This is a genomic window from Lysobacter sp. F6437, from assembly GCF_052547215.1.
In genome coordinates this window covers 1,078,537-1,848,669 of the sequence record NZ_JBQWRB010000001.1, presented here as the reverse complement: position 1 = coordinate 1,848,669, position 770,133 = coordinate 1,078,537, and the positions used below count along the sequence as shown (strand labels likewise).

687 protein-coding genes, 8 tRNA genes, 1 other RNA gene, 5 pseudogenes and 1 riboswitch (1 of these 702 only partly in view) are annotated in these 770,133 nt (G+C 67.7%); of the genes and pseudogenes, 450 read left to right on the top strand and 251 right to left on the bottom strand.

Annotated elements, in window-relative coordinates; all coding sequences use genetic code 11:
- The first annotated feature begins 206 nt into the window (after positions 1-206).
- From ACT9F5_RS08530 to ACT9F5_RS08500, 7 genes are all read left to right on the top strand, one after another.
- Positions 207-398 (top strand): hypothetical protein, encoded by a 192-nt coding sequence (locus ACT9F5_RS08530; protein ID WP_445119450.1) that lies wholly within the window; start codon positions 207-209, stop codon positions 396-398.
- Positions 399-416: 18 nt separating this feature from the next.
- Entirely contained in the window at positions 417-671 is a 255-nt protein-coding gene (locus tag ACT9F5_RS08525) for a DUF2164 family protein (RefSeq protein ID WP_445119449.1), read from the top strand.
- Positions 672-765: 94 nt separating this feature from the next.
- Positions 766-1,275: an HIT domain-containing protein gene (locus tag ACT9F5_RS08520; protein WP_445119448.1), complete on the top strand. Its 510-nt coding sequence runs from the start codon at positions 766-768 to the stop codon at positions 1,273-1,275.
- Between the two features lie 18 nt (positions 1,276-1,293).
- Positions 1,294-1,899: a hypothetical protein gene (locus ACT9F5_RS08515; RefSeq protein ID WP_445119447.1), complete on the top strand. Its 606-nt coding sequence runs from the start codon at positions 1,294-1,296 to the stop codon at positions 1,897-1,899.
- A 7-nt stretch (positions 1,900-1,906) separates the two neighbouring features.
- Positions 1,907-2,371: a VOC family protein gene (locus ACT9F5_RS08510; RefSeq protein WP_445119446.1), complete on the top strand. Its 465-nt coding sequence runs from the start codon at positions 1,907-1,909 to the stop codon at positions 2,369-2,371.
- Complete coding sequence (locus ACT9F5_RS08505) at positions 2,368-2,871, top strand: hypothetical protein (protein WP_445119445.1); 504 nt, start codon at positions 2,368-2,370, stop codon at positions 2,869-2,871. The genes ACT9F5_RS08510 and ACT9F5_RS08505 overlap by 4 nt, the downstream gene beginning before the upstream one ends.
- Positions 2,872-2,989: 118 nt before the next feature.
- Positions 2,990-3,463 (top strand): hypothetical protein, encoded by a 474-nt coding sequence (locus tag ACT9F5_RS08500; protein ID WP_445119444.1) that lies wholly within the window; start codon positions 2,990-2,992, stop codon positions 3,461-3,463.
- A 39-nt stretch (positions 3,464-3,502) separates the two neighbouring features.
- Here ACT9F5_RS08500 and ACT9F5_RS08495 read toward each other — a convergent pair whose 3' ends face one another.
- The gene (locus tag ACT9F5_RS08495; RefSeq protein WP_445119443.1) at positions 3,503-5,869 is read right to left on the bottom strand and encodes a GH92 family glycosyl hydrolase; all 2,367 of its coding nucleotides are present in this window, start codon (positions 5,867-5,869) and stop codon (positions 3,503-3,505) included.
- Between the two features lie 163 nt (positions 5,870-6,032).
- On the opposite strand from ACT9F5_RS08495, the gene ACT9F5_RS08490 reads away from it, so the two are divergent.
- From ACT9F5_RS08490 to ACT9F5_RS08470, 5 genes are read left to right on the top strand one after another with little or no spacing between them, the layout of a single operon-like run.
- Complete coding sequence (locus ACT9F5_RS08490) at positions 6,033-7,079, top strand: substrate-binding domain-containing protein (protein ID WP_445119442.1); 1,047 nt, start codon at positions 6,033-6,035, stop codon at positions 7,077-7,079.
- Positions 7,076-8,086 carry a PfkB family carbohydrate kinase gene (locus ACT9F5_RS08485; protein WP_445119441.1) on the top strand — a complete coding sequence of 337 codons (1,011 nt, stop codon included), beginning with the start codon at positions 7,076-7,078 and terminating at the stop codon, positions 8,084-8,086. The genes ACT9F5_RS08490 and ACT9F5_RS08485 overlap by 4 nt, the downstream gene beginning before the upstream one ends.
- A complete protein-coding gene (locus tag ACT9F5_RS08480; protein ID WP_445119440.1) occupies positions 8,083-9,327 on the top strand; it encodes an AGE family epimerase/isomerase in 1,245 nt (414 codons plus the stop codon). The genes ACT9F5_RS08485 and ACT9F5_RS08480 overlap by 4 nt, the downstream gene beginning before the upstream one ends.
- Positions 9,324-10,769, top strand: a complete 1,446-nt coding sequence (locus ACT9F5_RS08475) for a glycoside hydrolase family 47 protein (protein WP_445119439.1) — start codon at positions 9,324-9,326, stop codon at positions 10,767-10,769. Before ACT9F5_RS08480 ends, ACT9F5_RS08475 begins: the two co-directional genes overlap by 4 nt.
- 60 nt (positions 10,770-10,829) lie before the next feature.
- Positions 10,830-10,967: a hypothetical protein gene (locus ACT9F5_RS08470; protein WP_445119438.1), complete on the top strand. Its 138-nt coding sequence runs from the start codon at positions 10,830-10,832 to the stop codon at positions 10,965-10,967.
- Positions 10,968-10,991: 24 nt separating this feature from the next.
- On the opposite strand, the gene ACT9F5_RS08465 is transcribed toward ACT9F5_RS08470, so the two are convergent.
- A complete protein-coding gene (locus ACT9F5_RS08465) occupies positions 10,992-11,441 on the bottom strand; it encodes an Rrf2 family transcriptional regulator (RefSeq protein WP_445119437.1) in 450 nt (149 codons plus the stop codon).
- 110 nt (positions 11,442-11,551) lie between these two features.
- Here ACT9F5_RS08465 and ACT9F5_RS08460 point away from each other — a divergent pair, with 110 nt between their 5' ends.
- The 3 genes and pseudogenes from ACT9F5_RS08460 (at position 11,552) to ACT9F5_RS08450 (ending at position 13,454) form a co-directional block, all read left to right on the top strand.
- Entirely contained in the window at positions 11,552-12,487 is a 936-nt protein-coding gene (locus tag ACT9F5_RS08460) for an FAD-dependent oxidoreductase (protein ID WP_445119436.1), read from the top strand.
- Positions 12,488-12,630: 143 nt separating this feature from the next.
- Positions 12,631-12,894: pseudogene (locus tag ACT9F5_RS08455) on the top strand (endonuclease/exonuclease/phosphatase family protein); the annotation flags it as partial.
- Positions 12,834-13,454, top strand: a complete 621-nt coding sequence (locus tag ACT9F5_RS08450; RefSeq protein WP_445119525.1) for an exodeoxyribonuclease III — start codon at positions 12,834-12,836, stop codon at positions 13,452-13,454. The pseudogene ACT9F5_RS08455 and the gene ACT9F5_RS08450, both read left to right, overlap by 61 nt.
- A gap of 31 nt (positions 13,455-13,485) precedes the next feature.
- On the opposite strand, the gene ACT9F5_RS08445 is transcribed toward ACT9F5_RS08450, so the two are convergent.
- Both ACT9F5_RS08445 and ACT9F5_RS08440 read right to left on the bottom strand, forming a co-directional pair.
- Positions 13,486-14,763, bottom strand: coding sequence for an ATP-binding protein (locus ACT9F5_RS08445; RefSeq protein WP_445119435.1), 1,278 nt, complete (start codon positions 14,761-14,763; stop codon positions 13,486-13,488).
- Positions 14,760-15,452 (bottom strand): response regulator, encoded by a 693-nt coding sequence (locus ACT9F5_RS08440; RefSeq protein ID WP_445119434.1) that lies wholly within the window; start codon positions 15,450-15,452, stop codon positions 14,760-14,762. The genes ACT9F5_RS08445 and ACT9F5_RS08440 overlap by 4 nt, the downstream gene beginning before the upstream one ends.
- 173 nt (positions 15,453-15,625) lie before the next feature.
- Here ACT9F5_RS08440 and ACT9F5_RS08435 point away from each other — a divergent pair, with 173 nt between their 5' ends.
- The 3 genes from ACT9F5_RS08435 (at position 15,626) to ACT9F5_RS08425 (ending at position 20,036) form a co-directional block, all read left to right on the top strand.
- A complete protein-coding gene (locus ACT9F5_RS08435) occupies positions 15,626-16,339 on the top strand; it encodes a phosphatase PAP2 family protein (RefSeq protein ID WP_445119433.1) in 714 nt (237 codons plus the stop codon).
- Positions 16,336-17,994 (top strand): phosphoethanolamine--lipid A transferase, encoded by a 1,659-nt coding sequence (locus ACT9F5_RS08430; protein WP_445119432.1) that lies wholly within the window; start codon positions 16,336-16,338, stop codon positions 17,992-17,994. The genes ACT9F5_RS08435 and ACT9F5_RS08430 overlap by 4 nt, the downstream gene beginning before the upstream one ends.
- A gap of 113 nt (positions 17,995-18,107) precedes the next feature.
- Positions 18,108-20,036, top strand: coding sequence for a sulfatase-like hydrolase/transferase (locus tag ACT9F5_RS08425; protein ID WP_445119431.1), 1,929 nt, complete (start codon positions 18,108-18,110; stop codon positions 20,034-20,036).
- 4 nt (positions 20,037-20,040) lie between these two features.
- Here the strand turns inward: ACT9F5_RS08425 and ACT9F5_RS08420 are convergent, their stop codons facing one another.
- The gene (locus ACT9F5_RS08420) at positions 20,041-20,577 is read right to left on the bottom strand and encodes a cytochrome b/b6 domain-containing protein (RefSeq protein WP_445119430.1); all 537 of its coding nucleotides are present in this window, start codon (positions 20,575-20,577) and stop codon (positions 20,041-20,043) included.
- A complete protein-coding gene (locus ACT9F5_RS08415; RefSeq protein WP_445119429.1) occupies positions 20,574-21,704 on the bottom strand; it encodes a catalase in 1,131 nt (376 codons plus the stop codon). The genes ACT9F5_RS08420 and ACT9F5_RS08415 overlap by 4 nt, the downstream gene beginning before the upstream one ends.
- Before the next feature lie 188 nt (positions 21,705-21,892).
- On the opposite strand from ACT9F5_RS08415, the gene ACT9F5_RS08410 reads away from it, so the two are divergent.
- Both ACT9F5_RS08410 and ACT9F5_RS08405 read left to right on the top strand, forming a co-directional pair.
- A complete protein-coding gene (locus ACT9F5_RS08410) occupies positions 21,893-22,405 on the top strand; it encodes a sigma-70 family RNA polymerase sigma factor (protein WP_445119428.1) in 513 nt (170 codons plus the stop codon).
- Positions 22,402-23,148 (top strand): anti-sigma factor family protein, encoded by a 747-nt coding sequence (locus tag ACT9F5_RS08405; protein WP_445119427.1) that lies wholly within the window; start codon positions 22,402-22,404, stop codon positions 23,146-23,148. The genes ACT9F5_RS08410 and ACT9F5_RS08405 overlap by 4 nt, the downstream gene beginning before the upstream one ends.
- A gap of 9 nt (positions 23,149-23,157) precedes the next feature.
- On the opposite strand, the gene ACT9F5_RS08400 is transcribed toward ACT9F5_RS08405, so the two are convergent.
- From ACT9F5_RS08400 to ACT9F5_RS08385, 4 genes are all read right to left on the bottom strand, one after another.
- Positions 23,158-25,014: an alpha/beta hydrolase-fold protein gene (locus ACT9F5_RS08400; protein ID WP_445119426.1), complete on the bottom strand. Its 1,857-nt coding sequence runs from the start codon at positions 25,012-25,014 to the stop codon at positions 23,158-23,160.
- A gap of 50 nt (positions 25,015-25,064) precedes the next feature.
- A complete protein-coding gene (locus ACT9F5_RS08395) occupies positions 25,065-27,101 on the bottom strand; it encodes a glycoside hydrolase family 97 catalytic domain-containing protein (protein ID WP_445119425.1) in 2,037 nt (678 codons plus the stop codon).
- 130 nt (positions 27,102-27,231) lie between these two features.
- Positions 27,232-30,069 carry an alpha-1,6-glucosidase domain-containing protein gene (locus ACT9F5_RS08390; protein ID WP_445119424.1) on the bottom strand — a complete coding sequence of 946 codons (2,838 nt, stop codon included), beginning with the start codon at positions 30,067-30,069 and terminating at the stop codon, positions 27,232-27,234.
- A 15-nt stretch (positions 30,070-30,084) separates the two neighbouring features.
- Positions 30,085-31,725: an alpha-amylase family glycosyl hydrolase gene (locus tag ACT9F5_RS08385; protein WP_445119524.1), complete on the bottom strand. Its 1,641-nt coding sequence runs from the start codon at positions 31,723-31,725 to the stop codon at positions 30,085-30,087.
- Positions 31,726-31,936: 211 nt separating this feature from the next.
- Here ACT9F5_RS08385 and ACT9F5_RS08380 point away from each other — a divergent pair, with 211 nt between their 5' ends.
- Complete coding sequence (locus ACT9F5_RS08380; RefSeq protein WP_445119423.1) at positions 31,937-33,427, top strand: MFS transporter; 1,491 nt, start codon at positions 31,937-31,939, stop codon at positions 33,425-33,427.
- Positions 33,424-35,139 carry an alpha-amylase family glycosyl hydrolase gene (locus ACT9F5_RS08375; RefSeq protein ID WP_445119422.1) on the top strand — a complete coding sequence of 572 codons (1,716 nt, stop codon included), beginning with the start codon at positions 33,424-33,426 and terminating at the stop codon, positions 35,137-35,139. The genes ACT9F5_RS08380 and ACT9F5_RS08375 overlap by 4 nt, the downstream gene beginning before the upstream one ends.
- Positions 35,140-35,352: 213 nt before the next feature.
- Here ACT9F5_RS08375 and ACT9F5_RS08370 read toward each other — a convergent pair whose 3' ends face one another.
- Both ACT9F5_RS08370 and ACT9F5_RS08365 read right to left on the bottom strand, forming a co-directional pair.
- Positions 35,353-36,411: a substrate-binding domain-containing protein gene (locus tag ACT9F5_RS08370; RefSeq protein WP_445119421.1), complete on the bottom strand. Its 1,059-nt coding sequence runs from the start codon at positions 36,409-36,411 to the stop codon at positions 35,353-35,355.
- Between the two features lie 59 nt (positions 36,412-36,470).
- Positions 36,471-38,558: a TonB-dependent copper receptor gene (locus ACT9F5_RS08365; protein ID WP_445119420.1), complete on the bottom strand. Its 2,088-nt coding sequence runs from the start codon at positions 38,556-38,558 to the stop codon at positions 36,471-36,473.
- A gap of 248 nt (positions 38,559-38,806) precedes the next feature.
- Here ACT9F5_RS08365 and nirK point away from each other — a divergent pair, with 248 nt between their 5' ends.
- Together nirK and ACT9F5_RS08355 are read left to right on the top strand one after the other, a co-directional pair.
- The gene (gene nirK, locus ACT9F5_RS08360; protein WP_445119419.1) at positions 38,807-40,183 is read left to right on the top strand and encodes a copper-containing nitrite reductase; all 1,377 of its coding nucleotides are present in this window, start codon (positions 38,807-38,809) and stop codon (positions 40,181-40,183) included.
- Between the two features lie 82 nt (positions 40,184-40,265).
- A complete protein-coding gene (locus ACT9F5_RS08355) occupies positions 40,266-42,176 on the top strand; it encodes a DUF885 family protein (protein ID WP_445119418.1) in 1,911 nt (636 codons plus the stop codon).
- A gap of 19 nt (positions 42,177-42,195) precedes the next feature.
- Here the strand turns inward: ACT9F5_RS08355 and ACT9F5_RS08350 are convergent, their stop codons facing one another.
- On the bottom strand, positions 42,196-42,678 hold the full coding sequence (locus ACT9F5_RS08350) for a TrmH family RNA methyltransferase (protein ID WP_445119417.1): 483 nt from the start codon (positions 42,676-42,678) through the stop codon (positions 42,196-42,198).
- 226 nt (positions 42,679-42,904) lie between these two features.
- The gene (locus tag ACT9F5_RS08345; RefSeq protein WP_445119416.1) at positions 42,905-43,621 is read right to left on the bottom strand and encodes an SDR family NAD(P)-dependent oxidoreductase; all 717 of its coding nucleotides are present in this window, start codon (positions 43,619-43,621) and stop codon (positions 42,905-42,907) included.
- 159 nt (positions 43,622-43,780) lie between these two features.
- Between ACT9F5_RS08345 and ACT9F5_RS08340 the strand changes: the two genes are divergently transcribed.
- The 3 genes and pseudogenes from ACT9F5_RS08340 (at position 43,781) to ACT9F5_RS08330 (ending at position 48,468) form a co-directional block, all read left to right on the top strand.
- Positions 43,781-46,699: an insulinase family protein gene (locus tag ACT9F5_RS08340; protein WP_445119415.1), complete on the top strand. Its 2,919-nt coding sequence runs from the start codon at positions 43,781-43,783 to the stop codon at positions 46,697-46,699.
- A 266-nt stretch (positions 46,700-46,965) separates the two neighbouring features.
- Positions 46,966-47,277, top strand: a pseudogene (locus tag ACT9F5_RS08335) (DUF4156 domain-containing protein); the annotation flags it as partial.
- 174 nt (positions 47,278-47,451) lie between these two features.
- Positions 47,452-48,468, top strand: a complete 1,017-nt coding sequence (locus ACT9F5_RS08330) for a 3-oxoacyl-ACP synthase III (RefSeq protein WP_445119414.1) — start codon at positions 47,452-47,454, stop codon at positions 48,466-48,468.
- Between the two features lie 123 nt (positions 48,469-48,591).
- Here the strand turns inward: ACT9F5_RS08330 and ACT9F5_RS08325 are convergent, their stop codons facing one another.
- On the bottom strand, positions 48,592-49,461 hold the full coding sequence (locus ACT9F5_RS08325) for a hypothetical protein (protein WP_445119413.1): 870 nt from the start codon (positions 49,459-49,461) through the stop codon (positions 48,592-48,594).
- Positions 49,462-49,631: 170 nt separating this feature from the next.
- On the opposite strand from ACT9F5_RS08325, the gene ACT9F5_RS08320 reads away from it, so the two are divergent.
- The 7 genes from ACT9F5_RS08320 (at position 49,632) to ACT9F5_RS08290 (ending at position 59,500) form a co-directional block, all read left to right on the top strand.
- A complete protein-coding gene (locus ACT9F5_RS08320) occupies positions 49,632-50,513 on the top strand; it encodes a M15 family metallopeptidase (RefSeq protein WP_445119412.1) in 882 nt (293 codons plus the stop codon).
- Positions 50,514-50,615: 102 nt separating this feature from the next.
- The gene (locus ACT9F5_RS08315) at positions 50,616-51,818 is read left to right on the top strand and encodes a PAAR domain-containing protein (RefSeq protein WP_445119411.1); all 1,203 of its coding nucleotides are present in this window, start codon (positions 50,616-50,618) and stop codon (positions 51,816-51,818) included.
- A complete protein-coding gene (locus tag ACT9F5_RS08310) occupies positions 51,815-52,312 on the top strand; it encodes a hypothetical protein (RefSeq protein WP_445119410.1) in 498 nt (165 codons plus the stop codon). The genes ACT9F5_RS08315 and ACT9F5_RS08310 overlap by 4 nt, the downstream gene beginning before the upstream one ends.
- Before the next feature lie 77 nt (positions 52,313-52,389).
- Entirely contained in the window at positions 52,390-53,907 is a 1,518-nt protein-coding gene (locus ACT9F5_RS08305; RefSeq protein WP_445119409.1) for a hypothetical protein, read from the top strand.
- 19 nt (positions 53,908-53,926) lie between these two features.
- Positions 53,927-57,688 carry a type VI secretion system membrane subunit TssM gene (gene tssM / locus ACT9F5_RS08300; protein ID WP_445119408.1) on the top strand — a complete coding sequence of 1,254 codons (3,762 nt, stop codon included), beginning with the start codon at positions 53,927-53,929 and terminating at the stop codon, positions 57,686-57,688.
- Positions 57,685-58,683, top strand: coding sequence for a type VI secretion system-associated protein TagF (tagF, locus tag ACT9F5_RS08295; protein WP_445119407.1), 999 nt, complete (start codon positions 57,685-57,687; stop codon positions 58,681-58,683). The genes tssM and tagF overlap by 4 nt, the downstream gene beginning before the upstream one ends.
- Position 58,684: 1 nt before the next feature.
- Positions 58,685-59,500, top strand: a complete 816-nt coding sequence (locus ACT9F5_RS08290; protein ID WP_445119406.1) for an OmpA family protein — start codon at positions 58,685-58,687, stop codon at positions 59,498-59,500.
- 78 nt (positions 59,501-59,578) lie between these two features.
- Here ACT9F5_RS08290 and xth read toward each other — a convergent pair whose 3' ends face one another.
- Positions 59,579-60,349, bottom strand: a complete 771-nt coding sequence (gene xth, locus ACT9F5_RS08285; RefSeq protein WP_445119405.1) for an exodeoxyribonuclease III — start codon at positions 60,347-60,349, stop codon at positions 59,579-59,581.
- A 55-nt stretch (positions 60,350-60,404) separates the two neighbouring features.
- Here xth and ACT9F5_RS08280 point away from each other — a divergent pair, with 55 nt between their 5' ends.
- Positions 60,405-60,941: a gamma carbonic anhydrase family protein gene (locus ACT9F5_RS08280; RefSeq protein WP_445119404.1), complete on the top strand. Its 537-nt coding sequence runs from the start codon at positions 60,405-60,407 to the stop codon at positions 60,939-60,941.
- Between the two features lie 68 nt (positions 60,942-61,009).
- On the opposite strand, the gene ACT9F5_RS08275 is transcribed toward ACT9F5_RS08280, so the two are convergent.
- Both ACT9F5_RS08275 and aroE read right to left on the bottom strand, forming a co-directional pair.
- The gene (locus ACT9F5_RS08275) at positions 61,010-61,267 is read right to left on the bottom strand and encodes a YkgJ family cysteine cluster protein (protein ID WP_445119403.1); all 258 of its coding nucleotides are present in this window, start codon (positions 61,265-61,267) and stop codon (positions 61,010-61,012) included.
- Between the two features lie 24 nt (positions 61,268-61,291).
- On the bottom strand, positions 61,292-62,140 hold the full coding sequence (gene aroE / locus ACT9F5_RS08270; protein ID WP_445119402.1) for a shikimate dehydrogenase: 849 nt from the start codon (positions 62,138-62,140) through the stop codon (positions 61,292-61,294).
- A gap of 88 nt (positions 62,141-62,228) precedes the next feature.
- Between aroE and ACT9F5_RS08265 the strand changes: the two genes are divergently transcribed.
- Positions 62,229-63,128: a TolB family protein gene (locus tag ACT9F5_RS08265; protein ID WP_445119401.1), complete on the top strand. Its 900-nt coding sequence runs from the start codon at positions 62,229-62,231 to the stop codon at positions 63,126-63,128.
- Between the two features lie 150 nt (positions 63,129-63,278).
- Here ACT9F5_RS08265 and hemB read toward each other — a convergent pair whose 3' ends face one another.
- The 4 genes from hemB to ACT9F5_RS08245 all read right to left on the bottom strand — a co-directional run bounded on the left by hemB (position 63,279) and on the right by ACT9F5_RS08245 (position 67,201).
- Entirely contained in the window at positions 63,279-64,271 is a 993-nt protein-coding gene (gene hemB / locus ACT9F5_RS08260; RefSeq protein ID WP_445119400.1) for a porphobilinogen synthase, read from the bottom strand.
- A gap of 153 nt (positions 64,272-64,424) precedes the next feature.
- Positions 64,425-64,673, bottom strand: coding sequence for a hypothetical protein (locus tag ACT9F5_RS08255; protein ID WP_445119399.1), 249 nt, complete (start codon positions 64,671-64,673; stop codon positions 64,425-64,427).
- 60 nt (positions 64,674-64,733) lie between these two features.
- The gene (locus ACT9F5_RS08250) at positions 64,734-65,735 is read right to left on the bottom strand and encodes a chorismate transformation enzyme, FkbO/Hyg5 family (protein WP_445119398.1); all 1,002 of its coding nucleotides are present in this window, start codon (positions 65,733-65,735) and stop codon (positions 64,734-64,736) included.
- The gene (locus ACT9F5_RS08245) at positions 65,732-67,201 is read right to left on the bottom strand and encodes a tryptophan 7-halogenase (protein WP_445119397.1); all 1,470 of its coding nucleotides are present in this window, start codon (positions 67,199-67,201) and stop codon (positions 65,732-65,734) included. The genes ACT9F5_RS08250 and ACT9F5_RS08245 overlap by 4 nt, the downstream gene beginning before the upstream one ends.
- 96 nt (positions 67,202-67,297) lie before the next feature.
- Here ACT9F5_RS08245 and ACT9F5_RS08240 point away from each other — a divergent pair, with 96 nt between their 5' ends.
- A complete protein-coding gene (locus ACT9F5_RS08240) occupies positions 67,298-67,567 on the top strand; it encodes a phosphopantetheine-binding protein (protein WP_445119523.1) in 270 nt (89 codons plus the stop codon).
- A gap of 25 nt (positions 67,568-67,592) precedes the next feature.
- Positions 67,593-68,288 carry a ketosynthase gene (locus tag ACT9F5_RS08235; protein WP_445119396.1) on the top strand — a complete coding sequence of 232 codons (696 nt, stop codon included), beginning with the start codon at positions 67,593-67,595 and terminating at the stop codon, positions 68,286-68,288.
- A gap of 100 nt (positions 68,289-68,388) precedes the next feature.
- On the opposite strand, the gene ACT9F5_RS08230 is transcribed toward ACT9F5_RS08235, so the two are convergent.
- From ACT9F5_RS08230 to ACT9F5_RS08215, 4 genes are all read right to left on the bottom strand, one after another.
- On the bottom strand, positions 68,389-68,940 hold the full coding sequence (locus ACT9F5_RS08230) for a hypothetical protein (protein ID WP_445119395.1): 552 nt from the start codon (positions 68,938-68,940) through the stop codon (positions 68,389-68,391).
- 213 nt (positions 68,941-69,153) lie between these two features.
- Positions 69,154-69,699: a hypothetical protein gene (locus ACT9F5_RS08225; protein ID WP_445119394.1), complete on the bottom strand. Its 546-nt coding sequence runs from the start codon at positions 69,697-69,699 to the stop codon at positions 69,154-69,156.
- Positions 69,700-69,703: 4 nt separating this feature from the next.
- Entirely contained in the window at positions 69,704-70,522 is an 819-nt protein-coding gene (locus tag ACT9F5_RS08220) for a glycoside hydrolase family 19 protein (protein WP_445119393.1), read from the bottom strand.
- Positions 70,519-73,500, bottom strand: a complete 2,982-nt coding sequence (locus ACT9F5_RS08215; RefSeq protein WP_445119522.1) for a type VI secretion system tip protein VgrG — start codon at positions 73,498-73,500, stop codon at positions 70,519-70,521. Before ACT9F5_RS08215 ends, ACT9F5_RS08220 begins: the two co-directional genes overlap by 4 nt.
- Before the next feature lie 188 nt (positions 73,501-73,688).
- On the opposite strand from ACT9F5_RS08215, the gene ACT9F5_RS08210 reads away from it, so the two are divergent.
- The 7 genes from ACT9F5_RS08210 (at position 73,689) to ACT9F5_RS08180 (ending at position 79,979) form a co-directional block, all read left to right on the top strand.
- Positions 73,689-73,979 carry a hypothetical protein gene (locus tag ACT9F5_RS08210; protein ID WP_445119392.1) on the top strand — a complete coding sequence of 97 codons (291 nt, stop codon included), beginning with the start codon at positions 73,689-73,691 and terminating at the stop codon, positions 73,977-73,979.
- The gene (locus tag ACT9F5_RS08205; protein ID WP_445119391.1) at positions 73,976-74,962 is read left to right on the top strand and encodes an LpxL/LpxP family acyltransferase; all 987 of its coding nucleotides are present in this window, start codon (positions 73,976-73,978) and stop codon (positions 74,960-74,962) included. The genes ACT9F5_RS08210 and ACT9F5_RS08205 overlap by 4 nt, the downstream gene beginning before the upstream one ends.
- Positions 74,871-75,551: a LolA-related protein gene (locus tag ACT9F5_RS08200; RefSeq protein WP_445119390.1), complete on the top strand. Its 681-nt coding sequence runs from the start codon at positions 74,871-74,873 to the stop codon at positions 75,549-75,551. Before ACT9F5_RS08205 ends, ACT9F5_RS08200 begins: the two co-directional genes overlap by 92 nt.
- Positions 75,548-78,031: an MMPL family transporter gene (locus ACT9F5_RS08195; protein WP_445119389.1), complete on the top strand. Its 2,484-nt coding sequence runs from the start codon at positions 75,548-75,550 to the stop codon at positions 78,029-78,031. Before ACT9F5_RS08200 ends, ACT9F5_RS08195 begins: the two co-directional genes overlap by 4 nt.
- On the top strand, positions 78,028-78,465 hold the full coding sequence (locus tag ACT9F5_RS08190; RefSeq protein WP_445119388.1) for a phosphotransferase: 438 nt from the start codon (positions 78,028-78,030) through the stop codon (positions 78,463-78,465). The genes ACT9F5_RS08195 and ACT9F5_RS08190 overlap by 4 nt, the downstream gene beginning before the upstream one ends.
- 186 nt (positions 78,466-78,651) lie before the next feature.
- Positions 78,652-79,389, top strand: a complete 738-nt coding sequence (fabG, locus tag ACT9F5_RS08185) for a 3-oxoacyl-ACP reductase FabG (RefSeq protein WP_445119387.1) — start codon at positions 78,652-78,654, stop codon at positions 79,387-79,389.
- Between the two features lie 122 nt (positions 79,390-79,511).
- The gene (locus ACT9F5_RS08180; protein WP_445119386.1) at positions 79,512-79,979 is read left to right on the top strand and encodes a hypothetical protein; all 468 of its coding nucleotides are present in this window, start codon (positions 79,512-79,514) and stop codon (positions 79,977-79,979) included.
- Between the two features lie 4 nt (positions 79,980-79,983).
- Here the strand turns inward: ACT9F5_RS08180 and ACT9F5_RS08175 are convergent, their stop codons facing one another.
- The 4 genes from ACT9F5_RS08175 to ACT9F5_RS08160 are packed head-to-tail and all read right to left on the bottom strand — an operon-like array spanning position 79,984 to position 84,458.
- Positions 79,984-81,639 carry a tryptophan 7-halogenase gene (locus ACT9F5_RS08175; RefSeq protein ID WP_445119385.1) on the bottom strand — a complete coding sequence of 552 codons (1,656 nt, stop codon included), beginning with the start codon at positions 81,637-81,639 and terminating at the stop codon, positions 79,984-79,986.
- A complete protein-coding gene (locus ACT9F5_RS08170; protein WP_445119384.1) occupies positions 81,636-82,454 on the bottom strand; it encodes a glycosyltransferase in 819 nt (272 codons plus the stop codon). Before ACT9F5_RS08170 ends, ACT9F5_RS08175 begins: the two co-directional genes overlap by 4 nt.
- Positions 82,447-83,256 (bottom strand): beta-ketoacyl synthase chain length factor, encoded by an 810-nt coding sequence (locus tag ACT9F5_RS08165; RefSeq protein WP_445119521.1) that lies wholly within the window; start codon positions 83,254-83,256, stop codon positions 82,447-82,449. The genes ACT9F5_RS08170 and ACT9F5_RS08165 overlap by 8 nt, the downstream gene beginning before the upstream one ends.
- Positions 83,256-84,458: a beta-ketoacyl-ACP synthase gene (locus ACT9F5_RS08160; protein ID WP_445119520.1), complete on the bottom strand. Its 1,203-nt coding sequence runs from the start codon at positions 84,456-84,458 to the stop codon at positions 83,256-83,258. The genes ACT9F5_RS08165 and ACT9F5_RS08160 overlap by 1 nt, the downstream gene beginning before the upstream one ends.
- A gap of 173 nt (positions 84,459-84,631) precedes the next feature.
- Here ACT9F5_RS08160 and ACT9F5_RS08155 point away from each other — a divergent pair, with 173 nt between their 5' ends.
- The 5 genes from ACT9F5_RS08155 (at position 84,632) to uvrD (ending at position 92,506) form a co-directional block, all read left to right on the top strand.
- Positions 84,632-85,372 carry an ElyC/SanA/YdcF family protein gene (locus ACT9F5_RS08155; RefSeq protein WP_445119383.1) on the top strand — a complete coding sequence of 247 codons (741 nt, stop codon included), beginning with the start codon at positions 84,632-84,634 and terminating at the stop codon, positions 85,370-85,372.
- 115 nt (positions 85,373-85,487) lie between these two features.
- Positions 85,488-87,851 carry a DPP IV N-terminal domain-containing protein gene (locus tag ACT9F5_RS08150; RefSeq protein ID WP_445119382.1) on the top strand — a complete coding sequence of 788 codons (2,364 nt, stop codon included), beginning with the start codon at positions 85,488-85,490 and terminating at the stop codon, positions 87,849-87,851.
- 97 nt (positions 87,852-87,948) lie between these two features.
- Entirely contained in the window at positions 87,949-88,497 is a 549-nt protein-coding gene (locus ACT9F5_RS08145) for a biliverdin-producing heme oxygenase (protein WP_445119381.1), read from the top strand.
- Complete coding sequence (locus ACT9F5_RS08140; protein WP_445119380.1) at positions 88,494-90,260, top strand: GAF domain-containing protein; 1,767 nt, start codon at positions 88,494-88,496, stop codon at positions 90,258-90,260. The genes ACT9F5_RS08145 and ACT9F5_RS08140 overlap by 4 nt, the downstream gene beginning before the upstream one ends.
- Before the next feature lie 65 nt (positions 90,261-90,325).
- On the top strand, positions 90,326-92,506 hold the full coding sequence (uvrD, locus tag ACT9F5_RS08135; RefSeq protein ID WP_445119379.1) for a DNA helicase II: 2,181 nt from the start codon (positions 90,326-90,328) through the stop codon (positions 92,504-92,506).
- Between the two features lie 66 nt (positions 92,507-92,572).
- Here uvrD and ACT9F5_RS08130 read toward each other — a convergent pair whose 3' ends face one another.
- The 5 genes from ACT9F5_RS08130 to dgcN all read right to left on the bottom strand — a co-directional run bounded on the left by ACT9F5_RS08130 (position 92,573) and on the right by dgcN (position 96,738).
- Positions 92,573-92,959 (bottom strand): DUF805 domain-containing protein, encoded by a 387-nt coding sequence (locus ACT9F5_RS08130; protein WP_445119378.1) that lies wholly within the window; start codon positions 92,957-92,959, stop codon positions 92,573-92,575.
- Positions 92,960-93,113: 154 nt separating this feature from the next.
- A complete protein-coding gene (chaB, locus tag ACT9F5_RS08125) occupies positions 93,114-93,341 on the bottom strand; it encodes a putative cation transport regulator ChaB (RefSeq protein ID WP_445119377.1) in 228 nt (75 codons plus the stop codon).
- A 66-nt stretch (positions 93,342-93,407) separates the two neighbouring features.
- On the bottom strand, positions 93,408-94,601 hold the full coding sequence (gene gltS / locus ACT9F5_RS08120; protein WP_445119376.1) for a sodium/glutamate symporter: 1,194 nt from the start codon (positions 94,599-94,601) through the stop codon (positions 93,408-93,410).
- A 74-nt stretch (positions 94,602-94,675) separates the two neighbouring features.
- Positions 94,676-95,671 carry an N-acetyl-D-Glu racemase DgcA gene (gene dgcA, locus ACT9F5_RS08115; protein WP_445119375.1) on the bottom strand — a complete coding sequence of 332 codons (996 nt, stop codon included), beginning with the start codon at positions 95,669-95,671 and terminating at the stop codon, positions 94,676-94,678.
- Positions 95,656-96,738 carry an N-acetyltransferase DgcN gene (dgcN, locus tag ACT9F5_RS08110; RefSeq protein ID WP_445119374.1) on the bottom strand — a complete coding sequence of 361 codons (1,083 nt, stop codon included), beginning with the start codon at positions 96,736-96,738 and terminating at the stop codon, positions 95,656-95,658. The genes dgcA and dgcN overlap by 16 nt, the downstream gene beginning before the upstream one ends.
- Positions 96,739-96,902: 164 nt before the next feature.
- Between dgcN and ggt the strand changes: the two genes are divergently transcribed.
- Together ggt and ACT9F5_RS08100 are read left to right on the top strand one after the other, a co-directional pair.
- Complete coding sequence (gene ggt / locus ACT9F5_RS08105) at positions 96,903-98,645, top strand: gamma-glutamyltransferase (protein WP_445119373.1); 1,743 nt, start codon at positions 96,903-96,905, stop codon at positions 98,643-98,645.
- 50 nt (positions 98,646-98,695) lie between these two features.
- On the top strand, positions 98,696-99,592 hold the full coding sequence (locus ACT9F5_RS08100) for a LysR substrate-binding domain-containing protein (protein WP_445119372.1): 897 nt from the start codon (positions 98,696-98,698) through the stop codon (positions 99,590-99,592).
- A gap of 45 nt (positions 99,593-99,637) precedes the next feature.
- Here the strand turns inward: ACT9F5_RS08100 and ACT9F5_RS08095 are convergent, their stop codons facing one another.
- Entirely contained in the window at positions 99,638-100,087 is a 450-nt protein-coding gene (locus tag ACT9F5_RS08095) for a GNAT family N-acetyltransferase (RefSeq protein ID WP_445119371.1), read from the bottom strand.
- Entirely contained in the window at positions 100,078-100,377 is a 300-nt protein-coding gene (locus ACT9F5_RS08090; RefSeq protein WP_445119370.1) for a DUF2782 domain-containing protein, read from the bottom strand. Before ACT9F5_RS08090 ends, ACT9F5_RS08095 begins: the two co-directional genes overlap by 10 nt.
- A gap of 95 nt (positions 100,378-100,472) precedes the next feature.
- Between ACT9F5_RS08090 and polA the strand changes: the two genes are divergently transcribed.
- Positions 100,473-103,262: a DNA polymerase I gene (gene polA / locus ACT9F5_RS08085; protein ID WP_445119369.1), complete on the top strand. Its 2,790-nt coding sequence runs from the start codon at positions 100,473-100,475 to the stop codon at positions 103,260-103,262.
- 533 nt (positions 103,263-103,795) lie between these two features.
- Here the strand turns inward: polA and hemF are convergent.
- A complete protein-coding gene (gene hemF / locus ACT9F5_RS08080; RefSeq protein ID WP_445119368.1) occupies positions 103,796-104,749 on the bottom strand; it encodes an oxygen-dependent coproporphyrinogen oxidase in 954 nt (317 codons plus the stop codon).
- A 190-nt stretch (positions 104,750-104,939) separates the two neighbouring features.
- The gene (locus ACT9F5_RS08075; RefSeq protein WP_445119367.1) at positions 104,940-107,345 is read right to left on the bottom strand and encodes a prolyl oligopeptidase family serine peptidase; all 2,406 of its coding nucleotides are present in this window, start codon (positions 107,343-107,345) and stop codon (positions 104,940-104,942) included.
- A gap of 169 nt (positions 107,346-107,514) precedes the next feature.
- Here ACT9F5_RS08075 and ACT9F5_RS08070 point away from each other — a divergent pair, with 169 nt between their 5' ends.
- The 4 genes from ACT9F5_RS08070 (at position 107,515) to ACT9F5_RS08055 (ending at position 113,841) form a co-directional block, all read left to right on the top strand.
- Positions 107,515-108,924, top strand: a complete 1,410-nt coding sequence (locus ACT9F5_RS08070) for a cytochrome ubiquinol oxidase subunit I (RefSeq protein WP_445119519.1) — start codon at positions 107,515-107,517, stop codon at positions 108,922-108,924.
- Positions 108,924-109,937 (top strand): cytochrome d ubiquinol oxidase subunit II, encoded by a 1,014-nt coding sequence (cydB, locus tag ACT9F5_RS08065; protein ID WP_445119366.1) that lies wholly within the window; start codon positions 108,924-108,926, stop codon positions 109,935-109,937. The genes ACT9F5_RS08070 and cydB overlap by 1 nt, the downstream gene beginning before the upstream one ends.
- A gap of 201 nt (positions 109,938-110,138) precedes the next feature.
- Complete coding sequence (locus ACT9F5_RS08060) at positions 110,139-110,408, top strand: YcgL domain-containing protein (RefSeq protein WP_445119365.1); 270 nt, start codon at positions 110,139-110,141, stop codon at positions 110,406-110,408.
- A complete protein-coding gene (locus ACT9F5_RS08055) occupies positions 110,401-113,841 on the top strand; it encodes an ankyrin repeat domain-containing protein (protein WP_445119364.1) in 3,441 nt (1,146 codons plus the stop codon). Before ACT9F5_RS08060 ends, ACT9F5_RS08055 begins: the two co-directional genes overlap by 8 nt.
- Here the strand turns inward: ACT9F5_RS08055 and ACT9F5_RS08050 are convergent.
- A complete protein-coding gene (locus ACT9F5_RS08050) occupies positions 113,838-115,688 on the bottom strand; it encodes a monovalent cation:proton antiporter-2 (CPA2) family protein (protein WP_445119363.1) in 1,851 nt (616 codons plus the stop codon). The genes ACT9F5_RS08055 and ACT9F5_RS08050 overlap by 4 nt on opposite strands.
- A gap of 116 nt (positions 115,689-115,804) precedes the next feature.
- Between ACT9F5_RS08050 and ACT9F5_RS08045 the strand changes: the two genes are divergently transcribed.
- The 3 genes from ACT9F5_RS08045 to ACT9F5_RS08035 all read left to right on the top strand — a co-directional run bounded on the left by ACT9F5_RS08045 (position 115,805) and on the right by ACT9F5_RS08035 (position 118,744).
- A complete protein-coding gene (locus tag ACT9F5_RS08045) occupies positions 115,805-116,518 on the top strand; it encodes an energy transducer TonB (RefSeq protein ID WP_445119362.1) in 714 nt (237 codons plus the stop codon).
- A 1,119-nt stretch (positions 116,519-117,637) separates the two neighbouring features.
- Complete coding sequence (locus tag ACT9F5_RS08040; protein WP_445119361.1) at positions 117,638-118,411, top strand: hypothetical protein; 774 nt, start codon at positions 117,638-117,640, stop codon at positions 118,409-118,411.
- Positions 118,412-118,459: 48 nt separating this feature from the next.
- Positions 118,460-118,744 carry a hypothetical protein gene (locus ACT9F5_RS08035; RefSeq protein WP_445119360.1) on the top strand — a complete coding sequence of 95 codons (285 nt, stop codon included), beginning with the start codon at positions 118,460-118,462 and terminating at the stop codon, positions 118,742-118,744.
- Between the two features lie 122 nt (positions 118,745-118,866).
- Here the strand turns inward: ACT9F5_RS08035 and rho are convergent, their stop codons facing one another.
- Complete coding sequence (gene rho, locus ACT9F5_RS08030; protein ID WP_445119359.1) at positions 118,867-120,705, bottom strand: transcription termination factor Rho; 1,839 nt, start codon at positions 120,703-120,705, stop codon at positions 118,867-118,869.
- A gap of 324 nt (positions 120,706-121,029) precedes the next feature.
- Positions 121,030-121,356, bottom strand: a complete 327-nt coding sequence (gene trxA, locus ACT9F5_RS08025; protein ID WP_445119358.1) for a thioredoxin TrxA — start codon at positions 121,354-121,356, stop codon at positions 121,030-121,032.
- 225 nt (positions 121,357-121,581) lie between these two features.
- On the opposite strand from trxA, the gene rhlB reads away from it, so the two are divergent.
- From rhlB to rpoH, 6 genes are all read left to right on the top strand, one after another.
- Positions 121,582-123,357, top strand: a complete 1,776-nt coding sequence (gene rhlB / locus ACT9F5_RS08020) for an ATP-dependent RNA helicase RhlB (RefSeq protein WP_445119357.1) — start codon at positions 121,582-121,584, stop codon at positions 123,355-123,357.
- Positions 123,358-123,424: 67 nt separating this feature from the next.
- Positions 123,425-124,111: a cell division ATP-binding protein FtsE gene (gene ftsE, locus ACT9F5_RS08015; RefSeq protein ID WP_445119356.1), complete on the top strand. Its 687-nt coding sequence runs from the start codon at positions 123,425-123,427 to the stop codon at positions 124,109-124,111.
- The gene (gene ftsX, locus ACT9F5_RS08010) at positions 124,108-125,052 is read left to right on the top strand and encodes a permease-like cell division protein FtsX (RefSeq protein WP_445119355.1); all 945 of its coding nucleotides are present in this window, start codon (positions 124,108-124,110) and stop codon (positions 125,050-125,052) included. The genes ftsE and ftsX overlap by 4 nt, the downstream gene beginning before the upstream one ends.
- A gap of 10 nt (positions 125,053-125,062) precedes the next feature.
- Positions 125,063-125,890 carry a response regulator gene (locus ACT9F5_RS08005; protein WP_445119354.1) on the top strand — a complete coding sequence of 276 codons (828 nt, stop codon included), beginning with the start codon at positions 125,063-125,065 and terminating at the stop codon, positions 125,888-125,890.
- Between the two features lie 145 nt (positions 125,891-126,035).
- A complete protein-coding gene (gene ung / locus ACT9F5_RS08000) occupies positions 126,036-126,743 on the top strand; it encodes a uracil-DNA glycosylase (RefSeq protein ID WP_445119353.1) in 708 nt (235 codons plus the stop codon).
- Positions 126,744-126,923: 180 nt separating this feature from the next.
- Entirely contained in the window at positions 126,924-127,817 is an 894-nt protein-coding gene (gene rpoH, locus ACT9F5_RS07995) for an RNA polymerase sigma factor RpoH (protein ID WP_445119352.1), read from the top strand.
- A 153-nt stretch (positions 127,818-127,970) separates the two neighbouring features.
- Here the strand turns inward: rpoH and ACT9F5_RS07990 are convergent, their stop codons facing one another.
- A complete protein-coding gene (locus ACT9F5_RS07990; protein ID WP_445119351.1) occupies positions 127,971-129,398 on the bottom strand; it encodes an FAD-dependent oxidoreductase in 1,428 nt (475 codons plus the stop codon).
- 114 nt (positions 129,399-129,512) lie between these two features.
- On the opposite strand from ACT9F5_RS07990, the gene ACT9F5_RS07985 reads away from it, so the two are divergent.
- Positions 129,513-130,289 carry an NYN domain-containing protein gene (locus ACT9F5_RS07985; protein WP_445119350.1) on the top strand — a complete coding sequence of 259 codons (777 nt, stop codon included), beginning with the start codon at positions 129,513-129,515 and terminating at the stop codon, positions 130,287-130,289.
- Between the two features lie 117 nt (positions 130,290-130,406).
- On the opposite strand, the gene ACT9F5_RS07980 is transcribed toward ACT9F5_RS07985, so the two are convergent.
- Both ACT9F5_RS07980 and ACT9F5_RS07975 read right to left on the bottom strand, forming a co-directional pair.
- Positions 130,407-132,644, bottom strand: coding sequence for a primosomal protein N' (locus tag ACT9F5_RS07980; RefSeq protein ID WP_445119349.1), 2,238 nt, complete (start codon positions 132,642-132,644; stop codon positions 130,407-130,409).
- Between the two features lie 95 nt (positions 132,645-132,739).
- A complete protein-coding gene (locus ACT9F5_RS07975; protein ID WP_445119348.1) occupies positions 132,740-132,943 on the bottom strand; it encodes a hypothetical protein in 204 nt (67 codons plus the stop codon).
- Between the two features lie 174 nt (positions 132,944-133,117).
- Here ACT9F5_RS07975 and ACT9F5_RS07970 point away from each other — a divergent pair, with 174 nt between their 5' ends.
- Both ACT9F5_RS07970 and ACT9F5_RS07965 read left to right on the top strand, forming a co-directional pair.
- Positions 133,118-134,032, top strand: a complete 915-nt coding sequence (locus tag ACT9F5_RS07970; RefSeq protein WP_445119347.1) for a hypothetical protein — start codon at positions 133,118-133,120, stop codon at positions 134,030-134,032.
- On the top strand, positions 134,019-134,678 hold the full coding sequence (locus ACT9F5_RS07965; protein ID WP_445119346.1) for a DUF3106 domain-containing protein: 660 nt from the start codon (positions 134,019-134,021) through the stop codon (positions 134,676-134,678). Before ACT9F5_RS07970 ends, ACT9F5_RS07965 begins: the two co-directional genes overlap by 14 nt.
- 4 nt (positions 134,679-134,682) lie before the next feature.
- On the opposite strand, the gene ACT9F5_RS07960 is transcribed toward ACT9F5_RS07965, so the two are convergent.
- Positions 134,683-135,858, bottom strand: coding sequence for a DUF3667 domain-containing protein (locus ACT9F5_RS07960; protein WP_445119345.1), 1,176 nt, complete (start codon positions 135,856-135,858; stop codon positions 134,683-134,685).
- 122 nt (positions 135,859-135,980) lie between these two features.
- Between ACT9F5_RS07960 and ACT9F5_RS07955 the strand changes: the two genes are divergently transcribed.
- A complete protein-coding gene (locus tag ACT9F5_RS07955; protein WP_445119344.1) occupies positions 135,981-137,444 on the top strand; it encodes an MATE family efflux transporter in 1,464 nt (487 codons plus the stop codon).
- Positions 137,445-137,495: 51 nt separating this feature from the next.
- The gene (gene sppA, locus ACT9F5_RS07950) at positions 137,496-139,385 is read left to right on the top strand and encodes a signal peptide peptidase SppA (RefSeq protein WP_445119343.1); all 1,890 of its coding nucleotides are present in this window, start codon (positions 137,496-137,498) and stop codon (positions 139,383-139,385) included.
- Between the two features lie 135 nt (positions 139,386-139,520).
- Here the strand turns inward: sppA and ACT9F5_RS07945 are convergent, their stop codons facing one another.
- Positions 139,521-139,739 carry a hypothetical protein gene (locus tag ACT9F5_RS07945; RefSeq protein WP_445119342.1) on the bottom strand — a complete coding sequence of 73 codons (219 nt, stop codon included), beginning with the start codon at positions 139,737-139,739 and terminating at the stop codon, positions 139,521-139,523.
- Between the two features lie 58 nt (positions 139,740-139,797).
- On the opposite strand from ACT9F5_RS07945, the gene ACT9F5_RS07940 reads away from it, so the two are divergent.
- Positions 139,798-140,574: an SDR family oxidoreductase gene (locus ACT9F5_RS07940; protein ID WP_445119341.1), complete on the top strand. Its 777-nt coding sequence runs from the start codon at positions 139,798-139,800 to the stop codon at positions 140,572-140,574.
- 13 nt (positions 140,575-140,587) lie between these two features.
- On the opposite strand, the gene ACT9F5_RS07935 is transcribed toward ACT9F5_RS07940, so the two are convergent.
- From ACT9F5_RS07935 to ACT9F5_RS07905, 7 genes are all read right to left on the bottom strand, one after another.
- Positions 140,588-141,292 (bottom strand): DUF4124 domain-containing protein, encoded by a 705-nt coding sequence (locus ACT9F5_RS07935; protein ID WP_445119340.1) that lies wholly within the window; start codon positions 141,290-141,292, stop codon positions 140,588-140,590.
- Positions 141,293-141,297: 5 nt separating this feature from the next.
- Positions 141,298-142,047 (bottom strand): DUF4124 domain-containing protein, encoded by a 750-nt coding sequence (locus ACT9F5_RS07930; protein ID WP_445119339.1) that lies wholly within the window; start codon positions 142,045-142,047, stop codon positions 141,298-141,300.
- Positions 142,048-142,186: 139 nt separating this feature from the next.
- Positions 142,187-142,750: a Sua5/YciO/YrdC/YwlC family protein gene (locus ACT9F5_RS07925; protein ID WP_445119338.1), complete on the bottom strand. Its 564-nt coding sequence runs from the start codon at positions 142,748-142,750 to the stop codon at positions 142,187-142,189.
- Positions 142,751-142,874: 124 nt separating this feature from the next.
- Positions 142,875-145,337, bottom strand: a complete 2,463-nt coding sequence (locus ACT9F5_RS07920) for a DNA topoisomerase I (RefSeq protein ID WP_445119337.1) — start codon at positions 145,335-145,337, stop codon at positions 142,875-142,877.
- 231 nt (positions 145,338-145,568) lie between these two features.
- A complete protein-coding gene (locus ACT9F5_RS07915) occupies positions 145,569-146,057 on the bottom strand; it encodes a DUF494 family protein (protein WP_445119336.1) in 489 nt (162 codons plus the stop codon).
- A gap of 85 nt (positions 146,058-146,142) precedes the next feature.
- Positions 146,143-147,444, bottom strand: a complete 1,302-nt coding sequence (gene dprA, locus ACT9F5_RS07910; protein ID WP_445119335.1) for a DNA-processing protein DprA — start codon at positions 147,442-147,444, stop codon at positions 146,143-146,145.
- A 77-nt stretch (positions 147,445-147,521) separates the two neighbouring features.
- On the bottom strand, positions 147,522-148,673 hold the full coding sequence (locus ACT9F5_RS07905; protein ID WP_445119334.1) for a LysM peptidoglycan-binding domain-containing protein: 1,152 nt from the start codon (positions 148,671-148,673) through the stop codon (positions 147,522-147,524).
- Between the two features lie 174 nt (positions 148,674-148,847).
- On the opposite strand from ACT9F5_RS07905, the gene def reads away from it, so the two are divergent.
- From def to rsmB, 3 genes are read left to right on the top strand one after another with little or no spacing between them, the layout of a single operon-like run.
- Entirely contained in the window at positions 148,848-149,360 is a 513-nt protein-coding gene (gene def / locus ACT9F5_RS07900) for a peptide deformylase (protein WP_445119333.1), read from the top strand.
- Positions 149,361-149,390: 30 nt separating this feature from the next.
- Positions 149,391-150,314, top strand: coding sequence for a methionyl-tRNA formyltransferase (fmt, locus tag ACT9F5_RS07895; RefSeq protein ID WP_445119332.1), 924 nt, complete (start codon positions 149,391-149,393; stop codon positions 150,312-150,314).
- 6 nt (positions 150,315-150,320) lie between these two features.
- Positions 150,321-151,619 carry a 16S rRNA (cytosine(967)-C(5))-methyltransferase RsmB gene (gene rsmB / locus ACT9F5_RS07890; RefSeq protein ID WP_445119331.1) on the top strand — a complete coding sequence of 433 codons (1,299 nt, stop codon included), beginning with the start codon at positions 150,321-150,323 and terminating at the stop codon, positions 151,617-151,619.
- Here rsmB and ACT9F5_RS07885 read toward each other — a convergent pair.
- Positions 151,595-151,987, bottom strand: coding sequence for a lipid-A-disaccharide synthase N-terminal domain-containing protein (locus ACT9F5_RS07885; protein WP_445119330.1), 393 nt, complete (start codon positions 151,985-151,987; stop codon positions 151,595-151,597). The two genes, rsmB and ACT9F5_RS07885, sit on opposite strands and share 25 nt — an antisense overlap.
- Position 151,988: 1 nt before the next feature.
- Positions 151,989-152,714 carry a glycosyltransferase gene (locus tag ACT9F5_RS07880; RefSeq protein ID WP_445119329.1) on the bottom strand — a complete coding sequence of 242 codons (726 nt, stop codon included), beginning with the start codon at positions 152,712-152,714 and terminating at the stop codon, positions 151,989-151,991.
- Between the two features lie 197 nt (positions 152,715-152,911).
- Between ACT9F5_RS07880 and ACT9F5_RS07875 the strand changes: the two genes are divergently transcribed.
- From ACT9F5_RS07875 to ACT9F5_RS07860, 4 genes are read left to right on the top strand one after another with little or no spacing between them, the layout of a single operon-like run.
- Positions 152,912-154,588, top strand: a complete 1,677-nt coding sequence (locus ACT9F5_RS07875; protein ID WP_445119328.1) for a glycosyltransferase family 39 protein — start codon at positions 152,912-152,914, stop codon at positions 154,586-154,588.
- A gap of 52 nt (positions 154,589-154,640) precedes the next feature.
- Complete coding sequence (locus ACT9F5_RS07870) at positions 154,641-155,597, top strand: glycosyltransferase (protein WP_445119327.1); 957 nt, start codon at positions 154,641-154,643, stop codon at positions 155,595-155,597.
- On the top strand, positions 155,597-156,634 hold the full coding sequence (locus ACT9F5_RS07865) for a CDP-glycerol glycerophosphotransferase family protein (RefSeq protein WP_445119326.1): 1,038 nt from the start codon (positions 155,597-155,599) through the stop codon (positions 156,632-156,634). Before ACT9F5_RS07870 ends, ACT9F5_RS07865 begins: the two co-directional genes overlap by 1 nt.
- Positions 156,634-157,650, top strand: coding sequence for a glycosyltransferase (locus tag ACT9F5_RS07860; RefSeq protein WP_445119325.1), 1,017 nt, complete (start codon positions 156,634-156,636; stop codon positions 157,648-157,650). The genes ACT9F5_RS07865 and ACT9F5_RS07860 overlap by 1 nt, the downstream gene beginning before the upstream one ends.
- A gap of 18 nt (positions 157,651-157,668) precedes the next feature.
- On the opposite strand, the gene ACT9F5_RS07855 is transcribed toward ACT9F5_RS07860, so the two are convergent.
- From ACT9F5_RS07855 to ACT9F5_RS07845, 3 genes are read right to left on the bottom strand one after another with little or no spacing between them, the layout of a single operon-like run.
- Positions 157,669-159,177 (bottom strand): PH domain-containing protein, encoded by a 1,509-nt coding sequence (locus ACT9F5_RS07855; protein ID WP_445119324.1) that lies wholly within the window; start codon positions 159,175-159,177, stop codon positions 157,669-157,671.
- Positions 159,170-159,697 (bottom strand): PH domain-containing protein, encoded by a 528-nt coding sequence (locus ACT9F5_RS07850; protein ID WP_445119323.1) that lies wholly within the window; start codon positions 159,695-159,697, stop codon positions 159,170-159,172. The genes ACT9F5_RS07855 and ACT9F5_RS07850 overlap by 8 nt, the downstream gene beginning before the upstream one ends.
- Positions 159,698-159,736: 39 nt before the next feature.
- Positions 159,737-160,672 (bottom strand): lauroyl acyltransferase, encoded by a 936-nt coding sequence (locus ACT9F5_RS07845; protein WP_445119322.1) that lies wholly within the window; start codon positions 160,670-160,672, stop codon positions 159,737-159,739.
- A 184-nt stretch (positions 160,673-160,856) separates the two neighbouring features.
- On the opposite strand from ACT9F5_RS07845, the gene dtd reads away from it, so the two are divergent.
- Both dtd and rpoD read left to right on the top strand, forming a co-directional pair.
- Positions 160,857-161,297 (top strand): D-aminoacyl-tRNA deacylase, encoded by a 441-nt coding sequence (dtd, locus tag ACT9F5_RS07840; RefSeq protein ID WP_445119321.1) that lies wholly within the window; start codon positions 160,857-160,859, stop codon positions 161,295-161,297.
- A gap of 103 nt (positions 161,298-161,400) precedes the next feature.
- On the top strand, positions 161,401-163,305 hold the full coding sequence (gene rpoD / locus ACT9F5_RS07835; RefSeq protein WP_445119320.1) for an RNA polymerase sigma factor RpoD: 1,905 nt from the start codon (positions 161,401-161,403) through the stop codon (positions 163,303-163,305).
- 21 nt (positions 163,306-163,326) lie between these two features.
- On the opposite strand, the gene ACT9F5_RS07830 is transcribed toward rpoD, so the two are convergent.
- The gene (locus ACT9F5_RS07830; protein ID WP_445119319.1) at positions 163,327-163,746 is read right to left on the bottom strand and encodes a hypothetical protein; all 420 of its coding nucleotides are present in this window, start codon (positions 163,744-163,746) and stop codon (positions 163,327-163,329) included.
- Positions 163,747-164,187: 441 nt separating this feature from the next.
- Between ACT9F5_RS07830 and ACT9F5_RS07825 the strand changes: the two genes are divergently transcribed.
- Positions 164,188-164,892, top strand: a complete 705-nt coding sequence (locus ACT9F5_RS07825) for a dienelactone hydrolase family protein (protein ID WP_445119318.1) — start codon at positions 164,188-164,190, stop codon at positions 164,890-164,892.
- Between the two features lie 17 nt (positions 164,893-164,909).
- Here the strand turns inward: ACT9F5_RS07825 and ACT9F5_RS07820 are convergent, their stop codons facing one another.
- The 3 genes from ACT9F5_RS07820 to ACT9F5_RS07810 all read right to left on the bottom strand — a co-directional run bounded on the left by ACT9F5_RS07820 (position 164,910) and on the right by ACT9F5_RS07810 (position 169,809).
- Positions 164,910-165,923 (bottom strand): cupin-like domain-containing protein, encoded by a 1,014-nt coding sequence (locus tag ACT9F5_RS07820; protein WP_445119317.1) that lies wholly within the window; start codon positions 165,921-165,923, stop codon positions 164,910-164,912.
- Positions 165,910-166,638 carry a SapC family protein gene (locus ACT9F5_RS07815; protein ID WP_445119518.1) on the bottom strand — a complete coding sequence of 243 codons (729 nt, stop codon included), beginning with the start codon at positions 166,636-166,638 and terminating at the stop codon, positions 165,910-165,912. The genes ACT9F5_RS07820 and ACT9F5_RS07815 overlap by 14 nt, the downstream gene beginning before the upstream one ends.
- Before the next feature lie 96 nt (positions 166,639-166,734).
- The gene (locus ACT9F5_RS07810) at positions 166,735-169,809 is read right to left on the bottom strand and encodes a TonB-dependent receptor (protein WP_445119316.1); all 3,075 of its coding nucleotides are present in this window, start codon (positions 169,807-169,809) and stop codon (positions 166,735-166,737) included.
- Positions 169,810-169,940: 131 nt separating this feature from the next.
- Here ACT9F5_RS07810 and ACT9F5_RS07805 point away from each other — a divergent pair, with 131 nt between their 5' ends.
- Together ACT9F5_RS07805 and ACT9F5_RS07800 are read left to right on the top strand one after the other, a co-directional pair.
- A complete protein-coding gene (locus ACT9F5_RS07805; protein WP_445119315.1) occupies positions 169,941-170,774 on the top strand; it encodes a polysaccharide deacetylase family protein in 834 nt (277 codons plus the stop codon).
- 50 nt (positions 170,775-170,824) lie between these two features.
- Entirely contained in the window at positions 170,825-172,141 is a 1,317-nt protein-coding gene (locus ACT9F5_RS07800; RefSeq protein WP_445119314.1) for a glucose/galactose MFS transporter, read from the top strand.
- 13 nt (positions 172,142-172,154) lie between these two features.
- On the opposite strand, the gene ACT9F5_RS07795 is transcribed toward ACT9F5_RS07800, so the two are convergent.
- Positions 172,155-173,168, bottom strand: a complete 1,014-nt coding sequence (locus ACT9F5_RS07795) for a substrate-binding domain-containing protein (RefSeq protein ID WP_445119313.1) — start codon at positions 173,166-173,168, stop codon at positions 172,155-172,157.
- Between the two features lie 171 nt (positions 173,169-173,339).
- On the opposite strand from ACT9F5_RS07795, the gene ACT9F5_RS07790 reads away from it, so the two are divergent.
- From ACT9F5_RS07790 to hemC, 3 genes are all read left to right on the top strand, one after another.
- Positions 173,340-175,931, top strand: coding sequence for a glycoside hydrolase family 3 N-terminal domain-containing protein (locus ACT9F5_RS07790; RefSeq protein ID WP_445119312.1), 2,592 nt, complete (start codon positions 173,340-173,342; stop codon positions 175,929-175,931).
- Positions 175,932-176,058: 127 nt separating this feature from the next.
- Positions 176,059-176,784 (top strand): response regulator, encoded by a 726-nt coding sequence (locus ACT9F5_RS07785; RefSeq protein ID WP_445119311.1) that lies wholly within the window; start codon positions 176,059-176,061, stop codon positions 176,782-176,784.
- A gap of 152 nt (positions 176,785-176,936) precedes the next feature.
- Positions 176,937-177,842, top strand: a complete 906-nt coding sequence (gene hemC, locus ACT9F5_RS07780; RefSeq protein WP_445119310.1) for a hydroxymethylbilane synthase — start codon at positions 176,937-176,939, stop codon at positions 177,840-177,842.
- Between the two features lie 114 nt (positions 177,843-177,956).
- Here hemC and ACT9F5_RS07775 read toward each other — a convergent pair whose 3' ends face one another.
- The 3 genes from ACT9F5_RS07775 to ACT9F5_RS07765 form a co-directional block, all read right to left on the bottom strand.
- Positions 177,957-178,619: a DUF481 domain-containing protein gene (locus tag ACT9F5_RS07775; RefSeq protein ID WP_445119309.1), complete on the bottom strand. Its 663-nt coding sequence runs from the start codon at positions 178,617-178,619 to the stop codon at positions 177,957-177,959.
- Positions 178,620-178,694: 75 nt separating this feature from the next.
- Entirely contained in the window at positions 178,695-179,429 is a 735-nt protein-coding gene (locus ACT9F5_RS07770; protein WP_445119308.1) for a DUF481 domain-containing protein, read from the bottom strand.
- A gap of 108 nt (positions 179,430-179,537) precedes the next feature.
- A complete protein-coding gene (locus ACT9F5_RS07765) occupies positions 179,538-179,759 on the bottom strand; it encodes a mechanosensitive ion channel family protein (protein WP_445119307.1) in 222 nt (73 codons plus the stop codon).
- Positions 179,760-179,859: 100 nt separating this feature from the next.
- On the opposite strand from ACT9F5_RS07765, the gene ACT9F5_RS07760 reads away from it, so the two are divergent.
- The 12 genes from ACT9F5_RS07760 to hslU all read left to right on the top strand — a co-directional run bounded on the left by ACT9F5_RS07760 (position 179,860) and on the right by hslU (position 192,973).
- Positions 179,860-180,837: a WYL domain-containing protein gene (locus ACT9F5_RS07760; protein WP_445119306.1), complete on the top strand. Its 978-nt coding sequence runs from the start codon at positions 179,860-179,862 to the stop codon at positions 180,835-180,837.
- Positions 180,837-181,760, top strand: coding sequence for a patatin-like phospholipase family protein (locus ACT9F5_RS07755; protein ID WP_445119305.1), 924 nt, complete (start codon positions 180,837-180,839; stop codon positions 181,758-181,760). The genes ACT9F5_RS07760 and ACT9F5_RS07755 overlap by 1 nt, the downstream gene beginning before the upstream one ends.
- 199 nt (positions 181,761-181,959) lie before the next feature.
- On the top strand, positions 181,960-182,274 hold the full coding sequence (locus ACT9F5_RS07750) for a hypothetical protein (protein WP_445119304.1): 315 nt from the start codon (positions 181,960-181,962) through the stop codon (positions 182,272-182,274).
- A gap of 405 nt (positions 182,275-182,679) precedes the next feature.
- Positions 182,680-184,806 carry a prolyl oligopeptidase family serine peptidase gene (locus ACT9F5_RS07745; RefSeq protein WP_445119303.1) on the top strand — a complete coding sequence of 709 codons (2,127 nt, stop codon included), beginning with the start codon at positions 182,680-182,682 and terminating at the stop codon, positions 184,804-184,806.
- Positions 184,807-185,002: 196 nt separating this feature from the next.
- Complete coding sequence (locus ACT9F5_RS07740) at positions 185,003-187,138, top strand: prolyl oligopeptidase family serine peptidase (RefSeq protein ID WP_445119302.1); 2,136 nt, start codon at positions 185,003-185,005, stop codon at positions 187,136-187,138.
- 91 nt (positions 187,139-187,229) lie between these two features.
- Positions 187,230-187,628: a DUF454 family protein gene (locus ACT9F5_RS07735; RefSeq protein ID WP_445119301.1), complete on the top strand. Its 399-nt coding sequence runs from the start codon at positions 187,230-187,232 to the stop codon at positions 187,626-187,628.
- A 55-nt stretch (positions 187,629-187,683) separates the two neighbouring features.
- The gene (gene lptM / locus ACT9F5_RS07730; RefSeq protein WP_445119300.1) at positions 187,684-188,031 is read left to right on the top strand and encodes an LPS translocon maturation chaperone LptM; all 348 of its coding nucleotides are present in this window, start codon (positions 187,684-187,686) and stop codon (positions 188,029-188,031) included.
- Positions 188,024-188,896, top strand: a complete 873-nt coding sequence (dapF, locus tag ACT9F5_RS07725; RefSeq protein WP_445119299.1) for a diaminopimelate epimerase — start codon at positions 188,024-188,026, stop codon at positions 188,894-188,896. The genes lptM and dapF overlap by 8 nt, the downstream gene beginning before the upstream one ends.
- Positions 188,880-189,554, top strand: a complete 675-nt coding sequence (locus tag ACT9F5_RS07720; protein ID WP_445119298.1) for a DUF484 family protein — start codon at positions 188,880-188,882, stop codon at positions 189,552-189,554. Before dapF ends, ACT9F5_RS07720 begins: the two co-directional genes overlap by 17 nt.
- A 366-nt stretch (positions 189,555-189,920) precedes the next feature.
- Positions 189,921-190,745, top strand: a complete 825-nt coding sequence (xerC, locus tag ACT9F5_RS07715) for a tyrosine recombinase XerC (RefSeq protein ID WP_445119517.1) — start codon at positions 189,921-189,923, stop codon at positions 190,743-190,745.
- A 179-nt stretch (positions 190,746-190,924) separates the two neighbouring features.
- Complete coding sequence (gene hslV, locus ACT9F5_RS07710) at positions 190,925-191,476, top strand: ATP-dependent protease subunit HslV (RefSeq protein WP_445119297.1); 552 nt, start codon at positions 190,925-190,927, stop codon at positions 191,474-191,476.
- Positions 191,477-191,596: 120 nt separating this feature from the next.
- Positions 191,597-192,973 carry an ATP-dependent protease ATPase subunit HslU gene (hslU, locus tag ACT9F5_RS07705; RefSeq protein WP_445119516.1) on the top strand — a complete coding sequence of 459 codons (1,377 nt, stop codon included), beginning with the start codon at positions 191,597-191,599 and terminating at the stop codon, positions 192,971-192,973.
- Positions 192,974-193,018: 45 nt separating this feature from the next.
- Here hslU and ACT9F5_RS07700 read toward each other — a convergent pair whose 3' ends face one another.
- Both ACT9F5_RS07700 and ACT9F5_RS07695 read right to left on the bottom strand, forming a co-directional pair.
- Positions 193,019-195,691 carry a DEAD/DEAH box helicase family protein gene (locus ACT9F5_RS07700; RefSeq protein WP_445119296.1) on the bottom strand — a complete coding sequence of 891 codons (2,673 nt, stop codon included), beginning with the start codon at positions 195,689-195,691 and terminating at the stop codon, positions 193,019-193,021.
- A complete protein-coding gene (locus ACT9F5_RS07695; RefSeq protein WP_445119295.1) occupies positions 195,682-197,463 on the bottom strand; it encodes a DNA methyltransferase in 1,782 nt (593 codons plus the stop codon). The genes ACT9F5_RS07700 and ACT9F5_RS07695 overlap by 10 nt, the downstream gene beginning before the upstream one ends.
- Before the next feature lie 215 nt (positions 197,464-197,678).
- On the opposite strand from ACT9F5_RS07695, the gene ACT9F5_RS07690 reads away from it, so the two are divergent.
- The 6 genes from ACT9F5_RS07690 (at position 197,679) to ACT9F5_RS07665 (ending at position 203,759) form a co-directional block, all read left to right on the top strand.
- A complete protein-coding gene (locus tag ACT9F5_RS07690; RefSeq protein WP_445119294.1) occupies positions 197,679-198,065 on the top strand; it encodes a helix-turn-helix domain-containing protein in 387 nt (128 codons plus the stop codon).
- A 169-nt stretch (positions 198,066-198,234) separates the two neighbouring features.
- On the top strand, positions 198,235-199,305 hold the full coding sequence (locus tag ACT9F5_RS07685) for a prolyl oligopeptidase family serine peptidase (RefSeq protein ID WP_445119293.1): 1,071 nt from the start codon (positions 198,235-198,237) through the stop codon (positions 199,303-199,305).
- A gap of 66 nt (positions 199,306-199,371) precedes the next feature.
- Positions 199,372-200,142, top strand: coding sequence for a bifunctional demethylmenaquinone methyltransferase/2-methoxy-6-polyprenyl-1,4-benzoquinol methylase UbiE (gene ubiE, locus ACT9F5_RS07680; RefSeq protein WP_445119292.1), 771 nt, complete (start codon positions 199,372-199,374; stop codon positions 200,140-200,142).
- A gap of 139 nt (positions 200,143-200,281) precedes the next feature.
- The gene (locus ACT9F5_RS07675) at positions 200,282-202,225 is read left to right on the top strand and encodes a leukotriene A4 hydrolase C-terminal domain-containing protein (protein WP_445119291.1); all 1,944 of its coding nucleotides are present in this window, start codon (positions 200,282-200,284) and stop codon (positions 202,223-202,225) included.
- A 193-nt stretch (positions 202,226-202,418) separates the two neighbouring features.
- The gene (locus tag ACT9F5_RS07670; protein WP_445119290.1) at positions 202,419-203,135 is read left to right on the top strand and encodes a hypothetical protein; all 717 of its coding nucleotides are present in this window, start codon (positions 202,419-202,421) and stop codon (positions 203,133-203,135) included.
- A gap of 156 nt (positions 203,136-203,291) precedes the next feature.
- Positions 203,292-203,759 carry a YbaK/EbsC family protein gene (locus ACT9F5_RS07665; RefSeq protein WP_445119289.1) on the top strand — a complete coding sequence of 156 codons (468 nt, stop codon included), beginning with the start codon at positions 203,292-203,294 and terminating at the stop codon, positions 203,757-203,759.
- A 19-nt stretch (positions 203,760-203,778) separates the two neighbouring features.
- Here the strand turns inward: ACT9F5_RS07665 and ACT9F5_RS07660 are convergent, their stop codons facing one another.
- Positions 203,779-204,711: a PfkB family carbohydrate kinase gene (locus ACT9F5_RS07660; protein ID WP_445119288.1), complete on the bottom strand. Its 933-nt coding sequence runs from the start codon at positions 204,709-204,711 to the stop codon at positions 203,779-203,781.
- Between the two features lie 299 nt (positions 204,712-205,010).
- Between ACT9F5_RS07660 and ACT9F5_RS07655 the strand changes: the two genes are divergently transcribed.
- From ACT9F5_RS07655 to ACT9F5_RS07600, 12 genes are all read left to right on the top strand, one after another.
- Complete coding sequence (locus tag ACT9F5_RS07655) at positions 205,011-206,057, top strand: rod shape-determining protein MreB (RefSeq protein ID WP_445119287.1); 1,047 nt, start codon at positions 205,011-205,013, stop codon at positions 206,055-206,057.
- 169 nt (positions 206,058-206,226) lie between these two features.
- Positions 206,227-207,159, top strand: a complete 933-nt coding sequence (gene mreC / locus ACT9F5_RS07650; RefSeq protein ID WP_445119286.1) for a rod shape-determining protein MreC — start codon at positions 206,227-206,229, stop codon at positions 207,157-207,159.
- Entirely contained in the window at positions 207,156-207,641 is a 486-nt protein-coding gene (gene mreD / locus ACT9F5_RS07645) for a rod shape-determining protein MreD (protein WP_445119285.1), read from the top strand. The genes mreC and mreD overlap by 4 nt, the downstream gene beginning before the upstream one ends.
- Positions 207,642-209,612 carry a penicillin-binding protein 2 gene (gene mrdA, locus ACT9F5_RS07640; RefSeq protein WP_445119284.1) on the top strand — a complete coding sequence of 657 codons (1,971 nt, stop codon included), beginning with the start codon at positions 207,642-207,644 and terminating at the stop codon, positions 209,610-209,612.
- Complete coding sequence (gene rodA, locus ACT9F5_RS07635; RefSeq protein WP_445119283.1) at positions 209,609-210,727, top strand: rod shape-determining protein RodA; 1,119 nt, start codon at positions 209,609-209,611, stop codon at positions 210,725-210,727. The genes mrdA and rodA overlap by 4 nt, the downstream gene beginning before the upstream one ends.
- A 123-nt stretch (positions 210,728-210,850) precedes the next feature.
- Positions 210,851-211,984, top strand: coding sequence for a lytic murein transglycosylase B (mltB, locus tag ACT9F5_RS07630; protein ID WP_445119282.1), 1,134 nt, complete (start codon positions 210,851-210,853; stop codon positions 211,982-211,984).
- On the top strand, positions 211,981-213,096 hold the full coding sequence (locus tag ACT9F5_RS07625) for a septal ring lytic transglycosylase RlpA family protein (protein WP_445119281.1): 1,116 nt from the start codon (positions 211,981-211,983) through the stop codon (positions 213,094-213,096). Before mltB ends, ACT9F5_RS07625 begins: the two co-directional genes overlap by 4 nt.
- Before the next feature lie 71 nt (positions 213,097-213,167).
- Positions 213,168-214,388 carry a serine hydrolase gene (locus ACT9F5_RS07620; protein WP_445119280.1) on the top strand — a complete coding sequence of 407 codons (1,221 nt, stop codon included), beginning with the start codon at positions 213,168-213,170 and terminating at the stop codon, positions 214,386-214,388.
- 54 nt (positions 214,389-214,442) lie between these two features.
- The gene (locus ACT9F5_RS07615; RefSeq protein ID WP_445119279.1) at positions 214,443-214,721 is read left to right on the top strand and encodes a DUF493 family protein; all 279 of its coding nucleotides are present in this window, start codon (positions 214,443-214,445) and stop codon (positions 214,719-214,721) included.
- Positions 214,709-215,419, top strand: coding sequence for a lipoyl(octanoyl) transferase LipB (gene lipB, locus ACT9F5_RS07610; RefSeq protein ID WP_445119278.1), 711 nt, complete (start codon positions 214,709-214,711; stop codon positions 215,417-215,419). Before ACT9F5_RS07615 ends, lipB begins: the two co-directional genes overlap by 13 nt.
- A 34-nt stretch (positions 215,420-215,453) precedes the next feature.
- On the top strand, positions 215,454-216,464 hold the full coding sequence (lipA, locus tag ACT9F5_RS07605) for a lipoyl synthase (RefSeq protein WP_445119277.1): 1,011 nt from the start codon (positions 215,454-215,456) through the stop codon (positions 216,462-216,464).
- A 257-nt stretch (positions 216,465-216,721) separates the two neighbouring features.
- The gene (locus ACT9F5_RS07600; protein WP_445119276.1) at positions 216,722-219,022 is read left to right on the top strand and encodes a carboxy terminal-processing peptidase; all 2,301 of its coding nucleotides are present in this window, start codon (positions 216,722-216,724) and stop codon (positions 219,020-219,022) included.
- Positions 219,023-219,253: 231 nt separating this feature from the next.
- Here the strand turns inward: ACT9F5_RS07600 and ACT9F5_RS07595 are convergent, their stop codons facing one another.
- From ACT9F5_RS07595 to ACT9F5_RS07535, 13 genes are all read right to left on the bottom strand, one after another.
- On the bottom strand, positions 219,254-220,597 hold the full coding sequence (locus ACT9F5_RS07595) for an ABC transporter permease (RefSeq protein ID WP_445119275.1): 1,344 nt from the start codon (positions 220,595-220,597) through the stop codon (positions 219,254-219,256).
- A gap of 9 nt (positions 220,598-220,606) precedes the next feature.
- The gene (locus ACT9F5_RS07590; RefSeq protein ID WP_445119274.1) at positions 220,607-221,764 is read right to left on the bottom strand and encodes an FtsX-like permease family protein; all 1,158 of its coding nucleotides are present in this window, start codon (positions 221,762-221,764) and stop codon (positions 220,607-220,609) included.
- Positions 221,765-221,774: 10 nt separating this feature from the next.
- A complete protein-coding gene (locus ACT9F5_RS07585; protein ID WP_445119273.1) occupies positions 221,775-222,467 on the bottom strand; it encodes an ATP-binding cassette domain-containing protein in 693 nt (230 codons plus the stop codon).
- A gap of 73 nt (positions 222,468-222,540) precedes the next feature.
- Entirely contained in the window at positions 222,541-223,815 is a 1,275-nt protein-coding gene (locus ACT9F5_RS07580) for an efflux RND transporter periplasmic adaptor subunit (protein WP_445119272.1), read from the bottom strand.
- Positions 223,816-223,909: 94 nt separating this feature from the next.
- A complete protein-coding gene (locus tag ACT9F5_RS07575) occupies positions 223,910-224,209 on the bottom strand; it encodes a transcriptional regulator (RefSeq protein WP_445119271.1) in 300 nt (99 codons plus the stop codon).
- A complete protein-coding gene (locus ACT9F5_RS07570) occupies positions 224,206-224,778 on the bottom strand; it encodes a hypothetical protein (protein WP_445119270.1) in 573 nt (190 codons plus the stop codon). Before ACT9F5_RS07570 ends, ACT9F5_RS07575 begins: the two co-directional genes overlap by 4 nt.
- 222 nt (positions 224,779-225,000) lie before the next feature.
- On the bottom strand, positions 225,001-226,374 hold the full coding sequence (locus tag ACT9F5_RS07565; RefSeq protein ID WP_445119269.1) for a leucyl aminopeptidase family protein: 1,374 nt from the start codon (positions 226,372-226,374) through the stop codon (positions 225,001-225,003).
- Positions 226,371-227,102: an HAD-IA family hydrolase gene (locus ACT9F5_RS07560; protein ID WP_445119268.1), complete on the bottom strand. Its 732-nt coding sequence runs from the start codon at positions 227,100-227,102 to the stop codon at positions 226,371-226,373. The genes ACT9F5_RS07565 and ACT9F5_RS07560 overlap by 4 nt, the downstream gene beginning before the upstream one ends.
- Before the next feature lie 27 nt (positions 227,103-227,129).
- Positions 227,130-228,314: an AI-2E family transporter gene (locus tag ACT9F5_RS07555; protein ID WP_445119267.1), complete on the bottom strand. Its 1,185-nt coding sequence runs from the start codon at positions 228,312-228,314 to the stop codon at positions 227,130-227,132.
- Positions 228,314-228,760, bottom strand: a complete 447-nt coding sequence (locus ACT9F5_RS07550; RefSeq protein ID WP_445119266.1) for a hypothetical protein — start codon at positions 228,758-228,760, stop codon at positions 228,314-228,316. Before ACT9F5_RS07550 ends, ACT9F5_RS07555 begins: the two co-directional genes overlap by 1 nt.
- 76 nt (positions 228,761-228,836) lie before the next feature.
- Entirely contained in the window at positions 228,837-229,322 is a 486-nt protein-coding gene (locus ACT9F5_RS07545; protein ID WP_445119515.1) for a phage holin family protein, read from the bottom strand.
- A 99-nt stretch (positions 229,323-229,421) separates the two neighbouring features.
- The gene (locus ACT9F5_RS07540) at positions 229,422-229,784 is read right to left on the bottom strand and encodes a hypothetical protein (protein ID WP_445119265.1); all 363 of its coding nucleotides are present in this window, start codon (positions 229,782-229,784) and stop codon (positions 229,422-229,424) included.
- A 49-nt stretch (positions 229,785-229,833) separates the two neighbouring features.
- Positions 229,834-231,270 (bottom strand): Do family serine endopeptidase, encoded by a 1,437-nt coding sequence (locus ACT9F5_RS07535; protein WP_445119264.1) that lies wholly within the window; start codon positions 231,268-231,270, stop codon positions 229,834-229,836.
- Between the two features lie 498 nt (positions 231,271-231,768).
- Here ACT9F5_RS07535 and ACT9F5_RS07530 point away from each other — a divergent pair, with 498 nt between their 5' ends.
- The 3 genes from ACT9F5_RS07530 to ACT9F5_RS07520 all read left to right on the top strand — a co-directional run bounded on the left by ACT9F5_RS07530 (position 231,769) and on the right by ACT9F5_RS07520 (position 235,677).
- The gene (locus ACT9F5_RS07530) at positions 231,769-233,928 is read left to right on the top strand and encodes an adenosylcobalamin-dependent ribonucleoside-diphosphate reductase (RefSeq protein ID WP_445119263.1); all 2,160 of its coding nucleotides are present in this window, start codon (positions 231,769-231,771) and stop codon (positions 233,926-233,928) included.
- Positions 233,929-234,054: 126 nt separating this feature from the next.
- Positions 234,055-234,765 (top strand): histone H1-like repetitive region-containing protein, encoded by a 711-nt coding sequence (locus ACT9F5_RS07525; protein WP_445119262.1) that lies wholly within the window; start codon positions 234,055-234,057, stop codon positions 234,763-234,765.
- Between the two features lie 87 nt (positions 234,766-234,852).
- Positions 234,853-235,677 carry a TSCPD domain-containing protein gene (locus ACT9F5_RS07520; RefSeq protein WP_445119261.1) on the top strand — a complete coding sequence of 275 codons (825 nt, stop codon included), beginning with the start codon at positions 234,853-234,855 and terminating at the stop codon, positions 235,675-235,677.
- Positions 235,678-235,758: 81 nt separating this feature from the next.
- On the opposite strand, the gene ACT9F5_RS07515 is transcribed toward ACT9F5_RS07520, so the two are convergent.
- Entirely contained in the window at positions 235,759-236,481 is a 723-nt protein-coding gene (locus ACT9F5_RS07515; RefSeq protein ID WP_445119260.1) for a response regulator, read from the bottom strand.
- A gap of 488 nt (positions 236,482-236,969) precedes the next feature.
- Between ACT9F5_RS07515 and ACT9F5_RS07510 the strand changes: the two genes are divergently transcribed.
- The 4 genes from ACT9F5_RS07510 to ACT9F5_RS07495 all read left to right on the top strand — a co-directional run bounded on the left by ACT9F5_RS07510 (position 236,970) and on the right by ACT9F5_RS07495 (position 250,677).
- Complete coding sequence (locus tag ACT9F5_RS07510) at positions 236,970-242,288, top strand: OmpA family protein (protein ID WP_445119259.1); 5,319 nt, start codon at positions 236,970-236,972, stop codon at positions 242,286-242,288.
- A 14-nt stretch (positions 242,289-242,302) separates the two neighbouring features.
- The gene (locus ACT9F5_RS07505) at positions 242,303-246,016 is read left to right on the top strand and encodes a hypothetical protein (protein WP_445119258.1); all 3,714 of its coding nucleotides are present in this window, start codon (positions 242,303-242,305) and stop codon (positions 246,014-246,016) included.
- 1 nt (position 246,017) lies between these two features.
- Positions 246,018-247,994, top strand: a complete 1,977-nt coding sequence (locus ACT9F5_RS07500) for a hypothetical protein (protein ID WP_445119257.1) — start codon at positions 246,018-246,020, stop codon at positions 247,992-247,994.
- Between the two features lie 220 nt (positions 247,995-248,214).
- Entirely contained in the window at positions 248,215-250,677 is a 2,463-nt protein-coding gene (locus ACT9F5_RS07495) for a two-component regulator propeller domain-containing protein (protein ID WP_445119256.1), read from the top strand.
- On the opposite strand, the gene ACT9F5_RS07490 is transcribed toward ACT9F5_RS07495, so the two are convergent.
- Positions 250,604-252,304 (bottom strand): ATP-binding protein, encoded by a 1,701-nt coding sequence (locus tag ACT9F5_RS07490; RefSeq protein ID WP_445119255.1) that lies wholly within the window; start codon positions 252,302-252,304, stop codon positions 250,604-250,606. The two genes, ACT9F5_RS07495 and ACT9F5_RS07490, sit on opposite strands and share 74 nt — an antisense overlap.
- Positions 252,305-252,717: 413 nt before the next feature.
- A complete protein-coding gene (locus ACT9F5_RS07485) occupies positions 252,718-253,767 on the bottom strand; it encodes an alcohol dehydrogenase catalytic domain-containing protein (protein ID WP_445119254.1) in 1,050 nt (349 codons plus the stop codon).
- A 328-nt stretch (positions 253,768-254,095) separates the two neighbouring features.
- On the opposite strand from ACT9F5_RS07485, the gene ACT9F5_RS07480 reads away from it, so the two are divergent.
- The 3 genes from ACT9F5_RS07480 (at position 254,096) to ACT9F5_RS07470 (ending at position 256,491) form a co-directional block, all read left to right on the top strand.
- Positions 254,096-254,851, top strand: coding sequence for a TerC family protein (locus ACT9F5_RS07480; RefSeq protein WP_445119253.1), 756 nt, complete (start codon positions 254,096-254,098; stop codon positions 254,849-254,851).
- An 85-nt stretch (positions 254,852-254,936) separates the two neighbouring features.
- Positions 254,937-255,824 carry an FAD-dependent oxidoreductase gene (locus tag ACT9F5_RS07475; protein ID WP_445119252.1) on the top strand — a complete coding sequence of 296 codons (888 nt, stop codon included), beginning with the start codon at positions 254,937-254,939 and terminating at the stop codon, positions 255,822-255,824.
- Between the two features lie 130 nt (positions 255,825-255,954).
- A complete protein-coding gene (locus tag ACT9F5_RS07470) occupies positions 255,955-256,491 on the top strand; it encodes a DUF1993 family protein (protein WP_445119251.1) in 537 nt (178 codons plus the stop codon).
- Here ACT9F5_RS07470 and ACT9F5_RS07465 read toward each other — a convergent pair.
- Both ACT9F5_RS07465 and ACT9F5_RS07460 read right to left on the bottom strand, forming a co-directional pair.
- Entirely contained in the window at positions 256,488-257,774 is a 1,287-nt protein-coding gene (locus ACT9F5_RS07465; protein ID WP_445119514.1) for an amino acid permease, read from the bottom strand. The genes ACT9F5_RS07470 and ACT9F5_RS07465 overlap by 4 nt on opposite strands.
- A gap of 190 nt (positions 257,775-257,964) precedes the next feature.
- Complete coding sequence (locus ACT9F5_RS07460) at positions 257,965-258,498, bottom strand: outer membrane beta-barrel protein (RefSeq protein WP_445119250.1); 534 nt, start codon at positions 258,496-258,498, stop codon at positions 257,965-257,967.
- A 231-nt stretch (positions 258,499-258,729) separates the two neighbouring features.
- Here ACT9F5_RS07460 and ACT9F5_RS07455 point away from each other — a divergent pair, with 231 nt between their 5' ends.
- On the top strand, positions 258,730-259,494 hold the full coding sequence (locus ACT9F5_RS07455; protein ID WP_445119249.1) for an N-acetylmuramoyl-L-alanine amidase: 765 nt from the start codon (positions 258,730-258,732) through the stop codon (positions 259,492-259,494).
- A gap of 125 nt (positions 259,495-259,619) precedes the next feature.
- On the opposite strand, the gene ACT9F5_RS07450 is transcribed toward ACT9F5_RS07455, so the two are convergent.
- Positions 259,620-260,867 (bottom strand): MFS transporter, encoded by a 1,248-nt coding sequence (locus ACT9F5_RS07450; RefSeq protein WP_445119248.1) that lies wholly within the window; start codon positions 260,865-260,867, stop codon positions 259,620-259,622.
- 284 nt (positions 260,868-261,151) lie between these two features.
- Between ACT9F5_RS07450 and ACT9F5_RS07445 the strand changes: the two genes are divergently transcribed.
- The gene (locus tag ACT9F5_RS07445) at positions 261,152-261,730 is read left to right on the top strand and encodes a hypothetical protein (protein ID WP_445119247.1); all 579 of its coding nucleotides are present in this window, start codon (positions 261,152-261,154) and stop codon (positions 261,728-261,730) included.
- A 54-nt stretch (positions 261,731-261,784) separates the two neighbouring features.
- Here ACT9F5_RS07445 and ACT9F5_RS07440 read toward each other — a convergent pair whose 3' ends face one another.
- Entirely contained in the window at positions 261,785-262,915 is a 1,131-nt protein-coding gene (locus tag ACT9F5_RS07440; RefSeq protein ID WP_445119513.1) for a PQQ-dependent sugar dehydrogenase, read from the bottom strand.
- Positions 262,916-262,970: 55 nt separating this feature from the next.
- A complete protein-coding gene (locus ACT9F5_RS07435; protein WP_445119246.1) occupies positions 262,971-263,468 on the bottom strand; it encodes a hypothetical protein in 498 nt (165 codons plus the stop codon).
- 447 nt (positions 263,469-263,915) lie between these two features.
- On the opposite strand from ACT9F5_RS07435, the gene ACT9F5_RS07430 reads away from it, so the two are divergent.
- The 5 genes from ACT9F5_RS07430 to ACT9F5_RS07410 all read left to right on the top strand — a co-directional run bounded on the left by ACT9F5_RS07430 (position 263,916) and on the right by ACT9F5_RS07410 (position 267,083).
- The gene (locus tag ACT9F5_RS07430; protein WP_445119245.1) at positions 263,916-264,281 is read left to right on the top strand and encodes an EF-hand domain-containing protein; all 366 of its coding nucleotides are present in this window, start codon (positions 263,916-263,918) and stop codon (positions 264,279-264,281) included.
- Positions 264,282-264,350: 69 nt separating this feature from the next.
- Entirely contained in the window at positions 264,351-265,091 is a 741-nt protein-coding gene (locus ACT9F5_RS07425) for an HAD family hydrolase (RefSeq protein ID WP_445119244.1), read from the top strand.
- A 99-nt stretch (positions 265,092-265,190) separates the two neighbouring features.
- Positions 265,191-265,655 (top strand): hypothetical protein, encoded by a 465-nt coding sequence (locus ACT9F5_RS07420; protein ID WP_445119243.1) that lies wholly within the window; start codon positions 265,191-265,193, stop codon positions 265,653-265,655.
- A 144-nt stretch (positions 265,656-265,799) separates the two neighbouring features.
- Entirely contained in the window at positions 265,800-266,240 is a 441-nt protein-coding gene (locus ACT9F5_RS07415; RefSeq protein ID WP_445119242.1) for a hypothetical protein, read from the top strand.
- Positions 266,241-266,363: 123 nt separating this feature from the next.
- A complete protein-coding gene (locus tag ACT9F5_RS07410) occupies positions 266,364-267,083 on the top strand; it encodes a hypothetical protein (protein ID WP_445119241.1) in 720 nt (239 codons plus the stop codon).
- Between the two features lie 22 nt (positions 267,084-267,105).
- On the opposite strand, the gene ACT9F5_RS07405 is transcribed toward ACT9F5_RS07410, so the two are convergent.
- The 3 genes from ACT9F5_RS07405 to msrB all read right to left on the bottom strand — a co-directional run bounded on the left by ACT9F5_RS07405 (position 267,106) and on the right by msrB (position 269,163).
- Positions 267,106-267,816: a DUF1499 domain-containing protein gene (locus ACT9F5_RS07405; RefSeq protein WP_445119240.1), complete on the bottom strand. Its 711-nt coding sequence runs from the start codon at positions 267,814-267,816 to the stop codon at positions 267,106-267,108.
- 97 nt (positions 267,817-267,913) lie between these two features.
- Positions 267,914-268,636, bottom strand: coding sequence for a peptide-methionine (S)-S-oxide reductase MsrA (gene msrA / locus ACT9F5_RS07400; protein ID WP_445119239.1), 723 nt, complete (start codon positions 268,634-268,636; stop codon positions 267,914-267,916).
- 2 nt (positions 268,637-268,638) lie between these two features.
- A complete protein-coding gene (gene msrB / locus ACT9F5_RS07395; RefSeq protein WP_445119238.1) occupies positions 268,639-269,163 on the bottom strand; it encodes a peptide-methionine (R)-S-oxide reductase MsrB in 525 nt (174 codons plus the stop codon).
- A 160-nt stretch (positions 269,164-269,323) separates the two neighbouring features.
- Here msrB and ACT9F5_RS07390 point away from each other — a divergent pair, with 160 nt between their 5' ends.
- The 9 genes from ACT9F5_RS07390 (at position 269,324) to ACT9F5_RS07350 (ending at position 278,643) form a co-directional block, all read left to right on the top strand.
- Positions 269,324-271,477: an FAD-dependent oxidoreductase gene (locus ACT9F5_RS07390; protein WP_445119237.1), complete on the top strand. Its 2,154-nt coding sequence runs from the start codon at positions 269,324-269,326 to the stop codon at positions 271,475-271,477.
- 4 nt (positions 271,478-271,481) lie between these two features.
- The gene (locus ACT9F5_RS07385) at positions 271,482-272,192 is read left to right on the top strand and encodes a glycosyltransferase (protein WP_445119236.1); all 711 of its coding nucleotides are present in this window, start codon (positions 271,482-271,484) and stop codon (positions 272,190-272,192) included.
- Positions 272,189-272,890 carry a DUF2064 domain-containing protein gene (locus ACT9F5_RS07380; protein WP_445119235.1) on the top strand — a complete coding sequence of 234 codons (702 nt, stop codon included), beginning with the start codon at positions 272,189-272,191 and terminating at the stop codon, positions 272,888-272,890. The genes ACT9F5_RS07385 and ACT9F5_RS07380 overlap by 4 nt, the downstream gene beginning before the upstream one ends.
- Positions 272,883-273,857 (top strand): arsenosugar biosynthesis radical SAM (seleno)protein ArsS, encoded by a 975-nt coding sequence (gene arsS / locus ACT9F5_RS07375; RefSeq protein WP_445119234.1) that lies wholly within the window; start codon positions 272,883-272,885, stop codon positions 273,855-273,857. Before ACT9F5_RS07380 ends, arsS begins: the two co-directional genes overlap by 8 nt.
- Before the next feature lie 44 nt (positions 273,858-273,901).
- Positions 273,902-274,924, top strand: a complete 1,023-nt coding sequence (dusA, locus tag ACT9F5_RS07370; RefSeq protein WP_445119233.1) for a tRNA dihydrouridine(20/20a) synthase DusA — start codon at positions 273,902-273,904, stop codon at positions 274,922-274,924.
- A gap of 27 nt (positions 274,925-274,951) precedes the next feature.
- The gene (locus ACT9F5_RS07365; RefSeq protein WP_445119232.1) at positions 274,952-275,863 is read left to right on the top strand and encodes an arginine deiminase-related protein; all 912 of its coding nucleotides are present in this window, start codon (positions 274,952-274,954) and stop codon (positions 275,861-275,863) included.
- A 178-nt stretch (positions 275,864-276,041) separates the two neighbouring features.
- Complete coding sequence (locus ACT9F5_RS07360; RefSeq protein WP_445119231.1) at positions 276,042-276,440, top strand: PepSY domain-containing protein; 399 nt, start codon at positions 276,042-276,044, stop codon at positions 276,438-276,440.
- Between the two features lie 61 nt (positions 276,441-276,501).
- Positions 276,502-277,185 carry a response regulator gene (locus tag ACT9F5_RS07355; protein ID WP_445119230.1) on the top strand — a complete coding sequence of 228 codons (684 nt, stop codon included), beginning with the start codon at positions 276,502-276,504 and terminating at the stop codon, positions 277,183-277,185.
- Positions 277,186-277,245: 60 nt separating this feature from the next.
- Positions 277,246-278,643, top strand: coding sequence for an ATP-binding protein (locus tag ACT9F5_RS07350; RefSeq protein WP_445119229.1), 1,398 nt, complete (start codon positions 277,246-277,248; stop codon positions 278,641-278,643).
- Positions 278,644-278,727: 84 nt separating this feature from the next.
- Here the strand turns inward: ACT9F5_RS07350 and ACT9F5_RS07345 are convergent, their stop codons facing one another.
- Positions 278,728-279,489: a zinc-dependent peptidase gene (locus ACT9F5_RS07345; protein WP_445119228.1), complete on the bottom strand. Its 762-nt coding sequence runs from the start codon at positions 279,487-279,489 to the stop codon at positions 278,728-278,730.
- Positions 279,490-279,522: 33 nt separating this feature from the next.
- Positions 279,523-279,780 (bottom strand): hypothetical protein, encoded by a 258-nt coding sequence (locus ACT9F5_RS07340; protein WP_445119227.1) that lies wholly within the window; start codon positions 279,778-279,780, stop codon positions 279,523-279,525.
- Between the two features lie 241 nt (positions 279,781-280,021).
- Between ACT9F5_RS07340 and birA the strand changes: the two genes are divergently transcribed.
- The 9 genes from birA to ACT9F5_RS07295 all read left to right on the top strand — a co-directional run bounded on the left by birA (position 280,022) and on the right by ACT9F5_RS07295 (position 286,806).
- Entirely contained in the window at positions 280,022-281,020 is a 999-nt protein-coding gene (gene birA / locus ACT9F5_RS07335) for a bifunctional biotin--[acetyl-CoA-carboxylase] ligase/biotin operon repressor BirA (protein ID WP_445119226.1), read from the top strand.
- Positions 281,017-281,757, top strand: coding sequence for a type III pantothenate kinase (locus ACT9F5_RS07330; protein WP_445119225.1), 741 nt, complete (start codon positions 281,017-281,019; stop codon positions 281,755-281,757). The genes birA and ACT9F5_RS07330 overlap by 4 nt, the downstream gene beginning before the upstream one ends.
- Before the next feature lie 29 nt (positions 281,758-281,786).
- Positions 281,787-282,464: a hypothetical protein gene (locus ACT9F5_RS07325; RefSeq protein WP_445119224.1), complete on the top strand. Its 678-nt coding sequence runs from the start codon at positions 281,787-281,789 to the stop codon at positions 282,462-282,464.
- Positions 282,465-282,476: 12 nt separating this feature from the next.
- Positions 282,477-282,552, top strand: a tRNA-Thr gene (locus ACT9F5_RS07320).
- Between the two features lie 16 nt (positions 282,553-282,568).
- Entirely contained in the window at positions 282,569-283,492 is a 924-nt protein-coding gene (rocF, locus tag ACT9F5_RS07315; RefSeq protein WP_445119223.1) for an arginase, read from the top strand.
- A gap of 132 nt (positions 283,493-283,624) precedes the next feature.
- Positions 283,625-283,789: an entericidin A/B family lipoprotein gene (locus ACT9F5_RS07310; RefSeq protein ID WP_445119222.1), complete on the top strand. Its 165-nt coding sequence runs from the start codon at positions 283,625-283,627 to the stop codon at positions 283,787-283,789.
- Between the two features lie 183 nt (positions 283,790-283,972).
- Positions 283,973-284,173, top strand: coding sequence for a CsbD family protein (locus tag ACT9F5_RS07305; RefSeq protein WP_445119221.1), 201 nt, complete (start codon positions 283,973-283,975; stop codon positions 284,171-284,173).
- Between the two features lie 127 nt (positions 284,174-284,300).
- Complete coding sequence (locus tag ACT9F5_RS07300; RefSeq protein ID WP_445119220.1) at positions 284,301-285,617, top strand: tryptophan--tRNA ligase; 1,317 nt, start codon at positions 284,301-284,303, stop codon at positions 285,615-285,617.
- A 109-nt stretch (positions 285,618-285,726) separates the two neighbouring features.
- A complete protein-coding gene (locus tag ACT9F5_RS07295) occupies positions 285,727-286,806 on the top strand; it encodes a diguanylate cyclase (protein ID WP_445119219.1) in 1,080 nt (359 codons plus the stop codon).
- Between the two features lie 9 nt (positions 286,807-286,815).
- Here the strand turns inward: ACT9F5_RS07295 and ACT9F5_RS07290 are convergent, their stop codons facing one another.
- The 4 genes from ACT9F5_RS07290 to pdhA form a co-directional block, all read right to left on the bottom strand.
- Positions 286,816-287,199: a VOC family protein gene (locus ACT9F5_RS07290; protein WP_445119218.1), complete on the bottom strand. Its 384-nt coding sequence runs from the start codon at positions 287,197-287,199 to the stop codon at positions 286,816-286,818.
- Between the two features lie 105 nt (positions 287,200-287,304).
- A complete protein-coding gene (locus ACT9F5_RS07285) occupies positions 287,305-288,702 on the bottom strand; it encodes a 2-oxo acid dehydrogenase subunit E2 (RefSeq protein ID WP_445119217.1) in 1,398 nt (465 codons plus the stop codon).
- Between the two features lie 71 nt (positions 288,703-288,773).
- Positions 288,774-289,808, bottom strand: coding sequence for a transketolase C-terminal domain-containing protein (locus ACT9F5_RS07280; protein ID WP_445119216.1), 1,035 nt, complete (start codon positions 289,806-289,808; stop codon positions 288,774-288,776).
- Complete coding sequence (pdhA, locus tag ACT9F5_RS07275; protein WP_445119215.1) at positions 289,805-290,878, bottom strand: pyruvate dehydrogenase (acetyl-transferring) E1 component subunit alpha; 1,074 nt, start codon at positions 290,876-290,878, stop codon at positions 289,805-289,807. Before pdhA ends, ACT9F5_RS07280 begins: the two co-directional genes overlap by 4 nt.
- A gap of 158 nt (positions 290,879-291,036) precedes the next feature.
- Here pdhA and ACT9F5_RS07270 point away from each other — a divergent pair, with 158 nt between their 5' ends.
- Together ACT9F5_RS07270 and ACT9F5_RS07265 are read left to right on the top strand one after the other, a co-directional pair.
- A complete protein-coding gene (locus tag ACT9F5_RS07270; RefSeq protein ID WP_445119214.1) occupies positions 291,037-291,900 on the top strand; it encodes a tryptophan 2,3-dioxygenase family protein in 864 nt (287 codons plus the stop codon).
- Positions 291,901-292,095: 195 nt separating this feature from the next.
- Positions 292,096-293,691 (top strand): oligopeptide:H+ symporter, encoded by a 1,596-nt coding sequence (locus tag ACT9F5_RS07265; protein WP_445119213.1) that lies wholly within the window; start codon positions 292,096-292,098, stop codon positions 293,689-293,691.
- A gap of 186 nt (positions 293,692-293,877) precedes the next feature.
- Here the strand turns inward: ACT9F5_RS07265 and ACT9F5_RS07260 are convergent, their stop codons facing one another.
- Entirely contained in the window at positions 293,878-294,366 is a 489-nt protein-coding gene (locus ACT9F5_RS07260) for a MarR family transcriptional regulator (protein WP_445119212.1), read from the bottom strand.
- Between the two features lie 103 nt (positions 294,367-294,469).
- Between ACT9F5_RS07260 and hppD the strand changes: the two genes are divergently transcribed.
- From hppD to ACT9F5_RS07230, 6 genes are all read left to right on the top strand, one after another.
- Positions 294,470-295,564: a 4-hydroxyphenylpyruvate dioxygenase gene (gene hppD / locus ACT9F5_RS07255; RefSeq protein ID WP_445119211.1), complete on the top strand. Its 1,095-nt coding sequence runs from the start codon at positions 294,470-294,472 to the stop codon at positions 295,562-295,564.
- Positions 295,565-295,579: 15 nt separating this feature from the next.
- Entirely contained in the window at positions 295,580-296,878 is a 1,299-nt protein-coding gene (hmgA, locus tag ACT9F5_RS07250; RefSeq protein WP_445119210.1) for a homogentisate 1,2-dioxygenase, read from the top strand.
- A 96-nt stretch (positions 296,879-296,974) separates the two neighbouring features.
- Positions 296,975-297,625: a lectin gene (locus ACT9F5_RS07245; protein ID WP_445119209.1), complete on the top strand. Its 651-nt coding sequence runs from the start codon at positions 296,975-296,977 to the stop codon at positions 297,623-297,625.
- A 42-nt stretch (positions 297,626-297,667) separates the two neighbouring features.
- Complete coding sequence (locus ACT9F5_RS07240; RefSeq protein WP_445119208.1) at positions 297,668-298,645, top strand: calcium/sodium antiporter; 978 nt, start codon at positions 297,668-297,670, stop codon at positions 298,643-298,645.
- A 61-nt stretch (positions 298,646-298,706) separates the two neighbouring features.
- Positions 298,707-299,951, top strand: coding sequence for a Na+/H+ antiporter NhaA (gene nhaA, locus ACT9F5_RS07235; RefSeq protein WP_445119207.1), 1,245 nt, complete (start codon positions 298,707-298,709; stop codon positions 299,949-299,951).
- Between the two features lies 1 nt (position 299,952).
- On the top strand, positions 299,953-300,810 hold the full coding sequence (locus ACT9F5_RS07230) for an NAD-dependent epimerase/dehydratase family protein (RefSeq protein WP_445119206.1): 858 nt from the start codon (positions 299,953-299,955) through the stop codon (positions 300,808-300,810).
- Positions 300,811-300,820: 10 nt separating this feature from the next.
- On the opposite strand, the gene ACT9F5_RS07225 is transcribed toward ACT9F5_RS07230, so the two are convergent.
- From ACT9F5_RS07225 to ACT9F5_RS07215, 3 genes are all read right to left on the bottom strand, one after another.
- Positions 300,821-301,708, bottom strand: a complete 888-nt coding sequence (locus ACT9F5_RS07225; protein WP_445119205.1) for an EamA family transporter — start codon at positions 301,706-301,708, stop codon at positions 300,821-300,823.
- Between the two features lie 14 nt (positions 301,709-301,722).
- Complete coding sequence (locus ACT9F5_RS07220; RefSeq protein ID WP_445119204.1) at positions 301,723-302,199, bottom strand: Mpo1-like protein; 477 nt, start codon at positions 302,197-302,199, stop codon at positions 301,723-301,725.
- A gap of 139 nt (positions 302,200-302,338) precedes the next feature.
- On the bottom strand, positions 302,339-303,250 hold the full coding sequence (locus ACT9F5_RS07215) for a phosphoribosylaminoimidazolesuccinocarboxamide synthase (RefSeq protein ID WP_445119203.1): 912 nt from the start codon (positions 303,248-303,250) through the stop codon (positions 302,339-302,341).
- A 175-nt stretch (positions 303,251-303,425) separates the two neighbouring features.
- Between ACT9F5_RS07215 and ACT9F5_RS07210 the strand changes: the two genes are divergently transcribed.
- The 8 genes from ACT9F5_RS07210 (at position 303,426) to ACT9F5_RS07175 (ending at position 310,518) form a co-directional block, all read left to right on the top strand.
- On the top strand, positions 303,426-303,779 hold the full coding sequence (locus ACT9F5_RS07210) for a DnaJ domain-containing protein (protein WP_445119202.1): 354 nt from the start codon (positions 303,426-303,428) through the stop codon (positions 303,777-303,779).
- Positions 303,780-303,808: 29 nt separating this feature from the next.
- Entirely contained in the window at positions 303,809-304,483 is a 675-nt protein-coding gene (gene rpe, locus ACT9F5_RS07205; RefSeq protein ID WP_445119201.1) for a ribulose-phosphate 3-epimerase, read from the top strand.
- Between the two features lie 201 nt (positions 304,484-304,684).
- A complete protein-coding gene (gene yegS, locus ACT9F5_RS07200) occupies positions 304,685-305,713 on the top strand; it encodes a lipid kinase YegS (RefSeq protein WP_445119200.1) in 1,029 nt (342 codons plus the stop codon).
- A 208-nt stretch (positions 305,714-305,921) separates the two neighbouring features.
- Positions 305,922-307,343 carry an anthranilate synthase component I gene (trpE, locus tag ACT9F5_RS07195; protein WP_445119512.1) on the top strand — a complete coding sequence of 474 codons (1,422 nt, stop codon included), beginning with the start codon at positions 305,922-305,924 and terminating at the stop codon, positions 307,341-307,343.
- Position 307,344: 1 nt separating this feature from the next.
- The gene (locus tag ACT9F5_RS07190; protein WP_445119199.1) at positions 307,345-307,923 is read left to right on the top strand and encodes a glutamine amidotransferase-related protein; all 579 of its coding nucleotides are present in this window, start codon (positions 307,345-307,347) and stop codon (positions 307,921-307,923) included.
- A gap of 5 nt (positions 307,924-307,928) precedes the next feature.
- Positions 307,929-308,987: an anthranilate phosphoribosyltransferase gene (trpD, locus tag ACT9F5_RS07185; RefSeq protein ID WP_445119198.1), complete on the top strand. Its 1,059-nt coding sequence runs from the start codon at positions 307,929-307,931 to the stop codon at positions 308,985-308,987.
- Positions 308,984-309,775 (top strand): indole-3-glycerol phosphate synthase TrpC, encoded by a 792-nt coding sequence (gene trpC, locus ACT9F5_RS07180; RefSeq protein WP_445119197.1) that lies wholly within the window; start codon positions 308,984-308,986, stop codon positions 309,773-309,775. Before trpD ends, trpC begins: the two co-directional genes overlap by 4 nt.
- Positions 309,772-310,518: a haloacid dehalogenase-like hydrolase gene (locus ACT9F5_RS07175; RefSeq protein WP_445119196.1), complete on the top strand. Its 747-nt coding sequence runs from the start codon at positions 309,772-309,774 to the stop codon at positions 310,516-310,518. Before trpC ends, ACT9F5_RS07175 begins: the two co-directional genes overlap by 4 nt.
- A 140-nt stretch (positions 310,519-310,658) precedes the next feature.
- Here the strand turns inward: ACT9F5_RS07175 and crp are convergent, their stop codons facing one another.
- On the bottom strand, positions 310,659-311,348 hold the full coding sequence (crp, locus tag ACT9F5_RS07170) for a cAMP-activated global transcriptional regulator CRP (protein ID WP_445119195.1): 690 nt from the start codon (positions 311,346-311,348) through the stop codon (positions 310,659-310,661).
- A gap of 189 nt (positions 311,349-311,537) precedes the next feature.
- Between crp and speD the strand changes: the two genes are divergently transcribed.
- On the top strand, positions 311,538-312,329 hold the full coding sequence (speD, locus tag ACT9F5_RS07165; RefSeq protein WP_445098650.1) for an adenosylmethionine decarboxylase: 792 nt from the start codon (positions 311,538-311,540) through the stop codon (positions 312,327-312,329).
- A 178-nt stretch (positions 312,330-312,507) separates the two neighbouring features.
- Here the strand turns inward: speD and coq7 are convergent, their stop codons facing one another.
- Both coq7 and ACT9F5_RS07155 read right to left on the bottom strand, forming a co-directional pair.
- Positions 312,508-313,149 (bottom strand): 2-polyprenyl-3-methyl-6-methoxy-1,4-benzoquinone monooxygenase, encoded by a 642-nt coding sequence (gene coq7 / locus ACT9F5_RS07160; protein WP_445119194.1) that lies wholly within the window; start codon positions 313,147-313,149, stop codon positions 312,508-312,510.
- The gene (locus ACT9F5_RS07155) at positions 313,146-314,330 is read right to left on the bottom strand and encodes a heterodisulfide reductase-related iron-sulfur binding cluster (RefSeq protein ID WP_445119193.1); all 1,185 of its coding nucleotides are present in this window, start codon (positions 314,328-314,330) and stop codon (positions 313,146-313,148) included. The genes coq7 and ACT9F5_RS07155 overlap by 4 nt, the downstream gene beginning before the upstream one ends.
- A 170-nt stretch (positions 314,331-314,500) precedes the next feature.
- On the opposite strand from ACT9F5_RS07155, the gene rplM reads away from it, so the two are divergent.
- The 5 genes from rplM (at position 314,501) to maiA (ending at position 317,476) form a co-directional block, all read left to right on the top strand.
- Complete coding sequence (rplM, locus tag ACT9F5_RS07150; RefSeq protein ID WP_445119192.1) at positions 314,501-314,929, top strand: 50S ribosomal protein L13; 429 nt, start codon at positions 314,501-314,503, stop codon at positions 314,927-314,929.
- A gap of 13 nt (positions 314,930-314,942) precedes the next feature.
- A complete protein-coding gene (gene rpsI / locus ACT9F5_RS07145; protein WP_445098654.1) occupies positions 314,943-315,335 on the top strand; it encodes a 30S ribosomal protein S9 in 393 nt (130 codons plus the stop codon).
- A 21-nt stretch (positions 315,336-315,356) separates the two neighbouring features.
- Positions 315,357-315,431: transfer RNA gene (locus ACT9F5_RS07140), tRNA-Gln, on the top strand.
- Positions 315,432-315,729: 298 nt separating this feature from the next.
- A complete protein-coding gene (locus ACT9F5_RS07135; protein ID WP_445119191.1) occupies positions 315,730-316,716 on the top strand; it encodes a fumarylacetoacetate hydrolase family protein in 987 nt (328 codons plus the stop codon).
- Positions 316,717-316,792: 76 nt separating this feature from the next.
- Complete coding sequence (maiA, locus tag ACT9F5_RS07130; RefSeq protein ID WP_445119190.1) at positions 316,793-317,476, top strand: maleylacetoacetate isomerase; 684 nt, start codon at positions 316,793-316,795, stop codon at positions 317,474-317,476.
- A 3-nt stretch (positions 317,477-317,479) separates the two neighbouring features.
- Here the strand turns inward: maiA and ACT9F5_RS07125 are convergent, their stop codons facing one another.
- Positions 317,480-318,589 (bottom strand): PilT/PilU family type 4a pilus ATPase, encoded by a 1,110-nt coding sequence (locus ACT9F5_RS07125; RefSeq protein WP_445119189.1) that lies wholly within the window; start codon positions 318,587-318,589, stop codon positions 317,480-317,482.
- Between the two features lie 94 nt (positions 318,590-318,683).
- On the opposite strand from ACT9F5_RS07125, the gene ACT9F5_RS07120 reads away from it, so the two are divergent.
- The 12 genes from ACT9F5_RS07120 (at position 318,684) to ACT9F5_RS07065 (ending at position 336,010) form a co-directional block, all read left to right on the top strand.
- A complete protein-coding gene (locus ACT9F5_RS07120) occupies positions 318,684-319,064 on the top strand; it encodes a DUF4398 domain-containing protein (RefSeq protein ID WP_445098658.1) in 381 nt (126 codons plus the stop codon).
- Positions 319,061-319,669: a hypothetical protein gene (locus ACT9F5_RS07115; RefSeq protein ID WP_445119188.1), complete on the top strand. Its 609-nt coding sequence runs from the start codon at positions 319,061-319,063 to the stop codon at positions 319,667-319,669. The genes ACT9F5_RS07120 and ACT9F5_RS07115 overlap by 4 nt, the downstream gene beginning before the upstream one ends.
- A 324-nt stretch (positions 319,670-319,993) precedes the next feature.
- Complete coding sequence (locus ACT9F5_RS07110) at positions 319,994-320,212, top strand: DUF465 domain-containing protein (protein WP_445119187.1); 219 nt, start codon at positions 319,994-319,996, stop codon at positions 320,210-320,212.
- A gap of 185 nt (positions 320,213-320,397) precedes the next feature.
- Complete coding sequence (locus ACT9F5_RS07105) at positions 320,398-321,774, top strand: pyridoxal-phosphate dependent enzyme (protein WP_445119186.1); 1,377 nt, start codon at positions 320,398-320,400, stop codon at positions 321,772-321,774.
- Between the two features lie 156 nt (positions 321,775-321,930).
- Positions 321,931-323,112: a cystathionine gamma-synthase gene (locus ACT9F5_RS07100; RefSeq protein WP_445119185.1), complete on the top strand. Its 1,182-nt coding sequence runs from the start codon at positions 321,931-321,933 to the stop codon at positions 323,110-323,112.
- 28 nt (positions 323,113-323,140) lie between these two features.
- Positions 323,141-323,926, top strand: a complete 786-nt coding sequence (locus ACT9F5_RS07095; RefSeq protein WP_445119184.1) for an ABC transporter permease — start codon at positions 323,141-323,143, stop codon at positions 323,924-323,926.
- A 16-nt stretch (positions 323,927-323,942) separates the two neighbouring features.
- On the top strand, positions 323,943-324,686 hold the full coding sequence (locus ACT9F5_RS07090) for an ATP-binding cassette domain-containing protein (RefSeq protein WP_445119183.1): 744 nt from the start codon (positions 323,943-323,945) through the stop codon (positions 324,684-324,686).
- A gap of 114 nt (positions 324,687-324,800) precedes the next feature.
- A complete protein-coding gene (gene wecC / locus ACT9F5_RS07085) occupies positions 324,801-326,069 on the top strand; it encodes a UDP-N-acetyl-D-mannosamine dehydrogenase (RefSeq protein WP_445119182.1) in 1,269 nt (422 codons plus the stop codon).
- Positions 326,070-326,110: 41 nt separating this feature from the next.
- The gene (locus tag ACT9F5_RS07080; RefSeq protein WP_445119181.1) at positions 326,111-329,944 is read left to right on the top strand and encodes a glycosyltransferase; all 3,834 of its coding nucleotides are present in this window, start codon (positions 326,111-326,113) and stop codon (positions 329,942-329,944) included.
- Entirely contained in the window at positions 329,941-331,440 is a 1,500-nt protein-coding gene (locus ACT9F5_RS07075; protein ID WP_445119180.1) for an FkbM family methyltransferase, read from the top strand. The genes ACT9F5_RS07080 and ACT9F5_RS07075 overlap by 4 nt, the downstream gene beginning before the upstream one ends.
- Positions 331,437-335,000 (top strand): glycosyltransferase family protein, encoded by a 3,564-nt coding sequence (locus tag ACT9F5_RS07070; RefSeq protein ID WP_445119179.1) that lies wholly within the window; start codon positions 331,437-331,439, stop codon positions 334,998-335,000. The genes ACT9F5_RS07075 and ACT9F5_RS07070 overlap by 4 nt, the downstream gene beginning before the upstream one ends.
- Positions 334,997-336,010, top strand: coding sequence for a DUF6270 domain-containing protein (locus ACT9F5_RS07065; RefSeq protein WP_445119178.1), 1,014 nt, complete (start codon positions 334,997-334,999; stop codon positions 336,008-336,010). Before ACT9F5_RS07070 ends, ACT9F5_RS07065 begins: the two co-directional genes overlap by 4 nt.
- 19 nt (positions 336,011-336,029) lie before the next feature.
- On the opposite strand, the gene ACT9F5_RS07060 is transcribed toward ACT9F5_RS07065, so the two are convergent.
- The 10 genes from ACT9F5_RS07060 to ACT9F5_RS07015 form a co-directional block, all read right to left on the bottom strand.
- A complete protein-coding gene (locus tag ACT9F5_RS07060; protein WP_445119177.1) occupies positions 336,030-338,216 on the bottom strand; it encodes a hypothetical protein in 2,187 nt (728 codons plus the stop codon).
- Positions 338,213-339,352: a dTDP-4-amino-4,6-dideoxygalactose transaminase gene (gene rffA / locus ACT9F5_RS07055; RefSeq protein WP_445119176.1), complete on the bottom strand. Its 1,140-nt coding sequence runs from the start codon at positions 339,350-339,352 to the stop codon at positions 338,213-338,215. Before rffA ends, ACT9F5_RS07060 begins: the two co-directional genes overlap by 4 nt.
- On the bottom strand, positions 339,349-339,672 hold the full coding sequence (locus ACT9F5_RS07050) for a hypothetical protein (RefSeq protein ID WP_445119175.1): 324 nt from the start codon (positions 339,670-339,672) through the stop codon (positions 339,349-339,351). The genes rffA and ACT9F5_RS07050 overlap by 4 nt, the downstream gene beginning before the upstream one ends.
- 145 nt (positions 339,673-339,817) lie before the next feature.
- Positions 339,818-340,156 carry a hypothetical protein gene (locus tag ACT9F5_RS07045; protein ID WP_445119174.1) on the bottom strand — a complete coding sequence of 113 codons (339 nt, stop codon included), beginning with the start codon at positions 340,154-340,156 and terminating at the stop codon, positions 339,818-339,820.
- A 38-nt stretch (positions 340,157-340,194) separates the two neighbouring features.
- Positions 340,195-341,322: a sulfotransferase gene (locus ACT9F5_RS07040; protein WP_445119173.1), complete on the bottom strand. Its 1,128-nt coding sequence runs from the start codon at positions 341,320-341,322 to the stop codon at positions 340,195-340,197.
- Positions 341,319-342,251, bottom strand: a complete 933-nt coding sequence (locus tag ACT9F5_RS07035) for a glycosyltransferase (protein WP_445119172.1) — start codon at positions 342,249-342,251, stop codon at positions 341,319-341,321. The genes ACT9F5_RS07040 and ACT9F5_RS07035 overlap by 4 nt, the downstream gene beginning before the upstream one ends.
- Complete coding sequence (locus ACT9F5_RS07030; RefSeq protein ID WP_445119171.1) at positions 342,248-342,952, bottom strand: WbqC family protein; 705 nt, start codon at positions 342,950-342,952, stop codon at positions 342,248-342,250. Before ACT9F5_RS07030 ends, ACT9F5_RS07035 begins: the two co-directional genes overlap by 4 nt.
- Before the next feature lie 46 nt (positions 342,953-342,998).
- Positions 342,999-344,108 carry a non-hydrolyzing UDP-N-acetylglucosamine 2-epimerase gene (wecB, locus tag ACT9F5_RS07025; RefSeq protein WP_445119170.1) on the bottom strand — a complete coding sequence of 370 codons (1,110 nt, stop codon included), beginning with the start codon at positions 344,106-344,108 and terminating at the stop codon, positions 342,999-343,001.
- Between the two features lie 49 nt (positions 344,109-344,157).
- Positions 344,158-345,096, bottom strand: coding sequence for an FAD-binding protein (locus ACT9F5_RS07020; RefSeq protein ID WP_445119169.1), 939 nt, complete (start codon positions 345,094-345,096; stop codon positions 344,158-344,160).
- On the bottom strand, positions 345,096-345,848 hold the full coding sequence (locus ACT9F5_RS07015; protein ID WP_445119168.1) for an electron transfer flavoprotein subunit beta/FixA family protein: 753 nt from the start codon (positions 345,846-345,848) through the stop codon (positions 345,096-345,098). Before ACT9F5_RS07015 ends, ACT9F5_RS07020 begins: the two co-directional genes overlap by 1 nt.
- A 130-nt stretch (positions 345,849-345,978) precedes the next feature.
- Between ACT9F5_RS07015 and ACT9F5_RS07010 the strand changes: the two genes are divergently transcribed.
- The 5 genes from ACT9F5_RS07010 to ACT9F5_RS06990 are packed head-to-tail and all read left to right on the top strand — an operon-like array spanning position 345,979 to position 350,100.
- Positions 345,979-347,397 carry a mannose-1-phosphate guanylyltransferase/mannose-6-phosphate isomerase gene (locus ACT9F5_RS07010; RefSeq protein ID WP_445119167.1) on the top strand — a complete coding sequence of 473 codons (1,419 nt, stop codon included), beginning with the start codon at positions 345,979-345,981 and terminating at the stop codon, positions 347,395-347,397.
- A gap of 30 nt (positions 347,398-347,427) precedes the next feature.
- A complete protein-coding gene (locus ACT9F5_RS07005; RefSeq protein ID WP_445119166.1) occupies positions 347,428-348,357 on the top strand; it encodes a DapH/DapD/GlmU-related protein in 930 nt (309 codons plus the stop codon).
- Positions 348,347-348,901: a hypothetical protein gene (locus ACT9F5_RS07000; protein ID WP_445119165.1), complete on the top strand. Its 555-nt coding sequence runs from the start codon at positions 348,347-348,349 to the stop codon at positions 348,899-348,901. Before ACT9F5_RS07005 ends, ACT9F5_RS07000 begins: the two co-directional genes overlap by 11 nt.
- Entirely contained in the window at positions 348,898-349,851 is a 954-nt protein-coding gene (locus ACT9F5_RS06995) for a 3-oxoacyl-[acyl-carrier-protein] synthase III C-terminal domain-containing protein (protein WP_445119164.1), read from the top strand. The genes ACT9F5_RS07000 and ACT9F5_RS06995 overlap by 4 nt, the downstream gene beginning before the upstream one ends.
- A gap of 3 nt (positions 349,852-349,854) precedes the next feature.
- Positions 349,855-350,100: a phosphopantetheine-binding protein gene (locus tag ACT9F5_RS06990; protein WP_445119163.1), complete on the top strand. Its 246-nt coding sequence runs from the start codon at positions 349,855-349,857 to the stop codon at positions 350,098-350,100.
- Positions 350,101-350,173: 73 nt separating this feature from the next.
- Here ACT9F5_RS06990 and ACT9F5_RS06985 read toward each other — a convergent pair whose 3' ends face one another.
- Entirely contained in the window at positions 350,174-351,001 is an 828-nt protein-coding gene (locus tag ACT9F5_RS06985) for a methyltransferase domain-containing protein (protein ID WP_445119162.1), read from the bottom strand.
- Between the two features lie 132 nt (positions 351,002-351,133).
- Between ACT9F5_RS06985 and ACT9F5_RS06980 the strand changes: the two genes are divergently transcribed.
- From ACT9F5_RS06980 to ACT9F5_RS06955, 6 genes are all read left to right on the top strand, one after another.
- Complete coding sequence (locus ACT9F5_RS06980) at positions 351,134-351,880, top strand: 3-oxoacid CoA-transferase subunit A (protein WP_445119161.1); 747 nt, start codon at positions 351,134-351,136, stop codon at positions 351,878-351,880.
- Between the two features lies 1 nt (position 351,881).
- On the top strand, positions 351,882-352,514 hold the full coding sequence (locus ACT9F5_RS06975) for a 3-oxoacid CoA-transferase subunit B (RefSeq protein WP_445119160.1): 633 nt from the start codon (positions 351,882-351,884) through the stop codon (positions 352,512-352,514).
- A gap of 255 nt (positions 352,515-352,769) precedes the next feature.
- Entirely contained in the window at positions 352,770-354,551 is a 1,782-nt protein-coding gene (locus ACT9F5_RS06970; protein ID WP_445119159.1) for an SLC13 family permease, read from the top strand.
- 43 nt (positions 354,552-354,594) lie between these two features.
- Entirely contained in the window at positions 354,595-355,506 is a 912-nt protein-coding gene (gene cysD, locus ACT9F5_RS06965; RefSeq protein ID WP_445119158.1) for a sulfate adenylyltransferase subunit CysD, read from the top strand.
- Positions 355,506-357,410 (top strand): sulfate adenylyltransferase subunit CysN, encoded by a 1,905-nt coding sequence (gene cysN, locus ACT9F5_RS06960; RefSeq protein ID WP_445119157.1) that lies wholly within the window; start codon positions 355,506-355,508, stop codon positions 357,408-357,410. The genes cysD and cysN overlap by 1 nt, the downstream gene beginning before the upstream one ends.
- A 40-nt stretch (positions 357,411-357,450) precedes the next feature.
- Positions 357,451-358,410, top strand: coding sequence for a hypothetical protein (locus ACT9F5_RS06955; protein ID WP_445119156.1), 960 nt, complete (start codon positions 357,451-357,453; stop codon positions 358,408-358,410).
- Here ACT9F5_RS06955 and ACT9F5_RS06950 read toward each other — a convergent pair.
- The gene (locus ACT9F5_RS06950) at positions 358,361-359,026 is read right to left on the bottom strand and encodes a sulfotransferase family 2 domain-containing protein (protein WP_445119155.1); all 666 of its coding nucleotides are present in this window, start codon (positions 359,024-359,026) and stop codon (positions 358,361-358,363) included. The genes ACT9F5_RS06955 and ACT9F5_RS06950 overlap by 50 nt on opposite strands.
- Before the next feature lie 58 nt (positions 359,027-359,084).
- On the bottom strand, positions 359,085-360,713 hold the full coding sequence (locus ACT9F5_RS06945) for a 4Fe-4S dicluster domain-containing protein (protein WP_445119154.1): 1,629 nt from the start codon (positions 360,711-360,713) through the stop codon (positions 359,085-359,087).
- 195 nt (positions 360,714-360,908) lie between these two features.
- Here ACT9F5_RS06945 and ACT9F5_RS06940 point away from each other — a divergent pair, with 195 nt between their 5' ends.
- Positions 360,909-361,514 carry an alpha-ketoglutarate-dependent dioxygenase AlkB gene (locus ACT9F5_RS06940; RefSeq protein ID WP_445119153.1) on the top strand — a complete coding sequence of 202 codons (606 nt, stop codon included), beginning with the start codon at positions 360,909-360,911 and terminating at the stop codon, positions 361,512-361,514.
- Positions 361,515-361,624: 110 nt separating this feature from the next.
- Here the strand turns inward: ACT9F5_RS06940 and ACT9F5_RS06935 are convergent, their stop codons facing one another.
- From ACT9F5_RS06935 to ACT9F5_RS06920, 4 genes are read right to left on the bottom strand one after another with little or no spacing between them, the layout of a single operon-like run.
- Entirely contained in the window at positions 361,625-362,311 is a 687-nt protein-coding gene (locus ACT9F5_RS06935) for an ABC-type transport auxiliary lipoprotein family protein (protein WP_445119152.1), read from the bottom strand.
- Positions 362,308-363,234 carry an MlaD family protein gene (locus ACT9F5_RS06930; RefSeq protein ID WP_445119151.1) on the bottom strand — a complete coding sequence of 309 codons (927 nt, stop codon included), beginning with the start codon at positions 363,232-363,234 and terminating at the stop codon, positions 362,308-362,310. Before ACT9F5_RS06930 ends, ACT9F5_RS06935 begins: the two co-directional genes overlap by 4 nt.
- Positions 363,234-364,058, bottom strand: a complete 825-nt coding sequence (locus tag ACT9F5_RS06925) for an ATP-binding cassette domain-containing protein (protein ID WP_445119150.1) — start codon at positions 364,056-364,058, stop codon at positions 363,234-363,236. Before ACT9F5_RS06925 ends, ACT9F5_RS06930 begins: the two co-directional genes overlap by 1 nt.
- Positions 364,058-365,176: an MlaE family lipid ABC transporter permease subunit gene (locus ACT9F5_RS06920; protein WP_445119149.1), complete on the bottom strand. Its 1,119-nt coding sequence runs from the start codon at positions 365,174-365,176 to the stop codon at positions 364,058-364,060. Before ACT9F5_RS06920 ends, ACT9F5_RS06925 begins: the two co-directional genes overlap by 1 nt.
- Before the next feature lie 91 nt (positions 365,177-365,267).
- On the opposite strand from ACT9F5_RS06920, the gene ACT9F5_RS06915 reads away from it, so the two are divergent.
- Positions 365,268-366,524, top strand: coding sequence for a threonine/serine exporter family protein (locus ACT9F5_RS06915; protein ID WP_445119511.1), 1,257 nt, complete (start codon positions 365,268-365,270; stop codon positions 366,522-366,524).
- Between the two features lie 121 nt (positions 366,525-366,645).
- Here ACT9F5_RS06915 and ACT9F5_RS06910 read toward each other — a convergent pair whose 3' ends face one another.
- The 3 genes from ACT9F5_RS06910 to ACT9F5_RS06900 all read right to left on the bottom strand — a co-directional run bounded on the left by ACT9F5_RS06910 (position 366,646) and on the right by ACT9F5_RS06900 (position 369,406).
- Entirely contained in the window at positions 366,646-367,011 is a 366-nt protein-coding gene (locus tag ACT9F5_RS06910) for an H-NS family nucleoid-associated regulatory protein (protein ID WP_445119148.1), read from the bottom strand.
- Between the two features lie 147 nt (positions 367,012-367,158).
- Complete coding sequence (locus ACT9F5_RS06905) at positions 367,159-368,856, bottom strand: proline--tRNA ligase (protein ID WP_445119147.1); 1,698 nt, start codon at positions 368,854-368,856, stop codon at positions 367,159-367,161.
- Between the two features lie 91 nt (positions 368,857-368,947).
- On the bottom strand, positions 368,948-369,406 hold the full coding sequence (locus tag ACT9F5_RS06900; RefSeq protein ID WP_445119146.1) for a DUF4124 domain-containing protein: 459 nt from the start codon (positions 369,404-369,406) through the stop codon (positions 368,948-368,950).
- A 97-nt stretch (positions 369,407-369,503) separates the two neighbouring features.
- Here ACT9F5_RS06900 and pssA point away from each other — a divergent pair, with 97 nt between their 5' ends.
- The 3 genes from pssA to rimI are packed head-to-tail and all read left to right on the top strand — an operon-like array spanning position 369,504 to position 371,268.
- On the top strand, positions 369,504-370,289 hold the full coding sequence (pssA, locus tag ACT9F5_RS06895) for a CDP-diacylglycerol--serine O-phosphatidyltransferase (protein WP_445119145.1): 786 nt from the start codon (positions 369,504-369,506) through the stop codon (positions 370,287-370,289).
- Positions 370,286-370,789 carry a hypothetical protein gene (locus ACT9F5_RS06890; protein ID WP_445119144.1) on the top strand — a complete coding sequence of 168 codons (504 nt, stop codon included), beginning with the start codon at positions 370,286-370,288 and terminating at the stop codon, positions 370,787-370,789. Before pssA ends, ACT9F5_RS06890 begins: the two co-directional genes overlap by 4 nt.
- The gene (rimI, locus tag ACT9F5_RS06885; protein ID WP_445119143.1) at positions 370,786-371,268 is read left to right on the top strand and encodes a ribosomal protein S18-alanine N-acetyltransferase; all 483 of its coding nucleotides are present in this window, start codon (positions 370,786-370,788) and stop codon (positions 371,266-371,268) included. Before ACT9F5_RS06890 ends, rimI begins: the two co-directional genes overlap by 4 nt.
- Positions 371,269-371,401: 133 nt before the next feature.
- Here rimI and ACT9F5_RS06880 read toward each other — a convergent pair whose 3' ends face one another.
- Genes ACT9F5_RS06880 through ACT9F5_RS06870 form a run of 3 tightly spaced genes read right to left on the bottom strand, consistent with a single transcriptional unit; the run spans position 371,402 to position 376,165 of the window.
- Positions 371,402-374,191: a valine--tRNA ligase gene (locus ACT9F5_RS06880; protein WP_445119142.1), complete on the bottom strand. Its 2,790-nt coding sequence runs from the start codon at positions 374,189-374,191 to the stop codon at positions 371,402-371,404.
- A gap of 53 nt (positions 374,192-374,244) precedes the next feature.
- A complete protein-coding gene (locus tag ACT9F5_RS06875; protein WP_445119141.1) occupies positions 374,245-374,667 on the bottom strand; it encodes a DNA polymerase III subunit chi in 423 nt (140 codons plus the stop codon).
- Between the two features lie 10 nt (positions 374,668-374,677).
- Entirely contained in the window at positions 374,678-376,165 is a 1,488-nt protein-coding gene (locus ACT9F5_RS06870) for a leucyl aminopeptidase (RefSeq protein WP_445119140.1), read from the bottom strand.
- A 257-nt stretch (positions 376,166-376,422) separates the two neighbouring features.
- Between ACT9F5_RS06870 and lptF the strand changes: the two genes are divergently transcribed.
- The gene (gene lptF / locus ACT9F5_RS06865; protein WP_445119139.1) at positions 376,423-377,532 is read left to right on the top strand and encodes an LPS export ABC transporter permease LptF; all 1,110 of its coding nucleotides are present in this window, start codon (positions 376,423-376,425) and stop codon (positions 377,530-377,532) included.
- The gene (gene lptG, locus ACT9F5_RS06860; protein ID WP_445119138.1) at positions 377,529-378,629 is read left to right on the top strand and encodes an LPS export ABC transporter permease LptG; all 1,101 of its coding nucleotides are present in this window, start codon (positions 377,529-377,531) and stop codon (positions 378,627-378,629) included. Before lptF ends, lptG begins: the two co-directional genes overlap by 4 nt.
- 563 nt (positions 378,630-379,192) lie before the next feature.
- Here the strand turns inward: lptG and ACT9F5_RS06855 are convergent.
- Entirely contained in the window at positions 379,193-379,669 is a 477-nt protein-coding gene (locus ACT9F5_RS06855) for an RDD family protein (RefSeq protein ID WP_445119137.1), read from the bottom strand.
- A gap of 176 nt (positions 379,670-379,845) precedes the next feature.
- Between ACT9F5_RS06855 and xerD the strand changes: the two genes are divergently transcribed.
- The 16 genes and pseudogenes from xerD to ACT9F5_RS06775 all read left to right on the top strand — a co-directional run bounded on the left by xerD (position 379,846) and on the right by ACT9F5_RS06775 (position 398,764).
- A complete protein-coding gene (xerD, locus tag ACT9F5_RS06850) occupies positions 379,846-380,799 on the top strand; it encodes a site-specific tyrosine recombinase XerD (protein WP_445119136.1) in 954 nt (317 codons plus the stop codon).
- A gap of 172 nt (positions 380,800-380,971) precedes the next feature.
- Positions 380,972-381,787, top strand: a complete 816-nt coding sequence (locus ACT9F5_RS06845) for a thioredoxin fold domain-containing protein (protein WP_445119135.1) — start codon at positions 380,972-380,974, stop codon at positions 381,785-381,787.
- Positions 381,788-381,861: 74 nt separating this feature from the next.
- On the top strand, positions 381,862-385,815 hold the full coding sequence (gene purL / locus ACT9F5_RS06840; RefSeq protein WP_445119134.1) for a phosphoribosylformylglycinamidine synthase: 3,954 nt from the start codon (positions 381,862-381,864) through the stop codon (positions 385,813-385,815).
- 396 nt (positions 385,816-386,211) lie between these two features.
- A complete protein-coding gene (gspE, locus tag ACT9F5_RS06835) occupies positions 386,212-387,903 on the top strand; it encodes a type II secretion system ATPase GspE (RefSeq protein WP_445119510.1) in 1,692 nt (563 codons plus the stop codon).
- Between the two features lie 4 nt (positions 387,904-387,907).
- Complete coding sequence (gene xpsF / locus ACT9F5_RS06830; RefSeq protein ID WP_445119133.1) at positions 387,908-389,125, top strand: type II secretion system protein XpsF; 1,218 nt, start codon at positions 387,908-387,910, stop codon at positions 389,123-389,125.
- 39 nt (positions 389,126-389,164) lie between these two features.
- Complete coding sequence (gspG, locus tag ACT9F5_RS06825) at positions 389,165-389,599, top strand: type II secretion system major pseudopilin GspG (protein WP_445119132.1); 435 nt, start codon at positions 389,165-389,167, stop codon at positions 389,597-389,599.
- Positions 389,577-390,065: a type II secretion system protein XpsH gene (gene xpsH / locus ACT9F5_RS06820; RefSeq protein WP_445119131.1), complete on the top strand. Its 489-nt coding sequence runs from the start codon at positions 389,577-389,579 to the stop codon at positions 390,063-390,065. Before gspG ends, xpsH begins: the two co-directional genes overlap by 23 nt.
- Complete coding sequence (gene xpsI, locus ACT9F5_RS06815) at positions 390,062-390,502, top strand: type II secretion system protein XpsI (RefSeq protein WP_445119130.1); 441 nt, start codon at positions 390,062-390,064, stop codon at positions 390,500-390,502. Before xpsH ends, xpsI begins: the two co-directional genes overlap by 4 nt.
- Positions 390,499-391,152, top strand: a complete 654-nt coding sequence (locus tag ACT9F5_RS06810; RefSeq protein WP_445119129.1) for a prepilin-type N-terminal cleavage/methylation domain-containing protein — start codon at positions 390,499-390,501, stop codon at positions 391,150-391,152. Before xpsI ends, ACT9F5_RS06810 begins: the two co-directional genes overlap by 4 nt.
- Positions 391,152-392,015, top strand: coding sequence for a general secretion pathway protein GspK (locus ACT9F5_RS06805; RefSeq protein ID WP_445119128.1), 864 nt, complete (start codon positions 391,152-391,154; stop codon positions 392,013-392,015). Before ACT9F5_RS06810 ends, ACT9F5_RS06805 begins: the two co-directional genes overlap by 1 nt.
- Entirely contained in the window at positions 392,012-393,193 is a 1,182-nt protein-coding gene (locus ACT9F5_RS06800; protein WP_445119127.1) for a PilN domain-containing protein, read from the top strand. The genes ACT9F5_RS06805 and ACT9F5_RS06800 overlap by 4 nt, the downstream gene beginning before the upstream one ends.
- Positions 393,168-393,806, top strand: coding sequence for a type II secretion system protein GspM (gene gspM, locus ACT9F5_RS06795; protein WP_445119126.1), 639 nt, complete (start codon positions 393,168-393,170; stop codon positions 393,804-393,806). The genes ACT9F5_RS06800 and gspM overlap by 26 nt, the downstream gene beginning before the upstream one ends.
- Positions 393,796-394,530, top strand: coding sequence for a type II secretion system protein XpsN (locus ACT9F5_RS06790; protein ID WP_445119125.1), 735 nt, complete (start codon positions 393,796-393,798; stop codon positions 394,528-394,530). Before gspM ends, ACT9F5_RS06790 begins: the two co-directional genes overlap by 11 nt.
- 157 nt (positions 394,531-394,687) lie before the next feature.
- Positions 394,688-396,838, top strand: coding sequence for a type II secretion system secretin GspD (gene gspD / locus ACT9F5_RS06785; protein ID WP_445119124.1), 2,151 nt, complete (start codon positions 394,688-394,690; stop codon positions 396,836-396,838).
- 43 nt (positions 396,839-396,881) lie between these two features.
- Positions 396,882-397,715, top strand: a pseudogene (locus tag ACT9F5_RS06780) (glycosyltransferase); the annotation flags it as partial.
- Positions 397,716-397,822: 107 nt separating this feature from the next.
- On the top strand, positions 397,823-398,764 hold the full coding sequence (locus ACT9F5_RS06775; protein WP_445119123.1) for a glycosyltransferase: 942 nt from the start codon (positions 397,823-397,825) through the stop codon (positions 398,762-398,764).
- A 112-nt stretch (positions 398,765-398,876) separates the two neighbouring features.
- On the opposite strand, the gene pyrF is transcribed toward ACT9F5_RS06775, so the two are convergent.
- Together pyrF and ettA are read right to left on the bottom strand one after the other, a co-directional pair.
- Positions 398,877-399,704, bottom strand: coding sequence for an orotidine-5'-phosphate decarboxylase (gene pyrF / locus ACT9F5_RS06770; RefSeq protein WP_445119122.1), 828 nt, complete (start codon positions 399,702-399,704; stop codon positions 398,877-398,879).
- A 215-nt stretch (positions 399,705-399,919) separates the two neighbouring features.
- Positions 399,920-401,584, bottom strand: a complete 1,665-nt coding sequence (gene ettA, locus ACT9F5_RS06765) for an energy-dependent translational throttle protein EttA (protein WP_445119121.1) — start codon at positions 401,582-401,584, stop codon at positions 399,920-399,922.
- A 740-nt stretch (positions 401,585-402,324) separates the two neighbouring features.
- On the opposite strand from ettA, the gene glyA reads away from it, so the two are divergent.
- The 8 genes from glyA to thiL all read left to right on the top strand — a co-directional run bounded on the left by glyA (position 402,325) and on the right by thiL (position 409,999).
- A complete protein-coding gene (gene glyA, locus ACT9F5_RS06760) occupies positions 402,325-403,578 on the top strand; it encodes a serine hydroxymethyltransferase (protein ID WP_445119120.1) in 1,254 nt (417 codons plus the stop codon).
- 14 nt (positions 403,579-403,592) lie between these two features.
- Complete coding sequence (gene nrdR, locus ACT9F5_RS06755; protein WP_445119119.1) at positions 403,593-404,114, top strand: transcriptional regulator NrdR; 522 nt, start codon at positions 403,593-403,595, stop codon at positions 404,112-404,114.
- Positions 404,115-404,207: 93 nt separating this feature from the next.
- A complete protein-coding gene (gene ribD / locus ACT9F5_RS06750; RefSeq protein ID WP_445119118.1) occupies positions 404,208-405,308 on the top strand; it encodes a bifunctional diaminohydroxyphosphoribosylaminopyrimidine deaminase/5-amino-6-(5-phosphoribosylamino)uracil reductase RibD in 1,101 nt (366 codons plus the stop codon).
- Positions 405,309-405,570: 262 nt separating this feature from the next.
- A riboswitch (FMN riboswitch) is annotated at positions 405,571-405,733 on the top strand.
- A 141-nt stretch (positions 405,734-405,874) separates the two neighbouring features.
- Positions 405,875-406,492: a riboflavin synthase gene (locus ACT9F5_RS06745; RefSeq protein WP_445119117.1), complete on the top strand. Its 618-nt coding sequence runs from the start codon at positions 405,875-405,877 to the stop codon at positions 406,490-406,492.
- On the top strand, positions 406,489-407,586 hold the full coding sequence (gene ribB / locus ACT9F5_RS06740) for a 3,4-dihydroxy-2-butanone-4-phosphate synthase (RefSeq protein ID WP_445119116.1): 1,098 nt from the start codon (positions 406,489-406,491) through the stop codon (positions 407,584-407,586). The genes ACT9F5_RS06745 and ribB overlap by 4 nt, the downstream gene beginning before the upstream one ends.
- Before the next feature lie 216 nt (positions 407,587-407,802).
- The gene (gene ribH / locus ACT9F5_RS06735) at positions 407,803-408,270 is read left to right on the top strand and encodes a 6,7-dimethyl-8-ribityllumazine synthase (protein ID WP_445119115.1); all 468 of its coding nucleotides are present in this window, start codon (positions 407,803-407,805) and stop codon (positions 408,268-408,270) included.
- Positions 408,267-408,728 carry a transcription antitermination factor NusB gene (nusB, locus tag ACT9F5_RS06730; RefSeq protein WP_445119114.1) on the top strand — a complete coding sequence of 154 codons (462 nt, stop codon included), beginning with the start codon at positions 408,267-408,269 and terminating at the stop codon, positions 408,726-408,728. The genes ribH and nusB overlap by 4 nt, the downstream gene beginning before the upstream one ends.
- 248 nt (positions 408,729-408,976) lie before the next feature.
- Positions 408,977-409,999: a thiamine-phosphate kinase gene (gene thiL, locus ACT9F5_RS06725; protein ID WP_445119113.1), complete on the top strand. Its 1,023-nt coding sequence runs from the start codon at positions 408,977-408,979 to the stop codon at positions 409,997-409,999.
- A gap of 149 nt (positions 410,000-410,148) precedes the next feature.
- On the opposite strand, the gene ACT9F5_RS06720 is transcribed toward thiL, so the two are convergent.
- The 4 genes from ACT9F5_RS06720 to ACT9F5_RS06705 all read right to left on the bottom strand — a co-directional run bounded on the left by ACT9F5_RS06720 (position 410,149) and on the right by ACT9F5_RS06705 (position 413,944).
- On the bottom strand, positions 410,149-410,742 hold the full coding sequence (locus ACT9F5_RS06720; protein WP_445119112.1) for a uracil-DNA glycosylase family protein: 594 nt from the start codon (positions 410,740-410,742) through the stop codon (positions 410,149-410,151).
- 100 nt (positions 410,743-410,842) lie between these two features.
- Positions 410,843-412,222, bottom strand: a complete 1,380-nt coding sequence (locus ACT9F5_RS06715) for an FAD-linked oxidase C-terminal domain-containing protein (RefSeq protein WP_445119111.1) — start codon at positions 412,220-412,222, stop codon at positions 410,843-410,845.
- A 20-nt stretch (positions 412,223-412,242) separates the two neighbouring features.
- Positions 412,243-412,638: a YraN family protein gene (locus ACT9F5_RS06710; RefSeq protein WP_445119110.1), complete on the bottom strand. Its 396-nt coding sequence runs from the start codon at positions 412,636-412,638 to the stop codon at positions 412,243-412,245.
- On the bottom strand, positions 412,622-413,944 hold the full coding sequence (locus ACT9F5_RS06705) for a penicillin-binding protein activator (RefSeq protein ID WP_445119109.1): 1,323 nt from the start codon (positions 413,942-413,944) through the stop codon (positions 412,622-412,624). The genes ACT9F5_RS06710 and ACT9F5_RS06705 overlap by 17 nt, the downstream gene beginning before the upstream one ends.
- A gap of 137 nt (positions 413,945-414,081) precedes the next feature.
- Between ACT9F5_RS06705 and rsmI the strand changes: the two genes are divergently transcribed.
- The 17 genes from rsmI to lpxC all read left to right on the top strand — a co-directional run bounded on the left by rsmI (position 414,082) and on the right by lpxC (position 433,354).
- Positions 414,082-414,909, top strand: a complete 828-nt coding sequence (gene rsmI / locus ACT9F5_RS06700) for a 16S rRNA (cytidine(1402)-2'-O)-methyltransferase (protein ID WP_445119108.1) — start codon at positions 414,082-414,084, stop codon at positions 414,907-414,909.
- 576 nt (positions 414,910-415,485) lie between these two features.
- Positions 415,486-415,852: RNase P RNA component class A (gene rnpB, locus ACT9F5_RS06695), an RNA gene on the top strand.
- Between the two features lie 527 nt (positions 415,853-416,379).
- Positions 416,380-416,826 carry a division/cell wall cluster transcriptional repressor MraZ gene (gene mraZ, locus ACT9F5_RS06690; protein WP_445100609.1) on the top strand — a complete coding sequence of 149 codons (447 nt, stop codon included), beginning with the start codon at positions 416,380-416,382 and terminating at the stop codon, positions 416,824-416,826.
- Positions 416,827-416,837: 11 nt separating this feature from the next.
- Positions 416,838-417,782, top strand: coding sequence for a 16S rRNA (cytosine(1402)-N(4))-methyltransferase RsmH (gene rsmH / locus ACT9F5_RS06685; RefSeq protein WP_445119107.1), 945 nt, complete (start codon positions 416,838-416,840; stop codon positions 417,780-417,782).
- Entirely contained in the window at positions 417,779-418,045 is a 267-nt protein-coding gene (ftsL, locus tag ACT9F5_RS06680) for a cell division protein FtsL (protein WP_445119106.1), read from the top strand. The genes rsmH and ftsL overlap by 4 nt, the downstream gene beginning before the upstream one ends.
- A gap of 98 nt (positions 418,046-418,143) precedes the next feature.
- Positions 418,144-420,012, top strand: coding sequence for a penicillin-binding transpeptidase domain-containing protein (locus tag ACT9F5_RS06675; protein ID WP_445119509.1), 1,869 nt, complete (start codon positions 418,144-418,146; stop codon positions 420,010-420,012).
- A complete protein-coding gene (locus tag ACT9F5_RS06670; protein WP_445119105.1) occupies positions 420,009-421,481 on the top strand; it encodes a UDP-N-acetylmuramoyl-L-alanyl-D-glutamate--2,6-diaminopimelate ligase in 1,473 nt (490 codons plus the stop codon). The genes ACT9F5_RS06675 and ACT9F5_RS06670 overlap by 4 nt, the downstream gene beginning before the upstream one ends.
- Positions 421,478-422,971, top strand: a complete 1,494-nt coding sequence (locus ACT9F5_RS06665; protein ID WP_445119104.1) for a UDP-N-acetylmuramoyl-tripeptide--D-alanyl-D-alanine ligase — start codon at positions 421,478-421,480, stop codon at positions 422,969-422,971. The genes ACT9F5_RS06670 and ACT9F5_RS06665 overlap by 4 nt, the downstream gene beginning before the upstream one ends.
- On the top strand, positions 422,961-424,043 hold the full coding sequence (gene mraY, locus ACT9F5_RS06660; protein ID WP_445119103.1) for a phospho-N-acetylmuramoyl-pentapeptide-transferase: 1,083 nt from the start codon (positions 422,961-422,963) through the stop codon (positions 424,041-424,043). Before ACT9F5_RS06665 ends, mraY begins: the two co-directional genes overlap by 11 nt.
- A complete protein-coding gene (gene ftsW / locus ACT9F5_RS06655) occupies positions 424,043-425,374 on the top strand; it encodes a putative lipid II flippase FtsW (protein ID WP_445119102.1) in 1,332 nt (443 codons plus the stop codon). The genes mraY and ftsW overlap by 1 nt, the downstream gene beginning before the upstream one ends.
- Positions 425,371-426,504, top strand: a complete 1,134-nt coding sequence (gene murG / locus ACT9F5_RS06650) for an undecaprenyldiphospho-muramoylpentapeptide beta-N-acetylglucosaminyltransferase (protein ID WP_445119101.1) — start codon at positions 425,371-425,373, stop codon at positions 426,502-426,504. The genes ftsW and murG overlap by 4 nt, the downstream gene beginning before the upstream one ends.
- 8 nt (positions 426,505-426,512) lie before the next feature.
- A complete protein-coding gene (gene murC, locus ACT9F5_RS06645) occupies positions 426,513-427,955 on the top strand; it encodes a UDP-N-acetylmuramate--L-alanine ligase (RefSeq protein WP_445119508.1) in 1,443 nt (480 codons plus the stop codon).
- Positions 427,952-428,935: a D-alanine--D-alanine ligase gene (locus ACT9F5_RS06640; RefSeq protein ID WP_445119100.1), complete on the top strand. Its 984-nt coding sequence runs from the start codon at positions 427,952-427,954 to the stop codon at positions 428,933-428,935. The genes murC and ACT9F5_RS06640 overlap by 4 nt, the downstream gene beginning before the upstream one ends.
- Entirely contained in the window at positions 428,932-429,678 is a 747-nt protein-coding gene (locus ACT9F5_RS06635) for a cell division protein FtsQ/DivIB (RefSeq protein WP_445119099.1), read from the top strand. The genes ACT9F5_RS06640 and ACT9F5_RS06635 overlap by 4 nt, the downstream gene beginning before the upstream one ends.
- A complete protein-coding gene (ftsA, locus tag ACT9F5_RS06630; protein WP_445119098.1) occupies positions 429,675-430,910 on the top strand; it encodes a cell division protein FtsA in 1,236 nt (411 codons plus the stop codon). Before ACT9F5_RS06635 ends, ftsA begins: the two co-directional genes overlap by 4 nt.
- 84 nt (positions 430,911-430,994) lie before the next feature.
- The gene (ftsZ, locus tag ACT9F5_RS06625; RefSeq protein WP_445119097.1) at positions 430,995-432,212 is read left to right on the top strand and encodes a cell division protein FtsZ; all 1,218 of its coding nucleotides are present in this window, start codon (positions 430,995-430,997) and stop codon (positions 432,210-432,212) included.
- Between the two features lie 230 nt (positions 432,213-432,442).
- Positions 432,443-433,354: a UDP-3-O-acyl-N-acetylglucosamine deacetylase gene (gene lpxC / locus ACT9F5_RS06620; protein ID WP_445119096.1), complete on the top strand. Its 912-nt coding sequence runs from the start codon at positions 432,443-432,445 to the stop codon at positions 433,352-433,354.
- A gap of 216 nt (positions 433,355-433,570) precedes the next feature.
- Here the strand turns inward: lpxC and ACT9F5_RS06615 are convergent, their stop codons facing one another.
- Entirely contained in the window at positions 433,571-434,017 is a 447-nt protein-coding gene (locus ACT9F5_RS06615; protein ID WP_445119095.1) for a DciA family protein, read from the bottom strand.
- A gap of 7 nt (positions 434,018-434,024) precedes the next feature.
- Between ACT9F5_RS06615 and ACT9F5_RS06610 the strand changes: the two genes are divergently transcribed.
- From ACT9F5_RS06610 to ACT9F5_RS06600, 3 genes are all read left to right on the top strand, one after another.
- Entirely contained in the window at positions 434,025-434,945 is a 921-nt protein-coding gene (locus tag ACT9F5_RS06610; protein ID WP_445119094.1) for a peptidoglycan DD-metalloendopeptidase family protein, read from the top strand.
- A 149-nt stretch (positions 434,946-435,094) separates the two neighbouring features.
- Positions 435,095-437,833: a preprotein translocase subunit SecA gene (gene secA / locus ACT9F5_RS06605; RefSeq protein ID WP_445119093.1), complete on the top strand. Its 2,739-nt coding sequence runs from the start codon at positions 435,095-435,097 to the stop codon at positions 437,831-437,833.
- 96 nt (positions 437,834-437,929) lie between these two features.
- A complete protein-coding gene (locus ACT9F5_RS06600; protein WP_445119092.1) occupies positions 437,930-438,922 on the top strand; it encodes a Nudix family hydrolase in 993 nt (330 codons plus the stop codon).
- Positions 438,923-438,990: 68 nt separating this feature from the next.
- Here the strand turns inward: ACT9F5_RS06600 and coaE are convergent, their stop codons facing one another.
- The 4 genes from coaE to pilB all read right to left on the bottom strand — a co-directional run bounded on the left by coaE (position 438,991) and on the right by pilB (position 443,679).
- The gene (gene coaE, locus ACT9F5_RS06595) at positions 438,991-439,623 is read right to left on the bottom strand and encodes a dephospho-CoA kinase (protein ID WP_445119091.1); all 633 of its coding nucleotides are present in this window, start codon (positions 439,621-439,623) and stop codon (positions 438,991-438,993) included.
- 138 nt (positions 439,624-439,761) lie between these two features.
- Positions 439,762-440,625, bottom strand: a complete 864-nt coding sequence (locus ACT9F5_RS06590) for a prepilin peptidase (protein WP_445119090.1) — start codon at positions 440,623-440,625, stop codon at positions 439,762-439,764.
- Between the two features lie 14 nt (positions 440,626-440,639).
- Positions 440,640-441,896, bottom strand: coding sequence for a type II secretion system F family protein (locus ACT9F5_RS06585; RefSeq protein ID WP_445119089.1), 1,257 nt, complete (start codon positions 441,894-441,896; stop codon positions 440,640-440,642).
- Positions 441,897-441,951: 55 nt separating this feature from the next.
- Positions 441,952-443,679 (bottom strand): type IV-A pilus assembly ATPase PilB, encoded by a 1,728-nt coding sequence (pilB, locus tag ACT9F5_RS06580; protein ID WP_445119088.1) that lies wholly within the window; start codon positions 443,677-443,679, stop codon positions 441,952-441,954.
- A 130-nt stretch (positions 443,680-443,809) separates the two neighbouring features.
- On the opposite strand from pilB, the gene ACT9F5_RS06575 reads away from it, so the two are divergent.
- The 3 genes from ACT9F5_RS06575 to ACT9F5_RS06565 all read left to right on the top strand — a co-directional run bounded on the left by ACT9F5_RS06575 (position 443,810) and on the right by ACT9F5_RS06565 (position 446,891).
- Complete coding sequence (locus tag ACT9F5_RS06575; protein ID WP_445119087.1) at positions 443,810-444,670, top strand: glycosyltransferase; 861 nt, start codon at positions 443,810-443,812, stop codon at positions 444,668-444,670.
- Positions 444,671-444,843: 173 nt separating this feature from the next.
- Positions 444,844-445,983 (top strand): glycosyltransferase, encoded by a 1,140-nt coding sequence (locus ACT9F5_RS06570; RefSeq protein ID WP_445119086.1) that lies wholly within the window; start codon positions 444,844-444,846, stop codon positions 445,981-445,983.
- Positions 445,980-446,891, top strand: coding sequence for a hypothetical protein (locus ACT9F5_RS06565; protein ID WP_445119085.1), 912 nt, complete (start codon positions 445,980-445,982; stop codon positions 446,889-446,891). The genes ACT9F5_RS06570 and ACT9F5_RS06565 overlap by 4 nt, the downstream gene beginning before the upstream one ends.
- A 746-nt stretch (positions 446,892-447,637) precedes the next feature.
- On the opposite strand, the gene ACT9F5_RS06560 is transcribed toward ACT9F5_RS06565, so the two are convergent.
- From ACT9F5_RS06560 to ACT9F5_RS06530, 7 genes are all read right to left on the bottom strand, one after another.
- Positions 447,638-448,060 (bottom strand): pilin, encoded by a 423-nt coding sequence (locus ACT9F5_RS06560; RefSeq protein ID WP_445119084.1) that lies wholly within the window; start codon positions 448,058-448,060, stop codon positions 447,638-447,640.
- 87 nt (positions 448,061-448,147) lie between these two features.
- Positions 448,148-450,055, bottom strand: coding sequence for a tetratricopeptide repeat protein (locus tag ACT9F5_RS06555; protein ID WP_445119083.1), 1,908 nt, complete (start codon positions 450,053-450,055; stop codon positions 448,148-448,150).
- A gap of 71 nt (positions 450,056-450,126) precedes the next feature.
- Positions 450,127-452,052 (bottom strand): hypothetical protein, encoded by a 1,926-nt coding sequence (locus tag ACT9F5_RS06550; protein ID WP_445119082.1) that lies wholly within the window; start codon positions 452,050-452,052, stop codon positions 450,127-450,129.
- Positions 452,053-452,130: 78 nt separating this feature from the next.
- Positions 452,131-452,565: a pilin gene (locus ACT9F5_RS06545; protein ID WP_445119081.1), complete on the bottom strand. Its 435-nt coding sequence runs from the start codon at positions 452,563-452,565 to the stop codon at positions 452,131-452,133.
- A 249-nt stretch (positions 452,566-452,814) separates the two neighbouring features.
- Complete coding sequence (locus ACT9F5_RS06540) at positions 452,815-454,818, bottom strand: SGNH hydrolase domain-containing protein (RefSeq protein ID WP_445119080.1); 2,004 nt, start codon at positions 454,816-454,818, stop codon at positions 452,815-452,817.
- 104 nt (positions 454,819-454,922) lie between these two features.
- On the bottom strand, positions 454,923-456,326 hold the full coding sequence (locus ACT9F5_RS06535; RefSeq protein WP_445119079.1) for a sigma 54-interacting transcriptional regulator: 1,404 nt from the start codon (positions 456,324-456,326) through the stop codon (positions 454,923-454,925).
- A gap of 25 nt (positions 456,327-456,351) precedes the next feature.
- Positions 456,352-457,974, bottom strand: coding sequence for an ATP-binding protein (locus ACT9F5_RS06530; protein WP_445119078.1), 1,623 nt, complete (start codon positions 457,972-457,974; stop codon positions 456,352-456,354).
- Between the two features lie 160 nt (positions 457,975-458,134).
- Here ACT9F5_RS06530 and sucC point away from each other — a divergent pair, with 160 nt between their 5' ends.
- From sucC to ACT9F5_RS06515, 3 genes are all read left to right on the top strand, one after another.
- A complete protein-coding gene (gene sucC / locus ACT9F5_RS06525; RefSeq protein WP_445119077.1) occupies positions 458,135-459,301 on the top strand; it encodes an ADP-forming succinate--CoA ligase subunit beta in 1,167 nt (388 codons plus the stop codon).
- 12 nt (positions 459,302-459,313) lie between these two features.
- On the top strand, positions 459,314-460,189 hold the full coding sequence (gene sucD / locus ACT9F5_RS06520; protein ID WP_445119076.1) for a succinate--CoA ligase subunit alpha: 876 nt from the start codon (positions 459,314-459,316) through the stop codon (positions 460,187-460,189).
- Positions 460,190-460,327: 138 nt separating this feature from the next.
- Positions 460,328-461,962 (top strand): NAD+ synthase, encoded by a 1,635-nt coding sequence (locus ACT9F5_RS06515; protein ID WP_445119075.1) that lies wholly within the window; start codon positions 460,328-460,330, stop codon positions 461,960-461,962.
- Positions 461,963-462,118: 156 nt separating this feature from the next.
- Here the strand turns inward: ACT9F5_RS06515 and ACT9F5_RS06510 are convergent, their stop codons facing one another.
- Complete coding sequence (locus tag ACT9F5_RS06510; RefSeq protein ID WP_445119074.1) at positions 462,119-462,991, bottom strand: outer membrane protein assembly factor BamD; 873 nt, start codon at positions 462,989-462,991, stop codon at positions 462,119-462,121.
- 104 nt (positions 462,992-463,095) lie between these two features.
- Between ACT9F5_RS06510 and rluD the strand changes: the two genes are divergently transcribed.
- Positions 463,096-464,070 (top strand): 23S rRNA pseudouridine(1911/1915/1917) synthase RluD, encoded by a 975-nt coding sequence (gene rluD / locus ACT9F5_RS06505; protein ID WP_445119073.1) that lies wholly within the window; start codon positions 463,096-463,098, stop codon positions 464,068-464,070.
- 2 nt (positions 464,071-464,072) lie between these two features.
- A complete protein-coding gene (pgeF, locus tag ACT9F5_RS06500) occupies positions 464,073-464,924 on the top strand; it encodes a peptidoglycan editing factor PgeF (RefSeq protein WP_445119072.1) in 852 nt (283 codons plus the stop codon).
- 134 nt (positions 464,925-465,058) lie between these two features.
- Here pgeF and otsA read toward each other — a convergent pair whose 3' ends face one another.
- From otsA to otsB, 3 genes are read right to left on the bottom strand one after another with little or no spacing between them, the layout of a single operon-like run.
- Positions 465,059-466,426 carry an alpha,alpha-trehalose-phosphate synthase (UDP-forming) gene (gene otsA, locus ACT9F5_RS06495; RefSeq protein ID WP_445119071.1) on the bottom strand — a complete coding sequence of 456 codons (1,368 nt, stop codon included), beginning with the start codon at positions 466,424-466,426 and terminating at the stop codon, positions 465,059-465,061.
- Positions 466,423-468,219, bottom strand: coding sequence for a glycoside hydrolase family 15 protein (locus tag ACT9F5_RS06490; RefSeq protein ID WP_445119070.1), 1,797 nt, complete (start codon positions 468,217-468,219; stop codon positions 466,423-466,425). Before ACT9F5_RS06490 ends, otsA begins: the two co-directional genes overlap by 4 nt.
- Positions 468,216-468,959 carry a trehalose-phosphatase gene (otsB, locus tag ACT9F5_RS06485; protein ID WP_445119069.1) on the bottom strand — a complete coding sequence of 248 codons (744 nt, stop codon included), beginning with the start codon at positions 468,957-468,959 and terminating at the stop codon, positions 468,216-468,218. Before otsB ends, ACT9F5_RS06490 begins: the two co-directional genes overlap by 4 nt.
- A 130-nt stretch (positions 468,960-469,089) precedes the next feature.
- Between otsB and clpB the strand changes: the two genes are divergently transcribed.
- Positions 469,090-471,675: an ATP-dependent chaperone ClpB gene (clpB, locus tag ACT9F5_RS06480; protein ID WP_445119068.1), complete on the top strand. Its 2,586-nt coding sequence runs from the start codon at positions 469,090-469,092 to the stop codon at positions 471,673-471,675.
- A gap of 128 nt (positions 471,676-471,803) precedes the next feature.
- Here the strand turns inward: clpB and ybaL are convergent, their stop codons facing one another.
- Complete coding sequence (ybaL, locus tag ACT9F5_RS06475) at positions 471,804-473,486, bottom strand: YbaL family putative K(+) efflux transporter (RefSeq protein WP_445119067.1); 1,683 nt, start codon at positions 473,484-473,486, stop codon at positions 471,804-471,806.
- Positions 473,487-473,584: 98 nt separating this feature from the next.
- Between ybaL and abc-f the strand changes: the two genes are divergently transcribed.
- Entirely contained in the window at positions 473,585-475,549 is a 1,965-nt protein-coding gene (gene abc-f / locus ACT9F5_RS06470; protein WP_445119066.1) for a ribosomal protection-like ABC-F family protein, read from the top strand.
- 172 nt (positions 475,550-475,721) lie between these two features.
- On the opposite strand, the gene ACT9F5_RS06465 is transcribed toward abc-f, so the two are convergent.
- A complete protein-coding gene (locus ACT9F5_RS06465; protein WP_445119065.1) occupies positions 475,722-476,435 on the bottom strand; it encodes an SIMPL domain-containing protein in 714 nt (237 codons plus the stop codon).
- Positions 476,436-476,589: 154 nt separating this feature from the next.
- On the opposite strand from ACT9F5_RS06465, the gene ACT9F5_RS06460 reads away from it, so the two are divergent.
- The gene (locus tag ACT9F5_RS06460; RefSeq protein ID WP_445119064.1) at positions 476,590-477,822 is read left to right on the top strand and encodes a cation:proton antiporter; all 1,233 of its coding nucleotides are present in this window, start codon (positions 476,590-476,592) and stop codon (positions 477,820-477,822) included.
- Positions 477,823-477,825: 3 nt separating this feature from the next.
- Here ACT9F5_RS06460 and ACT9F5_RS06455 read toward each other — a convergent pair whose 3' ends face one another.
- On the bottom strand, positions 477,826-478,749 hold the full coding sequence (locus ACT9F5_RS06455) for a PhzF family phenazine biosynthesis isomerase (protein ID WP_445119063.1): 924 nt from the start codon (positions 478,747-478,749) through the stop codon (positions 477,826-477,828).
- 171 nt (positions 478,750-478,920) lie between these two features.
- On the opposite strand from ACT9F5_RS06455, the gene ACT9F5_RS06450 reads away from it, so the two are divergent.
- From ACT9F5_RS06450 to ACT9F5_RS06360, 19 genes are all read left to right on the top strand, one after another.
- Entirely contained in the window at positions 478,921-479,256 is a 336-nt protein-coding gene (locus tag ACT9F5_RS06450; protein WP_445119062.1) for an FmdB family zinc ribbon protein, read from the top strand.
- 589 nt (positions 479,257-479,845) lie between these two features.
- Positions 479,846-481,633, top strand: coding sequence for an aspartate--tRNA ligase (gene aspS, locus ACT9F5_RS06445; RefSeq protein WP_445119061.1), 1,788 nt, complete (start codon positions 479,846-479,848; stop codon positions 481,631-481,633).
- On the top strand, positions 481,634-482,158 hold the full coding sequence (locus tag ACT9F5_RS06440; protein WP_445119060.1) for a GNAT family N-acetyltransferase: 525 nt from the start codon (positions 481,634-481,636) through the stop codon (positions 482,156-482,158). It begins immediately after the preceding gene.
- Between the two features lie 59 nt (positions 482,159-482,217).
- On the top strand, positions 482,218-482,799 hold the full coding sequence (locus ACT9F5_RS06435; protein WP_445119507.1) for an esterase/lipase family protein: 582 nt from the start codon (positions 482,218-482,220) through the stop codon (positions 482,797-482,799).
- Between the two features lie 63 nt (positions 482,800-482,862).
- A complete protein-coding gene (locus tag ACT9F5_RS06430; protein ID WP_445119059.1) occupies positions 482,863-483,594 on the top strand; it encodes a YebC/PmpR family DNA-binding transcriptional regulator in 732 nt (243 codons plus the stop codon).
- Positions 483,595-483,612: 18 nt separating this feature from the next.
- Entirely contained in the window at positions 483,613-484,140 is a 528-nt protein-coding gene (gene ruvC, locus ACT9F5_RS06425; RefSeq protein ID WP_445119058.1) for a crossover junction endodeoxyribonuclease RuvC, read from the top strand.
- On the top strand, positions 484,137-484,727 hold the full coding sequence (ruvA, locus tag ACT9F5_RS06420) for a Holliday junction branch migration protein RuvA (RefSeq protein ID WP_445119057.1): 591 nt from the start codon (positions 484,137-484,139) through the stop codon (positions 484,725-484,727). The genes ruvC and ruvA overlap by 4 nt, the downstream gene beginning before the upstream one ends.
- Before the next feature lie 39 nt (positions 484,728-484,766).
- On the top strand, positions 484,767-486,692 hold the full coding sequence (locus ACT9F5_RS06415; RefSeq protein ID WP_445119056.1) for a KUP/HAK/KT family potassium transporter: 1,926 nt from the start codon (positions 484,767-484,769) through the stop codon (positions 486,690-486,692).
- 683 nt (positions 486,693-487,375) lie between these two features.
- Positions 487,376-488,416 (top strand): Holliday junction branch migration DNA helicase RuvB, encoded by a 1,041-nt coding sequence (gene ruvB, locus ACT9F5_RS06410; RefSeq protein WP_445119055.1) that lies wholly within the window; start codon positions 487,376-487,378, stop codon positions 488,414-488,416.
- Positions 488,397-488,876 (top strand): tol-pal system-associated acyl-CoA thioesterase, encoded by a 480-nt coding sequence (gene ybgC, locus ACT9F5_RS06405; protein WP_445119054.1) that lies wholly within the window; start codon positions 488,397-488,399, stop codon positions 488,874-488,876. Before ruvB ends, ybgC begins: the two co-directional genes overlap by 20 nt.
- Positions 488,873-489,658 carry a protein TolQ gene (gene tolQ / locus ACT9F5_RS06400; protein WP_445119053.1) on the top strand — a complete coding sequence of 262 codons (786 nt, stop codon included), beginning with the start codon at positions 488,873-488,875 and terminating at the stop codon, positions 489,656-489,658. The genes ybgC and tolQ overlap by 4 nt, the downstream gene beginning before the upstream one ends.
- A gap of 68 nt (positions 489,659-489,726) precedes the next feature.
- The gene (gene tolR, locus ACT9F5_RS06395) at positions 489,727-490,170 is read left to right on the top strand and encodes a protein TolR (protein ID WP_445119052.1); all 444 of its coding nucleotides are present in this window, start codon (positions 489,727-489,729) and stop codon (positions 490,168-490,170) included.
- Positions 490,167-491,135, top strand: coding sequence for a cell envelope integrity protein TolA (gene tolA / locus ACT9F5_RS06390; RefSeq protein ID WP_445119051.1), 969 nt, complete (start codon positions 490,167-490,169; stop codon positions 491,133-491,135). The genes tolR and tolA overlap by 4 nt, the downstream gene beginning before the upstream one ends.
- Positions 491,136-491,241: 106 nt before the next feature.
- The gene (gene tolB / locus ACT9F5_RS06385) at positions 491,242-492,558 is read left to right on the top strand and encodes a Tol-Pal system beta propeller repeat protein TolB (protein ID WP_445119050.1); all 1,317 of its coding nucleotides are present in this window, start codon (positions 491,242-491,244) and stop codon (positions 492,556-492,558) included.
- Between the two features lie 72 nt (positions 492,559-492,630).
- Positions 492,631-493,143, top strand: a complete 513-nt coding sequence (pal, locus tag ACT9F5_RS06380; protein WP_445119049.1) for a peptidoglycan-associated lipoprotein Pal — start codon at positions 492,631-492,633, stop codon at positions 493,141-493,143.
- 21 nt (positions 493,144-493,164) lie between these two features.
- Complete coding sequence (gene ybgF, locus ACT9F5_RS06375; RefSeq protein WP_445119506.1) at positions 493,165-494,013, top strand: tol-pal system protein YbgF; 849 nt, start codon at positions 493,165-493,167, stop codon at positions 494,011-494,013.
- A 9-nt stretch (positions 494,014-494,022) separates the two neighbouring features.
- A complete protein-coding gene (gene queE, locus ACT9F5_RS06370) occupies positions 494,023-494,700 on the top strand; it encodes a 7-carboxy-7-deazaguanine synthase QueE (protein WP_445119048.1) in 678 nt (225 codons plus the stop codon).
- Between the two features lie 50 nt (positions 494,701-494,750).
- Positions 494,751-495,440: a 7-cyano-7-deazaguanine synthase QueC gene (queC, locus tag ACT9F5_RS06365; RefSeq protein WP_445119047.1), complete on the top strand. Its 690-nt coding sequence runs from the start codon at positions 494,751-494,753 to the stop codon at positions 495,438-495,440.
- 34 nt (positions 495,441-495,474) lie between these two features.
- Positions 495,475-495,550 (top strand) — tRNA-Lys (locus ACT9F5_RS06360).
- Between the two features lie 22 nt (positions 495,551-495,572).
- Here ACT9F5_RS06360 and recQ read toward each other — a convergent pair.
- A complete protein-coding gene (recQ, locus tag ACT9F5_RS06355; RefSeq protein WP_445119046.1) occupies positions 495,573-497,384 on the bottom strand; it encodes a DNA helicase RecQ in 1,812 nt (603 codons plus the stop codon).
- Positions 497,385-497,963: 579 nt separating this feature from the next.
- The gene (locus ACT9F5_RS06350) at positions 497,964-498,536 is read right to left on the bottom strand and encodes a ferritin-like domain-containing protein (protein ID WP_445119045.1); all 573 of its coding nucleotides are present in this window, start codon (positions 498,534-498,536) and stop codon (positions 497,964-497,966) included.
- An 84-nt stretch (positions 498,537-498,620) separates the two neighbouring features.
- Between ACT9F5_RS06350 and hrpA the strand changes: the two genes are divergently transcribed.
- Complete coding sequence (gene hrpA / locus ACT9F5_RS06345) at positions 498,621-502,631, top strand: ATP-dependent RNA helicase HrpA (RefSeq protein ID WP_445119044.1); 4,011 nt, start codon at positions 498,621-498,623, stop codon at positions 502,629-502,631.
- On the opposite strand, the gene ACT9F5_RS06340 is transcribed toward hrpA, so the two are convergent.
- Positions 502,624-503,172 carry a hypothetical protein gene (locus ACT9F5_RS06340; RefSeq protein WP_445119043.1) on the bottom strand — a complete coding sequence of 183 codons (549 nt, stop codon included), beginning with the start codon at positions 503,170-503,172 and terminating at the stop codon, positions 502,624-502,626. The genes hrpA and ACT9F5_RS06340 overlap by 8 nt on opposite strands.
- An 83-nt stretch (positions 503,173-503,255) precedes the next feature.
- On the opposite strand from ACT9F5_RS06340, the gene ACT9F5_RS06335 reads away from it, so the two are divergent.
- Both ACT9F5_RS06335 and ACT9F5_RS06330 read left to right on the top strand, forming a co-directional pair.
- Positions 503,256-505,445 (top strand): RelA/SpoT family protein, encoded by a 2,190-nt coding sequence (locus tag ACT9F5_RS06335; RefSeq protein ID WP_445119042.1) that lies wholly within the window; start codon positions 503,256-503,258, stop codon positions 505,443-505,445.
- Positions 505,446-505,558: 113 nt separating this feature from the next.
- The gene (locus tag ACT9F5_RS06330; RefSeq protein ID WP_445119041.1) at positions 505,559-507,034 is read left to right on the top strand and encodes a hypothetical protein; all 1,476 of its coding nucleotides are present in this window, start codon (positions 505,559-505,561) and stop codon (positions 507,032-507,034) included.
- Here ACT9F5_RS06330 and ACT9F5_RS06325 read toward each other — a convergent pair.
- A complete protein-coding gene (locus ACT9F5_RS06325) occupies positions 507,015-508,331 on the bottom strand; it encodes a glycosyltransferase (protein WP_445119040.1) in 1,317 nt (438 codons plus the stop codon). The genes ACT9F5_RS06330 and ACT9F5_RS06325 overlap by 20 nt on opposite strands.
- A gap of 34 nt (positions 508,332-508,365) precedes the next feature.
- Complete coding sequence (locus tag ACT9F5_RS06320; protein WP_445119039.1) at positions 508,366-509,661, bottom strand: glycosyltransferase; 1,296 nt, start codon at positions 509,659-509,661, stop codon at positions 508,366-508,368.
- 126 nt (positions 509,662-509,787) lie between these two features.
- Between ACT9F5_RS06320 and mrcB the strand changes: the two genes are divergently transcribed.
- Genes mrcB through tsaB form a run of 4 tightly spaced genes read left to right on the top strand, consistent with a single transcriptional unit; the run spans position 509,788 to position 515,486 of the window.
- Entirely contained in the window at positions 509,788-512,190 is a 2,403-nt protein-coding gene (gene mrcB / locus ACT9F5_RS06315; RefSeq protein ID WP_445119038.1) for a penicillin-binding protein 1B, read from the top strand.
- Positions 512,187-512,720 carry a tetratricopeptide repeat protein gene (locus ACT9F5_RS06310; RefSeq protein ID WP_445119037.1) on the top strand — a complete coding sequence of 178 codons (534 nt, stop codon included), beginning with the start codon at positions 512,187-512,189 and terminating at the stop codon, positions 512,718-512,720. The genes mrcB and ACT9F5_RS06310 overlap by 4 nt, the downstream gene beginning before the upstream one ends.
- Before the next feature lies 1 nt (position 512,721).
- Positions 512,722-514,794 (top strand): helicase C-terminal domain-containing protein, encoded by a 2,073-nt coding sequence (locus tag ACT9F5_RS06305; protein ID WP_445119036.1) that lies wholly within the window; start codon positions 512,722-512,724, stop codon positions 514,792-514,794.
- Complete coding sequence (gene tsaB, locus ACT9F5_RS06300) at positions 514,791-515,486, top strand: tRNA (adenosine(37)-N6)-threonylcarbamoyltransferase complex dimerization subunit type 1 TsaB (RefSeq protein WP_445119035.1); 696 nt, start codon at positions 514,791-514,793, stop codon at positions 515,484-515,486. The genes ACT9F5_RS06305 and tsaB overlap by 4 nt, the downstream gene beginning before the upstream one ends.
- On the opposite strand, the gene ACT9F5_RS06295 is transcribed toward tsaB, so the two are convergent.
- The 3 genes from ACT9F5_RS06295 to gshB all read right to left on the bottom strand — a co-directional run bounded on the left by ACT9F5_RS06295 (position 515,483) and on the right by gshB (position 519,017).
- Complete coding sequence (locus tag ACT9F5_RS06295) at positions 515,483-517,123, bottom strand: hypothetical protein (RefSeq protein ID WP_445119034.1); 1,641 nt, start codon at positions 517,121-517,123, stop codon at positions 515,483-515,485. The two genes, tsaB and ACT9F5_RS06295, sit on opposite strands and share 4 nt — an antisense overlap.
- A 71-nt stretch (positions 517,124-517,194) precedes the next feature.
- Positions 517,195-518,067 (bottom strand): TonB family protein, encoded by an 873-nt coding sequence (locus tag ACT9F5_RS06290; protein ID WP_445119033.1) that lies wholly within the window; start codon positions 518,065-518,067, stop codon positions 517,195-517,197.
- Entirely contained in the window at positions 518,064-519,017 is a 954-nt protein-coding gene (gshB, locus tag ACT9F5_RS06285) for a glutathione synthase (protein ID WP_445119032.1), read from the bottom strand. Before gshB ends, ACT9F5_RS06290 begins: the two co-directional genes overlap by 4 nt.
- Positions 519,018-519,212: 195 nt before the next feature.
- On the opposite strand from gshB, the gene pilG reads away from it, so the two are divergent.
- From pilG to ACT9F5_RS06250, 7 genes and pseudogenes are all read left to right on the top strand, one after another.
- A complete protein-coding gene (pilG, locus tag ACT9F5_RS06280) occupies positions 519,213-519,611 on the top strand; it encodes a twitching motility response regulator PilG (RefSeq protein ID WP_445119031.1) in 399 nt (132 codons plus the stop codon).
- A 19-nt stretch (positions 519,612-519,630) separates the two neighbouring features.
- A complete protein-coding gene (locus ACT9F5_RS06275) occupies positions 519,631-519,996 on the top strand; it encodes a response regulator (protein WP_445119030.1) in 366 nt (121 codons plus the stop codon).
- A gap of 29 nt (positions 519,997-520,025) precedes the next feature.
- Positions 520,026-520,571, top strand: a pseudogene (locus ACT9F5_RS06270) (chemotaxis protein CheW); the annotation flags it as partial.
- Between the two features lie 64 nt (positions 520,572-520,635).
- Positions 520,636-522,657 carry a methyl-accepting chemotaxis protein gene (locus ACT9F5_RS06265; protein WP_445119029.1) on the top strand — a complete coding sequence of 674 codons (2,022 nt, stop codon included), beginning with the start codon at positions 520,636-520,638 and terminating at the stop codon, positions 522,655-522,657.
- 84 nt (positions 522,658-522,741) lie between these two features.
- On the top strand, positions 522,742-528,903 hold the full coding sequence (locus tag ACT9F5_RS06260; protein ID WP_445119028.1) for an Hpt domain-containing protein: 6,162 nt from the start codon (positions 522,742-522,744) through the stop codon (positions 528,901-528,903).
- Entirely contained in the window at positions 528,893-530,272 is a 1,380-nt protein-coding gene (locus tag ACT9F5_RS06255) for a chemotaxis protein CheB (RefSeq protein WP_445119027.1), read from the top strand. Before ACT9F5_RS06260 ends, ACT9F5_RS06255 begins: the two co-directional genes overlap by 11 nt.
- 26 nt (positions 530,273-530,298) lie before the next feature.
- The gene (locus ACT9F5_RS06250) at positions 530,299-530,808 is read left to right on the top strand and encodes a chemotaxis protein CheW (protein ID WP_445119026.1); all 510 of its coding nucleotides are present in this window, start codon (positions 530,299-530,301) and stop codon (positions 530,806-530,808) included.
- A gap of 55 nt (positions 530,809-530,863) precedes the next feature.
- Here ACT9F5_RS06250 and ACT9F5_RS06245 read toward each other — a convergent pair whose 3' ends face one another.
- On the bottom strand, positions 530,864-531,598 hold the full coding sequence (locus ACT9F5_RS06245; RefSeq protein WP_445119025.1) for a 16S rRNA (uracil(1498)-N(3))-methyltransferase: 735 nt from the start codon (positions 531,596-531,598) through the stop codon (positions 530,864-530,866).
- The gene (gene bioA, locus ACT9F5_RS06240) at positions 531,589-533,019 is read right to left on the bottom strand and encodes an adenosylmethionine--8-amino-7-oxononanoate transaminase (protein WP_445119024.1); all 1,431 of its coding nucleotides are present in this window, start codon (positions 533,017-533,019) and stop codon (positions 531,589-531,591) included. Before bioA ends, ACT9F5_RS06245 begins: the two co-directional genes overlap by 10 nt.
- Positions 533,020-533,099: 80 nt before the next feature.
- Here bioA and nudE point away from each other — a divergent pair, with 80 nt between their 5' ends.
- The 9 genes from nudE to ACT9F5_RS06195 all read left to right on the top strand — a co-directional run bounded on the left by nudE (position 533,100) and on the right by ACT9F5_RS06195 (position 542,071).
- A complete protein-coding gene (nudE, locus tag ACT9F5_RS06235; protein ID WP_445119023.1) occupies positions 533,100-533,645 on the top strand; it encodes an ADP compounds hydrolase NudE in 546 nt (181 codons plus the stop codon).
- On the top strand, positions 533,642-534,457 hold the full coding sequence (cysQ, locus tag ACT9F5_RS06230; RefSeq protein ID WP_445119022.1) for a 3'(2'),5'-bisphosphate nucleotidase CysQ: 816 nt from the start codon (positions 533,642-533,644) through the stop codon (positions 534,455-534,457). The genes nudE and cysQ overlap by 4 nt, the downstream gene beginning before the upstream one ends.
- Positions 534,454-535,272, top strand: a complete 819-nt coding sequence (gene mazG, locus ACT9F5_RS06225; protein WP_445119021.1) for a nucleoside triphosphate pyrophosphohydrolase — start codon at positions 534,454-534,456, stop codon at positions 535,270-535,272. Before cysQ ends, mazG begins: the two co-directional genes overlap by 4 nt.
- An 87-nt stretch (positions 535,273-535,359) precedes the next feature.
- Positions 535,360-536,070, top strand: coding sequence for a response regulator (locus ACT9F5_RS06220; RefSeq protein WP_445100706.1), 711 nt, complete (start codon positions 535,360-535,362; stop codon positions 536,068-536,070).
- A gap of 16 nt (positions 536,071-536,086) precedes the next feature.
- Complete coding sequence (locus ACT9F5_RS06215) at positions 536,087-537,376, top strand: ATP-binding protein (protein WP_445119020.1); 1,290 nt, start codon at positions 536,087-536,089, stop codon at positions 537,374-537,376.
- A 135-nt stretch (positions 537,377-537,511) separates the two neighbouring features.
- Positions 537,512-538,996 carry an efflux RND transporter periplasmic adaptor subunit gene (locus tag ACT9F5_RS06210; protein ID WP_445119019.1) on the top strand — a complete coding sequence of 495 codons (1,485 nt, stop codon included), beginning with the start codon at positions 537,512-537,514 and terminating at the stop codon, positions 538,994-538,996.
- Positions 538,993-539,721 (top strand): ATP-binding cassette domain-containing protein, encoded by a 729-nt coding sequence (locus tag ACT9F5_RS06205; protein WP_445119018.1) that lies wholly within the window; start codon positions 538,993-538,995, stop codon positions 539,719-539,721. The genes ACT9F5_RS06210 and ACT9F5_RS06205 overlap by 4 nt, the downstream gene beginning before the upstream one ends.
- Complete coding sequence (locus ACT9F5_RS06200; protein ID WP_445119017.1) at positions 539,718-540,953, top strand: ABC transporter permease; 1,236 nt, start codon at positions 539,718-539,720, stop codon at positions 540,951-540,953. Before ACT9F5_RS06205 ends, ACT9F5_RS06200 begins: the two co-directional genes overlap by 4 nt.
- Positions 540,954-541,066: 113 nt before the next feature.
- Positions 541,067-542,071, top strand: coding sequence for an isoaspartyl peptidase/L-asparaginase (locus ACT9F5_RS06195; RefSeq protein WP_445119505.1), 1,005 nt, complete (start codon positions 541,067-541,069; stop codon positions 542,069-542,071).
- 6 nt (positions 542,072-542,077) lie between these two features.
- Here ACT9F5_RS06195 and ACT9F5_RS06190 read toward each other — a convergent pair whose 3' ends face one another.
- Positions 542,078-542,560 (bottom strand): VOC family protein, encoded by a 483-nt coding sequence (locus ACT9F5_RS06190; protein ID WP_445119016.1) that lies wholly within the window; start codon positions 542,558-542,560, stop codon positions 542,078-542,080.
- 233 nt (positions 542,561-542,793) lie between these two features.
- On the opposite strand from ACT9F5_RS06190, the gene ACT9F5_RS06185 reads away from it, so the two are divergent.
- From ACT9F5_RS06185 to ACT9F5_RS06150, 8 genes are all read left to right on the top strand, one after another.
- A complete protein-coding gene (locus tag ACT9F5_RS06185; protein ID WP_445119015.1) occupies positions 542,794-543,174 on the top strand; it encodes a diacylglycerol kinase in 381 nt (126 codons plus the stop codon).
- A gap of 30 nt (positions 543,175-543,204) precedes the next feature.
- The gene (locus tag ACT9F5_RS06180; RefSeq protein WP_445119504.1) at positions 543,205-543,930 is read left to right on the top strand and encodes a TerC family protein; all 726 of its coding nucleotides are present in this window, start codon (positions 543,205-543,207) and stop codon (positions 543,928-543,930) included.
- A gap of 109 nt (positions 543,931-544,039) precedes the next feature.
- Complete coding sequence (locus ACT9F5_RS06175) at positions 544,040-544,678, top strand: LemA family protein (RefSeq protein ID WP_445119014.1); 639 nt, start codon at positions 544,040-544,042, stop codon at positions 544,676-544,678.
- A 20-nt stretch (positions 544,679-544,698) separates the two neighbouring features.
- Positions 544,699-545,634, top strand: a complete 936-nt coding sequence (locus ACT9F5_RS06170; protein ID WP_445119013.1) for a TPM domain-containing protein — start codon at positions 544,699-544,701, stop codon at positions 545,632-545,634.
- Between the two features lie 10 nt (positions 545,635-545,644).
- Positions 545,645-546,133, top strand: coding sequence for a TPM domain-containing protein (locus ACT9F5_RS06165; RefSeq protein WP_445119012.1), 489 nt, complete (start codon positions 545,645-545,647; stop codon positions 546,131-546,133).
- Between the two features lie 70 nt (positions 546,134-546,203).
- Positions 546,204-547,076, top strand: coding sequence for a prolipoprotein diacylglyceryl transferase (gene lgt, locus ACT9F5_RS06160; protein ID WP_445119011.1), 873 nt, complete (start codon positions 546,204-546,206; stop codon positions 547,074-547,076).
- Complete coding sequence (locus ACT9F5_RS06155; protein WP_445119010.1) at positions 547,073-547,867, top strand: thymidylate synthase; 795 nt, start codon at positions 547,073-547,075, stop codon at positions 547,865-547,867. Before lgt ends, ACT9F5_RS06155 begins: the two co-directional genes overlap by 4 nt.
- Positions 547,868-547,886: 19 nt before the next feature.
- On the top strand, positions 547,887-548,393 hold the full coding sequence (locus tag ACT9F5_RS06150) for a dihydrofolate reductase (RefSeq protein ID WP_445119009.1): 507 nt from the start codon (positions 547,887-547,889) through the stop codon (positions 548,391-548,393).
- Between the two features lie 100 nt (positions 548,394-548,493).
- Here ACT9F5_RS06150 and ACT9F5_RS06145 read toward each other — a convergent pair whose 3' ends face one another.
- The 9 genes from ACT9F5_RS06145 to ACT9F5_RS06105 form a co-directional block, all read right to left on the bottom strand.
- Complete coding sequence (locus ACT9F5_RS06145; RefSeq protein ID WP_445119008.1) at positions 548,494-549,354, bottom strand: symmetrical bis(5'-nucleosyl)-tetraphosphatase; 861 nt, start codon at positions 549,352-549,354, stop codon at positions 548,494-548,496.
- A gap of 13 nt (positions 549,355-549,367) precedes the next feature.
- Positions 549,368-549,751: a Co2+/Mg2+ efflux protein ApaG gene (apaG, locus tag ACT9F5_RS06140; protein ID WP_445119007.1), complete on the bottom strand. Its 384-nt coding sequence runs from the start codon at positions 549,749-549,751 to the stop codon at positions 549,368-549,370.
- A 66-nt stretch (positions 549,752-549,817) separates the two neighbouring features.
- Positions 549,818-550,681, bottom strand: a complete 864-nt coding sequence (gene rsmA, locus ACT9F5_RS06135) for a 16S rRNA (adenine(1518)-N(6)/adenine(1519)-N(6))-dimethyltransferase RsmA (protein WP_445119503.1) — start codon at positions 550,679-550,681, stop codon at positions 549,818-549,820.
- Positions 550,681-551,658 carry a 4-hydroxythreonine-4-phosphate dehydrogenase PdxA gene (pdxA, locus tag ACT9F5_RS06130; protein ID WP_445119006.1) on the bottom strand — a complete coding sequence of 326 codons (978 nt, stop codon included), beginning with the start codon at positions 551,656-551,658 and terminating at the stop codon, positions 550,681-550,683. The genes rsmA and pdxA overlap by 1 nt, the downstream gene beginning before the upstream one ends.
- Positions 551,659-553,002 (bottom strand): peptidylprolyl isomerase, encoded by a 1,344-nt coding sequence (locus tag ACT9F5_RS06125; protein ID WP_445119005.1) that lies wholly within the window; start codon positions 553,000-553,002, stop codon positions 551,659-551,661.
- On the bottom strand, positions 552,999-555,347 hold the full coding sequence (gene lptD / locus ACT9F5_RS06120; protein WP_445119004.1) for an LPS assembly protein LptD: 2,349 nt from the start codon (positions 555,345-555,347) through the stop codon (positions 552,999-553,001). Before lptD ends, ACT9F5_RS06125 begins: the two co-directional genes overlap by 4 nt.
- Before the next feature lie 150 nt (positions 555,348-555,497).
- On the bottom strand, positions 555,498-556,427 hold the full coding sequence (locus ACT9F5_RS06115; RefSeq protein WP_445119003.1) for a histone deacetylase family protein: 930 nt from the start codon (positions 556,425-556,427) through the stop codon (positions 555,498-555,500).
- 26 nt (positions 556,428-556,453) lie between these two features.
- Entirely contained in the window at positions 556,454-557,008 is a 555-nt protein-coding gene (locus ACT9F5_RS06110) for a cob(I)yrinic acid a,c-diamide adenosyltransferase (protein WP_445119002.1), read from the bottom strand.
- A gap of 15 nt (positions 557,009-557,023) precedes the next feature.
- Positions 557,024-557,599 carry a DUF6580 family putative transport protein gene (locus ACT9F5_RS06105; protein WP_445119001.1) on the bottom strand — a complete coding sequence of 192 codons (576 nt, stop codon included), beginning with the start codon at positions 557,597-557,599 and terminating at the stop codon, positions 557,024-557,026.
- Between the two features lie 43 nt (positions 557,600-557,642).
- Here ACT9F5_RS06105 and ubiH point away from each other — a divergent pair, with 43 nt between their 5' ends.
- A complete protein-coding gene (ubiH, locus tag ACT9F5_RS06100; protein WP_445119000.1) occupies positions 557,643-558,929 on the top strand; it encodes a 2-octaprenyl-6-methoxyphenyl hydroxylase in 1,287 nt (428 codons plus the stop codon).
- Complete coding sequence (locus ACT9F5_RS06095; protein ID WP_445118999.1) at positions 558,926-560,173, top strand: FAD-dependent oxidoreductase; 1,248 nt, start codon at positions 558,926-558,928, stop codon at positions 560,171-560,173. Before ubiH ends, ACT9F5_RS06095 begins: the two co-directional genes overlap by 4 nt.
- Before the next feature lie 16 nt (positions 560,174-560,189).
- Here ACT9F5_RS06095 and ACT9F5_RS06090 read toward each other — a convergent pair whose 3' ends face one another.
- From ACT9F5_RS06090 to ACT9F5_RS06070, 5 genes are all read right to left on the bottom strand, one after another.
- Positions 560,190-560,951: a hypothetical protein gene (locus ACT9F5_RS06090; RefSeq protein ID WP_445118998.1), complete on the bottom strand. Its 762-nt coding sequence runs from the start codon at positions 560,949-560,951 to the stop codon at positions 560,190-560,192.
- A 137-nt stretch (positions 560,952-561,088) separates the two neighbouring features.
- Complete coding sequence (gene rlmM, locus ACT9F5_RS06085) at positions 561,089-562,147, bottom strand: 23S rRNA (cytidine(2498)-2'-O)-methyltransferase RlmM (RefSeq protein WP_445118997.1); 1,059 nt, start codon at positions 562,145-562,147, stop codon at positions 561,089-561,091.
- A 118-nt stretch (positions 562,148-562,265) separates the two neighbouring features.
- Entirely contained in the window at positions 562,266-562,841 is a 576-nt protein-coding gene (locus ACT9F5_RS06080) for a deaminase (protein WP_445119502.1), read from the bottom strand.
- A gap of 10 nt (positions 562,842-562,851) precedes the next feature.
- Positions 562,852-563,244, bottom strand: a complete 393-nt coding sequence (locus tag ACT9F5_RS06075) for a hypothetical protein (RefSeq protein ID WP_445118996.1) — start codon at positions 563,242-563,244, stop codon at positions 562,852-562,854.
- Positions 563,245-563,269: 25 nt separating this feature from the next.
- Entirely contained in the window at positions 563,270-565,024 is a 1,755-nt protein-coding gene (locus ACT9F5_RS06070) for a glutamine--tRNA ligase/YqeY domain fusion protein (RefSeq protein ID WP_445118995.1), read from the bottom strand.
- 121 nt (positions 565,025-565,145) lie between these two features.
- Between ACT9F5_RS06070 and ACT9F5_RS06065 the strand changes: the two genes are divergently transcribed.
- The gene (locus ACT9F5_RS06065) at positions 565,146-565,415 is read left to right on the top strand and encodes a putative signal transducing protein (protein ID WP_445118994.1); all 270 of its coding nucleotides are present in this window, start codon (positions 565,146-565,148) and stop codon (positions 565,413-565,415) included.
- A 117-nt stretch (positions 565,416-565,532) separates the two neighbouring features.
- Here the strand turns inward: ACT9F5_RS06065 and ACT9F5_RS06060 are convergent, their stop codons facing one another.
- The 3 genes from ACT9F5_RS06060 to ahpC form a co-directional block, all read right to left on the bottom strand.
- Positions 565,533-566,447, bottom strand: coding sequence for a LysR substrate-binding domain-containing protein (locus tag ACT9F5_RS06060; RefSeq protein ID WP_445118993.1), 915 nt, complete (start codon positions 566,445-566,447; stop codon positions 565,533-565,535).
- A gap of 13 nt (positions 566,448-566,460) precedes the next feature.
- Positions 566,461-568,047 (bottom strand): alkyl hydroperoxide reductase subunit F, encoded by a 1,587-nt coding sequence (ahpF, locus tag ACT9F5_RS06055; protein ID WP_445118992.1) that lies wholly within the window; start codon positions 568,045-568,047, stop codon positions 566,461-566,463.
- Between the two features lie 263 nt (positions 568,048-568,310).
- Entirely contained in the window at positions 568,311-568,874 is a 564-nt protein-coding gene (gene ahpC, locus ACT9F5_RS06050) for an alkyl hydroperoxide reductase subunit C (RefSeq protein ID WP_445118991.1), read from the bottom strand.
- Between the two features lie 250 nt (positions 568,875-569,124).
- On the opposite strand from ahpC, the gene ACT9F5_RS06045 reads away from it, so the two are divergent.
- The 3 genes from ACT9F5_RS06045 to pip all read left to right on the top strand — a co-directional run bounded on the left by ACT9F5_RS06045 (position 569,125) and on the right by pip (position 573,883).
- On the top strand, positions 569,125-571,836 hold the full coding sequence (locus tag ACT9F5_RS06045; protein WP_445118990.1) for a M1 family aminopeptidase: 2,712 nt from the start codon (positions 569,125-569,127) through the stop codon (positions 571,834-571,836).
- Positions 571,837-572,047: 211 nt separating this feature from the next.
- Entirely contained in the window at positions 572,048-572,881 is an 834-nt protein-coding gene (gene prmC / locus ACT9F5_RS06040) for a peptide chain release factor N(5)-glutamine methyltransferase (RefSeq protein ID WP_445118989.1), read from the top strand.
- A 57-nt stretch (positions 572,882-572,938) separates the two neighbouring features.
- Positions 572,939-573,883: a prolyl aminopeptidase gene (gene pip, locus ACT9F5_RS06035; RefSeq protein ID WP_445118988.1), complete on the top strand. Its 945-nt coding sequence runs from the start codon at positions 572,939-572,941 to the stop codon at positions 573,881-573,883.
- Between the two features lie 84 nt (positions 573,884-573,967).
- On the opposite strand, the gene ACT9F5_RS06030 is transcribed toward pip, so the two are convergent.
- From ACT9F5_RS06030 to ACT9F5_RS06020, 3 genes are all read right to left on the bottom strand, one after another.
- Entirely contained in the window at positions 573,968-574,516 is a 549-nt protein-coding gene (locus ACT9F5_RS06030) for an NUDIX domain-containing protein (protein ID WP_445118987.1), read from the bottom strand.
- Between the two features lie 147 nt (positions 574,517-574,663).
- Positions 574,664-575,602: a 5'-3' exonuclease H3TH domain-containing protein gene (locus ACT9F5_RS06025; protein ID WP_445118986.1), complete on the bottom strand. Its 939-nt coding sequence runs from the start codon at positions 575,600-575,602 to the stop codon at positions 574,664-574,666.
- Positions 575,590-576,219 (bottom strand): nitroreductase family protein, encoded by a 630-nt coding sequence (locus tag ACT9F5_RS06020; RefSeq protein ID WP_445118985.1) that lies wholly within the window; start codon positions 576,217-576,219, stop codon positions 575,590-575,592. Before ACT9F5_RS06020 ends, ACT9F5_RS06025 begins: the two co-directional genes overlap by 13 nt.
- Positions 576,220-576,373: 154 nt before the next feature.
- Here ACT9F5_RS06020 and ACT9F5_RS06015 point away from each other — a divergent pair, with 154 nt between their 5' ends.
- Together ACT9F5_RS06015 and ACT9F5_RS06010 are read left to right on the top strand one after the other, a co-directional pair.
- Entirely contained in the window at positions 576,374-578,647 is a 2,274-nt protein-coding gene (locus ACT9F5_RS06015; protein ID WP_445118984.1) for a DUF1631 family protein, read from the top strand.
- Between the two features lie 88 nt (positions 578,648-578,735).
- Positions 578,736-579,872, top strand: coding sequence for an NAD(P) transhydrogenase subunit alpha (locus tag ACT9F5_RS06010; RefSeq protein WP_445118983.1), 1,137 nt, complete (start codon positions 578,736-578,738; stop codon positions 579,870-579,872).
- 3 nt (positions 579,873-579,875) lie between these two features.
- Here the strand turns inward: ACT9F5_RS06010 and ACT9F5_RS06005 are convergent, their stop codons facing one another.
- From ACT9F5_RS06005 to ACT9F5_RS05995, 3 genes are read right to left on the bottom strand one after another with little or no spacing between them, the layout of a single operon-like run.
- On the bottom strand, positions 579,876-580,349 hold the full coding sequence (locus ACT9F5_RS06005; RefSeq protein WP_445118982.1) for a DUF3106 domain-containing protein: 474 nt from the start codon (positions 580,347-580,349) through the stop codon (positions 579,876-579,878).
- Positions 580,350-580,351: 2 nt separating this feature from the next.
- Complete coding sequence (locus ACT9F5_RS06000; protein WP_445118981.1) at positions 580,352-580,774, bottom strand: hypothetical protein; 423 nt, start codon at positions 580,772-580,774, stop codon at positions 580,352-580,354.
- The gene (locus ACT9F5_RS05995) at positions 580,771-581,376 is read right to left on the bottom strand and encodes an RNA polymerase sigma factor (protein ID WP_445118980.1); all 606 of its coding nucleotides are present in this window, start codon (positions 581,374-581,376) and stop codon (positions 580,771-580,773) included. The genes ACT9F5_RS06000 and ACT9F5_RS05995 overlap by 4 nt, the downstream gene beginning before the upstream one ends.
- A gap of 138 nt (positions 581,377-581,514) precedes the next feature.
- Here ACT9F5_RS05995 and ACT9F5_RS05990 point away from each other — a divergent pair, with 138 nt between their 5' ends.
- Positions 581,515-581,844 (top strand): proton-translocating transhydrogenase family protein, encoded by a 330-nt coding sequence (locus ACT9F5_RS05990; RefSeq protein ID WP_445118979.1) that lies wholly within the window; start codon positions 581,515-581,517, stop codon positions 581,842-581,844.
- The gene (locus ACT9F5_RS05985; RefSeq protein ID WP_445118978.1) at positions 581,841-583,259 is read left to right on the top strand and encodes an NAD(P)(+) transhydrogenase (Re/Si-specific) subunit beta; all 1,419 of its coding nucleotides are present in this window, start codon (positions 581,841-581,843) and stop codon (positions 583,257-583,259) included. Before ACT9F5_RS05990 ends, ACT9F5_RS05985 begins: the two co-directional genes overlap by 4 nt.
- A 21-nt stretch (positions 583,260-583,280) precedes the next feature.
- On the opposite strand, the gene ACT9F5_RS05980 is transcribed toward ACT9F5_RS05985, so the two are convergent.
- Entirely contained in the window at positions 583,281-583,661 is a 381-nt protein-coding gene (locus ACT9F5_RS05980; protein ID WP_445118977.1) for a hypothetical protein, read from the bottom strand.
- 212 nt (positions 583,662-583,873) lie between these two features.
- Between ACT9F5_RS05980 and sufT the strand changes: the two genes are divergently transcribed.
- Both sufT and ACT9F5_RS05970 read left to right on the top strand, forming a co-directional pair.
- Entirely contained in the window at positions 583,874-584,431 is a 558-nt protein-coding gene (sufT, locus tag ACT9F5_RS05975) for a putative Fe-S cluster assembly protein SufT (RefSeq protein WP_445100753.1), read from the top strand.
- A 247-nt stretch (positions 584,432-584,678) separates the two neighbouring features.
- Positions 584,679-586,661 (top strand): M20/M25/M40 family metallo-hydrolase, encoded by a 1,983-nt coding sequence (locus tag ACT9F5_RS05970; RefSeq protein WP_445118976.1) that lies wholly within the window; start codon positions 584,679-584,681, stop codon positions 586,659-586,661.
- Between the two features lie 67 nt (positions 586,662-586,728).
- Here the strand turns inward: ACT9F5_RS05970 and ACT9F5_RS05965 are convergent, their stop codons facing one another.
- The 3 genes from ACT9F5_RS05965 to wrbA form a co-directional block, all read right to left on the bottom strand.
- Positions 586,729-587,214 carry an asparaginase domain-containing protein gene (locus ACT9F5_RS05965; RefSeq protein ID WP_445118975.1) on the bottom strand — a complete coding sequence of 162 codons (486 nt, stop codon included), beginning with the start codon at positions 587,212-587,214 and terminating at the stop codon, positions 586,729-586,731.
- A gap of 155 nt (positions 587,215-587,369) precedes the next feature.
- Positions 587,370-587,720, bottom strand: a complete 351-nt coding sequence (locus ACT9F5_RS05960) for a DUF2069 domain-containing protein (RefSeq protein ID WP_445118974.1) — start codon at positions 587,718-587,720, stop codon at positions 587,370-587,372.
- Entirely contained in the window at positions 587,717-588,307 is a 591-nt protein-coding gene (gene wrbA, locus ACT9F5_RS05955) for an NAD(P)H:quinone oxidoreductase (RefSeq protein WP_445118973.1), read from the bottom strand. The genes ACT9F5_RS05960 and wrbA overlap by 4 nt, the downstream gene beginning before the upstream one ends.
- Before the next feature lie 82 nt (positions 588,308-588,389).
- On the opposite strand from wrbA, the gene ACT9F5_RS05950 reads away from it, so the two are divergent.
- The 5 genes from ACT9F5_RS05950 (at position 588,390) to ACT9F5_RS05930 (ending at position 601,015) form a co-directional block, all read left to right on the top strand.
- Positions 588,390-589,655, top strand: a complete 1,266-nt coding sequence (locus ACT9F5_RS05950; protein ID WP_445118972.1) for a YihY family inner membrane protein — start codon at positions 588,390-588,392, stop codon at positions 589,653-589,655.
- A gap of 3 nt (positions 589,656-589,658) precedes the next feature.
- Positions 589,659-590,288 carry a redoxin domain-containing protein gene (locus tag ACT9F5_RS05945; RefSeq protein ID WP_445118971.1) on the top strand — a complete coding sequence of 210 codons (630 nt, stop codon included), beginning with the start codon at positions 589,659-589,661 and terminating at the stop codon, positions 590,286-590,288.
- A gap of 183 nt (positions 590,289-590,471) precedes the next feature.
- A complete protein-coding gene (locus tag ACT9F5_RS05940; protein WP_445118970.1) occupies positions 590,472-592,937 on the top strand; it encodes a winged helix-turn-helix domain-containing protein in 2,466 nt (821 codons plus the stop codon).
- Between the two features lie 142 nt (positions 592,938-593,079).
- Positions 593,080-599,040, top strand: coding sequence for a YadA-like family protein (locus ACT9F5_RS05935; RefSeq protein ID WP_445118969.1), 5,961 nt, complete (start codon positions 593,080-593,082; stop codon positions 599,038-599,040).
- A gap of 142 nt (positions 599,041-599,182) precedes the next feature.
- Positions 599,183-601,015, top strand: coding sequence for a S8 family serine peptidase (locus ACT9F5_RS05930; RefSeq protein ID WP_445119501.1), 1,833 nt, complete (start codon positions 599,183-599,185; stop codon positions 601,013-601,015).
- Positions 601,016-601,078: 63 nt separating this feature from the next.
- On the opposite strand, the gene ACT9F5_RS05925 is transcribed toward ACT9F5_RS05930, so the two are convergent.
- The 3 genes from ACT9F5_RS05925 to hemA all read right to left on the bottom strand — a co-directional run bounded on the left by ACT9F5_RS05925 (position 601,079) and on the right by hemA (position 605,233).
- Positions 601,079-602,758 (bottom strand): O-linked N-acetylglucosamine transferase family protein, encoded by a 1,680-nt coding sequence (locus ACT9F5_RS05925; protein WP_445118968.1) that lies wholly within the window; start codon positions 602,756-602,758, stop codon positions 601,079-601,081.
- Between the two features lie 3 nt (positions 602,759-602,761).
- Positions 602,762-603,847 (bottom strand): peptide chain release factor 1, encoded by a 1,086-nt coding sequence (gene prfA, locus ACT9F5_RS05920; RefSeq protein ID WP_445118967.1) that lies wholly within the window; start codon positions 603,845-603,847, stop codon positions 602,762-602,764.
- Positions 603,848-603,943: 96 nt separating this feature from the next.
- Complete coding sequence (gene hemA / locus ACT9F5_RS05915) at positions 603,944-605,233, bottom strand: glutamyl-tRNA reductase (RefSeq protein ID WP_445118966.1); 1,290 nt, start codon at positions 605,231-605,233, stop codon at positions 603,944-603,946.
- A gap of 98 nt (positions 605,234-605,331) precedes the next feature.
- Between hemA and ACT9F5_RS05910 the strand changes: the two genes are divergently transcribed.
- The 55 genes from ACT9F5_RS05910 (at position 605,332) to ACT9F5_RS05640 (ending at position 648,888) form a co-directional block, all read left to right on the top strand.
- Positions 605,332-607,047 (top strand): tetratricopeptide repeat protein, encoded by a 1,716-nt coding sequence (locus ACT9F5_RS05910; protein ID WP_445118965.1) that lies wholly within the window; start codon positions 605,332-605,334, stop codon positions 607,045-607,047.
- Positions 607,044-607,691, top strand: a complete 648-nt coding sequence (lolB, locus tag ACT9F5_RS05905) for a lipoprotein insertase outer membrane protein LolB (RefSeq protein ID WP_445118964.1) — start codon at positions 607,044-607,046, stop codon at positions 607,689-607,691. The genes ACT9F5_RS05910 and lolB overlap by 4 nt, the downstream gene beginning before the upstream one ends.
- Positions 607,692-607,694: 3 nt before the next feature.
- Positions 607,695-608,573, top strand: a complete 879-nt coding sequence (ispE, locus tag ACT9F5_RS05900) for a 4-(cytidine 5'-diphospho)-2-C-methyl-D-erythritol kinase (RefSeq protein ID WP_445118963.1) — start codon at positions 607,695-607,697, stop codon at positions 608,571-608,573.
- A gap of 12 nt (positions 608,574-608,585) precedes the next feature.
- Positions 608,586-608,662, top strand: a tRNA-Gln gene (locus ACT9F5_RS05895).
- Positions 608,663-608,722: 60 nt separating this feature from the next.
- Entirely contained in the window at positions 608,723-609,682 is a 960-nt protein-coding gene (locus ACT9F5_RS05890) for a ribose-phosphate diphosphokinase (protein WP_445118962.1), read from the top strand.
- 213 nt (positions 609,683-609,895) lie between these two features.
- The gene (locus ACT9F5_RS05885) at positions 609,896-610,579 is read left to right on the top strand and encodes a 50S ribosomal protein L25/general stress protein Ctc (RefSeq protein WP_445118961.1); all 684 of its coding nucleotides are present in this window, start codon (positions 609,896-609,898) and stop codon (positions 610,577-610,579) included.
- Positions 610,580-610,639: 60 nt separating this feature from the next.
- Positions 610,640-611,221 (top strand): aminoacyl-tRNA hydrolase, encoded by a 582-nt coding sequence (pth, locus tag ACT9F5_RS05880; RefSeq protein WP_445118960.1) that lies wholly within the window; start codon positions 610,640-610,642, stop codon positions 611,219-611,221.
- Positions 611,222-611,276: 55 nt separating this feature from the next.
- Entirely contained in the window at positions 611,277-612,368 is a 1,092-nt protein-coding gene (gene ychF, locus ACT9F5_RS05875) for a redox-regulated ATPase YchF (protein WP_445118959.1), read from the top strand.
- Positions 612,369-612,437: 69 nt separating this feature from the next.
- Positions 612,438-612,523: transfer RNA gene (locus ACT9F5_RS05870), tRNA-Tyr, on the top strand.
- A gap of 100 nt (positions 612,524-612,623) precedes the next feature.
- Positions 612,624-612,697: transfer RNA gene (locus ACT9F5_RS05865), tRNA-Gly, on the top strand.
- Between the two features lie 35 nt (positions 612,698-612,732).
- Positions 612,733-612,808 (top strand) — tRNA-Thr (locus ACT9F5_RS05860).
- Positions 612,809-612,841: 33 nt separating this feature from the next.
- On the top strand, positions 612,842-614,032 hold the full coding sequence (gene tuf, locus ACT9F5_RS05855; RefSeq protein WP_445118948.1) for an elongation factor Tu: 1,191 nt from the start codon (positions 612,842-612,844) through the stop codon (positions 614,030-614,032).
- A gap of 84 nt (positions 614,033-614,116) precedes the next feature.
- Positions 614,117-614,192, top strand: a tRNA-Trp gene (locus tag ACT9F5_RS05850).
- 15 nt (positions 614,193-614,207) lie between these two features.
- Positions 614,208-614,585 carry a preprotein translocase subunit SecE gene (gene secE / locus ACT9F5_RS05845; protein ID WP_445118958.1) on the top strand — a complete coding sequence of 126 codons (378 nt, stop codon included), beginning with the start codon at positions 614,208-614,210 and terminating at the stop codon, positions 614,583-614,585.
- A 4-nt stretch (positions 614,586-614,589) separates the two neighbouring features.
- Positions 614,590-615,198, top strand: a complete 609-nt coding sequence (gene nusG, locus ACT9F5_RS05840) for a transcription termination/antitermination protein NusG (protein WP_445118957.1) — start codon at positions 614,590-614,592, stop codon at positions 615,196-615,198.
- Positions 615,199-615,400: 202 nt separating this feature from the next.
- Positions 615,401-615,829 (top strand): 50S ribosomal protein L11, encoded by a 429-nt coding sequence (gene rplK / locus ACT9F5_RS05835; protein WP_445118956.1) that lies wholly within the window; start codon positions 615,401-615,403, stop codon positions 615,827-615,829.
- Positions 615,830-615,832: 3 nt separating this feature from the next.
- Complete coding sequence (gene rplA / locus ACT9F5_RS05830) at positions 615,833-616,531, top strand: 50S ribosomal protein L1 (RefSeq protein ID WP_445118955.1); 699 nt, start codon at positions 615,833-615,835, stop codon at positions 616,529-616,531.
- A 334-nt stretch (positions 616,532-616,865) separates the two neighbouring features.
- Positions 616,866-617,390 (top strand): 50S ribosomal protein L10, encoded by a 525-nt coding sequence (gene rplJ / locus ACT9F5_RS05825; protein ID WP_445118954.1) that lies wholly within the window; start codon positions 616,866-616,868, stop codon positions 617,388-617,390.
- A gap of 67 nt (positions 617,391-617,457) precedes the next feature.
- The gene (gene rplL / locus ACT9F5_RS05820; protein ID WP_445118953.1) at positions 617,458-617,832 is read left to right on the top strand and encodes a 50S ribosomal protein L7/L12; all 375 of its coding nucleotides are present in this window, start codon (positions 617,458-617,460) and stop codon (positions 617,830-617,832) included.
- Positions 617,833-618,064: 232 nt separating this feature from the next.
- A complete protein-coding gene (gene rpoB, locus ACT9F5_RS05815) occupies positions 618,065-622,252 on the top strand; it encodes a DNA-directed RNA polymerase subunit beta (RefSeq protein WP_445118952.1) in 4,188 nt (1,395 codons plus the stop codon).
- 111 nt (positions 622,253-622,363) lie between these two features.
- A complete protein-coding gene (gene rpoC / locus ACT9F5_RS05810; protein ID WP_445118951.1) occupies positions 622,364-626,584 on the top strand; it encodes a DNA-directed RNA polymerase subunit beta' in 4,221 nt (1,406 codons plus the stop codon).
- A 304-nt stretch (positions 626,585-626,888) separates the two neighbouring features.
- Positions 626,889-627,263, top strand: a complete 375-nt coding sequence (rpsL, locus tag ACT9F5_RS05805) for a 30S ribosomal protein S12 (RefSeq protein WP_078759418.1) — start codon at positions 626,889-626,891, stop codon at positions 627,261-627,263.
- Between the two features lie 12 nt (positions 627,264-627,275).
- The gene (gene rpsG / locus ACT9F5_RS05800; RefSeq protein WP_445118950.1) at positions 627,276-627,743 is read left to right on the top strand and encodes a 30S ribosomal protein S7; all 468 of its coding nucleotides are present in this window, start codon (positions 627,276-627,278) and stop codon (positions 627,741-627,743) included.
- A 175-nt stretch (positions 627,744-627,918) separates the two neighbouring features.
- Entirely contained in the window at positions 627,919-630,009 is a 2,091-nt protein-coding gene (gene fusA / locus ACT9F5_RS05795; RefSeq protein ID WP_445118949.1) for an elongation factor G, read from the top strand.
- A 73-nt stretch (positions 630,010-630,082) separates the two neighbouring features.
- On the top strand, positions 630,083-631,273 hold the full coding sequence (tuf, locus tag ACT9F5_RS05790) for an elongation factor Tu (RefSeq protein ID WP_445118948.1): 1,191 nt from the start codon (positions 630,083-630,085) through the stop codon (positions 631,271-631,273).
- 345 nt (positions 631,274-631,618) lie between these two features.
- A complete protein-coding gene (gene rpsJ / locus ACT9F5_RS05785; protein WP_027070119.1) occupies positions 631,619-631,930 on the top strand; it encodes a 30S ribosomal protein S10 in 312 nt (103 codons plus the stop codon).
- Between the two features lie 10 nt (positions 631,931-631,940).
- Positions 631,941-632,597 carry a 50S ribosomal protein L3 gene (gene rplC, locus ACT9F5_RS05780; RefSeq protein WP_445118947.1) on the top strand — a complete coding sequence of 219 codons (657 nt, stop codon included), beginning with the start codon at positions 631,941-631,943 and terminating at the stop codon, positions 632,595-632,597.
- On the top strand, positions 632,594-633,205 hold the full coding sequence (gene rplD / locus ACT9F5_RS05775; protein ID WP_445118946.1) for a 50S ribosomal protein L4: 612 nt from the start codon (positions 632,594-632,596) through the stop codon (positions 633,203-633,205). The genes rplC and rplD overlap by 4 nt, the downstream gene beginning before the upstream one ends.
- Positions 633,202-633,498: a 50S ribosomal protein L23 gene (gene rplW, locus ACT9F5_RS05770; protein ID WP_445099040.1), complete on the top strand. Its 297-nt coding sequence runs from the start codon at positions 633,202-633,204 to the stop codon at positions 633,496-633,498. Before rplD ends, rplW begins: the two co-directional genes overlap by 4 nt.
- 11 nt (positions 633,499-633,509) lie before the next feature.
- Entirely contained in the window at positions 633,510-634,337 is an 828-nt protein-coding gene (gene rplB, locus ACT9F5_RS05765; RefSeq protein WP_445118945.1) for a 50S ribosomal protein L2, read from the top strand.
- Positions 634,338-634,343: 6 nt separating this feature from the next.
- Positions 634,344-634,610: a 30S ribosomal protein S19 gene (rpsS, locus tag ACT9F5_RS05760; RefSeq protein WP_445118944.1), complete on the top strand. Its 267-nt coding sequence runs from the start codon at positions 634,344-634,346 to the stop codon at positions 634,608-634,610.
- A 13-nt stretch (positions 634,611-634,623) separates the two neighbouring features.
- The gene (gene rplV / locus ACT9F5_RS05755) at positions 634,624-634,974 is read left to right on the top strand and encodes a 50S ribosomal protein L22 (RefSeq protein ID WP_445118943.1); all 351 of its coding nucleotides are present in this window, start codon (positions 634,624-634,626) and stop codon (positions 634,972-634,974) included.
- A 3-nt stretch (positions 634,975-634,977) separates the two neighbouring features.
- A complete protein-coding gene (gene rpsC, locus ACT9F5_RS05750; RefSeq protein ID WP_445118942.1) occupies positions 634,978-635,703 on the top strand; it encodes a 30S ribosomal protein S3 in 726 nt (241 codons plus the stop codon).
- A 6-nt stretch (positions 635,704-635,709) separates the two neighbouring features.
- Positions 635,710-636,123, top strand: coding sequence for a 50S ribosomal protein L16 (rplP, locus tag ACT9F5_RS05745; RefSeq protein ID WP_332702905.1), 414 nt, complete (start codon positions 635,710-635,712; stop codon positions 636,121-636,123).
- Positions 636,123-636,308 carry a 50S ribosomal protein L29 gene (gene rpmC, locus ACT9F5_RS05740; RefSeq protein WP_445099045.1) on the top strand — a complete coding sequence of 62 codons (186 nt, stop codon included), beginning with the start codon at positions 636,123-636,125 and terminating at the stop codon, positions 636,306-636,308. Before rplP ends, rpmC begins: the two co-directional genes overlap by 1 nt.
- Positions 636,309-636,317: 9 nt before the next feature.
- Positions 636,318-636,587, top strand: a complete 270-nt coding sequence (rpsQ, locus tag ACT9F5_RS05735; protein WP_445099046.1) for a 30S ribosomal protein S17 — start codon at positions 636,318-636,320, stop codon at positions 636,585-636,587.
- Between the two features lie 15 nt (positions 636,588-636,602).
- Complete coding sequence (rplN, locus tag ACT9F5_RS05730) at positions 636,603-636,971, top strand: 50S ribosomal protein L14 (protein WP_332615636.1); 369 nt, start codon at positions 636,603-636,605, stop codon at positions 636,969-636,971.
- A 15-nt stretch (positions 636,972-636,986) separates the two neighbouring features.
- On the top strand, positions 636,987-637,301 hold the full coding sequence (gene rplX, locus ACT9F5_RS05725; RefSeq protein WP_445099047.1) for a 50S ribosomal protein L24: 315 nt from the start codon (positions 636,987-636,989) through the stop codon (positions 637,299-637,301).
- Positions 637,302-637,312: 11 nt separating this feature from the next.
- Entirely contained in the window at positions 637,313-637,855 is a 543-nt protein-coding gene (rplE, locus tag ACT9F5_RS05720; protein WP_445099048.1) for a 50S ribosomal protein L5, read from the top strand.
- Positions 637,856-637,871: 16 nt separating this feature from the next.
- Complete coding sequence (gene rpsN / locus ACT9F5_RS05715) at positions 637,872-638,177, top strand: 30S ribosomal protein S14 (protein WP_445118941.1); 306 nt, start codon at positions 637,872-637,874, stop codon at positions 638,175-638,177.
- A 145-nt stretch (positions 638,178-638,322) separates the two neighbouring features.
- The gene (gene rpsH, locus ACT9F5_RS05710; protein ID WP_445118940.1) at positions 638,323-638,721 is read left to right on the top strand and encodes a 30S ribosomal protein S8; all 399 of its coding nucleotides are present in this window, start codon (positions 638,323-638,325) and stop codon (positions 638,719-638,721) included.
- Between the two features lie 13 nt (positions 638,722-638,734).
- Complete coding sequence (gene rplF, locus ACT9F5_RS05705; protein ID WP_445118939.1) at positions 638,735-639,262, top strand: 50S ribosomal protein L6; 528 nt, start codon at positions 638,735-638,737, stop codon at positions 639,260-639,262.
- 29 nt (positions 639,263-639,291) lie between these two features.
- On the top strand, positions 639,292-639,645 hold the full coding sequence (rplR, locus tag ACT9F5_RS05700; RefSeq protein WP_445118938.1) for a 50S ribosomal protein L18: 354 nt from the start codon (positions 639,292-639,294) through the stop codon (positions 639,643-639,645).
- 135 nt (positions 639,646-639,780) lie between these two features.
- On the top strand, positions 639,781-640,311 hold the full coding sequence (rpsE, locus tag ACT9F5_RS05695; RefSeq protein WP_445118937.1) for a 30S ribosomal protein S5: 531 nt from the start codon (positions 639,781-639,783) through the stop codon (positions 640,309-640,311).
- Positions 640,304-640,504 (top strand): 50S ribosomal protein L30, encoded by a 201-nt coding sequence (gene rpmD / locus ACT9F5_RS05690; RefSeq protein ID WP_445118936.1) that lies wholly within the window; start codon positions 640,304-640,306, stop codon positions 640,502-640,504. The genes rpsE and rpmD overlap by 8 nt, the downstream gene beginning before the upstream one ends.
- A gap of 4 nt (positions 640,505-640,508) precedes the next feature.
- Entirely contained in the window at positions 640,509-640,946 is a 438-nt protein-coding gene (gene rplO, locus ACT9F5_RS05685; RefSeq protein WP_445118935.1) for a 50S ribosomal protein L15, read from the top strand.
- Between the two features lie 28 nt (positions 640,947-640,974).
- A complete protein-coding gene (secY, locus tag ACT9F5_RS05680) occupies positions 640,975-642,312 on the top strand; it encodes a preprotein translocase subunit SecY (RefSeq protein ID WP_445119500.1) in 1,338 nt (445 codons plus the stop codon).
- Between the two features lie 338 nt (positions 642,313-642,650).
- Positions 642,651-643,007, top strand: a complete 357-nt coding sequence (gene rpsM / locus ACT9F5_RS05675; RefSeq protein WP_332615617.1) for a 30S ribosomal protein S13 — start codon at positions 642,651-642,653, stop codon at positions 643,005-643,007.
- Positions 643,008-643,017: 10 nt separating this feature from the next.
- Entirely contained in the window at positions 643,018-643,410 is a 393-nt protein-coding gene (gene rpsK / locus ACT9F5_RS05670; protein ID WP_036212595.1) for a 30S ribosomal protein S11, read from the top strand.
- A 14-nt stretch (positions 643,411-643,424) separates the two neighbouring features.
- Complete coding sequence (rpsD, locus tag ACT9F5_RS05665) at positions 643,425-644,054, top strand: 30S ribosomal protein S4 (protein WP_445099057.1); 630 nt, start codon at positions 643,425-643,427, stop codon at positions 644,052-644,054.
- 58 nt (positions 644,055-644,112) lie between these two features.
- Positions 644,113-645,111 (top strand): DNA-directed RNA polymerase subunit alpha, encoded by a 999-nt coding sequence (locus ACT9F5_RS05660; RefSeq protein ID WP_445118934.1) that lies wholly within the window; start codon positions 644,113-644,115, stop codon positions 645,109-645,111.
- Positions 645,112-645,153: 42 nt separating this feature from the next.
- Complete coding sequence (rplQ, locus tag ACT9F5_RS05655; RefSeq protein WP_445118933.1) at positions 645,154-645,528, top strand: 50S ribosomal protein L17; 375 nt, start codon at positions 645,154-645,156, stop codon at positions 645,526-645,528.
- A gap of 194 nt (positions 645,529-645,722) precedes the next feature.
- The gene (locus tag ACT9F5_RS05650) at positions 645,723-646,229 is read left to right on the top strand and encodes a disulfide bond formation protein B (protein WP_445118932.1); all 507 of its coding nucleotides are present in this window, start codon (positions 645,723-645,725) and stop codon (positions 646,227-646,229) included.
- A gap of 107 nt (positions 646,230-646,336) precedes the next feature.
- Entirely contained in the window at positions 646,337-647,734 is a 1,398-nt protein-coding gene (locus ACT9F5_RS05645) for a class II 3-deoxy-7-phosphoheptulonate synthase (protein ID WP_445118931.1), read from the top strand.
- Between the two features lie 50 nt (positions 647,735-647,784).
- Positions 647,785-648,888: a hypothetical protein gene (locus tag ACT9F5_RS05640; protein ID WP_445118930.1), complete on the top strand. Its 1,104-nt coding sequence runs from the start codon at positions 647,785-647,787 to the stop codon at positions 648,886-648,888.
- On the opposite strand, the gene ACT9F5_RS05635 is transcribed toward ACT9F5_RS05640, so the two are convergent.
- Positions 648,889-650,496: an amidase gene (locus tag ACT9F5_RS05635; protein ID WP_445118929.1), complete on the bottom strand. Its 1,608-nt coding sequence runs from the start codon at positions 650,494-650,496 to the stop codon at positions 648,889-648,891.
- A gap of 125 nt (positions 650,497-650,621) precedes the next feature.
- Positions 650,622-652,451 carry a translational GTPase TypA gene (gene typA, locus ACT9F5_RS05630; RefSeq protein ID WP_445118928.1) on the bottom strand — a complete coding sequence of 610 codons (1,830 nt, stop codon included), beginning with the start codon at positions 652,449-652,451 and terminating at the stop codon, positions 650,622-650,624.
- A 149-nt stretch (positions 652,452-652,600) separates the two neighbouring features.
- Here typA and ACT9F5_RS05625 point away from each other — a divergent pair, with 149 nt between their 5' ends.
- From ACT9F5_RS05625 to prpC, 5 genes are all read left to right on the top strand, one after another.
- A complete protein-coding gene (locus ACT9F5_RS05625; RefSeq protein ID WP_445118927.1) occupies positions 652,601-653,101 on the top strand; it encodes a peptidylprolyl isomerase in 501 nt (166 codons plus the stop codon).
- Positions 653,102-653,316: 215 nt separating this feature from the next.
- Entirely contained in the window at positions 653,317-654,522 is a 1,206-nt protein-coding gene (locus ACT9F5_RS05620; protein WP_445118926.1) for an aminotransferase class I/II-fold pyridoxal phosphate-dependent enzyme, read from the top strand.
- Positions 654,523-654,635: 113 nt separating this feature from the next.
- Positions 654,636-655,619, top strand: coding sequence for a malate dehydrogenase (locus tag ACT9F5_RS05615; RefSeq protein ID WP_445118925.1), 984 nt, complete (start codon positions 654,636-654,638; stop codon positions 655,617-655,619).
- A gap of 64 nt (positions 655,620-655,683) precedes the next feature.
- The gene (prpB, locus tag ACT9F5_RS05610) at positions 655,684-656,568 is read left to right on the top strand and encodes a methylisocitrate lyase (RefSeq protein WP_445118924.1); all 885 of its coding nucleotides are present in this window, start codon (positions 655,684-655,686) and stop codon (positions 656,566-656,568) included.
- Between the two features lie 293 nt (positions 656,569-656,861).
- A complete protein-coding gene (gene prpC, locus ACT9F5_RS05605; RefSeq protein WP_445118923.1) occupies positions 656,862-658,016 on the top strand; it encodes a bifunctional 2-methylcitrate synthase/citrate synthase in 1,155 nt (384 codons plus the stop codon).
- Between the two features lie 74 nt (positions 658,017-658,090).
- Here prpC and ACT9F5_RS05600 read toward each other — a convergent pair whose 3' ends face one another.
- From ACT9F5_RS05600 to ACT9F5_RS05590, 3 genes are all read right to left on the bottom strand, one after another.
- On the bottom strand, positions 658,091-658,702 hold the full coding sequence (locus ACT9F5_RS05600; protein ID WP_445118922.1) for a glutathione S-transferase N-terminal domain-containing protein: 612 nt from the start codon (positions 658,700-658,702) through the stop codon (positions 658,091-658,093).
- A gap of 123 nt (positions 658,703-658,825) precedes the next feature.
- Positions 658,826-659,284 carry a cell wall hydrolase gene (locus tag ACT9F5_RS05595; protein ID WP_445118921.1) on the bottom strand — a complete coding sequence of 153 codons (459 nt, stop codon included), beginning with the start codon at positions 659,282-659,284 and terminating at the stop codon, positions 658,826-658,828.
- Positions 659,285-659,672: 388 nt separating this feature from the next.
- Positions 659,673-661,709 carry an oxidoreductase gene (locus ACT9F5_RS05590; RefSeq protein ID WP_445118920.1) on the bottom strand — a complete coding sequence of 679 codons (2,037 nt, stop codon included), beginning with the start codon at positions 661,707-661,709 and terminating at the stop codon, positions 659,673-659,675.
- Positions 661,710-661,930: 221 nt separating this feature from the next.
- Between ACT9F5_RS05590 and acnD the strand changes: the two genes are divergently transcribed.
- The 7 genes and pseudogenes from acnD to ACT9F5_RS05555 all read left to right on the top strand — a co-directional run bounded on the left by acnD (position 661,931) and on the right by ACT9F5_RS05555 (position 671,597).
- The gene (acnD, locus tag ACT9F5_RS05585) at positions 661,931-664,540 is read left to right on the top strand and encodes a Fe/S-dependent 2-methylisocitrate dehydratase AcnD (RefSeq protein ID WP_445118919.1); all 2,610 of its coding nucleotides are present in this window, start codon (positions 661,931-661,933) and stop codon (positions 664,538-664,540) included.
- Between the two features lie 54 nt (positions 664,541-664,594).
- The gene (gene prpF / locus ACT9F5_RS05580) at positions 664,595-665,800 is read left to right on the top strand and encodes a 2-methylaconitate cis-trans isomerase PrpF (protein ID WP_445118918.1); all 1,206 of its coding nucleotides are present in this window, start codon (positions 664,595-664,597) and stop codon (positions 665,798-665,800) included.
- Between the two features lie 93 nt (positions 665,801-665,893).
- Positions 665,894-667,342, top strand: coding sequence for a bifunctional 2-methylcitrate dehydratase/aconitate hydratase (locus tag ACT9F5_RS05575; RefSeq protein WP_445118917.1), 1,449 nt, complete (start codon positions 665,894-665,896; stop codon positions 667,340-667,342).
- Positions 667,343-667,523: 181 nt separating this feature from the next.
- Entirely contained in the window at positions 667,524-668,639 is a 1,116-nt protein-coding gene (locus ACT9F5_RS05570; RefSeq protein WP_445118916.1) for an OmpA family protein, read from the top strand.
- Positions 668,640-668,845: 206 nt separating this feature from the next.
- The gene (locus ACT9F5_RS05565; protein WP_445118915.1) at positions 668,846-669,937 is read left to right on the top strand and encodes an OmpA family protein; all 1,092 of its coding nucleotides are present in this window, start codon (positions 668,846-668,848) and stop codon (positions 669,935-669,937) included.
- 494 nt (positions 669,938-670,431) lie between these two features.
- Positions 670,432-671,004: pseudogene (locus tag ACT9F5_RS05560) on the top strand (OmpA family protein); the annotation flags it as partial.
- Positions 671,005-671,249: 245 nt separating this feature from the next.
- Complete coding sequence (locus tag ACT9F5_RS05555; protein ID WP_445118914.1) at positions 671,250-671,597, top strand: hypothetical protein; 348 nt, start codon at positions 671,250-671,252, stop codon at positions 671,595-671,597.
- A gap of 45 nt (positions 671,598-671,642) precedes the next feature.
- Here the strand turns inward: ACT9F5_RS05555 and kbl are convergent, their stop codons facing one another.
- Together kbl and tdh are read right to left on the bottom strand one after the other, a co-directional pair.
- Entirely contained in the window at positions 671,643-672,836 is a 1,194-nt protein-coding gene (gene kbl / locus ACT9F5_RS05550) for a glycine C-acetyltransferase (RefSeq protein ID WP_445118913.1), read from the bottom strand.
- Between the two features lie 98 nt (positions 672,837-672,934).
- Entirely contained in the window at positions 672,935-673,972 is a 1,038-nt protein-coding gene (gene tdh / locus ACT9F5_RS05545; RefSeq protein ID WP_445118912.1) for an L-threonine 3-dehydrogenase, read from the bottom strand.
- Between the two features lie 178 nt (positions 673,973-674,150).
- Here tdh and ACT9F5_RS05540 point away from each other — a divergent pair, with 178 nt between their 5' ends.
- From ACT9F5_RS05540 to ACT9F5_RS05510, 7 genes are all read left to right on the top strand, one after another.
- Positions 674,151-676,313, top strand: a complete 2,163-nt coding sequence (locus tag ACT9F5_RS05540) for a S46 family peptidase (protein ID WP_445118911.1) — start codon at positions 674,151-674,153, stop codon at positions 676,311-676,313.
- A gap of 3 nt (positions 676,314-676,316) precedes the next feature.
- Positions 676,317-676,958, top strand: coding sequence for a histidine phosphatase family protein (locus ACT9F5_RS05535; protein ID WP_445118910.1), 642 nt, complete (start codon positions 676,317-676,319; stop codon positions 676,956-676,958).
- Positions 676,959-676,997: 39 nt separating this feature from the next.
- The gene (folC, locus tag ACT9F5_RS05530; RefSeq protein WP_445118909.1) at positions 676,998-678,278 is read left to right on the top strand and encodes a bifunctional tetrahydrofolate synthase/dihydrofolate synthase; all 1,281 of its coding nucleotides are present in this window, start codon (positions 676,998-677,000) and stop codon (positions 678,276-678,278) included.
- A 101-nt stretch (positions 678,279-678,379) separates the two neighbouring features.
- The gene (locus ACT9F5_RS05525; protein WP_445118908.1) at positions 678,380-679,375 is read left to right on the top strand and encodes an SPOR domain-containing protein; all 996 of its coding nucleotides are present in this window, start codon (positions 678,380-678,382) and stop codon (positions 679,373-679,375) included.
- A 19-nt stretch (positions 679,376-679,394) separates the two neighbouring features.
- Positions 679,395-680,114, top strand: coding sequence for a CvpA family protein (locus ACT9F5_RS05520; RefSeq protein ID WP_445118907.1), 720 nt, complete (start codon positions 679,395-679,397; stop codon positions 680,112-680,114).
- Between the two features lie 2 nt (positions 680,115-680,116).
- Entirely contained in the window at positions 680,117-681,586 is a 1,470-nt protein-coding gene (purF, locus tag ACT9F5_RS05515) for an amidophosphoribosyltransferase (protein ID WP_445118906.1), read from the top strand.
- A gap of 142 nt (positions 681,587-681,728) precedes the next feature.
- Entirely contained in the window at positions 681,729-682,538 is an 810-nt protein-coding gene (locus ACT9F5_RS05510) for a DUF455 family protein (RefSeq protein WP_445118905.1), read from the top strand.
- 133 nt (positions 682,539-682,671) lie between these two features.
- On the opposite strand, the gene lpxH is transcribed toward ACT9F5_RS05510, so the two are convergent.
- Positions 682,672-683,403 carry a UDP-2,3-diacylglucosamine diphosphatase gene (lpxH, locus tag ACT9F5_RS05505; protein WP_445118904.1) on the bottom strand — a complete coding sequence of 244 codons (732 nt, stop codon included), beginning with the start codon at positions 683,401-683,403 and terminating at the stop codon, positions 682,672-682,674.
- A gap of 255 nt (positions 683,404-683,658) precedes the next feature.
- On the opposite strand from lpxH, the gene gltX reads away from it, so the two are divergent.
- Both gltX and ACT9F5_RS05495 read left to right on the top strand, forming a co-directional pair.
- On the top strand, positions 683,659-685,065 hold the full coding sequence (gene gltX, locus ACT9F5_RS05500) for a glutamate--tRNA ligase (protein ID WP_445118903.1): 1,407 nt from the start codon (positions 683,659-683,661) through the stop codon (positions 685,063-685,065).
- A 9-nt stretch (positions 685,066-685,074) separates the two neighbouring features.
- Entirely contained in the window at positions 685,075-685,569 is a 495-nt protein-coding gene (locus ACT9F5_RS05495; protein WP_445118902.1) for a transcriptional repressor, read from the top strand.
- A gap of 81 nt (positions 685,570-685,650) precedes the next feature.
- Here ACT9F5_RS05495 and ACT9F5_RS05490 read toward each other — a convergent pair whose 3' ends face one another.
- On the bottom strand, positions 685,651-687,873 hold the full coding sequence (locus tag ACT9F5_RS05490; protein WP_445118901.1) for a TonB-dependent receptor domain-containing protein: 2,223 nt from the start codon (positions 687,871-687,873) through the stop codon (positions 685,651-685,653).
- A gap of 80 nt (positions 687,874-687,953) precedes the next feature.
- Between ACT9F5_RS05490 and ACT9F5_RS05485 the strand changes: the two genes are divergently transcribed.
- A complete protein-coding gene (locus ACT9F5_RS05485) occupies positions 687,954-688,364 on the top strand; it encodes a MerC family mercury resistance protein (RefSeq protein WP_445099092.1) in 411 nt (136 codons plus the stop codon).
- 91 nt (positions 688,365-688,455) lie between these two features.
- On the top strand, positions 688,456-688,644 hold the full coding sequence (locus ACT9F5_RS05480; protein ID WP_445118900.1) for a 30S ribosomal protein THX: 189 nt from the start codon (positions 688,456-688,458) through the stop codon (positions 688,642-688,644).
- A 77-nt stretch (positions 688,645-688,721) separates the two neighbouring features.
- On the opposite strand, the gene hutI is transcribed toward ACT9F5_RS05480, so the two are convergent.
- Positions 688,722-689,951, bottom strand: a complete 1,230-nt coding sequence (gene hutI / locus ACT9F5_RS05475) for an imidazolonepropionase (protein WP_445118899.1) — start codon at positions 689,949-689,951, stop codon at positions 688,722-688,724.
- A gap of 64 nt (positions 689,952-690,015) precedes the next feature.
- On the opposite strand from hutI, the gene ACT9F5_RS05470 reads away from it, so the two are divergent.
- The gene (locus ACT9F5_RS05470; protein WP_445118898.1) at positions 690,016-691,362 is read left to right on the top strand and encodes a formimidoylglutamate deiminase; all 1,347 of its coding nucleotides are present in this window, start codon (positions 690,016-690,018) and stop codon (positions 691,360-691,362) included.
- Positions 691,363-691,574: 212 nt separating this feature from the next.
- On the opposite strand, the gene ACT9F5_RS05465 is transcribed toward ACT9F5_RS05470, so the two are convergent.
- The 3 genes from ACT9F5_RS05465 to ACT9F5_RS05455 form a co-directional block, all read right to left on the bottom strand.
- Positions 691,575-692,111, bottom strand: a complete 537-nt coding sequence (locus tag ACT9F5_RS05465) for a methylated-DNA--[protein]-cysteine S-methyltransferase (RefSeq protein WP_445118897.1) — start codon at positions 692,109-692,111, stop codon at positions 691,575-691,577.
- Positions 692,108-693,652 (bottom strand): AlkA N-terminal domain-containing protein, encoded by a 1,545-nt coding sequence (locus ACT9F5_RS05460; RefSeq protein WP_445118896.1) that lies wholly within the window; start codon positions 693,650-693,652, stop codon positions 692,108-692,110. The genes ACT9F5_RS05465 and ACT9F5_RS05460 overlap by 4 nt, the downstream gene beginning before the upstream one ends.
- Before the next feature lie 152 nt (positions 693,653-693,804).
- Entirely contained in the window at positions 693,805-695,073 is a 1,269-nt protein-coding gene (locus ACT9F5_RS05455) for an alkaline phosphatase family protein (protein WP_445118895.1), read from the bottom strand.
- 151 nt (positions 695,074-695,224) lie between these two features.
- Here ACT9F5_RS05455 and ACT9F5_RS05450 point away from each other — a divergent pair, with 151 nt between their 5' ends.
- Complete coding sequence (locus ACT9F5_RS05450; RefSeq protein WP_445118894.1) at positions 695,225-695,584, top strand: hypothetical protein; 360 nt, start codon at positions 695,225-695,227, stop codon at positions 695,582-695,584.
- 124 nt (positions 695,585-695,708) lie between these two features.
- On the top strand, positions 695,709-697,388 hold the full coding sequence (gene hutU / locus ACT9F5_RS05445; RefSeq protein ID WP_445118893.1) for a urocanate hydratase: 1,680 nt from the start codon (positions 695,709-695,711) through the stop codon (positions 697,386-697,388).
- Positions 697,389-697,434: 46 nt separating this feature from the next.
- Here hutU and ACT9F5_RS05440 read toward each other — a convergent pair whose 3' ends face one another.
- On the bottom strand, positions 697,435-698,088 hold the full coding sequence (locus tag ACT9F5_RS05440; protein ID WP_445118892.1) for a glutathione S-transferase N-terminal domain-containing protein: 654 nt from the start codon (positions 698,086-698,088) through the stop codon (positions 697,435-697,437).
- A 5-nt stretch (positions 698,089-698,093) separates the two neighbouring features.
- The gene (locus ACT9F5_RS05435) at positions 698,094-698,528 is read right to left on the bottom strand and encodes a VOC family protein (RefSeq protein WP_445118891.1); all 435 of its coding nucleotides are present in this window, start codon (positions 698,526-698,528) and stop codon (positions 698,094-698,096) included.
- A 170-nt stretch (positions 698,529-698,698) separates the two neighbouring features.
- Between ACT9F5_RS05435 and ACT9F5_RS05430 the strand changes: the two genes are divergently transcribed.
- Complete coding sequence (locus ACT9F5_RS05430; RefSeq protein ID WP_445118890.1) at positions 698,699-699,229, top strand: tetratricopeptide repeat protein; 531 nt, start codon at positions 698,699-698,701, stop codon at positions 699,227-699,229.
- Positions 699,230-699,281: 52 nt separating this feature from the next.
- Here the strand turns inward: ACT9F5_RS05430 and ACT9F5_RS05425 are convergent, their stop codons facing one another.
- Complete coding sequence (locus ACT9F5_RS05425; RefSeq protein WP_445118889.1) at positions 699,282-699,563, bottom strand: glycosyltransferase; 282 nt, start codon at positions 699,561-699,563, stop codon at positions 699,282-699,284.
- Entirely contained in the window at positions 699,539-700,168 is a 630-nt protein-coding gene (locus ACT9F5_RS05420) for a glycosyltransferase (protein ID WP_445118888.1), read from the bottom strand. The genes ACT9F5_RS05425 and ACT9F5_RS05420 overlap by 25 nt, the downstream gene beginning before the upstream one ends.
- On the opposite strand from ACT9F5_RS05420, the gene ACT9F5_RS05415 reads away from it, so the two are divergent.
- Both ACT9F5_RS05415 and ACT9F5_RS05410 read left to right on the top strand, forming a co-directional pair.
- Positions 700,167-700,604 carry a hypothetical protein gene (locus ACT9F5_RS05415; RefSeq protein WP_445118887.1) on the top strand — a complete coding sequence of 146 codons (438 nt, stop codon included), beginning with the start codon at positions 700,167-700,169 and terminating at the stop codon, positions 700,602-700,604. The genes ACT9F5_RS05420 and ACT9F5_RS05415 overlap by 2 nt on opposite strands.
- A 9-nt stretch (positions 700,605-700,613) precedes the next feature.
- Positions 700,614-701,480: a family 16 glycosylhydrolase gene (locus ACT9F5_RS05410; protein WP_445118886.1), complete on the top strand. Its 867-nt coding sequence runs from the start codon at positions 700,614-700,616 to the stop codon at positions 701,478-701,480.
- Here the strand turns inward: ACT9F5_RS05410 and ACT9F5_RS05405 are convergent.
- Entirely contained in the window at positions 701,456-701,611 is a 156-nt protein-coding gene (locus ACT9F5_RS05405; protein ID WP_445118885.1) for an SRPBCC domain-containing protein, read from the bottom strand. The genes ACT9F5_RS05410 and ACT9F5_RS05405 overlap by 25 nt on opposite strands.
- A 96-nt stretch (positions 701,612-701,707) precedes the next feature.
- Between ACT9F5_RS05405 and ACT9F5_RS05400 the strand changes: the two genes are divergently transcribed.
- A complete protein-coding gene (locus ACT9F5_RS05400) occupies positions 701,708-703,162 on the top strand; it encodes an MATE family efflux transporter (protein ID WP_445118884.1) in 1,455 nt (484 codons plus the stop codon).
- Positions 703,163-703,201: 39 nt separating this feature from the next.
- Here ACT9F5_RS05400 and ACT9F5_RS05395 read toward each other — a convergent pair whose 3' ends face one another.
- Together ACT9F5_RS05395 and ACT9F5_RS05390 are read right to left on the bottom strand one after the other, a co-directional pair.
- On the bottom strand, positions 703,202-704,644 hold the full coding sequence (locus tag ACT9F5_RS05395) for a hypothetical protein (RefSeq protein ID WP_445118883.1): 1,443 nt from the start codon (positions 704,642-704,644) through the stop codon (positions 703,202-703,204).
- Between the two features lie 88 nt (positions 704,645-704,732).
- A complete protein-coding gene (locus tag ACT9F5_RS05390) occupies positions 704,733-705,239 on the bottom strand; it encodes a hypothetical protein (protein WP_445118882.1) in 507 nt (168 codons plus the stop codon).
- 114 nt (positions 705,240-705,353) lie between these two features.
- On the opposite strand from ACT9F5_RS05390, the gene ACT9F5_RS05385 reads away from it, so the two are divergent.
- The gene (locus tag ACT9F5_RS05385; protein ID WP_445118881.1) at positions 705,354-706,211 is read left to right on the top strand and encodes a helix-turn-helix domain-containing protein; all 858 of its coding nucleotides are present in this window, start codon (positions 705,354-705,356) and stop codon (positions 706,209-706,211) included.
- 19 nt (positions 706,212-706,230) lie between these two features.
- Here the strand turns inward: ACT9F5_RS05385 and ACT9F5_RS05380 are convergent, their stop codons facing one another.
- Positions 706,231-706,593, bottom strand: a complete 363-nt coding sequence (locus tag ACT9F5_RS05380) for a DUF1428 family protein (RefSeq protein ID WP_445118880.1) — start codon at positions 706,591-706,593, stop codon at positions 706,231-706,233.
- A gap of 169 nt (positions 706,594-706,762) precedes the next feature.
- Between ACT9F5_RS05380 and ACT9F5_RS05375 the strand changes: the two genes are divergently transcribed.
- From ACT9F5_RS05375 to ACT9F5_RS05365, 3 genes are all read left to right on the top strand, one after another.
- On the top strand, positions 706,763-707,467 hold the full coding sequence (locus tag ACT9F5_RS05375; RefSeq protein WP_445118879.1) for a glutathione binding-like protein: 705 nt from the start codon (positions 706,763-706,765) through the stop codon (positions 707,465-707,467).
- Positions 707,468-707,565: 98 nt separating this feature from the next.
- Positions 707,566-708,138 (top strand): hypothetical protein, encoded by a 573-nt coding sequence (locus ACT9F5_RS05370; RefSeq protein WP_445118878.1) that lies wholly within the window; start codon positions 707,566-707,568, stop codon positions 708,136-708,138.
- A 4-nt stretch (positions 708,139-708,142) separates the two neighbouring features.
- The gene (locus tag ACT9F5_RS05365) at positions 708,143-708,697 is read left to right on the top strand and encodes a hypothetical protein (protein ID WP_445118877.1); all 555 of its coding nucleotides are present in this window, start codon (positions 708,143-708,145) and stop codon (positions 708,695-708,697) included.
- Positions 708,698-708,774: 77 nt separating this feature from the next.
- Here the strand turns inward: ACT9F5_RS05365 and htpG are convergent, their stop codons facing one another.
- Positions 708,775-710,688, bottom strand: coding sequence for a molecular chaperone HtpG (htpG, locus tag ACT9F5_RS05360; RefSeq protein ID WP_445118876.1), 1,914 nt, complete (start codon positions 710,686-710,688; stop codon positions 708,775-708,777).
- Positions 710,689-710,937: 249 nt separating this feature from the next.
- Here htpG and ACT9F5_RS05355 point away from each other — a divergent pair, with 249 nt between their 5' ends.
- Together ACT9F5_RS05355 and ACT9F5_RS05350 are read left to right on the top strand one after the other, a co-directional pair.
- Positions 710,938-711,840: a hypothetical protein gene (locus ACT9F5_RS05355; RefSeq protein WP_445118875.1), complete on the top strand. Its 903-nt coding sequence runs from the start codon at positions 710,938-710,940 to the stop codon at positions 711,838-711,840.
- 7 nt (positions 711,841-711,847) lie between these two features.
- Positions 711,848-712,531 carry a GNAT family N-acetyltransferase gene (locus tag ACT9F5_RS05350; RefSeq protein ID WP_445118874.1) on the top strand — a complete coding sequence of 228 codons (684 nt, stop codon included), beginning with the start codon at positions 711,848-711,850 and terminating at the stop codon, positions 712,529-712,531.
- A gap of 27 nt (positions 712,532-712,558) precedes the next feature.
- Here the strand turns inward: ACT9F5_RS05350 and ACT9F5_RS05345 are convergent, their stop codons facing one another.
- From ACT9F5_RS05345 to ACT9F5_RS05330, 4 genes are all read right to left on the bottom strand, one after another.
- Entirely contained in the window at positions 712,559-712,978 is a 420-nt protein-coding gene (locus ACT9F5_RS05345; protein ID WP_445118873.1) for a VOC family protein, read from the bottom strand.
- Positions 712,979-713,011: 33 nt separating this feature from the next.
- Positions 713,012-713,617 (bottom strand): YceI family protein, encoded by a 606-nt coding sequence (locus ACT9F5_RS05340; RefSeq protein WP_445118872.1) that lies wholly within the window; start codon positions 713,615-713,617, stop codon positions 713,012-713,014.
- Positions 713,618-713,735: 118 nt separating this feature from the next.
- Complete coding sequence (locus ACT9F5_RS05335; protein ID WP_445118871.1) at positions 713,736-715,745, bottom strand: protein-L-isoaspartate(D-aspartate) O-methyltransferase; 2,010 nt, start codon at positions 715,743-715,745, stop codon at positions 713,736-713,738.
- An 86-nt stretch (positions 715,746-715,831) separates the two neighbouring features.
- Positions 715,832-716,806 (bottom strand): WYL domain-containing protein, encoded by a 975-nt coding sequence (locus ACT9F5_RS05330; RefSeq protein ID WP_445118870.1) that lies wholly within the window; start codon positions 716,804-716,806, stop codon positions 715,832-715,834.
- Positions 716,807-716,895: 89 nt separating this feature from the next.
- Here ACT9F5_RS05330 and ACT9F5_RS05325 point away from each other — a divergent pair, with 89 nt between their 5' ends.
- Together ACT9F5_RS05325 and ACT9F5_RS05320 are read left to right on the top strand one after the other, a co-directional pair.
- Positions 716,896-717,651, top strand: a complete 756-nt coding sequence (locus ACT9F5_RS05325; protein ID WP_445118869.1) for an NIPSNAP family protein — start codon at positions 716,896-716,898, stop codon at positions 717,649-717,651.
- Between the two features lie 210 nt (positions 717,652-717,861).
- Entirely contained in the window at positions 717,862-718,878 is a 1,017-nt protein-coding gene (locus ACT9F5_RS05320) for a hypothetical protein (protein WP_445118868.1), read from the top strand.
- A gap of 23 nt (positions 718,879-718,901) precedes the next feature.
- Here the strand turns inward: ACT9F5_RS05320 and ACT9F5_RS05315 are convergent, their stop codons facing one another.
- The gene (locus ACT9F5_RS05315) at positions 718,902-719,510 is read right to left on the bottom strand and encodes an NAD(P)H-dependent oxidoreductase (RefSeq protein ID WP_445118867.1); all 609 of its coding nucleotides are present in this window, start codon (positions 719,508-719,510) and stop codon (positions 718,902-718,904) included.
- A gap of 91 nt (positions 719,511-719,601) precedes the next feature.
- Entirely contained in the window at positions 719,602-719,856 is a 255-nt protein-coding gene (locus ACT9F5_RS05310; RefSeq protein ID WP_445118866.1) for a GIY-YIG nuclease family protein, read from the bottom strand.
- 91 nt (positions 719,857-719,947) lie between these two features.
- On the opposite strand from ACT9F5_RS05310, the gene ACT9F5_RS05305 reads away from it, so the two are divergent.
- On the top strand, positions 719,948-720,328 hold the full coding sequence (locus ACT9F5_RS05305) for a hypothetical protein (RefSeq protein WP_445118865.1): 381 nt from the start codon (positions 719,948-719,950) through the stop codon (positions 720,326-720,328).
- 200 nt (positions 720,329-720,528) lie between these two features.
- Entirely contained in the window at positions 720,529-721,389 is an 861-nt protein-coding gene (locus ACT9F5_RS05300) for a BON domain-containing protein (protein WP_445118864.1), read from the top strand.
- Positions 721,390-721,431: 42 nt separating this feature from the next.
- Here ACT9F5_RS05300 and ACT9F5_RS05295 read toward each other — a convergent pair whose 3' ends face one another.
- Both ACT9F5_RS05295 and ACT9F5_RS05290 read right to left on the bottom strand, forming a co-directional pair.
- Entirely contained in the window at positions 721,432-722,445 is a 1,014-nt protein-coding gene (locus ACT9F5_RS05295; RefSeq protein ID WP_445118863.1) for a sigma 54-interacting transcriptional regulator, read from the bottom strand.
- A 116-nt stretch (positions 722,446-722,561) separates the two neighbouring features.
- A complete protein-coding gene (locus ACT9F5_RS05290) occupies positions 722,562-722,789 on the bottom strand; it encodes an RNA-binding S4 domain-containing protein (protein WP_445118862.1) in 228 nt (75 codons plus the stop codon).
- A 154-nt stretch (positions 722,790-722,943) separates the two neighbouring features.
- On the opposite strand from ACT9F5_RS05290, the gene ACT9F5_RS05285 reads away from it, so the two are divergent.
- Both ACT9F5_RS05285 and dbpA read left to right on the top strand, forming a co-directional pair.
- Positions 722,944-723,987, top strand: a complete 1,044-nt coding sequence (locus ACT9F5_RS05285) for a fatty acid desaturase (protein ID WP_445118861.1) — start codon at positions 722,944-722,946, stop codon at positions 723,985-723,987.
- 47 nt (positions 723,988-724,034) lie between these two features.
- Positions 724,035-725,429 (top strand): ATP-dependent RNA helicase DbpA, encoded by a 1,395-nt coding sequence (dbpA, locus tag ACT9F5_RS05280; protein ID WP_445118860.1) that lies wholly within the window; start codon positions 724,035-724,037, stop codon positions 725,427-725,429.
- Between the two features lie 147 nt (positions 725,430-725,576).
- Here dbpA and ACT9F5_RS05275 read toward each other — a convergent pair whose 3' ends face one another.
- From ACT9F5_RS05275 to ACT9F5_RS05265, 3 genes are all read right to left on the bottom strand, one after another.
- Positions 725,577-725,972, bottom strand: coding sequence for a DoxX family membrane protein (locus tag ACT9F5_RS05275; RefSeq protein ID WP_445118859.1), 396 nt, complete (start codon positions 725,970-725,972; stop codon positions 725,577-725,579).
- Between the two features lie 48 nt (positions 725,973-726,020).
- On the bottom strand, positions 726,021-726,968 hold the full coding sequence (locus tag ACT9F5_RS05270; protein WP_445118858.1) for an EamA family transporter: 948 nt from the start codon (positions 726,966-726,968) through the stop codon (positions 726,021-726,023).
- A 131-nt stretch (positions 726,969-727,099) separates the two neighbouring features.
- On the bottom strand, positions 727,100-728,008 hold the full coding sequence (locus tag ACT9F5_RS05265) for a LysR substrate-binding domain-containing protein (RefSeq protein WP_445118857.1): 909 nt from the start codon (positions 728,006-728,008) through the stop codon (positions 727,100-727,102).
- 135 nt (positions 728,009-728,143) lie between these two features.
- Between ACT9F5_RS05265 and ACT9F5_RS05260 the strand changes: the two genes are divergently transcribed.
- On the top strand, positions 728,144-729,019 hold the full coding sequence (locus ACT9F5_RS05260; RefSeq protein WP_445118856.1) for an EamA family transporter: 876 nt from the start codon (positions 728,144-728,146) through the stop codon (positions 729,017-729,019).
- 127 nt (positions 729,020-729,146) lie between these two features.
- On the opposite strand, the gene ACT9F5_RS05255 is transcribed toward ACT9F5_RS05260, so the two are convergent.
- The 5 genes from ACT9F5_RS05255 to ACT9F5_RS05235 form a co-directional block, all read right to left on the bottom strand.
- On the bottom strand, positions 729,147-729,995 hold the full coding sequence (locus tag ACT9F5_RS05255) for a DUF72 domain-containing protein (RefSeq protein WP_445118855.1): 849 nt from the start codon (positions 729,993-729,995) through the stop codon (positions 729,147-729,149).
- On the bottom strand, positions 729,992-730,447 hold the full coding sequence (locus tag ACT9F5_RS05250) for a VOC family protein (RefSeq protein WP_445118854.1): 456 nt from the start codon (positions 730,445-730,447) through the stop codon (positions 729,992-729,994). The genes ACT9F5_RS05255 and ACT9F5_RS05250 overlap by 4 nt, the downstream gene beginning before the upstream one ends.
- A 48-nt stretch (positions 730,448-730,495) precedes the next feature.
- Positions 730,496-731,572, bottom strand: a complete 1,077-nt coding sequence (locus ACT9F5_RS05245) for a hypothetical protein (protein WP_445118853.1) — start codon at positions 731,570-731,572, stop codon at positions 730,496-730,498.
- A gap of 14 nt (positions 731,573-731,586) precedes the next feature.
- Complete coding sequence (locus ACT9F5_RS05240; protein WP_445118852.1) at positions 731,587-733,806, bottom strand: M1 family aminopeptidase; 2,220 nt, start codon at positions 733,804-733,806, stop codon at positions 731,587-731,589.
- A 92-nt stretch (positions 733,807-733,898) separates the two neighbouring features.
- Positions 733,899-734,195, bottom strand: a complete 297-nt coding sequence (locus tag ACT9F5_RS05235) for a hypothetical protein (protein WP_445118851.1) — start codon at positions 734,193-734,195, stop codon at positions 733,899-733,901.
- 128 nt (positions 734,196-734,323) lie between these two features.
- On the opposite strand from ACT9F5_RS05235, the gene speG reads away from it, so the two are divergent.
- A complete protein-coding gene (gene speG / locus ACT9F5_RS05230) occupies positions 734,324-734,899 on the top strand; it encodes a spermidine N1-acetyltransferase (RefSeq protein ID WP_445118850.1) in 576 nt (191 codons plus the stop codon).
- Positions 734,900-734,911: 12 nt separating this feature from the next.
- Here the strand turns inward: speG and ACT9F5_RS05225 are convergent, their stop codons facing one another.
- Complete coding sequence (locus ACT9F5_RS05225; protein ID WP_445118849.1) at positions 734,912-735,940, bottom strand: peptidylprolyl isomerase; 1,029 nt, start codon at positions 735,938-735,940, stop codon at positions 734,912-734,914.
- Between the two features lie 196 nt (positions 735,941-736,136).
- Here ACT9F5_RS05225 and ACT9F5_RS05220 point away from each other — a divergent pair, with 196 nt between their 5' ends.
- The gene (locus tag ACT9F5_RS05220) at positions 736,137-736,523 is read left to right on the top strand and encodes a helix-turn-helix transcriptional regulator (protein ID WP_445118848.1); all 387 of its coding nucleotides are present in this window, start codon (positions 736,137-736,139) and stop codon (positions 736,521-736,523) included.
- Positions 736,523-737,446, top strand: coding sequence for a sensor domain-containing protein (locus tag ACT9F5_RS05215; RefSeq protein ID WP_445118847.1), 924 nt, complete (start codon positions 736,523-736,525; stop codon positions 737,444-737,446). The genes ACT9F5_RS05220 and ACT9F5_RS05215 overlap by 1 nt, the downstream gene beginning before the upstream one ends.
- 103 nt (positions 737,447-737,549) lie before the next feature.
- Here ACT9F5_RS05215 and ACT9F5_RS05210 read toward each other — a convergent pair whose 3' ends face one another.
- The 3 genes from ACT9F5_RS05210 to ACT9F5_RS05200 all read right to left on the bottom strand — a co-directional run bounded on the left by ACT9F5_RS05210 (position 737,550) and on the right by ACT9F5_RS05200 (position 739,987).
- Positions 737,550-737,855 (bottom strand): zf-TFIIB domain-containing protein, encoded by a 306-nt coding sequence (locus ACT9F5_RS05210; RefSeq protein ID WP_445118846.1) that lies wholly within the window; start codon positions 737,853-737,855, stop codon positions 737,550-737,552.
- A gap of 76 nt (positions 737,856-737,931) precedes the next feature.
- Positions 737,932-739,185, bottom strand: coding sequence for a polyhydroxyalkanoate depolymerase (locus tag ACT9F5_RS05205; RefSeq protein ID WP_445119499.1), 1,254 nt, complete (start codon positions 739,183-739,185; stop codon positions 737,932-737,934).
- Positions 739,186-739,378: 193 nt separating this feature from the next.
- Positions 739,379-739,987: a methyltransferase gene (locus tag ACT9F5_RS05200; protein WP_445118845.1), complete on the bottom strand. Its 609-nt coding sequence runs from the start codon at positions 739,985-739,987 to the stop codon at positions 739,379-739,381.
- Positions 739,988-740,033: 46 nt separating this feature from the next.
- On the opposite strand from ACT9F5_RS05200, the gene ACT9F5_RS05195 reads away from it, so the two are divergent.
- Entirely contained in the window at positions 740,034-740,453 is a 420-nt protein-coding gene (locus ACT9F5_RS05195) for a CopD family protein (RefSeq protein ID WP_445118844.1), read from the top strand.
- 125 nt (positions 740,454-740,578) lie between these two features.
- On the opposite strand, the gene ACT9F5_RS05190 is transcribed toward ACT9F5_RS05195, so the two are convergent.
- Entirely contained in the window at positions 740,579-742,261 is a 1,683-nt protein-coding gene (locus tag ACT9F5_RS05190; protein WP_445118843.1) for an alkaline phosphatase, read from the bottom strand.
- Between the two features lie 140 nt (positions 742,262-742,401).
- Here ACT9F5_RS05190 and ACT9F5_RS05185 point away from each other — a divergent pair, with 140 nt between their 5' ends.
- Positions 742,402-742,857 (top strand): GNAT family N-acetyltransferase, encoded by a 456-nt coding sequence (locus ACT9F5_RS05185; protein WP_445118842.1) that lies wholly within the window; start codon positions 742,402-742,404, stop codon positions 742,855-742,857.
- Between the two features lie 4 nt (positions 742,858-742,861).
- On the opposite strand, the gene ACT9F5_RS05180 is transcribed toward ACT9F5_RS05185, so the two are convergent.
- The 3 genes from ACT9F5_RS05180 to ACT9F5_RS05170 form a co-directional block, all read right to left on the bottom strand.
- Positions 742,862-743,350: an NUDIX domain-containing protein gene (locus ACT9F5_RS05180; RefSeq protein ID WP_445118841.1), complete on the bottom strand. Its 489-nt coding sequence runs from the start codon at positions 743,348-743,350 to the stop codon at positions 742,862-742,864.
- Positions 743,350-744,237 carry a subclass B3 metallo-beta-lactamase gene (gene bla / locus ACT9F5_RS05175; RefSeq protein WP_445118840.1) on the bottom strand — a complete coding sequence of 296 codons (888 nt, stop codon included), beginning with the start codon at positions 744,235-744,237 and terminating at the stop codon, positions 743,350-743,352. The genes ACT9F5_RS05180 and bla overlap by 1 nt, the downstream gene beginning before the upstream one ends.
- Positions 744,238-744,353: 116 nt before the next feature.
- A complete protein-coding gene (locus tag ACT9F5_RS05170; protein WP_445118839.1) occupies positions 744,354-744,773 on the bottom strand; it encodes a hypothetical protein in 420 nt (139 codons plus the stop codon).
- A 184-nt stretch (positions 744,774-744,957) separates the two neighbouring features.
- On the opposite strand from ACT9F5_RS05170, the gene ACT9F5_RS05165 reads away from it, so the two are divergent.
- Positions 744,958-745,449: a hotdog domain-containing protein gene (locus tag ACT9F5_RS05165; protein WP_445118838.1), complete on the top strand. Its 492-nt coding sequence runs from the start codon at positions 744,958-744,960 to the stop codon at positions 745,447-745,449.
- Between the two features lie 82 nt (positions 745,450-745,531).
- Here the strand turns inward: ACT9F5_RS05165 and ACT9F5_RS05160 are convergent, their stop codons facing one another.
- Entirely contained in the window at positions 745,532-746,185 is a 654-nt protein-coding gene (locus tag ACT9F5_RS05160; protein WP_445118837.1) for an NlpC/P60 family protein, read from the bottom strand.
- 127 nt (positions 746,186-746,312) lie between these two features.
- Complete coding sequence (locus ACT9F5_RS05155) at positions 746,313-746,888, bottom strand: NlpC/P60 family protein (RefSeq protein WP_445118836.1); 576 nt, start codon at positions 746,886-746,888, stop codon at positions 746,313-746,315.
- Positions 746,889-746,995: 107 nt separating this feature from the next.
- On the opposite strand from ACT9F5_RS05155, the gene ACT9F5_RS05150 reads away from it, so the two are divergent.
- The 5 genes from ACT9F5_RS05150 to hutG all read left to right on the top strand — a co-directional run bounded on the left by ACT9F5_RS05150 (position 746,996) and on the right by hutG (position 752,496).
- A complete protein-coding gene (locus tag ACT9F5_RS05150) occupies positions 746,996-747,475 on the top strand; it encodes an FKBP-type peptidyl-prolyl cis-trans isomerase (protein WP_445118835.1) in 480 nt (159 codons plus the stop codon).
- A gap of 114 nt (positions 747,476-747,589) precedes the next feature.
- A complete protein-coding gene (locus tag ACT9F5_RS05145; RefSeq protein ID WP_445118834.1) occupies positions 747,590-748,891 on the top strand; it encodes a DUF418 domain-containing protein in 1,302 nt (433 codons plus the stop codon).
- 9 nt (positions 748,892-748,900) lie between these two features.
- The gene (locus tag ACT9F5_RS05140) at positions 748,901-750,172 is read left to right on the top strand and encodes an FAD-dependent oxidoreductase (RefSeq protein WP_445118833.1); all 1,272 of its coding nucleotides are present in this window, start codon (positions 748,901-748,903) and stop codon (positions 750,170-750,172) included.
- Positions 750,173-750,238: 66 nt separating this feature from the next.
- Positions 750,239-751,582, top strand: coding sequence for a glutathione-disulfide reductase (gene gorA, locus ACT9F5_RS05135; protein ID WP_445118832.1), 1,344 nt, complete (start codon positions 750,239-750,241; stop codon positions 751,580-751,582).
- A 131-nt stretch (positions 751,583-751,713) separates the two neighbouring features.
- The gene (hutG, locus tag ACT9F5_RS05130) at positions 751,714-752,496 is read left to right on the top strand and encodes an N-formylglutamate deformylase (RefSeq protein ID WP_445118831.1); all 783 of its coding nucleotides are present in this window, start codon (positions 751,714-751,716) and stop codon (positions 752,494-752,496) included.
- 74 nt (positions 752,497-752,570) lie between these two features.
- On the opposite strand, the gene ACT9F5_RS05125 is transcribed toward hutG, so the two are convergent.
- Both ACT9F5_RS05125 and parE read right to left on the bottom strand, forming a co-directional pair.
- Positions 752,571-754,550, bottom strand: coding sequence for an LpqB family beta-propeller domain-containing protein (locus ACT9F5_RS05125; RefSeq protein ID WP_445118830.1), 1,980 nt, complete (start codon positions 754,548-754,550; stop codon positions 752,571-752,573).
- 64 nt (positions 754,551-754,614) lie between these two features.
- Entirely contained in the window at positions 754,615-756,522 is a 1,908-nt protein-coding gene (parE, locus tag ACT9F5_RS05120) for a DNA topoisomerase IV subunit B (RefSeq protein ID WP_445118829.1), read from the bottom strand.
- A 279-nt stretch (positions 756,523-756,801) separates the two neighbouring features.
- On the opposite strand from parE, the gene ACT9F5_RS05115 reads away from it, so the two are divergent.
- The 9 genes from ACT9F5_RS05115 (at position 756,802) to ACT9F5_RS05075 (ending at position 764,224) form a co-directional block, all read left to right on the top strand.
- Complete coding sequence (locus ACT9F5_RS05115; protein WP_445118828.1) at positions 756,802-757,086, top strand: hypothetical protein; 285 nt, start codon at positions 756,802-756,804, stop codon at positions 757,084-757,086.
- A 202-nt stretch (positions 757,087-757,288) separates the two neighbouring features.
- Positions 757,289-758,959 (top strand): CTP synthase, encoded by a 1,671-nt coding sequence (locus ACT9F5_RS05110; protein ID WP_445118827.1) that lies wholly within the window; start codon positions 757,289-757,291, stop codon positions 758,957-758,959.
- A gap of 151 nt (positions 758,960-759,110) precedes the next feature.
- Complete coding sequence (gene kdsA / locus ACT9F5_RS05105; protein WP_445118826.1) at positions 759,111-759,944, top strand: 3-deoxy-8-phosphooctulonate synthase; 834 nt, start codon at positions 759,111-759,113, stop codon at positions 759,942-759,944.
- 17 nt (positions 759,945-759,961) lie between these two features.
- Complete coding sequence (gene eno, locus ACT9F5_RS05100) at positions 759,962-761,248, top strand: phosphopyruvate hydratase (RefSeq protein ID WP_445118825.1); 1,287 nt, start codon at positions 759,962-759,964, stop codon at positions 761,246-761,248.
- A 7-nt stretch (positions 761,249-761,255) separates the two neighbouring features.
- Positions 761,256-761,600, top strand: coding sequence for a cell division protein FtsB (gene ftsB / locus ACT9F5_RS05095; RefSeq protein ID WP_445118824.1), 345 nt, complete (start codon positions 761,256-761,258; stop codon positions 761,598-761,600).
- Positions 761,597-762,304, top strand: a complete 708-nt coding sequence (gene ispD / locus ACT9F5_RS05090; protein WP_445118823.1) for a 2-C-methyl-D-erythritol 4-phosphate cytidylyltransferase — start codon at positions 761,597-761,599, stop codon at positions 762,302-762,304. The genes ftsB and ispD overlap by 4 nt, the downstream gene beginning before the upstream one ends.
- On the top strand, positions 762,301-762,780 hold the full coding sequence (gene ispF / locus ACT9F5_RS05085) for a 2-C-methyl-D-erythritol 2,4-cyclodiphosphate synthase (RefSeq protein ID WP_445118822.1): 480 nt from the start codon (positions 762,301-762,303) through the stop codon (positions 762,778-762,780). Before ispD ends, ispF begins: the two co-directional genes overlap by 4 nt.
- A gap of 11 nt (positions 762,781-762,791) precedes the next feature.
- Positions 762,792-763,832: a tRNA pseudouridine(13) synthase TruD gene (gene truD / locus ACT9F5_RS05080; RefSeq protein ID WP_445118821.1), complete on the top strand. Its 1,041-nt coding sequence runs from the start codon at positions 762,792-762,794 to the stop codon at positions 763,830-763,832.
- 167 nt (positions 763,833-763,999) lie between these two features.
- Complete coding sequence (locus tag ACT9F5_RS05075; protein WP_445118820.1) at positions 764,000-764,224, top strand: hypothetical protein; 225 nt, start codon at positions 764,000-764,002, stop codon at positions 764,222-764,224.
- 3 nt (positions 764,225-764,227) lie between these two features.
- On the opposite strand, the gene ACT9F5_RS05070 is transcribed toward ACT9F5_RS05075, so the two are convergent.
- Positions 764,228-764,788 carry a Smr/MutS family protein gene (locus ACT9F5_RS05070; protein WP_445118819.1) on the bottom strand — a complete coding sequence of 187 codons (561 nt, stop codon included), beginning with the start codon at positions 764,786-764,788 and terminating at the stop codon, positions 764,228-764,230.
- A 197-nt stretch (positions 764,789-764,985) separates the two neighbouring features.
- Between ACT9F5_RS05070 and surE the strand changes: the two genes are divergently transcribed.
- From surE to ACT9F5_RS05050, 4 genes are all read left to right on the top strand, one after another.
- On the top strand, positions 764,986-765,792 hold the full coding sequence (gene surE / locus ACT9F5_RS05065; protein WP_445118818.1) for a 5'/3'-nucleotidase SurE: 807 nt from the start codon (positions 764,986-764,988) through the stop codon (positions 765,790-765,792).
- Positions 765,789-766,481 (top strand): protein-L-isoaspartate(D-aspartate) O-methyltransferase, encoded by a 693-nt coding sequence (locus ACT9F5_RS05060; RefSeq protein ID WP_445118817.1) that lies wholly within the window; start codon positions 765,789-765,791, stop codon positions 766,479-766,481. Before surE ends, ACT9F5_RS05060 begins: the two co-directional genes overlap by 4 nt.
- Before the next feature lie 5 nt (positions 766,482-766,486).
- Positions 766,487-767,143, top strand: coding sequence for an exopolysaccharide biosynthesis protein (locus tag ACT9F5_RS05055; protein WP_445118816.1), 657 nt, complete (start codon positions 766,487-766,489; stop codon positions 767,141-767,143).
- Between the two features lie 82 nt (positions 767,144-767,225).
- A complete protein-coding gene (locus tag ACT9F5_RS05050; protein WP_445118815.1) occupies positions 767,226-767,999 on the top strand; it encodes a peptidoglycan DD-metalloendopeptidase family protein in 774 nt (257 codons plus the stop codon).
- Between the two features lie 102 nt (positions 768,000-768,101).
- Here ACT9F5_RS05050 and ACT9F5_RS05045 read toward each other — a convergent pair whose 3' ends face one another.
- Positions 768,102-768,476 (bottom strand): MTH938/NDUFAF3 family protein, encoded by a 375-nt coding sequence (locus ACT9F5_RS05045; RefSeq protein WP_445118814.1) that lies wholly within the window; start codon positions 768,474-768,476, stop codon positions 768,102-768,104.
- Between the two features lie 30 nt (positions 768,477-768,506).
- Positions 768,507-768,812, bottom strand: a complete 306-nt coding sequence (gene yhbY, locus ACT9F5_RS05040; RefSeq protein WP_445118813.1) for a ribosome assembly RNA-binding protein YhbY — start codon at positions 768,810-768,812, stop codon at positions 768,507-768,509.
- Between the two features lie 50 nt (positions 768,813-768,862).
- On the opposite strand from yhbY, the gene rlmE reads away from it, so the two are divergent.
- Together rlmE and ftsH are read left to right on the top strand one after the other, a co-directional pair.
- On the top strand, positions 768,863-769,510 hold the full coding sequence (gene rlmE, locus ACT9F5_RS05035) for a 23S rRNA (uridine(2552)-2'-O)-methyltransferase RlmE (protein ID WP_445118812.1): 648 nt from the start codon (positions 768,863-768,865) through the stop codon (positions 769,508-769,510).
- A gap of 11 nt (positions 769,511-769,521) precedes the next feature.
- Positions 769,522-770,133, top strand: the start of a protein-coding gene (gene ftsH / locus ACT9F5_RS05030) for an ATP-dependent zinc metalloprotease FtsH (RefSeq protein WP_445118811.1). It continues 1,296 nt past the right edge of the window; 612 of the gene's 1,908 nt are visible here — the first part of the coding sequence; the start codon lies at positions 769,522-769,524; the stop codon falls past the right edge of the window.

The following is a 770,133-nucleotide window of genomic DNA, read 5'->3' as shown; positions in this document are numbered from 1 at the left end:
GAGACCCATCCAGTCTGCCAGCTCACCTCTCTTGTTCTTTGGGCGCGGGTTGTCGCACTTAGTTTGGCAATTCCCGATGGCTAACAATTCGTTCAAGCCGAACTTGCTTCGCTACACCAACAACATGGCAGGTTAAGCTTGCCATGTTGTCGGCTACGCTACGCAAGTCGGCTTAACTCAGGCGCTAGGCCTCTGGACACTTCAACATGAGCAATGAGCCGCGTTGGGTAATTCGAGGGAAGTCCGTTCGCCAGTTGATCGAGGAGCTCCAGACCTTCGAGGACCAGGACGCGGAGGTCCGGATTTCGCTGGACTGCGGCGCCACAAGCAAATGCATCAGCCTCGTCGGAATGTTTGACGGCAAACCAGCACTGGTTAACTGCGAGGGTCAGGGCTAGTGATTGCACGGAGAAGCCATGTCGCAAATCACCTTCAGCAAAAACGAGAAAGAGCTCATCGTCCGCAAGATCCAGCTCTACTTCTCGGAAGAGCTTCAGCAGAAGATCGGTCAGTTCGACGCGGAGTTCCTGCTCGACTTCATCTCGCAGGAGCTTGGCGCCTATTACTACAACCGTGGCGTGTATGACGCACAGGAAGCCCTGGCCGCCAAGCTGGACGACATTCGGGATGTCATCTATCAACTGGAGCAACATACGGACTTTCAGCGTTGAACATGTGTGGCATGTACAACCTGGCAGTTCGTCCAAGTCGGCTTGATCCAGGCGTTGGGCCGCTTGGGGAAACCGGCTTGATCGGAGAGGACAAATGATCGAACTCCCCATAAGAGATCCCTGCGACCTTTGCGTGGCGGTTCGCGAGGAAAGATGGAAGATCATGGAAGAATGCGAACATACATTGACCGTGATCAATCCATGGCAATTTGAAGTTGGCCAGTGCTGCGTTATCACCCGTCGGCATGTCGCGACGCTGCTCGATCTTTCTGCCCAGGAATGCGGGGCAGTACTGGTTGCGGCCAAGAGGGCCGCGGAGGCGCTCGTCAGGACTTATCAGCCCCTCGGAATACTTACCTTCCAGAACAACGGGGTCTTCAGTGGGCAGGAAACACCGCACTTCCATTTCCATGTCGTACCTCGGCAGAAGGGCAGTGACTGGGGTATAGGCCCGCCCCAACTCGCGACATTCGATGGCGCCGGGCGCAAAAGGAGCACCCCGCACGACTCGAGCGGGGATGAACAGCGCCGAGAGAGAGTCAAGGTTTCCACGAGGCAGCTTGCTGAAACCGCGGACCTGATTCGTTCGAATCTGCCGGGCTAGTCAGGGGGACAGTCACTCATGAATCCCATCACGCTCCTGATCGTCTCTGCAGCCCTCGCCATGGGCGCGAAGCCCCAGGCGAATGACCCGGTTATCGGTCATGTACTGGGCGAGCCCGTCCATGCCAGCCAGATACAGGGAGCCAACCAGGCGGAACGTGCCGATAGTCTCCGGAATGCCGTGGTCTCCCCGGCGATCAAGGCCTATCTGGAACCACACAGGAGCGAGTGGTCACTCAGCGAGGATGAGATCGCAAGCATTACGCGGTCGTACAAGGCGCTGGTGAGTTGCAAGCCTGAGCTGAACCTTCAGCCCATGGAGCCGCCTTTCGACCGGATATTTGCCGCCATGGTCGGTGGCGGCACGAAGATCCAGCGGTTCATCTATCTCAATCACGGCGGTGGGCGCCTTCTTTTCCAGCAAGCCGGGATGGAAGCGTTCGACGCCACGCGCACTCTTGTCCTGCAACTGGAGCGGGAAGGAAAGTTCGGCCTTTCCGACCCGCGCGATCGCGAGCTGGCGCTGCGCTACTGGACCAGGGAGAACCAGACGCTGCTGGATGATCCCGGCCCCGACGAGGCATTCAAGCTCGACTCCGTAATCGACGAATGCCCCGGAGGCTGATGCCAGCATGGCCATGAATCCAGACCGGGAGGAAAAGCACATGAAACGCGTAACGGGGATCGGCGGAATCTTCTTCAAGTCCAGGGACCCGGCAGCGCTTGGCGCCTGGTACCGGGATCACCTTGGACTGGATGTGTCCGACTGGGGAGGTGCCATTTTCAACTGGGGTGGTCCCGGCAGCGAGGAAGGCATGACCATCTGGAGCGCGTTCAAGAGCGACACGACCTACCTGGAGCCGGGTACCGCGAGCTTCATGGTCAACTTCCGGGTCGCCGACTTGCACGCGTTGCTTGCCGCGCTTCGGGCGGAAGGCTGCAACGTGGAAGAGCGCACCGAAGAATCGGAGCAGGGCAAATTCGGCTGGGTGATCGACCCGAGGGCAACAAGGTCGAGCTCTGGGAACCGCCTGCTGGATAAGCGGGATCGCGGGGGGCGTCCTGTAGCAGGATTGCTTGGGGGGTGGGGACGATGAGTGTCAGTGCAAGGATCGGATATTGTTTTCTGGCTTTGATTTTTCTTGTTGCCGTGATTGCCGGAAGGGACGGGTTCACCAGTCTGGTTGCAGAAGCAAACAACGATAAAGTTGCCGTCGGCACTCTTCGCGAGGGGTTCGATTCGTTACCCGCGTTTCCGGGGGCGGTAGCGGAGGGCGACGTCCGCAAATTCGACAAGGCCGTGCTAACCAGTTACTCGAGGAACATGTACGCGGAAAGTTCCATGGATCATGTCATTCGTTTCTATGAATCCGTCATGCCTCCGCTGGGTTGGGGGCGCTCCACGGTAAAGAAAATGGACGGAGTCACCCGGTCAGCCAAGTTCTGCAAGTCGGGAATCGCCTTGATCGTAGGATTCGTGGGTGACGCGAGGAACGGCGTGGTCTATGGAGTTCAGATGGTGTGGGATGGCGATGCAAACAGCAGTCTCCACTGTCCTCTTGCCCGGGAAAGCCCGGTGGCCGTCCTTCACCGATAGTCGACCCGACCGTTTCTTCCGCATTTGTTGGGGCGGCTACAGTGAGCTGTACCGTTGGTAGCCGTCTCTTGGCACTTTGGCCAGCTTGCTACCCCTGTGGATATCGAGAGGGTGGGTAATGAAAAAACTCGTAATCATTATCGGGTCGTTGCTCTTGATGGCGCCCGCCGTTGGTGGTGCCCAGGACAGAACCCATGACGGCAGATATTCGAGCAGTTGCTACCCGTCACATAACAACAAGTCGAAGGCTGATGCGTACTGCGAGCCTTCGATCATCCGGTTGATTGCGCGTCCCGAGGAATATGACGACAAGCACATCCGCGTAACTGGATTTCTCATTCGGCAATCAGGGATCTACGTTCTGTTTCCGGGGCGCAGCTTCTGGGTGGCGACGCGCGGTACTGGCGGCGTGGAACTTCTAACTGGAGAACAGATACCCACCGACATCCGGGCCCTGGCTGACGGCGACGGCGTCGATGGGGTGCGTATCACTGGCAGGTTTAATGCTCGAAGTGCGGCCCGGGCCCGGGGTTCTGCTGGCCTTGTCACCGATGTCGAAACCATATTTTTGGAGCCGCTGTTTCCGCATTGATCGTTTATGGCGGAGGGCTGAGACAGGGGCCAGCTGACATCAATGCGCCGCCGACATCGAGTAGGGCCGTTGCTCCGCACCGGTCGCCCACGCCTTGTTCGCCTGCGCCTGCATCGTGAAGCGCAATTCGCCACCGTCCATGATCTCTTCGTGGGTGATGTAACTGCGCTGCAGCGGCTTGCCGTTGAGCATCACTTCGCCGACATACGTGTGCGCGTCGTCGAGGCCATCGGCGACGACGGTGAAGCGCTTGCCGTTGGGCAGGTTCATCGTCGCGCGCGGCAGGAACGGGCGGCCGATCACGTACTGGTTGCTGCCCGGCGCGACCGGGTAGAAGCCCAGTGAGGTGAACACGTACCAGGCCGACATCTGGCCGAGGTCGTCGTTGCCCGACAGGCCGTCGGGGCGCGGTGCGTACTGGCTTTCCACTATTTGCTTGAGCCGTTCCTGCGTGCGCCACGGCTGGCCGGCGTAGGCGTACAGGTAGGCGACGTGGTGGCTGGGTTCGTTGCCGTGAGCGTACCAGCCGATCAGGCCGGTGATGTCCTCCATGTGCTCGAACAGGCCGGGGTCGACCTCGGCGTCGAACACCTGGTCGAGCTTGGACACCAGCGAGTCGTCGCCGCCGAGCGAATCGATCAGCCCGGCGACGTCCTGCGGCACGTACCACGAGTACTGCCAGGCGTTGCCTTCGGTGTAGTCGGTGCCGTAGCCGCTGGCACTGGGGTCGAACGGGGTGCGGAACTCGCCGTCGCGCTTGCGCGCGCGCATGAAGCCGGTTTCCGGATCGAACGCGTGGCGCCAGTTGCCGGCGCGCTTGCCGAAGGTCGCGGCGATGTCGTCGCGTCCCATCGCTCCGGCCATGCGGGCGATGGTCCAGTCGTCGAACGCGTACTCGAGTGTCTTGGAGGCGGCTTCACCTTCCTCGTCGATCGGCACGTAGCCCAGTTCCATGTACTGGGCGAGGCCGTCGTAGGGGCCGTAGCTGGCGCTGTCGACCATCGCCTGCAGCGCCTCGTCGGCGTCGAAGCCGCGGATGCCCTTGAGGTAGGCGTCGGCGATCACCGGCACCGCGTGGTAGCCGACCATGGTCCAGGTCTCCAGCCCGTGGAACGACCACACCGGCAGGATCCCGTACGGGCTGTGGCGGCGGTGGGCGAGCATCGAGTTGATGAAGTCGCTGTTGCGCTGCTCCGGTTGCACCAGGGTCAGCAGCGGGTGCAGGGCGCGGTAGGTGTCCCACAGCGAGAAGGTCGAGTGGTGGCGGAAGCCGTCGGCGGTGTGCACGGCGTTGTCGGGCCCGCGGTAGCGGCCGTCGCTGTCCATGAACAGGCTCGGCGCCATCAGCGTGTGGTACAGCGCGGTGTAGAACGCGGTGCGGTCGTCGTCGGGCGCGTCGACCTCGATCGCCGACAGTGCTTCGGTCCAGCTGGCGCGGGCGTCGGCGCGGACGCGGTCGAAATTCCAGCCCGGGACCTCGGCGTCGAGGTTGTCGATCGCGTTGTCCTCGCTGACCGAGGAGATCGAGACCTTCACCAGCAACTGTTCGCCGGCGGCGTCGAAGTCGAAGGCGCTGACCAGTTCGCGCCCCTCGATCTGCGCGCGCTGGCGCGGGTCCTGGTGGCCCGGCGTCGCGAAGCCCTTGTAGGCGATGTCCTGTTCGGTGTCGTGGAATTCGTGGCCGGTGAGCGGCTGCGAGAAGCGCATCGCGAAATACAGCTGCCGGCCCGGGCCCCAGCCGCGGGTCTCGCGGAAGCCGGTGAGGGTGCCGTCCGCGCGCAGCCGCAGGCGCGACCACAGGGTCTTGCCGTCGTAGTCGTACATGCTGGTGCGCAGGTCGACCAGCACGTGCGCGGGCTGGCCGGCGGGGAAGCTGTAGCGGTGCACGCCGACGCGCTCGGTCGCGGTCAGTTCGGCGCGGATGTCGTAGTCGTCGAGGGTGACCGCGTAGTAGCCGGGCTCGGCGACCTCGTCGTCGTGCTTGAAGCGCGAGTGGTAGCCGCTGCCGGGCTTCTCGACATCGCCGCGTTCGAGCTGGACGTCGCCGGCGATCGGCATCAGCAGCACGTCGCCGAGGTCGGAGTGGCCGGTGCCTGAGAAGTGCGTGTGCGAGAAGCCGATGATGCTGTTGTCGTCGTATCGGTAGCCGGCGGCCCAGTCGTAGGCGTCCTTGCGCGGCTGGATGCGGGTGTCGGGGCTGAGCTGGATCATGCCGAACGGCACCACCGCGCCGGGGAAGGTGTGGCCCTCGCCGCCGGTGCCGATGAACGGGTCGACCGCGTCGAAGCCGCTGCGCGCGCCGGCCGGCGCGGCGATCGCGGAGCCGGCGATCATCGAGGCGCACAGCAGGGGCCAGGCCTTGTGCCAGGCCCGGGTCCGGCGGGGGCGGGAAGCGAGGGTTTTCATGCGGCGGCTCCGGGAAATCGGCTGGATTTGGATCGTGACAATGCGGGCGAAACTACCACCGAGCCGGCGTCGCTACATGTTGCGCTGCAAAATGCGCCGGAGGGGCTGAAGCGGCAGGATGTCGCGAATTGGATCGATCCAAATTCTGCATGAAGCCCCCACAATGACCGCACCACCACGCCGCCGCGTCACCCTGGCCGACATCGCCAAGGCCTGCGACCTGTCGCGGGCGACGGTGTCGCTGGTCCTGCGCGGCAGCCCGCTGGTCCACGCCGACACCCGCGCCCGGGTCGAGGCCGAGCTCAAGCGGCAGGGCTACGTCTACCACCGCGGCGCGGCCAACCTGCGGCGCAACGTGTCGTCGGCGGTGGCGCTGGTGATCAACGACCTGTCCAACCCGTTCTTCGCCGAGTTCGCCTCCGGCGTCGACGAGGCGCTGGCCGAGGCCGGCTACGTGACGTTGCTGGGCAGCACCGGCGAGTCGGTCGAGCGCCAGCAGGCGGTGCTCGCCTCGCTGCTGGAACACGACCCGGCCGGGATCATCCTGTCCCCGGCCGAGGGCAGCGACCCGGCACGGCTGCACGCGCTAGTCGGGCCGCGGACGCCGGTGCTGGTGTTCAACCGGGAACTAGACGCCGGCTGGGACTTCCTCGAACTCGACAACCGCAACGGCGCGCGACTGGCGACCGAGCACCTGCTCGGACTCGGCCACCGGCGCATCGCGTTCTACGGCGGCCATCGTGATTCCAGCTCGTGCCGGCAGCGCCGCGACGGCTACCGCGAGGCGCTCGCGCAGGCCGGCATCACCCCAGAGCCGCAATGGCTGGTCGAGTCCGCACCGACCCGGCTGGAGGCGGCGCGGCAGGTCGGCGCGCTGTTCGTGCGCGACCCGGCGCCGACCGCGGCGGTCTGCTACAACGACGCGGTCGCGCTCGGCCTGATTGCCGGGCTGACCGCGCGCGGCCGCCGCGCCGGCGAGGATTTCGCCGTGGTCGGCTTCGACGACATCCCCGAAGCTGCGGTCAGCGCGCCGCCGCTGAGCACCATCGCTGCCGACCCGCGTGCGCGTGGTCGCCAAGCCGCGGCGCTGGTGCTGCACCGCCTGCAACACCCCGACGACGCGCCCGCTCGCACCGTCGCCCCGGCGCGATTGGTGGTGCGTGACAGCAGCGGCAGCGTCGACGCACCGGTACCGGAGAAGCAAGCATGAGCACGACGCTCCGCAAGCCGCGCGACCGCGGCGCCATCGTCTGCTTCGGCGAGGCCTTGGTCGACCTGCTCGCGCAACCACCGTCCACGCCCGGTGCGCCGCGGCAGTTCGTCGAATACGCCGGTGGCGCGCCGGCCAACGTCGCGGTCGCCGCGGCCCGGCTCGGCGGGCATGCCTGCTTCGTCGGCATGCTCGGGCAGGACATGTTCGGCGACATGCTACTTACGCATCTGCATGGGGCCGGCGTCGATGTCGACTACGTGCGGCGCACCGACCAGGCCAAGACCGCGCTGGCGTTCGTCTCGCTGGATGCCGACGGCGAGCGCAGCTTCAGCTTCTATCGGCCACCGTCGGCCGACCTGCTGTTCCGCGAGGGCGATTTCGACGACCGCTGCTTCGACCGCGTCGCGGCGTTCCACGTGTGCTCCAACAGCCTGACAGAGCCGCGCATCGCCGATACCACGCTGGCCGGCATGCGCCGCGCGCGCAACGCCGGCGCGCTGGTCAGCATGGACCTCAACCTGCGGCCGTCGCTGTGGCCGGTCGATGTCGACCCGCAGGCGCAGTGCTGGCGCGCATTGTTCGAAGCCGATCTGGTCAAGCTGAGCCGGCAGGAGTTGGAGTTTCTCTCGCCGGGTTCGGGCGGCGAGGACGGCGTAATCGAGCGACTGCTGCGACAGCGCACGCGCTGCGTAGTGGTCACCGATGGCGCCGCGCCGATCCGCTGGTTCACACGCAAGCGCCAGGGCACTGCGGCGACGTTTCCGGTCACCGCCATCGACACCACCGCGGCCGGCGATGCGTTCGTCGGCGCGTTGCTGCGCCAACTTGTGTTGCGCAACGTCCGCGCCGCCGCGTTCGGCGAGTTCCTCGACCACCATGCGGCGTTCGACGACGCGCTGCGTTTCGCGGCCGCGGCCGGCGCGCTGGCCACCATCCGCAACGGTGCGTTCGCCGCGATGCCCGACGCCGACGACATCGACCGACTGATGCAGGCCGCCGCATGAACCAGCCGCCGATCCCGCCGACGCCCGACTTCCGCAGCCCGGAGTTCCTGCGCAGCCACATCGCGCGGACGATGGCGTTCTACCACCCGCATGCGCTTGATCCGGACGGCGGATTCTTCCACTACTTCCGCGACGACGGCAGCGTCTACGACGCCTCGCACCGCCATCTGGTCAGCAGCACCCGCTTCGTGTTCAACCATGCGATGGCCGCGCGCCTGTTCGGCATGCCGTGCGATGTGGAGGCCGCGCGCCACGGCCTGCACTACCTGCGCGACGTGCACCGCGACCCCGCCAGCGGCGGTTACGCCTGGACCATCCGCGATGGCGTGCCCGCGGACCGCACCAACCACACCTACGGCCTCGCGTTCGTGCTGCTGGCATACGCGACGGCGATGAAAGCCGGGATCGACGAGGCCGCGCCGTGGCTGGACGAGACCTGGGATCTGCTGGAAACCCGCGCATGGGACGCCGATGCCGGCCTCTACCGTGACGAAGCCGACGCGGACTGGAACTACAGCGACTACCGCGGCCAGAACGCCAACATGCACATGTGCGAGGCGATGCTTGCGGCGTATGAAGCCACCGATGACGCGCGTTACCTCGATCGCGCGTTGCTGCTCGCCGACCACATGATCCGGCGGCAGGCGGCCAAGTCCGACGGTCTGGTCTGGGAACACTACGACCGCGACTGGAACGTCGACTGGGACTACAACCGCGACGACCCGAAACACCTGTTCCGACCGTGGGGCTTCCAGCCCGGCCACCAGACCGAATGGACCAAGTTGCTGCTGACGCTGGACGGCCACCTGCGCGCGCGCGGCAACGCCCGCGACTGGCTGTTGCCGACCGCGCGCCACCTGTTCGACACCGCCGTCGCGCGCGCCTGGGACGACCGCAACGGCGGCCTGTTCTACGGCTTCGCGCCGGATGGCAGCGTCTGCGACGACGACAAATATTTCTGGGTGCAGGCCGAGTCGATCGCCGCCGCCGCGCGGCTCGCGGTCGCGACCGGCGACACCCGCTACTGGGACTGGTACGACCAGCTCTGGAACTACGCCTGGCAGCATTTCGTCGACCACCGGTACGGCGCCTGGTACCGCATCCTCGACCGCGACAACCGCAAGTACGGCGACGACAAGAGTCCCGCCGGCAAGACCGACTACCACACCATGGGCGCGTGCCACGACGTGCTGCAACTGCTGCGCGATGCCGCCGGCACCACGCAAGGAGACCCCGCATGACCACGACTTTGCGCGCGCTGCTGCTCGCGGTTCTGTTGCTGCCGACCACCGCCATCGCCGAACCGCAGGCCGCAGCGCCGCGAGCCGCCGATGTCGGTGCGGACGGCCCAGCGCAGGCAACAGACGCCGAGATCACCACCGTCACCGACGTCATCACCGACGCCGAATCCGCCCGCCTCGCCGAGCAGGTAAAGGCCGAGTTCCTGCACGCCTGGAACGGCTACAAGCAGTACGCCTGGGGCCACGACGCGCTCAAGCCGCTGAGCAAGGCGCCGCGCGACTGGTACGGCCAGTCGCTGCTGATGACCCCGGTCGACGCGCTCGACACCATGATCCTGATGGGCCTCGACAAGCAGGCCGACGAAGCACGCGAACTGATCGCAACCAAGCTGTCGTTCGACGTAGATGCCGACGTCAAGCATTTCGAGATCGTCATCCGCCTGCTCGGCGGCCTGCTGTCGGGCTACCAGCTCAGCGGCGACGAACGCCTGCTCGCGCTGGCCGAAGATCTCGGCACCCGCCTGCTGCCGGCGTTCGACTCGCCGACCGGGCTGCCGTACGTCTACGTCAACCTGCGTACCGGCGCCGCCCACGGCAACGAGAGCAACCCGGCCGAGTCCGGCACCCTGCTGGTCGAGTACGGCACCCTCAGCAAGCTCACCGGCAACCCGGTGTTCTTCGACAAGGCCAAGCGCGCGCTGGTCGCGACCTACAAAATGCGTTCCGACATCGGCTTGGTCGGCGAGCGCTTCGACGTCACCAGCGGCGAGTGGACCAATACCCGCAGCCACGTCGGCGCGCGCATCGATTCGTACTACGAGTACCTCTACAAGTGCTGGCGCCTGTTCGGCGACGCCGACTGCAAGTCGATGTGGGACGACGCCATCGCCGCCGCCAATCGCCACTATCCCGAAGAGGTCGACGGCGCGCTGTGGTACGGCCACGTCGACATGCACGATGGCAGCCGCCTCGCCAGCCAGTACGGCGCACTCGACGCGTTCTTTCCCGGCCTGCTCGCGCTGTCGGGCGATACCGAGCGCGCGCGCCGGCTGCAGGCCTCGTCGTTCGACATGTGGAATGTGCACGGCATCGAGCCCGAGGCGTTCGACTACCGCACCCGCACGGTCACCGCCGCGGCCTACCCGCTGCGCCCGGAAATCGTCGAGTCGGCCTGGTACCTGCACCGCCTGACCGGCGACAACGAATACCGGGTGATGGGGCGACAGTTGTTCGAAGACTTCGTCGAGCACGCCCGCACCGACGCCGGCTACGCCGCGCTGAAGAGCGTCGTCACAAAAGAGAAGGCCGACGACATGGAGAGCTTCGTGCTGGCCGAGACCTTCAAGTACTTCTACCTGCTGTTCGCCCCGCCGCAGACGCTGGACCCGGCCGACGTGGTGCTGAACACCGAGGCCCACCCGATCCGGCCCACCTGGGACTGATCGGGTCCATACAGATCAAAAGGGGTATCGTGGAGACGTTGACCACCGCGGAGTGACGCGATGATCCTAGACTCGATGCTCGGCTCCCAGCCTGCGCTGCTGTTTGCGGCTTCGGTGCTGGTGGCGGGCGTGTACCTGCTCTGGCGCCTGGCGCGGGGCTGCGTGCACGGGGTCCGCGGCTGGTGGACGCAGCACTAGCATCCCTGCACCCACGATCGACCGCTACAGGTCGTGTGTCCAGCCGCCAACCGCGTGCATGCGCTGGTCGAAATCCGCGGCTATGTCCGACAGCCGGATCGATGCGAAGCGCGCGAGGATCGCGGCCTCAGCCTCCTTGAGGGTCGACTCCAGCATTGTGTTCACCGACTGCTCGACCAGGCAGTCCGGGGTGCGGTCGGCGACCCCGATCGTGAACAGCGTGGTCGTGCCCGCGGCCTCGTAGACGTCCAGCAGGCTGATCTGCGAGAGCTCCCGCGCCAGCGTCCAACCGCCGCCGGGGCCGCGCTCGGCCGCCACGATGCCCTGCTCGCGCAGGCCGGCCAGGGTGCGCCGGACCACCGCGGCGTTGGTGCCCAGCATGCGTCCGATCGACTCGGACGTCGCGCGCTGTTCGTGCCGGTCCATGTGCACCAGCACGTGCAGCATCCGTGACAGGCGGCTGTCGGTTCTCAACGGGATCACCTTGCTGGGTGGGGTTTCGGAGCAAATCATAACATCAGATGTTGCGAATAGCCTTGAGCCGCCCTATATTGAAACTTCCGATGATACATATAGGCACGCAGATGGAAACGACCCCCGGATTGCATGACGTGATCGTGGTCGGCGGCAGCTTCGCCGGCCTGTCCGCCGCGCTGATGCTGGCGCGCGCCCGCAAGCGCGTCCTGCTGGTCGATGCCGGCCAGCCGCGCAACCGCTTCGCCGCCGAGGCGCACGGCGTGATCGGCCACGACGGAACGCCGCCGGAGGTTCTGCTCGGCAATGCGGTCGCGCAACTGATGGCGTACCCGACCGTCACGCTGAAGGTGGCGACTGCAACCGGCGTCAGCGGGCATGACGGCCACTTCACCCTCGCGCTCGATGGCGGGGAGCAGGTCGAAGCCAGAAAAGTCGTGCTTGCCACCGGCGTGACCGACCTGATGCCCGACATCCGGGGCATGCGCGAACGGTGGGGTACCGGCATCCTGCATTGCCCGTATTGTCACGGCTTCGAAGTCGCGGGCCGGGCGCTCGGCGTCCTCGCCACCTGCGCGATGAGCTCGCACCAGGCGCTGCTGATCCCGGAGTGGGGGCCGACCACCTACTTCACCCAGGGGCAGTTCGAGCCTGACGACGGGGAGCGCCGGCTGCTGCAGGCGCTGGGCGTCGCGATCGAGACGACGCCGGTGGTGGCGGTCGAAGGTGCGGGGCGCTCGGTGGAACGCGTGCTGCTGGCGGACGGGCGCAGTGTGCCGATTGCGGCGATGTTCCTCGCGCCCGCACAGGAGCTCGCCAGCGACCTCGCGATGCAGATCGGCTGCGAACTCGACAGCGGGCCGCTGGGTCCATTCGTGAAGGTCGACGGCATGAAGCAGACCAGCGTGGCCGGCGTGTTTGCCGCGGGTGACCTCGCCGCGCCGATGCAGAGCGCACCGATGGCACTCGCCGCGGGGCAGATGGCGGGGCTGGCCGCGCACCGCGCGTTGATGGAGGACGACCGGCGGCGCCTGCCCGGCGACTGACGAACCGCGGGGGCGATCGTGTTCCACTGCTGGACAAGCCGGCGTCGCTGGAATCTGCACAGCCGTCAACGAGACAGCCCACGATCCCGCCCGTATTCACCCGTTGCATATCCGTACGCGTTTACGGTCCGCAGCGCGGGTCCGTGACCACGAAGGAGGCAGGCGTGCCACGCAGCAAAGCCCTGAAGCTGGCAACGTTCAACGTAAATGGCATTGCTACGCGCCTGCCGCATCTGCTCGCATGGCTGGAGCAGGAACAGCCCGACATCGTCGCGCTGCAGGAGCTCAAGACCGTGGACGCGGCGTTCCCGGTCGCCGAGCTGGAAGCGGCGGGCTACGGTGCAACCTGGCACGGGCAGAAGTCCTGGAACGGCGTGGCTTTGCTCGCACGCGACGCGGTGCCGGTGGAAAGCCGGCGTGGCCTGCCGGGCGATGCCAACGACGAGCAGAGCCGTTACATCGAGGCGGCCATCACGGCATCGTCGTGGCCGGTCTGTACCTGCCCAACGGCAACCCCCGGCCCGGCCCCAAGTTCGACTACAAACTGGCCTGGATGGAGCGCCTGATCCGGCACGCGCAAACGCTGGTGGAGCTGCCGCACCCAGCGGTGCTGATGGGCGACTTCAACGTGATCCCGACCGACATCGACGTCTACGACCCCAAGGCCTGGCGCAAGGATGCGCTCATCCAGCCGGAGGTGCGGGAGTCATTCGAACGGCTGTTGGCGCAGGGCTGGACGGATGCGTTGCGGCAAATTGCCGGCGAGCGGGTGATCTACACGTTCTGGGATTACTTCCGCCAGCACGCCGAACGCGACCGCGGGCTGCGGATCGACCACCTGCTCCTCAATCCCGCGCTCGCGGAGAACGTGAAAGACGCCGGCGTCGACCGGTGGGTGCGACTGCAGCCGAAGGCCAGTGACCATGCGCCGACCTGGGTCACCGTGCGCGCCCCGGGCGCCGCCTGATTCTTCGGGCTTGGTGGACGGCAGACTGTGCTCAACCGAGCAGTTGCAAGGTCGCGGTGGTGCCGTGGCTCGGGTCGGACTGGATGTCGAGATTCCAACCGAAGTGTTCGCACAGCCGCGAGATCAGTGCCAGTCCAATACCCGAATCACCGCCGCCGCCCACACGCGCCATGCGGGTGTAGATCTCGCTGATCTGCTCCGGGCTCATGCCGTGGCCGGGGTCGTGGATGACCACGGTGGCGTCGTCGCGCAGGCGGATATCGATGCGGCCGCTGTCGCTGTTCTCGATGGCGTTGCGCAGCAGGTTGCCGATCGCGGCGCGGACAATGCCCGGCGGAGCATGGATATCGCAGCGTGGCAGTGGCGCCAGGTGCAGCTGCAGCGACTTGCCCGCGGTCAGGTGCTGGTGGTCGTCGACGATCTGCGGCAGCAAGGCATCCAGTGCCAGCGGCTTGCTGATCTTCGCCAGCCGCGCCGGATCCTTGGCCAGCGCCAACAGCAGGATGATCAGCTGTTCCATGTCCCGCGCACTGCGCTGGATGCGCTGCAACTGGTATTGCATGGTCGCCGGGTCGGCGCTGGCCTGCAGTGCCAGTTCGGCGGCGCCGTTGATCACCGCAACCGGCGTGCGCAGCTCGTGGCTGGCGGTGTTGATGAAGGTGCGCTCGCGTTCGACGAACTGTGCGTTGCGCGCCCGGTAATCGTTGAACGCATCGGCGATGATCACCAGTTCCGAGCCGGCTCCAGGTTCCAGTTCGATGCGCTCGGTGCCCTGTTCCGGCTGCATCGCGCCGATGCGTTCGGCCAGCCGGCTCAGTGGCCGCAGCAGGCGGCTGACCCCGATCGCCGCAGCCACGCCGATGGCCAGCAGCAACAGCATGGCGGCGATCACCGTCAGGAACTCGTACTCGGATTCGTCGATGCCGAACTGCTGGATGTCCATCGCCAGCGTGTACCGCGTACCGGCATCGTCGTGCACCAGCACCACATGATTGGTGTTGCCGACACGCAGGTCGTCATGCAGGCCTTCGTCGAGCCCGCGAAGCTCCGGCGGCAGGTCCGGGTCGTCCGCACCGACATACACGACGAAGCCATTGGTGTCGTCCCAGCGGTAGCCGGGCTCCTCGTGGTTGCGCTGGATGAAGTGGTCCAGCTCGACCGTCAGCAACGACTTCCACACCACGCGCTCGACGTACTCGATGACCACCGTGCCCTGGGCGATGATGGCGATGGTCAGCGCGGTGGCGAAGGCCAGCAGCCACAGCGTGATGCGCAGGCGCAGGCTGCGGGGCGGGCGGAGCCGGCTCACCGGTCGTCCTGCGCCGCGACGCGGGCGAGGCGGTAGCCCACCCGCGGCAGGGTCTGGATCAACTTCACCGCGAACGGTCCGTCCACTTCACGCCGCAGTTCGTAGATATGCGACCGCAGCATGTCGCCATCCGGCGGCTCGTCGCCCCACAACGCGAGTTCCAGCTGCTCACGGCTGACCACCGTCGGACTGGCGCGCATCAGCACTTCCAGCAACTTCCGCCCGGCCGGGAACAGGTGCACGGGCTTGCCGCCGCGACTGGCCTCCAGTGTGGACAGGTCGAGCCGCAGGTCTTCCACCTCCAGCACGCGGCTGCGCGCCCGGCCCTGGACCCGCGCCTGCAGGCTCTCAAGTCGGATCTCCAGCTCGGGCAGGTCGAACGGCTTGGTCAGGTAATCGTCGGCGCCGGCACGGAAGCCTTCGAGCTTGTCGGGCAACTCGTCGCGCGCGGTGAGCATGATCACCGGCATGTCGACCTGGCCTTCGTTGCGCAACTTTCGCAGCACTTCCGGGCCATCCATGCGCGGCAGCATCCAGTCCAGGATCAGCGCGTCATACGGCTGGGTAAGCGCCAGGTGCAGGCCGGTGATGCCGTCGGGCGCGGCGTCCAGCACGTGGCCACGGGCCTCGAAATAGGCAAACAGGTTGGCGACCAGGTTGCGGTTGTCTTCGATGACCAACAGGCGCATGGGGATTCCGGGACGTGGAGCTTCGGATGGGCGCGAAGTGTGCGACCAGATGTGTCGGAATTTCGTTGACGGCAGGTTAACCGAAACCTTACCGGCCTCCGACGCGGCTCCGACGGTATTGCGATCCGGCTCCGACGTTGCGGCTACCGGCTTCCGACGTGGCGATGGCGAGCATGCGGACCATCTTCCGTCGTGGTCGCATGTGCATGGTTTCCGAAAGCGTGGCGTTGTGGTGGATGCCGTTGGTGGCATTCGTGGTGGGCGCGGTGTGTTTGCTGGGCCTGCGCGGTGACCTGTGGCTGGCCGACCATGTGTATGCACTGGAGGGCGGGCGCTGGTCGTTGCGGTCACTGTGGCTGACCGAGTCGGTCCTGCATACCGGCGCGCGCAACGCGTCCGCCGCCGCGTGGGGCGGTGTGGTGCTGGCGTGGCTGGCGACGCTGCTGCGCGGTCAATGGCGCGCGTGGCGGATGCCGCTGGGCTATCTCGCGCTCGCGGTGCTGTTGGGCACCAGCGTGGTGTCGGTGCTCAAGTCGTTCAGCCCCATGGATTGCCCGTGGGACCTGGCGCGCTACGGCGGCACGCGTGCCTATCACGGTCTGTTGCAGGGTTCCGACCTGCCCGGGCGTTGCTTTCCCGCCGGGCATGCCAGCGCCGGTTACGCATGGCTTGCGCTGTTCTTCTTCTTCACCGCGGTCAAACCGGCATGGCGTCGTCACGGCCTGGTTGTCGGGATTGGACTGGGGCTGTTGTTCGGCATCGACCAGCAACTGCGCGGCGCCCACTTCCTGTCGCATGACCTGTTCACGGCGATGATCTGCTGGGCTGTCGCGCTGGGTCTGTACCGCTTGATGCTGCCTCTGCGGGCCACGCGGAGTGCGGCATGAACAGCGTCGCGCTTTCCGCGTCGGCGTCCTGGCCCGACGTATGGCGCACGGCCCGGCAGTGGCGGCCGCGGGTCACAGTCGAAGTGCTGGCGATGCTTGCCAGCCTGTACTTCGCACTGACCGCAAACGTGCCGTTCTGGCACGCGGCGATTGCCCACGGCTGGGTGCAATGGCGGTTGGCGGTGGCCTTGTTCGTGCTGATGTTCGGGCTGCACGGTTTGTTGCTGGGTATGTTGCTGGCTCGCCCCTGGGCCAGGCCCGGGCTGGCGGTGCTGCTGGTGCTCACCTCGTGTGCCACGTACTACATGCAGTCCTACGGCGTGTACCTGGACGCGGACATGCTGCGCAACGTGCTGCATACCGACTGGGTCGAGTCACGCGAGCTGCTGACGCCAGGGCTGGGGCTGCACCTGCTGGTGTTCGCGGGGTTGCCTTGCGCAGTGTTGTGGCGGGTGGAGCTGGTGCGTCGTCCGATGTCGAAAGCCCTGCTGGTACGCGCGGGCTTCCTGCTGTCGATGTGGATTCTGATGATGTCGGGCGCGGCGATCTCGTTCAAGGATCTGTCGTCGCTGGTCCGCAACCAGCACGAAGTGCGTTACCTGGTCACGCCGGCGAACTATCTGTACGCGCTTGGCAACCTGGGGTTCGCGCAGTCGGCATCGAACAACACGCCGCTGCTGCCGGTGGGTGCGGACGCCCGGCAGGTCCCGCTGGCGTCGTCGCGCAAGCCACGTCTGCTGGTGCTGGTGGTGGGTGAAACCGTCCGCGCGCAGAACTGGGGCCTGAATGGCTATGAGCGCCAGACCACGCCGGAGCTGGCACGCCTTCCGGTCGTCAACTTCAGCCACACGCAGGCCTGCGGCAGCAGCACCGAAGTCTCGTTGCCGTGCATGTTCTCGCCATATGGCCGCGCGCATTACGACGAAGAGAAGATCCGCAGCCACCAATCGCTGCTGCATGTCCTGCAGCGTGCTGGCGTGGACGTGTTGTGGCGTGACAACCAGAGCGGTTGCAAGGGTGTATGCAAGGACCTGGCGTTCGAATCAGTCGCCAGTGCCACAGATCCGGAACTATGCGACGGCCGGCGTTGCCTCGACGGCGTCCTGTTGAAAGACCTTCCGCCGCCGGCCGGTGCGAGTAGCGGCGACCGGATCATCGTCCTGCACATGCTGGGCAACCACGGACCGAGCTACTTCCAGCGCTACCCGGCGTCGTTCAAGCATTTCCTGCCGGCCTGTGAGACACCCGAGCTGGGCCACTGCTCGCGCGAGCAGATCGTCAACGCCTACGACAACGCTGTGCGCTACACCGACCACGTGCTGGCACAGGCGATTGCCCGGCTGCGCGAGGTGGACGACTACGACACCGCGCTGATGTACCTGTCCGACCACGGCGAGTCGCTGGGCGAGAACGGCCTGTACCTGCACGGCATGCCTTACCTGATCGCGCCACAGCAGCAGATGCAGGTGCCGATGCTGATGTGGTTCTCGCCACGGTTCACCGCGGATACCGGTCTTGACCTGTCCTGCCTGCGCGACCGGGCAGGGCAGCCGGCCAGCCACGACAACCTGTTCTCCACCGTGCTGGGCGTGTTCGACGTGCGGACCTCCGTGCATGTGCCGGAACGCGACCTGCTGGCGGCCTGCCGGGCTTGAGGCGACAGGCCTGGCGTGACGCGGTTCCGACGCTTCTCCGACACCACGCCCACCGGCTTCCGACCCCTCGCCGACCACCATGCCCCGCTGCACTGACGCAGCGTGGGTGGCCGATGTTTTCGAAAGTGTTCGCACCGGTCAGGCCGGTGCTGTGGTTCTTCACCGCCGGCCTGCTGCTGCTGAGTCTCGCGCGGCTGGGCCTGTCGGCGTGGAAGTTCGATGCGGTGAGCCAGGCGCACGGCTGGGTGCCGGTGCTGCTGCAGGGCGTGCGCGTGGACGTGGCCACGATGTGCCTGTTGTTCGGGCTGCCGGCGGTCGCGCTGCTGCTGTTGCCGGCGCACCGCCTTGTGCACATGCTTGCGTCGGCCTGGCTGGCGACGTGCATGGCGCTGCTGTTGCTGCTGGAACTCGCCACGCCCGGCTTCATGGGCGAGTACGGTCTGCGCCCGAACCGGCTGTTCATCGAATACCTGATCTACCCGCGCGAGGTCCTGTCGACCCTGTGGCACGGCCGTCCGCTGCAACTGGTTCTGGCGCCCGTCGTGGCAGGCGCGGTGTCGTGGCTGGGCTGGAAGCTGTCACGGCGCCTCTTTGCCTGCCGGCAGGCATCCGCGCCGTTCTGGTTGCGTGCAGTGGCCGCGGTGCTGGTGTTGTGCCTGGCGGTACTGGGCGCGCGCTCCACCCTGGGTCACCGGCCGTTGAATCCGGCGATGGTCGCCTTCAGCGGCAACCCTGTGGTCAATCAACTGCCACTCAATTCCTTCTACGCCCTGGCCAATGCGCTACGACGTTGGACCCAGCAGGAAGACAGCGCGATGGACCTGTATGGCGCGCTGCCGGACGAGGAAGTCATCGCCGCGGTCCGCGCAGCCAGCGGCCTGCCCGACAGCGCGTTTACCAATGCGGAGATCCCCACCCTCGCGACCCGCACTCCGGGCTACACCGGCAAGCCGAAGAACCTGGTCATCGTGCTGGAAGAAAGCCTGGGCGCACAGTTCATCGGCCATCTCGGTGGCTTGCCGCTGTCACCGAACCTGGACCGGTTGAGCGACAACGCCTGGACCTTCACCCGCATGTACGCCACCGGCACCCGCAGCGTGCGCGGCATCGAGGCGGTGGTGGCCGGCTTCTCGCCCACGCCGGCGCAGGCGGTCGTGAAGCAACCCGGGGCACAGCAGGACTTCTACACCCTCGCGCAAACGCTGGAGGTCCGCGGCTACGACACCACGTTCTACTACGGCGGCGAAAGCCACTTCGACAACATGCGCGGCTTCTTCTTCGGCAACGGCTTCAACCGTGTGATCGAACAGAAGGATTACGCCGCGCCGGCATTCATCGGCTCATGGGGCGTCAGCGACGAGGACCTGTTCGCCCGCGCCGACCAGGAGTTCACCCGGCTGCACGCGGCCGGCAAGCCGTTCTTCGGGCTGGTGTTCTCGTCCAGCAACCACGACCCGTTCGAGTTCCCGGACGGCCGCATTGCGTTGTACGAACAACCGAAGCAGACCCGCAACAACGCGGCCAAGTACGCCGACCACGCCATCGGGACGTTCTTCGAGCGGGCGATGGCCTCCGGCTACTGGGACGACACCGTGTTCCTGGTGGTGGCCGACCACGACTCGCGCGTGTTCGGCCAGGACCTGGTGCCGGTCGGCAACTTCCACATCCCCGCGTTGATCCTCGGCGCGGGCATCGAGCCGCGACGCGATGACCGGATCGCCAGCCAGATCGACCTCGGCCCGACCCTGCTGTCACTCATCGGTATCGGCGATGCCACGCCGATGAATGGTCGCGACCTGAGCGATCCATCGCTGTTGGGGCCGGGCCGCGCATTGATGCAGTACGACGGCAACTTCGCGTGGATGCAGGGCGATGACGTGGTGGTGCTGCAGCCGCAGAAGCCGCCGCGGCAATACCGCTATGACACGGCATCGAAACGGCTGCAGCCCGAACCGCTGCAGCCGGAGCTGGCAAGGACCGCGCACGCGCAGGCGTTGTGGGGGTCGCTGGCTTACGAGAAAGGCTGGTACCGCCTGCCTTAGTCGGTCAGCGGCCGCGCCCCCTCGCCATCGTCCCGAACACGCCATCGCGATACACCCACGCGTGCAGCAGTGCGGCAGACACATGCATCAGCACCGTGGCGAACAGCAGGTAGGCGAGCCAGCCGTGGGCCGCGCGCAACCCGGCGTACAGGGTCACGTCCTGCGGCAGGATCGGCGGCAGCACGATGGACGGCGACATCTGCACCGGGAAGCCGCCCGCCGACAGCGTCGCCCAGCCGAGCACCGGCATCGACAGCATCAAGCCGTAGAGCAGCCAGTGCGAGGCGCGCGCGGCGGTCTGCTGCCATTGCGGAAGTGTCGATGGCAACGCGGGCGCCGGGTTGCGCAGGCGATTGCGCAACCTGAGCACGGCCAGCACGAGGATCGCGATGCCGAGCGGGCGGTGCAGGTCGGCCAGCCACGGCCGCGCCGACACCGATGTGACCATGCCGACGCCGATGAACAGCATCGACACGATCATCGCCGCCATCAGCCAGTGCAATCCGCGCGCGGCGGCGTTGAAGTGGGTGGGTGTGGTCATTGCGCGTGCTCCGGTGCGGTGGCGTCGTCGCCGCGGCCGAGCGCGATCTCGCGCTGGCGGCGGTTGAAGGACTGCGAGTAGGCGGCCGAGCGTGCGGCGAGGATCGGGTCGTCCGATGCGGCGACACCCGGCGGCAGGATCAATGGGTCGAAGTTGACGTCGCGGCATTCGCCGGTCGCCTGTGGCTCGACGTGGACCAGCGTCAGGGTGCCGGCAACCACCTGCTCGCGCGTGTCGGGCCAGGGTTGCGACGGGTCGTCGACCGCATCGCCGGGCGCGGCGAGTGTCACCACCATGTCCCAGTGCACCGGGCCATGCGCCAGCCGTGTATGCAGATCGGCGGCGAGGAAGTCGGCATCGGCCTGTGCGCGTTCGTCGGCGTCCAGCGCGTGGAACGGCAGGCGCGGCTGCATCGACCAGCGGACGAACCGCTTGGTGCCGTCGGCATCGATGAAGCGGAATGCGTTGACGCTGTTGTATCGCGTGTTGGTCCAGCTGTCGGACCACGGCGCGGTCTTCGCCCATTTTCCGAACTCGCGGGCTTGCGGATGGGCGGCGAGGAACGCCTCCATCGCGGCGGGGTCGGGCTTTCCGGTCGCCGGATCCGGGCGCTTGGCGAGGATCTGCTGGTGGAACGCCTGCGGCGTCGCCACGGCGAAGAACGGGAAGCTGTTCAGCGCCATCCGCCATTGCGGTTCGTCGGGGCCGCCGAACTGCAGCGCCATGCTGCGTACGCGCGCGGTGTTGTCGGCGCCGTGCGGGTTGGGCCCGCCGATCGAGAACCGGCCCAGCACCGGCACGGGCGTGCCGGAGAATGCCCGCGCGCTCGACAGCGCCTGTCCCTGCGGCGTGCCGCGGAACGTGCCGCTGACGCAGACGCCCTTGGCATGGTTGCGACGAAAGCCCGGATGCGCCGGACCATTGGCTTCCATCGCGCCGACGATGCGTTGCGCGGTCAGCCGGTCGCTGCCGAGCCAGCCGGCGGTCCAGGCGAACGCACTGGCGGAGGCCAGCGTGATGGCGCCGATGCCGGCCAGCGCGGCCAGTTGCCGGCGCCGTTCGCGCTTCGGGGTGGAGGTGTCGGGCAGCGGGGCGACGGGAGTATGGGACGGCTCGGACTCGTTCATTGCACGCTCGTTTGGCGGAATCCACGGTGTGACGAGCCGCGCGGGGATATATTCCCCACAAGCGGTACGCGTGCCGCTTGGGAATAAACCGCGCGCCCGTGCGTCCCACGCCCATGAACACGCGTCCGCGCCACACGCCCGCCATCGACACGCCGGCTCACCCGCCCCGCACCGTGGATGCACACGCCATGGATGAACTGGACGAAGATCGCCTGCACGCGCTGATCCCGCGGATGCGCCAGTTCGCGCGCGCGCTCACGCGCGATGCCACGGCCGCCGACGACCTGGTCCAGGCCACGCTGGAACGCGCGCTGCGGGCGTGGTCATCGCGCAACAAGCACGACGCGCTGCAGTCGTGGCTGTTCTCGATCCTGTACCGGCAATTCATCGACGAGCAGCGGCGAGCCAAGCGCTGGCGGCGCGTGCTCGACGTGATCGGCGTGGCCGATGAACCGCATGCGCCATCGGCCGAACGGGTCAACGAGGGGCGCGACGCGCTGGCGGCGTTCGCCGAACTGCCGGACGAACAACGCGCGATCCTGCTGCTGGTCGGCGTCGAAGGTTTCAGCTATCGCGAAGTCGCGGACATGCTGGACGTCCCGATCGGCACCGTGATGTCGCGCCTGTCGCGCGCCCGCGACAAGCTGCGCCGACTGTCCGAGGGACGCGCGCCCGCCCCTGCATTGCGGATACTCAAATGAACACTCCGGCCCCGCATCCCGACGAACTGCACGCCTATGTCGACGGCCAGTTGCCCGCCGAGCGACGCGCTGCCGTGGAAGCCTGGCTGGCCGCCAACCCCGATGACGCCGCCCGGGTGCGCGGCTGGAAGTCCGACATCGAAGCCCTGCGCTCAGCCTGGGGCAATCCCGCCGCGTTGCCGGCCGAACCGAGGCTGGATCCGGCCCGGATCCAGCGCCGCCTGCATGCCGGCCGCTGGACTGGGCTGGCCCGCGCGGCGGTGTTGGTGCTCGCGCTAGGGCTGGGCGCCGGCGGCGGGTGGCTGGCACGCGACGCACGCGATGGCCATGGCACCCCGCCGATGGCGGATGCGGTGACGGCTTACCGGATGCTCGCCGACCAGCAGGTGTCGATGGATTTCGAGGGCGACCGGATGGGTGGTCTGCAGGGCTGGCTCGCGCGCAACTTCAGTGAGGCCGGCCGCGTGCCCGACCTCAGTTCGCAGGGCTATGCCTTGCAGGGCGCACGCATGCTGTCGACGCCTGAAGGCGCCGCCGCGATGCTGGTCTACGAGGACGGCCAGGGCGGCATGCTCGGGGTTTACCTGCGTCCGCGCACGCAGCGCATGCGCGATGGCGAGCGACGCGACGGCGGGCTCATGGCGCGCTACTGGGGCCAGGGCGACACCGCGATCGCGGTGGTCAGTTCGCGCTTCGACGAGCGCGCCGACGCGATTGCGCCGCTGGTGCGGCGCGGCGGGTAGGCGCCTGGCCTAGTCGCCGAGCAGGAACCGCAGCGGCACATCGATCCGCGCGCGCCATGCCGCCTCGTTGTGCGCGGCACCTTCGAACACGCGGCTGCTCCAGTTGTCGCCTTCGACGTAGCCGGCGTCGCGCAGGCGCTGGTCCATGCGTTGCTGGTACGGCGCGTAGCCCGCATCGAGGGTCGTGGTGCCGTGGTCGAAGTAGAGACGATGGGTCGCCGGGTCCGGCAGGTGCTCGCCGAGCCAGTCGACCACGATGCCTTCGCCGACCGGCCAGTGGGTCGACAGCGCACCGACGCCGCCGAACACATCGGGATACTCGGCGGCGGCATACAGCGAGATCAGCCCGCCCATGCTGGAGCCCATCACCAAGGTGTCGTCGCGCTCCGGCCGGGTGAGGTAGGTGGCGTCAATCCACGGCTTGAGTTCGTCGACCAGGAAGCGCAGGTAGGCGTCGGAAACGATGTCGGCGGTGGGCAGCGGCGGCACGCCGTCGACGCCGGACGGCAGGGTGTCGCCGCTGACCGGCTTGCGCGGCATGTACTCCTGGAACCGTCGCGGTGTGTTCCAGATGCCGACCACGATCGCCTCGCGCACCGCGCCGTCGGTGATCAGCCGGGTCATGGCTTCGTCGACACCCCAGTCGACGCCGGTGTACGACAGCGCCGGGTCGAACAGGTTCTGGCCGTCGTGCATGTAGAGCACGGGGTAGCGCCTGGCCGGGTCGTCGTCGTAGCCGGGCGGCAGCCAGACGTCGACGTTGCGCGGCGCCACATGGGCGGACGGCACGTCCTGCCAGCTGTCGACGCGGCCGGTCGCGTCCAGTGCCGGCGCGCGCGGTGCGTAGGCCCATTGCAGGAAGTGCGGCAGCATCCGCGCCCACGCGGCCTGGTTGTGTTCACCGTCGGGCAATGACAGGTAGGCGATGTCGGCACGGGTGGTGTCGGAACTCACGTCGCGGGTGCCCGCGATGGGGGCGCCGCGATAGCCGAGGTCGACCAGCCCGCGCAGGTGGCGACCATCGGGACCGGTGTAGCCGTCGATGAGGTCATGCGCATCGTCGACCGGGTCATTGATGCCGTCGCCATCGCGGTCGTCGCTGTCCTCGTCGGCGCCGACGGCGAAGAAGAACCTGAGGCCGTGTCGCGCCTCGCTGCTGTCGACCATCGCCTGGGCGAGACGGGTGTGCTGGATGGACTCGACATCGCCGCGGTCGGCGGAGATCCACAATGACGGCGAGAACATGCCGACCCGGCCGAATACCTCCGGGTACTGCCAGCCGAGGTTGAACGCGTTGAGCGCGCCGAGCGACCAGCCGAGGATCGCGCGTGCGGCGGGTGTTGGGTTGCTGCGGTAGTTCGCGTCGATGTAGGGCACCAGGGTGTGGGCGACCCACTCGGAATAGTCGTGCGCGCGCGCGCCGACCGGGCCGTATTTCGTCTGCGCGACGATTGCATGGCCGGCTCCGCGGTCGGACAGGCCGTAGGTGCCCATGCGGTCGGGCAGCATGTGGATCGCGACGACGATGACGGGCTGGATGGAGTGGCTGGCGTGCAATTGCGCGAGGGCGTCGGCAAGTTCGACTGCCTCGGCGTCCTGGCCGTCGTTGAGGTAGAGCACCGGGTAGGCGTTGGCGCCGCTGGCGTCGTAACCGGGCGGGAGGTGGATTGCGACTTCGACCTGTTCGGGGGCGAAGGCGGGGGCGTCGAGGTGGAGGGTTTCGATGGTGGCCGGTTGTGCGGCCAGAGGGAGCGCCAGGACGGCGAGCAGAGTGGGTAGCGCAAATTTGCATATCGCGCGCCTACTGCTTTTCGTAGGAGCGGCTTCAGCCGCGATCGGACGGTCGTTCGCCCACGCCGGTTCCATGATCGCGGCTGAAGCCGCTCCTACAAAAGCCCGGACGGACGCAGGAAACATCACGGCTTCGCCACGAACCGGACCGCCTGGCCACCGCCGGCGGCGAGACGGATCGTCAACACATCGGCGCTGGTCACTTCGCCGTCCTCGCGCTCGAACTCGAACGGCGCGTCCTCCCAGTGCGCACCATCACCGTCGCGGTAGATCTGCGCGGTATAGGTCCGCCCCGGTTGCAGGAACGCCAGGGGCACCTTCAACACGCGGCCGTTCTCGTCGGTGATGCTGCCCAGGTACCAGTCGTCGCTGTTACGGTCCTGCCGCGCGAAGGTCACATAGTCGCCGACCTCGCCATTGAGCACCTCGGTGCGCGCCCAGTCGGCCGGTACGTCCCTGATGAACTGGAACGCATCCATGTGCTTCTTGTAGTTCTCCGGCAAATCCGCGGCCATCTGCACTGGGCTGTACAACACCACGTACAGCGCAAGCTGCTTGGCGATCGTGGTCTGGATCGCCTGCCCGCGGCCCTGCAGGCTGAGGATGCCGGGGGTGTAGTCCATCGGCCCGGACAGCATCCGGGTGAACACGAGGTTGGCCTCGTGCTCGGGCGGGTTGGTCGGCTTGGCCCAGGCGCCGTACTCCATGCCGCGGGCGCCTTCGCGCGAGACCCAGTTCGGGTAGGTGCGGCGCAGGCCGGTGTCCTTGATCGGCTCGTGGGTGTTGATTGCGACGTGGTGCTTCGCCGCCGCCCGCAGCACGCGCAGGTGGTGGCCGGCATTCCACTGGCCGTCGTGCCATTCGCGCGCGATCGAACCGTCCGGCAGGCGCCGCTCGATGCCGCCGGCGTCGCAGACATAGCCGGTCTTGACCACGTCGATGCCGAGCCGCTCGTTCATCGCGAACGCGTCGGCCATCTGGTCCTCGTAATGGCTGACCGCGCAGCCGGTCTCGTGATGGCCGATCAGGTGCACGCCCTTCGACTCGGCGTAGGCCGACAGCGCCTCGATGTCGAAGTCGGGCGCTGCCCTGGTGAAGTCGAAGTCGTAGCCATTGCCGAACCACTGGCCGTCCCAGCCGGGGTTCCAGCCCTCGACCAGCACGCCGCGGAAGCCGTTCTCGGCGGCGAAGTCGATGTAGCGCTTCGTGTTCGCGGTGGTGGCGCCGTGCTTGCGGCCGGTCGCCCAGCTCTCGGTTTCCAGGTGCAGCGACCACCAGATGCCGACGTACTTGGCCGGCGTGAACCAGCTGACATCGCCGAGCTTGTTCGGCTCGTTGAGATTGAGGATCAGGTCGGACGACTCGTACAGCGCGGCGGCGCTGTCGGCGATCTGCAGGGTGCGCCACGGGGTGTTGAACGGCAGCGTGCGGCGGACCTTCCAGCCTTCCGATGCGGGTGCGAGCTGGGCGCGGAAGCGGCGTCCCTCGGTGCGGCGCAGCCACATGCCGGCGTAGTCGACCAGCGCCGCCTCGTGGAAGGCAATGTGCAGGCCGTCCTCGGTGCGCACGGTCATCGGCGTGTGCGCCATCGTGACCTCGTTGAGCGGGGTGCGCTGGTACAGGTACTCGTAGCGGTTCCACTCGCCGGCCGGGATCCACCACGCGGTAGCGGGGTCGGCGAGGGCGAACTCGGTCAGTTCGTCGTCGATGATGAGTTCGCTGGCGGCGGCCTGTTCCGGGAACTCGTAGCGAAAGCCGATGCCGTCGTCGTACACGCGAAACACCACGTCGAAGGTGCGCTTCGGGGCGACGGTTTCGGTGAGCGTAGCGCGCAGCTCGCTGTAGTGGTTGCGGACGAAGCGGTCCTCGCCCCAGGGTTGTTCCCAGGTCTCATCGAAACTGCGGGTCGCCTTGTCGGTGAGCGCGAGGTTGCGCTCGAGCTTGCCGCTGCCGCGCAGCATGAAGCCGAGCGCGGAGGTCTCGATCACCGGTTCGCCGAAGCGCTCGACGCGATAGCCGACGCGACCCTCATGCAGGTCGAGCTCGACCGTGAGCACGTCGTTGGGCGAGGCCACGGTGGCGACGGTTTCGGCGTGGGCGGTAGGCACCAGCAGCGCGGCGGCGAAAGCGGTGTTTGCGAGGAGCAGGCGAAGCTGGTGCATCGAAATCGTTCCCTTGGAAATGGTGGGCCGGCCGCGTGACCGTGCTCCCTCTCCCGCCTGCGGGAGAGGGTTGGGGTGAGGGTGCGCGGCAGCCGATGACGCCCGGTGCTGCGTGGCTCCTGCCCTCACCCTAGTCCTCTCCCACAGGCGGTAGAGGGGACTGGTTGGTGGCGATCACGTAGACCATCGCGGTTCGTGCGGGTACGACGAAGCGGCCGCGGGCGGCGTCGTACCGCGCCGCGTCGCGCGGACGCGGGTCGGCGGCGGTGTCCGTACGGTGCACCGGATGCAACGCATAGTCCTTGCCGGCCGCCTCCGGGATCACCAGCGTCTGCGCTTCGGGCGAGACGTTGACCAGGTACAGCACCTCGGCGAACCCGGCACGCGGATAGCCGTCGCCGTCGATGTGGCCGGCGATCACAAGCGGGTTCTGGTCGGGACCGGTGTTGTGGAAGTGCAGGCGCTGCGCGACATCATCGGCCGTGCGCATGCGGAGCAGGGTCGAGCTGTCGCGGATGCGCAGCAGGTCCTCGAACGCGCCGCGGGTGAAGGCGATCTCGCGCGCGGTCGGCTTGATGCCGGGGTCCGCCAGCAGCGGTGCCATCTGCGGCCAGCTGTCGCGGTTGTCGGGCGCGGGCGGCAGGCCGGTGCCGAAGTGGTTGTCGCGGCCGGTCCAGTCGATCCGGTTGAACCAGTCGCCGGAGTCGAAGCTGTTGCGGTCGAGCGACTTGGAGCGCAGCAGTTCGCCGCCGGCGTGGAAGTAGGCGATGCCCTGGCTGAAGGCATTCAACGCGAGTGCGAGTACCTGCACCCGCGCGCGGTCCTCGCGGCTGGTGTCGAGCGGCAGCTTGAACGCGTTGACGTCGAACAGGGTCTGGTTGTCGTGGTTCTCGACGTAGTTGACGACCTCGCCGGGCTGCGCAGCGTAGCCGGCCGGCTGGCCCTTGTAGTCGAGTCGCGACAGTGGGATGGCCGCGCCTGTGCGGTCGGTCATGACGTAGTCCGACAGGGTGCCGGCGAGGCCGGCGCGGACCAGGTCGGCGGCATGCAGCAGCGCGTCCCGACTGTTTGCTTCCGCGTCGCTATCCGGGCTGGCCGCAACCGTGTTCGGCGCGTAGTGCTGGCCGTTGACGTAGCCCTGGGTGAACATCGCCGCGCCCTTGTCGCCGGCGCCACCGCCGCGGATCGCATCGCGCGCGCGGTCGCTGAAGGTGCCGATGCCGGACCCCTGCAACGACAGCTGCGAGGCCTGCACGAAACGCGCACCGTCGGCGACCTCGCCGAAGTTCCAGCCCTCGCCGATCAGGTTGACGTGGCGGCCGGCGGCTTCGTCGACGCGCACCTGCAACTGTTCCATCACGTCGCGCGGCTGGTGCCCCATCAGGTCGAAGCGGAACGAGTCGATCCGGTACTCGCGCGCCCACAGCGCCGCCGAGTCGAGCATCAGCTTGCCCATCATCAGGTGTTCGGTCGCGGTGTTGTCGCAGCAGGTCGAGGTGGTGACCCTGCCGTGCGCGTCGAGCCGCTGGTAGTAGCCCGGCACGATGCGGTCGAGCACCGAGCGCTCGACCTGGCCCGACGCGGTGGTGTGGTTGTAGACCACGTCCATGCCGACCCGCAGGCCGGCGGCGTGCAGTGCCTGCACCATCGCGCGGAACTCGCGGATGCGCGTGGCGCCGTCGCTCGCGTCGCTGGCGAAGCTGCCTTCGGGTGCGTTGAAGTGGTACGGGTCGTAGCCCCAGTTGAAGCAGTCGCGCGCGGCGACCGCCATCACCGCGGCCTGCTGCGCCTCGCTGTCGGGCGCGGCATCCGGCACCGCTGGCTCGACGCAGCCCGACTCGGGCACGGTGGCGAGGTCGAACACCGGCAGCAGGTGGACGTCGGTCAAGCCGGCGTCGGCCAGTGCCTGCAGGTGGCGCATCCCGTCGCTGCCGGTCTCGGTGAAGGCGAGGTATTTGCCACGGTTGGCATCGCTGACGGTCGCGTCGTCGCGCGAGAAATCGCGCGCGTGCAACTCGTAGATGACCATGTCGGTCGGCGCGGCCAGCGGTGCCGGTCGCGGTGCGTCGTCCCAGCCGGCGGGCTTGAGCGCGGCATCGTCGAGATCGGCGATGTAGCTGCGCTTCGAATCGGTGGTCAGGCTGACCGAGTACGGGTCGGTGACGCGGTTGCGGACCACGCCGGTGCCGGGCACGAACACGTCGACCAGATAGGTGTAGTAGTCGCCGGACCGGTCGGTCGGTAGCTGCAGCGACCACGCGCCGGTCGTGGCGTCGAACCGCATCGGCTCGCGAGAATCCGCAGTGCCGCTGCCAGCGTCGTACAGACACAGCGATACGTCGCGCGCGGTCGGGGCCCAGAGCCTGAATCCGGTGGTGTCGGCCGCGACGGTCGCGCCGAGGTCGTCGATCGATCCGGCCGCCGCGTATACGTCGTCGAGCGCGCCGGGTGACTGCAGCGTGGTGCTGGCGACGACGTTGCCGGCGGCGTCCTCGCGCACCAGCAGCAGTTGCCCGCGCAGCAATCCCGGGACGCGCGCGGTGTCGGTCGAGGCCAACGCCAGCACCACGCCGTCACCGATGAACCTGAAGCGCTGCGCGAGCTCGGCCGGCACGGCGTCGCGGGAAACCTGCAGCGCGACCGCGCCATCAGCACCGGTCACCGCACGGCCAACACCAGCGATGATGCCGCCGTCGGCTGCGTGGTACAGCCGGAATTTCGAACCGTCGTCCGTTACCTGCCCCGGCCATTGCAGCAGTCGGCGGTCAAGCCAGTAGGCACTCGCATCGGTCGGCGAATCCGGCGCCGCATGCAGCACGGCCGCGAACGCATCGGCATTGCAGGCGGCGGTATCCAGCGTCGCCGCAACACCCGGCGTCGCAAACCCGCCAACCACCGCGAAAGCCAGCGCCGCGGTCAATCGGCGCAGGCGCGGGGTTCGGAACGGAAACGGGTCGGTCGGCGTCATCGCGCTGGTGCGTCCTCAGTCGAGCCGGGCGAAGAACACTCCACGCGCGGGCAGGTGCAGCTGGCGACCATCGACCCGGCCGGCGAGTCCGCCGTGGTCATCGATCGCGCGCGGCTCGAAACCATCCGGCAGCGTCCACTGCGCGGCGTCGGCCGACAGGTTGAACGCAACCAGCAACCGCTCGCCCCGTGCTTCACGGGTGAACGCGAGCACCGGCTCCGGCGCATCGATGAACGCGATGTCGCCCTGCAGCAGCGCCGGCAGCGACTGGCGCCAGCGCAGGAAGCGGCGGGTCGCGTTGAGCACGGAGCCGGGATCGGCATCCTGCGCGGCGACGCTGCGCGCGCGGTGCTCGGCCGGAATCGGCAGCCACGGCGGGCTGTCGGTGAAGCCGGCCTGGGCGCTGTCGTCCCACGGCATCGGCGTGCGGCAGCCGTCGCGGCCCTTGAAGTTCGGCCAGAACGAGATGCCGTACGGGTCCTGCAAGGCCTCGAACGGCACGTCGGCTTCCGTCAGTCCCAGTTCCTCGCCCTGGTACAGGCACACCGAGCCGCGCAGCGAGCACACCAGCGCGACCAGCTGGCGCGCGAAGTCGTCGTCACCGGCGCCGCCCCAGCGGGTGGTCGCGCGCATCACGTCGTGGTTGGACACCGCCCAGCACGGCCAGCCGTGCGGCATGCGGGTCTCGATGTCCTCGACGGTCGCGCGGATGTAGGCGGCGCTGAAGTCTTCGACCAGCAACTCGAAGCTGTAACCCATGTGCAGTCGCGTGTCGCCGACGTACTCGGCCATCGTCCCCAGCGAATCCTCCGAGGAGATCTCGCCGAGCATGGTGCTGCCGGGATAGCGGTCGAACAGCGTCCGCAGGTCCTCCATCAGCGCCAGGTTCTCGGGCCGGGTGTTGTTGTAGTAGTGGTACTGGTAGGCGTACGGGTTGTCGGCGCTGAAGCCGCGGCCGGTGCGCAGTTCCGCCGGCTTGGCCGGGTTGTCGCGCAGTTGCTCGTCATGGAAGCAGAAGTTGATCGAGTCCAGCCGCATGCCGTCGACGCCGCGGTCGAGCCAGAACTGCAGGTTGTCGAGCATCGCCGCGCGCACGGCCGGGTTGTGGAAGTTCAGCTGCGGCTGCGACGACAGGAAGTTGTGCAGGTAGTACTGCTCGCGCCGCGGCTCCCACTTCCATGCCGGCCCGCCGAAGATCGACAGCCAGTTGTTGGGCGCGCTTCCATCGGGTTTCGGATCGGCCCAGACGTACCAGTCTGACTTGTCGTTGACGCGGTCCTGGCGGCTCTGCCGGAACCACTCGTGCTGGTCGGAGCTGTGGCTCAGCACCTGGTCGATCATCACCTTGATGCCGAGCGAGTGCGCCTTTGCCAGCAGCCGGTCGAAGTCGGCCAGCGTGCCAAACAGCGGGTCGATGTCGCGGTAGTCGGAAATGTCGTAGCCGAAGTCGGCCATCGGCGACTTGAAGAACGGCGACACCCAGATCGCGTCGACGCCGAGACTGGCGACATAGTCGAGCCGGTCGACGATGCCGGGCAGGTCGCCGACGCCGTCGCCGTTGGTGTCGAGGAAGCTGCGCGGGTAGATCTGGTAGATCACCGCGCCGCGCCACCAGTCGAGCGCACGCCCGACCGCCACCGGCGCACCCGCCACCATCCCGTCCGTCGTCACCGCACTTGTCGCCATTCGCGTTCCCGTGAATCGATCCGTCGCCGACGCTCACCGTCGGCGTGCTGGCACTATTCCATGCCCCGCGGTGCAGCATGTTGCCGCTTCACGCACTGTCCGGATGAATACGTTTGCAGGTGGAATGTGCGGTGGTGGCGGTGACTACCATGGGCTCGAACCGACACGGGGCGACGACCAGATGAACCAAAAACCGCAGCTGACGTTCTGGCAGATCTGGAACATGTGCTTCGGCTTCCTCGGCATCCAGTTCGGATTCGCCCTGCAGAACGCCAACGTCAGCCGGATATTCCAGACCCTCGGCGCGTCGATGGATGACATCCCGGTGCTGTGGATCGCCGCGCCGCTGACCGGGCTGATCGTGCAGCCGATCGTCGGCTACCTGTCGGACCGCACCTGGACCGGCTTCGGCCGGCGCCGGCCGTACTTCCTGCTGGGCGTGGTGCTGGCGACGCTGGCCCTGCTGGCGATGCCGAACTCGCCGTCGCTGTGGATCGCCGCCGGCATGCTGTGGGTGCTCGACGCCTCGCTCAACATCTCGATGGAACCATTCCGCGCGCTGGTCGGCGACCAGTTGCCGGTGCGCCAGCGGCCGACCGGCTACGCGATGCAGAGCTTCTTCATCGGCGTCGGCTCGGTGGTCGCGAGCCTGCTGCCGTTCCTGCTCGCGCACTGGGGCGTGGCCAACACCGCCGGGCCGGGCGAGGTGCCCGACACCGTGCGCTACGCGTTCTATTTCGGCGGCGTGGTGCTGCTGGTCGCGGTGCTGTGGACCATCCTGCGCACCCGCGAGTACCCGCCGGAGCAATTGAAGGCGTGGGACCAGGCGCCGCCGCTGGTGCAGCGCCATTCCGATCCGCGCGCGGCATGGCGGCCGGCGCTGGCGTGGCTGGCAGTCGGCCTCGTTGCGATCGCGCTGGTCGCCGGCTTCGGCCTCGACAAGCAGCTGTACATCCTCGCCGGGCTGATCGCGTCCTACGGTGCCGCGCTGCTGGTGCGCACGCAGGTCACCGGCGGCGGCGCGTTCAGCAGCATCCTCGACGACCTGCGCGACATGCCGACGGCGATGCGCCGGCTCGCGGTGGTGCAGTTCTTCTCGTGGTTCGGACTGTTCGCGATGTGGCTGTTCGCGACCGCCGCGGTGACCGGCGTCCACTTCGGCAGCAGCGACACCACCTCGGCGGCGTACAACGAGGGCGCGAACTGGGTCGGCGTGCTGTTCGCCGCCTACAACGGCTTCGCCGCACTCGCCGCCGTGGTAATCCCGTGGATGGTGCGGCACTGGGGCCTGCGGGTCAGCCACCTGCTCAACTGCGCGCTCGGCGGCGCCGGGCTGCTGTCGATGCTGGTGATCCGCGACCCGATCTGGCTGCTGGCGTCGATGGTCGGCGTCGGCTTCGCCTGGGCGTCGATCCTGTCGCTGCCGTACGCGCTGCTGTCGGACAGCGTGCCGGCGGCGAAGATGGGCGTGTTCATGGGCATCTTCAATTTCTTCATCGTGATCCCGCAGCTGGTCGCGGCGAGCCTGCTCGGGTTCCTGCTCAAGACGTTCTTCGGCAACGAGCCGATCCAGGCGTTGATGATCGGCGGTGTGAGCCTGGTCGTGGCGGGCCTGTGCGTGCTGCGGGTGCGCGAGCCGGGCGCCGAACTGACCGAAGGGGAGGCCGCATGAGCATCCGTATTCTTTCCATCGCGCTGCTCGCCGGGCTCGCCGCCGGCTGCGCGCAGGACCCCTCATCCGCTGCACCGTCGCCGGCCGCGCCAGTGGCCGACTACTACGGCACCACCGAGCCGTTCGCCGCCAACGCGGTGTACTTCGTGGTTACCGACCGCTTCGTCAACGGCGATCCGTCCAACGACCAGCGCGGGCAGGGCGGGTCGGATCCGGCGCTTCGGACGTTCGACCGGCCGACCCCGGGCGCGGAGACCCACGGCGGCAACATCGGCTACCTCGGCGGCGATTTCCGCGGCCTGCTCGACAACGCCGGCTACATCGCCGACATGGGTTTCGGCGCGGTCTGGCTGACGCCGATCGTCGACAACCCGGACCAGGCCTTTACCGGCGGCGACCCGCTCGGCTCGGACGCGTTCTTCAAGGACCGCGGCAAGACCGGCTACCACGGCTACTGGGGGGTCAACTTCTTCGAGCTCGATGAGCACCTGCCGAGCGCCGACCTCGACTTCGCCGGGCTGGCCGCGGGGCTCGATCAACACGGCCTGCAGACCGTGCTCGACATCGTCGCCAACCACGGCTCGCCGTCGTTCACGATGCCGGTCGACCAGCCGAAGTACGGCGAGCTGTACGACGCCGACGGCACCCTGGTCGCCGACCACCAGAACCTCGCGCCGGAAGATCTCGACCCGGCCGGCAACCCGCTGCACGCGTTCTTCCACGACGAGCCCGACATCGCCCAGCTGTCCAACCTCGACGACACCAACCCGGCGGTGCTCGACTACTTCGTGCGCGCGTATTCGCAATGGATCGAGCAGGGCGCCGACGCGTTCCGGATCGACACCATCCGCCACGTGCCGCACCCGTTCTGGAAGGCCTTCAGCGACCGCATCCGGGCCGAGCATCCGGGCTTCTTCATGTTCGGCGAGGCGTTCGACCACGAGGCCGCCAACATCGCGCCGCACACCTGGCCGGAGAACGGCGGCGTCAGCGTGCTCGACTTCCCGCTGAAGGCCGCGTTGCAGGAAGTCTTCGGCGGCAACGGGGCGGGTTACGAGGCGCTGGCCGACGCGCTGTACCTGACGGACGGCCCGTACACCAACCCGTACGAACTGATGACGTTCTACGACAACCACGACATGCCACGGATGGACGCCAGCGACGCCGGCTTCATCGACGCCCACAACTGGCTGTTCACCGCGCGAGGCATCCCGGTCATCTACTACGGCTCGGAAACCGGCTTCATGCGCGGCGCCGGCGAGCACGAGGGCAACCGCAACTACTTCGGGCAGGAGCGTGTCGACGCCGCGGTCGGCCATCCGATCCGCGAGCAGCTCAAGCGCATCGCGCAGGTTCGTGCGGCGTCACCGGCGCTGCAGCGCGGGTTGCAGCTGAACCTCGTGCTCGACGGCGACCGCGCCGCGTTCTACCGCGTCCACCAGCACGACGGCGAACACCAGGTCGCGCTGGTGCTGCTCAACAAGGGCGACGCGCCGGCGGGTTTCGAGGTGAGCGACTACCTGCAGGCGGGCACGTGGCAGGGCGCGATCGGCGGCGCTGCGGTCGAGGTGGCGAAAGGCGGCCGCCTGTCGGCGACGGTGCCGGCGCACGGGGTCGAGGTCTACCTGCTCGATGCGCCAGTGACCCGGCCAGACCTGCAGGCGGAACTCGCCCGGCTGATGGCCGGCGCCCGCCGCGGCCCCGGTCCCTGATCCATCAGCGGATCCTGCGTTCCCCCGCACGCGCCGGATGTAGGAGCGACGTGAGTCGCGACCCGACGAACTCGGTAAGCGCCTCACCAGCCGCTTGTAGAGGAACTACCCGAAGCTGCTTCGGACACGGCGCCAGCGTTCGACGGTCCGAATCCTTCGGCAACGATCTGCAGGTCGCGACTCACGTCGCTCCTACACAATGCAGAGCGATGATCAGCCGCTGTCGCAGCTCGAACGCCGCACCACCAGTTTCGCCGGCAGCGTGAAGCTCTCCACCGGCTGCTCCTGCACCTGCTTCATCAGGGTCTCGACCAGCAGGGTGCCGGCGCGCGAGGTGTCCTGCGACACCGTGGTCAGCGCCGGGCTGGCCGAGCGCGCGGTCGGCAGGTCGTCGAAGCCGACCACCGCGATGTCGTGGGGCACCTGCAGGCCGGCCTCGGCGAACGCGCGCATTGCGCCGATCGCGATCAGGTCGCTGGCGGCGAACACCGCGTCGAATGCCACGCCGCGGCCCAGCAGTTCGCGCGCCGCGGCGTAACCGTCGTCCTCGGCGCTCTGCGCGTCGACCTGCAGCGCCGGGTCGAGCGCCAGCCCCGCCGCGTGCAGCGCCGCGTCGCAGCCCTGGTAACGGTCGTAGAACTCCGGGTAATGGCGCGAGGCGTCGCCGAGGAACGCGATGCGGCGATGCCCGAGCCCGCCCAGGTGCTCGCCGACCAGTTGCCCGCCGTGGAAGTTGTCGCAACCGATTGACAGCCCCGGCTGGTCCGGCAGCACCGCGCCCCAGCGCACGAAGTGGGTGCCCTGCTCGACCAGTTTCTCCAGCTTGCCGCGGTAGCTCAGGTAGTCGCCGTAGCCGAGCAGGATCAAGCCGTCGGCTTTCATGCTGTCGGCGTAGTCGGCGTGCCAGTCGTCCGACAGCTGCTGGAACGACACCAGCAGGTCCTGCCCGGCGCGCGCGCAGGCGCGGGTGATCGAGCCGAGCATCGACAGGAAGAACGGGTTGATGTGCGAGTCGTCCGGGGTCGGGTCCTCGAACAGCAGCAGCGCCAGCGTGCCGGAGCGCTGCAGGCGCAGGCTGGAGGCGTGGCGGTCGACCTTGTAGTTGAGTTCCAGCACCGCCGCCTCGACCCGTTTGCGGGTCTCGGCGTTGACCAGCGGGCTGCCGCGCAGCACCCGCGACACCGTCGCCTGTGAAACGCCGGCGGCGTGGGCGATGTCGATCGACGTGGTCTTGGCGCGCTTGCGCGATGCCGGCTGGCTCGGACTGTTCATGCGGGGCCGAGTGTATGCCGGCCGCCGGTGGACTGCACCGGCGGCCGGGTTCGCGCCCGTCAGTAGCTGACGTTGAGCTTGAGCCACGCGGTGCGGCCGGGCTCGTTGATCCGCACCGGGTCGGCCGGGTAGCCGAAGTCGGCGTTGCCGGCGAGGTTGAGGTGCTCGCTGTAGGCGCGGTCGAACACGTTGTCGACGCCGGCGGTGAGCTGCATGCCGTTGTCGAAACGGTAGCCGGCGTTGAGGGCGAGGGTGGCGAAGCCCGGGCTGGCGCCGAGGTCCTGGCCGATCACGTTGCCGTAGCCGGGGGCGACGCGGTGTTGTCCATCGACCACCCGCAGCAATGCGCCGGCGGTCCATTGGCCGTTGTCCCATGCGGCGGTCAGGCGCGATTCCAGCGGAGTCATCTGCGGTAATGGGCGGCCGCTGTCGGCGTCTTCGCCGCGGGCGTAGGCGAGGGTGCCGCCGAGTTTCCAGTGCGCGGCCGGGCGCAGTTCCACCCCGAGTTCGGCGCCGCGGATATCGGCGTCGATGTTCGACACGATGCTGCGGCCGGCCATCATGCCATCCGCGGGGTAGTGGAACTGGATGAAGTCGTCGACGCGGCCGGCGTAGGCCGACACCCAGGCGTCGACCTTCTTGCCGCGATAGTGCAGGCCGATGTCGAGCTGGGTGGTCTTCTCGGTATCGAGGCCTGCGAAGGCGTTGGTGCCGCCCATGCCCATGCCGCCGCCGAACGCGTTGGCCGAGAACAGCTCCCAGTAGTCCGGCATGCGTTCGGTGTGGCCGAGGCCGGCATACCAGGTCAGCGGCTGGCGGGCGGCGTCGCGCTCGAAGCGGACGAAGCCGGCGGACAACGTCTCCTCGCGGGTCCGGCCGGCGGTCGGGTTCGGCATCGCGGCGCCGCCGTGGCCGTGGCCGCCGGAAACGGTGGCACGCCCGTCGGTGGCTTCGGCGCGGTCGAGGCGCGCACCGGCGACCCAGCGGTTGCGCTCGCCCTGGAACCAGGTGCCCTCGGCAAACGCGCCGCGGTTGGCGAAGCGCGCATCGACGGTCCACGGCTGCGCCTTGTAGGTGTCGCGACCCATGCCGTTGCGGCGGCGGTGGCGGCTGTCCTGGCCGTCGAGCCCAGTGACCAGCTCGTAGGCGTCGGCGCGCCAGGTCGCGGCGATGCGACCACCGCTGGTGCGGCGCTCGACGTTGCTCGCCATCGGCATCGGCATCATGCCGTCGGGGTTCGGCTCGCGCAGGCTGTAGTTGTCCATCACGTGGTCGGCGCGGTTGTGGAACAGCGTCGCCTCGAGCTCGGCCAGGTGCTCGCCGATGTTGGACTTCTCGAAGCGCAGGCTGGTGTTGTCGCGCTTGAACTGGCTGCCGTCCATGCCGCGGGTCGCATAGCGCGACTTGCCGTCGCCGATGCCGACGCCGAGTTCGAGCAGGGTGTCGGGGTCGGGCGTCCAGCCGACCGCGGCGTCGGCGTTCCACTTGTTCCAGGCCGAGCCGACGGTGTCGCCGTTGCCGTCGCGGTAGTCGTCGGATTCGGAGCGGTTGGCGCTGACGCGGGCGTAGCCGGGGCGGTCGCCGTAGGTGGCGTCGATGACCTGGTCGTCGCGGCCGAAGCTGCCACCCAGCAGGCTGCCGGCGGCCTTGAGCGTGGGCGATTCGAAGTGCTCGCGGTCACGCTCGAAACGCACCGTGCCGGCCGACGCGCCCGGGCCCCAGAGTACGGTCTGCGGGCCCTTGACCACCACCAGCCGGTCGTAGGTCTCCGGCGCGACGTAGGACATCGCGTTGTCCATCCGGCTCGGGCAGGCGCCCGGCATCGCGCCGTCGTGGGTCAGCAGGTTGAGGCGCGAGCCGAACATGCCGCGCAGCACCGGGTCGCCATTGGTGCCGCCGTTGCGCACCGCGGAGAAGCCGGGAATGGTCTTGAGGTAGTCGGCGCCGTCGCTCGCCGGTACCGGCTGCCGCGGGAGCTTGGGGCTGGTGTCGAAGGTCAGTGCCGAGACCGGCGCGGCGGCAGTGACGATGACCGCATCGAGGTCGAACGGGGTGGCGTCGAAGGTTTCGGTAGCGGCGGCGGGTGCGGACAGGGCGACCGCGATCGCGGCCACGAGGACCGGCACCGGGGGAAGAGGGCGTGACATGGCGTGCTCCGGGATCTGCTTCGCAAGGGTTCGAAGCGAATCCTCCGCCTGTCCATACTGATACGTACTGACGCAGGTCAAGAACACGTCGTCCAACGCTGTGCCCCATGCGCCGCAACGGTTTCGGCGGAACTGGAAGCGGTCCATACGCAGCAGTGTGGTTGGCTTGACCCAAGTCAGGGCCGGGGCCTGGGCGTTCGCCTAACTTGCGCCCAACGAGAGATCCGCAACCCCAAGGAAACCCGAAGATGAAAGACCTGGTATTGCTGTTCGCACTCGCGACGGCCGCCGGTTTCACGCCGATGGCCCTCGCCAACCAGCACCACGCCGCGGTCACCCCGGTGGCCGATGTCACCTTCACCCTGAAGACGCAGATCCACGAGGGCCAGCTGGTCTTCGTCGGCGATGCCGGCGCGATCAAGGGCCAGGTCGCGCCTGACCTGAAGGTGCCCGAGGGCGCCGTGGTCGCGATCACCGTGGTCAACGGCGACGGCGCGATGCACGACGTCGCGGTGCCCGAGTTCGGTGCCCAGTCCGACCAGCTGGTCGGCGAAGGCAGCGCGACCACGATCGTGTTCCGCGCCACCAGGGCCGGCACCTTCGAGTACCTGTGCACGATCCCGGGCCACAAGGCCGCCGGCATGTTCGGCAAGCTGATCGTCGGCGACGTGGTGGAAACCGTCAGCACCGCGGTCGACATCGCCAAGAACCCGATGGAGGTCGGCGAGCCGGTCGGCGACCGCGCGCCCAAACACATCACCTACGACCTGGAAACCACCGAGGTCGAGGGCAAGTTGTCGGACGGCAGCACCTACCGCTACTGGACCTTCAACAACACCGTGCCCGGCCCGTTCCTGCGCATCCGCCAGGGCGACAGCGTCACCGTCAACCTCAAGAACGCCGAGGACAGCATCAACATCCACTCGGTCGACTTCCACTCCGTCACCGGTCCCGGCGGCGGCGCGGCGGTCACCCAGGTCGCCCCGGGCCAGACCAAGAGCTTCACCTTCAAGGCGCTGCACCCGGGCCTGTACGTCTACCACTGCGCCACGCCGATGATCGCCCACCACATCTCCAACGGCATGTACGGGATGATCCTGGTCGAGCCCGAAGGCGGGTTGGCAACGGTCGACCACGAGTTCTACGTGATGCAGGGCGAGCTCTACACCGCGCAGAAGCACGGGTCGAGCGGGTTGCAGGAGTTCTCGCTGGACAAGCTGCTCGACGAGCAGCCCGAGCACATGATGTTCAACGGCTCGATGGACGCGCTGACCAGGACCTACAACATGGAAGCGCAGGTCGGTGACACCGTGCGGATGTACTTCGGCGTCGGCGGTCCGAACCTGACATCGAGCTTCCACCTGATCGGCGAGGTGTTCGACAAGGTCTACCAGCTGGCCTCGTTCACCAGCCCGCCGCTGACCGACGTGCAGACCACGCTGGTGCCGCCGGGCGGCGCGACGATGGTCGAGTTCAAAGTTGACTACCCGGGCAAGTACATCCTGGTCGACCACGCGCTTTCGCGGGCCGAGAAGGGCCTGGCCGGCTTCCTCACCGTCAAGGGCGAGACCGACAAGGCGATCTTCGACAGCGCCGAGACGATCGACCACAGCTCGGGTCACTGACGCCGCGACGCGTCATCCCGCGAAGCCGGGCCGCCATGTGCGGTCCGGCTTTTTTGTTTGCCGGATCGGCCGGGACGACGTCGTGCCAACCATTGGCACCCTGCAGCGGATCGGCTTCCCGGTCATGATCGGCCGGTTCGTCGCCATCGTCGGCGACCCGTCACGGAGCCCGACCATGCGCCACGCCCCGCTTTCGCTGTCCCTGTCGCTGATCCTCGCCACCGGTGTTGGCGCCCTCGCCGGTTGCCAGCCCGCCAAGTTGCCGGTGGCCGACACGACGCACGCCGATACCGCCGCGGTCGCCAGCGATGCCCGCTTCGAGACGGTCGCCGAATCGCTGCTGATGCGCGCGCTGGAGCGCAGCCCGGAGTGGTCGATCTACTCCGGCCGCTACGACAACGCCGCGACCCTGACCATTCCCGACGCCGCGCGCCGCGCCGACGACCTCGCGTTCGCCAAGGCCGCGCTGGCCGAACTGGCCGCGTTCGACCCGCAGCAGCTGCCGGCGCCGCAGCGCATCGACCACATGCTGCTGAGCAACCAGTTCAAGTCGTCGATCTGGTACCAGCAGCACTTCCGCGACTGGAGCTGGGACCCGTCCAACTACAACGTCGCCGGCACCGTCGCGCTGCTGCTCAACACGCCGTATGCCGACGAGGACGCGCGGCTGCGTACGGTGATGGCCCGCATCGAGCAGGTGCCGCAGTACTATGCCGCGGCGAAGGCGAACATCGCCGACCCGACCGCCGAGCATGTCGAACTGGCGATCGTGCAGAGCCGCGGCGCGCTCAGCGTGTTCGACGACGCACTGCGCGACCGGATCACGGCATCCGGCCTCGGCGCCGCCGAGCAGGCGACGTTCAACGAGCGCATCGACGCCTCCCGTGCCGCGATCGAGGACTGGATCGGCTGGCTCGAGGGCGAGCAGAAGCGCCTGGCCGCGAGCGGCGACGCGCGCTCGTTCCGGATCGGCAAGGACCTCTACGAAAAGAAGTTCACCTACGACATCCAGTCGCATTACACCGCCGCCGAGCTGTACCAGCGCGCGGTCGAGGAGAAGGAATCGCTGCACCGGCGCATGGACGAGATCACCGTCCAGCTGTGGCCGAAGTACTTCGCCGACACCGCGATGCCGGCCGACCGGCTGGAGCGCATCGGCCGGATGATCGACAAGCTGGCCGAGCGCCACGTCGAACGCGACGAATTCTTCAGCGAGATCAACCGGCAGATCCCGCTGCTGGCCGACTTCGTCCGCGAGCACGACCTGCTCGACCAGGACGAAAGCCGTCCGCTGGTGGTCCGCGAGACCCCCGAGTACATGCGCGGCGGTGGCGCCGGCGCCTCGGTCAGCGCGCCCGGCCCGTTCAACCCGACCGCGGACACCTACTACAACGTCAGCCCGCTGGACGCCTACGACGACGCGCAGGCCGAGAGCTTCCTGCGCGAGTACAACCACTGGGTGCTGCAGGTGCTCAACATCCACGAGGGCATCCCGGGCCACTACACCCAGCTGCTGCACGCCAACAAGAGCCCGAGCCTGGTCAAGAGCCTGCTCGGCAACGGCGCGATGATCGAGGGCTGGGCGGTGTATGCCGAGCGGATGATGCTGGAGCAGGGCTACGGCAACCAGGAACCCGAGATGTGGCTGATGTACGGCAAGTGGAACCTGCGCGTGGTGACCAACGCGATCCTCGACTACGCCGTGCACGTCGACGGCATGACCGAGGCGCAGGCGATGGACCTGCTGCAGCGCGAGGCGTTCCAGGAGAAGACCGAGGCGGTCAACAAGTGGCGCCGCGTGCGGCTGTCGCAGGTGCAGCTGACCAGCTATTTCACCGGCTACGCCGAGATCTACGACCTGCGCGAGCAGCGCAAGACCGAGCTGGGCGAAGCGTTCGACCTGAAGACCTTCCACAACCGGTTCCTGTCGTACGGCAACGCACCGGTGTCGGCCATTGCCGAGCTGATGCGCGAGCAGTACCCCGCCGACTGAGTGCAGCGGCGCGCGGGCTTCAGTCGGCGGCGCCGGCGAAGCCCTGCTGCCGCCATGCCTCGAACACCGTCACCGCGACCGCGTTGGACAGGTTGAGGCTGCGGTTGTCGGGGCGCATCGGCAGGCGCAGGCGCTGCTCCGGTGGCAACGCGTCGAGAACCGCGTCGGGCAGGCCGCGGGTTTCGCAGCCGAACAGGAACGCATCGCCCTCGCGGTAGGCCGGGGTGTCGAAGCGGGTGCGGCCACGCGTGCTCAGTGCGAACACGCGCGGCGGCGCGCCGTTGGTTTCGGCAATCGCCGCCAGCGCCGCGTCGAGGTGGTCGTGGACTTGCAGCCGCGCGTACTCGTGGTAGTCGAGTCCGGCGCGGCGCATCTGTTTGTCGTCGAGATCGAAACCCAGCGGCCGCACCAGGTGCAGCCGTGCGCCGGTGTTGGCGCACAGCCGGATCGCGTTGCCGGTGTTGGGCGGGATTTCGGGCTGGAACAGGATGACGTCGAACATGGGTTATTCCGGCGACTGCGCGCCGGAATAACTGTCGCCGTTGATCCGGCCGAGGGCCGGATAACGCCGACGGGGCGCGCGGGAAATTGGGGCTCCATTGTCGCCTGCCGAGCGCGGCTCGGCCGCATTTTTGTAGGAGCGGCTTCAGCCGCGATCGGAAGCCGGCGCGGGCGAACGGTTCCCGGTCGCGGTTGAAGCCGCTCCTACAGAAGCAGGCGTAGTGGCGTCACCAGGGCAGCGGCGCCCCATGGCGGTCGAGGAAGCGGCCGCTGTCGCCGTCACCGGCGCGATCGATCACCCGCAGCAACGCAGCCGCCGAATCCTCCGGCGCCACTTCCGCGCCGCTGCCGCCCATGTCGGTCTGCACCCAGCCCGGATGCAATGCCACCACCACGATCCCACGCTCGGCCAATGCACGCGCCAGCAGCACCGTCGCCATGTTCAACGCGGCCTTGGAGATCGAGTAGCTCGGCGTGCGGAACGCGTCCTTGCCGGCGATCGAACCCAGCTCCGACGACAGGTTGGCGACCTTGCCGCCGTCGGCCAGCAGCGGCGCCAGCGACTGGGTCAGCAGGAACGGCCCGGTCGCGTTAGTGCGCAGGCTGTCGTCGAGCGTGGCGGCGGCGACCTTGCCGAAGCGCTCGCCCGAATGCAGCACGCCGGCGTTGTTGACCAGCAGGTCGAGGCGGGCGTCGTCGCCCAGCACCAGCGGCAGCTCGCGCACGAGTTCGGCCTGCGATTTCGGCTCGGCGACGTCCAGCGGCAACACGTGCAGGCGGCCGGGATATTCGCCGGTTAGCTGATTGAGGGCGTTGGCGCGGCCGGGCTGGCGGCAGGTCGCGACCACCCGGTCGCCACGGTCGAGCAGCTGTCGCACGAACTCCAGCCCGAGCCCGCGGTTGGCGCCAGTGACAAGGCAGTGGCGTGGCGATGGGGGCGTCATGGCGGTCTCCTGGGCGGGGTCCAGCCAGTCTAGGCCGGGATGCCGCGGCCGGCATCGGCCTAGGACTTGTGACCTAGTGCCCGGATCGGACTCGGCGGCTAGGATGGGACGTTGCGCCCATTCCGGGCCGTCGCACACGCAATCACAAGGGAGTGTCCAATGTCCGCACCACGAGCCGTACTGCAGAAGGGCGCGCTTGCGCTGGCCCTCGCCACCGCGATGGGCGCCACCGCCTTCGCACCCGCACAGGCGCAGGACGCACCGGCCAGCGCCGGCGTCGCGATCCCGTACCAGGAGTTCACCCTGCCCAACGGCCTGCGGGTGATCGTGCACGAGGACCACAAGGCACCGATCGTCGCGGTCAACATCTGGTACCACGTCGGCAGCAAGGACGAACCGCGCGGCCGCACCGGCTTCGCGCACCTGTTCGAGCACCTGATGTTCAACGGTTCGGAGAACCACCCGGGGGAATACTTCGACCCGTTCGAACTGGTCGGCGCGACCGACATGAACGGCACCACCAACACCGACCGCACCAACTATTTCCAGAACGTGCCGACCACCGCGCTCGACACCGCGCTGTGGATGGAGTCCGACCGCATGGGCCACCTGCTCGGCGCGATCGACCAGGCCACCCTCGACGAACAGCGCGGCGTGGTCCAGAACGAGAAGCGCCAGGGCGAGAACCAGCCCTACGGCCAGGTCTGGACCAAGCTCAACCAGGCCTTGTACCCGGCCGGCCACCCGTACCACCACAGCGTGATCGGCTCGATGGCCGACCTCAACGCCGCCTCGCTTGAGGACGTCAAGAACTGGTTCCGCGCCTGGTACGGCCCGAACAACGCGGTGCTGGTGCTCGCCGGCGACATCGACGTGGAAACCGCCAAGAAGAAGGTCGCAAAGTATTTCGGCGACATCCCGGCCGGCCCCGACATGGCGCAGCCGCCGGTCGACGTCGCCGTGCGTCCCGCCGACACCCGCGAGACCATGCACGACAACGTCCCGCAGGCGCGCATCTACCGCGCCTGGAACGTCGCCCAGACCGGCAGCACCGATGTCGACCAGCTGCACGTGCTGGCGCAGGTGCTCGGCGGCAGCGACACCTCGCGGCTGGAAAAGCGGCTGGTCCACGGCGACAAGCTGGTCGACGGCGTCAGCGCCGGGGTCAGCGAGTCGCAGTTGGGCTCCAACTTCCTGGTCACCGCCAGCGTCAAGGAAGGCGTCGATCCGAAGAAGGTCGAGGCGATCATCGACGAGGAGCTCGCGCGCCTGCTGAAGGAGGGCCCGACCGCCGAGGAGGTCGCCCAGGCCAAGACCGTGATCCGCGCCGGCTTCATCCGCGGGATCGAGCGCATCGGCGGGTTTGGCGGCAAGGCCGACGCACTGGCCGCATGCGAGGTCTACGTCGGCGATCCTGGCTGCTACCGCGACACCCTCGCGACGGTCGCGGCGGTCACCCCCGCGCAGTTGCAGGCGGTCGGCACGCAGTGGCTCGGCGATGGCGACCACACCCTGGTCGTCCTGCCCGGCGAGCGCACCGCGCTGGCCGAGGAGCCGGCGGTCGAGCCGGCATCGCTGGACCTGCCCGCGATCGACCCGAAGTACAGCGTGTCGCCGTCCACGGTCGACCGCAGCACCGGCGTACCGATGCCCGAGGAATTCCCGGAGCTGAAGTTCCCCGAGCTGCAGCGCGCCACCCTGTCCAACGGCACCAAGGTGATCCTCGCCGAACGCCATGAAGTGCCGGTGGTGCAGTTCCAGCTGCTGCTCGACGGCGGCTACAAGGCCGACGCGCTGGACGGTGCCAAGTTGGGCACGTCGAGCTTCGCGATGAGCATGCTCGACGAGGGCGCAGCCGACTACAGCGCGCTGGAATTCGCCGGGGCGGCCGAGTCGCTCGGCGCCAACCTCGGTGCCGACGCCTCGCTCGACGGCGCCAGCGCATCACTGTCGGCGCTGAAGGAAAAGCTCGACCCGTCGCTGGCGCTGTTCGCCGACATGCTGCGTGAGCCGAGCTTCGACCCGGCCGAGATCGACCGCATCAAGGCCAGCTGGATCGCGGGCATCAAGCAGGAGAAGGCCCGCCCGAACGCCGCCGCGCTGCGCGTGCTGCCGCCGCTGCTGTACGGCGAAGGCCATGCCTACGCGATGCCGTTCAGCGGCTCGGGCACCGAGAAGTCGATCGCCTCGCTGACCCGCGACGATCTGGTGGAGTACCACGACACCTGGGTGCGGCCGGAGAACGCGACCCTGGTCGTGGTCGGCGACACCACCCTGAAGCAGGTCATGCCGCTGCTCGAGAAGCACCTGGGCGACTGGAAGGGCGAAGGCGAGCCGGCGACCACCGGAGAGGTCGCCAAGGTCGCGCTTCCGGACGCGCCGCGGGTGTTCCTGATCGACCAGCCCGGCGCGGTGCAGGCCAACATCTTCGCCGGCCAGCTGGTGCCGTCGACGATGTCGGACGATGCCACCGAGTTCGAGTTCGCCAACACCGTGCTGGGCGGCCAGTTCAGTGCCCGCCTCAACATGAACCTGCGCGAGGACAAGCACTGGGCCTACGGCGCCTACAGCTTCTCGCCGAATGCACTCGGCCAGCGCCCGTGGCTGGCGTTCGCGCCGGTGCAGATCGACAAGACCGCCGAGGCGATGGTCGAGATGAAGCGCGAGGTGGGCGAGTACGCCAGCGGCAAGGCGCCGCCGACCGCCGAGGAAGTCGCCAAGGTGCGCTCCAACGAGATCCGCAGCCTGCCCGGCGCGTACGAGACCGGCCGTGCGGTGATGGGCACCATCGCCGGGATCGTGCGTTACGACCGCCCGGACGACTACGTGTTCCAGCACAAGGCCGAGATCGAGGGGCTGACCCCGGCGCAGGTGGCCAAGGCCGCCGGCACGATCGAGCCGGATGCACTGACCTGGGTGGTGGTCGGCGACCTCGACAAGATCGGCGCGCCGGTGCGCGCGCTGGAGCTGGGCACCGTGCAGGTGCTCGATGCCGACGGCAACCCGGTCGCCAGCAATGCCGCGAGCACGGCCGAGGCCGACGCCGGAACCGAGGCTGACAACAGCGCGGCCGAGTAAGTGGTATCCCGCCGGGTGGATATCCACCCGGCGGGATCTTTCGCGCCAACCCTGTAGGAGCGGCTTTAGCCGCGATCGGAAACCGGTTCGCCCGCGCCGCCTTCCAATCGCGGCTAAAGCCGCTCCTGCAAACAACCGGCCTCCATACCCCGGCGGCCACGCTCGCAAGTCACCCGCGATTCACCGTGCGCCGCGCAAAACCACCGTCGCCAAGCCACAATCGCCCGGATCTTTTCGATTCGCCGTTTTCGATCCAAGGAGTTCCCATGACCCGCCTGCTCATCCTCGGCTGCGCCACGCTCGTCCTCGCCAGTGGCTGCACCTGGGTGCACATGGCCCCCGGCGCCAGCGCGGTGCAGGTGATTTCCGCCGGCGGCCCGCCGGCCGGTTGCGCCAAGCGGGGTGAAGTCGCCGTTTCGGTCAAGGACAGCGTCGCGTTCTACGAGCGCAACAACCTGCGCGTCCGCGAGGAGCTGGAAACGCTCGCCCGCAACGAAGCGCCGGGCATGGACGCCGACACCATCCAGCCGCTGGCCCCGCCGCTGGACGGCGACCAGCGCTTCGCCGCCTACCGCTGCGGCGGAACGACCGCGGTACCCGGCACGCCGCAACCGACAACCGCCGCCGCCGCTGGCGGCGAGGCCCGGACCTATCCGATCGGGGGCTGAACCGTTCAGGCCATACGGGGGTTAATGCAGGCCCCCCGGGAAAACGTTAATCTGACGTGATCTTTTGCCTACGGTTTGCCGCCCATGCTGTTCCAACACGTCGCCATCGCCGGCCTGGCCCATATCGATGCGCCGCGTCGCCTGACTTCGGCGGAAATCAACGCCCGGCTCAAGCCGACCCTGGACCGCCTGGGCATCCGCACCGACGTGCTCGGCGACATTGCAGGCATCCACGCGCGGCGCTTGTGGGATGGCGACATGCTCGCCTCCGACGCCGCCACCCTGGCCGCGGTCAAGGCGCTGGCCGACGCGGCGATCGAACCGGGCCGGGTCGGCCTGCTGGTCAACACCTCGGTCAGCCGCGACTACCTGGAGCCGTCGACCGCCTCGATCGTGTCCGGCAACCTCGGCCTGCCCGACACCTGCCAGAACTTCGACGTCGCCAATGCCTGCCTGGCCTTCATCAACGGCATGGACATCGCCAGCCGCATGATCGAGCGCGGCGAGATCGACTACGCGCTGGTGGTCGATGGCGAAACCGCCGACCTGGCCTACGAGAAGACCCTCGAGCGCATGATGCGCGCCGACTCCACCGAGGCCGATTTCCGCAACGAGCTGGCCACCCTGACCCTGGGTTCCGGTGCGGCCGCGATGGTGCTGGCGCGCGCCGAGCTGGTGCCGGGCGCACCGCGCTACAAGGGCGGCGTGACCCGCGCCGCGACCGAGTGGAACAAGCTGTGCCGCGGCAACCTCGACGGCATGATCACCGACACGCGACTGCTGTTGATCGAGGGCGTCAAGCTCGCCCAGAAGACTTTCCTGGTCGCCCGGCAGAAGCTCGGCTGGGTCGCGGAGGAGCTCGACCAGTTCGTGATCCACCAGGTCAGCAAGGTCCACACCGCCGCCTTCACCAAGGCGATGGGGATCGACCCGCGCAAGGTCCTGACCATCTTCGACGAGCACGGCAACATCGGCCCGGCCTCGGTGCCGATCGTGCTCAGCAAGCTGCGCGAGATGGGCCGGCTGAAGAAAGGCGACCGCGTCGCGCTGCTCGGCATCGGCTCCGGCCTGAACTGCTCCATGGCCGAAGTCGTCTGGTAGACCCGCAGTTCGCCGTACCCCTGTAGGAGCGGCTTCAGCCGCGATCGGAGATCGTTTGTCCGAGCCGCTTCCGATCGCGGCTGAAGCCGCTCCTGCGAAAGCATTCAGCACCCCGCGTCGGCGTCAGCCATTCGCAGGACAAGCCGGATCGCGTCCCGCATACACCGCGCAGATATCCTGCCGGCACTTCAGTCCCTTGGCCGTATTCGCCGCCGGGCATTCGCGCAGGTTCTGCTGGATCTGCTGGGAGCGCGTGCGTTGCGGACGCCCGTTGCGGTTCCGCTCGGCACTGGCCACGCCGGGGCTGTCCGCATCCATCGTCTGCAGAAACGCGTCCAGCCCGCTGCCGTGGCTGTCGTCGGACGGTTGGCCGGGCTTGATGTTGCCCATCAGTATCGCGAGCAGGTCCGGTTCGTCGCGGTTGGAGGCGCGTCCCGGTTTGCGTGCCGGCGCGCGTGAAGCAACCGGCTTCATCGCGGCGGTCGAAGGTGCGGCGGCGACAATGAACGGATTGGACGTCCCGTCGCTGCTCGCCGCGCGTGCCGGTGCAATTTCCCGTTGCCCCATGGCCACCATCGGGTTGATCGCCGGATCCGACAGGCCGGTGTTGCCTGTTCCGTCGCCTGCAACGATGCCGGACGTGGACGCCATGGAGGCTGGAACCGCTTCCTCGATGATGGCGGCCGCTTGCTCCGTCACCATTTCGTCCGACACATGTGTGGCGACGGCGTCCGCCGTCAATCGTGGCGCGGCGTCCGTGGCGGCGCCGTTCGCCGGTTGCGATTGCCACCACCAGCCCGTCGCCACGACCGCGACCAGCAGCAATGCCATCGGCAACCAGCGTTTGCGTGTCGTTCCAGCAGCACCCTGTGAGCCGGATTCGCGGCCTTCCATGTCTGCTAGGATTCGCGCCGATGCAGGCTGCGCGGCGGGGCGGGTCTGCTCGCCGGCCAACAGGCTGGGGCGGCGGGGCTTGGCATCTTGCCGGTCCACGTGGACTCCTTTCCTGGCCGGCTTGGGCCGCCGGTGTGATTCCCTTCCCGCGCGGCGGAGGCCGTTGGCGGTTCGCCGGCATTCTGCGTCGGGGTAGTGGTGGCGTCAATTCCGCTGGCCCGCGACGCGGGCGTTGGACCATGGATGGTGTACACATGATGGCGTTATGGATGGCGATATTTTTCGCGGTTACGGCCGCGGCGGCCTGGCTGGTGTTGTTCCCGGCGGCGCGCGACGGTGTGCTTGCCGGCGCCGATCGCCTGTTCTCACGGCTGGCTGCAGTGCTGGGTCGCTGGCAATCGCGCGCCAGTGGCCGCGTCATCGAGTCCTCGCAGTCGGCGCGCGCCACCCGCCAGCGCGCGATGCACCTGTTCGGCCGGCATCGCAACCTGTTGCTGGTCACCGCGTTGTTGCTGACGGTGCCACCGCTGGTGATCCTGCAATTGCGCCAGCGTGTGGTCCTTGACGGATTCGAGGGCGGTACTGCGGTTGCACCCAACAACCATGTGCTTGGGTTGTTGCGCGGTGAACGCCTGGCGCCGCCGCCGGAATTGCCGCCGGCGGTATTCGTCGCCGCCGAGGCCGAACTGCTGCGCAGCGCCGGCACTACCGCCTCGGTCAGTGAAACGCCGCAGGCGATCTCCGGCGCCGACCGCAAATGGAACCGGATCGACCCGGTGTTCCAGCAGCGCGTGCTGGCGATCTACCAGGTCATGCGCGAGCAACATGGTTACGAGATGGTGCTGGTCGAGGGCTATCGCAGTCCCGCGCGACAGGCCGCACTGGCCCGCAAGGGTGGTGCGACCACCCGCGCGGGTGCCGGCCAGAGTTGCCACCAGTACGGGCTTGCGGTCGACAGCGCGCTGTACCGCGACGGCAAGCTGCAGTGGGACATGGGCGACGCCTGGACCCGGCGCGGCTACTTCCTGTACGGACGGCTGGCGGCCGAGGCGGGACTGGAGTGGGGCGGAAGCTGGCGGAGCATCAAGGACTACGTCCACCTGGAGTTGAAGGACGCCTGCCGCCAGGCACGACGCGACGCGGGGCACTGACCGGCAAGCCGTACGGATGATTACCCACGGCAGTCCTGCTATCGTTGGCGATGGCAACTGGATGCCACCTGCCCCACGGGGCCGCCAGCAAGGAGCACGGCAATGTCGAAACCCTTCATCGTCGTGGGCGGCAAGATCGACCACGGCGGCGCCGTGGCCAGCAGTACCGCGACCACCGACATCAACGGCCTGCCGGTCGCCCGCATCGGCGACAAGGTCGTGTGCAGCCAGCACGGCGACACCGTGATCGTGTCCGGTGACCCGACCACCATCATCGACGGCCAGCCGGTCGCCCGCCACGGCGACAAGACTGCCTGCGGGGCGACGTTGATTGCGGCATCGCAGGTTCAGGTGTTTCTCGATTCCGGTGGAGGACGCGGGGGCGCGTCTGGCGCCCCGGGCGGCCAGGCCGGGAAATCCGGTTCGTTGTCGGCGGTCACTTCAACGCCAGCCAGCAACGACGAAGGTGCTGCAAGTGGCGCCGAATACGACGAGCAGATCCAGTTCGTCAACGCCAACGGCGCGAAGCTGGCCGGCGTGGACTACCGGGTCAAGCTGGAGAACGGCGAGATCCGTCAAGGCACCACCGACGTCGACGGCAGGACCGGGCGCATGGCGACCGTGCAGCCAACCCGAATCGTGAGCGCGGAGTTGAGCGCATCCCAAACCTCTTGTTGCATCTTGCATGCTGCGCAGGGTGCAAGCGCGCCGTTGACGCTGCAGGTCAGCGCAGCTACCAATGCGACACAGCTGGGCAGCTCGATCCAGCAGGTAGCTACTCCAGCCGGCACCGCGCGCGGATTGACCTCGGGTGAGATCGCAATGGCGCGGCTCGTGTTCGCCGACTCCGTCGATTACAGCCGGGTAAAGGTCCACAACGGGGAGTACTTGTGGTTCGGCATGCAGCCGAACGACACCGCGATGACGCCGAATGGCGAGATGTACTTCAACGAAAGCTATTTTGAAGAAGATTTTTCGGTCAAGCGCATCGATCTCCAGCACTGGTTCATCCACGAAATGACTCACGTCTGGCAACACCAGCTGGGCTACCCGGTCAAGCTGCGTGGCGCCGTACGGATCGGGCTCTCCTATCGTTACGAGCTGGAGCCGGAAAAGCGGCTAGGCGACTACAACATGGAAGCGCAGGGAAACATCCTTGCGGATTACTTTCTGATCAAGTTCCGCAACGCGCCTGGCGCGATCAGTGAACGGCGCTATTCCCGTGACGCGAATGCGTTGCAGCTCATGGAGGCCGTCCTGGCTGATTTCCTGCGCGATCCGGGCAACAAGGAAAACTTGTCATGATCCTGCCAAGAGTCGTCGCCGCGGCCATTGTTGTACTCGCACTGCTGCCCACCGGGTGCCATGCAAGGCAGCGAATGCTCGATGCGGTCGTCAAACAGTCGGGCGACCTGCCCTGTTTCTCGGTACCGCGTACCGGTTGGCGCGCGACCGAGCTTGAAGTGACCGCATTGGTGGTCACGGAGGTGACTCGCGAAGGAGCTGTCATCTCCCAGCCGTGGGATCCGGGTTTGAGTACACCCCTTCGCGAAGTGACAGTGTCCTCGCGTTCCTGCCTTGTCTATGGCGCTGTTCCAGGTGAGCGCGCGGCCCCGCTTCGACGTGGGGCGCGGTACTCGCTGTTCCTCAATACGTTTTCCCCAGATGGCACCAACAGGCGTTACCGCGCGTATTTCTGTCTTGGCGCGGGCGAGGACGGCGACAAGATCGTGCGTCAGGTGGAATGGGATAAACACGCGCACAAGCGACGCTGGGATGTTTGTGGGCTCGACTCCTGACGGATAAAGAGCATTGAGTCGGCGCTGGCAGGACGAGCCATGCGCTTTGGAAGTTCGTGGGAAAGCAGGGAAGCATCATGGGGACCATCATTCGCAGATTATTGGCCGCACTGCTGGTGACAGCGGTCGTGTGGTTCGCGGTGGTCCTGTATTGGCAGGTCGCGGAGGTCAGTCCGGGTGCGGGCGATCTGGCGTTGTGGCTGCTGGGCCTGCCGCTGGCGCTGCTCGGCGCCTTCCTGTTGCTGCGCTGGGGCCTGCGCCGCCGCGCCGCGCGCGCGGCCACGCCTGCGGCTACGGGCGACCAGGATGAGTCCGCATCGCCAATCGACAGCGGCCCGCAGCCCGATCGCATCGTGCACCTTCTGGCGGGCGCGGCGTGGTTGCGCGCCGGCGCCGGTGGTGCGGCGATCGCCGAGGCGCTGGTCAAGCCGGAGCGGCCGTCGCTGCATCCGCGGCTGAAGGATTCGCTCGGCCTGCCGGCGTTCGCCGCGGCGGTCGAGGACCTCGATCCCGCCGCGATCGAGGCGCCATTGCGGGCGGTGATGGCCGAACCGGAAACCTTCGATCGCGTGTTCGACCAAGAAAGCCTGCGCGCGATCGCGCTGCTCGATCCGGTGGCCGAGGAACTGCTGCTGGCGGCGCTGCCACCGATCTCGCCCGAAGCTGCGGAGCACCTCGCGGCCGGGCACGCTGGATTGCACCCGCACGCGATGCACCACTCGCGTTCGGCGCGCGCGCCGACGCAAGTGGTGGCGGTGGTCGCGGTGCTCAGGGTGCGCCTGTTGCTGCCGGCGGCGTGGGCCCCGGCGGTGCGACAGGCAGCCGGCGAGTGGTTGCGGGCCAAGGCCGCGGCGCTGGGGTTCGTGTCGTCGCAACTGGAGGTCGAGGTGTTGCCGGTCGCCGGTGGCAGCGACAGCTGGCGGATTCTCGACCACCTGATCCAAGTGCAGGCGCGCGATCGCGACGACGACCCGCAACTGCTGCTGGCTGCACATTCGGCGATCGGCGACGCCAGCATCGAGCGCCTCGATGCCCGCCGCGAGCTGCTGGTCAGCGGCCACCCCGAAGGCCTGATTCCCGGCGAGGGCGCGGCCGGCTTGCTGCTGGTCGGCGCCCATGTCGCGACCGACCCGGCGGCACCGGCGCCGCTGCGCCTGCACCGGCTGCTGCGCGGCCAGGCCGGCAGCGGTCGCGGCGCCAGCCGCCAGGCTGCGGAACTGCTGCAGCACGCAATGACCACTGCGGCGCAGCCGGCCGAATCGATCGCCGTGGTGTTCAGCGACGCCGACCACCGCCCCAGCCGCGCGATCGAGATCGCCGGCGCGATCGCCGCTACCCTGCCCGAACTCGACCCGGTCGACGATGCCCGCCACCTCGGCCTGGCCTGTGGCGACCTCGGCGCGGTCGCGCCGCTGGCGCTGCTGGCGGCCGCCGCCGCGCAGGCCGCGCAGGACGAGGCGCCGGTGCTGGCGTTCGGCCTGGCCGATCCACGCGCGCGGGTCGCGCTGGTGCTGTCACCAACCCCGGCGCTCGACGCCGACTCCGCAACCCCCGATTCCGCCGAGGCCGCAGCCGCGGTCGCGGCCACCGCTTGACGACGATGGAAGTACTTGGATGAGCAGTTTCTGGATGAACCTTCGTTACTGGCTGATGGACTACCGCGTGCTCGCCGCACTCGGCATCGCCGCCGCCGCCGCAATCGCCTACTTCGGCGTCGACGGCCTGCTGGCCGCGGGCGGCTGGCTGCTGGTCGCGGTGATTGCCGCGCTGGCGCTGTGGCTGGTGGTGGTGATCGTGCGCAAGGTGCTGGCCAACCGCGCCGCCAAGCGCATCGACAACATGGTGTCCGAGCAGGCCAACCAGGCCGTCAGCGCGGCGACGCCGGCCGCGCGTGGCGACGCCGAGGCCCTGCGCGAGCGCATGGGCGAGGCGGTCAAGGCGATCAAGTCGTCCAAGCTCGGCCAGATGAAGGGCAGCGCGGCGCTGTACGAGTTGCCGTGGTACGTCATCATCGGCAACCCGGCCGCCGGCAAGAGCACCGCGATCCTCAACTCCGGGCTGCGCTTCCCGTTCGAGGACAACCGCAGCAACGTCATCCACGGCCTCGGCGGCACCCGCAACTGCGACTGGTACTTCACCACCGAAGGCATCGTGCTCGACACCGCCGGCCGCTACTCGGTCAGCGCCGAGGACCGGCTGGAGTGGCTGACCTTCCTCGACCTGCTGAAGAAGAACCGCCCGCGCGCGCCGATCAACGGCGTCATCATCGCCGCCTCGATCGCCGAGCTGTCGGGCAGCAAGCCCGAGTTCGCGATCGACCTGGCCAAGAACCTGCGCCAGCGCGTGCAGGAGCTGACCGAGCGGCTGGAGGTGCACGCGCCGGTCTACGTGGTGTTCACCAAGGCCGACCTGATCTCCGGCTTCAGCGACTTCTTCCGCGGCCTCGACCCGGCCGAGCGCGAGAACGCCTGGGGTGCGACGCTGCCGTTCGACGTTAACGGCGAGACCGATGCGCTGGCCGCGTTCGACAGCCATTTCGACGAACTGTCCGACGGTTTGCGCGAGATGAGCCTGGCGCAGATGGCGATGAGCCGCGGCCGCGAGGTCGGTCCCGGCCTGCTGACGATGCCGATGGAGTTCGCCGGCATCAAGCCGGCGCTGCGCACCTTCATCGCCACCCTGTTCGAGGAAAACCCCTACCAGTTCAAGCCGGTGTTCCGCGGCTTCTACTTCACCAGCGCGCTGCAGGAAGGCGTCGCGGTGCAGCCGGCGTCGGAGCGGGTCGGCCGCCAGTTCGGTCTGGCCGGTGGCGCCAACCTCGAGGCCTTGCCGCCCAACGACAGCAGCCACTTCCTGCTCGGCCTGTTCCGCAAGGTGATCTTCGCCGACAAGCAACTGGTGCGGCAGTATTCCAATCCGGGCCGGACCAAGCTGCGCTACGCCGCGTTCCTCGGCGCGGTGCTCGCGCTCGGCGTCGCGCTGACCGGCTGGACCTGGTCGTACACCAGCAACCAGCAACTGGTCGCCGACGTCCGCGCCGACCTCGACAAGGCGGTGGCGATGCAGCAAGGAGAGGTCGGGCTGCAGTCGCGGATCGAGGCCTTGCTGGTACTGCAGGACCGCTTGGAGCAGTTGCAGGCCTGGCGCGACGACCACCCGGTCAGCCTCGGTCTGGGCCTGTACCAGGGCGAGGCGATCGAGGCCAAGCTGCGCGACGAATACTTCCACGGCATGCGCCAGCTGATGCTGGTGCCGGTCGGGACCAAGCTTGAAAGCTTCCTCGGCGAGGTCATCGCCCGTCGCGGCGAGCTCAAGCCGCCGTCGGTGGCCGGCCGCAGCGCCGATGACGATGCCCAGCTGGCCGATGCCGCACAGGCCGGTGATCCCGGCTTGTACCAGGACGCCTCGCCGACCGATTCGCAGGACGCCTACAACGCGCTCAAGACCTACCTGATGCTGGGCGACCGCACCAAGGTCGAGCCCACCCACCTCAGCGACCAGCTGACCCGCTTCTGGCGCGGCTGGCTGGAGGCCAACCGCGGGGCGATGCCGCGCGAGGACTTGCTGCGTGCCGCCGGCCGGCTGATGACGTTCCACGTGCAGCAGGCGCAGCGCGCCGACTGGCCGCAACTGGAAACCAAGTACAGCCTGGTCGATGACAGCCGGCAGGCGCTCAAACAGGTGATGAAGGGCACCCCGGCACGTGACCGCGTGTACGCGCAGATCAAGGCGCGCGCGGCGACCCGCTTCAGCCCGATCACCGTCGCCGCCCTGCTCGGCGAGGACGCCGCCAGGCACGCCGCGATCACCGGCAGCCACCAGATCCCCGGCACCTTCACCCGCGAGGCGTGGGAGAACTACGTCGAGGATGCGATCAAGGAAGCCGCCAACACCGAACTGTCGAGCACCGACTGGGTGCTGGAAGCGACCGTGCAGAACGACCTGACCCTCGCCGGCAGCCCGCAGCACATCGCCAAGGAACTGACCGCGCTGTACAAGGCCGACTACGCCAGCGAATGGAGCCGGTTCCTGCGCGGCGTCAGCGTCGCCCGCTTCGACACCTTCGAGGACGCGGTGGCGCAGATGAACCGCCTCGGCGACCCGGCCAACTCGCCGTTGCGGGCACTGCTAGAAGCGGTCAACCAGCAGACCGTGTGGGACAACCCGGAGGCGCAGAGCGCGGTCGCGGGCGAGGCCAGGAGCGGCATCGTGGCCTGGTTCAACCGGGTCATCATGCGCCGCAACCCGACCTCGATCGCGGTCGAGGTCGACCCGGAAACCGGGCAGAAGGTCGCGGTCGCCGCCGGCCCGATCGGGCAGCAGTTCGACGGCCTGGCCAGGCTGCTGGTCGAGCGTGACGGCAACCCGGCGCTGCTGGACCAGTACTTCGAGGCGCTCGGCAAGGTCCGCAGCCGCTTCAACGCGATCAAGACCCAGGGCGACCCGGGCCCGGGCGCGCGCGAGTTGATGCAGCAGACCCTCGACGGCGAAGGCTCCGAGCTGGCCGTGGCGCTGGGCCTGGTCGATGAGCAGATGCTCAACGGCCTCGCCGAGGACCAGCGCAATACCCTGCGGCCGCTGCTGCTGCGCCCGCTGATCCAGAGCTTCGCGGCACTGGTGCGGCCAACCGAGGGCGAGATCAACCGGACCTGGGCGGCGCAGGTGTACCAGCCGTTCGAAACCGGCATCGGCCAGAAATACCCGTACGCACCGGATGCCACGGTCGAGGCGGCGTCCGCCGACATCGAGCGGATCTTCGGCAGCGCCGGCGCCATCGCCAAGTTCGGCGAGGCCGCGCTGGGCTCGCTGGTGATCCGCCGCGGCAACAGCCTGACCCCGCGCCAGTGGGCCGACATCGGCATCAACCTGCGGCCGGAACTGGTCGCCAACTACGGTCGGTGGGTCGGCGCCAGCGCCACCGCCGACGGCCCGACGATGGTGATCCAGCTGCTGCCGCTGGGCGCGCAGGGGCGCGAGTACACGGTCAATATCGACGGCCAGCAGATGCGCTACCGCAACACACCGCCGCAATGGACCACGTTCCAGCTGCCCGGCCAGGGTGTGCCGGGCGTGCGGATCACCGCGGTCACCGGCGATGGCCGCACGGTCGACGTGTTCACCCACGCCGGCGACAACGCGATGGTCGAGATGTACGCCGCCGCCGAGAAGAAGGCGCTCGGCAAGCAGCACTACCAGCTGACCTGGAGCGGTGGCGGCGCCAGTGTCTCGGTCGAGCTGAAGATCGTCTCGGTGGTACAGCCCAACAGCGGCGCCAACGACGCGCTCGGCCTGCAGTTGCCGGCGCTGGTGGCCGGTGCGGCCCCGGTGCAGCCGGCGGGTGCGGCGAGCACAGCCGCCGCCGCGGGAGCGCAATGATGGTCGTCGCCGAGACCGCGTTCGCGCTGAGCTACTTCGGCAAGCTGCCCAGCCGCGGCGACTTCGTCCGCACCCCGGAGAACCACCAGTTGATGGTGATGCTCGACCGCTGGGCCGGCGGCGGGCTGGAACTGCTGGCGACCGACCCCGGCTGGAAGCAGCTGTACGACCAGGCGCCGCCGCTGCATTTCGCCTTCCTCGGCTCGCGCAGCAAGCTGGCGATCGGTGGTCATTTCCTGCCCAGCCGCGATGCCTCGCAGCGGCGCTTCCCGTTCCTGACCGCGACCCGTTTCGAGGTGACCCAGCCGCTGCCATTCATCGCCCGCAGCCCGCTGGCGCTGTCGCGGCTGTGGACCAGCCTGGCCCGGCTCGGCCAGCAGGCGGTCGCGGCCGAGGACGCCACCGAGGTGCTGCGCACGCTCGGCGAAACCCGGGTCACCATCAGCCCCGACCCGCAGGTCTACGACGCCCCGTTCAACGACTTCATCGACCTGCAGGACATCGGCTCGCTGCAGGACCTGCTGCGCCAGTCCGGGCACCCGCAACTGCAGCTGCGCTGGGTGATCCCGGCGCTGGGCCTGCTGATGCAGCCGCTGGTCGCCGGTGGCGCCGGCCAGATCGACAAGGGCCTGGCGCTGCCGCTGCCGCGCGATGCGCTGTACCGGCCACTGGTCGCGGCGTTCTGGCTCGACCTGGTCGGCGGCTTCCTCGGCCGCTCCGACTTCGAGCTGATGCTGCTGGTGCGCGATGGCATCGGCGAGGTCGGCCCACAACTGCTGATCGGCTTCAACGGCGCCGACGGCCGCACCGTGCAGGCCGCGCTCGATCCGCAGATCGCGGCCGAGCGGATCATCCGCATCGACGATGCCGAATGGGTCGACGACCAGATCGGCGGCGACTACGCGCTCAACAAGCTGGTCAGCTACATCGAGCGCGACGACCTGTCGCTGCGCGTGGCCCGCAAGGCGTTCAACGAGACCTTCCTCGGAACCTGACATGCAAGCAAGCAATCGTTCGACCCCATCCCTCCGCCGTGCCCTGTTCGCGGGCCTGCTGCTCGCCACCACGGGCGTCGTGCCGCTCGCCCTGGCGCAGACCGCGCCGGCGCCGGTCGCGGCCGCGCAACCGGTGATCGCCGCCGGCACCGTGCCCGACGAGGCGACCAAGGCCGCGGTACTTGGCCGCCTGCGCGAGCTGTACGGTGCCCAGCGCGTGGTCGACCGGATCGAGGTCGACGCGGTGATCGCGCCGCCGAACTGGCGCGAGCGGGTGGTGGCGATGCTCGGCCCGGACCTGCAGCAGGTCTCCGGCGGCGAGCTGAAGATCGACGGCAACAGCGTGCGCATCAGCGGCCAGGTCGGCAACGAGGCCGAGCGCCAGCAGGTGACCAGCGCGCTGGCGACCGCCGCCGGCCCCAGCTACCTGGTCAAGAACGCCCTGCGCGGTGGCGGCAACGCCAAGCAGGACCTGCTCGACGCGGCCCTGGCCGACCGCATCATCGAGTTCCGGAGCGGCAGCGCGACCCTGACCCCGGCCGGCACCGCGATCCTCGACGAGATGGTGGTCGCGCTGCAGCAGGTCGGCGACCAGCAGGTGCAGGTGATCGGCCACACCGACGATGTCGGCCGGCGCGAGGCCAACGTCGCCCTGAGCCTGCAGCGCGCGATCGCGGTCAAGGCCTACCTCGAAGGCCACGGCGTCGCCGCCGATAACCTCAGCGTGCAGGGCTTCGGCCCCGACCGGCCGATCGCCGACAACGCCACCGACGAAGGGCGCGCGCGCAACCGCCGGATCGAATTCCGGGTGCTCTGAGGGACATCCGCAGCCGGGTGCCGTCCTGCGGATGCGGGACACGACGGCGGCAAGGTCCGTCGCCGGGTTGCAGTGCGCTCAGCCGGTCAGTTCGACCCACGCCGGCGCGTGGTCGCTCGGCCGCTCCCACGTCCGCGGCTCGCGATCGATGGCTGCGCTGGCGCAGCGTGCGCGCAACGCGTCCGAGACCAGGGTCAGGTCGATCCGCAGGCCGAGGTCGCGGCGGAATCCGGCCTGGCGGTAGTCCCACCAGCTGAACACCCCGGCATCGTCGTTATGGAGGCGGAATGCGTCATGCAGGCCGAGGTCAAGCAGCCGCTGCAGCGCCGCGCGCTCGGCGGTCGAGGTCAGGATGTGGTGTTCGTTCCAGACTTCCGGGTCGTGCACGTCGCGCGCGTCGGGAGCGATGTTGAAGTCGCCCAGCACCACCAGTTGCGGGTGGCGCTGCAGTTCGTCGGCGACCCAGTCGTGCACCGCGTCGAGCCAGCGCAGTTTGTAGGCGTACTTGTCGGTGCCGACGTCCTGGCCGTTGACCACGTACAGGTTGATCACCCGCACGCCGCCGACGGTGGCCGCGATCACCCGCTTCTGCTCGTCGTCGAAGCCGGGAATACCGACCTGCACCTCGGTCGCCGGCTCGCGCGAGAGGATCGCCACGCCGTTGTAGGTCTTTTGCCCGGAGAACACGCTGCGGTAGCCGAGTTCCGCCAGCGCGGTGTCGGGGAACTTGTCGTCGGTGAGCTTGGTTTCCTGCAGGCCGACTACGTCGGGCGCGGCGCTGGCGAGCCATTGCTGCAGGTGTGGCAGGCGGACGTTGAGCGAATTGACATTCCACGAGGCGATCTTCATCGGCGCAGTTTAGCCGGGTGCCGCCGCGCACGAGGGCATCGGCTAAAATCGCGGCATGAACATCCGCCCGTTCCTCGACCATACCCCTACCCTCGGCGCCCGCGTCTACGTTGACCCCGCCGCCACCGTGATCGGCCACGTCGTCCTCGGCGACGATGTCTCGATCTGGCCCGGCTGCGTGGTGCGCGGCGACGTCAACTCGATCGAGATCGGCGCGCGCACCAACGTCCAGGACGGCACCATCGTCCACGTCACCCACGAGGGGCCATTCACCCGGCCCGGCGGCTTCCCGACCGTGATCGAAAACGATGTCACCATCGGCCACGGCGCGATCATCCACGCCTGCCGGCTGGAGGAGTTCTGCCTGGTCGGGATGGGCGCGACCGTGCTCGACGGCGCGGTGGTGTCGCGCTACGGCTTCGTCGGCGCCGGCGCGGTGGTGTCGCCCGGCAAGACCGTCGGCGAGGCCGAGCTGTGGCTGGGCAATCCGGCACGGTTCGTGCGCAAGCTCAAGGACCGCGAGATCGAGCAGCTGCAGTACAGCGCGCAGCACTACATGCGGTTGAAGGACGAGTACCTGCGGATGGGGTGACGCTCTGCGTTCCCTGCGCCTGGGCGCGAATGTTCCCGCTTCTGCAAACGCCACCGATGGGCGAATCGCTAGCCCGGTCGGGTTAGTCGTTCCATTTCGCCCAATGCCGCCATCGCTTGGTCGCGGCTACTCGCACACATGTCCGGGCCGGGTCGCAGCGACGCGCAGAACGCCGGCCGCTCCGCCTTGCCGAACAGCTTGCAACGCAGCTGCGCATCGAGTTGCACGCAGGCGACACCCGCTGGCTTGCCATCCGGCATGCCGGGAATCGGCGAGGTGATCGAGGGCGCGATGCAGCACGCGCCGCAGTGGGCGCGGCAATCCATGGTCTTGTATGGGCCTGCCGGCCGTCAGCCCGGCACCGCCAGCGCCGATTCACGCGCGCGTAGTTCCGCGTATACCGCGTCGGCGTCGGGGCGCACGTCGTGCCAGCACTTGAAACTCTCGGCCGCCTGCTCGACCAGCATCCCCAGGCCATCGATGGTGTGATCGGCACCGGCGGCGCGTGCCCACGTCAGGAAACCGATCGCGGCTTCGCCGTAGCCGAGGTCGACCGCGTCGCAGCGCGGCGCGATCAACGAGGCGGGCAACGGGAAATGGCCGTCGGCCGAACGCGCGATCGAGGTCGCGTTGATGATCAGGTCGAACGAACCGATCGTGCCGAGGTCCTCGAAATAGCGTGGATGCACCCGCATCGGCTCGCCCAGTGCGTCGGCCAGTGCATCGGTGCGGTCGCCGCTGCGGTTGACGATGAACAGATCGGCGATGCCGGCGTCGAGCAACGCTGGGGCAACGCCGTGCGCGGCGCCGCCGGCACCGATCAGCAGCACCTTGCGCGAACGCAGGTCCTGGCCGTGGCGGTCGGTGAGGTCGCGGACCAGTCCGACGCCGTCGGTGTTGTCGCCGTCCCATCCGGTGGCGGTCCGGATCAATGTGTTGACGACGCCGGAACGGCGCGCGCGTTCGCCGAGGTTGCCGCAGAGCGCCGCCGCGCGCCGCTTGTGCGGCAGGGTGATGTTGGCACCGACGCCACCGTGGGCGGCGAACTCGGCGAGCGCGGCGTCGAAGTCGTCGGGTGCGGCATCGATCGCGACGTACTCGAGCGGGATGCGGGTCTGCCGCGAGAACGTGGCATGGATGAACGGCGACAGCGAATGGGCGACCGGGTGGCCGATCACGGCGTAGCGCGGAGTGGACATGGTGACCTCGCTTAGACTGGGGCGACATGGGTCACGACGGCTGCCGCCGGGGTGACATTCGACGAAGCGGTACCAAGGGAGACGTACGATGCGCGCACGCACGGCCTTGCTGGCCTCCAGTCTACTCGCCGGCGTGTTAATCGCGGGCAGCGCCGCGGCGTGGTTGTCGGAGTTCGGCATCGAGGGCATGCGGGTGGTCTCGACTCCGGCCAGCGAGGTCCGCGCCAGCGTCAGTCCGGATGGCCAGCGCATCGTCTGGGGCAGCACCGATCGCGAAGGCGGCGCCGGTGGCTGGGATCTGTGGCAGGCCCGATTGAAGGATGGCCGCTGGCAGGACGCCGCGCCGCTGTCGATCAACTCCGATACCAATGATTTCGACCCGATGTTCAGCGCGGATGGCCGCTGGCTGTATTTCTTCTCCAACCGCGATGGCGGCATGGGTGGCGACGACCTGTATCGCGTCGCCGTCCGCGCCGACGGCCATGGCGCGGTCGAGAACCTCGGTCCCGGCGTCAACAGTGCAGGTAACGAGTGGGCGCCGACACCGGGCGCCGATGGCCGGCACCTGCTGTTCGCCAGCGATGGCCACGGCGGCGTCGGTGGCCACGACCTGTTCGTCGTGCGCTGGGATGGCACCGCGTTCGTCGAGCCGCGCGCGCTGGCGGGGATCAATACCGATGCCGACGAATTCGACGGTGCCTGGCTCGGCGACGGCAAGGCGATCGTGTTCGCGCGCTCGACCGATGTCGAGAACGATCCGATCCAGCTGCAGCTCGCGCAATGCGATGGCCGCCGCTACACCGATGCGGCGCCGCTGGAGCTGTCGTTCAACACCGCCGATGGCACGACCCTCGGGCCGGCGCTGGACTGGAACAAGCCCGGCGAATTGCTGGTCAGCGGCCGTGCGAAGTCGCCGCGCGCGGGCAAGATGGACATCTATCGAATGAAGGCCCCGACGGTGACCGGGCACGCCGGCTGCGTCGAATAGCCGGTCACGGCGCCGGTCCCGATCCGCGTCCTGTAGGAGCGGCTTCAGCCGCGATCCGGAACCGGCGCGGACGGCCGACCTTCCGATCGCGGCTGAAGCCGCTCCTACGAAAGCGGCAGCCGGCGCGTAGCTTGGCGGGTGGCATGCCGCTCACCCCTCGCGCAGCCACCGCGCCGCGTCCAGCGCGAAGTAGCTCAACACGCCATCCGCGCCCGCGCGCTTGATGCTCGTCAGCGCCTCCAGCACGCAGCCGCGCTCGTCGATCCAGCCGTTCTGCGCTGCCGCCTTCAGCATCGCGTACTCGCCGCTGACCTGGTAGACGAAGGTCGGCACGCCGAACTCGTCCTTCACCCGGCGCACGATGTCGAGGTAGGGCATGCCCGGCTTGACCATCACCATGTCGGCGCCCTCGTCGAGGTCGAGCGCGACCTCGTGCAGGGCCTCGTCGCTGTTGCCCGGGTCCATCTGGTAGGTCTTCTTGTCGGCCTTGCCGAGCGCTCCGGCCGATCCGACCGCATCGCGGAACGGGCCGTAGAACGCGCTGGCATACTTGGCCGAGTAGGCCAGGATGCGGGTGTGGATATGGCCCTCGACCTCCAGCGCGCCGCGGATCTGGCCGATCCGCCCGTCCATCATGTCGCTGGGGGCGACCACGTCGGCACCGGCGGCGGCGTGCGACAGCGCCTGCTTGACCAGCACCTCGACGGTTTCGTCGTTGATGACGTAGCCGTCGGCATCGAGCAGGCCGTCCTGGCCGTGGCTGGTGTAGGGGTCGAGGGCGACGTCGGTAATCACACCGAGCTGGGGGAAACGCTGCTTCAGCGCACGCACCGCGCGCTGAAGCAGACCGTCGTCGTCCCATGCGGCGGCGGCATCGAGCGACTTGGCTTCCGGCGCGGTCACCGGGAACAGCGCCAGCGCCGGGATGCGCAGTTCGCAGGCCTGCTCGGCGACTTTCAACAGCTCGTCGATCGACAGCCGCTCGATGCCGGGCATCGACGCGACCGCCTCGCGACCCTGCAGCTCGTGCACGAACACCGGGTAGATCAGGTCGTTGGCGGTCAGGACCGTCTCGCGCATCAAGCGGCGCGAGAACTCGTCGCGGCGCATCCGCCGCGGGCGCGTGTAGGGGTGGCTGCTCATGGAGCGCGATTCTACGCCCCGGCGCGCGACGGTTGGACGTGCTGCATGTAGGAGCGGCTTCAGCCGCGATCTGGGATCGCTACGAGCGAACGGTTCCAGATCGCGGCTGAAGCCGCTCCTACGACCGCAGGAAGTCCAGTCGGACAAGGATGGCTAGATGATCCCGCCGCCCAGGCTCAGCCGGACGATGCCGACGATGATCACGATGCCGTTGAGCACCAGGCCGGCCTTGGCCCGGCCGCGGTTCTCGCTGCGGGTCACGGCAATGCCGATCGCGGCGATGATCGCGCCGATGGTCGCGAACGGGATCAGGAACCAGTTGCCCCAACCCAGCAGCGGGATCAGCGCGATCACCATCCAGACCATCGCCACCACGCCCCAGAGCAGGCTGATCAATCCCATTTCAAAGTCTCCATCTTGCGTTGTGTCCATGGTCGCCCGCGGGGCGGCACCGCGCACGGCTCAAAGGTCATGCACACCGTCGATCTCGATCCGCAGCTCGCGCCGGCAGACCGCCGCCTGCAGCACCAGGCGGGGCACGGACGGGGCGAGGCGGTCGTTCAGCAACACCTTCACGTGGTCGAGCTCGGCGGCGTCGCGCACGTAGACCTTCAGGCGTGAGCCCGGGCCGAAGTGCAGCGGCAGTTCCGGCCGTCGGGCGTGGGCCGTTGCGAGCAGGCTGTCGAGGTTGGCGAGGGTTTCGTCGAGCTGGGTTTCGACCGAGTCCGCGTGCAGTGACTGGTGGCCGACGATCGCCGCCGTGCCCGACAGCAGCAGCGGCATGCTGGACCCGGCCGGCGGCAGCATCGCGCGGGCGAAGCTGGGCGGTTGCGGGCCGTACTGGCGTGGGTAGCGGTAGGCGCTGAGTTGGCGCGGATTTTCCAGCGGCACGCCGGGCGCCTTGGCCGACAGCCAGTACACCTGGAGGCGGCGCCGGCCATCGAGCCGGCCGATCGCGGTGGCGGCCGGCAGCGAAGTCGGTTCGAATGCACCCAGGCCCACCGCGCGACCGACGCAGAATTGGCGGTAGCGCTCCTCGTCGCCGTCGCCGAGGGTGATGCCGTCCAGGTAGTTCCAGATCCTCAGCAGGTGCGGGTAGCCATGCCCGGCAACGAACCCGAGCAGCTGGCGGTAGGCCGCCCCGGCCGCCGTGCTGATGTCGTTGTCGTCCGGTTCGTCGAGCTCGATCGCGCCGAACTGCAGGTGGCCGTCCGTGGCCCAGGCGATGTCGCCTTCACGCCCGTGCCGGACCGGCGCTTGCCCGCGCCAGATCTCGAAGGGCGCGGGACCGTGCGGTTGCAGGCCAACCAGCAGATAGCGCGGGTCGTCGTGCGTGGGCGCGCCGTCGCCGAACCCGAACACGGCGAGGGTGTCGTCGGCCGCGAGCAACGCATCGAGATCGCCTTCCACGTAGTCGACCGCAAGTAGTGCGCCCCGCACGCTGGAGTGCGCCGCCGCCGTCACGATGCCGGCTCCGTCTGTGCGCGCGCATCCGCATTCGCGTCCGACCGTGCATCCATCTGCGTGTCCGCTTGCGCACCCGGTTGCAGGGTTTCATCGCCGAACCGGACCGAGGCCTGCCGGCGCCGATGCAGCCAGCCCCGCAACGCGGCCGGGGCCATCCGCAACGCGGTCAGGGCGTAGATCAGGCGGAACAGTCGCAGCCGACGCAACACGTCGCGGTTGTCGAACACGTCGCCGGCCAGCATCGAGATCACCGCCTGCTCGACTTTCCACAGGTTGCGCGGCGAGTTGAACAGCTGCTGCATCACCGGCGTATTGAAGCGGTAGATGAACCAGCTGAAGTGCTTCATGCCGCGTCGGTGGCGGCGCTCCATTGCCTGTTGCAGTTGCGTCTCGCGGGCCGGTTCGCGCAATGCGCCGTCGACCACGGCCGCGCCCTGCTCGGCGCTGTCCATCGCCAGGTAGACACCGGAGGAGAACACCGGGTCGAGGAACGCGAACGCGTCGCCGACCATCAACCAGCCGGGGCCGTGCATGCGCTCGCAGGTATACGAGTAGTTGCCGGTGACGTGGACTGGCGCGACCCGCTGGGCGTTGGCCATGCGCCGCCAGACCGAGGGTTCGGACTGCAGCGATTGCAGCAGGAAGGCCTCGGTGTCGCCGCGACGTTGCTTGAGGTATTCGGGGAAACACACCGCGCCGACACTCATCACGTCGTCCTGCAGCGGGATCAGCCACATCCAGCCGTGGTCGAAACGCTGGATGGTGATGTTGCCGGCATCGTCGCCGTCGCGTCGCTGCACGCCGGTGAAGTGGCTGAAGATCGCCGCCGACTGGTGCTCGGGATTCTTGCGCTTGAGCTTGAGCTGGCGGCCCAGCAGGGCATCGCGGCCGGTGGCATCCACCAGGTAGCGCGGCTGGAACTGCAGCGTGGCTCCATCGGCATCGTGGGCCAGCACCTGCGACGGCCGGCCATCGGCATCGAACTCGACGCGATCGACCGTGACCTGCTCGCGCGCATCGACCCCATTGTCGCGCGCATGGCCGAACAGCATCCGGTCGAACTGCTCGCGCTTGACCTGGTAGGCGTAGCCGAACTGCGCGTCGAGTGCGCGGTTGAACTGGAAGGTGTTGTAGTTGTCGTCATCGACCGGGAATTCGGCACCCGGCTTGAACGTGCCGATCTCGCGGACCTGGTCGAGCACGCCGAGGCGCTCGAGAATCGGCAGGTTCATCGGCAGCAGCGACTCGCCGATGTGGAAGCGCGGGTGCCGTGCCTTCTCCAGCAACGTGACCTGCCAGCCCTTGCGGGCAAGCAGGGTGGCGATGGTCGAGCCGCCTGGACCGCCGCCGATGACGAGCACGTCGGGCCGGGCGATGTCGGGGCTGGGATGGGCCTGCGGGTGGGTCGTGGAATGTGCCGGGGCGACGCGGTTGGCGCCGTCGGCGGAAGCGGGGTCGGTCATGCCGGCCATGATAGCCGTGGCCCGTGCACGCGTCGCAGTTGCGCCGTGACCCGCGATCACCGATTGTTTCCGCTTTCTCCGATCCGGAAACCACAGATGTCCGCACAAAGCCCCGCCGAACACGAACTGGCGCAGTTGCTGGTCGAAAGCCTGAACCTGGAAGGCGTCGACGCCGCGCAGATCGATCCGGAGGCGCCGTTGTTCGGTGACGGGCTGGGCCTGGACTCGATCGACGCGCTGGAACTGGCGCTGGCGATCAGCAAGAAATACGGCTTTCAGCTGCGCTCCGACAGTGAAGAAAACCGGCGGATATTCGCTTCCTTGCGCGCGCTGTCTGCGCATATCGAGCTGAACAAGGCGGCCTGACCGCGACCGAATCCGGTCCTGCCCGATGTCGAGTCCACTCGCCGCATTGCGACTGTTGCTGGCGGTCGCCTATCCGTTGCTGGCTCACTGGGCCAGCGTTGATGGCAGCGGATGGGTCGCCGCATTGGCACTCATCGACCTCGCGGTGATCGTGCTGCTGTGGCCACTGGCTCACGGCCGCGGCTGGGCCTGGCTGCTGCTGGCGCTGATCGGAGCCGGCCTGTGGGCCCTGCACGACAGCGGGATGCTGGCGTTGCTGCTGCTTGCACCGCCGGTTGTCTTTACCGGCTTGCTGTCATGGTGGTTCGGCCGAAGCCTGCGTGCCGGCCGGGTGCCGCTGATCAGCCGGATCGTCTCCGGCCTGGAAGGCTGCGAGCCGGCCGCGCTCAAGCCCGAACTCAAGCACTACACCCGTCGTCTCACCGTCATCTGGTCCGGACTGCTGGCCGCGCTGGCACTGACCAACACCACATTGGCGCTGGTCGCGGTGCCCGATGGCGTGCTGATGCGGCTGGGTTATCCGCCGCTGCTGTCGGTTTCGCAGGATGCGTGGTCGTGGTTTGCCAACCTGCTGGACTACGGCATCGTCGGCGGCTTCTTTGTTGGCGAGTACATCTATCGCAAGCACCGCTTCCCGGATCGGCCGTACCAGAGTTTCCCGGATTTTCTGCGGCGGATGGCAGCATTGGGGCCGGGGTTCTGGCGGACGTTGTTTGATTAGTGCGATTGTTGCGCGTATGCGGGCAAGCGGCGCTTCCATTGATCATGGAAGCTGTTTCTCGACCAGGCCCGCGGGCACTCTAGCAGTGCTGCCCTGCGACTTATCGGGTTGGAAGCAATACGATCAGTTCGCAGAAGCGCGGAGTTCGGATGGGAGCTTCCAGTTCTTCAACGATATCGCCCTCGGGTGAATACGCGAAGTACTCGAGTTCCTGATCGCAACGCTCTATTGACGTTGCGGTAAGGGTGCTGGTGGTCAGCCGTCCCCACCCCTCATCCCGAAGAAGCTCCGACGCTTTGTACACGCGCCAAGGTGTGCCGTCTGGTCGATACTCCACCAAGGCGGCGGCAAGCCCGGTCGCGACCTCTTCCGCTCCTTGGGATATGTAAACGAAAACTACGCCGGAAAGTCCCTCGAGACGCACGCGGCTGACGGGCTTGGCCATTTGACCAGCGTTTGGCATGGAGCTGAGCCGATCGAACTGGCCCGGCAGGATTGCCGGGGCTTTGCAAGCGGTATCGATCTGCGGAACGCCCTGCCAGTAAAACTCGCCACCGGATTCCACGGCGATGTATTGCGCGAGCCGCTCCACGTCGATGATGGTGGTCTCGACAATGGGAAACCAGTCCAACTCCACATGGCAATCGGCCATGGGGGGTTCGTTGTCACTGCGTCCAACAATTAAAGCGAGACACATCACAGTGGCGCATCTGGTCAACCTATTCATTCGGCGACAGGAGAGAAGAAGATTCCACGCCGGAAATCACATGCTCTACGCGTGTTGTGGCTAGCACGTGCGTCACTTCCCTCAACTTGCATCCGTGACCAGCAATGAAGTGCTGTCTGATTCCGTGTCAGAATGCCCTTACTGACCACTTCTCGCTTCAAGCACTTGATCTATGGCATCTGCCGACTTCACGGGGAAGTTCACGCTCTGTCCCTCGCTTACCCCATCAAAACCCTCGCCAATCGTCTTTTCCACTTCCGGCAAGCGTTTTAACTCGCGGGGCTCCTTAAGGCTGTGTTTCAAATTCTGATCGAAAACATAAGTGCGATAATAGTCTCCGGTTGTGCCCATCCCGGAGTGCCGGATCTCCCATCGAGAGAGTATAAGAATCTCCATGTCCGAATCGGCATCTACGTTTCTGAGCAGAACCGATTCAATATGAGGTGGGCCACCTTCGGGAAGTATCGAGCCAACAAACAGCATCTTGTTTTTCCCGTCGGGATTTAGTGCGTACGCCTCTATGTGTCTACCGTCGCCTTCCCCGACATAAAAAAAATAAATGACAGAGCACTCCCCCAGCAAGGACATTCTAACTGGGGCGTGAGCGCTCCCCAGCGCCGGGCCATGGCGGCCGAAGGCCCAGGCGTTGGTAGCTAGTAACAATAATGTAGTCAGCGCGAGCACGCGTCTAATCATCGCTAAATTCATCAAAGGTGCCCGCGCTCCAGATGAGCTCGAAGTGCTGCCAGCGTGCATTGTAACTGTCAGTGTACTTGTTAATGATCTTTGTGATCGCATCTACCTGTTCCCTTTCTGAGCCTTGGTCGGCTATCGCATACAGACCATGCTTGAGCCAAAAGAAAACTGCTGAACGTGTTGCGTGCTTCGGTTCCGCAAGAAGCTCGGGGCTACTGATAAAGTCAGGTGAGTCGTTCCAGTATGTCCCGTATGCATCTTGAAAGTCTTGGTAGTTGCCACGGCCAGTTAATTGTTTGAGTCCTCTGCCCTGGTATTTCCACCCGTCTCCACTCGCTAGGTCTCCGTTTCCATTTCGCCCGGCATACGCCCGGTTGGCGATCGCCTGTGGATCGGCCGGGTGATCTTGTGATCGGCCATACATTACCGCTTCTTCGGGGTTGCGACGAAAGTACGAAAAGATCGATCTCAACGCGGTGACGGAATAATTGAAGTTTTCAACTATGCGAGCGGAAGATCCAGTCTCCTCTCGAACTTGAGCAAAAAAGTGCGTTAGTCGTAGCTTCGTATCGAGCTTGTATTTCTTTAGATCGGAGTTCAGTTCGTCAGCTATTGCTTTCAGGTGCTGGTCATCGCTGTCTGGAAAAATGCTCTTCATCATGGGTAGCGTGATCAGGACCTGTTTGGCCAAAACAATTTCCACGACATCCGTCTGCGAAGACGGCGTCAAATACCACTCCGCTACCCATTCCTTTCGGTCCGGAAAATACCCAGCCCTCGTCGATCTTCCGTTCTCCGGCTGCCAGCTCATAGGGAGTTCTCCCTGGTCGGCCTAATTGCATGTATTTTCAGGCGCTCCATTGAAATGCCCTGCTGGAGGGCGATCATCCCATTTTCATCCGTTTTCCCACGGATGATTGCGCCATCGGCACGAACGATTTTGTAATCGTAGTGCTTGGCTATCGTTCCGTCGCTAAACTTCAGTCGCAACTGTTCATCGAATCTGGTTTGTGGCCAGCCATTCAGCTCGTGGCTCAGCGAAGCGCCACCCACAAATGACTTCTTCCCCGCATGCACGGTGATGCTGCCGGGGCAGGCGATGGCGATGTTGCCGCCTTCGATGGTGATGGATGCGCCGCCTTCGGTGGACAGGTGGACGGTCTTGCCGGCGGCCAGTTCGACTTCGGCGTTGGCGCTGATGAGCGTCAGCTGGTCCTTGGCCTGCAGCTTGGCGCTGTCGTGTTGCGCTTGCAGGACCAGTTCGGCTTCGGCGCTGACCAGGGCCAGGCTGTCGGCGGCGGTGGCCTGGCCTTCGACCGCACCGGCCAACCAGCCGATGGCTTGGCCGGCGTGGATGCGCAGGTCGCCGGCGATGGCGGCGTTGGCCGATTGGCCGGACGCGACGGTCAGCGTTTCGCCGACGCTCCAGTGCAGGCACTGGCCGGCCACGAAGCCGATCCCCGCCGGGGCGGTCAGGCCGAGCAGGGCGTCGCCGCTGTGGGGGACGCGATCTTGGCCGACGGCCGGGCTGCGGTTGGGGGCGTCGGCTTGGCCCTTCGCAAGCTCGGTGCCGTCGACCACGGTGGCGGCGCTGGTATGCAGGGCCTTGAGCGGGGCGGCATCGTCGATCAGCGCCGGCTGGTTGGCCTTGTCCGCGCCCTGGTGGGCGGCCAGTTTGACGGTCAGGTGGGTGCGGGCGATGTCGCTGAAGCTCTGGCCCAGTTGGGCGGCCTGCTTGAGCAGGGCACTGGCAGCGAGGTGCTCGCCGGCCGGGTCGGCCTCGCCTTGGCCGTAGGCGCTGAGCCACAGGCCGCGCTGGCCGCGGATCGCGCCCCAGCGGTCTGTACGCAACTCGAAACCTTCGCCACGGAAGCTGCCACGGTAGTTGTCGGCCTGGTGGATCAGGTGGCCCAGATTGAGTTCGGTGGCCGCAAGGGTGGTCGCCAGCTGCAGCCGAAGCTGGCCGTCGCTGTCGTCGAACACCAGTCGGTTGTGGCCGCTGCCGCCGAACTCCTTCGACTTGAACCCCGACAACGCGGCCGGGTTGCGATGGCCGGTCTCGTCGCCGCTCATGCCGTGCCAGGCCGGGGCGTTGCCGCCGGCACGGTTTGACTGCGCGCTGGGGCGGTGGTCGCGGGCGTCGGCGTAGGCGTCGGTGCTCGATTCGGCGCTCGCACCGCCCGGCGTGGGCGCGATGCCCGCGTCGCCCTGGCCGTTGTAGAGCGCGCCGACGACCACGGGCCGGTCGATGTCACCGTCAAGGAAGCCGACCAGCACTTCCTGCCCGATCCGCGGCAGGAACTGGCTGCCGACGCCGGGGCCGGCGTAGCGCTGGCTCATGCGCAGCCAGCAGCTGTGGCCGGATGCGGCCTCGCCGGTATCGTGCTGGAAGTGGAAGCGGACCTTGATCCGGCCCAGCGCGTCGCTGTGCAGCTCTCCGGCCGATGCGCCGTCGCCGCCGACCACGATCGCGCTCTGGTAGCCCGGTGCGGTGGGGCGTGGGTTGAGGCGGATGCCGGTGTCGTCGGCCAACGCCGGCCGCCACGGCAGGTCGCGCGGGACCGCGACGAAGGCGTTGGCGTAGCCGACCGCGGCGGCGCGGGCCTGCAACGCCGCCCACGCGGTACGGCCGATGCCATCGACCCCACCCGTCGGCACCGCAGCCGGCGCCTCGTCGCCGAGCAGCCGCGCCGCGCCCTCGCGCACGATGTCGGGCAGGTTGTTGATGCCCAGCTGGTGCACCGCGACCAGCAGCAGTTCCGCGGGCGTGCCCTCGGCATCGAGGGGCGCGTCGGTGACCGCAAACCACTGGCCGGCGCGGAAGCTGCGCACGCTGGACTGGCCCAGCCACTGGCTGCGCTGGGCGGCGCGGGCCTCGCCGATCAGTTCGGCGTATCGCCCGGCCTCGGCCTGGCTGGCGAAGGCGTAGGCGCCGGCGGGGTCGTAGATTTCGAGCGCCGCGGCGGTATCGGCCGACTCGCCCAGCAATGCGCTGGCGCTGAGCGACTGGCCCTTGTAGTCGTGGCTGAGCAGGGTCAGCGCGGTCGACGCGATGCCGTGCACGGTGCCGAGCGCCTGGATGGTGTCGCTGGCCTCGGTGGCATCGGAGCGGTGGAAGCGGATGCCGCCACCAAGCTCGGCGGAAACATCCTGCGGGCCCTGCCCACTGTCGGCGAACAGCACCATGACGTGGCCGCCGGGGGCGTCGGTGGACTCCTGCAACCGCCAGCCCAGCCCTTCCTCGGCGAGCAGGCGGCTGACGAAGTCGAAATCGCTCTCGCGGTACTGCACGCAGTAGCTGCGCGGGCGCGCCCCGGCGAGGAACGCGCCCACCTCGTCGCCAACCTGCCACGTCGCCAGCGGCGCGTAGTCGGCGAACACCGCCTCGATGATCCCGACCACGCTGTGGTCCTGGAACACCCGGCTGTGGCGGCCCTGGGTCAGCAGCCAGGTCCATGGGACCAGTTTCAGGCGATAACGCGCCAGGCCGCCGTCGGAGCCGATGCAGGCGGCCTCGCGGACCAGCCCGCTGCGCGGCAGGCGCGAGCCGTCGGCGGCACGGGTCAACAGGGTCGCGCGCTTGCCGATCAGGTCGTCCAGCGGCAAGTTGGCATCGGTCGACAGCAGGTCGACCTGCCACTCGAAGCCGGCCGACAGCGACTCGCGGCCCTGCCAGCGCTCGACCGTGAGGGTGCCGGCCGCCAGGCCGTCGAGTTCGAATGCATATAACCGGTGTGCATCGGTGTACCGGGCCAACGCCGCCAGTACCGATTGCACCGCGTCCATCATGTTCACGCCTGTCGCTCCTTGACGGGTTGCCTGCCACTTCCTGTGGGGACGGCCGCCGCTGTTCGGCGGAGGCGCGCTTATGTTAGCGGCAAATCCGGTCTGCCGCCCGCCGGCGGCTCCGGCGGCGCGGGCCGTGCTGGCTTATCCTTGCGACCCCGCCGCCCGTCCCCTCCGCTGCCGTGTCCTCCATGTCGTTCATTGTCCCCGCCGACCATCCGAGCCTGCCCGGGCATTTCCCCGGCCGCCCGCTGGTGCCCGGGGTAGTGCTGCTGGACCGGGTGCTCGATGCGGTCGAGGCGGTGCATGGCGTGGCAACGGGTGCGCTGGCGCTGCCACGGGTCAAGTTCATGCAGCCGCTGCTGCCGGGCGAATCGGCCCGGGTCGAACTCGACGGCGCGATGCCACGCTGGCGCTTCCGGGTTCTGCGGGATGGCGACGTACTGGCCAGCGGCGAAGTCGTCGCCACGGACGCGCCATGAGCGGCAACTGGAAGCAGCGGCCCGAGGGTGGTGGCTGGTTCGCGATCTGGCTGATCCGCACCATCGCACGGCGCGGCGGCCGCACGATTGCGCGCCTGCTGCTGGCGCCGATCACCCTGTACTTCCTGATCGTGCGCGGGCCGGAGCGACGCGCCTCGCGCGAGTACCTCGACCGGGTGCTGGGACGACCCGCGCGGGTATTCGATATCGCCCGGCATATCCACGCCTTCGCTTCGACCATCCTCGACCGGGTGTTCATGCTGGGCGGACAGCTGGAGCGTTTCGAGATCGGCACCGATGGCCTCGCGGAGTTGCACGCGCAGATCGATCGCGGGCAGGGGCTGCTGCTGTTCGGTTCGCATCTGGGCAGCTTCGAGGTGTTGCGCGTGCTGTCGCAGCAGCGGCCGGACGTGACCGTGCGGGTGGTGCTCGACACGGCGCACAACCCGGCGATGACCCAGTTGCTCGATGCACTCAACCCGGAGATCGCGCGCACCGTGATCGATGCCGGCCAGGACGGTCCGTCGATCGTGCTGGCGATCAAGCAGGCCACCGATGCCGGCGCGCTGGTAGCGTTGCTGGTCGACCGCACGCATGCGGGGCAACCGTCGCAGCCGGCCGCGTTCCTGGGCGACACCGCGCGGTTCCCGGTCGCGCCGTGGCTGATCGCCGCGGTGCTGAAAGTGCCGGTGGTGCTGGCGTTCGGGCTGTACCGTGGCGGCAACCGTTATGACCTCGCCTTCGAGTTGTTCAGCGAGGGCATCGACATCCCGCGGCCGCAACGAAGCACGATGCTGGCTGAACTGGTGCAGCGTTACGCCAACCGGTTGCAGCACCATGCACGCAACGCGCCGTACAACTGGTTCAACTTCTACGACTTCTGGCAGACCGATGAAGCGAATGATCCCCACCGCTGTCCTGTCGATGCTGGCGACCGTGATGCTGCTCGCGGCGCCGTCGCTGCGCGCCGCACCGCAGGCTGAGAGCAGCGCGGTCGAGGCCGACTGGATCCTCGACAAGCTGGCCCGCCCGGCGCCGATGCGCACCGGGTTCGTCGAGCTGCGCGAATCGAAACTGCTGAAGCAGCCGTTGCGGCTCAGCGGCGAGTACCGGCGCCCTTCCGACGGCGTGCTGGTGCGCGAGGTGCGCGTGCCGTACGCGGAGACCACGACCATACGCGCAGGCGAGGCGACCATCGAGCGCGCCGGCAAGTCATCGCGCACATTCTCGTTGTCGCGCGCGCCGGAACTGGCGGGTCTGCAGGCGAGCTTCGGCGCGCTGCTGTCGGGCGACCGCAGCGGCCTGGCCGAGCACTACACGATCGAAAGTGAAGGCACCCGCGAACACTGGACGCTGACCCTGGTGCCGAAGCGCGCCGAACTGGCCGCGCAGGTGCGTGACATCGTCCTGCGCGGCCGTGGCGCCGAACTGCGTTGCATCGAGACCCGCACCCCAGACGACGAGACGCCGCAACGCACCTTGCTGGCCGGTGCCGCGCGGGCAGCGGCCAAGGTCGATGACGCGGCCGGCTTCGCCGCGTTGTGCCACGGCGACGGCCCGGGCGCGCAATGACCGCAGGGGCCTCGTCGGACCGGCGTTCGGGCTCCGTCCGTCGTTTCGGTCTCGCGCTGGCATGGCTGGCGCTGTTGCTGCTGGCGGGCTGGTGGATCGGCGCGCACCTGCAGTTGACCGGTGACCTGCGCAAGTTCATGCCCGCCCCGGAAACGCCGGAACAGACACTGCTGATCGACGAACTCGGCGAGGGTCCGGGTTCGCGCCTGCTGCTGGTGGCACTGTCCGGCGCTGACCCGACGACCCTCGCGACGCAGTCGAAGGCGCTGCGGTCGGCGCTCGCCGGCGACGACCGGTTTGCGCTGGTCGCCAACGGCGATACCGGCCTCGATGCGATCCCCGAGCGCCTGCGTCCGTACCGCTACCTGCTCTCGCCCACGCTCGACACCCAGCCACTCGACGCCGCCTACCTCGCCGCGCAGCTCGACGAGCGCGTGCAGGACCTGGGTTCGCCGGCCGGCGTGCTGGTCGAGCCGCTGGTCGGCAGCGACCCGACTCTGGAAACGCTGAAGGTCGCCGAAGCACTGCAGCCGGCGAACGCACCCCAACGCGTGCAGGGCGTCTGGTTCGACCGCGCCGGCAAGCGCGCGCTGCTGGTGGTGCAGACACGGGCCCCCGGTTTCGATCCCACCGGCCAGCAGCGGGCGGTGGATGCGATCCAGGCCGCCTACGCCCAGGCCCGTGGCAACGGCGCGGGCGAGTTGCTGCTCAGCGGCCCGGGCGCGTTCTCGGTCGAGATCGGCAGCCGCACCGAGGCCGAGGCGCAATGGATCGGCACGCTCGATACCGTCGGCCTGGTCCTGTTGCTGCTGGTCGCCTACCGCAGCTGGAAGATCCCGGTGCTCGGCGTGCTGCCGCTGGCCAGCGCCGGGCTCGCGGGGCTGGGCGCGGTGGCGCTGCTGTTCGATGGCGTGCACGGCATCACCGTCGCGTTCGGCTTCACCCTGATCGGCGTGGTGCAGGACTATCCGATCCATCTTTTCAGCCACCAGCGCCCCGGCGTCACGCCGCGCCAGAACGCGCGCGCGCTGTGGCCGACGCTGGCCACCGGCGTGGTGTCCACCTGTATCGCCTATGTCACTTTCCTGTTCTCGGGGGTCGACGGCCTGCAGCAACTGGCGGTGTTCACGATCACCGGCCTCGCGGTGGCCGCGCTTTCGACGCGGTTGCTGCTGCCGCGGTTGATCGACCCGGCGCCGCGTGACTTCGCCCACTCGCGCCTGCTGGCCCGCATGTGGTCATGGACACAGCGACTGCCGCGGCCGCGCTGGTCGCTACTGGTGTTCGCACTGGCCGCGCTGGTGGCGACCGCACTGGCGCCGGGCGCGTTCTGGCAGAACGACCTGTCGAAACTCACGCCGGTGCCGGCCGATGCACTTGCGCGCGACGCCGACCTGCGGGCCGAACTCGGTGCCCCCGACGTGCGCTACGTGCTGACACTGCAGGGCCGCGACGACGAGGCGGTGCTGCAAGCCTCCGAACGCCTGCGCCCCGCACTCGACCAGCTGGTACGCGATGGTGCGTTGGCCGGTTACGACATGGCCGCACGCTACCTGCCCAGCGCCGCAGTGCAGGCTGCGCGACGGAACAGGCTGCCTGATGCACCGACATTGCGTGCCGCGCTCGACACGGCGCTGGCCGACAGCCCGTTCCGTGCCGATGTGTTCGGCGAATTCGTCGACGACGTGGCGAAGGCGAAGACGCTGCCCCCGCTGTCACGCGCCGACCTTGCCGGCACGCCACTGGAAACCGCCGTCGGTGGTCTGCTGCTCGGCGGCGACGGCCACGCCACCGCACTGGTATCGCTGACCGGCCTGCAAGACCCGGCCACGGTCGCGCGCGTGGCGCGGCTCAACGGCGCCGCGCTGCTGGACATGAAGGCGGCGTCGGAATCGCTGGTGGTCGCCTATCGTGGCCGCGTGCTGGCCGCGCTCGCGGTCGCCGCGGTGCTGCTCGCGTTGACGGTGTGGATCGCGATGCGGATGGCGGTGGTCGCGCATCGCCGCGCGGCGCAAGCCGACGTCAGCTCCACGTCACCGCGCGTCGGCATTGCGCGCGAAACCGCGCGCCGCACCGTGCGCGTGCTGCTGCCGATGGCGCTGACCACGCTGCTGATCCTCGCGGTGCTGCGCCTGTGCGGGGTCGAGCTGACGCTGTTCCACCTGGTCGCGCTGATCCTCGCCGCGGGCCTCGGCCTTGACTACGCGTTGTTCTTCGACCACGCCGGTGACGACTACGCCGACCAGCTGCGCACGTTGCATGCGCTGATCGTGTGCAGCCTGATGACGTTGCTGGTGTTCTCCCTGCTGGCGTTGTCGTCGATCCCGGTGCTGCGCGCGATCGGCAGCACGGTGGCGCTGGGCGTGCTCGGCAACTTCGTGCTGGCGTTGTTGATCTCGCGCCAGCCGGCGGCAGCTGGTTCCGATCAAAAGCTCGCGGCTGAAGCCGCTCCTGCAGGTGCGAGGGGTGGCGCGGCATGATCGGGCGTGCCGACATCCTCGCCCTTGTCCCGCACCAGGGCGCGATGTGTCTGTGGGATGAAGTGATCGAGTGGGACGCGGACCGCATCCACCTTCGCGCACACAACCATCGCGACCCCACCCATCCGTTGCGCAGCAACGACCGCCTGCGCGCGATCCATCTGTGCGAATACGGTGCGCAGGCGATGGCGGTGCATGGTGGTTTGCGTGCACGGACCTCGGGCGACGCGGTGAAGGCCGGCGTGCTGGTCGCGCTGCGCGACGTGCAGTTGCATGTCGCAAGGATCGACGACCTGGCGGGCGCGCTGGAGTGCGAGGCGCAGGTGCTGGCCGAGTCCGAAGCGAGCCAGCAGTACGCATTTCGTATCTACCACGCCGGCGAGTTGCTGGCCGAAGGTCGCGCCGCAGTGATGCTGCAACAACCCTTGATGTAGGAGCGACGTAAGTCGCGATTTCACTGATCTTTCGTAGACGCGTATTGCGCGCATGGGTGCATCGATGCGGGCTTCTGGCCTCGTGGCCAACCTCGATACACGACTTCGCCGTGCGATCGCGACTCACCGAGTCCGGCATGCCGGCCTCACTCCTACAATGGGGGTCATTATGCGAGGAGAGGCCGGATGAGCGTTCCCCCCACAACCCGCCGCGCGCTGGTCACCGGCGGCAGCGGCGACCTTGGCGGCGCGATCTGCACGCAGCTGGCCGCCGACGGCCTGCACGTGATCGTCCACGCCAACACCAATCTCGCGCGCGCCGGGGAAGTGGTCGCGGCGATCCACCACGAGGGCGGCAGCGCCGAGGCGGTCGCGTTCGACGTCGCCGATGGCGAGGCGACCCGTGCGGCGCTGGAAGGCTTGCTCGCCGATGGGCCGATCCAGGTGCTGGTCAACAACGCCGGCGTCCATGACGACGCACCGCTCGCGGGCATGAGCGACGCGCAATGGAAACGCGTGGTCGACGTGTCGCTGCACGGGTTCTTCCACGTCACCCAGCCGTTGCTGCTGCCGATGGCACGTACGCGCTGGGGCCGCATCGTCAGTGTGTCGAGCGTGGCGGCGGTGCTCGGCAATCGCGGCCAGAGCAATTACGCGGCGGCCAAGGCCGGCCTGCACGGCGCCAGCATGTCGCTGGCACGCGAGATGGCCAGCCGTGGGATCAGCGTCAACGTGGTCGCGCCCGGGGTCGTCGAAGGCCGGATGGCGGGGGACGCGTTCCCGCCGGAGGTGATCAAACAGATGGTCCCGGCCGGTCGCGCCGGCCGGCCCGCGGAGGTGGCCGCGCTGGTCGCTTTCCTGTGTTCGGATGCGGCCGGGTATATCAATGGCCAGGTGATCGGGATCAACGGCGGCATGGGCTGACGGGCGAGCGACCGGCAACGCTGCGTGAGCGGTTCATGCTCCGACGGCCGGATTTCATCCGCCCTCTCCGCCGCTGCGCGATACTCGCGGCCATCCAACCGGATATCCGCAGGAGAACCACCATGCGAATCCAAACCGCACTCGTACTGGGCCTGGCGCTTGCCGCCGTCGGCTGCGCCAGCACTTCCAAGGTCATGATCGGCGCCGCGCGCCCGGCGATCGCGCCGGAGCAGGTGATGGTGTATTTCTCGCCACCGCCGGGTCGCTACGACGAGATCGCGATGCTCGAGACGTCCAGCGGCGGCCTGACCTACGGCGAGCAGAACAAGATGGACGAGGTGATCGGCAAGTTGCGGACCGCGGCGGCCGGGCTCGGTGCCAATGGCGTGCTGTTCGAGGGTTCGGCCTCCGGCTATGGCGGCAGCAACGTGGGCGTGGGTATCGGCGGTGGCCGCTTCGGCGGAAGCAGCCATGTCGGCGGTGGCATCGGGGTCAGCATCACCCCGACACCGAAACACGCGCGCGGCATCGCGATCCACGTGTACGACCCGCCGGCGCCCGGCAGCCAGCCCCGCCAGCCGGTCGACTGAGGCATCAACCCGCGACGGCTTCGGTCGCGCCGTACCAGTGCGGTGGCAGCAACGGCTCGCCCGTGTCGCCCGGAACCGACAGCCACTTCGAAAGGCCGTGGTCATCCAGCGACGGATGAGCGGCCCGCGCGTTTGCGGACAGTTCCGCGGCCAGTCGCGCCATCAACGCCAGGTTGCCCTTGAGTTGTGCGACGAAGGCCTCGTCATCCAGTTCGGCGGTGATCGAGCGGTTGATCCTCCGGAACCACTCGAGCTTGAACTGGTCGAGGTCACGGCCGTCGAGCGGCCCGGCCACGTCGCCATCGAGCTCCCCGTTGCGCCGGCCCCATTCGCGCAGCATCGCCTGCATCGATACGTTGAGCCCGTCTGCACGGGTGAATACCTCACGCAAACGCCCCAGCACCGGCAGGTGGGCGGCCCGGCCGCTGATGTACAGCGGCGCCAGCATGCCCCAGTAGTAGGTGTAGTCCCAGATCACCTTCAGCGGCATCACCTGCGCGTCGCCGAACAGCGGGTACTGGTCCTGGTACAGGGTCAAGGTGCTGCGGTAGAACGAGAAATACAGTTGCTGGTAGAGGTCGGCGCGCTGTGCGATGGGCTCGCCGGCGCGTTCGCGCTCGATCAGGTCGCAGACGTAGCCGTTGCTGATTGCGATGAAGTCGCTGCCGGGTGAGTAGAACGGGTCCAGGAACACCCCGGCCTCGCCGGTGATCGCCCAGCGCCGGTCCGAGAACACCTGCTTGCAGCCATGCGAGAAGTGCCGCAGGAAGCGGAAGTCCTGCACCGCATGGCGCGGATCCTCCAGCGCGGTCGCCATCCGCGGCTGGTGTTCGCGCAGCCAGTCCATCGCCCTGGCATGCGTGTTGATCGTTTCCAGCGGATGCATCGCGGCATCGCAGACGATGCCCAGCGAGTGCGAGTCCGAGGCCAGCGGGATCAGCCAGAACCAGTAACCCGGTCCGCACATGTGGTTGGTCGACTGCCAGCGCAGCGGCGGGGTGCAGCGTTGCAGCCAGTCGGGATCGCCGGACCAGTCCTGCGGATCGACATGGCCGTCGACCCGCCACCAGGCCGCGTTGGCGTCGTGATCATTGGCCTCGGCCAGGTCGAGCTTGCGCTTGAGCAGGTTGGCGCGGCCGGCGGCGTCGACCAGCCAGTGCGCGGTCAGCGTCGCGGTATTCCCGGCGTGTTCGAAGCGGACCACGTGCGGCGCGTCGCCGTCGCCGAGTTCGAACCCGCGCACGATGGCCGCGTCGCGGAAGTCGACCCCGAGCGCGCGCGCACGTTCGCCAAGGAAATTCTCGAAGCGGCCGCGGTCGAGTTGCCACGACGGCGCCGGCAGCAGCTGGCTGACGCCGAGCTCGGTGCACTGGTCGACCTGTTGGCGGCCCTCGCTGAAGAAGAAGCGGAAGCCGAACTTGCGGATCTGCTGCTCGTCCAGGTGCGCGTGCAGGTCGAGCACCTGGGAGAAGTAATGCGCACCGATTTCCACCGTCGACTCGCCGACCTTGAACGCGGCCTCGCGCACCGGGTGCGCGTTGCGCTCCAGCACGGTCACGCGGGTCGACGGGTCGCGCTGCCTGAGCTGGATCGCAAGGCACAGCCCGGCGAGGCCGCCACCGAGGATGACGACATCGCAATCGGGCTTGGATCGGTTCATGAAGTTCCTGCCGGTTGGCGTGCGGGAAGGGCGCTGAACTCGCCAGTGGGGTCATCGACCACCGCCGGGTTGGCGCGGATGCTGCGGGAGACCGACGCGAGGTTCCCGCGGCGCAGGCATTGCGCGACGATGTGCGAGGTGATCCGGCTGAAGTCACGCAGCGGCCGGAAATGGCTCGCGCGGAACTGCTCGTCGGAGTCGTGGCACTGGTAGCGCGACTCGATCGGCACCGACACGCAGCGCGTGCCGAGCTGCTGCGCCGCCGAAATCAGGATCTGCGCCTCGAACACGAAATCCTCGCCCGGCACGTCGTCCAGCGCCGCCACCGCGGCCGGGTACAGGCGCTGGCCGCTCTGGGTGTCGGCGATCCGGTAACCGGTGCCCCAGGCGATGCCCCAGTCGCCGAACGCATTGGCCAGCCGGCGGTAGCGCGGCTGCTGGGCGCGCTTGCGCAGGCGCGCGCCGATCACGATGTGGCCGGGGTAGCGGCTGGCAGTGTCGAGCATGCGCGGGATGTCGCTGGCCAGGTGCTGGCCATCGCCGTCCATCGTCAGCACGCCCTTGAAGCCGCGTCGCAGCGCTTCGGCAAAACCGTCGCGTAGGCTGGCGCCCTTGCCGCGCCGCGCGGCGTGGCGCAGCACGGTGACCGGCAGGTCGGCGATGCGCTCGGCGGTGTCGTCGTCGGAACCGTCGTCGACCACGATCACGTTCGCGCATTCGGCCAGTGCGCCCTCGACCACGCCGCGGATGCGCAGCGCCTCGTTGAGCGCGGGAATAACCACGGCGATGTTGTTCCGGTCCAGCCGATCAAGCATATGCGTGCTCCGTGATGGCGGCTTCGATCGCGACCCGCAGCACGCGGCCGGCGCCGGCCGGCAGCACTACTGGCGCTGGGTTGCCGGCGACGGCCAAGGCATCGAACAACGGCAGCATCTGTGCCATCGCGTTGCCGTGGGCGTGCCGCGAGAGTGGGCCACCCGCGAGCCGGTCGACCGCGCCATCAACCAGTTCGACCTGCAGCTGCGGCACGTTGACGTTCGGCGTGCGCGACAACACCAGCGCGCCGCCGAGCAGGCCTTCGCTGTGCGACACCGCCGCAAGCGGGCCGGCCGAGGTGGCGTCGTAGCCGACCAGCAACACCGCCTCGCTGCCGGCGGCCAGTTGCACCATTGCCTCCAGCAGCCCCTGCGCGAAGCTGGCGTCGAACGCGCTGATCGCGGTCGCCGGCTGCATCGCGCCGCTGCCGATGGTCCAGTAGCCGGCGGCGGCGTTGTGCACGGAGTTGTGGAAACGCGTTGGCGAGACCGCTTCCGGCTGTGTGGCCAACGTCGCGCAGATGTAATCGGTGATCGCCAGTTCGCCGTGGGTCGAGGCGAACACCGAGGGCAGCGTCTTCGGGTCGCGTCCGGCGGCATTGCAGGCGGCGAGGGCGACCTCGAGCGCGACCGCGACCGTGTCCGGCGCACGGCGGCGCTCGTTCGGCGCCAGCAATTGTGGCGATGGGCGCGATGCAGCGGCGTCGGGCAACGCGCCGCCGGCCGCGAATGCGCGCGCGGCATCCCACGACGGCAAGCCGCGGTTCCAGAATCCGATGCCTTCGATGGTGGCGGACAGCATCATGCGCCGCGTCCGAACAGCAGCGAGCAGTTGTTGCCGCCGAAACCGAAGGAATTGTTCATGGCATAACCGATACCAGCGTTCGCGTTGTCGAAACGTATGTGCGCGCCACAGGCCGGATCCGGCACGTCACTGTTGAGGGTGCCGGGCAACAACCCGTGGCGCAGCGCGATCAATGCGAACACCGACTCGACGATGCCCGCCGCGCCGAGGGTGTGGCCGGTCCAGCCCTTGGTCGAGCTGGCGTGCAGCGTGTCCGGGAACAGCGCGGCGACCGCGGCGGCCTCGATGCTGTCGTTGGCCGGGGTCGCGGTGCCGTGCAGGTTGAGGTAACCGACCTGCGTCGCATCGATCCCGGCCCGTGCCAGCGCGTCGCGCATCGCGTACTGCGCGCCCAGTCCCTGCGGGTGCGGACTGGACATGTGGTGGGCGTCGCTGGACTCGCCGTAGCCACGCAGTTGCAGGCCGCCTTCATCGCCGTCGCCGGCGCGCTCGAGTACCGCGAACCCGCCGGCCTCGCCAAGCGAGAGACCATCACGGCTCGCATCGAACGGCTTGCATTGCGCGCGCGACACCAGCTGCAGCGAGTTGAACCCGTACAGCACGCTGCCGCAGAGGGTGTCGACGCCGCCGACCAGCGCCGCATCGACCACGCCGGCCTCGATCAGTCGCGCCGCCTGCGCGAACACCTTGGCGCTGGATGAACACGCGGTGGCCACGGTGACGCACGGTCCCCGCAGCCCCGTCGCGGCCTGCAGGAAGCCGCCGAGTGAATGCACGGTATGTACCGCCGGGCGGTCCAGGTCGTCGGGGAATGCGCCGGTGTCGCCGAGCCGCGCGTAGGCCTCTTCGGTCGCACCGATCGACGAGGTCGAGGTGCCGACCACGATCGCAACGCGATCAGCGCCATGGCGCCCGACCAGGCCCGCCAGCAGATCGGGGATGCCGTCCTGTTGCAACGCGAGCCACGCGAGCCGGTTGTTGCGGCATTCCCACCCCGCAAGCGCCGCGGGCAGCGGCGCACCCTCGATGCCGTCGACCCGGCCGATCCAGCACGGCAGCGGCTCGCCGTCGGCGCCCACCGGTCCGAAATCGTTGCGACGCAATCCGCCGCGGCGCGCGAGCAGGGCGGCCTGCTGCGCCTCGACCCCGCGGCCGAGCGCCGTGGTGGCGGTGAAGGCACGGATCGCGATCGGCGCGATCGGTGCGGGTGACGATGGCGGTGGTTGGGACGACGGGGACGCAGCTGGCACGCAGTAATCCTGAACTGGGGAGCGGCTGGACGGTCGAAAACGTGCCGCTGGCGGCAGTATGCCAGCGCCCTGCGGAGGTGCACCCGCGTACACTTTCCATCCCGCCGTCGACCCCTGCCGCCGTGGCCCACCCACCGACTTCGCGCACCGCGCACATGCTGGCCCTGGTCGGCGATCGCGACGTCTGGCATTCGGGCGTGGTCGCCGGGGCGGCCTGCGTGTTGAGCCTGGGGCTGGTCTACGTCGGCTATTTCGTCCACGTGTTGCGTGTCGCGCGCAAGGCGCCGTGCGTGCCGGAGCGCGGCGAATGCGTGCTGTTGTTCGGCAAGCACGCGCCGGCGGGGCGGATCGACGTCGACTTCGAGGCCCGGCTCGACCGCGCGGTGTCGCTCTGGCGCGAGCGCCCGCCGGCCAGCATGGTCCTGCTCGGTGGCGGCGCCCCGGGCGAGGCGACCGAAGCCGAACTCGCACGGCACGGCCTGCTCGCGCGCGGCTTCGGCGTCGATACCCCGCTGCAACTGGAATCGCGCTCCCGCGACACCCTGCAGAACCTGCGCAATGCCCGCACGATGCTGTCGCCGGCGGTGCCGGCCGACGATGTCGTGGTCACGCTGGTGCCGGTCGCGCCCGGACGGTTGCAGGTGACCCTGCTGAGCAGCCGCTACCACCTCGCGCGCTGCGCCCTGTTCGCCCGCCAGCTCGGTTTCGATGCCGAGTTGTGTGCGGCCGAACCGCGCCTGCACCTCGGCCCGCGCACCCTGCTGCGGATCGCCGGCGAGGCCGCCTACGTCTGCTGGTCCGACCTCGGCACCCGCTGGGCACGGCTGATCGGCAACCGGCGGATGCTGTCCCGGGTGACCTGACGCGCCCGCCGGTTCGTGGCAGGGTGGGTCCCAGCCCGGACTTCCGGCAGGGGAGCCCGGGGCCGGGTCGCGCTAGGGTGGGCCGGTTCGCAAGTCTTCAGTCGAGGGGAACCGCATGGGTGTGATGAACGGCAAGGCGCGCGTGATCGGCGCAGTGATGGGCGGGCTGCTGGCGACGGCGGCGTTGCCGGTCGCGGCGCAGGACGCCGGGCAGGTCCTGACCGACGCGGACTACCGGCGCGCCGAACAGTTCATGGGCTACAACACCGCGCCGCTGCTGGACCACGCGGTCAATGCCGTGGTCTGGCAGGACGCAAGCCACTTCTGGTATCGCGACCACGACGCCGATGGCGACCACTTCATGCGCATGGACGTCGCCGGCGGTACCGCCACTCCGGCGTTCGACCACGACAAGCTCGCCGCGGCGCTGGCCGCCGCCACCGGCAAGGACGTCGACGCGGCCAAGCTGCCGGTGACCGGGCTGGAGGTCGCCGACGATGGCCGCCTCGACGTCGCGGTGCGCAAGCAGCATTACCTGTGCGACCTGCAGGACAAGCCCGCCTGCGTCGCCGCCGATGACACCGAAACCCGCAAGCCCGGCGCCGAAAAGACCGGCGGTCCTGGCAACGCGCCGGTGGTCGAGTCGCCCGATGGCAAGCTCGCCGCATTCATCCGCGACTGGAACCTGTGGGTGCGCGATACTGCCACGGGTGTCGAGACCCAACTGACCACCGACGGCGTCGAGGACTACGGCTACGCCACCGACAACGCCGGCTGGACCCACAGCGACCGCGCGATCCTGGTGTGGTCGCCGGACTCGACGAAGATCGCCACCTTCAAGCAGGACCAGCGCAAGACCAGCGAGATGGTGCTGGTTGGCACCAATGTCGGTGCGCCGAAGGTGGAGCGCTGGAAGTACCCGTTCGTCGGCGACGACGACGTCACCATGATCGAGCGCGTGATCATCGACGTGCCGGCACGCAAGGTCGTCCAGCTCGACATGCCGCCCGACCAGCATCGCTCGACCCTGTGCGACGACGTCAGCTGCTCCGGCGGCTGGGAGGACGTGCAATGGGCGCCCGACGGCAAGACGCTTGCGTTCGCCTCGACCTCGCGCGACCACAAACAGACCTGGTTGCGCGTCGCCGATGCCGCCACCGGCAAGGTTCGCGAGGTCTACCACGAGAAGGTGCCGACCTATTTCGAGAGCGGCAACGGCGCGGTCAACTGGCGCTACCTGCCGGCGTCGAACGAGTTCATCTGGTTCTCCGAGCGCAGCGACTGGGGTCACCTGTACCTGTACGACCTGGCCAGCGGTGAACTCAAGAACGCGATCACCACCGGCGAAGGCAACGTCACCGAAGTGCTCGAGGTCGATCCGGAATCGCGCACGATCTGGTTCCGCGGCGTCGGCATGGAGGACGGCCGCAACCCGTACTACCAGCACTTCTACAAGGTCGGCTTCGACGGCGGCAACGCGCAATTGCTGACCCCGGAAGACGCCAACCACACGATCACGATGTCGCCCGACGGCAAGCATTTCGTCGATGCGTACTCGACCCCGACCGTGCCGTCGGTGACGGTGCTGCGCGACAGCGCCGATGGCCGCATCGTCGCCGAGGTCGCCCGCGCCGACGACAGCCGCCTGCGCGCCACCGGCTGGGTGCCGCCGACCCCGATCACGGTCACCGCACGCGACGGCAAGACCACCCTCTACGGGATGATGTTCAAGCCGACCGACCTCGACACCTCGAAGAAATACCCGGTGGTGAACTACATCTACCCGGGTCCCCAGACCGGCTCGGTTCGTGGCCGCAGCTTCACGCCGGCGCGCAGCGACCACCAGGCGCTGGCCGAACTGGGTTTCATCGTGGTCGCGATCGATGGCATGGGCACGCCGTGGCGCTCCAAGAGCTTCCACGACGCCTTCGGCGGCGACGTCGGCGACAACACCCTGCCGGACCAGGTCGCCGGCCTGAAGCAACTGGGTGAACGCTTCGACTGGATCGACCTCGACCGCGTCGGCGTCTGGGGCCATTCCGGCGGCGGCTACGCGACCGCCGACGCGATGTTCACCTACCCGGACTTCTACAAGGTCGGTATCTCCGAAAGCGGCAACCACGACAACCGCAACTACGAGGACGACTGGGCCGAGAAATGGCAGGGGCTGGAGGTGGTCGACGAAAACGGCGACAGCAACTACGACGCCCAGGCCAACCAGAACCGCGCGGAGAACCTCAAGGGCCACCTGCTGCTGGCGCACGGGATGATGGACGACAACGTGCCGCCGCAGAACACGCTGCTGGTGGTCGACGCACTGGTCAAGGCCAACAAGGACTTCGACCTGCTGCTGTTCCCGAACGCCCGCCACGGCTTTGGCGAGGACAGCAACTACATGACCCGCCGCCGCTGGGACTACTTCGTCGAGCACCTGATGGGCGCGACCCCGCCGGCGCAGTACAAGATGGGATCGGACTGATCCGCCACGGACCCGCAACCGGCACGGTTGCGGGTCTTTAAATTGAGCTGAACGCGGGCCGGGCCTGTTCATCTGCACTCTCGTAAGGTACGGCCCGATGATCGAATCCTCGCTCAGGGCCACGCTCCGCACCACGACTTCCGACGCACACGGACGCGTCGACGCGCTTGTCGGCGGCGGCCTCGTCGACGACGCGGGCTACCGGCGCTATCTGCGCGGGATGTACCGCTTCATCGTCGCCAGCCAGGCCGCACTGGGACCGGGCTGGCCGCTCGAACCGCTGCGGGCGCGGTTGTTCGATGACATGCAGGCATTGGGGATGGCCCCCGAGCCCGCGGCGGGCACCGGGTTGCCGATGCCCACCGATGATGCAGCCCGGTTGGGCTGGGCGTACGTGGTCGCCGGCTCCTCGGTCGGTGCGCGTCAGCTGTTGAGGGATGCCGAAACACTCGGGCACGGAACCGCTGGCCGCGCCGGCTTCTTGCATCATTTCGCACGAAGTCCGTTGTGGACAGACGTGCTGTCACAACTCTCGGCCGCGAGGCTGGATACCCAACAAGCCGACCGCTGCCGCGCTGCCGCGCTGTCCGCGTTCGCCACTGCAGAGGCCGCCTTCCGGGGTGCCGGAGACGAACTGACCCGATGAACGAATCCAAGACTCCCACCCCCCTCGATCTGGATGCGTGCCTGCGGGCGCCGGTGCACCTGTCGGGTGCCATCCAGCCCCATGGCTACCTGGTCAGCTGTTCGCGGGCCGACTGGCGTATCCGCCACGTGTCGGCGAATGTCGGCGCCCTGTTCGGGCTGCCGGCCGAGGACCTGATCGGACTGCCGTTGAGCGAGTTCGTCGAGGAAGACGTGCTGTCGCAGGTGTCCGACACGGTCGCCGCCGCGGTGCCCGGCGACGCCACCGCGCAACGCGCCTGCACCGCGAACGTCGGCGCGTTGATGACGATCTGCGATGTCACCGCGCACGCGGTGGATGGCCTGCTGCACCTGGAGTTCGAGCCGCAACCCGCGCGACCGGCGGCCGGCACCCCCACCACGATCGCGCAGCGGATGGTCGCGCAACTGGGCCATGACGACAGCGATCCGGGGTTCTTCCAGCAAGTGGCCCGGCAGGTCCAGCTGCTGACCGGCTACGACCGCGTGATGATCTACCGGTTCCGCGAGGACGACTCCGGCGAGGTCATCGCCGAAGTGGTGCCCGACGACATGGAGCCGTACCTCGGCCTGCGCTACCCGGCCACGGACATTCCGCCGCCGGCGCGCGCGCTGTACCTGCGCAACCGCATCCGCATCATTCCCGACGCGACCTACCAGCCGGTGCCACTGGTGCCGCCACTCGACCCGGACGGGCAACCGCTGGACCTCAGCCAGCACGTGTTGCGCAGTGTCGCGCCGGTCCACCTGGAGTACCTGCGCAACATGGGCGTGGCCGCGTCGATGTCGATCTCGATCGTCAGTGGCGGCCGCCTGTGGGGACTGATCGCCTGCCACCACCGCGTGCCGCGCGTGGTGTCCGCCAGCGCGCGTGCCGCCGCCGACCTGTTCGGCATGTTCGTGTCAATGCGGGTCGCCGCGCGTGAGCAGGAACTCACCATGGAGCGCTTCAACCGCGCCCAGCGACTGCGCGACGCCCTGGTTCAGCGACTGGCGCGGGCGCGCGACTTCGACCGTGCGCTCGCCGAGGAACTGGAACTCGTCCGCGATGTGCTCGACTGCGCCGGCGCCGGCCTGTCGATCGGCGGCTCGTGGCACGCCAGTGGGCGCGCGCCGGCGTCGCGTGATCCGGCGCCATTGCTCGACTGGGTGGCCCGCCAGGATCCGTCGGAGGTGCTGATGACGGACGCCGCGACAGACTGGAACAGCCTGGCGCTGGGCGCACCCGGCCTGGCCGGCCTGATGGCGATCAACCTGGGCACGCCGCGTGACTGGTTGTTCCTGTTCCGCGTCGAGCAGGTGGAAACGGTCAGCTGGGCCGGTCAGCCGCACAAGGCGCTGGTCGCCACCGACGATGGCCAGCGACTCGCACCGCGCAAGAGCTTCGCCACCTGGCGCGAGACGGTCTCCGGTCGCAGCCAGGCGTGGTCCGCCAGCGACCGGCGTGGCGCCGAGCGCCTGCACCTGGTCCTGCGTGAACAGCGCGGCCGTGCGCGGGCCGTGTCGCGTGAGCGCCAGGATATCGACAGCCGCTACCGGCGCCAGAAGCTGCAGGAGCAGAAGCTGCGACTGGATGGCATGGCCTCGCTGCTGGAAGGCATGTTCCATCTGGACGCCGTGGAGACCGCCAGCATCGAAGCCCGCATCGAAGCGCTCGAAGCCGACCTGCGTCGCCTCATGCACCGCACCCGGCCGGAGCGGCCACGGTCGCTCGAAGGTGGGGACGTGGAATTGGCCCACCTCTGAGGGCGCGGGGCGCAGGGCAGCCGGGGCGGCGCAGTCGCTGCGACGCCCACCGGTAGAATGGCGCGATGGATGTCTCCCACCTGCTCGACGCGCTCAACCCGGCGCAGCGCGAGGCCGTCAGCGCGCCGCCCGGCCACTACCTGGTGCTGGCCGGCGCCGGCTCCGGCAAGACCCGCGTACTGACCCACCGCATCGCCTGGCTGCACGAGGTGTTCGGGGTGCCGACCCACGGCATCCTCGCGGTCACCTTCACCAACAAGGCCGCGGCCGAGATGCGCCAGCGCGTCGACGCCCAGCTCGGCGGCGGCACCCGCGGCATGTGGGTCGGCACCTTCCACGGCCTCGCCCACCGGCTGCTGCGCCTGCACTGGCAGGAAGCCAAGCTGCCGGAAGGCTTCCAGGTGCTCGATTCCGACGACCAGCTGCGGCTGGTCAAGCGCGTGGTGCAGGGGCTGGAACTCGACGACAGCCGCTTCCCGCCGCGCCAGATCGCGTGGTGGATCAACGCGCAGAAGGACGAAGGGCGACGTCCCCAGCACCTGCAACCGGAGCCGGGCGACCAATGGTCCGACGTCATGCGTCGTTGCTACGCCGCCTACCAGGAACGCTGCGACCGCGCCGGCCTGGTCGATTTCGCCGAGCTGCTGCTGCGCGCGCACGAACTGCTGCGCGACAACCCGGCATTGCTGGCGCACTACCGCCACCGTTTCGGCGAGATACTGGTCGACGAGTTCCAGGACACCAACGCGATCCAGTACGGCTTCGTGCGCCTGCTCGCCGGCGACAGCGGCCACGTGCTCGTGGTCGGCGACGACGACCAGTCGATCTACGGCTGGCGCGGCGCCAAGGTCGAGAACGTGCAGCGGTTCCTCAAGGACTTCCCCGGCTCGCAGACGATCAAGCTCGAGCAGAACTACCGCTCAAGCGCCAACATCCTCGACGCCGCCAATGCCGTGATCGCGCATAATCCCGAGCGTTTGGGCAAGAAGCTCTGGACCGACAGCGGCAGCGGCGAACCGGTCGACCTGTACGCGGCCTACAACGAGATCGATGAGGCCCGCTTCGTGGTCGAACGCTTGCGCCAGTGGGTGCGCGACGGCGGCAGCCATGGCGAGGTCGCGATCCTGTACCGCAGCAACGCGCAGTCGCGTGCGTTCGAAGAGGCGCTGCTATCGGAGCAGGTGCCATATCGCGTCTACGGCGGCCAGCGCTTCTTCGAGCGCGCCGAGATCAAGGACACCCTGGCCTACCTGCGGCTGGTCGCCAACCGCAGCGACGACGCTGCGTTCGAACGCGCGGTCAACACGCCGACGCGCGGCATCGGCGAGCGCACGCTGGACGAGGTGCGTCGTCGCGCCCGGGCCGATGGCGCACCGCTGATGGTCGCCGCGCGCTGGCTGACCACCGAACCGGTGCTGGCGGCACGCGCACGCAACGCACTCGCCGGTTTCATCGAACTGATCGAAGGCCTCGACACTGATGTCGCCGAGATGCCGCTGCAGGAAAAGATCGACCACGTGCTGGCCCGCTCCGGCCTGCGCGAACACTACGCACGCGAGAGCAAGGGCCAGCTCGACTCACGCACCGACAACCTCGACGAACTGGTCTCGGTCGCCTCGCGCTTCTCGCGCAACGACGAGGAAGACGCCGCGGCGATGCCGGAGCTGGTCGCGTTCCTCAGCTACGCCTCGCTGGAGGCCGGCGAGAGCCAGGCCCAGGCCGGTGAGGACGGCGTGCAGCTGATGACCCTGCACAGCGCCAAGGGGTTGGAGTTCCCGCTGGTGTTCCTGGCCGGGATGGAGGAGGGGCTATTCCCCAATGCCCGCTCGATCGAGGAAGCCGGCCGGCTGGAAGAAGAGCGTCGCCTCGCCTACGTCGGCATCACCCGCGCCCGCGAGAAACTGGTACTGAGCTACGCCGAGGCGCGCCGCATCCACGGCCAGGAGATGTACGGCATCCCGTCGCGGTTCCTGCGCGAGATCCCGCCGGCGTTGCTGCACGAGGTGCGCCCGAAGGTGCAGGTGTCGCGGCCGATGTTCAATACCGCGCCACGGCGCAACTACGGCCACGCCGCCGTCGAAACCCCGGCGCTGCCGCTCGGCGCCAACGTCCGCCACGCCAAGTTTGGCACCGGCGTAGTCACCGACTTCGAAGGCAGCGGCGCGCACGCACGGGTGCAGGTCAACTTCGACGAGGTCGGCAGCAAGTGGCTGGTGCTGTCGTATGCGAACCTGCAGCCGGGCTGAGCGGTCGCGTCAGCACGCCAATGAAAACGGCGCCGCAAGGGCGCCGTTTTCTCAAGCAGACCGGCCTTATGCCATTGCCGGGATGCCACCTTCGTCGGACTTGGGGTCCTCGCCGAAACGGTTGCTGCCGCGGGTGCCTTCCATCACCGCGAACACCAGCAGCACGATCGCGCCGATCAGCGGAATGAAGATCAGCAGCAGCCACCAGCCGCTCTTGTCGATGTCGTGCAGGCGGCGCACGCCGACCGCGATGCTCGGCAGCAGTACGGCCAACGTGTAAAGGAGGCCCAGCATGCCGATGCCGCTCTCGGTCATGAAGCCGCCGATGCCGTCGATGACCGCCAGCACGATCGAGACGATCAGGTTGAACAACGCGAACATCCAGTACTCCTTGCGGCGCGCGCGCCCCTCGAAGCCAACGTAGTTCTTCAATACTTTCAGATACCAGTCCATTGCGATCTCCCCAGAGTCGGTTGATGTCGCGCGCCCCTCCCCGGGCCGCGCTCAGCGGATACTACCCGTTCCCAGCGACCGTGGCCGTCGGTGGGCACCACCGGCTTTCGGCCACCGTTTCCCGGTCAGATTCGCTGCTATGGCTTCAGCTCACCTACTTCGCGTGCCATTTGTCGTCGTCGCCCTTCTCGTACTTCTGCTTCACCGCCGACCAGGCGACCTTGTGCGCGGTTTCCTCGCGCGAGGCGTCGCCGCGGCGGTCGTCGGAGTCCTTGTACTCGTCCCAGGCGCTGTTGAAGGCTTCCTTGTAAATCTCCTGGGCGTGCTTGGGCACGTTGTCCTTGACCGAGTCGGGAAGGTCGGTGATGCGGTCGTAAGGCATGGTCGTTTCCCGCTGCTGGAGGGGTCGACTATCCGCGCGGTGGGTTAACCCGCCGCGAAAGCCACGTCAATCAAAGAAATTGATGAAGCCGGTGATGATCAGCGCATTGGTGAAGTCGATGAAGAACGCACCCACCAATGGCGCCACCAGGAACGCGCGCGGGGCGACGCCGTAACGCTCGACCAGCGTGCGCATCACCGCCATCGCGTTGGCGGTGGTACCGAGCATGAAGCCGATGAAGCCGCCGCCCATCACCGCGGCGTCGTAGTCGCGCCCCATCATCCGGAACACCACCAGGCAGAACGCCGCCACCATCACCACCTGCACACCCAGGTTGACCACCAGCGGCATCGCCAGGCCGGCGAGTTCCCACAGCTTGAGGTTCATCAGCGCCACCGCCAGGAACAGCGCCAGGCAGATGTTGCCGATCAGCTCCACCGTCGGCACCGGGATGCGGAACAGGCCCGACGCGTCGTCGATATTGCGGATCAACGCGCCGACCAGCATCGCGCCGACGTAGGCCGGCAGGGTGATGCCGGTGGCCGAGATCCAGCCGCTGACCCACGACCCGATCCACATCGCGACCAGGATCGCGACGATGCTCTTGAGCGCGCTGAACTCGCGCTGGGCTTCGGTCATCAGCAGGCCGCTGGCGTCGTCGTCGGGTGCGTGGTGGTCTTGCGGGCGGGTGGACACCAGCCCGAAGCGCCGGATCAGCACGGTGACGACCGGCCCGCCGACCAGGCCGCCGAGCACGATGCCGCCCATCGCCGAGGCAATCGCGATCGACTCGGCGCCGCGGATGCCGGCCTCCTCGAACAGCGGCGCGAATGCCAGTCCGGTGGCCGGCCCGCCGGTCAGCGTGGTCGAGCCGGCGAGCACGCCGAACAGCGGAGGCAGGTCGAAGCCGACCGCCACCGCCATGCCCAGCAGGTTCTGCGCGACGGCGAAAACCGATGCCAGCGCCAGGAACACCATCACCTGCCTGCCGCTGATCTTCAGCAGCTTCAGGCTGGCGTTGAAGCCGATGGTGGTGAAGAACGCGACCATCAGCGGCGTCTGCAACGAGGTGTCCATTGTCCACAGCGCGGTGTCGCGCTCGTACGCGATCCACGCGACGATCGCGAACACCAGTCCGCCGATCACCGGCGGCGGCAGGTTGTAGCGACCCAGCACGGGAATCACCCGGCACAACGCGTAACCCAGGAACAGCGCGAGTCCGGCAAAGGCCAGGGTCTGTACGGCGTCGAGTTGCAGCAAAGGAGACTCCTTGAACGATGTCCTGCGTGTGCCGAGTTGTTGCGGCAGTCGATGGCAGGCGCGACCGGGCGATATTACGCGGGGGCACCCCACAGTCGCGAAGCGGGCGGCTGCAATAGTCCATCACGCATCACGACGCCGCCGGGATGGTCGTCGCGCAACCACAATGGCCCGTCGAGGTCGACAAACTCGGCATGGCGCGCGACGTGCCAGGCCGGCGCCATCGCCAGCGACGAGGCGATCATGCAACCGACCATGATGCCGAAGCCCTGCGCCTGCGCCGCATGCAGCAGGTCGAGCGCCGCGGTCAGGCCGCCGGTCTTGTCGAGCTTGATGTTGACGACCTGGTAGCGCCCGCGCAGGCGCGGCAGGTCGGCGGCGACGTGGCAGCTCTCGTCCGCGCACAATCGCGACACCGACTCGAACCCCTGCAGCGCGTCGTCCTCGTCGGCCGGCAATGGCTGCTCGATGAGGTCGACCCGGGTTTCGGCGAGCACCGGCTGCAACGCGCGCAACAACTCGATGTTCCAGCTTTCGTTGGGGTCGACGATCAGCCGCGCATCCGGCAACTGGCCGCGTACCGCGCGGATCCGCGTCGCCGGGTCGTCCGCATCGAGCTTGATCTTGACCAGCTTCAGGTGGCGCAGCGCCTTCGCGGCATGCGCCATGTTTGCCGGCGTGTCGAGGCTGACGGTGTGTGCACTGGCCAGCGGCGGCAGTACAGCGGAGTGGCCAAGCTGGGAGGCCACCGGGATCGCCTGCCGGCGCGCCTGCAGGTCCCATAGCGCGCAATCGAGGGCATTGCGCGCGGCGCCGGGATCGAGCAGCGCCTGCAGCTGGTGTCGATCGAGGCCGCCGGCAATCGCATCGGCCAGCGACGCGACCTGCGCCATCACCGACTCGATGCTCTCGCCGTAACGCGGATACGGCAGCGACTCACCGCGGCCGACGTGGGTGCCGTCGCTGACGGTCGCGACCACGACTTCGGTGGCGGTGCGGACCCCGCGCGAGATCCGGAACGGCGCGACCAGCGGGTAGTTGGGATGTTCGAGCGTCAGTCCGGGAAGCATGCCTGCAGCCTGTCGACGATCCGCGCGACGCCATCGCGCATCGGGTCCTGCGCCGGAAGCCCGAGCCGGTCTTCGGCCTCCGCACAGACGCGGGCGGCGTCTTCGGCCGAGAGCTTGGATGTGTTGAGCGACACGCCGACCGCGACCACCGCCGGGTTGGTCAGGCGCGCGGCCGCGAGGTTGGCTTCCAGCGTGTCGGCCAGTCGCGGCAACCGGTAATGCGCCAGCCCGCGCATGTGCGGGCGGCCGGGTTCATCGCACAGCACCAGCGCGTCGGGCTGGGCACCGTGCAGCAGGCCCAGCGAGACGCCGGCGAAGGACGGATGGAACAGCGACCCTTGGCCTTCGATCAGGTCCCAGCCGTTGTCGTGGCGGTCCGGCGACAGCCATTCGACGCCGCCGGAAATGAAGTCGGCCACCACCGCATCGAGCGGGATGCCGCGGCCGGCGATGAAGATGCCGGTCTGGCCGGTCGCGCGGAAGTCGGCCGCGAGTCCGCGCGCGCGCATCTCTGTTTCCAGTGCCAGCGTGGTGTACATCTTGCCGGTGGAGCAGTCGGTGCCGACCGTGAGCAGGCGCTTGCCCGCGCGCTTGTGGCCCTTGCCGACCGGCGTCGCCGGCGGCGTGCGCGCATCGAACAGGTGACGGCCGTTGCGTTGCGCCGCCGCTACGATCTCGGGATAGGCGGCCAGCCTGTCATGCAACCCGGAGGCGACGTTCAAGCCGGCATCGAGCGCGGCGACCACGTGCGCCACCGTCGCCGGATCGATCTTGCCGCCGGCATTGGCGACGCCGACGATCATCGTGTTGGCGCCCGCGGCGCGCGCCTGCGCGAAGTCCATATCCGGCAGGTCGAGGCTGATCCTGCACTCGGGTCCGCGGAACTGGCCCACGCACCATTGCGGCCGGAACGCCGCCAACCCGCGCGCGGTCTTGCCCGACAATTCGTCCGGGGCGTTGCCCAGGTACAGCAGGAACGGCGGCGGCCAGAGGGAGGGGTCGGGATCGGTCGACATGGTGCAAAGCCAGTGGGCGGCGCCCGGGAAGTGGGGTTGCAGCATCTTCATGGCTGGCCGCCGGCGCCGCCATTGAAAAGACGCCGATGGGGCATAGCGGCAGGTTATGGGGCAAAGTCGGACGGCCGGCTGTCGGATCGGCCATAGCCGGCGGTTAGACCCTTCGCAACCAATCCGCGGGATGGAGAGCGCACGGCGGCGTTAGCCTTGGATCCATGACGACCTCCAAGCCGATGTGCCTTCCCGTCCTGCGTCCAATGCTCGCCGCGACGCTGCTTACGTTGCTGGTGGCCTGCGCCGCCTCACCGCCGCGCAGCGACGCGCAAACCGCGCCCACGGTTGCGGTTGCGGACGCCGCCGCATCCGGCTTCGTCGCCAGCGCCAACCCGCTCGCCACCCAGGCCGGGCTCGACGTGCTGCGACGCGGCGGCAGCGCGATCGACGCGGCCATCGCCGTGCAGGCAATGCTCGGTCTGGTCGAACCGCAGAGTTCCGGGCCGGCCGGCGGCGCGTTCCTGCTGCATTACTCGGCCGACAACCAGAAGATCGAGTCCTACATCGGCCGCGAACAGGCGCCCGCCAGCGCGAGCCCGGCGATGTTCAACGACGCCGAAGGACATCCGCTGAGCCGCGCCGACGCGATGCTGAGCGGCCACGCGACCGGCATCCCCGGCGTGCTGCCCGCGCTCGAACTCGCGCATCGCGACCACGGCCGCCTGCCCTGGAACGCGCTGTTCGAACCCGTCGCCGAGCGCGCGGAGGCGGGGTTCGAGGTCACGCCGCGGCTGCAGGAACACATCGACGGCACCTTCCCGCAAGCCTCCGCGCCGGACGTAAAGCAGCTGTTCTCGCATCCCGATGGCACGCCACTGCGTGCGGGCGAGGTCTTTCGCAATCCGGCCTACGCCGCCAGCCTGCGCCGGATCGCCAGTGACGGCGCCGCCGCGTTGCAGCGCGGCCCGCTGGCCGAAGCCATCGTCGAACGCCTCGGCCAGCCGCCGCGCGGCGCGCAGGTGACGCTGGCCGACCTCGCCAGCTATCGCGTCGAACGCACCGAGCCGGTGTGCCGCCCGGTACGCGCCTACATCGTCTGCGTGCCGCCACCGCCGTCCAGTGGCGTCGGTTTGCTGGAACTGATGCTGATCCTCGACGGCACCGACATCGCCGAGCGCGGCCCCGACGATGCGCGGTCGTGGTTGCTGTTCGCCGAAGCCAGCCGCCTGATGTACGCCGACCGCGACCAGTACGTCGGCGATCCGCGCTTCGTCGACGTGCCGGTGCAGGGCCTGCTCGACCCGGCCTACATCGACCGCCGCCGCGCCCTTATCGGTGATCGCGCGGCCGCATTGGCCCCGGTCCACGGCGCGCCCGAAGGCGCGCCCGCTTTGGCCCCCGACGCCACCGACGAACCCGGCGGCACCAGCCATTTCGTGGTGGTCGATGGCGACGGCAATGCGGTCTCGATGACCACCACCATCGAATCGTTCTTCGGCTCCGGCCGTGTGGTCGGCGGCATGCTGCTGAACAACCAGCTGACCGACTTCTCGTGGTCGCCGGGCGGCGCCGCGGCCAACGCGATCGCACCCGGCAAGCGCCCGCGCTCGTCGATGTCGCCGGTGATCGTGCTCGATCGCGACGGCCGCTTCGTCGGCGCGGTCGGCTCGCCGGGCGGCAACGCCATCCCCGCCTACATCGCCAAGACGCTGGTCGGGTGGCTGTTCTGGGACCTGCCGCTGGATCGCGCGATCGACCTGCCCAACCTGGTCGCGCGCGGCGAGAATTTCAACGGCGAGGCCGACGCTTTCGATCCGCAGCTCCTACAGGCGCTGTCCACACTCGGAGTCGACGTGGAATCGGGTTCGGGCGAGGACTCAGGGCTGCACGGCGTGGTGCTGCGTGACGGCGTACTGCACGGCGCCGCCGATCCGCGGCGCGAAGGCACCGCCGCCGCACTGTAGCCCGCATGCCGCGATCGGCGATCATGGCGGCTGCTCACCGGGGACCGACCATGCGCTTCCGCCAGATCGAAGTCTTCCACGCCGTCTACACCACCGGCTCCATCAGCGCCGCCGCCCGCGCGCTGCACGTCTCGCAGCCGTCGGTCAGCAAGGTGCTGCACCACACCCAGCAGCAACTCGACCTGGAGCTGTTCCGCCTGGTGCGCGGCCGGCTGGTGCCCACCGACCAGGCGCACGCGCTGTTCGTCGAGGTCGCCGATGTCTTCGAGCGCGTCAACTCGCTGCAGAAGACCGTCGGCAACCTCAGGAACGTCTCCACCGGCCACATCCGGCTGGCGGTGGTGCCGTCGCTCGGCCTGCAACTGGCGCCGCTGGCGATCGCCCGCTTCCGCCAGCAGCACCCGCAGGTCACGTTCGACGTGCAGACCCTGCACCACGACGAAGTGTTCGAAGCGCTCTACGAGCGCAGCTGCGACATCGCCATCGCCTACGACCCGCCGACCCATCCGCGCATGAAGCGCCGTGACCTCGACGCCGGCGAACTGATGCTGCTGTTCCGCAAGGCCAGCCTGCCGGACGTCGGCGACACCGTATCGATCCAGCTGCTGGACGGCCGCGACATGGTGGGCCTGACCACCGGCGGCCCGGTCGGCGAACTGTTCAACCGCGAACTGCGCCGGCTGGGCGTCAGCGTGCGCGAAGTGGTGTCCAACCAGACCTTCTACATCGCCGCCGCGCTGACCCGGTGCGGCGCCGGCATGGCGGTGGTCGACGAGTTCACCGCGCGTGCGAGCGTTGATGAGAGCACCGCGTTCCGCCCGTTCTCGCCGTCATTGCGGTTCAAGGTGCAGTGCGTGCACCTGGAAGATCGCGCGCCGTCGAAAGCGGCGATGGAGTTCCTGGAGGTGTTCGGGAAGGTGCTTCGGGAAGGGCGTGGAGGTGGATGAGCGAGTGGCTGTGCTGCTGCCATGACCGTCACCCACCCGATCACGTCACCCCACCCGAACCCCAAAATGAAACGCCTCGATCCGCATCCGTTCCCTTAGATAAAACGCATGCGCATCCTGCCGCTGCGTCCCCGAGTCCAATTGCAGCCGCTCGCAGCCCAGCCGCTGCGCTTCCGCCTTCAGCCAGTCCAGCATCGCCTTGCCGTAACCGCACCCGCGGCTGGCCTCGTCGGTCACCAGGTCGTCGACGTAGATGTGCCGGCCGACCGACAGCATCTCCAACACCCGCCAGCCGGCGAATGCGCGCGGAGTGCCGGTGTCGTCGTACAGCACGGTGGCGCGGAAGCCGTCGGTGTCGATCTGGCGCAACACCTGGCTGACGAAACGCTCTTCATCGAACGCGGGGCGCAGTTGCCTGGCCACCGGCCAGGCGGCGCGCAGGTCGGCGGCTTCGGTGACGGTGCGGATGGTCGGCGTCGGCTGGCTCAGTTCCATTCGAACAGCTTCCAGTACACCGGCGATACCGGGGCGCCGTCGTCGGGCCGGCCGTCGCCGTCGGTGTCCATCAGGTAGTAGACCGGGCCGCGCGAGGGGGTGACCTTGACCACCTTGAGCTGCCCGGCGACGCGGTACTGCTCGATGACGTCGCCGTTCTCGGCCACCTGGCGGGTGACGTCGGCGTTTTCGAGGCCGGCGGTGGGGTCGGCGGGCTGGCCCATGGTGGCGCAGGCGGCCAGCGCGACGGGCAGCAGCAGGCCGAGCAGGGCGGTCGTGGCGATACGCATGGCGGTGTCTCCGGACGCGGAGGTTCAGGATACGCCGCGGCCGGGGCAGGGCAACCGGGGTCCGGGCGGTGCGGCGGGCACGTAGAATCGGGCCCATGAAAAGACTCGTGCTGATCGACGGTTCCAGCTACCTCTACCGCGCTTTCCACGCGCTGCCGCCGCTGACCAATGACGCCGGCGAGCCGACCGGCGCGCTGTTCGGCGTGGTCAACATGCTGCGCGCGCACCTGAAGGAGCAGCCGGACTACATCGCCTATGTGGTCGATGCGCCGGGCAAGACCTTTCGCGACGACCTCGACCCGCAGTACAAGGCCAACCGGCCGCCGATGCCCGACGAGTTGCGCTCGCAGGTGCAGCCGATGTGCGACATCGTGCAGGCGCTGGGCATCGACATCATCCGCATCCCGGACGTGGAAGCCGACGACGTCATCGGCACGCTGGCGATCGAGGCGGCCGACGCCGGCGTCGACGTGACCATCTCGACCGGCGACAAGGACTTCGCGCAGTTGGTGCGGCACGCCAACGAGCGCGCCGGCATCGCGCTGGTCAACACCATGAGCGGCAGCCGGCTCGACAACGACGAGGCGGTGTTCGCCAAGTTCGGCGTACGCGCCGACCAGATCATCGACTACCTGGCGCTGATGGGCGACAAGGTCGACAACATCCCCGGCGTCGACAAGTGCGGGCCGAAGACCGCGGCCAAGTGGCTGGCCGAGTACGACACGCTCGATGGCGTGATCGCCAATGCCGACAACATCAAGGGCAAGATCGGCGACAACCTGCGCGCGGCACTGGAGCGCTTGCCGCTCAACCGCACCCTGACCACGATCCGCACCGACGTGCCGTTGGACCAGCGTCACGACCAGCTGTTGCTGCGCGAGCGCGACGCCGACAACCTGCGTGGGCTGTATGCGCGCTACGGCTTCAAGCAGGCGCTGCGCGAGCTCGATGGCGGCGCGGGTGACGCGGCCACCGACAGCGGCAGCGTGCGCAATACCGCGGCCGGTTATGCGCGTTCGGCCAGCGCGGGCGACGCCGACATCGACCCCGCGCTGTCGGCGAAGGGCGAGTACGAGTGTGTGCTGGCGCGCGAGCAGCTGGACCAGTGGGTCGCCCGGTTGCAGGCCGCCGACGAGTTCGCGTTCGACACCGAGACCGATTCGCTCGACGCCTTGTGTGCGCGGCTGGTGGGCCTGAGTTTCGCGGTCGAGCCGGGCCGCGCCTGCTATATCCCGGTCGGCCACGACTATCCGGGCGCACCGGCGCAGTTGCCGCTCGACGAGGTGCTCGACGCGTTGCGTCCGCTGCTGGCCGATGCGGGCAAGCGCAAGATCGGCCAGCACGGCAAGTACGACCTGCACGTGTTGCGCTGCCACGGTGTCGAGGTCAACGGCTACGCCGACGACACCATGCTCGAAAGCTTCGTGCTCAACGCCACCGCCAGCCGCCACGACATGGACTCGCTGGCCAAGCGCTACCTCGGCTACGACACCATCAAGTACGCCGACGTGGCCGGCAAGGGCGTCAAGCAGATCACCTTCAACCAGGTCGCGATCGACGACGCCACGCCGTACGCGGCCGAGGACGCCGACATCACGTTGCGCCTGCATCGCGTGCTCGGCCCGAAGCTCACGGCCGAACCGGACCTGCAGCGCGTCTATCGCGAAATCGAGGTGCCGCTGGTCTCGGTGCTGGAGCGGATCGAGGCCAATGGCGTGATGATCGACATGGACGAGTTGCGCAAGCAGTCGGCCGACCTCGGCCAGCGCATGCTCGCTGCGCAGCAGAAGGCGACCGAACTGGCAGGGCGCACCTTCAACCTCGACTCGCCCAAGCAGCTCGGCGCGCTGTTGTTCGAGGAGCTCAAGCTACCGGCACTGGTCAAGACGCCGAAGGGCCAGCCGTCGACCAACGAGGAGGCGCTGGAGGCGATTGCCGACCAGCACGAGCTGCCACGGGTGATCCTCGAATACCGCGGGCTGGCCAAGCTTCGCAGCACCTACACCGACAAGCTGCCGCTGATGGTCAACCCGCGCACCGGCCGCGTGCACACCAGTTACCACCAGGCCGGCGCCGCGACCGGGCGGCTGGCGTCATCCGATCCGAACCTGCAGAACATCCCGATCCGCACCGCCGACGGCCGCCGCATCCGCACCGCGTTCACCGCGCCGGACGGCCGCCGCATCGTCGCCTGCGACTACTCGCAGATCGAGCTGCGGATCATGGCCCACCTGTCGGGGGACGAGGGCCTGCTGCGCGCGTTCGGCGCCGGCGCCGACATCCACAAGGCGACCGCGGCGGAAGTGTTCGGCAAGACTTTGGAGACGGTCGAGCCGGGCGAGCGGCGCGCGGCCAAGGCGATCAACTTCGGCCTGATGTACGGCATGAGCGCGTTCGGCCTGGCCAAGCAGCTCAACGTGTCGCGCGGCGAGGCGCAGGATTACATCGGCCTGTACTTCAGCCGCTACCCGGGCGTGCGCGAGTTCATGGACAACACGCGCCAGCAGGCGCGCGACCGCGGCTATGTCGAAACCGTGTTCGGCCGCCGGCTCTATCTGGACAACATCCATGCCCGCAACCAGGGCCTGCGCGCGGGCGCCGAGCGGGCCGCGATCAACGCGCCGATGCAGGGCACCGTGGCCGACATCATCAAGCGCGCAATGATCAAGGTCGATGCGTGGCTGGCGACCCAGCGCCGCGCCGATGGCAGCGGGCCGGCGCAGATGATCCTGCAGGTCCACGATGAACTGGTTTTCGAGGCCGATGCCGGCTTTGTCGACACGCTGCTGGCTGAAGTCGGCACGCGGATGGTCGGCGCGGCGCAGTTGCGGGTGCCGCTGGTGGTGGACAGCGGGGTGGGGCTCAATTGGGACGAAGCGCATTGAATCCCGGCGTGCTGGACCCCTGATTCGGCCCGCGAGGCGCGATTGAGGGGATCAACTGCGGCAGAAATTGCCCCCGGTTGGCACAATCACGCGATCAGTGCCCAGGCGGGGTTGTTAACGTCACGTTAGCCGAAGTTGGCGCTCTGAATCGCTACTGAATCCAACAATTAATTAACCCCGATCTTCACGATCCATCCATGTACGGAATGGTCATATAGCTCTCGACAGATGCAACGTCTGTCGACGATCTCTCCCTCCCCTGGAGTGATCCCGGAGCGAAGACCCCTCCCCAGGTCCCGCTCCACCAGCCCCGCCGGCCCCCCCTGCCTGCGGGGCTTTTTATTGCCTGCGATTTGGCGTTGGTTGGCAGGCCGTGCCCATGAAACGCCTCGGCTTTTGGCTTTTCGTAGGAGCGGCTTCAGCCGCGATCGGATGGTTGGTCGCCCGTCCGGTTCCAGATCGCGGCTGAAGCCGCTCCTACAGGTGCGTTGGCCGCCCCGGATATCGTTGCCGTTTGCGGGCGGCGTCGGGGGTTACGCCCGTTCCGACAGCCAGTCGCGAGGCCGCAGGTAGTCCGCCAGCCGCGCCTCGGCGCTGCCGGGTTCCGGCTCGAACCGATACTCCCAGCGCACCAGCGGCGGCAGGCTCATGAGGATAGACTCGGTGCGTCCGCCCGACTGCAGGCCGAAGTGGGTGCCGCGGTCGAGCACCAGGTTGAACTCGACGTAGCGGCCGCGCCGATACAACTGGAACTGCCGCTCACGCTCGCCGTACTGGGTATCCCTGCGGCGTTCGACGATCGGCAGGTAGGCGTCGAGGAAGCCGTCGCCGACGGCGCGCATGTAGCCGAAGTCGGTGTCGAAATCACCCTGCAGGTCGTCGAAGAACAGCCCGCCCACGCCGCGGGTCTCGTCGCGGTGCCTGAGGAAGAAGTATTCGTCGCACCAGCGCTTGTGCGCGTCGTAGCGCGCCTGCCCGCCGAACGGTTCGCACAGCTCGCGCGCGGTGCGGTGCCAGTGCAGCACGTCCTCGTCGAACGGGTAGAACGGGGTGAGATCGAAGCCGCCGCCGAACCACCAGGCGACGGTCCGGCCGTCGCGCTCGGCGCGGAAGTGGCGGACGTTGGCGTGCGTGGTCGGCAGGTACGGGTTGCGCGGATGGAACACCAGCGACACGCCGACCGCGCGCCACGAGGCGCCGACCAGCTCGGGGCGATTGGCGGTGGCGGAAGGCGGGAGTTTGGTGCCGGAGACGTCGGAGAAGCCGATGCCGGCCTGCTCGAACACCGCGCCGTCGCGCAGGATGCGGGTGCGGCCGCCGCCGCCGGCGAGGCCGCTGGTGTTGCCGGTGGCGCTGCGTTCCCAGCGGTCCTCGATGAAGCGGGCGCCGCCGTCGGCGTCCTCGATGGCGGTGCAGATGCGGTCCTGCAGGCCCGTGAGGTAGTCGCGGACGCGGGTGAAGTCGGGGGTGGTGTCGGTGGTGCTCATGCGGCGGATTCTACCGATGGCGCCGGAGCACCGCCGGGTCGGCACATGGATCGACCCGGCTCTTGCGCTTGGTCTTGCGCTTGGTCTGCGCTTGGTAGGAGCGGCTTCAGCCGCGATCGGGAATCGTTTGGTCGAGCCGACTCCCGATCGCGGCTAAAGCCACTCCTACAAAAGCCTGGAGCAGTGGGCGTTACTTCAGGTTGTCCTCGAACAGCTCGAAGATCCGGCGGTACTCGTCATACCAACTGTCGGGGTGTACGAAGCCGTGCCGCTCCAGCGGGTACGAGGCCAGCTCCCAGTCGTCCTTGCGCAGCTCGATCAGCTTCTGCGCGAGCATCACCGAGTCCTTGTAGAACACGTTGTTGTCCATCATCCCGTGCGCGATCAGCAGGTTGTCCTGCAGGCCGGCCGCGTATTCGATCGGCGACGATTTCAGGTACGCCTCCGGGTCGACTTCCGGGGTGTTGAGGATGTTGGAGGTGTACTCGTGGTTGTACTGCGACCAGTCGGTGACCGGGCGCAGCGCGGCGCCGGCCTTGAACGCGCCGGGCGCCTTGAACAGCGCCATGAAGGTCATGAAGCCGCCGTAGCTGCCGCCGTAGATGCCGGCGCGGTCGACGTCGCCCTGCTTGTTGGCGCCGATCCACGCGAGGCCGTCGAGGTAGTCCTGCAGCTCCGGCGTGCCCATCTGCCGGTAGATCGCGGTGCGCCAGTCGCGGCCGTAGCCCTCGGACGCGCGGTAGTCGAGGTCGAGCACGACGTAGCCGTGCTGCACCAGCAGGTTGTGGAACATCTGCTCGCGGAAGTAGACCGGGTAGCGGTCGTGCACGTTCTGCAGGTAGCCGGCACCGTGGACGAACATCACGACGGGGTACTCACGGCCTGGTTCCATCGTCGCCGGACCGTAGTACTTGCCCCAGATGGTGCCTGCGCCATCGCTCGACGGGATCTGCACGATCTCCGGCTGGATCCACTGGCGCGCCTTGAACTCCGCGCTGCGGGTGTCGGTCAGCAGCGCGGTTTCCTCGCCGCGCGTGTCGACCACCGCCAGTTGCGTCGGCAGGTAGCTGTCGGAGTGGCTGACCAGCAACTTCGAACCATCGGGCGACAACACGAAACCCTCGACGCCATCGAGCGCGGTGACCTCGCGCACGCCACCGCCATCGCGGTCGACCGCGCAGACTTCGTAGTCGCCCGGCCAGTCGCGGTTGCAGACGAAGAAGAATGTGCGGCCGTCGGCGCCGAGCACCGGCGACGAGGCTTCCCACTGGCCGGAGGTCAGTGCGCGCGGCGTGCCTTGGCCGTCGGCGATGTAGAGGTGCGAGTAGCCGCTCTGTTCCGACAGCAGCCACAGCGCGCCGTCGGCGGTCCAGCCGAAGTCGTTGTAGTTCCAGTTGATCCAGGCGTCGTCGTGCAGGCGGTGGCGCACCGCGAGCGCGGCCGCATCGACTTGGCCGGCCTGCGGGCTGACGGTGGCGATCCAGCGGTCCTTGTTGTCGACCGCGCGCAGCAGCACCGCGGCGCTGCTGCCGTCGGCGCGCCAGTGGATCGCCGGACTGCCGCCGCCCTCGCTCTCGACGCGTACTGCACGGTCGCCCTTGAGCGACTCCAGTTCGGCCTGTTCGCGCAGCGCCGCCAGCGGGTCGGTTTCGATCCCGGGCAGGGCATGCAGCTGCAGTTCGTCGACCTCGGCGGTGGCGACCTCGACCAGCCACAGCCGGTGCGGCAGCGGCGCGTTGTGGCCGACCCGCACGCGGACTTCCTCGAACTCCTCGTAACCCGACTCGGTCACGTACTTGGGCATCTTGCCGGCCTGGCCGGCATTGGCGTCCTTGGCCTCGGTCACCACCAGCAGCCACTTCGCGTCCGGTGACAGCGCGCTGTCGATAATCTCCACGTCTTCGCCGAGGTAGGCCGGCAGCGGCGCGCGGGTCGGGTCGGCGGCGCGCCATGCGGCTTCCTGCTCGCGTTCGGCCTCGCGCTTGGCGCGGTCGCTGGCGAGGGTGTCGATCAGGCGCAACTGGCGGTCACGCAGGTCGTCGGGCTTGGGCTCGATCGCCGGGTCCTTCTCGGCCTTGACGATCGCGGCCTGGCTGCTGCCCTGGCCGGCGCGCCACTGGAACCACTCGTTGCCGGCGCGGAACACCAGGCTGCCGGCGGTGCTCCACTGCGGCCGCGATTCCTGCTCGCCGGTGCGGGTGACCTGGGTCAGCGCGCCATTGCGCAGGTCGCGGACGAAGATGTCGCCGTTGCGCGCGAATGCCATGCGCGTGCGGCTGGCGTCGTACACCGGCCGCGCACCGTCGAGTTGTGCACGCGCGGCGTCGTCCACCTTGACCGGAGTGCCACCGTTGATGCCGGCCTGCCAGGTGTCGCGGATCGTCTCGCCCTCGCGCTTGAGCTCGTACTGCGCGCTGTTGCCATCCCACGCCCACCAGGCCTGTTCGACCGGCGGCCCGATCCAGTCCGGGTCGGCCATGGCCTGTTCGAGGCTGATCGGGGTCGAGCCGGCGGCGGCGGGCGCGGTGGCCGGGGCCTGCGCGAACGCGTTGGCGGACAGCAGCAGGGCGGCGGACAAGGGCAACAGACGGGGCATCGGCACGGTTCCGGCAACAAATTTGGCGCAGGGTAGCAGCGCCCGCGCGGCGGGGGATCGGCCAGCGGTCATGGGCGGCGGTACGACGACCGATGGTGCAAAACCGGCGGCGCGTACAATGGCCGGCGCGGCGCACCCCCGCGTGCCGCGGAGGTAATGCGTGGACGAGCTGCTGCAGTCGCCGTTGCTGTTGTCACGGATCCAGTTCGGTTTCGTGATCTCGTTCCACATCCTGTTCCCCGCCTTCACCATCGGCCTGGCGCACTGGCTGGCCTTCATCGAGTGGCGCTGGCTGCGCACGCGCGCCGACGTCTGGCGCGACCTCTACTTCTTCTGGCTGCGGATCTTCGCGATCTCGTTCGGCATGGGCGTGGTCAGCGGCATCGTCATGAGCTTCCAGTTCGGCACCAACTGGGCGGTGCTGAGCGAGCGCGCCGGCGCGGTGCTCGGTCCGCTGCTGAGCTACGAGGTGCTGACCGCGTTCTTCCTCGAGGCCAGCTTCCTCGGGGTGATGCTGTTCGGCTGGAAGCGCGTGTCGCACGGCCTGCATTTCTTTTCGACCTGCATGGTCGCGCTCGGCACCTTGCTGTCGACGTTCTGGATCCTCGCGGCCAACAGCTGGATGCAGACGCCGCAGGGCCACGAAATCATCGACGGCATGTTCGTGCCGGTCGACTGGTCGGCGATCATCTTCAACCCGTCGTTCCCGTATCGGCTGGTGCACATGACACTGGCGGCGTTCATCACCACCTGCTTCGTGATCGGCGGCGTGAGCGCGTGGTATCTGCGGCGTGGCATCCATATCGAACCGTCGCGCCGGATGCTGAAGCTGGCGGTGGCATTCGCGCTGGTCGCGGTGCCGGCGCAGGTGCTGGTCGGCGACCTGCACGGGCTCAACGTCGGCGAGCACCAGCCGGTCAAGCTGGCAGCGATGGAGGCGCACTGGCATGCCGAACCGGCGGGCGAGGGCGTACCGCTGGTGCTGTTCGCGCTGCCAAACGCGGAGGCCGAGCGCAACGACTACGAGGTCGCGATCCCGCGACTGGGCAGCGTGATCCTGACCCACAGCTGGGACGGCGAGATCCAGCCGCTGACCGCGGTGCCGGCGAGCGAGCGGCCACCGGTGGCGCCGGTGTTCTGGGCGTTCCGGGTGATGGTCGGGCTCGGCGTGCTGATGCTGCTGCTGACGCTAGTGTCGGCGTGGGCGTGGTGGCGCGGAAAACTGTTCGAATCGAAGTGGCTGCTCAACGGCTGGCGGCTGCTGAGCCCGGCCGGCTTCATCGCGCTACTGGCGGGCTGGTACGTGGTCGAGATCGGTCGCCAGCCGTGGGTGGTCTACGGCCTGTTGCGCACCAGCGACGCGGTCAGCCCGAACATCACCGCGGCGGCGGTGATGGGTTCGCTGATTACGTTCGCGATCGCCTACGCGGTGATCTTCGGCGCCGGCATCTGGTACTTGATCGGCCTCGTCCGCAAGGGCCCGCAACCGCACGAACCGGCACCGGATACCGAAGATGGCGACAAGACCCCGGCGCGGCCGCTGTCGGTTGGCGATCGCGACGACGCGGAGACGGGCTGATGGAACTGCAGACGGTATTGCCGGTGATCTGGTTCGGCGTGATCGGCTTCGGCGTGCTGATGTACGTCGTGCTCGACGGCTTCGTGCTCGGGCTCGGCATCCTCGCGCCGTTCGCCGAGGACGAGGCCCAGCTCGACCACATGATGAACACCGCCGCGCCAATCTGGGACGGCAACGAGACCTGGCTGGTGCTCGGCGGCACCGGTTTGCTGGCGGCGTTCCCGAAGGCCTACGCGCTGGTGCTGTCGGCGCTGTACCTGCCGGTGCTGCTGATGCTGATTGCGCTGATCTTCCGCGGCGTCGCGTTCGAGTTCCGCTTCAAGGCGCGGCGCGCCAAACCGGCGTGGGGCGCGGCGTTCGCGCTGGGCTCGATGTTCGCAGCGTTTGCGCAGGGCGTGATCCTCGGCGCGCTGGTCGAGGGCATGCCATTGCAGGAAGGCAAGTACGTCGGTGGCGCGTTCGACTGGTTCAGTCCGTTCTCGATGCTGACCGGGGTCGCGGTGGTGTTCGGCTACGCGCTGCTCGGCGCCTGCTGGCTGATCCTCAAGACCGACGGCCGGATGCAGCTGGTCGCGCGTAACCTGACCCGGCCGCTGGTGTTCGTGGTGGTCGCGTTCATGGGGCTGGTCAGCGCGTGGCTGCCGTTCCTGGACTCGCGAATCATGGCGCGCTGGTTCGAGGGCGGGAATTTCTGGTGGCTGGCGCCGGTGCCGCTGCTTGCGCTGGCCAACGCCGTCGCGTTGTGGCGCGCGGCGATGCGCGAGGGCCGCGACGCCACGCCGTTCGTGCTGACGTTGTGCTTCTTCGCGCTCGGTTTCATCGGGCTGGTGCTGGGGATCTGGCCGAACATCGTGCCGCCGGCGCTGACCATCTGGGAGGCCGCGTCGCCGCCGTCGTCGCAGATGTTCGTGCTGGCCGGGCTGGTGGTGCTGCTGCCACTGATCCTGGGTTACACGTGGTGGTCGTACCGGGTGTTCCGCGGCAAGGTCGAGGCCGACTCGGGCTACCACTAGATACTGACACTAGATACTGAGGGCGCCGCGACCGGCGACGGCGTGGGCTGACGATTCTGGTTCGCGGCTGAAGCCGCTGCTACAGGGGGGGGGCGGTGCTGGCACAGGTGCCTGCGATGGCGGCTGAATGCCGTTGTCGCGGGCCCGTGGGCTGCGGGTATGCTGTCGGCACAGTTTCCGTGCAGCTTTCCCCCGGGCGCCATGCAAGCCTACGTCTACAAGAGCCTCCGCAAGGACGACACCTACGTGTTCCTCGCTGCGCGCGATGACTTCACGCGCGTGCCCGAGGCCGTGCGCGCGCCGCTGGGGCGGCTGCAGTTCGTGATGGAGCTGGCGCTGACGCCCGGGCGGACACTGGCCCGCGGCGATGCCGCGGTGGTGCGCGAGAACCTGGCCCTGCGCGGGTTCCATCTGCAGTTGCCGGCCGAAACGGCCGACCCGATGACCGAGGACTGGGGCACCGATGGCTGAGCGACCCGAGCACCGCGGTCCGCTGGTTGGACTGGCTGCCGGTGCAGCCGTGCTGGCGTTGCTGGGCGGGCTCGGCGGCTGGTTCGCTGGCGTCGCCGGTACCCTCGCCCAGCCGTTGTTCGCGATGGCGGCACGGCACTGGCGCAACCGTGCGCCGGTGACCCCGTCGCGGTTGCGCCACGGATTGCCGCCGGTGCTGCTGCTCTGGGTGGGCGTGGTCGCGGCGCTGGCGCTCGCGGTCGCCTGGCCGCTGTCGGCATTGTTGCGCGGTGGTTCGCTGCCGGCGGTGCTTGGCCTGAGCGTGGTGATCGGCGTCGCGCTGATCGTGCTGTGGCGCCTGTGGCCGCTGTGGCAGGGACTCGAGCGCGATGGCGGCGCCTTTGGCGACCACTGGCGCGCGCTGGTGGCGGTCGACCCGGGCGCCTGGCGCGGGCTGGGCGTGGCGGTGGCGGTGACCGCGGTGGCGGCGACGATCGTGGCGCTGGCGTGGCCGGGGCTGGTCGATGGCGGCCTGCGCTGGTTGTTGGCGGCGCTGCTGCTGGCGGCTTCGGTGGCGCTGCATGCGTGGCTGCAGCGCGTGGCGCCGGCCGATGCATTGGGCTACCTCGGCGAGGACGAATTCGAAGAAGATCTCGGCGAAGAGCAGGTCGAAGGCGAGGCCGCCGTGGAGCAGGCGTCGCTGAACCGCGAAGGCCACGTCGCCGAAGCGGCCGAAGGGGGCGAGTTGCCGGCCGGCCACACCGACGCAGGCGTCGACGCGCTGGTCGACGATGTCGTCATCCGCCGCGCGCCACCCGCGGAGCCACTGGAGCCGGCACTGTATGCCGCCGCCCGTAGCGGCCGGGTCGAGCGCGCGCTGGAACTGATCGAGGAAGGCGCCGATCCGCACGCACCGCCACCGGCCGACGATCGCGACCAGCGCAGCCTCGCGGTGCTGGCCGCGGTGTTGCCGGACCTGCGCCTGCTGCGTGCGCTGATCGCGCGCGGGGTCGAACTCAACAACGCCCAGGCTGGCATGACCCCGTTGCTGGCCGCCACCCGCGACAGCTGGCACGGCCGGCCCGACGCGGTGATGACCCTGCTGGCCAACGGCGCCGACCCGCGCGCGGTCGACGCCGAGGGCAACACCCCGCTGCATTTCGCCGCGCGCAGCTCCGACCCGGGCGTGGCCGCGCTGTTGCGCGATGCCGCGGCCGAACTGGAAGTGCTCAACCACGACGGCCTGTCCCCGCTCGGCGTGGCTTGCGCCGCCGGCAACTGGCGGCTCGCGCGGTTCCTGCTCGAGCGCGGCGCCCGGCCCGAGCCGACCGACGGTCAGCCGGCATTGCTGGCCGCCGCCAGCGGCGAGGACGACGACGCGGCCGGGGTGTTGCTGCTGCTCAAGCTCAAGGCCAGGGTCGACGCCCGCAACGGCGACGGTCGCAGCGCACTGCACGAGGCGGCGCTGGCCGGCCACGCCGGCATCGTCGATGCGCTGCTGGCGGCGGGCGCCTCGCCGGCGATTGCCGATGCCCACGGCGCCAGCCCGTTGCACGAAGCCGCGCGAGGCGGCCATCTGGATGTGCTCGACCGGCTGCTGGAGAAGTTGCCCAGCGGCGGCGCGGCCGAGGTCGCCAGCCAGGATGAGCACGGACGCAACGTGTTGGCCCTGGCCTGCATGGCCGAAGGCGCGACCCCGGCGCTGGCCAAGCGCCTGCTCGGCCTCGGGATCGACCCCGAGCAACGCGACCGCGAAGGCAAGCGCCCGATCGACCGCGCCGCCGAGGCCGGCCGCTGGCCATTGGTGGCCGCACTCGACGCCGGCTATGCGCTGCCCGCCAGCGTCAGCGGCGCCGACGATGCCGCGCTGGCCGACCGCGCCCCGGCCGCGTTGCTGCGCGAAGGCCTCGGCGACGGCCGCGAACTGGAGCTGGAATCCGTCGCCAGCCTGCTCGGCCCGGCCGAACTCGGTGCCCTGCTGCACGACGGCGACGCGATCGTGCCGCCGCACCAGATCGAATGGTTGCTGGCCCGTGGCGCCAACCCGGAGGTCCGTGACGGGTCCGGCAACACCCCGATGTCGGTATTGCTGCGACGCGGTCCCGCGAACCTGCCGTCGCTGCGCGTGCTGCTGGAGCGCGCGGTGTCGCCGGCCGGTGCCGGTGGCCTGGCCATGTTCCTCGGTGCCTGCGTCGCCAGTGAAAAGCCGGCGGGTGGGGCGGAAGACTTCGCCCTGACGCTGGTCGAGCATGGCGCCGACCCGTTCTCGCCCGGTCGCGCCGGCGATCCACCGCTGACATTGGCGGTTCGTCTGGGTTGGTCGCGCCTGCTGCGGCGCCTGCTGGACAGCGGGGTCGACCTGGATGCGCGCGACAGCCGCGGCATGAGCCCGCTGCACCTGGCCACCGCGCTCGGGCGCGAGGCGATGCTGCGCCAACTGGTCGCCCACGGCGCCTCGCCGGACCAGCTCGCCGCCGATGGACAGACGCCGCTGGGCGTTGCCCTGTCGGCCGGTCGCCGCGACTTGGCCGACTGGCTCGACTGGCGCGGCTGGCCGCTGCCGCGCCGGCGCCTGCAGGCCGCTGACGTCCCGGCCGCCGCGATCGTCGGCGACGCCGATGCGGTGCGTCGCCTGCTCGACCTCGGGCTGCCGGTCGATGCGCTCGACAGCCAGGGCTGCACCGCGCTGCTGCGCGCGGCCGGTGGCGGGCACCGCGCGGTGGTCGACCTGCTGCTCGCGCGCGGCGCCGATCCGCAGCTCGCGGCCGGTTCCGGCGCGACCCCGCTGTCGGCGGCGGTCAGCATGCGCCACAACGACATCGTCGACCGGCTGCTGGCGGCCGGCGCCGATATAGAACAGCGCCTGCCGGGCGAGTTGACGGTGCTGATGGTCGCGTGCGCGCTCGGCCTGCCCGACCTCGCCGCGCGCCTGCTCGGTGCCGGCGCCAACGTGCGCGCGGTCGACGCGCAGGGCCGCAACGCACTGCATTGCGCCGCGATGTTCGGCTTCGGCGCGCGCGAGCGCACGCGCCTGGTCGCGCTGTTCGACACCCTGTTGCTGGCCGGCGCCGAAGCCGACGCCGACAGCGCAGCCGATGGCGGTGCCACGCCATTGCTGCTGCTGCTCGGCGCGCGCGCCGAACCCGGCAGTGCCGCCGACGAGGACGTACTGATCGCCGGCCTCGAACAGCTGATGGACCACGACGCCCGGCTCGACCGCCAGGACCCGCGCGGCTTCGGCCCGCTGCACTTGGCCGCGTTGCACGGCCTGCTGAAAGTGGTGAAGTGGCTGTTGCGCGCGTCTGCCGATCCGGACCTGCGCGACACCCTCAACCGCAGTCCGCGCGAGATCGCGGTCATGCGCGGCTTCATCGACATCGCCGCCGAATTCTCGCCGCCAACCGCCGGCGGCGACGTGTCGATGGCACGCTTCCTGCGCGACGACCCGCGCTAGGCGCTGCCGGGCTCCCCGGTTTCCTTCGGTGGCGGCGCGTCCTTGCGCCGCGTGATGCCGCCAAGCACGCCGGTGCCCTGGTCGGCGTCGAACAATTGCTCCAGCTCGCGCCGCGCGTCGCTCGACGCCTGCGCCAACGCCTCGGCATCGTCATGCACCAGGTACTGCGCATTGAGCAGGCGCTCGTCGTGGGCGAGGAACCGGCGGCCGTGGTCGCGCGCCACCGCGGGCGGCACGCCGAGCGCGACCAGCACGTCCTCGCCGACCTGCAGGCTCGACAGCAGCATCTCGCGCTGTGATTGCGCGCCCAGGTCCATCAGGTCCCAGGCATGCCGGCGGTCGCGCGCGCGGGCGATGACCTTCGCCTGCGGATACAGCCGGCGGATTACCCGCACCGTGCGCAGGCTGGCCTCGGGATCGTCGATCGCGACCACGAACACCCGCACGTGCGCGGCGCCGGCCGAACGCAACAGCTCGGGCTTGGCCGGGTCGCCATAGAACAGCGGGTTGCCGAAGCGCCGCATGAAGTCGACCTGGTCGGCACTGTGCTCGATCGCGATGAACGGCACCTTCTGCGCCACCAGCAGGCGCGCGACGATCTGGCCGAAGCGGCCGAAACCGGCGATCAGGACCTGCGGGTGGCCGTCATCGGGCATCGGGTCGTAATCGCGTGCCGGCCGCGCCACCGGATGGCCGCGCAGGAAGCGTGCGACCGCGATCATCAGCAGCGGCGTCAACGCCATCGAGATGCCAACGGCCGCGACCAGCCGGTCGCGCATCACCTCGTCGAGCAGGCCGGCCTTGACCGCCTCGGAGAACACCACGAAGGCGAACTCGCCGCCGACCGCCAGCACCGCCGCCAGTTGCAGCGCATCGCGCCGCGACAGGCCGCCCGGGCGTACACCGACCGCGAACAGGATCGCGAACTTCACCACCAGCAGCGCCAGCACGATCGCCTCGATCAGCAGCGGCTCGGCCATCACCCGCTTGAGGTCGATGCTCATGCCGACTGCCATGAAGAACAGCCCCAGCAACAAACCCTTGAACGGCTCGATCTGCGCTTCCAGTTCGTGGCGGAACTCCGAGTCGGCCAGCAGCACGCCGGCCAGGAACGCCCCCAGTCCGGCCGACAATCCGGCAATCTGCATCACCCACGCCGACCCCAGCACCGTCAACAGCGCCGCGCCGGTGAACACCTCCGGCATCATCGAACGCGCGACCACCCGGAACACGTGGCGCAGCAACACCCGGCCGCCGAACACCAGCGCCACGATCGCCGCGACCGCCTTCAGCACCGCGTCCCAACCGAGCCCGCCGGCCTCCACCGCCGCCGCCTGGCCGAGCAGCGGGATCGCCGCCAGCAACGGGATCGCGCACAGGTCCTGGAACAGCAGGATCGCGAACGCCAGCCGGCCGTGCTCGCTGGTCAGCGCCTTGCGCTCCGACAGCAGCTGCAGCCCGACCGCGGTCGACGACAGCGCCAGCCCGAGGCCGACCACCAGCGCCGCCTTCCAGCCGAACCCGACCAGCGTCGCCAGCAGCCCGAGGATCAAGCCGCTGGCCAGCATCTGCGCGCCGCCGGCGCCGAACACCGGCTTGCGCATGACCTTCAACCGCGATGGCGACAGCTCCAGCCCGATCACGAACAGCATCATCACCACGCCGATCTCCGAAGCCGCCAGCACCGGCTCGGCATCGCGGATCACCCGGATCCCGTACGGTCCCAGCACCACGCCCGCGGCGAGGTAGCCCAACACCGCGCCGAGGCCGAAGCGCCGGAACACCGGCACCGCGATGACTGCCGCGAGCAGGAACACCAGGGCCAGTTCGAGACCACCACCGTGCATGCGCACCTCCTTGGACGATTATGCCGCGGGTGTATCGCGGACCCCGCTATCGGGTCTGTTGCCCGGCGGTCTGGCAGACTCTAAGATCCCGCAATCACCCTGGGGAGGGAAACCCGATGCGTATCGCCACACTGTGCCTCGCAGCGTTGATGGCCGGTTCGGCCGCCGCGAGCGAACCGCCGTCGGACGGATTGGTCGTGTTTTCAAGCAACGCGCGCGTCGAGGTCGATGCCGCAGGCAACGTGGTCGACGTGCAAGAGGATGCGACTCTGCCCGTCGCGATCGGTCAAGCGCTCGAAGCCACAGTCCGAGATTGGAAGTTCAAGGCGCCGGTCCTCGACGGGGTGCGGGTCGGAGGCGTGACGTACGTGCGACTCGGTGCGTGCGCGGTACCGATCGTTGGCGGCGGCTACCGACTGGCGTTCCAGTACAACGGGAACGGGCCCCTCAAGTTGAGCTTCCCGGCGCCGCGCTATCCGATGGACGCGCTTGCTGCACAGGTCGGGGGCGACTTCAACGTGACCTATCGGGTGGAGCCCGATGGCACTGCGGTGGTCGAAGCAATCGAGGGCTCCGGCCCGCATGCGAGGGACTTCCGGTCATCGCTTCGTAACTGGATCGAAAAGTCGACCCATAAACCCGAATTGATTGCTGGCCAGCCGGTGGCAACGCGGCTGAGTGTCCCGGTGGAATTTCATATCGGCCGGCGCCTTCCGGAACAGGAAGGCACGCCGGAATCCCCGTCGTGCCAGGTCGCGCTGGGAAAAGAAGCCGAACAGGATCGAACTGTCGCACTGGATAGCCCATTCAAGCGGCTGGCCACCAACTGAGGTTGGCATCTTCATTGAAAAATCCCCGCGTTGCGGGGCTTTTTTGTGTGAACTGCTTGATCCGGCTCAGCGCTTCATCGAACTGAAGAACTCGTCGTCGGTTCGACTTCTCGAGTTGCGCGAGGGGGAAGTATATGTTTGGCTCCAGTTCATGGGGCTCCATGCCAAACGTGCAGCAGATACCTAGGTATATAGCTGGCATGATTGTGCTTATGAAAAGTGTGTGCCATTGCGCTTTTCTATAGGCCATTTAATTTTTCATGACGAAACAAAGTAGTCATCTATCACCCTAAAAGACCACCCGTCTTGAGATTGTGTGGCGCCGGGCAAGTACGGGAGAAATGGACGGCGCTATTTGCTTGGAAGCTAAAAGGGGAAGTAGGAATGAAAAATATATACATCAAGTTTGAGAAGAAGCTCGCTCTTGTTGCAAATGATTCCGATACTACTAACCGGCCTGTATGCCTTTGCGGACATACACGATGTGCCGCCCGTGACAGTTGTCGGAGAGCGTGAAGATGGTGGATCTCTCGTCTGCATGAGCGGTGCGTGCTTGAGTTCTGCTCAAGAAGAATCAGCTCGCATGTTTGCGGAGTACCTGAGGATGTACGACACGTTCCCTCAGGAAGACTTACCCCTGAACGGTGCACGGTTCTGTCAAACGCTTGCGTCAAAGCAGCCGCAAAGTTGTAGTCTCAGTCAGCCACCTGCGTCTTCAGGTATCCCAGTGCCAGGACAAGCTGCTTGGCAGCCGAATGGATGCGGGATAGGTCCTTCCAAAAACTGGTTTTTAAGCCAGATCGTGGGGCTGGGCTATGGGAGTGTCTACACGGGCGATCTGAACGCGCCTTATCCTGGGGTCAGCTTTGAAAACGCATGTGATGCGCATGATGGCTGCTGGGGATCAGGCAGCGATCGAACGTGGTGCGATATTAGTTTCCAGAGCGACATGAACACTGCTTGTGAAGCGGTGACCAACACAAGCGGGTGGGGAGCGTGCCGGGGTTTATCAAGCGCGTATCATGCTGCAGTGAGTACAGACGTAGCGGGCGATCACTATGATTCTACGTTAGCGGATCGGTCGTATGCTCTTTGGGCCATGGACATGAGGCAAAATGAATGCACACCTTAAATTCCGTGTGTTGCGTGCTGATTTCTATTGGCCTTGTCTCGGTGCTGGGTAGTTGCGAAAAGAGTAAAGAAAGATCTGATCATAGTGCTGATGTCCGAGTACAAGCAAGCTCAAAGATACCTCTGCAGCCAAGTGAGCAGGCTGGAGGGATGTCAAATCGAAATGCAGAACGGCTTGCGGGGGAGGCGCCCCCTGCGGCTTCTTGGGGGCAATTGCTATCGATACTTTCGCATGAGGAACGAGAGGTGTTAACGAGAGCCAATCATCGTTATATGGGTCTCTTGGAATTCAGCTCACCCCAGGAGTATGACGCCTTAGTCAAGGCGGGATTTCCAAAGCCGAAAGAGTGGCTTGCGTTCCAAGAAATGAGTGACTATGAGATCGAGAAGCGAGTGCATGCCAACGAAAAAATGGCTCGTTTATTTTACGCCGATAGATTGATCCAAAGAGTAGAGTTGGCCTCTGGCAGATTCGGCGAGCGAGCACCGGAAGTTGAGAGAATCGCTATTGATGCAACTGTCCAGGCGGCTACGGCTTTAAAAGGAGGGCGGGATCCGTTTTCCGCATATGTTTATGGCAAAGTCAGCTCGGTGCAACTTGGAATGCCGGAGCCTCTGGCGGCTGGAATAATGCTCGCCAGTGATCGCGGTGATTTGCGTGCTAAACAGATATTGCACTTGTTTAGCAAAGCTCAGCCGGATCTTCGGCTCGATATCGTCCATGTGCAGTATCAAGACATGAAGCGTGCCGGTCATGAATGAATTTGATAAACTACTTAAATATTTCTGGCTTAGAAAAAGAAGCTTGAAATGATTCTTATATTCTCATTAGTTTTAGTCAACGTCATCGTAGTGGCGCTTGCTATCGTTGGCCTAAATAGAGGCCGGCGCTCAGGCATTGGATTTAATTCAGGAATATCAGCTTTGGTTTTGTTGCCGTTGGCGGACATAAGCCTTCTGGCGCTCTTGTTGGGAGGTATCCCTTACTTTAACTTGATGACGTTCGCTGGGGTTTCTCTGCTGGTGACTGGTGGCTTGGCAGTATTGGGTGCAACATTATCTTTTGTTCTCGCCATGCGAGGAAGGGGTAAGTAGGACGGCGTTAGTGGTTGGTGATATCGCAGTGACCTTTAGTCGGCACTGTGCTTTGACTTAGCCGTCCGAAAAACAAAAACGCCCCGCATTGCGGGGCGTTTTTGCTGCGAACAAGACGCGACTCAGCGCTTCATCGAACTGAAGAACTCGTCGTTGGACTTGGTCGTCTTCATCTTGTCGAGCAGGAACTCCATCGCGCCGATCTCGTCCATGCCGTGCAGCAGCTTGCGCAGGATCCAGATCTTCTGCAGCAGCTCCGGTTCGATCAGCAGGTCCTCGCGGCGGGTGCCGGAGCGGTTGATGTCGATCGCCGGGTACACGCGCTTCTCGGCGATGCGGCGGTTGAGGTGGACCTCGGAGTTGCCGGTGCCCTTGAACTCCTCGTAGATCACCTCGTCCATCTTGCTGCCGGTATCGATCAGCGCAGTCGCGATAATGGTCAGGCTGCCGCCTTCCTCGACGTTGCGCGCGGCGCCGAAGAAGCGCTTGGGCCGGTGCAGGGCGTTGGCGTCGACGCCGCCGGACAGGATCTTGCCCGAACTCGGCAGCACGTTGTTGTAGGCGCGGGCGAGGCGGGTGATCGAGTCGAGCAGGATCACCACGTCCTTCTTGTGCTCGACCAGGCGCTTGGCCCGCTCGATCACCATCTCGGCGACCTGCACGTGGCGGCCGGCGGGCTCGTCGAAGGTCGAGGACACCACTTCGCCGCGCACGGTGCGCTGCATCTCGGTGACTTCCTCGGGCCGCTCGTCGACCAGCAGCACGATCAGGTGCACGTCGGGGTGGTTGTGGGTGATCGCGGTGGCGACCTGCTGCATCAGCATGGTCTTGCCGGCTTTCGGCGGCGACACGATCAGCGCACGCTGGCCCTTGCCCTGCGGCGCCATCAGGTCGAGGATGCGGCCGGTGATGTCCTCGGTCGAGCCGTCACCACGCTCCAGCGTGAACTTGCGGCGCGGGAACAGCGGGGTCAGGTTCTCGAACAGGACCTTGTTCTTGGACGCTTCCAGCGGCTCGCCGTTGATGGTGTCGACGATCGACAGCGCGAAGTAGCGCTCGCCGTCCTTCGGGAAGCGGATGCGGCCCGACAGGTGGTCGCCGGTGCGCAGGTTGAAGCGGCGGATCTGGCTCGGCGAGATGTAGGTGTCGTCCGGGCCGGCGAGGTAGGACGCCTCGGCCGCGCGCAGGAAGCCGAAGCCGTCGGGCAGGATCTCCAGCACGCCGTCGGCGGCGACGCCTTCACCGTGGCGGGTCAGCACCTTGAGCACGGCGACGATGACGTCCTGCTTGCGCGCGCGGGCGACGCCCTCGGAGATGCTCAGCTGCTCGGCGATCTCCAGCAGCTTGTGGGCCGGCATGCGTTTGAGGTCGCCCAGCGAGTACACCGGGAAGCCCTCGGGGACCTGCGGGTTGGGGCGCGGGACGAAGTTTTCGTTGACGCCGTCATCGCTCGGCAGGCCGTCGCGGTTGCCACGGTTGCCACCGCCACCACCGCCGCCACCGCCACGTTCACGGCGGTTGCGGAAACGCTCGCGGCGGTTGCCGCGGCCGCCGTCCTGGTCGCCACCGCCGCGTTGCTGGTTCTGGCCCTGGTTCTGGCCTTGGCCCTGGCTGTCGCGCGGCTGGTTGGCCTGGCCTTCGGCGCGCGGCGCGTTGCCGTTACCGGAGGGCGCGGACTCGCCGCCGCCAGCGGCCTCGGCCTTGGCGGGGGGCGGCGTCGCGGCCGGCTTCGGCGCGGGCGCGGCCGCTTCGCCGGCGTTCGGCGCAGCCGGCTTGGCTTCGGCCGGAGCGGACTTGGGCTCGCTCTTGGCGGGTTCGCCCTTCACGGGCTCGGCTTTCGGCGTATCGGCCTTGGCCGATTCGGTCTTGCTGGCTGCGGGCGCGGTATCGACCTTGCTCGCACGCGGCTTGCGCACGCGCTTTTCGGCGGTATCGCCAGCGTCGGGGGTGTTATCGGACAAGCGGGTATTCCTCGCTAAGCGGCGAGCGCTCGCGCGAATGGCGAGCGGAACGTCGGGGACGTGGTCACTGGTTAAGTGATGTTCTAGAAGGGGTGCGGCGCCTGTTACACGCCGGGTTTCGTGAAACTAGCATTGCTGCCGGGCCGCAGCAAGCGGGGCGATGCCGGGCTGTTCATGATTTTTGTCGCAGCGCCGGGGAGGGACCCCTGTAGGAGCGGCTTCAGCCGCGATCGGATGCCTGGCCGCTCGTCCGACTTGCGATCGCGGCTGAAGCCGCTCCTACAAAATCACGGGAAGGGTCGGCGGTGGGCCGACCCGCAAGGCTCAGAGCGCCTTGTCGATCAGCTGCGCCAGCTGGCCCTTGCCGACCGCGCCGATCTGGGTCTCCTGCACCTGGCCGTCCTTGAACAGCAGCAGCATCGGGATCGAGCGCACGTGGTACTTCATCGCGGTGGCGCGGTTGTGGTCGACGTTGACCTTGGCGATCTTGACCTTGCCGGCGTACTCCTCGGCCAGCTGGTCCAGCGCCGGGGCGATCATCTTGCACGGGCCGCACCATTCGGCCCAGAAGTCGACCAGCACGGGTTCGGACGACTGCAGCACGGCGCTATCGAAGTCGGCGTCGCCGACCTGCATGATTTTATCGCTCACAAGGCTCTCCTGCGTGGGGCGGGTGCCGGCGGACGCGGGCCGGCCGGGCTTTTGGTGGGTGTTGCGTTAAACTGGGGCGTTTCGCGGCGGCATTCAAGGCCTCCGCACGCTGCGGTCAGGGATGAAACTGGCCGACCCCGGCAGTCTGCTTCGCCGACGCCACCCACGCAAGCACGCCCATTAGCGCAGCGCGTGGGACCTCCCAGACCCGAGATGAATGACCGCATGAGCGACAAGCCCCTGACCGATATCGCGTTTTCCTCGTTCGACCTGCACCCCAGCCTGCTGGCCGGATTGGAGGGCGCCGGCTTCACCCGCTGCACGCCGATCCAGGCGATGACCCTGCCGGTCGCGCTGAAGGGCGGCGACGTCGCCGGCCAGGCCCAGACCGGCACCGGCAAGACGCTGGCGTTCCTGGTCGCGGTGATCAACCGCCTGCTGACCCGGCCGGCACTGGCCGAGCGGAATCCCGGCGATCCGCGCGCGCTGATCCTGGCGCCGACCCGCGAACTGGCGATCCAGATCCACAAGGACGCGGTCAAGTTCGGCAGCGAGCTCGGCCTGAAGTTCGCGCTGGTCTACGGCGGGGTCGACTACGACAAGCAGCGCGAACTGCTGCAGCAGGGCGTCGACGTGATCATCGCCACGCCGGGCCGGCTGATCGACTACGTCAAGCAGCACAAGGTGGTCAGCCTGCACGCCTGCGAGATGTGCGTGCTCGACGAGGCCGACCGCATGTTCGACCTCGGCTTCATCAAGGACATCCGCTTCCTGCTGCGGCGCATGCCGATCCGCACCGAGCGGCAGACCCTGCTGTTCTCGGCGACGCTCAGCCACCGCGTGCTGGAACTGGCCTACGAGCACATGAACGAGCCCGAGAAGCTCGTGGTCGAGTCCGAGTTCATCACCAATTCCAGCGTGCGCCAGCTGATGTACTTCCCGTCCGACGAGGAGAAGATCCCGTTGCTGCTGGGCCTGCTGTCGCGCAGCGAGGGCGCGCGCACGATGGTGTTCGTCAACACCAAGGTCTGGGTCGAGCGGGTCGCGCGCGCGCTGGAGCGCGGTGGCTACCGGGTCGGCGTGTTGAGCGGTGACGTGCCGCAGAAGAAGCGCGAGTCGCTGCTGGCGAAGTTCCAGAAGGGCCAGCTGGAGATCCTGGTTGCGACCGACGTCGCCGCCCGCGGCCTGCACATCGACGGCGTCAGCCACGTCTACAACTACGACCTGCCGTTCGACGCCGAGGACTACGTGCACCGCATCGGCCGCACCGCGCGGCTGGGCGCCGAGGGCGACGCGATCAGCTTCGCCTGCGAGCGCTATGCGATGAGCCTGCCGGACATCGAGGCCTACATCGAGCAGAAAGTGCCGACCGCACCGGTCGGGGCCGAGTTGCTGGTGGCGAAGCCGCGCCCGAAGCGTGAGCCGGCCGAGGGCGAGGAACAGGAAAGCGTCGGCGCGATCTTCAAGGAGGCGCGCGAGCAGCGCGCGGCTGACGAGGAGCGTCGCGGTGGCGGTCGCGGCCGCAGCGGCGGCTCGGGCTCCGGTAGCCGCGGCGCAGGTGGGCGCGGCGAGGGCGGCGGGCGTGGTTCACGACGTCCGCGTCGCGACGGTGCGTCCGGTTCCGATGCTGCCGTCACCGCGGAGGCGAAGGACGGAAGCCCGGTGGCGTCCGGCGCGCGGCCGCAAACCGCGGCAACCGCAACCGACGGCGTCCCGACCGGTGCCGACGGCGAGGCGCAGCGCCCGCCGCGCAAGCGTCGTCGTCGCCGCGGCGGCCGCAAGATCGAGGGCGCCGGCGACACCGCCGCCAGCCAGCCGGCGCAGCCGAAACCCACACGCAGCCCGGCCGGCAGCGGCAAGGCCACCCAGGTCGCGGCCAACAAGCCGAAGCCGGTCGCCAAACCCGTCGCCGACAAGGGTGGCGAGAAGCCCGGCCTGCTCGACCGGATCAAGCGCGGCCTGCAGTCGATGGTGACCCGCGGACCGAATTCGCAACACTGACGCGTCGCGGTAGCCATCACCGCCGCCGCCGCCGATACTTGGCGTCATCGTCTTCGACAGGTGCGCGATGAGCGTTCTGCGCTTCGACAACGTCAGCAAGCAGTACAGCGGTGGCCAGCAGGCGCTGCGCGAAGTCAGCTTCGAGGTCGGTACCGGTGAGATGTTGTTCCTCACCGGCCATTCCGGCGCCGGCAAGACCACCATGCTGAAACTGATCCACCTCGCCGAACGGCCCAGCCGCGGCGCGGTGCTGTTCGGCCAGCAGAACCTGCTGCGGGTGCGCGGCAGCAAGGTCGCGCTGCACCGGCGCAACGTCGGCGTGGTGTTCCAGGACCATCGGCTGCTGGCCGACCGCAGCGTCGCCGACAACGTCGCCCTGCCGCTGCTTCTGCAGGGCTTGCGCCGCGCCGAGATCAACAAGCGGGTGCGCGCAGTGCTCGACCGGGTCAGCCTCGGCGCGCGTGCGCAGGCGCTGCCGACCCAACTTTCCGCAGGCGAACAGCAACGCGTCGGCATCGCCCGCGCGATCGTCGGCGAACCGGCGCTGCTGGTCGCCGACGAACCGACCGGCAACCTCGACCCGACCCTGTCGGCCGAGATCATGGCGCTGTTCGAGGCGCTGCCCGAGCGCGGCACCAGCGTGCTGGTGGCCAGCCATGACCTGGCGCTGGTCAAGCGGATGAAGAAGCGCGTGCTGGTGCTCAACCAGGGCCAGTTGGTGGACGACATCGCGCCGGAGGATCTCGCCGAATGAGCGTGAGCAACAGCCCTGCACCACGATCGCAGTCCCGCTTCGGCAGCTGGTTTGACCACCACGTCTACAGCCTCGTCGCCAGCGTCGGCCGGATGCTCAAGAAGCCGTGGTCGACCGCGCTCACGATCGGTGTGATGGCGGTGGCGCTGGCGTTGCCGCTGGGCCTGTGGGCGGCGCTGGCGAATGTCGAACGCTTTGCCGGCGACGTGCAGGACGCGCGCCAGATCAGCCTGTTCCTGAAACCCGAAATCAGCCTGGAGCGCGCCGGCGAACTGGCCGACGAGTTACGCGCTCGCGCCGACGTCGCCGCGGTCGAGCACCACACCCCGGAGCAGGGCCTGGCCGACCTGCGCAACACCAGCGGCCTGGGCGAGACGATTTCCAGCCTCGACGGCAACCCGCTGCCGAGCCTGCTGGTGGTCAGCCCGAGCGGCGACGAGGCGTTGCTGGCGGCGTCGCTGCAGCAATTGCCGGAGACCGACATCGTCCAGCACGACGCCGAATGGCGCGAACGCCTCGATGGCTGGCTGCGCTTCGGCGGCCGGCTGGCCTGGGTGCTGGCGGCGATGCTCGGGTTCGGTGCGTTGCTGGTGGTCGGCAACACCGTGCGTCTCGATATCCAGCAGCGCACCGAGGAGATCGGCGTGCTGCAACTGCTCGGCGCCACCGACGGCTTCATCCGCCGACCGTTCCTGTACCTCGGCCTGAGCTACGGGGTGGTCGCCGGCACGTTGGCGCTCGCATTGCTGACCGCCGCCGACCTGTCGTTGCGCGCGCCGCTGGCCGCCCTCGCGCGCAGCTACGGCAGCGACTTCGCGCTGCAGGGTTTCGGCCCGCTGGCGGCACTTGCCATTGTCCTTGGCGCCGGCGTGCTCGGCTGGATCGGCGCCGGCCTGGTCACCGGCCACTACCTGCGCCAGACCCGGCCCACCGACACATGAGCGCGCACGCATGACCGTGAACGACGACAAATTGCGCCACGTCGCCGCCGCCGCCCCGCGGGTGATGGTGGTGGATGGCTCGAAGCTGGTACGCAAGCTGATCGGCGACGTGCTGGTACGCGAACTGGACAACGTCGAGGTCGTGCCCTGCGCCGACATCAGCGAAGCGCGCGCCGCGCTTGCCGCCGGCCCGGTCGACCTGGTCACCACCTCGCTGGCGTTGGCGGACGGCGACGGCATCGCGCTGGCCCACGCCGTGCGCGAGGCCGCGGGGCAGGCCTACGTGCCGGTGATCGTGGTCTCCGCCGACGCCCAGTCGCACCTGGAGTCGCGCCAGTTCACCGAGGACGTCACCGATTATTTCGACAAATCGCTCGGCCACACCGCGCTGGCGGAATTCATCCGCGGCTACGTGCAGCCTGCGCCAATCCCCGGAGCGCGCGTGCTGTACGTCGAGGACAGCAAGGTGGTGGCGCTGGCGACCAAGCGCATGCTCGAGCGCCAGCAGATGCAGGTGCTGCACTTCGTCGATGTCGAGTCGGCGCTGGAGTACCTCGAAGGCCAGCGCGGCGCCGACGATCCGGGCACCGACCTGGTCCTGACCGACGTCTACCTGAAGGGGGAACTCGAGGGCAAGGACCTGCTCGACCGGGTACGCAACGATTTCGGATACGGCAAGCGCCGCCTGCCGGTGCTGGTGATGACCGGCGACGCCAACGCCGACAACCAGAGCGCACTGCTGCGTGCCGGCGCCAACGACCTGGTGCTGAAGCCGATCGAGGAGCGCCTGCTGGTGACCAAGACGCTGTTCCAGCTTCGCCTCGCCAAGCTGGCGTGAGCGTGTTGCCGAGGGCATTTGTGGACGCCTGTGCACTTGCTTTTGTAGGAGCGGCTTCAGCCGCGATGGGGAGTCGGCCCGGGCGAACGATTTTCCGATCGCGGCTGAAGCCGCTCCTACAAGGGCGGGGAGTTCTTTCGCAGGCATGACCGACGACCGGATCAAGCTCGAACCCTCCTGGAAGGCACGCATCGGGGACTACCTGCAGCGTGACGAGATGCAGTCGCTGGCCGGGTTCCTGCGCCAGCGCAAGGCCGCCGGGGCGCGTGTGTTCCCGCCCGGCCCGGAGATCTTCGCCGCGTTCGACGCCACCCCGTTCGACGCCACCCGGGTGGTGATCCTCGGCCAGGATCCGTACCACGGCCCCGGCCAGGCCCACGGCCTGTGCTTTTCGGTCCGCCCCGGGGTGCCGGTGCCGCCGTCGCTGCTCAACATCTACAAGGAAATCGAGCGCGACCTCGGCATCACCCGCCCCGACCACGGCTGCCTGCTGCCGTGGGCCCGCCGGGGCGTGCTGTTGCTCAATGCGGTGCTGACGGTCGAGGCCGGCCAGGCCGGTGCGCACGCCGGCAAGGGCTGGGAAGGCTTCACCGACCACGTGGTCGAGACGCTTGACCGTGAGCGAGAAGGCCTGGTGTTCCTCCTGTGGGGCAGCTACGCGCAGAAAAAGGGCGCGATGATCGACCGCCAGCGCCACAGGGTATTGAAGGCGCCGCACCCCTCGCCGCTGTCGGCGCACCGGGGCTTCCTCGGTTGCGGCCATTTTTCCGCCGCCAACCAGTACCTGGCCCGCCAGGGGCAGGCACCGATCGACTGGTCGTTGCCTCCGGTGTCCGCGCTGGAATTGGCCTGAGCCCGTCCCCGGGGAAGGGCGGCGGCGAGACAGTCAGCGGGCATTGAAACTTTTGACCCGGACCTTACGTCCAACGGTGCACGATTCATCTTCGAAATACCGCTGATTGTTCCGTGAATGGGATGCTGAAGCCCCGCCGGAGCCTTAGCACTCACCCATAACGACTGCTAAGATCACCCCATGACCCAGATTGCAGCCTCCAACGCCCTCGTTTCCAACAGCCTGCCGGTCTCCGCGCTCAATGCGCTGACCCCGATCGGCTCGCTCGACGCCTACATCGGCGCCGTCCACAAGATCCCGGTGCTCAGCGCCGAGGACGAGCAGGCGCTCGCCCGCCGTTTCCATGGCGAGGAAGACCTCGACGCCGCCCGCGAACTGGTCCATTCGCACCTGCGCTTCGTGGTCCACGTCGCCCGCGGCTACAACGGCTACGGCCTGCAGCTTGGCGACCTGATCCAGGAAGGCAACATTGGCCTGATGAAGGCGGTCAAGCGCTTCGACCCCGACCAGGGCGTGCGCCTGGTCAGCTTCGCGGTGCACTGGATCCGCGCCGAGATGCACGAGTTCATCCTCAAGAACTGGCGCATCGTCAAGGTTGCGACCACCAAGGCGCAGCGCAAGCTGTTCTTCAACCTGCGCAAGAGCAAGAAGCGCCTGGGCTGGATGAACGACGCCGAGGTCACCCAGGTCGCCGCCGACCTCAACGTCTCCAAGCGCGAGGTGCTGGAGATGGAGTCGCGGCTGTCCGGCCGCGACATTGGCTTCGACCTGTCGAGCGATGATGACGACGACCACGCTCCGCCGTCGCCGGCCGCGTACCTGCGCACCAGCGATGAGGACCCGTCGCAGATCTACGAGCGCGAGGATTCCGAGGACAGCCAGATCGCGCTGCTGCACGAAGGCCTGGCCGAGCTCGACGAGCGCTCGCGCGACATCGTGGCGCGCCGCTGGCTTGGCAACGAGAACAAGGTGACCCTGCAGGAGCTGGCCGACGAGTACGGCGTGTCGGCCGAGCGGATCCGCCAGATCGAGGCGAACGCGCTGAAGAAGATGCGCGCGTTGTTCACCGCGTAGGCGATGGCGACATCGCAGTGATCGAGCGGCGGCCCGGGAAACCGGGCCGTTCGCGTTGGTGGGCGCGAGTCCCGGGCTTTTGTAGGAGCGGCTTCAGCCGCGATCTGGAGCCGGTACGGACGACCAGCCATCCGATCGCGGCTGAAGCCGCTCCTACATCAGCGGTGGGTCGTCGGGGGCGTCCGGCTTGCCGAAGATGATCCGCGCGTGGCGCTGGTAGCTCCAGTACGCCCAGGCCCAGTTGAGCATCACTACCAGCCGGTTGCGGAAACCGATCAGGAACAGGATGTGCACCACCAGCCAGAACCACCAGGCGATCAGCCCCGACAGTTTCAGCCGCCCGAAGTGCACCACCGCGGCCATCCGGCCGATGGTCGCGAGGTTGCCGAAGTCGCGGTAGCGGAACACCGGTGCGGATTGGCCGCCCAGTCGCGCGCGGATCGCGGCGGCGACGTGCGTGCCCATCTGCTTGGCCGCCGGCGCCACGCCGGGGACAGGCTTGCCGTCCTGCCGGATGCTGGCGAGGTCGCCGGCAACGAACACGTCAGGATGACCGGGCACGCCGAGATCCGGGTTCACCACGACCCGGCCCGCGCGATCACGTTCTGCATCCAGCAGCGCCCCCAGTGGAGAGGCGGCCACGCCCGCGGCCCACAGCACGGTACGTGCGGGAATCGTGACCGGCGTGGCGGCGGCATTCGATGGGGCGTCGCTGCCAGGCAGTCTGGTTGTTGTTGTCGCGTCAGTGGCTGGCAACTGGACATCGGGCGCCGAGCCGCCGTCCGATGACCGGGCGGTGCCCGGGGTTTCGGGGCTTGCCGGATCCTTTCGCGACAGGGTGAAGCCGTGCGCATCGATCGCGCTGACCGGCGAGTCGGTCAGCACCTCGACGCCGAGTTTCTGCAATTGCCGCCGCGCTTTTTCCGATAGCGAGTCCGGGAACGTCGACAGCACCCGCGGCCCGGCTTCGACCAGCCGCACCCGGGCCGCGGAAGGATCGATATGGCGGAACTCACGGCGCAGGGTCTTGCGCGCGATCTCGGCCAGGGTGCCGGCCAGTTCGACTCCGGTCGGGCCGCCGCCGACCACCGCGAAGCTCAGCCAGGCGTCGCGCTCGGCCGGGTTGTCGGCAGCTTCGGCGCGTTCGAACGCCAGCAGCACCCGGCGCCGGATCCGCAGCGCGTCGTCGAGTGTCTTCAGCCCGGGCGCGTCATCGGCCCAGTCGTCATGGCCGAAGTAGGCATGGGTCGCGCCGCTGGCGAGCAGCAGGGTGTCGTAGTCGAGCCGGTCGCCATCGGCGAGGGTCAGCCGCCGGGCCGCGGTGTCGATGCCGGTGACCTCGCCCAACCGCACCTCGACGTTGTCCTGCCCGCGCAGGATGTGCCGCAGCGGCGCGGCGATGTCCGGCGCCGACAACCCGGCGGTCGCGACCTGGTACAGCAGCGGCTGGAACAGGTGGTGGTTGCGGCGGTCGACCAGGGTGATGCGGACGTCGTCGCCGGCCAGCGCACGGGTCGCCCACAGCCCGGCGAATCCGCCACCGACCACCACCACATGGTGCTGCCTGCCGTTGCCGTGCATGCCGACTCCTGCGTTCGCGTCGGCATAGTCTGACAGCCGCGTCGTCGCCGACCAATGTCCGGCCACCCACCGCCACTGCGGTAGGCTCGGGCCATCATCCCGCAAGGAACCGCCATGGCCACGGCCGAGACCGAAAAGCGCATCGCCCTGCTGATCGACGCCGACAACGCGCCGGCCGCCAAGATCGACGCGATCCTGACCGAAGTCGCGCGCTACGGCGTCGCCAACGTGCGCCGTGCCTACGGCGACTGGAAGAACCCGCACATCAAGGGATGGGAGGCGACGCTGCACGAATACGCGATCCGCCCGATCCAGCAGTTCGCCTACAGCCGCGGCAAGAACGCGTCCGACATGGCGATGGTGATCGATGCGATGGACCTGCTGTATGCGCGCAACCTCGACGGCTTCGCGATCGTGTCGAGCGATGCCGACTTCACCCCGCTGGTGATGCGGCTGCTGACCGACGGCGTCAAGGTCTACGGCTTCGGCGAGAAGAAGACGCCCGAACCGTTCGTCAATGCGTGCTCGAAGTTCACCTACGTCGAAGCGTTGGGCCAACCCGAGAAGGCCGGCGCGACCACCGCGACCGAGCCGCGCAGTGCCGCCGAGCTGCGCGGCGATCCGCGCCTGCTGCAGATGCTGCGCGGCGCGGTCGACTCGACCGGCGGCGACGACGGCTGGTCGCCGCTCGGCGCGGTCGGCCACCAGATCAGCAACCAGGCCTCGTTCGATCCGCGCAACTTCGGCTACCGCAAACTCAGCGACCTGATCGAGGCGACCGGCGTGTTCGAGGTGCGCCGCGACGAGCAGATCATCTGGGTACGCGAGAAGCCCAAGCCCCGCGCCGCGGCGAAAGCCAAGCGCGCCCCGCGCAAGCGACCCTCGGCATAGGACCTGTAGGAGCTGCTTCAGCCGCGATCTGGAGTCGGCGCGGGCGAACGGTTCCAGATCGCGGCTAAAGCCGCTCCTACACCCCCAGGGAAGCCAGCTTGGGGGGCAAGAGCGGCGTCAGTACAGGTCCACCGGGTCCACATCCAGCGACCAGCGCACCTTGCGCGCCTCGGGCAGCGCGTGGATCGCCGGCAACGCCGCATCGAGCGCACCGTGCAACGCGCGACGCTGCGGCGCCGACAACAACAACTGCACCCGCTGGTAGCCGGCGCGACGCGGCATCGGCGCCGGCAGCGGGCCGCTGATCTCCAACGTGCGCTCGGCATCGCGCTCGACGCAGCGACGCACCGCCTGCAGGAAGTCGTTGGCGACTTCGACCTGTTTTGCTTCCGCGCGCAGCATCGCCAGGTGCGCGAATGGCGGGAAACCGGCGGCCTCGCGCTGCTCCAGTTCGAGCTCGGCGAAGGCGCCGTAGCCGCCCGACAACAACGTCGCCAGCAACGGGTGCTCCGGGTGGTGGGTCTGCAGCAGCACCTGCCCAGGCTTGTCGGCGCGGCCGGCGCGGCCGGCGACCTGGATCAGCAGTTGCGCGAGTTTTTCCGGCGCGCGGAAGTCGGCGCTGAACAAGCCTTCGTCGATGCCGACCACCGCGACCAGGGTCAGGTTCGGCAGGTCATGGCCCTTGGCCAGCATCTGGGTGCCGACGAGGATGCCGCGGGCGTCACCGAAGCCGGCCAGGTGCTGCTCCAGCGCGTCGCGGCGGCGCGTGGTGCCGCGGTCGATCCGCAGCACCGGCACCTCAGGGAAGCGTTCGCGCAGGGCTTCCTCGATCCGCTCGGTGCCGGCGCCCTGCGACTGCAGCGCCAGTCCGCCGCAGTCGGGACAGGCGTTGGGCGCGGGCCGACGCGCGCCGCAGTGGTGGCATTGCAGTCGTCGGCCACCGGCATGCACGGTCATCGGCGTGCCCTGCTCGGGCAGGCTGCAGTGCGGGCACTGCGCGCTCCAGCCGCAGTCGTGGCACAACAGCACCGGGGCGTAACCGCGGCGGTTCTTGAACACCAGCACCTGGCCGCCGGCGTCGAGCGCGCGGCCGATCGCATCCAGCAGTTCCGGCGACAGCCCGGCCTGCAGTGGCCGCTTGCGCACGTCGACCACCCGCACCACCGGCGGCTGCGCATTGCCGGCGCGCTGGCGCAGGCGCAGGTGGCTGTAGCGTCCGGCCTGCTGGGCGTTGCGCAGCGACTCCAGTGACGGCGTCGCGCTGCCGAGCACGATCGGCACCGCCAGCGCGCGGGCGCGGACCAGGGCGAAGTCGCGGGCGTGGTAGCGGATGCCGTCGAGCTGCTTGAAGCTGCCGTCGTGCTCCTCGTCGATGACGATCAGGCCCGCCTTCGGCAGCGGCAGGAACACCGCCGAACGGGTCCCGACCACCACCCGCGCCTCGCCCCGATGGCAGGCCGCCCAGGTACGCGCGCGCTCGCCATCCGACAGCCCCGAGTGCAGCACGTGCACCGGCACCCCGAGGCGCGCGCGGAAGCGCGTGAGCAGTTGCGGGGTCAGGCCGATCTCCGGCACCAGCACCAGCGCCTGCCGGCCACGTTCCAGGCAGTCGGCGATCGCATGCAGGTAGACCTCGGTCTTGCCGCTGCCGGTGACGCCGTCGAGCAGGAACGGCGCGAACCGGCCGGCACCGGCCAGCACGGCCTCGACCGCGGTCTGCTGCTGCGGGTTGGGGGCGGGTCCCGGTTGCGGCGCGGGCGCCCCGTGCGAGGGCTCGATCGCGATGCGCTCGGCGAACCCGCGTTTGGCCAGCGAACGGGCGGCGCTGCGCCAACCGTCGAGGGCGGCATCCGCAGGCGCGTCGAGCGTGGCCTCGGCGAGTGGCCCGTCGCGCAGCTGTTCGGCCAGCCGGCGCGGCTTGCCTGCGCGCAGCCCGTCCAGGGCGGTTCGCCCGGCCTCGGTCAGTCGCCAAGCCCAGTTGTGGGTGTCCGGCAACGGTTCGCCGTGGCGCAACGGTCCGGGCAGGGCGGTGGCCAGCACTTCACCCAGCGGTGCGTGCAGGTAGCGGGCCAGCCAGCGCAGCGAGTCGAGCAATTCGTCGGCGAACAGCGGTTCGGCATCCAGCACCGCCAGTGCCGGCTTCAGGGTCGGCGCGTCGGCTTCGGCCGCCGCAGGCATCGCCACCACCACCCCGACCCGCTCGCGCGGGCCGAACGGCACCCGGACCCGCGCGCCAATGGTGGCGGCCGGGCCGTCACCGGGGGGCGCAAGGTAGTCGAACAGGCGTGGCAGCGGCAGCGGCAGGGCGACCCGCAGGACGGTCGACACGGGCGGGTTGGACGGTGCGGGCGGCATTGGCGCCAGTCTAGCGAGCGGTGCTTCCGGCAGGCACGGCAGTTGCGCTGCATTGCTTCGGGGTGCCTGACAAAACGTGCGCAAGTTCGCGTTTTTCAAGGGAAATGCCCGTTATCCACATCGACTGTGGATAACTCTGTGCATGGTCGCGGCGCAAGAATGCGCGATGCCGTTGCCACAAGCCCCTGCGCCGGGTTGGTCAAAAAAGTGCCATGAGCGATAAAGCCCCGGAAATCAGGCACTTGTCCGTGAAACATCGCTGCAATATGGCCCTGCATCTTCCTGAACGGGTCGTTCATGACGGAAAACCCGCCGCTGTGCACAACCGGATTCGACGCAAGCCCCCGTCACGCTTTGTTCGCGAAGTTTTACAGGGCTTGTCAAGCCATCTGGTGGAGGCATTGCGGTCGCTATGATGCAGGCATGGTGAATTCGTTCCGATGAGTGTCCGTCCTCCGCCGGGGTCCTCCGGCATGCCCCATTCCGATACGGGTGCCACGTCCGCTGCCGGGCCATCGGCCCCGCCGGCGCTGGCCGCGTTCCTGCGCGGGGTCGAGCGCCGCGGCGCGGTGCTGGCCGAGCTGCAATGCGGCGACGTCGCCACCGGGGATGCCGCGCTGGCTGCGACCATGCGGCAGTTCCGCGCAGAGGCCGGTCGCCTGCCGATGGACCAGTGGCCCCGACGGTTCTGGACCTTGCTGCTGGCCCAGCCCGGCTTGCGCGACCACCCGCCGCTGGCGATGGAGCTGGATGCGACCGATTGCCTGGCCACACTCGGCGATGGCCCGCGGGCGGCATTGTTGCTGCGACTGGCCGCGGGGCTGGAGCCGGCCGCGGCGGCCGCGGTGCTGGGTGTCGCCGAGCCGACCTACCAGCTCGCGCTGCGCCGCGCGCTGCCGCGCCACGCCGACGGCCGTGCCGATCCGCAAGCGTGGCAACGCCTGGGCGACCAGGTGCGGCGCCGGATCAAGACCCTGCCGCCGCCGCGACTGGTGCGGCTGGGCCGCAATCGCGAGGCCGCCCTGGCGGGGACAGCCGGCAGTGGCGAGGTCGGCGCGCCGGCCAGGGCCGTCGACAGGCGGCCGTCGCTGGCCTGGTTGCCGGTCGTGTTGTGGACGTTGCTGGGGTTGTGCGTGCTGGGATTCGCCGCGACCTTCTGGCCGGGTGCCGCGCGCTGGCTTGATGGCAGCGCACGCGGCAGGCCCGGGCAACATGGACTTCCGGCGGAAGCACCGGCGTCGCGTTACGGCGCGGAGGCCGGACTGGTCACCCATCGCGACTTCGCGCTGCTGGCCGACCCGGAAGGCCTCGCCGAATCCGAACAGCTCGCTTTCAACAGTTGGCTGATCGACCATTTTTCCAGCGAGGCCGCCGATGAGTCGCGTTGATCGACGTTCACGATCCTGCCGTTGGCCGCTGTTGACGGCCGGCTTGCTGGCGCTGGCGGCGTTCGCGCACGCGGCGCCGGCCGTGCTGGATGACCTCGAAGTGGTCCTGCCGCAACTGCAACCGCAGCGACGCGCGGAGCTGCAGCAGCGAGCCGCGCAGTGGACCGCGTGGAGTGCGGAACAACGCCGTGCCTTCCTCGATCGTGTCGAGCAATGGAACGCCATGCCGGCCGCCGGGCGTGGTGCCGCCCGGGAGCGATACCAGGCCTGGCAGGCCTTGCCGGCCGACGAGCAGGCCCGCGTACGCGCGGCCGCGCGCCGCTTTGCGGGCCTGCCAGCCGAAGAGCGGGAGGCACTGCGCAGCCGGTTCGACGCGCTCGACCGCAGTGAGCGCCGCGGCTGGCTGCTCGGCCCGGAGCTGGGTGCCGACTACGCCGCGCTGCAGCCGCTGCTGGCGCAGGTTCCGCCGGGCGAACACGACGGTCTGTTACGCGTGCTGCGTGCGATGACGCCGCCACAACGCCACGACCTGTCGGTGCTGGTGCAACGCACACCGCCACAGGAGCGCGCGCTGCTGCGTCGCGAGCTGGTCTCGACCGCCGCCGCCAACCGCAACGACTGGCTGTGGGACCGCCTGCACCGCTGACCGGTCAGCTGCCCGCCAGCCGCGCGAGGAACGCGATGATCGTCGCGAACAGCAGCATCATGAAATAGACCATGCCGATGGCGAGGTACTTCGGCACGGTCAGCCACCAGCCCTGCCGGTAGACGCGCTTCTGCATCAGCAGCAGATAGACCGGCATCCAAATCATCATCGCGGCCGACGCGGTGGCGATAACGATGCCGATCCAGACCGGCGCGTTCGCCAGCCAGCCGCCCAGCAGCGACAGCAGGAACAACACCGTCAACGCCAGCAGCAGGAACGCGTGGCTGTACAGCGCAACCACCAGGTGCTCCAGGTAGAGCCGCCGGGTGAACAGGTAGAAGATCTTCAGCAGCAGCGCGAACACCGGCACCAGCAGGAACAGTGCGGTCGGCGCGGACGCCATCATGCCCTGCACCCAGAACTCGGCCGAGGCGAAGGACTCGCTCTCCATGTTGCGATCGATGTTGCCCGCCTTGCGGTTTAGCCACGCGTTGGCGAAGTCGGGCCACCAGCCGACCACCAGCGGGTTGGTCTCCGGGTCCCACACGCCATGATGGCCGAGCATGTTGAACTGCAGCCCGCTGCGCCAAGGCTGGGACGGCGAGGTATCCGCCGTGGCCACGTCGTTCTTGTCAGGCGTACCGCCCAGCTCGACGATGCGGTTGGCCGCCGCACCGCGTATCCGGACCTCGGCGGCGACCAGCGCCGGGTCCACCCCGGGCGTGTTGCCGGCCTCCACGCGTGCCTGCTCGATCTCGGCCACCAGCTCGTCGCGGGCCTTTTCCACCTCCGCGACCGTCGTCGCCGCGGCAATCGTGTCGATGCCGTCGGTCGAGACCGTCGCATCGTCGAAGTGCATCGTCGCCGCGCCGATGAAGAACGTCAGCAGGCTCAGCACCACGAACAGCCGCAGCGGCGCGATGTAGCGCTGGCGGTGGCCGGCGAGGTAGTTGATGGCGGTCCGGCCGGGGCTGACGAGGTCGCGCAGGGTGCGCCACAACCGGCCGTCGAGGTGCCAGAACGCCTCGAAGAACTCCTCGACCGCATGCGCGGCATGGCGGATCGGATTGTGTACCGATTGCCCGCACTGGTGGCAGAACTCGCCCTGCAGCGCGGCGTCGCAGTTCTCGCAGCGGGTCGGATCGGCGTGGGCGTCGTGTTGGCTCGCAGCGTCGCTCATCGTGGTTTCTGTTCCATGGGCCGTCACCGGCGAGCGGCTAAGATAGCGGGCCGCCACGACCCGGCGCCAGCGCCCGACATCCGTTCGGCGGCGCGGCTGCAGTCGTGCGATCCGGTCATCCGATGTCTTCCCCTCCTGTTCCGGTGGCGCCATCGCCGCGCCTGCCCACCGAACCACGCCTGTCGAAAGAGGTCCGCCGCACCGGCCTGCTCGCCGCGCCGCTGGTGCTCGGCCACCTGTCGACCGGGCTGATCGGCTTCGTCGACGCCGTGATCGCCGGCCACCACGGCACCGAGACGCTGGCCGCGGTGTCGGTCGGCACCGCGCTGTTCTGGCTGCCGATGATGGTGCCGATGGGCACGCTGATGTCGTTGCCGCCGGCGGTCTCGCAACTCGATGGCGCGGGCCGCCGCGACGAGGTGGGCGCGTTGTTCCGGCAGGCACTGTGGTTGTCGGCGATGCTCGGGATCGTGTTGTTCGCATTCATGACCGCGGCGGTTCATGCGTTGGGGCCGATGGGGATCGCACCGGAGATCGTGCCCGGCGCCAGCGACTTCCTGCGCGGCATCCGCTGGGGCGTGCCGGCGCTGACCCTGTACCTGTGCATGCGCTACCTCTGCGACGGCCTGCACTTCACCCTGCCGACGATGCTGTTCGGCTTCGGCGGCCTGCTGTTGCTGGTGCCGCTGGGCTACGCGCTGACCTACGGCGCGTTCGGCCTACCCGAGCGCGGTGCCGGCGGCCTCGGCATCGCCTCGGCGACCATGCTGTGGGCGCAGGCGATCGCGTTCGCGCTGTACCTGCGGCGGGCGCGACGGTTTGCCGGGCTGCGCCTGTTCGCGCGCCTCGACCCGCCGCGGTGGCCGATGGTCCGTCGCCTGCTCGCGACCGGCCTGCCGATCGGGGTGACGGTGGCGATGGAGGGCGGCCTGTTCGTCACCACCGCGTTGCTGATCGGCCGGCTTGGCGAGATCCCCGCGGCCGCGCACCAGATCGCGATCAACGTCGCCAGCCTGTGCTTCATGATCCCGATGGGCCTGGCCGAGGCGACCACGGTGCGGGTCGGCCATGCGCTGGGTCGTGGCGATGGCTTTGGGGTGCGCCGGGCCGCCAATGCGGGTTACGTGATCGTGCTCGGCACCCAGACGCTGTCGGCGCTGGTGCTGCTGCTGGGCAACGAGTGGATCGTCGGCTTCTATACCGATGACGTGGCGGTCGCGGCGCTGGCCGCTTCGCTGCTGCTGTTTGCGGCGGCGTTCCAGTTCCCCGATGGCGTGCAGGTGTTGTCGGCCGGCGCCCTGCGCGGACTCGGCGACACCCGCGTGCCGATGCTGCTGGCGGTGCTGGCGTACTGGGTGGTGGGGATGCCGCTGGGAGGTGTGCTCGGCCTCGGCTGGGGCGGCCTGGTCGCGGCGATGGGTCCGCGCGGGATGTGGCTGGGCCTGATCGCCGGCCTGCTGGTCGCGGCGGTGCTGCTGGGGATGCGGTTCTGGCGATCCAGCCGGCCGGCGCGTTTGCAGCGTCTGCTGAACGCCCGCCCGCTCGACCGCACGCCCGACGCCACCCGGATGACCAATGACGGATGATTCACTACGGCCCAGCCGGTAGGCTGTGGAATCGAATCGGAGTTGTAAAAAATGAACCAGCCCCCGCGTCGCGGACCCATCGCCCGCTTCTTCATCGGCTTGTGGGACGCGATGAACTTCACCCGCCGGTTGATCTTCAACCTGGTGTTCTTCGTCCTGCTGATCCTGTTCCTGGCCATCCTCGGCGCCGGCGACCGGGTCGAGCCGCTGTTGGACCGCACCACTCTGGTGATCGCGCCGGACGGCGCGCTGGTCGAGCAGTACAGCGTCGACCCGGCGACCCGCGCGTTGACCCGGGCAATGGGCGAGAAGAGCGGTGAGGTGCAGTTGCGCGACCTGCTGCGGGCGCTGGACACCGCCGCGACCGACGAGCGGATCGAACGGGTGGTGCTGCAGCTCGACAAACTGGGCGGCGGCGGCATGGCCAGCCGTCGCGAGGTCGCCGCCGCGGTGGCGCGATTGCGCGAGAGCGGCAAGCAGGTGCTGGCGTTCTCCGAGATGATGGGGCAGCAGCAGTACCTGATCGCGGCGCAGGCCAACGAGGTCTACCTCGATCCGATGGGCGGCCTGATGCTCGAAGGCCTCGGCCGCTATCGCCAGTACTACCGCGAAGGCCTGCAGGACAAGCTCGGCGTCGACGTGCACCTGTTCAAGGTCGGCGAGTACAAGTCGGCGGCGGAACCCTTCGTGCTCGATGCGGCTTCGCCGGAGTCCAAGCAGGCCGACCTGTACTGGATGAACGACCTCTGGAACCGCTACCTGGCCGACGTCGGCAAGGCGCGCGGGATCGCGCCGGCGACGATCGCCGCCGACATCGACCAGCTGCCGGCCGGAATCGCGGAGGTCAACGGCGACCTCGCCCAATACGCGCTGCAGCACAAGCTGGTGGACGCGCTGAAGACGCGCGGGCAGCTCGATGAAATGCTGGTCGAGCGCGGTGTTGCCGATTTCGATGCCGAAGGCGGCTTCCGCCAGGTCTCGCTGGACGGCTACCTCGCGCATCTCGACGGCGCGCTGAAGATGGCCGCCGACCCGCGGCCGCAGGTGGCGGTGGTGGTGGCGGCCGGATCGATCACCGGTGGCGAGCAGCCGCCGGGCACGATCGGCGGCGAGTCGACCTCGGCGCTGCTGCGCCAGGCGCGCGACGACAACAACGTCAAGGCGGTGGTGCTGCGGGTGGATTCGCCCGGCGGCGAAGTGTTCGCCTCCGAGCAGATCCGCCGCGAAGTGGTCGCACTGCAGGACGCCGGCAAGCCGGTGGTGGTGTCGATGGGCGACCTGGCCGCGTCCGGCGGCTACTGGATCAGCATGGACGCCGACCGCATCTACGCCGATCCGTCCACGATCACCGGCTCGATCGGCATCTTCGGCATGATCCCGACCATCCCGCGCGCGCTCGACAAGATCGGCGTCAACACCGATGGCGTCGGCACCACGCGCTTTGCCGGTGCGTTCAATATCACCCGCGAACTCGACCCGGCGGTCGGCCAGGTCATCCAGTCGGTGATCGAGAAGGGCTACCGCGACTTCATCGGCAAGGTCGCCGGTGCGCGCGAGCAGCCGGTGGCGAAGATCGACGAGGTCGCCCGTGGCCGGGTCTGGAGCGGCGCGCAGGCCAAGGCGCGCGGACTGGTCGACGAACTGGGCGGCATCCGTCCCGCGATCGCCGACGCCGCCAAACGCGCCGAACTCGGCGAGCCCGGGGACTATGCGGTGCGCTACGTCGAGAAGGCGGCATCGCCGTTCGAGCAGTTCTTCACCGGCTTCGCGCAGAGCCGCATCGGCGCGAACCTGCTGGGCGACTCGGCGCTCGCCCGCGAACTCGTCGCCAAGGCGTTGCCGCAGACCCGGGCCGACATGGCGTTGCTGGAAGGCGCGATCACCCCGGTTGCCGGGGTTCCGGTGAAGGCGTTGGCCTACTGCTTTTGCAGCCTGCAATAAGCATGGGCTGATGCTTTTGTAGGAGCGGCTTCAGCCGCGATCGGGAACCGTCCGCCCGTGCCGACTCCAGATCGCGGCTGAAGCCGCTCCTACAGGGGCCTTCAAGCATTGTGGTGATCGGCATCGCCGCCGGTTTCAGCCGCCGGCGGCCTCGATCGCCGCGCGTTGGGCGTCGGCCGCCTTCTGCATGTCGCCTTCCACCGCCTTCGCCTTGTCGAGCGGCTCCTGTATCGCATCGCGCAGTTCGGTGGCGCGCGCCTGCGGTTCCACCGGGCGTTCCGGGTCGGGCGGGGTCGGCTTGTTGCAGGCGCACAGCACCAGCAGCGTGGCGATCAGGACCAGGCTTCGCGACATCACGGCATCCTCCGATAAGCTCGGGGCTATGCTACCCCGGTCATCGACAGGAGCAGGCATGGACCCCAAACGCTGGCGGCTGGACGGACAACTGGCGCTGGTGACCGGCGGCAGCGCCGGCATCGGCCGGGCGATCGCGCGCGAACTGCTCGGCTTCGGCGCCGACGTATTGCTGGCCGCGCGCGACGCAGCCGGGCTCGACGATGCCCGCGCCGAACTGCTGGAGGACTTCCCCGAGCGCGAGGTGCAGGTGTTCGCCTGCGATGTCGGCCTCGAGGACCAGCGCCGCGAACTGCTCGACTGGGTCGAGGACTTCGGTGAGGGCCTGCACATCCTGGTCAACAACGCCGGGGCCAATCTGAGTAAACCCAGTACCGACTACAGCGACGACGAGTGGCGGCAGATCTTCGAGGTGAACCTGTTCGCCGCGTTCGAGCTGTCGCGCTACCTGCATCCGCTGCTGACCCGCCACGCGGCGTCGAGCATCGTCAACGTCGGCAGTGTGTCGGGCCTGACCCACGTGCGCACCGGCGCGCCCTACGGCATGAGCAAGGCGGCGATGCACCAGATGACCCGCAACCTCGCGGTCGAATGGGCCGAGGACGGCATCCGGGTCAACGCGGTGGCGCCGTGGTACATCCGCACCCGCCGCACCTCCAGCAAACTGGCCGACCCCGACTACCTTGACGAGGTGCTGCTGCGCACGCCACTGAGCCGCATCGGCGAGCCGGAGGAAGTCGCCGCCGCGGTCGCGTTCCTGTGCCTGCCGGCGGCGGGCTATGTCACCGGCGAATGCATCGCGGTCGACGGCGGGTTCCTGCGCTACGGGTTCTGAGCGCAGCGAACGCTCAGTCGCAGGTGCTGTGGGCGACGATCGTCCGGACGCGCTCGAGTTCGGCCGCCGCCGCGTCCGGGTCCTGCGCGCGATCGAACTCGACGATCGCCTCGCTGCGGATCAAGTGGTCGCGCCAGCTCTCGCACAGCGCCGCCTCGGGCACCGGCTGGCAGAAGTCCGACACCACCATGCAGGCCGCGCCCGCACCCTGCGCCGGGTCGCCGCCGAGGCCGGTGGTCTGCATCGGCGCGCAACGTTGGGCCGGGGTGGTGCTGTCGCTGAAATACTCCTCGCGGTTCCAGGTCTTGCAAGCGAACAGCGGGGGCGGCGGCGTGCGCTCGGCCAGAGGAACGGATGGGTCGGACGGCGCGTCGGGCGGTGGCGCCTCGATCACTGCAGAGGCGGGCGTCGGCTCGACGGGTGCTGCCGGTTCGGGCGGCGGAACCGCGGGCTCGACCGGTGGCGTGTAGGGCGCCGCCGCCGCGGTCTCGATCACCCGCCGTTCCTGCCGGCTGCCCTTGGGGCAACGCACGTCGTTCTGCACCGTGACCGCGCCGCTGGCGTCGGTGCAGCGGTAGATCACCACCGAGTCCTGTGCGCCGGCGGGAGCGACAGTCCCGAGCGCGAGGGCGATGATTGGCAGCCATGCCCAAGCGCGCGCGATCGCATCGCGCGATCGACCGTAGCGCGACGCTGATGCCGGTTTCGTCGTCGGCATCGTCATCACCCCGTGCATTCGCTGCCCAGCCGCGCGTTGATGCGGTCCTGCTCGGCATCGATCAGGGTGCGTTCGCTCTGCAGTGCGCTGTTGTAACGGCGGCCGAGCTCCCAGTGGCGGTCGCGCAGGCGCTGGCAGACTTCGGCGGGCGGCAGCTGCTGGCAGGTGTCGCGGATCCAGGCGCCGGGCGTGTAGGCCAGGCCCACGGCCGACGGCAGTTCGGGCGCGCGTTGCGGATCGCCCGGTGGGGGCGGGCTCGGCCGGCCGATGCCGTCGAACACGAGGTCGTTGCCGAGGTGCCCGCTGCGACTGGCGGGCCGGACCGGCACGTTGAGCGGTGGCCGGCGCGGGTAGGCATACGGCGGCCGCGCCGGGTAGCCCAGCGTCCACAGCGGCACCCAGCGCGGATTTCCGGCGGGGCTGTCGCTGGTATAGGTTTCGCCGTCGGCGGTGGTGCATTCGTAGACCGGCGACGGTCGTTCGAGCACCACCACCCGGGTGACGATCTTCTCCGGTGCGGGCGCTGACGCCGGGGTCGGCGCCGGCTTCGCGGCGGGCCGTGGCGGCGGGTCCTTCGGCCGCTGCATCTCGATCGCCTGCTGCTGTTCGCCGTGTTTGCATGGGGTGTCGCGCAGGGTCAGCGCGCCGTCGGCATCGGTGCAGCGGTAGATCGTGACCTGGTCCGGCCGTGCGTCGGCCCGTACCACAGGGAGCAGGAGCAGCAGGACGAGCAGCGGCGGCAAGCGAGAGTGCATGCCGTCATCTTGCACCGGCTTCGGTTGACGCGGGTGAACCCGACCGTCAATGGTCCGGTGCAACGCCAGTAGCTGCCGGCGAGCGAACAAGCCGCATGCTGCCACGCACACGGGTTGGCATCGGCGGGGTCGTGCCGGTTCAGGACCGCAGGGTGGTCCCGCTGCGCGCATCGCGGATGCTGGTCGGGCTCGACAACCCGCCGGTGTCGCCCTCGACGATCGCATCGATGGCATCGCGCAGGGCGGGGTCGAAGGCATCCAGTTGGCGGGGCGGTTCGGCGCCGGCCGGGTTGGCGCTGGTCGACACCAGTGGTCCGCCGAACGCGGCGCACAACGCGACCACGGTCGGATGCGCGCTGACCCGCACCGCGACGCCGGCGTGGTCGCCGGTGATCCAGCGTGGGACCTTCGTGGTGGCGGGGATGATCCAGGTATTCGGGCCGGGCCAGGAGGCCAGCACGGTGTCGTGGCGGTCGCGCGGCAGTGCATCCAAATCGAGCAGGCCGTCGAGCTGGGCACGCGCGCCGGCGATCAGGATCAGGCCCTTGTCGACCGGGCGTTGCTTGAGTGCCAGCAGGCGGGTGACCGCGGCCTGGTCGAACGGGTCGCAACCCAGGCCCCATACCGCCTCGGTCGGATAGGCGATGACGCCGCCGCGGCGCAGGGCGGCGATGGCAGGGGTCAGGTCGGGGATGGCCGGCATGGGCAAAGCATAGCGCCGCCGCTGGTGTGCGAGGGCCCTTGTAGGAGCGGCTTCAGCCGCGATCGGGAGTCGGTGCGGGCAAACGATTTCCGATCGCGGCTGAAGCCGCTCCTACAGAAGCGCGCTAGGCGGCGGGCTTGGCGGCTTTCTTGGCGACCTTTTTCGTGGCTTTTTTCGCGGTGGCTTTCTTGGTCGCCTTCTTTGTGGCCTTCTTCGCCGGCGCCTTCTTCGCGACCTTCTTGACCGCGGCCTTCTTCGCCACTTTCTTCGCCGGCGCCTTCTTGCCGAAGCCCTTGCGCATCGGCTTGCCGGTTTCCTCCATCAGCTTGACCACTTCCTCCAGCGTCAGCGACGCCGGCTCGCGGTCCTTCGGGATCTTGCCGTTGAGCTTGCCGTCGCTGAGGTACGGGCCGTAGCGGCCGTTGAGGACCTGGATGTCGCTGCCGGCGAATTCCTTGATGATCCGGTTGCGGGCGATCTCCTCCTTCTCCTCGATCAGGAACACCGCGCGCTCCAGGTCGATCTTGTAGGGGTCGTCCTCCTTCTTCAGCGAGGCGTACACGCTGCCGCGCTTGGCGAACGGACCGAAGCGGCCGATGCCGACGCTGACGTCCTCGCCGTTGTGCTGGCCGAGGGCGCGCGGCATCTTGAACAGCTCCAGCGCCGCTTCCAGGCTGATCGAGTAGATGCTCTGGCCCGGCTGCAGCGAGGCGAACTTCGGCTTCTCCTCGTCCTCGACCGTGCCCATCTGCACCAGCGGACCGTACTTGCCGATGCGCGCGCTGACCGGGCGGCCGCTGGCCGGGTCGTTGCCGAGGATGCGCACGCTGCCGGCATCGACCTTGTCGAGCGATTCCTTCTTGTCCTCGACCAGCTCGTGGAACGGCTCCCAGAAGCGCTCCATCAACGGCACCCAGGCCTCCTCGCCGCGCGACACCGCATCGAGGTCGTCCTCGAGCTTGGCGGTGAAGTCGTAGTCGACGTACTGGGTGAAATGCGCCGACAGGAACTTGCTGACCGCGCGGCCGACATCGGTCGGACGGAAGCGGCGGCTGTCGAGCTCGACGTACTTGCGGAACAGCAGGGTCGCGATGATCGAGGCGTAGGTCGACGGCCGGCCGATGCCGTATTCCTCCAGCGCCTTGACCAGGCTCGCTTCGGAGAACCGCGGCGGCGGCTCGGTGAAGTGCTGGTCGGCGTGGATGCGGTCGAGCGGGATGCGATCGCCGGTCTTCATCGGCGGCAGCTTGCGGCCCTCGTCGTCGGCATCGGCGGCCTTGGCGTCCTTGCCTTCCTCGTAGACGGCGAGGAAGCCCGGATCGACCACGGTGGTGCCGGAGACGCGGAAGCTGTGCTCGCTGCCGGCGGCGAGGTCGACCGACACCGTATTGAGCGTTGCAGGCACCATCTGGCTGGCGACCGCGCGCTTCCAGATCAGCTCGTACAGCCGGCGCGCGTCGTCCTCGAGGAAGCGCGAGACCTGCGCCGGGGTGCGCAGCGCCGAGGTCGGGCGCACCGCCTCGTGGGCTTCCTGCGCGTTCTTCGACTTCGACTTGTAGGTGACCGGCTGGTCGGGCACCGCGCGGGTGCCGTAGTCGCGCGCGATCACGTCGCGGATCTCGCTGACCGCCTCGACCGACAGGTTGACCGAGTCGGTACGCATGTAGCTGATCAGGCCGACCGTGCCTTCATCGCCGAGCGCCACGCCCTCGTAGAGCTTCTGCGCGACCTGCATGGTGCGCTTGGTGGTGAAACCGAGCTTGCGCGCGGCCTCCTGCTGCAGGGTCGAGGTGGTGAACGGCGCGGCCGGCCGGCGCTTGCGCTCCTTGCTGGTGACGTCGGTGACGTGCAGCGCGCCGTTGGCCGCCGACACGATGCGCTGGCGCGCGGCCTCGGCGGTGTCGCCGTCGGTGATCGTGAACTGCTCGAACTTCTGTCCGTCGAGCTTGGTCAGGCGCGCGCTGAAGGCCTGGCTCGGGTGCTGGCACTCGGCCTCGATCGACCAGTACTCGCGCGCCTTGAACGCCTCGATCTCTTCCTCGCGCTCGACGATCATGCGCAGCGCCGGGCTCTGCACGCGGCCGGCGGACAGGCCGCGCTGGACCTTGCGCCACAACACCGGTGACAGGTTGAAACCGACCAGGTAGTCGAGCGCGCGGCGCGCCTGCTGGGCGTCGACCAGGTCGCCGGCGATGTCGCGCGGCTGCGCCATCGCCTCCTTGATCGCGCGCGGGGTGATCTCGGTGAACACCACCCGCTGCAGGGTCTTGCCGTCGAGCAGGCCGCGCTCGCGCAGGATCTCGGCGATGTGCCAGCTGATCGCCTCGCCCTCGCGATCCGGGTCGGTCGCGAGGTAGACGGCGTCGGCGCCCTTGGCCGCCTTGGCGATCGCGGCGACGTGCTTCTCGTTCTTCTCGATCAGGTCGTAGCGCATCGCGAAGTCGGCGGCGGGATCGACCGCGCCCTCCTTCGGCACCAGGTCGCGGACGTGGCCATAGGAGGCCAGGACGATGAAGTCCTTGCCGAGGTACTTGTTGATCGTCTTGGCCTTGGCCGGCGACTCGACGATGAGGAGGTTCTTGGCCACGCGGCAGAGCCTGTCGTTGGGGGCGAGGGCGCGCCGTGAAGGCGCGCTGTCCAAGCCGGAGGGGAGTGCCGGGAACGGCCGGAACCGGACAAGGCCGACGCCCGGGGTGGACCCGGGCGTTCAGGAATGCTTCTTTAGTGGAATCACGCGGCAGGCATCGCTGTCAAGCCGGATGCGCGAGCGGCCGGTCGAAGCCGGCCGCAAGGCACACATTATTGATGGTCTGGCCGTTCAGTGCACCGGTTCCGGGTCTTCCTCGAACATCTGGGTCTCCATCCACGCGTAGGCGGCCTCGCTGCCGGGCTGGTTGAACAGCACCATCAGCACGACCCACTTGAGGTCGTCGAGGTCGATGCCGTCCTGGTCCAGTGCCATCGCACGGTCCAGCACCAGTTCGCGCTGGCCGGCGTCGAGGATGCCGCGTTGCTCCAGGAACAGCAGGAAGCCGCGGCAATCGGTGTCGAGCCGGTCGAGTTCGGGGCCGGCATAGACCCGGATCGGGCCATCGGCGCGCGCAGGCGTGGCCGCCGGCCGTTGCAGGGCCAGCGCATCGAGCCATTCGAAGGCCTTGTTGATCTCCGCCGGGCTGAATCCGGCCTGGCCCAGCTCCTGGAACAGCGGGCCGCTTTGCAGGTTTTCGCGGTCGCGGACGAGGTCCGCATCTTCGGTGAAGTAGTGTTCGAACAGGTACAGCAGGACGTCCAGGATGCTCTCTTTCATTTCCCCTCGGCCTGCGCCGCAAGCGGCGCGGTGGGTCAGGAGTTGCTGAGACCGCCGGACCATCCGCGCAAATTCACGCATGGGTTCAACGGTTGCGAAAATACCGGCCGTGTTGCGCCGCCACGCGACCCTCCAGCTCCATGAGCAGCAGCATGGATGACAGTCGTGCGGCCGTCAATCCGGTGCGTTCGACCAACTGGTCCATACCGGTTGGGTCGTGACCGAGCGCACACCACACGATGTGGTGGTCGCTGTCTGCATCGTCGTTGGCCTCCGACTGCCGGTTTGGACCACGGATGGTGGCCGGCGGTTCAATCCGGGCAGGCCCGGGCGGGTGGGTGAGCGTTCCGTGGTCAGGATCGTGAAGACCGGCGCCGACGACGGCATGGCCCATCGACGTGGGGGCGAGCAGGCGCTGGCGCAAGTCGCCGGCCAGGCCCGCCACGGCCGGGGCGAGCAGGTCGATCACCTCCTGCGGATGTTCGATCAGCGCGGCGCCATCGCGGATCAAGCGGTGGCAGCCGCGCGCGAGCGGGTTGTGGATCGAGCCCGGCAGGGCCATCACCTCACGCCCGCAGTCGGCGGCGAGCCGGGCGGTGATCAGCGCGCCGGAGCGGTGCGCTGCCTCGATCACCAGGGTGCCGAGGCTGAGTCCGGCGAGGATCCGGTTCCGGCTCGGGAAATGCTCCTTGCGCGGCCCGGTTCCCGGCAGGTGTTCGCTGACGATGGCGCCCTGTTTGGCGATCTTTCCGTGCAGGTCGCGGTTGCTGCGTGGGTACGCCACGTCCGGCCCGGTGCCGAGGACGGCCACGGTCAGCGCATCGCTGGCGAGGGCGGCATGGTGGGCGGCGGTGTCGATGCCGGCCGCCATGCCACTGGCGACCAGCAGGCCGGCGGCGCCCAGTGCGCGGGTGAACGCCACCGTGTTCTCGCGGCCGACCGGGGTCGGCGAGCGGCTGCCCACGATCGCCACCGCGGGCCGCCACAGCAGGGCGGGGTCGCCGGCCACGAACAGCGCCAGCGGCGGATTCGGGCTGCGCCGCAACAGCGGCGGGTAGTCGGGGTGGTGCCAGCCGAGCAGGTGGTGGTCGCCATCTGCGAGCCAGTCGCGGGCACTACCCAGCTCGGCCGGTGCGGGCCCGCGCAATGCGGTGACCTGGGCCGCGGACAGGCCGCTGGCGCGCCACAGCGGTGCGCCAGCGGCGATCACGGCCGCGGGTCGCGCCTGTTCCAGCAGAAGTCGCCGCGGCGCGGCGGCGCCACCGCAGGCGAGCAGGCGCAGCAGGGCTTCGACATCGGCGGCCGTGTCGGCGGTGGATGCGGGCGACCCGGAGCGCGCCGGGTCGTCGATGAAGAGTTCGGGGCGGGGAGAGTCCGGGGTCGGCATCCGCCCAGCATCGGCCGCAAACGACGACGGCGCCCTAGGGCGCCGTCGCGTGTAGCCGTAGGGAAATCCCCGGGCGATCAGTAAGGCGCGTCCGGGTGTTTGAGCTCATGGCCGACCTGGATCGGCCGGATTGCATCCATCACCAGCGCGTAGCTGACCTTGTCGAAGGTGCGGAACACCATCAGGTGGCCGGCGAACTCGTCCGGCAGGCGCACCTTGCTGTTCTTGCCGAAGGTGTCCTCGCTGCGGTCCCACGGCCCGTTCTCGACGCGGTCGACCACCGAATTGCCGACCTGCCAGCTGGAGAATACGGTGCCGTTGTCGACGCCGTCGCGGGCACCGACCGAGATCGCCACCACGTCGCGCGGACCGCCGGTGCTCAGCATGTCGGCGACCGCCATGATGCGGGCGCGACCGAAGTCGAGCTGGCGGTTGGGCGCGTGCGGGAAGAACTGCAGGTCGTAGGGCTGGGCTTCGACCGGGATCAGGCGATCGCCGACCCGGACTTCGCGACCGCTGTCGTCCAGCAGCAGGGTGGTGACCTCGATGCCGCCGACTTCGCCACGGGTGACGGTGCCGGTGTTCTGCCGCATCAGCTCGTAGCCAAGCAGCTCGTGGCCGTTGTCGGACACCACCGCGTTGGTCCAGTACTGCTCGAAATCGATCGTGCGCTTGCCGCGGAAATCGAGATCGTCCTTGTGGAAGATGTCGCAGCAGGCTTCGCGATCCAGCCGGGTGTAGCGCTGGGTCGGACGGACCACCTGGTAACGCTGGCCTGGCTGTGCGTTCTCCAGGCCCTCGATGTAGGCGACCTGGCCCTGGGTGCTGCGCAGCCGCTCGGTCTCGAGCGACACCACGTATGGCAGTTGCTCGAACTCGTCGACCACCCGCAGGTCCTTCAGGAACGGCTCGACCTCCGACAGCGGCACGCCGGTCACCGGGGCGACCTCGCGCGGGCCGGCTTCGGCCACGGTCACGCGGTCGAGGTAGGCCAGCGACAGCACGTCGCCCGGATAGATGAGGTGGGGATTGGCCACCTGCGGGTTGGCCTGCCAGATTTCCGGCCACAGCCACGGCTTCTCGAGGAAGCGCCCGGCGATATCCCACAAGGTGTCGCCCTTCTGCACCACGTAGGTGTCCGGATGGTCGCCACGAATCTCGGCGGCCAACGCATGGGCGGCAATAGTCAACAACGCAGCGGTCATCACCGCACGGATCGGTTTTAGCATGGCAGTTCTACCTGATTCCCCTTGCAGGTGCGCCCGAGCGTCAGTATCTGACGGAGGGGGCTGCCCGCACTATATCCCAGAAGAACCGCGCGGTTGCAAGCAATCCGACCCCTCAACAGCGTTACAATCCATCGGCTGCTTGTGGTTGTGACCCACGCCCCCATTTTCAGAGCCATGGCCCTTTTACCGATACTCGAATTCCCCGATCCGCGCCTGCGCACCGTCGCCGCGCCCGTCGACCTGTCGCACGTGGCATCGCCGGAATTCCAGCAATTGCTCGACGACATGTTCGAGACCATGTACGCCGCGCCCGGCATCGGCCTGGCGGCGAGTCAGGTCGATGTGCACCAGAGCTTCATGGTGATCGACGTCAGCGAAGAGAAAGACCAGCCGCTGGTGTTCATCAACCCGGAGATCACTGAGCGCACCGGCGAGCAGGTCTGCCAGGAAGGTTGCCTGTCGGTGCCTGGGATCTTCGCCGACGTGACCCGCTCCGACCGGATCACGGTCAAGGCGATCGGGCGCGACGGCCGGCCGTTCGAGCTGCAGGTCGACGACCTGCTGGCGGTCTGCGTGCAGCATGAGATGGACCATCTGCTGGGCAAGCTGTTCGTCGATTACCTGTCGCCGCTGAAGCGCGAGATGGTGCGCAAGAAGCTGGCCAAGGCCAAGCGCAACGCGGCCTGAGTGTCGCGGCGGCGGTTGTAGAATCGCCACATGAGAATTGTTTTCGCCGGAACCCCCGAGTTCGCCGTGCCGTGCCTGCGTGCGGCGGCCCAACGAAATGAAGTCGTTGCCGTGTACACCCAGCCCGATCGACCGGCTGGGCGTGGCCGTACGCTGGCGCCGTCGCCGGTCAAGCGCGAGGCGCTGATCCGCGGGATCGAGGTGCTGCAGCCGGAGAGCTTCAAGTCGCCGCTGTCGCGCGAGGCGCTCGCTGCGCTCAAGCCCGACCTGCTGGTGGTGGTTGCCTACGGACTTATCCTGCCGCAGGCGGTGCTCGACATCCCGACCCACGGTTGCTGGAACGTGCACGCCTCATTGCTGCCGCGCTGGCGCGGTGCGGCGCCGATCCAGCGCGCGATCCAGGCCGGCGATGCGCAGACCGGGGTTTGCCTGATGCAGATGGAGAAGGGCCTGGATACCGGTCCGGTGTTGCTGAAGCAGGCGATCGACATCGCTGCCGACGAGACCGGCGGCAAACTGCATGACCGCCTCGCCGAACTCGGCGCGCAGGTGCTGTCCGACGGTCTCGGCCTGTTGCGTGCCGGCATCCGCCCGGTGCCGCAACCGCAGCCGGTCGAAGGCGTCACCTACGCACACAAGCTAGACAAGGCCGAGGCGCGGCTCGACTGGAGTCGCCCGGCGACCGAACTGGCCAACACCGTGCGCGCGTTCAATCCGTGGCCGATGGCCGAGGCGCAGCTGGCCGGTGAACGTGTGCGCCTGCATGGCGCGGTGGCGTTGCCACTGGCCCACGGCGCCGCGCCGGGAACCATCCTGCTGACCGGCCGCGATGGCATCGACGTTGCCAGTGGCGAAGGCGCATTGCGTATCCGTGTGCTGCAACGCGACGGTGGCAAGGCGATGACCGCCGCCGATTACCTCAACGGCCGACGCGACCTGCTGGCGGGTGCATAACCGCCCATGAAGCCGACGGTCGGAACCCAACCGCGCGTCATCGCCACCCGCGTGCTCGACGCGGTGCTGCACAACGGCCGGTCGCTCAAAGCGGAACTGGCGACCTCGCTCAAGCAGTTGCCCGATCCACGCGACCGCGCGCTGGTCGAGGCGATCTGCTTTGCGGTACTGCGCGAGGGCGCACGTTTCGACGCGGCGTTGGCCGCATGGTTGCCGCGCCCGCTGGCCAAGCGCGATCGCGAACTGCATGCGCTGATGCTGGCCGGCTTCGCCCAGCTCGATCCGATCGGCCTGCCACCGCACGCGGCCGTCGCCGCGACCGTCGAAGCCGCGCGCGTGCTCGGCCGCCAGCACCAGTCCGGGCTGGTCAACGCGTTGATGCGACGCGCACTGCGCGAAGGTCTGCCGGTCGCCGAGGCGGGCGCGCAATGGCCGCAATGGTTGCGTGCGCGGATCGAGCACGACTGGCCCGGACAGAGCGATGCCATCTTCGCCGCCAGCGCGCAGGCACCGCCGCTGTGGCTGCGGGTCAATCGCCGGCAGGGCGCATGCGACGACTATCGCGAACAGTTGCAGCAAGCCGGCATCGAGGCGACGTCCGATCCCGACCTCGCCGACGGCCTGCGGCTCGATACCCCGGTACCGGTTGCCACGCTGCCGGGTTTCGCCGACGGCGCGGTGTCGGTACAGGACGGCGCCGCCCAGCGCGTCGCCGATGCACTCGCACCGGCGCCCGGCGCGCGCGTGCTGGATGCCTGCGCCGCGCCCGGCGGCAAGTCCGCGCACCTGCTCGAACGCGACCCGACCCTGCGGCTGACCGCGCTCGACATCGACCCGACGCGGCTGCGGCAGGTCCGCGAAACCCTCGATCGCCTGCAGCTCGACGGCAACACCGAACTGCGCGCCGCCGATGCTGCCGACATCGACAACTGGTGGGACGGCAGCGCATTCGACGCGGTGCTGCTGGACGCACCGTGTTCGGCCACCGGCATCATCCGGCGCCAGCCCGACGTCTTGTTGCACCGGCGCGAGTCCGACCTCACCGCACTGGCCAGAACCCAGGCCGCGTTGCTCGACGCGCTGTGGCGCACCGTCGCCCCCGGCGGCGTGCTGCTGTACGCGACCTGTTCGATCCTCAAGGCCGAGAACGCCACGCAGGTCGACGCCTTCCTCGCGCGCACGCCCGACGCAACCGCCGAACCACTCGACGCCAGGTTCGGCCACGCCAGCGGCGTCGGCCGCCAACGCCTGCCCGGCGAGGATGGCATGGACGGCTTCTTCTACGCGCGTCTACGCAAGGCCTGAGCCGGCAATTCCGCCGCAGCGTGGTCGTCGCTTTCATTGCGGTCGCGATTCCAGCCGCGGTGGCGGATATCCAGCCACAGGCTGTAGCCGGCGGTGAATGCGGGAAACAGGTTCTGCACGATCCCGACCGCGTCCTGCTTGTGCGAGAACACGAAGTAGGCCAGCGTCATCGCGCTGCCCAGCAGGCTCATGTACCAGAACAGCCGCGGAATCACCGGCTGGCGCGCCTTGCGCGAAGCCAGGAACTGCACCAGCCAGCGTGAGCCGAACATCAGCGCGCCGGTCAGGCCGATGATCTTCCACGGCGACATGTGCAGCCCGGTCCACGTCAACCAGGCAAGTTCGGTGTTCATGAAGTCGGCAGGCATGTCAGTACTCCTCGGCGCGCGTGGTGCTGCCGCGCCGGATCAGCCACGCCACCCCGCGCAGGTCACGCAGGCCGACCCAGGCGCGGCCGAAGTTGTTGTATTTCGACTGGCCGTGGCTGCGCGGGCGATGGTTGACCGGCACGCTGACCGTCAGCCAGCCGTCGCGTTGCATCAACGCCGGCAGGTAGCGGTGCATGTGGTTGAAGAATGGCAGTTCGAGGAACGCGGCGCGCTCGAACAACTTGGTGCCGCAGCCGGTGTCGGGGGTGTCGTCGCCGAGCATCCGGGCCCGGATCGCATTGGCCCAGCGCGATGCCCGGCGCTTGCCGGCGGAGTCGTGGCGTTCGACCCGCCAGCCGGCGAACAGCTTGACCCCGGGCGCCGCGGCCGCGCGCGCGGCCAGCAGCATCGGGATATCGGCCGGGTCGTTCTGGCCGTCGCCGTCGAGGGTCGCGATCCAGTCGCCTCGGGCCGCTTTGATCCCGTTGCGGATCGCGACGCTCTGGCCGCTGCGTGCGGCGTGGTGCAACACGCGCAGTTCGGGCACCCGCGACTTCAGCGCCTGCAACGCACCGAGGGTGCCGTCGCTGGAGCAGTCATCGACGACCACCAGCTCGAATGCGACCACGCCACGCAGCGCCGCCACCACTTCTTCGACCAGCGGCACGATGTTGTCGTGTTCATTGAAGGCCGGCACGACCACCGACAGTGGGAGAGCAGGGTTCATGGGCGGGTCGCACATCGGATTGCGGAGCTGCGGGCCAGTGTCGCCGGATCCCTGTCGGAAATTTGTTCAGACGCGGTGAGGAAGCGCCGGCGTGGCAGGGCGTGGACGCGGGCGTCTGGACAATTTTCCGACCGTGCGGCATCGATACTCTGCCCGCAGGCGGCCTACCCCGACCGCCATCCGGAGGGACTTGTCACGTGCGCCCAGGGATCGAAGTCAATCGCGAACGCTGGCTGTTCTGGACGGTCGCATTACTGCTGATCGGCGCCGGGCTCGGCCTGCGTGACCCGTGGCCGGCCGACGAGCCGCGTTACGCATTGGTTGCGCGGCAGATGGTCGAGTCGGGCCAGTGGCTGTTTCCGATGCGCGGCGACGAGCTGTATCCGGACAAGCCGCCGTTATTCATGTGGCTGCAGGCGCTGTTCCTGCAAATGACCGGGCAGTTGCGGATCGCCTTCCTGCTGCCGTCACTGCTGGCCGCACTCGGCACGCTGGCACTGGTGCGTGACCTCGGCCGTTGCCTCTGGACCCCGCAAGCCGGTGCGTATGCCGCGTGGGCGCTGCTGTTCGCAATCCAGTTCACCTGGCAGGCCAAGCGCGCGCAGATCGATCCGACCGTGACGTTCTTCATTACCCTGTCGGTGTACGGACTGCTTCGGCACCTGCTGTGCGGGCCGGACAATCGGATGTGGCTGCTGGGCTGGTTCGCTGCCGGGCTAGGGGTCATCAGCAAGGGCGTCGGGGTGGTCGCATTGCTGGTGTTGCTGCCCGCGGCGTGGGCGTCGTGGCGCGGCTGGCCTGGCTTGTCGCGGATGAGCGCGACACGATTCGCGCTGGGCTTGGTGGCGTTGCTCGCGCCGGTGCTGGCGTGGCTGCTGCCGATGCTGTGGTCGGTGCAGGCCAGTGGTGACCCGGCGCTGCACGCCTACGCCGACAACATCCTGCTGAAGCAGACCGCGCAGCGCTATGCCAATGCCTGGCACCACCATCAGCCGTGGTGGTATTTCGGCGGAGTGATCGCCAGTCAGTGGCTGCCGGCGGTGCTGGCGCTGCCGTGGGCGATCCCGCGTTGGCGCGAGGCGCTGCGCGGACGCGATGCGCGGGTGTTGCTGCCGCTGGCATGGATCGCGCTGGTGGTGCTGTTTTTCAGCCTCAGCCGCGGCAAACGCGAGGTTTATATCCTGCCGGCGCTGCCGATGCTGTGCCTGTTGCTGGGGCCGTGGTTGGCAGTGATCGTCGCCAAGCCGTGGCCGCGACGACTGGCGTTCGCGTTCGCGCTGTTGCTGTCGACGGGGCTGGCGTTGGCCGGTGCTTGGGTGCTGGCCGGCGAGCCGTCGTTCGAGCAGAAGCTTGATGAGGCACGGGGACTGGTCGACGGGGCGAATGCGCTGGGCGCGATGGTGCTGGGTATCGGCGTGTTCGGGCTCGGCGCGCTCGCGTGGTGGCGGGTGCGGGGCGCGGTAGCCGGATTGCTCTTCACCTTGGCCGGGTTGTGGATCGGGTTTGGCCTGATCGGCTACCCGTTGCTCAACGACGCCAGTTCCGCGCGCGGGCTGATGCAGCGTACCGGCGCGCTGATCGGCGCCGACGCCGAACTCGGGCTGGTCGCATGGAAGGAGCAGAATCTGCTGATGGCCGACCGGCCGGCGCGCACGTTCGGCTTCCGCCGCCCGGTCGCGGAGCAGCGCCGCGATGCACTGGCGTGGCAAGCCGATGCCCCGGCCACGCGCTGGCTGCAGTTCGAGGAGTCGGCGCTGGGCGACTGCATCGACCGCAGCGTCGCGGTCGACCTGGGCGTCGCCAACCGGCGCCGATGGTGGTTGCTGCCCGCCGCGGCCACCGTGTCCTGCCGCGCCGAACACGGTTCGCGCTGAAGAAGCGCCGTATCCTGTCCGCCCCGCAAGCGGATGGACCTGCCGAATGCCATTGGCAAGAATTTTCGGTCGCGACAACGGCGCCGGCCTGGCCCGTGACATGCGGCTGGTCGCGCAACTGATGGAGCAGGCCGGCCACGACGTCGAGGTGGTGGGCTTCGGCAACGAGAAGGGCGTACGCATGTTGCGCGAGGCAGGCTTGTGGGCGGCGCGCAGCTGGCGCGGCCGGGCCGACCTGCAGATATCGCTGGAACACGTCTACCCGCTCTCGCTCGGACTGGGCCGTCGCAATCTGCTGATCCCGAACCCCGAGTGGTTCCGCGACAAGTGGAAGCCGACCTTGCCGCGGTTCGGCGCCGTGCTGTGCAAGACCCGTCACGCCGGACGGATATTCGGCGAACTCGGTTGCCGCACCCGGCACATCGGCTTCACCAGCGACGACCGGCTGGATGCCGCGGTGCCGCGCGAGGATGCGTTCCTCCACCTGGCCGGACGCAGCCCGGTCAAGGGCACCGAGGCCGTGCTGGCGGCGTGGCGCAGGCGTCCGGACTGGCCGCGGCTGGTGGTGGTGCAGGGCCCGCGCTATGCACGTCCCGGCCCGCCGGCTTCCAACATCGAACATCGCATCGGCAAGGTCGACGACGCCGAAGTCCGCCGGCTGCAGAACGCCCATCGCTTCCACATCTGTCCGTCGGAAGCCGAGGGCTTCGGCCATTGCCTGATGGAGGCGATGAGCGTCGGCGCAATCACCCTTACCGTCGACGGTGAGCCGATGAACGAGCTGGTCGACGACAGCCACGGCATGCTGATCCCGCCGTCCAGCGTAGGATCGTTGGGGCTCGCGCCGAGCTACCGGGTCGATCCGGATGACATCGAGGTCGCGGTCGATCGCGTGCTGGTGATGCCGCTGGCCGAGCGCGAGACCCGTTCGCGCCGGGCGCGGACACGGTTCGAGGAAAACGACGCCGCGTTCCGCAACAACTTCGTACAGATCGCGATGGAGGATTGATGGCTGGTAACCGCTACCTGCTTTACGGCTCGGTGCGTTACGCGCTCGGCATCCTGCGGCCGCTGCAGGCGGCGGCGCGTGCGCGCGGCGACGAGGCGGCGTGGTTCTTCGATGGCGGCGACGGCGCTGACGAACTGATCGCCGACGAACACCTGCTCACCAGCGTCGAGCAGGTGCGCGACTGGAACCCGACCGCGATCTTCACCTCGAGCAACGCGCTGCCGCACTTCTTCCCCGGCGTGAAGGTGCAGACCTTCCACGGTTTCGACGCCGGCAAGCCGCGGCACATCTACATCCGCCCGTTCTTCGACCTGTACTGCACCACCGGGCCGCAGGACACCGCGGCATTCCAGGCGCTGGCCGATCGCAAGCGCTTCTTCCGCGTGATCGAGACCGGCTGGCCCAAGCTCGATCCGTTCCTGAGCGGCCTGCCGGAGACGTTGCCATCGGTGCGCGAGCCGCCGGTGATCCTCTATCACTCGACTTTCTCGCCCTCGTGGAGCGCGGCGAAGCTGCTGCATGACGAGGTCAAACGACTGTCGCGCGACGGCCGCTGGCGCTGGATCGTGACCCTGCACCCGAAGATGGATCCGGAAGTGGTCGCGATGTACCGCGCGCTGGAGAACGAACACCTGCGCTTCGCCGACGATGACAACATCCTCGACCTGTTCGGACAGGTCGACATGATGTGTTCCGACACCTCGTCGGCGCTGAGCGAGTTCCTGCTGACCGGCAAGCCGGTGGTGACGTTCAAGAACCGCCGACCGGGGCCGCAGCTGATCGATATCGACGATCCGGCCGACTTCGAGCCGGCGATCGAACGCGCGTTGTCGCGCCCGCCGGAGCTGATGGCGGCGATCCGCGAATTTGCCGAGCGCACCCATCCGTATCGCGACGGGCGTTCGAGCGAGCGCACGCTGGAGGCGGTCGACCGCTTCCTCGCCGAGGGCGGCACCGCGTCGCTGAAGCGTCGACCGCTCGACCCGTGGCGCAAGTTCAAGTTGCGCCGGCGCCTGCGTTACTGGGGGCCTGCCTGATGCGCATCGTCCACCTGATCCTGACCAGCCGCTTCGCCGGCAGTGAACGCCATGCGCTGGAGCTGGCCGCGGCGCAGGCCGCCGAGCATGACGTGACGGTGGTGCTGCGCCGTGCCGGCACCGCGTCGCGCGCCGATGCGATCGCCCACCGGGTTGATCCGCGGGTCAAGGTCGAGGTGGTCGGTGATCTGTTCACCGCATGGCAGGCGCGCCGCGTGTTGCGGCGGCTGCGGCCGGAGGTCGCGCATGCGCACCTCAGTGGCGGTTGCCGCGCGCTGCACGGGCTCGACGTGCCCGGCTGCCTGCGTGTGGCGACCCTGCACATCCACTACAAACCGAGCCAGCACGCACCGTTGGACGGGCTGATCGCGATCGCGCCGTGGCAGCTGGATGCGATCCCCGAACCGCTGCGCGCCCACACGGTGCAGGTCGACAACTGGACGTTGCCGCGACACCCCAGCGACGGTGCACGTGCGCGGTTGCGCGCCGAACACGGCATCGACGACGGCACGTTCGTGGTCGGTGCGCTGGGCCGGGTCGAGCCGGCCAAGGGGCTGGACGTGCTGGTCGAGGCGTTCGAACGCGCACAGTTGCCCGATGCGCGGCTGGTGATCGTCGGCCAGGGCAAGGCGTGGAAGGCGGTGCGCGGGCAGGCCGGGCCGGAGGTGCTGATGCCGGGGTTCGCCGAGCATCCGCAGGACTGGCTGGCGGCGTTCGACGGGTTCGTCAGCGCGGCGCGCCGGGAACCGTTCGGGCTAGTGCTGCTGGAGGCCATGCAGGCCGGCCTGCCGATCGTCGCCACCGCCAGCGAGGGCGCGCGCCACCTGGCATCGCAACTGCCCGAGTCACCGGTGCCGATCGACGATGCCGGGGCGATGGCCAAGGCGTTGCAGCGGATGCACGCGGCGGGACAGCGTCGGCTGTCGTACCCGATGGATGCGTTCCGGATCGAGTCGAAGCTGGCACAGGTCGAGGCGTTCTACCGCGAAGGCCTGGCCCGCCTGCGCGGCGCCTGAGCCGCGCGAACCGACCGGTCACCAGCGCAGCGGCCGCCGCGCCACTTCCCGCGACAGCGTCGCGTACAGCGCCTGCGCCTCGGCCAGCGGCAGGAACCGCACGCGCAGCGGCGGCGACATCGCCCCGGCGCCGGCGGTGTCCAGCCACACCGTTGCGGTGCCGCAGCGGCGGTCGACCGGGTTGCGGGTCAGCTGCAGCGCCTGCAGCTTGTCGATCTCGGCGAAGCGCCAGTAGCGGTTGATCCAGCCCTCGCGTATCGCGACCAGCTCGTCGCCCAGCGCCCACGCCGCGCGCGCGGCACGCCGCCGCGCCTTGAATGCCGACCACGGCAGCCACGCCAGCGCGAGCAGGCCCCAGCCACCCAGGTTCCAGGCCAGCACTGCCGCAGCCAACAGCACCCACGGCACCGATGGCAGCCACAGCCGCCACCAGCTGCGGGGCGGCAACGGTTGCCACGACAGGCTGTCCCAGCCCTTCGCCGGCAGCAGGTGGGCAACGAGTTCGGCGCATTTGCCGGGCGGCGCGATCGGCGCGACCTCGCGCAACGCGCGCTGCTGGTTCTGCTGCTCACCGACCGCGGTGTCGACCTCCAGCGTCTGTCGCCGAAGCCAGCGATGCAGCAGTCCTTCGCGCAAGGTCCAGGCCTGGATCCGCCGGCGCGAGACACTCGTGCGCCAGCGCGCCAGCAGTCCGCGCTCGACCGTCAGCCGGCGGCCGTGTTCGCTGAGCCGGAAGCCGTAGTACTGCAGCAGCGCCAGCACGATCGACAGCAGCCGCATCAGCAGCACCGCCAGCAGCGCGAGGCTGATCGCGGCAACGGCATATTCGGCGACGCCGAAGTGGCGTTCGCCGGCCCAGCCGAACAGCGCCTTGCCCCAGTGTTCGAACAGGTTGGGAATCAGCTCGCGGTTGAACTGGGAGGCGCCGCCGAACGCCGCCGCCACCAGGATCAGCCCGCGGTTTGACACCAGCCCGAGCCGCAGCACTTCGCCCGGCGACAGTTCCAGCAGCGTGTCCGACGCTACGCTCGCGGCCGCCGCTGCGGGGCCGGCCGCCCGGCCGCGTTGCCGCACCAGCGTCTCCAGCGCCAGCGCGTCCTCCAGCTTGAGCACGCGCATCTCGGCTTCGGGCTTCTTGCCGCCGGCCGATTCCAGCCGCACCTCGGCGACCCCGAACACCCGATGCAGCATCGACTGCTGCAAGGCGACGTTGTGGATGCGGGCGAACGGAATCACCCGCAGGCTGCGTTCCAGCAAGCCGCTGCGGACCACCAGTGCGTCGCCGGCCACGCCGTAGCGATAGGTGAAGTACTGCCACAACGACACCAGCGCGAGCACGCCGACGCCGATCAGCGGCCACAACTCGTTGCGATCGCCTTGTCCAAACACCAGCAGCGCGAGCAGCGGCACGATGAACTGCTTGAGCTGCGCCAGCAGCACGAACAGCCACGACATCGGGTGCAGGCGGCGCTCGGCATCGGTGGCGCTGGCGGTCGGCGCCGGCGGCTGCGGTTCGGCCTCAGTCATCGTCGTCGTGGTCTATCTGGCGGCCGAGCCGGTCGCGCAGTCGCTCGGCATCGGCGCCATCGAGGTTGGGCACGGTCACCGCGCCGTGGCGGGTGCCGGCGGTATGCACGACCAGGGTCGCCAGTGCGCGGCCGCGTTGCAGCGGCCCGTGCTTGAGGTCGAGGTGCTGGACCCGGCTGGCCGGGACCCGCGTCTCGCGTTGCCACAGCCGGCCACGGCGCACCGCAAGACCCTCGTCGTCGAGCCGCCAGAAGGTGTGGCGGTACTGCTTCAGGCCCAGCCACAGGCCGAATGCGGCGCCGAGCAGCAACCCCAGCACGGCGATCGCGACCATCCCGGTGCTCGACCGGTCCATTGCCAACGCGCAGACCACGCCGGCGCCCAGCCCGACCGCGCCCGCCAGCGGCACCGTGCCGATCAGGAACAGGTTGCGCGAGCGCGGTGGCAACGGCTGCCAGGCCGACGGGTCGAACGGGTCGGCCGGCTCGACCGGATGGGCTGACGGAGCTGGGTCGTGCACAGCAATTCCCCTGGTGTTGTTGACGCGACCGCGCCGGCATCAACGGCGATAGCAACTTGGCCAGTACGGGTTGTCCTCGCCGCGTCCGGACGGGCGCAGCGAGAAGCGTTTGTAGGTCCATTGATACTGCGACGGGTCGCGCCGGGCAACACGCTCGATCGCCGCGTTGAGTGCGCTGACACTGGTGCGTGGGTCGGGGTCGGCGATCTCCGTCGGTGTCGGCGCGACATGCAGCGCGAACGCCGGGCCGCTGTCCCCTTCGATCCGCTCGCACCAGGCCACCAGCACCGCCGCGCCGCTGCGCGCGGCCAGCCGGCCGACCAGGGTCATGGTCAGCGCCTCGACCCCGAAGAACGGGCCGAACTCGCCGTCGCCGCGCTTGGGTTGCTGGTCGGGCAGGATGCCGACCACGCCGCCCGCGGCCAGTCGCTTGAACAACTGGCGCACCCCGGACGCCCCCTCGGCGCGGACCTGGGTCACCCGCGCGGCGTTGTCGTCACTGGCGCGCACCCGCTGCAGGAACGCCGCGCCGACCTTTGATTCCGGCGGCGCGTACAGGATCGCCAGCGGCGTGCGCGCGGCCAGCCACTGGTTCAGCAGTTCCCAGTTGCCGTGGTGCGGGGCGACGATGATCACGCCCTTGCCAGCGGCGATCGCGGCGTCGAGCAGGTCGGTACCGTGCTGCTCGCGGATCAGTGCGAGGTTCTCGGCGTGTGGCCGGGTCCACAGCCGCAGGGTGCCGAGCAGCTGCCGCGCGGTGCTGCGCAGGATCGACTGCAACAACTGCTCGCGCTGCCCCGGCAACAGTTCGGGATAGGCCAGTTCGAGGTTGCAGCGCGCCACTCGCGCCTCGCGGCTGTCACTTCGCAGCGAGCGCGCCGCCAGCGCATCGGCCAACCGCATCAGCCAGCGCCACGGCAAGCGTGCCAGCAAGGCAACGAGGGCATGCAGCAGGCGGGCAGCGAGGTCGGTCATCGGCCGCAGTGTAGCCGGCGCCCCGCGGCGCCAGCGGCCAAAAGACGCTTTTGTAGGAGCGGCTTCTGTAGGAGCGGCTTCAGCCGCGATCGGATAATCGTCCGCGCGCGCCGATTCCAGATCGCGGCTGAAGCCGCTCCTGCAGGACTCGCCCCTCGATCGATGGCCTCGCTATCCTGTCGCGATGCTCGCCCTGATCCAGCGCGTCACCCAGGCCTCCGTCCGCATCGACGACGACACCGTCGGCGCGATTGGTCCCGGGCTGCTCGCGCTGGTCGGGATCGAGCCCGGCGACGGCGACGCCCAGGTCGCGCGCATGGCCCAGCGCCTGCTCGGCTACCGCGTGTTCGCGGACCAAGCCGGCCGGATGAACCTCGGCCTGTCCGACACCGGCGGCGGCCTGCTGCTGGTCAGCCAGTTCACCCTTGCCGCCGACACCTCCAGCGGCATGCGCCCGGGCTTCAGCACCGCCGCCGAGCCCGCCGCGGCTGAACCGGTGTTCAACCAATTGCTGCGAACCTGCCGCGAAAAACACGCCCCGGGGGTGGAAACCGGGCGCTTTGGTGCCCATATGGTGATCAGCCTGGTCAACGACGGCCCGGTCACCTTCCTTCTGCGGGCCTGAGTGCCCGGCCAGACCCTGTAACCGCGTCCTTCCGGGCGTTCGAGCAGGCGGGCTGGTATAATAGACGGTTCATTTCCCTCCAATTACGTGGTGGCGCAGCCGTATGGCCAACGAACGTCAGGCCCCCCAGTCCGACATCAAATCGCTGATCAGCAAGGGTCTGGAGCAGGGCTACCTGACCTATGCCGAAGTCAACGATCACCTCCCGAACGACATCGTCGATCCGGAGCAGATCGAGGACATCATCGGCATGATCAACGGCATGGGCATCGAGGTGCACGAGGTTGCGCCCGACGCCGAGACGCTGTTGCTCGCCGATGGCGGCTCCAACCGCGAGGTCGATGACTCGACCGCCGAGGAAGCCGCCGCCGCGCTGACCGGCATCGACGCCGAGGGTGGCCGCACCACCGACCCGGTGCGCATGTACATGCGCGAGATGGGTACGGTGGAGCTGCTGACCCGCGAGGGCGAGATCGCGATCGCCAAGCGCATCGAGGAGGGCCTGAACCAGGTCCAGGCCTCGATCGCGCTGTTCCCGGGCACGATCGAGCTGATCCTGCAGGACTACGAGCTGCACAAGGCCGGCAAGAAGCGCCTGGCCGAGTTGCTGGTCGGCTTCCTCGACATGCTTGACGAGCCGCCGCCGGCGCCCGCTCCGGTCGCCGACGACAAGGCGAAGAACGGCAAGGACGACAAGAACGGCAAGGATGCGAAGGGCAAGGACGACGACGACAGCGACGACGATTCCGACGACGACGATGATGACGATTCGAGCGCCGACGAGGGCCCGACCGGCCCCGATCCGCTGATCGTCACCGAGCGTTTCGAAAACCTGGTCTCGCTGTACGGCAAGTTCGAGAAGGCCTACGCCAAGCACGGCCCGAGCCACAAGTCGGTGGTCAAGCTGCGCGAGGACATGGCGGAGATCTTCGTCACCCTCAAGCTGCCGCTGCCGCTGACCGACACCCTGGTGCGCAACATGCGCGACACCGTCGCCGAGCTCAAGCGCCACGAGCGCCGCATCCTCGAGCTGGCCACCCGCGTCGCCAAGATGCCGCGCAAGGACTTCATCCGCTCGTGGGACGGCAACCAGGCCAACCTGGAATGGGTCGACGAGCTGCTCAAGCGCAAGCAGAAGTGGGCCTCGGGCCTGCGCGACGTCAAGGACCTGATCATCGCCGAGCAGCAGGCCTCGATCGCCACCGAGCAGGCGATGCGCATCACCCTGGGCGACCTCAAGGAAATGAGCCGCACCATGGCCTACGGCGAGACCAAGGCGCGCAAGGCCAAGCGCGAGATGGTCGAGGCCAACCTGCGCCTGGTGATCTCGATCGCCAAGAAGTACACCAACCGCGGCCTGCAGTTCCTCGACCTGATCCAGGAAGGCAACATCGGCCTGATGAAGGCGGTCGACAAGTTCGAGTACCGCCGCGGCTACAAGTTCTCGACCTACGCGACCTGGTGGATCCGCCAGGCGATCACCCGGTCCATTGCCGACCAGGCGCGTACCATCCGCATCCCGGTGCACATGATCGAGACGATCAACAAGCTCAACCGCATCAGCCGCCAGATGCTGCAGCAGTACGGCCGCGAGGCGACGCCGGAAGAATTGGCGAAAGAGATGGACATGCCCGAGGACAAGATCCGCAAGGTCATGAAGATCGCCAAGGAGCCGATCTCGATGGAGACCCCGATCGGCGACGACGAGGACAGCCATCTGGGTGACTTCATCGAGGACACCAACGTGATGTCCCCGGTCGACGCGACCACCGACATCAACCTGTCGGAGACCGTGCGCGACGTGCTGGCCGGGCTGACCCCGCGCGAGGCCAAGGTGCTGCGCATGCGCTTCGGCATCGACATGAACACCGACCACACCCTCGAGGAAGTCGGCAAGCAGTTCGATGTCACCCGTGAGCGGATCCGCCAGATAGAGGCCAAGGCGCTGCGAAAGCTGCGTCATCCGAGCCGCTCGGAACAGCTGCGCAGCTTCCTCGATATCGAGTAACTCTCGCGACTTTGCTTTGCTTCAACGGCCGCGCTTGCGGCCGTTGTCGTTTTTTCGGTCGGGCAACGGGATGGAGAGCGAAGGAAAGTGCACCTCGGCGTGGCAATTCGCGCATAACAGCACGCACTTGGCGACCTCCGCTCTGATCTCGGTCTCGCTGCGATTCGACATGGCGCGCACGTCGAGGGCAAACGCCTTGGCGGCTGGGTCCCTGTGATGCCAGGTCAACGCGGCGAAGTTGCGCTTGTAGCCGCATGCGGTACAGCAACCACCCGCCTCGTCGATCAGCTGGAGTTTGCGGCGCAGGCCACGTGCCTGTTGGCTGGCGTAGTTCTGGTGCCGATTGTTGGTATCGCGGTTCTTGCAAGTCAGCGAACAGAATCGCCGCTGGCGACCTTGGAGCGGTTGACCGCATTCCACACAGCGAAGTTCGGATTTCATCAAATCAGAATAATCCAAAGATCCGTTCAATGCGGTTCGATTGCGTGGATTCGGTAAGATCTTGCCCTACGGGCCTATAGCTCAATTGGTTAGAGCAGGGGACTCATCGATAAGGTGCCGCCACGGCGTAATCCGTGGACGGGATCGGGATGAATTCAGGGAAACCTCAGCGGCGCGCCTGGCGCGGACGGTGGCAACCCTGAGCCAAGCCGGCGGTACACCGACGGAAGGTGCAGAGACTACCTGGGGGCTTCAGCGCCCTTGATAACAGGCTCGAGCGTCCCGCACCCCACCCGCTTCAGCGGAGGGTGAAGAGATAGTCCGCGCCATCGGGAAACCGATGGAATACGCGAATCCCTTGGTTCCAGGTTCGAGTCCTGGTGGGCCCAGACCATACCTTCGCTGCTGGCCGCCTCCGCGCGCAGCGGCGACAATGACGCGATGAACGATACCGCGCAGCTCCTCGAAACCGTTGAACATGAAACCGGTCCGTCGCCGACCTGGACCGTCTTTTGGCTGCATGGCCTCGGTGCCGACGGCAACGACTTCGCGCCGATCGTGCCGGAACTGGTCCGCAAGGACTGGCCGGCGCTGCGCTTCGTGTTCCCGCATGCGCCGGTGCGGCCGGTGACGATCAACAACGGCATGTCGATGCGGGCGTGGTACGACATCGTCAGTCTCGACGCCGGGCGCATGGCCGACCGTGCCGACGAGGCCGGGGTCAACCAGTCGGTGGCGCAGGTCGAGGCGCTGATCGCTCGCGAGGGCGAGCGTGGAGTCGCGCCGGAGCGTGTGGTGCTTGCCGGATTCTCGCAGGGCGGCGCGGTCGCGCTGGCGGCGGGGTTGCGGCGCTCGCAGGCGTTGGCCGGGGTGGTCGCGTTGTCGACCTACCTGCCGTTGTCGACGGCGGCTCTGGCTGGCCTGGAGTCTTCGGTGCCGGCCGCGGCGCGCGCGCAGCCGGTGTTCATGGCGCACGGCCAGTTCGATCCGGTGGTGCCGTTCGCCGCCGGCGAGGCCGGTGCGGCACGGTTGCGTGCGTTGGGGTTCACGCTCGACTGGCATGCCTATCCGATGGCGCACCAGGTCTGTGCCGAGCAGATCCGCGACCTTGGCGACTGGCTCTCGGTGCGCTTCGCCACGGCTTAGAAAACGTCGGGCTGCCGTCAGCGATTGAGGCGCTGCAGCAAGTGGGCACGCAGTGCCCGCGCACCGGTTTCATCCAGCGGCGCCAGCACGCGGCGCGCGCCCTCCGGGATGTGGTCGGCGGTGGCGTCGCCGGGCTCGAACACGTAATGGCGGAATACGTCCTGCCAGATCGCGCGCTGCTCCGGCGGCAGCTCGCGGACGGTCATGATCGCGAGCATCAGTGCGTTCATCGGCGTGTCCATCCATGCCGGGCTGTGCCGCCACCAGTAGTTGACCAGCACGTTGAAGCCGTCCAGCGCCTCGATGTGGTGCCACCACATGCTCGGGATGAACACCGCGTCGCCGGGGCCGAGTTCGGCGACCTGCGCCTGCCTTAGCGCCTCGGCGAAGCGCGGGAAGCGCGCGAGGTCGGGCGCGTCGAAATCGACCAGGCTGACCGCCTGTCCCGCGGGAGTGAAGTCGAGCGGGCCGATGTACAGGTTGGCGAGCTGGTCCGGCGGGAACAGCGTGACGCGGCGACGGCCGGCCGCGACGCAGGCGAGGTTGTCGGGCAGGTCCTGGTGCGCGGGGATCCGCGAGCGGTTGCCGATCCACACGCTGGCCAACGCATCGCGGTCGCCCAGGTCCAGGTCGTTCTCGGCGCGCAGCCCCGGCAGGTAGGTGTCGATGGTGGTGGCGCCGAGGTAGATCGTCGGCGCCGCGTCGTCGTGCAGGTACTTCAGCAAGGTCTTCAGCGCGACCGCGAGGGGGATCCGCTCGTGGCGGAAGTTGAAGCCCTGCAGGTCGTCATCGTAGAAGATGCGCCCCTTGACCTCGGGCGGCGCGACCATCGCGACCGCCGGCATCGTGCCGTGGTCGAAACGTTGCAGGTAGGCGGCCGCATCTTCCGGCGACGTGCGTGCGGCCCGCACCAGCGGCCATGCATCGACCAGCCCCCGGAGGACCACCGGCGTCGTGGAATGCAGGACGTCGTCCGGCAGTGCGCGTGGATCGACGCCGGCGAGCTCCCGGATCGGGTTATCGACCGGCATGTGTGCGGTTCATCCGCTCGATCAGGATGCGCAGGTTCGAAAGCGAGGCGACGGCCATGTAGGCCGCTTCCAGGTGGCCGTCGCGCGACAGCTGCGCGAGCGCATCGCCATCGAGCGCGCGCAGCCGTTCCTCGGCGATGGTATGCAGGCCGGCGAGGCGGAGTTGCGAGCCGTCGTCGAGCCGGACGTCCAGTGCGAACGGCTCCAGCAGCTCATGGCGCACAAGCGAATCGATGAATGCCGCCGTGCCCTGCAGGCCTTCGTACAACGCCAATAGAACCGAGTTCATGCGGTCGAGGAAATCGGTGGTCCCGCCGTGTTCGCGGAACAGCGGCTCACCGGTCGTGGTGCCCACGCGCGGACTGTCGAGGTCGATGTGCATCAGCAGCCCGCCGTCGTCCGAGGTGCCGATCAGGAACGGCTGGCGCTCCACCGCGAGCGGCAGGCAGGTCGCGTCCCAACTCTCGCCGTCGGGACCGTCGCTCTTCTTCAGAAACAGGTTCTCGCCCTCGCGCAGTCCGAACAGCGCGATCGGCTGGAAGCCACCGTCGCCAGTCGTGCGGAACACGATCGGGTAGTGCGCCTGCACGTTGCGGAACTCGGCCGGGAACGTCACCGAGGACATCACCCGGTCGTCGTCGAAACGTGCGCCGCGGCGCGGATCGACGCGCAGGTCGCGGTGGTCGATGTTGTTCAGCAGTACCGCATTCACCACGGCATTCACCACTACAGGTCTCCGTCAGCGGCGGGCGTCCCCGCGGCGGGACGGCCCGCCGCGGAAGACCCCAGTATCGCGCAGCCGCGCCGGTGATCAGAACTTGTAGCGGAACCCGAACATGTAACGCGGCCCGGTCTGGGTGGCGTAGAACACTTCCCGGTCGTGGCGGCCGTGCGAACGCGTGGTCTCGTCGGTGAGGTTGATGGCCTCGGCCTGCAGCGACAGTTGCTCGGTCACCTGGTAGCCGACGCTCAGGTCGAACTGGCCGTAGGCATCGACGTAGACCGGGTTCGGACGCCAGCTGTCGAACGTCGAGGACAGGAACTCGTCGCGCCAGTTGTAGGCCGCGCGGACCTGCCACCGCCCCTTGTCGTAGAAGCCGATCAGGTTGGCCGAGTCGCTCAGGCCCAGCAGGGCGAACTGGTCGCCGAGGTTGTAGTCGTCGTAGGTCAGGTCCGAATCGACGATGGTGTAGTTGGCCGATACCCCGAAGCCGCTGTTGCCGAACATGTGTTGGACGTTGAGCTCCCAGCCATCGATCTGCGAAGACTCCTTGTTCACCGGCACGGTGACGCGGAACAACGCCAGCGGATCGCCCGGCTGGCCGGCAATGGTGCCGGTCGGCTGGCCGTTCGGATCGGTGCCGGTCACGACCACCCCCGGCGTGCCGGCATAGTTGTCGAAGATGTAGCTGCGCACGCAGCCGCGGAAATCGACCGAGCCTTCGACGCAGCCGTTGGCGACCGCCTCCTGGAAGTAGGCGCCGCCGACCGGCGTGGTCAGGCCGGGATGGATTTCGCGCTGCGCGGTGCCGATGTAGTTGTCGATGTCCTTGCGGAAGTAGCCCACCGACAGGTAGCTGGCGTCGTCGTAGTACCACTCGAACGAGAGGTCGAAGTTCTTCGACTCCAGCGGCTTGAGGCCGGGATCGCCCTGCGAGCCGGTGCCACCCTCGTAGCCGGCGAACAGGTCGATGGTCTGGCCGCCCTGGATGTGGTTCCACTGCGGGCGGCCGATGCTGTGGCCGTAGCTGCCGCGAAGGATCATGCTGTCGGTGAGTTCCCACCCCAGGTCGATGCTGGGCAGCCAGTAGTCGTACTTGCCGCGCAGGGTGGTGAAGTCGTCGGGCCCGAACTGCACCGTGAACTCGTTGTTGCCGGCCCAGACCAGTCCGGTCGGGATCGGCACCAGCGCGCTGGAGGTCACTTCGGTTTCCTCGTAGCGCACGCCGACGGCCACGTTGAGCGGCATGTCCATGCCGAAGGTGTCGCTCCACTGCGCGAACGCGCTCTTCGACTTCTCCGTGGTGCGGCGATCGGTGCTGAAGTTCGGCGGCGGCAGGTAGGACGCCTCATCGCCGCCACGCGCCGCGATCGCGGCCTCGCGCAGGGCCTCGAAGTCGAACAGGAAGAACTGGCCGAAGGCGTCGCCGCTGCCCCCGAACTGGTCGAAATAGCCGCTGATGTCGTCGGCGATCCAAAGATCATCGGCATAGTCCGCCGCGCCGTTGCCGAAACCGCCCCAGTCGTCGCGCTGGGTGAAGTTGTAGGCCGTGCGGTTCTGCACCTCGGTGGACGCCACGCCGAAATCCAGGCGCGAATAGTCGGCGAAGTCGAAGCTGCCGCGTACCTGCGCCTGGTCGACCTCCGACTTCATGTAGCTGTTGCGGAAGGAGGAACCGGTCACCATCATCTGGTCTGCGCCAACCGAGGACATGCCCGGGGGCAGCAGCACCGACAGCACCGGGAAGTCGCCGCTGAAGTCCACGTTGGTGACACCGCGCGCGAAGGCGGCGGTGCCGATCACGTTGTTGGAGCCGTACGGACTGTCCGCGCCCGACTCCGCGCTGGAGCTGTGGTAGTCGAACTCGAGGTCGAGCGCGTCGGTCACTTCCCAGGCCACGTTGAAGCCCAGCGACTTGTTCTCGTTGCGCGTCGCGTTGAACGAGCCGGCCATCGCCAGGTCGCCCCAGCGCGGTTCGAAGCCTGCCGGGCAGACGTTGGCGGCATCGCTCGCGGTCCACTGTTCGGTGGCCGGGTTGAAGCAGCCCGCGTACTCCGTGTAGCTGGTCGGCGCCGCGATCGGGCCGTCGGTCCACGAGGTTTCCGAAGCCGCCTGGTTGAACCAGGTGGAGAGCTCGTGCCGCCGTGCCTGGATCTTGTTCTCGGAGTAGGTGTAGTCGAGTGTCGTGGTGACCCGGTCGGTCGGCGCCCACTGCAGGGTGACCTGTCCGTTGGAGCGCTGCCGCTGCACACCGTTGACCGCGTAGATCAGGTTCTGCGGGATCGAATAGATGTCGTCGGGGCCGGGCGCGTTGGTCGCATTGGCGGCCGGCTCCGCGTTCGCCAGCGGACCTTCTGCGCCCGGGAAGGCGTACCAGCCACCGCCCACTGCCGCTTCGTTGTAGCCGAAGTCGCGTTCCTGGTAGCTGCCGCTCAGGGCGACGCCGAACGTGCCGTCGGCGAAGGTGTTGCTGAAGATCCCCGACATCTCGCCGGTGAGGTCGTCGCCCTGCAGCGAATCCGGGAGGTTGCCGGCGCTGGTGTCGTGGACGCCCTTGACGCCGATGTTGGCGAGGAAGCCGGGATTGTCGAGCGGACGCGCGGTCTTGATGTTGATCGTCGCGCCAATGCCGCCGGTGGGCGTCTCCGCGCGGCTGGTCTTGTAGACCTCGACCCCGGAGATCGACTCGGAGGCCAGGTTGGCGAAATCGAACGCGCGCGAGTTGGAAGCGTTGGTCGCCTCGATGCTCGACGCCGGCATCTGGCGGCCGTTGAGCAGCACCAGGTTGAAGTCGGGGCCGACGCCACGCACGGTGACCTTCGAGCCCTCGCCCATCGAGCGGTCGATCGACACGCCGCTGATGCGCTGCAGCGACTCGGCCAGGTTGGTGTCGGGGAACTTGCCGATGTCCTCGGCAACGATGCCGTCGACGATGCCCTGCGCATCGCGCTTGAGGTTCATCGACGAGGTCAGGCTGCCGCGGATGCCGGTCACCACCACCCGGTCGAGGGTTTGGGGGTCGGCTTCGGCTTCGGCCTGCGTGGTCGAGGCGTCCTGGTTGTCCGGGTCGTCCGTGGCCACCTGGGCCGATACGGCGGGCGCCAGCGCCAGCAACAGCGCGGCGCTCAAAAGACTGCGCTTTGGAACGAAATGCACGCGATTCATCGAAATTCCCTCCCCGGACCTTCACGAAATTGGTGTCGAGTCGCATGGAACGCCCAATTGACAGCGTTGTCAACTCCGGTACGGTTGAGGCAGATCCTCGAAAAGGGCGCGCGATGAAGGCCATCGGTCCAATGTCGATGTTGCTGTTTGCGGCGGTGCTGGGCGCGCCATTCGCCAGCGCCGGCGAGCGCGAGCCGTACCAATGGCCCGATGGCCGGCGTGCCGCCGTCAGCCTCGCGTACGACGACGCGCTGGACTCGCAACTCGACAACGCGATCCCCGCGTTGGAGCGCCACGGGTTCAGGGCCAGCTTCTACCTGCCGCTGTCCGCCGACACGCTGCGCACGCGCCTGCCCGAATGGCGCGCCGCCGCCGCGCGCGGGCACGAGCTCGGCAACCACACCCTGTTCCACCAGTGTTCGGGGGCGGGCGAGGGGCGCGGCTGGGTCGAACCACAGCGTGACCTCGACACCACGACGGCCGCGCAGATGGCGGACCAGGTGCGGCTGGCCAACGCCATGCTGGGAGCAATCGACGGCCGCACCGCGCGCACGCTGGCGGTGCCCTGCGGGGATGCCGTGGCCGACGGCGTGAACTATGTCGAACTGGTCGAGCAGGAGTTCGTGGCGATCCGGCTCGGCAACGGTGCGGTCGTCGAGGACATGGCGACGCTGGATCCGCACGCCCTAAGCGTCGACACACCGGCGCAGGTCACCGGCACGCAACTGATCGCCATCGTCGAGGCGGCCGCGCGCAAAGGCACGATGGCCAACCTCACGTTCCACGGTGTCGGCGGCGACTACCTGGCCGTCTCCAGCGAGGCCCACGAGACGTTGCTGGACCACCTCGCGCGCCACCCCGAGGTGTACTGGGTCGCCCCCTTCGTCGAGATCATGCAGTACGTCAGGCAGCAGAACGGCATCGATGACAGCGCTGGACAGCAGGACCTGAAGCAGGTTCCATAGCACGATCGCGGACACACGATGCCTGCGCCCACGCGGACCGGAGCAACCACATGGATCTCGCCACACCCCAGATTGCAACCGCCGCCGGGTCGCCCCGGCAGACCCACCGCCTGGCCTTGGCGGTGGTCACCTCGATCTTCTTCATGTGGGGCTTCCTCACCTGCCTCAACGACATCCTGATCCCGCACCTGAAGGCGCAGTTCGAGTTGAGCTGGGTGCAGGCGATGCTGATCCAGTTCACCTTCTTCGGCGCGTATTTCCTGATGTCGCTGCCGGCCGGGCGGCTGGTCGCGGCGCTGGGCTACAAGAAGGGCATCGTCGCCGGGCTGGCCATCGCCGGCTTCGGCGCGCTGATGTTCTGGCCGGCCGCGGCCGTGCACAGTTACCCGGTGTTCCTTGCCGCGTTGTTCGTGCTGGCCACCGGCATCACCGTGCTGCAGGTCGCGGCCAATCCGTATGTCGCACTGCTCGGCCCGGAGAAGACCAGCCACAGCCGGTTGACGCTGGCGCAGTCGATGAACTCGCTCGGCACCACCATCGCGCCGCTGTTTGGCGGCTTGCTGATCCTGTCGGCGGCGCCGAAGACCGTCGAGGAACTGGCCGTAATGCCGGCGGCGGAAGCGCTGGCCTATCGCGCTACCGAGGCGCAGGCGGTGCAGGGGCCGTACCTCGGGCTGGCGCTGGCGCTGTTCGTGCTCGCGGCGATCGTGATGGCGTTTCGCCTGCCGGCGATCGGCGGCGTCGAGGATGTCGCGCACGATCACCGCTACAGCATCCGCGACGCGCTGCGCCACAAGCACGTGCTGTTCGGCGTGCTGGCGATCTTCTTCTACGTCGGCGCCGAGGTGTCGGTCGGCAGCGTGCTGGTCAACTACCTGGCGATGCCGCACATCGGACTGGGCCTGACCGAGCAGCAGGCCACGACCTACGTGTCGATGTACTGGGGCGGGGCGCTGGTCGGACGGCTGGTTGGTGCGGTGCTGCTGACCCGGGTCGATCCGCGCAAGCTGCTCGGCGTGTTCGCGCTGGTTGCGGCCGCGTTGCTGGCGGTGACGATGATGAGCAGCGGCGAGCTGGCGAAATGGAGCGTGGTCTCGATTGGCCTGTTCAACTCGATCATGTTCCCGACCATCTTCGCGCTCGGCATCGAGCGCCTCGGGCCGCTGACCAGCAAGGCGTCGAGCCTGCTGGTGATGGCGATCGTCGGCGGCGCGATCATCCCGCTGGCGATGGGCTGGCTGGCCGACGGGTTCGGCCTGCAGATGGCGTTTCTGCTGCCGATGCTGTGCTACGGCTTCATCCTGTACTACGCGCTGCGCGGCTCGCGCGTGCGCGAAGCCGGGTTGGCGCCCGCGGCGTCCGCGTGAGGCCGCGCCGGGGTTAGTTGCGCGGGCGCGCCGGCCCGGTGGACTCGCGCAGCAGCAGGGCATGCCGGACTTCCAGCATGCGCCCGGCATCTTCGGCGCGGATCCGGTCGAGCAACTGCATCGTGGCCGCCGCGCCCATCTCCATGGTTGGCTGGCGCACCGTGGTCAGCGCCGGGAAGATGTGGCGCGAGATCGGGGTGTCGTCGAAACCGCACACCGAGAGGTCGCGTGGCACGTGCAGGCCGCGCTCGCCGGCGACCCGGATCACGCCGGCGGCCATGTCGTCGTTGGCGGCGAAGATCGCCGTGGGCGGGTCGTCCAGGTCGAGCAGCTGGTTGGCGCCACGCACGCCCGATTCGAAGACGAATTCACCCCGCACCACCAGCGCAGGGTCGTAGGTGATCCCCGCGTCCTGCAGCGCCTCGCGATAGCCGTCGTGGCGCCATTCCCATGCGCCGTGGTCGCGATGGCCCTGGATGTGGCCGATGCGCCGGTGCCCGAGTGAAAGCAGGTGCGCCATCAGGTCGCGCACCGCGGAGCGCTCGTCCATGGTCACGCCGATGCGGTCGGCGAGGGAGTGCGGCGAGATGCAGGCGAACGGCACCCCGTGTTCCTGCAGGTAGTCGAGCACCACCGGGTCGTCGGTCAGCGGCGGGATCAGCACGACGCCATCGGGACCGAAATGCTCGAACACGCCGCGGATGCCCGCCGTCGCCCCGGGCGCACTGGCGTCGACCGGGGCCAGCACCAGGTTGTAGTGGTGCGAGTAGCACGCGTCGAGTACCCCGGCCTGGATTTCCATCAGGTAGTTGCGCGACGGGTTGTCGTAGACCAGCGCGATCGCGTAAGAACGCTGGCCGGCCAGGCTGCGTGCGGACGGGTTGGGCTTGTACTGCAGCTTCTCGACCGTTTCCAGCACGCGCTGGCGGGTCGCCTCGCGCACGTTGGGCTCGCTGTTGAGCACGCGCGAGACGGTTTTCATCGACACGCCCGCGGCGGCCGCCACGTCCTCGATCCGGATACGCATGTCACTCCTCGATGTGCGCGCAATTGAACGATCGTGTTTTGACATTTACATTGGGCGCCGGTATGACAACGCTGTCAACACGCAAGCCGCAAGGATTTCCATGGCCTGCATCTTGCCCTGTCTTCCCCATGCGTCGCGGTGAAGTGCGCCCGGCGGAAATCGAGGATCGCCATGAAATTGCATCGATACGTCCTGTCCGCCAGCCTGCTGGCCACCCTGGCGCTGTACGGCTGCGGCGAGCGCGACGCCGCCAGTGCCGACACATCCGGCGCCCGGGACACGCAATCCGCGATGCCGGAGCCGCTGGCCGACTGGCCGCACGTCGATAGCGCGATCAAGTCCAATCCGGCGCTCGAAGCGCGGGTGCGCGAGATCGTCGCCGGCATGACCCTGGCGCAGAAGGTCGGCCAGATGACCCAGGCCGAGATCAAGTCGATCACGCCGGCGGAAGTGCGCGAGTACTACATCGGCTCGGTGCTCAACGGCGGCGGCTCGTGGCCCGGGCAGGACAAGCACGCCAGCGTCGCCGACTGGGTGGCGGTGGCCGACGGCTTCCATGACGCATCGATGGCGGTCGACGCCAAGGTGCCGGTGCCGATCATGTGGGGCACCGATGCGATGCACGGCCACAGCAACGTGTACCGGGCGACCATCTTCCCGCACAACATCGGCCTGGGCGCGGCGCACGACGCGGAGCTGGTCGGCCGCATCGCCACGACGACCGGCCGGGCGGTGCGCGCAACCGGCATCGACTGGCTGTTCGCGCCGGCGGTGCCGGTGGTGCTGGATACGCGCTGGGGCCGCAGCTACGAAAGCTGGTCGCAGGACCCGGCGCTGGTGCGCGAGTACGCGGCCAGCTACACCCAGGCCTTGCAGGGCGGCTTTGCCGACGACGCCAACGCGATCGCCAGCGTCAAGCACTTCATCGGCGATGGCGGCACCGAGCACGGCCAGGACCAGGGCGTGACCCGGGCGACCCTCGGCGAGCTGATCAACATCCACGGTGCCGGCTACTACGGCGCGCTGGGCGCCGGTGCGCAGACCGTGATGGCGTCGTACAACAGCTGGGTCGACACCGACAGCGGCGAGGACCACGGCAAGATGCACGGCGCCAAGATCCTGTTGACCGGCGCGCTGAAGGAGAAGATGGGCTTCGACGGCTTCGTCGTCTCCGACTACAACGGCATCGGCCAGCTGCCCGGCTGCAGCAACTCGAGTTGCGCCGACGCGATCAACGCCGGCATCGACATGGTGATGGTGCCCGATGACTGGAAGGCGTTCATCGCCAACACGATCGAACAGGTCGAGGCCGGCGACATCCCGATGGCGCGCATCGACGATGCGGTCAGCCGGATCCTGCGGGTCAAGTTGCGCGCCGGCCTGTTCGACGGCAGGAAGCCGTCGCAACACACCGGCGCCGGCACCGTCGAGGCGATACAGGACCGCGCGCTGGCACGCGAGGCCGTGCGCAAGACGCTGGTGCTGCTCAAGAACGAGGACAGCGCGTTGCCGCTGTCGCGCGACGCCAGGGTGCTGGTGGTCGGCAAGAGCGCCGACAGCATCCCCAACCAGGCCGGCGGCTGGTCGCTGACCTGGCAGGGCACCGACAACACCAACGCCGACTTCCCGGATGCCGACAGCATCCTCGACGGCTTGAACGAGGCCCTCGGCGAGGCCAACGTGACCTTCAGTGAAACCGCCAAAGGCATCGACGTCGCCGGCTTCGATGCCGTGGTCGCGGTCATCGGCGAAACGCCGTACGCCGAGACCAACGGCGACATCGTCGCGTCCGACACGGTGACCCACAGCCGTCGCCACCCGGAGGACCTCGCGGTGCTACAGGCCGTGGCCGGCAAGGGCGCGCCGGTGGTGACGGTGTTCCTGTCCGGACGGCCGCTGTACACCAACGACCTGATCAACCTGTCCGATGCGTTCGTCGCCGCGTGGCTTCCCGGCACCGAGGGCAAGGGCGTGTCCGACGTGCTGGTGGCGGGCGCCGACGGAAGGCCTGCGTACGACTTCGGCGCGACGCTGTCGTTCGCGTGGCCGGCGGTTGCCTGCCCGGGGCCCCGCGCGCTGGGTCCCGATGGCGCCGCGCCGCAGTTCGCGCTCGGCTATGGCCTGTCCTATGCCAAGGGCGGAACCGTGGCGACGCTGCCGCTGGACGAGGCGACGCAATGCGGCGAGGCGACTTCGCTGCCGATCTTCAACAATGCCGACGTGCCGCCCTACACCTTGACGATGGGTGCCGGCGCGCAAGAGCAGGTGGTCGGCGCCGACCTCAACTCGACCATCGAATGGCCGCGCGACGCACCGGCACTGCGCGTGCGCACCGTGCAGGTCAACACCCAGCAGGACGCCAAGGAAGTGACCTGGCTGGCACCCGCGCGTTTGTTGTCGCGCAGCGCGGCGCGCAACAACTTCAACGCCTTTGCGCTGAACAACGGGGCGCTGCAGTTCGACGTCGCGCTGGTCCATGCACCGGCCGACCCGGTGATGCTGTCGATGACCTGTGGGCCGGACTGCGGCGGTGCGATCGACCTGGCGCCGGTGTTCGCCGGTTTGGAGCCGGGTGAAAAGCACACGGTCAAGGTGCCGCTGGCGTGCTTCGCCGGGCGCGGCGCCAACCTGGGCGCCACCGACGTGCCGTTCGCGATCGAGGCCGATGCGCCGTTCGCCGCGTCGTTCACCCGCATCAGGGTGGTGGCCGGCGCTGGCGACGACGAGGATGCGCTGGATTGCGGCGAGGACGTTGCCGGCTGATCGTCGGCGGACTCCGGATCCGTGACCCGCAGCCCGTGACGCCACCGTCCGTGCACGCGGGTCCGCGCTAAGATCGACCTGCCGGCCGTGCCCATCGCGCGGCCGCACCGATACGGGGGGCTGGTCGATGAAGGTGGTCATCGCCGACGACGAACCATTGGCACGCGAACGCCTGCGCAGCCTGCTGCGCGAGGCGGGCGGGATCGAGGTGGTCGCCGAGGCCGCCGACGGCACCGAGGCGCTGCACGCCTGCGCCGAGCACGCGCCGGACCTGGTGCTGCTCGACATCGCGATGCCCGGTATCGACGGGCTCGAGGCCGCGCGCCACCTGGCGGCATTCGAGCCGCGCCCGGCCGTGGTGTTCTGCACCGCCTACGACGCCCACGCGCTGTCCGCATTCGAGGCCGAGGCGATCGACTATCTGGTCAAGCCGGTCCGTGCCGAGCGCCTGGCAGCTGCGCTGGAACGCGTGCGCACCTTCGCCGCCGGCCGCGAACGCAGCGCACGGGACACCCCGGCCGCGCGCAGCCACCTGTGCGCCCGCCTGCGCGGCAGCCTGCGGCTGATCCCGCTGGACGACGTGCACTACCTGCAGGCCGAGGAAAAGTACGTCATCGTCCACCACGCGCACGGCGAGGACCTGATCGAGGAGTCGCTGAAGTCGCTGGAGGACGAATTCGGCGAGCGCTTCGTGCGGATCCACCGCAACTGCCTGGTCGCCCGCCACGAGATCACCGGCCTGCGCCGCAACCCCGACGGCCACACCCAGGCGGTGCTGCGCCATGCCCCGCAGCCGCTGGAAGTCAGCCGCCGCTGCGTAGCCGGCCTGCGAGAAACCCTGAAGCACCTGTAGGAGCGGCTTTAGCCGCGATCGGGAATCGTTCGCCCGCACCGACTCCAGATCGCGGCTAAAGCCGCTCCTACAACGGCAGGCACACACGGCAGGCACACACGACAGGTACCGCCCTGTCCACGACCCCGGCCATGCCCTGCGATAATCACCGCATGACCACCCTGCGCATCGCCACCCGCAAAAGCCCGCTCGCCCTGTGGCAGAGCGAACACGTCGCCGACGCCCTGCGCGCCGCCCATCCGGGCCTCGTGGTCGAACTGGTGCCCATGAGCACCCGCGGAGACGAGGTGCTGGACCGCTCGCTCGCCGCGATCGGCGGCAAGGGCCTGTTCCTCAAGGAACTGGAAATCGCGATGCTGCGCGGCGAGGCCGACTGTGCGGTGCACTCGCTCAAGGACGTGCCGATGGAGCTGGGGCCGGGCTTCGCGCTGCCGGCGATCCTGCAGCGCGCCGACTACGCCGACGCCTTCGTCAGCAACCGTTTCGACGATATCGACGCGCTGCCGCAGGGCGCGGTGGTCGGCACCTCTTCGCTGCGCCGCCAGGCCCAGTTGCGCGCGAGGCGCCCGGACCTGCAATTGCGCGACCTGCGCGGCAACGTCAACACGCGTCTGGCGCGGCTCGACGCCGGCGATTACGACGCCATCGTGCTCGCCTGCGCCGGCCTGCAGCGGCTCGGTTTCGACGACCGCATCCGTGCGCGGCTGCAGGCGCCGGACTGGTTGCCGGCACCTGCACAGGGTGCGATCGCGATCGAATGCCGCGACGACGATGCTGCCACCATCGCCCTGTGCGCCGCACTGGACCATGCCGACACCCGTCGCTGCGTCGAGGCCGAGCGGGCGATGAACCGCACGTTGCACGGCAGCTGCCACGTGCCGGTCGCGGCATTCGCGACACTCGAAGGCGAGCGGCTGCAATTGCACGGACTGGTCGGTTCGGCCGAGGACGGTCGCATCGTGCGCACGCAGGCCGGGGGTACGTCGGCCGATGCGCTGGGTCGCGAGGTTGCCGCCGGACTGCTCGCACAAGGCGCAGGCGAACTGCTCGGTCTGTAAAAGTGTAGGAGCGGCTTCAGCCGCGATCTGGAGTCGGACGAGCGACCGAGTGTCCGATCGCGGCTGAAGCCGCTCCTACAATTGCGCGACCCGCACCGGTCCGGCGGTCCCGCCTCAGAACCGCCGGCGCAACTGCAACGACGACTCCGCCGACTCGCTGCCGCTGCGGCCGTACTCGTCGTGGCGGATGGTGAAATCCGACTCCAGCGTCCACGCCGGCCACAACGACACATCGAGCCCCACCGACTGCTTGACGAACGTCGTGCCCTGGCCGGTCTCGAACTGGATGCGCTGGTTCCACTCGGCGCGTGGCGTGATCCGGTGGCCGATTTCCACCACGCCGCGCATCACCGGCCCCGGCATGTGGATGCCGTCGTCGCTCAGCGGCGCCAGCCGGTAGCCCGCGCCCAGTTGCACGCCGACCCGGGTCGGCCCGTTGCGCACCGCTTCCACCCGGTAGCGGGTGCCGATGCGCCAGTCGTTGGAGTAGCTGGCGGTGCTTTCACGCGACCGCGCCGATACGTGCAGGCCGATCCACGGCGTGCTGCGTGGCAGCGCCGGCCCCCGCCGGGCACCCGAGTCGGGGACGATCGGGGACTCCGTCGGCGACCGCATCCGACGCCACTCCTCGTCGCCGCAGCGGGTCGAATAGCAGAACAGCCGCAGTTGCGCCGGGTCGCTGCCAAGCGCGGCCAGGGTGGGGTCGGCGGGAAACGCCGGCGACGGCAATGTGACGAACGGAGCGGTCAGCAGGACCAGCCCCAGCAGGGCCGACATCGGTCCCTCCGGTTCACGACTGGAATGCCGATTATGCCAAGGCCGCGTGGCAGGTGCAGGTCGGGGCCGTGCGGCTCAGAAGCCGTAACTGACGTTGACGGTGGTCAGGGTGTCGGTCTTGTGGATACCCGGCAGCACGTCGGTGTTGTGGCGCACCTCGACGCCCGCCTTCAGTGCCAGTGCGTCGCTCATCTTGACCAGCACGCCGGCCTCGTTGCGGGCGAAGGTGTTGTCGTGTCCGGCCTCGACCAGCAGGGTGTCGTAGATCGATGTCGAATCGTTGAAGCGGTGGCCGAAGTCCATCAGGCCGCGCACGACGCCGCCGTTCTCGTGGACCCGCACCCCCTGCAGTTTGGACCAGCGGTAACCCGGGCCGATCTCGAAATCCAGGTGGGTGGCTTCGGTCTTGACCGCGTCGTGGCCGTAGCTGAACGCGGCGGTCGACTGGTATTCGTAGGCGGCGAAATGATCGCGCTCGGTACGCGCGGATCCGGACAGCCGGCTGCGCTCGCCGAGGCGAAGGCCGGTCTTGCCGAATGCCTCATAACGATAGGCGCTGTCGATTTCGTCCTGCTGGCCATACAGGAAGGCCAGGCCGGCCTCGTGCTTCCAGCGCTCGTCCTCCCGGGCCAGGCTCAGCTTGCCGATCAGCGTCTGGCTGTCGGTATTGCCGCGCGACAGCGCCAGGCCGAGTTCACCGTTGCCGCTCCAGTGGGGGGCTTCGGTGTCGCTGGCGGGAAGTTCGTTGGCGTGAAGGAGGCCTGGCGCCATGACCGCGCCGATCGCGGTCGCCAGGAGGAACTTGTGCATGGACAACTCCGGCTGGGAACAAAAAAAACGGCCGGATATCAATCGGCCGCCGGTGCATTGTCGATGCCGGGCAATGAACTTGTTCGGAATCCCCGTGCTTCCGCCCGCTCAGGGCTTGCGCGCACCCTTGACCAAAACCAGCCCGATGGCGAACACCACCGCCGCGATCAGCACGCTCGGCAACAATCCCATCAGCGCCGCCCACATCGTTTCCGGATGGGCGGTCATGTCCATGCCGATCGGGTCGATGAAGCCGTAGCCCAGCATCACGATCAGCGCGAAGGCGATCGCGACGCAGAGGTAACCGGCGTACAGGCGCATGCGTTTCATGGTGGTCTCCCGAATGACGGCGCCCAGTATGCCGCCCCACAGTGGCGGGCCTGCATCGCTCGGTGCCATGCTTGTGGCAGGAATCAGGAAACCGCCGCCCATGGAACGCATCGAACGCATCCACGCCCTGCACCGCATCCTCACCGCCGCGCGCTACCCGGTGACGGTGCAGCGCCTGCAGGAAGAGCTGGAATGCTCGCGCGCGACGGTCTACCGCGACCTCGCCTATCTGCGCGACCAGCTGATGGCGCCGGTGATCGGCAATGGAGAGGCCGGCTTCCGCTACGACCCCGACGACAGCAGCCGCTTCGAACTGCCGGGCCTGTGGCTGAACTCGGACGAGTTGCACTCGCTGCTGGCCGCGCAACAGCTGATGCTGCGCAGCGGCGGCGGGGTGCTGTCGGATGCGCTGGCGCCGCTGCAGCAGCGCATCGAGAAGCTGCTCGACGACCATGCCGGCGGCCGCCGTGTCCCGGTCGAACGCGTGCGGGTGATCCCGCATCGCACCCGCAAACTCGACGAGACCGCGTTCCGCCACGTCGCCACCGCGGTGCTCGATCGCAAGCAGCTGGCGTTCGAATACCGCGCGCGCTCGACCGACCAGCACACCCGCCGCGCGGTCTCGCCGCAGCGCCTGACCCACTATCGCGACAACTGGTACCTCGACGCCTGGGACCACGAGCGCGATGGCCTGCGCAGCTTCGCGGTCGACCGCATCAGCGCCGCGCGACAGCTCGACGAGGCCGCCCGCGACGTGCCCGACGAGGAACTCGACCGCCAGCTGGCGTCGAGCTACGGCATCTTCTCCGGCACCCCGAAGGGCTGGGCGACGATCCTGTTCAGCGCCAAGGCCGCGCGCTGGGTCGCTGACGAGCACTGGCATTCGCAGCAGCAGGGCCGGTTCCTGCCGGACGGCCGTTACGAGTTGAAGCTGCCCTACAGCTCCGGCCGCGAACTGCTGATGGACGTGCTGCATTACGGCAGCGACGCCGAGATCGTCGAGCCGCCGCCGTTGCGCGAGCAGGCACGGACCCTGCTGCAACTGGCGATCTCCAACTACGAGCGCAGCCCGGGCTGATGGCGGGCGCGGACGCTCCGAAGATCGAACGTGGTGAACCGGTCGCACTGGTGCTTGGCGCCGGTGGTGCGCGCGGGCTGGCGCAGATCGGCGTGATCGACGCGCTGGTGGCGCGGGGACTGGAGATCGTCGCGGTCGCCGGCTCGTCCAGCGGCGCGCTGGTCGGCGGGCTGTACGCGGCCGGCGAGCTCGGCGTGTTCCGCGACTGGCTGCTGTCGATGAACCGCACCGACATGCTGCGCCTGCTTGACCCGGTGTTCGGCAAGCCGGCGCTGTTCGAGGGCACCCGGCTGATGGCGGCGCTGCGCGAGCGCACCGGCGACCTGCAGATCGAAGACCTGCCGATCGACTTCACCGCGGTCGCGGTCGACCTGATGCGTCAACGCGAAGTCTGGCTGCGGCAGGGTGACCTGTGGGACGCGGTGCGCGGCTCGATCGCGATCCCCGGCGTGTTCACCCCGCACCGCGTCAACGGCCGCGAACTGGTCGACGGCGGCCTGCTCGCGCCGTTGCCGATCGCTGCCACCCGGTTGTCGGATGCGCACCGGCTGATCGCGGTCGACATGAACAGCTGGCCGATGACACCGCCGGGCGCGCCGGCCAAGCCCGACGAACCGGAACCGCGCAGCGGCGACGAGGCGCCCGCGCACTCGCGGCTGCTGGACTGGATCGAACATCGCTTCCATCGCAGTGGCGATGACGCGGACGCCTCGCCCCACTACGGCTTCACCGAACTGATGGCGCGATCGCTCGACACCATGCAGGCCCAGATCGCCCGCGTGCAGATGGCGCTGGACCCGCCCGAACTGGTGATCCGGATCCCGCGCGACGCCTGCCAGTTCTACGAGTTCTGGCGCGCGAAGGAACTTATCGCGATCGGCCGCGTGGAAGCCGACAAGGCCCTCGATGAAGCCGGCTACTGAACGTCGGGGCCGTTGTAGGAGCGGCTTCAGCCGCGATCGGGTGGTCGTTTGCCCGCGCCGATTCCACGATCGCGGCTGAAGCCGCTCCTACAAAAGCGCGGATCGAACCTCGAGACGGCAGACCCATCGCGCCACCAAGTCGCAGTCCCTGAGATACCCCGACGCAATCCTGCAGCTCCAGTCACCCAGGAGCCGCGCCATGACCCGTTCCGCCCCGACCGCCGCCGAACCGATCGACCCACGCCTCGAAGACGTCCTGCGCTATGCCATCGCGATCGGCGCGACCCTGTTGCTGCTGGTTCCCGCCGCCCGCGGCTCCAGCGAAACCCTCGGCTGGCTGCCGCTATGGCTTCTGGCGATGCCGCTGAGCGCATGGTGGGCCGTGCACCGCTTCCGCCTGCGCGCCGCAACCGCGGATCATCGCACCCATGCCGCGACTCGCCGCCGGAGCGGCCCGCAGGCCCGCCGCCGTGTGCGTCCAGTGCCGCGCCCCGCGTTGCCAAAAGCTGCGTAACTCGACCAAGCGGTCCGATGTAGGAGTGGCGACAGCATGCTGTCGCCGGTAAGTCGCGATCGCACGGCGATCCCGGCGTCGGTGAAATCGCGACTTACGTCGCTCCTACGGCCACGCCATCTGGCCATCGAGCACCGTGCATTGAACCCCCCCGGAATCCTCGCCAACCGGACGGGAGCCGGTGCGTGGGGGATTGCGCAAAAGCGGCCATGGATGGCCGCGGCCCGAGTCAGGGCAGGACGCCCTGACCGAGGGCTGGAGCAATCCCCCACGCGCCGGCTCCCGCGCGAGCCACTTCCCGAAGGTCCAAGTCGTCGTGGCTTCGTGCACGCCACCCGCCAGCCACCTCCGTGCTAGCTTGCGGGTTTCGCCTTTCCCGCCCCCCACCGATACCCCGGAGCGCCCATGTCCAAGCTGTCGCAGGCCGTCCAGGCCGCCATCCTCGTCACCGGCCTGGCTGCTGCGGGCGCCTCCCACGCCCAGGAGCCCGCCGTGACCGACCCCTACCTCTGGCTCGAAAATGTCGAAGGCGAGAAGGCCCTCGACTGGGTCAAGGCCCGCAACGCCGTGACCGAAGCCGAACTGGCGGCCACCCCCGAATTCAAGCAACTCGAAACGCAGATCCGCGCCATCCTCGACTCCGACGCCAAGATCCCCTACGTCGGCAAGATCGGCGACCACTACTACAATTTCTGGAAGGACGCGCAGCACGAGCGCGGCCTCTGGCGCCGCACCACGCTGGAGTCCTACCGGACCGACGACCCCGAGTGGGAAACCGTCATCGACCTCGACGCGCTCAACAAGGCCGAGGGCGAGAACTGGGTCTGGCACGGCGCCGACTGCCTGCCGCCGGAGTACCAGCGCTGCCTGGTCGCGCTGTCGCGCGGCGGCGCCGACGCCGACGTCACCCGCGAGTTCGACCTGGCCGGCAAGCAGTGGGTCGAAGGCGGTTTCTTCCGTGATGAAGCCAAGGGTGGCCTCGGCTGGATCGACCGCGACAACGTCTACGTATTCACCGACTTCGGGCCCGATGCCGATGGCCAGAGCACGCTCACCGAGTCCGGCTACCCACGCATCGTCAAGCGCTGGACCCGCGGCACGCCGATGAGCGAGGCCACCGTGGTCTACGAAGGCACCGACGACGACATGTACATCGCGGCGATGCACGACCACACGCCGGGCTTCGAGCGCGACTTCGTCAGCCGCACCATCGCCTTCTACAACGATGAGCTGTACCTGGTCGGCGACGACGGTGAACTGCGCCAGGTCGACGCGCCGAACTCGGCCAACAAGTCGGTGCACAAGGACTGGCTGGTGCTCGAGCTGCGCGAGCCGTACGAGGCCGCTGGCAAGACCTTCCCGGCCGGCAGCCTGGTCGCCGCCAACTTCGACGCCTTCATGGCCGGAGGCCGCGACTTCACCGTGCTGTTCGAGCCGAGCGACACCACCTCGCTGGCCGGCGTCACCACCACCGCCAACCACTTCGTGCTCAACATCCTCGACGACGTCAAGAACGACCTGCAGGTGTTGACCCCTCCAGCCGATGGTGGCGTCGAATGGGCGCGCAGCGATTTCACCGGCCAGCCCGAAGGCAGCGTCTCGGTGGGCGCGGTCGACCCCGACCACAGCGACGCGGTCTGGGTGCAGGCCGATGGCTACCTCAGCCCGGCGACGCTGGCGATCGCCGAGGTCGGCCAGGCACCGCAGGTGCTCAAGACCATGCCGGTGTTCTTCGATGCGTCGACCCACGAGGTCGACCAGTTCTTCGCCACCAGCAAGGACGGCACCCGCGTGCCGTACTTCATCGTCAAGCCGAAAGGACTCGCGCTCGACGGCAGCACCCCGACCCTGCTGTACGGCTACGGCGGCTTCGAGATCTCGATGACGCCGGGCTACTCCGGCAGCGTCGGCAAGGGCTGGCTTGAGAAGGGCGGCGTCTACGCGGTCGCCAACATCCGCGGCGGCGGCGAGTACGGCCCGCGCTGGCACCAGGCCGCGCTGAAGCAGAACCGCCACAAGGCCTACGAGGACTTCGCGGCGGTCGCGCAGGACCTGGTCGCACGCAAGATCACCTCGGCCGACAAGCTCGGCATCCAGGGCGGCAGCAACGGCGGCCTGCTGATGGGCAACATGCTCACCCAGTACCCCGAACTGTTCGGCGCGATCGTGGTGCAGGTGCCGCTGCTCGACATGCAGCGCTACCACAAGCTGCTCGCCGGCGCGTCGTGGATGGCCGAGTACGGCAACCCCGACAAGCCGGAAGAGTGGGCGTTCATCAAGACCTTCTCGCCGTACCACCTGTACGACCCGGCGAAGGACTACCCGCCGACGCTGTTCATGACCTCCACCCGCGACGACCGCGTGCACCCCGGCCACGCCCGCAAGATGATGGCGAAGATGCTCGAAGGCGGCGAAGACGTGCGCTACTACGAGAACATCGAAGGCGGCCACGGCGGCTCGGCCAACAACAAGCAGGCCGCGCACATGAGCGCGCTGGCCTTCACCTTCCTGTGGAACCAGTTGAACGATTGAGTCGCATAGCGGGCCGGCCTCCCGCCGGCCCGTTCCCCCGAATGCCCGTGCCTTTGTAGGAGCGGCTTTAGCCGCGATCAGGAGTCGGCGCGAGCGACCAACCATCCGATCGCGGCTAAAGCCGCTCCTACAAAAGCCCGGACAGAACACCCGTCCACCGCTCCCGGTTGCACTTCCCACCCCCGGACCCCATCCCATGAAGCCCACCCTGCTGCTGGCCGCCTTGATGACCGTTTCCGCTCCGACCCTTGCCCAGGACCTGCCGCCGCCCGACGTCGAGCAGCGCCCGCACACCGTCACCGCGCCGCATGGCGCCGAGCGCCAGGACGAGTACTACTGGCTCCGCGACGACACCCGCAAGAACCCGGAGATGCTGGCCTACCTCAACGCCGAGAACGCCTACGCCGATGCGTACATGGCGCGCCTCAAGCCGCTGGAGGACACGCTGTACGACGAGATCGTCGGCCGTATCAAGCAGGACGACAGCTCGGTGCCGTACCGCGAGCGCGGCTGGTGGTACTACAGCCGCTTCGAGACCGGCCAGGACTACCCGGTCTATGCGCGTCGCGAAGGCTCGATGGACGCGGCCGAGCAGGTGCTGCTCGACGTCAACGTGATGGCCGAAGGCAAGGACTACTTCAACGTCGGCGACTGGGAAACCAGCCAGGACAACACGCTTCTGGCCTGGGCCGAGGACGACGTCGGCCGCCGCCAGTACGTCATCCGGGTCAAGGACATCGCCACCGGCAAGGTGCTGGACGACGTGATCCGTGGCGTCTCGGCCAACATCGTCTGGGCTGACGACAACCGCACGATTTTCTACGTCGAGAACGACCCGGAAACCCTGCTCACCGTGCGCGTGAGGAAGCACGTGCTAGGCACGCCCTCCAGCGAAGACGAACTGGTCTACGAGGAGCACGACGACAGCTTCTACATGGGCATCGGCCGAACCCGCGATGACAAGTTCATCTGCATCGGCGTCGAGAGCACGGTGTCGAGCGAGTCGCGCTGCGCCCCGGCCGCCGACCCGCGCGAGTTCACCGTGCTGGCCCCGCGCGAGCGCGACGTCGAGTACGACGCCGACCACCACGGTGGCCTCTGGGTGATCCGCACCAATGCCGATGGCGCCGAAAACTTCAAGCTGATGACCGCCCCCAGCGATGCGACTTCGCGTGCGCAATGGCAGGAGTGGATCGGCCACGACGAGGACGTCTTCGTCGACGGCTACGAGCTGTTCGACGGCTTCACCGCGGTCGCCGAGCGTTCCGGTGGCCTCGAGCGCATCCGCCTGTTGCGTGGAGAAGCGGGGCAGCCCGACCCGGCGTCCGAGTACGTCAAGGCCGACGAGTCCGCGTACAGCATGGGCCTGTCGACCAACTCCGAGCCCGACACCGACTGGCTGCGCTACAGCTACACCTCGCTGACCACCCCGGCCACGACCTACGAACTCAACACGAAGACCGGCGAACGCCGCCAGCTCAAGCAGCAGCCGGTGATCGGCTACGACCCGTCGAAGTACACCACCGAGCGCCTGTGGGCGACCGCCCGCGACGGCGTCAAGGTGCCGGTCACGCTGGTCTACCGCAACGGCTTCGAGAAGGACGGCAGCGCGGCGATGCTGCAGTACGCCTACGGCAGCTACGGCAGCTCGACCGACCCCAACTTCAACCTGTCGGTGGTCAGCCTGCTCGACCGCGGCATGGTTTACGCGCTCGCGCACATCCGCGGTGGCCAGGAGATGGGTCGCAAGTGGTACGACGCCGGCAAGCTGCTCAACAAGAAGAACACCTTCACCGACTTCATCGACGTCACCAAGTATCTGGTCGAACAGGGCTATGCCGCGCCCGACCGCGTCGCCGCGTACGGTGGCAGCGCGGGCGGGCTGCTGATGGGCGCGATCGCCAACATGTCGCCCGACACCTACGACGTGATCCTGTCGCAGGTGCCGTTCGTCGACGTGGTCACCACCATGCTCGACGCGTCGATCCCGCTGACCACCAACGAATACGACGAGTGGGGCAACCCGGAGACCAGCGTCGAGTCGTACGAGTACATGCTCAGCTACTCGCCGTACGACAACCTCTCGAAGCAGGCCTATCCGGCAACTTTCGTCGGCACCGGCCTGTGGGATTCGCAGGTGCAGTACTGGGAGCCGGCCAAGTACGTCGCACGCCTGCGCGACCTCAATACCGGCAGCGAGCCGGTGCTGTTCCGCACCAACATGGACGCCGGCCACGGCGGCAAGTCCGGTCGCTTCCGCCGTTACCGCGAACAGGCCGAGATGTATGCGTTCATGCTGGACCGCCTGGGCGTCGCCCAGCCTGCGCGGTAGGACTCCTGTAGGAGCGGCTTCAGCCGCGATCGGAAACCGTTCGCCCGTGCCAATTCCAGATCGCGGCTGAAGCCGCTCCTACAATGGAAGGATGTCCGACTCCGCACCCGAGCCACCACCGTCCCGCCTGCGCTGGGCCTGGTGGCTGCTTGCCTGGCTGAGCCTGGGTCTTGGATTGCTCGGCGTCGTGCTGCCGGGGCTGCCGACGGTGCCCTTCATCCTGCTGTCGGCCTACGCCGCCGCGCGCGGGTCGCAGCGGCTGCATCGCTGGTTGCTGGCCCATCGTCAATTCGGCCCGATGATCCGCGACTGGCAGCGGCACGGAGCGGTCTCGCGGCGGGCCAAGTGGTTCGCGGTCACGACGATGGCGGCCTGTGCGGTGGTGATGTTCCTGACCGCGCCCCGGCCGTGGATGGCGATGCTCGGCAGCGCGATCATGCTGGTGGTCGGCACCTGGTTGTGGCATCGGCCTGAACCGCCGTCGGCATGAGCTTCGCAGCCGCGACCGGCGCGGCTACACTGCGCCGATGAACGCACGAAACCCAATGCTGCTCGCCGCCCTGGTCGTCTCGCTGCCGCTGGCCATCGCCGGTTGCGGCAACAAGGGCCCGCTGGTCATGCCCGACGAGGTCGAGCCGGTCGAGGCACCCGAGGTTCCCGCCGGCACGGTGCCGGTCGAGTTCGACGAGCCGGCTGTCGACGACCCCGCTCTCGACGATGCCGGTGTCGCCGATCCGGCATCCATGCCGGTCGACGGGGGCGACATCGATACGACCTCGGAGCAGGACGTGTCGCCCGCCGACCCGGCTCCGTTCGACCCCATCCCGATCGATCCGGCCACCGTGCCCGACAGCCCGCCCGAGCCGGGGACTGCCGACGACGGCAATGGCTGAGGTGCAGTCCGCCCGACAGTCGACCCGGCTGCCTTTCAGCAAGATGCATGGCGCCGGCAACGATTTCGTCGTGCTCGACCTGCGCGGCAGCGCGCCCGCTCCCGGTGCGGACCTTTGCCGCGCGCTCGCCGACCGCCACACCGGGGTCGGCTGCGACCAGATCCTGACCGTCGAGGACCCGCGTGAAGCCGGCTCCGTCGCCAGCTACCGGATCTGGAACGCCGATGGTTCGCCATCGCAGCAATGCGGCAACGGCGCCCGCTGCATCGCCGCCTGGCTGGTCCGCGATGGCGCCGCGAAAGACTCGGAGTTCACCCTCGACAGTCCGGTCGGCAGCCATGCGGTGACTCGCCTCGCCGATGGCTTCCGGGTGGCGATGGGCGTGCCTGAGTTCGATCCCGGCAAGATTCCGCTGCGTGGTTTCGATGGCCCGCGCGACACCTACGTGCTCGGTACCCGCGGCTCGATCATCGGCTTTGGCGCGGTGTCGATGGGCAATCCGCACGCACTGGTCGAGGTCGACGACATCGATCGGGCGCCGCTCGGGACCACGGGTGTCGTGTTGCAGCAGCATGAGGGGTTCCCCGAGTCGGCCAACATCGGTTTCGTGCAGGTCGAGTCGCGCCAGCGCATCCGCCTGCGCGTGCTCGAGCGCGGGGTCGGCGAGACCCTGGCCTGTGGCAGCGGCGCCTGCGCGGCAGCGGCGATACTGATGCGTCGAGGCAAGATCGGTCGCGAGGTCAGCGTCGTGCTACCCGGCGGTACGCTGCAGATCGGCTGGGCCGGTGAAGACGCACCGGTCACCATGGCGGGGCCGGCGACATTCGTATTCGAAGGAGAATGGCTGCATGACCGAGACCACTGAAAAGCTGGGTGCGCACGAGGTCGCGGCGTGGCTGCGACGGCACCCGAATTTCCTGCAGCAGTTCCCGGACCTGGCGCTGAGCCTGGTGGTGCCGCGCGAGGCGGGTTCGGCGTCGTCGCTGGCGAGCTACCAGTTGGAGGTGCTGCGCGACAAGAACCGTGAGCTCAACCGGCGCCTGCAGGAGTTGTCGGGCAATGCGCAGGACAACGAGCGGTTGGCGGTACGCACGCAGCAGCTGACGTTGGCGCTGATGCGGCAGGACAGCGCGGCCGACACGCTGCGGGCGATGGCGGCGAGCCTGGCGGAGGATTTCAATGGCGACCTGGTGCGATTGGTGATGTTTTCGCCGGTCGATGGGCTTGATGATGCGGAGTGGTTGCAGCAGATCGATGCGGATGACGCGCGGCTGCAGCCGTTCCGCGATTGCCTGGCCGATGGCGAGCCGTTGTGTGGGCGGTTGCAGCCGGACAAGCATGCGCTGCTCTATGGGACGCGTGCGGACGAAGTGCAGTCGACGGCGTTGCTGCCGTTGGCGGGTGTCGGGCTGGTGGCGGTGGGCAGTGGCGATCCGAACCGGTTCTTCCCGGGGATGGGGACGCTGTTCCTGCGGATGATGGGCGAGGCGCTGGAGACGGCGTTGGCGAGGTATGTGCGGTAGTTGCGTCGATAGCGAGGGCAAAAGCAGGAGCGGCTTCCCGGCTTCGGGTGGGGCGGCGACCTGTCCGGGGTTTGCTACCCGGCTCGGTCAGGCCATCCATGGCCTGACTCGCCGCCGCGGACCATCCATGGTCCGCTTTTCGCAAACCCCGGACAGGTCGCCGCTTCGTGGGCGTGGAGGGTTTCGCCTGGTGGGGGACGGGGTTGTGGGTCTCCGGTCGCGTCGCGGCCTTCCCGCTGGCGAGAGAGCTGGGTCATGCTCCGGTGAGTCGTTTGGGAATTCTTTAGGAATTGCAGGCCGGGGGGCGGGGGCGTGACTTCGCTTCCTGTCGACGACTTCCTGTCCCATCTCGCGGTCGAACGGCGGATGTCGCCGCATACGCTCGATGCGTATCGGCGTGATCTCGCGGTGTTGTCGCAGTGGGTGCAGGAGCAGGGTGTCGAGGTCGTGGATGTAAAGGCCGAGCAGTTGCGCGCTTTCATTGCGGCCGAGCATCGTCGCGGGCTGTCGCCCAAGAGCCTGCAGCGGCGGCTGTCGGCGTGTCGCAGTTTCTATGGATGGTTGTTGAAGCACGGGCGGATCAGTGCCAGTCCGGCGGCGGCGATCCGTGCGCCGAAGGCGCCGCGCAAGTTGCCGCAGGTGCTTGATCCGGACGAGGCCAAGGCGCTGGTCGAGGTGCCGACGGACGTGCCGCTGGGCCTGCGTGACCGCGCGTTGCTGGAGCTGTTCTATTCGTCCGGGTTGCGGTTGAGCGAGCTGTGCGCGTTGCGCTGGCACGATCTCGATCTGGGCGACGGGCTCGTCACCGTGCTCGGCAAGGGCGGCAAGCAGCGCAGTGTGCCGCTGGGGTCGTTTGCCCGTAATGCCCTGCGCGAGTGGCGTGGGTCGACCGGTGCCGGGAACGATGCGCCGGTTTTTCCCGGCCGCAATGGCCCGATCACGCCGCGCGCGGTGCAGTACCGGCTGCGCCAGCTGGCCCAGCGACAGGGTCTGTTCAAGCGCGTGCATCCGCATCTGCTGCGTCACAGTTTCGCCAGCCACGTGCTGGAGTCGTCCGGCGACCTGCGCGGGGTGCAGGAGCTGCTCGGACACGCCGACATCTCGACCACGCAGATCTACACACATCTCGACTTCCAGCACCTGGCCAAGGTCTACGACGCTGCCCATCCACGGGCCAAGCTCAAGAGCTGACCGGTCGACGCCGCAAGCCCCCGTAGGAGCGGCTTCAGCCGCGATCGAACAATCGTCTGCCCACACCGATCCACGATCGCGGCTGAAGCCGATCCTACGAAAAGCCAGTTCGGCGTGGTCCGCCCTTGCACCCACCGCCGGCAACCCCCATCCAAGGGATTCGACCCACGGAGCCTGCAATGGACCCCAGCCGGAACCCCAACGTATTCCACGCCACCACCATCGTCTCGGTGCGCCGCAACGGCCATGTGGCCGTCGCCGGCGACGGCCAGGTGACGCTCGGCAACACGGTGATGAAGGCCAACGCGCGCAAGATCCGCCGGCTTGGCAAGGACGGCCAGGTGATCGCCGGTTTCGCCGGCGCCGCCGCTGATGCGTTCACCCTGTTCGAGCTGTTCGAAGCCAAGCTGCTCAAGCACGGCCAGCTCACCCGCGCCGCGGTCGAGATGGCCAAGGACTGGCGCACCGAGCGCCGTTTCGGGAAGCTCGAGGCGCTGCTGGCAGTCGCCGACAAGGAAACCTCGCTGGTGATCAGCGGCACCGGAGACGTGATCGAGCCCGACGACGGCATCATCGCGATCGGCTCCGGCGGCATGTACGCGCTGTCGGCCGCACGCGCACTGATGGCGCACACCGAACTGGATGCCAAGACCATCGCCACCGAGGCGATCAACATCGCCGGCGACGTCTGCATCTACACCAACCGCAACGTTGTCGTCGAAGAACTGTAGGAGCGGCTTCAGCCGCGATCGGAGCCCCGGTCGCGCGAATCCGCTCCACGATCGCGGCTGAAGCCGCTCCTACAGAAGCCCCCGCATATGTCGCTCAAGCCAGATACCTCCAACGCCACCATGACCCCGCGCGAGATCGTGCAGGCGCTCGACACCCACATCGTCGGCCAGCAGGACGCCAAGCGCGCCGTTGCGATCGCGCTGCGCAACCGCTGGCGCCGCAGCCAGCTCGACGACGAGCTGCGCAACGAGGTCATGCCCAAGAACATCCTGATGATCGGCCCGACCGGCGTCGGCAAGACCGAGATCGCGCGACGGCTGGCGACGCTGGCCAACGCGCCGTTCGTCAAGGTCGAGGCGACCCGGTTCACCGAGGTCGGCTACGTCGGCAAGGACGTCGAGCAGATCATCCGGGACCTCGCCGATACCGCGGTCAAGCTGTATCGCGAGCAGGCCAAGCACAAGGTCCGCACGCGCGCCGAGGAGCGTGCCGAGGACCGCATCCTCGATGCGTTGCTGCCGCGGCGCCAGCAGCAGCCGACCGGCTTCGGCTTTGGCGCGCCGGATCCATCGTCGACCACCACCGTCGATATCGGCGCCGAGCCGTCGTCGCAGGAGTCCGACACCCGCACCAAGCTGCGCCGGCAACTGCGCGCCGGTGAACTCGACGACCGCGAGATCGACATCGAGGCCGCGGTCAATGTCGGCGTCGACATCATGGCGCCGCCCGGCATGGAGGAGATGGGCCAGCAACTGCGCCAGATGTTCTCGCAGGTCGCCGGCAACAAGACCCACAAGAAGACCCTCACGATCAAGGCCGCGCGTCCGCAGCTGATCGAGGAGGAAGCCGCGCGTCTGGTCAACGAAGACGAGGTGCGCGAGGCCGCGATCGAAGCCTGCGAGCAACACGGCATCGTGTTCATCGACGAGATCGACAAGGTCGCCAAGCGTGGCGAAGCGGGCACCACTGGCGGCGATGTCTCGCGCGAAGGCGTGCAGCGCGACCTGCTGCCGCTGGTGGAAGGCTCGACCGTCAGCACCAAGTACGGCGTGGTCAGGACCGACCACATCCTGTTCATCGCCTCCGGCGCGTTCCACCTGGCCAAGCCGTCGGACCTGATCCCGGAGCTGCAGGGCCGGTTCCCGATCCGGGTCGAGTTGGGCGCGCTGAGCAAGGACGACTTCATCCGCATCCTGACCGAGCCCAAGGCCGCGTTGACTACCCAGTACGTGGAGTTGCTGAAGACCGAAGGCGTCGAGCTGGCCTTCACCGACGACGCGGTCGAACGCATCGCCGAGATCGCCGCCACCGTCAACGAGCGCCAGGAGAACATCGGCGCCCGCCGCCTGCACACGGTGCTGGAGCGTTTGCTCGACACGCTGAGCTACGAAGCACCAGACCGCGATGGCCAGTCCATCGGCATCGACCGTGCCTATGTCGATGAGCACCTGGGTGAGCTGGTGCAGGACCCGGATTTGAGTCGGTACATCCTGTAGTACGCGACGAGGTCACGCTGGGGAAGCAACGGCCCCAGCCGCGCCTCAATTCTGGTCGGCGAGCCGCGTATCGTTAGCCAAGCCAGCCTGTCCGGGTTGCTTGGTGATACGCGTCGCTGCGTCCTTGATCGCCGTCCAGTCGCGTCGCTCCACCCATGCGAACGCGCAGTTCCTGCTGCGCCTTTCCCACAGTTCTCCGATACGCTTTTTGCCGCGACTCTCCCCGCTGTCGGAAAGATGGGCGCCCTTGTACTCCACGGCTATGGTGCCACCGCCCTCCAAGCCGATCAGGAAGTCTGGATAGAAGCGATCAGACGCGGTCTGCAGTGAGAAGGACGTCGGCTTGCGCTCCACGTTTCGAATCCACCACGCCACGTCGGACAACTGGTTTGCGATGAACTCGGCACAGTCGAATTCCTCGCCACGATCCTTGAGATTTCCGATGACCGGGAAGAAATGCCGCTTCAGCGGGATCAGGCCGGTGTACGGCGTGTCATAGGCGTAGCGTCCCTGCTTGATCACCAACGCTTTGTCGCCAGATGCATCGAAGCGGGATTCGTCGCTGACCAAGGCGTCAAATACCGACTGCTTCGCAATCTTCAAGCCCGCTGCCAGCTTCCGCTCCACCGCACCGCGCAGGCGGTACTTGCGATACGCCAACTCCGCGATGGTGAAGGGCGGTTGGCGCTGTTCAAGCAGCCACGTCATCACCGCGCCGATCCAGGCGACTTTCTGGTCGCGATCGGCATAGGGAAAATGGATGTTGGCATCGAGCCAATGCACCAGTTCGGTCGCGCTCCAGCCGTCCTCGACCGAGAACAGCGCCAACTGGCTGTCCAGCCGGTCGTAGATGCCGCACTCCACTTTCTCCAGTTCCGATATCGAGAGCTTGGCGCGGCGCATCGCTTCGAGGTCGTGGGCGAACTCGCCTTCGGTCAGCTCCGGGTCGAAGCTGTCGATCTCCCAGTCCGCGTCCAGCAGGGCGGTTTCGTTGAAGACCTCGAAAAAGCTTCCCTGTTTCAGGACCAGTTGTGGGATCGAGGCCTCCTCGCCACGGTCGGCCGGCGCCTTTGTCTCGGGCGGCGGCGCAACCCGGGCGGCCAGTGCAGCATCCAGTCCTTGTTCGATTGCCGTTGCCGCGGCTCTGAGGGAAAAGGTTGCGGCGATCTTCCGGATATCCTGCGAGTTCGTGCCACCCCTGATCGTCAGCGTGCCGATCTCCGGCGATATTTCCAGTCGCTTCCTGAGTGCGGCAGGCAATGCAGCGACCGCTTCCGGCTCCGGTAGGGCGACGGCGTCCCCATTTTCCGGAAGCGCGACAGTCAGGTCCTGCGAGAAGACGCTGCCTGTCGATTCGACATCGTCCGGCAACCGGATCAGCTGCTTCGTGTCCAGTCGTTCGAAGCCACTTTGCACCAAGCCGTCGCGCAGTCCCTGCACGGTGGCAGCGAGTTCGGTCGATACCACATAGGCGTAGCTGCGATTCAGGGTCTCGTGCTGTTTGCGCTTGACGTTCGGCATCCGCAGGACGCGTCCGAGTACCTGTTCCACCGCGGTGGCCGAGGTCGTGTTGCGGAAGGTGAACAAGACATAGGCGTTGGGGCAATCCCAGCCCTCGCGTAGCTTGTCCACGGTGATGATGAACTGCGGATAGTCCGGGTCTCCAAGTCGCTTTCCGGCCAGTTCGTCCAGCTCGCCGGTCGCGATGGCGATGGACTCGGCAGGAACCTGGAAGTCCTCGATCAAATGCTTCCTGACCACGTCAGGTGTGAACGTCGCGGTGTTGGCGTTCCGGCGCTCAGCCTGTATCAGCATCACTATCGGGTGGATGACTTCGCCGGTTTGCCCGGCTTCGGCGACTGCGTCCTTTTCCAGCGCGTGCAACCGGGCGATGGCTTCGGTCAGGGTTATGCGCCATTCGGCGTGCACCGCCAGCTCCAGTGGCAGCTTTAGCATGTCTTCGCCCTGCAAGGTCGCTGCAGAGACGCTGCGCAGGACATTGGAAGGGTGGTGGTTGCGGTCCGGCGTGGCGGTCAGCTCCAGCACGCCGCTCGGGCCGAGTTTCACCAGCGTATCCATCGCCAGCGGCGCGCCCTGGCTGTGCGCCTCATCGACCACGATGAAGGGATGGCGCAACCGGATGACGTCCACCAGTGACTGGTCGCCGCGCACCTGTTCCGGGGTGTCGGTGAAATGCGCCATCAGGCTGCCATTCTGGCGGTTGACGCGAAGCCCTTCGGAGCCCTCCCGCTTGAATGACTGCATGGTGGCGACGAGGATGGTGGTCGCGGTATCCAGCGTCGCCGGCTGGACCGACAGGGCTTGGTCGATATTCAGGACGTTGACCGCACCGAACAGCGAACGCATGTCTTCATACAGCAGCTCGCCCGGGGTGGTCAGCCCATGCAGCGTCTGTTCCCGAATAGGATCAGAGGGTACCAGCCAGATCACAAGCGGGAAGTCCGCGGACAGGAAGCTGCGACGAACGCGCTCGATCGCCTGCCCTGCGAGCCGCGTCTTGCCGCCGCCCGTGGGGACGCGCAGGCAGACATACGGAACGGATTCAGCGCCGGGCAGCGGATGGTAGGGAAGCGAATGTCCGAACGCTTCCAGAGTGCTTTCGGCAAAGGCGCGGGCGGGGTTGTCGAGTTCGCGCGTGCGCGCCAGAAAGGCTTCGTAATCGTCGAGCAGGCGTCGCTGGTATTCCTTCAGGCCCACGACATCTCCTTCAGCCTGTAGGGCAGCAGTTTGAAGTCGATGCCCAACTGGCCGAGCCGGGCCGGATCGAAGCGGGTGCGCGCGCCATACACCACCCACGGGCCGCCGAAATCGCCGGTCTCCTCCTTCAGGATCTCCAGCGTGCGGCCGTTCAACACGTTGCCGCCCACTTCGCTGCGGTCGCCGAGGATGCCGTTGTAGAGCAGGAAGATCGCCTTGCCGTTGGCGATGCCCAGCAAGGGAGACCTGCCTTCGTGCCGCGTACTGCGAAGGCGTCCGGAACCTGTTTCCACGAACCAGACGAACTCGGCCAGGTCGGAGAAACATACGTCCTCGCGGATCTGGCCGTCCGCTGTGAACAGCGGATCCGCGCTCAACGTGCAAAACCTGAAGTTCCCGCCCAGTCCTTCGATCTGTTCGTGCTTCTGTCCGCGACGTACTACGTACCCTTCGGCCGCCCTTTTGAGTCTCGGCGCGATCACCTGCGTTGCATTCCTTTCGTCCATCTCAATGAGAAGGAAGCGCAAACCATCGATCCGGGAAGCCAAGGCCGAGTGCCCGGTTGTGCCTGACCCGGCGAACGCATCCATCACCAGGTCATGGGGTCTCGCGTAGAGCCCGAGCAGGTAGCTGATCAGCTTCCTTGGCTTCGGGTAGTCGAACTTCAATCCCATGCGCTCGAGTTCGTTCTTGTCCTTTTCGGTTGAGCCGAGATTTCTCAGCAACGTCGACACAAAATGAGCCTGACGTCCTTCCCGTCGATAGGTTGGAACGCCATTCTTTGACAGGAAGAACCTCAGACTTGTGCCGTCGTCCTCGATCGGTCGGCACTCCGAGGAGATGAACTTCCTCAACTTGGCTGCCGACGACCACCCCGAGTAGACGCGACAGGAATTCATCAACCGACCATCTCTCACGACCATGTTGTCGCGCCGGATGGGGTAGGTGGCGCTGAACTCCTCTCTGAACTCACGGGGAACCCAGCCCCCGTTCTTCTCGACCGCAGCCATGAACTCTTCGGCACAGGCAAATTCCGGGAGGTCCAGGGAGTCGGCCTCGCAGGGAAAGCCGGGGGGAAGCTCGATCGTCGATGCGGGATTGGCTCTCCCGTTCTTTACGACCGAGTTCTCCGCGAAGTCCCGTAGCAGTTTCGACCCCTCTTTCACGGCGGGGTCGATGGTCGAATTGATCTTCGGGGCGCCGGGATTGCGAGCATATGCAAGGACGTAGTCATGAACCGCAGTGACATCCTCGGCGTTTTCGGTATTTCCCTCGGTGACGAAAATGAAAGTCTCTATGTGGCACTTAGCTCCGAAAATTTCATCGAGCATCAGTCGCAGGTTTCCGACTTCGTCCTTGCCGATGCTGCAGAACAGGACGCCGTCGTCGCGCAAGAACTGCCGCAGCAGTAGCAACCGCGGATACATCATGCATAGCCAACGGTCGTGGCGGTCGAGCGTTTCGCCTTCCTTGCCCACGACTTCACCCAGCCACCGGCGGATCTCGGGGCTGTTGACGTTGTCGTTGTAGACCCAGCCTTCGTTGCCGGTGTTGTAAGGCGGGTCGATGTAGATGCACTTCACCTGTCCCGCGTAGCGTGGCAGCAGTGCCTTCAGCGCGTGCAGGTTGTCGCCCTGGACGACCAGGTTGCCGGTGTCGCTCCCGTCCGGCGCCTCACAGCTGAGCGCGGGCACCGGCTCCAGCAGCCGGTAGGGGACATCCTTGTGGTGCTTCACCACCGCGGACTTCCCGATCCAGTCCAGTACCGGCACTAGCGGTTCCCCACCGACCGTCGCACTTGTTGGTGCGCGGGATCCCTGTCCCCCGGCAACCCCATGCCCCCGACCTGCCGTCGGCACGTGCTGGAGATCTCCGGCAGTTGTTCGAGCAGGTGCGCGGGCATGGGTAGGCGCGGATCAATCAATAATTGATCAAATCATAAATCAATAATTGATTGGCGAGTCAGCCTGCCGCCCACCATCGCGGCATGAAGAGCGAGCAGGCGGGGTTTGGCGCGCGGTTGCGCGAGGCGTTGCAGAAGGCAAAGCTGCCGGAGAGCGCCGCCGAACTGGCACGGCTGGTGCCGCAGTACGGCGGCACGGCGGTTACCACGGCCGCCGCCCATCGCTGGATCAAGGGACAGTCGATACCCCGGCCGGAGAACATCCGGGCGCTGGCTACCCTGCTGCGCGTTCCGCTGGACTGGCTTTACGGGGAAGAGCCGGGTGGGAGCAAGGTCCGCGAACCGAAGGTCGCCTGGGAGGCCAGCGTGGTCGACCGGCATGCTGTTGATGCCTTCCTGTCGCTGGACGACGGCCATCGCAAGCTGGTGCGCGAGCTGATCGCGGCGCTGGCCAAGGTCGCGAATCGCTGAGCATCACGGCCGATAGGCCGGACGTCATGCGATCGAACGGCAGAGGGCGATCCTGCCACCGGACAGTACGGTGATGACCTGCCCCAACCCGAAGATCGCCGGTACGGGGCATGCAACCACCACCGTGCGTCCCGTGACGGGCGCGCCCGCATGAAAGGATTCTGCACGGATGCCCGGGTTCACCTGTCGGACTGTGGTCGCGGGGCTGCTGCTCTGCCTCGTTGGATGCGGCTCGGAGCCGGATGCGCCGGCCGAGCCTGTCCCCGCCGCGCCACTGGTCTCCGACCACATCGTGTCGCAAGGCGATTGTTTCGGGTCGCGCTCCTATGACCGGTGGATGGATCGGCTCTGGGAGAACAACAGCGTCCTGATCTACGCCATGCTTCGGATGAGGTTTTCCGAGCGCGACTTCGAGCGTTACCGGCGGCAGCTCGATTGTCGATACATCGAATATCGAAGCGACGGGTACGTAGTCGGCGCCTGGCTGGTGGTGCCGAGGGGCGATCCCGATGAAGGTACAAGTGCAGTCGCAGGCCGAGGGTTTCCGGTCATCCTCTATAACCGGGGCGGCAACCGCAGTTACGGCGCGCTGCGATTCGCCCATTTGTTTACCCATGTGTTCCCGTTGGCCGAGCGGGGCTACATCGTCGCCGCCAGCCAGTATCGCGGCGCGACCGCGCCGCAGGATGCCGGGTCGTCGCCCGACCAGTTCGGTGGCGACGACGTCCGGGATGTCACCAAGCTGCTGCGGATCGTCGCCGGGCTGCCCATGGCGGACCCGCACAACCTGTTCATGATCGGCCAGAGTCGCGGCGCGATCATGACGTTCCGGGCGTTGCGGGAGAGCCCGCTGCCGATCCGGGCGGTCGCGATCTACTCGGGCGTGTACGACCTGTACGACCTGTTGGAGATGCGTCCGGCCTTTGACGAGCTGTTCGAAGCCCTGATTCCGGACTACCGCCAGCAGCGCGTGTCCGAGCTGGACCGTCGTTCGGTGACCCACTGGCCCGTGCAACTGCCGCCGTCGACCGGCGTGCTGATGTTCCATGGCGATGCCGATGAGCGCGCGCCAGTGGGTTCGTCGCGTACGCTGGCCGCCGAGCTGGACCGGCTCGGGCGCCCGCACCAGCTGGTTGTGTATCCGGGCGAATCGCACTACCTCGATGGGGTGCGCGCCGAGGTGCACGATCAGACCCTGCGCTGGTTCGAGCGCTTCCGGCACTCGCCGCCACCCCTGTGACCGGGCGAACTGGCCGGGGCGTCGACGTCAACACGCCGGACCACCTCGCGATGCGATAATCCGCCCATGAGCGACCAGACCCCGCACGACCGTACCTCCGGCACCACCCACTTCGGCTTCCGCGACGTCCCCACCGGCGACAAGCAGAAGCTGGTCGGCCAGGTGTTCTCCTCGGTCGCCGGCAACTACGACCTGATGAACGACCTGATGTCGATGGGCGTGCACCGGGTGTGGAAGCGCTTCTTCGTCGCCACCGCGCAGGTCAGGCGCGGCGACCGCGTGCTCGATCTCGCCGGCGGCACCGGCGACATCGCGCTGCTGCTGCGCGACCGCGTCGGCGATGCCGGCTCGATCGTGCTCGGCGACATCAACGGCGACATGCTGCGGGTCGGTCGCGACCGGATGGTCGACAAGGGCAAGGTCGCCGGTTTCGAGTACGTGCAGATGAACGCGCAGGCGTTGCCGTTCCCGGATGCCAGCTTCGACCTCGTCACCATCGCCTTCGGCCTGCGCAACGTCACCGACAAGGACGCCGCGCTGCGCGAGATGCAGCGCGTGCTCAAGGTCGGCGGACAGGCGCGGGTGCTGGAGTTTTCGGAGGTCACGCAGGACTGGTTCAAGCCGATCTACGACTTCCACTCCTTCAAGGTGCTGCCGCGGCTGGGCAAGCTGTTCGCGGGCGACGCCGACAGCTACCAGTACCTCGCCGAGAGCATCCGCAAGCATCCGCCGCAGGACGAGTTGAAGGCGATGATGGGCGAGGCCGGCTTCGCGCGCTGCGACTACCGGAACCTGTCCGGCGGGATCGTCGCGATCCACACCGGCTACAAGGTCTGAGGTTTTTTCCGGGAGCGGCTGAAACCGTTCCTGCAGCCGCAGGACGCCGCGTAGGACACAAAATCGACCGTATCGGCACTTCGCGCCCTTTGCCGCGGGGCGCTACACTCGGCCGCTCACCCGTAACCGTGGGCCTGCCATGCGTTCCTCGATCCTGACTTTCTGTGTTGCCGCCGCCGTGGTCATGAGCGGCTGTTCGCGCGATGGCGCGCCGACCGGCGACACCGCCGCCACGCCCGATGCCGAAACCGCCGCGCCGCCGGCCGAGTACGACTCGCTGTCGTACGCGCAGCCCGACCAGGTCCGCATCAAGGACCTCGCGCTGGAGCTCGCGGTCGACTTCGACGCCAAGCAGATCAGCGGCAGCGCCACCTACCAGCTCGACTGGACCAATCCGGAAGCCACCCAGTTGGTGCTCGACACCCGCGACCTGACCATCGAGAAAGTGGTCGGCGAGCGCGGCGACGACAAGTGGATCGACCTCAAGTACGACCTGGCCGACGCCGACGAGCGCCTTGGCAGCAAGCTCACGATCGAGGCGCCGCAGCAACCCGAACGCATCCGCGTGACCTACGAGACCTCGCCGGAGGCGTCGGGCCTGCAGTGGCTGACCCCGGCGATGACCGAGGGCGGCGAGCAGCCCTTCATGTTCAGCCAGTCGCAGCAGATCCACGCGCGTTCGTGGGTGCCGCTGCAGGACACCCCGCGCGTGCGCTTCACCTACACCGCGCACGTGACCAGCCCGAAGGACGCGATGGTGCTGATGAGCGCCGACAACGACCCGAAGGCCGAGCGCGACGGCGACTACAGCTTCAAGATGCCGCAGGCGATCCCGTCGTACCTGCTGGCGATCGCCGCCGGCGACCTGGTGTTCAAGCCGATCAACGAGCGCAGCGGCGTCTGGGCCGAGCCGGCGATGGTCGACAAGGCCGCCGCCGAGTTCGCCGACACCGGCAAGATGATCGACGCCACCGAGGCGATGTACGGCCCGTACCGCTGGGAGCGCTACGACATGCTGGTGCTGCCGCCGTCGTTCCCGTACGGCGGCATGGAGAACCCGCGCCTGAGCTTCATCACCCCGACCGTGATCGTCGGCGACGGCTCGCTGGTCTCCCTCATCGCACACGAGCTGGCGCACAGCTGGTCCGGCAACCTGGTGACCTTCTCCAGCCCCAAGGACCAGTGGCTCAACGAAGGCATCACCACCTACGTCGAGAACCGCATCGTCGAGTCGCTGTACGGCAAGGAGCGCGCCGACATGGAATTCGTGATCGCGCGCAACGAGCTCAGCGAAACCATCGGCGAGATGGAGCCGCACGCGCAGTCGCTGGCGATCCGCCCCGACGTGCAGGTCAAGGCCGGCGACACCCTGACCGCGGTCGCCTACGACAAGGGCGCGTGGTTCATGCAGTTCCTCGAGCAGCGCTTCGGTCGCGAGGTGTTCGACGAGTACCTGCGCGGCTACTTCGACCACTTCGCGTTCCAGTCGATCCCGACCACCACGTTCGTCGAGTACACCCAGGCCAACCTGCTCGACAAGAACCCGGGCAAGGTCACCGAAGCCGAGCTCGACGAGTGGGTCTACGGCACGGGCATCCCGGCGTCCGCGCCGAAGACCGAGTCGCCGCGCATGGACGCGGTCGACACCGCGCGCCAAGCCTGGGTCGATGCGGGCACGTTGCCGGAAGCGTCGGTCACCGAGGCCTGGACCACGCAGGAGTGGGTGCACTTCCTCGAAGGCATGCCGGAGACACTCAGCACCGAACAGCTGGCCGCGCTGGACGAGGCCTACGAGTTCACCGGCACCCCGAACGGCGAGATCGCGATGCGCTGGTATCCGCTGGCGGTGCGCAGCGGCTACACGCAGGCCAACGACGCGATCGCCGCGTTCCTCAAGAAGATCGGCCGTCGCAAGCTGATCATGCCGACCTACGACGCGCTGGTTAAGACGCCCGAAGGCTTGGCGCTGGCCGAGAAAACCTTCGCCGAAGCGCGGCCGGGCTACCACCCGATCACCACCGGCTCGGTCGAGTCGGTGATCGCCAAGGCCAAGGGCGAGGACGCCGCGCCGGTCCGCGACTGACCGTCGCCAACGATGATTGCAACGCGGCCGCCTCCGGGCGGCCGCGTTGTTTTCGTCGCGCACCCGACTCCTGCTTCTGTAGGAGCGGCTTCAGCCGCGATCGGAGAATCGTCCGCCCGCGCCGACTCCCGATCGCGGCTGAAGCCGCTCCTACAATGGGGCGGATAATCCCGTTGCCTGAGGAGATAACTTGATGAAGATGCAAGTCACGCTGTTGTCCGCAGCACTGATGCTGGCGGCCTGCCAACCCGCGCCCGATCCAGAAGCCGTGCGCGCCCAGCAGGCCGCGGCAGTGGAGCAGGCCGCCGAGACCATGGCCAGGCAGTTCGACGAGCAGTTCGCCGCGCAGAACTGGCGGCTGGCCAAGGCCCACGGCGACGTGCTGCTGGCCGAGTACCCGGACAGCCAGGCCGCCGCGCGGATCAAGGCCGACCATGCGGAAGCGACCGGCAAGGCCGAGGCCGCCGAGAACGCCGCCCGGGTCGAAGCGTTGTGGGCCTACCAGAGCGAGGCGGTCGGCTCGAAGCAGCAGTTGTCGGCTGCGATCTACGCCAAGGACAACCTCGACACCGACGGCAGCGGCCCGCGTCCGGTGCGCCTGATCTTCCGCGACCACCCCGAGTGGGGCGACAGCGCCTACCTGACGCTGGAAGCCGGCGATTTCGACTGCTACGGCGGCTGCCGGGTCAAGGTCGCCGTTGACGATGCCGAGCCGAAATCGATGGCGGCCAGCCGTCCCGACACCGACGAGGCGATCGCGATGTTCATCGAGGACGAGGCCGCGCTGTGGAAGCTGGCCGGCGATGCGGAAGTGATCGCGATCGAGTTCCCGGTCAAGCTTGGCGGCACCCGCACCGCGGTGTTCGAGGTCGGCGGGCTGGATACCGCGAAGCTGCCGGACTGGAACTGAGCCGGCGGCCGCCATCACGCCGGCCAGTCGCCACCGGCGTATGGTTTCGACGTGGCGACCACATCGCCATGTCGGCGCCCCCGCAGGGATGCCCGGGCCGGTCCATCGATGACACCCGCCGCAGCGGAACGGACGGCGGGTCCAGCGGAGGCGACCATGCTCTCCCCACGCCTGCACAACTTCCTCGACGAACACCACGCGCCCTACGCGACGCTCACCCACGACCGTACCCTCACCGCGCAGGCCACCGCCCACGCCGCGCATGTCGGTGCCGGCCACTTCGCCAAGACCGTGATGATCAAGGTCGACGGCAAACTGGCGATGATGGTGATGCCCGCACCGTACCGGGTCGACTTGACCCGGCTGTCACGCGCGCTCGGCGGCCCCGAAGTCGAGCTGGCCGAGGAGACGGAGTTCCGCGACGCGTTCCCAGATTGCGAACTGGGCGCGATGCCACCGTTCGGCCACCTCTACGGGATGCAGGTCTACATCGACTCGCGGCTGGCGCAGCAGCCGGACATCGCGTTCAACGCCGGCTCGCACACCGACACAGTGCGCATGTCCTATGCCGAATTCGAGCGCCTGGCCGAGCCGGAACTGCTATGGCTCGCGCACGTGATGTGAGCGGGCCGCGGCGCCTGCCTCAGAGCGCGTAGCCGAACTGCTGGCGGAACTGCTCGGCGAACTGCGCGTAGTCGAAGCGCTGGTTCTGGGTGCCCGGGTGCTCGACTTTCAGCGCGCCCATCAGGTTGCCGATGCGGCCGATGGTGAGCCAGTCGTAGCCCTTCTCGATGCCGAAGATCAGCCCGGCGCGGAACGCATCGCCGCAGCCGGTCGGGTCGGTGATGCGGCGCTCGTGCGCCGGCGCGACGTCCCAGGTCTTGCCCTCGGCATGGATCACCGCGCCCTTCGGTCCGCGCGTGGTGATGTAGGCCTTGACCTTGCCGGCGATGGTCTTCTCGTCCCAGCCGGTGCGCTCCTGCAGCAGGTTGGACTCGTAGTCGTTGACGGTGACGTAGTCGGCCTGCTCGATGAAGGCGCGCAGTTCGTCGCCGTTGAACAGCGGCATCGCCTGGCCCGGATCGAAGATGAAGGGGATGCCGGCCTCGGCGAACTCGGCGGCGTTCTGGATCATGCCTTCGTAACCGTCCGGGCTGACGATGCCGATGGTGATGCCGGGCACGTCGCGCACGTGGTTCTCGTAGCTGCGCATCATCGCGCCGGGATGGAACGCGGTGATCTGGTTGTTGTCCAAATCGGTGGTGATGAAGGCCTGCGGGGTGAACAGCTCCGGGATCTCGCGGACCTGGGTCAGCGGGATCTCCAGCTCATCGAAGTACTCGCGGTACGGGCCGAAGTCCTGGCCGACGGTCGCCATCGGCACCGGGTCGCCGCCGAGCAGCTTGAGGTTGTAGGCGATGTTGCCGGCGCAGCCACCGAACTCGCGGCGCATCCGCGGCACCAGGAACGAGACGTTCAGGATGTGCACCTTGTCCGGCAGGATGTGGTTCTTGAACTGGTCCTGGAACACCATGATGGTGTCGTAGGCCAAGGATCCGCAGATCAGGGCAGGCATCGGTGGTCACACTCCGGGTGGGCCGGGCGGGATGGCCTGGCGGGTCTGGTTCGGGGAATCCTGGGGCAGGACGCGCGTCGCCGGGGCGCACGCAGGCGCTAGGTTAGCCGCTGCCCCGGGCCGGGGCCAGCCGGGGGCGGTCGCGGTCCATTCGCCGCACGGGTCGTGACGGGCGTCGCACGTGGCCGCAGGGGGCGTCGAAAAGGCCGTATGCCAAGCCATTCCGCCTTGCCCGGGGGTGGGGCGGTTGCTACGCTAGCCGATCGCTCCCGGCACCCCTCCAGACGGCCCATTCGACGATGTTCAAGAAGTTTCGTGGCATGTTCTCCAACGACCTGTCCATCGACCTGGGCACGGCCAACACGCTGATCTACGTGCGCGGGCAGGGCATCGTCCTGAATGAACCATCGGTGGTCGCGGTGCGCCAGGACCGGATCATCGGCGGCAACCGCTCGGTCGCCGCGGTTGGCGCGGAGGCCAAGCAGATGCTCGGCCGCACCCCCGGCCACATCACCACGATCCGGCCGATGAAGGACGGCGTCATCGCCGACTTCACCTACACCGAGGAGATGCTCAAGCATTTCATCCGCAAGGTGCACAAGTCTCGCTTCCTGCGGCCGAGCCCGCGGGTGCTGGTGTGCGTGCCGTGCGGTTCGACCCAGGTCGAGCGCCGCGCGATCAAGGAATCGGCCGAGGAGGCCGGCGCCCGCGAGGTGTACCTGATCGAGGAGCCGATGGCCGCGGCGATCGGCGCCGGCATGCCGGTGACCGAGGCGCGCGGCTCGATGGTGGTCGACATCGGCGGTGGCACCACCGAGGTCGCGGTGATCGCGCTCAACGGCATCGTCTACTCCGCGTCGGTGCGGATTGGCGGCGACCGCTTCGACGAGTCGATCATCGGCTACGTGCGGCGCACCTACGGGACCCTGATCGGCGAGGCCACGGCCGAGCGGATCAAGCTCGAGATCGGTTGCGCCTATCCGCAGGACGAGCAGCGCTCGATCGAAATCTCCGGCCGCAACCTCGCCGAAGGCGTGCCGAAGATGATCACCCTGCATTCCAACGAGGTGCTCGACGCGCTGCGCGAGCCGCTGGCAGGCATCGTCACCGCGATCCGCCTGGCGCTGGAGCAGACCCCGCCGGAGCTGTGCGCCGACGTCGCCGAGCGCGGCATCGTGCTGACCGGCGGTGGCGCGCTGCTGTGCGACCTCGACCGCCTGATCAGCGAGGAGACCGGGCTGCACGTGCAGGTCGCCGACGATCCGTTGACCTGCGTGGCCCGGGGTGGTGGCCGTGCGCTGGAGCTGGTCGACATGCACGGCAATGAATTCTTCGCGCCGGAGTGACCGGCTGTCGGGGATCGGCCATCCATGGCCGACCCCGACACCCCGGACAGGAAGCGTGGTTCTTGTCCGGGGCCGCAATCGGCCCACGGCCGCCTGCGTTGGCCCATCCATGGGCCAATAAACCCCGCTTCGATGACTCCTTCAAGCCGCCAACGACTGACCTGCTGACGTGCCTTCCTACGCCGGTCCCACCACGCCCAACCGAGGCGGCGATGTCGCCGGGACCCTGCGCCTGCTGGCCTACCTGGCCCTGGCGGTGGTGCTGATCGTGCTCGACCACCGCGGCGGCTGGCTCGACCAGGCTCGCAAGCAGGCTTCGCTGCTGGTGCAGCCGCTGTGGATGGTCGCCGGCTGGCCGGGCCGGATCGCCGAGACCCTGTACGACGACGCCGGCACGCTCAGCCAGCTGACCGAAGAGAACGAGCGCCTGCGCAACGAGTTGCTGGTCAACAGCGCCCGGATCGCACGGCTGCAGACCCTCGATGCCGACAACGCACGCCTGCGCGCGCTGCTTGGTGCCGCCCGTCGCGGCAACCTCGACGTGCAACTGGCGCCGATCCTGGATGTCGACCTCGACCCGACCCGCCAGCGGCTGGTGCTCGATGCCGGCGCCAACGATGGCGTGCAGGTCGGCCAGAGCGTGATCGACGCCGGCGGCGTGGTCGGCCAGGTCATCGAGGTCACGCCGATGCATGCCACCGTGCTGCTGCTGACCGACCCGTCGCACGCGGTGCCGGTCGCGGTCGCGCGCAGCGGGGTGCGGCTGGTCGCGTATGGCGACGGCCGCAGCGACGTATTGCGGTTGCCGAGCATCCCGTTGTCGAGCGACATCCAGGTCGGCGACCGGATCGTCACCTCGGGCCTGGGCGGGCGGTTCCCGGCCGGCTTCCCGATTGGCACGATCATCTCGCTGCGACCCGACGACAGTCGCGCATTCCTGCTTGGCGAGGTGCGCCCGGCCGCGCAGCTCGACCGTGGTCGCGACGTACTGTTGCTGCGCACGCTGCCGGCGCGGCCGCCGGTCGGCAGTCCAGATGCAGTGTCAATCGAAGATCCGGCGAACCCGACTCCCGCCAGCCCGCCTCCCGGAGCCGGCCGATGACCCGCCAGCGCCCGTCGTGGCTGATGCCGCTCAGCGTGATCCTCGCGCTGGTGCTCGGCCTGTTGCCGCTGCCCCCCGAACTGCAGCCGCTGCGCCCGTACTGGCTGGCGCTGGTGGTGGCGTACTGGGTGATCGAGGACCCCGACCGGATCGGCCTGGGCTTCGCCTTCATCGTCGGCCTGGTCGCCGACCTCGCGTTCGGCAGCCTGCTCGGCGAGCAGGCGCTGCGGCTGGTGGTGATGGCCTTCATCCTGCAGCGGTTCCGCGCACGCCTGCGGTTTTTCCCGATGTCGCAGCAGGCGCTCGCCATCGGCGGCCTGCTGCTGAACGACCGCATCGTGGTCGCCGCGATCCACGTCGCCCTCGGCATCCCGTCGCTGCTGCCGATAGCCTGGCTGGCGCCGCTGCTCGGCATGTTGCTGTGGGCGCCGGTGTTCCTGCTGCTGGACGCGCTGCGCCTGGGCCACTGGCGGAGGCGCTGAGTGGTCCGCCGACCACGCCGCCTGCTGAAGAACACCGCCGCGGAAGCCGACCAGTTCCGTCGCCGCGCGCTGCTGGCATTCGCCGGCGTGGTGCTGGCGCTCGGCGGCCTGTCGCTGTGGTACTTCCGGCTGCAGGTCTGGCAGTACGACGACTACGCGCTGCGCTCGGAGCAGAACCGGGTCAAGCTGCGGCCGGTGGTGCCGGGGCGTGGGCTGGTCTACGACCGCAAGGGCCGGATCCTGGCCGACAACGTGCCAGCGTTCCGGCTCGAGGTGACCCCCAACGAGGCCGGCGACCCGAAGGACTGGCTGCCCTCGCTGGGCCGGCTGGTCGAGCTGTCGCCGGAGGACGTCGCCGAGTTCCAGGAGACCCGCAAGGTCACCCGCGGCTTCAAGCCGATCCCGCTGAAGATGCGCCTGACGCCGGACGAGGTCGCTCGGTTCGCGGTCGACCGCTGGCGTTACCCCGGCGTCGAGGTGGTGTCCTACCTCAACCGGCGCTACCTGTACGGATCGCTCTTCGCCCACGTGATCGGCTACGTCGGCCGGGTCGATGCCGGCGATGTCGAGGAGATGGGCGAGGACATCGCCAACTTCAGCCATACCGGCAAGACCGGGCTGGAACGTTCCTACGAGCAGGCGCTGCGCGGCAAGATCGGTTTCGAACGGGTCGAGACCAACGTCGATGGTCGGCCGCTGGGCGTGGTCGGGCGGGTGCCGGCGACCCCGGGCGCGGACCTGCGGCTGTCGATCGACCTCGACCTGCAGCGCGCGATCGTGGCCGCGTTCGGCGACGCCGACGGTTCGGCGGTCGCGATCGACCCGAAGACCGGGCAGGTGCTGGCGATGGTCAGCAAGCCGTCGTACGACGCCAACCTGTTCGTCAACGGCATCTCGCACAAGGACTACAACGCGCTGCTCAACGACCCGTCGCGGCCGCTGTACAACCGCAACGTGCTCGGCGGTGGCCCGCCGGGGTCCACCGTCAAGCCGATGGTCGGGCTGGCCGGGCTCGACAGTGGCCTGCGCGATGCCGATGACAAGACCCTGTCGACCGGCGAGTTCTTCATCCCCGGGCAGCGCCGCGGCTATCGCGATTCGCACCGCGGCGGCCACGGTTGGGTCGACCTGCGCCAGTCGATCGCGCAGTCGGTCAATACCTACTATTACAAGCTCGCCATGGACATGGGCATCGAGAGCTTCGCGAAGTACATGCACCGCTATGGCTTCGGCGAGAAGACCGGTATCGACCTGCTCGGCGAGAACACCGGCGTGGTGCCGTCGCGCGACTACAAGCGCTCGATCAGCACCGAGCCGTTCTACCCCGGCGAGACCGTGATCGCCGGCATCGGCCAGGGCTACTGGATCGCCACCGCGCTGCAGCTGGTGCGTGCGACCGCGGCGATCGCCAACCGTGGCGACATGCATGAACTGCGATTGGTCGACGCCCGCCGCGACGGCTACCGCGAGCCATGGCACGAGCTGCCCGCAACCGCGAGCACGCTCATCAGCGACAACCCGGGGCACCTGCGAGCGGTGCACGAGGGCATGGTGATGACCGTCAACGGACCGCGCGGGACGGCCCGTGCGATCGGGGTCGGTGCGCCCTACACGGTCGCCGGCAAGACCGGTACCGCGCAGCGCTCCAGCCGCAAGGGCAACATCAGCCACGACCCGCATTCGCTGCCGTACCACCTGCGACACACCGCGCTGTTCGTCGGCTACGCCCCGGCCGAGGACCCGACCATCGCGGTCGCGGTGGTGGTCGAGCATGGCGGCTATGGCGGCAGCGCCGCGGCCCCGGTGGCGCGCGCGGCCTTCGACGCGTGGCTGCTGGGCAAGATGCCGGAAGGGGTCGAGGACGTGGCCTTGGCCGCGCCGCCGGCGGCGACGCGGCCCGGCGCGGAGGCACCGGCCGATGCGCCGGACGAGGCCAGGACCGAAGCCACGACGCCGGAGCCAGCCCAATGAAGACCATACTGCGCTGGCTGTTCGACCTGCTGTCGCGCTTCATGCGCACGCTCGACCTGCCGCTGCTCGGCGCGCTGGCGGCGTTGATGGGGATCGGGCTGGCCGTGCTCTACAGCGCGGGCGGCCAGTCGGTGTCGCTGGTGGTGGCCCAGGGCGCGCGCTTCGGCGTCGGACTGGCGGCGATGTGGGGGTTGTCGCGGTTGCCGCCGAACCAGCTGCGCAACTGGAGCCCGTTGATCTACGGCGCCTCGCTGCTGCCATTGCTGCTGGTGCTGGTGCCGGGCATCGGCCAGGGCCGCCATGGCGCCCACTGGATCAACCTCGGGGTGTTCTATTTCCAGCCTTCGGAGCTGCTCAAGCTGAGCCTGCCGATGATGGTGGCCTGGTACCTCAACCGCCAGCCGCTGCCGCCGCGATTGTCGACCGTGCTGGTGGCCGGCGCGGTGATCGGTCTGCCGACCGGCCTGATCCTGCTGCAGCCGGATTTCGGCACGGCGATGCTGGTCGGCATCAGTGGCGCGTTCGTGCTGTACCTGGCCGGGTTGTCGTGGTGGTGGTTCGGCGCGGCCTTCGCCGGCGTGGCCGCTGCCGCCCCGGCGGCCTGGTTCTGGATGCTGCGCGACTACCAGAAGGACCGCATCCTGACCTTCCTGGACCCCGAGTCCGACCCGCTCGGCGCCGGCTGGAACATCATCCAGAGCAAGATCGCGATTGGCGGCGGCGGGCTGACCGGCAAGGGCTGGGGCGAGGGCACCCAGGCCCACCTGAACTACATCCCGGAGCACACCACCGACTTCATCTTCGCCGTGCTCAGCGAGGAATTCGGCTGGGTCGGCGTGGTGGTGACGCTGGCGCTGTACCTGTTCGTGGTTGGCCGCTGTTTGTGGATCGCCGCCGATGCGCGCGATGGCTATTCGCGGCTGGTCGCCGGCGCGCTGGGCCTGGCGTTCTGCGTCTACGTGGTGGTCAACGGCGGCATGATCGCCGGCCTGCTGCCGGTGGTCGGGGTGCCGATGCCGCTGCTGAGTTACGGCGGCACCTCGGCGGTATCGCTGCTGGCGGGGCTGGGCGTGGTGATGGCGGTGAGGGCGCACCGGCCGGTGCATGGGCATTAGCCGGACACCATGCGTGAGCGGCGGGCCGGGAGCCGGCCTGATCGACAATGCAACCTGACTCGCGGGTCGCCGGTTGCACTCACGCGGTTTTGACGCCCGCGGACAAGTGCTAACCTCGTCCAGATGACGATCCGACGCCTTGTAAGCCGCGCCCTGGTTTGTGCGCTCCCGCTCGCGCTGGTGGCCTGCGCCACGCAGACCCCGCCACCGCCGACCCCGCAGCCCGAGGCGCCTGCGCCCACCGAGCCGGCGCCCGCGCCGACCCCGCCGCCGGTGTCGACCGCCGAGCCGATCGAGCAGGCCAAGGCCGAATTCGTGCGCACCACCGCGGCGCGCTACGAGGTCGAGCCCGCCACCATCGAGTCGGTGCTGGCGCAGGCCGAGATCCGCGACAGCATCATCAGCGCGATGACCCGCCCGGCCGAGGCCAAGCCGTGGAGCGCGTACCGCCCGATTTTCATCACCCAGGCCCGGATCGATGCCGGCCAGGCCTTCCTCGCCGAGCACCGTGACGCGTTGGCCAGGGTCGAGGCCGACACCGGGGTGCCGGCGGAGATCATTGTCTCGATCATCGGGGTCGAGACCAGTTACGGCGGCAACATGGGCAGCTACCCGGTGGTCGACGCGCTGTACACGCTCGCGTTCGCCTACCCGCGCACCAACGAGCCCGACAAGATCGCCCGCGAGAACCAGCGCGAGGCGTTCTTCCGCGACGAGCTGGCGCAGCTGTTCGCGCTCGGCAAGGAAAACGGTTTCGACATCACCACGCTCAAGGGCAGCTACGCCGGGGCGATGGGCTGGGGCCAGTTCATGCCGTCGAGCTATCGCGACTACGCGGTCGATGGCGATGGCGACGGCAAGGTCGACCTGTTCAGCAATCTCGACGACGTGTTCGCCTCGGTCGCCAACTACTTCGTCAAGAAGGGCGGCTGGGTGCGCGGTGCGCCGGTGACCGTGCGCGCGACCGCCGGCGCGGATGCGCAGGATTTCCTGCCCGACAGCCTGGAGCCGCGCTACACGCTCGAGCAACTGGCCGCACGTGGTTTCCGACCGGCGACCCCGGTTCCGGGCGTGGACAAGGCGACCCTGGTCAACCTCGACGGCGTCGGCGGCAAGGAGTACTGGATCGGCTTCCAGAACTTCTACGCGATCACCCGCTACAACAACTCGCGCCACTATGCGATGGCGGTTTACCAACTGGCCGAGGCGATCGACGGCCGCACCGCCGCCGCGACGGCGGACCAACCGGGCGCATGAATCGACGGCTGGCCGCGCCACTGGTCTGCGGGCTGCTGCTGGGGCTCGCGGGTTGCGCCGGCTCCCCGCCCAAATCGACACCCGCACCCGCGGGTGAGACCGCCAGGGCCGGAAGCGATGCCCGCAAGGTCTCGCCGTACGCTCCCGCGAAAGAAGACCCGTCCAAGCGCGGCAACTACACCGCCGGCGGCCTGTATGCGCCCGGCGTCGCCGATGCCGCGCCCGACGTGGCGATCGATGTCTCGCTGATCCCCGAGCCGGAGGTCGTCGCCGAGCCGCGCTCGCGCTACGGCAACCGGTCCACCTACAGCGTGCTGGGCAAGAAGTACCACGTGCTCGACGACGCCGAGGGCTATGTCGAAGAAGGTCTCGCGTCGTACTACGGGACCAAGTTCCATGGCCGCAAGACCTCCAACATGGAGGTCTACGACATGTACGCGTTCACCGCCGCGCACAAGACGCTGCCGCTGCCGAGCTACGCCCAGGTCACCAACCTCGACAACGGCACGTCGGTGGTGGTTCGCGTCAACGACCGCGGGCCGTTCCACAAGGGCCGGATCATCGACCTCAGCTATGCCGCCGCGATCAAGCTCGGGATCACCCATGCAGGCACGGGCCGGGTCGAGGTGCGTGCACTGCTGCCGGGCGAGGGCAACGCGACCTACGCCGACAAGCGTGGTGCCGACAAACCCGAGGTCCAGCCGGCCACTGCCCCGGTCGCGCCATCCAGCATGGACAAGCTGGTCGCCGCCCTTCCGGTGTCCGCGGCCGGCGCACTGCAGTTGCCGCCCGGCGTGCGTATCGCCACCGGCAAGCCTGCCGCGGTTGGGCGGAACCCCGCGTCGAGCCCGCCGGCCGCTTCCACGTCGGTGGCGACCGCCGACGATGTAACCCTGCAGGTCGCGAGCTTCTCCGCGCGCGGCAATGCCGACCGTGCGTTGGCGATGCTGCGCGACGCCGGCATCGACCGGGCACAATTGCAGGGCGCGACCTCCAACGGCCAGCAGGTCTGGCGCCTGCGGGTCGGCCCGCTGGACGCAGGGACCGCGTCGACCCTGACCCATCGCATCGCCGGCCTCGGCTTCGGCGTGCCGCAGCGCGTACGCGAATGAGCCGCTGCCCCACCCTTTCGATATCACCCTGACAGACGCCGGCCACGCGCCCGCCCCGGAGTAGTTGAACAATGAAAGTCCCCGCTGTCCTTCGTGCGATTGGCCTGGCCGCGCTGGCCACCTTCGCGGTCGGCCTCGCCACTGCCCAGACCCCGGTGCCGCTGCCCAAGCCGGGCGCGCAGGCCCCCGCCAGCGATGCGCTGCCGGTACCGCCGCCGCCGGAGACCGAGGCCGCGGCATGGATCGTGATGGACGCCGCCAGCGGCAACGTGCTGGCCGGCGAGAACATCGACCAGCCGCTCGAACCAGCCAGCATCACCAAGGTCATGACCAGCTACGTGATCGCCGCCGAGATGGCTGGCGGCAAGATCAGCGAGGACGACCCGGTGATGATGACCGAGCACGCCTGGCGCACCGGCGGTGCCGGCACCGATGGCAGCTACTCGGGCTTCGAGGTCAACAAGACCGCGCCGCTGGTGCAGATGGAGAAGGGCATGGTGGTGCAGTCCGGCAACGACGCCGCGATCGCGCTGGCCCAGCACGTCGCCGGCAGCGTCGATGCGTTCGCCGCGCTGATGAACCAGTACGCCGCCCGCATCGGCATGAAGAACAGCCACTTCGTCAATCCGACCGGACTGCCGGCCGAGGGCCACGTGTCGACCGCGCGCGACCTCGCCCTGCTCGGCCGCGCGCTGATCCACAACTTCCCGAAGGCCTACTCCTACAACAAGATCAAGGAGTTCACGGTCGGTCCGATCACCCAGCCCAACCGCAACGTGTTGCTGTGGCGCGACAAGAGTGTCGACGGCATCAAGACCGGCCATACGTCCGGGGCCGGCTATTGCCTGATGGCCTCGGCCCAGCGCGGCGACCAGCGCCTGATCACGGTGGTGTTGGGGTCGGGCTCCGAGAAGCAGCGCGCCGACCAGAGCCAGGCCCTGCTCAACTGGGGCTTCCGCTTCTACGAGACCCACAAGCTGTACGACGCGGGCAAGCAGATCGCCGAGCAGAAAGTCTGGAAGGGCGCGGCCGACCTGGTCCAGCTCGGCGTCGCCGAACCGCTGCTGGTCACCGTCCCGCGTGGCCGCTACGAGCGCCTGAAGCCGATGATGGACGTGCCCAGGACCTTGGTCGCGCCGATCCAGAAGGGCCAGGAGATCGGCATGGTCAAGGTCATGCTCGACGACAAGGTGGTCGCCCAGCGCCCGCTGGTCGCGCTCGACGCGGTCGAGGAGGGCGGATTCTTCAAGCGCCTGTGGGACGAGTTCTGGATGTGGTGGGAGTCGGTCTGACCGGTTCGACCTGAGCGGCTTGGGTTGGCCGGGTAGCGGACCCATAATTGCTCGATGGAAATCAAATCCGACAACCCAGAACACGGCTTCCAGTTCCCCGGCGAGTTCCAGCTCAGCGCCATGGGGCCAGCCGGGATTGGCCTTGAGAACGAGCTTTCGCAGCGGCTGATCGACGCCGGGATCGACGTCAAGACCGAGTCGGTCGAGTGGAAGCATTCGTCCAACGGCAAGTACGTGTCGGTGCGGATCGCGTTCCGCGCCGACAGCCGTGAACAGTACGACCTCGCCCACCAGGCGTTGCGCGACCATCCGGAAGTGAAGTGGACGCTGTAGCGGCTTGCCCTCACCCCAGTCCTCTCCCGCAGGCGGGAGAGGGAGCCAAGAAGCCCGCACGGTTGCGCGATCTCGGCCGCCAGCCGTACGAGCCGGTCTGGCGCGCGATGCAGGCCTTCACCGACGCCCGCGACGAAGCCACGCCCGACGAGCTGTGGCTGGTCGAGCACGACCCGGTGTTCACCCTCGGCCAGGCCGGCAAGCCCGAACACGTGCTGGCGCCCGGCGATATCCCGGTGATCCACGTCGACCGTGGCGGCCAAGTGACCTACCACGGCCCCGGCCAGATCGTGCTGTACCCGCTGCTCGACCTGCGCCGGCTCAAGCTCGGCGTGCGCGAGTACGTGTGCCGGATCGAGCAGGCGATCATCGACACCCTCGGCGACTGGAACATCGAGGCGGTCCGCCGCGAAGGCGCGCCCGGGGTCTACGTCGCCGGCGCCAAGATCGCCGCGCTCGGCATCCGCGTGCGCCGCGGCTGCACCTTCCACGGCCTGGCCTTCAACATCGCCATGGACCTGTCGCCGTTCCTGCGTATCAACCCCTGTGGCTACGAGGGGTTGCGGGTGACCTCGATGGTAGACTTGGGCGGCCCCTCCGGGCTTGAAGCGGTCAAGACAGCGCTGGTCGCACACGTGGCCGCGCAGTTCGGCCTGACGGTCGAAAACGCGCCGCCGCCGGCCTTGCCGCAGCCCTGATCCCTCCCTCCGCGTCCTTCCGCAAAGCCCCGCCATGACCGATACCGCCACCAAGACCATCCCGCTCGCGGTCGTGAGCGGCGATGCGCCCGCTTCGTTGCAGCCCGGCGCGAAGCAGGTCGCCGGCGACAAGATCAGCCGCTCGCCGGTGCAGTTCGCCGACGCCCCGGTGCTGCGCAAGCCGTCGTGGATCCGGGTCCGCATTCCGTCCGGCAACGCCGTCGCCCGGCTCAAGGAAAAGCTGCGCGAGAACCGGCTGGTCACGGTCTGCGAGGAAGCCAGCTGCCCCAACATCCACGAGTGCTTCACCCACGGCACCGCGACCTTCATGATCCTCGGCGAGGTCTGCACGCGCCGCTGCAGCTTCTGCGACGTCGCCCACGGCCGGCCCAAGCCGCCGGACCCGGCCGAGCCGCTGCACCTGGCGCAGACGGTCAAGGACATGGGCCTGAAGTACGTGGTGGTGACCTCGGTCGACCGCGACGACCTGCGCGATGGCGGCGCCGGCCACTTCGTCGACTGCATCAAGGCGATCCGCGAATTCAGCCCGCGCACCAAGATCGAGATCCTGACCCCGGACTTCCGTGGCAAGGGCCGGATGGAGCGCGCGCTGGAAATCCTCGCCAACAGCCCGCCGGACGTGTTCAACCACAACCTCGAAACCGTGCCGCACCTGTACCGCAACGTCCGTCCCGGCGCCGACTACCAGTGGTCGCTGACCCTGCTGCAGAAGTTCAAGGCGCAGCACCCGGAGGTGGCGACCAAGTCCGGGATCATGCTCGGCCTGGGCGAGACCATGGAACAGGTGCAGGAGACGCTGCGCGACCTGCGCGCGCACGATGTCGACATGATCACCATCGGCCAGTACCTGCAGCCCAGCGCCCACCACCACCCGGTGATGCGCTACTGGACCCCGGAGGAATACAAGGAGCTGGAACTGTTCGGCATGGCGCTGGGCTTCAGCCACGTCGCCTCCGGCCCGCTGGTGCGCTCTTCGTACCACGCCGACCGTTCCGCGATCGAAGCCGGTTACGCCACCGCCTGAGGCACCCGCGTTGACCGTCTTGGCGCGGTCTTCGCGTCGTGCATGGTGTGATGGGGACGCGTTCATCGGCGGGAAAATGCCCGCTGGTCGACGCGCCAGCTGAACCGCAACCCGCGTGATGCCGCCAGACCGTGCCGGTTTGTGAGCTGTCGACGTGACAGCCACCGCAACTTTCGGCACTGTCGGGTGGTCCCAGCGTGTTGCAACCCTGTGATCCACGCACCCCTCTCCCACGCGAGCCTGACGCGAAGTCCCCCATGATCAAGAATCCCCTGTTCGCGCTCCTGTTGACCGCTCCGCTGGCGCTGCTGGCCCGCGCCGACACTGGCGCGCCGCAAACCGCCCAGGCCGAGCCGAAGCCTCGCGTCGACACGACTTTGTTGCAGTCGCCGGAAGCCGCCCCGCCGCCGACCCTGGCGGAGCCGGTCGAGCCCGAGGCGGCGAAGAAGGTGGCGGCCGAACTCCCGGCCGGGCCGACCGAGTACCAGACCACCGCCGCCAAGCTGGTCTACGGCCTGTTGTCGGACAGCCGCTACGCCTACCGCCCGCAGGCCCTCGACGATGCGCTGTCGGCCGACATGTACACCCGGTACCTGGAGGCGCTGGATGGGGGCAAGCAATTTTTCACCCAGGCCGATGTCGCCCGTTTCGACCGCTACAAGACCCTGCTCGACGACGCGATCAAGAGCGGCGAACTGGAGCCGGCGTATGCGATCTTCGCGACCTACCGCGAGCGCGTGAACGACCGCGTGGCGTATGCGCGCGGCCTGCTCAAGCAGGACATCTTCGATTTCAGCGGCAATGACGAATTCCGCTACGACCGCGAGGACGCACCGTGGGCCGCCGACACCGCCGAGCTCGACCGGTTGTGGAAGCAGTCGGTGCGCAACGACTGGCTGCGCCTGAAGCTGGCCGGCAAGGAGTCCGACAAGATCCGCGAGACGCTCGACAAGCGCTACGCCAACCTCGCCGAGAACATCGCCGAGCTGGAAGGGCAGGACGTGTTCCAGACCTTCCTCAATGCCTATGCCGGTGCGATCGACCCGCATACCAACTACTTCACCCCGCGTTCGGCGGAGAACTTCAACCTGTCGATGTCGTTGTCGCTGGAAGGCATCGGCGCGGTGCTGCAGAAGCAGGACGACATCGTCGCGATCCGCGAGATCGTGCCTGGCGGCCCGGCCGACAAGTCCGAGATCCTCGCGCCCGGCGACCGCGTGGTCGGCGTCGGCCAGGGCACCAGCGGCCCGGTCGAGGACGTGATCGGCTGGCGCATTGACAACGTAGTCGAGCTGATCCGCGGGCCGAAGGACTCGCAGGTGCGGCTCGACATCGTCCCGGCCGAGGCCGGGCTGGACAGCAAGCCGGTGCGCGTCACCATCACCCGCGACGAGGTGCGGCTGGAAGACCAGGCCGCCAAGTCCGAGGTACTGACCATTCCCGGCCAGGGCGACGCGCCGGCGCAGAAGATCGGCGTGATCGAGCTGCCGGGGTTCTACCAGGATTTCGAGGCCCGCCGCCTCAACAAGGACAACTACGCGTCGGCCACGCGCGACGTCGCGCGGCTGCTCAAGGAGCTCAAGGCCAAGGACGTCGATGGCGTCGTGCTGGACCTGCGCAACAACGGCGGCGGTTCGCTGACCGAGGCGATCGAGCTGACCGGCCTGTTCATCGACCAGGGTCCGGTGGTGCAGGTGCGCGAATCCGGCGGCCGGGTCAGCGTCGAGGGCGACAGCGACAACGGCGTCGCCTGGGACGGCCCGCTGGCGGTGCTGGTGAATCGCGGCTCGGCGTCGGCCTCGGAGATCTTCGCGGGCGCGATCCAGGACTACGGCCGCGGCCTGATCATCGGCGAGACCACCTTCGGCAAGGGCACGGTGCAGAACCTGGTCGACCTCGACCGCTGGCCGGCCAACGAGGAAGAGCGCTTCGGCCAGGTCAAGCTGACCATCGCCCAGTTCTTCCGCGTCGCCGGCGGCTCGACCCAGAACAAGGGCGTGGTGCCTGACATCAACTTCCCGGCCTCGGTCGACGCCACCGAGTACGGCGAGAGCACTTACGACAACGCGCTGCCGTGGACCAAGATCGCCGCGGTGCCGCACGTCAACTACGGCAACTTCGAGCCGCTGCTGCCCAAGCTGGAGACGCTGCATACGCAGCGCGTGGCCGACAACCGCGAGTTCCAGTGGTGGAAGGAGGACGTGGCGAGGTACCGCAAGGAGGCGGCGAAGACCTCGATTTCGCTCAACGAGGCCGAGCGCCGCACCGAACGCGACGCCAACGAGGCCCGCCGCAAACAGCGTCAGGAAACCCGCAAGGAGCTGGGTCTCGCCCTTGATCCGCTTGCGGCCGCCCAACTGGACGACGGTTTGACCGCGAACGAGCGCGACATCATCGAGGACGCCGCCCGCGAGAAGGCCGCCGAGGACCGCCCCGATCCATTGCTGCGCGAATCGGCCGCGATCCTGGCCGATGCGCTGTGGCTGCTGAGCAACGACGACCAGTTGTCGGCAGTGGTGCTGCCGGGGTCGGGCACGGCGGGGCACTGGGCCGACTGAGGCGACTGCACGAGTCAGATACAACACGGGCGCCCCAGGGCGCCCGTGTCGTGTCTGCCCCTCTGCCCGTGTCGTATTGCACCTCTGTAGGAGCGGCTTTAGCCGCGATCCGGAATCGTTCGCCCGCGCCGACTTCCGATCGCGGCTAAAGCCGCTCCTACAATGGCCGGTACAGTCGCCAAACAACACGGGCGCCCTCGGGCGCCCGTGTCGTATCCGCGTCGGACTCCGTTACGCCGCGCGCAGCGCCGTGGTCACCGGCAGACGTGCCGCCCGCAATGCCGGGAACAAGCCGCCGACCAGGCCGATGCCCAGCGCCCACTTCAATCCTTGCCACAACAGTTCCGGCGAGACCTTGAACTGGAACACCACCTGGCTGAAGTTGCTGCCCAGGGTCGACACCGTGTAGCCGTTGAAAACCAGCCACGCCAGCCCGGCGCCGAGGATGCCGCCGAGCAGCGCCAGCAGCATCGTTTCCAGCATCACCGCCACCACCACCGGCAGCCCGCGGAAGCCGAGCGCGCGCATCGTCGCGATCTCGCGCGCGCGGCCGGCGACCGCCGCGTACATGGTGTTGAGTGCGCCGAACACTGCGCCGATCGCCATGATCGTGCCGATCACCGTGCCGAGGATCGTGATCAGCTTGGTCAGGCCCTCGGACTGCTTGGCGTAGTAGTCGTGGGTGGTCAGCACGTCGAGCTTGAGCCGCGGGTCGGCGGCGAGCGCGGCCTTGAGCTGGTCGAACCCGGCCTTGCCGGCGAGCTTGACCGTGACCGACTGGTAAGCCGAACGGTTGTAGCTGGACCCGACCACCTCGGCGTCGGCCCACAGCTCCGAATCGTGCGCATCGCCGCTGGCGAACTTGCCGACCACCGACCACAACTGGTTGCCCAGCTCGATCTGCTTGCCGACCTCGAGCCCGGCGAACTGCGCCTGCGCGCCCTTGCCGACCACCAGTTCTCGCAGGCCGGGCTCGAACTTGCGGCCTTCGATGATCTTCACTTCCGGGCGCAGTTCCCACGCCCGCGGCCCGACCCCGCGCAGTTGCACGTTGGCGTCATTGCCGTCGGCCTTGGTCGGCAGGTTGACCACCTGCGACAGTTCCGGCGACACCAGCGGCCGGCCTTCCGCGCCCTCGGCGATCCCGGCCAGGGATGAAATCAACGGCACCTGTTCGCGGCTGATCACCGAGTTGGTCTCGGCCTGCGAGCCGCCGCGCAGGATGATCGCGCTGTCCTCGCCGCCGGTCTGGTTGAGCGTGGCCTCGAAACCCTTGCCCATCGCCAGCATCGCCACCAGCACCGCGACCACGCCGGCGATGCCGATCACGATGACCATCGAGGCGCCCCAGCGTTGCGGCAGCCCGGCGATGCCGACCGCGGCCACCGCCAGCGCCTGCCGGCCGCGCCGGGTCAGGCCCAGCCACGCGGCCAGTGCCACCACCAGTCCGAGCACGGCCTGCCACGGCAGCATGACCCACGCCGCCAGCATCACCGCCACCCCGAGCACGATGCCGAGGTTGCCGAGCCAGCGCCTGGTGCGCGAGGAGCCGTGCGTGTTTGCGGAAGTCTTCATAGGTTCTCCTCAGCGCCCGGCCAGCGCGTCGACGATCTTCAGGCGCATCGCGCGCAGTGCCGGCAACAAGCCGACCACCACGCCGATCAGCAGCATCAGTCCCAGCCCCATGACCCAGGTCCCGGTCGGAACGCTACCCATTGGAAGCATCCCACCGCTGTTGGCGCTGACCCAGACCAGCACCAGCGACGCCAGGCCCAGTCCGACCAGCCCGCCGATCACGATCAGCAGCACCGATTCGGCCAGCACCAGCGCCAGCACGCTGCGGTTGGTGAAGCCGATCGTCTTCAGCACGGCCAGTTCCGGGATGCGCTCGCGCACCGCCTGCGCCATGGTGTTGCCGGTCAGCAACAGCAGGGTGAAGAACACCGCGCCCATGATCCCGGTGACGATCAGGCCGATGTCGGCGAACTGCTTCATGAACGACTGGTTCCAGGCCTGTTCGGTCTGGGCCTTGGTCTCGTGGTCGGAGTTCTCCGAGATCGCGTCGATCGCCAGTGCCACCTGGCTGGCCTGGTCGACGTCGGCGAGGGTGACCATGAACCAGCCGATCTGGTCCTGGATGTAGTCGTTGGATTCGTCGAAGTACTTCCAGTGGAACATCATCTGGTTTTCCTCGCCCTTGCGCTTCTCGTCGGCGATCGTGTAGATGCCGCGCAGGGTGAAGGCCCAGTCGTTGCTGCCGTCCTTGGGAAAGATGGTCGCCTGCAACGGAATGGTGTCGCCGACCTTCCAGTCGAAGCGCTCGGCCAGCGATGCGCCGACGATCGCGCCGGTGCGGTCGGCCTGGAAGGCCTTCATCTGCTCCGGTGGCACCGTGTACTCGGGGTAGATCTCGAAATAATTTGGACTGATGGCGAAGTTGGCGAAGAAGTTCTTCGGGTCGCGGTAGATGCCGCCGAACCAGTTGGCATAGGCGACGTTCTCCACGCCCGGAACCGCCTCGATCTGCGACAGCAGCCGGTATGGCAGGGTCTGGGTGATCGACAACCGCGAGGACACCACCAGCCGGTTGGCGCCGGCGACGCTGCCGCCCGAGGTGAACGCAACGCGGACCGAGTCGAGCATGCCGAACAGCAGGAACGCCGCCACCACCGACAACAGTGTCAGCGCCGTGCGGGTCTTGCTGCGGAACAGCGAGGCCCAGATCAGGTGCAGGTATTTCATGTCTGCCTCCTCAGCCGGCGACCGCCAGCTCGCGATCGACCAGGGTGCCCTTGTCGAGGTGGATCGTGCGCTGCGCGTGGTCGGCGGCCTTGGGGTCGTGGGTGACCATGACGATGGTTTTGCCGTGGTCGCGGTTGAGCGACTGCAGCAGCGCCAGGATCTCCTCGGCGGACTGGCGGTCGAGGTCGCCGGTCGGTTCGTCGCAGATCAACAGGGTCGGGTCGGACACGATCGCGCGGGCGATCGCGACGCGCTGTTGCTGGCCGCCGGACAATTCGTTGGGCCGGTGCTTGCCGCGGTCGGCCAGGCCCACCAGTTGCAGCGCGATCTCGGCATTGCGCTTGCGCTGCGCGCCCGACAGCTTGGTCAGCAGCAGTGGCAGCTCGACGTTCTTCTGCGCGCTCAGGGTCGGCATCAGGTTGTAGAACTGGAACACGAAGCCGACGTGCTGGCTGCGCCAGTGCGACAGCTGGCCGGAGCTCATCTGGTCGATGCGCTGGCCGCTGATCTCGATCTCGCCGCCGCTGGGCGAATCGAGCCCGCCGATCAGGTTGAGCAGGGTGGTCTTGCCGGAGCCGGACGGGCCCATCAGGGCGACGAAATCGCGCTCGGCGATGTCGAGGTCGACGCCGTGCAGCACCTCGACCTTCTCGGGGCCGCGCTGGTAGGTCTTGGTGAGGTTGCGGATCGATACCAGTGCCATGGGGACGTTCCTCGCTATGCGATGTTGGTGATCGACGGGCTCCAGATCGGACCCGCCTTGGCAATGTCCAGTACTACTCGCTGTCGCCCGCCTCGGCGGCGTCGGCGACGCGCACGCTGGCGCCGTCGACCAGGTCTTCGGGCGGGTCCAGCACCACTTCATCGCCGCCGGCAAGCCCGGCGGTGACTTCGCGGTCGTCGCCGAGGCTGCGCCCGACGGTGACCACGCGCTGTGCGACTTCGCTTTCCGCTGCGCCGGGTTCGGTGAGCGCGAACGCGACCTGCTTGCCGTCGCGATCGACGATCGCCGCCGCCGGCACCAGCACGCCGGGTTTGGACTTCGGCGCGTCGGCCGGCGCGGCCTTCTCCATGAAGCTCACCCGCACGCCCATCTCCGGCACGATCCGCTCGTCCTTCGCATTGAGGGCGATGCGCACCTTGACCGTGGCCTTGCCCCGGTCCGCCGTGGGGATGATCGCGATCACCTCGCCGGGGATCTGCCAGTCCGGGTAGGCATTGAGGGTCGCCTCGATCGGCATGCCTGGCTTGACCCGGCCGATGTAGGACTCGCCGACATCGACCTCGACCTCGAGCGAATCCATGTCGACGATCGTGCCGATGCCGGTGCGGGTGAAGCCGCCGCCGGCCGATAGCGGCGAGATCATCTCGCCCGGTTGCGCCGCCTTGGCGATCACCACGCCGGCGAACGGCGCGCGCACCACGGTGTTGTCGACACCGTTGTCGGCGACCGCGAGCTGGTCCTGCGCCACCTGCGCCTGGCGCCTGGCGGTCAGCAGTTGCGCGCGCAGCGCATCGCGTTCGGCGACCGCCTGGTCGTACTGCGCCTGCGATACCAGTTGCTGCTTGACCAGCGGACCAAGACGCGCGGCATTGGCCTCGGCCTCGTCCATCCGTGCCTGTGCGCCGCCGATCTGGCTGCGCGCCGCGGCGAGCTGGGCCGCGGCGAGGTCGCGCTGGGCGGCGGCGTCGACCGGGTCGAGCGTCGCCATCACCTCGCCGGCCTCGACATGCTGGCCCTCCTCGATCAGCACCTCGCGGACCTTGCCGGTGACCTTGGCCGACACCGTCGCCATCCGTCGCGCGACCACGTAGCCGGTGGCGTCGAGCACCGAGGCACTGCCACCGTTGCCGCCACCGATCGCCACCACCGACGCGGTCCGTACTTCCGGCGCGTCGCCACGACCGAACAGCGCCCAGCCGGCCAGCGCCAGCAACACCACCGCCACGGCAATGGCCAGCGCGATCCACAGACCGCGCCGCGAAGGCGCGGGCGGCGGGGCGCTACGGTCGATGCGGAGTTCCTTCAACAGGTCGGCTTGTGCAGTCATATGCAACCCTGGACGCAGGACAGCGCCGAGTGTGACGGCAGACGGCCGCGATCGCCAACCTGCCGGAAGTCAGTAGCGATTTCCGGACACTCGCTCAACCCGCGGCCTCGGCGATCACCGCCTGCAACGCACGCAGGTGGCGGTCGAGCGCCTTTCGACCGTCCTTGGTGAGGCGGTACCAGGTCACCGGCTTGCGCTCGACGAAGTCGCGGCGCAGGTCGATGCAGCCGGCCTCTTCGAGCTTGCGCAGTTGCGCGCCGAGGTTGCCGTCGGTCAGTTCGAGTTGCTGCTTGAAGCGGGCGAAGCTGATCTCGCCGTGGCGCGCCAGCAACACGCCGATCGCCAGCCGCGCGCGGTGTTCGAACACCGGATCGAGGCCATCGAGCGCTTTCATTGGTGGATGGCCGGCTGCCGGCTGCGGTTGACCGAGATGCCGGCCCAGGCCAGCGCAATGCCGATCGCGATGCCGGTGAGGGTCCAGGTATACGGCAGCGCGAACAGGTTCAACACCACGTAGGCCGCCAGCATGATCAGCCCGCTCCACAGCATCGGCCGTTCCAGGTGCACGCCCGCCAATGCGTAGGAAAGGCCGGCGACGAGCAGGAAGTTGCCGACCGCCGCCTCGATCGGGGCGCCACGCATGACCGGCAACCAACAGACCAGGAACGCGATGCCGGTGATCAGCCAGTGCAGCCCGTGGCGGCGCCCTTCGGCGCGGTCGATGGTGCCGTGGCGGCGCTCGTCGCGGGCGGCGAGCCACCAGCTGAGCAGGCCACCGCCGGGGCCGGCGACCATCCAGAACGGTGCGGCCAGCGTCGGCGCGAAGTCGGGCAGGGCGAAGCCGACGGCAATGATCGCCGCCCACATGAAGTAGATCGAGGGAACGCCGCTGCAGCGGTCGTGGCGACGGACGGCGCTGGCGACGTAGTCGAGATCCTGTCGAAGGTTGTCGGTGCTGGTCATGGCGGGGCTCCGTGGATGATGATTTTCAAAGTACTCTGAAAAATAGAGTTGTCAAGTAACGCAATGGTGTCGCCGACAATCGGTCGCCTGCGGCTGGATTTCGGATGCACCTGTTCCGGATGCACCTGTAGGAGCGGCTTCAGCCGCGATGCGGAGTCGGTACGAGCGACCGATTGTCCGATCGCGGCTGAAGCCGCTCCTACAGGTTTCCGGTAACCGGGATCAGCGCTCGGCGCGCGCCTGCAACATCGCGAACGCCGCGCGCAGGCCTTGGGCTTCGCCGCCGCAGGGGCGGCCGGGGCGGTCGGCGTCGTTCCAGCTGTAGACATCCAGGTGCGCCCACTTCTGCGTCGCCGGGACGAAGCGCTCCAGGTACAGCGCGGCGGTGACGCTGCCGGCCATCCGGCTTGGGCCGCCGTTGGCGATGTCCGCGATGCTGCTGGTCAGGTAGCGCCAGTACGGGCGCCACAACGGCATGCGCCATAGCGGGTCGCGCTGCTGCTGGCCGGCCGCGAGCCAGTCGGCGGCGAGGGCCTCGTCGTTGCTGTACAGCGCCGGCAGGTCAGGTCCGAGCGCGATGCGGGCCGCGCCGGTGAGGGTCGCGAAGTCGAGGATGAATTCCGGCGACTGCTCGCCGGCATAGGTCAGCGCATCGCACAGCACCAGCCGGCCCTCGGCGTCGGTGTTGTCGACCTCGACGCTGATGCCGGCGCGGGTCTCGATGACCTCGCCGGGGCGGAACGCGTTGGGGCCGACCGCATTCTCGACCGCGGCCACCAGCAACGTGATCCGCAGCGGCAGCTTGCGCGCCATCACCCACTCGGCCAGCGCGATCGCGTGGGCACTGCCGCCCATGTCCTTCTTCATGTTGCGCATGCCGTCTGCGCCCTTCAGGTCGAGCCCGCCGGTGTCGAAGCACACGCCCTTGCCGACCAGCGCGACGTGTGGGTGTGCGTCCTCGCCCCACTGCAGCGAGATCAGTCGCGGTGCGCGGTGGCTGGCCCGCCCGACCGCATGGATCGCCGGGAAGTTGCGTGCCAGCAGGTCGTCGCCGCTGATGACTTCGATCTTCGCGCCATGACGCTCGGCGATCTCGCAGGCGACCTGTTCGAGCTGGTCCGGCCCCATGTGCTCGGTCGGGGTGTTGACCAGGTCGCGCACGCGCACGCAGGCGGCGAGCGCGTCGCGGACATCGGGGCAATCTTCGTCGACCTGCAGCAGCGCCGGTGCGCGCGACGGCTGCTTGTAGCGGCTGAAGCGGTACGCGCCCAAGCCCCAGCCCAGTTGCAGTGCGGCAACCACCGCGGCGTCGTGCTCGCCGACCAGCCGGAACGCGCGCGCCGGCAACGCGAACGGCGCGTGGCCATGGCTGTAGGGATCGAGCGGGTCGCCGATGCCGATGACCGCACCGCTGGCGCCGTCGTCGCCGGGCAGCAGCAGCGCGCTGCCGGGCGCGCCGTCGAAACCCTGCGCGTCCAGCCAGGCGCCGATCGCGGCCGGTTGCGCAGCGCGCCAGTCGGCCAGGCGCTCGCGGTCGACCACGTGCAGCGGCAGCGCGTCGGTGGTGGCATCGGTGAAACCAAGCGGCAGGCTCATGCGGACAGCGACTCCTGGGGATGCACCGCATCGAGCCAGTCGGCCAGCGCGGCAAGGGTGGGGAATTCGAGGTCGGGACGGATCTCGGTGTGCGGCCAGCGTCGCACCGTGCCGGACTCGTCCGGACGGTTGATCCAGCAGGTCCGCAGGCCGGCGCGGTGGGCGCCGAGCACGTCGGTGCGGGTGTCGTCGCCGACGTGCAGCACCTGCGACGGGTGGCAGTCGAGCTGGCGGCAGGCGGCGTGGAAGATGCCGGCGTCGGGCTTGGCCGCGCCGTGTTCGCGGGCGCCGAGCTGGAAGCGGAACAGATGCATCAGGCCAATCGTGCGCAGGCAGGCGTTGCCGTTGCTGAGCGCGGCCAGCGGCACCCTTGCCGCGAGGCGTTGCAGCGCGTCGAGGCTGTCGCCGTAGTGCTCGACCTCGCAGCGGGCGGCGAAGTAGGCGTCGTAGGCCGGTTGCGCCAGGGCGACGTCGTCACCGCTTTGCTCGAACATGCGCTCGAGCATCCAGTGCCGTTGCGCGGTCATGTCGTGGGCCAGTTCGGGACGGTCGCGGTCGACCTGCTGGCGCAGTTGTTGTCGCGCCTCCAGCGGCCAGCGCGCGGCGGTGCGCGGCGCGTGCCGGTGCAGCCAGTCGCCCAGCGCCTGTTCGGCGCGCACGATCGCCGGGGCAATCGGCCAGATCGTGTCGTCGAGGTCGAGGGTAATGGCGCGGACCGGGAACTGCACCGGGCCATTCTAGCGTCGACGCTGCCACTATTCGAACAGCCGCGCCCAGCCTTCCAGCCCCTCGATCCGGGCCAGCACGATCTTGACGCAGACCAGCAGCGGCACCGCCAGCAACAGGCCGATGATCCCCCATAGCCAGCCGAACAGCATCAGCGCCAGGATCAGCACCAGCGGAGACAGGCGCATCTGCCGGCCCAGCACGATGGGTGTCAGGATCTGGCCTTCCAGCGTGTGCAGGCCAAGGTAGATGCCGGCCGGCAACAGTGACATCCACAACTCGTCGAACGCGACGAAGCCCATCATCAGCATGATGATGATCCCGAGCAACGGGCCGACGTACGGCGCGAAGTTGAGGATCATCGCCATCGTGCCCCACAGCAGCGCCTCGGCCAGCGGCACCTCCAGCAGGTACAGGATGCCGGCCAGCGCCAGCCCGACCAGCGCGTTGATCACGCTGATGGTCAGCACGTAGCGCGAGATCTCGCGCTCGATCGACTGCATGATCTCGACGGTGACGCGTTTCTGCTGGCGCGTCGGCAACAACGACAGCGCGTTGCGTTGCAGGTTCTCGCCGTAGACCATGAAGAAGAACGTCAGCAGCACCACCGCCAGCACCGAGGCGATCATCATCGGGGTGGTGGTCAGCGACTTGTACGGGTCGTTGACCTCGGTACGGACCACCTCCACCGGCTTGCCGTCCTCGCCGTCGGTGGCGCGCGCGAAATCCTCGGCGGCCTCGTTGGCCGCCTTCATCGGCTTGGTCAACTCGCGCAGCTTGGGCGCGAGGTCGCGCATCTCGCGCGGGACCTGCCGGGCCCATTCCGAAGCCGGCTCGACCAACTGGCTGCCGAGCGCGACGGCGCCGGCCAGGCCAAGCAGCAACACCAGCATCGCGCCGATCGCGCGCGGGATGAACAACCGTTGCAGGCCGCGGATGATCGGGTTGCCGATCAACGCGAAGAACACCGCCAGCAGGATCGGCAGGATCACGTCCTGCGCGGCCCATAGCGTGTAGCCGACCGCCAGCGTCGCCAGCACCACCAGCGCGGTCGATGCGCGCGGGCGCAGCGGCGACAGCGGAGGTTCGGCGCCGGAGTCGGCATCCGGCAGCGGGGTCGCGCCCGGGGGTACTGCGGGAGCGGGCGCGGTCTCCGGCAGGTCGTCGCCGGATGACGGGTCGCCGCCGGGGTCGCCAGGGGTGGCCGGGCCCATCAGTCGACCGACTCCGCGTTGGTCTGGCGGGCCGCGGCGGCATGGCGCAGCAACCGTTCGTGGGCGATCCGCTCGCTGGCCGCGGCCGCGGCCGCGTCGTGTGCGGACCCGGGCACTTCGGGCGTGGCCGCCGTGGCGACATCGCTGGCCGTGTCCGCGGCCTGCTCGGCTTCGCTGGCGGCGTGGGTGGCGGCGGTGCTGGCGAACAGACCGCTCAGCAACGACACGATCCGAACCACGCTGCCGCCACGGGCCGCGCTGCGCAGCGGTTCGGCGCGGCCGACCAGGAAACCCGTGACCACGCCGGCGACCATGATCCGGGTCGGCGTCCAACTGGCCTTCCATGACTGCTTCAGCTGGCGCAGGTCGGCGCCGACGCGGCGCTCGTTCGCCTCCAGTGCATCCTCGGCTTGCGTGACCTTGGCGATGAGTTTGTCGAAGCTCATGGCGCGGTGGTTCTCCCCTGGGTGTGCATGCGGTGTTGGCCGGGCGGTGCTGGCCGGATGTTGCGCCGACGACGCGTCAGGGCGGCGTCACGTCGACCCCGCGCTCATCCTTTACCGGCTGGCCCTCGGTTTCGCTGGCGGGGCCGCGGCGGGAAGCGTGGCGCGCCGACTCGGGTGACTCGGGTGAGGGCATGAAGTCGGCCAACTCGCCGATCCCGAGCCGGGCCAATTGGCGCCGGGTCGCCTGCAGGCGGGTGTGTTCGAAATAGCGCATCGCCAGCCATGCGGCCAAAACCGTGGCTGCGACGCTGAGCACCGCCGGAATCAGCAGCGCGGCGGACCATGGCAGGCCGACCTGGCGACTCAGGAACACCACCAGCGTTGCCATCAGCAGCAGCCAGGCCGATGCGCCGAACGCGATCGCGAAACCGCTGAGGGCCAATGTCCGGCCCAGCGCGCTGCGCGCCAGCGACACGTCCGCGGCGAGCAATGTGCGCAGCGCCTTGGCGGTGTCGCCGGCGGCGCCAAGGCTGGCGCGGCCGGTGGCACCGATCTGGCGCATGGCCTCGAGAAGGTCGGGTGGCAGCGCATCGAAACCGTCGCCACCGTCACCCCGGTTGCCGCCGTCGTCGGGTGCGCTGGATGCGCCCATGGCGATGGCTTACTTGTCGCCGCTGCGGGCGAGCTTGGCGATGATCCAGCCGGCCGCGAACGCGGCGCCGAAGGAGGCGATCGGTCGCTCGCGGATCAGTTCGGCGGCGCTGTCGATGAGGTCGCGGCCCTTGTCCATCAGCACGTCGGCCTGCTCGCGCGCCGCGGCGCTGGCTTCCTCGGCTGCGGATATCCCGGCCAGTGCACTGTCGGCAAGGTCGGACTTGACGTGGGCTTTGCCAATCCGGAGCTCATCGCCGGCAGCGCCGGTTGCACCCTTGATCGCGTCACCGGCATCGCGCGCGGCCTGCTTGAGGTGATCGCCGGCTTCGCCGAGGCTGTTCTTGAGAGGGCTGGTGTCGGTGGGGCTCATGGCGCGATTACTCCTGGCGTGTTGGGGAACGGACGAGCGCTGCACCGTGTCACTGCATCGGCAGGACGCCCTGTCGATTGCCGCGCACGATGCGCAGCACCAACTGTGCCGGAGACTGTGTGAAGCCCGCGCGGAAGTCGGGCAGGTCCTCGACCGGGTCGGTGCCGGTCCCGACCACCCGGTCGCCCACGCGCAGGCCGTTGCGGTCCGCGCGGCTGCCGCGTGCGACCGACTCCACCACCACGCCGCTGGCCCCGGACTGGCGCACGGCTTCGGGCAGCTCGGCGAAGGTCGCACCGGTCAGGCGCGGATCGAGCTGTCCGCCGGGGAACACCCGTGGCTGCTCGCGTACTTCCAGCACCGGCTGCAGCGCCTCGCCATCGCGGCGGATGTCGAGCGTGACCTTGCCGCCGACCGGCTGCAGGCCCTCGAAGTTGTGCAGGTCCTGCGGGCCGTCGATGCGTTCACCGTTGGCCGCCACCACCACGTCGCCGGGCTGCAGTCCTGCCGCCGCCGCCGCCGAGCCGTCGTAGACCCGGGTCACCACCGCGCCGCGGGCGTTGTCCAGCTTGAGCGCCGTGGCCAGTCGCGGATTCACCTGCTGCGACTCCAGCCCGAGCGTGCCGCGGCGCACCTCGCCGGTCGTGATCAGCTGCGCCATCACGTTGCGCGCCAGGTTGGCCGGGATCGCGAAGCCCAGGCCGATGTTGCCGGCCATCGAGCCGCGCGGGTTGAAGCTGGCGGTGTTGATGCCGACCAGCTGGCCGTCGAGGTTGACCAGTGCGCCGCCGGAGTTGCCCGGGTTGATCGAGGCGTCGGTCTGGATGAAGTTCTGGAAGCCGAGCCCGCGCAGGCCGCTGCGCCCGACCGCCGAGACGATGCCGCTGGTGACGGTCTGGCCGATCCCGAACGGGTTGCCGACCGCGACCACGAAGTCGCCGACCCGCAACGCGCCCGAATCGGCCAGCGGGATCTCGTGCAGGTCCTGCGCCGGGATCTTCATCACCGCGACGTCGGTGTCGGGATCGGAGCCGACGAACTCGGCGCTGAGCGTGCGGCCGTCGCTGAGCGTCACCGTGACCTCGTCGGCGCCTTCAATCACGTGGTGGTTGGTCAGCACCAGTCCTCGCTCCGCGTCGACGATGACGCCGGAGCCAAGCGACTGCTCGATACGCTCCTGCGGCACGTTGGGGAACATCCGGCGGAAGATCGGATCGTTCGCGAACGGATTGCGGATGCGCACCCGCGACTTGGTCTGCACGCTGACCACCGCCGGCGTGACCCGGGCCAGCATCGGCGCCAGCGACGGCATCGGCTGGCCGGCAACCGCGGCCGGCAACTGGCCCACCGTCGGTGCCACCGCGACCACCGCCGGCGATGCCTTTGCCGGTTGCAGGCCATCGCGGATCGCGGTCGCGGCGAAGCCGCCGAAGCAGGCGGCCACGGTGAGCGCCAGCAGCGTCTTGGGAGTCGAGATCGGTCGCATCGGGAGTCCTCGCATTCCCGCCAGTCTGGCGGATGCGCGTTTAATCGTCGATGAAATCGACGCCATCGACACTTCACATCGGGTGTCCGTCAACGCAAATCCGTCGGCCCGCAGGCCAACTCGCCGATCTGCCCTTCTGCAGCCTTGAAAGCGTTGACTTGGCCCGGGGGCGGGGTTAGCTTGAGTCCCTGCCTCGCACACAACATGTTGTGGTCGGCGGGGCATCGGAAACCCAAGCATAGGGGTTCGTTTGGGTCAGCTGGCCGCCTGAAACCGCAGGATCGCGGGCTTTTGGCGTCTGACGGAGCAGGGCCGTGGCGACCGCTCGAACCACCTCCAGAACCGGTACCTGAAGCGACGCGCGTGGCGCAGTCGCGACATCGGCGTCGGTGACGGGCAACACCCACAACCAGAACAAGCAACGAACCGGGATGCACCCGGTCCAGAACAACCCGGCCGCGTCGCCATCCGCGGCCATCACGAGGAGAAAGGGCAGGCATGAGTACGGTGCGCCTCGAGGCAGTGAACAAGAGCAGCGACAAGGCAGGCATGGACATCCCGATGCAGCCCGCGTCCCAGGACATCTGGGACAAGAAGTACCGGCTCAAGAGCAAGCGCGGCGACGCGGTCGATGCCGACATCGATGCGACCTACCAGCGCGTCGCCAAGGCGCTGGCCGAAGCCGAGCCGACCCCCGAGCTGCAGCAGTACTGGAACGAGCGCTTCACCTGGGCGCTGCGCCGCGGGGCGATCCCGGCCGGCCGCATCACCTCCAATGCCGGTGCGCTCGAGCACAAGCCCGCCACCAGCACGATCAACTGCACCGTCTCCGGCACCATCGAGGACTCGATGGACGGCATCCTGGAGAAGGTCCACGAGGCCGGCCTGACCCTCAAGGCCGGTTGCGGCATCGGCTACGAGTTCTCGACGCTGCGCCCGCGCGGCGCGTTCGTCGCCGGCGCCGGCGCGTACACCTCCGGCCCGATGTCGTTCATGGATATCTACGACAAGATGTGTTTCACCGTGTCCTCGGCCGGCGGCCGCCGCGGCGCACAGATGGGCACGTTCGACGTGTCGCACCCGGACGTGAAGGACTTCATCCGCGCCAAGCGCGAAGACGGCCGCTTGCGCCAGTTCAACCTGTCGCTGCTGATCACCGACGGCTTCATGGAAGCGGTCGCCGACGACGCCGACTGGCCGCTGGTGTTCCCGATCAACATCAAGGAAAAGGGCGACATCGACGTCAATGATGCCGCCAGCGTGGTCTGGCGCGACTGGCCGACCCACAAGAACTACATCGCCCGCGAGGATGGCCTGGTCGCCTGCAAGATCTACGGCCACATCAAGGCCCGGCACCTGTGGGACATGATCATGGTCTCGACGTACGACTACGCCGAGCCGGGTTTCATCCTGATCGACCGGGTCAACGAGATGAACAACAACTGGTGGTGCGAGAACATTCGCGCGACCAATCCCTGCGGCGAGCAGCCGCTGCCGGCCTACGGCGCCTGCCTGCTGGGCTCGGTCAACCTGACCAAGTTCGTGCGCGATCCGTTCACCGACAAGGCCGCGTTCGACTGGGACGAGTACAGGGAAGTCGTGCGCGTGTTCACCCGCATGCTCGACAACGTGGTCGAGGTCAACGGCCTGCCGTTGCAGCAGCAGCGCGACGAGATCATGCGCAAGCGCCGCCACGGCATGGGCTTCCTGGGCTTGGGCAGCACCGTGACCATGCTGCGGATGCAGTACGGCTCCAAGGCGTCGTGCGAGTTCACCGAGCGGGTCGCCCGCGAGATGGCTGTCGCTGGTTGGGAAACCGGTTTGGAGCTGGCCCGCGAGAAGGGTCCGGCGCCGATCATGGTCGAGAACTTCCAGGTCGACGCCGAGATGCTGCGCAAGCGCCCGGAGATGGTCAAGGACGGCTGGAAGATCGGCCAGAAGATCCCCGGCAAGACCCTGCATGCGAAGTATTCGCGCTACATGCAGCGCGTCGCCGAGGTCGCTCCGGAGCTGGTCAAGGAACTGGCCGAGACCGGGGCGCGCTTCACCCACCACAGCTCGATCGCGCCGACCGGCACCATCTCGCTGTCGCTGGCCAACAACGCCTCCAACGGCATCGAGCCGTCGTTCGCCCACCACTACAGCCGCAACGTGATCCGCGAGGGCAAGAAGTCGAAGGAGAAGGTCGACGTGTTCTCGTTCGAGCTGCTGGCCTACCGCGCGCTGGTCAACCCGCGGGCGATGCCGTTCTCCGAGGACGACGCCGAGAAGCTGCCCGACTACTTCATCGCCGCCGACGACGTCACCCCCAGGCAGCACGTCGACGTCCAGGCCGCCGCGCAGAAGTGGGTCGACAGCTCGATCTCCAAGACCGCCAACGTCCCGACCGACTACCCGTACGAGGACTTCAAGGACATCTACACCTACGCCCATTCCAAGGGGCTCAAGGGCTGCACCACCTTCCGCTTCAACCCCGCCGCCTTCCAGGGCGTGCTGGTCAAGGAAACCGACCTCGAGAAAACCACCTACCGCTTCGAGTTGGAAGACGGCCAGGTGGTGGAGGTCAAGGGCAACGAGCAGATCGAGTACGACGGCGAGATGCATACCGCCGCCAACCTGTTCGACGCCCTCAAGGAGGGGTACTACGGCAAGTTCTGACGGCATGCTTCCGCCGGCATGATTTCATGGTGTGTTGCGCGCGACTCGGGTATACGATCGCCTCGGTGACACAACGGTTTCACCGCGTTACCCGCATCGCCAACAAGACGCCCGTCAGGAGGGCACATGAGCAACGGTAATGGAGTGACGGCAACCCTTTCCCAGGCCGCCGACAGCATCAAGGAAACCGCCGGCAACATCGGCAGCAGCATCGCCTCTACCGCCGAGGGCGCCGCCACCACGGTCCTCAGCAGCGCCAGCCGCGTCCGCAAGGCCGCCGCCAAGAAGGTCGGCAGCACCAAGAAGAAGCTGGCCAAGGCCAGCGCCGACGGCAAGAAGGAAGCCGACAGCCTGGCCCGCAAGAGCGCGGCCAGGAAGACGGCTGCGGCCAAGAAGACTTCGGCGAAGAAGGCTGCGGCCAAGAAGGCTGCGGCCAAGAAGGCGACTGCGAAGAAGGCTCCGGCCAAGAAGGCAACCGCGAAGAAGGCCGCCGTCAAGAAGGCTGCGGCCAAGAAGGCGACTGCGAAGAAAACCACCGCCAGAAAGGCGCCGGTGAAGAAGACGGCTACGAAGAAGGCGGCGTCCAAGAAGGCCACCGCGAAGAAGGCACCGGCCAAGAAGGCGTCCAGCAAGAAGGTCGCAAGCAAGAAGACCGCGGCCCGCAAGGTGCCGGCCCGCAAGGCCGCCGGCAAGAAGGCCGTTGCCCGCAAGCCGGTCGCCAGGAAGGCGACGGCGAAGAAGGCGACCGCCAAGAAGGCAGCTCCGAAGAAGGCCGTCGCCCGCAAGGCGCCAGCCAAGAAGGCCGCCACCCGCAAGACCGCTGCACGCAGGAAGTAGTCGCGCATCTCCCCCCTCTCCCGCTTGCGGGAGAGGGCTGGGGCGAGGGCGCTGTTGAACACGCACCACCGAACAGGACCGGAACCGATGGCCGTCAAGATCGACAAGAAAATCAAGGGTTACAGCGTCGTCAGCCAGGAGGACCGCGCCCGCGAGGCGAAGGCCGACGCCGTTGCGCGCGACGCCGCCGAGGCCGCCGCCAAGCCCGGCGCCAACGTCATCCAGATGCACGAGAAGATCGAGCGTCCCGAAACCCTGATCGGCTCCACCTACAAGCTCAAGACCCCGCTGTTCGAGCACGCCCTGTACGTGACGATCAACGACATCGTGCTCAACGCCGGCAGCGAGCACGAGCAGCGCCGGCCGTTCGAGATCTTCATCAACTCCAAGAACATGGACCACTTCCAGTGGATCGTGGCGCTCACGCGCATCATGTCCGCGGTGTTCCGCAAGGGCGGCGACGTGACCTTCCTGGTCGACGAGATGAAGGCCGTGTTCGACCCCAAGGGCGGCTACTTCAAGGCCGGCGGCGTCTACATGCCGTCGCTGGTGGCCGAGCTGGGAAGCATCGTCGAGGACCACCTCAAGGCGATCGGCCTGCTGCACGACCCCGAGATGAGCGCCGAACAGCGCGCCCTGATCGCCGAGAAGCGCGCCGCCTACGCCGCGCTCGACTCAAAAAAAAACTCTGACGGACACGTTGTAGGCACCGTCGCAAGCGGCAATGCCGGCGACCTGTTCGCCGAACCCCGGATCCGCGATACACCGCGCAGCGAAGACGTCGAGGTGACCGGCGACGGTGCCTCGTTCCCGCCGTCGGCGACCATGTGCCACAAGTGCAGCGCCAAGGCGGTGGTGATCATGGATGGCTGCGCGACCTGCCTGAATTGCGGCTACTCGAAGTGCGGTTGAGCTGCATCTGATGCCGTGAAAAACAGCGGCTGAAGTCGCCGGCTCCCATCTGTTGCATGGGAGCTGCTGCTCGCCCGGGCCCTACCACCTGAGCGCGTAACCGATTCCACGTACGGTGGTAAGCGGCAACTCCTGGTCGCCTTCATTCGCACACTTCCTGCGCAGCCGGTACACCAGTACTTCCAGGCGATGCGGATCGAAATCGTGGATGTTGTCGACGAGCTTCGCGATCAGCATTTCGCGCCGGACCGGCATTCCGTCTGCTGCAGCCAGCAATCCGATGACTTGTCGTTCGGCGAGGTTCAGCGTGACCTTGTGGCCGGATGGTGACTCCAGTCGCCATCCGCTCTGGTCGAGTCTCCAGTGTCCGGATCCGTGCCCGGAGACTGCCGTTTCACCGGCAACCCGGCGCGCCAGGTTGCGCAGCGTTGCCACCACTTCAGCCATGTCGGCCGGTTTGGTCAGGTAGGCGTCCGCGCCGACCGCAAGGCCAACCGCGCGGGCCGCTGGTGCGTTGTAGCCAGTGAGGATGACGATGCCCAGCGTTGGCGACAGGCTTCGCAAGCGCTTCGTGATCTCCAGGCCATTGTCATCCGGCAAACCGATGTCCAGCAGGACCAGGTCGTACTGCGTATCCAGCATGGAGCGGTAAAGCTCCAGCGCGGTTGACATGCCGGTTACTTCGAAACCGGCGTCGAGCAACTCCGGCAGCAGGACGGACTCGCGCAGTTCGTCATTGTCTTCGACCACCGCCAGCCGAGACGCCTTCCCCGGCGGGGTCCGATTGGTGATGCCTGTTTCCATTGCCTGATCCAACCCCAGAACCGAAGCAGGGGAAAAAGCATACAGGACCGCAGACGCGATCGAAGCGGTCTTTCGACGCGTTCGGAGCGACAGGAGCGCATCGCGTTCCGAAGAATCACCACGCGTGAGAAAAGCGAATTTGAGGTGCGTGCATCCATGACGGCTGCGCCCTAGAGTCCCTCGCGCCGCAGTCCGGAATGGATGGGGAACGCGCATGACTTGCACAGCAGAAGACATCGCGAATCGAACTGGCGCTGACCGGTCATCGTTCGGTTCCGCATCGGAGATCGGCGCAGGGCGCCACCCGAAAAGCCCGGTGTCTTGCGTGCCGGCAGGCAGCAATTCCACGGACCGGATAGCAGTAAACGGGTAACAGCAAATCTGCAGTTGGTGCGTGCGCATAGATGCATCGCCGGCTTCCAACGTGCCCATTGCGGAAAGCCGGGCATCAGCAAGGGGACGACCAGGTGTTGTGGAAAATTCCAGGAATGAAAGTCGCGTCGCATCGCCTGCTTGCAGGCACGATGCTTTCGCTGGTCCTCGCATCCGTCCCGCTTGAGCCCGCAGCCGCCCAGGTTTCGCTGACCAACACGGTCACTGTGACGCCGGCACCATCGGTGGTCGACGCGGACATGGGCAACAACACCGCCAGCGCAGTTGTCGACGTGGTTGCGGCGGTCGATTACGACTTTTGTCCTGTGGACGGCGAGAACTACGGTCTTTCCCGGTTCTCTCAGGGAAGCATGGTCTGGCGGTACGGCGGAACTCCGGGAGGGGCGGCCGCACCCGTTCCCGAGCTGAATGACTATGCGATTCCGACCGACGCGACGATTGACGTCTTGATGGTGGATCCGGTGCGTAACCACCTGCTGTACATCTGGGGTGGCGCTGGCCAGATACTCCTCAGGGTGTACGACGCCAGCAGTGGGGGCTGGGTCACAGGTGCGGACCTGACTTCGCAGATGAGCGCTGTCATTCCCCGCATGGGAGCGATGGCATCCGATGGAACGGGATACATCGTCGCAGATGATGGGAGCGATGTTGGGACAAGGATCTTCCGGATCGAGCCCGGAGCAGGAAACACCCAGTACACGACGACGGACCTCGGCTCGCTGAGTTACGACGAGCCGCCCGTCGACCCCATCTCCGGCGATCTTGCCATCGACGCCGACGGGGTGGCCTGGATCGTGATCGGCAAGGCCCTGTACTCCGTTGACCTGTCCGCTGGCGACCTGACAGCGCACAAGCAGGCCGATCTGGCAGGCATTTCCGCCGAAAGGTTGAACGGCGCGTCGTTCACGGCTGACAACCGTCTGCTCCTGGTCAGCGAATTCCCGAACGGCGGACCCGCGTACCACGTCTACGACACGGCTACCGGAGACATGTCCGCCGGGCCGTCGGACGACCTGCGCGTCATGGATCTCGCCTCCTGTTCCTTCCCGCGCTTCGCGGCGCAGGAACTCACCGTCACCAAGACGCTGGCCCTGGTCGACGGAGACGCATACGACGGCTCGCCTGTCGTGCCGGGCAACGTGCTGACCTACAACATCGCCATTGCCAACGAAGGCGGGGTGCTCGCCAGCTTGGCCCCGGGCGATGTCGACGAAACCCTGCCGGACCACACCACGGTGGTGGACAACGGCGACAACGACTTCACCTGCAGCGCCGCGGCCTGCCCCAACACCGATGGCGTCAACGTACCGGCAGGCGGCAGCGTCGACCTGGGCTTCGTGGTCGAGGTGATCGATCCGCTGCCCCCGGGCGCCACCACCATCCACAACGCCGTGGCCGTGGTCGATGTCGATTGCGCCGCGACCGGCAACGACTGCATCGAGGACAGCGCGATCGGTGCGACGGTCACCGTGGCCAAATCCTCCGATGTCGGCGACGGCACGCAGGTGGAGACCGGCGACACGATCACCTACACGGTGACGGTGTCCGTGGCCAATACCGATACGCCCGACCCGGTGGTCGTGACCGATACCCTGGGCGACGGCCTGACCTTCGGCGCGGTCACGCCCGGCAGCGAGCTGGCGTGCAGCAACACAGGCAACCGCCTCGAGTGCACATTGCCGGCCGGCACGCCACCCGGCGACCACCCGGTGACGTACACCGCGACGGTCGACCAGGACGCCAGCATCTCCGTATCCAACAGTGTCGAGACCGACACGGGTACCTGCACGACGTGCACCACCACCAATCCGCTGCAGGCGCAGATCGCGGTCGAGAAATCCGCCGACCCGGCCTCCGGCAGCACGGTGCTGCCGGGCGCCACGCTCACCTACACGTTGACGGTGGACATCGCCAGCGCGGCCACGACCCAGGTCCTGACCCTGGTCGACACGCTGGGCCCCGGCCTGACCTTTGGCGCGGTGACCGACAACGGCGGCGTGTTCGTCTGTAACGACCTGACCTGCACGTTGCCGGTGGGTACGACGATCGGCACCTACAGCATGACCTACACGGCCACCGTCGATACCGACGCGACCGGCACCGTGGGCAACAGCGTGGCGGCGAGCAACGGGCAGGGCATCGATGCGCCGCCGGTCTGCACGTCGTGCACGACCCAGCACAACATCGTGCCCGCGGAGATCGTGGTGACCAAGGGCGCCAACCCGGCGCCGGGCAGCACGGTGGCGCCGGAAGACCTGATCGAATACACGCTGACGGTGACCGTCGCGAACTCCGCCACGACCCAGGACCTGACCCTGGTCGATACGCTGGGCGCTGGCCTGACCTTCGTCGAGGTGACCGATGCCGGCGGATTCGACTGCAGAGATGCGCTGACCTGCGTGTTGCCGGCGGGGGCGGACGTGGATTCGCACACCGTCACCTACACGGCCAGGGTCGATGCAGGTGCAACCGGCACGGTGGGCAACAGCGTGGTGGCGAGCAATCCGCCCGGCGGCGATCCCGACCCGGCCTGCGCGACGTGCACGACCGAGCACATGATCGTGCCGACCGAAACCACGGTGACGAAGGCCGCCAGTCCGGCGACCGGCAGCACCGTGCTGCCCGGGGACACCATCGAGTACACGCTGACGGTGGCGGTCGCCAGGTCCACCACGACCGAGGACATCACCTTGGTCGACACCCTGGGCGACGGCCTGACCTTCGTCGAGGTGACCAGTGCCGGTGTGTTCCAGTGCAGCGGTGGGCTCGACTGCACGTTGCCGGCGGACACCGCGGTCGGTTCCTACCAGGTCACCTACACCGCCACGGTCGACCCCGATGCGACCGGTACCGTGGGCAACACCGTGGCGGCGAGCAACGACCCGCAGGGTGCCGATCCCGAGCCGACCTGCGTGACCTGCGCGACCGAGCACAGCATCGAGCCGGTCGCCATCACGGTGGTCAAGTCGGCCGATCCCGCGGCGGGTGCCGAGGTGCGCGTCGGCGACACCATCGCCTACACGGTGGCGGTCACCGTGGCCAACTCGGCGACCACCGCCCCGTTGACGCTCACCGACAACCTTGGCGCGGGGCTGGCCTTCGGCGAAGTCACCGACACGGGCGCGTTCATCTGCTCGGGCACGCTCGAATGCGCGCTGCCCGCCGGTACCTTGCCGGGACTCTACGAAGTGGCCTACACCGCCACCATCGGCGCGGACGCGAAGACGCAGGTCAGCAATCAGGTGGCCGCGGCGGGTGGCGGCGGGGACACGCCCGATTGCACCAGCTGCAGCGTCGAGCACTTACTGGCCGACCCGAAGATCACCATTTCGAAGTCGTCCACTCCCGGTTCCGACGCCGAAGTCGGTATCGGCGACACCATCGAGTACACGCTGACCGCTCTGGTGGAGAACTCGGCCACGCTCGACGATGCGTATCTGGTCGATGCGCCGGGTTTGGGCCTGGAAATCGGAACACTGCCTGCCGGCTGCACCCGGTCCGGCGATGGGTTCCGCTGCCTGCTGCCCGCGGGCACCGTGCCTGGCCGCGCCACCTTTACCTATACGGCGATCGTCGGCGCCGATGCCGGCGACACCGTCGTCAACCTGCTCACCGGCGAGTCCGGCGGCCAGGTGCCCGAGTGCGACGTGTGCGAGATCACGCACAAGGTCATCGACGACACCTCGCTGCGCATCACCAAGGCCGTCAGTGCGCGCACCACGAAGATTGGCGACCTGCTGCGCTACACGCTGACGATCGAGAATGTCGGCGCGCGCAACCTCATCGGCGGAACGGTGCTCGACACGCCGCCGGCGGGCTTCGTCTACGTCGACGGTTCGATGTCGGTGGTCGATGGCGACGGCGCTTTCACGCTCTCGCCGGGCCTGTCGCCGCTACGCATCGAAGGCCTGGATATCGCGGTCGGCGAACACGCCACCGTGGCCTACCTGCTGCGCGTCGGCGCCGGCGTGCGGGCGGGCGTGTACATCAACGAGGCAGTCGCGATTAACGCAAGCGACGATCCGGTCTCCAATGTCGCGACCGCGCAGGTGGCGGTCGAATCCGATCCGCTGCTCGACGACAGCCTGGTGTTCGGCACCGTCTTCGACGACCGCGACGCAGACGGCTGGCAGGACAACGCCGGGCTGGATGGCGTGCACGTGCAGGGTGGCTTCAGCGCGGATGCCTACATCGCGGGCACGACCACGGTCGACCGCGGGCGGGGCGCCGTGCCGCAAGCCGATGCCAGTGCGCCGCTGCTGCATGGCATCGACATTGGTGCGATCGCCGGCCGCGAATCCATCGCCGATACCAGGGCCGTGCAGCAGGTGGTGATCCGCCAACATCTGCGCGAGCCGGCGTTCACCGATGATTTCGTGCTGACCAGCGACCAGGGGCTCACCTTGCGCATGGACGCCGAAGGCAACACCGCCATCGAGCGCAGCGGCGATGTCGCCAAGGACATCGGCGCGGGTGAGCCGGTGGTCGAGCGCAGCATCTCGCGCGTCGAGGGTGGCTACGAGGTCGCCTACTCCATCGGCAATGCAGGGATCGACGAACGCGGCATTCCCGGCGTGCGCGTTGCTTCGGTGGAAGGCCTGCTGATCGAGACCGACCAGTACGGCCGCTACCACCTGGTCGACGTGCAGGGCGGAGAAGGCGCGCATGGCCGCAACTTCATCCTCAAGGTCGATCCGGCCACGTTGCCGGCACAGACGGTGTTCACCACCGACAACCCGCTCGTGCGGCGGATCACGCCGGGGGTGCCGGTGCGCTTCGGCTTCGGCGTGCAACTGCCGGTACAGGAGATCCCGGGCTCGACCCAGGTGCTCGAACTGCAACTGGGCGAGGTGTTCTTCGCGCCGGGCAGCTCGGAGCTGCGTCCGGAGTACATGCCGGCGATCGCAAGGATGGCCGCGCAGGTCGACGTGCATGGCGGTGGCGAAGTGGTCATCACCGCGGAAGGCGGTGACGAACCGCTGGCCTTCGCCCGGGCCGAAGCGGTGCGTGACGCGCTGGTCGCGAAGACCGGCGAGGACGCGGCGGCTGCCCTGACCGTGTCGCTTCGCACCAGAGTGGACGACCCGCACTCGCTGGTCGCGATGATCGGCGGCAGCGAAACGCTGCTGGGGACGGTGCTGTTCGACACCGATCGCTCCACCATCCGGCCCGAATTCAACGGCCTGCTCGACAGCGTCGCCGGACGCCTGGAAGAAATGGGGGGAGGCGTGGTCGGCATCGTGGGCCACACCGACGTGCGCGCATCGCATGCGTACAACACGGCGCTCGGTCTGAGGCGCGCGCAAGCGGTGTTCGATGCGCTCGCCGGGCGACTGGGTCCGGAGGCGCGTGCGCACCTGCGCGTGGAATCCAGCAACGATCCGAACGCTCCCCTCGGGACGGAACAAAAGTGAGGGCCGGCGTGGACATGAAGATGAAGCTGCTCGACTACACCCTGATCGGCCTGCTGGCCGGCATGGCGCCCCAGGCCCTGGCCCAGGACGCCGCCGATGCCGCGCAAGGCGATGCGGCCATGCCGATGCCGGAACTGCTCGAAGAAGCCGAGGCATCCGGGATCGACTGCAGCGACGGCGCCTGCAGCACCGACGAAGGCCTGTTGTTCCAGTTGCGCACCCGGAGCTACGACGAGCCGGTGACCAGTGGGACCAGCGCGGCCTCCACGTCCGAGGCGCTGCAGCCCGACCGCCGCGTCAGCATCGGCCTGGAGCGTCCCGGCCGTGCCGAGGCGGTGGGGCGCTTCGTGGTGCACCTGCCCGGTGGCGGGGTGATCTGGGCAACCGAAGACCCGGCCCTGGGCGAGCCCGAGCTGTCGGTCTCGGCGCCTTCGATGGCCGGCTTCGACGGCAAGGCGATCACCGAACCTGTGCGCTTCTTCGTGCGCGGCAACTATCCGGCCTTCATCGACCGCATGGAAATCGCGGTGTTCCGCGCGACCGACGCCGACCTGATCGAGCCGATCGTACGGTTGCCGATCGATGTCGCGGCCGTGTCCGAGACGCAGTGGAACGGCGCGTTGCCGGCCAACGGGCGGTTCCGCGCGGGTGACGAGCTGATCTACGTGTTGCGTGCGTGGGATGCCGAGGGCAACTTCGACGAAACCCAGCCGCGCAAGCTGCAACTCGTGCGCCCGGACGAAGCCGAGCGCGCCTCGGTGCAGCGCCGCGAAAGCGTGGAGAAATCGCTCGGAACGTCGCTGGGTGCCGACCAGGCGCTCAGCCAGAGCCTGGTCGACGATGCCTTCTCCGGCAACGGGCTGCGCCAGCAGAACATCCCCATCTACGGCTCGCGTGTGCGCGTGCAGGGCCGCAACCTGCCCGAGGGGCGCGGCCTGCGCATCAACGGCGAGAGCTATCCGGTCGACCTGGAACGCAAGTTCGTCGCCGAATACCTTGAGCCGATTGGCAAGCACCGTTACCGGATCGAACTGGCCGGGGGTGAAGGCGAGCCGGTGGCGAACCACGCGTTGGAAGTCGACGTCACCGGACGCTATTTCTTCGGTGTCGGCATCGCCGACGTGACCGTGTACGAGAACAGCGCCAGCGGCGCCGGCAAGGACCTGGCGATGGGCGGCCGCGAGGACGACATCCTCAGCGACGGCCGGCTGGCCTTCTACGGCAAGGCCAAGTTCGACGGCAAGTACCTGGTGACCGCGCAGGCGGACACCCAGGAGCGGCCGCTGGAGGACCTGTTCGACGGTTTCACCCAGGCCGATCCGCAGGACATCTTCCGTCGCGTCGATCCGGACCTTTACTACCCGACCTACGGCGACGACTCCAGCACGTTCCGCGACGTCGACACCATGGGCCGCTTCTACGTGCGCATGGACTGGGACAAGAACGAGGCGCTGTGGGGCAACTTCGCCACCGGTATCACCGGCACGGAGTACGGCCAGTACAGCCGTTCGCTCTATGGCGCCGCGTTGAACTGGCGCTCGCGCGGTGCGAATGCCTGGGGCGCGCCCAACACCGAGCTGCGGGTGTTCGCCTCCGAGGCGCAGACCGCGCCGGGGCACAGCGAATTCATCGGTACCGGCGGCAGCCTGTACTACCTGCGCCACACCGACGTGCTGCCCGGCTCCGACCATGTGGTGCTGGAAATCCGCGACACCACCACCGGCCGTGTCGAGCGGCGGGTCGAGATGTTGCGCGGCGCCGACTACGAAATCGACGAACTGCAGGGTCGGATCCTGCTGACCCGGCCACTGGCGCAGGTGACCCGGGAGAACATGCCGACCATCACCCGCGACGCGCCGCTGGACGGACTGGAGCAGCGCCTGATCGCGGACTACGAATGGGTGCCCACCGACTTCGATGCCGACGAGGTCGCGGGTGGCGTGCGCGCCAAGCACTGGTTCGGCGACCACCTCGGCGTCGGCCTGACCCATGTCGACGAGAACCGCGCCGGCGAGGACTACACCCTGTCCGCCGCCGACCTGACGTTGCAGGCCGGCAAGGGCACCTACGTCAAGCTGGAGCACGCGCAGACCAAGTCGACCAGCGCGCCGGTGTTCTTCTCCGACAACGGCGGCCTCAGCTTCACCCGGCTCAACCCGGCCGGCACGCGCGAAGGCGAGGCCAGTTCGATCGAGGCGCGGGCCAACTTCCGCGAGCTCGGCTGGGCCGGGCGCGACATGAGCGCAGGCGCCTGGTGGCGCAGGGTCGGGCACGGCTATTCCATCTCGCGCTACGACACCGGCCAGGACATCGAGGAGTACGGCGCCGAGATGCTCGGCCAGCTGACCGACGACCTTGGCCTGTATGCGCGCTACAGCCGCGCCGAACGCGGCGTGGAAACCCTCACCCAGGCACAGGCGACGCTGGAGTGGCGGCTTGCCGAACACAATGCGCTGACTGCGGAAGTCCGCCGCATCGAGGAGCAGCGGGCGTCACTGCAGGCCGCCGGCATTCTCGGCGCGCTGCGCTACACCCATCGCATTGGTACCGCGCTGGATCTGTACGGCACCGCCCAGCTCACCCTGGACGACGACAGCGGCGCCTACGCCGACAACGATGCCTACACCGTGGGTGGGCGCTACAACTTCGCCAATCTGTCGACGGTCGGTGCCGAGTTGACCGACGGCGACCGCGGCCACGCGGCGCAGGTGAATGCCGAATACCGGGTGTCGCCGCAGCACAGCTTCTACGGCAACTACACCTTCTCGACGGACGACACCGCGTACGACCCGCTGTTCAACCCGTCCGCACGCAACGGCTGGACGCTGGGCCAGCGTTGGCGGCTGTCCGACCAGGTCAACGTGTTCAATGAAAGCCAGTTCCTCAAGGAGCGCAACGAGTCCGGCCTGGCCCATACCTTCGGCATGGACTTCTACCCGGGCGTGGGCTGGAACACCGGCTTCACCCTGAGCGACGGCGAACTGACCAACCGTAGCGGCGGCCAGGTGGATCGCCAGGCGATCAGCGTCAACGCCGGCCGCACTTCACCGGGTACCGACTGGAACAGCAAGCTGGAATGGCGCCGCGACAGCGGAGCCGAGCGCAGGACCCAGTGGGTGTCCACCAACCGGCTGGCGCACAAGCTCACCGAAAGCTGGCGGATCGCGGCGCGCTTCAACTACGCCGACACCGACGACGAGATCAATCCAGCGGCGGGCGCGAAGTTCATCGAAAGCAGCCTCGGCTTCGCCTACCGCCCGTGGAACAGTGACCGCTGGGGGGTGTTCGGTCGTTACAGCTACCTGTACGACCTGGCCACGCAGGGCCAGGTGGGCGGCACGGATTACGACCAGAGGACCCAGGTGCTCTCGCTCGAAGGCGTCTACCGCATCGACCAGTCCTGGGAAGTGGCCGGCAAGCTGGCGCGGCGCGAGGGCGAGATGCGCTACGGACGCGGCACCGGCGCGTGGTTCGATTCGGCGACCACGTTCGCGGCCGGGCAGCTGCGCTACGACCTGCCCCGGAAGTGGCATGCGCTGGCCGAATACCGCTGGCTCGACGTCGACGATGGCGGTGCCCGCAGCGGTTGGCTGCTGGGCGTGGATCGCGACGTCACCCGGAACCTGAGGCTGGGCGTCGGCTACAACTTCACCGAGTTCAGCGACGACCTGACCGACTTCGATTACGACCACCGCGGGTGGTTCATCAACTTCGTTGGAAGCTACTGACATGGCTGCAATGGCACACGGGAACATCAAGACGACGGCGCGACTCGAGCTCCGCGATCCATGGGCGGCGACGCGCCGGCGCAAGAGGCGCGAGCTGGTTGCAGCCAAGACCATCGTCGCGCTGGTGGTGCTGTTCTCGGTGCTGCTGGCCGCATGGCCGGCGCATGCGGTGGATCGCGAGTTCCAGGCGCGCTTCCACACGACCAAGCCCGGCGACATCATCGCGATCGGCAATGTCGTCCTGAACTGCGCTCCGTACAACGACACCTCGAATGCCGACTGCAACGCGACGCGCGTGCACGGGTTCCCCACCGGGGGACAGAACAACAACGACTTTCCGGCACGGTACATAAAGGTCGATCCAAGCGGCCCCGGCAGCAACAACAGCCGTGCAACGCTGTCGATACCGACCGGCGCGACCGTGGAATTTGCAGGTCTTTATTGGTCCGGCGCGCTGGCTAATGGAGTGGGTACCAGGGTCAGCGTGCGGACGCCCGGCCAGACGACGTACAACCTGGTGAATGCTGATCAATCGGACAGCAGTACGGCGGCTAACCTCGTCGTATACCAGTCTTTCGCCGACGTGACCGACATCGTAAGTACGGCAGGCAGTGGCGACTACTACGTCGGTGACATCGAGACCCTCTCCTTCGGGATAAATACCTGGGCCGGATGGAGCCTGGTGGTGGTCTACACCATGCCGGGGCTGCCGCTGCGCGATCTGGCGGTGTTCGACGGTTGGAAGTATGCGACGACATCTGGTGCGGCGACGGACGTCCCGGTAAGTGGTTTCACGACACCGCTGAGCGGTCCGGTAGCCTCGCGGCTCACCGTGCTCGTCTGGGACGGCGATCGCGCCGATACGGAAACCGGCTCCAGCCTGGAGTTCGGCCCGGACACGGCCAACCTGAGCCCGGTGTCCAATGCGATGAATCCCGCGAACAACTTCTGGAACAGCACCATCAGCATTGATGGGGCGCTGGTCACGTCCGGCATGATGCCCAACTACCTCAACACTCTGGGCATGGACCTGGACGTCGTGGTCCCCGCCGTGCCGCTCCCCAACGGGGCCACGTCGGCGGTGGCGCGCTTGCGCGGCGGCGGAGACGAATCGATTTACATCGGCATGGTGGGCTTGGTCAACGACGCCTACCTGCCATCTCTGGAGGACCGCCTGAAGACGTCCGAGGTTGAGGATGCCTCCGGGAACCTCCTCCCCGGCGGCGTGCTCACCTACACCATCAATGCCATCAACAACGGAACCGACGATGCCAGCAGCGTCGTGGTCACCGACGAGATTCCGGAGGGGACGACTTATGTGCCGGGCAGTCTGGAGATCCTCAGCGGTGGCGGTGCCACGGGCGACATGAGTGATGGCGCCAACGACGACCAGGCGGACTATGACAGCGCCAACAGGCGCGTCGAGTTCCGCGTCGGCGCCGGTGCCGGGACGGGCGCTGGCCAGGGCGGGACGCTCGCGCAGGGCGCGACGCTCCAGGTGCGGTTCCAGGTGCGCGTGGACGACGACACCGACGTCGGCGACATCGTCAGCAACCAGGCGCTGTTCGACTACTTCGCCGAGCAGCTGCAGACGACCATCCAAGACGAAAGCGATGCCGATCTGTCGACCCCCGAAAACGAGCCGACCATCGACGAGGTCGTGGGCCGCGACGCCGATCTTGCGGTTACCAAGACCGCTTCGGCCAATTCGGTGGGCAACGGTGGAACGGTGGAATACACCATCGTTGTCAGCAACAACGGCCCCGAAGCCGGCGACAACGCCGTCGTCCACGACCCGGCGGTGACGGGGATCGATTGCGCCGCGGCCACGCTGTCCTGCGCGGCCGACGGCGGTGCAGCCTGTCCCGCGGCCCCGACCGTCGTCCAACTGCAGGCAGCCCCTGGCTTGGTCATCCCGACACTGCCCGGCGGCGGCCAGGTCACGCTCCGCATGGCCTGCACGCTGAGCGTTCCGTAGCAGGATATCGACTACCAGGCCGGCGACGGCTTCAAGACCGCCAGCTTCGGTGCGGGTGCGCGTTGGCGCCGGTAGCCACCGGCAACGATGCCCAGCAAGGCTCGGCATTGGCACCGCACGCGCCATTCCCACCGCAATAAATGCGAATGGGGTCTCGGGCGGCCAGTGCTCTACTGGGCAGAATAAGGTTGGGGAAGCATCCGAGGGGGCAGGGGAGGGAATGCAGCTGGTCTTCCTGATCATCGGCCTGCTCGTCGCATGCGCCCCGGCGGTAGCATCGTCGAACGCGGTGCTACCCCGCCACACCATGGTGCCGACCGGGTTCACCGGCGACGACGGTCTTCCGCAGGCGGGAGTGACCTCCATCCTCCAGACCCGTGACGGGTATCTTTGGGTCGGGACCTTCGGTGGGCTGGCGCGCTTCGACGGATCGGCATTCAATATCTTCAGGGATTCCCCGAATCCGGATTCGCGGGACCAGGAGGACACCTCGCATGAGGGGCCGTCCAGCAACCGCATCCTGGCCCTGTATGAAGACGACCAGGCGCGTTTATGGATCGGAACGCAGGATGCCGGCTTGAGTGTCTTGGAGCACGGCACGTTCCGGCATCTGTCGATGTGCGGCGGTACTTGCGGGGTCGCCGGCATCCTGCAATCGACGGACCGGACGATATGGTTCGCGACCAGTGCAGGCCTCTACACGCTGGCCCCGGACGGGCGGCGTGCGATTCGCTTCCATCCGCCTGGCCCGGCTGGTTACGACCAACTCCTGGTCGAGGGCAGCGACGGCCGCATCTATATCGGTGGGAGCGGGGGCTTCCATGTCGTGGTCGGGCACGGGCTCCAGGCCATCCCGCTGCCGGAAGGTGCCGGGGAGGTGAGCGTCCTGAAGCGCGACGGCGACGCGTTGCTGGTGGGAACCGAGCGCAGGTTGTACCGGTATCGCGCGATGGATGGACGTTGGACTCCCCTGGACGTGGAACAGCCCGGCTATGCCACCCGGGATGCGAATGGCCGATGGTGGGTGACCCAGGGGCCCTGGGGCCTGATGCGCGAAGACGAAACAGGTGCATGGCACAGGGTGCCCGAGCTTTCGGGCAAGGGCATCAGCAGCCTGTCGAGCGACGACGAGGGAAACCTGTGGGTTGGCAGCGCCAGCAAGGGCCTGCTGCGGGTACGGGCATCATTGTTCGGCCTGCTATCGGCGCCGCAACTCGGCGAGGAGAAGGTGGCCGGACGGGCGGTGGTCGCCGACGGGCACGGTGGCCTCTGGTTCGGGGTCGCTTGCGGCAACCTCTACCATTGGCGCCAGGACGGCAGCATGCGGGCGCTGCCGATCCGGCAGGCGTTGGGAAACGACTGTGTCTACAACCTGTTGCTCGATCGTTCCGGCGTGCTGTGGGCGGGAACGGTTTCGGGCGTCCTGGCGCGGATCGCCGGAGATGAGGTCACGCGTGTCGCTGCCTGGCCCGGCGTTCAGGCCGTCCATATCTCGCAGGACGACGAGGGACGCTACTTTGTCAACATGCAACTGTCGACGTACCGGTTGGATATCGACACCGCAGGACGCATTGTCGGGCGGCATCGCATCGCAGCCCTGGACGGGATGGGCATCAACCGGGTGATCCCGGCCGTGCATGGGGGGAACTGGTTCGTCGGCGATCACGGTGTGCTGCGGATGGTCGGCGACAAGGTCGTCGAGCGGTGGACGCCGCGGGAGGGGCTGTCTTCCCGCTTCGCCCGCGCATTGTACGAGGACAAGGCCGCCAACGTGCTCTGGATTGGCACCTATGGCGGCGGCCTCAATCGCATCAGTAACGGACAGGTGAATCACTACACCACCCGCAATGGCCTGTCGGATGACACGGTGTCGTGCATCCTGCCCGACGACAGTGGCCGCTTGTGGCTGGGAGGCAACCAGGGTGTGGCCCTGCTGCCGGCACCAGAGCGCGCGGGCGCCGGGATCGAGTCCGTGGGATACGCGACGAATGACGGGCTGGTGCCCTCCGAGGTGAACGGAGGAATGTCGTCCCCCTGCCATCGCGATGCACGAGGCAGACTCTGGTTCTCCATGGTGGAAGGTTTTGCGGTCGTCGACCCCGCGGATGTGCCGGATACCCGGCCTGCACAATTACGACCCTACATCGAGCAGGCGGGGGTCTCCGGGACGACACGGGATATCACCGGATCAACGCTGACGTTGCAGCCCTTCGCGCGCAACCTGGAAATCCATTACACCGCGATCAACCTCAGCCGGCCCAGGGAAACGCGTTTCCGCTTCCGTCTTGCAGGGTTCGACCGCGACTGGGTCGACGCCGGCCAGAACCGCAGCATCCTCTATCCGTCGATTCCCTGGGGAGAACATCTGTTCGAAGTCGAGGCCCGAACCGCGGGCGGTCGTTGGTCCCCGGTTCCGGCGCAACTGAGGATCGTGCATCCGCAGCCGTGGTACCTGCGGCCATGGATTTGGACCCTGGCGACGTTGATGGGCCTGTTGGTGTTGGTGGGAAGCACCCAGTTGGAGGAGCGCCAGCAGCGTTCGAGGCGTGGAGTTGCAACACGATGGGTCCGGCGAGCCGGTAGATCGATGCTTCCCCGTGTGCTTCGGCTCAGCCTGTGGCGTGCGATGGGACGCGGTTGGCCTGGGCGGCCCGCAATATCTCCGCCAGTTGGTCGCCCATGAGCGCCTTGTGCAGCCGCTGGATGCGGGGGTCGTCCAGATCGTCGGAGGCGTGGTCGGAGACCAGTGCCAGACGTGCCTTCGGAAGCATTCTCCCCATCTCGCGGAGCAGGATCGCCGCGTTTGCATCGGGCATGACACGGTTGGTGATCACCACGTCGAAGGCGGCTGATTGAAGCGCGTGTGAGATGGCTTCGTCGGCATCGGCGACCTGGACCAGGCTATAACCTTGCGACGCCGCCAATTGCGAGAGCTCCGGATCGACGCCGACCAGCAGGATTCGCAATGTTTGCACCCCGGCTTCGTGCGGAACGGTGTCCCGGGTCGCGAGCGGCAAACGGATTAGGATTCGGGTTCCTTGTCCGGGCGCGCTGTCGATGTCCATCTCGCCGTCGCTGTCGGCGACGAATCGCTGCACGATCGCCATGCCGATGCCGGTTCCTTTTTCCTTCGGCTTGGTCGTGAAGAACGGTTCGAACACGCGGGCCAGCACACCCGGCGCCATGCCGACGCCGGTGTCCTCGATGTTGATCAACGCATGGTCTCCGCTGGTTTCTACGGACAGGTCGAACCGTCCGCCCCTGGGCATCGCATCGCAGGCGTTGCCGATGATGTTCAACAGGCTCAGCTCCAGTTCGTCGCGGTCCGCTCTGACCAATGGTCCGGGTTGGGGAAGATCCAGCCGCACCTCGATATTTGCACCGAACATCGGCAGGATCAGCGGTCGCGCCTCGTCGATGGCAACAGCGAGGTCGAACGTCGATACATGGTGGACCTGGGTGCGGCTGAAACTCAGCAGGCGGCGGGTGACCACCGCGCCACGACGCGCCGCTTGGCGAATGCCCGGCAGGATGGTCTCGACGGAGCCGCGGTGCCGGCTGGACGTGGCAAGGCCGAGGATCACGCTCAGGATGTTGTTGAAATCGTGGGCGACACCGGTCGAAAGCCGGCCGATGGCTTCCATCCGTTGCGTCTGCAGCAGCCGCGCGAAGGCAAGCTCCTTCTGCTCGATCTCCCTCTCGAGCTCCACGCTGCGCTGGATCGCGCGCTGTGACGACAGGATGAGGCGATCCAGAATTACCGCCAGGACGAGGAAGTTCATCGCGGACAGGAACAGCGCCGGTAGCACGGCGGATGTAGCTGCGGCGTTTGTGGCGTGCGCCATGTCGACCCACGCACCGATCCCCAGCGCGATGGCGTTGGCCAGGGCCGTCCACCACACTGCAGCCCTTCCCAGCAGCAAGCCCGCGAACAGCAGCGGCATCAGGTGTGTCATCTGCAGGCTGGACTGCGCCTGCAAACCATAGCTGGCGTAGCTGAGCCAGATCAACGTCAACCCGCCGATCACGGTGAGGCTCGCCGAAAGGCGGAAATATCCCCGGCGCGACAACAACACGCCAGACCAGGCAACGCTTGCGATCGCCAAGGCGCCCAAGGTTGCGGTGCGCCCCGCAGCACCTGCGGTGACATGGGACGTGATCGCCATCGACAAGGCGGCAACGCCTGCGATGAAGAGCACGGTTTCCAGCATCAAGGCATTGCGTCGGTCCTGCGCCGTAACGGAAGGTCGCCTCCGCATCCAGTCGAGGAGGCGTTGCCACAGCGTCGGCGGCGACGCATTGGCGATCATCCGTGTTGGCAACGATCGTGCTGGCGGTGAGGCGGGATTCCGATGTGGCAATCAGCCGGAAATGCTGGAGTCCGGCAGATTGAAATTCGGAAATCCGTCACGTTTATGGCCACCTGGCATGAAGTGCGTCACATTGACGCGCGGTGGTCCATTTCCGCGTTGGTTGGCTTCGTCTCTGCGAAAAGTCGCAGGCGCCATATCCCCGGCGGATATTCTCACGTCTGGTGATCCAAGTGAACTTCGGTGCGTCAGGCCCTGCGATTTCAACGGTGACGGGTTCACGCCCGGCACGACATCGTCAGTGTGATTCGGGCTGCAAGCTCATGCGCTCAAATGCGCCGCGCAGGCAGCATTTTCCGACTGCGCCGACGCGCATCGGTCGTCAGGTCATTCATCTGGCGATATGACTGGATTCACCCGGCCAACGACGCGTTGTCGATGACGAAGCGGTACTTCACGTCGCCCTTCATCATCCGCTCGTAGGCGGCGTTGATCTCGTCGGCGCGGATCATCTCGATATCGGCCACGATCCCGTGCTCGGCGCAGAAATCCAGCATCTCCTGCGTTTCCGGGATGCCGCCAATCAGCGAGCCGGCCAGGCTGCGACGCTTCATGATCAGGTTGAACACCTGCGGCGACGGATGCGGCGTGGCCGGTGCGCCCACCAGCGTCATCGTGCCGTCGCGCTTGAGCAGCGCCAGGAAAGCGTCCAGATCGTGCGGCGCGGCCACCGTGTTGAGGATGAAGTCCAGGCTCCCGGCCTGCGCCGCCATTTCATCCGGATTGCGTGAGACCACGACCTCATCCGCGCCAAGCGCCCGGGCCGCGTCGCGCTTTGGTTCCGACGTGGTGAATGCCACCACGTGCGCGCCCAGCGCATGCGCCAGTTTGATGCCCATGTGGCCCAGCCCGCCGATGCCGACCACGCCGACTTTCTGCCCAGGCCCAACCTTCCAGTGGCGCAGCGGCGACCAGGTGGTGATGCCCGCGCACAGCAGCGGCGCCACGGCAGCCAACTGGTCCTCGGCATGGCGGATGCGCAGTACGTAGCGCTGGTCCACCACGATCTGCTGCGAGTAGCCGCCCAGGGTATGGCCGGGCGCATCCGCGGTGCGGCCGTTGTAGGTGCCGACCATCTGGTTGCAATAGTTCTCCAGCCCGTCGGCGCACTCGGCGCAGTGCTTGCAACTGTCGACGATGCACCCCACGCCGACCAGGTCACCGGGCTTGAAGCCGGACACGTCGCCGCCGACCGCGGACACGCGACCGACGATCTCGTGGCCCGGTACGCAGGGAAACAGGGTGCCGGCCCATTCGGCGCGGACCTGGTGGATGTCCGAGTGGCACACGCCGCAATAGGCGATGTCGATCTGCACGTCGTTCGCACCCGGGGCGCGGCGGGTGATGGACATCGCTTCAAGCGGTTTGTCGCCCGCGTGGGCGCCGTAGGCTTGGATGGTCATGGTGCTTCTCCTGATGAATATGCGTGACTCAGCGGCCCATGAACGATACGCCAGCAGTCCCATCGTGGCGGTCATCCAGGTGTCGAAGTCGCATGCTAGGATCGGCGCCGAAGGGGAGTAGCTCCCAATCGCTGTCGCCGTCATTACGAGCGCTCCAAGCTCCGGTGCAGCAGCAGGTCCGCCAGCGATTTGGCGGGCCTGCGAGCAAGACCTTCGCCGTTCCACGGCGAAGGCGCGTCTGTTCGATGCATCCTGGCCATGGCCCAACCCGCAACGCGGCTTTCCGCGCGGCGCGGGACCCTGTGCAGTACCCATCGAAGAGATTCCCATGGAAGCCCTGGCCAACCCCGAAATCTGGATCGCCCTTGCCACGCTGACCGCGCTGGAACTGGTGCTCGGCATCGACAACATCATTTTCATCTCGATCCTGGCCGGCAAACTGCCACCCGAGCAACGCGATAAAGCCCGGCGTGTGGGCATCACCCTGGCGGCGGTCACGCGGCTGGGCCTGTTGCTGGCGATAGCATGGATCATCGGGCTGACCGCGCCGCTGTTCTCGCTGTTCGGCCACGCGTTTTCGTGGCGCGACCTGATCCTGATCGGCGGCGGGCTGTTCCTGATCGGCAAGGCCACCCACGAGATCCACCAGAAGCTCGAGGGCGCCACAGAACAGGTCACGATCGGCGCGGCGACAGCCACGTTCGGCAGCGTGATCGCGCAGATCATGCTGCTCGACATCGTGTTCTCGCTCGACTCGATCATCACCGCCGTGGGCATGGTCGACGAGCGCTGGGTCATGGTCACTGCGATCCTGATTTCGATCGTCTTCATGCTGGCGTTCGCCAGGCCGATCGGCGACTTCGTCGAGCGCCATCCGACAGTGAAGGTGCTCGCCCTGAGCTTCCTGATCATGATCGGCCTGGTGCTGATCGCCGACGGCTTCGGCCAGCACATCCCGAAGGGCTACATCTACGCGGCGATGGCGTTCTCGGTGTTCGTCGAGTTGATCAACCTGTGGATCCGGCGGCGCGCGAAGCAGCAGGTCGAGCCGGTCGCGCTGCACGAGAAGTACTCCGACGGGTGACGTGGGGCCGCGCGGCACGCAGGCCGTGCCGCGCCGTTGACACTCTGGCGGTCAGAATCCGCCGATCCCGACGGAGGCGAACGCGATGGTGGAACCGCTCGACTGCGCAATCATCGGCGGCGGCCCGGGCGGGTTGACCGCCGCGATCTACCTGGCCCGCTTCCGCCGCAGCAGCGTGGTGGTGGATGCGGCCGCCAGCCGCGCGCGCTGGATCCCGGAGAGCCACAATTGCCCGGGCTTCCCGACCGGTGTGAGCGGCCGCGACTACCTTGCCCGGCTGAAGTTGCAGGCACGCGCTTGCGATGCGCGCTTCGAGTCGGGTGAAGTGACGGCGATCCATCGCGACGGCGAGCTTTTCAGACTCGCCGGAATCGACGGGATCAGCGCACGCAAGGTAATCCTCGCCACTGGTTGCGAGGACGTCATGCCATCGGTCGCCGGACTGGCGGATGCGATCGACTGCGGCGCGATCCGGCTGTGCCCGGTGTGCGACGGCTTCGAGGCGATCAACCACGACATCGCGGTGTACGGTCCGCTGGCCCAGGCCGCCGACCATGCGCTGTTCATCCGTACTTTTTCCCGGCGCGTCGTGCTGGTTCCGACCGACGACCACGACGATCCACGGGCGCGTTCGCGACTGCGCGATGCCGGGGTGGCGATCACCGCTGTCGGCCGTGGCATGCGGTTCGACGGATCGCGCTGCAGTTTCCTGCTGGACGACCGGCGGCGCGCGTTCGACGTGGTCTATTCGATGCTGGGCACGCGCCAGAACGCGGGTCTGGCCACCGCGCTCGGTGCGGCCACTGACGACGAGGGCGCATTGCTGGTCGACCACGACCTGCTGACCAGCGTGCCCGGCCTGTACGCGATCGGCGACGTGGTCAGCGCACTCAACCAGATCGCCGTGGCGACCGGCCACGCGGCCATCGCCGCCACCCACGTGCACAACGCGCTGCCGCCCAATCGGGCATAGCGCCGGACGCCGGCGTCGCACCCGGGGCGATCGCCTGCCGCACGGTACGGGATACGCCATCCCGCCAGCATGGCTTTTCCACGCGGGTCGCTGCGCTTAGCCTTTGGACCCCGTGCCGAGCGAGTCCGCCATGTCCAGCAGTATTTCGATGTATTCCGCTTCCATTCCTGTCTTCATCCGTGCCTTTCGTGGCCTCGACCACGTACTGCGACTCGGCGAGGCGCACGCGCTCGAGCGCGGCAGTGATCCCCGCGAGCTGCTGCAGGCCCGCCTGGTGGAAGACATGTTCCCGCTGGTGCGGCAGGTGCAGGTCGCCACCGACATGGCCCGCAACGGCGCGTCGCGCCTGGCTGGCCGGGACGTGGTGTCGGTGCCGGACGACGAGACGGACTTCGACCAGTTGCATGTGCGGATCGCGCGAACGACCGCGCACCTGGAGGCCTTCGCGCCGGCCCGGATCGATGGCTCGGAATCGCGGCCCATCACACTCAGGGTCGGCGATGCCGAAATGGCGTTCGAGGGCCGCGACTACCTGCTGGGATTCGTGCTGCCCAACCTGTACTTCCACGTGACCACCGCCTACGCGATCCTGCGACAGGCCGGGGTGCCGCTGGGCAAGCCGGACTTCTTCGGCCGGGCGATGCCGACCCGGCCTGGGTCGACCTAGCCGGCGGTGGCGACCGGTTTGCGCCGGAAGCGATAGATCACCGCGCCGACCAGCAATGCGATCGCGCCGGCAACCAGGTTCTCCAGCTTCGCGCTGGCCAGCAGCCCGATCGACAGCAGCAGCGCGACCACCGGGATCAGCGGCCCGCCCGGCAGCCGCATCGCGCCGGGCTGGTTGCCGTAGCGCTTGTGCAGCACCAGTACCGAGGTCGCGGTGCCGATGTAGGTGAACAACCGCGCGACCACCGACAGCAATGCCAGTTGCACGAACGACCCCGTCAGCGCCAGCGCCAGCGACAGTGCGCCGAGGGTGAGGATCGCGACCGTGGGCGTGCGGAAGCGCGGGTGGATGTCCGCCAGCGCGCGCGGCCCGTAGCCGTCCATCGCCAGCGCGTGCAGGTAGCGTGGCCCGAGCATGATGGTGTTGCTGTTGGTGCCGAGGATCGACACCGTCGCGCCGACCGTGAGCACCAGCGCCAGCCAGCCACCGCCGAAGCGGGCGGCGGCGTCGGCCAACGGCGTATGCGACTCGGCCAGCCCCGGCAGCGTGCCCAGCGCGACCCACTGCACCGCGAAGTAGACCGCGGTGACCGTGGCGATCATCGCCAGCAGCGCGAACGGAACGTCGCGGCGCGGGTTGCGGTACTCGCCGGCGGCGGCGGGCAGGTTCTCGAAGCCGGCATAGGCGAACAGCAGCAGCAACGCGGCCTGGCCGAGGTCGCCCAGCGGCAGGTCGAACACCGAGCCCGCCGCCAGCGGTGCCGCCATCGCGGTGTCGACGAACATCGCGCCGATGCCGATGAACATCAGCAACGGCACCAGCTTGGCGATCGCCAGGAACACACCGGTGCGCGCGGCCGCGCGCACGCCGACCACGTTGACTCCGACCAGGAATGCCAGCGAGCCCACCACGATCGCGATCCGTATCGCGCCACTGGCGGCGCTCGGCCAGAAATGCGTGACCGCTTCGGCCAGGCCGTTGCTCAGTGCGGCGGCGCTGGCGATGCGGGTCAGGAACAGCATCCAGCCGACCTCGAAGCCGATGAACGAACCGAAGGCCTCGCGGGCGTAGAGATAGCCGCCGCCCGGATCGTCGAAGTAACTGGAGGCCTGCGCGTAGCACAGCACCAGCAGGCTCACCGCCAACCCCGCCAGCAGCACCGCCCACAGGCTGGACGGCCCGAGCAATGCGGCGGCCGCGGCCGGCAACAGATAGATGCCGCTGCCGATGACGTCGTTGAGTGCGAGGCCGAACAACTGCCAGCGGCTGACCGCGCGGACCATGCCGGGCTCGCCGGCGGGGACGGGTGCGGCCGCGACGGGCGCGGTGGACGATGTCGATGGGCTCACGCATTTCCCCGGGCGAGTGGCTGCGGGCCAGATTGCATGATCGGGCGGCCAGCGTCCAACCATCCAGCAAAAAAGCCACCGGGAGGGCCGGTGGCTTCGGGTCGTGTTGCAGGCAGGCGCGCGATCAGAAGTCGAAGCGGACCTGCAACTGGGCCAGGTCGACCTCGCTGTCGTCGATCTCGAAGCGGCTGTACTCGCCGCGCAGCGCGACGTTGTCGGTGAACCGGTACTGCAGGCCGAGGCCGTAGGTCGGGTCATTGCCGCTGTCGTCGGCGAGCAGGCCCGGGACCGAGGCGTCGACGTTCCAGTCGTTGATGCCAGCCTTGGCGTAGCCGGAGAAGCTGTCGGTGAACGGCACGGTGCCGACCGCGACCAGGTAGGCCGCGTCACCTTCCAGCTTCGGGCCGGCCGAACCGAGCGGCTCGATCTCGCCGAAGTCGGCGTAACCCGCCTCGAGGCCGAAGTACGGGGTGAACTGGTAGCCACCAAACGCCGAGAACGCGGTGTCCTCGTCGTCCAGCGCGCCGTCGTCGATCATCGCCTGGCCGGCGCCGCCGCCGACATAGAAGCCGGGGCGCTCGTCGGCCTGCGCGCCGAGCGCGACGGCGCCAAGGGCGAGGGCGAGGATGCTGCGGGTAAGGATGTTGCGCTTGCTCATGTTGAACTCCTGGTTCGACATCGCTGCGTGGGGGAGGGGAGCGGCGATGTTGGCGACGGGTCCCGGCGACATGCCTGGACAGCCGTTGCTGCAGACAAGAGGTGGGGTCGTGATGGCGTTCGCAAAGCCCTGAATGCGGGGATGCAGCGTCCCGCGGCTGGAACATTCGGCACGCGCTGCAGGGCTTGCCTGATTCGCTTACCGTGTGCGCAGGCCGACAGACCCGTGACCATGAAGCCATTCAAACTCGCCGTCGCCGCGTTGCTCCTCGCCGTGCTGTCCGGCTGCGCCAGCACCCTGCCGCGCAACACGCTGGCGGAATGGCAGGCATCGCCCAACTTCGGGCCGCGCCGCGCGCGCGTGATCGTGTTGCACCACACCGCGATGGACAGTGCGCAGGCGGCGTTGCACGTGCTGCAGACGGAAAACTCCGGCGGTCCGGTCAGCTCGCACTACCTGATCGGCGACGACGGGCATCTCTACCAACTGGTGTCCGAGCAGTCGCGCGCCTGGCATGCCGGCGGCAGTCGCTGGGCCGGCATCAGCGACCTCAACTCGACCTCGATCGGTATCGAACTCGACAACAACGGCCATGAGCCTTTCAGCGAGGCGCAGCTGCAATCGCTGCTGGTGCTGCTGGAGGACATCGTCGAGCGCAACGGCATCCCGCCGCACCTGGTGGTCGGCCACGGCGACATCGCGCCGACCAAGAAGGACGACCCCAGCGTGTTGTTCCCGTGGCAGCGGCTGGCCGAAGCCGGTTTCGGCCTGTGGCCGCGTGACGTCCGCGCCGCGCCACCGCCGGGCTTCGACCCGTGGGCGGCGATGCGACTGGTGGGTTACGACCTGCGTGCACCGTCGGAGGCGCTGGCCGCATTCCACCGGCATTTCCGCGGCAGCGAGGAAACCACGTGGCTGCCCGGCGATGCGGAAGTCCTCTACGACCTGCAGTTGCAACTGATGGAGCTGCCGGCAACCGCACCAGCGCCGTTGTAGGAGCGGCTTCAGCCGCGAACCAGGACCGGGTTGTCGCAAGTGTGGCCGATCGCCTCGCAGCCCCGCCGTCTCCCGCGACCGGACGTATGACGATGGACGATTCCTGTTCGCGGCTGAAGCCGCTCCTACGGGATCGCGCTGGCCTGCTCCGCGCGCCCCGCACGCTTCGCAACCGTCCAGCCGATCAGCGCCGCGCACAGCAGCACCACCGCGGCGATCAGCAACGACGTCCCCGGATAGGCCACCCACGCATCCGGCCCGACCGTGACCGAGTACACCGCACCAAAGAACAGCGGCGACAGCACGCCCGCGATGCTCGCCACGCTCATGTTGGCGCCCTGCAACTGGCCCTGTTCCGACTCCGATACCCGCCGCGTCATCAGCGATTGCAGCGTCGGCATCGCCAAGCCCCACAACGCGTTGGGCAGCATCGCCAGGGTGAACCACCAGCCGTTCGGCGCCAGCCCCATGCAGGCGATGCCGAAGGCGCCGCCGAACAAACCGAACACCATCGTCCTGCGATCGCCCAGCCGCTTGACCACGGGCCCGGTCAGCACGCCCTGCACGACCATGTCGAGCGCGCCGACCAGCGCCAGCAGCAGCCCGACCTCCCACGCGCCCCAGCCGTAGCGGTAGCCGGCATACAGCACGAACACCGCGCTGAACACGTGGTGGGCGAAATACAGCAGGAAGTTGACCACCGCCAGCCCGGACAGCTCCGGATGCGAGCGCAGCAACCGCAATGCGCCGAACGGATTGGCGCGCTTCCACGAGAACCCCATGCGCTTCTCCGGCGGCAGCGACTCGGGCAGCACCAACGCGCCATACAGGAACGCCACGCCGCTCAACGCACCCGCGACCCAGAACGGCATGCGCGGCGAGATCTCGCCGAGTACACCGCCCAGCAGTGGACCGGCGACGAAGCCCGCACTGAACGCCGCGCCGATCAGGCCGTAGCCGCGCGCGCGATCCTCCGGCGCGGTGATGTCGGCCATGTAGGCGTAGACGGTGGTGAAACTCGACGAGGTGATGCCGGCGATGATCCGCGCCAGCGCCAGCCACCACAGGTTCGGCGCCAGCGCCATCAGCGCACCGTCGATCGCCAGCCCGGCCGCCGAAACCAGGATCACCGGGCGCCGGCCGTAGTGGTCCGACAGCGAACCGATCACCGGCGAGACCAGGAACTGCATGCCCGCCCACAACGCCACGAACACGCCGTTGATCACGCCCGCCTGCGCGTTGGAGCCGGTGAACTCCTCGATCAGTGCCGGCAGCACCGGGATCACGATGCCCATCGACAGGATGTCGAGCATCGCGGTGACCAGGATGAAGGCGATCGCGGCCTGGTGGCCGTGGAATGGACGCGACTGCATGCGTGTTTCCATTCGATAAAAGAGGCGCGATTGTGCACGTTTGCGGCGTGGGCCGTTGTGCCTCACTGCGGAAATCGGCCTGCGCAGGCGCATGCCGCAGGGCAGCATGAAACCTCCGGCGCGGGACTTGGGAAGCCCTTGAACGCGTGCTGCCGGTAAGCCCGTGGCACGACGGAGTGAAGCGGATGTTAGGTGCGAAAACGGTCATCACCAGTACAGCCGGTCCGGACCACTTTCCAGTCGCTGCGCCCTCCGCGCATGCATGGCCGTCCAGGAGGCACTCCATGAACACCCGTACCCGCAACCTGTTGATGGTTGCACTCGCCACCGCACTGGCTGCGCCGGTCGCGGTCGCGCAAACCGAAACCACCCAGCAACAACTCGACCGGCAGGACGCCGCCGAGGAGCTGCCGCCGCAGGTCAACCCGAACGAAACCGCCGACCAGCCGGTCGACCCGCGCCTGCCGGTTGCAGACGAGGCCGAGGATCCGATGAGTGCGGTCCCGCCACCCGCGCGCAGTGACGCGCAGTCCACCCTGCGCACCGACGTCGCGCCTGATCGCTGGACCCGGCTCGATGCCGATGCCGACGGCCGGATCAGCAAGGCGGAGAGCGCCGCCGATGCGGAGTTCAGCACCGGGTTCGCGGCAATGGACAGCGACGGCGACGGCTTCGTCAGCCGGGCCGAGTTCGATGCCGGGCAAGGCAGTGACCGCCAGGGTGTGGGCGACGACAGCATGGATCACGACGGCATGGACCACGAAGGCATGCACGACCGCGATCGCATGGACGATGACGGCACGGGTAACGACAGCATCGAGCCCACCGGAACCGAATCGGTCGACGATCGCGACGGAGGCTGAGCCGCGTCACCGGGCCTTGGCCCGGCCCCGGTCACGTCGTCGGTGGCGTCGTCCTCAGCCGGGCCGGGTCAAGCGCAGCAGGCGGCCGTCTTCGCCGTCCTCCAGCAACCAGATGTCACCGTCCGGTCCCTGCTCGACCTCGCGGATGCGCGCATCCATGTCGAAGCGTTCGGCTTCGCGCGCGTTCTTGCCGTCGAACTCGACCCGCACCAGCGCCTGCGATGACAGGCCGGCGATCAGGCCGTCGCCCTGCCAGTCCGGGAACGTGTCGCCGGAATAGATGGTGAAACCGCCCGGCGAGATCACCGGACTCCAGCTCAACGCGGGCGCGTTGAATTCCGGGCGGGAATCGTGGTCGGGGATCGGTCGACCGTCGTAGTGGTCGCCGTTGGACACGATCGGATAGCCGTAGTTGCCGCCGCGCTCGACGCGGTTGAGCTCGTCGCCGCCCTTCGGGCCCATCTCGATGTTCCACAACTGGCCCGTGGCATCGAACGCGATGCCGAGCGGGTTGCGATGGCCGAGCGACCAGACCTGCGCGGCCACCTCGCCGTCGTCGACGAACGGGTTGTCCGCGGGCACGCTGCCGTCGTCGTCGAGTCGCACGATCTTGCCGAGGTTGGATTGCATGTCCTGCGCCGGGTCGAACTTCTGGCGCTCGCCGGAGCTGATCCACAGGTGGCCATCCGGCCCGAACGCGATGCGATGGCCGAAATGCCCACGACCGGCCACCTTCGGCACCTGCCGCCAGATCACCTCCAAGTCCGACAACGCGCCGCCGCCCTGCTTGTCGAACGCCAACCGCGCACGCGCGACCGCGGCGCCGCGGATGTCGCCTTCGCCGGCTTCGGCGTAGCTGAGATAGACCAGTCCGTTGTCGGCAAAGTCCGGGTGCGGCACCACGTCGCCGAGGCCGCCCTGGCCGCCGTAATCGACCGCCGGTACGCCACTGACCTCGCCAGCCTTGCCGTCGGTGCCGAGCAGTTTCAACGTGCCAGCGCGCTCGGTCACCAGCAGGCGACCGTCGGGCAGGAAGCTCATCGCCCACGGTTCGTCGAAGCGTGCCACCTCGGTGGCCACGAATGGTCGGCCATCGGCCGCCAGCGCCGGGGCCGCGTCGTCTGCTCCGGCGGCCACCTGCGGGCCGGCGTTCTCGCTGCCGTTGCCATTGCCGCACGCGCACAACAGGGTCAGCGATACCGCTGCAAACAACACCGAACGATTCTTCACGCGGAGATCCTCAGGACATGGTCTTGCTGGTCTCGTACGGTAGCGTTGTTGCGCCGGCCGCGACAATCCGGGGTTCGATCGCGGTCAACATCTCCTTCTGCGCGTCGACCACCACCAGGATGTTGCCGGCCTCGATCTCGTCGTGGAAGTTGCGCCGGATCGGGTCGGGCAGGGACGAACCGACCAGGGCCGAGGCCCAGCACCCGACCACCGCTCCGGCCACCGTGGTGGCGGCGGCGCCGGCCAGGGTCACGCCCAGCGGAGGGATCGCCACCGCCACCAGCCCCGCGAGCAGGCCGGCACCGGCACCGTAGCCCGCACCGCGCGCGGCGGCAGGCATGAGGTCGGTGTCGGCTTCCTTGCGCTCGTTGGGGATCGACTCGACCTCGATGTCGGAGCGCGCGACCAGCAGGATGTCGTCGTCGTGCACGCCACCGCTGCGCGCGGCTTCCATCGCGAGTTCGGCGGTGGCGAGGTCGGGCGTACTGAATACGTGTCGCAGCTTCATGTTTCGCTCCTGTGTCGATCGCGGCGTGGCATCCCCCGAGGCCGACGAGGCGTGACGTGCAACCGCGCAGGCAGGGCGTCGAGGCCAGCTTTGCCCCGGACAGGTTATTCACGCGTGACGAAAAGCCCGGGCGTCCTGGATGCGCTTCCGACATGGGAGGCAAAACGCGTCCGCGTGAAGGTTTTGTTTCCGTTCACCGCGGCCCGGGCCTCACGAGTCCGCCGCCGGTCACGTTTTCCAGCCGAATCGGCATGCGCCTAGCGCCATGGGCCGAGGCGTTGGTTAAACCAACGTTGCCTTAACGGTTCGCACGCGGCATCCGTTCATGGCGCCGGCGGCAAGGTGCGAATCGTGCGGTGGCCCTCCCCCACGGCGGACCGCGCGGTTTTCACCTATTGGTTCCAACCTGTTCCCACTCGTTCCAGACGGAACTTCAGGAGATTTCTAATGAACAAGCATTCCCCCAAGTTGATCGCCCTCGCCCTGACCGCCGCCCTGGCCGCGCCGCTGGCGTTTGCGCAGGAAGCCGGCACCGAGGCGGAAGCCGCGACCGCTACCCCGACCGCGCAGACCGCCGCGCCGGCGGGCCAGGCCACGGCGCCTGCGAAGCAGAGCTGGGCCGATGTCGACACCGACAAGGACGGCGCACTGAGCCAGGCCGAAGCGGCCGCCGTGCCGTCGCTGGTGCAGGTGTTCGGTGAGGCCGATGCCAACGCCGACGGTTCGCTGACCGCCGACGAGTACAAGGCCTACGTCGCCAAGGTGCAGGCCGAGGGCGCCGCCGGTGGCAGCGCCGGCGCCTCGGGTCAGTAAGCGTTCGACCCGTCAGGCGTGACGGAAAGGAGGGCGGCCTTGGCCGCCCTCTTTTTTTATACTCGCCCGATGGATGACACCCGCAGCCTCGCGATGGTCGGCTTCGACGCCGACGACACCCTCTGGCGCAGCCAGGATTACTTCGACGCCGCGCAGTTGGAGTTCGAACGCATCGTCGGCGCCTACGTCGACCTCGCCGACAGCCGCGCGCAACAGCGCCTGTACGAGGTCGAGACCCGCAACATCGCGGTGTTCGGCTACGGCGTCAAAGGCATGGTGTTGTCGATGATCGAGGCCGCGGTCGAGCTGACCGCGGAACGCATCAGCGCCACCGACCTGCATCGCATCGTCGGGCTCGGCAAGGAGTTGTTACGGCATCCGGTCGAGTTGCTGCCCGGTATCCGCGATGCGGTCGAGACGGTCGCGCGCGACTTCGAAGTGGTGCTGATCACAAAGGGCGACCTGTTCCACCAGGAGGCCAAGGTCCGCGACTGCGGTTTCGCCGACCTGTTCCGCCGGATCGAGATCGTCAGCGAGAAGGACCCCGCGACCTATGCGCGCCTGCTCGCCGAATTCGAACTGCCGGCCCATCGCTTCCTGATGGTCGGCAATTCGCTGCGATCGGACATCGCGCCGGTGCTGGCGCTGGGCGGATGGGGCATCCACGTGCCGTACCACACCACGTGGGCGCACGAGGCCCAGGTCGACCTCGCCGTCGATCCGCCACGGCTGCGCACCGTGGTGCAGGCCGCGGACCTGCCGGCCGCGGTCGCCGAGCTCGCCGCGGTGGCGAGGCATAACCCCGGCTGAGCGTGATCGCGGCATGACGCCGCCATTAAAAACACGTTCACACGGGCTGACGCATGGTCGGTGCGTGCCCGCAGGAGCGGGCGAACCGAGGAGAAGCCCATGACCACCACTCTGTCCCGCTGGCTCGCCCCTGTCGTCCTCGCCGCCGGTTTTGGCGGCATGGCGATGATGCCGGCCCCGGCCCACGCCCAGAGCGGCGATGACCTGGTACGCGTGCTGGTCGACGTCGCCGACGTCATGTTCCGCAGTGGCACGCCGTACTACCGCCATGGCAACTACGGTCGCGACGATCGCCTGATCGTGGTGCGCGACCGCTACGGTCGCCCGGTCTACTATCGTCAGGTCCGTCGTGGCCACGACAACTACGACCGTTATCGCAACTACGGCCAGTACCGCAGCAGCCAGGTCCGCCGCGACGTCAAATGCAACAAGCACGGCAAGTGCAAGGCCAAGTACTACGATCCACGCTACGACCGCGACCGTTACGGCCGGTATGACCGCCACGACCGCAACGATCGCTATCGCTGGGAGGCCCGTCGCTGGCGGGGCCGCGACGACGATTGAGGCATCCGCGTCGATGTCGCTACCACCCTCGAAGGCACCGCACCCCGCGGTGCCTTCGTCGTTGTGCCGTCCCGCGCTGCAACATGAACCCCGGCAACCGGATCGGGTAGCCTTCGGCGCTACGCCATCGTCGAGCCCGAGCCCATGAACCTCCGCAAGATCCTGCTGTTCCCCGCGCTGGCCGCCGGACTGCTGGTAGTCGCTTCGCCGGCGCGCGCCGACGGCCTCATCGACTGCGAGCTGCACTTCAACCTGTCCGGCTGGTCGGTGTTCTACAAGACCGGATCGGGCAGCGGCACGGTCACCTGCGACAACGGCCAGAGCATGCCGGTCAAGATCGAGACCAAGGGCGGCGGGCTGAGCTTCGGCAAGACCCGGATCGAGGACGGCCTCGGCGAGTTCTCCGGCATCCATGACATCGACGACATCCTCGGTACTTACGCCACCGCCGAGGCCCATGCCAGCGCCGGCAAGGCGGCCAAGGCCCAGGTCATGACCAAGGGCGAGGTCTCGCTCGCGCTGGCCGGCAAGGGTGAGGGCTGGAGCCTTGGCGTGGCGTTCGGCAAGTTCGTGATCTCGCGATGAGCGCGTGGCCGTGCATGGATCCGTCTTTCTGAACGGACCGTGTTCGGGTTCGGCAGGTATTCACTGCGCCGACGCGACGATAGCGTCGTAACGCCCCGGCGGCACCGCAACCAGGAGAGACCCATGTCGAACCAACGCGCCCACGATCCAGGCATGCCCCGGTCCCGGATGCTCAAGAACCGGGTGTTCGCGTTCGCCGCTGCGATCGCCGCGCTCACCGGCGCCGGCAGCGTCGCCGCGCAGGATTTCAGCCTCGGCTGGAACCCCCGCAGCGGCGACGTCTGGATCGACACCCAGCTGAGCGACGTCAACCGCTATGGCAGCCGTTACCGCCAGCCGTTCGTCGACGAAATGGTGCGTTACTACGGCGCGCCGCGCGATCTGGTGAGCACCCTGCTGGTGGAGCGCAACTGGGCACCCGGCGATGTCTACTACGCCTGTGCGATCGCCCAGATCCTCGGCCGCCCGTGCCGCTACGTCGTCGACGTGTGGGAGCGCGATCACGGCCAGGGTTGGGGCAACGTCGCCAAACAGTTGGGCATCAAGCCCGGTTCGCCCGAATTCCACCGGCTCAAGCGCGGCTTCGTGCCGACCTACGACCGATGGGCCCGGCCGATCCGGATCGACGAGGACCTCTACCGCGATTACCCGGACCGGGCCCGCGCGATCCGTTTGCGCGTGGATGCGGAGCGTGGCCACGACAACAGCGGCGGGAAGGCCCACGGCAACAGCGAAAAGAGTGGCAAGGGCAATAGCGACAATCGCCGCAAGGGCAACAGCAACAGCAAGGGCAACAACGGGAAAGGCAACAACGGGAAAGGCAACAAGGGCGGCAAGGACTAGCGTCCCGGGCGCCCGTTACCCGTCAGTTGCCGAGCATCTTCAGGTACGCCCGGATGCGCCGGGCATTGGTGCCGACATCGCTCTTGCCGACCCGTGACACCGACCGCACGTCGACCCGACTGCCACCGCCATCGGGTTCGACCCGGATCACGACGTCGTCCTTGAAGCCGAACCACAGGGTGGTCGCGGTGGCTTCGATGCGGCCGCTGGCGGGATCGGTGGCGACGATTTCCCAGTCCATGTTGCGCGCGGTCGCCAGTGCGCGTTCAAACGCCCGGTCCGGAGCGAGTCCCATCCGGCGCGTCCGCAGGTCGGGGTAGGCCTCGGCCTGTGCCCGCGCGACATCGGGACCGCCGTACGCGGCGGGGTTGGGTGCGTCGGCGCGCAGCCGCAGGATCGCGACGAATCCGGGTGGATGCCGGGTGTCGGTGCTGATGTCGTGGATCGGCGGCACCTTCTTCGCCTGGCGCATCCCGTTCAACGGCACCAGCGCCACGCCGACGCCGATCACCAGCGCCCCCAGCAGCGCCGCGATGCCGGCGCGACGGATGCGCGGTACCAGCAGCATCACCAGCGCGACCGCGGCAGCCGCCAGCCCGGCGTACGCGGCCCAGCGCATCAGGCCGAAGCCGGTGCGGAAATCCCACCACTCCAGTCGCGTGCCCGGGCCGGCAACCAGCAACAGCAGCACGGCGAGGATGCTGAGCAGCAGGACGTAGCGGGTGGCGTTCATGGCGGTATCCATGCGTCGATGCGGTTGCCGCAGTGTGGCGCAAGGCGCGGCCGGAGGCGAAACCTCCGGCCAGGCCGCCAGCGTCCTCCCTGAGTGCTTACTTCGCCGCGTCCCAGACCTCCTCCAGGCGCCCGTCGCGGCCGCAGCTGAAACGATAGAACTTGTAGCGGACCGGATTCTTCTCGTAGTAGTCCTGGTGGTAGTCCTCGGCGGGGTAGAACGTGGTCGCCGCGACGATTTCCGTCGCGATCGGCCGGTCGAAGCGGCCGGAGTCCTGCCACTTGCGCTTACTCGCTTCGGCCAGTCGACGTTGCTTGTCGTCGACCGGGAAGATCGCGCTGCGGTATTGCGCGCCGACGTCGCAGAACTGGCGATCGACCGCGACCGGATCGATGTTGTGCCAGAACACCTCAAGCAGCTTCGCGTAACCGATCCGCGACGGGTCGTATTCCACCCGCACCGCCTCGGCATGGCCGGTACCCCCGGCGGAGACCTGCTCGTAGGTCGGATTGGCGACATGCCCGCCGACGTAGCCGGATGTTGTCGAGACCACCCCGGGCAATTTGTCGAACGGGGGCTCCATGCACCAGAAACAGCCACCGGCGAATATCGCGATGGCGCGGCTGTCCCGGGCCGGGGTCGAAGTAATATCGGCAGCCGCGGCCTGTGTCGCGCGCTCATGGGCGCCATCCGACCGGGCGCATGCCGCCAGCGCAGTCAGCAGCGGCAACAGGCCGATCAGTGCGGCACGGCACAGTGATCGCCGGCGCGATGGGGCGCGGTGGGGCGCACGCGGGTTCGGTTGTCGTGTGTTGGCCATGTTCATCCCCGCAGTGCCGGCAACGATTCATTGCGCGGCACGAAGCGCAGCGCCAGGCCGTTGTTGCACCAACGCTTGCCAAGCGGCGGCGGGCCGTCGTCGAAGATGTGGCCCTGGTGGCCGCCGCAGCGCGTGCAATGGTATTCGGTGCGCGGGATCAGCAGCACGAAGTCGCGCTTGGTCCCCATGCGGCCTGCGATCGGCTGGGTGAAGCTGGGCCAGCCGGTGCCGCTGTCGAACTTGTGCGCGCTGTCGAACAGCGGCAGGTAGCAGGCCGCGCAGATGAAGGTGCCTTCGCGCTTTTCCTTGTCCAGGGGGCTGCTGAAGGCGCGTTCGGTGTCTTCCTCGAACAGGACCTCGTAGGCGGCCGGGCTGACCTTGTCGCGCCAGAACGCCTCGGGGTGGTCCAGCGCGGCAACCGCCCTGGTCCCCGCCGGCGACGGGGGTGCTGTGGCACGTGAACAGGCTGGCAACAACGGCAGTGCCGCCATGGCGACCAGTCCCTGCAATACGGTACGGCGGTTCATCTTTGCCTCCGGTGGTGGCCAAGCGATGGGGTTCCAGGGTTGGACGCCTGTCAGGCGGAATAATTCCATGCCACGTGCGTCCGACATGTGCATTGGGCGGATCGACCCCGGTTTCGGGTACGTTCTGACCTGAACCCCGCACCCACGCACCGGACCATCCATGAGCCAATCGCGAGTCACCACTGCATGGCGCTGGGCGCTGCTGCTCGCGCTCGTCGTGGTGGTGGCGTGGACCTGGCAGTCGGGCGCGGCCGAAGCCCTGACGCTGGGCAACCTGAAGGCGCGTCAGGCCGACCTGCTGGCCTGGGTGGCGGCCAACCGGTGGCTCGCGGCGGGCGTGTTCTTCGCGGTCTACGTCGCGGTGGCGGCGGCATCGATCCCCGGCGCGGCGGTGATGACGGTGGCAGCCGGCGCCTTGTTCGGGTTGCTCGAGGGCACGCTGCTGGTGTCGTTCGCCAGCACGACCGGTGCGTCGCTGGCGTTCCTGGTCGCGCGCTTCGTGCTGCGTGACAACCTGCGCGCGCGCTACGGCGAACGGTTGAAGAAGATCGACGCCGGGATCGAAAGCGATGGCGCGTTCTACCTGTTCACCCTGCGACTGGTGCCGGTGTTCCCGTTCTTCGTGGTCAACCTGCTGGCCGGGCTGACCTCGATCCGGCTACGCACGTTCTACTGGGTTAGCCAGCTCGGCATGCTCGCCGGCACCCTCGTCTACGTCTACGCGGGCACGCAGCTGGCGCGGATCGACTCGCTGCGCGACGTGCTGTCGCCGGGGCTGCTCGGTGCGCTGGTACTGCTCGGCCTGTTGCCGTTGCTGGCGCGATGGTTGACGCGCTGGCTGGCCGCGCGCCGGGTCTATCGCGGCTTCAGGCGGCCGGCGAAGTTCGACTTCAACCTGCTGGTCATCGGCGCCGGCTCGGCCGGGCTGGTGTCGGCGTACATCGGCGCGACAGTAAAGGCCAGAGTCGCGCTGGTCGAGAAACACCGGATGGGCGGTGACTGCCTCAACACCGGTTGCGTGCCATCGAAGGCGTTGCTGCGCACGGCGCGATTGCTGGCGCAGGCGCGAGACAGCCAGCGTCATGGCGTGCGCGCGATGACCGCGGACTTCGAGTTCGCCGATGCGATGGAGCGCGTGCAGTCGGTGATCGCGAAGATTGCGCCGCACGATTCGGTCGAGCGTTACACCGGGCTGGGCGTCGACGTCATCCAGGGCAGGGCGAGGCTCGTCTCGCCGTGGGAGGTCGAAGTGGACGGTCGCCGGGTCAGCGCGCGCAGCATCGTGCTCGCCACCGGTGCGCGCCCGCTGGTGCCATCGATCGCGGGGCTGGACACCGTCGACTACCTGACCAGTGACACCGTGTGGAACCTGCGCGTGCTGCCGAAGCGGTTGCTCGTGCTCGGCGGCGGCCCGGTCGGTTGCGAGCTGGCGCAGGCCTTCGCGCGCTTTGGCAGTGCAGTGAACCAGGTGGAGATGGCGCCGCGACTACTGCCGCGCGAGGACCTGGACGCCGCCGCGCTGGTAACCGACCAGTTGCGCGCCGACGGCGTGGTAGTCGCCACCGGGCACGAGGCATTGCGGGTCGAGGCCAGTGGCAGCGGCGGCCGACTGGTGTGCCGGCACGACGGCGCGGAGGTCGAGCTGGAGTTCGATGCACTGCTGCTGGCGCTTGGCCGCAGCGCCAATGTCGAGGGTTTCGGACTGGAGCAGCTCGGCGTGCACCTGACCGCGCGCGGCACCATCGAGGCCGACGCGCTGCTGCGCACCAACTTCCCCAACATCCACGTCTGCGGCGACGCGACCGGCCCGTACCAGTTCACCCACGTCGCCTCGCACCAGGCCTGGTACGCCGCGGTCAATGCATTGCTGGCGCCGTTCTGGTCGTTCGACGTCGATTACCGGGTGATCCCGTGGGCGACGTTCACCGAGCCGGAGGTCGCGCGCGTCGGTCTGTCTGAAGACGAGGCGCGTGAACGCGACATCGAAGTCGAGGTCACCCGCTACGGCATCGACGACCTCGACCGTGCGATCGCCGATGGCGTCGACCGCGGCTTCGTCAAGGTGCTGACCGCGCCGGGCAAGGACCGCATCCTCGGCGCGACCATCGTCAGCGCGCATGCGGCCGAGCTGCTGGCCGAATTTGTGCTGGCGATGAAGCACGGCATCGGCCTGAACAAGCTGCTCGGCACCATCCACATCTACCCGACCATGGCCGAGGCCAACAAATACGTCGCCGGCAACTGGAAGCGCGCGCACGCGCCACAGGCGGCGCTGCGCTGGGCCGAACGCTTCTTTGCGTGGCGGCGTGGCTGAGCCGATGGCGATCGCCGCGGCATTGGCAAGGGTGACGGTGGTGGTGCCGGTGGGGCCGGGCGATGCGTTGTCGCCGGCGTTGCGTGCGCAACTGGGATCGTTGCCGATGGAGACGCAGGTCATGGAGGTGCTCGCCGATGCCGGCGCGGAGGAGGTCGCCGAGGCGCAGGCGACGGCGTCTTCCGTCGCGCGCGGGCCGCGATGGCAGGTCATCACCGCGCCGCGTGGCCGAGCGCCGCAGCAGAACGCCGGTGCGCGCGTAGCCGATGGCGAGTGGCTGTGGTTCCTGCATGCCGATTGCCAGTTGGCACCCGACGCGCTGGCGGCGCTGGCGCGCTTCATCGACACCCAGGGCGCGCCCGGCTATTTCGAGCTGCGCTTCCTCGACGACGGCCCGCGCCTGACCCGCCTCAACGTGGTGGGTGCGTGGATCCGCAGCCATTGGCTTGGCCTGCCGTTCGGCGACCAGGGCCTGCTGGTGCCGCGCGCGTTGTTCGAGCGGGTTGGCGGCTTCGATCCGGAACTGGAATGCGGCGAGGACCATCAACTGGTCTGGCGCCTGCGCCGCGTCGGCGCCGCGATGCAGCCGGTGGGCGCGCGACTTTTCACCAGCGCGCGCAAGTACGCCGAGCGCGGCTGGTGGGCGACCACGCGATGGCACCTGACCGAAACCTGGCGGCAGGCGCGCCGTTATTCACGACAGGAGGCTCAATGACCGGCGCACTGGCGATCTTCGTCAAGACGCCGGGGCGGTCACCGCTCAAGACACGGCTGGCGTCCGAATGTGGCGAGCGATATGCAATCGCTTGGCATCGGCGCGCCGCGGCCGCGGTTGCTTCCGTCGCGATCGCGGCGCAACGGCGGTACGGCGTTCGCGCGTTTTGGGCGGTCGCCGAATCCGATGCGCTGGACGCGTGGCCGGACCTGCCGTCGATCGCACAGGGAGATGGCGGCCTCGGCGCGCGGATGGCGCGCGTGCACGCCGGACTTGTCGCCAGCCACGGCTTCGGCCTGCTGGTCGGCGCGGATGCGCCGCAGATCACCGCCGAACTGCTGGGCGAGGCGATTGGCTGGCTCACCGACGACGGGCTCGCCAGCGACCGGCCACGCCTGGCACTCGGCCCGGCCAGCGACGGCGGATTCTGGCTGTTCGGCAGCAACGTCGCGGCGTCGCTGCCGGCATGGACCTCGGTCAGCTACAGCACCGATTCCACTGCCGCCGACCTGCGCCGCGCGATGCAGGACCTCGGCGAGTGGCGCACACTGGCGACGTTGACCGACGTCGATACCGCCGCCGACCTGCCCACGCTGCGCCGCGCGCTGCAGGCGCTGCCCGGGCCGACGCCGGAGCAGAGCGCACTGGCCCGCTGGATGTGCGCGCCGACCACCCCGGACCTTCCCGACGATGCATGACACCTGGCCCCTGCTGCGCGACAGCGACTTTCCGCCGATCGAACGCGACCGGTTCGACACCCTGCAACTCAACCTCGGCTACCTGTGCAACCTCAGTTGCATCCACTGCCACGTCAACGCCGGCCCGCGCCGCACCGAGCTGATGGATCGCGACACCATGGCGCTGGCGTTGCAGGTGGCGCAGCGGCACAGGGTCGGCACCCTCGACGTCACCGGCGGCTCGCCCGAGATGAACCCGCATTTCCGCTGGCTGGTCACGCAGGCGCGCGCCGCCGGACTGCACATGATGGACCGGCTCAACCCGACGATCATGCAGGAGCCCGGCTACGAGTGGGTCGGCGAATTCCTCGCCGAACACCGCGTCGAAGCGATCGCCTCGCTGCCCTGTTACAGCCAGGCCAATGTCGACGAACAACGCGGGCAGGGCGTTTTCGAGTCCTCGATCCGCGCGTTGCAGGCGCTCAACGCGCTCGGCTACGGCCGCGAGGGCAGCGGCCTCGTGCTGAACCTGGTTTACAACCCCAACGGCGCCTTCCTGCCACCGGACCAGCAACACTTGCAAGCCGATTACAAACGACTGCTCGGCGACAATTTCGGCATCGTGTTCAACCAGCTTTTTGCGCTGGCCAACATGCCGATCCAGCGCTACGGCTCGTGGCTGCTGTCGAAGGGCCACTTCGCGACCTACATGGCGACCCTCAAGGGCGCGCATCGCGACGACAACGTCGATGGCGTGATGTGCCGCTCACTGGTCAGCGTCGACTACCAGGGCTACCTGTACGACTGCGATTTCAACCAGATGCTGCATCTGCCGCTGGGTGCCGCCGCGCCGGTCGGCGCCGGGGGGGGACGACCGCACCTGCGCGACCTGCTGGACGGCCCGCTGCCGCGCCGCATTGCCACCGCCGAGCACTGCTACGGCTGCACGGCGGGGCAGGGTTCCAGCTGCGGCGGCGCGTTGCACTGACTGGTTGCTGACGGCTTGGGAAGCGCTCAGGCGGCGCCCGTACAATGCCGTCGATGATCTCCGCGCCCGCAATTCCGTCCGAGCAACTGCGCCTGTCCGTCGCCCCGATGATGGACTGGACCGATTCGCACTGCCGCGTGTTCCATCGCCTGCTCGCGCCGCACGCGCGGCTGTACACCGAGATGGTCCACGCCAATGCGGTAATCCATGGCGATCGCACGCGGTTGCTGGCGATGGATCCGGTCGAGCACCCGGTTGCGTTGCAGCTGGGCGGCAGCGAACCGGACCTGCTGGCGCGGGCCGCGCGGATCGGCGCCGACACCGGTTTCGACGAGATCAACCTCAACTGCGGCTGCCCGTCCGACCGGGTCCAGGCCGGGCGTTTCGGCGCCTGCCTGATGCGCGAGCCGGCGCTGGTTGCGGCGTCGGTCGCGGCGATGGTCGCGGCTTGCAACGTGCCGGTCACGGTCAAGTGCCGGCTCGGGGTCGATGACGACCACGACTACGACCGCTTCCGCGCCTTCATCGACGAGGTCGCCGACGCCGGCTGCCGCATGTTCGTGGTGCACGCGCGTAACGCCTGGCTGCAGGGGCTGTCGCCGAAGGAGAACCGCGAGGTGCCGCCGCTGCGTTACGACTGGGCGTATCGGCTCAAGCGCGAGCGGCCGGACCTGCAGGTGGTCGTCAACGGCGGCATCAACGATGCGCTCGAGGCGACCGCTCACCTGGACCACGTCGACGGCGCAATGCTTGGACGCGCTGCATATCACGACCCGTACCTGCTGCATCGGCTCGACGTCGAATGGTTCGGCGGCGTGCAACGTCCGCGCTCCGAACTGCTGCGCGCCTTGCGCCCCTACGTCGAATCGCAACTCGAGCGCGGCGTGTTCCTGAAGCACATCACCCGCCACCTGCTCGGCCTGTTCGCCAACCAGCGCGGTGGCCGCGCATTCCGCCAAGTGCTCAGCGAGGGCGCGCACAAGCCGGGTGCCGACTGGAGCCTGGTCGAGCGCGCGCTGGCGGTCACCGAGTCGTTCCAGTCCGATGCCGCCGACGCGACAGCCTGACTCCACCCGAACCCGCAGGGACCGCCCATGCTGACGCGCAACACCGCCGCCTTCCTCGACCACGCCCGCAGGCTCGACACCGACTTCGGCCCCGCGACCGCGCGCGCCGCCTTCATGGTCGCGCCCGACGGCTTCCGCCTGGCCGAGCAGTCCGCTGCCGACAACCGCTACATGGCCGACGCCGCCGGCTTCGACGCCGCCCGTGCCTCGGCCCAGCACCGCGAGCTGCAGCGGGCGTTTGCCGACGTCATCCCGACGATCTGCTTTGCCGGCGATCCGCAGACCCCGGATGCGCTGTTCCCCAACAACGTGTTCGCGACCGCGGCCGGCCGCTACGTGGTCGGCCGCATGCGCCACCCGGTGCGCCAGCGCGAGGCGACGCGCGACGACATCCGTGGTTTCTTCGGCGGCGTGCTCGACTACGCCGAGATCGACCTGTCGACCCAGCCGCACCCGTGCGAGCTGACCGGCGCGCTTGTCATCGACCGAGCCCGCGGGCTCGGCTTCGCCGGACTGTCCGAGCGCTGCGACGAGGAGGGCGCGCGACTGATGCACGAGGCCCTGGGTCTGCGCGCGACCCTGCTGTTCGACCTTGCCGATGGCGAATACCACACCAACGTGGTGCTGGCGGTGCTCGCCGGCCGCGCCGCGCTGGCCTGCCCGAAGGGCTTTGCCGACCCCGCGGTGGTCGAGACGATCGCAGCGTTGTATGCGCCGCACGCGGTGATGCTGTCACCGGTCGAGCATGCCGCGTTTGCCGGCAATGCGATCGCGCTGTCGGAGGATATCGCGTGGATGAGCGCCGCCGCTGGCCGTGCGCTGACCGCAGCCAGCCGCAATGCCTTGGCCAGCGCCGGCTTCGAGGTGCGTACGGTCGAACTCGACGCGATCGAGGCCGGCGGCGGCTCGCTGCGCTGCTGCGTCGGCGAGATCTACTGAGGGAGGTGCGGACCACGGGGAACGCGGGACTTGCCAAGGCAACGGGTTCCCGGCTGAATGGAGGCCATGATGTGAAGAAAAAGTTCAGATCGGATTCACTGCCTCGTTCCGACAATGCAGCAACACCACTGCGCCGCCTTGTGCCGCGCGGGGATTCCCAGTCGTCTTTGTGAGCGCCATGCAGACCCGTCCCGCCGTCGCCACCATTTCGCTCCTGCTGTTCACCACCGTCACGGTGGTGGCCGGCGATGCGATGGCGCAGCGCACCCGGGCCGATTCGCGTGAATCCAACCGCAGCCTCGTGGAACGTCGCAGCGACCGCGGCCACGCAGGCCATCGCGACGAACGCAGTGATGACCACAGCGCGCTGTCCGCCGCGGTGCGCCGGGTCGAGCGCCGCACGGGTGGCCAGGTGCTGAGTGCGGAGCGCGTGCCTTACGATGGCCGGGACATCAACCGGGTCAAGGTGGTCGACGCCAGCGGCCGCGTCCGAGTGTATGTCGATGATCCCCGCAGCCGCGCCGTGCGCAACGACGCGCCTACGCGTCCGCGTCGTACACGCGACGACGACAACTGAACCGCCACTCTTCACTCGATGACCCCCATTCAGGGCTGACCGAGCCGCACAAGGAGTACCCATGCGAATCCTGCTGGTGGAAGACGAAGCGCCGTTGCGCGAAACCCTCGCTGCACGCCTGAAGCGCGAAGGCTTCGCCGTCGATGCCGCGCAGGATGGCGAGGAAGGCTTGTACATGGGTCGCGAGGTGCCGTTCGACCTGGGCATCATCGACCTCGGCCTGCCGAAGATGTCCGGCATGGAACTGATCAAGGCGCTGCGCGAGGAGGGCAAGAAATTCCCGGTGCTGATCCTGACCGCGCGCTCGAGCTGGCAGGACAAGGTCGAGGGCCTCAAGCAGGGCGCCGACGACTATCTGGTCAAGCCCTTCCACGTCGAGGAGTTGCTGGCCCGGCTCAACGCGCTGGTGCGTCGTGCCGCGGGCTGGAGCAAGCCGACCCTGGAATGCGGCCCGGTGATGCTCGACCTCGCCGCGCAGACAGTCAGCGTCAACGGCAGCAACGTCGATCTCACCAGCTACGAGTACAAGGTGCTCGAGTACCTGATGATGCATGCCGGCGAGCTGGTCTCGAAGGCCGACCTGACCGAGCACATCTACCAGCAGGACTTCGACCGGGACTCCAACGTGCTGGAGGTCTTCATCGGCCGCCTGCGCAAGAAGCTCGACCCCGAAGGCACGCTGAAACCGATCGAGACCGTGCGTGGCCGAGGCTACCGGTTTGCCATCCCGCGCAGCGGGGACTGAGCACCCGCGCCGCGACGCCTGCACCACTGACGGTGGCGGCGCCCCGGCCGGTTGCGCCGCATGAGCTGGGGACAGCCGCGATCGCTGCAGGCACGCCAGTTGCTGGCCGCCAGCATCGGCCTGGTCGCGTTCCTGGCGCTGGCCGGCTACGCGCTTGACCGCGCATTCCTCGAGACCGCCGAGAGCAACCTCTACCAGCGCATGAGCAGCTACGCGGCGGCCTATGCCGACAGCGAGTTCGCCCGCGACGGTACGTTCATTCCCCCGTACACGCCGCCCGACCCGCGCTTCGACCGGCCGGGTAGCGGGCTGTATGCCGAAATCGTGCTGCCCAACGGGCACTGGGACTCGACCTCGTCGATCGGCCCGGTCCTGCCCGACGGCAAGCTGCTCGATGCGCCGGTGGAAACCTTCGAGGGCCCGCTGGAGATCACCGAGATCAACGGCCAGGTCGGCCAGGCCTACCGCTACGGCCGCGGCCTGATCTACGCCGGCGCAGGCGACGATCCCGAAGCCGAATTCCCGTACACGATCTACATCCTCGAGGACACCACCGCGCTGAGCCGGCAGGTGGAGGTCTTCCGCGAGGCGCTGTGGCGCTATCTCGGTGGCGCCGGCGTGATCCTGCTGTTGCTGCAGGGGTTGATCCTGCGCTGGAGCCTGCGCCCGCTGCGCCGGGTGATCGAGGAGCTCAAGCGGGTCCAGCGCGGCGTCACCTCGCGCATGAGCGAGCGCCATCCGCGCGAACTGGAGCCCCTGGCTGAAAGCATCAATGCCTTCATCGAGATCGAGCGCGAGAACCTCGACCAGCAACGCAATACCCTGGCCGACCTCGCCCACAGCCTGAAGACGCCGTTGGCAGTGCTGCGCGCGCGGCTCGACGACAATGCACCGGAAGCCGAGCTGCGAGAGGACGTCGACCTGCAACTGCGCCGCATGAACGACCTGGTGTCGTACCAGCTGGCCCGCGCCGCCTCCAGCGGCCACGCGTTGTTCTCGGTGCCGATCGACATCGAACCGCATGCCGAGCAGCTTGTCCGCAGCCTGGAGAAGGTCTACGCCAACAAGGGCGTGCTGTGCGAGTTCGACATCACCGAAGGCGTGCAATTCCTGGGTGAGCCCGGCGACCTGCAGGAGTTGCTCGGCAACCTGCTGGAGAACGCGTTCAAGTGGGCGGACTCGCGTGTGTTGCTGACCATCCGCCCAGGCGAGACCGCGCCCAACCGGCGCCCGGGGCTGCTGATCGCGGTCGACGACGACGGCCCCGGGATCCCGCCGGAAAAGGTCGCGCTGGTGTTGCAACGCGGCGTGCGCGGCGACGAGCGGGTGCAGGGCCACGGCATCGGCCTGTCGATCGTGCAGGACCTGGTCCGCGCCTACCGCGGCGTGCTGGATGTGAGTGCGTCGGACGAGTTGGGCGGCGCGCGCTTCGAAGTGCAGTTGCCACCACGGCTGTAGGCACGCCGCTTTTGTAGGAGCGGCTTCAGCCGCGATCGGAAGTCGGCTGTCCCTGCCGCGCCGTGATCGCGGCTGGAGCCGCTCCTACAGACGCGCATCCGCGAAGGGCGAGGCTCCGTAGAAACGCACCAGTTGTGCCGCGACCGCAGGCATCGCCGCCCGCAACGTCGCAGGGTCGCTGAAGTGGTACTCGGTCGCGACCGCGAAGAACTCCTCCGGCGCCTCGGCCGCATAAGGATCGATCGCGGTCGGCTCGCCGCGATCGACCTGCGCAACCAGCGCGTCGAATGCCTGCTGGAAGTCCCGCGCCCACTCGCGCTGCCACGCCCGCGGCAGCGGCGGGGTGCCGTCGAGCAGGCCATCGAGCACGTCGAGCTTGTGCGCGATCTCGTGCGCGGCCACGCAGAATCCTTCGTGCGGATTCGCGCAATCGGATTGCACGTCGGCCCACGACAGGATCACCGGGCCGGCGTCCCAGGCTTCACCGATCAACTCGTCATCCCACTCGTGCAGCACGCCGGCGGCATCGACGTGGGTTCGCTGCACCCGGAACGCATCCGGGTAGACGATCAACTGCGACCAGCCGTGCAGGCCCTGTTCGCCGAATTCCAGCAACGGCAGGCAACAGGCCGCGGCCAGCAGGGTGCGCTGGCGCGGGTCGAGTTGCAGCCCGCCGACCGGAGTGATGGCCTTCTGGTGCAGGAACAGCGCGGTGAGCGTGCGCAGCCGTGCGTCGCGTTCCGGGCCAAGCGACGCCAGCCACGGCAGGTCGCGCCGGGTGTCGGCCCAGACCTCGGGGTCAATCGCATCGGGGGAGGGTCGCCGGGGGCGAAACAGGCCGAACAAGACGGATCGATGCGCGCGCCGGCCGATACCGGTCTAGCGGAACATGCCCGGCAGGAAGCTGTGCCAGCGCGGCGAGCCCAGCCGGCTGGGCGCATCGCTGTGGATGCTCGGCTTGACCTCGGTCGTACGCGACGGCGCCGCGGGGGCGGTGTTCTCGACCGCCTTGTTGCCGGCGGTGGCAGGCTTGGCGTCGGAACAGGCGCCGCTGTTGGGCGAACTCAGTTTGACTTCGCGCGCGACCGCGGTCGCGCTCGATACGGCGATCAGCAGGCAGAGGCAGAGTCGCAGCATGGGAGTTCTCGCGTGCCGGGAGGCGCCCCGGCCAGCTCTTGACTATAGCGCGAACCCGGGCAGGTGGGTTGGACAACCCATGTTGCAGTGCGATATGGGCCGGCCGGGGCCGATGGTGTTCGCGCATAATCAGCCGCATGCCCGATTCCCGCTCCGCGTCGGCTGGCTTGGCGCCGACCGCCTCCACACGGCCAATGGTCGAAGTCCGCGCGGTATCCGCCGTGTCCCGGATGGTCCGCTGATGGACGATCGCGCGCTGCTGGTGCGGCTGGCGCGGGGCCCCGCCACCGGCGAAGTCCTCGCCGACGCGGGCGGCCAGTCCCGCGCGGCCATCTGGAAGCGGATCGAAGCGTTGCGCGAGGCCGGCGTCATGATCGATGCCAAGCCCGGCCGCGGCTACGCGCTGGCGCAACCGCTGGAACTGCTCGACAGCGATGCGATCGCGGCCGCGCTGCCTCCGTCCGCCCGCGCCCGCGCCGCCACGGTGGAGGTCGCCTGGACGGTGGATTCGACCAACAGCGAGCTGCTGCGCCGGCCCAGCGCGGCCGACGGTGCCGCGACCATCCTGTTGGCCGAACGCCAGACCGGCGGCCGGGGGCGACGGGGCCGTGAGTGGGCTTCGCCGCTGGCCGCGCACGTGTACCTGTCGGTGTCGCGCAGCTTTGCCGGCGGACTCTCGCGGCTTGGCGGGCTCAGCCTGGTCGCGGGCATCGCCAGCGTCGAGGCGCTGCACGCGGCTGGCTTCGCCGGGGTTCGCCTGAAATGGCCCAACGACCTGGTCGTGCCGGCTCCGGACGGCGGCCTGCGCAAGCTGGGCGGCCTGCTGGTCGAGGGCGGTGGCGAACATGCCGGGCCGGTGCGCGCCGTGATCGGGCTGGGCCTGAACGTACGGATGCCGGCGGCGTCCGCGGCGCGGATCGACCAGCCCTGGTGCGACCTCGCCGGGCTTGCGGACACGGTGCCATCGCGCAACGCACTGGCCGCCACGTTGCTGGAACGCTGGTTGCCGGCGCTCGACGAGTTCGACGCCGCCGGGCTGGCGCCATTCCTGCCGCGCTACGCCGCGCTCGACGCGCTTGCCGGGCAGCCGGTCGTCGTATGCGGCGACCACGAGGTACTGGCCGGCACCGCGCTCGGCCTCGCCCCGGACGGCGCCCTGCAGGTACGCCTGGACGATGGCGACGAGCGCAGCTTCCATTCCGGCGAGGTCAGCGTGCGCCGTGCGGGGACGGCGACGTGAACCACTGGGTATTCGACCTCGGCAACACCCGGCTCAAGGCCGCGCCACTGGATGACGGGGGCCGGGTGGGCGAGGTGGTTGCGATTGCGCACGACAGCGCGGATTTCGGTGCCGAAATCGCGCGCCAACTGCCGGGGTCGATCGATGTCGCCTACCTCGCCAGCGTCGCGGCGGACGACGTACGGGTCACCGTTCTGCAGGCGCTCTCCACCCGGTGCCGACGCATCGCCATCGCGCGCACGGCCCGTCGATGGGGCGGGCTGCGGATCGCCTACGCGGAACCGGCGCGACTCGGCGTCGACCGCTTCCTCGCGATGCTCGCGGTGCAGGCCGGGAACACCGGCCCGGCGCTTGTGTGCGGGATCGGTACGGCGTTGACGATCGACCTGCTCGATGCCGATGGGCGGCACCGCGGTGGCCGCATCGCGCCGTCGCCCACGCTGATGCGCGAAGCGTTGCATCGGCGTGCCACGCAACTCCCCGTCGAGGGGGGCCACTACCGCGAGTTCGCCGACGACACCATCGATGCGCTGGCATCGGGCTGTGACGGCGCGGCGCTCGGGCTGGTCGAACGCAGCCTGGCCGGGGCCCGGCGCGAGCTGGGCACGGAACCGGCGCTGGTCCTGCACGGGGGCGGTGCGCCCGGCCTGGCAGGTCACCTGCCGTCGGCGCGACTCGTACCGACCCTGGTACTCGACGGCCTCGCGCACTGGGCGTCCTTCGACTGGCGTGGGTGATCGTAGCGGGCTGCCCTACAATCGCCGCCATGCTGATCCGCGCGTCCATCGTATTGCTGCTGGTTCTCAACCTCGGCGTGGCCCTGTGGTGGGGGCTGCGGCCGGCGCCCCCGGCGCCACCGTCACAGCCGCCGGCGCCCGGCGTCGCGACCCTGCAACTCGTGGAAGGCGGGACCGCCCCGGCGGCCGCAACGCCGCCGGTTGCATCGGCCGGACCGGAAATCAGCCAATGCGCCAGCTTCGGTCCCTTCGCCGCCACCGCGGCCGCCACGCAGGCGCAGGCGAACCTCGAACCGCTGGTGCTGCAGTCGCGGGCGCGACGCGAGTACAGCGGCACCCCGCGCAACTGGAAGGTGTTCCTGCCGCCGTTCGAAAGCATGGAACAGACCGAGGCTGCAGCCGAACGGGTCGCCGCGGCCGGGTTCAGGGACCATTTCGTGGTCCGCGACGGTGACGACGCGCGTTCGCTCGCCCTCGGCCTGTACGGCAACGCGGCGTCGGCGCGCGAACGGGTGGCGACGCTCTCCGCGGCCGGGTTCAAGGCGGAGATCGCGCCGGTGGGGGCCGGCCCGGCCGAACACTGGATCGATGCCGGTGCGGCCGGCGGTTTCGATATCGAAGCCGCCCGCGACCGCGTCGGTGCCGAACGCGCCGAGCCAATCGACTGTGATGGCTTCGCTCCGGTAGCCACTGCCGACGCACGTTAGAATGGGCGTTTCGCCGGCTTAGCTCAGTTGGTAGAGCAACCGCCTTGTAAGCGGTAGGTCGTCAGTTCGACTCTGACAGCCGGCACCACGTCAAGGAGACGCCCATGAGCCGCACGCACCCACCTGTCTCGATCATCGGCGCACCGACCGACATCGGTGCCGGGGACCGCGGAGCGCGGCTCGGGCCCGAAGCGCTGCGCATCGCCGGCCTCGGCGAAGCACTCACCGCCCGCGGCGTCGACGTGCTCGACCGCGGCAACCTGGGCGGCCCGCGCAACCCGTGGCTGCCGCCGGTCGACGGCTACCGCCACCTGCCCGAGGTCACCGAGTGGAACCGCGTGGTGATGGAGGCGATGCACGCCGAGCTCAGCGGCGGCCGCATGCCGATCCTGCTCGGCGGCGACCACTGCCTCGGGCTGGGCTCGATCACCGGTGTCGCCCGCTACTGCCGGGAGGCCGGCAAGACCCTGCGCGTGCTGTGGCTCGACGCCCACGCCGACTTCAACACCAGCGACGTCACCCCGTCGGGCAACATCCACGGCATGCCGGTGTCGTGCCTGTGCGGCCTTGGCCCGCACGCATTGACCCACCTGGGTGGCGACGCCCCGGCGATCACTCCCGACGTGGTCCGGCAGATCGGCATCCGCTCGGTCGACGAGGGCGAGAAGCGGCTGGTCAAGCAGCACGGCCTCGACGTCTACGACATGCGCTACATCGACGAAGTCGGGATGAAGCGGGTGATGGAGGAAGCGCTGGAGGGCATGGACGCCGACACCCACCTGCACGTCAGTTTCGACGTCGACTTCCTCGACCCGTCGGTTGCCCCAGGCGTCGGCACCACCGTGCCGGGCGGCCCGAACTACCGCGAAGCGCAGCTGTGCATGGAGATGATCGCCGACAGCGGCCGCATGGCTTCGCTCGACATCATGGAGCTCAACCCGATCCTCGACCGCGACAATGCCACCGCGCTGGTCGCGATCGACCTGGTCGAGAGTCTGTTTGGCAAGTCGACCCTGATGCGCGACTGACGGCGCGACGCTGAACGGGACTCCGGCGGATGCACATCGGCTTCACGTCGCTTCACGCGATGATGCGTCCACGGTCGTGCAACCCCGCGCTGCCCGGCCAACGTCCGCAAGCCCATGTTCGAGGAGAAACCCATGAAGCGTTTGGTCTTTTTGATGCTGCTGTCGCTGTTTTCGATGGGCACCCTGACCGCCTGCAACACCATGGCGGGTGTTGGCGAAGACGTGCAGGAAGCCGGTGAGGCAGTCGAGGACGAGGCCGAAGGCCATATCGACTGCGATACGTCGGACGAGTGCTGATCCGAGCACGCTGTCGCTGAGAGGAAAAGGCCGGAGCAATCCGGCCTTTTTCTTTTACGGCCTTGTTGCAACGGGACCGTCCGCAGCTAACGCAATCGTGACCCGGTTTGAATGCCGTGTCTGCGAAGCTGGCCGTGCGGTGCAGATGCATCGCGACTCCCCCGCAACAAAGAGGACACGCGCATGAACAACGACATCATTGCCGGCAAGTGGAGCCAGCTGAAGGGCAAGGCCCAGGCCAAATGGGGCGACCTGACGGATGACGATTTCGACGTCGCCGAGGGCAACACCGAGTACCTCTCGGGCAAGCTGCAGGAGCGCTATGGCTGGAACCGGGACCGCGCCGACCAGGAAGTGCGTGACTTCACCCAGACCCTGAACTGAGCGGATCCTCCCGGAGCGCCGTCCCGGCGCACGGTACCCAGCGGGCCGGCCATGCCGGCCCGCTTTGCATGGGGAAGGGCCGCCACGAGAGGTAGACTGGCCGGCCTGCCTGCAAGAACGCGCGTCAATGCAATCCACCCGCATCCTCACCGGCATCACCACTTCCGGCACCCCGCACCTGGGCAACTACGTCGGCGCGATCCGCCCGGCCGTGGCCGCCAGCCATGCCGCCGGGGTCGAAAGCTTCTACTTCCTCGCCGACTACCATGCCCTGATCAAGGTGCAGGATCCGGCACGGGTGCAACGCTCGACGCTGGAAATCGCCGCGACCTGGCTGGCCTGCGGGCTGGAGCCCGACAAGGTCAGGTTCTATCGCCAGTCCGACGTGCCGGAGACCACCGAGCTGACATGGTTGCTGACCTGCGTTGCCGGCAAGGGGATCCTCAACCGCGCACACGCCTACAAGGCCGCGGTCGACAGGAACCGCGAAGCCGGCGAGGACGACGATGCCGGGATCACCGCCGGACTGTTCATGTACCCGGTGCTGATGGCGGCCGACATCCTGCTGTTCAACGCCCACAAGGTGCCGGTCGGGCGCGACCAGATCCAGCATATCGAGATGGCGCGCGACTTCGGCCAGCGCTTCAACCACCTGTACGGGGAACACTTCACGCTGCCCGAGGTGGTGATCGAGGAGCACGTGGCGACCCTGCCCGGCCTCGACGGCCGCAAGATGAGCAAGAGCTACGACAACACCATCCCGCTGTTCGCGTCGCGTGCGGAACTGCGCAAACTGGTCTTCTCGATCGTCACCGATTCGCGCGCGCCGGGCGAGCCGAAGGATGCCGATGCCTCCAACGTGTTCCAGCTGTACCAGGCATTCGCGTCGGTGGCCGAGACCGACGCGATGCGCGAGGCGTTTGTCGCCGGCATCGCGTGGGGTGACGCCAAGCAGGCGCTGTTCGAGCGCATCGATTCCGAAGTCGCGCCGTTGCGTGAGCGCTACGAGGCGCTGATGGCCGAGCCGGCGGCGATCGAGGCGATCCTGCGCGATGGCGCCGCGCGGCTCAGGCAGGAGCGTGCGATCCCGGCGCTGCGCGCGCTGCGCGATGCGGTCGGCCTGCGTGACCTGTCGGCCGTTGCGGTGGGCAAGCCCGGCGAGGTCGCGGCGCGGCCGGGCCTGCCGGTGTTCAAGCAGTACCGCGAGGCCGACGGCCGGTTCCACTTCAAGCTGGTCGACGGGGATCGCGTGCTGCTGCAGGGTGGCGGCTTCGATTCGCCGAAGGAGGCCGGGCAACGCATCGGTGCGCTCAAGCGCGACGGGTTCGGCGGGGTCGTCCCGGGGTTGGCGCTTGGCGATGGCGTCGCGACCGCCGAGGTCCAGGCCGCGCTCGGACGGCTGGTCGCGGCCGAGCGAGAGAAGGCCGCAGCCAAGGGAACGTGAGGCTGGGCGTGGCGTCGGCGTGAGGGCCGTATTCAGCCGCGCCCGATAGGCTGGGCTGGTGACCGTCGACCCAGCCGTCCCCATGCCGCGCCGTCGCTCCAGCCCTCCCGTGACCGAATCCAGGCGCCAGGCCGCGCTGGATGCCTATGCCATCCTCGACACGGGACCGGAGCAGGCCTTCGACGACATCGCCCGGCTGGCCGCGATGATCTGCGACGTACCGGCGGCGACGATCTCGCTGGTCGATCGCGAGCGCCAATGGTTCAAGGCCCGCATCGGCGACCTGCCGCCGCAAACGCCGCGGCGCGACGCGATCTGCGACTACACGATCGCCAATGACGGCAAGCTGCTGCTGGTCGGGGATACCGAGGCCGATGCGAGGTTCGCAGGCCACCCCTTGCGGATCGACGGGCGCCCGCTGCGGTTCTATGCCGGGGCGCCGATGCACAGCCCCGACGGCCATGCGATCGGCACCGTGTGCGTGCTCGACGTGGTTCCGCGCACCCTCGATGCGCGCCAGTGCGACAGCCTGGAAGTGCTCGCGCGGCAGACCCAGAACCTGCTGGAACTACGTCGCTACGCGTTGGAACAGCGCCACCTGCTGGCCGAGCGCGAGGCGTTCGCGCAGCAGTTGGAGGCGGCGCGGCTCGACCTGCAACGGCGCCACGACCGGCTCGAACACACCGCGACCCATGACTCGCTCACCGGCCTGCTCAATCGCGCCGGGCTGTCGCAACTGCGCGCGAGCGATATCGACATGGCCCGGCTGGATACCGCGCCGTATGTATTGATGCTGCTGGACATCGACCACTTCAAGCTGGTCAACGATCGCCACGGCCACCTGCTGGGCGACCGTGCACTGCGGGCGGTCGCCGATGCGGTGGCTTCGTCGGTGCGCAGCGGCGATGTGGCCGTGCGTTACGGGGGCGAGGAGTTCCTGGTGGTGCTGCCTTCGGCGCGGCTCGGGGATGCAGCCGAGGTTGCCGAGCGCATCCGCCGCAACGTCGCGGAAGCGAGCCGGGCGTCGCTGCCGTTCGCGCTGACCCTGTCGGCCGGGATCGCCGCCGGCGACCCGACGCGCGACCGCCCGGAGCAGGTGTTCGACCGCGCCGACCAGGCGCTCTACCGCGCCAAGTCCGGTGGCCGCGACCGCGTGGTCGCCGACGATACGTTGCGGTTCGGGGACTGAGCCCGCCGGTCAATCCCAGCGGTTCGGCGCGGCTCGTTGGTTGTCCTCGCGTATCCGCACCACGCAGAAGCGCTGGCCGTCGGGCGCCTGCATCACCCACCAGCGTTTGACGAACGCGACCTTGGTCGCGCCGAGCGCCTCGAGACGCGCGACCTCGGCGTCGATGTCGTCGGTCTCGATGTCCAGGTGCACCCGCGACGGGTGCTCGACCTTCTGCACCTCGACGTGCAGGTCGCCGGGGGCGCCGCCGAACTCGGCGTACTGCCCGGTGCCGCCGGAGTCGGGGTCGGTAATCGCGATCCCGAGCGCGGCACTCCAGAAGTTCGCGCTCGTGCCGAGATCATCGGTGCGGCTGTCGATGATGAATCCGGCGAGGCGGCTGTGGTGGGCCATGGGTGTTCTCCGGGACAGGGCTCGGTCCAACTTTAACGCGGCGCTGATACGACAAGGGCGGCACGCGGCCGCCCTGTCGTTCGTGTCGATGTTCGCCGCGTCCGTCTATTGCGGCGCGGACAGGTCGTCCAGCAGCGCCTTGAGGAAGCGCGCGGCCTCGCCACCGGTGCAGGCGCGGTGGTCGAAGGTCAGCGAAATCGGCATGCGCCGGTGCACTTCGATGCCGCCCATCACCGCGACGACGTCGTGCGACAGCTTGCCGGCGCCGACAATGGCGACCGTCGGCGGCACCACCACCGGGGTCGCGTAGCGGCCGGCGAACATGCCGAAATTCGACAGGCTGATGGTGTAGCCCGACAACTCGCTGGCCGGGATCGAACGATCGCCAACCTGCGCGCGCAGGCGCTGGATCGCGGTGCGGGTGCCGGCGGCGTCGAGCATGTCGGCATTGCGCAGGGCCGGCACGAACAGGCCGTCGTCGGTGTCGACCGCGATGCCGATGTCGACGTGTGGGTGCATCGTGCGGACCAGCTTGTCGCCGTCGAACCAGGCGTTGAGTGCGGGGACTTCCTTGCAGGCCGCGCAGATCGAGCGGATCAGGCGGGCGGTGATGTCCTGCTTGCCGATCCAGCCGTGCAGGTCGGCGTCGTCGACCAGCGTGGTCGGGACCACCTTGGCGTGCGCGTCGGCCATGACCCGTGCCATGTTGCGGCGCACGCCCTTGAGTTGCTCCGGCTGGCCGCTGGCAACCACGCCCGGGGGCTGGGTGCGCATCGGCTTGCCACCCTGCGACAGCGTGCTACGCGCCGGCTCCTCCCTTCTCCCGCCTGCGGGAGAAGGTGCCCGAAGGGTGGATGAGGGCGCTGTCGGGGCGCTACCCGCCTGCGCCGACCCGTCGGCCGCCGCCTTTTTCACATCGGCCATCGTCACCACGCCATCAGCACCCGTGGCATTCACCCGCGCCAGGTCGACCTTGAGCTTGCGCGCCAGCGCACGCACCGCCGGCATCGCCTTGACCCCGCCGACGCTGCTGGCCTGCTCGCTGCGTACCGCGTCGGACGATTGCATCGCCCCGACCACGGTGCCACTGTCCTTGCGTGGCTCGCCCTTGGCGGCCTCGCCGTCTTCCTCGATCGCGCCACCGTCATCGGACGCGACCACGCGGTCGTCGGCGGCCGGGTCGTCGCTGCCGACGCCCTTGGCAGGCCCCCCGTGGTGGTGGCCGGTGTCCTGGCCCTCGGCGCGCTGCGGCATCGACGGGTCGACCTCGAACTCGGCCAGCATCGCGCCGGTGGTGATCACGTCGCCGGCCGCGCCGGCCAGCTTCAGCACCTTGCCGGAGACCGGCGAGGGCACCTCGACCACCGCCTTGGCGGTTTCCATCGAGACCAATGCGTCGTCGAGCTTGATGGTGTCGCCGACCTTGACGTTCCACTCGACGATGGTGGCGTCGGGCAGGCCTTCGCCGAGGTCGGGCAGGAAGAAACTCTTGTTGTTGCTCATGGCAGTCCTTCGTTTGCGGGGGCGCCGTGGCGCCCGGGCAGTGCTTCGGATGTCGCGGTCGTGCGCCGGGCTCAGCCCGCCGCCATCGCGCGCTTGGCGGCGGCGACCACGCGGTCGACGCTCGGCAGGTACTTCATCTCCAGCCGGAACAGCGGGATGTGGGTGTCGTAGCCGGTGACGCGTTCGACCGGGGCGAGCAGGTCGTACATCGACTCCTCGGCCAGCCGCGCGGCGATCTCGGCGCCGAAGCCGGCGGTCTTCGGCGCCTCGTGCACGATCACGCAGCGACCGGTCTTCGATACCGATTCGGCGATCGTCGCGAAGTCGAGTGGCCGCAGCGTGGCGACGTCGATGACCTCGGCGCTGATGCCGTCCTCCGCCAGCTTGTCGGCGGCCTCAAGCGCTTCCTTGACCTGCGCGCCCCAGGTCACCAGGGTCACGTCGTCGCCGTCGCGCAGCACGTAGCAGACGTCCAGCGGCAGCGCCTCGCCGTCGTCGGGCACCAACTCCTTGTACTGCCGGTAGATGCGCTTGGGCTCGAAGAAGATCACCGGGTCGGGCTCGCGGATCGCCGCCAGCAGCAGGCCGTAGGCGCGCTGCGGCGAGGACGGCATGACCACGCGCAAACCGGGGACGTTGGTGAAGATCGCCTCGTTGGCCTCGCTGTGGTGCTCCGGCGCGCGGATGCCGCCGCCCCACGGCACCCGTAGCACCATCGGGCACGACAGCCGGCCGCGGGTGCGGTAGCGCATGCGCGCGGCGTGGCAGACGATGAAGTCGACCATCGGGTACATGAAGCCGTCGAACTGCGCCTCGGCGACCGGCTTCATGCCCTGCGAGGCCATGCCGACGGTGAGGCCGGCGATCGTGGTTTCGTCGAGCGGGGTGTCGATCACGCGGTCGGAACCGAACTGCGCGTGCAGCCCGGCGGTGGCGCGGAACACGCCACCGTTGACGCCGACGTCCTCGCCGAGCACGACCACGCTGTCGTCGACGCGCATCTCGTGCGCCATCGCCTGGGTGATCGCCTCGATCAAGGTAATCGCGGCCGGCGCCTTCGCTTCGGTCGCGGCGGCGGTCTGCTGCTTGCTGGCGGCCTTGTTCATGCGCGGCCCTCCCGTTCGATCGCCTGTTGGCGCTGGGCCTGCAGGTCGGCTGGCATGTCGGCGTACAAGTGGTCGAACATCGCTTCCACGGGCTGCACCGGGGTCTCCAGGTAGGCGTTGATCTCGACGTCGACGCGCTTGCCGCACTCCTCGATCCACGCGGCTTCCTCGGCCTCGCTCCAGACCCCGGCATCGGTCAGGTAGCTGCGCAGGCGCAGCATCGGCTCGCGGGTCCAGGCGTCCTTGACCTCGGCGTCCTCGCGATAGCGGCTGGCGTCGTCGGCGGTGGTGTGGTCGTGCAGGCGGTAGGTCATGAACTCGATCACGCTGCCGCCTTCGCCGTTGCGCGCGCGTTCGGTGGCGCGGCGCATCGCCTCGAGCACCGCGATCAGGTCGTTGCCGTCGACCTGCAGGCAGTGCAGGCCACCGGCCAGGCCCTTCTGCGCCAGCGTCTTGGCGCCGGTCTGCGAGTTGCGCGGCACCGAGATCGCCCAGCCGTTGTTGATCACGCACAGCACCAGCGGCGAGGTGAACGCGCCGGCCGAGTTGAGCGCGGCGTAGAAATCGGTCTTCGACGAGCCGCCGTCGCCGCAGCAGGCCACCGCGATGCGCGGCTGCTTGCGCAGCTTGAACGACAGCGCCGCGCCGGCCGCCATCAGGCACTGGGTCGAGATCGGCACGCACCAGGGGTAGTCGTTGGGCGCGTCGGCGAAGTCGTTGCCGCGCTCGTCGCCGCCCCAGTACAGCAGCACCTCGCGCGGCTTCACGCCGCGCATGAACTGCGCGCCGTACTCGCGGTAGCTCGGCGCGAACACGTCGTCGGGCTGCATCGAGGCACCGATGCCGACGTGGGTGGCCTCGTGGCCGAGGCTGGCGGCGTAGGTGCCGAGCTTGCCGGTGCGCTGCAGCTTGATCGCCTTGCTGTCGAAGGTGCGCACGAACAGCATCTGCTTGAACAGCGGCAGCAGCGCCTTGGGATCACGGAAGGCCTTGGGCAGCTCGCCGACGGGCTTGCCGTCGGGGCCGAGGTACTGGAGATATTCGATTTCGAACGATGCGGCGACCGTCATTGCACGCGTTCCTCGGTCATGCGGGAGACCCCCGATCATACCGGGGGCGCCGGAAAAAACCGTTGCGCGATGCGGCATGAGGGCCGTCGCGCTTGCCCTGGATCAAGCGGGCGGCAGATCCCGATGCGCTACCCTTTGCGACCGCACAGGAGCAAGCGATGAGCGTCGACAACAACGAGCGTGAGCTGGAAACCGGCATCCATACCGACCTGTCCGGACGGATGAGCTACGCCGGCTACCTGCACCTGGACCGGCTGCTCGACGCCCAGCACCCGTTGTCGAACCCGGCCGAGCACGACGAGCTGCTGTTCATCGTCCAGCACCAGGTCTCGGAGCTGTGGATGAAGCTGATGATCCACGAGCTCAAGGCCGCGGTGGTGCACCTGCGCGAAGACCAGTTGGGCAGCTGCCAGAAGAGCTTCGCGCGCTGCAAGCAGGTGCTGCGCCAGCTGACCGAGATGTGGTCGGTGCTGGAGACGCTGACGCCGTCGGACTACATGCGCTTCCGCGACATCCTCGGGCCATCGTCGGGGTTCCAGTCGCTGCAGTACCGGACCATCGAGTTCCTGCTGGGCAACAAGAACGCCTCGATGCTCAAGGTGTTCGCCCACGACCCGGCCGCCGAGGCCTCGCTGCGCGAGGTGCTGGAATCACCCAGCCTGTACGACGAGGCGCTGCGCTACCTGGCCCGGCACGGCCACGCGGTGCCGGCGCACCTGGTCGAACGCGACTGGTCGAAGGCGCGCGGCTCCGATCCGGCGCTACTGCCGGTGTTCGAGCGCATCTACGAGGACACCGAGGCGCACTGGCAGGCCTACCACCTGCTGGAGGACCTGGTGGACCTGGAAAGCCAGTTCCAGCTGTGGCGCTTCCGCCACATGCGCACGGTGATGCGGATCATCGGCTTCAAGCGCGGCACCGGCGGCTCCTCCGGGGTCGGCTTCCTCAAGCAGGCGCTGGAGCTGACGTTCTTCCCGGAGCTGTTCGAGGTGCGGACCTCGGTGGGGTTGGAGACGCGCTGACGGTCGGCGCAGCCATGGTGCGACGCACCATCGCCCTGTTCATTTGACGCACGTGTTACGCACCAGTTAAACCTACTGCGTTTTCGTCCAGCCCATGGGTTGACGATTCGCCGTACGGGCGTGACCGCGCCAGTCTGATATCCAACCAGGCGGCCCCAGGGGGCAGTCGATCACCGTTTGGGAGTAGCGAAACCAGTGGCCACCAATCCAGCCAACGCCGTCGAAGGCAAGACCTTCCTCGGCCATCCGCGCGGCCTGTTCGTGCTGTTCTTCGCCGAGATGTGGGAGCGCTTCTCCTACTACGGCATGCGCGCGATCCTGATCTTCTACCTGCTGCAGCACTGGCTGTTCGCGGAAGAGAAGGCCTACGTCATCTATGGTGCGTACACCGCGCTGGTCTACATCACCCCGGTGGTGGGCGGCCTGCTTGCGGACCGCTACCTCGGCCAGCGCAAGGCGGTGCTGTTCGGCGCGATCCTGCTGGTGATCGGCCACGGCCTGATGGCATTCGAGGGCACCGGCGGGCAGGACTCGCCGATGCTCAACGTGTTCTGGCTGGCGCTGGCCTTCATCATCATGGGCGTCGGCTTCCTCAAGGCCAACATCTCGGTGATCGTCGGCCAGCTGTACGGCCAGGGCGATGCGCGCCGCGACCCGGCGTTCACGATCTTCTACATGGGCATCAACCTGGGTGCGTTCCTGGGTTCGCTGATCGTCGGCTACCTCGGGCAGACCTGGGGCTGGGGCTGGGGCTTCGGCGCCGCCGGCGTTGGCATGCTGCTGGGCCTGGTCGTGTTCGTCTGGGGCAAGCCGCTGTTGCTGGGCCGCGGCGAGGCGCCGGACCCGGCCGCGCTCAAGCGCCCGGTGATGGGCGTGCCGCTGGAATGGATGATCTACCTGGCCGCGCTGGTCGGCGTGGGCGTGGTCTGGTGGCTGGTGCAGTACCAGTCGATCGTCGGCGGACTGCTCGGCCTGACCGGCGCGATCGTGGTGATCTATTTCCTGTACACGGCGGTGTTCAAGCTCGACCGCATCGACCGCGACCGCATCCTCGCGGCGCTGTTCCTGATCGCGCTGCAGCCGCTGTTCTGGGCGCTGTTCGAGCAGGCCGGCTCGTCGCTCAACGTCTATACCGACGAGCAGGTCAACCGCAACATCTTCGGCTGGGAAGTCCCGGCGTCGATGTTCCAGTCGCTCAACGCGGCCTACATCATCCTGCTGGCGCCGGTGTTCGCGTGGCTGTGGCTGTGGCTGGCCAAGCGCGGCTGGGAGCCGTCGACCCCGGCCAAGTTCGGCCTCGGCCTGATCCAGCTTGGCGCGGGCTTCCTGGTGCTGGTGGCGGGCGTGCTGGCGACTGGCACCGAGAACCTGACGCCGGTGGTCTTCATCTTCCTGATCTACCTGCTGCACACCATGGGCGAGCTGTGCCTGTCGCCGGTCGGCCTGTCGGCGATGACCAAGCTCGCACCGGCCAAGTTGATGAGCCTGATGATGGGCACCTGGTTCCTGTCGACCGCTGCCGGCAATTTCATCGGTGGGCTGATCGCCAGCGCGACCGGCGGACATGGTGCCGAAGTGGCCGAGGGCGCCGCGCCGGTCATGGACGTCTACAGCAAGATCGGCTGGATCGCGGTCGGCGTCGGTGCCGCCGTGATCCTGGTGTCGCCGTTCATCAAGAAGCTGATGCACGAGGACGTCGACAACGCACACCATGACCGCGCGCTGGCCGGCCAGGGCGAGATCGGCGAACCGGGTGCGGCGGGGACCCGCACGGACCAGGAACTGCGGTGACCTGAGGGTTGTTGCAGGACAGCGGAACGGCGGCCCACGGGTCGCCGTTCTGCTTTGACGGCGCGATGTCCACCGCTTGGTAGGAGCGGCTTCAGCCGCGATCGGGGGCCGGCGCGGGCGACCGATTCCAGATCGCGGCTGAAGCCGCTCCTACAGGGGATTGGATCGAGCGACTTCGGGCGGGGGTCAATCCCGCGCCGGCTCCGCTTCGGCGCGGATCTCCAGCTCGTCGAGCCGGTCGAGCAGGCGGAACAGCAACTCGCGCTCGGCCGCATCCATGCCGTCGAGCAGGCGGCGTTCGAAGCCGAGCGCGAGCGGCGCGACCTCGTCGTAGATCAACTGGCCGGTCTCGCTCAGGCGCAATACCGAGCGCCGGCGATCGTCGTCGTGGATCTCGCGATCGAGCCGGCCGGCCTCGACCAGGCGCGCGACCGCGCGGCTGACCGCGACCTTGTCCATCGCGGTGCGCTGGGCGACTTCGTTGGCCGACAGGTCCGGATAGCGGCCCAGCACGGCCATCACCCGCCACTCGGTTACGCCCAGGGCGAAACGTTCGACGTAGACCCGCGCGATCGCGCTGCTGACCCGGTTCGACAGCACCGACAGCCGGTACGGCAGGAAATGTTCGAGGTCGAGTTGCGCGTGCGCCGCGGGGGTGGCCCTGTATCCATTCATGCTGCGCCGTGCCTTGTGTATGGTTTCATGTGAAACTATAACCTCTATTGCGAACGGCCCGTCCGCCGCCCGCCCGTCATCCAGTCCAGTCCCGGAGTCTCCCATGAGCGCCCAGCCCAACCTCGGCATGCAGGTCACCACGTTCGAAAACCCGCTCGGCATCGACGGTTTCGAGTTCGTCGAATTCGCCGCGCCGCAGGGCCAGGGCGAGATGCTGCACGACTACTTCCGCAAGATGGGCTTCAGCGCGGTGCTGCAGCACAAGACCCGTCAGATCACGGTCTACCGCCAGGGCGGCGTCAACTTCCTGGTCAACGAGGACCCGGACAGCTTCGCCGCCGATTTCGCCAAGGCCCACGGCCCGTGCGCGACCGGTTTCGCGATCCGCTTCAAGGAGCCGGCCGACAAGGTCTGCCAGACCGTGCTCGGCAACGGTGGCGAGGCGATCGACCACAAGGCCGATACCAAGGCAGTCGACGCGCCGGTGGTCAAGGGCATCGGCGACTGCATGCTGTACCTGGTCGATCGCTACGGCGACAAGGGCAGCGTCTACGGCGACGACTTCCTGCCGGTGCAGGGCGCCGACCAGGACCCGAAGGGGTTCGGCCTGACCTTCATCGACCACCTGACCCACAACCTCTACTTCGGCAACATGGCCAAGTGGTCGGAGTACTACGAGAAGCTGTTCAACTTCCGCGAGATCAAGTACTTCGACATCAAGGGCGCCAAGACCGGGCTGGTGTCGAAGGCGATGACCGCGCCCGACGGTGTGGTCCGCATCCCGCTCAACGAGTCGAATGATCCGAAGTCGCAGATCAACGAGTACCTCGACGCCTACAAGGGCGAGGGCATCCAGCACATCGCCTGCTTCACCGACGACATCTACACCACGGTCGAGGCGATGCGCGATGCCGGCATCGACTTCCTCGACACGCCCGACACCTACTTCGAGGTGATCGACCAGCGCGTGCCGGGCCACACCGAAGACGTCGCGCGCCTGCAGAAGAACAAGATCCTGCTCGACGCCGACATGGAGACCAAGAAGCGCCTGCTGCTGCAGATCTTCACCACCAATGCGATCGGCCCGATCTTCTTCGAGATCATCCAGCGCAAGGGCAACGAGGGCTTCGGCGAGGGCAACTTCCAGGCGCTGTTCGAGAGCATCGAGCGCGACCAGATCAAGCGCGGCGTGCTGTAAGCGGGAGCGCCGGCGATGCAATCGAACGGCTACCAGTCGGGCTTCGGCAACGAGTTCGCCAGCGAGGCCATCGCCGGCACGCTGCCGGTCGGGCGCAACTCGCCGCAGCGGGTCGCCCATGGGTTGTACGCGGAGCAGCTGACCGGCTCCGCGTTCACCGCGCCGCGCGGCGCCAACCGGCGCAGCTGGCTGTACCGGATCCGTCCGGCGGCGATGCACGGGACGTTCGAGGCCTACGCGCAGCCGCGATTGCACAACGATTTCGACGCCGGTCCGGTCAGCCCGGACCAGATGCGCTGGGACCCGTTGCCGATGCCGGGCGTCGACGCCCCGACCGATTTCGTCGACGGCCTGTTCACCATGGCCGGCAACGGCGGCCCGGCGGCGATGACCGGGGTCGGCGTGCACCTGTACGCCGCCAACGCCTCGATGCAGGGGCGGTTCTTCTACGACGCCGATGCCGAGCTGCTGATCGTGCCGCAGCAGGGCCGGCTGCACATCGCCACCGAGCTGGGCGTGCTCGAGGTCGAACCGCAGGAGATCGCGGTGATCCCGCGCGGCGTGCGCTTCCGGGTCGAGCTGCCGGACGGCGTGGCGCGCGGTTACGTCTGCGAGAACTTCGGTGCGCTGCTGCGGCTGCCCGACCTCGGCCCGATCGGCAGCAACGGCCTGGCCAACCCGCGCGACTTCCTCGCCCCGCAGGCGGCGTTCGAGGACGTCGAGGGCGACTTCGAACTGATTGCCAAGTTCCAGGGCCACCTGTGGCGCGCCGACATCGGCCACAGCCCGCTCGACGTGGTCGGCTGGCACGGCAACTACGCGCCATACAAGTACGACCTGCGCCGCTTCAACGCGATCGGCTCGATCAGCTTCGACCATCCCGATCCGTCGATCTTCCTGGTACTGCATTCGCCCAGCGACACGCCCGGCACCAGCAACATGGACTTCGCGATCTTCCCGCCGCGCTGGCTGGTGGCGCAGGACACGTTCCGGCCGCCGTGGTTCCACCGCAACATCGCCAGCGAGTTCATGGGCCTGATCCACGGCGCCTACGACGCCAAGGCCGAGGGCTTCGTGCCCGGCGGCGCCAGCCTGCACAACTGCATGACCGGCCACGGCCCGGACGCGGCGACGTTCGAGAAGGCCAGCGCGGCCGACCTGTCCAAGCCCGACGTGGTGCGCGACACCATGGCCTTCATGTTCGAGACCCGCGCGGTGATCCGTCCGACCGCGCAGGCGATCGAGGCCGCGCATCGGCAGCGCGACTACCAGGATTGCTGGGCGGGGCTGCGCAAGCATTTCGGCGCCTCGTAGCGGAACGGCATGCGGCGCGGCCGGCGGGGTCCGTTTCGCGTTGCATTCACGCCATCCCGGTAGCCTGCCGGCGTCCATTTGCAGCAGGAAATCCCGATGAAGCTTGCGTTGCCCGCACTGACCCTCATGGTCCTGGCCATGGCCGCCTGCGCCGACCGCGGCGCCGGCGACACCGCCGCCACGACCTCCCCACCGGCCGCGACGGTCGACCAGCCGAGCGAGGATATTCCGCCGGCCACCGCGCCTCCGGGCACCCCGATGCCGGGCGACCCGGCCGGGCCCGACGCCGACGACAGCAACGTCGGCGCAGCCCGCTTCGACGGCTACGGCCCGGCCCGTTTTGGCATGAGCGCCGACGAGGTCATCGCGGCCTGGGACGGCGAACTCAACGGCGAGCCCGCCGCGGACGGGTCGTCCTGTTTCCACCTCAACCCCGTTGGCCAACCGGACATCGCGTACTTCGCGCTGATGTTCGAGGGCGGCGAGTTCGTGCGCTACAGCGTGTCCAACGAAACCATGGCCGCGCCCGGTGGCGGCGAGCTCGGGATGGATGCCACGCAGATCGAGGCGCTGTACCCCGGTGTCGAGCAGCAGAACCACAAGTACGTCGAGGGCGGCCATTACCTGCGCGTGGGCCAGGAAGGCGGCGACGGCGTGCTGGTGTTCGAGACCGATGCCGACGATGTCGTCACCGAATGGCGGGTCGGCGTGCCGCCACAGGTCGATTACGTCGAAGGCTGCAGCTGATCGGCATAGAATCGGCACGATCAACCACGGGGAGCCAGGATCATGTTCGAAGCCATCGGCCTGTTCGTGCTGGGACTGGTATTGCTGGGTCTGGGTGGCGATTCGATCGTCAAGGGTTCGGCCGGGCTGGCCCAGCGTTTCGGCGCATCGCCGTTCGTTGCGGGGCTGGTGCTGGTCGCATTCGGCACCTCGCTGCCGGAGATCGCGGTCAACGTGCATGCGATCGCGCTGGGCCAACCGGATCTCGCGCTTGGCAACGCCGTGGGCAGCAACGTGGCCAACTTCGGCCTGACGCTGGGCGCGGCCGCGCTGGCGGCGCCGCTGCTGGTGCGCTGGCGCAGCCTCGGGCCGTTGTTGCTGGTGCTGGTGGTGGGCACGCTGGCAGTCATCGTGCTCGGCCTCGATGGCGGGCTCGGACGGATCGAGGGCTTCGGCCTGCTGCTCGCATTCGTGGCGGTGGTCGCCTTCGCATCCGCACGCAGCCGCCGCGAGGCGCCGGAACTGCAGGCCGAGATGGCCGCGTTCGCACGCACCAGCAATGACCTCGGACTCAACCTGATCCGCTTCGCGATCGCCGCCGTGCTGCTGTACTTCGGTTCGCGGCTGGTGGTCACCAATGCGCTGCCGCTTGGCGAAGGACTCGGCCTGTCGCCGCTGCTGACCGGCCTGATCCCGGTGGCGATCGGCACTGCCTTGCCGGAGGTCGCCGCCGCGGTGGTTGCCGCGCGCCGCGGGCAGGGCGACCTGGTGGTCGGCCACGTGGTCGGTTCCAGCGTGTTCAACCTGCTGGTGATCATCGGCGCGATGGCGGCGTGGCAACCGCTGGTGCTGCCGGGCCTGCTGGTGCGCTACGCGTTGCCGGCGGCGCTGGCGTTCGCGCTGGTGATCTACCCGATGCTGCGCGGTGACCTGCAAGTCAGCCGGCGCGAAGGCGCGATCCTGCTGGTGGGCTTCGTCGCCTGGCTGGTGTTCGAACTGGTGCTGGTCGGCAGCGCCGGAAGCGTCGCCGCGCAGGGTTGAGCGGACAGCATTGGCACGGCGAAATCCAGGGCTTCGGAACAGCGGTTGATACACTGGGCCGATGATCGAACACATCCCGGCAACGCCCCCTCCCCGCCGCCCCCTGTCGCTGCGCGCGCTACGCGCGATGACCGAGTTCCTGCGGCTCGAAGCTGCTGGCGGCATCCTGCTGATCGGCGCCGCGGTGCTGGCGATGATCGCCGCCAACTCGCCGCTCGAAGAGTTCTACGACAGCTTCCTCGAAATGCCGGTGCAGGTCCGTGTCGGCGACCTGGACATCGCCAAGCCGGCGTTGCTCTGGATCAACGACGGATTGATGGCGATCTTCTTCCTGCTGGTCGCGCTGGAGATCAAGCGCGAAGCGCTCACCGGGCAGCTGGCGGGTCGCTCGCGCCTGATCCTGCCGCTGATCTGCGCCGGCGCGGGCGTGGTTGTTCCGGCGCTGATCTTCTACTCGCTCAACCATGCCGATGCCGAGGCGATGCGTGGCTGGGCGGTGCCGACAGCGACCGACATCGCGTTCGCGCTCGGCGTGCTGGCATTGCTCGGCTCGCGCGTGCCGGTCGGCATGAAGCTGCTGCTGTCGACGATTGCCGTTGTCGACGACCTCATCGCGATCGTGATCATCGCGTTGTTCTATTCGCACGGCATGTCGGTGACCGCGCTGGCCTGGGCGGGCGCGGCGCTGGCGTTGATGTGGTTGCTGAACCGTCGCGGGGTCACCGCGTTGACGCCGTACCTCCTGCTCGGCGTGTTCCTGTGGGTGTGCGTGCTGAAGTCGGGCGTGCACGCGACCCTCGCCGGCGTTGCCACCGGCCTCATGATCCCGCACGTCGACAAGGGCAACAAGATCAATGACGAGGTCGAGCATTCGCCGCTGGAACACCTCGAGCACGCGCTGCATCCGTGGGTGGCCTACGCGATCCTGCCGGTGTTCGCGTTCGCCAACGCAGGTCTCGCACTGGGCGACCTGAGCCCGTCTTCGGCGCTGGCCGCGGTACCGCTGGGTATCGCACTGGGCCTGGTGGTCGGCAAGCCGATCGGCATCGTCGGTGCGGCGGTCGGGATGCGCGCGCTGGGATGGGCGCGTTTCCCCGACGGCATGGACCTGCGCGCGATGATCGGCCTGGGCCTGCTGTGCGGCATCGGCTTCACCATGAGCCTGTTCATCGCCTCGCTGGGTTACCGCGATCCGGTCAACTATGAGGGTGCGGTGCTTGGCGTGCTGTGTGCGTCGGTGATCGCCGCGGCCCTGGGCTATGGGTGGCTGCGTATGGTGCTGCCGGCTCGCGACCGGGTCGGCTGACGTGCGCGACGCGCTGGTGTTCGGCGGGACGGGCCAGATCGGTCGTCCCGTGATCGAGCGGCTGCGTGTGGCAGGCTGGCGGGTCACGGGCGTGTCGCGACGCGGCCAGCCCGACGCCGACGGGCTGCGCTGGCGGGTTGGCGATTTCGATGCGATGCCAACGTTGCCGAAGTCGTTCGACGCGATCATCAGCTGCGGGCCACTGGACCGGTTCGGACGCTGGTATGCGCGGGCGGACGTCGTCGCCCCGCGGGTGGTTGCGTTCGGTTCGACCAGTATCGAGACCAAGCAGGTGTCGGCCGATGCCGCCGAGCGCGACCTGGTGCGGCGCCTGGGGGAAGGCGAGCGCAACGTGTTCGAGACCGCGCGCTCGCGCGAAGCCGCGGCCACGCTGCTGCGGCCGACCCTGGTCTACGGCAGCGGGCGCGATGCCAGCCTGACCCGGATCGCGCAACTGGCGCGCCGCTGGCATCGCTTCCCGTTGCCGCGCGATGCCGTCGGCTTGCGCCAACCGGTGCACGTCGACGACCTCGCCGATGCGGCGATGTGCTGCCTCGAGCAGGCGGCCAGCTCCGGCCGCGCCTACGCGGTGCCCGGTGGCGAGACGTTGCCGTATCGCGAAATGGTCGCGCGCGTGCTGTCCACGCTGCAGCCGCCGGCACGACTGATCGAGCTGCCGCCGGCACTGTTCAAACTGGTCCTGCGCGTCGCCCAGGCCAGTGGTCGCGCGCGCGGGCTCGGCGGCGCCGCGGTGGCGCGCATGCAGGACGACCTGGTGTTCGATGCCACGCCCGCGCGCAATGATTTCGGCTATTCGCCGCGGCCGTTCCAGCCCGCCGCGGAGATGTTCGAGCCGTGACGGCCGGCGCCTAGATTTCCTTCGCCAGCGGCATCGTCCGCGACTTCTTCAACGCACGCAGCGCCACGCCGAGCACGCCGCCGAGCACCATCGCGCCACCGATATACAGGCGCGGGCCGGGCCGGTCGCCCCAGAACGCGATGCCCAGTCCGACCGCCATCACCGGTACCAGCAACAGCCACGGCGTGACCTGCGCGACCGGATGCTTCTGCACCAGCACGTAGTACAGCCCGTGCCCGAGCAGCGAGGAAATGAACGCCGCATAGGCCACGCCGACCCAGGCCACCCAGCTGGCCGAGGCCAGCGCCGGGATCGCCCCCGGCTCAAGCACGATGCTGATCGCCAGCAGCGGCAGCACCGCGATCAGCGCCGTCCAGCCCTGCATGCTGTAGGCGTCCAGCCCGCGCAGGCCCTTCATGAGGACCGTGCCGATCGCCAGGAACAGCGCCGACACCAGCATCAGGCCCAGCGCCAGCGGATCGTCCAGCACCAGCGGGTCGAACCCCAGCACCATCACCCCGCCGAAACTGATCGCGATCGCCAGCCCGGTGCGCCATGCGAATTTCTCGCCCAGCACGACCCACGCCAGCAACGTGGTCATCGGGATGTAGCTCTGGATCACGATCGCCGGCGATGACAGGTCGCCAGCCATCTTCAGCGCGACGAAACTCAGGCCGAAATGCAGCACGCCGACGCACAGGCACACCGACAGCAGCCGCGGCCACTGCCCCGGCGCCGGCCGCTTGATCAGGAACAGCAGTGGCAACCCGAGCGCGATGAAGCGCAGCGCGGTGAAGAGGAACGGCGGCACCTCGCGCAGCGCGTAGGCCGAGGTCAGGAAGTTGCCGGCCCAGGCGACGCAGACCAGCAGGACCAGGACGATGTCGCGCGATGACATGTCAGCAAATCATCTCAGTAGGACCATCCCAGCTTGCGGTACAACTTCGCCAGCACCCAGGCCGGGCCGATCAGCAGGTAGGTCAGGTCGGTCAGGAAACTCGGCTTGCGGCCTTCGATCTTGTGGCCGACGAACTGGCCGATCCACGCCACCACGAATACCGCGATCGCCAGCCACAAAAGGTTCGTCGTGCCGAGGCTGTCATGCAGCCAGCGGGTCAGCCACCCGAGCGCGACGAACGCCACGAGCATGCCCACGCCGAGTTTCCGCGAGGCGCGGTAATAGAACATCCATGCGCCGAACATCGCGATCCCGGCCCAGAACCCGGCGCGGAACCAGGTGCCGGGCGACGGTACGCACCACAACAGCGCGATCACGCTCCACAGGATCGCGGGCACGCAGGCCACGTGGATCCACTGGTTGGTCGCGCTGCGATGGTCGCCGGAATAGCTGGCGAACCAGCGGTCGATCGGGCGTTGCGTCGCGGACATTTCGATCTCCGGCAGTGCGGGGTGTTTGTAGGAGCGGCTTCAGCCGCGATCTGGAGTCGGCGCAGGCGAACAGTTTCCGATCGCGGCTAAAGCCGCTCCTGCAAACGCAGGAGGTCCAGTCGGACAAAGCGGGCGGGACTCAGTCTATTGCAATGCCCGCCAGCTTCCACAGTGCTTCGGCGTAACGTGCGCGGGTCCGCTCGATCACCTCTTCCGGCAGCTTCGGGCCCGGTGCGGCCTTGTCCCAGTCCAGCGTCTCCAAGTAGTCGCGCACGATCTGCTTGTCGTAGCTCGGTGGGCTGGTACCGACCTTGTACTCGTCGGCCGGCCAGTAACGCGAGGAGTCCGGCGTCAGCATTTCGTCCATGACGTACAGCCGGCCATCGGCGTCGGTGCCGAACTCGAACTTGGTGTCGGCCAGCAGGATGCCGCGCTCGGCGGCGTAGTCCGCGGCGAAGCGGTACAGCCGCAGGGTCGCGTCGCGTACCGCCTCGGCCAGCTCGGCGCCGCACAGGCGCACGGCGGTGTCGAAGTCGATGTTCTCGTCGTGGTCGCCGACCGCGGCCTTGGTCGACGGGGTGAAGATCGGCTCGGCCAGCTTCTGCGCCTGCTGCAGGCCGTCGGGCAGGGCGATGCCGCTGATCCGGCCGGTGCGCTGGTAATCCTTCCAGCCGCTGCCGATCACGTAGCCGCGGGCGATGCATTCGATCGGCACCGGCTTGAGCCGCTTGGTCACCACCGCGCGACGGGCGTACAGCGCCGGGTCGACCCCGGCGGGGAGCACGTCGGCGACGTCGATCCCGGTCAGGTGGTTGGCGACGATGTGGCTGGTCTTGCCGAACCAGAAGTTGCTGATCTGGCACAGCATTTCGCCCTTGCCCGGGATCGGGTCGGGCAGCACCACGTCGAACGCGCTGAGGCGGTCGGTCGCGACCATGAGGAGATTGTCGCCGGGCAGGTCGAACACGTCGCGGACCTTGCCGCGGTGGCGCAACGGCAGGCCGGGCAGGTCGGATTCGGAAAGCGCGGGTCGCAGCAGGGTGTTGGACAACGTCGGATCCCTTGGTGGCACGTGATCCCCGCCTGCGCCGGGGCGACTGTCGGCCGCCGGTTCCACGCGCGCGTGCGCGACGGGGCCGGGCAGTGTACGACGGTCCGCGCCCGGCTGCAGGTAAACTGCCCGCCTTGGCACCGGGCGAACCGGGGAGCGCGATGGTGCGGCACCGATGACCCGCTGGTACGGCAAGTTGCTGGGTGTCGTCATTGGTGTCGCCTTGCTGCGATCGCGTCCCTTGCTGGGCGCCGTGCTGGGATTGCTGGTCGGGCACGCGTTCGACCGTGGCTGGTTCGGGCTTGGTTCGTCCGGGCGGCGATCGGGTCCGGCTTCGCCCCGCCCGGAGCGCGATGATCCCTATGCGGTGCTGGGCGTGGCCCCCAATGCCAGCGACGCCGAGATCGAGCAGGCCTATCGGCGCCTGATCTCGCGCCACCATCCCGACCGGGCCGGCGGCGTCGAGGCGCGGGCCCGCGAGATCAACCGCGCCTACGACCGCATCCAGGCCCTGCGCAAGCCCAAATGATCGTCCGCGATACCAACCGAGGCCCCGTTATGCACCCCACCGTCATCGCCCCGTCCATCCTTTCCGCCGACTTCGCCCGCCTCGGCGAGGAGGTCGACAACGTCATCAAGGCCGGCGCCGACTGGGTCCATTTCGACGTCATGGACAACCATTACGTGCCCAACCTGACCATCGGCCCGCTGGTCTGCGAGGCGTTGCGCAAGCATGGCGTGACCGCGCCGATCGACGTGCACCTGATGGTCGAGCCGGTCGACCGCATCGTGCCGGACTTCGCCAAGGCCGGTGCGTCGATGATCAGCTTCCACCCCGAGGCCAGCCGCCATGTCCACCGCACCGTGCAGCTGATCAAGTCGCACGGCTGCCAGGCCGGGCTGGTGCTCAATCCCGGTACGCCGGTCGAGGTGCTCGACTACGTGCTCGACGAGCTCGACATGGTGCTGCTGATGTCGGTCAACCCGGGCTTCGGCGGGCAGGCCTTCATCCCGTCCACGCTGGACAAGCTGCGCCGCGTGCGCGAGCGGATCGATGCCAGCGGGCGCGCGATCCGGCTGGAGATCGACGGTGGGGTCAAGGTCGACAACATCGCCGAGATCGCGGCGGCCGGTGCAGACACCTTCGTCGCCGGTTCGGCGATCTTCAACGCCCCCGACTATGCCGACGTGGTCGGCCGGATGAAGGCGGCGGTGGCCGGCGTGCGCGGTTGAGGCCACCGGAAAAGGAAGACCGATGTCCCGGGGAGGGCATCGGTCTTCAGTAATGATTGGAGGCAATCCCGCCTCCGCCGGTCGTCCCTGTTATGGCCTTCCATGCTCCGTGCATTGCATGACGCGGTGATGACAGCCGGCGCAGTTTGTGGCCCCTGCCGTGCGTGGCCGCTTTCACGACGATATTGCTAGCCTGTCGCGATGACCGAATCCCGACCCGTGCAGGGCACGCCGCGCTGGCGCCTGATCCTCAACGGCAAGTCCGCCGGCGACGAACCGTTGCGCGCGGCGGTGGCGGCGATGCGCGAACAGGGCATCGCGCTGACCGTGCGGGTGACCTGGGAAGAGGGCGACGCCGAGCGCTATGTCGCCGAGGCGATCGCGGACGGCGTCGACACCGTGATCGCGGCCGGCGGCGACGGCACCCTGAGCGAAGTGGCGACCACGCTCGCGCACCGCGACGCGGACGCCGATGCCTTGCCGAGCCTGGCGCTGGTGCCGATGGGGACTGCCAACGACTTCGCCAGCGCCGCCGGGATTCCGCTGGAACCCGACGCCGCGCTGGAACTGGTGCGCAGCGCGACCGCGCAACCGATCGACCTGCTGCGGATCGACAGCGGCGACCGCGTCCACTGGTGCGCCAACCTCGCCAGCGGCGGCTTCGGCACCCAGGTCACGGTCGAGACCGACGAAGGCCTGAAGAAAATGCTCGGCGGGCTGGCCTACATGATCACCGGCATCGCCAGGCTCGGCCGGATCGAACCGATCCAGGCCCGCATCAGCGCGACCACCGCCGCCGGCGAGGCGTTCGAATGGCAGGGCGGCTTCATTGCGCTGGGCATCGGCAACGGCCGCCAGGCCGGCGGTGGCCAGGCGCTGTGTCCGGACGCGGTGATCGATGACGATCTGCTTGACCTGACCATCGTCCCCGAACTCGAAGGCGAGGTCGGTGCCACCCTTGGCGCGCTGATGGCGGAGGGCAAGGAGGCCGCGCTCGATCGCGTGGCGGTGCGCCGGCAACTGCCGTGGGTCGAGATCGAGGCGCCCGGACCGCTGACCCTCAACCTCGACGGCGAGCCAGTCGAATCGACCCGTTTCCATGTCGACTGCGTGGCCCGGCGCGTGCGCATGCACCTGCCGCCGGGTTGCCCCTTGCTGCGGCCGCCCGGCAACCCGTTGCCAGCCACGGACGAGGCGCCCGAACCCCCGCCCGGGCTGGTCATGGCGTAAACTGCGCCGATGAATTTCCGGGCGAACCAGTTTTTCCACGATGCCGGTGCCTGCGGTGCCGACACGGGCTGGCGATGGTGGCTTGCCGCCGCCGTCCACGTCCCGTCGCATCCCGAGGAAATGCCGAGTGTCCACGCCCGACAGCCAGTTCGAACGCTTCACCCAGCAGGCCGCTGACGGCCATACCCGCATCCCGGTGGTGCGCGAGGTGTTTTCCGACCTCGACACCCCGCTGTCTGTCTACCTGAAACTCGCCGACGGCCCGCATACCTACCTGTTCGAATCTGTCGAGGGTGGCGAGCGCTTCGGCCGCTATTCGATCATCGGCCTGCCGGCGACCCGTGTGTACGCGTTCGCAGGCCACACGCTTTATGTCACCGAGCACGGCGAGCTGGTCGAGGCGCGCGAGGTCGAAGACCCGTTCGCCGAGGTCGAGCGCCTGCGCACGCAATTCTCGGTGCCGCGGATCGAGGGCTTGCCGGGCTTCACCGGTGGACTGGTCGGCTGGTTCGGCTTCGAGTGCATCCAGTACATCGAGCCGCGGCTTGCAACCGGCGAGAAGCCCGACGAACTCGGCACCCCCGACATCCTGCTGATGCTCAGCGAGGAGGTCGCGGTGTTCGACAACCTCAAGGGCCGGCTGTACCTGATCGTCCACGCCGACCCGGCCGAACCGCAGGCGTATGCGCGTGCCAACCGTCGCCTCGACCAACTGGTCCACCGCCTGCGCAACAGCGGCGCGACCTATCCCGAGACGCTCGATCCCAATGGCCTGGACGAGGCCGATTTCGTCTCCGGCTTCACCCGCGAAGGCTTCATCGACGCGGTCGAGAAGTCGAAGGAGTACATCCGCGCCGGCGACATCTTCCAGGTCGTGCTGAGCCAGCGCCTCAGCGTGCCGTTCAAGGCGCGCCCGGTCGATGTCTACCGCGCCCTGCGCGCGTTGAATCCGTCGCCATACATGTACTTCCTCGACGTCGGCGAGATGCAGGTGGTGGGCTCCTCCCCGGAGATCCTCGTCCGGCTCGAACATGACGAAGCCGGCCGCGGCATCGTCACCGTGCGGCCGATCGCCGGCACCCGCCCGCGTGGCGCGACCCCGGCGGAGGACGCCGCGCTGGAGGTCGAGTTGCTCGCCGACCCGAAGGAGCGCGCCGAACACCTGATGCTGATCGACCTCGGTCGCAACGATGTCGGCCGGGTCAGCGAGCCGGGTACGGTCGAGGTCGGCGAGCAGTTCGTGATCGAACGCTACAGCCACGTCATGCACATCGTCAGCGAAGTGACCGGCACGCTGAAACCGGGCCTCGGCTACGCCGACGTGCTGCGCGCGACGTTCCCGGCCGGCACCGTCAGCGGCGCGCCGAAGATCCGCGCGCTGGAGGTCATCCGCGAGCTGGAGCCGATCAAGCGCAACGTCTACGCCGGCAGCATCGGCTACCTCGGCTGGCATGGCGACGCCGACACCGCGATCGCGATCCGCACCGCAGTCATCCAGGACGGCCGCCTGCATGTGCAGGCCGGCGCCGGCATCGTCTACGACTCCGACCCGGAAAAGGAATGGGAAGAAACCATGAGCAAGGGGCGCGCGCTGTTCCGCGCGGTCGCCGAAGCGGCGCGGGGACTCTGACATGGTCCTGATGATCGACAACTACGACAGCTTCACCTGGAACCTCGTGCAGTACCTGCAGGTGCTCGGTGCCGAGGTGCGGGTGGTGCGCAACGACGAACTATCGGTGGCGCAGATCGAGGCATTGGCGCCGGAACGCATCGTGATCTCGCCTGGCCCATGCACGCCCAACGAGGCCGGTGTTTCGGTCGAACTGATCCGCCAGTTGGGCGCACGCACGCCGATCCTCGGCGTCTGCCTCGGCCACCAGAGCCTGGGCCAGTGCTACGGCGGCGACGTGGTGCGGGCCAAGACGATCATGCACGGCAAGACCTCGCGCATCCGGCACGAGGGCAGTGGCGTGTTCGCCGGTTTGCCGGACGACTTCGACGCCACGCGCTACCACTCGCTGGTGGTCGCGCGCGAGACGCTTCCGGCCTGCCTCGAGATCACCGCATGGACCGACCACGATGACGGTTCATTCGACGAGATCATGGGCCTGCGCCACCGCGAGCATCCGGTCGAGGGCGTGCAGTTCCATCCCGAGTCGATCCTGACCGAGCACGGCCACGCGTTGCTGAAGAACTTCCTGGAGCGTTGAACGAGATGCCGATCACCCCGCAAGAAGCCCTGCAGCGCACCATCGAGCACCGCGAGATCTTCCACGACGAGATGGTCGACCTGATGCGCATGATCATGCGCGGCGAGGTCTCGCCATTGATGACCGCGGCGATCATCACCGGCCTGCGGGTCAAGAAGGAAACCGTCGGCGAGATCGCCGGCGCGGCGCGGGTAATGCGCGAGTTCGCACGGCCGGTCGAGGTCGCCGACCGCACCCACCTGGTCGACATCGTCGGCACCGGTGGCGATGGAGCCCATACCTTCAACATCTCCACCGCCAGCAGCTTCGTGATTGCCGCGGCCGGTGGCCGGGTCGCCAAGCACGGCGGCCGCAGCGTGTCGTCCAAGTCCGGCAGTGCCGATGCGTTCGAGGCGCTGGGCGCGTCGATCGAACTGCAGCCCGGACAGGTCGCGCGCTGCATCGAGCGCACCGGCATCGGCTTCATGTACGCGCCGCTGCACCACCCGGCGATGAAGATGGTGGCGCCGGTGCGCAAGGAGATGGGCGTGCGCACGCTGTTCAACATCCTCGGCCCGCTGACCAACCCGGCCAACGCGCCGAGCATCCTGATGGGCGTGTTCCACCCCGACCTGGTCGGTATCCAGGTCCGCGTGCTGCAGGAAATGGGCGCCGAGCGTGCGCTGGTGGTGTGGGGTCGCGACGGCATGGATGAGCTGTCGCTCGGCGCGGGTTCGCTGGTCGGCGAGCTGCGTGACGGCGAGGTGCGTGAGTACGAGGTGCACCCGGAGGACTACGGCATCGCGATGGCGGCCAGCCGCAACCTGCAGGTCGCCAACCCCGCCGAATCGATCGCGATGCTGCGCGAGGCGCTGGACGGCGTCGATGGCCTGCCGCGCGAGATCGTCGCGTTCAATGCCGGCGCCGCGCTGTACGTGGCCGGCGTGGCCGAAGACATCGGCGACGGCATCGATCGCGCGCGCAAGGCGATCGCGTCCGGCGCCGCGCGGGCCAAGCTCGACGAGTTCGTGGCGGTGACCCGGGAGTTGGCGGGGCATGGCCTGGCCGGCGAGGGCGCTCGATGAGCGACATCCTCGCCACTATCCTCGCGCGCAAGCACGAGGAGATCCGTCAGCGCAGCCAGATCCGCACGCTCGACAGCGTCCGCGCGCGCGCCGCCAGCCAGCCGCCGACGCGCGGCTTCGTCGAGGCGATCCGGCGCAAGCACGCCGCGGGCGAGGCCGCAGTGATCGCCGAGGTCAAGAAGGCCAGCCCGTCGAAGGGGCTGATCCGCAAGGACTTCGACCCGGCGGCGATCGCGCGCAGCTACGAGGCCGGCGGTGCGGCATGCCTGTCCGTGCTGACCGATGTCGACTTCTTCCAGGGCAGCAACCGCTACCTCGGCGAGGCGCGCGACGCCTGCAGCCTGCCGGTGCTGCGCAAGGACTTCATCGTCGACCCCTACCAGGTCTACGAGGCGCGAATGATCGGCGCCGACTGCATCCTGTTGATCGTCGCCGCGCTGGAAGATGGCCCGCTGGTGGAGATGGCCAACCTCGCGCACGAGCTCGGCATGGACGTGCTGGTCGAGGTCCACGACATCGATGAACTGGAGCGCACGCTGCAGGCCGACTGCGAGCTGGTCGGGGTCAACAATCGCGACCTGCGCAGCTTCGAGGTCTCGCTCGACACGTCGCTCGACCTCAAGACCGCCGTGCCGCCGGACCGCACGATGGTCACCGAAAGCGGCATTGCCAGCCGCGACGACGTGGCCCGGCTGCGCGGCGCCGGCATCCACACGTTCCTGATCGGCGAGTCGTTCATGCGCGAGCCCGACCCGGGGGCGGCGCTGCAGCGGATGTTCGCGCCGTGAGCGTCGCCGGTCCGGCCACGCGTTACGCCTATCCCGACAGCCGCGAGGGCGCGCCGCTGGTGGTGTTCGATTTCGACCACACCCTGTACGACGGCGACTCCGGCGGCCACCTGTTCGCCTGGCTGATCCGTCGCGTCTGGTGGCGCTGTTTGCTGGCGCTGCTGATCGCGCCGGTGTTCGGGCCGATGGTGGCGTTCCTGCCGACCCGTCGGGTCGGCATCTCCGGTTTTGTCTGGGCGGGGACGATCGGTTTCCATCGCCGCCGCGACCTCGACGCGCTGATCGATCGCTACGTCGCGCGCCACGCCGACGAGATCCGGGCGCGGCTGCTGCCGGTCGCGTTGGAAGTACTGCACGGGCACCGCGAAGCCGGCGACAGGGTGGTGATCGCCACCGGCGCGCCGCCGGAACTGGCGCGGGCGATCCTCGCCTTCGTCGCCCACGAGGATCTGCCGGTGGTCGGTACCCAGGTCGGCCCGCGGTTCGGCGCGGTGGTCGCCACGCGCCACTGCCACAACGAAATGAAGATGACGATGCTGCGCGAGGCCGGCTTCCCCGCGCCGGTCGCCGTCGCATACTCCGACAGCAGTGCAGATCTGCCGTTGTTGCTGGCCGCCGAAAAGCCGGTGGTGGTGAACCCGAAGGCGGATCGTGTCGAGATGTTCCGCCGCGTGCTACCGGCCGGCACCCCGATCCTCAACTGGGGCTGTCCCGGTCGCGCCGGCGCCCCGACGCCCTTGTAGGAGCGGCTTCAGCCGCGATCGGCAGTCGTCCGCCTGCGCCGACTTCAGATCGCGGCTGAAGCCGCTCCTACAGTTTCGGGGTCCCCAAACAAAACGGGCGACCCGCGGGGCCGCCCGTTGCGCTTGAAGCGATGTACGCCTCAACGCGTGCCGTACAGCACCACCGTCTTGCCGCGGGCATGCAGCTTGCCGTCGGCCTGCAGCTTCTTGAGCACGCGGCCGGCCATCTCGCGGGAGCAGCCGACCAGGCGCGACAACTCCTGGCGGGACACGCGCAACTGGGTGCCGTCCGGGTGGCTCATCGCCTCGGGCTCCTTGGCCAGGTCGTGCAGCGCGCGGACGATGCGATCGGTGACGTCGAGGAATGCCAGGCGGCCGGCTTTCCTGCTGGTATCGAGCAACCGTCGGGAGATCTGCGCACCGATCGAGTACAGCAGCTTCGGCGCGTCGGTGGCCAGCCGCGAAAGCAGCAGGTCGTAGAAGCGCTCGTGGCCGATCTCAGCCAGTTCGCACGGGGTGCGGGTGCGCAGGATCACTTCGCGCTGGTCGTTCTCGATGAACAGTCCCAGCTCGCCGACGAACTCGCCGGGGCCGAAGTAGCCGAGGACGAGCTCGCGGCCGTCGTCCTCCTCGGTGATGATGCTGACCGAGCCGGACACCACGTAGTACAGGGTGCTGGCCGGATCGCCCGGGCGGAACACGTCCGTGCGCGACGGGTACCGCCGACGATGGCAGTGGGCAAGGAATCGTTCGATGACCGCGCCGTCGGGCAGCAGCGGGCTGTTGGTTTTACGCAGAGCAGTCAATGGGGCTACCAGGTTGGCGGACATAGGTTGGGCGCTCGAGGCATCCGGCGAGCTTAGGTCGAACTGGCGCCGCGTGGCAAATCCCGCCGCTGAGGGGCAGCGGCGGGCGCACCTGCGCGCGAGGCCGCCAGCGGAGGGTCGAGGCCGTGGATTTTCCCCGCGCAGCCAATTGCCCCATAATTCCCGCCCTGTCCGACGTACCGGGAAACAACCGTGGTCAAACCGTTGCCGCGCCTGAGGTTGCAGGGTTTCAACAACCTCACCAAGGCACTCTCGTTCAACATCTACGATGTGAGCTTCGCCGCGTCCGAAGAGGAGCGGCAGCGCTACATCGAGTACATCGACGAGGCCTACAACGCCGATCGGCTGACCCAGATCCTCACCGACGTGGCCGATATCATCGGTGCCAACATCCTCAACATCGCCCGGCAGGACTACGACCCGCAGGGCGCGTCGGTCACCATCCTCATCTCCGAGGAACCGGTGATCGACAAGAAGGATGCCAAGGGCGTGATCTCCGATGCGGTGGTCGCGCACATGGACAAGTCGCACATCACCGTGCACACCTATCCGGAGACCCATCCGGACAATGGCATCGCGACCTTCCGCGCCGATATCGACGTGGCGACCTGCGGGGTGATTTCGCCGCTGAAGGCACTCAATTACCTGATCGAATCGCTTGAGTCCGACATCGTGATCATGGACTACCGCGTCCGTGGCTTCACCCGCGACGTCAAGGGCAAGAAGCATTACATCGACCACAAGATCAACTCGATCCAGGACTACCTGCACAAGAACATCCGCTCGCGCTACGAGATGCTCGACGTCAATGTCTACCAGGAAAACATCTTCCACACGAAGATGCACCTGAAGGATTTCGACCTCGACCAGTACCTGTTCGAGGAGAAAGCGCGCAACCTGTCGTTCAAGGAGCGGATGAAGATCGAGGCGCGGCTGAAGCGCGAGATCGAGGAGCTGTACCACGGGCGCAACCTGGTCGATTGAGCTGGGGTTCGCACTAGGAAAAGGCCGGCGATCGCCGGCTTTTTTGTGTCCGCATGGCCAGCGCCCACCCTGCACCCGTGCACCATGTAGGAGCGGCTTCAGCCGCGATTTGAAGTCGGCGCGGGCGGACGACCCCCCGATCGAGGCTGAAGCCGCTCCTGCAAAAGCACTGGCGTGCTCAGATCCGGTACGCGACCGTCTTCATCAGCTTCGAAGCGGCCGCCATCACGCTCGGCACCGGCGGCGGCAGGATCCGCGCGCCGGCCGCTTCGGCATTGGCGGCATGGCGGGCCTCGTCGGCCTTCATCACCCCGAGGATCGCGCGGCTGCGGGCATCGGCCGGGGGCAGCGACTCCAGGTGTTCGTCGATGTGGGCCTCGACCTGGCGTTCGGTCTCGACCACGAAGCCGAGGTTCCAGCCGTCGCCGCGCAGGCCGGCGAGCGCGCCGATGGCGTAGCTGCCGGCGTACCACAGCGGGTTGAGCAGGCTGGGGCGGCTGTCGAGTTCGCGCAGGCGCTGGTGGCACCAGGCGAGGTGGTCGGTCTCTTCCTGTGCGGCGTCGAGCAGGTGGGCGCGGGTCGTCTCGTCGCGCGCCACCGCGGCCTGGCCGCAGTACAGCGCCTGGGCGCAGACCTCGCCGACGTGGTTGATCCGCATCAGGCCGGCCGAGTGGCGGCGCTCGTCGTCCTCCAGCACGATCTCGGCCTGGCCGGCCGCGGGGTTCGGGCGCAGTGCCGGCGGCGCGCCGAACACGGTTTCGAGGGCGCGCTGGGCGTCGCCGAGCAGGCGGTCGAGCGGGGACAGGGTGCGAGCGGTCATGGCGTCGATTCTACGGCGGGACGGTGAGCGGGCGGTGCAGGCACCAGGGCGTCGGCGAGGAATTCCAGCGGGTGTCGCACCGGCAGGTCGGTGCCGCCGGCCAGGTGCAGGCGGCAGCCGATATTGGCGCTGAGCAGGGCGGCCGCACCGCTGGCGGCGAGCTGGTCGAGCAGCGGCTGGCGGTAGTCGGCGGCGCGGCCGGGGTCGGTCAGCATCTGCAGGCCGGCCGCGCCGCAGCAGCCGAAGCCGGCATCGAGTTCGATCACGGTCAGCCCCGGCACCTGCGCCAACAGCCGGCGCAATGCCGGCACCGACCGCACCACGTTGCGCTGGGTGCAGGGCAGGTGCAGGGCGATGCGCTCGCTGCGTTCGGCGAAGTGCAGCTGTGCGCGGTGGGCGTCGAGGAACGCCAGAGCGTCGACGGTTGCCGGCCCGAGCGCGGTGGCGACGGCCTCGTGGCAGCCACTGGCCAGCGTCAGCACGCGATCCTGGCCGGAGAATGCGGCGCGGTTGATTGCCGCGAGCTGGCCGGCGCCAAAGGTGTCACCGGCGTGGGCGTGCAGGCTGCCGCAACAGCCTTGTGCCACCGGGACCCGCAATTCGATCGACAGGGCCGCGCACAGTCGGGTCAGTGCGGCGCGCGTCGCCGATTCGTAGGGGCCGGCGACGCAGCCGATGAACAACGCCGCCGATCCCGCGGCCATTGCGGTGGCCGGGGGCGGTTCCGTCTGCGGCGTGGGCGCCGGTGGCGGCGGTAGCAGGCGCCATTGCCGCGGCAGCAGCGGGTGGCCGAAGCGGTATAGCGTCAGCAGCCCGGCGAGCAGGCGCGGCCGGGCGACCAGCGCGCCGGCCAGGCGTTGCCGCAGCTCCGGCCGCCGGCGCCCGCGCTGCCGACGCCGGGCCTCGACCAGCAATGCGCCATACTCCACCCCGGCCGGGCACACCGCTTCGCAGCTGCGGCAGCCCAGGCAGTGGTCCAGATGGGTGTCGCCAACGGCAGTCGGTTCGATGGTTTCCAGTGCCCAGGCCCGTGCCAGCGCGATCCGGCCGCGCGGCGACTCGGCTTCGAGCCGGTCATGCCGGTAGGTCGGGCAGGCCGGAAGGCACAGGCCGCATTGCACGCAGCGGTCGGCCAGCGCCACCAGCGGATCGACGGGTGGCGGGCGCATGGCAGGGGGCATGCCGGGATGCTAACATGGGCGGTTCAGTGAGCTTGCAGTGCAGCGCAAGGCCCGCTATCATTCCGCCTCTTTCGTTTCCGCTATACCAAAACGCGCGGCGAAATTCCGACGGCAGCCCTCGCGGCGCAACCACGGAATCAGCCCGGCTAGGTACCCAAAGAAGATCAGTCATGAAGACATTCACCGCCAAGAACGAGACCGTCCAGCGTGACTGGTACCTGGTCGACGCCTCCGGCAAGACCTTGGGCCGCCTGGCCGCCGAGCTCGCCCACCGCCTGCGTGGCAAGCACAAGCCGGTGTTCACCCCGCACGTCGATACCGGCGACTACCTGGTGGTCATCAACGCCGAGAAGATCGTGGTCACCGGCAACAAGCTGGCCGACAAGAAGTACCACCGGTTCACCGGCTACATCGGCAACCTGAAGACCGAGACCCTCGCGCAGGCGCTTGAGCGCCACCCCGAGCGCGTCATCGAGACCGCCGTCAAGGGCATGCTGCCGAAGAATCCGCTCGGCCGCGCGATGTACCGCAAGCTCAAGGTCTACGCCGGCGCCGAGCACCCGCACGCCGCCCAGCAGCCGCAGCCGCTCGATATCTAAGGTCACTACGAATATGGCAATCCAGCAGAACTACGGCACCGGCCGCCGCAAGTCCTCCACCGCTCGCGTGTACCTGCGCAAGGGCGAGGGCAACATCACCATCAACAAGCGCTCGATCGAGGAGTTCTTCGGCCGCGAGACCGCGCGCATGATCGTGCGCCAGCCGCTCGAGCTGACCAAGAACACCGACAAGTTCGACGTCAACGTCACCGTCGCCGGCGGCGGCACCACCGGCCAGGCCGGTGCGATCCGCCTGGGCATCGCCCGCGCGCTGGTCGAGTACGACGAGTCGCTGAAGGGCGAGCTGCGCAAGGCCGGCTTCGTCACCCGCGACGCCCGTGAAGTGGAGCGCAAGAAGGTCGGCCTGCACAAGGCGCGCCGTGCAACCCAGTTCTCCAAGCGCTAATATTTGTCCGACAAGTTCCATAGCCCCGTCGCCAAGCGGTAAGGCACCTGACTCTGACTCAGGCATTCGGTGGTTCGAATCCATCCGGGGCTGCCACGATCCAAACGAAAAAGCCCGCCTCACGGCGGGCTTTTTCGTGTCCGCTGCCGACGCCGACAGCCGCGGCCTCCGCTTTTTGTAGGAGCGGCTTCAGCCGCGATCTGCAGTCGGCACGGGCGAACGGTTCCCGATCGCGGCTGAAGCCGCTCCTACGCCCCGAAGGAAGTCCCCTTGGCGGACAGGAGCCGGGCTGCCGGAGCGGCGTATCGCTGGTCCGGCGTTGCGGGCAACCGTTACAATTGAAACCATCGCGTTTCGACGCCGGTCCGACCCCATTCGATCTGGAGATATTTCAATGAAGCTTGGTTCCCTCAAGGAAGGCGGCCGCGACGGCACCCTGATCGTGGTGTCGCGTGACCTGTCCCGCGCGGTGCGCGCGACCGGCATCGCCGACACCCTGCAGCATGCGCTTGAGGACTGGTCCAACATCGCGCCGCGACTCAATGCGCTGTCCGATGCGCTCAACGAGGGCAAGGCCGAGGGCGCGTTCGATGTCGACGTGACCGCGCTGGCGGCGCCGTTGCCGCGCGCCTACGAGTTCGTCGACGGCAGCGCCTACCTGCCGCATGTCGAGCGCGTGCGCCGCGCCCGTGGCGCGCAGGTGCCCGAGAGCTTCTACACCGATCCGCTGATGTACCAGGCGGTCAGCGCCGGCTTCCTGGGCCCGCGCGACCCGGTGCGGGTGCCCAGCGAGGAGTACGGCATCGACCTGGAGGCCGAGCTGGTGGTCATCACCGACGACGTGCCGATGGCGATCACCCCGGAGCAGGCCGCCGGCCACATCCAACTGGTCGGGCTGGTCAACGACGTGTCGCTGCGCAACCTGATCCCGGGCGAGCTGGCCAAGGGCTTCGGCTTCGTCCAGTCCAAGCCGCGTTCCGGGCTGAGCCCGGTGTTCGTGACGCCCGACGAGCTCGGTGATGTCTGGCGCGACAGCAAGGTCCACCTGCCGCTGCTGACCCACGTCAACGGCAAGTGGTTCGGCGCACCGGAGGCCGGGGTCGACATGCAGTTCAACTTCGCCCAGCTGGTCGCGCACGTCACCCGGACCCGGCCGTTGTCGGCCGGCACCATCGTCGGCTCCGGCACCATCGCCAACGAGGACACCAGCCTGGGCGCCTCGTGCTTCGCCGAGCAGCGCACGGTCGAGACCCTGCGCGACGGCAAGCCGTCGACGCCGTTCATGAGCTATGGGGACGTGGTCCGGATCGAGATGCTCGACAAGGCCGGCAACAGCATCTTCGGCGCGATCGAGCAGCGCATCGAGCGCCACGACGCCTGACCGGCGGCGGCGCCGGCCCGGCGGATGGTCATCCGCCGGCGCCCGCATCGGATACCGTGCTCAGGGGGGAGCGCAGATGACGGAAGGAAGGTCGCGGGTGGAGCAACTGCAGCTGTATTCGTACTGGCGTTCCAGCGCCGCGTATCGCGTGCGGATCGGCCTGAACCTCAAGGGCCTGGCCTACGAGACGATCCCGGTGCACTTGGTCCGCGATGGCGGCGAGCAGCACTCGGATGCCTACCGCGAGGTCAACCCGCAGGAACTGGTGCCGGTGCTCAAGCACGGCGACCGGATCATGCGCCAGTCGGTCGCGATCCTCGAGTACCTCGACGAGACCTGGCCCGAGGCGGCGCTGCTGCCGGCGACCAGCCGCGACCGCCAGCGCGTGCGCGCGATCGCCCAGGCGGTAGCCTGCGACATCCATCCGCTCAACAACCTGCGCGTGCTGCAGTATTTCGACCGCGAATGGAACGTGCCGCAGCCCGAGCGCGACGAGTGGGTCCGGCACTGGGTAACCAGCGGCTTCGCGGCCGTCGAGCAGATGCTGACCGACCATCCGGCGACAGGTGACTTCTGCGAAGGCAGCATTCCCGGCCTGGCCGACTGTTGCCTGATCCCGCAGGTCTACAACGCGCGCCGGTTCGGGGTCGACGTCGGGCAGTTCCCGACGATCGCCCGTATCGACAAGGCCTGCCTGGCCCTGCCGGCGTTCGATGCGGCGCGGCCGGAACGACAGCCCGACGCGCCGCAGCCGAACTGAGCCTTACTGCTCGGCGTTGAACACGTCCGCGTAGGGGTCGTGCTCGGCGTCGGAGCCTTCCGACAAGCGGAACTTCAACGCCAGGCCGTCGCGCGAGTCGGCCGCTTGCAGCGCCTCCTCCATCCCGATCCGGCCTTCCTTCTGCAACCGGAACAGGCACTGATCGAAGGTCTCCATGCCTTCCTCCAGGGTCTCCTCCATCGCGTGCTTGATCTCGTGGACCTGCCCGCGGCGCATCAGGTCGCGGATGTGCGGGGTGTTGATCAGCACCTCGGCGGCCGGCAGGCGGCGACCGTCGGTACCGATCACCAGCCGCTGCGAGATCACCGCCTTCAGGTTCAACGCCAGGTTCATCAACACGTTCTTGTGCGCGCCCTCGGGGAAGAAGTTGAGGATGCGCTCGAGGGTCTGGTCGGCGTTGTTGGAATGCAGCGTGGCCAGGCACAGGTGGCCGGTCTCGGCGAACGCGATCGCCGCCTCCATCGTGGTCTGGTCGAGGATCTCGCCGATCAGGATCACGTCCGGCGCCTCGCGCATCGCGTTCTTCAACGCGTTGTGGAAGGTGTGGGTGTCGAGCCCGACTTCGCGCTGGTTGACGATCGAGCGCTTGTGCCGGTGCAGGTACTCGATCGGATCCTCGATGGTGAGGATGTGCCCGGCGATGTTGCTGTTGCGGTGGTCGATCATCGACGCCAGCGTGGTCGACTTGCCCGAACCGGTGGAGCCGACGATCAGCACCAGCCCGCGCGGCGCCATGATGATGTTCTTGAGCACCTGCGGCAGCTGCAGCTCCTCGATCGACGGGATCACGCTGCGGATCGCGCGGATCACCATGCCGATTTCGCCGCGCTGCTTGAACACGTTGATGCGGAAGCGCCCGGCATCGGGCAACGCATAGGCTATGTTCAGTTCCAGGTCGCGCTCGAACTGCGGCACCTGGCCCTCGTCCATCAGCGAGTAGGCGATCTTCTTGACCATCCCCGGCGGCAACCCGGTATTGCCCAGCGGATGCAGCCTGCCCTCGATCTTGATGTAGACCGGCGCCCCGGTGGACAGGAACATGTCCGACGCGTTCTTCTCCGTCATCAGCTTCAGGAAATAGCCGATGTCCATGCACACACCCCTCAATGAATCCGGCGTACCGTTGCAAGCGTGGCGCCGGCCTGATCACAATGGCCGCGCGAAAAACTTCCGACACGGCTCCCCTATGCACCGCAGCTTCGCACAATTTCGTTACCTGCTACTGGGCGCAGTTCTCGCTTGCACGATCAGTGCGTGCGCGACCCTGCCCCCGCCGACCGCCGAGCTCAACAGCGCCCAGCAGGCGGTGGTACGGGCCACCGGAGCCGACGCCGACCAGTATGCGCCCGACCCGCTGGCAACCGCCCGCACCGGCCTGACCCGCGCCCAGGCGGCGATGGCCGAGGGCCGCAACGACGATGCCCGCAAGCTCGCGCTGGCAGCCTGGTCGGATGCCGACCTGGCCTACGCATTGAGCCGGGAGGCACTGGCCACGTCCGAACTGGCCCAGCGCCGTTCCGAGGTGGAACAGCTGCAGCAGCGCCTGCAAGGGGAGGGTGGCCGATGAAGATCCAGTCGACCGTGCTGGCGATTGCGCTGGCCACGTCATTGCTCGCCGCAGTGCCTGCGTACGCGGCCGAAGATGCTGCCGCCATCGAGCTGTCGCAACAGCTGAACGCGCTCGACGCCGACAGCGAAACCGCAAGCCTGGCGGCCTATGAGCGCCTGCAGGCCCGGCAGGCCATCGCTGCCATGGCCACCGCCCGCAGCAGCCAGTACGACGCCGCCTATTACGTGGCCCAGCGCCGGGTGCGGATCGCGGAGGCTGCCGCCCGCACCGAGGCGATGCAGCGCCAGATCGACCGGCTGGAGCGCGAGCGCAGTGAACTGATCCTCGAGGCCAGCCGTCGCGACGCCGCCCAGGCCCGTGCCGAGGCCGAACGCCTGCGGATCCAGACCCGGATCCAGGCCGAGGAGGCCGCCCGCCTGCGCGCGCAGGCCACCAGCAGCACCGAGGCGATGCAGGACATCGAGTCGGCCCTGCAGAACGTCGCCGGCGACCAGGCCGCGAAGCTCAGGGCGGCCCGCGAGCGCGAGGCCGAGCTGGCCCGCCAGGAAGCGGAATTGCTGCGCGAGGTCGAGGCTGGATCCGACGCGTCCGACGACGACTGATAGATAAAAAAATCGTTATTCATCAGACGTTTGCAAGCCCCGGCCATGGCTGCCGGGGCTTCCCGGGGCGTTCCGCGCGGACGGACCGCGAACCGCCCGACGAGTCCCTTGCCGACCCCCATCGGCAGGAGTAGGGTCGGATACCCAAGCGACCCGTTTTTTCGCTTGGCGAAGAGCCAGGCCGACCATGCAGACCGACGCGTCAGTCGACATCCCGGAGCAGGATCCCGCCGTCGTGCAACTGGTGGCGGCCGGCCTTTACACCACCCCCGCAACGCCTCGACCGCCCGGTCGGGGCGTTTTGCATTCGTGAAGGAGGCTTTCATGTTCGATGAACAACCGCAGCCGGAAATCGACGCGCTGATCAAGGCCAACCCCGAGTTCAAGCAGCTCTACCAACACCACCAGAAACTCGACAAGAAGGTGATGGACGCGGAACTCGGGGTACTGCCGATCGACGACACCACCCTGGCCCAGATGAAGCGCGAAAAGCTGGCTGCGAAGGACCGCCTGACCCGGATGTACGACGCCCAACCCCAATAGGATCAGTGGTCCGAGACCAAAGTCCGCCGCGGGCGGTGGTGGTTATCCTCGTCGGTCCACCATCGCCCGCTTCGCGGCACACCGCGCGGCGCCTGCTTGATCCCCGGCACGCCTTCCCCGCACCGATCCCTTAGACTTGCCCGGGTCCGCCGCACCCAGTCGGCGCAAGGATCCCGCGCAACCGCATGGCCATTTCCCAGTCCGTACTCGACTTGATCGGCAACACCCCGATCGTCAAGGCCCAGCACCTCGACAGCGGTGTCTGCGAGCTCTACTTCAAGCTGGAATCGCAGAATCCCGGCGGCTCGATCAAGGACCGCATCGGCCTGCGCATGATCGAGGCGGCCGAGGCCCGCGGTGATATCAAGCCTGGTGACACCCTGGTCGAAGGCACCGCCGGCAACACCGGCCTCGGCCTCGCGCTGGTCGCCCAGCAGAAGGGCTACAAGCTGGTGCTGGTGGTGCCGGACAAGATGAGCCGGGAGAAGATCTTCAACCTCAAGGCGATGGGCGCGCAGGTCGTGCTGACCCGTTCCGACGTGGCCAAGGGCCATCCGGACTACTACCAGGACCTGGCCGAGCGGCTCGCCCGCGAAACCCCGGGCGCCTACTTCATCAACCAGTTCGGCAATCCCGACAACCCGGCCGCGCATGAGCAGGGCACCGGCCCGGAGATCCTCGCGCAGATGGCCGAGGTCGGCGGGCTGGACGCGATCGTGTTCGGCTGTGGCAGTTCCGGCACCATGACCGGCCTGTCGCGCTGCTTCGCCGAGCAGTCCCCGCACACCGAACTGATCCTGGCCGATCCGGTCGGATCGATCCTGACCGAGTACATCAACGAAGGCACGCTCAGTGACAAGTCGGCCAGCTGGATGGTCGAGGGCATCGGCGAGGACTTCCTGCCCGGGATCTCCGACTTCACCCGGGTGAAGAAGGCCTATGCCATCCCCGACAAGGAAAGCTTCCTGACCGCGCGCATGCTGCTGGAGAAGGAGGGCATCCTCGGCGGCTCGTCCACCGGCACCCTGCTGGCGGCCGCGCTGAAATACTGCCGCGAGCAGACCACGCCGAAGAAGGTGCTGGTGTTCGTCTGCGACACCGGCAACAAGTACCTGTCGAAGATGTACAACGACTACTGGATGGTCGACAACGGCTTCCTCGAGCGCGAGCAGGCCGGCAACCTCGGCGACCTGATCCTGCGCCCGTTCCTGTTGCGCGACACCGTCGTGGTCGGGCAGGGCGACCTGCTGGTGACCGCCTACCAGCGCATGAAGCTGTACGACGTCAGCCAGCTGCCGGTGATGCAGGACGACGAACTGGTCGGCATCGTCGACGAATCGGACATCCTGATGCACGTCTACGGCGACGAGGGCCGCTTCCGCGACCCGGTGGCGACCGCGATGGTGAGCAAGCTGGACAAGATCGACGTGAGCGCACCGATCGAGTCGCTGCTGCCGGTGTTCGACCGCGGGCATGTGGCGATCATTGTCGATGGCGAGCGCTTCCTGGGCCTGATTACCCGCATCGACCTGCTCAACTACCTGCGCCGCCGCGTCGAGTGAGCCAGTCCGGCCCTTGTCCGACTGGACTTACTGCAGTCGTAGGAGGGGGCTTCAGCCCCGATCGGCGCCGGCCCGGGCTCGAATTCCTTCAGGTGCCAACTTTTTCCAACTGTTAAACTTCGCGGTTCGCCTCACCGCGGTAACGGAAAGTCCAATATGAGCAACGCTCCCCGCGACGATGCCGGCACGAAACACGGCCTCGGCACCCTCGCCATCCACGCCGGGCAGTCCCCCGACCCGAGCACCGGCGCGGTGATGACGCCGATCTACCAGACCTCGACCTACGTCCAGTCGAGCCCGGGCGTGCACCAGGGTTTCGAGTACACCCGCAGCCACAACCCGACCCGCTTCGCCTACGAGCGCTGCGTCGCCGCGCTTGAAGGCGGCAGCCGCGGGTTCGCGTTCGCCTCCGGCATGGCCGCGACCTCGACGATCCTGGAGTTGCTGGACAGCGGCAGCCACGTGATCGCGATGGACGACGTCTACGGCGGCACCTACCGCCTGTTCGAGCGTGTCCGCCGCCGCACCGCCGGGCTGGATTTCAGCTGGGTCGACCTCAGCGATGCCGCCGTCTTCGAGGCCGCGATCCGCCCCGAAACCAAGATGGTCTGGATCGAGACCCCGACCAACCCGCTGCTGAAGCTGGTCGACATCGCCCAGGTCGCCGCGATCGCCCGCAAGCACGGCCTGATCGTGGTGGTCGACAACACCTTCTCCTCGCCGATCCTGCAGCGCCCGATCGAACACGGCGCGCACATCGTCATGCACTCGGCGACCAAGTACCTCAACGGACACTCCGACATGGTCGGCGGCATGGTCGTGGTCGGCGATGACGCCGAACTGGCCGAGCAGATGGCGTTCCTGCAGAACTCCATCGGCGGCGTGCAGGGGCCGTTCGACAGCTTCCTGGCGCTACGTGGGTTGAAGACGCTGCACCTGCGGATGAAGGCGCATTGCGAGAACGCGCAGGCGCTGGCGGAGTGGCTGGAAGGGCATCCCGCGATCGAGAAGGTGCTTTATCCGGGTCTGAAGTCGCATCCGCAGCATGAGCTGGCCAAGCGGCAGATGGATGGCTTTGGCGGGATGGTTTCGATCTATCTCAAAGGTGGGGTCGAAGCTGCCAAGCGGTTCTGCGAGCGGACTGAATTGTTCGCGCTGGCCGAGTCGCTGGGCGGCGTCGAGAGCCTGGTGAACCATCCGGCGATCATGACGCATGCGTCGGTGCCGGTGGAGCGTCGGGCAGAGTTGGGGGTCGGAGACAACCTCGTGCGGCTGAGCGTGGGCGTGGAAGCGATATCCGACCTTCGCAACGATCTGGCGAAGGCCCTGGGTCAATGACGAGCGTGCACGTGCGCCTGGACGCTGAATGAACCTGCTAAACGACATGCGAGGCAGCCTCCGTGACCGGGGGTTCTGGGCATATGCGGTCTGGCTGGACATCGCGACCCAGTACCGGCGTACCCGGCTTGGGCCCCTCTGGCTGGTGATGCCGCCCTTGGCATATGTGCTGGGGATTGGCTATCTGTACTCGCAGATGATGGGTGGCAACCCGCAAAGCTTCATTCCACACCTTGGGTTCGGCTACATTCTGTGGCGCCTTGCGATCCTCGGTATCACCGACGCGGCGAACGTTTTCACCGCGCACCATGCGTTCATCATGGACGGCCGCACGCGGTTCACCGACTACATCCTGCGGACGTTCGCCAAGTCCTTCCTGTATTTCGCGGTGGGCCTCCTGATCGTGCTGGCCATCGTGATGCTGGTCGCCGACGGCCATCGCCTGGACCTGCTGACTCTTTTCGTGACATTGCCGATCTTCATAATCAATGTCATATGGATCTCGGTCGTCGTTGCCCTGACGGGCGCGAGGTTCCCCGACGTGAAGGAGATGATCAGTACGGTCCTCGTATTCGGATTCCTGCTCACGCCGATCCTGTGGGATGCATCGATGGTACCGCCCGAGACCGTGCGCGGTATGGTGATGCGGTTCAACCCGTTCTTCCATCTGCTTGAATTCGTGCGGGCGCCGGCGCTTGGCACGATGCCCGAGACGGGTACGTTGTACGTAATCGTCGGCATGACGGTGTTTGGCTGGCTGCTTGCCACGCTGCTCTATCGTCGTTACGCGCGTTTTGTTCCGCTTTGGATATGACGAGGCTCGCGTCGACATGAGTGTTCACCTACGGGCCCGGGGCGTCTGCCTGAGCGTCCCGCATTACGTCCAGCGGCCCGACACCGCCGGCTCGTGGATCGGGACCCTGATCGGTGCGTCCACCAACCGGCCGCAGCGTGTCTTCCGCAAGATCCTCAAGGACATCTCGTTCTCCGCCGAGGAGGGGGATCGGGTTGCGCTCATCGGCCGCAATGGCGCAGGCAAGTCAACGCTCCTGCGGGTGCTCACGGGGGCCTACCCACCCTCGGCGGGCGTGCTCGACGTAAGTGGCCACCGCCAGGCGTTGTTGAACATCTCCCTGGGCTTCAGGCCAGACGCAACGGTGGCGGAGAACATCCTGCTGCGCGGGACCGCCATGGGCATCGAATCAGCGCGCATCCGCGAGCTTTCCCGAGAGATACTCGAGTTCGCGGGGCTTGCCGATGTTGCGCAGCATCGGCTGCGGACCCTGTCGGCCGGCCAGCGGATGCGCCTGGGATTCGCAGTATCCACTGCGACCGAGCGCGACATCATGCTCCTGGACGAATGGTTGGGTGCGGGTGACATGCAGTTCATCCGCAAGGCGCGGGCCCGGATGAATGATCGCGTCAATGGTAGCCGGATCGTGATCCTGGCGACCCACAACCTCGAGATCGCGAGGCGGGTCTGCAACAAGGGCGTGGTTCTCGAACAGGGCCGGGTCGCGTTCTACGGCGGGGTGATCGAATCCATTCTCGAGTATCGAAAGCTTTGTAGATGACCATGCCCGCCGGAAGCTGGCCCGACATGCATCCGGGTTACGCCCCAGCGAAAGCACGGTTCGAAATTCAGTCGCCTCCAACCTGATGGGGGCATGTCAGGCGAGGAAAGGTATATGCAGGACGGCAACTCGAGTTCCCGGGAGATCCAGAGTCTGGCGGTGATTGGTCTTGGATACATCGGCCTCCCGACCGCGGCGATGTTCGCATCCACGGGGCTTGCCACCACTGGAGTCGATGTCAGCAAGCGGGCAGTGGACGCGGTGAACAGCGGCAAGGCGCACATCGAAGAGGGCAACCTCGACGAATTGGTTGAGCAATGCGTGCACAAGGGCCTGTTGCGAGCCGTCGACAAGCCAGTGCCGGCGGATGCTTTCATCATTGCCGTCCCGACTCCGGTCGACACTTCCGGCAGTTGCGAACCAGACGTGTCGTTCGTCCAGGCCGCCGGCCGGTCACTCGCGTCAGTTCTCAAAAGGGGTGACCTGATCATCCTCGAGTCGACGTCGCCAGTTGGCACCACCGCGATGCTGGCCAGGCTTCTGGCCGAAGAACGGCCGGACCTGCGCTTCCCGCAAGGTCCGGACGACGAGGCTGATATCTGCCTGGCCTACTGCCCGGAGCGGATCATCCCCGGCCAGATGCTGCGGGAACTGGTGGAGAACGACCGGATCATTGGCGGCATGACGCCGCGCTGCGCGGAGACCGCCGCCGGACTCTACAAGCGATTCGTCCGTGGAGTCTGCCACCTCACTACGGATCGCACCGCGGAGATGGTGAAGTTGACTGAGAACTCCTTCCGCGATGTGAACATCGCATTCGCCAACGAGTTGTCGATGATCTGCCATGACCTGGATGTCGATGTGTGGAAGGTGATCGAGTTCGCCAACCGGCATCCGCGGGTTTCGATCCTGCGGCCCGGTGCCGGCGTGGGCGGTCATTGCATCGCGGTGGATCCATGGTTCATCGTTGCCAGTGCGCCGGAACGTGCGCGGTTGATCCGCACCGCGCGCGAGGTCAATGATGCCAAGCCCTCCTATGTGGTGGAGCAGGTCGACGCGATCCTTTCCCGTCACCCCGGGCTTTCGGTGGCGTGCCTGGGTTTGGCCTACAAGCCCGATGTCGACGATTTCCGCGAAAGCCCCTCGCTCGAGATCGCGACCCGGCTGTCCAACCGGTACCCGGGCCAGGTGCATTGTTGCGACCCGTTCGCCGGCGCGCTGGATGATGGCGAGGTGGCCCAGCGCAACCTCAGGTTCATGGAAACCGAGGTCGCCCTGAAGGAAGCCGACCTGATCGTGGTGCTGGTTCCTCACAGCGCGTTCCGGGCGTTCCCGGTACCGCAAGGCAAGCAGGTGATCGATCCGGTTGGATTCTGGGCGTAGTGGAGCCGGTTGGACCAGGCCAACCGTTCAAGAGGAAGCAGATGGGCAGCAACGGCGACAAGTCCGGTATCCGGAATCCTGACGAGGCCAGGGTGTCCACGGGGCATGCCCCCGACGCCTCCGGGGTGGCATCGCGAGAGCGCCATGCCCCCGATATCCGGAATGAATTGGCCGACGAGGTGAGTCGATCGCAGGATGAAGCCAGGAGACTGCGTGAAAGCTTGCGTTCGGCAATGACCGAGCAACATCGGATGATCCAGCTGCTGGGGCGTGCCCAAGGGCTGATCCAAGGCATGGAAAATGGTGTCCGCGAATTGCAGGGGTCCGTCTCACTGCAATTGGGGTACCTGATCATCCAGTCGACGCGGTCCATCAAGGGCGTCCTGACCCTCCCGGTGCGGGCATTCCGGCTGTTGCGCAGTGCCCGGCGAAACCAGAACAAGATAACCGGACGTGATCGCGGCGTGGTGGCGGTGCCCCTCCCGCACGAGTGGTTCGCGCCTGAGTTGCGTGACGAGATCGAGCGCTTCCATTCCGACCTGGCCACGCATCCAGACGGAGGCCTGCACGGCCGGCAATCACGGTCGCCCCGCCGCGTGTCCCGGTTTGGAGTACTGCCGAATCGATTGGAGCAGGTCCGGATCGCATCGATCATGGACGAATTCACGTTCAACGCATTCTCGGAATGTTGCGAGACCACCCAGGTCACGGCGACGGACTGGCGGGACGAGGTCGATGCGATTCGACCACATTTCCTGTTCATCGAGTCAGCCTGGGACGGCAAGGATTCCACGTGGCAACGGCAGATATCCGCCACCTCGGGTGAGTTGAGGAAGCTCGTCGCTCATTGTCGGCAGAGTGGTATTCCCGTCGTGTTCTGGAGCAAGGAGGATCCGGTCCACTTCAAGACCTTCCTCGACACGGCGAAGTTGGCAGACGTGGTATTCACAACGGACATCGACTGCATCAGGCATTACAAGCAGGAACTCGGCCACGAGCAGGTCTACCTGCTTCCGTTCGCGACCCAGCCCCGGGCCCACAATCCGGTCGAGCACTACGACCGCAAGCCGGGCTTCTGCTTCGCCGGCTCCTACTATGTCCGTTATCCGGTACGGCAGCGGGATTTCGACAGCATCCTGCATGCGGTAGCGGAGCTGGGCGAAGTCGACATCTACGACCGCAACCACGGCAAGGACCACCCCAACTACAAATTCCCCGAGCACTACCGCCCCTACATCCTGGGCAACCTCAGGTTCGACCAGATCGACATCGCCTACAAGGGCTACGATTTCGGGATCAACATCAACACGGTCAAGCACTCGCAGAGCATGTTCGCCCGGCGCGTGTTCGACCTGTTGGCCAGCAATACCACGGTAGTGAGCAACTTTTCGCGCGGCATGAGGCTCATGTTCGGCGACCTGGTCGTCAGCAGCGATGACCGCGCCGAGCTGGTGAGTCGCTTGCGCCCGTTGACGGAAGACGTCGTCGTGCATCGCAAGCACCGATTGCTTGGGTTGCGCAAGGTGCTGTCCCAGCACACGTACCACCATCGGCTTGAGTACCTGTTGGACAAAGTGTTCGCGCATGCGCCGCGACGCGAGGAGCCACACATCCACGTACTGGCGAGGGTCGCGTCGGAGGCGGAACTCGTGTTGGTGCTGGAGTCCTTTCGACGCCAGCTGTATCCGGCAAAGACGCTGGTCCTGTGCTTTGAAGGCGGGTACCTCCCTGCCGAGTCCCCTGCCGGGGAAGGCGTGCAGGTCATCTCCGCCAACCAGTCGGCGGTGCGCACCGTTGCCAGCCTGGATCCGCACGGTTATGTCGGTGTCTTCCACTCCGCTGACTACTACGGGCCCAACTACCTGCAGGATCTTGCGCTGGCCACGCTGTACGTGGCTCACCCGCTCATCGGAAAATCCGCCTATTACTGCCTGGTGGACGGTGCGCCCGAGCTCAGGGAAGACGGGAGCCAGTACCGTATAGGCAAGGGCGTTTCAAGGCGGAGGGCGATTGCGAGGGCGGCGGATTTCGAAGGCGAGACCATCGCGCGGTGGCTGGATGATATCGATCTCGTGCTCTGGGGCGATGTCACGGCAGTGGACGAGTTCAACTACTGCGAAGGTGGAGGCGGGCGCAGCGCGATCCCGGCGGTCGACGACCTTGGAAGCATCGACCCCGGCATCCCCGTCGCCCAACTGTTTTCGGTCGCCGAAGGCATCCATGCCGATTCACTACCGGGCAAGGCCGGGCAACGGGACGAGTCCATCGGCATGCCCAGTCTGGAAGCCGCGGCGCTGATTGAAGGGCTGGGCACGCTGGCCAACAAGTACCTTTCGATCAGCATCGATGGTCCGGTGATGCAGCTGACTTCAACCGTGCCCTCCGGACAGCCGGCCTACGCCTACATGGATGCGACATACGAGCCGCAGGAGCTGCAGTTCACCGACATCGCGAAGATGCAGCTGGTATCCGAGGGCCATGACGGCTTGAGCCTGGTGCTGGTCTACCTCGACGCGGCGGGAGAGAAGATCTCGCACTCGTTGCTGCGGGCCGGAGCCAACTTGACCGTCAGTGTTCCTGCCGCCACACACCGCGTTCAGATCGGTTTGCGCGCCACCAAGCCAGGTGTTTTCCGCATCCGGCGCCTGGTTTTCGACCACGTCCCGCTGCCGGTGAGTACGTTCGTCACGCGCTCGCGGCACCTGTTGCTGGCCAAGAACTATCCATCCTACGACGATCTGTACAAGCATGCCTTCGTGCATCGTCGTGTCATGGCATACCGGCGACTGGGCGTGGATGTCGATGTGTTCCGCATCGGCTCGGAAGCGCTGAATTTCTATGAGTTCGAAGGAGTCGATGTCGCCCACGGCCAGGCGGACCACTTGCGGGCGATGTTGCGTTCGGGTGGCTACAGCTCGTTGCTGGTGCATGTCCTGGACGAGCGCATGTGGGATGTCGTGAAGGAGTTCGTCGACACGGTGAAGGTGTTTGTCTGGGCGCACGGGTCGGAGATGCAGTCGGCTGGCCGGCGCGAGTTCGAACATCTCGATGCGACCCCGGAGGCTCGCGCCCGTGCCGTCGCACTGGGTGAACGGCGGATGCGGTTCTGGAGGCGCATCTTCAGCGAGCACCACCCGAACCTGAGGATGATCTTCGTTTCGGAGTGGGCTGCCCGCGACATCATGGCCGATGTGGGCGTCGCGTTGCAGAGGGAAAGCTATCGCGTCATACACAACTTCATTGATACAGAGCTGTTCTCGTACAAGCCCAAGGTTGAGAGCCAGCGCAAGCGGATACTGAGCATTCGCCCGTTTGTTTCGAAGGTCTATGCCAACGACTTGACCGTCGCTGCCATCGTCGAGCTTTCCACCCGTGCATGCTTCGCCGGGCTGGAGTTCAGGATCGTGGGCGATGGCCCGTTGTTCGAAGAGACCGTCAGCCCCCTCCGCGGGTTCTCCAATGTCGTCATCGAGCAGCGCTTCCTGTCCCAACGGGAAATCGCCGCGATGCACCAGGAGTACGGGGTTTTCCTTGTCCCCAGCAGGATGGACAGCCAAGGCGTGTCGCGCGACGAGGCGATGGCCTCTGGCCTTGTGCCGGTCACGACCCGCGTGGCGGCCATACCCGAGTTCGTCGATGAAACCTGTGGCCTGCTATCCGCGCCCGAGGACGCCATGGCATTGGCCGACCAGATCGAGTGTCTTCACGACGATCCCGCGCTTTTCTCCAGGCTTTCGACTGCCGCCGCAGCACGCGTGCGCAGCCAGAGCGGCGAAGCACAGACCATCGCTCGGGAGGTGGCGATGTTTTCCGCTTCCCGCATACGTGGCAGGCCCGGTGATTCTGTCCACGCCGGCGAAACGGATAGACCATGAGCAGCCCAGAACAGATTGAATGTACGGTCGAGCATGAAGGGGTGTCGGTCAGCTTCGTGTTGCCTTCGGAGTCCGACCATATTTCCCAGGTGTTGCGCTCCACGGGAACCTTCTATGAGCGCGAGATGTTGGTATCCCTGGCCTCCCACCTGCAAGCGGGGGACCTGGTGGTCGATGCCGGGGCGAACATCGGCAACCACGCGCTGTTTTTTGCGAAAGTCTGCGGATGCCGGGTCCTCGCTTTCGAGGCGATGCCCGACACCTCGGAGGTGCTGAAGAAGAACGTAGCGATCAACCATGCAGCAGAGCTCGTCGAGGTCCACCAAGTCGCACTGGGGGCCGAGGCCGCCCATGCGGCGGTACTCCGTTACGACCCAACCAACGTCGGCGGCACGACCCTTTCACTTGATGAGGCGGGGTCGATCGATGTCCAGCCACTCGACGAACTCGTCAACCAATCACCGGTGCGGCTGATCAAGATCGACGTGGAGGGGATGGACCTGGACGTGCTCAAGGGCGCGCGCCGGATCCTGTCCGATGACCGCCCATGGGTAGTATGCGAAGCCGGTACCGCAGAGGCCTATGCCACGATCCGGGAATTCATGCGCGAGTCCGGCTATCTGTCGGTCGGGGTGTACAACGCGACCGACACCTACCTGTTCCTGCCCTCCCGCTCGCCTGCCGAACGCGAGTTGCTGATCGAGCGCGGCCTTCAACAGCTGATGTCGCTGCAGCGCGAGGACCGCCAACTCGCCGCTCGCCTTGCGCAGGCCGGGCGTCACACCGAGCGGGTACGCGCCAACGCGCTGGCCCAGGTCGATCAGCGCCTGGCGGCGTGGTCCTCCACCGGGGAGGGGGTGGATGCCGTTAATGCGGCGACATTCAAACGTGCGATGGCAGCCAAGGACAAGCAGATCGCCGAGTTGAGCGGGGCGATGGAGCGCGAGCGCAGCTTCGCCGACCGCGGCATTGCCGATGCCCAGGCGCGAATGGCGGCCAGCCGGTCGGATGCTGCCGGTGCCGCGCGCCGATTGGCGGAAGCGACCACCCACCTGGCCGAAGAGAAGGCGCGCGCGCAGGCTCTCCATGCCACGCAGGAAAGGCTGCTCGCCGAGCTTGACGGGGAAGTCGCCCGTGGCCGGGACCTCCAGCGGGAGGTTGCACAGCTGCGTTCGCAATTGGCGGAGGCGGAGAAATCGAATGACCTGGCGACGCGGCGCGAAAGTATTCTCCAAGGCCTGGTGGTCCGGCACGAGCGGGAGCTTGAACGGCAGGGGCGCGACAAGGATCGACGGATCTCGGGAGCGCATCGGGCCTTGGCGGAGTGCCGGCGAGCGGCGAGGGAACAACTGCAACGCGTCGAGCACTCGGCCTCGTACCGGCTCGGTACGCTTGTCGTCGGATCGCTGAGATCGCCGGGCCGCATGGTGGCGTTGGCTTGGCGCGTGCCCATGCTCCTCTGGCGGGAATGGCGTGTCCGCGCTGGTCAGGCATGAGTGACGAACGCAAATCGGGCGGGCATGTGAATCGGACCGGTAACGACGACTCCAAGGTGGACGAAGCCAAACGCGATACCGCACGGCAAGGGTCGGTGCAATCTGGCGCCCTCGCTGGATCCGGGCTGCTGCCGTTCGAGTTGCGGATGGAGAACCAGCGGCTCCGCGCGAGGCAGGAGCACCACGAGTACTTGCTGTCGAAGATGGAAGCGCGCCTGGATTCTGCCCTGCGCGAACGGGACGACCTGCTGCTGGCGGAGCGCGCCCTGAGAGAGGCATTGAATGGGGAAAGTTCGACGATCGCGGATGCGCCGATCGACACCCATGCGCAACGGGCCTGGTCTCGACGCGGGTCAGGAGTGCTGCGCATGGCCGGCATCATGGATGAGTTCACCACGTCGGCCATGGCCCACTCCTGCGTGTTGTGTCCGGTCGACCTGGTGGGATGGCAAGCGCAGTTGGAAGCCTTCCGGCCGCAGATCCTCTTCGTGGAGTCGGCCTGGCAGGGAAACAACGGGCAGTGGGCGGGGCGGATCAACCACCCTTCCCGCGAGTTGGTCGCAATCCTGGAGTGGTGTCGGCGGACCGACGTGCCGACCATCTTCTGGAACAAGGAAGACCCGGTCCACTTCGACACTTTCATCAATACCGCGCGCCTGTTCGAACACGTCTTCACGACTGATATCGACTGCATTGCGCGGTACAAGACGGTATTGCGCCACGATCGCGTACACCTGTTGCCGTTCTGGGGACAGCCCCGCCTGCACAACCCGATCGAGCGGTTCGACCGCAAGCACGCGTTCTGTTTTGCCGGTGCCTACTACACGCGCTACCCGGAGCGACAACGCGACTTCGACGGTTTGATCTCCGCGGCACGTTCGTTCGGAGACGTCGAAATCTTCGACCGCAACCATGGCAAGGACGACGCGAACTACCAGTTCCCGGAGGGCTATCGTGAGCTGATCCAGGGATCGTTGCCCTATGCGGAGATCGATCGCGCCTACAAGGGTTACGACTTCGGGATCAACCTCAACTCGGTCAAGCAATCGCAGTCGATGTTCGCGCGCCGTGTGTTCGACCTGATGTTGTCCAATACCCTGGTCCTCAGCAACTATTCGCGCGGGTTGCGGCTGATGTTTGGCGACCTCGTCATCGCGACGGATGACCAGGTGGAGATGGCCCGCCGGCTGGCGCCGGTGGCGGGAGAGGATCCTGCGTCGGCGACCCGATACCGGCAGCGACGCCTGATGGCATTGCGCAAGACGATGCTCGAGCACACGGCAGATCATCGCCTCACCCACATCCTGAACAAGGTTGGAGGCCCAACGAATACCCGTGCGTTGCCGCGCGTGGTCGTGGTCGCGGTGGTCGAAGACGCATCGGAGCTGCGCCGCGTGCGCGCATCGTACGAGCGCCAGAGCTGGTCCCGAAAGCGACTGGTGCTGGTGCTGGCCGAAGGCTACAGGCCGAATGAGCCGATCGTCGGGAGGTCGGACATCCAGGTCGCCACGTGGCGCGATTCCTCCCGGATCCTGCCGGCGGAGGCGTGGAGCGACGAGCTCGTCGCGGTACTGAGCCCGAGTGATTTCCACGGTGAGCACTACCTGACCGATGCTGCGCTCGCCTTCGTCTATGCGTCGGCCGACGTGGTCGGCAAGGGAACGTGGTATTCGTCCGGTACCGAGCTGGAATTGCATGATCCGGGCAGCCAGTACCGTTGGGTGGACTCGCTTCCCCTGCGACGCTCCGTCGCCATGGCTTCGGCATTCGCGGGCTCGTCCCTGGCCGAGTGGCTTGCGGATGCCGAGGAGCGGACTATTTCCGGCGTGTCCTGCCTGTCGATCGACGAATTCAACTACGTCGCCGATCACCCGGAACCTGACTGTCCCCTGGTCGACGAACCACGGATCGACCAGGGGTTGTCCATTGACAGGCTGCTGGAACAGGCCGATTCGATCAGCGGGGCGCCGGCCCCGGAAGGTATCGAGGCAGGACTCGACGCGGCGGCTCTTCTCGAGCTGTTCGGAGGGGGGATCAGCGCGGGTGCAGTACGACTGTGCAAGGCCGGCGATGCGATGCTGGCCAGGTCGGAATTGCCCGAGGGCCAGCACAAGTATCTCTACGCCCAGCGTCTGCTTGACCCCGCCGAGCTGACCGCGACAGACGAACTGAGGTTCCACCTGGTTGCAACGCCGGGGCTGCGCCTGGAGGCGGTCTTCCTGTTCCAGGATGCCGAAGGCGAGCGCCTCGGGCAGGTGATCAAGCCGTTCGGCAGGAACCATGCTTGCCCTCTGCCGGAGGGCACCCAAGCGGTGCGCTTCGGGCTGCGGATACTCGGCCCGGGGAGTTCAACCGTACAGGGGTTGTCCACGGCCTTCATCGCCGAGGCCAACCTGGTCGCGCCTTCGATCTCGCGGACGGGGTCGCTGGTGCTCACCAACATCTACCCCTCCCCGGCGCATCTTTACCGCAATGCCTTCGTACATCGCCGGGTCGCGAGCTACCGGGAGGCAGGGTTGCCGGCCGACGTCTTCGTCTTCAACGAGAGGACGCGTCCGCACGCCTATGAGTTTGAAGGCGTCGATGCGAACGTTGGTGGTTCGCACCAATTGCATGCCCAGTTGGCTGCGGGCGATCACGAATCGATCCTCATCCATTTCCTCGACCCGGGCATGTGGACGGTGGTCCGGGAGAGACTTGGCGACACGCGCGTGATGGTCTGGATCCACGGATCCGAGATCCAGCCTTCACATCGGCGCGATTTCAACTACACCACCGACGAGGAGCGCGAGGCAGCCAGGAAGGCCAGCGATGTCCGCACGGCGTTCTGGCGGGAGGTCTTTGGCTGTCGGCATCCGAACCTGCACTTCATCTTTGTCTCCGACCATTTCGCCGCCGAAGCGATGCATGACGTCGGAGTGGCGCTGGCGCGAGAGCAGTATTCAGTGATCCACAATTTCATTGATGCGGACCTGTTCCAGTACCGGGAAAAGCCCCCGGAGCAGCGCTTCAAGGTGCTGTCCATTCGCCCCTACGCATCGCGGACGTATGCGAACGACCTGTCGGTCAAGGCCATCCTGGCTCTGCGCGACCATCCGTTGTTCGAGCGGATGACATTCCATCTCGTCGGGGATGGTGTGCTGTTCGACGAGACCCTGGCACCGCTGGATGGACTCGCCAATGTGCATATCCAGCGTGGCTTCCTTTCCCAGGCGAAGGTCGCGAAGCTGCATCGCGAGTATGGGATATTCCTGGCGCCAAGCAGGATGGATTCCCAAGGGGTCTCCCGCGACGAAGCCATGGCATCGGGCCTGGTGCCGGTGACCAGCGCGGTGGCGGCCATCCCGGAGTTCGTGGATGACAGCTGCGGCGTGCTGGCCCCGCCGGAAGACTGGGAAGGCTTGGCGAAAGGGATCGCACTGCTCGCCGAGGACGCCGATCGGTTCCATTCGATGTCCCGCGAGGCGGCGGCGCGAGTGCGTCGGCAAAGCGGACGAGCGCAGACACTGGGCGCCGAGATCGATCTCATACGCAATGCTCCCGATCCCGGCCTGCAATGAACGACCCGATGGAGAGCGCCAATCATCACGTGAAGCAAGAGGCAGGCCCCCTGCATGTCATCGCCCAAAGCGATGGCCGCATGTTGCATATCAAGGCGTCACTGGATGGCGTGCAGGCCGATGCCGGAACGTTCGAGTACGCGTTCTACGTGCACTCCGGGCGCGAGCGAATCGCGACCCGGTGGTACAAGCCGGCCAGCACCTTCATCCATCACGAGATTGACGATCTTCCAGCGACGCGTGTCACGGCGTTTGTCCGCGATGGAGCTGGTCGGATGTTGCCGCCCATCCGCGTCAACGTGACAGCGGCGAAGTCCGTATACGTATTCGGCAGTTGTGTCTCCCGCGATGCATTCGAGATCGCTCCTCGCCAAGACGCCATTCTTGCCGGTTACCTGGCGCGGTCTTCGCTGGCGAGCGCATTCGATCATCGGCGTCCTTCGCCAGCCCTGTCGGCACACCTGGAACGTTTACCCAGCCGTTGGCAACGAAACATGGTGGCCAATGACCTGGGTCGGCGCGCGCCCGGGCTCCTTGCCAAGGCACACTTCGACGCCCTGTTGCTGGACCTGGTGGATGAACGCTTCGCGCTGCTCGATGTCGGTGGCACGCTGGTAACCGCTTCGGTCGAGTTCCGTGGCACCGGCTATCCCGTCCGAAAGGAAGACCTGATCCGGCCCGGCAGCAACCGCCACCTCAATGCATGGAAGCTCGGCGTCGACAGCCTGTTGGCGTTGGCGGGTCCCGGACGCGTCATTGTCAACCGCGTGTTCTGGGCCACGCATGATGATGTCGGTGACGAACTACCCGACCAGCCACGCATCGAACGCCACAACCTGGTCCTGACGGACATGTACGCCTATCTGGACGCAAAAGCCGGCCTGCGTTTCATCAGGTACCCCGAAGAACTCCTGGTCGCCGACAGCGGGCACAAGTGGGGCAGGGCCCCGTTCCACTACGTCGCGGACATGTACCGGCATACGATGGCCGAGTTGCTGCGCGCCATCTGACACGCTTGGGGCGCGCGTTTCACGGGTTGTCCGGTTCCGGTGCCGGGACAAGGTGGGGATAGAAAATCTCGACCTTGGATGCCCGGATCCACGAGTCGCGTGACAACACGCGATTGGACCGCAACCGGAAGCCCAGGTTGACGCATGTGCCACGTGTTTCCAGCACAGGCGGTGTGGTAGCCCGCACCGGCCGCGTGGCCTGGGGAAGCTTCGCGCTCCAGATTTCCCTGCCGTCGGCCAGTACCGACAAGGTGAAATCGCCTTCCCGTTCCAGTCGCTTGTACGGCGTGTAGTACTGGAAGGTCAGCGAGAGCGGAGCAACGTCATTGGTACAGACCTGCTTGCTGGCATCCACGTGCTCGCCCCGGGCGGTCGTGTCGAAGAATGCGAGCTTCAGGGACAGCTCCTCGAAATCGACCATGTAGGGCGTACGTCCCGTCCTCGGGCTGCCGTCGACATTGGTGTTGAGCACGTCGGAGGGCGCAGATTGTTCCCCTTCGAGACGGTCCGAGTGACCCACCCCGTCGCTGCCATCCAGCGCCCAGCGGGTGAGTACCCGACCATCGTCCGCTGCGTAACCTACCCGGAGCACGGTCCACGCCGCGAATGCGAGTCCGCATGTCAGGGTGATTGCCAGTGCTACATGCCCCAATCCCCGCAAAGCGCTTCCCGGCAATTGACGGGATGAAAAACCCGGGAGGGACAATCCCGATCCTGCCAGTGAAGCCGCCACCATCCAGATCGGGAAGATGTAGCGTGGCTGGTTCTCACGCATGGTTATCAGCGCAAGGATCATCGCTGCCAGCAATGCTGACTGTTGCAGGAGCCCGGGGGCGCGCAGCGGTGCGCGAAGCAACTGCGCCAGGCCGTAGAGTGCCAACAGGGCCATCATCAGCACATAGTGCGAGTTGTAGGCCGAGGCGAACTTCACAAGCCATGGGGGCTGGTCGGCGCGCGTGGCGAGATAGAAAAACTGCTGGGTGCCAAGGTTCGAGAGTCGGTCGCCGCGATGGAGCGAACTCCAGAGACGTGCGACGGGACGCTCCAGGAATTCCGAGCGCGTTATCGCCCGCGCCTGATCGGAAAATTGCCGGGGCTCGTCCATCAGGTCGGTGTTGAAGGCGTTGTGGAAACGCATCACGAACTGATAGGAGCCATCCGAGAGCGCGGTCTGGTGGGGGACGGAGGCGCGGAGGGTCCGTGTCTGTTGCAAATCCCCGTCCATCCGCAAACCAGCTGCACCGGCGATGGCCAACAGGATCGAAAACACCGCTGCCCCGCACAGTAGCTGCAGCGCCAACATGAGCGGCCGGTTGTCCCGTTGTCCGGCACGGTGGGTTTTCCAGCCGTTGAGCAGTTGGATCAGCAGGATTCCGACGCCACTCGCCAGCATCAACAGCCCTGTTCCCGCGCCCCGCGCCATGTCGAGCAGATAGAGCACTACGCCAAGTGCAATGCCCGAGAAAATCGTCCAGCGCGAGCCCGGAGCAACCCCGTCGTGTCCGAGGAATACCCTGGCATTCAGCCACAACGCAACGGCGAACATGGCGGTGCCGGTGACATCGTGGCTTGGTATGGCCGAAGCGAGCAGAGGCTCGGGAGCGAAGATCCAAAGGATCGAGAAGGCCTGGGCTGCCTGGTGGCTGACCGCCCGACGCAACAGGTCGTACCCGGCAATCTGGACAATGCCGAGCATCACGGCATTCATGCAGATCAGCGCAAGCCGGCTTTGGCCGAAAACCTCCACCAGCGGCCAGAGGAAAGGAATAGCGCGCTGCATGTGGACGTTATCAAGGACGTCCAGGTTGTCCTGGCCGGCAAGCGTGGCCGCGCTGCGCCAATAGCCACCGAAATCACTGGCGTATTCCAGATCCAGTGGCAGGCCATAGCCCACATGCAAGAGGAGCCCCATCGAAACAGTTGTGATGAGGAACCAAGCAGGCCGGATGGGGTGGGTCCGGGTGGCGAGGTGCATTGTCGCCAGCAGGACGGCGAGGACCACCAGTACCGCCGTTCCGCGCACCGGGATACCGCCCATGCTCCATGGCGCATTCACGGCATCGGCCGCGCCGAACATCGCCAGGAACAGTACCAATCCCACGGTGAGCAACAAGACCGAACGCACCAGGATGTTGGCGAGGCCGACAACCCCCGTGGAGACGCGCTGGTTCGAGAATATCGACTGCACGAAGTCCAGCGATTTCATGCCCGGATTCCGCGCAGTGCTTCGTTGGCGGCTTCAAGGACTTCTGGCAATCGTTCGCCCAGGCCCACCCAAAGGGGCAGGCGCACAAGGCGGTCACTGATGTCGTCCGTGACCGCCAGCGACCCGGACGTTCTCGCAAATCGCCTACCCGCAGGCGACGAATGCAATGGGATGTAGTGGAAAACAGAGGCTACGCCGCGGCTGGCCAACGCTTCGATGAAGCTGCTGCGTTCCCCCGCCCCCGGAAGCAGCAGGTAGTACATGTGGGCGTTATGTTGGCAATCCGCCGGGACGATGGGCCTGCGTACCAGGCCATTGTCTTCGTGATCCGAGGCCCAGGCGTGGTAACTGTTCCAGATGGCCAGGCGTTCGCGAGTAAGATCAACCGCCTGGTCTAACTGTGCCGACAGGAAAGCGGCGACAATCTCCCCGGGCAGGTAGGACGATCCTACGTCGACCCATGTGTATTTATCGACCTGGCCGCGGAAGAACTTGCTGCGATTGGTGCCTTTTTCGCGGATGATCTCCGCCCGCTCGGCCATCCCGGCATCATTGACCAGCAGCGCGCCGCCTTCCCCCGAAATGACGTTCTTCGTCTCGTGGAAGCTCAAGGCTCCCAGTTCGCCGATTGCGCCCAGGGCGCGCCCCTTGTAGCTCGCGCAGACGCCTTGTGCGGCGTCCTCCACTACCGCAAGCCCGTGTTTTCGTGCAATCGCGAGGATGCTGTCCATCTCGCAACCGACACCCGCATAGTGAACCACGCAGATTGCCTTGGTCCGCGGGGTGATGGCAGCTTCGATCAAGGACTCGTCGATGTTGCATGTATCGGGGCGAATGTCCACGAACACGGGGATGGCCCCCCTCAGGACAAACGCGTTGGCTGTGGAAACAAAGGTGAAGGACGGCATGATCACCTCGTCGCCGGCACGCAAGTCGAGCAGAAGTGCCGACATCTCCAGCGCAGCGGTGCACGAGTGGGTCAGTAGCGCCCGGGTCGAGCCTGTGTGGTGTTCCAGCCATTGGTGGCAGGCACGGGTGAATTCCCCGTCACCCGAAAGGTGCCCGTTGTCGTGGGCCTTCGCGATCTGCCGCAGTTCCTCGCCGGTCATGAACGGTTTGTTGAACGGTATTTTCATCGAGGGTATCCCAGGGCATAGACGGAGGTGCCGCCAGCAATCAACAGCATCGCCGCAATGGAGCGGCGCGTCAGCCGTTCACCGAACAAATACCTGCCGGCGACAGCTGCCGCAATGTAGTTGATACTGGTGCACACGTACACAAGCCCGATGCCAAAGCTTTTGATGGCCAGGTAGGTCAGCGGTGTGGTCGAGACAAACAACACGATGGTGAGGTACAGGTCCATCCTGCGCCGATCGATTGCGTAGCGCTTGTAGCTGATATGTGCGGTCGTGGTGGTGACCAGCGCGGCCAGCAAGGCCAGTATCGCGATGGTCATCAGGTACCGCTCCCATCCGGCGCGGGACGGGCGGTCCCCGGGCGGCCATCGGAATGGAGCGGGATTGCCATGCGGCTCGCATGCGCGAAGTCCCGGGGAGCCCGAAGGTCCCGGTGATTCGAGCCGACGTGCGCTGGGATGTTCTTCATGGAGTGGTGTGCTTCTCGGACAGCAGCAGGGCGACGCCGAGCAGGACCAGCGCTACGCCCACCAGTTGCGCGGTGGCGATGGGTTCGTCGAAGAACCACGCGAGCGCCAATATGCCGGGGAAGAGAAGCGCCGATGCCGGGTATGCGACGCTCAAGGGGAAGTGTCGATGCAGGCTTCCCCAAAGCCAGAAACGTCCGGCGCTCAGCACCAGCACGCTGCCCATCAGAAGTACTATGGGAATGGCGTTGGCCATGCTCGGGTCGGGGGTGATCTTGAGAATCAAGGCCGCCGCAAGCTGCAAAGCCACGTTCAGCAACACCAGCGTGACCAGCAAGGTACGCGATGCGCGTGATCCATGGGCTTTCGGAGAATTCACGACGCGAAGCCACCGCCCTGGCTTTGGAAAACCTCCGGGAACAGGAAATAGTCCGCTGCATCATTGTCCGCATGGATCGTTCCGTCCTGGAAGCGCGACAGGCGCGAGGCTTCAAAACGGCGCGTCTTGTCGTCGATGGTGTGCATTGGGAGGTGGGACTGGCGCACGCCTTCCAGGTCTTCGATGAATGTCAAGACGGAGTCGATGTCCGCATTGGCAGCGGGGTAGCCCAGCAGTGCGCACTCCGGTGCGGTGCACGCACGGATGAAGCCCTGCTCGGCCGGCGTCAGCTGGCTGCGCCAACGCTCGCGGCTCGCCATGTCCACCCCGGTTTTGTCCCCGAACGACGAGTTGCCCGCCCAAGGCTGGCCGTTGTGGTCCTTGAGCGGACCATCAAGCAGCCCGGCCGGTGCCGGCGGAATCCCCAGCCATCGGGTAATCGAATCCAGGACAGACGCCGGATCGGTCACAAGGTCTTCGTACCGGAGGGCAAATGTGCGGGGGTGATTGCGGTATCGCAGCCAATAGGCGGCACTCTTGCGCCACAGGCGGAGCAACATCATCAGCGGATAGCGGTCACCGACCTGGTCGCGATACCGGCCATGGTTGGCGGAAGCAATGACCGCACAGGGGTCGCGAATGACAGCTATGCAGTGGATTCCCGCGTCCAGCATCGCCGGCAGGTACTCCTCGCAAAGAATCTCCTTCGAGCCAAGGACGGTCGGGGAAACAGGCCCCAAGTGCGACGCCATGGCTCGGTGCAATGCTTCCCGGATGTCGAAGAAGGATCCGGACGAGGGGGATATTGAAGGATGCCAGTTGGGCATCCCGCTCCCCTTCGCGGAAGTGGCGCTGGCGACAAGGGCGGCTGCCCGGGTGGCATCGAATCGCCGGGCCGCCAGCCAGGCCGTGAACTGCTCACGCTCGATCTTGCGGGCGGGCAATCCATCGTCGAGGGGCAGCGGCCGCATTGCACCACGCTCGGCGAGGAACAGACGCTTGACGTCCACGTGGAGCTGGTGGAATGGCTGGTAGGCCACCAGCGCATCCGGGTGATTGGTCAGCAGCGTCTGGATCAAGCTGGTACCCGAACGCAGCATTCCGCTGACAAACAATCGAGTCACAACCGCTCCTCGAATACCGGGAAGGGCGACGCGCCCGATGCCTGCACAAGACGACCGATGTATTCGCCGAGCACTCCCATGCAGAACATGATATTGCCGGAAAGAAACGAGATCAGGACGACGAGCGAAGGCCACCCGGCCACCGTGGATCCGTTTGCCAGCACGTCGAGCACGACATATCCGGCAAAAACCAGACTGATGATGCTGAGCAGCAACCCCCACATCGTGACCATCCGGAGCGGGGTGCTGGAATGGTTGATCAACAGGTAGGACGCCAGCCGCACCAGCTTGCGAAGAGTGTAGGTACTTCTTCCATGCTGGCGTTCGTGATGGGCAACCAAGAGGTTGTCGATCCGCTCAATCGGGACGGCATTGAACATCACCGCCGGCATGTAGACGTGCGCTCCGGCGTATTCGGCCATGGCATCGGCGGCGCGGCGGGTCATGCAGCGATAGCTTGACAAGGAAATATGGCTCGGCTTTCCGATAACCCGGGTTACCAGCAACTGCAGCAGGCCACTGGAGAGGTTGCGGTGCAATGCATGCTTCTTGCCGCCGTCAATCCGGCCGATCACCAGGTCGAAACCTTCATCGATCTTGGCGATGAACCGCGGAATTTCCTCGGGAGGGTTCTGCAGGTCGTCATCCAGTGTGACGACGTAGTCGCCGCGGGACCTTCCGATGCCGCACAGGACCGCATTGTGCTGGCCCATGTTTCGAGAGAACCGGACCAGCTTCACTCGGCTGTCCCTTTGGTGAAGCTCCGCCATGGCCCCGAAGGTGCCGTCGTTGCTGGCGTCGTCGACGAGAATGATTTCCCAGTCCGAAGCGCAAGCGGACAGTACCGGTTCAAGTCGCGCATACAGTGCGGGCAGGGTTGCGCCGCTGCGGAAAACGGGTACTACAACGCTGATGGAGGCGTTTGTCATCGGAATGCTCCGCTTGGTCCCTTCAGGTAGTCGACGGCACGCTCTCCCGTTCCGGCAAACAGATCGAGAATGCTCACGAAGTGGTCAAACGGTGGGTATGGCTGTGGGTATTCCGGGTAGCCGGCGTAGTCGGCCCACTCCACCGTTATGCCAGCCCTGCCGAAGGCGGCCTCGTCGAGATATGAGCGGGCCGCGGGACCGGACAGGTAGTGCGTCGCCGAAGCCTGTCGGCATAACTCCACGAGTCGTTCGTTACGTCCTTCCACCAGATGGTAGTTTCGCGCGCTGTTGATCCGCGTGTGCCATCCGAGCAGGCTCGTCAAGCCACCCAGGAAGTGAAGGTTGACTGCGCTGATGGTGTCGAAGCCTGCGGCGACGTCGAATAGTGGACGCAACTTCTCCGTGCAGAAGTCGATGTGCGGTGCCTTGGCGTAGGTTTGCCGGAACGTCGCCCAGTGTTTCCTGAAACAGGTTGGATCCGCGACTGCGACCTCGTCGATTGGCTGCCCAAGGCCGTGGTGCCGGACCGGGACGGTCAGCCAGGTCTTGCCCTGCGTCGACTTGATCTGGTTGCGATTCCTCCAGTCGTTCTTGGTGTATTGCGCGCAATCGTAGACGATGAACTCGTCAACCTGGGCGATAAGATCGAAATACCCCTTCCATGGAAGGTAGTTGGATTGGAGTATGGCGACTCGCTTCATCGATGGGTGGTCCAAGCCAACGTTGGTGGCGATTCCGCAGCACGCTTCATCGCGTCGCCATGATGATCTCGACAATCCGTGCGGAAGCGCGACCGTCGCCGTAGGGATTATGCGCTTCCGACATGCGCGAATATTCCTCCGCATCATCCAGCAAACGGTGCACTTCCGCGACGATGCGAGCATCGTCGGTGCCCACCAGGCGGACCGTGCCGGCTGCAACCGCTTCCGGTCGCTCGGTGGTCTCGCGCATGACCAGCACCGGCTTGCCGAGCGAGGGCGCCTCTTCCTGCACGCCGCCGGAGTCGGTCAGGATGACGTGGGCCTGCTGCATCAGGTACACGAATGGCAGGTAGTCCTGCGGTTCGATCAGGTGGACGTTGGACAGTCCCGACAGGTGCCGGCGGACCGGCTCCTGGACGTTCGGGTTCAAGTGCACTGGATAGACGATCTGGAGGTCATCGCGGGCGGCCAGTGTCGCCAGCGCCTTGCAGATGCGCTCGAAACCCCCGCCAAAATTCTCGCGGCGATGGCCGGTCACGAGCAGCAGGCGTCGCGACGAATCCAGGAACGGGAACACCTCCTGCATTTCCGTCCGCAGTGCAGGGTCCTGTTTCAACCGAGCGTCGACCTGCAGCAGCGCGTCGATGACCGTGTTGCCGGTGACGTGGATCGCCGATTCGTCGAAGCCTTCGCGTAGCAGGTTGGCGCGTGCTCCGGTCGTGGGCGCGAAGTGAAAGTCGGACAGCGGCGCCGTCAGCCGGCGATTCATTTCCTCCGGCCAGGGCGCCTGCAGGTTCCCGGTCCGCAGGCCGGCTTCGACGTGGCCGACCGGCACCCGCGCATAGAACGCGGCCATCGCGGTGGAAAGCGTGGTGGAGGTGTCTCCGTGCACCAGCACCAGGTCCGGCTTGAGTTCACCCAGGATCGGAGTCATGCCCTGGAGGATGCGGGCGGTCAGGTCCGGCAAGGTTTGGCCAGGCTGCATGACGTTGAGGTCGGCATCGGGTGTGATCTCGAACAGATCCAGGACCTGGTCCAGCATCTGCCGGTGCTGGGCCGTCACCACCACCTGGACCCGCACTCCCGGATGCGCCTGCAGGGCCTTCACCATCGGCGCCATCTTGATGGCTTCGGGGCGGGTGCCGAAGGCGACCATGATTTTCCGGCAGTCCATACCCGTGCCTGGGGCTATCGTGGTCATGGATTCAGAGCGCCGCTTCCAGTTCCGGCAGTACGCTGAACAAATCTCCGACCAGCCCGATGTCCGCGATCTCGAATATCGCCGCGTCGGCGTCCTTGTTGATGGCGACGATCGTCCCCGCGTCCTTGATGCCGGTCAGGTGCTGGATGGCGCCGCTGATGCCGATCGCGACGTACAGTTCGGGGGCGATGATCTTGCCCGTCTGGCCGACCTGCATCTCGTTCGGGCAATAACCGGCGTCGACCGCCGCGCGCGAGGCGCCAACCGCGGCACCGAGCTTGTCGGCGAAGTCGTAGATGATCTTGAAATTCTCGGCCGAGCCCACGCCGCGTCCCCCGGAGACCACGCGCTTGGCGCTTTGCAAGTCGGGGCGATCGGATTCACCAGCGGCGAGACCGATGTAGCGGGTGTGACTCGGTAGTTCCGCGTCGACGCTGGCGGCTTCCACGGTGGCACTTCCACCCTTGGCCGCTTCCGACCACGAGGCGGTCCGCACGGTAGCGACCACGGTCTGGCCTGCCGGCGCCTCGACAGTGATGATCGCGTTGCCCGCATAAATCGGGCGCTTGAACACGTGACCGGATTCGACCGCCATCACGTCCGACACCTGCGCCACGCCGAGCAGGGCGGCGACGCAAGGCATCAGGTCCTTGCCGAACGTGGTCGACGGGCCGAACACGTGGCTGTAGCCCTCGGCCAGCTTCGCGACCTGCGGCGCCAGTACCTGTGCAATGGCCTGCGCGTTGGCATCATTGGCGACGCTCAATACCTTGGCGACACTGTTGATCTGCGCTGCTTCGGCGGCGACCGCGGACGGATCGGCGGCGAACACGGCAACGTCGATCGCGTCCGGCGACAGCGCCTGCGCGGCGGTCACGCACTTGGCGGTGGAGGCGTTGAGCTTGCCGTCGAGGTGTTCGGCGATGATCAGTACCTTGCCCATTACAGGAGCCCCTTCTGCTTGAGTGCGGCGACCAGTTCGGCCGCATCCTTCACCATCACGCCCTTGCTGCGCTTCGGCGGCGGCGCGTAGGCGGTCGTCTTCAGGCCTTCGCCGGCTTCCACGCCGAGGTCGCCGAACGGGATCGACTCCATCGGCTTGCTCTTGGCCTTCATGATGTCGGGCAGCTTGATGAAGCGTGGCTCGTTGAGGCGCAGGTCGGTGGTGACGACGGCCGGCAGGTCGACTTCCAGCGTCTCCAGACCGGCATCGACCTCGCGGGTCACGGTGGCCTTGCCGTCGGCAACGTCCAGCTTGGACGCGAACGTCGCCTGCGGCCGGCCCCAGATCGTGGCCAGCATCTGGCCGGTCTGGTTGGCGTCGTCGTCGATCGCCTGCTTGCCGAGGATCACCAGGTCCGGCTGCTCCTTCTCGATCAGCTTCAGGAAGGTGCGCGCGGCGGTCAGTGGCTGCACGTCCTGGCCGGCCTCGGTGACGACGTGGACGGCGCGATTGGCCCCCATCGCCAGGCCGTTGCGCAGGTGCGCCTGGGCGTCGGCCGGGGCGATCGTGGCGACCACGACCTCGGTGGCGATGCCCTTGTCGCGCAGGCGCAGGGCTTCTTCGAGGGCGATTTCGTCAAACGGGTTGGCCGACAGCTTGACGCCGTCGGTGACCACGCCGGAGCCGTCCGGCTTGACCTGGATGCGGACATTGAAGTCCACCACGCGCTTGTAGCCGACGAGGATCTTCATCGTTTGCGGGGTCCTTTGGATAGGTGCGCGGCCGTGGGGGCCGATGACCGGCCATTCTAGCGGAGCGGCCCGGGGCCCGCATGACCGGGCGCGCGTCGGCTATTCTTGCGGCACCCGCGAACGAAGAGGTTTGGCCATGCTGCATCCGGTGGTACTCAGTGGCGGTAGCGGGACCCGGTTATGGCCGCTGTCGCGCCAGAACCAGCCCAAGCAATTCCTGGCGCTGGTCGGCGAGCGGTCGCTGTACCAGGAGACCATCCTCCGGGCCAATGCGTTGCCGGGCGCGCAGCCGCCGGTGACGGTGTGCAGTGACGACCACCGGTTCATGGTCGGTGAGCAGTTGCAGGCGATCGACGTGGGCAGCGGCGGCATCGTGCTCGAGCCGATGGCGCGCAACACCGCACCGGCGATCGCACTGGCGGCGCTGCACGTGCTGGAATCCGACCCCGAAGCGACGATGCTGGTGATGCCGGCCGATCACCTGATCGAGGACGAGGCGGCGTTCCAGGCGGCGGTGGCGACAGCCCGGGGCCTTGGCAGCGAAGACTGGCTGGTGGCGTTCGGGATCAAGCCCGATTACGCAGAGACGGGTTACGGTTACATCCTGCGCGGCGCCGCGCTGGGCGAGGGTGGCTACCGGATCGAGCGCTTCGTCGAGAAGCCCGACCTCGCCACCGCCGAGAAGTACCTGGCCGAGGGCAACTATGCCTGGAACTCGGGCATGTTCCTGTTCGGCGCGCGGAAATATCTGGACGAGCTGGGTCGGCACGCCCCGGAGATCCTCGCGGCAGCCCGCGCGGCCCATGCTGCAGCCTCGTCGGACCTGGATTTCATCCGGGTAGACGCCGATGCCTTCGCCGCCAGCCCCAGCGACTCCATCGACTACGCAGTGATGGAGAAGACCGGCCGCGCCGCGGTGGTGCCGGTCAGCTGCGGCTGGAGCGACATCGGTTCGTGGACGTCGCTATGGGCGGTCGCCGAGCACGATGCCGACGGCAACCGCAACGAAGGCGACGTGATCTCGATCGATACCCATGACAGCCTGATCAAGGCGTCTGACCGGCGCATGATCGCCACCATCGGTGTCGACGACCTGGTCATCATCGATACCCCCGATGCGACGCTGGTCGCGCGCAAGGACCGGGTGCAGGACGTCAAGGCCGTGGTCGACGCGCTCAAGGCCGCCGGTCGTAACGAACACTTGTTTCATCGCAAGGTCTACCGGCCGTGGGGCAGCTACGATTCCATCGGCGTCGGCGAGCGTTTCCAGGTCAAGCGCATCGTGGTCAAGCCCGGCGCGGCCCTGAGCCTGCAGAAGCACGCGCACCGCGCCGAACACTGGGTGGTGGTGTCCGGCGTGGCCGAGGTGACCTGCGATGACCGGGTGTTCGACCTGCACGAGAACGAGAGCACCTTCATCCCGCTGGGCAGCGTGCACCGGTTGCGCAACCATGGCACCGAGCCGGTGGAACTGATCGAAGTGCAATCGGGCAGTTATCTAGGCGAGGATGACATCGTGCGGTTGGAGGATGTTTATGGTCGGTCGTGAATGGCATCGGCCGGTGCTTGGGAGCGATTGATGTCCAGTTGGTCGACACCGCTGGCTCGGTTGCTTGAGCAGGTTTCCGTTGCCTTCGGGATTTCCGAGATACGCGATCCGGAGGTGCTGGGGTTAGCACGTCAGACCGGTTTCGTATGGACCGCCCAGGCCGGAATTGTGTGCCTGGCGATGAACCGCGAGTACCTCGCAACAGCCCGGGACAACCCGGATGTGGTTGCGATCATCCTGCCGCCGGCCCTGGCCGGCCGTGAAACGGTCGCTGGCAAGGCGCTGATCGCTTGCGAGAAGGCCGATCAGCTTTATCACCACCTGCATCTGGGCCAGGTGGTCGAACCGCAGGTCGACGCAAGAGAGGTCGACGTCACCGCATTTATCGATGCTTCCGCGGTACTACGCGGTGATGTCCGGGTCGGCCCCGGCGCTCACATCGGCCCACGGGTGGTGATCAATGGTCCGGTCGAAATCGGCCGCGATGTCCGGGTCGATGCGGGCGCGGTCGTTGGGTGCGAAGGTTTGTATGCCAAGACCATTCTTGGTGTGCGTCAGCATGTCCCGCATTTTGGCGGCGTGTCGATCGGTGAAGGTGCGTTCATCCATGCCGGTGCCGTGATCGTACGCTCGGCGGTTCGGGGAGAAGCCACCCGTATCGGCAAGGACGCCCACATCGGCATCCTCAGCAACATCGGCCATGACGTGCAGGTGGGCGAGGCCGCCACCGTGTCCAGCAACGTGGTCATTGCGGGACGGGCTACGGTCGGAGCACGGGCCTGGATTGGCGCGTCGGCCACGGTGTCCAACATGGTTGTGGTTGGTGAAGGGTCGGAAGTCCGGCTCGGAGCAGTGGTGATCCAGGATGTGCCAGCCAAAGGCGATGTGTCGGGAAATTTTGCCTTGCCACATGGCAGGAACATGAAACGCTTTCTTAAGGAAAACCGCGATGAACCTTGATCGAGATCTGCCTTTTCGGGGCGCTCGGAATTATTTGCAAAGCGCGACATTATTCGACGACATACTGCTGGTTCGTGGCGATGACGTGAAGTCGGTTGATTTCAAGTTCAACAAGAAGACGGTGCGGCAAGTTCGTTATCAATCCGTACCGCCCGAGAACGAATCAGCCTCGGTTGCGGTCTGGCGGGACAGCGAAGCGACTGTCTTCGTCGTAGAGCGTGATCAAGAAATCGTCGAATCCGTTCCGTATGACGAAGAAGCCCTGGTTGACCGGTTCGTGTTTACTCCGGATGGCGTCGAGGTGCCCTCCGAGATAGGGGAATACACCGTGATGGAGGCGATTGTCGCTGGGTTCAAAGCAATATTGCACCGGACTGTGGTGACCCATAAGCCTAAAGTCGTATTCGTGCGCGCCCGGTTTTCGGAACTGCCGGAGCTTCCAGTGGAAGTTCGTTACACCCGCCGAATAGGGGAGTTTTATCAGGGCGAGATTTGCACGAATGGGAAAAATCTGGGGCAGATATTTTTTGGTGAGTGGAAATGATCGGCATAAAGGCGATCGGCAGTTATATTGCTTCCAATCGGGTTTCGAACATCGCGCGCAAGCAGGATGCCGGCAAGGACGAGGCATTCATCCGTGACAAGATCGGCTTCGAATCGCTCGCCAAGCGCGATGCTGGCCAGGAAACCTCGGACTTGTGCGTGGCCGCCCACGAGGCGCTCAAGGCCCAGCCCGCGTTCGACGGCAGTGCAATAGACTGCCTGATCGTTTGCACTCAAAATCCGGATGCACATGGCCTGCCGCACACCTCGGCGGTTGTGCATCGCAAACTCGGACTTGGCCACGACGTTGCATGTTTCGACATCTCGCTGGGATGCTCTGGCTACGTCTACGGACTGTCCATGATCACCGCGTTCATGGCGGCCAACAGCCTGCGCTCGGGCCTGCTGTTCACCGCCGATCCCTATTCCAAGATCATCGACCAGCAAGACTGGGATACCGAGCTGCTGTTTGGCGATGCGGCGACGGTGACCTGGCTAGGTGAAGAGCCTGTCTATCGTTGCCGGCCCGCCATGTTCGGAACGGACGGGTCGCTGGGCCACTCGATCTCGGTGGCGGAGCGCGGCGGCCGACTCAAAATGCTTGGCAGCAATGTGTTCAAGTTCAGCATGACCGAGGTGCCGGCGCAGATCCAGCGCTACCTGGAAAGGGAGGGGTTGTCGCAGGACGACATCGACTTGTTCCTGCTGCACCAAGGCAGCCGGTTTATCGTTGACAATCTCGCGCGCAAGCTGGGCCTGCCGCCGGAGAAGGCGCCGTTCGAGGCCGGGCAGACCGGTAATACGGTGTCTTCGTCCCTGCCGCTGCTACTTGAAAATCGGCTGTCGTCTCCCCCGGCGCGCATCCTGCTTAGTGGCTTTGGCGTAGGGCTGTCGTGGGCCACAATGGCGCTCGAATCACTCATCGATACACACAACACGACCCGAGGCTAGAACATGGTTGACAAAGACGAGTTCCGAGCGGCAGTGATCGAAGGCATCAAGCGCGTCAAAAACATGGATTCGGTGACCATCGCCGATGACGAGCAGTTCACCGATGCGGGACTGGACTCACTCGACAGCATGAACCTGGTGTTGGAAGTCGAGGCGATCACCGGGCTCAACTTTGGAGAGTTCGACCTCAATGACGCCAACACCATCAACGAGTTCTACGCCAAGGCCGAAGAACTGCAGGCGGGTTAGTTACCAACCAGCACTTGGAAGCCCTTTTTGCTTGCCGCAACGTGTCTCCGGCGCGCCATGGCGGCGCGTGCGGTCAGTCGATCCGCGAGGCCGCGACAATCGCACTGGCGCCGTAGTGAAGCGACTGGTCGGCGGCGATGGCGCGAGCTTCGCCATCAAGCAGCTTCGACAGCAGTCGCGCGGAGGGACCGTTGCCGGAGCCGTGCTCGGCCTTCGCGGAGAGCACGCCGCCGCGACCCAAGCCCAGTCGGTGTGGCAGTGCCCGCAGCAGGAATTGCGGCAGGACCAGCGGACGAAAGAAATAGCTGATGTAGTCAACCGAGAACAGCCCCGCCAGCAACTTTTGGAGACTGGTGAGATCGTGGCGGCGATAGTGGCCGGCGCGTTCGTCCGCTCCCGACCATAGCCACTGATGACACGGGACCGTCAGATACAGCTTGCCCCCGGGGGCTAGCAGCGGTGTGATCGATTCCAGGAATTGCCGGTCCGCATCGATGTGCTCGATCACGTCGAACATACCGATCGCGCCGAAACTGCCGGGCAGGAAACCAGCTTCTTCGACCGTTGCGCAGACGACGTGGGAAAGCCCACGATGTAGCCGGGCATTGCGCGCGCCGAGTTGCCCCGGCTCCAGTAGCAACACCTCGTTGCCGTCTGCCGCCAGACCCTGTGAAACGTAGCCGTTGCCACCGCCCAGGTCCAGCATCAGCCCGGAGTATTGGTGGTTGGCGACCACGGAGGCAATGCAGCGGTTGCGGTGCCTGAACCAGAATGATGAGTCCTCCACCTGATAGCAGTCCGCATGGCCTGTCTCGGAATAGGACACCGCCCGCGACCCAGGGGAAAAATAGATGCCGTCCTCGCCGAGGCGCAAGCCGGAGCTGAACTGCTCGATCTTCATTCCGGCTCCGGTCGGCGGTGTTCGGGAATTATAGGCAATGCGCCACCCCGTATCCGCGATTGGTTCGACCGCAGGGCAGCTCACGGTAGACTTGGGCGTCCGCAAAGCATACCCCCGCAAAGGAGTTGGCCCATGGCCCAGACCAGCGTCGCCTCGCCCGCCACCGGCGAAGTGAAGAGCAAGCTCTATCCAGACGCCAAGGCGGCGCTCGAAGGCGTCGTCGCCGACAACCAGACCCTCGCGGTCGGCGGCTTCGGCCTGTGCGGCATCCCCGAGGCGCTGATCGCCGCGTTGCGCGATTCCGGCGTCAAGGGCCTGACCGCGATCTCCAACAACGCCGGCGTTGACGGATTTGGCCTCGGCCAGCTGCTGGGAACCCGCCAGATCAGGAAGATGATTTCGTCCTACGTCGGCGAGAACAAGGAGTTCGAGCGGCAGTTCCTCGCCGGTGAGCTCGAGCTCGAGTTCAATCCGCAAGGCACCCTCGCCGAGCGCCTGCGCGCCGGCGGCGCAGGCATCCCGGCGTTCTTCACCGCGACCGGCTACGGCACCGTAGTCGCCGAGGGCAAGGAGACCCGCGAGATCGACGGCCGCCACTACGTGCTGGAAACCGCGCTGGTCGCGGACGTTTCGCTGGTCAAGGCATGGAAGGCCGACAAGGCCGGCAATCTGCTGTTCCGCAAGACCGCGCGCAACTTCAACCCGGCCTGCGCGATGGCTGGCAAGGTCTGCATCGTCGAGGTCGAGGAGGTCGTCGAGACCGGTGCGATCGACCCCGACCACGTCCATCTGCCCGGCATCTACGTCGATCGCATCGTGCACAACCCGACCCCCGAGAAACGCATCGAGCAGCGCACCGTGCGCCAAGGAGGCAATTGAAATGGCCTGGACCCGCGAGCAGATGGCGCAACGCGCCGCGCAGGAACTCACCGACGGCGCCTACGTCAACCTCGGCATCGGCCTGCCGACGCTGGTGGCCAACTACATTCCCGATGGCGTCGACGTATGGTTGCAGTCCGAGAACGGCCTGCTCGGCATCGGCCCGTTCCCGACCGAGGGCGAGATCGATGCCGACCTGATCAACGCGGGCAAGCAGACCGTCACCGCACGCGAGGGCGCCAGCTATTTCGGCAGCCATGACAGTTTCGCGATGATCCGTGGCGGCCACATCGATCTGGCGATCCTCGGTGGCATGGAGGTCACCGACAAGGGCGATCTGGCCAACTGGATGGTGCCGGGCAAGATGGTCAAGGGCATGGGGGGGGCGATGGACCTGGTCGCCGGGGTCAAGCGGGTGGTGGTGCTGATGGAGCACACCACCAAGCACGGCGAGCCGAAGATCCTGCCGGAGTGCACGTTGCCGTTGACGGGTGTGGGTGTGGTCAGCCGGATCATCACTGACCTGGCGGTGTTGGACGTGACCGACGCGGGACTCAAGCTCGTGGAGCTGGCCCCGATCGTGTCCGAAGAGGAACTGCGTGCGAAAACCGGCTGCGGGATCATCGACGGCTGACCCGGCTCCCGGATGCCGGAGCGTGGGCGGGAGCCCCGGGCTTCCCACATGCAGTGTGGCCACCGGAGTGCCCCTGGAAGTCGGTCCTTCATGGCAAGGCGGCGCCGCACCAAGTGGCCAGGCGGGATCCGCTGAGCCTGGCGTGGGTGTGGGGGTCAATCCTGCGCGCAAGGCGGTTGCGCCCGGCGCGAGGGGCACGGTCTACTTCACGCGGAAGGACGAATTGCCGTCCCGCTGAGGGGCGGTTTCATCCAGATGACAGGCGCGCTCGAATGGCAAGGCTGGTTCACCATCGCCGTCGTCCTGGCGACGCTGACGCTGCTGCTGTGGGAGCGATTCAGTCCCGACCGCGTCCTTGCCGCAGCTGCCCTCGCGCTTTTGCTGAGCGGGGTGCTTGGTCCCGGCGAAGCCCTGGCTGGCTTCTGGAACCCGGGGGTGCTGACGGTCGCGTTGTTATTCGTGCTTGTCGCTGCGCTCAAGACCACCGGCGCGATTCGCTGGATTGGCGATTGGATCCTAGGCAGGCCCCGGGGCGAGATCGCCGCGCAGGCACGGATGATCGGGTTCTCGGCACCCTTGAGTGCCTTCATCAACAACACGCCCATCGTGGCGATGCTGACGTCCGCGGTCGAGAGCTGGAGCCGTCGCAGCGGCGTTCCACCGTCAAAGCTGCTGATGCCGATGAACTACGCCACGATCCTGGGAGGGATGTGCACGCTGGTCGGTACCAGCACCAACCTGATCGTCGCCGGGCTCGTGCTCCAGGCGGGCCTGCCCGCGTTGCATATGTTCACGCCGCTGGGCGTCGGCGTCGTGGCGGCGACTGCGGGCGTCACCTACCTCCTGACCCTGGGGCGCTGGCTCCTGCCGACGCGCCGCTCGGCGATGCAGCAGGCCGTGGCGGATACCCGGGAGTATGCGATGGAGATGCTGGTCGAACCCGAGGCAGGCATCGCGGGCAGGACGATCGACCAGGCGGGTTTGCGGCACCTCGCGGGCTCCTACCTGATCGAGCTGGTGCGCGATGGCCGCGTTCATGCGGTCGTGGGCCCGGATACGCAATTGCGCGCCGGGGATCGGCTCGTATTCGTAGGGGCAGGTGATGCTCTGCGCGAGTTGCGCAGCCTTGGTGGATTGAGGCTGGCGACGGACCAGGTCTTCAAGGTCGATGACGCAGGTGGGCAGCGCCGCCTGGTGGAGGTGGTCTTGTCCCGCTTCTGTCCGGCGGTTGGAGGAACGCTGGTCGAATCGGGCTTCAGGTCGCGGTACAACGCTGCCGTGATAGCAATTTCCCGGCACGGCCAGCGGCTGCACCAGAAGCCCGGCGACGTGGTGTTGCAGCCGGGTGACACCTTGCTGATGGAAACCGACAATGGATTCCTGAAGCGCCATGGTGGCTCGCCTGATTTCCTCGTTGCCAGTGACATCGATGGGGCGGCACCGGTCGACAGGCGCGGGGCGGTGACGGTGCTTGCCCTCATCGGCCTGATGGTCGCGGCCAACACGATAGTTGGACTCGACATTCTGGTTTCAGCGATGGCGGCTGCCGCCATGGCGATTGCCGCGCGCTGCGTCAGCCTGGCCGAGCTGCGTCGTAGTTTCGACCTTCGGCTGATCGTGGTCATCGCCTGTTCCTTCGCACTGGGCGCTGCCATGGACAAGAGCGGGGTCGCCGCGGTTGTGGCCACCGGGCTGGGTGCGTGGGCCAATGCCGACCCTTACCTGACCTTGGTACTGGTGTACGTGGCATCGGTGATCGCGACCGAGATACTGACCAACAACGCCGCGGCGGTCCTGATGTTCCCGATCGGACTCTCAGCGGCGCAGCAACTTGGAGTTGAACCCATGCCGTTCGTGATCGCGATCATGATGGGTGCATCCGCCGGGTTCATGACGCCGATCGGTTACCAGACCAACCTCATGATCTACGGGCCGGGGGGGTATCGCTTTTCGGATTACCTGAAGGTAGGTGCCCCTTTGTCCCTGGTCGTGGGAACCGCGGTATTGTGGGCGATTCCAAGAATGTGGCCCTTTTAATGGCGTTGTCGGCCCTTTGTTTCAACAAGGATCCTGTTCCCCCATGCTGGATAAAAAAGTCCTATCCCATCTCGACCGACTCGAAGCCGAGAGCATCCACATCCTGCGCGAGGTCGCCGCCGGCTTTCAGAATCCGGTGATGATGTACTCGGTCGGCAAGGACAGTTCGGTCTTGCTGCACCTTCTGGTCAAGGCATTCCATCCAGCCAGACCGCCGATCCCGATGCTGCACGTGGACACCGGCTGGAAGTTCGGCGAGATGATCGCGTTCCGCAACCAGCGCGCCCGCGAAACCGGCGTGGAGCTGCGCACCCACACCAACGCCGAGGGCGTGGCCCAGGGTATCGGCCCGATCAGCCACGGTGCCACCGTGCATACGGACGTGATGAAGACCCAGAGCCTGAAGCAGGCGCTGGACAAATGGGGCTTCGATGCCGCGATCGGCGGCGCTCGCCGCGACGAGGAAAAATCGCGCGCCAAGGAACGCATCTTCAGCTTCCGCAACGACCAGCATCGTTGGGATCCAAAGAACCAGCGCCCGGAGTTGTGGAACCTCTACAACACGCGCACCCACAAGGGCGAGTCGGTCCGAGTGTTTCCCATCTCCAACTGGACCGAACTCGACGTTTGGCTCTACATCTTCCGCGAGAACATCCCGGTGCCATCGCTGTACTTCGCCAAGGAGCGGCCGGTCGTCGAACGCGACGGCGCACTGATCATGGTCGATGACGATCGTCTGCCGCTGCGCGATGGCGAGACGCCGTTGATGAAGAAAGTACGCTTCCGCACGTTGGGCTGCTATCCCCTGACCGGTGCGATCGAGTCGGATGCTGAAACGCTGGAGGCGATCATCGCCGAAATGCTGGTTGCCACCACCTCCGAACGCCAGGGGCGCGTCATCGACCAGGATCCTTCCGCATCGATGGAGAAGAAGAAGCAGGAGGGCTATTTCTGATGAGCCAAGGCACCGTTTCCGCAGCCGATTCGCGCGACACCGTCGCCGCCTACCTGCAGCAGCACGAGACCAAGGGGCTGCTGCGCTTCATCACTTGCGGCAGCGTCGATGACGGCAAGAGCACACTGATAGGTCGCCTGCTGCACGACACCAAGTTGCTGCTGGACGACCAGTTGTCCGCGCTGGAATCTGACAGCCGTCGGCATGGCACGCAAGGCGAGGATATCGATTTCGCGTTGCTGGTCGACGGTCTGTCCGCCGAGCGCGAGCAGGGCATCACCATCGATGTCGCGTACCGGTTCTTTGGCACGGACAAGCGCAAGTTCATCGTCGCCGACTGCCCCGGCCACGAGCAGTACACGCGCAACATGGTCACCGGCGCATCCACCGCCGACCTGGCCATCGTGCTCGTCGATGCGCGCAAGGGCCTGCTGACGCAGACCCATCGGCACAGCTACATCGTCTCGCTGCTGGGCATACGCCACGTGGTGCTGGCGGTCAACAAGATGGACCTGGTCGACTACGACCCGAAGATATTCGACGACATCGTCGCCGGATATCGCGAGCTCGCCGGCCAGCTCGGGATCTCCGAGGTCACCTGCATCCCGTTGTCGGCACTGAAGGGCGACAACATGCTGGAAGCCTCGCCCAATACGCCGTGGTACGACGGCCCCAGCCTGCTGCAGCACCTGGAGACCGTGGACGCCAGTCGCGAGGCCGGTGCCAGTGGCTTCCGCCTGCCAGTGCAATGGGTCAACCGCCCCAACCAGGATTTCCGCGGCTTTTCAGGCACGGTCGTGGCCGCGCCGGCGGCGGTCGGCGAGGAGATCGTGGTGGTGCCATCCGGGCAGCGCTCGAAGATCACCCGCATCGTCACCGCCGACGGCGACCTGCAGTGTGCCGTCCCCGGCCAGGCAGTCACCTTCACCCTGGCCGACGAGATCGACGCCAGCCGCGGCGACGTGATCGCTGCCGCCAGCAATCCAGCCGAAGCCGCCGACCAGTTCGCTGCGCACCTGATCTGGATGGGCGACCAGCCGTTGCTGCCAGGGCGTCCCTACTGGTTGAAGATCGGTACCCGCACCGTCGGCGCCCAGATCACCGAAATCAAGCACAAGATCGATGTCAACACCCAGGACGAACTCGCCGCCAAGTCGCTGGAACTGAACGAGGTCGCATACTGCAATCTCTATCTGGACCAGCCGGTCGCGTTCGAGAAGTACGCCGACAACCGTGACCTCGGCGCGTTCATCCTGATCGACCGCCAAAGCAACGGCACCGTCGCGGCCGGCACCATCGAATTTGCACTGCGCCGCGCGGGCAACATCCATTGGCAGCACGTCGACGTCGACAAATCGGCACGCGCCCGCATCAAGCACCAGACGCCCAGGTGCCTGTGGTTCACCGGCTTGTCGGGCTCGGGCAAATCCACCATTGCCAACCTGGTCGAGAAGCGCCTGCTGGCGATGGGCCATCATACTTACATCCTCGATGGCGACAACGTCCGCCACGGCCTCAACAAGGACCTGGGTTTCACTGACGAGGACCGGGTGGAGAATATCCGGCGGGTTGCCGAGGTGGCGAAGCTGATGGTCGATGCCGGCCTGGTCGTGTTGGTGAGCTTCATCTCGCCGTTCCGCGCCGAGCGGCGGATGGCGCGGGAGATGTTCGCCACCGGCGAGTTCATCGAAGTGTTCGTGGATACACCGTTGGAGGTTGCCGAGGAGCGCGACGTCAAGGGACTGTATGCCAAGGCCCGCGCGGGCACGCTGAGGAACTTCACCGGCATCGATTCGCCGTATGAGCGCCCGGAACATCCCGAAATAGTCATGGAGACGACGAAGCTGGATGCCGACATCCTCGCCCACCAGTTGGTCGACAAGATCCTCGACGGGCGCGGTTGATGCCATCGTTTACCTGCGTCGCCCAGCAATCGGATTCCGCATGCGCCTGATCCTGCACGCCGGTGCCCACAAGACGGGGACGACTCTGATCCAGCGTGTCCTGGCAGAGATGGCGCCTGCGCTGCTGGCGCGGGGCATCCAGTACGTCGACTACAACGTGATGAAAGCGTCGGGCTGGTATGCCTACCTGCATCCCGCGCGGAAAGACCCCGCCCTGGGGCTGCAGGTAGTCGAATTCTTCCGGGACCTCATTGATGGGAGTCGAGCCGAAACATTGCTGCTCTCTGCGGAAAGCGTCTTCTCCTTCGCGCATCTGTGGGGGGTCAACGCGCCACGCCATTTCTACGGGGACATGGAACATTCGGCCCAACGATTCCGGGATCTTGGGCTGTTCGAGGACATCCGCATCGTCTACTACGTTCGGCGCCAGGACTCGTTCGTCAATTCCGTGTATCTGGAGTACGTGAAAGGCGGCGGGATCGCAGTGCCTTTCGAAGAGTTCTACCGCAAGCTCGAGATCGAAACGCTTTCCTGGAAGCGACGCCTGGACCTGCTGGCCGACGTATTCGGCCACGAGAAGCTAAGCGTTGGCCTGTTCGAGGACATCAGGCAGGGCGCCCGGCACTACGTGCTCGACTTTCTGTCACGTGCAGGAATCGAGGGGGTTGATGTACCTGCCCTGGACATGGAGGGAAGCAACCGCAGCTTGTCGGTGGTGGCCTACGAAAAGGCCATGGCAGCGTTCCCGGACCTGGAGGTTGCCGAACGGCGAAAGCTGGGTCGGAAGCTCCAGAAGGAATATTCCAATCGCGACCATCCGCCCGCGAATTTCATGACCGACGAGCGCCGCCTGGAAATCCTTGTCCCGCACATTGGCGACAATCACGAGATGTTCCGGCGATTCCTGCCTGCCCGGGATCCGCATGCCTACGATCCCCCGGGCCGGCCGGTTAACCGGGGAAACCCGCAGGATCGAGCATCGGGTAACCAAACTGCCTGAAGTCTCGCTCGTACAGTTCGTTCACAGCTTGGATCGTGGTGCTGTCGTATCTGTCGAGATACTTGGGTTTGGTGGTGCAGGGTTGTCCCCGTACGTTCTCATCCGTTGCTTTCCGGATGGGCAGCCCAAGGCGTTCGCCGAGAAGGGCGAGGTCCTGCTCGACGTTTTCCGCACGACCCACAAAGTCGACACCGATGTGGCCCGAGGTCGACTGCGCGAACTCGTACATCGGGCAGAAGCATATCCACTGCCAGTCCCGCTTGGCATCGGCGGGGACCACGAATTCGTTGAAATACGTGCTGAAGTCATCGCCAATGCGATCGAATATTGGCTTTTTCACCGTAGTCCATCGCGGGTAGTTGTCTGCTGCGTACCGGTCCTGCAGGTAACCGGAGTAAATTCGGTCGTACGGATTACGAACGAAGGTGAGCTTGAAATATTCGTTTGCAAGACCCCCCTCTTCCGACTCCAGGAAATTGTCGATGGGGACATGCTGCTGGTAGTTGCTGACCGGCCAGCCGACATCTGAAAATTCAGCCAGTGATTTGCGAATCGTAGCTGAAGCACACTTGGGCACGACGAAATACAGGAATCGATGTCTGTGGGATATCAGCATTTGTCTTGGCAGGCCGTGTGTAGTGGTGATTCGCGCTCACCACGATGGATGTGTCCGTTCACAGATTCTGGTAGTTCGGCCCCGACCCACCCTCCGGCGTCACCCAGTTGATGATCTCGTACGGGTCCTTGATGTCGCAGGTCTTGCAGTGCACGCAGTTCGCGGCGTTGATCTGCAGGCGTCGGCCAGCCGCTTCGTCCTCGACGATTTCGTAGACGCCGGCGGGGCAAAACCGGGTGCAGGGGTTGTCGTATTCGACGGTGCAGCGGTCGATGCAGATGCTGGTGTCGGCGACCTGCAGGTGCACCGGCTGGTCCTCGTCGTGCTCGGTTGCGGCGAAGTAGACGCCGGCAAGGCGGTCGCGTGGGGCGAGGGTGCGGTCGACGTAGTCGCGCTTGGGTTCCTCGAACTCGCCGACCTTGTGCAGCGACGACCAGTCGGGCTTGTTCTTCAGCGTCCAAGGCGAGCGGCCACCGGTGACGGTCTCCCATGCGGCGTTGAGCATCCCCCACCACAGTCCGCGCTTGAACCCGGGCTTGATGTTGCGGACCTGCTTCAGTTCGGCCATTGCGGGCGAGTCGCGCAGCGCGGCGTCGAATCCTTCCGGTGCCAATGCATTGGCATTCAGGTGTTCGGCGGCGAGCATGCCGGAGCGGATCGCCTGGTGGGTGCCCTTGACCTTGGGCACGTTGAGCAGGCCGGCGGTGTCGCCGATCAGCAGCGCGCCGGGCATCTCGACCTTCGGCAATGACTGGTAGCCACCGGTCACGATCGCGCGCGCGCCGGCGGAGATGATCTCGCCGCCTTCCAGCAGCGGCTTGACCATCGGGTGGTGCTTGAACTGCTGGAACGCTTCCCACGGCTTGTATTGCGGATCGCGGTAGTCGAGCCCGCTGACATAACCGATCGCAACCCGGCCCTTGTCGAGGTGGTAGATGAAACTGCCGCCGTAGGTCGAAGTGTCGGCAGGCCAGCCGAAGCTGTGGACGATCTTTCCGGGTGTCACGCGCTCCCCGGGAACCTGCCACAGCTCCTTGATGCCGATCGAGTAGCCCTGCGGGTCGCTGTCGGCGTCGAGCTGGAAGCGTTTGACCAGCCGCTTGGTCAGGTGTCCGCGCGCGCCTTCGGCCAGTACGGTGACCTTGGCCTGGATGTCGATGCCCTGGGTGTAGCCGGGCTTGTGCGACCCATCCTTCGCCACGCCCATGTCGCCGATGCGCACGCCGATGACCTTGCCCGCGTCATCGTGCAGGGTTTCGTCGGCGGCGAAGCCGGGATAGATCTCGACCCCCAGCGCCTCGGCCTGCGGCGCCAGCCAGGCGCACATCGCGCCGAGGCTGACGATCACGTTGCCCTTGTTGTGCATGCCCGGCGGTACCGGCAGCTTGCGGCCGCCGTCCTTGCCCAGCAGCCAGAACTCGTCTTCGGTCGCCGGCACGCAGATCGGTGGCGGGTTGTCGCGCCAGTCCGGCAGCAGGGCGTCGAGCGGGCCGGTCTCGATCACCGCGCCGGACAGGATGTGGGCGCCGATGGTCGAGGATTTCTCGATCACGCAGACCGTGGTTTCGGCATTGAGCTGCTTGAGCCGGATCGCGGCCGACAGCCCGGCGGGGCCGGCACCGACGATGACGACGTCGTACTCCATCACGTCGCGTTCGGCTTCGGGGGCGTTGGTCGGATCGGTCATGGCTGGCTCCTGCTTGCTAGGCCTGAATTGTCGCGGGTTTGGGGCGAGCCGCCAAATGGGGTCGACGTTGCGGTTCTGCAGGGAGTGGTTTCAGCCGCGATGTGGAATCGGCGTGGGCAACCCGTTATCCGGTCGCGGCTGAAGCCGCTCCTGCAAGAGCCCGGATCGATGTCGGGCACCGTGCTAGCTTGGCGCATGGCGTTGGAACCCTTGTTGCTGCCGGATGCCGGGGTGGCTGTCGACCCCGACTGGCTGCCACCCGCGGCTGCGGATGCGTTGTTCGCCGCGTTGCGCGGAGAGGTCACGTGGGAGGTCCATCGCATCAGGATGTTCGGTCGCGAGGTCGACAGTCCGCGCCTGAGTTGCTGGATCGGCGATCCGGACGCGGCTTATCGATATTCCGGTACGCGTTTCGAACCGCATGGGTGGCCTGCGGCGCTGCGATCGATCCGAAATCGGTTGACCGACGAACTGGGCGTGGACTTCAACAGCGTGCTCGCCAACCTGTACCGCGATGGTCGCGATTCGATGGGATGGCACAGCGACGACGAGCCGGAACTCGGACCGACGCCGGTGATTGCCTCGATCAGTCTCGGCGCTGCGCGGCGGTTCGTGTTGAAGCATCGGCGCGCGCCGGATCACAAAGTGGCGCTGGAACTCGGCCACGGCAGCCTGCTGCTGATGTCGGGAGCAACCCAGCGGAACTACAAACACGCACTGCCGCGGACCACGCGGCCGGTTGGCGAACGGATCAACCTGACGTTTCGACGGGTGCGACCGGAAACGTGCGGGCATTTGTAGGAGCGGCTTCAGCCGCGATCGGATGATCGTTCGCCCGTACCGACTCCACGATCGCGGCTGAAGCCGCTCCTACAAAAGCAACGCCAGCATTCCGAGGCGGAATGACGACGTCAATCGTGTGCGGTGTGCTCGTGCGCATCCCCGCTGGCCAGCACCCAGCCGGCCAGTTCGCCGGCCAGGGTTTCCAGGCTTTGCTCGAACGCGACGACCACGTCGGGCACGGCGGTACTCGTCGCCGCGGGCGCCTGCAGGAACGTCCGCGCGGCGATGACGGCCTGGTCGGGGGCATGCAGCAGCTTGGCGTTGACCTCGATCGTCGCCGCGGGAGTGCTGCCTCCCGCGGTGTAGTCGGCCTCGAACCGGCGCAGGTCGAGCACCAGCTTGTAGTCGGCGCTGATGCCGGCCCCCTGGCGCGCGACCGCCGGGATCCGTCCGGAATCCTCCAGCGCGCGCAACACGGCGTCCTCGACCATGCTGGTCGGCGTCTTGGCCCAGCTGGCGCCCTTGTAGACCTGCAACTCGTTCGGTGACGGCCGCACCGCGATGCGCAGGCTGTCGGTCATCGATCCGGCGGTCGCGCGCGACAGCGACAACTGCCAGTCCACCGTTGGCCATGCGGGCGCGGCCTCGACCCGCGGGTCGGGAGCGTAGATGGTGCCGGGCTCCGGCTTGGGACCGAGGATCGAGCAGCCGGCCACGAGCACGGCGGCGGCGACTGCGATGGCCGCGCGCAGCGGCTGGGACAAGCGTCCGGTCCAGCTGACGCGGGCGGCGGGGTTGGCGGGTTGGAGGCTCATTCGGGCTCGAACTCCTTCGGGGCGTCGCGGCCGAGCAGGTAGCCGGTCGGGTTGTTGTCGAGACGGTCGCTGATCCGGCGCAGGTCGCGCACCAGTGCGCGCAACTCGCCAAGGGTGGGGCCGAGCTGGGCCAGGCCGTCGTTGGCGAAGCTGCCGATCGCGGCGCGGTTCTCGTTGATGATGCCGTTGGCGCCGGCCGCGGCCGAATCGAGTTCGGTCAGCGTGCTGTCGAGCTTGGCGACCAGGCCGGGCAGCTTCTGCACCAGTTCGCGGTCGAAGTCGGTCATCGCCCGGTTGGTGGTGGCCAGGGTCTGCTCCAGTTGTTCGCTGGACTCGCGTGCGTTGACGATCAGTGCGCGCAGGTCCTCGCGCTGGTCGGCAATCGAACCGGTCAGCGCCTCGATGTTCTCCAGCGTGCTGGCGACGCGTTCGACGTTCTCCTCGCTGAGCAGCTGGTCCATCCGCGCGACCAGCCGGTTGGCGGTATCGGCGATGTTCTGCAGCGCGGAGGGCTCGGTCTGGATCACCGGGATCTCGCGCTGGTCGACATCGGCCAGTCGCGGACTGCCCGGGTTGCCACCGGTCAGCTGGATGATCGGCGAGCCGGTGATGCCGGTCATCGACATCTTGGCGCGGGTGTCGGTCTTGACCGGGGCCTTGGCCTGGACCCGCAACAGCGCGCGCACCCGGCGCGGGTCGTCCGGCGCCAGGCTCAGCCGCTCCACCGTGCCGACCGAGATGCCGTTGTACTGCACGCTGCTGCCTTCGCTGAGGCCGGTGACCGGTTCGTTGAAGATCACCAGGTATTCCTGCCAGCTTTTCTCCGACGAGTACTTGGCTGCCCACAGCGCGAACAGCAGCAGGAACAGCGAGATGATGATCGTGAACGCACCGATCAACACGTAATTGGCCTTGGTTTCCATCAGTCGACTGCCTTCATGTCGCGGGCCCGGGTGTTGTCATCGCGCGCGGTTTGCGCCGCCCGGGCGCGGGGGCCGTGGAAGTATTCCTGCACCCACGGGTGGTCCAGTTGTTCGACCTCGGCGATCGGCGCGCAGGCGATGACCTTTTTGTCCGCCAGCACGGCGATCCGGTCACAGATAGCGTAAAGGGTGTCGAGGTCGTGTGTGATCAGGAACACGGTCAGGCCCAACGCCTGCTGCAGGGTTTGGATCAGGTGGTCGAACGCCGCCGCGCCGATCGGGTCCAGGCCGGCGGTGGGTTCGTCGAGGAACAGCAGCGGCGGGTCCAGCGCCAGTGCCCGGGCCACGCCGGCGCGCTTGCGCATGCCGCCCGACAACTGCGACGGCAACTTGTCGAGCGCGTCCGCCGGCAACCCGGCGAGCTTGATCTTGAGAAGCGCCAGTTCGTAGCGCAGCGAGTCGGGCAGGTCGCGGTGGTATTCCTTCAGCGGCACCTGCACGTTCTCGCCGACGGTCAACGACGAGAACAGCGCTCCGTCCTGGAACAACACGCCGGTGCGGCGCTCGATCTGCCGGCGCACCTCGTCGTCCTCGCTGCGCGCATCGATCCCGAGCACTTCGATCTCGCCCTCGTCGGGACGGCGCAGGCCGAGGATCGATCGCATCAGCACCGACTTGCCGCTGCCCGAGCCGCCGACCACGCCGATGATCTCGCCCGGCATCACGTCGAGGTCGACGCCGTCGTGCACGACCTGCTCGCCGAAGCGGTTGACCAGCCCGCGCACGCGGATGATCGGTTGCAGAGTGTCGGTGGCGGCCGCCATCAGATGCCCACCTCCATGAACCAGATCGCCGCGAACGCATCCAGGATGATCACCAGCGAGATCGCCTGGACCACGCTGGAGGTGGTGCGCTCGCCGACCGACTGCGCCGTGCCCTCGACCTGCAGGCCTTCCAGGCAACCGATCAGCGAAATCACCAGCGCGAACACCGGTGCCTTGACCAGCCCGGCCCAGAAATGGCGCAGCTCGATGGTGTCCTGCATCCGCGCCAGGTACTGCTGCGGCGGGATGTCCAGGCTGTAGGCGCCGACGGTGAGGCCGCCGAGCAGGCCGAAGATGTCGGCGATGAAAGTCAGCAACGGCAGCATCAGCAGCAGCGCCAGCACCCGCGGGATCACCAGCAGGTCGACCGGGTCGAGCCCGAGGGTGCGCATGGCGTCGACCTCCTCGCGGCTGACCATCGCGCCGATCTGCGCGGTGAACGCGCTGGCCGTTCGACCAGCCAGGATGATCGCGGTCAACAGCACGCCGAACTCGCGCAGGAACGCGATGCTGACCAGCTCGACCACGAAGATCGTCGCGCCGAAGTCGCGCAGCACGTTGGCGCCGAGGAACGCCACCACCGCGCCGACCAGGAAGCACAGCAGCGCGACCAGCGGCACCGCGTCCAGGCCGACCTGTTCCATGTGGAAGACGGTGGCGGTGGGACGGAACCGGGAAGGCTGCCGGAACAGCCGAAGCAGCTTGACCAGCACCTCGCCGAGGAAGCCGAGCAGGGCGAGGGCTTCCTTCCAGTTGTCGGTGACCGCGAAACCGAGCCGCGCCAGCGCCGCGTAGACACCGAACTCACGCTTGCCGCGCGGACGCTCGTCGGAGACATCGTGGATCGCCCCGACCAGTGCACGATGGTCCTCGCGGAAGCTGAAATCCTCGATCGTGAGCTTGCGCCGCTGGGCGAAACGCTTCAGTTCCAGCACACCCAGCGAATCGAGCCGGTCGATGTCGCCGGCATCGATCGCGGTGACGGTGTCCGGCACCTGCTCCAGGCACTTGCCCACTTCGGTCGCGTGTTCCAACGTCCACTGGCCGGCCAGCCGCAGGCGTCCGGGGTCGCGGTCGTCGGTCTGGATCCGTGGCGGTGGCGCGGCGGGTGCGGTCATGGGTTCTCGTCGCCGCAGGATACAGGCTGCATCCGGGCATGGCATCGCATCGACTTTCGCATGCGATGCTACGCGGATGAACAACCCGGCACTGACGATGTCCAGCCCGATCCCGTTGAGCAATGCCAGCTACGCCGACCGCATCCGCTTCATGGTCGAGTTGGCCGAACGGCTGCACCTGTACGGCACCACCGCGCAACGGCTGGAGGCGGCGCTGCTCCTTGTCGCCGAGCGGCTGCGACTGGAATGCGAACCGTGGTCGAGCCCGACCGCGCTGATCCTGACCTTCAGCGACCCGCAGCACCTGCCCGGCGCCAGCGACACCACCCGGGTGATCCGCCTGCCGCCGGGCGACAACGACCTGCACAAGCTGGCCGAGACCGACCGCATCGCCGAGGCGCTGATCGCCGGCGAGATGGACCTGGCGATGGCGTTCGAGGCGATGGACGCGCTCGACAAGCCGGCCACCCGCACCGCGCAGGCGTTGCGGGTGCTGGGCTACGGTCTGGTCGCGGCCGCGGTCGGCGGGTTGCTGCGGCTGCCCTGGCTGGACATCGCGGTCGCGGGGTTCAACGGCCTGACGATCGGCGTGTTCATGCAGCTGGCCGAAACCCGGCCGCGTACGCGCGAGGCGGTGGATGCGCTGGTCGCGATGTTCGCGACCGCGGTGGCGATCCTGGTCGCCACCTTCGTCGCACCGCTGAACCAGAACACCGTGATCATCGCCTCGCTGATCGTGCTGCTGCCGGGCCTGTCGCTGACCAACGCGATGAACGAACTGGCCAGCGACCACCTGGTGTCCGGCACCGCGCGATTCGCCGGGGCGATCACCACGGTGATGAAACTCGCGGTCGGAGTGATCATTTCGCTCTACATCGCGAACCTGGTCGGGTTGCAGCCGGCGGTGCGCGCGCTGCGGCCGCAACCGGAATGGGTCGAGTGGGGCGCGCTGGCCGCCGCTTCACTTGCGTTCGCGGTGCTGTTCCGGTGCGAGCGCCGCGATTATCCCGCGGTGATGCTGGCCGCGGCCTCCGGGTACCTGGTCTCGCGACTGGTCGGATTGGCCTGGGGCAGCGGGGCGGGCATCTTCCTCGCCGCGCTGGTGATGACTGCGGCCGGCAATGCCTACGCGCGCTGGCGCCAACGGCCGGGCGCGATCGTGCGGGTGCCGGGGATCATCCTGCTGGTGCCCGGCAGTGCCAGCCTGCGCGGCCTGCTCGACCTGATCCAGCAACAGGACGTCAATGCCGGCCAGGTCGCGGCGCTGGGCGTCATCAATATCCTGCTGGCGCTGATCGCCGGCCTGTTGTTCGGAAACCTGTTGCTGCCGGCTCGGCGTAATTTGTAGGAACGGCTTCAGCCGCGATCGGGGTGCGATCTGGATCGAGCGGCCGATCTCCTGCAATGATTCATAACGCACCAACAAAAACGCCGGCAATGCGCCGGCGTTTTTGTTGCAGCCCGTCGACTTACTTGATCAGGAACTCGTCGACATTGCGGCCATTGCCGGTATACGCGGCCAGCCAGCGCGGCTGCTTGCCGCGGCCGGTCCAGGTGTTGTCCGGATTGGACGGATCGCGGTACTTCGGCGCGACCTTGCCGAGCGACTTGCGTGCCTTCTTCGCGGTGCCACGAGGCGCGCGCGTGGCCGTCGCGGCGCCACCGGTGCCGAACAGCTCGGCGATGGTGTAGCCCTCGTTCTTGGCCAACTGGTTGAGTTTCTTGCGCACCTGGGTAACCGGCTTGCGCTTGTTCAACGTGGTCTTGCGCTTCTTGGCCTTGCTGATGAGCGACTCGAGCTCTTTCGCGGACAGCGTATTGATGTCGATCGACATGGGGGTCTCCCGGGACGGTGAGTGAAAACCCGGGTCGAAACCCGGCCTGCCGCCGGATGATAATCAAGCCGATGTTCGGAGTAAATGAAGAAATATCCATTCCCGGCCATTCGTAATGGCCGGTTCAGGCTGTCGGAAACGTCCGGCTCAGGCGTGCAGTCGCGCCAGTAACTCCGTCCGGTCGAGGTTTTCGGCGGCATCGGCCCGGCGCTGCCGGTATTCGAACGTGCCGGCGGCCAGTCCACGCTCCGATACAACCACCCGATGCGGTATGCCGATCAACTCGATATCGGCAAACATCGCGCCCGGACGCAGGCCGCGGTCGTCCAGCACCGCTTCGATGCCGGCTTCGGCCAGTTCGCGATACAGCGCCTCGGCGGCGTCGGACACCGCGGGGTCTTTCTTCGGGTTGATCACGCATACCGCCACGCGCCAGGGCGCCATCGCCTCCGGCCAGACGATGCCGTTGGCATCGTGGTTCTGCTCGATCGCAGCCGCGACTATCCGGGATACCCCGATGCCGTAACAGCCCATGGTCGGCGTGGCGGCCTTGCCGGAATCGTCCAGCACGGTGCACCCCATCGCCTGAGCGTAGTTGCGACCGAGCTGGAATATGTGGCCGACCTCGATGCCGCGGGCGATGTCGAGGCTGCCCTGGCCGTCGGGCGAGGGATCGCCGGCGACCACGTTGCGGATATCCGCGACCAGCGCGGGTTCGGGCAGGTCGCGGCCCCAGTTCACGCCGGCCAGGTGGAAGCCGGCTTCATTGGCGCCCACCACGAAGTCGGCCATCGCCGCGACGCTGCGGTCGGCAATCACGCGGATATCGCGGCGCGTGCCGATCGGCCCGAGGAAGCCGGGTTCGCCGCCGAGGTGGTCGAGGATCTCGGCCTCGGTTGCCATGCGGTATCCGTCGAGGCCGTCGAGCTTGGCCAGCTTGATCTCGTTGACCGCATGGTCGCCGCGAACCAGTGCCAGGGTGAAACCCTGCCCGTCGACGATCGCGATCGACTTGACCGTGCGCTCCAACGGAATGCCGAGCAGGGCGGCAACGTCCTCACAGGTCTTCTGGGTCGGGGTCTCGACCTTGCGCAGGGCTTCGCCGGCTGTGGCTCGCTCGCCAGGCGCCATCGCCTCGGCCAGTTCGGTATTGGCGGCGTAATCGGAACCGTCGGAGAACGCGATCGCGTCCTCGCCCGAGTCGGCCAATACGTGGAATTCATGCGAGGCGCTGCCGCCGATCGCACCGGTATCGGCAAATACCGCGCGAAACCGCAACCCGAGCCGGCTGAAAATACGACTGTAGGCGTCATGCATCACGCGGTACTGGCGGTCGAGGTCGGCGTCGTCGAGATGGAAGGAATATGCGTCCTTCATCAGGAACTCGCGCGCACGCATGACACCGTAACGCGGACGGATCTCGTCGCGGAACTTGTTCTGCACCTGGTAGAAACACACGGGGAGTTGCTTGTAACTGGCCAGCTCGTTGCGCGCGAAGTCGGTGATGACCTCCTCGTGGGTCGGGCCGTAGCAATACCAGGCCTGCTTGCGGTCCTGCATCTTGAGCAACTGGCCGCCGAACTTCTCCCAGCGACCGGTTTCCTCCCACAGCTCCTTCGGCTGCACCGCCGGCATCAGCAGCTCGATCGCGCCGGCGGCGTCCATTTCCCCGCGCACCGCGCGCTCGACCTTGCGCAGCACGCGCAGGCCCAGCGGGGTCCAGGTGTAGAGGCCGGAGGCCAGCTTGCGGATCATCCCGGCCTTGAGCATCAGCTTGTGGCTGATGATCTCGGCGTCGGCGGGGACTTCCTTGCTGGTGTGGAGGTGGAACTGCGACAGGCGCATGGGCGGACCGGATTCAACGCTGGGCGGGGCGCCTATTCTGCCTGATGCGGCGGTTACGACGGCAGCGGCCGCGAGCCGGCCATGCCAGTGGTCAGCTGGCTTGCGTGCCGTCGCCGCCATCGCCGGCTGCCACGGCGCAATGCACCTTGATCGCGGCTTCCGCGAGCTGGGTCTGGGCGGCACGCTGTTCGGCGCTGAAAGCGGCGTCGGGTTTGCCGTCCTTGTCGGTATCGGTGCCGACCGGGCCTTCGCCCTGCAGCAATTCGAGGTTGGCGCGCGCGGTGGTGCACTGCGCGTTCCCGGCCGGTGCCTCGGCGGCATCCTGGTCCTGCTTGACCGACGCGGTGCCGCTGTTGCGGATGGTGCGGTTCTGGTAGTCGGCGCCGGCCGGCGGCGGCGCGTCGGAATAATGGGTGACGCCATTGGCGTCCTTCCACTGGTACAACTCGCCGGCCGATGCGACGGACAGGGTCGCGAGGGCGATGCCCAGGCCCATGGCACCCAGCCACGGCAACCGGCGGGCAACGGACGACGGATTCGGACTGGACATGTGGACTCCCCGGCGGTGACGCATGGTGTTGAAAAGTGACCCCTGAGGCGTGATTGCAGCATCCCGCCGCCCCGCGGGCAAGCGCTAAACTGCCGAAATGGAACCAACGCACCCAAGCACGCCCCCCGATCGACCGCGCGGGCGCGGTATTTACCTGCTGCCGAACCTGTTCACCACCGGTGGCTTGTTCGCCGGCTATTTCGCGATCATCGCCGCCACCCAGGGCCGGTTCGACGACGCCTGCATCGCGATCTTCGTGGCCGCGATCCTCGATGGCGTCGACGGCCGGGTCGCGCGGCTGACCAACACCCAGAGCGAGTTCGGGGTGCAGTACGACTCGCTGGCGGACCTGATCAGTTTCGGGCTGGCGCCGTCGCTGGTGCTCTACCACTGGGCATTGGCCTCGATGCGGCTGGACGGGCCGACCGCCGGCAAGGTCGGCTGGGTCGTCGCGTTCCTGTACGCGGCCTGCGCGGCGTTGCGGCTGGCGCGGTTCAATTCGCAGGTGAACCAGGTCGACAAGCGCTGGTTCATCGGTTTGGCGAGCCCGGCGGCGGCGGGGCTGCTGGCCAGTTTCGTCTGGGTCTGTTTCGAGTTGGGTTACGAGGGATCCCAGTTGCGTTACCTGGCGCTGGCGATGACCGCGGCGGCGGCGTTGCTGATGGTCAGTCGGGTGCGCTACTTCAGTTTCAAGGGCGGTGGTCCGCGCCACGACAAGCTGCCGTTCCTGTCGGTGGTGGTGGTGCTGGCGGTGTTGGCCGCGATCGCGATCAATCCGCCGATGGTATTGCTGGCGATCCTTGGCCTGTATGCGTTGAGTGGACCGTTGCACGCCGGTTACCGGCGGTTGCGCCGGCTACCGGCTGCGGAGCCGGCGCCGTGAGCCTGTGGGACCCGCAGCAGCGCGAGTGGTTGCAGGCGCTTGGTCATCCGCTGTGGGGACTGGCCGGGGATGAAGTCGAGGCAGAAGCCGGTCCGCCCGCGGCGGTCCCGTCCACGGGCGAGCAGGATATCGGGCAGGCGACGCCTGTCCCGCGTCCCGCGTCCCGGCCGCCGGAGGCGCCCTCTGCCCGTCCGCGTCCTCCGGTCCCGCCGGCTCTGGACACCACCGGTCCGGAAGACCCGGCTCCGGGCGCGCCGACCCGGCCCCGCACCGACCTGGCGACCAAGATGGCCGCGCTCGAGGCTGCACGCGCGGGCGCGACGCGGGAAGTCGACGGCCCCCTGCGCGAGGCCCTGCTGCGCGCAACCGGCCAGTTGCCGGCGGTGGCCGCGCGGACCTTGCGCGAACTCGGCGTCGACCCGGATGCGTTGCGTGGCGACGCGGCCGCAAAGCGCACGCTGTGGCGGCAACTGCGGCCGTTGCGGAAGGTGAACAGATGAGCGCGGTCGCCTGCGACCCGGCCCCGGTCACGGCGCTGCGTCCGATGCGCGACGACGACCTGGTCGCGGTGCATGCACTGGAGGTCCGTGCCTATGAATTCCCGTGGACGATGGGGATCTTCCGTGATTGCCTGCGCGCCGACTACGCGGCGTGGGTATTGCAGATGGACGATCGCGTGGCCGGCTATTGCCTGATGAGCATCGCCGCCGGCGAGGCGCACGTGCTCAACGTCTGCATCGCGCCGGAGCTGCACGGTCGTGGCCATGGCCGGCAACTGCTGCACGCGCTGTTGCGGATCGCGCGCGCGCGGCGGGTCGAGCGGGTGTTCCTGGAGGTGCGGCCGAGCAACGCCGCCGCGATCCGGTTGTACGACAGCGAAGGATTCAACGAGATCGGCCGTCGCCCGCGCTATTACCCCGCCCGCGGCGGCCGCGAGGACGCGCTGGTGATGGCGCTGGAACTGTTGCCGGAAATGTAGCCGGGCTTGCCGTGGCCTTCTGCCACGGGCTTTTGTAGGAGCGGCTTTAGCCGCAATCGGGATCGGTTCGGGCGAACGATTCCACATCGCGGCTAAAGCCGCTCCTACAATGCGGGCGCCCGACCGGTTGGGGTCAGCCCAGCTTCGCCCGCTGGGTCGCCAACGCTTCGCGCTGCACGTTCCAGTCGACCAGGCGCTTGCGTTCCTGCTCGACCACGGCCGGCGGGGCGTTGTTGACGAAGGTCTCGCTGGCGAGCTTGCCGTTGCACTTGGCGATCTCGGTCTCGACCCGCTTGATCTCCTTGTCGAGGCGGGTGCGCTCGGCGCCGAGGTCGACCAGGCCTTCCAGCGGTACCAGCAACTTCAGTTCGCCGACCACGGCGGTGGCCGCGGCGGGAGCGGTGGCATCGTCGTCGATGGAGTCGATCCGCTCCAGCCGGAGCAGGAAACGCAGCGAGCTGTCGAAGCGCGACGCGCGCTCGCGGTCGGCATGGCTCGCACCGGCCAGCAGCAGGGTGACCTGCTTCGACGGAGCGACGTTGAGTTCGCTGCGCACGCGGCGCAGTGCCGACACCATCGACTTGAGCCATTCGACATCGGCCTCGGCCCCGGCGTAGCCGTCGACCGCGAAGTCGGCGGCGCGCGGGTAGTGCTGCAGCATGATGGTGTCGCCGTCGATGCCCAGGCGCGGCGCGACCTGCTGCCACAGCTCCTCGGTCACGAACGGCACCAACGGGTGCAGCAGGCTGAGCAGACGTTCGAGCACGTACAGCAGGGTGTGGCGGGTGCTGGCTGCAGCCGCGTCGGCATCCGGTCCCGCATTGAGCGCGGGCTTGGCCAGCTCCACGAACCAGTCGCAGAAGTCGTTCCAGGCGAATTCGTACAGCGTTTGCGCGAGCAGGTCGAAGCGGTAGGCGGCGAAGTGTTGTTCGGCCTGCGCGGCGGTCTTCGCCAGTTGCGCAAGGATCCAGCGCTCGGCGTCGGTCTTCGGTTGCGGGGCGCCCTCGAAATGCGCGCCGTCGGTGTTCATCAGCACGAAGCGGGTCGCGTTCCACAGCTTGTTGCAGAAGTTCTTGTAGCCCTCGGCGCGGCCGAGGTCGAACTTGATGTCGCGCCCCGGACCGGCCAGCGCGGCCATGGTGAAGCGCAGGGCGTCGGCGCCGAACGCCGGGATGCCTTCCGGGAATTCCTTGCGCGTGGCCTTCTCGATCTTCGGCGCGGTCTTCGGGTTCATCAGCCCGGTGGTGCGCTTGGCGACCAGCGCGTCTGCGCTGATGCCGTCGATCAGGTCCAGCGGGTCGAGCACGTTGCCTTTGGACTTGGACATCTTCTGGCCGTGCGAGTCGCGCACCAGGCCGGTCATGTAGACATCCTTGAACGGCACCTGCCCGGTGAAATGGTCGGTCATCATGATCATCCGGGCGACCCAGAAGAAGATGATGTCGAAGCCGGTTACCAGCACCGAGGACGGCACGAAGCGCTCGAAGCCGCGCTCGTCCATTCGCTCATTGTCCGGCCAGCCCATCGTGCTGAACGGCCACAGCGCCGAGGAGAACCAGGTCTCGAGCACGTCGTTGTCCTGCGACAGCGCGATGTCGGCACCGAGCGAGTGCTTGGCGCGCACTTCGGCCTCGTCGCGGCCGACGTAGATTTTGCCGGCGTCGTCGTACCACGCCGGGATGCGATGACCCCACCACAGCTGGCGGCTGATGCACCAGTCCTGGATGTTCTCCATCCAGTGGCGGTAGGTGTTGATCCAGTTCGGCGGGACGAATTTCACCTGCCCGCTCTCGACCAGCTCCATGCCGCGGCTGGCCAGCCCATCCATCTTCACGAACCACTGGTCGGTCAGGTACGGCTCGATCGCCTGGCCGCTGCGGTCGCCGCGTGGCACCTGCAACTTGTGCGGCTTGGTCTCGACCAGCAGGCCGGCGGCTTCGAGGTCGGCGAGCACAAGCTTGCGGGCCTCGTAGCGGTCAAGGCCGCGGTACTTTTCCGGCGCGATGTCATTGACTGCGGCATCGGGCGTGAAGATGTTGATCAGCGGCAGCGAATGCCGTTGCCCGACCTGGTAGTCGTTGAAGTCATGCGCCGGGGTCACCTTGACCACGCCGGTGCCGAACTCGCGGTCGACGTAGGCGTCGGCGATCACCGGGATTTCGCGACCGGTCAATGGCAGGGTCACGGTCTGGCCGACCAGCGCGCTGTAGCGCTCGTCGTCCGGATGCACCATCACTGCGCTGTCGCCGAGCATGGTTTCCGGGCGAGTGGTGGCGACCACCAGCGAACCGCTGCCGTCGGACAGCGGGTAGCTGATCGACCACAGGAAGCCGTCCTCTTCCTCGTTGACCACTTCGAGGTCGGAGATCGCGGTCTTGAGCACCGGGTCCCAGTTGACCAGACGCTGGCCGCGGTAGATCAGGCCGTCTTCGTGCAGGCGCACGAACGCCTCGACCACCGCCTCGGCCGCCATCGGGTCCATCGTGAATACGCTGCGCGACCAGTCGCCGGAGGTGCCGAGGCGGCGCATCTGCCGCTCGATGGTGTCGCCGGACGTGCCCTTCCACTGCCAGACCTTGTCGATGAAGCCGTCGCGGCCGAGCGAATCGCGGGTCTCGCCATTGCCTTCCAGCGCGAGGTTGCGCGCGACCACCATCTCGGTGGCGATGCCGGCGTGGTCGCTGCCCATCTGCCACAACGTGTCGTAGCCACGCATGCGGTGGTAGCGCACCAGCGCGTCCATCAGCGTGTGCTGGAACGCGTGGCCCATGTGCAGGGTGCCGGTGACGTTCGGCGGCGGCAGCAGGATCGAGTAGGGCTCGCCCTTGCCGGTCGGCGCGAACACGCCGCTGGACTCCCACTGCTGGTACAGCCGGGATTCGAACTGGGTGGGGTCGTAGCTGGAGGCGAGGGTGTCGGTCATGGGGCTGCGGCGAAAGGAAGGAGATCCCTCGCGAACGCGAGGATGGGAACGCGCTACATGTCGTGCTTGCTGACGTCGAGGCCGCGCGCCGCGTACTGCTTCCAGCGCTCGCGCGACGGGGCGCGCGCGGACTCGTCGGCGGGGACCACTTCGAGCACGCGGTCGAATTCGCCCTCGACCGCCGCGTCGCGCAGGTTGATCACCAGCGGGCGAAGGGCGACGTCGATCTCGGGCGCGGCGATCAGCACCGTCGCCTCCTCCTCGTCATCCTCGATTCCGGCGATCTGGTGCGGGACGAACGCGTCGGGCTCGAACGACCAGAGCAGGTCGTCGAGCTGCTCGGCCTGGGCGGCGTCGCGCGCCAGCACCAGCGTCGCCATGCCGGCGTCGCTGGCCTTCTTCGCAAGCTCGCAGACCAGCAGCAGCGGCTCGTCGCGGAACCGCGGCTTGTCGATCAGATAGAAGGTCGCGCGCACGGGGCCGGGGTTACTTGGCAGACTGGTCGAGCAGCCACTGGCTCAGCAGGCCGACCGGGCGGCCGGTCGCCATGCCGCGCTTGCCGTCGTCGCTGCCGCTGCCGGCGATGTCCAGGTGCGCCCAGCGCTGGCCTTCGGTGAAGCGCGACAGGAAGCAGCCGGCGGTGATCGCGCCGGCCCAACGGCCGCCGATGTTGTAGACGTCGGCGAAGGTGGAGTCGAGCATGCCTTGGTACTCGTCCCATAGCGGCAGGCGCCAGGCGCGGTCGAACACGTTCTCGCCGGCGGCGAGCAGTTCGTTGGCGAGGTCGTCGTCCTTGCTCATCAGGCCCGAGGCGTACTTGCCGAGCGCGACCATGCAGGCGCCGGTCAGGGTGGCGACGTCGACCAGCGCCTGCGGCTGGTACTTCTGGGCGTAGGTCAGCGCATCGCACAAAATCAGCCGGCCCTCGGCATCGGTGTTGCCGACCTCGATGGTCTTGCCGGACATGCTGGTCAGCACGTCGGACGGCCGATAGGCGTCGGCGTCGGGCATGTTCTCGACCGCCGGCACGATCACCACCAGGTTGACCGGCAGGCGCATGCCAACCGCGGACACGAAGGTGCCCATCACGGTGGCGCCGCCGCACATGTCGAACTTCATCTCCTCGATCCCGCCCTGGGTCTTGAGGTTGATGCCACCGGTGTCGAAGGTGATGCCCTTGCCGACCAGCACATAGGGCTTGTCCGCGTCGTCGCCGCCGTCGTACTTCAGCGCGATGAGCTTGGGCGGGTTGGCCGAGCCACGACCGACTGCGAGCAGTGAGCCCATGCCGAGCTTTTCCATCGCGGCGACGTCGAGCACTTCACAACTGGTGTTGTCGAAGCGGCCGGCGAACTCCTGCGCCTGCTGCGCGAGGTAGGCCGGGTTGCAGACGTTCGGCGGCAGGTTGCCGAGCTCGCGGGCGAAGGCGACGCCGGCGGCGATGGCCTGGCCCTGGGCGAGGGCGGTCTTGTCGTCGCCGCTGATCGACAGCTTGCGCAGGCCCGGCTCACCGGCCTTGTTCTTGTTCTTGTCGCCGAGGGTGGCGCTGTAGCGGTAACAGGCGTGGTCGGCGGCGATCGCGGTCTGGCGGATCGCCCAGGCAGCGTCACGGCCCTCGACCGGGATATCGCTGAGGGTGAACAGCGCGTGCGCGACCGGGCCGGTCTTGAGCGCGCGGGCGGTATCACCGACCGCCTTGAGGTATTGCGGCACGCCGAACTTGCCGGCATCGCCGAGACCGATCACCAGCACCCGCGGCGCGGTGACACCGTCGAGGTCGTGCAGCAGCGCGGTCTTGCCGGTCTTGCCGCTGACATCGCCGCGCTCCAGCAGCTTGCCGATGCGGCCGCCGCTCGCGCCGTCCAGCGCCTGTCCGGCGGCGGTCAGGGTGTTGTCGGAGAATGCGCCGACGACGATGCAGTCCACCTGGGCGGTGGTCGGCGCGTCGCGGTTCAGGTCGAATTCGAGGGCCATGCAACAGATTCCGGGGGGTTGTGAAAGGATGGTTCGGACCCGTGGCCGGTGGCACCGGTGCGGCGAAAACCTCCGATCCGGGTGACAATGCGGGTCGGATTGCGCCGGGCGCGGTAGCCGCCCGGTAAGCACGGGTCGGGTTCGAACGAACCAGTGAGTCTAAAGCAAGCCCCTGCGGTTTCCGAACGCCCGCTCCACGCCCCACCTGCCAAGTTCAACCCGCACCATCGTCCGCACATCCCGGAATCCGCACCTTGATGCCCAAGCTCGACCGCTACCTGCTCAGCGAATTCACCCAGTCGACCTTCGCCGCCCTGGTGATCCTGCTGATCGTCAGCGTCGGCGGGGTGATCACCGACGTGCTCAAGGACATCGCCTCCGGCCGCCTGCCGGCCGGGCTGATGCTGGCCCAACTCGGCCTGGTGCTGCTCAACTGGCTGCCGCTGATCCTGCCGCTGGCGCTGATGCTGGGGCTGATGCTCGGCGTTGGGCGGCTCTACCGCGACTCCGAGATGCCGGTGATCGCCTCGATCGGCGTCGGCCCGCGGCGCCTGCTCAAGCCGGTGCTGCTGCTGGTGGTGCCGGTGGTGCTGGTGGTCGGGCTGTGCTCGCTGTGGCTGGGGCCGATGGCGGAGCGGATCTCGCGGCAGATGATCCACGAGGCCAACCGCAACCTGGTGGTGTCGGGGCTGGAGCCGGGCAGCTTCACCGAAATCCCGGGCGGCGGCGGGGTGGTCTACGTCGGGGCGATGTCGACCGATGGCAGCCAGTTCCGGCGGATCTTCATCTATCGACAGTCCGAGGACCGGCTCGACGTCACCACGTCGAATACCGGCTCGCTCGCGGTCGACGACAGCGGTGAGCGTTACCTGACCCTGGACGAGGGCTTCCAGGTCGAGGGGCCGCGCGACGGCGGGCTGGATTACCGGCTGATGCGCTACGCCAGCAACGAGGTGCGCTTGCCGGCCGGCGATTCGCGCTACGACCCCGAGGATCCCGAGATCCTGCCGACCCGGCAACTGCTCGGCGACGAACGCCCGGCCGCCCATGCCCAGTTGCACGCCCGGATCGCGCCGCCGCTGCTGACCCTGGCGTTCGCGCTGATGGCGATCCCGCTGGCCCGCAGCACCCCGCGGCAGGCGCGCTACGGCCGGGTGATGATGGGTTTCCTGGCCTACCTGGTCGGGATGGACATGATGCTGATGGGCACCGACTGGCTCGAGAGTGGCCGGATCCCGGTGGCGCTGGGCCTGTGGTGGCTGGTGCTGCCGCTACTGGCGCTGGCGTTGTGGCTGTATTTCACCGACGGGCGGATGCGTCGTTCACGCCCGCCTCGCCAGGCCGGGCCGCAGGGGGCGACGCCATGATGCCGTTCCCGAAGATCCACGACCTCTACCTCGGCAAGGTCGTCATCGGCACGGTGTTGCTGACCTGGGCGGTGCTGCTCGGGCTCGACGTGATGTTGAACCTGTTCACCGAGTTCGGCGACGTCGGCGAGGGCAACTACGGCGTGACCGAGGCGATCGTCTACATGCTCTACACGGTGCCGCGCCGGGCCTACACGTTGTTCCCGACCGCCGCGGTGATCGGTTCGCTGATGGCGCTGGGCCAGTTGGCGGCGACCTCGGAGCTCACCGCGTTCCGGGCGATCGGGCTGTCGCGCCGGCGCCTGAGCGTCACCGTCGCGGTGGCGTTGGCGGTCCTGACGCTGCTGATGGTGGTCAGTGGCGAGACCCTGGGGCCGTGGGGCCAGCGGCGGGCCGACGCGCTCAAGGCGTCGTCGCGCTCGGACAATCTGATCGTCGCGCAGTACTCGGGCGTGTGGGCGCGCGAGGGCGACATCATCCTCAATGCCGAGGGCGGCGAGGAGCACGACAACGGCACCGACAAGTGGCTGGAACTGCGCGACGTGCGCCTGTACGAGTTCGACGACGACGGCCGGCTGGAGTCGCTGGCGCTGGCGAAGGTGGCCGAGCATCGTCCGGGCGGCTGGTTGCTGCGCGATGTCACGCGAACGACGTTCGAGCCCGACTCGGTGAGCCAGTCGAAGGTGGCGGAGGAGCGCTGGGAGTCGCAGTTGGATGCGACGGCGTTGAGTGCGGACATCGACCGTCCGCGTTATCTCAGTGCGGTCGAGTTGCGCGACGCGATCCGGTATCGGGTGCGCAATGCGCTGGATGCGAGCGAGTACGAGGAGCACTACTGGGGGCGCTGGTTCTATCCGCTCAATGTGCTGGCGTTGTGCCTGGCGGCGATTCCGTTTGCGTTCGGGAGTTTGCGCAGTGGTGGGCTGGGCAAGCGGTTGTTCATCGGCATCGTGTTCGCGCTGGGCTTCTGGCTGTTGCAGACGCAGTTCGTGAAGATGGCCAGTGCTTTCAAATTCGATTTCCGCGTGGCGTATGCGCTGCCGACGCTGATCATGGTTGCGGTGTCGGTGTTCCTGTTCAAGAAGCGGTCAGGTTGAGTTGATTGGGATCGCGACAGCGACGGTCAAGGCAACAGCAACACAAGCAATAGCAACAGCAAGAACAACGGCGCGGGGTTCGCGGTTTCGGGAGAGAGGCGGCGCCCTGCCGGGGTGTTGTCTCCGCCCCTCCGTCGGGCCATCCATGGCCCGAGTCGGGGACGTGCGCCATCCATGGCGCACTCTCCGCAACACCCCGACAGGACGCCGCGTCGCGAGTGGGGTTTAGTTGCCCTGCTACAGGCCTCGTGTAGGAGCGACGTAAGTCGCGACGCTCTGAACCCTTGAGGCGGCAGGCATTCGCAACTCACTTCGTTCCTGCACGAAGCTGCTTGTCCTTACACGACGCACTGCCAACCGGTCAGGAGGTGGACTGTGGCGGTATTGCGGAAAAGCGGGCCATGAATGGCCCGCGGCCCGCCTCAGGGCAGGGTGAGTGCAGGCGGTTTGCGCGGCACTGCCGCGCGCCTGCGCGACCGACCCCATCGCGCAAGATTGATTTTTCTTTGCACCTCACGTGCTCGCCGCGTCCCGCTCTCGGACTGCGGTGACATGTTTTCCCTCTAACCGGCTTTCGGTTCCCGACGAATCCGCGTACCACTCACACGGTCATGCCAGGTCAACCGGTCGCGATCGAACCATGCCCACCAGAAGCCGAGCCCGGCCAGCAGCAGCGACACCGTGCCGATCGCATAGCGCAGCCCCAACTCCCGGTAGCCGGCCGGCTTGCCATCGATGCCGACCACCCGCAACCGCCATGGCCGCATGCCGAGGGTCTGGCCACCGCGGCGCCAGCTGAGCACCGCGTAGGCGCCTGCCAGCAGCCAGCACACCACCCACAACGCGAGTTGCAAGGGGCTGAAAGGTGCGATGTTCTGGTGCGGGTCGTGTCCTGCGAGTGTGTAGCCGACCGCGAAAACAGTACCGGCGACCATCCACAACGCAAGCACCGGCCAGAAGTCGTAGAACAGCGCGAGCAGGCGCCAGCCGATCAGTGTGGCAGGACGGGTCGAGGTCGCGGATGGGGTGGGATCGCTCATCTGGGCCGGAAGTGGAAGCAGCGGCCGGCAGTTTAGAACAGCCGTTCGATGCTGCCGGCGCGGCGTCCCGTTATCGGGAGTGCACTGCATGTCGCCGGTCCCGCTCCCAACCGGACCCAATGACGCGCAACCTCCGCCAGTCCAGGCCACCCTGGTCGATCGACTAAGCTTTCCGCATGAGCTCCCGCACGCCCGCCGACCGCCGCCAGACCGCCATGGCGTTGCCGCCGGTGCCGGAGGCCGACAGCCGCTTGATCGACGCGTTCCTCGATGCGATCTGGGCCGAGAACGGTCTCGCGCAGCCGACCCTCGACAGCTATCGGCGCGACCTCGCGGGCTTCGCGCGTTGGCGCGATGGCGCTGGGGGCGGCCTGGCCGGCGCCGACCGGGCGGCGCTGTTCGACTACCTGGCCTGGCGGATGCGCGAGGGCTATTCGCCGCGCAGCAATGCGCGGTTGCTGTCGGCCTTGCGGGCGTTCTCCGGCTGGCAGGTCCGTCGCGGCGAGCGCGATGACGACCCGACCGCGTTGCTCGATCCGCCCCGGCTGCCGCGTTCGCTGCCCAAGGCACTGGCCGAGAGCCAGATCGAGGCGTTGCTGGCCGCGCCCGACATCGACACTCCGCTGGGCCTGCGCGACCGCGCGATGCTGGAGCTGATGTACGCCTGCGGCCTGCGAGTGAGCGAACTGGCCAACCTGCCGGCGACCGCGATCAACCTGCGCCAGGGCGTGCTGCGGGTGATGGGCAAGGGCAGCAAGGAGCGGCTGGTGCCGCTGGGCGAGGAGGCCCAGCACTGGGTCGAGCGCTACCTCGCGCAGGCGCGGCCGCAGCTGGCCGGCAAGCGCGCGCTGGCGCCGCTGTTCATCGGCGCCGATGGCGAGGCACCCAGCCGCCAGCAGCTGTGGCAACTGGTCAAGCGCCATGCGGCGGTCGCCGGGATCGACCCCTCGCGGATCAGCCCGCACGGCCTGCGCCACAGCTTCGCCACCCACCTGCTCAACCACGGTGCAGACCTGCGCGCGCTGCAGATGCTGCTGGGCCACAGCTCGTTGTCGACCACCCAGATCTACACCCTTGTGGCACGCGAGCAGCTCAAGCAATTGCACGCGAAGCACCACCCCCGCGGCTAGTCGCTTTTGTAGGAGGGGCTTCAGCCGCGATCGGGAGCCGGAATGGGTCGGCGATTCCAGATCGCGGCTGAAGCCGCTCCTACAGGTACGGGAGAGGCGTCCGCGGCCGTGCCACAATCGAACATTCCCCCGACCGGGGCGGTCGAACCACCGCCCCCCTCCAGGACACCCGATGAAGCGCATCCTCCTCGTCGCCGCGCTTGGCGCGATCAGCCTTTCCGCCTGTGCTAAGACCCCGCAAGCCGATCAGGGCAAGCCAACTGCCGCCTCGACCCCGGCGGCGGTCAAGCCCGTGTCCGGGACCGCCGAGGCCCGCGCGGTCGACGCGATCGCCCAGCTCAACCCGAACGTCGAGGTCGAAAGCGTCACCGCCGCGCCGCTGCCTGGCTTCCGCGAGGCGATCGTCGGTGGCCAGGTGGTGTACGTCAGCGACGATGGCCGCTACCTGTTCCTGCCCGGCGCCGGCGGCGCGCTGTTCGATACGCAGGCGAAGAAGAACCTCAGCGAGGCCGCGCTGGCCGGCATGCGCACCAAGCTGCTGGCGACGATCCCGCAGAGCGAGCGGATCGTGTTCGCGCCGCCGAACCCGGTGCATACCGTCACCGTGTTCACCGACGTGGAGTGCGGCTACTGCCGCAAGCTGCACAGCGAGATCGCCGAATACAACGCGCAGGGCATCGCGGTCGAGTACCTGGCGTTCCCGCGCATGGGCATCGGCAGCGAGGACTTCGAGAAGATGGTCTCGGTCTGGTGCTCAAGCGACCGCAAGAAGGCGCTGACCGAGGCCAAGACCAGCGGCAAGGTCACCGACCGCGACTGCAAGAACACCGTGACCATGCAGTACAACGTCGGCCAGCGCGCCGGCCTGACCGGCACCCCGATGATCCTGGCCGAGGACGGCACCCAGCTCGGCGGCTACGTGCCGCCGAAGGCGCTGCGCGAGGCACTGGACAAGCTGGCGGCCGCAAGCGAAGCCGCTCCTACATAAAACCGCCCGATTCCGCGGGCGATGGGCGACTGCCCTACAATAGCCGGCCCCGTCGACCTAACGGTTCCCCGGACATGATCGTCCTCGAGGGCGCTTCCGCCCTGTCCGCGTTCCGCCGCGAACGCCTGCAAGCCCGTCTCCAGGCCCTTCATCCGCAAATCCGCCTGCTCGACGCATGGCCGGTCTACTGGGTCGAGCCCGACGCCGGCGCCACCCCGGACGAGGCGGCACTGCGCAGGATCCTGCAGGCTGAACCGGCGGCCGCCGCGCGTGCCGACGGCGCGGTCTCGCGCTATGTCACTCCGCGGCTCGGCACGCTGTCGCCGTGGGCCAGCAAGGCCACCGAGCTGCTGCACGGCGCGACCCTGCCGGTGCAGCGGGTCGAACGCGGCACCCGCTACGACCTGGCCGGCTGGCCGGTCGATGCCGCCACCCAGGGCGAGCTGGCCAAGGTCCTGCATGATCCGATGACGCAGTCGCTGCTGGCCGCGCGCGAGGACGCGGCCGCGCTGTTCCAGGTGCCGGCGCGCGGCGAGCTGGAGCGCATTGCGCTGGACGAGTTGGAAACCGCCAACGGCCGCCTCGGCCTGGCCCTGGCCGATGACGAGATCGCCTACCTGCGTGAGCGCTACGCCGCGCTCGGTCGCGAGCCGTCCGACGTCGAACTGATGATGTTCGCGCAGGCCAATTCCGAGCATTGCCGGCACAAGATCTTCAACGCCAGCTGGACCATCGACGGGCGCGAGCAGACCACCTCGTTGTTCAAGATGATCAAGCACACCCACGCGCAGACGCCCGAGAACACCCTGTCGGCGTACAGCGACAACGCCGCGGTGGTGGCCGGTTACGAAAGCCGGCGCTTCCGGCCCGACCCCGCGACCGGCGGCTACCGCGCCGAAGCGCCGGTCGAGTCGGCGTTCTGCATCAAGGTCGAGACCCACAACCACCCCACCGCGATCTCGCCATTTGCCGGCGCGTCCACCGGCAACGGCGGCGAGATCCGCGATGAGGGTGCGACCGGTCGCGGCGGCAAGCCGAAGATGGGCCTGTGCGGCTTCAGTGTCTCGCACCTACGCATTCCGACCCTTGCACAGCCGTGGGAGGGCGAGCGCGCGCTGAACCCGCGGATGGCGCCGGCGCTGGAGATCATGCTCGACGGCCCGATCGGCGCGGCGGCGTTCAACAACGAATTCGGCCGGCCCAACCTGACGGGTTATTTCCGCACGTTCGAGCTTGACGAAGGCGGCCATGCGCGCGCCTACGACAAGCCGATCATGCTCGCCGGCGGGCTTGGCGCGATCGACCGCAGCCAGGTCGAGAAGCTCGGCCTCAAGCCCGGCTTTGCCGTCATCGTGCTCGGCGGACCATCGATGCTGATCGGCCTCGGCGGCGGCGCGGCCAGTTCGGTCGCGTCCGGCGACAGCCACGAGGCGCTCGACTTCGCCAGCGTGCAGCGCGACAACCCCGAAATGGAGCGCCGCTGCCAGGAAGTGATCGACCGCTGCGTCGCGCTCGGTGATGCCAACCCGATCGCCAGCGCCCACGACGTCGGCGCCGGCGGCCTGTCCAATGCGATCCCGGAGCTGCTGCACGACTCCGCCCTCGGTGGCGTCATCGACCTGGCCAAGGTGCCGGCCGACGACCCGTCGCTGTCTCCGATGCAGCTGTGGTGCAACGAGTCGCAGGAGCGCTACGTGCTCGGCATGCCGGTCGACCGGGTGGCCGAGTTCACCGCAATTTGCGAGCGCGAGCGCTGCCCGTTCGCGGTGGTCGGTCACGCGACCGCCGAAGAGCGGCTGGTGGTCGGCTACGGCGCGACCGTCGAATCGATCTACGGCGACGACGCCACGCCGCAGGACTGGCCGATCGACCTCCCGATGGACCTGCTGTTCGGCAAGGCGCCGAAGATGCAGCGCGACACCCGCCGTCCCGATGACGCGCCGTGGCCATCGCTGGACTGGAGCGGGCTCGACCTGCACGACGCCGCGCTGCGGGTGATGGCGCACCCGACCGTCGGGTCCAAACAATTCCTCATCACGATCGGCGACCGCAGCGTCGGCGGCCTGACCGCGCGCGACCAGATGATCGGGCCGTGGCAGGTGCCGGTGGCCGACTGCGCGATCACCTTTGCCGGTTTCGACGGTTTCACCGGCGAGGTGATGGCGATCGGCGAGCGCACCCCGCTGGCCCTGCTCGATGCCGCCGCCGCCGCGCGCATGGCGGTCGGCGAGGCGATCACCAACCTGTGCGCGGCGCCGGTGGCGTCGCTCGACCGGATCAAGCTGTCGGCCAACTGGATGGCCGCGGCCGGCCATGACGGCGAGGACGCATTGCTGTTCGACGCGGTCCGCGCGGTCGGCATCGAACTGTGCCCGCAGATCGACCTCAGCATCCCGGTCGGCAAGGACTCGCTGTCGATGCAGGCGCAGTGGCAGGTCGACGACGAGCAACGGAAGTCGGTGTCGCCGGTGTCGCTGATCGTCAGCGCGTTCGCGCCGGTGCTCGACGTGCGCCAGCAACTGACCCCGCTGTTGAACCGCGAAGAGGACTCCGAGTTGTGGCTGATCGGCCTGGGCGCCGGCAAGCAGCGCCTCGGTGGTTCGGTGCTGGCGCAGGTACATCCGGACGCGGTCGGTCGGAATGGCGGTCCGGAAACCTCGTTGCCTGCGTTTGCCGGACAGCCATCCGAAGACGGCCGCCGCAATGCCGGCGTGCCCGACCTCGACAACCCGCAGCGCCTGCGCGATTTCTTCGAGCTGATCCGCGAGGCGCGCGAAGCCAACCTGCTGCAGGCCTACCACGACCGTTCCGACGGCGGCGCGTTCGCGGCAATGTGCGAGATGGCGTTCTGCTCGCACCTCGGGCTGGAGATCAACCTCGACGGCTGGGGCGAGGACCCGTTCCGCACCTTGTTCAACGAGGAACTCGGCGCGATCGTGCAGGTCACCGCCGAGGATCGCGCCGACTTCGCCGACCTGGTCGCGCGGCACGGCCTGATCGACTGCGCCCAGCGCATCGCCAAGCCGACCACCGCCGCCACCGTGCGCATCCGCGAGGACGGCGACACCCTGGCCGAATGGCGCTGGGACGAGCTGTTCGATGCCTGGTGGTCGACCAGCCACGCGATGCAGAAGCTGCGCGACAACCCCGAATGCGCCGACGAGGAGCGCCTCGTTGCGCGCGACTTCAACGCGCCGGGACTGGTGCCGAAGCTGGCATTCGACCCGGCTGATGACATCGCCGCGCCGTTCATCGCCACCGGCGCACGGCCGAAGGTCGCGATCCTGCGCGAGCAGGGCGTCAACGGCCAGATCGAGATGGCGGCGGCGTTCGACCGCGCCGGCTTCGAAGCCTTCGACGTGCACATGAGCGACCTGATCGCCGGACGTGTCGAGTTGGCCGACTTCAAGGGCTTCGCCGCCTGCGGTGGTTTCAGCTACGGCGACGTGCTCGGCGCGGGCCGCGGCTGGGCGACCAGCATCCTCGAGCGCAGCGCGTTGCGCGAGCAGTTCGCGACCTTCTTCGCGCGCGATGACAGTTTCGCGCTCGGCGTCTGCAACGGCTGCCAGATGCTCAGCCAGCTCAAGCCGATCATTCCCGGCGCCGAGCATTGGCCGATGTTCCTGCGCAACCGCAGCGAGCAGTTCGAGGCGCGCCTGAGCCTGCTCGAAGTGGTCGAGTCGCCGTCGCTGTTCCTGCGCGGCATGGCCGGGTCGCGGATCCCGGTGGTGGTCTCGCACGGCGAAGGCCGGGCCAGTTTCGACAGCAACCTCGACCAGACCGCCGCACGCACCGCGTTGCGCTACATCGACGGTGACGGCACGCTCGCCAGCCAGTACCCCGGCAACCCGAACGGTTCCGCCGACGCCATCGCCGGCCTGACCAGCGCCGACGGCCGCGCGACCATCCTGATGCCGCACCCGGAACGCACCCTGCGCAGCGCCAACCTGAGCTGGGCGCCGCGCGAGTGGGGCGAGGATTCCCCGTGGCTGCGGATGTTCCGCAACGCGCGGGTGTTTGTTGGTTGACCGTCGAAACGGGTAGAGCGCCTTTACGCGAGTAACGCTTCGTGTAGTTGCGCAGCGCGGGAGGCGGCCTGTGGGGGTATTGCTGCAGCCCTTCGTCAGGGGATCCTGCCCTGAGGCGGGCCGCGGCCATCCATGGCCGCTTTTACGCAATACCCCCGCAGGCCACCTCCCGCCCGATTCACGTCGCTGCGTGATGCCTTTTGTAGGAGCGGCTTCAGCCGCGATCTGGAGTCGGGCCGGCGCACGATTTCCGATCGCGGCTGAAGCCGCTCCTACATGGCTGTGCTGTTCCGACGTCCAGCCTTTGCCGTCCTGCTAAAGTCGACCGCTGAAGGATGGGAGGCGATCGTGAACGCAACGGCAGACACCATCGCGGGCGGTACGGATGACCGCGGCATCGACAGCAATCCCGTCGAGGACCGGGTCGTCGACGCGCTGCTCGCGAAAGGCCGGCTGAAAGAAGCCGACCTCGGTCGCGCGCGTCGGCTGCAGGCCGAGACCGGTGGCAGCCTGCTGGCGTTGCTGACCCGTCTGGGGCTGGTGTCCGAGCGCGACCACGCCGAGACCGTCGCCGAGGTGCTCGACCTGCCGCTGGTCAGCGCCAAGAGCATGCCGGAACTGCCGCCCGAGGGCGTGGCGCTGACGGTCAAGTTCATGAAGCAGTTCGCGGTCTGCCCGGTCGCCGAGACCGACACCAGCGTCGCCATCCTCGCCGCCGATCCGCAGGACACCTACACGCTTGATGCGGTGCAACTGGCGACCGGTCGCGAGGTCCACGCCAGCGTCGCCCTGCGTTCCGAAATCGACGAGCTGATCGAGCGCTGGCACGGCCAAGGCCGCAGCGCGATGGGCGCGATCATCGAGACCGCCGAAGGCGAGGGCAGCGACCTCGACGACGTCGAGCACCTGCGCGATCTCGCGTCCGAAGCGCCGGTGATCCGGCTGGTCAACCTGGTGATCCAGCGCGCGGTCGAGTTGCGCGCGTCCGACATCCACATCGAGCCGTTCGAGAACCGGCTGAAGGTGCGTTACCGCGTCGACGGCGTGCTGATCGACGGCGAGAGCCCGCCGGTCAACCTGACCGCGGCGGTGATCAGCCGCATCAAGATCATGGCCAAGCTCAACATCGCCGAGCGCAGGTTGCCGCAGGACGGGCGGATCATGCTGCGGGTGCAGGGCCGGGAGCTGGATCTGCGCGTCAGCACGGTGCCCACCGCGCATGGCGAGAGCGTGGTGATGCGCCTGCTCGACCGCGAATCGGTGGTGCTGGATTTCGAGAGGCTGGGCTTCACCGACGAGTTCCTGCCGCAGTTCCAGCACGTGCTGCAGCAGCCGCACGGCATCCTGCTGGTGACCGGCCCGACCGGCTCGGGCAAGACCACCACGCTGTACACCGCGTTGAGCAAGCTCAACACGCCGGACGTCAAGATCATCACGGTCGAGGACCCGGTCGAATACCAGATCGAGGGCATCAACCAGATCCAGGCCAAGCCGCAGATCGGCCTCGACTTCTCGCACGCGCTGCGCTCGATCGTGCGGCAGGATCCCGACATCATCATGATCGGCGAGATGCGCGACCTCGAGACCGCGCGCATCGCGATCCAGTCGGCGCTGACCGGCCACCTGGTGCTGTCGACCCTGCACACCAACAATGCCGCGGGCGGCATCACCCGGCTGCTCGACATGGGGGTCGAGGACTATTTGTTGACCTCGACGGTCAACGGCATCCTCGCCCAGCGGCTGGTGCGCAAGCTGGAGCCGACGCACGCCGAGCGCTACCCCGCCTCGCCGGAAGAGATCGAGAAGTTCGGCCTGCGCCGGTACCAACCCGAAGGCGACATCCACCTGTATCGCCCGCGCGCTTCGGCGCTGGCGCCGACCGGCTACAAGGGCCGTTCGACGATCATGGAGTTCATGGTCATGAACGACGAACTGCGGCGCGCGGTGATGCGCCACGCCGGCATGGGCGAGATCGAGCGGATCGCCCGCGACGCCGGCATGCGCACGATGTACGAGGACGGCATCGTCAAGGCCTTGGCTGGCCTGACCACGATCGAGGAAGTGTTGCGCGTGACCGAGGACGCCTGATCGCATGGCGCTCTACAACTACAAGGCGCTCAACGCGCGCGGCGAGATGCTCGACGGCCAGATGGAGGCCGCCAGCAACGCCGAGGTCGCGGCAAAACTGCAGGAGCAGGGCCACCTGCCGGTCGAGGCGCGACTGGCCAGCGAGGGCGGCGGCGCGTCGGTGTGGAGGGACCTGTTCAAGCCCAAACCGTTCGCGGGCGAGCGGCTGGTGCAGTTCACCCAGCAGCTGGCGACGCTGCTCGGCGCCGGGCAACCGCTCGACCGCGCGCTGACCATCCTGCTGGAACTGCCCGAGGACGAAACCGCCCGGCGCGTGGTCAGCGACGTGCGCGACGCGGTGCGTGGAGGCACGTCGTTGTCGACCGCGCTGGAGCGGCAGCACGGCACGTTCTCGCGGCTGTACGTCAACATGGTCCGCGCCGGCGAAGCCGGCGGCAGCCTGCACGAGACGCTCGCGCGGCTGGCCGATTACCTGGAGCGTTCGCGCGCGATGCAGGGGCGCGTGATCAACGCGCTGATCTACCCGGCGATCCTGCTGGTGATGGTCGGGCTGAGCCTGCTGTTCCTGCTCGGTTACGTGGTGCCGCAGTTCGCGCAGATGTACGAAAGCCTGGATGCCGAGCTGCCGATGTTCACCCGCATCGTGCTCGGCGTCGGCCTGTTCGTGCGCGACTGGTGGATCGTGCTGGTGGTGGTGCCGGCGCTGGCGCTGCTGTGGATCGACCGCAAGCGCCGCGATCCGGTGTTCCGCGAGGCGCTGGACGGCTGGCTGCTGCGGCGCCGCTTCTTCGGCGGGCTGTTCGCCAAGGTCGAGACCGCGCGGCTGGCGCGCACCCTCGGCACGCTGGTGCGCAACGGCGTACCGTTGATGTCCGCGCTCGGCATCGCGCAGAAGGTGATGGACAACCGCGTGCTCGCCGCCGATGTCACCACCGCGGCCGACGAGGTCAAGAACGGCGTCGCGCTGTCGACCGCCCTTGGGCGCGGCAAACGCTTCCCGCGGCTGGCGCTGCAGATGATCCAGGTCGGCGAGGAGTCCGGCGAGCTCGATGCGATGCTGGTCAAGACCGCCGAGACCTTCGAGCACCAGACCTCGCTCGCGCTGGACCGGATGCTCGCGGCGCTGGTCCCGGTCGTCACCGTGGTGCTGGCCGGCGTGGTCGGCGTGGTGGTGATGGCCGTGCTGACGCCGCTGTACGACCTGACCAACCAGATCGGCTGAGCCCGGTATTCCCCCGACTTCCAACTACGGACGACTGCGATGCGAAACAAGCGTTCCCTGACCCGTTCCCCCACCGCCGCGAAACAGGCCGGCATGAGCCTGATCGAGATCATCATCGTGATCGTGTTGATCGGCGCGGTGCTGACCTTCGTCGGCTCGCGCGTGCTCGGCGGCGCCGACCGCGCCAAGGCCAACCTGGCCAAGTCGCAGGTGACCACGATGGCGCAGAAGGTGGAGGCGTTCCAGATGGACACCGGCCGCCTGCCGACCGCGCTCGACGAGCTGGTGACCGAGCCGTCCAACGCGCCCGGCTGGCTCGGGCCGTATGCGAAGGCGGCCGAACTCAACGACCCGTGGGGCCATCCGATCGAATACCGCACGCCGGGCGAGGCCGGTGCGTTCGACCTGGTGATCCTCGGCAAGGATGGCAAGGTCGGCGGCAGCAGCGTCGATGGCGACATCCGCTACGAGTAGCCGCGCCGTGCGCAGGCGCGGGCAGGGCGGCGTCTCGCTGCTGGAAATGCTGCTGGTGGTCGGCCTGATCGCGATCGCCAGCCTGCTTGCCGCGGCCGCGTTCAGTGGCGGGATCAAGGGCATGGAGTTGCGCTCGGTCGCCAAGGAGATCGCCGCGGAACTGCGCTTCACCCGCACGCGGGCGATCGCGACCGGGCAGCCGCAACGCTTCGTGATCGACCCGGCCGCGCGCACGTGGCAGGCGCCCGATGGCCATGACGGCGAAATTCCCGGCGCGCTGCAGGTGCGCTTCACCGGCGCACGCGAGGTCCAGCCGGGCGAGGGCGAAGGCGCGGTGATGTTCTTCAACGACGGCGCCGCGACCGGTGGACGGATCCAGCTCGCCCGCGAAGGCGCGGCCTGGAACATCGACGTGGCCTGGCTGACCGGCGAAGTGACGCTGGCGCGCGCGGAAGCGGCGCCGTGAGGATCGGTTCGCCCCGGTCGCGACGTGGACAGGCGGGTTACTCGCTGATCGAGGTGATCGTCGCCTTCGCGTTGCTCGCGCTGGCCCTGAGCCTGCTGCTCGGCACGCTGTCGGGCGCAACCCGGCAGGTGCGCTGGTCGGGCGATGCCGGGCGCGCTGCACTACACGCGCAGTCGCTGCTGGACACCGTCGGCGTCGGCGAGCCGCTGCGGCCGGGACAACGCACCGGCGAGTTCGACGATGGCCGTTACCGCTGGTCGTTGCAGGTCGATCCATGGTCCGACGGGCTGCCGGTCACTGGCCCGGTCGCTCCCGCTGACAACCGGCTCTACGAGGTGGTGCTGACCGTGCAATGGGGCGACGCCGGCCCGCGCGAGCGCCTGCAACTGCGCAGCTTGCGGCTGGCACCGCCGGACCTGCAGGTGGCGTTGCGATGACGCGCCCCGTCGCCAGGGCTGCCGGCTTCACCCTGATCGAGGTGCTGCTGGCGACGGTGCTGCTGGCCGCCGGGTTGGCGGTCGCGTTCTCGACGTTGACCGCGGCCACCCGCACCGCCAGTGCCGGCGAGGCGCTGGCCGCGCGGGGCGAGCGCATGCGCGCGGTCGAAGGGTTCCTGCGCAAGCGCCTGGTCGCGGCGCGGCCGATCGCGTTCGGCACCGACGAGGCCAGCCTGATGCCGCAACGCTTCATCGGCGAATCCGGGCGGATGCGCTTCGTCGCCGACCTGCCGGATTACCTCGGCCGCGGCGGGCCGTACCTGCACGACTTCCGCATCGAGGACGACGGCGACGGCGTTCGCATCGACCTGGTGCTTGAACTGGTGCTCGCCGGCGAGACCTTCGAGGACCCCGACCCGCGGCCGCCGGAACCGCTGGTCGATGGGTTGGAGTCGGCCCGCTTCCGTTATCGCGGCCCCGATCCGGACGGTGGCATGGCCGACTGGCAGGACGACTGGACCACCCCCGAACAACTGCCGTGGATGGTCGAAGTCACCCTGGCCGACGCCGACGGTCGTGAATGGCCGCCACTGGTGGTCGCGCTGCCGCTCGCACGCGGTGCCGCCGGCAATGCCATGGGAGGGTTCTGATGCGCATCGCGTCCCGCCCGCGGGTCGACGGCGCCGCGCTGTTGCTGGTGCTGTGGCTAATCGTGCTGCTGACCGCGCTGGTCGGCGGGTTCGCGATGGTGGCCCGGGTCGAGCGGCTGCAGGGCCAGGTGCTGGTGCGCGGGCTGGCCGCCCAGGGCGCCGCCCGTGCCGGAGTCGAATACGCGCTGTCGCGGGTGGAACTGGTCGATCCGCGCCTGCAATGGCAACCCAATGGCCAGCCGTACCAGTGGAGCTATGCCGGCGCCGAGGTCGAGGTCCGGATCGTCGACGAGAACGGCAAGATCGACCTCAACCAGACCGACTTCACCGTCCTGGCCAACCTGCTGCTCGCGCTTGGGGTCGACCAGGTGGAAGCGGCGCGGCTGGCGGCGGCGGTCGTCGACTGGCGCGACCCGGACCAGCTGACCCAGGCCGAGGGGGGCGCCGAGGACCGCGATTACGCATCGGCCGGCCGTGCCTACGGGGCCAAGGACGCCGCGTTCGAAAGCATCGCCGAATTGCAGCAGGTGCTCGGCTTCAGCCCCGGGGTCTATGCACGGGTCGAGCCCAACGTCACCGTCTACAGCGGCCTGCCGCGGCCGGACCCGACATTCGCGCCGGCGCCGGTGCTCACCGCGATCGGGCTGGATGGCGATGCGCTGGTCGCCGCGCGCGCGCAGTTCGACCCCGCCGGTGGCCTGCCCGGCGCAGGCGGCAGCGGTACGTATAGTATCGACAGCCTTGCGCGGCTCGCCGACGGGCGCCAGTCGCTGCTCAGGGTCGTGGTGCGCGCGGGGGGCAGTGGCGTTCCCGGGATGGCGTATACCGCGTTGCGTTGGGAGGAGGGAGCTTCACCACGATGAGCCTGTTCGAAAGCAGCCTGGGCGGTCGCCTCGGCCACATCGGTGCACGACTCGGACCCGGCGCGGGTGGCTTCCTGCGCTGGTGGAGCGGCGCGCTGGCTTCGTGGCTGCCGGTGCGCTGGCGGCGCGTGCTCGGTTTCGACCGCGGCCGCCTGCTGCTGCTGCGCGATGGCGATGAGCTGCAGTTGCGCCTGAACAGTGCGGGCGAGTTGCGTGACATCGGGCGCCTGCCGCTGTTGCCGCCGCTGTCCGAGGGCGGGCCGGCGACGGACGATCCGCTGGCGCGCCTGCTCGACGCGCGGATCGCCGACCTGCCGCGCTGGCTGCTGCTCGCGCCTGCACAGGGGCTGCGTCGCCGGATCAGCCTGCCCGCCGCCGCGGCCGAGCGCCTGCGCGACGTGGTCGGGTTCGAGATCGACCGGCAAACCCCGTTCACTGCCGACGCGGTGGCCTACGACGCCCGCGTGCTCGGCCGCCGCGATGGCGACGGCCAGATCGACGCCGAACTGGTCGCGGTGCCGCGCGCCGTACTCGACCCGCAACTGGTGGCGTTGGGTCCGCTGGCGCCGACCCTCGCCGGGGTCGACCTGGCCGCCGCCGACGGCCTGCCGCTCGGGGTGAACCTGTTGCCGCCGTCGCAGCGCCGCCGCCACCGTGACCCGTGGGCCGGCTGGAACCTGGCGTTGACGGCGGTTGCCGTGCTCGCGATCGCCGCGCTGCTGTGGCAGTTGCTGGACAACCGGCGCGACGCCGCCGATGCGTTCGAACAGGCGATCGCGCGCAAGGCCGATGCCGGCCGCCAGGCCGCGGCGCAGCGGCACGAACTGATGGAACTCATCGAAGGCCAGGCCTTCCTCGATCGCGCCCGTGCGCAGCGTCCGACCAGCATCGAGGTGATCGACGAACTGACCCGGCGCCTGCCCGACGGCACCTATCTGGAAAAACTCTCGATCGACGACCAGCAATTGATGCTGATCGGCCTCAGCCGCGAGGCCGCCGCGTTGATCGGTCAGTTGCAGGGCACCGACCTGTGGCGCTCGCCCGCCCTGGCAGGCGCGTTGCAGCGGGACCCCGGCAGCGGGCGCGACCGCTTCACCCTGGTCGCCAAACTGGCCTTGCCGACACCCGAGTCCACCCCCGAGGAGGCCGGCAATGACGCCCCCGACCCGGCCCCTTGAAACCTTCACCCCGCGCGACCGCTGGCTCGCCCTCGGCCTGCTGCTGGCGCTGCTGGCACTGGCCTATGCGCTGCTGGTGCACCCGTGGTGGACCGTGCCGATGCGGGAAGCCGATGCCCGGATCGACACCCTGCAACAACGCGAGTTGCGGCTGCGCGCGCAACTGCAACAGGCGCCGCAGGTCGAGCAACGCTTGCAGCAGGTACGCGCGCAGCAGGGCGACCGCCCCGGATTCCTGCCCGAGTCCAACCCCGAGCTGGCGACCGCGAGCCTGATCCAGCGGCTGGAAACCGTCGTCCAGCAGGCCAGCCCGGGTAATCGCAGTTGTGCGATCACCAATCGCTCGCCGCTCGACGCCAACACCCGCGAGCGCTACGCCCGGGTGGTGGTGCAGGTGCGCCTGCGCTGCGGTACCCCGGAGCTGGCAAGCGTGCTGCATTCACTCGAAAGCGGCGACCCCCGGCTGTTCATCGGCAACCTCAACATCCTCGCCCAGCGCATGTACTTCAGCCCCGGCCGCGGCGCGTCGGACGGCGGCAACGGCGGGCTCGACGCCTCCTTCGACCTGTACGGTTACCTTGCACCACCGCTGGAGGCGCCCGATGCGCCTTGATGACGCCGGTCCGCGCAGCTGGCTGCTGGCCGGCATTGCCGGCTGGGCGCTGGCGGCCTGGTTGCTCGCGCTTGCCGGCATGGGCGGACGGGTGGAGCCGCTGGCCGACGATCCCGCGCTGCTGAAACCGCTGCCGCCGGCACGGCCCGCGCCGGCGTTGCGACTGGGACCGCCCGGCCAGTACGAGGCCATCGCCACGCGCCCGCTGTTCTCCGCCGATCGCAAGCCACAACCGTTCTTCCTGCAAGGGGAAGGCGAAGCCGTCGAGCAGGAGGCATTCGACTACGTGCTGACCAGCGTGCTGATCACGCCACGGCTGAAGCTGGCGATCATCCAGCCGGCCGACGGCGGCATGCCGGCGCGGGTCAGGCTGGACCAGGCGCCGGAATCGCACCCGGCCTGGCGGCTGGTCGGACTGGGCGCACGCAGCGCGGTGTTCGAGGGCCCTGAGGGCCAGCGCACGCTGGAGTTGCGGGTCTATGACGGCGTCGGCGGCGAGCGCCCGACCCAGCTCGATCCCGCGGCCACCGACGACCGCGTCCCGGTTGCGCCCCCGCCGGCCGCACCCGCGCCGGCACCGGCCAAGGTCGACGATGCCGCGGCCGCGCCGCCCGCGCAGGCCACCGACCAGGCCCAGATGGAGGCCATCCGCAACCGAATCGAGCAACGTCGCGCGCGGCTGCGCGGCGAGTCGCAATCGCAACCGCCGGCCAACAGACCTTAGAGTGCATGGAATGAAGCCATCCCCCGTCCGCTCCCTGTCGTCCCCGCAGCGTGCCGCCCCCGCGGCATCGTGGCGGCGGCCGCTCCTGCGCCAGCTCGTGCCTGGTTTCGTCCTTGTCACGCTGCTGGCCGCCTGTACGAGTAGTCCGGTGGCCAGCATGCGTCGCGACGGACCCGATGATCGCGGCGCCGGCGCGGTACAGATACGCACCGCCGGCACCGACGCGAGGGCCGATGCCGTGGTGGTCGGCGACGGCGTGCAGGCGCAGCCGCTCGCCGGCGACGACGTCGGCCCGCAACCACAGATCCGTCGTGGCACCGGCCAGGTCATCAACCGCGCCGCTGCCGCCGCGCCGCTGCCCAACCTCGGCGGTACCAGCGGCGCGGCGACGTTCAACTTCGAGGGCGAATCCCTGCACGCGGTGGTCAAGGCGATCCTCGGTGACATGCTCGGCCAGAACTACGTGATCGCGCCGGGCGTGCAGGGCACGGTGACCCTGGCGACGCCCAAGCCGGTCAGCCCGGCCGAGGCGATCAGCCTGCTCGACCAGGTGCTGGGCTGGAACAACGCGCGCATGGTCTACAGCGGCGGCCGCTACAACATCGTCGCCGCCGACCAGGCGCTGGCCGGCAACGTCGCTCCACGCACCGGCAGTGCCGCCAACGCGCGCGGCTTCGAGGTACGCACGGTGCCGTTGCGCTACGTCTCGGCGACCGAGATGGAGAAGATCCTCGAGCCGTACGCGCGACCCAACGCGATCGTCGGGGTCGACCCGGCGCGCAACGTGATCAGCGTCGGCGGCACCCGCGCCGAGCTGCAGAACTACCTGCGCACGATCGAGGTATTCGACGTCGACTGGCTGTCGGGAATGTCGGTCGGGGTGTTCCCGCTGCACGCCGGCAAGGCGAGCCGGGTGGTCGCCGACCTGGAGAAGGTATTCGGCGAGGCCAGCAACTCGCCGGTAGCCGGGATGTTCCGCTTCATGCCGCTGGATGGCGCCAACGCGGTGATGGTGATCACCTCGCAATCGGACTACCTGGATGACATCCAGCAGTGGCTCGACCGGATCGACAGCGCCGGCGACGGCGTGCGGCTCTACACGTACCAGCTGAAGTACATCAAGGCACGCGACCTTGCCGACCGGCTGGCGGAGGTGTTTGGCGGTTCGTCGAGCAGTGACGGTGGCGACGCCGCCGCGCCGACGCTGATGCCGGGGTTGGAATCGGTCGATATCGAATCCGACCGTGACGGCAACAGCTCGGTCAGCATCGGTGGCAAGGGAGGTTACGACGGCGGAAATTCTTCCTCTTCAGGCGGTTCCGGCAGCGACTCGATGTCGCTCGGCGCGGCCCAGGACGGCAACGCCAACGTGAGCCTCGAAGTCGACGGCGACGAGGTCGGCGTGTCGGCAGTGGAGGAGACCAACGCCTTGCTGGTGCGCTCCAGCGCGCGCGCCTGGCAGTCGATCACCGACGTGATCGAGCAGCTCGACGTGATGCCGATGCAGGTGCATATCGAGGCCCAGGTGGTCGAGGTACAGCTGAGCGGCGACCTCGAGTACGGCGTCAACTGGTTCTTCGAGCGCGCGGTGACCGACAACGGCCTGCCCAACGCGGTCAATCGCGACACCTGGAGCACGCTTGCCGGGAGTGTCGGCGAGGCGATCGGCAACCCCGGCGGCGTGGCCTGGACCTTCCTCGGCCGCAACGCGGCGGCGGTGATCAAAGCGCTCGACTCGGTTACCGACGTCAACATGCTGCAGACGCCGTCGGTGGTGGTGCGCAACAACGCCGAGGCGACCTTCAACGTCGGCAGCCGGATCCCGGTGTCGTCGGTGACGGTCAACCCCGGCATCGGCAACGACACCAGTTACAGCCAGGTGCAGTACCTCGACACCGGCGTGATCCTCAAGGTGCGCCCGCGGGTCACCCAGGACGGCATGGTGTTCCTCGACATCGTGCAGGAGGTGAGCGCGCCCGGCGGCGAGCCCGACCGCTTCGGCAACGTCCGCATCGACACCCGCAAGCTCAAGACCGAGGCGGCGATCCAGAGTGGCGACACGGTGATGCTGGCCGGCCTGATCCGCGACGCGGTGACCCGCGGCTCGTCGGGCTTCCCGGGGCTGAGCCGGATCCCGGTGATCGGCGGCCTGTTCGGCACCCAGTCGTCCGCGACCAGTCGCGAGGAGACCATCGTGCTGCTGACCCCGACCATCATCCGCAACCCGCAGGAAGCACGTGACCTGACCGACGAGTACGGCCGCCGCTTCCGCGCGCTGGAGCCGCTGCATCGCCAGCCGGAGCAGTAACCCGGCATGGTCGCGAGCGTGATCCGCGTGGTGGAGCCCGCGCATGGCTGAACTGCCCATCGTCGTCGTGCCCGTGGGCAGCGACGACGACGCACTCGATGCCTGCCTGGCCGCGCTGGAAACCGGTACACCGGCCGGCACCCGGATCTGGCTGGCCGACGACGCCCAGGCCGGCCCACGCGGCTACGCGATCATCGAACGCTGGCTCGCGCGCACTGCGCTGAAGGCCGACTACACCCGGCGCCAGCGCGCGATCGGCGAGGTCGCCCATCTCGACGAAATCCTCGCCGCGTGCGGCAGCGCCGACGTCGCCGTGCTGGCCGCCGATGCGGTGCCGCTGCCGGGCTGGCTGGAACAGTTGGCCGGTTGCCTGGCCAGCGACGGCGCCATCGCCACCGCGACCCCGTGGTGCAACGCAGGCGAAGCCGCGGCGTGGCCGCGCATCGGCGAGATCGCCCCGATGCCCGGAGAACCCGCGCGTCTCGCCCGCGCGCTTGCACGCATGCCCCGCATCCATCCCGAACTGCCGGCCGCCGTCAGCCATGTGGTGCTGTTGCGCGGCAGCGCGCGCGCGAAGGCACGTGGGCTCGACACCGCCAGTTACGGGTCCTGGTATGCCGGCCTGATCGACCTGTCGCTGCGGCTGTCCGGCCTCGGCTGGCGCAACGTGTTGTGCGAATCGGCGTTCGTCGCCCGCACGGCCGAGGGCACGGCGATCGAGGGCGACATGGACCGCATCGCCGTGCGCTGGCCGGACTGGCATGCGCGCATCGCCGGCTTCCTGATGCGCGACCCGTTGCGTGGTCCGCGGGAACGACTAGCGGATCTGCTTGAGGGCATCGGCCCGCCGGAGCCGCAGCCAGACCTGTTCGACGCGGCGATGCCTGACGCCCCGGGCGATGAACCTGCAACGTCCCAGGCCCCGACCATCGAGACCGCCGACGCCGGAGTCACCGGTATCCGCTCCCCCGACGCCCCCGAGTCATGACCGAACCCACAACCCCACCCTCTTCCCCGGCTGACGACATCGCCGTCGTCGTGGTCACCCACCAGAGCGCGTCGACGATCGATGACTGCCTCGCGCGCCTGCGCGCGGCGGACGGCGTCGGCGTGGTCCGGATGGTCGACAACCAGTCCGACGACGGCACGCTGGAGATCGCGCAACGCCACGCCACCGCCGATCCGCGCGTGCGCTTCATCGCCAACCCGGACAACCCCGGCTTCGCGGTCGCATGCAACCAGGGCGCCGCCGACGCGTTGGCGGCAATGCCGGCCGCGCGCTGGGTGGCGCTGGTCAATCCCGACGCGATGGTCGAGGCCGGTTCCCTGGCCGCGCTGCGCGCGCTGGCCCTGCCGCGTGGCGAGGTCCTGCTGGGCGCGGACCTGGTCGACGAGGACGGCGTGCGCGATCCCGCCGCGCGCCGCCGCGATCCGGACTTCGGGGCGATGCTGGGTGCATTGCTGCCCGGTCGGGTGGTTTCCGGGCGGGCAGGCGCTGGAAAGTCCCGCGCCGCGACCGCGGGTGGCACGACGATGGCGGTCGCGCCCGACGACAGCCAGGAACTGCAGCAGGTCGCGGCGATCTCCGGCGCGCTGATGTTCATCTCGCGCAGCCTGTTCGAACGGCTGGGTGGATTCGACCCGGCCTACCGGCTGCACGCCGAGGACCTCGATCTGTGCCGTCGCGCGTTCGATGCCGGCGCGTTCATCGCCGTCGCCAACCAGGTACGCGTCATGCACGTGCGCGGCGTGTCGAGCCGCTCGCGGCCGCTGTTCGTCGAATGGCACAAACACCGCGGGCTGTGGCGTTACTTCGGGAAGTTCGAGGCCGACCAGCGCGGCCCGCTGCTGCGCGCCGGCGTGTTCACCGCGATCTGGCTGCGCTTCCCGCTGGCCGCGGCGCGGGCGTGGCTGCGGAGTCGTTGAGACGGAGAGGGCATCGCCACTACTGTGTAGGAGCGGCTTCAGCCGCGATCTGGAGTCGGCATAGGCGACCGATTTTCCGATCGCGGCTGAAGCCGCTTCTACAAAGCGCGCGTTATCGGTAGCGGTTGATCTGGTCGCGTAGCGCCATCGTCGCATCGGCCGCCGCTTCGGCAAAATCCTCGCCACCCGACGCATACAGCACCGCGCGCGACGAGCTCACCACCAGCCCGGTGCCGTCGGCGGTCTTCGCGTTCGTCACCACCGCCTCGACGTCGCCGCCCTGGGCGCCGACGCCGGGCACCAGGAACGGCACCTCGCCGACGATTTCGCGCACCTCGCGCAATTGCTCCGGCCAGGTCGCGCCGACCACCAGCATGCAGTTGCCGTGGGTGTTCCACTCGTTCGCGACCTTTGCCGCGACGTGCTGGTACAGCGGCCGGACCACGCCGTCGCCGGCCTGCGCCTCCAGATCCTGCAGGTCGCCGGCACCGGGATTGGAGGTCCGGCACAGGATCACCACGCCCCTGTCGGCGCGGTCGAGGAACGGCTGCACCGAGTCGCGCCCGAGGTAGGGATTGGCGGTGACCGCGTCGGCGCCATGGCGGTCGAACGCTTCGCTCGCGTAATGCGCCGCGGTGCTGCCGATGTCGCCGCGCTTGGAGTCGAGGATCACCGGGATGCCCGGGTGCGCGGTGTGGATGTGCGCGATCAACCGCGCCAGCGTGTCCTCGGCGCCGAGCTTGGCGAAGTGGGCGATCTGCGGCTTGAAGCTGCACACGTAGGGCGCGGTCGCGTCGACGATCGTGCGGCAGAAGTTGAACACCGCGTCGGGGTCGTCGCGGAAGGCCGTCGGGAACTTCGCCGGCTCCGGGTCGAGGCCGACGCAGACCAGTGAGTCCGCGTCCTTCCAGCGCTGCCGCAATGCCTGCATGAAATCCATGGTCGTCCTCGGTGTTGTATTTGCCGATGCGGCGCGCGATCGGTCTGGATGTTGCGCAACTCCGGGCTCTTGTAGGAGCGGCTTCAGCCGCGATCTGGAATTGGCGCGAGCGAACGATTTCCGATCGCGGCTGAAGCCGCTCCTACAAATGCACCGTCACTCGAGCCGGCAGCGGGCATCGAAAAGACGCCCGCCACGCCGCAGGCGCCGCTCCATCACTTCAGCGCCTTGAACCGCAGGCGGTGCGGCCGTGCACCTTCCTCACCGAGGCGGCGTTTCTTGTCGTCCTCGTACTCACGGTAGTTGCCCTGGAAGAACTCCACGTGGCTGTCGCCCTCAAACGCGAGAATGTGGGTCGCGATGCGATCCAGGAACCAGCGGTCATGGCTGATCACCACCGCGCAGCCGGGGAACTCCAGCAGCGCGTCTTCGAGCGCGCGCAGGGTCTCGACGTCGAGGTCGTTGGACGGTTCGTCGAGCAGCAGCACGTTGCCGCCCTGCAGCAGGGTCTTGGCCAGGTGCAGGCGGCCGCGTTCACCGCCCGACAGCGTGCCGACCAGTTTCTGCTGGTCCTGCCCCTTGAAGTTGAAGCGGCCGATGTAGGCGCGCGACTGGATCTCGATGCCGTTGATGTTGAGGATGTCGGCGCCGCCGGAGACTTCCTGGAAGACGTTGTGGTTGCCCTCCAGCTTGTCGCGGCTCTGGTCGACGTAGGCGACCTTGGTCGACGGGCCGGTGACGATCTCGCCCTTGTCCGGGGTTTCCTGGCCGGTGATCATCTTGAACAGGGTCGACTTGCCGGCGCCATTGGGGCCGATGATGCCGACGATCGCGCCCGGCGGGATGATGAAGCTCAGGTCGTCGATCAGCAGGCGGTCGCCGAACGACTTGGACACGTTCTTGAATTCGATCACCGAGTTGCCCAGGCGTTCGCCCGGCGGGATGAAGATCTCGTTGGTCTCGTTGCGCTTCTGGTACTCGACCGAGTTGAGCTCCTCGAACCGCGCCAGTCGCGCCTTGCCCTTGCTGCGGCCGCCCTTGGCGTTGCTGCGGACCCACTCCAGCTCCTTCGCCAGCGCCTTCTGCCGCGCCTTCTCGCCGGCCTCTTCCTGCTTCAGGCGCTCGGACTTCTGCTCCAGCCACTGGGTGTAGTTGCCCTTCCACGGGATGCCGCGGCCACGGTCGAGTTCGAGGATCCACTCGGCCGCGTTCTCGAGGAAGTAGCGGTCATGGGTCACGGCGACCACGGTGCCGGTGTAGCGCGACAGGAACTGCTCCAGCCACTCGACCGACTCGGCGTCGAGGTGGTTGGTCGGCTCGTCGAGCAGCAGCATGTCGGGCTTCTGCAGCAGCAGCTGGCACAGCGCGACGCGGCGCTTCTCGCCACCCGACAGCTTGCCGATCACGGCGTCCCACGGCGGCAGGCGCAGCGCGTCGGCGGCGATTTCCAGCTGGGTCTCCAGCGTATGGGCGTCGCCGCTGGCGAGGATCGCTTCCAGCCGCTGCTGTTCGGCCGCGAGTTTGTCGAAGTCGGCTCCTTCCTCGGCGTAGGCCTCGTAGACCCGGTCGAGCGCGGCCTGCGCGCTGAGCACGTCGCCGACACCGACCTCGACCGCCTCGCGCACGGTGTGCTCGGGATTGAGCTGCGGCTCCTGGGCGAGGTAACCGACCTTGATGTCCTTGGCCGGGCGCGCCTCGCCGGTGAAGTCCTGGTCGACGCCGGCCATGATCTTCAGCACGGTCGACTTGCCGGCGCCATTGAGGCCGAGCAGGCCGATCTTGGCGCCGGGGAAGAACGACAGCGAGATGTCCTTGATGATCTGGCGCTTTGGCGGCACCGTCTTGGACACGCCGTTCATGGTGTAGATGTATTGCGACATGGGGACTCCGTGGAGCGGCGCCCGGGGGCGGCGCAAGGGCGTACGGCGGCGGCCTGCAGGTCGGGGCAGGGGCCGGAGGTGTTCGGGAATTGGCCATTATCGCGGATGCGCGGGCCGGGTGCCATGCGGGGATTGATGGCGGTTAAAGGCGGGCGGATAAAAAGCGGGGAGGGACGCGGGCTTCGGACAGGGCGACGGGGTAGCCGGGGGATGTTCCTCCCCTCGGTCAGGGCTTCCTGCCCTGACTCGGGGCCGCAGGCCATCCATGGCCTGCTTTCCACATCCCCCGGCCACCCCGCCGCTTCGGCGTTTGGAGTGCGTGGCTTCGTTGTCCCCCCTCCGATCACACGGCCCTTTGTAGGAGCGGCTTTAGCCGCGATCCGGAGTCGGCGGGCGAACGGCTTCCGATCGCGGCTAAAGCCGCTCCTACAAAATGCAGCCGAATTAGGCAGACCTCCGTGGCAGGAGGTGGACGGTGGGGTTGTGGCGCAGAAGCCGGCCATGGATGGCCCGCGGCCCGCCTCAGGGCAGGGTGAGTGCAGGCCTGCTTGCGCGGCATTGCCGCGCGGCCTGTGCGAACGCCCGGCGCGCTGCACCGGGCTGGGCCGCGGAGCGGACCTGATGAAGGGCCGGAGCCATACCCCCGCCGGCCGCCTCCTGCCCCGCGTATCTCCTCGGAGCCCGCTCTCAACCGCGCTAAACTCGGAGCCTTCATCCCCCCCACAAGACCCGGAGTGGCAATGTTCCCGCGCGACGCACGTATCGAAGGTTATGACCCCGAACTCGCCCAGGCCATCGCCGACGAGGCCCAGCGCCAGGAAGACCACGTCGAGCTGATCGCGTCGGAGAACTACGCCAGCCCGCGGGTGATGGAGGCGCAGGGCAGCCAGCTGACCAACAAGTACGCCGAGGGCTATCCGGGCAAGCGCTATTACGGTGGCTGCGAATATGTCGACGTCGCCGAGAAGCTCGCGATCGAACGCCTCAAGGAACTGTTCGGCGCCGATTACGCGAACGTCCAGCCGCATTCCGGCTCGCAGGCCAACCAGGCCGTGTACCTGTCGCTGCTGCAGCCGGGCGACACGATCCTCGGTATGAGCCTCGCCCACGGCGGCCATCTGACCCACGGTGCCAAGGTCAACATCTCCGGCAAGCTGTTCAACGCGGTGCAGTACGGTGTCGATGCGGATGGCCTGATCGACTACGAGGAGATCCAGCGTCTCGCCACCGAGCACAAGCCGAAGATGCTGATCGGCGGCTTCAGCGCCTACTCGCAGAAGATCGACTGGGCACGCATGCGCAAGATCGCCGACTCGGTCGACGCGATCTTCTTCGTCGACATGGCCCACGTCGCCGGGCTGGTCGCCGCCGGGGTCTACCCGAACCCGCTGCCGCACGCGCACGTGGTCACCTCGACCACCCACAAGACTTTGCGCGGTCCGCGCGGCGGCATCATCGTCGCCAAGGACCCGTCCGACGAGATGGTCAAGAAGCTGCAGAGCATCGTCTTCCCCGGCATCCAGGGCGGCCCGCTGATGCACGTCATCGCGGCCAAGGCGGTCGCGTTCAAGGAAGCGCTGGACCCCGAGTTCAAGGCCTACCAGCAGCAGGTGGTGAAGAATGCCCAGGCGATGGCGAAGGTCATCGTCGGGCGTGGCTACAAGATCGTCTCCGGCGGCACCGAGAACCACCTGATGCTGGTCGACATGATCGGCAAGGGCATCACCGGCAAGGACGCGGAGGCCGCGCTCGGTAAGGCCCACATCACCGTCAACAAGAACGCGGTGCCGAACGATCCGCAAAAGCCGTTCGTCACCTCCGGCCTGCGCATCGGTACCCCGGCGGTCACCACCCGCGGCTACAAGGAGGCCGACTGCGTCGCGCTGGCCAACTGGATGTGCGACGTGCTCGACAGCCCCGCTGACGACAAGGTCATCGCTGGGGTGCGCGAGAACGTGACCAAACAGTGCGCGCAGTTCCCGGTCTACGGCTGAGCCGCGGCTAGACCTTGCACTGTCCTTTCTGCCAGAACGGCGACACCCGCGTGATCGACTCGCGGGTGTCCGACGACGGCGCCACGATCCGCCGGCGCCGCGTCTGCGAAGCCTGCGGCGAGCGTTTCTCCACGCTCGAGACGATCGAGCTCAAGCTGCCGGTGATCGTCAAATCCGACGGCCGCCGCGAGGCGTTCGACGCGCGCAAGCTGCGCTCTGGTTTCGACCGCGCGCTGCAGAAGCGGCCGGTCGCCGACGAGCAGATCGAGGCGGCGGTGCGCGCGGTCGTGCACCAGTTACGCATGACCGCCGAGCGCGAGCTGGCGTCGCTGCGGGTTGGCGAATTCGTGATGGCCGAACTGCGCAAGCTCGACCACGTCGGCTATGTCCGCTTCGCCTCGGTCTATCGCGCGTTCGAGGACGTCGCCGATTTCCGCGAGGAGCTCGACCGGCTCGAAAGCGACAATTCCGGCGAAGGCCAGTTGCCGCTGCTCGACGGTGAGCCGGCTGCACCGGGCAAGGGCCGCAAACGCTAGCGACGTGTCGCATCGTATCGCCCCGCCAGTCTGCCGCCCAAGGAGCCGATTGGCCGGCAATCCAGCGAACCATCCAAGAGGAACTGCCGACCGATGTCCGAATTCACCGCCACCGACCACCTGATGATGGCCCGCGCTCTGCGCTTGGCCGAACGCGGTGCATACACCACGCGCCCCAATCCGATGGTCGGCTGCGTGGTGGTGCAGGGTGACGAAGTCGTCGGCGAGGGCTTCCACCAGCGTGCTGGCGAATCCCATGCCGAGGTCATCGCGCTGCAGGCTGCCGGCAAGAAGGCCAGGGGCGCGACCGTCTATGTGACGCTGGAGCCCTGCGCCCATACCGGTCGCACAGGGCCGTGCGCGGATGTGCTGGTCAAGGCCAAGGTGGCGCGGGTGGTGGTGGCGATGCGCGACCCGTTCCCGCAGGTCGATGGCGCCGGCTTCGAGAAGCTCAAGGAGGCCGGCATCGAGGTTGTCAGCGGGCTGATGGAAGCGCAGGCGCGCGCGCTCAATCGCGGGTTCCTGTCGCGGATCGTCCGTGGCCGACCGTGGGTACGGGTCAAGCTCGCCACCAGTCTCGACGGTCGCAGCGCGCTGGCCAGTGGCGAATCCAAGTGGATCAGTGGTGAGGCGTCGCGTGCCGACGTGCAGCGCTGGCGCGCCCGTGCCGGAGCGATCGTGACCGGCGCCGGCACCGTGCTGGCTGACGACCCTTCGCTGACCGTGCGGCTGGGCGACGATACGCCGTTCGAGCCACCGCTGCGGGTGGTGCTGGACCCGGGGCTGGCGACGGTCTCGCGCGGCAAGGTCCGCGAGGGCGATGCGCCGACGCTGTATGTGCACGCGCCCGACACCAAGCTCAGCCGCGGGATCGATGCACAATTGGCGGTGGCCGAGGTTGAGCACAACGAGTTCGATCTGCTGGCGGTGCTCAAGCTGCTGGCCGACCGCGAGATCAACGAGGTCCACGTCGAAGCCGGTGCAACCCTGGCCGCGTCCTTCCTGGAGGCCGGACTGGTCGACGAACTGCTGCTGTATGTCGCCCCGGTGATCCTCGGCTCGAAGGCGCGGCCGCTGTTCGACGGCCTCAACATCGAGTCGATGGCCGACCGGTTGGAACTCGACGTGGTCGAGTCGCGCCATTTCGGGCGGGATATCCGGGTGCTGCTGCGGCCGCGGTCGGCTTCGGCCTGACTGGTCTGCCCGGTGGCGCGCGCAGGGCCGCCACTCGGGCGGCCGCACCCGGCTTTTGTAGGAGCGACGTAAGTCGCGATCGCACGGCGATCCCGGGCATCAGTGAAATCGCGACTTACGTCGCTCCTACAACGTAGCGAGCCCCGTCGTGTTTCGCCCGCGTAGCGATCCCCGTCGCTTCCCGCCAACGCAGCGTTCCACGGGTGCGGCGGTCGGGTCGGGCCCGGGTGCTAGAATCCTCCCGCCGCCCACGCGGCACACGTAACGTCTTCAGGGCGGGGCGAAACTCCCCACCGGCGGTAGGTCGCACTGGTCGCATCGGCCATCACGACAAGCCCGCGAGCGCCTCCGGCCACGCCGGAGGGTCAGCAGATCCGGTCGAATGCCGGAGCCGACGGTCACAGTCCGGATGAAAGAAGACGGCAGTCCATGGCCCCGTGGCCATGCGCATGCCATTGCCTTGTGACGTTTTTCGCCAGCCTTCCACGCGGGAAACGTTCCATGTCCAACTCCATCAAGTTCCCCCTGTATTCCTCTGCCGGCCCCGTCCGGACGGAGGCGCGCTGATGTTCACCGGCATCATCGAAGGCGTCGGCCGGCTGGCTGCGCGTGACACCGTCGGCGGCGATGCCCGGTTACGGATCGAAGTCGGCTCGCTGCCGTTCGATCGGGTCGCCCTGGGCGAGAGCATCGCGGTCAACGGCACCTGCCTGACCGTGGTCGCGTTCGACGCCACCTCATTCGAGGCCGACGCCTCCACCGAGACCCTCGCGCTGACCACCCTCGGCAACCTGTCGCTCGGCGCCGCGCTCAACCTCGAGCGCGCGATGCGCCCCGACGACCGCCTCGGCGGCCACCTGGTCAGCGGCCACGTCGACGGTGTCGGCACGGTCGAATCGATCACCGACGACGCCCGCGCCCAGCGCTGGCGTTTCAGCGCGCCGGACACGGTGCTGCGCTACGTGGCAAAAAAAGGCTCGATCTGCGTCGACGGCGTCAGCCTGACTGTCAACGAGGTCGACGCGACCGGTTTCGAAGTCGCCCTGGTGCCGCACACCGTCGTCCACACCGCGTTCGCCGCCACTGCCGTCGGCGACGCGGTCAACCTCGAGGTCGACCTGGTCGCCCGCTACGTCGAGCGCCTGCTCGGCCCCTCCGCATCGCAACCGGGAGCCATCCGATGAGCTTCGCCACCGTCCCCGAACTGCTGGAAGAAATCCGCGCCGGCCGCATGGTCGTGATCGTCGACGACGAGGACCGCGAGAACGAGGGCGACCTGATCATGGCCGCCGAACTGGTCAAGCCGACCGACATCAACTTCATGGTCACCCACGCGCGCGGGCTGGTGTGCCTGTCGCTGACCCGCGAGCGCTGCGCCCAGCTCGGCCTGCCGCCGATGGTGCGCGACAACACCTCGGCCCACCACACCAACTTCACCGTCAGCATCGAGGCCGCCGAGGGTGTCACCACCGGCATCTCGGCCTACGACCGCGCCCACACCGTACGCACCGCGGTTCGGCCCGACGCGGCGCCGGCCGACCTCAGCCAGCCCGGCCACATCTTCCCGCTGCAGGCCCAGCCCGGCGGCGTGCTCAACCGCGCCGGCCACACCGAGGCGGCGGCCGACTTGGCGCTGATGGCGGGGATGGAGCCGGCCGGCGTGCTGGTCGAGATCCTCAACGCCGACGGCACCATGGCGCGTCGGCCGGAGCTGGAGAAGTTCGCCGCCGAGCACGGCCTCAAGATCGGCTCGATCGAGGAGCTGATCCGCTACCGGCTCGATACCGAGCACACGGTCGAGCGGATCGACGCGCGCGAGATCGAGACCGAGCACGGCCCGTTCCAGCTGATCACCTACCGCGACCGCCTCAGCCACGGCCTGCATTTCGCCCTGCAGCGCGGCGAGCCCGACCGCGAGGCACCGACGCTGGTGCGCGTCCACGTGCAGAACCTGTTGGCCGACGCCCTGCACTGGCGCCGTCCGGACTTCGGCCCGGCGGTCGGCGACGTGCTCGCCGCGATCGCCGCCGAGGGCCGTGGCGCGCTGGTGCTGCTGGGCGACCACGCCGACGCCGACACCCTGCTGGCGCGAATCCGCCAGCAGCCCGGTGGCGGTGCCAAGCCGGGCCGCGGCCAAGCGCTCAGCGAATGGCGCCGCAATGGCGCGGGTGGCCAGATCCTCGCCGACCTCGGCCTCGGCAAGCTGCGCGTGCTTGGCACCCCACGCAAGCAGATCGGCCTCGCCGGCTTCGGGCTGGAAGTCGTCGAGTACGTATAGCGCTGCTTTCGGGCTCTTGTCCGACTGGACTTCCTTCGGTCGTAGGAGCGGCTTCAGCCGCGATCTGAAGTTGGCGCGAGCGCACGATTCCACGATCGCGGCTGAAGCCGCTCCTACACCCCCGATGGAGGGCCTATGGGCGGCACGGGCACCAGGATTCCGGGTCGGCGCACCCAAGCCGGCTAAACTACCCATCCAATCGCCACAGACCCGCCCATGCCCCATTTCGAAGGCGACCTGCGCAGCCCTGCCGCCGCGCGTTTCGCGATCATCGCCAGCCGCTGGAACCCGCGCATCACCGACACCCTCGTCGCCGGCGCGCGCAAGTGCTTCGCCGACCACGGCGTGGCCGAGGATGCGATCGACGTGGTCCGGGTGCCGGGCGCATGGGAATTGCCGCTGGCCGCCGCGCGCCTCGCCGGTGCCGGCAAGCACGCCGCGATCGTCGCGCTCGGCTGCGTGGTCCGCGGCGACACCCGCCATTACGAGCAGGTCGCCGACGGCTGCTCCGACGGCCTGATGCGGGTCCAGCTCGACCACAAGCTGCCGGTCTGCAACGGCGTGCTGGCGGTGGAGAAGTTCGAGGACGCCCAGGCCCGCGCCGGTGGCAACCACGGCAACAAGGGTGAAGAGGCCGCGCTGGTCGCGATCGAGATGGTCGACCTGCTGGAGAAACTGCAATGAACCGTCGCCGTCCCGATGGCATCGATCCGGTCGCGCGTTCGCGTGCACGCCGCCGCGCGCTGCAGGCCGTCTACGCCTGGCAGATGTCGGGCACCGACGCGCGCCAGGTGGTCGCCCAGTTCGCCCACGAGCAGGCCAAGGAAGTTGCCGACCTGGCGTACTTCGAGGACCTCGTCCACGGCGTCGACAAGCACCGCGACGAACTCGACCGCGCGCTGAAGCCGTTCCTCGACCGCGAGATCGAACAGGTCGACGCGATCGAGCTGGCGGCCCTGCGCATCGCCGCCTACGAGTTGCGCCACCGCCTCGACGTGCCGTACCGGGTGGTGATCAACGAGGCGATCGAGACGGTCAAGCGTTTCGGCGCCGAGCACGGTCACACCTACGTCAACGGCGTGCTCGACCACGCCGCCGCCGAGTGGCGCGCGACCGAGGTCGGCGCCGCGCGCGGTCGGTAGCCATCCCCTCGTAAACCGGGGGCATGGCGTTCCTTTTCCCGCACGCGGCAGAACAGTTGTCCTTCCCTTCCCCGCTTGCGGAAGGACATGATTTTTCCTTCTCCCGCCTGCGGGAGAAGGTGCCCGAAGGGCGGATGAGGGCGCGCACCACCGCGACAACCGTCGCAAGCCGGTGTCGCTTGCCCTCACCCCAACCCTCTCCCGCAGGCGGTAGAGGGAGCACAACCCGCAGGGCTAGGAGGCACGCCATGGAATTCGACCTCATCGACCGCATCCGTGCCCGCGTGGCCTCGCGTCCCGACGTCATCCTCGGCATCGGTGACGACGCCGCGATCCTGCAGGTGCCCGTGGGCCGACATCTGGTCGTCGCCACCGACACCCTCAACGCCGGCGTGCATTTCCCGCTCGACACCGCGCCCGCCGACATCGGCTGGAAGGCGCTCGCAGTCAACCTGTCCGACCTCGCCGCGATGGCCGCCGAGCCGGCGTGGTGCACGCTGTCGCTGTCCCTGCCCGACAGCGATGCGGACTGGCTCGACGCTTTCCTCGATGGTTTCCTCGACCTGGCCGCGCGCCACCACGTCGCACTGGTCGGCGGCGACACCACCCGCGGGCCGCTGTCGATCGGCGTGACCGTGCATGGACTGGTCGAACCCGGCCGCGCGCTGCGTCGCGATGGTGCGCGGGCCGGCGACGACGTCTGGGTGACTGGCACCCTCGGCGACGCCGCCGGTGCGCTGGCACTGCTGCAGCGTGCGTCGGAACCGGTGCTGGCGTCGGCCTGCGAGGCCGGGCCGATCCTGCCTGCCGATGACGCCGTGGACCCGGGCATCGCCGAGGCCTTGTCGGGACTGCGGCCGCGACTGGACCGGCCGACGCCGCGGGTCGCCATTGGCCTCGCGCTTGCCGGTATCGCCAGCAGTGGCATAGACGTCTCCGACGGCCTGCTGGCCGACATCGGCCATATCTGCAAAGGCAGCCGGGTCGCCGCCGAGATCGAAGTCGACCGGTTGCCATGTTCGCCGGCCCTGGCCGCCAGCTTCGGCGATGACAGGCGCCGCGAGTTGCAGGCCGCCGGTGGCGACGACTACGAGTTGTGCTTCAGCGCCGATCCGGCGATGCGCGAGCGCATCGAGGCGATTGCGGCGGAGACAGCGACGTCGATCACCCGCATCGGTCGCATGGTCGAAGGCGAGGGTGTTCGCGCCATTGATCGCGACGGGGCACCCTGGCAGCCGCGGCAAAGCGGGTACGTGCATTTCGCCGGCTGACGGGAAGCGTCTTTTGTCCCCCAGGGGGACTTCCTTCGGGGTGTAGGAGCGGCTTTAGCCGCGATCGGCAGCCGGCGCGCGCGAACCATTTTCCGATCGCGGCTAAAGCCGCTCCTACAAACAGCGCCGGACGGAGCGAACAAGTCCGATCAACGCTTCAGCCGCGACACCTCACCCATCCGCTCGCGCAGCGTCGGCAACACCTCGCCCTCGAACCACGGGTTGGCCTTGAACCACGCGACGTTGCGCGGACTCGGATGCGGCAGCGGCAACTGCGACGGCAGGTACTCGCGCCACGCACGCATCGTCGTGGTCAGGCTGCCCTTGCGTCGCGTGCCGAGGAAGTACGCCTGCGCGTACTGGCCGATCAGCAGGGTCAGCTCGACGTTCGGCAGCAGCGGCAGCAACCTCGGATGCCAGGTCGCGCGACACTCCGGGCGCGGCGGCGCGTCGCCCGAGCCGGCCTTGCCGGGATAGCAGAACCCCATCGGTACGATCGCGACCCGCGATTCGTCGTAGAAGGTGTCGGCATCGATCCCGAGCCATTCGCGCAGGCGCCGGCCGCTGGCGTCGTCCCACGGCACGCCGCTGGCGTGGACCTTCGCGCCCGGGGCCTGGCCGACGATCATCAGCCGCGCCCCGGCGCCCGCGCGCACGACCGGCCGCGGGCCGTGCGACAGGTGTGCCTCGCAGAGGCGGCAGGCACGGATGTCGTGCAGAAGATGGTCGAGTTCGGCAGTCACGCAGACGACCCCATGCCGATCCCGACGCTGCCAATGCGGCTGTCGGCGTGGTCAACATATGGCCTGCGCGCGGTGGCGCTGCCGTCATGGAGCGACAGCTTCACGGCGGCAGCAGCTTGCCGGGGTTGAGGATGCCGTCGGGGTCGAACGCGGCCTTGAGCTGCCGCATCAGCGCCAGCGTCTGCGGGGTGATTGCCTGCGGCATGAAGTCGCGCTTGGCCAGGCCGATGCCGTGCTCGCCCGACAGCGTGCCGCCCAGCGAGATCGCCAGCGCGAACACCCGTGCCATCGCCGCCTGCGCGCGGGCGCTCTGATCTGCGTCGGCTGGGTCGTACATCAGGTTGACGTGCAGGTTGCCGTTGCCGGCGTGACCGAAGCACACGATCGGCAGCGCGAACTCCGCGGCCAGCGCCTGCACGCCGTCCACCAGTTGCGGTATCCGCGACACCGGCACCACCACGTCCTCGTTGATCTTGCCCGGCGCCAGCGTGCGCAGGGCCGGTGACAGCGCCTTGCGCGCGGCCCACAGCTGCGCGCGTGCGGCCTCGTCGGCGGCGTCGTCGAGCGAGACCAGGCCGTCGCCGCCGGCGGCGCGCATCAAGGCCTCGATGTCGTGCGGCAGGGTTTCCGCGTCGCCGTCGGCTTCGATCATCAGCAGCGCGCCGGCATCGGATGGCAGGTCGGCGCCACCGACATCGCGCGCCAGCCGCACCGCATGCGCGTCCATGAACTCCAGCATCGAGGGCGTCACCGGTTGCGCCATCAGCCGCGCGACCGCCAGCGCCGCGCTCGACACGTCGCGGTAGATCGCGCGGATCGCACGCCGCGCGGTCGGCGCCGGCGTCAGCCGCAGCGTCGCCTCGACGATCAGTGCAAGGGTGCCTTCGCTGCCGACCAGCAGCCGTTGCAGGTCGTAGCCGGTCGAACCCTTGGTGGTCGCGGTACCGCATTCGATCAGTTCGCCCGTGCCGGTAACCGCGGTCAGCGCCAGCACGTTGTCGCGGCTGGCGCCGTACTTGACCGCGCGCGGGCCGCCGGCGTTGCAGGCGAGGTTGCCGCCGATGGTGCTGAAGGCGGCGCTGGTCGGATCGGGCGGCCAGAACAGGCCCAGCGGCGCCAGCGCGGCCTGCAGGTCGCCGTTGAGCACGCCCGGCTCGACCACCGCGCAACGATCGCCCGGACGCAGTTCGATGATCCGGTCCATGCGCTCGAACGACACCACCACCCCGGCCGCGACCGGTACCGCCGCGCCGGTGGTGTTGGTGCCGCGGCCGCGCGCGACCAGCGCCACCCGGTGCGCGCGGCAGGTCTTCACCAGCGCGACTACCTGTTCGCGCGTGGTCGGCAGCGCCACCGCATCGGGCAGCGACTGGCGCCGCGAGTTGTCGTAGGCGTAGGTAAGTCGTTCCGCAGGGTCAATCAGCCAGCCGCTGCCGAGCAGGGCAGCCATCTCGTCGTGAAGGGGGGCGGGCAGGGGCATCGGCGTGTCGGTGGTTGCCGTCAGCAGTCGTCGGCCCGGAACGCATCGCGCAGCCAGTTCAGCCGCGGCGCTTCGGGATCGCCATCAGCCTCGACCACGTCGAAACGACACGGTGAATCGGCGAAGCGCCGGTTGCGCAACAGGAACATCTGCGCGGCGCGCACCAGCTTGCGTTGCTTGCGCCAGTCGACCGAGGCGGCGCCACCACCGAAGCGCTCGTCGCCGCGGTAGCGGACCTCGATAAACACCACGGACGGACCGTCGCGGGCGCTGTCGTCGAGCATCACCAGGTCGATCTCGCCACAGCGGTAGTTGGCGTTGGCCGCGAGCGGGCGCAGGCCGACCTTGAGCAGGTAATCGCGGGCGGCGGCCTCGACCGCCGCGCCACGGCCGCGCCGGTCAATAGCGGCCGGCATTGCCCAGCGACACCGGCACGCCGCCGCTGAAAGTCGCCCACGCCGGCGTGCGCTGGATGTTGCCGAAACCATCGATTCGCAGGGTGCCGGTCGCGCCCTCGACATGGCCGTCGGCCGCCAGCGCCAGCTTTTCCAGGTAGGCGGTCAGCAGCCAGGCGTCGTAGCCGAACGCGAACAACCGGCCCGCACCGCCGCGCGCGGTCGGCAGGGCTTCGGCGACAGTGGCTTCCGGAGCCAGCCCGGTGACGTAACCACCGTTGGTCCACGGCTCGGTCGGGAAAGCGATGCCGTCGAGCACGCGATCCTCCTCGGCCTTGCCGGTGCCCGACAGCAGTTGCGAGGTGGCGACACGCGGCTTGCCGGCCAGTCCGGCGAGCGCCAGCTTCGGCATGAACTCGCGCGCCGCGCTGCCGCGCACGGCCAGGAACACCGCGTCGATGCCGCCTTCCTTCTGTGCCAGCGGGGCCAGGTCGACGATGCCGACGTTCACCACGTCGGTGACCACCGCACCGCGCTCGCCAAGCCGCTCGCGCAGCGCGTCGACCGAGCGCTGCTGGCTGGCGTCGTTGCCTGCGACCACCAGTATGCGACGCGCGCCGCGCTCGATCAGCAGCTCGGCCGCGGCGACGCCTTCGTCCTCCGGCGACAGCGAGAAACTGGCGTTGCCCGCCGGCGGTGCCTCGGTGCCGCGGTTGAGCGCTAACAGGGGCACCGGCAACGCGGCCCGGCCGAACATCGCATCGACCTGCTCACGCCCGAGTGGCCCGACCACGAAGTCGCTGCCGGCCGCGACGGCCTGGTCGTAGGCCGACAGGCTGCCACCGACGGTGCCGTGGGTATCGTAGAAATGGATATCCGGCCGGCGCCGGTCCTCGCCGTAGTAGCCGGCAAGGAAGCCGTCGCGCACCGGCGCGGCGGCCTGGGACATTTCGCCCGAGAGCGGCAGCAGCACGGCCAGCTTCACCGGCGGCCGATAGCCGTCGGAGGCGGCCGGCGGGCGACTGCTGGCGTCGAACTGCCATGCGGTGCGGTCGAACGGTCGCGGCAACGGCAGCCCGCGACGCAGCAGGGCGCGGCCGGCGTAGGTGTAGAGCGGATCGCCGATCGCCAGCGCGGCGGCCTCGGAGGCCAGGGTGGCATCGTCGAGTTGCGACAGCAGCGCGTCGATCTGGCTGGCATTGCCACCCGCCTGCGCCAATACGCTGGCCTGGGCGATCAGCGGATGCTGCACGTGCCGGGTCGATGTGTCGGTCGTGGTGCGGCTCGGCATCGCCACGCAACCACCAAGCAGGACGGTGGCGACCACCAGTCCCGTCAACCAGCGGGCGGCGGAGTGGCGGGGGCTCGTGGAGCGTACGGTCCTGGGGCTCATCGGCATGCGCGCGCCGCGGGCGGCGTGTGTGTGGGGACGGATGGATTCTAACCGCCTGTACCATCGCGATCATGCAAAGCCCCGGCACCCTCCATATCGTCGCCACCCCGATCGGCAACCTGGGCGACCTGTCGCCGCGCGCGCTGGAGGTATTGGGGGCGGTCGGCGCGATCTGCGCCGAGGACACCCGGCATACGCGGCAGTTGCTGTCGCACTTCGGGCTGGAGCGGCCGTTGCTGGCATTGCACCAGCACAACGAGGAGGCACAGGCGGAGCAACTGGTCGCACGTTTGCAGGCCGGCGAGTCGCTGGCGCTGGTATCGGACGCGGGCACGCCACTGGTCAGTGATCCGGGCTTCCGGCTGGTGCGGGCGGCACGTGTGGCGGGGGTGCGGGTGTCGCCGGTGCCGGGCGCCTGCGCGGCGATCGCGGCCTTGAGCGTGGCGGGGATCGCTTCGGACCGGTTCGCCTTTGAGGGTTTTCTGCCGGCCAAAAGCGGAGCCCGGCGCGAGCGGCTGGCGCGGTTGGCGGCCGAGTCGCGCACGTTGATCTTCTACGAGTCGGCGCACCGGATCGAGGAGTCTCTGGGCGACCTCGTCGCCGCATTCGGTGCGGATCGGCCGGCGGTGCTGGCGCGGGAGCTGACCAAGTTGTTCGAGACGGTGCTGGATGGTGGGCTGGGGCAACTGCTGGAACGGGTGGCTGCGGATCCCAACCAGCGCAAGGGCGAGTTCGTGCTGGTGGTCGAGGGTGCGGGCGAGGATGCCGATGCCAGGCTGATCGAGGGGCAGCGGTTGTATCTGAAGCTCTCCGAACACCTGCCACCCTCGACGGCGGCCAAGCTCGCCGCGGAACTGAGCGGGGCGTCGCGCAAGGCGTTGTACGGCGGGGGAAGCTGAGGGCGGTAGCAACAGCAACAGCGGTGCGTGCGGGTACTCGTCTCCGGAGGGAGCGCCGACCTGTCCGGGTGCTGCTGCGCCCGCTCCATCGGGCCATCCATGGCCCGAGTCGGGGCCGTGCGCCATCCATGGCGCACTCTCCGCAGCACCCGGACAGGACGCCGCGTCGCGGTTTGGAGGGCGGGACCTCGTCGGAGTCGTGGAAAGCAGTTACTTGCAGGTACGGCCAACGCGCGGACCCTTCGTTGTAGGAGCGACGTAAGTCGCGATTTCACGACGATTACGAGCATCAGTGAAATCGCGACTTACGTCGCTCCTACACGAAGCCGGCTCCCGGAGTCCCAGACATCCGGGCAGGAGGTGGCCGGTGGGGGTGTTGCGGAAAAGCTGGCCATGGATGGCCAGCGGCCCGCCTCAGGGCAGGACTGCCCTGATGAAGGGCTGGAGCAACACCCCCACCGGCCGCCTCCTGCGCGACGACCTGTCGGAAACCTGCTCTTGCCCCCTGAATATGTTCCAGTCAAAGCCATCGCAAACCGCCTGCTACCTCCATACACCCGGTAGACTGCACGCGGCGGAGTCGGCCAGGCAGTCGCGTCATCGGAACGGGTTTACCCGCCCGATGCCGAGGAAAGTCCGGGCTCCACAGGGCACGGTGCCAGGTAACGCCTGGGCGGCGCGAGCCGACGGAAAGTGCAACAGAGAGCAGACCGCCGAACGGCTCCCTCGGGAGTGCGTGGCAAGGGTGAAACGGTGCGGTAAGAGCGCACCGCGAGTCTGGCAACAGACCGGCACGGCAAACCCCACCGGGAGCAAGACCAAATAGGGACCTCATGGCGCGGCCCGCGTCGGGTCCGGGTAGGTTGCTCGAGCGTATCGGTGACGATGCGCCTAGAGGAATGACTGTCCACGACAGAACCCGGCTTATCGGCCGGCTCCGCCACTGTCCAGAGCCCGCAAATGCGGGCTGCGGACAGTGGCGGCCGCCTTTCGCCCGCGCGAAATCCACGATGCGGTGCATCGCGGCACCGGCGCCTATTCCCCAGACCCCAGGTCGCTACGCGAGAGTCCCTGACTCAGGGCGCGCGCTGCCTGTCAAAACCTTGATATCGATTGGCGGGGGTGATCGGCCGTTGATTGCTGCATCGCAACATGACGCGAGAGCCGGGCGGGGCGGGTTCCTGAACCGAATTTCACATCCAGTCCCAAGCCCGTCTGTCTCAAAATATGAGACGAAACAACGGTTAGTGGATAAGTCTTGAATAAGACTCTGAAGTTTGCCGCAACTTGTTGATCCCGTTAATGAAATTGCGTCTGGAAAGTTGTTGACAAGCCATTTTGGCCTGCCTAAGGTGGGCCTCAGAGGGAAAACCGGGTTTTTTGTGGTTTTCGGTGGCTGCACCCGGTCTTCAAGGCCAGGTGTCCGACAGGCAAACCGTCCGTAGAGACGGGCCAACAACCAGGTGCGCAATGTTCCAGGGTGAGACCGCCATCACGATTGACGACAAGGGCCGGCTGGCGGTGCCCACCGCCCACCGCGATGTCGTCGCGCGCGAATGCGGCAACCGCCTGGTCATCACCTACAACCCCTTCGAGTCCGGTTCCCTCTACATCTACCCGGAAGCGATCTGGGAGCGCGTGCGCGACCAGGTCAACAAGCTGCCCAAGGCCAAGAAGGTCAACCGCAACCTGCAGCTCAAGCTGGTCGGTGCGGCGACGTTCGTCGAGCTCGACGGCAATGGCCGCATCACCGTCCCGGCCAGCCACCGCGCCGCGGTCGGGATCGAGAAGAAGGCCGTGTTGCTGGGCATGGGCGACAAATTCGAATTGTGGAGCGAGCAGGCGCATCACGCACAGATCCGTCAGACGGTCTCCGATGACGACCTGAGCGACGAACTGCTCGACCTGCAGCTATGACGGACGGTGGCATGGAGCGCAACGCGACCTCCGGCCACCTTCCCGTGATGTATCGGCAGGTCCTCGATGGCCTGCGGGTGGGCGGGAGTGGCACCTACCTGGACGGCACGTTCGGGCGCGGTGGCCATGCGCGCGGCGTGCTCGACCAACTCGGCCCCGGAGGCCGGCTGCTGCTGATGGACAAGGATCCCGACGCGATTGCCGTGGCCGAACGCGAGTTCGGCTCGGACCCGCGCGTGTCGATCTTCCGCGGTAGTTTCGCCGACCTGGCAGGCTGGGACGCGACCGCCGCCGGTCTCGACGGCGTGCTGTTCGACCTCGGGGTCTCGTCGCCGCAACTCGACGTCGCCGAGCGCGGTTTCAGCTTCGGCAAGGACGGTCCGCTCGACATGCGGATGGACCCCGACAGCGGCCCCAGCGCCGCCGAATGGCTGGCCACGGCCGATGACCGCGAGATCGCCGACGTGCTGTGGACCTACGGCGAGGAGCGCCAGTCGCGGCGGATCGCCCGCGCGATCGTCGCCCGTCGCGAAGAGCAGCCGCTGACCCGCACCGCGCAGCTGGCCGAGCTGATCGCCTCGGTGATGCCGCGTGGCAAGGACAAGATCCACCCGGCCACGCGCAGCTTCCAGGCGATCCGGATCTTCATCAATCGCGAACTGGCCGACCTCGAGACCGGTCTCGATGCGGCGCTGGAGCGGCTCGTTCCCGGCGGGCGGCTGGCGGTGATCAGCTTCCATTCGCTGGAAGACCGCATCGTCAAGCAGTTCATCAACCGCCACGCCAAGGCGCCCCCGGCCAATCGCCGGATGCCGGTCGAGGTCGAGTTCACGCCTGTCCTGCAGGCGATCGGCGGCGCGCAGAAAGCCGACGATGACGAGACCGCCAGCAACCCGCGCGCGCGCAGCGCGGTGCTGCGGGTCGCCGAGAAGCTGCCGCTGAGGGACGCCGCATGACCGGCCGGCTGCTGCTGACGGTGCTGGTGCTGGCCAACGTCGTGACCGCGCTCGGCGTGGTGCATGCGCGCCATCGCCACCGCGTGCTGTTCGTCGAGGTCAGCCGGCTGGAGAAGGCGCGCGACGAACTCAACATCGCGTTCGGCCAGTTGCAGCTGGAGCAGGCCACCTGGGCCGAGAGCAACCGCATCGACCAGGTCGCGCGCGACCGGCTGGGGATGAAGTTCCCCGAAGGCGCCGAAATCGTGGTGATCCGTCCATGAGCTGGCGCGATGGCCAGCGCAAGCCGCGCCGCGATGATCGCGGCATCCGTCATGGTGGCAGTGGCGACGCACGCCTGTCGTGGCGCTCGCTGAAGAACCTGTTCGCCAGCGACGACAGCCGTCCGCGTCGCGGCGTGCGCTACAACCCGCGCCACCGGCTGGCGCTGGTCGGTGGCACGCTGGCGTTGTGCTCGGTGGCGCTGGTCGGCCGCGCGTTCGACGTGCAGGTGCTCAACAACGACTTCTACGTGCGCCAGGGCGATGCCCGCGCGCTGCGCGAGATCCCGATCCCGACCTCGCGCGGCATGATCACCGACCGCAACGGCGAACCGCTGGCGGTGTCGACCCCGGTCGAGTCGGTCTGGGCCAACCCGCAGGAACTGCTCAAGCACGTCGACCGAATCCCCGAGCTGGCCAAGCTGCTCGGCGTCCCGGCCGACTACCTGACCCGCAAGCTCGGCCAGCGCGCGGACAAGGAGTTCATGTACCTCAAGCGCCGGATCAGCCCGGCCGAGGCGCAACGCGTGCTCGACCACGAGGTCCCCGGGGTGTTCTCGCAGCGCGAGTTCCGCCGCTTCTATCCGCAGGGCGAGGCGCTGGCCCACGTGCTGGGTTTCACCAACATCGACGACCGCGGGCAGGAAGGGCTGGAGCTGGCGTTCGACGACTGGTTGCGCGGCACGCCCGGTTCCAAGCGGGTCATCCGCGACGGCCAGGGCCGCATCATCGAGAACGTCGACCTGCTCCAGCCGGCGCAACCGGGGCACGACCTGACCCTGACCATCGACCGCCGGATCCAGTACCTGGCCTTCCGCGAGCTGCGCCGCGCATTGCTCGAGCACGACGCGTCCAGCGGTTCGGCGGTGGTGCTCGACGTCGATACCGGCGAAGTGCTGGCGATGGCCAACCTGCCCAGCTACAACCCCAATGACCTGGAAGGCGGCCGCCAGGACGCGCGTCGCAACCGCGCGGTGACCGACGTGGTCGAGCCCGGCTCGACCATGAAACCGATCACCATTGCCGCGGCCCTGGCGTCCGGCAAGGTCACCCCGGACACCATCGTCGACACCTCGCCGGGGTACATGCGCAACGGTCCCTACACCATCAACGACTTCCGCAACTACGGTGCGTTGACGGTCACTGGGGTGATCACCCACAGTTCCAACGTCGGCGCCGCCAAGCTCGCGCTGGAGTTGTCCGACGACTACTACTACAAGTTCGTCCGCCAGTTCGGCTACGGCAGCAAGCCCGGCAGCGGCTTCCCCGGCGAGTCGACCGGCGTACTCAAGTCGCCGGACCAGTGGTACGGCACCGACAAGGCGACCATGGCCTACGGCTACGGCCTGTCGGTCACGCCGCTGCAGGTCGCGGTGGCATACGCCGCGCTGGCCAACGGCGGCAAGCTGATCGCGCCGACCTTCGTCAAGGGCCAGCGCAACGAGGCAGAGGACATCATCAAGCCGGAACTCGCGCACGAGGTGCTGGCGATGATGCAGACCGTGACCGAGCGTGGCGGCACCGCCACCGGCGCGGCGATCCTCGGTTACCACGTCGCCGGCAAGACCGGCACCGCGCGCAAGTTCAGCCCGCAGGGCGGCTACTCGGACCAGTACGTCGCGCTGTTCGCCGGCGTGGTTCCGGTGGAGAACCCGCGGTTCTCGATGGTGGTCGTGATCAACGAACCCGATGCCAGCGCCGGCCACGGCTACGGTGGTGGCGCGGTCGCGGCGCCGGTGTTCAAGAACGTCATGGCCGGTGCGTTGCGTCTGATGGACGTGCCGCCGGACGACATCGAGACCTGGCTGGCCGCGCAGTCCGAGGCCCAGGCCAAGCGCATCCGTGCCAACGGCGGCAAGCCCGGCGCGGACACCCCGGTGCTGCCCGTCGTGGCAGCGGCCGGTGCCGGTGCGGCGAACGACCCGGGCCGCGGCCTGCCCGATCCGGTTGCCGTCGGGGGTGCCCGATGAATCGCAGCATGCCGTTGGCCGAGCTGCTGCCCGACGTCGAGGGCATCGCGCCGGACCTGGTCATCACCGGCCTGGTGCAGGACAGCCGCGCGATCAAGCGTGGCGATGCGTTCGTGGCGATCGGGGGTTTCGGCACCCATGGCCTGAAGTTCGTCGACCAGGCACATGCCGCCGGCGTAGCGGCGATCCTGTTCGAGCCACCGGCGTCTGCCGACATCCCCGCGCCCGCCGATGCGATCGCGGTGCCCAACCTGCGGGCCCGGCTGGGCGAGCTGGCCGACCGTTTCCACGGCCGGGTCAGCGGGTCGATGACCGTGGTGGGCGTCACCGGCACCAACGGCAAGACGTCGACCGTGCAACTGCTCGGCCAGGCCTGGCACCTGCGCGGCGTGCGCGCGGCGACCATCGGCACCCTCGGCGCCGGCCTGCATGGCGAAGTGGTGCCGACCGGCTTCACCACGCCGCTGGTGTTGCAACTGCATGACCTGGTCGACGACCTGCACGATGCCGGCGCGGATGCACTGGCGATGGAAGTCAGCTCGCACGCGCTCGACCAGGGCCGCGTCGACGGCGTCCACTTCGACGTCGCGGTGTTCACCAACCTCACCCGCGACCACCTCGACTACCACGGCGACATGGCCGGTTATGGCGCGGCCAAGGCCCGCCTGTTCCTGTGGCCGGGCTTGAAGGCGGCGGCGATCAACCTCGACGATGCCCACGGTCGCGCGATGAAGGATGCGTTGCCGCCGGAACTGCGGGTGATCGGCCTGAGCTCGCGCGGCAATGCCGATGCCGGGCTGCGTGCCGAATCGTTGCAGCTCGACAACGCCGGGATTGGTTTCGAACTGGTTTGTGGCGACGAACGCCATGCCGTGGCCTCGCCGCTGCTCGGCCGCTTCAACGTCGACAACCTGCTGGCGGTTGCAGGTGCGTTGCTTGCGCTGGGTGACACGCCGTCGCGCATCGCAGAAGTGCTGTCGCAACTGCAGCCGGTGCGCGGACGCATGAACCGGCTTGGCGGCGACGGCCGGTTGCCGCTGGTGGTGATCGATTACGCCCACACCCCGGACGCGCTGGAACAAGCGCTGGTCTCTCTGCGGGCACACGCCGGTGCGCGATTGATCTGCGTGTTCGGCTGCGGTGGCGAGCGCGACCGTGGCAAGCGCCCGCAGATGGCCGCGATCGCGCAGACCCATGCCGACGTGGTGATCGTCACCGATGACAATCCGCGTTGCGAAGACGGCGACGAAATCGTTGCCGAGATCATGGCCGGATTCATCGATGCCGGTGCCGTGACCGTACAGCGCGACCGGGCGGTGGCGATCGCACGCGCGGTCGGGATCGCCACCGCCGACGACATCGTGCTGGTCGCCGGCAAGGGCCACGAACCGAACCAGGACATCGGCGGCGTGCTGCATCCGTTCGACGACACCGAGGTCGCGCGCGCGGCCCTGGAGGCGCGGGCATGAAGCCGTTGTCGCTCTCCGACATCGCACGCATGACCGGCGGCCGCCTGCACGGTGAGGACGCCACCGTCGATGCGGTTGCCACCGATACCCGCGCATTGCCGGCCACCGGCGCCGCGCTGTTCATCGCGCTCAAGGGCGAGAATTTCGACGGCCACGACCACGTCGCCGCGGCGGCCCGGGGTGGGGTCGCGGCTGGACTGGTTTCGCGCCAGGTCGATGCACCGATTCCGCAGGTCGTCGTCGCCGACACCGAGCGCGCGCTGGCCGACTTGGCCGCCGCGGTGCAGCGGGGCCGCGATACCCGCGTCGCCGCGATCACCGGCAGCAATGGCAAGACCAGCGTCAAGACCCTGCTGCTGTCGATCCTGCGCCACGCCGGCAACGCCTATGCCAATCCCGGCAATCGCAACAACGAGATCGGCCTGCCGCTGGCGGTGCTCGATGCGCCGGAGGACGCGCAGTTCGCGATCTACGAGATGGGCGCCGGCAAGCCGGGCGACATCGCCTACCTGACCACGGTCGTCCGGCCCGACGCGGCGCTGGTCAACAACGTCGCGCCGGCACACCTGGAGCGCATGGGCAGCCTGCTCGGCGTCGCCGACACCAAGGCCGCGATCTACGACGCGCTGCCGGCCGATGGCGTCGCGGTGATCAACGCCGACGACGCGTTCGCGCCGTACTTCGCCGAGCGCGCGCATGGCCGCCAGCTGATCCGGTTCGCGCTCGAGGCCAGCGGCGACGTGGGTGCGCATGACATCCGCGTCAATGCCGACGGCTCGGGCTTCACCCTGGTCACGCCGGACGGCGAGACCGCGATCGAGCTGGCGATGCCGGGCCGCCACAACATCCGCAACGCACTCGCCGCAGCGTCGCTGGCGATCGGCCTGGGTGCCCCGCTGGATGCCATCGTGCGCGGCCTGACCGAGGCTGCGCCGGTCGCCGGCCGGCTGGTCGCGCATACCTTGCACGGCGGCGCGGTACTGGTCGACGACAGCTACAACGCGAACCCCGGCTCGCTGGCCGCGGCGATCGACACTTTGGCCGAGGCGTCGGGCGACGGCTGGCTGGTGCTTGGCGACATGCGCGAGCTCGGCGACGACGCACGGCTGATGCATGCCGAAGCCGGGCGTCGTGCGAAGGCGGCCGGGATCAAGCGCCTGTTCGCGCTGGGTGAACTCAGCGCCGCCGCGGCAGAAGTATTTGGCGAAGGCGGGCAGGTCTTCGACAGCCACGCCGCGCTGATCGAATCGCTGCGCAAGGAACTGGCTTCTGTAGGAGGGGCTTCAGCCCCGATCGGAAACCGGTTCCCTATCGGGGCTGAAGCCCCTCCTACAGAAGCGGGCAGCGACGATTCGGGCGTGGACAAGGCGGGCGGCGGCACTCCGGCGACCGCCCCCCGGATTCTCGTCAAGGGTTCGCGCGGCAGCGCGATGGACAAGGTCGTGACCGCGCTGCTGTCCGACAACAAAGGGGATACCGATGCTGCTTGAACTGGCCCGCTGGCTCGAACAACTGCAGAGCAGTTTCGCGCTGTTCGGCTACCTGACCTTCCGCGGCATCCTCAGCGCGCTGACCGCGCTGGCGCTGTCGCTGTGGTGGGGCCCTGCGGTGATCCGCAAGCTGGCCCAGTACAAGGGCGGCCAGCCGATCCGCACCGACGGCCCGCAGACCCATTTCTCCAAGGCCGGCACGCCGACCATGGGCGGCGCGCTGATCCTGTTCACCGTGCTCGCCTCGGTGCTGCTGTGGGGCGACCTGCGCAACAAGTACGTGTGGGTGGTGCTGGTGGTGATGGTCGCGTTCGGCGCCATCGGCTGGTACGACGACTGGCTGAAGATCGTCAAGCGCGATCCCAATGGCATGAAGTCGCGCTGGAAGTACCTGCTGCAGTCGGTCTTCGGACTGGCCGCCGGTGTGTTCCTGTTCGCCACCGCCGACGTCCCGGCCGCGACCACCTTCTATGTGCCGCTGTTCAAGGCGCTGGCGCTGCCGCTGGGCGCGGGGCTGATCGTTGTCGCCTACTTCTGGATCGTCGGCTTCTCCAACGCGGTCAACCTGACCGACGGCCTCGACGGGCTGGCGATCATGCCGACCGTGCTGGTCGCGTGTGCGCTCGGCGTGTTCGCCTACGCATCCGGCAACGCGGTGTTCTCCGAGTACCTGCAGATCCCGGCGGTGCCCGGGGCGGGCGAGCTGGTGATCATCTGCGCCGCGATCGCCGGCGCGGGACTCGGGTTCCTGTGGTTCAACACCTATCCGGCGATGGTGTTCATGGGCGACATCGGTGCGCTCGCGCTCGGCGCGGTGCTCGGCACCATCGCAATCATCGTCCGGCAGGAGCTGGTGCTGGTGATCATGGGCGGGCTGTTCGTGATCGAGACGCTGTCGGTGATGATCCAGGTGGCGTCGTTCAAGCTCACCGGCAAGCGCGTGTTCAAGATGGCGCCGATCCACCACCACTTCGAGCTCAAGGGCTGGCCCGAGCCGCGCGTGATCGTGCGCTTCTGGATCATCTCGGTGGTGCTGGTGCTGGTAGGCCTGGCGACGTTGAAGGTGCGCTGATGAACGACACCGCGCACCAGGCATCCAGCCAGGCCACCCGCCTCGACGCGATCAGCGGTCACTACGACCGCTGGCTGCTCGGCGTGGTGTGCGCGCTGGCGTGCCTGGGCGTGGTGATGGTCGGATCCAGCTCGATCTCGATCGCGCTCGACTACGGCGTCGGCCCGTTCCACTACCTGGTCCGCCACGTGGCCTTCCTCGGCATCGGCGCGGGGCTGGCGGTCTGGCTGATGCGCACCGAGCTCAAGACCATCGAGTCGCACAACCACTGGCTGCTGCTCGGCTGTTTCGCGCTGTTGATCGCGGTGTTCATCCCCGGCCTCGGCGACGAGGTCAACGGCGCGCGCCGCTGGATCAACCTCGGGGTGTCGAGCTTCCAGGCGGTCGAGGCGGTCAAGCTGCTCTACATCATCTGGCTGGCGAGCTACCTCAAGCGCTACAGCGAGGAGGTCACCGCGACCTGGATGGCGATGTTCAAGCCGCTCGGCGTCGCGGTACTGATGGTGCTGCTGCTGATCCTGCAGCCGGACTTCGGTTCGCTGGCGCTGATCCTCGCGATCACCGGCGGCATGCTGGTGCTGGGCGGGGTCAACATGCCGCGGATGTTCGGGCCGGTGCTGGTGTTGTTGCCGCTGCTTGCGGTGGTGGCGATCGCCGAGCCCTACCGCGTGCGCCGGCTGACCTCGTTCCTCGACCCGTGGGCCGACCCGTTCAACTCCGGCTACCAGCTGACCAACGCGCTGATGGCGGTGGGACGCGGCGAGTGGTTCGGGGTCGGGCTCGGCGGCTCGGTGCAGAAGCTGTCGTACCTGCCCGAGGCGCATACCGATTTCATCCTTGCGGTGATCGCCGAGGAACTCGGCTTCGTCGGCGTATGCACGGTGATCGGCCTGTACGCGCTGCTGGTCGGGCGCGCGCTGTGGTTGGGGCTGAAGTGCGTCGAGATGCGCCGCCATTTCTCCGGCTACTGCGCGTTCGGCATCGCGCTGTGGATCGGGCTGCAGAGCTTCGTGTCGATCGGCGTCAACCTCGGCCTGCTGCCGACCAAGGGTTTGACCCTTCCGCTGATTTCCTCCGGCGGTTCGAGCGTGCTGATGACGTGCGCCGCGATGGGCCTGCTGCTACGGGTGTCGTACGAACTCGACCGCGCGCAGCGCCAGGTCGCACGCCTGCGCGGCGAGGCGGCGAAGCCGTCGGCCGGTACCCCGTCGACGACCCAGCCGTTGCCGTCGCAGGCGGCGCCTTCCCGCCCGGCGCCGGTGGCCAGCGCGGCGCGCGGCACCAGCCGGCTGCGCCAGCGCGTCGAGCCGGTGATCGGGAGGCTCGGATGAACGGGCAGGTCGCCAGTCCCGCCATGCGCCCGGTGATGATCCTCGCCGGCGGTACCGGCGGGCACATCTTCCCGGGCCTCGCGGTCGCGCGCGAACTGCTCGACCGCGGCGTGCCGGTGACCTGGCTCGGTGCCGAGGGCGGCATGGAAACCCGGCTGGTCCCGCAGCATGGCATCGGGATCGACACCATCGCGGTCCGCGGGCTGCGCGGCAAGGGAGTCGGCACCCTGCTGGGGGCGCCCCTCAAGATCATCGGCGCGGTGCGGGCCGCCGCCGCGGTGCTGCGCAAGCGCCGGCCGGGCGTGGTGGTCAGCTTTGGTGGCTATGCAGCCGGACCGGGCGGGCTCGCCGCGCGACTGGCCGGCATCCCGCTGGTCGTGCACGAGCAGAACCGCGCGCCGGGCATGACCAACCGCGTGCTGGCGAAGTTCGCCGGCAAGGTGCTGACCGGTTTCCCCGGCACGTTCGACAACGAGGAGGTCGTCGGCAATCCGGTACGTGCCGAGATCGCCGCGGTCGACGGACCGGAACACCGCTTCGCCGGCCGCCAGGGTCCGCTTCGCATACTCGTGCTCGGCGGCAGCCAGGGCGCGCGCGCCTTGAACGAGTCGGTGCCGGCGGCGCTCGCCGGGTTGCGCGGCCGGATCGACGGTTTCGAGGTTCGCCACCAGTGCGGCGAGAAACAGGTCGACGGTGCCGCCCGCGCCTACGCCGAAGCCGGGATCGAGGCCAGCATCGAACCATTCATCGCGGACATGGCTGCGGCCTACGGCTGGGCCGACGTGGTGGTGTGCCGTGCGGGCGCGCTGACCCTCGCCGAACTGTGCGCGGTCGGGGTCGGCAGCGTGCTGGTGCCGTTCCCGCAGGCGGTCGACGACCACCAGACCCGCAACGCCGAGTACCTGGTGGATCGCGGCGCCGCCCAGTTGCTGCCGCAGGGTGTCGACTCGCGTGACCTGGCGCAGCGCCTGTCGGCAACGCTGGAGATCCTCGCAGAGCGCGTCGACCTGCTGCGCATGGCGCAGGACGCCCGCGCGCTGGCCAGGCCGGACGCCGCGGCGCGCGTCGCCGGGATCGTCGCCCGGCTCGCAACCAACCCCCATTCCCCAGACCAGGAGCAGGCTGCATGAGCAGTACCGTGCGCCGCCGGCTGCAACACAGCGGTGACCTCGCCAAGGCGTTCCCGCGCGTCCACTTCATCGGTGTCGGCGGCACCGGCATGAGCGGCATCGCCGAGGTGATGTGCACGCTCGGCTACCAGGTGTCGGGTTCGGACAAGGCCGACAACGCGGTCACGCGCCGGTTGTCGAAGCTCGGCATCGCGGTGCATCGCGAACACAGCGCGGCCAACGTGCTCGGTACCGACTGCGTGGTGGTGTCGAGCGCGATCAAGGCCGACAACCCGGAGTTGATGGAAGCGCGTGCGCAGCGCATCCCGGTGGTGCCGCGCGCTGAGATGCTGGCCGAGCTGATGCGCTTCAAGCGCGGCATCGCGGTGGCCGGCACCCACGGCAAGACCACTACCACCTCGCTGACCGCAAGCGTGCTGGCCGAGGGCGGGATCGACCCGACCTTCGTGATCGGCGGGCAACTGCTCGCCGCCGGTGCCAACGCACGGCTCGGCGGTGGCGACTGGCTGGTCGCCGAGGCCGACGAGAGCGATGGCAGCTTCCTGCGCCTCAACCCGCAGATCGCGATCGTCACCAACATCGATGCCGACCACCTGGAGAACTACGGCGGCGATTTCGCCCAGGTCCAGGCCGCGTTCCTCGAGTTCATGCACCGCCTGCCGTTCTACGGACTGGCGGTGTTGTGCATCGACGACGCCGAGGTCGCCGCGCTGGCCGAGCGCACCCCGCGCCACGTGATGACCTACGGGTTCTCCGAGGACGCCGACGTGCGCGCCGAGGACGTCAGCCAGCAGGGTGCCCGCATGCATTTCACCCTGAGCCTGCCCGACGGCGCGCGCTGCCCGGTGACGCTCGCGCTGCCCGGCCGCCACAACGTGCAGAACGCGCTGGCCGCGGCCGCGGTGGCGTGGCAGCTCGGCGTCGAACCGGCCGCGATCGCGCGGGCGCTGGAAGGCTTTGCCGGCATCGGCCGCCGCTTCAACCTGTTGTCGCAGACGCCGCTCGCCAAGGGTGGCATGGTCACCGTGGTCGACGACTACGGCCACCACCCGAAGGAGCTGGAAGCGGTGTTCGCCGCGGCCCGTGGCGGCTGGCCGGACAAGCGGCTGGTGGTCGCGTTCCAGCCGCATCGCTACAGCCGCACGCGCGACCTGTTCGACGATTTCGCCGCCGTGCTGTCGAGCGTCGACGCGCTGGTGCTGACCGAGGTCTACGCCGCCGGTGAGGCGCCGGTCGCCGGCGCCGATGCCAAGTCGCTGGCGCGGGCGATCCGCGCACGCGGGCGGATCGACCCGGTGGTGGTCGGCGGCGCGAGCGAACTGCCGACCGTGCTCGGCGACGTGCTCGAGAACGGCGACCTGCTGCTGATGATGGGCGCCGGCGACATCGGCCAGGCCGCGCAGCACGTGGCGACGCATGGCTTCACCCCGGACGGGGAGGGCGCGGCATGAGCGTCGGGATCTCGCCACCGAAGGTGACCGACCCGGCCGTGTTCGGTCGCGTCGCGGTCCTGATGGGCGGCACCAGTTCCGAGCGCGAAGTCTCGCTCGACTCCGGTCGCAACGTGCTCGAAGCGCTGCAGTCGCGCGGCGTCGATGCATTCGCGGTCGACGGCATCCCGGCGCTGGTCGACAAGGTGCGCGAGGGCCAGGTCGACCGCGTCTTCAACATCCTCCACGGCAACAAGGGCGGTGGCGAAGACGGCGTGCTGCAGGGCCTGCTCGATGCGCTCGGCGTCCCGTACACCGGCTCCGGCGTGCTCGGCTCGGCCCTGAGCATGGACAAGATCCGGACCAAGCAGGTCTGGCTCAGTGTCGGCTTGCCGACCCCGGGTTACCTGCGGCTGGGGCAGGGCGACGACGTGCACGACGCCGCCCGCAAGATCGGCCTGCCGTTGATCGTCAAGCCGTCGTGCGAGGGCTCCAGCGTCGGCATCTCGCGGGTGCTCGACGACGCGGGCCTCGACGACGCGGTGTCGCTGGCGTCGAACTACCCCGGCGAACTGCTGATGGAGCAGATGGTGGTCGGCGACGAGCTGACCGTCGGCATCCTCGCCGGCGGGACCGGCCACGTCGCGCTGCCGTCGATCCGGATCGTGCCGAAGGGCGAGTGGTACGACTACAACGCCAAGTACGTCGCCGAGGATACCCAGTACCTGTGCCCCGGCCTCGACGGCGCGGCCGAGGACGAGATCCGCCGCATCGCGCTGGCTGCGTTCGAAGCGGCGGGCTGCAGTGGCTGGGGCCGGGTCGACGTGATGCGCGACCGCGCCAGCGGCGAATTCTTCCTGCTGGAGGTCAACACCGCGCCGGGCATGACCAGCCACTCGCTGGTGCCCAAGGCCGCGCGCGAAGTCGGGATCGGTTTCGAGGACCTGTGCTGGCGCGTGCTCGAGTCGAGCCTCGATCTCGCAGGAGGTGCGCGCGCGTGAACGCGATGCTGCGCCTGCTGGGTTGGCTGCTCGCGGTGGCGCTGGTCGCGCTGCCGCTGGTGGCCGTGCTCAACGGCTGGGTCGGCAGCGACCACTGGCCGCTGGCGAAGCTGCGCGCGACCGGCCAGTTCCATCGCGTCGACGACGCGCTGCTGCGCCAGACCTTGCTGCCGTACGCGCGCCAGGGCTTCTTCGCGGTGCGCCTGGACGATGCGCAGGCGGCGGTCGCGAAGCTGCCGTGGGTCGAGCGCGCCGAGGTACGCAAGCGCTGGCCCGACGTGCTCGAAGTGAACGTCGTCGAGCACGTGCCGTTCGCGCGCTGGGGCAAGGACCAGGTGCTGTCCGAGCACGGCCGGATCTTCCCGGCCGCCGGCATCGAGGTCCCGGCCGGCCTGCCGCTGCTGCATGGCCCGGAAAGCCGGATCGAAGACGTGGTCGCGCTCTACAACGAGGTGCAGGTGCTGTTCGCGCCGATCGGCGTGGATGTGGAGGCGGTGGTGCTGGATCCGCGCGGCAGCTGGACGCTCGGCCTGGCCAACGGCGCGCAGGTCGTGGTCGGCCGCAACGAGGCGCGCGCACGGATAGGCCGGTTCGTGCGGCTGATGCCGCAACTGCTCGCACAACAGGTCCAGCGGCTGGTTCGCGCCGACCTTCGTTACACCAATGGTTTTGCGCTGAGCTGGGCCCCGATCGCCGATTCCGGCAGCCGGGCCACGCCAGCCGACAAGCAGGGAAAGTCATGAATCGCAAAGGCGACAAATCGCTGATCGTCGGCCTCGACATCGGCACCTCCAAGGTGGTGGCACTGGTCGGCGAGTTCTCGCCGGGCAACCCGATCGAGGTCATCGGGATCGGCAGCCACGAATCGCGCGGCCTGCGCCGGGGCGTGGTGGTCGACATCGAGTCGACCGTGCAATCGATCCAGCGTGCAATCGAGGAGGCCGAGCTGATGGCCGGCTGCGAGATCCGCTCGGTCTATGCGTCGATCTCCGGCAGCCACGTACAGTGCCGCAATTCGCAGGGCATCGCGCCGATCCGCGATGGCGAAGTCAGCTTCGCCGACCTCGACCGCGTGCTGGATGCGGCCAAAGCCGTGGCGATCCCGGCCGACCAGAAGATCCTGCACGCAATTCCGCGTGACTACGTGCTTGACGACTCGCAGGAAGGCATCCGCAACCCGGTCGGCATGACCGGCGTGCGGTTGGAAGTCCACGCCCACCTAGTGGTCTGCGCGCAATCGGCCGCGGCCAACGTCAGCAAGTGCGTGCAGCGCTGTGGGCTGCAGGTCGATGACCTGATCCTCGGCGTGCTGGCATCGAGCAACGCGGTGCTGACCAGCGACGAGCGCGAGCTCGGCGTGGTGCTGGTCGACATCGGTGCCGGTACCACCGACATCGCGGTGTTCGTGCAGGGCGCGATCGCGCACTCGGCCAGCCTCGGCATCGCCGGCGACAAGGTCACCGAGGACATCGCGCACATGCTGCGCACGCCGACGCCGGAGGCCGAACAGATCAAGGTCCGCTACGCCTGCGCGCTGGCGCAGATGGCGACCGCGGAGGAATCGATCCAGGTGCCGTCGGTCGGTGACCGCCCGCCGCGCCGGATGCCGCGCCACTCGCTCGCGCAGGCGGTGCAGGCGCGCTACGAGGAAATCTTCGAAATGGTCCAGGCCGAACTGCGTCGCAGCGGCTTCGAGCAGCACGTCCGCGCCGGCATGGTCCTGACCGGTGGCGCGGCAAAGATGGAAGGCGTGGTCGAACTGGCCGAGGAAATGCTGCAGATGCCGGTCCGCGTGGGCATCCCGCAGCACGTGACCGGCCTGGGCGAAGTGGTCGGCAACCCGGTGCATGCCACCGGCGTCGGCCTGCTGCTGATGGGCAGCCAGATCGAGAACCCGCGCCGGCCGGTGATCAGCACCGGCCGCGCGGGCAGTTTCTTCAACCAGCTCAAGAACTGGTACCGGGGCCAGTTCTGAGCGGGCGGCGAAGGCGTTCCCCCGGCAACACCGCACGCGGCAACACAACCAGCTCCATATAACTAGACATACGAGGACACGGACATGGCGCACTTTGAACTGGTAGAAAACATGGCCCCCAACGCGATCATCAAGGTGATCGGCGTCGGCGGTGGCGGCGGCAACGCGGTCGCCCACATGGTCAGCGGCAACGTCGACGGGGTGGAATTCATCACCGCCAACACCGACTCGCAGGCGATCAAGAACTGCGGCGCCAAGCTGCAGCTGCAGCTCGGCAGCAACGTCACCAAGGGCCTGGGCGCGGGCGCGAACCCCGAGGTCGGCCGCCAGGCCGCGCTGGAGGACCGCGAGCGCCTGATGGACGCGATGCAGGGCGCCGACATGGTGTTCATCACCGCCGGCATGGGCGGCGGCACCGGTACCGGCGCGGCGCCGGTGGTGGCGCAGCTGGCCAAGGAGATGGGCATCCTGACCGTCGCCGTGGTGACCAAACCGTTCCCGTTCGAGGGCCGCCGCCGCATGCAGGTCGCGCTCAAGGGCATCGAGGAACTGAGCCACCACTGCGACTCGCTGATCACCATCCCCAACGAGAAGCTGATCACCGTGCTCGGCCGCAACGCGACCATGGTGCAGGCGTTCCGCGCCGCCAACGACGTGCTGCTCGGCGCCGTGCAGGGCATCGCCGACCTGATCGTGCGTCCCGGCCTGATCAACGTCGACTTCGCCGACGTGCGCACCGTCATGTCCGAGATGGGCCTGGCGATGATGGGCAGCGGTTCGGCCCGCGGCGACGACCGCGCGCAGGCCGCGGCCGAGGCGGCAGTGCAGAACCCGCTGCTGGACGACATCAACCTGTCGGGCGCCAACGGCATCCTGGTCAACATCACCGCCGGCCCGGACTTCACCATGGCCGAGTTCGACGAGGTCGGCCGCACCGTCGAGGCGTTCGCCTCGGAGGACGCGACCGTCGTCATCGGTACCGTGCTCGACCCGGACATGCAGGACGAGGTCAAGGTCACAGTGGTCGCCACCGGCCTGAACCGTGCGGTCGCCCGCCAGGGTCGCCCGAACGACCAGGTCAACCGCGCCCCGATCCAGCTGGTCCGCGACGGCACCACCGGGCAGCCGATGTTCCCGGCCGAAGACGCGGTCGCCGCACCGATGCCGAGCTTCGGCGGCAGCCTGCGTGGCAGTGCCGGCCGTTCGGAAGCCCCGGCGCCGGCGCCCGCCGCCGCCGCGGCGGACTTCGGCAGCGACAGCTACCTGGACATCCCGGCGTTCCTGCGTCGCCAGGCCGACTGATGGCGACCTGATCCACCTGCAACAACCATGTCCAAAGCTTGGTCCCGGGGCCCCCATGCCCGGGGCATTTAGACCGGTCGGCCGCCCCCTGCGGTTGGCCGACCGGTCGTTTCTCCCAAATCCGGCGTGTCGCCGATAGTTCCCCGACGTTCTTCACACATCTTTCCAGTCGGGTTCAGCACGTTGGGTGTTAATCTTTCCGCCCGAAAACCAAGGCCCGCCCCGATCCGATGCTGCGCCAGCGCACCCTCAAGAACGTGATCCGCGCCACCGGCGTGGGCCTGCACAGTGGCGAGAAGGTCTTCCTCACCCTGCGCCCGGCCCCGGTCGATGCCGGCATCCTGTTCCGTCGCGTCGACCTTGACCCGGTCGCCGAGATCCCCGCGCGCGCCGAGCTGGTCACCGAGACCGTGCTGTGCACCGGCCTGAGCCAGGGCGCCGGCAAGGTCATGACCGTCGAGCACCTGCTGTCGGCACTGGCCGGGCTGGGCATCGACAACTGCTACATCGACCTGTCCGCGCCCGAAGTCCCGATCATGGACGGCTCGGCCGGTCCGTTCGTGTTCCTGCTGCAGTCGGCCGGCGTGGCCGAGCAGGAGGCGCCCAAGCGCTTCATCCGCATCAAGCACCCGGTCGAGGTCCGCGACGGCGACAAGCTGGCCCGGTTCGAGCCCCATGACGGCTTCCGTCTCGGTTTTACGGTGGTGTTCAACCACCCGGCGATCCCGGAAACCCAGTCGCGCGCCGAGGTCGAGTTCTCGACCGCCAACTACATCAAGGAAGTCAGCCGCGCCCGCACGTTCGGCTTCATGCACGACCTGGAGTACATGCGCGAGCGCAACCTCGGCCTGGGCGGGTCGATGGACAACGCGATCGTGCTCGACGAGTTCCGCGTGCTGAACGAGGACGGGCTGCGCTACGCCGACGAGTTCGTCCGCCACAAGATCCTCGATGCGGTCGGCGACCTCTACCTTGCCGGGCACGCCATCATCGGCGCCTACGAAGGCCACAAGTCCGGCCACGCCCTCAACAACAAGCTCGTACGGGCATTGCTGGCCGAGCAGTCGGCCTGGGACATCGTCAGCTACACGGGTGAGGACGCCCCGGTGCCGGTGGCCTACAGCCAGCCTGCAGCGGTCTGACGCCAAGCCAGGCGCCAGATCCGGACAACCATCCCATTGCCAGGTGCGCCCCGTCACGGATGTGAATACCTCGTGACGTCGTAACCATATTTTAACTAAACTCTTCTTGTTTCTTAACAAGTGAAGGGTTTTTGCGTTTTAGGATGCCCCGTCGATGATCACTTGGTCTTCACGGCATGAAGCATGCCAAGGGGCGGACAGCCGCCGACCGGGATTTCATTTGGCATCGCCAGGGCCGGGTTTGCCGGGTTTGAGCGACGCCAGCGCGGCCTGCAGGGCTTCCTTGGCAGCCGGCGACATGGTCACGGTTTTCCGGGGCGCCTGCAGGGGCGGCGTGTTCGGAACGAGGCTCGTCTTGACGACGAACTCGGCCGCGGCCAACCCGATGGATCGGGCGGCATCGAGCAGTTCCGGCGCGAGCAGGCGAAGCTTCGCCCGCCACACCGGGGCATCGACAACAAATACGAGCCTGCCGCGCTCGTAGTTCGCCAGCCGCGCATGCGCGGCGAGCGGGGACGGCAGGAGGGGGCGTAACCGACGGTCCAGCTCGTCGAGCCACATGGCACGACGGATCGGGTCGCCAGCGGGCTCCGCCAGCAGCGCATCGAGCGCGGCGGTGGGGGTCGAGGGACGGCGCGGTGGGTTGGACCTGGAATCAGACATCGGACATATGACCTTTAACGACATCCTAAACAAATCGCGCGACATACTGGCCACGCAGGCGAGAAACGTCGGCCAGGCGCTGGTCCACCACGGCATGCAGCGTCCCGGCGTGGCCGCGGCCCTGCTGCTCGGTGGCGGTCTGGCGATCGGCGTCGGTGGCGGCATCGCCGGCAACATGGCGCTGCGTGCACAGGTCGACCAGCAGCAGGCGCAGATCGAAAGCACCCGGGCCGATGCCCAACGCGAGATCAACGCCCTGGCCGCCCGCCTCGGCGAGCTGCAGGCCGAGGCCAACCGCCTCAACGCCCTTGGTGAGCGCCTGACCCGGATCGGCCAGTTGCAGGACGGCGAGTTCGACTTCAACAAGCCGGTCGGCATCGGTGGCACTGGCGTCGTCGAGGACATGCCCAAGGCCGAGCTCGACAGCGGGCTGGCGCAGCTCGACGCGCAGTTCAAGGCGTCCGGCGAGCAACTGGGCGTGCTGGAATCGCTGCTGTTCAATCGCCAGTTGGACATGAATTCGGTCCCGTCGCGCGAGCCGATCCACAGCTACATCACCTCCGGCTTCGGCAGCCGCGCCGATCCGATCCGCGGTGGCCGCGCCTACCACAAGGGCATCGATTTCGAAGCCGACGTCGGTGATCCGGTGATGGCCGTCGCCGACGGCGTGGTCAGCTTCTCCGGTCGCCGCTCGGGCTACGGCAACGTGATCGAGATCGACCACGGCAACGGCTACGTGACCCGCTACGCGCACAACTCGCGGCTGGAGCGCAAGGTCGGCTCGCTGGTCCGTGCCGGGCAGGAGATCGCCAAGGCCGGTTCCACCGGCCGTTCGACCGGTGCCCACGTGCACTTCGAGGTGTGGCAGAACGGCGTGGCGGTCAATCCGAACAAGTTCCTGCAGCAGCAGTCGCCCCTGCGCGGCTGAGCGCAGGTGGGTGGGGCGGCCTTGATCGGCGCGGACCCTTGATAGGCGCCGGGCCGACCCCCACGCTAGAATGAACGTTTCGCCATCACGGGGCGCCTGGCGCCCCGTTTTCGTTGGCGACCGCTTTCGGACTCCTTTTCGGACCGCACATGCTCAACAACCTGCTTACCTCTGTCTTTGGCAGCCGCAATGACCGCCTGCTGCGCCAACTGCAACGCTCCGTCACCAAGATCAACGCGCTCGAGCCCGAGATGCAGAAGCTCGGCGACGCCGAGCTGCAGGCCAAGACGCCCGAGTTGCAGCAGCGCCTGAAAGACGGCGAGTCGCTCGACAAACTGCTGCCGGAAGCCTTCGCAGTCTGCCGCGAGGCCAGCGTCCGGGTGCTGGGCATGCGCCACTACGACGTCCAGCTGATCGGCGGCATGGTGCTGCACCTGGGCAAGATCGCCGAGATGCGCACCGGCGAGGGCAAGACCCTTGTCGGCACCTTGCCGGTCTACCTCAACGCGCTTACCGGGGAAGGCGTCCACGTCGTCACCGTCAACGACTACCTGGCCCGGCGCGACTCGGCATGGATGGGCAAGCTCTACAACTGGCTGGGGCTGTCGGTCGGGGTGGTCTACCCGGGCATGCCGCACGGCGACAAGAAGGCGGCCTACGCGTCCGACATCACCTACGGCACCAACAACGAGTTCGGCTTCGACTACCTGCGCGACAACATGGCCCTGTCGAAGGAGGACCGCCACCAGCGCGGGCTCAACTACGCGATCGTCGACGAGGTCGACTCGATCCTGATCGACGAGGCCCGCACCCCGCTGATCATCTCCGGCCCGGCCGACGATTCGCCGGAGCTGTACATCAAGGTCAACCGGCTGGTGCCGTCGCTGGTCAAGCAGGAGACCGAGGAAGGCGAGGGCGACTACTGGGTCGACGAGAAGGGCAAGCAGGTCCACCTCTCCGAGGACGGCCAGGAACACGCCGAGCGCCTGCTGCGCGAGGCCGGGATCCTCAGCGGTGACGACGACGAGGAAGGCCTCTACAGCCCGCAGAACCTCAGCGTCGTGCACCACCTCAATGCCGCGATGCGCGCACACGCCATTTACCAGCGCGACGTCGACTACATCGTGCGCGACGGCGAGGTGGTGATCGTCGATGAGTTCACCGGCCGCACCCTGGCCGGGCGCCGCTGGTCCGACGGCCTGCACCAGGCGGTCGAGGCGAAGGAGGGCGTGCCGGTCCAGCGCGAGAACCAGACGCTGGCCAGCATCACCTTCCAGAACCTGTTCCGCATGTACAACAAGCTGGCCGGCATGACCGGTACGGCCGACACCGAGGCGTTCGAGTTCCAGAGCATCTACAACCTGGAAGTGGTGGTGATCCCACCCAACCGCCCGGTGCAGCGCAAGGACAGCCCGGACGCGGTGTTCCTCAACCGCACCGGCAAGTACCGCGCGGTGCTGGCCGAGATCAAGGAAGCCAACGCCAAGGGCCAGCCGGTGCTGGTCGGCACCACCTCGATCGAGGTCTCCGAGATGCTCTCCGAGCAGCTGCGCGAGGCCGGCATCCACCACGAGGTGCTCAACGCCAAGCAGCACGAGCGCGAGGCGGTGATCATCGCCCAGGCCGGCCGCCCCGGCGCGATCACGATTGCGACCAACATGGCCGGCCGCGGTACCGACATCGTGCTGGGCGGTTCGTGGGAGAACGAGATCGAGCAGCTCGAGGCCGCCAGCGGCGAGCCCGTCGACGAGGCCACCCGCGAGCGGCTGAAGGCCGAATGGCGCGAGCGCCACGAGGCGGTCAAGGCCGCCGGCGGCCTGCACATCGTCGGCACCGAGCGCCACGAGTCGCGCCGCATCGACAACCAGCTGCGCGGCCGCGCCGGTCGCCAGGGCGACCCCGGTTCCTCGCGCTTCTACCTGTCGCTCGAAGACAACCTGATGCGCATCTTCGCCGCCGACTGGGTGCAGAAGGTGATGGCGCGGATGGGGCTGAAGGAAGACGACATCATCGAAAGCCCGCTGGTGACCAAGCAGATCGCCGGCGCGCAACGCAAGGTCGAGGCCCACAACTTCGACATACGCAAGAACCTGCTCGACTTCGACGACGTCAACAACGACCAGCGCAAGGTCATCTATACCCAGCGCGACGAGTTGCTGGAGGCCGAGGACGTCAAGGACAACATCGACGGCATCCGCGAGGACGTCGTCGCCGACACCGTCGCCCGCTTCGTGCCGCTCAACTCGGTCGACGAGCAATGGGACCTGCCGGCGCTGCAGGCCGCGCTGGCCCAGGACTTCGGCGTGCAGGTGGACCTGCAGGCACTGGTCCACGACAGCAAGGAGATCGATGCCGAGGGCATCGCGGAGCATGTCGAGGCCGAGGTCGCCCGGCATGTCGAGGCCCGCGAGGCGCAGATCGGTCCCGAGACCATGCGGATGCTCGAGAAGCACATCATGCTCAACGTGCTCGACCAGAGCTGGAAGGAGCACCTGGCCAAGATGGACTACCTGCGCCAGGGCATCCACCTGCGCGGCTACGCCCAGAAGCAGCCCAAGCAGGAGTACAAGTCCGAGGCGTTCCGTCTGTTCAGCGACATGCTCGAGAAGGTCAAGCTGGAAGTGGTGACCTTGCTGGCGCGCGTGCGCATCCGCAGCGAGGAGGAGATCGCCGCCCTGGAGGCGCAGGAGCGCGCACAGGCCGAGGCCCGTGCCCGGCAGATGCAGTTCCAGCACGCCGACGCCGGTGGCCTCGGAGCCGATGAGGAGGCCGAGCAGGCCGCCGCCGCGGCCAAGGCAAACCAGGCTTTCGCCAACGTGGGGCGCAACGATCCGTGCCCCTGCGGCAGTGGCAAGAAGTACAAGCATTGCCATGGGCAACTGGCCTGAGGAGCGCCCCCATCCGCCCTTCGGACACCTTCTCCCGCTAGCGGGAGAGGGCCGGGGTGAGGACACGCGACACCCGGGCGGCGGCGCCACCTACCCGTGACCGACGACCCTCCATCGCGAATAGTCGAAGTCGTCGCCGGCGTCATCCGTGACGCCCGCGGCCGCGTCCTGCTGACCCGCCGCACCGAGGGCCGCGATCTTGCCGGCCTCTGGGAATTCCCCGGCGGCAAGCGCGAGCCGGGTGAATCGCCGGAAGCCGCGCTGGCCCGCGAGCTGCACGAGGAACTGGGCATCACCGTCGAGATCGGCGCTGCGCTGATCAACGTTCCCCAGGCCTACCCCGACAAGCGCCTAAGGCTGGACGTGCGCGTGATAAGCGACTGGCACGGCCCCGCCCGTGGTCGCGAAGGTCAGGCATTGGCCTGGGTGCCGCCACAGAAACTGGCCAGCTATGCGATGCCGCCCGCCGACCGCCCGGTGGTGGGGGCGCTGCTGCAACCCGACCGCTATCTGGTCACGCCCTTGCCCGACGACGACAGATCCTGGCTGGCGGGGCTGGATCGCGCGCTGGCCGCCGGCATCCGTCGGATCCATCTGCGGGCACCGGGAAGCGATCCCGGCCGGTGGTCGGTGCTGATTGGCCGCGCGGCGCGTCGCTGCCGCAAGGTCGGTGTGCAGGCGATGGTCAACGGCGATATCGAACTCGCGCGGGAACATGGAACCGGCCTGCACTTGCGTGCCTCGCAACTCCCGACCCTGGCCGCGGCCGCCACCCGCCCAGTGGCCGCCGGCGTGGCCCTCGCCGCGTCCTGCCACACCCTCGACGACCTTCGCGCCGCCGAAGCGATCGGTTGTGACTTCGCCGTGGTCGGCACGATCAAGCCGACCCCGAGCCACCCCGGCGAAGCGGGCATCGGCTGGGACGGCTTCGCGCGGTTGCGCGAACAGGTATCCCTGCCGCTCTACGCCATCGGTGGATTGGGCCCCGATGACCTGGCCGAAGCCCGGAGCCACGGCGCCCAAGGCATTGCCGCCATCCGCGGCCTCTGGCCCGCCGACACCCGTCTTTCGGCCGACCGCCTTTCGTAGGAGCGGCTTCAGCCGCGATCGGGAACCGGCAAGCGCGATCAAACATCCGATCGCGGCTGAAGCCGCTCCTACAGAAGCCCGGAGGGCACTTCGACGCCCGCCAATGCGCGATAGCGCCGATCCAACGCTTCCACGTGCCCATCCAGCGCGTCCAGCGGTCCGTCGTTGACGACCACGTCATCCGCCACCGCCAACCGCTGCGCCCGCGTCGCCTGTGCCGCCACCATCGATCCGGCCAACGCCTCGTCCACCCCGTCACGCCGCATCAAACGCTCGCGCTGCACCGCCTCCGGCACGTCGACCACGAGGATCCGGTCCAGCCACGGATAGGCCACGCGGCCACCGCCTTCGGCCAGCAGCGGGATGGCTGCCATCGCATAGGGGCCATCGGCGGCCGCGCACAGCGAACGCAGCCGCGCCCGCACCTGCGGGTGGATGATCGCCTCCAGTTGCGCTCGCGCCGCCGCATCGGCGAACACCCGCCTGCGCATCGCTGCCCGGTCCAACGTGCCGTCGCCAGCCAATGCTTCCGGGCCAAACACCCGGACCACCTCGGCAAGCCCGTCCGAACCCGCCGCAACGGCCTCCCGCGCGGCCACGTCCGCATCGGCGACCACGACTCCAAGCGTTTCGAAGCGCCGCGTGACCTCGCTCTTGCCCGAGGCCACCCCGCCCGTCACACCGATGATGTATTCACTCATGCCGCGCAGGATGCCACGCCCAGCCCATTCCGAATTCCCCGGACTGTAGGAGCGGCTTCAGCCGCGATCTGGAGTCGTTCGCCCGCACCGGCTCCAGATCGCGGCTGAAGCCGCTCCTACAAAAGCCGCGCACCGGGGCTATTGCAGCCCCGAGATCCGCAGGTACCCATCCACCATCTGGTCGCCCCAGAAGAACGCGATCCAGCCCGCCACCGCGAGATACGGCCCGAACGGAATCGGCGTCGCCCGGTCGCGGCCCTTCATCGCCAGCCAGATCGAGCCGATCACCGCGCCCACCAGCGACGACAGCAGCACGGTCGGCAGGATGCCATTCAAGCCGGTCCAGGCGCCGATTGCGGCCAGCAGCTTGAAATCGCCGTGGCCCATGCCTTCCTTGCCGGTGACCTGCTTGAACACCCACCAGACCACCCACAGCGACAGGTAGCCGGCAATCGCGCCGAGCAGCGCCGGCTTGACCGGCATGTAGAGGTTGTCGGCCGCGGCGATCAACCCCAGCCACATCAGCGGTAGGGTCAACTGGTCGGGCAGCAACTGGGTCCGCAGGTCGATCCCCGACAGCGAGATCAAAAAGCCGGTGAACACCATCGCGCCGAAGCCCTGCCAGCCGAAGCCGAAGCGCCACACGCAGGCGACCATAAGCACCGCGGTCAGCAGTTCCACCAGCGGGTATTGCGGCGAGATCGGCGCCTTGCAGTTGCGGCACTTGCCGCGCAGCGCCAGCCAGCTGAACACCGGGATGTTCTCGTACCAGCTGAGCTGGTGCTTGCAGTGCGGGCAATGCGAACGCTCGACCACGATGCCGGGCGGCGGCGGGTCGTAGTCGTCCGGCTCGCCCAGCACCTCGCGGCTGTCGCGCTTCCACTCCCACTCCAGCCGCCTGGGCAGGCGCAGGATCACCACGTTGAGGAAGCTGCCCAGCAGCAGGCCGAAACCGGCGACGAGCGGATAGCCGATTTCGGGGTTCTGGTCGAGGAATGCCATTTAGGAGCGTGACCTCAAACTACGGCGCCGAGCTTGAAGATAGGCAGATACATCGCGATAACCATGCCGCCTACCACTACACCCAGAAACACCATGATCATAGGCTCCAGCAGGCTAGATAGCGCGTCGACTGCGTTGTTGACCTCTTGTTCGTAGAACTCGGCGACCTTGAACAGCATCGTGTCGAGCGCACCAGCTTCTTCACCGATGGCCGTCATTTGCACGACCATGTGCGGGAACATATTGGTTTGCTTCATCGACATGTTGACCGAGTAGCCAACTGCCACGTCGTCACGCACTCTCAGCACCGCCTTTTCGTACACTGTATTGCCAGTTGCGCCAGCTACCGTGTCCAGCGCTTCCACCAGCGGCACGCCCGCCTTGAAGGTCACTGCCAAGGTTCTGGAGAATCGCGCGATTGCCGAGTTGTGCATGATCTGCCCGATAACCGGGATCTTCAGGATCACCCGGTCGAGGAAGTGGGCGAACTTAAGAGAGCGATTTTTGGCCATGATGAAGCCGGCTGCGGCACCCACCAGCGCGAGCAGGATCAGCCACCACCAACTGACCATGAAGTCGCTCATGCGGATGACCAACTGGGTGAAGGCAGGCAGGTCAGCACCGAAGCCCTCGAAGACCTCCTCGAACATCGGGACGACGAAGATCAACAGGATGGCGCTGACGATTAGTGCCACCGCCACCACCATCGCCGGATAGAACATCGCTTTCTTGATCTTGCCCTTGAGCGCTTCGAGGTTTTCCTTGTAGGTCGCTACCGTATCCAGCACTGTCTCCAGTACGCCGGCGGACTCGCCCGCACGGACCAGATTGCGATACAGCTCGTCGAATTGGACGGGATGCTTGCCAATTGCCTCGCTCAATGACGAGCCGCTTTCAACGTCAGACCGAACCGTATTGACCAGCGCCTGCATCTTCGGATTCTTGTTGCCGCTACCGATAATTTCCAATGCGCCGACGATCGGCACACCCGCCTTCATCATCGTGGCGATCTGGCGGCTGAAGATCGCAATATCCAGCGGCGTTACGCGCTTTCCGGCGCTGCCGAACAGGGGCTTTGGCTTAACCTTGACGACTTTCGGCGTCAGCCCTTGGCGACGTAGCTCGGCGCGTAAGAAGTTGGCGTTCTTTGCCGTCTGCTCGCCCTTCATGACGACACCGCGCTTGTCGGTGCCCTCCCAGACGAACATCGTCATCGGTTCGGCGCGGCGCGCGGCGGTCGCGGTTTTGGCGGCAGATCGGGTCACGGCCATAACTTGGTTTCCTGCTGGAGCTGTTGTGCAATGTGAGTGAGAAGGTCCATCTACATCAATCCTTGGTTACCCGGTTGATCTCGGCCAGGCTGGTGATGCCGTTTCGGGCTTTCAGCAACGCGGACTGGCGCAAATCCTTTACCCCCGCCACCTGCGCAGCCTCGGCAATCTGCATCGCATTGCCGCCGGCCAGCACGATGGTCTGGATCTCGTCGCTCATCGGCATCACCTGGTAGATGCCGGTGCGGCCCTTGTACCCTTCGGTGCAATCGGGGCAGCCGACCGCCTCGTAGAGCTTGAACGTCGGATCGGCGATCTCCTCTGCGGTGTAGCCCTCGGCCAGCAGCGCATGTTCGGGCAAGTGCACTTCCTTCTTGCAGTCGTGCAGGCGCCGGGCCAGGCGCTGGGCGATCACCAGGGTCACCGAAGACGTGATGTTGAACGGCGCCACGCCCATGTTCATCAGGCGCGCGATGGTCTGCGGGGCGTCGTTGGTATGCAGGGTCGACAGCACCATGTGGCCGGTCTGGGCGGCCTTGATGCCGATCTCGGCGGTCTCCAGGTCGCGGATTTCGCCGACCATGATCACGTCCGGATCCTGTCGCAGGAAACTGCGCAGCGCGGCGGCGAAGGTCATGCCGCGCTTGAGGTTCATCTGCACCTGGTTGATGCCCGGCACGCGGATTTCGACCGGGTCCTCGACCGTGGAGATGTTGCGGGTCTCGTCGTTGAGGATGTTCAGCGCGGTGTACAGCGACACCGTCTTGCCCGAGCCGGTCGGGCCGGTAACCAGCACCATGCCATAGGGTTTCTGCACTGCGTCGAGGAACAGCTGCTTCTGGTTGTCCTCGTAGCCCAGCTTCTCGATGCCGAGCTTGGCCGCGCTGCCGTCGAGGATACGCAGCACGATCTTCTCGCCGAACAGGGTCGGCAGGGTGCTGACACGGAAGTCGATCTGCTTGGTCTTGCTGAGGTTGAGCTTGATGCGGCCGTCCTGCGGCACGCGCTTCTCGGCGATGTCGAGCTGCGCCATCACCTTCAGGCGTGCGGAGATACGCTGCTGCAACTTGACCGGCACCTTGGCCACTTGCTTGAGCAGGCCGTCGATGCGAAGACGCACCCGGTATTCGGTCTCGTACGGTTCGAAGTGGATGTCCGAGGCGCCGCGGCGGATCGCGTCGACCAGCACCTTGTTGATGAACTTGACGACCGGAGTGTCGTCGGTCTTGGCGTCGACGCCGCTGTCGCCCGACAGGTCATCGTCCTTGCCGACCTCCAGGCTTTCCAGCCCCTCGTCATCGTCACCGACTGCGTCGCCGAGCGCGTCAGCAGTCTCAAGCCAACGATCGAGGTTACGTCGGATGCTCTCTTCGTCGACCAGGATCGCCTCGACTGCGAGGTTGGCTTGGAACTTGATCTCGTCTAGCGCATGGGTGTTGGTCGGGTCGGCTATGCCGACGAACAACCGGTTCCCACGCTTGAACAGCGGCAGCACGCAATGCTTGCGTGCCAGTTCCTCACTGACCAGCTTGACCGCTGACTGCGTGGGATCCATTGCCGCAGCGTCAAATAGTGGCACGCCGAACTCCACCGAGTTGGCCGCGGCCAGACTGGCCGGCGACACCAGCCGGTTGTCGATGATGTAGCTCGCCAACGGCTTGCGCTCGGCGGTGGCCGCAGCCATCGCTTGGCGCGCGGACCCCTCTTCAAGGGCGCCGTCCAGCACCAGACGCCGGGCGATGCCGGTGATTCCCACCAGATTGGCAGTGGCTACGGAACTCATGGCGGTCCCCTGTGTCCCAACGGTCTTTCCCCAAGTCGACTGTACCGCAATCCCCGCCGCGCATAAGTGGTACGGCTGCACCTTTCCGCAAAGGCGTCGCTGGCCTACCCTGTGCCAAAGGGGAGGGGTGATGCGACTTTCGATAGTTCTACCGGCTAAGAACGAGGCCGCAGGTCTGGCGCGGACCCTACCCGGTCTGCGACAGCGGTACCCGGGGGCCGAGATCATTGTGGTCGATGACGGCTCGGCTGATCACACGGCGCAGATCGCAGCTGAACAGGGTGTGCGAGTCCTGTCCTCCCCATACTCGATGGGCAACGGCGCGGCGATCAAGCGCGGCGCCCGAGCTGCGGGCGGCGAGATACTGGTGTTCATGGATGCCGATGGCCAGCATGACCCTTCGAATATCGAATCTCTGTTAGATAAACTGGCCGAGGGTTACGACATGGTGGTCGGTGCTCGCGACGGTTCCGGCCAAGCCAACTTCCACCGTGGCTTCGCCAACGGGCTGTACAACCGTCTGGCTAGCTGGATGACCGGGCACAAGGTGGCCGATCTGACGTCCGGCTTCCGCGCGGTGCGGGCCGACAAGTTCCGAGAGTTCCTGCACCTGTTGCCGAATGGCTTCAGTTATCCGACTACCAGCACGATGGCATTTTTCCGCAGTGCGTACCCGGTGGCTTACGTGCCGATCTCGGTGGCGAGACGGGTGGGGAACGGTAGTCATATCCGGCTGCTGCGAGATGGGGTTCGATTCCTTTTAATTATTTTCAAAATTGCGACGTTGTACTCGCCGTTAAAGCTCTTCGTCCCTGTGAGCGCAGGGTTCTTCTGTGTGGGCTTGCTCTACTACGGGTGGACCTTCATCACTATGGGGCGGTTTACCAACATGAGCACTTTGCTGTTCAGTGCATCCGTGATTGTCTTCCTGATTGGGCTAGTGTCAGAGCAGATAACTTCGCTCACCTACACCAAGGCTGGACAAGACTGAGTTATCTGACATCGTTCTTGATCATGGATTCTGCTCATGTCGCTAGCATTCACGTGGCTTAAATTGCGTCAGCATCGGGTGGCGAGCAATGGCGGTTGGATTCTACTGCCCGTGAATGAATTTGAGCTGTGCCACCATTGTTATGAGATCCACACAAATTTAGGGTGGTCGCTGTGACGCGACAAGCGTTACTGATTGTCACGACGTCCTTTCCAATAAATGCCGATGGGAGCGAAGCAGCTGGTGGGTTTGTGGCTGACTTCGCTGATGCCATGGCACAGCATATGGCTGTTCGCGTGGTGGCACCGGGACGGCGAGTAACGTACGAGGAGAATGGCGAGCTCGCAATATGGCGGTTTAACTCTGGGAATAAACCTCTCTCGCAGCTCTCGCCTGCGAAGCCATGGCATTGGTTTTCCATTATTTCCGTACTGAGATCACTAAAACGGCAGGTTTTTGCCGCCTCTGAGGACGGAATGGTAGTTCATACGTTCGCACTGTGGGTATTGCCATCAGGATGGGCGGCACGGCAACTGCAAAAGAAGCAGGGCATCCCCTACTCGGTGTGGGCACTGGGTAGCGACATCTGGTCGCTAGGGCGAATTCCCGTGCTGAGAGCACTGTTGCGTCGTGTATGTCGAGATGCTTCTGAAGCCTATGCCGATGGGCTTGGCTTGGCCGCCGAAGCCGAAAGCGTCTGCCATCGCGAGTTCAAGTTCCTTCCCAGTTGCCGGCGTCTGGACGGCGTTCGTAGTAGCCCAGTAGCCAACGCTCCACCTTACCGGATGCTGTTTCTAGGGCGCTGGCACCGCAATAAAGGCGTTGATCTATTGCTCGATGCCCTAGATATTTTAGAGGAAGCTGATTGGGGACGTATCGAGGAGGTGCATATCGCGGGGGGCGGGCCGATGGAAGAGCTTGTTCACGCGCGGATAGGTAGCCTGAGTAGGGCTGCCCGGCCAGTGCGCGTGAGTGGATACCTTAGCCGGGATCAAGCATCCGCCGCATTGGCCAGGACAGATCGTCTACTTCTGCCATCGAGGGTCGAGAGTATTCCTGTGGTGTTTTCCGATGCGCTGGCTTACTGTGTTCCGGTTATCGCAATGCCGGTGGGGGATCTGCCTCAGCTTCTCGACTGCGGTGCAGTGGCTGAATCCGTTACGGCGGAAGCTTTCGCGGAGGCAATACGTCGGAGTTGCCGTCAAGACGGCGGGGCAAGTCGTTCAGGTATTTCTCGGCTCAAGAATATATTTGATGTTAATGCAAGTGCCAAGCGGGTAGCTGCTTCTGTATCAGCAAGGCCCCAGAGGTGAAGCGTTCTCGGTTGGCTATGGTGGGCAAGTGCTTCTTGCTCGTGCTGACGCTAGCATCCTGCGCGTATTTTGCACGTGGATTGCTCGCGTTTCCCGACTTGCTGCTTCCGACACTTTCGGAGCTAGAGCCCTTTTGGTTTGCTCTATCGCTGCTGGCCGGCATGCTTCATGTTTTTCTGTTGGGCTGGATATTGGCGTTGTTGTTAGATAAGCCGAATGTGGCTGACACGGCGGCGGTGTTTCTGGCGAGTCAGGCAGTTAAATACATACCTGGTCGCGTGTGGGGAGTCGCTGCGCAGAAGGCGTTGCTGGGGGGGGAAGCGACGTTGGGAGAGGTGGTTGGTGCGAACGTCGTCCTGACGGGGATTATTGCCGGTGGCCACGTTATGGGTGCGGCCGTGGCGTGGGGGTGGATTAAATTTGGGGGTTGGTTCTTGCCCGTCGTCGTTGCGGGATGCGTTGTAGCTGCTTGTGCTGCGATTGCTTGTTTTAAGATCATGGCCGGGTTCTGCTCCTGGCAATGGATATCTGTCTGGCAAAGACCCGGTATTTGGCGGTTGGTTGTTGTGGGGTGTTTGCTCGCCTCAGCAAGTGCCGCGATTGCATGGCTTCTGCTGCTGCGAGGTGCTCTGGGGTACGAGTGGGGGCAGGCATTAAGTCTCTACATCTCAACCAGCCTCTCTGTGATTGCGGGATTCTTCTCATTATTGCCCGCTGGCTTAGGCACGCGAGAGGCCGCCCTGGTTTGGCTGGATGGAATAACTTCGAGCGCAGCTCCCTCAGAGATCGCCGCCTACGCCGTCGTCTCTCGGGTGTGGCTGCTGGGCGTGGACGTGGTTTGCGCAGCGGCTGGTATTGCGTGGTTGGTACAACGACGGAGATATAAGTCGACTTTACGGAATCGCTAGAAATTAGCTGATCATAACGCAGTGAAATGTTTAGTCGGCCGTGATGGGTGCTTTCAATGAAAGTTATAAGGTTAACCTGGTTTGTTATTGCTTCTGCCGCGCTTCGTTTGGTGCCCCATCCTCTTTGGCGAGCTTGGTTCGTGCGTTGCCTAGGGGCTGAGGTGGGTCGAGGGGTCAGAATGCATTCCTGTAGATTCATTAACCATGAGCTCGGTTTCTCCAATCTTTCTATTGGCTCAGGTGTTTATCTCGGTCCCGATTGTCTTCTTGACCTCGCGGGTCCCCTTCAAATTGGAGAGCGCGCCACGATATCGGCTAGGTGCATCTTGATGACTCATTCAGACCCCGGGGCATCTCACGGCAATGCCCTGTCCAGCAGGTTTCCGCCAGCACGGCTTGGTTGTAGGATCGATATGGACGCTTGGATAGGCGTCGGGACCGTGATGTTGCAAGGTGCGGATGTCGGCGCACGCTCAGTTGTGGGCGCAGTGAGTCTCGTACGAGGGTCGCTTCCCCCAGATTCTGTGTGTTTTGGCCAACCGGCGCGCGTTGCGCGCCCACTTCTTTAAAAAGGTATCGTAAAGCACCCGGTTCGCGTGTAGTCGCATCAATGGATTCTGCGATATATAGGCGTCCGATAATTCAGTTTTGTAAGTTTGGACATATTTTCCGAGTCGGGAAGGATTGGCGCACGTAATGCGAGGTGTGGTCACGCGGCGGCTACGGCGCCTTGATGCATTGCCAGATTAGTTTCGGCAGGCGGACGGCAGGTACTTATCTTTAACTCCGCCGCAGTGCCAACTCAAGCTGCCATCATTGTCATTGGCGATCATTGTCATCGATTGACCGCTTATATTATAATTCGCGTCATGACCGAATAGCACTTCGATAGTCCCGGTATTATTCACAGTGACCGACTCCACATACTTTCCGATGATCGAACCTGGCTCGGCCATTCCGGCCTGTTGGTTATCGTTGGGAAATCCGCCGGTATCGGCATAGTAAAGAGCAATTGCTGTCTTGGCTCCGGTAGCCAAGCTGACGCCTTCTGCAACCTGTGCTCGGGCGACATAATCACCATAAGCTATTGAAGCGATAGCGGCGAGGATTGCGATTATGGCGACTACGATAATTAGCTCTATCAGGGTGAAGCCTTGCGCTCGATTCATGCTCCCTCCGCGGTATGTAGCGACTACTTGAGGATTCTTAACTTGTATCACGCAAGTTTTATGCCAATAGCGTGCCTCGCGGGATGGTCACTTTTCTAAACTGTGTGCTTCGTCCGCCAACACAGCTTCGAGTCGATCCATCTCGGTCAGCCAGTAGCCTTGGTGCAGCAACAGGCGCTGGTGCAGCCGTAGCATGAGCGATCTTGCGGGTGTGTCATTGACCAACGCGCGCTTGCGATACTGACGTAAATGCTCCAACCCGAAGGTAGGGCCGCATCGGGTGGCAAGCACACCTACTTGGCCGAAGACTTGGGCCGCGTGGCGCTCATGCTCGAGTCCACGATTAAACTGTTTGACCGCATATTCACAACGGCCGTCGACGGTGGCGAGCAACCCATCAAGCTGGGCCAACCGATTTTGTTCCGTAGCGTCTTGGGGTTGATGCCGATGTGCAGCGGCAACCAGTCGTGCGAGGGCGCGAACGCTCAACCCTTCGCATCGAGCAGGAGAGCCTTCGATTCTCTCGCGCATCCATTTGTGGACCATATCCTGCCCCGCGCCTGTTGCCATGATGGCAGCCTCAGCGGCATGGATCGTTTCCTCACTCACGTATCCCAACGCGCATTCTGCATCGATCAAGTTCAGGGCAAGTTGTGCCTCGTGGGGGCGGACAAGCAGCAACGGTTCCAAGCGCTTGATCGCGCGTCGCGGCTGGCCATTGGCGATCTCGTACAGCGCCGCATTGGTTTGTGCGCGCGGTGACGCTGGCAAGTGCTTGGCCCAGGTCAGGGCGAGCTGCGTCGGCGTTCCCCACAGCGCTGCCCTTGACGCAGTGAGTCCGGCCAACATAGCCAGGACTACCAAAAGTAGCGCGCTGCGAGCCATCCGAGCTTTGCCTGGGCGCGTCAAGACTATGGCCACGGGCCATCCGAGTAGCAGCGCGGGCAGATAGTTGCGGTGCTCGAAATACAGTTCCAATTGGATAGAAGAGCTTTCCAAGAGGTGGCCTGCGAAAAAGAACAGGATGCACGCGGCAAGCCCCGGCCAATTTCGCCGCATCACGATCGCAGCGATCGAAAGTGTCAGAACGATCAGTAGCGCCGATAGGGTCGTCCAAGGTTGCATAAGGCCGCGTGAGGCCGTGAAGCCGTCCGCGAACAGACCGGGCGAGTGTACGCGCGGCCATGTTAGGAGTCCCAAGTAGTCCAACAGCACGCGGGGTTGGGTTAGCAGGCGTTGGCCGACGGTCCACGGACGTCCTTGGAATGTGTCCCAGCCACTGACGCCTTTCCAGATCAGCATCGATAAGATAAAAGCCGTCGGTAGCACAAGCAAGCCGACTACGGCGACATTGAATGACCTCGACGAGATAGTGCGTCCGATGTATCGCGGGGGAGCGCGCAATACCGTCAGCTGCAGCGCGAGTAGCAAAGCCGGAAGGAGAAATCCATTGGCTTTGCTCAGGCCGGCCAACAGGCCAAACCCCCCAACTGCCACCAGCGCTAGCACCCAGCCGCGTCGAACTTCTCCGCGTTCAAACGCGTCTTGAGAATAGGTCCACAACACGATCGCGCAAAGCACAAAGGTGACGGGCAACATCGCATGGCGCTGGACGATGTAGGCAACCGTCGAAACCCACAACGGATGCGTTGCCCACAGCGCAGCCCCGCCCAGCGCCGCCCAGCGCGCGTGGTGCTGCTCTAGATGGCGAAGTCCCAGCCGATACAAAACCGCTACCAACAGCAGGCTATTGGCCGTGTGGATCAATAAGTTCGTGCGCCTGAATGGAGCGGGGTCTGCAGGCCAGTCGCGGCTGTCGAGCAGGAAGCTCAGCATGGACACTGGCCTGCCTGTCGGATCGGCGATGCCGGAAGTCAGGTAGCGCAGCAGGCTGGGGCCATCGATGATGGGGCCATAACGTCCAATGGCTGGGAGGTTGGCGTAGTCATCGAAAAGAAATGCGCCGGAAAGCGAGGTCCAGTAGATGCCGATCACCACAGTCGCCAGAAGGCCGGCAATCAAATGAAAGGAGTGTCGGACAATGGTCGAAGGGCGGTGCATGGACGCTAGTGGAACAGGTGTATGGGGGGGCTGGTGGAGTTCAAGGCTTCCAGTTCGTCGAGGGCGGCGTCCAAATGTCCGTCATAGTTCGCGGCCCGTAATTGCGCGGCCATCTGATCGGCCGTTGCCTGGTTCGACGGGACGGGCGATGTCCGAAGTACCTTGGCAAAGCTGACCGCGATCTTGGTGCTTGACGGCTCGAGTCGGTGCGCTTCGCGCAACAACTCGATGGATAGCGAAATATCGCCCAACGCATTAAATGAGTAGTTGGCGTAAATCGCATACAGCTCGGCAGCCGACGGGTATTTCTCAATCAAAGCCGCGAACGTATGGATCATTTGTTTATCGTCGAACTGACAGCGCTGCTCTATGCGGCAAATGACGACGGGGTATATGGCGGAAGCAACATCCGGTCCGGGTCGCTTGCGGGCCGTGAGTTTTGCCCTGAAGGCATCCCAGAGTTCGGTTGATATAGGCTGGCCACGGCGACCATCCATGATGATCAATGCATGTTCGCCCATTGCTCCGCTTCCGCGAAGCTTTGCAACGTGCTCGAATTCCCGGTGGGCCATCGACCATTGCGCGGACTGGGTGTCGCTACCGGCGTTGCGCAGCAGCAATTTTGCGAGCGCATAGGTCGCACGGGGGGATTCGATATTTCGAGTGGCCAATGCGACGGTCAGTCGATCAGGGTTACCCCAAGTGTGCGTCTGGATCACGCACAGGACGCCTAAGAGCAGCACCGGCAGAACCGTGATGATGCGGGAAGCGGCCCGGTTCAATTGGGTCCCGAGCCACGTTAGCGGCGTCATTGCGGCTAGCAGTACGCCCAACAATGCCAAGTAATTACGGTGCTCGAACGCAAGCTCAAGCGGAACGACGTTGCTGGTTAGCGCGTGTGATAAGAAGAACCAGCCAATGCCGAGGCTGACTAGCGGCCACCGCCGCCAAGTCATCCCTGCAGTGGTAAGCAATGTCAGCAACAGAGCAGCACCGATTGCGGTTGCGGGAGGGCTAAAGAGGCCCGTGGAGATTGGAAGGTGGTCGTAATAGAACAGCAGGTTGTTGGGAACGGGCCAAGCGATCTGCTTCAGATACATCACCAACACCGGAAGCTGGGTGAGCAGGCGTTCGGACAGGCTGAAGTCACGAGTGGCGTAAGCTTCGGCGGCTAGGTAATGCGGCAGGATCACGCCTGCGAACATCGCTAGCGCCAAGCCCCCTGCAACGACGTAGCCAGTCACCCATTTGGTTGAGCGCGCGCCGTCTTGACCTGCGAAGTGGAGTACGCATATTTCGATCAGTAATGCGAAGCCCGGCGCCAGAAGCGCGGACTCCTTGAATCCGAGTCCGGCCACAGCCACAAACGCGCTCGTTAGCAGCCATGGCCAGGCGAGCGTCCCAGAAATCTGATTGCGGCGCCCCCGCAGGTAGGCGAGCAACGACAGTAGAACGCATGTGGCTGCTGCGATCTCCATGCGTTGAATCGCGTAGAGAACGGTAGAGGCCTGCAAGGGATGCACCGCCCACGCCAGTGCTATCAACATGGCTGCGAAGCGGCTGTGGTGTTGCTCACCTCGCGCGTAAGCGATTTGGAGGAGCAGTTGCCGACACAGGCAGTAGATCAGGGCCGTATTGACCAGGTGCAGGCCGAGGTTGGTCAGCTTGAGCCAGAACGGATCGGTTCCGGTGAAATAGTGGTTTGCCGCAAATGTCGCCAAGGCAAGCGGACGGCCCAGAAAGCCCGAACGGCCGTGGCTGATTGCCCGTCGCCACTGGTCCAAATCCATCGAGGTAACCCGCCAGTGCGAGTCCGTTACAAGATTTGGAAAGTCGTCAAAGATGAAGCCACCCGACAGCCCTGGCCAATAAATGGCCAGGATCGAAGCAGCCAGCGCAACAACAAGAATCAGGTAGCGCGACAGAGGCATGGCGCGATTTGACTCAGATGACCGAAAAAGAAGAAGGGCCGCACATAGCGGCCCTTCTTTTACAAATTCATCTAACGCTTAGCGGCAGCTGCTCGGCAGATATTTCGCATCAAGCGCGGTGGCGCCCGCCTTGCAGTTCCACGAAATCGCACCGCCTTCGTCAACGGGCGAAAGAACGAGCATATCGCCGGCGACCTTGGAACTGGCTTGGTTGCCCATGGTTGCGGTGATGATGCCGCCGGCGACGGCTACCTGGGTCACATAGTCACCGGTGATCGAGGCTGCCGAAGCAAGGCCGGCAGTGGTGTTGGTGATCGAAGCAAAGGAGCCAACATTGGCGTACTGCTCAGACACCGCAGTCTTGGCTCCCGAGGACAAGCTCATCGCTTCGGTGACCTGCGAACGAGCCACGTAGTCCTGATAAGCCGGCAGCGCAATAGCGGCCAAGATGGCGATGATCGCAACAACGATCATCAGCTCGATGAGGGTGAAGCCTTGCTGGTTGTTCTTCATGGTGTTTCCCCTAGGAGTGATTGTTACTTCACGTACCTGCAGGTCCGGCTGTTCCGGTCCGTCGGCGTTGCCGTGCATGCTGCACGTGCATGGAAAGAGTACGCAGGACGCGTGCCAAGTCCAGAGGAATGAGGCGTCCGTATCAGCCCAGTGTCTAAAGTGAAGAGCGGGTCACGCTTGGTTAGGGGGTGCAATTGAAGAGGGTGACGAAAAACGTCGGTTCGCCTGCTGGTGGCCTGACAATTTGCGTCACTTTGTGGACTGGGCTTCCGCTGTGGGTATCGTGCCTGCCTCTCTAGTGGATCCCTTCAGGTTGAGTAGAGCAGCCAGACGCGGTGCAAGAGATGCGGCAAAGGAGGCGTTCAAATGCTGGTTGTCCCGATAGGTCAGCATGCCGTCGATCTGCGCGCGGCAAACTCCTCCAGGACAGACCGCGTCGGTCAAATCAATAACCAGCGCGTTGGGCTGCGCCATGGCAGCTTCAGATAGCCAAGTGAACACCCGGCTCGATGCTTCGGTTCGTGCATTTGCGGTGCATAAGCCGTCACCGGCAAACCATTCGTGCAGGCGGCCGCGCTCGGTGAGGCAGGCAGGCGCGCTGAATGGCAGTACAGGCGTGGCACGCAGGACATATACCTGTCGCGCTGCTGCAGTTAGCCGTGCCAATACCGAGCGCGTACCGTCCCGCCACTGTTGCTCGCTGTAGTTGTAAGTGGAGGTCGAGCCGATGATCACCAACTCGGGGTTGATCGACCCAATCGTGGCGAGCGCCTCGTCGCGCCATTGGGCGCACTCGGTGTATTCGCGGCCAATCCGAGGATAGAAGATTGGCGCATCCACCATGGGACACGCGGATTTCGTGATCACCAGCAGGCGCCACTGGGGGTGCCGGAAGATCTCGGCGAACGCGGGAAACCACTGCAGGCCGATGCTGTCACCCATCAGCACGGCGGTTCGAGGGGCTTTGTCGTCGCCGAAGCTGCAAACCCTGACTTCGGCACTGTGGAACCAGTCATCGCATCCCATCGAATAGATCACCGGGACGGTGATGCGTGCCGAGGCTGTATCGTTCTCGTCAGCCCAATCGGACGCGCTGTTGTGCCAACGCAGTGCCAGTGAACTCGCCAGCAGCATGACACCAGTCGACGCCAACACCGTGAGGCCGGGACGACTGAGCAGGCGTTGGTTGTGCCGAATGGGAGCCTCAACCACCCAGTACGATGCAGAGGCCAATACGGCCGAGATGGCCACGAGTAGCAACCTGTTCCAGCCATTGTCCATATCCAACACCGCTGCGCCGAGCAGCAGAACCGGCCAATGCCAGAGGTACCAGGAGTAGGACCCTCGACCGACGGCCTGGAGCACCCGATGGGTAAGTGCGTGAGAAACGCCGGACTGGACGCCGACTCTGCCAGCAGCGATCACCAACGCAGCGCCCAACGATGGAGCGAGGGCCCAGAGGCCCGGGTACTGCTGGTCGCTGCCCAGCAACAGCGCACTGGCCAGCAGCAGTGCCAAGCCCAGTCCCGCCACCCATGGTGGCAACCGTTGCTTCGCTTCACTGAAATACAGGAAAACCAACGCACCCAATGCGAACTGCCATGCACGAGTTGGCATCAGGTAGAAGGCGTGGCTCGGCACTGATTGGGTGAGCGCTACGCAAGCGATAAAGCTCACGATGGCGGTAGCCAGCAGCCATCGGCTGAGCTTGGGGTTTGCAGCCGCGGTTGAAGTACCGGCGCCCAGCGATGCCAAGCCGAGGAGTGCCGGCCAAACCAGGTAGAACTGCTCTTCCACTCCCAGAGACCAAGTGTGCAGGAACAGATTGGCATCGGCGCCGGCTCCGAAGTAATCGAGTTCGGAAAAGGCGAAGTACAGGTTGCTGATCCATAGCGATGCCGACACCGCAGCCAAGCCTTGGGCTGGCCTGTCAGCAGGGGCAAGCAACAGCTCGCCCAGTACGCTGGCACACGCGACCATCAGCAGCAGCGCTGGCAGCAGCCGACGCACGCGACGCGCGTAGAAAGCGAGCAGGTCGACCTTGCCGGTGAGTTGCCGCTCGCGCACCAGCAGCCCGGTGATCAGGAACCCCGAGAGGACGAAAAACACATCGACGCCGACAAAGCCGCCAGCAAAGCCCGGGACCTTGGCGTGGGCCGCAACCACCAGCGCGATTGCCACCGCCCTCAAGCCTTCAAGGTCGGCCCGGAAGGCGAGCCGTGGCTGGTCAATAGTCGCGGGCGATTGATTCATTGAAGCGCGGTCCGCGAGTATGAGTATTCAGTTCGGCATCGCGGCATTCAGCGAGTAGGGTCTCTGATGCCAAAAACGGGAGGGCTGTGCGCCGTGCGTCCGCCTCAGTCGATCCCCAGCTTCTTCAACTTGTACCGCAGCGCCCGGAACGTAATGCCCAGTGCCGCCGCGGTACGCGTCTTGTTGTAGCGGTTCTCCTGCAGGGCGTGCTGGATGGCGGCGCGCTCGATCTCCTCTATGTACGAGGGCAGGGCGCTGGTGGCGGTGTCGCGCGGGTCGACGGTGCGCGGGTCGATGCCGGCGGCTGCGGCGCTGGCCTGCGGGGTGCGGGGCACCACCGACGCGGCGGCGCCCTGCGACTTCGGCAAGCACAGGTCGTCGGCGTCGAGGCATTCGCCCTCGGCCAGTGCCAGGGCGCGTTCGAGGATGTTCTCCAGTTCGCGCACGTTGCCGGGGAACGGGTAGCCCTGCAGTGCCTCGAGGGCGTCGTCGCACAGGCGCGGGGCGTCGCGGCCGAGGCCGGCGGCGAGGCGCTCGAGGATCTTCTGCGACAGGCCCGGCAGGTCTTCCAGCCGCTCGCGCAGCGGCGGCACGCGCAGTTCGATGACGTTGATGCGGTAGTAGAGGTCCTGGCGGAAGCGGCCGTCGGCCACCATCGGCGCGAGGTCCTTGTGGGTCGCCGAGAGGATGCGCACGTCCACCACGACTTCGGCATTCGCGCCGACCGGCTTGATCGACTTTTCCTGGATCGCGCGCAGCAGCTTGACCTGCATCGCCAGCGGCAGTTCGGCAACCTCGTCGAGGAACAGGGTGCCGCCGTCGGCGGTCTGGAACAGGCCGGGCTTGTCGGCGTGGGCGCCGGTGAAGCTGCCCTTCTTGTGGCCGAAGAACTCGCTCTCCATCAGCTCCGACGGGATCGCGCCGCAGTTGACCGGCACGAACGGCCCGGTGGCGCGGCCGCCCTCGGCGTGGATGGTGCGGGCGACCAGTTCCTTGCCGACGCCGGACTCGCCGGCGATGTAGACGGGGGCCTGGCTGCGGGCAACCTTGGCGATGGTCTGGCGCAGGCTGGTCATCGCCGGGGAGTCGCCGTACAGGCGCGAGGCGACGGTGTCGGCGGCGGTCTTGCTGCCGGCTTCGTTGAGCTCCAGCGCGTGGCGGACCAAGTCGCGCAGCACGGCCAGTTCGACCGGTTTGGCGACGAAGTCGAACGCGCCGGCCTTGAGCGCCTCGACCGCGGCCTCGACGTTGCCGAAGGCGGTGATCATGGCGACCGGGGTGTTGGGGTGCAACTGGGTGATCTCGGCGATCAGATCGATGCCCGAGCCGTCCGGCAGCCGCATGTCGGTCAGGCACAGGTCGTACTGGTTGCGCGACAGGTGGGCGCGCGCATCGGCCAGGCTCGACGCGGTGTCGCACCGCAAGCCCATCCGTCCCAATGTCATGACCAGCAACTCGCGGATGTCGCGCTCGTCGTCGACCACCAGTGCACTTCGTGTTTCAGCCATCCGACCCTCCGATATCCCGGCCATCTTAAAGCTTTTCGGGGTCACGGCTGCGGCCCTTGAGGGTCGAGCCCGCAAGGCGGATGCGGAAACAACTGCCGCCGGCCGGCAGCGGGACGTAGTCGAGCGAGGCCTGGTTGGCGCGGCACAGCTCGCGGGCGATATACAGGCCCAGGCCGGTGCCATGGCCGGAGGTGGTGAAGAACGGCCGGAACAGCTGCTGGGCGACCCGTTCGGCGATGCCGGGGCCGCGGTCGACCACGTCGACGATCGGCTGGTCGTGGTTGTCGAGGTGGACGTGGATGCCGACCCGGGCGGGCTCGCCGGGCATCCGGCCGTAGATCAATGCGTTGTGGACCAGCACGGTCAGCACCTGGTGCAACTGGCGCGGGTCGATCATGGTGGGGATGCGCGGCTGGCTGGCGGTGGCGCGCAGGCTGTCGTCCTCGAGCGGATGGCCGGCGCGGTAGTCGTCGACGAAGTGGCGGGTCAGGGCGACCAGTTCGACGTGCTCGGGCTTGGCCGGTTCGCGCCGGGCCAGGCCGAGCACGTTCTCGACGATGCCGTTCATGCGCACGCCCTGCTGGCGGATGATCTCCAGCAGGCGGCGGTCGGCGGTGGCGACGTCGTCGGACTCCTCCAGCAACTGCACCGCGTAGTTGATCGCCGCCAGCGGGTTGCGGATCTCGTGCGCGAGGCTGGCCGAGAACCGGCCCAGCGTGGCAAGGGTCATCGACTCGGCGCGGCGCGAGACCAGCGAGGTGTCGTCGAGGAACACCAGGGTCTGGTCGCTGCCGGCCAGCAGGCGGGTGAAGCGCGGCACGACCTCGGGCTGGTCGGAGGCGATCTGCAGCGGGGTCTCGTCGGCCTTGCCGTCCACCCGCCACGCGGTCAGGCGGCGGGCCAGCTCCGGCAGCGCGACGCCGATGTCGCGGTGGCCTTCGCCGGCGTCGCCCAGCAGCAGGATCGCGGCCTCGTTGGCCAGCCGCACCTGGTCGTGGCCGTCGACCAGCAGCACGCCGGTGCGCAGGCGCCGGATGATCAGTTCGTTGACCTCGGTCAGGTGCGCGGTCTCGACCCCGCGCCGCGCGGCCAGGTCGTGGCTGGCGCGCATCTGGCGGCCGAGGATGCTGGTCAGGGTGGCGATGGCGAGATAGCCGACCGAGAACATCAGCGGCTCGGCCAGCATCCGCGGGCTTTCGTCGACCGCGGTGCTCCAGAAGTACTCCACCATGATCCCGACGACGGCGGCCATCGCCGCGCCGAGGCCGTAGCGCGCCGGCAGCAGCAGCGCGGCGGCGCCGACGTTGAACATCAGCATCAGCGCGATGCCGGTGCCGGCGACCGGGATCGCGTGGATCGCCAGCAGGCCGAAGAACAGGTCGGTGGCGATGCCGGCCATCGCGTTGCCACGCAGCTCGCCGCGGCGCCCGAACAGGAACAGCAACGCCGACAGGAACAGGTAGGACAGCGCCACCGTCCGCGCCAGCAGGTCGTGCCGCGGCGGGCCGATCATGTCGGCGACCGGGCCGAACACCACCAGCACCAGCATCGACGCCTCGAGCAGCCGGTACAGCGTGTAGAAGTACAACTCCCGGCGCAGCGCGCTGTCGGCGTCGTCGACCTCGATGGCGGCGATGGCTGTCGGCAAAGCGATGTATCCCCGGTGTGTCCCCGCCCGAGTATAGGCGCGTCCCGGGCCACATTTTGCCCGGCCCGCCCCGATCGGCGACAATGCCCGGCCCCCTCGCGCCCGCGCCGTCCATCGGTCGCCTCCGCGTGGGATGTCTTCAACTCCCCTCGGATGACGCATGAATTTTCACGAATACCAGGCAAAGCAGCTCTTTGCCGACTACGGCATCGCGGTGCCGGCCGGGCGCATCGCGCGCACTCCCGAAGAAGCGGTCGAAGCGGCCAAGTCGATCCCCGGTGACCTCTGGGTGGTCAAGGCCCAGATCCACGCCGGTGGCCGCGGCAAGGCCGGCGGCGTCAAGCTGGCGAAGAACTTCGACGAGGTCCGGCAGTACGCCGCGGCGATGCTTGGCACGAAGATGGAGACCTACCAGTCGGCCGGCGTGGCACTGCCGATCGACACCGTGCTGATCTCCGAAGGCACCGACATCGACAAGGAACTGTACCTGTCGGTGCTGGTCGACCGTGGCACCCAGTCGATCACCTTCATCGCCTCGGCCGAGGGTGGCGTCGACATCGAGACCGTCGCCGCCGAGAACCCCGACGCGATCAAGACCATCAACGTCAACTACGTGCAGGGCCTGCAGCCGTACCAGTGCCGTGAGCTGGGCTTCTCGCTGGGCCTGACCGGCAAGCAGACCAACCAGCTGAGCAAGATCATGCTGGGCCTGTACAAGCTGTTCAACGAGAAGGACCTGGCGCTGGTGGAGTTGAACCCGCTGGCGATCCTGACCAACGGCAACCTCGCCGTGCTCGACGGCAAGGTCAATTCCGACGACAACGCCTCGTTCCGCCACGCCGATCTGGTTTCCATGCGCGACATCCGCCAGGAAGACGAGACCGAGGTCGCCGCGAGCCAGCACGACCTCAACTACGTGACGATGGACGGCAACATCGGCTGCATGGTCAACGGCGCCGGCCTGGCGATGGCGACCATGGACGTGATCAAGCTCAACGGCGGCGAGCCGGCGAACTTCCTCGACGTCGGCGGTGGTGCCACCAAGGAGCGCGTGACCGAGGCGTTCAAGCTGATCCTGTCGAGCGACAAGGTCGAGGCGATCTTCGTCAACATCTTCGGCGGCATCGTCCGCTGCGACATGATCGCCGAGGGCATCATCGCCGCGGTCAAGGAAGTCGACGTCAAGGTGCCGGTGATCGTGCGCCTGGCCGGCACCAACGTCGAAGCCGGCAAGGAACTGCTGAAGAATTCCGGCCTGGCGATCACGCCGGCCGACGACATCAACGATGGCGCCAAGAAGGCGGTTGCCGCCGTCTCGGGCAAGTGAGGCGGAGCTGACATGAGCGTTTTGATCAACAAGAACACCAAGGTGATCGTGCAGGGCTTCACCGGCACCCAGGGCACCTTCCACGCCGAGCAGATGCTCGACTACGGCACCAAGGTCGTGGGCGGCGTGACCCCGGGCAAGGGCGGCACCGAGCACCTCGGCCTGCCGGTCTTCAACACCGTCGCCGATGCGGTCGACGACACCGGCGCCGATGCGTCGGTGATCTACGTGCCGCCGGCGTTCGCGGCCGACGCGATCCTGGAAGCGGCCGACGCCGGCATCCGGGTCATCGTCTGCATCACCGAGGGCATCCCGGTGCTCGACATGCTGCGGGTCAACAACACCCTGCAGGGTTACGACGACGTGGTCCTGATCGGGCCGAACTGCCCCGGCGTGATCACCCCCGGCGAGTGCAAGATCGGCATCATGCCGGGCCACATCCACACCGTCGGCAAGGTCGGCATCGTGTCGCGCTCGGGCACCCTGACCTATGAAGCGGTCAAGCAGACCACCGACGCCGGCCTCGGCCAGTCGACCGTCATCGGTATTGGCGGCGACCCGATCCATGGCCTGGACTTCATCGACTGCCTGAAGCTGTTCCAGGACGACCCGCAGACCGAGGGCATCATCATGGTCGGCGAGATCGGCGGTTCGGCCGAAGAGGAAGCGTCGGAGTTCATCGCCGAGTACGTGACCAAGCCGGTGGTCGGCTTCATCGCGGGTGCCAGTGCCCCCAAGGGCAAGCGCATGGGCCACGCCGGCGCGATCGCGTCGGGCGGGCAGGGCACCGCCGAAGGCAAGTTCGCCGCGATGGAGAAGGCCGGCGTGACCACGGTGAAGTCGCCCGGCGACCTCGGCGTGGCGATCGCGAAGCGGCTGGCGAAGTAAGCCCGCTGCAGCGTCGTGAAAAAGGCCACCTCCGGGTGGCCTTTTTCGTTGTGGCGTCCACGGCCGGTGCCTTCACGGGGCGCGCCGTACCGTGGGCATTCTGGAACAATGTCCGCTCGGAACCCAAAAGACACCGCCATGAGCCAGCCCATCCGCATCGCCCTTGCCCAGTTCGATTTTCCGGTCGGCGCCGTGTTCGACAATGCCGAGCGGATCATCGAGTTCATTGCCGAGGCGCGTGACGAGTGTGGTGCCGATCTGGTGCTGTTTCCCGAGCTTGCGCTCAGCGGCTATCCGCCGGAGGACTTGTTGTTGCGGCCGGGATTCCTGCACGACTGCCACCGGGCGATGGAGCGCGTCGCCGCGGCCGCCACCGGCATCACCGCCATTGTTGGTTGGCCGGAGTCGCATGGCCCGGTGGTCTACAACGCGGCCAGCATCCTGCGCGACGGGCGGATCGAGCGGACCTACCGCAAGCGCGAGTTGCCCAACTACGCGGTGTTCGACGAGCGCCGCTACTTCGTGGTCGATCCCGATGGTGGCGATTGCGTGTTCGAGGTCAACGGCGTGCGCTGCGGGGTGCTGGTCTGCGAGGACATGTGGTTCGCCGAGCCGCTGCACACCACGGTGGAGGCCGGCGCCGAGCTGATCCTGTCGATCAACGCCTCGCCGTTCGAGCGTGACAAGCACGCGCGCCGCGATGCGCTGCTGGAGGATGCGACGCGCCGGTTCGGCGTATCGATCGCCTACGTCAATTGCGTTGGCGGGCAGGATGCGGTGGTGTTCGATGGCGGCTCGCTGGTGGCCGACGGCGACGGCACCGTGCGCCCGGCTGCGGCGGCGTTCACCGAACAGATGCTGGTGGTCGACTTCGATCCGGAGACGCGTGGCTTCCGCGCGGTGGAGTGGATGGAGGACGGCGACGAGAGCCGGGATGCGCTGGCCTGGCGCGCGGTGGTGCGCGGCACCCGCGACTATGCGCTCAAGAACGGTTTCAGGAAGGCGTGGCTGGGGTTGTCGGGCGGGCTGGATTCGGCGGTTTGCCTGGCGATCGCGGTCGATGCACTGGGTGCGGAAAACATCACCGCGGTGGCGATGCCGTCGCGCTATACCGCAGCCATGTCCAACGACCTCGCCGCCGAGCAGTGCGCCGAGCAGGGCGTGCGGTTGCTGACGCTGCCGATCGAGAAGCCGTTCCAGGGCTACCTCGACACCCTCGCCGAACTGTTCGAGGGCGAACCGGTCGACACCACCGAGGAGAACCTGCAGTCGCGCACCCGCGGCGCGATGCTGATGGCGCTGACCAACAAGTTCCACGGCCTGCTGCTGACCACCGGCAACAAGAGCGAGTACGCGGTTGGTTACGCGACGATCTACGGCGACATGGCCGGCGGCTATGCGCCGCTGAAGGACCTGTACAAGACCGAAGTCTACGAGCTCGCGCGCTGGCGCAACACGGTCGGCGACCCGGTGATCCCGGTCGGCGTGATCGAGCGGCCGCCGTCGGCAGAACTGCGCGCCGACCAGAAGGACCAGGACTCGTTGCCGCCGTACGACGTGCTCGACGCGATCCTGGCGCGTTACATCGACCTGGAGCAGTCGCGCGAGGAGATCACCGCCGCCGGCTTCGCGGCCGACACCGTCGACCGGGTGCTGCACCTGGTACGGATCAGCGAGTGGAAGCGGCACCAGGCCGCGCCGGGGCCGAAGGTGTCGCGGCGGGCATTCGGCCGCGAGCGCCGGTACCCGATCAGCAACGGGTACAAGGGCTAGGGAGGGTTTGTAGTAGCGGCTTTAGCCGCGATCGGGAGTGGGCATGGCCACACGATTCCCGATCGCGGCTAAAGCCGCTACTACAACGGCATCGGATCGACGGGCAAAAAAAACGCCGCCCGGAGGCGGCGTCTTTTATCTGGTCCGAATGATCGGCTACTCGTCGTTATCCAGCGCCGACTTGTCGCCCGCGAACGGGTTGAGCTTGCGGAAGATGGTCGGGTAGTCCGGCCAGTCGCCGGAGAGGAAGGGGTGGTCCGGCTCGTTCTGTTCCAGCACGCGGCGGGCGTCGGCGGCGAGCTGCTCGTTGCCCAGTCCGTCGTAGGCTGCCGCCATGGTGGCGACGGCATCGTTCTGGTACTGGCTCTGCGGGTAGGTTTCCAGCAGGTAGGTTGCGCGGTCGGCGGCGGCGACGTAGGCGGTGCGGCGCAGGTAGTACAGCGCGGTTTCCAGTTCGTGGCGGGCGAACAGGTCGCGCAGCGTCGCCATCCGCAGGCGCGCGTCGGCGGCATAGCGGCTGTTGGGGTAGCGGTCGGTCACGATCGCGAAGTCGTTGTAGGCCTGCATCGGCGTGGCCAGGTCGCGGCGACTGGCGTCCAGGTGCCAGACCTTCTGCAGGAATACGGTGTCGCGGCTGGAGTTCACCAGCCCGCGCAGGTAGTACATGTACGACGCCATGCGGTGGGTCGGGTAGGTGCGCAGGAAGCGGTCGATGCTGCTGATCGCCTCCTCGTGCTTGCCCGACTTGTACTGCGCGTAGGCGGTCTCGACCAGCGCCTGCTCGGTGTAGGGACCGTAGGGGTACTGCGCCACGAGCCGCTTGAAGGTGGTGGCGGCGTCGGCCCAGTTGCCGCGGGTCATCGAGGTGTGGGCCTTGTCGTACAGCTCCTCGACCGGCACCCCCTCGTTGGCGTCCTCGTCCTTGAACATCTTGCCAAAGCGGGCGCAGCCGCTGGCGAAGAGGGCGAGGGTCAGCAGCAGGATGACGGTGCGCGCGACAGGGTGCCGCGGGGCGAAGCGATGGGTCATGGTCGAAGTCAACGGGCGCCGGGGGCACGAAGCGCCGATAATAGCAGTCCCACGCCCCGCGCCCTTAACCGCGCCCCATTGGCGTCCAGACCCCCAAAGCCCCCATGACCGAACCCGCCGTCGACCTCCACGCCGTGATTCCCGAGACCGCCGCCGGTCGCCGCTTCGATGCGGTGCTGGCCGAGCTGTTCCCGGACTACTCGCGCTCCCGGCTGTCGGCCTGGATCAAGTCCGGCGACGCTTTGCTGGATGGCCAGCAGGTGCGCCCGCGCGACCCGGTCCGCGGCGGCGAGGCGGTCAGCCTGAGCGTGGTGCTGGACGTGCAGACCCGTTCGGAGCCGGAGGATATCGCGTTGGACGTGCTGTTCGAGGACGAGCACGTGATCGTGATCGACAAGCCGGCCGGGCTGGTGGTGCATCCCGGCGCGGGCAACCCGACCGGCACCCTGGTCAACGCCCTGCTGCATCGCGACCCGGACCTGAACGCGCTGCCGCGCGCCGGCATCGTGCACAGGCTCGACAAGGACACGTCGGGAGTCATGGTGGTCGCCCGCACGCTGGTCGCCCACACCGCCCTGGTCGCCCAGTTGTCGGCGCGCGACGTGCACCGGCAGTACCTGGCGGTGGTGTCCGGGGCGCTGGTGTCGGGCGGTACCGCCAACGCCGCGATCGACCGCCACCCGCGCGACCGCATCCGCATGGCGGTGCGCGAGGACGGCCGCGACGCGATCACCCACTACCGCCTGCGCGAGCGCTTCCGCGCCCACACCCTGCTGGAATGCCGGCTCGAAACCGGCCGCACCCACCAGATCCGCGTCCACATGGCGCACCTGAAGCATCCGATCATCGGCGACAGGTTGTACGGCGGATCGTTGAAGCTTCCGCGCGGCGCGACCGACGAACTGGTCGCCGCGTTGCGCGGATTCAAGCGGCAGGCGCTGCACGCGGAGACGCTGGAGTTCATGCACCCGGCCAGCGGCGAGCCGGTGCGCTGCAGCGCACCGATGCCGGCCGACATGCAGGCATTGGTGAAGGCGCTGCAGGACGACAGCCGCGCGTTCGCGGAACGGAATCGCTGACGATGGCACCCGCGCTGCTGCCGGCCGACTGGCCCGCGCCGCGCGGGGTACATGGTTTCACCACCCTGCGGCACGGTGCCGGGGTGTCGGAGGCGCCGTTCGACCACTTCAACATGGGCTCGCGCTGCGGTGACGCGGCCGAAGCGGTGGCGCGCAACCGGGCGGAGCTGGTCGAGGTCGGCGGATTGCCGTCGGCGCCGGTGTGGCTGCGGCAGGTGCATGGGACCGGGGTGTTTCGCGCTGGCGCGCGCCCTCATCCGCCCTTCGGGCACCTTCTCCCGCAAGCGGGAGAAGGGAAAGCAGTGCTCCCTCTCCCGCTTGCGGGAGAGGGTCGGGGTGGGGGCGCGAGCGGCAGCGAGCCGGAAGCCGATGCAGCAGTCACTTCCACTCCCGGCACCGTCCTCGCCATCCTCACCGCCGACTGCCTGCCGGTGCTGTTCTGTGCCGACGACGGAAGCGAAGTCGGCGCCGCGCATGCGGGCTGGCGTGGGTTGGCGGCCGGTGTGCTCGAAGCCACGGTGGCCGCGATGCGGACCCCGCCGGAGCGGCTGTTGGCGTGGCTCGGCCCGGCGGCGGGACCCGCGAGTTACGAGGTCGGAGTCGAGGTCTACGACGGCTTCGTCGCGCAGGACTGGTCCGCCGGCAGCGCATTCACCAGCACCCGGCCGCACCATTGGCGGGTCGACCTGTACGCGCTCGCGCGACGGTGGCTGGAACGCGCCGGGATCGGCGCCGGCAACGTCCACGGCGGCGGGCTGGACACGATCGGCGATCCCGGCCGGTTCTACTCGCACCGCCGCGACCAGCGCACCGGACGGATGGCGAGCGTGATCTGGATCGATCCCGCGGGGTAACCGGCATTCACCACCACGGACTCACGGGCTCTTGTAGGAGCGGCTTCAGCCGCGATCGGAGGGTCGTTCGCCCGCACCGGCTCCCGATCGCGGCTGAAGCCGCTCCTACAGGGGGTTCGAGGCGGACCTGCGGCTTACGCGGCGCGCAACGCGTCCAGGTAACCGCGCCGCCAGGCGGTGATGTCGTGTTTGCGCAGCCGCTCCATCATCGGTTGCCAGCGGTCGCGGCGTTCACGCGGTGACATCCCGGCGGCGCGGGCGATCGCGGCGGCGACGCCGTCGAGGTCGTAGGGGTTGACCAGCAGCGCACCCTCCAGCTCGCGGGCGGCGCCGGCGAAGGTCGACAGCACCAGCACGCCGGGGTCGTCGGGGTCCTGCGCGGCCACGTACTCCTTGGCGACCAGGTTCATGCCGTCGCGCAGCGGGGTCACCAGGCCGATCCCGGCGAGCCGGTAGAAGCCGGTCAGCGAGGCATGCGGGAAGTTGCGGTTGACGTAGCGCATCGGCGTCCACTCGGGCTCGGCATGGCCGCCGTTGATGTGGCCCGAGAGCCGCTCCAGCTCGCTGCGCAGGCTCTGGTACTCGAGCACATCGCCGCGCGACACCGGCGCGATCTGCAGGAACGTCAGCTTGCCGAGCTGGTCCGGGTATTGCTGCAGGAAGCGCTCGAACGCGCGGAAGCGCTCGGGCAGGCCCTTGGAGTAGTCGAGCCGGTCGACGCCGATCGCCAGCGCGCGGCCGGACAGGCTGCGTGCCAGCCGCTGGAAGCTGGGCTTGCCGACCGCCGCAGCGGCTTGTTGCTCGATGTGGCCGGTGTCGATGCTTATCGGGAAGGCACCGGCGCGCAACAGCCGCCCACCGGCCGTTTCCAGCACCCCGCTCTCGATCACCTGGCCGCGGCCGAACAGGCGCACGTAGTCCTGGAAGCGCTCCAGGTCGCGCTCGGTCTGGAAGCCGATCAGATCGTACGCCGACAGCCCTTCGAACAGCCGCTTGTGGTGCGGCAGCGCCGCCAGCAGGTCCGACGACGGCATCGGTACGTGCAGGAAGAAGCCGAGCTTGCAGCGCACCCCGTGTTCGCGCAGCAGCGCCGCCAGCGGGATCAGGTGGTAGTCGTGGATCCAGACGATGTCGTCCTCGCGCAGCAGCGGCGCGAGCTTCTCGGCGAACAGCGCGTTGACCCGGCGGTAGGCGGCGTAGGTCTCGCGGCTGTAGTCGACCAGGTCGACCCGGAAGTGCAGCAGCGGCCACAGCGTGCGGTTGGCGAAGCCGTTGTAGTAGTCGTCGTGGTCGCGCTGGGAGAGGTCGAGGGTGGCGTAGTCGATGTCGCCGCGGCTCTCTTCATGCAACTCGCCCGATTGCCCGGGCGCGATCCGGCCGCTCCAGCCGAACCACAGGCCCCCGGTCTCGTCGAGCGCCGCCTGCAACGCCACCGCCAGCCCCCCGGACTGCGGCTGGTCGGGCAGGGCGACGCGGTTGGAGACCACCACCAGCCGGCTCATGTCGCCTCCTGCCACGAGCGGCTCAGGCGCATCGCGGCGATGATCAGGCCGACGTGCGAGTAGGTCTGCGGGAAGTTGCCCCAGGCCTCGCCGTCCTCGAACGCGAGGTCCTCCGACAGCAGCCCGAGCGGGTTGCGCCGCTGCAGCACGGCCTCGAACAGCTCGCGCGCCTCGTCGATCCGGCCGATCGCGGCGAGCGCGTCGATGTACCAGAACGTGCAGATGGTGAAGCTGGTCTCCGGCACGCCGAAGTCGTCCGGCGCGATGTAGCGGAACAGTCCGTGGCCGCGTTTCAGGTCGCGGCCGATCGCCTCGACCGTGCCGACGAAGCGCGGGTCGTCGGCCTTGATGAAACCGAAGTCGGCCAGCAGCAACAGCGAGGCGTCGAGACGCTCGCCGCCGAACGTGTCGACGAAATGGCCAAGTCCGGCATCGAAACCCTCTTTGATGATCCGCGCATGGATCACGTCGGCGCGTTCGCGCCAGTACCGCACGCGCCCGGGCAGGCGCAGGTGCACGGCGATCCGCGCCAGCCGGTCGCAGGCCGCCCAGCACATCACGCTGGAGTAGGTGTGCACCTCGGCGCGGCCGCGGAACTCCCACAGGCCGGCGTCGGGCTGGTCGTGCAATGCGAAGGCGCGCTCGCCCAACGGTTCCAGCCGTTCGAACATCGCCGCATCGCCCGGGTGCTCCAGCCGCAGGTCGAAGAACAGCTGGGTCGAGGCGAGCACCACGCTGCCATAGACGTCGTGCTGCTTCTGCAGCCAGGCCAGGTTGCCACGCCGCACCGGCCCCATGCCGCGGTAGCCGGCGAGGCTGTCGACCTCGTCCTCGGCCAGCTCGGCCTCGAAGCCGATGCCGTACAGCGGCTGCAGTTCCACGTCCTCGGTGCTTGCGATGTTGAACACGTAGCCCAGGTAGCTTTCCATCGTCCGGGTCGCGCCGAGCCGGTTGAGCGCGCGCACCACGAACGCCGCGTCGCGCAGCCAGCAATAGCGGTAGTCCCAGTTGCGCTCGCTGTGTGCGGCCTCGGGGATCGAGGTGGTCATCGCCGCGACCACCGCGCCGGTCTCCTCGTACTGGCACAGCTTGAGGGTGATCGCGCTGCGGATCACCGCCTCCTGCCAGTCAAGCGGGATCGACAGCGAGCGCACCCAGTCGCGCCAGTAGCCGACGGTGCGTTGCTGGGCGCCGTGGACGAAATCGGCGACCGGCTGGGTCAGGGTTTCGTCGGGACCGAGCACGAGGTGCAGGTCGCGCTCGAGCACGAACGGGCGCTGCTCGCGCACCAGTCGCACCGGCGCGTCGGTGGTCAGGCGCAGGGTGAAGCCGGGCACCAGGTAGCGGATGTGGTTGCTGCCCCAGGTCGTCTCCGGTTGCAGCGCGCCGTAGTCGCCCAGCGGTCGCAGCCGGACCCGGATGCGCGGACTGCCGGCCAGGGGTCGCAGGTGGCGGGCCAGCATCACCGGCCGGTAGAAGCGGTCGTACTGGCGCCAGCGCGGGGCGAAGTCGGTGACCTCCACGGCGGCGCCATGGCGGTCGCGCAGTATCGTGCGCAGTACCGCGGTGTTGGGCAGGTAGTGCTGCTCGGCGCTGGCGAGGTCCTCCAGCTCGATCGCGAAGTCGCCGCCGGGGTGGGCGGTTGGCTGCAGCAACGCACAGAAGGCGGGATCGCCATCGAACGCCGGCACGCAGCCCCAGACCACGCGTGCGTGTGCATCGATCAGCGCGGCGAAGCCGCCGTTGCCGACCATCCCGAGGTCGAGCGCCTGGTTGCCGGGCGCCGGCTTCATGGTGCCGACATGCGCAGCCACGCCATCACCGCGGCGATGTCCGGCAGGCGATGGCGCGCGAGGCTGGGCTGGCGGTCGCCGACCAGCACCGCCAGTCCACCGTGCCGGAGCACGACTTCGAAACCGTGTTCGTCGGTGAGGTCGTCGCCGACGAATACCGGCAGGCGGCCGGCGAACGGCGGCTCGTCCAGCAAGGCCGCGATCGCGTCGCCCTTGTCGGTGCCGACCGGGCGCACTTCGATCACGCCGTCGCCGGCCTGCAGGCGGTAGTCGTGCAGCCATGGCAGCGCCGTCTCGGCGAGGTCGCGCAGGGGCTGTTCGGCATCCGGGTTGCCACGCCAGTGCAGCGCGATGGTCGAGTCCTTGTCTTCCACCAGCGCGCCGGGGAAACGTTCGCTGACGAGCTCGGCCTTGCGCTGCAGGATGGCCAGCAGCGAGGGCGGGGTCGGCGGATCGATGTGGTTGTCGGCGTGGCGGCGCTCCAGTCCGTGCAGTCCGGCGGTGGGCAGGCGCAGCGGCGTGAACAACTGGTCGAGCTGCGCCAGCCGGCGTCCACTGACCAGGGCCAGTGCGCCATCGAGGCGTCGCTGCAGCGATGCCAGCATGTCGACCAGCCCCGGTGGCACGCGCACCAGCTCGGGCGACTCGGCGAACTCGAGCAGCGTGCCATCGACATCCAGGAACAGTGCCCAGTCGTCGGCGATCGCCGGGGGTGGCGGCAGATGGGCGGGGGCATCCATGCACGCGATTGTGAGCACGGGAGTGTAAGCATCGGGTGCACGCGGTTGGCCGGGAACTTGAACCACGGCGCCGCAGCCCGCATTCCCGGGACATCGCGGCGTTGCGCCGCCCCGAATCGAGGAACCCACCATGCGAATGGACAAGCTCACCTCGCGCTTCCAGCAGGCGCTCGCCGACGCACAGTCGCTTGCGGTCGGGCGCGACCACAGCGTGATCGAGCCGGCCCACCTGATGACCGCGCTCATCGACCAGTCCGGCGGCAGCACCCGCCCGCTGCTGTCGCAGGCCGGGGTCAACGTGCCGCTGCTGCGCGAACGGCTCGGCGAGGCGCTGGAGAAGCTGCCGAAGGTCAGCGGGCAGGCCGGCAACGTCAGCGTCGGCAATGACCTGGCGCGGCTGCTCAACGTCACCGACAAGCTCGCGCAGCAGCGCGGCGATGCGTTCATCGCGTCGGAACTGTTCGTGCTGGCCGCGCTCGACGACGGTGGCGAGTTGGGACGCGCGCTGAAGGCTGCCGGCGCCGACAAGGTGCGCATCGAGGCGGCGATCGACAAGGTCCGCGGCGGCGAGAGCGTGCAGTCGGAGAACGCCGAGGACCAGCGCCAGGCGCTGGAGAAGTTCACCATCGACATGACCGCGCGCGCGGAGTCGGGAAAGCTCGACCCGGTGATCGGCCGCGACGAGGAGATCCGCCGCACCATCCAGGTGCTGCAGCGCCGGACCAAGAACAACCCGGTGCTGATCGGCGAGCCGGGCGTCGGCAAGACCGCGATCGTCGAAGGGCTGGCCCAGCGCATCATCAACAACGAGGTGCCCGAGGGGTTGCGTGGCAAGCGACTGCTGTCGCTGGACATGGGCGCACTGATTGCAGGCGCCAAGTTCCGCGGCGAGTTCGAGGAGCGCCTGAAGGGCGTGCTCAATGACCTGTCGAAGAACGAGGGGCAGATCATCCTGTTCATCGACGAGCTGCACACGATGGTTGGTGCGGGAAAAGCCGAGGGTTCGATGGACGCGGGCAACATGCTCAAGCCGGCGCTGGCGCGTGGCGAGTTGCACTGCATCGGCGCGACCACGCTGGACGAATACCGCAAGTACGTCGAGAAGGACGCCGCGCTGGAGCGCCGGTTCCAGAAGGTGTTCGTCGGCGAGCCCAGCGTGGAGGACACCATCGCGATCCTGCGCGGGCTCAAGGAGAAGTACGCCGTGCACCACGGCGTCGAGATCACCGACCCGGCAATCGTCGCCGCGGCCACGCTCAGCCACCGCTACATCGCCGACCGCCAGCTGCCCGACAAGGCGATCGACCTGATGGACGAGGCGGCTTCGCGCATCCGCATGGAGATCGACTCCAAGCCCGAGGAGCTGGACCGCAAGGAACGCCGCCTGATCCAGCTGAAGATCCAGCGCGAGGCGCTGAAGAAGGAGAAGGACGCCGAGAGCAGGCAGCGGCTGGCGGACCTGGAGTCCGAGATCGACACCTTGGAACGCGAGTTCAACGACCTCGAGGAGATCTGGAAGGCCGAGAAAGCGACCTTGCAGGGCGCGACGAAGATCAAGGAGCAGATCGAAGCCGCCAGGCTCGAACTCGAGGCCGCGCAGCGCCGGCAGGACTACGCGCGCATGAGCGAGTTGCAGTACGGGCGAATCCCCGAACTGGAGCAACAGCTCAAGGCTGCGCAGGAAGCGGAGACCAAGGGTTTCACCCTGCTGCAGGACCGCGTGACCGCCGAGGAGATCGCCGAGGTGGTCGCGCGCTGGACCGGTATCCCGGTGTCGAAGATGCTCGAGGGCGAGCGCGAGAAGCTGCTGCAGATGGAGCAGCACCTGCATTCGCGCGTGGTCGGCCAGGACGAGGCGATCAGGGTCGTGTCCGATGCGGTGCGGCGTTCACGCGCCGGGTTGAGCGATCCGGACCGGCCGTCGGGCTCGTTCCTGTTCCTCGGCCCCACCGGCGTCGGCAAGACCGAGCTGTGCAAGGCATTGGCCGAGTTCCTGTTCGACAGCACCGACGCGATGATCCGCATCGACATGAGCGAGTTCATGGAGAAGCACGCGGTCAGCCGGCTGGTCGGCGCGCCCCCGGGCTACGTCGGCTACGAGGAGGGCGGCTACCTGACCGAGGCCGTGCGGCGGCGGCCGTACAGCGTGATCCTGCTCGACGAGGTCGAGAAGGCGCACCCGGATGTGTTCAACATCCTGCTGCAGGTGCTCGACGATGGCCGGCTGACCGATGGCCAGGGCCGTACGGTCGACTTCCGCAACACCGTGATCGTCATGACGTCCAACCTCGGCAGCCAGATGATCCAGGACATGGACGGCGATGACACACCCGAGAGTTACACCCAGATGAAAGCCGCCGTGATGGGCGTGGTGCAGGGCCATTTCCGCCCCGAGTTCATCAACCGGCTCGACGACATCGTCGTGTTCCACCCGCTCGACAAGGCACAGATCCGGGAGATCGCGAAGATCCAGATGAGCGGGCTGGAGCGGCGACTGACCGAGCGCGGGCTGAAGCTGGAGCTGTCCGACGCGGCGCTGACGCTGCTCGGCAATGTCGGTTTCGACCCGGTGTACGGCGCGCGGCCGCTCAAGCGCGCGATCCAGCAGCAACTGGAGAACCCGCTGGCGCAGAAGATCCTGTCGGGCGAGTTCGGCAGCGGCGACACCATCCAGGTCGACGCGGAAGATGGCACGCTGGTGTTCCGCAAGGGCTGACACAGCCGATGCGGGTACCCCCGGGCTCCTGTAGGAGCGGCTTCAGCCGCGATCTGGAGTCGGACGGGCGATCCACCATCCGATCGCGGCTGAAGCCGCTCCTACAAAAGCAGGTGCCTGCGTTTGCCTCAAGCCACCGCCGGCGGCAGGTGATGGTCGCCACGATACGGCGGCGTCGCCATCACCATTTCGGCCAGGCTGTGCGCCAGTTCGCGCTCGGCCATGACCGCGGCGTCGGCGCCGTGCTCTAGCAGGTGCTTGACCTCGGCGTCGGAGTGGGCGCGGGCGACGATCGTCAGCGACGGGTTGACCTCGCGCAATTTGGCGATCACCTCGCCGGCCTCCAGCGTGTTCGGGATCGCCAGCATCGCGGTGTGCGCGGTCTCGGGCCGGGCTTCGGCCAGCACCCGCTCGTTGACCGCGTTGCCGCGGATCGCCGGGATGCCGGCGGCGCGCGCGCGGTCGATCAGCAGTTCCTCGTCATCGACCACCACCAGCGGGATGCCGCGGTCGTGCAGCAGCCGGCCCAGTTCGCTGCCGACGCGGCCGAAGCCGACCAGGATCACGTGATCGCGCAGGTCCGGCGGGATCGGCGGCTGCGCGGTGTGGACCACCGCGTCGGGTTGCCGGGCGCGCTTTTCGCGGCGGTCGAGCCAGGCGAACAGCAGCGGGTTGGTGATGATCGACAGCAACGCGCCGGCCAGGATCAGGTCCTGGCCTTCCTGTGGCAGCACGTCCAGCGCCAGCCCAAGGCCGGCGAGGATGAAGGAAAACTCGCCGATCTGCGCCAAGCTGGCGGAGATCAGCAGCGCGGAGCCCTTGGGTTTGCCCAATAGCCGCATGATCACGTAGGCGGCGATCGACTTGCCGAGCACGATGATCAGGAACGTCGCCAGCACCTCGGTCGGGTGCTCCAGCAGGATCATCGGGTCGAACAGCATGCCGACCGACACGAAGAACAGCACCGCGAACGCATCGCGCAATGGCAGCGTCTCGCTGGCCGCCTGGTGGCTGAACTCCGATTCGTTGAGCAGCATGCCGGCGAAGAACGCACCCAGCGCGAACGACACCCCGAACAGCGCCGCTGACCCGAATGCCACGCCCAGCGCGATTGCCAGCACGCACAGGGTGAACAACTCGCGGGATCCGGTGCCGGCGACGCGCTCCAGGATCCACGGAATCACCCGGCTGCCGACCACCAGCATCAGCACCATGAACGCACCGACCTTGAGGAAGGTGCCGAACAGCGCGGTCAATACGGAGGTCGCGTCGGTCGCTTCGCCATTGAGCAGCCCCGCCATTGCCGGCAGCAGCACCAGCGCCAGTACGCAGGCAATGTCCTCGACGATCAGCCAGCCGACCGCGACCCGGCCGCGCTGGGTCTCCACCAGTCGGCGGTCCTCCAGCGCCCGCAACAGCACCACCGTGCTCGCGCACGACAGCGACAGGCCGAACACGAAGCCGGCGCCATGCGACCAGCCCAGCCATCGCGCAAGGCCCCAGCCCAGCAACGTCGCCACGGTGATCTGGGCGATCGCGCCGGGCAGGGCGATGCTCTTGACCGACATCAGGTCGCGCCAGGAGAAGTGCAGGCCGACGCCGAACATCAGCAGGATCACGCCGATCTCGGCCAGCTGCGGCGCCAGCTCCATGTCCCCGACGAAGCCCGGAGTGAAAGGCCCCGCCACGATCCCCGCCACCAGATAACCCACCAGCGGCGACAGCTTCAGCCGCTGCGCCAGCGCGCCGAAAATGAACGCGAGCACGAAGCCCGCGACGAGGATGGTGATCAGGGACGTTTCGTGCGGCATCGGCAATCCATTGAATTCGACCTCCCAGAATGTGGGGCGCCCCGGCCGTATGCAAGCACGGCGTCGGGGGTACAGGCTCGCACACGTACAATGACGGCATGATTGCCTTCAAAGATTTCGCCCTGCGGCGCGGCGAACGCCTGCTCCTGTCCAACGTCGACCTGGTTTTGCAGACCGGCTGGCGGGTGGGGGTGATCGGCCGCAACGGCACCGGCAAGTCCTCGCTGTTCGCCGCGGTGCAGGGCCAGCTGGAGGCCGACAAGGGCGACCTGGGGATTCCCAACAAGGTGCGCATCGCCAGCGTCGCGCAGGAAACCCCGTCGCTGCCGGACCCGGCGCTGGACTTCGTGCTGTCGGGCGACGCCGCGGTGCACGCGGCGATCCAGGCCGAGGCCAACGCCTTCGCCAACGAGGACTGGGAGGCCGTCGCCGAGGCCCACCATCGGCTGGAAGAGCTCAACGGCTACGACGCCAGCGCCCGCGCCGGCAAGTTGTTGCACGGTCTGGGTTTCGCCGCCGACACCCACCAGCGTGCGGTCAGCAGCTTCTCCGGCGGGTGGCGGGTGCGGCTCAACCTGGCCCGGGCGCTGATGACACCATCGGACCTGCTGCTGCTCGACGAGCCGACCAACCACCTCGACCTCGACGCGGTGCTGTGGCTGGAGCAGTGGTTGCTGAAATACCCCGGCACCCTGATGCTGATCTCGCACGACCGCGAGTTCCTCGACGAGGTCACCACCCACACGCTGCACCTGCACGACGGCAAGGCCAAGGTCTACACCGGCGACTACACCGCGTTTGAAAGGCAGCGCGAGGAACAACTGCGCCTGCAGCAGATCACCCACGAGAAGGCGCAGGCCGAGCGCGCCCACCTGCAGAGCTTCATCGACCGCTTCAGTGCCAGCGCGGCCAAGGCCAAGCAGGCGCAGTCGCGGGTCAAGCGGCTGGCCAAGATGCAGGGCACCGAAGCGGTGCGGGTCGAGCGCGCGCTGCGGATCGAGTTTCCGGCGCCGGCGAAGTTGCCGCATGCGCTGCTGCGGCTGGAGCACGCCGATTGCGGTTATGCCGCGGCAGAACCTGTAGGAGGGGCTTCAGCCCCGAACCAGAATGGTCAGCCCACGCAACATCCGATCGCGGCTGAAGCCGCTCCTACAAAGGCGGGGGAGACCACGATCCTGCACGACGTCGGCTTCATCCTCGAAGCCGGCGACCGCGTCGCGCTGCTCGGCCCCAACGGCGCCGGCAAGTCGACCCTGGTCAAGTCGCTGGTCGGCGAGCTGCCGCTGCTGTCGGGCGAACGCGGCGGCCACCCCGACCTGCGGATCGGCTACTTCGCCCAGCACACGGTCGAATCGCTGCGCGCCGGCACCAGCGCGATCGACCACCTCGCCGACATCGCGCCGGGGGTGGCGACCCAGCAGCTGCGCGACTTCCTCGGCAAGTGGAACTTCCCCGGCGACCGCGCGTTCGAGTCGGTCGACGTGTTCTCCGGCGGCGAGCGCGCGCGACTGGCGCTGGCGCTGATTGCGTGGCGCAAGCCCAACGTGCTGCTGCTCGACGAGCCGACCAACCACCTCGACCTCGACATGCGCGAGGCGCTGGCCGAGGCACTGGCGAGCTTCGACGGGGCGATCGTGCTGGTCAGCCACGACCGGCACCTGATCGGCCTGGTCTGCGACAGCTTCTGGCGCGTCGCCGATGGCGTGGCGCAACCGTTCGACGGCGACCTCGATGCGTATGCCAGCTGGCTGCGTTCGCGCGACAACTCCAACGACGGCAAGGGCCGCGCGAGCGCCAAGTCGGTCGAAGCCGCGCCTGCTGTCGCGGCGCCCAAGCCCAAACGCGGCAAGGCCAATCCGCACAAGCTGGCGAAACTGGAGGCGCGGGTGGAGGAACTGACCGCGCAACGGGCGGTGATCGAGACCCAACTGGCCGACCCGTCGATCTACGCTGACGGCGGCGCCCGCGTTGCCGACCTCGGCAAACAGCAGGCGCAACTGGCCGCCGAGCTGGAGCAGGCCGAAGCAGAGTTGCTGGCATTGTACGAGGCCGACGCGGCCTAGCCTGCACCGGCCGATGCCTTTGTAGGAGCGGCTTTAGCCGCGATCTGGAATCGGCGCGGGCGAACGATTGGCAGATCGCGGCTAAAGCCGCTCCTACAAGAGCCCGCCAGAGCGCGCGGACAGGAGCAAGCGACAGGGGCACGCGGCCCCGGATGGCCGTCCCGCCGCCGCCTCAATCGCGCAGGAAATACTCCACCGTCGTCACCACCCGCACGCGCTTGACCTGCGGGCTGCTCTGGTCGCGGTCGCTGATGCTGACCACGCCCTGGTTGGCGCTGCGGATGCCGCCCAGGCGCGAGTCGGAGTCCTTGGCGAACTGCACCGCCGAGTCGCGCGCGGCGGCGGTGGCTTCGGCGATCAGTGCCGGCTTGATGTCGTTGAGCTTGGTGTAGTCGAAGTCCGGGGCGCTGCCTTCGCCGATCATCACGCCCTGCGCGACCAGCTCGCCACTGCGGCGCAGCACGCTGAGCGCCTTGGCCACGTCGGTGGTGCGCAGGCTGACCGTGGTCGAGTAGCGGTAGCGCTCCGGCGGACGGCTGTCGCCATAGGCATAGGCCCAGCGGTCCTCCAGCCGCGGCGGCGAGACCACGATGTCGTCGGGCTTGAAGCCCGCGTCGACGAAGAACTTGCGGATCGCCGCGGTGTTGGTGTCGAGCTGCCGTTGCACCTGCGCCAGGTCGTTGCCGCCGACGGTGTGCGGCAGCGGCCAGACCACCCGGTCGGCCTCGACGATCTTCTCGGCCGAGCCCTTGACGGTGACGTAGCGGTCGGCGGTCTTCAGCCGCGCCATGCCCTGCGCGGCGAACCAGCCGGCGAGCGCGAAACCGGCCGCGAGCAGCACGGCGGAAACCAGGAGGGTGACGCTGGGGCGGCGGTTGTCGGGCATCGGGCGGTTCCTCGCGGGCGGGGTGTCAACGGCAGCGTATCGCGTGTCCATGAAGACCGCATGTACCGGCACGCGTGAAAGCGAAGCACCTGGACGGGGTTGCCTGCCAAGCCCGTTTGCAACGACCATGCCGCGAACGCACGGGCCGGACCGCATGAGCAACGAACTGATCTATCTCCTGCTGATCTTCGGCCTGCTGGTCATCCCGCGTGCACTGCAGCGGTTCAAGCTGCCGGCGCCGATCACCTGCCTGGTGCTGGGCGTCGGCGCGATGCTGGCCTTCGGCGACCGGGTCCACGACCCGGTGATCGTGCTGCTGTCGACCCTGGGCATCTCCTCGCTGTTCCTGTTCGCCGGCCTCGAGGTCGACCTGGCGGCGCTGCGCAAGGGCGTGGGCCGGCTGACGGTGCACCTCGGCATCCGGGTACTGACCCTGGCCGGGATGGCCTGGTTGGCCTGGCGCTATCTCGACCTGTCCTGGCAGGCGGCGGCACTGGTCGCGCTGGCGCTGCTGACGCCGTCGACCGGTTTCATCCTCGACACGCTGGAGCGGCTCGGCCTGGACGAGGAGGAGCGGTTCTGGGTGACCAGCAAGGCGATTGCCGGCGAGCTGCTGGCGCTGGCGGCGCTGTTCGTGGTGCTGCAGGCCGGCGACCCGATGGAACTGGCCACGTCATCGCTGGTGATGCTGGCAATGATCGTCGGATTGCCGCTGCTGTTCATCGCGCTCGGGCGCTGGGTCGTCCCGCATGCGCCGGGCTCGGAGTTCTCGTTGCTGGTGATGGTCGGCATGGTCGCGGCGTTCATCACCTACAAGCTGGGCGTCTACTACCTGGTCGGCGCGTTCATCGCCGGGCTGGTGGCGCGCATGCTGCGGTTGCGGATGCCGCGGCTGGCCTCGGACGACAACATGCATGCGCTGCGGTTGTTCGCGACGTTCTTCGTGCCGTTCTATTTCTTCCACGCCGGCACCGGGATTTCGCGCGACGCGCTGACCTGGGAAGCTGCCGGGCTGGGCCTTGTGATCACCCTGGTGGTGCTGCCGTTGCGGATCGGGATGATCTGGCTGCAACGCCGGCTGATGTTCCGCGAAGAGCGCGGCAGCAGCTTCAAGGTTTCGGTCGCGTTGGCGCCGACGCTGGTGTTCACGCTGGTGCTGGCCAACATCCTGCACGTGCGTTTCGACCTGCCCGGGGTGCTGTTCGGCGCGCTGATCCTCTACACCGTGTTGAACACGATGCTGCCGTCGTTCCTGCTGCACTCGCCGTTCGACGTCGATCCGGTTGACGACCGCCCCGGTTCGCACCCGGAAGACCGGATGCGTGCGGAAGGCGAGGCGCCGCGGCCACCGCCGCCCACCCGGCAATCCCCGCGCATCACCGGTTGACGGTCAGGCCCGGTGCGGCTCCAGCGGGGTGACGTGTGAGCCGAGCACGGCATGGCCCACGATCGCCACGCCAACCGGCTCGCCCTGTTCGACCCGGACTTCGACATCGATGAAGCCGCCACGCCCGCTCGCGGCCTGCTGGCGCGCGCGGAAAACGACGCGTCCGTCGGTCGACGCGGACAGCAGTCCGTACCGGACCAGGTAGGCGCCCAGCGGGCCATTGGCGTTGCCGGTCACCGGGTCCTCGTCGATCCCGATCGCCGGCGCGAACATGCGGCCGTGGCAGAACGCATCGTCGCCCTCCTCGGTTTCCAGGGTGAATACGAAGTAGCCGTTGCTGCCGACCGCGGGGCTCAGTTCGGCCAGTCGCGCCAGGTCGGGTTGCAGCGCGGTCAGGCGTGCGCGCCTCTCCAGGCCGATCAACAGTTTGCCGTGGCCGGTGCCGACGAACTGCAGCGGGCAGCGGAAGTCGAGGTCGGAAGCGACCACCCCGAGCGCCCCCATCACGTCCTGCACGAGGGCCGGCTGCAGCGGCGGATGGAACACCGGCGGATTCTGCTCGATCCGGACCACGTGGTCGTCGCCGCTTCGGATCACCTCGACCACCTGCACCCCGGCGCCGGTCAGCTGGCGCCGCGGCCCGACCGGTCCGCCTTCCATCGCCAGTGCGAAGTGCGCGCCGACGGTGGCATGGCCGCAGACGGGGACTTCGGTGGTCGGTGTGAAGAAGCGCAACTGGAGTTCGTGGTCGTCACCCCGGGCGGGCAGCACGAAGGCGGTCTCGGAGAATCCAAGCTGATGCGCGATCGCCTGCATGCGCGCCTCGTCCAGTCCGGCGGCATTGGTGACGACGCCGGCCGGGTTGCCCCGGCCAGGCTCGGTGGTGAAGGCATCGATCCGGTAAACCCGCAAATCGTCCAACGTCATCGGCTCCGCAACAGACAGCCCAACTTAACATGCTGAAAACAATGGAAAACGTGTTGTCTGCAGGGAGGTTCTCCCACGCGTCGGCCGCCTGCCATATGCACGCGGTGCTTGAAACCCCACCGGCGGGCCCCACACTCCGCGAACCTGTTGTCGCCTGCGTGAATCCCGAAAATGCCGATCTATGCCTTTGAATGCGCCGCGTGCGGCCACAGTTTCGACCGCCTGCAGAAGCTGTCCGATGCCGACCCGGTCGAGTGTCCGGAATGCGGTGAATCGCAGATCCGCCGACAGCTGACCGCACCGCAGTTCCGCCTTGCCGGCGGCGGCTGGTACGAGACGGATTTCAAGAAGGACGGCGACAAGAAGCGCAATCTGGCTGGTGATGGCGGGGCTGAGAAGTCGGATGGGGGCGCTGGCAAGGCCGACAAGGCTGACGCGGGCAAGAGCGGTGCCGCGAAGGCGGATGCGGTGAAGCCTGCCAAGAGTGAGCCTAAGCCGGCGGCTTGAAGTTTTCGTTGGGCGAGGGTGTCGCGGGGCCGCGGGCGGAGGGGGTAGTGCTACTCCCCTCGGTCAGGGCGTCCTGCCCTGACTCGGGGCCGCCGGCCATCCATGGCCGGCTTTCCGCACTACCCCCTCCACCCACGTCCCCCTCCAATTGCCGAGGCGTTGCTGTGGCGTTTGAAGCAAAAGCCGCGGTTTTACGTGGTTTGCCATGGGCCTCCGCCCGCCAAGGCCGAATAACTCACATGCCGAAGCGGCGTCCGGTGGGGGTGCTGCGTACAGCAGGCCATGGATGGCCTGCGGCGGTGAGTCAGGGCAGGAAGCCCTGACCGAACCGGGGAGCAGCACCCCCATCGGGCGTCGCCCAGCCCGAAGCCCATAACCTCCCCGCCTGCAGCCCTCAAGCTCACGAATTCCGTGACTCCCCAAACCCCGTAGCCTGCAGGTTCGCCGCCTGAAATCAGTGAGCCCCCGCCTGCAAGCCGCGAGTTCGTTTAGCCAGGACTTGTCGAACCGGAAAGTCCCCCCATCCGAAGCCCGCTAAACTAACGGGCTTTCCGGCGCCCGCCGCCGACCGTTCGCCCCCGGAGCCCCCATGCGTACCCATTTCTGCGGCCTCATCGACGAGGCGCTGATCGGCCAGACCGTCACCCTGTGCGGCTGGGCCGACGTCGCCCGCGACCTCGGTGGCCTGTGCTTCATCGACCTGCGCGACCACGAAGGCATCGTCCAGATCGTCGCCGAACCGTCGGACGCCGAAGGCAACGCCACCGTCATCGCCACTGCCGCCCAGGTCGGCTACGAAGACTGCCTGCGCGTCACCGGCGTGGTGCGCAAGCGCGAGTCGGTCAACAACAAGATCCGGACTGGCCAGGTCGAAGTGGTCGCTTCTGCGATTGAAGTGCTCAACAAGGCCGAGCCGCTGCCGTTCCACGCCCACGAGAACGCGGGCGAGGACATCCGCCTCAAGTATCGCTACCTCGACTTGCGTACCCCCGAGATGCAGCGCCGGATGCGCATCCGCACGCGGCTGGTCGCGGCGCTGCGGCGCTGGCTCGATGCGCGCGACTTCCAGGACATCGAGACGCCGATCCTGACCAAGGCCACGCCCGAAGGTGCGCGTGACTTCCTGGTGCCGGCGCGGATGCATCCCGGCGAGTTCTATGCGCTGCCGCAGTCGCCGCAGTTGTTCAAGCAGATCCTGATGATGGCGGGCTTCGACCGCTACTACCAGATCGCCCGCTGCTTCCGCGACGAGGCCCTGCGTGCCGATCGCCAGCTCGAATTCACCCAGCTCGACATGGAGTTCGCCTGGGTCGAGGAACGTGACGTACAGGACGCCACCGAGACCATGATCCGCGAGGTGTTCCGCGAGGTGATGGACGTGGAACTCGGCGAGTTCCCGCGCATGACCTACGCCGAAGCCATGCGCCGCTACGGCTCCGACAAGCCGGACCTGCGGATCGACATGGAGTTCACCGACATCGCCGGGCTGGTCAAGGGTTGCGAGTTCAAGGTGTTCACCGATTGGGCAAACCACGCCGACGGCCGCGTCATCGCGCTGCGCGCCCCGGGCGCCGCGGTGTTGTCGCGCAAGCAGATCGACGAACTCGGCGCGCACGCGGCCAAGTACGGCGCCAAGGGCGTGGCGTGGATGAAGGTCGAGGACCCGGCCAAGGGCCGCGAGGGCGTCAGCTCGCCGATCGCCAAGTTCCTCGACGACGCGACGCTGGCCGCGATTCTCGACGCGACCGGTGCGCAGGGCGGCGATGCGATCTTCTTCGGCGCGGCCACCTACAAGCTCGCGTCCGACTTCATGGGTGCGCTGCGGCTCAGGCTCGGCAAGGACCTCGGCCTGGTGCAGGACGGCTGGAAGCCGCTGTGGATCACCGACTTCCCGATGTTCGAGTGGGACGACGAGGCCAACCGCTACGTCGCCTTGCACCACCCGTTCACCGCGCCGGCGGTCGATGACGTTGCCGACCTCAAGGCCAATGCGATGACCGCGGTGTCGCGCGGCTACGACATGGTCCTCAACGGCAACGAGATCGGTGGCGGCTCGATCCGTATCCACCGCTCGTCGATGCAGTCGGCGGTGTTCGAACTGCTCGGCATCGGCGCCGAGGAACAGCAGGGCAAGTTCGGCTTCCTGCTCGACGCGCTGAAGTACGGCGCGCCGCCACACGGCGGCATCGCGTTCGGCATCGACCGCATCGCCGCGCTGATGGCCGGCACCGAGTCGATCCGCGACGTCATCGCGTTCCCCAAGACCACCGGCGCCCAGTGCCTGATGACCGACGCGCCGTCGCCGATCGCCGATGCCCAGCTGGCCGAGGTCCACATCGCGGTGCGGCCGAAGCCGGCCAAGGCGGCCGCCGAGTAGATGGCGGGCGAGCCGGTCATCCGCCGCGCCACCCCGGACGATGCCGGGGTGGTGTCGCGGCTGGCCACCCGCACGTTCACCCAGACCTTCGGCCACCTGTATCCGGACGAGGACCTGCAGGCCTTCCTCGCGGAGAGTTATGCGGTCGAGCGCCAGCGGATCATCCTGTCGCACCCCGATTACGCGGTGTGGCTGCTGGAGCACGACGGCGAAGCGATCGGCCATGCTGCCGCCGGCCCGTGCGGGCTGCCGCACGCGGAGGTCGCGCCGGGTGATGGCGAACTCAAGCGCCTGTACGTGCTGAAGGACTGGCAGGGTGGCGGTCGCGGCGGGCGCCTGTTCGCGGCCGCACTGGACTGGCTGTTACGCGACGGCCCGCGCACGCTGTGGATCGGCGTGTGGTCGCAGAACCTCGGGGCACAGCGGTTCTATGCGCGCCACGGCTTCGCCCACGTCGGCGACTACGAATTCCCGGTCGGCCGCGTGCGCGACCACGAGTTCATCCTGCGCCGGGAGGCCCGGTGAGCGATCACGTTCCGCCGGACAACGGCAGCCGCCGCGTCGTCCTGCTGCACGGCCTGTGGATGCCGCGCGCCTCGATGCAATGGCACGCACGGCAGCTGCGCAAGGCCGGTTATACGCCGCACATCTTCAGCTACGCCACGGTCGCCGGCGGTCCCGAAGCCGCGGTACCGGCACTGCTGGAAACGCTGCGCGAGCCCTGCGACATCCTCGCCCACAGCCTCGGTGGGCTGGTCGCGGTGCACGCACTGCAACAGGAACCCGAGCTGCCGGTGCGCCGGGTGGTCTGCCTCGGTTCGCCGTTGTGCGGCAGCGCCGCGGCCACCGGCATGGCCCGCCTGCCGCTGGGGGCGAGGACGCTCGGCCGCAGCGTCGGATTGCTGCGCGACGGTTGCCCGCCGTGGACCGGGCCGGCCGAGCTGGGCATGGTCGCTGGCGACTCGCCGATCGGACTGGGACAGATGTTTGGCCGCTTTGCCGGCCGCAGCGACGGCACCGTGGCGGTCGCCGAGACCCGGATCGACGGGCTGGCCGACCACATCGTGCTGCCGACCAGCCATACCGGCCTGCTGCTGTCGGCCCGTGCCGCCCGCCAGGTGGCGCATTTCCTCGCCCACGGCCGGTTTGTCCATGACGCAGGATAAGGAAGCGGGCCGGGCAAGGGGGTAGAATCCCGCTCCTTCCACCGCAACCGTCCGGAAATTCCCATGGGCCGAGGTCCGTCGATCGAGGGGCGCAAGAACGCCACCGATGCCAAGCGCGGCAAGATCTTCACCAAGATCATCCGCGAAGTCACCGTCGCCGCGCGTGCCGGCGGGGGCGACCCTGGGGGGAACCCGCGTCTTCGCACCGCGATCGACAAGGGCCTGTCGGCCAATATGTCCAAGGACGTGATCGAGCGCGCGATCAAGAAGGCCACCGGCGAGCTGGAAGGCGTCGAGTACGAGGAAATCCGCTACGAGGGTTACGCCCCCGGCGGCATCGCGGTGATCGTCGACTGCCTGACCGACAACAAGGTCCGTACCGTAGCCGACGTGCGCCACGCCTTCGGCAAGTTCGGCGGCAACCTCGGCACCGACGGCTCGGTCGCCTTCATGTTCAACAAGGTCGGGGTGCTGAGCTTCGATGCCGGTGCCGATGAGGATGCGATCACCGAGGCCGCGATCGAGGCCGGTGCCGACGACGTGGTGGTGTATCCGGAAGACGGCGCGATCGACGTGCTGACCGCGCCGGACGCCTTCGAAGCGGTCAAGGCGGCGATGGTCGCGGCCCACCTGGAACCCGGCCACGCCGAGGTCACCTGGCGCGCCGACAACGACATCGCGGTCGAGGGCGACACCGCCAAAGCGGTGGTCAAGCTGCTCGACTGGCTGGAAGACCTCGACGACGTGCAGAGCGTCTACTCCAACGCAGAACTCGGCGAGGATGCCTACGCCTGATCGGCGTACGCTGTCGCGGTGATCAGAATCCTCGGTATCGACCCCGGTTCGCAGCGGACCGGCATCGGCGTGATCGACGTGGGCAGCGACGGGCGTTGCAGTTACGTCCATTGCGAGGCGCTGAAACTGCTCGACGCCGCCGACTTCCCGTCGCGCCTGGGCCTGCTGTGCGAGGGGCTGGAGCGGGTACTGGACGAATGGCAGCCGCAGCAGGTCGCGATCGAGACGGTGTTCATGGCCAAGTCGGCGACCTCCGCGCTCAAGCTCGGCCATGCCCGTGGCGCCGCGCTGGCGACGGTGGTACGGCGCAAGCTGGCGATCAGTGAATACGCACCGCGGGTCATCAAGCAGTCGCTGGTTGGTGGCGGCGCCGCCGACAAGACCCAGGTCCAGCACATGGTGCGGTTGCTTCTGCGGTTGCCGGACGCCAGGCTGCAGGCCGACGCCGCCGATGCGCTGGCGGTGGCCCTGACCCATGCCCACATGAGTGCGACCCAGATGCGAACCGGGGTCGCAGTGAACCAGTTGCGGAGACGCGGTACATGATCGGTCGATTGAAGGGCATCGTCGTCCACAAGCAGCCGCCGTGGCTGGTGGTCGATGTCAACGGCGTCGGTTACGAACTCGAAGCGCCGATGAGCACGTTCTACGACCTGCCGGACATCGGCCGCGAGGTGTCGCTGTTCACCCACTACGCGCAGAAGGAGGACAGCGTGTCGCTGTACGGCTTCCTGCGCGAGGTCGAGCGGCGGTTGTTCCGCGACGTGCAGAAGGTCTCGGGGATCGGCGCGAAGATCGCACTGGCGGTGCTGTCGGGCGTCAGCGTCGACGAGTTCGCGCGGATGGTGCAGTCCAGCGACGTCACCGCGTTGACCCGCATCCCCGGCATCGGCAAGAAGACCGCCGAGCGCATGGTGGTGGAATTGCGTGACCGTGCGGCCGACTTCAGCGGTGGCGGCGCGGTGCTCAATGCCAATGGCGGCCCGGGCGACCCGCAGACCGAGGCGGTGATCGCCCTGCAGCAACTGGGCTACAAGCCAGCCGAGGCCGTGCGCATGGCGCGCGAGGCCACCGCTGCCGGCGACGACGTCGGCACCATCATCCGCAAGGCGCTACAGTCCGCGCTTCGTTGAGCGAGCGGCGGCCTGTCCGCCCCCGAGCCAGACTCATCCATGACCTACAAACCCCATCGTGCCGCGCCATCCGGCGCCGCTTCCCATTCCAATGATCACGGCGGGCAGGGCCTTGCCGCGCTGGTCGTCGGCGCGGTCGGTGTCGTCTTCGGCGACATCGGCACAAGCCCGCTGTACACGCTGAAGGAGGCCTTCAGCCCGCACTACGGCCTGGTCGCCAACCACGACACCGTGCTCGGCATCCTGTCACTGGTGTTCTGGGCGCTGATGGCGGTGGTCACGCTGAAGTACGTGACCATCATCATGCGCGCGGACAACGAGGGCGAGGGCGGCATCATGGCGTTGATGGCGCTGGCCCAGCGGACCTTGCCGAAGGGCTCGAAGTCGGCCTACGGGGTCGGCATCCTCGGGGTATTCGGCGCGGCGCTGTTCTTCGGCGACGGTGTGATCACCCCGGCGATCTCGGTGCTGTCGGCGCTGGAGGGCCTGGAGGTAGTCGCGCCGCAACTGGACGCGTGGATCGTGCCGCTGACGGTGGCGGTCCTGGTGGCGCTGTTCGCCACCCAGCGTTTTGGTACCCAGAAGGTTGGCAAGGTGTTCGGGCCGGTGACCGGGTTGTGGTTCCTGGCACTGGCCGCGCTGGGTGTACTCAATATCCTGCACGAGCCGGAAGTGCTGGAGGCGATCAACCCGTGGTGGGCGATGAACTTCTTCGCCACCCATTCATGGCACGGCATCTTCATCCTCGGAGCGGTGGTGCTGGCGGTGACCGGTGGCGAGGCGATCTACACCGACATGGGCCACTTCGGCGCCAAGCCGATCCGCTATGCCTGGTACTACTTCGTGCTGCCGGCGCTGATGCTGAACTACCTGGGGCAGGGCGCGCTGGTGCTCGAAGACCCGCTGGCGATCCGCAACCCGTTCTATGTCGGCGTGCCCGAATGGGCGCGGATGCCGATGGTGGTGCTGGCGACCGCCGCCACCGTGATCGCCTCGCAGGCGGTGATCACCGGCGCGTTCTCGGTGACCCGTCAGGCGATGCAGCTGGGCTACATCCCACGCATGACGATCAAGCACACTTCGCGCGACACCATCGGCCAGATCTACATCCCCGGGATCAACTGGTCGATGATGGTGATCGTGATCCTGCTGGTGGTCAGCTTCGGCAGTTCGTCCAACCTCGCTAGCGCCTATGGCATCTCGGTGTCGGGCACGATGCTGATCGACACCCTGCTGCTCGCGCTGGTCGCGCGCGCACTGTGGCCGCGCTGGCGCTGGTGGGTGTTGCCGTTGTGCGTGTTGTTCGTAATCGGCGACATCGCGTTCGTGATCGCCAATGGCGCCAAGTTGCTGCAGGGCGGCTGGTTCCCGCTGGCGCTGGGCATCGTGCTGTTCACCCTGCTGCGGACCTGGCGTCGCGGCCGCGAGTTGTTGCGTGACGAGATCCAGAAAGAAGGCATCAAGATCGACCGCTTCCTGCCGGGGCTGATGCTGGCGCCGCCGGTGCGGGTGCCGGGCACGGCGATCTTCCTGACCGCCGACAAGGGCGTGGTGCCGCACGCGCTGATGCACAACCTCAAGCACAACAAGGTGCTGCACGAGCGCAACGTGTTCCTGACGGTGGACACGCTGGCGGTGCCGTATGCGCCGACGGGGAAGCGGCTCAGCATCGAGGCGATCGGCGACGAGTTCTATCGGGTGGTGATCCGGGCGGGCTTCATGGAAACGCCGGACGTGCCGCTGGCGCTGATGCGCTCGTGCGATGCCGGCGGGATCCATTTCGATCCGATGGAGACGACCTATTTCGCCAGCCGCGAGACGGTGGTGGCGATCGCCCACCGCGGCATGCCGGTGTGGCGCGATAGGTTGTTCGCGGTCATGCACCGCAATGCGGCGCCGGCGACGGGGTTCTTCCGGATTCCGGGCAACCGGCTGGTGGAGTTGGGGGCGCAGGTCGAGATTTAACTGGTGGTGGAGTTGCTGCGACAGCAACACCACCAGCAACAACAACGTTTAGAAGCAACGGCAACGGCGAAAGTGGGGTTGCCGCCTTCGGCAAGAGGCGCCGCCCTGCCGGGGTATTGTCTCCGCCCCTCCGTCGGACCATCCATGGCCCGAGTCGGGGACGTGCGCCATCCATGGCGCACTCTCCGCAATACCCCGACAGGACGCCGCTTCGCGGTTTGGGAGTTGTGGTTTTGGTTCGGTGGATGCTTCTTCGGCGTGGTGGAACGGGTCGGTCGGTTGGCGTGGCGTACGCCAAAAGCGACTTCCTTCCGTTGTAGGAGCGACGTAAGTCGCGACGCTCTGAACCCCGGAGGCGGTGAAGCATTCGCGACTGACGTCGCTCCTACGAAAAGCGCATTGCTCTTCCTTCCCCCAAAGCTCGGACACCCGGGCAAGAGGTGGACGGTGGGGGTGTTGCGGAAAAGCGGGCCATGGATGGCCCGCGGCCCGCCTCAGGGCAGGAAGCCCTGATGAAGGGCTGGAGCAACACCCCCACCGGCCGCCTCTTGCGCCGCGTCACCTCCGAAGCCGCCTTTGCTTCTAACCGGGATGCCCCAAACCAGTACGGCCCAAGCCAGCACCGCCATTTCTGCCAACCCCACCCCTACGCGACCACCTCGCCCCCATGCGACCATAGCCCGATGAACGACGAGCGCATCATCGCGGCTGGCGCGACCTTTGAAGACGATGCGGTCGAGGCGTCGATCCGGCCGCGATCGCTGGACGAGTACCTCGGCCAGCAGCCGGTCCGCGAGCAGATGAAGATCTTCATCGAAGCCGCCAAGGGCCGCGGCGAGGCGCTCGACCACGTGCTGATCTTCGGCCCGCCCGGCCTCGGCAAGACCACCCTCAGCCACGTCATCGCCAACGAGCTTGGGGTCGGCCTGCGCCAGACCTCCGGTCCGGTGATCGAGAAGGCCGGCGACCTCGCCGCGTTGCTGACCAACTTGCAGCCGCACGACGTGCTGTTCATCGACGAGATCCATCGCCTCTCGCCGGTGGTCGAGGAGGTGCTGTACCCGGCGATGGAGGACTACCAGATCGACATCATGATCGGCGAGGGGCCAGCCGCGCGTTCGATCAAGCTCGACCTGCCGCCGTTCACCCTGGTGGGCGCCACCACCCGCGCCGGCTTGCTGACCGCGCCGCTGCGCGATCGCTTCGGCATCGTCCAGCGGCTGGAGTTCTACAGCGCGGAGGAGTTGACGAAGATCGTCCGCCGTTCCGCGCAGATCCTCGACATCAGCTGCGCCGCCGACGGCGCGGCCGAGATCGCCAAGCGTTCGCGCGGTACTCCGCGGATCGCCAACCGGCTGCTGCGCCGCGTGCGCGACTACGCCCAGGTCCGCGCCGACGGCGCCATCAGCCGCGACGTTGCCGACGCGGCGATGGCGATGCTCAAGGTCGACCCGGAAGGATTCGACGAGCTCGACCGCCGGATGCTGCGCACCATCATCGACAATTTCGACGGTGGCCCGGTCGGGGTCGAGTCGCTGGCCGCCGCGCTCAGCGAGGAGCGCGGCACGCTGGAGGACGTGATCGAGCCCTACCTGATCCAGCAGGGCTACCTGGTCCGTAGCGCCCGCGGCCGCATGGCCACGCCGAAGGCCTACAGGCACATCGGCCTGAAGCCCAAACCCGGCGCGACCGGCCTGTTCGAGGATGACGGCAGTGGCAGTTGAGCCCGTGTTCAGCTGGCCGACACGGGTCTACTGGGAGGATACCGACGCCGGTGGCGTGGTCTACCACGCGCAGTATCTGGCGTTCCTCGAACGCGCGCGGACCGAGTGGATGCGCGCGCAGGGGTACGGACAGGAACTGTTGCGGCTCGAGCACGGTCTGGTGTTTGCCGTAAGGGCGATGCAGATCGATTTCCTCAAGCCCGCCCGGCTCGACGACGCGCTGCAGGTGGGCGCGTCGCTGCACGAGTGCCGCCGCGCCAGCGCGGTGTTCGCGCAGGACATCCGCCGCGATGGCGAGTTGCTGCTGACCGCGCAAGTGCGCGTCGCCGCACTCGACGCCGCGGGCTTCCGGCCACGGGCGATCCCGCAGCCACTGCTCGACCAACTCAAGGCGCTGGAACAACCGGCGCCGTCCACGACAACCCGCCCAGGACACCGGGCCCCGGAGACCCAGGCATGACCCCATTGCTGAGTGCACTGCAGGCCGCAACCACCGTCGAACCGCTGCCGGAGGACACCGCTGGCGCGGTCGGCAACGCCGTTGCCGCGCTGCCACCCACGGCCACCGGCGACGGCGGTCTCGACCTGCTGCAACTGATGCTGCACGCCAGCCTGCCGGTGCAACTGGTGATGGTGCTGCTGCTGTTCGCGTCGATCGCTTCGTGGGTGATCATCTTCCGCAAGAAGAAGGTGCTCGATCGCGCCGACCGCGAGTCCGAGCAATTCGAGGAGCGCTTCTGGTCCGGCGCCGACCTGACCAAGCTGTACGCCGGTGCCAGCCAGCGCAACCGCGACGTCGGCGGCATGGAGTCGATCTTCGAGGCCGGTTTCCGCGAGTTCTCGCGGGAACGCAGGGTGGCCGACAGCCGCCTGCAACTGGAAGGCGCGCAGCGCGGCATGCGGGTCGCGGTCGCGCGCGAGCTGGACGGGCTGGAGCACAACCTGGAGTTCCTCGCCAACGTCGGTTCGATCAGTCCGTACGTCGGCCTGTTCGGCACCGTCTGGGGCATCATGATTTCGTTCCAGGGCCTGGCCAACGTGCAGGAGGCGACGATCGCCACGGTGGCCCCGGGCATCTCCGAGGCGCTGATCGCGACCGCGATGGGCCTGTTTGCCGCGATCCCGGCGGTGTGGGCGTACAACCGCTTCGCGACCAAGGTCGAGCGCATCGCGGTGCGTTACGACGCGTTCTCCGAGGAGTTCTCCTCGATCCTCGAACGCCAGCACACCCACCAGAACTGACTGTCGCGCCGCGCGGCTGCCAGTAGCGCCGCGCCAGCCCGACCTCGACGCCACCACGGGAACCCGCCATGCCTGTCGCCACCGGCCGCCGCATCCGCAAACGCAAGCTCAAGGCCGACATCAACGTCGTGCCCTACATCGACGTGATGCTGGTGCTGCTGATCATCTTCATGATCACCGCGCCGCTGCTGAACCTCGGCGTCGACATCGAGCTGCCCAAGTCCAACGCCAAGACCATCTCGCAGGACAAGGATCCGGTGATCGTCAGCGTCGACAAGGACGGCCACTACTTCCTGGCCCTGCAGGGCGCAGAACAGGAGGCGCTGACCGGCGAGGAATTGCAGGCCAAGGTCTCCGCGTTCGTGCGGCAGAACCCGGACGTGCCGGTGTACGTCGCCGGTGACCGCGCCGCCAACTACGAGGTCGTGCTGCAGGCGATGGTGCTGCTGCAGAACGCCGACGTGCCGCGGGTTGGCCTGATGAGCGCGCCGTCGGAGGCCGTGGCCCAGTGAGGGAAACCCGCGCCGACACCCGGCAGGCGGTGCTGCAGGCGATCGGCCTGCACATCGTGCTGTTCGCGCTGATGTTCGCCGGCCTGTTCTGGACCCACACCAGTCGCCCGATCAGCGCGGCCGGCTCGCCGGTGGAGGCCACCCTGATCGACGCCGACGCGCTGTCGCCGGCGATGCGCGAGACCCTGAGCGAGCGCCCCGAGCCGGTCGAAGAGCCCGAGCCACAACCCGAGCCGCTGCCGGAACCGGTCGAGGAAGAAACCGCCCCGCCGCCGCAACCGATTCCCGAGCCGGTGCCCGAAGACGCACCGACCCCGCCGCAGCAGCAGGCGCAGGAATTCCTGCCGGAGCCCGATAGCGTCGAACAGGACGAGGTGGTCGACGCGCCGACCCCGACCCCGTCCGACGAGCAGAAGCTGCAGGAGGAAAAGCGCCGCCAAGCCCAGGTCGACCTGACCGAGAAGAAGAAGCAGGAAGAGGCCGAGCGCAAGCGCCGCCTCGCCGCCGAGGCCGAGGCCCGCGATGAGAAGCTGGCCGAGATCCGCCGCAAGAAGGCCGCCGCGGCCAAGGAAGCCAAACTGGCCGAGCAGAAACTCAAGCAGATTGCCGATGCCCGCGCCGCGCAGGCCACTGACAGCGCCAGCACGGCCAACCCGCCACCGGGCAACAACGGCGTGGATGCGGGCTTGCAGGCGCGCTACGCCGCCGCGCTGCAGGAGGCGATCCTTGCCAAATGGACCCGCCCGGAAACCGTACCCCTGGGTGCCAAGTGCCGGCTGGTGATCAGGCAACTGCCGGGCGGCGAGGTCATGAGTGCGGAAGTGTCATCGCCATGCGCCTACGATGAGATGGGCAAGCGCTCGATCGAGGCGGCCGTGCTCAAGGCCCAACCCTTGCCATACGCCGGCTTCGAGCAGGTATTCGCACGCACGCTGACCCTCAATTTCGAGGCCCGCGACCGTTGACGCGACCCGTTCTCCGCTCATCCGCTGCTCTCCGTGCACATTCAGCTTTGAGAAAGCGTTCACACGGATGCTGTTAAACCTCCCGCTTCGACGTCAGGAACCGCCAATGAAACGACTCGCCCCCTGGCTGGCCGCTCTGCTCGCCGCCTTGCTTCCGTTCGCCGTTGCCGCCCAGCAGCAGGGGCTCGAGCTCGACATCGTTGGTGGCAACGCCGCCGCACTGCCTATCGCGGTGGTGCCGATGCCGTACCAGGGCGGGGCCACCGCACCGCAGACCGACGTCGCCGCGGTTGTGGCCGCCGACCTCAACCGTTCCGGCCAGTTCCGCAGCCTGCCCGAGTCCGACCTGGTCGAGCGCCCGACCCGGGGTGGCGAGGTCAATTACCCGACCTGGCGTGCACTCAACCAGGACTACCTCGTAGTCGGCCGGGTGGTCGACGCCGCCAGCGGCAGCTACCGGGTGGAGTACGAATTGTTCGACGTCGCCACCCAGCAGCGCCTGCTCGGCTTCGCCATGACCGCGCGCGCCAATGCGATGCGCGACGTCGCCCACCAGATCGCCGACGCCATCTACGAGAAGATCCTCGGCGTGCCCGGCGCGTTCTTCACCCGGATCGCGTACATCACCGCGACCGGCACCGGCAGCAACGCCCAGTACGCGTTGATGGTCGCCGATTCGGACGGCTACAACCCGCAGACCGTGGTCAGCTCGCCGGAACCGTTGCTTTCGCCGTCGTGGAGCCCGGATGGCAACAAGCTCGCCTATGTCAGCTTCGAAGGCGGCAATTCCTCGATCTACATCCAGGACATCAGCACCGGCAGCCGCCAACTGGTCTCCAAATTCCGCGGCATCAACAGCTCGCCGGCGTTCTCGCCCGACGGCAATCGGCTGGCGCTGACCCTGTCGCGCAGCGGCAACCCCGAGATCTACGTGATGAACCTGGGCAGCAAGGCGCTGACCCAGATCACCAACCATTTCTCGATCGACACCGAGCCGACCTGGAGCGCCGACGGCGGCAGCCTGTACTTCACCTCCGACCGCGGCGGCCAGCCGCAGATCTACAAGGTCGCGGCCGGCGGCGGCAGCGCCAGCCGGGTGAGTTTCCAGGGCAGCTACAACGCCAGTCCGACGGTTTCATACGACGGCAAGAAAATCGCCACCGCGCAGGGTTCGGGCAACACCTACCGGATCGCGATGATGGACAGCACGCTGGGTTCGGCGCGCTGGAGCACACTTTCGCCAGGATCACTCGACGAGTCGCCGAGCTTTGCCCCAAATGGCGCAATGATCATCTATGCTGCCCGTGAAGGCGGCCGTGGCGTGTTGTATGCCGTGTCCGCCGACGGCCGGGTGCGTCAGCGCCTGGTGCTGGCCGGCGGCGATGTCCGCGAACCGGCCTGGGGGCCGTTCCGCAAGCCGTAGTGCCACCGTCGACGAGACGGTGTTTCCGATCTATAGCAGCTTTACAGTCACGCCAAGACGAGGAACCCAGAGATGAATACCACCACGCGAGTTTTGCTTGTCGCCCTGCTCTGCACCGCAGCCGTCGCTTGCTCCAAGAAGGTCAAGGAAGAGGCCCCGGTCGATACCGGCACCACCGCTCCCGTCACCGACACCGCCCCGACCACCGCCGGCGCCTACGGCCCGGGCGACCTCGACACCGATGCCTGCCTGCGCCAGCGTACGATCTACTTCGACCTCGACCAGGACGTGCTGCGTCCGGAGTTCCAGTCGGTGGTCGGTTGCCACGCCAAGTACCTGCGTGACCGTCCGTCCTCGCGCATGACCCTGGAAGGCAATGCCGACGAGCGCGGCAGCCGCGACTACAACCTGGGCCTCGGCGAGCGCCGTGCCAACGCGGTGTCCTCGGCGATCCAGGCCAACGGCGGCTCGGGCAGCCAGCAGACCGTGGTCAGCTACGGCGAAGAGCGCCCGACCTGCACCCAGTCGAGCGAAGATTGCTGGGCCAAGAACCGCCGTGTCGAGATCATCTACACCGCGAAGTAAGCACGAAAGAGGTAAGCCATGATGCGCAAACTGTCGATCACACTTGCAGCATCGCTGGTTGCGGCGGCGGCCCTGGTGGCCGCCGCTCCCGCTTCGGCCCAGCGCATGAGCCTGGCCGAGCGGGTCACCCTGCTGGAACAGCAGCAAGGCAACAACCAGGCCACGGTCGACCTGCTGCGGCAGGTCAACATGTTGAAGGAAGAAGTGACCTCGTTGCGTTCGCAGGTCGAGCAACTGACCCACGAGCAGGAGCAGGCCAAGGCCACCGCGCGTGCGCAGTACCTCGACCTCGACGGCCGGCTCAACCGGATGCAGGGCGGCGCGGTGCCGACGCTGGGTCCAGGGGTCGACCCGACCGGGTCCGATGTTCCGGTCCAGCCCCCTGTCGATACACCACCGGCAGGCGAAGCGTCGGCGCAGGCTCCGGCCGCGGATGCCGGGCCGTCGATCTATGGCGATCCGGGCACCCTCGACCAGGTGGCCGGTGAGCGCGAGGCCTACGACGCCGCGTTCGATGCGTTGCGAGGTGGCGACTACGCCGAGTCCGCGCGCCAGTTCCACGCCTTCCTGGGTCGTTACCCGGGCGGCGCCTATGCGCCCAATGCGCTGTACTGGCTCGGTGAAAGCTACTACGTCACCCAGAATTACAAGCTTGCACTGGAGCAGTTCGAAGCCCTGCTGCAACGCTACCCGACCCACGACAAGGCCCCGGGCGCGATGCTCAAGGTCGGCCTGTCGCAACAGGGCCTGCAGCAGCTCGATGCGGCTGAACGCACCCTGGCCGAGGTCGCCAGCCGCTATCCCGGCACCGATGCCGCCCGCGTCGCCAGCGACCGGCTCGGCGCGATCGAGCTGGGCCGGCTGCGCTAAAATCACCGTATGAACGCCGTTACCCCCGAGGCGGCCGCGGCGTCGCCCGAGCGGCTGCGCCTGACCGAGATATTCCTGTCCCTGCAGGGCGAGTCGCGCAGCATCGGCTGGCCGACCGTGTTCGTGCGCCTGACCGGTTGCCCGCTGCGCTGCCAGTATTGCGACACCGCCTACGCCTTCCATGGAGGCGAATGGTGGGACTACGACGGCATCCTCGCCGAGGTCGCCCGCCACGGTGTCCGCCACGTCTGCGTCACCGGCGGCGAGCCACTCGCACAGAAGCGCTGCATCGGCCTGTTGGCGCGGCTGTGCGACGCCGGCTACGAGGTTTCGCTGGAAACCTCCGGCGCGATCGACATCAGTGAGGTCGACCCGCGGGTCTCGCGCGTGCTCGACATCAAGACGCCGGGGTCGGCCGAGGTGGGGCGCAACCTGTGGGACAACATCGCGCTGCTCACGCCGCACGACCAGGTCAAGTTCGTGATCTGCTCTCGGGAGGACTATGAGTGGGCGCGCGCTATCGTCGCCGAGCATCGGCTGGTGGAGACCTGCGACGTGCTGTTTTCGCCGAGCTTCAGCCAGGTCGTGCCGCGCGACCTCGCCGACTGGATCGTCGCCGACCGGCTTCCCGTGCGCTTCCAGTTGCAATTGCACAAGATCCTGTGGGACGACGCGCCGGGTCGATGAGCCGTGCGTCCACGCCTGCCCGTGGAAAGATCAATGACACCGGACAAATCATGAAAAACGCTGTCGTACTCGTCTCCGGCGGCATGGACTCCGCCGTCGTACTGGCCATGGCCCGCGAGCAGGGCTTTGCCGTGCATGCGCTGAGCGTCCGCTATGGACAGCGCCACACCTCTGAGCTCGACGCCGCCGACCGTGTCGCCCGCAGCCTCGGCGCTGTCGCGCACAAGACCGTCAACGTCGACCTGGCCAGCATCGGTGGCTCGGCGCTGACCGACGAGGCGATCGAGGTCCCGCTCGACCACCCAGCCGCGGCCGACGAGATCCCGGTCACCTACGTCCCGGCGCGCAACACCATTATGCTTTCGGTGGCGCTCGGCTGGGCCGAAGTGTTGGGTGCCGCCGACATCTTCTGCGGGGTCAACGCGGTCGATTATTCGGGCTATCCGGATTGCCGCCCCGAGTTCATCGAGGCCTTCGAGCGGCTCGCCAACCTCGCCACCCGGGCCGGGGTCGAAGGCGCGGGCATCCGCGTGCACGCCCCGCTGCAACACATGAGCAAGGCCGATATCGCACGCGAGGGCCTGCGCCTGGGCGTGGACTTCGCGGAGACCGTGTCGTGCTACCAGGCCGACGCCGAAGGTCGTGCCTGCGGCCACTGCGACGCCTGTCGGTTGCGCGCCGAGGGTTTCGCCGCCGCTGGCGTCGCCGACCCGACCCGTTACGTCGACCACTTGCGTTAGAATTGCCGACCCCGGCGCAAGGTCGGGTGCACGTGGGCCGTTAGCTCAGTCGGTAGAGCATCGGACTTTTAATCCGCTGGTCGATGGTTCGAATCCATCACGGCCCACCATTTTTTCGATGCGGCGCAACGCTCATGCGACGTCGCAATCCAGCAACTGCTGCAACACCGCTTCGCCGTAGCGCTCCAGCTTGGTCCCGCCGATGCCGGGGATATGGCCGAGCCCGTCGAGGTCGTCGGGCGCGGCCTCGGCGATCGCGCGCAGGGTGGCGTCGTGGAAGATCACGTAGGCCGGGACGTTCTGCTCGCGCGCGGTGGTGGCGCGCCATTCGCGCAGGGCGTTGAAGCGGGCCAGCGGTTCGGGAGCGAGGTCGATCAATGGCGCGGCGGTGGCGCGGTCGCGGCGGCGCGGGGGCTTGGGCGCTTCTTTGCGGAAACTCAGTTGGCGCTCGCCGCGCAGCACCGGGCCGGCGTTGGCGGTCAGGCACAGGGCGTTGTGGCGCTCGATGTCGGCCTCCAGCAGGCCACCGGCGACCAGTTGCCGGAACACGCCGCTCCATTGCCTGGCATCGAGATCGGCGCCGATCGCCCAGGTGCTGAGCTTGTCGTGGCCGAAGCGCTGCACCTTTTCGGTATCGACGCCGCGCAGGATGTCGATGACGTGGCCGGCGCCGAAGCGCTGGCCGCTGCGATACACGCACGACAGCGCCTTGCGCGCGGCGTCGGTGCCGTCCCAGCTTTCGGGCGGGTTGAGGCAGTTGTCGCAGTTGCCACAGGCGCCGGCATGGTCCTCGCCGAACCAGCCCAGCAGGGCCTGGCGACGGCACTGGGTGGATTCGCAATAGCCGAGCAGGGCGTCGAGCTTGCGCAGCTCCAGTTGCTTGCGCTCCTCGCCGGCCTCGCCGAGGTTGATCAGCTGGCGCAGGTTGACCACGTCGCCGAGTCCGTAATTGAGCCAGGCCTCGGCCGGTTGGCCGTCGCGGCCGGCGCGGCCGGTTTCCTGGTAGTAGCCCTCGATCGACTTGGGCAGGTCGACGTGGGCGACGAAGCGCACGTCGGGCTTGTCGATGCCCATGCCGAACGCGATCGTCGCGACCATCACCACGCCATCGGCCTGCAGGAAGCGGCGCTGGTTGGCGGCGCGTTCGGCCGCGGGCATGCCGGCGTGGTAGGGCAGGGCGTCGATGCCGGCGGCCTGCAGCTGCTCGGCGGTCTTGTCGACGCGCTTGCGCGAGAACGCGTAGACGATGCCGCTGTCGCCGCGGTGGTCCTTGATGAAGTCGAGCAGGGCGCGCTGGCCGCTGCCGTCCTTCTGCACGACCCGGTAGCGGATATTCGGACGGTCGAATGAGCTGACGAACTGGCGGGCGTCTTCCAGTGCAAGACGCTCGGCAATCTCGCGCCGGGTCGGGGCGTCGGCGGTCGCGGTCAGGGCGATCCGCGGGATGTCGGGCCAGCGCTCGTGCAGGACGGTGAGTTGGCGATATTCGGGTCGGAAGTCGTGGCCCCACTGGGAGACGCAGTGGGCTTCGTCGATGGCGAACAGGGCGACCTGCGCGCGGTCGAGCAGGCTGAGGCAGCGACCGGTCAGCAGGCGTTCTGGGGCGACGTAGAGCAGGTCGAGTTCGCCGGCCAGCAGGTCGCGCTCGACTTCGGCGGCGGTGGCGGCGTCGAGGGTGGAGTTGAGGCAGGCGGCGCGCACGCCGAGCTGGCGCAGGGCTTCGACCTGGTCCTGCATCAGCGCGATCAGGGGCGAGACCACCACGCCACAGCCGTCGCGCAGCAGGGCCGGGAGCTGGTAGCACAGCGACTTGCCGCCGCCGGTCGGCATCAGTACGAGGGCGTCGCCGCCGCTGGCCACGCAGTCGACGATTTCGGCCTGTTCGCCGCGAAATTCCGGGTGGCCGAAGGTGGTGCGGAGGAGGTCGAGTGCGGCGCTTTGCATGGGCGCTAGGGTAGCAAGCGCCGGTCTCGCGGCGGGTCGGAAAAGCCCGCTTCGGGTGGTAGGGGGCGAGGACAGCAACAGCAAGGACGTGTGGGCTCTCGGCTTCGGGCAGGGCGCCGCCCTATGCGGGCATTGCTACCCGGTTCGGGCGGCCATCCCTGGCCGCACTCACCGCCGTGGGCCATCCATGCCCCACTTTCCGCAATACCCGCACAGGACGCCGCGTCGGCGTTTGGTTTCAACGAACTTCGGGCTTTTGTAGGAGCGGCTTTAACCGCGATCGGGAGTCGGCGCGGGCAAACAGTTATCCGTTCGCGGCTAAAGCCGCTCCTACAAAAAACTGCCTTCCCGCCGAAGTCGAGGGGTGAGCGCAGGCGGCTTGCGCGTCATTGCCGCGCGCCTGCGGGAACGCCTGGCGCGCTGCGCCGGGCCGGACAGCGGAGCGGCCCTGATCGAGGGGAGTAGCAATTCCCCACAGGCCGGCTCCCGCATCTAAGGAAGAACTACTAACAGTCGACCATCAAAAAAACCCCGGTGCGAATCCCCGGGGTTTCCTGATCCGCAACGCGTACGGAAAAACTACTGCAGCAGCGACCGCAGCATCCAGGCGTACTTCTCGTGGGTCTGCAAACGCTGGGTCAGCAGGTCGACGGTCGGGTCGTCGCCGGCGTCGTCGGCGGTCTTGAGGACCTTGCGCGCGGTCCGGCAGACGGCTTCGTTGCCGACGGTCAGCTGGCGCACCATCTCCTTCCAGTCGGGGATGTCGGACAGGCCCGGCTCTTCCGGGATCGACGACAGCTTGATGAACTCCGCGTAGGAGCCCGGCGCGTTGAAGCCCAACGCGCGGATGCGCTCGGCGATGTCGTCCAGCGCCGTCCACTGCTCGGTGTACTGGGTCTCGAACATCACGTGCAGGGCGTTGAACATCGGCCCGGTGACGTTCCAGTGGAAGTTGTGGGTCTTCAGGTACAGCGTGTAGGCGTCGGCGAGGAAGTGCGACAGCCCGTCGGCGATCTTCTTGCGATCGGCGTTGCCGATCCCGATATCGATCGCCGGGGCGCTGGAACCGGGCGCCGGTGACGCCGCCGGTTTGCGTGCCGTGGACTTGGCGCCGGTGGATTTGCCCTTGCCGGTCTTGGTGGTCTTGGCCATGCGTTTCTCCCTTTTTGCCTGATGCAGCGACAATAGACGCCGCGATTTGCCGTGTGAAATGGTTTGTTTCTTCTGCCGTGATCAATGAAGCCTATCGACGCCACTGCTAAGACCGCGTCACGACGCAAGCCGTCGTTGCCACCCGAGCTGCGCCAGGCGCGCGGCGCGATCGACGACGCGCTGAGCCGCGATCGCGGGCGCCTGCATGGCCTGTGGTCGCGCTGGCGGGGACGCCCCGATGATGCCGCAATGCAGGCCGCGTTCGAGCAGGTGTTGGCGAACTCGGTCTCGATGCGCCAGGCCCGCGCGGCGCGGTTGCCGTCGGCGCCGGTCGAGCCGTCGTTGCCGATCGCGACCGAAGCCGAACGCATTGTCGCGCTGATCCGTGAACACCCGGTGGTGGTGATCGCCGGCGAGACCGGCTCGGGCAAGACCACCCAGATCCCCAAGTTGTGCCTGGCCGCGGGCCGCGGCGCCGCCGGCATGATCGGCTGCACCCAGCCGCGCCGGATCGCCGCGCGCGCGGTCGCCAAGCGCGTCGCCGAAGAGCTGCAGGTGCCGCTCGGCGGCGCGGTCGGTTACCAGGTGCGGTTCAACGAGAAGGTCGGCGACGACACCGCGATCAAGTTCATGACCGACGGCATCCTGCTGGCCGAGATCCAGTCCGACCGCTGGCTGTCGCGCTACGACACGATCCTGATCGACGAGGCCCACGAGCGCAGCCTCAACATCGACTTCCTGCTCGGCTACCTCAAGCAACTGCTGAAGAAGCGCAGCGACCTCAAGGTCATCGTGACCTCGGCGACGATCGACACCGCGCGCTTCGCCGAGCATTTCGACGGCGCGCCGGTGGTCGACGTCGAGGGCCGCAGCTATCCGGTCGAGGTGCGCTACCGGCCGCTGGAAGGCGAGGGCGGACGGGAGGGCGAACGCACCGTGGTCGACGGCATCGTCGCGGCCTGCGACGAGCTGACCCGCGAAGATCCGCGCGGCGACGTGCTCATCTTCCTGCCCGGCGAGCGCGAGATCCGCGACGCCCACCAGGCGCTGGAGCGCCGCAAGTACCGCCATACCGAGGTGCTGCCGCTGTACGCGCGGCTGTCGGTGCGCGACCAGGACCGGGTGTTCAATCCCGGCACGCAGCGCCGCATCGTGCTGGCGACCAACGTCGCCGAGACCTCGCTGACGGTGCCGCGCATCCGCTACGTGGTCGATCCCGGACTGGCGCGGGTCAAGCGTTACAGCCCGCGCGGCAAGCTCGACCGCCTGCACATCGAACCGGTCAGCCAGGCCAGTGCCAACCAGCGCAAGGGTCGCTGCGGGCGGGTGTCGGAAGGCACCTGCTACCGGCTCTACAGCGAGGCCGATTTCGAGTCGCGGCCCGAATACACCGATCCGGAAATCCGTCGCGCCGCGCTCGCCGGCGTGATCCTGCGGATGCTGTCGCTGGGCCTCGGCGATATCGAAAGCTTCCCGTTCCTGGAGCCGCCCGATTCGCGCGCGGTCGCCGATGGCTGGCAGCAGTTGGCAGAACTCGGCGCCACGGACGAACAACGCAAGCTCACCGCCACCGGCAAGCTGATGGCGCGCATGCCGATCGACGTCAAGCTGGCCCGGATGCTGGTCGCCGCGAATGGGAAAGGCTGCCTGCGCGAGATGCTGGTGGTCGCCTCGTTCCTCGGCATCCAGGACCCGCGCGAGCGGCCGCCTGAACAGCGCGCCGCCGCCGACAACGCGCACGCGCAGTTCGTCGACTACAGCTCCGAATTCGTCGGCACCCTGAAGTTGTGGGACGCCTACCAGACCGCGCACGAGGACCTGACCCAGTCGCAGCTGCGCAAGTGGTGCGAGAAGAACTTCCTCGGCTTCCTGCGGATGCGCGAGTGGCGCGAACTGCATCGCCAGCTCAAGCTGATGGTGCAGGAACTCGGGTGGACGCTTGCGGCTGGCCCCGTGCCATCGGAACCGAGCGAGCCCGGCCGCTACCTCGATGCATCGGCCTACGCCAACCTGCATCGCGCGGTGATCACCGGGCTGCCGACCCAGATCGGCCACCGCGTACCACCAGCCGACACCAAGGCGCCCGCGAAAAAGCCCGGCGAGCGCAAGCCCGCCGCGGTCTACGACGGCCCGCGCGGGCGCAAGTTCGGGCTGTTCCCGGGTTCGTGGCTGATCCGCAAACCGCCGCCATGGGTGCTGTCGGCGACCCTGCTCGACACCGAGAAGGTCTGGGCGATGAACAACGCCTCGATCGAGCCGCAGTGGGCGATCGACGAACTGCCGCACCTGCTGGCGCGGCGCCATTTCGATCCGCGCTGGTCGCGCTCGCAGGGCCGGGTGCTCGGCAGCGAGCAGGTCAGCCTGTTCGGGCTGGTGCTGGCGCCGAAGCGGCCGATCCACTACGGCGGGCTGTATCCCGAGGAGAGCCGCGCGATCTTCGTCCGCGACGCGCTGGTCAGCGGCGAGATCGACAGCCGCAGCGTTTTCCTCAAGCGCAACCTCGCCACCGTCGACAAGGCGCGCGAGGAGGAAGCCAAGCAGCGCCGCGCCGGGATCGTCGTCGACGAGGACTGGATGGCGCGTTGGTACCTCGACCGGCTGCCGCCGGACATTCACAACGCGCAGGCGCTGGATGCCTGGTTCAAGAAGTTGCCGGCGCCGCAAAAGGTCGCGCTGGAATGGTCGCTCGACGACCTGCTGGTCGGCGACGAGACCGATGCCGCGCGCTTCCCGCCGGTGATCGAGCTCGGCGACGCGCGGTTGGCGGTGAAGTACCGCTTCGAGCCCGGTGCGATCGACGACGGCATGACCGTCGCGGTGCCGCTGCACCTGCTCAACGCCCTCGACCCGGTGCGGCTGGGCTGGCTGGCGCCGGGCTTCGTCGTCGACAAGGCGGCCGCACTGATCAAGTCGTTGCCGAAGGCGCAGCGGCGCAATTTCGTGCCGGCACCGGACTTCGCCCGTGCTTTCGCCGAGGCGTATCCCGGTCCCGACGCGGACGCATTCACCGGCGCACTCGCGCGCTTCCTGCACAAGGTCACCGGCGCCGCGATCGCGGCCGTCGATTTCGACGAGGCGGCGCTGGAGCCGCATCTGCGCGCCAACCTGCGGCTGCATGATCGCGACGGCCGCACCGTGCTGGCCGAGTCGCGCGACCTCGACGCCCTGCGTGCGGACTTCGGCCAGCGCGCCGCCCGTGCATTTGCCGAGCGTGCCGCCGACGGCCTCGGTCAGCGCGGCCTGCTCGACTTCCCCGACACCCCGATTCCGGCCAGCGTGCCCGGCGCCGCCGGCGTGCCGGCCTACCCGGCGCTGCACGACGACGGCGACAGCGTTTCACTACAGGTCCACGCCGAGCGCGACACCGCCGTGCGCCACCATCCGCGCGGCGTGCGCCGGCTGCTGTGGCTGGCGCTGGCCGACAGGCGCAAGCAGGCGCGCAAGCAACTGCCGGTGTCGCCCAAGGCCGGCCTGCTGTACGCGGCGATCGAAGCGGCGGCGCCGCGCGGGCAGGGTGGCGGCGACCGCCTGCGTGATGACCTGGTCGACGGCGCGTTCGCCGCGCTGGTCGCCGATGGCCTCGATGAAATCCGCGATGCCGAAGCGTTCGCCACCCGCCGCGATTCCGTCGGCAAACAACTGTTTCCAGAAGCCACCGAACGCCTGCGCCAGGCCGAAACCATCCTCGCCGCGGTGTCCGAGGTGCGCGCCAAGCTGGAATCACCGCTGATGGGATGGGCCAGCGGCAACCTCGACGACATGCGCATGCAACTCGCAACGCTGACCCCGCCGGGCTTCCTGCGCGACGTGCCGGCCGAGGCGCTGCGCGACTACCCACGCTACCTGAAGGCGCTGGCCCTGCGTGGAGAGCGCGCATTGCGCGACCCGATGCGCGACCAGGACAAGATGCTGGAACTCAAGCCGTTCGCCGACGCGCTGGCGAACGCCACTGCGGCCGGCAAGGGCGACGACCCCGAGTGGCAGGCGCTGCGCTGGGACCTGGAGGAACTGCGGGTGTCGCTGTTTGCACAGGAACTCGGCGCACGTGGGATCTCGCCGAAGAAGCTGGCAACGCGGCTGTCGCGGATTACTTGACCCGCTCGACCTTGGCGGCCGTGTTGTAGCCCTCGACCTTGAGGTACCAGGCGCTGCCGATCAGCGACGGCTTGATCGTCACCTTCGGGCTGTCCAGGCGCACGCCGACGAGGCTGGAGGCGTCGGTCTGGCGCCACACCTGGCCGTTGTCGAGCTGGTACTGGCGACCCTTGGCGAAGCCGTGGAATTCACCCTGCAACTGTGCAGCGACCGGCTCGTCGGAACTGGAACCGAGGAAGCCATGGTGGCTCTCCCCGACGTCCTGCTGGGCCTGCCGGGTCGCTTCGGTGGCGGCCTTGGTGGTTTCCGTCACCAGGGTGCGGTTGAGCCAGGCGTTGAGGTTCCGCAACTGCTCCGCGCTGAGCTGGTCCAGCCCCGCGGCCACGAACTGTTCGTGCGTCATCTGCTGTTCGATCCGCTCACCGGCCTGCTGTGCGAACGCGAACGGCGCGGCGCACAGGGTCGCCAGCAGCATGCTGGCCAAGGCGTGCGGGCGGAGGCGGGGTGGGGACGGCGGGGTCGGGCAGGGGGAAGAATTCATTGACGGGTCCCGAGGCTATGACTGCGGAGGGTTGCTCGCTAGTGTAGTCACTCCCCCCTGCGTCGAAATGAACCTGCGTCGCCATGAATACGCGTCGCCATGAATCCCGGCCCGCCGCGGCCGCCACTGCCGAGCCGGTGCTGGCCGCGTTGCTCGCCAACCCCGCGATCACGCAACCATTGCAACGGTTGTTGCGCGCGGCAGCGGGGGCGGGGGCGGGCGCCGAGCTTGATGCCCGCGATCCGCCCGGAGTGGTCGAACGCATGCTTGCGGCCCTTCAGCGCCTCGATGCGGACAGCGACACCTTGGTCGCCGCGATTGTCCACAGCTATCCGGTGCTGCAACAGCGCCTCGGTTCGACGTTCGAGCGCGAGTATCCGGCCATCGCCCCGCTGCTCGATGGCCAGCGTGCGGCCGAGCAGGTATGGACGCTGCACGCCGAGCAGGGTGGCCGCAGCGGCAACGAAGGCCTGCGCCGGTTGCTGCTGGCGATCGTGCGCGACCTGCGGGTGGTGCCGATCCTGCTGGCGCGGCAACTGGCGCGTATGCAGGGAGCCGATGCATTGGCCGCCGATCGCCGTACCGCGCTGGCTACGCTGACCCGCGACATCCACGCGCCGTTGGCCAACCGGCTCGGCATCTGGCAACTCAAATGGGAGCTGGAAGACCTCGCGTTCCGCTACCTGCAACCGGATACCTACAAGCAGATCGCGCGCCTGCTCGACGAGAAGCGCGTCGATCGCGAGCGTTACATCGAGGACGTCAAGCAGACCTTGCGCGAGGCGATGGCCGCGCAGGGCATCAAGGCCGACATCGCCGGCCGGCCCAAGCACATCTACAGCATCTGGAAGAAGATGCAGCGCAAGGACGTGCCGATCGGCGAGCTCTACGACCTGCGCGCGGTGCGGGTGCTGGTCGACAGCGTCGGCGATTGCTACGCCGCGCTTGGCGCGGTGCACGCCAGCTGGACCCCGGTCCCGAGCGAGTTCGACGACTACATCGCCCGGCCCAAGCGCAACGACTACCGCTCGCTGCATACCGCGGTGATCGGCCCCGAGGGCAAGACCCTCGAAGTGCAGATCCGCACCGTCGACATGCACCGCCAGGCCGAACTCGGCGTGGCCGCGCACTGGAAGTACAAGGAAGGCGCGGGCGCCGGCGATGCCGCGTTCGACCGCAAGATCGCCTGGATGCGCAAACTGCTGGAGCCGGCCGCCGACGGCGCCGAACCCGACGAGGCGGCGCTGGCGCGCGAGCTCGACACCGAACTGGTCGAGGACCGCGTCTACGTGCTGACCCCGAAGGGCGAGGTGATCGACCTGCCGGCCGGCGCCACCCCGCTGGACTTCGCCTATCGCGTCCACACCGAAGTCGGCCACCGTTGCCGTGGGGCCAAGGTCGATGGCCGGATCGTGCCGCTGGACCACAGGCTGGCCAGCGGAGACCGGGTCGAGATCATGACTGCCAAGACCGGCGAGCCGCGTCGTGACTGGCTGGTCGAGTCGAACGGTTTCCTCGCCAGCAGCCGCTCGCGCGAGAAGGTGCGCAACTGGTTCCACAAGCTCGATCGCGCGCGCAACGAGGCCGCCGGCAAGGACCTGCTGGACAAGGAACTGCGCCGGCTTGGACTGCTCGGTGCCGACCTCGCCCCGGCGCGCGAGCGTTTCAGCCTGGCCAGCGACGCCGACCTGCACGTGCTGGTGGCACTCGGCGACGTCGGCCCGCACCAGGTCGGCCGGGTCCTGCTCGAACACGAGCGTGCGGCCAGTGCGCCGCCCCCGGTCGAGCGGCCCGCACCGGCCCTGCCGCGCCGCACCCCGCGCGGCAAGGCCGCGGATTTCACCGTGCAGGGCGTCGACAACCTGCTGGTGCAACTGGCGCGCTGCTGCCAACCGCTGCCGGGTGAACCGATCGCCGGTTATCTCACCCGCGGCCGCGGGGTCACGGTGCATCGCGATACCTGCGCGTCGTACCGTCGGCTGGCGGCCGCCCAGCCGCAACGCACGTTGCCGGTGGAATGGGGTCGCGCCGGCAGCGCCTACGAGGTCGACGTCGAGGTACTCGCGGTCGACCGCAAGTGGCTGCTGAAGGAAGTCACCAACCTGATCGCGCAGGCCAACGCCCATGTCACCCGCATCCACAGCGAGCACCAGCGAAGTGGCGCGCAGGTGCGGTTCCTGATGCGGTTGAAGGTCGATGACTACGGCCAGCTGTCGACGCTGCTGGGCAAGCTGGCGGCGCTGCCGGGCGTGGAGCAGGCGCGGCGTGCCTGAGATGGAAGCGCAGGACGACCTCCGCTTGACGCCTCCTTGCCGTGAAGCCGGTCTATGCTTCGGCAATGCGCAAGAGCGGGGCGGCTGACGGCTACGACGGTGTGGATCGCGGGATGCACGCGACGGCCGTGCCCGCGTGGCGCCGCTGGGCTGCGCTGGGAGTCGCGATCGGCGGCGTTGCCATTTTGCTGCTGGCGCGCGAACCGGTGTCCGGATGGCTGTGGCCCGACACCCGCGTCCAGCAATTGCGGGCCGATGCGGCGAACGCGTTGCTGGCTGGCGAGCTGACCCGCACCGATGGCCGCGGCGCGCGCGAACTCTACCAGGCCGCGCTGGCGCTCGATCCGGATCGCCCGGATGCGCGCGACGGCCTGGCCCGGGTCGGTCGCGCGGCACTGGCGCGGGCCGAAACCGCGTTCGCGCAGGGACGCTTCGACGATGCCCAAGCCTCCCTGCAACTTGCACGCGACCTCGACGTGCCGCGCAGCCAGGCCGAGGCACTCGAACACAAGCTGCGCGAACGCACCACCGATGCAGCCGGCCTGGACCTGCTGCTGGCAACCGCCCATGCAGCGCGCGCGGCCGGCCGGCTGGACGGTGCCGCCGATACCGCGTTGCCGCTGTACCAGCGCGTGCTGGCCCTGCAACCCAACCACATCAGTGCGCTGGAGGGACGCGAGGACACGCTCGCCGACCTGCTGCAACGGGCCCGGGATGCATTGCGCGCAGATGACCTGGTGCGTGCGGGAACGCTGGTCGCCCGGGTACAGGCGGTCGATCCGGGGCATTTCGACCTGCCCGCGGCCCGGGCGGCATTGGCCGGCGCGACCACCCGGCGATTGCAGCAGGCCAGTCGTGAACTGGATCGCGGCCACCTGTCGTCGGCCGTGGCGGGATATCGCGCGGTGGAACAGGTCGATCCGGGCAACGCCGAAGCCGCGCACGGGCTGGCCGCCGTGGCCGGTGCCCATGCCGCCGCAAGCGAGCGCCATGCCGCCGACTTCCGTTTCGTACAGGCCCAGGCCGCGTTGCTGGAGGCACAGGCAATTGCCCCGGACACCCCTGCAGTGACCGCTGCCCTGGCCTATCTGGCGCGCGCCCGGCAATCACACGCGCGCCTGGACAGCGGTGAACCGGCCGCGCAACGCAGGCAGCGCGTGGCTGCACTGCTCGCCGCTGCCTCCGCCGCCGAAGCCCGCGGCGACCTGCTTGACCCCCCCGGCGAAAGCGCCTACGACAAGCTGCGCGCGGCCCAGGCGATCGCGCCGCGGGATCCGGAAGTCCAGGCGGCGATAGGGAAGCTAGCGCCGTCCGCCCACGCCTGCTTCCAGCGCAATCTCCGGGCCAACGCACTGTCGAAGGCGGATGCCTGCCTGGATGCTTGGGCGGCGCTGGAGGCCAGCGACATGCGGATCGGTGACGCCCGGCGCCGACTCGCCGCACGCTGGATCGCCTACGCCAACGAACGGCTTGGTGCGTATGAACTGGGGGCGGCGGATGCCGCCCTGGCGAGGGCGCGGGAGCTGGACGCGAACGCCCCCGGCCTGGAGGACCTCGCCGGCAGGCTGGTTACCGCGGGAGGCGGCTAGGCGCGGTCCGCGGATGGATGTCGTGGAGCAGCCCATCGAGGCGGCGGGCGAGCTGGCTCCAGCCGAACTCGGACACGCTGGTGCGATCCAGTCGCAATCCCTCGGTCAAGCGGCCTTCGGCGTGCCATCGCGCAAGCAGCCGCAGCCGATCCGTGACTGCCGCGGCTTCCGGTGCGCAGACCCAACCCCGCTGGCGTCCGCGGATTTGAGCCGCGACCGCGTCATCGGGATCGATGCCCAAGTGCAGGATCGGGCGGCCGGCACCCATGTACTCATAGCACTTGCCGGGCACCTGGGTGGGATCGCGATTGGCCAGGTTCACCAGCACGTCGGCCCTGCGCTGCCAGGCCAGGGCATCCAGGTGTGGCAGGAAGCCCAGCAAGCGGATGCGGCCGGGATGCCGTTGGCTCGCTGCGACGACCTCATCAGGTGCCTGGATCGTTGCGATGTTCAGGCGCACGTTGGGCGTGTCGAGCACGGCCTGCAACAGGGTGTTGGCGGTGCGGAAGCTGTAGAAGCTTCCGGTGTAGAGCAGTTCCAGCATTCCGGACCCGGTATCCGTTCCTTTTGCCGCTGGCGGCTTCGAGTCATCGAAGCCTTGCGTCAGCACCGTGACCGGGGCGATGCCCGCGTGCCGCTCCACGAGCAGGTCCCGCGCCGACGGCGTGGTCACCAGGATGGCATCGGCGTTGTCGCACACGTCGGATTCGAGTTGGCGCGCAGTCGGCCTCCAGCGCGGCAACGTGTAGGGCGCCAGCACCGGGTCGGCGAGGTCGGCCACCCAGGTGAACCCCGCTTGCCTGGCCCGTAGGCCCAGTTGCAACGTGGTCGCCGGTTCGTGGGAGCTGATGACCACGTGGGGAGCGTCGTGGGCAAGCAGTTCGTCGAGCCTGCCCTGCGCATGGGGGCGCCATTCACCCCGGAGATCCGGGAACCAGAAGTGTTCACCCACGCGCTGGAGGAGTGCGGAGACCCGGTGCTTCCAGCCGGTGCGCGAAGGCATGGCCGGACGTTCGCTGTCCCCGGCCGGTCGGGAGGTCGCCGTCGCGGGCGGGTCCTTCTTCTGGAAATGACGGCGGCGCCACGCGATCAGGCCGCGTACGTGGCCCGGGTAGGTACGGTGCACGACGATGCCGGGCGGCAGGGTCGGGAGACCGGGCGAGGTGCCGCCCAGGTCGATGGTCAGCACATGGACCTCATGGCCGAGCCGATGCAGTTCGCGCCCCAGGTAGGCCCAGCGCAGTGATTGCGGCGACGGACTGGGTGGAAACTCGTAGGCGATCAGCAGTATCCGCATCGGACTCGTTTGCTTGCGGGTGGACATTGGAGGTTCAGGCGTCCCGGGGCGGGCCAAGCGTGGCCTTGGCGACACCGAGCGCGGCGGCGGGCGAAAAATGGCGGCGCACATTCGCCCGTCCGTTGAGTGACAGGCGTTGCCACAGCGCCGCATCACGATAAAGGCGTACGACCTCGGCCGCGAAGGCGACGGCGTCGCGGGCCACCAGTACGTCGTTTCCGTGTTCGAGATGCATGCCTTCGATTGCGCAATCCGTTGCCACCACGGGCTGGCCGTGGGCAAGGCTGAGGTTGATCTTGCCCTTGACCCCAGCACCGAACCGCAGCGGTGCCAGTGCCAGCCGACAACCGTCCAGGTAGGGCGCGATGTCCGGTACATGGCCGTGGAGCCGGACGCCCGGTTCGGGGGAAACCGTCGACGCCGGGACGCTGCCGGTCGAGCCGACCAGGTGCAGCTGTACCCCGGGCAGCGCCTCCCGGATGTGGGGAAAGATGTCCCGTGCCAGCCATTCGACGGCGTCGCGGTTGGGCGGATGCCTGAGACCGCCGACAAACAGCAGGTCGCGTCGCTGCTCGAACGACAGCCCGGGCGTGTCTTCGTCGATGATGTTGGATACGACCCGCACGTCGGCGCCCGGGCGGAGCTCGAGCAGCAGTCCGCGCTCGATCGGGCTGACCACCCATGTGGTATCCGCCCGTTCGATCAGGCCCAGTTCGCGCTGGCGGGTCGACTGCGCGCGCCGTTGCAAACGACGGTCATGGTGCAATTCGGCTTCCCGCTCCTCGCGCAGGAAGTGCAGGTCGACGGTGTCGAAAACGATGGAGGCCTGCGGGGCCACGGCCCGCACGAAGGGAAGCCAGTGTCCCGCCGCATGGTGCCTGCACAGGATCGCCGAAGACAGCGTTCGGCCGTGCTGGTGGACCCACGCCGCCGCGTCGCGGCTACCCCGCAACCGGGGCACGTGGATGCCGCACGCACGCAACTGCGCGGCATTCGCCGAAGCAGTCCCGCCTTCGTCGGGAACGAAGGCAACCCGGTAGCCCGCCGAGACCAGCGCCCGCATCAGATTGCGGAGGCGCAACGATCCAGAGTCCCGGTCAGGTGCCGGCACGGTGCCATCCACCACCAGCACCCAGGGGCGGTGGCCCCAATCGGACGCCGGTTGCCGGGGCTTCCCTTGCGCCATCGGAGATGCGTCCCGGGGTTCGCCGGTGCTGTTCGAACCGGCGCGCTGCAAGGTGGCATGCCAGCCCTTGGCCTGCAGGCTGTCCCATGCCCGGCGCAACAGATGCAGGAGGCGCCGGAGATGGAACTGCAGGAAAATGGGCACGGTTATCGGCGATGGTCGATGAACAAAGATGACATGGTAACCAGCAGCACACTGGCACGGGGCAATGCTGGCTTTGGGGTGCGCTAGACTCGGAAATTCCAGGCACTTCCAGTGATTGTCGCACCTGTGGCCCGAATCGATTACGAAGACGACGACCTCACCCCCGACGACGGCGACACGCCGCAGTGGCGGCGCCGGCTGGTCACCTGGGTGCTGGCGGCGATAGGGCTGGGCCTGGGTTTCCTGATCCCGTATTCGCTGTACCTCAACCACGAGGTCGGGCAGCGTTTCGACCAGTTGCGCTGGCAATTGCCGACGCGGGTGTATGGCCGGCCGCTGGAACTGGCGCCGGGCCTTGCGCTGGATGCGACCACGTTCAAGACCGAGCTCGATGCCGCCGGCTACCACGCGGGCGATGGCGTCCGTCCGGGCAGCTACCAGCGCGACGGCGGGCACTGGCTTGTTTCCAGCCGCGGCTTCAACGATGTCGACGGACCGGTTGCGCCGCGCCGGATCGAAGTGGTGCTGTCCGGCGGAAAGGTCGCTGGCCTCGAGGACGCGCGCAGCGGCGACAAACTCAAGGCGGCCCGGCTCGATCCGGCGCGCATCGCCACCCTGTACGGGCAGAAGCAGGAGGAGCGCCGCCTCGTGCAGCTGGAGGAGGTGCCCGAGTTGCTGGTCACCGGCCTGCAGGCGGTCGAGGACCGCGACTTCGCCCACCACCACGGCATCGACCTCAGCGGCATCCTGCGCGCGGCCTGGGTCAACCTGAAGGCCGGCGAGGCGCGGCAGGGCGCCAGCACCCTGACCCAACAGCTGGCGCGCAGCGGCCTGCTCGGGATCGGCGGCGAGCAGACCTTCACCCGCAAGTTCAACGAGGCGATCTACGCGTTGTTGATCGAGGCGCGCTACGACAAGAAGACCATCCTCGAGGCCTATTTCAACCAGGTCTACCTGGGCCAGCGCGGCGCGCAGGCGATCCATGGTGTCGCCGCCGCCTCGGATTTCTGGTTCGGCCGCGACCTGTCCGACATCAGCACCGAACAGATCGCGCTGCTGATCGGCATCGTCCGCGGGCCGTCCTACTACGACCCGCGCGACCATCCCGCACGCGCCACCGCACGCCGCAATTTCGTGCTCGGCGAGATGCACGAGACCGGCCTGATCGAGGACGCCGAATACCAGCGCGCGCTGAAGGCGCCGCTGGGCGTAACCGAGCAGCCCGGCCTGTCGGCCAACCGTTTCCCGGCCTACGTCGACCTGGTCCGCCGCCAACTCGCCAGCGACTACCCCAAGGATGCGCTGGCCGGCGCCGGGTTGAGCGTGATGAGCGGCATGTCGCCCTCCGCGCAGGCCTACGCCGAAGGCGCCGTGGTCAAGGCCCTGGAGGACCTGGACAGCAAGAACCGTCCCGACCTGCAAGCCGGCCTGGTGCTGACCGACGTGCATGACGGCGAGGTGCTGGCGGTGGTCGGCAGCGGCACGCCGGCGCGCCCCGGCTTCAACCGGGCGGTGGAGGCGCGGCGCCCGGTCGGCTCGCTGCTCAAGCCTTTCGTCTACCTGCTTGCGCTGGCGCAGCCCGACAGGTTCTCGCTGGCGACCTGGGTCGACGACTCGCCGGTCACCGTGGCGCTGGGTAACGGCAAGCGCTGGACCCCGGGCAACTCCGATGGCCGCAGCCACGGCAGCGTGCGCCTGATCGACGCGCTGGCCAGTTCCTACAACCAGGCCACGGTGCGGATCGGCATGCAGGTCGACCCGCGGCGGATCGCCGACCTGATCCGTACCCTGGCAGGCATCGAATCGGAACCGAACCCGTCGCTGATCCTGGGTTCGGTCGACCAGAGCCCATACGCGATCGCGCAGCTGTACCAGTTCCTCGCGTCCGGCGGCGAGATACAGCCACTGCACGCGGTTCGCGGCGTGCTCAATGCCGATGGCCGCGCGCTCAACCGCTACGACACCGACCCGGCACCGGCGCAGGAGGGCGACGCGATCGCCGCGCGACTGATCAACATCGCGTTGCAGCGTACGGTGACGAGTGGCACCGCCCGGCGGCTGGTCTCCGATGGACTCGGCGACCTGCACCCGGCCGGCAAGACCGGTACCAGCAACGACAGCCGCGACAGCTGGTTCGCCGGCTACACCGGCGACCATCTCGCCGTGGTCTGGGTCGGCAACGACGACAACAAGCCGACCGGCCTGTACGGATCCACCGGCGGCATGCGGGTGTGGTCGAACCTGTTCAAGCGCCTGCCCAGCGCGCCGCTGAAGGTCGGTGACAAGGGCCTGGACTGGCAGTGGGTGGTGGGCTCTCACACCAGCGATGCCGGGTGCCCGGGCGCGCGAAGGTTTGCCTTCGTGGCCGGGTTCGCGCCGTCGTACCAGGCGTGCCAGCCGCCGGAACCGGTGCAGTCGGAAGAGCGGGGCGGTTGGCGCGAGTGGTTCGGCTTCGGTCGTGACGACGAGCGTGAACCGGAACCCGCGCCGACTCCGACCCCGCAGCCGCAACCAATGGAAACACCATGATGCGCGCCACCCTGGCCATCGCCGCGTTGGCGGGTTTGCTCGCAGGCTGCGCGAGCGCCCCGCCGGTGCCGCCGCCGCCCCGGTTCGACGCGGTGGCTGCGGTCGCCGCGATCCGCGCCGCGGGGACCTCCGGCGACGCCGAACTGGTGGTCAAGCCGCTGGGCAGCAATGAGGTCGAAGACCTGCGCGAGCGGGCGACGCAATTGCAGGCCCAGGGCCGGCACGAAGACGCAGCGAGCGCACTCGACCAGGCGCTGGCGATCAGTCCCGACGATCCGAACCTGCTGCAGGAGCGCGCCGAGGCGGCGTTGCTGCTGCACGACCTCGAGGGCGCCGAGCGGCTCGCCCGCCAGGCGATCTCCATCGGGACCGAAGTCGGCCCGCAATGCCGCCGCCACTGGGAAACCATCGTCCAGGTGCTGGCCGCGCGGGCCCGGGCGACCACCGGCATCGCCTCGCCCAGCCCGGCCGACGCCGAGGCCCGCCGCCAGCGCGATGCCTGCACCGTCGCCGCACCGCCGCGGTACTGAGATGGGCGAGGGCGGAAGCCGGCTCGGCAGCGCCAGCCGCGCGGCATTGAGCGAAGGCGGCGACCTGGCCCGCAACATCGCCGCGTTCGCGCCGCGCAGCGCCCAGCAGGACCTCGCCGGCGCGGTCGCCGACGCATTCGACAGCCGCGGCATGCTGCTGGCCGAGGCCGGCACCGGCACCGGCAAGACCTTCGCCTACCTGGTGCCCGCGATCCTGTCGGGGCTCAAGACGATCGTCTCCACCGGCACCCGCGCGCTGCAGGACCAGCTCTACCACCGCGACCTGCCGCGGGTGCGCGATGCGCTGGGCATCGGCCTCAAGACCGCGCTGTTGAAGGGCCGCGCCAACTACCTGTGCCACTACCGCTTGGGACAGGCCAAGGGCGAGGGCCGCTTCCACAGTCGCGAGATGGCCGGCCAGTTCCAGCGCATCGTCGTCTGGGCCGGGCGTACCCGGATGGGCGACCTGGCCGAACTGGAGACTCTGCCCGACGACTCGCCGCTGCTGCCGATGGTCACCTCGACCACCGACAACTGCCTCGGCAGCGAATGCCCGTTCTTCTCCGAGTGCTTCGTCGTGCAGGCGCGCCAGCGCGCACAGGCGGCCGACCTGGTGGTGGTCAACCACCACCTGCTTCTGGCCGACCTGGCGCTCAAGCAGGAAGGTTTCGGCGAGATCCTGCCGGGCGCGCAGGCATTCGTGGTCGACGAGGCCCACCAGCTGCCGGAGCTGGCCGCGCAGTTCTTCGGCGAGGCCTTGAGCGCGCGGCCGCTGGTCGAACTGGCGCGCGACGCGCTGTCCGAATGCAAGCAGGCAACTGGCGCGCTGGCGGTGCTGCAAGAGCCAACCCGTGCACTGGAGCAATCGGTCCGCGGCCTGCGCGCGGCGATGGACGAACTGCCGGTGCGCGGCACCCGCCGCCGCGCGGCCGAGGACGCCAACGTCGAAGCCGCGATCGACGGCCTGCTGCAGTCATTGCGCGAGTTGCATGCCGCGCTGCTGCCGCTGCGCGAGGCGGCGCCCGGTTTCGACAGTTGCACCGCGCGGGCGAAGGAATTCGAGAACCGCCTGCGGCGTTGGCGTGACGAAGGTTTCGACGATGAAGGCGAACCCGCCGACACGGCCGATGAGGCCACCGGCGACGACGAGCCACCCGACGACCGGGGCCCGCTGCGTGCCGACGACAACGCCCCCAGCGTGCTCTGGTACGAACTCACCGCGCGTGGCTTCCGCCTCAGCCGCACCCCGCTCGATGTCGCCGGCCCGCTGGCGCAGCACCGTGCGCGCTCGCAGGCGGCATGGGTGTTCACCTCGGCGACGCTGGCGATCGGTGGCCGCTTCGAGCACTACGCGATCAAGCTCGGGTTGAAAGACCCGACCACGCTGCTGGCACCCAGCCCGTTCGACTGGCCGGCCCAGGCCCTGTGCTACCTGCCGACCGGCCTGCCCGAACCGGCCGCACGCCATTACACCGACTCGATCGTGGAAGCAGTCCGGCCCGTGCTCGAAGCCTCGGCCGGCCGCGCGTTCGTACTGTTCGCTTCGCACCGCGCCCTGCGCGAAGCCGCCCAGTTGCTGCGCGATGGCCCGTGGCCGCTGTTCGTGCAGGGCGAGGCGCCGCGCTCGCTGCTGCTGGAACGTTTCCGCGCCTCCGGCAACGGCGTGCTGCTCGGTGCTGCCAGTTTCCGCGAAGGCGTCGACGTCGCCGGCGACGCACTCAGCGTCGTGGTGATCGACAAGTTGCCGTTCGCCGCCCCCGACGACCCGGTATTCGAAGCCCGGCTGGAAGCGATCCGCCGCGGCGGCGGCAACCCGTTCCGCGACGAGCAGTTGCCGCAGACGGTGATCGCGCTCAAGCAGGGCGCCGGCCGGCTGATCCGCAGCGAGACCGACCGCGGCGTGCTGGTGCTGTGCGACCCGCGCCTGACCGGCAAGAGCTACGGCCGGGTGTTCATGGACTCGCTGCCACCGTTGCCGAAAACGCGGCGGGTCGAGGACGTGCAGGCGTTCTTTGCGACAGAATCGCTGGCCCACGCCTATGGTGAAGCCGGCGCATTGGAGATCCGTCCGTGAAACTGCTGGCATTCGAACTGGCAACCGAGGCCTGCTCGGTGGCGTTGTGGATCGATGGCGAAGTGCGCGAGCGCTTCGAGATCGCCCCGCGCCGCCACGCCGAGCTGGCGCTGCCGTGGGCCGACGCCCTGCTGGCCGAGGCCGGGGTGGCGAAGTCGCAGCTCGACGCGATCGCGCTTGGCCGTGGCCCGGGCGCCTTCACCGGCGTGCGCCTGGCGATCGCGATCGGGCAGGGCATCGCGCTGGCGCTGGACCGACCGATCGTGCCGGTGTCGACTCTGGCGGCGTTGGCGCTGCAGGCGCCGGGGCCGCGCGCACTGGCCGCAATCGACGCCCGCATGGGCGAGGTCTACAGCGCCTCGTTCGAACTGCGCGACGGCGATGCAATCGCCCTCGACAACGAATCGGTTGGCGCACCGGATACGGTGCAAGCCCCCGACGGGGGAGACGGCTGGCACGGTGTCGGCACCGGCTTCGGTGCCTGCGACGGCGCCCTGCGTGAGCGACTTTCGGGTCGATTGCAATCGATCGACGCCACCGCGCTACCGCACGCGGGCGATGTCGCGCGACTTGCCGCAGTGGCCTTCGAGCGTGGCGAAGCGGTCGCGCCCGAACGCGTCGAACCGGCCTACCTGCGCAACAACGTCGCACTCACCATCCGCGAGCAGCAGGCGCTGCGCGACTCGCGCTAGTCGTGGGGAGGCAGGGCTTGCGGCTCGCCCCCGCGCAGGAAGTCGCCAATCCCCTGGCTTGCACAACGCCGGATCTTCGCCGCCGCAGGACTCACCTCGACGCTGTCGCGCCATAGCAACCGTCGTGCCAGCGACGACAGCACCAAGGGGTAAGCCAGCGCCATCGTCGCATTGCGTTCCACTGACGAGGCTTCGGTCATCGCGGCGACCTTCTCCAGCGCCTCGCGATTGATTCGGAGCGCATCGCTGGTGGTGATTGGCGTGTCGCCCGGGACGCGGTCGACGAACTGCGTCACGGCCCATTGCTCTTCCGCCGAGCCGACCCGACGGGCGAGGTTGGCCAAGCGTGCGAACTCGATCGCGTTCGGCAACGCGTCGGCATTCGCCTGCCAGTACGCGTCGACGAGTGCATCCAGGCTGTCGTACGGGATCTGGTGGTGCTCCAACCGAACGCTGGCGTACCAGTGCGCCTCGGCGAAACTGACCGTGCCGTCGCGGTAGAGATCGGCGTCGCTGCTGCGCACGCCGCCGAAGAACTCACCCAGATAGTCGTCGCTGCCGCGCAGTGCCTCCGGGCTCTTCTGGCAACCGGTGGCGACGACCTCGGGGTGCGCGGCAAAAAAGCCACAACTCGGCGCCGCTGCGAATTGGCCGCTGTTGCAGGCGCCGCTGACCATCACCAGCTCCGTGCCGGTCTTGTCGACCAGACTCTCGAGAAGCGGCGCATCAACCGTCGCCAGGTGCCCCCACAACGGCGCGCCGGTCGGGCCGCTGTGGCCGATCTGGACAAGCAGGTTGTGGTCGGTGCCGCGGAGGCTCTCGAACAACCGGCCCAGCGTCTGCAGGTCGGGCGAATGCGGGGTATGGATCGGCGACTGGATGAAGCGCTCCTCGCCATTGACCAGGAGGCTGGTGTCAGGGCGGGGATCGTCGCCGTTGCCGTACAGGGTGATGACGTTCAACGAGGGGCCGGCGATCGGGGTCAACGCCTCGCGGGTGTCTGCGATCCGCTCGGAAATGTACAACGGGTTGCCCGACGGGGTGGCGGTGCTGCCCCACAGAACCAGGTTGTTGTCGGACACGCCAGCGATGCCACCGTCCGCGCCGAGCATCGCCCCGCGGATCGACGGATGGGGCTGGCGCCGGCCGAGGGCGGCATCGACGAAATAACCGAGTTTCCAGGTCTCCTTGAAATGCTCGCCGTAGAAGTGGTTTGCCTGCGCTGCACCCTCGCGCCCGGCGGCGTTGGCCGGAGCCATGATCGCGTCGGGAAAACGCGCATTGGCAATGTCGGAAGCCTCGGCGATGTTGCCGACATGCAGCACCTCGTCGCCATCGAGCACCATCACCGACAGCGATTGCGACCAGTATTCGTGTGGCTGGAACTGCGCGGCGATCGCGGCGGGAATCGCTGACTTGTCGACTACCGAAACCGGGATCGGCGCTTCGATCCCGGGATGGTCGCGCAGTTCGCCCGGATAGCCGTCGCCGAAGCTTCGGTACAGCTGGCAAGCACCGCAGTCGTCGGCTTCAAGCAACAGGATCCGCAGATCGTGGGCGGACGCTTGGCCGGTGCAGGCGGCAATCATGCCGAGACCGGCCATCAGGGTCACGGCGAAGATTTTGGGGTGGGCCATGACGGGGGTCCTCTAGTCGATGCGGTGACGAGGGAAAGGTCGAGCCGGCAGCGCGCCCCGTGGTCTGGATCTCAGCGATCGACCAGCTCGCCACCGGCCAGGAACGCCCAGGTCCGCGTGACATGCAGGACGTCAGGGTCCTCGTCGGTCTTCGGCAGTGGCGGGTAGGGCTCGGCCAGCTGGGCGATGCGCAGGGCGGAGGCGTCCAGCAGCGGGATGCCGCTGGAGACCACGATCCTGGAGTCCTCGACGCTGCCGTCCCGGCGCACGGCGACGCTGATCACCACCTGCCCGGCAAGCCGGCGCCGGCGCGCTTCATCCGGGTAATTGAGGTTGCCGACGCGCTCGACCCGGTCGACCCAGCCGCGCAGGTAGCCGGCCCAGGCGTATTCGGTGGTGCTGGCGGAGACGAACTTGCGCTTGGGCCGCTTGGCGTAGCGCTCCGAGCGCAGGTGGATCTCGGCCGCCAGCCGAGCCATTTCCATGTCGTGGGTGATCTTGCGGTCGCCCCGCCGCAGCGGTCGCTCATCCGGCTCGGGCGTTGCACGCGTGGTCGCAGTGGGCGTTTCGCCACGGGTGCTGCCGACCACGCGCTCCTGCGGTCGCGGTTGCGGTGCCGGCGACTGGGCGCGCAACTCGCGCGGGGCCACGCCGCTGGCCGCTTGCGGCAACGGCCCGGACTGGCGCTCGGTCGGCCGGTTGCTTTTTTCGTGCTCGCCGCCGCCCTGGTTGTTGGCCTGGGCGAGGAAATCCGCCTGCTCCGGGGTCAGCGTGGTGCTGGTGCGGGTCAGGATCACATCCAGGGTCGGCATTACCGGCGCCGCGCTCTCCAGTGCGAAGCCGACGCCGAGCAGCAACACGCCGTGCAACAGCAACGACAGCACCAGGGTCGCGCCGAGGCGCTGGCCCTCGTTGATGGCCGGTTGCACCGCTACCGCACTCATGCCGCGTTGGCGCGCACTTCGATCGCGTCGAACAGGTCGGCGCAGATGTTCAGGCCGAACTGGGCATCCAGTTCGCGGATGCAGGTCGGGCTGGTGACGTTGACCTCGGTCAGGTAATCGCCGATCACGTCGAGGCCGACGAACAGCATGCCCCGGCGCTTCATCTCCGGGGCGACCTGCGCGGCGATCCAGCGGTCGCGCTCGGTGAGCGGACGACCCTCGCCGCGACCGCCGACGGCGAGGTTGCCGCGGAACTCGTCGCCCTGCGGAATCCGCGCCAGGCAGTAATCGACCGGCACCCCATCGACCAGCAGGATGCGCTTGTCGCCGTCCTTGATCTCCGGCAGGTAGCGCTGCGCCATCGCCAGGCTGCGACCCCCTTGGGTGAGGGTTTCCAGGATCACGTTGGCGTTGGGATCACCGTGGCCGACCCGGAAGATCGAGCGTCCGCCCATGCCGTCGAGTGGCTTGAGCACGGCCTCGCGGTGCTCGGCGACGAACGCCTTGAGGGTCGCCGCATCGCGGGTCACGACGGTCGGCGGGCAGCATTGCGGGAACAGCAGTGCCGCCAGCTTCTCGTTGTAGTCGCGCAGGCCCTGCGGATCATTGACCACCAGCGCGCCCGCGCTCTGCGCGACCCCGAGGATCTGGGTGTCGTGGATGAACTCGTCGTCGACCGGCGGGTCCTTGCGCATCAGCACGACGTGGCCGGCCCCGAGTTCAATATGTGACGTCTGTCCCAGATCGAACCAGTGCGTGGGATCCTCCCGGACCTGCAGCGCAGCGACCTTCGCGACCGCCCGACCGTCGTGCAGCGCCAGCCCACCCGGTATCACGTACCACATGCGGTGCCCGCGCCGCTGGGCCTCCAGCAGCATCGCGAACGTTGAATCCTTGGCGATCCTGATCGATCCGATCGGATCCATCACGACAACGATGTCGAGCGACATGGCGGCACGCGGTGTGGGAGTCGGGCGATGGTAGCAGGCACATCCACGCCAACTCCGGGCCCGCAATCGCATTCATGTTCGTTGTGACAAAATTTGCGCGCTTGACAGCGTGCACCGGGCTTGGAATAAAGGCACTCTACGCGACGCGCCCGGGGGTTCCGCGTCGGCGCGCTTCGCAACAGGGGACATTGGAAAATGCAGGACGAGGGTCGCAACGGCAGCCTCGATGGTTTGCGAGTCATGGTGATCGACGACTCCAAGACCATCCGCCGCACCGCTGAAACGTTGCTCAAGCGAGAAGGTTGCGCGGTGGTCACGGCCACCGATGGCTTCGAGGCGTTGGCGAAGATCGCCGACCAGCAGCCGCAGATCATCTTCGTGGACATCATGATGCCGCGGCTGGATGGCTACCAGACCTGCGCGCTGATCAAGAACAACCAGGTCTTCAAGAGCACGCCGGTGATCATGCTGTCGTCCAAGGACGGCCTGTTCGACAAGGCCCGCGGGCGCATCGTCGGTTCCGAGCAGTACCTCACCAAACCATTCACGCGCGAGGAACTCCTCGACGCCATCCGCACGCACGTCAACGCCTGACCGGGGGGTAGGGCATCAAATGGCACGTATTCTTCTGATCGAGGATTCGCCGACCGATACGGCGGTCCTCACCCAATTGCTGGAACGCAACGGCCACGACGTACTGGCCTCGGGCAGCGCCGAGGACGGCATCGACATGTGCCGCCGCGAGCAGCCCGACCTGGTCCTGATGGACGTCATCCTGCCCGGCATGAACGGCTTCCAGGCCACCCGCGCGCTGTCGCGCGATGCCGACACCAAGTCCATCCCGGTGCTGATCGTCAGCACCAAGGGCATGGAGACCGACAAGGCGTGGGGCCTGCGCCAAGGGGCCAAGGACTACATCGTGAAGCCGCCGCGCGAGGACGAGTTGATCGCCCGGATCAACGCGCTGCTGGGGTCGTGAGCGAGTCGCCCGCAATGAACGCCCCGGCAATGAACGTGGCCCCCTTCGACGTCCTGGTCGACTACGAGCGCCGCAGCCTCGAGCACGTCGCCGGCCTGCCCGAGCAGCTCGACGCGCCGGGCCTGTGGCGTGGCGTCGGTTACCGCATCGGCAACCGCCGGCTGGCATCGGGCTTCGGCGAGGTGCTGGAAATCCTGCCGCTGCCGCAGGTCACCCCGGTGCCCGGCGCGCAGTCGTGGATGCTCGGCCTGGCCAACGTCCGCGGAAACCTGTTGCCGATCGTCGACCTCAAGCAGTTCCTCGAGGGCGAGCGCACGGTGCTGCATGAAAGCCAGCGGATCCTGCTGGTGCGCCAGCCCGGCGGCGACGTGGCGGTGCTGATCGACGAACTCTACGGCCAGCGCAGCTTCAACCAGCAGCACCTGGTCACGGATGGCGACGAGGTCGCGGCGCACCTGCACGACGGCCGCTACGCCAATTTCATCGCCCAGGCCTACCGCCTGGACGACACCACGTGGGGCATCTTCAGCCTGGACCGGCTGGCCCGCACGCCCGAGTTTAGACAAGCCGCTTCCGACATGCCGCGGCCTGAACACCACAGCGGTACACCCCGCGCCAGCAACGTACCTGAGGTCGAAAATGAGCACTGAGATGAATTCCGTCGCCGGCAAGGCGCGCAATGTCGGCGTCAACACCTGGCTGATCGTGCTGGGCCTGGCGGTGCTGGTGTTCGGCCTCAACACCGGTTATGCGACCTGGAAGGCGGCCCGGCTGGGCGGCGCCAGTGCCGCGGCATCGAGCCTGCAGGTGCAGTCGCAGCAGCTCGCGGTGCAGGGCCAGGAAGCGGTCGGCGGCGACGCCGGGGCGTTCGCCGAGTTCAAGACCACGCAGTCGCAGATCGACGAGAACATCAGCGACCTCAACACAAACTTCGGTGCGACCCCGGGCGTGACCGGGCCGATCGACACGGTGACCGCGACCTGGGCGCCGTTGGACAAGAGCGCGCAGCAGGTGCTGGCGAGCCAGAACGCCGTGCTGGGCCTGGCCGACAGCGCCAACAGCTTCACCGGTCAGGTGCCGCAGCTGCAGGCGCGCCTGGACGAACTGGTCCGCGCGATGTCGGGCAGCGGCTCGCCGTCGTCGCAGGTCTACTACGCACTGCGCCAGGTCGTGTTGTCGGGAACCATGGCGCGCCGGGTGACCGAGATCCGCGCCGGTGGCGCCGGTGCCGAGGCCGCGGGTGACGGGCTGGTGCGCGACGCGGCGATCTTCAACAACGTGCTCGCCGGCCTGCGTGCGGGCGACGAGGCGGGCGGCGTCAACAAGCTGACCAACGCGGGCGCACTGGCCGCACTGGCCCAGACCGAGACCCTTTGGGCGGAGATGAAGAAAGATCTCGACGCCATCGTCGCCAGCTCGCAGAACCTGTTCCGCGCACAGGCCGCTGCCGAGGCGATCACCAACGGTTCCGACAAGCTGCTGTCCGACAGCCGCTCGCTGTTCGACGCGTTCACCGCGTTCGGCTCGCTGAAGGACACCAGCCTGCTCGGCAACCTGTGGATCTCGATCGTTTCCGGTGCGCTGGCGCTGCTCGCGATCGTGTTCCTGGTGCTGTCGCTCAACAGCCAGCAGAAGAAGCGCTACGAGACCACCAAGGAACTCAACGACCGCAACCAGGAGGCGATCATGCGCCTGCTGGACGAAATGGGTTCGCTCGCGGAAGGCGACCTGACCGTGAAGGCGACCGTGACCGAGGACATGACCGGCGCGATCGCGGACTCCATCAACTTCGCCGTCGAGCAGCTGCGCAGCCTGGTGCAGACGATTACCGACACCTCGGTGCAGGTCGCCTCCAGTGCACAGGAAACGCAGGCCACCGCCATGCACCTGGCCGAGGCCGCCGAGCACCAGTCGCAGGAAATCACCTCCGCCTCCAGCCGCATCAGCGAAATCGCGGCCAGTATCGACCAGGTGTCGAAGAACTCCGCCGAGTCCGCGGACGTGGCGCAGCGCTCGGTGCAGATCGCGACCGCCGGTGCCGGCGTGGTGCGCCAGACGATCCAGGGCATGGACAACATCCGTGACCAGATCCAGGAGACCTCCAAGCGAATCAAGCGCCTCGGCGAGTCGTCGCAGGAAATTGGTTCCATCGTTGAACTGATCAACGACATCTCCGAGCAGACCAACATCCTGGCGCTCAACGCGGCCATCCAGGCGGCCTCGGCCGGTGAGGCCGGTCGCGGATTCGCGGTGGTGGCCGACGAAGTGCAGCGACTCGCGGAACGCTCGTCCAACGCGACCAAGCGAATCGAATCGCTGGTGCAGACCATTCAGGCCGATACCAACGAGGCGGTCAGCTCGATGGAGCAGACGACCTCCGAAGTGGTCGCCGGTGCACGACTGGCCGAGGACGCGGGTACCGCGCTGGGCGAGATCGAAAAGGTGTCGTCGGATCTCTCGGGTTTGATTCAGGGCATCTCGTCGGCGGCGCAGCAGCAGTCCGGCGCGGCGGCCAACATCACCCAGACGATGAACACGATTCAGCAGATCACCTCGCAGACCACCCAGGGCGCCAACCAGACCGCACAGTCGATTGGAAACCTGGCGCAGCTCGCCGCCGACCTTCGCCGCTCGGTCGCCGACTTCAAGCTGCCGGCCTGACCCCGGATTGGACGTTGCAATGAACAGCATGACCCCCGGCCGCCGACGCCTGCGACGCGGCCCCGCTGACCGGTGGGGTGCACGATGACCGTGATGCGTGACGCAATCGACACCACCACGCTGGGCTGGATCAAGCCGGAGCTGGACGAGACCCTGCGCCAGGCGCGGCAGGAAATCGAGGCGTTCGTCGAAACGCCCGGTGACACCGACCGCATGCGCGCGTGTGCGAGCCACCTGCACCAGGTGCACGGCACCTTGCGCATGGTCGAGCTGTACGCGCCGGCCATGGTCGCCGAGGAAATGGAGCGCCTGTCGCTGGCGCTGGTCCACGGCGATATCGGTGATCGCGACGACGCCTGCGCGATGCTGATGCGCGGTGTCGTCCAGTTGCCCGATTACCTCGAGCGGCTGCAGGGCGGCCATCGAGACATCCCGATCGTGCTGTTGCCATTGCTCAACGAGTTGCGCGCCACCCGTGGCGAGACGGGGCTCAACGAAAGCGTGCTGTTCGCGCCCAACCTCGACCGCCCGTTGCCGAACGACCTGCCCGCGCCGATGGCTGCGGTGTCGACCATCCGCAGCGGTGCCCAACCGAGCAGCCCGAACCTGGCCGCGCTGCGCGCCGCGCTCGCGCAGTGGCCGGAAGCCGGGGCGCCGGCCGATGCCGCGCAACTGGCCAACATCGTCGACGGCCTGCTGGCCGAAGTTTCGGTCGAGCCGCTGCGACGGATGCTGTGGGTGGCTTCCTCGGTCGCCGGCGCGCTGCGTGACGGCGCGCTGCCACCGACCCGCGCACTGCGCCTGGCGTTTGGTGGCGTCGAGCGCGAAGCCCGGCAGATGCTTGACGACAATGGCTTCAGTGCCCCGAGCAACGAGCCCAACGCCGAGCCGACCCGGCAGTTGCTGTACCACGTCGCCCACAGCCAGGGCGGCCATCCGGCGCTGGACAGCCTGCGCCAGACCTTCGAACTCGACGCCGAACTGCCGAGCGAGTCGGAGATCGAGCACGCCCGTGGCAGCCTGAGCGGGCGCAACCGCGCGTTGCTCGACACCGTCTCGGCGGCGATCAAGGAAGACCTGCTGCGGGTCAAGGATTCGCTCGACCTGCACCTGCGCACCGGCAAGACCGACGTCGCCGAACTGCGGCCGCAGGTCGAAGCCCTGGGTCGCGTCAGCGACACCCTCGGCATGATGGGCCTGGGCATCGCCCGCGGCGTGGTGCTGCAGCAACGGGACGCGATGCACGAGATCGTTGCCGGCCAGCGCCCGGCAGACGAATCGGCCCTGCTCGACGTGGCAGGTGCCTTGCTCTATGTCGACGCCTCGCTCGACGAACAGGTCTCGCGCCTGGGACTAACCGACGACCGCGCCGACGAGGACCTGCTCGCCAGTGAATCGCGCAAGGTGCTGGAAGTCGTCGTGCGCGAGGCGATCGCCAACTTCGGCGACGCCCGCCAGTCGTTCGTTGCCTTCGTCGAGACCAACTGGGACCACGGCGAGCTGGTCGAGGTCCCGCGCCTGCTGGACGAAGTCTGCGGCGCGCTGCGCATCCTCGACCTGGACTTGCCGGCGGACTACCTGACCGGCGTCAAGCGCTACACCGAGGCCGAGTTGATCGGCCGCAAGCGCGTGCCCAACGGCCAGCAGCTCGACACCATGGCCGATGCCCTGGCGAGCGTCGAGTACTACCTCGAAGCCCTGCGCGAGCAGCGCCCGAACCGCGACCGCATCCTCGAGATCGCCCGCCACAGCCTCGAATCGCTCGGCTACTGGCCGCTGCCGAACAACACCGCGCCGCTGCAGGCCGAAATTCCCTCGCCGCTGTCGGTGGAAGAGGAAGACGGCGCCGCCGCCGCGCTCGACATGGCTTCGAGCAGCGCTCCCGCCACCGGAAACGTGGTGGAACCAGTTACATCGGCCGAAGCGCCGGTCGTTGTCGAAACGTCCGAAGTCGGGGTCGGTGCCGCGCCGGAAACCATTGCGACCGCGCCGACCCGCGCGGTCGACGCCGGTGTCGATGGTTTTGCCAGCAGCGACGATATCGACGACGAGATCCGCGAGGTGTTCCTCGAGGAGCTCGAGGAAGAGATCGGCAACCTCGGCGAGCTGCTGGTCAGCTGGCGCCCGGCGCCGGAGAACATGGAGCAGCTGCGCTCGATCCGCCGGGTCTTCCATACCCTCAAGGGCAGTGGCCGGCTGGTCGGGGCCAAGACCCTGGGCGAGTTCAGCTGGAAGATCGAGAGCATGCTCAACCGCGTGCTCGACGGCAGCCGGCTGGCCAGTCCGGCGGTGGTCGCGGTCGTCGACCACGCCTACGACGTGCTGCCGCAGTTGCACGCGGCGTTGGCCGGGACCGGCTCGATCAGTGCCGACCTGGCCGGGATCGCGGCGGTTGCCGAACGGGTTGCCGCAGGCGAGGAGGCGACCTACGTCGCGCCGACGCCCGCGCCGGAAGCGGCCGACGTGGTGCCTGGCCTCGAAGGCGCACCAGCGCCCATGCTCGACGAAGCCATCGAAGTGGATTCCGTCTCCGCGGATCCCGCCGAAGTCCCGCTCGAAGAAGAGGCGGGGATCCCGGCCTCGGTCGACGCGGTGCTGCTGGAGATCCTCGGCACCGAGGTCGCAGGGCACCTGGCCACCATCGAGCTTTGGCTTGCGGCCAGCGCGGATCAGCCGCAGCCTGCAGATGATCGCCTGCAGCGCGCGATCCACACCCTCAACGGCGCTCTCGCGATGACCGAAGTGCCGGTGATCACCGAGATCACCGCGCCGACCGAGGCCTATGTCAAGCGTTTGCTGGCGGCGGGGCAGAACGCCAGCGCCGAAGGCGTCGCCGGCATCGCCGCGGTATCCGCGGCGGTCTCGCGGACCCTGGCGGCACTGCAATCGAGCGCGCCCCGTATCCCCGAGTTCGAGGGGCTTGCGGTCCGCATGGCGACCCTGCGCGACAGCCTGCCCGCGGCGCGCCCGCCATCGACGGACGAGGACGTCGATGCCTCGCTGCCGACCGAGCGGACCAGTGGCGTCTCGGTGGTCGACCTGAGTCCGTTCGCGGGCGTCGACGCGGCGGCCGAAGTCGATATCCAGGCCGACGCGGAATCCTTCGCCACCACCGCATTGCCGGACCTCGGCCTTGCCCATGCGGCGCGGCTCGACGAGGAGCGCGCGGAGGCTGAGCAGGTCGAAGCCGAGCGGGTCGAAGCCGAGCGCCTCGACACCGAACGCCTTGAACGCGAGCTTCTCGAGGCGGAACGCCAGCAAGCCGAGCGCCTGGAAGCCGAACGGATCGAAGCGGAGCGGGTCGAGTCCGAACGGCTTGAGGCCGAGCGTCTCGAATCGGAACGTCTCGAAGCAGAACGGCTTGAATCGGAGCGTCTCGAAGCGGAGCGTCTCGAAGCGGAACGGCTCGAGACCGAGCGCCTCGAGGCGGAACGTCGCGCAGCGGAGCAACTCGAAGTCGAACGCCTCGAATCGGAACGTATCGAATCCGAGCGCATCGAATCCGAGCGCATCGAGTCCGAGCGCCTGGAAGCGGAACGTCGGGAGGCGGAGCGCCTCGAAGCCGAGCGTCTCGCCGAGGAAGAGCGCGAATACGCGTTGCTCGAAGCCGAATACGCGGAGGCCGACCGGCTTGCCCGTGAACGTGCCGAATCCGATGCTGCGAAGGCGCAGGCGGAACCGCCGTCGGCCGGGCAGTCGGAGCCGGAGCCGGAAGTTGCCGAAACGACGGACGACAGCGCTATCGACCCGGCCGTTGCCGGGCTGCTGATCGCCTCGCTCGCCGCGGTCGCGGACCCGGACGAGGCACTCGACCTGGAGGGGCTGGACCCGGAACTGGTCGACATCTTCGTCGAGGAAGGCGGCGACCTGCTCGACCATTCCGACGCGATGCTGGCGGAACTGCGCGAGGAGCCCTCGTCGCGTGAATCTCTGGTCGGGCTCCAGCGCGACCTGCATACGCTCAAGGGCGGCGCACGCATGGCCGGCATCATGGCGGTTGGCGAACTCGGCCACGCCATGGAATCGCTGCTGGAAGCGGTGGTCGACCAGCGCTGCGATCTCGGCGCCGACGGCGTGCCATTGCTCGAACGCGGTTTCGACCGCTTGCACGCGATGATCACCCGGGTCGGCGATCGGCGCGCCATCGCCATGCCCGAGCGGTTGATCGCCGAGTTCGACGCGCGGTCGCGGGGTGAAAGCCTGCTGCACGCTACGCCGGAGTCCCAGCGCACGATCACGAAGGTCGAAACCTCCACGCCGGCCGGGGCCGAGGCTCCGGCCGCGAAATCGCCGGCACCCACGTTCGCCTATCGCGATGATGCCGTCGACACCGGCGCCACCGTTCTCACGCCGCTGTCGGCGCCGATGGAAGAGGCCCAGGCCGGTGACGAGGACGACATCGGTGTCCGTGCACCGCAGGAGCAGGTGCGCATCCGTGCCGACCTGCTGGATCGCCTGGTCAACTACGCCGGCGAGGTCGCGATCTACCGCGCCCGCCTCGAGCAGCAGCTCGGTGCGTTCCGCGGCGCGATCGCGGAAATGGGCGCGACCAACATCCGCATGCGCGACCAGTTGCGTCGCCTCGAGATGGAAACCGAGGCACAGATCGTCGCCCGCTACCAGCGCGAGGCCGAGGATGCCGAGCAGGTGTTCGATCCGCTCGAGCTCGACCGCTTCTCGACCCTGCAGCAGCTCTCGCGCGCGCTGTCGGAATCGGCGGCCGACCAGAACAGCCTGCAGGGCACGCTCGACGACCTGACCCGACAGTACGAAACCCTGCTGCTGCAGCAGTCGCGCGTCAGCTCCGACCTGCAGGAAGGCCTCATGCGCACGCGCATGGTGCCGTTCGACGCCTTGCTGCCGCGCCTGCGCCGGGTGATCCGGCAGGCCTCCGGCGAACTGGGCAAGCAGGTCCAGCTCAAGCTCGACGGCTCGCAGGGCGAGCTCGACCGCAACGTGCTGGAGCGCATGACCGCGCCGCTGGAGCACATGCTGCGCAACGCGGTCGCGCATGGCCTGGAGACACCGGCCGAACGCAAGAAGGCGGGCAAGCCCGAGGAAGGCAGCGTCCGCATCGCGATCCGTCGCGAAGGTTCGGAAGTGGTGCTGGAGGTCGCCGACGACGGTCGCGGCCTCAACCGCCAGGCGATCCGTCGCCGCGGCGAGGAACGCGGGCTGGTCCGCGCCGATGCGGTGCTGGGCGATTCCGACCTCGACGCGCTGATCCTCGAACCCGGCTTCTCCACCGCCGACGCGGTCAGCCGCCTGGCCGGCCGTGGCGTCGGCATGGACGTGGTGGCCAGCGAGGTGCGCCAGCTCGGCGGCCTGCTCGACATCCACTCGACCCCGGGCCAGGGCACGCGCTTCACCCTGCGCCTGCCACAGACCCTCGCGGTCACCCAGGCGGTGTTCGTCAAGATCGGCGAAACCACCTTCGCGGTGCCGATCGCCTCGGTCCGTGGCGTGGGCCGTATCGCCCGCGAGGACCTGGTCGATGCCAACGGCCAGCCGCTCGACGCCCGCTATGCCTATGGTGGCGACGACTACATCGTGCACGACCTCGGCGAGCTGGTCGGGCACGGCACCGCCAAGGCCGAAGGCCAACTGCAGATGCCGGTGCTGCTGATCCGTTCCGGTGACCTGCATGCCGCGGTCACCGTCGACCAGGTCATCGGCAACCGCGAGGTCGTGGTCAAGCCGGTTGGTCCGCAGGTCGCCTCGGTGCCGGGCATCTTCGGCGCGACCATCATGGGTGACGGCCGCGTGGTCGTGATCCTCGACGTCGCCCCGCTGGTCCGCCGCCATGCCACCCTGCCGCGCGACCTGCGTGCGGCACCGGCGCCGGTGGTGGAACATCGCCAGGTTCCGCTGGTGATGGTGGTCGACGACTCCGTCACCATGCGCAAGGTCACCGGCCGCGTGCTGGAGCGCAACAACTTCGAGGTCGCGACCGCGAAGGATGGCATCGACGCGCTCGAACGCATGGTCGACGTCGTGCCCGACCTGATGCTGCTCGACATCGAGATGCCGCGGATGGATGGCTACGAGTTGGCCACCCAGATGAAGGCCGACCCACGGCTGCGCAACGTGCCGATCGTGATGATCACCTCGCGTACCGGCGACAAGCATCGCCAACGCGCGATGGACATCGGCGTCGATCGCTACCTCGGCAAGCCCTACCAGGAACCCGAACTGATGCGGAACGTGTTCGAGTTGCTCGGGATCGAGCGCCGACATGGTGGCTGAGGTCGTGCGCGTCGCCCTGCTGGCGCGCCCCGGGGTCGCGTGCGACCGCCTGCGCGGCGTGCTCGAGCAATCGGGCGCCCAGCAGGTGCTCGAAGCCGACCCGACCGTGCTGCAATTGCCGGCACTGGTCGCCGCCGCGCCGCAGGTGGTGCTGGTGGCGCTGGACCCGGTGACCGAGGACGTGCTCGCTCGTTTCGACGATGTGCTGTTCGACCCCTCGGTGGACGTGATCTACGAGGAGGCCGACCTGACCGCCTCGCGCGAAGGATGGGACGTGGCACGTTGGCAGCGGCACCTCGTGGCAAAGCTCCAACGCCATGGAGATGTCCTTCCACCCGGGCGCGAGCCGGACGGGATCGACACCGCGACCACGTCCGCGCCGGCGATCGTGTCGGAGGATGTTGCAGGGTTCGAACCGGAGCCCGCCGTGCCCGCGCCGCCTCCGGACGAGCCCGCGGCCGAAGACAACCCGTTCGACCCGGTGATGGCCGAATTCGACACCGGGTTTGAACCCGGGGGCGACAGCCTCGAAGCCGATATGGAAGCCGCCTTCGACGAGGTCGTGGCTGGCCCCCCCGAGCTGTCCATGTCGTCCGATGACGAACCCGTCGACGCCGAGCCGGCCCCGTTGCCCGACGCCGTCACGGAGTCCTCCGTTCCGGAGGATGGGCAGGCGACTTCCGAACCGCTTCCAGCGTCGAGATTCGGCAACCTCACGCTGGACGACGGCGATAGCGACACCGTCGCCGAGAGCCATGAGGCCAACCACAAGTTCAAGCGCGACCTGAGCGACCTGGAGAGCCGGATTGCCGGGCTCGAGCTGGTCGATGACACGCCCGTACGCGGGCCGGAGCAGGCTTGCGGCGCGGTGCTGGTACTGGCCGGCATTGGTGGCCCGGACGCGGTACGGCAGTTGCTCGGTGCGATGCCGGCCGAGTTCGCGCGACCGGTGCTGGTCCAGCAACGCCTCGACGGCGCGCGCTACGACAAGCTGGTGGCGCAGATGCAGCGTGCGACTTCGGCGCCGGTGCAACTCGCCGTGCCCGGGCAAACCGCGCATGCCGGCTTCGTCTACATCCTTCCTGCCGACGTCGGGATCGAGGCTGCACCGACCGGCATCCGCTTCAACGAAAGTGGCGAACTGCTGGTGGCACTGCCGTCGGCGGACAGCGCCGTGCTGCTGCTCAGCGGCAGCGATCCGGCGCTGGTCGATGCGGTGATGAAGCACAACTGGGCCGGCGCGCTGGTGGCCGGCCAGGCAGCCGATGGTTGCTACGACGCCGCCGCTTCGAATGCACTGGCCGCCCGCGGCGGTGACACCGCGTCGGCCGCCGAGTTGGCCCAACGACTTTCGGAACGCTGGTCATGAAGCGATCCGCTCCCGGGAAACAGGACATGTCGAAACATTCCCATGCGGCGCCGCAAGCGCCATCGCAGGCCGGACCCGAAGCGGATATCCGCGGCGTGGTGATCCAGCTCTCGGGCGCCCGCCTGTTGCTGCCCAACGCGACCATCGCCGAGGTCCTTTCGTTCGCACCGCCGGAGCCGGTGGAAGGCACGCCGGACTGGCTGCTGGGCCGCATGCGCTGGCGCGGTTGGCAGTTGCCGCTGATCAGCTTCTCGCAGCTGGCCGGGTTGGCCGACGAACAGGGCGGCCTGGGTAGCAAGGTGATCGTGTTCAAGGCACTGGGCGGCGACTCCAAGGCGCCGTACTTCGCGATCCTGACCCAGGGCTTCCCGCGGCTCGTCACGGTCTCGCGCCCCGGCCTGCAGGTCGACGCCGACGGCGGCGAGTTGCCGCTGGCGGTGCAGGCACGCGTCACCCTCAACCAGGACGACGCGCTGGTGCCCGACCTTGTCGCCATCGAGACGCTGATTGCCGAGGCGCTCGCGCAAGCAGCCTGACGCCGCGGGCGTCCTTCCGCCGGTTCGGCGGAACCGTCCGCAATACCCCCACGCGTCAGGCGAGATCGCCGAATCGCGACTGCAACGCCGCAATCGCGGCCAGGCCGGCGGTTTCGGTCCGCAGCACCCGCGGCCCCAGCTGAAGGCCCTGGAATCCGGCCGATTGCAGTTGCTCACGGTCGCGCGGCGACCAGCCGCCTTCCGGACCCACCGCGAGCACCACCTGTCCCTCAATGGATGGAAGCGTGGCGAGCGAGTGCGCGCCTTCCGGATCCAGCAGCAGGCGCAATCCACCGGTTGGCAGCGACGCAAACGCGTCCTGCAACGTCGCCGGTGCCGCCACCTCCGGTACCACGGCGCGACCACTCTGTTCGCACGCCGCGGTCACCACGTTGCGCCAGTGCGCCAGCCGCTTGGCCGCGCGCGCTTCGTCGAGCCTGACCTCGCTGCGTTGCGACGTGACCGGATAAATCGAGGAGACGCCGAGTTCGGTTGCCTTCTGCAGGATCAGGTCCATCTTCTCGCCGCGGGCGATGCCCTGCAGCAACACGATCCGCAACGGTGATTCGCGTTCGACCGGTGTCGCCGCGGTGACGCCAACGCGCAGCTCGCGCTTGCCGATGGCCAGCACCCGGGCCGCGTAGTCGGAGCCGTCGCCGTTGAACAGCACACAGTCGTCGCCGACCCCGAGCCGCAGCACCCGCGCCAGGTGCACCGCTGGTGCCTCGGGCAGCGCCAGCTCCATGCCCGGTGCCAGCGGCACGTCTACGTGGACGCGGGTCAGGCGCATCCGGTGTCCCCGATCGCCTGGTCGATCACCGCGCGGGTGGTGTCGGCCAGCAATGCCAGGCCGTCGTCGTCGATCGTGTACGGCGGCATCCAGTACAGGATGTCGCCGAGCGGGCGCAGCAGCACGCCGCGATCGAGTGCGGCGCGGTAGGCGTGCAGGCCGAATCGCGCGGCCGGGTCGAACGGAACGGATTTGTCGCCATCGCGACCGAACTCGAAGGCGACGATCATCCCGGCCTGTCGTACATCCGCCACGTGCGGATGATTTCCGATCTGTGCAGCCAGCGCGGACATCTTAGCGGCTGTCGCGCGATTGCGCTCGAGGATGTCGTCGGACTCGAAGATGCCGAGCGTCGCCAGCGCGGCGGCGCAGGCCAGCGGATTGCCGGTGTAACTGTGCGAATGCAGGAATGCGCGCTCGCGCGAGTCGTCGAGGAAGCCCTCGTACAGCTCCTGGGTTGCCAGCACCGCACACAACGGCAGGCTGCCGCCGGTCAGGCCCTTCGACAGGCACAGCAGGTCGGGCGCGATGCCACCCTGCTCGCAGGCGAACATCGTGCCGGTGCGGCCGAAGCCGACCGCGATTTCATCGGCAATCAGGAAGATGCCGTGCACGTCGCACAACTCCCGTGCACGCTTGAGGTAGACCGGATCGTGCATGCGCATGCCGCCCGCGCACTGCACCCGAGGCTCCAGGATCAGCGCGCAGATCTCGCCGGCATGGTGGTCGAGCAAACGGGCGAGCGCGTCGGCGGCTTCCTCGGCGTGGCTGGCGGCGCTCTGTCCGGGACGGGCGAGGAATGCGTCCGGCGACGGCGTGAACAGCGCCTCGGTCAGCAGCGGCGCGTAGACCCGGCGGTACAGCGGCACGTCACCGACCGCGAGCGCCCCGAGCGTCTCGCCGTGGTAGCCGCCTTCCAGCGCGACGAACTTGGTCCGCCGGTCCTCGCCACGGTTGCGGAACCAGTGGAATGCCATCTTCAACGCGACCTCGACGCCGGCCGAGCCGTTGTCGGCATAGAACACCTTGGCCAGCGGCGCGCGGCCGGGCTCGCGCGGCGCCATCGCCAGCAGCGTCTCGGCCAGTTCGACCGCCGGCGCGTGCGAGCAGCCGGCCAGGATCACGTGCTGCAGCTCGCGCGCCTGCGTCGCGATCGCTTCGGCGATGCGGGGTTCGGCGTGGCCGAACAGGTTGACCCACCAGCTCGATACCGCATCGAGGTAGCGGCGACCGTCGCGGCCGATCAGCCACGGGCCTTCGCCGCGCGCGATCGGCAGCAACGGCAACGTGTCGGTACGCGGGCCCGGCGCGCGGTCGCGCTGGTGTTCGCGCATCTGCGTGCACGGGTGCCACAGCACCGACAGGTCGCGTTCGCGCCAGGCATCGGCGACGGCGTCGCCGTCAGGGCGCTCTGATAGCATCGCTGGATCGTGAATCGTCTTCTGCATCCTTCCATTATCGCTTTTCATCGCCCGTCTGTTCTGACAGGGGACTATCCTCGATGAGCCGACGCCTGCCGACCATCCACAGCGTCGTTACCGATGACAGTGGTCCGTACCGGGTCGAACACCTCGACCTGGAGTTCAGCAACGGCGAGCGCCGGCGGTTCCAGCGGCTGCACGGGCGTGGCCACGGTGCGGTGGTGGTGGTGCCGATGCTCGATGACGACACGGTGTTGCTGGTGCGCGAGTACGCGGCCGGCCTGCATCGCTACGAGCTGGGGCTGGTCAAGGGCCGGATCGATGCCGGCGAAACACCGCTGCAGGCTGCCGACCGCGAACTCAAGGAGGAGGCCGGCTACGGCGCCCGCTCGCTGACCGTGCTGCGCGAGCTGACCCTGGCGCCGACCTACATGAGCCATGCGACGCACCTGGTGCTGGCGCGCGACCTGTACCCCGAGCGCCTGCCCGGCGACGAGCCCGAACCGCTCGAAGTGGTGCCATGGAAGTTGAACTCATTGCACGAACTGATCCTGCGCGAGGATTTTTCCGAAGGACGCAGCATCGCGGCGTTGTTCATTGCAAGGGAGTGGTTGCTCAACCGATGAAGATCGACCCGGTTAAAATCGACCTGGAGTTGCGCGATGGCGTCATTGCCGTTGCACGTGCCGCCGCTGCCCGGATCCTGGAGATCTACGACAGCGAGTTCGCGGTCGACCACAAGGATGACCGTTCGCCACTCACCGCGGCGGACCTCGCCGCGCATCGCTGCATTGTCGACGGGCTCGCACGCCTGACCCCGGACATTCCGGTGCTCTCGGAGGAGTCGTCCGGCATCACCACCGGACAACGGCGGTCGTGGTCGCGCATGTGGCTGGTCGACCCGCTCGACGGCACCCGCGAATTCGTCAAGCGCAATGGCGAGTTCACGGTCAATATCGCGCTGATCGAGGACGGCGTATCGACCTTCGGCGTGGTCCAGGCCCCGGTGACTGGCGTGGTCTGGCAGGGCGGGCACGGTATCGGGGCGTTCCGCCGCGACGGCGACGGCAACGAACAACCACTGCGCGTGCGTGCGCCGGCGACCGCGCCGCTGCGCGTTGCCGCCAGCCGCTCGCATCGCGACCAGCGCACCGTGACGTTCATCGAGCGCATGGGCGAGGTCGAACCGGTCGGTCTGGGTTCGTCGTTGAAGTTCTGCCGGATCGCCGAAGGCGCGATCGATGTCTATCCGCGCTTCGGCCCGACCAGCGAATGGGACACCGCGGCCGCCCAGGCCGTGCTGGAAGGCGCCGGCGGCAGGGTGCTCGACCTGCGGGGCCGGCCGTTCCGCTACAACCAGCGCGACACCCTGCTCAACGGGGAGTTCATCGCGCTGGGCGACACCGCATTGCCGTGGCAGGCCTGGGCCGCCGCATGAGCGACGACGCGAACGGTATCCATCGCCTGCTCGACATCATGGCCCGCCTGCGCGATCCACACGCGGGTTGCCCGTGGGATGTCCAGCAGACGTTCGCCACGATCGCGCCCTATACCGTCGAGGAGGCCTACGAGGTCGCCGATGCGATCGACCGTGGCGATCTCGCCGGATTGAAGGACGAACTCGGCGACCTGTTGCTGCAGGTGGTGTTCCATTCGCGGATGGCGCAGGAGCAGGGTGCATTCGACTTCGACGGCGTGGTCGCCGCGATCTGCGACAAGATGGTGCGACGCCACCCGCATGTGTTCGGCGACGAATCGGTGGAGGACGTCGCGACGCAGACCGTCGCGTGGGAGGAACTGAAGCGACGCGAGCGCGCGTCCGCCGGGGAGACCGACACCTCGGCACTGGCCGGCATCGCCCGCGGCCTGCCGGAGTGGCAGCGCGCGGTGAAGCTGCAGAAGCGCGCCGCGCGGGTCGGCTTCGACTGGCCCGGCCACGAACCGGTGATCGCCAAGCTGCACGAGGAGATAGAGGAGGTGCGGGTGGAGTTCCAGGCGCGCGCGGCCCACCCCGATGACCCGGCCGTGCGGGACCGGCTGGAAGACGAAATCGGCGACCTGTTGTTCGTGGCCGCCAACCTCGCGCGCCATGCGGACGTGGACGTGGGCGGCGCGTTGCGACGGGCGAACCACAAGTTCGAGCGCCGGTTCCGTGCAATGGAGGCGATCGCGACGGCCGAAGGGCGAGAGCTCGACGGGCAGCCGCTCGACGCACACGAGGCCTACTGGCAGCGGGCGAAGGCGCTGGAATAGCCGCCGCGCCCGTCCGGGTAGCCACCTTCACGGCACGTCTACCTGCGGCCCTGCAACCTTCACAAAACTGAAGGGTGGAGAACACGTATGTCGGGTACCCGCGACGGTGGTCTGGTCCTGATCGTCGAGGACAATCGCAATATTTCGGAAATGGTGGGCGAATACCTTGAAAGCCGTGGCTTCGAGGTGGATTTCGCTGCCGACGGCCTCGACGGTTACCGGCTGGCCGCGGAAAACAGTTACGACGTGATCGTGCTCGACCTGATGCTGCCGCGGCTGGACGGCATCGAGGTCTGCAAGCGCCTGCGCGAGGAAGCGCGCAAGTCTACGCCGGTGTTGATGCTGACCGCGCGAGACACGCTCGACGAGAAGCTCACCGGCCTGTCCGCAGGCGCCGACGACTACCTGACCAAGCCGTTCGCGATCCAGGAACTGGAAGCCCGCCTGCGCGCGCTGATCCGGCGTGAGCGGCGCCAGGTCGGCGGCGAGGTACTCAAGGTTGCCGACCTGGTGCTCGACCCGGCCAGCCTGCGGGTCACCCGCGGCGGCAGCGAACTGCAGCTCTCGCCGATCGGCTTGCGCCTGCTGACGATCCTGATGCGCGAATCGCCGCGCGTAGTCAGCCGCCAGGAGATCGAGCGCGAGATCTGGGGCAACGGGCTGCCGGACTCGGACACGCTGCGCAGCCACCTCTACAACCTGCGCAAGACCATCGACAAACCGTTCGACAAGCAGCTGCTGCACACCGTGCAGTCGGCAGGCTACCGGGTCGCGGACATCTCGCAGCCGCCCGAGTGACGGCGTTGCGCATGCCATGACCCAAGGTCTTCCGCGCCGGATCAAGCTTGCATTCATTGTGCAGGCGATCCTGGGCAGCATCGTCATCACGGCCGGCGTCGTACTCGCCGGCCTGCTGGTGCGCGAAGGCGTCCTGTCGCAGAGGATGCAGCGCGAGGCCGACGTGTTCTGGACGGGGCGCGCCGCCAGCCCGGCGTATCCGTTGCCCCGGACCTCGACGATGGCCGGCTATGTCGATCCCGCCGCGCCGGGTGACCGCACGGTGCCCCGCGAGCTGCGCCACCTCGAACCCGGCATGCACCAGCGTCCCCTGCCCGGCGTGGCGGGGAAGAAGCAGGACGTGCTGGTCGACCGTCGTCCGCAAGGCACGTTCTACCTGACCTTCGAAGCGGGGCATGTCGACCGCGCGATCCTGCTGACCGGGCTGGTTTCGCTGATCCTGTCGCTGCTGGCGACCTACCTGATTTCCTGGCTTACCTACCGTACTTCCAAGCGCCTGGTCGGGCCGGTCAGCTGGCTGGCCAACGTGGTGTCCAACTGGGATCCGCGCGACCCCGATGCCAGCGCGATCACCCCGCGCAACCTGCCGCCTGAAGCGGGCAGCGAGGTGCGCCACCTGTCGCGCGCACTGGTCGGCCTGGCCGACCGGGTCGCGGATTTCGTCGAGCGCGAACGCGACTTCACCCGCGACGCAAGCCACGAACTGCGCACGCCGCTGACCGTGATCCGCGTCGCCACCGACATGATGCTGGGCGACCCCGACACCCATCCGCGCACCCTGCGTGCACTGGCGCGGGTGCAGCGCGCCGGTCGCGACATGGAAGCGGTGATCGACGCGTTCCTGATCCTCGCCCGCGAGGCGGACATCGCGCCACAAAGTGCCGAGTTCGAGGTTCGCGACATCGTCCACGACCAGGTCGAGCGGGTGCGGCCGATGCTGCAGGACAAGCCGGTGTCGATCGAGGTGGTCGACAACGGTGCGCCGCGACTGTTCGGGCCGCCCCACGTGCTCGCGGTGATGCTCGGCAACCTGCTCAGCAATGCCGTGCACTTCACCGACCACGGTGACATCGAGGTCCGGCTCGGGCCGGACCGGATCGACGTCCGCGACAGCGGCATCGGCATGGATGCGCAAGCCCTGGCCAAGGCATTCGAACCGTTCTATCGCGCCGACCCGTCGCGCGAGGAAGGCAAGGGCATGGGTCTGTCGATCGCACGCCGGCTGGGCGAGCGCATGGGCTGGCCGGTCAGCCTGCACAGCCTGCCGGGACAAGGCACCACGGCGACGATCCGCTTCCTCGGCTGAACCATCCGGCTGCCTGTACGCAGCCGGTCGCAGGCGCGTGGCCACCGCCGTGCCTGTCAACCGCGCGCGCGCGCGTGCGTTGGCGTTTCAATCCCCACGCGTGACCAACAATCCATGACAACTGCCCGGAAGTCCGTGTCCAACCCGCATCGCCGCAAATGGTGGCGTCGCGGCATCGCCGCGGTGGTGGTGTTGGCCGTGATCGTTGTTGCGGCATACCTGTGGCAGGGGCGCGGTGCGTCGGCCGGGGGCGGCTACCGCACCGCCACGGTCGAGCGGGGCGACATCCGGGTGACGATCTCCGCGACCGGCACCCTGGCTGCCATCTCCACCGTGGACGTTGGCAGCCAGATCTCCGGCCAGGTCACCGAAGTGCTGGCCGATTTCAACGACCGCGTGACCCGGGACCAGGTCCTCGCGCGGATCGACCCGAGCACGTTCGACGCACAGATCGCCCAGGGCGACGCCGCGGTCAACGCCGCCCGTGCCAACCTCGCCACCGCCCAAGCCAGCCTGCGCAATGCCGAGGCCGATTACACCCGCAAGGCCGAGCTGGGCCGCGACCAGCTGGTGGCCGCCAGCGATGTCGACCTCGCCCGCGCGGCGCGCGACCAGGCCCGCGCGCAGGTCAATGCGGCGCAGGCGCAGATCGTCCAGCAACATGCCTCGACCCAGACCGCACGGCTCAATCTCGGCCGGGCCGTGATCCGCTCGCCGGTCGACGGCGTGGTCCTGACCCGGACCGTCGAGCCCGGCCAGACCGTGGCGGCGAGCCTGCAGTCGCCGGTGCTGTTCCAGATCGCCGAGGACCTGTCGCAGATGGAGATCGTGCTGGCGATCGACGAGGCCGACATCGGCCAGGTCGCGGCCGGGCAGGCGGTGTCGTTCAGCGTCGATGCGTTCCCCGACCGCCAGTTCCGCGGCAGCGTGCAGCAGGTGCGGCTGTCGGCGACCAACACCAACAACGTCATCACCTATCCGGTGGTGGTGGCGGTCGACAACAGCGACCAGATACTGCTGCCCGGCATGACCGCCAGCGCCGAGATCGAGGTCAGCCGCCGCGACGACGTGTTGCGCGTGCCCAACGCCGCGCTGCGCTACAAGCCGGCCGAGGGCGAGGCCGCCGAACCGGCGCCGGCCGCAGGTGGTGCCGGCGTGATGTCCGAGTTGCCGGGTATCGCCGCCGCGCTGAAGCTCGACCCTGCGCAGCAGGCCGCCTTCGACAGCGCGCTCGAGGCGATGCGGCAGCGCCGTGCCGCACGTGCCGCGCCTGCCGCGGCGACGCCGTCCAATGGCGGCGGCTCGATGTTCGGCGGGCCGCGCGGTGGAAGCCCGCGCGCTGCGGATGGCGGCGGCATGCGGCAGCGGATGCAGGAGCGCTTCCGGCAGCAGTTCGCGCCATTCCGCGAGACCCTGTCCGAGGCCCAGCAGGCCAGTTGGGATCGTGAGCTCGCGGCGCTGGCCGCCGCGCGCCGGGTGACGCTGTACCGTCTCGTCGACGGCGGCGCCGAAGCGATTACGGTCCGGGTCGGCGCCAGCGACGGCAGCTGGACCGAGGTGTCGGGTCCGCTATCGGATGGCGAGACGGTCGTCGTCGGCGTCGAGCGCCCGGTCGAATGAGCACGCGACCGGCCGTGATCGAGACCCATGGCCTCGGCAAGGTCTACTCGCCGGGCACCCAGGCCGAGGTGGTCGCGCTTCATGGCGTCGACCTGCGCATCGACCGCGGCGAGTTCGTCGCGATCATGGGGCCGTCGGGCTCGGGCAAGTCGACCCTGATGAACCTGGTGGGCTGCCTCGACACGCCGAGCAGCGGTCGTTACCTGTGCGATGGCATTGACGTGGCGACGCTCGATGCGGAGGCGCTGGCGGTGCTTCGTCGCGACAAGATCGGTTTCGTGTTCCAGGGTTTCAACCTGCTGCCGCGCATGAGTGCGCTGGAGAACGTGGCGATGCCGATGGGCTACGCCAACGTGCCGCATGCCGAGCGCATGGAACGTGCACATGCGGCGCTGGCGGCGGTCGGACTGGCCAGCCGCGAATCGCATCGGCCCAGCGAGTTGTCCGGCGGCCAGCAGCAACGCGTCGCGATCGCGCGCTCGCTGATCAACCGGCCGCCGATCCTGCTGGCCGACGAACCGACCGGCGCGCTCGACAGCAGGACCGGCGAGGAGATCCTCGCGTTGTTCAAGCAGTTGCAGGCCGATGACCACACCGTCGTGCTGATCACCCACGACCCCGAGGTCGCCGCGCACGCCGACCGCGGCTTCGTGATGCACGACGGCGAGTTGCACGATGCCACTTCGCCGTTCGCGCAGGCGCACTTCCCGGGGCTCGCGCGATGAGCTTCCTGGAAGTCCTGCGCACCGCGATCTTCGCCCTGCGCGGCAACTGGCTGCGCAGCGGACTGACCTCGCTGGGCGTGATCATCGGCATCGCGGCGGTGATCGTGATGGTCTCGGTCGGGCAGGGCACGCAATCGGAAATCGACAAGCTGGTCTCCGGGCTTGGCTCGAACCGCCTCGACATCGGTCCGAACGCGCGGCGTGGCGCCGGTGGCGTGCGCATGAGCGCGAGCAGTTTCTACACGATCGACGAAGACGACGTCGACGCGATCCGCGAGCAGATCCCGGAAGTGCAGTACGTCGCCGGTTCGATGCGCGGCAGCGCCCAGGTGGTGTTCGCCGAGAACAACTGGTCGGCCGACTGGGAAGGCGTGCAGGCGGACTACTTCGAACTGGAGAACTGGCGGCTGGCCTCGGGCGCGGGATTCGACGCGCGCGACTACAACGGCGGCGGCAAGTCGGTGATCCTCGGCGAGACGGTGCGGCGCGAGCTGTTCGGCGACGAGGATCCGGTTGGCCAGAGCGTGCGCATCGGACGGGTGCCGTTCACCGTGGTCGGTACGCTGGAGGCGAAGGGGCAGGGCGGCTTCGGCCAGGACCAGGATGACGTGATGCTGGTGCCGCTGGAGACGGCGCGTCGCCGGCTGATGGGTTCGATGGGATTGCCGCCGGGCGCGGTGCGACAGATCGCGGTCGGGGTCGCGCGGGCTGACGACCTGGCCTACGTGCAGGGGCAGATCGAGTCGTTGCTGCGCCAGCGCCACGACATCCAGCCGGGTGCGGAGGACGATTTCCGGGTGCGCAACATCGCCGAGATCGTGGCGACGCGGACGCAGACGACGCGGTTGATGTCGCTGCTGCTGGGGGCGGTCGCGACGATCTCGTTGATCGTCGGTGGCATCGGGATCATGAACATCATGCTGGTTTCGGTGACCGAGCGGATCCGCGAGATCGGCTTGCGCATGGCGGTCGGGGCGGGGCCGTCGGACATCCGCCGGCAGTTCCTGGCGGAGGCGATGCTGATTTCACTGATCGGCGGGGCGCTGGGGATCGGGATCGGAATTGTCGGTGCGCTGCTGGTGGGTAGGTTCGGTGCGCTGCCGGTGGTGTTGAACGGGCAGGTGGTTGGGTTGGCCGCCGGCTTCTCGATCGCCACGGGCTTGTTCTTCGGTTATTACCCGGCGCGCAAGGCGTCGCTGCTGGATCCGATCGAGGCGTTGCGGCAGCAGTAGGGGCCGGGCGATGACATGAACGGGCGTCGCAAAATCGCCTTCACCGGCCGCGCTATCCTCGATCCGTCCATCGACATGGTCCAACCGACATGCACAAGCCCGCCTTCCCGGCCATCCTCGCGTTCTCGATCCTGCTGCTTGCCTTATCTGCCATGACCGCCCACGCACAAGATCCCGCAACCCCGTCGCAAGCCGAGTCGAGGACCGCGCTGGTGATCCACGGCGGCGCCGGTTACGTGCCGCGTGAATCGCTTGATGCCGAGGCGGAGCGGGCGGCGCGCGCGGACCTTGGGCGTGCGCTGGATGCCGGCAACGCGATCCTGTCCGCGGGTGGCACGGCGCTCGACGCGGTGCAGGCCGCGATCGTGGTGCTGGAGGAATCGCCGCGCTTCAATGCCGGCAAGGGTGCGGTGTTCAACGCGCGAGGTGGACATGAACTCGACGCTTCGATCATGGAAGGCCACACCCGACGTGCCGGGGCGGTCGCCGGGGTCACCACGGTGCGCAGCCCCATCACGCTCGCGCGGACCGTGATGGAGCACTCACCGCACGTGATGCTGGCCGGCGAGGGCGCGGAGGCGTTCGCCGATTCGCGGCCGGAGATCGAGCGCGTTCCCAATGACTGGTTCGATACCGACCATCGCCGCAAGGCGCTGGAGAAGGCGCAACGGCAGGCCGCCGCGGGCGATGGACATCCCGGGCAGTACTTTGGGACTGTCGGCGCGGTGGCGCTTGATCGCCATGGCCATATCGCCGCGGCCACCAGCACGGGCGGCATGACCAACAAGAAGTGGGGCCGGGTCGGCGACTCGCCGGTGATCGGCGCCGGGACCTGGGCCGACGACAAGTGCGGCGTGTCCGGAACAGGCTGGGGCGAGTTCTACATCCGCAACGCGGTCGCCCACGACATCTGCGCCCGCGTGGCCTACCGCGGCGACTCGCTCGCGGAGGCGGCCGAAGAAGTGGTCAACCGCATCGTGCCCGCGGCCGGCGGCGATGGTGGCGCGATCGCGCTCGATCGCGAAGGCAATATCGCGATGCCGTTCAATACCGGCACCATGTACCGGGCGTGGATCAAGCCCGATGGCAGCCGCGGCATCGCGATCTTCGAGGAGTAGCCGGGTCTACTGGCCCTGCTGTTCCGTCCACGCGGCCATGCGCTTTTCCATCTCGTCCGGCGGCACGTCCTCGACGTGCGTCGCCAGCGCCCACTTGTGCCCGAACGGGTCGATCACCGAACCCATGCGGTCGCCCCAGAACTCGTCCTTGATCGGCTTGTCCGCCCTGGCACCGGCATCCAGCGCCCGCTGGTAGGCGCGATCGACCTCGTCGCCATAGACCATGAAGCTCACCGTGGTCCCGCCGCGCGCGTTGGGACCGATCGCCTGCATGTCGGGCCACTCGTCCGACAGCATCAGGTTGCAGTCGCCGATGCGGATCTCGGCGTGGCCGATGCGGTCGCGGCCGTCGGCGTCCTTCATTGGCAGGCGGTACAGCTCCTGTGCGCCGAACGCCCGCTGGTAGAAATCTATCGCCGCGGCGGCATCCTCGACGATCAGGTAGGGGGTGACGCTGTGGTAGCCGTCGGGGATGGGGGGCACGGCCATGGGCATGTTCTCCGGAAGCGGCTCTGGACGCGCCAGCGTGTCGCGGACCCTGCTAACTGTGCGCGAAGGTTGCGTTAGCGCCCCGCAGGACCGGCGGCGGGGTGGCCCTTGTGGCAAAATTGTCCGTCGGGCGGCCATTGGCCCGTCGCCCGGCCCGCCCACCCAAGAAACCTCGATGACGATCCCGCGCAACGCTGCCGATCCCATGCCCACCCACGGACGCCTCCGCTGAGATGGCCGACGAGATCGGTAACCTGCCGCGCCGCCCGGGTCGCGTGTTGCTGGCGGCCAAATGGTCGATACAGGGCTTGGCCGCCGCCTGGCGGCATGAATCCTCGTTCCGCCTCGAGGTCTACCTGTTCGTGCTGCTCGCGCCGCTGGCCTGCTGGCTCGGCCAGACCCCGGTGGAGCGCGTGCTGCTGATCGGCTCGATGTTGCTGGTGTTGAGCATCGAACTGCTCAACTCGGCGATCGAGGCGGTGATCGAACGCTACGGCGCCGAGTTCCACGAACTGGCCGGCCGGGCCAAGGACATGGGCTCGGCCGCGGTGTTCGTACTGATGATCAACGTGGTGCTGACGTGGGGGATCATCCTCTACGGCCGGCTGGATTGAACACAAAACTGGGAACCAACCGTGATTGAAATGCTGATGGATCCGGAAGTCTGGATCACCCTGATCACCCTGAGCGCGATCGAGATCGTGCTGGGCATCGACAACCTGGTGTTCATCTCCATCGCGGTCAGCAAGCTGCCGGTCGAGACGCGCGAGCGCGCCCGCAAGTTCGGCATCGCGGTCGCCTGCCTCAGCCGGATCGGCCTGCTGCTGACCCTGGCCTGGCTGGCCGGACTCACCAACGACCTGTTCACGCTGTTCGGGCAGGGCATCTCGGTGCGCGACCTGGTGCTGATCCTGGGCGGCGCGTTCCTGCTGGTGAAGGGGAGCATGGAAATCCGCGACGGGATCGTCGGCGAGGCGGAGTCAGAGGACATCCACACCAAGCCGGTGACGTCGTTCGGCATGGTGATCGCGCAGATCGCGGTGATCGACATCGTGTTCTCGCTGGACTCGGTGATCGCCGCGGTCGGCATGGCCAGCCAGACCTGGATCATGGTCTGCGCGATCCTGCTGGCGGTCGCGGTGATGCTGCTGGCGGCAACCCCGCTGGGCAGGTTCATCGAGCGCAACCCGACCATCAAGATGCTGGCGCTGGCCTTCATCGTGCTGATCGGCGCCTACCTGGTGGCGGACGGTTTCGGGCTGCACATCCCGAAGGGCTACATCTACGGCGCGATGGGTTTCTCGGCGCTGGTCGAGTGCCTGAACCTGTGGGCCAAGCGGCGCCAGCTGCGGCGCGTCACCGGCGACTGATGCGGGCGCGCATGCGCTAGCGGTCCGTTGGCGGCTTCACGCAGCCGCTATTGCGCGGCCCCGCGGGCGGTGGTGCAATGCCGGCCATCGCCACGCAAGGAGTCGCGCCATGCGCATGTTGCTCGTGCTGCTGTTGTCGGTACTGCTGAGCGGTTGCGGCTACAACACCATCCAGCAGAAGGACGAGGCCGTCACCGCGGCCTGGTCACAGGTCCTCAACGTCTACAAGCGCCGCGCCGACCTGGTGCCGAACCTGGTGGCGACGGTCAGGGGCTATGCGTCCCATGAGCAGCAGGTCCTGACCGAGGTCACCGAGGCGCGCTCGCGGGTTGGCAGCATCAACGTCAATGCCGACGATCCGGCATCACTGCAGCAGTTCCAGCAGGCCCAGGGGCAGCTGCAGAGCGCGATCGGGCGCCTGTTGCTGGTCAGCGAGAACTATCCCGACCTCAAGGCCAACCAGAACTTCCTGCAGTTGCAGGCGCAACTGGAAGGCACCGAGAACCGGATCACGGTCGAGCGCCAGCGCTACATCGAGTCCGTGCAGGACTACAACACCTATATCCGCAAGTTCCCGACCAACCTGACGGCGATGGTGTTCGGCTACGACCCCAAACCCAACTTCACGGTCGAGAACGAGGCGCAGATCCAGCAGCCACCGCAGGTTGATTTCGGTGCGCCGGCGGCGTCGCCGCAGCCGGCTCCACGACCGTCCGCGCCGCAGCAACCCGCGCCTTCCAACGGGTGAGTGATTCGCGACCCGGCGCAATGACCTTCAGGCAATGCGGCCACGCGCCAGGTTGGCTGGTGCGGCTCGTGTTGTTGCTGGTGCTGTCACTGTCCAGCCTGCTGGCGACCGCGCAGCAGCTGGCGCCGATTCCGCCGCTGGATTCTCCGGTGGTCGACGTCACCGGCACCCTCGATGCAGCCACGCGCCAGCAACTGGAAGCGCAGGCTCTGGCGTTGCAGCAGCGCAAGGGCAGCCAGTTGCAGGTGCTGGTGGTGCCGACGACCCAGCCGGAAGACATCGCCCAGTACGCCGTGCGGGTGTATGACCAGTGGCGGCTGGGGCGCGAGAAGGTCGACGACGGCCTGTTGCTGGTGGTCGCCAAGGACGACCGTCGGGTACGGATCGAGGTCGGTTACGGCCTGGAGGGCGCGATCCCGGATGCGACCTCGATGCGGGTGATCCAGGAATACATGGTGCCGCGGTTCCGCGCGGGCGATTATGCGGGCGGGATCAGCGACGCCACCGCGGCACTGGTCAAGTTGGTCGACGGCGAGGCATTGCCGCCACCGATGGCGAGCCCCCGGAAGCAGTCGGACGGCGGTGGGGGGGGCTGGCTGTTCGCGGTGTTCGCGGCCTTCATCGTCGCCCAGGTCGCGCGCGGGATCCTTGGCCGTGCACCGCGCGCGGTGCGCGGGATCGGTGCGGGCCTGGCCGCGGGCGGGGTTGCGTGGTTGCTGTCGTCACTGCTGCTGGTCGGTGGCATCGGCGGATTGATCGGCCTGTTGTTCGGTCTCGCCAGCGGGTCTGGTGGTCGTTTCGCCCGAGATGGGGGTTGGGGTGGCTTTGGCGGAATGGGTGGCGGTGGCTGGGGCGGTGGCGGCTTCGGAGGCGGAGGCGGCGGCGGTTTTGGCGGCGGCGGCTGGTCCGGTGGCGGTGGCATGAGTGGGGGCGGCGGCGCCTCCGGCAGCTGGTGAGGATGGCCTGATGCGCGTGCTCAAACACCTGTTCGCTCCCTCGGCGCGGCGCCTGTTCCCGGAAGCGCGCCTGCAGCGGATCACCGACGCGATCAAGGCTGGAGAGCTGCTCCACCGCGGCGAGATCTGCTTCGCGGTCGAGGCCGCGCTGCCGGCATCGGCGGTACTTGCCGGTCGCCAGGCACGCGACCGCGCCGGCGAGGTCTTCAGCCAGTTGCGGGTCTGGGATACCGAGGCCAACAACGGCGTGCTGCTGTACTTGCTGCTGGCCGACCACCGGATCGAAATCATCGCCGACCGGGGTTTCCGTGACCGGGTCAGTGCCGAGCAATGGCGCGGCGTGTGCAAGCTGGTCGAGGAACGGCTGCGCGCGGGTGATTCCGGGTCCGCGGTAGTCGGCGGTATCGAGGCCCTTTCGACACTGGTGGCCGGACACTTTCCGCGGGGCCCGGATGATGTCGACCACAACGAGTTGTCGGATGTGCCCCACGTTTTCTGATGGCGCCGCCGGGCAAGCCCGCGATGGCTCGGGCACAATGGCCACTGCCCCGTAGGAAGCCGCGCGCTACATGATCATCCTGCACCAGATCGACCCGATCGCCTTCGGCCTCGGCCCGCTGCAAGTCCACTGGTACGGGATCATGTACCTGCTCGGTTTCGGCCTGGCCTGGTGGCTCGGCCGGCGCCGGATCCGCGCCGGCCGCCTGCCCGGCGTCGACGAGCAAGCCTTCGGCGACCTGTTGTTCTACGGCATGCTTGGCGTCGTCCTCGGTGGGCGGATCGGCTACGTGTTGTTCTACGGATTCGAGGACCTGTTGCGCGACCCGCTGATGCTGTTCCGCATCTGGGAAGGCGGCATGAGTTTCCACGGTGGCCTGCTGGGCGTGATGGCGGCGACCCTGTGGTGGGCGCGCAAGCACCGCCTGCATTTCTTCGACGTGGCCGATTTCGTCGCGCCATTGGTGCCGCCGGGACTGGGGTTCGGGCGGATCGGCAATTACATCGGCGGCGAGTTGTGGGGCAAGTTCACCGATGGTGGCTGGGGCGTGGTGTTCCCGCGGGCTGCCGAGTTCGCCGGGTTGAGCAACGAGCAATTGCAGGCGCAGTTCGCCGCCGGTGCGCTCGACCGCTTCGCCCGCCATCCGTCGCAGCTCTACCAGGCCGCGCTGGAAGGACTGGCGATGTTCTGCATCCTCTGGTGGTACTCCCGCAAGCCGCGTCCGCGCTACGCGGTCGCCGGGCTGTTCGCGCTGCTGTACGGCACCTTCCGGTTCCTGGTCGAGTTCGTCCGCATGCCGGATGCGCAGCTGGGCTACCTCGCGTTCGGCTGGTTGACCATGGGCCAGGTGCTGAGCCTGCCGCTGGTCGCGATCGGCCTGTTCTGGTTGTGGCTGTCGCACCGCTCGCCGACGCTGCGACCGCAACCGCCGGAACCGTCATGAAGCAATACCTTGAACTGTTGGGCCATGTGCTCGAACACGGCAGCGAGAAGTCCGACCGCACAGGCACCGGCACCCGATCGGTGTTCGGCTGGCAGATGCGTTTCGACCTCAACGAAGGCTTCCCGCTGGTCACCACCAAGAAGCTGCACCTGCGTTCGATCGTGCACGAGCTGCTGTGGTTCCTGCGCGGCGAGACCAACGTCGCCTACCTCAAGGACCACAAGGTCAGCATCTGGGACGAGTGGGCCGATGAAGCCGGCGAACTGGGGCCGGTGTACGGCAAGCAGTGGCGCCGCTGGGCGGGCGCGGATGGGATCGAGATCGACCAGATCAAGTGGGTGGTCGAAGAGATCAAGCGCAACCCGGATTCGCGCCGGCTGATCGTGTCGGCGTGGAACGTCGCCGACCTGCCGCTGATGGCGCTGATGCCGTGCCACACGCTGTTCCAGTTCTACGTGGTCGACGGCAAGCTCAGCTGCCAGCTGTACCAGCGCAGTGGCGACATCTTCCTCGGGGTGCCGTTCAACATCGCCAGCTATGCGCTGCTGACCCACATGGTCGCGCAGGCCTGCGGGCTCGGCGTGGGCGACTTCGTACACACGCTGGGTGACGCGCACCTGTATTCGAACCATTACGAGCAGGCCCGCGAGCAGCTGTCGCGCGAACCACGTGCACTGCCGACATTGAAGCTCGACCCTGCGGTGACCGACATCTTCGCCTTCGGTTTCGACGACATCGCGATCGAAGGTTACGACCCGCATCCGGCGATCAAGGCGCCGGTCGCGGTATGACGCAGCGGTTGGTGGCCGGATGACCGCACTGGTGCTGATTGCGGCGTTCGATCGCAACCGCGCGATTGGCCGCGGCAATGCATTGCCGTGGCGCCTGCCGGATGACCTCAAACGCTTCAAGGCGTTGACCCTGGGCAAGCCGGTGCTGATGGGGCGAAAGACCGCCGAATCACTCGGCCGCGCGCTGCCGGGGCGGCGCAACCTGGTGCTGACGCGCTCGGGTGAAGTGCCGTTCGAGGGCATGCAGGCGGTTGCGTCGATCGACGGCGCGCTTGCGATTGCGCACGACGATGGGGCGGCGGAGCTGTGCGTGATCGGCGGCGGCGAGGTCTACGCGTTGTGCCTGGCGCAGGCGACGCGGATGCACCTGACCCATGTCGATACCGCGGTCGAAGGTGCTGATGCGTTCTTCCCGGCGTTCGATCCGGCACAGTGGCAAGTACTATCCCGGGATCCGCATGCAGCCGATGCGAAACATGCCTTCGCGTTCGACTTCGTCGATTACCGCCGGACCGAGCTGTTGTAGGAACGACTTCAGCCGCGATCTGGAGTTTGTTCGCCCTCACTGGCTCAGATCGCGGCTGAAGCCGCTCCTACAAACCGCTCGCCATCGCGGGCGATCCCTTTCAACGCCTTGGGCGGTGCCGCGGTTTCGGCGGATTCGCCGGCACGTCGCGGCCAGGCACCTGCACGATGCGCAACTCGTCGGTGTCGAGCTGCAAGGCGGTCAGCTTGCCGCCCCAGACCGCACCGGTATCGATGGCGTGCACGCCGTGCCCGATGAACAGCCCCAATGCCGACCAGTGGCCGCAGACGATCCGCAGGCCGCGCTCGGCGCGGCCGGGCACCGCGTACCAGGGGTACAGGCCGGGCGGTTGGGTGCCGGGCACGCCCTTGTCCTCGTAGGAGATGCGCCCGCGCGGTGAGCAGTAGCGCAGGCGGGTGAGGATGTTGATGATCGCGCGCTGGCGATCCAGTCCGGCCAGGCGCGGGTTCCACACCGGGCCGTCACCGTACATGTTCTTCAGCAGGCGGCCGTACTGCTCGCCCTGCAGGCGCTCCTCTATCTCGCGGCCGTGCTTTTCGGCGAGCTGCGCGGTCCATTTCGGCGCCAGTCCGGCGTGCACCATCATCCAGCCGAGCGCGCGATCGACGTGCACCAGCTTCTGCATGCGCAGCCAGTCGAGCAAGGTCGGCCCGTCCTCGGAGAAGACGATCCGCTGCAGGTCGGGGTTGACCTTGCGCTGCTCCTCTTCGCGGCGCTGGCCGACCGCGAGCAGCGACAGGTCGTGGTTGCCGAGCACCACCGTGGCGTGGTCGCGCAACGAGTGCACCAGCCGCAGGGTCTCCAGCGACTGCCCGCCCCGGTTGACCAGGTCGCCGCAGAACCAGAGGCGGTCGCGCGCGGGGTCGAACGCGATCTTCTCCAGCAACCGCTGGGTCACGTCGTAACAGCCCTGCAGGTCGCCGATGGCCCAGACGCTCATGCCGGCATCGCCATCAGTGCAGGGTGCGCGGCACGGTCAGGGTGAACGCCGGGATCGGCGCGTCGAAGCCGGTGCCGTCGTCGGCCAGCATCGCGTAGCTGCCCTCCATCGTGCCCAGGTCGGTCTCGAGCACGGCGCCGGAGGTGTACTCGAAACCTTCGCCCGGTTGCAGCCACGGCTGCTCCCCGACGACGCCTTCGCCCTTGACCTCCTGCACCTTGCCGTTGGCGTCGGTGATCACCCAGTGGCGCGACAGCAGGCGTGCGCCGACCGTGCCGCGGTTGCGGATCTGGATCGTGTAGGCAAACACGTACCGGTCCTGCGAGGGTTCGGACTGGTCATCGAGGTAGCGGGTGGCGACATCGATGTCGACCGCGTATTCAGTGGAGCGTTCCATGCCGGCTAGTGTATGACGTAGGCAGGTGAAGCGCGCATGGTGATGCGCGATGCAACCGGCGCGCGGCTAGCCCGGCAGTGAGTTGGACAGGCGTATGAAGTCGGCCACGTCCAGTTGCTCGGCACGGGCGTCCGGACGGATGCCCGCGGCTTCGATCGCGGCGGAATCGCAGACCTGCGACAACGCGTTGCGCAGGGTCTTGCGCCGCTGGCCGAATGCGTCGCGCACGACCCGCTCGAACTGCGCGCGATCCTCGATGCCGATCGTGTCCGGCGCATGCGGCACCAGTCGCACCACTGCCGAGTCGACCTTCGGCGCCGGTCGGAACGCGCCGGGCGGCACGGTGAACAGCGGCGTGACCGTGCAGTAGGCCTGCAGCATCACGCTCAATCGACCGTAGACCTTGCTGCCGGGACCGGAGGCCATCCGCTCGACGACCTCCTTCTGCAGCATGAAGGTCATGTCGGAGATCGCGTCGGCATGCTCGAGCGCATGGAACAGGATCGGCGACGACAGGTTGTAGGGGAGGTTGCCGACCAGGCGGATCTGCCTGGCGGTGGCCGGGGCTCCGTCGCCGTCGTGGTCGTCATCGGCGGCCAGGGCGCCGAAGTCGACCTTGAGCACATCGCGATGGATCACGGTCAGCGTGCCATGCGCGCGCGCGGCCTCGGTCAGCGGGAAGATCAGGTCGCGGTCGAATTCGATTACGGTCAGCGCGCCATGCCGATCGAGCAGCGGGAAGGTGATCGCGCCCTGGCCCGGGCCGATCTCGACCAGGCGGTCGCCGGGCTTGGGGTTCACCGCCTGCACGATCCTGTCGATGATCGTGCGCTCGTGCAGGAAGTTCTGGCCAAGGTGTTTCTTGGCCTGTGCTGCGAAACCGTCGGAGCGGGTCCCGGTTGCGGCGCTGGGATGGCGGTTCTTCGACATCATGCGGTGGCTCTCGTCCTGGCGATGCGTGCACAGGTTTCCGCGGCGGCGACCAGGCTGGACGGGTCGGCCCTGCCGGTGCCGGCGAGGTCCAGCGCGGTGCCATGGTCGACCGCGACGCGTGGGTAGGGCAGGCCGAGGGTGAGGTTGACGGCCTGTTCGAAGCCGCTGTACTTGAGCACCGGCAGGCCCTGGTCGTGGTACATCGCCAGCACCGCGTCGAACTCGCGCAGCCGGGCCGGCAGGAACGCGGTGTCGGCCGGCAGTGGTCCGATCAGCTCCAGGCCATCGGCTCGCAACGCGCGAATGACCGGTTCGATCACCTCGATTTCCTCTCGGCCGAGATGGCCGGCCTCGCCCGCGTGCGGGTTCAGTCCAAGGACCGCGATGACCGGGTCCGCGATGCCGAAGTCGGTGCGCAGCGCCGCGTGCAGGATACGCAGCGTGCGTGAAAGCGATTCGATGCCGATCGCATCGGCGACCGCACGCAACGGCAAATGGGTGGTCGCCAGGGCGACGCGCAGGGTCGGGGTGGCCAGCATCATCACCACGTCGCGGCCGGCCTGCGCCGCGAGCAGCTCGGTGGTGCCGCTGTAGGCGATGCCGCCCTGGTTCACTACCGCCTTGTGGACCGGCCCGGTGACGATGCCGTCGAAATCGCCACGCAGGCAACCGGTGGCGCCCCGGTGCAGCGCATCGACGACCGCACGCGCGTTGTGCGGATCAGGCTGGCCGAACCGGCTGGGCACGGCGTTGGGGATCTCGATCAGGGCCAGTTCGCCGGCGGCCGCGCCACCGTCGCGTGCGTCGACCAGCCGCAGGGGCAGGTCCAGCACGTCGGCGGCCGCCAGCAGCGTGGCGCGGTCGGCGAACGCGGTCAGCGAATAGTCGCGCCGTTGCTGGGCGAGGCGTACGCAGAGCTCCGGCCCGACGCCGGCCGGCTCACCCGGGACCAGCGCGAGCCGGGGCGGGGCCACTCAGCCGCCGGCGGCCGGCGCGGGCGCCGGCTCGGCGGCGGGCACTGTGTCGGGCTCGGCCTGGTTGCGGAACTCGACGAAAGCCTCGCCACGCATCTCGCGCAGGAAGCGGTTCCACTGGTCCTCGAGCTTGCGCCGCCCGATGGTCTCGCGCGTTTGGGCACGCTGGTTGTCGTCGCCGACGTCGGCCTCACGGGTCGCGGTGCGCTTGACGATGTGCCAGCCGGCCTGGGTGCGGAACGGCGCGGACACCGCGCCATCGGCGAGGGCCGCTACCTGGTTGCCGAAATCGGGGCCGAAATCGTTCTGGCTGAACCAGCCCAGATCGCCGCCGGCGGCCTGCGAGCTCGGGTCTTCCGACGATTCGCGGGCGAGCTCGGCGAAGTCGGCGCCGCCCACGATGCGGGCATGCAGCGTGTCGGCTTTGGCTTTGGCCTCCGCCACGCTGGTGTCGTCGTCGACCCGGACCAGGATGTGGCTGGCCTGGAACTGGGTGACCATGCTCGACCCGGCCTGCGAGGCGTCCCGGGCTTCCACCAGTTGCAGCAACTGGAAGCCACTCGGGCCGCGGATCGCTGCGGTGACCTGCCCGGGGGACATCTGGCTGACCAGTTCGGCGAACGCGGCCGGGATTTCGTTGGCGGCGCGCCAGCCCAGGTCGCCGCCTTCCAGCGCGTTGGGGCTGTCGGAATAACGCACGGCAGCGGCGGCGAAATTCATCTCGCCACGATCGAGCAGGGCCTTGATGCCTTCGATCTTGGTCTGGGCGGTGGCGATCTGTTCCGGCGTGGCGCCTTCCGGCAGCGCGACCAGGATGTGGGCGAGGTGGAATTGCTGGCCGCTGGCCTGCTGCGAGGAGAGCGCGGCTTCGACCTCGGCGTCGCTGACCGAAATCTGGCTCTGGGCGAAACGCTGGCGCAGGCGTTGCACCAGGAGCTCGTCGCGGATCGAGTCGCGGAACTGGTTGAACGAGCTGCCGTCGGCGGTGAGCTGCGCGCGCAACTGGTCGATGCTGGCCTGGTTCTGCGCGGCGATCGAGCCGATGGCCTGGTCGATCTCCTGGTCGGTGACGCGCACGCCGGTGGCTTCGGCACGCGCGACCTGCAGTTTCAGCAGCACCAGGCGCTCGGCGACCTGCCGCTCCAGCACGTTCGCCGGGGGCAACTGCTCGGCGCGACCGGCGTACTGGGCACGGATGTTGCCGACCGCACGGTCGAGTTCGCTTTGAAGGATCACGTCCTCGTCGACCACCACGGCGATGCCGTCGATGGGCTGCAACTGTTGCGCCAGCGCAGGCGAAGCCAGCAGCGCGGCGGCGAGGACACACGCGAGAAATTTCTTCATGGGATCGGATCGATGGAGTTGTCGAAGTTGCCGGCGTTCACCGAAGAAGGCGGCAAGAGATAGAGATCGTCACGATCGTAACCGAGGATAGCACGGCTCAATATTTCCTCGGATTTCTGACCGGCCGAACCCAGGCCCTTGAGCTCGAATTCGAGTCGCAGGGAATCATCCAGGTCGCCGTTGCGCTCGCGGATGTAGCGTCGCGCGACCAGTCGTACCGCCATGCAGCAGCTTTCCCATTGCACGCCGGCGATCGACTCGAGCAGCTTGTCGTCCTCGAGCGAGTAGTAGTAGCGGCCAACCACGCTCCAGTTGGGCGTCACCGGGTACAGGAACGAGAGGTCGACCTGTTCGGTCAGGTCGCGGCGGTAGCGGTAGCCCAGGTTGATGACACCGGTGTCGCCGACCAGGTAACGGGTACTGAGGCTGGCCAGGTCCTGGCGCCGGAAGTTGGGGTCCCACTGGTAGGCCGCGTGGATGCTCCAGCGGTCGCTTGGAGAGACGCCAAGGTCGGCGACCCACGCCGACTTGCCGTGCTCGATCGGCGGACTGGAACCTGCAGTTACCCTGCTGTCCTCGAAGTACTGGATCTGGCCGAAGCTGGCCGACAGGAGTTCGCGCCCGTCTTCCTGACTGATCAGGCGGGTGGTAACCGCCGTGGTGAGTTGGTTGGCGTCGACCTGGCGGTCGCCTCCGGTGAAACGGTTGTCGCGGAACAGCTGCCCCCAGCTGAACGTCATGGGCCGGGTGTCAAAGAGCGGCAGGCCGCCCTGGTCCTCATAAGGCACGTTGAGGTAGAAGATCCGTGGCTCCAGCGTGTGCAGGTAGGACTCGCCGCGGAAGTTGAACTGGCGGTCGAAGAACAGCCCGGCATCGAGGGAGGCGATTGGCAAGCTGCGGCTCGGGGATGCATCACCGTCGTTGGCTGCGGCGAGTTTGTCGTCGAGTTCGTAGGCCGTGTAGCGCCAAGCCAGCTTGGGGGTCATGAACCAACCCGCACCTTCCAGTGGCAAGCTCACGAACGGCTTGAGGTCGAGGCGACTGCCCTCGTTGCGGATGTCGTGGCTGAAGCGTACGGCTTCGGCGTTGAGGCCAGTCTCGAACCAGCGGCCGAGTGGCTGCTCCCAATTGAGATGGGCGCGGGGGAGCTTGTCGTAGCGCACGCTGCGTTCGGAGAGGGTGTAATCCGCCAACTGGTTGTGGGTCACGGTCAGGCTGGAGTCCCAGTATCGTCCGCGGCCGTACAGGCCCGCGGAACTGGCCAGGTGGTAGGCCGACATTCCGTACTGGCTGTTGCTGAAGTCCTCCAGGTAGTGGGTGTCGCTGACCCAGGCGAGATTTGCCCGGGCAGCCCAATGTTGAGTCACGTTATGGACGCCGTTGAACCGCAGGCTGCCACGATTCTTGGTGGGTAACTCCGGATCGTCGACGTAGCGTCCCGGTTCCCTTTCGGGAAGCTTGTCCTTGGGCATCCACTCGCCATAGAAGGTGCCCTTGCCGCCCGGGTACAGCCAGCGGAATTCGCCACCCAGTTGCACGCCGCGCTGGGTCATCAGGCGCGGATTGAGCGTGGCGTCGTAGTTGGGCGCCAGGTTCAGGTAGACCGGTTGCAGCCAGTCGAAACCGTTGCGGCTGGACAGTTTGATTTTCGGGTACAGCAGGCCGGTGCGTCGACGGTCGTCGATCGGGAACATCAGCCATGGGACGTACAGCACCGGCACCTTGCCGATCCGCACCGTCGCCTTGTGGGCGATGCCCAGGCCTTCGGCGGTGTCGATGTCGATGCGCTTGGCGCGCAGTTCCCAGGCGCGTTGCGACGGAGGGCAGGTCGAATAGGTCGAGCCGACCAGGGCGCCCTGGTCGCCTTCCAGCTCGATTCGCTCGGCACCGCCGTTGCCGCGCCGCTTGATCAGCTGGTAGCGCAGGTCCTCGATGGTGTGCGCGTCGGCCTCCTGGTCGCCGTGCGCACGCTCGGCGAGGATCCGCATGCCGGTGTCCTGGTAGCGCACGCTGCCCTCGGCGACGTAGGTGCCCTCGTCGCTGTTGTAGGTCAGCTTGTCGGTACCAAGGAACTGGTCGCCGCGGGTGAGCTCTACGTTGCCCTGGAAAACGGTGCTGTCGGCCTCGCTGGCATTCAGGGCGTCACCGGCGATGTCGGTGGGCTGGTCGGCGCGGTCCGCGGTGGCGCTGCCGGGCGCGGCGTCGGGGACGGGTGCGTCCTCGAAAGCGGGCACGGCGTCCTCGATCGGGCACAATCCCCAGTTCTCGGAATCCTCCTCGGCGTGGGCCGGCAACGCCAGCGCGATGCACAACGACAACGGGAGCAGGCGGAAGCTGTTGCGCACGCGGCCATCCGGTGGGCGGAAACGGCCGCTAGCTTGCCGCATCGCCGGGATGGCGGCAATTCGGCGCATGGCCGCGCCATCCAAGCATTCATGTTTGCGTGCACCCGATGAAGGCGTCCGGATCGTTGGACGACGACCCCCGGGGGTGGGCTAGCCCAGCAAGGCCTGGACGTGGGCGACGCTGCTTTCCCGCAGGGCGGCGAGGTCATACCCGCCCTCGAGCATCGATACCAGCCGGCCCTGCGCGTGGCGTTCGGCGACCGCGACCAGTTCGGCGGTGAGCCAGCGGTAATCGTCCGCATCCAGCTCCAGCTGTGCCAGCGGGTCCAGGCGGTGGCCGTCGAAACCGGCCGAAACCAGCAGCAGCTGTGGCCGGAAACCCTGCAATACCGGCAGCAACCGGTCGCGCCACGCGGCCCGGAATTCCCCGCCGCTGGTGCCGGGCGCCAGTGGCAGGTTGATCACGTTGCCGACGCCCTGCTCCTCGGCGCCGCCGCTACCCGGAAACAGCGGCGACTGGTGCGTCGACAGGTACATCACCCGCGGGTCGGACTGGAAGATCGCTTGGGTGCCATTGCCGTGGTGGACGTCGAAATCGACCACCGCCACCCGTTGCAACCGATGCGCGTCGCAGGCGTGCGCGGCCGCGACGGCGATGTTGTTGAACAGGCAGAAGCCCATCGCGGTGGTGGCGGTGGCGTGGTGGCCGGGCGGGCGCACCGCGCAGAACGCCCGACGGGCATCGCCAGCCATGACCGCGTCGACCGCGGCGACGCCGGCACCGGCGGCACGCAATGCGGCTTCGGCCGAACCGTGGCCCAGCGAGGTATCCGGGTCGAGCGCCAGGGGTTCGGAGCCGGTAGCGATCCCCGTGTCGAGCACACGGGCGAGCAGGGCGTCGTCGTGCACCCGGGACAGTTGCCCCCGGCTGGCACGCGGCGCATCCCGCCAGTCGATGGCCGGGAAGGCCGCGGAAACCGCTTCGATGACGGCCTGCAGGCGGGCTGGCCGTTCGACGTGGGCCGCGCCGGGATCGTGGGCAAGGCAGGCGGGATGGGTGTAGAGGCGAAGGGGATCCACGCGTCGCCGGTCGCGCGTTTCCACGTTCAGGCCTTGCGGCGGTCGTGGTTCCACAACACTTCGCCGTGGCCACTGGCACGCGCGAGCACGCGCGACAGCACGAACAGCAGGTCCGACAGGCGGTTGAGGTAGCGCACCGCCTGCGGCCGGACGGTTTCCAGGCGCGACAGCGCGACCGTCTCGCGTTCCGCGCGGCGAACCACGGTGCGGGCGACGTGGCAGCGCGCACCGGCTTCGCCACCCCCGGGCAGGATGAAGTCCTTCAGTGCCGGCAGGGCTTCGTTGAACGCGTCGAGGTGTTGTTCGAGGCGCTCGACGTCGGCGTCGCTGATCGCCGAGTGGCCCGGGATGCACAACTCGCCGCCGAGGTCGAACAACTGGTGCTGGATCGCCACCAGCAGGGTGCGGATGTCATCCGGCAGCCCGCTGGCGAGGACCAGGCCAATCGTCGAATTGGCCTCGTCGACCGTGCCGTAGGCGGTGACCCGCGCGGAATCCTTGGCGACGCGGCTGCCGTCGCCGAGGCCGGTGGTGCCGTCGTCGCCGGTCCGGGTGTAGATCTTCGAGAGCCGGTTGCCCACGCCCCGCGTCGTCCGTCAGACCGTCTGCGCGCGCAGCGCCGGCAATTGCGAGCGCAGCGCGGCGAAGCCACCAAACAGGATCGCCGAATAGAACAGCGTGCCCAGCACCGTCCACTGGAAGAACGGGATGCCGGCCGCATAGGCCGCCACCAGGCCGGCGGCGTTCTTCGGGTACATCGGGTCGCCCAGCCATGCGCCGAAGTTGGTGACCAGGAAGAACAGCACCGAACCGGCGAGCGAATAGCCCAGCACGCGGGCGCCGCCGACCTTGCCGCGCATGCCGAAGCCCATCGCCGTGGTCAGCACGATGCAGCCGTAGACCAGCCAGATGCCGGTGCCGCTGAACCAGCTGGCATACAGGCCGCCATTGAGCGAGGCCAATGCCAGGTCGGACACGAACATGCCCACCAGCGGCACGATCAGCGCCCAGCTGCGGTTGGCAAAATAGGCGCCACCGAACAGCGCGATCGCCGCGATCGGCGAGAAGTTCGGCGGATGCGGCAACACCCGCGTCAGTGCGGCAAGCACGATCAGGCCGACCAGGAGCAGTGGGCCGGCGGCGAAAAGGGTGGAGGCAGCAGGACGGTTCATCGTGACTCGGATACGGGCCGACAGGAGCCGTTAGCATAGCGCAATGGCTGACCCGGCTTTCCCGCAAAAATCCGCCGACCAACCCGCTCCGCTGCACGACGTGCTGATCGTCGGCGGCGGCCTGGTCGGCGCCAGCCTGGCGATCGCACTCGACCGCATCGGCGTCGATGTCGGCCTGGTCGAGGCGGCGGCGCCCGGCGCATTGCCGGCGGTTTTCGACGAGCGCAACCTGAGTTTTGCCGAAGCCACCGTCAATGCCCTCACCGCGTTGGGCGTGATGCAGAAGCTGCGTGCGCCCGGCGGCGCGATCGAACGCATCCATGTCAGCCGGCGCGGCGACTTCGGACGAGGCCTGTTGCGCGCGTCCGGGCATGGCCGTGCGGAGTTCGGGCGGGTGGTGGTCGCGCGCGATTTCGGCGAGGCGCTGGAGGCGAGGCTGGCCGAGCTGCAGCGGCTGACGCGCTATCGACCGGTGCGGTTCCTGGGGTTGGCCGATGCCGATGCCACGGACGCGCGGTCGGTCCGTGTGGCCGACGACGCCGGCGAGTGGGTGTTGCGTGCGCGCTTGCTGGTCGGCGCCGATGGCACCCGCAGCGGCGTGCGTGAGTCGCTCGGCATCGGGACCGACGTCCACGACTACCAGCAGACCCTGTTCGTGACCCGGCTCCGCGCCGAGCGCGCGCCCGACGGCACGGCCTACGAGCGGCTCGGCGAACACGGCCCGACCGCACTGTTGCCGCGCGGCGACCGCCATTACGGCCTGGTCCACGCGGTTGCACGGGCGGACGCCGATGCAATCGCCGCCCTCGACGAGGCCGGCTTCCTGCAACACGCGCAGGACGCGTTCGGCTGGCGGGTCGGGCGCTTCCTCGCGTGCGGCGCACGTAGCGTCTATCCGGCCATACGCGTGCTGTCGCGCCGGACCACCGCCGCGCGCGCGGTGCTGGTCGGCAATGCGGCGCAAACCATCCACCCGATCGGGGCGCAGGGTTTCAACCTGGGCCTGCGCGATGCGCTGACCCTGGCCGAACTGGTCGCCGAGACCCTCGATGCGAAGGGCGGGGGCGACTGCGGCGATGCCGGGCTGCTCGAGCGCTACCTCGCACGGCGCCGCGAGGATCGCGAACGCACCTTGCAGTTCTCCGATGGCCTTGCGCGGCTCAGCGCCAACCCTGCAGGGTTGCTGCGGCCGCTGCGCAGCCTCGGTTTCTTCGCGCTGGATCGACTGCCGTCGGTGCAGTCGGCGCTGGTCGGCGGCGCGCTGGGCTATCGCGGGGACGTGCCGGCGTTGTGCCGGACGCCCGCCGCCGGCGCGGGAACCGGCGCATGAGCCGCCGCGAAATACTCGACGTGGTCGTGGTCGGCGCCGGCGTGGTCGGTGCGGCCGCGGCGCTGGGGTTCGCCCGCGACGGCCTGCGGGTCGCGCTGGTCGAAAGTCGCGAGCCGCCACCGTGGCGGCCCGACGCGCCGGACCTGCGGGTGTATGCGTTCGCCCCCGACAACGCCGCACTGCTCGATGGCCTTGGCGTCTGGGAGTCGATCGGCCGGACGCGGGTCCAGCCATACCGTTCGATGCGGGTGTGGGATGCGGCCGGCGGTGGCGAACTCGTGTTCGACGCCGATCGACTGGCCCGGCGCGAACTGGGCTGGATCGTCGAGCACGGGTTGCTGGTGGATCGCCTGTGGGCGGCCCTGCCTGCCGCAGGGGTACAGGTGCATTGCCCTGCCCGGGTGGTGGGATTGGAGCAGGACGCCGACAGCGCGACCCTGGAGATCGAAGCCGTTACGACACCGCCTGCGAACATCGCCGCCCCCGGTCCATCCTCGATCGCCCCGGCCCGCCGTCACCTGCGCGCGCGACTGGTGGTCGCGGCCGATGGGGCCGATTCGCACGTGCGTGGCCTCGCCGGTATCGACGCCGATCGCCACGATTACCGCCAGCGCGGCCTGGTCGCATTCATCGAACACGACGCACCGCACCAGTCGACCTGCTGGCAACGGTTCCTGCCGGGCGGGCCGCTGGCATTCCTGCCGTTTCCCGAGGGCGACGGCGGTCCGCGCAGCTCGATCGTCTGGACCCTGCCAGAGACCGAGGCGGCACGCCTGCTGGCGGTCGATGACGCGGCGTTCCTGGTCGAACTGGAGCGGGCCTTCGACGGTCCGCTGGGACCGCTGCGGAGCGTCTCGAAACGGGCGGCGTTCCCGCTGCGGCGCCAGTTGGCAAGCTCGCAGGTAGCCGGGCGGGTCGCGATCGTCGGCGATGCGGCCCACGTGGTGCATCCGCTGGCGGGGCAGGGGGTCAACCTGGGCTTGCGCGATGTCGCCATGCTGCGGACCCGGCTGGCCGATGCCGGCCGCCGCGACGGCGACGTCGGACGGCCGGAGCGATTACAGCGCTGGGCACGGCAGTGCCGCAGCGACAATGCCGTTGCGGCACATGCGTTCGACGGACTCAACCGCCTGTTCTCCAATGATGCGATGGTGCCCACCTTGCTGCGCGGGCCGCTGCTCGGGCTGGCCGGTCGGCTGCCACCACTCACGCAGGCGCTGTGGCGGCGCGCGGCCGGCGTTTAACCGCTACTGCAACCTTTTACAACCAGCCCTTCAGCTCGGACCGGCTCAGTCGACCGTTGTCGTCGATGTCGACCGCGATGAACTCGGCGGTCAGGGTTGTATTCGAACTGGCTTCGGAACGGCTGATGTTGCCGTCGCCATTGCCATCCATCGCGGCGAAATCGATCTGGTAATCACCCACGATCGAGTTGGACGGACTGGAAGTGAACGTGACCTCGGCTTCGCCGCTCGCGCCCACCGGCGGCACCTGCGGCGCAACCGTCGTGGCCTGCGCCGTGGCGATCGCAGCTGCCTCCGCGACCTGGTTGGCATCGTCGGCGACGGCGCCGGCCATCTCGGCGTCTGCCGAAGCCTGCCGGGCTTCCATCGCGGCGCCTACCTGCAAGTCGCCGTCCTCGGCCGCAGCCTTCGCGCCAAGAGCGGTCTGCGCCGCCCGCGATGCCTGCTGCGCGGCTATCTGGGCATCCACCGAGGCCTGGTCGGCGATCGCGGCGGTTGCCTCGGCGGTCAGTTCGCCGTCGACCGTGGCGGCCGGGGTGTTGCTGATCGTGCCGGCGGTCACGGCGGCGTCCTGCGCCGCTTCGGCGTCGGCACGGGCGGCCTGAGCGGCAGCCAGGGCTTCGCGGGCCTCTGCGGTGGCTTCGACCTCGGCTTCCACTTCGGTCATGCCGTCCTGGGCGAATGCGCTGCCGCCCATGCCAAGCGTGGCCAGCAAGGCCAGGCCGAGTGCGTGCGCCTTCAGGGGACGACGGTCAAGGATGATCGATTCGGTGTTCATTGCAGACCCTCCACGGGTGACGGGCTCGGGTTGACAACAGGGGTGACGGGCCGATGTTGGACCCCTTCCAGTCAACCGCGCGTAGACACCCGGACTCCCGGCTGAACCGCGGCCGGACTGCAACTGAACGGCGGTGTTCAGCCCTTGGGCATGGCGAACACGGTGATTTCCTCGCGGTCGTGGAACAGCTGCCTGGCACGGATGGTCAGCTTGCGGTGGCTGCCGTGCTCGAAGGCCTCCAGGCAGATACGGGTCTCCTCCCAGCGCTTCTTCATCGGCAGCTTGAGGTTGAACACCGCATGCCGGCACCAGTCCTCGCGGAACCAGGTGGCCATGCGCTCGGCGACCCGGCGCGGTTGTTCGACCATGTCGCAGACCATCCAGTCCAGGCGGCGTCGCGGCTGCCAGGTGAAGCCGTCGGCGCGCAGGTGGTCGACCCGGCCGCTGTCGAGCAGGGCCTGCTTCAACGGGCCATTGTCGACCGCGGTGACCATCATGCCGTGGCGCATCAGCACCCAGGTCCAGCCGCCGGGTGCGGCGCCGAGGTCGGCCGCCTGCATGTTGTCGCGCAGCAGGCGGGCGCGTTCGTCGTCGTCGAGCAGGGTCAGCAGCGCCTCTTCGAGTTTCAGCGCGGAGCGGCTCGGGGCGTCGGCATTCACGCGCAGGCGCGGGATGCCGAGCGGCCATGGGGCGCTGTCGGCCGGGTCGCTGCTGGCGAGGACGATGTGGTGGCCGCTGAGGAACACCACGTGCAGCCGCGGGCGGCGGGGATCGTCCTGTGCGGTCAGCCAGCCGGCTTTGCGCAGTGCCGGCCGCAAGGCGTTGCCAAAACTGCGGGCGAGCCCGGCCAGTGGTTTGCCGGTGTCGGAATCGGGGTGTTCGGCCCAGAGCTCGCCGAATGGCACGACCGGGCCCAGCGCGTTGAGCGCGTCGAGCACGGGGGTGATCCGGTCGGTCGGGTTGAGGCCGCGCAGGTCGGCCAGCCGCAACAGCTTCTGCCGCGCGAACACCAGTTGCTCGAACGGCAGCGCGCGTGACAGCGCCGCGGCGCTGTCACCGATGAACTCCACGTAGCCGGTTCCGCGGTCGGCCCGGGCATAGCCGGGCTGGCCAGCCAGGGCGGCACGTTCGGTGAGTTCGGCGGCGAGTTCGGGTTCGAAGCCGGCGCGGCACCAGCAAAACAGGGCGTCGGTCATGGGGGCGCTGGGTAGGAGCGGCTTCAGCCGCGATAGATGATCGGTGTGACCATACGCGTCCCCGTCGCCGGCGTCTGCCCGGGACAGTCATGCATCACCCCGTTGGGTTCGAACAGCCTCAGTAGCCGGGACCGCCGAGTCGGCCGTAATCGCGCAACACCGCGCAGGCCGTGTCGTGCTGGAGGTCACGCACGACCGCGATGCCATGGCGCTGCAACTCGCCGATCCAGTCGGCCGGCAGCGGTCCCTCGTCGAACTCGGTCAGCGCCTCGACGTCCTCGCTGCGCGCGCCGATCAGCAACCGGTCGATGCCGGCCCAGAAGCTCGCACCGTAGCACTGGCAGCACGGCTGGGCCGAGGTCGCCAGGGTCACCGGGCCGGATTTGACGCCTGGCTCGGGTTCGTTGAGCCGGGCACGCTGGATGCGTTGCTGGGCCAGCATGAAGGCCATGGTTTCGGCGTGCGCCAGCGAGCAGGATTGCGGCAGCACGCGGTTGACCCCGACCGCGATGATGCGGTCGTCGGGACCAAACACCGCGGCACCGAACGGCCCGCCACTGTGCGCATCGACGTTGCGCCGCGCCAGGTCGATGGCGAGTTCGACCTTGGCATCGTCGCCCGGATAGCTCCGCCCGGTGTCGACCACGTCGTGCACCCATGCCGGGAGCGTCAGGTGGATCTGTGCATACAGCATTGCCACGCGCCTACTCCAGCAGTGCCTTGTTGCTGCCCTTGCACTCGCCGGCCACGCACTGGCAACTGGTGATCGCGGGGAAACCGCAGACCGAGGCCATGCCGGACTTCGCGCACTGGGCCTTGACGCCTTCCGGGTCGGTCGGGCTGTCGACGTTGACGCAGGCCGGGTAATGGCCGCAGCAATTGCCGACGTCCTTGACCGTGCATTCGGCGTCGGTGCTGCAACTGCGGTTGATCTCCACCCCGTTGTCGGGTGCTGCAGGCGTGGGCACCGACTCGACTGGAGCGGCGCGATCGTTCCCGGGCGACGGCGCCGCGCAACCGGCGCCCGCAAGCACCAGCGCAGCAAGCAGTGGAAGGCCAAACCGGCGAATCGAACGGAACAGCAGCGAGACGGGCATCAGGCTTCTCCGTGGCTTCGAGGACTCAAGCTTTGCCCGCCCAGATGTCACGCAGCGTGACGCTGCGGTTGAACACAGGGCGGGCAGGCGCGTGGTCGCGGCGGTCGGCGCTGAAGTAACCGAGCCGCTCGAACTGGAACGCCTGCTCCGGCGCGGCGTCCGCGGCGGCCGGCTCGACATAGCCGGTCACGGTGCGGCGCGAATCCGGGTTCAGGTGGTCCTGGTAGGTCTTTCCATCACTGTCGTCGTCCGGATTCGGGACCGAGAACAGGCGGTCGTACAGTCGGATCTCGGCCTCGACCGCATCGCGCGCGCCGACCCAGTGGATGGTGCCCTTGATCTTGCGGTTGGCGCCTTCCATGCCGGGGCGCGACTCGGGGTCGAGGGTGCCGCGCAGTTCGACCACGTTGCCGGCGTCATCCTTGATGACTTCGTCGCAACGCACGATGCCGGCGCCGCGCAGGCGCACTTCGCCGCCGGGGACCAGCCGCTTGAAACCCTTGGGCGGCACCTCGGCGAAGTCGTCGCGCTCGATCCACAGCTCGCGCGAGAACGGCACTTCACGGCTGCCGAAGCTTTCATCCTTCGGGTGGTTCGGGAAGGTCAGCGACTCGGCGTGGTCGTCGGGCAAATTGGTCAGCACCAGCTTCAGCGGTTCGACCACCGCCATCCGCCGTGGCGCACGCGCGTCGAGGTCCTCGCGCAGGCAACCCTCAAGCACCGAGAAGTCGATCAGCGAGTTCTGCTTGCTCACACCCAGGCGCTCAGCGAACAGCCGCAGCGACGCCGGGGTATAACCGCGGCGACGGATGCCCTGCAACGTCGGCATGCGCGGGTCGTCCCAGCCGTCGACCAGCCCGGCCTGCACCAGCGCCATCAGCTTGCGCTTGCTCATCACCGTGTAGTTGAGGTTGGCGCGCGAGAACTCGATCTGGCGCGGCTTGCGCGCTTCGAACGGCAGGCCGTTGGACGTCAGCGACTCCAGCAATTCGGGCGAATGGGCGAGGTCGACCTTGTCGACGCACCAGTCGTACAGCGGCCGGTGGTCCTCGAACTCCAGCGTGCACAGCGAATGGGTGATGCCCTCGATCGCGTCGCTGAGCGAATGCGCGTAGTCGTACATCGGGTAGATCGGCCAGGCATCGCCGGTGTTCTGGTGCGGCACCTTCTTGACCCGGTACAACGCCGGGTCGCGCAGGTTGATGTTGCCCGCGCCCATGTCGATCTTGGCGCGCAGGGTGTGGCTGCCGTCGGCGAACTCGCCCGCGCGCATGCGGCGGAACAGGTCGAGGTTTTCCTCGACGCTCCGATCGCGGAACGGCGACGGGCGGCCCGGCTCGATCAGGCTGCCGCGGTATTCGCGGATCTGCTCGGCACTCAGGTCGCAGACGAACGCATCGCCCTGTTCGATCAGCTTCTCGGCGCCGCGGTAGAACACCTCGAAATAATCGGAGGCGTGGCGCAGCTCGTTCCACTCGAAGCCCAGCCAGCGCACGTCCTCCTGGATCGCGGCGACGTACTCGGGGTCTTCCTTGGCCGGGTTGGTGTCGTCCAGCCGCAGGTTGCAGACGCCGCCGAATTCGGCCGCGAGGCCGAAGTCCAGGCAGATCGCCTTGGCGTGGCCGATGTGCAGGTAGCCGTTGGGCTCGGGCGGGAAGCGGGTCTTGACCGCCGTGTGCTTGCCGCTGGCGAGGTCGTCGCGGACGATCTGGCGGACGAAGTCCTGCCTGACGGGAGCATCCGGGGCGACGGGGGCGTTGGGGTCTGGCGTGACGGACATGCGGCGCGGCTGCAGGCGGGGAGGTCGTGCAGTTTAGCGGTTGGGCGCGGCATACGCCGGCCTCCGCGGGTTCACGCGGGCGCGGCTATGCTGCCGATATCCCCGCTGCGGAACGCCCTCGATGAAAGTTGTCTACGAAGCGGCCGGCCTGATTGACGCGCACCTGGTCAAGCATGCCTTGGAGGCGGCCGAGCTCCCGGTGTTCCTCAAGGGCGAGGCGCTGCTGGGCGGCATGGGGGAGTTGCCGCTGTTCGGCGTCGTCCAGGTCTGCGTGCCGGACAGTGCGTGGCCGCAGGCGCGGGAGGTGGTCGATGCGCTGGAGCTTGGCTCGCCGGCGGGCGCGGCCGATGACACGTCCGATTGGGATGGGACGGTGCCCGCCCCCGGCTGATCGTGTGTGTCGCTGCACGGGCTTTTTTTGCAGGAGCGGCTTTAGCCGCGATCTGGGCCGGCGCGGGCGAACGGTTTCCGTTCGCGGCTAAAGCCGCTCCTACAGTGGAGCGATACTTCAGGCGACCTTGGGCGGCTCCAGCAACGCTGCCGGCACCTGCCGGAACGCACCCGCCAACTGCTGCAGGAATGCATCCATCGCCGAGCTCTTGCGCCACACCATCGCGATCCGACGATGCGGCGGCTGGCCCTTGAACGGCAGCAGCGCGATATCGGGCGACACCGGCACCGGCGGCTGTATCGCCAACACCGGCAGCAGGGTGATGCCGACGCCGGAAGCGACCATCTGCCGCAACGTCTCCAGCGAGGTGGCGCGGAAGCCGTCGCGTTCGTCGGCGCCGGACATCCGGCAGACATCGAGCGCCTGGTCGCGCAGGCAGTGGCCTTCCTCCAGCAGCAGCAGGTGCTGGTCGTCGAGCTGGCCCAGGTTCAGCGAATCCTGCCGGGCCATCGCGTGGCCGCGTGGCACCGCCAGCAGGAACGGTTCGTCGAACAGCGGCTCGACGTGCAACTGCTCGTCGTGCAGCGGCAGGGCGAGGATACCGGCGTCGAGCCGGCCGTCGCGCAGGCGGGCGAGGATCTGGTCGGTCTTCTCCTCGACCAGCAGCAACTCCAGTCGCGGGAAGCGCTCGCGCACGGCCGGCAGCACGTGCGGCAGCAGGTACGGGGCGAGGGTGGGGAACAGCCCCAGCCGCACCGTGCCGGCTTCCGGGTCCTGGCTGCGGCGGGCGACCTCGACCATCTGGTCGACCTCGGCGATCACCCGCCGCGCGCGTTCGGCGATGTCGCGGCCGATCGGGGTCAGCATCACCCGCCGCGGCGCGCGCTCGACCAGTGCGACCCCTAGTTCCTCCTCCAGCTTCCTGATCTGGGTCGACAGGGTCGGCTGGCTGACGAAGCTGGCCGCGGCGGCGCGACCGAAATGCTTGTGGTCGGCCAGCGCCAGCAGGTACCGGAGGTCGCGCAGGTTCATGTCGGCGGCTCGGTCAGGCCGCTTGCGCTTGCTGCGCCGGCGCGGAGGTGCGGATCAGGTGGTCGAACGCGCTCAGCGCGGCGGTCGAGCCGGCACCCATCGCGATCACGATCTGCTTGTACGGCACCGTGGTCGCATCGCCGGCGGCGAACACGCCCGGCATCGAGGTCGCGCCGCGCTCGTCGATCACGATCTCGCCACGCGGCGACAGTTCGACGTCGCCCTTGAGCCATTCGGTGTTCGGCAGCAGGCCGATCTGCACGAAGATGCCTTCCAGCTCGACCGTATGGATGCCGCCGTTCTCGCGGTCGGTATAGACCAGGCCGGTGACCTTCTGGCCATCGCCCAGCACCTCGGTGCTCTGCGCGCTGACGATGATGTCGACGTTCGGCAGGCTGCGCAGCTTGCGTTGCAGCACCTCGTCGGCGCGCAGCTTGCTGTCGAACTCGACCAGGGTGACGTGGTGGACGATGCCGGCCAGGTCGATCGCGGCCTCGACGCCGGAGTTGCCGCCGCCGATCACCGCCACCCGTTTGCCCTTGTACAGCGGGCCGTCGCAGTGCGGGCAGTAGGCCACGCCCCTGTTGCGGTACTGCTCCTCGCCGGGTACGCCCATCTGCCGCCAGCGCGCGCCGGTGGACAGGATGACGCTGCGTGACTTCAGGCTCGCGCCGTTGGCCAGCTGCACCTCGACCAGTCCGCCGGGCTCGCTAGCGGGGATGAGCTTCTCCGCGCGCTGCAGGTTCATGATGTCGACGTCGTATTCGCGCACGTGCTGCTCCAGCGCGGTCGCCATCTTCGGGCCTTCGGTGTACTGCACCGAGACGAAGTTCTCGATCGCCATCGTGTCCAGCACCTGGCCGCCGAAGCGCTCGGCGGCGACGCCGGTGCGGATGCCCTTGCGCGCGGCATAGACCGCCGCCGCCGAGCCGGCCGGACCGCCGCCGATGACCAGTACGTCGAATGCCTCCTTGGCCTTGATCTGCTCGGCCGCGCGCTCGCCGGCGCCGGTGTCGAGTTTGGCGATGATCTGCTCGACCGTCATCCGGCCGGTGTCGAATGCCTCGCCGTTGAGCAGCACCGTCGGCACCGACATGATCTCGCGCGCCTCGACTTCGCTCTGGAACAGCGCGCCGTCGATCGCGACGTGGTGGATATTCGGGTTCAGCACGCTCATCAGGTTGAGCGCCTGCACGGTATCGGGGCAGCTCTGGCACGACAGCGACATGAAGGTTTCGAAGTGGTACTCGCCCTCGAGGTCGCGGACCTGGTTGGCCAGTTCCTCGTCGATCTTCGCCGGATGCCCGCCGGCCCACAGCAGCGCCAGCACCAGCGAGGTGAATTCGTGGCCCATCGGGATCGCGGCGAACGACACCGTGACATCGGTGCCGAGCCGGTTGATCGCGAACGACGGCTTGCGCGCGTCGGCGCTGTCGTCGCGACGCAGGGTGATCCGGTCGGACATCGAGGCGATATCGTGCAGCAGCGCGTCGAGTTCACGCGATTTGTCGCCGTCGTCGAGCGAAGCCACCAGCTCGATCGGCTGGACCAGCTTCTCCAGGTAGGCCTTCAACTGGGTCTTGAGGTTGTCGTCGAGCATGGGAAGGGCTCCAGTGACTGGAAATCGGGGAAGGGGTGCTTGCAGGAGCGGCCTGGGCCGAGGGGAGGGAGCCGGCGGGGAATCGTTCCGGCACGGCGCAGGCCGCTGATGCAAGCATCCGAGGTATCGGGGGCGTCCGGGCCGGCGCGGGCGGCTTGGGCGAGACACGCCGTGAACCCATCCATGGGGGCTCATAGGCAACATCCATGTTGCCTATGGTCTCGCCCAAGCCACCCGCACCGACCCGGACTACGTGGCGCGTGTTAGATCTTGCCGACCAGGTCCAGCGACGGCTCCAGGGTCTTCTCGCCTTCCTTCCACTTGGCCGGGCAGACCTCGTTCGGGTGGGCGGCGACGTACTGGGCGGCCTTGACCTTGCGCAGCAACTCGCTGGCATCGCGGCCGATGCCGCCGGCGTTGATCTCGACGATCTGGATCTTGCCGTCCGGGTCGATCACGAAGGTGCCGCGGTCGGCCAGGCCCACTTCCTCGATCATCACGTCGAAGTTGCGGCTGACCAGGCCGGTCGGGTCGCCGATCATCGTGTACTTGATCTTCTTGATCGCCTCGGAGCTGTCATGCCACGCCTTGTGGGCGAAATGGGTGTCGGTGGAGACGCTGTAGATCTCCACGCCCAGCTTCTGGAACTCGGCGTAGTTGTCGGCCAGGTCCTCCAGCTCGGTTGGGCAGACGAAGGTGAAGTCGGCCGGATAGAAGAACACGACCGACCACTTGCCCTTCAGATCGGCGTCGGAGACTTCGAAGAACTTGCCTTCCTTGAATGCCTGGGCCTTGAACGGCTTGATTTCGGTGTTGATCAGAGACATTGAGTCAGTCCTTGGTTGGGGGGTGGAGGGTGGAAAGTGCGGCCATGGTAGGCCGGGGTATCGATTCGATCAAATCGATTGATGGGATCGATACAATAGGTTGCATCTATCAAAACCCTGGCGCCTTCCCGGACGGACGATAGGCCGCCCGGTGTAAGCCGGCGTGGTCATGACTATCGTCATGGGGCACCCGGGTGCATGGCGGCTATCGTCGGCGTTCACCTGAACCAACGACCCTGGGGGTCACGCCGTGCACCGCATCCGCCACCTTGCCTGCGCCGTCGCGCTGGCGTTGACCACCTCTACCGCGGCCGTTGCCGCCCAGTCCGAAACGCCCGCCGCCGCGAGCGCCGACAGTGCCGTCCCGACCGGCCAGCTTCCGCGCACCGTGGTGCCGACCCTGGTCGAGCTCGAACTCAAGCTCGACCCCGCGCAGGAGCGGTTCTCGGGCAGCACGGTGATCCATGCCGATGTCGCCGAGCCGACCGACGTGGTCTGGATGCATGGTCGAGACCTCGACATCAAGTCCGCCGAAGCGGTGCTGCCCGACGGCACCCGGGTCGCGCTGGATGCCGAGCAGGTGCACGTCTCCGGCGTACTCAAGCTGGCCGCCGCGCAGGCCCTGCCCGCCGGCAAGGTCGACATCGAGATCGCCTTCGAGGCGCCGTACGGCAACCTGATGGGCGCCTACCGGGTCAAGCCGAAGGACCAGAACTACATCGTCACCCAGATGGAGGCGATCGGCGCGCGCAGCACCTTCCCGAGCTTCGACGAGCCCAGCTTCAAGCAGCCGTGGGACGTGACGTTGATCGTGCCGGACGCCGACACCGCGATCGCCAACACGCTGGTCGAGAAGACCGAGGACCTCGACGGTCCGTGGAAGAAGCTGACCTACGCCCGCACCGAGGCGTTGCCGACCTACCTGCTGGCGTTCGTGGTGGGTCCGTGGGACGTGCCGGCGGGTCCGGACATCGCCGCCAATGGCGACCGCGGCCAGTCGATCCCGCTGCGCGGTGTAGCGGCGCAGGGCGAAGGCGAGCGGATGGCGTACTCGCTGGAGAACACCCCGGTCATCGTCACCGCGCTCGAGGACTACTTCGGCATCCCGTATCCCTTCTCCAAGCTCGACAACGTCGCCGCTCCCGACTTCGGCGCCGGCGCGATGGAGAACGCCGGGCTGATCATCTACCGCGACACCCTGATGCTGATCGACGACGACTCTTCGGTCGGCCAGCGCCAGGGCTTCTGGGGCGTCAGCGCGCACGAGCTGGCGCACCAGTGGTTCGGCAACCTGGTGACGATGGCCTGGTGGGACGACCTGTGGCTCAACGAGGCGTTCGCGACCTGGATGGGCAACAAGATCACCGGCCAGCTGCAGCCGAGCTTCCACACCGACCGCAACATCCTCGAAGGCGGCCTGCGCGCGATGGGCGCCGACAGCCTGGCGTCGACCCGCCGCATCCACCAGCCGATCAGCGACTTCACCCAGATCCAGTCGGCGTTCGACGGCATCACCTACCAGAAGGGTGGCGCGGTGCTGTCGATGTTCGAGAACTTCGTCGGCGAGGAGAACTTCCGCAAGGGCATCCACAACTACCTGGTCGAGCACGCCCGCGGCAACGCCACCAGCAAGGACCTGATCGACGCGGTGGCCGCGCAGAGCGACGACGCCGAGGGCATCAAGGCGTCGTTCCTGAGCTTCATCGACCAGCCCGGCGTGCCGATGGTCAAGGTCGATGTCGACTGCGCCGATGGCAAGTCGCCGGCGCTGACGCTGAGCCAGAATCGCTATCTGCCGCTGGGCTCCACCGCCAGCGCCGCGCAGACCTGGGGCATCCCGATGTGCGTGCGTTACGCGGCCGATGGCGAGGTGCACGAGCAGTGCGGCCTGGTCGACGGCCAGCAGGCACGCTTCGAACTCGAAGACACGCAGAGCTGCCCGGCCTGGGTGATGCCGAACGCGCACGGCGACGGTTACTACCGCTTCGCGCTCGCACCAAAGTGGCAGCAGTCGCTGTCGGACGCGTTCGCCGACCTCGACGAGCGCGAGCAGCGCGTCTACGCCGACTCGGTCACCGCGGCGTACGGCGCCGGTGACCTGACCGTCTCGCAGATGATCGCGGCGCTGCCGCAGTTCGCCACCGCCGACTCGCGCCAGACCGCGACCGCCGGCATGTGGACCTTCGACTGGATCAACGACTACCTGATCGAGGACGAAGCCGAGCGCACGAAACTTCGCGCGCACTTCGCCGACATCTACCGCCCGCGCCTGCAGGCGCTCGGGATGGCACCGAAGGATGGCGAGAGCGACGACGATCGCCTGCTGCGCAGCCAGTTGATCGGCTACTTCGCCGAAGGCGTGGAGGACCCGGCGGTGCGTGCCGACTTCGTCCAGCGCGGTAACACCGTGCTCGGTCTCGGTGGTGACGGTGAGCTGCATGCCGACGCGGTCCCACAGGACCTGCGCGATACCGCGGTCAGCGTTGCGGTGCAGGACGGCGGCAAGGCGGCGTTCGACCTTGCCGAGAAGCACCTGCGGGCCAGCGACGACGCCGTGATCCGGCGCGAGATGCTCGGCGCGATGGGCAGCGTCACCGACCCGGCGCTGGCGGCCCGCGCGCGCGGCTTCGTGCTGGAGCCGGGCCTGCTGCGGCTCAACGAGATCTTCTCGGTGATCTTCAGCCAGGCCGGCGAGGAAGAACTGCGCCCGGGGCTGCGCGAGTGGCTGGAAACCAACTACGACGCCCTGCAGGCCAAACTCGACCCGGGTGGTTCGGCGATCGCCAGCGCCTATGCCGCGGGGATGTGCAGCGTCGAGGACGCCGCCGCGCTGCAGACGCGTTTCGGCGAACGCATGGAAACCATCGAAGGCGGTCCGCTGGACCTGAAGCAGCGCGTCGAGGCGATCGGCCTGTGCGCCGCCGCCAAGGCCGCCCGCGCCGACCAGCCGATCGAGTACTGATCGGACCGGACGGGGCGCCAGTCGCCCCGTCCGGCCGTGGTGCTCCGAGCCGTTGTAGGAGCGGCTTCAGCCGCGGTCGGATAGTCGTTCGCCCGCGCCGGCCCCCGATCGCGGCTGAAGCCGCTCCTACGAAAAGCCGTCCGTGCACAGGGCCGCGTAACATGCGTATCCCTGATGCAGGACATTCCATGATTGCCATTCGCACCTTTCGATGGCCCGCATAGACGCCGCCCTCCGTGCGGCCCGCGAAGGTCTCGGGCCCGGCGACGCCGAGCTCCTGTTGGCCCACGTACTGGATCGCCCGCGCAGTTGGCTTTACGCGCATGGCGACGACGAACTCGATGCCGCCGCGGCCGCGCGCTTCGACATCCTGCTCACCCGCCGCCACGCCGGCGAGCCCGTCGCCTACCTGACCGGACACCGTGGCTTCTGGCGGTTCGACCTGGAGGTCAACCGCGCAACCCTGATCCCCCGCCCGGAAACCGAGCTGCTGGTCGAACTCGCGCTCGCGCGCCTGCCGGCCGATCGCCCGTTGCGGATCGCCGACCTCGGCACCGGCAGTGGCGCGATCGCGCTGGCGCTGGCGCATGAGCGGCCCCACGCCGATGTCGTCGCCACCGATGCCAGCCCCGACGCGCTGGCGGTCGCCGCCACCAATGCAAAAGCGCTTGGATTGGCCAACGTGCGGTTCCTCCAGGGCGACTGGTTCGCGCCGGTCGCCGGCGAAACCTTCGATCTCATCGCCAGCAATCCGCCCTACATCGCCGACGGCGACGCGCACCTGGGCGAGGGCGACCTGCGATTCGAGCCCCGCAGCGCGCTGGCCTCCGGCATCGACGGTCTCGATGCCATCCGCCGGATCGTGGCCGACGCCCCCACGCACCTGCTTCCCGGCGGCTGGCTGCTGCTTGAGCACGGCTGGGACCAGGGCGACGCCGTGCGCGGGTTGCTGGCTACGGCCGGACTGGTGGAGGTGGAAACCGTTCGCGACCTCGAACAGCGCGACCGCATCAGCCTCGGTCGCCGGCCTGCTGCCCACCCCTGAGGCTGCGACGCCGCGGCGGGCTCGCTAGACTGGCGGCCTCTCCCCACGAGCCTCCGCATGCGCACCCTGTATCCCGAAATCCAGCCCTACGACACCGGCACCCTCAAGGTCGACGAGCGCCACACGCTGTACTACGAGCAGTGCGGCAATCCCGACGGCAAGCCGGTGGTGTTGTTGCACGGTGGTCCGGGCGGCGGCTGCAGCAGCAAGATGCGGCGTTTCCACGATCCCGAAAGGTACCGGATCATCCTGTTCGACCAGCGCGGCAGCGGCCGCTCCACCCCGCATGCGGACCTGGTCGACAACACCACTTGGCACCTGGTCGAGGACATCGAGAAGCTGCGGGTCAAGCTCGACGTCGACAAATGGCAGGTGTTCGGCGGCAGCTGGGGCTCGACCCTGGCGTTGGCCTATGCCGAGAAGCACCCGAAGCGGGTCACCGAACTGGTTCTGCGCGGCATCTTCATGCTGCGCCGCTGGGAACTGGAATGGTTCTACCAGGAGGGCGCCAACCGGCTGTTCCCGGAAGCCTGGGAGCACTACCTCAAGGCGATCCCGGTGGTCGAGCGGCACGACCTGATCAGCGCGTTCCACCGGCGCCTGACCAGCGACGACGAGAAGACCCGGCTGGCCGCGGCCAAGGCCTGGAGCGTGTGGGAGGGCGCGACCAGCTTCCTGCATATCGACGAGGACTTCGCCAACAGCCACGAGGATCCGAAGTTCGCGCTGGCATTCGCCCGGATCGAGAACCACTACTTCGTCAACAGCGGCTTCTTCGAGGTCGACGACCAGCTGCTGCGCGACGCCGGCAACATCGCCGACATCCCCGGCGTCATCGTGCACGGCCGCTACGACGTGGTCTGCCCCGTGCGCAATGCCTGGGACCTGCACAAGGCCTGGCCGAAGGCGGAACTGGCGATCACCCCGGCGTCGGGCCACTCCGCGTTCGAAGCCGAGAACATCGACGCGCTGGTGCGCGCGACCGACGGTTTCGCCGGGTAAAGACAAGCTACCTGCAGGAGCGGCTTCATCCGCGATCGGGAACCGTTCGCTCGTACCGATCCCCGATCGCGGCTGAAGCCGCTCCTACACCGGCGAGCCGTCGGGGTTGTGGTCGATCATCCACAACCCGGCCCACAGCTTGAGGTCGAGTTCGAAGCCCTCGGCCTGCTTCTGCATCAGCCACGCCGGCGCCTGCGCGCGCGGCACCTTGTGCACGGTGATGTCCTCGCTGTCGACTCCGCCGCCTTCGCCGACCTTTGCCAGGTTGCGCGCACGCACGAACGCGATGCGCTCGCTGCTCATGCCCGAGGAGGTCGGTCCGACCAGCAGCACGTCGACCCGCGCGGGCTCCCAGCCGGTTTCCTCGACCAGCTCGCGCCGCGCGGCGGATTCCAGGGTGTCATGCGCGTGGTCGTCGCCGACCAGCCCGGCCGGCATCTCGATCGTGCGTGCACCCAGCGGTACCCGGTACTGCTCGACGAACAACACGTCGTCGCCGGGCGTGACCGCGATGATGATCACCGCCATGCCGTTGCCGTGGGTACGTTCGGCGTATTCCCAGTGCCCGCGGCGGACCATGCGCAGCCACTGGCCGTCGTAGAGGATTTCCGGGGCGTCGTCGTGTTCGGTCATGCCCATGATCGTAACCGCGCCCGTCGACCAGCACGAGCGATGGTTGCGCTGGGCGCGGATCCCTGCCGGGCTCTTGTAGGAGCGGCTTCAGCCGCGATCAGGCAATCGTTCGCTCGCGCCGGCTCCAGATCGCGGCTGAAGCCGCTCCTACACAGGCGGGGCGAACTCGAGGCCGGCCGCGTCATGTAGCCGGCGGCGGGTCATCGGACCGAACCGCAGGCTGTCGCACAACGCAACCAGCCCCTCGCGATCGGCGTCGCCGCGGACGAAGTGGCGGTCGGCGCCGTCCAGTGCCACGTCGCACGCGATCGTCGACAACTGCCGGCACAACAGCGCCTGCTCGCGATGCAGCCGCAGCCGTTCGGCGCAGGCCTTGGCGCCGCGCAGGCGCAGGAACGGGATCTCCTCGACGCGTTCCAGCAATGCATCCAGCGTGTCGAAATGCGCCAGCAACGCGGCCGCGGTCTTGGCACCAATGCCGGGCACGCCCGGGATGTTGTCGACGGCGTCGCCACACAGGGCCAGGTAGTCGGCCATCTGCCGGGCCTCGACGCCATGCCGTGCCGGCACGCCGTCGGCGCCCCATCGCTGGCCGCGGGCGAAATCCCACTGCTCGTCGTGGGTGCCGAGCAGCTGCGACAGGTCCTTGTCGGCCGACACGATCACCGAGCGGAACCCATGTGCGCGCGAGCCGTGGCAGGCGCTGCCGATGAGGTCGTCGGCCTCGTACTCGCGGTGGCCGAGCACGCTGAGGCCGAGCGCCACGCACAGCGCGCGGCAATGCGCGAACTGGCGCTTCAGTTCTTCCGGCGCCGGATCGCGGTTGGCCTTGTAGGCGGGGTAGAGGGCCTTGCGGAAGCACGAATCGAGCGCCTCGTCGAAGGCGATGGCGATGTGCTGCGGGCGGGCCCGGTCGAGCAGTTCCAGCAGGAAGCGGGCGAAGCCGTGGACCGCATTGGTCGGCCAGCCGTCGGCATCGCGGAATTCGTCCGGCATCGAGTGCCAGGCCCGGAACACGTACAGGCTGGCGTCGACCAGATAGAGGGTGCGGTGGGGTGCGACCGCGACGGCGCTCACGCGGTCCACTCGCGAAGCAGCTCCGCGGGGTCGGGCCGATCACGCTCGGGCACCTCGATCTTCGGCGTGCCCAGGTGGATGAAGCCGATCACGCGCTCGTCCGCGTCCAGCCCGAGCAGGTCCGCGACACCGCGGTCGTACGCGGCCCAGCCGGTCAGCCAGCAGCCACGGAAGCCGAGCGCCTGCGCGCCCTGCAACAGCGCGAAACAGGTGCAGCCAGCACTGAGCAGGCGCTCCTGTTCGGGAATCTTCGCGTCCTCGCCCAGTCGCGCGATCGCCACGACGATCAGCGGCGCGTGCAGGTAGCGGTCGCGGTCCTTGTCGAGCAGTGCCGGGCTGGCGTCGGGATCGACTTCTGCATGGCGCGCGGCCAGGCGTTCGCCGAACACCCGCCGCGCCTCGCCACGCAGGCTCAGGAAGCGGAACGGCACCCGCTTGCCATGGTCCGGCACCCGCACGGCGCTACCCAGCAGCCGCAGCAGCGTCGCCGGGTCCGGTCCGGGCGCCTGCAACTGCAGGAAAGGCACCGATCGGCGCGCATCCAGCCGGGCGAGGGGATCGGAGGGATCGGAATCGAGCCGACGGGCGGAGGCATTGTCGAACCGACCACGGTCATTTGGCGACATCGGTCACAGGTTTGGAAGCAGGCGGAATTGCTGTCGTATCTTGCCACTATGCTGCGCTGAGCGTCCCGAATGGACGCGTCCGCGTCACATCGTCTGGGGAGCAAACGTGTCCACACAGCCGCTCGGCGTCGCCCCCGCGACGCGTACGGATCCCATGCGTACGCTCGAAGAGATCAAGCGCCTCGCGCTGGAGCAACTCGGCGGATTGCCGGGAGGCTTGTACGAACCGGTGGAGGACGCGCTGAAGGCCGCCGCCCGCAACGACGAGGCGCCGGATACCCCGCAGATCCTGTACCAGAACCAGGCCGCACTGTGGGTACTGCGCCAGCACCATGCCGTCCACGTGATGCGCTATCGCCAGCAGGTGGCGCAGGGGTTCGATGATTTCCGCGCGCTTCGCATCCGCAGCCGCGGCGACCTGCCGCTCGGCCTGATCGACGAAAGCCAGATCGACTTCCACCTCGCCGGGCAGGCCCTGGCCGAGGTGGTGGAACACCGCTACGCCGCTCCACTGGAAGCCATGGACGGGCGCCTGCACGCGGTCGCCTCGGCGCTTGGCCTGCCCAAGCCGGTCAACCCGGTCGGGCCTTTGCGGCTCGCGACCGCCTTCGTGGAAACCTTCAGCGACGAACAGGTGCCTGCCGCGCTGCGGGTGCTGTTGTTCACCCAGTACGAAAAGGAGCTGGTGCGGCTGCTGGGCGAGCTGTACGCAAAGGTCAACACGTTGCTGGCGGGCAATGGTTATGGGGTGGACGTGCTGCCCCCGCGCGGCCAGATGTCGATTCGCCCGCACCCGGGTACCGGCGGCACGGGCGGCGGGAACCACTCCGCCCCGGGCATGGACGCCGGGTCCGGGGGGCATGGTGGCGCTCCGGGTCATGCGGGTGGTCCGGTCGCGCCGGGTGCCGATGGGAGCGGCTATTACGGGGCCGCCGCACCTGCCCAAGGCTATGGATACCAAGGCGTTGGCGACAGCGCCAGCCCGGCCGAGCTCGGGGAATTGCGCAGCATGCTGCACGCATGGCGCGAAGGGTCGCTCAAGCCCGCTGCGGAGCAGCGGCAGCAGGCGGAAACTTCGCAGGCGACCGCTCCGCCAGCGACTGCGCGCCGCCAGTTGCGGGTCGATGAAATCGTCAGCGTCGCTTCGTTGCTGCAGGGCGAGCCGGCCGACGTGTTCGCCCGCGCGCTGGCCGGGTCCGGTCGCCTCGCCGGCACCATCCGCGACCAGCTCAACGACGGTTCGCGCCGGCTTGGGCTGGATCCCGAGAAGATCAGTTTCAGCGTGCAGGAAGAGGACGCGATCGACCTGGTCGCGCTGCTGTTCGACTCGCTGTTCACCAGCCACCAGCTGCAGGATCGCGCGCGCCGGTTGTATGCGCGGCTGGTGCTCCCGTACGTCAAGGTGGCGATGACCGACCAGGCATTGTTCGTGGAACCGGCCCACCCGGCACGACGCCTGCTGGACGCCATCACGGAGGCCTGTGCCGGCAATCGCGCAGAAACCCCGCAGGAACGTGAGCTGCTCGATCGCGCCGCCGCGGCTTCGCAGCGCGTGGTATCGGAGTACAACGAGGACCTGGCGATTTTCGAGACCGCCCACGCGGAACTCGACGCGCTGCTGCAGCAACAGCGTCGCCGGATCGAGTTGCAGGCCGAGCGCGCGGCCAAGGCGACGTTCGGCCGCGAGCGCCTCAACCATGCGCGCGAACAGGCCGACGCAGTGCTGGCGCGGCGCGTGGCGGCGCCGCCGCTGAGCCACGCGGTGTCCGAATTTCTCGGCACCTCGTGGCGCCACCACCTGGTCCAGACCCTGCTGCGCGATGGCGATGAAAGCGAGTCGTTCGGCCAGGCCGTGCGCCTCGGCGATGCGCTGGTCGAGGCCGACCGGATCGCCGCCGACGGCCGCGGCCGCGACCTGGCCGAGCGACTGCTCGCGCTGGAGCCGGCGATCGTTGCCTGCCTGGGCAGTTCCGGGCTCGACCACAGCGCCGCCGAGCACGGCTTGGCGGTGCTGGTGAAAGGCCTGGTCTATCCGAATGCACCGCGCGACCTGCATCCGCCACCGGCCTCGCAGGCCGAGGACGACGCGGCCGAACGCGGAGTGTGGCTGGATGCTGCAACCGACGCCGCGCGAATCGATCCGGTCGTGCTCGAGCGCATGGGCAAGCTGCAGCCGGGCGACTGGCTGCAGTTGACCGACCTGCAGGGCGAAGTGGTCGATGCCAAGGTCGCCTGGACCAGCCCGCTGACCCGGCGCCGGTTGATGGTCAACCGGCGCGGCTTGCGGGTGCTGGTCGCATCGGTCGAGGAACTGGCGCGGCTGTCCGCCGTCGGTCGCCTGCAGGTCGGGTGTGAGCCGACCGCGTTCGAGCAGGCCATGCGCCACATGCGCGAGCAGCTCGACAGCGCCACTACCCCCCGCCACTGATCCCCGGAGCTGCCACCGCGCGCACCGACGCGATCGCATCGGTGCGGGGCATTCGCTACGATGCGGCGAACCGGTACGGAGCGTGCGCATGGCCGAGGCAAGGATCACGATTGGTGTCGCCCGCGAGACCGCGCCCGGCGAGCGCCGGGTTGCGCTGACCCCGGAAACGGCGAAGAAGCTGGTGGCCGGGGGTGCGCGGGTCCGGATCGAGCGCGGCGCCGGTTTCGCCTCCGGGTTTGTCGACGATGCCTATGCCGGGGCCGGTGCGGAGCCGGTTGCCGATGCCGCCGCCGCGCTGGACGAGGCCGACCTGGTGCTGTGTGTCCAGCCGCCTGCCGTCGCGCGCCTGCAGCAGCTTCGCGAAGGGACGGTGCTGGTCGGCCTGCTCGCGCCGCAGGCCGATCCGGAGCGGGCTGGGGCGATCACCGGCCGCGGGCTGACGGCATTCCCGCTTGAACGGTTGCCACGTACGACACGCGCACAATCGATGGACGCGCTCAGCTCCCAGGCCGGCATGGCCGGCTACAAGGCGGTGCTGATCGCGGCCCAGTTGGCGCCGCGCTTCTTCCCGATGCTGACCACTGCCGCGGGCACGATCCGGCCGTCCAAGGTGCTGGTGGTCGGTGCCGGCGTCGCCGGCCTGCAGGCCATCGCGACCGCGCGGCGGCTCGGCGCGCAGGTGGAGGGTTTCGACGTGCGGCCGGAGACCCGCGAGCAGATCGAATCGCTCGGCGGCAAGTTCCTGGACCTCGGCGTCAGTGCCGCGGGCGAGGGCGGCTACGCGCGCCAGCTGACCGACGAGGAACGCGCCGAACAACAGCGTCGCCTCGGTGAGCACCTCAAGGGAATCGACGTGGTCGTTACCACCGCGGCGGTGCCGGGGCGGCCGGCGCCGAAGATCGTCAGTGCGGAAATGGTGGCCGGCATGAAGCCGGGCAGCGTGATCGTCGACCTCGCGGCCGAGAGTGGCGGCAACTGCGAGGCGACCCGTCCGGGCGAAACGATCGATGTCGGCGGCGTGACCGTCGCCGGACCGCTCAACCTCGCCAGCAGCGGGGCGGTCCATGCCAGCGAGATGTATGCCCGCAACGTGTTCAATTTCGCCAGCCTGTTGCTGCGCGATGGCGCGCTGGCGTTCGACTGGGATGATGAATTGCTGGCGAAGACGGTGTGGCCGGAACGTGCCGGCGAGGCGCAGGCCGCACCGGCCGCCGCCACCGCGTAGCAGCTATTCCCCGCCGTCGCGCTCCGGCGCGGGGTGTGCCGTTACCCAGGCGTTGCGCTGTTCCGGCGTCATCGCGCGCCATTCGGCCTTGAGCGCCTTGCGTCCGGCGTCGTCGAGGCTGCGCATGCGGTGGTAGAGCGCACGTGCTTCGGTGCGCTGTTCCGGCGACATGTGCTGCCAGCGGCGGACGCCGCGATGGGCGTGGCGTCGCTGTTCCGGCGTCATCTCCTGCCAGCGCCGGGCGCGTTCGAGCAGGCGGGGGCGTTGTTCGGGTTCGGAATTCCAGCGTTCGCGGATGGGTGCGATCAACTGCTCGCGCTGGGCCGCGCTCAATTCGTCCCAGGCCGGCATTGCCTGCTGCGGCGCGGCCAGCGCGAAGCATGGGCTGATTGCGAGGGCTGCCAGCAGCATCCAGCCGAAGTGGCGTGGTCGCGTGTTGGAGCGGAAGGTGGGGGCGCTGCGGGTCGGGTGGTTCATGGTCAGTATTCCGAAGGCGGGGGCAGGGCGTCGTCGTTCGCCGCCAGCCACAGGTAGAGGTCGGGGTTCTCGTCGAGTGCCGCGAGCATGCCGTCGATTTCGCTGTCGATCTCGGCGCGCTGGCTGGCGCGTTCGAGCGGGTCCAGCGCAGGCGCCGCGACCGCATCGTCGGTGCTGGCCATCCGGGGCGTGGGGACGGTGTCCGACGTCATCGTTTGCAACTGCGAAGCAAGCATGAGCGCGAGTGCGGCCGCGGCGGTGCCGCCGGCGAGCAGCCAGCCGAAGCGGTGTGGCGTCGGCGTCGGCGCCAGGGCGGCACGACGGGCCTCGCGCAAGCGTGCACGGATCTGTGGGGAGACGTGGTCCAGCGCCTGTGCGTGGCAGTCGCGGGCGTCACGGTCGAAACGGGTGTCGGGATGGTTCATCGCCAGTCCTCCAGTTGCTTCTGCAGCGCATCGCGTGCGCGCGACAGGTGGGTCTTGACCGAGCCCTCGCTGCAGCCCATCGCCTGCGCGGTGGTGGCGACGTCGAGCTCCTCCAGGATGCGCAGGCTGAAGGCCTCGCGCTGGCGCCGCGGCAGCCCTGCCACGGCTTCTGACAGGCGCGCATACGCTTCGCGGCCATCGTGCGTGCGTGACGGGTCGGGACCGTCGTCGGTCCAGTCCGGCATGCTGCCGTCGTCGCGCTCCAGGCTGGGCGCCAGCCAGCGCAACCGGAACGTGCGTCGGCGCTGGATGTCGACGATGCGGCTGCGCAGGATGCTCCAGAACAGTGGCGTCCATTCGGCCGAGGGCCGGTCCTGGTACTTGAGCATCTTCATCATCGCGTCCTGCACCGCGTCCAGCGAGTCCTCGCGCTGGCGCAGGCCGATCTCGGCGAAACGGAACGCACGCGTGCCGATGCTGGCCAGGAAGTGGTCGAGCGAGGCGTAGTCCTGCGCTGCCGGCGCGGGTTCGTGCGCGGCAGTCGAGTGGATCGACACGGTGGACGGGTTGTCATCGGCGTGCTGGCTCACGGGGTCGAGCATATAGGGCGCTCCCTGCTGCAAGGGGAAACGCGCGGACCCGCCGGTGGTTGACATGCCGTTGGAACCCCCGGGGCGCCGTCCTGCCGCGCATTCCGGGCGCGGTTATGATGCGCGGGACATTGCATGGAGGGGCGGACGATGGGCGATGGCTCGGTGGCGCAGGCACTCACGATGCTCTACATCTTCATGCTGGCGGCGATCGCCGGCCACGTGATCATCTCGCGGGTGCCGGTGATCCTGCATACGCCGCTGATGTCGGGCTCCAACTTCATCCACGGCATCGTCCTGATCGGGGCGATGGTGGTGCTCGGACATGCCGACACCACGCTGGAGAAGGCCATCGGATTCGTCGCGGTGCTGCTGGGCGCGGGCAACGCCGCCGGCGGTTACGTGGTAACCGAGCGGATGCTGGACATGTTCAAGTCGAGCAAGCCGCCCGCCGGCAAGTCCAAGGGGGATGCTTCGTGAGCGGCACGCAATGGCTCGCCGCGGCGAGCTACTTCGTCGCCGCGACGCTGTTCCTGCTCGGCCTGCAGCGGATGGCCTCGCCGAAGACCGCGCGCAGTGGCATCCGCTGGGCTGGCGCAGGCATGGTCATCGCGACCGCGGCGACCTTCCTGCTCGACCTCGACAACCTCGGCCTGATCCTGACCGCGCTGGTGATCGGCACCGGCGCGGCCTGGTGGTCGGGCAAGAAGGTCGCAATCACCGACATGCCGCAGATGGTCGCCCTCTACAACGGCATGGGCGGCGGCTCGGCGGCGGCGATCGGCGCAGTCGAGTTGCTCAAATACGCCTCGCTGGTGCCGGGCGAGCCGGTGCTGGCGCAGGGCAGCGAGCTGATGCCCTCGACCCTGACCCTGGTATTGGCCGTGCTCGGCGCGGCGATCGGCGCGGTGTCGCTGTCGGGCTCGGTGATCGCCTGGGCCAAGCTCGACGGGCGGCTCGACCGGCGGGTGATGTTCCCCGGCCAGCAACTGTTCAACGCGCTGGTGCTGGTGGCGATGCTGGTCGCCGGCGGCTGGGCCGTGATGACGCTGGAGGTGCCGGTGATCCTCGCGTTCTTCGCGCTGGCGCTGCTGCTGGGCGTGCTGATGACGCTGCCGATCGGCGGCGCCGACATGCCGGTGGTGATCTCGCTGTACAACGCGTTGACCGGACTGGCGGTGGCGTTCGAGGGCTACGTGCTCGGCAACCAGGCGCTGATCATCGCCGGCATGATGGTCGGCGCCGCCGGCATGTTGTTGACCCGGTTGATGGCCAAGGCAATGAACCGGCCGATCAGCGGCGTGCTGTTTTCCAATTTCGGTGGTGGCGGGGAAGCGCAGGAGATCGCCGGTTCGCAGAAGCCCATCGAGGCCGGCGACGTCGCCGCGATGATGGCGTATGCGGAAAGGGTCGTCATCGTCCCGGGCTACGGCATGGCCGTCGCACAGGCGCAGCACAAGATCTGGGAGCTGAGCCAGAAGTTGATCGAGCGCGGGGTCAAGGTGAAGTTCGCGATCCATCCAGTGGCGGGCCGCATGCCGGGCCACATGAACGTGCTGCTGGCCGAGGCAGGTGTGCCCTACGACCTCATCGCCGACATGGACGACATCAACCCCGAGTTCCCCAACACCGACGTCGCCCTGGTGATCGGTGCCAACGACGTGGTGAACCCGGTGGCCAAGACCGATCCGTCCAGCCCGATCTACGGCATGCCGATCCTCGACGTCGTCAACGCGAAGAACACCATTGTGATCAAGCGCGGCAAGGGCACCGGCTTTGCAGGTATCGAGAACGCGCTGTTCTACGCCGACAACACCCGCATGCTGTACGGCGACGGCGCCGAGATGGCGAGCGCGCTGGTGTCGGAACTGAAGGCGCTCGACGGCGGGCATTGAGCCCGTCGCCGGCGCAAGCGGTTAGCGCGCGGTGACCGCCGCCACCAGTAGGGCCAGCAGCAGCCAGGCCAGGTCCCAGGCGCCGTTGGCCAGCTGCGCCAGCGTCCACGCATGGTTGAACCCGAGTTTCAGCGCCGAGGCCCACGGGGTCAGCCCGAGCATGGCGCCCAGTTGCGCGGCGATGATGCCCCAGTTGGCCAGCACCACGATCGCGGCGGTGGCGACCAGTGCGACCGCCACCCGCGCCGGCCCGCGCGGCCAGTGGCCCAGGCGCAGCATCCAGGCAATGTCGAGCGCGCCGATCACCGCCATCCAGCTGTTCTGCGAGGCGTTGTAGAACCCCAGCGTGATCCACGCCGCGGCGAAGCCGAGCGTGCCCAGTACCAGCAACGGCCATGACATCCACGAAATCGATGTCCGCGCGGTCCGGCTCGCAGGATGGCCGGGAACGTGTGCGGTCATGTACGTGGACTCATGCAGGGCGCCTTGGGAACGGGGATTGACGTTCGACCGTCACCGGCCGGGCCAGCCCCAGAGCATAGCCGGAGTGGGGTTTGGGTCATATTGGACTAGAATGGTCCTACTTCCGTTTCCACAGACCCGGCACCGCCCACATGTACTCCCGCAGCAGCGAACCCGTCCGTTTCGAGCGCGATTGCGCCGCCGTCCTCGTGCCGCAGGGCGAGGCGGTCAACCTGCCGGCCGGCAGCGTCGGCTACATCACCCAGGCGCTCGGCGGCAGCTACACGGTGTTCGTCGAGGGCAACCTGTTCCGGATCGCCGGCAAGGACGCCGACGCCATCGGCAAGGAGCCCGCCGAGCCGCTGGAACTGGCCGAAGGCGCCGACGACGAAGCGGTCGAGCAACTGGTCTGGAAGCAGCTGCGCACCTGTTTCGATCCGGAGATCCCGATCAACGTGGTCGACCTCGGGCTGGTCTATTCGGCCACCATCTCGCCGCATCCGGAGCACGATGGCCAGCGCCTGGTGCACATCGACATGACCCTGACCGCACCGGGCTGCGGCATGGGCGAGATCCTGGTGTCGGACGTGCGCGACAAGATCGAGATGATCCCGACCGTGGCCGAGGCCGACGTCGACCTGGTGTTCGAGCCGCCGTGGGGGCGCCACATGATGTCCGAAGCGGCGCGGCTGGAAACCGGGATGTTCTGAGCGCGTGCCGCCCCGATACGGCGGCGAATTGCGGTTTCATGACGCGCATCACGCCCGGGTGCGCCGTTTTGCTGCGCCTGCAGCTTGAGTCCATGGCGCCGGGGCGCGTAGCGTCACGGGGCTGGCAAAGATTGCCGGTACGAGGCATCGGCCGGATGGACAGGGGGATCCGGGCAGGGGGCGTTGTCGACCCATCGCCATACACGGAAAGTCGCCGGGCCACCGGCGTTCCACAAGGAGTGCCCCAATGAACCGCAATACCCGATTGCTGGCCGCGCTGGTCGCGGCAACCCTGTTCGCGGGCGTAGCCCACGCGCAGGGCGACCATCGCCATGCCAGCGCCGAACTGACCAAGCGGCTCGCGCACGATCCCTTCGCACCGGTCTACATCGTCACCTCGCTCGACAGCTACCAGCGCGGCCTGCAGACGATCGCGAGTGCGCCCAGCACCGAGAGCGACGGTATCGGCAACACGCTGGTGATCTCGCAGATCCAGGCGCACCAGCTGACCGCCGTGAGCCGGCAGATCCATGCGCAGGAGCATCGCTGCGGCGGCTTCTTCGCGTTCGCCAGCCGTGACGAGGCCGAGGCGTTCCTCGCCAATGATCAAAGCGCGCAGGCCATCGCCACGACCTTCGCCGACTACAGCGTCGACAACCAGGCCACCGTCGGTCCGTGGCTGCCACAGGTGCAGGAGTCCAACATCCGGGCCACCATCGACCACCTCTCAAACGACTATCCGAACCGCTACTACGCCAGCACCTCCGGCCGCCAGTCGGCCGAATGGATCCGCGACAGCTGGGCGGCGCTCGCCAGCGGTCGCAGCGACGCCAGCGCCGAGCTGTTCACCGACTGCAGCAACTGCTCGACCCAGCCGTCGGTGATCCTGACCATCGAAGGCACCGACCTGGCCGACGAGGTCGTCGTGCTCGGCGGCCACCTCGACTCCATCTCCAGCTCCGGCAGCGGCGACAACATGGACGCGCCCGGTGCCGACGACGACGCCTCCGGCATCGCGACCCTGACCGAGGTGATCCGGGTCGCGCTGGCCGGCGACTGGAAGCCGCGGCGCACGGTCAAGTTCATGGGCTACGCGGCCGAGGAAGTCGGGCTGCGCGGTTCCAACGCGATCGCGCAGTCGTTCGCCAACCAGGGCGAGGACGTGGTCGGCGTGCTGCAGCTGGACATGACCAACTACGCGTCGGGCGCATCGGTCGACATGCAGTTGATCACCGATTACTCCAACGCCGACCTGCAGCAGTTCCTGCGCGACATCTTCGACGAGTACCTGGCGCCGCTGGGGCTGACCCGCGGGACCTACACCTGCGGCTACGGCTGCTCCGACCACGCCTCGTGGACCAGCGCAGGCTACCCGGCGGCGATGATGTTCGAGGCCAGCTTCAACAACGACATCCACACCCCGTACGACACCCTGTCCAACATGGGCGGCACCGCCAGCGCCTCGGTGCCGCTGGCCAAGCTGGGCCTGGCCTTCCTCGGCGAACTGGCCAAGACCGAAGGCGGCGGCGACACCGATCCGCCGGACGAGGGCAACGTGCTGGAGAACGGCGTGCCGGTGAATGGTCTGTCGGCCGGCACGGGCAGCGATGTCGTCTACACGCTGGACGTCCCGCAGGGGGCCAGTGACCTCGACTTCACGATTTCCGGCGGCAGCGGCGACGCCGACCTGTACGTCAACTTCGGCAGCGCACCGACCGACAGCTCGTACGACTGCCGGCCGTACCGCAGTGGCAACGCCGAGACCTGCAGCTTCGCCGCGCCCGAGGCGGGCACCTGGCATGTCCGGGTCAAGGCGTACCAGGCCTTCAGCGGTGTCGGCCTGGTGGGCGGTTACGTGGTCGACGGCGGCGGCGATGGTGGCGACGAACGCCAAGCCTACGAGAACGCAACCGACTACGACGTCAACGACAACGCCACGGTCGAGAGCCCGATCAGCGTGTCAGGCCGCAGTGGCAATGGGCCGGTCGACGCGGTGGTGTCGGTCGACATCCGCCACAGCTACCGCGGTGACCTGCGGGTCGACCTGGTCGCGCCCGATGGCAGCCTCTACAACCTGCACAACCGGGGTGGTGGCAGTGCCAACGACCTGATCGGCGATTACACCGTGGACCTGTCGAGCGAACCGCTCAATGGCAGCTGGAAGCTGCGGGTCAACGACAACTACACCTACGACGACGGTTACATCAACGGTTGGGGCCTGGAGTTCTGATCCAGTCTGGCAGGCTGGTTGTCCAGGCTCGTTGTAACGGAGCGCCCCGGTTCGCCGGGGCGTTTTGTTACAGCGACTCGAACCGGTTCGCCTCGACATTCTTGCGGACCTTTGCAGGGTCCCAGATGCGCCCGTTCATCGCGATGTAGACGCCCGCCGGCAGCGACTGCACCGCACCGACCGCGGTGCCGATGTTGAACTCCGCGTCCGAACCGCGGAAACGCGCCGGGTTCAGCGCGCCGGTCAGCACGATGGTCTTGCCTTCGATGCTGGCCAGCACCCTGGCGGTGGCGACCATCGAGTCGGTGCCGTGGGTGACCAGCACGTGGCGTGCATCCTGCGCGGCGATGGTCGACCGGATCAACTCGCGGTCGGCCTCCTCGATGTGCAGCGAATCCTTGCGCATGATCGGGACGACGTCGTAGCGGAACGCGACGCCGAGCTCGTCGAGGATGCGCCCGATCTGCGGCTCGCCGATCTGGTAGTCCGACTTGTCGTCGAAGTAGATCTTGTCGATCGTGCCACCGGTGGTGACGATGCAGAGCTGGTCCATGGGGCGCCGGGGTGCGGAAGGGGGCGTGAATTATACGGTGGCACCTGGCATGTCGCCGGCCCTGTAGGAGCGGCTTCAGCCGCGATCCCGATCCGGTTCGCGCGACCAGGCATCCGATCGCGGCTGAAGCCGCTCCTACAAATGCCTCAACGCCCCTAGCGCCTTTTCGCGAACCGCGCGCGCAGCCCCGGCAGGCTCGCGGCGAACACGACCACCACTGCAAGCAGCAACTCGATCCACGCCAGCCCGCGCTCCTCCGGACGGATCCATGCGACCAGCACGCCGTGGCTGAACCATGCCAGCGCGAGCACCGCGCTCAACAGCCCGGCGGTGCGCGCGCGTCGCCAGGCGGCGAACGCGCACAGCGCCGGCGGCAAGCCGAACACCAGCAGCGCAACCGTGTCCGGGTGCGCGTGGCCGAACCAGAACGCATACAGCAGCACCAGCGCGATCAGGCTCGCGATCAATATCCGCTTGGCCGGCGGCAGCGGCGACGTCGCGCTCATGCCAGCTTCGCCGCGACCATCGCGACGCGGCGGCCCAACGCGCGCGCCAGGTGCGCTTCGTCATCGCTGGTCTGCGGATCGTCGCTGGCCCCGGCGACATGGCTGGCGCCATACGGCGTGCCGCCGCCGCGGGTCGTGCTCAGCAGCGGCTCGGTGAAGGGGATGCCGAGCACCAGGCAACCGTGGTGCAGCAACGGCACCATCATCGTCAGCAGGGTCGACTCCTGGCCGCCGTGCATGCTCGCGGTCGAGGTGAACACACCGGCCGGCTTGCCGACCAGGGTGCCGCTGGCCCACTGCGCGCCAAGCCCGTCGAGCCAGTGCTTGAGCGGCGCGGCCATGTTGCCGAAGCGGGTCGGGCTGCCGAGCAGCAGGCCGGCGCATTCATCCAGATCGCGCGCTTCGACATAGGGCGCGCCCTCTTCCGGAACCGGTGGCGCCGCGGCCTGGGTCACCGCCGCGACCGGCGGCACCGTGCGCACGCGCGCCTGCATGCCCTCGACCTCGCCGATCCCGCGCGCGACGTGCCGGGCCAGCCGCGCGACCGAACCGCCGCGGCTGTAGTACAGGACCAGGATCTCGGGCATCGACGCGTCTCGTGCAGGGCAGGCGACAAGGATAGAGCAAGCTCACGCGCCGGCCTCGACTCCATCGGTTAACCTCCGGCCAATGGAACCGCTGGATTCGCTGTACCGCTGGAGCGACCGCATGCGCGACAAGGCGCGGGCGGGCGCGTTCCTGCGCTTCCTCGCCAAGCGCTTCACCGAGGACGACCTGTTCCAGGCCGCCGGCGCGCTGTCGTTCACCACCGTGTTCGCGCTGGTGCCGTTGTCGATGGTGGTGTTCGGGGTGCTGTCGGGGTTCCCGCTGTTCGCCGAGTGGAGCGAAAAGCTCAGCGACTACATCTTCTCCAACTTCGTGCCGACCGCCGCGCGCTCGGTCGAGGACTACCTGCTGCAGTTCTCGACCAACGCCGGCCAGTTGACCGTCGCCGGCGTGATCGCGCTGGTGGTATCGCTGCTGATCACGCTCAACGGGGTCGAGGCGGCGTTCAACCGGATCTGGCGGGTCCACTCGCATCGGCCGAAACTGGGTCGGTTTCTGGTGTACTGGACCGTACTGACCCTCGGGGCGCTGGTGGCGGCGGCCAGCCTGGCGCTGTCGGCGCGGTTCTTCGCGCTGTCGGTGTTCGATACCCGCGCCGGACACGTGCTGGAGGACTTCATGCTGCGGGCCGCGCCGATGGTGCTGGAACTGCTGGCGATCGCGAGCATCTACAAGGTGGTGCCGCACCGCACGGTGCACTGGCGCCATGCGATCGCCGGTGCGGTGCTGGCCACGCTGCTGTTCGAACTGGTCAAGAGCGGCATCGGCCTGTACCTGGGCACGTTCGGCAACTACTCGAGGATCTACGGCACGCTCGCGTTCGTGCCGATCTTCCTGCTGTGGATTTTCCTGAGCTGGGTCGCGGTGTTGCTGGGCGCGTCGCTGGCGTCGTCGATCTCCGCGTTCCGCTACCAGCCGGTGTCGATGCGGCTGCCGCACGGCTACGAGTTCTACGGCCTGCTGCGCCTGCTCGCGCGATTCAACGAGGCGCGGCGCCATGGCCGCGGATTGCACAGCGACGAGATCCAGCAGCTGGAACCGATCCTGACCGACGCGCTGGTGCAGGACATGCTCGGCCAGCTTGGCGAGATCAACGTGGTCCGGCGCGCCGAAGGCGGCGAATGGCTGCTCGCGCGCGACCTCGACGAACTGCCCATGACCGAGCTGTACGAAGCCTGCCACTTGCGTATCCCGATCGCCGAGGCGCACCTGCCATGCCGCGACGATGCATTGGGGCAATCGGCGGTGGACGCCATGGACGAGTTGCGCGTGCCGCTGCGCAACCTGCTCAAGCGCCGCGTCGGGACCATCCACGCCGAGGAGAAATGATCGATGCGCCATCCTGTTTCCATCACCGTGCTGGGCAGCGTGCTGGTCGCCATCGCGCTGTGTGCCTGCCAGCCATCGGATACGTCCGGGTCGGACTCCGACACTGATGCGGCTGCGCCGGCCGCTACCACGCCGACAGCCCCGCCGCCGGTGGCGGCGCCGGGCCCGGATGGCGAAACCGCCGCGGCGGACCGGCCGGCGTTGAAACTTCCGGCCATCGACGGCTCCGGCTATGACCTTGCCGCGCACCGCGGCAAGTGGGTGGTGGTCAATTTCTGGGCAACCTGGTGTGCGCCATGCCTCAAGGAAATGCCGGAGTTGTCGGCACTGGACGCGATGCATGAACACATCGAGGTGATCGGCCTGGCCTACGAGGACATCGAGGTGGAGGCGATGCGTGCGTTCCTGGTCGAACATCCGGTGGTCTATCCCGTCGCGATCGTCGATACCTACGCCCCCCCGGCGGATTTCGACACGCCACGCGGCTTGCCGATGACCTATCTGATCGCGCCGGACGGCCGCGTCGCCAAGAAGGTGGTCGGGCCGGTCACCGCACGCGAGATCGAGGACGCGATCGCCGCGCATGGCGGTCCGCAGGCCGATGCGTCGGCGGCGGCGCCAGGTCCCGCATGATCGCCGCACCAACGCCGGCACGAACGCCCGCCGGATGATGGTGCGAGCGTGATGCCGCATTCAGGCGGCCGCTGAAAGCTCGAACTGCCAACTGCCTTGCGGTACCGCCGTGGCGGATGGGCCATGATCGGACGGGCAATCCCGGGCGTGGGAGCCCGGCCGGCAGACGAGTCCCAGCACGACATGACGACCGCCCGTTACCGCTTTGGAAACCACGCCCTGGACCTGGCCAGGCGGGAGCTCAGGCGCGACGGTAAACCGGTGACCCTGCAGGCACGGGTGTTCGAATGCCTGGACTACCTGTTGCGGCATCGTGACCGCGCGGTTGGCCGCGATGAACTGGTCGAAGCGGTGTTCGCGCGATCCGATGTTTCCGATGCGCAACTGGCGCAGATCATCCTGCGCACGCGCCGTGCGGTCGGCGACGACGGCCATCGCCAGCATTCCGTGCGCACCGTGCCGCGTTTCGGGTTCCGCTGGACGGCGACGACCGTGGCGGAGCCGGTCGTGGAGGCGCCCGTCGTGGCGGAGCCGGCCACGGAAAGGCGGGCCGAACCGGTTCCGGTGCACACCGTCGACGCGATCCCGCCGCGCGCGCACGGCCGCAGCGGAGCCGCGCCACCCGCCGCCGGAGCGATGCCACTGCGCCCGGCCGCGGAACCCGCCGGCCGGACGCCACAGGTGGCGACGGAACGCATGCCCCGCCCGGTATTGCTGGCGGGGGCTGCATTGATAATGGTGTTCGCCGGCTTGCTGGCCTGGCTGGTCCCGCGCCCCTCGGTATCGGCTGATCGATTGTCGGCGCGCGTCGAAACCGCGGTGCCGGGTGGCGCCATCATGCTCCTGCCCACCCAGGTCGTCGCTGCCGGCGATGTCGCATGGGCACGGCTGGGCCTGATGGATTACCTCGCCGACCGCCTGCGCCGCGCGGGCCTGCCGGTGCTCGCCAGCGAAACCACCCTCGGCGTGCTGCGCCGGAGTCCCGGGCTGGCGAACGACGCGGCGGCGCTGCGCGAGACCACCCGCACCGTCTGGGTGGTCACCAGCCAGGCCGCGCAGGAACAGGGTCAGTGGAACGTATCGCTGGTCGCCGCCGATCCGCACGGCGTGGTCCAGCGTGGCCAGGCCAGCCACCTCGACCTGCTCGAGGCGGCCCGCATCGCCGGCGACCGGTTGCTGGCGGCACTGGGCGGTCGCCTGCCGGCCGAGGCCGCCACCGATCCCGACCTCGCCGAGCGGTTGCAACGCGCGCAATCGGCAATGCTGGCCAACGAACTCGACACTGCGCGGAGCATCCTCAACGACGCGCCGGAACTACAGCGTTCGCAACCGCAGTTGCGCTATCGCCTGGCCCTGGTGGACTTCCGCGCCGGCAACTACGAGCGCGGCCTGGCCAGCCTCGACGGACTGCTGGACACTTCGCAGGCGCGCGCCGACCCGCTGTTCCATGCCCGGCTGCTGAACACGCGCGGCGCGATGCTGATCCGGCTGGACCGCTATGCCGAGGCCGAAGGCATCTACACCGATGCGGTGCGCCTGCTCGAAGGCGACGACCAGCCGGCCGAGCTGGGCCGGGCGCTGAATGGCCGCGCGGTCACCCGCTCCTCGCTGGGACGGTTCGACCAGGCGCTGGCCGATCTCGGGACGGCGCGGGTGCAACTGGCGCGCGCCGGGGATCTGCTTGCCGTTGCGCGGGTCGATGCCAACCTCGGCAACGTGGAGATGGATCGCGATCGTCCGGCCCAGGCGGTGGGCTACTTCCGCAAGGCCGCCGGGGACTTCGCGTCGATGGGCGCGGTCAACGAACTGGCCGCGATGAGCGGCATGCTGATGACCGCCGAGTTGCAACTGCTCCAACCGGAGCGCGCGTTGCAGGAAAGCGAGCGTGCATGGGGCTTGCGCGAGCGCGTCCGCGACCCGGCGCAGGACGCCAACCTGCTGCTCGGCCGCACCGAAGTGCTGATCGCCAACGGGCGGTTGAGCGAAGCCCGCGACCTGTTGCGGTTGCCGGAGGCCGACAACGTAGTGCCCGGCGACTTCCGCCGCCGCGAGTTCCTGCAGATGGAACTGGCCTGGCAGGCGGGCGATCCGCGCTCGACGGTACTTTTGGCCGAACAGGCTTTGCGCGGCTGGCCACCGGACACCCGGCCCGAATTGCGCGCCTGGACCCGTTTTCGCCAGCAACAGGCGATGTTGCAGGCCGACCTGCCACCGACCGGGGTGAACGTCGACACACTGGGCGACAGCCTGCCGGAGCGGTTGATCCATGCGGTGGTGCAGCGCGCACGCGGGGACGAGCGGGCGGCCGATGCGAGCTACCGGGAGGCCCTGGCACTGGCCGAGCGGCGCGGCATCGCTGCCGAGATTGCCGAAGTGGTGCGTGCGCACGCATCGTGGCTGATCGACCGCGAACGGCTCGACGAGGCGGGTGCGCTGGTGGGCCGGGTGGCCCCTTGGGCCGAGCGTGATTTCGACCTCGCCCTGCTGCAGGCCCGCCTGTTCCGTCGACTCGGCCAGCACGGACCCTGGCAACAGGCACTGGAGCATGCACGACGCCTGGCCGGTGAGCGGAACATCCCGGCGGAGCTGACCTTCCCGATGCCCGGCAATGAGGTGCGTGTCGCCCGCGGCGCCATCGCAGGCAGCTGATTCAAAAGGAGAAATATTTTCGTAAAGCGATCGTCATGAAGTTGGAATGACGGTCCGGCAGGGGCGTGACAGCGTCCGGAGCCATGTCGCGAGTTGCCCACCCGGGCGGCCGCGTTCGTCCACTCCGGGAGATCCACGCCTCATGAAACGCACGCCGTTGCACGTCGCCATCCTGTTGCTGCTCGCCGCCCCCCAGGCGGGCTGGGCCCAGTCACAAACCCCCACGCCGGCGGCAGACACGCCGGACGCCGGTACGGCGGAAGGGTGCCGGGTCGTCGAGGCGGGCGAGCCGGATGCATCGGGTCGCTACCGCGCGCTCGTGGAGTGCGGTGGCGGCGTGCCCATGGCGGCTGCGCGGGTGGCAGGCCACGGTGGTCGCCATGCCAGCGTCCAGGACGCGAAGCACTACTTCGCCGCCGACGGTGCCGCCGATGGCAGCGACGACGCCCAGGCCAGCGGCGAGAACGCGGTCGCCAGCGGCGCCGGCAGCAGTGCCAGCGGTTACCGCTCGGTGGCCAGCGGCCACCAGGCCACGGCGAGCAACCAGTGGACCATCGCGGTCGGCAGCGAGTCCGACGCCAGTGCACTGGGCGATGTCGCGATCGGGGCCAAGGCGGTCGCCGCGGGCGGCTCCAGCGTCGCCATCGGCGGCGCCTTCAATACCTTCGCCGGCTGGGAGAACACCTCCGCCACCGGCGGCCATGCGGTCGCGGTCGGCGCCGGCGCCACCGCCGATGGCGACTTCGGCACCGCGGTCGGCAGCGTCGCCCGCGCGCTGGGCCCGAACGCCAGCGCGCTCGGCAATCTTTCCCTCGCCGACGGCCGCGACAGCACCGCATTGGGCACGGCGTCCCGCGCCAGTGCGGACTACAGCACCGCCGTCGGTATCGGCAGCGAGGCCGCGGGCGGCAACAGTGCCGCGCTGGGCGCACGCAGTTATGCGGCCGCGGACAACAGCGCGGCACTCGGACCGGACAGCTCCGCGCTCGCGGACTACACGACCGCGGTCGGCAGCAACAGCCAGGCCAGCGGCCATGCCGGCACGGCGGTCGGCGCCGGTGCCAATGCCGAACGCGCCAACAGCACTGCGCTCGGCGGCGCCTACTTCGTCGGTGCGGACGACGACGGCAGCGGCTGGACCGGCGAGCTCGTGCAGACCCGTGCGCAGGGCGAGGCCGCCACCGCGGTCGGTGCCGGCGTGCTGGCGACCGGCGAGCACGCCACCGCCACCGGTGCACTCAGCGAGGCGAACGGGCTGGACAGCACCGCCAACGGCTACCGCAGCGTCGCCGGTGGCGAGGACAGCACCGCGCTCGGCGCCGATGCCATTGCCGATGCGGACTACAGCACCGCGTTGGGCGCGAGCAGCGCCGCTTTCGGCGTTGGCGCCTCGGCGTTCGGCAGTGGCGCCTTCGCGGTGGGCGAAACCGCCACCGCGGGCGGCTTCAACAGCACCGCCAGCGGCGACTGGAGCGCGGCCTACGGCGTCGGCAGCGAAGCCAGTGGGCAGAGCAGCACTGCCATCGGCGGGCAGATGACGGTCATCAATGGCCAGACCTGGGAGGAGGAAACCTGGTCGACGATCGCGTCCGGCCAGGAGAGCACCGCGCTGGGCGTGGCTGCACGCGCCACCAACTACGGTTCCGTCGCCGTCGGCGCGGTGTCGGAAGCCAGCGGCGAAAGCACCGTTGCGATCGGCCCGGCCAGCACCGCCCGCGGCGACTGGAGCGTGGCGGTCGGCCAGCAGACGCGCAGCTACGGCGTCTTCAGCACCGCGCTGGGTTCGTGGGCGGAGGCGCATGGCGACCGCAGCGTCGCGGTCGGCGGCATTGCCTATGGCGAGGAGAACACCGCGGTCGGACAGATGTCGGGTACCGCCGGAGTGGAAAGCAGCGCCTTCGGCCGGCAGGCCCGCGCGCGGCTGGACCGCACCACCGCGCTGGGCGCGGAGACCGACGTGGTTGCCGAAAACAGCGTCGCGCTCGGTGCGTATTCGTACGCCGACCGTGCCGACACCGTCTCGGTCGGAAGCGCGGTGGCCAGTCCGCTCAACGGGCAGCAGCCGTTCCAGCGCCAGATCGCCAACGTGGCTGCCGGCACGGAGCAGTTCGACGCGGTCAATGTCGCGCAGCTGCGGGAACTCGGTGCGGACGTCGCCGACGCGACCTACTATTTCGATGCCAACGGCAACGACGACGGCAGCGACGACGCGCTGGCCGAAGGCGAATACGCCACCGCGTCGGGCTCGGCCAGCAACGCGCTGGGTGTCGGCGCCACCGCGTACGGCAGCGGCGCGACCGTGGTGGCTGACAACGCCACGGCGGTGGGTGTCGACTCGTTGGCGTCGTCGGCTTCCGGCACGGCAGTCGGCGGCCGGCTGGACTACAGCTACGCGGATCCGGAAACCAACCAGCAGGTAGTGCTGGAAGGCAGTACGGTTGCCAACGGTGGAGCTGCGAGTGCATTTGGCGCGGGCGCCCAGGCGAGTGGCGAACTCGGCACGGCGCTCGGTACGGCCTCGATGGCGTCGGGCATGTGGTCGACCGCGACCGGCTCGCGTGCCAATGCCGCCGGCGCCAGCAGCGTCGCGCTCGGTGAATCGGCCCAGGCCACCGGCGCGCAGAGCACCGCGGTCGGTGGCAGCCGGCCGGCCGGGAGGGTGCTGGGCCATATGCCGACCACAGCATCGGCCGATCGTGCCTCCGCGTTCGGGTCGGGCGCCAGCGCGACCGAAATCCAGTCGACCGCATTGGGATGGAACGCCTCGTCGAGCGGGATCAGTGCGACCGCCGTCGGCGAATCGGCATCCGCGTTCGCGCGCTGGTCGACGGCGGTGGGCGGCTCGGCATTTGCGAACGGCGACAGTGCGACGGCATTGGGCTTCTATGCGTTTGCCCTTGGCGATAACAGCGTGGCGCTCGGAACCGGTTCGAAGGCCGAGCGCGCCGACAGTGTCTCGGTCGGCGCCGGCACGAACATCGACGGCTTTGCCGAAACGCGCCAGATCACCCATGTGACGGCCGGCACCGAGGCGACCGACGCGGTCAACCTTGCCCAGCTCGAGGAAGTCGCCGAGGGCGTCGGGGATGCCAGTCATTACTTCCAAGCCAACGGCAATGGCGACGGCAGCGATGACGCGCTGGCCGACGGCGAGTACGCCACTGCGGCGGGTTCGGGAAGCAATGCACTCGCCGCTGGCGCCTCGGCGTTCGGTAGCGGCGCGGTCGCGGGTGACGAGTACGCCACCGCCAGCGGCTACGGCAGCACTGCGTCCGGCGACAGCAGCTCGGCCTATGGCGTCGGCAGCGACGCCAGCGGCGCGGGCAGTACCGCGGTGGGCGGGCAGATGATCGTCACCGACGGCTCCACCGGCGAGAAGCAGGTCTGGAACACCATCGCGTCCGGCAAGGAGAGCACCGCGCTTGGCGTGGCCGCGCAGGCCACCGAGTACGCCGCGACAGCGGTCGGCAAGACCTCCCAGGCCAGTGGCCGCATGTCGGTCGCACTCGGCAGTTCGAGCACGGCACAGGGCAACAAGAGCATTGCGATCGGTTCGCAGGCGCGGGCGCGCGACGCGTTGGCGGTGGCGCTCGGCGCGAGCGCCGAGGCGCAGGCCGCGCGCAGCACCGCGATCGGCTCCAACAGCGAGGCCAGTGCCGTCAACAGCACTGCGATCGGCCAGTTCGCGGGGGCTGCCGGCGTCGACAGCACCGCGCTGGGGCGCTGGAGCAAGGCCCGGGTCGACCGCGCCACCGCGTTGGGCACGATGGCCGACGTGCGCGCGGAAAACGCGGTCGCGATCGGCGCCTATTCGCTGGCCGATCGCGCCGACACGGTATCGGTCGGCAAGGTCGGCGAGGAGCGCCAGGTCACCAACGTCGCCGCCGGCACCGAGGCGACCGACGCGGTGAACCTCAGCCAGCTCGAAGACGTCGCCGACAGCGTGGGCGAAGCAAGCCACTACTTCGCGGCCAACGGCAACGGCGATGGCAGCGACGACGCCATGGCCGATGGCGAGTACGCCACCGCGGCTGGTTCGGGCAGCAATGCGTTGGGTGTCGGGACTTCTGCGTTCGGCAGCGGCTCCTTCGCCACCGCGGGGTACGCCACCGCGGTCGGCTACGGCGCCACCGCCAGCGGGGAACACAGCTCCGCGTTCGGCGACGGCGCGCAGGCTACCGGCGTCGCCAGCACCGCGCTGGGCGGCGGCTACGAGATGTTCAACATGGAGACCGGCGAATTCGAGGTGTGGAACCCGCTGGCGTCGGGCAACCAGAGCACCGCGGTCGGCGCCGGCTCGCAGGCCACCGGCGATGGCAGCACGGTGCTTGGCGGCGTGGCGATCGCCCGCGGGTCGTCATCCACCTCGATCGGCATCGCCAGCAGCGCGCTGGCGGACTTCACCACCGCGGTCGGTTCCGATGCGACGGCACGGGGCGAGTTCGCGACCGCGATGGGTCGCCACGCCCATGCCTACGGGTCGCACACGGTGGCGATCGGCAGCGCCAGCTTCGCGGTGGGCACCGGTTCCACCGCGGTCGGCCAGTTCGCCGAGTCGCGCGGCCACCTGAGTACCGTCCTGGGCATGCGCAGCTACGCGCTGGGTAAGTACGGTGTGGCGTTGGGTTCGGACGCCATCGCCGCCGGCGACGAAGCCACCGCCACCGGCACCCGCAGCAATGCCAGCGGCATCCAGTCGACGGCCAACGGCATCGACAGCTCAGCCTCCGGCTTCGATGCCACCGCGGTGGGCGCCAACAGCGTTGCCAGCGGGCGTGCGGGCACCGCGCTGGGCGCGTCGAGCAGTGCCGAGGGCGACTTCGCCACGGCGGTGGGCGAGTCCAGCCGCGCCACTGGCGACAGCAGCACGGCACTGGGCGCCGGCAGCAACGCACTGGGCGCCGACAGCATCGCCATGGGCAGCCAGTCGCGTGCCAGCGCGGACGGCAGCCTCGCGTTCGGCTGGCGCAGCAGCGCCATCGGGCAGGACAGCGTGGCGCTGGGCAGTGGCTCCATTGCCCATCGCGACAACACGGTGTCGGTCGGCAGCGCCGGCGCAGAGCGACAGATCACCAACGTCGCCGCGGGCACCGAGGACACCGATGCGGTCAACCTGGCGCAGTTGCGCGAAATCGGACTGGTCGATGCGGACGGCTCGGTCGCCGACGCCGTGACCTACGAGGATGACGAAAAGACCCGCCTGCGCCTGGCGGGTGCCAACGGCACCACCCTGGGCAACCTCGCCGCGGGCGCGCTCAATGCGACAAGCAGCGAGGCGGTCACCGGCGCGCAGTTGTTCAACACCAACCAGGCTTTGGTCAATGCCCTCGGGGGTGGCGCCATGCTCAGCGCCAACGGCGGCATCATCGCGCCGACCTACCACGTGATGGAGTCGGCGTTCGGCACGGTCGGCGATGCCCTGACCGCACTCGACGAAGGACTGGCCGCGCTCGACCAGCGGGTCGATGGGCTCGAAGGCGGTGAGGGTGGCTCGGCGTCCACCGCCGTCGCGTCCGCCAGGACCGCTGACAAGTCGCCATCCGCCCCTGCCGCGACCGTTGAGGGGAAGGGTGACGCCAATGCGGCCGCTGGCGAAACCGTCGCTGCTGCCAGCGAGGAAGACGGACAACACAAGAGCGGCGGAACCATCACCGCGGCCAACGCCGAGGCCCCCCGTCGCGTGACCGCCGAAACGACCGCTGCTGCCGACGAGCCCAAAGACGCGCAGCCGACGGCCACCGCCAGCGCTCAGACCCTCAGCCAGGCCAAGGCCTACACCGACACGAAGATCACCCAGGCGGTGGCGGTGCCGATGGCGGCCATCGACGACCTGCGTACCGAGGTTGGCGAGCGCTTCATCGAGCAGGACGAGCGCATCGACCGGATGGGCGCGATGAACGCCGCGATGCTCAACATGGCGACCAGTGCCGCGGGTATCCGCACGCCCAACCGGGTCGGTGTCGGCGTCGGGTTCTCCGGCGGCGAGCAGGCCCTCTCGGTCGGCTTCCAGCGTGCCTTCAGCGACCGCGCAACGATGACCGTCGGCGGCGCCTTCAGTGACGACGAGAGTTCGGTCGGCGTCGGTCTCGGCTTCGGCTGGTAACCCGCTTCATCTGTTCACCCCCGATGGCCACGGACGGCCGTCTTTCCAGAAATCCCGTGGCATGCCGCCGGACGGCATGCGTCTACTCCAGGAGAATGCAATGTCGATCCACGTCCCCCGTGTCCATGCGCGCCCCCGCTCCATGTTCCGCAACCACCTGCCCGGCGTCCTCGCCGCGGCGATCATGCTGGGGTTGTCGGCGCCGCTTGCGATGGCGGGCAGCGCCGCGCCACTGCCCGTTGCCGCCGCCACTCCGGCGTCGGCGACAAATCCGCAGGGCCATGACCGCTTCATCGTTCGCTATCGCGACGGCAGTCCGCAACGCCAGGACAAGCAGCACCTGGTGCAGTCATTGCAGCAGGTGGTTGCCCGGTCCGGCCTCGCCGGCGGCGCGGGCTTGTCGGTCCGCCACGTGCGCAGCCTCGCGCTGGGTGGCGACGTGGTGGAGGTCTCTCGACCGCTCGATCGCGTGAGCGCCGCGGCGCTGATGCGCAGCATCGCCGCCGATCCCGCGGTCACCCATGTCGAGCCGGACATCCGCCTGTCGCACACTGGCCTGCGGGCGCGGATCAGTCCGGCGATGGTGCCCGACGACGAACTCTACGCCGACTACCAGTGGCACCTGCACAGCGCCACCGGCGGCATCCGCGCACCGGCGGCGTGGGACGAGACGGGCGGCGAGGGCGTGGTGGTCGCGGTGCTCGATACCGGCATCACCGACCACGAAGACCTCGACGGCAACGTGCTGGAAGGCTACGACTTCATCACCGACACGTTCCTGTCGCGCCGCGAGACCGACGAGCGGGTCGCCGGTGCCCACGACTACGGCGACTGGAACGACGACCCGACCCAGTGCCCGGTCTCACCCAGCTCCTTCCATGGCACTCATGTCGCCGGCACCGTTGCCGAGACCACCGGCAACGGCATCGGCATGGCCGGCGTCGCGCATGACGCCAGGGTACTGCCGGTGCGCGTGCTGGGCCGCTGCGGCGGATACCTCTCGGACATCGCCGATGCGGTGGTCTGGGCCTCCGGCGGCAGCGTCGCCGACGTGCCCGACAACGCCAACCCGGCCGAGGTGATCAACATGAGCCTGAGCGGCGCCGCGGCCTGCGAGGCGGAGTCGACGATGCAGCTCGCGATCGACGCCGCCATCGCCAACGGCACCACCGTGGTGGTCGCGGCCGGCAACGACAACGCCGACGCCGGCGGCTTCACCCCCGCCAGTTGCGCGAACGTGGTCACGGTCGGCGCAACGCGGATCGGTGGCGGCCGGGCCGGGTACTCCAACTACGGCAGCCGGGTGGACCTGTCCGGTCCCGGTGGTGGCGGCAGCGCCGATGGCAACCCCGGCGGCTATGTCTGGCAGAGCATCAACGACAGCGCGACCGCGCCGGAACTGGGCACGCCGACCTACGGGGGCATGGCCGGAACCTCCATGGCGGCGCCGCATGTGGCAGGCGTGGTCGCATTGGTGCAGAGCGTGGCCGAGACACCGCTGGCTCCGGATGAGATGCGCGCCTTGCTGAAGGACACCGCGCGGCCGTTCCCGGTCGAGATCCCCGCCGGGACGCCGGTCGGCAGCGGCATCCTCGACGCGCAGGCCGCGGTCGCGGCGGTCGCCGCGCCGTGCGAGGGCGACGAGTGCGAGCCGGTGCCGGAGGCGACGCCGATCACCAACCGTGTCCCGGTGACTGGGCTGGCCGGCGCCGTCGACGAGGCGCAACTGTTCTCGATCGAGGTCCCGGCGGGTGCTTCCGGCCTGAGCTTCATCAGCTATGGCGGCAGCGGCGACGTTTCGTTGCTGGTGAGCTTCGACGCCGAACCGACCACCGACGCTGCGGATTTCCGCTCGACCCGGCCCGGCAACAACGAAACCATCCGCATCGCCACGCCGCAGGCCGGCACGTACTACGTGAAGGTGGTCGGGGTGAAGGCGTTCGCGGGCGTCACGTTGCAGGCGCGGCACAACTGAGGCCGTACCTGACGGCCGGTCCCGCGGGGCCGGCCGTCGTTGTAGTTGCGGTCGCGCCGTGCGCTAGCGCTTTGCCATACCGCGCACCGCCGCGACAAAGTCGCGGGCGAAGCCGTCCATGTCGAACAGCCCGCTTTCGCTGCGGCGCTGCGCGAGTTCCGCACGCACTGCGGCCAGCATTTGCGGGTCGCGACCAAGCTCGATCGCTTGGGCGACGAAAGCCTCGTCGGTGTCGACGTTCATGGCGTGCATGCCGAGATGATGGTTGAGGCTGCCGGCGACGCGCGCCGCGAACGTGCCGCCCGGCCGGGTCAGCACCGGACACCCAGCCCAGAGTGCGTCGGACGCGGTGGTATGTGCGTTGTAAGGATCGGTGTCCAGGAACAGGTCGGCGTGCTGCAGCCGCGCGAGGTAGTCGGCATGCGGTTGCTTGCGCATGAACACCAGGCGTGACGGATCGATGCCCTGTGCCTGCGCGGCGGCACGCAGGCGGTCGTCGGCCCGGCCGGGGCCGGAGAGCAACCACAACACGCTGCCGGGCACGCCCTGCAATACCGCAAGCAGGCGCGACACGCTGCGCGGGTTGAGCTTGTAGCTGTTGTTGAAGCAGCAGAACACCACGCCTTCGGCCGGCAGGTCGCAATCGGCGCGCGACGGCGGTGCTGCCAGCTCGCGCGACGTGTCCGATGGCTGGAAGCAGCGCGGCAGGCGTACGACGTGCTCGCTGAAATGTGGCGCAAGCGTGTCGGGCAGGACGAAGCCATCGGCGAGCACGTGGTCGATCCACGGCGCACCCGAGGTGCCGGGGTAGGCCAGCCAGTTGACCTGCATCGGCGCGGATCGCATCGCCAGCACCTCGGGCACGCCACCGCCACCCCAGCCGCGCAGGTCGAACAGCACGTCGATGCCGACATCGCGGATGGCGTGGGCAACCCGCGCGTGGTTGCGGTCGGCGACGTCGTGCAGCGTGGTGGCGGCGTGCAGGCGCTGGCGGATCGGGCTGCCATCGTCGCGGTTGAGCGCGAACAGGTGGACGTCGAGCTCGGCGTGGCCGGCCAGTGATTCGAACAGCGCGACCGTCAGCAACCCGGTCGGATGCGCGCCGAATCCGTTGGAGAGGAAGCCGGTGCGGATCGTGCCGGCACCGCGTGGCGACGGTGGCGGCAACGGACGCACGTGGCGCGCGATGTGCGTCGCGCGCAGTCGCGCGCACTGCAGTTGTTCGGCGGCAGTGGCGTCTTCGCTGAGGAACGCGAACGGCTCGACCGCGGCGTGGCCCCGGCGCACGGCGTCGCGTACCTGTGCCGAAAGCGCGCCGAGATCGCGCCAGTCGCACAGTTTGCGGCGCCAGGCCAGCAGGTAGGCCGCCAGTTGCGGTTCGTCCGGCGCCAACGCATGGGCACGGGCGTATGCGTCGGACGCGGCCTCGGCCTCGCCGTTGTCCTCCAGCGCATGGCCGAGCCAGACCGCGATGCCGGGATGGTTTGGCGCGACGCTGGCCGCCGCACGCAGGCTGGCGACGGCGTCGTCGCGGCGGCCCCGCATCCAGTGCGCGCGGCCGAGGCGGGCTAGGGCTTCGGGGTGGCCGGGACGCAGGGCCAGGGCGCGACGGCATGCCGCCTCGCCCGCGACAGCATCGCCGGCCTCCAGTTCGGCGTCGGCCAGGATGATCCAGGCCATCGCATCGTGCGGCGCGCGTTGTGTCGCCAGGCGGGCCTGATGGCGCGGATCGACCTGCTGCATTGCTCAGGCGCCCTGCGTCAACCGCGCCAGCTCGTCGGCCTGGTGTTCCTGTTGCAGGCGCGCGATCAAGGCGTCGAGGTCGCCGGTCAGCACGTTGGGCAGGTCGTACAGGGTCAGGCCTTCGACCCGGTGGTCGGTGATCCGGCCCTGCGGGTAGTTGTAGGTGCGGATGCGCTGGCTACGGTCGCCGCTGCCGACCTGCAGCTTGCGGTCTTCGGCGATCGCGGCGGCGGCCTTTGCGGCCTGCGCTTCGGCGAGGTTGGCGGCGAGGCGCTTCATCGCCTTGTCGCGGTTGGCGTGCTGGCTGCGCTCGGTCTGGCTCTCGACCACGAAGCCGGTCGGGATGTGGGTGATGCGGATCGCCGAATCGGTCTTGTTGACGTGCTGGCCGCCGGCGCCGGAGGAGCGGAAGGTGTCGACCCGCAGGTCGGAGGCATTGATCTCGATCGGCTCGCCCTCGGGTTCGACCGCGATGATCGCGACCGTCGCGGCCGAGGTGTGGATGCGGCCCTGCGATTCTGTCTCCGGCACGCGCTGCACGCGGTGGGTGCCCGACTCGAACTTCAGTCGCGAATACGCGCCGCGGCCTTCGATACGCGCGACCACTTCCTTGAAGCCGCCGTGCTCGCCCTGGTTGGCCGATTCGACCTCGACCCGCCAGCCTTGGCGCTCGGCGTAACGCGAATACATCCGGAACAGGTCGCCGGCGAAGATCGCGGCCTCGTCGCCGCCGGTGCCGGCGCGGACCTCGAGGTAGATGTCGCCGTCGTCACGCGGGTCCTTCGGGATCATCTGCGCGAGCAGTTCGGCGTCGAGCTGTTCAAGCCGCGCGGTCGCGGCGGCGATTTCCTCCTCGGCCAGCTCGCCCAGTTCCGGATCGTTGCGCATCGCTTGCGCGGCGGCGAGGTCGGCCTTGGCAGCGGCTTCGTCGGCCAGCGCGGTGGCGATCGGTTCGAGCTGGGCGAACTCGCGCGAGAGCGTGCGGAAGCGCTTGGCGTCGCCGATCACGCCGGGGTCGGCGAGCAGGCGCTCGAGTTCCTCGCGACGTTCGGCGAGGGCTTCGAGCTTGCGGCGCAGGGTAGGGGTCATCGGGTGTCGTCGGCTCGGGGGCGGGCGGGGGCGAAGCAGGCTTCGCGGCAGCCCGCACCCATGGCGCGCGCTGCGGCAAGGATAAGCGGGGCGACGCTAACGGGCGTCGAGGTCTTCGGCGGCGCTGGTGCCGTCGTCACGACCGACCGACGGGAACAGCTTCTCGGTGGCGCGCGCCAGTTCGTTGGTGCCGGCCAGCGCTTCCTCGCGCAGGGCCACGGTCGGCGCGTGCAGCAAACGGTTGGTCAGCGTGTGGGCGAGGAAGTCGAGCACCTCGTCCGGCGCCTCGCCGGCGGCGAGCTGCGCCCGTGCCTTGGCCAGTACTTCGGCACGCGCGACCTCGCCATGCGCGCGCAGGCGCTTGAGCGACCCGGTGCGGCCGCGTGCGGCGAACGATTCCATGAATCGCGCGACCTGCAGTTCGACGATCGCCTCGGCCTCGGTCGCGGCCTCGCGGCGGCTGCGGCGGTTGTCCTCGATCGCGCGTTCGAGGTCATCGACCGTGTACAGGAACACGTCGTCGAGTTCGGCGACGTCGGCGGCGATGTCGCGCGGCACCGCCAGGTCGAGCAGCAGCATCGGCCGGTGCCTGCGGGTTGCCAGCGCGGCTGCGACCTGGGCGCGGTGCAGCACCGGTTCGCGGCTGGCGGTCGCCGACAGCACGATGTCGGCCTCGCCGAGGTGGCGGTCGAGTTCGCCCAGCGGCAGCGCGACGCCGCCGTGGCGGCTGGCCAGCTCCTGCGCGTGCGACAGCGTGCGGTTGGCGATGAGCAGGCGCTTGGCCCTGGCCTGAACCAGGTGGCGCGCGGCCAGTTCGACGGTCTCGCCGGCGCCGATCAGCAGCACGGTCGAATCTTCCAGCCGGGCGAACGACTCCTGCGCCAGCCGCACCGCGGCGGACGCGACCGAGACCGGGTTGGCGCCGATACGGGTGTCGGTGCGGGCGCGCTTGGCCGTGGTGAAGGTGTGCTGGAACAGGCGGTCGAGCTGGCTGCCCAGGCAGCCGGACGCGCGTGCGGTGGCCCAGGCGTCCTTCACCTGGCCGAGGATCTGCGGCTCGCCGAGCACCAGCGAGTCCAGTCCGGTGGCGACCCGGAACAGGTGGCGCACCGCGTCTGCGTCGCGATGGCGGTAGAGGTAGGCGTGCAGGTCGCCAACTTCGCCCGGGTGGGTGGCGAGCCAGTCGGCCACCGCGCTGCCATCGTCGTCGCTGACCGCGTAGACCTCGGTGCGGTTGCAGGTCGACAGCAGCGCCGCCTCGCGCACCTGCGGCAACTCGCGCAACGCCGCCAGTGCCACCGGCACCGCGTCGACCGAAAACGCCACCCGCTCGCGCAGGCTGACCGGCGCGGTCTGGTGGTTGATGCCGAGGACAAACAGGGACATGGCGAAGCTGGGCTACCCGTTCAGGTGCTTGCGATAAGCTGCTGGCTGCTGAAGGTCGCCATTCTACCGGCCCGGCGAAATCGAGGGATTTGCACCCGATGCCCCACGCTTTGCATCCGTTCACGGGATTGCGCCTGTCCACGGTCGGCGCCGCGCTTGCCGCCCTACTGGCACTCACGGGCCCGGTGGCCCGGGCCGCCCAGGCGCAGGCCGCGCCGGCACCGTCCGACGACCCGGTGGTCGAGGCACTCGAGCCGCTGCTGGCGGCCGAGTTCGCCGTCCAGTCCGGCCGTCTCGACGATGCCGCGCGCTGGTACCTGGAGGCCGCCCGCGCCGCAAACGACGTCGAACTGGCCGAGCGCGCCACCCGGATCGCCCTGCTCGCCGGTGACAACGCCCGTGCCGGGCAGGCACTCGCGTTATGGCGCCAACAGGGCGGCGAGGGCACCAACCTGCACGCCGCCGAAGCCACCCTGGCGTTGCGCGGCAACAAGGAGCGCAGCGCCCGCAAGCACCTGGTCGAGTTGCTGCGGTCGCCCGGCGACGACGGCTGGCGGCAGGCCCTGGGCGTCATTGCCGGGGGCGCCCGCGATCCCGCGCAGGCCGCGGACGTGCTGGAGCGGCTGGTCGAGGACGGTCGCATCCCCGACAACCTGCAGGCCTGGCTCGCGTTCGGCGGCCTGGCCCAGCGACTCGGGGAATCCGGGCTGGCCGAGTCCATCGTCACCGAGGTGGTCCGGCGGTTCCCCGGCGAACCGCGGGTGGCCCTGCTGCGCGCCAGCCAGTTGCGCGAGGCCGACAAGGACGACGAGGCCCGCAAGGTCCTCGAGTCGCTCGCCGATCAGGCGAGCGGCAACGCGGAACTGCGGCTGGCGATGGCCTACGAATACGACGCGCTGGGTGACCTGGGCGCGGCCTCGGCGATCCTCGCGCGCGGCCCGCAGGACGACCAGACCTACGCCTTGCGTGCCTCGTTGCTGGCTCGCGCCGAGGACAAGGGCGCGCTGACCGGCCTGTACGAAGAGTTGCGCCGGACCGCCGCCAAGCCCGACCCGTCGCGGCGCCTGCTGCTCGGCCAGATGGCCGAGTTCCTCGATCGCTTCGACGAGGCGCTGGGCTGGTACCAGGGCGTTCCCGGCGGCCCGCAGCGCTGGCCGGCGCGGTTGCGCAGCGCCAACGTGCTGCACGAACTCGAACGCGCCGACGAGGGCTACGCCCTGCTGCACGACATCCAGGCGGACGCGGCCGCGCCCGACGATGCCCGGCGCGACGCCTACCTGCTGGAAGCCTCGTTGCTGGAGGAGGACGGGACGCCCGAGGCCGAGATGGACGCGTTCGCCCGCGGCCTGGCGGCATTCCCCGACGATCTCGAAATCCTCTACGCGCGCGCCCTGAGCTGGGAGCGCCGTGACGACATCGCCCGCGCCGAGGCCGACCTGCGGCGGATCCTGGTGATCGAACCCGAGTCGGTCGCCGCGCTCAACGCGCTCGGCTACACGCTGGCCGACCGCACCGACCGTTACCAGGAAGCGCTGGAACTGATAAACCGCGCCCGCGCGGCCGAACCCGACAATGCCGCGATCATCGACAGCTATGGCTGGGTGCTGTATCGCCTGGGCCGCAATGAAGAGGCGCTGGGCGAACTGCGTCGCGCCTTCGCCCTGCAGAAGGACGCCGAGATCGGCGCCCACCTCGGCGAAGTGCTGTGGGTACTCGGCAAGCGCGAGGAAGCCCGCGAGTACTTCCGGCAGGCGCGCGAACTCGATCCCGAAAACCGCGCCCTGCAGCGCGCACTGGAAAAGACCGGCGCATGACCTTGTCCAACTTCCGTGGTTCGACCTTCGCCATCGCCGCGCTGGCCTTGCTGCTTGGCGCCTGCACGCCTGCACCCGTCCGCCCCGACCTGACCGCGGCCCAGATCGCGGTTGCCGAAGCCGCCCAGGTGCAACGCGAACAGGATCTGCGCATGCGACGGGACTGGTCGCTGGTCGGCCGGATCGCGGTGTCCAACCGCGGCAAGGGCGGCAGCGGCCGGATCGAATGGAGCCAGCATGGCGCGCAGTACGAGGTCGCCCTGAGTGCGCCGGTGACCCGGCAGGGCTGGCGTCTTTCGGGGGACGCCGGCCACGCCTTGCTGGAAGGGCTCGAAGGCGGCCCGCGCACCGGTCCGGATGCGCGCCTGCTGTTGCTCGAGGCGACCGGCTGGGACATCCCGGTGCAGGCGCTGGCCGAATGGATCCGAGGCGCCCGCGCCCGGTCACTGGGCCCGGCGCGGATCCAGTACGACGCCAACGGCCTGCCATGGTCGATCGAGCAGGGCGGCTGGCTGATCGAATACCAGTGGCCGCAGCCCGACCCGGCGACGCCCGCCGGGACCACGCCATTGCCCGCGCGCCTCGACGCCACGCGTGGCGAAGCCTCGGTGAAATTGCTGGTCGACGAGTGGGGCGGGGCGTAGGCCATGCTCGACGAACCCGGCTGGAGCGAGTGGCCCGCGCCGGCCAAGCTCAACCTGTTCCTGTGCATCCCCGGCCGCCGTGCGGACGGCTACCACCTGCTGCAGACCGTGTTCCGGCTGCTCGACTGGGGCGACACGGTCCGGTTGCGGCCGCGTCCGGACGGCCGGATCGTCCGGCACGGCGAGTCGGTGGCGGGGGTCGCCGAAGCCGACGACCTGATGGTCCGCGCCGCTAAACTCCTGCAAAATTCAGCGAAAACATCGTATGGCGCGGACATCAGCGTCGAAAAGCGCATTCCGGCAGGGGGTGGTTTCGGTGGTGGGTCTTCCGACGCGGCCACGGTGCTGGTCGCGCTCGACAGGCTCTGGGGCACAGGGCTCGGGCCGGACAGGCTAGCGGAACTGGGGTTGCAGCTAGGGGCCGACGTACCGGTGTTCGTCCGCGGCGACAACGCCTGGGCCGAAGGCGTTGGCGAGGTATTGAGCCCGGTCCAGCTTCCGCCCGCGTGGTACCTGCTGGTGGACCCGGGCATTCAGGTGCCGACCGCCGAGCTGTATCGCGCCCCTGAATTGACGCGCGATGCGCCGCCCGCGACAATATCCGACTTCGTTTCGGGCGTACCGCTCGGGAACGCGTTCGAGCCGGTCTTGCGCGGGCGCGAACCGGCCATCGAGGCCGTGTTTGCAGCCTTGTCGCGTGTCGGCACGCCGCGCCTGACCGGGTCCGGTAGCGGCTGCTTCGTCGAATTCGCCACCCGCGAAGCCGCCGAGGCGGCGTTGGTGGTGCTGCCAAGGGGCCTTCGGGCCTGGGTCGCGGCGGGGGCGGCACGATCGCCGTTGCGCGTCGCGCTCGAAGGCTGGAGTCGCCAAGTAGAAGTTTGAACAAGTTACCGCAGGGGCGTCGCCAAGAGGCCCAAGGCACCAGGTTTTGATCCTGGCATTCGTAGGTTCGAATCCTACCGCCCCTGCCAGACATGCAAGGAACTGCCGGACCCCGGCACCGTAAGGTCAGAGCGAAGCGGAGTACACACGTGCAAAACGATCCAGGCCTGCTCGTCTTCAGCGGCAACGCCAACCGCCCGCTCGCGCAGGCGGTGTGCAAGGAACTCGGCATCCGGTTGGGCAAGGCCCAGATCGGGCGGTTCTCCGATGGCGAGGTCCAGGTCGAGATCGAAGAGAACGTGCGCCGCCAGGAAGCGTTCGTGATCCAGCCGACCTGCGCGCCCAGCGCCGAGAACCTGGTCGAGCTGCTGGTGCTGGTGGACGCGCTCAAGCGCGCCTCGGTCAGTTCCGTGACCGCGGTGGTGCCGTACTTCGGCTACGCCCGCCAGGATCGCCGCCCGCGCTCCTCGCGCGTGCCGATCACGGCCAAGGTTGCGGCCAAGATGTTCAGCGCGGTCGGCGCCGACCGGGTGCTGACGGTCGACCTGCACGCCGACCAGATCCAGGGCTTCTTCGACATGCCGGTCGACAACGTCTATGCCTCGCCGCTGCTGCTGGCCGACATCTGGCGCGCGCACGGTACCGACAACATGGTGGTGGTCAGCCCCGACGTCGGCGGCGTGGTCCGCGCCCGCGCGATCGCCAAGCGGCTCGACGATGCCGACCTGGCAATCATCGACAAGCGCCGTCCGAAGGCCAACGTCGCCACCGTGATGAACATCATCGGTGACGTGTCCGGCAAGACCTGCGTGCTGGTCGACGACATCGTCGACACCGCCGGTACCTTGTGCGCCGCCGCCGCCGCGTTGAAGGCGCAGGGTGCGACCAAGGTCGTCGCCTACTGCACCCACCCGGTGCTGTCGGGCGCGGCGATCAGCAACATCAGCGGGTCGGAGCTCGACGAACTGGTGGTCACCGATACCATCCCGCTGACCGAGGCCGCGCGCGAGTGCGGGAGGATTCGCCAGCTCAGCGTCGCCGAGCTGCTGGCCGAGACCATCCGCCGGATCGCCTTTGGCGAGTCGGTCAGCTCGTTGTACGTGGACTAGTTGTATTGCGGGATCGGGCTCCTGCCCGACCCGCAAGCATCGGCCCGCGGCAAAGCCGCAAGCCGATGCCGCGACAGGCTTGCGCCCGTCGCGTTGGCACATCCTTGTGCCAAAGACCGGCTTCGGCCGGAGTTGTGACCCTCCTGGTCGCGGGTGGGTCTTTCAGTCGCCGCGAGGCGATCCATTGTTCCAATGTAAAAGTGAGTAATCGAAATGTCTGATCACACCATCAAGGCCACTGGCCGCAGTGTCGAGGGGAAGGGTGCGAGCCGCCGCCTGCGCCACGCTGCCAGCATCCCGGCCATCGTCTACGGCGGCAAGGCCGCGCCGCAGCCGATCCAGCTCGACCACGAGCAGGTCTGGCTGGCCAACAAGCACGAGTGGTTCTACTCGTCGATCCTGAACCTGGACATCGACGGCAAGGTCGAGCCGGTGCTGCTGCGTGACATGCAGCGCCATCCGTACAAGCAGCTGATCATGCACCTGGACTTCCAGCGCGTCGACGCCAAGCAGGCGATCAAGGTCGCGGTGCCGCTGCACTTCCTCAACGTCGAGCAGTCGCCGGCCGGCAAGGCCTCCGACGTCGTGGTCACCCACGAGCTCAACGAGGTCAACATCAGCTGCCTGCCGAAGGACCTGCCGGAGTTCATCGAGATCGACCTCGCCGGGCTGACCCTCGGCCAGACCGTCCACCTGTCGGAGCTGACGTTGCCGAAGGGCGTGGAGATCCCGGAGCTGAAGCTGGGCAAGGAACACGACGTAGCCGTGGTCGTGGCACGCCAGGGCCGGGTCGAGGTCGAGGAGACTGCCGAAGCCGAGGGCGCCACCGAAGCCGAGGCTGCCGCGGCCGCGCCGGCCGAAGTGCCGGCGGCCAAGGTCGAGAAGGACGAGGAATAAGCCAGCGTCCGGCCGGCATGCTCCCCGCGGACATGCCGGCTTGCTGGTTGTTCCCCTTCGATGGCTGGACTGCGCCTCATCGTCGGGCTGGGCAATCCCGGTCCCGAACACATCCGGACCCGGCACAACGCCGGGTTCTGGTTTGTGGACGCCGTGGCGGAGAAGTTCGGCGGCCGTTTCAATGTGGATTCCAAGCTGTTCGGTGCGACCTGCAAGGTCGAGATCGCCGGCCAGCCGGTCTGGCTGCTGAAGCCGGCCACTTTCATGAACCTGTCCGGCAAGTCGGTCACCGCGGCCCTGCGCTACTGGAAGATCGAGCCCGGGCAGGCGCTGCTGGCGCACGATGAGCTCGACCTGCCCCCGGGTACCGCACGACTCAAGTTCGACGGTGGCCACGGCGGCCAGAACGGCCTGCGTGACACCATGCGCCTGCTCGGGCATGGCGGTTTCCACCGCCTGCGGGTCGGCATCGGCCATCCCGGTCACAAGGACCGCGTCACCCCATGGGTGCTCGGGAGGCCCGGTGGCGACGACGAAACGTTGATCCTGCGCGCCATCGACGACGCGATCGACGTGATGCCGCTGGCGGTCGAGGGCGATTTCAACGAGGCGATGAAGCGCCTGCATACGCCGCGCACCTGAGCGGCCAGGCACGCATCCCGTGCACCACCCAATCAATCAAAGCGAGTAAAGCGTCATGGGCATCAAATGCGGCATCGTCGGCCTGCCCAATGTCGGCAAGTCGACCCTCTTCAATGCCCTGACCAAGGCCGGCATCGCCGCGGCCAATTTCCCGTTCTGCACCATCGAGCCCAACGTCGGCGTGGTGCCGGTGCCGGACCCGCGGTTGAACGCGCTGGCGGAAATCGTCAAGCCGCAGAAGGTGCTGCCGACCGCGGTCGAGTTCGTCGACATCGCCGGGCTGGTCGCCGGTGCCGCCAGCGGCGAGGGGCTGGGCAACAAGTTCCTCGCCCACATCCGCGAGGTCGACGCGATCACCCACGTGGTGCGCTGCTTCGAGAACGATGACGTGATCCACGTCAACAACCGGATCGACCCGATCGCCGACATCGAAACGATCGACACGGAGCTGGCGCTGGCCGACCTGGATTCGGTCGAGAAAGCCTTGCTGCGCGCCGAGCGCAGCGCCAAGACCGGCGACAAGGACGCCAGGGCCCGGGTCGAGGTGCTGGCGCGCGTGCGCGAAGGCCTCGACGCCGGCAAGCCGGCGCGCGCGCTGGATCTTTCCGACGACGACCGCCTGGCCGTGCGTGACCTGTTCCTGCTGACCCTGAAGCCGGTGATGTACGTCGCCAACGTGCTGGAGGACGGCTTCGATGACAATCCGCACCTTGACGCGGTGCGTGCCCGCGCCGTCACCGAGGGTGCCGAGGTGGTGCCGGTCTCGGCCGCGATCGAGGAAGAGCTGAGCCAGCTCGAAGACGAGGACCGCGACGCCTTCCTGGCCGACCTCGGCCTCGACGAGCCCGGCCTGAACCGCGTCATCCGCGCCGCCTACAAGCTGCTGGGCTTGCAGACCTATTTCACAGCGGGGGTCAAGGAGGTGCGCGCCTGGACCGTCAAGGGCGGCTCGACCGCGCCACAAGCCGCCGCGGTGATCCATACCGACTTCGAGAAGGGCTTCATCCGCGCCGAGACGATCGGGTACGACGACTTCATCAAGTACCGGGGCGAAGCCGGTGCCCGCGACGCCGGGCGGATGCGGCTGGAAGGCAAGGAGTACCGTGTGCAGGAAGGCGACGTCCTGCACTTCCGCTTCAACGTGTAGGTCGAAGGAAAAAACCCCGTATCCGGCATTGACTTCCCGGCAAACGCGCTCCAGAATTGCGGGCTCTTTGGAGGGATACCCAAGCGGCCAACGGGGGCAGACTGTAAATCTGCTGGCTTACGCCTTCGGTGGTTCGAATCCACCTCCCTCCACCAGCTTCCAGTCGACATGCGGCACGTCGGCCCGGCAGGTGGAGATGCACCACCCGGATGCCTTACCAGCAGCCGGTGCAGCACCCAAGCAGGTTTGTCCGGCGCGGGAGTAGTTCAATGGTAGAACCTCAGCCTTCCAAGCTGATGGTGCGGGTTCGATCCCCGTCTCCCGCTCCATTGATGCCGCGACGTAGTACCTGCTGGAACAACTTGCTCACGTAGCTCAGTCGGTAGAGCACCTCCTTGGTAAGGAGGAGGTCGAAGGTTCGATTCCTTTCGTGAGCACCACATTTCACCATCGCACACCATTGAGAAGCAGCCATGGCCAAGGGTAAGTTCGAGCGCACCAAGCCGCACGTGAACGTCGGCACGATCGGTCACGTCGACCACGGCAAGACCACGCTGACCGCAGCGCTGACCAAGGTGGGCGCGGAACGTTTCGGTGGCGAGTTCAAGGATTACTCGGCGATCGACGCGGCGCCGGAAGAGAAGGCGCGCGGGATCACGATCTCGACCGCGCACGTCGAGTACGAATCCGACAAGCGCCACTACGCGCACGTCGACTGCCCGGGCCACGCCGATTATGTGAAGAACATGATCACCGGTGCGGCGCAGATGGACGGTGCGATCCTGGTGTGCTCGGCCGCGGACGGCCCGATGCCGCAGACCCGCGAGCACATCCTGCTGTCGCGCCAGGTCGGCGTGCCGTACATCGTGGTCTACCTGAACAAGGCGGACATGGTCGACGACGCCGAGCTGCTCGAGCTGGTCGAGATGGAAGTGCGCGAGCTGCTGACCAAGTACGAGTTCCCGGGCGACGACACCCCGATCATCCACGGCTCGGCCCGCCTGGCGCTGGAAGGCGACCAGAGCGAGATCGGCGTGCCGTCGATCCTGAAGCTGGTGGACGCGCTGGACACCTTCATCCCGGAGCCGGAGCGTGACGTCGACAAGGCGTTCCTGATGCCGGTCGAGGACGTGTTCTCGATCTCGGGCCGTGGCACCGTGGTGACCGGCCGCATCGAGCGCGGCATCATCAAGGTCGGCGACGAAATCGAGATCGTCGGCATCCGCGACACCCAGAAGACGACCGTCACCGGCGTCGAGATGTTCCGCAAGCTGCTCGACCAGGGCCAGGCGGGCGACAACGCCGGCCTGCTGCTGCGCGGCACCAAGCGTGACGACGTCGAGCGTGGCCAGGTGCTGTGCAAGCCGGGCAGCATCAAGCCGCACACCGACTTCGAGGGTGAGGTCTACGTGCTGAGCAAGGACGAGGGCGGCCGCCACACGCCGTTCTTCAAGGGCTACCGCCCGCAGTTCTACTTCCGCACCACCGACATCACCGGCTCGTGCCAGTTGCCGGAAGGCGTGGAGATGGTGATGCCGGGCGACAACGTGAAGATGGTCGTCTCGCTGATCAACCCGGTGGCGATGGACGAGGGCCTGCGCTTCGCGATCCGCGAGGGCGGCCGCACCGTCGGCGCCGGCGTCGTCTCCAAGATCATCAAGTAAGCGTGTTGCTCCGGCATTGCCGGGCAACGATGAAAACGGTGGTGGCGGCGTAGGCCGCCGTCGCCTTTTTCGGAACCAGTCAATACGCCAGTAGCTCAATTGGCAGAGCAGCGGTCTCCAAAACCGCAGGTTGGGGGTTCAAGTCCCTCCTGGCGTGCCAAATGCGGAAGATCGATTGAACAGCAAGGTCGAACAACCCAGGTCCACCAACGCGGGTGACATCGCCAAGTACGCACTGGCCGTGTTGCTGGTCGCCGGCGGCGTGTTCGCCTACATCTGGTTCGAGCAATGGCCGGGCGCGTTGCGCGCGCTGGCCGTGGTGGCCGGCCTGGTGGCGGGTACCGCGATGTTCCTGTCCAGCCAGAAGGGCGCACAGACCCTCGAGTTCCTGTCGGAGTCGCGCTTCGAGCTGCGCAAGGTGGTCTGGCCGACGCGCCAGGAAGCCATGCGCACCACGTGGGTGGTCGCGCTGGCGGTGGTGGTCCTGAGCCTGCTGCTGGCGGGTTTCGACGTGGTCATCCAGGCCGGCGTCAAGTGGCTGCTGGGACGTTAAGGAGATGACACAGGTGCAAACCCCGGACAACAGCCCCGTGGAAAACGCGGCCGACAATCGCCGCTGGTACGTGGTCCACGCCTATTCCGGCTTCGAGAAGTCCGTGGCGCAGGCGTTGCGCGACCGCATCGTGCGGGCGGAGATGCAGGACCGCTTCGGCGAGGTGCTGGTCCCGACCGAGGAAGTGGTGGAGATGCGCTCCGGCCAGAAACGCCGTTCCGAGCGCAAGTTCTTCCCCGGTTACGTGCTGGTCCAGATCGCCACCCACGACGAGTCCGGCATCCCGCGGATCGACAGCGAGTGCTGGCACCTGATCAAGGAAACCCCGAAGGTGATGGGCTTCATTGGGGGCACCGCCGACCGGCCGCTGCCGATCGCCGACCACGAGGCCGATGCGATCCTGAACCGGGTCCAGGAGGGCGTCGCCAAGCCGAAGCCCAAGGTGCTGTTCGAGCCGGGCGAGATGGTCCGCGTCATCGATGGCCCGTTCAACGATTTCAACGGCGTGGTCGAGGAAATCAACTACGAGAAGAGCCGCCTGCGCGTGGCGGTTCTGATCTTCGGTCGTTCGACCCCGGTCGAGCTCGCCTTCGGTCAGGTCGAGAAAGCCTGACATCTGAACGGCCCGGGCGCCTGGCGAACAGCGCCCTGAAAACCTGTATACTGCCCGGCTGCGCATGGCCGTGCCGTCCGCAAAACCCCGCAGCTGCCGCAAGGCGGCTGCCGGCGTCTCAATCGACGTGATGTCGGGACACGTGATTTTCCCGGCGCGATGGGGAGCCTTGAACAGGCGCTAGCACCCGGAGAGCAAGCTAATGGCAAAGAAAGTAGTCGGCTACATCAAGCTGCAGGTCAAGGCCGGTCAGGCCAATCCGTCGCCGCCGGTGGGCCCCGCCCTCGGCCAGCGCGGCCTGAACATCATGGAGTTCTGCAAGGCGTTCAACGCGGCCACCTCGAAGCTCGAGCCGGGCCTGCCGACGCCGGTGATCATCACCGCGTACTCCGACCGTACCTTCACCTTCATCACCAAGAGCACCCCGGCCACCGTGCTGCTCAAGAAGGCCGCCGGCGTCACCTCTGGCTCCAAGCGCCCGAACACCGAGAAGGTGGGCAAGGTCACCCGTGCCCAGCTCGAGGAGATCGCCAAGGCCAAGGAAGCGGACCTGACCGCGGCCGAGCTGGAAGCGGCGGTGCGCACGATTGCGGGTTCCGCCCGCAGCATGGGTTTGACGGTGGAGGGCTAAGAGATGGCAATGACCAAGCGCGAAAAAGCAATCAAGGCCGCCGTCGTCCCGGGCAAGGCTTACGGCTTCGACGAAGCCATCAAGATCATCAAGACCGCGACCAAGGCCAAGTTCGTCGAGTCCGTCGACGTCGCCGTGCGTCTCGGCGTGGACGCCAAGAAGTCCGACCAGCAGGTGCGCGGTTCGACCGTGCTGCCCGCCGGTACCGGCAAGTCGGTCCGCGTGGCGGTGTTCGCCCCGGCCGGCGCCAAGGCTGACGAAGCGCTGGCTGCTGGCGCCGAGGCCGTCGGCATGGACGACTTGGCCGAGAAGATGCAGGCCGGCGACCTGAACTACGACGTCGTCATCGCGACCCCGGATGCGATGCGCGTGGTCGGCAAGCTCGGCCAGGTGCTCGGCCCGCGTGGCCTGATGCCGAACCCGAAGGTCGGCACCGTGTCGCCGAACCCGGCCGAGGCGGTCAAGGCCGCCAAGGGTGGCCAGGTCCGCTACCGCACCGACAAGGCCGGCATCATCCACTGCACCATCGGCAAGGCCGATTTCGACGACGGTTCGCTCAAGGGCAACCTCGAGGCGCTGCTGGTGGACCTGATCAAGGCCAAGCCGGCGACCGCCAAGGGCCAGTACCTGCAGAAGGTCGCGATCAGCTCGACCATGGGCCCGGGCGTGACCGTCGACCAGTCGACCCTGGTGTTGAAGTAAGCAAGAAATTTTGAGGGCATCGCAAAGGCTTCGGCCCGAGCGATAGCCGTCAAAGACCGCAGGCGCGGTCAGCGCGTGGTGACGACGGGCATGGAGGCTCGCATTGGCAGGGAATCGCCGTCGCCGCAAGCGGGATCGCTTAATCCAGCTTCTTCCTTGAAGCCGGGCCTGCGCAGATGGTTGCCGACCCTCCAAGCGTGTTTTGGAACGTGTTTGGGAAAGAGGCCACCACCCGAATGCCGCGAGGCGTTCCCGGCATCGAGCCAGACGATGCCGACCGAGGACCGCTTCCGTGCGTGTTGCACGGGGCGGAGTTGAAGTACGGAGGAGTGCAATGGCTCTTAATCTGACCCAGAAGCAGGAAGTCGTTGCCGAACTGGCCGAGGTCGCCGGCAAGGCGCACTCGCTGGTCGCCGCGGAGTACGTGGGTCTCACCGTCAGTCAGCTGACTGACATGCGCAAGAAGGCCCGCGAGTCGGGCGTGTTCCTGAAAGTAGCCAAGAACACGCTGGTCTCGCGTGCAGTGGAAAACACCGATTACGCCATCGTCGCCGATGAGCTGACCGGTCCGCTGCTGTACGCCTTCTCGCAGGAAGACCCCGGTGCCGCCGGACGTCTGATCAAGGAGTTCGCCAAGTCGAACGACAAGTTGAAGCCGCGCCTCGTGTCACTGGGCGGGCAGCTTTACCCGGGCTCCCATGTGGAAGTCCTGGCATCGTTGCCGACCCGCGACCAGGCGTTGTCGATGCTGCTCAGCGTCATGGTCCAGCCGGCCACCCAGCTGGTCCGCTTGCTCAGCGAGCCGGCTTCGCAGGTCACCCGCGTCATCAACGCGGCAGGCCAGGCGAAGGCCGCCTAAGCCAACAGTTCGGTTTCGATTCCCGAAACTACAGTCGTTTCCAATCTAGATAATTGAGGTAAATACAATGTCCCTGTCCAACGAGCAGATCATCGAAGCGATCGCCGGCAAGTCCCTCATGGAGGTGATGGAGCTGGTGAAGGCGATGGAAGAGAAGTTCGGCGTGTCCGCCGCTGCCCCGGTTGCCGCTGCCGGCCCCGCCGCTGCCGCTGCCGCCCCGGCCGAAGAGCAGACCGAGTTCACCGTCGTCCTGAAGGCGACCGGCGAGAAGAAGGTCGAGGTCATCAAGGTCGTCCGTGCGATCACCGGCCTGGGCCTGAAGGAAGCCAAGGACCTGGTCGAAGGCGCGCCGAAGGACGTGAAGGAAGGCGTCTCCAAGGCCGATGCCGAGAAGATCAAGAAGGATCTCGAGGCCGCCGGCGCGACCGCCGAGCTGAAGTAAGCCGTACTTGCGTCGCCAGGCATCATCGGCGACCACCTGAGGCTGGGGGCGAAAGCCCCCGGCCTTTGGCCGTTGTTGCAACAGTCCAAAGACACAGTCATTCGAGTTGGTAGTTGGAAGTAGCAGGAGATGGCGTGCTGGTGCCGGCAATACCAGCGACTTCCAAGTAGCAACTTCACGTTTCCCCCGGACCCGCGGACGCGCGGTCCAATGAAATCGAGGCGGTAGCCCCATGACCACAGCTTCCAAGACGACGGCCTCCAAGGCCGACTACTCGTTCACCGAAAAGAAGCGCATCCGCAAGAACTTCGGCAAGCGCAAGTCGATCCTCGAGGTGCCGTTCCTGCTGGCAATCCAGGTCGACTCCTATCGCGCGTTCCTGCAGGAGCATACCGACCCGGCCAAGCGCGAGGACCGCGGCCTGCATGCCGCGCTGAAGTCGGTGTTCCCGATTTCCAGCTACAGCGGCAACGCGGCGCTGGAGTACGTGGGCTACAAGCTCGGCGAGCCGGCGTTCGACGAGCGCGAGTGCCGTCAGCGCGGCATGAGCTACGGCGCCCCGCTGCGCGTGACCGTGCGCCTGGTGATCTACGACCGCGAGTCGTCGACCAAGGCCATCAAGTACGTGAAGGAGCAGGAGGTCTACATGGGCGAGATCCCGCTCATGACCGGCAACGGCACCTTCATCGTCAACGGCACCGAGCGCGTCATCGTCTCCCAGCTGCACCGCTCGCCCGGCGTGTTCTTCGACCACGACCGCGGCAAGACCCATTCCTCCGGCAAGCTGCTGTACAGCGCCCGGATCATCCCGTACCGCGGCTCGTGGCTGGACTTCGAGTTCGATCCGAAGGACGGCCTGTTCACCCGCATCGACCGTCGCCGCAAGCTGCCGGTGACGATCCTGCTGCGTGCGTTGGGTTATACCAACGAGGAGATGCTGGCCGAGTTCTTCGAGGTCAACACCTTCCATATCGACCCGACCGAAGGCGTGCAGCTCGAGCTGGTGCCCGAGCGCCTGCGCGGCGAGACCCTCGATTTCGACCTGGCCGATGGCGACAAGGTCATCGTCGAAGCCGGCCGCCGCATCACCGCGCGCCATGTCAAGCAGCTCGAGGCCGCCGGCATCGAGGCACTGGCCGTGCCCGACGCCTACCTGGTCGGCCGGGTGCTGTCGCACGACGTGGTCGACACCGCCACCGGCGAGTTGATCGCCGCGGCCAACGACGAGATCACCGAGGAGCAGCTGGAGCTGTTCCGCAAGGGTGGCATCGAGACCGTCGGTACCATCTGGACCAACGACCTCGACCGCGGCCCGTTCATCTCCAACACCCTGCGCATCGACCCGAGCAAGACCCAGCTCGAGGCGCTGGTCGAGATCTACCGGATGATGCGTCCGGGTGAGCCGCCGACCAAGGATGCCGCGCAGAACCTGTTCCACAACCTGTTCTTCACCTTCGATCGCTACGACCTGTCGGCCGTGGGCCGGATGAAGTTCAACCGCCGCATCGGCCGCAAGGAAACCACCGGCGCGTCGGTGCTGTACGACGCCAGGTACTACGCCGAGCGCAAGGACGAGGAGTCGAAGAAGCTGGTGGCCGAGTACGGCGACAGCTCCGACATCCTCGACGTGCTCAAGGTGCTGACCGAGATCCGCAACGGTCGCGGCGTGGTCGACGACATCGACCACCTCGGCAACCGCCGCGTGCGTTCGGTCGGCGAAATGGCCGAGAACACCTTCCGCGTCGGCCTGGTCCGCGTCGAGCGCGCGGTCAAGGAGCGCCTGTCGATGGCCGAGTCCGAAGGCCTGACCCCGCAGGAGCTGATCAACGCCAAGCCAGTGGCGGCCGCGATCAAGGAGTTCTTCGGCTCCTCGCAGCTGTCGCAGTTCATGGACCAGAACAACCCGCTGTCGGAGGTCACCCACAAGCGCCGCGTGTCGGCCCTTGGACCGGGCGGCCTGACCCGCGAGCGCGCCGGCTTTGAGGTGCGCGACGTGCACCCGACCCATTACGGCCGCGTCTGCACCATCGAAACCCCGGAAGGCCCGAACATCGGCCTGATCAACTCGCTGGCAGTGTTCGCCCGCACCAACCGCTACGGCTTCCTGGAGACGCCGTACCGCAAGGTTGTGGACGGCAAGGTCACCGACGAGATCGAGTACCTGTCGGCGATCGAGGAGAACGAGTACGTCATCGCCCAGGCCAATGCGACCCAGGACGACAAGGGCAAGCTGTCCGCCCAGTTCGTCGCCTGCCGCTACCAGGGTGAGAACCTGCTCAAGCCGCCGAGCGAGATCCACTTCATGGACGTCTCGCCGATGCAGACCGTGTCGGTCGCGGCGGCGCTGGTGCCGTTCCTGGAGCACGATGACGCGAACCGCGCACTCATGGGTGCCAACATGCAGCGCCAGGCCGTGCCGACGCTGCGCTCGCAGAAGCCGTTGGTCGGTACCGGCATCGAACGCGCCGTGGCGCGCGACTCGGGCGTGACCGTGAACGCCCTGCGTGGCGGCGTGATCGAGCAGATCGACGCGGGCCGCATCGTGGTCAAGGCCAACGAGGACGAGATCGTCGGCGCGGCGGATGCCGGCGTCGACATCTACAACCTGATCAAGTACACCCGCTCCAACCAGAACACCTGCATCAACCAGACTCCGCTGGTCAACGTGGGCGACGTGATCGCGCGTGGCGACGTGCTGGCCGATGGTCCGTCCACCGACATCGGTGAGCTGGCGCTCGGGCAGAACATGCTGGTCGCGTTCATGCCGTGGAACGGCTACAACTTCGAGGACTCGATCCTGCTGTCGGAGCGCGTGGTCCAGGAAGACCGCTACACCACGATCCACATCGAGGAGCTGACCGCGGTCGCGCGTGACACCAAGCTCGGGCCGGAGGAAATTTCCGCCGACATCCCGAATGTGTCGGAGCAGGCGCTCAACCGCCTCGACGAGTCCGGCGTGGTGTACATCGGTGCGGAAGTCCGCGCCGGCGACATCCTGGTGGGCAAGGTCACGCCCAAGGGCGAGAGCCAGCTGACCCCGGAAGAGAAGCTGTTGCGCGCGATCTTCGGCGAGAAGGCGTCCGACGTTAAGGACAGCTCGCTGCGCGTGCCGCCGGGCATGGACGGCACCGTCATCGACGTGCAGGTCTTCACCCGCGATGGCATCGAGAAGGACAAGCGCGCCCGCCAGATCGAAGAGTCGGAAATCCGCCGGGTCAAGAAGGACTTCGACGACCAGTTCCGCATCCTCGAGGCGGCGATCTACAACCGCCTTCGCACCCAACTGATCGGCAAGGTCGCCAATGGCGGCGCCGGCCTGAAGAAGGGCGAGACGGTGACCTCGCTGGTGCTTGATGGCCTGAGCCGCAAGGACTGGTTCGGCCTGCGCATGAAGGACGACGACGCGGTCGAGGCCATCGAGCGCGCACAGAAGCAGCTCGATACCCACGAGAAGGAGTTCGAGCGTCGCTTCGCCGACAAGCGCGGCAAGATCACCCAGGGCGACGACCTCGCCCCGGGCGTGCTGAAGATGGTCAAGGTGTTCCTCGCCGTGAAGCGCCGCATCCAGCCGGGCGACAAGATGGCCGGCCGCCACGGCAACAAGGGCGTCGTGTCGACCATCGTGCCGGTGCAGGACATGCCGTACATGGCCGATGGCCAGACCGTCGACATCGTGCTGAACCCGCTGGGCGTGCCGAGCCGAATGAACATCGGCCAGGTGCTGGAAGTCCACCTGGGCTGGGCCGCCAAGGGCCTGGGCCAGAAGATCCAGCGCATGATGGAAGCGCAGGCCAAGGTGGCCGAGCTGCGCAAGTTCCTCGACGAGGTCTACAACCACGACACCAAGGTGGTCGGTGAGCGGGTCGACCTCAAGCAGTTCAGCGACAAGGAACTGCTGGCCCTCGCACAGAACCTGACCGACGGCGTGCCGATGGCGACGCCGGTGTTCGACGGTGCCGAGGAGTCGGAGATCAAGGCGATGCTCAAGCTGGCCGACCTGCCCGAGACCGGCCAGACCGTGCTGCACGACGGCCGCACCGGCGAGGCGTTCGAGCGCGAGGTCACGGTGGGCTACATGCACATGCTGAAGCTGAACCACCTGGTCGACGACAAGATGCACGCGCGTTCGACCGGTCCGTACTCGCTCGTCACCCAGCAGCCGCTGGGCGGCAAGGCGCAGTTCGGCGGCCAGCGCTTCGGCGAGATGGAAGTCTGGGCGCTGGAAGCCTACGGCGCGGCCTACACCCTGCAGGAAATGCTGACGGTGAAGTCCGACGACGTGCAGGGCCGCAACCAGATGTACAAGAACATCGTCGACGGCGAGTACGAAATGGTGGCCGGCATGCCGGAGTCCTTCAACGTGCTGGTGAAGGAAATCCGTTCGCTCGCGATCAACATGGAACTCGAAGAGACCAAGTGATCGCCCGCGACTGACTTCCGACACCCGAGGAAAGAGCGCAGCGGCGGCCCGCCGTCTGCTGCAGCCTGAAGACCTTCAAGGAAGAAGGTTTTCGATACTGGAGAATTCCTGATGAAAGACTTGCTCAACCTGTTCAACCAGCAGCGTCCCGCGCTCGACTTCGATGCGATCAAGATCGCGTTGGCGTCGCCGGACCTGATCCGTTCGTGGTCCTTCGGCGAGGTCAAGAAGCCCGAGACCATCAACTACCGTACCTTCAAGCCCGAGCGCGACGGCCTGTTCTGCGCCGCCATCTTCGGGCCGATCAAGGACTACGAGTGCCTGTGCGGCAAGTACAAGCGCATGAAGCACCGCGGCGTGGTCTGCGAGAAGTGCGGCACCGAGGTCACCCTGGCCAAGGTCCGCCGCGAGCGCATGGGCCACATCGACCTGGCATCGCCGGTCGCGCACATCTGGTTCCTCAAGTCGCTGCCGTCGCGCATCGGCCTGATGCTGGACATGACCCTGCGCGACATCGAGCGGATCCTGTACTTCGAGGCGTTCGTCGTCACCGAGCCGGGCCTGACCCCGTTCGAGCGCGGCCAGCTGCTCAATGAAGAGCAGTTCATGCAGGCGCGCCAGGAGCACGGCGACGACTTCGAGGCCGCGATGGGCGCCGAGGCGGTCTACGACCTGCTGCGCACGATCGACCTGCAGTCCGAGATGGTGCAGCTGAAGGAAGACATCGCCGCCACCGGTTCGGAAACCAAGCTCAAGCGCCTGACCAAGCGGGTCAAGCTGGTCGAGGCGTTCCTCGAGTCCGGCAACAAGCCCGAGTGGATGATCATGACGGTGCTGCCGGTGCTGCCGCCGGACCTGCGTCCGCTGGTGCCGCTGGACGGTGGCCGCTTTGCGACCTCCGACCTCAACGACCTGTACCGCCGCGTCATCAACCGCAACAATCGCCTGCGTCGCCTGCTCGAGCTCAACGCGCCGGAAATCATCGTGCGCAACGAGAAGCGCATGCTGCAGGAGTCGGTCGATGCGCTGATGGACAACGGCCGCCGCGGCCGCGCCATCACCGGCACCAACAAGCGCCCGCTGAAGTCGCTGGCCGACATGATCAAGGGCAAGCAGGGCCGGTTCCGCCAGAACCTGCTCGGCAAGCGCGTCGACTACTCCGGCCGTTCGGTCATCGTGGTCGGCCCGTACCTCAAGCTGCACCAGTGCGGCCTGCCGAAGAAGATGGCGCTGGAGCTGTTCAAGCCCTTCATCTTCGCCAAGCTGCAGCGCCGTGGCCTGGCCACCACCATCAAGGCCGCCAAGAAGCTGGTCGAGCGTGAAGAGGCGGAGGTCTGGGACATCCTGGAAGAAGTCATCCGCGAGCACCCGGTGCTGCTCAACCGCGCCCCGACCCTGCACCGTCTCGGCATCCAGGCGTTCGAGCCGGTGCTGATCGAGGGCAAGGCGATCCAACTGCACCCGCTGGTCTGCACTGCGTTCAACGCCGACTTCGACGGTGACCAGATGGCCGTCCACGTGCCGCTCTCGCTGGAAGCCCAGCTGGAGGCGCGCGCGCTGATGATGGCCTCCAACAACATCCTGTCGCCGGCCAACGGCGAGCCGATCATCGTGCCGTCGCAGGACGTCGTGCTCGGCCTGTACTACATGACCCGCGCGCTGGAGAACAAGGCGGGCGAGGGCATGGCGTTCGCCAACGTCGCCGAGGTCAAGCGCGCCTACGACAACCGCGTCGTGCAGCTGCACGCCAAGGTCAAGGTCCGCATCACCGAGTCGGTGATCGGCGAGGACGGCGAGCGCGGCAACAAGACCTCGATCGTCGACACCACGGTCGGTCGCGCGCTGCTGCAGGAGATCCTGCCGGAGGGCCTGCCGTTCGCGCTGGCCAACGTCGAGCTGACCAAGAAGAACATCAGCCGCCTGATCAACTCCAGCTACCGTCTGCTGGGCCTGAAGGACACGGTCGTGTTCGCCGACCAGCTGATGTACACCGGCTTCGCCTTCGCGACCCGCGCCGGCGTGTCGATCGGCATCGACGACATGACCATCCCGGACGAGAAGAAGGGCATCCTCGACGAGGCCGAGTCCGAGGTCCTGGAAATCCAGGAGCAGTACCAGTCGGGCCTGGTCACTGCCGGCGAGCGCTACAACAAGGTGGTCGACATCTGGTCGCGCACCAACGAGCGTGTGGCCAAGGCGATGATGGACGCGATCGGCACCGACACCGTGACCAACGCCAAGGGCGAGAAGGTCGCGCAGAAGTCGATGAACTCGGTCTACATCATGGCCGACTCCGGCGCGCGTGGTTCGCAGGCGCAGATCCGCCAGCTGGCCGGCATGCGTGGCCTGATGGCCAAGCCGGACGGCTCGATCATCGAGACCCCGATCACCTCGAACTTCCGCGAGGGCTTGAACGTCCAGCAGTACTTCATCTCGACCCACGGTGCCCGAAAGGGCCTGGCCGATACCGCGCTGAAGACCGCAAACTCCGGTTACCTGACCCGTCGCCTGGTCGACGTGGCCCAGGACGTGGTGATCACCGAGGACGACTGCGGCACCCTCGAAGGCCTGATGATGACCCCGATCGTCGAAGGTGGCGACGTGGTCGAGCCGTTGCGCGACCGCGTGCTGGGTCGTGTCGTCGCCGAGGACGTGTTCCTGCCGGGCAACGACGAGGATCCGATCGTCACCCGCAACACGCTGCTCGACGAAGCCTGGGTACAGAAGCTCGAAGATGCCAGCGTGCAGGCGATCAAGGTGCGTTCGACCATCACCTGCCAGTCCGCGTTCGGCGTCTGCGCCAACTGCTACGGGCGTGACCTCGGTCGCGGCCACCTGGTCAACCATGGTGAAGCGGTCGGCGTGGTTGCCGCGCAGTCCATCGGTGAGCCCGGCACGCAGCTGACCATGCGTACGTTCCACATCGGTGGTGCGGCGTCGCGAGCGGCGGCCATCGACAACGTCACGGTCAAGACCACCGGTTCGATCAAGTTCAACAACCTCAAGCACGTCCAGCACGCCAACGGCCACCTGGTCGCGGTGTCGCGCTCGGGCGAGCTGTCGGTGCTGGACAACCACGGCCGCGAGCGCGAGCGCTACAAGCTGCCGTACGGCGCCACCGTGTCGGTCAAGGACGGCGGCGAGATCAAGGCCGGCCAGCAGGTCGCCAACTGGGACCCGCATAACCACCCGATCGTGTCGGAAGTCGCCGGTTTCCTGCGCTTCATCGACTTCGTCGACGGCGTGACCGTGATCGAGAAGACCGACGAGCTCACCGGCCTGGCGTCGCGCGAGATCACCGATCCGAAGCGTCGTGGCTCGGCCGCCAAGGACCTGCGCCCCATCGTCCGCATCGTCGACAAGAAGGGCAACGACCTCAACATCCCGGGCACCGACCTGCCGGCGCAGTACCTGCTGCCGCCGCGCTCGATCGTCAACCTGCAGGATGGTGCGGCCGTGGGCGTCGGCGACGTGGTCGCCAAGATCCCGCAGGAAGCGTCCAAAACCCGCGACATCACCGGTGGTTTGCCGCGCGTGGCCGACCTGTTCGAGGCGCGCAAGCCGAAGGACCCGGCGGTGCTGGCCGAGCGTTCGGGCATCGTCAGCTTCGGCAAGGACACCAAGGGCAAGCAGCGCCTGATCATCAAGGACGCGTCCGGTGACGAGCACGAGGAGCTGATCCCGAAGTACCGCCAGATCATCGTGTTCGAAGGCGAGCACGTCGAGAAGGGCGAGACCGTGGTGGACGGCGAGCCGACTCCGCAGGACATCCTGCGCCTGCTCGGCGTCGAGCCGCTGGCCGTGTACCTGACCAAGGAAATCCAGGACGTCTACCGCCTGCAGGGCGTGAAGATCAACGACAAGCACATCGAGGTGATCGTTCGCCAGATGCTGCGCAAGGTCGAGATCACCGACCAGGGCGACAGCAAGTTCCTGCACGGCGAGCAGGTCGAGCGCCAGCGTTTCGTCGAGGAGCATGCGCGCGTCGCTGCCCGCAACGAAATCGTGCCGCAGTTCGATCCGGTGTTGCTGGGCATCACCAAGGCGTCGCTGGCGACCGAGTCGTTCATCTCGGCGGCGTCGTTCCAGGAGACCACCCGCGTGCTGACCGAGGCTGCCGTGCGCGGTACCCGCGACGGCCTGCGCGGTCTCAAGGAGAACGTGATCGTGGGTCGCCTGATCCCGGCCGGTACCGGCCTGGCGTACCACACGCAGCGCCGCAAGAACGCCTCCGGCCTGACCGAATCCGAGATGGAGGCCCTGGCGGCCCCGGTCTCGGCCGGTGCGGACGAGGTTGCGGATGTCGCGGGCGAGGAGTCCGGCGCCGCATAGGTTTGCAGTTGCATGCGGCCTCCTGATGGAGGCCGCCCCAGATCACCAAATGAGGCGCACGGAGCGCCTCGTGTTGGGCCCAGGGAAGGGCGGGATCATCGGAATATCGCGGGGTCGCGGGCACTGAGTCCCGGCCCCGCCGTTTTCGACTCGTTTGCGTTTGACGGCGACGTTTTGCGCAGGCTATACTTTTCCGTCTCGGTGGGCCGGGTGTACCCGGCTTGCCGTTCGTTTTCACGCAAGGCCCGCTCAGCGCCACGCCCAACGGCAGGCAAGCAGCACGGCCTTCATCAAAGAGCATCAGATGGCGACGATCAATCAGCTGGTCCGCAAGCCGCGGCAGGCGCCTACTTTCAAGAGCACTTCTCCGGCGCTCGAGAATTGCCCGCAGCGCCGTGGCGTCTGCACCCGTGTCTACACCACCACCCCGAAGAAGCCGAACTCGGCGATGCGGAAGGTGGCCAAGGTGCGCCTGACCAATGGTTACGAGGTCATCTCGTACATCGGCGGCGAAGGCCACAACCTGCAGGAGCACTCGGTGGTGCTGATCCGTGGCGGTCGCGTCAAGGACCTGCCCGGCGTGCGTTACCACACCGTGCGCGGTGCGCTCGATGCCGCCGGCGTCGCCAAGCGTCGCCAGCGTCGCTCCAAGTACGGCGCCAAGCGCCCGAAGTCCTGAGGAATTTGATCCATGTCGCGTAAAGGTTCCGCCCCGCAGCGTTCCGTCCTGCCTGATCCCAAGCACGGCAGCGAGACGATCGCGCGCTTCATCAATATGGTCATGCTGAGCGGCAAGAAGTCGGTCGCCGAGAAGATCGTCTATGGCGCCATGGATGTGATCGGGGAGAAGAACCCGAACGTCCTGGAGCTGGTCGAGAAGGCGCTCAGCAACATTTCGCCGACGGTCGAGGTCAAGTCCCGTCGCGTCGGTGGCTCCACCTACCAGGTGCCGGTCGAGGTGCGCGCGTCGCGCCGCATGGCGCTGGCGATGCGCTGGTTGATCGAGTCGGCCCGCAAGCGTGGCGAGAACACCATGCCGCGCAAGCTTGCCGCCGAACTGATGGACGCTTCGGAAAGTCGTGGTGGCGCCGTCAAGAAGCGTGAAGAGACCCACCGCATGGCGGAGGCGAACAAGGCGTTCGCCCACTACCGCTGGTGATTCAAGCGTCCCGGTTGCACCAGTAGTCGGGATGTTCCGCAGCACCTCCGGTGCTGTCGCGACGGCGCGATCGCCGTCATGCGAACCGGAAGCCGCCGTCAGGCGGCGTCCGGCCATTTGCGGTTCGTAAAAAGACGAACCTCTACAACACGAACATAAAATACGAGAGGGTCCCGTGGCTCGCACCACTCCCATCGAGCGTTACCGCAACTTCGGCATCATGGCCCACATCGATGCCGGCAAGACCACCACGTCCGAACGCATCCTGTTCTACACCGGTGTCAGCCACAAGATCGGCGAAGTCCATGACGGCGCCGCGACGATGGACTGGATGGAGCAGGAGCAGGAGCGTGGCATCACGATCACGTCCGCGGCCACCACCGCGTTCTGGTCGGGCATGGACAAGTCGCTGCCGCAGCATCGCTTCAACATCATCGATACCCCCGGGCACGTCGACTTCACCATCGAGGTCGAGCGCTCCCTGCGCGTGCTCGACGGCGCGGTATTCGTGCTGTGCGCGGTCGGCGGCGTGCAGCCGCAGTCCGAGACCGTGTGGCGCCAGGCCAACAAGTACAAGGTGCCGCGCCTTGCGTTCGTCAACAAGATGGACCGCACCGGCGCCAACTTCGACAAGGTGGTCGAGCAGCTGAAGTCGCGCCTGGGTGCCTACCCGGTGCCGATGCAGGTTCCGGTCGGGGCCGAGGACGGCTTCGACGGCGTCATCGACCTGCTCAAGATGAAGCGCATCCATTGGGACACCGCGTCCCAGGGCACCGTGTTCGAGTACGGCGAGATCCCTGCCGAACTGCTCGACAAGGCCACCGAAGCGCGCGCGTTCATGGTCGAGGCCGCGGCCGAGACCAGCGAAGAGCTGATGGACAAGTACCTCAACGACGGCGAGCTGTCGGAGGCCGAGATCATCTCGGGCCTGCGCGCCGGCACGCTGGCGACCTCGATCATCCCGGTGTTCTGCGGTACCGCGTTCAAGAACAAGGGCGTGCAGGCCATGCTCGACGGCGTGATCCAGCTGCTGCCGTCGCCGTCGGATCGTCCGCCGGTGACCGGTATCGACGAGGATGAGAAGGAAGACACCCGCAAGGCGTCCGATTCCGAGCCTTTCTCTGCGCTCGCGTTCAAGATCATGACCGACCCGTACGTCGGCTCGCTGACCTTCTTCCGCGTCTATTCGGGCGTGCTCAATTCCGGCGACGCGGTGTTCAACCCGGTCAAGTCGAAGAAGGAGCGGGTGGGGCGCATCCTGCAGATGCATTCCAACAACCGCGAGGAAATCAAGGAAGTCCGCGCCGGCGACATCGCCGCGGCGGTCGGCCTGAAGGACGTGACCACCGGCGACACCCTGTGTGCGCAGGACCACATCATCACCCTCGAGCGGATGGTGTTCCCGGAGCCCGTCATCTCGATGGCGGTGGAGCCGAAGACCAAGTCCGACCAGGAGAAGATGGGTCTGGCGCTGGGTCGCCTGGCGCAGGAAGACCCGTCGTTCCGCGTGCGTACCGACGAGGAATCCGGCCAGACCATCATTTCGGGCATGGGCGAGTTGCACCTGGACATCCTGGTCGACCGCATGAAGCGCGAGTTCAACGTCGAAGCCAACGTCGGCAAGCCGCAGGTCGCCTACCGCGAGACCATCCGCAAGGCGGTCAAGGCCGAAGGCAAGTTCGTGCGCCAGTCCGGCGGCAAGGGCCAGTTCGGCCACGTCTGGCTCGAAATCGAGCCCAACGAGACCGGCGGCGGCTATGTGTTCGAGAACGCGATCGTCGGCGGCGTCGTGCCGAAGGAATACATCCCGGCGGTCGACAAGGGCATCCAGGAAGCGGTCGCCAACGGTCTGATGGCCGGCTACCCGATCGTCGACGTCAAGGTGAAGCTGGTCGACGGCTCGTACCACGAGGTCGACTCCTCCGAAATGGCGTTCAAGATCGCCGGCTCGATGGGCTTCAAGGAAGGTTTCCACAAGGCCAGTCCGGTCCTGCTGGAGCCGATCATGAAGGTCGAGATCGTCACCCCCGAGGAATACCTCGGTGACGTGATGGGTGACGTCAGCCGTCGCCGTGGCATCCTGCAGGGTCAGGACGACAGCCCGTCGGGCAAGATCATCAACGCGATGCTTCCGCTCGGCGAGATGTTCGGCTACGCGACGTCGCTGCGTTCGATGTCGCAGGGTCGCGCGACCTTCACGATGGAGTTCGACCACTACGCCGAGGCGCCGACCAACATCGCCGAGTCCGTGGTCAAGAAGAATTGATGCACCGGCCGGCGACCGCGGGTCGCCGGCCATTCCCACAAGACCAACAAACAAAGTTCAGAGGTAGATAGTCATGGCCAAGGGTAAGTTCGAGCGCACCAAGCCGCACGTGAACGTCGGCACGATCGGTCACGTCGACCACGGCAAGACCACGCTGACCGCAGCGCTGACCAAGGTGGGCGCGGAACGTTTCGGTGGCGAGTTCAAGGATTACTCGGCGATCGACGCGGCGCCGGAAGAGAAGGCGCGCGGGATCACGATCTCGACCGCGCACGTCGAGTACGAATCCGACAAGCGCCACTACGCGCACGTCGACTGCCCGGGCCACGCCGATTATGTGAAGAACATGATCACCGGTGCGGCGCAGATGGACGGTGCGATCCTGGTGTGCTCGGCCGCGGACGGCCCGATGCCGCAGACCCGCGAGCACATCCTGCTGTCGCGCCAGGTCGGCGTGCCGTACATCGTGGTCTACCTGAACAAGGCGGACATGGTCGACGACGCCGAGCTGCTCGAGCTGGTCGAGATGGAAGTGCGCGAGCTGCTGACCAAGTACGAGTTCCCGGGCGACGACACCCCGATCATCCACGGCTCGGCCCGCCTGGCGCTGGAAGGCGACCAGAGCGAGATCGGCGTGCCGTCGATCCTGAAGCTGGTGGACGCGCTGGACACCTTCATCCCGGAGCCGGAGCGTGACGTCGACAAGGCGTTCCTGATGCCGGTCGAGGACGTGTTCTCGATCTCGGGCCGTGGCACCGTGGTGACCGGCCGCATCGAGCGCGGCATCATCAAGGTCGGCGACGAAATCGAGATCGTCGGCATCCGCGACACCCAGAAGACGACCGTCACCGGCGTCGAGATGTTCCGCAAGCTGCTCGACCAGGGCCAGGCGGGCGACAACGCCGGCCTGCTGCTGCGCGGCACCAAGCGTGACGACGTCGAGCGTGGCCAGGTGCTGTGCAAGCCGGGCAGCATCAAGCCGCACACCGACTTCGAGGGTGAGGTCTACGTGCTGAGCAAGGACGAGGGCGGCCGCCACACGCCGTTCTTCAAGGGCTACCGCCCGCAGTTCTACTTCCGCACCACCGACATCACCGGCTCGTGCCAGTTGCCGGAAGGCGTGGAGATGGTGATGCCGGGCGACAACGTGAAGATGGTCGTCTCGCTGATCAACCCGGTGGCGATGGACGAGGGCCTGCGCTTCGCGATCCGCGAGGGCGGCCGCACCGTCGGCGCCGGCGTCGTCTCCAAGATCATCAAGTAAGCGCGTGTTCGGGGTGGTGTTGCACCCCGCGCTGAAAACCAGCTAGAATGCGCGACCACCATGGGCCCGGCGACTTCGCCGGGCCCATGAACCAGCGAAATGAGGGGCAGGAAGCACCTCGTATTCGCCAGACAGGGACATGTCGCATGGTGCCGTTTCGTTCCGGGCCCACCCGGTCACGACGGCGCCATGCGTTCGCAGGTTCCGTCTGGGCGGGCCGGGAAACCGGCCTGCCTTGATTTTTGAGGGGCCGGTAGCGCTTTGCGCGAGCCGGCATTTGCAGTCCATCGGGGTTCGGTGCACCCAGTCACCGGCCCGTCGCTCTTTAAACCAAGGAACACCGTCATGGCGGACCAAAAGATCCGGATTCGGCTGAAGGCGTACGATCATCGTCTGATCGACCGCTCGGCCAGCGAGATCGTCGAGACGGCGAAGCGGACCGGCGCACAAGTGCGCGGCCCGATTCCGCTGCCGACCAAGATCGAGCGTTACACCATCCTCGTATCCCCGCACGTCGACAAGGACGCGCGCGACCAGTACGAGACCCGCACGCACAAGCGCGTGCTCGACATCGTCGACCCCAACGACAAGACCGTGGACGCGCTGATGAAGCTCGAGCTCGCGGCGGGCGTCGACGTCCAGATCAAGCTGACCTGAGGCCACCAACATGACTGCGAAGAAATATTCGCTGGGCATCGTCGGTCGCAAGGCTGGCATGAGCCGCTTCTTCACTGAAGACGGCAAGTCCGTGCCGGTGACCCTCATCGAGGCGACGCCGAACCGGATCACCCAGATCAAGACCACCGACACCGACGGCTACAGCGCCGTGCAGGTCACGGTGGGCGTGCGCCGCGCGGCGCTGGTCAACAAGCCCGAAGCCGGCCACCTGGCCAAGGCCAAGGTCGACGCCGGCCGTGGCCTGTGGGAACTGCGCGTGGAAGCCGACAAGATCGGCGACTTCAATGTCGGCGGCGAGATCAAGGCCGACATCTTCGAAGTCGGCCAGATCGTCGACGTCCAGGGCATCACCAAGGGCAAGGGCTTCCAGGGCACGATCAAGCGCTGGAACTTCAAGATGGGCGACGCCACCCACGGTAACTCGCTGTCGCATCGCGCCCCCGGCTCGATCGGCCAGCGACAGACCCCGGGCCGCGTTTTCCCGGGCAAGAAGATGTCCGGCCACATGGGTTCGGTGCAGCAGAGCACCCAGGGCCTTGAAGTTGTCCGGGTCGACGCCGAGCGCGGCCTGATCGCGATCAAGGGCGCGGTGCCGGGCGCGCCGGGCGGCGACGTGATCGTGCGTCCGACGAGCAAGGGAGCATGACGATGGAACTTGCCATCAACAACAGCAAGAAGACGGTGTCGGTCTCCGACGAGATCTTCGGCCGCGAGTTCAGCGAGGACCTGGTCCACCAGGTGGTTGTTGCCTACCGCAACGCCGGTCGCGCCGGTACCAAGGCGCAGAAGACCCGTTCGGAAGTCGCCGGCACCACCAAGAAGTCGAAGAAGCAGAAGGGCGGCGGTGCGCGTCATGGCGCGCTGACGGCCCCGATCTTCATCGGCGGTGGCGTGACGTTCGCGGCCAAGCCGCGCAGCTTCGCGCAGAAGGTCAACCGCAAGATGTACCGCGCCGCGATCGCGTCGATCTTGTCCGAGCTCAACCGCCAGGGCCGCATCACGGTCGTGGAGTCGCTCGACCTGGATTCGCCGAAGACCTCGGGCATGGTCGCCAGGCTCAAGGAGCTCGAGGCCGGCCGCCGTCCGCTGCTGGTCACCGAGGACGCCACCGAGAACCTGTACCTCTCGGCGCGCAACCTGCCTTACGTGGAAGTCCGTGACGTCCAGGGCCTGGACCCGGTCGCGCTGGTTGGCGCCGACTCGGTCGTGGTGACTGCCGACGCGGTCAAGAAGATCGAGGAGTGGCTGGCATGAACGACGCCAAGCTCTACAACGTAATCCGTGCGCCGCGCGTGTCCGAGAAGACCGCGCGCCTGCAGGAAGTTTCCAACCAATATGTCTTCGAAGTGGCGACGACAGCGACCAAGGCCGACATCAAGGTCGCCGTGGAGAAGCTGTTCGACGTCAAGGTCGAGGCCGTCAATGTGGTCAACGTGAAGGGCAAGAGCAAGGCCTTCAAGTTCCGCATGGGCCGTCGCCCCGACTGGCGTAAGGCATACGTGAAGCTGGCCGACGGCCAGTCGATCGACGTGATGGCCAAGGCCTGAGGACTAGACCCATGGCATTGATGACTTTCAAACCCACCTCGCCCGGCCGTCGCTCGATGGTCCGTGTGGTGACGCCGGGCCTGCACAAGGGCGCGCCGCACGCTGCACTGGTCGAGAAGAAGAGCAAGACCGGTGGTCGCAACCACCACGGTCGGATCACCACCCGTCACATCGGCGGTGGCCACAAGCAGCACTACCGCATCATCGATTTCAAGCGCAACAAGGAAGGTATCCCGGCGCGCGTGGAGCGGATCGAATACGATCCCAACCGCACCGCCCATATCGCCCTGCTGTGCTACGTCGATGGCGAGCGTCGCTACATCATCGCGCCCAAGGGCCTGAAGGATGGCGACCAGGTGATCGCCGGCCGTGATGCCCCGATCCGCGTCGGCAACACTCTGCCGCTGACCAACATCCCGATGGGTTCCACCGTCCATTGCATCGAGATGAAGCCCGGCAAGGGCGCGCAGATCGCCCGTGCCGCCGGTGCCGGCGTGCAGCTGGTCGCCCGCGAACAGGGCTACGCCACGCTGCGCCTTCGCTCCGGCGAAATGCGCCGGGTGCCGGTCGAGTGCCGGGCCACCATCGGTGAAGTCGGCAACAACGAGCACAGCCTCGAGAAGCTCGGCAAGGCCGGTGCCAAGCGCTGGCGCGGCATCAAGCCGACCGTCCGCGGTGCGGCCATGAACCCGGTCGACCATCCGCACGGCGGTGGTGAGGCCAAGGCTGGCCAGGGCAACCCGCATCCGGTCACCCCGTGGGGCGTGCCGACCAAGGGTTACAAGACTCGCAAGAACAAGCGTACGCAGCAGTTCATCGTTCGCGATCGCAGGAGCTAATCGGCAATGGCACGTTCACTGAAAAAAGGCCCGTTCGTCGACCACCACCTGATCAAGAAGGTGGAGGCCGCGGCCAACAACAAACGCCCGATCAAGACCTGGTCGCGCCGCTCGATGGTGCTGCCGGAGATGGTGGGCTACACCATCGCCGTGCATAACGGTCGCAACCACATCCCGGTGCTGGTCAACGAGAACATGGTTGGCCACAAGCTCGGCGAGTTCGCCCTGACCCGTACCTTCAAGGGTCACGTGGCCGACAAGAAGAGCCGATAAGGAGATGACCACTATGTCTTCAAATGACAATGGCGCCAGGGCTGTCCTGCGCAGCGCTCGCATCTCCGCCCAAAAGGCTCGCCTGGTCGCCGACCAGGTGCGCGGCCTGTCGGCCGAACGCGCGGTCAACCTGCTGAAGTTCTCGGACAAGAAGGCTGCCTCGATGATCCGCAAGGTCGTCGAGTCCGCCATCGCCAACGCCGAGAACAACCAGGGTGCCGACATCGACGAGCTCAAGGTCACGACCATCATGGTCGACGAGGGTCCGACGCTGAAGCGTTTCATGGCGCGTGCGAAGGGACGCGGTACCCGCATCCTCAAGCGCACCAGCCACATCACCGTCGTCGTCGGCGAGGGGAAGTAACTCATGGGTCATAAAGTTCATCCGACCGGTATCCGCCTTGGTATCTCCAAGGACTGGAACTCCAAGTGGTTCGCCGGCAAGAAGCAGTATGCCGAGTACCTGATCGCCGACCTCAAGGTCCGCGAGATGCTGCGCAAGAAGCTTGCCCAGGCGGGTATCTCGCGCATCTTCATCGAGCGTCCGGCCAACAATGCGCGCGTCACGATCCACACCGCCCGTCCGGGCGTGGTGATCGGCAAGCGGGGCGAGGACATCGACAAGCTGCGCAAGGAAGTCAGCGACATGATGGGCGTCCCGGCGCACATCAACGTGACCGAAGTGCGCAAGCCCGAGCTCGATGCGCAGCTGGTCGCCGAATCGATCGCGCAGCAGCTCGAGCGTCGCATCATGTTCCGCCGTGCGATGAAGCGCGCGGTCGGCAACGCGATGCGCCTCGGCGCCCTGGGCATCAAGGTCAACGTCGGTGGCCGCCTCAACGGTGCGGAAATCGCCCGTTCGGAGTGGTACCGCGAAGGCCGCGTGCCGCTGCACACCCTGCGCGCCGACATCGACTACGGCTTCGCCGAAGCCAAGACGACGTACGGCATCATCGGCATCAAGGTCTGGGTCTACAAGGGCGAGATCTTCGATTTCTCCCAGGTCGGCCAGGAAAAGCCGGACGACAGCCCGCGCAGCGATCGTGGCGACCGCCGCGACCGTGCGCCCCGTCCGCCGCGCGAACAGAGGTAACGGATCATGTTGCAACCAAAGCGAACGAAGTACCGGAAGGTACACAAGGGCCGCAACGATGGCCTGGCCTGGAGCGGCAACGCCGTCAGCTTCGGCGAGTACGGCCTGAAGTCGACCGCGCACGGCCAGATCACCGCGCGCCAGATCGAGGCCGCGCGCCGTTCCATCAGCCGCTACGTCAAGCGTGGCGGCAAGATGTGGATCCGCGTGTTCCCCGACAAGCCGATCACCAAGAAGCCGATCGAGGTCCGCATGGGCTCCGGCAAGGGCAACGTCGAGTACTGGGTCGCGCAGATCCAGCCCGGTCGCATGATCTACGAGATCGAGGGCGTGGCGGAGGACGTGGCGCGTGAAGCGTTCCGCCTGGCCGCGGCCAAGCTCTCGGTGACCACCACTTTCGTGACCCGGACGGTGCGCTGATGGAACTCAAGCAACTGCGTGAAAAGTCGGCCGACGAGCTCCAGGCCCACCTGACCGACCTGCACAAGGAGAGCTTCGCCCTCCGCATGCAGGCGGCCACCGGCCAGCTCGCCAAGACCCATGAAACCCGCCGGGTTCGCCGCGAGATCGCTCGCGTCAACACCCTGCTGGGTCAGAAGAAGTAAGGACCTGTCATGACCGACAACAATACAGAGAAGGCAGTACGCACGGTCGAAGGCCGGGTCGTCAGCAACAAGATGGACAAGACCGTCACGGTGCTCGTCGAGCGCCAGGTCAAGCACGCGTTGTACGGCAAGTACATCCGTCGCTCGTCCAAGCTGCATGCACACGACGCCGACAATACGTGCAACGAGGGCGACGTGGTCCGGGTTACCGAGATCGCGCCGATGTCCAAGACCAAGAACTGGCGCGTGGTCGAGATCGTCTCGCGCGCGGCCGAATAACGGGGAGGCTGAACCATGATCCAGATGCAAAGCTACCTCGGCGTGGCCGACAACTCCGGTGCAAAAGAAGTGATGTGCATCAAGGTGCTGGGCGGTTCCAAGCGCCGTTACGCCGGTATCGGCGACATCATCAAGGTCACCGTGAAGGACGCGATCCCGCGCGGCAAGGTCAAGAAGGGCGACGTCTATGACGCCGTCGTGGTCCGCACCCGCAAGGGCGTCCGTCGCCCGGACGGCTCGCTGATCCGCTTCGACGGCAACGCCGCCGTGCTCCTGAACAACAAGCAGGAACCGATCGGCACGCGCATCTTCGGGCCTGTGACCCGCGAACTGCGTTCCGAGAAGTTCATGAAGATCGTCTCGCTCGCACCTGAAGTGCTCTGAGCGGAGGAAGAAGACATGAACCGTATCAAAAAGGGTGACCAGGTAATCGTCACCGCCGGCAAGGACAAGGGCAAGAAGGGTGATGTGGTGCGCGTGGCCGGCGACAAGGTCGTCGTGTCCAACATCAACATCATCAAGCGCCACACCAAGCCGAACCCGCAGGCGGGCCAGCCGGGCGGCGTGATCGAGCGCGAGGCGCCGATCCACATTTCCAACGTGATGTTGTTCAACCCGGCCTCGGGCAAGGGTGAGCGCGTTGGTGTCAAGGTGCTGGAGGATGGACGCAAACTGCGTGTGTTCCGCTCCAGCGGTGAGGCGGTCGACGCCTGAGGAATGCTGAAATGACCACCAGGCTTGAAAAGTTCTACAAAGAAGAAGTCGTCCCCGCGCTGACCGAGAAATTCGGCTACAAGAATCCGATGGAAGTGCCGCGCGTCACCAAGATCACCCTGAACATGGGTGTGGGTGAGGCCGCCACCAACAAGAAGATCCTGGAGAACGCGGTCGCCGACATGGCGAAGATCTCCGGCCAGAAGCCGATCGTGACCAAGAGCCGCGTGTCCGTGGCCTCGTTCAAGATCCGCGACGGTTGGCCGATCGGCTGCAAGGTGACCCTGCGTCGCGCCAAGATGTTCGAGTTCCTCGATCGTCTGGTCAACGTCTCGCTGCCGCGCGTCCGCGATTTCCGCGGCGTCTCGGGCAAGTCGTTCGATGGCCGTGGCAACTTCAACATGGGCGTCAAGGAACAGATCATCTTCCCGGAAATCGATTACGACCAGGTCGACGCCCTGCGCGGCATGGACATCGCGATCACCACGACCGCGAAGACCGACGCCGAAGCGCGCGCCCTGTTGGAAGCGTTCCGCTTCCCCTTCCGCAACTAATTTCGAGGATCCACAGATGGCAAAGACCTCCATGGTCAACCGCGACATCAAGCGGGCCAAGCTGGCCGCGAAGTATGCGGTCAAGCGCGAAGAGCTGAAGAAGATCATCTCCAGCCCGACCGCGTCGTACGAAGAGAAGGAAGAGGCGGTGGTCAAGCTGCAGAAGCTGCCGCGCGATTCCTCGCCGAGCCGCCAGCGCAACCGCTGCGCCCTGACTGGCCGTTCGCGTGGCGTCTACGCGAAGTTCGGCCTGGGCCGCAACAAGCTGCGCGAAGCCACCATGCGTGGCGACGTGCCGGGCCTGCGCAAGGCCAGCTGGTAAGTACCGGCCCCGGGACTGGCGTTGGCCGGCAAGTCTGCTAGACTAACCGGCTCGCCAAACAAAAGCGCAACGGCGGTCCGTCCGTGGCGTCACAACTGAAATTCGCAATCGCGCGGATATCGGTGCACTCATCAGGTAATTACACATGAGCATGACTGATCCCATCGCCGACATGTTCGTCCGCATTCGCAATGCGGCCGCGGTCGGCAAGCCCACGGTGAAGATGCCGTCCTCCAAGATCAAGGTGGCCATCGCCAAGGTCCTGCAGGACGAGGGCTACATCCTCGGTTCCAGCGTCACCGATATCGGCGGCGGCAAGAACGAGCTGCAGATCGAGCTGAAGTACTACGAAGGCAAGCCGGTGATCGAGCAGCTGAAGCGCTTCTCGCGTTCGGGCCTGCGCCAGTATCGCGGCAAGGACGACCTGCCGAAGGTCCTGGGTGGCCTCGGCGTTTCGATCATTTCCACCTCCAAAGGCATCATGACCGATGCGCAGGCGCGCCAGCAGGGCGTCGGCGGTGAAGTCCTGTGCTTCGTGGCCTAAGGGAGTAACGACCATGTCCCGAGTTGCCAAGAAGCCGATCGCCCTTGCCAAGGGTGTCGAACTGAACGTCCAGGCCGAGAACGTCACCGTCAAGGGGCCGAAGGGCACCCTGTCGATCGCCAAGCCGGCCGACATCGAAATCAAGGTCGAGGACGGCCACGCCGTGCTGTCGACCCAGGATCCGGATCGCATTCCGCTGACCGGTACCCTGCGCGCGATCGTCGCCAACATGGTGCACGGCGTGTCCGAAGGTTTCGAGCGCAAGCTCGAGCTGGTCGGCGTCGGTTACCGCGCCGCGATGCAGGGCAAGGACCTGAACCTGTCGCTGGGCTTTTCCCATCCGGTGCTGTTCAAGGTTCCGGAAGGAATCACCGTTTCCACCCCGACCCAGACCGAAGTCGTGGTCCAGGGCTCCGACAAGCAGCGCGTCGGTGAAGTGGCGGCCAAGATTCGCGGCTTCCGTCCGCCCGAGCCGTACAAGGGCAAGGGTGTGAAGTACGCCGGCGAGACCATCATTCGCAAGGAAGCCAAGAAGGCCTAACCGGGCTTTCAGCTTTCGAGGACCAGACAATGAACAAGAACATCGCCCGCCTGCGTCGCGCCAAGTCGACCCGTTCGCACATCCGCAAGCTCGGCGTGCCGCGCCTGTCGGTGCTGCGCACCGGCCAGCACCTGTACGCCCAGGTCTTCACCGCGGACGGTTCGCAGGTCCTGGCTGCCGCCTCGACCGTGCAGGCCGACGTCAAGGAAGGCCTGAAGAACGGCAAGAACGCCGACGCCGCCGTCAAGGTCGGCAAGGCGATCGCCGAGAAGGCCAAGGCCGCCGGTATCGAAAAGGTCGCCTTCGACCGTTCGGGTTACCGCTACCACGGTCGCATCAAGGCGCTGGCCGACGCCGCCCGCGAGGGTGGCCTGCAGTTCTAGGCTTTTTGTTCCAGCCGCCGGCGCGGTTTCGCGCCGGGCGCGGCCAGGATTCTTCCCTGCCCGCGAGACACCCGCGGTACTCCACAACCATAAGCGGCCAAGCCGCAACATCACTCAATTCCAGGAACGATAAAGATGGCTAACGAACGTGATTCGCGGGGGCGTGGCAACCGCGACGAGATCGACGACGGCATGATCGAAAAGCTGATCACGGTCAACCGTGTCAGCAAGACCGTCAAGGGCGGTCGCCAGTTCACCTTTACCGCACTGACGGTGGTGGGTGACGGCGCCGGCAAGGTCGGCTTCGGTTACGGCAAGGCGCGCGAAGTGCCGGTCGCGATCCAGAAGTCGATGGAGTATGCCCGCAAGAGCATGCAGACCGTCGACCTCAACAACGGCACCCTATGGCACTCGGTCAAGTCCGGCCACGGCGCGGCGCGCGTCTACATGCAGCCGGCGTCCGAGGGTACCGGCGTGATCGCCGGTGGCGCGATGCGCGCCGTGCTCGAGGCGGTCGGGGTCAAGGACGTGCTGGCCAAGGCCATCGGTTCGCGCAACCCGATCAACCTGGTCCGCGCGACCCTGCGCGGCCTGTCGGAAATGCATTCGCCGGCCCGCATCGCGGCCAAGCGCGGCAAGAAGGTCGAGGATCTGAACCATGGCTAAGTCCAACGAGAACAAGGGCGGCACCGTCAAGGTGCGCCTGGTCAAGGGCCTGCGTGGCAGCCAGGGCCGCCACCGCCTGTCGGTCAAGGCGCTCGGGCTGAACAAGCTCAACGACGTGCGCGAACTGAAGGACAGCCCCCAGGTTCGCGGCCTGATCAACACGGTCCACTACCTGGTCCGGGTCGAGGAGTAATCACATGCATCTCAACACTCTCAAGCCCGCAGAGGGCGCCCGCGAAGACCGCAAGCGCGTCGGTCGCGGTATCGGTTCGGGCCTGGGCAAGACCTGCGGCCGCGGCCACAAGGGTTCGTTCGCGCGTTCGGGCAAGGGCAAGATCCGCGCCGGCTTCGAAGGCGGCCAGATGCCGATGCACATCCGCCTGCCGAAGGTCGGGTTCCGCAGCAAGCTGAAGGACGACACCGCTGAAGTGCTGCTGTACCAGCTGGACAAGCTCGAGGCCGGCGAGATCGATTTCGCCGCGCTGCGCGCCGCCAAGCTGGTGCCGGCCAAGGCCAAGCGGGCCAAGCTGGTTGCCAAGGGCGAGCTGACCAAGAAGTTCGTGCTCAAGGGCGTGCTTGCCACGGCCGGTGCCAAGGCCGCGGTCGAAGCCGCCGGCGGCAAGGTCGAGGAGTAAGCCACGCATGGCGCGCAGCGGTAACGCTATGGCCGGCATGGGCGGCGGGCTCGGGAAGTTCACCGAGCTCCGCCAGCGCCTGTTGTTCGTGATCGGCGCACTGATCGTGTACCGCATCGGTTGCTACATCCCGGTGCCGGGGGTCAATCCCGAAGCCATGCTGCGGCTGATGGAAACGCAGGAGGGCACCATCGTAGACATGTTCAACATGTTCTCCGGTGGCGCGCTGGAGCGTTTCAGCCTGCTCGCGTTGAACGTGATGCCGTACATCTCGTCGTCCATCATCATGCAGTTGATGGTGCAGATCCTGCCCAGCCTGAAGGCCATCCAGAAGGAAGGCGAGTCGGGCCGGCGCAAGATCAACCAGTGGTCGCGCCTGGGTGCGATCCCATTGGCGGTGTTCCAGTCCTGGGGCATTGCGACGGCGCTTCAGGCCGGCGGCGCCAGCCAGGGCATCCCGGTGGTGTACAGCCCCGGCATGGGCTTCGTGCTAACCGCGGTGATTTCACTGACTGCCGGCACCATGTTCCTGATGTGGCTGGGCGAGCAGGTGACCGAGCGCGGCGTCGGCAACGGCGTGTCGCTGATCATCTTCGCCGGCATCGTGGCGGGCCTGCCGTCGGCGGTGTTCGGCATGTTCGAGCAGGTCCGCAACGGCGAAATGGGCACGCTGACCGCGTTGGCGGTTGCCGCGATCGTGTTCGCATGCACCTATTTCGTGGTGTTCGTCGAGAGCGGGCAGCGACGGATCACGGTGAACTACGCACGACGCCAGGGTGGCCGCAGCGCGTACATGAACCAGTCTTCGTTCCTGCCGCTGAAGCTCAACATGTCGGGCGTCATCCCGCCGATCTTCGCGTCCAGCATCGTGATGTTCCCGGCGACCGCCGCGACCTGGTTCAGCCAGGGCGACTCGACATCGTTCATGCTCAGGGTCAGCCAGTGGCTCAACCCGGGCGAACCGCTGCACATGCTGCTGTATGGCGGGATGATCGCCGGTTTCGCGTTCTTCTATACGGCGCTGGTGTTCAATTCGCAGGAAACCGCGGACAACCTGAAGAAGTCGGGCGCGCTGATCCCGGGTATCCGCCCGGGCAAGGCGACCGCCGACTACGTTGATGGCGTGCTGACCCGGCTGACCGCCGCCGGCGCGGCGTACCTGGTGCTGGTCTGCCTGTTGCCCGAGGTGATGCGCAGCCAGATGGGCATTTCGTTCTACTTCGGCGGTACCTCGTTGCTGATCGTGGTCGTGGTGGTGATGGATTTCATTTCGCAGATCCAGGCGCACCTGATGTCGCACCAGTACGAAAGCCTGTTGAAGAAGTCCAACCTGAAGGGATCCCGCGGCGGCCTGGCCGGGCGCTGAGGATCGGAAACACAGTTTTTATGGAATCCCGGGCTCAGCTCCCGGGTTCCAGCAGGGCGACTCGGGCGGCGGTCTCGCGCACGGGTGGGTTCGGACCGATCCGCGCGCCAGAGTAGCGCGCGGTGTCGGGGAGGGCGGCTTGACACCGCCCATCCCGGCAGTCCGGATCCGTCGCCGGAGCATGGGCACACTCCCCATGCCGTGGCACGGCTGCGCCCAGGCGCGGCCATGCTTCCTTGTAACCCGAGACTTTGATATCATTTCTGATTCACTCGCTTGAGTGTTCACGTACGCCGGGTTGTCAGGGCCCGGATGCCAAACCAGTTGGAGATCGCGTTATGGCGCGTATTGCGGGCGTCAATCTGCCTGCCCAGAAGCACGTCTGGGTTGGGCTCCAGAGTATCTACGGCATCGGCCGTACCCGTTCGAAGAAGGTGTGCGACTCGGCCGGCGTGAATTCGTCGACCAAGATCCGCGACCTGTCCGAGCCCGAAGTCGAGCGCATCCGCGCCGAGATCGGCAAGTTCGTGGTCGAGGGCGACCTCCGCCGCGAGATCGGCATGTCGATCAAGCGCCTGATGGACCTGGGTTGCTATCGCGGCCTGCGTCACCGTCGCGGCCTGCCGCTGCGTGGCCAGCGCACCAAGACCAACGCACGCACCCGCAAGGGTCCGCGCCGGGCCATCAGGAAGTAAGGGGTAGATCATGGCCAAGCCAGCACAAGCCAAGACGAAGAAGAAGATCAAGCGGGTCGTCACCGACGGCATCGCCCACGTCCACGCTTCGTTCAACAACACCATCATCACGATCACCGACCGCCAGGGCAACGCGCTGTCGTGGGCGACTTCGGGCGGCGCGGGTTTCCGCGGTTCGCGCAAGTCGACCCCGTTCGCCGCCCAGGTGGCCGCCGAGAAGGCCGGCCGCGCTGCGCTCGACTACGGCGTCAAGTCGCTGGAAGTGCGCATCAAGGGCCCGGGTCCGGGTCGGGAGTCCGCCGTTCGTTCGCTGAACAACGTCGGCTACAAGATCATCAACATCATCGACGTGACGCCCATCCCGCACAACGGGTGCCGTCCGCCGAAAAAGCGTCGCGTCTGAGGAGCTGAAGAAAAATGGCTCGTTATATTGGTCCCAAATGCAAGCTCTCCCGTCGCGAAGGCGTCGATCTCGGCCTGAAGTCGCCGGCCCGTGCGCTTGATTCGAAGTGCAAGCTCGATCAGAAGCCCGGCCAGCACGGTGCGACCCTGCGTCGCGGCAAGCTGTCCGACTACGCCAACCAGCTGCGCGAAAAGCAGAAGGTCAAGCGTATCTACGGCCTGCTGGAGCGTCAGTTCCGCAATTACTACAAGAAGGCTGCTGCCAAGCGCGGCAACACCGGTGAAATCCTGCTGCAGCTCCTCGAGACCCGACTGGACAACGTCGTGTACCGCATGGGCTTCGCGGTGACCCGTCCGGCGGCCCGTCAGCTGGTCTCGCACCGGGGCGTCACGGTCAACGGCAAGTCCGTCAACCTGCCGTCGTACCAGGTCAAGGCGGGCGACGCGGTGGCGCTGTCCGAGCGTGCGCAGAAGCAGTTGCGCGTGCAGGAATCGCTGACCGTCGCGCAGCAGATGGACCTGTCGCCGTCCTGGGTCGAGGTCGACAGCAAGAAGTTCGCGGGCGTGTTCAAGGCGGTTCCGGATCGTACCGATCTGCCTGCCGACATCAACGAAGCGCTGATCATCGAGCTGTTCTCGAAGTAATCCATCTGTTCTTGAGCCCGCGGCCCCCCGGCCGTCGGCTCGCAGGAGACTCCACAACATGACGGTTACCGCCAATCAGGTACTGCGTCCCCGCGGTCCCCAGATCGAACGCCTCACGGGCAACCGCGCCAAGGTCGTGATCGAGCCGCTTGAACGCGGTTACGGCCACACCCTGGGCAACGCGTTGCGCCGCGTGCTGCTGTCGTCGATCCCGGGCTTCGCGATCACCGAAGTCGAGATCGACGGCGTGCTCCACGAGTACACCACCGTTGAAGGCCTGCAGGAGGACGTGCTCGAAGTCCTGCTCAACCTCAAGGACGTCGCGATCCGGATGAACACCGGCGAGTCGGCGACGCTGTCGCTGAGCAAGCAGGGCCCGGGCATCGTGACCGCGGCCGACATCAAGGTCGACCACAACGTCGAGATCCTCAACACCGAGCACGTGATCGCCCACCTGACCAAGGACATGGCGATCAACATGCGGTTGAAGATCGAGCGCGGCTACGGCTACCAGCCCGCCGCCGCCCGTCGCCGCCCGGACGAGGAGACCCGCACCATCGGTCGCCTGATGCTGGATGCGAGCTTCAGCCCGGTCCGCCGCGTCGCGTATGCGGTCGAGGCCGCCCGCGTCGAGCAGCGCACCGACCTGGACAAGCTGGTCATCGACATCGAGACCAACGGCACGATCGACGCCGAGGAAGCCGTGCGCACCGCCGCCGACATCCTCAGCGACCAGCTGTCGGTGTTCGGCGACTTCACCCACCGCGACCGCGGTGCGGCGAAGCCGGCGAGCAGCGGCGTCGACCCGATCCTGCTGCGTCCGATCGACGACCTCGAACTGACCGTGCGTTCGGCCAACTGCCTCAAGGCCGAGAGCATCTACTATGTCGGCGACCTGATCCAGAAGACCGAAGTCGAACTGCTCAAGACGCCGAACCTTGGCAAGAAGTCGCTCACCGAGATCAAGGAAGTGCTCGCCCAGCGCGGCCTTTCGCTCGGCATGAAGCTTGAAAACTGGCCGCCTGCAGGCATCGCCTCGCACGGCATGATGGGCTGAGCAGCGCTTGCCGCTGCGTTATAGAACCTAGGAAACACGACCATGCGCCACCAGAAATCCGGACGCAAATTCAGCCGTACCAGTGCCCATCGCGATGCGATGTTCACCAACATGGCCGCGTCCCTCATCAAGCACGGACTCATCCGTACGACCCTACCGAAGGCCAAGGAGCTGCGTCGCGTCGCCGAGCCGCTCATCACGATGGCCAAGAAGGATGGCGTTGCCAACCGTCGTCTCGCCTTCTCGCGCCTGCGCGACAAGGAAGCGGTCGGCACGCTGTTCGTCGAACTCGGCCCGCGTTACAGCGAGCGTCCGGGCGGCTACCTGCGCATCCTCAAGTGCGGTTTCCGCGCTGGCGACAATGCGCCGATGGCGTACGTCGAGCTGGTCGACCGCCCGCAGGCGGCGGCGGAATAACCGGCTGTTCGGTTCGGCCGGTGCATGCCGGTCGAACATGTTTCCCTGTCGCGATGCATGTCGTGACAACGGGATTGCAGTGATATGAAAGCCCCGGCCTCGCGCCGGGGCTTTCGCGTGTGTGACGAGGGCTGGCCGCACAAGTGCCGAATGCGTCTTTCCAGCGACCCCGCAACCTCGTATCGTGTCGGCCCATGAATCCCGATACCTTCCGCGTCTCCTTTCGCAGCCGCTTCCTGCTCGGCTTCCTCGCCTGTGCCGGCCTGATCGCGTACGCGCTCTATACCCAGTTCCACGATGGCCTGATGCCGTGCCCGCTGTGCATCTTCCAGCGCGTTGCGTTCGCCGCGCTCGGGCTCGTGTTCCTGGTCGGCGGGTTGCATGCACCGCGGGGCGTGGGCGGGCGCCGGGTCTACGGGATCCTGGCCATGCTCACATCGGTGGCGGGAATCGCGGTGGCCGGCAACCACGTACGGTTGCAGCACCTGCCACCGGACCAGGTTCCATCCTGCGGGCCGGGTCTCGACTACATGCTCGACGCGATGCCGATCGGCGGCGTGATCCGCACGGTAATGACCGGGTCGGGTGAATGCGCGAACGTCGACTGGGCCTTCCTTGGGCTGTCGATGCCGATGTGGAGCCTGGTCTGGTTCATCGTGCTCGCCGGCTGGGCGGCCTACGCGGCATTCCGGCGAGGCTGACGGAGGGCGGCGCCGCACCGGCGCGATCCGTTCGTTGCCGACGTAACCGTTGCAGCGTCGACGCGCTCGGCGGATGATGGTTTGCTGCTTCGCAACAACCCAAAGCTATGCCCAACCCAGACCGCAACCTGCATCCCGTCAACCTGCCGACCGGCTGGGACACCCGTTCCTGGCGCGCGCGCACGGCGATGCAGTTGCCGCGCTATTCGGACCCCAATGAGCTCGAAGGCGTGCTCGCCGAGTTGCGCGGACTGCCGCCGCTGGTGACATCGTGGGAGATCCTCGCCCTCAAGCAGCAGATCGCCGACGCGCAGGAAGGCAAGCGCTTCCTGCTGCAGGGTGGTGACTGCGCCGAGACATTCGACGCCTGTTCGTCGGACGTGATCTCCAACCGGCTCAAGGTGCTGCTGCAGATGAGCCTGGTGCTGGTGCACGGGCTGCGCAAGCCGGTCATCCGGGTCGGTCGGTTCGCCGGCCAGTACGCCAAGCCGCGCTCGGCCGACACCGAGACGGTCGACGGCGTCACCTTGCCGACGTATCGCGGCGATATGGTCAATGCACCTGGCTTCAGCGCCGAGGCGCGACGCGCCGATCCGCGTCGGATGGTCAAGGCGCATGCGCGCTCGGCGATGACGATGAACTTCGTCCGCGCGTTGATCGACGGCGGCTTTGCCGACCTGCACCACCCGGAGTACTGGAACCTGAGCTGGGTCGGCCATTCGCCGCTGGCCGACGAGTACCGGCGCATGGTCACCGCCATCGGCGATGCGGTGCGCTTCATGGAGACGTTGTCGGGGCAGGAGGTGCACAACCTCAACCGGGTCGACTTCTACACCTCGCACGAGGCGCTTCTGCTGCCGTACGAGGAATCGTTGACCCGCGAGGTTCCGCGCCATTGGGGCTGGTTCAACCTCAGCACCCATTACCCGTGGATCGGCATGCGCACCGCCGCGGCCGACGGCGCCCACGTGGAGTACTTCCGCGGCATCCGCAATCCGATCGCGATCAAGGTCGGGCCGACGGTAACGCCTGACCAGCTGTTGCGGCTGACCGACATCCTCAATCCGGACGACGAACCGGGCCGGCTGACCTTCATCCACCGTATGGGCGCCGGCCACATCGCCGACAAGCTGCCGCCGTTGCTGGAGGCGACGCGCGGTGACGGTCGCAAGGTGCTGTGGGTATGCGACCCCATGCATGGCAACACCGAGGCCACGGCCAACGGTTACAAGACCCGTCGATTCGCCAACATCGGCAGCGAGCTGGAACAGGCGTTCGACCTGCATGCCGCGGCGGGCACCCGTCTCGGCGGCGTGCATCTGGAGTTGACCGGCGAGGATGTCACCGAATGTCTCGGCGGCGCCCGCAAGCTGACCGAGACCGACCTCGAGCGCGCGTACCACTCGACCGTCGACCCCCGCCTGAACTACGAGCAGGCGCTGGAGGTGGCGATGCTGATCGTGCGCAAGCAATCGAACATCGGCGGGCCTGCCGGCACCGACTGAAGGCGCCGTGCTAGCCTCGGCGCCCAGTCGATGGCAGGGCAGGCATACCGATGTCGATCTTTTTTCGCATTGTCGCGGGCGGGATGCTGCTGACACTTGCCGCAGGCGTCTGGACGCAGGCCGGGCACTCCCCGCAGGTCAGCCTGGTCTCCCAGGACAGCGGCGTCGACGTCCGCCTGCGTGGAATTTCCGCAGTCAGCGACAAGGTCGCCTGGGCCAGCGGTGGCGAGGGTACGGTGCTACGGACCGTCGACGGCGGCCAGCATTGGCAGGCCATCAGGGTGCCCGGCGCGGCCGGCCTCGACTTCCGTGACATCGAAGGCGTCGATGCAGACCACGCGGTGGTGCTGAGCATCGGTCCCGGCGAGGCGTCGCGTGTCTACCGCACCGGCGACGGTGGCCGGAGCTGGCAACTGGCTTTCCAGAATCGCGATCCCGATGCGTTCCTGGACTGCATGGCATTCGAAGGGGCGCATGGGGTGATCCTCGGCGACCCCGTGGCTGGCCGTTTCCAGGTCCTCGAAACCCATGACGGCGGCGAACACTGGACGTTGCGTGGCGACAGCCCGGAAAGCGCCAGCGGCGAGGCGGCGTTCGCGGCCAGTGGCACTTGCATTGCACTGAGCGGCGGCAACATCGTATTCGTCACCGGTGGCGCCAAAGCGAGGGCGCACTACCTGATCGATGTCGAAGGCGGCGAACCTCCGCGCTGGCAGGCGACACCCGCCGCGGACACGCCGCAGTTGCCATCGGCTGGCTACTTTTCGGTGACTACCGCGCTGCAAGGGTTCATTGCGGTTGGTGGCGACTACGAGCAGCCCGATACCGACGGGCTGCTGGCGACATGGCCAATGCAGCGTGCGTCCGGATCCTCCGCCACGCTCGGATACAGCGCACAACCGGGCCCCGCCGGCTATCGTTCGGGCATCGCCTGCACGGGCGGCGCAGCCAACTGCATCGCGACCGGGCCTTCGGGCACCGACTGGTGGAATGGCGAAGCCTGGACGGCGCTGTCGTCGCTGGGTTTCGACGCGGTCGCCATTGTCGGCGACACGGGATGGGCCAGCGGAGAGGGCGGCCGGATCGCCCGAATCAAGCTCGGTGCAGCCGACGTCTTGACGGTGGACGCGGCACCCGAAGACAGCGGCGACTGATCAGTCGCTGCTGGCCCACGGCGAAAGGGTCGGCAGAAACCGGGGTGGAGTGCGTGCCTGCGTCGCCTGTTCCAGCGCGTAGGCCAACCCGATCAGTTCCGCCTCGCTCCATTCGGGTCCCATCAGGATTGCACCGACCGGCAAGCCGTGGACGTTGCCGATCGGCACCGTCACGCTGGGATAGCCGGCCACCGCGGCCGCGCCATAGCCGGCGCCGCCGAAGTGGTCGCCGTTGACCAGGTCCGTTACCCACGCCGGGCCGGTGGCGGGTGCGATCAGTGCATCGAGGTCGTCGTGTTCCAGTGCCGCATCGATGCCTTCCGGTCCGGCTAGCCGCTTCGCCTTGCTCGCCGCCTCCAGGTAGTCGGCTTCGTCGAGTGATCCCTTTTCCTGCGCCTGCAACAGGATCTCCTGCCCGAACCACGGCATCTCGCGGTCGGCATTGGCTTTGTTGAACTCGATCAGTTCCGCCAGTGAGCCGACCGCCGCTCCACTGTCGCGCAGGTAGCGGTTGAGTCCATCCTTGAACTCGTACAACAACACGGAGTATTCGGCGTCGCCCCAGTTGCCCGCGGTCGGGATCTTGCTGTCGACCACGGTCGCGCCGGCGGCCGTCATCGCCGCGATCGCACGTTCCATCGCAGCGTCCAGTTCCGGGTTCCTGCCCATCGCGTCGCGCAACACGCCGATCCGGGCGCCGTCGAGCGAGGCCGGGTCCAGGGCCTCGGTGTAGTCCGCCAGCCGGTGTGGGGCCGCGGCTTCGGTGGCGGGGTCGGCCGGGTTGCTCGCACTGGCCATCACGCCCAGCAGCAGTGCGGCGTCGGCAACGCTGCGGGCCATCGGCCCCGCGGTATCCTGCGATTGCGCGATCGGGATGATGCCGCTACGGCCGACCAGGCCAACCGTCGGCTTGATCCCGACCAGTCCGGTCATCGCCGCCGGACAGATCACGCTGCCGTCGGTCTCGGTACCGACGCCAGCCGCCGCCAGGCTGGCTGCGATCGCCGCGCCGGTGCCGCTGCTGGAACCGCAGGGGCTGCGGTCGAGCACATACGGATTGCGGGTCTGGCCACCGCGCGCGCTCCAGCCCGAACTCGAGCGGGTCGAGCGGAAGTTGGCCCATTCGCTGAGGTTGGTCTTGCCGAGGATCACCGCGCCGGCCTCGCGCAGCGCACGCACCAGCGGTGCATCGGTCTTCGGTCGATGTCCGGCCAATGCCAGTGAACCGGCCGAATTCACCATCGGGGTCGCATCGATGTTGTCCTTGAGCAGCACCGGGATGCCATGCAACGGCCCGCGCACACGGCCGGCACGGCGTTCCGCATCCAGCGTGGCGGCTTCATCGAGGGCGTCCGGGTTCGTCTCGATCACCGCATTGAGTGTCGGGCCTGCATCGTCGATCGCGGCAATGCGGTCGAGATAGGCTTGGGTCAATGCATGGCTGGTGAGTCCGCCGTCGGCCATCCGTGCCTGCAACGTGGCGATGTCGAGTTCGGCAACTTCGGGCGGAGTGGCGTCGCCCTCCGATGCGGATGGCCGTGGCTCCGGCGGGGCATCGCTGCAGGCGAGCAGGCAGGCGGACAAAGCGGCGCAGAGCAGCAGGCGCATCACGACTCCCGGTTTTCCCGATGGCCCGTCGAGGATAGCCCGTCCAGGCCGATGGTGGCCGGGCAAGTTCCCGGCATGAAAAAGCCCCGCCGAAGCGGGGCTTTTTCCAAACGGTGGTGCCTGGATCAGGCGCTGCGCGAGGCGCGCTTGCGATCGCTCTCGGTCAGGTGCTTCTTGCGCAACCGGATTTCCTTCGGGGTGACCTCGACCAGTTCGTCATCCTCGATGAAATCCAGTGCTTGCTCCAGCGAGTACTTGATCGCCGGGGTAAGCTTGATCGCGTCATCCTTGCCTGAGGCGCGCATATTGGTCAGCGGCTTGGTCTTGATCGCGTTGACCGTCAGGTCGTTGTCCTTCGAGTGGATGCCGATCAGCTGGCCCTCGTAGACGTTGTCGCCCTCGGCGGCGAACAGCTTTCCGCGCTCTTCCAGCGGCCCCAGCGAGTAGGCGGGGGTGGCGCCGGCGGCATTGGCGATCATCACGCCGTTCTGGCGCTTGGCGATCGCGCCGACTTCGCGCGGACCGTAGTGGTCGAACACGTGGAACAGCAGGCCGGTGCCCTGGGTCAGCGTCTTGAACTCGTTCTGGAAGCCGATCAGGCCGCGCGCCGGGATCATGTAGTCCAGCCGCACGCGTCCCTTGCCGTCGGACTCCATGTTGGTCAGCTGGGCCTTGCGGATGCCGAGCTTCTCCATCACGCCGCCCTGGTGCGGCTCCTCGATGTCGACCACCAGCTGCTCGACCGGCTCCATCTTCTGGCCGTCGATCTCCTTGATGATGACCTCCGGGCGCGACACCGCCAGCTCGAAGCCCTCGCGGCGCATGTTCTCGATCAGCACCGACAGGTGCAGCTCGCCACGGCCGGAGACCAGGAACTTGTCCGGATCGGAACCTTCCTCGACCTTCAGCGCGACGTTGTGCAGGGTTTCGCGCTCAAGCCGCTCGCGGATCTGGCGGCTGGTGATGAACTTGCCGCCGCTGTGCTCCTTGCTGCCGGCGAACGGCGAGTTGTTGACCTGGAAGGTCATCGAGATGGTCGGCTCGTCGACGGTCAGCGCCGGCAGCGCCTCCGGGGCGTCCAGCGCACAGATGGTGTCGGAGATGCTGAGGTCGGCCACGCCGGAGATCGCGATGATGTCGCCGGCCTCGGCTTCCGGCACCTCGACCCGCTCCAGGCCCATGAAGCCCAGCACCTGCAGCACCTTGCCCTGGCGCTTCTTGCCTTCGCGGTCGACCACGCTGACCGGCATGTTGGTGCGGACCTTGCCGCGCTGGATGCGGCCGACGCCGATCAGGCCGACGAAGTTGTTGTAGTCCAGCTGGCTGACGCGCATCTGGAACGGGCCTTCCATGTCGACTTCCGGCGGCGACACGTGCTTCATGATCGCTTCGTACAGCGGGGTCATGTCGCCGTCGCGGGCACTGTCGTCGAGGCTGGCGTAGCCATGCAGCGCCGAGGCGTAGACGATCGGGAAGTCGAGCTGCTCGTTGGTCGCGCCGAGCTTGTCGAACAGGTCGAACACCTGGTCGATGACCCAGTCCGGCCGCGCGCCCGGGCGGTCGATCTTGTTGACGACCACGATCGGCTTGAAGCCCATCGCGAACGCCTTCTGGGTGACGAAGCGGGTCTGCGGCATCGGGCCGTCCATCGCGTCGACCAGGATCAGCACCGAGTCGACCATCGACAGCACGCGCTCGACCTCGCCACCGAAGTCGGCGTGTCCCGGGGTGTCGACGATGTTGATCCGGTTGCCCTGCCAGGTGATGGCGGTGTTCTTGGACAGGATCGTGATGCCACGTTCCTTTTCCTGGTCGTTGCTGTCCATCACGCGCTCGGCGAGCACGGTGCGCTCGGAGAACGTGCCGGACTGCTTGAGCAGGCAATCGACGAGGGTGGTCTTGCCGTGGTCGACGTGGGCGACGATGGCGATGTTGCGCAGGCGTTCGATGGACATGGGGAAGGGCGCCGCAGCGCTACTTTTCTGCAAGGAAGTCGACCAGTATATCGTGATTGTGTCGTCGCGAGGCGACCGGTCCGGCGTGGGTTAAACTTGGCGGTCTGGGCGCTACCAGCGCCCCCGACCCCCATCCCCCGGAGCACGCCATGAGCCTGATCGCCACCTTCGACACCGACCGCGGCCCGATCCGCATCCAGCTGGAGCCCGAGAAGGCGCCACTGACCGTCGCCAACTTCGCCAACCTGGCCAAGCGCGGCTTCTACGATGGCCTCAACTTCCATCGCGTGATCAACGACTTCATGGTCCAGGGCGGCTGCCCGCAGGGCTCGGGTACCGGCGGCCCGGGTTACCGATTCGAGGACGAGACCAAGAACGGCCTCAGCCACGAGCGCGGCGTGCTGTCGATGGCCAATGCCGGCCCGGGGACGAATGGCAGCCAGTTCTTCATCACCCATATCCAGTGCCCGTGGCTGGATGGCAAGCACACCGTGTTCGGCAAGGTGCTCGAGGGTCAGGAAGTCGTCGACAGCGTCAAGCAGGGCGACAAGATCAAGTCGGTCAAGCTGGAAGGCGACGTCGATGCGGTGCTGGCCGCCAAGGCCGACCGCGTGGCCGACTGGAACAAGACCCTCGACGCCGGCGGGTAAAGCGCCTACCCGGCGTTCCCGGGGCTCTTTGTAGGAGCGGCTTCAGCCGCGATCATGGAACCGATCGTCCGCGCCGATTCCCGATCGCGGCTGAAGCCGCTCCTACAGGTCCATCGGTTCGCGGGCCGGGGCGAATTAGTTTCACGTGGTACCATTTTCCGGCTCACCGGCCGCTGCCGCGGCCGTTTTCGACCACTCCCACCGAGGTCACCAAGATGCCCCAGCTCGCCCGGCGCATCGGTCGCGCCAAGCCCAGCGCGATCATGCAGATTGCCGAGAAGGCCAAGCGCCTGAAGTCCGAAGGCCGCGACATCATCAGCTTCTCGATCGGCGTCCCGAACTTCCTGCCCGGCGAGCACGTCTACCAGGCCGCCCGCGAGGCGCTGGAGCACGACAGCGGCCAGTACGGCAGCAACCGCGGCGCCGACGCGATGCTCGACGCGTTCCTGCAGCACATCGAAAAGATCGGCCTGACCGGCTACGCCAAGGCCAACCTGGCCACCGGCGTCGGTGCCAAGCACGTGCTCTACAACCTCGCCGAGGCACTGCTGGACGAGGGCGACACCATCGCCTTCCCGACCCCGTACTGGACCAGCTACCTCGACATCGCCGAGATCGTCGACGCCAAGGTCGACCTGCTGCCGTGCCCGCCCGAGCAGGACTACAAGCTGACCCCGGCCCAACTCGACGCCGCGCTGGCGAAGAAGCCGCGGGTGTTCCTGTTCAACAACCCGTCCAACCCGACCGGCATGGTCTACGGCAAGGACGAAATCGCGGCGCTGGCCGACGTCATCGCCAAGTACCCCGACACCTGGATCATCACCGACGACATCTACAACCGGATGGTGTTCGACGGCGTCGGCTACCACAACTTCGTGCACGCCCGTCCTGAGCTGAAGGACCGGGTGATCTTCGTCGACTCGCTGTCCAAGACCTACGGCATGCCCGGCTGGCGCGTCGGCTTCATGGCCGGCCCGGAAGTCGTGGCGCAGGCCGTGGTGACGATGAACTCCAACCACATCACCAGCCTGCCGGAAGTCGTCAACGCCGCGGCCACCGCCGCGCTGTCGGGTCCGCAGGACGTGCCCGACGCCAAGTGCGCCGAGTTCCAGGCCAAGCGCGACCAGGTCATGGACGTCATGGACTCGATCCCCGGCGTGGTCTGCCCGCGGCCGCAGGGCGCGTTCTACGTGTTCCCCGACATCAGCTGCGCGTTCGGCAAGACCCACGCCCCGACCGGCAAGGTCGTCGGCAACGACGTCGATTTCTGCAGCGTGCTGCTGGAAGCCAAGGGCGTGGCCTGCGTGCCGGGCTCGGCGTTCGGCGAACCGCGCGCGCTGCGCATCAGCTACACCTGCCCGACGCCGCAACTGGCGCCCGGCATCGAGCGCTTCAAGGAATTCTTCAGCGAACTGAGCTGAAGCCGCCGCTGTGCCGGGTGGACCGTCCGGCGCGGCGCTGTATTCGAACAGCCGTTCGCGGTGAACTACCGCGAACGACGATCCCACCGTCACCAAGTTCCCGGAGATCGACCATGAAATCCCCCGTCCGCGTTGCCGTTACCGGCGCTGCCGGCCAGATCGGCTATTCCCTGCTGTTCCGCATCGCCTCGGGCGAAATGCTGGGCAAGGACCAGCCGGTCATCCTGCAGATGCTCGAGCTGCCGATGGAAAAGGCCCAGGCCGCGCTCAAGGGCGTGATGATGGAGCTGGAAGACTGCGCGTTCCCGCTGCTGACCGGCATGGTCGGCACCGACGACGCCGAGGTCGCGTTCAAGGACGCCGACATCGCCCTGCTGGTCGGTGCGCGTCCGCGCGGCCCGGGCATGGAGCGCAAGGACCTGCTGCTGGAGAACGCCAAGATCTTCACCGCCCAGGGCGCCGCGCTGAACAAGGTCGCCAGCCGCGACGTCAAGGTGCTGGTGGTTGGCAACCCGGCCAATACCAACGCCTACATCGCGATGAAGTCGGCGCCGGACCTGAAGGCGAAGAACTTCACCGCGATGCTGCGCCTGGACCACAACCGCGCGTTGTCGCAGCTGGCCAACAAGGCCGGCGTGCCGGTCGGCGACATCCGCAAGCTGGTGGTGTGGGGCAACCACAGCCCGACGATGTATCCGGATTACCGTTTCGCGACCGTCAACGGCGAGTCGCTGAAGGACAAGATCAACGACGCCGACTGGAACGCCAACGAGTTCATCCCCAAGGTCGGCAAGCGTGGCGCGGCGATCATCGAGGCCCGCGGGCTGTCCTCGGCGGCCTCGGCGGCCAACGCGGCGATCGACCACATCCACGACTGGGTGCTCGGCAGCGATGGCGAGTGGGTGACCATGGGCGTGCCGTCCGACGGCAGCTACGGTATCCCCGAGGGCGTGATCTACGGCGTGCCGGTGATCTGCAAGGACGGCGAATACACCCGCATCGAGGGGCTGGAGGTCGACGAGTTCAGCCGCGCGGCGATGGACAAGACCCTCGCCGAGCTCGAGGAAGAGCGCGAGGGCGTCGCCCACCTGCTGTAACGACTACGAAGGCGGCTCCGGTCGCCTTCGTGCTTTGAGGCTGTCACGTTACCGAGAGGTTGCAATGTCGTCATCCGTTTCCAATGGCACCCGTTTCCGCGAAGCGGTGAAGGCCGAATCCCCACTGCAGGTCATGGGCGCGATCACCGCGTACGCCGGGCTGATGGCCAAGCGCACCGGCTACAAGGCGCTGTACCTGTCCGGTGGCGGCGTCGCCGCCAATTCGCTGGGCATGCCCGACCTCGGCATCTCGACGATGGAGGACGTGCTGACCGACGCCCGCCGCATCGTCGAAGCCACCGCCATGCCGCTGCTGGTGGACATCGATACCGGCTGGGGCGGGGCGTTCAACATCGGCCGCACGATCCGCAACTTCGAGCGCATCGGCGTCGCCGCCGTGCACATGGAGGACCAGGTCGGGCAGAAGCGCTGCGGCCACCGGCCGGGCAAGGAAGTCGTGTCGAAGGGCGAGATGGTCGACCGGGTCAAGGCCGCGGTCGATGCGCGCAGCGACGCGGGCTTCGTGATCATGGCGCGCACCGATGCCGCTGCGGTCGAGGGCATCGATTCGGCGATCGAACGCGCGGTCGCCTACGTCGAGGCCGGCGCCGACATGATCTTCCCCGAGGCGATGAAGTCGCTCGACGACTACCGCAAGTTCAAGGCGGCGGTGCAGGTGCCGATCCTGGCCAACCTGACCGAGTTCGGCTCGACCCCGTTCTTCACCACCGACGAGCTGCGCGACGCCAACGTCGACATCGCCCTGTACTGTTGCGGCGCCTACCGCGCGATGAACAAGGCGGCGCTCAACTTCTACGAGACCGTGCGCCGCGAGGGCACCCAGAAGAACATCATCGACACCCTGCAGACGCGCGCCGAGCTGTACGACTTCCTCGGCTACCACGAGTACGAAGAAAAGCTCGACGCGCTGTTTGCCCTCGACAAATGATCCGCGGATGGTCGGCCGACGGAGCGAACAGGTATTCGACGCCATCCCGGCGCCGGACCCCCTGTACCGTTCTCCGCCGGCACGTTCCTTCGCCCCCGACCGCGGCGAGCGCGATGCGGCTCGCCACGGTCGTTGCGACACGCCGGTCGCGTCCAAGGCCAATGCTTTCCCTCTGTCCTTGAAAACGATACCGGCCCACGGGACAGGTCACCGCCGCACGCAATCCCCGTGGCACGGCACATGCTTGGGATGTACGCGGACCGCCCAGATTTACAACTTCCAGGAGCACTCAGATGACTGAATCCACCGCCCCCGTCCCGCCCAAGGCCAAGAAATCGGTTGCGCTGAGCGGCACCGCCGCGGGCAACACCGCGCTGTGCACGGTTGGCCGCAGCGGCAACGACCTGCATTACCGCGGCTACGACATCAAGGACTTGGCGACGAAGTCGACCTTCGAGGAAGTCGCCCACCTGCTGGTGCACGGCGCGCTGCCGACCCAGTCGCAGCTCAACGCCTACCGGACCAAGTTGCGCCGCCTGCGCGGGCTGCCGGCGATCGTCACCGAGGCGCTGGAGCTGGTGCCGGCCAACGCCCACCCGATGGACGTGTTGCGCACCGGTTGCTCGGTGCTGGGCACCGTGCTGCCCGAACGCGACGGCCACCCGGCCAGCGAGGCGCGCGACATCGCCGACCGCCTGATCGCCAGTTTCGGGTCGATGCTGCTGTACTGGTGGCACTTCACCCGCAACGGCCGCCGCATCGACGTCGAGACCGACGACGAATCTGTCGCCGCGCACTTCCTGCACCTGCTGCACGGCGAAGCACCGAGCGCGCTGCACGCCGACTCGCTCGACAAGTCGCTGGTGCTGTACGCCGAGCACGAGTTCAACGCCTCCACCTTCGCCGCGCGCGTGATCGCCGGCACCGGTTCGGACATGTATTCCTGCCTCACCGGCGGTATCGGCGCGCTGCGCGGACCCAAGCACGGCGGCGCCAACGAAGTGGCGATGGACATCATCAGCCGCTACGACACCGCGGACGAGGCCGAGGCCGATATCCGCGCACGCATGGAGCGCAAGGAGATCGTCATCGGCTTTGGCCACCCGGTGTATACCGTCGGCGATCCGCGCAACCCGATCATCAAGGAGATCAGCCGCAAGCTGTGCAAGGACGGCGGCAACCAGGTGCTGTTCGATGTCAGCGAGCGCATCGAGAACCTGATGATGGACAGCAAGAAGATGTTCCCGAACCTCGATTGGTACTCGGCCTCCGCGTACCACATGATGGGCATCCCGACCCCGATGTTCACCCCGCTGTTCGTGATCGCCCGCACTACCGGCTGGAGCGCGCACGTGATCGAGCAGCGCGAGGACGGCAAGATCATCCGTCCCAGTGCGAACTACACCGGGCCGGAGGATCGCGACTACGTGGCGATCGACAAGCGCTGACAGCGTCGACCCGGTGACATCAAAAAAGGCCGCTCATCGAGCGGCCTTTTTCGTGATCGCATCGATGCCGGGAATCAGTCGAGACCCTCGGCGGTCAGCACCGCCCGCACGCCTTCGTCGGCATCCATCCGCGCCTTGAAGGCGGCCAGGTTGTCGAGGCCGGACAGGTCGATCCCGAGCCCGTGCGCCCAGCGCAAGGTGATGTACAGGTACGGGTCCGCGAAGCTGCGGAAGCCGGCCAGCCATTCCCGTCCGGCAAGCTGCGCATCGGCGCGCTCGAACACGCCACGCACGCGCTTGCGTGCGGCGGCCTTGATCGCGTCGTGCTGGCCTTCGTCGGGGTGGAAGGCGCCCGGGTTGAACAGCGGAGTGAAGGCGGGGTGCAGGTCGGAGTTGGCGAACGACAGCCAGCGCGCTGCCTCGGCGCGTTGTCGCGTGCTGCCGTCACCGCCCAGCCCGGCTGCGGGGAAGGTGTCGGCGATGTAGCCCATGATCGCGGCGTTCTGGGTCAGCACGAAGTCGCCGTCGACGATCGCGGGGACCGCACCGGCCGGGTTGATCGCCAGGTACTCCGGCGCCTTCATCGCCTCGCGGCTCAGGATCTCCACTTCGAACGGGCCACCGGTCCATTGCAGCGCGATGTGGTCGGCGGTCGAGCAGGCGCCCGGCTTGGTGTAGAGCTTCATGCGGCCTCCATGGGGAATCGTCGAAAACGCAAAACGGGCCGATGATTGTCATCGACCCGTCGTGGATTTTCGTGCGCATCGCCGTAACGCAGTGTCACGGCAACGGCCTTGCCAGCGGCCCGCTTACGTCCCCTGCGGTTTCAGGTTCTGCACCTTGAGGAAGGTGTGGTCGCCGATGACCGCCACCTGGTACGCGTTTCGCCAGCTCGGGCTGGCCAGCGACAGCGCCGCGAAGTGGCTGGCACCCGGCACGATCTCCTGGCGCTCGCCGACCGGCAACTGCCAGTTGCGCTGGGCTTCAAGCGCGATGGTGACCGACTCGGCCCAGGCCTCGGTATTGCTCAGGCGCGTGTTGGGCGACACCAGCGACGGCGCGAACTGCTTCCGCGCGGTCACCACCTCGCACACGCTGTTGCCCCAGAGACCGCTGTCGCGACGACGCAGGGCGACCTCGGCGACGGCCTGCTGGCCGCGCTCGGACTGGTCGCGGGCTTCCAGGTACAGGGTGGTGCTCAGGCAGAGCGAATCTGCGGTTTGCGGTGGCAGTACCGAGGCCAACCACAGGATCCAGGCCAACTTCATGCAGAACTCCTTGCTCCGTTGCGCCGGCCGCACTGGGGCAACCGCTCCTGGAACAGGAAGACGGGAGCCGAGGGGCGAACCGGCATGGCGTATTGGGGAGGGCGGCGGCTCTGTGGCGCGCTTTGCCCCGTCACCGTGATCCCGCAGAAGGCGGGGCGGTGGTGGGTGCCACCTGCTTGGGTGGCTGGAAAGTTGCGGCAAGGTAGCGGTCGTTAACTAAACGACAGCTGAACAAGTGGTCCGGCAGCAGGGGGTCTGGCTCGTGCCCGGGGTGTGATGGTGCGCGCGAAAACCACGCCTGTTCAGGCTTTCGCCCGGGCCTCCGCCGCCGGTCGGAACCCGTCCGGATTCTTCCGATCGGGGATGTACGAAGCCCCCGGATGCGCCGCTACAGCGCGGCCGCCAGCCTGCTGCCCTGGTCGATCGCGCGTTTGGCGTCGAGTTCGGCTGCCACGTCGGCCCCGCCGATCACGTGGACCTGAACATTGAAGCCCCCCAACTGCTCCACGAGAGGCTTGAACGGCTCCTGTCCGGCACAGACCACCACGTGATCGACTGCGAGCAACTGCTCCTCGCCGTCGCGGCGGATCCGGAGGCCACGCTCGTCGACGCCGAGGTACTCCACACCACCCAGCATGTGCACCCGCTTGGCCTTGAGCGTCGCCCGGTGGATCCAGCCGGTCGTCTTGCCAAGCTTTCCACCGAGCTTGCCCGGACTGCGCTGCAGCAGCCAGATCTCGCGCGCCGGCGGCTCCGGCCGGGCCGGGGCGAGACCACCGCGGTTGTCGCCATACGCCAGGTCGACGCCCCATTCGGCATGCCAGCGGGCCGGGTCGAGCGCCGGAGACGGGCCTTCGTGGACCAGGAACTCGGCGACGTCGAAACCGATTCCGCCTGCGCCGATGATCGCGACCTTCGCACCGACCGCGACCGAGCCATCCAGCACGTCGCGATAACCCACCACCTTGGGATGATCCGCGCCCGGCAGGTCGATCACGCGCGGGGTGATGCCGGTGGCGAGCACGATATGGTCGAAGCCGGACAGCGCCGCGGCATCGGCGCGGGTGTCGAGGCGCAGCTCGACCCCGGTCTGCTCGATCCGCCGCGCGAAGTAGCGCAGGGTTTCGTGGAACTCCTCCTTGCCGGGGATCCGCTTGGCCAGGTTGAACTGGCCGCCGATCGCGGATGCTGCATCGAACAGTGTCACTTGGTGGCCGCGTTCCGCCGCGATGGTGGCGCAGGCGAGTCCGGCCGGACCGGCACCGACCACCGCAACGCGCCACGGCTCGCGCGTCGGCGCGTAATTCAGTTCGGTCTCGGCGCAGGCGCGCGGGTTGACCAGGCAGCTCGCGCGCTTGTTTTCGAACACATGGTCCAGGCAGGCCTGGTTGCAGGCGATGCAGGTGTTGATCTCGTCGGTCCGCGCGTCGCGCGCCTTGGCCACCCATTGCGGGTCGGCCAGCAGCGGCCGCGCCATCGACACCATATCGGCGTCGCCCGCGGCGAGGATGCGCTCGGCCACCGTCGGCATGTTGATCCGGTTGGTGGTGACCAGCGGCAGCGCGACCTCGGGTTTCAACCGCGCGGTGATGCCGCTGAACGCGCCGCGCGGCACCGAAGTCGAGATCGTCGGCACCCGCGCCTCGTGCCAGCCGATGCCGGTGTTGACCAGGGTCGCGCCGGCCGCCTCGACCGCGCGCGCCTGTGCCACCACCTCGTCCCAGGCCAGCCCGCCGTCGACCAGGTCGATCATCGACAACCGGTAGATGAGGATGAAGTCCGGTCCGCAGGCCTCGCGGATGCGACGCACGATCTCGACGGCGAAACGCATCCGGCGGGTCGCATCGCCACCAAAGGCATCGTCGCGGCCGTTGGTGCGCGGCGCGGTGAACTGGTTGAGCAGGTAGCCTTCCGAACCCATCACCTCGACGCCGTCGTAACCGGCATCGCGCGCGAGCCGCGCGCTGTCGACGAAGGCCTGGATCTGGCGCTCCACCCCCCGCGCCGACAACGCCCTCGGTGTGAACGGGTTGATCGGCGACTTGATCCGCGACGGCGCCACCTGCAGCGGGTGGTAGCCGTAGCGGCCGGCATGCAGTATCTGCAGGCAGATGCGGCTGCCGTGGGCGTGCACGGCGTCGGTGACCTGCCGGTGCTTGCGCGCCTGCCACGACCAGCCCAGGGTGCCACCGAACGGCTTGAGCCAGCCTGCGATGTTGGGCGAGAACCCGCCGGTGACGATCAGCCCGACGCCGCCGGCCGCACGCTCGGCGAAATACGCGGCGAGCTTGGGGAAGTCGCGCGCATGGTCCTCCAGCCCGGTATGCATCGACCCCATCAATACGCGGTTCGGCAGGGTGCAGAAGCCGAGGTCGAGCGGGGCGAACAGGTGCGGGTAGAGCGGATGCGGGTTGGCGGCGGTCATGCGCAAGTACGGCGGCGTATGGATCCCGCACCATGCCGGGATTCGCCGGGCGGTACAAGGCGCTCCAGCCGCGCTCGTCGCCCGGTTCCCGGGTGAATGCGATAATTGCGATTGCTGCGGCTCCGCGGCGTCGCCCCCATCGGCTGTCATCGGCGCCCAGCGCCGGGTGGGGCTTCGCCCGCGCGCCCGCGCCCCCATTCGTACTTAGGTGCCGCTCCGCCATGAATACCGACTACCGCAAGCCGTTGCCCGGCACCGCGCTCGACTATTTCGACACCCGCGCCGCCGTCGAGGCGATCAAGCCCGGTGCCTGGGACACGCTGCCGTATACCTCGCGCGTGCATGCGGAGAACCTGGTGCGCCGTGCCGACCCGGCCCGGCTCAACGACTACCTGGTCCAGTTGATCGAGCGTCGCCGCGACCTCGACTTCCCGTGGTTCCCGGCGCGGGTGGTGTGCCATGACATCCTCGGCCAGACCGCGCTGGTCGACCTGGCGGGGTTGCGCGATGCCATCGCCCAGCGCGGCGGCGACCCGTCGCAGGTCAACCCGGTGGTGCCGACGCAGTTGATCGTCGACCACTCGCTGGCGGTGGAGGCTCCCGGGTTCGACAAGGATGCGTTCGCCAAGAACCGCGCGATCGAGGACCGTCGCAACTTCGACCGGTTCCACTTCATCGACTGGACCAAGAAGGCGTTCAAGAACGTCGACGTGATCCCGCCGGGCAACGGGATCATGCATCAGATCAACCTGGAGCGGATGTCGCCGGTGGTGCATGCGCGTGACGGCGTGGCGTTCCCCGACACCCTGGTCGGTACCGACAGCCACACGCCGCACGTCGATGCGCTGGGCGTGATCGCGGTCGGCGTCGGCGGGCTGGAAGCGGAAAGCGTGATGCTCGGTCGCGCATCGTGGATGCGGCTGCCGGAGATCGTCGGCGTCGAGCTGACCGGCAAGCCGCAACCGGGCATCACCGCAACCGACATCGTGCTGGCGCTGACCGAGTTCCTGCGCCAGTCGAAGGTCGTGGGCACATACCTGGAGTTCCGTGGCGAAGGCGCCGCGGCGCTGACGCTGGGCGACCGCGCGACCATTTCCAACATGGCGCCCGAATACGGCGCGACCGCGGCGATGTTCTTCATCGACGACATGACCATCGATTACCTGCGCCTGACCGGTCGCGATGACGAGGTGGTCAAGCGCGTGGAGACCTACGCCCGCCATACCGGACTGTGGGCCGACGCGCTGGCCGACGCGCAGTACGAGCGCACGCTCACCTTCGACCTGTCGAGCGTGGTGCGCAACATGGCCGGCCCGTCCAACCCGCACCGGCGCCTGCCGACCTCGGCGTTGGCCGAGCGCGGTGTCGCCGGCAACCTCGATGCCGCGCGCGCGCAGGAGGCACAAGGCCTGATTCCCGACGGCGCGGTGATCATCGCCGCGATCACCAGTTGCACCAACACCAGCAACCCGCGCAACGTCATCGCGGCCGGCCTGATCGCGCGCAATGCCAACGCGCGTGGACTGACCCGCAAGCCGTGGGTCAAGAGCTCGCTGGCGCCCGGTTCCAAGGCGGTGCAGTTGTACCTTGAGGATTCCGGCTTGCTGCCGGAGCTGGAGCAACTCGGCTTCGGCATCGTCGGTTTCGCCTGCACCACCTGCAACGGCATGAGCGGCGCGCTGGACCCGGCGATCCAGCAAGAGGTCATCGAGCGCGACGTCTACACGACCGCGGTGCTGTCGGGTAACCGTAACTTCGACGGTCGCATCCACCCGTATGCCAAGCAGGCTTTCCTCGCCTCGCCGCCGCTGGTGGTTGCCTATGCGATCGCCGGCACCGTGCGCTTCGACATCGAGAAGGACGTGCTCGGCATCGACGCGCAGGGCAACGAGGTCACGCTGAAGGACATCTGGCCGTCGGACGCGGAGATCGACGCGATCGTCGCTGCCAGCGTCAAGCCCGAGCAGTTCCGCCAGGTCTACGATCCGATGTTCAGGTTCAGCGTCGAGCACGGCGAGAAGGTCAGCCCGCTGTACGACTGGCGGCCGCAGAGCACTTACATCCGCAGCCCGCCTTATTGGGAAGGGACGCTGGCTGAACGCACGATGCGCGGCATGCGCGCACTGGCGGTGCTCGGCGACAACATCACCACCGACCACCTGTCGCCGTCGAACGCGATCCTCGCCAGCAGCGCCGCCGGCGAGTACCTGGCGAAAATGGGCCTGCCGGAAGAGGACTTCAATTCCTACGCGACCCATCGCGGCGACCACCTGACCGCGCAGCGGGCGACCTTCGCCAATCCGCGGCTGCTCAACGAGATGGTGCGCGACGAGGCCGGCAACGTGAAGCAGGGCTCGCTCACACGCATCGAGCCCGAGGGCGAAGTCACGCGCATGTGGGAGGCGATCGAGACCTACATGGAGCGTCGCCAGCCGCTGATCATCATCGCCGGCGCCGACTACGGCCAGGGCAGCTCGCGCGACTGGGCGGCCAAGGGCGTGCGCCTGGCGGGGGTGGAGGCGATCGCCGCCGAAGGCTTCGAGCGCATCCACCGCACCAACCTGATCGGCATGGGCGTGCTGCCGCTGGAGTTCCTGCCGGGGACCGACCGCAACACCTTGGGCATCGACGGCACCGAGACCTACGACGTGGCCGGCACGCCCGCGCCGCGCGCGATGCTGACGCTGGTGATCCACCGCAGGAATGGCGAACGGGTGGACGTGCCGGTGACCTGCCGCCTCGACACCGCCGAGGAGGTCTCGATCTACGAGGCCGGCGGTGTTCTGCAGCGCTTCGCCAACGACTTCTTCGAAGCGGCGCAGGTGGCGTAAGAGCCCTTCGTCAACGCCCGACGTCCGTACTCCACTACTTGCCAGGAATCATCCATGCCGCACGCCCCGCAACTCCGCATCGCCGCCACCTACATGCGAGGCGGCACCAGCAAGGGCGTTTTCTTCCGCCTGCAGGACCTGCCCGCGGCCGCGCAGGTGCCGGGTGCGGCGCGCGATGGATTGCTGATGCGGGTGATCGGCTCGCCCGATCCCTACGGCAAACACACCGACGGCATGGGCGGGGCGACGTCGAGCACCAGCAAGTGCGTAATCATTTCCGAAGCGAGCGTGCCCGACCACGACGTCGACTATCTCTACGGCCAGGTCTCGATCGACACGGCGTTCGTCGACTGGAGCGGCAATTGCGGCAACCTGAGCGCGGCCGTCGGGCCGTTCGCGATCAGCGCCGGGCTGGTGGATGCCAGCCGAGTGCCGCGTGACGGCATCGCCACCGTGCGGATCTGGCAGGCCAACATCGGCAAGACCATCGTCGCCCACGTGCCGGTGACCGACGGGCAGGTGCAGGAGACCGGCGACTTCGAACTCGACGGCGTGACCTTCCCGGCGGCGGAAATCCAACTGGAGTTCATCGACCCGGCCGACGAAGGCGAGGGCGACGACGCTGCAAACGGGATCTTCCCGACCGGCAACCTGGTCGACGACCTCGACGTGCCCGGCGTCGGGTCGTTCAAGGCCACGATGATCAACGCCGGCATCCCGACCATTTTCCTCAACGCCGCCGACCTCGGTTACAGCGGCGCCGAGTTGCAGGACGCGATCAATGGCGACCCGCAGGCGCTCGCGCGTTTCGAGGCGATCCGCGCGCGCGGCGCGGTGCGCATGGGCCTGATCGACAGCGTCGAACAAGCCGCGACCCGCCAGCACACCCCGAAGGTCGCCTTCGTCGCGCCGCCGGCCGACCACGTCACCTCCAGTGGCAAGCGCATCGCCGCCGGCGACGTCGACCTGCTGGTACGCGCGCTGTCGATGGGCAAGCTGCACCACGCGATGATGGGCACCGCCGCGGTCGCCATCGGCACCGCCGCCTCGATCCCCGGCACCCTGGTGCATGCCGCAGCCGGCGGTGGCCAGCGCGACGCGGTGCGCTTCGGGCATCCGTCGGGCACCCTGCGGGTCGGCGCGCAGGCGGTCCGGGTCGACGGCCAATGGACGGTTACCAAAGCGGTGATGAGCCGCAGCGCGCGAGTACTGATGGAAGGTGCGGTGCGTGTCCCGGCGGAGACGTTGCAGTACGGGTGACGCCGCAAAACGTGCGTGGTGTTAGAGCGGGTGAAGGCTTCGCACGAGGGCCCGCGGCAGAATGGCCGGACCTTCCCGTCCGGAGGATGTGCCATGGACACGTTCGACCAGCGCTCCAGCGCCCGTCCCGATCCCGACCCGCCGATGCTCGACGTCGCCCGTTACGTGGCCGGCTACACCGTCGATTCGCGGGAGGCATTCGACACCGCCCGCTACATGCTGCTGGATTCGCTGGCCTGCGCGGCGCTGGCGATGGACCACGCCGAATGCGTCAAGCACCTCGGGCCGCTGGTCCCCGGCGCGGACCTGGAGGGCGGCGCGCGGGTGCCGTTCACCACCCACGAGCTAGACCCGGTGCAGGCCGCCTACAACATCGGCGTGCAGATCCGCTGGCTCGACTTCAACGACACCTGGCTGGCGGCCGAATGGGGTCACCCGTCCGACAACCTCGGCGCGATCCTCGCCGTCGCCGACTACCTGGGGCGCAAGGCCGAGGCCGAAGGCGGCGAGGCCCTCACCGTGCGCGACGTGCTCGCCTACGCCATCAAGGCCCACGAGATCCAGGGCTGCTACGCGCTGGAGAACTCGTTCAACCGGGTCGGCCTCGACCACGTGATCCTGGTCCGGCTGGCCTCGACCGCCGTTGCCACCCACATGCTCGGTGGTGACCGGGACGCCATCTGGACCGCCGTTTCGCACAGTTGGATCGACAACGGCGTGCTGCGCACCTACCGCCATGCCCCGAACACCGGCCCGCGCAAGAGCTGGGCCGCCGGCGACGCCTGCCGTCGCGCCGTCACCCACGCGCTGAATGCGGTCAAGTGCGTGGTTGGCTACCCGAGCGCGCTGACCGTGCCGACCTGGGGCTTCTACGACATCGCCTTCGAGGGCAGGCCGTTCGAGTTCGAGCGCCCGTTCGGCAGCTACGTGATGGAGAACATCCTGTTCAAGATCAGCTACCCGGCCGAGTTCCACGCCCAGACCGCGGTGGAGTGCGCGATGCGCCTTCACGCAGAAGTGAAGGACCACCTCGACGATATCGAGCGGATCGAGCTGCAGACCCAGGAAGCCGGCGTGCGCATCATCGACAAGACCGGTCCGCTGGCCAACTACGCCGACCGCGACCACTGCCTGCAATACATGGTCGCCGTGCCATTGATCTTCGGTCGCCTGACCGCCGGCGACTACACCGACGCCATCGCCGCGGATCCGCGCATCGACGTCCTGCGCGGGAAGATGGTCGTCAGCGAGAATCCGGAGTTCACCAGGGATTATTTCGATCCCGCGAAGCGCTACATCGGCAATTCGGTGCAGGTGTTCTTCAAGGACGGCAGCAGCACCGGGGAGGTTTCGATCGACTATCCCATTGGCCACCGCAAGCGCCGCGACGAGGGCATCCCGCTATTGATGGAGAAGTTCGAGAAGGCGATCCGGGCAAAGCTGCCGGGGGCGAATGCGGACCGGCTGCTGGAACTCGCCGCCCGCCCGGGCGAACTCGAGGAGATGCCGATCACCGGCTTCCTCGCACTGTTCCAACGCTGAACCGAGTTTGAGGGAGGTTCCGGTTCAGCGGAACTTCCCCGGAATGTTAGATGCCCGTTAACATAGCCTTCACGTGTGCAAATCTAACCTGCCCCGGATGGCGTCGTACAGGCGGCCGTCTAGAACGGTAAGGAACCTCGCAGACGCGGTTTCCAATTTTGATGAACGAAGGAGATACAGGATGAATAAGAAGCTCCTCTGCGCCGCCCTGCTGGGTGGCCTGAGTCTGGTCGGCACCGCCAGCGCGCAGGATTTCGATGACCGCTGGTATGTCACCGGCAGCGCCGGCATGAATATCCAGGACAACAACCGCGATACCCGCAACGCTCCGTTCGCGGCGATCGGTGTCGGCAAGTTCCTCAACCGGAACTGGTCGCTCGACGGCGAACTGAACTATCAGAACCCGCAGGTCGATCGCAACCAGGACCTGAACTGGAGCCAGTACGGCATCTCGCTGGACCTGCGCCGCCACTTCATCACCGAGGGTCGCAACTGGAACCCGTACGCGTTGATGGGCCTGGGCTACCAGCGCCACGAGGAAGAGTACGACAACTTCCCGAGCCCGGATTCCCCGGCCCAGCGTGAAGGCGGCGATGTCGCCGGCAAGCTCGGCTTCGGCGTCCAGGGCGACGTCGGTCGCGTTGCGATCCGTACCGAGCTGGCCTACCGCATCGATGCCGATGACGACAGCGTCGGCGCGTTCATGACCGACGACGTGCCGCGCGACGACGGTGCCGACTGGTTCGGCGACGTGCTGGCCTCGGTCGGCGTGGTCGTGCCGCTGGGTCCGGAGCCGCAGGCCCCGGTCGCCCCGGCCCCGGTTGCCCCGAGCTGCGCGGACCTGGACGACGACGGTGACGGCGTCAACAACTGCGACGACAAGTGCCCGGGTTCGCAGGCCGGCCAGACCATCGGTCCGGACGGTTGCCCGGTGCCGGTGTCGATCGACCTGAAGGGCGTGAACTTCGACTTCGACAAGTCGACCCTGCGTCCGGACGCGGTGGCGATCCTGAGCGAGGCGGTGCAGATCCTGCAGCGTTACCCCGACCTGAAGGTCGAGGTGGCCGGCCACACCGACTCCAAGGGTACCGACGCCTACAACCAGGCCCTGTCGGAGCGCCGCGCGACCGCGGTGTACGACTACCTGACCAGCAACGGCATCGACGCCTCGCGCATGGTCGGCCCGAACGGCTACGGCGAGAGCCGCCCGATCGCGCCGAACACCAACCCGGATGGTTCGGACAATCCGGAAGGCCGTGCGCAGAACCGTCGTACCGAGTTGAACGTGCAGAACTAAGGCACGTAGCAACCACGGATGGCCTTCCGGGGCCATCCGAAGGTGCACCAGAAGTATCCCGAAGCCCGGCCCAGTGCCGGGCTTCGGCTTTATTGGACATACTGGATGTGTATGATCGGCGCGCCAGCGGCCACGGGATTTGCATTCCGGGCCCCGCCGGTTGTTGCAGGCAAGTAATTCAATTCTCCACTCGAAGGAATCCGAATATGAAGATCCGCTTGTTGAGCACCGCCTTGCTGGCGGGTTTGGCGTTTGCCCCGGCCGCCAACGCGCAGGAATTCGATGACCGCTGGTACCTCACCGGCACCGCCGGCATGAATATCCAGGACAGCGCCCGCGAGACCCGCAATGCCCCGTTTGGTGCGATTGGCCTGGGCAGGTTCATCAGCCCGGCGTGGTCGGTCGATGGCGAGGTGAACTACCAGAACCCGCAGGGCGATGCCAACCAGGACCTCAACTGGAGCCAGTACGGCGTTTCGCTGGACCTGCGCCGCCACTTCATCGCGGAGGGTCGCAACTGGCACCCGTACGCGTTGATGGGCCTGGGTTACCAGCGTTCGGAAGAGGAGTTCGATGCGTTCCCCAACCCGGATTCGCCGGGCGAGCGTGAGGACGGCAACCTGGCGGCCAAGCTCGGATTTGGCTTGCAGGGCGATGTCGGTCGTGTCGCGATCCGTACGGAACTGGCTTACCGCGCCAGTTTCGACGACCAGAGCTTCCGCGCTCCCGAGGAAGACTGGTTCGGCGACGTACTGGCTTCGGTCGGCGTCGTGGTGCCGCTGGGTCCGGAGCAGGTGGCCGCCCCGCCGCCGCCGCCGCCGGTTGCCCCGAGCTGCGCGGACCTGGATGACGACGGTGACGGCGTCAACAACTGCGACGACAAGTGCCCGGGTTCGCAGGCCGGCCAGACCATCGGTCCGGACGGTTGCCCGGTGCCGGTGTCGATCGACCTGAAGGGCGTGAACTTCGACTTCGACAAGTCGACCCTGCGTCCGGACGCGGTGGCGATCCTGAGCGAGGCGGTGCAGATCCTGCAGCGTTACCCCGACCTGAAGGTCGAGGTGGCCGGCCACACCGACTCCAAGGGTACCGACGCCTACAACCAGGCCCTGTCGGAGCGCCGCGCGACCGCGGTGTACGACTACCTGACCAGCAACGGCATCGACGCCTCGCGCATGGTCGGCCCGAACGGCTACGGCGAGAGCCGCCCGATCGCGCCGAACACCAACCCGGATGGTTCGGATAATCCGGAAGGCCGTGCGCAGAACCGTCGTACCGAGTTGAACGTGCAGAACTAGGGCGCGTAGCACCACCCAGGGATGGCCTTCCGGGGCCATCCGATGGGGTGCCACCTTAAGTACTTCGAAGCCCGGCCCAGCGCCGGGCTTTTCTTTGTCGGCAGTGTCCCTCTCGACAGCGGCGGGTCAGCTTGTACGTCGAAGGCTTCATCTATACTGCGGAACGCTTTCCACGAGATCCCCGGGCCATGGCATTCATCAGGAAGTTCGCGGTTGCCTCCAGTGTTCTGCTACTTGTTTCCACCGCTTGCGCGGCTACCGGCAAGGCACAGGACACGCCGACACAAGCGACCGATGCGCAGCCGGCGCCGGGGACTGCCGTACCCGGGCAAGTTGCACCCCAGCCGGTGCAGGACACCATCCAGATGCCTGACGGGGAGGTGCTGCCGATTCCGGGGTCCGGCACCGTGGCGGGCGATGCCGCGCCGGCTGCCTATGTCCCGCGCACCGAACACGACAACACCCCGTGGCGCTTCAACATGCAGCAGGACGGGCAGAGCATGTCCGCCGACAAGTTCGACGACTGGATGAGATCAAAGGGTGTGCGCGTGGCCACCGGCAAGCCCGCCACGCCGCTCGTGCAGAACTGCCCGACCCCGGAAGGTGACAAGGGCGACAGCGATGGTGATGGCATCATCAATTGCCTCGATTTGTGCCCGGCGTCCGAAGCCGGCCAGACCATTGGTCCGGACGGCTGCCCGGTGCCGGTGTCGATCGACCTGAAGGGCGTGACCTTCGCCTACGACAAGGCCACCCTGGGTGCCGAAGCCAAGGCCGTGCTGAGCGAAGCATTGGAGATCCTGCAGCGTTATCCCGACCTGAAGGTCGAGGTCGCCGGCCATACCGACTCCAGGGGCGACGCGAAGTACAACCAGTCCCTGTCGGAGCGTCGCGCCAAGGCGGTTTACGACTACCTGGTCGAGAACGGCATCGACAAGGCGCGCCTGATCGGTCCGGTCGGCTTCGGCGAGATGCGCCCGCTGGTGCCGAACCAGAAGCCGGATGGTTCGGATGACCCGGAAGGCCGTGCCAAGAACCGTCGCACGGAACTGAACATCCAGAACTGACGAAAGCGCTCCACGTCACGCCGCCCAGCGGCACCCGAAGCCCGGCCTCGCGCCGGGCTTCGCGTTTCCGGGCATGCCGTCGCATTCATTGAATCGAACGCATCGCATTGCAGGTGCCTGCTGCGGACGTTCGTCACGGACTGTGAGCGCGCGCACCCATTTCTGTACTCGCCTGCCTACACTTGCCATCACGTCGCGGGGTGAAGGCGACGTGATGGGGACTCACAACTCAAGGGGAGCAGGACATGGGGAAGCTCGTGGTTTCACTGGTGTTGGCGCTTTCGTGCGCCGGCGTGGCATCGGCGGCCGAGCCGGTTCCGGCCAATACGACTACCGAAGCGGCGGCAACAGGGGCGACGGCTGCGGATGCAGCGGACTACAAGCCCAGGACCGAGCACGACAACACGCCGTGGCGCTTCAACATGGAGCAGGGTGGCAAGCGCATGTCGGCCGACCAGTTCGATGCATGGATGAAGTCGAAGGGCGTACGCGTCGCCAAGGGGCCGGCTGCGACACCCGCGGCTTCGACCGCGGCCACGGGGTCAGCGGCGACGGATGTTGTGGCGGCACCGGACGCACAAGCGGCCGAGTAACGCTTGCGGGGCGGCGTCCGTGCGGGCGCCGCCCGGGCCGCTGGATCAGGCTTTCAGCACACCGAGTTCGCGGCCGATCCGGATGAACGCATCGATGGCGCGGTCCAGCTGTTTGCGCGTATGGGCCGCACTGATCTGCGTGCGGATGCGGGCTTGGCCCTGTGGCACTACCGGGAAGAAGAAACCGATCGCGTAGATGCCTTCCTCGAGCAGGCGCTCGGCGAACTTCTGCGCCAGCGGCGCGTCGTACAGCATCACCGGGCTGATGGGATGGGTACCGGGCTTGATGTCGAAGCCGGCCGCGGTCATGCGCTCGCGGAAGTAGGCGGTGTTGTCGGCCAGTTGCCGGCGCAGGTCGCCGGCGGCGGCGAGCATTTCGAACGCCTTGATTCCCGCCGCGACCACGTGCGGTGGCAGCGAGTTGGAAAACAGGTAGGGACGCGAACGCTGGCGAAGCAATTCGATCACTTCGCTTGATGCCGTGGTGAAGCCGCCCACCGCGCCGCCCATCGCCTTGCCGAGGGTGCCGGTGAAGATATCGATCCTGTCCATCACGCCCTTGGCTTCCGCCGAGCCGCGGCCGGTCGCGCCGATGAAGCCGGTCGCGTGGCACTCGTCGATGTGCACCAGCGCGCCGTACTTCTTCGCCAGCGCGGTGATCTCGTCGAGCGGGGCGATGAAGCCATCCATCGAGAACACGCCGTCGCTGGTGATCAGCTTGGTCTTGCAACCGGCGGCGTCGGCGGCCTGCAACTGTTTCTCCAGGTCGGCCATGTCGCAGTTGGCGTAGCGGAAACGCTTGGCCTTGCACAGGCGCACGCCGTCGATGATCGAGGCGTGGTTGAGCGCGTCGGAGATGATCGCGTCGTCCTCGCCCAGCAGCGGCTCGAACAGTCCGCCGTTGGCATCGAAGCAGGCGGCGTACAAAATCGTGTCTTCGGTGCCGAAGAATTGCGCGATGGTCTGCTCAAGCTGCTTGTGCAGGTCCTGGGTGCCGCAGATGAAGCGCACCGAGGCCATGCCGAAGCCGTGGGTGTCGAGCGCGTCCTTGGCGACCGCGATGATGTCCGGGTGGTCGGCCAGGCCGAGGTAGTTGTTGGCGCAGAAGTTCAGCACCGTGCGGCCGTCGTCGAGCGTGATCTCGGCCGACTGCGGGCTGGTGATGATGCGCTCGGACTTGAACAGGCCGGCGTCGCGGATGGAGTCGAGTTCCCGGGTGTAACGGTCGGTCAAGGACATGATATTCACGCTTTCGTAGGAGCGGCTTCAGCCGCGATCAGATCCCCGGACTCCCATCGCGGCTGAAGCCGCTCCCACGAAAGGCCGGGAAGAATATGTCAGTTCCAGCTGAGCACGACCTTGCCGGCCTTGCCCGATTCCATGAGCTCGAAGCCCTGCTGGAACTCCTCGACCGGCAACTGGTGGGTCAGCACCTTGCCCAGCGGGAAGCCGCCCAGCACCAGCTGGGTCATCTTGTACCAGGTCTCGTACATCTTCCGGCCGTAGATGCCGTGCAGCACCAGGCCCTTGAAGATGATCTTGTCCCAGTCGACCCCGGCACCCTTGGGCATGATGCCGAGCATCGCGATCCTGCCGCCGTGGTACATGCAGTCGAGCATGTCGTTGAACGCGCGCGGGTTGCCGCTCATCTCCAACCCGACGTCGAAGCCTTCCATGTGCAGGTCGGCCATCACGTCCTTGAGCGAGGTGTTCGCGACGTTTACCACGCGGGTCGCGCCCATGTCGGCGGCCAGCTTGAGGCGGTAATCGTTGACGTCGGTGACCACCACGTTGCGCGCGCCGATGTGCTTGCAGATGCCGGCGGCGATGATGCCGATCGGGCCGGCGCCGGTGATCAGCACGTCCTCGCCGACCACGTCGAACTCCAGCGCGCAGTGCGCGGCGTTGCCGTACGGGTCGAAGAACGCGGCCAGTTCGGACGGGATCTGGTCCGGAATCGGCCACAGGTTGGTCGCCGGCATGACGATGTACTCGGCGAACGCGCCATTGCGGTTGACGCCGATGCCGACCGTGTTCGGGCACAGGTGCTGGCGACCACCGCGGCAGTTGCGGCAATGGCCACAGACGATGTGACCCTCGGCGCTCACCCGCTGGCCGACCTTGTAACCGGTCACGCCTGGGCCGACCTCGACGATCCGGCCGACGAATTCGTGGCCGATCACGAGCCCCGGCTTGATCGTGCGCTGGCTCCACTCGTCCCACAGGTAGATGTGCAGGTCGGTGCCGCAGATCGCGGTTTTCTCGAGCTTGATCAGCACCTCGTTGGCACCCGGCGCGGGCACCGGCACCTCTTCCATCCAGATGCCCTTGGTGGCTTCGCGCTTGACCAGCGCCTTCATCATCGTTTGGGTCATGGTTCGCTCTTGGATTTGCCACGTGCCGAGTGCGACAGGCGGGGCGCGCGGACGGCGCCGGAATTGACCACGAATTATACGCGGCAGCCCCTGCGGCCACCGTGACCGGGTCCGGTACTGCCCGGCACTGCGGTGCACGGCGTAAACTCGGGCTTTCGACCTTCCTGGGGTGACGGCAATGCGTTATTCGGTACTGGCGGTGGCAATCGCGGTGGCAGGCTTCGTGGGGTCGTCCGTGGCGGGCGAGGGCATGTGGGTGCCACAGCAGTTGCCGGAGATCGCCGGGCCGCTGAAGAAGGCCGGGCTGGAACTGCCGCCCGAACAACTGGCCGACCTCACCGGCGACCCGATGGGCGCGGTGGTGTCGCTTGGTGGCTGCACCGCCAGCTTCGTTTCCCCCCAGGGGCTGGTGGTCACCAACCATCATTGCGCGTACGGCGCGATCCAGCTCAACTCCACCCCCGAGAACAACCTGATCGACAAGGGCTTCAACGCGGAGACAAGGGCCGACGAGGTTTCCGCCGGCCCCAACGCGCGCATCTACGCGCTCGACTCGATCGAGGACGTCACCGCCAAGGTGCACGCCGCCATTGCCGCAGCGCCGGATGCGCTCGGCCGCAGCCACGCGCTGGAGGCGATCGAAAAGCAGCTGGTCGCCGACTGCGAGGCCGACGAAGGCTACCGCTGCCGCTTCTACAGCTTCGCCGGCGGCAACACCTACCGGCTGTTCAAGAACCTCGAGATCAAGGACGTGCGGCTGGTCCACGCACCGCCAAACAGCGTCGGCAGCTACGGCGGCGACATCGACAACTGGATGTGGCCGCGCCACACCGGCGATTTCTCGTTCTACCGCGCCTATGTCGGCCCCGACGGCAAGCCTGCGCCGTATGCCGAAGGCAACGTGCCGTACCAGCCCGAGCACTGGCTCAAGCTGGCATCGCAGCCGTTGGAAACCGGCGATTTCGTGATGGTCGCGGGCTACCCCGGCCGCACCGCCCGCTACGCGCTGGCCGCCGAGTTCGACCAGACCGCGCAGTGGACCTATCCGACCGTCAAGGCGCACTACGAGAACCTGGTCGGACTGGTCGAGGCGGCCGGTGCCGCGGACGAGGACACCAAGGTCAAGTACGCCAGCACCATCCGCGGCTGGCAGAACGCGATGAAGAACTACGGCGGCCAGTTGGAAGGCTTCGAGCGGATCGACGCAAGCAAGGCCAAGCACGACGAGGAAGCCGCGGTGCTGGCGTGGCTGCGCGGGCAGGGCGCCGAAGGCGAGGCCGCACTCGCCGCCCATGCCACGCTACTGGAGCTGCACGAAGCCGACAGCGCCACCCGCGAGCGCGACCTGGTGCTTGGGCAACTGCGCCGCACCGGCACCATCGGCGCCGCGACCAGCCTGTACCGGTTGGCGATCGAGAAGGCCAAACCCGATGCCGAGCGCGAGCCGGGCTACCAGCAGCGCGACCTGCCCGGTTTCGAGGGCGCGATGCGGCAGATGGACAAGCGCTACGCCGCGGCGATGGACCGGCAACTGCAGGAATACTGGCTGCGCGAGTACGTGAAGCTGCCGCAGTCGCAGCGGGTCGAGGCGATCGACGCCTGGCTCGGCGGTGATGACGAGGTCGCGGTGCAGGCCGCGCTCGACAAGCTGGCCGGCACCGACCTTGGCGCGCTCGACACCCGCCTGGCACTGCTGCAGGCCGACCGTGCCGCGTTCGAGGCCAGCGACGACCCGGCCGTGCAGTTCGCGGTCGCGGTGATGCCGACCCTGCTGAAGCTGGAAGAGCAGGCCGAGACCCGCGCCGGCGACGCCCTGCTGGCGCGCCCGGCCTTCCTGCAGGCGGTGGCCGACTACAAGGCCAGCCAGGGCGAGTCGGTCTATCCGGACGCCAACTCCTCGTTGCGGATCACCTTCGGCAACGTGCAGGGCTATACCCGTCCCGACGGCGTGCGCCTGCCGCCGTTCACCACGCTCGAGCAGGTCGCCGCCAAGCACACCGGCGAGGCGCCGTTCGACGCACCGCAGGCGCTGCTCGATGCGGTCGAGGCAAAGAACCACGGCGGCCTCGCGAGCGAGGAACTCGGCACCGTGCCGGTCAACTTCATGGCCGACCTCGACATCACCGGTGGCAACTCCGGGTCGCCGGTGATGAATGCCCGCGGTGAACTGGTCGGGCTGGTATTCGACATGAACTGGGAGAGCGTGGCGTCCAACTGGGTCTTCAACCCGGAGCTGACCCGCGTGATCGCGGTCGATGCGCGCTACATGCGCTGGATCATGCAGGAGGTCTTCCCGGCGCCGCAGGTGCTGCAGGAGCTCGGCGTGCCGGAGCAGAAGTAAGGCATGAAGATCATCCTTGCCCGCCACGGTGAAACCCCGTGGAACGCCGCTGGCCGCTACCAGGGCCAGGCCGACATTCCGCTTTCACCGGTGGGCGAGGCACAGGCCCGTGCCCTCGGCGAGCGGCTGCGCGAGGTGCCGATTACCCGCGGGGTCGCCTCGCCGCTGGGGCGCGCCCGCCAGACCGCCGAGTTCGCGCTCGGCGAACGCCGCGGGATGCTGTCGACCGATCCGGGCCTGATGGAAATCGCCCACGGCACCTGGGAAGGGCTGCTCGCCAGCGAGATCGGCGAGCGCGATCCGGAGCGCCTGCAGGCCTGGCGCGACACGCCGCATGAAGTGCTGATGCCCGAAGGCGAGTCGCTGCAGCACGTGTTCGACCGCGCCTGGCCGGCACTGGCCCGCGCTGCCGATGGGCTCGGCGTCGACGACACCCTGCTGGTGGTCGCGCATGACGCGGTCAACCGGGTGCTGCTGTGCCACGTGCTCGGCATCCCGCTCGCGCGTCTGTGGACGTTCCGGCAGGCGCCGACCACGCTGAACCTGCTGGAAGGGCCCACCGTCGACCGGCTGGAGGTGGTCCGCCTCAACGACTGCAGCCACCACACCGCGTTGTTCGGCGAGGCCGTGCACCGGGCGCTGTAAGCGCGGATCATTGCGGCTCCTATACACCGGTTTTTCCGCATGACCCTGGACCAGTGGCTCGTCCGCATCGAGCGGCAGCACCCCAAGTCGATCGACATGGGCCTCGATCGCGTGCGCGCGGTTGCCGACCGGATGGGGCTGGGGCGGCCGGCGCAGCATGTCATCACGGTTGGTGGCACCAACGGCAAGGGCTCGACGGTCGCCTTCATCGAGGCGATCGCGCGCGAGGCCGGCTGGCGCGTGGGCGCCTACACCTCGCCGCACCTGCTGGCCTACAACGAGCGGGTCCGGGTGGATGGCCATGACGCCTCCGACGCGGCGCTGGTCGAGGCGTTCGAGGCGATCGAGCAAGCGCGTGGTGACACCACGCTGACCTATTTCGAGTACGGCACGCTGGCCGCGTTGTGGCTGTTCGCGCGTGCCGGACTCGACCTGGCGATCCTCGAGGTCGGCCTCGGGGGACGGCTCGACGCGACCAACATCGTCGATTCCGATGTCGCCGTGATCACCACGGTCGACCTCGACCACCAGGACTACCTCGGCGACGACCGCGAGAAGATCGGGTTCGAAAAAGCCGGGATCGCGCGCGGCTGGAAACCGCTGGTGCTCGGCGACGACGACCCGCCGTCGAGTGTGCTGCGCCATGCCTATGCGATCGGCGCGTCGGCGCTGCGGATCGGCTGCGATTTCTTCATCGGCCCCGCACCGGGCGAGGCCGCGCCGGACCTGCCGGCGGACGGTCACTGGCGGTGGCGCGAGACCGGCTTCCAGCTCGACCTGCCGCTGCCGAAACTCGCCGCGCCGGCGCAACTGCGCAACGCGGCGGTCGCGGTGGCCGCATTGCGCGCGCTGGACCGGCCGTTGACGGACGATGCGATCGGTCGCGGCGTTGCCGCCGCCGGTATCCCCGGGCGGCTGCAGCGATTCGAACGTGATGGCGTGGAGGTGCTGGTCGACGTCGGCCACAACCCGCAGGCGGCTCGCGAACTGGCCGCATGGCTGCAGGCCGCACCGGCGACCGGTGCAACCCACGCGGTGTATGCCGCGCTCGGCGACAAGGACATGGCCGGCGTGGTCGCGGCACTGGCCACCGGTGTCGATCACTGGCACCTGGCGGGCTTGCCGGAACAGGCCCCGCGCGGCATCGACGTCGACCGGTTCGCCGCGCGCCTTGCCGGCACCGTGGCCGCCACCGGAACCCGCCATGCCGGCGTGGCTGAGGCGCTAACCTCCGTGCACGCAAACGCGCGTGGTGGCGACCGCATCCTCGTGTTCGGCTCGTTCCACACCGCGGCCGCTGCCTTGCTGTGGCTGGCCTGACCGCCGCTTCCGTCGCCTGAACGACACCCCGGCGCGTCCCGGTAGGGTGGCGGCGCGGGGGTATAATTCGCGGGCACTTTCGCCGAGGCATGCGAGATCCGATGGAACCCGCCCTGAAACAGCGCCTGATCGGTGCCGCCGTGCTCGTCGCGATCGCGGTGATCTTCCTGCCGATGCTGATCAAGGGGCCGGCCCCGGAAAGCGGCGTCTCCGACGTGCCGCTGGACCTGCCCGAGCCACCCGGCGGTGAATTCGAGACCCGTGAGCTGCCGCTGGTGACCCCGGGCGCGACGCCGGGCGGCAGCGTGACCGGCCTTGGCGCCGCCGATGCCGATCCCGTCGAGGGGGGTGAACTACCCACCGTCGATACCCGCACCGCCAACGGCGGCATGATGCCGGCGACCACCGCCGGCGGTGGTTATGCGGTCAGTTTCGGCAGCTACGCCAGCGCCGACGACGCCGCGCGCGTGGTCAACGCCCTGCGCGATTCGCAACTGGCGGGCTACCAGGAAACCACTGCGGTCGACGGACGCACCCTGTACCGGGTGCGCGTCGGGCCGTTCGACTCGCGCGCGACCGCCGAGACCGCGCGCCTGCGCGCGGCCCACGTACGCGACGACGTTGGCTCCCGGGTAGTGGCGCTGGATGCGGCCGCCGCCGAGGACGACGCCAACGCCACCGCGTCGGTATCCACGCCCGCGCCGGCGCCGCAACAGGAGGTGTCGGAACCGACGCCGTTGCCCGAGGACAAGCCTGCGGCCAAGCCGGTGGTGAGCAAACCGGCCGAAGCCAAGCCCGTCGTGGAAAGCAAGCCCGCTGAAACCAGGCCCGTCGCCTCCACACCGGAGCCCGCAGCCGCTGGCGTGGGCTTCGCGGTGCAACTGGGTGCGTTCAGCAATGCAGCCGACGCCAACGCCATGCGCGATCGTGCGCGCGCGGCGGGCCTCAGCGCGTTCGTCGAGCAGGTCAGTACCGACAAGGGCCCACTCAGCCGCGTCCAGGTTGGTCCGGTGGTCGATCGTCCCGCTGCCGAGCGGCTGAAGGCGCAGGTCGCGGCCAAGCTCGGCATCAACGGCTTCGTCCATTCGCACCCGTGAGGCGTGACGCGTTTTCGCGATGAGTGCTGTCGATTGGGTCCTGCTGGCGATCGTCGGGGTGTCGGCCCTGCTGGGGCTGATGCGCGGGTTCGTCGGCGTGCTCGCGTCGCTGGCGGCATGGGTGCTGGCGGGCTGGGCGGCGTTCCGTTTTGGCGCACAGGTCGCGTTGATGCTCGCCAGCGATGGCGAACCGGGACCGGGACAGCTGCTGGCCGGGTATGGATTGAGCTTCCTGGTGGTGCTGCTGGCGGTGGGCCTGGTGGGCTGGGTGGTGCGCAAGCTGGTGCATTCCGTTGGCCTGTCGGGGCTGGACCGGTTGCTGGGTCTGGTGCTCGGGTTCGCGCGTGGCGCGCTGGTGGCCTGCCTGGTGGTCCTGTTGATGGGCCTGACCGAACTGCCGCGGACGCCGGAATGGCGCGCCTCGGCGGTGGTGCCGGTGTTCGTGCCGGGCGCGCAATGGATGCAGGGCTGGTTGCCGGAATGGGTGTCCGCCCGGGTCGATCTGCGCGGCGAATCCACCACGCCCGCGCTGGTATCGCCGGGAATGGTGTCGCCCGAGATGATCCGGGCCACGCGTGACGTCGACCTGCCGATGCCGGTGGACCTGCCGCTGGAAGCCGCCGCCGAGGTCGTGCGCGAGCTCAGTGGCAGCTCACCGGCTCCGCAGCAGATTCAAGAACCAGTGCAACCGCAATCCAGACAGCAACCACCCCTGCAACAACCCCAACCAGGATCCTGACCATGTGCGGCATCATCGGTATCGTCGGCCACAACGACGTCGCGGCCCAGCTTTATGACGCCCTCACGGTGCTGCAGCATCGCGGCCAGGACGCGGCCGGCATCGCCACCGCCGACGATGGCCGGCGGCTGATGGTGCACAAGGGCAACGGGCTGGTCAGCGAGGTGTTCGACGCGCCCGCGATGCGCCTGTTGCGCGGCCAGATCGGCATCGGCCATTGCCGCTATCCCACGGCGGGAAGCGAGGGCAACGACGAGGCCCAGCCGTTCTACGTCAACTCGCCGTATGGCATCGCGCTGGCGCACAACGGCAACCTGATCAACACCGATGCGCTGCGCCGCGAGGTGTTCGAGCAGGACCGCCGCAACGTCAATACCGAGTCGGATTCGGAAGTCCTGCTCAACGTGTTCGCGCATGAACTCGACACCCGCACACTGACGCCGGACACCGCGTTCAAGGCGGTTGAAGGCGTGTACCGCCGCTGCGTCGGCGGCTACGCGGTGGTGGCGACCGTGCTCGGGCTTGGGCTGGTGGCGTTCCGCGATCCCAACGGCATCCGCCCGCTGGTGCTGGGCAAGCGCAGCGGCCCGGCCGGTGACGAGTACGCGGTGGCGTCGGAGTCGGTCGCGTTCGACCTGACCGGCTTCGAGCGCGTGCGCGATGTCGGCCCCGGCGAGGCGGTGGTTATCACCGCCAACGGCGAGTTGCACACCCGCCAGTGCGTGCCGGCGGGCAAGCACACGCCGTGCATGTTCGAGTACGTGTATTTCGCGCGCCCCGATTCGATGATCGACGACATCTCGGTGCACAAGGCGCGCATGCGCATGGGCCAGACGCTCGGCGAGAAGATCCTGCGGCTGCGCCCGGACCACGACATCGACACCGTGATCCCGATCCCGGACTCCTCGCGCGACGCCGCGCTGGAAGTGGCCAACGTGCTCGACGTGAAGTACCGCGAGGGCTTCATCAAGAACCGCTACGTCGGCCGCACCTTCATCATGCCGGGGCAGGGCCAGCGCGCGAAGTCGGTGCGGCGCAAGCTCAATCCGATCCCGCTGGAGTTCCGCAACCGGGTGGTGCTGTTGGTCGACGACTCGATCGTGCGCGGCACCACATCCAAGCAGATCGTGCAGATGGCGCGCGAGGCCGGCGCGCGCAAGGTCTACCTGGCCTCCGCCGCGCCGCCGGTGCGCCACCCGAACATCTACGGCATCGACATGCCGATCGCCGACGAACTGATCGCCTACAACCGCACCGAGGAAGAAGTGCAGGAGCTGCTCGGCTGCGACTGGCTGATCTACCAGGACCTCGAGGACCTGGAGCACGCGGTGTCGGGGCCGAAGCACCGTCTGGAGCACTTCGATTCGTCGTGCTTCAACGGCGACTACGTGACCGGCACCGAGGAGGACTACTTCGAGCGGATCAAGCGGTTGCGCTCCGACGATGCCAAGATCACCCGCCGGGCGACGTAGCGTCAGGCCGGGCCCCACACAAGTCCCACGGGGTTGTGGGAGCGGCTTCAGCCGCGATCGGGCAATCATTCGCCCGTGCCGGTTCCAGATCGCGGCTGAAGCCGCTCCTACAAGGCCGCGGGACACGCGTCGCAGATCGCCCATGCCCATTTCCCTGTTCGACATCGCCCGCGGCTGCCTCGACGCCGCGACACCCGACGCCAAGGTCGCGGCGACCTTCGTCGCCGGCGAGTCATTTACACGCGGTGAGTGCGCGATCCCGTCGGATGCGCCGCCACCCGAACCGATCCGCATGCCCGGTCGCCCCGAACGCCCCCGGCTGGTAGCGCCGCGCGAGTTGCCCAAGCGCGGATTCGGCACCGACGAAGGGCGTGCGGCCTTCATCCACGCGATCGCGCACATCGAGTTCAACGCGATCGACCTGGCCTGGGACGCCGTCTACCGCTTTCGCGGATTGCCGAACCGGTTCTATTCGGATTGGGTTGGTGTCGCCGTCGACGAGGCGCGCCACTTCAGCCTGCTGCGCGATCGTCTGAAGCAACTCGGTTTCGACTACGGCGATTTCGATGCCCATAACGGCTTGTGGGAAATGGCCGGGAAGACCGCGCACGACGGGCTGGCGCGCATGGCACTGGTGCCGCGGGTGCTCGAGGCGCGCGGGCTGGACGTGACGCCCGGAATGATCACGAAACTGCGCGCCCTGGGCGATGACGCTACCGTCGCGATCCTCGAAACGATCCTGCGCGAGGAAGTCGCCCACGTCGCCGCCGGCTCGCACTGGTTCCGCTGGTACTGCGAGCGCGCCGGGGTCGAACCGGCGCCGAAGTTCCGCGAGTTGCTGGACGAATACGCGCGCTCGGTGTTGTACGGCCCATTCAACCTGCAGGCGCGCAGCGAAGCCGGGTTCGATGACGACGAATTGGCGATGCTCGAGGCCTTCGTCGCCCGCTGAGGCACCCACGCCGGCGTCCTGTAGGAGCGGCTTCAGCCGCGATCGGAAATCGTTCGCCCGCCCCGACTCCAGATCGCGGCTTAAGCCGCTCCTACAGGTGGCATGTTCGCGTGGCGAAGACGGTGAGTTCGGGTTACAGCCTCTCCAGGCGCATGCCATCGGCATCCACCCGCAGCACCGAGCCCTGCTCATACCAGTCGCCCAGAACCGTCCGCTTGCAGGCGCGCCCACCCACGTCCAACTCATGCACTGCCGGCCGATGCGTATGCCCGTGGATCATCGTGTCGATACCGAACTGCGCGAACATCGCTCCGACCGCCGCGGGTGCAACGTCGGTAATCGACTCCATCGTGCCCTGACCCTGCAGCCCCTGCTGGTGCGCCTTGCTGGCCGCGCGTGCCTGTTGCGCGAACGCCATTCGCGCCGCCAGCGGCTGCGCCAGGAATTGCGCCTGCCACGTCGGGTTGCGGGTCTGCGCACGGAACTGCTGGTAGGCGACGTCGTCGGTGCACAGCGTGTCGCCGTGCAGCAACAGGGTGGGGCGGCCGTACAGCATCACCACGCTGGGGTCGGACAGCACCGTCATGCCGGCCCGCCGCGCGTAGTCGTCACCAAGCAGGAAATCGCGGTTGCCGCGGATGAACGACACCGGCGTGCCGGCATCGGCCACCGCGCGCAGTTCGCGCGCGACGAATGCGCCCGTATCGGACGGGTCATCATCGCCAACCCACGCCTCGAACAGGTCGCCGAGGATGTACAGCGCGTCCGCGCCGGCGGCTTCCTCGCGCAGGAAGCGGCCGAACAGTTCGGTGATCGCGGGACGCTCGGCGTCGAGATGGAGGTCGGAGATGAAGAGCGTGGTCATCGAGCCATTGTAGGATGCAACCCCGACGGCGCTCCCGTGCTCATCGTCCCGTTATCCACTCCCGGGAGTCCCGCGTTCCCCGATTCGACTCCGGGCCTTCGTAGGAGCGGCTTCAGCCGCGATCGGAAATCGGCGCGGGCGAACGATTCCAGATCGCGGCTGAAGCCGCTCCTACAGGAGCAGTGCGGTCGACGGCCTGCACGTGCCGCGACGGCAACGGCTAAAATCGGCGGACTTCCGATCCGAGCCGTCCGCATGACCTGCCGTACCCGCTTCGCCCCCAGTCCCACCGGTTACCTGCACATCGGCGGCGCGCGCACCGCGCTGTACTGCTGGCTGGAGGCGCGTCGCCGCGGTGGGCAGTTCATCCTGCGGATCGAGGACACCGACCGCGAGCGCAGCACCCAGCCGGCGATCGACGCGATCCTGCAGGCGATGGAGTGGCTCGGGCTGGATTACGACGAGGGCCCGATCTACCAGACCCATCGCCTCGACCGCTACCGCGAAGTCGCCGAGCAGATGGTCGCCGCCGGCACCGCCTACTACGCCTACGAGTCCAAGACGGAACTGGAGGCGATGCGCGAGACGGCGATGGCCGCGGGCGACAAGCCGCGCTACAACGGCGCCTACCGCGACAAGGACGCCGGTTATCGCGACGACCCCAACCGGGTGATCCGCTTCAAGAATCCGCTCGACGGCGTGGTCGCGTGGGACGACAAGGTCAAGGGCCGCATCGAGATCGCCAACAGCGAACTCGACGACCTGGTTATCTTCCGCCCCGACGGCTACGCGACCTACAACTTCGCGGTGGTGGTCGATGACCTCGACATGGGCATCACCGATGTCGTCCGCGGCGACGACCACATCAACAACACCCCGCGCCAGATCAACATCTACCAGGCGCTCGGCGCGCCGGTACCGCACTTCGCGCACCTGCCGATGATCCTCGACCCGGAGGGTGCCAAGCTGTCCAAGCGCACCGGCGCGGCCGACGTCATGCAGTACCGCGACGCCGGCTACCTGCCGCACGCGCTGCTGAACTACCTGGTGCGGCTGGGCTGGTCGCACGGCGACCAGGAGATATTCTCGATCGAGGAGATGAAGTCGCTGTTCGACCTCAAGGACGTCAATGCCAAGGCGTCGCGGCTGGATCCGGCCAAGCTCGGCTGGCTCAACCAGCAGTACCTCAAGGCCGACGCCCCGGCCGAAGTCGGCACGCACCTGGAGTGGCACCTGCGCGAGGCCGGTTACGACCTCGCCAGCGGCCCGGCACCGGCCGACATCGTGACCGCCCTGCGCGACCGCGTGCAGACGCTGAAGGAAATGGCCGAGCGCGCCGCGGTCTGGTTCGGGCCGCTCACCGAATATGACGAGGCCGCTGTAGCCAAGCACCTCAAGCCGGCCGCACGCGCGCCGCTGGCCGATGCACGCGAGCGCTTCGCCAGGTTGGCCGAGTGGAGCGCCGACAGCGTCGCTGCGGCACTGCACGAGACCGCCGCGGCGCTGGAACTGGGCATGGGCAAGGTCGCCCAGCCGATGCGCGTGGCGATCACCGGCACCCAGGTCAGCCCCGACATCTCGCATACGGTCTACCTGGCTGGGCAGGCCGAGGCGCTGCGGCGGATCGATGCCGCGCTTGCAAAAGTGCCTGCCGAGGCCTAGATCAGGGAGATGGGCCACGACCACGACTGCACCGACCCGCAACACCACGTCCACGACGGCGATGCCTTCGTGCGCGAGGTCGAGCGCGTATGCAAACAGCGTGGGCTGCGGCTGACCCCGATCCGCGCCAACGCGCTGCAGCTGATCGCTGCCGCCGAACGGCCGGTCAAGGCCTACGAACTGCTCGACCTGATGAAGGCGACCCACGATGCCGCCGCGCCGCCGACGGTGTACCGCGCGCTGGAGTTTCTGCTCGAGCACGGCTTCATCCACAAGCTCGCTTCGATCAACGCCTTCGTCGGTTGCCACCATCCCGGCGGCGAGCAGCACGCGGTGCCGTTCCTGATCTGCGACAACTGCCACGCGGCGGTTGAGCTGGAGGATGAGCAGATCGTCGAGTCACTGGACTCCCGCGCCCGCGCCCTGGGCTTCGTGCCGCAGGCGCAGACGCTGGAGGTGCACGGCCTGTGCGCGGACTGCGCGAAGACCTCGAAGCCTTTGTAGGAGCGGCTTCAGCCGCGATCTGAAACCGTTCGCCCGCACCGGTTCCCGATCGCGGCTGAAGCCGCTCCTACAGAAGCGCGCTCAGAAGAACGCGCGCACCCCGAACTCGATCCCACGGCCCGGCAACGGCGCAAGATCCTTCAGGAACGACGTGTGCGGCCGCGCTTCCTCGTCGAGCAGGTTGTTGCCGTCGAGGAACACTTCCCACGCATTGCCGCCGTGGCTGTCGATGTGCCACGCCAGATGCGCGTCGACCAGGGTGTAGCCGGGCGTCGCGGTCTCATGTTCGGCCACGTCGTCCTGCTCGGCATAGCGCACCGCACCGAGCGATGCGCGCCATTCGCCGGTCTCCCAGCGCAACTCGCCACCGACACGGGCCGGCGCGATCCGCGGCAGATTGCCGTCGTTGGCGAGCGTGGCGACGTAGTTGTGGTTGTGGTCGCCGTGCGGTACCGACACCGCGATTTCGCGGCTACCACTGCCATCCAGTTTCGCGCGCACCACGTCGCCGAACACGCGCATCGACCAGGCACCGTTGTCGTTGTCGATGAAGGTCCAGTCGACCTCGGCTTCGGCGCCGTTGAAGCGCGCGTCGTGCTGGGTCCATGACCGGACCGGGCCGTCATGCTCGACGATGCCGGTGTCGGCAAGGTAGACGAAATCGTCGAAGCGCGCCTGGTAGACGGAGGCACCGACGCGCAGCGGGCCGTTGTGCCAGTGCAGGCCGAGTTCGGCGCGGTTTGCGGTTTCGACGTCGAGGTCCGGGTTGCCCAGTTCGACGCTGCCGGTGGCGACGTGCAGGCCGTTGGAGAACAGTTCCTCCGCGGTAGGTGCGCGTTGTGCCCGGTCCAGCCCCAGCGACAGGTGCAGCGTGTCGTCCAGGTCCCAGCGCAACGCCGCCGACAGGCTGGTGGTATCGAACTTGCGGTCGGGGCCGATCGCGATGCTGTCATCGACGTCAACCTCGTTGCGATCGTGCCGCGCGCCGATCTCCAGCTTGGTCGGGCCGAACTCGCGCTCGCCGATCCAGAACAGGCCGGTGTCGTTCGACTCCGAGCCCGGTACGAACGCCTCCGCGCCGACTGCAAGGAAATCACGTTGCGACCATTGCACGCCCAGCGCGCCATCCCAGCCGAGCACCGGCTGGTGCACCAGTTCCACCCGCGCCTCGGTGCCGGTGTTGTCGAACACGGTGCCGACCTCGTCGCCCTCGTACTCGGTATGGGTGTAATCGGTCCGGGCGAACTTGACCCGCAGCGACTCGAACGCGCCGAGGTCGTCGAGCCCGCCGCGCACTTCGCTGCGTCGCTGGTCCATCACGATGCGCACCGCACCTTCGTCGTGATGGGCTTCACCGGCCGGCTCATCGTGATCGTGGTCGTCGTGCGCATGGTCGTCTTCGCCCTCCGGGTGCGAATGGCCCGGCACGCCGTACCGGCTGTTGAACAGGCTGTAGCCCACGCCGAGGAAGCCGCGGTCGCCAACCCAGGACACGCCCAGCGCGGCGGAATCGGTACGCACCGCGCTGTTGGGCAGGATCCCCGCCATGCCGAGTTCTTCCTCGTGGGCGTGGCCGGGTTCCTCATGCTCCTCATGGGCATGTTCGTTCTCGGCGAAGCCGGGAATCTCGTAGTCACCTGTTTCGCGATGCAACGCGTCGAAATGGAACACGACGTTGCCCGACTCGGAGGTGCCATCGAGCCGCAGCATCCCGGTCCGCTGGTCGTTGACCGTGCCGCCACGCAATTCGGCCCGCCCCTGCAGCGGTTCCGCGGTCACGTGCTCGGGAATCCGGCCGTCGATCACGTTGACCGCACCGCCGATGGCGCCGCTACCGTAGAGCAGGGTGGCCGGACCCTTCAGCACTTCGACCTGGTTGGCCAGGAACGGCTCGATGCTGACCGCATGGTCGACACTGACGGTCGAGACGTCGCCCGAACCCAGGCCATTGCTGAGCACCTGCACGCGGGCGCCATCGAAACCGCGGATGATCGGCCGCCCGACGCCCGGCCCGAAGTACGACGACTGCACGCCCGGCAACTTGTTGACCGTCTCGCCAAGCGAGTTGGCCTTGGCTGCGTCCAGCCGCTCGCCGGCCAACACCTCGACCGGGCGGACCAGGTCCTCCGCCGTGCCTGCCAGCGGGGTCGCATGCACCTCGACCGCGGTGAGGTCGGTGGGCTGATGGTCGTGTCCGGCAGTCGGCACCTCGACTTGCGCGGCGGCCTGGGCCGCCAGTGGCAACGCCATGGAGACAGCAAGGACAAGTTGGAGACGGCGGGGTGAACGATTGGGCAGGGGCATGGGGTAAAGTGGGTTGCAAGGGAGACGTAATGTTATATTATAACAATCGTCTGGCCACCCTCCCAAAAGTCACGGTTCGCATGTCTCCCATCCAACGCCATCGCCTGCTCGACCGTTTCGGCGCGTATGGCTCGATCCTGTGTGCGATCCATTGCGCCCTGCTGCCGCTGGTGGTCGCGCTGCTGCCGACGCTGGGGCTGGTGACGCTGGGCAGCGACGGCTTCGAGCGCGGGTTCGTAGCATTCGCAAGCCTGCTGGGCCTGGGCAGCCTGCTCTGGGGCTACCACCGGCACCGCGTGGTCCGGGCCCTGTGGTTGCTGGTGCCGGGCCTGCTGGTGCTGTGGACGGCCATCCTGTATCCACCGTTGCACCACGCGATGGTGCCGCACGCCATCGCGATGACCCTGGGTGGCACCCTGGTCGGGCTGGGGCACATCGCCAACCTGCGGCTCAACCATGGCCACGTACACGACGCCAGCTGCGCCCACTGAGGACTGCGCGGGCTCCGGTGTGCTACGCTACGCCGCTTCGCGCGCTGCCTTGGCGCGCTGATTTTCAGACGAAACACTTGGGAGCAAGACCATGGGCAAGGGCGACCGCAAGACCGCCAAGGGCAAGCGCTTCAACTCCAGCTACGGCAACGCCCGCAAGGCCGTGACCAAGGCCGCCGGCACACCCGCCGCGCCGGTAGTGAAGAAGACCGCCACCAGCAAGACCGTCAGCAAGGCGCCGGCCAAGAAGGTCGCCAAGAAGGCTGTGGTCAAGGAGTAAGCATCGGCGCAGTGCCGGTGTGACCGAAAAGCCCCGCGATGCGGGGCTTTTTCGTGGGCGACCTTTTCCGGGACGGCTTAGACGATGCGTCGGCCGTTGGCGTGGACGCGCGTGGCGAGGTCGCCGCCCAGCCAGTAGCTCAATTCGGAAGGGTGTCCGATCCGCCATTGCACGAAGTCGGCGCGCATGCCGACCCGCAACACACCGCGATCATCCAGCCCCAGTGCCCGCGCGGCATGCACCGTCGCGCCGCGCAGCGCGCCCTCCGGTGTCAGGCGGAAATGCGTACAGGCCAGTTGCATCGCCTGGCGCAGTGACAGCAGTGGCGACGTACCGGGGTTGCAGTCGGTCGCGACCGCCATCGCCACGCCGTGCTCGCGCAAGGCGTCCAAGGGGGGCAATTTCGTTTCACGCAAGACGTGGAACGCCCCGGGCAGCAGCACCGCGACCGCGCCAGAGTCGGCCATCGCGCGGATGCCGTCCGCGCTGCTGTATTCGATGTGGTCCGCTGACAGCCCGCCGAACTCGGCGACCAGTCCGGCGCCACCGAGGTCACTGAGCTGGTCGGCATGCAGTTTGACCCGTACCCCGAGGGCGCGTGCCGCCTCGAACACGCGACGGGTCTGCGCGGGACTGAAGCCGATGCCTTCGCAGAACGCGTCGACCGCATCGACCAGCCCCTCGGCGTGCAATCGCGGGAGCCAGTCGATCACCGCGTCGATGTAGGCGTCGGGCCGGCCCTTGAACTCCGGTGGCAGCGCGTGCGCGGCCAGGTACGTGGTGCGCACGGTGATGCCGAGCTGCTCACCGATCCGGCGCGCGACCCGCAGCATCTTGCGCTCGTTGTCGAAGTCGAGGCCATAACCGGACTTGATCTCCAGCGTGGTCGCGCCGTCGGCCAGCAGCGCCTTCGCGCGCGGCAGCGACTGGCGCAGCAGTTCGGCCTCGTCGGCCTCGCGCACCGCGCGCACGGTGGAAAGGATGCCGCCGCCGGCGCGAGCGATCTCTTCGTAGCTGGCGCCCTGCAGGCGCAGTTCGAACTCGCGCGCGCGGTCCCCGGCAAACACCAGGTGGGTATGGCAGTCGACCAGCCCGGGGGTGATCCAGCCGTCCGCCTCGACTACTTCGCGTGCCAGCACCGACGGTTCACCCGGCAGTCCGCTGCGCGGCCCGACATACGTCAGTCGCCCGTCGTGCCAGCCCAGCGCCGCATCGGGGATTTCGCCATAACCGGTCGCGCCGTCGAGGGTCGCCAGCGAGGCGCCGACGACCAGCCCGTCCCATTGCATCGAGTTGCTCGTGTTCATCCACCCATTGTAGGGAAGGCCCGCGAGGTCGCCAGATCGCCGGCGAGTTGCCACAATCGCCGGCATGAGGACCATTCCCAACGCCCGGACCTGGCACCCCGACGGCTGGCATGACGGGACCCGGCTGGATGCCGACCCGCATGGCCGGATCGCGCGCAGCAGCTACGGCGGCACCACCCGCCAGCGCGTCGTACCGGGCATCGCCAATTTGCACTCGCATGCGTTCCAGCGCGCGATGGCCGGCATGGCCGAGCGCCAGAGCGACCCGCGCGATTCGTTCTGGACCTGGCGCGAGACGATGTACCGCTTCGCCGGGCGCTTCACCCCGGAGAGCCTGTACGCCGTCGCTGCGCAGCTTTACGCGGAAATGCTCACCGCCGGCTACACCACGGTCTGCGAATTCCACTACCTGCACCACGCGCCCGATGGCCGGCCGTATGACGACCCGGCCGCGATGTCGCGCGCGCTGATCCAGGCCGCGCACGACACCGGCATCCGCATGACCCTGCTGCCGGTGCTGTACATGACCGGGGGCTTCGACGGCCGCGCGCTGGGTGAACGACAGAAGCGCTTCGGTTTCGAGGTCGATGGTTACCTGGCGCTGCTCGACGACCTGCGTACCGAACACGCCGGTGACATGGTCCGGATCGGCTGCGCCCTGCACAGCCTGCGCGCGGTGCCGGAAGCGGCGATGCGCGAAGTGCTGGCGGCATTGTCGGCCGACAGTCGCGTGCACATCCACATTGCCGAACAGACCGGCGAGGTCGACGAATGCGTCGCCGTGCGTGGCGCACGACCGGTGCAGTGGCTGCTAGACAACGCCGCGGTCGATGCGCGCTGGACGCTTGTCCATGCCACCCATCTGGACGACGCCGAACTGCGCGGCATCGCCGACTCCGGCGCGACCGTCGCGATCTGCCCGACCACCGAGGCCAATCTGGGCGACGGGCTGTTCCGGCTGCGCGATTACCTCGACGCCGGTGGGCGCTGGGGCATCGGCTCGGACTCGCACATCTCGGTGTCGCCGGTGGAGGAACTGCGCTGGCTGGAGTACGGCCAGCGGCTGGTCACCCGTCGTCGCAACATCGCGGTCACCGAGCGCTCGCCAAGCGTCGGCGACACCCTGGTTGCAGCGGTGGAAGCCAGCGCCGCCGATTCGTCCGGCCACGCGATCGGTCGCCTCGCGCAGGGCGACAACGCCGACGCACTGGTGCTCGACATCGCCAACGCAGTGTTTGCCGGTGCGACTGACGAGGACGCGACCGATCGCTGGATCTTCGCCGGCAACCAGAACCTGGTGCGCGAAACCTGGGTCAACGGCCGCTGCGTGGTCGAGAACGGCCGCCACTTCCATGCCGATGCGATCGCCGCGCATTACCGCGCCGAGGTGGAGCGGTTGCTGGAGGAGTAGGGCGGTTTGGAGCCCCGCAGCGCCGACATGTTCTGCCGGCGCAATGTAGGAGCGACGTAAGTCGCGAAATCCACGCCGCAGATCAACACCGTTGCGTTCGCTTGCGATGAAGCTTCCCGACCGCCACCCGTGACTCCCCGACCGGTACACGGGTCAGGATTGGCGTTGTGCGTTGTGCGTCGTGCGTCGTGCGTTCGCGACTTACGTCGCTCCTACAGCAGGGGGCTGTCGGTTGGTGCGGCGAACAGGTCGTCGCGTGGCAGCGCGCCTTCCAGTTGCAGCAGGAACTGCTTGGTCGGCAGGCCGCCGCCAAAGCCGGTCAGGCTGCCGTTGGCGCCGATCACGCGGTGGCAGGGCAGCACGATCGGCAGTGGATTGCGGCCATTCGCCGCGCCGACTGCACGGGTCGCGCTGGGCTTGCCGATCTGCGTGGCGAGTTGCGCGTAGCTGACGGTTTCGCCATACGGGATCGACGCCAGCGTTCGCCAGACTTCGCACTGGAACGCGGTCCCGCGCGGGGCCAGCGGCAGGTCAAACGTGCGCCGGGTGCCGGCGAAGTACTCGTCGAGTTGCTGGTGCAGTCGAAGCAGCAGCGGATGTGTGCAATCCGCCCAGTCGACTTCGTGCCAGTCGGGCTCACGTTTGACTGCATGCCGCGACGGCTGGAACTCGATCGCGCGTACGCCGTTGTCGTCGGCCGCCAGCAGCAGCGGGCCGACGGGGCTATCGATGGTGGTGAAGATCGTCATGTCCTGTCCCTCCGGGCGGGGGTGCTGGCCTTCGCGCGCTCCGCCAGTTCGGTCGCTTCGCGCCAGAGATGGATCACGCAATACGCCCTCCATGGCCGCCAGGTTTCGGCGCGTGCGAGCAGGGCGCGCGCGGTGAGCGCGGTGTCGTCGTCGCTGGCGACGCGGCGCAGGATCAGGTCTTCGGCGGGGAACGCGTCCGGGTGGCCGAGCGCGCGCATCGCGATGTACTGCGTGGTCCACGGACCGATACCGGGCAGCGCGACCCAGCGCGCGACGAAGTCGTCGAGCGTGCGCTCGGGCTTGAAGTCGACCCGGCCGTCGAGCAGCGCGCGGGCGACATTGCGGATCGTTTCGGCGCGTGCGCGGGTGACGCCGATCGTTGACAGGTCGGCGTCGGCCAACGCCTCGGGCGCGGGGAAGATGTGCTCCAGCCCGGGCGCAAACGGCGTCTCCAACGCGCGGCCGTATTTGTGTGCCAATCGCGTCGCCAGCATACGCGCGGCGGCGACGCTGACCTGCTGGCCAAGGATCGCGCGCACCGCGATCTCGAAGCCGTCCCAGCCGCTGGGCAACCGCAAGCCCGGCCGTCGCTGCAACAACGGTCCCAGTTTTGAATCGCCTGACAACACCGATGCGATCGCCTGCGGATCGGCATCGAGGTCGAACATCCGTCGCAGCCGCGCGACGATCGACAGCAATCGAGATGGCGCCACGCCGTGCAACTGCAATCGCAACGCATGCTCGCCATCGGGCCAGGCGCTGACCCGCAACCAGCCCGGCGCCTGCCCGGGTTCATCGTCGGGCGGCGCGATCACCCGCGCATAGGAGTCCGCATCGACGACTTCCACCGCCGGCAACGCGCGGGTGCGCAGGAAGCCCAGCATCGACTCGAAATCGTACGGCGGCCGGTAGCCCAGCCGCAGGGTCAACACCTCGCCGATGTCGGCGCGCGGGCGGCGGCGCAGGTCGCGTGGGGCCATGCGATAGGCCTCCAGGAACGCGGCATTGAACCGGCGCAGACTGCCGAACCCGGCCGCCAGCGCAACCTCGGTGATCGGCAACATCGTTTCGGTCAGCAACTGCTTGGCGAACAGCAGGCGGCGGGTGCCATGCACGCCGAGCGGCGCCGCACCGAGACGGTCGACGAACAGACGACGCAACTGCCGTTCACCGATCCCGACCCGGCCTGCAAGGTTCGCCAACGGCGCTTCGGCCAGCGCGCCCTGGTCGATCAACTTCAGTGCGCGCGCCACCGTCGCATCGCCGCGGCGCCAGCTGTCGTCACCGGGCGACAGCTCCGGGCGGCAGCGCAGGCACGGACGGAACCCGGCTGTCTCGGCCGCCGCGGCATTGCTGAAATAGGTGACGTTCTCGCGCTTCGGGGTCGGCGCCGGGCAGATCGGGCGGCAGTAGATCCCGGTGCTGGTGACGGCGGTGAAGAACAGGCCGTCGAAGCGCGCATCGCGACTCAGCCGGGCCTGCTCGCAGACTTGCGGATCGAGCGGGTTGGTGGCGGTGGGGGCGGGGACGACTGCGGACATGGACGCAGGCTAGCACCGGTTCCGGGGCTGAACTGGCCGGATTCGGACATCAATGCTGCGAACGATATTGCCCACGTCCCTGTAGGAGCGGCTTCAGCCGCGATCAGGGGATCGGTTGTTCGTCGGGCCCGCGATCGCGGCTGAAGCCGCTCCTACAAAACATCCGGCTTCAACGCCCCCATCGCATCCGCGTCGCCATCGTTCGCCGCCGGCTCCAGCCCTACCAGCTCCATCAACAACGGATACACATCCACGTTGTCGAACGCAGGCAGCCGCGCGCCTTCGCGGAACGCCGGTCCGCGCGCCAGGAAGATCGCGCGCATCGACGGCAGCGCCGGGTCGAAACCGTGCGAGCCGCGGGTCGTGGTCGACGGTCGCTTTTCAATCCATTCGCGGGGGCGCGCGTTCCAGCCTTCCTCCATCTGGCAGACGATCGGCGGCACCCGCGCGTGGCTGCCGTAATGCCAGCGTTCCGGCAGCGTGTCCCTGCGCCAGCATTCGTAGTGCTCGTGCTTGCCGAGCAACTGCGCCTGCGCCGCTGCTTCGCGTCCGGGCAACGGGGCGAACCCGACCGACTGGCCGGCCGACACCAGTCGCGCATCCCCTGGGGCGACCATGTCTTCCACCACGATTTCGTATCCCGGTTCCACCGCTGCCATGCCGTGGTCGGACACCACGATCAGGTTGACGCGGTCGTCCAGCCCCTGCGATGCGAGCCCGTCGAGCAGCCGCCCGATCGCCACGTCGACCGCGCGGACCGCCGCATGCGCTTCCGGCGAATCCGGGCCGTGGTCGTGGCCGGCGTGGTCGAGCATGTCGAAGTACAGCGTCGCGAAGCGCGGCCGGGTCGTCTCGGGTTCGGCCAGCCAGCCGAGCACCGTGTCGACCCGCGCGTCCATCGGCATGTCGCCGTCGTATGGCAGCCAGCGACCGGGCCGCACGCCGCCGATCGCCGCCTCGCTGCCCGGCCAGAACAGCGTCGCGGTCGACAGCCCGGCGTTCTCGGCCGCGACCCAGATCGGCTCGCCACCCCACCAGCGACCGTCGTTCACGGCGTCGCGCCGTCCGAGACTGAAATCGCCGAGCGTCGCATCGTGCATGGTGTTGTGGACGATGCCGTGGTGGTCCGGGCGCAGGCCGGTGACGATCGTGTAGTGGTTCGGGAAGGTCAGGCTCGGATAGGACGGCTCCATCCAGGCGGCCTGCACGCCGCTGTTGGCGATGCGCGTCAGGTTCGGGGTGATGCCCAACTTGAGGTAATCGGCGCGAAAGCCGTCGATCGAGACCAGAAGAACGCTGGCGTGCGGTCCATCATCAACAGTCTTCGTCGATGGCGGGATGGGATCAGCCGGGCGCGAGGCGCAGGCTGACAGCACAACGGCGATGAATGCGGTGGCGACCGCGGCTCGGACTGGATGCATCGGCCAATCCTACCGGCATGATGTTGCAACGCGATGGCCCGTTAGCTGAGGAGGCAGTAAACGCGGGCGTGGCGATCCGCCTCACTGTGAGGCAGGCGGCGTATGGTTCTGTTACCGACATTCGACCTCACGCAGTCCCCGGAGGTGCCAAATGAAAACACTGTTCCTGACCCTGCTGCTCGCCATTCCGGCGGCAGCGATCGCGCAGTCGACCGCACCGGCACAGGACGCCGCAAGCAAGGCCGTCGCACAGCAGGACGACACATCCCGTACCGAACGCGATGCCCGTCGCGACTGCATGCGCCACACCGGCAGCCGCATCAGCGCCAGCCGCGCCGACCGCGAGGCGCGTGCCGGGGGCGATGCCGAGGCGGAAGAAAAGATCGGCCAACTCGACCGCGACGACTGCGTCGCCGCCAACGGGCGCGTCTACAGCCGCGAAGACCTGCGACGCACGGGCGAGGTGGATATCGCCGATGCATTGCGCAAACTGGACCCCGCGATCCGTTGACACGGACCACCGACCTGCATACACGCCCGGCCTTGCGCCGGGCGTATTCATTGGGCCCGGCGAAGCGCTCCCGGCAGCGATGCGATAATCGCTACTTTCCCGCTTTCCGCACAGGAAGTCGCCGATGTCCACCCTGGCCGCCCACACCCGCAACGACCCGTCCCGCGTCATCCGCGCGCCGCGCGGTACCGAGCTCAACTGCAAGTCGTGGTTGACCGAGGCGCCGTACCGGATGCTGCAGAACAACCTGGATGCCGAAGTCGCCGAGAACCCGGCCGAGCTGGTGGTGTACGGCGGCATCGGCCGCGCCGCGCGCGACTGGGAAAGCTACGACGCGATCCTGGAATCGCTGCGCAACCTCGATGACAACCAGACCCTGCTGGTGCAGTCCGGCAAGCCGGTCGGCATCTTCCCGACCCACGCCGACGCGCCGCGCGTGCTGATCGCCAACTCCAACCTGGTGCCGCACTGGGCGACCTGGGAGCACTTCAACGAGCTCGATCGCAAGGGCCTGATGATGTACGGCCAGATGACCGCCGGCTCGTGGATCTACATCGGCAGCCAGGGCATCGTGCAGGGCACCTACGAGACCTTTGTCGAGATGGGCCGCCAGCATTACGACGGCAGCCTCAAGGGCAAGTGGATACTCACTGCGGGACTGGGCGGCATGGGCGGCGCGCAGCCGCTGGCCGCGAGCCTTGCCGGCGCCTGCAGCCTCAACATCGAGTGCCAGCAGAGCCGAATCGACATGCGCCTGCGCACGCGCTACGTCGACGAGCAGGCAACCGACCTCGACGATGCGCTCGCCCGCATCGACAAATACACCAAGGCCGGCGAAGCGAAGTCGATCGCGCTGCTCGGCAACGCCGCCGAGATCCTGCCCGAGCTGGTCAAGCGCGGCGTGCGCCCCGATGCCGTCACCGACCAGACCAGCGCCCACGACCCCGTGCACGGCTACCTGCCGATCGGCTGGAGCGTCGAGCAGTGGCTGGCCGGGCAGAAGCAGCATCCCGAGAAGGTCCGCGACGCGGCCAAGCAGTCGATGCGCGTGCACGTCGAGGCGATGCTGAAGTTCGAGGACATGGGCATCCCGGTGTTCGACTACGGCAACAACATCCGCCAGATGGCGTTCGACGAAGGCTGCAAGGATGCCTTCGACTTCCCCGGCTTCGTCCCCGTCTACGTGCGCCCGCTGTTCTGCAAGGGCATCGGCCCGTTCCGCTGGGTCGCGCTGAGCGGTGACCCCGAGGACATCTACAAGACCGACGCCAAGGTCAAGGAGCTGATCCCCGACGACGCCCACCTGCACAACTGGCTCGACATGGCGCGCGAGCGCATCGAGTTCCAGGGCCTGCCGGCGCGCATCTGCTGGGTCGGCCTGGGCCTGCGCGACAAGCTCGGACTGGCATTCAACGAGATGGTCCGCAACGGCGAACTGAAAGCGCCGGTGGTGATCGGCCGTGACCACCTCGACAGCGGCAGCGTTGCCTCACCCAACCGCGAGACCGAATCGATGATGGACGGCAGCGACGCCGTATCCGACTGGCCGCTGCTCAACGCCATGCTCAACGTCGCCGGCGGCGCGACCTGGGTCAGCCTGCACCACGGGGGCGGCGTCGGCATGGGCTACAGCCAGCACAGCGGCATCGTCATCGTCTGCGACGGCAGCGAAGCCGCCGACAAGCGCATCGCCCGCGTGCTGTGGAACGACCCGGCCACCGGCGTGATGCGACATGCGGATGCCGGGTATGAGGTCGCCAAGCAGTGCGCGAAGGAGCAGGGACTGAAGCTACCGATGCTCTGAACGACGAAGAAAGGCCAGGCCAAGCGCCTGGCCTTTCTTGCGGCATCTACATGGACGATGGCCCACCAGTGAAGATCGCCAACTGGGCGGCGAACGCCCGCTGGAAGGCGGGCCGCGCTTCGCCGCGGGCGACATAGGCGACGAGGTTTGGATGCTGCTCCAGCAGGCCCGACCGGCCCAGCCTGCGCAGCACCGTCACCATCAACAGGTCGCCGGCGCTGAAACCACCGTCCAGCCAGTCGGCATCGCCTAGGTGAGTGGAAAGCTGGCCCAGACGATCTCTGACGCGAACGTCGAGCATGGGCAGGCGTCCCTCGTACCAGGGCTTGTCGCGTTCCACGATCGTGGCCATTGAACGCTCGACGATCGGAGGCTCCACCGTGCTGAGCGCGGCGAACATCCATGTAATCGCGCGCGTCCGGGCGTCCGCATCGTCCGGCAGCAGGCCCGCATGGCGCCCCGCGATATGAAGCACGATGGCCCCCGACTCGAACAGGGCGAGATCGCCTTCTTCATAGGTCGGAATCTGCCCGAAGGGATGGAGCGCAAGATGTTCGGGTTGCTTCATCTCATCGAACGAAACAAGACGAACCTCGTAAGGCTCGCCCACTTCCTCGAACGCCCAGCGAACGCGCATGTCGCGCGCGTGTCCCCTGCCGCGATCGGGCGAGCGCTCAAAAACAGTGATGGTGGGAGCCATGCCCGTCAGCCCTGCGCGAACGTCACGTCGCCGGTGTAGCTGACCATCCAGTGCACGCCGAAGCGGTCGGCGCAGATGCCGAACTTCTCGGCCCACTCGACTTTCTGCACGGGCATGTCGACGCTGCCGCCGCCACTCAGGCCGGCGAACACGCGATCGGCTTCCTCGGCGCTGTCGGCTTCCACCGCGACGTAGGTGTTGGTGCCGACCTTGAACTCGTCCGACTTGGTGACGTCGGAGGCCATCAGCATCGACGACCCAAGCGGCAGGGCGATGTGGGCGATGCGGTCGAGCATCGCGCCGCTGATGCCCATCTGTTCGCCGCCGAACTCGCGGAAGGTCATCGCGGTGGCGAACTCGCCACCGAATACGCTGCGATAGTGGTCGAAGGCTTCGCGGGCGTTGCCGTCGAAGTTGAGGTACGGATTGGCGTGCTTCATGGGTGGAACTCCTGTGTGGGAAAAGGTCGGACCTGTGCGTCCTTATCCATGGCGACGAACGGGGATGCCGGGAATCGACATTGCGTGGCATACGCAATCCCGTCCGGTACGATCACGTCGTTGCATCCGTTGCGCTGACAAGGCGCTGCATCACATCCAGGGGAAAGGGAATGAGGAATTGGATCGTCGCGGCCTCGGTGGCCGCGGTTTTCGTCATGGGCATGGGCGTCGGTTACGGCGCCAAGCGCGAGCCGGCTCCGGCCAACTACCACGGCCAGGACGCACGCGAGGCGGCGCAGGTGTTGCTCGACATCGCCCTCGAGCAGGCCGGCAAGGACGGCAGCTGGGAGCGTATCGGGGTGGGCCGGGTCTATTACCTCGGCGGGTTCAAGGCGGAAGGGCAGGCGATCTTCGACGCGCTGCTTGCCGGCAAGCACGCCGACAGCGACGTGTTCCGTATCGCCCGCGTCTACCAGGAAGCCGGCGAGTGGGAGAAGGCACGGCCGATGTTCGACCAGCATCTGCTCGCCAACCCCAAGGACGAGAAGGACCTGGCCGAAGTCGGTGCCTACTACCTGTTGCAGGGTGACCGCGCGACGGCGGAGCAGTTGTTCGACCGCTCTTACGCGATTGAACGCGAGGAGCTGTGGGCCACGCTCGACATCGCCGGTGCCTACCTCGGGGTGGCGCCGCAGCACTGAGCGGATCGGGCCGACGCAAGGAGGCGTCGGCGGGCATGGCGGTCTGCTTCGCCTACGGCCTGCGGTACTCGCGGACGGGATTGGCGACGGGCTGATCCCGGTTGCGTGCGTGCAATGCGTAGATCCCCAGCAGCTTTGGCATCAGCGCGTCCATGCCCCAGGCGCCGGCCTCGCGTGGCCCGGCCGCGGCCAGTGAGTCGCGCAGCAGGGGATCGCTCAACACCCGCGCGACCTGCGTGGCGAAGGCGTCGGCGTCCTCCGTGCTGACCAGTGCGCTTTGGGTGCCGCACAGCACGGTGGCGGTGCCCATCACCACGGTGGAAACGATCGGCACGCCCAGTTGTGCCACTTTCGCATGCAGCCGTTGCGCGTCCGGGCCTTCGCCAGCACCGGTACGCCGAGTGCGCGCGCCAAACGCACCGCCAGTCGATGCGCGCGGAACGGCGTATGCACATGCACCACGTCCCAGTGCAGCGCGGCGAGCCGCGCGAAGGCATCCTGCAGCCCCGCCGCCGTGAACAGCCGGTCCTCGGGATCGAAGAAAATCCTGCTCGCCGGCAGGCGCAGCACCCGGAAGCCGGCGCCGAACTCGCTGTCACGTTCGCGCTGTGCGTCCGGCTCGCCATAGTCCGGCGCCACCAGTGTGACCCGGTGGCCCAGCCGCACCAGATTGCGGGCGAATACGCGGATCGAGGTGGAGACCCCGTTGACCCGCGGGAAGTACACGTCCGACACGAGCAGGATGTCCATGGCGGGCACGATATGACGGCAGCATGACGGCTTTGCTACAGCCCAGGGCGGCACCCCGAATCCGCGGCGTTCCAGGTGCCGGTCTGGCGGACCGGTCAGGGCGGTTGCATCCGGCATGCCGCTTTGCTCCGCCAGCGCTAAGATCGGCTCGCATCGATCCGATGCCCGAACACCGTAGGGGGAATGCATGAACGCTCCTGTCTTGAAGCGCCCGACCTGGTTCTGGGTCGTGGCCGTGCTGGCGTTGTTGTGGAACCTGCTTGGCTTGGCGATGGCCTGGATGCAGTACTCGATGACGCCGGACCAGTTGGCGCAGCTGCCCGAGGCCCAACGCACCCTGCATGAGGCTTTCCCCCTCTGGCTCTGGGCGGTTGATTTCGTGGCCGTGCTTGCGGGCACGCTCGGCTCGATCCTGCTGCTGATGGGCAGGCGACTGGCGCTGCCGATGTTCTGGGTATCGCTGGTCGCGGTGGTGGTGCTGTTCGGTTACTGCCTGTTCCCGGGCGGCATGATCGAGGTGCTGGGTGCGGCGCAAGCGCTGCCAATGCCGGTGCTGGTCACCGTGATTGCCATATTTCTGGTCTGGTTCACCCGGCGGTCTATCGCGCGCGGTTGGCTGGCCTAGGGAGATCGCATGATCCGATTGAAGGCGCTGTCGGGTGGATTGACGTTGCTGTTGGTGCTGCAGGCGACTGCATGCGTTTCGCAACAGCGCACTGTCGCGGTCGGCCCGCCCGCAGCGCCTTCGTCGTCTGACACAATCTGGCGCTTCGAAACGACGCCGGCGTGGCAGGACGAGTTCGACTACACCGGACTTCCCGATCCAGCCAAGTGGAACTTCGAGCAGGGTGGGGATGGCTGGGGCAACCACGAACTGCAGTACTACACGGACAGCATCCGGAATGCGCAGGTCGATGACGGGGTGCTTGCGATCACCGCACGCAAGCAGCAGGCCGGGAACAACAACTACAGTTCCGCGCGGCTGAGCTCGAAAGGCAAGGGTGATTTCCGTTACGGCCGTTTCGAGGTCCGTGCCAGATTGCCCGCTGGCAGGGGTACCTGGCCGGCGATCTGGATGTTGCCCACCGATCAGGTCTACGGCGGTTGGCCGGCCTCCGGCGAGATCGACATCATGGAGCACGTTGGTTACGACCCGGGCCGCATCCACGTCACCATGCATACCGGCGCGTACAATCACCGCATCGGTACGCAGAAGACCGCCACCCGGGTCATCGACGACGCAACGACCAGGTTCCACCGCTATCGCGTGGACTGGACGCCAGACGCGATCCGCGGCTACATCGACGACCAGCAGCTCTATGAGTTCGTCAACGAAGGCACCGGCCCCGCAGCATGGCCCTTCGATCAGCGCTTCCACTTCCTGCTGAACATCGCGGTCGGTGGCGATTGGGGCGGGAAGGAGGGCGTGGACGACGGGGTTTTCCCCGCGACCCTGGAGATCGATTACGTGCGGGTCTACCGGCTGGTCGGCCCGACGTAGCGCCCGAAGCTGTCGAGGATCGCCTGCCAACCCTGCTGCTGCATTTCGACAGGGTTCTCGGACTCGGGATCGAACGCCACGCGCACGCGGGTGCCTTCGGGTTCCTCGTCGAAGTGCACCGCCACCGGCATGTCGATTCCACCGCCGTCCGATCGTCGTCCAACTGAACCGGCATGGCGGTGGAGTCGCGCCGTACCATGCTCCCGTCCACGCACGCAGGACCGCCGATGAGCCACGACCCCCAAACCACCCAGCCCGACGAATCCGGCACCGCGGCCATCCCCGAGCACGTGCCCAGCGGCCCGCTGTGGTCCGAGCTGCGCGACGCGATCCGCGGCACCGGCGCCGACTACACCAGGATCCCTCTGCGCCGCGCGGTGTTCCTGCTGGCGGTGCCGATGGTGCTGGAACTGGTGCTGGAGTCGACATTCGCGGTAGTCGACATCTTCTTCGTCGCCAAACTCGGCGCCTCGGCGGTGGCCACGGTCGGGCTGACCGAGAGCTACCTGTTCCTGCTGTACGCGATCGCGATGGGGCTGGCGATGGCGGTAACCGCGGTGGTCGCGCGGCGCATCGGTGAGCACAAGCGCGAGGCGGCGGCGGTCAGCGCGGTGCAGGCGATCTGGATCGCGATGCTGGCCTCGATACCGTTCGCGGTGGTCGGGATCGTCTGGGCGCAGGACCTGCTGCGGCTGATGGGCGCCGACCCGTGGACGCTCGAGCACGGCTACCGTTACATGCAGTGGGCGCTCGGCGGCAACGTGGTGATCATGCTGCTGTTCGTGATCAACGCGATCTTCCGCGGCGCCGGCGATGCCTCCAGCGCAATGCGGGTGTTGTGGGTCGCCAACGGCCTGAACATCGTGCTCGACCCGTTGCTGATCTTCGGCTGGGGGCCGGTGCCGGCGATGGGCATCGAGGGCGCGGCGATCGCGACCACCATCGGTCGCGGCATCGGCGTGTTGATGCAGTTGTGGATCCTGTTCCGCGGCGGCCAGCACATCCGCGTCGCCGCGTCGCAGCTGGGCTGGGACGGCGCGACGCTGCTCAACATCGTGCGCACCTCGCTCGGCGGGGTCGGGCAGATGATCATCGGCATGACCTCGTGGATCTTCCTGATGCGGATCCTCGCCAGCATCGGCAGCGAGGCGGTGGCCGGGGCGACGATCGCGATCCGGCTGATGATGTTCACGATGATGCCGGCGTGGGGCATGTCCAACGCGGCGGCGACGCTGGTCGGACAGAACCTCGGCGCCGACCAGCCGGACCGCGCGGAAGCCTCGGTGTGGCGGATCGGCTGGTACAACATGGCCTACCTGGTCGCGGTGTCGGTGCTGTTCTTTTTGTTCCCGCGCGAGCTGGTCGGGCTGTTCACCACGGACGTCGGGGTCATCGACGTCGGCGCGGAGTGGCTGCGGATCCTGTCGTACTCGTTCTTCGTCTACGGCTGGTGGATGGTCGCGGTGCAGGCGTTCAACGGCGCCGGCGACACGGTCACGCCGACCAAGATCAACCTGGTGTTCTTCTGGCTGATCCAGATTCCGCTGTGCTGGTGGCTTGCGCTGCAGCTGGACTGGCAGCAGACCGGGGTGTTCTGGGGCGTGTTCGTGTCGGAGACGGCGGTGGGGTTGTTCACCCTGTGGCTGTTTACGCGGGGTGGGTGGAAGACGGCGCAGGTGTAGGGTCACTGTTTCCGCGCGAATCCGAGCATCTTGTTCCCGTTATTCGTCCAGCATGTAGCCGTTGTTGGCTCTGGCGCCCTCTGGTTCGTCTGGACAATCGATGTTGAACGCGCTGCCCGGCGCGCCTGGAAGGTTGACGGTCTGTCCCGCTCCGATGGTCACGGTCTGTCCCGCGCCGATGGTCGCGACAGCGGCCACCTGCTGGTAGCTATCGCCGGGGTTGGTGCGCATGCCGATACTGCAGCCGACTGCGTTGTCGGGACCGGCGTTGTAGGCCCAGAGTTGTATCGTGCCGCCCGGACCCTGCCGATCAACGCGGCGGATACGAGCATCGAAATCCTGGGCCGGTGCCGCGTGGCCCGCTGCGATGGCAACACGGCGCGGCTGGCCGTTGGTGCGTTGGGGCGTGGGGGCACTCGTGCGCGTGGGTTGCGCGCGCTCGCAGGTCACCTTGACGGTTTCGCTCACGGTTTCGATCACCTTCTTGTCCTGGGTGGCGACGTTCATCCGCAGCGTCACCACTTGCGACTTCGGCGCCGGCTTGCCGCCCACCGCAAGCGTGCCCGAAGGACCACCCTCCCATTTTAACGGGTAGGTGCCGCGCACCGACTGCGTGCCCGCGCCTGAAAAGTCGAGCGAGGTTACGGGTGAGAGGTAGCCCGAGCCCAGAAGGATCGCCGCGCCGTGGAATGCCCGGTTCGTCACGACTTGACCGTAGAGTTTCAGTTGCGTCGGGCAGTTGTCGCTGCCGAATCGCTGGGCTTTCGCCGGTTGCATACGCAGCGAAGCCGACTTGATGGTCGGGTCTGCCTTTTTGGCTCTGGGGCCCCGGCGGTTCAGACCCGTGGAGTCAGTCGATTTCGACGTACGCACTTTCGGCCGGTCGAGCGGCCGACATTGGATATTGACTCCGATCAGCGTTTCGTCGCTGTAGGACTTGATCGCATCGGGATCCTTGAACACGCCCTTGGTGTCCTTGATCGCCCAGTTGACCGAAGCGCGGGCCTTGTAGGCATCCTTGCGCAGCAGACTGCCGCCGTCCTTCAGGTACGCCGTCCGCGCCGCCCCCTGCCGCTTCTGGATCTCCTGGTTGCACAGGTCCACGGGCGACACGCGCTGGTTTCCAACCGATGTCGACCGCGGATCGCGATAAGGGAAGGTGATCTTCCAGACCTTGGCTTCGCCCGGCACACCGATGGCGATCGTCTTTCCCTCGACATCGAGCACAGGGTTGCTCGGGTTTCGCCCATTGGCCGGTGTCTCGCCCTTCACCCTGATCCAGGCGTCGACGTCCTGGGTGACGACACGGTCGTACTGGGTGTTGCCCGCGCCGTCGACCACGATCGTGGGGAAACCGATGTCGCTGTTGGTGCCCGCCTTGCCGAGCGCCTGGGAAACCTCGACGACGGCTGCATGAGCCGCAACCGCAGGCATGCCCAGTGCCAACCCGATGCAAGGGATGATGATCCTGACGTGGCGCATGTTTGCCTCTGTTTTCACGGGTCCTGCGGCTTGTATTCGACAGCCGTCATTCGGTCCGCGACAGGCGCGGGACGCCCCGACCTGGCGGTCAGTCGCATGACATGCAGTCGTCCTTCGAGGTGTCCGGCGTCGGGGCGGCCGGCTTGTCGGTAGGTACCGGCCGGACGCTCTGTACCGCGGGCAGCAGCATGCCGATGCCGAGGGTGCGTTTTTCGTTCGTCAAGTTTTCCGGTGCCGATGATGTCGGTTCCGGAGCCGACAGAGTTTTCACGCCAGCATTGCCGCCATATCGCATGCCATAACTGCCGGGGTATTCGTAGAAGTCCACGCGCGTCGCCTTTGATGCGGAGCCGAGTTGATAGCTGGGTACGAAGACATCCTTCAGCCATCGGTGGCCCTTCACGGAGGCTTGCGGAGTGGGTCGGGTCACTGTTTCCGGCGCGGCGGGCGCTTGCTGGTCGGCGGCTGCGGTTTCGTCGCCGGTGGTGCTGGCATAGGCACTCCGGTTCTTCAGGTCCTGACTGTGGGTGGCGAACGCCGCGAGCAACGACAACACGGCAGTGGTTGCAACGCTCGCCTTGACGGAGTGGATCATGACGATCCTCCTTTCCGCTGCGGACCTGTCCTCGCGTGGCGTGGGGCCCGGCGGTGGTAGTTTGATGACGAATCTAGTGCTTCGGTGGCCGGCGTCTTGTAAGAATCGGCAGTCATGGAATCCCGGAACTTCGAAAGCCTGCCTGCGGCAGAAGACCTGCGGCCGTTCGTCCGTCGCTATCTCTACGCGAATCGGCTTCTCGATGCCGATCTGACGATCCAGGCGAAGCCGACCGGTTACACGTACTTTTCCAGTTTCTTCGGCGGCAATGAGGGTGACCGCTGGGTTGTTGACGGGCGCGCCTTCGAGCGCACTTCACGCTGGTTCTTTTTCGGGCGGATCACCGATCACGACGTCGTTTTCCACCATGCGCGATCCCTGCGATTGATCGTCGCCGAGTTGAGCGCGACCGGCGCCCATCGGCTGTTCGGCATTCCGGGCCAGCGAGTACTCGGCATGGCCGCATCGTTGCGCGAAGCGGCACCGGGCAGCGCAGAGTTAGCGCGTAAGTGCCTGGTTCTGGGGCCTGATGCGTCAAGCGAAGCACATGTGGAAGAGTCGAACGGCTTTTTCCGTCGTCTCGCCGGAAACGCGCTGCCCGAAGATCCGTTCGTCGAGCGCGCAGTCTCGTTGATCGAAAGTGAGAACGGAGCAGTGCGTATCGCCAAGGTTTGCGATCGGGTCGGTATTGGTCCAAGGGATCTCCATCGCAGGTTCATCCGTATTGTCGGCGTGCCACCCAAACTGTTCGCGCGCATCGTGCAAATCAATTGGGTCGTCGCGCTGTTGTATGCGGACGACACGCCGGCGCTGGCGCGTATCGCCCAGGAGGCTGGTTTTTACGACCAGGCCCACTTCAACCACGCGATGCAGCGCTTCTTCCAGGAAGGAGCGCGGGAATTCCTGCATGGGGATCACCCGGCCTTCCGATCGTTTCTCGCTGCGTCGCGCCGATTCGGCCCGGGGTCGTGAGGCGCGGCATGGCGCGCGATCAGGTAGAACCAAGCTCCACGATTGGCTGGAACCCGCCATAGATCATCCGGGCGCCGTCGAATGGCATCGGGTTCTTCTCCGGGTCCATCCGCGGGTCCTCCATCATCTTCTTGAAGCCGGCGTCGCGGGTCGCCTTGTCGGGCCATTCGATCCACGAGAACACGATCGTCTCGTCCTCCTTGCCCTGCACCGCGCGCTGGAAGTCGGTCTGCTTGCCGGCCGGCACGTCATCGCCCCAGCACTCGACCACGCGGGTGGCGCCGTATTCCATGAAGACCGAATCGCCGGTGTTGGCGTGGTCGATGAACTTCTGCTTGTTGGCGGTCGGGACCGCGATTACGAAACCGTCGATGTAGGACATGGGGTGTCTCCTTCGATAGGGGTGTCATTGGGATGACGAACGGGGGCAGGGGAAATCGACATCGCCACAGCGGGCGGCAGGTGGGGACAGTTCGTCCCATCGGTGGGGGTGCCGGGGCGGGTAGGTCGGCCTAAGCTGTCGGCTTCCGCACTGACTTCCGGAGTACGCCGTGCCAGACCTGTCCAGCTTTCCGATCACACGCCGCTGGCCGGCGCTGCATCCGGACCGCATCCAGTTGTACTCGCTGAACACGCCAAACGGTGTCAAGGCCTCGATCATGCTGGAGGAGGCCGGACTGGCGTATGAGCCGCACTTTGTCGACATCATGCAGAGCGAGAGCCACACGCCGGAATTCCTGTCGCTCAACCCCAATGGCAAGATTCCCGCGATGATCGATCCCGACGGCCCGGGCGGGCAGCCGCTGGGGTTGTTCGAGTCCGGCGCGATCCTGCTGTACCTGGCCGACAAGACCGGCCGCTTCATCCCTGCCGACCCGGCGCGGCGCTGGGAGACGATCCAATGGGTGTTCTTCCAGATGGCGTCGATCGGGCCGATGTTTGGCCAGGTCGGGTTCTTCCACAAATTTTCCGGAAAGGACATCGAAGACCCGCGTCCGCTGCAGCGCTACGTCGACGAGTCAAAACGCCTGCTCGGCGTGCTGGATGCGAGGCTTGATGGCCGCACGTGGCTGATGGGCGACGACTACACCATCGCCGATATCGCGACGCTGGGCTGGGTCGACAACCTGATCAACTTCTACGAAGCGCGTGAACTGGTCGGCTTCGACGGCTTCACCCATGTCGGTGCGTGGCTGGAGCGTGGGCTGGCGCGCCCGGCGGTGCAGCGCGGGCTGGCGATTCCATCGCGCGGTTGATGCGGGCGTTGGCAATCGCCTGCGTCGCATCGTAGGGTGGAGGCGTCCGGCCGCATGGTGCGGTCGGTCTGGAGCAACACATTCAAGGAGGAAGCGCCATGGACGCCAAGAGCGGTCGTCACTGGGTCGCGTGGGCCAATACCCACGCAAGGAACAGCCGCCGGGTCGAGGATCTGGACAGCATGTTCCGCCGAAAAATCGAGGCGTTTACCGACGCGCTTGCCGTCGGTGGTGCCGGGATCAGGGTTTCCGCAACCCGGAGAAGTCCCGGGCGGGCCTATCTGTTTCACTGGTCGTGGAAAATCGCACACGGGCGCAGCAAGGCGTCCGAAGCCGAATCCATGGCCGGCGTTCCCATCCAGTGGGACCACGGTGATGATCGGCTCAGCCGCGCCGGCGCGCTGGAGATGGTGCGCGGGTTCGGGCTGGCCGTGCCGCCTCGCAGCGTCTATCCGCCGGCCTTGTCCAGCAATCACATCGCCGGTCGGGCCATCGACATGGACATCACGTGGAGCGGCACCCTCCGGATCGCGAAGAAGGACGGTGCAGTCGCTGCGATCGACTACATGCACAACGTCAACTCCAATATCGCGCTACATGCTGTCGGGGCGTCATATGGCGTGTTGAAGTTGAGGTCGGATGCGCCGCACTGGTCATTCAATGGACGGTAAGGACATGCAGATGCAGAAGTGGATACTTGTGGCCGTCGGCTGCGCGCTGCTGTCGGCGTGTGTGTCGGATAGCCCGGTCGTGCGCGGTAACGGTTCCGACCGGGCGATCGGGTGGCTGCATGGGAACTGCATTGCCCTGGAGGATGCCCGTGTGCGCGTTGGAACACGGGTTGCGGTGGTAACGCTGGGCGAGACGCAGCAGGTGGTGGCTGCCAGGGTTACCGGCCGTGCGCTGGACACCGATGCGTGCCCTGCGTTGCTCGACGATCGCAAGGACGTCAATTCGGGTAGCGGGTTGGCGTTCTACCAGGTCGATGCCGACCCGGAGGTGGAGTTGGGTATCGGTGTCGCGCAAATGGGTGGGGATCACGAACTGAGCGTGGCGGAACTGCTGGATACCAACGGCGATGGTCAGCGCGACAGCTTCAGCCGTTGTGCCACAGCCGAGGGCGTGCGGTTCTCGGTATGGGCCGACGAGACCCAGCACGGGGCGCCGTTGTGGACCGGCTACTACTATCTTGGGTACGACACCGAGGCGGATTGCCCGGAGGACGGTTAGTAAGGATTTTTTATAGGCTCGAAAAAAGAAGCCCGCCAGTTGGCGGGCTTCTTTCGTTGGCGATGATGCCGGGACGGTCAGCCCAGCAGCACCCGGTTCATCCTTTGCACGAACGCGGCAGGGTCGGGCAGCGGGGCGCCGGCGGCGATCTCGGCCTGTTCCAGCAGTAGCGTGGCGAGGTCCCTTGCCTTGGCGTCGTCGGCTTCGGTCTCTACCCGCTTTAGCAGGTCGTGCTGCGGGTTGATCTCCAGCGTCGGCTTGCTTTCCGGCATCTCCTGGCCGGCCTCGCGCATCAAGCGGGCGAAGTGTGGCGCCATATCGAAATCGGACAGGGCCAGGCACGACGGCGAGTCGGTCAGCCGCGCGGACACGCGGACTTCGGCGACGCGATCGCCGAGCAGCTCCTTGAGCCGGGCGACCAGCGGTTCGGCGGCCTTGCTCGCTTCTTCCTGCTTCTGCTTGTCGGCCTCGTCCAGCGGCAGCTCGCCCTTGGCGACGTTCTGCAGCTTCTTGCCGTCGTACTCGTGCAGGTAGCCGAGCATCCACTCGTCGATGCGGTCGGACATCAGCAGCACTTCGATGCCCTTGGCCTTGAACGCTTCCAGTTGCGGGCTGCCGGCGGCCGCCGCGTGGCTTTCGGCAGTGATGAACCAGAGGGTGTCCTGGCCGTCGTGCATGCGGCCGATGTAGTCGTCGAGCGAAACGGTCTGCTTGGCGCCGTCACCCTGGGTCGAGGCGAAGCGCAACAGCTTGGCGATGCGCTCGCGGTTGCCGGCGTCCTCGCCGATGCCTTCCTTCAGGGTGTTGCCGAAGGCCTTGATGAAGGTCGCGAACTTCTCCGGCTCGTTGTTCGCCAGCGACTCGATCAGGTCGAGCACGCGCTTGGTGCAACTGGCCTTGATCCGCTCCAGCTGGCGGTTGTGCTGCAGCAGTTCGCGCGAGACGTTGAGCGGCAGGTCGTCCGCATCGACCACCCCACGCACGAAGCGCAGGTAGTTGGGCAGCAACTCCTCGGCCGCGTCCATCACGAACACGCGCTTGATGTAGAGCTTGAGCCCCTTGCGCTCGTCGCGGCCGCCCATCATCAGGTCGAACGGCGGCTGCGCCGGCAGGTACAGCAGGGTGGTGAAGCTCTGGTTGCCCTCGACGCGGTTGTGGCTCCACGCCAGCGCGTCGTTGAAGTCGTGGCCGAGCGACTTGTAGAAGCCCTGGTAGTCCTCGTCGGAGATCTCCGACTTGGGCTGGGTCCACAGCGCGGAGGCGGCGTTGACGGTTTCCCATTCGCCGGTCGGGGCTTCGTTGTCACCCTCATTCTTGTCCGCGGCTTCCTTCGGCATGCGGATCGGGAAGGCGACGTGCTCGGAGTAGCGGTGCACCAGCGAGCGCAGCTTCCAGCCCGACAGGAACTCGTCCTCGTCGGCCTTCAGGTGCAGCACGACGGTGGTGCCGCGCTCGGCCAGCTCGACCAGCTCCAGCGTGTACTCGCCCTTGCCGTCGCTCTCCCACTTCACGCCGTCGGTCGCGGCGGCATCGGCGCGGCGGGTCAGCACGGTGACCTTGTCGGCGACCACGAACGCGGAATAGAAGCCGACGCCGAACTGGCCGATCAGGCGCGCGTCGGCCTTCTGCTCATTGGCCATCGCGGCCAGGAAGCGGCGGGTGCCGGAGCTGGCGATGGTGCCGATGTTGGCCACCACTTCGTCGCGGCCCATGCCGATGCCGTTGTCGGCGATGGTGATGGTGCGCGCGGCCTCGTCCCAGCTGACGTCGATGTGCAGCTCGCCATCGCCGGCCAGCAGTTCCGGGTTGGCGATCGCCTCGAAGCGCAGCTTGTCGCAGGCGTCGGAGGCGTTGGAGATCAGCTCGCGCAGGAAGATTTCCTTGTGCGAGTACAGCGAGTGGGTGACCAGGTGCAGGACCTGGGCCACTTCGGCTTCGAACTTGCGGGTTTCTGAACGGCTTTCGGGTTGGGCATCGGCGCTGGTGGTCATGTGTCGGATCCAGTGTGAAACGGGTGGTACAGGCTCCGGAACATGGGCGCTGCAGCTTCGAAATCAAGCCGGACGGCGGTATGGCGATTCATGGCTGGTATCAAGGCCCGCATTCAACGACAGTTGAAAGCGTGCGCGACGAGGTGGGCCACGGTGCGGATTCCGAGGTCCACGCCTGCCGTGGCGGGAATGCTGCCGTCGCTGCATGATCGGGAAAGGGGCGGGTGCACCGTCCATGGAGGGGGAGATATGCGCATGATCCGCGGCGTGGTACTGGCGATGGCGCTGGTTTGCGGGGGACAGGTGACGGCGGCGGAAAACGAAGCCGAAGAATCGCAATCGATTCCGTTCCTGGGTGGGTTCCTGGAAGAAACCAGGATCGTGTATCCGCTTCAGGTCGGCGGCTGGCACGCCGATGGCGAGAAGCGTTATGCCACACAGGAATCCGGTGTGTCGGTGCGATATCGAGGGGTGGAAGGGGATGAGGGCTGGATTGATCTGTTCTTCTACCCGGCCGGCGTTGTTGAAGCGTCCTTGCTGAAGGTGTCTGCCCAGCAGGAAATGGAAGGCATTGCGATTGCTCGCACGAACGCAGGCGATACAGTGGCCTCGTCCACGCCGTTGAGAACGTTGGAAGTCGCGATGGGCGGCGAAGACGAAGACCCGGTCGCCGGCTATATCGGTGAGCTTGAGGTCACCATCAATGAGCGGGACCACTCGTCCGTCATGGCCCTGTTCATTCACGACCTCTATTTCGTGAAAGTGCGGATGAGCGTATCCAGAGAAACGCAGGGGTCGTCCTTCGCGGCGGAAACAGTGGAGGCATTTGTTTCGGAGGTGCTGCCGCGAACATCGATCACAAGCACGGGGGCGTGTTGGCAGCCATTCCCGGTCGAGTCGATCCCCGTAGGAGAGATTCCCTCCGAAGGGAGCTACCGGTTCGTCGCCGAGTCGGAAGGAGGGGACGCGTGGTTCACCGGTGACCGGGTGCTCGCAGTCGATCCGGATGGGGAGCCGGCCCGGGCTGCACTGCTTCTCGCGATGGCGATGCAGGACAGGCTCTATCCGGGTTGCGTCGACTCGGAGCCCCGGAATCCGGTCGTGGCTGAAGGTGAGCGGGAGATCCGGATCGAATACCGTCCCGAGAACTGAACTCAAAATGGTCGCATCCGAACTCGACAATCCATTCTGGTCCTCGCTGTGCAGCCGGCACCGTGCGCTGGCCCTGCGCGAGGGCGACGTGGCGCGTTATCCGCCCGAGTTTGCACCGTTCCTCGGCGTGGCCGATGGAGACGTGGAGGTCGGTGACGCGCTGGCAGCGCTGGTCGCGCCCGGGGAGAGCATGCTGCTGCTCGGCATCGCGCCGCGGCGCGTGCCAGATGGCTGGCAACTCGAAGCGTTCGCCGACCTCGCGCAGATGACCTGCATCCGGCCGCTGGAGGTCATTGACGGCCCCGAGGTCATCGAGCTGTCAGGGGCCCACCGCGCCGACGTGCTGGCGCTGACCGCGCTGGTCTACCCGCACTATTTCCGTCCGCGCACGATGGAACTGGGCCGCTACTTCGGCATCTACCAGGACGGCCGGCTGGCGGCGATGATCGGCGAACGCCTGGGCACCGGCACCACGCGCGAAGCGAGCGCGATCTGCACCCATCCCGACTTCAACGGCCGCGGCTACGCACGGCGGCTGACGGCGATGTTGACCAATGACCTGCTTGGGCGCGGCCACCTGCCGTTCCTGCACGTGAGCCATGAGAACCGGCGCGCGCTGCAGTTGTACGAACAGATCGGCTACCGCCGCCGTCGCGACATCGGTTTCTGGTCGATGCGGCGGGCGCGTTGAATACCCGCGCCCTCCGCGATCGCGTGGTCAGGCCGTCGGATCCTTGCTGCCCGCATTGACACTCCACGGTGTGCCAAAGCGGTCGACGCACATGCCGAAGCCTTCGGCCCAGAAGGTCTCGCCGTAGGCCATCTGTTCGGTGCCACCCTCGGCCAGCGCCTTGAAGATGCGCTCGCCCTCGCCGCGGTCGTCGACGCTGATCGACACCGAGGTGCCGGCCGGCTTCTGGTAGTACTCGACGGGACAGTCGGAGCCCATCAGCATCTGCTCGCCGATGCTCATCGACACGTGCATGACCTGGTCGGGATCGGCGCCGGGCATTTGCGCATCGGCGGGTGCCTCGCCGAAGCGCGAAAGCCTCTGGATCGTGCCGCCGAGCACGCGCTCGTAGAGCTTGAACGCGGCTTCGCAGTCGCCCTTGAAGGTGAGGTAGGGAGTGAGTTGCATGGTGTTCTCCGGGTGGTTGGTGGTGGTGTGGTTTCAGGCGTCGTGCAATGCCTCGACTTGGATGCGCAGGGTCACTGTCATGTCGAAGCCGTAGTCCTTGCCGGCGTCGATCCCGAAGTCGTCGCGCTCGATGGTGCCGAATGCATCCGCGCCGCACTGCTCGCGCTTGAGCATCGGATGCGGGACACAGTTGAACAGGGTGATCTCCAGTTCGACCGGACGGGTGACGCCGTGCAGGGTCAACTCGCCGACCATCCGGGTCGGGCGACCGTCCTCGAAGCCGGCGAGGGTCCCGTGGTAGGTCGCCTGCGGATATTTGGCGATGTCGAACAGGTCGGGTCCATTCGCATACTCGTTGAGCTTGTCGTGGCCGAAGTCGACGCTGGCCAGGTCGATGGTGACGTCCACCGTGCCGCCCGTGACCGCGCCGGTGTCGGCGGCCTTGTCGAGCGTGACCTTGCCGCTGCTGGTGTTGAATTTGCCGCGCCAGATCGAGATGCCCATGTGGTCGGCCTCGAAGCTGGGGAAGGTGTGTTCCGGGTCGATGGTGTAGTGCTCCGTCGCGGCCAGGGCGGTGGCAGGGGGGCAGGCGAGAAGGGCGATGATGGCGGCGTTGGACAGGGTCGTGCTGACGGACATGGGGCGGCTCCATGGAAAGTGGATGGCGGCGGGCGGGACGTATGTGCCCGCTTCTGTGCAGACGACGAACGGGGAAGGACGGGATCGACAAGCGACCGCGACAGGCATCGCCGGCCACTCACACCCCGAACGGCCACGTCTCCGGCACCCCGCCGCTCGGTTGCTGCGAACCCAGTGGCGTGACGGCGCTCGTCTCGTCGAACCAGGCATAGGCGTCGAATTGCTGCGGCAACGACACCTCGGCGTAGTGGCTTTGCAGCTCGGTGTCGGGGCGGTAGATCACGCCGATGAAGCGCTCCAGCCGGGGCGCCAGCAGCCGGCGGCGCAGGGCTTCGTGCCGGCCCGTGCGCAGGTCGAGCAGGAAGCGTGGCACGCCGCTGTCGTGGCACAGCCGCTCGACGCTGTCGCGATGCGAGGGCCGCACGCGCATGACCTGCATGTCGCCGTCCCAGTCGCTGGCGGCGGCGACGGTGCCGGCGTGGGTGCCGAAGCCGACCAGCGCGGCGGCGTCGCCGAAGCGCTGGCGGCACAGCTGGCCGATATTGAGCTCGTCGCGTGCGCTGCCCATCTCGGTATGGCGGGCGTCGCCGATGTGCGAGTTGTGGGCCCAGACGATCGCCTTCGATTGCGGGCCGTGGGCGTCGAGCAGGTGTTGCAGGGTCTCGAACATGTGGGTGTCGCGCAGGTTCCAGCTCTCGGCGCCGCCGTAGTACATGATCCGGTAGTAGCGTTCTGCGGCCGCGACCAGCCGGGCGTTCTGGGTGGCATCGAGGAACTGCTCGCCGTCGTGGGCGGCGTATTCGAGCCGGCTCGCAAGCAGGTCCTGCAACTGCCGCACGACCGCGGCCTCGCAGTCGGCGTAGCCGCGGGTCAGCACGGCGCGGCCGTAGGTCGCCGGTTCCTTCTGCCATGGCGTCAGGCAACCGTAGCGTTCGCGTGCGACCGACGCGGCCTCGGGGTCGATCCGGTCGAGGTACTCCAGCACGGCGGCAATCGAGCCGCCAAGGTTGTACATGTCGAGTCCGTAGAAGCCGGCCTGCGCGGACGACGCGCGGTCGCGGTTGTGCACGTGCAGCCACATCACCAGATCGGCGACGTCGGTGTTGCGCCACATCCAGGTCGGGAAGCGCCGGAACATCGGCTCGGCGTCGTCGCGTGGCGGCAGGTGGCGGATGTAGCGGTTGATGGTGGCGGCATCCGGCCAGTCGGCCTCGACCGCGACGAGGGTGAAGCCGTGGCGTTCGACCAGCCGGCGGGTGATCGCGGCGCGGGCGCGGTAGAACTCGGCGGTGCCGTGGCTGCACTCGCCGAGCAGCACCACGCGGCAGTCGGCGAAGCGCTCGAAGGCATCGGCGAAGCCTTCCTCGTCGGGGTCGGGCAGCGCTTCGGCGGCGCCGGCGATCATCTGCGGCAGCGACTGCCCGCGGCTTTCGCCGGGCACGTGGTTGCTGGCCGCGCGGCTGCCGTCCTCGGCCCAGCCCTGTTCGCCGATCAGCGGCACGAACGTGACGCCGCCGAGGTCGTCCTGCTCGAAAGCATCCTCGTCGGTGCGGGTGATCCGGCGCAGGCGCTGGCCGAAGATGCCGCCGCCGACCGGGATCACCAGCCGGCCGCCGATCGACAGTTGCTCGCGCAGCGCCGGCGGCGGTTCCGGCGCGCCGGCCGCGACCACGATCGCGTCGAACGGCGCCGCCTCGGCCCAGCCGCGGGTGCCGTCGCCGACGCGCAGCTCGATGTTGTCGTAACCGAGCTGGTCGAATCGTGCCTGCGCCTGTTTGGCCAGCGAGGCATGGCGCTCGATGGTGTGCACCCGAGCCGCGATCCGGCTCATCACCGCCGCCGCGTAGCCCGAGCCGGCGCCGACCTCGAGCACGCGGTCGGCGCGCCCGATCCCGGCGGCCTCGACCATCAACGCGACGATGTAGGGCTGCGAGATGGTCTGCTTCTCGCCGATCGGCAGCGGGCTGTCCTCGTAGGCGAACTCTTCCATGCCGGGCTCGACGAACGCCTCGCGCGGCACCGTGCGCATCGCTTCGAGTACGGCGGGATCGCGGATGCCGCGGCCGGCGAGGTGCGATGCGACCATGCGCTCGCGGGCGCGGGAATGGTCGTGGGTGGGGATCGGCATGGAGCGCGCTCCCGGACCGGGTCCGTCGTGCGGGCGTCCAACGATGGCGCGATGCATGTAAATGCGACGTCACCACCGGATTCGCTTCAGGCAGGCGACGGCTCCGTGGCGCTGTCCAGCAACCGGCGGGCGCGGCTCGCCAGCGCGTCGCGCAACGCGTCCGGCTGCTCGATGCTGAAGTCGAACGGCAACCGCGCCAGCTCTCCGGCGAACCAGTCCAGGTGATCGGTCTGGGCGTGCAGCAACACTCCGCGATCGGTCTGCTCGAAGGTGCCGATGCCGTCGAAGAACCAGCGGCGTGCATCCTGCAGCTCGGCATCCAACCGCACCCGGACTGCATGCGCGCGCGGCATGGTGGCGACCGAGAAGCTGAGGTGGGCGAGGGCGTCGAAGTCCTTCGGCCGGGCGAAGCTGATCGGCAGCGGCTGCACCGAGGCGATCCGGTCCAGCCGGAACGAACGCAGGCAGCCGCGCAGGTGGCAAAAGCCCGCCGCGTACCAGCGTCCGCCGCGGAAACCGAGGCCGTAGGTGTCGAATCCCCGGCTGCTTTGCTCGCCCTGCGCCGAGCGGTACTCCAGTTGCACGCGCTGCTGGGCCTGGGCGGCGGCGCTGAGCGTGGCCAGGGCGCCGTTGTCGCCGGTCGGCGCGGCGCGCGACAGGTCCAGGGTCACCGTCTCGTCGATCGCGCGAAGGCGCTTGTTCAACTTCGCCGGCATCACCCGTTCGAGCTTGGCCTGGGCGCTGCTAACCGCCGGTTGCGCCTCCGACAGTCCGAGGCTGCGCGCCGCCAGCAACCCGACCGACAGCGCCAGCGCCTCGTCGTCGGTGAACATCATCGGCGGCAGCTTGAAGCCGGCCACCAGCGCGTAGCCGCCGTAGCGCCCGCGTTCGGCGGTGATGGGTATGCCGAACTCCTCCAGGATCGCGATGTAGCGCCGCAACGTGCGCGCGTCGACGTCCAGGCGACGGGCCATCTCCGGACCGCTGATGCGGCCGTGGGCCTGCAGCAGTTCGAGCACGGCGAGCACGCGCGTGGTGGGGTGGTAATGCGTCCGGGGCATGGTGGCGATGCTAGCAATCAATCAGGGCCGAAATTGTCCTGATTTGCCATGAGCATGGCGTCTCTCCCGCCATGGACCGATTGTTCTCGATGAACCAGTCCTACATTTTCTTCGAGGCGTATTCGCAAGTGGTCGAGCTGCGCCAGTACACCTTGCATCCCGGCAAGCGCGACGTGCTCATCGAACTGTTCGAGCGCGAGTTCATCGAGTCGCAGGAGGCGACCGGCATCCGCCTGATCGGCCAGTTCCGCGACCTCGACAATCCCGACCGCTTCGTCTGGCTGCGCGGCTTCGCCGACATGCCGGCGCGGGCGCGCGCGCTGCAGGCGTTCTACGGCGGTCCGGTATGGCAGGCCCATCGCGACGCGGCCAACCCGACCATGGTCGATTCCGACAACGTGCTGCAACTGTGCCCCGCCTACGCCGTATCGGGGTTCCAGATCGAACGCAGGCCGCGCCCCGCGGTCGGCGCAAGCGACGACGGGCCCGGGCTGGTGGTCGCAACGCTGTACCACTTCAACGCGGCGGTCGACGAAGACTTCCTCGCGTTCTTCGCCGACGAGCTGGTGCCGGCGCTGGGCAAGTGCGGTGCCGCGGTGACGGCGGCGCTGGTCAACGACGCTACCCCGAACAACTTCCCGGCACTGCCGGTGCGCGAAGGGGAGCACGTGTTCGCCTGGTTCGCGCGGTTCGCAGACCTGCAGGCGCTCGACCGCCACCGCGCCGCGCTGGAGGCGTTGCCGGCGTGGCGCGAGCGGTTGCAACCGACGCTGCTTCGACGGCTGGCGCGGCCGCCGGAGACCCTGCGACTGGCGCCCACTGCGCGCTCCCGGCTGCACGGCTGAAATCCGGGCACGGAAATCCCACCTCCCGCCCACGAGGTCCGGGTCGCCCCGAAACGTTTATCCGGCATTGAACTGGGGACGCGCCTGCCGACTAGACTGGAGCTCCCTCCCAGACCCCACCGGGCCATGTCCAAATCGAGGTTTTTCGCCGTCATCTGCCTGGGTATGTTGCTCTCGGCCTGCAATCCGCAGCCGCCCGAGGGGGCGACGGTGCCACTGTCGCAGACCCGCGGCGATACCGATCCGCGCGGTGGCGCGATCTCCGACGCCACGGTCGAGGTCCAGGCCCCGGCGGTGCCCGAGCCGGTGAAGCGCAGCGACGAACGCCCCGAAACCAACTGGCGTCCGATGGACCTGACCAGCGGCAAGGCCTGGGTCAGTTGCGAGCATGACTACCTTGCCGACGGCGATGGCGAACCGCTGCAGTCGCTCGGCTTCTCGGCCATGCGCAGGGCGCTGCTGCCGTGCCGTGAAAACGGCCTGGTGCGGGTGCGCTACCGCGGCAAGGTGTCGCCGGAGTTCACCGCATTGATCGAACGCACCGCCGAACTCGCCGACTCGCTCGGTATCGACAAGCGCATCCTCGACCTCGACTCCACCGGCGGCCAGATCGAGCAGGCGATCATCGCCGGCGACCTCATCGGCGAATCCGGCTGGACGACCTGGGTGCGCGAGGACTCGGTCTGCCACAGCTCCTGCGTGCTGGTGCTGGCGGCCGGCGACATGCGCATGATCGCCGGCAAGGTCGGCATCCACCGGATGATCCGGATCGGCTCCAGCGCGACTTCGCGGGCGGAGCTGCAGCGCGAACTGCAGGAGGTCCACGCACAGGTACGCGAATACCTGCAGCGCAATGGCGTCGCCTTCGCCGTGGCCGACCTGATGATGACCGTGCCGAACCGCAGCCTGCGCCTGCTGACCGACGCGGAGCTCGACCTGTACGGCGTCGACGGCCGCAACGCGGTGGAGGACGACCTGCAACGCATCACCCTGACCCGCGAGTGCGGCGAGGCGTTCGTGCAGCGCAAGGATGCGTTCTTCCGTGCCTACGACCGCGAGTGCCGCGCGTCCAGCGAGCAGGTCGACGTGATGGCCGACTGCGGGCAGGTGCTGCGCGAGCGGTTCGGATTCCCGGACCCGGAGTGCCCGGTCGAGAGCCCGCTGTCGGAGTACGACGTGAGCACCCGCATGCCGGTGGCCACGACTGCGGGTGGGCAGGGCGCCTGATCGAGCCTGGGAGACGGCAGTGCCTACTTCGGCGCGGGGTAGGGGTCCTTCTTCAGCAACCGGGCCAGGTGCACCGCGTTGCTGGCCAGGGTGTTGATCGTCTCTGTGGTCTTCTTCGGGACCCTGTCGAGATCCTTGAAGTCGACATCACCCATCGCCTCGCCGACCCAGTACGCCGAACTGCCCGCAGGGATGGTGAACCCGACGTCGGCCAGCGCCTGGTAGAGCTCCGCGGTGACGTGGTGGGCGCCGTCCTCGTTGCCGACCACGCCGACGATGGCGACGCGGCCGAACGTCGGGTAGCGGCCCTGTTCGTCGATCTCGCTCAGGAAGGCATCCATGCGCTCGGTCACGCGCTTGGCGATGCTGGACGGTTGGCCCATCCAGATCGGCGTGGCCATCACCAGGATGTCGGCGGCCATGACCTGTTTGCGCAATGCCGGCCATTCGTCGCCGTTGCCCTCGTCGGCGGTTACACCGGGCTTGACGTCGTGGTCGACGACGCGCGCGGACGATGTCGCGACCCCGTGGCCGGCGATCGCCTCCAGCAGCAGGTCGAGCATCTTCTGGGTCGAGGAGGCAGCCGGCGACGGCGTGAGCGTGCAGTTGAGGCCAAACGCGCGTTGCGACATGGGACTCTCCGGGGGAATGGGAATGCACGCCACCTTGCGCGCGGTGGTGTAAACATCGCGTCCCCGGTAGCGCGCGGGCGGCTGGAGCCGGTCAGGTCGGTGGCACGCCGTCGCACAACGCCCGCTTGCGCGCAGGCGGGAACTGCTTGATCGCATACTCGGCGCGACTGGCGGCGCTGCGGTCCGGATACTCGAAGCGGGCCAGCAGGCGCACCGGTGGACGCGAACGCGTGTAACGGGCTCCCTTGCCGGCGACGTGCTCGCGATAGCGGCGCTCGACATCGGTCGCGATGCCGGTATAGATGCTGCCGTCGCGGCATTCGATGAGGTAGACGTACCAGGGCATGGCGGATGCGTGCGGTGCATGCGGGATGGTGCAGGATAGTGAATCATTGTGCGTTGCGCGGCGCCCCGGCGGTCGCGCCGGAACGAATGCCATGGCACACGAAATCATCGTCGACATCGACCGCGGGCTGGTGGAGGTGCGCTACCGCGGACCGGTGGCGGTGGCGGAGCGCGAGCGCGCGCTGCAACACGTGAGCCGGTTGGCCGGGCAGACGGGCCTGCGTGGGGTGCTGATCAATTTCAGCAATGCCCAGGCCGCGGCCGAGGGCTTCGAGAGCGGTAACCGGTTCGCCGCCCTGCTGGCGCGCGATCCGGTCCTGCGCGATTGCCGCGTCGCCTACCTTGCGATCGACGCATTGCAGGTCAATCCGGTCGTGGAAACGCTGGCTTCGGCGCGGCGCTTCCCGCTGCGTCGTTTCGCCAGCCGCATCGCGGCGATCGAGTGGCTCCAGGACGTCGCCGATACCGGGTGAGCCCGTCGGCCCCGGCAATCGCTTGACGCATCCGTCACGGAAAAAACTTCCGCACCCTGCAGTCCCTGCCATCAATCGGGCGCTCGGGCGCCCCGGTGAGGCCTTGCGGGTTGGCACGCGGTTTGCGCCGCTTCCCCATGTACCGAGGTACGTGACGCCGCGCCACCGGGCGCGTGCGCGAAACGGAAGGAGGCACGCACATGCAAGGCAACAACAACGTCGGAAACGACATCAAGGCCGTGGCGCAGGACGTCATGCAGCTGGGTGCGCGATGCGTGCAGGCGGGTCGCGAATGGCTTACTGATCGGAGAAACGAGATGACCAACCGCAACGACGAACATCGCCCGTCGCATGGCGAACCGGGCCGCAGCCAGTACCAGTGGGAGCGCGAGCAACCGCAGAACCAGCGCCATGGCCTGGGCGGCAGTGCGTACACGCCGGGATCGCACGGGTTTGGCGGCTATCCGGGCCGGCAGCAGGGCGAGGGCTACGGCAGCAGCTCCGGTTATGGCGACCCCTATGCCGAGAGCTACGTCGACCACAGCGCCAACCGCGCGCAACCGTACGCGGTGCCCGGCGACACCCAGCCGCGTTACGGCGGCCCCGGACGCCAGCGCAGTTACGCGGGCGTCGGCCCGAGGAACTACAGCCGGTCCGACGAACGCATCACCGAGGACCTGTGCGAGCGGCTGACGCACGATCCGGACATCGACGCCAGCGATATCGAAGTCCGGGTCGCCAGCGGTACCGCCACGCTCGAAGGCACGGTCGGGCAACGCTGGATGAAGCACCGCGCGGAAGACCTCGCCGACGGTTGCAGCGGTGTGCGCAACGTCGAGAACCGGATCCAGGTCCAATCGACCCGGCCGGGATATGACACCGGCGAGCACGCGGGAATGGGCGCGGATTGGAGTGGATCCTCGGCCGCCGGGCGCGGCGCTTCCACGACCTCGACCTCGCAGGCGGGCAGGGGCTCGACTGCGGCAGGTGCAACCGCAACCGGCTCGACCGGAGCCGGCACGCCCGGCAGCAGCACGTCCGGGACATCCACGCCTCATTGAGGTCGCGGCAAACAGTCGCACAGCGTGGCCTGACGGATCAGGTCACGCCTCGCGGCATCCGTCTACCGTGCGGTTCGCTTCTTCCCTGGCGGGCACGCGACCCAACTGGTTGTGGATCGTGCGCACGCTGACTCCGAGGGCGCGCGCAGTCCGGGTCTTGTCGTTGTCGTAGCGGGCCAGCGTCTTCAACAGCATCTCGCGCTCGACCTCGGCATAGCTCATGCCGACGCGGAAATTGACGCTGCCGGTCTCCGCGTTGCCGGCTGTCGCGTGGCGGGCGGGTTCGCGGAGTTCGACCAGATCGCCATCGCTGAGGATGCACGCGCGCTGGACCGCACTGCGCAATTCGCGCACGTTCCCCGGCCAGTCGTAGCCATGCAGCACGTGCGGCGCATCCGGGGCCAGGCGCTTGCGCGAGCCGTGTTCGACGTTGAACCGGTCGACGAAGTGGCGCGCGAGCAACAGGCGGTCGCCGCCGCGTGCACGCAGTGGCGGCAGCACCACGATGAAGTCGGCCAGCCGGTAGAACAGGTCCTCGCGCAAGCGGCCCTCGTCGATCGCGACCATCGGGTCGCGATTGGTCGCCGCAATGACGCGCGCATCGAAAGCGATCGACTCGGTGCCGCCCACCCGCGTCAGCCGGCCGGTCTCGAGCACCCGCAGCAGATACACCTGAAGCGGCGCCGGCATCTCCGCGACTTCGTCGAGGAACAGGGTGCCGCCGTGGGCCTGCTCGAACAATCCGACGTGCCGCGACGCGGCGCCGGTGAAACTGCCGCGCTCGTGGCCAAACAGGTGGCTGGCGAGCAGCTCGGGTGCGATCGCGCCGCAATTGACCGCCACGAACGGACCGTTGCGACCGCTTTGCCGATGCAAGGCGCGCGCGACCAGTTCCTTGCCGGTGCCACTCTCGCCGGTGACCAGCACCGAGGCACGGGTCGGCGCGATCTTCGCCAGGTCGTCCTGCACGCCGCGCAGGGCATCGCACTCGCCGATCATGCGATCAAGGGCGCTGTCCGTGTGATCGGAGGAACTGGTGTGGATCCGTGAAGCCATGCAGGCAACGCTAGTGGCGCGACGGTTAAAGGCCCGTCAGCGCAGGGTTGCAACCGCGGGCCCAGCCGCCACGGCCGGCACCCATGACAGGAAGCGTTCAGCCCCGTCGACCGCATTCAGCCTGCGGCGACAACCCGGATCACCTCTTCGACGCCATCGACGCTGACCACTTGGCCCAGCCGGACCTTGCAGGTCTTGCGCAGCTCGGTGACCCCGTCGACCTTGACCGCGCCGCTGGCAACCAGCGCCTTGCCCGCCCCGCCGCTGTCGCACAGCCCGGCGAGCTTCAACAACTGGTTGAGTTCGACATGGTCGCGGTCGAGCTCGAAGTCGATGGCCTTCATGGGATCGGGTCGCGGCGAAGGGTGTTCAGGGTCGCAGCGACCGCGGCGATCCGCAATGCGCGTGCGCTGCAATCTGAACGGCGATATGCCGACGATTGTCATGGACGCGGTGCCAGACTGGCCTCGACAATGGCGAATCCGCCGGAGACACCCCTTGAACGCCACAGACACCGCCCCCGACAGCGCACCTCGCGCCATCTCCGCCAACCTGCGCAAGCTGTGTGCACAGTTCGCCAAACCGCAGGCCGGCCGCGCGGCATGGCAACTGGTCAACACGCTGGTGCCGCTCGTCGCGATCTGGGTGCTGATGGCGTGGAGCGTGGTCGCCGACTGGGGCTACGGCTGGACCCTGCTGATGGCGATCCCGGCGGCCGGCCTCTACGTGCGCACCTTCATCATCCAGCACGACTGCGGGCACGGCTCGTTCTTCGCCGACCAGCGCCTCAACGACACGGTCGGTCGCTGCCTCGGGTTGGTGACGCTGTTCCCGTACGGCTACTGGAAGAAGACCCACGCGGTCCACCACGGCACCTCGGGCAACCTCGACCGCCGCGAGATGGGCGACATCGAGACGCTGACCGTGGCCGAGTACCAGTCGCTGTCGCGCTTCCGCCGCTTCTGCTACCGCTTCTACCGCAGCACGCCGGTGTTGCTGGGGATCGGGCCGGCCTACCAGTTCGTGATCAAGCACCGCTTCCCGTTCGACCTGCCGTTCTCGTGGAAGCGCGAATGGGCCAGCGTGCTGCTCAACAACCTGCTGCTGCTGCTGGTCGGCGGCGCGCTGGGGTTCGCGATCGGCTGGCACACGGTGCTGCTGGTGCATCTACCGATCGTGCTGATCGCGGGCGCGGCGGGCGTGTGGCTGTTCTATGTCCAGCACACCTTCGAGCACGCCTACTGGACCCGAAAGGGCGAGTGGGACTCGCACAAGGCGGCGATTGCCGGCAGCTCGTTCTACGACCTGCCGCGGGTGGTGCACTGGTTCACCGGCAACATCGGCTACCACCACATCCACCACCTCGCCAGCCGGATCCCGAACTACCGGCTGCGCGAGTGCTTCGAGTCCAACCCGCTGCTGCAGGCGGCGCCGCGGATCACGCTGTGGACCAGCCTGCGCAGCGCACGGCTGAAGCTGTGGTGCGAGGAAACCCAGCGGATGGTCGGCTTCCCGAGGCGCGTGCGCGGCCACGCGGCCTGAGCACGCAGCCCAACCCCGGCGCTGCGCGAAGCTGCGATCATGGCGGCATGACTGCCACTGCCCCTGATTCCAGCTTCGCCTCCCTGTCGTTGTCGCCGGCCCTGCTGCAGGGCGTCGATGCACTGGGCTACCAGCACCTCACCCCGATCCAGCAGCAGTCGCTGCCGGCGATCCTCGAAGGCCGCGACCTGATCGGCCAGGCGCCGACCGGCAGCGGCAAGACCGCCGCGTTCGGGCTCGGCCTGCTGCACCGGATTGACCCGACCCGGATCCAGACCCAGGCGCTGGTGCTGTGCCCGACCCGCGAGCTCGCCGACCAGGTCGGCAAGCAGTTGCGCAAGCTCGCGGTCGGCATCCCCAACCTGAAGGTATCGGTGCTGTGCGGTGGCATGCCGCTGGCGCCGCAACTGGCCTCGCTGGCGACCCACGACCCGCAGGTGGTGGTCGGCACGCCCGGTCGCATCCAGGAGCTGCTGCGCAAGAAGGCGCTGCACCTGCGCGGGGTGCGTACGCTGGTGCTGGACGAGGCCGACCGCATGCTCGACATGGGCTTCGAGGAGCCGATTCGCGAGATCGTCGGCAAGACCCCGAAGGAGCGGCAGACCCTGCTCTTCTCGGCCACGTTCCCGGAGTCGATCCGCACGCTGGGCGCGGCGATGCTGCGCGAGCCGCTGCAGGTCACCGTCGAAGGCGTCGGGGACCGGGTGTCGATCGAGCAGTGGTTCTACGAGGTCGAGCCGGCGAAGAAGACCCCGCTGCTGGCCGCGCTGTTGCTGGAGTTCCGGCCCGAGTCCTGCGTGGTGTTCTGCAACATGCGCCGCGATGCCGACGAGGTCGCCGGCTCGCTGCAGCATTACGGCTTCACCGCGATGGCGTTGCACGGCGACATGGAGCAACGTGACCGCGACGAGGTGCTGGTGCGCTTCGCCAACCGCAGTTGCAGCGTGCTGGTGGCCAGCGATGTCGCCGCGCGCGGGTTGGATGTCGCCGACCTCGCCGCGGTGGTCAACTACGAGTTGCCGACCGACCCCGATACATATCTCCATCGGATCGGCCGCACCGGCCGCGCCGGCAAGGGCGGAGTGGCACTGAGCCTGTGCGCCCCGCGCGAGGTCGGGCGCGCCCACGCCATCGAGCAGCATCTCGGAACGACGCTGCGCTGGCAGCGCGCGACCCCGCTGGCCGGCAAGGCGCCGAACGTCCGGCCGGCGGCGATGGTCACGTTGCGGATCGATGCCGGCAAGACCGACAAGCTGCGTCCCGGCGACATCGTCGGCGCATTGACCGGCGAGGCCGGCCTGCCGGTTGCCGCGATCGGCAAGATCGACGTGTTCGCGACCCGCTCCTACGTCGCCATCGCCCGCGACAAGGCCGCCGCCGCACTGGCGCGGCTGCGCGAAGGCAAGATCAAGGGCCGGAGGTTCCGCATCAACCGCTTGTAAGCGCGATTGTCGGCGCTCTCGTAGGAGCGGCTTTAGCCGCGATCGGAGCTCGGCGCAGGCGAACGATTCCAGATCGCGGCTAAAGCCGCTCCTACGAAAAGCGGTTGAGCGTCGTCGATCCGCGACGCCCAACCGATCCGCCGGCAGCTATCGCCCGTTGACGCTGAAACGCCCCGGTCCGAGCAGTGCGATCGCCAGCGCCGTGCCCAGGAACATGCCCTGCAGTTCCAGCGCCCAGCCGCCCTGGCCGTTGAGGCTGGCCAGCTGGCCCATGTGCGCCAGCACGATCGCCACCAGCATGTTGACCGCGACCAGCAATCCACCGATCCGCGCGTGGAAGCCGGCGATCAGCATCAGCGGCGCCACCACCTCGCCGATCAACACCGCGTAGCCGAGGAAGCCTGGCAGCCCCTGCGCCTCGACCATGCCGGTGATGCCGGACAGGCCGCCGTTGAGCTTGGCGATGCCGTGCAACAGGATCAGCACGCCGAGGGTGACGCGGAGGAGGAGTTTGCCCAGGTCCTGCTGCAGCGCTGGATTCATCGTGGTGCTCCCGGTTGGAGGGTCGTCCGGAGCCTAGTCCCCGGTGGGCTATTCGACCACGTTCTTGGCCTCGGCGGTCGCCAGGACTTCAACGTGCTCAAGCCGCCGTGGCTTGCCCAGCAGCGGATGCACGAACACCGCGGCCAGGATGATCACCACCCCGAGGTAGAACATCGGTGCCAGTTCCTGCTGTTCGCCCAGCAGCACGATGGCCAGCGCGATCGCATATACCGGCTCCAGGTTGACTGCCAGTTGCACCGAGAACGCGCTGGTGTGGCGCAGCGCGACCAGCGATAGTGCGAACGGCAGCAGCGTGCAGGCCAGTGACAGCACCAGCAGCAGGACCAGGTCGCGGGTGCCCGGCATCACCAGCAGGTCGCCGGCGAATGCGGGGAATACGAATGGCATCAATGGCGCCAGCGCGGTCAGCGCGAGGGTACCCGCGCCCAGCTCCAGCGCGGTCACCGTGAGCGGGTCGCCATGGTCGACCAGGCGCTTGTTGAGCGAACCGAAGATCGCCACGAACAACGCCGACAGCGCGCCGACTACGATGCCGACACGCATGTCGTCGGGTACCCCGCCAACCACCAGTGCGACCCCGGGCAATACCGCGATGCCGAGCACCAGGTCGCGCTTCGAGAAGCGGGTGCCGGCCAGCCATGGCTCCACCAGCGCGGTGAATGCGGTGGCCAGCGCCATGCACGTCGCGCCGACCGAGGCGTTGGCGAGCTTGATCGCGCCGTAGAAGGTCAGCCAGTGCAGCGCGACCAGCACGCCGACCCCGGCGTACGACCACAGCAACCGCGCCGGCATCGCCCGCAATCCGCGCCAGACCTTCGGCAGCAGCGCCAGCGCGACCACCACCAGCAGCATCCGCGTCCATACCAGCGGCAGCGCCGGCAGCGTGATCAACTTGCCGAGGATCGCGGTGAACCCCCACAGCACCACGCAGAAATGGATCTGCAGGAAGGCCTTGCTGGTGGGGGACATGGGCATCGGGCAAGTGTGCCCAAAGGCGGGTGGGAAAAACGAGTGCCGCGCGCGGGACGGACTTTTGTAGGAGCGGCTTCAGCCGCGATCGGAGAACCGTTCGTCGAGCCGACTCCCCATCGCGGCTGAAGCCGCTCCTACGATTTGCTCGCAGCCGTCACATCCGCCGCGGCGACCTGCAGCAGCCAATCCACCACGGCCTGCGCGGCCGGGCGCAGGCGCCGGTGGGCGGGATACACCACGTGGTAGTTCCAGCGCGCCGGCACCACCGGGCCCGGCAATCGCACCAGCCGTCCGGATGCGAGATACCTGGTGACGATCTTCTCGCGCGCGAGCGCGGCGCCGAAGCCGGAGGCCGCCGCTTCCAGCGCGTCGGTCGAGTCGCTGAAGACGTGCCGCTCGTCGAGCGCGCCGACGTGCACGTCCGCGGTCCGGAACCAGTCGTGCCAACCCTGTCGGCCGAGGTCCGCCACCAGCGGCAGCGTCGCCACGTCGGCGGCGGTCCGCACCTGTTCGATCCCGGGCAGGGTCGGCGCCGCCACCGGGAACAGCGCGTCGTCCATCAGCGGGTGGGCGGTCAGGCCGGGCCAGTGGCCGGGTCCGTGCCGGATCGCGAAGTCGGGGCCGCCGTCCTCGAAGCGGGTCAGCACCACCTCGGTGGCGACCGTCAGCCGGATATGCGGATGCGTCGCGACCAGGCCCGGAAGTCGCGGGATCAGCCACGTGTGGGCCAGTGAATGGAGGGTGGAGATGCGTACCCGGTCGTGTTCCTCGTGGCTGGTGCGCAATACCGACAGCACGTCATCGAGGTCGGTCAGCGCGTCGCTGGCGGCGTCCGCCAGTTGGCGGCCCTGGGCGGTCAGCGACACCCCGCGCGCGTGGCGCCGGAACAGTACGACGCCGAGGCGGGACTCGAGCTTGCGCACGTGGTGGCTGACCGCGCTGGCGGTCAGGTGCAGTTCCTCGCCGGCGTGGGCGAAATTCTGGTGCCGCGCGGCCGCTTCGAACGCCGCCAGCGCCGGCAGCCAGTCTCCTCGTAGTGCCATGGGTTAGCCTCAAACAGGATTTGTGCCTGACCCGCAAAGTATGCACTTGCGGTGTCATCGGGCGCACGGAAAATGGCGGTTCGCCCCGAATCGAGCTCGCTCCCCATGCGGACCGCCGAAGCAAGTATCCATGCCATGACCCTCTCCGACGCGCCGACGCGCGCGTGGCTGACCCCGCTGGAACTGGTGGTGCTGGCGGCGATCTGGGGCGTGTCCTTCATGTTCCAGCGCGTTGCCGCGCCCGAGTTCGGCACCGCGGCGCTGTCCGAGTTGCGGCTCGCGTTCGGTGCGCTGGTGCTGCTGCCGTTCCTGTGGCGACAGCGCGCGGCGTTCCCGGCGAAGGTCTGGCCGAAGGTGGTGCTGGTTGGCGCGATCAACTCGGCGGTGCCGTTCGCGTTGTTCGCCTGGGCCGCGCAGCACGCGCCGGCCGGGATCAGCGCGATTACCAATGCGATGGCGGTGCTGTTCACCGCGCTGGTCGGCTTCCTGTTCTTCGGCGAGAAGATCGGCATGCGCCGGGCCGGCGCGTTGCTGGTCGGCTTCGCTGGCGTGGTGGTGCTGGCCAGCGGCAAGACCGCGGGCGCCAGCATCGGCTGGGCGGTCGCGGCCGGCTGCGGAGCGGCCTTCATGTACGGCGTCGGCGTGCACCTGCTGCGCCGGCATTTCTCGGGCATGCCGCAGGCCGCACTGGCGGCGGCGACACTGGGTTCTTCGGCGTTGCTGATGCTGCCATTTGCGATCGCCGAGTGGCCGACACAGGCGGTATCGATCAATGCGTGGCTGTCGGCCGGGCTGCTCGGCGTGCTCTGCACCGGACTGGCGTACGCGGTGTACTACCGGCTGGTGCAGCGCGTCGGCGCGAGCCGCGCGGTCACCGTCACCTACCTGGTGCCGCTGTTCGCGGTTGGTTGGGCGTGGTGGCTGCTGGACGAGCCGTTGACGGTGTCGATGGGCATTGCCGGGGCGTTGATCCTCGGCAGCGTGGCGATCAGCCAGAAGGCCGGCAGGTAATGCCGTGCTCGCGCAGCCGGCGCACGCCCGGGCTGTTGTAGGAGCGGCTTCAGCCGCGATCGGGAGTGGGTGCGGACGAACGATTTTCCGATCGCGGCTGAAGCCGCTCCTACGAAGGCGAAGAGATTCAGGATTCGCGGAGCTGTTCGATCAGCGCCATCGCGGCGGCGGGGTTGCGTTCCTTCGCGGCGCTGATGAAGTAGACGAACACTTCGCGCGGGCCGGTCGGCGCGCTGGCGGGATCGATCCGCGGCACGTCGTCCGGCTCGCCGCCGCGGGCCCATTCGCGAGCGCGGCGGGCCCACAGCGCCAGTTCGTCGGCGTTGTAGCCGTCTGCGATTTCGGCGCGCGAACGCATCAGCCGCAGGTACACGAAATCGGCGGTCACGTCGGCGAACGACGGGTAGTCCCGCGAGTCGGTGAACACCGTGGCCATGCCGTGGTCGCGGGCCATCGCCAGGTAGCTGGAGTCGACGAAATCCGGCACCCGGACGTCAAGCACGTGGCGCAGCGGGTGGTCGCCCACCGTGCGCGGAAGAAGGGCCAGGAAGGCGCCGAAGTCGCCGCGTTCCAACTGGGTGCCCTTGTCGAACTGCCACACGATCGGTCCCAGCCGGTCGCCCAGCGAGGCGATGCCGCCGAGGAAGTCCTCGACCTGCCCGCCGGTCTTCGCAAGCACCTTGGACTGCATGATCCGTCGCGGTGCCTTGAGCGAGAACAGGAAGCCCGGCGGCGTCTCGGCGGCCCAGCGCGCATAGGTCTCCGGCTTCTGCGCGCCGTAGTAGGTGCCGTTGATCTCGATCGCGCTGAGCCGGCGGCTGGCGTACTCCAGTTCGCGCCGCTGCACCAGGCCATGGGGATAGAAATTCTTGCGCCACGGCACGTAGGTCCAGCCGCCGATGCCGACGCGGATGCCGTCGACGGGACCGACCCCGGCCGTCGTCGCACCGGCGTCCGTAAAGAGGTCGTGACTCATGCCGCCGCGTCACCCTCGCCGTCGTCCTGCGGCTGCCAGGGGTCGTAGCTGCCGAACCACCACAGATGCCCTTCGATGTCGCGGCAGGCGTAGCCGCGACCGCCATATTCCTGGTCGGCGATGTCGATCACGATCTCGGCGCCGGTGGCCTTGGCCTTGTCGTAGTGCTCGTCGATCGCCTCGACCACCACGCAGCAGCTCTGCGTCTCGCGGCCGTCGACCTCGTCGGGCTGCACGGTGTGGCGGCCCCATTCGCTTTCGTTGTCGGCCGAGCCGAGCATCACCATGCCGCCACCGAACGTCAGCTGGGCGTGGAGGACGGTGCGCTCGTCGGCGTAGACGGCCTGGCGCTGGAAGCCGAATGCGTCGCACAGCCAATCGATCGCGACGTGCGCGTTGCGGTAGCGCAGGCATGGAATGATTGCGCTGGAAATGCCGGGCGGGCGGGCCATGACAGGCTCCTCAAGCGACGCATGACGGCAGGATAGCCCGGGCCAACGTTAAGCCGCCGTGCCCTCGGGAACCCTGGCCTCCGGTGCGGTCGAGGATGCGTCGGCGGTGGCGGGTTCGCGATGCCCCCGCCGTTGCCAGAACCGCGGCTGGCCCTTCACGCGCGGCTTGCGCGACCGGACCGGGCGACGCGACTGCTCGTCGCGGGCGAGGTCGGCCATCGCGTAGAGCCGCGCGCTGCGGCCCCACGCGACCGAGGCGACCAGCAACTGGGTCAGCACCAGGCCGAGCAGCAATTCGAGCCAGCCGGAACCACTCGCCTGCACACGCAGCAGGCCGAAGCCAAGCGCCAGGCCGTACCCGACCAGCGCGGTGCCGAGGTAGACCAGCAGGGTCGCGACCGGCCGGCGCAGCAGCAGCATGAGGCCCCGTCCCCAGGCACGCACCGCCGAGCGCCGCGCCGGGTCCGAAGCGATCACGCCGCGCCCGGCCTCGACGCTGGCGTGGGCGAGTATCAGCAGGACGGCGACCACGCCCAACGCGATGTTGCGCGCACGGTCGACGTCGGCCGAGAGGATCGCATCCGCGGTGCTCCTGTCGGCCATGCCCATCGCCGCCGCGCCGATACCGAAGGCGATGCCCAGCGGCAGCAGCGACCACAGCAGGGTGCGCAACATGCGGCCGTATTCGCGTGCACCGCCGCCGATCAGGCCGGTGAAGCCCAGCGGGTAGCCGGTGCGGATAGATGCGACCACCATGCCGCTGAGCCAGGGCGACAACAGCAGGGTCAGCGCCAGTGCGCCGAGGCCTGCGCCGCCGAACCACGCGCCCTCTTCGGCGATGTTGCCAATCGCGCCGAACATCGCCATCGGTTCGAATGCGGTGGCGATCCGTTCGACCTGCAGGCTGTGGTCGAACTGCGCCGCCAGCGAACGCCAGACCGGCAACGCCACGATCGCGGTTGGCAACAGCAGGCCCAGCGCCCAGAGCAGCAGCAGGCGCCATTCCAGCGCGTCACCCAGGCCGGCGAGCAGGGCACGCAGGCCACTTCGCTTGCGTGGCCTGGCGGGCGGTGGCGACGCGACCGCCGGTTCGGCGACCGTCGGCTCGGCGTGGGAATCCGTCATCTCGGGTTGCATCGTCATAGGGCCACCAGCAGGGCGTAGAAGGACTGCAGCAGTGCGGCGAAATCCGCACTCCAGCGGCGCGAGGCGCGACCGTCGGGCTCGAGCGTGCGGCTGTCGTCGAGCTTGTCGGCGTCGAGATGGATCGCGTTGGCACCGTCGATGCGCGCCGACACGGCGCGGGCCGGGGTGATGAACTCGAACCGTGCCCAGTCGTCATCGCCCTGCCAGCGGCGGACCTGGTGCGAACCGTCGGCGAAGTCGACCCGCACGGTCTGCGGCACGGCGGCGCCTTCGCGGCGCAGCACCACCTGGGTGCGGTACGGGAACGCGCCGATGCCGTCCTTCGCGTCCGGGTGCGCCTGCTTCCAGGCCTTGCGATGGTCGGCGATTGCCTTGTCGAGGTCGGCGGCGGTCAGTTCAACCTGGCGACCCTTGAACTGCACCAGCCCCGGCTGCGGCAACACCTCCTGGCTGTGCAGCGAGACCGCCCGGTCGCTGACCAGGCTGGCGTCGTAGACGTGCCGCGCGAACAGGCCCTCGACCAGCTCGCGCTGGCCCGACACCTCGGCCAGCACTTCGCGCAGGTCGGCGCTACCGGGATGGCGGAACTTCCAGCGCTGGTAGTAGGCCCGGAACGCGCGTTCGAGCACCTCGCTGCCGAGGCGCGACTCCAGGTCGGTCATCAGCACCGCGGTGCGCGAGTAGACCGTGCCGTAGCTGCCGCTGGAATATCGGTTCCACGCGTTCTGGCCGAGGCCGTCGAACGGCTCGTCCAGTCCCGCGCCGAGGCGATGCTGCTCGACAGGGCTGATCGATACGTTGACGCCGAGCCGGCGCAACCACGGCGGAATCGGATTGATCGCCTGGTCCCCGGCCGCTACCAGCATGCGCTGGTTCCAGAACTCGTTGAGTCCCTCGTCGAGCCACGGTTCCTCGAACTCGTTGGAGCCGAGGATCCCGTAGAAGTAGCCGTGGCCGAACTCGTGGATGGTCACGAAGTCGAGCAGGTAGCGCTGCACCGTGCCCGGCCGCACCTCGTCGTAGCTCGACGCGGTGAAGAACGTCGGGTACTCCATGCCGCCGGCCTCGGCCGCGTTGTACGGCGGGACCACGGCGGTGACGGTGTCGTAGGGGTAGGGACCGAGGGTCTCGCCGAAATACTTCAGCGAATCCAGCGTGGCCTGCAGCACCGGTTGCGCATTGGAGGCGTACTCGGGGTGGAACAGCACGCGCACGTCGACCTCGCGGCCATCGGCGCGGCGGAACGTGCCGGTCAGCGGTTCGGCGTAGCGGTTGTCGGCGGTCCAGGCGAAGTCGTGGACGTCACCCTGCACGTAGCGGTGGCTGACCATGTCGCCGTTGGCCACCGGCGCGCCCTGCAGTTTGCCGGTGGCGCCGACGGTGTAGCCCTTCGGCACGGTCAGGGTCACGTCGTACAGGCCGAAGTCGGCGTAGAACTCGCTGTGCAGGTGGAACTCGTGGGCGTTCCAGCGCGGCGCGGTGGCGCCGCGCTCGCCGGGCAGTTCGAGCACCGCGATCTTCGGGAACCACTGCGCGACCAGGTGGAAGCTGCCGTAGTAGCCGGTGCGCGCGGTGACCCGCGGCAACTGGTCGAAGAAGTCGATGTCGAGCGTGGTGCTGGCGCCGGGTGCGACCGGCTGCGGCAGGTCGAGCCGGACCACGGTGCGATCGGTCGCCGGGCCGTTGTCGGGCTGGACGAAGGTCCACTCGACCGGCGCGCCGGCCTGCTCGACCTTCTTCAGTTCGATATAGCCCCAGTCGCCCTCGTCCATGTCGACGCCGCTGCGGAAGCCGGAGCGCAGCTTGCGCATCTCGGTAAAGAAGGTGCTGCCCGGACCTGAAAACGCGTTGAGGTAGAGGTGCAGGTAGACCGCGTCGACCGGCCGGTCGCTGCGGTTGCGCCAGGTCAGTTGCTGGCGGCCGTCGATGGTGTGCTTGACCGGATCGAGGGTGGCCTGGATGCGGTATTCGACCACGCGGTCGGACAGGGTCGCTTCATGGCCGGTGCGCGGCCCGCCCCAGGCATCGGGCGCGCTGGGCACGGTGATCGCGGCGGCGTCGGGTGCGGCCAGCGCGATCGGTTCGAGCGTCGCCGCGGGCGTATCAGTCGCGGCGGTGCCAGGCCCGGCCGGTTGCGCCTGCTGTGCATTGGCGTGGAACGAAGCGATGGCCAGCAGCGCGGCCAGCCCCCATCGAATGGAAGTGCTCGGCATGCGTTCGAATCCGTGTTTTCCCCAGTGACCGAGGGTGCCCGTGGTCACGGATCGAAGCAAGTGCCATGCCAATGGTCACGGATTGGTTCGGGTCATTCGGCCTCGTCACTCTCGAATTCGACCATCACGTCGAGGTCGAATGCCAATGCCTCCACCGCCTCGCGCACCTTGACCGCGGTGGCGTCGTTGGGCGCCTCGATCTCGAGCACGCGCATGCCCGGACCTTCGTCGTCGGGCAATCCGGCCGAGCTGGAGTCGGGGTCGTCCATGTGCGGCATCAGGTCGGAAATCTCCTCGACGTGCTCGATGCCCTGCACGCTGGTCAGCAGGTTGCCAATGGCGCGCGCGTTGTCTTCGCTGCCGGTGATCCGGATCCGCAACTGGGGCATGGGGGCGCTCTCGAATGGGGTGTCCCGAGGCTAGGCAGCGGGCGGCTAACGCGGCGTGATGGAAGGGGCGGTGCGACGTCGCAGGGTGCTCACGCGCAATACAACCGTGACCCATATAGGCTTGCACCATGGACCCGACGCTTCCCGACACGCGCCTGCCCGACGTGACCCTGCGCCCGCTGGAGCGCAGCGACCTGCATTTCGTCCACGTGCTCAACAACAACCGCAGCGTGATGGGCTACTGGTTCGAGGAACCCTACGAGTCGTTCGTCGAGCTGGAAGAGCTGTACCGCAAACACATCCACGACCAGTCCGAGCGCCGCTTCATCGTCGAGCACGCGTCGCCGGAAACCCAGGCGCACGAACGGGTGGGGCTGGTGGAGCTGGTCGAGATCGACCACCTGCACCGGCGCGCGGAATTCCTGATCATGATCTCGCCCGACTTCCAGCAGCGCGGGTTCGCCAAGGCCGCGACCCGGCGCGCGATCAACTACGCGTTCCGGGTACTCAACCTCTACAAACTCTATCTGCTGGTCGACGTCGACAATGCGCCCGCGATCCGGATCTACGAGGGCGCGGGCTTCCAGCGCGAGGGCGTGCTGGTCGACGAGTTCTTCAGCGACGGCCGCTACCGCAGCGTGATCCGGATGTGCATCTTCCAGCACGAGGCGCTGGGTCGCGACGACGAACGCCGCGACGCCTGACGCCCGGCCCGGTCAACCGTTGGCGGCGCTGTCCGAATCGTCGGCATCGGCATCGGCCTCGCGTACCGGCAACGGCACGTTGCACAGGTCGATATGGCCGGCCGACACCTTGTACCAGTCGTCACGGCGGTTGCGTCGCGCTTCGGTGATCGCGGCGAACGTGGGGCTGTCGGTGCGCAGCACTTCAAGCGTGCTGCGTTCCGCGGCCGGGACTTCGCTGGCGAGCCGGATCGATTTGATTCCGGTGCGCCTGGCCGGGTCCTCGTAGAACCCCATCGGCTCCGGCCCACGCGGGATCACCGACAACAGTTCGATGCCGTCGACCACGCGGCCGACCAGGGTGATGTTGCGGTCGAGCTGGCGCGGCGACTGGCCGGTGACGACGTACAGCTCGGCGCCGGTGCTGGAGTCGGCGGCCATGCCGCGGCCGGCGCCGAGCGCCCCGTAGCAATGCGCCATCCACGCCATCCCGGCCTTGGGATCGTGCCCGGCCGGGAAGCCGTCGACGAACCCGACCTCCGATGCCCAGCCGTCGGCGTCGGGCAGCGCGGTGAACGCGAGGCCATCGCTGGAGCGCTCGAACTCGGCGGGCAGGTGTGCCTTGGCGCTGCCGATCGACTTCGCACCGGCCTCGTCCGCGTTCGGGTCGCCGAACTGGACCACGAAGTTGTCCTGGGAGCGGTAGATGCTCAGGCCGTCCCAGAACCCTTCCTTCGCCAACGTCCGGATGTTGCCGACGTGCTGCGGCGCGAACTGCGGCGCCAGCTCGAACACCACCCGTCCGCCATCGAGTTCCATGTAAAGCGTGCTGGCCGGGTCTAGCGTGCGCCAAGCCGATGCCGGCGAGGCATCGAGGATGTCCTGCACCGACGACGCCGGTGTCTTGTCCGCGGCCTCCGCCGTTTGGGCGGCGTCCGGTTCCTGCGCCGATGCACCGAAAGCGAGGGCGAGGAGCAGGGCGGTCGACAGCAGGCGCGTATTCGGCACGGGATGGCTCCAGGACGGTTGATTGATGCCCGATTCTGGCCGAAGCCCCCCCATCGGGGCCACCCACGCCTTGGGAGCACTGTAGGAGCGGCTTCAGCCGCGATCAGGAAATCGTGTCGTCATACCGACTTTGGATCGCGGCTGAAGCCGCTCCTGCACAAAGCTTCGCGATCGGCAGTGACTAATGGCAGGTGAGCTATATCGAAGTGAGTAGTAGTGTCATGGACAAGCCCACGAACCCGTCGCCCCGATGACCGAACTCGAGCCACTGCTGCGCAAATTCCAGAAGGAGCTGTCGGCCGGCACCGTCTCGCTGGCGCTGCTCGCGGTAATGGCCGCAGCCGCCGAACCCATGTACGGCTACCAGATCGCCAAGCGGCTGGAGCACATCGGCGAGGGCGTGCTGGCGGGCAAGCAGAGCGCGCTGTATCCCGTGCTGCGCAACCTCGGCGCGGCCGGTCTGCTGGACAGCTTCGTGGAGCCATCGGATGCCGGGCCGCCGCGCCGCTACTACCGCATCACCGCGTTGGGCCGCGACACGCTGCAGGCGTGGATGGAAGCCTGGCGCGCCACCCGCGACTCGGTCGATTCCGTCCTCGCACCCATCCCATCCGCAACCCGACCGGGGGAACCCTGATGAACACCGCCCACTTCACCCCGCCGACCACCATCGCCGAATACCTCGACCGCCTGCGCCGCGCGCTGGCCGGCGCGGACCCGGCGCTGGTGCAGGATGCGCTGTACGACGCCGAGGAATACCTGCGTTCCGAACTGGCCGAGAACCCCGGCAGGAGCGAGGCCGAGGTGATCGCCTCGGTCGCCGGAAGCTACGGCGCGCCGGCCGAGGTGGCGGAGATCTATCGCGACACCGAAAGCCGCGTCGCCACCGCGCTGCGCTCGCCGCCGCCGCCCCCACGCAGGTCGGCGGCCGGCCGGTTCTTCGGGGTGGTCGCCGACCCGCGCACCTACGGCGCGCTGTTCTACATGGTGCTGAGCCTGGCGACCGGCATCTTCTACTTCACCTGGGTGGTCATCGGCGTCAGCGTGTCACTCGGCATGTCGGTGCTGATCATCGGCATCCCGCTGATCGTCCTGTACTTCGGATCGGTGCGGCTGCTGTCGCTGGTCGAGGGGCGAATCGTCGAGGCGATGCTGGGCGAACGGATGCCGCGCCGGCCGCTGTACAGCGAACGTGGCAAGCCGTGGCTGCAGCGGATCGCCGACCTGTTCACCGACCCGCGCAGCTGGAGCACGCAGCTGTATTTCCTGATGATGCTGCCGCTGGGCATCGCTTATTTCACCGCCGCGGTGGCGTTGCTGGCGGTGTCCCTGGCGTTCATCGCCGCGCCGCTGGCGGTGCTGTTCGGCAGCATCGGTGGCGGACTGTGGGTCGACAACATCCAGGTCGGGAGCGAGCAGGGCTGGTGGTGGCAGTTGCCGCTGTTGTTCGTCGCCGGCGTGTTGCTGCTGTTCGCGACGCTGCACCTGGTGCGTTTCGTCGGCCAGCTGCACGGGCAGTTGGCCAAGCACCTGCTGGTGAAGTCGTCGCAGTACGGTTGAACCTGGCTGCTTTCGAAATTTAGGAGCGGCTTCAGCCGCGATCGGGACTCGGTTGCCTTCGCCAATTCCCGATCGCGGCTGAAGCCGCTCCTACAAAAGCGGGTCAGAAATCGAACAGCTCGCCGAGCAGGTTCTTTTTCTTCTTGTGCCGGTAGTAGTCCGAATCCCGCTTGTCGTAGCGAGGCTGCTCGTAGCGCGGCTGCTCGTAACGGGGTTGTTCAAGCGGCGGTGGCCGCGTGGCCTGTGGCGGCTGCGGAGGCGGCGCCAGTTCGGCGCTGGCCCGCTCGATCAGCTTGTCCAGCTCGCCGCGGTCCAGCCAGACGCCGCGGCATTGCGGGCAGTAGTCGATCTCGATGCCCTGGCGGTCGGACATCGCCAGTTTGATGTCGGTGCAGACGGGACAATCCATCTTGGAACCTCGTTGGAATCGGCGAAATCGCGTCAGCAAGACATCTGGCCGCGGACACCGAAATCAAGACCCCGGATCAGTTGTCGCCGTCCGCGTGCTTGGCGATGAAGTCGCGGACCTGCGGGTAGACCTGCTCGCGCCAGCGACGACCGCTGAAGATGCCGTAGTGGCCGGCGCCCTCGACCGTGAGGTGCGCGCTGTCGTCCTTGCCGATGCCGCTGCACAACTTGTGCGCGGCACGGGTCTGGCCCTGGCCGGAGATGTCGTCCAGCTCGCCCTCGATGGTCAGCATCGCGGTGCCGGTGATCTTCGACGGGTCGACGCGCTCGCCGTTGATCTCCCACAGCCCGCGCGGCAGCAGGTGCTCCTTGAACACCACGCGCACGGTGTCGAGGTAATACTCGGCCGGCATGTCGAGCACGGCGTTGTACTCGTCGTAGAAGCGCCGGTGCGAGGCGGCGTCCTCGAGGTCGCCCTTGAGCAGGTGCTCGTAGAAGTCCCAGTGCGACTGCGCGTGGCGCTCCGGGTTCATCGCCATGAAGCCGCCGTGCTGCAGGAAGCCCGGGTAGACCGGGCGGCCGGCACCGGGGTAGGTCGCCGGGACGTTGTGGATCAGGTTGGTCTCGAACCACCACAGCGGCTTGTCGACGGCGAGGTCGTTGACCTGGGTCGGGCTCTCGCGGGTGTCGATCGGGCCGCCCATCATCACCATCGACTTCGGCGTCGCCTCGCCACGCGCGGCCATCAGCGACACCGCCGCGAGTACCGGCACCGTCGGCTGGCAGACGCTGATCACGTGCAGCTTGTCGGCGCCGATGGTGCGGATGAATTCCTCGATGTAGCCGACGTAATCGTCGAGGCCGAAGCGGCCCTCGCCGGTCGGCACCATGCGTGCGTCGATCCAGTCGGTGACGTAGACCTTGTGGTCGCGCAGCAGGGTCCTGACGGTGTCACGCAGCAGGGTGGCGTGGTGGCCCGACAGCGGCGCGACCACCAGCACCGGCGGGTCGTCACGCAGGTTGGCGATGTTGCCGGCGTCGTCGGCGAAGCGCTTGAAGCGCAGCAGCCGGCAGAACGGCCTGCGCAGGACCTCGCGCTCGACCACCGGGTATTCGGTGCCGTCGATCTCGATGCGGTGGATGCCGAACTCGGGCTTCTCGTAATCCTTGCCGATGCGGTAGAGCAGCTCGTAACCGGCGGCGAGCCGGTTGGCGCCGGGCATCGATGACATCCAACTGCCGTGGTCGCCGAACATCTTGGCGCCGGCATCGGCCCAGTAGGTCACCGGGGCCATCCACGCCCGGCCGAACTCGTGCATCTGGTAAAGCAGCATACGGTTCCGTTCCCCTGAGTACGGATATGTTGCGATGCAGCGTAGCGGATTGCGGTGGTTGAAACGTGAATCGGGTCGATGGTCTGCGAACCAGGCCACGGGCCTTTGTAGGAGCGGCTTTAGCCGCGATCTGAAATCGTTCGCCTGCACCCACTCCCGATCGCGGCTAAAGCCGCTCCTACAGGGGCGGTCAGTCCGGGAGCTCAAGGGCGGCCGTCTCGTCCCGCAAACCCGGCGCCAGCCACAGGTGCGAGCCCAGTGGCGCCAGGCCGATCCGGGCGAAGCGCTCGCGGTAGAACCTGGCCGGTCGCGACATGAAGCCATCGGTGTCGCCGTCGATGCCGTCGGCGCGGGTGAAGGTCTCCAGGAACGCCACGCCGCCACACAGTTCGGCCAGGGCCGGCAGGCCGCGGTCGAGTTCGCGCGTCGGCAGGTAGTGCAGCACGTCACTGCAGACCAGCAGGTCGACCGGCGCGCAGGGGCGCAGGTATTCGAAGTCGGCAAAGCGGGCGAGATGCAGGTTGCGGCGCGCGCCGAAGCGGGCGACCGCATAGTCGCTGCTGTCGAAGCCGAGGTAGTGCAGCTTCGGCCGCAGCTTCAGCAACGGCGCGCGCCAGGCGCCTTCGCCGCAGCCGATGTCGAGCACGCTGCGGATCGGTCGTTCCAGGTGGTACTCGACGGTCGCCACCGCGAGCGCGACCTTGCGCGCCAGTCGCGCGCCGCCGCCGATCGCGGTGTCCTTCAGTGCCGGGTCGCGGTACCAGCGGTCGAAGTAGGCCTGGTCGTAGTGTTTGGTCATCGTGTCATCCTATCGCGCGCATCCCACCTGCCTACCGGAGCCCTCGATGGCGTACATCTGGATCAAGACCTTCCATATCGTGTTCGTGATCGCCTGGATGGCGGCGGTGTTCTACCTGCCGCGACTGCTGGTCAATATCGCCGAGGCCGGCGATGAGCCGGCGGTGCGCGCGCGGCTGGTGCTGATGGGGCGCCGGCTGTACCGCTTTGGCAATGCCATGTTCGGGTTGGCGGTGGTGCTGGGACTGACCTTGTGGCTTCACTTCGGGGTCGGCGGCGGCTGGTTGCATGCCAAGCTGCTGCTGGTGGCGCTGCTGCTGGCGTACTTCATCGTCAGCGGGCGCTGGTTGAAAGGCGTCGATGCCGGACGCGCGCTGCCCTCGCCGACGACGATGCGCTGGTTCAACGAGTTGCCGGTGCTCGGGCTGATCGCGATCGTGTGGCTGGTGCTGGCCAAGCCGTTCTGACGTCCGGTTGCCGAATTTCCGACCGGCCCGGAAATGTAGGAGCGGCTTTAGCCGCGATCGGGAGTCGGCGCGGGCGAACGATTCCAGATCGCGGCTAAAGCCGCTCCTACAAAACATGCGGGGCGCTAGCGGGTGAACTGCTCCGCCGCCGGCAACTCCACCGGCACGCCATCGGCGTTGCAACCGCCGGCTTTGCACACCGCTTCGCGCAGGTGCGGGGTCGACTGCAGCAGGAAGTGGAAGATCGTGTTCTGCTCGACGCTGCCGCGTACCGCGGCGCTGCCGGGGCCGCGCGCCCAGATGCCGACGTCGTCGCCGCCGTGCGATTCGGCGCTGGTCGGGACCAGCGATTCCTGCATGTAATCCGGGGCGGCGGTGTCGACCTCGGTCAGGTCGGGACGGCCGGTGGCTGGCTGGTACTCATCGGCGTCGTGTGGGAATGACTTCGGGCCGGCCGGCTGCGACTTCGAGGCGCCGGTATAACCCGGGCCGTTGGCGTAGCTGAGCGTGGTGTAGGGCAGGCCACGGGCGTCGAGGGTGAGTTCGGCGACGCCTTCGTCGTTGACCTCGCGGACCTTGCCGAGGATCGGGTTGCCGCGCATCGGGTAGCCGACGAAGCTCAGGGTGTGGGCGTGGTCGGCAGTGACCAGGACCAGGGTGTCGTCGGCCGAGGTCATGTCGACCGCGGCCTGCACGGCGTCGCTCAGGGCGATGGTGTCGGTCAGCGCGCGGTAGGCGTTGCCGTCGTGGTGGGCGTGGTCGATGCGGCCGCCTTCGACCAGCAGCACGTAGCCGTCGGTGTCTTCGGCCAGGCGGGTGATCGCGGCGCGGGTCATTTCGGCCAGGCTCGGTTCGCCGGCGGTGTCGTTGGGACGGTCGTGCTCGTACTGCATGTGGCTGGGCTCGAACAGCGCCAGCAGCGGCGCGTCGACCGGCGCGGTGGCGAACTGCTCGGCGTTCCAGGCGTAGTGGCCGTCCGGGTGGCGCTGCTTCCATTCGGCGATGAGGTCGCGGCCGTCCTTGCGGCGGCCGGTGGTGTCGGGGTATTCCGGGTCGTGCTGGTCTGCCGGCATGAAGTTGGTACGGCCGCCGCCCATCAGCACGTCCGGGCCAGTGCCGAACGGCGACTCGATCATCTGTCGGGCGATGTCGATGCAGCCGGCCGCCTTCGCCTCGGCGGGCACGCTGCTTTCCCAGCCACGGCTGGCCGAGTGGCTGAGGGTCGCGGCCGGGGTCGCGTGGGTGAGGCGGGCGGTGGTCACCACGCCGGTCGCCATGCCGCTGCCGGCGGCGAGTTCCCACAGGGTCGCGAGCGGCGCGGCGAGGGCGCCGCTGCAGTCGCCGAAGGCCGCGGACTGGCCGATGCTGATCACCCCGGCCCGCGTCTTCGCGCCGGTGGCCATCGCACTCATGGTGCCGGCCGAATCGGGCGTCTGTGAGTCGGTGTTGTAGGTCTTGCTCAGCGCGGTCGCGGGAAAGTGTTCCCAGCTCAGGCGGTTGTGCTCGCCGGGCTGGCCGGCGCGCTGCCCGGCGAGGATGCGCGCGGCGGCGACCGTCGGCAGGCTCATGCCGTCGCCGACGAACAGGATCACGTTCTTCGCGCGGCCATCCATCGCGCCACGTCCGGCCGCCTGGGCGGCGCCGTCGCGGAACCACCACGCGGCGGTTTCGCCGTCGGGGTGGGTGATCACGGGTACGTCCACCTGCAGCGTGTGTCGCGGAGTCGCGGGGCCGGTGGCAGTGGTGGCACAAGCCGCGATCAGCACGGTGGGGGCGAGGACCAGGCAGGCGCGGCGCAAACGGGGCATCAAGACAAACCTTTCGACAAATGATTGGGATCAATTATGCCGCGCGATCGTTGCAGCAGTGGGACACTCCCATGCAGGCATGCGCCGCCCGTGATCGCGTTCACGGGTCAACATGCGTCTCGATCAGTGGAGGAAACGGCATGGATGAGCAACACGTGGGGCACGAGGCCACGACGGAGTACGTGCTGGTGGACGGGTTCCCCGGCGCCAGCGACTACGCGCGCCTGCGGGCGGCGGCGGGGCTGTCGCGCAAGTCGCCGGAAGCCGCCGCGCGCGGCGTCGCGGGCACGCTGCACGGCGTCAGCGTCCTGCGCGACGGTGGGCTTGTCGGCATGGGCCGGATCGTCGGCGACGGAGGGTGCTTCTTCTTCGTGGTCGACATCGCGGTCGAGCCGGCGCACCAGGGTCGTGGCCTCGGCAAGCGGATCATGGCCGCGCTGGATGCCTGGTTGCGCGCCAACGCACCGGAGACGGCGCACGTGGCGTTGTTCGCCGATGGCGAGGCCCGGCACCTGTACGCGAAGTACGGGTTCGCAGAGAACACCAAATCCGTCGGCATGGATTACCGGGTCGGGCCGAAACCGGCGCAGCGCTGAGGGTTCACGCCCGCGAATAGCGCCACGACACCATCCGTCCGTCGCGATACGGCATCACGCCGTGGAACGCGCGCGGGTCGTCGTCGAACACCAGTGGCAGGAAGTTGCGGTCGCCCTCCCACATCGGCAGTTCGTGCAGGCGTTCCAGCGGCACCCATTCAAGCTCGCCCTCGGGGTTGCTGGTGAACGGCGTGCCGCTGAAACCGGTGACCAGGAAGACGAAGCCCAGCCAGTCCTCGCCCTGCTTGCCGAAGCCCGGCCAACTGATGGTGCCGCGCAGGACCAACTGGTCGCAGTCGATCCCGGCTTCCTCGTGGATCTCGCGGCGCATGCCAGCGACCACGTCCTCGTCGGCCTCGAGCTTGCCGCCCAGGCCGTTGTACTTGCCCAGGTGCTGGTCGTCGGCGCGGGCGTTGCGATGCACCAGCAGGACTTCGCGGCCGTCGGCGGACAGCACGTAGCCGAGGGTGGCGACGATCGGGGTGTAGGGCATCAGTCGGCGGCCTCGCGTTGCCTGGCCAGCTCCTTGTTGAACGCAAGCTCGTAGCTGTCGGCGTACTCGACGCAACTCATCGGCTCGGGATGCGGTGCGTTGGTATCGGCCGGGGTCCAGCCGACACTGTCGGGATGCGGGGCGATCAGCAGGTCGCAGGGCAGTGCGCGCACGGCCTCGAAACCGCGCCGGTAGGCCTCGACGATATGCGGGAAGCGCGGGCTGTCGATCAACTGGTAGCCGGGCGTGCTGAGGCTGTCGACATAGGCGATGCGCAGCGGTTTGCCGGTGTCACTGGTATCGGTCCATGTCCAGCTCATCGAGCCGGGGGTGTGGGCCGGGGTGAAGTGGTGGGTGAAGACGATGCCGCCGAGTTCGACAGTCTCTCCATCCTGCAGCAGGCGGTCGACCTGCGTCGGCGGGAATACGATCTCGTCGCCGAAATGGAGGTCGTCGCTGCCGCCGCGGGCGAGCAGCACGGCCGACTCGGCGTTGCTGACCAGGGTAGCGCCGGTCGCGCGCCGGATCGCGGCCAGCGGGCCGGCGTGGTCACCGTGGGCGTGGCTGTGCAGGATCAGCTTGAGGTCATCGGGGGCGACGCCCAGTGCGGCCATGTGCCGCAACAGCATGTCGGCGGCCTGCTGCACGCCGCCGTCGACCAGCACGGCGCCGTCGGGCGTCTTGACCAGCAGCGCGCTCAGGCCTTCGGTGCCGATGTACCAGGTGTGCTCGGCGATCCGGAACGGCGCGACCGGCTGGCGCCAGCTGTCGTGGGTCTGGTAGCCCTCGGATTGCGGCAGCACCGGTTCGGCGGCAGTGGCGAGGGTGGGCAGCAGCAGGGCGCAGGCGAGGGCGCAGCTCGGCAAGACCAGGCGGAAAGTCGGCATCGGAGGGAGTGATGGTGGGCGCCACAGTGTCCACGATCGCGCCTGCCCGGGCTACGGCGTGGTGCACGGAACGTCCAGGCGACCGGAGGCGTTCCGGTTCGCGGCTGAAGCCGCTCCTACAGCGATGGAGTGGCTTGGGGATGCGGGCGGCCGAGCCGCGCGCCGAGCCACGCCGCCGGCAGGGGCAGCAGCACGCCGGCGATGGTCATCCACAACGGGTGCGGGATCATCATCGCGTTGGCGATCACGCCGGCCAGCACCACCGCACCGACCAGCACGGCCGCCGCTCGCGGGTGTCGCCGCGATATCCGGGCGGCAAGCCAGCCGCCGATGAGCGCGCCGAGCGCCCAGCCGGCCACCACCAGCGCCATTGCGGCTGGCGGCGCGGCCCGGATGAAGATCGCCAGTTGCGACGGGTCGGTGAGGTCCATCCCCGGCGGTGGTGGATGGAGCGCCGCGCTGCCGAACTGGCAGAGCATGATCGTCAGCCATGCCACCACCACGCCGGCCACCACTGCAAGGATCGTGCGTCCCATGTCGCGCTCCCGGTTGGAATCCGCGCAGCATCGCCCGGGTACGCGCGGCGGGCAAGCGGGTGCGGCATGCGCATAATCCACGGACGATACGGATGATGGAGACGACATCGATGACCGCACCATTCCGCCAGCGCCGCGCCGTGCATTCCGGGGTACGACTGGTCAGCCTTGCGGAGCAGCCGGCATGAGTGGGCAGCAGCGCGAGTTGACGATGCGCTTCCTCGCCGAGCCCACCGACGTCAACTATGGCGGCAAGGTCCACGGCGGCGTGGTGATGAAATGGATCGACCAGGCCGGTTACGCCGCCGCGGTCGGCTGGAGCGGCACCTACAGCGTCACGGTCGCGGTCGGCGGGATCCGTTTCGTCGCCCCGATCAGGACCAGCGACCTGGTCACCGTGCGGACCAAGCTGGTGCATACCGGCACCAGCAGCATGCACTTCGCGGTCGAGGTCAGCGCCTGTGACCCGATGGGCGGGGTGCCGCGCCTGTGCACGCACTGCGTGATCGTGTTCGTGGCGCTCGACGGGGTCGAGGGCAAGCCGACGCCAGTGCCCGACTGGGAACCGGTGGGCGATGACGACCGCGAGCTGGCCGAATACGCGATGCAGGTGATGGAGCTCAGCAAGGGGATCGAGCAGACCGTCGAGCGCTACCGGCTTGCCGGCGAACTCTAGCCAGCCTCATTCCACCATCCCGGATGCGACAAGGCCGCCCGGAGGCGGCCTTGCTGGTCATCGTCGTGTATTGCCGTGCGCTTCAGATCCCGGCGACGCGGCGTGCCTGCATGTACTTGCGGCTCCAGTAGCCACTGTCCAGGTCGGAGACCATCACGTCCTTGCCGGTGCTCGGCGCATGCACGAAGCGGCCTTCGCCGACATAGATGCCGACATGGTCGACCCGGCCGCGACGGCCGAAGAACACCAGGTCTCCGACGTTCAACTTGGACTTGTCCTGGACCAGCTCGCCGGTCTGGGCCTGGTCGCGCGATACCCGCGGCAGCTCGATGCCCAGGGAATTGCGGAACACGTAGCTGACCAGCCCACTGCAGTCGAAGCCCTTCTCGGGCGAGGTGCCGCCCCAGCGGTAGGGCGTGCCCAGCAGCGTCAGCGCCTTCTGCAGCACGGTCTTGATCTTGCTGTCGGGCGGGGTGTAATCCTCGGCGACGGCCGAGGTCTTGCCCGATACCAGCATGCTGTTGATGTCGGTGGCGACCATCAGCGCGCGATCCGGCAGCGTCATCGGGTCGGGCATCAGCGCGGGCGCCTCGACCGAGGCGGAAGCCGAGGTGGCGGAGGTGGCTTGCTGGGCGAATGCCGGCGTGGCTGCGGTGGCCAGCAGGCATGCGAAGAGAAGGTTGCGGGCCCGCACGAGGCGGGGAGCGGCGGCTTGCCGGGAAATCAGGTGTTTCACATGGTCATCACGAAGTCGTCACCGGGCGATCATGACGATCAAATCGTTGCCATAGGTTTAATTAAAGTTAAATTATCGTTAATTATAGCGCGGAAAGTCACGCTTTCGAATCCGGTTCCGCCGCCGGTCAGTTCAATACGCGCCGAGCGCCGCTGTAGTGGTCGCGCCAGTAATGGCCATCCAGAGCATCCAGGCGAACCGTGCCGCCACTGCTCGGCGCATGCACGAAACGGCCGTTGCCGACGTAGATCCCGACATGGGTGACGCGTCCGCCGCTGCTGAAGAACACGAGGTCCGCGGCGCTCAGTTGCCGGGGTTCGATCCGCGGCCCCTGGTACTCGGACAACGCCCGCGAGGTCCGCGGAAGCTTGATGTCGAGCATGTCGTCGTAGACATAGTTGACCAGCCCGCTGCAGTCGAACCCGGTTTGCGGGGTGTTGCCGCCATAGAGATAGGGCGTGCCGACCAGGCTGATCGCACGCATCAGCACGGCGTTCGCCGCGGCGGGATTGCTGGGCGGGACCACCGGCCACTGGCGCGGATTTTCCGGGGGCGGGGTGCGGCGAACGACGTCCGGGCCGCCACCGCAACCTGCGAGCAACGTGCCTGCCAGCACCACGAATGCGAGCGACGCTCCGATGCCCCAGTGGCGCCGTGCTGGCGTGGGGGCGGTGTTGCCGGGATAATGCGCGGCCTTCGTCACGGTCGACAGCTTGAACGCTGCCGGCTGCGGCGGCAACCCTCGCCGCCACCGCTCCGGTGGTGCTGCCCGCGCCTGCAACGCGCGTTGCCCTTCTACCGAGTCCAGCCATGAAAATCGAAAAAGACAGCGTCGTCCTGTTCCACTACTCCGTCGCCGAGCAGGGTGGCGAGTCGCTGGAGTCCTCCGAGGGCCGCGGCCCGCTGGCGATCCTGGTCGGCCACGGCAACATCATCCCGGGCCTGGAAAAGGCGATGGAAGGCCACGAGGCCGGCGACAAGTTCAGTGCCGACGTGAAGGCCGCCGAAGCCTATGGCGAGATCCAGCCGAACCTGACCCAGCGGGTGCCGAAGAAGTACTTCAAGGACGTCAAGCTGGTCCCGGGCATGCAGGCGGTGTTGCCGACCAACTTCGGCCCGCGCGCGGTGACCGTGCAGAAGGTCGGCATGAGCGTGGTCGATGTCGACCTCAACCACCCGATGGCCGGCAAGGACCTGAGCTTCGAGATCGAGATCGTCGAGGTCCGCGAGGCCAGCGAGGAGGAGGTCCAGCACGGCCACGTGCACGGCGAAGGCGGCCACGAGCACTGAGCCGCGCCACCCCGACGCAACACCCGACGGCCCGCCAACGCGGGCCGTCTTGCGTTCGGGCAGCCGGCATCGAGGCATGACCAATGGCGGCTTGCGGACCGCCGGGACGCTGTCATGATCCGCGAATCGAGTCTGGGGAGGTTCGCGATGGGCAGCACGATGACCGGCATCCCGCTGGCGCCACTGGCGTCCGCACAACGGATCGACAACCTCGACGTGCTGCGCGGCCTCGCGCTGCTGGGCATCGTGTTGATGAACGTCGAGTTCTTCACCGCCCCGCTGATGGATATCTCCGAAGGCATTTCGCCGGGCGACCGCGGGCTGGACCGGCTGGCCGACGCGTTCGTGTACGTGTTCGTGCGCGGCAAGTTCTGGACGCTGTTCTCGCTGCTGTTCGGGATGGGCTTCGCGGTCATGCTCGGGCGCGCGCAGGCGGCCGGGCGCAGTTTCGTGCCGGTCTACCTGCGGCGCACGTTGGGCCTGCTGCTGTTCGGCCTGGTCCACGCGTTGCTGATCTGGTCGGGTGACATCCTGGTGTCGTACGCGTTGACCGCGCTGGTGCTGTTGCTGTTGTTCCGCAACACTCCGACGGGGCGGTTGTGGAAGTGGGGTGGCGGGATCTGGGCGGTGATGATCGGCCTGATGCTGTTTTTCACCGCGATGATGACGGTGGGCGACGGTGCCCAGGACCCCAACGCCGCGAAGGCGGCCGCGGATGCCGCCGACCTGCGTGCGGCCGAGATCGCCGCCTATTCGGCCGGCAGCTATGCCGCGGCGACCGCCGTGCGGGTCCGGACCTTCCTGCACATGCTGGGCTTCAACGTGTTCCTGGTGCCGATGGTGCTGGGGATGTTCCTGGTCGGTGCGTGGCTGGTCCGCAGCGGGGCGATGGCGCAACCGGCCGGGCACCGGCGCCTGTTCGTGCGGCTGGCCTGGATCGGCGGTGTCGTCGGGCTGGGATTGACCGTGGCCAGTGTCGCGATCGACTCGAACCCCGGCGGCACCGACCAGCCGTCGCCGTCGACGATGCTGGCGATGACGTTGCACATGGCCGGCTCCCCGCTGCTGTCACTGGGCTACATCGCGATGGTGGTCCTGGCGTTGGAGCGCGGCGCTGCATGGCTGCGCACGTTGGCGCCGGCCGGCCGGATGGCGCTGACCAATTACCTGGCGCAATCGGTGGTCGGCACGCTGGTGTTCTACGGCTACGGCCTGGGCCTTTGGGGCGAGGTGTCGCGCGCGTGGCAGGTGCTTGGCGTCGTGGTGTTCTTCGCGCTGCAGGTGGTGCTCAGCCGCTGGTGGTTGGCGCGGTTCCGCTACGGTCCGCTGGAATGGGCGTGGCGGGCCTTCACCTACTGGCAGTTGCCACCCATGCGGCGCGCGGATGCAGTGCCGCTGGATGCCACCACCTCGTAAACTGGCGGCATGAATCAACGCGAAGATGTGGTCGTCGTCGGCGCCGGCGTGGTCGGCCTTGCATCGGCGCTGGCCCTGATCGAGGCCGGCCGCGGCGTATGCGTGCTCGACGCGGGCCGTGTCGGCGGCGGCAGTTCCCACGGCAATTGCGGCACCATCACCCCCAGCCATGCGCCACCGCTGGCGGCACCGGGCATGGTCGCGACCGCGCTTCGGATGATGCTCACGCCCGATGCGCCGCTGTACGTCCGTCCGCGCATGGACCCGGTCCTGTGGCGCTGGCTGTGGACGTTCGCCGCGCGCTGCAACGTGCGCGACTGGAAGGCCAGCGCGCTGGCCAAGTCGATGCTGCTGAACGACTCGCGCGCGCGCCTGCAGGACTGGGTGGACCGGTACGGGCTCGACTGCGATTTCCGTGAGACCGGCGAGGACTACATCTACCGCGACCCGCGCGCGTTCGCCCATGGCCAGCGCGAGATCGGCCTGCTGCGCGAACTCGGCATTGACGTCGAGGTGATCGACGGGGCGACCTGCGAGGCGCAGGAGCCCGCATTGAAGCCCGGCGTGGCCGGGGCGATCCGCTTCTCGGGCGACGCCGCGTTGCGCCCGGACCGCTACGTCGCCGAACTGGCGCGGGTGGTGCGCGAACGTGGCGGGGTGATCGTCGACAACAATCCGCTGCAGTCGATGTCGCACGAAGCCGACGGGATCGCGTTGACGACCGCCAACGGCCCGATGCGCGCGCGCGACGTCGTGCTGGCGTCGGGCGCCTGGTCGCCACGGCTGGGACCGGCGATCGGCCTGCCGTGGCTGCGCCGCGCGATGCAGCCGGGCAAGGGCTACTCGATCACCTATTCGGCGCCGCCACTGGTCCCGCGCCGGCCGCTGATACTGCGCGAACGCTCGGTCTGCGTGACTGCCTGGGGCGACGCGGACAACTGCACCGGATTCCGGCTCGGCAGCACGATGGAATTCTCCGGCTTCGACGACAGCCTCAACTCGCGACGCCTTGCCGCACTGGAGCGTGGCGCGGCCGAATACCTGCACCAGCCGGTCGGCCCGCAGGTGCAGGAACGCTGGTATGGCTGGCGGCCGATGAGTTGCGACGACGTCCCGATCATCGGCCGTGCGCCCGGCCAGGAACACCTGTGGCTGGCGACCGGCCACGGCATGATGGGCGTCGGCATGAGTAGCGGCACCGGGCAACTGGTCGCGGACCTGGTGACCGGGCGGGCGCCGACGATCGACCCCGCGCCGTTCCGGCCCGAGCGGTTTGCCTGAGCGGGCGCTGACGCACGCACAACATCGGCTGCGGCACGATGGCCGCCTGTCGACCTGGAGGAATCCATGCATTACGACTTCGACCTGATCGTGATCGGTGGCGGCTCCGGCGGACTTGCCGCGGCCTTTCGCGCCGCCGAACATGGCGCCCGTGTTGCCTTGCTCGAGCCCGGCGCGCTGGGCGGGACCTGCGTCAACGCCGGCTGCGTACCGAAGAAGGCGATGTGGCTGGCGGCCGAGGTCGGGCGCAAGTTGTCGTTCGCGCAGACGCTGGGATTCGCCGCGCAGGATTGCGCACTGGACTGGCCGGCCTTCATCGCCCACCGCCAGCGCTACATCGCCAACATCCACGCCAGCTACCAGCAACGGCTCGACATGGCCGGGATCGCGGTGCTGCCGATGCGCGCGACCCTGCGCGACGCCAACACGATCGAATGCGAGGACGGCGTGCGCCTGTGCGCGCCGCGATTGCTGCTCGCGACCGGAGGCCATGCGGTCAGGCCGGATATCACTGGCGCGAAACTGGGCGGGACCTCTGACGATTTCTTCCAGTGGACCGCGCCGCCGGAACGGGTCGCGCTGGTCGGCGGCGGATACATCGCCACCGAGCTGGCCGGCGTGCTGCAGGCACTGGGAAGTCGGGTCGAAGTGTTCGTGCGTGGGCCGCGCTTGATCGAGAGCTTCGACGCCGAGCTGGCCGACCAACTGGCGGAGGATTACCGCCAGGCGGGCGTGCATTTGCACTTTGGCTGCAACGTGACCGCGGTAGAACAGGCCGGCAAGGGCGTCCGGCTGGCCGGCGAGGGTATCTCCGACGATCCCTTCGATGCATTGCTATTCGCCACCGGCCGCCGTCCGAACACCCGGGACCTGGGGTTGGAGGCGGCGGGCGTCGCGACCGACAAGCACGGCCACGTCATCGTTGACGAACGCCATTCGACCAATGTCGACAGCGTGTTCGCGGTGGGCGACGTCAGCACCGACCTGCCGCTGACGCCGGTCGCAATCGCCGCCGCGCGCCGGCTGATGGACCGGCTGTTCGGCGACCGCGACCAGCCGCTGGATCCGGATGACATCGCCACCGTGGTGTTCAGCCATCCGCCGATCGGCAAGGTCGGGTTGACCGAGGCGAAGGCCCGGGAACTGCATGGCGACGCCGTCCACGTCGCGCGCTCCAGCTTCCGCCCGATGCTGCATGCACTGGCCGACTCGCCGCAGCGCAGCCTGTTCAAGCTGGTGTGCGTGGGCGAGGAGCGCCGCGTGGTCGGCATCCACCTGCTCGGCGAAGCGGCCGACGAGATCCTGCAGGGCTTTGCGGTCGCGTTGAAACGCGGCGTCACCCTGGCCGACCTGCACGACACCGTCGCGATCCACCCGACCAGCGCCGAGGAACTGGTGTTGATGCGGTAATGCCTGGACATCCGGAATCGGTGCGGACGACGATAACGATATCTTGTGTAGGAGCGGCTTCAGCCGCGATCTGGAGCCGGACGCGCGACCAAACGTTCGATCGCGGCTGAAGCCGCTCCTACAATAGGGGCATGGACACCTACGCCCTCCACCGCGGCACGGCGCCGCTGCTGGTCAGCCTGCCGCACGACGGCAGCGCGATCCCCGATGACCTCGCCGCGCGCATGACCGACGATGCCCGTCGCGCGCCGGACACCGACTGGCACGTATCGAAGCTGTACGACTTCGCCCGCGGGCTCGGCGCGTCGGTGCTGGTGCCGCACTACTCGCGCTACGTGGTCGACCTCAACCGCCCGCCCGACGACACCTCGCTGTATCCCGGCCAGAACACCACCGGCCTGTGCCCGGCGGTGCAGTTCAGCGGCGCGCCGGTGTACCGCGAGGGCGAAGCCCCCGATGCGGCCGAGGTCGCGGCCCGGGTCGAGCGTTACTGGCGCCCATACCACGATGCGCTGCGGGCCGAACTTGACCGCATCCATGCCGGACACGGCCGCGTGGTGCTGTGGGAAGGCCATTCGATCCGCGGCAGCGACCTGCCGTTCCTGTTCGAGGGCCGCCTGCCGGACCTCAACCTCGGCACCGCCACCGGGACCAGTTGCTCGCCGGCACTGCAGTCACGGCTGGAATCGGTGCTGGGTTCGCAGGACGACTACGACTGGGTCGCCAACGGCCGCTTCAAGGGCGGCCACATCACCCGCCACTACGGCGCGCCGGCGCGCGGCATCAATGCCGTGCAGCTGGAAATCAGCCAGCGCAACTACATGGACGAGGCGTCGTTCGACTACCTCCCGGAAAATGCGTCGCGCTTGCAACAACTGTTGCAGCCGCTGCTGCGGGCCTGCCTCGACGACTGATCCGTTACGCCCTTAAAAGAAAAGGCCGGCCCGGCAATCCGGTCCGGCCTTTCGTCGACTGCGGCAGCGGCGCCTCAGTCGGTGCTCGCACTCGCATTGGCGCCCACGTCGGAGGCGTCCTCGCCGATGTGCTCGTCCAGGAACTCCTCCATCATCCGATACATCCTGGCCTGGTTTTCCGGTTTGTAGAAGCCATGGCCCTCACCGCTGATCACCAGCGTCTTCGCCGGACGACCGCTGTCCTCGAAAGCGTCGGCCAGGGCCTCGAACTGCTCCATCGGTACCCGCCGGTCGAGCTTGCCCTGCGCGAGCATGACCGGGACCTTGATCTTGTCGACGTTCCGCGCCGGCGAATTGGCCACGAGCACTGCCGGGTCCGTGCCCAGCACGCGTTCCAGGTACCGCCGCCCGGCGCGACGGTCCTGGATGTCGCCCTCCTCGAACATGACCTGCAGGTCATACACGCCGACCTCGCCGATCGCACACTGGTACAGGTCGGGATAGCGGATCGGGTTCATCAGCGCCGCATAGCCGCCGAAGCTGGCGCCGTAGATGCAGATGCGATCCGGGTCGGCCAGCTTCTGGTCGATCGCCCAGCGCACGCCGTCGGCGATGTCGTCCTGGATCTTGCCGCCCCATTCGCGGTAGCCGGCTTCGACGAACTCCTGCCCGCGCCCGCCGGAACCGCGGAAGTTGACCTGCAGCACCGCATAGCCGCGGCTGGCCAGGAACTGCGCATCGCCGTTGTAACCCCAGGTGTCCTCGATGCCATAGGGGCCGCCGTGCGGCATCACCACCATCGGCCTGGGCCCGGCGCCACGGCTGGTGTAGATCGCGTGCAGGGTCTTGCCGTCGCCGCTGGTGAACTCGACCGGTCGCACCGGGGCCATCTGCCCGGCCTCGATCCAGGGCATGGCTTCGGCGATCAGGCGGACCTTGTTGCTGTCGCGATCGAACAGGTAGTACGCGCTGGGATTGCGGCCCGAGTATGTCCTGAACAGCAGCTTGCGGTCGTCGTCGCTGACGTCGTACGGCATCACCAGTTGCCCCGGGAAGGCCTTGCTGAGCCCGGCGTGCATCGCTGCCCACGGCGATGTCTTGTCGATGTATTCGACCATCGGCTTGCTGCCACCGTAAGCCACCGCGAACGGTGCGCCGCGGCTGCCTTCGTACAGCACCCGGCTGATCTCGACGTCGTCGCGACCGGCAAGCAGTTCGCGGGTGCCGGCCGCCAGGTCGATCCGGTACAGCCGCGCAGGTTCGCGGTGATCGGAGACCAGCGCGTACAGCAGATTGTTGTCGGCGGCGAAGCGGCGCGGGCTCAACGAGTAGCCGGCCAGCGATTTCGGCAGCGGCTGCCACGCCGCCGCAGGAGTTGGGCGGTACTGGGCGGTGGGGATGTCGTTCTCGTCGAGGCCGACCACCACCCGGGCGGTGCCGGTATTGTCCGCGGCGAAACCGACCCTGCCGGGAAAGCGCTCGATCTCCTTGCGGTCGCCGGTACGGGTGTCTGCGCGGAACAGCACGGTGTCGGGTTCCTCGCCGCAGTTCCAGCACCGGAAAGACACCAGCGCCATGCCGGGCTGGTCGCGCAGCAAGCCGACGATCTGCGAGAACCCCCGGTCCTTGCGGCGCCCGGTGATCATTCCGGCATCCGGAACGAAACCGAACAGCAATTCCTGGTCACTGCCATCGGCATTGGTCGCGATGATTTCCCCAAGACTGTAGGGACGCGCTTCCAGCGGCTCCATCTTGGCCTTGGACACCACCAGCCGGTTGTCGGTGGTCCAGTAAATGTCGGTGACATGCTTCTGCTTGCCGAAACGCATGGCCTGGACTTCACCGGAACCGTCCAGCGGCACGACCTGCAGGTGGGTCTCGGAGCCTTCCGCGGCCGGGACCGCCAGCGCGACGCGGGTGCCGTCCGGCGACAGCGCGATGTCGGTGATCTCGGAATGCCGGGCGAAAAGATCGGCCGACAGCGCCTGGGCGCCTGCCCATGGGCTGGCCAGCAGCAAGGCCAGCATGCAGCTGGCGGATTGGTTCGATTTCATGTTCCCTCCCCGGAACATCCGTTGTCGGGGAATAATGCCACGTTGGGTGGCATCGGGCGGCGGCTTACACCTCCAGCGTGGCCAAATCGCCCTTGGTCTCCAGCCACGCCTTGCGGTCGGAAGCGCGCTTCTTGGCCAGCAGCATGTCCATCAGCTTGCGCGTCGCCTCGCCGTCGTCGACGGTCAGCTGCACCAGCCGGCGGGTGTCGGGGTGGATGGTCGACTCGCGCAGCTGCGGCGGGTTCATCTCGCCCAGGCCCTTGAAGCGGGTGACGTGGACGCTCCCGGCCGAGCCCTTCTTCTTCTCGGCCTTCTCGCGCTCGATCTTCTCCAGCAGGATCCGCTTCTCCTCCTCGTCGAGCGCGTAGAACACCTGCTTGCCGAGGTCGATGCGGAACAGCGGCGGCATCGCCACGAACACGTGGCCGGCGGCGACCAGCGACGGGAAGTGCTGCAGGAACAGCGCAGTCAGCAACGTCGCGATGTGCAGGCCGTCGGAGTCGGCGTCGGCGAGGATGATGACCTTGCCGTAGCGCAGGCCGGCAAGGTCGTCCTTGCCGGGGTCGCAGCCGATCGCGACCGCGAGGTCATGCACTTCCTGCGAGGCCAACACGCTGCCGGAGGCGACCTCCCAGGTGTTGAGGATCTTGCCCCGGAGCGGAAGGATCGCCTGGAACTCCTTGTCGCGGGCCTGCTTGGCGCTGCCACCGGCGGAGTCGCCCTCGACCAGGAACAGCTCGGTGCGCGACAGGTCCTGGCTGCTGCAGTCGGCGAGCTTGCCGGGCAGGGCGGGGCCCTGGGTGACCTTCTTGCGGGTGACCTGCTTCTCGGTCTTCAGCCGCGCGCTGGCGCGTTCGATCGCCAACTGCGCGATCCGCTCGCCGAGTTCGACGTGCTGGTTGAGCCACAGCGAGAACGCATCGTGCGCGGCGCCCTCGACCATGCCGGCGGCCTGTCGCGACGACAGCCGCTCCTTGGTCTGGCCGCTGAACTGCGGGTCGGTCATCTTCAGCGACAGCACGAACGACACCCGGTCCCAGACGTCCTCCGGCGCCAGCTTGACCCCGCGCGGCAGCAGGCTGCGGAAGTCGCAGAACTCGCGCAGGGCGTCGGTGAAGCCCGTGCGCAAGCCGTTGACGTGGGTGCCGTGCTGGGCGGTGGGGATCAGGTTGACGTAACTCTCCTGCACCAGCTCGCCGTCGGGCACCCAGGCCACGGCCCAGTCGACCACTTCGGTGTCTTTCTTCAGCTGGCCGACGAACAGTTCCGGCGGCAGCAGTTCGCGGTCGACCAGCTCGCCGCGCAGGTAGTCGCGCAAGCCGTCCTCGTAATGCCATTCGATCTTTTCGCCACTGGCCACGTCATGCAGCCGCACGGTCAGGCCGGGGCACAGCACCGCCTTCGCCCGCAGCAGGTGCTTCAACGAGCGCAGGTTGAACTTCGCGGTGTCGAAATACTTCGGGTCCGGCCAGAAGCGCAGCCGGGTGCCGGTGTTCTTTTTCCCGACGCTGCCGACGACTTCCAGCTCGGAGCTGCGGTCGCCGTCGCGGAACTCCATCCGGTACTCGTTGCCGTCGCGCTTGATGAACAGCTCGACCCGGGTCGACAGCGCGTTGACCACGCTGACGCCGACGCCGTGCAGGCCGCCGGAGAAGGTGTAGTTCTTGCCGCTGAACTTACCGCCGGCATGCAGCCGGGTCAGGATCAACTCGACACCCGGGATGCCTTCCTCCGGGTGGATGTCGACCGGCATGCCGCGGCCGTCGTCGGACACCTCGCAACTGCCGTCGGCATGCAGGGTGACGTCGATGCTGCGGGCGTGGCCGCCGAGCGCCTCGTCGACCGAGTTGTCGATGACCTCCTGCGCCAGGTGGTTGGGCCTGGTGGTGTCGGTGTACATGCCCGGGCGGCGCTTGACCGGGTCCAGCCCGGACAGGACTTCGATATCGGCGGCGTTGTAACGATTGTTCATCGAGTGCTTCTGGTCCGGGCGGGGCGGTGCGGCGAGGATGGCGACGGGGTGGGAACCGGTCAAGCGCGGAACGCATCGCGGCAGGCTCCGCCGGGACGTGACCGCGTCGTTAAGCTCCCGTTGTTCAGGCGCCGGCATGGGTCCGGTGGCTAGGGTCGGCTGCGTCGTCCGGTTTGCTCCCTGTGTCCGGACGGCGTGCTTCGTCAGTTGTTCCATTTCCAGGATGGCCACATCCCGGGCGAATCATCCCCCAATACGAATTTCAGGAGACACACCACCATGAATATCCGCAAGCTGATGCTGCCGACCCTGGTTGCTGCCCTGATCGCCGCTCCGGCCGCGTTCGCCCAGACCGCCCAGGTCGACGCCAACGCCGAGGTCGAAGCCCAGGCCCAGGTCGACCAGGCCGCCGCTGACGCAGCTGCTGCCACCGACACGGCGTCCGATACCACCAACGCAGCCACCGGCGCGGTTGCCGATACCGCCACGGCAGCCGACGTCGATGCCGAAGCCGACGCTGCGGTCGAGGGCGAGATCGAGCCGGAAGAAGAAGACGAAAACTAAGCCGTCCGCCCAACCGATCCAACGCGTCAACCAGGGCGCCCCGGTTCGCCGGGGCGCTTTTTTGCTGCCTGGCGCCCATGTCCCGCCGCAGTCACCGGCCATCCGCGCCCGGACGTCGCTGTCAACCGCTCGCGGCCCGGGCGCCCAGCCGGTAAACTACGGCTTTCCAGCGGCAGCGAATCGCATGACACCCCACCGTTCCATGACCCCGCTCGTCTTCGTCACCGGCGGCGTGGTGTCCTCGCTCGGCAAGGGCATCGCCGCGGCTTCGCTGGCGGCCATCCTCGAAGCGCGCGGCCTGCGCGTGACGATGATGAAGCTGGACCCCTACATCAACGTCGATCCGGGCACGATGAGCCCGTTCCAGCATGGCGAGGTCTACGTCACCGACGACGGCGCGGAGACCGACCTCGACCTGGGGCATTACGAGCGCTACGTCCGCACCCGGCTGAGCCGCAAGAACTCGGTCACCACCGGCCGCATCTACGAGAACGTGATCCGCAAGGAGCGCCGCGGCGACTACCTCGGCGGCACCGTGCAGGTGATCCCGCACATCACCGACGAGATCAAGCGCTGCATCGTCGAGGCGACCCAGGGCTTCGACATCGGACTGGTCGAGATCGGCGGTACCGTTGGCGACATCGAGTCGCTGCCGTTCCTGGAGGCGATCCGCCAGCTGCGCACCGAGCGCGGGCCCGACAAGGCGCTGTTCATGCACCTCACGCTGGTGCCGTGGATCGCGGCCGCCGGCGAACTCAAGACCAAGCCGACCCAGCACTCGGTCAAGGAACTGCGCTCGATCGGCATCCAGCCCGACGTCCTGCTGTGCCGCTCCGAGCAGCCGCTGCCCGATTCCGAGCGCCGCAAGATCGCGCTGTTCACCAACGTTTCCGAGCGCGCCGTGATCAACGCGGTCGACCTCGACAACATCTACAAGATGCCGGCGCGCTTCCATGAGCAGGGCCTCGACGACCTGATCATCGAGCGGCTGCGACTGGAAACCGGCCCGGCCGACCTGGCCGAGTGGAACGCCGTACTGGACGCGACGGAGAACCCGGTCGACGAGGTCACCATCGGCATCGTCGGCAAGTACGTCGACCACCAGGACGCCTACAAGTCGGTCGGCGAGGCGCTCAAGCACGGCGGCCTGCGCCAGCGCACCCGGGTTAGGCTGAAGTGGCTGGAATCGACTGATGTCGAGACCCTCGGCGCCCAGGCGCTGGAAGGCGTCGACGGCATTCTGGTGCCCGGCGGCTTCGGCGACCGCGGCTTCGAGGGCAAGGTCGGGGCTTCGCGCCATGCGCGCGAGAACGGCATCCCGTACTTCGGCATCTGCTACGGCATGCAGGCGGCGGTGGTCGATGTCGCCCGCCACCTGGCCGGGCTGGACGGCGCCAACAGTACCGAGAACGACAAGGCCAGCCCGCACCCGGTCATCGGCCTGATCACCGAATGGCGCACCGCGACCGGCGATGTGGAACGCCGCAGCGAGGAAAGCGACCTCGGCGGCACCATGCGCCTGGGTTTGCAGGACCAGCGCATCAAGCCCGGCACCCTGGCCCACGCGATGTACGGCAAGGATGTCGTTGGCGAACGCCACCGACACCGCTACGAGTTCAACAACCGCTACCGCACCCAGCTCGAGGACGCCGGCCTGGTGATCAGCGCCAAGTCGATGGACGACCTGCTGGTGGAGATGGTCGAGTTGCCGCGCGACAAGCACCCGTGGTTCCTGGCCTGCCAGGCCCATCCCGAGTTCCTTTCCACCCCGCGCGACGGCCACCCGCTGTTCGTCGGCTTCATCCGCGCCGCGCGCGAGTACAAGGCCAACGAAGGCCAGGCCGGCGGCCTGCTGAAAGAGGCCAAGGCGTGAGCACTTCACCCCAGCGGTGCATCCCGATGTCCCTCGCGGTCGCGCCAGCCCCCTGTAGGAGCGGCTTCAGCCGCGATCAGGAACCGGCGCGGGCGACCAGGTATCCGATCGCGGCTGAAGCCGCTCCTACAACGGCCCGAGGAGCAATGCGATGAAGCTTTGTGGTTTCGAGATCGGTCTCGACAAGCCGTTCTTCCTGATCGCCGGCCCCTGCGTGATCGAGTCGATGCAGTTGCAGCTCGACACCGCCGGCACCCTGAAGGAGATCACCGACGAACTCGGCATCCCCTTCATCTTCAAGTCCAGTTTCGACAAGGCCAACCGCACCTCGGTGTCGGGCTTCCGCGGCCCGGGACTGGAAGAGGGGTTGAAGGTGCTGGCCGAGGTCAAGAAGCAGCTCGGCGTGCCGGTGCTGACCGACGTCCACGAGTACACCCCGATGGACGAGGTCGCCTCCGTCGTCGACGTGTTGCAGACCCCAGCCTTCCTGTGCCGGCAGACCGACTTCATCCAGAAGGTCGCGAGCGCCGGCAAGCCGGTCAACGTCAAGAAGGGCCAGTTCCTGTCGCCGTGGGAAATGAAGCACGTCGCCGACAAGGCGCTGGCGACCGGCAACAAGGACATCATGGTCTGCGAGCGCGGCGCCAGCTTCGGCTACAACAACCTGGTCAGCGACATGCGCAGCCTCGCGGTGATGCGCGACACCGGCTGCCCGGTGGTGTTCGACGCGACCCATTCGGTGCAGTTGCCCGGCGGCGCCGGTGGCAAGAGCGGCGGCCAGCGCGAGTTCGTGCCGGTGCTGTCGCGCGCGGCGATGGCCGTTGGCATTTCCGGCATCTTCATGGAAACCCACCCGAACCCGGCGGAGGCGCTGTCCGACGGCCCCAATGCCTGGCCGCTGGGCAAGATGCGCGCGCTGCTCGAAACGCTGATGGCGATAGACGAAATCACCAAGCGCAACGGCTTCCTCGAATCACAATCCTGAGACCCGCAAAGACCGACATGACCCAGATCGCCAAAGTCCACGCCCGCGAGATCCTCGACAGCCGCGGCAACCCGACCCTCGAGGCCGAAGTCACCCTGGCCGATGGCAGCTTCGGTCGGGCGATGGTGCCGTCCGGTGCGTCCACTGGTTCCAAGGAGGCCGTCGAACTGCGTGATGGCGACAAGACCCGCTACCTCGGCAAGGGCGTGCGCAACGCGGTCGCCAGCGTCAATGGCGCCATCGCGCAGGCGATCACCGGCATGGACGCGGCCGACCAGGCCGGCATCGACAAGCGCCTGATCGATCTGGACGGCACCGAGAACAAGGGCCGCCTCGGCGCCAACGCGCTGCTCGGGGTGTCGATGGCCAATGCCCACGCGATGGCGGCCTCGCTCAAGCTGCCGTTGTGGAAACACCTGGCTGGTGACTGCACCCCCGTGCTGCCGGTGCCGATGATGAACATCATCAACGGCGGTGCGCATGCGGACAACAACGTCGACCTGCAGGAGTTCATGATCCTGCCGACCGGGTTCGACACCTTCTCCGAGAGCCTGCGCGCCGGCACCGAGGTGTTCCATGCGCTCAAGTCGGTGCTCCGGGGCCGCGGCCTCAGCACCGCGGTCGGCGACGAAGGCGGCTTCGCCCCCGACCTGCGCAGCAACGAGGAAGCGCTGGAGACCATCCTGGAGGCGATCGGCAAGGCCGGGTACCACGCCGGCGAGGACATCCTGCTTGGCCTGGACGTGGCCAGCAGCGAGTTCTACGAGAACGGCAAGTACAACCTCACCGGTGAGGGCAAGCGCCTGACCAGCGAGCAGTTCGTCGACTTCCTCGCCAACTGGTGCGACCAGTACCCGATCGTCACCATCGAGGACGGCATGGACGAAGGCGACTGGGACGGCTGGAAACTGCTGACCCAGCGCCTCGGCAACAAGGTGCAGCTGGTCGGCGACGACCTGTTCGTGACCAACCCGCGGATCTTCCAGCAGGGCATCGACCAGCAGGTCGCCAACGCGATCCTGATCAAGGTCAACCAGATCGGCACCCTGACCGAGACCCTGGAGGCGATCGCGATGGCCGATCGGGCCGGCTACGCGGCGGTGGTCTCGCACCGGTCGGGGGAGACCGAGGACACCACCATCGCCGATATTTCGGTGGCGACCACCGCGACCCAGATCAAGACCGGTTCGCTGAGCCGCAGCGACCGCGTGGCCAAGTACAACCAGTTGCTGCGGATCGAGGAACAGCTCGGTGCCGCGGCGAAGTACGCCGGCCGCGATGCGTTCGTCTCGCTGAAGCGCTGACCGCGCCATGCCACGTCGCTGGCTCGGCGTCCTGTTGGTGCTGCTGGTCGCCATGCTGGCGTTCCTGCAGTACCGGCTGTGGCTGGGCGAGGGCGGCCGGCGCTCGGTGGCGGTGCTGGCCGAGCGCGTCGACCAGCAGGCCCATGAGAACGAGGGCCTGCAGCAGCGCAACGATGCGCTCGCCGCCGAGGTCGAGGACCTCAAGTCCGGCGAAGCCGCGGTCGAGGAACGCGCGCGCAGCGAGCTGGGCATGATCAAGCCAGGCGAGACGTTCTACCGGGTGGTGGAACCGGAAGGCAGCACGCCGACGCCGGTCGACCCGGCGGTCGACGACGACAGCGAGTTGCCGTGACCGCGCCGGCCATCTGGGCAGTGATACCGGCGGCCGGCCGCGGCACGCGGTTTGGCGGCGATGTCCCCAAGCAGTACCTCGAAGCCGCCGGCCAACCGTTGATCGCGCATGCGCTCGATGCGCTGTTGGCGCATCCGGGGGTCGCCGGGGCGATGGTCGCGCTGGCCGCGGACGATCCGCACTGGCCCGGCTGGACCGAATTCCATGGAAAGCCGGTGCTGCGCTGCACCGGCGGTGGCGAGCGCGCCGACTCGGTGCTCGCGGCGTTGCAGGCGCTACCGCCCGGAGTGGGTGCCGACGCTCTTGTGCTGGTCCATGATGCCGCGCGGCCGAACCTGCAACGTTGCGACCTTGACCGCCTGATCGGCGCGGCCAGCGTCGATGCCGACGGCGCGATCCTCGCCGCACCAGTACGCGACACCCTCAAACGGGCCGGCGCCGAAGCCCGCATCGTTGCCACCGAATCGCGCGAAGCCCTGTGGCGTGCGCTGACCCCGCAGGCGTTCCGTCGTGGCGCGTTGGTCGACGCCCTGCGGCAGGCGCAGTCCGCCGGCCTCGTGGTCACCGACGAAGCGATGGCGATGGAGCGCAGCGGCGCCCGCCCGCGGCTGGTCGAAGGCCGCGAGGACAACCTCAAGGTCACCACCCCGGCGGACCTCGCGCTGGCGGGATACCTGCTTTCCAGAAGGGCCTCGCAGCCATGAACATCCGCATTGGCCAGGGTTATGACGTCCATGCTTTTGGCGACGGCGGCCACGTCGTCCTCGGCGGGGTGCGGGTGCCGCACGACCGCGGCGTGCTCGCCCACTCCGACGGCGACGTGGTGATCCACGCGCTGTGTGACGCGATGCTCGGGGCGTTGGCGCTGGGTGACATCGGCCGCCATTTCCCGCCGTCCGATCCGCAGTGGAAGGATGCCGACAGCCGCGCGTTCCTGCGCCATTGCAACGCGCTCATCAACGAGCGCGGCTGGCGCCTGGGCAACGCCGACATCACCGTGGTCTGCGAGCGACCCAGGATCGGACCGCATGCGCAGGCCATGCGCGAGCTGCTGGCGGCCGATCTCGGCGTGGCGATCGACGTCGTCAGCGTCAAGGCCACCACCAGCGAGACGCTGGGCTTCACCGGCCGCGGCGAAGGCATCGCGGCGATGGCGGCGTGCCTGCTGGTCGGCACGTGAACCCGCACGCCATGGAGCTTACGCGCGCGCACGGCGCCCCGGCGCTGCAGGCGCGGATCCGCAGCACGCCAGAGGATTTCCGGGTCGAGGAACTTCCGGGGTTCGAGCCCAGCGGCAGCGGCGAGCACCTTTTGCTGACCATCGAGAAGCGCGGCATCAACACCGCGTTCGCCGCCAAGCGCATCGCCGAATGGGCCGGTGTCGGCGAAATGGCGATCGGCTACGCCGGCCTCAAGGATCGCCATGCCGTCACCCGCCAGCGCTTCAGCGTGCACCTGCCAAGGAAGATCGCACCGGATCTGTCGCTGCTCGATATCGATGAAGGTGACGAGCGCCTGCGGGTGCTCGAACACGCCTGGCATTCGCGCAAACTGCCGCGCGGCGCGCTGGCCGGGAACCGTTTCGTGCTTGTCCTGCGTGACGTGCAGGGTGATCGCACCGCGGTCGAATCGCGGCTGCGGACGATCGCCGAACGTGGCGTCCCCAATTATTTCGGCGAGCAGCGTTTCGGCCGCGGTGGCGACAACCTCGGCGCGGCGTTGTCCATGTTCGCGGGTCGCAGGGTGGGCCGGGACCAGCGCGGCATGTTGCTGTCGGCGGCCCGCTCGGCGCTGTTCAACCGGGTGCTGGCGAGCCGCGTGGCGGCCGGCAACTGGGACGCCAGCGGCGCGGATGGCGCGCTCGACGGCGAGGTCTGGATGCTCGATGGCAGTCGCAGTGTGTTCGGGCCCGAGCCGTTCAACAAGACCCTCGCGCAACGCCTGGCAGCGTTCGACATCCACCCGACCGGTCCGCTGTGGGGTCGCGGTGGACTGCGCAGTTCGGATGCCGTGCAGGCACTCGAACTGGCGGCGCTGGACAACGACGAAGCCGCCCGCTTGGGTGCCGGCCTGGAGGCTGCCGGACTGAAACAGGAGCGCCGCTCCCTGCGATTGCGCCCGATCGACCTGGGGTGGGGCTGGCTGGAGGACGACGTGCTCGAACTGGGCTTTGTACTGCCCCCGGGGACCTATGCCACCGTGGTTCTGGCAGAACTGGGGACGATCGCCTGATCGTTGCTGCGGGCCTCCGCCTGCCACCGCCGTTCGTCGGAAACTTCCGGCTGGCATTGGCCACGCCCGGGCAGCGGCGTATACCGGACCATGCCCGGGTCCTGCCGGGTCGGGCCGTGCTTGCGGCCTCGCAGAAGACCACCGTCTCCGCGAAATGGAGGTCGATCATGAACAGGTTGTCCAGGGCTCTCGCCGTGTCGCTGTCGGTCGCCGGCCTGGCTGCATGCGCCAGCATGGACGAGCAATCGGCGCGGGTCTCGCCGCACTCGGCCACCATCGACAGGGATGCCGCCTATGTCGCCAGGGTCGAACAGATCGCTCGTCGACGTGGCATCGAGGTCGTGTGGATCAATCCGCCCAACTCCGACGAGCAACTCGTCGCCGACGAATAGCCATCAGCCCCGTTTCGGCGGAGCCAGCAGCACCAGTACCGCGCCGGTACCGCCCTGGGCCGGCGGCGCGGAGTGGTAGGCCAGCACGCTGGCCCGCTGATGCAACATGCGGTCGACCAGGTTCTTCAACACCGGCGCGCCGCTGCTGCCGACATCATCGCTGCCATGCCGGCCCTTGCCGTGGATGATCCGGACGCAGCCGACGCCATGGCGGACCGCGTCGCCCAGGAACGCGCGCAACAACGCCTCGGCGGTCCTGGCATCGGCGCCATGCAGGTCGAGTTCCTCTTCGGCGGCGATCTCGCCGCGGCGCAGGCGTTGGTAGGTCGCGACCGGCAGTCGCTCGCCGCGATGGGCCAGTACGTCGCCCGCCTCCAGCAGGCTGGCGTCCAACGCATGGCGGAATTCGTCGCGGGCATTGGCTTCGTCCAGCTCGGCCATGCGCGCACGCGGTTTCGGCCGCGGCGTGGCGGGCGGCGCGTGTTGTTCCGGCAGCTTGCGCACCGCACCGATCGCCGCACGGAACAGTGCCGCATCGTCGTCGTCGTCGCGTCGCTTGCTCATCACCGGTTTCCGCCGTCCATGGTCAGAGCCTAGCGCGACGCGACGACAGCGCAACCGTGCGGTGAACACGGAAATTCGAGAACGCGCCGGCTGAGGGGGCCGCCGCCTTCGGCTATCATGGCCGCATCATTGGGGCGGGTTGTTCGCCCTGTCTGTTGTTCCGGCCCGTACGGCCGCATTTTTCGCCAAGGGAGTCCATGCGAGTTCTGGTCAGCAACGACGACGGCGTCGACGCCCCCGGCATCCGGATCCTCGCCGAAGGGCTGCGCGCCGCCGGCCATGACGTGCTGGTCGTCGCCCCCGACCGCGACCGCTCCGGCGCCAGCAATTCGCTGACCCTCGACATGCCGGTCCGGGTGGTGCAGCAGGACGAGCGCAGCTGGCGCGTGTTCGGCACGCCGACCGACTGCGTCCACGTCGCGATCACCGGGATGCTCGAGGACGAGCCCGACATCGTGGTCTCCGGCATCAACAACACCGCCAACCTCGGCGACGACGTGATCTATTCGGGCACCGTCGCCGCGGCGATGGAAGGCCGCTTCCTGGGCCTGCCGTCGGTGGCGGTGTCGCTGGTGACCGCCGACCACGTCGGTCGCCATTACGAGACCGCGGCGCGCGCCGCGGCCGAGATCATTGCCCGGCTCCGGACCGACCCATTGCCCGCCGACACCATGCTCAACGTCAACGTGCCCGACCTGCCGTGGGACCGGATCGCCGGCTTCGAAGTGACCCGGCTGGGCAACCGCCATCGTGCCGAGGCGTGCGTGCCACAGACCGACCCGCGCGGGCGCCAGTGGTGGTGGATCGGCGCCGCCGGGCCGGAGCAGGACGCAGGCGCCGGGACCGATTTCCACGCCGTGCGCAGCGGCCATATCTCGATTACCCCGATCCAGGTCGACCTGACCCGCTACCAGGCGCTGGAGCAGGTTGCCAGCTGGGTCGGTGGGCTGGCCGGCGCGCTGGAAAGGGCGCATCCCGAGCCCGCACCGGAGTCGGTCCGATGAGCCTGCGGATGCGTTTGCAACCCGAGGCGCTGGGTTCGGGCATGACCTCGCAGCGGGTGCGCGACCGCCTGGTCGAGCGCCTGCGCGCCGGCACCCACGAAGGTGGCGGCATCAGGGACGAACGCGTGCTCAACGCGATCCGCACGGTGCCGCGGCACATGTTCGTCGACGAGGCGCTGGCCACCCGCGCCTACGAGGACACCGCGTTGCCGATCGGCCACGGCCAAACCATCTCGCAGCCATGGGTCGTTGCCCGGATGACCGAGGTCCTGTTGCAGACGCAGCCGACCCGGGTGCTCGAGATCGGCACGGGGTCGGGCTACCAGGCCGCGGTACTCGCGGCGCTGGGGCTTGAAGTGCACACGGTCGAGCGCATCGGCGAGTTGCTGCGCACCGCGCGCAAGCGCTTCCGACAGCTCGGCCTCAACATCCGCAGCAAACACGATGACGGCCGCATCGGCTGGCCGGAGAACGGCCCGTTCGACGCGATCCTGGTCACCGCGGCGGCACCGGCGCTGGTCGATGCGCTGACTGCGCAGCTCGCGCCTGGCGGCAGCCTCGTTGCGCCCGTTGGCCCGGCCTCCTCGCAGTCGCTGTTGCGGTTGTCCAGGGACGCCGACGGCAAGGTCACCCAGCAGGCCCTTGGCCCGGTGGTGTTCGTGCCGCTGCTGTCGGGCATGATCGATTGAGCGCGATGCCGGACCAGCCCCCACATGGGGCGCAAGGCCCGCAGGCCACGACGCTGGGCGAGCAGCTTGCCGCGATCATCCGCGACCTGCCCGAGGACAAGGTGACCCTGGGCGAGTTGCTGGACGTATTCGGCAACGAAGGCCTGCTGCTGCTGACCATGCTGTTGACGCTGGTGTTCCTGATCCCGGTATCGATCCCCGGCGTCAGCACGGTGTTCGGCGCGGCGATCCTGCTGGTCGGCATCAGCCGACTGGTGGGCCGGCCGTTGTGGCTGCCGGCCAAACTCAAGGACAAGGCGCTGCCGGCCGACAAGCTGCGACCCGGGCTCACCGGCGGGATGGTGTGGGTGCAGCGGCTGGAGAAGATCAGTCGCCCGCACCGGTTGCGCTTCTTCGTCGACGGCCGCGCGCAGAACCTTGCCAACAACCTCGCCTTCATCATGGCCGCGGTGCTGTTGATGGCGCCGTTCGGATTCGTTCCGTTCAGCAACACGCTGCCCGCGCTGGCCTTGCTGTTCTACGCTGTCGGCATGATCCAGCGCGACGGCGGGGCGATGTTGCTCGGCCACCTGGCAAACATCGGCACGATCATCTACTTCGGTATCCTGATCGGCGGTGGCAGCGTGGCCGTGCGCGAGTTGTTCCAGCGACTTTCGAGCTGATCGGTCCATCGCCGATGTCCGGCGCCATCGATACTGCCGCCCGGTGTTTGGCCGCGCGGCCCTGGAGGAAACAACAAGGCGCATGACCCAGACGACGACTCCTACCCGCGCGACGATTGGCCGCACGACCACTGCCCGCATCCTGCTGTCGATCGGCGTGGCGCTTGCCCTGGCTGCATGCTCCAGCACGGTCACCCGCAGCGGCTCGGGCTCGACTCCCAAGTACGGCGCCACCACCGTGGTCCAGCGCGGGGACACGCTGTACCGGATCGCCACCGACAACGGCATCGCCATGCGCGACCTGGCGGCATGGAACGGCATCTCCGCGCCTTACACCATCTACCCGGGCCAGCGGCTGTCACTGTATCCGGGTGGCGGCCGCAGCACCCCGCCCAGGCAGGCCGCCGGGACATCCACGCCGGCCCCCCGTACGACGACGCCGGCCCGGACCCCGCCGGCCGCGACCCCCGCGCCCGCCAGCAGCAGCGTGGCATGGCGCTGGCCCGTCGACGGCCAGTTGCTGAGCCGGTTCGAGGCCGGCCAGCCGACGAAGCAGGGCATCGACATCGCCGGCAGCGGCGGCGCCCCGGTCCGTGCGGCAGGCGACGGCACGGTGGTGTACTCGGGTTCCGGCCTTGTCGGCTATGGCGAGTTGATCATCATCAAGCACGACGAGCAGTGGCTGTCGGCGTACGGCCACAACCGCAACCGGCTGGTCAACGAGGGTGCGGTGGTCAAGGCCGGCCAGCAGATCGCCGAACTGGGCCGTACCGGCGCCTCGCGCGACATGTTGCACTTCGAGATCCGCTACAACGGCAAGCCGGTCGATCCGCTGAAGTACCTGCCGCGCAAATGAGGCTCTCGTAGGAGCGGCTTCAGCCGCGATTGGAAGTCGGTAGGTTGCCGACTCCCCCGGTCGCGGCTGAAGCCGCTCCTACAGGGAAAGCCGGGACCGGGTTCAGCCGGGCAGGATGAAACCCGCAACGACCTTGCGACCCTCGCTCGCCAGCACGTTGAACGTGCGTGCGGCCGCGTCGTTGCCCATCACCTCGATGCCGATGCCGCGGCGCAGGCACTCCGCCATCACCACCGCTGGCGGGAACGCCTGGCCGCCACCACTGCCCAGCAACAGCACCTCCGGCTGCAGCGCCAGCAGCGGCTCCAGGTCGGATGCCTGCATGGAGCAGGCCTCACGTACCGCCCAGTCCTCGATCAACCGGTCCGGGGCGATCACGAAACTGCGGCCCAGCATGGAATCGTTGACCCGCGCGGCCACGCCATCGGCGCCACGCAGGACGAATTCGTGATCCGGGTTTTCGAGCGTGATCTGCATGGGATGCGGGCCGGATCGACTGCGAACTGTTCAGCTTCGCGGCAGGACGATCTGGCGCTTGTCCTTGCTGGGACGATAGATCGCGGCGGTATGGCCTATACGCTGAACCAGCGCGGCGTCGGTGCGGCTGGTGATCTGTTCGATCATCGCGTCGCGCGCCTCGCGGTCGGTGGCGGCGATCTTGACCTTGACCAGCTCGTGGTTCTCCAGCGCCAGGTCGATTTCGGCGATCAGGGCGTCGGTGATGCCCTTTCCGCCCACCTGCAGCATCGCCTTGAGGTCGTGCGCCTGGCCGCGCAGGAAGCGGGTCTGGGCGGAGGTCAGGACGGTCGGCATCAGGGCACGCGAATGAGGAGGGGCAGGGGTCGCAGGGTATCATGCGGGGCATGGCAACCCGCAGCAAAAGCAGCCAGCGCTGGCTGAAAGAGCACCATTCCGACCCCTTCGTGAAGAAGGCGCGCGCCGAGGGCCTGCGTTCGCGCGCCGCCTACAAACTGGAAGAGCTGGTCGAACGCGACCGCCTGCTCAAGCCCGGAATGGTGGTGGTCGACCTCGGAGCCGCCCCGGGCGGATGGTCGCAGTGGGTCCGGCAGGAGCTGGGCGACCACGACCGTCCCAACGCCGGCCGGGTCATCGCGCTGGACATCCTGGAGATGCCGCCGCTGGCCGGGGTCGAGTTCCTTCATGGGGATTTCAGGGAGGATGCGGTCCTATCGCAGCTGGAATCGAGCCTCGGCGGCAAGCCGGTGGACCTTGTGCTGTCGGATATGGCCCCCAATAAGAGCGGAGTGGATGCGGTCGACATGCCGCGGGCGATGTACCTGTCCGAACTGGCGATGGATTTCGCCGACCGCCACCTGCGCGTCGATGGTACGTTCCTGATCAAGCTGTTCCAGGGCGTGGGTTTCGACGACTACGTGCGCGAGCTGCGGCGGCGGTACGCCAAGGTCTCGATCCGCAAGCCGGCGGCATCGCGCAAGCGGTCGCCGGAGGTATACGCGCTGGCACAGGGCAAGCGCGCGGAAATCAAATAATTGAGAATTCAATGAACGATCTGGCCAAAAACATGCTGCTCTGGGTGATCGTCGCCGTCGTGCTGATGGTGGTGTTCCAGGCGTTCGGCCCGCGGACCGCGGGTGGCGCAAGCGCGGAGCCGCTGGCCTACAGCCAGTTCGTCGAGCAGGTCCAGGCCGACACCATCGAAAGCGTCAAGATCGGCGAGGATCGCACCACGATCACCGGCGAGCGCAAGGATGGCACCAAGTTCACGACCTACAAGCCCGAGGACAAGGACCTCATCACCGACCTGCTGCAGCACGACGTCGCGATCACGCAGACGCCGCCGGGCGGGCCGTCGTTCTGGTCGCTGCTGCTCAACTTCCTGCCGATCATCCTGATCATCGCGTTCTGGATCTTCGTCATGCGGCAGATGCAGCAGGGCGGCAGCAAGGGTGCGATGAGTTTCGGCAAGTCGCGCGCCAAGATGCAGGGCGAGGACCAGGTCAAGGTCACCCTGGCCGACGTTGCCGGTTGCGACGAGGCCAAGGAGGAAGTCGGCGAGCTGGTCGAGTTCCTGCGTGACCCGGGTCGCTTCCAGAAGCTTGGCGGCAAGATCCCGCGCGGCGTGCTGATGGTCGGTCCTCCGGGCACCGGCAAG

Coding starts and splice junctions, on each gene's coding strand:
- rplL (WP_445118953.1), top strand. CDS start 617,458: ATGTCCCTGTCCAACGAGCAGATCATCGAAGCGATCGCCGGCAAGTCC.
- ACT9F5_RS05300 (WP_445118864.1), top strand. CDS start 720,529: ATGCAAGGCAACAACAACGTCGGAAACGACATCAAGGCCGTGGCGCAG.
- ACT9F5_RS07115 (WP_445119188.1), top strand. CDS start 319,061: ATGAAGATCCAGTCGACCGTGCTGGCGATTGCGCTGGCCACGTCATTG.
- ubiH (WP_445119000.1), top strand. CDS start 557,643: ATGGCTGACCCGGCTTTCCCGCAAAAATCCGCCGACCAACCCGCTCCG.
- ACT9F5_RS07665 (WP_445119289.1), top strand. CDS start 203,292: ATGCTCTCCCCACGCCTGCACAACTTCCTCGACGAACACCACGCGCCC.
- hutG (WP_445118831.1), top strand. CDS start 751,714: ATGGACACCTACGCCCTCCACCGCGGCACGGCGCCGCTGCTGGTCAGC.
- ACT9F5_RS05935 (WP_445118969.1), top strand. CDS start 593,080: ATGAAACGCACGCCGTTGCACGTCGCCATCCTGTTGCTGCTCGCCGCC.
- fmt (WP_445119332.1), top strand. CDS start 149,391: ATGAGAATTGTTTTCGCCGGAACCCCCGAGTTCGCCGTGCCGTGCCTG.
- ACT9F5_RS05220 (WP_445118848.1), top strand. CDS start 736,137: ATGACCGAACTCGAGCCACTGCTGCGCAAATTCCAGAAGGAGCTGTCG.
- ACT9F5_RS05290 (WP_445118862.1), bottom strand. CDS start 722,789: ATGAAGGCCATCGACTTCGAGCTCGACCGCGACCATGTCGAACTCAAC.
- ACT9F5_RS08330 (WP_445119414.1), top strand. CDS start 47,452: ATGCTGTTCCAACACGTCGCCATCGCCGGCCTGGCCCATATCGATGCG.
- msrA (WP_445119239.1), bottom strand. CDS start 268,636: ATGGCCAACACACGACAACCGAACCCGCGTGCGCCCCACCGCGCCCCA.
- ACT9F5_RS05325 (WP_445118869.1), top strand. CDS start 716,896: ATGAACCAGTCCTACATTTTCTTCGAGGCGTATTCGCAAGTGGTCGAG.
- ACT9F5_RS06190 (WP_445119016.1), bottom strand. CDS start 542,560: ATGGCCGTGCCCCCCATCCCCGACGGCTACCACAGCGTCACCCCCTAC.
- ACT9F5_RS05225 (WP_445118849.1), bottom strand. CDS start 735,940: ATGGGGGGGCTTCGGCCAGAATCGGGCATCAATCAACCGTCCTGGAGC.
- ACT9F5_RS05350 (WP_445118874.1), top strand. CDS start 711,848: ATGGTCGCATCCGAACTCGACAATCCATTCTGGTCCTCGCTGTGCAGC.
- ACT9F5_RS08220 (WP_445119393.1), bottom strand. CDS start 70,522: ATGAGCTGGCAGCCGGAGAACGGAAGATCGACGAGGGCTGGGTATTTT.
- ACT9F5_RS07325 (WP_445119224.1), top strand. CDS start 281,787: ATGCTGATCCGCGCGTCCATCGTATTGCTGCTGGTTCTCAACCTCGGC.
- hemF (WP_445119368.1), bottom strand. CDS start 104,749: ATGAGCACCACCGACACCACCCCCGACTTCACCCGCGTCCGCGACTAC.
- ACT9F5_RS08045 (WP_445119362.1), top strand. CDS start 115,805: ATGCGTATCGCCACACTGTGCCTCGCAGCGTTGATGGCCGGTTCGGCC.
- ACT9F5_RS06155 (WP_445119010.1), top strand. CDS start 547,073: ATGAAGCAATACCTTGAACTGTTGGGCCATGTGCTCGAACACGGCAGC.
- gspD (WP_445119124.1), top strand. CDS start 394,688: ATGCGTCGCGACGGACCCGATGATCGCGGCGCCGGCGCGGTACAGATA.
- xerC (WP_445119517.1), top strand. CDS start 189,921: ATGTCGCCGCATACGCTCGATGCGTATCGGCGTGATCTCGCGGTGTTG.
- ACT9F5_RS06775 (WP_445119123.1), top strand. CDS start 397,823: ATGACCGAACCCACAACCCCACCCTCTTCCCCGGCTGACGACATCGCC.
- ACT9F5_RS06245 (WP_445119025.1), bottom strand. CDS start 531,598: ATGCGCCTGACCCGCGTCCACGTAGACGTGCCGCTGGCACCGGGCATG.
- rocF (WP_445119223.1), top strand. CDS start 282,569: ATGAGCCGCACGCACCCACCTGTCTCGATCATCGGCGCACCGACCGAC.
- ychF (WP_445118959.1), top strand. CDS start 611,277: ATGGGCATCAAATGCGGCATCGTCGGCCTGCCCAATGTCGGCAAGTCG.
- recQ (WP_445119046.1), bottom strand. CDS start 497,384: ATGCAAAGCGCCGCACTCGACCTCCTCCGCACCACCTTCGGCCACCCG.
- gspM (WP_445119126.1), top strand. CDS start 393,168: ATGACGCCCCCGACCCGGCCCCTTGAAACCTTCACCCCGCGCGACCGC.
- ACT9F5_RS06450 (WP_445119062.1), top strand. CDS start 478,921: ATGCCGATCTATGCCTTTGAATGCGCCGCGTGCGGCCACAGTTTCGAC.
- ACT9F5_RS07745 (WP_445119303.1), top strand. CDS start 182,680: ATGTCCAAGCTGTCGCAGGCCGTCCAGGCCGCCATCCTCGTCACCGGC.
- ACT9F5_RS07655 (WP_445119287.1), top strand. CDS start 205,011: ATGTTCAAGAAGTTTCGTGGCATGTTCTCCAACGACCTGTCCATCGAC.
- ACT9F5_RS06435 (WP_445119507.1), top strand. CDS start 482,218: ATGCCGCGCGCCTCGATGCAATGGCACGCACGGCAGCTGCGCAAGGCC.
- purL (WP_445119134.1), top strand. CDS start 381,862: ATGATCGTCCTCGAGGGCGCTTCCGCCCTGTCCGCGTTCCGCCGCGAA.
- glyA (WP_445119120.1), top strand. CDS start 402,325: ATGTTCCCGCGCGACGCACGTATCGAAGGTTATGACCCCGAACTCGCC.
- ACT9F5_RS08055 (WP_445119364.1), top strand. CDS start 110,401: ATGGCTGAGCGACCCGAGCACCGCGGTCCGCTGGTTGGACTGGCTGCC.
- hrpA (WP_445119044.1), top strand. CDS start 498,621: ATGAAGCCTATCGACGCCACTGCTAAGACCGCGTCACGACGCAAGCCG.
- ACT9F5_RS07915 (WP_445119336.1), bottom strand. CDS start 146,057: ATGAAAGAGAGCATCCTGGACGTCCTGCTGTACCTGTTCGAACACTAC.
- ACT9F5_RS05180 (WP_445118841.1), bottom strand. CDS start 743,350: ATGCCCTACACCCCGATCGTCGCCACCCTCGGCTACGTGCTGTCCGCC.
- ACT9F5_RS06460 (WP_445119064.1), top strand. CDS start 476,590: ATGAGCAACGAACTGATCTATCTCCTGCTGATCTTCGGCCTGCTGGTC.
- ahpF (WP_445118992.1), bottom strand. CDS start 568,047: ATGCTCGACGACAACCTCAAGACCCAGTTGAAGGCCTACCTGGAGAAG.
- xth (WP_445119405.1), bottom strand. CDS start 60,349: ATGAAGATCGCCTCGTGGAATGTCAATTCGCTCAACGTCCGCCTGCCA.
- msrB (WP_445119238.1), bottom strand. CDS start 269,163: ATGAACCGCCGTACCGTATTGCAGGGACTGGTCGCCATGGCGGCACTG.
- rlmE (WP_445118812.1), top strand. CDS start 768,863: ATGGCAACCCGCAGCAAAAGCAGCCAGCGCTGGCTGAAAGAGCACCAT.
- rplF (WP_445118939.1), top strand. CDS start 638,735: ATGTCCCGAGTTGCCAAGAAGCCGATCGCCCTTGCCAAGGGTGTCGAA.
- rpe (WP_445119201.1), top strand. CDS start 303,809: ATGCACCCCACCGTCATCGCCCCGTCCATCCTTTCCGCCGACTTCGCC.
- ACT9F5_RS05245 (WP_445118853.1), bottom strand. CDS start 731,572: ATGACGGATTCCCACGCCGAGCCGACGGTCGCCGAACCGGCGGTCGCG.
- ACT9F5_RS07485 (WP_445119254.1), bottom strand. CDS start 253,767: ATGACCATCCAAGCCTACGGCGCCCACGCGGGCGACAAACCGCTTGAA.
- ACT9F5_RS07390 (WP_445119237.1), top strand. CDS start 269,324: ATGAGCCAATCGCGAGTCACCACTGCATGGCGCTGGGCGCTGCTGCTC.
- rplD (WP_445118946.1), top strand. CDS start 632,594: ATGACGATGGAACTTGCCATCAACAACAGCAAGAAGACGGTGTCGGTC.
- ACT9F5_RS07865 (WP_445119326.1), top strand. CDS start 155,597: ATGGCTGGTAACCGCTACCTGCTTTACGGCTCGGTGCGTTACGCGCTC.
- ACT9F5_RS08500 (WP_445119444.1), top strand. CDS start 2,990: ATGAAAAAACTCGTAATCATTATCGGGTCGTTGCTCTTGATGGCGCCC.
- rplA (WP_445118955.1), top strand. CDS start 615,833: ATGGCAATGACCAAGCGCGAAAAAGCAATCAAGGCCGCCGTCGTCCCG.
- ACT9F5_RS08165 (WP_445119521.1), bottom strand. CDS start 83,256: ATGCTGTCCGCCACCATCGAAGGCATCGGATTCTGGAACCGCGGCTTG.
- ACT9F5_RS05265 (WP_445118857.1), bottom strand. CDS start 728,008: ATGGCACTACGAGGAGACTGGCTGCCGGCGCTGGCGGCGTTCGAAGCG.
- ACT9F5_RS07980 (WP_445119349.1), bottom strand. CDS start 132,644: ATGCCGCCCGCACCGTCCAACCCGCCCGTGTCGACCGTCCTGCGGGTC.
- ACT9F5_RS07970 (WP_445119347.1), top strand. CDS start 133,118: ATGCCCCATTCCGATACGGGTGCCACGTCCGCTGCCGGGCCATCGGCC.
- ACT9F5_RS06125 (WP_445119005.1), bottom strand. CDS start 553,002: ATGAAGAAATTTCTCGCGTGTGTCCTCGCCGCCGCGCTGCTGGCTTCG.
- ACT9F5_RS05440 (WP_445118892.1), bottom strand. CDS start 698,088: ATGGCTCCCACCATCACTGTTTTTGAGCGCTCGCCCGATCGCGGCAGG.
- hppD (WP_445119211.1), top strand. CDS start 294,470: ATGAGCGCCCAGCCCAACCTCGGCATGCAGGTCACCACGTTCGAAAAC.
- ACT9F5_RS07385 (WP_445119236.1), top strand. CDS start 271,482: ATGGCGATCGCCGCGGCATTGGCAAGGGTGACGGTGGTGGTGCCGGTG.
- ACT9F5_RS06020 (WP_445118985.1), bottom strand. CDS start 576,219: ATGTCGCCAAATGACCGTGGTCGGTTCGACAATGCCTCCGCCCGTCGG.
- ACT9F5_RS08175 (WP_445119385.1), bottom strand. CDS start 81,639: ATGAACCGATCCAAGCCCGATTGCGATGTCGTCATCCTCGGTGGCGGC.
- ACT9F5_RS07260 (WP_445119212.1), bottom strand. CDS start 294,366: ATGAATGGATACAGGGCCACCCCCGCGGCGCACGCGCAACTCGACCTC.
- ACT9F5_RS05365 (WP_445118877.1), top strand. CDS start 708,143: ATGCAGATGCAGAAGTGGATACTTGTGGCCGTCGGCTGCGCGCTGCTG.
- ftsB (WP_445118824.1), top strand. CDS start 761,256: ATGCCACGTCGCTGGCTCGGCGTCCTGTTGGTGCTGCTGGTCGCCATG.
- ACT9F5_RS08370 (WP_445119421.1), bottom strand. CDS start 36,411: ATGAACAGTCCGAGCCAGCCGGCATCGCGCAAGCGCGCCAAGACCACG.
- ACT9F5_RS06335 (WP_445119042.1), top strand. CDS start 503,256: ATGAATACGCGTCGCCATGAATCCCGGCCCGCCGCGGCCGCCACTGCC.
- ACT9F5_RS07450 (WP_445119248.1), bottom strand. CDS start 260,867: ATGCAGTCGCGTCCATTCCACGGCCACCAGGCCGCGATCGCCTTCATC.
- ACT9F5_RS05970 (WP_445118976.1), top strand. CDS start 584,679: ATGAACCGCAATACCCGATTGCTGGCCGCGCTGGTCGCGGCAACCCTG.
- rplX (WP_445099047.1), top strand. CDS start 636,987: ATGAACCGTATCAAAAAGGGTGACCAGGTAATCGTCACCGCCGGCAAG.
- ACT9F5_RS06745 (WP_445119117.1), top strand. CDS start 405,875: ATGTTCACCGGCATCATCGAAGGCGTCGGCCGGCTGGCTGCGCGTGAC.
- ACT9F5_RS07360 (WP_445119231.1), top strand. CDS start 276,042: ATGCAGACCCGTCCCGCCGTCGCCACCATTTCGCTCCTGCTGTTCACC.
- ACT9F5_RS07545 (WP_445119515.1), bottom strand. CDS start 229,322: ATGCGCCAGATCGGTGCCACCGGCCGCGCCAGCCTTGGCGCCGCCGGC.
- def (WP_445119333.1), top strand. CDS start 148,848: ATGGCCCTTTTACCGATACTCGAATTCCCCGATCCGCGCCTGCGCACC.
- queE (WP_445119048.1), top strand. CDS start 494,023: ATGAACGCCGTTACCCCCGAGGCGGCCGCGGCGTCGCCCGAGCGGCTG.
- ACT9F5_RS05260 (WP_445118856.1), top strand. CDS start 728,144: ATGACCCTCTCCGACGCGCCGACGCGCGCGTGGCTGACCCCGCTGGAA.
- ACT9F5_RS06145 (WP_445119008.1), bottom strand. CDS start 549,354: ATGAGCGTCTGGGCCATCGGCGACCTGCAGGGCTGTTACGACGTGACC.
- ACT9F5_RS05345 (WP_445118873.1), bottom strand. CDS start 712,978: ATGCAACTCACTCCCTACCTCACCTTCAAGGGCGACTGCGAAGCCGCG.
- hslU (WP_445119516.1), top strand. CDS start 191,597: ATGACCCCGCGCGAGATCGTGCAGGCGCTCGACACCCACATCGTCGGC.
- ACT9F5_RS07525 (WP_445119262.1), top strand. CDS start 234,055: ATGAGCAACGGTAATGGAGTGACGGCAACCCTTTCCCAGGCCGCCGAC.
- ACT9F5_RS07585 (WP_445119273.1), bottom strand. CDS start 222,467: ATGGCACTGGTATCGATCCGCAACCTCACCAAGACCTACCAGCGCGGC.
- ACT9F5_RS07530 (WP_445119263.1), top strand. CDS start 231,769: ATGAGTACGGTGCGCCTCGAGGCAGTGAACAAGAGCAGCGACAAGGCA.
- ACT9F5_RS07520 (WP_445119261.1), top strand. CDS start 234,853: ATGGCCGTCAAGATCGACAAGAAAATCAAGGGTTACAGCGTCGTCAGC.
- ACT9F5_RS05980 (WP_445118977.1), bottom strand. CDS start 583,661: ATGTCATGGCCGTTGCTGGTACTGGGCACGCTCGGCTTCGCCGCGGCG.
- cysN (WP_445119157.1), top strand. CDS start 355,506: ATGAGCCAAGGCACCGTTTCCGCAGCCGATTCGCGCGACACCGTCGCC.
- ACT9F5_RS06350 (WP_445119045.1), bottom strand. CDS start 498,536: ATGGCCAAGACCACCAAGACCGGCAAGGGCAAATCCACCGGCGCCAAG.
- ggt (WP_445119373.1), top strand. CDS start 96,903: ATGACGACCTCCAAGCCGATGTGCCTTCCCGTCCTGCGTCCAATGCTC.
- ACT9F5_RS05470 (WP_445118898.1), top strand. CDS start 690,016: ATGAGGACCATTCCCAACGCCCGGACCTGGCACCCCGACGGCTGGCAT.
- ACT9F5_RS08170 (WP_445119384.1), bottom strand. CDS start 82,454: ATGCTTGATCGGCTGGACCGGAACAACATCGCCGTGGTTATTCCCGCG.
- prpB (WP_445118924.1), top strand. CDS start 655,684: ATGTCGTCATCCGTTTCCAATGGCACCCGTTTCCGCGAAGCGGTGAAG.
- lipA (WP_445119277.1), top strand. CDS start 215,454: ATGACCGATACCGCCACCAAGACCATCCCGCTCGCGGTCGTGAGCGGC.
- rplM (WP_445119192.1), top strand. CDS start 314,501: ATGAAGACATTCACCGCCAAGAACGAGACCGTCCAGCGTGACTGGTAC.
- ACT9F5_RS06250 (WP_445119026.1), top strand. CDS start 530,299: ATGTCGAAACATTCCCATGCGGCGCCGCAAGCGCCATCGCAGGCCGGA.
- xpsH (WP_445119131.1), top strand. CDS start 389,577: ATGGCGACATCCGCTACGAGTAGCCGCGCCGTGCGCAGGCGCGGGCAG.
- ACT9F5_RS05170 (WP_445118839.1), bottom strand. CDS start 744,773: ATGGGACGCACGATCCTTGCAGTGGTGGCCGGCGTGGTGGTGGCATGG.
- ACT9F5_RS08460 (WP_445119436.1), top strand. CDS start 11,552: ATGGAAACGACCCCCGGATTGCATGACGTGATCGTGGTCGGCGGCAGC.
- ACT9F5_RS06430 (WP_445119059.1), top strand. CDS start 482,863: ATGGGCCGAGGTCCGTCGATCGAGGGGCGCAAGAACGCCACCGATGCC.
- ACT9F5_RS05045 (WP_445118814.1), bottom strand. CDS start 768,476: ATGCAGATCACGCTCGAAAACCCGGATCACGAATTCGTCCTGCGTGGC.
- ACT9F5_RS07690 (WP_445119294.1), top strand. CDS start 197,679: ATGAAGAGCGAGCAGGCGGGGTTTGGCGCGCGGTTGCGCGAGGCGTTG.
- ACT9F5_RS07755 (WP_445119305.1), top strand. CDS start 180,837: ATGGCGGGCGCGGACGCTCCGAAGATCGAACGTGGTGAACCGGTCGCA.
- ACT9F5_RS08320 (WP_445119412.1), top strand. CDS start 49,632: ATGGCGATATTTTTCGCGGTTACGGCCGCGGCGGCCTGGCTGGTGTTG.
- mraZ (WP_445100609.1), top strand. CDS start 416,380: ATGTTCCAGGGTGAGACCGCCATCACGATTGACGACAAGGGCCGGCTG.
- ybgC (WP_445119054.1), top strand. CDS start 488,397: ATGACGGCAGTGGCAGTTGAGCCCGTGTTCAGCTGGCCGACACGGGTC.
- ACT9F5_RS07280 (WP_445119216.1), bottom strand. CDS start 289,808: ATGAACAAGGCCGCCAGCAAGCAGCAGACCGCCGCCGCGACCGAAGCG.
- tolB (WP_445119050.1), top strand. CDS start 491,242: ATGAAACGACTCGCCCCCTGGCTGGCCGCTCTGCTCGCCGCCTTGCTT.
- ACT9F5_RS08040 (WP_445119361.1), top strand. CDS start 117,638: ATGCACACCTTAAATTCCGTGTGTTGCGTGCTGATTTCTATTGGCCTT.
- ACT9F5_RS06015 (WP_445118984.1), top strand. CDS start 576,374: ATGCGTACGCTCGAAGAGATCAAGCGCCTCGCGCTGGAGCAACTCGGC.
- hslV (WP_445119297.1), top strand. CDS start 190,925: ATGGACCCCAGCCGGAACCCCAACGTATTCCACGCCACCACCATCGTC.
- ACT9F5_RS07935 (WP_445119340.1), bottom strand. CDS start 141,292: ATGCCGACGACGAAACCGGCATCAGCGTCGCGCTACGGTCGATCGCGC.
- ACT9F5_RS06610 (WP_445119094.1), top strand. CDS start 434,025: ATGACCTTTAACGACATCCTAAACAAATCGCGCGACATACTGGCCACG.
- dusA (WP_445119233.1), top strand. CDS start 273,902: ATGCCGTCGATGATCTCCGCGCCCGCAATTCCGTCCGAGCAACTGCGC.
- ACT9F5_RS08130 (WP_445119378.1), bottom strand. CDS start 92,959: ATGGACTGGTATCTGAAAGTATTGAAGAACTACGTTGGCTTCGAGGGG.
- ACT9F5_RS05185 (WP_445118842.1), top strand. CDS start 742,402: ATGGATGAGCAACACGTGGGGCACGAGGCCACGACGGAGTACGTGCTG.
- otsA (WP_445119071.1), bottom strand. CDS start 466,426: ATGAGCCGGCTGGTGGTGGTCTCCAACCGCGTCGCCCTGCCCGACCAG.
- ACT9F5_RS07660 (WP_445119288.1), bottom strand. CDS start 204,711: ATGCCTGCCCTGATCTGCGGATCCTTGGCCTACGACACCATCATGGTG.
- ACT9F5_RS07465 (WP_445119514.1), bottom strand. CDS start 257,774: ATGGTCCGCGCGGTCAGCCGCTGGCAGTTGTTCGGCCTCGCACTCAAC.
- ACT9F5_RS08380 (WP_445119423.1), top strand. CDS start 31,937: ATGAACCAAAAACCGCAGCTGACGTTCTGGCAGATCTGGAACATGTGC.
- ACT9F5_RS08315 (WP_445119411.1), top strand. CDS start 50,616: ATGTCGAAACCCTTCATCGTCGTGGGCGGCAAGATCGACCACGGCGGC.
- ACT9F5_RS06670 (WP_445119105.1), top strand. CDS start 420,009: ATGAATCGCAGCATGCCGTTGGCCGAGCTGCTGCCCGACGTCGAGGGC.
- ACT9F5_RS06440 (WP_445119060.1), top strand. CDS start 481,634: ATGGCGGGCGAGCCGGTCATCCGCCGCGCCACCCCGGACGATGCCGGG.
- ACT9F5_RS06510 (WP_445119074.1), bottom strand. CDS start 462,991: ATGACCCATCGCTTCGCCCCGCGGCACCCTGTCGCGCGCACCGTCATC.
- pdhA (WP_445119215.1), bottom strand. CDS start 290,878: ATGACGGTCGCCGCATCGTTCGAAATCGAATATCTCCAGTACCTCGGC.
- ACT9F5_RS05420 (WP_445118888.1), bottom strand. CDS start 700,168: ATGCATTCCCCCTACGGTGTTCGGGCATCGGATCGATGCGAGCCGATC.
- ACT9F5_RS05940 (WP_445118970.1), top strand. CDS start 590,472: ATGACGACCGCCCGTTACCGCTTTGGAAACCACGCCCTGGACCTGGCC.
- pth (WP_445118960.1), top strand. CDS start 610,640: ATGGCTGGACTGCGCCTCATCGTCGGGCTGGGCAATCCCGGTCCCGAA.
- ung (WP_445119353.1), top strand. CDS start 126,036: ATGACCGACGACCGGATCAAGCTCGAACCCTCCTGGAAGGCACGCATC.
- ACT9F5_RS05070 (WP_445118819.1), bottom strand. CDS start 764,788: ATGAGCAAGCGACGCGACGACGACGACGATGCGGCACTGTTCCGTGCG.
- ACT9F5_RS06540 (WP_445119080.1), bottom strand. CDS start 454,818: ATGAATCAATCGCCCGCGACTATTGACCAGCCACGGCTCGCCTTCCGG.
- nudE (WP_445119023.1), top strand. CDS start 533,100: ATGAGCCGACGCCTGCCGACCATCCACAGCGTCGTTACCGATGACAGT.
- ACT9F5_RS06940 (WP_445119153.1), top strand. CDS start 360,909: ATGGCGTTGGAACCCTTGTTGCTGCCGGATGCCGGGGTGGCTGTCGAC.
- ACT9F5_RS07740 (WP_445119302.1), top strand. CDS start 185,003: ATGAAGCCCACCCTGCTGCTGGCCGCCTTGATGACCGTTTCCGCTCCG.
- rpmC (WP_445099045.1), top strand. CDS start 636,123: ATGGAACTCAAGCAACTGCGTGAAAAGTCGGCCGACGAGCTCCAGGCC.
- dgcA (WP_445119375.1), bottom strand. CDS start 95,671: ATGCTTCCCGGACTGACGCTCGAACATCCCAACTACCCGCTGGTCGCG.
- kdsA (WP_445118826.1), top strand. CDS start 759,111: ATGAAGCTTTGTGGTTTCGAGATCGGTCTCGACAAGCCGTTCTTCCTG.
- rpsE (WP_445118937.1), top strand. CDS start 639,781: ATGGCTAACGAACGTGATTCGCGGGGGCGTGGCAACCGCGACGAGATC.
- tuf (WP_445118948.1), top strand. CDS start 612,842: ATGGCCAAGGGTAAGTTCGAGCGCACCAAGCCGCACGTGAACGTCGGC.
- ACT9F5_RS08340 (WP_445119415.1), top strand. CDS start 43,781: ATGTCCGCACCACGAGCCGTACTGCAGAAGGGCGCGCTTGCGCTGGCC.
- ybaL (WP_445119067.1), bottom strand. CDS start 473,486: ATGCCGCACGAAACGTCCCTGATCACCATCCTCGTCGCGGGCTTCGTG.
- hmgA (WP_445119210.1), top strand. CDS start 295,580: ATGCAATCGAACGGCTACCAGTCGGGCTTCGGCAACGAGTTCGCCAGC.
- ACT9F5_RS08215 (WP_445119522.1), bottom strand. CDS start 73,500: ATGATGGACGCGGTGCAATCGGTACTGGCGGCGTTGGCCCGGTACACC.
- ACT9F5_RS07155 (WP_445119193.1), bottom strand. CDS start 314,330: ATGCCCCCTGCCATGCGCCCGCCACCCGTCGATCCGCTGGTGGCGCTG.
- ispF (WP_445118822.1), top strand. CDS start 762,301: ATGAACATCCGCATTGGCCAGGGTTATGACGTCCATGCTTTTGGCGAC.
- ACT9F5_RS08150 (WP_445119382.1), top strand. CDS start 85,488: ATGGGTGTGATGAACGGCAAGGCGCGCGTGATCGGCGCAGTGATGGGC.
- uvrD (WP_445119379.1), top strand. CDS start 90,326: ATGGATGTCTCCCACCTGCTCGACGCGCTCAACCCGGCGCAGCGCGAG.
- ACT9F5_RS05430 (WP_445118890.1), top strand. CDS start 698,699: ATGAGGAATTGGATCGTCGCGGCCTCGGTGGCCGCGGTTTTCGTCATG.
- ACT9F5_RS06535 (WP_445119079.1), bottom strand. CDS start 456,326: ATGGCTGAAACACGAAGTGCACTGGTGGTCGACGACGAGCGCGACATC.
- ACT9F5_RS05310 (WP_445118866.1), bottom strand. CDS start 719,856: ATGCCCTGGTACGTCTACCTCATCGAATGCCGCGACGGCAGCATCTAT.
- ACT9F5_RS07095 (WP_445119184.1), top strand. CDS start 323,141: ATGAACCTGCTAAACGACATGCGAGGCAGCCTCCGTGACCGGGGGTTC.
- ACT9F5_RS06545 (WP_445119081.1), bottom strand. CDS start 452,565: ATGAAGAACAACCAGCAAGGCTTCACCCTCATCGAGCTGATGATCGTT.
- dtd (WP_445119321.1), top strand. CDS start 160,857: ATGCTCGCCCTGATCCAGCGCGTCACCCAGGCCTCCGTCCGCATCGAC.
- ACT9F5_RS06585 (WP_445119089.1), bottom strand. CDS start 441,896: ATGGCCGTGACCCGATCTGCCGCCAAAACCGCGACCGCCGCGCGCCGC.
- ACT9F5_RS08410 (WP_445119428.1), top strand. CDS start 21,893: ATGGATGAACTGGACGAAGATCGCCTGCACGCGCTGATCCCGCGGATG.
- ACT9F5_RS07860 (WP_445119325.1), top strand. CDS start 156,634: ATGCGCATCGTCCACCTGATCCTGACCAGCCGCTTCGCCGGCAGTGAA.
- ACT9F5_RS07475 (WP_445119252.1), top strand. CDS start 254,937: ATGGTGGAACCGCTCGACTGCGCAATCATCGGCGGCGGCCCGGGCGGG.
- ACT9F5_RS06800 (WP_445119127.1), top strand. CDS start 392,012: ATGAGCCTGTTCGAAAGCAGCCTGGGCGGTCGCCTCGGCCACATCGGT.
- rpsL (WP_078759418.1), top strand. CDS start 626,889: ATGGCGACGATCAATCAGCTGGTCCGCAAGCCGCGGCAGGCGCCTACT.
- ACT9F5_RS08425 (WP_445119431.1), top strand. CDS start 18,108: ATGTTTTCGAAAGTGTTCGCACCGGTCAGGCCGGTGCTGTGGTTCTTC.
- arsS (WP_445119234.1), top strand. CDS start 272,883: ATGCATGACACCTGGCCCCTGCTGCGCGACAGCGACTTTCCGCCGATC.
- ACT9F5_RS05110 (WP_445118827.1), top strand. CDS start 757,289: ATGACCCCGCTCGTCTTCGTCACCGGCGGCGTGGTGTCCTCGCTCGGC.
- ACT9F5_RS07590 (WP_445119274.1), bottom strand. CDS start 221,764: ATGAAATACCTGCACCTGATCTGGGCCTCGCTGTTCCGCAGCAAGACC.
- prmC (WP_445118989.1), top strand. CDS start 572,048: ATGGCCCGCATAGACGCCGCCCTCCGTGCGGCCCGCGAAGGTCTCGGG.
- ACT9F5_RS08375 (WP_445119422.1), top strand. CDS start 33,424: ATGAGCATCCGTATTCTTTCCATCGCGCTGCTCGCCGGGCTCGCCGCC.
- ACT9F5_RS05050 (WP_445118815.1), top strand. CDS start 767,226: ATGACCCAGACGACGACTCCTACCCGCGCGACGATTGGCCGCACGACC.
- ACT9F5_RS05405 (WP_445118885.1), bottom strand. CDS start 701,611: ATGCCGGTGGCGGTGCACTTCGACGAGGAACCCGAAGGCACCCGCGTG.
- ACT9F5_RS05215 (WP_445118847.1), top strand. CDS start 736,523: ATGAACACCGCCCACTTCACCCCGCCGACCACCATCGCCGAATACCTC.
- ACT9F5_RS06615 (WP_445119095.1), bottom strand. CDS start 434,017: ATGTCTGATTCCAGGTCCAACCCACCGCGCCGTCCCTCGACCCCCACC.
- lptM (WP_445119300.1), top strand. CDS start 187,684: ATGCTGCTCGCCGCCCTGGTCGTCTCGCTGCCGCTGGCCATCGCCGGT.
- ACT9F5_RS06590 (WP_445119090.1), bottom strand. CDS start 440,625: ATGGCATTCCTCGACCAGAACCCCGAAATCGGCTATCCGCTCGTCGCC.
- ACT9F5_RS06935 (WP_445119152.1), bottom strand. CDS start 362,311: ATGAGCCTCCAACCCGCCAACCCCGCCGCCCGCGTCAGCTGGACCGGA.
- maiA (WP_445119190.1), top strand. CDS start 316,793: ATGACGGAAGGAAGGTCGCGGGTGGAGCAACTGCAGCTGTATTCGTAC.
- ACT9F5_RS07270 (WP_445119214.1), top strand. CDS start 291,037: ATGAGCGTCGACAACAACGAGCGTGAGCTGGAAACCGGCATCCATACC.
- ACT9F5_RS06185 (WP_445119015.1), top strand. CDS start 542,794: ATGGCCGACGAGATCGGTAACCTGCCGCGCCGCCCGGGTCGCGTGTTG.
- ACT9F5_RS06260 (WP_445119028.1), top strand. CDS start 522,742: ATGACCGTGATGCGTGACGCAATCGACACCACCACGCTGGGCTGGATC.
- ACT9F5_RS08095 (WP_445119371.1), bottom strand. CDS start 100,087: ATGGAACTGAGCCAGCCGACGCCGACCATCCGCACCGTCACCGAAGCC.
- ACT9F5_RS05315 (WP_445118867.1), bottom strand. CDS start 719,510: ATGTCGCAACGCGCGTTTGGCCTCAACTGCACGCTCACGCCGTCGCCG.
- ACT9F5_RS05340 (WP_445118872.1), bottom strand. CDS start 713,617: ATGTCCGTCAGCACGACCCTGTCCAACGCCGCCATCATCGCCCTTCTC.
- rsmH (WP_445119107.1), top strand. CDS start 416,838: ATGGAGCGCAACGCGACCTCCGGCCACCTTCCCGTGATGTATCGGCAG.
- typA (WP_445118928.1), bottom strand. CDS start 652,451: ATGTCCATCGAACGCCTGCGCAACATCGCCATCGTCGCCCACGTCGAC.
- ACT9F5_RS08290 (WP_445119406.1), top strand. CDS start 58,685: ATGCAAGCAAGCAATCGTTCGACCCCATCCCTCCGCCGTGCCCTGTTC.
- pilB (WP_445119088.1), bottom strand. CDS start 443,679: ATGAGTTCCGTAGCCACTGCCAATCTGGTGGGAATCACCGGCATCGCC.
- ACT9F5_RS08255 (WP_445119399.1), bottom strand. CDS start 64,673: ATGGGATTGATCAGCCTGCTCTGGGGCGTGGTGGCGATGGTCTGGATG.
- ACT9F5_RS08235 (WP_445119396.1), top strand. CDS start 67,593: ATGTCGAGTCCACTCGCCGCATTGCGACTGTTGCTGGCGGTCGCCTAT.
- ACT9F5_RS05305 (WP_445118865.1), top strand. CDS start 719,948: ATGGCACACGAAATCATCGTCGACATCGACCGCGGGCTGGTGGAGGTG.
- ACT9F5_RS07455 (WP_445119249.1), top strand. CDS start 258,730: ATGAAGCCATTCAAACTCGCCGTCGCCGCGTTGCTCCTCGCCGTGCTG.
- ACT9F5_RS07845 (WP_445119322.1), bottom strand. CDS start 160,672: ATGACCGACCTCGCTGCCCGCCTGCTGCATGCCCTCGTTGCCTTGCTG.
- ACT9F5_RS07070 (WP_445119179.1), top strand. CDS start 331,437: ATGAGTGACGAACGCAAATCGGGCGGGCATGTGAATCGGACCGGTAAC.
- ACT9F5_RS05965 (WP_445118975.1), bottom strand. CDS start 587,214: ATGGACCAGCTCTGCATCGTCACCACCGGTGGCACGATCGACAAGATC.
- ACT9F5_RS07020 (WP_445119169.1), bottom strand. CDS start 345,096: ATGGGCAAGGTACTGATCATCGCCGAACACCTCGACGGCAAGCTCAAC.
- ACT9F5_RS06175 (WP_445119014.1), top strand. CDS start 544,040: ATGCGCATGTTGCTCGTGCTGCTGTTGTCGGTACTGCTGAGCGGTTGC.
- ftsW (WP_445119102.1), top strand. CDS start 424,043: ATGAACGACACCGCGCACCAGGCATCCAGCCAGGCCACCCGCCTCGAC.
- ACT9F5_RS05535 (WP_445118910.1), top strand. CDS start 676,317: ATGAAGATCATCCTTGCCCGCCACGGTGAAACCCCGTGGAACGCCGCT.
- ACT9F5_RS05335 (WP_445118871.1), bottom strand. CDS start 715,745: ATGCCGATCCCCACCCACGACCATTCCCGCGCCCGCGAGCGCATGGTC.
- ACT9F5_RS06790 (WP_445119125.1), top strand. CDS start 393,796: ATGCGCCTTGATGACGCCGGTCCGCGCAGCTGGCTGCTGGCCGGCATT.
- ACT9F5_RS06095 (WP_445118999.1), top strand. CDS start 558,926: ATGAGCCGCCGCGAAATACTCGACGTGGTCGTGGTCGGCGCCGGCGTG.
- ACT9F5_RS06215 (WP_445119020.1), top strand. CDS start 536,087: ATGACCCAAGGTCTTCCGCGCCGGATCAAGCTTGCATTCATTGTGCAG.
- ACT9F5_RS08490 (WP_445119442.1), top strand. CDS start 6,033: ATGACCGCACCACCACGCCGCCGCGTCACCCTGGCCGACATCGCCAAG.
- ACT9F5_RS05240 (WP_445118852.1), bottom strand. CDS start 733,806: ATGCCGAGCACTTCCATTCGATGGGGGCTGGCCGCGCTGCTGGCCATC.
- rpsC (WP_445118942.1), top strand. CDS start 634,978: ATGGGTCATAAAGTTCATCCGACCGGTATCCGCCTTGGTATCTCCAAG.
- ACT9F5_RS05125 (WP_445118830.1), bottom strand. CDS start 754,550: ATGAAATCGAACCAATCCGCCAGCTGCATGCTGGCCTTGCTGCTGGCC.
- queC (WP_445119047.1), top strand. CDS start 494,751: ATGAAAAACGCTGTCGTACTCGTCTCCGGCGGCATGGACTCCGCCGTC.
- ACT9F5_RS06255 (WP_445119027.1), top strand. CDS start 528,893: ATGGTGGCTGAGGTCGTGCGCGTCGCCCTGCTGGCGCGCCCCGGGGTC.
- ACT9F5_RS07785 (WP_445119311.1), top strand. CDS start 176,059: ATGAAGGTGGTCATCGCCGACGACGAACCATTGGCACGCGAACGCCTG.
- ACT9F5_RS08400 (WP_445119426.1), bottom strand. CDS start 25,014: ATGGAACCGGCGTGGGCGAACGACCGTCCGATCGCGGCTGAAGCCGCT.
- ybgF (WP_445119506.1), top strand. CDS start 493,165: ATGCGCAAACTGTCGATCACACTTGCAGCATCGCTGGTTGCGGCGGCG.
- ACT9F5_RS05650 (WP_445118932.1), top strand. CDS start 645,723: ATGAATCCCGATACCTTCCGCGTCTCCTTTCGCAGCCGCTTCCTGCTC.
- ACT9F5_RS05910 (WP_445118965.1), top strand. CDS start 605,332: ATGCCCCACGCTTTGCATCCGTTCACGGGATTGCGCCTGTCCACGGTC.
- ACT9F5_RS08365 (WP_445119420.1), bottom strand. CDS start 38,558: ATGTCACGCCCTCTTCCCCCGGTGCCGGTCCTCGTGGCCGCGATCGCG.
- ACT9F5_RS07080 (WP_445119181.1), top strand. CDS start 326,111: ATGGGCAGCAACGGCGACAAGTCCGGTATCCGGAATCCTGACGAGGCC.
- ACT9F5_RS05380 (WP_445118880.1), bottom strand. CDS start 706,593: ATGTCCTACATCGACGGTTTCGTAATCGCGGTCCCGACCGCCAACAAG.
- ACT9F5_RS05165 (WP_445118838.1), top strand. CDS start 744,958: ATGAGTGGGCAGCAGCGCGAGTTGACGATGCGCTTCCTCGCCGAGCCC.
- ACT9F5_RS07515 (WP_445119260.1), bottom strand. CDS start 236,481: ATGGAAACAGGCATCACCAATCGGACCCCGCCGGGGAAGGCGTCTCGG.
- ACT9F5_RS05590 (WP_445118920.1), bottom strand. CDS start 661,709: ATGACCGCCGCCAACCCGCATCCGCTCTACCCGCACCTGTTCGCCCCG.
- ACT9F5_RS06990 (WP_445119163.1), top strand. CDS start 349,855: ATGGTTGACAAAGACGAGTTCCGAGCGGCAGTGATCGAAGGCATCAAG.
- ettA (WP_445119121.1), bottom strand. CDS start 401,584: ATGTCGCAATACATCTACACCATGAACGGCGTGTCCAAGACGGTGCCG.
- mazG (WP_445119021.1), top strand. CDS start 534,454: ATGAGCGACGACGCGAACGGTATCCATCGCCTGCTCGACATCATGGCC.
- rpsG (WP_445118950.1), top strand. CDS start 627,276: ATGTCGCGTAAAGGTTCCGCCCCGCAGCGTTCCGTCCTGCCTGATCCC.
- nusB (WP_445119114.1), top strand. CDS start 408,267: ATGAACCGTCGCCGTCCCGATGGCATCGATCCGGTCGCGCGTTCGCGT.
- ACT9F5_RS06275 (WP_445119030.1), top strand. CDS start 519,631: ATGGCACGTATTCTTCTGATCGAGGATTCGCCGACCGATACGGCGGTC.
- ACT9F5_RS08405 (WP_445119427.1), top strand. CDS start 22,402: ATGAACACTCCGGCCCCGCATCCCGACGAACTGCACGCCTATGTCGAC.
- ACT9F5_RS05410 (WP_445118886.1), top strand. CDS start 700,614: ATGATCCGATTGAAGGCGCTGTCGGGTGGATTGACGTTGCTGTTGGTG.
- sppA (WP_445119343.1), top strand. CDS start 137,496: ATGAACCAGCCCCCGCGTCGCGGACCCATCGCCCGCTTCTTCATCGGC.
- ACT9F5_RS08090 (WP_445119370.1), bottom strand. CDS start 100,377: ATGCGTATCGCCACGACCGCCCTGCTCGGCCTGCTGCTGCCCGTCGCG.
- ACT9F5_RS05150 (WP_445118835.1), top strand. CDS start 746,996: ATGAAAATCGAAAAAGACAGCGTCGTCCTGTTCCACTACTCCGTCGCC.
- ACT9F5_RS08525 (WP_445119449.1), top strand. CDS start 417: ATGTCGCAAATCACCTTCAGCAAAAACGAGAAAGAGCTCATCGTCCGC.
- rpsK (WP_036212595.1), top strand. CDS start 643,018: ATGGCCAAGCCAGCACAAGCCAAGACGAAGAAGAAGATCAAGCGGGTC.
- truD (WP_445118821.1), top strand. CDS start 762,792: ATGGAGCTTACGCGCGCGCACGGCGCCCCGGCGCTGCAGGCGCGGATC.
- ACT9F5_RS08240 (WP_445119523.1), top strand. CDS start 67,298: ATGTCCGCACAAAGCCCCGCCGAACACGAACTGGCGCAGTTGCTGGTC.
- ACT9F5_RS05460 (WP_445118896.1), bottom strand. CDS start 693,652: ATGTCCGCAGTCGTCCCCGCCCCCACCGCCACCAACCCGCTCGATCCG.
- abc-f (WP_445119066.1), top strand. CDS start 473,585: ATGATTGCCTTCAAAGATTTCGCCCTGCGGCGCGGCGAACGCCTGCTC.
- ACT9F5_RS06810 (WP_445119129.1), top strand. CDS start 390,499: ATGACGCGCCCCGTCGCCAGGGCTGCCGGCTTCACCCTGATCGAGGTG.
- ACT9F5_RS05250 (WP_445118854.1), bottom strand. CDS start 730,447: ATGGCCCGCCCGCCCGGCATTTCCAGCGCAATCATTCCATGCCTGCGC.
- ACT9F5_RS07365 (WP_445119232.1), top strand. CDS start 274,952: ATGCTGACGCGCAACACCGCCGCCTTCCTCGACCACGCCCGCAGGCTC.
- ACT9F5_RS05255 (WP_445118855.1), bottom strand. CDS start 729,995: ATGAGTCACGACCTCTTTACGGACGCCGGTGCGACGACGGCCGGGGTC.
- ACT9F5_RS06805 (WP_445119128.1), top strand. CDS start 391,152: ATGCGCATCGCGTCCCGCCCGCGGGTCGACGGCGCCGCGCTGTTGCTG.
- rplV (WP_445118943.1), top strand. CDS start 634,624: ATGTCTTCAAATGACAATGGCGCCAGGGCTGTCCTGCGCAGCGCTCGC.
- rsmI (WP_445119108.1), top strand. CDS start 414,082: ATGCAAAGCCCCGGCACCCTCCATATCGTCGCCACCCCGATCGGCAAC.
- ACT9F5_RS07210 (WP_445119202.1), top strand. CDS start 303,426: ATGACCCGCTGGTACGGCAAGTTGCTGGGTGTCGTCATTGGTGTCGCC.
- tolQ (WP_445119053.1), top strand. CDS start 488,873: ATGACCCCATTGCTGAGTGCACTGCAGGCCGCAACCACCGTCGAACCG.
- chaB (WP_445119377.1), bottom strand. CDS start 93,341: ATGCCTTACGACCGCATCACCGACCTTCCCGACTCGGTCAAGGACAAC.
- rplW (WP_445099040.1), top strand. CDS start 633,202: ATGAACGACGCCAAGCTCTACAACGTAATCCGTGCGCCGCGCGTGTCC.
- ACT9F5_RS07355 (WP_445119230.1), top strand. CDS start 276,502: ATGCGAATCCTGCTGGTGGAAGACGAAGCGCCGTTGCGCGAAACCCTC.
- prpC (WP_445118923.1), top strand. CDS start 656,862: ATGACTGAATCCACCGCCCCCGTCCCGCCCAAGGCCAAGAAATCGGTT.
- ACT9F5_RS06330 (WP_445119041.1), top strand. CDS start 505,559: ATGCACGCGACGGCCGTGCCCGCGTGGCGCCGCTGGGCTGCGCTGGGA.
- hutI (WP_445118899.1), bottom strand. CDS start 689,951: ATGAACACGAGCAACTCGATGCAATGGGACGGGCTGGTCGTCGGCGCC.
- ACT9F5_RS07300 (WP_445119220.1), top strand. CDS start 284,301: ATGCAATCCACCCGCATCCTCACCGGCATCACCACTTCCGGCACCCCG.
- ACT9F5_RS07955 (WP_445119344.1), top strand. CDS start 135,981: ATGTCTTCCCCTCCTGTTCCGGTGGCGCCATCGCCGCGCCTGCCCACC.
- rluD (WP_445119073.1), top strand. CDS start 463,096: ATGACCGAACCCGCCGTCGACCTCCACGCCGTGATTCCCGAGACCGCC.
- ACT9F5_RS08390 (WP_445119424.1), bottom strand. CDS start 30,069: ATGACGCCGACCGACCCGTTTCCGTTCCGAACCCCGCGCCTGCGCCGA.
- wrbA (WP_445118973.1), bottom strand. CDS start 588,307: ATGCCCGAGATCCTGGTCCTGTACTACAGCCGCGGCGGTTCGGTCGCG.
- lolB (WP_445118964.1), top strand. CDS start 607,044: ATGACCTTGTCCAACTTCCGTGGTTCGACCTTCGCCATCGCCGCGCTG.
- ACT9F5_RS06060 (WP_445118993.1), bottom strand. CDS start 566,447: ATGAACCTGCGCGACCTCCGGTACCTGCTGGCGCTGGCCGACCACAAG.
- ACT9F5_RS06290 (WP_445119033.1), bottom strand. CDS start 518,067: ATGAGTGCGGTAGCGGTGCAACCGGCCATCAACGAGGGCCAGCGCCTC.
- rsmB (WP_445119331.1), top strand. CDS start 150,321: ATGAAGCCGACGGTCGGAACCCAACCGCGCGTCATCGCCACCCGCGTG.
- ACT9F5_RS06665 (WP_445119104.1), top strand. CDS start 421,478: ATGAAGCCGTTGTCGCTCTCCGACATCGCACGCATGACCGGCGGCCGC.
- ACT9F5_RS05995 (WP_445118980.1), bottom strand. CDS start 581,376: ATGCTCGACCCCGTGAGCCAGCACGCCGATGACAACCCGTCCACCGTG.
- ACT9F5_RS07290 (WP_445119218.1), bottom strand. CDS start 287,199: ATGGCCCACCACAGCCGCCTCGCCGGATTCATCATCGACAGCCGCACC.
- ACT9F5_RS07600 (WP_445119276.1), top strand. CDS start 216,722: ATGATCAAGAATCCCCTGTTCGCGCTCCTGTTGACCGCTCCGCTGGCG.
- ACT9F5_RS07135 (WP_445119191.1), top strand. CDS start 315,730: ATGAAGCTTGGTTCCCTCAAGGAAGGCGGCCGCGACGGCACCCTGATC.
- ACT9F5_RS05295 (WP_445118863.1), bottom strand. CDS start 722,445: ATGGCTTCACGGATCCACACCAGTTCCTCCGATCACACGGACAGCGCC.
- ACT9F5_RS08470 (WP_445119438.1), top strand. CDS start 10,830: ATGATCCTAGACTCGATGCTCGGCTCCCAGCCTGCGCTGCTGTTTGCG.
- ACT9F5_RS07030 (WP_445119171.1), bottom strand. CDS start 342,952: ATGAAGCGAGTCGCCATACTCCAATCCAACTACCTTCCATGGAAGGGG.
- trpD (WP_445119198.1), top strand. CDS start 307,929: ATGCCGATCACCCCGCAAGAAGCCCTGCAGCGCACCATCGAGCACCGC.
- ACT9F5_RS05330 (WP_445118870.1), bottom strand. CDS start 716,806: ATGCCCCGGACGCATTACCACCCCACCACGCGCGTGCTCGCCGTGCTC.
- ACT9F5_RS05210 (WP_445118846.1), bottom strand. CDS start 737,855: ATGGATTGTCCCGTCTGCACCGACATCAAACTGGCGATGTCCGACCGC.
- ACT9F5_RS08205 (WP_445119391.1), top strand. CDS start 73,976: ATGAGCGGCAACTGGAAGCAGCGGCCCGAGGGTGGTGGCTGGTTCGCG.
- ACT9F5_RS05510 (WP_445118905.1), top strand. CDS start 681,729: ATGCCCATTTCCCTGTTCGACATCGCCCGCGGCTGCCTCGACGCCGCG.
- rpmD (WP_445118936.1), top strand. CDS start 640,304: ATGGCTAAGTCCAACGAGAACAAGGGCGGCACCGTCAAGGTGCGCCTG.
- ACT9F5_RS08195 (WP_445119389.1), top strand. CDS start 75,548: ATGACCGCAGGGGCCTCGTCGGACCGGCGTTCGGGCTCCGTCCGTCGT.
- ACT9F5_RS07810 (WP_445119316.1), bottom strand. CDS start 169,809: ATGAATCGCGTGCATTTCGTTCCAAAGCGCAGTCTTTTGAGCGCCGCG.
- ACT9F5_RS08100 (WP_445119372.1), top strand. CDS start 98,696: ATGCGCTTCCGCCAGATCGAAGTCTTCCACGCCGTCTACACCACCGGC.
- ACT9F5_RS05565 (WP_445118915.1), top strand. CDS start 668,846: ATGAAGATCCGCTTGTTGAGCACCGCCTTGCTGGCGGGTTTGGCGTTT.
- ACT9F5_RS07060 (WP_445119177.1), bottom strand. CDS start 338,216: ATGAAATCGCTGGACTTCGTGCAGTCGATATTCTCGAACCAGCGCGTC.
- pssA (WP_445119145.1), top strand. CDS start 369,504: ATGGAACCAACGCACCCAAGCACGCCCCCCGATCGACCGCGCGGGCGC.
- ACT9F5_RS06220 (WP_445100706.1), top strand. CDS start 535,360: ATGTCGGGTACCCGCGACGGTGGTCTGGTCCTGATCGTCGAGGACAAT.
- rpoB (WP_445118952.1), top strand. CDS start 618,065: ATGACCACAGCTTCCAAGACGACGGCCTCCAAGGCCGACTACTCGTTC.
- ACT9F5_RS08035 (WP_445119360.1), top strand. CDS start 118,460: ATGATTCTTATATTCTCATTAGTTTTAGTCAACGTCATCGTAGTGGCG.
- ACT9F5_RS05355 (WP_445118875.1), top strand. CDS start 710,938: ATGCGCATGATCCGCGGCGTGGTACTGGCGATGGCGCTGGTTTGCGGG.
- ACT9F5_RS05645 (WP_445118931.1), top strand. CDS start 646,337: ATGCCCAACCCAGACCGCAACCTGCATCCCGTCAACCTGCCGACCGGC.
- ACT9F5_RS06925 (WP_445119150.1), bottom strand. CDS start 364,058: ATGGCGGCCGCCACCGACACTCTGCAACCGATCATCCGCGTGCGCGGG.
- ACT9F5_RS07965 (WP_445119346.1), top strand. CDS start 134,019: ATGAGTCGCGTTGATCGACGTTCACGATCCTGCCGTTGGCCGCTGTTG.
- ACT9F5_RS07100 (WP_445119185.1), top strand. CDS start 321,931: ATGAGCAACGCTCCCCGCGACGATGCCGGCACGAAACACGGCCTCGGC.
- ACT9F5_RS08395 (WP_445119425.1), bottom strand. CDS start 27,101: ATGCACCAGCTTCGCCTGCTCCTCGCAAACACCGCTTTCGCCGCCGCG.
- ACT9F5_RS06295 (WP_445119034.1), bottom strand. CDS start 517,123: ATGGCCCACCCCAAAATCTTCGCCGTGACCCTGATGGCCGGTCTCGGC.
- rpoH (WP_445119352.1), top strand. CDS start 126,924: ATGACCCAGATTGCAGCCTCCAACGCCCTCGTTTCCAACAGCCTGCCG.
- ACT9F5_RS08060 (WP_445119365.1), top strand. CDS start 110,139: ATGCAAGCCTACGTCTACAAGAGCCTCCGCAAGGACGACACCTACGTG.
- ACT9F5_RS05270 (WP_445118858.1), bottom strand. CDS start 726,968: ATGCCCATGTCCCCCACCAGCAAGGCCTTCCTGCAGATCCATTTCTGC.
- ACT9F5_RS07420 (WP_445119243.1), top strand. CDS start 265,191: ATGACCACCACTCTGTCCCGCTGGCTCGCCCCTGTCGTCCTCGCCGCC.
- ACT9F5_RS07940 (WP_445119341.1), top strand. CDS start 139,798: ATGGACCCCAAACGCTGGCGGCTGGACGGACAACTGGCGCTGGTGACC.
- ACT9F5_RS07540 (WP_445119265.1), bottom strand. CDS start 229,784: ATGAGCCCCACCGACACCAGCCCTCTCAAGAACAGCCTCGGCGAAGCC.
- tdh (WP_445118912.1), bottom strand. CDS start 673,972: ATGACCCAAACGATGATGAAGGCGCTGGTCAAGCGCGAAGCCACCAAG.
- ACT9F5_RS07885 (WP_445119330.1), bottom strand. CDS start 151,987: ATGCCTGCCGACTTCATGAACACCGAACTTGCCTGGTTGACGTGGACC.
- ACT9F5_RS05990 (WP_445118979.1), top strand. CDS start 581,515: ATGGGCGATGGCTCGGTGGCGCAGGCACTCACGATGCTCTACATCTTC.
- ACT9F5_RS06415 (WP_445119056.1), top strand. CDS start 484,767: ATGACCTACAAACCCCATCGTGCCGCGCCATCCGGCGCCGCTTCCCAT.
- bla (WP_445118840.1), bottom strand. CDS start 744,237: ATGCCGACTTTCCGCCTGGTCTTGCCGAGCTGCGCCCTCGCCTGCGCC.
- ACT9F5_RS05950 (WP_445118972.1), top strand. CDS start 588,390: ATGGAACCGCTGGATTCGCTGTACCGCTGGAGCGACCGCATGCGCGAC.
- dgcN (WP_445119374.1), bottom strand. CDS start 96,738: ATGAAGATGCTGCAACCCCACTTCCCGGGCGCCGCCCACTGGCTTTGC.
- ACT9F5_RS08515 (WP_445119447.1), top strand. CDS start 1,294: ATGAATCCCATCACGCTCCTGATCGTCTCTGCAGCCCTCGCCATGGGC.
- ACT9F5_RS07190 (WP_445119199.1), top strand. CDS start 307,345: ATGGTCCTGATGATCGACAACTACGACAGCTTCACCTGGAACCTCGTG.
- ACT9F5_RS07380 (WP_445119235.1), top strand. CDS start 272,189: ATGACCGGCGCACTGGCGATCTTCGTCAAGACGCCGGGGCGGTCACCG.
- ACT9F5_RS06945 (WP_445119154.1), bottom strand. CDS start 360,713: ATGACCGATCCGACCAACGCCCCCGAAGCCGAACGCGACGTGATGGAG.
- ACT9F5_RS05275 (WP_445118859.1), bottom strand. CDS start 725,972: ATGAATCCAGCGCTGCAGCAGGACCTGGGCAAACTCCTCCTCCGCGTC.
- ACT9F5_RS06180 (WP_445119504.1), top strand. CDS start 543,205: ATGCTGATGGATCCGGAAGTCTGGATCACCCTGATCACCCTGAGCGCG.
- ACT9F5_RS05075 (WP_445118820.1), top strand. CDS start 764,000: ATGAACAGGTTGTCCAGGGCTCTCGCCGTGTCGCTGTCGGTCGCCGGC.
- ACT9F5_RS06340 (WP_445119043.1), bottom strand. CDS start 503,172: ATGAATTCTTCCCCCTGCCCGACCCCGCCGTCCCCACCCCGCCTCCGC.
- mraY (WP_445119103.1), top strand. CDS start 422,961: ATGCTGCTTGAACTGGCCCGCTGGCTCGAACAACTGCAGAGCAGTTTC.
- nusG (WP_445118957.1), top strand. CDS start 614,590: ATGACACAGGTGCAAACCCCGGACAACAGCCCCGTGGAAAACGCGGCC.
- ACT9F5_RS07495 (WP_445119256.1), top strand. CDS start 248,215: ATGCAGCTGGTCTTCCTGATCATCGGCCTGCTCGTCGCATGCGCCCCG.
- ACT9F5_RS08385 (WP_445119524.1), bottom strand. CDS start 31,725: ATGGTGGCGGGTGCGCCGGTGGCGGTCGGGCGTGCGCTCGACTGGTGG.
- ACT9F5_RS06845 (WP_445119135.1), top strand. CDS start 380,972: ATGAAGCGCATCCTCCTCGTCGCCGCGCTTGGCGCGATCAGCCTTTCC.
- ACT9F5_RS07750 (WP_445119304.1), top strand. CDS start 181,960: ATGACCCGTTCCGCCCCGACCGCCGCCGAACCGATCGACCCACGCCTC.
- ACT9F5_RS05525 (WP_445118908.1), top strand. CDS start 678,380: ATGGAACCCGCCCTGAAACAGCGCCTGATCGGTGCCGCCGTGCTCGTC.
- ACT9F5_RS05635 (WP_445118929.1), bottom strand. CDS start 650,496: ATGCGCCTGCTGCTCTGCGCCGCTTTGTCCGCCTGCCTGCTCGCCTGC.
- ribB (WP_445119116.1), top strand. CDS start 406,489: ATGAGCTTCGCCACCGTCCCCGAACTGCTGGAAGAAATCCGCGCCGGC.
- rpsH (WP_445118940.1), top strand. CDS start 638,323: ATGAGCATGACTGATCCCATCGCCGACATGTTCGTCCGCATTCGCAAT.
- ACT9F5_RS06870 (WP_445119140.1), bottom strand. CDS start 376,165: ATGGCCCTCGAATTCGACCTGAACCGCGACGCGCCGACCACCGCCCAG.
- ACT9F5_RS07050 (WP_445119175.1), bottom strand. CDS start 339,672: ATGACCATCGCGATACTGGCCTTGCTGGCCGCGCTGGTCACCACCACG.
- ACT9F5_RS07340 (WP_445119227.1), bottom strand. CDS start 279,780: ATGCTGCGACTCTGCCTCTGCCTGCTGATCGCCGTATCGAGCGCGACC.
- ACT9F5_RS06325 (WP_445119040.1), bottom strand. CDS start 508,331: ATGCGGATACTGCTGATCGCCTACGAGTTTCCACCCAGTCCGTCGCCG.
- ribD (WP_445119118.1), top strand. CDS start 404,208: ATGTCCGAATTCACCGCCACCGACCACCTGATGATGGCCCGCGCTCTG.
- ACT9F5_RS08245 (WP_445119397.1), bottom strand. CDS start 67,201: ATGACCGACCCCGCTTCCGCCGACGGCGCCAACCGCGTCGCCCCGGCA.
- lpxC (WP_445119096.1), top strand. CDS start 432,443: ATGCTGCGCCAGCGCACCCTCAAGAACGTGATCCGCGCCACCGGCGTG.
- cysD (WP_445119158.1), top strand. CDS start 354,595: ATGCTGGATAAAAAAGTCCTATCCCATCTCGACCGACTCGAAGCCGAG.
- lpxH (WP_445118904.1), bottom strand. CDS start 683,403: ATGACCACGCTCTTCATCTCCGACCTCCATCTCGACGCCGAGCGTCCC.
- rpsD (WP_445099057.1), top strand. CDS start 643,425: ATGGCTCGTTATATTGGTCCCAAATGCAAGCTCTCCCGTCGCGAAGGC.
- sufT (WP_445100753.1), top strand. CDS start 583,874: ATGTACTCCCGCAGCAGCGAACCCGTCCGTTTCGAGCGCGATTGCGCC.
- ACT9F5_RS07110 (WP_445119187.1), top strand. CDS start 319,994: ATGTTCGATGAACAACCGCAGCCGGAAATCGACGCGCTGATCAAGGCC.
- ACT9F5_RS07985 (WP_445119350.1), top strand. CDS start 129,513: ATGGCCACGGCCGAGACCGAAAAGCGCATCGCCCTGCTGATCGACGCC.
- surE (WP_445118818.1), top strand. CDS start 764,986: ATGCGAGTTCTGGTCAGCAACGACGACGGCGTCGACGCCCCCGGCATC.
- ACT9F5_RS07685 (WP_445119293.1), top strand. CDS start 198,235: ATGCCCGGGTTCACCTGTCGGACTGTGGTCGCGGGGCTGCTGCTCTGC.
- ACT9F5_RS08145 (WP_445119381.1), top strand. CDS start 87,949: ATGATCGAATCCTCGCTCAGGGCCACGCTCCGCACCACGACTTCCGAC.
- ACT9F5_RS07565 (WP_445119269.1), bottom strand. CDS start 226,374: ATGAGCCTGCCGCTTGGTTTCACCGATGCCACCACCGACGCGCTGCCG.
- ACT9F5_RS07930 (WP_445119339.1), bottom strand. CDS start 142,047: ATGCACTCTCGCTTGCCGCCGCTGCTCGTCCTGCTGCTCCTGCTCCCT.
- ACT9F5_RS05400 (WP_445118884.1), top strand. CDS start 701,708: ATGAGCCACGACCCCCAAACCACCCAGCCCGACGAATCCGGCACCGCG.
- gorA (WP_445118832.1), top strand. CDS start 750,239: ATGCATTACGACTTCGACCTGATCGTGATCGGTGGCGGCTCCGGCGGA.
- ACT9F5_RS07460 (WP_445119250.1), bottom strand. CDS start 258,498: ATGAGCAAGCGCAACATCCTTACCCGCAGCATCCTCGCCCTCGCCCTT.
- ACT9F5_RS07535 (WP_445119264.1), bottom strand. CDS start 231,270: ATGCGACCGATCTCGACTCCCAAGACGCTGCTGGCGCTCACCGTGGCC.
- lptG (WP_445119138.1), top strand. CDS start 377,529: ATGATGCCGTTCCCGAAGATCCACGACCTCTACCTCGGCAAGGTCGTC.
- ACT9F5_RS06455 (WP_445119063.1), bottom strand. CDS start 478,749: ATGACGTTGGACGATTTGCGGGTTTACCGGATCGATGCCTTCACCACC.
- dprA (WP_445119335.1), bottom strand. CDS start 147,444: ATGCCGACCCCGGACTCTCCCCGCCCCGAACTCTTCATCGACGACCCG.
- sucC (WP_445119077.1), top strand. CDS start 458,135: ATGAATTTTCACGAATACCAGGCAAAGCAGCTCTTTGCCGACTACGGC.
- ACT9F5_RS08210 (WP_445119392.1), top strand. CDS start 73,689: ATGTCGTTCATTGTCCCCGCCGACCATCCGAGCCTGCCCGGGCATTTC.
- ruvA (WP_445119057.1), top strand. CDS start 484,137: ATGATCGGTCGATTGAAGGGCATCGTCGTCCACAAGCAGCCGCCGTGG.
- pal (WP_445119049.1), top strand. CDS start 492,631: ATGAATACCACCACGCGAGTTTTGCTTGTCGCCCTGCTCTGCACCGCA.
- tuf (WP_445118948.1), top strand. CDS start 630,083: ATGGCCAAGGGTAAGTTCGAGCGCACCAAGCCGCACGTGAACGTCGGC.
- ACT9F5_RS07800 (WP_445119314.1), top strand. CDS start 170,825: ATGGATCTCGCCACACCCCAGATTGCAACCGCCGCCGGGTCGCCCCGG.
- pilG (WP_445119031.1), top strand. CDS start 519,213: ATGCAGGACGAGGGTCGCAACGGCAGCCTCGATGGTTTGCGAGTCATG.
- trpC (WP_445119197.1), top strand. CDS start 308,984: ATGAGCGACATCCTCGCCACTATCCTCGCGCGCAAGCACGAGGAGATC.
- ACT9F5_RS07990 (WP_445119351.1), bottom strand. CDS start 129,398: ATGCACGGCAACGGCAGGCAGCACCATGTGGTGGTGGTCGGTGGCGGA.
- rplK (WP_445118956.1), top strand. CDS start 615,401: ATGGCAAAGAAAGTAGTCGGCTACATCAAGCTGCAGGTCAAGGCCGGT.
- parE (WP_445118829.1), bottom strand. CDS start 756,522: ATGAACAATCGTTACAACGCCGCCGATATCGAAGTCCTGTCCGGGCTG.
- ACT9F5_RS07480 (WP_445119253.1), top strand. CDS start 254,096: ATGGAAGCCCTGGCCAACCCCGAAATCTGGATCGCCCTTGCCACGCTG.
- ACT9F5_RS06010 (WP_445118983.1), top strand. CDS start 578,736: ATGGCCGAGGCAAGGATCACGATTGGTGTCGCCCGCGAGACCGCGCCC.
- ACT9F5_RS07775 (WP_445119309.1), bottom strand. CDS start 178,619: ATGTCGGCCCTGCTGGGGCTGGTCCTGCTGACCGCTCCGTTCGTCACA.
- ACT9F5_RS07435 (WP_445119246.1), bottom strand. CDS start 263,468: ATGAAGCTGCGACACGTATTCAGTACGCCCGACCTCGCCACCGCCGAA.
- ispE (WP_445118963.1), top strand. CDS start 607,695: ATGCTCGACGAACCCGGCTGGAGCGAGTGGCCCGCGCCGGCCAAGCTC.
- ACT9F5_RS07415 (WP_445119242.1), top strand. CDS start 265,800: ATGAACCTCCGCAAGATCCTGCTGTTCCCCGCGCTGGCCGCCGGACTG.
- ACT9F5_RS07225 (WP_445119205.1), bottom strand. CDS start 301,708: ATGTCATCGCGCGACATCGTCCTGGTCCTGCTGGTCTGCGTCGCCTGG.
- coaE (WP_445119091.1), bottom strand. CDS start 439,623: ATGAGTGAATACATCATCGGTGTGACGGGCGGGGTGGCCTCGGGCAAG.
- ftsE (WP_445119356.1), top strand. CDS start 123,425: ATGAGCGTTCTGCGCTTCGACAACGTCAGCAAGCAGTACAGCGGTGGC.
- rpoC (WP_445118951.1), top strand. CDS start 622,364: ATGAAAGACTTGCTCAACCTGTTCAACCAGCAGCGTCCCGCGCTCGAC.
- ACT9F5_RS05660 (WP_445118934.1), top strand. CDS start 644,113: ATGACGGTTACCGCCAATCAGGTACTGCGTCCCCGCGGTCCCCAGATC.
- dbpA (WP_445118860.1), top strand. CDS start 724,035: ATGACTGCCACTGCCCCTGATTCCAGCTTCGCCTCCCTGTCGTTGTCG.
- rpoD (WP_445119320.1), top strand. CDS start 161,401: ATGGCCAACGAACGTCAGGCCCCCCAGTCCGACATCAAATCGCTGATC.
- ACT9F5_RS08310 (WP_445119410.1), top strand. CDS start 51,815: ATGATCCTGCCAAGAGTCGTCGCCGCGGCCATTGTTGTACTCGCACTG.
- yegS (WP_445119200.1), top strand. CDS start 304,685: ATGACCGAATCCCGACCCGTGCAGGGCACGCCGCGCTGGCGCCTGATC.
- ACT9F5_RS07510 (WP_445119259.1), top strand. CDS start 236,970: ATGAAAGTCGCGTCGCATCGCCTGCTTGCAGGCACGATGCTTTCGCTG.
- ACT9F5_RS06880 (WP_445119142.1), bottom strand. CDS start 374,191: ATGACCGACACCCTCGCCTCCAGCTACGACCCCACCCAGTTCGAATCC.
- xpsF (WP_445119133.1), top strand. CDS start 387,908: ATGGCGCTCTACAACTACAAGGCGCTCAACGCGCGCGGCGAGATGCTC.
- ACT9F5_RS07575 (WP_445119271.1), bottom strand. CDS start 224,209: ATGAAAGCGCTCGATGGCCTCGATCCGGTGTTCGAACACCGCGCGCGG.
- ACT9F5_RS08190 (WP_445119388.1), top strand. CDS start 78,028: ATGATCGGGCGTGCCGACATCCTCGCCCTTGTCCCGCACCAGGGCGCG.
- ACT9F5_RS05960 (WP_445118974.1), bottom strand. CDS start 587,720: ATGAGCGCGACGTCGCCGCTGCCGCCGGCCAAGCGGATATTGATCGCG.
- ACT9F5_RS07310 (WP_445119222.1), top strand. CDS start 283,625: ATGAAGCGTTTGGTCTTTTTGATGCTGCTGTCGCTGTTTTCGATGGGC.
- ACT9F5_RS07760 (WP_445119306.1), top strand. CDS start 179,860: ATGGAACGCATCGAACGCATCCACGCCCTGCACCGCATCCTCACCGCC.
- wecC (WP_445119182.1), top strand. CDS start 324,801: ATGCAGGACGGCAACTCGAGTTCCCGGGAGATCCAGAGTCTGGCGGTG.
- ACT9F5_RS07720 (WP_445119298.1), top strand. CDS start 188,880: ATGACCGAGACCACTGAAAAGCTGGGTGCGCACGAGGTCGCGGCGTGG.
- ACT9F5_RS06975 (WP_445119160.1), top strand. CDS start 351,882: ATGGCCTGGACCCGCGAGCAGATGGCGCAACGCGCCGCGCAGGAACTC.
- ribH (WP_445119115.1), top strand. CDS start 407,803: ATGCCCCATTTCGAAGGCGACCTGCGCAGCCCTGCCGCCGCGCGTTTC.
- ACT9F5_RS06065 (WP_445118994.1), top strand. CDS start 565,146: ATGAAAGTTGTCTACGAAGCGGCCGGCCTGATTGACGCGCACCTGGTC.
- hemC (WP_445119310.1), top strand. CDS start 176,937: ATGACCACCCTGCGCATCGCCACCCGCAAAAGCCCGCTCGCCCTGTGG.
- ACT9F5_RS05520 (WP_445118907.1), top strand. CDS start 679,395: ATGAGTGCTGTCGATTGGGTCCTGCTGGCGATCGTCGGGGTGTCGGCC.
- ACT9F5_RS05195 (WP_445118844.1), top strand. CDS start 740,034: ATGGCGTACATCTGGATCAAGACCTTCCATATCGTGTTCGTGATCGCC.
- ACT9F5_RS06005 (WP_445118982.1), bottom strand. CDS start 580,349: ATGAACCACCCGACCCGCAGCGCCCCCACCTTCCGCTCCAACACGCGA.
- ACT9F5_RS08440 (WP_445119434.1), bottom strand. CDS start 15,452: ATGCGCCTGTTGGTCATCGAAGACAACCGCAACCTGGTCGCCAACCTG.
- ftsX (WP_445119355.1), top strand. CDS start 124,108: ATGAGCGTGAGCAACAGCCCTGCACCACGATCGCAGTCCCGCTTCGGC.
- ACT9F5_RS05395 (WP_445118883.1), bottom strand. CDS start 704,644: ATGCGCCACGTCAGGATCATCATCCCTTGCATCGGGTTGGCACTGGGC.
- rpsS (WP_445118944.1), top strand. CDS start 634,344: ATGGCACGTTCACTGAAAAAAGGCCCGTTCGTCGACCACCACCTGATC.
- rlmM (WP_445118997.1), bottom strand. CDS start 562,147: ATGACCGACGCCCTGTTTTGCTGGTGCCGCGCCGGCTTCGAACCCGAA.
- ACT9F5_RS06200 (WP_445119017.1), top strand. CDS start 539,718: ATGAGCTTCCTGGAAGTCCTGCGCACCGCGATCTTCGCCCTGCGCGGC.
- ACT9F5_RS08495 (WP_445119443.1), bottom strand. CDS start 5,869: ATGAAAACCCTCGCTTCCCGCCCCCGCCGGACCCGGGCCTGGCACAAG.
- ACT9F5_RS07090 (WP_445119183.1), top strand. CDS start 323,943: ATGAGTGTTCACCTACGGGCCCGGGGCGTCTGCCTGAGCGTCCCGCAT.
- rpsI (WP_445098654.1), top strand. CDS start 314,943: ATGGCAATCCAGCAGAACTACGGCACCGGCCGCCGCAAGTCCTCCACC.
- ACT9F5_RS08480 (WP_445119440.1), top strand. CDS start 8,083: ATGAACCAGCCGCCGATCCCGCCGACGCCCGACTTCCGCAGCCCGGAG.
- ACT9F5_RS06075 (WP_445118996.1), bottom strand. CDS start 563,244: ATGCCCGTCTCGCTGCTGTTCCGTTCGATTCGCCGGTTTGGCCTTCCA.
- secA (WP_445119093.1), top strand. CDS start 435,095: ATGCTCAACAACCTGCTTACCTCTGTCTTTGGCAGCCGCAATGACCGC.
- ACT9F5_RS05570 (WP_445118916.1), top strand. CDS start 667,524: ATGAATAAGAAGCTCCTCTGCGCCGCCCTGCTGGGTGGCCTGAGTCTG.
- ACT9F5_RS06955 (WP_445119156.1), top strand. CDS start 357,451: ATGCGCCTGATCCTGCACGCCGGTGCCCACAAGACGGGGACGACTCTG.
- ACT9F5_RS07855 (WP_445119324.1), bottom strand. CDS start 159,177: ATGACTGAGGCCGAACCGCAGCCGCCGGCGCCGACCGCCAGCGCCACC.
- ACT9F5_RS06080 (WP_445119502.1), bottom strand. CDS start 562,841: ATGCTGTATGCACAGATCCACCTGACGCTCCCGGCATGGGTGCACGAC.
- ACT9F5_RS06465 (WP_445119065.1), bottom strand. CDS start 476,435: ATGCCCGACAACCGCCGCCCCAGCGTCACCCTCCTGGTTTCCGCCGTG.
- rimI (WP_445119143.1), top strand. CDS start 370,786: ATGAGCGCGGTCGCCTGCGACCCGGCCCCGGTCACGGCGCTGCGTCCG.
- ACT9F5_RS07005 (WP_445119166.1), top strand. CDS start 347,428: ATGTCCAGTTGGTCGACACCGCTGGCTCGGTTGCTTGAGCAGGTTTCC.
- lgt (WP_445119011.1), top strand. CDS start 546,204: ATGATCATCCTGCACCAGATCGACCCGATCGCCTTCGGCCTCGGCCCG.
- ACT9F5_RS06900 (WP_445119146.1), bottom strand. CDS start 369,406: ATGTCCAGTCCGAATCCGTCGTCCGTTGCCCGCCGGTTGCCGTGGCTG.
- ACT9F5_RS07805 (WP_445119315.1), top strand. CDS start 169,941: ATGTCGATGTTGCTGTTTGCGGCGGTGCTGGGCGCGCCATTCGCCAGC.
- ACT9F5_RS07430 (WP_445119245.1), top strand. CDS start 263,916: ATGAACAAGCATTCCCCCAAGTTGATCGCCCTCGCCCTGACCGCCGCC.
- ACT9F5_RS06515 (WP_445119075.1), top strand. CDS start 460,328: ATGAGCCAGCCCATCCGCATCGCCCTTGCCCAGTTCGATTTTCCGGTC.
- purF (WP_445118906.1), top strand. CDS start 680,117: ATGTGCGGCATCATCGGTATCGTCGGCCACAACGACGTCGCGGCCCAG.
- ACT9F5_RS06715 (WP_445119111.1), bottom strand. CDS start 412,222: ATGCCCCTGCCCGCCCCCCTTCACGACGAGATGGCTGCCCTGCTCGGC.
- apaG (WP_445119007.1), bottom strand. CDS start 549,751: ATGGAACGCTCCACTGAATACGCGGTCGACATCGATGTCGCCACCCGC.
- ACT9F5_RS08280 (WP_445119404.1), top strand. CDS start 60,405: ATGAACATCCGCCCGTTCCTCGACCATACCCCTACCCTCGGCGCCCGC.
- ACT9F5_RS06105 (WP_445119001.1), bottom strand. CDS start 557,599: ATGAACCGTCCTGCTGCCTCCACCCTTTTCGCCGCCGGCCCACTGCTC.
- ACT9F5_RS07075 (WP_445119180.1), top strand. CDS start 329,941: ATGAGCAGCCCAGAACAGATTGAATGTACGGTCGAGCATGAAGGGGTG.
- ACT9F5_RS08530 (WP_445119450.1), top strand. CDS start 207: ATGAGCAATGAGCCGCGTTGGGTAATTCGAGGGAAGTCCGTTCGCCAG.
- ACT9F5_RS07490 (WP_445119255.1), bottom strand. CDS start 252,304: ATGATCGCCAATGCGTCGCCGCCGACGCTGTGGCAACGCCTCCTCGAC.
- ACT9F5_RS05640 (WP_445118930.1), top strand. CDS start 647,785: ATGTCGATCTTTTTTCGCATTGTCGCGGGCGGGATGCTGCTGACACTT.
- ACT9F5_RS05625 (WP_445118927.1), top strand. CDS start 652,601: ATGAGCCTGATCGCCACCTTCGACACCGACCGCGGCCCGATCCGCATC.
- ACT9F5_RS06985 (WP_445119162.1), bottom strand. CDS start 351,001: ATGAAGATCGAGCAGTTCAGCTCCGGCTTGCGCCTCGGCGAGGACGGC.
- ACT9F5_RS07240 (WP_445119208.1), top strand. CDS start 297,668: ATGTTCGAAGCCATCGGCCTGTTCGTGCTGGGACTGGTATTGCTGGGT.
- ACT9F5_RS06920 (WP_445119149.1), bottom strand. CDS start 365,176: ATGACCGCACCCGCCGCGCCACCGCCACGGATCCAGACCGACGACCGC.
- ACT9F5_RS07770 (WP_445119308.1), bottom strand. CDS start 179,429: ATGCACAAGTTCCTCCTGGCGACCGCGATCGGCGCGGTCATGGCGCCA.
- ACT9F5_RS07350 (WP_445119229.1), top strand. CDS start 277,246: ATGAGCTGGGGACAGCCGCGATCGCTGCAGGCACGCCAGTTGCTGGCC.
- ACT9F5_RS08420 (WP_445119430.1), bottom strand. CDS start 20,577: ATGACCACACCCACCCACTTCAACGCCGCCGCGCGCGGATTGCACTGG.
- rpsQ (WP_445099046.1), top strand. CDS start 636,318: ATGACCGACAACAATACAGAGAAGGCAGTACGCACGGTCGAAGGCCGG.
- ACT9F5_RS07245 (WP_445119209.1), top strand. CDS start 296,975: ATGAAGCTTGCGTTGCCCGCACTGACCCTCATGGTCCTGGCCATGGCC.
- ACT9F5_RS05450 (WP_445118894.1), top strand. CDS start 695,225: ATGAAAACACTGTTCCTGACCCTGCTGCTCGCCATTCCGGCGGCAGCG.
- pgeF (WP_445119072.1), top strand. CDS start 464,073: ATGGCACCCGCGCTGCTGCCGGCCGACTGGCCCGCGCCGCGCGGGGTA.
- ACT9F5_RS06970 (WP_445119159.1), top strand. CDS start 352,770: ATGACAGGCGCGCTCGAATGGCAAGGCTGGTTCACCATCGCCGTCGTC.
- ACT9F5_RS05600 (WP_445118922.1), bottom strand. CDS start 658,702: ATGAAGCTCTACACCAAGCCGGGCGCCTGCTCGACCGCCGACCACATC.
- ACT9F5_RS05140 (WP_445118833.1), top strand. CDS start 748,901: ATGAATCAACGCGAAGATGTGGTCGTCGTCGGCGCCGGCGTGGTCGGC.
- ACT9F5_RS07880 (WP_445119329.1), bottom strand. CDS start 152,714: ATGAACCCTGCTCTCCCACTGTCGGTGGTCGTGCCGGCCTTCAATGAA.
- otsB (WP_445119069.1), bottom strand. CDS start 468,959: ATGGATGCCCCCGCCCATCTGCCGCCACCCCCGGCGATCGCCGACGAC.
- ACT9F5_RS07125 (WP_445119189.1), bottom strand. CDS start 318,589: ATGGACATCGGCTATTTCCTGAAGCTGATGACGGAGAAGAACGCGTCG.
- hemB (WP_445119400.1), bottom strand. CDS start 64,271: ATGAGCAGCCACCCCTACACGCGCCCGCGGCGGATGCGCCGCGACGAG.
- ACT9F5_RS05060 (WP_445118817.1), top strand. CDS start 765,789: ATGAGCCTGCGGATGCGTTTGCAACCCGAGGCGCTGGGTTCGGGCATG.
- rsmA (WP_445119503.1), bottom strand. CDS start 550,681: ATGTCGAAGAACCGCCATCCCAGCGCCGCAACCGGGACCCGCTCCGAC.
- ACT9F5_RS08430 (WP_445119432.1), top strand. CDS start 16,336: ATGAACAGCGTCGCGCTTTCCGCGTCGGCGTCCTGGCCCGACGTATGG.
- kbl (WP_445118913.1), bottom strand. CDS start 672,836: ATGTCCTTGACCGACCGTTACACCCGGGAACTCGACTCCATCCGCGAC.
- ACT9F5_RS05615 (WP_445118925.1), top strand. CDS start 654,636: ATGAAATCCCCCGTCCGCGTTGCCGTTACCGGCGCTGCCGGCCAGATC.
- rodA (WP_445119283.1), top strand. CDS start 209,609: ATGAAGACCATACTGCGCTGGCTGTTCGACCTGCTGTCGCGCTTCATG.
- ACT9F5_RS06910 (WP_445119148.1), bottom strand. CDS start 367,011: ATGTCGATCGACATCAATACGCTGTCCGCGAAAGAGCTCGAGTCGCTC.
- ACT9F5_RS07945 (WP_445119342.1), bottom strand. CDS start 139,739: ATGTCGCGAAGCCTGGTCCTGATCGCCACGCTGCTGGTGCTGTGCGCC.
- rplC (WP_445118947.1), top strand. CDS start 631,941: ATGACTGCGAAGAAATATTCGCTGGGCATCGTCGGTCGCAAGGCTGGC.
- ACT9F5_RS07615 (WP_445119279.1), top strand. CDS start 214,443: ATGGAAATCAAATCCGACAACCCAGAACACGGCTTCCAGTTCCCCGGC.
- ACT9F5_RS06905 (WP_445119147.1), bottom strand. CDS start 368,856: ATGCGCCTGTCGCAGTTCCACCTCCACACCAGCAAGGAAGTCCCCGCC.
- ACT9F5_RS05495 (WP_445118902.1), top strand. CDS start 685,075: ATGGGCCACGACCACGACTGCACCGACCCGCAACACCACGTCCACGAC.
- ACT9F5_RS07960 (WP_445119345.1), bottom strand. CDS start 135,858: ATGAGCGACGCTGCGAGCCAACACGACGCCCACGCCGATCCGACCCGC.
- rffA (WP_445119176.1), bottom strand. CDS start 339,352: ATGAAAATACCGTTCAACAAACCGTTCATGACCGGCGAGGAACTGCGG.
- ACT9F5_RS08305 (WP_445119409.1), top strand. CDS start 52,390: ATGGGGACCATCATTCGCAGATTATTGGCCGCACTGCTGGTGACAGCG.
- coq7 (WP_445119194.1), bottom strand. CDS start 313,149: ATGACCGCTCGCACCCTGTCCCCGCTCGACCGCCTGCTCGGCGACGCC.
- ftsA (WP_445119098.1), top strand. CDS start 429,675: ATGAATCGCAAAGGCGACAAATCGCTGATCGTCGGCCTCGACATCGGC.
- ACT9F5_RS08005 (WP_445119354.1), top strand. CDS start 125,063: ATGACCGTGAACGACGACAAATTGCGCCACGTCGCCGCCGCCGCCCCG.
- ACT9F5_RS07925 (WP_445119338.1), bottom strand. CDS start 142,750: ATGCCGGCCATCCCCGACCTGACCCCTGCCATCGCCGCCCTGCGCCGC.
- ACT9F5_RS06575 (WP_445119087.1), top strand. CDS start 443,810: ATGCGACTTTCGATAGTTCTACCGGCTAAGAACGAGGCCGCAGGTCTG.
- ACT9F5_RS08505 (WP_445119445.1), top strand. CDS start 2,368: ATGAGTGTCAGTGCAAGGATCGGATATTGTTTTCTGGCTTTGATTTTT.
- bioA (WP_445119024.1), bottom strand. CDS start 533,019: ATGCTATCAGAGCGCCCTGACGGCGACGCCGTCGCCGATGCCTGGCGC.
- sucD (WP_445119076.1), top strand. CDS start 459,314: ATGAGCGTTTTGATCAACAAGAACACCAAGGTGATCGTGCAGGGCTTC.
- aspS (WP_445119061.1), top strand. CDS start 479,846: ATGCGTACCCATTTCTGCGGCCTCATCGACGAGGCGCTGATCGGCCAG.
- ACT9F5_RS08200 (WP_445119390.1), top strand. CDS start 74,871: ATGAAGCGAATGATCCCCACCGCTGTCCTGTCGATGCTGGCGACCGTG.
- tssM (WP_445119408.1), top strand. CDS start 53,927: ATGAGCAGTTTCTGGATGAACCTTCGTTACTGGCTGATGGACTACCGC.
- ACT9F5_RS08230 (WP_445119395.1), bottom strand. CDS start 68,940: ATGGCCGATTGCCATGTGGAGTTGGACTGGTTTCCCATTGTCGAGACC.
- ACT9F5_RS05435 (WP_445118891.1), bottom strand. CDS start 698,528: ATGAAGCACGCCAATCCGTACCTCAACTTCGACGGCAACGCCCGCGAA.
- xerD (WP_445119136.1), top strand. CDS start 379,846: ATGAGCTCCCGCACGCCCGCCGACCGCCGCCAGACCGCCATGGCGTTG.
- ACT9F5_RS08180 (WP_445119386.1), top strand. CDS start 79,512: ATGCGAATCCAAACCGCACTCGTACTGGGCCTGGCGCTTGCCGCCGTC.
- ACT9F5_RS07595 (WP_445119275.1), bottom strand. CDS start 220,597: ATGAAGACTTCCGCAAACACGCACGGCTCCTCGCGCACCAGGCGCTGG.
- crp (WP_445119195.1), bottom strand. CDS start 311,348: ATGTCCGCCAACCTGGTAGCCCCATTGACTGCTCTGCGTAAAACCAAC.
- ACT9F5_RS06090 (WP_445118998.1), bottom strand. CDS start 560,951: ATGAACACCGAATCGATCATCCTTGACCGTCGTCCCCTGAAGGCGCAC.
- ACT9F5_RS07405 (WP_445119240.1), bottom strand. CDS start 267,816: ATGAACGCCACCCGCTACGTCCTGCTGCTCAGCATCCTCGCCGTGCTG.
- ubiE (WP_445119292.1), top strand. CDS start 199,372: ATGAGCGACCAGACCCCGCACGACCGTACCTCCGGCACCACCCACTTC.
- ACT9F5_RS08475 (WP_445119439.1), top strand. CDS start 9,324: ATGACCACGACTTTGCGCGCGCTGCTGCTCGCGGTTCTGTTGCTGCCG.
- nhaA (WP_445119207.1), top strand. CDS start 298,707: ATGATCGAACACATCCCGGCAACGCCCCCTCCCCGCCGCCCCCTGTCG.
- acnD (WP_445118919.1), top strand. CDS start 661,931: ATGAATACCGACTACCGCAAGCCGTTGCCCGGCACCGCGCTCGACTAT.
- ftsZ (WP_445119097.1), top strand. CDS start 430,995: ATGGCGCACTTTGAACTGGTAGAAAACATGGCCCCCAACGCGATCATC.
- ACT9F5_RS07505 (WP_445119258.1), top strand. CDS start 242,303: ATGAAGATGAAGCTGCTCGACTACACCCTGATCGGCCTGCTGGCCGGC.
- ACT9F5_RS05415 (WP_445118887.1), top strand. CDS start 700,167: ATGAACGCTCCTGTCTTGAAGCGCCCGACCTGGTTCTGGGTCGTGGCC.
- ACT9F5_RS07975 (WP_445119348.1), bottom strand. CDS start 132,943: ATGAACGACCCGTTCAGGAAGATGCAGGGCCATATTGCAGCGATGTTT.
- ftsL (WP_445119106.1), top strand. CDS start 417,779: ATGACCGGCCGGCTGCTGCTGACGGTGCTGGTGCTGGCCAACGTCGTG.
- ACT9F5_RS05115 (WP_445118828.1), top strand. CDS start 756,802: ATGAATATCCGCAAGCTGATGCTGCCGACCCTGGTTGCTGCCCTGATC.
- gspG (WP_445119132.1), top strand. CDS start 389,165: ATGCGAAACAAGCGTTCCCTGACCCGTTCCCCCACCGCCGCGAAACAG.
- ACT9F5_RS05885 (WP_445118961.1), top strand. CDS start 609,896: ATGTCTGATCACACCATCAAGGCCACTGGCCGCAGTGTCGAGGGGAAG.
- ACT9F5_RS08510 (WP_445119446.1), top strand. CDS start 1,907: ATGGCCATGAATCCAGACCGGGAGGAAAAGCACATGAAACGCGTAACG.
- ACT9F5_RS06950 (WP_445119155.1), bottom strand. CDS start 359,026: ATGCTGATATCCCACAGACATCGATTCCTGTATTTCGTCGTGCCCAAG.
- ACT9F5_RS05930 (WP_445119501.1), top strand. CDS start 599,183: ATGTTCCGCAACCACCTGCCCGGCGTCCTCGCCGCGGCGATCATGCTG.
- ACT9F5_RS07795 (WP_445119313.1), bottom strand. CDS start 173,168: ATGCGTATCCGGATCGAGGACGTGGCGGCCGCCGCGGGCGTGTCGATG.
- wecB (WP_445119170.1), bottom strand. CDS start 344,108: ATGGTCGCCTTCGGCACCCGCCCCGAAGCCATCAAGATGGCGCCGATG.
- ACT9F5_RS05390 (WP_445118882.1), bottom strand. CDS start 705,239: ATGATCCACTCCGTCAAGGCGAGCGTTGCAACCACTGCCGTGTTGTCG.
- speG (WP_445118850.1), top strand. CDS start 734,324: ATGGACCCGACGCTTCCCGACACGCGCCTGCCCGACGTGACCCTGCGC.
- ACT9F5_RS06305 (WP_445119036.1), top strand. CDS start 512,722: ATGGGCGAGGGCGGAAGCCGGCTCGGCAGCGCCAGCCGCGCGGCATTG.
- ACT9F5_RS05455 (WP_445118895.1), bottom strand. CDS start 695,073: ATGCATCCAGTCCGAGCCGCGGTCGCCACCGCATTCATCGCCGTTGTG.
- ACT9F5_RS08345 (WP_445119416.1), bottom strand. CDS start 43,621: ATGACGCCCCCATCGCCACGCCACTGCCTTGTCACTGGCGCCAACCGC.
- rplE (WP_445099048.1), top strand. CDS start 637,313: ATGACCACCAGGCTTGAAAAGTTCTACAAAGAAGAAGTCGTCCCCGCG.
- polA (WP_445119369.1), top strand. CDS start 100,473: ATGAAAAGACTCGTGCTGATCGACGGTTCCAGCTACCTCTACCGCGCT.
- ACT9F5_RS06000 (WP_445118981.1), bottom strand. CDS start 580,774: ATGAACCATCCCGACACCCGTTTCGACCGTGACGCCCGCGACTGCCAC.
- rplJ (WP_445118954.1), top strand. CDS start 616,866: ATGGCTCTTAATCTGACCCAGAAGCAGGAAGTCGTTGCCGAACTGGCC.
- murG (WP_445119101.1), top strand. CDS start 425,371: ATGAACGGGCAGGTCGCCAGTCCCGCCATGCGCCCGGTGATGATCCTC.
- ACT9F5_RS06995 (WP_445119164.1), top strand. CDS start 348,898: ATGATCGGCATAAAGGCGATCGGCAGTTATATTGCTTCCAATCGGGTT.
- yhbY (WP_445118813.1), bottom strand. CDS start 768,812: ATGCCGACCGTCCTGACCTCCGCCCAGACCCGCTTCCTGCGCGGCCAG.
- ACT9F5_RS05480 (WP_445118900.1), top strand. CDS start 688,456: ATGGGCAAGGGCGACCGCAAGACCGCCAAGGGCAAGCGCTTCAACTCC.
- secY (WP_445119500.1), top strand. CDS start 640,975: ATGGCCGGCATGGGCGGCGGGCTCGGGAAGTTCACCGAGCTCCGCCAG.
- nirK (WP_445119419.1), top strand. CDS start 38,807: ATGAAAGACCTGGTATTGCTGTTCGCACTCGCGACGGCCGCCGGTTTC.
- ACT9F5_RS05595 (WP_445118921.1), bottom strand. CDS start 659,284: ATGAAGTTGGCCTGGATCCTGTGGTTGGCCTCGGTACTGCCACCGCAA.
- ACT9F5_RS07830 (WP_445119319.1), bottom strand. CDS start 163,746: ATGAAATCCGAACTTCGCTGTGTGGAATGCGGTCAACCGCTCCAAGGT.
- ACT9F5_RS07905 (WP_445119334.1), bottom strand. CDS start 148,673: ATGCTAAAACCGATCCGTGCGGTGATGACCGCTGCGTTGTTGACTATT.
- ACT9F5_RS05235 (WP_445118851.1), bottom strand. CDS start 734,195: ATGCCCCAGTTGCGGATCCGGATCACCGGCAGCGAAGACAACGCGCGC.
- rplR (WP_445118938.1), top strand. CDS start 639,292: ATGAACAAGAACATCGCCCGCCTGCGTCGCGCCAAGTCGACCCGTTCG.
- ACT9F5_RS07675 (WP_445119291.1), top strand. CDS start 200,282: ATGCGTTCCTCGATCCTGACTTTCTGTGTTGCCGCCGCCGTGGTCATG.
- ACT9F5_RS05540 (WP_445118911.1), top strand. CDS start 674,151: ATGCGTTATTCGGTACTGGCGGTGGCAATCGCGGTGGCAGGCTTCGTG.
- ACT9F5_RS08435 (WP_445119433.1), top strand. CDS start 15,626: ATGCGGACCATCTTCCGTCGTGGTCGCATGTGCATGGTTTCCGAAAGC.
- ACT9F5_RS07550 (WP_445119266.1), bottom strand. CDS start 228,760: ATGAGCTTCGACAAACTCATCGCCAAGGTCACGCAAGCCGAGGATGCA.
- eno (WP_445118825.1), top strand. CDS start 759,962: ATGACCCAGATCGCCAAAGTCCACGCCCGCGAGATCCTCGACAGCCGC.
- ACT9F5_RS06310 (WP_445119037.1), top strand. CDS start 512,187: ATGATGCGCGCCACCCTGGCCATCGCCGCGTTGGCGGGTTTGCTCGCA.
- ACT9F5_RS06930 (WP_445119151.1), bottom strand. CDS start 363,234: ATGGAAACCAAGGCCAATTACGTGTTGATCGGTGCGTTCACGATCATC.
- ACT9F5_RS07105 (WP_445119186.1), top strand. CDS start 320,398: ATGGCCATTTCCCAGTCCGTACTCGACTTGATCGGCAACACCCCGATC.
- ACT9F5_RS07670 (WP_445119290.1), top strand. CDS start 202,419: ATGAAGATGCAAGTCACGCTGTTGTCCGCAGCACTGATGCTGGCGGCC.
- ACT9F5_RS07220 (WP_445119204.1), bottom strand. CDS start 302,199: ATGTCCGCGACGCAACGCCCGATCGACCGCTGGTTCGCCAGCTATTCC.
- rplN (WP_332615636.1), top strand. CDS start 636,603: ATGATCCAGATGCAAAGCTACCTCGGCGTGGCCGACAACTCCGGTGCA.
- ACT9F5_RS06550 (WP_445119082.1), bottom strand. CDS start 452,052: ATGCCTCTGTCGCGCTACCTGATTCTTGTTGTTGCGCTGGCTGCTTCG.
- ACT9F5_RS07425 (WP_445119244.1), top strand. CDS start 264,351: ATGGATGACACCCGCAGCCTCGCGATGGTCGGCTTCGACGCCGACGAC.
- ACT9F5_RS05055 (WP_445118816.1), top strand. CDS start 766,487: ATGCCGGACCAGCCCCCACATGGGGCGCAAGGCCCGCAGGCCACGACG.
- ACT9F5_RS06490 (WP_445119070.1), bottom strand. CDS start 468,219: ATGAAGCCGGCGCCCGGCAACCAGGCGCTCGACCTCGGGATGGTCGGC.
- fabG (WP_445119387.1), top strand. CDS start 78,652: ATGAGCGTTCCCCCCACAACCCGCCGCGCGCTGGTCACCGGCGGCAGC.
- ACT9F5_RS08415 (WP_445119429.1), bottom strand. CDS start 21,704: ATGAACGAGTCCGAGCCGTCCCATACTCCCGTCGCCCCGCTGCCCGAC.
- ACT9F5_RS07580 (WP_445119272.1), bottom strand. CDS start 223,815: ATGACTGCACAAGCCGACCTGTTGAAGGAACTCCGCATCGACCGTAGC.
- ACT9F5_RS05945 (WP_445118971.1), top strand. CDS start 589,659: ATGCGCCATCCTGTTTCCATCACCGTGCTGGGCAGCGTGCTGGTCGCC.
- dapF (WP_445119299.1), top strand. CDS start 188,024: ATGGCTGAGGTGCAGTCCGCCCGACAGTCGACCCGGCTGCCTTTCAGC.
- hutU (WP_445118893.1), top strand. CDS start 695,709: ATGTCCACCCTGGCCGCCCACACCCGCAACGACCCGTCCCGCGTCATC.
- ACT9F5_RS08520 (WP_445119448.1), top strand. CDS start 766: ATGATCGAACTCCCCATAAGAGATCCCTGCGACCTTTGCGTGGCGGTT.
- ACT9F5_RS06170 (WP_445119013.1), top strand. CDS start 544,699: ATGACCTTCAGGCAATGCGGCCACGCGCCAGGTTGGCTGGTGCGGCTC.
- aroE (WP_445119402.1), bottom strand. CDS start 62,140: ATGTCCACTCCGCGCTACGCCGTGATCGGCCACCCGGTCGCCCATTCG.
- tolR (WP_445119052.1), top strand. CDS start 489,727: ATGCCTGTCGCCACCGGCCGCCGCATCCGCAAACGCAAGCTCAAGGCC.
- ACT9F5_RS06980 (WP_445119161.1), top strand. CDS start 351,134: ATGGCCCAGACCAGCGTCGCCTCGCCCGCCACCGGCGAAGTGAAGAGC.
- ACT9F5_RS07065 (WP_445119178.1), top strand. CDS start 334,997: ATGAACGACCCGATGGAGAGCGCCAATCATCACGTGAAGCAAGAGGCA.
- ACT9F5_RS07620 (WP_445119280.1), top strand. CDS start 213,168: ATGAAAGTCCCCGCTGTCCTTCGTGCGATTGGCCTGGCCGCGCTGGCC.
- ACT9F5_RS05555 (WP_445118914.1), top strand. CDS start 671,250: ATGGGGAAGCTCGTGGTTTCACTGGTGTTGGCGCTTTCGTGCGCCGGC.
- rplP (WP_332702905.1), top strand. CDS start 635,710: ATGTTGCAACCAAAGCGAACGAAGTACCGGAAGGTACACAAGGGCCGC.
- ACT9F5_RS07825 (WP_445119318.1), top strand. CDS start 164,188: ATGAACGATACCGCGCAGCTCCTCGAAACCGTTGAACATGAAACCGGT.
- tagF (WP_445119407.1), top strand. CDS start 57,685: ATGATGGTCGTCGCCGAGACCGCGTTCGCGCTGAGCTACTTCGGCAAG.
- ACT9F5_RS07015 (WP_445119168.1), bottom strand. CDS start 345,848: ATGAAGATCCTCGTCGGCTACAAGCGCGTGGTGGACTTCAATGTCCGC.
- ACT9F5_RS06640 (WP_445119100.1), top strand. CDS start 427,952: ATGAGCGTCGGGATCTCGCCACCGAAGGTGACCGACCCGGCCGTGTTC.
- rplO (WP_445118935.1), top strand. CDS start 640,509: ATGCATCTCAACACTCTCAAGCCCGCAGAGGGCGCCCGCGAAGACCGC.
- ACT9F5_RS06030 (WP_445118987.1), bottom strand. CDS start 574,516: ATGACCGAACACGACGACGCCCCGGAAATCCTCTACGACGGCCAGTGG.
- ACT9F5_RS07285 (WP_445119217.1), bottom strand. CDS start 288,702: ATGAGCAACAACAAGAGTTTCTTCCTGCCCGACCTCGGCGAAGGCCTG.
- ACT9F5_RS05370 (WP_445118878.1), top strand. CDS start 707,566: ATGGACGCCAAGAGCGGTCGTCACTGGGTCGCGTGGGCCAATACCCAC.
- ACT9F5_RS05145 (WP_445118834.1), top strand. CDS start 747,590: ATGATCCGCGAATCGAGTCTGGGGAGGTTCGCGATGGGCAGCACGATG.
- mltB (WP_445119282.1), top strand. CDS start 210,851: ATGACGATCCGACGCCTTGTAAGCCGCGCCCTGGTTTGTGCGCTCCCG.
- clpB (WP_445119068.1), top strand. CDS start 469,090: ATGCGAATGGACAAGCTCACCTCGCGCTTCCAGCAGGCGCTCGCCGAC.
- ACT9F5_RS08140 (WP_445119380.1), top strand. CDS start 88,494: ATGAACGAATCCAAGACTCCCACCCCCCTCGATCTGGATGCGTGCCTG.
- ACT9F5_RS08075 (WP_445119367.1), bottom strand. CDS start 107,345: ATGCCCCGTCTGTTGCCCTTGTCCGCCGCCCTGCTGCTGTCCGCCAAC.
- pip (WP_445118988.1), top strand. CDS start 572,939: ATGCGCACCCTGTATCCCGAAATCCAGCCCTACGACACCGGCACCCTC.
- prfA (WP_445118967.1), bottom strand. CDS start 603,847: ATGACCCCTACCCTGCGCCGCAAGCTCGAAGCCCTCGCCGAACGTCGC.
- ACT9F5_RS06710 (WP_445119110.1), bottom strand. CDS start 412,638: ATGCCGGCCGCTATTGACCGGCGCGGCCGTGGCGCGGCGGTCGAGGCC.
- ACT9F5_RS06560 (WP_445119084.1), bottom strand. CDS start 448,060: ATGAATCGAGCGCAAGGCTTCACCCTGATAGAGCTAATTATCGTAGTC.
- cydB (WP_445119366.1), top strand. CDS start 108,924: ATGGAACTGCAGACGGTATTGCCGGTGATCTGGTTCGGCGTGATCGGC.
- ACT9F5_RS07000 (WP_445119165.1), top strand. CDS start 348,347: ATGAACCTTGATCGAGATCTGCCTTTTCGGGGCGCTCGGAATTATTTG.
- ACT9F5_RS07735 (WP_445119301.1), top strand. CDS start 187,230: ATGTCCGACTCCGCACCCGAGCCACCACCGTCCCGCCTGCGCTGGGCC.
- ACT9F5_RS07470 (WP_445119251.1), top strand. CDS start 255,955: ATGTCCAGCAGTATTTCGATGTATTCCGCTTCCATTCCTGTCTTCATC.
- ACT9F5_RS06265 (WP_445119029.1), top strand. CDS start 520,636: ATGAGCACTGAGATGAATTCCGTCGCCGGCAAGGCGCGCAATGTCGGC.
- rhlB (WP_445119357.1), top strand. CDS start 121,582: ATGAGCGACAAGCCCCTGACCGATATCGCGTTTTCCTCGTTCGACCTG.
- ACT9F5_RS06165 (WP_445119012.1), top strand. CDS start 545,645: ATGCGCGTGCTCAAACACCTGTTCGCTCCCTCGGCGCGGCGCCTGTTC.
- ACT9F5_RS07625 (WP_445119281.1), top strand. CDS start 211,981: ATGAATCGACGGCTGGCCGCGCCACTGGTCTGCGGGCTGCTGCTGGGG.
- ACT9F5_RS06070 (WP_445118995.1), bottom strand. CDS start 565,024: ATGTCCGTCACGCCAGACCCCAACGCCCCCGTCGCCCCGGATGCTCCC.
- ACT9F5_RS05485 (WP_445099092.1), top strand. CDS start 687,954: ATGTCTCCCATCCAACGCCATCGCCTGCTCGACCGTTTCGGCGCGTAT.
- cysQ (WP_445119022.1), top strand. CDS start 533,642: ATGAAGATCGACCCGGTTAAAATCGACCTGGAGTTGCGCGATGGCGTC.
- folC (WP_445118909.1), top strand. CDS start 676,998: ATGACCCTGGACCAGTGGCTCGTCCGCATCGAGCGGCAGCACCCCAAG.
- ACT9F5_RS07820 (WP_445119317.1), bottom strand. CDS start 165,923: ATGCCGGTCGATAACCCGATCCGGGAGCTCGCCGGCGTCGATCCACGC.
- ACT9F5_RS05200 (WP_445118845.1), bottom strand. CDS start 739,987: ATGACCAAACACTACGACCAGGCCTACTTCGACCGCTGGTACCGCGAC.
- prpF (WP_445118918.1), top strand. CDS start 664,595: ATGCCGCACGCCCCGCAACTCCGCATCGCCGCCACCTACATGCGAGGC.
- birA (WP_445119226.1), top strand. CDS start 280,022: ATGGACGATCGCGCGCTGCTGGTGCGGCTGGCGCGGGGCCCCGCCACC.
- rpsM (WP_332615617.1), top strand. CDS start 642,651: ATGGCGCGTATTGCGGGCGTCAATCTGCCTGCCCAGAAGCACGTCTGG.
- ACT9F5_RS05925 (WP_445118968.1), bottom strand. CDS start 602,758: ATGCAGCAGGTCGATCCGCGCCATCAGGCCCGCCTGGCGACACAACGC.
- ahpC (WP_445118991.1), bottom strand. CDS start 568,874: ATGTCTCTGATCAACACCGAAATCAAGCCGTTCAAGGCCCAGGCATTC.
- ACT9F5_RS05620 (WP_445118926.1), top strand. CDS start 653,317: ATGCCCCAGCTCGCCCGGCGCATCGGTCGCGCCAAGCCCAGCGCGATC.
- ACT9F5_RS07790 (WP_445119312.1), top strand. CDS start 173,340: ATGAAATTGCATCGATACGTCCTGTCCGCCAGCCTGCTGGCCACCCTG.
- ACT9F5_RS07570 (WP_445119270.1), bottom strand. CDS start 224,778: ATGACCAGCACCGACAACCTTCGACAGGATCTCGACTACGTCGCCAGC.
- ACT9F5_RS08485 (WP_445119441.1), top strand. CDS start 7,076: ATGAGCACGACGCTCCGCAAGCCGCGCGACCGCGGCGCCATCGTCTGC.
- thiL (WP_445119113.1), top strand. CDS start 408,977: ATGGAATTCGACCTCATCGACCGCATCCGTGCCCGCGTGGCCTCGCGT.
- ACT9F5_RS06205 (WP_445119018.1), top strand. CDS start 538,993: ATGAGCACGCGACCGGCCGTGATCGAGACCCATGGCCTCGGCAAGGTC.
- mreD (WP_445119285.1), top strand. CDS start 207,156: ATGACCCGCCAGCGCCCGTCGTGGCTGATGCCGCTCAGCGTGATCCTC.
- ACT9F5_RS08050 (WP_445119363.1), bottom strand. CDS start 115,688: ATGCACGGTGGTGGTCTCGAACTGGCCCTGGTGTTCCTGCTCGCGGCA.
- gshB (WP_445119032.1), bottom strand. CDS start 519,017: ATGTCGCTCGACATCGTTGTCGTGATGGATCCGATCGGATCGATCAGG.
- ACT9F5_RS05465 (WP_445118897.1), bottom strand. CDS start 692,111: ATGACGATCTTCACCACCATCGATAGCCCCGTCGGCCCGCTGCTGCTG.
- ACT9F5_RS05490 (WP_445118901.1), bottom strand. CDS start 687,873: ATGCCCCTGCCCAATCGTTCACCCCGCCGTCTCCAACTTGTCCTTGCT.
- ruvB (WP_445119055.1), top strand. CDS start 487,376: ATGAACGACGAGCGCATCATCGCGGCTGGCGCGACCTTTGAAGACGAT.
- lptF (WP_445119139.1), top strand. CDS start 376,423: ATGCCCAAGCTCGACCGCTACCTGCTCAGCGAATTCACCCAGTCGACC.
- ACT9F5_RS07765 (WP_445119307.1), bottom strand. CDS start 179,759: ATGAAACGCATGCGCCTGTACGCCGGTTACCTCTGCGTCGCGATCGCC.
- ACT9F5_RS05385 (WP_445118881.1), top strand. CDS start 705,354: ATGGAATCCCGGAACTTCGAAAGCCTGCCTGCGGCAGAAGACCTGCGG.
- ACT9F5_RS07120 (WP_445098658.1), top strand. CDS start 318,684: ATGCACCGCAGCTTCGCACAATTTCGTTACCTGCTACTGGGCGCAGTT.
- ACT9F5_RS08265 (WP_445119401.1), top strand. CDS start 62,229: ATGCGCGCACGCACGGCCTTGCTGGCCTCCAGTCTACTCGCCGGCGTG.
- rplB (WP_445118945.1), top strand. CDS start 633,510: ATGGCATTGATGACTTTCAAACCCACCTCGCCCGGCCGTCGCTCGATG.
- hemA (WP_445118966.1), bottom strand. CDS start 605,233: ATGTCCCTGTTTGTCCTCGGCATCAACCACCAGACCGCGCCGGTCAGC.
- ACT9F5_RS06150 (WP_445119009.1), top strand. CDS start 547,887: ATGACCGCACTGGTGCTGATTGCGGCGTTCGATCGCAACCGCGCGATT.
- ACT9F5_RS05190 (WP_445118843.1), bottom strand. CDS start 742,261: ATGCCCCGTTTGCGCCGCGCCTGCCTGGTCCTCGCCCCCACCGTGCTG.
- ACT9F5_RS07305 (WP_445119221.1), top strand. CDS start 283,973: ATGAACAACGACATCATTGCCGGCAAGTGGAGCCAGCTGAAGGGCAAG.
- ACT9F5_RS08350 (WP_445119417.1), bottom strand. CDS start 42,678: ATGTTCGACGTCATCCTGTTCCAGCCCGAAATCCCGCCCAACACCGGC.
- gltX (WP_445118903.1), top strand. CDS start 683,659: ATGACCTGCCGTACCCGCTTCGCCCCCAGTCCCACCGGTTACCTGCAC.
- rpsJ (WP_027070119.1), top strand. CDS start 631,619: ATGGCGGACCAAAAGATCCGGATTCGGCTGAAGGCGTACGATCATCGT.
- ACT9F5_RS05575 (WP_445118917.1), top strand. CDS start 665,894: ATGGACACGTTCGACCAGCGCTCCAGCGCCCGTCCCGATCCCGACCCG.
- rpsN (WP_445118941.1), top strand. CDS start 637,872: ATGGCAAAGACCTCCATGGTCAACCGCGACATCAAGCGGGCCAAGCTG.
- pyrF (WP_445119122.1), bottom strand. CDS start 399,704: ATGGATTTCATGCAGGCATTGCGGCAGCGCTGGAAGGACGCGGACTCA.
- ACT9F5_RS08275 (WP_445119403.1), bottom strand. CDS start 61,267: ATGGATTGCCGCGCCCACTGCGGCGCGTGCTGCATCGCGCCCTCGATC.
- htpG (WP_445118876.1), bottom strand. CDS start 710,688: ATGACCACCAGCGCCGATGCCCAACCCGAAAGCCGTTCAGAAACCCGC.
- ACT9F5_RS07500 (WP_445119257.1), top strand. CDS start 246,018: ATGGCTGCAATGGCACACGGGAACATCAAGACGACGGCGCGACTCGAG.
- ACT9F5_RS07035 (WP_445119172.1), bottom strand. CDS start 342,251: ATGACAAACGCCTCCATCAGCGTTGTAGTACCCGTTTTCCGCAGCGGC.
- ACT9F5_RS07410 (WP_445119241.1), top strand. CDS start 266,364: ATGTCGAACCAACGCGCCCACGATCCAGGCATGCCCCGGTCCCGGATG.
- ACT9F5_RS06855 (WP_445119137.1), bottom strand. CDS start 379,669: ATGAGCGATCCCACCCCATCCGCGACCTCGACCCGTCCTGCCACACTG.
- rplQ (WP_445118933.1), top strand. CDS start 645,154: ATGCGCCACCAGAAATCCGGACGCAAATTCAGCCGTACCAGTGCCCAT.
- ACT9F5_RS07445 (WP_445119247.1), top strand. CDS start 261,152: ATGAACACCCGTACCCGCAACCTGTTGATGGTTGCACTCGCCACCGCA.
- ACT9F5_RS07555 (WP_445119267.1), bottom strand. CDS start 228,314: ATGGGCCCGGCCACCCCTGGCGACCCCGGCGGCGACCCGTCATCCGGC.